The organism is Halomonas sp. AOP12-B1-6, assembly GCF_052379225.1.
Taxonomy (GTDB): domain Bacteria; phylum Pseudomonadota; class Gammaproteobacteria; order Pseudomonadales; family Halomonadaceae; genus Vreelandella; species Vreelandella casei.
Genome location: NZ_JBQSYK010000002.1, coordinates 57,672 through 807,797 on the forward strand (window position 1 = coordinate 57,672; position 750,126 = coordinate 807,797).

General features: G+C 54.2%; 700 protein-coding genes, 1 tRNA gene, 1 other RNA gene and 10 pseudogenes (1 of these 712 cut by a window edge). 332 read left to right on the forward strand and 380 right to left on the reverse strand.

Annotated elements, in window-relative coordinates:
• From ACT3TR_RS05525 to ACT3TR_RS05590, 14 genes are all read right to left on the reverse strand, one after another.
• Nucleotides 1–446: the 5' portion of a PilW family protein gene (locus tag ACT3TR_RS05525; RefSeq protein ID WP_444625034.1), read on the reverse strand. It extends 40 nt beyond the left edge of the window; only the first 446 of its 486 coding nucleotides appear in the window; it begins with the start codon at nucleotides 444–446; its stop codon lies off the left edge, out of view.
• The gene (pilV, locus tag ACT3TR_RS05530) at nucleotides 443–907 is read right to left on the reverse strand and encodes a type IV pilus modification protein PilV (RefSeq protein ID WP_444625033.1); all 465 of its coding nucleotides are present in this window, start codon (nucleotides 905–907) and stop codon (nucleotides 443–445) included. Before pilV ends, ACT3TR_RS05525 begins: the two co-directional genes overlap by 4 nt.
• Complete coding sequence (locus tag ACT3TR_RS05535; RefSeq protein WP_096277906.1) at nucleotides 894–1,289, reverse strand: type IV pilin protein; 396 nt, start codon at nucleotides 1,287–1,289, stop codon at nucleotides 894–896. The genes pilV and ACT3TR_RS05535 overlap by 14 nt, the downstream gene beginning before the upstream one ends.
• Before the next feature lie 170 nt (nucleotides 1,290–1,459).
• Nucleotides 1,460–2,455, reverse strand: a complete 996-nt coding sequence (gene ispH, locus ACT3TR_RS05540) for a 4-hydroxy-3-methylbut-2-enyl diphosphate reductase (RefSeq protein WP_444625032.1) — start codon at nucleotides 2,453–2,455, stop codon at nucleotides 1,460–1,462.
• Between the two features lie 78 nt (nucleotides 2,456–2,533).
• Entirely contained in the window at nucleotides 2,534–2,980 is a 447-nt protein-coding gene (gene fkpB / locus ACT3TR_RS05545) for an FKBP-type peptidyl-prolyl cis-trans isomerase (RefSeq protein ID WP_444625031.1), read from the reverse strand.
• Between the two features lie 19 nt (nucleotides 2,981–2,999).
• Nucleotides 3,000–3,551 carry a signal peptidase II gene (lspA, locus tag ACT3TR_RS05550; RefSeq protein WP_444625030.1) on the reverse strand — a complete coding sequence of 184 codons (552 nt, stop codon included), beginning with the start codon at nucleotides 3,549–3,551 and terminating at the stop codon, nucleotides 3,000–3,002.
• Nucleotides 3,544–6,402: an isoleucine--tRNA ligase gene (gene ileS, locus ACT3TR_RS05555; protein ID WP_441685992.1), complete on the reverse strand. Its 2,859-nt coding sequence runs from the start codon at nucleotides 6,400–6,402 to the stop codon at nucleotides 3,544–3,546. The genes lspA and ileS overlap by 8 nt, the downstream gene beginning before the upstream one ends.
• Complete coding sequence (gene ribF / locus ACT3TR_RS05560) at nucleotides 6,386–7,495, reverse strand: bifunctional riboflavin kinase/FAD synthetase (protein ID WP_096277895.1); 1,110 nt, start codon at nucleotides 7,493–7,495, stop codon at nucleotides 6,386–6,388. The genes ileS and ribF overlap by 17 nt, the downstream gene beginning before the upstream one ends.
• A gap of 82 nt (nucleotides 7,496–7,577) precedes the next feature.
• Entirely contained in the window at nucleotides 7,578–9,161 is a 1,584-nt protein-coding gene (gene murJ / locus ACT3TR_RS05565) for a murein biosynthesis integral membrane protein MurJ (RefSeq protein ID WP_176483364.1), read from the reverse strand.
• A gap of 109 nt (nucleotides 9,162–9,270) precedes the next feature.
• Nucleotides 9,271–9,537 (reverse strand): 30S ribosomal protein S20, encoded by a 267-nt coding sequence (rpsT, locus tag ACT3TR_RS05570; RefSeq protein ID WP_008959243.1) that lies wholly within the window; start codon nucleotides 9,535–9,537, stop codon nucleotides 9,271–9,273.
• A gap of 257 nt (nucleotides 9,538–9,794) precedes the next feature.
• Nucleotides 9,795–10,574 (reverse strand): 3'(2'),5'-bisphosphate nucleotidase CysQ, encoded by a 780-nt coding sequence (gene cysQ, locus ACT3TR_RS05575; protein ID WP_096277893.1) that lies wholly within the window; start codon nucleotides 10,572–10,574, stop codon nucleotides 9,795–9,797.
• A gap of 29 nt (nucleotides 10,575–10,603) precedes the next feature.
• The gene (locus ACT3TR_RS05580) at nucleotides 10,604–11,359 is read right to left on the reverse strand and encodes an amino acid ABC transporter ATP-binding protein (protein ID WP_096277891.1); all 756 of its coding nucleotides are present in this window, start codon (nucleotides 11,357–11,359) and stop codon (nucleotides 10,604–10,606) included.
• Nucleotides 11,356–12,024: an amino acid ABC transporter permease gene (locus tag ACT3TR_RS05585; RefSeq protein ID WP_096277889.1), complete on the reverse strand. Its 669-nt coding sequence runs from the start codon at nucleotides 12,022–12,024 to the stop codon at nucleotides 11,356–11,358. Before ACT3TR_RS05585 ends, ACT3TR_RS05580 begins: the two co-directional genes overlap by 4 nt.
• Nucleotides 12,025–12,129: 105 nt before the next feature.
• A complete protein-coding gene (locus ACT3TR_RS05590) occupies nucleotides 12,130–12,900 on the reverse strand; it encodes an amino acid ABC transporter substrate-binding protein (protein ID WP_096277887.1) in 771 nt (256 codons plus the stop codon).
• A gap of 396 nt (nucleotides 12,901–13,296) precedes the next feature.
• On the opposite strand from ACT3TR_RS05590, the gene ACT3TR_RS05595 reads away from it, so the two are divergent.
• Together ACT3TR_RS05595 and ACT3TR_RS05600 are read left to right on the forward strand one after the other, a co-directional pair.
• Nucleotides 13,297–13,629, forward strand: coding sequence for a hypothetical protein (locus tag ACT3TR_RS05595; RefSeq protein WP_096277882.1), 333 nt, complete (start codon nucleotides 13,297–13,299; stop codon nucleotides 13,627–13,629).
• Nucleotides 13,630–14,066: 437 nt separating this feature from the next.
• Complete coding sequence (locus ACT3TR_RS05600; protein WP_096282271.1) at nucleotides 14,067–15,083, forward strand: serine hydrolase domain-containing protein; 1,017 nt, start codon at nucleotides 14,067–14,069, stop codon at nucleotides 15,081–15,083.
• Between the two features lie 3 nt (nucleotides 15,084–15,086).
• On the opposite strand, the gene ACT3TR_RS05605 is transcribed toward ACT3TR_RS05600, so the two are convergent.
• From ACT3TR_RS05605 to ACT3TR_RS05675, 15 genes are all read right to left on the reverse strand, one after another.
• On the reverse strand, nucleotides 15,087–15,539 hold the full coding sequence (locus ACT3TR_RS05605) for a tellurite resistance TerB family protein (protein ID WP_096277880.1): 453 nt from the start codon (nucleotides 15,537–15,539) through the stop codon (nucleotides 15,087–15,089).
• A gap of 36 nt (nucleotides 15,540–15,575) precedes the next feature.
• Nucleotides 15,576–16,598, reverse strand: a complete 1,023-nt coding sequence (locus ACT3TR_RS05610) for a nucleoid-associated protein (RefSeq protein ID WP_096277877.1) — start codon at nucleotides 16,596–16,598, stop codon at nucleotides 15,576–15,578.
• A 35-nt stretch (nucleotides 16,599–16,633) separates the two neighbouring features.
• Nucleotides 16,634–17,395, reverse strand: a complete 762-nt coding sequence (locus ACT3TR_RS05615) for an ABC transporter permease (protein WP_096277875.1) — start codon at nucleotides 17,393–17,395, stop codon at nucleotides 16,634–16,636.
• The gene (locus tag ACT3TR_RS05620) at nucleotides 17,392–18,327 is read right to left on the reverse strand and encodes an ABC transporter ATP-binding protein (protein ID WP_096277873.1); all 936 of its coding nucleotides are present in this window, start codon (nucleotides 18,325–18,327) and stop codon (nucleotides 17,392–17,394) included. The genes ACT3TR_RS05615 and ACT3TR_RS05620 overlap by 4 nt, the downstream gene beginning before the upstream one ends.
• 70 nt (nucleotides 18,328–18,397) lie before the next feature.
• Entirely contained in the window at nucleotides 18,398–18,676 is a 279-nt protein-coding gene (locus tag ACT3TR_RS05625; RefSeq protein WP_096277871.1) for a peptidylprolyl isomerase, read from the reverse strand.
• 68 nt (nucleotides 18,677–18,744) lie between these two features.
• Nucleotides 18,745–19,947 (reverse strand): serine hydrolase, encoded by a 1,203-nt coding sequence (locus ACT3TR_RS05630; RefSeq protein WP_225734153.1) that lies wholly within the window; start codon nucleotides 19,945–19,947, stop codon nucleotides 18,745–18,747.
• A 31-nt stretch (nucleotides 19,948–19,978) separates the two neighbouring features.
• Nucleotides 19,979–21,088, reverse strand: a complete 1,110-nt coding sequence (locus ACT3TR_RS05635; RefSeq protein WP_096277869.1) for a heparan-alpha-glucosaminide N-acetyltransferase domain-containing protein — start codon at nucleotides 21,086–21,088, stop codon at nucleotides 19,979–19,981.
• Nucleotides 21,089–21,269: 181 nt separating this feature from the next.
• Nucleotides 21,270–21,569, reverse strand: a complete 300-nt coding sequence (locus tag ACT3TR_RS05640) for a hypothetical protein (RefSeq protein ID WP_096277867.1) — start codon at nucleotides 21,567–21,569, stop codon at nucleotides 21,270–21,272.
• Between the two features lie 318 nt (nucleotides 21,570–21,887).
• Nucleotides 21,888–23,294: a sugar porter family MFS transporter gene (locus ACT3TR_RS05645; protein ID WP_096277865.1), complete on the reverse strand. Its 1,407-nt coding sequence runs from the start codon at nucleotides 23,292–23,294 to the stop codon at nucleotides 21,888–21,890.
• Between the two features lie 113 nt (nucleotides 23,295–23,407).
• Complete coding sequence (locus tag ACT3TR_RS05650; RefSeq protein ID WP_096277863.1) at nucleotides 23,408–24,178, reverse strand: SDR family NAD(P)-dependent oxidoreductase; 771 nt, start codon at nucleotides 24,176–24,178, stop codon at nucleotides 23,408–23,410.
• A gap of 43 nt (nucleotides 24,179–24,221) precedes the next feature.
• Nucleotides 24,222–25,385: a Gfo/Idh/MocA family protein gene (locus tag ACT3TR_RS05655; RefSeq protein WP_096282269.1), complete on the reverse strand. Its 1,164-nt coding sequence runs from the start codon at nucleotides 25,383–25,385 to the stop codon at nucleotides 24,222–24,224.
• 30 nt (nucleotides 25,386–25,415) lie between these two features.
• Entirely contained in the window at nucleotides 25,416–26,471 is a 1,056-nt protein-coding gene (locus ACT3TR_RS05660) for a sugar phosphate isomerase/epimerase family protein (protein WP_096277861.1), read from the reverse strand.
• Between the two features lie 86 nt (nucleotides 26,472–26,557).
• Nucleotides 26,558–27,523, reverse strand: coding sequence for an ABC transporter substrate-binding protein (locus ACT3TR_RS05665; protein WP_096277859.1), 966 nt, complete (start codon nucleotides 27,521–27,523; stop codon nucleotides 26,558–26,560).
• An 84-nt stretch (nucleotides 27,524–27,607) separates the two neighbouring features.
• The gene (locus ACT3TR_RS05670; RefSeq protein ID WP_217990271.1) at nucleotides 27,608–28,651 is read right to left on the reverse strand and encodes an ABC transporter permease; all 1,044 of its coding nucleotides are present in this window, start codon (nucleotides 28,649–28,651) and stop codon (nucleotides 27,608–27,610) included.
• Nucleotides 28,632–30,143, reverse strand: coding sequence for a sugar ABC transporter ATP-binding protein (locus ACT3TR_RS05675; protein ID WP_096277857.1), 1,512 nt, complete (start codon nucleotides 30,141–30,143; stop codon nucleotides 28,632–28,634). The genes ACT3TR_RS05670 and ACT3TR_RS05675 overlap by 20 nt, the downstream gene beginning before the upstream one ends.
• Before the next feature lie 194 nt (nucleotides 30,144–30,337).
• On the opposite strand from ACT3TR_RS05675, the gene ACT3TR_RS05680 reads away from it, so the two are divergent.
• Complete coding sequence (locus tag ACT3TR_RS05680) at nucleotides 30,338–31,558, forward strand: ROK family transcriptional regulator (protein ID WP_096282267.1); 1,221 nt, start codon at nucleotides 30,338–30,340, stop codon at nucleotides 31,556–31,558.
• Nucleotides 31,559–31,564: 6 nt separating this feature from the next.
• On the opposite strand, the gene ACT3TR_RS05685 is transcribed toward ACT3TR_RS05680, so the two are convergent.
• From ACT3TR_RS05685 to ACT3TR_RS05720, 8 genes are all read right to left on the reverse strand, one after another.
• On the reverse strand, nucleotides 31,565–32,341 hold the full coding sequence (locus ACT3TR_RS05685; protein WP_096277855.1) for an SDR family oxidoreductase: 777 nt from the start codon (nucleotides 32,339–32,341) through the stop codon (nucleotides 31,565–31,567).
• 55 nt (nucleotides 32,342–32,396) lie between these two features.
• Nucleotides 32,397–33,413, reverse strand: coding sequence for an L-arabinose ABC transporter permease AraH (gene araH / locus ACT3TR_RS05690; protein ID WP_444625029.1), 1,017 nt, complete (start codon nucleotides 33,411–33,413; stop codon nucleotides 32,397–32,399).
• A gap of 54 nt (nucleotides 33,414–33,467) precedes the next feature.
• On the reverse strand, nucleotides 33,468–34,961 hold the full coding sequence (araG, locus tag ACT3TR_RS05695) for an L-arabinose ABC transporter ATP-binding protein AraG (protein WP_096277851.1): 1,494 nt from the start codon (nucleotides 34,959–34,961) through the stop codon (nucleotides 33,468–33,470).
• 59 nt (nucleotides 34,962–35,020) lie between these two features.
• Entirely contained in the window at nucleotides 35,021–36,016 is a 996-nt protein-coding gene (locus tag ACT3TR_RS05700) for an arabinose ABC transporter substrate-binding protein (RefSeq protein WP_096277849.1), read from the reverse strand.
• 73 nt (nucleotides 36,017–36,089) lie between these two features.
• On the reverse strand, nucleotides 36,090–37,319 hold the full coding sequence (locus tag ACT3TR_RS05705) for an aldose epimerase family protein (RefSeq protein ID WP_096277846.1): 1,230 nt from the start codon (nucleotides 37,317–37,319) through the stop codon (nucleotides 36,090–36,092).
• 354 nt (nucleotides 37,320–37,673) lie between these two features.
• Nucleotides 37,674–38,669, reverse strand: coding sequence for an AraD1 family protein (gene araD1 / locus ACT3TR_RS05710; protein WP_096277844.1), 996 nt, complete (start codon nucleotides 38,667–38,669; stop codon nucleotides 37,674–37,676).
• A 94-nt stretch (nucleotides 38,670–38,763) separates the two neighbouring features.
• Nucleotides 38,764–40,521, reverse strand: a complete 1,758-nt coding sequence (locus tag ACT3TR_RS05715; protein WP_096277841.1) for an IlvD/Edd family dehydratase — start codon at nucleotides 40,519–40,521, stop codon at nucleotides 38,764–38,766.
• Nucleotides 40,522–40,617: 96 nt separating this feature from the next.
• On the reverse strand, nucleotides 40,618–42,015 hold the full coding sequence (locus ACT3TR_RS05720; protein WP_096282266.1) for a GntP family permease: 1,398 nt from the start codon (nucleotides 42,013–42,015) through the stop codon (nucleotides 40,618–40,620).
• A 157-nt stretch (nucleotides 42,016–42,172) separates the two neighbouring features.
• Between ACT3TR_RS05720 and ACT3TR_RS05725 the strand changes: the two genes are divergently transcribed.
• A complete protein-coding gene (locus ACT3TR_RS05725) occupies nucleotides 42,173–43,159 on the forward strand; it encodes a LysR substrate-binding domain-containing protein (RefSeq protein WP_441685409.1) in 987 nt (328 codons plus the stop codon).
• Here the strand turns inward: ACT3TR_RS05725 and ACT3TR_RS05730 are convergent.
• From ACT3TR_RS05730 to ACT3TR_RS05745, 4 genes are all read right to left on the reverse strand, one after another.
• Nucleotides 43,154–44,659 (reverse strand): tripartite tricarboxylate transporter permease, encoded by a 1,506-nt coding sequence (locus tag ACT3TR_RS05730; protein WP_096277837.1) that lies wholly within the window; start codon nucleotides 44,657–44,659, stop codon nucleotides 43,154–43,156. The genes ACT3TR_RS05725 and ACT3TR_RS05730 overlap by 6 nt on opposite strands.
• Nucleotides 44,647–45,246, reverse strand: coding sequence for a tripartite tricarboxylate transporter TctB family protein (locus ACT3TR_RS05735; RefSeq protein ID WP_444625028.1), 600 nt, complete (start codon nucleotides 45,244–45,246; stop codon nucleotides 44,647–44,649). The genes ACT3TR_RS05730 and ACT3TR_RS05735 overlap by 13 nt, the downstream gene beginning before the upstream one ends.
• Nucleotides 45,247–45,255: 9 nt before the next feature.
• Nucleotides 45,256–46,242 (reverse strand): tripartite tricarboxylate transporter substrate binding protein, encoded by a 987-nt coding sequence (locus tag ACT3TR_RS05740; protein ID WP_096277832.1) that lies wholly within the window; start codon nucleotides 46,240–46,242, stop codon nucleotides 45,256–45,258.
• 132 nt (nucleotides 46,243–46,374) lie between these two features.
• Nucleotides 46,375–47,508 (reverse strand): iron-containing alcohol dehydrogenase, encoded by a 1,134-nt coding sequence (locus ACT3TR_RS05745; RefSeq protein ID WP_096277830.1) that lies wholly within the window; start codon nucleotides 47,506–47,508, stop codon nucleotides 46,375–46,377.
• A gap of 354 nt (nucleotides 47,509–47,862) precedes the next feature.
• On the opposite strand from ACT3TR_RS05745, the gene ACT3TR_RS05750 reads away from it, so the two are divergent.
• The 5 genes from ACT3TR_RS05750 to ACT3TR_RS05770 all read left to right on the forward strand — a co-directional run bounded on the left by ACT3TR_RS05750 (nucleotide 47,863) and on the right by ACT3TR_RS05770 (nucleotide 53,434).
• The gene (locus ACT3TR_RS05750; protein ID WP_096277828.1) at nucleotides 47,863–49,392 is read left to right on the forward strand and encodes a UxaA family hydrolase; all 1,530 of its coding nucleotides are present in this window, start codon (nucleotides 47,863–47,865) and stop codon (nucleotides 49,390–49,392) included.
• A 28-nt stretch (nucleotides 49,393–49,420) separates the two neighbouring features.
• On the forward strand, nucleotides 49,421–50,389 hold the full coding sequence (locus tag ACT3TR_RS05755) for a GntR family transcriptional regulator (RefSeq protein ID WP_096277826.1): 969 nt from the start codon (nucleotides 49,421–49,423) through the stop codon (nucleotides 50,387–50,389).
• Nucleotides 50,390–50,413: 24 nt separating this feature from the next.
• A complete protein-coding gene (locus ACT3TR_RS05760; RefSeq protein WP_192535725.1) occupies nucleotides 50,414–51,292 on the forward strand; it encodes an NAD(P)-dependent oxidoreductase in 879 nt (292 codons plus the stop codon).
• 97 nt (nucleotides 51,293–51,389) lie between these two features.
• Nucleotides 51,390–52,442 (forward strand): Ldh family oxidoreductase, encoded by a 1,053-nt coding sequence (locus tag ACT3TR_RS05765; protein WP_444625027.1) that lies wholly within the window; start codon nucleotides 51,390–51,392, stop codon nucleotides 52,440–52,442.
• Between the two features lie 92 nt (nucleotides 52,443–52,534).
• On the forward strand, nucleotides 52,535–53,434 hold the full coding sequence (locus tag ACT3TR_RS05770) for an NAD(P)-dependent oxidoreductase (RefSeq protein WP_096277819.1): 900 nt from the start codon (nucleotides 52,535–52,537) through the stop codon (nucleotides 53,432–53,434).
• Between the two features lie 11 nt (nucleotides 53,435–53,445).
• On the opposite strand, the gene ACT3TR_RS05775 is transcribed toward ACT3TR_RS05770, so the two are convergent.
• From ACT3TR_RS05775 to ACT3TR_RS05790, 4 genes are all read right to left on the reverse strand, one after another.
• Nucleotides 53,446–54,369 carry a Gfo/Idh/MocA family protein gene (locus tag ACT3TR_RS05775; RefSeq protein WP_096277817.1) on the reverse strand — a complete coding sequence of 308 codons (924 nt, stop codon included), beginning with the start codon at nucleotides 54,367–54,369 and terminating at the stop codon, nucleotides 53,446–53,448.
• A gap of 55 nt (nucleotides 54,370–54,424) precedes the next feature.
• A complete protein-coding gene (locus tag ACT3TR_RS05780) occupies nucleotides 54,425–55,195 on the reverse strand; it encodes a FadR/GntR family transcriptional regulator (RefSeq protein WP_096277815.1) in 771 nt (256 codons plus the stop codon).
• 31 nt (nucleotides 55,196–55,226) lie between these two features.
• The gene (locus ACT3TR_RS05785; RefSeq protein WP_096277813.1) at nucleotides 55,227–56,171 is read right to left on the reverse strand and encodes a DMT family transporter; all 945 of its coding nucleotides are present in this window, start codon (nucleotides 56,169–56,171) and stop codon (nucleotides 55,227–55,229) included.
• 76 nt (nucleotides 56,172–56,247) lie between these two features.
• A complete protein-coding gene (locus ACT3TR_RS05790) occupies nucleotides 56,248–58,050 on the reverse strand; it encodes an IlvD/Edd family dehydratase (protein ID WP_096277811.1) in 1,803 nt (600 codons plus the stop codon).
• 363 nt (nucleotides 58,051–58,413) lie between these two features.
• Between ACT3TR_RS05790 and ACT3TR_RS05795 the strand changes: the two genes are divergently transcribed.
• The 4 genes from ACT3TR_RS05795 to ACT3TR_RS05810 all read left to right on the forward strand — a co-directional run bounded on the left by ACT3TR_RS05795 (nucleotide 58,414) and on the right by ACT3TR_RS05810 (nucleotide 63,218).
• On the forward strand, nucleotides 58,414–59,505 hold the full coding sequence (locus tag ACT3TR_RS05795) for a TRAP transporter substrate-binding protein (protein ID WP_096277809.1): 1,092 nt from the start codon (nucleotides 58,414–58,416) through the stop codon (nucleotides 59,503–59,505).
• 136 nt (nucleotides 59,506–59,641) lie between these two features.
• Nucleotides 59,642–60,235, forward strand: a complete 594-nt coding sequence (locus tag ACT3TR_RS05800) for a TRAP transporter small permease (protein WP_444625026.1) — start codon at nucleotides 59,642–59,644, stop codon at nucleotides 60,233–60,235.
• A 2-nt stretch (nucleotides 60,236–60,237) separates the two neighbouring features.
• Nucleotides 60,238–61,521, forward strand: coding sequence for a TRAP transporter large permease (locus ACT3TR_RS05805; RefSeq protein WP_096277804.1), 1,284 nt, complete (start codon nucleotides 60,238–60,240; stop codon nucleotides 61,519–61,521).
• Between the two features lie 119 nt (nucleotides 61,522–61,640).
• Nucleotides 61,641–63,218, forward strand: coding sequence for an aldehyde dehydrogenase (NADP(+)) (locus tag ACT3TR_RS05810; RefSeq protein ID WP_096277802.1), 1,578 nt, complete (start codon nucleotides 61,641–61,643; stop codon nucleotides 63,216–63,218).
• Here ACT3TR_RS05810 and nanR read toward each other — a convergent pair.
• The 8 genes from nanR to ACT3TR_RS05850 form a co-directional block, all read right to left on the reverse strand.
• Entirely contained in the window at nucleotides 63,215–63,937 is a 723-nt protein-coding gene (nanR, locus tag ACT3TR_RS05815; RefSeq protein ID WP_096277800.1) for a transcriptional regulator NanR, read from the reverse strand. The genes ACT3TR_RS05810 and nanR overlap by 4 nt on opposite strands.
• Before the next feature lie 76 nt (nucleotides 63,938–64,013).
• Entirely contained in the window at nucleotides 64,014–65,090 is a 1,077-nt protein-coding gene (locus ACT3TR_RS05820) for an Ldh family oxidoreductase (protein ID WP_096277797.1), read from the reverse strand.
• Nucleotides 65,091–65,148: 58 nt separating this feature from the next.
• Nucleotides 65,149–66,528, reverse strand: coding sequence for a TRAP transporter large permease (locus ACT3TR_RS05825; protein ID WP_096277795.1), 1,380 nt, complete (start codon nucleotides 66,526–66,528; stop codon nucleotides 65,149–65,151).
• A gap of 49 nt (nucleotides 66,529–66,577) precedes the next feature.
• Nucleotides 66,578–67,114 carry a TRAP transporter small permease gene (locus tag ACT3TR_RS05830; protein WP_444625025.1) on the reverse strand — a complete coding sequence of 179 codons (537 nt, stop codon included), beginning with the start codon at nucleotides 67,112–67,114 and terminating at the stop codon, nucleotides 66,578–66,580.
• A gap of 57 nt (nucleotides 67,115–67,171) precedes the next feature.
• Nucleotides 67,172–68,173, reverse strand: a complete 1,002-nt coding sequence (locus ACT3TR_RS05835) for a sialic acid TRAP transporter substrate-binding protein SiaP (protein WP_096277791.1) — start codon at nucleotides 68,171–68,173, stop codon at nucleotides 67,172–67,174.
• A gap of 172 nt (nucleotides 68,174–68,345) precedes the next feature.
• Nucleotides 68,346–69,533: a four-carbon acid sugar kinase family protein gene (locus tag ACT3TR_RS05840; RefSeq protein ID WP_444625024.1), complete on the reverse strand. Its 1,188-nt coding sequence runs from the start codon at nucleotides 69,531–69,533 to the stop codon at nucleotides 68,346–68,348.
• Nucleotides 69,530–70,549 carry a 4-hydroxythreonine-4-phosphate dehydrogenase PdxA gene (gene pdxA / locus ACT3TR_RS05845; RefSeq protein WP_441685430.1) on the reverse strand — a complete coding sequence of 340 codons (1,020 nt, stop codon included), beginning with the start codon at nucleotides 70,547–70,549 and terminating at the stop codon, nucleotides 69,530–69,532. Before pdxA ends, ACT3TR_RS05840 begins: the two co-directional genes overlap by 4 nt.
• Nucleotides 70,546–71,310: an SDR family NAD(P)-dependent oxidoreductase gene (locus ACT3TR_RS05850; RefSeq protein ID WP_444625023.1), complete on the reverse strand. Its 765-nt coding sequence runs from the start codon at nucleotides 71,308–71,310 to the stop codon at nucleotides 70,546–70,548. Before ACT3TR_RS05850 ends, pdxA begins: the two co-directional genes overlap by 4 nt.
• 231 nt (nucleotides 71,311–71,541) lie before the next feature.
• On the opposite strand from ACT3TR_RS05850, the gene ACT3TR_RS05855 reads away from it, so the two are divergent.
• From ACT3TR_RS05855 to ACT3TR_RS05865, 3 genes are read left to right on the forward strand one after another with little or no spacing between them, the layout of a single operon-like run.
• Nucleotides 71,542–72,705 carry a fumarylacetoacetate hydrolase family protein gene (locus tag ACT3TR_RS05855; protein WP_096277783.1) on the forward strand — a complete coding sequence of 388 codons (1,164 nt, stop codon included), beginning with the start codon at nucleotides 71,542–71,544 and terminating at the stop codon, nucleotides 72,703–72,705.
• 37 nt (nucleotides 72,706–72,742) lie between these two features.
• Nucleotides 72,743–74,044, forward strand: a complete 1,302-nt coding sequence (locus ACT3TR_RS05860; protein ID WP_096277781.1) for an L-fuconate dehydratase — start codon at nucleotides 72,743–72,745, stop codon at nucleotides 74,042–74,044.
• A complete protein-coding gene (locus ACT3TR_RS05865; protein ID WP_444625022.1) occupies nucleotides 74,044–75,468 on the forward strand; it encodes an FAD-binding oxidoreductase in 1,425 nt (474 codons plus the stop codon). The genes ACT3TR_RS05860 and ACT3TR_RS05865 overlap by 1 nt, the downstream gene beginning before the upstream one ends.
• Nucleotides 75,469–75,546: 78 nt before the next feature.
• On the opposite strand, the gene hpaI is transcribed toward ACT3TR_RS05865, so the two are convergent.
• The 5 genes from hpaI to ACT3TR_RS05890 form a co-directional block, all read right to left on the reverse strand.
• On the reverse strand, nucleotides 75,547–76,314 hold the full coding sequence (gene hpaI / locus ACT3TR_RS05870; RefSeq protein WP_096277777.1) for a 4-hydroxy-2-oxoheptanedioate aldolase: 768 nt from the start codon (nucleotides 76,312–76,314) through the stop codon (nucleotides 75,547–75,549).
• Between the two features lie 49 nt (nucleotides 76,315–76,363).
• The gene (locus ACT3TR_RS05875; protein ID WP_096277775.1) at nucleotides 76,364–77,659 is read right to left on the reverse strand and encodes a TRAP transporter large permease; all 1,296 of its coding nucleotides are present in this window, start codon (nucleotides 77,657–77,659) and stop codon (nucleotides 76,364–76,366) included.
• Nucleotides 77,656–78,210 (reverse strand): TRAP transporter small permease, encoded by a 555-nt coding sequence (locus ACT3TR_RS05880; protein ID WP_444625021.1) that lies wholly within the window; start codon nucleotides 78,208–78,210, stop codon nucleotides 77,656–77,658. Before ACT3TR_RS05880 ends, ACT3TR_RS05875 begins: the two co-directional genes overlap by 4 nt.
• Before the next feature lie 81 nt (nucleotides 78,211–78,291).
• Nucleotides 78,292–79,272, reverse strand: coding sequence for a TRAP transporter substrate-binding protein (locus ACT3TR_RS05885; protein ID WP_444625020.1), 981 nt, complete (start codon nucleotides 79,270–79,272; stop codon nucleotides 78,292–78,294).
• Between the two features lie 315 nt (nucleotides 79,273–79,587).
• The gene (locus tag ACT3TR_RS05890) at nucleotides 79,588–80,502 is read right to left on the reverse strand and encodes a LysR family transcriptional regulator (protein ID WP_096277768.1); all 915 of its coding nucleotides are present in this window, start codon (nucleotides 80,500–80,502) and stop codon (nucleotides 79,588–79,590) included.
• A 147-nt stretch (nucleotides 80,503–80,649) separates the two neighbouring features.
• Here ACT3TR_RS05890 and ACT3TR_RS05895 point away from each other — a divergent pair, with 147 nt between their 5' ends.
• The gene (locus ACT3TR_RS05895; protein WP_444625019.1) at nucleotides 80,650–81,855 is read left to right on the forward strand and encodes a CaiB/BaiF CoA transferase family protein; all 1,206 of its coding nucleotides are present in this window, start codon (nucleotides 80,650–80,652) and stop codon (nucleotides 81,853–81,855) included.
• A gap of 37 nt (nucleotides 81,856–81,892) precedes the next feature.
• Entirely contained in the window at nucleotides 81,893–82,858 is a 966-nt protein-coding gene (locus tag ACT3TR_RS05900) for a hydroxymethylglutaryl-CoA lyase (protein WP_444625065.1), read from the forward strand.
• A gap of 121 nt (nucleotides 82,859–82,979) precedes the next feature.
• On the opposite strand, the gene ACT3TR_RS05905 is transcribed toward ACT3TR_RS05900, so the two are convergent.
• The 4 genes from ACT3TR_RS05905 to ACT3TR_RS05920 all read right to left on the reverse strand — a co-directional run bounded on the left by ACT3TR_RS05905 (nucleotide 82,980) and on the right by ACT3TR_RS05920 (nucleotide 87,042).
• Nucleotides 82,980–84,260 carry a TRAP transporter large permease gene (locus ACT3TR_RS05905; protein WP_096277764.1) on the reverse strand — a complete coding sequence of 427 codons (1,281 nt, stop codon included), beginning with the start codon at nucleotides 84,258–84,260 and terminating at the stop codon, nucleotides 82,980–82,982.
• A gap of 1 nt (nucleotide 84,261) precedes the next feature.
• Nucleotides 84,262–84,813 carry a TRAP transporter small permease subunit gene (locus tag ACT3TR_RS05910; protein WP_444625018.1) on the reverse strand — a complete coding sequence of 184 codons (552 nt, stop codon included), beginning with the start codon at nucleotides 84,811–84,813 and terminating at the stop codon, nucleotides 84,262–84,264.
• A gap of 5 nt (nucleotides 84,814–84,818) precedes the next feature.
• Nucleotides 84,819–85,901, reverse strand: coding sequence for a TRAP transporter substrate-binding protein (locus ACT3TR_RS05915; protein WP_444625017.1), 1,083 nt, complete (start codon nucleotides 85,899–85,901; stop codon nucleotides 84,819–84,821).
• 94 nt (nucleotides 85,902–85,995) lie between these two features.
• Nucleotides 85,996–87,042, reverse strand: a complete 1,047-nt coding sequence (locus tag ACT3TR_RS05920; RefSeq protein WP_444625016.1) for a glutamate cyclase domain-containing protein — start codon at nucleotides 87,040–87,042, stop codon at nucleotides 85,996–85,998.
• 169 nt (nucleotides 87,043–87,211) lie between these two features.
• Here ACT3TR_RS05920 and ACT3TR_RS05925 point away from each other — a divergent pair, with 169 nt between their 5' ends.
• The 3 genes and pseudogenes from ACT3TR_RS05925 (at nucleotide 87,212) to recQ (ending at nucleotide 90,486) form a co-directional block, all read left to right on the forward strand.
• The gene (locus tag ACT3TR_RS05925; protein ID WP_096277756.1) at nucleotides 87,212–88,132 is read left to right on the forward strand and encodes a LysR substrate-binding domain-containing protein; all 921 of its coding nucleotides are present in this window, start codon (nucleotides 87,212–87,214) and stop codon (nucleotides 88,130–88,132) included.
• 76 nt (nucleotides 88,133–88,208) lie between these two features.
• A pseudogene (locus ACT3TR_RS05930) lies at nucleotides 88,209–88,481 on the forward strand (hydroxymethylglutaryl-CoA lyase); the annotation flags it as partial.
• Nucleotides 88,482–88,671: 190 nt separating this feature from the next.
• Nucleotides 88,672–90,486 (forward strand): DNA helicase RecQ, encoded by a 1,815-nt coding sequence (gene recQ, locus ACT3TR_RS05935; protein ID WP_444625015.1) that lies wholly within the window; start codon nucleotides 88,672–88,674, stop codon nucleotides 90,484–90,486.
• A 19-nt stretch (nucleotides 90,487–90,505) separates the two neighbouring features.
• Here the strand turns inward: recQ and mtnA are convergent, their stop codons facing one another.
• On the reverse strand, nucleotides 90,506–91,522 hold the full coding sequence (mtnA, locus tag ACT3TR_RS05940) for an S-methyl-5-thioribose-1-phosphate isomerase (protein ID WP_444625014.1): 1,017 nt from the start codon (nucleotides 91,520–91,522) through the stop codon (nucleotides 90,506–90,508).
• Nucleotides 91,523–91,663: 141 nt separating this feature from the next.
• Here mtnA and mtnB point away from each other — a divergent pair, with 141 nt between their 5' ends.
• The 3 genes from mtnB to ACT3TR_RS05955 are packed head-to-tail and all read left to right on the forward strand — an operon-like array spanning nucleotide 91,664 to nucleotide 93,551.
• Nucleotides 91,664–92,251 (forward strand): methylthioribulose 1-phosphate dehydratase, encoded by a 588-nt coding sequence (mtnB, locus tag ACT3TR_RS05945; RefSeq protein WP_444625013.1) that lies wholly within the window; start codon nucleotides 91,664–91,666, stop codon nucleotides 92,249–92,251.
• Nucleotides 92,248–92,967 (forward strand): acireductone synthase, encoded by a 720-nt coding sequence (gene mtnC, locus ACT3TR_RS05950; RefSeq protein ID WP_444625012.1) that lies wholly within the window; start codon nucleotides 92,248–92,250, stop codon nucleotides 92,965–92,967. The genes mtnB and mtnC overlap by 4 nt, the downstream gene beginning before the upstream one ends.
• A gap of 35 nt (nucleotides 92,968–93,002) precedes the next feature.
• The gene (locus ACT3TR_RS05955) at nucleotides 93,003–93,551 is read left to right on the forward strand and encodes a 1,2-dihydroxy-3-keto-5-methylthiopentene dioxygenase (RefSeq protein WP_441686277.1); all 549 of its coding nucleotides are present in this window, start codon (nucleotides 93,003–93,005) and stop codon (nucleotides 93,549–93,551) included.
• 101 nt (nucleotides 93,552–93,652) lie between these two features.
• Here the strand turns inward: ACT3TR_RS05955 and mtnK are convergent, their stop codons facing one another.
• The 3 genes from mtnK to ACT3TR_RS05970 all read right to left on the reverse strand — a co-directional run bounded on the left by mtnK (nucleotide 93,653) and on the right by ACT3TR_RS05970 (nucleotide 96,242).
• A complete protein-coding gene (gene mtnK / locus ACT3TR_RS05960) occupies nucleotides 93,653–94,990 on the reverse strand; it encodes an S-methyl-5-thioribose kinase (protein WP_444625011.1) in 1,338 nt (445 codons plus the stop codon).
• 171 nt (nucleotides 94,991–95,161) lie between these two features.
• Nucleotides 95,162–95,428 carry a DksA/TraR family C4-type zinc finger protein gene (locus ACT3TR_RS05965; RefSeq protein WP_444625010.1) on the reverse strand — a complete coding sequence of 89 codons (267 nt, stop codon included), beginning with the start codon at nucleotides 95,426–95,428 and terminating at the stop codon, nucleotides 95,162–95,164.
• Between the two features lie 61 nt (nucleotides 95,429–95,489).
• Nucleotides 95,490–96,242, reverse strand: a complete 753-nt coding sequence (locus ACT3TR_RS05970; RefSeq protein ID WP_444625009.1) for a DeoR/GlpR family DNA-binding transcription regulator — start codon at nucleotides 96,240–96,242, stop codon at nucleotides 95,490–95,492.
• 135 nt (nucleotides 96,243–96,377) lie between these two features.
• On the opposite strand from ACT3TR_RS05970, the gene ACT3TR_RS05975 reads away from it, so the two are divergent.
• Genes ACT3TR_RS05975 through ACT3TR_RS05995 form a run of 5 tightly spaced genes read left to right on the forward strand, consistent with a single transcriptional unit; the run spans nucleotide 96,378 to nucleotide 101,670 of the window.
• Entirely contained in the window at nucleotides 96,378–97,382 is a 1,005-nt protein-coding gene (locus tag ACT3TR_RS05975) for an ABC transporter substrate-binding protein (RefSeq protein ID WP_444625008.1), read from the forward strand.
• 2 nt (nucleotides 97,383–97,384) lie between these two features.
• Nucleotides 97,385–99,085 (forward strand): ABC transporter permease, encoded by a 1,701-nt coding sequence (locus ACT3TR_RS05980; RefSeq protein WP_444625007.1) that lies wholly within the window; start codon nucleotides 97,385–97,387, stop codon nucleotides 99,083–99,085.
• Nucleotides 99,086–99,101: 16 nt separating this feature from the next.
• Entirely contained in the window at nucleotides 99,102–100,148 is a 1,047-nt protein-coding gene (locus ACT3TR_RS05985; protein ID WP_444625006.1) for an ABC transporter ATP-binding protein, read from the forward strand.
• The gene (locus ACT3TR_RS05990; protein WP_444625005.1) at nucleotides 100,145–101,236 is read left to right on the forward strand and encodes an MBL fold metallo-hydrolase; all 1,092 of its coding nucleotides are present in this window, start codon (nucleotides 100,145–100,147) and stop codon (nucleotides 101,234–101,236) included. The genes ACT3TR_RS05985 and ACT3TR_RS05990 overlap by 4 nt, the downstream gene beginning before the upstream one ends.
• Entirely contained in the window at nucleotides 101,224–101,670 is a 447-nt protein-coding gene (locus ACT3TR_RS05995; protein ID WP_096277731.1) for a phosphatase domain-containing protein, read from the forward strand. Before ACT3TR_RS05990 ends, ACT3TR_RS05995 begins: the two co-directional genes overlap by 13 nt.
• On the opposite strand, the gene ACT3TR_RS06000 is transcribed toward ACT3TR_RS05995, so the two are convergent.
• Together ACT3TR_RS06000 and ACT3TR_RS06005 are read right to left on the reverse strand one after the other, a co-directional pair.
• The gene (locus tag ACT3TR_RS06000) at nucleotides 101,667–102,830 is read right to left on the reverse strand and encodes an MFS transporter (protein WP_444625004.1); all 1,164 of its coding nucleotides are present in this window, start codon (nucleotides 102,828–102,830) and stop codon (nucleotides 101,667–101,669) included. The genes ACT3TR_RS05995 and ACT3TR_RS06000 overlap by 4 nt on opposite strands.
• A 117-nt stretch (nucleotides 102,831–102,947) precedes the next feature.
• Complete coding sequence (locus ACT3TR_RS06005; RefSeq protein WP_441686261.1) at nucleotides 102,948–103,631, reverse strand: GntR family transcriptional regulator; 684 nt, start codon at nucleotides 103,629–103,631, stop codon at nucleotides 102,948–102,950.
• Between the two features lie 155 nt (nucleotides 103,632–103,786).
• Here ACT3TR_RS06005 and dctP (ACT3TR_RS06010) point away from each other — a divergent pair, with 155 nt between their 5' ends.
• The 11 genes from dctP (ACT3TR_RS06010) (at nucleotide 103,787) to ACT3TR_RS06060 (ending at nucleotide 114,153) form a co-directional block, all read left to right on the forward strand.
• Nucleotides 103,787–104,782 carry a TRAP transporter substrate-binding protein DctP gene (gene dctP / locus ACT3TR_RS06010; RefSeq protein WP_441686259.1) on the forward strand — a complete coding sequence of 332 codons (996 nt, stop codon included), beginning with the start codon at nucleotides 103,787–103,789 and terminating at the stop codon, nucleotides 104,780–104,782.
• Between the two features lie 81 nt (nucleotides 104,783–104,863).
• Complete coding sequence (locus ACT3TR_RS06015; RefSeq protein WP_444625003.1) at nucleotides 104,864–105,382, forward strand: TRAP transporter small permease subunit; 519 nt, start codon at nucleotides 104,864–104,866, stop codon at nucleotides 105,380–105,382.
• Nucleotides 105,383–105,384: 2 nt separating this feature from the next.
• Complete coding sequence (locus ACT3TR_RS06020) at nucleotides 105,385–106,719, forward strand: TRAP transporter large permease (RefSeq protein WP_441686255.1); 1,335 nt, start codon at nucleotides 105,385–105,387, stop codon at nucleotides 106,717–106,719.
• Nucleotides 106,720–106,729: 10 nt separating this feature from the next.
• Nucleotides 106,730–108,121 carry a malonyl-CoA decarboxylase gene (locus ACT3TR_RS06025; RefSeq protein ID WP_444625002.1) on the forward strand — a complete coding sequence of 464 codons (1,392 nt, stop codon included), beginning with the start codon at nucleotides 106,730–106,732 and terminating at the stop codon, nucleotides 108,119–108,121.
• On the forward strand, nucleotides 108,118–109,656 hold the full coding sequence (locus ACT3TR_RS06030; RefSeq protein WP_444625001.1) for a malonate--CoA ligase: 1,539 nt from the start codon (nucleotides 108,118–108,120) through the stop codon (nucleotides 109,654–109,656). The genes ACT3TR_RS06025 and ACT3TR_RS06030 overlap by 4 nt, the downstream gene beginning before the upstream one ends.
• 143 nt (nucleotides 109,657–109,799) lie before the next feature.
• Complete coding sequence (locus tag ACT3TR_RS06035; RefSeq protein WP_225734159.1) at nucleotides 109,800–110,258, forward strand: DUF2170 family protein; 459 nt, start codon at nucleotides 109,800–109,802, stop codon at nucleotides 110,256–110,258.
• A 114-nt stretch (nucleotides 110,259–110,372) separates the two neighbouring features.
• A complete protein-coding gene (locus ACT3TR_RS06040) occupies nucleotides 110,373–111,068 on the forward strand; it encodes a PspA/IM30 family protein (RefSeq protein WP_444625000.1) in 696 nt (231 codons plus the stop codon).
• A gap of 59 nt (nucleotides 111,069–111,127) precedes the next feature.
• On the forward strand, nucleotides 111,128–111,850 hold the full coding sequence (locus tag ACT3TR_RS06045; RefSeq protein ID WP_441686247.1) for a DUF2491 family protein: 723 nt from the start codon (nucleotides 111,128–111,130) through the stop codon (nucleotides 111,848–111,850).
• Between the two features lie 52 nt (nucleotides 111,851–111,902).
• Nucleotides 111,903–112,316 (forward strand): DUF350 domain-containing protein, encoded by a 414-nt coding sequence (locus ACT3TR_RS06050; RefSeq protein WP_096277709.1) that lies wholly within the window; start codon nucleotides 111,903–111,905, stop codon nucleotides 112,314–112,316.
• A gap of 28 nt (nucleotides 112,317–112,344) precedes the next feature.
• On the forward strand, nucleotides 112,345–112,968 hold the full coding sequence (locus tag ACT3TR_RS06055; RefSeq protein WP_096277707.1) for a DUF1190 domain-containing protein: 624 nt from the start codon (nucleotides 112,345–112,347) through the stop codon (nucleotides 112,966–112,968).
• An 18-nt stretch (nucleotides 112,969–112,986) separates the two neighbouring features.
• Nucleotides 112,987–114,153, forward strand: coding sequence for a glutathionylspermidine synthase family protein (locus tag ACT3TR_RS06060; protein WP_444624999.1), 1,167 nt, complete (start codon nucleotides 112,987–112,989; stop codon nucleotides 114,151–114,153).
• 8 nt (nucleotides 114,154–114,161) lie between these two features.
• Here the strand turns inward: ACT3TR_RS06060 and ACT3TR_RS06065 are convergent, their stop codons facing one another.
• The 11 genes from ACT3TR_RS06065 to ACT3TR_RS06115 all read right to left on the reverse strand — a co-directional run bounded on the left by ACT3TR_RS06065 (nucleotide 114,162) and on the right by ACT3TR_RS06115 (nucleotide 124,866).
• Nucleotides 114,162–115,367, reverse strand: a complete 1,206-nt coding sequence (locus ACT3TR_RS06065) for a molybdopterin molybdotransferase MoeA (protein ID WP_444624998.1) — start codon at nucleotides 115,365–115,367, stop codon at nucleotides 114,162–114,164.
• A complete protein-coding gene (gene moaB, locus ACT3TR_RS06070; protein ID WP_096277700.1) occupies nucleotides 115,360–115,878 on the reverse strand; it encodes a molybdenum cofactor biosynthesis protein B in 519 nt (172 codons plus the stop codon). The genes ACT3TR_RS06065 and moaB overlap by 8 nt, the downstream gene beginning before the upstream one ends.
• A gap of 4 nt (nucleotides 115,879–115,882) precedes the next feature.
• Entirely contained in the window at nucleotides 115,883–116,209 is a 327-nt protein-coding gene (locus tag ACT3TR_RS06075; protein WP_444624997.1) for a DUF1244 domain-containing protein, read from the reverse strand.
• Between the two features lie 88 nt (nucleotides 116,210–116,297).
• Nucleotides 116,298–117,401, reverse strand: coding sequence for a formate dehydrogenase subunit gamma (locus ACT3TR_RS06080; RefSeq protein WP_441685101.1), 1,104 nt, complete (start codon nucleotides 117,399–117,401; stop codon nucleotides 116,298–116,300).
• Nucleotides 117,402–117,412: 11 nt separating this feature from the next.
• Complete coding sequence (gene fdh3B / locus ACT3TR_RS06085; RefSeq protein ID WP_096277694.1) at nucleotides 117,413–118,027, reverse strand: formate dehydrogenase FDH3 subunit beta; 615 nt, start codon at nucleotides 118,025–118,027, stop codon at nucleotides 117,413–117,415.
• Nucleotides 118,028–118,062: 35 nt separating this feature from the next.
• A complete protein-coding gene (locus ACT3TR_RS06090; protein WP_441685103.1) occupies nucleotides 118,063–120,915 on the reverse strand; it encodes a molybdopterin-dependent oxidoreductase in 2,853 nt (950 codons plus the stop codon).
• A 24-nt stretch (nucleotides 120,916–120,939) separates the two neighbouring features.
• Nucleotides 120,940–121,140 (reverse strand): twin-arginine translocation signal domain-containing protein, encoded by a 201-nt coding sequence (locus ACT3TR_RS06095; RefSeq protein ID WP_444624996.1) that lies wholly within the window; start codon nucleotides 121,138–121,140, stop codon nucleotides 120,940–120,942.
• Nucleotides 121,141–121,202: 62 nt separating this feature from the next.
• Nucleotides 121,203–121,841, reverse strand: coding sequence for a TorD/DmsD family molecular chaperone (locus tag ACT3TR_RS06100; RefSeq protein WP_441685106.1), 639 nt, complete (start codon nucleotides 121,839–121,841; stop codon nucleotides 121,203–121,205).
• Between the two features lie 4 nt (nucleotides 121,842–121,845).
• A complete protein-coding gene (locus tag ACT3TR_RS06105) occupies nucleotides 121,846–123,573 on the reverse strand; it encodes a 4Fe-4S binding protein (RefSeq protein WP_096277686.1) in 1,728 nt (575 codons plus the stop codon).
• A gap of 187 nt (nucleotides 123,574–123,760) precedes the next feature.
• The gene (locus ACT3TR_RS06110) at nucleotides 123,761–124,429 is read right to left on the reverse strand and encodes a DUF3306 domain-containing protein (protein WP_096277684.1); all 669 of its coding nucleotides are present in this window, start codon (nucleotides 124,427–124,429) and stop codon (nucleotides 123,761–123,763) included.
• On the reverse strand, nucleotides 124,426–124,866 hold the full coding sequence (locus ACT3TR_RS06115; protein WP_096277682.1) for a DUF3305 domain-containing protein: 441 nt from the start codon (nucleotides 124,864–124,866) through the stop codon (nucleotides 124,426–124,428). The genes ACT3TR_RS06110 and ACT3TR_RS06115 overlap by 4 nt, the downstream gene beginning before the upstream one ends.
• Before the next feature lie 148 nt (nucleotides 124,867–125,014).
• Between ACT3TR_RS06115 and ACT3TR_RS06120 the strand changes: the two genes are divergently transcribed.
• Genes ACT3TR_RS06120 through ACT3TR_RS06140 form a run of 5 tightly spaced genes read left to right on the forward strand, consistent with a single transcriptional unit; the run spans nucleotide 125,015 to nucleotide 129,865 of the window.
• Nucleotides 125,015–125,908, forward strand: coding sequence for a formate dehydrogenase accessory sulfurtransferase FdhD (locus ACT3TR_RS06120; RefSeq protein ID WP_096277680.1), 894 nt, complete (start codon nucleotides 125,015–125,017; stop codon nucleotides 125,906–125,908).
• Complete coding sequence (gene mobA / locus ACT3TR_RS06125; protein ID WP_096277677.1) at nucleotides 125,905–126,531, forward strand: molybdenum cofactor guanylyltransferase MobA; 627 nt, start codon at nucleotides 125,905–125,907, stop codon at nucleotides 126,529–126,531. Before ACT3TR_RS06120 ends, mobA begins: the two co-directional genes overlap by 4 nt.
• Nucleotides 126,528–127,799 (forward strand): molybdopterin molybdotransferase MoeA, encoded by a 1,272-nt coding sequence (gene moeA / locus ACT3TR_RS06130; protein ID WP_096277675.1) that lies wholly within the window; start codon nucleotides 126,528–126,530, stop codon nucleotides 127,797–127,799. The genes mobA and moeA overlap by 4 nt, the downstream gene beginning before the upstream one ends.
• Nucleotides 127,796–128,848 (forward strand): GTP 3',8-cyclase MoaA, encoded by a 1,053-nt coding sequence (gene moaA, locus ACT3TR_RS06135; RefSeq protein WP_225734161.1) that lies wholly within the window; start codon nucleotides 127,796–127,798, stop codon nucleotides 128,846–128,848. Before moeA ends, moaA begins: the two co-directional genes overlap by 4 nt.
• Nucleotides 128,849–128,851: 3 nt before the next feature.
• Nucleotides 128,852–129,865, forward strand: a complete 1,014-nt coding sequence (locus ACT3TR_RS06140; RefSeq protein WP_444624995.1) for a CobW family GTP-binding protein — start codon at nucleotides 128,852–128,854, stop codon at nucleotides 129,863–129,865.
• Between the two features lie 24 nt (nucleotides 129,866–129,889).
• Here ACT3TR_RS06140 and ACT3TR_RS06145 read toward each other — a convergent pair whose 3' ends face one another.
• Nucleotides 129,890–132,598, reverse strand: a complete 2,709-nt coding sequence (locus ACT3TR_RS06145; RefSeq protein WP_444624994.1) for a bifunctional diguanylate cyclase/phosphodiesterase — start codon at nucleotides 132,596–132,598, stop codon at nucleotides 129,890–129,892.
• A 179-nt stretch (nucleotides 132,599–132,777) separates the two neighbouring features.
• On the opposite strand from ACT3TR_RS06145, the gene ACT3TR_RS06150 reads away from it, so the two are divergent.
• The gene (locus ACT3TR_RS06150) at nucleotides 132,778–133,683 is read left to right on the forward strand and encodes a LysR family transcriptional regulator (protein WP_444624993.1); all 906 of its coding nucleotides are present in this window, start codon (nucleotides 132,778–132,780) and stop codon (nucleotides 133,681–133,683) included.
• Nucleotides 133,684–133,714: 31 nt separating this feature from the next.
• On the opposite strand, the gene ACT3TR_RS06155 is transcribed toward ACT3TR_RS06150, so the two are convergent.
• Nucleotides 133,715–135,235 carry an NCS1 family nucleobase:cation symporter-1 gene (locus ACT3TR_RS06155; protein ID WP_444624992.1) on the reverse strand — a complete coding sequence of 507 codons (1,521 nt, stop codon included), beginning with the start codon at nucleotides 135,233–135,235 and terminating at the stop codon, nucleotides 133,715–133,717.
• Between the two features lie 588 nt (nucleotides 135,236–135,823).
• On the opposite strand from ACT3TR_RS06155, the gene ACT3TR_RS06160 reads away from it, so the two are divergent.
• The 5 genes from ACT3TR_RS06160 (at nucleotide 135,824) to ACT3TR_RS06180 (ending at nucleotide 141,985) form a co-directional block, all read left to right on the forward strand.
• A complete protein-coding gene (locus ACT3TR_RS06160; protein WP_096277665.1) occupies nucleotides 135,824–136,690 on the forward strand; it encodes a nitrilase-related carbon-nitrogen hydrolase in 867 nt (288 codons plus the stop codon).
• Between the two features lie 32 nt (nucleotides 136,691–136,722).
• Entirely contained in the window at nucleotides 136,723–138,162 is a 1,440-nt protein-coding gene (gene hydA / locus ACT3TR_RS06165; protein WP_444624991.1) for a dihydropyrimidinase, read from the forward strand.
• Nucleotides 138,163–138,218: 56 nt separating this feature from the next.
• The gene (locus ACT3TR_RS06170) at nucleotides 138,219–139,598 is read left to right on the forward strand and encodes an NAD(P)-dependent oxidoreductase (protein ID WP_444624990.1); all 1,380 of its coding nucleotides are present in this window, start codon (nucleotides 138,219–138,221) and stop codon (nucleotides 139,596–139,598) included.
• On the forward strand, nucleotides 139,595–140,944 hold the full coding sequence (gene preA, locus ACT3TR_RS06175; RefSeq protein WP_444624989.1) for an NAD-dependent dihydropyrimidine dehydrogenase subunit PreA: 1,350 nt from the start codon (nucleotides 139,595–139,597) through the stop codon (nucleotides 140,942–140,944). The genes ACT3TR_RS06170 and preA overlap by 4 nt, the downstream gene beginning before the upstream one ends.
• Before the next feature lie 171 nt (nucleotides 140,945–141,115).
• Complete coding sequence (locus tag ACT3TR_RS06180; protein WP_444624988.1) at nucleotides 141,116–141,985, forward strand: ABC transporter substrate-binding protein; 870 nt, start codon at nucleotides 141,116–141,118, stop codon at nucleotides 141,983–141,985.
• A 273-nt stretch (nucleotides 141,986–142,258) separates the two neighbouring features.
• On the opposite strand, the gene ACT3TR_RS06185 is transcribed toward ACT3TR_RS06180, so the two are convergent.
• Nucleotides 142,259–143,173 carry a LysR family transcriptional regulator gene (locus ACT3TR_RS06185; RefSeq protein ID WP_444624987.1) on the reverse strand — a complete coding sequence of 305 codons (915 nt, stop codon included), beginning with the start codon at nucleotides 143,171–143,173 and terminating at the stop codon, nucleotides 142,259–142,261.
• Between the two features lie 134 nt (nucleotides 143,174–143,307).
• On the opposite strand from ACT3TR_RS06185, the gene ACT3TR_RS06190 reads away from it, so the two are divergent.
• The 5 genes from ACT3TR_RS06190 to ACT3TR_RS06210 are packed head-to-tail and all read left to right on the forward strand — an operon-like array spanning nucleotide 143,308 to nucleotide 148,794.
• A complete protein-coding gene (locus ACT3TR_RS06190; protein WP_444624986.1) occupies nucleotides 143,308–144,279 on the forward strand; it encodes a TAXI family TRAP transporter solute-binding subunit in 972 nt (323 codons plus the stop codon).
• A gap of 19 nt (nucleotides 144,280–144,298) precedes the next feature.
• Complete coding sequence (locus ACT3TR_RS06195; protein ID WP_444624985.1) at nucleotides 144,299–146,176, forward strand: TRAP transporter permease; 1,878 nt, start codon at nucleotides 144,299–144,301, stop codon at nucleotides 146,174–146,176.
• Nucleotides 146,173–147,099 carry a 3-hydroxyacyl-CoA dehydrogenase NAD-binding domain-containing protein gene (locus ACT3TR_RS06200; RefSeq protein WP_444624984.1) on the forward strand — a complete coding sequence of 309 codons (927 nt, stop codon included), beginning with the start codon at nucleotides 146,173–146,175 and terminating at the stop codon, nucleotides 147,097–147,099. The genes ACT3TR_RS06195 and ACT3TR_RS06200 overlap by 4 nt, the downstream gene beginning before the upstream one ends.
• Complete coding sequence (locus ACT3TR_RS06205) at nucleotides 147,096–148,487, forward strand: acyclic terpene utilization AtuA family protein (protein WP_444624983.1); 1,392 nt, start codon at nucleotides 147,096–147,098, stop codon at nucleotides 148,485–148,487. Before ACT3TR_RS06200 ends, ACT3TR_RS06205 begins: the two co-directional genes overlap by 4 nt.
• Nucleotides 148,477–148,794, forward strand: a complete 318-nt coding sequence (locus ACT3TR_RS06210; RefSeq protein WP_444624982.1) for an AtuA-related protein — start codon at nucleotides 148,477–148,479, stop codon at nucleotides 148,792–148,794. The genes ACT3TR_RS06205 and ACT3TR_RS06210 overlap by 11 nt, the downstream gene beginning before the upstream one ends.
• A 63-nt stretch (nucleotides 148,795–148,857) precedes the next feature.
• Here the strand turns inward: ACT3TR_RS06210 and ACT3TR_RS06215 are convergent, their stop codons facing one another.
• The 3 genes from ACT3TR_RS06215 to ACT3TR_RS06225 form a co-directional block, all read right to left on the reverse strand.
• Nucleotides 148,858–149,643, reverse strand: coding sequence for a molybdopterin-binding protein (locus ACT3TR_RS06215; protein ID WP_444624981.1), 786 nt, complete (start codon nucleotides 149,641–149,643; stop codon nucleotides 148,858–148,860).
• Nucleotides 149,636–150,523, reverse strand: a complete 888-nt coding sequence (locus tag ACT3TR_RS06220; RefSeq protein WP_444624980.1) for a cytochrome b/b6 domain-containing protein — start codon at nucleotides 150,521–150,523, stop codon at nucleotides 149,636–149,638. Before ACT3TR_RS06220 ends, ACT3TR_RS06215 begins: the two co-directional genes overlap by 8 nt.
• A 66-nt stretch (nucleotides 150,524–150,589) precedes the next feature.
• Nucleotides 150,590–150,970, reverse strand: a complete 381-nt coding sequence (locus tag ACT3TR_RS06225; RefSeq protein ID WP_444624979.1) for a pentapeptide MXKDX repeat protein — start codon at nucleotides 150,968–150,970, stop codon at nucleotides 150,590–150,592.
• A gap of 187 nt (nucleotides 150,971–151,157) precedes the next feature.
• On the opposite strand from ACT3TR_RS06225, the gene ACT3TR_RS06230 reads away from it, so the two are divergent.
• The 4 genes and pseudogenes from ACT3TR_RS06230 to ACT3TR_RS06245 form a co-directional block, all read left to right on the forward strand.
• The gene (locus ACT3TR_RS06230; protein WP_444624978.1) at nucleotides 151,158–151,865 is read left to right on the forward strand and encodes a response regulator transcription factor; all 708 of its coding nucleotides are present in this window, start codon (nucleotides 151,158–151,160) and stop codon (nucleotides 151,863–151,865) included.
• Nucleotides 151,862–153,343 (forward strand): sensor histidine kinase, encoded by a 1,482-nt coding sequence (locus ACT3TR_RS06235; protein ID WP_444624977.1) that lies wholly within the window; start codon nucleotides 151,862–151,864, stop codon nucleotides 153,341–153,343. Before ACT3TR_RS06230 ends, ACT3TR_RS06235 begins: the two co-directional genes overlap by 4 nt.
• A 20-nt stretch (nucleotides 153,344–153,363) precedes the next feature.
• A pseudogene (locus ACT3TR_RS06240) lies at nucleotides 153,364–153,589 on the forward strand (cytosine permease); the annotation flags it as partial.
• Nucleotides 153,576–153,937: pseudogene (locus ACT3TR_RS06245) on the forward strand (amidohydrolase family protein); the annotation flags it as partial. The pseudogenes ACT3TR_RS06240 and ACT3TR_RS06245, both read left to right, overlap by 14 nt.
• 16 nt (nucleotides 153,938–153,953) lie before the next feature.
• Here ACT3TR_RS06245 and ACT3TR_RS06250 read toward each other — a convergent pair.
• Complete coding sequence (locus ACT3TR_RS06250) at nucleotides 153,954–154,403, reverse strand: GNAT family N-acetyltransferase (protein ID WP_096277655.1); 450 nt, start codon at nucleotides 154,401–154,403, stop codon at nucleotides 153,954–153,956.
• 125 nt (nucleotides 154,404–154,528) lie between these two features.
• Here ACT3TR_RS06250 and pcsA point away from each other — a divergent pair, with 125 nt between their 5' ends.
• A complete protein-coding gene (gene pcsA, locus ACT3TR_RS06255) occupies nucleotides 154,529–155,254 on the forward strand; it encodes a phosphatidylcholine synthase (RefSeq protein ID WP_176483362.1) in 726 nt (241 codons plus the stop codon).
• 14 nt (nucleotides 155,255–155,268) lie between these two features.
• Nucleotides 155,269–155,934, forward strand: coding sequence for a DNA-3-methyladenine glycosylase I (locus ACT3TR_RS06260; protein WP_444624976.1), 666 nt, complete (start codon nucleotides 155,269–155,271; stop codon nucleotides 155,932–155,934).
• Nucleotides 155,935–155,944: 10 nt separating this feature from the next.
• On the opposite strand, the gene ACT3TR_RS06265 is transcribed toward ACT3TR_RS06260, so the two are convergent.
• On the reverse strand, nucleotides 155,945–156,496 hold the full coding sequence (locus ACT3TR_RS06265) for a fasciclin domain-containing protein (protein ID WP_096277649.1): 552 nt from the start codon (nucleotides 156,494–156,496) through the stop codon (nucleotides 155,945–155,947).
• Nucleotides 156,497–156,694: 198 nt separating this feature from the next.
• Between ACT3TR_RS06265 and ACT3TR_RS06270 the strand changes: the two genes are divergently transcribed.
• Entirely contained in the window at nucleotides 156,695–157,258 is a 564-nt protein-coding gene (locus ACT3TR_RS06270) for an RNA polymerase sigma factor (RefSeq protein ID WP_444624975.1), read from the forward strand.
• On the forward strand, nucleotides 157,237–157,947 hold the full coding sequence (locus tag ACT3TR_RS06275; protein WP_444624974.1) for an anti-sigma factor: 711 nt from the start codon (nucleotides 157,237–157,239) through the stop codon (nucleotides 157,945–157,947). Before ACT3TR_RS06270 ends, ACT3TR_RS06275 begins: the two co-directional genes overlap by 22 nt.
• Before the next feature lie 12 nt (nucleotides 157,948–157,959).
• Here the strand turns inward: ACT3TR_RS06275 and ACT3TR_RS06280 are convergent, their stop codons facing one another.
• Complete coding sequence (locus tag ACT3TR_RS06280; RefSeq protein ID WP_444624973.1) at nucleotides 157,960–159,408, reverse strand: aminotransferase-like domain-containing protein; 1,449 nt, start codon at nucleotides 159,406–159,408, stop codon at nucleotides 157,960–157,962.
• 167 nt (nucleotides 159,409–159,575) lie between these two features.
• Between ACT3TR_RS06280 and ACT3TR_RS06285 the strand changes: the two genes are divergently transcribed.
• Together ACT3TR_RS06285 and ACT3TR_RS06290 are read left to right on the forward strand one after the other, a co-directional pair.
• Nucleotides 159,576–159,761: a DUF1127 domain-containing protein gene (locus tag ACT3TR_RS06285; RefSeq protein ID WP_444624972.1), complete on the forward strand. Its 186-nt coding sequence runs from the start codon at nucleotides 159,576–159,578 to the stop codon at nucleotides 159,759–159,761.
• A gap of 12 nt (nucleotides 159,762–159,773) precedes the next feature.
• Nucleotides 159,774–160,646, forward strand: a complete 873-nt coding sequence (locus tag ACT3TR_RS06290; protein WP_444624971.1) for a PhzF family phenazine biosynthesis protein — start codon at nucleotides 159,774–159,776, stop codon at nucleotides 160,644–160,646.
• Between the two features lie 57 nt (nucleotides 160,647–160,703).
• On the opposite strand, the gene ACT3TR_RS06295 is transcribed toward ACT3TR_RS06290, so the two are convergent.
• On the reverse strand, nucleotides 160,704–161,756 hold the full coding sequence (locus ACT3TR_RS06295; RefSeq protein WP_444624970.1) for a class I fructose-bisphosphate aldolase: 1,053 nt from the start codon (nucleotides 161,754–161,756) through the stop codon (nucleotides 160,704–160,706).
• A 237-nt stretch (nucleotides 161,757–161,993) separates the two neighbouring features.
• Between ACT3TR_RS06295 and ACT3TR_RS06300 the strand changes: the two genes are divergently transcribed.
• From ACT3TR_RS06300 to ACT3TR_RS06325, 6 genes are all read left to right on the forward strand, one after another.
• Entirely contained in the window at nucleotides 161,994–163,052 is a 1,059-nt protein-coding gene (locus ACT3TR_RS06300; RefSeq protein ID WP_444624969.1) for a FecCD family ABC transporter permease, read from the forward strand.
• Complete coding sequence (locus tag ACT3TR_RS06305; RefSeq protein ID WP_096277632.1) at nucleotides 163,049–163,834, forward strand: ABC transporter ATP-binding protein; 786 nt, start codon at nucleotides 163,049–163,051, stop codon at nucleotides 163,832–163,834. The genes ACT3TR_RS06300 and ACT3TR_RS06305 overlap by 4 nt, the downstream gene beginning before the upstream one ends.
• Complete coding sequence (locus tag ACT3TR_RS06310; RefSeq protein ID WP_444624968.1) at nucleotides 163,834–165,027, forward strand: ABC transporter substrate-binding protein; 1,194 nt, start codon at nucleotides 163,834–163,836, stop codon at nucleotides 165,025–165,027. Before ACT3TR_RS06305 ends, ACT3TR_RS06310 begins: the two co-directional genes overlap by 1 nt.
• Before the next feature lie 46 nt (nucleotides 165,028–165,073).
• Nucleotides 165,074–167,212: a TonB-dependent siderophore receptor gene (locus ACT3TR_RS06315; protein WP_444624967.1), complete on the forward strand. Its 2,139-nt coding sequence runs from the start codon at nucleotides 165,074–165,076 to the stop codon at nucleotides 167,210–167,212.
• A 132-nt stretch (nucleotides 167,213–167,344) separates the two neighbouring features.
• Nucleotides 167,345–168,565 carry an FAD-dependent urate hydroxylase HpxO gene (gene hpxO / locus ACT3TR_RS06320; protein ID WP_444624966.1) on the forward strand — a complete coding sequence of 407 codons (1,221 nt, stop codon included), beginning with the start codon at nucleotides 167,345–167,347 and terminating at the stop codon, nucleotides 168,563–168,565.
• 98 nt (nucleotides 168,566–168,663) lie between these two features.
• The gene (locus ACT3TR_RS06325; protein ID WP_444624965.1) at nucleotides 168,664–169,290 is read left to right on the forward strand and encodes a LysE family translocator; all 627 of its coding nucleotides are present in this window, start codon (nucleotides 168,664–168,666) and stop codon (nucleotides 169,288–169,290) included.
• A gap of 14 nt (nucleotides 169,291–169,304) precedes the next feature.
• Here the strand turns inward: ACT3TR_RS06325 and ACT3TR_RS06330 are convergent, their stop codons facing one another.
• From ACT3TR_RS06330 to ACT3TR_RS06340, 3 genes are all read right to left on the reverse strand, one after another.
• A complete protein-coding gene (locus tag ACT3TR_RS06330) occupies nucleotides 169,305–169,925 on the reverse strand; it encodes a TetR/AcrR family transcriptional regulator (RefSeq protein WP_235040560.1) in 621 nt (206 codons plus the stop codon).
• A 91-nt stretch (nucleotides 169,926–170,016) separates the two neighbouring features.
• A complete protein-coding gene (locus ACT3TR_RS06335) occupies nucleotides 170,017–171,513 on the reverse strand; it encodes a CoA-acylating methylmalonate-semialdehyde dehydrogenase (protein WP_444624964.1) in 1,497 nt (498 codons plus the stop codon).
• Between the two features lie 36 nt (nucleotides 171,514–171,549).
• Nucleotides 171,550–172,947, reverse strand: coding sequence for an aspartate aminotransferase family protein (locus ACT3TR_RS06340; protein ID WP_444625064.1), 1,398 nt, complete (start codon nucleotides 172,945–172,947; stop codon nucleotides 171,550–171,552).
• Between the two features lie 566 nt (nucleotides 172,948–173,513).
• On the opposite strand from ACT3TR_RS06340, the gene ACT3TR_RS06345 reads away from it, so the two are divergent.
• The 4 genes from ACT3TR_RS06345 to ACT3TR_RS06360 are packed head-to-tail and all read left to right on the forward strand — an operon-like array spanning nucleotide 173,514 to nucleotide 178,608.
• Entirely contained in the window at nucleotides 173,514–175,037 is a 1,524-nt protein-coding gene (locus tag ACT3TR_RS06345; protein WP_441685164.1) for a sodium:solute symporter family protein, read from the forward strand.
• Nucleotides 175,038–175,048: 11 nt separating this feature from the next.
• Nucleotides 175,049–175,900 (forward strand): FadR/GntR family transcriptional regulator, encoded by an 852-nt coding sequence (locus tag ACT3TR_RS06350; protein WP_444624963.1) that lies wholly within the window; start codon nucleotides 175,049–175,051, stop codon nucleotides 175,898–175,900.
• Between the two features lie 30 nt (nucleotides 175,901–175,930).
• Entirely contained in the window at nucleotides 175,931–177,205 is a 1,275-nt protein-coding gene (locus ACT3TR_RS06355) for a Zn-dependent hydrolase (RefSeq protein WP_444624962.1), read from the forward strand.
• A 2-nt stretch (nucleotides 177,206–177,207) separates the two neighbouring features.
• Nucleotides 177,208–178,608 (forward strand): amidase, encoded by a 1,401-nt coding sequence (locus ACT3TR_RS06360; RefSeq protein WP_444624961.1) that lies wholly within the window; start codon nucleotides 177,208–177,210, stop codon nucleotides 178,606–178,608.
• On the opposite strand, the gene ACT3TR_RS06365 is transcribed toward ACT3TR_RS06360, so the two are convergent.
• Nucleotides 178,603–178,905, reverse strand: coding sequence for an antibiotic biosynthesis monooxygenase family protein (locus ACT3TR_RS06365; RefSeq protein ID WP_444624960.1), 303 nt, complete (start codon nucleotides 178,903–178,905; stop codon nucleotides 178,603–178,605). The two genes, ACT3TR_RS06360 and ACT3TR_RS06365, sit on opposite strands and share 6 nt — an antisense overlap.
• Nucleotides 178,906–179,028: 123 nt before the next feature.
• Between ACT3TR_RS06365 and ACT3TR_RS06370 the strand changes: the two genes are divergently transcribed.
• The 3 genes from ACT3TR_RS06370 (at nucleotide 179,029) to ACT3TR_RS06380 (ending at nucleotide 181,317) form a co-directional block, all read left to right on the forward strand.
• The gene (locus ACT3TR_RS06370) at nucleotides 179,029–180,603 is read left to right on the forward strand and encodes a deoxyribodipyrimidine photo-lyase/cryptochrome family protein (RefSeq protein WP_444624959.1); all 1,575 of its coding nucleotides are present in this window, start codon (nucleotides 179,029–179,031) and stop codon (nucleotides 180,601–180,603) included.
• Nucleotides 180,604–180,814: 211 nt separating this feature from the next.
• The gene (locus ACT3TR_RS06375; protein ID WP_444624958.1) at nucleotides 180,815–181,066 is read left to right on the forward strand and encodes a type II toxin-antitoxin system Phd/YefM family antitoxin; all 252 of its coding nucleotides are present in this window, start codon (nucleotides 180,815–180,817) and stop codon (nucleotides 181,064–181,066) included.
• Nucleotides 181,063–181,317, forward strand: a complete 255-nt coding sequence (locus tag ACT3TR_RS06380) for a Txe/YoeB family addiction module toxin (protein WP_444624957.1) — start codon at nucleotides 181,063–181,065, stop codon at nucleotides 181,315–181,317. The genes ACT3TR_RS06375 and ACT3TR_RS06380 overlap by 4 nt, the downstream gene beginning before the upstream one ends.
• Before the next feature lie 95 nt (nucleotides 181,318–181,412).
• Here ACT3TR_RS06380 and ACT3TR_RS06385 read toward each other — a convergent pair whose 3' ends face one another.
• The 9 genes from ACT3TR_RS06385 to ACT3TR_RS06425 form a co-directional block, all read right to left on the reverse strand.
• On the reverse strand, nucleotides 181,413–182,054 hold the full coding sequence (locus tag ACT3TR_RS06385; protein WP_444624956.1) for a hypothetical protein: 642 nt from the start codon (nucleotides 182,052–182,054) through the stop codon (nucleotides 181,413–181,415).
• An 85-nt stretch (nucleotides 182,055–182,139) separates the two neighbouring features.
• Nucleotides 182,140–182,532, reverse strand: a complete 393-nt coding sequence (locus ACT3TR_RS06390; protein WP_444624955.1) for a DUF1413 domain-containing protein — start codon at nucleotides 182,530–182,532, stop codon at nucleotides 182,140–182,142.
• Nucleotides 182,533–182,663: 131 nt separating this feature from the next.
• Nucleotides 182,664–183,365 carry a hypothetical protein gene (locus ACT3TR_RS06395; protein WP_444624954.1) on the reverse strand — a complete coding sequence of 234 codons (702 nt, stop codon included), beginning with the start codon at nucleotides 183,363–183,365 and terminating at the stop codon, nucleotides 182,664–182,666.
• A gap of 88 nt (nucleotides 183,366–183,453) precedes the next feature.
• Nucleotides 183,454–184,017 carry a hypothetical protein gene (locus tag ACT3TR_RS06400; RefSeq protein WP_444624953.1) on the reverse strand — a complete coding sequence of 188 codons (564 nt, stop codon included), beginning with the start codon at nucleotides 184,015–184,017 and terminating at the stop codon, nucleotides 183,454–183,456.
• Nucleotides 184,018–184,121: 104 nt separating this feature from the next.
• Nucleotides 184,122–184,736 (reverse strand): hypothetical protein, encoded by a 615-nt coding sequence (locus ACT3TR_RS06405; protein ID WP_444624952.1) that lies wholly within the window; start codon nucleotides 184,734–184,736, stop codon nucleotides 184,122–184,124.
• Between the two features lie 95 nt (nucleotides 184,737–184,831).
• Nucleotides 184,832–185,353, reverse strand: a complete 522-nt coding sequence (locus ACT3TR_RS06410; protein WP_444624951.1) for a hypothetical protein — start codon at nucleotides 185,351–185,353, stop codon at nucleotides 184,832–184,834.
• Between the two features lie 347 nt (nucleotides 185,354–185,700).
• Nucleotides 185,701–186,972, reverse strand: a complete 1,272-nt coding sequence (gene gabT / locus ACT3TR_RS06415) for a 4-aminobutyrate--2-oxoglutarate transaminase (RefSeq protein WP_444624950.1) — start codon at nucleotides 186,970–186,972, stop codon at nucleotides 185,701–185,703.
• Nucleotides 186,973–186,982: 10 nt separating this feature from the next.
• A complete protein-coding gene (locus tag ACT3TR_RS06420) occupies nucleotides 186,983–188,434 on the reverse strand; it encodes an NAD-dependent succinate-semialdehyde dehydrogenase (RefSeq protein WP_444624949.1) in 1,452 nt (483 codons plus the stop codon).
• A 29-nt stretch (nucleotides 188,435–188,463) separates the two neighbouring features.
• Nucleotides 188,464–189,879 carry an APC family permease gene (locus ACT3TR_RS06425; RefSeq protein WP_444624948.1) on the reverse strand — a complete coding sequence of 472 codons (1,416 nt, stop codon included), beginning with the start codon at nucleotides 189,877–189,879 and terminating at the stop codon, nucleotides 188,464–188,466.
• A 275-nt stretch (nucleotides 189,880–190,154) separates the two neighbouring features.
• On the opposite strand from ACT3TR_RS06425, the gene ACT3TR_RS06430 reads away from it, so the two are divergent.
• The 4 genes and pseudogenes from ACT3TR_RS06430 to ACT3TR_RS06445 form a co-directional block, all read left to right on the forward strand.
• Nucleotides 190,155–191,573: an aminotransferase-like domain-containing protein gene (locus tag ACT3TR_RS06430; protein ID WP_444624947.1), complete on the forward strand. Its 1,419-nt coding sequence runs from the start codon at nucleotides 190,155–190,157 to the stop codon at nucleotides 191,571–191,573.
• Nucleotides 191,574–191,652: 79 nt separating this feature from the next.
• On the forward strand, nucleotides 191,653–192,333 hold the full coding sequence (locus ACT3TR_RS06435; RefSeq protein WP_444624946.1) for a transglycosylase SLT domain-containing protein: 681 nt from the start codon (nucleotides 191,653–191,655) through the stop codon (nucleotides 192,331–192,333).
• A gap of 11 nt (nucleotides 192,334–192,344) precedes the next feature.
• Entirely contained in the window at nucleotides 192,345–193,085 is a 741-nt protein-coding gene (locus tag ACT3TR_RS06440; protein WP_444624945.1) for a TSUP family transporter, read from the forward strand.
• Between the two features lie 15 nt (nucleotides 193,086–193,100).
• A pseudogene (locus ACT3TR_RS06445) lies at nucleotides 193,101–193,244 on the forward strand (M24 family metallopeptidase); the annotation flags it as partial.
• 35 nt (nucleotides 193,245–193,279) lie between these two features.
• On the opposite strand, the gene ACT3TR_RS06450 reads toward ACT3TR_RS06445, so the two are convergent.
• A complete protein-coding gene (locus tag ACT3TR_RS06450) occupies nucleotides 193,280–193,663 on the reverse strand; it encodes a winged helix-turn-helix transcriptional regulator (protein ID WP_444624944.1) in 384 nt (127 codons plus the stop codon).
• Between the two features lie 153 nt (nucleotides 193,664–193,816).
• On the opposite strand from ACT3TR_RS06450, the gene ACT3TR_RS06455 reads away from it, so the two are divergent.
• Together ACT3TR_RS06455 and ACT3TR_RS06460 are read left to right on the forward strand one after the other, a co-directional pair.
• Entirely contained in the window at nucleotides 193,817–194,284 is a 468-nt protein-coding gene (locus tag ACT3TR_RS06455; RefSeq protein ID WP_441685919.1) for a nuclear transport factor 2 family protein, read from the forward strand.
• A gap of 128 nt (nucleotides 194,285–194,412) precedes the next feature.
• Nucleotides 194,413–194,730, forward strand: a complete 318-nt coding sequence (locus ACT3TR_RS06460; RefSeq protein WP_444624943.1) for a hypothetical protein — start codon at nucleotides 194,413–194,415, stop codon at nucleotides 194,728–194,730.
• Here ACT3TR_RS06460 and ACT3TR_RS06465 read toward each other — a convergent pair.
• Nucleotides 194,727–195,203 (reverse strand): NYN domain-containing protein, encoded by a 477-nt coding sequence (locus ACT3TR_RS06465; protein ID WP_444624942.1) that lies wholly within the window; start codon nucleotides 195,201–195,203, stop codon nucleotides 194,727–194,729. The genes ACT3TR_RS06460 and ACT3TR_RS06465 overlap by 4 nt on opposite strands.
• Before the next feature lie 292 nt (nucleotides 195,204–195,495).
• Here ACT3TR_RS06465 and ACT3TR_RS06470 point away from each other — a divergent pair, with 292 nt between their 5' ends.
• The 4 genes from ACT3TR_RS06470 to ACT3TR_RS06485 all read left to right on the forward strand — a co-directional run bounded on the left by ACT3TR_RS06470 (nucleotide 195,496) and on the right by ACT3TR_RS06485 (nucleotide 199,230).
• Nucleotides 195,496–195,867 carry a hypothetical protein gene (locus ACT3TR_RS06470; protein ID WP_444624941.1) on the forward strand — a complete coding sequence of 124 codons (372 nt, stop codon included), beginning with the start codon at nucleotides 195,496–195,498 and terminating at the stop codon, nucleotides 195,865–195,867.
• Between the two features lie 155 nt (nucleotides 195,868–196,022).
• Nucleotides 196,023–197,414, forward strand: coding sequence for a YfcC family protein (locus tag ACT3TR_RS06475; RefSeq protein WP_444624940.1), 1,392 nt, complete (start codon nucleotides 196,023–196,025; stop codon nucleotides 197,412–197,414).
• 100 nt (nucleotides 197,415–197,514) lie between these two features.
• Nucleotides 197,515–198,633, forward strand: a complete 1,119-nt coding sequence (locus ACT3TR_RS06480) for an alkene reductase (protein ID WP_444624939.1) — start codon at nucleotides 197,515–197,517, stop codon at nucleotides 198,631–198,633.
• A 129-nt stretch (nucleotides 198,634–198,762) separates the two neighbouring features.
• Nucleotides 198,763–199,230 (forward strand): TspO/MBR family protein, encoded by a 468-nt coding sequence (locus ACT3TR_RS06485; protein WP_444624938.1) that lies wholly within the window; start codon nucleotides 198,763–198,765, stop codon nucleotides 199,228–199,230.
• A gap of 94 nt (nucleotides 199,231–199,324) precedes the next feature.
• Here the strand turns inward: ACT3TR_RS06485 and ACT3TR_RS06490 are convergent, their stop codons facing one another.
• The gene (locus ACT3TR_RS06490; protein WP_441685931.1) at nucleotides 199,325–200,914 is read right to left on the reverse strand and encodes an ABC-F family ATPase; all 1,590 of its coding nucleotides are present in this window, start codon (nucleotides 200,912–200,914) and stop codon (nucleotides 199,325–199,327) included.
• Nucleotides 200,915–200,999: 85 nt separating this feature from the next.
• On the reverse strand, nucleotides 201,000–201,863 hold the full coding sequence (locus tag ACT3TR_RS06495) for a sirohydrochlorin chelatase (protein WP_444624937.1): 864 nt from the start codon (nucleotides 201,861–201,863) through the stop codon (nucleotides 201,000–201,002).
• A 170-nt stretch (nucleotides 201,864–202,033) separates the two neighbouring features.
• Here ACT3TR_RS06495 and ACT3TR_RS06500 point away from each other — a divergent pair, with 170 nt between their 5' ends.
• Entirely contained in the window at nucleotides 202,034–202,642 is a 609-nt protein-coding gene (locus ACT3TR_RS06500; RefSeq protein ID WP_444624936.1) for a gamma-glutamylcyclotransferase, read from the forward strand.
• Nucleotides 202,643–202,644: 2 nt separating this feature from the next.
• On the opposite strand, the gene ACT3TR_RS06505 is transcribed toward ACT3TR_RS06500, so the two are convergent.
• Both ACT3TR_RS06505 and ACT3TR_RS06510 read right to left on the reverse strand, forming a co-directional pair.
• Nucleotides 202,645–203,172, reverse strand: a complete 528-nt coding sequence (locus ACT3TR_RS06505) for an HPP family protein (RefSeq protein WP_441685937.1) — start codon at nucleotides 203,170–203,172, stop codon at nucleotides 202,645–202,647.
• Between the two features lie 174 nt (nucleotides 203,173–203,346).
• Nucleotides 203,347–203,640, reverse strand: a complete 294-nt coding sequence (locus ACT3TR_RS06510) for a hypothetical protein (protein WP_441685939.1) — start codon at nucleotides 203,638–203,640, stop codon at nucleotides 203,347–203,349.
• Nucleotides 203,641–204,179: 539 nt separating this feature from the next.
• Between ACT3TR_RS06510 and dctP (ACT3TR_RS06515) the strand changes: the two genes are divergently transcribed.
• The 9 genes from dctP (ACT3TR_RS06515) to madM all read left to right on the forward strand — a co-directional run bounded on the left by dctP (ACT3TR_RS06515) (nucleotide 204,180) and on the right by madM (nucleotide 213,309).
• Nucleotides 204,180–205,229 (forward strand): TRAP transporter substrate-binding protein DctP, encoded by a 1,050-nt coding sequence (gene dctP, locus ACT3TR_RS06515; RefSeq protein ID WP_441685943.1) that lies wholly within the window; start codon nucleotides 204,180–204,182, stop codon nucleotides 205,227–205,229.
• A 62-nt stretch (nucleotides 205,230–205,291) separates the two neighbouring features.
• A complete protein-coding gene (locus ACT3TR_RS06520; RefSeq protein WP_444624935.1) occupies nucleotides 205,292–205,783 on the forward strand; it encodes a TRAP transporter small permease in 492 nt (163 codons plus the stop codon).
• A complete protein-coding gene (locus tag ACT3TR_RS06525) occupies nucleotides 205,780–207,057 on the forward strand; it encodes a TRAP transporter large permease (protein WP_444624934.1) in 1,278 nt (425 codons plus the stop codon). The genes ACT3TR_RS06520 and ACT3TR_RS06525 overlap by 4 nt, the downstream gene beginning before the upstream one ends.
• Before the next feature lie 121 nt (nucleotides 207,058–207,178).
• On the forward strand, nucleotides 207,179–207,826 hold the full coding sequence (locus ACT3TR_RS06530) for a M15 family metallopeptidase (RefSeq protein WP_444624933.1): 648 nt from the start codon (nucleotides 207,179–207,181) through the stop codon (nucleotides 207,824–207,826).
• Between the two features lie 139 nt (nucleotides 207,827–207,965).
• Nucleotides 207,966–208,727 (forward strand): SDR family NAD(P)-dependent oxidoreductase, encoded by a 762-nt coding sequence (locus ACT3TR_RS06535; RefSeq protein ID WP_444624932.1) that lies wholly within the window; start codon nucleotides 207,966–207,968, stop codon nucleotides 208,725–208,727.
• Between the two features lie 391 nt (nucleotides 208,728–209,118).
• A complete protein-coding gene (locus ACT3TR_RS06540) occupies nucleotides 209,119–210,426 on the forward strand; it encodes a malonyl-CoA decarboxylase (protein WP_444625063.1) in 1,308 nt (435 codons plus the stop codon).
• Between the two features lie 27 nt (nucleotides 210,427–210,453).
• Nucleotides 210,454–211,995, forward strand: coding sequence for a malonate--CoA ligase (locus ACT3TR_RS06545; protein WP_444624931.1), 1,542 nt, complete (start codon nucleotides 210,454–210,456; stop codon nucleotides 211,993–211,995).
• A 96-nt stretch (nucleotides 211,996–212,091) separates the two neighbouring features.
• Nucleotides 212,092–212,532 carry a malonate transporter subunit MadL gene (gene madL / locus ACT3TR_RS06550; RefSeq protein WP_096277559.1) on the forward strand — a complete coding sequence of 147 codons (441 nt, stop codon included), beginning with the start codon at nucleotides 212,092–212,094 and terminating at the stop codon, nucleotides 212,530–212,532.
• 15 nt (nucleotides 212,533–212,547) lie between these two features.
• The gene (madM, locus tag ACT3TR_RS06555) at nucleotides 212,548–213,309 is read left to right on the forward strand and encodes a malonate transporter subunit MadM (RefSeq protein WP_096277556.1); all 762 of its coding nucleotides are present in this window, start codon (nucleotides 212,548–212,550) and stop codon (nucleotides 213,307–213,309) included.
• Between the two features lie 14 nt (nucleotides 213,310–213,323).
• On the opposite strand, the gene ACT3TR_RS06560 is transcribed toward madM, so the two are convergent.
• The 8 genes from ACT3TR_RS06560 to ltnD form a co-directional block, all read right to left on the reverse strand.
• Complete coding sequence (locus ACT3TR_RS06560; protein WP_444624930.1) at nucleotides 213,324–214,196, reverse strand: NAD(P)-dependent oxidoreductase; 873 nt, start codon at nucleotides 214,194–214,196, stop codon at nucleotides 213,324–213,326.
• Nucleotides 214,197–214,224: 28 nt separating this feature from the next.
• Nucleotides 214,225–215,682 (reverse strand): aldehyde dehydrogenase family protein, encoded by a 1,458-nt coding sequence (locus ACT3TR_RS06565; RefSeq protein ID WP_444624929.1) that lies wholly within the window; start codon nucleotides 215,680–215,682, stop codon nucleotides 214,225–214,227.
• Nucleotides 215,683–215,731: 49 nt separating this feature from the next.
• A complete protein-coding gene (locus ACT3TR_RS06570; RefSeq protein WP_444624928.1) occupies nucleotides 215,732–217,006 on the reverse strand; it encodes a TRAP transporter large permease in 1,275 nt (424 codons plus the stop codon).
• Nucleotides 217,003–217,566 (reverse strand): TRAP transporter small permease, encoded by a 564-nt coding sequence (locus ACT3TR_RS06575; RefSeq protein ID WP_441686900.1) that lies wholly within the window; start codon nucleotides 217,564–217,566, stop codon nucleotides 217,003–217,005. Before ACT3TR_RS06575 ends, ACT3TR_RS06570 begins: the two co-directional genes overlap by 4 nt.
• A gap of 61 nt (nucleotides 217,567–217,627) precedes the next feature.
• Nucleotides 217,628–218,623 carry a TRAP transporter substrate-binding protein gene (locus ACT3TR_RS06580; protein ID WP_444624927.1) on the reverse strand — a complete coding sequence of 332 codons (996 nt, stop codon included), beginning with the start codon at nucleotides 218,621–218,623 and terminating at the stop codon, nucleotides 217,628–217,630.
• A 104-nt stretch (nucleotides 218,624–218,727) separates the two neighbouring features.
• Nucleotides 218,728–219,690, reverse strand: coding sequence for a D-erythronate dehydrogenase (gene denD, locus ACT3TR_RS06585; protein ID WP_444624926.1), 963 nt, complete (start codon nucleotides 219,688–219,690; stop codon nucleotides 218,728–218,730).
• Between the two features lie 50 nt (nucleotides 219,691–219,740).
• Nucleotides 219,741–220,538: a 2-oxo-tetronate isomerase gene (gene otnI, locus ACT3TR_RS06590; protein ID WP_444624925.1), complete on the reverse strand. Its 798-nt coding sequence runs from the start codon at nucleotides 220,536–220,538 to the stop codon at nucleotides 219,741–219,743.
• Between the two features lie 49 nt (nucleotides 220,539–220,587).
• Nucleotides 220,588–221,520, reverse strand: a complete 933-nt coding sequence (gene ltnD / locus ACT3TR_RS06595; protein ID WP_444624924.1) for an L-threonate dehydrogenase — start codon at nucleotides 221,518–221,520, stop codon at nucleotides 220,588–220,590.
• Between the two features lie 133 nt (nucleotides 221,521–221,653).
• On the opposite strand from ltnD, the gene ACT3TR_RS06600 reads away from it, so the two are divergent.
• Nucleotides 221,654–222,688, forward strand: coding sequence for a LacI family DNA-binding transcriptional regulator (locus ACT3TR_RS06600; protein WP_444624923.1), 1,035 nt, complete (start codon nucleotides 221,654–221,656; stop codon nucleotides 222,686–222,688).
• Nucleotides 222,689–222,700: 12 nt separating this feature from the next.
• On the opposite strand, the gene ACT3TR_RS06605 is transcribed toward ACT3TR_RS06600, so the two are convergent.
• The 6 genes from ACT3TR_RS06605 to ACT3TR_RS06630 all read right to left on the reverse strand — a co-directional run bounded on the left by ACT3TR_RS06605 (nucleotide 222,701) and on the right by ACT3TR_RS06630 (nucleotide 228,598).
• Nucleotides 222,701–224,116, reverse strand: a complete 1,416-nt coding sequence (locus ACT3TR_RS06605; protein ID WP_444624922.1) for an amidase — start codon at nucleotides 224,114–224,116, stop codon at nucleotides 222,701–222,703.
• A gap of 24 nt (nucleotides 224,117–224,140) precedes the next feature.
• Nucleotides 224,141–224,608 (reverse strand): RidA family protein, encoded by a 468-nt coding sequence (locus ACT3TR_RS06610; protein WP_444624921.1) that lies wholly within the window; start codon nucleotides 224,606–224,608, stop codon nucleotides 224,141–224,143.
• 40 nt (nucleotides 224,609–224,648) lie between these two features.
• Nucleotides 224,649–225,923, reverse strand: a complete 1,275-nt coding sequence (locus ACT3TR_RS06615; RefSeq protein WP_096277532.1) for a TRAP transporter large permease — start codon at nucleotides 225,921–225,923, stop codon at nucleotides 224,649–224,651.
• A 16-nt stretch (nucleotides 225,924–225,939) separates the two neighbouring features.
• Complete coding sequence (locus tag ACT3TR_RS06620; RefSeq protein ID WP_096277530.1) at nucleotides 225,940–226,461, reverse strand: TRAP transporter small permease; 522 nt, start codon at nucleotides 226,459–226,461, stop codon at nucleotides 225,940–225,942.
• A gap of 61 nt (nucleotides 226,462–226,522) precedes the next feature.
• Nucleotides 226,523–227,524, reverse strand: coding sequence for a TRAP transporter substrate-binding protein (locus ACT3TR_RS06625; RefSeq protein ID WP_444624920.1), 1,002 nt, complete (start codon nucleotides 227,522–227,524; stop codon nucleotides 226,523–226,525).
• A 78-nt stretch (nucleotides 227,525–227,602) separates the two neighbouring features.
• Nucleotides 227,603–228,598, reverse strand: a complete 996-nt coding sequence (locus tag ACT3TR_RS06630; protein ID WP_441686688.1) for an asparaginase — start codon at nucleotides 228,596–228,598, stop codon at nucleotides 227,603–227,605.
• Between the two features lie 276 nt (nucleotides 228,599–228,874).
• Between ACT3TR_RS06630 and ACT3TR_RS06635 the strand changes: the two genes are divergently transcribed.
• The gene (locus ACT3TR_RS06635; protein ID WP_444647230.1) at nucleotides 228,875–229,573 is read left to right on the forward strand and encodes a FadR/GntR family transcriptional regulator; all 699 of its coding nucleotides are present in this window, start codon (nucleotides 228,875–228,877) and stop codon (nucleotides 229,571–229,573) included.
• A 71-nt stretch (nucleotides 229,574–229,644) separates the two neighbouring features.
• Here ACT3TR_RS06635 and ACT3TR_RS06640 read toward each other — a convergent pair whose 3' ends face one another.
• Nucleotides 229,645–230,532, reverse strand: a complete 888-nt coding sequence (locus ACT3TR_RS06640) for a LysR family transcriptional regulator ArgP (RefSeq protein WP_444624919.1) — start codon at nucleotides 230,530–230,532, stop codon at nucleotides 229,645–229,647.
• A 109-nt stretch (nucleotides 230,533–230,641) separates the two neighbouring features.
• On the opposite strand from ACT3TR_RS06640, the gene ACT3TR_RS06645 reads away from it, so the two are divergent.
• The gene (locus tag ACT3TR_RS06645) at nucleotides 230,642–231,244 is read left to right on the forward strand and encodes a LysE/ArgO family amino acid transporter (protein WP_444624918.1); all 603 of its coding nucleotides are present in this window, start codon (nucleotides 230,642–230,644) and stop codon (nucleotides 231,242–231,244) included.
• Nucleotides 231,245–231,288: 44 nt separating this feature from the next.
• On the opposite strand, the gene ACT3TR_RS06650 is transcribed toward ACT3TR_RS06645, so the two are convergent.
• Nucleotides 231,289–233,424 (reverse strand): PhoX family protein, encoded by a 2,136-nt coding sequence (locus tag ACT3TR_RS06650; RefSeq protein WP_444624917.1) that lies wholly within the window; start codon nucleotides 233,422–233,424, stop codon nucleotides 231,289–231,291.
• 244 nt (nucleotides 233,425–233,668) lie between these two features.
• Here ACT3TR_RS06650 and hemP point away from each other — a divergent pair, with 244 nt between their 5' ends.
• The 15 genes from hemP to ACT3TR_RS06725 all read left to right on the forward strand — a co-directional run bounded on the left by hemP (nucleotide 233,669) and on the right by ACT3TR_RS06725 (nucleotide 251,287).
• Nucleotides 233,669–233,848 carry a hemin uptake protein HemP gene (gene hemP / locus ACT3TR_RS06655; protein WP_441685707.1) on the forward strand — a complete coding sequence of 60 codons (180 nt, stop codon included), beginning with the start codon at nucleotides 233,669–233,671 and terminating at the stop codon, nucleotides 233,846–233,848.
• A gap of 108 nt (nucleotides 233,849–233,956) precedes the next feature.
• Entirely contained in the window at nucleotides 233,957–235,933 is a 1,977-nt protein-coding gene (locus ACT3TR_RS06660; protein WP_444624916.1) for a TonB-dependent receptor domain-containing protein, read from the forward strand.
• Between the two features lie 46 nt (nucleotides 235,934–235,979).
• The gene (locus tag ACT3TR_RS06665) at nucleotides 235,980–237,032 is read left to right on the forward strand and encodes a ChuX/HutX family heme-like substrate-binding protein (RefSeq protein WP_444624915.1); all 1,053 of its coding nucleotides are present in this window, start codon (nucleotides 235,980–235,982) and stop codon (nucleotides 237,030–237,032) included.
• Nucleotides 237,029–237,931, forward strand: a complete 903-nt coding sequence (locus ACT3TR_RS06670) for a heme/hemin ABC transporter substrate-binding protein (protein WP_444624914.1) — start codon at nucleotides 237,029–237,031, stop codon at nucleotides 237,929–237,931. The genes ACT3TR_RS06665 and ACT3TR_RS06670 overlap by 4 nt, the downstream gene beginning before the upstream one ends.
• Nucleotides 237,928–238,968, forward strand: coding sequence for a FecCD family ABC transporter permease (locus tag ACT3TR_RS06675; RefSeq protein ID WP_444624913.1), 1,041 nt, complete (start codon nucleotides 237,928–237,930; stop codon nucleotides 238,966–238,968). The genes ACT3TR_RS06670 and ACT3TR_RS06675 overlap by 4 nt, the downstream gene beginning before the upstream one ends.
• Entirely contained in the window at nucleotides 238,962–239,723 is a 762-nt protein-coding gene (locus tag ACT3TR_RS06680; RefSeq protein WP_441685697.1) for an ATP-binding cassette domain-containing protein, read from the forward strand. The genes ACT3TR_RS06675 and ACT3TR_RS06680 overlap by 7 nt, the downstream gene beginning before the upstream one ends.
• Before the next feature lie 31 nt (nucleotides 239,724–239,754).
• Complete coding sequence (locus tag ACT3TR_RS06685; RefSeq protein WP_444624912.1) at nucleotides 239,755–240,336, forward strand: RNA polymerase sigma factor; 582 nt, start codon at nucleotides 239,755–239,757, stop codon at nucleotides 240,334–240,336.
• Nucleotides 240,329–241,330 carry a FecR family protein gene (locus ACT3TR_RS06690; protein WP_444624911.1) on the forward strand — a complete coding sequence of 334 codons (1,002 nt, stop codon included), beginning with the start codon at nucleotides 240,329–240,331 and terminating at the stop codon, nucleotides 241,328–241,330. The genes ACT3TR_RS06685 and ACT3TR_RS06690 overlap by 8 nt, the downstream gene beginning before the upstream one ends.
• 68 nt (nucleotides 241,331–241,398) lie before the next feature.
• On the forward strand, nucleotides 241,399–242,010 hold the full coding sequence (locus ACT3TR_RS06695) for a biliverdin-producing heme oxygenase (RefSeq protein ID WP_444624910.1): 612 nt from the start codon (nucleotides 241,399–241,401) through the stop codon (nucleotides 242,008–242,010).
• A gap of 411 nt (nucleotides 242,011–242,421) precedes the next feature.
• Nucleotides 242,422–245,394, forward strand: coding sequence for a TonB-dependent hemoglobin/transferrin/lactoferrin family receptor (locus ACT3TR_RS06700; RefSeq protein WP_444624909.1), 2,973 nt, complete (start codon nucleotides 242,422–242,424; stop codon nucleotides 245,392–245,394).
• Between the two features lie 144 nt (nucleotides 245,395–245,538).
• Nucleotides 245,539–246,108, forward strand: coding sequence for a heme acquisition protein HasA (locus ACT3TR_RS06705; protein WP_441685688.1), 570 nt, complete (start codon nucleotides 245,539–245,541; stop codon nucleotides 246,106–246,108).
• A 233-nt stretch (nucleotides 246,109–246,341) separates the two neighbouring features.
• Nucleotides 246,342–248,129, forward strand: coding sequence for a type I secretion system permease/ATPase (locus ACT3TR_RS06710; RefSeq protein ID WP_444624908.1), 1,788 nt, complete (start codon nucleotides 246,342–246,344; stop codon nucleotides 248,127–248,129).
• Nucleotides 248,126–249,490 carry an HlyD family type I secretion periplasmic adaptor subunit gene (locus ACT3TR_RS06715; RefSeq protein ID WP_441685684.1) on the forward strand — a complete coding sequence of 455 codons (1,365 nt, stop codon included), beginning with the start codon at nucleotides 248,126–248,128 and terminating at the stop codon, nucleotides 249,488–249,490. The genes ACT3TR_RS06710 and ACT3TR_RS06715 overlap by 4 nt, the downstream gene beginning before the upstream one ends.
• Nucleotides 249,487–250,851 (forward strand): TolC family outer membrane protein, encoded by a 1,365-nt coding sequence (locus tag ACT3TR_RS06720; protein ID WP_444624907.1) that lies wholly within the window; start codon nucleotides 249,487–249,489, stop codon nucleotides 250,849–250,851. The genes ACT3TR_RS06715 and ACT3TR_RS06720 overlap by 4 nt, the downstream gene beginning before the upstream one ends.
• 28 nt (nucleotides 250,852–250,879) lie before the next feature.
• Nucleotides 250,880–251,287, forward strand: a complete 408-nt coding sequence (locus tag ACT3TR_RS06725) for a YbaN family protein (RefSeq protein WP_318781454.1) — start codon at nucleotides 250,880–250,882, stop codon at nucleotides 251,285–251,287.
• Between the two features lie 35 nt (nucleotides 251,288–251,322).
• Here the strand turns inward: ACT3TR_RS06725 and ACT3TR_RS06730 are convergent, their stop codons facing one another.
• From ACT3TR_RS06730 to ACT3TR_RS06740, 3 genes are read right to left on the reverse strand one after another with little or no spacing between them, the layout of a single operon-like run.
• Nucleotides 251,323–252,588, reverse strand: a complete 1,266-nt coding sequence (locus tag ACT3TR_RS06730) for a hydroxymethylglutaryl-CoA reductase, degradative (RefSeq protein ID WP_444624906.1) — start codon at nucleotides 252,586–252,588, stop codon at nucleotides 251,323–251,325.
• Nucleotides 252,589–252,646: 58 nt separating this feature from the next.
• Entirely contained in the window at nucleotides 252,647–254,008 is a 1,362-nt protein-coding gene (locus ACT3TR_RS06735) for a tripartite tricarboxylate transporter permease (protein ID WP_444624905.1), read from the reverse strand.
• Nucleotides 254,009–254,010: 2 nt separating this feature from the next.
• Nucleotides 254,011–254,244 (reverse strand): hypothetical protein, encoded by a 234-nt coding sequence (locus tag ACT3TR_RS06740; RefSeq protein WP_192535752.1) that lies wholly within the window; start codon nucleotides 254,242–254,244, stop codon nucleotides 254,011–254,013.
• A gap of 181 nt (nucleotides 254,245–254,425) precedes the next feature.
• Here ACT3TR_RS06740 and ACT3TR_RS06745 point away from each other — a divergent pair, with 181 nt between their 5' ends.
• The gene (locus ACT3TR_RS06745) at nucleotides 254,426–255,796 is read left to right on the forward strand and encodes an aminotransferase-like domain-containing protein (RefSeq protein ID WP_444624904.1); all 1,371 of its coding nucleotides are present in this window, start codon (nucleotides 254,426–254,428) and stop codon (nucleotides 255,794–255,796) included.
• Between the two features lie 163 nt (nucleotides 255,797–255,959).
• Here ACT3TR_RS06745 and ACT3TR_RS06750 read toward each other — a convergent pair whose 3' ends face one another.
• The 6 genes and pseudogenes from ACT3TR_RS06750 to ACT3TR_RS06775 form a co-directional block, all read right to left on the reverse strand.
• Nucleotides 255,960–257,408: an alkaline phosphatase family protein gene (locus tag ACT3TR_RS06750; RefSeq protein WP_444625062.1), complete on the reverse strand. Its 1,449-nt coding sequence runs from the start codon at nucleotides 257,406–257,408 to the stop codon at nucleotides 255,960–255,962.
• Nucleotides 257,409–257,645: 237 nt separating this feature from the next.
• Nucleotides 257,646–257,786 (reverse strand): annotated as a pseudogene (locus ACT3TR_RS06755) (hypothetical protein); the annotation flags it as partial.
• Between the two features lie 22 nt (nucleotides 257,787–257,808).
• Nucleotides 257,809–258,957 carry a mandelate racemase/muconate lactonizing enzyme family protein gene (locus ACT3TR_RS06760; RefSeq protein ID WP_192535755.1) on the reverse strand — a complete coding sequence of 383 codons (1,149 nt, stop codon included), beginning with the start codon at nucleotides 258,955–258,957 and terminating at the stop codon, nucleotides 257,809–257,811.
• Nucleotides 258,958–259,176: 219 nt separating this feature from the next.
• Nucleotides 259,177–260,676 carry a tripartite tricarboxylate transporter permease gene (locus ACT3TR_RS06765; protein WP_192535756.1) on the reverse strand — a complete coding sequence of 500 codons (1,500 nt, stop codon included), beginning with the start codon at nucleotides 260,674–260,676 and terminating at the stop codon, nucleotides 259,177–259,179.
• A 1-nt stretch (nucleotide 260,677) separates the two neighbouring features.
• A complete protein-coding gene (locus ACT3TR_RS06770) occupies nucleotides 260,678–261,115 on the reverse strand; it encodes a tripartite tricarboxylate transporter TctB family protein (protein ID WP_444624903.1) in 438 nt (145 codons plus the stop codon).
• 33 nt (nucleotides 261,116–261,148) lie between these two features.
• Nucleotides 261,149–262,075 carry a Bug family tripartite tricarboxylate transporter substrate binding protein gene (locus tag ACT3TR_RS06775; protein WP_192535758.1) on the reverse strand — a complete coding sequence of 309 codons (927 nt, stop codon included), beginning with the start codon at nucleotides 262,073–262,075 and terminating at the stop codon, nucleotides 261,149–261,151.
• A gap of 346 nt (nucleotides 262,076–262,421) precedes the next feature.
• On the opposite strand from ACT3TR_RS06775, the gene ACT3TR_RS06780 reads away from it, so the two are divergent.
• Nucleotides 262,422–263,408 carry a LacI family DNA-binding transcriptional regulator gene (locus ACT3TR_RS06780; protein WP_192535759.1) on the forward strand — a complete coding sequence of 329 codons (987 nt, stop codon included), beginning with the start codon at nucleotides 262,422–262,424 and terminating at the stop codon, nucleotides 263,406–263,408.
• Between the two features lie 36 nt (nucleotides 263,409–263,444).
• On the opposite strand, the gene ACT3TR_RS06785 is transcribed toward ACT3TR_RS06780, so the two are convergent.
• The gene (locus tag ACT3TR_RS06785; RefSeq protein ID WP_441685670.1) at nucleotides 263,445–264,152 is read right to left on the reverse strand and encodes a GntR family transcriptional regulator; all 708 of its coding nucleotides are present in this window, start codon (nucleotides 264,150–264,152) and stop codon (nucleotides 263,445–263,447) included.
• A 245-nt stretch (nucleotides 264,153–264,397) separates the two neighbouring features.
• Between ACT3TR_RS06785 and ACT3TR_RS06790 the strand changes: the two genes are divergently transcribed.
• The 6 genes from ACT3TR_RS06790 to otnC all read left to right on the forward strand — a co-directional run bounded on the left by ACT3TR_RS06790 (nucleotide 264,398) and on the right by otnC (nucleotide 270,934).
• The gene (locus ACT3TR_RS06790; protein ID WP_444624902.1) at nucleotides 264,398–265,822 is read left to right on the forward strand and encodes a flagellar biosynthesis protein FlgA; all 1,425 of its coding nucleotides are present in this window, start codon (nucleotides 264,398–264,400) and stop codon (nucleotides 265,820–265,822) included.
• Between the two features lie 51 nt (nucleotides 265,823–265,873).
• The gene (locus ACT3TR_RS06795) at nucleotides 265,874–266,854 is read left to right on the forward strand and encodes a Bug family tripartite tricarboxylate transporter substrate binding protein (RefSeq protein WP_441685666.1); all 981 of its coding nucleotides are present in this window, start codon (nucleotides 265,874–265,876) and stop codon (nucleotides 266,852–266,854) included.
• 107 nt (nucleotides 266,855–266,961) lie between these two features.
• Entirely contained in the window at nucleotides 266,962–267,435 is a 474-nt protein-coding gene (locus ACT3TR_RS06800) for a tripartite tricarboxylate transporter TctB family protein (RefSeq protein ID WP_444624901.1), read from the forward strand.
• Nucleotides 267,436–267,490: 55 nt separating this feature from the next.
• Nucleotides 267,491–268,981, forward strand: a complete 1,491-nt coding sequence (locus ACT3TR_RS06805; RefSeq protein WP_444624900.1) for a tripartite tricarboxylate transporter permease — start codon at nucleotides 267,491–267,493, stop codon at nucleotides 268,979–268,981.
• A 22-nt stretch (nucleotides 268,982–269,003) separates the two neighbouring features.
• Nucleotides 269,004–270,290, forward strand: a complete 1,287-nt coding sequence (gene otnK, locus ACT3TR_RS06810; RefSeq protein ID WP_444624899.1) for a 3-oxo-tetronate kinase — start codon at nucleotides 269,004–269,006, stop codon at nucleotides 270,288–270,290.
• Nucleotides 270,287–270,934, forward strand: a complete 648-nt coding sequence (otnC, locus tag ACT3TR_RS06815; RefSeq protein WP_444624898.1) for a 3-oxo-tetronate 4-phosphate decarboxylase — start codon at nucleotides 270,287–270,289, stop codon at nucleotides 270,932–270,934. Before otnK ends, otnC begins: the two co-directional genes overlap by 4 nt.
• 85 nt (nucleotides 270,935–271,019) lie before the next feature.
• Here the strand turns inward: otnC and ACT3TR_RS06820 are convergent, their stop codons facing one another.
• On the reverse strand, nucleotides 271,020–271,949 hold the full coding sequence (locus tag ACT3TR_RS06820) for a LysR family transcriptional regulator (RefSeq protein ID WP_441685399.1): 930 nt from the start codon (nucleotides 271,947–271,949) through the stop codon (nucleotides 271,020–271,022).
• 80 nt (nucleotides 271,950–272,029) lie between these two features.
• Between ACT3TR_RS06820 and ACT3TR_RS06825 the strand changes: the two genes are divergently transcribed.
• On the forward strand, nucleotides 272,030–273,007 hold the full coding sequence (locus ACT3TR_RS06825) for an alpha/beta hydrolase (protein ID WP_441685397.1): 978 nt from the start codon (nucleotides 272,030–272,032) through the stop codon (nucleotides 273,005–273,007).
• Between the two features lie 125 nt (nucleotides 273,008–273,132).
• Here the strand turns inward: ACT3TR_RS06825 and ACT3TR_RS06830 are convergent, their stop codons facing one another.
• From ACT3TR_RS06830 to ACT3TR_RS06900, 15 genes are all read right to left on the reverse strand, one after another.
• Nucleotides 273,133–273,342, reverse strand: a complete 210-nt coding sequence (locus tag ACT3TR_RS06830; RefSeq protein ID WP_444624897.1) for a hypothetical protein — start codon at nucleotides 273,340–273,342, stop codon at nucleotides 273,133–273,135.
• A gap of 220 nt (nucleotides 273,343–273,562) precedes the next feature.
• Nucleotides 273,563–277,375, reverse strand: a complete 3,813-nt coding sequence (locus ACT3TR_RS06835) for a hypothetical protein (protein WP_444624896.1) — start codon at nucleotides 277,373–277,375, stop codon at nucleotides 273,563–273,565.
• A gap of 370 nt (nucleotides 277,376–277,745) precedes the next feature.
• A complete protein-coding gene (locus tag ACT3TR_RS06840) occupies nucleotides 277,746–278,795 on the reverse strand; it encodes an EscU/YscU/HrcU family type III secretion system export apparatus switch protein (RefSeq protein ID WP_096277474.1) in 1,050 nt (349 codons plus the stop codon).
• 24 nt (nucleotides 278,796–278,819) lie between these two features.
• Nucleotides 278,820–279,641 carry a type III secretion system export apparatus subunit SctT gene (gene sctT / locus ACT3TR_RS06845; protein WP_444624895.1) on the reverse strand — a complete coding sequence of 274 codons (822 nt, stop codon included), beginning with the start codon at nucleotides 279,639–279,641 and terminating at the stop codon, nucleotides 278,820–278,822.
• Nucleotides 279,642–279,688: 47 nt separating this feature from the next.
• The gene (locus ACT3TR_RS06850) at nucleotides 279,689–279,958 is read right to left on the reverse strand and encodes an EscS/YscS/HrcS family type III secretion system export apparatus protein (RefSeq protein ID WP_096277470.1); all 270 of its coding nucleotides are present in this window, start codon (nucleotides 279,956–279,958) and stop codon (nucleotides 279,689–279,691) included.
• Between the two features lie 2 nt (nucleotides 279,959–279,960).
• Nucleotides 279,961–280,617 (reverse strand): type III secretion system export apparatus subunit SctR, encoded by a 657-nt coding sequence (gene sctR / locus ACT3TR_RS06855; protein WP_096277468.1) that lies wholly within the window; start codon nucleotides 280,615–280,617, stop codon nucleotides 279,961–279,963.
• Entirely contained in the window at nucleotides 280,610–281,695 is a 1,086-nt protein-coding gene (gene sctQ / locus ACT3TR_RS06860; protein WP_444624894.1) for a type III secretion system cytoplasmic ring protein SctQ, read from the reverse strand. The genes sctR and sctQ overlap by 8 nt, the downstream gene beginning before the upstream one ends.
• Complete coding sequence (locus ACT3TR_RS06865) at nucleotides 281,695–282,171, reverse strand: hypothetical protein (protein WP_096277464.1); 477 nt, start codon at nucleotides 282,169–282,171, stop codon at nucleotides 281,695–281,697. Before ACT3TR_RS06865 ends, sctQ begins: the two co-directional genes overlap by 1 nt.
• Complete coding sequence (locus ACT3TR_RS06870; protein ID WP_444624893.1) at nucleotides 282,168–283,508, reverse strand: FliI/YscN family ATPase; 1,341 nt, start codon at nucleotides 283,506–283,508, stop codon at nucleotides 282,168–282,170. Before ACT3TR_RS06870 ends, ACT3TR_RS06865 begins: the two co-directional genes overlap by 4 nt.
• Complete coding sequence (gene sctL, locus ACT3TR_RS06875) at nucleotides 283,508–284,095, reverse strand: type III secretion system stator protein SctL (protein WP_444624892.1); 588 nt, start codon at nucleotides 284,093–284,095, stop codon at nucleotides 283,508–283,510. Before sctL ends, ACT3TR_RS06870 begins: the two co-directional genes overlap by 1 nt.
• Nucleotides 284,092–284,742 (reverse strand): hypothetical protein, encoded by a 651-nt coding sequence (locus ACT3TR_RS06880; RefSeq protein ID WP_444624891.1) that lies wholly within the window; start codon nucleotides 284,740–284,742, stop codon nucleotides 284,092–284,094. Before ACT3TR_RS06880 ends, sctL begins: the two co-directional genes overlap by 4 nt.
• Nucleotides 284,739–285,545: a type III secretion system inner membrane ring lipoprotein SctJ gene (gene sctJ, locus ACT3TR_RS06885; protein ID WP_444624890.1), complete on the reverse strand. Its 807-nt coding sequence runs from the start codon at nucleotides 285,543–285,545 to the stop codon at nucleotides 284,739–284,741. Before sctJ ends, ACT3TR_RS06880 begins: the two co-directional genes overlap by 4 nt.
• Nucleotides 285,546–285,548: 3 nt before the next feature.
• Nucleotides 285,549–285,950, reverse strand: a complete 402-nt coding sequence (locus ACT3TR_RS06890) for a hypothetical protein (protein ID WP_441685385.1) — start codon at nucleotides 285,948–285,950, stop codon at nucleotides 285,549–285,551.
• 49 nt (nucleotides 285,951–285,999) lie between these two features.
• A complete protein-coding gene (locus tag ACT3TR_RS06895) occupies nucleotides 286,000–286,185 on the reverse strand; it encodes a hypothetical protein (protein ID WP_096277452.1) in 186 nt (61 codons plus the stop codon).
• A gap of 28 nt (nucleotides 286,186–286,213) precedes the next feature.
• Nucleotides 286,214–286,795, reverse strand: a complete 582-nt coding sequence (locus ACT3TR_RS06900) for a hypothetical protein (protein WP_096277450.1) — start codon at nucleotides 286,793–286,795, stop codon at nucleotides 286,214–286,216.
• 207 nt (nucleotides 286,796–287,002) lie between these two features.
• Between ACT3TR_RS06900 and ACT3TR_RS06905 the strand changes: the two genes are divergently transcribed.
• Nucleotides 287,003–287,788 (forward strand): tetratricopeptide repeat protein, encoded by a 786-nt coding sequence (locus ACT3TR_RS06905; RefSeq protein WP_176483356.1) that lies wholly within the window; start codon nucleotides 287,003–287,005, stop codon nucleotides 287,786–287,788.
• Between the two features lie 11 nt (nucleotides 287,789–287,799).
• Here the strand turns inward: ACT3TR_RS06905 and ACT3TR_RS06910 are convergent, their stop codons facing one another.
• The 7 genes from ACT3TR_RS06910 to ACT3TR_RS06940 form a co-directional block, all read right to left on the reverse strand.
• Nucleotides 287,800–288,216, reverse strand: coding sequence for a hypothetical protein (locus tag ACT3TR_RS06910; protein ID WP_141393025.1), 417 nt, complete (start codon nucleotides 288,214–288,216; stop codon nucleotides 287,800–287,802).
• 16 nt (nucleotides 288,217–288,232) lie between these two features.
• On the reverse strand, nucleotides 288,233–289,582 hold the full coding sequence (locus tag ACT3TR_RS06915; protein WP_444624889.1) for a type II and III secretion system protein family protein: 1,350 nt from the start codon (nucleotides 289,580–289,582) through the stop codon (nucleotides 288,233–288,235).
• A 40-nt stretch (nucleotides 289,583–289,622) separates the two neighbouring features.
• Complete coding sequence (sctV, locus tag ACT3TR_RS06920) at nucleotides 289,623–291,791, reverse strand: type III secretion system export apparatus subunit SctV (protein ID WP_096277443.1); 2,169 nt, start codon at nucleotides 291,789–291,791, stop codon at nucleotides 289,623–289,625.
• On the reverse strand, nucleotides 291,788–292,123 hold the full coding sequence (locus ACT3TR_RS06925; protein WP_217990270.1) for a tetratricopeptide repeat protein: 336 nt from the start codon (nucleotides 292,121–292,123) through the stop codon (nucleotides 291,788–291,790). The genes sctV and ACT3TR_RS06925 overlap by 4 nt, the downstream gene beginning before the upstream one ends.
• On the reverse strand, nucleotides 292,120–292,518 hold the full coding sequence (locus ACT3TR_RS06930) for a hypothetical protein (protein WP_096277441.1): 399 nt from the start codon (nucleotides 292,516–292,518) through the stop codon (nucleotides 292,120–292,122). The genes ACT3TR_RS06925 and ACT3TR_RS06930 overlap by 4 nt, the downstream gene beginning before the upstream one ends.
• Before the next feature lie 9 nt (nucleotides 292,519–292,527).
• Nucleotides 292,528–293,556 (reverse strand): SctD/MshK family protein, encoded by a 1,029-nt coding sequence (locus tag ACT3TR_RS06935; protein ID WP_096277439.1) that lies wholly within the window; start codon nucleotides 293,554–293,556, stop codon nucleotides 292,528–292,530.
• 149 nt (nucleotides 293,557–293,705) lie between these two features.
• The gene (locus tag ACT3TR_RS06940; RefSeq protein WP_096277437.1) at nucleotides 293,706–293,903 is read right to left on the reverse strand and encodes a hypothetical protein; all 198 of its coding nucleotides are present in this window, start codon (nucleotides 293,901–293,903) and stop codon (nucleotides 293,706–293,708) included.
• Between the two features lie 798 nt (nucleotides 293,904–294,701).
• Between ACT3TR_RS06940 and mgtE (ACT3TR_RS06945) the strand changes: the two genes are divergently transcribed.
• The gene (gene mgtE, locus ACT3TR_RS06945) at nucleotides 294,702–296,057 is read left to right on the forward strand and encodes a magnesium transporter (protein WP_444624888.1); all 1,356 of its coding nucleotides are present in this window, start codon (nucleotides 294,702–294,704) and stop codon (nucleotides 296,055–296,057) included.
• A gap of 65 nt (nucleotides 296,058–296,122) precedes the next feature.
• On the opposite strand, the gene ACT3TR_RS06950 is transcribed toward mgtE (ACT3TR_RS06945), so the two are convergent.
• The 10 genes from ACT3TR_RS06950 to ACT3TR_RS06995 form a co-directional block, all read right to left on the reverse strand.
• On the reverse strand, nucleotides 296,123–297,244 hold the full coding sequence (locus ACT3TR_RS06950) for a Gfo/Idh/MocA family protein (RefSeq protein ID WP_444624887.1): 1,122 nt from the start codon (nucleotides 297,242–297,244) through the stop codon (nucleotides 296,123–296,125).
• Between the two features lie 46 nt (nucleotides 297,245–297,290).
• Nucleotides 297,291–298,712, reverse strand: coding sequence for a sugar porter family MFS transporter (locus tag ACT3TR_RS06955; protein WP_444624886.1), 1,422 nt, complete (start codon nucleotides 298,710–298,712; stop codon nucleotides 297,291–297,293).
• A 101-nt stretch (nucleotides 298,713–298,813) separates the two neighbouring features.
• On the reverse strand, nucleotides 298,814–300,316 hold the full coding sequence (locus tag ACT3TR_RS06960; RefSeq protein WP_444624885.1) for a CoA-acylating methylmalonate-semialdehyde dehydrogenase: 1,503 nt from the start codon (nucleotides 300,314–300,316) through the stop codon (nucleotides 298,814–298,816).
• Between the two features lie 13 nt (nucleotides 300,317–300,329).
• The gene (gene iolE, locus ACT3TR_RS06965) at nucleotides 300,330–301,253 is read right to left on the reverse strand and encodes a myo-inosose-2 dehydratase (RefSeq protein WP_444624884.1); all 924 of its coding nucleotides are present in this window, start codon (nucleotides 301,251–301,253) and stop codon (nucleotides 300,330–300,332) included.
• Nucleotides 301,254–301,288: 35 nt separating this feature from the next.
• Nucleotides 301,289–303,136: a 3D-(3,5/4)-trihydroxycyclohexane-1,2-dione acylhydrolase (decyclizing) gene (gene iolD / locus ACT3TR_RS06970; RefSeq protein ID WP_444624883.1), complete on the reverse strand. Its 1,848-nt coding sequence runs from the start codon at nucleotides 303,134–303,136 to the stop codon at nucleotides 301,289–301,291.
• Nucleotides 303,136–305,094: a bifunctional 5-dehydro-2-deoxygluconokinase/5-dehydro-2-deoxyphosphogluconate aldolase gene (locus tag ACT3TR_RS06975; RefSeq protein WP_444624882.1), complete on the reverse strand. Its 1,959-nt coding sequence runs from the start codon at nucleotides 305,092–305,094 to the stop codon at nucleotides 303,136–303,138. Before ACT3TR_RS06975 ends, iolD begins: the two co-directional genes overlap by 1 nt.
• 83 nt (nucleotides 305,095–305,177) lie before the next feature.
• Entirely contained in the window at nucleotides 305,178–305,975 is a 798-nt protein-coding gene (locus ACT3TR_RS06980) for a TIM barrel protein (RefSeq protein WP_096277421.1), read from the reverse strand.
• Nucleotides 305,976–305,984: 9 nt separating this feature from the next.
• The gene (locus ACT3TR_RS06985; protein WP_096277419.1) at nucleotides 305,985–306,875 is read right to left on the reverse strand and encodes an ATP-binding cassette domain-containing protein; all 891 of its coding nucleotides are present in this window, start codon (nucleotides 306,873–306,875) and stop codon (nucleotides 305,985–305,987) included.
• A gap of 1 nt (nucleotide 306,876) precedes the next feature.
• Nucleotides 306,877–308,007, reverse strand: coding sequence for an ABC transporter permease (locus ACT3TR_RS06990; protein ID WP_301733742.1), 1,131 nt, complete (start codon nucleotides 308,005–308,007; stop codon nucleotides 306,877–306,879).
• 54 nt (nucleotides 308,008–308,061) lie between these two features.
• On the reverse strand, nucleotides 308,062–309,033 hold the full coding sequence (locus tag ACT3TR_RS06995) for a sugar ABC transporter substrate-binding protein (RefSeq protein WP_096277415.1): 972 nt from the start codon (nucleotides 309,031–309,033) through the stop codon (nucleotides 308,062–308,064).
• A 218-nt stretch (nucleotides 309,034–309,251) separates the two neighbouring features.
• Here ACT3TR_RS06995 and ACT3TR_RS07000 point away from each other — a divergent pair, with 218 nt between their 5' ends.
• The 4 genes from ACT3TR_RS07000 to ACT3TR_RS07015 all read left to right on the forward strand — a co-directional run bounded on the left by ACT3TR_RS07000 (nucleotide 309,252) and on the right by ACT3TR_RS07015 (nucleotide 312,880).
• Nucleotides 309,252–310,127 (forward strand): MurR/RpiR family transcriptional regulator, encoded by an 876-nt coding sequence (locus ACT3TR_RS07000; protein ID WP_096277413.1) that lies wholly within the window; start codon nucleotides 309,252–309,254, stop codon nucleotides 310,125–310,127.
• A 49-nt stretch (nucleotides 310,128–310,176) separates the two neighbouring features.
• Complete coding sequence (gene iolG / locus ACT3TR_RS07005) at nucleotides 310,177–311,184, forward strand: inositol 2-dehydrogenase (RefSeq protein ID WP_096277411.1); 1,008 nt, start codon at nucleotides 310,177–310,179, stop codon at nucleotides 311,182–311,184.
• Between the two features lie 11 nt (nucleotides 311,185–311,195).
• A complete protein-coding gene (gene iolB, locus ACT3TR_RS07010; protein ID WP_096277409.1) occupies nucleotides 311,196–311,999 on the forward strand; it encodes a 5-deoxy-glucuronate isomerase in 804 nt (267 codons plus the stop codon).
• A gap of 137 nt (nucleotides 312,000–312,136) precedes the next feature.
• Nucleotides 312,137–312,880, forward strand: coding sequence for a sulfite exporter TauE/SafE family protein (locus ACT3TR_RS07015; protein ID WP_441685377.1), 744 nt, complete (start codon nucleotides 312,137–312,139; stop codon nucleotides 312,878–312,880).
• On the opposite strand, the gene ACT3TR_RS07020 is transcribed toward ACT3TR_RS07015, so the two are convergent.
• From ACT3TR_RS07020 to ACT3TR_RS07040, 5 genes are all read right to left on the reverse strand, one after another.
• Complete coding sequence (locus tag ACT3TR_RS07020) at nucleotides 312,852–313,595, reverse strand: HAD family hydrolase (RefSeq protein ID WP_444624881.1); 744 nt, start codon at nucleotides 313,593–313,595, stop codon at nucleotides 312,852–312,854. The two genes, ACT3TR_RS07015 and ACT3TR_RS07020, sit on opposite strands and share 29 nt — an antisense overlap.
• A gap of 121 nt (nucleotides 313,596–313,716) precedes the next feature.
• Complete coding sequence (locus tag ACT3TR_RS07025) at nucleotides 313,717–314,622, reverse strand: NAD-dependent epimerase/dehydratase family protein (protein WP_444624880.1); 906 nt, start codon at nucleotides 314,620–314,622, stop codon at nucleotides 313,717–313,719.
• A 198-nt stretch (nucleotides 314,623–314,820) separates the two neighbouring features.
• On the reverse strand, nucleotides 314,821–316,125 hold the full coding sequence (locus ACT3TR_RS07030) for a TRAP transporter large permease (RefSeq protein ID WP_096277400.1): 1,305 nt from the start codon (nucleotides 316,123–316,125) through the stop codon (nucleotides 314,821–314,823).
• Nucleotides 316,126–316,200: 75 nt separating this feature from the next.
• Complete coding sequence (locus ACT3TR_RS07035) at nucleotides 316,201–316,764, reverse strand: TRAP transporter small permease (protein ID WP_441685370.1); 564 nt, start codon at nucleotides 316,762–316,764, stop codon at nucleotides 316,201–316,203.
• A gap of 81 nt (nucleotides 316,765–316,845) precedes the next feature.
• A complete protein-coding gene (locus ACT3TR_RS07040) occupies nucleotides 316,846–317,829 on the reverse strand; it encodes a TRAP transporter substrate-binding protein (protein ID WP_441685368.1) in 984 nt (327 codons plus the stop codon).
• Nucleotides 317,830–318,312: 483 nt separating this feature from the next.
• On the opposite strand from ACT3TR_RS07040, the gene ACT3TR_RS07045 reads away from it, so the two are divergent.
• The 3 genes from ACT3TR_RS07045 to ACT3TR_RS07055 are packed head-to-tail and all read left to right on the forward strand — an operon-like array spanning nucleotide 318,313 to nucleotide 320,737.
• Nucleotides 318,313–319,065, forward strand: coding sequence for a 5-oxoprolinase subunit PxpA (locus ACT3TR_RS07045; protein ID WP_096277394.1), 753 nt, complete (start codon nucleotides 318,313–318,315; stop codon nucleotides 319,063–319,065).
• 26 nt (nucleotides 319,066–319,091) lie between these two features.
• The gene (locus ACT3TR_RS07050; protein ID WP_441685401.1) at nucleotides 319,092–319,790 is read left to right on the forward strand and encodes a 5-oxoprolinase subunit B family protein; all 699 of its coding nucleotides are present in this window, start codon (nucleotides 319,092–319,094) and stop codon (nucleotides 319,788–319,790) included.
• Nucleotides 319,787–320,737 carry a biotin-dependent carboxyltransferase family protein gene (locus ACT3TR_RS07055; RefSeq protein WP_441685366.1) on the forward strand — a complete coding sequence of 317 codons (951 nt, stop codon included), beginning with the start codon at nucleotides 319,787–319,789 and terminating at the stop codon, nucleotides 320,735–320,737. The genes ACT3TR_RS07050 and ACT3TR_RS07055 overlap by 4 nt, the downstream gene beginning before the upstream one ends.
• A gap of 64 nt (nucleotides 320,738–320,801) precedes the next feature.
• Here the strand turns inward: ACT3TR_RS07055 and ACT3TR_RS07060 are convergent, their stop codons facing one another.
• From ACT3TR_RS07060 to ACT3TR_RS07085, 6 genes are all read right to left on the reverse strand, one after another.
• Nucleotides 320,802–321,833, reverse strand: a complete 1,032-nt coding sequence (locus tag ACT3TR_RS07060) for a leucyl aminopeptidase (RefSeq protein ID WP_441685364.1) — start codon at nucleotides 321,831–321,833, stop codon at nucleotides 320,802–320,804.
• A gap of 112 nt (nucleotides 321,834–321,945) precedes the next feature.
• Nucleotides 321,946–323,454, reverse strand: a complete 1,509-nt coding sequence (locus tag ACT3TR_RS07065) for a sodium:solute symporter family protein (protein ID WP_444624879.1) — start codon at nucleotides 323,452–323,454, stop codon at nucleotides 321,946–321,948.
• A complete protein-coding gene (locus tag ACT3TR_RS07070; RefSeq protein ID WP_192535788.1) occupies nucleotides 323,447–323,650 on the reverse strand; it encodes a hypothetical protein in 204 nt (67 codons plus the stop codon). Before ACT3TR_RS07070 ends, ACT3TR_RS07065 begins: the two co-directional genes overlap by 8 nt.
• Before the next feature lie 21 nt (nucleotides 323,651–323,671).
• Complete coding sequence (locus ACT3TR_RS07075) at nucleotides 323,672–326,719, reverse strand: c-type cytochrome (RefSeq protein WP_444624878.1); 3,048 nt, start codon at nucleotides 326,717–326,719, stop codon at nucleotides 323,672–323,674.
• Nucleotides 326,712–327,200, reverse strand: coding sequence for a (2Fe-2S)-binding protein (locus tag ACT3TR_RS07080; protein WP_441685358.1), 489 nt, complete (start codon nucleotides 327,198–327,200; stop codon nucleotides 326,712–326,714). The genes ACT3TR_RS07075 and ACT3TR_RS07080 overlap by 8 nt, the downstream gene beginning before the upstream one ends.
• A 20-nt stretch (nucleotides 327,201–327,220) precedes the next feature.
• Nucleotides 327,221–327,370 (reverse strand): hypothetical protein, encoded by a 150-nt coding sequence (locus tag ACT3TR_RS07085; protein ID WP_441685356.1) that lies wholly within the window; start codon nucleotides 327,368–327,370, stop codon nucleotides 327,221–327,223.
• 239 nt (nucleotides 327,371–327,609) lie between these two features.
• Here ACT3TR_RS07085 and ACT3TR_RS07090 point away from each other — a divergent pair, with 239 nt between their 5' ends.
• From ACT3TR_RS07090 to ACT3TR_RS07105, 4 genes are read left to right on the forward strand one after another with little or no spacing between them, the layout of a single operon-like run.
• Nucleotides 327,610–328,776 carry an FAD-dependent monooxygenase gene (locus ACT3TR_RS07090; protein WP_444624877.1) on the forward strand — a complete coding sequence of 389 codons (1,167 nt, stop codon included), beginning with the start codon at nucleotides 327,610–327,612 and terminating at the stop codon, nucleotides 328,774–328,776.
• On the forward strand, nucleotides 328,773–329,591 hold the full coding sequence (locus tag ACT3TR_RS07095) for an alpha/beta fold hydrolase (RefSeq protein WP_444624876.1): 819 nt from the start codon (nucleotides 328,773–328,775) through the stop codon (nucleotides 329,589–329,591). The genes ACT3TR_RS07090 and ACT3TR_RS07095 overlap by 4 nt, the downstream gene beginning before the upstream one ends.
• A gap of 15 nt (nucleotides 329,592–329,606) precedes the next feature.
• A complete protein-coding gene (locus ACT3TR_RS07100) occupies nucleotides 329,607–330,380 on the forward strand; it encodes a maleate cis-trans isomerase family protein (protein ID WP_444624875.1) in 774 nt (257 codons plus the stop codon).
• Between the two features lie 11 nt (nucleotides 330,381–330,391).
• Nucleotides 330,392–331,060 carry an N-carbamoylsarcosine amidohydrolase gene (locus ACT3TR_RS07105; RefSeq protein ID WP_192535793.1) on the forward strand — a complete coding sequence of 223 codons (669 nt, stop codon included), beginning with the start codon at nucleotides 330,392–330,394 and terminating at the stop codon, nucleotides 331,058–331,060.
• Here the strand turns inward: ACT3TR_RS07105 and ACT3TR_RS07110 are convergent.
• Nucleotides 331,057–331,539 (reverse strand): MarR family winged helix-turn-helix transcriptional regulator, encoded by a 483-nt coding sequence (locus ACT3TR_RS07110; protein ID WP_235040634.1) that lies wholly within the window; start codon nucleotides 331,537–331,539, stop codon nucleotides 331,057–331,059. The genes ACT3TR_RS07105 and ACT3TR_RS07110 overlap by 4 nt on opposite strands.
• 198 nt (nucleotides 331,540–331,737) lie before the next feature.
• Between ACT3TR_RS07110 and ACT3TR_RS07115 the strand changes: the two genes are divergently transcribed.
• On the forward strand, nucleotides 331,738–334,011 hold the full coding sequence (locus ACT3TR_RS07115) for a molybdopterin cofactor-binding domain-containing protein (RefSeq protein ID WP_444624874.1): 2,274 nt from the start codon (nucleotides 331,738–331,740) through the stop codon (nucleotides 334,009–334,011).
• Nucleotides 334,012–334,065: 54 nt separating this feature from the next.
• Here the strand turns inward: ACT3TR_RS07115 and katG are convergent, their stop codons facing one another.
• From katG to ACT3TR_RS07145, 6 genes are all read right to left on the reverse strand, one after another.
• Nucleotides 334,066–336,219 (reverse strand): catalase/peroxidase HPI, encoded by a 2,154-nt coding sequence (gene katG, locus ACT3TR_RS07120; RefSeq protein ID WP_444624873.1) that lies wholly within the window; start codon nucleotides 336,217–336,219, stop codon nucleotides 334,066–334,068.
• A gap of 230 nt (nucleotides 336,220–336,449) precedes the next feature.
• The gene (locus ACT3TR_RS07125) at nucleotides 336,450–337,454 is read right to left on the reverse strand and encodes an aldo/keto reductase (protein ID WP_444624872.1); all 1,005 of its coding nucleotides are present in this window, start codon (nucleotides 337,452–337,454) and stop codon (nucleotides 336,450–336,452) included.
• A gap of 25 nt (nucleotides 337,455–337,479) precedes the next feature.
• The gene (locus ACT3TR_RS07130; protein ID WP_192535798.1) at nucleotides 337,480–339,246 is read right to left on the reverse strand and encodes an ABC transporter transmembrane domain-containing protein; all 1,767 of its coding nucleotides are present in this window, start codon (nucleotides 339,244–339,246) and stop codon (nucleotides 337,480–337,482) included.
• A 154-nt stretch (nucleotides 339,247–339,400) separates the two neighbouring features.
• Nucleotides 339,401–340,843: an NAD(P)(+) transhydrogenase (Re/Si-specific) subunit beta gene (locus ACT3TR_RS07135; protein WP_096277346.1), complete on the reverse strand. Its 1,443-nt coding sequence runs from the start codon at nucleotides 340,841–340,843 to the stop codon at nucleotides 339,401–339,403.
• A gap of 16 nt (nucleotides 340,844–340,859) precedes the next feature.
• On the reverse strand, nucleotides 340,860–342,431 hold the full coding sequence (locus ACT3TR_RS07140; protein WP_444624871.1) for a Re/Si-specific NAD(P)(+) transhydrogenase subunit alpha: 1,572 nt from the start codon (nucleotides 342,429–342,431) through the stop codon (nucleotides 340,860–340,862).
• A 156-nt stretch (nucleotides 342,432–342,587) separates the two neighbouring features.
• Complete coding sequence (locus ACT3TR_RS07145) at nucleotides 342,588–343,526, reverse strand: LysR family transcriptional regulator (protein ID WP_441685620.1); 939 nt, start codon at nucleotides 343,524–343,526, stop codon at nucleotides 342,588–342,590.
• Between the two features lie 162 nt (nucleotides 343,527–343,688).
• Here ACT3TR_RS07145 and speB point away from each other — a divergent pair, with 162 nt between their 5' ends.
• The gene (speB, locus tag ACT3TR_RS07150) at nucleotides 343,689–344,591 is read left to right on the forward strand and encodes an agmatinase (protein ID WP_444625061.1); all 903 of its coding nucleotides are present in this window, start codon (nucleotides 343,689–343,691) and stop codon (nucleotides 344,589–344,591) included.
• Nucleotides 344,592–344,617: 26 nt separating this feature from the next.
• On the opposite strand, the gene ACT3TR_RS07155 is transcribed toward speB, so the two are convergent.
• Genes ACT3TR_RS07155 through ACT3TR_RS07175 form a run of 5 tightly spaced genes read right to left on the reverse strand, consistent with a single transcriptional unit; the run spans nucleotide 344,618 to nucleotide 349,874 of the window.
• The gene (locus tag ACT3TR_RS07155; protein ID WP_096277340.1) at nucleotides 344,618–345,625 is read right to left on the reverse strand and encodes a Csu type fimbrial protein; all 1,008 of its coding nucleotides are present in this window, start codon (nucleotides 345,623–345,625) and stop codon (nucleotides 344,618–344,620) included.
• The gene (locus tag ACT3TR_RS07160; protein ID WP_444624870.1) at nucleotides 345,616–347,943 is read right to left on the reverse strand and encodes a fimbria/pilus outer membrane usher protein; all 2,328 of its coding nucleotides are present in this window, start codon (nucleotides 347,941–347,943) and stop codon (nucleotides 345,616–345,618) included. The genes ACT3TR_RS07155 and ACT3TR_RS07160 overlap by 10 nt, the downstream gene beginning before the upstream one ends.
• Nucleotides 347,944–347,990: 47 nt before the next feature.
• The gene (locus tag ACT3TR_RS07165) at nucleotides 347,991–348,749 is read right to left on the reverse strand and encodes a fimbrial biogenesis chaperone (protein WP_444625060.1); all 759 of its coding nucleotides are present in this window, start codon (nucleotides 348,747–348,749) and stop codon (nucleotides 347,991–347,993) included.
• A 51-nt stretch (nucleotides 348,750–348,800) separates the two neighbouring features.
• Nucleotides 348,801–349,322, reverse strand: coding sequence for a Csu type fimbrial protein (locus ACT3TR_RS07170; protein WP_441685624.1), 522 nt, complete (start codon nucleotides 349,320–349,322; stop codon nucleotides 348,801–348,803).
• 6 nt (nucleotides 349,323–349,328) lie between these two features.
• Nucleotides 349,329–349,874, reverse strand: a complete 546-nt coding sequence (locus tag ACT3TR_RS07175; protein ID WP_096277334.1) for a Csu type fimbrial protein — start codon at nucleotides 349,872–349,874, stop codon at nucleotides 349,329–349,331.
• A gap of 559 nt (nucleotides 349,875–350,433) precedes the next feature.
• On the opposite strand from ACT3TR_RS07175, the gene ACT3TR_RS07180 reads away from it, so the two are divergent.
• The 3 genes from ACT3TR_RS07180 (at nucleotide 350,434) to ACT3TR_RS07190 (ending at nucleotide 354,339) form a co-directional block, all read left to right on the forward strand.
• Nucleotides 350,434–351,420 carry a TAXI family TRAP transporter solute-binding subunit gene (locus tag ACT3TR_RS07180; RefSeq protein ID WP_444624869.1) on the forward strand — a complete coding sequence of 329 codons (987 nt, stop codon included), beginning with the start codon at nucleotides 350,434–350,436 and terminating at the stop codon, nucleotides 351,418–351,420.
• A 186-nt stretch (nucleotides 351,421–351,606) separates the two neighbouring features.
• A complete protein-coding gene (locus tag ACT3TR_RS07185) occupies nucleotides 351,607–352,776 on the forward strand; it encodes a M20 metallopeptidase family protein (RefSeq protein WP_441685628.1) in 1,170 nt (389 codons plus the stop codon).
• Between the two features lie 57 nt (nucleotides 352,777–352,833).
• On the forward strand, nucleotides 352,834–354,339 hold the full coding sequence (locus ACT3TR_RS07190; RefSeq protein WP_444624868.1) for an AbgT family transporter: 1,506 nt from the start codon (nucleotides 352,834–352,836) through the stop codon (nucleotides 354,337–354,339).
• 12 nt (nucleotides 354,340–354,351) lie between these two features.
• Here ACT3TR_RS07190 and ACT3TR_RS07195 read toward each other — a convergent pair whose 3' ends face one another.
• Both ACT3TR_RS07195 and ACT3TR_RS07200 read right to left on the reverse strand, forming a co-directional pair.
• Nucleotides 354,352–355,248 (reverse strand): LysR family transcriptional regulator, encoded by an 897-nt coding sequence (locus ACT3TR_RS07195; RefSeq protein WP_096277328.1) that lies wholly within the window; start codon nucleotides 355,246–355,248, stop codon nucleotides 354,352–354,354.
• Nucleotides 355,232–355,483, reverse strand: a complete 252-nt coding sequence (locus tag ACT3TR_RS07200) for a PAS domain-containing protein (RefSeq protein WP_444624867.1) — start codon at nucleotides 355,481–355,483, stop codon at nucleotides 355,232–355,234. The genes ACT3TR_RS07195 and ACT3TR_RS07200 overlap by 17 nt, the downstream gene beginning before the upstream one ends.
• A 162-nt stretch (nucleotides 355,484–355,645) precedes the next feature.
• Between ACT3TR_RS07200 and mapR the strand changes: the two genes are divergently transcribed.
• Nucleotides 355,646–357,067 (forward strand): GntR family transcriptional regulator MpaR, encoded by a 1,422-nt coding sequence (gene mapR, locus ACT3TR_RS07205; RefSeq protein WP_444624866.1) that lies wholly within the window; start codon nucleotides 355,646–355,648, stop codon nucleotides 357,065–357,067.
• Nucleotides 357,068–357,069: 2 nt separating this feature from the next.
• On the opposite strand, the gene ACT3TR_RS07210 is transcribed toward mapR, so the two are convergent.
• The 4 genes from ACT3TR_RS07210 to ACT3TR_RS07225 form a co-directional block, all read right to left on the reverse strand.
• Nucleotides 357,070–357,708, reverse strand: coding sequence for a hypothetical protein (locus tag ACT3TR_RS07210; RefSeq protein WP_444624865.1), 639 nt, complete (start codon nucleotides 357,706–357,708; stop codon nucleotides 357,070–357,072).
• Nucleotides 357,709–358,210: 502 nt separating this feature from the next.
• The gene (locus ACT3TR_RS07215) at nucleotides 358,211–359,617 is read right to left on the reverse strand and encodes a Na+/H+ antiporter NhaC family protein (protein ID WP_441685636.1); all 1,407 of its coding nucleotides are present in this window, start codon (nucleotides 359,615–359,617) and stop codon (nucleotides 358,211–358,213) included.
• Nucleotides 359,618–359,650: 33 nt separating this feature from the next.
• Nucleotides 359,651–360,940, reverse strand: coding sequence for an NAD(P)/FAD-dependent oxidoreductase (locus ACT3TR_RS07220; protein WP_444624864.1), 1,290 nt, complete (start codon nucleotides 360,938–360,940; stop codon nucleotides 359,651–359,653).
• A 6-nt stretch (nucleotides 360,941–360,946) separates the two neighbouring features.
• Nucleotides 360,947–361,756 carry an IclR family transcriptional regulator gene (locus tag ACT3TR_RS07225; RefSeq protein ID WP_444624863.1) on the reverse strand — a complete coding sequence of 270 codons (810 nt, stop codon included), beginning with the start codon at nucleotides 361,754–361,756 and terminating at the stop codon, nucleotides 360,947–360,949.
• 236 nt (nucleotides 361,757–361,992) lie between these two features.
• Here ACT3TR_RS07225 and ACT3TR_RS07230 point away from each other — a divergent pair, with 236 nt between their 5' ends.
• Both ACT3TR_RS07230 and ACT3TR_RS07235 read left to right on the forward strand, forming a co-directional pair.
• A complete protein-coding gene (locus ACT3TR_RS07230) occupies nucleotides 361,993–363,267 on the forward strand; it encodes an O-acetylhomoserine aminocarboxypropyltransferase/cysteine synthase family protein (RefSeq protein ID WP_444624862.1) in 1,275 nt (424 codons plus the stop codon).
• A 179-nt stretch (nucleotides 363,268–363,446) separates the two neighbouring features.
• Nucleotides 363,447–363,533 (forward strand): hypothetical protein, encoded by an 87-nt coding sequence (locus tag ACT3TR_RS07235; RefSeq protein WP_441685660.1) that lies wholly within the window; start codon nucleotides 363,447–363,449, stop codon nucleotides 363,531–363,533.
• A gap of 99 nt (nucleotides 363,534–363,632) precedes the next feature.
• Here the strand turns inward: ACT3TR_RS07235 and ovoA are convergent, their stop codons facing one another.
• The gene (gene ovoA / locus ACT3TR_RS07240; RefSeq protein ID WP_096277311.1) at nucleotides 363,633–365,780 is read right to left on the reverse strand and encodes a 5-histidylcysteine sulfoxide synthase; all 2,148 of its coding nucleotides are present in this window, start codon (nucleotides 365,778–365,780) and stop codon (nucleotides 363,633–363,635) included.
• Nucleotides 365,781–366,421: 641 nt separating this feature from the next.
• Here ovoA and ACT3TR_RS07245 point away from each other — a divergent pair.
• From ACT3TR_RS07245 to ACT3TR_RS07260, 4 genes are all read left to right on the forward strand, one after another.
• Nucleotides 366,422–367,729: an ATP-grasp domain-containing protein gene (locus tag ACT3TR_RS07245; protein ID WP_096277309.1), complete on the forward strand. Its 1,308-nt coding sequence runs from the start codon at nucleotides 366,422–366,424 to the stop codon at nucleotides 367,727–367,729.
• A 206-nt stretch (nucleotides 367,730–367,935) separates the two neighbouring features.
• Nucleotides 367,936–369,558 (forward strand): BCCT family transporter, encoded by a 1,623-nt coding sequence (locus ACT3TR_RS07250; RefSeq protein WP_096277307.1) that lies wholly within the window; start codon nucleotides 367,936–367,938, stop codon nucleotides 369,556–369,558.
• A gap of 402 nt (nucleotides 369,559–369,960) precedes the next feature.
• Nucleotides 369,961–371,619: an ATP-dependent nuclease gene (locus ACT3TR_RS07255; protein WP_192535803.1), complete on the forward strand. Its 1,659-nt coding sequence runs from the start codon at nucleotides 369,961–369,963 to the stop codon at nucleotides 371,617–371,619.
• Entirely contained in the window at nucleotides 371,612–372,814 is a 1,203-nt protein-coding gene (locus ACT3TR_RS07260; protein WP_096277305.1) for a UvrD-helicase domain-containing protein, read from the forward strand. Before ACT3TR_RS07255 ends, ACT3TR_RS07260 begins: the two co-directional genes overlap by 8 nt.
• Nucleotides 372,815–373,030: 216 nt before the next feature.
• On the opposite strand, the gene ACT3TR_RS07265 is transcribed toward ACT3TR_RS07260, so the two are convergent.
• Nucleotides 373,031–373,107 (reverse strand) — tRNA-Arg (locus ACT3TR_RS07265).
• A 143-nt stretch (nucleotides 373,108–373,250) separates the two neighbouring features.
• Here ACT3TR_RS07265 and ACT3TR_RS07270 point away from each other — a divergent pair.
• Nucleotides 373,251–374,249, forward strand: a complete 999-nt coding sequence (locus ACT3TR_RS07270; protein WP_096277303.1) for a TRAP transporter substrate-binding protein — start codon at nucleotides 373,251–373,253, stop codon at nucleotides 374,247–374,249.
• Nucleotides 374,250–374,341: 92 nt separating this feature from the next.
• Here the strand turns inward: ACT3TR_RS07270 and ACT3TR_RS07275 are convergent, their stop codons facing one another.
• The gene (locus ACT3TR_RS07275; RefSeq protein WP_096277301.1) at nucleotides 374,342–375,727 is read right to left on the reverse strand and encodes an FAD-binding oxidoreductase; all 1,386 of its coding nucleotides are present in this window, start codon (nucleotides 375,725–375,727) and stop codon (nucleotides 374,342–374,344) included.
• Nucleotides 375,728–375,938: 211 nt separating this feature from the next.
• Nucleotides 375,939–376,460, reverse strand: coding sequence for a TetR family transcriptional regulator (locus tag ACT3TR_RS07280; protein WP_176483354.1), 522 nt, complete (start codon nucleotides 376,458–376,460; stop codon nucleotides 375,939–375,941).
• A gap of 109 nt (nucleotides 376,461–376,569) precedes the next feature.
• On the opposite strand from ACT3TR_RS07280, the gene ACT3TR_RS07285 reads away from it, so the two are divergent.
• The 5 genes from ACT3TR_RS07285 (at nucleotide 376,570) to fdhD (ending at nucleotide 380,982) form a co-directional block, all read left to right on the forward strand.
• The gene (locus ACT3TR_RS07285) at nucleotides 376,570–376,992 is read left to right on the forward strand and encodes a PACE efflux transporter (protein WP_096277297.1); all 423 of its coding nucleotides are present in this window, start codon (nucleotides 376,570–376,572) and stop codon (nucleotides 376,990–376,992) included.
• A gap of 262 nt (nucleotides 376,993–377,254) precedes the next feature.
• On the forward strand, nucleotides 377,255–378,253 hold the full coding sequence (locus tag ACT3TR_RS07290) for a TRAP transporter substrate-binding protein (RefSeq protein WP_096282244.1): 999 nt from the start codon (nucleotides 377,255–377,257) through the stop codon (nucleotides 378,251–378,253).
• A gap of 1 nt (nucleotide 378,254) precedes the next feature.
• Nucleotides 378,255–378,779 carry a TRAP transporter small permease gene (locus tag ACT3TR_RS07295; RefSeq protein WP_096277295.1) on the forward strand — a complete coding sequence of 175 codons (525 nt, stop codon included), beginning with the start codon at nucleotides 378,255–378,257 and terminating at the stop codon, nucleotides 378,777–378,779.
• Nucleotides 378,776–380,038: a TRAP transporter large permease gene (locus tag ACT3TR_RS07300; RefSeq protein ID WP_096277293.1), complete on the forward strand. Its 1,263-nt coding sequence runs from the start codon at nucleotides 378,776–378,778 to the stop codon at nucleotides 380,036–380,038. Before ACT3TR_RS07295 ends, ACT3TR_RS07300 begins: the two co-directional genes overlap by 4 nt.
• A gap of 152 nt (nucleotides 380,039–380,190) precedes the next feature.
• Complete coding sequence (fdhD, locus tag ACT3TR_RS07305) at nucleotides 380,191–380,982, forward strand: formate dehydrogenase accessory sulfurtransferase FdhD (RefSeq protein ID WP_096282243.1); 792 nt, start codon at nucleotides 380,191–380,193, stop codon at nucleotides 380,980–380,982.
• A 246-nt stretch (nucleotides 380,983–381,228) separates the two neighbouring features.
• Here the strand turns inward: fdhD and ureG are convergent, their stop codons facing one another.
• The 6 genes from ureG to ACT3TR_RS07335 form a co-directional block, all read right to left on the reverse strand.
• A complete protein-coding gene (gene ureG, locus ACT3TR_RS07310) occupies nucleotides 381,229–381,864 on the reverse strand; it encodes an urease accessory protein UreG (protein WP_096277291.1) in 636 nt (211 codons plus the stop codon).
• Nucleotides 381,865–381,926: 62 nt separating this feature from the next.
• Nucleotides 381,927–382,640, reverse strand: a complete 714-nt coding sequence (locus tag ACT3TR_RS07315) for an urease accessory protein UreF (RefSeq protein ID WP_096277289.1) — start codon at nucleotides 382,638–382,640, stop codon at nucleotides 381,927–381,929.
• Nucleotides 382,630–383,145, reverse strand: coding sequence for an urease accessory protein UreE (ureE, locus tag ACT3TR_RS07320; protein ID WP_096277287.1), 516 nt, complete (start codon nucleotides 383,143–383,145; stop codon nucleotides 382,630–382,632). The genes ACT3TR_RS07315 and ureE overlap by 11 nt, the downstream gene beginning before the upstream one ends.
• Nucleotides 383,146–383,293: 148 nt before the next feature.
• A complete protein-coding gene (gene ureC, locus ACT3TR_RS07325; RefSeq protein WP_096277284.1) occupies nucleotides 383,294–385,009 on the reverse strand; it encodes an urease subunit alpha in 1,716 nt (571 codons plus the stop codon).
• A complete protein-coding gene (locus ACT3TR_RS07330; protein ID WP_096277282.1) occupies nucleotides 385,006–385,326 on the reverse strand; it encodes an urease subunit beta in 321 nt (106 codons plus the stop codon). Before ACT3TR_RS07330 ends, ureC begins: the two co-directional genes overlap by 4 nt.
• A 23-nt stretch (nucleotides 385,327–385,349) precedes the next feature.
• On the reverse strand, nucleotides 385,350–385,652 hold the full coding sequence (locus ACT3TR_RS07335; protein ID WP_096277280.1) for an urease subunit gamma: 303 nt from the start codon (nucleotides 385,650–385,652) through the stop codon (nucleotides 385,350–385,352).
• A 282-nt stretch (nucleotides 385,653–385,934) separates the two neighbouring features.
• Between ACT3TR_RS07335 and ACT3TR_RS07340 the strand changes: the two genes are divergently transcribed.
• Together ACT3TR_RS07340 and fauA are read left to right on the forward strand one after the other, a co-directional pair.
• Entirely contained in the window at nucleotides 385,935–386,867 is a 933-nt protein-coding gene (locus ACT3TR_RS07340; protein WP_096277278.1) for a helix-turn-helix transcriptional regulator, read from the forward strand.
• 129 nt (nucleotides 386,868–386,996) lie between these two features.
• The gene (gene fauA / locus ACT3TR_RS07345) at nucleotides 386,997–389,138 is read left to right on the forward strand and encodes a TonB-dependent alcaligin siderophore receptor FauA (protein ID WP_096277276.1); all 2,142 of its coding nucleotides are present in this window, start codon (nucleotides 386,997–386,999) and stop codon (nucleotides 389,136–389,138) included.
• Nucleotides 389,139–389,171: 33 nt separating this feature from the next.
• Here fauA and ACT3TR_RS07350 read toward each other — a convergent pair whose 3' ends face one another.
• Both ACT3TR_RS07350 and ACT3TR_RS07355 read right to left on the reverse strand, forming a co-directional pair.
• On the reverse strand, nucleotides 389,172–390,056 hold the full coding sequence (locus tag ACT3TR_RS07350; RefSeq protein WP_192535804.1) for an urease accessory protein UreD: 885 nt from the start codon (nucleotides 390,054–390,056) through the stop codon (nucleotides 389,172–389,174).
• 464 nt (nucleotides 390,057–390,520) lie between these two features.
• Complete coding sequence (locus ACT3TR_RS07355; RefSeq protein WP_096277272.1) at nucleotides 390,521–391,159, reverse strand: TetR/AcrR family transcriptional regulator; 639 nt, start codon at nucleotides 391,157–391,159, stop codon at nucleotides 390,521–390,523.
• Nucleotides 391,160–391,360: 201 nt separating this feature from the next.
• On the opposite strand from ACT3TR_RS07355, the gene ACT3TR_RS07360 reads away from it, so the two are divergent.
• From ACT3TR_RS07360 to ACT3TR_RS07400, 9 genes are all read left to right on the forward strand, one after another.
• The gene (locus ACT3TR_RS07360; RefSeq protein WP_192535805.1) at nucleotides 391,361–393,163 is read left to right on the forward strand and encodes an ABC transporter ATP-binding protein; all 1,803 of its coding nucleotides are present in this window, start codon (nucleotides 391,361–391,363) and stop codon (nucleotides 393,161–393,163) included.
• 2 nt (nucleotides 393,164–393,165) lie between these two features.
• The gene (locus tag ACT3TR_RS07365; RefSeq protein ID WP_225734247.1) at nucleotides 393,166–394,926 is read left to right on the forward strand and encodes an ABC transporter ATP-binding protein; all 1,761 of its coding nucleotides are present in this window, start codon (nucleotides 393,166–393,168) and stop codon (nucleotides 394,924–394,926) included.
• Nucleotides 394,926–395,867 carry an ABC transporter permease gene (locus ACT3TR_RS07370; protein ID WP_096277266.1) on the forward strand — a complete coding sequence of 314 codons (942 nt, stop codon included), beginning with the start codon at nucleotides 394,926–394,928 and terminating at the stop codon, nucleotides 395,865–395,867. The genes ACT3TR_RS07365 and ACT3TR_RS07370 overlap by 1 nt, the downstream gene beginning before the upstream one ends.
• Nucleotides 395,867–396,814: an iron chelate uptake ABC transporter family permease subunit gene (locus tag ACT3TR_RS07375; protein WP_096277264.1), complete on the forward strand. Its 948-nt coding sequence runs from the start codon at nucleotides 395,867–395,869 to the stop codon at nucleotides 396,812–396,814. Before ACT3TR_RS07370 ends, ACT3TR_RS07375 begins: the two co-directional genes overlap by 1 nt.
• The gene (locus tag ACT3TR_RS07380) at nucleotides 396,811–397,587 is read left to right on the forward strand and encodes an iron ABC transporter ATP-binding protein (RefSeq protein ID WP_096277262.1); all 777 of its coding nucleotides are present in this window, start codon (nucleotides 396,811–396,813) and stop codon (nucleotides 397,585–397,587) included. The genes ACT3TR_RS07375 and ACT3TR_RS07380 overlap by 4 nt, the downstream gene beginning before the upstream one ends.
• A 47-nt stretch (nucleotides 397,588–397,634) precedes the next feature.
• Nucleotides 397,635–398,555, forward strand: a complete 921-nt coding sequence (locus ACT3TR_RS07385) for a siderophore ABC transporter substrate-binding protein (RefSeq protein WP_444625059.1) — start codon at nucleotides 397,635–397,637, stop codon at nucleotides 398,553–398,555.
• Nucleotides 398,556–398,796: 241 nt separating this feature from the next.
• The gene (locus ACT3TR_RS07390) at nucleotides 398,797–400,899 is read left to right on the forward strand and encodes a TonB-dependent receptor (RefSeq protein ID WP_275542730.1); all 2,103 of its coding nucleotides are present in this window, start codon (nucleotides 398,797–398,799) and stop codon (nucleotides 400,897–400,899) included.
• Between the two features lie 317 nt (nucleotides 400,900–401,216).
• Nucleotides 401,217–401,675: a hypothetical protein gene (locus ACT3TR_RS07395; RefSeq protein WP_427046900.1), complete on the forward strand. Its 459-nt coding sequence runs from the start codon at nucleotides 401,217–401,219 to the stop codon at nucleotides 401,673–401,675.
• 107 nt (nucleotides 401,676–401,782) lie between these two features.
• Nucleotides 401,783–403,144, forward strand: coding sequence for a PepSY-associated TM helix domain-containing protein (locus ACT3TR_RS07400; RefSeq protein WP_096277254.1), 1,362 nt, complete (start codon nucleotides 401,783–401,785; stop codon nucleotides 403,142–403,144).
• A gap of 103 nt (nucleotides 403,145–403,247) precedes the next feature.
• Here the strand turns inward: ACT3TR_RS07400 and ACT3TR_RS07405 are convergent, their stop codons facing one another.
• The 14 genes from ACT3TR_RS07405 to ACT3TR_RS07470 all read right to left on the reverse strand — a co-directional run bounded on the left by ACT3TR_RS07405 (nucleotide 403,248) and on the right by ACT3TR_RS07470 (nucleotide 418,921).
• On the reverse strand, nucleotides 403,248–403,826 hold the full coding sequence (locus tag ACT3TR_RS07405; RefSeq protein ID WP_096277252.1) for an SCO family protein: 579 nt from the start codon (nucleotides 403,824–403,826) through the stop codon (nucleotides 403,248–403,250).
• 27 nt (nucleotides 403,827–403,853) lie between these two features.
• Nucleotides 403,854–404,294 (reverse strand): copper chaperone PCu(A)C, encoded by a 441-nt coding sequence (locus tag ACT3TR_RS07410; RefSeq protein ID WP_096277250.1) that lies wholly within the window; start codon nucleotides 404,292–404,294, stop codon nucleotides 403,854–403,856.
• Nucleotides 404,295–404,419: 125 nt separating this feature from the next.
• The gene (locus tag ACT3TR_RS07415; protein ID WP_096277247.1) at nucleotides 404,420–404,764 is read right to left on the reverse strand and encodes a hypothetical protein; all 345 of its coding nucleotides are present in this window, start codon (nucleotides 404,762–404,764) and stop codon (nucleotides 404,420–404,422) included.
• A gap of 158 nt (nucleotides 404,765–404,922) precedes the next feature.
• On the reverse strand, nucleotides 404,923–405,633 hold the full coding sequence (gene urtE, locus ACT3TR_RS07420; protein WP_096277245.1) for an urea ABC transporter ATP-binding subunit UrtE: 711 nt from the start codon (nucleotides 405,631–405,633) through the stop codon (nucleotides 404,923–404,925).
• Nucleotides 405,633–406,469 carry an urea ABC transporter ATP-binding protein UrtD gene (gene urtD / locus ACT3TR_RS07425; protein ID WP_192535806.1) on the reverse strand — a complete coding sequence of 279 codons (837 nt, stop codon included), beginning with the start codon at nucleotides 406,467–406,469 and terminating at the stop codon, nucleotides 405,633–405,635. The genes urtE and urtD overlap by 1 nt, the downstream gene beginning before the upstream one ends.
• Nucleotides 406,466–407,629: an urea ABC transporter permease subunit UrtC gene (gene urtC / locus ACT3TR_RS07430; protein ID WP_192535807.1), complete on the reverse strand. Its 1,164-nt coding sequence runs from the start codon at nucleotides 407,627–407,629 to the stop codon at nucleotides 406,466–406,468. The genes urtD and urtC overlap by 4 nt, the downstream gene beginning before the upstream one ends.
• Nucleotides 407,630–407,632: 3 nt before the next feature.
• Complete coding sequence (gene urtB, locus ACT3TR_RS07435) at nucleotides 407,633–409,243, reverse strand: urea ABC transporter permease subunit UrtB (RefSeq protein WP_192535808.1); 1,611 nt, start codon at nucleotides 409,241–409,243, stop codon at nucleotides 407,633–407,635.
• Between the two features lie 104 nt (nucleotides 409,244–409,347).
• Nucleotides 409,348–410,637: an urea ABC transporter substrate-binding protein gene (gene urtA / locus ACT3TR_RS07440; RefSeq protein WP_225734249.1), complete on the reverse strand. Its 1,290-nt coding sequence runs from the start codon at nucleotides 410,635–410,637 to the stop codon at nucleotides 409,348–409,350.
• 509 nt (nucleotides 410,638–411,146) lie between these two features.
• Nucleotides 411,147–412,640 (reverse strand): tripartite tricarboxylate transporter permease, encoded by a 1,494-nt coding sequence (locus ACT3TR_RS07445; protein ID WP_444624861.1) that lies wholly within the window; start codon nucleotides 412,638–412,640, stop codon nucleotides 411,147–411,149.
• A 53-nt stretch (nucleotides 412,641–412,693) separates the two neighbouring features.
• A complete protein-coding gene (locus ACT3TR_RS07450; protein WP_441686699.1) occupies nucleotides 412,694–413,176 on the reverse strand; it encodes a tripartite tricarboxylate transporter TctB family protein in 483 nt (160 codons plus the stop codon).
• 138 nt (nucleotides 413,177–413,314) lie between these two features.
• Entirely contained in the window at nucleotides 413,315–414,313 is a 999-nt protein-coding gene (locus ACT3TR_RS07455; RefSeq protein ID WP_444624860.1) for a Bug family tripartite tricarboxylate transporter substrate binding protein, read from the reverse strand.
• Nucleotides 414,314–414,586: 273 nt separating this feature from the next.
• Nucleotides 414,587–415,915, reverse strand: a complete 1,329-nt coding sequence (locus ACT3TR_RS07460; RefSeq protein WP_441686701.1) for a CitMHS family transporter — start codon at nucleotides 415,913–415,915, stop codon at nucleotides 414,587–414,589.
• 478 nt (nucleotides 415,916–416,393) lie between these two features.
• Nucleotides 416,394–417,131, reverse strand: a complete 738-nt coding sequence (locus ACT3TR_RS07465) for a response regulator (protein WP_441686702.1) — start codon at nucleotides 417,129–417,131, stop codon at nucleotides 416,394–416,396.
• A 110-nt stretch (nucleotides 417,132–417,241) separates the two neighbouring features.
• Nucleotides 417,242–418,921, reverse strand: a complete 1,680-nt coding sequence (locus ACT3TR_RS07470; RefSeq protein ID WP_441686703.1) for an ATP-binding protein — start codon at nucleotides 418,919–418,921, stop codon at nucleotides 417,242–417,244.
• A gap of 142 nt (nucleotides 418,922–419,063) precedes the next feature.
• Here ACT3TR_RS07470 and ACT3TR_RS07475 point away from each other — a divergent pair, with 142 nt between their 5' ends.
• The 5 genes from ACT3TR_RS07475 (at nucleotide 419,064) to ACT3TR_RS07495 (ending at nucleotide 425,907) form a co-directional block, all read left to right on the forward strand.
• Complete coding sequence (locus ACT3TR_RS07475; protein ID WP_441686707.1) at nucleotides 419,064–419,792, forward strand: DUF481 domain-containing protein; 729 nt, start codon at nucleotides 419,064–419,066, stop codon at nucleotides 419,790–419,792.
• 184 nt (nucleotides 419,793–419,976) lie between these two features.
• A complete protein-coding gene (locus ACT3TR_RS07480; RefSeq protein WP_441686704.1) occupies nucleotides 419,977–421,533 on the forward strand; it encodes a BCCT family transporter in 1,557 nt (518 codons plus the stop codon).
• 398 nt (nucleotides 421,534–421,931) lie between these two features.
• Complete coding sequence (locus tag ACT3TR_RS07485; protein WP_441686705.1) at nucleotides 421,932–422,927, forward strand: TAXI family TRAP transporter solute-binding subunit; 996 nt, start codon at nucleotides 421,932–421,934, stop codon at nucleotides 422,925–422,927.
• 158 nt (nucleotides 422,928–423,085) lie between these two features.
• The gene (locus ACT3TR_RS07490; RefSeq protein WP_444625058.1) at nucleotides 423,086–424,942 is read left to right on the forward strand and encodes a TRAP transporter permease; all 1,857 of its coding nucleotides are present in this window, start codon (nucleotides 423,086–423,088) and stop codon (nucleotides 424,940–424,942) included.
• 74 nt (nucleotides 424,943–425,016) lie between these two features.
• Nucleotides 425,017–425,907: a LysR substrate-binding domain-containing protein gene (locus tag ACT3TR_RS07495; protein ID WP_444624859.1), complete on the forward strand. Its 891-nt coding sequence runs from the start codon at nucleotides 425,017–425,019 to the stop codon at nucleotides 425,905–425,907.
• A 74-nt stretch (nucleotides 425,908–425,981) separates the two neighbouring features.
• On the opposite strand, the gene hglS is transcribed toward ACT3TR_RS07495, so the two are convergent.
• From hglS to trhO, 8 genes are all read right to left on the reverse strand, one after another.
• The gene (gene hglS, locus ACT3TR_RS07500) at nucleotides 425,982–427,343 is read right to left on the reverse strand and encodes a 2-oxoadipate dioxygenase/decarboxylase HglS (RefSeq protein WP_444624858.1); all 1,362 of its coding nucleotides are present in this window, start codon (nucleotides 427,341–427,343) and stop codon (nucleotides 425,982–425,984) included.
• 23 nt (nucleotides 427,344–427,366) lie between these two features.
• A complete protein-coding gene (locus ACT3TR_RS07505) occupies nucleotides 427,367–427,600 on the reverse strand; it encodes a hypothetical protein (protein WP_444624857.1) in 234 nt (77 codons plus the stop codon).
• The gene (locus ACT3TR_RS07510; protein WP_444624856.1) at nucleotides 427,597–428,850 is read right to left on the reverse strand and encodes a 2-aminoadipate transaminase; all 1,254 of its coding nucleotides are present in this window, start codon (nucleotides 428,848–428,850) and stop codon (nucleotides 427,597–427,599) included. Before ACT3TR_RS07510 ends, ACT3TR_RS07505 begins: the two co-directional genes overlap by 4 nt.
• A 239-nt stretch (nucleotides 428,851–429,089) precedes the next feature.
• Nucleotides 429,090–431,504: a mechanosensitive channel protein gene (gene ybiO, locus ACT3TR_RS07515; RefSeq protein ID WP_444624855.1), complete on the reverse strand. Its 2,415-nt coding sequence runs from the start codon at nucleotides 431,502–431,504 to the stop codon at nucleotides 429,090–429,092.
• 134 nt (nucleotides 431,505–431,638) lie between these two features.
• The gene (locus ACT3TR_RS07520; protein ID WP_444624854.1) at nucleotides 431,639–432,070 is read right to left on the reverse strand and encodes a YqaA family protein; all 432 of its coding nucleotides are present in this window, start codon (nucleotides 432,068–432,070) and stop codon (nucleotides 431,639–431,641) included.
• Nucleotides 432,071–432,102: 32 nt separating this feature from the next.
• Entirely contained in the window at nucleotides 432,103–432,924 is an 822-nt protein-coding gene (locus tag ACT3TR_RS07525; protein WP_441685448.1) for an IclR family transcriptional regulator, read from the reverse strand.
• 229 nt (nucleotides 432,925–433,153) lie between these two features.
• The gene (locus ACT3TR_RS07530) at nucleotides 433,154–433,969 is read right to left on the reverse strand and encodes an enoyl-CoA hydratase (RefSeq protein ID WP_192535818.1); all 816 of its coding nucleotides are present in this window, start codon (nucleotides 433,967–433,969) and stop codon (nucleotides 433,154–433,156) included.
• 65 nt (nucleotides 433,970–434,034) lie between these two features.
• On the reverse strand, nucleotides 434,035–435,009 hold the full coding sequence (trhO, locus tag ACT3TR_RS07535; RefSeq protein ID WP_192535819.1) for an oxygen-dependent tRNA uridine(34) hydroxylase TrhO: 975 nt from the start codon (nucleotides 435,007–435,009) through the stop codon (nucleotides 434,035–434,037).
• 230 nt (nucleotides 435,010–435,239) lie between these two features.
• Between trhO and ACT3TR_RS07540 the strand changes: the two genes are divergently transcribed.
• The gene (locus ACT3TR_RS07540; protein ID WP_192535820.1) at nucleotides 435,240–435,929 is read left to right on the forward strand and encodes a pirin family protein; all 690 of its coding nucleotides are present in this window, start codon (nucleotides 435,240–435,242) and stop codon (nucleotides 435,927–435,929) included.
• A gap of 72 nt (nucleotides 435,930–436,001) precedes the next feature.
• On the opposite strand, the gene serA is transcribed toward ACT3TR_RS07540, so the two are convergent.
• A complete protein-coding gene (serA, locus tag ACT3TR_RS07545; RefSeq protein ID WP_096277196.1) occupies nucleotides 436,002–437,246 on the reverse strand; it encodes a phosphoglycerate dehydrogenase in 1,245 nt (414 codons plus the stop codon).
• Between the two features lie 237 nt (nucleotides 437,247–437,483).
• On the opposite strand from serA, the gene ACT3TR_RS07550 reads away from it, so the two are divergent.
• The 3 genes from ACT3TR_RS07550 (at nucleotide 437,484) to dxs (ending at nucleotide 440,688) form a co-directional block, all read left to right on the forward strand.
• Nucleotides 437,484–437,798 (forward strand): exodeoxyribonuclease VII small subunit, encoded by a 315-nt coding sequence (locus tag ACT3TR_RS07550; RefSeq protein WP_192535821.1) that lies wholly within the window; start codon nucleotides 437,484–437,486, stop codon nucleotides 437,796–437,798.
• Entirely contained in the window at nucleotides 437,792–438,715 is a 924-nt protein-coding gene (locus ACT3TR_RS07555; protein WP_192535822.1) for a farnesyl diphosphate synthase, read from the forward strand. Before ACT3TR_RS07550 ends, ACT3TR_RS07555 begins: the two co-directional genes overlap by 7 nt.
• Nucleotides 438,716–438,777: 62 nt before the next feature.
• Entirely contained in the window at nucleotides 438,778–440,688 is a 1,911-nt protein-coding gene (gene dxs / locus ACT3TR_RS07560) for a 1-deoxy-D-xylulose-5-phosphate synthase (protein ID WP_192535823.1), read from the forward strand.
• 27 nt (nucleotides 440,689–440,715) lie between these two features.
• Here dxs and ACT3TR_RS07565 read toward each other — a convergent pair whose 3' ends face one another.
• A complete protein-coding gene (locus tag ACT3TR_RS07565; RefSeq protein WP_192535824.1) occupies nucleotides 440,716–441,036 on the reverse strand; it encodes a MarR family transcriptional regulator in 321 nt (106 codons plus the stop codon).
• Nucleotides 441,037–441,040: 4 nt separating this feature from the next.
• Nucleotides 441,041–443,365, reverse strand: a complete 2,325-nt coding sequence (locus tag ACT3TR_RS07570) for an FdhF/YdeP family oxidoreductase (protein WP_192535825.1) — start codon at nucleotides 443,363–443,365, stop codon at nucleotides 441,041–441,043.
• A 232-nt stretch (nucleotides 443,366–443,597) separates the two neighbouring features.
• Here ACT3TR_RS07570 and djlA point away from each other — a divergent pair, with 232 nt between their 5' ends.
• The 8 genes from djlA (at nucleotide 443,598) to mnhG (ending at nucleotide 451,387) form a co-directional block, all read left to right on the forward strand.
• The gene (djlA, locus tag ACT3TR_RS07575) at nucleotides 443,598–444,362 is read left to right on the forward strand and encodes a co-chaperone DjlA (RefSeq protein WP_192535826.1); all 765 of its coding nucleotides are present in this window, start codon (nucleotides 443,598–443,600) and stop codon (nucleotides 444,360–444,362) included.
• 71 nt (nucleotides 444,363–444,433) lie between these two features.
• A complete protein-coding gene (locus ACT3TR_RS07580) occupies nucleotides 444,434–445,051 on the forward strand; it encodes a glutathione S-transferase family protein (RefSeq protein WP_192535827.1) in 618 nt (205 codons plus the stop codon).
• A gap of 271 nt (nucleotides 445,052–445,322) precedes the next feature.
• Nucleotides 445,323–448,268, forward strand: a complete 2,946-nt coding sequence (locus ACT3TR_RS07585) for a monovalent cation/H+ antiporter subunit A (protein ID WP_192535828.1) — start codon at nucleotides 445,323–445,325, stop codon at nucleotides 448,266–448,268.
• Complete coding sequence (locus ACT3TR_RS07590; RefSeq protein WP_192535829.1) at nucleotides 448,268–448,612, forward strand: Na+/H+ antiporter subunit C; 345 nt, start codon at nucleotides 448,268–448,270, stop codon at nucleotides 448,610–448,612. The genes ACT3TR_RS07585 and ACT3TR_RS07590 overlap by 1 nt, the downstream gene beginning before the upstream one ends.
• Nucleotides 448,609–450,222 carry a monovalent cation/H+ antiporter subunit D gene (locus ACT3TR_RS07595; RefSeq protein WP_192535830.1) on the forward strand — a complete coding sequence of 538 codons (1,614 nt, stop codon included), beginning with the start codon at nucleotides 448,609–448,611 and terminating at the stop codon, nucleotides 450,220–450,222. The genes ACT3TR_RS07590 and ACT3TR_RS07595 overlap by 4 nt, the downstream gene beginning before the upstream one ends.
• Nucleotides 450,219–450,722, forward strand: a complete 504-nt coding sequence (locus tag ACT3TR_RS07600) for a Na+/H+ antiporter subunit E (RefSeq protein WP_192535831.1) — start codon at nucleotides 450,219–450,221, stop codon at nucleotides 450,720–450,722. Before ACT3TR_RS07595 ends, ACT3TR_RS07600 begins: the two co-directional genes overlap by 4 nt.
• Before the next feature lie 12 nt (nucleotides 450,723–450,734).
• Nucleotides 450,735–451,013: a K+/H+ antiporter subunit F gene (locus ACT3TR_RS07605; protein ID WP_096277172.1), complete on the forward strand. Its 279-nt coding sequence runs from the start codon at nucleotides 450,735–450,737 to the stop codon at nucleotides 451,011–451,013.
• Nucleotides 451,010–451,387: a monovalent cation/H(+) antiporter subunit G gene (gene mnhG, locus ACT3TR_RS07610; RefSeq protein WP_192535832.1), complete on the forward strand. Its 378-nt coding sequence runs from the start codon at nucleotides 451,010–451,012 to the stop codon at nucleotides 451,385–451,387. The genes ACT3TR_RS07605 and mnhG overlap by 4 nt, the downstream gene beginning before the upstream one ends.
• Before the next feature lie 57 nt (nucleotides 451,388–451,444).
• Here the strand turns inward: mnhG and ribA are convergent, their stop codons facing one another.
• Nucleotides 451,445–452,080 carry a GTP cyclohydrolase II gene (gene ribA, locus ACT3TR_RS07615; RefSeq protein WP_096277168.1) on the reverse strand — a complete coding sequence of 212 codons (636 nt, stop codon included), beginning with the start codon at nucleotides 452,078–452,080 and terminating at the stop codon, nucleotides 451,445–451,447.
• Between the two features lie 239 nt (nucleotides 452,081–452,319).
• Here ribA and hemE point away from each other — a divergent pair, with 239 nt between their 5' ends.
• The 6 genes from hemE (at nucleotide 452,320) to ACT3TR_RS07645 (ending at nucleotide 458,809) form a co-directional block, all read left to right on the forward strand.
• The gene (gene hemE / locus ACT3TR_RS07620) at nucleotides 452,320–453,432 is read left to right on the forward strand and encodes a uroporphyrinogen decarboxylase (protein WP_192535833.1); all 1,113 of its coding nucleotides are present in this window, start codon (nucleotides 452,320–452,322) and stop codon (nucleotides 453,430–453,432) included.
• Nucleotides 453,432–454,298 carry a polyamine aminopropyltransferase gene (speE, locus tag ACT3TR_RS07625; protein ID WP_192535834.1) on the forward strand — a complete coding sequence of 289 codons (867 nt, stop codon included), beginning with the start codon at nucleotides 453,432–453,434 and terminating at the stop codon, nucleotides 454,296–454,298. Before hemE ends, speE begins: the two co-directional genes overlap by 1 nt.
• Nucleotides 454,299–454,545: 247 nt before the next feature.
• Nucleotides 454,546–455,571, forward strand: coding sequence for an amino acid ABC transporter substrate-binding protein (locus ACT3TR_RS07630; RefSeq protein WP_096277163.1), 1,026 nt, complete (start codon nucleotides 454,546–454,548; stop codon nucleotides 455,569–455,571).
• Between the two features lie 98 nt (nucleotides 455,572–455,669).
• On the forward strand, nucleotides 455,670–456,860 hold the full coding sequence (locus ACT3TR_RS07635) for an amino acid ABC transporter permease (RefSeq protein WP_192535835.1): 1,191 nt from the start codon (nucleotides 455,670–455,672) through the stop codon (nucleotides 456,858–456,860).
• Between the two features lie 15 nt (nucleotides 456,861–456,875).
• Nucleotides 456,876–457,976 carry an amino acid ABC transporter permease gene (locus ACT3TR_RS07640; protein ID WP_192535836.1) on the forward strand — a complete coding sequence of 367 codons (1,101 nt, stop codon included), beginning with the start codon at nucleotides 456,876–456,878 and terminating at the stop codon, nucleotides 457,974–457,976.
• Between the two features lie 71 nt (nucleotides 457,977–458,047).
• Nucleotides 458,048–458,809: an amino acid ABC transporter ATP-binding protein gene (locus ACT3TR_RS07645; protein ID WP_273543214.1), complete on the forward strand. Its 762-nt coding sequence runs from the start codon at nucleotides 458,048–458,050 to the stop codon at nucleotides 458,807–458,809.
• A 42-nt stretch (nucleotides 458,810–458,851) separates the two neighbouring features.
• Here ACT3TR_RS07645 and ACT3TR_RS07650 read toward each other — a convergent pair whose 3' ends face one another.
• A complete protein-coding gene (locus tag ACT3TR_RS07650; protein WP_096277157.1) occupies nucleotides 458,852–459,451 on the reverse strand; it encodes a histidine phosphatase family protein in 600 nt (199 codons plus the stop codon).
• Nucleotides 459,452–459,692: 241 nt separating this feature from the next.
• On the opposite strand from ACT3TR_RS07650, the gene phnD reads away from it, so the two are divergent.
• The 5 genes from phnD (at nucleotide 459,693) to ACT3TR_RS07675 (ending at nucleotide 463,651) form a co-directional block, all read left to right on the forward strand.
• The gene (gene phnD / locus ACT3TR_RS07655) at nucleotides 459,693–460,685 is read left to right on the forward strand and encodes a phosphate/phosphite/phosphonate ABC transporter substrate-binding protein (RefSeq protein ID WP_192535837.1); all 993 of its coding nucleotides are present in this window, start codon (nucleotides 459,693–459,695) and stop codon (nucleotides 460,683–460,685) included.
• 57 nt (nucleotides 460,686–460,742) lie between these two features.
• Nucleotides 460,743–461,540 (forward strand): phosphonate ABC transporter ATP-binding protein, encoded by a 798-nt coding sequence (gene phnC, locus ACT3TR_RS07660; protein ID WP_096277153.1) that lies wholly within the window; start codon nucleotides 460,743–460,745, stop codon nucleotides 461,538–461,540.
• On the forward strand, nucleotides 461,527–462,339 hold the full coding sequence (gene phnE / locus ACT3TR_RS07665; protein ID WP_096277151.1) for a phosphonate ABC transporter, permease protein PhnE: 813 nt from the start codon (nucleotides 461,527–461,529) through the stop codon (nucleotides 462,337–462,339). Before phnC ends, phnE (ACT3TR_RS07665) begins: the two co-directional genes overlap by 14 nt.
• A complete protein-coding gene (phnE, locus tag ACT3TR_RS07670; RefSeq protein WP_096277150.1) occupies nucleotides 462,333–463,142 on the forward strand; it encodes a phosphonate ABC transporter, permease protein PhnE in 810 nt (269 codons plus the stop codon). Before phnE (ACT3TR_RS07665) ends, phnE (ACT3TR_RS07670) begins: the two co-directional genes overlap by 7 nt.
• Nucleotides 463,143–463,222: 80 nt before the next feature.
• Nucleotides 463,223–463,651: a host attachment protein gene (locus ACT3TR_RS07675; protein ID WP_096277148.1), complete on the forward strand. Its 429-nt coding sequence runs from the start codon at nucleotides 463,223–463,225 to the stop codon at nucleotides 463,649–463,651.
• A 28-nt stretch (nucleotides 463,652–463,679) separates the two neighbouring features.
• On the opposite strand, the gene ACT3TR_RS07680 is transcribed toward ACT3TR_RS07675, so the two are convergent.
• Nucleotides 463,680–464,606, reverse strand: a complete 927-nt coding sequence (locus tag ACT3TR_RS07680; protein ID WP_096277146.1) for a LysR family transcriptional regulator — start codon at nucleotides 464,604–464,606, stop codon at nucleotides 463,680–463,682.
• Nucleotides 464,607–464,772: 166 nt separating this feature from the next.
• Here ACT3TR_RS07680 and ACT3TR_RS07685 point away from each other — a divergent pair, with 166 nt between their 5' ends.
• Complete coding sequence (locus ACT3TR_RS07685) at nucleotides 464,773–465,549, forward strand: ferredoxin--NADP reductase (protein WP_192535838.1); 777 nt, start codon at nucleotides 464,773–464,775, stop codon at nucleotides 465,547–465,549.
• 151 nt (nucleotides 465,550–465,700) lie between these two features.
• Here ACT3TR_RS07685 and glnK read toward each other — a convergent pair whose 3' ends face one another.
• The 3 genes from glnK to ACT3TR_RS07700 form a co-directional block, all read right to left on the reverse strand.
• The gene (glnK, locus tag ACT3TR_RS07690) at nucleotides 465,701–466,039 is read right to left on the reverse strand and encodes a P-II family nitrogen regulator (protein ID WP_096277142.1); all 339 of its coding nucleotides are present in this window, start codon (nucleotides 466,037–466,039) and stop codon (nucleotides 465,701–465,703) included.
• Between the two features lie 182 nt (nucleotides 466,040–466,221).
• Nucleotides 466,222–467,469 (reverse strand): ammonium transporter, encoded by a 1,248-nt coding sequence (locus ACT3TR_RS07695; RefSeq protein ID WP_192535839.1) that lies wholly within the window; start codon nucleotides 467,467–467,469, stop codon nucleotides 466,222–466,224.
• A gap of 44 nt (nucleotides 467,470–467,513) precedes the next feature.
• Nucleotides 467,514–467,852: a P-II family nitrogen regulator gene (locus ACT3TR_RS07700; RefSeq protein WP_096277138.1), complete on the reverse strand. Its 339-nt coding sequence runs from the start codon at nucleotides 467,850–467,852 to the stop codon at nucleotides 467,514–467,516.
• 347 nt (nucleotides 467,853–468,199) lie between these two features.
• Between ACT3TR_RS07700 and ACT3TR_RS07705 the strand changes: the two genes are divergently transcribed.
• The 4 genes from ACT3TR_RS07705 to ACT3TR_RS07720 all read left to right on the forward strand — a co-directional run bounded on the left by ACT3TR_RS07705 (nucleotide 468,200) and on the right by ACT3TR_RS07720 (nucleotide 472,955).
• The gene (locus ACT3TR_RS07705; RefSeq protein ID WP_192535840.1) at nucleotides 468,200–468,544 is read left to right on the forward strand and encodes an accessory factor UbiK family protein; all 345 of its coding nucleotides are present in this window, start codon (nucleotides 468,200–468,202) and stop codon (nucleotides 468,542–468,544) included.
• Between the two features lie 199 nt (nucleotides 468,545–468,743).
• Nucleotides 468,744–469,658 (forward strand): AraC family transcriptional regulator, encoded by a 915-nt coding sequence (locus ACT3TR_RS07710; protein ID WP_192535841.1) that lies wholly within the window; start codon nucleotides 468,744–468,746, stop codon nucleotides 469,656–469,658.
• A gap of 171 nt (nucleotides 469,659–469,829) precedes the next feature.
• Complete coding sequence (locus tag ACT3TR_RS07715) at nucleotides 469,830–471,950, forward strand: TonB-dependent siderophore receptor (RefSeq protein WP_192535842.1); 2,121 nt, start codon at nucleotides 469,830–469,832, stop codon at nucleotides 471,948–471,950.
• Nucleotides 471,951–472,079: 129 nt separating this feature from the next.
• Entirely contained in the window at nucleotides 472,080–472,955 is an 876-nt protein-coding gene (locus ACT3TR_RS07720; RefSeq protein WP_192535843.1) for an ABC transporter substrate-binding protein, read from the forward strand.
• Nucleotides 472,956–472,972: 17 nt separating this feature from the next.
• Here ACT3TR_RS07720 and ACT3TR_RS07725 read toward each other — a convergent pair whose 3' ends face one another.
• A complete protein-coding gene (locus ACT3TR_RS07725) occupies nucleotides 472,973–475,036 on the reverse strand; it encodes a TonB-dependent siderophore receptor (RefSeq protein WP_192535844.1) in 2,064 nt (687 codons plus the stop codon).
• A gap of 196 nt (nucleotides 475,037–475,232) precedes the next feature.
• On the opposite strand from ACT3TR_RS07725, the pseudogene ACT3TR_RS07730 reads away from it, so the two are divergent.
• The 3 genes and pseudogenes from ACT3TR_RS07730 to ACT3TR_RS07740 form a co-directional block, all read left to right on the forward strand.
• Nucleotides 475,233–476,081 (forward strand): annotated as a pseudogene (locus tag ACT3TR_RS07730) (YifB family Mg chelatase-like AAA ATPase); the annotation flags it as partial.
• 87 nt (nucleotides 476,082–476,168) lie between these two features.
• Nucleotides 476,169–477,953 carry a hypothetical protein gene (locus ACT3TR_RS07735; protein ID WP_096277126.1) on the forward strand — a complete coding sequence of 595 codons (1,785 nt, stop codon included), beginning with the start codon at nucleotides 476,169–476,171 and terminating at the stop codon, nucleotides 477,951–477,953.
• A 112-nt stretch (nucleotides 477,954–478,065) separates the two neighbouring features.
• A complete protein-coding gene (locus tag ACT3TR_RS07740) occupies nucleotides 478,066–478,353 on the forward strand; it encodes a hypothetical protein (protein ID WP_096277124.1) in 288 nt (95 codons plus the stop codon).
• Between the two features lie 103 nt (nucleotides 478,354–478,456).
• Here ACT3TR_RS07740 and ACT3TR_RS07745 read toward each other — a convergent pair whose 3' ends face one another.
• On the reverse strand, nucleotides 478,457–479,593 hold the full coding sequence (locus ACT3TR_RS07745; RefSeq protein WP_192526916.1) for a hypothetical protein: 1,137 nt from the start codon (nucleotides 479,591–479,593) through the stop codon (nucleotides 478,457–478,459).
• Between the two features lie 38 nt (nucleotides 479,594–479,631).
• Nucleotides 479,632–480,630, reverse strand: a complete 999-nt coding sequence (locus tag ACT3TR_RS07750; RefSeq protein ID WP_086961193.1) for a DNA-processing protein DprA — start codon at nucleotides 480,628–480,630, stop codon at nucleotides 479,632–479,634.
• 231 nt (nucleotides 480,631–480,861) lie between these two features.
• Here ACT3TR_RS07750 and ACT3TR_RS07755 point away from each other — a divergent pair, with 231 nt between their 5' ends.
• Complete coding sequence (locus ACT3TR_RS07755) at nucleotides 480,862–481,854, forward strand: IS30 family transposase (protein ID WP_096277122.1); 993 nt, start codon at nucleotides 480,862–480,864, stop codon at nucleotides 481,852–481,854.
• A 313-nt stretch (nucleotides 481,855–482,167) separates the two neighbouring features.
• Here ACT3TR_RS07755 and ACT3TR_RS07760 read toward each other — a convergent pair whose 3' ends face one another.
• On the reverse strand, nucleotides 482,168–482,497 hold the full coding sequence (locus ACT3TR_RS07760) for a hypothetical protein (RefSeq protein ID WP_086961195.1): 330 nt from the start codon (nucleotides 482,495–482,497) through the stop codon (nucleotides 482,168–482,170).
• A gap of 295 nt (nucleotides 482,498–482,792) precedes the next feature.
• Between ACT3TR_RS07760 and ACT3TR_RS07765 the strand changes: the two genes are divergently transcribed.
• Genes ACT3TR_RS07765 through ACT3TR_RS07775 form a run of 3 tightly spaced genes read left to right on the forward strand, consistent with a single transcriptional unit; the run spans nucleotide 482,793 to nucleotide 485,205 of the window.
• The gene (locus ACT3TR_RS07765; protein ID WP_096277120.1) at nucleotides 482,793–483,287 is read left to right on the forward strand and encodes a toll/interleukin-1 receptor domain-containing protein; all 495 of its coding nucleotides are present in this window, start codon (nucleotides 482,793–482,795) and stop codon (nucleotides 483,285–483,287) included.
• Nucleotides 483,288–483,321: 34 nt separating this feature from the next.
• Complete coding sequence (locus ACT3TR_RS07770) at nucleotides 483,322–484,752, forward strand: SIR2 family protein (protein ID WP_192526915.1); 1,431 nt, start codon at nucleotides 483,322–483,324, stop codon at nucleotides 484,750–484,752.
• 9 nt (nucleotides 484,753–484,761) lie between these two features.
• Nucleotides 484,762–485,205, forward strand: coding sequence for a TIR domain-containing protein (locus ACT3TR_RS07775; RefSeq protein ID WP_096277114.1), 444 nt, complete (start codon nucleotides 484,762–484,764; stop codon nucleotides 485,203–485,205).
• 467 nt (nucleotides 485,206–485,672) lie between these two features.
• Here ACT3TR_RS07775 and ACT3TR_RS07780 read toward each other — a convergent pair whose 3' ends face one another.
• Nucleotides 485,673–486,947 (reverse strand): Y-family DNA polymerase, encoded by a 1,275-nt coding sequence (locus ACT3TR_RS07780; protein WP_096277112.1) that lies wholly within the window; start codon nucleotides 486,945–486,947, stop codon nucleotides 485,673–485,675.
• On the reverse strand, nucleotides 486,944–487,393 hold the full coding sequence (locus ACT3TR_RS07785) for a LexA family protein (protein WP_225734540.1): 450 nt from the start codon (nucleotides 487,391–487,393) through the stop codon (nucleotides 486,944–486,946). The genes ACT3TR_RS07780 and ACT3TR_RS07785 overlap by 4 nt, the downstream gene beginning before the upstream one ends.
• Before the next feature lie 427 nt (nucleotides 487,394–487,820).
• Here ACT3TR_RS07785 and ACT3TR_RS07790 point away from each other — a divergent pair, with 427 nt between their 5' ends.
• On the forward strand, nucleotides 487,821–488,477 hold the full coding sequence (locus ACT3TR_RS07790) for an SOS response-associated peptidase (protein ID WP_096277108.1): 657 nt from the start codon (nucleotides 487,821–487,823) through the stop codon (nucleotides 488,475–488,477).
• A gap of 444 nt (nucleotides 488,478–488,921) precedes the next feature.
• On the opposite strand, the gene ACT3TR_RS07795 is transcribed toward ACT3TR_RS07790, so the two are convergent.
• Nucleotides 488,922–490,492, reverse strand: a protein-coding gene (locus ACT3TR_RS07795) for an IS3 family transposase (protein WP_233926273.1) whose coding sequence is annotated in 2 segments (ribosomal slippage) — nucleotides 488,922–490,039 and nucleotides 490,039–490,492 — 1,572 coding nt in all. Because the reading frame shifts where the segments join, the coding sequence is not laid out codon by codon here.
• Here ACT3TR_RS07795 and ACT3TR_RS07800 point away from each other — a divergent pair.
• Nucleotides 490,486–490,866 (forward strand): hypothetical protein, encoded by a 381-nt coding sequence (locus ACT3TR_RS07800; RefSeq protein ID WP_226938656.1) that lies wholly within the window; start codon nucleotides 490,486–490,488, stop codon nucleotides 490,864–490,866. The genes ACT3TR_RS07795 and ACT3TR_RS07800 overlap by 7 nt on opposite strands.
• Nucleotides 490,867–491,157: 291 nt before the next feature.
• Here the strand turns inward: ACT3TR_RS07800 and ACT3TR_RS07805 are convergent, their stop codons facing one another.
• Nucleotides 491,158–492,144, reverse strand: a complete 987-nt coding sequence (locus ACT3TR_RS07805; RefSeq protein ID WP_225734538.1) for a LysR family transcriptional regulator — start codon at nucleotides 492,142–492,144, stop codon at nucleotides 491,158–491,160.
• Between the two features lie 23 nt (nucleotides 492,145–492,167).
• Here ACT3TR_RS07805 and ACT3TR_RS07810 point away from each other — a divergent pair, with 23 nt between their 5' ends.
• The 13 genes from ACT3TR_RS07810 to ACT3TR_RS07870 all read left to right on the forward strand — a co-directional run bounded on the left by ACT3TR_RS07810 (nucleotide 492,168) and on the right by ACT3TR_RS07870 (nucleotide 502,156).
• The gene (locus ACT3TR_RS07810) at nucleotides 492,168–493,262 is read left to right on the forward strand and encodes an ABC transporter substrate-binding protein (protein ID WP_096277102.1); all 1,095 of its coding nucleotides are present in this window, start codon (nucleotides 492,168–492,170) and stop codon (nucleotides 493,260–493,262) included.
• A gap of 35 nt (nucleotides 493,263–493,297) precedes the next feature.
• The gene (locus ACT3TR_RS07815; protein ID WP_226913506.1) at nucleotides 493,298–494,317 is read left to right on the forward strand and encodes a FecCD family ABC transporter permease; all 1,020 of its coding nucleotides are present in this window, start codon (nucleotides 493,298–493,300) and stop codon (nucleotides 494,315–494,317) included.
• Nucleotides 494,318–494,319: 2 nt separating this feature from the next.
• A complete protein-coding gene (locus ACT3TR_RS07820; protein ID WP_016239116.1) occupies nucleotides 494,320–495,144 on the forward strand; it encodes an ABC transporter ATP-binding protein in 825 nt (274 codons plus the stop codon).
• Nucleotides 495,137–495,652 carry a hypothetical protein gene (locus tag ACT3TR_RS07825; protein ID WP_019282989.1) on the forward strand — a complete coding sequence of 172 codons (516 nt, stop codon included), beginning with the start codon at nucleotides 495,137–495,139 and terminating at the stop codon, nucleotides 495,650–495,652. The genes ACT3TR_RS07820 and ACT3TR_RS07825 overlap by 8 nt, the downstream gene beginning before the upstream one ends.
• Nucleotides 495,653–495,664: 12 nt before the next feature.
• Entirely contained in the window at nucleotides 495,665–496,090 is a 426-nt protein-coding gene (gene phnG, locus ACT3TR_RS07830) for a phosphonate C-P lyase system protein PhnG (RefSeq protein ID WP_081194694.1), read from the forward strand.
• A gap of 4 nt (nucleotides 496,091–496,094) precedes the next feature.
• On the forward strand, nucleotides 496,095–496,652 hold the full coding sequence (gene phnH, locus ACT3TR_RS07835) for a phosphonate C-P lyase system protein PhnH (RefSeq protein WP_048766753.1): 558 nt from the start codon (nucleotides 496,095–496,097) through the stop codon (nucleotides 496,650–496,652).
• On the forward strand, nucleotides 496,652–497,665 hold the full coding sequence (locus tag ACT3TR_RS07840; RefSeq protein WP_016239120.1) for a carbon-phosphorus lyase complex subunit PhnI: 1,014 nt from the start codon (nucleotides 496,652–496,654) through the stop codon (nucleotides 497,663–497,665). Before phnH ends, ACT3TR_RS07840 begins: the two co-directional genes overlap by 1 nt.
• Nucleotides 497,662–498,474 carry an alpha-D-ribose 1-methylphosphonate 5-phosphate C-P-lyase PhnJ gene (locus ACT3TR_RS07845; RefSeq protein WP_048766754.1) on the forward strand — a complete coding sequence of 271 codons (813 nt, stop codon included), beginning with the start codon at nucleotides 497,662–497,664 and terminating at the stop codon, nucleotides 498,472–498,474. The genes ACT3TR_RS07840 and ACT3TR_RS07845 overlap by 4 nt, the downstream gene beginning before the upstream one ends.
• Nucleotides 498,467–499,231 carry an ATP-binding cassette domain-containing protein gene (locus tag ACT3TR_RS07850; RefSeq protein WP_016239122.1) on the forward strand — a complete coding sequence of 255 codons (765 nt, stop codon included), beginning with the start codon at nucleotides 498,467–498,469 and terminating at the stop codon, nucleotides 499,229–499,231. Before ACT3TR_RS07845 ends, ACT3TR_RS07850 begins: the two co-directional genes overlap by 8 nt.
• Entirely contained in the window at nucleotides 499,231–499,845 is a 615-nt protein-coding gene (locus ACT3TR_RS07855) for an ATP-binding cassette domain-containing protein (RefSeq protein WP_016239123.1), read from the forward strand. The genes ACT3TR_RS07850 and ACT3TR_RS07855 overlap by 1 nt, the downstream gene beginning before the upstream one ends.
• A 320-nt stretch (nucleotides 499,846–500,165) precedes the next feature.
• Complete coding sequence (locus ACT3TR_RS07860; protein WP_086961201.1) at nucleotides 500,166–501,128, forward strand: porin; 963 nt, start codon at nucleotides 500,166–500,168, stop codon at nucleotides 501,126–501,128.
• A 132-nt stretch (nucleotides 501,129–501,260) separates the two neighbouring features.
• Complete coding sequence (locus ACT3TR_RS07865) at nucleotides 501,261–501,761, forward strand: hypothetical protein (RefSeq protein WP_141393022.1); 501 nt, start codon at nucleotides 501,261–501,263, stop codon at nucleotides 501,759–501,761.
• Between the two features lie 56 nt (nucleotides 501,762–501,817).
• The gene (locus ACT3TR_RS07870; protein ID WP_141393021.1) at nucleotides 501,818–502,156 is read left to right on the forward strand and encodes a hypothetical protein; all 339 of its coding nucleotides are present in this window, start codon (nucleotides 501,818–501,820) and stop codon (nucleotides 502,154–502,156) included.
• 146 nt (nucleotides 502,157–502,302) lie between these two features.
• Here the strand turns inward: ACT3TR_RS07870 and ACT3TR_RS07875 are convergent, their stop codons facing one another.
• The 5 genes from ACT3TR_RS07875 to ACT3TR_RS07895 all read right to left on the reverse strand — a co-directional run bounded on the left by ACT3TR_RS07875 (nucleotide 502,303) and on the right by ACT3TR_RS07895 (nucleotide 508,437).
• Nucleotides 502,303–503,190 carry a hypothetical protein gene (locus ACT3TR_RS07875; RefSeq protein WP_096277095.1) on the reverse strand — a complete coding sequence of 296 codons (888 nt, stop codon included), beginning with the start codon at nucleotides 503,188–503,190 and terminating at the stop codon, nucleotides 502,303–502,305.
• A gap of 689 nt (nucleotides 503,191–503,879) precedes the next feature.
• Nucleotides 503,880–504,941, reverse strand: coding sequence for a TniQ family protein (locus ACT3TR_RS07880; protein WP_192524527.1), 1,062 nt, complete (start codon nucleotides 504,939–504,941; stop codon nucleotides 503,880–503,882).
• 20 nt (nucleotides 504,942–504,961) lie between these two features.
• Nucleotides 504,962–505,852 (reverse strand): TniB family NTP-binding protein, encoded by an 891-nt coding sequence (locus tag ACT3TR_RS07885; RefSeq protein ID WP_176483352.1) that lies wholly within the window; start codon nucleotides 505,850–505,852, stop codon nucleotides 504,962–504,964.
• 9 nt (nucleotides 505,853–505,861) lie between these two features.
• Nucleotides 505,862–507,697 carry a Mu transposase C-terminal domain-containing protein gene (locus ACT3TR_RS07890; protein ID WP_176483351.1) on the reverse strand — a complete coding sequence of 612 codons (1,836 nt, stop codon included), beginning with the start codon at nucleotides 507,695–507,697 and terminating at the stop codon, nucleotides 505,862–505,864.
• Nucleotides 507,698–507,747: 50 nt separating this feature from the next.
• Nucleotides 507,748–508,437, reverse strand: coding sequence for a TnsA endonuclease N-terminal domain-containing protein (locus ACT3TR_RS07895; RefSeq protein WP_217990263.1), 690 nt, complete (start codon nucleotides 508,435–508,437; stop codon nucleotides 507,748–507,750).
• Nucleotides 508,438–508,568: 131 nt separating this feature from the next.
• Here ACT3TR_RS07895 and ACT3TR_RS07900 point away from each other — a divergent pair.
• Nucleotides 508,569–509,240 (forward strand): annotated as a pseudogene (locus ACT3TR_RS07900) (ATP-binding protein); the annotation flags it as partial.
• Here the strand turns inward: ACT3TR_RS07900 and ACT3TR_RS07905 are convergent.
• A complete protein-coding gene (locus ACT3TR_RS07905; RefSeq protein ID WP_096277087.1) occupies nucleotides 509,188–510,234 on the reverse strand; it encodes an alpha/beta hydrolase in 1,047 nt (348 codons plus the stop codon). The pseudogene ACT3TR_RS07900 and the gene ACT3TR_RS07905 sit on opposite strands and share 53 nt — an antisense overlap.
• Before the next feature lie 238 nt (nucleotides 510,235–510,472).
• On the opposite strand from ACT3TR_RS07905, the gene ACT3TR_RS07910 reads away from it, so the two are divergent.
• Both ACT3TR_RS07910 and ACT3TR_RS07915 read left to right on the forward strand, forming a co-directional pair.
• A complete protein-coding gene (locus ACT3TR_RS07910; RefSeq protein WP_096277085.1) occupies nucleotides 510,473–512,659 on the forward strand; it encodes a malate synthase G in 2,187 nt (728 codons plus the stop codon).
• Between the two features lie 87 nt (nucleotides 512,660–512,746).
• On the forward strand, nucleotides 512,747–513,160 hold the full coding sequence (locus ACT3TR_RS07915) for a PaaI family thioesterase (protein WP_096277083.1): 414 nt from the start codon (nucleotides 512,747–512,749) through the stop codon (nucleotides 513,158–513,160).
• Between the two features lie 5 nt (nucleotides 513,161–513,165).
• On the opposite strand, the gene paoC is transcribed toward ACT3TR_RS07915, so the two are convergent.
• The 3 genes from paoC to ACT3TR_RS07930 are packed head-to-tail and all read right to left on the reverse strand — an operon-like array spanning nucleotide 513,166 to nucleotide 516,870.
• Nucleotides 513,166–515,352, reverse strand: a complete 2,187-nt coding sequence (gene paoC / locus ACT3TR_RS07920) for an aldehyde oxidoreductase molybdenum-binding subunit PaoC (protein WP_096277081.1) — start codon at nucleotides 515,350–515,352, stop codon at nucleotides 513,166–513,168.
• A gap of 4 nt (nucleotides 515,353–515,356) precedes the next feature.
• Nucleotides 515,357–516,307, reverse strand: coding sequence for an FAD binding domain-containing protein (locus ACT3TR_RS07925; protein WP_096277078.1), 951 nt, complete (start codon nucleotides 516,305–516,307; stop codon nucleotides 515,357–515,359).
• The gene (locus tag ACT3TR_RS07930; RefSeq protein WP_096277076.1) at nucleotides 516,304–516,870 is read right to left on the reverse strand and encodes a 2Fe-2S iron-sulfur cluster-binding protein; all 567 of its coding nucleotides are present in this window, start codon (nucleotides 516,868–516,870) and stop codon (nucleotides 516,304–516,306) included. The genes ACT3TR_RS07925 and ACT3TR_RS07930 overlap by 4 nt, the downstream gene beginning before the upstream one ends.
• A gap of 184 nt (nucleotides 516,871–517,054) precedes the next feature.
• Between ACT3TR_RS07930 and ACT3TR_RS07935 the strand changes: the two genes are divergently transcribed.
• Entirely contained in the window at nucleotides 517,055–518,035 is a 981-nt protein-coding gene (locus ACT3TR_RS07935; RefSeq protein ID WP_096277074.1) for an XdhC family protein, read from the forward strand.
• Nucleotides 518,025–518,645, forward strand: a complete 621-nt coding sequence (locus tag ACT3TR_RS07940; protein WP_192535999.1) for a nucleotidyltransferase family protein — start codon at nucleotides 518,025–518,027, stop codon at nucleotides 518,643–518,645. Before ACT3TR_RS07935 ends, ACT3TR_RS07940 begins: the two co-directional genes overlap by 11 nt.
• A gap of 18 nt (nucleotides 518,646–518,663) precedes the next feature.
• On the opposite strand, the gene ACT3TR_RS07945 is transcribed toward ACT3TR_RS07940, so the two are convergent.
• The gene (locus tag ACT3TR_RS07945; RefSeq protein ID WP_192536000.1) at nucleotides 518,664–519,041 is read right to left on the reverse strand and encodes a DUF423 domain-containing protein; all 378 of its coding nucleotides are present in this window, start codon (nucleotides 519,039–519,041) and stop codon (nucleotides 518,664–518,666) included.
• A 139-nt stretch (nucleotides 519,042–519,180) separates the two neighbouring features.
• Between ACT3TR_RS07945 and thiS the strand changes: the two genes are divergently transcribed.
• From thiS to trmB, 3 genes are read left to right on the forward strand one after another with little or no spacing between them, the layout of a single operon-like run.
• Nucleotides 519,181–519,387, forward strand: coding sequence for a sulfur carrier protein ThiS (gene thiS / locus ACT3TR_RS07950; protein WP_096282237.1), 207 nt, complete (start codon nucleotides 519,181–519,183; stop codon nucleotides 519,385–519,387).
• A gap of 10 nt (nucleotides 519,388–519,397) precedes the next feature.
• A complete protein-coding gene (locus ACT3TR_RS07955; protein WP_193063151.1) occupies nucleotides 519,398–520,207 on the forward strand; it encodes a thiazole synthase in 810 nt (269 codons plus the stop codon).
• A gap of 15 nt (nucleotides 520,208–520,222) precedes the next feature.
• The gene (gene trmB, locus ACT3TR_RS07960; protein WP_192536002.1) at nucleotides 520,223–521,002 is read left to right on the forward strand and encodes a tRNA (guanosine(46)-N7)-methyltransferase TrmB; all 780 of its coding nucleotides are present in this window, start codon (nucleotides 520,223–520,225) and stop codon (nucleotides 521,000–521,002) included.
• 17 nt (nucleotides 521,003–521,019) lie between these two features.
• On the opposite strand, the gene ACT3TR_RS07965 is transcribed toward trmB, so the two are convergent.
• The gene (locus ACT3TR_RS07965; RefSeq protein ID WP_192536003.1) at nucleotides 521,020–522,057 is read right to left on the reverse strand and encodes a 2-hydroxyacid dehydrogenase; all 1,038 of its coding nucleotides are present in this window, start codon (nucleotides 522,055–522,057) and stop codon (nucleotides 521,020–521,022) included.
• Between the two features lie 342 nt (nucleotides 522,058–522,399).
• Nucleotides 522,400–523,314, reverse strand: a complete 915-nt coding sequence (locus tag ACT3TR_RS07970) for an AEC family transporter (protein ID WP_192536004.1) — start codon at nucleotides 523,312–523,314, stop codon at nucleotides 522,400–522,402.
• Nucleotides 523,315–523,556: 242 nt separating this feature from the next.
• On the opposite strand from ACT3TR_RS07970, the gene ACT3TR_RS07975 reads away from it, so the two are divergent.
• Nucleotides 523,557–523,775 carry a hypothetical protein gene (locus tag ACT3TR_RS07975; protein WP_225734384.1) on the forward strand — a complete coding sequence of 73 codons (219 nt, stop codon included), beginning with the start codon at nucleotides 523,557–523,559 and terminating at the stop codon, nucleotides 523,773–523,775.
• Between the two features lie 67 nt (nucleotides 523,776–523,842).
• Here the strand turns inward: ACT3TR_RS07975 and ACT3TR_RS07980 are convergent, their stop codons facing one another.
• From ACT3TR_RS07980 to ACT3TR_RS08010, 7 genes are all read right to left on the reverse strand, one after another.
• Nucleotides 523,843–524,937 (reverse strand): poly(3-hydroxybutyrate) depolymerase, encoded by a 1,095-nt coding sequence (locus ACT3TR_RS07980; RefSeq protein ID WP_192536005.1) that lies wholly within the window; start codon nucleotides 524,935–524,937, stop codon nucleotides 523,843–523,845.
• 3 nt (nucleotides 524,938–524,940) lie between these two features.
• A complete protein-coding gene (locus tag ACT3TR_RS07985) occupies nucleotides 524,941–525,621 on the reverse strand; it encodes an FKBP-type peptidyl-prolyl cis-trans isomerase (RefSeq protein ID WP_192536006.1) in 681 nt (226 codons plus the stop codon).
• Between the two features lie 131 nt (nucleotides 525,622–525,752).
• Nucleotides 525,753–526,196 (reverse strand): universal stress protein, encoded by a 444-nt coding sequence (locus ACT3TR_RS07990; protein ID WP_192536007.1) that lies wholly within the window; start codon nucleotides 526,194–526,196, stop codon nucleotides 525,753–525,755.
• Nucleotides 526,197–526,217: 21 nt separating this feature from the next.
• A complete protein-coding gene (locus tag ACT3TR_RS07995; RefSeq protein WP_192536008.1) occupies nucleotides 526,218–527,501 on the reverse strand; it encodes a TRAP transporter large permease in 1,284 nt (427 codons plus the stop codon).
• A gap of 30 nt (nucleotides 527,502–527,531) precedes the next feature.
• On the reverse strand, nucleotides 527,532–528,110 hold the full coding sequence (locus tag ACT3TR_RS08000; protein ID WP_192536009.1) for a TRAP transporter small permease: 579 nt from the start codon (nucleotides 528,108–528,110) through the stop codon (nucleotides 527,532–527,534).
• A gap of 281 nt (nucleotides 528,111–528,391) precedes the next feature.
• Nucleotides 528,392–529,438: a TRAP transporter substrate-binding protein gene (locus ACT3TR_RS08005; protein WP_192536010.1), complete on the reverse strand. Its 1,047-nt coding sequence runs from the start codon at nucleotides 529,436–529,438 to the stop codon at nucleotides 528,392–528,394.
• Nucleotides 529,439–529,646: 208 nt separating this feature from the next.
• The gene (locus tag ACT3TR_RS08010) at nucleotides 529,647–530,234 is read right to left on the reverse strand and encodes a TIGR02444 family protein (RefSeq protein ID WP_192536011.1); all 588 of its coding nucleotides are present in this window, start codon (nucleotides 530,232–530,234) and stop codon (nucleotides 529,647–529,649) included.
• A gap of 31 nt (nucleotides 530,235–530,265) precedes the next feature.
• Here ACT3TR_RS08010 and ACT3TR_RS08015 point away from each other — a divergent pair, with 31 nt between their 5' ends.
• Nucleotides 530,266–532,242: an ATP-binding cassette domain-containing protein gene (locus ACT3TR_RS08015; RefSeq protein WP_192536012.1), complete on the forward strand. Its 1,977-nt coding sequence runs from the start codon at nucleotides 530,266–530,268 to the stop codon at nucleotides 532,240–532,242.
• A 16-nt stretch (nucleotides 532,243–532,258) separates the two neighbouring features.
• Here the strand turns inward: ACT3TR_RS08015 and dtd are convergent, their stop codons facing one another.
• The 8 genes from dtd to ACT3TR_RS08055 all read right to left on the reverse strand — a co-directional run bounded on the left by dtd (nucleotide 532,259) and on the right by ACT3TR_RS08055 (nucleotide 538,571).
• Complete coding sequence (gene dtd, locus ACT3TR_RS08020; protein ID WP_192536013.1) at nucleotides 532,259–532,696, reverse strand: D-aminoacyl-tRNA deacylase; 438 nt, start codon at nucleotides 532,694–532,696, stop codon at nucleotides 532,259–532,261.
• A gap of 47 nt (nucleotides 532,697–532,743) precedes the next feature.
• Entirely contained in the window at nucleotides 532,744–533,325 is a 582-nt protein-coding gene (locus ACT3TR_RS08025) for a chalcone isomerase family protein (protein WP_096277037.1), read from the reverse strand.
• 87 nt (nucleotides 533,326–533,412) lie between these two features.
• On the reverse strand, nucleotides 533,413–534,234 hold the full coding sequence (gene thiD / locus ACT3TR_RS08030; protein WP_096277035.1) for a bifunctional hydroxymethylpyrimidine kinase/phosphomethylpyrimidine kinase: 822 nt from the start codon (nucleotides 534,232–534,234) through the stop codon (nucleotides 533,413–533,415).
• Between the two features lie 9 nt (nucleotides 534,235–534,243).
• Nucleotides 534,244–535,659 carry a TRAP transporter large permease gene (locus ACT3TR_RS08035; protein ID WP_096277033.1) on the reverse strand — a complete coding sequence of 472 codons (1,416 nt, stop codon included), beginning with the start codon at nucleotides 535,657–535,659 and terminating at the stop codon, nucleotides 534,244–534,246.
• The gene (locus ACT3TR_RS08040) at nucleotides 535,659–536,207 is read right to left on the reverse strand and encodes a TRAP transporter small permease subunit (RefSeq protein ID WP_096277031.1); all 549 of its coding nucleotides are present in this window, start codon (nucleotides 536,205–536,207) and stop codon (nucleotides 535,659–535,661) included. The genes ACT3TR_RS08035 and ACT3TR_RS08040 overlap by 1 nt, the downstream gene beginning before the upstream one ends.
• A 112-nt stretch (nucleotides 536,208–536,319) precedes the next feature.
• Complete coding sequence (locus tag ACT3TR_RS08045) at nucleotides 536,320–537,177, reverse strand: endonuclease/exonuclease/phosphatase family protein (protein ID WP_318781584.1); 858 nt, start codon at nucleotides 537,175–537,177, stop codon at nucleotides 536,320–536,322.
• Between the two features lie 2 nt (nucleotides 537,178–537,179).
• Complete coding sequence (locus ACT3TR_RS08050) at nucleotides 537,180–537,812, reverse strand: thiol:disulfide interchange protein DsbA/DsbL (protein WP_096277028.1); 633 nt, start codon at nucleotides 537,810–537,812, stop codon at nucleotides 537,180–537,182.
• A 132-nt stretch (nucleotides 537,813–537,944) separates the two neighbouring features.
• Nucleotides 537,945–538,571 (reverse strand): c-type cytochrome, encoded by a 627-nt coding sequence (locus ACT3TR_RS08055; protein ID WP_096277026.1) that lies wholly within the window; start codon nucleotides 538,569–538,571, stop codon nucleotides 537,945–537,947.
• Between the two features lie 248 nt (nucleotides 538,572–538,819).
• Here ACT3TR_RS08055 and yihA point away from each other — a divergent pair, with 248 nt between their 5' ends.
• On the forward strand, nucleotides 538,820–539,458 hold the full coding sequence (yihA, locus tag ACT3TR_RS08060; protein ID WP_096277023.1) for a ribosome biogenesis GTP-binding protein YihA/YsxC: 639 nt from the start codon (nucleotides 538,820–538,822) through the stop codon (nucleotides 539,456–539,458).
• Between the two features lie 8 nt (nucleotides 539,459–539,466).
• Here the strand turns inward: yihA and ACT3TR_RS08065 are convergent, their stop codons facing one another.
• Genes ACT3TR_RS08065 through argH form a run of 7 tightly spaced genes read right to left on the reverse strand, consistent with a single transcriptional unit; the run spans nucleotide 539,467 to nucleotide 545,522 of the window.
• Nucleotides 539,467–540,210 carry an HAD family hydrolase gene (locus ACT3TR_RS08065; protein WP_192536014.1) on the reverse strand — a complete coding sequence of 248 codons (744 nt, stop codon included), beginning with the start codon at nucleotides 540,208–540,210 and terminating at the stop codon, nucleotides 539,467–539,469.
• On the reverse strand, nucleotides 540,207–541,118 hold the full coding sequence (locus ACT3TR_RS08070; protein ID WP_096277019.1) for a tyrosine recombinase XerC: 912 nt from the start codon (nucleotides 541,116–541,118) through the stop codon (nucleotides 540,207–540,209). The genes ACT3TR_RS08065 and ACT3TR_RS08070 overlap by 4 nt, the downstream gene beginning before the upstream one ends.
• Nucleotides 541,111–541,821 carry a DUF484 family protein gene (locus ACT3TR_RS08075; protein WP_096277017.1) on the reverse strand — a complete coding sequence of 237 codons (711 nt, stop codon included), beginning with the start codon at nucleotides 541,819–541,821 and terminating at the stop codon, nucleotides 541,111–541,113. Before ACT3TR_RS08075 ends, ACT3TR_RS08070 begins: the two co-directional genes overlap by 8 nt.
• Before the next feature lie 16 nt (nucleotides 541,822–541,837).
• On the reverse strand, nucleotides 541,838–542,671 hold the full coding sequence (dapF, locus tag ACT3TR_RS08080) for a diaminopimelate epimerase (RefSeq protein ID WP_096277015.1): 834 nt from the start codon (nucleotides 542,669–542,671) through the stop codon (nucleotides 541,838–541,840).
• Complete coding sequence (lysA, locus tag ACT3TR_RS08085; protein ID WP_096277013.1) at nucleotides 542,671–543,942, reverse strand: diaminopimelate decarboxylase; 1,272 nt, start codon at nucleotides 543,940–543,942, stop codon at nucleotides 542,671–542,673. Before lysA ends, dapF begins: the two co-directional genes overlap by 1 nt.
• 33 nt (nucleotides 543,943–543,975) lie before the next feature.
• Nucleotides 543,976–544,119, reverse strand: coding sequence for an LPS translocon maturation chaperone LptM (gene lptM, locus ACT3TR_RS08090; RefSeq protein WP_096277011.1), 144 nt, complete (start codon nucleotides 544,117–544,119; stop codon nucleotides 543,976–543,978).
• Entirely contained in the window at nucleotides 544,116–545,522 is a 1,407-nt protein-coding gene (gene argH / locus ACT3TR_RS08095; protein ID WP_096277009.1) for an argininosuccinate lyase, read from the reverse strand. Before argH ends, lptM begins: the two co-directional genes overlap by 4 nt.
• Nucleotides 545,523–545,681: 159 nt before the next feature.
• On the opposite strand from argH, the gene hemC reads away from it, so the two are divergent.
• Together hemC and ACT3TR_RS08105 are read left to right on the forward strand one after the other, a co-directional pair.
• The gene (hemC, locus tag ACT3TR_RS08100; protein ID WP_192536015.1) at nucleotides 545,682–546,626 is read left to right on the forward strand and encodes a hydroxymethylbilane synthase; all 945 of its coding nucleotides are present in this window, start codon (nucleotides 545,682–545,684) and stop codon (nucleotides 546,624–546,626) included.
• Nucleotides 546,623–547,402: a uroporphyrinogen-III synthase gene (locus ACT3TR_RS08105; RefSeq protein ID WP_096277005.1), complete on the forward strand. Its 780-nt coding sequence runs from the start codon at nucleotides 546,623–546,625 to the stop codon at nucleotides 547,400–547,402. Before hemC ends, ACT3TR_RS08105 begins: the two co-directional genes overlap by 4 nt.
• 165 nt (nucleotides 547,403–547,567) lie before the next feature.
• Here the strand turns inward: ACT3TR_RS08105 and ACT3TR_RS08110 are convergent, their stop codons facing one another.
• Complete coding sequence (locus tag ACT3TR_RS08110) at nucleotides 547,568–547,900, reverse strand: hypothetical protein (protein WP_141393020.1); 333 nt, start codon at nucleotides 547,898–547,900, stop codon at nucleotides 547,568–547,570.
• Nucleotides 547,901–547,904: 4 nt separating this feature from the next.
• On the opposite strand from ACT3TR_RS08110, the gene ACT3TR_RS08115 reads away from it, so the two are divergent.
• Both ACT3TR_RS08115 and ACT3TR_RS08120 read left to right on the forward strand, forming a co-directional pair.
• The gene (locus ACT3TR_RS08115) at nucleotides 547,905–548,900 is read left to right on the forward strand and encodes a uroporphyrinogen-III C-methyltransferase (protein ID WP_255249082.1); all 996 of its coding nucleotides are present in this window, start codon (nucleotides 547,905–547,907) and stop codon (nucleotides 548,898–548,900) included.
• Entirely contained in the window at nucleotides 548,897–550,159 is a 1,263-nt protein-coding gene (locus ACT3TR_RS08120; protein ID WP_096276999.1) for a heme biosynthesis HemY N-terminal domain-containing protein, read from the forward strand. Before ACT3TR_RS08115 ends, ACT3TR_RS08120 begins: the two co-directional genes overlap by 4 nt.
• A 55-nt stretch (nucleotides 550,160–550,214) precedes the next feature.
• On the opposite strand, the gene mscL is transcribed toward ACT3TR_RS08120, so the two are convergent.
• Nucleotides 550,215–550,730, reverse strand: a complete 516-nt coding sequence (gene mscL / locus ACT3TR_RS08125; RefSeq protein WP_096276996.1) for a large-conductance mechanosensitive channel protein MscL — start codon at nucleotides 550,728–550,730, stop codon at nucleotides 550,215–550,217.
• A 348-nt stretch (nucleotides 550,731–551,078) separates the two neighbouring features.
• Here mscL and ACT3TR_RS08130 point away from each other — a divergent pair, with 348 nt between their 5' ends.
• From ACT3TR_RS08130 to etfB, 7 genes are all read left to right on the forward strand, one after another.
• Nucleotides 551,079–552,218: a GlxA family transcriptional regulator gene (locus tag ACT3TR_RS08130; RefSeq protein ID WP_096276994.1), complete on the forward strand. Its 1,140-nt coding sequence runs from the start codon at nucleotides 551,079–551,081 to the stop codon at nucleotides 552,216–552,218.
• Nucleotides 552,219–552,464: 246 nt separating this feature from the next.
• The gene (locus tag ACT3TR_RS08135; protein WP_096276992.1) at nucleotides 552,465–553,442 is read left to right on the forward strand and encodes a dipeptidase; all 978 of its coding nucleotides are present in this window, start codon (nucleotides 552,465–552,467) and stop codon (nucleotides 553,440–553,442) included.
• A 98-nt stretch (nucleotides 553,443–553,540) separates the two neighbouring features.
• Nucleotides 553,541–554,074 (forward strand): 4-vinyl reductase, encoded by a 534-nt coding sequence (locus tag ACT3TR_RS08140; protein ID WP_096276990.1) that lies wholly within the window; start codon nucleotides 553,541–553,543, stop codon nucleotides 554,072–554,074.
• 11 nt (nucleotides 554,075–554,085) lie between these two features.
• The gene (gene dgcA, locus ACT3TR_RS08145) at nucleotides 554,086–556,158 is read left to right on the forward strand and encodes a dimethylglycine demethylation protein DgcA (RefSeq protein ID WP_096276988.1); all 2,073 of its coding nucleotides are present in this window, start codon (nucleotides 554,086–554,088) and stop codon (nucleotides 556,156–556,158) included.
• Nucleotides 556,159–556,239: 81 nt separating this feature from the next.
• Complete coding sequence (locus ACT3TR_RS08150) at nucleotides 556,240–558,261, forward strand: (Fe-S)-binding protein (protein WP_096276986.1); 2,022 nt, start codon at nucleotides 556,240–556,242, stop codon at nucleotides 558,259–558,261.
• Nucleotides 558,258–559,535, forward strand: a complete 1,278-nt coding sequence (gene etfA, locus ACT3TR_RS08155; protein ID WP_096276984.1) for an electron transfer flavoprotein subunit alpha — start codon at nucleotides 558,258–558,260, stop codon at nucleotides 559,533–559,535. Before ACT3TR_RS08150 ends, etfA begins: the two co-directional genes overlap by 4 nt.
• Nucleotides 559,525–560,349, forward strand: a complete 825-nt coding sequence (etfB, locus tag ACT3TR_RS08160; RefSeq protein WP_096276982.1) for an electron transfer flavoprotein subunit beta — start codon at nucleotides 559,525–559,527, stop codon at nucleotides 560,347–560,349. Before etfA ends, etfB begins: the two co-directional genes overlap by 11 nt.
• A 202-nt stretch (nucleotides 560,350–560,551) precedes the next feature.
• Here etfB and ACT3TR_RS08165 read toward each other — a convergent pair whose 3' ends face one another.
• On the reverse strand, nucleotides 560,552–561,439 hold the full coding sequence (locus tag ACT3TR_RS08165) for a DMT family transporter (protein ID WP_096276980.1): 888 nt from the start codon (nucleotides 561,437–561,439) through the stop codon (nucleotides 560,552–560,554).
• 89 nt (nucleotides 561,440–561,528) lie between these two features.
• A pseudogene (locus tag ACT3TR_RS08170) lies at nucleotides 561,529–561,705 on the reverse strand (BCCT family transporter); the annotation flags it as partial.
• A gap of 53 nt (nucleotides 561,706–561,758) precedes the next feature.
• Between ACT3TR_RS08170 and ACT3TR_RS08175 the strand changes: the two are divergent.
• On the forward strand, nucleotides 561,759–561,992 hold the full coding sequence (locus tag ACT3TR_RS08175; protein WP_096276978.1) for a hypothetical protein: 234 nt from the start codon (nucleotides 561,759–561,761) through the stop codon (nucleotides 561,990–561,992).
• Between the two features lie 74 nt (nucleotides 561,993–562,066).
• On the opposite strand, the gene ACT3TR_RS08180 is transcribed toward ACT3TR_RS08175, so the two are convergent.
• Nucleotides 562,067–563,353, reverse strand: coding sequence for an aromatic ring-hydroxylating oxygenase subunit alpha (locus ACT3TR_RS08180; RefSeq protein ID WP_444624853.1), 1,287 nt, complete (start codon nucleotides 563,351–563,353; stop codon nucleotides 562,067–562,069).
• Between the two features lie 368 nt (nucleotides 563,354–563,721).
• On the opposite strand from ACT3TR_RS08180, the gene ACT3TR_RS08185 reads away from it, so the two are divergent.
• Nucleotides 563,722–564,828 (forward strand): hybrid-cluster NAD(P)-dependent oxidoreductase, encoded by a 1,107-nt coding sequence (locus ACT3TR_RS08185; protein ID WP_096276974.1) that lies wholly within the window; start codon nucleotides 563,722–563,724, stop codon nucleotides 564,826–564,828.
• Nucleotides 564,829–564,995: 167 nt separating this feature from the next.
• On the opposite strand, the gene fdhA is transcribed toward ACT3TR_RS08185, so the two are convergent.
• Nucleotides 564,996–566,183, reverse strand: a complete 1,188-nt coding sequence (gene fdhA / locus ACT3TR_RS08190; protein ID WP_096276971.1) for a formaldehyde dehydrogenase, glutathione-independent — start codon at nucleotides 566,181–566,183, stop codon at nucleotides 564,996–564,998.
• A gap of 402 nt (nucleotides 566,184–566,585) precedes the next feature.
• Between fdhA and glyA the strand changes: the two genes are divergently transcribed.
• The 7 genes from glyA to ACT3TR_RS08225 all read left to right on the forward strand — a co-directional run bounded on the left by glyA (nucleotide 566,586) and on the right by ACT3TR_RS08225 (nucleotide 575,760).
• Nucleotides 566,586–567,917, forward strand: a complete 1,332-nt coding sequence (glyA, locus tag ACT3TR_RS08195; protein ID WP_444624852.1) for a serine hydroxymethyltransferase — start codon at nucleotides 566,586–566,588, stop codon at nucleotides 567,915–567,917.
• Nucleotides 567,918–567,962: 45 nt separating this feature from the next.
• Nucleotides 567,963–569,213 (forward strand): sarcosine oxidase subunit beta family protein, encoded by a 1,251-nt coding sequence (locus tag ACT3TR_RS08200; RefSeq protein WP_444624851.1) that lies wholly within the window; start codon nucleotides 567,963–567,965, stop codon nucleotides 569,211–569,213.
• Between the two features lie 12 nt (nucleotides 569,214–569,225).
• Nucleotides 569,226–569,615 (forward strand): sarcosine oxidase subunit delta, encoded by a 390-nt coding sequence (locus ACT3TR_RS08205; RefSeq protein ID WP_441684465.1) that lies wholly within the window; start codon nucleotides 569,226–569,228, stop codon nucleotides 569,613–569,615.
• Nucleotides 569,612–572,653: a sarcosine oxidase subunit alpha family protein gene (locus ACT3TR_RS08210; protein ID WP_444624850.1), complete on the forward strand. Its 3,042-nt coding sequence runs from the start codon at nucleotides 569,612–569,614 to the stop codon at nucleotides 572,651–572,653. Before ACT3TR_RS08205 ends, ACT3TR_RS08210 begins: the two co-directional genes overlap by 4 nt.
• On the forward strand, nucleotides 572,646–573,281 hold the full coding sequence (locus ACT3TR_RS08215) for a sarcosine oxidase subunit gamma (RefSeq protein WP_441684467.1): 636 nt from the start codon (nucleotides 572,646–572,648) through the stop codon (nucleotides 573,279–573,281). Before ACT3TR_RS08210 ends, ACT3TR_RS08215 begins: the two co-directional genes overlap by 8 nt.
• A gap of 66 nt (nucleotides 573,282–573,347) precedes the next feature.
• On the forward strand, nucleotides 573,348–574,214 hold the full coding sequence (gene purU / locus ACT3TR_RS08220; RefSeq protein ID WP_193063144.1) for a formyltetrahydrofolate deformylase: 867 nt from the start codon (nucleotides 573,348–573,350) through the stop codon (nucleotides 574,212–574,214).
• Nucleotides 574,215–574,377: 163 nt separating this feature from the next.
• On the forward strand, nucleotides 574,378–575,760 hold the full coding sequence (locus ACT3TR_RS08225; protein WP_193063142.1) for an L-serine ammonia-lyase: 1,383 nt from the start codon (nucleotides 574,378–574,380) through the stop codon (nucleotides 575,758–575,760).
• A gap of 89 nt (nucleotides 575,761–575,849) precedes the next feature.
• Here ACT3TR_RS08225 and ACT3TR_RS08230 read toward each other — a convergent pair whose 3' ends face one another.
• The 6 genes from ACT3TR_RS08230 to ACT3TR_RS08255 form a co-directional block, all read right to left on the reverse strand.
• A complete protein-coding gene (locus ACT3TR_RS08230; protein ID WP_441684468.1) occupies nucleotides 575,850–576,638 on the reverse strand; it encodes an alpha/beta fold hydrolase in 789 nt (262 codons plus the stop codon).
• Nucleotides 576,639–576,648: 10 nt separating this feature from the next.
• Nucleotides 576,649–577,851 (reverse strand): 3-oxoadipyl-CoA thiolase, encoded by a 1,203-nt coding sequence (pcaF, locus tag ACT3TR_RS08235; RefSeq protein ID WP_441684484.1) that lies wholly within the window; start codon nucleotides 577,849–577,851, stop codon nucleotides 576,649–576,651.
• A 25-nt stretch (nucleotides 577,852–577,876) separates the two neighbouring features.
• Nucleotides 577,877–578,650: a CoA-transferase subunit beta gene (locus ACT3TR_RS08240; protein WP_441684469.1), complete on the reverse strand. Its 774-nt coding sequence runs from the start codon at nucleotides 578,648–578,650 to the stop codon at nucleotides 577,877–577,879.
• Entirely contained in the window at nucleotides 578,650–579,468 is an 819-nt protein-coding gene (locus tag ACT3TR_RS08245; RefSeq protein WP_441684470.1) for a CoA transferase subunit A, read from the reverse strand. The genes ACT3TR_RS08240 and ACT3TR_RS08245 overlap by 1 nt, the downstream gene beginning before the upstream one ends.
• Nucleotides 579,469–579,769: 301 nt before the next feature.
• On the reverse strand, nucleotides 579,770–580,798 hold the full coding sequence (locus ACT3TR_RS08250) for a cyclase family protein (protein ID WP_441684471.1): 1,029 nt from the start codon (nucleotides 580,796–580,798) through the stop codon (nucleotides 579,770–579,772).
• On the reverse strand, nucleotides 580,795–581,700 hold the full coding sequence (locus ACT3TR_RS08255; protein WP_444624849.1) for a 3-hydroxyacyl-CoA dehydrogenase NAD-binding domain-containing protein: 906 nt from the start codon (nucleotides 581,698–581,700) through the stop codon (nucleotides 580,795–580,797). Before ACT3TR_RS08255 ends, ACT3TR_RS08250 begins: the two co-directional genes overlap by 4 nt.
• Before the next feature lie 170 nt (nucleotides 581,701–581,870).
• Here ACT3TR_RS08255 and ACT3TR_RS08260 point away from each other — a divergent pair, with 170 nt between their 5' ends.
• The 4 genes from ACT3TR_RS08260 (at nucleotide 581,871) to ACT3TR_RS08275 (ending at nucleotide 584,662) form a co-directional block, all read left to right on the forward strand.
• Entirely contained in the window at nucleotides 581,871–583,205 is a 1,335-nt protein-coding gene (locus ACT3TR_RS08260; RefSeq protein ID WP_193063026.1) for a short-chain fatty acid transporter, read from the forward strand.
• 37 nt (nucleotides 583,206–583,242) lie between these two features.
• Nucleotides 583,243–583,539 (forward strand): YciI family protein, encoded by a 297-nt coding sequence (locus ACT3TR_RS08265; RefSeq protein ID WP_444624848.1) that lies wholly within the window; start codon nucleotides 583,243–583,245, stop codon nucleotides 583,537–583,539.
• Between the two features lie 23 nt (nucleotides 583,540–583,562).
• Complete coding sequence (gene catC / locus ACT3TR_RS08270; RefSeq protein ID WP_096276936.1) at nucleotides 583,563–583,853, forward strand: muconolactone Delta-isomerase; 291 nt, start codon at nucleotides 583,563–583,565, stop codon at nucleotides 583,851–583,853.
• 65 nt (nucleotides 583,854–583,918) lie between these two features.
• Nucleotides 583,919–584,662 carry an SDR family NAD(P)-dependent oxidoreductase gene (locus tag ACT3TR_RS08275; RefSeq protein ID WP_096276934.1) on the forward strand — a complete coding sequence of 248 codons (744 nt, stop codon included), beginning with the start codon at nucleotides 583,919–583,921 and terminating at the stop codon, nucleotides 584,660–584,662.
• Nucleotides 584,663–584,666: 4 nt separating this feature from the next.
• Here ACT3TR_RS08275 and ACT3TR_RS08280 read toward each other — a convergent pair whose 3' ends face one another.
• From ACT3TR_RS08280 to ACT3TR_RS08295, 4 genes are all read right to left on the reverse strand, one after another.
• Nucleotides 584,667–585,893 (reverse strand): CaiB/BaiF CoA transferase family protein, encoded by a 1,227-nt coding sequence (locus ACT3TR_RS08280; RefSeq protein ID WP_444624847.1) that lies wholly within the window; start codon nucleotides 585,891–585,893, stop codon nucleotides 584,667–584,669.
• 39 nt (nucleotides 585,894–585,932) lie between these two features.
• Nucleotides 585,933–587,438 (reverse strand): tripartite tricarboxylate transporter permease, encoded by a 1,506-nt coding sequence (locus ACT3TR_RS08285; RefSeq protein ID WP_441684474.1) that lies wholly within the window; start codon nucleotides 587,436–587,438, stop codon nucleotides 585,933–585,935.
• Between the two features lie 55 nt (nucleotides 587,439–587,493).
• Nucleotides 587,494–588,000, reverse strand: a complete 507-nt coding sequence (locus ACT3TR_RS08290) for a tripartite tricarboxylate transporter TctB family protein (RefSeq protein WP_096276929.1) — start codon at nucleotides 587,998–588,000, stop codon at nucleotides 587,494–587,496.
• Between the two features lie 80 nt (nucleotides 588,001–588,080).
• Nucleotides 588,081–589,067, reverse strand: coding sequence for a Bug family tripartite tricarboxylate transporter substrate binding protein (locus ACT3TR_RS08295; protein ID WP_444624846.1), 987 nt, complete (start codon nucleotides 589,065–589,067; stop codon nucleotides 588,081–588,083).
• Between the two features lie 228 nt (nucleotides 589,068–589,295).
• Between ACT3TR_RS08295 and ACT3TR_RS08300 the strand changes: the two genes are divergently transcribed.
• Nucleotides 589,296–590,075 (forward strand): IclR family transcriptional regulator domain-containing protein, encoded by a 780-nt coding sequence (locus ACT3TR_RS08300; RefSeq protein WP_096276925.1) that lies wholly within the window; start codon nucleotides 589,296–589,298, stop codon nucleotides 590,073–590,075.
• On the opposite strand, the gene aroQ is transcribed toward ACT3TR_RS08300, so the two are convergent.
• The gene (gene aroQ, locus ACT3TR_RS08305; protein ID WP_096276923.1) at nucleotides 590,068–590,505 is read right to left on the reverse strand and encodes a type II 3-dehydroquinate dehydratase; all 438 of its coding nucleotides are present in this window, start codon (nucleotides 590,503–590,505) and stop codon (nucleotides 590,068–590,070) included. The genes ACT3TR_RS08300 and aroQ overlap by 8 nt on opposite strands.
• Before the next feature lie 148 nt (nucleotides 590,506–590,653).
• Between aroQ and ACT3TR_RS08310 the strand changes: the two genes are divergently transcribed.
• Nucleotides 590,654–591,508 carry a DUF72 domain-containing protein gene (locus ACT3TR_RS08310; protein ID WP_444624845.1) on the forward strand — a complete coding sequence of 285 codons (855 nt, stop codon included), beginning with the start codon at nucleotides 590,654–590,656 and terminating at the stop codon, nucleotides 591,506–591,508.
• A gap of 169 nt (nucleotides 591,509–591,677) precedes the next feature.
• The gene (locus ACT3TR_RS08315) at nucleotides 591,678–593,021 is read left to right on the forward strand and encodes a sodium-dependent transporter (RefSeq protein ID WP_096276919.1); all 1,344 of its coding nucleotides are present in this window, start codon (nucleotides 591,678–591,680) and stop codon (nucleotides 593,019–593,021) included.
• A gap of 30 nt (nucleotides 593,022–593,051) precedes the next feature.
• On the opposite strand, the gene ACT3TR_RS08320 is transcribed toward ACT3TR_RS08315, so the two are convergent.
• Complete coding sequence (locus ACT3TR_RS08320) at nucleotides 593,052–593,267, reverse strand: PA3496 family putative envelope integrity protein (RefSeq protein ID WP_096276917.1); 216 nt, start codon at nucleotides 593,265–593,267, stop codon at nucleotides 593,052–593,054.
• A gap of 348 nt (nucleotides 593,268–593,615) precedes the next feature.
• Between ACT3TR_RS08320 and hexR the strand changes: the two genes are divergently transcribed.
• The 3 genes from hexR to ACT3TR_RS08335 all read left to right on the forward strand — a co-directional run bounded on the left by hexR (nucleotide 593,616) and on the right by ACT3TR_RS08335 (nucleotide 597,991).
• Nucleotides 593,616–594,470 carry a transcriptional regulator HexR gene (gene hexR / locus ACT3TR_RS08325; protein WP_096276914.1) on the forward strand — a complete coding sequence of 285 codons (855 nt, stop codon included), beginning with the start codon at nucleotides 593,616–593,618 and terminating at the stop codon, nucleotides 594,468–594,470.
• Between the two features lie 96 nt (nucleotides 594,471–594,566).
• Entirely contained in the window at nucleotides 594,567–596,765 is a 2,199-nt protein-coding gene (uvrD, locus tag ACT3TR_RS08330) for a DNA helicase II (protein WP_441684478.1), read from the forward strand.
• A 131-nt stretch (nucleotides 596,766–596,896) separates the two neighbouring features.
• Nucleotides 596,897–597,991, forward strand: coding sequence for a TRAP transporter substrate-binding protein (locus ACT3TR_RS08335; protein WP_096276910.1), 1,095 nt, complete (start codon nucleotides 596,897–596,899; stop codon nucleotides 597,989–597,991).
• Between the two features lie 146 nt (nucleotides 597,992–598,137).
• Here the strand turns inward: ACT3TR_RS08335 and ACT3TR_RS08340 are convergent, their stop codons facing one another.
• On the reverse strand, nucleotides 598,138–598,554 hold the full coding sequence (locus ACT3TR_RS08340) for an acyl-CoA thioesterase (protein ID WP_096276908.1): 417 nt from the start codon (nucleotides 598,552–598,554) through the stop codon (nucleotides 598,138–598,140).
• A gap of 259 nt (nucleotides 598,555–598,813) precedes the next feature.
• Between ACT3TR_RS08340 and ACT3TR_RS08345 the strand changes: the two genes are divergently transcribed.
• From ACT3TR_RS08345 to cysZ, 6 genes are all read left to right on the forward strand, one after another.
• Nucleotides 598,814–599,707, forward strand: a complete 894-nt coding sequence (locus ACT3TR_RS08345) for a PstS family phosphate ABC transporter substrate-binding protein (RefSeq protein WP_444625057.1) — start codon at nucleotides 598,814–598,816, stop codon at nucleotides 599,705–599,707.
• 101 nt (nucleotides 599,708–599,808) lie between these two features.
• Nucleotides 599,809–600,927: an ABC transporter permease subunit gene (locus ACT3TR_RS08350; RefSeq protein ID WP_444624844.1), complete on the forward strand. Its 1,119-nt coding sequence runs from the start codon at nucleotides 599,809–599,811 to the stop codon at nucleotides 600,925–600,927.
• Nucleotides 600,924–602,348: a phosphate ABC transporter permease PstA gene (pstA, locus tag ACT3TR_RS08355; RefSeq protein ID WP_444624843.1), complete on the forward strand. Its 1,425-nt coding sequence runs from the start codon at nucleotides 600,924–600,926 to the stop codon at nucleotides 602,346–602,348. The genes ACT3TR_RS08350 and pstA overlap by 4 nt, the downstream gene beginning before the upstream one ends.
• On the forward strand, nucleotides 602,342–603,157 hold the full coding sequence (pstB, locus tag ACT3TR_RS08360; protein ID WP_096276902.1) for a phosphate ABC transporter ATP-binding protein PstB: 816 nt from the start codon (nucleotides 602,342–602,344) through the stop codon (nucleotides 603,155–603,157). The genes pstA and pstB overlap by 7 nt, the downstream gene beginning before the upstream one ends.
• 31 nt (nucleotides 603,158–603,188) lie before the next feature.
• The gene (gene phoU / locus ACT3TR_RS08365) at nucleotides 603,189–603,914 is read left to right on the forward strand and encodes a phosphate signaling complex protein PhoU (protein ID WP_096276899.1); all 726 of its coding nucleotides are present in this window, start codon (nucleotides 603,189–603,191) and stop codon (nucleotides 603,912–603,914) included.
• A gap of 76 nt (nucleotides 603,915–603,990) precedes the next feature.
• Nucleotides 603,991–604,722, forward strand: coding sequence for a sulfate transporter CysZ (cysZ, locus tag ACT3TR_RS08370; protein WP_096276897.1), 732 nt, complete (start codon nucleotides 603,991–603,993; stop codon nucleotides 604,720–604,722).
• Nucleotides 604,723–604,782: 60 nt separating this feature from the next.
• Here the strand turns inward: cysZ and ACT3TR_RS08375 are convergent, their stop codons facing one another.
• From ACT3TR_RS08375 to ACT3TR_RS08405, 7 genes are all read right to left on the reverse strand, one after another.
• Complete coding sequence (locus tag ACT3TR_RS08375; protein ID WP_096276895.1) at nucleotides 604,783–605,103, reverse strand: hypothetical protein; 321 nt, start codon at nucleotides 605,101–605,103, stop codon at nucleotides 604,783–604,785.
• Nucleotides 605,104–605,352: 249 nt separating this feature from the next.
• Nucleotides 605,353–605,655, reverse strand: coding sequence for a hypothetical protein (locus ACT3TR_RS08380; RefSeq protein WP_096276893.1), 303 nt, complete (start codon nucleotides 605,653–605,655; stop codon nucleotides 605,353–605,355).
• A gap of 605 nt (nucleotides 605,656–606,260) precedes the next feature.
• The gene (locus tag ACT3TR_RS08385; protein WP_407647785.1) at nucleotides 606,261–606,572 is read right to left on the reverse strand and encodes a hypothetical protein; all 312 of its coding nucleotides are present in this window, start codon (nucleotides 606,570–606,572) and stop codon (nucleotides 606,261–606,263) included.
• Nucleotides 606,573–606,879: 307 nt separating this feature from the next.
• Nucleotides 606,880–608,166, reverse strand: a complete 1,287-nt coding sequence (gene phoR / locus ACT3TR_RS08390) for a phosphate regulon sensor histidine kinase PhoR (RefSeq protein ID WP_444624842.1) — start codon at nucleotides 608,164–608,166, stop codon at nucleotides 606,880–606,882.
• A gap of 2 nt (nucleotides 608,167–608,168) precedes the next feature.
• Nucleotides 608,169–608,858 (reverse strand): phosphate regulon transcriptional regulator PhoB, encoded by a 690-nt coding sequence (phoB, locus tag ACT3TR_RS08395; RefSeq protein ID WP_444624841.1) that lies wholly within the window; start codon nucleotides 608,856–608,858, stop codon nucleotides 608,169–608,171.
• A 111-nt stretch (nucleotides 608,859–608,969) separates the two neighbouring features.
• The gene (ubiA, locus tag ACT3TR_RS08400; protein ID WP_096276887.1) at nucleotides 608,970–609,860 is read right to left on the reverse strand and encodes a 4-hydroxybenzoate octaprenyltransferase; all 891 of its coding nucleotides are present in this window, start codon (nucleotides 609,858–609,860) and stop codon (nucleotides 608,970–608,972) included.
• 35 nt (nucleotides 609,861–609,895) lie between these two features.
• The gene (locus ACT3TR_RS08405; RefSeq protein ID WP_225734402.1) at nucleotides 609,896–610,435 is read right to left on the reverse strand and encodes a chorismate--pyruvate lyase family protein; all 540 of its coding nucleotides are present in this window, start codon (nucleotides 610,433–610,435) and stop codon (nucleotides 609,896–609,898) included.
• Between the two features lie 146 nt (nucleotides 610,436–610,581).
• Here ACT3TR_RS08405 and ACT3TR_RS08410 point away from each other — a divergent pair, with 146 nt between their 5' ends.
• The 4 genes from ACT3TR_RS08410 (at nucleotide 610,582) to ACT3TR_RS08425 (ending at nucleotide 613,578) form a co-directional block, all read left to right on the forward strand.
• Nucleotides 610,582–611,796, forward strand: a complete 1,215-nt coding sequence (locus ACT3TR_RS08410) for an NAD(P)/FAD-dependent oxidoreductase (protein WP_444624840.1) — start codon at nucleotides 610,582–610,584, stop codon at nucleotides 611,794–611,796.
• Between the two features lie 110 nt (nucleotides 611,797–611,906).
• Nucleotides 611,907–612,179 carry an HU family DNA-binding protein gene (locus ACT3TR_RS08415; protein WP_096276881.1) on the forward strand — a complete coding sequence of 91 codons (273 nt, stop codon included), beginning with the start codon at nucleotides 611,907–611,909 and terminating at the stop codon, nucleotides 612,177–612,179.
• Nucleotides 612,179–612,535 carry a hypothetical protein gene (locus ACT3TR_RS08420; RefSeq protein ID WP_441684976.1) on the forward strand — a complete coding sequence of 119 codons (357 nt, stop codon included), beginning with the start codon at nucleotides 612,179–612,181 and terminating at the stop codon, nucleotides 612,533–612,535. Before ACT3TR_RS08415 ends, ACT3TR_RS08420 begins: the two co-directional genes overlap by 1 nt.
• 98 nt (nucleotides 612,536–612,633) lie before the next feature.
• A complete protein-coding gene (locus ACT3TR_RS08425; RefSeq protein ID WP_096276876.1) occupies nucleotides 612,634–613,578 on the forward strand; it encodes a LysR family transcriptional regulator in 945 nt (314 codons plus the stop codon).
• On the opposite strand, the gene ACT3TR_RS08430 is transcribed toward ACT3TR_RS08425, so the two are convergent.
• From ACT3TR_RS08430 to ACT3TR_RS08450, 5 genes are all read right to left on the reverse strand, one after another.
• Nucleotides 613,557–615,125, reverse strand: a complete 1,569-nt coding sequence (locus tag ACT3TR_RS08430) for an aldehyde dehydrogenase family protein (protein WP_444624839.1) — start codon at nucleotides 615,123–615,125, stop codon at nucleotides 613,557–613,559. The genes ACT3TR_RS08425 and ACT3TR_RS08430 overlap by 22 nt on opposite strands.
• Nucleotides 615,125–616,009: an NAD(P)-dependent oxidoreductase gene (locus tag ACT3TR_RS08435; protein ID WP_444624838.1), complete on the reverse strand. Its 885-nt coding sequence runs from the start codon at nucleotides 616,007–616,009 to the stop codon at nucleotides 615,125–615,127. The genes ACT3TR_RS08430 and ACT3TR_RS08435 overlap by 1 nt, the downstream gene beginning before the upstream one ends.
• Before the next feature lie 149 nt (nucleotides 616,010–616,158).
• Nucleotides 616,159–617,316 carry a M20 aminoacylase family protein gene (locus tag ACT3TR_RS08440; RefSeq protein ID WP_444624837.1) on the reverse strand — a complete coding sequence of 386 codons (1,158 nt, stop codon included), beginning with the start codon at nucleotides 617,314–617,316 and terminating at the stop codon, nucleotides 616,159–616,161.
• An 11-nt stretch (nucleotides 617,317–617,327) separates the two neighbouring features.
• Nucleotides 617,328–617,822, reverse strand: coding sequence for a hypothetical protein (locus tag ACT3TR_RS08445; protein WP_096276869.1), 495 nt, complete (start codon nucleotides 617,820–617,822; stop codon nucleotides 617,328–617,330).
• Nucleotides 617,809–618,627: a DUF3100 domain-containing protein gene (locus ACT3TR_RS08450; protein WP_096276867.1), complete on the reverse strand. Its 819-nt coding sequence runs from the start codon at nucleotides 618,625–618,627 to the stop codon at nucleotides 617,809–617,811. Before ACT3TR_RS08450 ends, ACT3TR_RS08445 begins: the two co-directional genes overlap by 14 nt.
• A gap of 236 nt (nucleotides 618,628–618,863) precedes the next feature.
• Here ACT3TR_RS08450 and yccS point away from each other — a divergent pair, with 236 nt between their 5' ends.
• Nucleotides 618,864–621,068 (forward strand): YccS family putative transporter, encoded by a 2,205-nt coding sequence (gene yccS, locus ACT3TR_RS08455; RefSeq protein WP_444624836.1) that lies wholly within the window; start codon nucleotides 618,864–618,866, stop codon nucleotides 621,066–621,068.
• On the opposite strand, the gene recG is transcribed toward yccS, so the two are convergent.
• Together recG and ACT3TR_RS08465 are read right to left on the reverse strand one after the other, a co-directional pair.
• On the reverse strand, nucleotides 621,065–623,143 hold the full coding sequence (gene recG / locus ACT3TR_RS08460) for an ATP-dependent DNA helicase RecG (protein ID WP_096276863.1): 2,079 nt from the start codon (nucleotides 623,141–623,143) through the stop codon (nucleotides 621,065–621,067). The genes yccS and recG overlap by 4 nt on opposite strands.
• Nucleotides 623,140–624,069, reverse strand: coding sequence for a hydrogen peroxide-inducible genes activator (locus tag ACT3TR_RS08465; RefSeq protein ID WP_096276861.1), 930 nt, complete (start codon nucleotides 624,067–624,069; stop codon nucleotides 623,140–623,142). The genes recG and ACT3TR_RS08465 overlap by 4 nt, the downstream gene beginning before the upstream one ends.
• A 196-nt stretch (nucleotides 624,070–624,265) precedes the next feature.
• Here ACT3TR_RS08465 and ACT3TR_RS08470 point away from each other — a divergent pair, with 196 nt between their 5' ends.
• Nucleotides 624,266–625,147 (forward strand): SDR family oxidoreductase, encoded by an 882-nt coding sequence (locus tag ACT3TR_RS08470; RefSeq protein ID WP_096276859.1) that lies wholly within the window; start codon nucleotides 624,266–624,268, stop codon nucleotides 625,145–625,147.
• A gap of 26 nt (nucleotides 625,148–625,173) precedes the next feature.
• On the opposite strand, the gene ACT3TR_RS08475 is transcribed toward ACT3TR_RS08470, so the two are convergent.
• The 4 genes from ACT3TR_RS08475 to gmk all read right to left on the reverse strand — a co-directional run bounded on the left by ACT3TR_RS08475 (nucleotide 625,174) and on the right by gmk (nucleotide 628,904).
• On the reverse strand, nucleotides 625,174–625,563 hold the full coding sequence (locus ACT3TR_RS08475; RefSeq protein WP_096276857.1) for a RidA family protein: 390 nt from the start codon (nucleotides 625,561–625,563) through the stop codon (nucleotides 625,174–625,176).
• A gap of 123 nt (nucleotides 625,564–625,686) precedes the next feature.
• Complete coding sequence (locus tag ACT3TR_RS08480; protein WP_096276855.1) at nucleotides 625,687–627,831, reverse strand: RelA/SpoT family protein; 2,145 nt, start codon at nucleotides 627,829–627,831, stop codon at nucleotides 625,687–625,689.
• A 44-nt stretch (nucleotides 627,832–627,875) separates the two neighbouring features.
• Complete coding sequence (gene rpoZ / locus ACT3TR_RS08485) at nucleotides 627,876–628,133, reverse strand: DNA-directed RNA polymerase subunit omega (RefSeq protein WP_007112267.1); 258 nt, start codon at nucleotides 628,131–628,133, stop codon at nucleotides 627,876–627,878.
• A 138-nt stretch (nucleotides 628,134–628,271) separates the two neighbouring features.
• The gene (gene gmk, locus ACT3TR_RS08490; protein WP_096276853.1) at nucleotides 628,272–628,904 is read right to left on the reverse strand and encodes a guanylate kinase; all 633 of its coding nucleotides are present in this window, start codon (nucleotides 628,902–628,904) and stop codon (nucleotides 628,272–628,274) included.
• Nucleotides 628,905–629,066: 162 nt separating this feature from the next.
• Between gmk and ACT3TR_RS08495 the strand changes: the two genes are divergently transcribed.
• Nucleotides 629,067–629,762, forward strand: coding sequence for an extensin-like domain-containing protein (locus ACT3TR_RS08495; RefSeq protein WP_192536018.1), 696 nt, complete (start codon nucleotides 629,067–629,069; stop codon nucleotides 629,760–629,762).
• A 17-nt stretch (nucleotides 629,763–629,779) separates the two neighbouring features.
• On the opposite strand, the gene ACT3TR_RS08500 is transcribed toward ACT3TR_RS08495, so the two are convergent.
• Together ACT3TR_RS08500 and ACT3TR_RS08505 are read right to left on the reverse strand one after the other, a co-directional pair.
• On the reverse strand, nucleotides 629,780–630,031 hold the full coding sequence (locus tag ACT3TR_RS08500; protein ID WP_192536019.1) for a hypothetical protein: 252 nt from the start codon (nucleotides 630,029–630,031) through the stop codon (nucleotides 629,780–629,782).
• Nucleotides 630,032–630,122: 91 nt separating this feature from the next.
• Nucleotides 630,123–631,334, reverse strand: coding sequence for an MFS transporter (locus tag ACT3TR_RS08505; RefSeq protein ID WP_096276847.1), 1,212 nt, complete (start codon nucleotides 631,332–631,334; stop codon nucleotides 630,123–630,125).
• Nucleotides 631,335–631,555: 221 nt separating this feature from the next.
• On the opposite strand from ACT3TR_RS08505, the gene ACT3TR_RS08510 reads away from it, so the two are divergent.
• The gene (locus tag ACT3TR_RS08510) at nucleotides 631,556–632,167 is read left to right on the forward strand and encodes a DNA-3-methyladenine glycosylase family protein (RefSeq protein WP_444625056.1); all 612 of its coding nucleotides are present in this window, start codon (nucleotides 631,556–631,558) and stop codon (nucleotides 632,165–632,167) included.
• 3 nt (nucleotides 632,168–632,170) lie between these two features.
• Here ACT3TR_RS08510 and ACT3TR_RS08515 read toward each other — a convergent pair whose 3' ends face one another.
• Complete coding sequence (locus ACT3TR_RS08515; protein WP_444624835.1) at nucleotides 632,171–633,049, reverse strand: pirin family protein; 879 nt, start codon at nucleotides 633,047–633,049, stop codon at nucleotides 632,171–632,173.
• Between the two features lie 232 nt (nucleotides 633,050–633,281).
• Between ACT3TR_RS08515 and ACT3TR_RS08520 the strand changes: the two genes are divergently transcribed.
• From ACT3TR_RS08520 to ACT3TR_RS08530, 3 genes and pseudogenes are all read left to right on the forward strand, one after another.
• Nucleotides 633,282–633,419: an ImmA/IrrE family metallo-endopeptidase gene (locus ACT3TR_RS08520; RefSeq protein WP_441684952.1), complete on the forward strand. Its 138-nt coding sequence runs from the start codon at nucleotides 633,282–633,284 to the stop codon at nucleotides 633,417–633,419.
• Nucleotides 633,420–633,509: 90 nt separating this feature from the next.
• Complete coding sequence (locus tag ACT3TR_RS08525) at nucleotides 633,510–633,734, forward strand: hypothetical protein (protein WP_441684950.1); 225 nt, start codon at nucleotides 633,510–633,512, stop codon at nucleotides 633,732–633,734.
• Nucleotides 633,731–634,222: pseudogene (locus ACT3TR_RS08530) on the forward strand (DUF4411 family protein). Before ACT3TR_RS08525 ends, ACT3TR_RS08530 begins: the two are co-directional and overlap by 4 nt.
• Before the next feature lie 53 nt (nucleotides 634,223–634,275).
• Here the strand turns inward: ACT3TR_RS08530 and ACT3TR_RS08535 are convergent.
• The 8 genes from ACT3TR_RS08535 to ACT3TR_RS08570 form a co-directional block, all read right to left on the reverse strand.
• On the reverse strand, nucleotides 634,276–635,697 hold the full coding sequence (locus ACT3TR_RS08535) for a c-type cytochrome (RefSeq protein ID WP_444624834.1): 1,422 nt from the start codon (nucleotides 635,695–635,697) through the stop codon (nucleotides 634,276–634,278).
• A 1-nt stretch (nucleotide 635,698) separates the two neighbouring features.
• Nucleotides 635,699–637,288 carry a GMC family oxidoreductase gene (locus tag ACT3TR_RS08540; protein ID WP_193063018.1) on the reverse strand — a complete coding sequence of 530 codons (1,590 nt, stop codon included), beginning with the start codon at nucleotides 637,286–637,288 and terminating at the stop codon, nucleotides 635,699–635,701.
• Between the two features lie 88 nt (nucleotides 637,289–637,376).
• Nucleotides 637,377–637,943 (reverse strand): sugar dehydrogenase complex small subunit, encoded by a 567-nt coding sequence (locus tag ACT3TR_RS08545; protein WP_096276823.1) that lies wholly within the window; start codon nucleotides 637,941–637,943, stop codon nucleotides 637,377–637,379.
• A gap of 323 nt (nucleotides 637,944–638,266) precedes the next feature.
• Nucleotides 638,267–638,611: an NIPSNAP family protein gene (locus ACT3TR_RS08550; protein WP_444624833.1), complete on the reverse strand. Its 345-nt coding sequence runs from the start codon at nucleotides 638,609–638,611 to the stop codon at nucleotides 638,267–638,269.
• On the reverse strand, nucleotides 638,601–639,110 hold the full coding sequence (locus tag ACT3TR_RS08555) for a TRAP transporter small permease (protein WP_444624832.1): 510 nt from the start codon (nucleotides 639,108–639,110) through the stop codon (nucleotides 638,601–638,603). The genes ACT3TR_RS08550 and ACT3TR_RS08555 overlap by 11 nt, the downstream gene beginning before the upstream one ends.
• A complete protein-coding gene (locus ACT3TR_RS08560) occupies nucleotides 639,107–640,393 on the reverse strand; it encodes a TRAP transporter large permease (RefSeq protein WP_444624831.1) in 1,287 nt (428 codons plus the stop codon). The genes ACT3TR_RS08555 and ACT3TR_RS08560 overlap by 4 nt, the downstream gene beginning before the upstream one ends.
• Before the next feature lie 62 nt (nucleotides 640,394–640,455).
• Complete coding sequence (locus tag ACT3TR_RS08565) at nucleotides 640,456–641,427, reverse strand: TRAP transporter substrate-binding protein (RefSeq protein ID WP_444624830.1); 972 nt, start codon at nucleotides 641,425–641,427, stop codon at nucleotides 640,456–640,458.
• Between the two features lie 58 nt (nucleotides 641,428–641,485).
• Nucleotides 641,486–642,385 (reverse strand): NAD(P)-dependent oxidoreductase, encoded by a 900-nt coding sequence (locus ACT3TR_RS08570; RefSeq protein WP_444624829.1) that lies wholly within the window; start codon nucleotides 642,383–642,385, stop codon nucleotides 641,486–641,488.
• Nucleotides 642,386–642,564: 179 nt separating this feature from the next.
• Here ACT3TR_RS08570 and ACT3TR_RS08575 point away from each other — a divergent pair, with 179 nt between their 5' ends.
• Nucleotides 642,565–643,305 carry a FadR/GntR family transcriptional regulator gene (locus ACT3TR_RS08575; protein ID WP_444624828.1) on the forward strand — a complete coding sequence of 247 codons (741 nt, stop codon included), beginning with the start codon at nucleotides 642,565–642,567 and terminating at the stop codon, nucleotides 643,303–643,305.
• 18 nt (nucleotides 643,306–643,323) lie between these two features.
• Complete coding sequence (locus ACT3TR_RS08580; protein WP_444624827.1) at nucleotides 643,324–644,976, forward strand: thiamine pyrophosphate-binding protein; 1,653 nt, start codon at nucleotides 643,324–643,326, stop codon at nucleotides 644,974–644,976.
• Between the two features lie 141 nt (nucleotides 644,977–645,117).
• Here ACT3TR_RS08580 and ACT3TR_RS08585 read toward each other — a convergent pair.
• The 3 genes and pseudogenes from ACT3TR_RS08585 to ACT3TR_RS08595 all read right to left on the reverse strand — a co-directional run.
• Nucleotides 645,118–645,291 (reverse strand): annotated as a pseudogene (locus ACT3TR_RS08585) (endoribonuclease YicC domain-containing protein); the annotation flags it as partial.
• A gap of 78 nt (nucleotides 645,292–645,369) precedes the next feature.
• Nucleotides 645,370–646,740: a heavy metal sensor histidine kinase gene (locus ACT3TR_RS08590; RefSeq protein WP_444624826.1), complete on the reverse strand. Its 1,371-nt coding sequence runs from the start codon at nucleotides 646,738–646,740 to the stop codon at nucleotides 645,370–645,372.
• Nucleotides 646,740–647,411, reverse strand: a complete 672-nt coding sequence (locus ACT3TR_RS08595; protein ID WP_096276819.1) for a heavy metal response regulator transcription factor — start codon at nucleotides 647,409–647,411, stop codon at nucleotides 646,740–646,742. Before ACT3TR_RS08595 ends, ACT3TR_RS08590 begins: the two co-directional genes overlap by 1 nt.
• Before the next feature lie 135 nt (nucleotides 647,412–647,546).
• Here ACT3TR_RS08595 and ACT3TR_RS08600 point away from each other — a divergent pair, with 135 nt between their 5' ends.
• Both ACT3TR_RS08600 and uraH read left to right on the forward strand, forming a co-directional pair.
• Entirely contained in the window at nucleotides 647,547–648,041 is a 495-nt protein-coding gene (locus ACT3TR_RS08600) for a GlcG/HbpS family heme-binding protein (protein WP_096276817.1), read from the forward strand.
• Between the two features lie 53 nt (nucleotides 648,042–648,094).
• On the forward strand, nucleotides 648,095–648,505 hold the full coding sequence (gene uraH / locus ACT3TR_RS08605) for a hydroxyisourate hydrolase (protein ID WP_096276815.1): 411 nt from the start codon (nucleotides 648,095–648,097) through the stop codon (nucleotides 648,503–648,505).
• Between the two features lie 319 nt (nucleotides 648,506–648,824).
• Here uraH and ACT3TR_RS08610 read toward each other — a convergent pair whose 3' ends face one another.
• Nucleotides 648,825–649,688, reverse strand: coding sequence for a YicC/YloC family endoribonuclease (locus ACT3TR_RS08610; protein ID WP_444624825.1), 864 nt, complete (start codon nucleotides 649,686–649,688; stop codon nucleotides 648,825–648,827).
• A 117-nt stretch (nucleotides 649,689–649,805) separates the two neighbouring features.
• A complete protein-coding gene (locus ACT3TR_RS08615) occupies nucleotides 649,806–650,819 on the reverse strand; it encodes a substrate-binding domain-containing protein (protein WP_444624824.1) in 1,014 nt (337 codons plus the stop codon).
• 292 nt (nucleotides 650,820–651,111) lie between these two features.
• Here ACT3TR_RS08615 and ACT3TR_RS08620 point away from each other — a divergent pair, with 292 nt between their 5' ends.
• From ACT3TR_RS08620 to rph, 6 genes are all read left to right on the forward strand, one after another.
• Nucleotides 651,112–652,095: a substrate-binding domain-containing protein gene (locus ACT3TR_RS08620; RefSeq protein ID WP_444624823.1), complete on the forward strand. Its 984-nt coding sequence runs from the start codon at nucleotides 651,112–651,114 to the stop codon at nucleotides 652,093–652,095.
• Nucleotides 652,096–652,188: 93 nt separating this feature from the next.
• On the forward strand, nucleotides 652,189–653,676 hold the full coding sequence (locus tag ACT3TR_RS08625) for a sugar ABC transporter ATP-binding protein (RefSeq protein WP_444624822.1): 1,488 nt from the start codon (nucleotides 652,189–652,191) through the stop codon (nucleotides 653,674–653,676).
• Nucleotides 653,669–654,670 (forward strand): ABC transporter permease, encoded by a 1,002-nt coding sequence (locus ACT3TR_RS08630; RefSeq protein WP_444624821.1) that lies wholly within the window; start codon nucleotides 653,669–653,671, stop codon nucleotides 654,668–654,670. Before ACT3TR_RS08625 ends, ACT3TR_RS08630 begins: the two co-directional genes overlap by 8 nt.
• A complete protein-coding gene (locus tag ACT3TR_RS08635; RefSeq protein ID WP_225734387.1) occupies nucleotides 654,663–655,652 on the forward strand; it encodes an ABC transporter permease in 990 nt (329 codons plus the stop codon). Before ACT3TR_RS08630 ends, ACT3TR_RS08635 begins: the two co-directional genes overlap by 8 nt.
• A gap of 12 nt (nucleotides 655,653–655,664) precedes the next feature.
• On the forward strand, nucleotides 655,665–657,221 hold the full coding sequence (locus ACT3TR_RS08640; protein WP_444624820.1) for an FGGY-family carbohydrate kinase: 1,557 nt from the start codon (nucleotides 655,665–655,667) through the stop codon (nucleotides 657,219–657,221).
• A 101-nt stretch (nucleotides 657,222–657,322) separates the two neighbouring features.
• Complete coding sequence (gene rph / locus ACT3TR_RS08645; protein ID WP_441684931.1) at nucleotides 657,323–658,072, forward strand: ribonuclease PH; 750 nt, start codon at nucleotides 657,323–657,325, stop codon at nucleotides 658,070–658,072.
• 105 nt (nucleotides 658,073–658,177) lie between these two features.
• Here rph and ACT3TR_RS08650 read toward each other — a convergent pair whose 3' ends face one another.
• Nucleotides 658,178–658,945 carry an exodeoxyribonuclease III gene (locus ACT3TR_RS08650; RefSeq protein WP_096276796.1) on the reverse strand — a complete coding sequence of 256 codons (768 nt, stop codon included), beginning with the start codon at nucleotides 658,943–658,945 and terminating at the stop codon, nucleotides 658,178–658,180.
• A 141-nt stretch (nucleotides 658,946–659,086) separates the two neighbouring features.
• Between ACT3TR_RS08650 and pyrE the strand changes: the two genes are divergently transcribed.
• A complete protein-coding gene (gene pyrE, locus ACT3TR_RS08655; protein WP_444624819.1) occupies nucleotides 659,087–659,752 on the forward strand; it encodes an orotate phosphoribosyltransferase in 666 nt (221 codons plus the stop codon).
• On the opposite strand, the gene ACT3TR_RS08660 is transcribed toward pyrE, so the two are convergent.
• Nucleotides 659,753–660,223: a tRNA (cytidine(34)-2'-O)-methyltransferase gene (locus tag ACT3TR_RS08660; protein WP_444624818.1), complete on the reverse strand. Its 471-nt coding sequence runs from the start codon at nucleotides 660,221–660,223 to the stop codon at nucleotides 659,753–659,755.
• A 131-nt stretch (nucleotides 660,224–660,354) separates the two neighbouring features.
• On the opposite strand from ACT3TR_RS08660, the gene rep reads away from it, so the two are divergent.
• A complete protein-coding gene (gene rep / locus ACT3TR_RS08665; RefSeq protein ID WP_444624817.1) occupies nucleotides 660,355–662,424 on the forward strand; it encodes a DNA helicase Rep in 2,070 nt (689 codons plus the stop codon).
• 73 nt (nucleotides 662,425–662,497) lie between these two features.
• Here the strand turns inward: rep and ACT3TR_RS08670 are convergent, their stop codons facing one another.
• Entirely contained in the window at nucleotides 662,498–662,965 is a 468-nt protein-coding gene (locus ACT3TR_RS08670; RefSeq protein WP_444624816.1) for a c-type cytochrome, read from the reverse strand.
• A gap of 256 nt (nucleotides 662,966–663,221) precedes the next feature.
• On the opposite strand from ACT3TR_RS08670, the gene ACT3TR_RS08675 reads away from it, so the two are divergent.
• The 3 genes from ACT3TR_RS08675 to ACT3TR_RS08685 all read left to right on the forward strand — a co-directional run bounded on the left by ACT3TR_RS08675 (nucleotide 663,222) and on the right by ACT3TR_RS08685 (nucleotide 666,017).
• On the forward strand, nucleotides 663,222–663,902 hold the full coding sequence (locus ACT3TR_RS08675; protein ID WP_444624815.1) for a response regulator transcription factor: 681 nt from the start codon (nucleotides 663,222–663,224) through the stop codon (nucleotides 663,900–663,902).
• A complete protein-coding gene (locus tag ACT3TR_RS08680; protein WP_441684920.1) occupies nucleotides 663,899–665,311 on the forward strand; it encodes an ATP-binding protein in 1,413 nt (470 codons plus the stop codon). Before ACT3TR_RS08675 ends, ACT3TR_RS08680 begins: the two co-directional genes overlap by 4 nt.
• Nucleotides 665,312–665,417: 106 nt before the next feature.
• The gene (locus tag ACT3TR_RS08685) at nucleotides 665,418–666,017 is read left to right on the forward strand and encodes a CBS domain-containing protein (RefSeq protein WP_444624814.1); all 600 of its coding nucleotides are present in this window, start codon (nucleotides 665,418–665,420) and stop codon (nucleotides 666,015–666,017) included.
• A 193-nt stretch (nucleotides 666,018–666,210) separates the two neighbouring features.
• On the opposite strand, the gene nhaD is transcribed toward ACT3TR_RS08685, so the two are convergent.
• The 5 genes from nhaD to ACT3TR_RS08710 form a co-directional block, all read right to left on the reverse strand.
• Nucleotides 666,211–667,677 (reverse strand): sodium:proton antiporter NhaD, encoded by a 1,467-nt coding sequence (gene nhaD, locus ACT3TR_RS08690; RefSeq protein ID WP_441684916.1) that lies wholly within the window; start codon nucleotides 667,675–667,677, stop codon nucleotides 666,211–666,213.
• Nucleotides 667,678–667,835: 158 nt separating this feature from the next.
• Entirely contained in the window at nucleotides 667,836–669,677 is a 1,842-nt protein-coding gene (glmS, locus tag ACT3TR_RS08695; RefSeq protein WP_444624813.1) for a glutamine--fructose-6-phosphate transaminase (isomerizing), read from the reverse strand.
• 137 nt (nucleotides 669,678–669,814) lie between these two features.
• Nucleotides 669,815–671,191 carry a bifunctional UDP-N-acetylglucosamine diphosphorylase/glucosamine-1-phosphate N-acetyltransferase GlmU gene (glmU, locus tag ACT3TR_RS08700; RefSeq protein WP_444624812.1) on the reverse strand — a complete coding sequence of 459 codons (1,377 nt, stop codon included), beginning with the start codon at nucleotides 671,189–671,191 and terminating at the stop codon, nucleotides 669,815–669,817.
• A gap of 1 nt (nucleotide 671,192) precedes the next feature.
• Nucleotides 671,193–672,314, reverse strand: coding sequence for an FAD:protein FMN transferase (locus ACT3TR_RS08705; protein WP_444624811.1), 1,122 nt, complete (start codon nucleotides 672,312–672,314; stop codon nucleotides 671,193–671,195).
• A gap of 30 nt (nucleotides 672,315–672,344) precedes the next feature.
• Nucleotides 672,345–673,145 (reverse strand): undecaprenyl-diphosphate phosphatase, encoded by an 801-nt coding sequence (locus ACT3TR_RS08710; protein ID WP_444624810.1) that lies wholly within the window; start codon nucleotides 673,143–673,145, stop codon nucleotides 672,345–672,347.
• Between the two features lie 773 nt (nucleotides 673,146–673,918).
• Between ACT3TR_RS08710 and mgtE (ACT3TR_RS08715) the strand changes: the two genes are divergently transcribed.
• From mgtE (ACT3TR_RS08715) to ACT3TR_RS08730, 4 genes are read left to right on the forward strand one after another with little or no spacing between them, the layout of a single operon-like run.
• Complete coding sequence (mgtE, locus tag ACT3TR_RS08715) at nucleotides 673,919–675,184, forward strand: magnesium transporter (protein ID WP_444624809.1); 1,266 nt, start codon at nucleotides 673,919–673,921, stop codon at nucleotides 675,182–675,184.
• 16 nt (nucleotides 675,185–675,200) lie between these two features.
• Nucleotides 675,201–675,911 (forward strand): MgtC/SapB family protein, encoded by a 711-nt coding sequence (locus ACT3TR_RS08720; protein WP_444624808.1) that lies wholly within the window; start codon nucleotides 675,201–675,203, stop codon nucleotides 675,909–675,911.
• Entirely contained in the window at nucleotides 675,908–677,080 is a 1,173-nt protein-coding gene (locus tag ACT3TR_RS08725; protein WP_444624807.1) for a cation diffusion facilitator family transporter, read from the forward strand. The genes ACT3TR_RS08720 and ACT3TR_RS08725 overlap by 4 nt, the downstream gene beginning before the upstream one ends.
• 54 nt (nucleotides 677,081–677,134) lie before the next feature.
• On the forward strand, nucleotides 677,135–677,731 hold the full coding sequence (locus ACT3TR_RS08730) for a phosphatase PAP2 family protein (RefSeq protein WP_444624806.1): 597 nt from the start codon (nucleotides 677,135–677,137) through the stop codon (nucleotides 677,729–677,731).
• A 22-nt stretch (nucleotides 677,732–677,753) separates the two neighbouring features.
• On the opposite strand, the gene mgtE (ACT3TR_RS08735) is transcribed toward ACT3TR_RS08730, so the two are convergent.
• The 19 genes from mgtE (ACT3TR_RS08735) to argC form a co-directional block, all read right to left on the reverse strand.
• Nucleotides 677,754–679,136, reverse strand: a complete 1,383-nt coding sequence (gene mgtE / locus ACT3TR_RS08735) for a magnesium transporter (protein ID WP_444624805.1) — start codon at nucleotides 679,134–679,136, stop codon at nucleotides 677,754–677,756.
• A gap of 252 nt (nucleotides 679,137–679,388) precedes the next feature.
• Nucleotides 679,389–679,817: a F0F1 ATP synthase subunit epsilon gene (locus ACT3TR_RS08740; RefSeq protein ID WP_301734483.1), complete on the reverse strand. Its 429-nt coding sequence runs from the start codon at nucleotides 679,815–679,817 to the stop codon at nucleotides 679,389–679,391.
• Between the two features lie 24 nt (nucleotides 679,818–679,841).
• On the reverse strand, nucleotides 679,842–681,221 hold the full coding sequence (atpD, locus tag ACT3TR_RS08745) for a F0F1 ATP synthase subunit beta (RefSeq protein ID WP_444624804.1): 1,380 nt from the start codon (nucleotides 681,219–681,221) through the stop codon (nucleotides 679,842–679,844).
• Nucleotides 681,222–681,297: 76 nt separating this feature from the next.
• Nucleotides 681,298–682,185, reverse strand: coding sequence for a F0F1 ATP synthase subunit gamma (atpG, locus tag ACT3TR_RS08750; RefSeq protein ID WP_096276757.1), 888 nt, complete (start codon nucleotides 682,183–682,185; stop codon nucleotides 681,298–681,300).
• A 67-nt stretch (nucleotides 682,186–682,252) separates the two neighbouring features.
• Nucleotides 682,253–683,797, reverse strand: a complete 1,545-nt coding sequence (gene atpA / locus ACT3TR_RS08755) for a F0F1 ATP synthase subunit alpha (protein WP_441684359.1) — start codon at nucleotides 683,795–683,797, stop codon at nucleotides 682,253–682,255.
• 16 nt (nucleotides 683,798–683,813) lie between these two features.
• Nucleotides 683,814–684,350, reverse strand: a complete 537-nt coding sequence (locus ACT3TR_RS08760) for a F0F1 ATP synthase subunit delta (RefSeq protein WP_096276753.1) — start codon at nucleotides 684,348–684,350, stop codon at nucleotides 683,814–683,816.
• Between the two features lie 11 nt (nucleotides 684,351–684,361).
• Nucleotides 684,362–684,832, reverse strand: a complete 471-nt coding sequence (locus tag ACT3TR_RS08765) for a F0F1 ATP synthase subunit B (protein ID WP_096276751.1) — start codon at nucleotides 684,830–684,832, stop codon at nucleotides 684,362–684,364.
• A gap of 76 nt (nucleotides 684,833–684,908) precedes the next feature.
• The gene (gene atpE, locus ACT3TR_RS08770; protein ID WP_096276749.1) at nucleotides 684,909–685,136 is read right to left on the reverse strand and encodes a F0F1 ATP synthase subunit C; all 228 of its coding nucleotides are present in this window, start codon (nucleotides 685,134–685,136) and stop codon (nucleotides 684,909–684,911) included.
• A gap of 76 nt (nucleotides 685,137–685,212) precedes the next feature.
• Entirely contained in the window at nucleotides 685,213–686,040 is an 828-nt protein-coding gene (gene atpB / locus ACT3TR_RS08775; RefSeq protein ID WP_096282231.1) for a F0F1 ATP synthase subunit A, read from the reverse strand.
• 32 nt (nucleotides 686,041–686,072) lie between these two features.
• The gene (locus tag ACT3TR_RS08780; RefSeq protein ID WP_225734390.1) at nucleotides 686,073–686,489 is read right to left on the reverse strand and encodes an ATP synthase subunit I; all 417 of its coding nucleotides are present in this window, start codon (nucleotides 686,487–686,489) and stop codon (nucleotides 686,073–686,075) included.
• Nucleotides 686,490–686,703: 214 nt separating this feature from the next.
• On the reverse strand, nucleotides 686,704–687,633 hold the full coding sequence (locus ACT3TR_RS08785; RefSeq protein ID WP_096276747.1) for a ParB/RepB/Spo0J family partition protein: 930 nt from the start codon (nucleotides 687,631–687,633) through the stop codon (nucleotides 686,704–686,706).
• A gap of 48 nt (nucleotides 687,634–687,681) precedes the next feature.
• Nucleotides 687,682–688,449 (reverse strand): ParA family protein, encoded by a 768-nt coding sequence (locus ACT3TR_RS08790; protein ID WP_096276745.1) that lies wholly within the window; start codon nucleotides 688,447–688,449, stop codon nucleotides 687,682–687,684.
• Nucleotides 688,450–689,115, reverse strand: a complete 666-nt coding sequence (rsmG, locus tag ACT3TR_RS08795) for a 16S rRNA (guanine(527)-N(7))-methyltransferase RsmG (protein ID WP_096276742.1) — start codon at nucleotides 689,113–689,115, stop codon at nucleotides 688,450–688,452.
• Nucleotides 689,112–691,016 (reverse strand): tRNA uridine-5-carboxymethylaminomethyl(34) synthesis enzyme MnmG, encoded by a 1,905-nt coding sequence (mnmG, locus tag ACT3TR_RS08800; RefSeq protein WP_444624803.1) that lies wholly within the window; start codon nucleotides 691,014–691,016, stop codon nucleotides 689,112–689,114. The genes rsmG and mnmG overlap by 4 nt, the downstream gene beginning before the upstream one ends.
• A 591-nt stretch (nucleotides 691,017–691,607) precedes the next feature.
• Nucleotides 691,608–692,378 (reverse strand): amino acid ABC transporter ATP-binding protein, encoded by a 771-nt coding sequence (locus ACT3TR_RS08805; protein ID WP_444624802.1) that lies wholly within the window; start codon nucleotides 692,376–692,378, stop codon nucleotides 691,608–691,610.
• Nucleotides 692,379–692,389: 11 nt separating this feature from the next.
• Nucleotides 692,390–693,061 carry an amino acid ABC transporter permease gene (locus tag ACT3TR_RS08810; RefSeq protein ID WP_096276738.1) on the reverse strand — a complete coding sequence of 224 codons (672 nt, stop codon included), beginning with the start codon at nucleotides 693,059–693,061 and terminating at the stop codon, nucleotides 692,390–692,392.
• Between the two features lie 115 nt (nucleotides 693,062–693,176).
• Entirely contained in the window at nucleotides 693,177–693,953 is a 777-nt protein-coding gene (locus ACT3TR_RS08815) for a transporter substrate-binding domain-containing protein (protein WP_096276735.1), read from the reverse strand.
• Between the two features lie 148 nt (nucleotides 693,954–694,101).
• A complete protein-coding gene (gene erpA, locus ACT3TR_RS08820; protein WP_441672486.1) occupies nucleotides 694,102–694,455 on the reverse strand; it encodes an iron-sulfur cluster insertion protein ErpA in 354 nt (117 codons plus the stop codon).
• 103 nt (nucleotides 694,456–694,558) lie between these two features.
• Nucleotides 694,559–695,593, reverse strand: a complete 1,035-nt coding sequence (gene argC / locus ACT3TR_RS08825) for an N-acetyl-gamma-glutamyl-phosphate reductase (protein ID WP_096276731.1) — start codon at nucleotides 695,591–695,593, stop codon at nucleotides 694,559–694,561.
• A gap of 206 nt (nucleotides 695,594–695,799) precedes the next feature.
• Here argC and ACT3TR_RS08830 point away from each other — a divergent pair, with 206 nt between their 5' ends.
• The 9 genes from ACT3TR_RS08830 (at nucleotide 695,800) to ACT3TR_RS08870 (ending at nucleotide 704,233) form a co-directional block, all read left to right on the forward strand.
• Nucleotides 695,800–697,629 carry a chloride channel protein gene (locus ACT3TR_RS08830; RefSeq protein ID WP_441684357.1) on the forward strand — a complete coding sequence of 610 codons (1,830 nt, stop codon included), beginning with the start codon at nucleotides 695,800–695,802 and terminating at the stop codon, nucleotides 697,627–697,629.
• Entirely contained in the window at nucleotides 697,629–698,060 is a 432-nt protein-coding gene (gene hemJ, locus ACT3TR_RS08835) for a protoporphyrinogen oxidase HemJ (RefSeq protein WP_096276727.1), read from the forward strand. The genes ACT3TR_RS08830 and hemJ overlap by 1 nt, the downstream gene beginning before the upstream one ends.
• Nucleotides 698,060–698,869, forward strand: a complete 810-nt coding sequence (thiD, locus tag ACT3TR_RS08840; RefSeq protein ID WP_444624801.1) for a bifunctional hydroxymethylpyrimidine kinase/phosphomethylpyrimidine kinase — start codon at nucleotides 698,060–698,062, stop codon at nucleotides 698,867–698,869. The genes hemJ and thiD (ACT3TR_RS08840) overlap by 1 nt, the downstream gene beginning before the upstream one ends.
• 36 nt (nucleotides 698,870–698,905) lie before the next feature.
• A complete protein-coding gene (hemL, locus tag ACT3TR_RS08845) occupies nucleotides 698,906–700,186 on the forward strand; it encodes a glutamate-1-semialdehyde 2,1-aminomutase (protein WP_096276723.1) in 1,281 nt (426 codons plus the stop codon).
• Nucleotides 700,187–700,356: 170 nt separating this feature from the next.
• Nucleotides 700,357–700,626, forward strand: coding sequence for a hypothetical protein (locus ACT3TR_RS08850; protein WP_441684355.1), 270 nt, complete (start codon nucleotides 700,357–700,359; stop codon nucleotides 700,624–700,626).
• 147 nt (nucleotides 700,627–700,773) lie between these two features.
• Complete coding sequence (rdgB, locus tag ACT3TR_RS08855) at nucleotides 700,774–701,382, forward strand: RdgB/HAM1 family non-canonical purine NTP pyrophosphatase (RefSeq protein ID WP_441684354.1); 609 nt, start codon at nucleotides 700,774–700,776, stop codon at nucleotides 701,380–701,382.
• Complete coding sequence (gene hemW / locus ACT3TR_RS08860) at nucleotides 701,375–702,559, forward strand: radical SAM family heme chaperone HemW (RefSeq protein WP_444624800.1); 1,185 nt, start codon at nucleotides 701,375–701,377, stop codon at nucleotides 702,557–702,559. Before rdgB ends, hemW begins: the two co-directional genes overlap by 8 nt.
• A 61-nt stretch (nucleotides 702,560–702,620) precedes the next feature.
• Entirely contained in the window at nucleotides 702,621–703,301 is a 681-nt protein-coding gene (locus ACT3TR_RS08865; RefSeq protein WP_444624799.1) for an OmpA family protein, read from the forward strand.
• Between the two features lie 89 nt (nucleotides 703,302–703,390).
• Nucleotides 703,391–704,233, forward strand: coding sequence for a 23S rRNA (adenine(2030)-N(6))-methyltransferase RlmJ (locus tag ACT3TR_RS08870; protein ID WP_444624798.1), 843 nt, complete (start codon nucleotides 703,391–703,393; stop codon nucleotides 704,231–704,233).
• A gap of 9 nt (nucleotides 704,234–704,242) precedes the next feature.
• Here the strand turns inward: ACT3TR_RS08870 and mnmE are convergent, their stop codons facing one another.
• From mnmE to rpmH, 4 genes are all read right to left on the reverse strand, one after another.
• Nucleotides 704,243–705,613, reverse strand: coding sequence for a tRNA uridine-5-carboxymethylaminomethyl(34) synthesis GTPase MnmE (gene mnmE / locus ACT3TR_RS08875; protein WP_096276693.1), 1,371 nt, complete (start codon nucleotides 705,611–705,613; stop codon nucleotides 704,243–704,245).
• 153 nt (nucleotides 705,614–705,766) lie between these two features.
• The gene (gene yidC / locus ACT3TR_RS08880) at nucleotides 705,767–707,455 is read right to left on the reverse strand and encodes a membrane protein insertase YidC (RefSeq protein ID WP_096276691.1); all 1,689 of its coding nucleotides are present in this window, start codon (nucleotides 707,453–707,455) and stop codon (nucleotides 705,767–705,769) included.
• Nucleotides 707,456–707,576: 121 nt separating this feature from the next.
• The gene (gene rnpA, locus ACT3TR_RS08885; RefSeq protein ID WP_096276688.1) at nucleotides 707,577–707,969 is read right to left on the reverse strand and encodes a ribonuclease P protein component; all 393 of its coding nucleotides are present in this window, start codon (nucleotides 707,967–707,969) and stop codon (nucleotides 707,577–707,579) included.
• 13 nt (nucleotides 707,970–707,982) lie between these two features.
• Nucleotides 707,983–708,117 (reverse strand): 50S ribosomal protein L34, encoded by a 135-nt coding sequence (gene rpmH / locus ACT3TR_RS08890; protein ID WP_008959105.1) that lies wholly within the window; start codon nucleotides 708,115–708,117, stop codon nucleotides 707,983–707,985.
• Between the two features lie 534 nt (nucleotides 708,118–708,651).
• Here rpmH and dnaA point away from each other — a divergent pair.
• The 4 genes from dnaA (at nucleotide 708,652) to gyrB (ending at nucleotide 714,999) form a co-directional block, all read left to right on the forward strand.
• Nucleotides 708,652–710,121, forward strand: coding sequence for a chromosomal replication initiator protein DnaA (dnaA, locus tag ACT3TR_RS08895; protein WP_441684349.1), 1,470 nt, complete (start codon nucleotides 708,652–708,654; stop codon nucleotides 710,119–710,121).
• Between the two features lie 60 nt (nucleotides 710,122–710,181).
• The gene (gene dnaN, locus ACT3TR_RS08900) at nucleotides 710,182–711,285 is read left to right on the forward strand and encodes a DNA polymerase III subunit beta (RefSeq protein WP_096276684.1); all 1,104 of its coding nucleotides are present in this window, start codon (nucleotides 710,182–710,184) and stop codon (nucleotides 711,283–711,285) included.
• A gap of 138 nt (nucleotides 711,286–711,423) precedes the next feature.
• Nucleotides 711,424–712,527 (forward strand): DNA replication/repair protein RecF, encoded by a 1,104-nt coding sequence (gene recF / locus ACT3TR_RS08905; RefSeq protein WP_441684348.1) that lies wholly within the window; start codon nucleotides 711,424–711,426, stop codon nucleotides 712,525–712,527.
• Between the two features lie 51 nt (nucleotides 712,528–712,578).
• Nucleotides 712,579–714,999: a DNA topoisomerase (ATP-hydrolyzing) subunit B gene (gyrB, locus tag ACT3TR_RS08910; RefSeq protein ID WP_193063009.1), complete on the forward strand. Its 2,421-nt coding sequence runs from the start codon at nucleotides 712,579–712,581 to the stop codon at nucleotides 714,997–714,999.
• 132 nt (nucleotides 715,000–715,131) lie between these two features.
• Here gyrB and gmhB read toward each other — a convergent pair whose 3' ends face one another.
• The 4 genes from gmhB to glyQ all read right to left on the reverse strand — a co-directional run bounded on the left by gmhB (nucleotide 715,132) and on the right by glyQ (nucleotide 719,899).
• Nucleotides 715,132–715,695, reverse strand: a complete 564-nt coding sequence (gene gmhB, locus ACT3TR_RS08915; protein ID WP_193063007.1) for a D-glycero-beta-D-manno-heptose 1,7-bisphosphate 7-phosphatase — start codon at nucleotides 715,693–715,695, stop codon at nucleotides 715,132–715,134.
• A gap of 13 nt (nucleotides 715,696–715,708) precedes the next feature.
• Nucleotides 715,709–716,497 (reverse strand): hypothetical protein, encoded by a 789-nt coding sequence (locus ACT3TR_RS08920; protein WP_444624797.1) that lies wholly within the window; start codon nucleotides 716,495–716,497, stop codon nucleotides 715,709–715,711.
• A 375-nt stretch (nucleotides 716,498–716,872) separates the two neighbouring features.
• Nucleotides 716,873–718,939, reverse strand: a complete 2,067-nt coding sequence (glyS, locus tag ACT3TR_RS08925; RefSeq protein WP_444624796.1) for a glycine--tRNA ligase subunit beta — start codon at nucleotides 718,937–718,939, stop codon at nucleotides 716,873–716,875.
• The gene (gene glyQ, locus ACT3TR_RS08930; RefSeq protein WP_444624795.1) at nucleotides 718,940–719,899 is read right to left on the reverse strand and encodes a glycine--tRNA ligase subunit alpha; all 960 of its coding nucleotides are present in this window, start codon (nucleotides 719,897–719,899) and stop codon (nucleotides 718,940–718,942) included. It abuts the gene before it with no gap.
• A 109-nt stretch (nucleotides 719,900–720,008) separates the two neighbouring features.
• On the opposite strand from glyQ, the gene rfaD reads away from it, so the two are divergent.
• Together rfaD and waaF are read left to right on the forward strand one after the other, a co-directional pair.
• Complete coding sequence (gene rfaD / locus ACT3TR_RS08935) at nucleotides 720,009–720,965, forward strand: ADP-glyceromanno-heptose 6-epimerase (protein ID WP_444624794.1); 957 nt, start codon at nucleotides 720,009–720,011, stop codon at nucleotides 720,963–720,965.
• Nucleotides 720,958–722,001 carry a lipopolysaccharide heptosyltransferase II gene (gene waaF, locus ACT3TR_RS08940; RefSeq protein WP_444624793.1) on the forward strand — a complete coding sequence of 348 codons (1,044 nt, stop codon included), beginning with the start codon at nucleotides 720,958–720,960 and terminating at the stop codon, nucleotides 721,999–722,001. Before rfaD ends, waaF begins: the two co-directional genes overlap by 8 nt.
• On the opposite strand, the gene ACT3TR_RS08945 is transcribed toward waaF, so the two are convergent.
• Nucleotides 721,991–723,637: a sulfatase-like hydrolase/transferase gene (locus tag ACT3TR_RS08945; RefSeq protein WP_193062995.1), complete on the reverse strand. Its 1,647-nt coding sequence runs from the start codon at nucleotides 723,635–723,637 to the stop codon at nucleotides 721,991–721,993. The genes waaF and ACT3TR_RS08945 overlap by 11 nt on opposite strands.
• A gap of 86 nt (nucleotides 723,638–723,723) precedes the next feature.
• Nucleotides 723,724–724,476, reverse strand: a complete 753-nt coding sequence (locus ACT3TR_RS08950) for a glycosyltransferase family 2 protein (protein WP_441684342.1) — start codon at nucleotides 724,474–724,476, stop codon at nucleotides 723,724–723,726.
• An 83-nt stretch (nucleotides 724,477–724,559) separates the two neighbouring features.
• On the opposite strand from ACT3TR_RS08950, the gene ACT3TR_RS08955 reads away from it, so the two are divergent.
• Both ACT3TR_RS08955 and ACT3TR_RS08960 read left to right on the forward strand, forming a co-directional pair.
• Nucleotides 724,560–725,597 carry a glycosyltransferase family 4 protein gene (locus tag ACT3TR_RS08955; protein WP_444624792.1) on the forward strand — a complete coding sequence of 346 codons (1,038 nt, stop codon included), beginning with the start codon at nucleotides 724,560–724,562 and terminating at the stop codon, nucleotides 725,595–725,597.
• Nucleotides 725,594–726,493, forward strand: a complete 900-nt coding sequence (locus ACT3TR_RS08960) for a glycosyltransferase family 9 protein (RefSeq protein WP_444624791.1) — start codon at nucleotides 725,594–725,596, stop codon at nucleotides 726,491–726,493. The genes ACT3TR_RS08955 and ACT3TR_RS08960 overlap by 4 nt, the downstream gene beginning before the upstream one ends.
• Before the next feature lie 16 nt (nucleotides 726,494–726,509).
• Here ACT3TR_RS08960 and ACT3TR_RS08965 read toward each other — a convergent pair whose 3' ends face one another.
• Complete coding sequence (locus tag ACT3TR_RS08965) at nucleotides 726,510–727,214, reverse strand: 3-deoxy-D-manno-octulosonic acid kinase (protein ID WP_444624790.1); 705 nt, start codon at nucleotides 727,212–727,214, stop codon at nucleotides 726,510–726,512.
• On the opposite strand from ACT3TR_RS08965, the gene ACT3TR_RS08970 reads away from it, so the two are divergent.
• Genes ACT3TR_RS08970 through waaA form a run of 3 tightly spaced genes read left to right on the forward strand, consistent with a single transcriptional unit; the run spans nucleotide 727,213 to nucleotide 731,023 of the window.
• Complete coding sequence (locus ACT3TR_RS08970) at nucleotides 727,213–728,304, forward strand: glycosyltransferase family 9 protein (RefSeq protein ID WP_193062985.1); 1,092 nt, start codon at nucleotides 727,213–727,215, stop codon at nucleotides 728,302–728,304. The genes ACT3TR_RS08965 and ACT3TR_RS08970 overlap by 2 nt on opposite strands.
• A complete protein-coding gene (gene hldE / locus ACT3TR_RS08975) occupies nucleotides 728,301–729,731 on the forward strand; it encodes a bifunctional D-glycero-beta-D-manno-heptose-7-phosphate kinase/D-glycero-beta-D-manno-heptose 1-phosphate adenylyltransferase HldE (protein ID WP_193062983.1) in 1,431 nt (476 codons plus the stop codon). The genes ACT3TR_RS08970 and hldE overlap by 4 nt, the downstream gene beginning before the upstream one ends.
• Nucleotides 729,731–731,023, forward strand: a complete 1,293-nt coding sequence (waaA, locus tag ACT3TR_RS08980) for a lipid IV(A) 3-deoxy-D-manno-octulosonic acid transferase (protein WP_444624789.1) — start codon at nucleotides 729,731–729,733, stop codon at nucleotides 731,021–731,023. Before hldE ends, waaA begins: the two co-directional genes overlap by 1 nt.
• Before the next feature lie 61 nt (nucleotides 731,024–731,084).
• Here waaA and rpiA read toward each other — a convergent pair whose 3' ends face one another.
• Nucleotides 731,085–731,756, reverse strand: coding sequence for a ribose-5-phosphate isomerase RpiA (rpiA, locus tag ACT3TR_RS08985; protein WP_193062979.1), 672 nt, complete (start codon nucleotides 731,754–731,756; stop codon nucleotides 731,085–731,087).
• A 149-nt stretch (nucleotides 731,757–731,905) separates the two neighbouring features.
• On the opposite strand from rpiA, the gene ilvA reads away from it, so the two are divergent.
• Nucleotides 731,906–733,420, forward strand: a complete 1,515-nt coding sequence (gene ilvA, locus ACT3TR_RS08990; RefSeq protein ID WP_193062977.1) for a threonine ammonia-lyase, biosynthetic — start codon at nucleotides 731,906–731,908, stop codon at nucleotides 733,418–733,420.
• A gap of 433 nt (nucleotides 733,421–733,853) precedes the next feature.
• On the opposite strand, the gene ACT3TR_RS08995 is transcribed toward ilvA, so the two are convergent.
• The 3 genes from ACT3TR_RS08995 to ACT3TR_RS09005 all read right to left on the reverse strand — a co-directional run bounded on the left by ACT3TR_RS08995 (nucleotide 733,854) and on the right by ACT3TR_RS09005 (nucleotide 735,058).
• Entirely contained in the window at nucleotides 733,854–734,483 is a 630-nt protein-coding gene (locus ACT3TR_RS08995; protein WP_193062975.1) for a 5-formyltetrahydrofolate cyclo-ligase, read from the reverse strand.
• A gap of 38 nt (nucleotides 734,484–734,521) precedes the next feature.
• Nucleotides 734,522–734,705, reverse strand: a non-coding RNA gene (gene ssrS, locus ACT3TR_RS09000) — 6S RNA.
• Nucleotides 734,706–734,758: 53 nt separating this feature from the next.
• A complete protein-coding gene (locus tag ACT3TR_RS09005; RefSeq protein WP_193062973.1) occupies nucleotides 734,759–735,058 on the reverse strand; it encodes a cell division protein ZapA in 300 nt (99 codons plus the stop codon).
• A 158-nt stretch (nucleotides 735,059–735,216) separates the two neighbouring features.
• Here ACT3TR_RS09005 and ACT3TR_RS09010 point away from each other — a divergent pair, with 158 nt between their 5' ends.
• The 4 genes from ACT3TR_RS09010 to ACT3TR_RS09025 all read left to right on the forward strand — a co-directional run bounded on the left by ACT3TR_RS09010 (nucleotide 735,217) and on the right by ACT3TR_RS09025 (nucleotide 739,797).
• Nucleotides 735,217–735,795 carry a UPF0149 family protein gene (locus tag ACT3TR_RS09010; RefSeq protein ID WP_193062971.1) on the forward strand — a complete coding sequence of 193 codons (579 nt, stop codon included), beginning with the start codon at nucleotides 735,217–735,219 and terminating at the stop codon, nucleotides 735,793–735,795.
• 20 nt (nucleotides 735,796–735,815) lie between these two features.
• A complete protein-coding gene (gene pepP, locus ACT3TR_RS09015; protein WP_444624788.1) occupies nucleotides 735,816–737,156 on the forward strand; it encodes a Xaa-Pro aminopeptidase in 1,341 nt (446 codons plus the stop codon).
• 90 nt (nucleotides 737,157–737,246) lie between these two features.
• Nucleotides 737,247–738,476, forward strand: coding sequence for a 2-octaprenyl-6-methoxyphenyl hydroxylase (gene ubiH / locus ACT3TR_RS09020; protein WP_444624787.1), 1,230 nt, complete (start codon nucleotides 737,247–737,249; stop codon nucleotides 738,474–738,476).
• A gap of 25 nt (nucleotides 738,477–738,501) precedes the next feature.
• On the forward strand, nucleotides 738,502–739,797 hold the full coding sequence (locus tag ACT3TR_RS09025; RefSeq protein ID WP_444624786.1) for a UbiH/UbiF/VisC/COQ6 family ubiquinone biosynthesis hydroxylase: 1,296 nt from the start codon (nucleotides 738,502–738,504) through the stop codon (nucleotides 739,795–739,797).
• On the opposite strand, the gene ACT3TR_RS09030 is transcribed toward ACT3TR_RS09025, so the two are convergent.
• From ACT3TR_RS09030 to gpmI, 3 genes are all read right to left on the reverse strand, one after another.
• Nucleotides 739,794–741,104 carry a S41 family peptidase gene (locus ACT3TR_RS09030; protein WP_441684334.1) on the reverse strand — a complete coding sequence of 437 codons (1,311 nt, stop codon included), beginning with the start codon at nucleotides 741,102–741,104 and terminating at the stop codon, nucleotides 739,794–739,796. The genes ACT3TR_RS09025 and ACT3TR_RS09030 overlap by 4 nt on opposite strands.
• A 149-nt stretch (nucleotides 741,105–741,253) precedes the next feature.
• Nucleotides 741,254–742,399 carry a murein hydrolase activator EnvC family protein gene (locus ACT3TR_RS09035; protein ID WP_444624785.1) on the reverse strand — a complete coding sequence of 382 codons (1,146 nt, stop codon included), beginning with the start codon at nucleotides 742,397–742,399 and terminating at the stop codon, nucleotides 741,254–741,256.
• Complete coding sequence (gpmI, locus tag ACT3TR_RS09040; protein ID WP_444624784.1) at nucleotides 742,400–743,992, reverse strand: 2,3-bisphosphoglycerate-independent phosphoglycerate mutase; 1,593 nt, start codon at nucleotides 743,990–743,992, stop codon at nucleotides 742,400–742,402.
• 202 nt (nucleotides 743,993–744,194) lie between these two features.
• On the opposite strand from gpmI, the gene ACT3TR_RS09045 reads away from it, so the two are divergent.
• The 7 genes from ACT3TR_RS09045 (at nucleotide 744,195) to ruvX (ending at nucleotide 748,864) form a co-directional block, all read left to right on the forward strand.
• Nucleotides 744,195–744,617, forward strand: a complete 423-nt coding sequence (locus tag ACT3TR_RS09045; RefSeq protein WP_444624783.1) for a rhodanese-like domain-containing protein — start codon at nucleotides 744,195–744,197, stop codon at nucleotides 744,615–744,617.
• Nucleotides 744,618–744,658: 41 nt separating this feature from the next.
• Entirely contained in the window at nucleotides 744,659–745,159 is a 501-nt protein-coding gene (secB, locus tag ACT3TR_RS09050) for a protein-export chaperone SecB (protein ID WP_441672001.1), read from the forward strand.
• A 3-nt stretch (nucleotides 745,160–745,162) separates the two neighbouring features.
• Nucleotides 745,163–745,918, forward strand: coding sequence for a 16S rRNA (uracil(1498)-N(3))-methyltransferase (locus ACT3TR_RS09055; protein WP_444624782.1), 756 nt, complete (start codon nucleotides 745,163–745,165; stop codon nucleotides 745,916–745,918).
• A 124-nt stretch (nucleotides 745,919–746,042) separates the two neighbouring features.
• Nucleotides 746,043–746,735: a CvfB family protein gene (locus tag ACT3TR_RS09060; protein WP_193062952.1), complete on the forward strand. Its 693-nt coding sequence runs from the start codon at nucleotides 746,043–746,045 to the stop codon at nucleotides 746,733–746,735.
• An 89-nt stretch (nucleotides 746,736–746,824) separates the two neighbouring features.
• Nucleotides 746,825–747,781 carry a glutathione synthase gene (gene gshB, locus ACT3TR_RS09065; protein ID WP_444624781.1) on the forward strand — a complete coding sequence of 319 codons (957 nt, stop codon included), beginning with the start codon at nucleotides 746,825–746,827 and terminating at the stop codon, nucleotides 747,779–747,781.
• Between the two features lie 70 nt (nucleotides 747,782–747,851).
• Complete coding sequence (locus tag ACT3TR_RS09070; protein ID WP_096276617.1) at nucleotides 747,852–748,409, forward strand: YqgE/AlgH family protein; 558 nt, start codon at nucleotides 747,852–747,854, stop codon at nucleotides 748,407–748,409.
• Nucleotides 748,409–748,864, forward strand: a complete 456-nt coding sequence (gene ruvX / locus ACT3TR_RS09075; RefSeq protein ID WP_193062948.1) for a Holliday junction resolvase RuvX — start codon at nucleotides 748,409–748,411, stop codon at nucleotides 748,862–748,864. The genes ACT3TR_RS09070 and ruvX overlap by 1 nt, the downstream gene beginning before the upstream one ends.
• 18 nt (nucleotides 748,865–748,882) lie before the next feature.
• Here the strand turns inward: ruvX and ACT3TR_RS09080 are convergent, their stop codons facing one another.
• Nucleotides 748,883–749,908, reverse strand: coding sequence for an aspartate carbamoyltransferase (locus tag ACT3TR_RS09080; protein ID WP_444624780.1), 1,026 nt, complete (start codon nucleotides 749,906–749,908; stop codon nucleotides 748,883–748,885).
• Between the last annotated feature and the right edge of the window lie 218 nt (nucleotides 749,909–750,126).

The window sequence follows — 750,126 nt, forward strand, 5'->3', positions numbered from 1 at the left end:
TCACTCACCGTCCACGTAAACTGGTCGCAGGTTGCATTAGCACTTTCCCGGCAGTCACCGACAAGCAGCGTTACGCTCGTCGACACATCATCAGCATTGGCTTCGTAAAGCGCCGGGCAGTCGGCCGCGCTGTCGACCTGGGCGAGATCAACCAAAGGCTGATGTTGTCGTTCATCTTGAAGCACACAGTAGTGGCGGGTACCGCCATCGGTGCGACGCTCATCGGGCGCTATGGCGTAATTCGCTATATTTCCTTTGCGCGCCGCTTGCGTAAGGGTATTCACCGCAAAGACTAACGCCTCTTGCTTGCGGCTAACGGCATCCACGGCTCTAAACGTTTGGAAGGTGGTTAGAAACAGTTGGCCAGCGCCCAAAATAATGACCGTGCCAATCGCCATGGCCACCATTACTTCAACAAGCGTAAAGCCTCTTTGTCCGCTCGTCATCGTCCGCCTCCCGCTAGATCAGGCAGGACAAGCGTATAGGTCAGCGTATGGTTCAGCGCGTTTGATTCGGCGCCACCTTCGCGACTCGCCAACGCAATCACAATGGTAAATTCACACCCAGAGCGCCGTATGCCACTTGCTGCTTCATCAGCTCTGCGCAGAGGGTTCAACCCATTATCACCAAACCCACTATCACCAAACCAATGAGCCTTCCAGTCTGCTTCGACATCAATACTGGCACAGCCATCGACATCGTCGCTTGCTAGCTGGGCCCAGAGGCGCTCCTGTGCATCCACGGCGGCTAGATTGGCTATCGAATGCTGATAGCCGGTCGTGGCGCTGTGTAGCGCCTTTAGCTGCATGGCCGCCACGCCGATTAAGCCAACGGACAAAATCACCAGCGCAATCAATGCCTCGATTAAGCTAAAGCCCCGCTGCTGGCTCGGCTCACCAACACGCATTAGGCAACCTTTCACCACGTGCATTTAAGCGCAGATCTTCAGCGCAGCCGTCTTCTTTAAACGAGCTGGCGGTTAGCATATAGCCGCTATCGTGGGGTGTTAACGCGATGGCATAGTGCTGATCGGGAGACAGCTCACCAATGGCACAGTCATGATAGGAGTAGGTACGCGAGTAGCAGCGTTCAAGTTCAGAGGCTGCCTGCATTAGGCCGGCGTGAGCATCCGTGCGCACTGATTGCTGCACGTAGCGGGTATAGCTGGGATAGGCAATGGACGCAATCACGCCAATGATAGCGACCACCATCATTAGCTCAATCAAGGTAAAACCGAGCTGGCCGCTCAACGGAAAACGGCCAGTGGAGGAATGAGGAGCATAGGACATGCGACTTTTCTCCTGGGTCAATCCGCTCATACGGCTTAGCGAGCGGATATAGCACGTAGAGATTAGTACCTAACGATAGCTCTTAAAAAACAGCGCTTAGTAAATAGTGCTTAAAAACAGCACTGAAAAAGCGTATTAAAGTTAGCATGTCACAGATTGCTACACGATGCCTAGCCGCTCACAATGACCTTTTCACGTAGTTCTTTAGGCATGGAGAAGGTAATTGTCTCTTCGCGCCCCTGCAGCTCTTCCGGCACCGCAGCACCGAGGCTTTGCAACTTAGCAATAACGCCTTTGACCAATACTTCAGGGGCACTAGCACCGGCGGTAACGCCAACATTGGCTACATTTTCAAGCCACTGAGGATCAATTTGATCAGCATTGTCGATCAGATAGGCCGGGGTACCCATGCGCTCTGAGAGCTCACGCAAGCGGTTTGAGTTCGAGCTATTCGGGCTACCCACTACCAGCAGCAAATCACTCTGATCGGCTAGCTCGCGCACAGCGTCCTGACGGTTTTGAGTGGCATAACAGATATCGTCATTACGCGGCCCTTGGATCGCAGGGAACTTGCCGCGCAGCGCAGCAATGACCTTGGCAGTGTCGTCCATCGAAAGCGTCGTTTGCGTCACGAAAGCCAGTTGCGAAGGATCGTGCACGTCAAGCTTAGCCACGTCTTCCTCATCTTCTACCAAGTAGATATGCCCACCCAGGGAGGTGTCGTAGCGCCCCATGGTGCCTTCAACTTCAGGATGGCCCTCGTGGCCGATGAGCACACACTCTTGACCGCGTTTAGCGTAGCGCAGCACTTCCAGGTGTACTTTGGTGACCAGCGGGCAGGTGGCATCAAAGACCTTCAAGCCACGCCGCTCGGCGTCTGCCTGAACCGCGCGAGACACGCCGTGGGCAGAAAAAATCACGATGACGTCGTCCGGCACTTCATCCAGCTCTTCTACAAACACAGCCCCACGGGCGCGCAGCGTTTCAACCACAAACCGGTTATGCACGACTTCGTGACGCACATAGATAGGCGGGCCAAAGACATCCAGGGCACGGTTAACGATATCGATTGCGCGATCCACGCCGGCGCAAAAGCCACGCGGATTGGCCAATTTGATCTGTATGGGCTGTGCTGGCGTCGGTTGCATAGGTTGCATCGATTGCATAGTAGCGCCTTGATGCGTAAGCGCATCGCTTAGTGAATAAGAACGTCGCTAGTGCTAGTAGGCCTAGTGATAGTAAGCCTAGTGCGTGGTGGCGGGCTTAACGTCCAGCACTTCCACTTCAAACGTGAGCGTACGGCCCGCTAGCGGATGATTAAAATCGACCTCAATGCGCTCGCCGTCGATAGTTTTGACCACGCCAGGCAATTCCGTTCCCGCTTTATCCGCAAACGACATCACCATGCCTATTTCTGGTGCTTCATCACCAAAGTCGGCACGCTTGAGCGTCTGGATATTCTGCGAGTTATGCTGGCCAAACGCATGTTCGGGGGTAATTTGAAAACTACCGCTCTGCCCCGCACCTAAGCCTTTAATCGGGTGCTCAAAGCCTGGTGGCAAATTGCCATCGCCAAATTCAAAGGTTGCCGGCGCTTTGTCTTTGGTCGAATCCACCAGCGTGCCATCTTCTAGCTTCAAGGTGAAGTGTAGCGTCACCTCCATGCCATCATCGATACGGTAGTCGCTCATTACAGCTCTCAATAGTCGATTAATGAGAAGCAGCGTGCGCTTTCTTGCGCCGCCGCTCACCCATGATAGATTCCCAGATTAGTGCAACTGCGCCCAGGGTGATGCCAATATCCGCCACGTTAAAGGCCGGGTAGTACCACCCAGCCACGTGGAAGGAAAGGAAATCAACCACATAGCCATGCACGAGGCGATCATACAGATTGCCTAAAGCGCCGCCAATAATCAGCGGTAGCGCAATCACCAGCAGCTTCTCGTCGTTTTTGACTCTTGATAGCCATATCGTTAGGGCGACGCTGGCTCCAACCGCAATAATGGCGAAAAACCAGCGCTGCCAGCCCGGGTGCGTGGCTAAGAAGCTAAACGCCGCGCCAGGGTTATGCAGCAGCGTGAGATTGAAAAAGGGCAGCACCTCCACCGGCTGTGCGTAGCCAAGCTGGCTGCTGGCCACGTACTTGGTGAGCAAATCGAGCACGATCACCGCCGCAGCGATCCACAGCCAGCTCAAGGGCCGCTTCATGGGCGGCCGCTCACTGGCATCGGTAGCATTGGGCGTATTGGCAGCATTAGGCATAGTAACGAATCTCGCCTTTGCCTTCTGGAAGGTTGCTAATGCAGCGACCGCACAAATCAGGGTGATCGGCATGGGTGCCGACATCCGGACGGTGGTGCCAGCAGCGCTCGCACTTGGTGTTTTCGCTAGTGCTAACCGCGACTTTCAAGCTATCAAGCTCGGTTGCTTCCGCTGAATCACTCGCGTCTGCTAAAGGCTTGAGCGTGACATCGCTGGTCAGCATCACAAAGCGCAGCTCATCGCCCAGCTTGGCCAGCGTCGCCTGCAGCTCATCGCTGACATACAGCGTGACCTCGGCGGCAAGGCTGCCCTTAATCACTTTGGCATTACGAGCATCTTCCAGGCACTTATTCACCGAGTGCTTAACTTCCAATACCTGCTCCCAGAAGGCGCGACCCAGGTCAGCGCTTTCGTCTAGAGTGGCAAGGCCGGTGTAATACGTTTCAAGCAGCACGCTATCGCCGCGTTTACCGGGGATGTTCTCGTGGATCTCTTCAGCAGTGAACGAGAGAATCGGTGCAATCCAACGGCTCAGTGCTTCCACGACATGATACAGCGCGGTTTGTGCACTACGACGTGCCAGCGAATCTGTTTGCGTGGTGTACTGGCGATCTTTAATAACGTCGAGATAGAAGCCGCCTAGCTCACGCGCGCAGAAGCCGTGCACCTGCTGGTAAACATCTAAAAAGCGATATTCTTCATAGGCTTTTTCAATGCGCACCTGCAGCTGGGCGGCGCGATCGACCACCCACTGGTCTAGCGCCAGCATGTCGCCAAAGGCCACCTGATTACGCTCAGGATCAAACCCGTTGAGGTTTGAAAGCAGAAAGCGGGCGGTGTTACGAATGCGACGGTAGACGTCTGACGTGCGCTTCAAAATTTCGTCCGATACGGCCATTTCACCGGAATAATCGGTAGAAGCGACCCACAGGCGCAGAATATCGCCGCCCAGCTTGTCCATCACTTCTTGAGGCGCGACCACGTTGCCCAATGACTTGGACTGCTTACGGCCCTGGGAATCCACGGTGAAACCATGGGTCAGCAGCTGACGATATGGCGGATGGCCGTCAATCGCCGAGCCGGTGAGCAGCGAAGAATGGAACCAGCCGCGGTGTTGATCAGAGCCTTCCAGATACAGATCGGCGCGCGGGCCGCTCTCATGGCCGTGCGGGTGCGAGCCGCGCAGCACGTGGCGATGGGTGGTACCGGAGTCGAACCACACATCGAGTGTGTCGGTGACTTTATCGTACTCAGCGGCCTCAGCACCCAGCAATTCAGCGGGCTCAAGACGGAACCACGCGTTGATTCCTTCTTGCTCAACGCGCTTGGCCGCCTCTTCCATCAGTTCAACGGTACGCGGATGCAGCTCGCCCGTTTGCTTGTGAAGGAAAAACGGAATAGGCACGCCCCAGTTACGCTGGCGGGAGATACACCAGTCTGGGCGGTTAGCAATCATGCTGTGCAAGCGCGCTTGCCCCCAGGCGGGGGTAAACGACGTGGCGGCAATGCCTTCCAACGCGCTCTCGCGCAGGGTTTTGCCGTCTTTACCTTGAATATCCATGCCCACAAACCACTGCGCCGTGGCGCGGTAGATCACCGGCGTTTTATGGCGCCAGCAGTGCATATAGCTATGTTTGATCGGCGTATGCGCCATCAGCGCATCAACATCGCGCAGCTTCTCGATGATATTTGGGTTGGCTTTCCAAATCATCTGGCCGCCGAAGAACGGCAGGTCGTCAGCGTACACGCCGTTACCCTGCACCGGGTTCAGCATGTCGTCGAACTCCATGCCATGCTCGCGGCAGGTGACAAAGTCATCCATACCGTAAGACGGCGCAGAGTGGACAATACCGGTGCTGCCGACCTCTGACTCGACGTAATCCGCTAGATAAATCGGCGACAGGCGGTCATAGAACGGATGGCGGAAATTGATCAGATCAAGCTTGGCGCCTTGCGTGGTGGCAATCACCTCACCTTCCAGGCCAAAGCGCTCTAGGCAGCTTGCCACTAGCTCTTCTGCTAGCAGCAGCAAACGCTCGCCGGTATCAACCAATGCATAGGTGAACTCAGGGTGAACGTTCAGCGCCTGGTTAGCGGGAATAGTCCACGGCGTGGTGGTCCAGATGACCACAGCAGTAGGCTTGGGAAGCTCGCTTAGACCAAAGGCCGCGGCAAGCTTGTCGGTATCTTCCACCGGAAAAGCCACATCAATGGCATCCGATTTCTTATCCGCATACTCCACTTCTGCTTCCGCCAGCGCCGAGCCACAGTCAAAGCACCAGTTAACCGGCTTCAGGCCTTTAAACACATAGCCCGCTTCCACCATATCGGCTAGCGCACGGATCTCGCCGGCTTCATTGGCGTAATCCATGGTGCGATAAGGGTGATCCCAATCGCCGATAATGCCCAGGCGCACAAAGTCAGCCAGCTGCGTTTCAACTTGGGCACCCGCGTACTCACGGCAGAGTTCACGGGCTCGGCTCGGTTCAAGATGCTTTCCGTGGGTCGTTTCTACCTTGTGCTCAATGGGCAGGCCGTGGCAATCCCAACCCGGCACATAGGGGGCATCGAAACCGGCTAAGTTTTTCGACTTAACGATAATGTCTTTAAGAATCTTATTAACGGCGTGACCAATATGGATACTGCCATTGGCGTAAGGAGGGCCATCGTGAAGCACAAACAGCGGCGCGCCTGCACGTGCTTCCCGCAGGCGCTGGTAAATATTCATATCCTGCCACTGGGAAACTCGCCCCGGCTCCTGCTTAGGCAGCATGCCGCGCATAGGAAAGTCAGTTTCAGGCAAATTCAGCGTGTGCTTATAATCCATGGTCTGGTCAGCCGTTGGTAGCATCGGCGTCATCCGCCGAAGAAGAATCAGAAGAAATTGTCTTGGAAGCAGTTGTCTTAGAAACAGTTGTATTAGAAACAGTCGTCATGGAAACGGCAGCCTCACGCTCAAGCGGAGCCGAGGCCAGCGGAAGAGAGCTGTCTTGTTCAGAGCTGCCTTGATCACCCGGGGGCGCCGCGAAGTACTGGCGAGCGCGGGCCTGGTCGCGTTCAATTTGCGCTTTTAATGCCTCAAGGCCGTCAAACTTCACCTCGCCGCGCAGGCGCGTACAGGGAAAAACGGTCATGTGCTGGCCGTAAAGGTCACCGCTAAAATCCAACAGGTGTACCTCTAGCGTCGGCCGTTTTGACCCCACCGTGGGCCGAAACCCTACGTTGGCGACTGCCGGGTAGCGCCGGCCATTTTCAAGCTCAACGATGACTGCAAACACACCGCGTAGCGTTAACGGCTGGGGTAGAAGCGGCAGGTTCGCGGTCGGCACGCCAATCGTGCGGCCTAACTGCTGGTCGCGCACCACGCGGCCATCTAACGAATAGGGCCGACCAAGCAAGCGCGCAGCGGCGGAAAAATTGCCGCTGGCCAACAAGGTTCTTACCCGCGTACTGGAAACGCGCTCGTCGTCCACGGTGAAAGTGCGGGTGTGCTCCACGCCAAAGCCCTGGGTGAGGCCAACTTCTGCCAGCAGTGCGAAATCACCAAGACGATCACAGCCAAAGCGGAAGTCATCACCGACCACAAGATGCTTAACACCCAGCCCATCAATCAGCACCTGATCGATAAACTCACGCCCGGTCAGGCTGCGCAGCACCTCGTTAAACGGCAGAACCAACACCTGCTCGGCGCCGAAATCACGCAGCAAGCGGACCTTTTCACGCAGCCGCGTTAAACGTGGCGGCGCTTGATCACCGGCAAAAAACTCACGCGGCTGGGGTTCAAACACCACCACGGTAAGCGGCACATTCCAGCGCGCCGCATGCTCGCGGCACTGCTGCAGAATGGCTTGATGGCCGCGATGCACCCCATCGAAGTTTCCGATCGTTGCAACGCAGCCACGATGAGCCGCTTTTAAGTTGTGCAGACCTCGAATGACGCGCATGGCACCTCAGCCGTTAGAGGACATAAAGCCTCTGATTATAACGAACACGCCGTGTAACAAATACACCCGCTAGCGCGCAGTCTCACGATTGCATTTTAAGATGGCGAAAACGCAGGCCAAATGCTGCCAGCCACGCAGCGTAAAGCGAGCCACCCAACATTACTAACCCGCTCACCCAGGCTATCCGCTGCCAAAGGCTAAAGGTCAGCCACGCCTGCCAGTCAGGAGCAACAAAATAGAGCGCCCCGCTCATTAGCGCACTGCCGCCCACTAGCTGCACAGCGTAGCGTTTCCAGCCGGGCTGAAAGACCAACACACCCTGTTTATGCAGCAAATAGCCCAGCAAGCCAGCATTTAGGAACGCAGAAAGTGCCGTCGCTAGCGCCAGCCCGGCATGAGCCAGCGGCCAAATCAGCACCAGATTCAGGGCCATATTAGCGACCATGGCAATAATACCTACCTTCACCGGGGTGCGCGTATCTTGGCGGGCGAAAAACCCCGGCGCCAGCACTTTAATCAGCATAAACGCGACTAGGCCGAAGGCGTACGCCCGCAGGCTCATGGCCGCCATTTGAATGTCATTGTCGGTCATCGCGCCATAATGAAATAGCGTAATCAGCAGCGGCTCCGCCAACACCGCCAACGCCAGCGCGGCCGGCAAGCCTAACAACAATACAATGCGAATAGCCCAATCGAGCATCGCTGCAAAGTGCTCTTTAGACTGGTCGGCATGGCGTTTCGACAGCGCGGGCAAGATCACCGTACCAATCGCCACCCCGAAAACGCCCAGCGGTAGTTCAACGAGGCGATCTGAATAATAAAGCCACGACACGCTGCCTGCGGCCAGCAATGAGGCCAACACGGTATCCAGCAATAAATTAATTTGCGATACCGACACCCCAAACAGCGCCGGGCCCATCAGCTTTAGAATCCGCCGCACACCTTCGTGGGCAAAATTGGGCCACGGCGTCGGCATCAGCCCTAAGCGCAGTAAAAACGGTACTTGAAAAGCCAACTGCGCAACCCCGGCGATCAGCACGCCCCAGGCCAGCGCCATGGCCGGCTCTTCCATCATCGGCATTAAGAACAGCGCTGCGCCGATTAGCGAAAGATTAAGCAGCACCGGCGTAATAGCGGGCACCGCAAAGCGATTCCAGGTATTCATGACGCTGCCGGAAAACGCAGTGAGCGAAATCAGCAGTAAATAGGGGAACGTTAGCCGCAGCATATCTGCGGTGAGCGCCAGCTTTTCAGGATCACGCCCAAAGCCAGGGGCAAACACCCAAATGAGCCACGGCGCGCAGAGCATCGCCACGGCGGTAATCAGCGCCAATATCGCGGTTAAGCTGCCCGCAGTGGCGTTCAGCAGTTCACGAATTTCGTCCCGATTACGCTGAGTGGAATACTCTGAAAGCACCGGCACAAAGGCCTGGTTGAAGGCCCCTTCTGCAAACAGCCTGCGTAGGAAATTAGGGATTTTAAACGCGACGAAAAATGCATCAGCGCCGCCGCCTGACCCTAAAAGGGTAGCGACCACCACATCACGCGCAAGCCCCATCACCCTCGACAGCATGGTCATCGCACTCACCACGAGGCCAGAGCGCATTAGCCCACGGCGGGCTGACGAGGCATCGGGGGAAGTATTGGGTGTTTTTGTCGCCGTCATAAGCTATCCAGAAAACCCGCCCAAAAAACGTATTTAGCAATCGTAACTAGAGAAACCATTCAGACACAAAAAAACCGGCCGCAGCCGGTTTTTTATGGCGCCTGCCGGCTTACGCCGCCAGTGCTTTAATACGCTTGTTCAAACGGCTCTTCAGGCGAGCTGCTTTCTTCTTAGACAGCACGTCTTTGTCTGCAATACGGTCAACGACCGGCTGCATGGCCTTGAACTCTTCCATTGCCTTAGCGTGGTCGCCGGTGCTGATCGCTTTCACTACACGCTTGATGTAGGTGCGGACCATGCTGCGCTGGCTGGATTTCAGGACGCGACGGTTCTCGGCCTGGCGGGCGCGCTTGCGTGCTTGCTTGCTGTTCGCCACAGGGTATCTCCTTGGAGAATAAAGGTTGCCGATAAGCGGCAACGAAATTAAATATGTATTCGTCGGCTGCGCTATCACAGCGCGACGTTTCACCCTACAAAACTAATCCTGAAAAAATAATCCTGCAAAAATCATAAAAGACAGTTGTTTAGCACTATCTTTTCAAAATTCTTGCCTAACAGGATGGCGTAGTCTATCACGCGCTACGCGTGCTTGCTAGCGGTTGTCAATACGTCAGCGAAGGTAAAGACACAGCACTAGGCAGAACTTCCCCACACTACAAAATCAGGATTCAACACTTGCGCCGAATCCGCGTAGCACAAGGGCTTTCCTTCCAATGTCACCACGCGCCCGCCTGCCTGTTCAACAATCGCCTGGGCGGCGGCCGTATCCCACAGGCTGGTTGGCCCAAAACGCGGGTAAACATCGGCGCGACCTTCCGCGATCAAGCATGACTTCAGCGAGCTACCCATGGGCTGAACGCTGTGCTTCCCAAGCGCCGCTAACCAGTTCGACATCCGCGGATCAGGGTGCGAGCGGCTTCCCAGCACGCGCCATGGCTGCCCTACTTGCGGCGCGGGGGCGGTATTAATCGCCACATATTGCCCGTCTTCAACAATTTTAAATGCGCCTAGGCCGCTGGCGGCCACATAAGTGCGCGATAAAGCCGGCGCCACCACCACGCCCAACACCGGCTGCCCGCGCTCAATTAGCGCTATATTGACGGTGAACTCATCGTTGCGCTTAATAAATTCTTTAGTGCCATCCAGCGGGTCCACCAGCCAATAAAACCCCTCGGCGTTAGCGCCTTCAAAGCGCTGAGTGTCTTCTTCTGAAAGTACCGGCACGTCAGGCGTCAACGCCTGTAAGCCTCGCACGATAATCACATGCGCGGCTTTATCCGCCTCGGTTAGCGGGCTATGGTCAGCCTTAAGCTCAACGGCAAACTCACGGCGATACACCTGCATAATCGCCGCGCCCGCCTCAACAGCCAGCTGCTCAACGCTTTTAAGTAACACTTTGGTCAGTGTCGGCATTTCATTCTCAGACAATATACGTTCAGCGCTTACGGCGCAGCCTGCCCCGAGGGAGCTAAAATTTTGCGCAAAAAGTGCCGCGTTCGCTCATCTTTGGGCGCAGTGAATAACGTTTCAGGCGGACCTTGTTCAACGATACCGCCGTCGTCCATGAACACCACGCGGTCGGCGACTTCTCTAGCGAACTGCATTTCGTGGGTCACGACGATCATCGTTTGGCGCTCAACCGCCAGCTGCTTCATCAGACTCAACACTTCCTCTACCCACTGCGGGTCGAGGGACGAGGTAGGCTCATCAAACAGAATCACATCGGCATTGGCCGCCATGGCCCGGCCAATGCCTACCCGCTGCTGCTGGCCGCCGGAAAGCGAAGCCGGGTAAGCATCTGCTTTATCAGCTAGGCCGATTCGCTCTAGAATTTCCCTGGCCCGCGCATACGCCTTCGCTTTGGGCAGCTTATCCACCACGATCATGCCTTCGCTGATGTTCTCAAGCGCGGTTTTATTCGCAAACAGGCCGTAGCTCTGAAACACGAATGCCGTACGACGGCGCAGGGCAAGAATATCTGCCCGGCTGGCGCGCTGGGTATCGATACTCAGGTCACCCACCTGCAGGCGACCTGAGTCCGGCCGTTCAAGGAAGTTAATACAGCGCAGTAGCGTTGACTTACCGGTACCCGAAGGGCCAATGATCACGATAATCTCGCCTTGCGAAAGACTTAAATCGACATCTTGAAACACCGTATGGGCGCCAAAGCGCTTAGTAATGCCTTGCAGCGAAATCATCGTTGGTAGGCCTTATTCAGATACGTCTCTAAACGGCGCTGCCCCCAGGAAAGCACTTCCACCACCGCCCAATAGATAAGCGCCACTAGCAAGAACGCCTCTAAATACAAAAAGCTGCCCGCCGCCTCTTTTTGCGTCGCGCCCATCAGCTCAGTGACACCCAGTGTAAACGCCAGCGAGGTCGCTTTAATCATATCGATGAAGTAGTTCATCAGCGTGGGAGTGGCTACGCGGGTGGCCTGCGGCAAAATAATCCGCCGCATCAGCTGCGGCTGGGTCATGCCAATAGAAAGCGCCGCTTCGGTTTGGCTGCGGTCTATTCCCACAATCGCGGCACGAATGGACTCGGCCATGTAAGCAGAAAAGTGTAGCGTGATTCCCAATACCGCCGCCGTTACGCCATTAATCGACACCAACGCTTCAACCAACTGAGGCAGGCCGTAGTAGAACAAAAACAGCTGAACGAGCAGCGGCGTACCGCGGAAAAACGAGATAAACAGCATTGAAAACCCGTTTAGCACCGGCACTTTTGACACGCGCACGACCGCCAGCAGGCATGCCAAAATCAGCGCAAAGAACATTGCGATGGTCGCCATTTGAAGGGTGAGCGGCAAATAGCGCAGCAGAACCGGCAGCAGCCCCCACATATATTCAAGGTTAAGCATGATAGTTAAACGTATCAATAAACATATAAGTAAACATCGCTACTTCGCTGATAAGCAAACGGCCGTGGCAATGCCACGGCCGCGTTCAACAGGTTAGGCCAAGCGTTACGGCTGAGTGATATCCGTATCAAACCACTTTTCAGATATTTCACGTAGCGCTCCGTTTTCACGCAGTTCTGACAACGCCGCATCAACACGATCACGCTGCTCACGACCCGCTTCGTCATCGCGGAACGGCAGCGCGTTTTCGATAGTGGTAAACGGCTGGCCCGCCAGCATCAGCGGCAAACCGCGCTCGCTAATGACCTGCGATGCACTCACACGATCCATCACGAAGGCATCAACACGGCCCAAGGCCACATCCTGTTCAACGTTAGACTCGTAGGTGCGAATGTCGATTTCATCGGCATTGGGCTGTTCGCGCAGCAGCTGCTCGTAGTTAGAGCCTAGGTTCACCGCGACACTTTTGCCGGATAAATCTTCAACGCCTTCAATGGCGTCATTGCCCGCCTTCACAACCACCTGTGCCCCGTCATACACATAGGGCGCGGTAAATACGTACTTGGCTTCACGTTCAGGGGTAATGGTGATCTGGTTGGCAATCGTATCGATACGCCCAGACTCCAACATGCCCGCCAAGCCAGAGAAGCTTGCAGTAACGAACTCAATGTCGTCACCGGAAAGCTCACCCACCGCGTTCATGACATCAACCTCAAAGCCTTTAAGCTCGTCTTGCTCAACGTAGGTGAACGGGAAATAGCCCCCGGACATGCCCACGCGCAGCGTATCAGCCTGGGCTGAAGCGGCAAACAAACCACCTGCAAGGCTAAGCGAGAGTGCCGCAAGGGTAAGACTAAACTGGCGAGTTAACCGCATAACGTTGCTTCCTTACTTAAGTGGTAAAAGGCTAATGAAGATTATCTTACTCGCTCAAACAAAAACGAACAAAGGAATATTAAATCTTCTTTTTATTCTTTTTATGAATATAGTGCCCGACGCGACCTTATCAAACGACTCTCTCACAATAGCGGCTGATAGCAGGCCCACCGCCGCTAAGCTTTCGCCTTTCCAGCAATCACTATTTTCAATCCCGCAGGTTAAGGTTAGTGAGAGCAAATGCCCTGCTCTTGCCTACTCTGGCCAACGTCTATTCTTTGTCATAGGCCACTCCACAACAGACATTGCCCCGATCTAGACATTGGCCAGACTTAGACCTTGGTCTATAATGCACTGCAACAGGCCCACCTTGGGCTGACTGCAGGAGATCATTTGATGCCTTCACTACTTATGCCTGCCGAGCTAATAAAAGCACCCGTGCCTCTTGCGCATGTACAGCGTAGCCTTCGCCAGTGTTTATCGATTGCCGCCGAGCTGCTCTACGACCATGGCCATGTGTTAGAAACCATTACCCTGCCCCAGCGCGGCTTAGCCCGCCGTGAGCTGCTAGCGCTTAGCGCCGCGGCCCCTACTTGGGCAACCTGCCAACAGGTGATGGAAACCAGCGAAGCCGCTACGTTCAACGAGTATGGCCGCTTTGTACTAACCCACCTTGGCCGCGAGCTGATGTTTGATATGTTTGGGCAAGGCGCCGCTGACTGCGCCTAGCAGCTCGCAGATAGAAACACCTGAACGCAGCGCATAAAAAAAGCCCGTCGGTATAAAACCGGCGGGCTTTTTTGTCATGGTATTAACGCAGACCAAGCATCGAAAGAATGAACAGAACTACCACGATAAGACCGATGATATAGATAATATTACGCATAGGGCGCTCCTTGCTTAGTGCGTTTTAGAGAAAATCAAAGGGTTGCTCACCCTTGAGCTAGCACCCATATCCTAGCAGGCTTTTGACCCTTTTGCGTAATATTGACGCGTTTCGGGGCCCAAAATTTGCTTGTAAGCGTGGCTCCGCATTGACCAGCACAGCGCCTGACCATAAGAGACAGACCACTAAAAAGGATCTGTCCCAACGTTTAATGGCAGATTCGGAACCTCCATCCCGCCTGGTTGCTCAAACCTGTATTCTCTACACCAAAGGTATTGCAATGCGCGTTCATGTTTTGCCGATTTCGCTCGCCGTTATGTGGTTATTTCCTACCTTTAGTGCCGCCGCCAATGAACCTTCCGCCAATGCTCTTCAGGCGCTTGATCAGCAGGCCGCTGCACTGAACCGCGTGCATAACGTCGTGGTGGCTTACGAAGGCGATATTGTCCATGAGCTTCACCAAGATGGGCCGGGCGTGGCCTCGCCTGCCAACATTAAATCGCTATCTAAAACGGTGCTTGCGGCCATTACCAGTGCGGCGATTGAGGCGGGCGTTATCGAATCCGTTGAGCAGCCAATCGTTGAGCTGTTTGGCGAACATCTTCCTAACGGCCTTGACCCACGGGTTAACGAGATCAGCGTGGCGCATTTGCTTGCCCAGCAGGCTGGGCTAGAGAGCACATCGGGAAGCAACTATAGCGCCTGGGTCGCTAGCCCCAACTGGGTGAACGATGCGATCACACGCCCGTTCGTTGATGAACCCGGCGGGCAAATGCTCTATTCAACCGGCACCAGCCACTTACTTTCAGCAGCCCTCACCCATGCCAGCGGCGAGACCACTCATGCCCTTGCTCAGCGCTTGCTGGGTGATCCACTCAATATCGATATTCGCCCCTGGTTACGTGATCCGCAGGGCATCTATTTTGGCGGCAACGATATGCAGCTTTCACCGCGGGCGCTGATTGAGATAGGTGAGCTATATCGCAACGACGGCATCGTATTAGATGAAAGCGGCAATGCACAGCGCGTACTGCCTGAAGGGTGGGTTGCTGCATCGTGGCTGCCGCGCGGCTCGTCCCCCTGGACCGGTGACGGCTATGGCTTCGGTTGGTTTATTACCCAGCTGGCAGGAGAAGACGTGTACTACGGGCGCGGCTACGGCGGCCAAGCGCTCTACGTAATTCCCGAACGGGAGATGACCGTGGTAATTACCTCAGACCCCAACCCACCCTCGCCGGGCGGGAAGTTTCAGCAGCAGTTGAATAGGCTGATCGAGACTCTTTTATCACCGCTATAAATGTTAATGGCTTTCTTCCGCCAATAGCTTGGTGCGAATAAAATCGCTGTGGCTAACGTACAGTAAGGCTGCCAAGCGGCGAATCCGATGCTCTTCTAACGGGTCAACGCTGCCGTCAACCCAAGCTAGCTGCCACATAAGCGCGACCAGCTCGCAGCGCTGGTCGTAGTTATAGTGCTCTTTAATCAGGCTGACAAACTGGTAATGATCAACGGCCTCTTCCACCTGCGCTTCGGCCATCGTCATCAGCTCTTCTGCGGCGCTTTCGCTTAACCGATAGCGAGTCAACAGCATAGTGCGCAGGGTGGCCAACTCTTCATCGGTGGTGTTGTAGTCCGCGCGCACGATTTCACACAGCAGTGCCGCCGTGGCTAGCTCCAGCGTTAGGCTGTGATTTTCACGCTGCTCTGGCTGCGCTAGGGTGCGCTGGAAAAAATCACTAATGGCATTCAGCATGGGTGTTCTCCTGGATAGCAACAGGGCCTTTTTGCCTTAATCCTGCTTGGTAAGTTGCTCTCTTAACTGCTTGGGCACTTGCTTGATGATCAAGCGGTCTTGAGCGGCGTCGTATTCAATGCTGGAACCCAGAAGGTGCGAGTCAAAGCTGATTGAAACGCCTCCCGAGCGGCCGGTAAAGCGCCGGAACTGGCTTAAGGTGCGCTTATCGGGCGGAATCTCCGGCGAGAGCCCGTAATCGGCGTTGCGGATATGCTCGTAAAACGCTTTCGGCTGCTGCTCATTGACGAGCCCTGAGAGTTCTTCAAGCGTCATCGGTTCCCCGCGGCGCAGCTGCTCGTTGGCGTAGTCCACCAGCGTATCGGTTTTTTCACGGCTGACTTCTTCATCGAAATCTTCTTTTTCGACGTAGTCGCTAAACGCCTTAAGCAGCGTGCGCGTTTCAGCCGGAGAATCTATGCCTTCCTCCATGCCTAGCAACGCGATCAAGCCTTCAGCCAGTTTTTTACCGCCACGGTCTTTCAAGAACGAGACGTACTGCGCGTTGGGCGCATCGCTTTGCCACTGGGTAAGGTTAATGCGCGCAGCTAGCGTGAGCTGGCTAGTATTGAGCTGTGCGGCAGGCACTGCGTGATGCTGAGGATTAATGCCAATGCCTTCGCGCTGGTGCACTAACGCAACAAGCAGAGTTTCCGTATCGCCCTGGCGCTGATGGCTGACCACTAAATAGCCACTGACTGACAGCTGCTCTTGAAGCTGCTTGGCCAGCCGCTCAGCTAATGAAACGGAAAGCTCAGCAAAGCTTTTCTCGCCGGCTAAGTAGTCGCGCAGCCACATGGCCAGCGGCCCCGCCTGCTCGCCCTCTTCCGCGAAGCGCCCCCAGCCCTTGGGCTTGGTGTTGTAGGTGTCATTGAGCGCACCTACCAGGCTCGTCATCACCGGATCGTCACCGGGCTCTGAAGCATTCGGCTCTGAAGTACCCGGCGCGGCGGTCAAGGTTAAGCGCTCACCGTCTAGCGTCGGGTCAAGGCGGTGCACAATACTTTGCAGTAGCGGCATAGGGGTTTATCAGTGTCCAAGGGTTAAAAGTTGGCTCAAGGCTTGAGGCGATAGCCGGTGCGGAACATCCAGCTAATAGTGGCCAGGCAAACCGTTAGAAATAGCGCAATCATGCCCACGCTAGCCGCAAGGCTTACGTCGCTAATGCCGTAAAAGCTCCAGCGAAAGCCGCTCACCAAGTACACCACGGGGTTGGCTAGGGTGACGGTTTGCCAAAACGGCGGCAGCATATCGATAGAGTAAAAACTGCCCCCAAGAAATGTCAGCGGCGTGATGACTAATAGCGGCACAAGCTGCAGCCGGTCAAAACCGTCGGCCCAAATACCGATAATAAAACCGAGCAGACTAAAGGTGACGGCCGTAAGCACTAAAAAGCTCAGCATCCAAAACGGATGGGCGATTTCTAGCGGCACGAAAAAGTTTGAGGTGGCTAAAATTATCAGCCCCAGCAGAATCGATTTCGAGGCCGCCGCCCCTACGTAGCCAATCACAATTTCAAGGTGCGAAATAGGCGCTGAAAGCAGCTCGTAAATACTGCCGGAAAACTTGGGAAAAAATATCCCAAACGACGCGTTGGAAACACTTTGCGTCAGTAGCATCAGCATAATCAGCCCCGGCACAATAAACGCCCCGTAGCTGACCCCGTTGATTTCACTGATGCGCGAGCCAATCGCGGCGCCAAACACCACAAAATATAGCGAGGTGGAGATGACGGGCGAAACGATACTTTGCAGCAAGGTGCGACGCGTACGGGCCATTTCCGCCATGTAAATGGCGCGAACGGGATGAAGGTTCATGCGCGCTCCTTAACTAAATCGACGAAAATATCTTCAAGCGAGCTTTGCCGGGTGTTGAGGTCTTTAAAGGCCACCCCTTCCCGCTCCAAGGCGCTCAGCAGCTCTGACATGCCGCGCCCGTCTTCTTCTTGGCGACCGTCGTAGGTATAAATAAGCTCATGGCCTTCTGCTGCCAAACTTAGCTCGAAGCGCTGTAGAGCAGCGGGCACCTCGGTAAGCGGCGTTTGTAGATTAAGCGTTAGTTGCTTGCTGCCTAGCTTACTCATCAATACCGCTTTCTCTTCAACCAGCACAATCTCGCCATGATTGATGACCCCGATACGGTCGGCCATCTCTTCGGCTTCTTCGATATAGTGCGTGGTTAAAATAATGGTGACACCGTTGTCACGCAGTTGGCGCACGACTTCCCACATCTCGCGGCGCAGCTCAACATCAACGCCAGCGGTGGGCTCATCTAGAAACAGAATGCGCGGCTCATGCGAAAGCGCTTTAGCAATTAGCACCCGGCGCTTCATGCCGCCTGACAGCGTCATTAGCCGGTTGTGGCGTTTATCCCACAGCGCCAGCGATTTCAGCACTTTTTCGATATGCGCAGGGTTGGGTGGCTTGCCAAACAGGCCTCGGCTGAAACTGACCGTGTTCCACACCGTTTCAAACGCTTCGTTGGTGAGCTCTTGAGGTACCAGCCCGATGCGTTCGCGGGCTTGGCGGTACTGGCTGACGTTATCAAAACCGTCGATGGTGACGTGGCCAGCGGTCGGATTGACCAAGCCACATACCACGCTAATCAGGGTTGTTTTGCCCGCCCCGTTGGGGCCAAGCAGGGCAAATATTTCGCCGCGCTGAATCGTTAAATCGACACGGGTTAACGCCTGAAAGCCACCTTCATAGGTTTTGTTCAGGCCGTTAATGGTAATAATTGGGTCGTTCAAGGCGTACTCCTCACGCCGCGCCCTCAAAGGGTCGCGGCGCTTGACGGCCTTCAGGCAAACGTTGCTGACATTAGCTGCGGCTGGTGATTTCTAACAGGTGGTAACCGAACTGTGTTTTGACCGGGCCGTGGACTTGGCCTACTTCGTCGTTGAAGACGACTTTGTCGAACTCAGGCACCATTTGACCGGGGCCGAAGGTGCCCAGATCGCCACCTTGGCGGCTAGAAGGGCAGCTAGAATGCTGCTTGGCGACGTCAGCAAAATCGCTGCCGCTCTCAATTTCTTTCTTAAGTGCTAGGCACTGTTCTTCACTGCTGACCAAAATGTGGCGGGCGCTGGCGCGTGACATAAATTGCTCCTAAAGTGGTTTTTTCGTCGCCGTTTTGATGCCGACGGAAACGAGGACGCACTAGTTTATCATGGCCTGCCAAGAGCACCACTGCGGCGTAACGCTTCACCCACACTTGCCATCGCCCGCTCATGAGTGCTTAAGGCCGCAGGGCCGCGCATACAGCTAACAATCACCCAGGGGCCATCGGCGCTAATATCGGCCTGTTCGCGCTGGGCAATGCCCGCATCGCAGCTGCGCTGCTGCTGAGTACCGGTTTTATGCGCGAAGTTAATGCCTTCACCCAAGCCCGCCTTGAGGCGCTGCTTGCCGGAACTCGTTCGCCGCATCACCTCTAATAGCGCTTGGCGCTGCTCGGCATCTAGATTGTCCGGGCCGTCCTGCTCTTGTGAAAGACCTTGCTGCGTGCCGTACAGGCTCGCCAGTAAATCCCCGTAAGCACTCAGCGTACCGACATTTTCGCCCATGGCTTCGTAGGCATCAAAGGCGTGGTCGTAATCCGGCTGCGCGAAGGTGTCGGTGCTTACCCCAAGCGCGCGGGCTAGCGCTTTTGGGCGCTGACTTACCGCGTGTTGACGCAGCGCCATGAAGTCCATGCCGCCCAGCGCGCGGGCATCGGGGTGCAGCTGGCCATAAATGCCTTGGCGCACACCGACTAGCTTAGTAATAGGGCCGATTGCAGAGGGATCACCACCGCTTGCCGCGATCATCCTTCGCGCACGCGCATTAACCGCCGCCAGCCCTACCCGGTCAATCAGCATATCGGTGGCGGTGTTATCACTGACGGTAATCATTTGCTCCATCAAGTAGCGAATAGAAATCGGCGTGCCGGGGTCGTGCCAATTAGTGGGGCCTGCGCCATCGACAAAGTCGCTGCGCGCAAGCGTTAAGCGCTCATCTAACGTCAGCGTGCCTGCTTGGCGCTCTGCCAGCACCTGGGCCGCTACCGGCACCTTGATCAGCGAGGCCAAATACCAAGGGGCATCAGCATGCCAAGAGTAGGCTTCGCCAGTGGCCAGGTTCTGTACATAAACGCCTAGCTGGCCGCCAAACACACCTTCGATGGCCTGCAGTCGAGCAGTTAAATCGCCCTGCCAGGTGCTGCGCTTATCTACCTCGTAGTACCAATTGGTCTCGTACCCATTAGTATCGTACTCATTGGTCTCGTCAGCCTGTGCAGAGGCAGGCAGTACGTTGAGAAGAGCTACGATGGGAAGAGCTACGATGAGAAGCGCTAGCGCTATCAGCCCACGCCGTATCCAGTGTCGCAAATGCGTTACCTCTTAATGCTTTATGTGAAAATCAGCGGTGAGCGGCCATCCAACGGGTCACCCAAATCCATGCGGCGGCACCGATTATCAACAGCCCGCCAATACCGAGCGCCTGTGGATAGCTGTAAAGGCCCTCGCCTTGCAATAGAAAACGCAGCACCAAGAAAATCATCACAATGTGGAAAATAAACGTCTTCAGCGCGTCTGTGCCAATCACAGTCAGCGGCATTAACACCTTGGCGGCACGGGCGCCCCCGGCCAGTGCAAGGGCTAACAGCACCAGCGCACCGCCTAAGCTAAACAGCATAAACTCAAGCCCAGGCGGATGCTTGCCAACATTATTAGCCACCGCCAGCATGGCCGCGTGCACATCGCCGCTCGCCAATGCTAAGGCATAAAATCCGCCGACCATGAGCGCCCCAAGCCCCAGCAGCGTAAGCACTAAGCGGCGCCGTGCGGCGGGTTCAAAGTAGCAGCGTAGCAGCGACTCACCAATAAGCAGCCCAACTAAAATCAACGGTGCACGACTAATCTGCCCCCATGCGTAGTGGTTTTCGTGGTCGACCAGCAGCGCTTTCAGAATATCGTTACCACCGAAGGTCAGGCTCTGCAGCCACACCGTTAGCGCGATGAAGACACCAATCGTGGCGAGTCGGCTCCACAGCGGTGCCCGCGCCCATAGCGGCAACATCAGTGGCACCCACAGCAGCGCGATAGCGTAAAAGCCTAAGATTTCCGTCCATATCGCGAAGCGCCCGTAGAGCAAGGCATCCACGATATCGCCGGGGGGATAGAACGGCAGCATTTCAATCACGAGCAGCGCTTTGTACCAGAACCATACTTCCACGCCGCGCAGACAAAGCTTGAGCCTGCGCTTGGGCCAATCATCGCTTTGAGTATGCGACAAAAATGCCACGGCCAAGGCAATACCGAAGACTAAAATAAACAGCGAGGAAGAAAACTTTGTCAAAAAATGGATCGGCACCATGCCCCAGTCCGGCACATTGCGTATGCCGACTAGCCCACTGACCGCGTGACTCATAATCATCAAGCCAATCGCCAGGCCACGCGCCAAATCAATGGCCTGTATACGGCCCTCTGCTTTGGGCAATTGAGGTATTTGCGACCATGTCAGCTGCATCGAGACATCCTTGTAGAGGAGCAATGCACCACTATATCGTGCGCCTTAGTTGATCGTCTTAACGTTGATGACCTTAACGTTGATGGCCTTAAATGGTCAGGCACAAAAATGCCCCGCAATGAACGGGGCATTTTGTGGCTCATCCTTGAACCCGAGAAAAGTTATTCCTTAAAGATTGCAATTACCACCCGGAATCGCCCTGCTGATCGTCAGTGGTGGGTGCTTCTTGCTCCTCTTCCTCTTCTTCGAAAGTGAATTCTTCCTCTTCCTCTTCATACTCCGTTCCTACGTCCTGGCCTTGCTCTTGCTCAGTGTCGTAAGAGTTGTAGGTACCTTGATCGTCTTGCATGGTTTCTTCTTGCGGCGTCGGTTCTTGCTCTGTGCCACTACCTTCCATTTGTGCAAAGGCGAGAGGGCTAGCCATCAGGCCAAACGATACACCTAGGATGCCAAGCTTCTTGAGAGAATCCTTCTTCATCATGATACTGCCTCCTAATAACGTTACTTCTTAAACCGCAATACGAGAATCATAGAGTGGTTTAAAGGTTAAGAACGTCAGGCCTCTTGCCTGCTCCGTTCTTACCTCTATCATTGCACCCCCCGTGCCAGTTACTGGCAATCATTAATAAAAATCATTACCAAACAGTATCTTATAGTTCTAATATTCATGCCAACCATTTGTTTTTATTAATAAAAATTAATTTTTTATTGCCTATAATTGGCACATGCTCCTTAACGGTACAGCCAAACGGGGCAATGTAAGCCTGCTATGTTTAATTGCCCCGCCTGCATCTACCGTTTACTCATAGGTCATCTCTTCAAGCTCTTTACCGCGTGTTTCTTTGACGAAGAGAACAACGAAGAACACCGATGCCACGGCACTGATCGCATAAAAACCGTAAGCACCGAACAGCCCGACGGAAGCCAGCATGATAGGAAATGTCATGGTAATACCGAAGTTGGCTAACCATTGGAAAAGCCCTGCAATCGCCAGACCCGAACCGCGCATCTGATTGGGGAACATCTCGCCCAGCATTACCCACATCACCGGCCCCCAGGAAGCATTGAAAAACAGCACGTAAAGGTTGGCCGCAACGAGCGCAAACACACCCATGTCATCTGATAAGCGCAGACTGCCATCCACCATTGTTGCGGTAGAGAAAGCATAGGAGAGGCAAGCCAGTGTTATTGTCATTCCCACGGAGCCGCCCCATAGCAGAGGCTTTCTGCCGATTTTGTCGATCAGCGCAATCGCCAAGAGGCAGGCGGCAATACTGACGGCCCCCGAAATCACATTAATCAGCAGCGCATCGCTTTCTGAAAAGCCAACTGACTGCCACAGCACGGCACCGTAATAGAACACTACGTTTATACCGACTAACTGCTGGAAAACCGCTAACCCAATGCCCACCCACACGATGCCATGCACCTTCCCCGTGGTGCGGTTAAGCACATCGCTTAAACGCGGTTTATGATCACGATTCAGTGTGGCATTAACCTCCTGTATTTTGGGTTCAATTTCTTCCTCAGGCATCACCAAGCCAAGTACGCGGCGTGCCTCAGTGTCTTTGCCCGTGCTGATTAAATAACGTGGGCTTTCGGGAATAAACAATAACGCCACTAGGAAGATGGATGCAGGGATTAGCTCAATCCAGAACATCCAGCGCCACGTCGCAAAACCAAACCACAGTTCAGTCATTGCTGAGCCAGAAACGTACGCCAGCACATAATTACTCAGAAACGCCACAAACAGGCCTGAAATAATCGCCACTTGCTGGATAGTAGCTAACCGACCGCGATAAGCAGAAGGTGCCACTTCACTAATGTAGGCTGGCGTCATGACACTGGCTGCACCTACCGCAATACCACCAAGAATACGGTACAGCACAAACTCCATAGAGCTGCCGGAAATACCCGACCCCCAGGCGCTGACCAGAAAAAATACTGCGGCCACAATAAGCAATGTGCGCCGCCCAAAACGGTCCGCCAAGCGACCGGCAAAGAAAGCCCCTATGGCACACCCCAACAGCATAGAGGCAACATTAAAGCCCGTACCCGCGCTATCGGAGTTAAAAGAAGCCTGCAAGCCATCAACCGTACCGTTGATGACGCCACTGTCGAAACCGAAAAGAAAACCACCGATGGCGGCAATGCAACATATCACCAGGATATAAGATGAGCGGCTTAGCGTTCGCTGTTGAGTCATACCTGAAGCTCCTTGTACTTATTATTTAACGTTTGTTTTTGCGTATTTTTTTCGGACCACGCAGCGATACGCAAGTCATTGTCATCGCTTATTTCTATTAATACGTCTTCTTCCTAAGCCCAACCGGCGTCTACCGCCAGCTCTTGCCCTGTGATGGCCTGGCTTTCGGCGCTGGCCAAGAACAGTGCTACGGGCGCGATATGTACAGATTCAAGCCGTAGCTTTAGACACTGGCGTTCTTGAATGGCGGCCTCATCGTCGGGGCCGATCCATTTTTCCAGCTGTCGTTCGGTCATCACCGAACCAGGCACCAGCGTATTAACGCGGATATTGTGCTCACCTAACTCCCGCGCCAGGCTTCGCGTTAATCCATGTACCGCCGCTTTAGCGGTGACGTAGGCGGGCAAACCGCCCAGCGCCATCTGGACACTCACCGAGCCGAAATTAATGATCGAACCACCACCGTTTTTTATCATCTGTTCGGCCACCGCCTGGGCGGTAAAGAACATCGGCCGTAAGTTAAGCGACATCCGCTCATCCCAGTAGGCAACATCGATATCCCGCCAGGAGTGACGATCATCGCTGGCAGCGTTATTCACCAACGTATGGATAGGCCCGACGTTTTCGCCAGTCTCGGCGACGACCTGCTGTAGGCTCGCCACATCACGAATATCACAGTGGTGGTAAATCGGTGCTTGTCCGGTCTCGGTTTTAAGCTCCGCGACCAATGCGTGGCTGGCGTCATCATTGATATCGACGAACACTACCCGCGCGCCCTGATGGTGAAAGGCACGGGTAAGCTCGGCACCAATACCGCTGCCGCCGCCGGTAATAAAGACCACACGCTGGTCAAGGCTCGCATAGCGCACTGAGTGCTGGTTCATATCGATTCTCATATCCATTTTGTAGTGTCTTACTTATGCTGTTTTAGAAATCGACCCACTGCCCACCCGCCTTAGACGACGCCAGTGCGCGGGTGATAAACGTCAAACCATCGACGCCATCGGTCACGTCCGGCGTTTTTGCTTCCAGCGCATTGGTAGTATCGCCACGTTGGCGCGCGTGGATTTGCAAGGCGAAATCGCGATAGAGCTGAGCGAAAGCCTCCAGATAACCTTCGGGATGACCGGCCGGGATACGCGCAGCGGCCATGGCAGCATCGCCAAGACCTGGGCCATTGCGCGTCAGTATTCGCGTGGGCTCTCCCAGCGGTGAATGCATGAGTTGATTAGGGTTTTCCTGTCGCCACTCAAGGCCACCTCGGCTACCGTAAACACGCAGCTGCAGGCCATTTTCGTTACCGGGCGCCACTTGGCTAGACCACAACATGCCTCGCGCGCCGCCCTTAAAGCGCAGCAGCATATGCACGTTGTCATCCAGCGCACGCCCTTCTACAAAGGTGTGCATATCGGCAGCAAGGGACTCAAGCTCCAGGCCGGTCACATAACGCGCCAAGTGATAAGCATGCGTGCCGATATCGCCCAAACAGCCCGCCGGGCCACTGCGTTTGGGGTCAGTGCGCCACTCAGCTTGCTTAACACCGCTATCTTCCAGGCGTGTGGAAAGCCAGTCCTGTGGGTACTCCACCTGCACCACGCGCAGATCACCCAATTCTCCATTAGCGACCATCTCGCGAGCTTGGCGTACCAGCGAGTACCCGGAGTAGTTATGGGTTAAGCCGAAGAACAGCCCGCTACGTTCGACAAGTTCCGCCAGCGTTTGGGCCTCTTCCAACGTAATCGTCATCGGCTTATCGCAGATCACATGAAAGCCTGCCTCAAGAAAGGTGCGCGCTACGTCGAAGTGCACATGGTTGGGCGTTACGATCGCAACCACGTCAATGCCATCCGCGCGCTTTTGCTCTTCTTCAGCCATGGTTTGGTAATCGGGATAGGCGCGGTCAGCGGCTACGTGCAGCTGTGCCGCCGCCTCTTGGCTGCGTTCGGCGTCAGACGCGAAAGCCCCGGCCACCAGCTCATAGTGGTCATCAAGTCGTGCGGCAATGCGATGCACGCCACCGATAAAGGCCCCTTGGCCGCCGCCGACCATGCCTAGGCGCAGCCGACGCGGCGTCTCGTGTTGATGGCTCATGTCGTCACCCATGTCGTAATGCTCTCCCTGCTATTTGAGTCCCAGAATGCGACGGTTGGCAGCTTCATCGGCCCCGCCAGCGGCAAAGTCGTCAAACGCCCGCTCGGTCACTTCTATAATGTGATCACGAATAAAGGTCGCCCCTTCCCGCGCGCCGACTTCCGGGTGTTTCAGGCAACATTCCCACTCCAGCACCGCCCAGCCGTGGTAATCGTTGGCCGCCATCCACGAGAAGATCGACTTGAAATCGATTTGGCCATCGCCCAATGAACGAAAACGACCCGCACGGTCCGCCCATGACTGATAGCCCGAATAAACGCCCTGTTTGGGGCTGGGGTTAAACTCGGCGTCTTTAACGTGAAACATTTGAATGTGCTCACGGTACACATCGAGAAAGCCGCGGTAGTCGAGCTGCTGAAGGATTAAGTGGCTAGGATCATAAAGAATGTGACAGCGAGGATGGTTGCCGACCCGCTCAAGGAACATCTCAAAGGTGATGCCATCGTGCAGATCTTCGCCCGGATGGATCTCGTAGCAGAGGTTCACTCCGGCCTCGTCAAAGGCATCTAGAATCGGCCGCCAGCGTTTCGCCAGCTCATCAAAGGCAGTTTCGATCAACCCTGCCGGGCGCTGGGGCCAAGGGTAGATATACGGCCACGCCAGTGACCCCGAAAAGGTGCCGTGATCCGTTAGGCCAAGATTTTGTGACGCTTTAGCGGCCAGCTTTAGCTGCCCCACCGCCCACTCTTGCCGCGCCTTGGGATTACCACGCACTTCGGGGGCGGCGAAGCCATCAAACATCTCATCGTAAGCGGGATGCACCGCCACCAACTGGCCCTGCAGATGGGTAGAGAGTTCGGTGAGTGCTAGGCCGTGTTCAGCCAGGGTGCCTTTCACCTCGTCGCAGTAAGTACGGCTTTCAGCTGCGCGCTTTAGGTCGAACAGGCGTGCATCCCAACTAGGAATCTGCACACCTTTATAGCCAAGCCCGGATGCCCAGGCGGCGATGCTATCCAGGCTATTAAAGGGTGCCTCGTCACCGGCAAATTGGGCGAGAAAGAGCGCTGGCCCTTTGATTGTTTTCATAGGACTCTCTCAATAACGTTGCGATTAAGTGCTTGGTGAGGCGCGGGTCGAAGTGATGTCCCACCCGCCCCGTTTGATTAGAGCGGTCAGAAAGGAGAATCGGGAAAGTAGTACTGCTCGGCGTTTTCCTCGGTGATCAGCGGTGAGCCAAGAATGTACTCGCCCAATACGGGGCCATTAGAAACAAAATGCTGCACGGTCAGGTCCATGGCGGTGGCAATCATGCCGGGCGGATAGAGCACGTCTACCGGCACCAGTTCATCACCCTCCATCACCCGCTTGATAATTTCTTTCATGCCAGCACCGCCGACAATAAACAGCTCGTCTTCACGATCCGCCTGGCGCACCGCTTCAATGACGCCCAGGGCGATATCATCGTCCTGAGCCCAAACCGCATCGATGTTGTCGAAGCGCGACAAATAATCCTGCATGACCTCAAAGCCATCATCGCGATTCCAGTTAGCGTGCTGCATATCGAGGATGTTGATCTCAGAGCCTTCGATAGCCTCTTGGAAACCTTGAACGCGCTCGTCATCAATCACCGTAGGAATACCTCGCAGCACGACAATATCGCCTTCGCCATCGAGCTGTTCGCGTATGTACTCACCAGAAACGCGACCTAACTCATGATTATTGCCCGCCACGTAAAGGTCTTGGATGCCCTCTTCGGTCAGGCCACGATCCACCACCGTCACGAACACACCAGACTCTTTAACGCGGCGTACCGGGTCGGTGAGTGGGCCTGACTCAAATGGCAGAATTACCAGCGCATCAATACTGCGCAGCGACACCAAGTCTTCCAGGTCATTGGCCTGCTCGCCTGCCGTGCCCGCGGTTGAGATGGTGATTTCAATATCAGGATAGAGTGCCTCGAGCCGCTTTTTAGCCTCTTCAGCATGATAGTTAACGCCGCCGGCCCAGCCATGCGTGGCCGCCGGAATTGAAACGCCAATGGTGAGTTCTTGTGCCATGGCGGCACCGGAGAACCCTATTGCTGACGTGAGCGCTGCGGTAGCGGTGATAGTCGCCACCGCTGTTTTGATGCTGGGCATGATAATGCTCCTTTGCTGTTGTAGTTGTTATGCTGCGTTAGCTTCTAACGATAATGCGCTGATAGGCAGTGTTGCCAAGAGGCCCTAGGGCCGAGTTTTTCTCCACGATGCTCGCTGCAGGTAGACCGCAACAATAATGATGATCCCCTGCACAGTGCCGTTTAAATAGTTGGAAATGGCGTCGGTCAAATTGAGAATATTGCCAATCATAGTGAGCATGATGGCGCCAATGACCGTGCCCCAAATACGGCCATGCCCACCCTTCAGCATGGTGCCGCCGATGATTACCGCGGCAATGGCCTCTAACTCCCACAACACACCGGTCGCGCCGGAGGCAGACCCCAACCTCGGCACATAAATAATGGTCGCCAGTGCCACGCACACGCCTTGCAGCATGTACGTCAACGTTTTGACACGGTCGACATGAATCGCACTGTACTCAGCAACTTTTTCATTAGAGCCAATGGCAAAGCAGTAACGCCCGAAGCGGGTGTAGTTAAGCAAGATGTAGCCAATCACGGCGACCGCGAAAAACACCCATACGGGGAAGGTGATGCCCATAAAGCTGCCGTAGTAAACCGGGCGGTAAATATCGCGAACGGCCCAATCCAGCGTTAAGGTGCCGCCATCGGCAAGGTAAGTGACAAGCGAACGATAAATACCCATGGTACCGAGGGTAACGATAAACGCCTCAATTTTGCCTTTGGTAGTGACGATGCCGTTGATAAAACCAGCGCATAGCCCGAGCAGTAACGAAGCGCCTATGCCTAGCACAATAGTGGTGATTCCTGCGCCAAACTGCTCGACCAGGCTGTTCATCAGAATAATCATGACCCCGGCAATAAAGGCGGCCATCGCGCCTACCGAAAGATCCAGCCCGCCGGCCGTAATCACGAAAGTAGCGCCGATGGCAATAATGCCGATAAAGGCGCTGCGGGTAAGCATGTTGGAAAGATTATCTAGCCCCAGAAACGCCGGGTTAATCAGCACGCCTAAAATGGCTAAGACCACCAGCGCAATAAATGGCCCCCAGGTTTTCAGGTCGATGGAGAAGCCTTTAGGCCTAGCGACTGTGTTCTGGGCTGCCGTGTTCTGAGTTGTTTTGTTATTAAGCATGGCGCTGCTCATCTACCCCTACTCCCTTAATGCCGGATGCGTACTGCATAATGTTGTGTTCATTAATTTGCTCGCCTTCGATAATGCCGGTGAGCACGCCCGCGCACATCACGGCGACACGATGCGAAAGTCCTATCAATTCCCCCATCTCTGAAGAAATCAAAATGACCGAACGCCCCGCCTCGGTAAGCTCATGGATGAAATGATAGATTTGATGTTTGGTGCCCACATCGATACCCCGAGTAGGCTCGTTGATAATCACGATATCGGGATCAATGGACATGACTTTCGCGAGCAGCAGCTTCTGCTGATTGCCACCGGAAAGTTCAGCGGCGGTGAGCGCGGCCGTTCGTAGCCGAATATCAAAGCGCTGGACGGCCTCTTGAAAGGCTTTTTCTTCGCGGCGGCGGTCTAGCAGCGGATGGCAGTGAGCGCGCAGGTTCAGCAGAGTAACGTTTGAGCGCAAGTCCATATTAAGCACCAGCCCTTTACCTTTGCGGTCTTCCGTCAGGTAGGCAATGCGCTGATGCACGGCATCGCGCAGGTGGCGCAACACAACCGGCTGACCGCTACGCAGCACCTGCCCTGCACTTTTCGCACGCAGGCCAAGCACCGCTTCAATCAACGCGGTACGCCCAGCGCCCACCACCCCGCCAAACCCCAGCACTTCACCCCGGCGAAGCGTAAAACTGGCCTGTTTAACCGCGCCAGGCACGACAAATGCTCGCGCCTCTAATACCACCGGCGCATCGCTTGAAAGCACGGTCAGCGGCGGGTACATCTCGGTAATTTCACGCCCGACCATCAGGCGTGCCAACTCCTCTTTGCTTCGCCCGGCCATCGGCCCACTATCAATTAAATGACCGTCGCGCAGTACCGTCACGCGATCGGCTATCTGTTCGATTTCACGCAGCTTATGAGAGATATACAGAATGGCTACCCCGCGCTGGCGCAGGCGAGCAATGAGTGCAAACAGCACCGTCACTTCGTTTTCCGTCAGGGTGGCGGTGGGTTCATCCATGATCAGTACGCGCACATCGCGTGTAATCGCCTTGGCGATCTCGACCATTTGCTGGTCGGAGGTACTCAGGTCTTTCACTCTAGCGCGGGGGTCAACGTGCGTTTCAAGTTCTGCAAGCGCCGCTTGGCTGCGCTCGCGCATCGCCCGGCGGTCCAGAAAAGGCCCACGGCGCAGTTCGCGACCCAGAAAAATATTTTCTTCCACGCTAAGCTGTTCCGCTAGCGCCAGCTCCTGATGGATCATCACCACGCCGTCAGCTTCGGCGTCGCCACTTGAACGGTAATCCTGCGGGCTGCCGTCGCAAAGCACCTCCCCCGAGGTGGGGCGAAGATAGCCTGCCAGAATTTTTACCAACGTCGATTTGCCAGCGCCGTTCTCACCTAGCAGCGCGTGAACCTCGCCTGCCTGCAGGTCGAGATCAACATCGAAGAGCACCTGATTGTCGCCAAAAGAACGGCAGATATTGCGCGCCGACACGGGCATGGGGCCACCTATGATCACTATTATTATTGTCTGTAAGGCTTAATTGAATCGCTTGATTTACTTTAGGTGCTAAAATAAATATCTGCAAATACAACTTAGGTCGTATTTTGGTAATCGCGTTAACGTCTCACGATGATGTCACTAGGCGATTTTTTAACACGCTACCTTTCATCACGATGTATAACGGCGACCCTATGTCCCTTCCGTCGACTGATACTAGCCGCCACGACAATATCCTGGCGGTGCTGCGCACGTTGCGTGAACAGGGCCCGGTCGCGCGCGTTGACCTAGGTGCTTTGAACGGCATCAGCTCCGCCACCGTGACCTCAATCAGCGCAGAATTACTCCAGCAGGGTTTGATTACCGAACATCCCCATGCAACGCCTCGCCCCGCCGTGCGGGGACGGCCTAAAACGCTGATTGCGCTCGATCCACAGGCGGCCTACGTGGTCTGCATTAAGCTATCAATTAATGAGATTCAGCTGGTAGTGGGCAATTTTGCGGGCCAGGTGTGCCACAGCGAATACCATATAATCCCCACCTTGAAGCTGACAGCCGACGATTTAGTCACGCTGCTGCAAGAGAAAGTGAGCGCGGTATGCGCACAACAGCAGGGGAAATTTCAGCGCTTAGCGGGAATCTGTTTAGCGGTGCAGGGAGTGGTTTCATCAGCTTATGGCACGATTATCTGGTCGCCCGCGCTAAGCTTTCGCAACGCATCAATATCCGACCATTTAGTCGAGTACTTTAACTGCAGCGTGCTGCTGGAAAACGATGCCAACTGCATTATCAGCCTTCTGGCAGCACAGCCTGCCTACGCTGACAGCCCCAACTTAGTGGTGATTATGCTGGGCTACGGCATTGGGATGTCGGTACTGATTAACGGCGTGCCGTTTGTTGGCGCTAACGGTTCGGCAGCCGAACTTGGACATAGTAAATATCAGCCGGACGGCGCGCTATGTGCCTGCGGACGACGCGGCTGCATCGAGGCCTACGTCAGCGATTACGCACTTTACCGAGAGGCCGTTCACCATTCAGTGCTGCTTAATGACGAGACGACTCATCCCTCAGAGTCACAGATGCGGTCACTAACGCAAATGGCAGCACAGGGCGACCCGCAGGCTATGCGCATTTATGCCGAGGCAGGCCGCGCACTGGGCTACGGTATCGCCAATGTATTGGCGCTGTTTAATCCTGATCTAGTGCTGATCACCGGCGCTGGCGTACGCGGATTTGATGCGATGCAGGAAGCGATGCAACACGCTATCAGCGAAGCGCTAGTGGCAGAACTGGTTGGCTCAACCCGCATAGAAAGCCACGCCTGGGATCAAGACATGACCTGTATGGGCGGCATCGCCATGACGCTTTACGCCACCGATTCTCAGACGCTGTTATCCACCAATGAGCGGGCGTAAAAGCCTTCAATCGTGATAGACCACGCTGCGCCCACCATCAATGGTCAGGCAGCTTGCGTTGATAAAGGGCGCTTCATCTGAGGCCAGAAAAACGACCGTCATCGCCACTTCCTTGGGCTCCCCAAGCCGCCCAGGCGGCAGCAAGGCTTCGATATGCGCTCGCGCCGCGCCAGGGTCATCGAATGTCTGCCAATGCATCTCCACCGCCGGGGTGGCGATATAGCCCGGCGCAATCGCATTGACCCGGACGCCTTGAGCGGCGTACTCAATGCCGAGTGCCCGCGTCAGACCAATCAAACCATGCTTAGCCACCGGGTAGGGAAAGCAGCCGGGGATAATCGAGAAGCTATGCGTAGAGGCAATGTTGATAATGGCACCACCGCCCTGTTCCAACATATCCGGTAACACCGCCCGACTACAGTACCAGGCACCTTCCAGATCGACAGCGAGGCACTGTCGCCAGGCCTCATCCGGCATGGCGAGCGGCTCATGAAAGACATTCATCCCGGCGTTATTAACCAGGGTAGTAAAGGGCCCGTTAATCTCACGCGCCCTCGCCACGGCGGCCTCCACCGCAGCACGATCGGCAATATCGGCGACTAACGCCAGAGCCTTATAGCCTTCGCTACGCAGCTTAGCCACTAGGCATTCGACGCTAGCGCCATCCCGATCCAGCAAGGCGACTGTAGCTCCTTCCTGCACGCAGACCTCGGCGATGGCGCGACCGATGCCGGTGGCTGCCCCGGTCACCAGGATATGCTTAGCGGCCAATCTAGCGGTCATTACCCCACCTCACGTCTTCTTTTCAGTTAGCCAATCAAGCATTAATGTGCGCCTGTCAGGCCCGTTGACGGCGGGTCTGCTTCCAGCGATCAAACATCACCGCCAGCAGTAAAATCCCACCGCGGACTAGGTACTGGTAAAACGTCGGCACGTTGAGCAAGCCCATCGCATTTTGCACGCAACCCATGATCAGCACCCCGACCACCACGCCGGTGATCGTCGCCACACCGCCCGACAGCGCGACCCCGCCCAGTACACAGGCGGAGATCACCGCCAGTTCCAGGCCCATGGAGGTATTGGGGTCGCCCAGACCCATGCGCGAGGCCAGCAGCACCCCTACGACCCCAGCCACCACACCCTGGAGGCCAAAAACAATAATCTTGAGACGGCGGACGTTGACCCCCGCCAACGCGGCGGCCTCTGAGTTACCGCCAGTAGCCAGTACATTGCGCCCGAAGGCCGTCATATTGAGTATCACACCAAAGATCACAAAGCAGGCCAGCATCGTCCATACCGGCAGGGTTAGACCGAGAAAGGAGGCGCTGCCGAGGTCAAAAAAGCCCGGCACGGTAATCATCACAGCGTCACCGCCAGAGGTGATGTAAGCCAACCCGCGCACAAACTCCATCGCCGCCAGCGTCGCGATCAGCGAGTTAATGCCGAACTTGGCAATGACTAGGCCGTTAAAGGCGCCTACCGCGCCGCCAGCAATAATGCCTCCCATTACACCGACAAACACGCTACCGGTACTGGTGGTCACCGTCGCGGCTACCACCCCTGCAAAGGCCACCGTAGAGGCCACCGAGAGATCCACCTCACCCAGCGCCAATACCAACATCATGGTGGCCGCTAAACTACCGATCAGCGTCACCGACAGCAGCAACCCGACCATATTGCGGCCAGTTAGGAAATCGGGGATGAGCACCGCTAGGGTGATAAACAACAACAAAAAAATCGCAATCATGCCCGAGGTGTCGAGCAGTGTACGTAGCGGCTTGATAAGCCCTTGGCGCCCCGCCGGGCGAGCAGGCGCCTCATGGCCATCGCCTTGGGTTACATCGTTCGTTGTCATGGTTGTCGTCCTGAGCGTGTTCTTTTAAGAGCAAGCGGGCTGAAAAAAGCCGACTTAGGCGGGTAATGCCAGCCCCAATAGTCGTTCGGGAGTGGCCGATTCTCGCGGCACCACGTCCACCAGCTCCCCATCGCGCATCACCGCGATGCGGTCGCAAATAGAGCTGACTTCCGCTAGGTCGCTGGAAATCACCACGATGCTTTTGCCTTGTTCGGCCAGGTCGTAAAGCAGCGAGTAAATATCTCGCCGCGCGCCCACGTCGATGCCTCGGGTCGGTTCATCCATCACGAACAGATCAATCTCTTCAGCCAGCCAGCGGGCCAGAATTACCTTCTGCTGATTACCCCCCGAGAGCTTACCAATGGGCGTTCGCGGGCCCGGCGTTTTAACGCTGAGTTGCTGGATATACGACTCGGCATTACGCCGCTCACGGCCAGGATGGCGGAACATTCCCCAGCGTTTAAAAAAGCGTCGACAGCTGATATTGAGGTTGTCGGCCACGCTGGCCACCGGGAATATACCCTGGGACTTACGATCCTCCGGGCACATGGCAATCCCCGCGCGGATGGCATCCTGAGGGCTTTTAAACCGTCGCACCTCGCCGTTGAATTGCACACTGCCTGCTTTGGTCGCCTCGACTCCGCAGACCAGCCGTAGCAACTCGCTGCGTCCGGCACCGACGAGACCAAACAGCCCAAACACTTCACCGCGCTTAACGGAGAAACTGACCGGCGCCTTGAGACCGCGCCCCTGAATGCCCTCGACGTTCAAAATCACGTCACCATGTTCGCGAGGGCGATAGCCGTAAACATCGTTGATATCCCGGCCCACCATCTCACTCACCAGGAGGTCGTGGTTGAGCACCGAGATATCCTCGTGTGTGCGAATATGCTGGCCATCGCGGAAGATCGTGACCGCATCGCACATCTCGAATACTTCTTCCATGCGGTGTGTCACGTAGAGCACTACCCGCCCCTCGTCGCGCAGCCGTTTGACGATGCGCTTTAGCTGACGGGTCTCTTGAATAGAGAGGCTACTGGTGGGTTCATCGAAGGCGATGATCTTGGCGTCGCGCAACAGTGCGCGGCCAATCTCAATCATCTGCTGTTGGCCGATGGAGAGATCGCGCACCTTGGTCGAGGGGTGGATATTCCCCTCGCCAAGGTCGGCCAGAATTGCCAGCGCTTTTTCGCGCAACTCGCGGCGGTTAACAAAGCCTCGCCGCGTGGGAAGCTGGCCCAGTAGCAGGTTCTCGGCCACCGACATATTGGGCGAGAGCGTCAGCTCCTGATAGATGATGGCGATCCCTTCCCGCAGCGCTTCTCGGGCGTTACCGAACACATGGCGCTGGCCGTTTATCCACAGCGCTCCCTCCGCCATGCGATTAACGCCGCTCAACACTTTGAGCAAGGTGGATTTACCCGCACCGTTCTCACCCATCAGTGCATGTACTTGACCGGTTTGAGCGCCAAAGCTCACCTTATCCAGCGCGCGCACCCCAGGGAAGACGACGCTAATCGCGTCGAAACGTAGATAAGCATCAGACATGCGTCAAAACTCCCGCGGTCACTTACCGTTACAGATCATGTGCTTCACAAACATGCACGTCACAAACCCAGCTCTGCGCGTACTTCCTGCCAGTTGTCACGCGTCATTAAGACACCTGAGGTTTCGGTATTGGCCGGCGGTTGTGTGTCCTCGCTAATCCAGCGATAGAGATCTTCTGAGGTCTGACGGCCGTGCATGGTAGAGCTGACCGCGACTGTGCCGTGAAAGCCAGTGGGGTTATCGCGTGAGAACTCGGCAAAGGCAGCACCGGAACCGTTAATACCCACACCAATCACGTCTTCGGCCGCTAGGCCGTACTGCTCAGTGGCCCGGACGCCACCCAACACACTTTCCTCGTTAAGGGCATAGATCACCCAGTGCTCATAATCGCCACGTTGAGAGAGCACCGGGGATGCCGCCGAAAAGGCGCTTGTAGTATCGCTGTTTTGCTGGGGCGCATCGAAGATGTTGCTTTCAGGAAAGCCTGCGTCAAGGAGGGCGGCGGTCGCACCGTCGGTACGCTCAACGGCAGTGGGTAGCTCGTTATTGGTAATGCGTAGCGCGGCGACTTTTTCGGGATCCCAGCCGCGCGCCTCCATCTCGGCAGCAATCGCATCGCCTGCCTGCTGGCCAATCTTATAACCTGACATGCCTAGGTGCGGTACGCCTTCCATCGGCTCACCGCTCGAGTTAACAAACTGGTCATCTACAGTGACCACTTTCATATTGTACTGGTTGGCACGGTTCATGATCGCGGGCCCTAGACGCACGTCCGGCGGGCAGATCACAAAGCCGTCCGCACCCTGGGCGTAGAGGTTGTCAATGGCGGTGAGCACTTCCTGGCCATCTTCGCCGCTCAGGCGTACCACGTCGAAACCGAGTTCTTCACCGATCGCCGTAGCGGCCTGTTGTTCGTTAATAAACCATGCCTGCTCCGGTTTTTTAACAATAAAGCCAATTTTCACCTCGTCTTCCTGAGCCTGTACTGATCCCAGCGAGGCCAGCATGATGGCGCTTCCAAGTGCTAAACGGCTAAATGTCTTAGTCACTCTCATTGTTATGCTCCTGCAATTTTTAACGTTATTTTTATTGATATTTCAATCTTTTATTACCAACCCATTGGGGTGGTTATTCTTCAAAATCCTGCTGTGCCGAAAAGCGGTATACCGTACGCGAGCGGTACGTATCACCCGGCTCTAGGATCGTGCTGGGAAACGCTTCCTGATTGGGGGAATCAGGATAGTGCTGAGTTTCCAGGGCAAAACCCGAGCGGTGCCCGTAGGCCTGGCCCTGCTTACCGGTCAGGCTGCCGTCAAGAAAGTTGCCAGAGTAGAATTGGATCGCGGGTTCGGTGGTGGTGATTTCCACCATGCGCCCACTCTGCGGCTCCCACACCTTGGCAGCCACAACGAGTTCATCCGATGCTGCGTTATCACGGGCCAGCACAAAGTTGTGGTCATAACCGCCGCCGAAAGCGAGCTGTTTGTTGTCCTGCTCAATCCGTTCGCCGATAGGCGTCGCCTGGGTAAAGTCGAACGGCGTGCCGTCTACCGGGCGAATCTCGCCGGTAGGGATCAGCGTGTCGTTGACCGGGGTAAACGCAGGGGCGTTAATCATTAGCTGATGATCGAGAATGGTGTCGCTACCCTCGCCCTTAAGGTTGAAGTAGCTGTGCTGGGTGAGGTTAATCGGTGTGGCTTTGTCAGTCACCGCCCGATAATCCACCATCAGTTCGTCATTATCGGTCAGGGTGTAGGTCACTTCGGTCTCCAACCTGCCGGGGTAGCCCTCTTCGCCATCCTCACTGGTATAGCGCAACACAAGCCCAGTGCCCGAATCATTCTCAAACGGCTCAGCCTGCCACAGCACTTTGTCGAACCCTTTCTGGCCGCCGTGCAGGTGGTTGCTACCATCGTTGGTGGCCAATGAGTAGTTTTCCCCATCAAGCGAGAACTGGCCATCCGCGATACGATTGCCGTAGCGGCCAATGATGGCACCGAAGTAAGGGCTGGCCTGTCGGTACTCATCGGAGAGATACGCTTCCAAGGCGTCGAAGCCCAGCGCTATATCATCAAACTCGCCCGTCAGATTAGGGGTTTTCAGCGACAGAATGATGCCGCCATAGTTGGTCACCCGCAGCTCAATCCCATTGGCGTTAGTGAACTGATAGACATCGACCTGGCGACCATCGGGCAAGTGACCAAACACCGACGTCTGGACGCTGTTGTCGGCTTTACTCGTCGTGTCAGTTTCAGCATTGTCCTGGGCTTGCGCGGCGTTTATCAGCAGCAACACGGCGATAGCGCTGAGCAGCAGAGGAGAACCGTTTTTTAATCGTTGGCTGGACATGAGAGGCATGAGCTTCCTCCTGGTGGGATTTTTGTTGTTAGCTTTTTGTTGTTAGGTCAGTGCTATTAATACCGATTCAATCACTACAGTAGCCACGTCTTTCATAACCAACCAATATACAAATACATCACTATCGATATACGTCTAAGTATCAATAACAATTCAAGGCTTATCCCATGGGCATTCTCGATGAGAACGGGTTTCTAGATACGCGACTAAAGTTGCCCCACTGCTCACTCTTTTGCATCGAATAAGCACTCTCACGATGGAGCCACCGGCTCCATCAGACTGGCGATAGTACTGGCGATAGTACTGGCGATAGTACTGGCGAGAGCACTGGCGGCCTCTCACATGACCAGAAATTTAGAGTGAACGCACCGTGACAATCGCTTCATCATCACTGCTAAAGCGCAGTGTGTTACGCAGCGGACGGCCAAACTCGGGCAGGTCGATCTCGAAGCGGTCGCCTTGCTGGGTTTTCACGCTGTCGGCAAAGCTAAGCGTGGCCGTGCCAAAGTAATGCACGTGCACATCGCCCGCTCTGCGGAAGTTAGCGTACTTGAAGTGGTGATGTTCAAGATTGGCCAGTGAATGCGCCATGTTCGCCTCGCCGGTCAGAAACGGCTTTTCCCACAGCGTTTTACCATCGCGCACAATACGGCTGGTGCCTTCAAGGTGCGTAGGCAGTTCGCCAACCAGCAGCTCAGGGCCAAAGCTGCAGGCACGCAGCTTTGAATGCGCCAGCCACAGATAATTAAAGCGCTCGGTCACGTGATCCGAAAACTCATTGCCGATCGCATAGCCAACCCGCCGGGGCTGCCCATCGCCATCAATTAAGTAGAGCCCGGCCAGTTCTGGCTCTTCGCCCGCGTCTTGCGCAAACGCTGGCACCGGAAATTCGCCTTCTGGATTAACAATAATGCTGCCATCGCCTTTATAGAACCACTCTGGCTGCGCGCCGCACGCACCGCTCTCGGGCTTGCCGCCTTCCACGCCGAGCTTGAACATGCGCATCGAGTCAGTCAGCTCACTTTCTTTGGCCTGCGCCTTAGCATGCATGGCCGAGCGGGTATCGGCACTGCCCAGGTGAGTCAGCCCCGTTCCCGTCACAAGGCAGTTCGCTGGGCTTGAGTGAGTCAATGGTGGGAGTAGCTGCTTTGCTTCTATCAGCGCGGCATAATCTAAGCGCTCTTCGGTCAATGCCGCCTCAACAACCTCCGTTAACGGGCGCGACTCGGCGATAGCCTGCTGGGCCAAGCCATATACTCCTTGGCTACCGCTGATAAGCCGAACCTGTTGAGGGCTTTCGACCATGGCGGCTCTCAATTGGCCTTCGTGTAAACACTGAATCAGACGCATACCGTTCTCCTGTTTTTATAACCGGATGTTATGACTTTGTTGTTAATACTGATGGTTACTGTTGACGGTTAATATTGATGATTAATGTTGACGGTTAATGCGAGTGACGCGGTACATCAGAGCCTCGGCAGCCGACCAAAAAGTCAAAATCACAGCCTTCGTCCGCTTGCAGCACATGTTCGATATAAAGCTGACGATAGCCGCCCTGGCTGGCGATGACCGTTGACGCTGCGGTGGGGTCGCTCTCGGCCAGGCGCGAGGCAAGCTCGGCATCGCTAATATCCAGGTGCAGCCGCCCACCGTTGCAATCAAGCTCAATCATATCGCCGTTACGCACGGCCGCCAGCGGGCCACCTGCGGCCGCTTCTGGTGCCACATGTAACACCACGGTGCCATACGCCGTACCGCTCATACGCGCATCGGAAATACGTACCATGTCGGTAATACCCTGAGCCAGAATCTTCGGCGGCAGGCCCATGTTGCCCACTTCCGCCATGCCGTGATAGCCGCGTGGGCCGCAGTGCTTCATGACCAAGATATCGTCGGCTTCAACGTCCAGATCCGGGTCGTTGATGCGCGCTTTGTAGTCATCGTAATCCTCAAACACCACCGCACGACCGCGATGCTGCATCAGTTCTGCCGTTGCTGCCGAAGGCTTTAGCACCGCACCATTGGGAGATAGGTTGCCGCGCAGCACGCAGATGCCGCCGTCTACCGTCAAAGGATTATCCAGCGGGCGAATCACTTCGTCGTTATAAAGCGGGGCGTCCTGGACGTTTTCCCAGAGGGTTTTGCCGTTAACGGTTAATGCATCTTTGAAGGGCAGCCGGTCGGCTTCGCCCAGGCGTTTGAGTACCGCTGGCAAGCCACCCGCGTAGTAGAACTCTTCCATCAGGAAACGGCCCGACGGCTGCAGGTCAACCACCGTGGGCGTGCCGCGCCCTACCCGGCTCCAGTCGTCTAGCGTGAGATCCACACCGATCCGCCCGGCGATCGCTTTTAGGTGAATCACTGCGTTGGTGGAGCCTCCAATTGCCGCGTTGGTACGAATGGCGTTATCGAAGGCTTCCTTGGTGAGAATTTTGGAGAGACGCAGATCTTCATGGACCATCTCAACAATTCGGTTACCGGAAAGATGTGCCAGCACATAGCGGCGGGAATCTACCGCAGGAATTGCCGCATTATGGGGTAGCGAGGTACCTAATGCCTCCGCCATACAGGCCATTGTGGAAGCAGTGCCCATGGTGTTGCAGGTGCCGGCCGAGCGTGACATACCGGCCTCGGCGGCCATAAAGTCGTGCAGCGATATTTCGCCCGCTTTAACCTGTTCAGAGAGTTTCCACACCACGGTGCCAGAACCAATATCCTTACCTTTGTGCTTGCCGTTGAGCATCGGCCCACCGCTGACCACGATAGTGGGAATATCGCAACTCGCTGCGCCCATCAGCAGCGCCGGGGTGGTTTTATCACAGCCCACCAGCAGCACCACGGCATCCATCGGGTTGCCGCGGATGGCTTCTTCGACATCCATGCTGGCTAAATTACGCGTAAACATCGCGGTCGGGCGCAGGTTGGACTCGCCGTTAGAAAACACCGGAAACTCGACCGGGTAGCCGCCCGCTTCTAAAATGCCCTTCTTAACGTGCTCTGCCAATTTTCGAAAATGCGCGTTGCACGGCGTCAGCTCTGACCAGGTATTGCAGATACCGATAATCGGCTTGCCCTGAAACTCATGGTCGGGGATGCCCTGATTTTTCATCCAACTGCGGTACATGAAACCGTTCTTATCAGCGGTACCAAACCACTCGGCAGAGCGCAGTTTTGGCTTATTAACATTTGATGAATCACTCATATTCTTCTCCTCGGTCTCGAACTGTCTGCAGCTCAATGTTTTTATTAGTGGTCAATCCATACAGATTTGGTGACGCTCTTAGTCACAACATCTTAGTTACACCAGTGAGAACACCAGCCACGCTAAACCAAACGCCATCAATGAAATTCCGATTGAAATGACGGTCCAGGTCTTCAGCATGGTTTTGGTATCCACACCTAAAAAACGACCTACCAGCCAGAATCCAGAGTCATTGACATGAGAATAACCAATGGCACCCGCGACGATGGCCACGGCAATGCAGGCTGCGGGTAAGCCTGAAAGCGATGGGTCTGCCAATACAACGGGCGCCATAATTCCGGCGGCCGTAGTGCCAGCAACTGTTGCCGAGCCTTGCGCAATACGGATCACTGAAGCGATCACGTAGCCTGCCAGGATGATCGGCAAGCCATAGCTTTGCAGGCTATCGGCCAACGCGTCGCCGATACCACTGGCGGTCAGTACGCCGCCGAACATGCCGCCTGCGCCGGTGATTAAGATAATGCTACAAACAGGCGATAACGCTTGTTCAACTGTCTCATTAATAGATCCAATCGCTTCACGCTGTGGCGAACGAATCACCAATAGCCACATAGCAATACAGGTACTGATCAGCATCGCGATGGGCGTTTCACCGATCAAGATCAACCCTTGAATCAGCGGATTGTCTGCATCCACCATGCCGCTATGAGAAAGTGTCGAAAGGCCCGTATTGAGGAAAATAAGTACCAGCGGCAATAGCAGCACCAGTAGTACGGTACGAAACGCGGGGCGCTTGTCTGCCGGCACTTCTGCATTGCTTCCGCCCATAAGATTGGGCACCGCTTGAAACGGCATACGATTGGCCAGTATCAGTGACAGCCGGTACCCCATCAGATACCACGTCGGTAATCCAACAAGCAGGGCGATAAACAGCACTTGCCCAATATCCGCTTGAAGAAAAACGGCGGCGGCAACCGGCCCAGGATGCGGCGGCACCAGCGCATGCATCACCAAGAAGGCGCCTGCAGCCGGTAACCCATAGAGTAATAAAGACGCTTTTAGCTCTCTTGCCACGGAATAAATGACCGGAAGCATGACAACGAATGCGGCATCAAGAAAAATGGGAAAGCCAAATAACAGGCAGGCAATGGAAAGCCCTAACGGCGCCCGGCTATGGCCAAATAGCTTGATCAACGTATCGGCCAGCACCTGAGCGCCGCCGGATACAGCGACAATCCGCCCTAGTACCGCACCAAAGCCAATTAATAGCGCAACGTTGCCTAGCGTCTTACCAAACCCTCCTAAAAGCGTCGGTACTAAGTCTGCGCCGGAAATACCTGTCGCCAATGCAGTGCCAATACTGACGATAACAAGCGCAAAAAATGGATGAAGGCGTACTCTGATAATTAACAACAGCAAAATGATAATGGCAGCAGCTGCGATCAGCATAAGCGCTAACGTTGAAGCTCCTGCTGCTTGCGTCGTTTCTAGCATGGCGTTTTTTCCTAAAATTTTGTTGTTATTGGTGTTGCCGTTACTGGCAATCACCAAAGCAAATCCACTATAGGCAGCCACGCAATAACCAACCAATGCCAAAAACTGCCAATATCGATATACTTTTAGTTATCACGCACACAACAAGGCTTATTCCATGGGCGTACTCGATGAAAACTGGTTTCTCCACGTGAGACTAAAGTTGCGTCACTTTCAGTTATTTTTGGCGCTTGATGAGCAGCGTAATCTGCATAGGGCAGCGGCTCAGCTCAACATGAGCCAGCCCGCGGCCTCAAAGCTACTCAGCGACCTAGAAACAAATCTGGGGATTCGTTTATTTGATCGACACGCCCGCGGGTTAACACCTAACTGGTACGGCGAAATAATGATTCGCCACGCCCACAGCATACTGTCGGCATTACGCCACACCGGCGAAGAGCTAAATGCATTACGTGACGGCAATGCCGGAACGGTTGCCGTCGGTACCGTGATGGCACCAGCGGTCACGCTGCTCACCAGCGCTATCGAGCGCGTGCATAGAGAGCGGCCAGGGTTAAAAATTCGCGTTGATGTCGATGTCAGTAAAACACTCGTGCCGCGCCTGCTTGAGGGCGAGCTAGATTTTGCGATTACACGTATCCCGGCAGGCTTTGATATAGAGCGCTTCGTCTTTGAAGAAATTGGCGAAGAAGAGCTCTGCTTTGTATGTCGCCAAGGCCACCCACTAGCCGACAAAACGTCACTGAGCTTGACCGATATGGCGGACTACCCATGGACGCTACAGCCTGCTGGCGCCCTCATGCGCCAGCGTGTAGACAGCCTCTTTTTGCATCATCAGGTAGCGCCCCCTAGCCAGATAGTAGACACCGCCGATGTACTGCTCTCGCTCGCGCTGGTTGATAAATCAGACACGATCACCGTCACCACCCGGGAAACCGCCAATCTGCTATGTGCACCGCAGCGCTTTCACCTATTACCGTTTAGCGAGGCGCTCAGCGTTCAGCCATACGGGCTGGTAAGCTTACGCAATCAGCGCCTCTCTCCCGGGGCCGCCGCGTTAATGAGCACACTGCGTGACATTATCGCGTTAGGATCTTCTCCTGCGGCACCACATCATGGCTGTGATAATGATCGTGCGTTATGAAGAGGCTCTCGCTGATCTAGATTTTTGGTAGCGATACGCCTTAACCAGAAGAGGCGAACACCACAACACAATCACAGCAATACCCAACCCCGCGCTGATGGGGCGCGCGAAAAAGCTAGTTAAGTCGCCACCGGTGCGCAGCATTGCGCTCATAAAGTTATTTTCGACCGTTGAGCCTAGTACTAGCCCCAGAATGGCTGGTGCCATTGGGAATCCATTGACGGCAAGCACATAAGCCACCAGCCCAATCACCAGCATTATCCAAACATCGACAATGCTGTTATTGATCGCAAAAGCACCAACGATACAAAAGCATAAGATAATCGGCATTAAGACGCGGCTGGGGGTCAGGATAAAGAACTTCGATAACCTAATCGCCATATAGCCAATGGGAAGCATCATTAAATTAGCGATGATAAACACGATAAATAAGGCATAGATCAGTCCTGAACCATCCATAAAAATGGTGGGACCAGGATTCATGCCTTTCATGTACAGCACGCCAATCACGATAGCGGTAATGGAGTCACCCGGAATACCGAACACCAATGCCGGCACCCACGCCCCGCTCAGGCCGGAGTTATTCGCAGAGCTTGCATCAACAATGCCCTCTATATGCCCGGTGCCATACTTCGCTTTGTCCTTCGACCGGCTTTTGCCCACGGCATAGGCAATCCAGGCAGCAATGTCGGCCCCTGCGCCGGGCAAAGCGCCAATCAATGTACCGATTGAGCTGCCGCGCAGCATATTTCGCCAATAGCGCTTCGTATGTCTCGGCACGTTATGAAACACGCTGTCCGTGGCAACAATATTGATGGTCTTTTTCTCAGACTTTGAGCTGTAGTAGTTCATCAGCTCATTCAGAGCAAACATACCAATCATCACCGGTATAAAGTTGACCCCCGCCATTAGGTCAGGCACGCCAAAGGTAAAGCGCGGAGCGCCACTCATCATATCGAGACCGACGGTCGAAAGCAGAATACCAAAGAGCAATGAGAGAAAGGCTTTCGTTTTAGAGCCAATCGAAATAAATATCGAACAGCTTAAACCCAATACCGCAAGCCAAAAGTATTCAAACGCACTGAACTTTAACGCCACTTCCGCTAAAGACTGAGCCACCACAATTAAGATGACGGTACCAAAAATGCCGCCGAATACTGAGCAGACTAAGTTGATACCTAATACTTCTCGTGCCCTGCCTTTTTTCGCCAGCGAATACGACTCTGTCACGTAAGCCGCCGATGCCGGCGTTCCCGGTATATTTAAATAAGTACCTGGAATATCACCCGCAAAAATAGCCATTGCTGATGTCGATACAATAGCGGCGATAGCCGGCGTCGTGTCCATATAGAAGGTCACCGGGACTAGCAGCGCCACGGCCATGGTCGCCGTTAGGCCAGGCACGGCGCCGACGAAGATGCCAAATAGCGAAGCCGCTATGATGACTAACATAGTGTCTAGCGTTAAAACTAACGCAAAGCCATTAATCAAAGCGTCCATGGCAAGCTACCCCCTAATAAAACGCCTTGAGGTAACGGCACTAAAAGATAGTGTGAAAAAATAAAATAAATAGCCAGTGAGACACCAACAGAGGCCGCCACGGCGACGTATAAGGCCGTTTTTCTTAGCATCATGAGTGAAAACATAATGATCATCATGGCAAACAGCGCGCCGATGTAAGGGCTTGCCAAGACGTAAAAAACAATCATTAGCGGCGGCAATACCATTACCCAGCTTTTTTTGCCTGATGGGTGCTCAGCGCCTTCTGACTCAGTGGCGTTTAGTGCTGATGTTTCAAAAGCGTTGGTTTCAAAAGCGTTGGTTTCAAAAGCGTTGGTTTCTAATTCTGTGGTTGCTAGTTCAGCGCCTTGTAATTCACCTTGCATCATTTGATCAGCCCCCCTGTGCCTTTGCCACATTCCGCTCAACATGAGAACGACGCCGCCGATACAAAATCCCCCTCCAACGATGGAGGGGAAAAGTGAGGGCCCGAACTGGAGACTAGGTAGGGTGGGAAACTGCTGAGCGATGAAAATGGTCACCACCCCAGCAATAACAAACCCTATTCCGATGAGGACATCCCGCATTTTCTTTCCTTAGTTAGCTAGGCCAACTTGCTCAACGATCTCGCCGAAAACGGTATCCATGTCTGCCATCAGCTGGCCAAAGTCTTCAGCATTGCGCCATTCAGTACCGAAGCCTTGCTGATGCATAAAGTCTTGATACGTATCGCTGTTGTAGGCGGATTCCAGCGCGGCCTCAAGCGTGGCGACAACCTCTGGGTCCATCCCTTTGGGGCCTGCAATGCCGCGCCACTCACCTACTTGATAGTTACTGTCAAGCAGTTCTTGGGTGGTAGGAATATCGGGAAAGCTATCAATACGCTCAGGGGACATAACGGCGAAACTTTTGACGCGCCCAGCTTCCATCATTGAGCGCGCTTCTGGCACTGAGCTGGGCACAATATCAATGCCGCCGGACACTAGCTCAATCATCGCTGGCGCAGCACCCTCACTCGGGATCCAGATCACTTGATCTGCAGGGACACCTTGATCCATCAAGAAGCCCGCAAAGGCCAAGTGCCAGACGCCGCCTTGACCCGTACCAGACGCGGTGAAGGTGCCTTTGGGCTCGTTCTTAATAGCATCAATCAGATCTTGAAGGCTTTCATAGGGGGAATCGGCGGCGACCTGTATGCCCGGAAAGTCATAGTTGACCTGAGCAATCGGTGTAAAATCTTCATAGGTAAGGTCGGTTAAACCCTGCCAGTGCATCATATTGACTTCGCCTGTTGCTAAGCCAATCGTATAGCCATCTGGTGCGGCGTTAATCATCGCGGTATGGCCCACCACGCCACTGCCACCGGTGCGGTTTACCACGTTAACTTTTTGCCCGATTTCATCTTCAAGCGCGCGCGCAATCGTGCGCGCTGTCGCATCGGTACCGCCGCCAGCCGCCCACGGTACAATCAGCGTGATAGGACGTTCAGGGTAGTCGGCCAGGGCCGCGCCTGATGCCACCATCACCGCCGCGGCAACACCTGAAACAAGCATAGATTTAAGAGAATTATTTATAGTTGTCATATTCACTTTCCTTTGGTCATGGGTTGCTTAGCGTCAATTATCTTTTTTGGAAACGTCACGGGTTAATGCTTTAGGACTTTCTTTTCTAACAACGTCTGCTTTCTCAGTTAAATAAGTGGGGAGACCTATCGCTTAGAAAGCGTCTTTAAGCATGCTGTAAAAATCTTCTTTCGAGGGTGCTCTGGGATTGGTCGCCGTGGAGTGATCTTCTAATGCCCACTGAGCCAGTTGGTCCAGATGCTCTTCCGTAACCCCCATTTCGCTTAAACTAGCGGGCATTCCCAATGTCACATTGAGCTTTTCAAACGCTTTTACTAAATCGTCATCAGGGTTGAGGCCCATAGCATCTTTAAGGCGAGTAAATTTCTCCTCACAGCCGGGCTGATTAAACTTAAGCACAGTGGGCATCAACACGGCATTGAGCGTGCCATGGTGAAGCTTTAACTCATGCAGGCCTCCTAACGCATGAGACAAGGAGTGCACCGCGCCAAGCCCCTTCTGAAAGGCCATCGCCCCTTCCAGGGCTGCCATCATCATTTCGTTTCGAGCGGTTAAGTTTTCGCCGTTTTCAACGGCTTCTACCAGATATTGGCTGGCACGCGCCAGCCCATCCAAAGCAATCGCTTCGGCGGGAGGGTTTATCTTGGGACTTAAAAAAGTTTCCACGCAGTGAGCGATGGCGTCCATACCCGTAGCAGCGGTCAAGAACGGCGGCAAACTGAGCGTGAGTCGAGGATCGCAGATAGCCACCGCAGGAATCAGATATGGGGAAAGAAAGCCGAGCTTACGATTATCTTTCATCGTAATTAAAGAGGCTCTGCCTACCTCACTGCCAGTGCCGGCCGTTGTCGGTACCGCTATTAAGGGCAGCACGTCTGCATTAATTTTTGCAACGCCGCCTTCAATCGCAGCGTATTGGCGCAATGGCGCGGGATGATTAAAAAGTAACGCGACCGCTTTAGCCAAATCGATGCTGGAGCCCCCACCAACGGCCACAATGCCATCGCAGTCATTTTCCTTTAAAAATGCCAAGGCGCTTTCTACGGCTATTTCCGTTGGGTTTGAAGGAGTGCCATCGAAAATACAGGCATCTGCATTAAGCCGTGCTGCCTCAACGACTTGCGCAAGAACGGGGGTGGCGCTGAGGCCTTTATCCGTCACAAACAGCGGCCTTTTAACCTGCAGCAGATGCAGCTCGTTGGCTAGCTCCGCAATGGCATGCTCACCAAATTGAATTTTAGTCAGGTAGTTGATGATATAAGGCATTGTAATTTCTCATTATTATTGGGTGCAAAACAAAACACCAATGCAGACTCAAAAGGTGTCATACAGTATGACTGCACAACAACAGTCTAGTAACGTATTTTGTGCCTGCCAAGCCCTTTACGAAAAAATACTCTTTACCGATATGGCCAATGGCTAAAGCAGCTAATACCTGCCTTGCACTTAGTCGCTGAGAGCAATCTAGAACAAATGAACATTGCATTCAATGACCATTACATAGGACGATAGTCTAATCGACGTACGCGGCCTGCTTGGTAGAGTGCTCCCACAATGATCGCTTTTGAGCCTGTGCCTAGTCATCGCATCAAAAGCCCAACAATCAGTTTGAGGTAAACGATGGAACTCATTAATTCCCCGTCCGTTATTATTCATCTAAACCCAAGAGATAACGTAGGCGTTGCCTCAACAGCGGTACCGGTAGGTGTTCCCATTGATAAAAATGGCACCTTAGCCACAGAGAATATCGATGCGGGTCATAAAGTTGCGTTAACTAATATCAAAAAAGGTGAGGCCGTTTATAAGTATGGCCAACTGATAGGTCTAGCGTCGCAGGATGTACAGCCCGGCGAGCACGTGCATACTCACAATCTCGCTATGATCGAGCTAAATTCTTCATTAAAAGATTTCAAGCCCCACTCGAAAACCGAAACAGCGCCTTCTTCTCGCACGTTTCAAGGCTTTCAGCGTGCTGATGGCAGCGTAGGTACACGCAACTACATTGGTATTCTTTCCACCGTTAACTGCTCTGCTACGGTGGCTAAAGCCGCCGCCGATATCCTTAATCAATCAGATGACTTAAGCCAAATGGGCTTCGACGGCGTCGTGGCGATTACCCATGGTTCGGGTTGTGCTATGAACACTGACTCCGAGGGTTTTACCTTCCTTGAACGCGTGATCGCGGGCTACGCACAGCATGCTAATTTTGCCTTCGTGCTTATTATTGGGCTGGGCTGCGAGACAAATCAGGTTAAAACGCTCGTTAAGCGCCAAGGCTTAGAAGACGCCTCAAGACTTGCCTACTTCAATATTCAAGACGCGGGCGGCACGCGCACTAGTATCAAAACAGCCTGCGATCACGTCATGCAGATGGCGGCTCAGCACGGCAAAATACAGCGCACGCCGGCTTCCATAGAGCACCTGGTGGTGGCGTTACAATGCGGGGGCTCGGATGGATATTCAGGTATTACCGCTAATCCAGCGCTTGGCCATGCCGCCGATCTCATCGTGCAACAAGGCGGCAGCGTCATCCTAGCTGAAACCCCTGAGATTTATGGCGCGGAAAACCTGCTGATTGACCGTTCTATCGATGAAAGCGTCGCGCAAAAACTACTGGATCGGATTACTTGGTGGAAGCATTACACTGAGATTAACGGTGCCGAGTTAAACAATAACCCTTCGCCTGGCAATAAAGCGGGGGGGCTTTCAACGATTCTAGAAAAATCGCTGGGCGCCGTCGCAAAAGGCGGCAGTTCAAGCCTTAACGATGTACTGCAATATGCAGAAAAAATCACTGCGCGCGGCTTTAACTTTATGGACAGCCCAGGCTACGACCCTATTTCCGTGACCGGCCAAATTGCGTCCGGGTCAACGGTGGTGTGCTTTACCACCGGGCGGGGGTCGGTGTCAGGTTTCAAACCAGCGCCCTGCCTTAAGCTCGCCACCAATACGCCCATGTATGAGAAAATGCATGAAGATATGGATATCAACTGCGGTGTAATCGTCGATGGTACTGGCAGTGTAGAAAGCGTTGGGGAAGAAATTTTTGAACGCATTATCGCGATTGCTTCAGGTGACATGAGCGCAAGCGAATCATTGGGTTACGGTAATAATGAGTTCGTTCCTTGGCTGATAGGTGCCGTCACCTAAGCGTTGTTTCAAGAGCAATGGGCTAATCATGACACAAACGCTGCGCGACCAACTTTATACGGCTCTTAAGCAGAGCATTGTTGGCAATCGCCTTGAATCGGGCCTGGTACTGCTTGAGGGCAACATAGCGGCGCTATTTAGCATTAGCCGCTCCCCCGTTCGTCAAACCTTAAGCCGCTTACACGAAGAACAGTACATCTGCCGCTTCGAAGGGCGCGGCTATTTGGTGGGTGCATCGCCTAGCGAGATCGTCCGGCGCCCTCTTAGCGAGCGGGATTTCAAGCAGTTAGGCTATGCCCCGCAAGTAGATCGTACCGTTTCCTGGCAGGCGCATATCGACGGCGTGGAACATGACATCGTTCTATGTTCGATTAAGGGCGCATTTGAGCTCAACGAGCTGCAGCTTTCAAAATCACTCAACGTAAGTCGCACGGTCACTCATCAGATTCTGCACCATTTACGGTCCATCGGGCTGGTCGAAAAGATTAAATACAATAGCTGGAGCGTTGTGCCTCTCGACAATGGGAGGCTACACAATCTTTATGAAGCACGCCGCCAACTAGAGCCTTATATGATTGTCCGCGCGGCGCGGCATATGCCTGAAAGCACGCTCAACGGCTATATTGCCAAGCTTAAAGATGCCGCCGATAACTACCCTAATATTAAAGGTGAGCTACTCGATGCGTTAGAAAACGACCTCCACCATAGCGCCGTTAGCTTAGGCGGCAATCAGGAGGTAATGGATATGCTTAGGCGCACTCACCCTATTTTACTCATCAGTAAACACCTGCTTGGGCGCGTGCTTAAACTCCCCGACCAAGATCCTTTTTTCGATGAGCATTTATGTATCTTCGAAAAGATACGCCAACAGCGGCCAGAGCAGGCGGGTAAAGCACTGGTAACGCATTTAGAGCGCTCGGAATCTAAAGTGCTTGATCGTCTTATTCACTTTAGAGAATCGGGAGATATCGATATACCGCCTTATCTGCGGCAATAATTAAAATGGACAGAGGAACCAACAATGACAATGTCACAGACTATCGGCTTTATTGGCACAGGCATTATGGGCGCGCCTATGGCGGCACGCTTGGCTAAAGCGGGGCACAGAGTGCGTGTTTGGAATCGCACGAAAAACAAAGCCGAAAGCTTAGAATCAACGGGCGCCAGCATCGTCGAAACGCCTATAGACGCCGTGAGCGGCAGCGATGTGGTGATCGTCATGCTCAGCTCAGGGCCTGTTTGCGATGACATTTTGTTAGGTACCAATGGCCTGCTTCAATCCATGCGGCCGGGCGCGACCTTAATCGTCATGAGCTCCATTCCCGTCGATACTGCGCGTCGCCAAGCGGCAGAAGCCGCCACCTATCAGGTCCACTATTTAGACGCACCGGTGTCCGGGGGTGAGCAAGGCGCCATCGATGGCAGCCTGGCGATTATGGCAGGAGGTGACGCCGCCGCCTTTAAAGCTGTCGAACACATCCTCTTATCGCTCGGCCGGCCGGTACACGTGGGCCCCGCTGGCAGCGGTGAGCTGGTTAAGCTGGCGAATCAGATGATTGTGGCCAATACCATCGCTACGGTGGCAGAAGCCATATTACTTGCCGAACGCGGCGGCGCTGACCCGGCGCAGATGCTGTTGGCACTGGAAGGCGGCTTTGCCGACTCAACAATTCTCAAGATCCACGGCAAGCGCATGGTACAAGAAAATTTCTCCCCAGGCGGCCCGTCAAAGTGGCAGTTAAAAGATACCCAAACGGCCATGGCATTAGCCGAAGAGCTGCGACTTAAGCTGCCGGTATCGTCATTGGTCAATGGGCTTTATGAAGAGCTCGTCGCTCAAGGCGATGGCGAGTTGGATCATAGCGCCTTGATACGCCAACTCAGACGACACAATGAGTAACCGAACCTGCCAATAACAATTTTTTGAAGAGCCATCTCGCGAAGAACTACATGTGAAGAACCTCATGTGAAGAATAATCGTATGGAGAATAATGACAATGAGTAAACAGTACGACGTGCAGGCAATCATACAATTCAGCACTCAGCTATTGGCAGCCGCGGGCCTTGATGATGACAAAGCTCAGGCGGTAGCCGACATACTCGTGGAAGGCGACCTGATGGGCCATACCACCCATGGTCTCCAGCTGCTCTCCCCTTACCTAGGCGAGATTCAGTCAGGCCGGATGCCGGTCACCGGCGATTACGAGGTGATTTCCCAACGTGCCGCCGTGGAGACTTGGGACGGGCGCTATTTGCCTGGCCCCTGGCTGATCATCAAGGCCATGGAAACCGCCGAAGCGATGGCGCGTTCATGCGGCACGGGAACGGTTGTGATTCGACGCTCAAACCATATCGCTTGTTTGGCGGCGTATCTCAAGCGCGCTACCGATCGAGACCTGGTGGTCGTCATCGAATCCTCCGACCCGGCGACAAAATCCGTGGCCCCTTATGGCGGTTTAGCCGCCACCCATACGCCCAACCCCATCGCCGTGGGCTACCCCACCGATTCAGGCCCCGTTTTGCTGGATGTCAGCACGTCTATTACCACCAACGGCATGGTGGGCCGTCTTCACAAGCAGAACAGTCAACTGCCTTACCCGTGGCTGAAAGACCACCAGGGGAACGCGACGGATCAACCCGGTGTGCTGTTTGATGAACCCAAAGGCAGCATCATGCCCATCGGTGGGCTTGACCATGGCCACAAGGGTTATGCCCTAGGCCTTATGGTAGAAGCCTTGACGTCTGGATTAGCCGGGTTCGGCCGCGTGCAAGCGCCTACGCAATGGGGCGCCTCTGTCATGGTGCAAGTGATGGACCCAGCAGCCTTTGGTGGATTAGCAGCCTTCAAGCGCGAAACAGGGGCGCTGGCCGATGCTTGTCGCAGTAACCCCGTTGCCGAGGGCAGCCCTCCGGTACGCATCCCCGGAGAACGCGGGCTTGCCCTGCATAAACGCTACTCACAAGAGGGCGTGCCGCTACCAGACGGCGTATTCGAAGCGCTGTCTGAATGGTCGGAGCGACTGGGTGTCGCTTTTCCTGACGCACAGTAATGGCTACCACCGGCCTAACTCAAACGTACTGATCTAGTTCTGATGCACTGATCTTATTACAGGCACGTTGAAGCAACTGCTTAGAGGCGATTATGAAACAGGAACGCATAGGTTTTATTGGGCTCGGCTTAATGGGCAAGGAAATGGCCGGAAACATCGTACGTAACGGCTACCCGCTGAGCGTTATGGCTAACCGCAACCGCGCCCCCTTAGAGGCACTCTGTGCTGAAGGCGCGGTAGACGTCAGCAGTGCTTCGGAGATGGCCAAAAACAGTGACATTGTGTTTATCTGCGTCAAAACATCCGAACAGGTGAACGAGATCGTGACCGGCCCCGATGGACTACTCGCGGGTAGTCATGAAGGATTAATTATTGTCGACTGCTCTACCGCACACCCTGAGTCGACGGAACGCCTTGCCGAAAAAGTCGCGCAGCAAGGGGTCATGTTAGTGGATGCGCCGCTCGCGCGAACGCCTCGCGAGGCGCGTGAAGGCCGGCTCAATGTCATGCTGGGGGGCGACGATACCACGGTGGCGCGCCTCACTCCGGTGATTAAAAGCTTTGCCGAAAATATCTTCCACGTTGGCAAGGTGGGCTCTGCGCACAAGCTAAAGTTAATCAATAATTTCCTGTCGCTAGGTGCAGCGGCGCTGGTGAGCGAAGCCGCCACCATGGCCGCCGCCATGGATGTTCCCCAGCAAAAAATATTGGAAATCTGTTCTCAAGGCGGTGCTAACAGCGCCATGCTGGCGCCCGTAATGGAATGGGTACTGCAAAGAGAATGTACCAAACTGCAGTTCAGCCTCGGTAACGCTGATAAAGACATGCGCTATCTCGCTGAAACATTAACGTCTTATCAGCTAACGTCGAGTATGCTGCCGCCGCTTTGCGAGTTTCTTTCACAGGCGAAAAGCGACGTGGGGGAAGAAAGCTTCGTTCCTCAGGCTTACGACAGTTGCCTGCAGCGCAATGGCATCGCTGCAGGCAACTGACGCTACACTCACTAAATAAATGCGTCGGTCGTATCGCGATGGCCGTATAAAAAAGCATCAGCGACTTGGCGCAGCGGGGCTACATCCACCTCGCTACGCCCGTTTGCTACAAGATCTACAAAGTGCGCGTAAAGCCCGGGGTACTCACGTTCCTCGGCCTCAATAATCAGCTCATCATCAATTTCTAAACGACAGCCCCCCTGAGTGAGGCTCAAACGGCTGCCGTCGCTGTCGATATGAATATCCCAGATTTGCGGACCGGTTTGGCGAAAATCAAAATTCGCCTCAATTACCGCGCCGCGCGGGTCGGTGAAGGCTAACTCTGCAGCAATCGGAGTTTGAGCGTTACTGGGCACTAGCAGCTGCGCTTGGCGCAAGAAGAACGGCTGGGGCAGTATTTCAGTGGCTATTGAAAGCGCGTTAATACCGGGGTCAAACACGCCCATCCCACCCGGCTGCCAGATCCACGCCTGGCCTGGGTGCCACACCCGCACATCCTCTTTCCATTCGATCATAACGCGTTGCACCTGGCGCTCTGCCAGCCACTGTTTAGCCTGCGCCACGCCGGGCGCAAACCGCGAGTGCCAGGCCGCAAAGAGACTAACGCCCTGTTCGCCAGCGAATGTAATCAAGTGTTCCACTTCACTTAGCGTCGCCCCTGGCGGTTTCTCAAGCAGCACGTGTTTACCGCGCAGCAGCGCCGCACGTGCCTGGGAGTAACGCAGATGGGCCGGCGTGCAGATCGCCACGGCAGAAATCTCAGGGTGCGCGTCCAGCATGGCATCCAGGTTCGCATAGGACGGTACATCGTCTAGCGCTGCATGGGGGTCAGCCACGGCCGCGAGCCGACAGTTTGGCGTCGCAGCAATGGCCGGCAGATGCTGATCACGGGCAATTTTACCCACGCCAACCAAGCCGATGGTAACGTCAGACATATGCAGGCCTTATTTTGATGACAGAAGCTTAATTGAAAAAAACGGGTAAAAGAGCTCAAGGAGCCGTATGAGGTAGCTCAACGCTGCGCCCTAAGGAGCTAGCGCTATGCTCAAGCCCAAGCGCCTCTGCGGTGCCTGCCAATACGGCCTGTGCTGCTAGAAAAGCGTCGCGCGGGCGGCGCAGGCGAATACTTTCCATCAGTTGGCGGTGACGTTCAAGACTGTCTTCAGGGTCAGAGGCGCTCTGGTTAGACATCGACACCAGCAGATAGATGGAGGGCCGTAAAATATGTGACAGCTGTGCCCAGACGATATTGTGTGTGGCTTTAAAGATAGCCTCATGAAACGCGATATCACACTCGCTGTGCAGCCGACGTTCTTCTTCGCAGGTCGCGTTGCGCAAATTCTGCCCAAGCCCCTCAAAGGCTTCTTCAATAGCAACAAGGTCGCGGGCGGTGGCACGTTTGGCGGCGGTCATAGCCACGTAGGGCTCTACATCAAGACGAAAAGCGAGAATCTCACGCTGAATATCAGGGTTGGGCGCCGCGTAGCGGGTTAACCAGTCGGTTACCTGGGCATCAAGAATATGCCACTCTGAGTACTCACGCACTTTAGAGCCATGGCCAGAAATACGTTCGATAATTCCCGCATCCACCAGTTGGCGCAAGTCGCTACGCACCGCTGAGCGGTTGATAGCAAAACGTTCGCATAGATCTAGTTCACGCGGAACAAAGTCGCCAGGATGATAGTTACCGCCAAATATCTCTTCGGCGAGGTATTCAGCGATACTAGGGCGAGTCAGTGGCTTGCTAAGAGATAACGTCACTGCGATAGGTCCCTATTTCAATGGCTGCCAATCATAGCGTACTTGACCGGTCTGCCGTTATGGGCGAATCCAGCTGCAACGCCGCCCGCTGCCTCAGCTCTAACCGCCTTTCGTAAAGCCCCTTGGCCAGTAAAGTGCCGAGTACCAGGCCTCCCCCCAATAGCGCCACGGGGGCGGGCTGTTCTTTCAGAATCCACCAGGCCAACAGCGTGCCCAGCACCACTTCCAGCAACAGCAGCAGGCCCACTTCGGCCGAAGGAAGATACAGCGGCCCGCGCTGAAGCAGCGTTACACCGCAGGGCAAAATGATCAGGCACAGTAGAACCACCACCGAGAGCTGATTGACCGTGGGCAGCGTCGTTTCACTGCCCGCCAGCCAAAACAGCCCGGCAACGCTGCCGACAATAATACCGTTAAAGACCAGCATCGGACTCATGTCGACCCCTGGGCGCGTACGGCACAGGGTAAAGTTAATCGCCAGCGTCGACGCCGCCATTAGGGCAAACGCGTTGCCCACCCAGGAGCCAGCCCCCACGTCATCAAGCGCGATCATGGCAATACCGACCATGCACAGTGAAATGGCCAGCCATGTTCGTCCGGGCAAACGCTCTTTGAGGATGATCCAGGAGAGAACGGCGGCAATTAACGGCGCGCTGGCCAGTATCATCAATACGTTACCCGCCTTGGTATATTGATTGCCCAGCACGAAACCACAGCTCGTCAGACTAAACAGTAGCGCCACGGCAATACCGGTCCAGCCACAGCGCCGATAGGCCGCCAGCGTGCCGCGACCGTAGCGCATTAACGCGATAAGCAGAAAGCCCAACGCCGAAAGAAAGCCGCGCCACATTAGGATCTCGGCATCGGGAAGATCAGCCACCTTAATCAGCAAAGCATCGGGCGCCATGATGATCGCACCGCCACCGGTCAACAGCAGACCCTGCTGACGATGCGATAAGTTATTAAACCGGCTCATCGAGTACCTGTCCTTTTAGTGGCTCATCCTTTAGTAGCTAATCTTTTAGTAGCTAGTCCTTAAAAACATCGCGCTTTTAATGATTGTCTCTAGGCGGATGCAGACGGGCAACATCGCGGTACTTGGTTGCGGGTTCCAGCGTCATGCCGCGGTCCAGCGGCTCAATCATGCTGCGCTGAATCTCTTGCCAAGGCGTTTGATGGCCTGGGTAGCGATAACCGCCCTGCTGGGCTAAACGCTCACGGCGTGCGTCCAGCTCAGCGGGCTCAATCAGCAGCTGCACCTCGCCACGTTTGAGATCAACCCGCATCCGGTCGCCACTTTCAAGCAGCGCTAAACCACCGCCGGTCGCGGCTTCAGGCGAGGCATTAAGAATGGAAGGTGAACCCGACGTGCCCGACTGGCGACCATCGCCCAAACACGGTAGTGATTCGATACCTTGTTTGATTAACGCCTCCGGTGGCTGCATGTTGACCACTTCGGCACCGCCAGGATGGCCCACCGGGCCTGCGCCGCGCATGACCAGGATAGTACGGGCGTCGATGCCTAATGCCGGGTCATCAATGCGGGCGTGATAATCCTCAGAGCCATCAAACACCGCCACCTTCCCTTCAAAGGCTTCAGGGTCGTTGGGGTCGTTTAGGAAACGCTCGCGAAAGTCACGGGAGATTACGCTGGTTTTCATCAGCGCCGAGTCAAACAGATTGCCCTTAAGATTAAGGAACCCGGCATGCTCGACCAGCGGGTCGGCGTAGCGGCAGATCACGTTAAGATCCTGCGTTTCTCGACCTTGAAGATTCTCACCAATAGAGCGGCCATTCACTGTCAGCGCCCCGCCGTGCAGCTTGCCGGCCACATTAAGCTCGTGCAGAACGGCGGGCACCCCGCCTGCGCGATAAAATTCTTCGCAGAGAAATACGCCAGCGGGCATGACGTTCGCCAGCAGCGGAATTTCATGCCCCAAACGCTGCCAGTCGTCATTATCTAGTTCAATGCCTGCATGGCGGGCAATGGCGTTAATGTGTACCGGCGCGTTGGACGAGCCGCCCAGTGCAGAACAGGCAACGATGGCGTTTTCGAACGCTTCGCGGGTCAGGATATCCAGTGGGCGCACGTCCTCCCAGACCATATCGACAATGCGCGTGCCGGTATCGTAGGACACCATTGCGCGCTCTTTATACGGCGCGGGAATTACCGCCGAGCCGGGCAGACTCATGCCCAGCACCTCAGCCATAGAGTTCATGGTGGACGCAGTGCCCATCGTATTGCAGTGGCCAATCGAAGGCGCTGAATCACTGGCGCGGGAAAGAAATTCCGCGTAGTCGATATCGCCTGCCGCCAGGCGTTTGCGCAGCTCCCAAATAATCGTTCCCGAGCCTACGCGCTCAGCCCCGCGCCAACCGTTAAGCATTGGCCCACCGGAAAGCACAATCGCGGGGATATTCACCGTCGCTGCCGCCATGAGCGCCGCGGGAGTCGTTTTATCGCAGCCGGTGGTTAATACCACACCGTCTAACGGGTAGCCGTGCAGAATCTCGACTAATCCCAGATAGGCAAGGTTGCGGTCTAGCGCGGCAGTAGGCCTGCGTACGTTTTCGTGAATGGGATGCATGGGGAATTCAAAAGGCACCCCGCCTGCCGCACGAATACCGTCTTTAACGCGCTTCACCAAATCAATGTGATGACGGTTGCAGGGGGTTAAATCAGAGCCCGATTGGCTGATGCCAATAATCGGCTTACCGCTGGTTAACTCATCCAGCGTGATGCCGTAATTAAGATAGCGTTCAATACAGAGCGCTGTGGTGCCCGGATGATCGGGATTATCAAACCAGTAGCGTGAACGCAACTGTTCAGACGTAATACGATGAGAACTGGCCATGGTGTCACTCCACGCCTAAAGTGAAGAAATAAGAAAATAATGCCGTGACGTTACGCTGTCTTACCCCCAGCGTCGATACATACAAAAGTCTATGTTGAACATATGCGAAAAAAGTCCCACATTAACCTCCAGTGTTTGCGGTAGCGATACGCTCTTAAGGTCTATGTTTAGAGCTATTTCTTTTAGGGCCATTTCTTTAGGGCTATTCCTTTTAAGACTAGGCTCCTAAGTGACGGCATTCTGAACAATATGTCCGCCGGACGCGTATGGCCGCTTACGTAAAACAACAACAGTTATCGCTTTGCCGGTTTCTTGAAGTACGCCGCGCACAGCCATCAGCACCTCGCCAGGAGAACTAATACAATGCAACATTTCTGGAAGCGCACCCTGTTAGTGACCGGTGCCACCCTGCTCAGCTCAAGTATCGCTTACGCCCAAACGCCTGATTTGTCAGATCCGCCTGAAATTGAAGGCGCGGTGGTGGGTGACCACGGCAAGGTGACGATACGCATGGGGCTGGGGCTGGCAGAGACCTCGCCTCAATACATTTCTAGCCGTTATTTTGCGGACATTCTCGACCAGCGCAGCGAAGGGCGCATCAGCGTTAACCTGTTCCCTAACAGCCAGCTCGGCGATGACGTGCAGATGATGGAAATGCTGCAAACCGGCACGCTGGACATGACGTATCCTTCGTCTTCCCCCGCGACCGGCTACGTAGCAGAACTGGCCGTTTTCGATTTGCCTTTCTTGCTTCCGACGCGCGAAGCGGCCGTTGAAGCCATGCGCAGCGATGCTGCTCAAGAGATGCTCGATGCGTTTGATGGCACTGGCATTAAAGCCCTGGCCTTCGCTGAAAACGGCTTCCGTCAGCTCTCTAACAGCGCGCGGGAAGTCTCCTCGCCTGAAGACGTCGCAGGCTTAGACGTACGTGGTCTGTCGGTGCGTACCATGGAAAATCCGGTGCACCTGGCCATTTGGCAAGCGCTGGGCGCCAACCCTACCCCCATGGCTTTCGGTGAGCTTTTCTCTGCGATGGAACAGGGCGTCGTTGATGGCCAAGAAAACCCATGGAGCACCATTCTGACCTCCAACTTCTATGAGGTGCAGGATTACGGCTCGGAAACTCGTCACGTCTACACGCCGTTCATCCAGATGATGTCTCAGCGTACCTGGGATCGGCTCGACCCCGAGTATCAAGAGCTAGTACAGGAAGCCGCACTGCAGGCAGCCGATTATGAAATTCTGCTTTCTAGCGAATACGACGACTGGGCGCGCGACCAGCTTGAAGAGCGCGGCATGCAAGTCACGCGTCTTGATGACGAGCAGATTGCTGCTTTCCAAGAAGCCGTACAGCCGGTCTACGCCGAATGGGCACCGCGCATTGGTGAAGATTTAGTGGCTGAGTTCCAGCGTCTTGCTGAATCCTCTATGGCCGAATCGTCTACAGAAAAGTAAGCGTCCTTGAAGGTAAGACCGACGCTAATGTTCGGTCTGCTATTGCAGGACCTCCTCTGAATAGACGTTCTATTGAGAGGTTAGGCAAGAGGCATAGGCCTCTTGCCTTTTCGTTACTCGCCACTTCGGAAAGCTCATGGACACACCCAATACTCCAATTCCTGATACCGCGGCATATTTTGATGACCCCCAACGCGAACCGTTGGAAATTGAACCCGAGCAGCGTCGCGGCCCGGCAATATTTCGCTGGCTAACTCAGGTGATGGAACATGTGATTGCCACCTTGCTGGTCGCCTTGATCATTTCCGTGTCAGCGAATGTCATCGGCCGCGCAGTGTTCAACCGCTCGCTGCCCTGGGCCGATGAGCTGGCGCGAATGCTGTTTATCTGGCTGATATTTATCGGCGCAGCTGCGGCCTTTGCCCGCTATGAACATATTGCAGTTGATATTTTGGTCCGCAAACTAAAACCGCGGGCCGCCCATATGCTGTATTTATTCCAGCACGTGGTTATCACCGCGCTAATGGGCGTCATCATTTGGGGTGGATGCTTGGTGATAGCTCGCGCTTCAAGCCGCACCGCGATTCTCAATGTGCCCTGGAATATCATTAACGTCTCGCTAGTCCTTTGCGCGGTGTTTATTGCCGCTGTGTCTATCTGGCGCGCCTGGCAGAGCGTGCAACAAATTCGCTCGCCTAGCGTTACTATCACGCCTGCTGGAGATCACTAATCATGCTATGGATCTTTTTAGGCATTCTTTTCGCCTCCCTAGCACTTGGCCTGCCCATCGCATTTGGCCTAGGCATTGCCGCCGTCATTATGGCACTACTGTCTGATATTCCGCTCTCGATCATGATTGAGCAGTCTATCCGGGGCGTTAACAGCTTCCCACTACTGGCTATTCCGTTCTTTATTCTGGTCGGTGAAGTAATGAGTAACGGCGGCATCGCTCGCCGCTTAATGGACCTAGCCGGTGCCTTAGTCGGCTTCGTACGCGGCGGTTTAGGCCAGGTCGCTATTACCGGCTCCATGTTCTTCGGCGGTATTAGCGGTTCAGCCGTGGCAGACACGGCAGCCACCGGCGCGATGATGATTCCGTCGATGACCAAACAGGGCTATACCGCGCCTCAAGCAACCGCAATCAATACCGTTTCATCGGTTATCGGCATCATTATTCCGCCTTCTATCCCGTTGATTCTTTTCGGCATTGTTACCGAGACGTCAATTAGCCGCCTGTTTATTGCTGGCATTGTACCCGGCATATTGATTGCGGCCGGCCTGATGACGACAACCTTCATCATGGCGACCATTGGCCATGCTGGCCAAACCCGTAAGTTCCGTCTTGATGTGCTCTGGGAAGCTTTTAAAGCAGCATGGCTCGCGCTGGTGCTACCCGTGATTGTGATTGGCGGCATTATCGGCGGCGTATTCACCGCCACCGAAGCGGCCGTTGCGGCGCTGCTTTACTCACTGTTTATCTCGCTGATCGTGTATCGCGAATTCAAGATAACTGAACTGTGGGGAATGCTCATCCGTACCGCCCGTTTGACCGGTATGGTGCTGCTGTTACTGGCGTTTGCCACCGTTATTGCCTGGTTTTTAACCATTAATATGGTGCCGCAAACACTGGTCACTCAGGTACAGGCGATCACACAAGATCCTTTCCTACTGCTGCTGATAGTGGCGGGCCTACTGCTGCTGGTGGGGTTTGTAATGGATCTAACGCCAGCAATGGTCATCATGGCGCCCATGCTAACGCCCATCGTTACCTCGGTAGGCGTTGATCCGGTGTATTTCGGCGTGCTGATGTCGTTCATTTTAGGCATTGGTCTTTTGACACCGCCGGTGGGCACTTGCCTTTATGTCGGCTGCGGCGTCGGTAAGGTTTCCATGGAGCAACTTGTCAAAGCGATGCTGCCCTACTACGCCGCGCTGCTCGTAGTACTGGTTATCCTGATCGCCTTCCCCGGCATCGTGACGTGGCTGCCTGACCTGACTGCTGTGCGCGGTAACTAAGTATTTACGCCCAGTATTTACGCCCAATAAAATCAATAGCGACAAGGTGATCAGCACACCGATCACCTCACTACGTATTACGCTAGATCGACAATAATGCCCTTTAATAGGAGACCAGCATGACACTGCAAGGCACACTGCTTATCGGTCAACAGACCGTGACAGGCACACAGGATGAGATCCACGCTATCAATCCCGCTACCGGTGACGTACTTGAGCCAGGCTATCGTGGCGGCAGCCGTTCCGACGTGGAACAGGCCTGCAAACTTGCTGATGCGGCGTTTGATCAGTATCGCGAGACGTCACTTGAGACACGCGCACACTTCTTAGAAACCATTGCTGATGAAATTGAAGCCATTGGCGCCGACTTAACTGAGCGTGGTGTCGCCGAATCGGGCCTTCCTAAGGCTCGTCTTGAAGGCGAGCGTGGCCGTACCTGTGGCCAGCTACGGCTTTTCGCTGCTGTTGTACGCGCGGGAGAATGGCTGGATGTACGCCACGACCCTGCACTGCCAGAGCGCCAGCCGATGCCCCGCGCTGACCTGCGCCAGCGCCACATCCCGCTAGGCCCAGTGGCTGTTTTTGGCGCCAGCAACTTCCCCCTCGCGTTCAGCGTCGCGGGTGGCGATACCGCGTCTGCGCTAGCTGCAGGCTGCCCGGTGGTTGTTAAAGGCCATTCGGCACACCCTGGCACGTCCGAATTAGTGGGTCGCGCCATTCAGCGTGCGGTTGCTAAGTGCGAGTTGCCGGAAGGCGTCTTTTCGCTGCTGTTCGGTTCAGGCAAAGAGATTGGCCAGGCGCTAGTGGCCGACCCGCGCATCAAAGCCGTTGGGTTCACCGGTTCACGTAGCGGCGGCACTGCATTAATGGCCACCGCACAAGCACGCCCCGAGCCGATTCCTGTTTATGCTGAAATGAGCAGCATCAATCCCGTGTTCCTAATGCCAGAGGCATTGAAAGCTCGCGGCACTGCGATTGCAGAGAGTTTTGTGGCATCGCTAAACATGGGGGCAGGCCAGTTCTGTACGAACCCTGGCCTAGTCGTTGGCCTTAAAGGCGCTGACCTTGACGCCTTCGTAGCAACAGCGGGTGACGCGGTAAAAGCCAGCGCAGCCCAAACGATGCTGACACCCGGCATTCATGAGGCTTATCGAAGCGGTGTGAATGAGCTTTCGGGCAACGCTTGCGTTAACGAAGTCGCGCGTGGACAAACCAACGACGGCCCGCATAGCTGCCAAACTGCTTTATTTACCGCTAGCGCCCACGACTTCTTAACTCAAGAAGCGCTGCAGAGCGAAATCTTCGGATCTGCATCACTGGTGATTGAGTGCCGTGACAGCGATGAAATGCAGCGCGTGGCCGAACAATTGGAAGGCCAATTGACCGCGACACTGCAGCTAGACGATGGCGACTTAGATGCCGCTAAACGCCTAATGCCCGCACTGGAACGTCGCGTGGGCCGTATTATGGCCAATGGCTGGCCGACCGGCGTGGAAGTGGGTCATGCGATGGTACATGGCGGCCCCTACCCGGCCACGTCTGACAGCCGGACGACGTCGGTGGGCAGTGCTGCGATTTATCGCTTCCTGCGCCCCGTCTGCTACCAAGACTTGCCAGCAGGCCTGCTGCCCGAAGCGCTGCGCGATAGCAATCCGTTTAACGTTTCACGCTTAATCGACGGCAAGCGTGAAAGCTAAGGGGTATCAGACAAGCGTCTTTTAAGCTGCATGTACGTGCCGTAGTGACGGTCGAGGTGGCGCCGCATGGCTGCCTCGGCCGCATCAGGGTCGCGTGATTCAATGGCATCAATGATCTCAGTGTGCGCAGCGGTCGCAGCCTTGTCTTCATCCTTTTGCTGCAACACATGAGCACGCCGATCATCTAGCCACTCGGAAAGCGCCACATGGATAGCATCAAAAATAGGGTTACGTCCGATACTCGCCAATACACCATGAAAGTCGTTATCAGAGCGCTTAAAGCGCGCTTCGTCACCAATAGCATCACGGTTGGCTTGTAAGGCTTCACGCAGCCGCGTCAGATCCTCATCGCTGGCGTGACGAGCGGCGTAGCGGGCTAGCGATATTTCAAACGTAGCCCGAGCTTCCTGGAAGTATTGCTGGCCAGCCGGCTTCGAAAGCAGCTGCCGTGTCACCCCCGAAAGCCTCGCCATCACCGCATCGGCCGTAGGGCGAATGACTCTGGCACGCGTGCCGCTGTTGATCGCAATCAATCCCAGCTGCTGCAAATGGAACAACGCTTCGCGCACCGCGGGTCTACCAACGCCAAACTGCTCCATCAGCTCTCTTTCTGAGGGCAACTGATCATTCTCGCTCAGCCGCCCCTCAAGAATCTCCGCCTCAAGCTGTTCAGCGACCTGTTCGGAAAGCGTTTTGCGCTCAATCCGGTATCTGCTCATAGGCAGTCGCTCCTCGTTAACCTGGAATTGGCCGCCATTTTACTGCATTTTTCGCCATTGTCTTTTCATTGAGCCTTTAATCAAGCCGAGATAGTGGCGTAATCCGGTGCCGCTCAGCCAGTTCGGCATAGGCTAATTGGTTGGCAACATCGAGTGGAACTCCCTGAGCATCGCGCTGCGCCTGGCAGCGCCATTCACGATCACCGGGTGCTAGTACTCTGGCATTTTTTGAGGCTGGCTGGGCGCGAAGGTCTTTCAAATACGCGGCCAGCCCTTGAGCAAAGGTGCCTTCATCAACAAAGGCATCGGGCTTTATGGCTAGAAAGAAATGCCCGACACCCCGCGGCGTTGCCATATCCGGCCCGCCCATCGGCAATAACCTGAAGCCATGCTGCATGCCCGACAGCATCGAACTCAGCACTTCGACCATGCCGCCTAGACCGGCACCTTTAAAGCCGAAATCACTGCCGCCCAGCGGCAACAAGGCAGCGATATCAGCAGGTACGCGACTCACCTGACCGGCCGCATCTGCAGCGACTTGATCGGGCAGCTGGCGGCCAATAGCACCAAATTGCTGCACTCGGTTCCAGGGGATCGAACTCGTGGCCATGTCCAACAGATACGGCGACTCACCCGCTACCGGCGCTGCAAAAGCGATGGGGTTGGTACCGTGAAAGGGCTTGGCACCATCGTGCAGAAGTACAAAGGGGTCTGAATTACAGAACGCCATACCAAGATAGCCGCGTTCAGCCGCGGCTAACGCATAGCACCCTGCCGCGCCGAAGTGCGATGAGTGCCCCACAGCGACAGCGCCTATTCCGACCTCATCAGCCATCGCCGTGGCGTGTTCCATCGCGGTATAACCCGCCAGATGACCAAGCCCGTCGTCAGCGTTTAAGCAGCCTGTGGCCGCTAAGCGGCGCTGAAACACCATGTTAGGCGCCCCTTTAATGCGCCCGCCTTGAAGCGCCTGCACATAGTGAGGCAATAGACGCAAACCGTGGCTATCGGTCCCCATGCGCGATGCGGTGACCAGCGCGCGGCTCACCGCCTGCGCCGAGGCTTGATTGGCGCCAACAGCGGCGAGTGTCGCCTGTATAAAACGAGCAAGATCCTCGTGGGTAACGCGAAAATCTAATGAGGTATCAGTCATTAATAAAATACTCCGGGTCTTAATAGCGGAGCTGGCATTCCGCCAGCTCCAGCGGTGCTTAGCGATATATCAGCGTGGGTAGCCACATAGAAATAGCCGGGATGAACGTCACCAATAGAAGGCAGATCACCAGGGGTATTAGGAACGGAATGGTGCCTCGCATGCAGCGCTCAAAGCTCACGTTAGAGACCCTGGAAAGCACGTAGAGCACCATGCCCACTGGTGGCGTTAATAGTCCGATCATCAGGTTAAGCACCATGATGACCCCGAAGTGGACAGGGTCTACCCCCACCGCAACGGCCATGGGCAACAGCACCGGGACTAAGATGGTGATCGCAGCGATCGTTTCCATAAAGCAGCCCACGATAATCAGCACGATATTGGCCATTACCAGAACGGCGAGCTTGCTATCGGCAAAGGGGCCCATTAAGGCGATCACATTCTGAGTCACCTGATTGCTGGTCAGTATCCAGGCGAAGATCGACGCCGAAGACACAATGAACAGAATAACCGCGGTGGTCTCGATGGTTTCCATGCTGACTTTAAGCAGTTTACGCCACGTCAACGTACGGTAAACCACGCCACCCAGGAGCAAGGCATAAAACACCGCGGCCACCGCGGCTTCAGTCGGCGTGAAGGCACCGGTGATAATACCGCCCACAATAATGACAGGTGTCAGCAACGATAAAAACGCCCGTTTGAAGGTATGGCCAAGAACCCGCATGGAGAAAATGGCATCGCGCTGATAGCCACGCCGCCTTGAGATGATGAAGATCATCAACATCAGCATGATGCCCATCAACAGGCCAGGGATCAGCCCTGCTGCGAACAGTTGGCCTACCGAGGCGGACGCCATAACCCCGTAAATCACCATCGGCAAGCTAGGCGGAATGATAGGCCCGATGGTCGAGGACGCCGCCGTAATTCCCACGGCGAACTCTTCATCGTATCCCGCATCCTTCATGGCTTTGACTTCAATCATGCCCAGGCCGCCTGCATCCGCTACGGCCGCGCCCGACATGCCCGAGAACACAATGCTAGCCCCCACATTGACATGGCCAAGGCCACCCCGCATCCAGCCCATCAGCGCCTTAGCGAAATTGAAAATACGCTCGGTAATGCCACCATTGTTCATTAGGCTGCCGGCAAAAATAAAAAACGGAATCGCCAGCAGCGGAAAGCTGTCAATGCCGTTAATCATGCGGTGTGCTATGACAATGCTGGGCACCTGGCCGGTGATTAAGACAAACATTAAGCAGGCGCCTGCCAAGCTAACCGCGATAGGCACGCCCAGCACCAGCATGGTAAACAGCGCAAAGAACAAAAAGCCAAGATCGTAGCCCATTAGCGGTAGAATCACGCAGCCCAGAATAGCCAGTGCCGCCAGCAGCGGAGACACTATCGGCTTTTGCCAACGCATCACAGAAAATCGGGACATGGGAGGCCTCTTGATAAAGATGATGTCGCGGGTAGCCACAGCTCAAGCGTCATAGGGAACGCCCCAGATACTTCAAGTAAAGCCGCTGAACGGTGCGCAGCGCCATCAATGTAAACGCCGCACAGACGGTGAAATAGATGATGCTCTTAGGCAGATCCACCGACACCATTAGGCTATTGGTGCGTGATGCCAGCTGATAGGCGATCCATGCCATCGCTATATAAAAACTAAGGCTTATCAGGTTGACCAAATGCTCTAGCAAACGCGCCTGCCAGCCCGGCATGTAGTGGTAGAAGAATTCCACCATGATGTGGCTACCGTTACGGGCTGCCATGATGCTGCCAAAAAAGCCCACGCCAATCAGTAAGTAACGGGCAATTTCTTCGGTCCAGCCAATAGAACTACCCAGCACATAGCGACTAAAAAACTGGGCGAACACCACTAAAATCAATGCCCAAAAAAGCGTTAAGGTGACAAAGTCTTCGAGGCGATAATCACTTAGTTTGAACGGTGCATCCTCGAAAGCAGATTCAAAATCAACCATCGGGTCGCCGATAGGCGGGGAATTCTCGCGCGAATCATTCATGGCACAGGACTCCAAACACTCCGCTCAGTAAAGAGCGGAGTGTTATCAGGGGTTGGATTACTGGCCGATAGCCTGTAGGCGATCGTAGGTTTCCTGATCCCATGTCGCGGCATCGCCGTTATGGGCGGGTAAAACGGCCTCACGGAAGAGTTCACGGTCCACTTCATTGATGGTGTTACCCTGCTCTTCAAACCAGGCAACCAGCTCCCCTTCGGCCTTCAGAATATCTTTGGTGTTGTTTTCAGCCGCCTCCTGGAAAACCTCGCGGAATATTTCGCGGTCTTCTTCAGAGAGCTGATTCCAGCGCGGCCCGCCAACAATCGTAATAAGCGAATCGGTAATGTGGCCGGTCAGATTGATGTAGTCCTGTACTTCATGGAAAGCCTTAGCACGAATAGTCGGCAGCGGATTTTCCTGCGCGTCTACAACGCCTTGCTGCAGAGCCAGATATACCTCATCAAACGAAATGGGCGTTGGGTTAGCACCCACCGCCTGAGGCATCATCATGTACATCGGTGCGTTGGGCACCCGAATTTTCAGCCCTTCCATGTCTGCGGGTTCATTAATGGGGATATTGGACGTGACGTGGCGTTCGCCATAATAGTTGAGCGCCAGCGGAACATTGCCGGTTTGATCCTGATAGCCCTGAGCAATCTCTTGGAATAGATCGCTATCGGCAAACGCCTGCCAGTGATCGAAATCACGGAACATATACGCAGCCCCGGCAATGCCGATGGGGCCATAAGCGCGGCCAGCGAACTGGGTGCCGGTATAAATGATATCGACCGTGCCTAACCCAAGCCCTTCGTTGATGTCTTCCTCTTTACCTAACGAGGCAGCGGGGTATACCTCCATGGTATAGCGCCCATCGGTGCGCTCTTCAATCTCGTCAGCGGCCCATAATGCCCACTTATGGAAAGGCTCGGAGGTTTCATAAACATGGGCGAAACGCAGGTTCTCGACGGCCTGTACCGCACCGGCTACGCTGATACCAGCGGCAATAAGCGTAGCGGTTAGCAAACGGGACATCGTTAGGCGGTGTTGGCTTTTGTAGCTCATCTTGTATTCCTCACAACCATTAGATTTATTGTTGGTTATTGTGCGAGCGGCAACAGTCGATGAAACCGATCATCTTACTGTATACGTATCATACCACCAGATTGAAACCTAGCTGCTGACCCTCAATTACGCAACTACCCGGCTAGCATTTTGCTGTCGTTATTTTGTGTACTTAGTTCGACTCACAGCTCAGGTTAAGCTGCTGATGCAAACGAACGAGTAGTGATGAGTCGCCGAAGCCGCCCGCCTTAGTCATTACTCTGCGGTGGGCATCACCATCCAAACACCCTAATGCCACACCCGGTGACCACTCAGTCTCAACGGTGATATAACGAGCGCCTTGCTGGGAGAGCACTGCCATAGCGATATCGCCACCGGTAAGAAATTGCAGGTGCTCATCTTCGTCATGCCAGGCTGAGATAATGCCAGCCACCTGGGCCGCCATTGCATCGGCCACTTCAATCGCTGTGCGCACTGTTCCATCTTCACTAGGCACGATGACACATGCCTCGACGCCAAGGTGATCAAGCGACGTAGCACACGCCTCAATAATCGCTACGTTGGGTAACTGCTGACACAGCGCCTCAAGCTGCTCCGCGGCACGAGGAGCCCGGGAGCCAACGGCATACAGCACCGATTTTATCCCGCACAGTGACCTAGCCTGAGCACAGGGAGTCCCGAAGCGACGTTGAGCAATGGCCATAGCCAATCCCGCTGCGCCTGCCATGACACGTGAGCTTTTGAGCTTCAGCACGCCATCGTAAAGCGCGGCGAGTTCCGCGTCGCTGCTGGCATCGACAATGCAGCTCTCGTCAGGAAGCGTGTTTCCCTTCTCAAGGCGATAGCGCTGTAACGCCAGCCCCCCTGCGGCAAACGCATCATCAATAGGACCCCATAGAGGCGATGATCGCGCATCCTGCTGATATGCCGTATTGGCCAAGCTTACGCCATCAACCCAGACTTCAGCGTTGCGCACAATGCGCCCTTGAGCCGGTACCGCTGGCGCCAATAGCAGTGGATATCCAATGGCCTCTTGCAATGCTCGACACTCGGCAACTACCTGGCCGCGCAAGGTTGAATCCACCTTTTTAAACCATTGCTGCGGGCGTACTTGTGTCAATAGACGAACCGCCTTAGAAACCCGCAACGCTGCTTCATCGGCCCGCAAATGGCGTGACTCGGTATTGACGGCGATGACCGCTGGCCACGTCCCTTGCCCTTGCCACACATCAAGCGTCGCTGTTAATGCTTCTAGACTGACAATCACTCGGGCATCGGCTCCCCGTGCAGCAAAGGGCGCTGATGCATCCAGCGCACCCGACAAATCGTCGGCAATAATGGCTAGCTGGCAGGGGCTCACGAATGCCCGCCACTGGCGAGACGTCGCGCATAGGCAATCGCGGACCCCATATTGGTAGCATCTGCTTTACCTTGCCAGGCGATATCGAACGCGGTGCCGTGATCCACTGAGGTACGCTGTAACGGCAGGCCTAGGCTGACATTCACCGTGGTATCGAATGCAATGAGTTTGACCGGAATATGGCCCTGGTCATGATACTGAGCAACGACTAAATCGAACTCGCCTTTAGAGGCTCGGTAGAACACCGTGTCAGCAGAAATAGGGCCACTTACATCAAAGCCACGCTGACGCAGTTGATCCACTGCGGGCGCAATACAGCGGCTGTCCTCATCACCAAAGATTCCCCCTTCACCGCAATGCGGATTGAGTCCGGCAACGGCGATACGTGGCGCACTTAGTCCCAGCGCAACCAAGTGAGCATTGCCGGCTTCAACGGTGGCAACAATACGTTCAGGCGTCACTCGATCGATCGCTTCTCGCAATGAGACATGCGTTGAAACATGCAGCGTCGAAAGCGTCTCCGAGGCCAATAGCATGAACGATGAGGGCGCGCCGGTCAGCGCTGCCAGCATGCCGGTGTGGCCATCGTAATGGTGCCCTGCTTCATGCAGCGCCGCCTTGTTAAGCGGCGCAGTAACAATCACCTGCGCCCGACCTGACTGCACTAAGTTCACCGCCGCCTGAACGCAACGAAAAGCCATATCACCTGCGCCCGCACTGATTTGGCCATCCGGGATATCTGCACCCACCGGCACGTCCACGACGCTGATAGCGACACAGTGATCACCGCTGGATGGTTGGTCGAGCGGCACAAACATCAGCTCAGCATCGACACTGGCCGCTGCTCGACGATAAATAGCGGGATCTCCCACCACGATGGCACTGGCTCGTTCGGCGCTAGACATAGCCTTTAACGCGCGACAAATAATTTCCGGGCCAATACCCGCAGGGTCGCCCATGGTGATCGCAATCTCATAACACTTAGCGCCTGGGTCACTACGCAATGACATACTCATGGCATTAGCTGCCCACCGTTGACCTCAATGATTTGACCCGTGACATAGCCGCTCAGTGCGTCTGTTCCAAGAAATACATAAGCCCCTACGCACTCTTCGGACGTGCCTAATCGCCCCATAGGGATCGATGCACGTGCCGCGGCTAAATGCGCCTCGCTGGAGTGGCGCTCGTGAAAATCGGTCGCAATCGTACCGGGGGCGACGGCATTGACGCGGATATTCTCGCCGGCCAGCTCTTTCGCCATATTGCGCGTCACCGTGCTCACAAAGCCTTTCGCTGATGCATATAACCCTGCACCGCCACCACCGCCATTGCGTGCGGCAATAGACGTGGTATGGATAATATTGCCGCGTCCTGCGCGCCTAAAATGCGCTAGCGCGGCGCGGCTGGCCATGATCACCGAGCGCACGTTGAGATCCATCACTCGGTCGTAGTGGTCATCATCCATCGCGTCTAAGCCTACCCGGCCCAGCATGTCACCAGCGTTATTGATTAACAGATCCAACCCGCCCAGGCGTTTGGCCGCTTCATCGACAAGCCGTTGCGTTTCACTGGAATGGCTGACGTCCGCCTTAAGGGTAAAGGCTTCCCCCTCTGCATCGCGGATAGCCTTGGCCACCGCTTCGGCGGGCGCTTCGCTGCTGTGATAGTGCACTGCCACATGGGCACCCAGCGTACCTAGCTGCTTAGCCACCGCCGCGCCGATGCCACGGCTAGCGCCGGTGATGAGGACTCGCTTGCCTTTCCACTCGTCTAACATGACCTTCTCCTTAGGATTTTTACTTTTATTTTTGCACGCAGCGTTAAGCGAAACCGATCTCAATTAGGCAGATTTAACTATCGACCCGAAACCGGACGGTGCGCTAAAGTGAGCCATGAACTGGCATACCTGTCATACAACACAATATCCATAACATGATAGGTGATGACGCACCAACCACTCGTTGCTCATCACTAGTACATCTTTAGTCCAACTTTTCTGGAGGCGCACATGAACCCACTGTCCCTGACTGACTCTCTTCCCCATGATTTGGATAAAGCGCTGCTCGTTGGCCGCGTTTGGCTGGATGGCACGCACCCCGGCCCCGCACTGGTAACCGTGCACGCTGGCCAGGTCATCGATATCACCGCGTTTGGCCCCACCATGGCTGATTTGCTGGAACGCGATGATGTGCTGTCCGTCGTGCAACGCGCAGATGGGCCGTCAATCGGTAGCGTCGAGTCGCTGCTCGCCAACTCCCAGATGCCTTCGCCAACCGCGCCCTACTTGCTGGCCCCTTGCGATGTACAGGCCGTTAAAGCCTGTGGCGTCACCTTTGCCGTTAGCCTGTTAGAGCGAGTAATCGAAGAGCAAGCGGGCGGTGATCCGGCTAGGGCCGTCGCGCTGCGCGACGATTTGCAGGCGCTGATTGGCACCGATCTCTCCAAGATTACCCCAGGGTCTGCCGAAGCGATGGCGCTCAAAGAAGCGCTGCAAGCCCGTGGTGGCTGGTCGCAATATATGGAAGTAGGCATTGGCCCCGATGCCGAGGTGTTTACTAAAGCGCAGCCGCTGTCTTCGGTAGGCTTTGGCACCCCGGTGGGTTTGCATGAGTCCTCTCAGTGGAATAACCCAGAGCCGGAAATTGTCCTGGCGGTAGACAGCCGTGGCCAGGTGCGCGGCGCCACGCTAGGCAATGACGTCAACTTGCGCGACGTTGAGGGCCGCAGCGCCCTGCTGCTCGGCAAGGCAAAAGATAACAACGCCTCCTGCTCGCTGGGGCCGTTCATCCGGCTATTTGACGATCACTTCGATATGGATAGCGTACGCAATTGCCAGGTATCGCTGCGTATTGAAGGAGAAGACGATGATTTCTTGCTCCAGGGCGAGAGCGATATGCGCGAAATCAGCCGCGATCCGCTGGACCTAGTAGGCCAAACTATCGGCGAGCACCACCAGTACCCTGACGGCTTCATGCTGTTCCTCGGCACCATGTTCTCACCGATTCAGGACCGCGACGGCGAAGGCCAGGGATTCACCCATCATCTAGGCGATCGCGTCACCATCGCTACACCGTCCCTTGGCGCCTTAGTCAATACGGTAGGCAGAAGCGATCAGCTGCCGCCCTGGACTTACGGTATTCGCGAACTGATGCGCCACCTAGCGCGCCGCTAAGTATTACGCCACCCATAGCACTGATTAGGAGAGCACAATGACAACCATAACACGCGTCGAAATTCAGGATATCCGCTTCCCCACATCGCGCACGCTGGACGGCTCGGATGCCATGAATGCGGCGCCCGACTATTCGGCCACTTACGTCATTCTGCATACTGATGATGGCAGCCCCGAAGGGCACGGCTTAACGTTTACCATCGGCCGCGGCAACGAGATAGTGGTTACCGCCGTGCAATCACTAGCGCCGTTAATTGAAGGGCGCTCACTGGCATCCATCACCGACAATATGGGCAGTTTCTGGCGAGAAATCACCGGTGACAGCCAGCTACGCTGGATCGGCCCCGATAAAGGCGCGATTCACCTAGCCACGGCGGCCATCGTCAACGCCGTGTGGGATATGTGGGCAAAGCACGAAGGCAAACCAGTATGGAAGCTGCTGGTGGATATGACCCCAGAGCAGCTGGTGCGCTGTCTCGACTTTCGCTTCGTTACCGATGCGCTCACGCCGGAAGAAGCAATCTGCTTGTTACGCCGCCAGTCATCCGGCAAAGCAGAACGTGAAGACGAAATGCGCCGCGACGGCTACCCAGGCTACACCACTTCATCGGGTTGGCTGGGCTACAGCGACGAGAAAGTGCGCCGCTTGGCCAGAGAAGCGCTGGCGGAAGGCTGGACGCACTTTAAACAAAAAATTGGTGGCGATATCGAAGAAGATGCCCGCCGCGCAGCGCTGCTGCGCGATGAGATTGGCTGGGACAACGTGCTGATGATGGATGCCAACCAGGTATGGGACGTCGATGAAACGATCACTAAAATGCGCCGCTTAGCGGAATTTGACCCGCTGTGGATCGAAGAACCCACCAGCCCTGACGACATTCTAGGCCACGCTGAAATTCGCCACCGCGTTGCGCCTATTGGCGTTGCTACCGGCGAGCACTGCCATAACAAAGTGATGTTTAAGCAGTTCTTCCAGGCAGATGCCATCGACTATTGTCAGCTTGATGCGGCACGCCTGGGCGGGCTCAACGAAGTCATCCTGGTGGTACTAATGGCCGCCAAGTTCGGCGTGCCAATTTGCCCTCACGGCGGTGGCGTGGGGCTATGCGAATACACCCAGCACATCTCACTCTTCGATTACATTGCGGTATCCGGTAGCCTTGAGGGTCGCGTTCTGGAGTATGTGGATCATCTTCACGAACACTTTATTGACCCGGTCGTCATTCGCGGCGGGCGTTATCAGGTGCCCGAAGCGCCGGGCTACAGCATTGCCATGCACGCGCAGTCACAAGCGCAGCACTCCTTCCCCGACGGCGCTGCCTGGCAGGAAGAGGTCTAATGACAGCGATCACACTCTTTTTAAACGAGCTCGCCAGCCTGCTTGGCGAGCGCGGTTTAATACGCCAACCAGAGGCGATGGCGCGCTACGTTAGCGACTGGGCTGGCGATACGCTAGGCATGCCGCTGGCCGTAGCCCGCCCGGCGAATACCGCTGACGTTGCTGAGATTGTCAGGCGCTGTTATCAGCAAGGGGTCGCAATGACGCCCCAAGGTGGCCACAGCGGCCTAGTGGCGGGCGCATTGCCCGCCGCAAACGGCCAGGAACTGGTGATCAGTCTGGAACGTTTGAACAGCGTGCGGGCCATTGACCCGGTTAACTTCACTATCACGGTGGACGCTGGCTGCATCCTTGAGAACGTCAAGCTAGCCGCTGCCGAGCATGACTGCGATTTTCCGCTTTCACTCGGCGCTCAAGGCAGTTGTCAGATTGGTGGCAACATTGCTACCAATGCAGGCGGTCTTAACGTGCTGCGCTACGGCATGATGCGCGAGCTGGTACTCGGGCTGGAAGTGGTGCTTCCCGATGGGCGCGTGCTGGAAGGCCTCAACGCCCTGCACAAAGACAACCGCGGCTACGATCTTCAGCAGCTGTTTTTAGGCAGCGAAGGCACCCTGGGCATCGTGACCGGCGCAGTGTTAAAACTCTCACCACGCCCGACTCAAAACCGCACCGCGCTGCTTGGCCTACCCTCCGTTCAAGCGGTTATCGACCTATATGGCTTAGCACGCCGCGACTGCTGCGATTTGCTGACGGCTTTTGAGCTGATTCCGCGCCGCTGCATTGAGCTGGCCATAGAAGCAACCCCGGAGCTTCGCGACCCATTGGAAAGCGCCTACCCGTGGTACGTGCTCATGGAAGTCGCCGCCACCGGACCGATAGATTTAGCGACGATGCTGGAACAGCTGCTGGAAACAGGCATGGAGCGTGAGCTGGTGCTTGACGGCGCACTCGCCGCCAGCGACACCCAGTCGGCCCAGCTGTGGCAATTCCGCGAGAGTATGCTGGAAGGCCAACGTCGGCGCGGCGAGCACTTACGTACTGATATCGCCGTGCCTATTTCAGCGATTCCAGCCTTTGTCACGCAGGCGAGTGAGGTCATCATGGCCGCCTCTCCCGAGTGCGAAATCATTGCCTATGGGCACGTCGGCGACGGCAACCTGCACTTTAACATTCTGCCGCCCAGCGCCATGGCTGACGCAGACAAAAAAGCCCACCTGCATGACCTGGAAGAACGGCTTTTTGAAGTGCTCGATGATTTCAACGGCAGTATCAGCGCTGAGCACGGTATTGGCCGCACCAAGCAAGCGCCCTATTTGGCTCGGCTATCACCCATCGAACGTGAACTCATCAGCAGCGTTAAAGCCCTGTTTGATCCTAAAGGGCTGATGAACCCCGGAAGGATTTTGCCGACTGAAGGTTAACGACCCAGCCAGGCAAGCGCAGAATGCATATCCACATTAAAGCGCTTGCCTGTCCTTCGCTCAGCGTTCATACAAACCCTAGCGTTTGAAACGCTCTGCCAAGCCGCGCAAGGCATTGGCATACAGCAGAGCATCGATCCCTACGCCAACGAATGTACAGCCTGCAGCTAGGTAGCCGCGAGCTGCCTGTTCGTCCACCGTGACAATCCCTGCCGCCTTACCCGCTGCGCGAATTTTGTGAATAGCGTCACTAATCGCCGCTTCCACGTCGGGGTGGCCAGCATTGCCAAGATGCCCCATCGAAGCAGATAAATCGGCGGGGCCAATAAATACACCGTCGACCCCTTCTACTGCGGCGATAGCTTCCAAATTATCCAGCGCCTGCTGGCTCTCTACCTGCAGCATCAGGCAAATCTCGTCATCTGCGCGGGCCAGATAGTCCTTCACCTGCCCCCAGCGCGAGGCACGTGCCAACACATGCCCAACGCCACGTTCACCGTGGGGTGGGTAGCGGGTTGCAGCAACCAGCTCAGCGGCTTGCTCGGCCGTTTCCACCATGGGGATCAGTAAGTTCTGTACGCCAATATCCAAATAGCGCTTGATCAGCACGGCATCGCCCGTGGGCGGGCGCACTACTGGGTGGCTTTTATAGGGCGCCAGCGCCTGCAGTTGAGCAAGCAGGCTGCCCAGGTCATTAGGAACGTGCTCGGCATCTAGCAACAGCCAGTCAAAGCCAGCCGTGGCGGCAATTTCCGCTGAGTATGCGCTCGCTAGCCCGAGCCAAATCCCCGTTTGGGGCTGGCCCGCTAACAGCTGCTGTTTAAACTCATTTTGAGGCATGTTCATATTGGCTCCTTTTTATTTTGACGGCGGTTAAAACGCTCGCCTTAAGCTCTTAATAACCCATGAGATCTGGCAGCCACGTGGCCAAGCCCGGCACGGCGATTAGCAATAAAATAGTGGCGATAATCGGCAGTAAGAAAGGCAGTATCGCGGTCACCACCTGGCCATAGCGCAGTCGCGTAATGCCCACCATTAAAAACAGCACCGTGCCAAACGGAGGAGTAATGACCCCGACGGACAGTGTAATCACCATCACAATGCCGAAATGCACCGGATCTAACCCGGCGCTAAGCGCCGCTGGTACCACAATCGGCGTGAAGATCAGGATACTTTCAATCACTGACATAAAGCAGCCAATGAGCAGGAAGAACAGCGCGAAGCAGAGCAATAGCGCCACCGTGGGCATATCGACGCTGGCGACCTGCCCTGCCAGTGCCTGTGGAATGCCCATGCGCACTAGTATCCAGCCGTAGAAGCTGGAAACCGCAATAATCAGCAGAATAACCGCACTGAACATTAAGGTTCTGCGGAAAGCATTAAAAAGATCCCGCCCGTTCAAATCACGGTAAATCACACCGCCTAGAATAATGGCGTACAGCGAGGCAATTGCGCCCGCTTCCGTCGGCGTGAAGAAGCCGCCCCAAATGCCACCCACGATAATGGCCGGCATCATTAGCGGTAATATCGCACGCTTGCCAGTGCGAGCAACTTCGCAGGCATCAAACGGCTTAGGTTTAGGCATCACGACCTTGCCGGTCGCGCCAAGCAGTACGGTCATGCCCATCAGCAGCAGTGCCATCAAAATGCCCGGCAAAAGCCCCGCCATAAATAGACCACCAATGCTGACATTGGCAAGCCAGCCATACACGACTAGCGCAATGCTGGGTGGCAAGATTGGCCCAATAACGCTTGAGGCCGCGGTAATGCCCGTGGAGTAATCCAGCGCATAGCCACGCTCTTTCATGGCCTTAATTTCAATACTGCCAAGCCCCGCAGCGTCCGCTACGGCGGTGCCTGACATGGTCGCGAAGATAGAGCTCGCCACCACGTTAGCGTGGCCAAGCCCACCTTTAGTGAAGCCGACAAGCGCGGTCGCAAAGTCGAAAATGCGCGTCGTCGTCGAGCCGATATTCATAATATTGGCGGCTAGAATAAACAGTGGAATCGCTAGCAGCGTAAAGTTGTTGAGCGTTTGCACCATTCGCAGCGGCAATAACTCAACGGGCAGGCCACCGGTACCGGTTGCCACTAGCGCGATAAACGACGTCACGCCAATAGCCACCACCACGGGCAAGCCAATAGCCATCAGTATCAATAGCCCGCCGACAAAAATCAGTAATTCCATCATGGCTGAGCTAACTCCTCTTGATGCTCTTCTTCATCATGCACTTCCAACCACGCGACCGGGCCGCGCAGGGTTTGCCACACTGCTATCAGCGCCATACCCGCAAAACTAAAGAAAATACCGTAGTAGAGATAGCTGAAACTGATACTCAGCGAGACCGTTTTATTGTTGGCGCTCATATCCGACATGATCCATGCGCCCCAAGCGGAAAGTGCAAAAAAACCACATGAAATCAGTGCAGTGGATCGATACTGGAGACTTTTTCCTAACCCAGAAAGCTTATGGCTAAACAAATCGACTACCAGATGCTCGCTGCGCACCCAGGCCGATAGCGATCCAAAGCCAATCGCGTAGATAGCCATCATAGACGCGACCTCTTCGGTCCAAGGCATACCAAGCCCCAGCAGATCCCGCGCAATAACCGCCGCCACAATAAGCAGCAGGATAGCGGCCATTAACGCCACGCCCGCCCCATCGCAAAGGCGGGTTACCCAGCGCAACGTATAGAAAGCTATTCGATCGAACCCGTTACTGGGCGGAACCACGTGATTCACAGGAAAACTCCCCGACATTTATCAACATACAAAAATAAAACGACGGCCCGATGGGCCGCCGCTGTTTGCTTCAGGTGCGTATTAGTTACTTTCGCTACCCAGCGCATCTTCGCGAACGCCGTCGGCCATCTCAGAAAGAACGCGATCAATGGCGGGCATCGCCGCTTCACGGAAGGCATCAATATCAGGCTCGATAACCGTCATTCCTTCTTCTTGAAGGGCTTCTAGATAATATTTATCCAGTTCAAGCTCTTGCTCTGAGCCATACTCGCGGGCCACATCGATCGCCTCCGCAATCAGCGCCTGGTCTTCCGCTTCAAGACCATCCCACCAGCGCGAACTGGCTACCCAGCTCCAGGGAAACTGTACGTGGCTGGTCAAAATCAAATAGTCCTGCACTTCCCACAGCCGGCGCGTATAGGGCGATGAAAGCGAGTTTTCGTGACCGTCGACCTGGCCGGTTTGCATGGCTAGATAAATTTCCGGTGCCGGTACGTTGACGACCTGAGCACCAATCTCTTCCCACACTTCTAGCCAAATGGGCAGCGAAGGCAGGCGAAGACGGAATCCGGCAAGATCTGCGGGCGTATTAATTTCTTTATTGGCCGTCATATGACGCGGGCCACGATGCTGAGTACCAAAGAATTTAAGACCGCCTTGGCTCTCTGCCTTTTCAATCAACGCCTGCCCAGAAGGAGTCTCTATATAAGCGTCCACTTCGTCCCAGGTGGTAAACAAAAAGGGCACGGTGATGGCATCATATTCAGGCGCATATTGCTGGCGCCAGTTGCCGCCGGTCAGGGAGATCTGTGTCTGGCCAAGATTCAGCAATTCCAAAATAGCGTTTTCACCGCCCAGCGATCCCGCCAAAAAAGGACGCACCTCAAAGCGGCCCGGCGCCTGCTCTTCTAAATATTCAGCGAAACGTTCCACCGCAGCACTTTCCGAGCCGCCTTCACTCATCGTGTTGTTGACTTGAATTTCGATGGGATTAGCGAGGGCGAAGGGAGCCGCCGTTAACATTCCAAGGGTAGCCAGCGTGGCAAATAATTGTTTCCGCATGCGATGACTCTCTACGGTTGTCGTTATGGGGTGTCATTGTTGTAATCGTTCTTATAGCCATTTCTAGTGGCACTACTTCAATCTTGAAACAAGCCGTCAATGGGCTCAAATCGACGTTCAAGAAGGCTGCCTTCGTATAATACGATGGCTAGAAACGCCCCTATAGCGCGTTATTTCGTCCCATCACTCACAGGCATACGACCAAAGATGGATAGCGCCGCTGGCCGGAAGCTCATTAACAGGCGCGTTGCAGGCTATTGAATGCTTAATCATTCAGCGCCAGCATTCTCGAAATACGAAGCCGCTAAAGCGTACCTAATCCTCGATAAGCGCCGAATGGGCGCTGTCTCCCGCTAAGTGGTCAACCAAATGCCGGGCCGTGACGGGCAGCGTTGCATAGCGACGTATGCCAATCACCAGTTCGTGCTGAGCCCACGAGTCGCTAAGCGGGATACTTTTCAGTTGTAGATCACCCAGGTCGCGGTAAATGGCTTGCTCGGGCAGCACGCCAACGCCCATGCCGTGATGAATCATGCGACAAATAGCGTCAAAGCTACGCACCTGAATGCGCATTCTGAGCGCTTTACCCGTCATATTGGCCTGCTCATTCAACAGCGATTGCACGGATGCATCTTGCTGCAAGCCAACAAAATCAAACTCAAGCGCTTCACTAAAAGCGATGCTTTCACGCTCTGCCAGAGGATGACCCTTGGGCGTCATCAGCACGAGTCGGTCTCGCCGGTACGAGAGCCGCTGAAGATCAGGTGCCGCCACGTGGCCAGCAAAAATACCGATGTCGGTCAGCCCGTCACGCACGGCGGCAACGATTTCGCTGCTGACGCGCTCCTGCAGGTCGATTTTAATTTCGGGATAGTGCCGCGAGAAGGCGCTGAGATCCTGGGGAAGAAACGCAATGATTGCTGAGGTATTGGAGTGAATACGCACGTGGCCACGCACGCCTTCGCCGTACTCGCTCAGCTCTGCATGCAGGCGCTCAATGTTATCCAGAATGCGACGAGCATGGTGCAAAAAAGCTTGACCAGCAGGCGTTAGCTCAACGCCTCTGGGGCGACGGTACAGCAGCTTGGCACCGACCAACACTTCCAGATCACTAATCCGCTTGCTCACGGCGGCAAGCGCCAAGTGTTCGCGCTCTGCAGCCGCTGTCAGGCGCCCCTCATCCGCCACGGAGATAAAGAGCTTAAGAGTGACAAAATCAAAGCGGCGCATAAGAATCTCCGGGCAAGGCAACGGCCTTATGCTATCGCAGACCTTCGTCGTCTACGAAACCTTTGTTACCCATTGTCTAATTGTCCGCCGCAAACCGCTCGCGCATGCTGACAATCTGTAATGAATCCAATCACAAGAGAAAGCCCCATGAATGCTCCCACTGCACGCCAGCTACCGCTACAGGGCCTGAAGGTTCTTGAGCTTGGTCAACTCATTGCAGGCCCTTTCGCCACTAAATTGCTGGGTGAGTTCGGCGCAGATGTGATTAAAATCGAGCCGCCGGGTACCGGCGACCCACTTCGCAAATGGCGAATGATTGAAGACGGCACGTCGCTGTGGTGGCACGTACAAACCCGTAACAAGCGCTCGGTAGCACTGGATTTACGCAGCCAAGAAGGCCAAGCGCTGGTGCGCCAACTTATCGCCGAAGCTGACGTCGTGGTGGAAAACTTCCGCCCCGGCACCTTAGACAGCTGGGGGCTAGGCTGGGAAGCGCTCTCCAAACTCAACCCGCGGCTGATCATGGTGCATATTTCCGGCTATGGGCAAACGGGGCCTTACCGCGACAAGCCCGGCTTTGGCGTGATTGGCGAAGCCATGGGCGGGCTGCGCTACCTTACCGGCCAACAGGGAGAGCCTTCCGTGCGCGTAGGCGTGAGCATTGGAGACTCACTTTCCGCACTTTATGCCGTGATTGGTACGCTGCTGGCGCTTCAGGAACGTAGTCGCAGCGGCCTGGGCCAAGAAATTGACGTCGCACTGTATGAGTCGGTGTTTGCAATGATGGAAAGCCTGCTGCCAGAGTTCGATGCCAGCGGCCAGGTTCGTCAGCCCAGCGGCAGTGCCCTGCCCGGCATTACCCCTTCGAACGCTTACCGCTGCCAGGGCGGCGACTATGTACTCATCGCTGGTAACGGCGACAGTATCTTCAAACGTTTAATGAGCGTCATTGGCCGCGATGATCTTGGCAACGACCCGGCGCTAGCCCATAACGACGGACGCAGCCAGCAAGCCGATATGATTGACGCAGCCATTCAAGCGTGGACTGAAGAACGTCCGCGGGATGCTATTTTACCCGCCCTAGATGATGCCCGCGTGCCCGCAGGCTACCCCTACACCGCCGAAGATATTGCCTTTGACCCGCATTATTTGGCACGGGAAATGATTCAAACTTTTAACCGCCCCAACGGCAAAGCGCTAAAAGTACCGGGTGTTCTGCCCAAGCTGAGCGCAACCCCTGGGCGACTCGGCAACGGTGGCCCCGCGCTGGGTCAACATACTGACGACGTTTTGGATGAGCTGGGCATTGATCACGACACCCGCGCCAAACTTCGCCAAGCGGGCATTATCTAACGCATGTACGATTAAGGAGAATACGATGCATAGCACAATGAGCCCGCCAACGCCCTGCTCTGCGAAGGTAGAAATCAACGAAGTCGCCCCGCGGGATGGCCTGCAAATTGAAGCGCGTTATGTACCGACGGAAGAGAAAATTCGTTGGATCGATGCGCTCTCCACCACCGGCCTGCGGCGAATCGAGGCAACCTCGTTCACCTCACCCAAAGCCATTCCCAACCTGCGCGACGCGGCCGACGTAGTGACCGGCATTCAGCGCAGAGAAGGCGTCGATATCACCGTGCTGGTGCCTAATGTTAAAGGTGCCGAGCGGGCATTAGCCTGCCAAGTGGATGAGATTAATCTTGTAATGTCCGCCAGCAATAGCCACGGGCTGGCAAATCTGCGCATGACGCCAGAGCAATCTCTTGAGCAGTTCGCGGCTATTTTGGAAGCAACTCAAGGCAGCGGCGTGTTTATCAATGCCTCACTCTCCACCACGTTTGGCTGCCCGTTTGAAGGCGATGTATCCCAAACCCGCGTGCTGGAACTGGTTGAAAAACTGATCGCACTGGGTATTCAGGGCATCACACTCTGCGACACCACCGGCATGGCCAACCCCGCCCAGGTCAACCTGCTGTGCGAGGCCGTCCTTGAGCGCTGGCCAGCAACGCCGTTTACGCTGCATTTCCACAACACTCGCGGCATGGGGCTAGCGAATGCACTGGCGGCCTGGCAGGCGGGCATCACTCGCTTTGACTCAGCGCTCGGCGGGCTGGGCGGCTGCCCCTTTGCTCCCGGCGCCACCGGCAATGTATGTACCGAGGACCTAGTGCATATGTTTGAGGCCATGGGTGTCGATACCGGTGTCGACCTGGATGCACTACTTGAGGTCGCAGCCACCCTTCCCGATCTGATCGGCCACGATGTGCCGGGGCAGGTGGTTAAAGCCGGGAAATCGACGCGGCGATATCCTGTGCCAGCAAAAATAGACACTGCATCACCGTCCGTAACCGAATAAATCAGTCGATTGGCTGAAAAGATAGTCTTATAGCTAATTCGAGCAATGTTTAAGGTTATCCGGACACTCTGTATCCGGATAATCAAGTTCCAAAGAGGACGTTCCTCTCCCCTCTGAAGAGTTAGTAAAGAAGGCCCGGCAGCCAAAGTGCAAGCTGAGGTGCGGCAAGCATCAGGCCGATCATTAACATCAGCGTCGTAATAAAGGGTAAAACACCAATAAATACATCGATCAGCTCGCCCCGGCCACGTACGCCTTGTACTACATAACAAAGCATCCCTATCGGTGGCGTCAGAACGGAGGTTTCTGCAACGAGAACCATCATGACACCAAACCAGACTGGATCGTAACCTAGCCCTACCACGATAGGTGTCACAATCGGAATCGTCAGCACGATCATTGCCAGTGTATCCATGAACATACCCAATATAAGATACATCATCAGGATCATAAGCATAGTGGCTAGTGGGCTCCATTCCAGCCCCTGAACCAGCTCATTAACCACACTAAGCATGCCAGTTGCGCCGATGATAAAGTTCAGCAAAAAAGCAAGAATCGTTATCAAGATCATCATTGATGAGGTGCGCACAGTTCCGATGAATACCTCAACCATCATTTCCCAACTCAGCTTCCCATACCAGGCTGCAAGCCCCATGGAAGCAATGACACCTATTGAGGCCGCCTCAGTAGGGGTAGCCCACCCGGCATAGATCGAACCAATCACCAAAATGAAGAGCGCCAACGGTGGTGCGAGATCCGGAAGGCTTTGAAGCAAAGCTTTAACAGACAACGGGCTGCGTCGGCCGTCCAGCGACGGTGCTGCCACGCATAGCACGATAATTGTTATTGAAAAAATAATCGCCAGTAGTATGCCCGGTATTAAACCGGCGACAAAAAGCTGAGGAACTGAAGTATCCGTTAAAAACCCGAAAATAATCATGTTGATTGAGGGCGGAATCAGAATGCCTAACGTGCCGCCGGCCGCCAAACTACCTAGAAACAGTCGTTCACTATAGCCATGACGATCAACTTGCGGCATCGCCGTAGTTCCTATCGTCGCAGCAGTAGCCACACTCGAACCAGAGGTAGCCGCAAACAGCGCGCTTGCGCCGATGTTGGCATGCATCAAGCCCCCCGGTAGCCAACCGATCCAAGCTGCTACACCATTGTACATCCGATCCGCAATATGTGAGCGCAGCATTATTTCGCCCATCATGATAAACATTGGAATGGCGACCAGAGTAAACTCAATACTGTGCGACCATGCAATTTCACCAAAAGCGCGTTGCAAGGGAAGTGGCGAGATAAGCCAATCCAGCGACACTGCTAACCAGCCTAGCACCGCTGCAATGGGCAACCCCAGAGCGATCAGTACAAACAGGAGGATAAGCGCAATACCCATATCACGATCTCCTCAATGCGGATTCGGATGCGCCAAGCTGCGCTGCGAGCGGTTGGTTACCACTCACCACGGCCCGAACGAGATCGAATAACAGTGCTATAAGGCAAATCAAGAAAAAGATTAACCCTGTTAGCCAGAGTGCCTGGGGAATCCACAATGGCGTAGCAAGGGAAGTACTGGCTCGCGCACTTAGCCGTAAGGATTCAGCTAAAGTGCCCCAAGCATGAGTCACCACGATACCCATGACCCCAGCAAACGAAGCCATGGATACAATATCGAGTACGCGTTGCACTCGGACAGGCATAAGCAGATAGATAAGATCTACGCGAATATGCGCCCGCATAAATAGCGCCTGTGCAAACCCCCAAGCCATTGCAATTGCAAAGGCATAGCCTACTAACTCTTCAACACCCACAAGGCTGTGCCCAAAAAGTCTCCGTGCTAGTATCTCGGCGGTCATTAAGGTGGCCGATGCCAGTAGCAAAAGCCCACTCCCAATAGCGGCAAAGCGAGCAAAACGTGCCAATTTGGTTGAGATAAGAAAAGATGACAAAACGATTACTCCTCAGCGGCCAGTTGTATATCCAAGACGTCACCCACCGTTGCATTCCAACGGTTGACACAATCTACTCCACAGGCGCGGGTGAATTTAGACACCACATTTTCTGTCACAGCACGCCTTAGGCGTTCGCTATCCTGATCGGATAGTTCGACAAGCGTTAGGTCAGCCTTGGTTAGATTTCGGGGGGAGGTTGCCTCGGGTTCGCAACGATTATCACCGACAGAGCACCAGATACCCTGCTGGGTCGCAACGCGCGCCATGTCCCATCCTGACGGCTCAAGCTTGCGACGAATTTCATCCTGCAAATAAGTCTGAACGGCTGGATCCAGTCTTTCCCAAGTCTGGGCATTCGCGACAATGAAGTTGACACCCCAGCTCACCCTCAGATCAACAAGGTGCGTCGCAACATCGGTCCATTTTGCGCTATTGCCAGAATTAGACCCTGTAAACGCACAATCAATGACGCCGCGCTGCATGGCAGGTACAACTTCATTGAAGGCCATGGTCACCGGGTTAGCACCCAAGGCGGCGACCAACGCAGATGTGGTAGTCGAGAAAACACGGATTTTCTTGTCTGCCAAATCATCCAGATCCTCAACGGGGGTGGCACACCAAAGAACCTGCGCACCAGTGGGCCAGAAGCCCAGTGGTATCACCCCTAACTCATCACGATAACGTTCCTCAAGCACCGGACGGTAAGCATCAACCACCGCCCTTAACGTGTCTATATCTTGAACCAACCCTGCAATGTCGATCGCATCGTTTTCAGACAACTCACCAGAAATTAGCGTGGTGCTGCCCGCAACAATGTCGGCCACCCCCAATGCGGTTAACCGCATTAGCTCGGGCCCCTTCACGCCAAGATCGGTAGCGCTGATCAGATCCACCACAATCTGGCCATCACTGCCATCAGGAATAGCACCGGTCCAAAATGGTTGCAGCACATTCGTCCAGTTAGGCGAGTTTACTGGTGAGCCAATAACCGAAAGTTGTGTTTCAGGAATATCTTGAGCAAGTGATGTAAACGGCAAGATGCTGAAAAGCGCTGCGACGCTCAGTATTTTTTTTGTGCTGCGCATGTCTTTAGCCTACCTATTGGCAAATAATCATTTCCGAATTTGCATTTTCAACTCACCAAAGAAAGTGCTGAACCTATTGCCGTCGTAGGGCAGCTTACCGCTGAACCTCTTTCATTTTCCCATGTGAAAGGCCTCTATCGGGAGCTGCAATATTTAAGCGAACCATGTCACGTAACAACTGTACGATCGCCATAGAGCTTTCACCCTCAGCCCCATCCACAATGAAACGTGAAGTGCAATAACGCATCTCCCAGCCGCCAGCGTCCAGGCAGGCACGAATGATGCGTTTTTCAAGCTCGGGATCTTGAACGAGCTCCTTGTCCTTTAGCAAAAAGCCCAGCATTGCAGCAATGCCATAGGCACCCCAGTTCGAAATCGAGGCTGGCAAGAAAATATCGGTTGCAGTGACAGTTATAGCGCCACCTGGCTTGCTGGTCTGAGTCTCTCGACCATAGGGATGAAAGTCTTGCATGAAGGAGTGGATGCGCCCGAATCCTATCTCGTTGCCATTGTCACCAATTCCAATACTGAGCACTCCCTGCTGAGCCGCCTTGTCAAACAATGGAGCGACGTTGACGCAATTTTTCGGCGCGACCCCCGTCGAGTAATGAACAATGCCACTCTCATTCGGGCCTAGCCGTTCGATTGCAATAATGGCTTTTGGCTTCATCTTGCTCAGTAGATCGTCAGCCCAAGCATCAATCTCAGACTGACCTTCAGGAGCCGTAATCAGGGCTGCACCCATGCGACGATCTTTAGCCAACTCGTAATCTCGGATCATCAAACCTGCTGCCTCTGATGATGCCTTGATCGGTGGAGCATGGCATATCTCGGAGACATAGACCGGCACCGCTTTAAGCCCCCAATACAATGCGCGCGCAATCGATACAGCTCCTGGGGGGCCATCGCTTTCTCCGTGAGGCACTTCAGGCATATAGCCAGCTCCCGTAACGATTAATACCACATCGCCCTCGCCCACATTTTCTACCAGCGCTTCGGCAGCGCGCGCAGTAATAGGGCGCCCCCCTCCCTCACGTCGTGCCTCATCGTATATCGGCGCGATGATGTTGTGGTTCATGCCACGGTTACGCATCTCGACTGTGATCAAGCGATCCACGTACTCGCCCATAATAGTTGCCATATAAAAAGCCTCGGTTCGATTATTGGATGAACCAAGATACTAGTTAGGCAAGAACCCAATTGACGAATCGAATTTTAGAATGAGGCATCAGGAAAAATTATGCTATTGCTGGTAATTTACAGTTATGTTTGTCTAATACAAAACGGATTAACACGAGGTTCTGGTTATTATGCGCGCCTTAAACCACCGTCAGGTCTCAGCTTTTCGTGCCGTCATGCTCAGCGGCAGCATGACGGCAGCAGGCCGCATACTCCATATTAGCCAACCCGCCGTCACCCGCCTTATTCGTGACCTGGAAGAAGATCTTGGCTTAACTTTATTCAATCGCAAATGGGCGAGCATTCAACCCACTCCAAATGCTGTTGCGCTTTTTCGCGAAGTCGAAAAGTACTTTGATGCGATGGAGCGTATTCGCGACAGTGCTCATCAGTTACGAGAAAAACAAGAAGGCCGGTTGCGTATTGCGGCCATGTCTACATTATCGTCTGGAGCTCTTCCCGAAGCTATTCGTCGTTTCCGTGCTATTCAGCCAGGAACCGGCTTTTTTATACACTCTGACAACTCCGTTTATATTCTCAACGCAATGCAACGTGACGAATTCTCTATTGGGTTTGGCCGGGTTCCAGCCGAACGCACCGATATTAACCATACTGCAATGCCAACTTCTTCTGTTGTCTGCTTACTGCCCAAAACTAATCCGCTGGCCAATAAAACATCAATTTCGGTTGAAGACCTAGATGGGCAGCCGTTCATTTCACTTGGCATAAGCAGTCTTCTTAGAATGCAGATCGAGGATGCTATGGATGAAGCAGGCGTTCGGCCAGGCTCTACGGTACAAACACTGTATTCAAATACTGTTTCTAGTTATGTGGCAGCGGGGTTGGGAATTGCAGTCACTGATATCTTTTCAGTTATGGGCACTAACCTCACTAATATTGCAGTCAGGCCCTTTACAGCAAACATAAAATTTCAATTCTCGGCCATTTTTTCTTCACTTGAACACACCGAAAACTCAAAGCTCTTCGCTCAGATTTTTAATGAAATAGTGGCTGAACAAATTATTAATATCGAAAAAACTTACACTAACTGATTATACGCGCTGTATTACATTCTGAGATGTCCACTGTTACTGGGCAGAATCACTCGGCTGCTGGCCAGAAACGCCGTTTATGCTACATTTTCGCAACACTCGCGCCATGGGTCTCGCCAACGCCTTGGCGGCGTGGCAAGCGGGCATCACCCGTTTTGATTCATCGCTAGATGGACTGGGCAGCTGCTCCTTTGCCTCAGGCGTTAGCGGAACTGTAGGCACCGAAGGCACCGAGGACTTAGTACATATGTTTGAGTCCATGAGCGTATACACCAGTGTCAATTTGGATGCCCTGCTTGAAGTGGCCGCCACCCTACCCAACCTCATCGGCCATGAGGTACCGGGGTAGATCGTTAAAGCTGGGAAATCAACGCGGCGTTATACGATACCGAAATCAGCTATCTGGCCCGGGAATCGGAGTTAACTAGGTGCCGGCCAGCGCCAGTTTGTGCAGTCGTTCCTACGCGCCGGGATTCGCTAGGCAAACGCGCCAGGAGCTTTCGTGCGACAATCCCCGCTCGGCAATAAGGAGAGCGAGGATGCACGGCGAACCCAACCCGGCGGCCCTCAAGGTGCTGCAAGACGTCTTTGGCTACGACAGCTTTCGCGGCCCGCAGCAGGCGATTATTGAGCATGTGATCGCGGGTGGCGATGCGCTGGTACTGATGCCCACCGGCGGTGGCAAATCGCTGTGCTATCAGATCCCTGCGCTGTTGCGCGAAGGCACCGCGATCGTGGTGTCTCCCTTGATTGCGCTAATGCAGGATCAGGTGGCGGCACTCGTTCAGAACGGCGTCCGGGCGGCCTACCTGAATTCCAGTTTGGACTATCACGAAGCGGTCGAAGTGGAAAATCGCCTCAGAGCGGGCGAGCTTGATCTTTTATACGTAGCGCCAGAGCGGCTCGCCATGCCACGCATGCAGTCGCTTTTAGAACAGACGCAAGTTGCGCTGTTTGCCATCGATGAGGCCCACTGCGTCTCCCAGTGGGGGCACGACTTTCGCCCGGAGTACCGACAGCTTTCCCAACTCCACCAGCGCTTTCCTAATGTGCCGCGCATTGCGCTGACCGCCACCGCCGATGTGCCCACGCGCGGCGATATCATCGAACATCTGCAGCTTGGGGAGGCGGCGCTTTACAACAGCGGCTTCGACCGGCCCAACATCCGTTATCACATCGCTGAAAATCAGGGCAACACCCGTGAACAGCTGCTGCGCTTTATCCGCGAGAATCATAGCGGCGAAGCCGGCATCGTCTACTGCCTCTCCCGGCGCAAGGTGGACGACACCGCTGCTTGGCTTGAACGTCAGGGGCTCACCGCACTGCCCTACCATGCGGGGCTTCCCCCCGAACAGCGCCAGCACCATCAGACCCGTTTTCTGCGTGAAGACGGCGTAATTGTGGTGGCCACCATCGCCTTTGGCATGGGCATCGACAAACCCGACGTGCGCTTTGTGGCACACCTCAATCTGCCCAAAAGCATTGAAGCCTATTATCAGGAAACCGGCCGCGCCGGGCGCGATGGCCTGCCCGCCGATGCCTGGATGGCCTATGGGCTTCAGGATGTAATCACGCTGCGCCAGATGCAGCAGGACTCCAGCGCTCATGATCATCAAAAGCGCATCGAGCAGCAAAAGCTGGATGCCATGCTGGGGCTTTGCGAGATCATCAGCTGCCGCCGTCAGGCGCTGTTGCATTACTTCGGCGATTCGCTAGACGAGCCCTGCGGCAACTGCGACAACTGCCTGATCCCGCCTGAGACCTGGAACGCCACCGTGGCAGCGCAAAAAGCGCTTTCGTGTGTCTACCGCACCGAGCAGCGCTTCGGCGTCACCTATCTAGTGGACGTACTGCTGGGTAAGACCAACGAGCGCATCACCCGCTTTGGTCACGATAAGACCAGCACCTTTGGCATCGGCAGTGATCTTTCGGCCAATGAATGGAAAGCGCTGTTTCGCCAATTGATAGCGAGCGGTTTTCTCAGCGTCGATATGGAAGGCCATGGCGGGATTCGCTTAACGGAAAACGCCAAGCCGGTGCTGCGCGGCGAGCAGCCGCTGACGCTGCGCAAACCAAGCAAGGCCAAGACCGCCCGGCGCGGCAGTAAAGGTGCTTCGGCAACGCAGGGCCACGGCCCTTTGTGGGAAGCCCTGCGCCAGCACCGAAAGGCGCTTGCCGAGGCTCAGGGCGTGCCTGCCTACGTTATCTTCCACGACGCCACGCTTGCCGAAATGACCGAACAGAAACCGCAAAATTTGCAGGCACTCGGCGCTATTTCCGGCGTTGGCGCTCGCAAGCTTGAAGATTACGGTGAAGGCTTTCTGACGGTGATTCTAACTAACGGCGATGCCTAGCCGTTAAATGCTGAGACCATTACCGGCAGTGCTCACCGCGAGCGATAGCGGCGGCGTCAAACACGCCGGTATCCAGCACCCAGCCGGTCACCAGTGACGCTGGCGTCACATCAAAAGAAGGATTCCACACCGGCGCATTTTCCGGCGCCCAAACAACATCCCCAAAAGCACCGGAGGCGCCACGTATTTCGGCGGCATCGCGCTGTTCAATCGGAATGTCAGCGCCGGTGGCGCAGGCCTTGTCTACCGTGGTGTAGGGCGCCACTACGTAGAACGGTACCTTATGGTAGTTGGCAACCACTGCCAGCATGTAAGTGCCCACTTTATTGGCAAAGTCGCCATTGGCACAGATGCGGTCGGCGCCCACCATCACTTTATCCACTTTACCGGCGGCCATTAGGCTTGCGGCCATGCTGTCCGCAATCAGCTGGTACGGAATATCCAGGTCGGCCATTTCCCAGGCGGTTAATCGGCCACCCTGAAGCAGCGGACGGGTTTCATTCACGTACACATGCAGCGTTACCCCACGTTTTTTAGCCACCGCCAGCGCGCCAATGGCCGTACCGACACCCGCCGTCGCCAGCGCACCGGTATTGCAGTGAGTCAGCACTCGCTCGCCCTCTGCCAACAAATCCGCACCGCGCTCGGCCATGCGCAAACACAGCTCGCGGTCTTCTTTAAACAGCGCGGCGGCGCGCTCAGAAAGCGCACCCGGCCCTTGGGCAAAGCAGGCCTCCATGGCGTCCAGGCAGTACATCAAATTAACCGCCGTGGGGCGCGTTGCGCGTAAGCGGTCACTTACCCACTGCCACTCGCTCTCCTGCCCGGGATGTTGCACGGCATACTGCGCCAGCACAAAGGCAGCACTCAGGCCTATTAACGGCGCGCCGCGAATCGCCAGACTTTTCACCGCCACCTGCCAATCCTCTGGACTTGCACAGCGTACCCACGTTTCGGCCTGCGGTAGGCGTGTTTGATCCAGATACTCAAGCGAGTCGGCATACACCCGCAAACTGCGTGATTGAAGATGAGGCATCAGGGGCTCCTTGAGTACTGATCGCAAGAACGGGTGAGGAAGAACGAGTGATAAAAAACGGGTGCGGCACATGGCTTATCAGCCGCGAAGCTTATCATATAGAATGAAGGCCTTTAGAAGCGAAGCGGCGCTGATTCTACGATGAGCATACAAGACGAACTGTTAGCAGCGATTTCCTGGGCGGCCCAGCGTGGCTGGGCGCCGGCTACCGGCGGCAACTTTTCTTCACGTACCGACAAAGGCTATCTAGTGACGGCCTCCGGCGTTGATAAAACCTGCGTGACGGCCAGCGACCTGCTGCTTTGCAACCTGGACGGTGGCGTGCTTGAAGGTGATGGTAAGCCAAGCGCCGAAAGCGACCTTCACGCTGCGCTCTACCGCTTGGACCCAACGATCGGCTGCGTGTTGCATACCCATACGGTCGCCAGCACCGTCCTGTCGCGTCGCTTTCCAGAGGGTATTGAGCTAAGCGGCTTTGAAATGCAAAAGGCCCTACAGGGCAACTCTACCCATGCAGCCACTATTCGCTTACCGGTTGTGCCCAATTCTCAGGATATGAACGAGCTGGCCGATCATGTGCGTGCTGGCTGGCCGATGCCCTGGGGCTTTCTAGTCGTGGGCCACGGTATTTATGCGGTGGGCAGCACCATTGCCGAGTGTCGTCGCCATCTGGAAGCCATTGAGTTTTTACTTGCCTGTACCCTTGAAGAGAGTCGGTGGTCTAAATGAACAAACACCCAGGTCTTGATAGCGTAGATATGAATACCCCAAACATTCGCGCCGTGATCACCGATATCGAAGGCACCACCACGGATATCAGCTTCGTGCATAAAGTGTTGTTTCCTTACGCCCATGAGCAGTTGCCCGAATTCGTTCACAGCCATTCAGCCCAGCCTGATGTGGCCGAGCAGATAGCCGCCGTGCGCGCTGAGCTCAAGGCACCGGATGCCTCGCTGGATAAAGTGATCGAAACGCTGCTGTACTGGATTGAGACCGATCAAAAAGTCACCCCGCTCAAAGCACTACAGGGCATGATATGGGCCGATGGCTATCAGCGCGGTGCATTCAAAGGGCATCTTTATAGCGATGTTGCCCCGCACCTTCGTCAGTGGGCAGAAGCAGGCAAGCAACTTTATGTCTACTCGTCAGGCTCGATTCAGGCGCAAAAGCTGCTGTTTGGTTACAGCACAGAGGGCGATTTAACACCGCTATTCAGCGGTTATTTCGACACCCATATTGGCCACAAGCGAGAAGCCCTGGCGTATCAGCATATTGTCAGCAAGCTACAACTCCCCGCCGATGAAATCCTGTTTCTATCCGATGTGGTAGAAGAGCTGGACGCCGCCAAGCAGGCGGGCATGCAAACAGTGCAGCTAGTGCGGGAAGGCACTCAGGCGGGTACGCAGCACGCTTGCGCCGCAAGCTTCGACGAAATTACTCTGTAGCCTTTAGGCCCGTCATTTTTATAGGAGCGCTTTTGATGTCGCAACTCAAAGTATTTGCCGATCAGAATCCTAACGATGCGTTAGTGGATACCTGCGACGGCGAGCAAATCAAGGCCGAGCTAAATCGTGTGAACGTGCTGTTTGAGCGCTGGGCAACGCCAGGCGAAATCGCAAACGATGCTACCCAGGACGACATACTGGCGCTTTACCAGGATGACATTGAGCGGCTAAAAGCCCAGGGCGGCTACCAGACGGTTGATGTGCTGCATATGGTACCGACACATCCCGAAAAAGACGCCATGCGCCAGAAATTCCTAAATGAGCACCGCCATCACGAAGACGAAGTGCGCTTTTTCGTCAAAGGTCAGGGGCTTTTCTGCCTGCATATTGAGAACAAGGTGTATCAAGTGCTGTGCACCCGCAACGACCTAATCAGCGTGCCTGCCAACACCCCCCATTGGTTCGATATGGGCCCTGCCCCTGAATTCACCGCGCTACGCTTTTTCGATAACGTAGAAGGCTGGGTGCCCCACTGGACCGAAAGCGATATCGCTGGAAAGTTTGATCGGATTGATCAGCTTTAAGTGGTGAGTCGTTAATAGTGAGTAATGAGTAGTAAGTTGTAAATCGAGGAAGGCAGCTTTAGCGCGCGAACGGCTCATAGCTGCCATCTCATAACACGTTGTTACAGCACTTCTCGTTGGCTGTAAGCCTTAGCTAATTCCATTAGCGCAGAAAGGTCGCCGTAAGCCTCCGGCTCCATAATTAAGGCATGGCCCATCAACACGTTGCGTGCTTCAAGCTTGGCGCGAAGAGCGGGGTCTTCAATCTCTTCGAAATCAGCGTTGTGGGCAAGTGAAAGTACCCGGCGGTGCATTTCGATACCGCAGTAAGCCAGCGCATCCAGTCGAATTTCATCCAGCAGCGCATCGCAGGCGTCGTCTGCGCTGTTGCCCTGTTCCTCAAACAGCGCTCTGGGAAACAGAATACCGGTGCGCTCGGTTTGCCATAAGTGGCGGAACTCGGCATCAAAGCTTGTGAAGCACGCTTCAATCACGTCGAGAATCCATGTCTGGTAAGCGGCCAGCTCGTCATCCTGGCGGTGGGCAGGCTGGCTAAAGTACGCCATTAGGAAGTTAGCCACCGCCATCCCCAGATCAAACGCCATCGGCCCGTACTGGGAGAACTCAGGGTCGATCACGCGCACGTCGGTATCCGTCGCCATGATCGAGCCCGAGTGCAAATCACCGTGGAGCATGGTCTCGGTGTTGGCGGTGAATTTCATCAACAGCCGCTGCACCTTGGCTTTCAGGCGAGCGTTGCGGCGCAGCTCATCCACCACCGGTGAAAGCTCCGGCGTGTGGTGATTCATTTCAGCGGCGTAATAGGGGTCGGTAAACACCAGCGATTCGGTAATCGCGGGAATCGCCACGTTGCCAGAAAACAGCCCCACATCCTGCTTTTTCTCAGGGCTGCTGAGCGAAAGTTCTGAGCCACGAAACGCCGTGCGCGCGCAGAATTGGCCGATAGTTTCGCCAAGCTGGGCTACTCGCTCGCCAGCCATTAGCTTGCGGCGCAGAATCGTATGCGGGTGGAGGTACTCCATTACAAACAGCGCCTGAGGCTTATCGAAGTAGTAAACCTCTGGGGCAATACCGGGTGCGCGCTTGGCCTGACGCACCAGCGCGTAATATTCAAAGTGAGCGCGATACGTCGGTAGCGGCCAGCTCTCACCGACCATGCGCACATAGGGCAGTGCCTGCTTGACCACGACACTGCCGAGGCTTCCGGAGACAATAAACACTAGATTGAGATTGCCATCGCCTACCTCACGAATATCCCAAGCGGCGGATTCGCCGCCGACTCGACTGGCTACCGCGTCAATACTGCCGAGTCTTGTTGAAAGCGTTTCGACGCTAAGGGCGCGGTAATCTTGATCAATCTCCACTGCTCGATCCTCACGAAACTTTTGCGTATATTCCCGCCCGAAGGCGACACTCAAACACGTTAGTGAAGGCGACACTCAAACACGTTAGTTTTGAAAGGGTAACGCTTAAAGGCGGATAAGGGCACTGTTGCCGTCGCTATTAATTAGTGATTCCAACCCTGCCCGCGGCTCAAGGGCAGCGTTGCTCTGACAAGATTTCGGTCCGGATAGTCAATCAACCAAGCTAGCTATTCAGATTCAGTGGCATTAACGCAACTGACTGTCTTTACTGCCGCGGCGGTTATAACCACTAACATTCGACTGTTTTTTGTCTAGCTCGCTCTGACATGCTACACAGAGCCGAACGCCAGGCATCGCCTTACGGCGAGCCTCGGGAATGGGGTCCCCACACTCTTCACAAACCTCAAGACTTTCGCCCTGTGGCAGTTGGCTACGCGCACGCTGTACCGCATCGTCAAGCGTACTCTCCATTTGCTCCTGTTCGGCACCATCCTTCGCCCAACCACCTGCCATGATTGCGATCCTCGCGTCAGTAATAGGCTTTAAGCATAGCAGTCACGAGGGCCGTACACCGCTACCCCAAAAACATTATGCCCTGAGCCGCCAGTGGGCTTCTTAACTTATCGGGCAACGGCACATCGGTAACTACCGCGTCGTAATCACCTAGTTGACCTGCTGTACAGCGAAGAGGGAGATCAAACTTGGTTTTATCTAACACCAGCACACGGTAACTGGAGTGGGCTAACAGCGCTTCACGGGCCATGGCTTCATCATCGTTATAATCATAAAGCTGACCATGGCTATCCATTCCGCCCACCGACACAATGCCTACATCGGCACGGTAGCGTTGAAAAAAGCGCCAGGCATCGCCGCCAATGACGTCCTGATCGCGACGGCGCACGCGACCACCGGCCACGACTAATTCGCACTTCAACTGACATAGTTTAATCAGCGCATGCAGATTATTAGTCATGATATGCAAGCCTTGCTTGTCGTTAAGCGCATCCGCCAGTTGCTCAACCGTCGTACCGGTGCCTAGAAACAGTGCCTGATGATCTTGCACCAGGTTTGCCGCGCGGGCTGCAATTTGTCTTTTACCCGCCACATTAACAATCTGGCGCTGGTCATAGCCGATATTCTCCTGCTTGGGAAACGGCAGTACTTCGCCCTGGCGACGCAGCACTAAGCCTTTATCGGCTAAGTAGCGAATATCACCCCGCAAGGTCTGCACCGAAACGTTAAAGAGATGTGCCAATGCGTCCAACGATTGGCGGCCCTCTAAGTGAATACGCTGCAACAACAGCTGGCGACGTTCGAACTGATGCATGTAGACCTCACGACGAAACGAAAGCAAATAGAGCAGAGAACGAAAGATAAAAAGTTTCAAACGAAAGCGTACTGTCACTTTGTTGTAAGCAGATGACAGTAGCTTAGGTGGGGTTCACTCACTTGAGGTTTTCCCATGTTGAAGCGTCCTTTGTTATCTATCCCGGTTTCTGCCCTTGTTACTGCCGTCGCGGTAGCCAGTCTTGCTGTTTCTTTCCAGGCTGTTGCTAACGATAAGCTCGTGCTCTACACCAGCCAGCCCAACAGCGATGCCCAACAAACGGTGGATGCCTTTCAAGCGGCCTATCCCGACATTGAAGTGGAGTGGGTGCGCGATGGCACCACGCGGCTAATGACGCGGCTGCGTTCAGAGCTTTCAGCGGGGGTGAGCAATCCAGATGTACTGCTGATTGCCGACAGCATGACCATGGAGTCGCTCAAACAAGAAGGCCTTTTGCAGCCTTACTTAAGCGATGAGCGTCAGGCACATGACGCCGAGCTATACGACCCGGAGGGCTACTACTACGGCACCAAGCTGATCACCACTGGAATTGTGTATAACACCGGCGCTGAGCACCAGCCGCAAAGCTGGCAAGACCTGTTGGGCCCCGACTATGAGGGGCTCGTCACCATGCCCAGCCCGCTTTACTCGGGCGCAGCGTTAATCCATATGGCGGCCATCAGCGCCAACCCGACACTTGGAGCTGACTACTACGACGCGCTGCACGCCAATCGTACCGAAGCCCAGGGCGGCAATGGTGGCGTATTTAACGCCGTGGCCGCAGGCACTAAGCCCTACGGTATCGTGGTCGACTTCTTACCCATTCGTGAAGCGGCTAAAGGCTCGCCGGTCGCGTTTGTGTTCCCTGAAGAGGGTGTCAGCGCGGTGACTGAGCCAGTGGCGATTATGCAGGACGCCAAGAATGTGGATGCCGCACAGAAGTTTGTGGATTTCGTGCTCTCCGAACAGGGCCAAGCACTGGTGAGTCAGCAGGGATATCTGCCTGCGCGCAACGATGTAACGCCCCCCGAAGGCTTCCCTGCCCGCGACAGCATTACGCTGATGCCAGTGGATATTGAGCAGGCTCTGGAACAAGAAGCTACGTTGAAACAGCGCTTTAGCGATTTATTCGGCGGGTAATTATGACATCTGCCCTGACCTATAGCAGCCAGCATCGCTGGCTGCTTTCCAGCCTGTTAATCGGCATTGTGCTGCTTAGCCTAGTGCCCAGCGTGCGCCTGCTGATGGAGGCCTTGAGCGACCTTGCTCAAGGCCGGCAGTCTCCACTGTGGCAAGTACTCAACAGCGCCAGCACCTGGCGTGCACTCTGGCACAGCCTGTATACCTCAGGGCTGGGCATGCTGATTGCGCTGGTGCTGGGCAGCCTGTTTGCGTTTGCCATCACGCTCACCAACGTGCGTGGTAAATCGTGGCTGGTGTTCTGCTTCATGCTGCCCATGATGATCCCACCCCAGGTCACTGCGCTTAGCTGGTTACAGCTTTTTGGCCCAGCCAGCCCGCTATTAAAGAGTCTGGGCATGGCACCGCCGCTAGGCAGCCCTCAACCGCTCTACTCAGCGGAAGGCATTGCCTTACTGCTAGGTATTCAAAGCGCCCCGCTGGTGTTTCTGGCCCTGCGCACTAGTCTACTTTCACTGCCCCGCGAGCTTATCGAAGCCGCGCGCATTAGCGGCGCCAAGCAAACCCAGGTGTGGGGCCATATTATCCTGCCCGTTACCCGCAGCGGCTTAGTGGCCGGAGGCTCAATGGCGTTTATTTCGAGCCTAGGCAACTTCGGCATTCCCGCCATGCTGGGCATTCCTGCCGGGTATTTTGTGCTGCCCACGTTGATCTATCAGCGCATGGCCAGTTTCGGCACCGGCGTGCTGGCTGAAATGGCCGCCCTGTCACTGCTGATTGGCTTACTCGCGCTGACCGGCGTGGCACTCCAGCAGCGCCTGATGAGCCGCAGCCGCTTTGGATTAGGTGGCCATAGCGGCCGCTCGCATGATTTCACGCTTGGCCGCTGGCGCACGCTGGTAACGGCAACGCTGGTCGGCATCTTAGTGGTTATTTTAGTCGCACCGCTACTCGCCCTTATCGCCAGCTCTCTGGTACCGGCCATGGGCGTGCCGCTTAACGCTGAAACGCTCACGTTGAACGCTTATGCCGACGTAATCGGTCGCCAGGGTGCAACGTGGCGGGCAGTCAACAATAGCCTATGGCTGGCGGGCAGTGCCGCCGTGGTGTTGATGCTGCTTAGCCTGCCGCTGGCGTATCGATTACAGCGCTTGCCCGAACGCTTGCGTGACGTAGTGCTCAGCGCGATTGAAATTCCCTACGCCCTTCCCGGCGTGGTGCTGGCGATTGCCTGCATTCTGCTGTTTGTACGCCCACTGCCGATTATTAATGTGGCGCTCTACGGCACGCTGGGGCTTATTTTCATCGCCTATCTGGCGCGCTTTTTGGTGGTTTGCGTCAAGCCCGTGGCCGCCAGCTTAGCGCAGCTTGACCCGTCGCTTGAAGAAGCCGCCCAGCTAGCCGGCGCAGGCCCTTGGCGGCGGCTAGGCGGCATCGTGCTACCGCTGGTGGCACCCGCCGTGTTTGCCGGTGGGCTGCTGGTGTTCTTATTAGCCGTCAACGAACTCACCGTGTCCGCGCTGCTTTGGAGCGCCGGTAACGAAACCCTCGGCGTGCTGATTTTCAATCTTGATGAAGGTGGCGAAAGCGTTCTGGCCTCCGCCGTTTCAGTGCTGGTGGTGATCATGGTTGCTTCATTAATGCTGGCACTTAGTTTACTGGCACCACGACTACCCAAAGGAGTGATCCCATGGCAGAGCTAATACTGACAAAGCTAATATGACCGGGCTAACCATTGAGCGTGTCACCAAACGTTTCGGTGAACATACCGCCGTCGATGAACTATCCCTCGCGGTTGCCCCTGGTGAGTTTGTGGCGCTGCTCGGCCCCAGCGGCTGCGGCAAAACCACCATGCTGCGAATGCTGGCAGGCTTTGAGGCGGTTAACGACGGCACTATTCGACTAGGCAACCGCACGTTGGCAAGTACCGAGATTCATGTACCGCCCGAACAGCGCAATATGGCCATGGTGTTCCAGTCCTATGCGCTATGGCCGCACATGAGCGTGGCTGACAACGTGGGCTATCCGGTCAAACTACGCGGCCTGCGCGGGGCGGCGTATCAGCAAAAGGTGCAACAAGCCCTGGCCTTGGTGGAACTTGAAGCCTACGCCGAGCGAACGCCCCAGGCTCTCAGCGGCGGCCAGCGCCAACGAGTGGCCCTGGCACGCTGCCTGGTCAGCGACCCGTCCGTCGTACTGCTGGATGAGCCATTGGCCAATCTTGACCGCCACCTGCGCGCCACCATGGAGCACAGCTTCCGTGACTTTCATCAGCGCACTGGCGCTACCCTGGTCTACGTCACTCACGATCAAACCGAAGCGATGGCGCTAGCCGACAAAATTGCCGTCATGAAAGCCGGAAAACTGGTGCAGTGGGGTGCGCCGGAGACGCTCTATCGTGAGCCGCGTACAGCGTGGGTCGCGGGATTTATAGGCCAAGGCAGCCAGCTAAACGTCGCCGCTGGCCGCCCTGGGCAGCACCTGGAGAGCGCCAGTCTAATGCACGGCCTGAATGCCATGGCGTCCGAGCGCACTCAAACGGTACTGGTACGCCCCGAGCATATTCGGATCAGCCTCTCTGCTGCGATGGCAGATCAACTGCCCGCTCAGGTTGAAAGCGTCATTTTTCGTGGCGAGCGCTATGAGCTCAGCCTGCGTCTGCCCAGCGGCGAAACGCTGCTCGCCTATCACCACAGCGCACCTGAACTGGGTAGTCAAGTCGCTGCCACCCTTCTTCAAGGCTGGTGTCTGGAGCCCGACCAATGACCGTCAACATCGACATTCTAAGCGGCTTAGGCGACAAAGGCCCTGCCGCTATCGTGGTCGAGGCGAACGGCAAACGCCTGCTGCTGGATGCAGGCGGCGCGCTCCATCCCGGTGACACCATCACGTGGGCCAACCGTCTTGATGTAGACGCAGTGCTGATTAGTCACGATCATATCGATCATATTGGCGGTGTGGCCCACCTGCCTGACGATGTGCCGCTGTACTGCACGCCGCTGGTCGCTCAGGCGCTGCCACCTAGCCGCGCCTGGCGACCATTGCCCGAGCGCGGCTCGCTAAACGTCGCAGGCATTGACGTCACCACGGGGCAAGCCGGCCACTCGCTAGGGGGCGTATGGCTGCACTTAGCGATGGGCAACGGCGTATTTTACAGCGGCGATGCTTGCTTTGAGTCGCGGGTGTTCCCGTTCGATACGCCGCCCAAAGCCGCCACTGCACTACTTGACGGCTCTTACGGCAGCTACGATGCCCCGCAAGCAGTGTGCTATCAGCAGCTGCGCCAGCAGCTTCATCGTCCGCTCGCGCTCCCCGTTCCCACCTCTGGTCGCGCATTGGAGCTGGCGCTATGGCTTAGCCAGCTAGCCCTGCAACAGGGAATAAGTTTGGCGATTGATCCAGCAATACGACGTGCCTTGGCAAGCCTGCTTGCCCAGCCTGTCACGCTAAGACGCCCGGGCATCGATGCCGCCATTGCCCGCGTTTTGACAGGTAAGAATGACCCAAATGCCACGCTTCAACTGATTAGCGACCGCGATGACACGCCAGATCAGTGGCCCCATCATCATCTACTGCATACCGGCTATTTAACGCCCGAACGCTGCGCCCAGCTCGCCGCAGGAAAGATAAGCGCGCAGCGCTGGAATGTGCACCTGCGTGCCTCGCACTTGGTGGCACTCACCGATCAGTTAGGCGCTACCCAGACCGTTCCGCTATTTACTCAGCTTACTGATCATGAATTGAACACGTGGAGCAGGCTGCTGGGTAAGCGCCTCTGTACGACTCGCCGACTTAAAGCCGATGCGCGCTCAGCCACTTTTTCGCCACTAAGGAGTTTTGCATGTCCGCAGTAATTGTTGATGTTGACGGTACCCTTGCCGAGTTTCATCCCCACCAGGTCAGCGACTGGGTGCTGGGTAGCCAAAAACAGTGGGAACCCTTCTTCGCCCATATGGCCGAGGCGCCGGTCATTGAGCCGGTTGTCAGGCTGGTGAAAATGCTCAAGGCACAAGGTCAGCAGATTGTGATTTGCAGCGGCCGGCCGGATAGCCACAGAGCGCATACCCAGCGCTGGCTAGAGCGCCACACCATTCCTTTCGATGCCATGTACCTACGCCCTGAGGGTGATGATCATGTGGATGATGAAGAGGTAAAAGCCGCACTTCTCAATCAAATGCGCCGCGACGGCTTCGCCCCCTGGCTGGTGCTGGATGACCGCGATGCCGTGGTCACCCAGTGGCGCGCACTCGGGCTTACCTGCCTACAGTGCGCGCCGGGGGATTTCTAAGCGTGTGCCAAACTGGCGCGATGCTGCCACAACAGTACCGCCAAGGGCACCAGCGCAGCGGGGATCAACAGTAGGTTAAGCGTCGCCCATCCCAAGCTGCTGACCAAAGGTCCTGCGAGCAACGCAGTGATGGCGGCGGTGCCAAACACTAAAAACTCGTTGGTGGCCTGTGTCCGCGCCTTGTCTACCGGGCGGTAGCTTTCAGTGAGCAGCCCAGTAGCGGGTAGGAACGTAAAGCTCCAGCCCAAACCCAGCAGAATCAGCGCCACATTGAAACCGGCTAAACCGATCCCCCACTGGGCAACCAACGCACTGGCCACCAGCAGCAGGCAGCCTGCCACAATGACCTGCTTGGCGCCGAAGCGGGCGGCCAAATGGCCGGTGAAGAACGAGGGTAAAAACATCGCCACCACGTGCCACTGAATGGTCATGGAAACGTGGTTAAAGTGGTGCCCAGCCCCTGCCATGGCAAGCGGTGTGGCCGTCATGGCCAGGTTCATCACACCGTAACCGACCATCGCCGCGCTCACCGCCACAATGAAGCCGGGCTGGCGGAGTATCTTACCCAGCGGCAGCGGGGTGCCTTCACCATGGGTGCGCGAGGCAGGCGGTAATCTTGTTAGCATTAATACCACTAACGCCAATGCGTAGAGCGCGGCCAAGCCCACAAAACTCGCCAAAAAGGGTACGTCGCCAAGCTCACGACTCACCCTTGCTAGCCAAGGCCCAGCAAAGGCAGCCAGCACGCCACCGCCCATCACCAAACCAATCGCTCGATCACGTAGCTTGGCGGGTGCCGCCTCCACCGCGGCAAAGCGATACAGCTGGCCAAAGCCAATGCCGATACCAATCAACCATGTTGCCAGCAAGAACAACCCAAAACGCTGGCTCATCAACGCTTGCACGGCGACCAGCGCGCCCACCAACCCAACGATGTTACCCAGTATAAAGCCGCGTTTACGGCCCAGCCTGGCCATGATGAGCGAGGCAGGAATGGTGGCGCACATTAGCCCCAGCCACTGGGTGGCGACCGGTGCGGTGGACCAGGAGGAACTGGGCGCTAACGACGCTCCAATCAGCGGCGAAACAGCAATCAGCAATACATTGCCGGTGACCAACAGCGCTTGGCAGAGCGATAACAAAGCGACCGTTAAAGGCATGAGGCACTCTCCACTGAGGAATCAGCGTAGGAAGAAGCAAAGCGTTGGCGATAGCTATGAGTGTCAGCGCAAAGCCCAATGTCGGCAAGGGCCATTACCCCACCGATAGGGATAAATCTAACCGGTATGCTCTAGCGGCCCCTCCATACGCCGCACGCTAGAAACGAAATCGCTAAAGCGCTCGCCTTGAATCAACACGTGGTCGCTCAATGCTTGCTGCGCCGCCACAGGGTCACCCTTCTCAATCGCTTCTACGATAGTTTTATGCTCGCTCAGCGAGCTATGCACCCGCTGGCGCACCTGGAGCTGCAGGCGCCGGTAGGGCTTGAGGCGTTGCTTTAACTGACGCGCTTCGCTAGCCAAAAAAGTATTGTGGCTGGCGGCGTAAATGCAGTCGTGAAAGCCTTCATTCTCATAATAATACTCGTCGCTATCACCGGCTAAGGCAGCCGCTTCGCACCGTCGATGCGCTTCACGTAGTGCCGTCAGCTCCTGATCGGTGATCCGGCGGGCAGCGAGGCGGCCGCACATTCCTTCAAGCTCGGCCATGACTTCAAACATTTCGATCAACTGGTCGATTCCGACTTTTGCCACAAAGGTGCCTTTCTTGGGTGACACCGTTACCAACCCGCTGGCAACCAGCTGCTGAAAAGCCTCACGCACCGGCGTGCGCGAGACCTGAAACGCCTGCCCCAAGGCCTCAGGGTCGAGCCGCTCTCCAGGGACACGGCGGCCATTAATGATGTCATCTTCGAGAGAATCTCTCAGTCGCTGTGCGTTTGAACGCTTAATGCCCGTCATGTTTTACCTCCTGAATCGTGGCTTATTTCACGCATTTAAAAAGACCATATAGTTGACATTAGCACAGTTAACCGCTATTGAAATATATATCAGCTTGCCTGATGAACACACAAAAGCTAATCCAAAAACATAACAACAAGTGTTGGAGATGCCACATGAAACGCTATTTGATCCCTACCGCGGCTGCACTAGGTCTTGCTATTGCGGCTTCTCATGCCTCTGCGGATACCGTACTACGCGCCTCGCACCAATTCCCCGGTGGCCAGGGGGATGTGCGCGATGAAATGGTTCAGCTCATGGCCCGCGAAGTGGCCGCCGCGGACGTCGGTCTGACCATCGAAGTTTACCCTGGCCAATCACTGTTCAAAGCACGCGAGCAGTGGGGAGCACTGGCGAGAGGCCGATTGGATATCACGTCGCTACCGCTTGATTACGCCAGCGGCCGCCACCCTGAGTTTTCTGCCACGCTGATGCCGGGCTTAGTGCGCAATCAGGCACATGCCCAGCGCCTGAATGACTCCGAATATATGCGGCTCATCAAAGATGTCATTTTAGAAGGTGGCGGGCGCGTACTTGCCGACGCCTGGTTGTCTGGCGGTTTTGCCTCCAGCGAGCAGTGCATAACGTCACCTGATAGCGTGAGCGGGCAGAATATTCGTGCGGCGGGTCCTGCGTTTGAAGAGATGCTGAAAGAGGCAGGCGCATCCATAGCCTCAATGCCCTCCTCTGAGATTTATACCGCCATGCAAACTGGCGTGCTGGAAGCAGCCAACACGTCCTCCATGTCATTTATCTCCTTTCGACTTTACGAGCAGGTTGAATGTTTGACCCAGCCAGGCGACTTCGCACTGTGGTTTATGTACGAGCCGATTTTGATCTCGGAGCAAGTGTGGCAGGGGCTTAACGAGGAGCAGCAAACGGCGCTGATGGAAGCTGGCAAATCGGCACAGGATTTCTTCGCCGACGCCGCGGCGGCGATTGATCAAGAAATGGTCGACCTCTACGAAGAAAATGGCGTTGAAGTCGTCAGCATGAGCGAAGAAGACTACAACGCTTGGCTTGATATCGCCCGCGAGACCTCCTACAAAAACTTTGCTGAGAACGTACCTAATGGCCAGGCCATTATCGATGCGGCTCTTGCCGTTGAGTAAGCAACGGGTTAACACCTAATAGCTCGGCCACTCCGCTAGGCGTGGCCGCCTTATGATGCTTGCTCAGCCGGATGAACAAATATGGCAACCACCACTCACGAACCCTCCTCACGCGGGGGCATTCTTGGCGGCTACATTCGCGCCATGGACGTGCTTTCTCGCTATTCTGCCTACTTAGCCAGCGCGATGTTTATTGCTGGCGTGCTGGTTATCTGCCAGATGGTCTTTGTGCGCTACGCATTGGGAATGAGCACCAGTTGGCAGACCGAGTTCACCATTTTTTCGGTCACCGGGGCGATGCTCATGGGTAGCCCCTACGTCTTAATGACCGGCGGCCACGTCGCAATCACGATTGTGCCCGATGCGCTGGGTGGCATTGCCCAAAAAGGCATGCGCTTAGTGGCATCGCTATTTGGTCTCGGCTTTTGTGCCGCCTTAGCGTATGCCAGCTGGGTTTACGTACTTGAGGCCCTCCACGGCGACTGGACCACGGGCTCGGTATGGAACCCACCGCTATGGCCGGCACTGTTGCCGATGGCCGTCGGCGCGACCCTGCTATCACTTCAGTATGTGGCTGAAATTTTACGTGGGGAGAGCTGAGCATGGATCCCATTACGTTAGGCATTATTGTCGCCATCGCGTTGATTGCACTAATGGCCATCGGCACCCCTATTGCGTTTGCACTGGGCGGCGTATCCCTGCTGGCGCTGCTTTATGATCGCGGTCTTTCCGAGCTTACTTACTTCGGGGAGACCTTTTTTGATCGCATTGCGGAATTTGGCTTTGTCGCCATTCCCATGTTCATTTTGATGGGCGCTGCGGTGGCATCCTCGCCCACGGGGCGTGATCTGTATCGCTCGCTGGATCTGTGGATGGGTAAGCTGCCCGGCGGCTTGGCCGTTTCCAACATCGGCGCCTGTTCGATTTTTGCCGCACTTTCAGGCTCGTCACCGGCGACCTGTGCGGCGATAGGTAAAATGGGCATTCCTGAAATGCGCAAACGCGGCTACCCCGACGGCGTTGCGGCGGGCTGTATTGCCGCCGGCGGCACCTTGGGGATTTTGATTCCGCCGTCGGTCACCATGATCATCTACGGGATTTCCACCGAAACCTCGATCGGGCGGCTGTTTATTGCCGGCGTGGTGCCGGGCTTTATGCTCGCAGGCCTGTTTATGACCTGGACCATGATCGCCTGCAAAAGAGCCGGGGGTTATAGCAACCCAATGGCGGAATCCGCCGAGCGGCTAAAACAGACCGTCAAGCAGAATGTCGATACCAACATGAAGGCATTGGTACGTGTACTGCCGTTTCTCGGCGTGGTAGCGGGCATTCTATTTGCTCTTTACGGCGGGGTGGCAACACCCTCGGAGGCAGCGGGCGTCGGTGCATTCCTCTGTTTGGCGCTGGCTATTCTTATCTACCGCATGTGGCAGCTGGGTCCGATTAAATTGATCATGCGCGACTCGCTGCGCGAAAGCGTGATGATCATGCTGATTATTGCCACCGCCGAAGTGTTTGCCTACGCGCTGTCTTCAATGTTTATCACCCAAACCGTGGCGGCCGCGATTGCAGATTTAGAAGTAAACCGCTGGGTACTCATGGGGGTGATTAATCTTTTCTTGCTGGTAGCCGGCTTCTTCCTACCGCCCGTCGCCGTGATCGTGATGACTGCGCCGATTTTATTGCCTATCATTTTGGCGGCCAACTTCGACCCCTACTGGTTTGCCGTCATTTTGACCATCAACCTGGAGATCGGCCTGATCACGCCACCGGTGGGCCTTAACCTATTCATTATTAAAGGCATCGCGCCGGATATCTCGTTGCGCAACATTCTGATGGGCAGCTTGCCCTACGCGCTATGCATGGTGCTGGGTATGTTGCTGCTTTGTCTTTTCCCAGGCATCGCCCTGTGGCTACCTAATTTGATCATGGGTTGAGGAGCAAATAATGAACATGATGTTTCTTCAGGAGCTGTTCAACAACATCACCCAGCGTGATGCTCTGTTGCGACGCCGCCAGCCTGAGACGCTAACGCCCGACCACCGCCAGCTAGTCAAAGCCTGCCAAGCGCTGCTTGAAAGCGATGGGGAAGCCTCCAGCATTGCCTTGGCAAGTCGCGCCTTAGCGATCTATCAACGCCTTTCAGATGCTGAAAAAAGCAGCTTCTTTGCTCGCCTATCAGCTGACTTCGCGGCCGAGCCAGGTCCTATCGACGCTGCCTATGCAAGCTACCATGAGGCCCGTGACAATGACTCACTGCAACGGCTTTTCGAGGCCTGTGAGCCACGTCGTCAGGAGCTCTTCCGGCGTTTGAATCTGGCCAGCGACGGTACTTTTGAGCTGGTTAAAATGCGCGAAGACTTACTAAGATTATTACGCGAACAGCCTGAACTGGCTGCGATTGACGATGATTTTGATCATCTATTTGGCTCTTGGTTTAACCGCGGTTTTTTGATGCTCAAGCGTATTGATTGGAACACGCCGGCCTCAATTCTAGAGAAGATTATTCGCTACGAAGCAGTCCATGAAATTCAAGACTGGAACGATTTGCGTCGACGCCTAGACGCTCGCGACCGGCGCTGCTTTGCCTTCTTCCATCCGGCGATTGGCGACGAGCCACTTATCTTTGTCGAAGTCGCGCTGCATAAGGGTCTGCCGAGCCGTATTCAGCCCATCTTATCTGGAGAGGTGTCTGGCGAGATGTCCGGCGAGAGACCTGGCAATAAAAAAGGACTCAATGATCCGGATGACGCCGATACCGCGGCGTTCTTTGGCATCAGCAACTGCCAAACGGGGCTACGCGGAATATCTTTTGGCAACTTTTTAATCAAGCAGGTGGTTCAGGAACTGTCTCAGGAACTGCCGCAGCTTAAATACTTTGTGACGCTTTCGCCGGTGCCCGGCTTCGCTCAATGGCTGCAAGCCCAGCGTGATGATGAACAGCTGCCCCAGCCGCTGCGACAGACACTCAAAGCGCTTGAAACACCGGCGTGGCATCAAGATAAAGCCCATGAAGAGCAGCTTAAAGCCGCGATTCGCCCGCTGGCCGCGCGCTACCTGGTGGATGAGAAAAACAGCCATGGCCTGCCGCTAAATCCGGTCGCGCGTTTTCACCTGGGCAACGGTGCTGAGCTGCACCGTATCAACTGGTTAGGCGACACGTCCGTCAAGGGGTTTCAACAGGGCGCCAGCTTAATGGTCAACTATCTATATGTGCTGGACGATATCGAGCACAACCACGAAAACTATACCGCCAAGGCCACCGTTGCCTGCTCAAATGAGGTGCGCGACCTCGCTCGTCGCGCGCGCAAACTGGCTAAGGGAGAAACAACCAAATGAGCCATAACCTATTTACAACGTTTGCCGCCAAGATGCGCGAGCGTGCTGATGCCGCGTTTATTACCACGCGCGAAGGTCGCCACTACAGTTATACCGATGCGCTGAACATGAGCGCGCAGCTTGCCGGAGCACTAACCGAGCTTGGCGTAAAACAAGGCGATCGTGTCGCCGTCCAGGTCGATAAAAGCCCCGAAGCAATCCTGCTTTATTTAGCCTGCCTGCGCATCGGCGGCGTTTATCTGCCCTTAAATACCGGCTACACCGGCGATGAAATTCGCTACTTCTTAAATGACGCCGAGCCTGCGCTGTTCGTTTGTCGGCCCAAGGCAGCAGATGAGGCGCGCGCATTGGCCGCAGACACCGGCTGCCCAGCGGTAGCCACCCTGGGCAGTATCGCAGACGGCACCTTGATGGACGACGCCCGCCAGTCAGCACCACGCGAAGATATTGTGACACTCGGCGAGCGCGATCTGGCCGCTATTTTGTATACTTCGGGAACTACCGGGCGCTCTAAAGGCGCCATGCTTACGCATAAAAACCTTGCCTCTAATGCACAAACCCTCTTAAAAGCATGGCGCTTCAGCGCGGATGATCGGTTGATTCACGCCCTTCCCATCTTTCACACCCATGGTCTATTCGTTGCCTGTAACGTCACTCTGATGGCGGGTGCTAGCATGCTTTTCCTGCCTAAGTTTGATGCCGATATCATCTTTGACGAGCTGCCCCGTGGCAGCGTGATGATGGGCGTTCCCACCTTCTATACTCGGTTAGTACAGGATGAGCGCCTAACCCCAGAAGCTACCGCCAACATGCGGTTATTCGTCTCCGGCTCAGCCCCGCTGACCGCTGAAACGCATGAAGCCTTTGAGGCTAAAACGGGCCATGCGATTCTTGAGCGCTATGGCATGACCGAAACCAATATGAATCTTTCCAACCCCTATGAAGGCGCACGGCGCGCGGGCACCGTCGGCATGCCGCTCCCCGGCGTGGAAATGCGCATTACCAACCGTGAGACCGGCGATGAGGTGGCGCATGGCGAAATAGGCATGCTGCAGATTCGCGGCCCGAACGTGTTTATCGGCTACTGGCGGATGCCTGAAAAAACCCGTGAAGAGCTGCTCGATGATGGCTTTTTCATTACCGGGGATCTCGCCATGGTCGACGATCAGAGCTATGTGCATATCGTCGGCCGAGACAAAGACTTAGTGATTTCCGGTGGCTACAACGTCTACCCCAAAGAAGTCGAGCAAGTGATCGATGAGCTTGCACAGGTCGCTGAGTCAGCGGTGATTGGCTTACCCCACCCTGACTTTGGTGAGGGCGTAACGGCGGTAGTCGTGCGCCAACAAGGCGCTGATGCTAAAGCAAACACGCTTGAAGAAGCGGCAGTGATCCAATATTTAGACGGGCGACTGGCCAAGTACAAGCAGCCCAAGCGGGTGTTTTTTGTCGATGAGCTGCCGCGTAATACTATGGGCAAAGTACAGAAAAATGAGCTGCGTAAGCAGTTCAATGACACCTATCGCTCGTCTTAACTGCCCGCTCTACAAGCATACTCATCCGAGCCTTTGGCCCCGCCGCGTGCGGGGCTTTTAGTAGGCCTCTTCTGGGAAAAGGAACCATTTGCTTCACTAAGTGTTAAGGTGAAACCACTTAACGAACGATGGAGCAAATCGCCTTGACTCAGCCTACCGTCACTAATGGTATAACCGCCGCCGAACTGTATCGTATAGTAAGCCAGCCATCGTCCAGCAGCGACGATGCTGCAACGATCGAGTGGCCCCAGGCGACAATCAGCCTGGATGAAACGAATCAAACGCTGATTTGGGAACTTAACGATTACGGCAACTTGCCGATGACGCTTTCGCGCAGCGAAAATGAGTGGATCGCGATGGCGCCCATTGTGGCGGTGGAAAGCGTGACCAAAACCGCTGAACTGAACGACGTGCTGCTGCGTCAGGGTATTTCACTACCGTTAGCCTCTGTCGGCATTGTAGAAATCGACGGACAAGATGTTTATGTGGCCTACGGACAGCTGTTTGGCGACTCCAAGCTTGAATCCATTTGCGCTGAGCTGCACGCCACGGCCGCTGCCGCTATGGATGTCGCTGAACTGATTCAAACGCACTTCGTCTGATACCGATTAATGTACCGTCGCCTCTGTGGTCACTATTGATAGGGTTAATATTGATAGCGATTAGTCGTTGTAGGGCGGCGGTGAGATAACGATATTTTTTAAAAGAGACTCTCTATGTTAAGCAAAATCATGACGGCCCTGCGCGGTAAAGCGAATGAAACCGGTCAAACCGTGGTGGATTCACAGGCACTGCGCATTTTAGACCAGGAAATTCGCGACTCGGAAAACCACCTTAGCCAATCGAAAACCGAGCTCACCCGCTTAATGGGCCAGCGCCAGTTAAACAGCAACAAAGCGGACACCTTGGAAAGCAAAGTTGCTGAGCTGGAAAAAAGCGCTGAGGCGGCACTCGATAAAGGTGAAGAAGAGCTGGCGGTGGAAGTAGCCGAGCGCATGGTCGCGCTACAGGATGATCTCGAAGCAGAGCGCGCGATCGTCAGCGAATACGATGCCAGCATCGAAAAACTGCGCGGCGCGATTCGCGGCACCGACAACCAGCTGCGCCAGCTTAAACAACAGGTTAGCGTTGTAAAAGCCACTGAGTCGGCGCAAAAAGCCCAGTCGGCCGTCGCGGCTCGTCATTCCGGCCAAAACAGCGCCATGAGCAGCGCGATGGAATCTCTTGAGCGCATCAAAGAGCGTCAGCAGCTTAACTCAGCGCAAATGAGCGCGGCGGATGAAATGGCGGCAGAAGAGAGCGGAAGCTCGCTTGAAGCGCGTCTAAAAGCGGCTGGTATTGGCGGCACACAGCGTAAAGCCGATGATGTACTAGCGCGCCTGAAAGCGAAGAAAAGCGCCGCACAAGAGTAAAAGCTCATCGCTTGTATGACCAAGCTGCTGAGCAGCCGTATTCACTAACGAGGTAGGCCATGTTTGACACCCTCAAGGCACTTTTTCGCGCCAACACGCAAAAAGCCCACGAACCGAGCACAGGCCGCTCGGTAGCCGCAGGGTTGCCCACAGGCATCAGCCAGGAAGACCTCGAAGGACTGCGGCTGGATGGGCGCGTCAACATTAAGCTGATTGGCCTACGCGCTCACCAGGACGCTCTGTTTCGCTGGGATGATGACGCCTATCATCATATCGCCGCTGTCGGGCACGTTGACCTGGGGCAAGGGGCACACTTAGTGCGCTTTTACTTAGACAACGACACGTGGCTGCAGGCCAACATTGAGCATGGTCAGGTACTTGAATATAAGCTATTCGACTTTTATCGTGTTGCCCATCTGTCGGATGCCGAGTTTGACGATGTCGTAAACGGTGAAACCAAGCAGCCCGACGGCATCGGCGCGCAGACTATCGCCCTTGCTTCGACAGATGATGAGCCGCGCACCTGCAGCTATGAGCGTGCCTGGGGAAACGGCGAAAGCCTGTGGTCACCGCCAGTGATCTTTGAAGAACAGGTAATGACCACGGAAAGCATCGTGGCACGCACGGTCATACACCATGCCATGCTTTACGAGCGCACAATACAAGATACTGAGCGCATGGAGTATTTACTGCTAAGCGCTGAAAACGATGGTGAAGGTGGCTATATGCTGGTGCAAAACGTCGGTGTCGATGTAGCCTCCGTCGACATTGATGCGGTGTAACCCGCTCGATAATTTTACAATCTAAACAAGCCTCTCGAAGGAAATAAGTACCATGGTAAATTACCTCTACGGCCTGCCGTCATTTTTGGCATACCTAGTGACCGCGATCGTTCTGTTAGCCGCTTTTATGTACTGCTACAGCCGTATTACGCCGCACAACGAGTGGGCGCTGATTCGGGCAGGCAATGCCGCTGCGGCCTCTGCTTACGGCGGCTCCATTCTAGGTTTTACCATTCCGCTGTATGGCGCAATGGCGCACTCGATCAACTTTATCGATTTTGTGCTTTGGGGCGTCGTGGCCTTTATCGTCCAGTTGGCAACCTTCTTCGCGGTTAAGCTATTTTTGCGTAAGCAGGGTGAAAGTCTTTCTCAGCACATCACCGAAGGTCATCAGGCTTACGGTATTTTAATGGCAAGCGTAGCCGTGGCCGTTGGCTTGCTCAACGCCGCTTCGATGACTTGGTAATGATGGCATAGCAAAGGAGAAAGCCGGTATGTCTACACAAGATCGCACCCCGCATTTGCCACGTCGTAAGCGTAGTGGTCGCCTTACCTTAGCGATGATGGGTGCCAGCGCGTTTGGTCTCACCGCCTGTGGTCAGCCGCCTCAAGAAGAACAAATCACTGAAGTCGACTTCGATGAGCCGAAAAGCTTTCAGAGCGTCGATGAGTGCGTTGCAGAGAATGTTTATACGCGCAGTGCCTGCGAAGATTCCTACAAGGCTTCCTTAGAAGCGGTGCCGCGTTATAACACGCTTGAAGAATGTGAGGCGGAAAACGGCGAAGGCGCTTGCGCCGCACCCACTGAAGAACAGTCCCAAGCCGCCACTGGCAGCACGGGTGGCAGCTGGTTTATGCCCGCCATGATGGGTTATATGGTCGGCAGCATGATGTCCAACACTAGCCGTGGTCGTTCCTTTGAGCGGGTTTACCAAGAGCCGGTATACCGCAACCGCCAGAACCAGGGCAACTGGAACACCGCCTCTAACCAAGCCACGCAGCGCGTATCTCAGCGCAACGAGTCAATGCGTAGCTCTGTGGCCCAGAATCGCCAGGCCGCGTCTCAGCGCAGAGGCTTTGGCTCGCGCTCTTCGGCGCGGGGTGGCTGGGGCTCCTAGCCATCAGCGGATACGACTATGCTACGAATCGATATCCCTGAACGCAAAGAATGGAAAGCCCTGGCACAAGAGCTGGGGTTTCATTTTCATACGATTGACGGGGAGCCCTACTGGAAAGAAGACGCCTACTATCAGTTCACCATGGAACAGGTGGAAAGAGATATTGAAGCGCCTACTGAAGCGGTGCATGAGATGTGCATGGAGCTGGTCGATAAAGTCTGCCACTCCAATGCACTTATGCAGCGTTTGGCTCTACCCGAGCACATGTGGGACAGCATCCATAACTCATGGACATCAGGCCAGCCGCATCTTTATGGACGGATGGACTTTGCCTACTCCGGCGACGGCCCGGCCAAGCTACTGGAACTCAATTACGACACGCCCACCTCGCTTTACGAAGCCGGTTTTTTTCAGTGGGTGTGGCTTGAACAGGCGATTGCTCAAGGCATTCTGCCGCGCCACGCCGACCAGTACAATTCGATTCAAGAACGGCTGATCAATGCCATGGCACACCTTGGCGATCGCCTGGACGCACGCACGCTGTATTTTTCCTGCATCAAAGATAACGCCGAAGAGCGTGCCACCGTGCACTATTTACAGGATGTGGCCGTACAGGCGGGCCTGAACGCACCGTTTATCTTCACCGAAGATATCGGGCTACAGCCCGGTACCGAGCACTTTGTTGATTTAGATGACCAGCCTATCCACGCGCTGTTCAAACTCTACCCGTGGGAAGAGATGGCCGATGATGCCTTTGGCGAGGCTATTCCGCAGTTGAACACGCACTGGTTTGAGCCCCCCTGGAAAGCCATCCTGTCTAACAAAGGTATTTTGCCGCTCTTGTGGGAGCATTTTGAAGGCCACCCCAACCTGCTTCCGGCGTTTTTCGAGAATGCCAGCAGTCCACCGCTGCCAGCGGGCTGGGTGCGCAAGCCGTTCTTCTCACGGGAAGGCAGTAATGTAGAACTGATTACCCCAGCCGGCCAGCATGAAGCCGTGGGCGGCCCATATACCGACAGCCCTTGGATTCGCCAGGCGTACCATCCGATGCCGCGCTTTGGTGACAACCACGCCTTAATTGGCAGTTGGGTCGTCGGTGACCGCGCCTGCGGCATGGGGATACGCGAAGACGTAGGGCGCATCACTAAAGATTCCTCCTGCTTTGTGCCCCACGCGATCGTTTAATCTGTTCACTAAGCGCCTGCCAACCATAAACAGCTGATCGAATCGCCCTTGGCTATTTCGCTATTAGCAGGAATGACCGCAAACGCATCGGCGCTAATACACGACGAGAGCACGCCAGAGTTCTGATCATCAAACGCATCGGCGGTCACTCCACTAGGCGTAAACTGCAGCGTGACGCGCATGTAGTGCTCGCGCGGGCCGGTTGAGGTGGCAAAGTTAGCGCTAGCGGTAATCGTGGGCAGCTGGCTTAGCGCCGGGCAGCCCAGCATTGTGCCCAGCAAAGGGCGTAGAAACAGCCAAGCACCCACAAATCCCGACACAGGGTTACCCGGCAGACCAACAAAGCGTGCCTGGCTGCCATCACGGCGAGGCAAGCGGCCAAGCGCTAAGGGTTTGCCTGGGCGGATCGCCAGCTTCCACATATCGAGCTGGCCAATTGCCTCCAGCGCTGCCTTAACGTGGTCTTCTTCACCAACACTCACGCCGCCGGTGGTGACCACAAGATCTGCCTCAGCGGCTTCTTTTAACAGCGCCACGGTACGGGCATAGTCATCCGGTACGCTGACCGTGCTCACCACCTCAGCACCAAAGTTCTCTAACAGGCGCTTCAGCATGGGCCGGTTAGAGTTATAGAGCTGCCCCGGTTTCAGCGGCGTGCCGGGGTCGATGATTTCATCACCGGTCGACAGCAAGGCCACCCGAGGGCGGCGACGCACGCTGACCTGAGTAACGCCCTGCCCGGCCAAATGGCCTAGCGCGGCGGCTTCCAGACGCTCACCGGCATTAAGCAGCACGCTGCCTTGACGCACGTCACGACCTCGGCGGCGAACGTTGTCACCGCTGGGAACATCGGCAGGTATCAAGGCGCGCTCGCCATCAACGTCAACACGCTCCTGCATGACAACGCAGTCAGCCCCTGGAGGAATTTCCCCACCGGTAAAGATACGCGCGCAGCTGCCCGACGCCAGCGCTTGGGCTGGCGTTCCTGCGGCAATACGCTGGCTAACGGGTAGCCACTTTCCGGCATCGACGGCGCGCAGCGCATAGCCATCCATCGCGCTGTTATCGAACGGCGGCACGTTTAACTGCGCGGTCACTGCATCGGCCAGTACTCGTCCGGCGGCGGCTTCCAGCAAGACACTTTCGATCGCAACGGGGCACACGTCGGCTAGCAGAGCGACAAGCGCGGCGTCTATCGGCTGCAAATCAGCCATGTTGACCTCGGCCTGGAATGACCAGGTTAGCGAAATTGCAGGGCTTATGGCGGCTATCCAGCTGTTCAGCCAGAATGCCGTCCCAGCCGGTGCGGCAGGCGCCGGTTGAGCCGGGTAAGCAAAACACTACCGTCGCGTTTGCCAGACCGCCTAAGCAGCGGCTTTGGATAGTGGAGCTGCCAATTTCATCACCGCTGAGCTGGCGAAAGCGCTCGCCAAAGCCCTCAATGCGCTTGTCCAATAATACTGAGATGGCTTCCGGGGTTGAATCACGGCCGGTAAAGCCGGTGCCGCCGGTAGTGATCACCACCTGCACGTCGCCACTGGCTATCCACTCCGCGACCACCGCGCGAATACGGTAGACATCGTCTGGCACAATGCGCTTTTCCGCCAGGATATGCCCTGCGCTGGTTAGGCGCTCAACGAGCGATTGGCCGCTACGATCCGTGTCTTCCGTTCGGGTATCCGAGACGGTGAGTACCGCTATGCTCAAAGGCACCATGGATTCCATTCGCCTACTCCTGGCTATTTTTCTTGGCTTGGCGCGCATCAAGTGCAGCCAGCTGTTCCGGGGTCGCCTTTGCCTGGTGGTGCTCTTTCCACTCACTGTAAGGCATGCCGTAGACGTACTCGCGCGCGGCCTCCAACTCCAGCGTCTTGTCGCGCTCATCGGCGGCGCTCACCATCCATTTGGAGAGACAGTTACGGCAGAAGTCCGCCAGAATCATCAGGTCAATGTTCTGCACGTCCTTGTTGTCGTCCAAATGGCGCAGCAGGCGGCGAAAGGCGGCTGCTTCAAGTTCGGTACGGGTGGCCTGATCAAATTCGTTAAACGCTGACATTGCCGTTCCTCTCGTTAAAAGTGGCGTAAGGTGCAGCATAACAAAAGACACCGCCAAATGGCGGTGTCTCAGATACTGCGCATGGTGCTCAGCTGGTTCGCGTTGCCGAAGGCTCGGCGCTGCCGCTAGACGACTTACGCGCCGCGATCTCTTCTTCTGAAACCGTCTGATCCTTGACCTCTTCGTACCACAGGCTGTGGTGCTCTTTGGCCCAGGTTTCATCCACGTAACCCGTGGTCATACCTTCTAACGCGCCTTCCGTACCCAGCGTACCGATATAGATATGCCCCAAGGAAACGGCGGTCAGCCCCAGCGCACCCACTGCATGGATAATGTTCGCCCACTGCATGGTGTCGCGCCCCTGATTGAAGTTGGGGAAATCGAGCACAAAGCCACTGGCAATCACCAGCACTCCAACGCTGGCTAGCAGCCAGTACCAGGCTTTCTCGCCGCCGTTAGCAAAGCCTGCTTCTACATGCTGTTTACCAATCATGCCGCCGCCCTTTTTGAACCATACCCAGTCGTGCTTTTTAGGAATGTTCTCTTTAATCAGGCTAACCAGCATGACCACCAGCAATATGCCAAAAATAGGCCCTAAATAGTTATGCAGCACTTTCGAGGCTGCGATCATCCATGCCCAGAAGGCATCGCCAAACAGCGTGCGGAAAATAAACTTACCGAGTAGCAAGTTCAAACCGGTCAGCGCCAGGGTGATAAACAGCGTGGCGACCGTCCAGTGCAGCGCGCGCATCACCAGCGACCAGCGCAGCAGCTTGCGCCCGGTGCGCGGAGCCTCCAGGTGCTTGCGCCCAACAATCAGGTAGAACAGCGTAATCAACGCGGCCGTACCGCCTATCGCAATCATCCCAAACGGTGAGACCCAGCGATTGCGAATCTGCCGCCAGGTTTCACCACTTGCATTGATCAGGCTGTAGTTGCTGTCGTAACGCGAATCGCGGTAATTGGGACCAGTTTCCCCGCTACGCACCTGACGCCACTGATCGGCGGTAATGCCCGGAGCGGCGGTGGTCATTTCACGATCAGGATCCGCCTGCGCTACCGCTACCTGCGTAAAACCAAGGCTAAGTAACAGCGCAAGTGCCACCAGCATAAAGCGCCACATGCCCAGGGCGATGAGCCTTTTATCTGAGCGCGACACCCTGCTGGGCGCCTGTGCAGTCAACTGGTTCATGACACGCCTCCTTACCCTTTATGGGCAGCATCATAGGCTAGGTTGTCGGCACTCGCCTGGGGGTTGTTAGACCAGGCACCGTCTTTGTGACCGCGCTGAACCACTCGCTGGCGAAAGATATCAGCGACGTCTTGCGCATCACCGGCCAGCAGCGCTTTGGTGGAACACATTTCGGCACACAGCGGCAGCTTACCTTCCGCAATGCGGTTAGAGCCGTACTTCTCGTACTCTTCTTCTTTGCTATCGGCAGGGCCGCCGGCGCAGAAGGTACATTTGTCCATCTTGCCGCGCTCGCCAAAGGCATCCTGCTGAGGAAACTGCGGCGCACCAAACGGGCAGGCGTACAGGCAGTAGCCGCAGCCAATGCACAGGTCTTTGTCGTGCAGCACGATGCCGTCATCGGTTTTGTAGAAACAGTCAGTGGGGCAAACGGCCATGCAGGGTGCGTCGTCACAGTGCATGCAGGCGACAGAGATCGACATTTCGTTCGCTTCGCCGTCATTGAGCGTGACCACACGGCGGCGCTGAATGCCCCATTCAACATCGTTAGCATTCTTACAGGCGGTGACGCAGCCGTTGCATTCAATGCAGCGCTCGGCGTCACACATAAATTTCATTTGAGCCATGTTGTTCTCCTAATGCCAGGGCTTGTTTTCTAGACTCAGGCGCGCTCAATGCGGCAAATGGTGCACTTGGTCTCTTGCATCAGTGTCACCGGGTCGTAGCCGTAGGTCGTTGCGGTATTAGCCGCCTCACCAATGATGTATGGATCAGACCCATCCGGATAACGATCGCGCAGGCTTTCACCTTGGAACATGCCGCCAAAGTGGAACGGAATAAACGCAACGTTACGATCAACGCGAGGCGTAACCAGCGCTTTGACTTTTATGCGCCCCCCTTCTGCCCCTTCGACCCAAACATCATCGCCATCTTTGACGTTAAGATCATTGGCATTCGCCGGGTTGATCTCGACGAACATCTCCTGCTGCAGCTCGGCAAGCCACGACATGGAACGCGTTTCATCACCACCGCCCTCGTATTCCACCAGCCGCCCGGAGGTGAGAATAATGGGATACTCGCTGGCGTTGTTGCGATCCTGGATCGTTTTGTACAGGGTCGGCAAACGCATGATCGAGTCGAAGTCATCCCAAGTGGGAAAGCGGTCAACCAAATCACGCCGCGTGGTGTACAGCGGTTCGCGATGCTTTGGCACCTGGTCAGGGAAGGTCCAGACCACGGCGCGCGCCTTGGCATTGCCGTACGGCGCGCAGCCATGCTCAATGACCACACGCTGGATACCACCGGAAAAGTCGGTCTTCCAGTTTTTGCCTTCCGCTGCCTGCTTCTCTTCGGCGGTCAGATCATCCCACCAGCCCAAATCTTTAAGCAGCTGGTCGTTGAACTCAGGATAGCCATCGTCGATATCGCCACCCACTGGCGCCGAGCCTTCGGCCAGAAGATTCACGCCGTCACGCTCAATACCAAAGCGCGCCCGGAAACCCATGCCGCCTTCCATCACAGGGATACTGGTGTCGTAAAGGTTGGGTGAACCGGGATGACCGAATTCGGGCGTTCCCCAGCACGGCCATGGAAGGCCATAGTAGTCCCCATCGGCAGGGCCGCCCTGGGCGCGCAGATTCTCAAAACTGAAGGTATGCCAGTTTTTTTGATGCTCTTTAAGGCGCTCAGGACTTTGGCCGGTGTAGCCTACCGTCCACATACCCCGGTTAATTTCACGCAGGATATCGTCGATCAGCGGCTCGTCACCGTTCATCTGATAGTTTTTTACCAGCTCATTGCCAAACCCTAACTTACGGGCAAATAAGTACATGATTTCGTGATCGGGTTTGGATTCAAACAGCGGTTCAATCACGCGGTCACGCCACTGAATAGAGCGGTTCGTGGCGGTAACGCTGCCGGTCGTTTCAAACTGACTGGCGGCAGGCAGCAGATAAACGCCGTCGCTGCGATCATGCATCACCGATGCGACGGTGGGGTACGGGTCAACGATGACCATCATTTCTAGCTTGCGCATCGCCTGCTGCATTTCAATGCCACGTGTTTGAGAGTTAACCGCGTGCCCCCAATAGAACATGGCTTTCAATGCAGTACGTTGAGAGATGTTTTCATCATCTTCAAGCACACCGTCAACCCAGCGCGAGACGGTAATGCCGCTGGTGTACATTGGCTGGCCATCGGCATATTCGGCGTCATCAAAGCGGCCTTTAATCCACTCGTAGTCAACGTCCCATACCTGCGCCCAGTGCTGCCACGCGCCTTCCGCTAGGCCGTAGTAGCCCGGCAGCGAATCAGAGCCTAAGCCCAAATCGGTCGCGCCCTGGACGTTATCGTGGCCGCGCAGAATATTGGCACCACCGCCGGATTTACCGATATTGCCTAGCGCCAGCTCTAAAATGCAGTAAGCGCGAGTATTGTTGTTGCCCGTGGTGTGCTGCGTGCCGCCCATGCACCACACGACGCAGCCAGGGCGGTTGTCAGACAGCCGCTTGGCCACGTCAAACATGTCGGCTTCGGAAACGCCCGTCACGTCTTCAACCACATTGGGAGGGAAGTTGGCGACTTCGGCGCGCACTTCATCCATGCCGTAAACGCGCTGGTTGATGTACTCGTTATCTTCCCAGCCGTTGTCGAAGATATGCCACAGCAGGCCCCAAATATAAGCCACGTCTGAGCCCGGACGCAGGCGCACGTACTTGCTAGCTTTAGCCGCTGTGCGAGTAAAACGCGGGTCTGCCACGATGATGTCACAGTTGTTGCGCTCTTTCGCGATCAGGATATGCTGCATCGCTACCGGATGAGCTTCGCTGGGATTCGAGCCTATAAACAGCATCGACTTGCTGTTGTGCATGTCGTTGAGCGAATTGGTCATCGCTCCGTAACCCCAGGTATTGGCCACGCCCGCAACGGTAGTGGAGTGGCAAATGCGTGCCTGGTGATCGGTGTTGTTGGTGCCCCACAGCGAAGCAAGCTTACGCATCAGGTAGGCTTGCTCATTACTAAACTTGGCCGACCCCAGCCAGTAAACGCTATCAGGGCCATGCGCTTCGCGTAGTTCAAGCAGCTTGTCGCCAATTTCGTCAATGGCGTCATCCCAGCTCATGCGCTCCCACTCGCCCGCCACTAGCTTCATGGGGTACTTGAGGCGCCGCGTAGAGTGGCCGTGTTGGCGCAGTGAGGCGCCTTTTGCACAGTGCGCCCCGCGGTTGATCGGATGATCGAATGCCGGTTCCTGCTTGGTCCAAATGCCTTCCTGCACTTCCGCATAGACGCCACAGCCCACCGAACAGTGCGAGCAAATGGTGCGCTTTGTTTCTACGGGTGAATCCAGCACGGGCGTTTTACCGGCGGACTCGGCACGCCGCATCATCGGCGCGCCCATAAATCCCACCGCGGCAACGCCACCCGTGGCAGCACCGCTGCGTTTAAGGAACTGACGACGTGAAATACCCAGCCCGGGAGCCTTGGGGGCGTCTGTTTTGCGAGTTAAGCGCATGGCAAATCTCCTGGCATTCTGCCGTCAATCACGCAACGAGGCGTAATACGCCCGAACGTGGTCGGTCTCACGGTAGTTAGCCGTTTGTTTTTCTTCTTTCGCCGGGGCGCTATCAGCCTGAGCTAAGGTGACATGACCGGCGGCGGCCGCGGCACCAGCGGCAGCGGCTCCTAACCCAACCGTTTTCATAAACCGGCGGCGCTCAGAATTGTGGGGGGTGTGCATGGATTTCTCCTCTCGCCTATGTTTTATACTGGGTCTTTTTATACGCGACTATCGCCGACGATCTATCCACGTTTGCGTTCAATAATGCGCACCGGAGCGTGGTCAGCATCAATGCTTAAGCTCACCCTCTCGCTTTCCACATAAGCGCTGCCTAACGCTCCCAGCGCTGCATAAAAAGCGGTGTCTACCTGCCCTAGATCGTCGAAACAACTGGCTGCCCACGGGGCAATATGCTGACTAAAAAAATAGGCCTGTTCATGGCTTTCAGACGCAATCAGCATGGCCATTACTTCACATAGCGCCGCCAGATGGTCTTCAGGGTCTCGGGTGTGCTCACTGCGTTCAAAGCCCAGCACTCGGAGGTCTTGGCGCAGCGCCACTAGCGCGGCTTCCATCAACTCACCATTGCGATACCATGAGGCATACGGCACGACGTCGCCCTGAATGACGCCCACCAGATGACGAAAGTGAGCGCGCTGAAGCGGCTCTACGCCAGCGCCTGTCTCATCCATGGCGACTGCCGCATCTGCCAATGCTTGCCAGCGCTTTGCAAGTTGGCTGCCATCTTGTTCAATCGCCAGCTCAGCTAGCCATGCCAGCAGGTCTGCATCCGGGGCTTGACGCAATAAGGTGGCCAACAGCCGGTAGATATCGGCACGTAGGGCATCCGCTTCTTTCAGCGCGGGCAATCCATCCGTCATCGGCTTATACCTTCAGTTGCGCGTCAGGATCGCGAATCATGGTTTTCCAGACATCCTTCACCCGGCAGTCTTCGCACATTTCCAGGCGGCTCATCGCCTCACCGGCAAAGTAGGGATGATGGGCAAGCTTCTGTTTAATCGCGGCTACCGTGCTCACGGTGGCAAATGGTTTGCCACAGTTGATGCATTCAAAGGCCGCTTCTTCATGGCAGATATGCCGCGTTTCACGGGCGCCATCTGCCAAAAAGCCTGGCATCAGCGTAATCGCGTTTTCCGGGCACGCCTGCTCACAAAGACCGCACTGCACGCAGTCCGCTTCAAGAAAGCTAAGGGCGGGCGTATTGCCGCCAGATTTTAACGCGGGCGTAGGGCAGTTGCTGACACAGGCCTGGCACAGCGTACAGGCGTCGCGGTCGACCTGAATCGCGCCGTAGGCAGCGCCTACAGGCATCGTGGTGCGTGCCCCGTTAGGGCTACCCAGCTCGGCAAGGCGCGCTAACACGCGGTTCAAGCGTGTGCGCTTTTCAGGCTCAGGCAGCTGCAGCGGCGCCTCTGTTAAAGGGGGAAGCGTCGGCAGCGCATCACGCGCGGCCCCATCGGCGACGCCAATCAGCTGTACACGAGCGCGGTCGTGCCCCAAAGCATCTAGCATGGCGTGCGCTTGAGCGATCTGGTCGTTCAAAAAAGTGCTTAAGCGTGCAGGCATACTAGGATGCAGCTGGATACGCACCTCGGCGGCACCCGCAGCCAGTGCGGTTAGCCACTGGTCGTGGCCCGCCGCTCCCAACTCTTCCAGTGGGGCATCAATCACATGGCCTGCAGGCACCACGCCGGTTGCGCGCTCAGCGTCTTGCGAATCATGGGTAAGAAAACGTAGCACCGGCACCTGGCCACCCGCATCACGATAGGCCGCGAGCCAAGTAGATAGCGTATCCTGCTGGCGGCGTGTTTCTGGCATGCGAAACTCGATCGCCCCCGTCGGGCAGGCGCTGGTGCAACTGCCCACGCCTTGGCAAAGGTAGGGGTCAATTTCAATATGGGATTCAATGCGCCCTTGAATGCTGGAGATAGCATCCGCCGGGCAGACATCCAAACAGCGGGTACAGCCAATATTGCCACTTGTGGAGTGGGCACATAGGTCGCTGTTGACCTGAAAATAGCGCGGCTTGTCGAATTCACCGACCAGCCCGGCAAAATTTTCGAGTGTTTCGCTGCGCTGCTCAACATCCTGCCAAGACATCACCACGTAGCCAGGTGGCGGCAATTCTGAACGCTGGGGATGAGCCATCGCGGTAAGATCAAGCACAAGGTCAAATCCGGCGCGCTCAATCAGCGCCCTGGCGAGATCCAGCGGAGCATCGCCGTCATCTAACCGAGCGCTAAACGCCCCCAAATAACCGCTTATGTGTAGCTGGCTTAGCTGCTCGTGGGTGAGCATTTGCGTCACTAACGGCTCGCTGGCGCCGACTAGCTCTGCCGCCTCGCTTTCAGCACCATTACCAACAGGCCAAGTAACAAGCAACGTAAGCGATGCAAGACCGCGCCCCTGAAGAGCGCGGGCAGCCGGGTATACGTCGGCGGCCGCGCCTATCAGCAGCGCATGGCCACGGCTGTGATAGGTCACATTAGCAGGCGTTAAATTAGCAGGCCACGAAATACGTCGACGTACCGTTTCCCGAGCCTCGGCATTACGCTGGTCGTCTATCGACGCCAGTTGGATTCTTTGATTCATGCATTCTCACGGTCAGTGAATAATTCTTATTATAATTTTGAGTAATATTATTTAACTATTATGGCATAACGTTTCGTTGACACTAAGTTGAGCCTAGGCGTAACGCGGTGTTTAGCCAACTTAATTGCGTTTAATGCAGTCTGCAAAAAGGAAGAAAATTAACTTTAACAAATTGATTCTATAGCCATTAATGAGAGTATTCAGACTTTCTTTGGGGAGTAAATATTAAATCAGACTGGTCGTCTAGGAGGGGCTTTTCTGCAGCGCTACCGTTGGCGCTGCCAGGTATAGCAGATTCGTTTTCAAACGCGATCAAGTGATCATTGGATTGCTCGCTGGCCACCTGCTCTTTTTGTGGCTCAGCAGAAGCATCTTCTAGCGGCTTATCCAGCGTCTCGTCTACTTTATGGGTCCAGCTGCGCAGTTTGCTGGCAAGCCCAGAGGCCATGGGCTTGAGCTGCTGGCGATAGTCAGCATCGTAGTCATCCAAACCATCGCGCACGTTGTAATTACCGGTGGCCCAAAGGCGCTTCAAAGCGCGCCGGCGCAGGGCTCCGCTGACGCCCGGCAACATGAATGCACTAAAGTCGCTGCCGACACCCAGGGTATCGGGGTCGGGCAACGTGTGATCGAGACTGCCGGGCGCGGGTTCGCGTTCTGGCTCTTGTGCGTCCAGTGCCGGTGCCGACCGTTGATCAACGGTAGCGTGCGGCTGCTCGGCGCCGCTATGAAACGCGCCAGTTGGCTCCACGGTGATGTCATCTGCAGGCTCGCTGGCAGGCACTACGCTTGGCGAGACACCGCCTTCCTTTTGGGCATTGCGCTTTAGGCGCGACCAGCGTTCCAGGCGGCTCATCGCGGCGGCTCATTGGCAGGCATCTCTTTTGCGCGCCCTGCCCCCTTGCGTTTTTTCTTGCGTACCTCGACGGGCGCCTCGCCGTGGCGAGCAAGGTAGCTCTCAATCCATACCTGAATCGCCATCGGCATCAAGGCTTCCAGCACCTGCTGCTCACCATCCATCCAGCCTGCCGCCACATCTTGGCTAGCCGTGATTGCATCGGGTTGCGGTGCTTGCCCGGTAAAGCCTGCGCGGACAAACAGACGCGGCGCGCTAGAGGTGAGGTTAAAGCGATACGCCGCGCGCTCGGTCATCGAAAGCTGTAGTTGCAGCGCGATAGGCCCCTGATCGCCCAAAGCAAGTTCCGCAATGCGCCACTGCGTTAGGGTAAAGCGCTTTACCTGCTTGGCTTCGGCAACCAATGTGATACTGATGGAGCGTAAATTATCACTCATGGCATTAGCACCCTGAAACTGGAGTCGACAGAACTTGAATAGAAGGAGCTTGAATAGATGGAGCTTGAATGGGTAGACAAGTAAGCATCCCCAGCCCCATCATCGTCAACCCCGACGTTTTGCGAGAACTATTTAGCGAGGTTCATGGATGCCTGCCCTTCAGTTAAGCCGAGCCCGCTTACCGGCTACTACTCAGATTAGCATCGTTGACGAATATGGCGATACGCGCCAGCAGGCGATTGCCGCTGAACGGGCGCTAACCGTGTATCTCAATAAGCGCGAAATTGTCACGCTGATGACCCTGGGTGACGACCCCGAAGCGCTGGTGGTCGGCTATTTACGCAATCAAGGCTTGCTGCGAGCTGCCGAGGACTTGACTGCCGTGCAGGTCGACTGGGAGGTAGAAGCCGCCGTGGTGGTTACCCGCCACCTACCTGAAGACCTGGAAGCACGCTTAAGTACTCGCACGGTCACCACCGGCTGCGGCCAGGGCACGGTGTTTGGTAAATTGTTGGATCAAACCGCGCTGATGGCGCTGCCCGATACGCAGCTGGCACAATCGACGCTTTATCAGCTGTTGCAAAATCTCAACGCCTATAATGAAACGTACCGGAGCGCTGGCGCCGTTCACGGCTGCGCACTTTGCGATCAAGCACAGGTGCTCGATTTTGTCGAAGACGTTGGGCGACACAACGCCGTAGATACCCTGGCGGGGCGCCAATGGCTTCAGCAGGCAGATAGTGCCAATGCAGATATTTTTTATACCACAGGGCGGCTGACGTCAGAGATGGTGCTAAAGGTGGCGCAAATGGGGATTAGCGTACTGGTGTCGCGTTCAGGCGTAACGCAAAAAGGCGTTGAGCTGGCCGAGCGCTTTGGCGTGATGCTTATCGCCCGCGCTAAAGGCCGCCATTTTCAGTCGATCAATACCCAGCATCGCCTGACGCTGGACGCGATTCCTGAGCGACCGTCCACAGTACATTCATCAAAACAGGCGCGCTCATCAAAGCAGGCACATTCATCAACACAGGCACGCTCATGATTCCTACCCAAGAACTAACCGGTATGATTCTAGCCGGCGGCGAAGGTCGTAGAATGGGCGGTCGCGATAAGGGACTTGAGCCTTTTGCGGGCTTACCTCTTGTCGCCCATGCGGTTAAACGCCTGGAGGGCCAAGTAGGCGAACTGCTGATTAATGCCAATCGCAATGCCGATGCTTACCGCTTCTTTGCTGACCGTGTGATCGCTGATCTGGTAATAGAGGGCGCCGACGAAGGCTTCAAAGGCCCGCTCATGGGGATTTATAGCGGGCTGCGCGCAGCCAAAACGCCTTGGCTGCTGATTGTTCCCTGTGACTCTCCCGCCCTGTCAGATGACTTAGTAGCACGTTTGGTCGCAGGGATTGGCGATCATGATATTGGCGTGGCCTTTGACGGTGAGCGGCTGCACCCCGTGGTAGCGCTGCTGCGTACGTCACTCGCCGATGACTTAGCCGCCGTATTGGCCGAGGGTGAGCGCAAAATCGACCGCTGGTATGCGCGCCATCACTGGTGCAAAGTCGATATGTCCGACTGCCCCGAGGCCTTTGCTAACCTCAACACTGAAGAGGAAAAGCTGCACCTTGAAACTGTTCTGCTGTCGACTAAAGGCAAGGAGGCAACGTGACGCTCTCCTGCTTTGATCTCGGTGAGAAAATGCTTAGCGTTGACGAAGCCCGTCAAGCGCTCGCTACGTTGATTGAGCGCCCGCTAGACAGCGAACAGGTGCCTCTGGCACAGGCCCATGGCCGCCGCTTGGCCACCGCTGTGCTGGCGACGCTTAACGTGCCGCAAAATACCAATGCGGCGATGGATGGCGTGGCGCTGGCCTTGGCGAGAGAAGGTGTTGGGGCCAAGCAAACCCATTGGCCCGTGGCTGGAGAGGTATTAGCAGGCCAGTATCGCAGCGAAATGGTGCCTGCCGGCCACTGTGTACGCATTACCACCGGCGCCCCATTGCCGCCAGGCACCGACACAGTGGTGATGAGTGAACAGCTGCGCGAACCGTCAGACGAACAGCCTGAGCATGTGATTATTGAGTCGCCTGAGCGCCTCAAGCACGGCCAGCATGTACGCCAGGCCGGTGAAGACATGGCGATTGGCGATACGGCACTTGCGGCAGGTTCGCGACTCGATGCCGCCAAGCTGGGCTTATTAGCGTCGCTAGGCTATGCCACGGTTACCGTGTGCCAACGCCCGAAGGTGGCGATTTTCTCGACCGGCAACGAGGTCACGGCCCCCGGCGAGCCTATTGCTCCGGCCGGGGTTTATGACGCGAATCGTTTTACGCTGATCGGCATGCTTGCCGAGTACGGCGCTGACGTGATTGATCTCGGCATTTTGCCGGACGAACAGGACGCTATCCAAACAGCGCTGGAGCAAGCCGCCCAGCAAAGCGATTTGGTGATCACCAGCGGCGGCGTATCCGTGGGTCAGGCTGATTTTACCCGCACCGCGCTGCAGCAGTTGGGCCGCTTAGCGTTCTGGCGCGTAGCGCTTCGCCCAGGCCGGCCCATGGCCTGCGGCTGGTTAGGCGAACAGCACACGCCGTTCGTCGGCCTTCCCGGCAATCCAGTGGCGGTCATGGTAACCTTTCTACAGTTTGTGACGCCGCTGCTGGATCGACTTCAAGGGCTGCCGGTTTCACCGCCCCATCGCCTTTATGCGATTGCCGATGACGTCTTAAAAAGCCGCTTAAAGCGCACTGATTTTATTCGCGGTGTCTACCATACTGATGGAGAAGGACAGTTACACGTACGTAGCACCGGCGCCCAGGGTTCGGGTATTTTAACCTCGATGGTGGCTGCTAATTGCTTGATTGAACTTGCCGATGACCAAGACGGCGCACAACCAGGCGAGGTAGTCAGCATACAACCACTAACGGGATGGCTATGACCGAGCAACGAACGACTCAGCAACGCGCTGGCCACTCACATTTTGACCAACCACATGCTGACCAGCCACTGATTGATGATTTTGGCCGCCGTATTAGCTACGTGCGTATTTCGGTCACCGACCGCTGCGATTTCCGCTGTGTGTACTGCATGAGCGAAGAGATGACGTTTCTGCCTCGTGCTCAGGTACTGACGCTGGAAGAGATTGCCATGGTGGCCCGCGCCTTCACCGAGCTGGGGGTTGAAAAGATTCGCCTTACCGGTGGCGAACCGCTCGTGCGCAGCGGCATTGACCAACTGGTCGATGAGATCGGCGCCATGCCGGGCCTTACCGACTTCACCATGACCACGAACGGCGCCAGCCTGCGTAAGCACGCTAAACAGCTTTATGCCAGCGGCCTGCGGCGTCTCAATATTAGCTTGGACTCACTGGTTCCGGAACGCTTCAAGCAGCTGACTCGCACCGGCGATCTCGCCAAAGTGATTGACGGCATTCACGCCGCTCAGGAAGCTGGGTTTAAGCGTATTAAGCTCAACGCGGTGATCTTAAAAGGCCGTAATGACGATGAAGTGATCGACTTGGTCACCTTTGCCCGCCAAGAAGGCCTGGACATTAGCTTTATCGAAGAAATGCCGCTGGGTGATGTCTCCGATCACTCACGAGCAGAGACGTTCTACTCCAGCGACGACGTGCAGGCGATGATTGAGTCCCGCTACCCGCTGATTGCCACGGCCGAAACCACACCGGGCCCATCGCGCTACTTTAAGATGCTCGACAGCGAAAGCCGCGTTGGATTTATCTCACCGCATAGCCACAACTTTTGTGATACCTGCAACCGCGTACGGGTCACCGTGGAAGGCCGTCTACTGCTCTGCTTAGGCAATGAACATTCAGTAGATCTTCGCGCCGTGCTGCGCCGCCATCCGGGCAATATGCAGATACTTAAGCAGGCCATCATTGATGCCTTGCCGCTTAAGCCGGAGCGCCATCACTTCACCACCGATGGCGATGTGCAGGTGGTACGCTTTATGAATATGACAGGAGGCTAGGCCTTGTCAGCGTTAACGAAAGTCCCTGTGCATATTATTACTGGCTTTCTAGGTAGCGGCAAAACCACGCTTATCCACAGCCTGATCAAGCAAAAGCCTGTGGATGAAAAATGGGCAATTTTAGTCAACGAGTTTGGTCAAATCGGCATCGATCAGGCGATGTTTGATGCCCGCGATGATGTCGTTGTAAAAGGCCTGCCTGGCGGCTGCTTATGCTGTCAATTGGCGTTTGTACTGCAAGCGGCTCTGGTTAATTTACTGGCACGTAGCAAACCCGACCGGGTAATCATTGAGCCTTCAGGCCTTGGACACCCCGCAGGCCTGCTAGACTTATTGCGTGGTGAGGCATTTAACGATGTGGTCGACGTGCGCGACATTATTGCCACTCTCGACCCGCGCCGCCTGGATGACGCCCGCGCTCGCCAGCACGACACCTTCCTCGATCAGCTCGATATGGCAGACGCCGTGGCGCTTACGATGCTCGACCAGAGCACTTCAGGCCAGCTAGCGGCTGCCCATGCGTTTGTCGCCGAGCGCTGGCCTCCGCGCAAATGGGTGCAGGAAACCTTACAAGGCGAACTATCGCTCACGCTGCTCACTCAAAGTAGCAGCGCCGCTGTTCGCGGCCAAGAAATGCCAGGCAGTCATCAGCAGCTCGCGGCAATGCCCAGCCTAGCGGGTTCGTTTTTTGATTTCCCGCCGCCACCGGGCAAACCCCAACGTGAAACCGGCACGTCGCTAGGCTATACCAGCACAGGACTACGCTGGCATCCCAGCGAGCGCTTTGACCTGGACAGCCTCGCCGCGCATCTAGGGGAACTGCCAAGAGAGGCTCGCATTAAAGGCGTTTTTCATACCGATAATGGCTGGAAGCGCCTTAACCGTGCGGACGGCACACTCAGCATTGAAAGCAGCGCATGGCGGCAAGACTCTCGACTGGAAGTGATTCTTCCCGACACGCTGCCCACCCCTAGCCTGGATCTTGAACCCCACCTATGCGCCCTGCCCGTCAGTTAACAGGCTGACAGCTGCGCTGAGCATTCAGACTTTTTCAATCCGTCTTTCCATTTCATCTACGGTTACCGGTTGCCCAAACAGATAGCCCTGGTAAACGTGGCAGCCATGAGCCAATAGCCACGCCTGCTGTGCTTCTGTCTCCACTCCTTCCGCAATGACCTCTAGATTTAAACTACCAGCCAGGGCAATCGTACTTTCCACAATGGACGCATTCGCTTGGCTATCCAGTACCTGTTGAACAAACGACTGGTCGATTTTCAATTGATCCAACGGCAGCTGAGCCAGATACGCCAATGACGAATAGCCGGTGCCAAAATCATCCAGCGAAAAGCGCACGCCCTGCGCCTTTAAGGCGAGCATTTTATGCCGAGTTTCATCCTGGGCTGCCACGAACAGTGACTCAGTCACTTCTAGTTTTAAGCGGCTAAGCGGCGCTTGGGTGCGGGCAAAAACCCCCTCTACACGGGATAAAAAATGCTTATCGCGAAACTGTTGCGGGCTAAGATTGACCGATATGGTTAACGTGCTTAAACGCGGATGCTGCGCCCACCGCGCTAATTGCTGACAGGCACCGGCCAATATCCATTCACCCACGTCATTAATCAATTCAGTGCTTTCTAGCAACGGAATAAATTCACAGGGAGACACCATGCCACGCTCTGGATGCTCCCAGCGTAATAGCGCTTCTACGCCAATGATCGTACCGCAGGAGTTGACCTGAGGCTGGTAGTAAAGCAACCACTGCTGGTTTTCCTGTGCCTGGTGTAAATCTGCCTCTAACTTCACATGGGCCAACAGCGCTGCCTGCATGGCGGGATCAAAAAAACACAGCGTGTGGCGGCCATTGTCTTTGGCTTTAAAGAGTGCCAGATCCGCCTGCTGCAAATACTCATCGACGCTGTGTTCATCGCCCTCCATCACCGCAATACCAATACTGGCCGTGATCGTAACAGTCTCTTCACCAAGTAAGATGGGCTCATTGAGTACTGCCAATAATTTATGGCCAATACGCTCAACAAGCTGCGTGATTTGAGTACGGCTACTCTCAGCACCTTCAATTAACACCGCAAACTCGTCGGCTCCCAAGCGTGCTAGCGTGTCCGTATCGCGCAGCATTTGGCCCATCCGCTGAGCGACACACTGCAATAACTGATCCCCTTGGTAGTGTCCAAGGGTGTCATTAATTTGCTTAAAGTTATCAATATCGATAAACAACAGTGCGACACCATGCTGATGGCGCTGAAGCGCTTTGAGCGCAGCATCCATGCGATCTAGAAATAGGCGCCGGTTCGCCAGCCCCGTTAATGAATCATAAAATGCCAGCTGATGAATCTCCTGCTCAGCGGCTTTGCGCTCGCTGATATCGCTCATCGTAGTCACGTAATGCGTCAACACGCCGCCGTTGCCATAAACCGCGCTCACCGTGAGCCACTCAGGAAACAGCTCACCGTTCTTGCGCTGATTCCATATCTCGCCTTCCCAGTTGCCGGTTTTGAGCACTTGCTTCCATAAACGACGATAAAATGCTGCGTTATGTAGCTCGGAGCTAAAGACGCGCGGGGTTTTACCGACAATTTCGACTTGGCTGTAACCGGTAATACGCGTGAAGGTATCATTCACTTTCAGAATCAAGCCCTGAGCATCGGTAATTAAAATGCCTAAGTGTGTTTGAAAAGCGGCGGCAGCGACTTGCGCTTCAGCACGCGCCTGTTCTCGCTCTTCAATGCGCTGGCGTAATTGATCCGCTAGCGTTAAACGGCTTAGATAATGACGCGCCCCCCAAGCCCCTAGCAGCGCCATCACAGCTACTATCAGCACAAAAATCCACGTCCGTTGGCGCCAATCCGCTAGCAGCGCATGCAGATCAATACCGACAATGACTAGCATGGGATATGCTCCGACTCGCTGCATGCGCATCAGCCGCATGCGGCCGTCAATAGGTGACACTCCCTTTAGTGCAAGAGCGGGTTCGCCACTGTCTAACCATTGCGTCATATTAGGGCTAACGATTTGACTACCAATAGCCATTGATCCCTCTGATGGCGGATATCTAGCGATCAGCTTTAAATCGGTGTCGATCAGCGTAATGCTTTCGCCGTCATAGACATTCATCTGCTCAAGCACGGCGGTAAATACGCCCGGTACGATGCGTGACACTACGACACCTGCAACGCCGCTATTGGAGTTCTCGAATCGCCTTCCATGGTAAAAGTAGAGACGTTGATCACCGGTCGATACCTGCAGTGGCGTAATCAGCTCCTGTTCTTCCCCCTGCGTCAAGGCGTTAAAAAACGCTGTCTCGCTGATATTAAAACGTGTATTCCACTTTCCGCCACCGCTTGCCAGCAAGCGCCCCTGGGTATCAAAAAGAACTATTTCGTCGATCAGGGGCACGTACTGGGTGAGATTTTCTAACGCTTGTTGAAGCTGCGGATTAGTATTGCTATCCGATATATCTTGTAAGGCGAGTAGTTCGGTTAATCCGAACAGAGCTTGCCCACTTTGAGAAAAGCCTCCTTTTGCCCACGCCATAACGACATTGGCGCGGGCATTAATATGCGACTCTGCGGCGGCCATTTCTTGCTTATACTGCTCACTCAACAGCCAACCGAAAAGCGCCATAATGATGCTAAGCGCTAGCACATATAGCGCTATCACATGTCGCCGCTGCTGGCGGTAGGTAGCCGTCGCTTTCAGCACATCGTCTTTTGCATCAATAGAGATGACGGGCATCGCACAGGGGCCTTATCTAGGTATGCCATGAAAACACCTAGTACAGTTTAAGAAAAATTAGAAATGCTATACCCCACTCACAACAAGCGGCTATGCCATGTATATCAGTTTTTATCGTAGTTGATTCATTAAAAAAGCATGGCACTATATATTAATTATTTAGATACCCAGGGGCTGTGATGGCATCGCTAGGTCAAATGAGCGACTACGAAATACGCTTAATTCGTATTTTTAAAACGGTTGTCGAATGCGGCGGTTTTACCGCGGCTGAAACGACGCTCGGCATTAGTCGCTCGGCGATTAGCCAGCATATGAACGACCTGGAGGGGCGGCTAGGATTCTCTCTCTGCCAGCGAGGGCGTGGCGGGTTTAGCTTAACCGAAGAGGGTAAAGAGATTTATCAGGCAGGGCTTACGCTGCTCACTGCGTTGGAAACCTTTAAAAGCGATGTAAATGCTCTGCATCAAACCATAAAAGGTGAGCTTAACATTGGCATTACCGATAATTTGGTCACGCTACCGGCCATGCATGTCACCAATGCGCTGGCCGAGCTGAGTGCACCGGCGCATGATGTCACGCTGCATATTCATATGGAGCCTTCCGATGCGGTAATTCGTGGCGTGATGGATGGCCATCTTCACGTTGGCGTTGTACCCGCAGTGAACCTACCGACCAGCTTAGAAACGCGGCACCTCTACGATGAGCCTTCGTATCTTTACTGCGCGGCAGAGCATCCGCTTTTTTCTGAGCCTGATGACATTCTTGATACTGCCGATATTGCCCATTACCCCGCTATTTCACCGCGCTACCCGCTTCCTGAAAAAGCGCGCGAGGCGCATGATGCGCTTTGCCTGCGCGCCTCGGCATCAGACCGCGAAGGAGCGGCCTTTCTGATTCTTACCGGGCGCTTTATCGGTTTCCTACCCGAACACGTGGCTGCCCAGTGGGTGGCCGCCGGCAAGATGCGGGCGCTACATGCAAGCGCCCAGCACTATCGCATCCCCTTTGTACTCATCACCCGCCACGACCGGCGCCCTAATCGCGTAGTGGATGCGTTTTTAAGTTTTATTAAAAACGCAGAGTAAGCAAAAAACAGTAAGCAAAAAACAGTGCGTTTTATGAACGTTGCTCTGCTGCGTCACGCGCCATGATGGGTACCGGCCCAACCTGTGGCGACGATGACAACACTTGGCTCGCCACGTAGTAAACGATGGCTCCAAGCGCTGAGCCTGTGAACCAGCCATAGTCATAAAACCAGTTCATCGTGTCTGTCACTAGCGACATTAACGTGAGCAGCACCGGCACACCAAAAGCAATAAAGCCAGCGATGTTCACAGCAGGATAGGCGTGATCATCCATGTACAGGCTCGGCACATTCAAACGCTGCTTTTTAATCAGAAAGTAGTCCACTGCCATGATGCCAGCGATGGGCCCTAACAGGCTTGAATAACCCAGCAGCCAGTTGGAATACATCTGTTCAAGGGAAACCCCGGGAGGAATAACACCCGCCTTTTGCAGCAGGTCATAACCCATTAACAGCACCCCAACGGCCCCAGTGATCAATACACCGCGCGTTTGGTTAATCAGCTTAGGGGCAATGTTTTGGAAATCGTTGGTGGGCGAAACAATATTCGAGGCGGTATTCGTAGAAATGGTAGCAATAATAATCAGCAGCATCGCCATCACGACCCAGAAGGGGCTGTCGATATAGCCAATTAAGCGCACCGGATCGGCAACGGTTTGGCCCACTAACGTCTCAGACGCGGCGGTCAACACCACCCCGAGAGCTGCAAAGAAGAACATCGTCAGCGGCAGGCCGATTACTTGACCAACAATCTGGTCTTTTTGGCTTTTCGCAAAGCGGCTGAAATCGGGGATATTAAGCGATAGCGTGGCCCAAAAACCGACCATAGCGGTCAAGCCCGCGAAAAAATAGCCGTAAACCGATGCCCCTTCAGGGCGCGATGGCGGCTGCGCGAGAAGCTCGGTCATCGACATATTCGGCCATGCCCACATCATTAGCCCAATACCCACCGCTAGCAGCAGCGGCGCGGCCAATGTTTCCAGCCATTTGATCGATTCAGCCCCGCGAATAACCACGTAAAGGTTCATCGCGCCAAAGACAAAAAAGCCAATAACTTCACCAACCCCACCTAATGCTGCCCAAGCAGGCACCAGTTCTGAAAGCAGCAGATGAATCGCCAGACCGCCAAACATCGTTTGAATACCAAACCAGCCACAGCCTACCAATGCGCGCACCAGGCAGGGCACGTTAGAGCCTAAAATGCCGAATGAAGAACGCAAAACCACGGGAAAAGGAATACCAAACTTGGTGCCTGGAAAAGCGTTCAACGTCAGCGGGATCAGCACGATGATATTCGCCAACAGAATAGCGAATAACGCCTCGCCCACGCTTAAACCAAAATAGGCGGTTAAAACGCCGCCCAGTGTGTAGGTAGGCACGCAGATCGACATGCCGACCCACAGGGCGGCGATATTCCATTTGGTCCAGGTGCGCTCGCTAGCCTGGGTCGGTGCAATATCTTCATTAAAACGCGAACTGTTGCGTACATCGTTCCCTACCTCAAGCTCAATCAGACCATCTCGATCCACCATCTGAGAGGTTGTTTCTGGCATTTTTGTATCTCCTCAGCATTGCGTTGTCCAACCCAGGCGGTGTCTGAACGCTAGCGACAGCGGCTAAATCCTGACAAACCTTAATCCCCACGGTCAGTGAAGTTTCCTAGACAGGATTCAAAGCAATAAGTGTGCCTAGCTAAGCGAGCATGCCAATTAACTCATTGATTAAAAAGCTGCCTTTATGGACAACAATATTATTATTAGATCATTACCTTTGACGATGTTACCTCTCGAACAAACGTCGACTAAACAAAGCTAGATCAAAAAAAATATTTGCACCAACTTTAAACATCTCAGAATTTAAAATAAGCCCTCTAAAATAGATAACATCATGATTCAAAACAATTAATAAAAAATTCCAAAACAGTGCGCATGATCACCAAAAGAGTGAACACTGCTATTTATATAAATAAAATCAAACAAACTCAAAGAGTTAACGTTAATTTAAAAAACAATAAATGATGACTTGCCAAAACCACCAAGCCAACGATACTTTTAAGAAAAGCTGTCTTGATTGTCAGCTTTATTAGACAACGCTTAAGACTCAAACAAACGCTTTACACCAACAATTAGAGGGAGCGTCTAATGCAGAAGATGAAAATCGGCTTAATTCAAATGGGCTTAAAAACCAGCACCGAGCTTTCGCCCGCGGCCATTCGTGACGCGATGAACGAAGCCCATCTACCGATGATTCAGCAAGCCGCAGACCAGGGCGTGCAGGTGCTGTGCTTTCAGGAAGTCTTTAATCAGCCGTACTTTTGCCCCAGCCAAGACGGCAAATGGTACGCCGCCGCCGAGCGCGTACCCGAAGGCCCCACCTGCCAGATGATGCAAAAACTGGCCGCTGAGCACCGCATGGTCATTATTGTTCCGATCTATGAAGAAACCGAAACCGGCGTTTACTACAACACCGCCGCCGTGTTCGATGCCGATGGCAGCTACTTGGGCAAATACCACAAAACGCATATCCCTCAAGTGGCCGGTTTTTGGGAGAAGTTCTTCTTCAAACCTGGGCAATCCAACTGGCCGGTGTTTGATACTGCCTACGGCAAAATTGGCGTGTATATCTGCTATGACCGCCATTTCCCCGAAGGCTGGCGGGCGCTTGCGCTCAACGGTGCCGAAGTGATTTTCAACCCCTCTGCCACCGTGGCGGGGCTTTCTCAATATCTTTGGGAGCTTGAACAACCCGCCTCTGCGGCAGCCAACGGCTGCTTTATTGCTGCCATCAACCGTGTAGGCACTGAAGCACCGTGGAATATCGGCAATTTCTACGGCTCCAGTTACATCGTCAACCCCCGCGGCAAAATCGAAGCTCAGGCTAGCGAAACCAACGATGAACTCCTCGTCCACGAGATTGATTTGGACATGGTGCGAGAAGCCCGTAACAACTGGCAGTTCTTCCGCGACCGCCGCCCGGAAACCTACACCCGTCTCACCGACGGCGAATAGCACTGTCCAAACAATCATCCAAGGAGCGAACGATGAGCTTATTAATCAAAGGCGGCACGGTGGTCACTCACGCCGACACCTACCGGGCCGACGTGCTCTGCGTAGACGGTAAGATTCATGCCATTGGCACGGATCTAGACATCCCTGAAGGCTGTGAGACGGTTGATGCCAGCCATCAGTTGGTAATGCCCGGCGGTATCGACCCGCATACCCATATGCAGATGCCGTTTATGGGCGCGGTGGCCAGCGAAGATTTTTACACCGGCACCGCCGCGGCTATGGCAGGTGGCACCACAACGATTATTGACTTTGTCATCCCAAGCCCCGGCCAGTCGCTGCTAGAAGCCTTCGAAACCTGGCAAGGCTGGGCAGAAAAAGCCGCCACTGACTTTGCGTTTCACGTCGCCATTACCTGGTGGGATGAAAGCGTTAAAGAGGAAATGGGCACTCTGGTGCGCGAGCATGGCGTTAACAGTTTTAAGCATTTTATGGCCTATAAAGGCGCCATTATGGCCACCGATGATATTCTGGTGGAAAGCTTTTCGCGCTGCCTAGAGCTAGGCGCCATTCCCACGGTACATGCCGAAAACGGCGAGCTGGTGTACCACATGCAGCAAAAATTGCTCGCTCAAGGCATAACTGGGCCAGAGGCGCACCCGCTTTCCCGCCCGCCTCAAGTAGAAGGCGAAGCGGCTAGCCGCGCGATCCGCATTGCTAGCACGCTAGGCGCGCCGGTGTACCTGGTACATGTTTCCACCAAAGATGCGGTGGATGAAATCGCCTACGCCCGCCAACAGGGCCATCAGGTGTTTGGCGAGTGTTTAGCAGGCCATTTACTGATTGATGACAGCGTCTACCAGCACGCCGACTGGGCAACGGCAGCGGCCCACGTAATGAGCCCTCCCTTCCGGCCCAAGGGCCATCAAGAAGCACTCTGGCACGGCCTGCAATCCGGCAACCTACAAACGACCGCTACCGACCACTGCTGCTTCTGCGAGGAGCAAAAAGCGGCCGGCAAGGATGACTTCACCAAAATCCCCAACGGCACCGCCGGTGTCGAAGACCGCCTGGCCGTGCTGTGGGATGAAGGCGTTAACACCGGCCGACTTTCGCCCCAAGAATTTGTTGCTATCACCTCGACCAACACCGCCAAGATTTTCAATCTCTACCCGCGCAAGGGTGCGATTCAAGTCGGTGCCGACGCTGATATCGTGGTGTGGGATCCCAACGGCACCCGCACCATCTCCGCCAAGACCCATCACCAGAACGTCGATTTCAACATCTTCGAGGGTAAAACAGTCCGCGGCATCGCCCGTCACACGATTAGCCAAGGGAAATGGGTGTGGCGAGATGGCGAGCTACGCGCCGAACGCGGTGCAGGCCGCTATCTAAAACGCCCCGCCTATCCCGGTGTATTTGAGCTTCTGGCCAAGCGGGCCGAGTTAAACGCCCCGAAGGCTGTCGCACGTTAAAAATGAGCCAATAAAAAATACAGCGCAAGACAAGACTAGAGAATGGGAGTAACACCGTGACCAATCCACTGGACTACCTGCCCAGCGCAAAAGAGGTCGGCACCTACGACCCGCAAGCGCTGGCGAATAACTTTAGTGATCTTCATCCCCCACTCACCGATCGCCAGGCGATCATCGAAAGCCAGCGCTGCCTCTACTGCTATGACGCGCCCTGCGTTGAGGCCTGCCCCTCGGATATCGATGTCCCAAGCTTTATTCGTCAAATCAGCGACAGCAACATCAACGGCGCGGCAGAAACCATTTTGGAAGCCAATATTCTGGGCGGCAGCTGTGCCCGCGTATGTCCCACCGAAATTCTCTGCGAGCGTAGCTGCGTACGCAATCACGATGCCGAGTGCCAGCCGGTGCTGATTGGCCTATTGCAGCGCCATGCCACCGACAACATGCAGTTTGAACAACACCCTTTTACGCGTGCAGCCTCAACTGGCCAGCATATTGCGGTGGTGGGTGCAGGGCCTGCAGGGCTCTCCTGCGCTCACCGCTTGGCCATGTTTGGCCATCAGGTAACGATTTTTGAAGCCGAACAGAAACCCGGCGGGCTGAACGAGTACGGTATTGCACGCTATAAAATGACCGATGACTTTGCGCATAAGGAAGTCGCATTTTTACTCGAAATCGGCGGCATCGATATACAGTACGGCCAGCGCTTGGGAAGCAATTTAGCACTGAGCACGCTTCGCCAGCAGTACGACAGCGTGTTCATAGGCCTAGGACTGGGCGCCAGCCGCGCTTTAGGCCTCACCGGCGAAGAAGCACCCGGCTTAATGCCGGCGGTTGAATATATAAAAACGTTACGCCAAGCCACTGACCTGGGCAGCCTACCCGTTTCCAAACGCTGCATTGTCATCGGTGCGGGCAATACCGCCATTGATATGGCCACGCAGATGTCTCGCCTAGGCGCCACCGAGGTCACGCTGGTATATCGCCGTGGCCTTGAGGCAATGTCCGCCACCGACCATGAACAGGAAATCGCCAAGGCCAACGGCGTACGCATAGTGACCTGGGCACAGCCTGACGAGATTATGCTGGATACCCAAGGGCGCGTAGCGGGGATGCGCTTTGCCAAGACCGTTGAAAAAGCGGGCCGCTTAATGCCCACGGGCGAGGCGTTTGAGCTTGCCGCCGAGGCCATTTTCAAAGCTATCGGTCAGGGTTTCGACGACACAAGCCTAAGCGACACAACAGCCGCTGAGCTTGATCGAGACGGCGAGCGCATCCATGTAGATGAGATGTTTCGCACCTCTTTACCCAATGTTTATGCTGGCGGCGACTGTGTCCAAGCAGGCCAGGACCTTACCGTGCAAGCGGTGCAGCACGGCAAACAGGCGGCTCACGCCATTCATCAGGCGCTTGCCGCCAAGCAGGAGGCCGCATGAAAACGGATACTTTTACATCTAGCCCTTTTCCCTCATTTGGCAAGAAAAGTAACGGCGATAGTATCGTTAACGGCGTTGATTTATCGGTTAACTTTGCCGGCATTAAAGCCCCTAACCCATTCTGGCTGGCCTCCGCCCCACCTACCGACAAAGCTTACAACGTCGTGCGCGCCTATGAGGCGGGTTGGGGTGGCGTGGTATGGAAAACCTTAGGAGAAGAGCCCGCCGCAGTGAACGTGTCCTCGCGTTATTCGGCCCACTATGGCAAAAATCGCGAGGTGATCGGCTTTAACAATATTGAGCTGATTACCGACCGTTCGCTGGAGATCAACCTTCAAGAAATCACCCAAGTGAAGAAGGATTGGCCCGACCGCGCGCTGATCGTTTCCATCATGGTGCCGTGTAATGAAGAGGCTTGGGCGTATATTTTGCCGCTTGTGGAAGCGACCGGCGCAGACGGCATTGAGCTTAACCTAGGCTGCCCACATGGCATGCCCGAGCGCGGCATGGGCGCGGCGGTAGGCCAAAATCCTGATCTGATTGAAAAAGTCACCTACTGGTGCAAGAAGCACTACTCCAAACCGGTGATTGTGAAACTGACGCCCAACATTACCGACATTCGCGTGGGCGCTCAGGCGGCACTGCGCGGCGGTGCTGATGCGGTATCGCTAATCAATACCATTAACTCGATTACCAGTATCGATCTCGATGCCATGGTCGCCAAGCCTACGGTGGGCCATCAAAGCACTCACGGTGGCTACTGCGGTAGCGCCGTGAAGCCTATTGCCATGAACATGGTGGCTGAAATTGCCCGCGACCCGGCGACCCCCACGCTGCCTATCTCCGGCATTGGCGGTATTTCCAGCTGGCGGGATGCGGCGGAGTTTATCGCCCTAGGTTCGGGTAGCGTTCAGGTATGTACTGCGGCAATGCTCAACGGTTTTCGCATTGTGGAAGAGATGAAAGATGGCCTTTCCCGCTGGATGGCAGACAAGGGCTACGACTCGATTGAAGCGTTCTCCCGTAAGGCGATACCGCATACCACCGACTGGAAACATCTCGACATCAACTTCAAAACCATTGCCCAGATCGATCAAGACCTGTGCATAGAGTGTGGCCGTTGCTATATCGCCTGCGAGGATACCTCCCACCAGTCGATTGCCAAGCTCACCGAGCAGGACGGCGCCCGCCGCTACGAGGTGATTGAAGACGAATGCGTGGGCTGCAACCTGTGCCAAATCACCTGCCCGGTAGAAAACTGTATCACCATGGTGCCTCAGGAAACCGGCCAACCCTTCCTGGCTTGGGATAACGACCCACGCAATCCTTTCCAGGTCGCCAGTTAAAACGACTTAAACGGCCTAACGCCACCGCTCTCACTGCTCAAGAGCGGTGGCACTTATTGCAACACACCGTTCCTTCAACAAATAGCGACAAAGCACGGCATCCTTGAGAACATGAGAAACTATCGCATATGCTATTTTTTCTTATAAATGTTTTTTTATAAAGGAAGCCTGATGACGTCTTCGCTTTTCTCCCCCATTTTTACAAAAACGCTCGCGGCAACGCTGCTTGTCTCAATCGCTGCCGCCGCTAATGCCGACCAGCGCATCGCTACGTTTGACCTAGGCAGCCTGGATACGCTTGGTGCGCTCGGCGCCAGTGAACAGGTAGTCGGCCTTCCCAAGCAGAGCCTGCCTGATTATTTATCGGCATATAGCGGCGATGCTTATACCGACTTAGGTGGACTAAAAAATCCTGATTTTGAAGCCATTGCGGACAGCGAACCAAGCCTAATCCTTTATACCGGCCGCCAAAGCGACTGGGAAACCGAGTTAGCAGAGATTGCTCCGCTGCTGAATACCCGCTTACAAGGTGATAATTACCTGGCATCCTTCGATGAAAATGTTCGTCAGATCGCAAGTCACATAGATGCCGAAGCGCATGCAGAAGAAGCCCTCGAAGCCCTGCACGCCGACATTGAAGCTCAGCGCGAAACCCTCAGCAACGCACCGCGTACGCTGGTGGTGACACACAACGGCGGCAACTTGATGCTTAATCAACATCCGGTAGTGCATGACGTATTGGGCGTTGCAGCCCTGGAGATGCCCGATAGCGTTACCAGCGAAACCCGTGGCACGCGTACCTTCACGCCGCTTTCCCCTGACGCGATTGCCGAGATTGCCCCAGACGTGGTGCTGGTGATTGACCGCAGCGCGGCGATTGGCGACGAGCCCGTTAACGCAGAAGCACTCGCACAAGCGCTTGACGATGCTGGAGCCAACACGAAACTCGTACTGCTCACACCCGCGCTCTGGTACCTCTCAGGTGGTGGCCTGCAAAGTTTGAAGCTACAAATCGACGAAGTTGTGGGAGCGCTGAACTAGCTTTTTCAGTGTGAACGTTCCTGGGTCTCAATTTCTACTGCCTTGGCAGTTGCCTTCTGATGCAACTGCCTCGTTTCTGCATCAGACTTATACCGCAACTCATCATTCCCCTCCCTCAAATGATCATCAGCATGCGAGATGTCGACATGAACGTCCTATATGGATGTGAGCCATAACATCCCCCCCCATCAGGGCATCGTATAAACCGCTCATGTCACGCGAAATTTGGAACACCACTCCGAAAAAGCTTTTGCAAAGTTCTGGGCTGACCTTTTACGTCTTGGAATGCAAAAGGTCCGCGCCTGCCGCATGCTCGCGAATGACATTAAGCATCGCGGCAGCTGCAGCAGAAAGGAAACCCCGAGACGGGGTGAGAATACCCAGCGAGCGCGGTACGTAAGGTGCCATCAGTGGTCGCCAACCGATCCCTTCGGTGGATATTTGACGAAAGCTAAGCGAGGGTAATGCCGCCACGCCTAGCCCGGCGGCGACCATTCGCCCAGCCGTGCCGATTTGACTGACTTCGCACATCAGATCCATCTCCAACTCCAGCGTTTGCAACACACTTTCAATGGCCTCGCGTGTACTGGAAAGACGGCTAACGCCTATAATCGGGTAGCTTAATAGTGTTTCCCAACGCACGCTATCTTGCTCAAGCAAGGGATGACCATCTGGGCACACAGCCACAAAGTGGTCTTCCACCAGCGGTTCAAAATGCATTGCTTCTGCACGTAATGGCTGAACGGAGAGGCCAATATCTGCACGGTGGTCACTGACTAACTCATCAACCTGTGAGGCTAATACGTCGTGGACGCTGATTGCGATATTGGGGTAGCGTTGACGGTAATCGGCGAGCACAGCAGGCAAAAAACCAGCCGCGAGGGTCGGCAACGCAGCCAACGTTACTTTGCCACGCTGTTTGTTGAAAAGCTCCCCCAAATCCCCCAGTGCATTATCCCAGTCACTAACTAAGCGCCTTGCCGTCGGTAGAAAAAACTTCCCTTCCGGCGTTAGCAGGACGCCGCGAGGTGAACGGTTGAAAAGCACACCGCCTACCGTCTCTTCTAGCTTACGGATAGCAATACTCAGAGCGGGCTGCGACATATGCAGGCGTTCGGATGCCTCGACGAAACTGCCATATTCAGCGATCGCCACGAAGGCTTTGAGTTGACGGATAGATGGCTGCATAAAAAAAGCAAAAGTCTCGTTCATATAATTATATTAGACAAATACTAGCAGACTCTCCCATTCTTAATAGGGTCAAACGACACGCATCTTCTGGACACCAAAAAACTCACAATACCCAGAGAGAGAGCACTGCTATGTACTCATTGAAGAAACCGCTACTGGCGGCTGTACTTGGTGCTGGCCTGATGGCCGGCACATTACACGCTGACGAGCAGCTCCTGATTGGCTCTACCTCCACGTCTTCCAGCCAATACGGTTATTTCGTTGCTGTAGGTCAAATCATTAACCAGCACGTTGATGGGGTACGCACCTCTGTAGTAGAAACCGGGGCTACCGTGGACAACCTGCGCCGTATTTTGCGCGATCAGGTCGATATGGGGCTGGTCACCACCAACGTGGGTTATCACGCCTATGCAGGCGAAGGCGAATTTGAAGGTCGCCCTGTTGATAACCGGCTGCTGTGGGTCTACTCCCAAGCGCCGCAAAACGTAGTGATACGCCAAGATGCCGATGTTTCAAGCATGGCGGAACTGGATGGCGTTCGGCTTAACCCTGGCATTACAGGCTCAGCAACCGAAGCCACCACGATAGCGGTTATGGAAACACTAGGCCTTTCACCAGAGTATGTGCGTGGCTCAACTACCGACGTGGTCGCTGGGGTGAAAGATAACCGCATGGCGGGATACGTTAAATCTGGCGTGGGTGCCAAGCTGGACGGCTCCTCAATGGATGTCGCTACGTTTACGCCTATCCAAGTGCTGTCGTTAAGCGATGAGCAGTCGGACATGCTACGAGAGCAGATGCCCGATATATCCGTTGTCGATATCCCCGAAGGTGCAGCAGACGGCATCCCCGCCTACGCTACCTGGAGCTTTGGCTTAGCGATGCATTCAAGCCCCGATTTGGATGAAGAAACCGCTTACCAGATCGTCAAGGCAGTGATGGAAAACCCCGAACCACAGGTCAGCGCGCTAGCTAACCTCGCGGGGGCTGACTTGGCAGAACTCACACTGCGTAGCGGCACCGTGCCTCTTCATGCGGGTGCGGCGCGCTATTTCGAAGAACAGGGATACGATATCCCTGAACGCCTGATGCCGGTGGAATAAGCCAAAGGAGCTGAGTTCCATGCGCAACAAACTACTAATGCTAGTCGCCCTTTTACTGGGCGGCTTCATCTTCTATACCTCGGCAACAGGCCCTTTTGAAAGCTTGGTGCATCGTAGTATCTTTCTTGCGCTGGTGATCGTACTGGGGTTGCTCACCTATCCTCTCGGCGCAGGTAAACCCTGGCGTCCGATGGGTATTGTGATTGATTGTTTATTAGCGGCGGGAGCTGTCACCGCTTGCCTTTTCGTGGCCGTTAATGCCAATAACATCCTCACCACGCTTCCCTGGGCCACTTCAAAAGATATGCTAATGACCGTAATGTTGGTCGTCGCTATTTTGGAAGTCGCACGTCGTGCCATTGGCTGGATGTTTCCACTGCTGGTCTCGCTGGGGATTGTTTACGCGCTCTTCGGAGACCGCCTATCCGGACCACTGAGCCACCGTGGGTTTGATACAAGCTTTGTGACCGAGACGCTGTTCCTGGGCGACCTAGGTATCTGGGGCATGCTGCTTGGCGTGGCTGCCACGACCATTGCCGCGTTTGTGCTCTTTGGTAGCCTGCTATTGCACACTGGAGGTGGGCAGACGTTCATTGACCTTTCCATGCGCATTGGTGGCCGTAGCCAAGGGGGCGCTGCCAAAATTGCTACGGTAGCTTCCAGCTTATTCGCCATGGTTAGCGGCAGTGCGGTGGCCAATGTGGCAACGACTGGCAACTTCACCATCCCCATGATGAAACGCTTGAAGTACCCACCTGCTTTTGCCGGCGGCGTTGAGGCGGTCGCCTCTACCGGCGGGCAGATCGCCCCGCCTATCTTAGGTGCAGCGGCGTTTATCATGGCGGAGATCTTGGGTGTCAGCTACGTCACCATTGCCCTGGCCGCGTTGCTACCGGCCATGCTCTTCTATATCGCGGTATTTTTCACTATACATCTTGTCGCCGTTCGCAAAGCACTTCCTCTTGTGCCAGAAAGCGAGCTGCCGGCCTGGCCAGAAGTCCTCCAGTTTAAGCGCCTGCTTCCAATTGTGGCTGCACTGGGTGGACTCTTTGGCGGCGTGCTTAACGGCTACTCTATACAGTTTTCCGCATTTCTAGGGATTGCGCTGTTATTGGTTAGCTTTCTTTTCTTTGCCTTTATCGAACGTATGCCACCTCGGCAAGCGATAGGCTTACTGCTGGCGGGTCTTGAAGATGCCGGTAAGGGTATGGTCATTATCGGCGTACTGTTAGCCGGCGCACAGATTCTCGTTGCGATGCTCAATTTGACCGGCATTGGCGTGACGCTTTCCACGCTGGTGGTTAGCGTTGCTGGCGAGCAGGTATTTTTGGTCGCCCTCATCGTGGCCTTGATCTGCATGATCATGGGTATGGGGATTCCTACCACCGCAGCCTATGTGCTGGTGGCAGCCGTATTGGCCCCTGCCCTTACTCGCATAGGTGTTGAGCCGCTGGTCGCCCACCTGTTTGTGTTCTATTTTGCGACAATATCGGTGATCACACCGCCTGTATGTATCGCCGTATTTGTTGCGGCGGGCATCGCCAAGGCAGGCTGGTTACAGGTAGCAGGCCACGCTATTCGCCTTGGTGCGACCACCTACATCATCCCGTTCTTAATTCTTGCCTACCCAGCACTCATCGGCTTAGGCGACGGATGGGATATTACCTTGGCCGCCGCCCGCGCATTTGCTTTTGTTCTAGCATTTGCCGGGATATTGGGTGGCGCGCGCTTGCTAGGTAACCGCTGGCTGGATAGTGCACTACTGGCCGCTGCTGGCATGCTCGCACTAGTACCCAATGTCACCATCGGCCTGTTGGGTGTCTGCGCCGTAACGGGGCTTTATACCTGGGCATGGCAATCAACTCGCCGGATTACATTGCAGGGAGCCAAGCTATGAATGAGCCGAGCAACACGATAACGCGCATTGCAGTGATTGGCTGCGGCACTATTGGTATCAGCTGGGCGGCATACTTTCTCTCACGCGGCTTACAGGTCACAGCGTTCGATCCTGATGAGGCCGCACGGTCGCAGTTTACTCGCCGTGTCGCCGACGATATGCGGGCGTTAGGGGGCAAGGCTCACGCCCCAGAGATCGCAGACAGCTTGGAGCAGGCGGTTCGGCGTGCTGATTTAATCGTCGAAAATGCGCCTGAGTCTGCAGAGTTAAAGCAGCAGTTGTTGATCGATATTCAGCGCCACTCCCAGGCGTGGATTGCCAGCAGTACATCGTCGCTTAGGCACTCGGATATTGCACTGGCATCACCGGCACCAGAACGCATCGTTATCGCTCATCCTTTCAACCCGCCGCATCTTGTGCCACTGGTCGAGTTATATGGAATCGATAATGCCGTGGTGGAGCGCTTGGCTGAATTTTATCGCGCCATTGGTAAACAGCCGGTCATTATGCGCAAAGAAATGATTGGGCATATTGCTAACCGCCTTTCATCCGCACTATGGCGAGAAGCGCTTTACCTCTTACAGGAAGGCGTGGCCAGCGTGGAAGATATAGATCGAGCGGTCACCGCAGGGCCAGGCTTACGCTGGGCTTTTCAAGGGCCTTTCCTAACCTATCACTTAGGCGGCGGGCAAGGCGGCATTCGCCATTACCTGGAACACCTAGGGCCAAGCCAAGAGTATCGCTGGGCAAGCCTTGGGCAACCCGACATGAACACGGCACTTTTTGAGCAAGTGATACACGGCGTTGAGTCCGCGACCGATGGCAAGTCCATAACCGATTTGAGTGTACAGCGTGACCAACGGTTGATAGCGGTGCAGAAAGCAATCGCGCCTGAGTTTAACCAAGAGGGGAAAACTCAATGACCGTTGTGATCGGTTGTGGTGCGGGCTTTTCGGGGGACCGTACCGATGCAGCTAGACCGTTGGTTGATGCCTTGATGACTTACGATACCCCGAGAGCACTGATGTTCGAGACACTAGGAGAACGGACGCTTGCCGCCGCTCAACTACGTAGAGTCAATGACCCAGAGAGTGGTGATGAACCGCTGCTGGAAGAGTTTCTTGCCCCCATTCTTGGCGACTGCATTACTCACCAGATCACGATTCTAGGCAATTTTGGCGCTGCGAACCCTGATGCTGCCAGACGCCGTATCAGCAGGTTGGCGCATCAAGCAGGATATCCAAACGCGTGCCTAGCCACCGTGCATGGCGATGATGTGCGAGAGCGGCTAAATGAGCTGGACTGGCTTGCCTGGGAAGGCGAGCGCCGCTCGTTACCCGAGCTTGAGTATGTCGTGGCAGCCAATGTGTACCTGGGCGCGGGTGCGCTCATTGATGCCATGGGGCTAGGCGCTCACGTGGTTATTACCGGACGAGTCGCAGACCCCGCGCTGGCATTAGCGCCGCTTTGTTATCACCACGACTGGGCGCGCGACGATTGGGACAGGCTAGCGGCCGGCACCTTGGCCGGTCACTTAATTGAGTGTGGCACGCAGGTAACGGGGGGGTATTTCGCTGACCCTGGCTTTAAGGATGTCCCTGGCATGGCCACCTTGGGCTACCCACTTGTTGAAGTTGAGCGTGATGGTCGCCTAGTGATTACCAAGCCACCGGGCACCGGCGGTTTGGTGACCGAGCAAACCGTTAAAGAGCAACTACTGTACGAAATTCATGACCCTGGTGCGTATATCACGCCCGATGTGGTGATTGATCTGCGCGATGTCAATATCAGGCAGTTGTCCAAGGATCGCGTCGAGGTCACCGGTGTACGCGGTAAGCCTGCACCTGAGCGCTTAAAAACCACCATCAGTTTTTTAGATGGCTATCAGGGTGAAGCAGAAATATCGTACGCAGGCCCCAACGCCTATGCCAGGGCTAGCCTTGCACGAGAAACCCTGCGCCAGCGCTTAGCCATGCGCTGCCCACCCAGCCTACGTTCACGCTTTGATTTGATCGGTGTGTCTAGCGTTTTCGATGGTGATGCACAGCACTCGGCAGCGCCAATCCACGATATGGCTAACGATATCCGGTTGCGCTTAGCGGTCGAACATTGCGACAAACACGCTGTTGAGCTGGCAACCCAGGAATTGCTGGCACTTTACTGCTGTGGGCCGGCAGGCGGCGGTGGCGTTAGGCGTCAGCATTCACAGCGGCTGAAGACAGCGTCATTCCTGGTGCCAAGGCATCAAGTCGTGCCCACCGTTACCTTGCACGGAGGAAATAATCACGAAGGAAATGACTATGAGACATAACCTGCACCTATACGCCCATGCCCGAGCGGGCGATAAGGGCGACCGATTGAGCTTAGGCGTATTCGTGTATCAAGAGGAATACTATCCCTGGCTGATCGAGCAGCTCACCGAGGCACGCGTGGCGGAGATGTTCAAACACCGCGGTGCCAGCAGCGTTACTCGCTATCTTTTACCCAACCTCAAAGGGATTAACTTAGTGCTTGATGACACGCTGCAAGGAGGAGTGAATGGTGCCCTAAACCTGGATGGGCATGGCAAAACGCTATCGGCCTTATTACTATCGATGGCGGTAACTCCTCCAGCATAGGTGAGCCTGTACGATGCTGCGAAAACCTGATTCCAGAATAGAATCAGGCAATCGACAGCGGTATCAGATACCGGCCCACCAGTTATAGCCGCGATCTTCCCAATAGCCGCCTTTGCCACCGTTTAGGCTTTTGAAGCTGTCGACGAGTTCGACTCGCATCACGTATTTGGCATGCTTGTAACCAAGCTGACGTTCGGCGCGTAGTCGAATCGGCGCGCCGTTGGCAATCGGCAGAGCCTCTCCGTTGAGGTCGTAGGCAAGTAATGTCTGCGGATGATACGCCTCAATCAAATCCAGGCTCTCGTAATAGAAATCATTGCCGCCGAAGGTGTTGTCGGCGCAGTGAAAAACAACGAATCGCGCATTATCGCTTGGCCCCACGAGATCCAATAGATCGCCCAATACGGCACCGCTCCATTGGCCGATACAGCTCCAGCCTTCAACACAGTCATGGCGGGTAATCTGTGTGCGCGAAGGCAAGTTTCGCAACTGGCTCATCGACAGCTCCATCGGCTGAGCAACCAGCCCATCAATGCGCAGCCGCCAATCCACAAACTGGTTGGCGGCCATCTGTCGGTAGGCGGCATCTCGGGGATTAGTTTCTCCGTTAGGGCGAAAAACCGGAGCAATTTGGCTGGCATCGAACTCCTGCGCCAACGATTGGCGAGAAGCGATTAAACGCTGCGCCTTACGGGTTAGGTTCTCAACCGAGCCCAATGTCTGCTGCACGGCGTCGTTTCTCGACATCCGATCGCAGCCGCTGAGAAGCGCGCCTGCACCCAGCGCACCGAGACCCGAAAGCACTTTGCGCCGGCTATGGTCAGGTTGCTTGCCTACGCGTTTATCCATGATCTTTCTCCGCGTTGTCATGGTGAGATGCCTGTATGCGATAACGACCGGTGATCATCGAACGTAGATTGTTAAAGACGCCCGAAAGCAATACGAGCGCAATGTGAACAATAAAAAAGCCGACCAGTGAAAACGCACAGATAAAATGAATGGTTCGGCCACTTTGTCGGCCACCAAACAGTTCTGTGATCCAGGGCCAGGCAGCATTAACAGTGGGCGACATGGAAAGTCCACTCAGGATCATGATCGGCAGTAATCCGAACAACACCAAAATATAGGTCAGCTTCTGAATGCCGTTGTAGTCGGCGACGTGATGAAAACGCAGGCGCGCATGGTCGATGAGCGTTCTCGGCATCTCGCGCCACTGCGACCTGGTCGGAAAAATCAGTTGCCGCCGGCGCCGACTTACCAGGGTATAGAGCAGATAAGCCACTATCGAGGGGGCGAAGACCCAAGCTGCCAGGAAGTGCCAGTTACGCCCCATGCTCAGCCATTGGGGACCCGGTAACGTCGCCCATTCGGGAAAGCCGCGTTCGCGGAGCCTGCCGTTACTGCTCGATAACCCCAGTACGCCGGTGGTGACGATTTCATACCCGGCTAGCTGGACGACGCCCTGATCATTACCATCAGCGTCCGGCTCGGCATGAATGGCCAGAAAGGGTTGTGAGAAAGAGGACTGTTCGCCCCAGTAAAGCGCCGGGTGCGCGTTAAAAATTTGTAGGCCGCTCATCAATAAAATGATCAGCGTGATGAAATTGACCCAGTGCCACAATCGTGTCGCCACGCTATGACGTTTTATGACTGTGGTTGAATGGGTGTCGTGGTTCTCGGGCGTGAACTTTGCTTGGTTTTGGGCATCCGCAGGAAGCTGGGTATTCATAGGTATACCTCTATTATCAGCGAATCAGCTTGCCGGCGGTCTGGCCGCCGGCGTTCCTTCCGGCGTTCAGTTGCTGTTTTCATCCTGCATCATTGAGTCTTCTTCCATCGAATCGTCGCCCATAGCGTCATGATCCATTGAGTCCTGACCCATAGAACCTTCACCCATTGAATCTTCGCCCATGGCATCATGGTCCATCGAATCCTGATCCATTGCGTCTTCGCCCATGGCATCATGGTCCATCGAGTCCTGGCCCATTGCGTCTTCACCCATGGCATCATGACTCATCGAATCCTGGCCCATCGAGTCTTTTTCCATGGCGTCATGACCCATTGAATCCTGCTCCATGCTGCTAGACTCGGCCATTACGCCCGCCGCACACAATAGGCCACCGGCTAGCAGGCTGGCACTCAGTACACTCAGGATACGTGATTGATTGGTTTTCATGGTGTTGGCTCCATTGAGAAACATCATTATCACCGTACCGATATTGATACGGTTATCTCGCACTTTAGAAGAGCCCCGATCATCAAATCATCACGAATTGATAACGCGCTCGACGTTTTTCTTTTGTGATGACCTCTTTTATCTTGACCGTTTAAACTGAACGTCCATCACCTGGGACGCTACGCTCATGTCACGATCCATCTTATGTGTTGAAGACGATCCCGATATCGGACGCTTATTGGTGACTATATTGGAAGGCGCTGGCTACGCCGTGGATTGGGTCATGGACGGAGAGACAGCGCTAACACGCTGGGAATCAGCCTCGTTGATCCTGCTGGACTTGATGCTGCCGGGGATCGATGGCTTAACGGTTTGTCGTGAGATTCGCGCCCGCCATGCCACGCTGCCGTTAATCATGCTAACGGCGCGTGCTGGCACGCATGATGTCGTTACCGGACTCGAAATTGGCGCCGACGACTATCTCGCCAAACCGTTCGATAACGAGATCCTGCTGGCGCGCATACACGCGCTACTGCGCCGACACGGGCAAGCAGAGATCGGGGCACCCGCTAAACTGATCGTGGCACACGAGCTGGCGATCGATATCGCCAACCATCGCGTCAGCCTGGAAGGGCAGTGGCTGTCGTTAACCGCGCGCGAATTCGCGTTGCTATCGCTTTTCGCTCAGCATCCTGGGCGAGGCTTTTCGCGTGGGGAGCTACTTGATCTGGTATGGGGAGCGGAGTTCGAGGGGTTCGATCACACCGTCAATACGCATATCAATCGACTACGCGGCAAGATAGAAAAAGACCCGGCGCACCCGTGCTATATCCATACCGTGTGGGGCATCGGGTACCGTTTTACCGACGACGTGGCCGCGGGCGGAAAACCATGAAGCTGTTACGCGCCCTGGGGCGTATCTACCGTAGTCTCTATGCGCGTATTGCGCTGATCTACCTGGCTAGCCTGATCGCGATGTCATTGACGACCGCCTGGATTGCCGTGGGGCAATTCGATCAGTTGGGCCGCGAGTGGTTGCAGCGTAGCCAGCTGGACCTGGCGAAAAATTTGGCGACGGTCATGCAGGTACCGCTTGAACAGGGTGCCGATAGCGTGCCAGCCCATCGCGCCGCCGAACGTATTATGAGTATCAATCCGGCTTTGTCAGTGTTCACGCTAGATGCAGATGGGCGAGTAGTGGCCGCCTATAACGACTTAGGCTGCGGATTAGGAACCAGCATCGATACAGCACCGATTCAGCAGTTACTATCGAGCACACCAATGCTGCCTGTTTACGCGCAAATGCCTTGCCACGACAACGATAACGTCTTTTCTGCTGCACGAGTGACACTGGGTGAAGAGCAGGCTCCCGGCTATCTTTATGTGTCATTAGAGGCAGATACCCACATGTCGATGGTCGGCATGTGGCAAACCAGTAGTATTTCGCGCTCGCTACTGGTGGCCGGCATCGTAGCACTGGTGCTGGCCGGTGGGGTCGGGCTGCTACTGTTCGCGCTATTGACCCGCCGCTTTTCCCGGCTGACACGCGCGGTGCAACGCTTTGCGGGTGGCGACTATGGCCAACGAATCGAGTCAAGCATGGATGATGAAATCGGCCGTGCTGGCTACGCTTTTAACGATATGGCCGCCACTATCGAAGCGCAGCTCGATGCCCTGAGTGAGAATGACCGCCAACGTCGCGAGATGATCGCGAACCTTTCGCACGAATTCCGCACGCCGTTGACGTCATTGCGTGGCTACGCTCAACAACTTGGCAACGAGATGCCGCCGATGGATCTCAAGCATCGCCAGCAGATAAGCGCCATTTTCGCTAACGTGGACCGTTTGACGCGGTTAGCAAATCAATTATCGCTGCTGGCTCGCGTTGATGTGTCGGATCGCCCGTTGAACAAGGAGCCCTTTTCAATCAACGAGCTGGCTCACGATATCGTCGGCAAATTCCGGCCACGCGCTGAAGCAGCGTCGGTCTCACTCGTCGTTACCAGTGATGAGGGATTAGCGCTTGTGGATGCCGATCTGGAGTTAATCGACCGTGCACTCACCAACTTGGTCGACAACGCCTTGTCTGCTACGGAAGCGGGCGGTGATATAACACTGTCGATTCTTAACGAGCTCTCGGGTGTGCAGGTCTGCGTGAAAGACACCGGGATTGGATTGACCAAAGAGGAAATCCCTCTTATTACTCAGCGTTTCTATCGCACGGCAGGTAGCCGCGGGCGCTGCGAAGGTAATGGCCTAGGGCTAGCTATTGTGGCCGAGATATTGAGACGGCATAACACGCGACTATTCATCGACAGCCAGCCGAGCATGGGAACGCGCTTTCGCTTCACGCTGTCTGCCGTTGGAAAATAATATGCTGACACGTCTCTTGCTTCGTCTATAGCCAGCTGCTACGGATCGTTCTGATAGGCAACTTACGGCTGGCAACGCTTGCTTATATCGCCTGTAAAAGCGGGCTTAACGCCGTCCTAGATGGGGCGTTTCTGCTTTGGCGAGAAAGGCAGCAAACTCTCCGACGTCATTCTTAGTTTTACTCAAATCGGCTGGTACGCCTGGGGCACGGCTACGCTTGCTTTAGTAAGCGTTAAACGCAGCGGGCATTAACGTGTGCTTTGCCGAAGACTCTATTTTGACCCCTGGTATTCCCTGGGCAACGGTAAACTTTTGCGAACGCTAGATTTCGGCCTGCATATTTGCCAAATGATGGGCTACCAAGACTTCGGCCAGGCGCTGTCACTGATTACCGATAACAGTGCGCGTACCCTGAATATTGAAGATCGTTATGGCATAGAAGTGGGCAAACCCGGCAATTTCAACTTACTGGAGGGTGAAGATGACTACAGCGTACTGCGCACCCAGGGCGAGGTACTGCTTTCAGTCCGCCACGGTGAGATCATCATGCAGCGTGAGCCGGCTAAGATCGTCACCCCACCGTGGCTTGGCTAAGGCAATCCCATAAAGATTATTTGACGTCTAATAGATAGCCGTAAAACGCCGTATTGCGCTGCCAGCCCAACGATTCATAAAGATGTTGGGCTCGCTCGTTCTCAACCTGCGTCATCAATATTAGGCGGGGAACGCCATGATCGCGAGCAAGCTGGGTAGCAGCATCCATTAGCGCCCTACCGGTACCTTTCTCACGGCAACCAGGTAATACAAATAGATCATTTAACGTCCAGCGCGCATTCAAGCCTACCGTAGAAACACCGGGATAAAGCTGCACGAAACCAGTGAGTGTGCCTTCACTGCTTTCACTTACCAAAATGAATGAATCTCCTAACCCCATGCGTTGGCCTAAAAATTCACGAGCGGCCTGCATATCACTCGGCTGCTGATAAAATTGACGGTAGCCATCTAACAGCTCGGTTAAGGCATCCAGGTCATTAATGTTTGCTGCACGAACGATAGTCATCAGGAATCTTCCTTAGATAGCATGCCTGCGTATTCTCTAGGTGCCTACTTATAGTAGTGTAGCGACTTAAACGCTTATCCATACACCAAACAACAGTAGAACACGATGTTCTCAACGGGGTTAATGTGGCTCAACCGCTCTCTTCGCAAGCAGGCTCACACGCATCGCGATGCAAAGCATGGAGCGTACACGCATTTACGGCAAGTGGAGTACTACTTGGCACGATGGCGTTGCTGTCACTGATCGACAACGATCCGGTAGCCTGCCTTCTCTGGTTAGGCGCCGCGATGATGGTGGATGGTGTCGATGGCGCGCTCGCCCGTAAATACGAAGTGAAGGCCATACTGCCCCATTTCGACGGCTCGACCCTGGATATGGTGATCGATTACCTAACCTGGGCCTTTATTCCCGCCTTGTTTATCTACTTCTTTGTTGAATTGCCGTCTTATCTTGAACTGCTGTCGGTGTTCATCATTCTGCTGTCATCGATGTTCTGTTTCTGCAACGTTGGCATGAAGAGTCAGGATAACTACTTCGTGGGTTTTCCTGCGGCCTGGAATATCGCTGCCGCCTATTTCTATATTCTCGATCTCTCACCGTTCATCACGTTTGCCACGATCGTATTGCTGGCCATCCTCACCGTGACAAAGATGAAGTTCCTGCATCCCTTCCGGGTGCGTCTGTTCATGCCGTTCAATATTGCGATCACTCTAGCGTGGTGCGCCTGCGTTACGTCACTGCTGCTCTCAAGCTCCGAGCACGCAGCCTGGGCACTCTGGGGGTGGGGTATTGCATCGGCCTATTTCATCGGTATGTGCTTATGGCGTACTGCCAAAGAATGGTTTGATTGAGAGGTAGGCAACGCATGGCTAACGAGTTTATCGCCCCCGATGGACACCCGCGCTGCTTGTGGTGTGGCGGCGCACCGGAGTTTCTTCCCTATCATGACAATGAATGGGGCTTCCCGGTCGACAACGACCAACGGCTATTTGAAAAGCTGTGCTTGGAAAGTTTTCAATCAGGCTTGAGCTGGCGCACCATTCTTAACAAGCGCGAGAACTTTCGCGCGGCCTTCCACCACTTCGACATTCATCAGGTCGCCCGCTTTAACGAAGACGACGTACAGCGCTTACTGCAGGACGCGGGGATTATTCGTCACCGGGGCAAGATTGAAGCCGTCATTAATAACGCGCAGCGCGCATTGGAAATGATTGAACAGGAGGGGTCGCTTGCCGCGTTTTTCTGGGGGTTTGAGCCGACGTTAGATCCGTTGCAAGAGCCGCAGTCGCAGACAACATCGCCTGAGTCTGTAGCACTATCAACATCACTCAAGAAAAGGGGCTGGAAGTTTGTGGGCCCGACTACGGCCTTTGCATTTATGCAGGCAATGGGGCTCATTAATGATCATGCCAACGGGTGCATCACACGAAAGAAAGCAGCTCAGGCACGCAGACTATTTACACGCCCCGCCAACAAACGACACTCGTCGCCGGGAAGCCCGGCGACGAGTGAGTTAGCGCAGAATAAATAGCGGCTAATGCTTAGGGCATTAAGACGCTATCAATCACGTGGATCACGCCGTTAGATTGGGCCACATCAATAACGGTGATGTTAGCGCCGTTACCTTGAGCATCCATGACCATCAGGTTATTGCCGTTACGCACCACGGTCAGGTACTCGCCCTGTACGGTTTGGAAGGCAACGGTACCGTCGTTCTCCATCACTTCTTCCCACAGGGCATCACGGTTTAGATTACCGGGCACCACATGGTAGGTAAGAACAGTCTGCAATTGCTCAATATTTTCAGGTTGTAACAAGGTATCTACTGTGCCAGCAGGCAGAGCCGCAAAGGCTTCATCCGTCGGGGCAAATACGGTAAATGGGCCTTCACCCTGTAGCACATCCACCAGCTCAGCGGCCTTAACTGCTGCGACTAGCGTGGTATGGTCGCCGGAGTTAACGGCATTCTGAATGATATTGCGCTCAGGCAACATGCTAGCGCCACCAACATTAGTGGGGCCATGATCCGCCAAAGCAGCACTGGTCCATAAAGCGGTTGCACATAGGCTAGCAGCAAGAAGTTTGAGTTTCATTCGGGCATCTCCTGATGATCATTATTGGTTTGTCATTAAAAGGCCCCTTTAATGCAGGCTCACCAATGTTTACGTGGCTAAGATCTGTGTGGATGCACAATTCTCACAAAAAAATTCTAGCCAACTGACTCAGTACGCTTGCCTTCAACGCGCGACTCGCCAAGACTGGTGGATCGGTTCGTTCTGCAGAGATCCTGAATGTTAGACGCGACTCAACGTCATCAATACCTGATCGACCAGCTCAATGGCTGTGCGCATGGCAATCGCCAGGCCCTCGAACGCCTCTATCGTGCCTCATCGGCGCATCTGTATGCGCAGTTGCTGCGTATAGTCAGAAACGAGAGCGCTGCACAGGACTGCCTACAACATGTGTTTATCAAGATATGGCACGCTGCCGACCAATATGATGAAACGCGGGCTAAGCCGATGACGTGGCTGTCAACGATGACCCGCAACATTGGTATTGACTGGTTGCGACGCCAAAAACCGCAGGATGCAACCGCTCATGAGCCGTTGCTGGAAACACTGTTTAGCACCGATGATCCTGAAGACGACAGCATGAGCGCACAGCAGAACAGCAAGCTCCAAGACTGTTTAGACACGCTTAGCCGTCAGCAGCGCCAAGTCATGGAAATGGCCTTCTTTCAAGGGCTAACCCACAGCGAACTGGCCGACTCCTTAGCCCAGCCACTGGGTAGCGTCAAAAGCTGGATTCGCCGTGGACTCGAGAGGTTAAAAACATGTCTGACCAGTGGGATTTAACCAGTGCTGAGGAACGTCATCTAGCCGCTGGCGAGTACGTACTAGGAGTGCTGGACAGCGACCAAAAAGCACGCTTTGAAGCGCTGCTTGCTGTCAGCCACGACGTACGTAATGACGTAGACAACTGGCGCGAGCATCTGCAGCTGTTTAATGAGCGCCTTGATCCTAAAACGCCACCAAAAGAGATTTGGCAGCGCATTACCCATGCGACGGGGACGCGTACCACCCCGTGGTGGCAGCGCTTAGGTGCCTGGCAGGCGATGGCTGCCAGTTTTGGCGCGATCGCCGTTGCATTGGGATTGCTATGGCAACAGGCCGCGCTGACGACGATTCCTTCCGGGGAGGCCGTATTCGTCGTTCAGGATGAATCACAAACGCCGGGATGGATTATCAGCGCAACCGCCGATGGAGAGCTGCTCGTTCAGACTGTGCAACCGACCCAGCTGGGCCGTGAACAAACGGGTGAGCTGTGGCTAATCGCCGACGGCACGCCAGTTTCGCTAGGCCTTTTACCCGACCAAGGCAGCCAGCGCTTGCAGCCGAGCGCTCAACTACGCGAGCGGTTATTCACTGCCGATTTAGCCGTCAGTATTGAGCCTCATGGAGGCGCACCCGCTGGGCAGCCCACTGGCCCCATTATCGACCATGGCCGCTTAACGCCGGTGCGCGGCAGCACCATTAGTTTATGACACACGGCTACGTTATAGCGCAGACAGGCCATGTTCATGCTGCTGCGCCTCTTCCACCATGTCTGCGGCAAACTCCCCCACTGTACGCACGGCATCCTCTATAACCGGTGTTAGCGTGAAGGCATAGTTAAGGCGCAGACACTGGCGAAATTTTCCAGAAGCTGAAAACAGCGACCCTGGTGCTACGTGAATTGCACGCTTGGCTAAGCGCTCGTTAAGCTTCACGCAGTCCACCGCAGCAGGCAACTCCACCCAGAGCAAAAAACTCCCCTGTGGGTAGCTAATGCCCGAACCTTCAGGAAAGTAGCGCTGCACCCAACTGATCATGATATCGCGCTGGCGTTGGTATTGGCGGGTGGCGTAACGCACATGGCGCTCGTAATGGCCTTTAGCAACGAACTCCGCCACCGCTAATTGCGGCAGCGTGGCTGAAGCGCCGGTGGAGACGTACTTCATATGCAGTGCCTGATCGCGATAGCGGCCCGGCGCCAACCAACCTACCCGCAACCCCGGGCCCACCGTTTTGGAAAAGCCACTGCACAGCATCACCCGACCATCGTCATCAAAGGATTTAACGGTGCGCGGCCTAGGCAGGTTAAATGACAAATCCCCGTAAATATCATCCTCGATAATCGCCACATCGAAGCGTTGGGCAAGCTGAAACAGCGCCCGCTTGCGTGCTTCAGGCATGGTGTAGCCCAGCGGGTTATTGAAGGTCGGCGTGACCTGTATCGCCCGAATCGGCCATTGCTCTAATGCCAACTCTAAAGCTTCCAGACTGATACCGGTTTGTGGGTCGGTAGGAATTTCCAGCGCTTTTAAGCCGATCGCCTTGAGAATTTGCATGGTGCCATAAAAACTGGGCGAGTCCACGGCCACCACATCACCAGGCTGTGTGAGAGTGCGCAGCGAAATGGACAGCGCTTCCTGGCAGCCAGTGGTCACCATAATGTCGTCAGGGTGCAGCAAGCAGCCGGAGGCAATCGCCAGTCGAGCCACCTGCTGACGCAGCTCGGGGCTACCGCTCAGCTTGTCGTAATTGAATCCCATTAAGTCATTATGGCGATGTAGGCTGGCAAGAATTTTTGACAGCGGCCGCAGCGTCTCATACTCAAGATTCGGCACGCCACGCCCAAGCAACAGCCGCGCATCATCCCGCTGGGTAGCGACGAGTTCCAGCACCTGATCCCATTGAGAAACGTCCAATGGGCGCTGCGCGGGTCGCGACATGGACGGCAGAACTGGCGGCACCCTGCTCGGCAACACGAAATAACCCGATTTAGGCCGTGACTCAATCAACGCCACGTCCATTAATTGCCGGTAAGCTTCCTGCGCAGTGGAAATGCTAACGCCTAACTCTTGGCAAACCGCGCGAATAGAAGGCAAACGATCGCCCACACGATAAATACCGTGCTCGATACGCTCCTGTAACGCATTGGCAACTTCTTCATAACGCGTCACGGCAGTGGCTCCTCGCTGTCGCTGCAACAATACAGATAGCTATTTATAGCCCATACAGAGTGATAAAACACTTCATCTGTATCTTTATAATATAAATTTCTATATCTGTATCGTCATAGCGACGCTGAGTAACCTAATGAGGCATATCGCATTCAAGGAGCACCGTCATGCTACGCCTCAACCTTACTCAGCTTCGCTACCAGTTAAGCGCCACGTTACGAAAATACCATCAGCTCCGTCGCAGCCGCCGCCAGCTACTGACACTTGATGACCGCTTGCTAAAAGATATTGGTATCAGCCGCGCCCAGGCAAAAAAAGAGGGCCAAAAAGCCTTTTGGAAACGCTCACTTTAAAGGGAGAACGGTATGAAAACCGTTGAGTACTATTTACTCGATGTATTTACCGACCAGCCGTTTGCCGGCAACCCATTGGCCGTCTTTCTGGAGGCCGATGGGCTGGCGACCAGCACTATGCAGGCCTTGGCCAATGAGCTTAATCTTGCTGAAACGGTGTTTTTAGGCGCGGCTGCTGGGCCGAATCACTACTCGATGCGTATTTTCACGCCCACGCGTGAGCTGCCTTTCGCCGGACATCCCACGGTAGGCACCGCGCGCCTGTTAGCAGAGCTGAACCTAGTCAACCCTGCGCAAGAGGTTGTTCTACAGCCCCCTATCGGCGAGCTAATGGTTAGTTATAAACAGGGAAGAGCCACCTTTACTACCGCTCAGCGGGCCAAGGTCATGGGCAGCACTATTGATCATGCCACCGCGGCTAAGCTCCTCGGATTGGAAAGCCACCAGGTGATTGGCAGCCCCGTATTTTCGTCCTTCGGACTACCCTTTCATCTGATCGAGTTAGTCGATCATGAAGCGTTGGTGCGCATCAGCATCGACAACGCACTATGGGGAAGTTCGGTGATGACGAGCAGCGCAGAGCAGGTCTACCTATACGTAACGGAGCCATCAAACAACACAACCATCCAGATCAGCAGCCGTATGTTCTGTATGCACGCGAGTATCTGTGAAGACCCGGCCACCGGCAGCGCCGCAGCCGCTTTAACGGGCTATTTGGCCTCACTCCAGCCAGATGCCTTGCAGTGCACGATTCATCAGGGCGATGAAATGGGGCGGCCCAGCGTTATTCATACCGCCGCCAATGGAGAGATCGAACCTGGTTTCGTCACGGTTGGCGGTAATGCCGTCGTAGTGGGTCAGGGCGCGTTTAAACTTCATCAATAGGGCGTACCCAGCACGCCCTGCCCCGCTCATTCCCCCAAGCGCTGCCGTAGAGACCGATCAGGCTATCGTCACGTCGGTAGAGAGATAGACATCCTGAATCGCATGCAGCAGATCAACGCCTTCCTGCATCGGTTTTTGGAATGCTTTGCGCCCAGAAATCAGGCCCATTCCCCCCGCACGCTTGTTAATAACCGCCGTGCGTACTGCATCGCCAAGATCAGAGTGTCCTTTGGAGCCACCGCCGGAATTAATCAAACCCGCACGGCCCATAAAGCAGTTGGCTACCTGATAGCGGGCCAGGTCAATGGGATGATCAGTCGTCAGCTCGCTATACACTTTATCGTGGGTATGCCCGAAGCCAACCGCGTTGTAGCCGCCGTTATTCTCAGGCAGTTTCTGTTTAACGATATCCGCTTTAAGGGTGGCGGCCATGTGATTGGCTTGACTGGTGAGGTCAGCCGAGGCGTGATAATCGTTGCTACCCTGTTTGAACTCAGGATTACGCAGGTAAGCCCACAATACCGTCACCATTCCCAACTGGTGGGCGCGCTCGAAAGCCTCGCTAATCTCCATGATTTGCCGACGGCTCTCGTGAGAGCCAAAATAAATAGTCGCCCCTACTGCCACGCAGCCCATGTCGTGGGCCTGCTCCACATCGGCAAATAGCGTCTGATCGTATATCGCCGGGTAGCTCAAGGTTTCGTTATGATTGAGCTTTAACATCATTGGAATCTTATGAGCATAACGTCGCGCTACGGAAGAGAGAACGCCTAGCGTTGAAGCCACGCCGTTGCAGCCCCCTTCAAGGGCTAACTCGACAATATTGGCCGGGTCAAAGTAACGCGGGTTAGGCGCGAAAGAGGCGCCTGCCGAGTGCTCAATGCCCTGATCTACCGGCAACAGGCTGAGATAGCCAGTGCCTGCCAAACGCCCATGATCGAAAAACGCCTGCATATTGCGCAGTACCAATGGACTGCGGTCGCTATCGGCCATCACGCGGTCAATAAAATCAGGGCCAGGAAGATGCAAGTCCTCACGACGAACTCCCTGGCACGTATGGTTAAGCAAGCTGTCGGCGTCACTGCCTAGCAGAGCGGCTAAATCAATCATGATGAACTCCTTGAGGTGTTTCGTAACAAAAAGTAAGCACGGATCAGATACTGCTTTAATAGAGCCTAGTCTTTCAATAGAGCATAGCGGAAACCCCACCGCAATCAGGCAACGCTTGGTTTCCCTGCGGTTGACAAAGCTACGACTAAAGGATGAAAATACAATCACGAATGAGTTTTAGTCGCAAATAAGACTAATCCTGATAACTTTTCGCTCTCACCTGGAAACACCTTCACAATGCCCGCGTCTTCGCCGCTTGCTGCTCCGTTGGCATCCACCTATCGGCGCTTCATTGTTACCCGTTTGCTGATTGTCGCGGGTTTAGCCATAGCGTTAGCGATATCGCTGCTCGCTGATATTGCCAGTGGTCCTGCGAATATTTCAGTGACTGATTTAATCGCACTGCTATTGGATCCTCATGCTCAAGGGCCGATTCAGCAAGCCATTGTTTGGGAAATCCGCCTCCCTGCCGCACTCATGGCAGTGCTGGTAGGCGCAACGCTGGGGCTGGCAGGGGCAGAAATGCAAACGGTGCTGAATAACCCGCTGGCCAGCCCGTTCACGCTGGGCGTTGGTGCGGCGGCCACCTTAGGCGCTTCGCTGGTCATTGTTTTCAATCTCACCTTGTTTGGTTTAAACGCCCACTACGCCACCGCTTTAATGGCATTTATGTTTGCGGCGGCGTCGATGCTGACTATCAATGCCTTATCTCGTCTCTACGGCGCCAGCCGTGAGATTATTGTGTTATTCGGCATTGCGTTGGTATTTGTACTCAACGCGCTGGTGGCACTTTTGCAGCTCATCGCTAGTCCCGATGCGCTACAGCAATTAGTGTTCTGGACGATGGGCAGCCTCTCACGCGCCTCTTGGGACACGGTGGCCATCGTGGCAGTGGTATTAGCCATTTGTATGCCTTTCTCGTTGCGCAGCGCCTGGGCAATGACGGCACTGCGCTCGGGTGATGAACATGCGCGCAGCTTCGGGATTGCGGTTGAGCGTTTGCGACTTATCTCGCTACTTAGAGTGAGCCTGCTCGCCGCTGCAGCAGTCGCGTTTGTGGGCACCATTGGCTTTATTGGGCTAGTCGGCCCGCATATGGCACGCCTGGCATTGGGTGAAGATCATCGCTTTTACTTACCGGGCAGCGCCTTGGCGGGGGCGCTGGTGCTATCGCTCGCGTCGATCGCCAGTAAAACGCTGGTCGATGGGCTGGTGCTGCCTGTGGGCCTGGTGACCTCACTGGTAGGCATCCCCTTCTTTATGGCGTTAATCATGCTGCAGGGGCGCGCGCGATGAAAGCAGGCTTTACGCTCAGCAACGTCACGACCGGCTACCGCAAACGGCGCGTTTTCGAGCAGCTAAGCTTGCCCACACTGCCACCCGGTTCACTGGTCGCAGTGTTGGGGCCCAATGCGGTGGGTAAATCGACCCTGTTAAAAGCCATCGCGGGCTTACAGCCAGCCAGCGGACGTATGCAGCTTAATGATATCGACCTCACCACCCTCAGTGGCGCCGCGCGGATGCGTCATGTGGGCTATCTACCGCAAACGCTCCCTCAGGCCACCACGTTAGTGGCCTACGAAGCGGTACTGAGCGCTTGTCGTGCCGTGCGCCCCGACCTAAGCCGTACAGAGATAGACACGTTAATCGAGCGCGTTTTCGATGCACTGGCCATTCGCCCGTTAGCGTTGCGCCCGTTGAGTGAGCTCTCCGGCGGGCAGCGTCAGATGGTTGGCCTAGCTCAGGCGATCGCCCGCCAGCCCGCACTATTACTACTGGATGAGCCCACCAGCGCGCTAGATTTGCGCTGGCAGCTGGCGCTGATTGATACCGTGCGCTCGGTAATAGCGGAGCGTCAGGCGGTCTGCCTAATGGCTATCCACGATATCAACCTCGCCCTACGCTTTTGTGATCAAGTGCTGCTATTTGGTAACGGGGGGCTACTGGCTGCAGGCGATCCTCACGAGGTGATCACCCCCGACGTGCTGCACACCGCCTATGGGGTCGAGTCCCGGGTCGAGCGATGCTCGCTAGGGCGGCCACTTGTGCTCAGTGATCGCGTCAGCGAGCCATTGTGATGTTTATATCAACAACCACCATTTATGCTCATCCGATGCGCCGCTTGGCTATTAATGTGTTGTGCTGGATGAGCCTGTTAATCGCTGCCGCTTGCTGGGCAACCGATTCACAGGCGGGCGCGTCTAAAGACTTTCCTAAAACACTGACTGATCTTGCCGGGCGTCAGGTAACGCTTTCAGCACCGCCCACACGCTTGTTTCTTACCCAGCCACGCCAGCTTTATGCCTTGGCAACACTTCTAGATGACCCAACACCGCGCTTAGCGGGCTGGGCCTATCCGCTGGCCGTATTTGACCCCGCCATGGCTCAACGGTTTCTCACCCAGTGGCCTGCGCTTGATCAACTGCCCGCTCTTTCAAGCACGCCGACACCCCAACTCGATAGCGAAGCGCTGCTTAATCTGGCCCCAGACTTAGTACTGCTTGATCTCGCGCGCGCTAGTAACTTCGAAGGCTCTCCGCTGGCGCAGCTACTGGACGAGCTAGGTATTGCCTATCTTTTTATCGACTTTAACCGCCACCCGCTGGAGAACACGCCCAAAAGCCTTGCGCTTTTAGGCGAGGCCTTGAACGCGATGCCTCGAGCTAGCGCAATGATTGCCCTAATTGAACAACGCTTGGCGCGTATCGACCAGGGCTTGGCAGACTTGAAGCTGGCGGAACAGCCCGCCGATGCCCCAACCGTCCTAATCAATGTCGCCCCTGGGGTGAAAGTTGACTGCTGCCGTACCAATCTACGTAACGGGCTAGCCGACCTAGTGGCCCGGGCAGGTGGCGATAATCTCGCCGATGCATTAATCCCCGGCGCATCGGCAACGCTGAGCAATGAATGGGTGCTCAGCCACCCACCCGACGTCATCCTCAATACCGCGGGACAGTGGACAGCGGGCGATGGTGTGCGCGTTGGACTTGATATCAGTGCTGATGATATTAGCCAGGATTTGCGGCATCTGAGCCAATCGCTTCCCGGCTGGGAGCATCTTAACGCCGTTCAGAATGGACAGTTTTATGCGCTATGGCATGGTTTTCATCAGGGTCCTTTCGCCATTGTAGCGCTCGAACGTATCGTCCAATGGCTCTATCCCGAACACTTCACTGACCTTGATCCGGCCGCCACCTTCAATGCCCTACTACCTATCACGCCAGCGCTAAGTCACGAAGATCACTTTTGGGGCGCACTCAACGCTCCATAATCCTTGGCCCACTCCCCCTCTGACAATAACAGGATCTGTATCGACCATGCTGCGCTCCCGAACCTTTGCATTGTTTTCGCCACTGCTACTGCTGAACCCACTGCCCGATGTCTATGCACAACAGACCCAGGCACAACAGGTCTACGAACAGCAGGCCAACGAGACCGCGCCAAAAACACTGATCGTCACCTCAGATCGGCTCACTGACGTGGCTCCGCGGAGCTATCGTGCCCAGCGCTCAAGCCTTGCCAGCAAACAGCCGGTGTCGTTTTTAGAAGAGGCCCGCGCCGTGGAGACCGTCACCGCCCAGGTGATGGCCGACCATGATATCGACAGCTTGGACGAAGCAATGGCGATGGTTGCAGGGGTGACCGCAGGCAATAACATGGGGGGCACCGAGGATGGCTATATTAAACGCGGCTTCGGCAGCAACAGCGATGGTTCGATTCTGATCGATGGCATTCGCCAACCGCGCGGCACCTTCTCAATGGCAACGGTGGATCATGTCGAAGTACTCAAGGGGCCTGCCTCGCTATTTCAAGGCCAGCAGGATCCTGGCGGGGTGATCAACCTGGTCACCAAACGGCCTGAGTACGAGTGGCAGCGCGAAATCAGCGCCGAAGCCACCTCCTTGGGTGGCGGCAATGCCAGCGTGGATGTCACCGGGCCAATTGCCGATACCGGCCTGGCCTTCCGATTTATCGTCCATCATGAAGATGAAGACTCCGCGCGCGTTTTTGGTCATGATCGACGCACGATTATTGCCCCTTCGCTGCGCTGGGAAGGCCGCGAAAGTCGCGCACAAATCTCCTATGAGTATCGCGACTACGACTTGGATCTAGATCGCGGCACGGTAATGATTGATGGTGAACCTGCCAAGGTACCTAGTGACCGCCGTTTCGACGAATCCTGGTCGCGGGTTTTCGGTCACGACGAAGCCGTCACCGCCTGGTGGGAACAGGATATTAACAACGACTGGTCAACACGGCTCACCTACGGCTGGAACCGCCGGCAGTACAGCGATGGCCAACCGCGAGTACTAAGCGTTAACGAGCAGAGCGGTGCATTAACACGTCGTGCCGATGCCAATATCGGCTTTGACCGCCGCGTACAGTACACCGCCTGGGATACTAGCGGCACCGCCTCTGTGGCAGGCATGCGCCACGACCTTACCGTAGGAATTGACCACGAACGTCGCCGCGACTATCTGGCCGAGGTGTACCGCGGCTCGTCGGTGACTGATCAAAATATTTACGCTATGAGCTACGGCGGCCTGACGCTGGATAGCGACAGCCTTAACACCTCGCGAAGCAATCGCTTGGATGAGGTTAATACGACCGGCATTTATCTTAATGACCGCTGGCACTTCAACGACCGCTGGACGCTGGGGCTAGGCGGGCGCTATACCCACTACGAGCAGTTTTCCGGCGGTGGTCAGGACTTCATTACCGAGACGGATACCAGCGACGATATTTTCTTGCCATCAATCAATCTGCTGCATCGCCTGACCTCGGATACGTCCGTTTATGCCAGCTACAGCGAAGCGTTTGTGCCCAATGGTGCCGACAGCGATACCGGACAAGCGCTGGCCCCTGAACACAGCATGGGTAGCGAAATCGGTGTGAAGCACCTATGGAACGACCAGTTCTCGTTGGCCGTTGCGCTGTTCGATATCCGCAAGGAGAATGTTGCCGTCTCCGACAACGGTGTGACCCGCACGGTAGGCGAAGCGGGTTCACGGGGGGTGGAGCTAACGGTTTCCGGCCAGTTGACCGATCAGCTTGCACTATTAGGCGCTTACGCCTATACCGACACCGAAGTACTCAAAGACACGGAAGATACCCAGGGCAACCGGCTGACCAACGCCGCACGCCATACCGCCAGCCTCTACTTGGCACACGACTTAACAACCGCGCCAGGACTGGGCAACTGGCGCTTAGGTGGCGGGGTTCGCTATGTGGGTGAGCGCGAAGGCGATGCTGACAACAGCTTTCAATTAGATGCCTACACCGTCGCTGACGCGTTTATCGGCTGGGACACCCCTTGGCTGGGCGACACCCTCCACCTGCAGCTCAATGCCAAGAATCTGTTCGACACCACTTACTACCCTTCAAGCGGTGGCAACACACGGGTAGTGGTCGGCGACCCCCTGGAAGTCAGCCTACAGGCATCGGTTAGGTTTTGAAGCCTGGGTAAATAACGGCTGACTTGGCACTATGATTGCTTATACATTAAGGTTTAACGCTGTATACAGTTAGCGGTAACAGCTGATATGACGTGTTAGCCGTTGTGCCTTCCCATTTTCAAGGAGCTCGCTATGTCCCGCCCTCTGACTACGCCTCTCAATATTCTCGTTATCGGCGCGGGCATTGGCGGGCTGAGCACCGCTCTCGCTTTCCAGCGGCAAGGGCATCAGGTCACGGTGGTGGAGCGCGTAGCAACGATGCGTCCAGTAGGCGCGGCGCTCTCGATATGGTCTAACGGCGTGAAAGTCATGCATCAACTGGGCCTTGGTAACGCCATTGAAGGCTTAAGTGGCAGCATCACCCAGATGCGCTATCTGACGCATGACGGTCAACTCTTAACCGATTTTAGCCTGGTGCCGCTATTTGAAGAGATTGAGCAGCGTGCATGCCCTATTTCCCGCGCCGCCCTACAACAAATGCTGCTAGATGCGGTAGGCACCGAGCATGTGCAGTTTGGCCGCCGCTGTCATGATTACACGCTAACGCAAGACGGTGTATCTGCGCATTTTGACGATGGTGAAAGCCTGCACGCCGACTTATTAGTCGTCGCCGAAGGTACTCATTCAAAGCTACGCGGTAAGGTCGTGGGGCATCCCGTTGAGCGCCAATACGTGGGTTATGTGAACTGGAATGTACGCGTTCCCGTTGATGATGCCTTGGCACCGCAGAGTCACTGGGATCAATATGTCGGCGACGCAAAGCGTGTCTCGTTTATGCCCATGGGCAACGGGGGCAATGCCGAAGGCGCGCAGGAATTCTATTGCTTTCTTGATGTACCGCTTCCCGCTGGCACCACCAACGACCCCAGCCACTATCGCGATGAATTACGCGCACACTTTGCAGGCTGGGCTGCGCCGGTGCAGGCACTTATTGAACGCTTCGACCCTGCGCGCATGGCGCGTGTGGAAATCTACGATATCCCTCCGCTTGACTCACTGACCGCACCGCGTGTTGCCCTTCTGGGTGATGCTGCTCATGGCATGGCACCCGACCTTGGCCAAGGCGGCTGTCAAGCGATGGAAGACGCCTGGGTACTGGCTCAAGTCGTGCAACGAGCACTTGAAGAACATACCGACACCTCATCTGCCATTGCCAGCGCCTTGACGCAGTACGACGCGCAACGCGTTAGCCGAGTGGGAGAGATCGTCCAGCGCGCCCGTAAGCGCGCGGAAATGATTCATGGCCACGACGACGCCCAAACGCAAGCCTGGTACGACGAACTCAAGCACGAGGATGGTCAAGCCATTCTTAAAGGGTTGAAGACAACGGTTACCAGCGGGCCACTTGGCTAGTGCAATGCTAACGTTCAATAGGTGCTGGCTTGCCATCAGCGCTTAGATAGGTACCGGTCGTCTGACTAACCGGCTTTATCCTCTTAGGAGATATACCCATGCCACTTTCTACCTGGCTGCTGTTTGTTGCCATGGCGCTGGTCAGCATTGCGAGCCCTGGGCCCGCTTTTTTAGTCGCGGTGCGTAATGGCATAGCCGGTGGAACAAAGCGCGTGGCGCTTTCCTCGTTGGGCAATATTATCGGCCTGCTAATACTCGCGAGCGCCGCGGTATTGGGTTTAGGCGTGATATTAAATGCCTCAGAAACGCTGTTTAGTCTGTTGAAATTTGGCGGCTCTGCTTACTTAATATACTTAGGCATTCGCCAGTGGCGTAGCCAACGCTCACTGGCGGTACCATCCACCGCTGCCAAGCCCATTCCTCACTGGCGCATTTTCAGCGAAGGCCTGCTGGTCGCCATGAGCAACCCAAAAGCGATCCTGTTTTTCACCGCTTTGTTTCCACAGTTCTTAGATACACAGCGCGCACTGCTTCCACAATTTTCCATGATGGTAGGCACCTTTATGGTGCTTTCATTCGCCACCTTAATGGCCTACGGCGGGCTCGCGAAACATCTCACTCGCTGGCTGAGCAATACGCGCCGCGTAAAGTGGGTCAATCGCATCATGGGCAGTGCTTTTATCGGTTTAGGCGTATCGATTTTACGTATGCGCCAGCCCATCTAATCGCTGGCCAATGCTCATACCGTCAGCCCAATCCCTCTTAAAATCATCGTGGTCACTGACTGCACGGCTTTTTCAAACTGCAGGTCGTCTAGCGGTTGGTCATCGTTGAGTAGGTAGATTTGGTAGTCAAAGTCAGCGTAGTGCTGGGTGGACGCCCAGATCATATAGAGTAGATAGGAAGGCTCGACAGGATGGATCTGGCCTGACGCGACCCACTCACTAATTTTCGACTCTTTGAGCTTTGCCCATTCGTAAAGGTTGTCGCGCAGGCGCTCTTTAAGGATCGGTGCGCCCTGCATGACTTCGGCCGCCCATACTTTGGAGCCGTGGGCGCGATTGCGGGAGTGGGTCATTTTGGCGCGAATGTAAGTTGAAAGCACCACGCGAGGATCATCGTAGAGTTCAAAGCAGAGCGCGTCCTGCTTCCATATTTCCAGCAGCTCTAGCAATACCTCCTGGTAGAGCGCTTTTTTAGTGGCGAAGTAGTAGTGCACGTTGGACTTGGGAATATCAGCCAGCTGTGCGATTTCTCCCATGGAGGCACCGGCATAGCCTTTTTCAGCGAACAGTTGTTCCGCGGCCTGGAGAATCTTCTTAACGTTGGTCTGGCGAATTTCGTCCTGGGTTCTTGCCACGCTGCACTCGTCCCTTACGTCGAAGATAGGCACAAAAAAGCACCGCCGGAGAGCGGCGGTGCTGAGAAGATCTCCTATTTACGCTATAACGTCAACTCTGATTGGCGGGGAATGAGAACTCCGCTCGCGTCGCTTCGCTAACGGAAGGCCAGCGTTGAGAAACGGCTTTTCGACGCGTGTAAAAGCGTACTGAGTCAGGCCCATAGGCGTGAAGATCGCCAAATAGCGAGCGCTTCCAGCCACCAAAGCTATGGTAAGCCACCGGTACAGGCAGCGGGACGTTAACACCGACCATGCCCACCTCAATACCGTCGGTGAAGCGTCGTGCGGCTTCACCGTCGCGGGTAAACAGGCAGGTACCGTTGCCGTATTCATGGTCATTAATTAGCTGCATGGCATCATCTAGGCTACCGACCCGCATGACGCAAAGCACTGGCCCGAAGATCTCTTCCTGATAAATACGCATATCAGCCGTGACATTATCGAACAGGCAGCCGCCAACAAAATATCCCTGTTCATGGCCTGATATCGTTAGGTCACGCCCATCGGCTACCAGCGTTGCACCTGATTTTACGCCATCTTCAATAAAGCCCAGTACTTTATCGCGGTGCTCGGCGGTCACTAGCGGGCCCATATCCAGCCCTTTCTCAGTGCCGGGACCTATCTTCAGCTGCGCGATTTTTGGCAGCATGGTTTCGACCAAACGATGAGCCGTTTCATCACCAACACATACGGCAACTGAGATCGCCATGCAACGCTCGCCGCAGCTACCGTAAGCCGCACCCATTAGTGTATTAGCGGCGTTTTCCAAATCGGCATCGGGCAACACGACGGCATGGTTTTTCGCACCGCCCAGCGCTTGAACGCGTTTACCAGCGGCCGCGCCACGGGTGTAAATAGCCTCAGCCACCGGCGTCGAACCCACAAACGAAATAGCCTTCACGGCCTTGGCATCCAACAGCGTTTCCACCGCTTCGCGACCACCGTGAATCACGCTCATCACGCCTTTCGGTAGCCCGGCTTCTTGAAGCAGCTCAGCCACGGCCATTGAGGAAGATGGGTCTTTTTCCGACGGCTTGAGAATGAAGCAGTTGCCACAGGCAATTGCCATCGGATACATCCATAGCGGCACCATAGCCGGGAAGTTAAACGGGGTGATACCTGCAACGACGCCCAGCGGTTGGAAATTAGACCACGCATCAATGCCAGGCCCTGCGTTGTGGGAATACTCACCCTTTAACAGTTCAGGCACGCCACAGGCATACTCAACGTTTTCAATGCCACGTTTAAGCTCACCCATAGCGTCTTCTGGCGTTTTGCCATGCTCTTCGCTGACCAGCTGCACGATGCGGTCAGCGTGCTCTTCGAGCAGTTGCTTAAAGCGGTACATAACTTGCGCGCGCTTGGCCGGTGGCGTATCTCGCCAGGCGGGAAACGCTGCCTGAGCGGCATCAATGGCCTTTTCAACATCGGCCGCAGAGGCATCAGACACTTGGCGAATGACAGCTCCCGTTGAGGGATTGGTAACATCCAGCGTGCGCTGGCCCTTCACTAACTCACCGTTGATCAGGTGGGAAATAACGCTCATTTTTATACTCCGAAACCGGTTTTATCAGAAAATAGGCTATGCCAATGAATCAAGGGTGGTCGCAACGGCGTCGAACAGGCGCTCTAACTCGGCATCGGTGGTGCCAAAGGGAGGGCCAAATTGCAGCGTATCGCCGCCATAACGTACGTAAAAGCCTGCTTTCCAAAGTGCCATATGTGCATCGCGTGGTCGAATCGTTGGGTCGCCGTCACGAGGCGTTAACTGGATCGCCCCGGCTAAGCCGTAATTGCGGATATCCACGACGTGGTTGCGGCCCTTGAGAGCATGCAACTTCTCTTCGAAGCGCGGCGCAATGGCGCTAACCTGGGCGGGGAAATTTTCGCGCTCCATTAATTCAAGCGCCGCCAGCCCTGCGGCACAGGCCACCGGGTGAGCGCTATAGGTGTAGCCATGCGTAAACTCAACGGCATGCTGGGGCCCACCAATGTGCATAAAGGTGTCAAAAATCTCGCGCGATGCAATCACTGCGCCCATGGGTACAGCGCCATTAGTGATCTGCTTGGCAACGTTCATGATATCTGGCGTCACGCCAAACGCCTGGGCACCGGTGGTCGCACCGCTACGCCCAAAGGCGGTAATCACTTCGTCAAAAATCAGCAGAATATCGTTAGCGGTGCAGATTTCGCGCAAACGATCCAAGTAGCCTTTGGGTGGCACAATCACACCCGCCGAGCCAGACATTGGCTCAACAATCACAGCCGCAATTGTCGAGGCATCGTGTAGGGCTATTTGATCGAGCAGCGCATCGGCAAGCTCAGCCCCCGTTTCTGCCTGGCCACGGGTGTAAGCGTGGCCCGCTTGAAGCGTGTGCGGCAGATGCGTGACATCCATCAACTGGCCGTAATGCTTACGATTGCCACCGATACCGCCAAGGCTTGTGCCACCGATATTGACGCCGTGATAGCCCTTCGCTCGGCCAATCAGGCGCGTTTTCTCAGGCTTACCTTTAAGCCGCCAATAGGCTTTGGCCATCTTGACCGAGGTATCGGCCGCCTCGGAGCCTGAGTTGGTAAAAAATACATGATCAAGCCCAGTAGGCATAAGGCTGGCGACCTTTTCCGCTAACTTAAACGCCAGCGGGTGGCCAAGTTGAAAGCCTGGGGCAAAGTCGAGAGTGCCTAGCTGTGCCGCGACGGCTTTTTGAATTTCTTCACGATTGTGGCCTGCGCCGCAGGTCCATAGCCCTGACAGCGAATCGAATAATTTGCGGCCTTGGTCATCAATGTAATAGCGCCCTTCCGCCCCCGTGATCATGCGTGGGTTAGCGTGAAAATCACGATTAGCGCTGAACGGCATCCAGAAATGCTGATTAAGCGCACTGTTTGAGGCGCCCTGCTCTGACGGGAGTTCTGAAGAAAGTTCTGAAGAGTGCTCTGAAGTTTGCGGTGTCGTTTTGCTTTTTATTCCAAACATGGTGTCCAGCTCCATCGCGTTAAAACGTTGCATCAGGATGCGCCACTGAACATGTTTATAAAATTACGCTTTCCTGTTGTTCACGTTAGGGAATCCATACGTAACATGGCTTTTTGATTATCGATCAATCCTTGACGTAGCTTTGAAAACCATCTAATCATTATATTTATACTAATAAATACAACAGATCCTAGGAACACGCCCAATCAGCACTCAGCCGTTAGTCATACCGTTTTAAACGTGACTGCTAGCGTCCGTTTGCCGGCCAAACAGCTCACATATCAAACATAAACCAAGGGCTAACTTGTTATGAAATTCTTGACTCCATTAAAGATTTCGCTCTATGGCAGTATGATTTTAAGTTTTTTAATGCTGGAAAGTCCGGCCATTATGCTCGCCAATCGGATAGAACCGATGGTGTTCGGCATCCCCTTTCTTATTGTATGGAATCTGTTTTGGTGGTTTGTGTTAACGGCGCTGTTTTTACTAGCGTATTTAACTAACTGGGGTAGCCCAGTACGGGCGACTGTAAATACCACTAAACAGCCAAACTAAGGGGATAAAGCATGACCGGTAGCTTATTAATTATCGCAGCCTTTATGATTATCCCCTTGATAGTAGGGATTTTATCCGCACGTCAGTCGCAAGAGACCAGTGAAGACTTTTTCGTTCAAGGGCGAGCCATGGGGAGCATCGCGGTGTTCTTCACCGTCGCAGCGACGTGGTGGAGTGCCTTCGCTTTCCTGGGGTCAAACGCCACCTTCTACACTAACGGCCCAGTGTTTCTTACGGCGTTAGCCTGGAACTTACTATTTGGCTTTATGTATTATTGGATAGGCAAGCGCGTCTGGTTTTTAGGTAAAAGATTCAACTATTTAACACCTTCCGATTTAATCGGTGATTTTTACAATAGCGAAGCGCTTCGTATTTCTGTTGCCGCCATTACGCTTATCTTCACCGTCCCTTATTTACAAATACAGCTCACTGGCGGCGCTTATTTAATCGAAGTAGCTTCCGGCGGGTTGATTCCTTTTTGGCTAGCAGCACTGCTGTTCTATTTCATTATTATCATTTACGTATGGATTGGCGGCATTCGCGCTATCGCCTGGACTGATGTGATTTATGGCGCATTACTTTTCTTCGGCATGATGTACGCGGGCTACTACATATCCACTCAAGTGGGGGGTCCAACCGCGCTCTTTAGCCAGCTCCAGCAAACATCTCCCGAGCACCTAACCATGCCTGGGCCTAATGGCACGATGGGCTACCCTATGTGGTTCTCACTCTTCGCTATTACCGCTATCGGTGCCTTTATGGGACCGCAAATTTGGCTACGGATGTATTCGGTCAAACACGGCAAACTATTTAACTTAATGCCCTTCCTACTGGGCTTGGCAGCCTTCGCTTACGTGGGCTCGGTGCTATCCGGCTACTCCGGCGTACTGCTTGAACCCAATGTGGAAAACCCCGACCAAATTCTGCCTATTATGCTGATGGAGTATGCCCCCTACCTGCTTGCATCACTGATTATGGCGGCCGGTGCTTCTGCTGCGATGTCCACGGCTAACTCGCAGATTCACGCGGTCTCCACCGTGGTGACGATGGACATCTATAAGCGTTATGTGAATCGTGAAGCAAGCCAGGCACGTATCATTTATATCGGCCGTCTTTCATTAGTGGGCTTCTCCCTTGCGGCTTATATCATGGCGCTTACCGTGCCGGGTGTACTGGTCACTATCGGTATTGCTGCACTCGCGGGCACAGCCCAACTGGTGATTCCGACTATCGGCGCTATCTCGTGGAAAAAAGCCCACCCGACGGCTGCGCTTGCTGGATTATGGGCCGGTGTGGCCTGCGTACTACTTATGACCTTTGGGCCATTTAGCGCGCCGTTTGGCTACCATGCGGGCATCTGGGGGCTATTGCTGAACGCCGCCCTGTTTATAGGCCTAAGCCATGCGCTGCATCGTCGCGATACCGCGGTCGTGGAGCGCTTTACCCACGCTCGCTACGACTATGACGCGGAGTATCACCCCGAGCGTTTGCCTGTATATGACCAAGAAACGTTCAGCACCGCTAGCGACAAATAAGGAGTGTGCTGATGACTCAAGCCCCTGTTTCCAAGACAGTTTCAACAGCTAGTCCAGCCGTTAAACGGCGCCCTAAGCTCGCTGAGCTGATCAGCGATGATATCAAGCGCTGGATTGCCGTCGAGTCACTCGGGCAGGGTGATCGCCTGCCGAATGAAAAAGCCCTGATGGAGCTTTACGGCAGTGCCAAAGGCACCGTGCGCGAGGCGCTAAAAATTCTGGAAGTTGAGGGGCTAATCACCTTAAAAACCGGGCCTAAAGGCGGCGCGGTGATTAACCAGCCGGGCATGGAACCCGCCAGCCGCATGCTGCGTAACTTTCTGCATTTCCAACAGCTGGATGGCAGGCAGGTATATCAACTGCGCAAGCTATTGGAAGTAGAGCTGGCGGCGTCCGTTGTTGGCAGGCTGACGGAGACTGACTTACAGCAGCTGGAAGCCAACATGGCAGCCTGCGCTTGCTGTGGTGGTGAAGAGGATCACCGGCACCAGCGCTTTTTAGAGCTTGAGTTCCATCAGCTATTGGCCAAAGCCTGCCCTAATCCCCTACTGGCGTTTATGTGTCAGTTTCTAAACGACATGCTGCGTGACTTAGTGGTGATAAAAAAAGCGTATGTGCCGGAGCGAAAGCAGTTCGACCATGCCAATCAGGACTATCACCGCCAGTTGGTAGAAGCGTACCGCATGGGAGATAGCCTGCGTGTACGCCACATCATGGCCGAGCATATGGCCGATGCAGAAAGCCACATGAGCGCGCTGGAAGCAGAAATGGCCGCACAAATGTTGATCAGTGGGGACTTACTACATACCTATCATCATCGTTCCAAGCTACACGACTTACCATCGGCAAACGCTGCGCCCTAACGGTCCGTTTAACCTTGCGAGGAAGCCAAGATGAATACCTATGTAAAGCCAAGTACTGATGTATCCGAACTACGTACCAATAGCGACCGCCTGTGGCAGGCGTTGATGGAGATGGCAAAGCTAGGCGCCACAGCCAAAGGCGGCGTCAATCGTCAGGCGCTGACCGATTTGGAGCGACAGGGTCGAGACCTGTTTATTCAGTGGTGTCGTGCCGAGGGCTGTACTATTCGCATAGATAATATGGGTAATATCTTTGCCCACCGAGAAGGCAGCGACCCCACCGCAAAAACAGTTATGGCGGGTAGCCACCTGGATAGCCAGCCGACCGGCGGCAAATACGATGGATGCTTTGGCGTGCTCTCAGGCCTGGAAGTTATTCGCACTCTTAACGAGCACAAGATAGCGACGCAATCGGCCGTCGAAATCGTCGCATGGACGAACGAAGAAGGCTGCCGCTTCCCTCCCTGCATGATGGGCTCAGGCGTATTTACTGGCGAGCTTGAGTTTGATGCCATGATGGCCCGCACCGACGCTGATGGCGTAACCGTTAGCGATGCGCTAGACGCTATTCACTACCGCGGTAGCGATAGCGTTTCGCCAAGCGAGATAAAAGCCTACTTTGAACCGCACATTGAGCAAGGACCAATTCTCGAAGATACCGACACCACCATTGGCGTGGTTATCGGTGGATTAGGGCAGAAATGGTTCGATTTAACGCTGACCGGTCTTGAAGCCCACGCAGGACCTACGCCGATGAACCTGCGCCGGGATGCCATGATGGGGGCGGCGGAAGTGACCCAGGCACTCAACCGAATTGCCTTTGATCACCAACCTCACGGGCGCGGTACGGTGGGCTGTATGACACTGTACCCAGGATCGCGTAACGTGATTCCTGGCCAGGTCAAAATGACTCTTGATATGCGCCACTGGGAACCGGAAGCACTTATCACGATGAGCCAAGCGGTTGCCGCCGCCGTTGAAGATATTTGCCAACGCCATGGATTGGAGTACGAGTTAACACCTACGGCGGACTTCGCACCAGAGCACTTTAACCAAGAATGTGTGGATGCTGTTCGCCAAGCGGCCGAAAAGCTCAGCCTCTCGCACATGGATATCATCAGCGGTGCAGGCCACGATGCGATGTTTATCGGCCGTGTGGCCCCCGCCGCGATGATCTTTATTCCCTGCAAAGATGGCATTAGCCATAACGAGATCGAAAGCGCGACGCCTGAGCACGTACACGCAGGCTGTAACGTGCTACTGCACGCCATGCTTGAAGCAGCAGGTATTGAGGATGGTGAATAATCATGGCCGAGACCTTTGAAACACTAACGGCCATCCAGGCATTGGCCCGTTTCGGCGAGGGCTCGCTCTCGCCGGAGTCACTAGTCGAGGACTGCTTAGCGCGTATTGCCCGCGACAACCCTAAGGTCAATGCGTTTACCTGCGTTAATGATGTAGAGGCTCGACGCTTAGCCTTAGAATCGGCTCGGCGCTGGCAAGCAGGAACACCCTGCGGCCCGCTGGATGGCATCCCCATTACCATTAAAGATCTGACCTTAACCAAAGGCTTGCCTACACGCCTTGGGTCGACCACAACCTCTGCAGATGGCCCTTGGGAGGTAGATGCCCCGATCAGCCGCCACCTACGCAACGCCGGGGCCATCGTGATTGGCAAGACCACCTCTCCAGAGTTTGGCTGGAAAGGCGTCACCGATAATCCGCTGCATGGCATAACCCGCAACCCCTGGAACACAGCACTAACGCCGGGGGGATCATCAGGCGGCGCAGGGGCAGCCGCTGCGCTTAACCTTGGCCTGCTCCATCAGGGCAGCGATGCGGGCGGTTCTATCCGCATTCCGTGCAGCTTTACCGGCACGTTTGGTATTAAACCCACCTTCGGCTGGGTGCCTCAGTGGCCCGCCAGCACCATGAGTACGCTTTCTCATTTAGGCCCTATGACACGCACCGCCGCCGACAGCGCGCTTATGCTGAGCGTGATGGCGCAGCCCGATAATCGGGATGGTTATTCAGGCAACCCCAGAGGGCCAGACTGGCTTACGGCTGCCCCTGCGGATCTACGCGGTTGGCGTATCGCCTTTAGTGCCAACCTTGGCTATGTAGACGTAGCCCCAAATATTGCCCAGCGGGTTGAGGAAGCCGTCGCCCATTTAGAAGCATTGGGCGCGACGGTCGAGCGAATTGACCCTGGCTTTAGCGATCCGCTTAAGACGTTTAATACGCTCTGGTTTGCGGGAGCCACCCAAGCGCTAGAAAAACTCGATGAAAAGCAGCAGGCGGCACTCGACCCAGGGTTTCTGGATATCGCACGACGCGGGCAGGATGTGTCGCTTTCCGCCTACCTCGCCGCCCGGCGCGAGCGCAGCGAGTTAACGGGCCATATGGCGGCGTTTCACGAACAATATGATTTGCTGGTCACGCCGACAATGCCGATTGCACCGTTTGCAGCGGGCCACAACGTGCCACCGGGCGGCCACTATCGCGACTGGATGGACTGGACGCCGTTCAGCTACCCTTTCAATCTCACCCAGCAGCCCGCGGCATCCCTACCTTGCGGGCTGGATAGTCAAGGGCTGCCGGTAGGTTTGCATTTAGTGGCAGGCAAACATCAAGATCTCAAGGTGCTGCATGCCGCCCAGCTACTTGAGCGATACTTGCCGGTGCTGACTTCGCCATTAGCGTTATAGCACCACTTCATAACCCTCAAACTTAGGCGGGCCGAGGTAAATCCCTTCAGGCGCTTTAGCACCCGCGTGGGCCTTGCGAAATGCGTCTGACTGGGTCCACGCGCGGAAAGCCTCTTCGGATTCCCAAGCGGTATGAGAAATGAACACGGTATGGTCTTCCTGGCTTTCGCCGCGCAGCATGCTGAACTGCTGAAAGCCTGGCACTTCATCAAGGTGAGAATCACGGTTGCGCCATACCTCTAGAAAATCTTCTTCACGGCCTGGGGCAATACGAAAACGGTTCATGGCGATATACATTATTGCTCTCCTGTTGGACGGGACCTGCTCGATTGGTGACGCTCACAATAGCTTGATGGTAACGTCACAGGCAAATGGTGAATAGGCTTAGCGGCGGATAGCCCTCAACGGTCAGGCTCCAGTATGAGTAAGGCACGTGTTCAGGTCGTTTGGTTCAAACGCGATTTACGTCTTCATGATCACGCGCCGCTTTCTAACGCCGCCGCGGCTGGCCCCGTGCTGCCCGTATTTGCTATTGAGCCGGGGCAGTGGCAAGCGCCAGACAGCGCCCTGCGCCACTGGCAGTTTGCCGCTGACTCACTTATAGACCTTTCCAATGCCCTTGAAACACTGGGCCTGCCGCTGTGTATTTGGCAAGGCGATATGGTCGATTTACTGAACGCCCTGAAAACCCATTACGGCGAGTTTGTGCTTCATTCACATGAAGAAACCGGCAACGCCTGGAGCTTTGACCGCGACCTTAGCGTCAAGGCATGGTGCCAGCAGCACGGCACACCCTGGCATGAAGCACGCCAGCACGGCGTCGTGCGTGGTTTAAAATCCCGAGTAGATGACCGCAGTGCATGGGAAAAGCAGTGGGAAACGTTAATGACGGCGCCCACCGCCACTGCCCCGCAAAGCGCCCAGGCGGCTGAGAACTGGCAAGCCTTTCACCATATTGACGTCGAACAGCTTCACGATCTGACGCTAGGGTTTGATATCACGCCCTGCCCCGAGCGACAGCCAGGCGGTCGGAGCGAAGGCCGAGCAGTCTGGCGCAGCTTTATAAGCCAGCGCGGGCGGCGCTATCGCGGCTCACTTTCTAAACCGCTGCTGGCTTGGGAATTTGGCTCAAGGCTTTCGCCCCATTTGGCTTGGGGCACGCTCTCCATGCGCGAAGTGGTGCAGTCACTGCGACGCCAGCGCAAAAAGCATGCTGAAGACACCGCTTGGTCACGCTCGCTGCGCGCCTTCGCCTCCCGGCTCCACTGGCACTGCCACTTTATTCAAAAGCTCGAAAGCGAGCCAAGCATAGAGTCACAAACCCTGCACCCCGCGCTGCGCGGCCTGCGGGAGCGCGACCCTGAACACCCCAACCTGATCGCCTGGAAGCGCGGCCAAACCGGCGTGCCGTTAGTGGATGCCTGTATGCGCAGCCTGATCGCCACCGGTTGGATCAATTTTCGCATGCGCGCCATGCTGATCTCCCACGCCACCTTTGGCCTTGGGCTGCATTGGGTTGAGCCAGCATTGCACTTAGCGCGGCTATTTACCGACTTCGAGCCGGGCATTCACTACCCACAAGTACAAATGCAGGCAGGCGCCACCGGCACCAACGCGCTGCGGGTGTATAACCCCATCAAGCAGGCGGAGGATAACGACCCTACCGATGAGTTTGTCGCCCGCTGGGTGCCGGAATTAACGCCGCTGCCCCAGGAGTGGCGCGCCAAGCCCTGGGCGCTGCCGGAAAGCTTGCAAAAGCGGTTCGGCTTTCAGCCTGGCGTAAACTACCCAATCCCCAACGATTTTGAGGCCGAAGCACGCCACTGGAAGAAGACACTCTATGAGCTTCGCCGCACCCCAGATGCCAGAGAAGCCAGCCAAGCCATTGTGGATAAGCTCGCCAGCCAGCGGCGGCCCGCTCGGCGTGGTAAAAAAGCGAAGGCCGACAATCGACAGCAGCTTTCGCTGTTTGATGAGGGCGGGTTGGAGGAATAGGTAGCTGTTACGCTTAGCTATAACTCTATTTGTCGATCAGCACACCGGCCTAATATCTCTAAACCCACGTTCAACTCTTCAAACTAACGCAAAGCTTTGCGGCAATTTTGGAGCCGTGAAGCGGTGGAAATCAGTCGCCGTGCGGCCGATTGTTAAATCATTATGCGTACGGTATTATGTACATGAACAACATTTTGTACAGGATAAACCTATGGATGCCATTAGCTACACAGCCGCTAGAACCAACCTCGCAAAAACTATGGAGCAAGTCTGTGAAGACCATTCTCCGATGATCATCACACGGAGCAAGTCACAATCTGTGGTAATGATATCTCTTGATGACTATGAGGCGCTGCAAGAGACTGCATACCTTCTGCGCACACCAAAAAACGCCCGTCGTTTGTTGGAGTCCATTGACGAGCTAGAACAAGGTAGTGGTCATGAAAAGGAACTTCTTGAATGAAACTCATCTTCTCCGAGAACGCCTGGGAGGACTATCTGTACTGGCAGAAAACTGACAAAAAGATTCTGAACCGAATCAACAAACTGATAAAGGAGACCAAACGAGAACCGTTCGAGGGTGTTGGCAAACCGGAAGCCCTCAAACACAGCCTTGCTGGTTACTGGTCCCGCCGAATTAACGAAGAACACCGCATCGTTTATAAGGTCACGGATGACGCATTGCTCATTGCCCAGCTTCGGCACCACTACTGATTTAATGCTTTGCTAAACGGCTAAATTTGATGGCAGTTTTTTTGCGTTTTCTTGCAAAAAAGATGACAGCATATTTTGTCCGTTTGAGCTTCTGGTTATCGGTTTTTCTCCGAGTATTGCTTGAGCCAGTTATTACAACTTCTATAAAAGGCATTATATTTTTCTACTACCGATGAAAGTGTCACATTATGAAATACTGGTTCCTTGTTCAAATTGTCGTAACCCAAAGCTAATGCATGAATACACGGCTCGTCCGAACCCCATAAGGTATGATTTGAGTTGATAAAAGAGTGCTTAAACGCATTAGATATATCATTTAGCTTTGTCATTAATCCAATATGGTCTTTAAATGCTTCATGGCGAGCGTCGTCGTTTTGGTGAATTACGCTTGCTAAACAATTAATTTTTATTTTTCTTGGGTACTCACCATCCTCTTCGTATTTAGAAAGACACCAAATCAATGAAATTAACTCATCGGCAGCACGGCGGAGCATATAAATTGCTTCTTCGTTTGCAAAAACATGACATTCGTATGCCCCTATTGGAATCATACCCCCTGTTTTACATGCTTCCCAGAACTTATAACTGTCGGCAATTTTTCGATTTGCTTCATCCAGCCGTTGCACAATTTTCATATACTTTAGTTGGAAATTGCCATAAGGATTATCAGGTGGCAACCAAAAGCTAAGGGAAGCATGATATGCATCATCTGGTTTCTTACCATTTTCTATAAACATGCATTCACCCTACTTTTTACCGATAACGCGGAGCGAAGCGGAGAAAAGACCGTCCGAGTGACGCGTATTGTTATGTGTGGTCTAGCTACAGAACAACATACTGCTGTTCGTTATTACTTTTCTTGTGGCCAACAGACAATGTAGGGAAGTCACCCGCTACCACCATCTCTCGAAACTGCTTACCAAAAATACGCTTTGTGGCATCTGTAAAGCTCTCCCAGGTACCCTCACCAACGAGACGCTTTAAGCTAATTTCTGACCCCCTGTTGAGTTTCAATGATTTTTTCCTTATGTCATCAAGTACTGATTGGGAGACATGCGATATTATTTTGTCGGTGTCACTAATCACAGTTTCACCTGTGGCTTCCTCAAGCAACATCTCAACCAGATCTTGCCTTGTTACACCTTGCCCCGAGGCGATAACATTTAATTTATCAAGGGTTTCTTGATGCAACCTTACAGTCATAGGCTTTTTCATCATCATAACTCCATATCAGATTCAGATATGGATTATATAGATCAGATTCTGATATGCAACCCTTTGTAGCTACACATAAAACGCCTAGCTCACTGGAAAACAGGAGCGCAACGAGTGTTTTACCGGTGCAGCTATTTATTAAGTTTTTTATACCAATACTCTGGTGGCTTTGTGAGAATATCATCTTTAAGCAACTTCTCATTTAATGTGTCGATCTTTTGGTCCACTAAACACTTTACATGCGAAACCAAAGAGATAAACTCTTCCGTACTTTCAAGTGAGTATGAATCGGGCTGACCTAGTTCTCTCGTAACAAACGGAACCGCGCCTCTGCGTCTTTTACTATCAAGAGCCATTACGACGTGTACTCTTTCAATTCGCTTTGCGCCACTGTGGGCTGCAAAATTATGTCTTGTTTCCATGATGGAGTCGTGATGCTTTTGGAACTCTTCGGACAAATTTTTCTTTTCTAACTTGATTCGTCTTCCTTCACAAGTTGCGAAGCATTTTGAATAAAATGTTAGAGATGCGACAAACAAGCCTTTTATCAAGTTATATCTAGCTCTATCATGCGCCGTTTTCTGTGACCCTTTTTTACCTGCTGTCACTTTGTCGCTAGACAATAGATCCTTTATCTCATTGAGCCAAATTAATATGCTTCGAAGATCTTTTTCGATCAAGGTGTAAGCACCCAAAGCCTTTGCTTTGGGTGTATCTATTACAATCCTATACGCTTTGACGCGTTTATAGTAATAGTTATTATAAAATTCCTTGGCTTCAGGATCAAGTACAGTAAACTTTGACCATCCTCCACCCAAGTCATCAGTTTTCATCTGCTCTCTCTCTAAACTTAACGCTTTGCTCACCGGAAGATGACGAGCGCCAGCGAGTTATTTTTCCGATGCAGCAACTTGTTAGGCATTATCGCCACCTTGGAAAAGCCAACTTTCCGCGCCTAGCTTTAGGGAACCCATAGCTTGGAGCGAAATCGTTATACCAGAGGACTTGCTCACGACAATGCTCAATAAACTTTGAATCATTCCAAATCTTAATCATGTCTTTCTTGCTTAGTCGCTGGCTGGCGTCCTCTTTGTGAACATCAGAAAATACACGCCCTGTATACGGGTTCAGTTTAGGCCATTCTCTGGTCTTGCTTTTGTAATGTCCATGCGGTACTGATGGGTAGCAATCTGCGTCACCAAGAGTGAACATCCATTGATTCATCATTAGTAGTTCCAGCCAAGGTGGAACATCAGTCCTGTGTTCGCCTGTAGCGCTCGATAGTCCCTCGTCGCTGCGATTTTCTTCAGAACTGTCTTCCGAAAGCGGCTCATGATGTTCATGACTCGCTACTCTCGGATCAGGAATACGACCGCTGGGATCTTCTAACCAATCAGCAATTTCATGCCGCTCTGTGTATTCGAAGTATCCAATCAGACCAGCCATCAAGCTCATGTCTGAAAGTAATCTAATGTATTGCGGCATATGGATCCCTGGTTCGATTGAATTGCCTAACGCTTGTATAAGCGGCGCCCTATCAAGGGCGTCGGGTGGAGGCCCGAAAGGCCGGAACGACCTTCATACACTTGTTAGGCGCCACCATCGTCGCCTCGATTATCTTGATGCTGAACCACTAACTGGAGTTGCTTCTTTATGGCTCGAAGCTCGTTCCTTATCTCGTGAACAGTTGTAGTATTTGGACCCTTTAGCGCATCTACGATCGCTTGGTTAGCGCTTGTACGCGTAGGCATACCTTTCAAGTGCTCTACCCCGAGAACTAACGTTTCGCTGCCGTTTCTAAGAAAGCCAACTGGGCTCCGGTACTTATATGAAATTTTGACTGGCAGCCCTGCTCCAAGCTTACTTTCAAGGCCCGCATATTGGCCTCCATTGAACACATATCGCTGCCCAGCAGATACCGATGGAAAACCGGTTTTCGGCACGAGCGCGCCATCTCCATCCGGCCTCTCGATGCCAAAGCAACCGATAGGTAAAGGTTCTGAGAACGCTACGCCAATTGCGCTACCTCCGCCGATGTTTTCAATTACTAAGTCAATTAGCGAAGGCACGTCAGGATTAGGCTGATAGTAAGCTAACAACTGAGGCTGAGAACCGCGCAGAAGAGCCAGATAAGCTATCCAAACAGCTAAAAGTGTTGCGAGCGGGCTGACAATGTAGGCAATGACCTGAGCTAATAGAGACACGGCAAACCTCTCTGATTTTTATTTTTTGCGCATAACGCCCAGCGAAGGGGCAAATTTGGAGCGCAGCGAAAAATTTGTCCCGCTTGCGCTGTTTGTTATGTGCTCTCATTCTTTGAGCTAGGAAACTCTTGGACTTCAAAGGGTTTAGAACACGTTTCATTCCATAGCTGATCTTGAACTGAAGCCATTATTTCACGGCTTACAGAGTCCTCTAGCATTTCATTTAATACATCATCGGGAATTAAAACTTTGTGTGAGTGTCCTGGCTCGATTGATATCGGACAGCCATCATCAACCTTATATAAGGATAAATTTGAGTGGACCCATCCATAAGTAGAAAACCAACGCCTATGTTTTATTGATTCCAAAATGACTTTAAAAATATTTGTTTTTCTCCACGGGTGGAGAATCGACAACCCGGATATATGAACAACCTGAGTTGAGGGGTTTTGAATGAAAACATATACGCCAGTTTTAATATCGTCTTCTTCACCTTCGATCCCATAGATCAGCTTTACGGCTACTTTTCTCCTAGACTTTAATACATTCCAGAGAAAGACAAAGCTCGAAAGGACCGCTCCATAAATTGCCAAAAATTCAGTTAACTTTAGATCCAATATCTGCTCCTAACTCTCAACTCCGATGGGCACATAACAGGTATTAGACAGCGCGTCCTATGATTGGATAAACGCGCCGACATTATTGTCTGAAAAATGCAGTCGGCCATATCCTTCCAAACCTTTGATTTTTATATTTATTAATTTTTATTAGGCTGCATATACAAAACTCGCGCTTCTGCTGCATGTGTCGGCACATCAATTACCATACCAAATCCAGCTTAGCACAGAGTGCTTAGGGCGACTGATTATCTTAGGTCTAGGCTTTCAATGCCTAAAAAAAACCGCCCATCGCCAGCAGCTTTCGCTGTTTGACGATGGCGGGTTAGGTGGTGCTTAGAAAGGTATCAGCTAAGCGCTTCCAAAGACTGCTCAATAATACTCAAGCCCTCTTCCAACACTGCAGAAGAAACCGTCAGCGGCACCAAAATGCGGATGCTGTTGCCGTAGAAGCCGCAGGAGAGCAGGATTAACCCTTTCTCGCGGGCTTTGGCACATAGCGCGCCGGTCATCTGAGTATCTGGCTTGCCGTCGCTGTTGAGCAGTTCAAACGCGGCCATGGCGCCTAGCTGGCGGCCGTGGGCCACCGCGGGGAAGCGTTCTTCCCATACGGCGAAACGCTCGGCCAGCATCTTGCCCATCTGCTCGCTGCGGGCCAGGATGTTTTCCTCTTCGATCACCTCGATCACCGCCAGTGCTGCCGCGCAGGAGAGCGGGTTGCCGCTGTAGGTGCCGCCCAGGGAGTTGGGGCCCGAGGCGTCCATTACCTTGGCGCTACCTACGACGGCAGAGAGCGGCATGCCGTTGGCTAGGCTCTTGGCGGTGGTAAGGATATCCGCCTCCACACCGCTGTGTTCGAGCGCAAACAGCTTGCCGGTGCGCGCAAAGCCGGACTGTACTTCGTCGGCGATTAGCAGAATGCCGTGCTCGTCACACAGCGCGCGCAGCGCTTTCAGGTAGGCCGGTGAGGCGATGTAGAAACCGCCTTCGCCCTGTACCGGTTCAATCACGATGGCCGCCGTGCGGTGCGGGGCGATATCTGTTTTGAACAGCGTGCGAATGGCATTGAGCGAGGCTTCTTCGCTGATGCCATGCAGCGGGTTAGGGAACGGCGCGCGGAACACGTCGCCGGGCATGGGGCCAAAGTCATTCTTGTAGGGCAGTACTTTGCCGGTCATCGCCAACGTCATCATGGTGCGGCCGTGGAAGGCGCCGTCGAAGGTGATAATGCCGGTGCGCCCAGTGGCGGCACGGGCAATTTTGACGGCGTTTTCCAGCGCTTCGGCGCCGGTGTTCACTAGCATCGCCTTGCGCTCAGGGCCGCGCACCGGGGTCAGTTCGCAAAGCTTTTGGCACAGCTGCACGTAAGGGGCGTAGGAGATCACCGCCGCGCTGGTGTGCATCACTTTCTTAAGCTGCGCCTCTACCGCTGCGACGATTTTCGGGTGGCGGTGGCCCAGGTTGAGCACGCCAATGCCGCCCGCGAAATCGATCCAGCGATTGCCGTCGGCGTCCCACAGTTCTGCGTTTTCAGCATATTCGGCAAACTGGGTCGTCGGCGTCGCGGCACCGTTGGCAACAAAGCGGTTTTTCAGCTCGTTCAGTTCTTGGTTGGTCATCTTCATTCCTTTATAAACCGCCGACGCAGACGTATTTCAATTCAGTAAACTCATCTAATCCATGGTGTGAGCCTTCGCGGCCCAGCCCTGATTCTTTCACGCCGCCAAACGGCGCAAGCTCTGTGGAGATCAATCCTTCATTCACACCCACCATGCCGTACTCCAGCTGCTCCATGGTGTGCCAGATACGGCGGTAGTCGGTGGCATAGAAATAAGCGGCTAGGCCGAACGGCGTGTCATTGGCCATCTGGATAGCGTCTTCGTCGCGCGTAAAGCGGAACACTGGCGCCACGGGGCCAAACGTTTCTTCATCGGCCACCGCCATTTTAGTGGTGACATCCGCCAGCACCGTGGGCGTAAAGAAGCGCTCCCCCGCTGCGTGAGGCTTGCCACCGCAAAGTACGCGCGCGCCGTGGCTGACGGCGTCATCAATATGACGCTGCACTTTGTCTACGGCTGCTTGGTTAATCAGCGGACCGATAATGCTGCCGTCGGCCAAGCCATCGCCCACCTTCAGGGCATTAACACGTTCGGTCAGCTTGCTGACGAAGGCGTCGTAAACACCGTCCTGAACCAAAAAGCGGTTGGTACATACGCAGGTTTGCCCAGCGTTGCGGAATTTTGAGGCAATGGCACCGTCAACGGCGGCGTCAATATCGGCGTCGTCAAAGACGATAAACGGGGCGTTGCCGCCCAGTTCCATAGCGGTTTTCTTTACGGTGCTGGCACACTGGGCCAGCAGGCGCTTGCCCACCGGCGTGGAGCCGGTGAACGAGACCTTGCGCACCCGCGGGTCGGTCGTTAGCACTTCGCCTATCGCTACCGGTTTAGAGGCAGTGATGACGTTGATAGTGCCCGTGGGCAAGCCCGCTTCCAGCGCCAGATAGGCAGCGGCAAGCGCGGTTAAGGGCGTGGCTTCTGCCGGCTTAATCACCACGGTGCAGCCTGCGGCCAAGGCAGGCGCGCACTTGCGGGTGATCATCGCCAGCGGGAAGTTCCACGGGGTGATCGCGGCGACCACGCCGACTGGCTCGCGCAGTACTAGCAGGCGCTTATCGGCACCGTGGCTGGGCAGTGTTTCGCCCGCCATGCGCTTGGCTTCTTCAGCAAAGAACTCAATAAACGAGGCGCCATAAATCACTTCGCCTTTGGCTTCTGCCAGCGGCTTGCCCTGCTCTAAGGTCATCAGCCGCGCTAGATCATCCGCATGTTCAATGATCAGTTCAAACCAGCGGCGCAGTAGTGCCGAGCGCTGCTTGACCGGCGTGGCGCGCCAGCCAGCGCCTGCGCTGTAGGCGGCTTCCACCGCGTCGCGGGTATCATCCGCGCCCATGTCAGCCACGCGGGCAATGGTTTCGCCGGTGGCGGGATTATCGACGGCAAAGGTTTGCTGGCCGATGCGCCACTCACTGCCAATCAGGCTAGGAACGGCATCGTGCAACCACTGTTTTATAAAACTCATAGCATGCTCCTTAAAATATCAGGCATAACTTACATCGTTGCCTTCATGTGCTGGTCGCTGAAGTCGCGGCCATAGGTGCGCAGTGCATGGATATAGAGCGCCAGGCCTAATACAGCCCAGCCGGCAAAAATGCTCCACTCGGCACCGCTTAGCGCCGCCGGACTGCCCGGCAGGTAAAGACACGCCATGCCAAAGGCAAGAATGACGGCGAAGATGCCGCATAGTTTGCCGTTACTCACCTTGAAGGGGCGCGGCATATCCGGTTCGCGTACGCGCAGCACCACAAACGAAATGGCGACAAACAAATAAGCGATCACGATGCCAAAACCACCGGCGTTAACGATCCACACCAGCGCAGGGCGGCCAAAAAACGGCGCGATGCAGGAGAGAAACCCCATCATGAAGATGGCGTTGGTAGGCGTTCTGTAGCGTGGGTGAAGCTTGGCAAACGGCGCCGGCAGCATACCCGCTTTAGCAAGCGCATAAATGGCACGCGAGCCGCCAATGTAAAAGGCATTCCAGCTGGTGATAATGCCTGCAATGCCCGCCACCACCATGAGATTACTTGCCCAGGCAGCGTTGAACAGTGAGCCCATGGCGTCCGGCACGCTGAGCGTGCTGGCGCCTAGTTCGTCGCTATTGAGCGCCAAACTCGTGGCCAAAATAATCAGCGCGTACCACACCACGGCCAAAATGACTGACAGCATCAGCACGTTGCCAATGGCTTTATAGGGCAGATTAATCTCTTCCGCCGCTTGAGGAATAACGTCAAAGCCCACAAACAGAAACGGCACCATGACCAGCACGGCGACGATGCCTGCGAAGACGCCGGTGTCGGCCTGAGTAAAGAGCGGCAGCATATTGATCGTTTCGCCTTCAAACAGCGAACCGGTCACAAACATCACCCCCACCACCAGAATCAACCCGGTAACGACCTTTTGCAGTAGCGCAGCGGTCGTAACGCCGAAGTAGTTAATCACCATCATCGCAAGCGAGCCGCCCACGCCAACGGCGACCCAGGTCGCTTTAACTTCCCATCCTGCAATTGTCCAAAGATGACCGACCGCGTAGTTAGGCGCTAAGTGCTCAATCACCGTAGGTAGTGCGACGGCTTCAAACGCAACTACGCTCAAGTAGCCTAAAATAATCGCCCAGGTACATAAAAACGAGGGCAGATGACCCAGCGCACGGTAGCTATAAACATGCTCACCGCCGACTTTGGGCATGGCAGAAGCAAGCTCTGCATAGGTAAGGCCAACTAATACAATGGCTAAGCCACCGATAATAAACGCTATAATGGCGCCTAAGCTGCCTGCCGATTGAATCGCGGTGCCCGTGAGTACAATCCAACCCCAACCGATCATGGCACCGAAGGCCAGCGCTAATACATCGCCACGGGCGAGTACTCGGACTAATCCGTCCTGCTCTGATGAAGGTGTGGTCATTGTCAGTGTCCTGTGAATTATTAGAGTGGGTTATTGGAATAGGTTATTAGATGTTGTGGTGGGCGCTCGGAGGCGCAGTATCCTGATCCTGTTTTCAAGGGACTTGCCTAACAGAATAGCAACACGCTAGCAGGCGGCGAGGAAAAGACGAACGCACCACTTTTGTGTTCGACTAGACCACTTCTTTTGCGCGCCAAAAGAGTGCGTAATATAGCTAATGCTTTCGTCTAAACACCCGGCGATAGCGGGCTAAGCGGGGAAAAGGAGGCGTTGACATGGAACGAAGGCAGGTCGTGCACCAGCTTGAACAACTTTATGCACTCCAACCCGAGCGGTTAAGCAAGCAAGTGCGTATTGAGCAGGCGTTACGCCAAGCCATTACTCAGCAATGGCCTTCTGGGCTGCGGCTGCCCTCCCATCGCCAGCTAGCGGAGGCTCTCGGCGTTTCCCGTCAAACGCTGGCGCTGGCGGTGCGCACGCTGCTGGAAGAAGCTTTGCTTAAAACGGCCCATGGGCAAGGCACCTGGACCTGCAGGCCCGTTACGGCGAGCGCGCCGCCCGCTGGCAATACACCGCTTTCTGTACGTGCCAGGCGAGTGCTGGATGGCCCCGGCGCCAGCATGATTCAAAGCGGCGCGTTTGTACCCGGCATACCCGACATTGCTCAGTTCCCGATGCGCAAGTGGCGACAGCTCTACTCAAGCGTAACGGTGCCGCAAAATGCCCTGCTGCTTTCCTACTCCACCGGTGGCTATGGCCCGCTAAAACGTGCGATACGCGATTTCCTAGCCCGCTGGCGCAATCTTAGCTGCGACATAGAGCAGATCATTATTACCGACGGCACCCATAACGGCATCGAGCTCTGCGCCATGGCGTTGGCCGATGTGGGCGACACTGTCGCCATGGAATCGCCCTGCTATTGGGGCGCGCGCAATGTGTTTACCGCGACAGGTTTAGAGATTCAGATGTTGGCGTGGCAGCCCGGCCAGGGGCACGCGCTGCCAGCGTCGCCTGGCCCTGTAAAGCTTGCCTATCTCACCGGTTCACACCACTACCCGCTCAGCGTGCCCACCAGCGCGGTCGACAAACAGCGTTTATGCGATGCCTTAACGCCGGCTTATATTATCGAAGATGATTACGAGTTTAATCGTGACGATCACGCTAACCTGCTCTTTGACCCGCAGTCTGAACGCCACTTGCTGGTCGGCTCATTTTCCAAGATGATGTTTCCAGGCCTTCGCCTAGGCTATTTAGTCGTACCGCGGCATTTAGCCGGGCCTATGAATCGCCTGCGTAGCGAGCTGTTTCGTGAAGGCCGCATGCTGGACCAGGCCGTACTAGCACAGTTTATATTTGATGGTGACTTAGATGCCTGGTGTCGGCGCATTCAGCGCGACTACTTAGGGCGCCAGCAGGTGCTGCATGATCAGCTTCGCTCACTGCCGCAGGTGCGCAGCGTTTCGCCACCCACCAGCGCTATCAGCTTATGCCTTGAGTTTGAGCCGCATATCAATGATGTGCTGATTGCCCAAACGCTGCTAAAAGAGCACTTGATTGTGCGCCCCTTAAGCCCGGTATGCGCGAAAGGCGACCTGCGTTCGGGGCTGGTCATGGGAGTAGGCATGCTGTCAGGAGAAACCCTGGTACGTGAAGCACAGCGGCTGCGCCGTTGTTTAGAGGCGCTGCTGCGCTAAGGACTGGCGTGTGCCTGTTAATGACAACAACCCGATTGATAAGAACGACTTTATCAGCACTTATCCACAAGGACTTTTCATGCGCTGCCCTGTTGATGGTTTCATTGCTCATCCCTCACCTGCCATTGCTAGGCTACGTTTGGGGGCGGTGCTAGGTTTTTTGTTGCTACTCTCTGGTTGCGCCACCTTCGCGCCCAGCCCGCCTGAGGATCAAAGCAATATCTGCGAAATATTCCGCGAACAGCCTAGCTGGTACGACTACGCGCAGGAATCAGAACAGCGCTGGGGAACGCCTATCGCGACCCAGATGTCGTTTATCCAGCAGGAATCGTCCTTTCGCAGCCATATTCGGCCTGACCGCAAATACTACCTAGGCTTTATCCCCGGACCGCGCCCCTCTTCTGCCAGAGGCTATGCCCAGGCCCAAGACCCGGTTTGGGAAGAGTATCAAGACCAAGCGGGCGGTTTGTTTGCCCGGCGTACGCATATGAAACACGCCACCGATTTTATTGGTTGGTATAACCGTCGTTCGCAGCAGCAGGCCGGCATCTCGCTCAATAATCCTGAACACCTCTATTACGCCTATCACGAAGGCGCTGGCGGCTATCAGCGCGGCAGCTATCGCGGCAAGCCACAAGTACTCCGCGCAGGCAGCCAAGTCGCGGCACGCGCTAATCGCTATCAGGCCCAGCTCAACGCCTGTGAAGCGGAATTTCAATGCCGCAAGTTTTATCAAGTCTGGCCGTTCTGCCGTAGCTGAGGAGCCTAACGATGACATTAGCTATTGGCGCGGCCTTCATTTGTGTCGTTTTTTTCACCTCAATGCTTTCTGGCATCTTCGGGATGGCAGGCGGCTTGGTACTCCTGTGGTTTCTGCTGCTGGTCTTTCCCGCAGGCACTGCGATGGCCGTGCACGGCGTCATACAGCTCACCGCTAATGCTTCACGCGCGTGGCTGTCGCGGCGCTTTATCGTCTGGCGCATCGTTGCCTTGATGACACTGGGCGTGCTGAGTGCCGCAGGCTTACTGCTGCTGTTCAGCTACAGCCCGAATGCCGCCACCGTCTCGCTGCTCATTGGTTTAATGCCTATTTTGGTATGGATGCCCAAGCGCTGGTTCCATTTGGACGCCAACCGTGCCAGCCACGCGGTGTGCTGTGGTATCGCCTCCGGCGGGCTGACGATTGCGGCAGGGGTTTCAGGGCCGCTGATTGATATTTTCTTTGTACGCTCTCACATGGATCGGCGACACGTCGTGGCCACTAAAGCGATGATTCAAGTCGTCGCCCACAGTATCAAAATCCTCTTTTACCTAGGCTCTGCCCTGGCGCTGAGCGCCGGTGAGTGGAGTATTATTCTGCTCGCCGCGCCGTTCGCTATTTTCGGCACTCACACGGGCAACCGCATTTTACATCGCCTGACCGATGCTAACTTCCGCACTTGGACCCGCTGGATCGTGACCGGCATTGGGGTTTTCTACTTCCTTCAGGGGGTATTCCTGCTCACCCACTAGCGTTGAGGCCCTCAATTTGAAGCCAATATGGTGTTCCACCTGCCGCTCTGCTTGCGGGTACCCGGCCAGTGGGGCGTCGGGTTAAGCGACACCATGGTGGTCACCGAACAAGGCGCCAAACCGCTGACCAATAACGACTGGCAGCTGTTCAGCCAATAACCTCAGTATGACTTCAAATACTTTCATGATGGGCATCAGGCCTGCCTTTGAGCGGCCTGATAGCGAAGACGCGCAGCCACAATGGTGCGGTGATGCGTATCGGCCCACGCCACCAGCTGTTGCATTGGCTCAAGAAAAGAATGGCCCAGCGGGGTGAGAGTATATTCCACCCGTGGAGGGACTTCAGCGTAGAGCGTCCGCGTGATAAAGCCATCCTGCTCCAACCTTTTGAGGGTTCGCGACAGCATTTGCTTTGAGATATCGCCAATCTCACGCATCAGGGCATTAAAGCGCAGCGTGCCGGGGGCCAGTGCTTCCAGAATCAGCAAGCTCCACTGATCGCCAATGCGGTCAAGTACGTCACGAATGGGGCATGGCTGTTCAAGAACGATCGCTTCGTTAGCGGTAATGGCAGTCATCACGGCTCCATGGATGGTTATGCAGTGGGCATATGGGTGTGACCTGGTCAGATAAATGTGACTTCTTGTGCGGCTATAAAAACTACTTTAAGTTTACCTCAAGGTCTACATTTTAGACCGCTTTTAGTATAGAAACTTAAGAGGAGTGTTTACATGTCATTACTGAAATCTTTGAGCGTTGCCACGTCGGTGCTGATGCTATCTTTACCCGCTGTATCTTTTGCGCAAGCCGAACGTGATCTCGAGACCGAGGAAGCAAACCGAACATTGGTCATCCAGTTCTATAACCAGTTCTTCAACGAGCATGAAACGGAGCAGAGCTCATTGGTGCTGGCGGAAGATTACATTCAACACAATCCGGACGTGCCGGATGGCAAGGCGCCTTTCGTGGATTACTTTGCAGGCTACTTTCAGGAAAACCCGGGCTACCAGAATGAAATCGTGCGCAGCGCGACCGATGGTGATCTAGTCTGGCTGCATGTTCACTCTACCAATGGTGATGAGGATCAGGGTGAGGCCGTTGTAGATATCTTCCGCGTTGAAAATGAAATGATTGTTGAGCACTGGGATGTTATCCAGTCTGTGCCGGAAGAAGCGGCCAACGACAACACTATGTTTTAAATTAAATAACGTCCCATTATTGGCCCGCATGGGCCTTTTTTATAAGACACAAAAACTACCGGCCGGTCGGTCGGTAGCTTTTGTGATATGTATGCGCCGCAGCGTTTGTGTTTACCGAACATTTTGGCATGACCCCGACCCATTTTAGCTACTTGTTCGCCGCCAATTCGGTTGGGCTGATTATCGGTGGCATGCTATCCAATGCGTTGTCTTCACGCGGTATGACGCCTACCGGGGTGACTTACATCGGGCTTGGACTACATGCCCTGGCGGGGGCGCTTTTATATCGGGCTGTCATGACGGATATGGTCACGTTTGAAATCTACGTGGCGTTGTTGGGGGTGGCGATAGGGGCGCTTGGCTTGGTGTTTGGTAATCTGACCGCGCTGACCATGAATGTAGGCGGGCCCAAGTCCAGTGTGGCCACCTGCGCTAACGTCAGCTAGCGCAGCAGCAGATCCCCTTCTATAGGGATAAACTCGCTCGCCTCGTTCATCAGCGAGGCGGCGGTCAGTTGAGGCACGCCATACACTTCCACTTTCTTGCCATGCACCGTGCGGATTTTATGGGCGAGCAAATCAAAATCGCCGTCGCCTGAGACTAGAACGATGACATCGACCTTTTCCGCGTACTCAATCGCATCGAGGGTAATACCGACGTCCCAGTCACCTTTGGCAGAGCCGTCTGCACGCTGAATAAACGGCTTGAGCTTCACCTCAAAACCAATCGCTTTGAGTATGTTTTGGAACTCGCGCTGTTTTTTGTCGCCTTTATTGATGGCATAGCAAAATGCAGCTACAACCTCTCTGTTAGCGGTAGCCTGTGCCCAGAATTTGTTGTAATCGAAGTTTTTTCGATACGCGTCACGCGTGGTGTAGTAGACGTTCTGTGTATCAACAAATATCGCAACTTTATGCATAAGGTAGCGCTTTCCTGGTAAGTAAGTCAGCAATCACTTAGCGCCCCAAGCGTATGCCATGTTCGCGGTACAACTCTGTAATGCAAATACTCGGCTCGGATTATTAAAGGGGAATGCGCCCTTTGTCGATCCGTCAGACACGAGGCCACTCAAGCGAATATACACAACTTTTGACAATAACTCGGCTTAGCGCTATCGTCACCACAAATGCAAATGAGAAACACTTTCTTTTTAAAGTTGGTTTTCCGGCCAGCAACACCATCGAAAGCCATAAGCGCGAGGGATCAGTGAGATGACGAGCGAGCAGCGGCAACTTCGCCAAACAGTCATGTTTTTGCGCACCTCTTTTGAAGCAGTTCAGCACTCTATTGCTGGCCGCCTAGAAGACCCGCTGCCCTGCTGGATGGATACCAGCATGCTTTCCATGCTGGCGCGGGAGCTCTCACGTTGTGGCCATCAGTCGCAACCACTATTTACCACGTCGATAACGGAACAGCTTTATCTAGCGTCACAACAGTGCGAACTGCTACTCAAGCAGTGCCCTGGCGTACTGAGCAGCGCTGTCTGCTATCGCCAGTTAGCCGCTATCAGGCTGTCGCTGTCGAATGCGTTACAGCACATTGATACGCCCACCAAACGCCGGTGGCTCTGGCAACGCCATTAACCAGCGCCGTCTATTGTTGGCATCCCATGCGTTTTTAACTGGAATCAACACCTTGGCAGTATACGTTTCCGCCCCCCCTTGATTTATCATGCGTCACGCTAAGTAAGACGCCAGTGAGCACTCACGCCACGACTCATCTCATCAAGGGTATTTCCATGGTTGAAAAAAATGCTGCGGCAGCGGCTTCTCGCTCGCCTAAAAAATGGTATCAGGCGGTTCCTGACCCCATGGTGCTTATCTTTCTTATCCTCGTGGCGACGTATTTACTGACGTTTATTATTCCCGCCGGCGAATTTGAGCGCGTCACGCAAAACGGCCGAACGATGGTGGTCCCCGGCTCATTTACCTATTTGGAAAATGTAGCCAACATCCCGCTGTTTAATATTTTTGTGGCCATTCCTGAAGGGCTTGTCTCTGCCTCACGCTACCTATTTATCGTATTCATCGCGGGCGGGCTCTTTCACATTCTGCAAAAAACCGGTGCATTAGAGAATGCCATTGGCGTAGCGGTTAACCGCGTAGGCGTTGAGCGACGTAACATCATCATCGTAGTCGGCACCTTTATTTACGGTTTTTTTGGCGTCGCCGTTGGCTTTGAAAACAACATTGCGTTAGTGCCTATTGCCATACTGATTGCCAGCGCGATTGGCTGCTCAAGCCTGGTGGGTGTCGCAATGGCCGTTGGTGGCATTGGCTTTGCGCTGTCGCCGATTAACCCGTATACCGTGGGCGTTGCCCAAGGTATCGCCGAGCTACCGACGTTCTCAGGCGCGTGGCTGCGTACGTTGCTGGTAGTGTCATCGCTGGGCCTGCTCTCGCTGTATATCTGCAAGCGCGTCGTCAACATGGAGTTTGACGAGCCTGATGATGCCGAGTCGCTTAGCAAACCGCTCAGCGAATATAGCCTGACCAAACGCGACGTTTTGACGATGGTCGTGTTTGTGGGTGGCTTGGTCGCCATGCTGGTAGGAGTCTTCACCCGCGGCTGGTACATCAATGAAATTGCCGGTGTTTTCCTGATTTTGGCGATCCTCATTGGGGCGATCAACGGCCTGTCTGCAAATGGCATCGTTAAACAGCTGATGGAAGGTGCCGCCAGCGTCACTGCCGGAGCGCTGGTGATTGGGGTGGCGGCGTCTATTCAGGTGATTCTTGAGCAAGCGTTAATTATCGACACCATTGTTAATGCGCTGAGTACGCTGATCGACGGCATTCCACCCGTATTTGCTGCCATTATGGCCAGCGTAGTGCAGGGCGTTATCAACCTGTTTATTCCTTCTGGTTCCGGCCAGGCGCTAGTCACCATGCCGATTCTTATTCCTGTCGCTGATCTCGTTGGCATGAGCCGCCAGTTGATGATTACTGCGTTTCAGGTTGGTGACGGCTTAACCAACCTCATTATTCCAACGTCAGGCGGTACGCTGGCCATGCTGGCACTCGGGCGCGTGTCTTACGCTCAGTGGCTAAAAGCGATCCTGCCCTTTATGGTGATGGTGTACGGTCTGGCGTGGGTTGCGCTGATCATCGGCCACTTGGTGGGTTATTAAGCACAGACAGTGTCAAAAAAGATTCGATTGGCGTTAACTAGTAAACTGGTCTATTCTGCGCCTTACTTGTTTATCATAGCGTCCCAAAGGAGCTTATTTGATGGCTTTCGAAACACTCTTTACGCCTATTCAGCTGGGCAGCCTGTCTCTTCCTAACCGCATTATCATGGCGCCGCTGACGCGTTCACGTACGCCGGACAGCGTGCCCGGCAAGATGCAGGAAGCTTACTACGGCCAACGCGCGGGCGCAGGGTTGATCATCAGCGAAGCCACCAATATCTCTCCCACCGCCCGTGGCTATGTTTATACGCCAGGCATATGGACCGATGCTCAGGAAGCCGGTTGGAAAGATGTCGTCAGTGCGGTGCACGCTAAAGGCGGCCGTATTGCGCTTCAGCTATGGCACGTTGGTCGTGTTTCACACGAAATGGTTCAACCGGACGGCCAGCAGCCCGTTGCGCCCAGCGCACTGAAAGGCGAAGGCGCCCAGTGCTTCGTCGAATTTGAAGACGGCACTGCGGGCCAGCACCCCACCAGCACACCCCGTGCGCTGGAAACCGATGAGATCTCGGGCATTGTCGACGACTACCGCCAAGCGGCTGAGCGCGCTAAGCGTGCTGGTTTCGATATGGTCGAAGTCCATGCAGCCAACGCCTACTTGCTGAATCAGTTCCTGGCGACCGGCTCTAACAAGCGTACCGACCAATACGGCGGCTCGCTGGAAAACCGTGCCCGTTTCCCGCTAGAAGTCGTCGACGCAGTGGTTGAGGTGTTTGGCGGTGATCGGGTGGGTATCCGCATGACGCCGTTTATCGAGCTCTTTGGCCTGACCGACGACGAGCCAGAAGCCATGGCGTTTTACATGGCCGAGCAGCTTTCCAAGCGCGGTCTTGCCTATCTGCACCTGAACGAACCCAACTGGGCCGGTGGCGATATCACCTTCCCTGACGGTTTCCGTGAGCAGATGCGCGAGCGCTTTAGTGGCAGCTTGATTTACTGCGGCAACTACGATGCCGAACGCGCCGAAGCTCGCATTGGTGAAAATACGACCGACGCCATTGCCTTTGGCCGCCCGTATATTGCCAACCCTGATCTGCCGGAACGCTTCCGCGTTAACGCACCGCTCACCCAGCCGAACCATGAAACGTTCTATGGCGGTGACGAGAAGGGTTACACCGACTACCCGTTTATGGATAACGGCTATGATCGTCGCAGCTAAGGTATGCGCTTAGCGCACGGCTAAAAGGCTATGCGAGAAAAGCACCGCTCACGCGGTGCTTTTTTTATGCCTACTCCTTTTCAAACGCTGGTAGGCTATTACTCTCTGCGCTAAAGGAGCAGCGTTAAAATGCTTGAATCACTGATTGTGTTACTGATTTCGATAGCGCTGGTAGGGTTGACGGCGAGTACAGGCGCACGCTTTCGACCTGACAGCTGGTATCGCGAACTGAATAAGCCTTCCTGGACACCGCCTGATATCGCGTTCCCGATCGCCTGGGGAATACTGTATCTATTGATGGCGATAGCCGCATGGCGACTGTATATGGCCGATGGGTCATCTTGGCGGACAGCGGGTTTAATCGTTTACGCACTACAGTTACTGGTTAATGCTGCGTGGTCTTGGCTGTTCTTTGGCCGTAAGCAGATTGTTGCCGCACTTGCCGATATCGTGGGGCTACTGAGTCTGATAACGGTCGCTATTGCGGTGTTTTCACAGGTAAGTACCCTAGCTGCATGGCTAATGGTGCCCTACTGGCTGTGGGTAGCCTTGGCGCTGGCACTCAATGCAACTATTTGGCGGCTGAATCAACGTTAATTGAATGAGCAAATATCACGAGATATTCCAGGGCGAGCGTCTCGATGCTGATCGAGTGCCCGCCACTGACGCTACTTAATCAGCGTGTTATCCCTTAAACAACGCCTTGACTGCGCAGGTAGTCGTCATAGCTGCCGCTGAAATCGACAATGCCTTCCGGCTGCATATCAATAATGCGCGTGGCCAGCGATGACACAAACTCACGATCGTGGCTCACAAACATAAGTGTTCCGGGGTAGTTTTCCAAAGCCAGGTTTAACGCTTCGATAGACTCCATATCCAAGTGATTGGTCGGCTCATCCATCAGCAATACGTTGGGCTGAGTAAGAATTAACTTACCAAACAGCATACGGCCCTGCTCACCACCGGAAATCACCTTCACCGACTTGCCGATATCGTCGCTGGAAAACAGCATCCGCCCTAGTGCGCCGCGAACTACCTGCTCGCCACCATTGGTCCAGCTAGACATCCACTCAAACAGCGTAGCGTCGACGGCGAAATCATCGCTATGATCCTGGGCAAAAACACCCACATCCGCCGCTTCCGTCCATTTCACTTCGCCAGCATCCGGGTGCAACTCGCCAGCCAGCGTTTTAAGCAGCGTGGTTTTGCCGATACCGTTGGGCCCGATAATGGCAATACGCTCACCGGCTTCAACGGTCATGGATAAGCGCTTAAACAGCGGCGCGTTGTCATCGTAGGCTTTGGTAATCGCATCCACATTCACGGCGTTACGGTGAATTTTTTTAGCCTGATCAAAACGGATAAACGGACTAACGCGACTGGAAGGCTTAATGTCTTCGAGCTTGATTTTATCGATTTGACGCGCGCGCGATGTGGCCTGCTTGGCTTTCGAGGCGTTGGCAGAGAAACGGCTAACAAACTGCTGAAGCTCGGCAATCTGAGCCTTTTTCTTGGCGTTGTCCGAGTGTTGACGCTCACGAACGGCGGTAGCAGCGGTCATGTAATCATCGTAATTACCGGGGAACAGGGTAATCTCGCCGTAATCCAGATCCGCCATGTGCGTGCATACGCTATTCAGAAAATGGCGGTCGTGAGAAATGATGATCATGGTGCTGTTGCGCGCTTTAAGCATATCTTCCAGCCAGCGGATCGTGTTGATATCCAGGTGGTTGGTAGGCTCATCCAGCAGTAACACATCAGGATCAGAGAACAGCGCCTGGGCCAGCAACACGCGCAGTTTCCAGCCGGGTGAGACTTCACTCATCGGGCCAGTATGCTGTTCAATAGGAATACCCAAACCCAGCAGCAGTTCGCCAGCGCGCGGCTCGGCGGTATAGCCGTCCAACTCAGCAAAGCGTACTTCAAGATCAGCGACGGCCATGCCGTCTTCTTCGCTCATTTCTGGCAAGCTATAAATACGCTCACGTTCAGCGGCTATCGACCACAGCTCAACGTTGCCCATGATCACGGTGTCGATCACCCGCTCGTTCTCAAACGCGAACTGATCCTGGCGCAGTTTACCTAGCCGTGTGCTGCTATCCAGCATCACCTGGCCGGAAGAGGGCTCCAAATCACCACCTAAAATTTTCATAAAGGTGGATTTTCCGCAGCCGTTTGCGCCAATCAGGCCGTAACGGTTGCCGTTATTGAATTTAACGGAAACATTTTCAAACAGGGGCTTAGCCCCAAACTGCATGGTGATATTGGCGGTTGCGATCACAAAAGGAGCCCAGTTAGCGTGTCATTTACTATACGAAAGGCTCGCGATTCTACGCGCTCTTGGGCGCGTATTCATCCACCATCCGTTAGTGGTTTCCGGCAATTGCCGGAATATCGAGCAGAAAGCGTTCATCATCAATCGCTTGGCGCAATCGAGTGATCAAAATATCGACAATGCCAGGATGCTCCCCCACAAGCCGAGTAACGCTGATCTCTAAGTGTGAATACCGCTGCTGGGCCGCTGCGTAAATCTCAGCAATGTCACCACCCTCACCTGCATGGCGTCCTGGTGAAAGGAACAGCATGGCTAAAATAACCGGGCCTACACTGAATTCAGGCGAGTCCAGCAAGCGTTCCAACAGCGGCTCGTTAAAGCGGTACTCCTCACCCTCACGGCGCTCCATAGAAGCAGCGGTAACGCTAGTAACATCCTCGCCCAGCAGCACGCTAAGCTGCCCCGCTAAGCGATTACGTACAGCGGTGACCGCAGGGATCGGGCTGCCGTGATCGACCAAGGCCACGCGAGGCGCGGTGCCGGTCGGGTACTTTTCGCGCACGTTATCAGCCAGTAAATGAGCAAGGCGCAGATCGTTATCGCCTCGCTCATCGACCAGCGGCTGGGCCACACGTATCTTAACGTGCGGAAAGCGCGCCTGTAGTGTAGCCATGCGTTCAGGCAGGTAGCCGGTGAGAGCTTTACTCGGACCGAAAAAAAACGGTAAAACGATAATCTCCGTTGCCCCCTGCTCGGCACTGCGCTCAGCGGCGGGGCCAAGCGTCGTCGCGGGGATACCCTCAACGTCTTCCACGGGAATCTTATTGGAGTGCAGCAGCGAAGCAGCCTGTACGTTTTCACCCATTCGTTGGCTAAGTAAAGATGCCACGCGACGCAAATTGAGCGTTGCCTGCGGGCGTAACGAACCGTTATCCACCAAAAAAATTGCGCGCATGCCTGCCTCCTGCCGCCGTTAGATAAGCGATCACCAGTGACATGATAAGATAGGTTATTGCTTTATAACGCACTGGCTCGCGCTGTTGTTTACAAAATCATAAGTATTTACAAAACCATAGGTATTTACAAAACTATAGGTATTTAAAAACCATAGGGTGCTTGATAACGATGTTAGATACCACAGCCCTTAATCAGCAAAGAAACTTCTTCGATGGCCATTCGAGCATATGGCTGTTCGGCTACGGGTCGTTAATCTGGAAGGCGGACTTTGACTATCTAGAGCGCCGTTCGGCGTATATTCACGGCTGGGAGCGGCGATTTTGGCAAGGCTCCCACGACCACCGCGGGACTCCTGAAGCACCAGGGCGTGTTGCCACGCTGATTCGTGCCCAAGGAGCAGTTTGCCACGGCATGGCCTATCGCATTACGCCTGACGTACTCGCGCCACTGGATAGGCGGGAAAAAAACGGCTATTTGCGTGAAAAAGTACCGCTCACCTTTGTTGATGAGAACGGCGATGAGAATGGCGATGAGAATGGCGATGAGAGTGGCGAGGCAACTGAGCAAAGCGAAGGACTTATTTATTTGGCCAGTGACGACAATCCGGCCTTTCTAGGTGAAGCACCGCTTGCCGATATTGCCCAGCAAATTGCTCATGCACACGGTCCCAGCGGCGCTAATAAAGAGTACTTACTAAACCTTGCAACCGCCCTACGTGAACTGGGCGCCGAAGACGCCCATATCTTTGCGTTAGAACACCAGTTGAAGCTTCTTTAACGTTACCAGTAGCTTGGGTAGCGGCGATGTCGGGCAAGATTATTAACTAATATCGCGATGATCAGCATCAGGACGCTGCCAGCTCCGATCGGCAACAGCGGGTACCACCAGCCCAATTGATGAACGCTCGCACCGCCCGCCACAGCAATCAATGCCGCTGCCGCTCCTGGCGGGTGGACCGTGTGCGTTAACTGCATGCCAAGCACCGATAGCGATACGGCCAGCGACATGGAAAGCGGAGAAGTACCCAGCAGTTGATAGCACGCAACGCCAATTCCTGCCGACAGCATACTGCCAAATAGGACGTGGCTTGGCTGCGCAAAAGGGCTTTCAGGCGCTGCATAAATCAGCACTGACGTTGCCCCAAAGGAACCCACAATTAGCAGTTGCTGCGACAGCCACGCTGAACTGAGCAAACAAATGACGGCCATACCGGTAAAGGCGCCAAACCAAGACCAACATGCATCCTGCCAACCCACTCGAGCACGCTTTACCCGTTGCCCCCGCATCTTGCCAAGATAAGTTTTCATCGCCATCGCTTTGCACAAAATTAGTGCGACATAATGGCAAATTGCACCAAATAGGCAAATGACAATTGATCATAGCGTTATGAATGAAGTTCAGGCGCTTACCGTCAGTGCGAATTAACGCTTTTCACACAAGTACTTAGCAAGCTTAATTAAATCCCAAGATCGCAATTCGGATTACATCATCAACCACGAGAGGATAAATAATCCCAGTAAAGTGCGCACAATACCGCCTATCAGTGAGCCACGTAGAAATGCACGCAGCCCACCCCATAGGATCAATAGCCCGACGATCAACACGGCAATGCTGAAAAACGAATCGTTGATACCTAGAGACCGGGTGAGGCCATCAATAAAATCACCGAAGGCACCAAAGAAGTTGGTGAAAATCCCTAGCAGGAAATCAACCACCACGCGGATTGCTTCGCCGATGGTTTCACCTATTTCGTCAAAAAAGCCGTTTTCCTGCATGTAAAACCCCTAAGCATAGCCATTGCGATGTTTTTGCATTGTCGGCTAAAACCTGGCGTGGGGCAAAGCAAATGCTCTGCGCACAGCTACTCGCCTGCTGGCAACGGCATGCACGCCACTCAGGCGGGGCAGTTACTAGCTCAGCACTTCCACACCCAGCGTGCCCAAGAAGAGTCGGTTCTATCACAGTTTTAAGCAACTCCGTAGCAGTACTTAAAAACGTTGTACGCTCAGGCATCGGCGTCACATTTATGCGTGAACTCACTATTGTTGACGAACATGAATGAACAGCGCACGAGCGCAGATTGTCAGCCTCCACGGCCAGAAGCTTACCGTCGCCGCCCACACCTGCGTGTAACACTTGCGCCAGGAGATGCATTTTTTTCTGCCAACACACCACGCCTGTTGTCTTCAAGGCAACGCCTCAGGTATTGCATAGTCAACACATCAATGCATAGTCTTCTAGTGTAATGATAAAAAAAATCGACTCAGGTAAATCTATAAACCTGCCATTTATGATAATAAGCAAGGAGATCTAGATGTTACCGTCCCATTTTATGCCCAAACTGCTAACCGGCGCCTGCCTGATTGGCTCTGCTTTAATGGCAGGCACTGCGTTCGCTGCCACTACCATTAATCTAAGCTACAACGGCGCGCCTGACGAAGAAAAAAACGCGGTTCACGTCTTTGCCACTAACTTAAAAGAGTTGGTTGCCGAAAAGACAGGTGATGAAATTGAACTGCGTCTTTTCCCTAACAGCATGCTTGGCAGTGAAGAAGACCGCATGGAACAAACCATGCACACGCCGATGCTTAACATAGCGTCCTTCGCAGGTGTTTCTCCATTAGTCGATGAGCTTTTCGTTAGCGCCATTCCGTTTCTGTTTGACGATTTCGGTGCTGCCCGCACCTTCTTTGATGAAGGCGATTACTGGCAAGAACTAACTAGCACACTTCAGGAGCGTGCCGGTATCGATATGCTGACGGTAGTTGAAGAAGGCGGCTTTTTGGCGTTCACCAATAACGAGCGCCCAATCAGTCACCCGGATGATTTTGAAGGCCTGCGTTTCCGGGCCATGGACCCGAGCCAAGTAGCGCTTTATGAGTCCTTCGGTGCGTCCGGCACGCCCATTCCGTGGACCGAGACTTACATGGCCCTGCGTACCGGCGTTGCCAACGGGCAGATGAACCCGCCGATGTATATTGCCCTTGCCAGCCTCTATGAAGTACAAAAGTACCTAACGCTTGCCAACATCCAGTATTCCGACCAGTTCCTAGTGGGTAATAGCGACATGATCGCTAACTGGGATGACGAGCTTCGCGCTACGTTTATGGAAGCGGTTGCCGAGGCCAACCACAACGCCCGTGAAGCCAACGAGTCTCAGGTCGATTCGCGCATTGACTACCTGGAAGCGCAGGGTATGGAAGTCATTCGTCCTTCACATGACGATCTGGAAGCATTTCGCACTATTGGTCAGCCCGCTTACCTCGAGTGGCTTGCTGAGCGTGGTATCGAGCAGCGTTGGATCGATATGGCGCTTAAAGATGCGGGTATGGGCGAGCTGAATAACTCATCAGCCACTGATTGACGCGTAACCATCAGGGCCGATTAACGTCGGCCCTTTCCATTCGTGCTTTCGGAAATACTCTCATGCTGACCTCGCTTAGACACCGTCTGCTGGCGATTAGTCGTCCAGCTACACTTACCCTCGCGGGCGCTTTGCTGTCCGTTAATGTATTCGCCATTTTATATGGCGTTGTAATGCGCTATGTCGTTGGCGGCGCGCCTATCTGGACCGACGAGCTATCGCGATTTTTGATTATCGCCACCGTAATGCTGGCGGCTGGCGCCGTTTGGTCCGAAGGGGGACATATGCGTGTTGGACTACTGGAACGCTTGCTGCCAGCGCCCGTGGCCCGCCTACTGCATGTGTATCAGTGGCTGCTTACCTTACTCATCGCCCTGGGCGGCGCCGTTATTAGCTATCGCTATGCGCTCTCAGTGAGTATGTTCACCTCGTCAGGGTTGGGCATTAGCCGTTCAATACCGCTTCTTTCACTTCCTTTAGGTTTTGCCTTGCTTGCCTGGCATGCTCTGCTATACGGGCCAGCCCCTCTTAAAAACGTGGAGGAAACCGTATGATTTTAACCATGCTGGGGGTTTTCCTTGTCCATGTACTGCTCGGGCTGCCACTGTTTATCTCGCTGCTGGTAACGGCCATTGTCGGATTTATCTTTGTTGACCCTTCAATGATTCCACGCATGCTGCCGCAGCAGTTTTTTGGCGGCATCAACGTGTTCTCCTTAATGGCCATTCCGCTGTTTATTCTGGCGGGTAACTTAATGAATGCCAGCGGCCTTACCGAGCGCCTAATGGGCTTTGCACGGTTGATGGTTGGCCATCTGCGTGGCGGTATGGGGCACGTCAATGTGGTGTCGAGCGTGTTCTTTGCCGGGGTCAATGGCTCAGCCGTGGCCGATACCTCAGCGCTTGGTTCGCTCTTGGTTCCAGCGATGGAGAAAGAAGGCTATTCGCGTTCGTTTGCCGCGGGTCTGACGGCCGGTAGTTCGCTCATTGGGCCGATCATTCCGCCCAGTATTTTCATGATTTTATATGCGTCGCTGACCAATACATCCGTTGGCGACCTGTTTCTTGCCGGTATTATTCCCGGCCTGCTGCTAGGTATTGCCTTTATGGGCATGAACGCTTGGTATGCTTGGCGCCACCGGCTACCTAAAAGTGGTCGCCTGCCTACTCTTAAAGAACTGACGGTCACATTTGTAGCCGCTACTCCCGCACTGATAGCGCCGGTGATTATCGTGGCCGGCATTGTGCTTGGATTTGTAACGCCGACAGAGTCTGGCGCTTTGACAGCCCTGTATGTCGCGCTGTGCGGTGTCGTGCTAGGCGGCCTGCGGCTAAGCCATTGCTGGCAGGCGATGGTCGATACCGCTCGACTGACGTGTGCTATTTTCTTGATTATGGCAGCCTCGGCGACCATTAGCTGGCTACTTTCATACGCCCAGGTACCAGCCCAGTTCGTCTCGCTACTGACACCTTACGTCGACAACGCGATTATCATTTTGCTGTTGCTTAGCGCCATCACCTTTTTGACCGGCATGTTTATGGAAGAGGTGTCAGCATTAATGTTGCTGACACCTATTTTTGCTCCAGTCGCCATGATCGCAGGTATCGACCCAGTGCACCTGGGCATCATCATCACGCTCAATATCACCATTGCGTTAATTACACCGCCACTGGGCGCCTGTGTATTTGTGGCGGCCGCCGTGAGTCGATTAGAGATTGTGTCACTGTTTAAAACAATCTGGCCCTTCGTCCTGACCGCTATCGCGGTGCTGTTACTGATTATTTTCTTTCCAGCGCTTGCGCTCTGGCTGCCCACTTACCTTGGATAAGACAATGCTTGTACCTTCGAGCTTTGATAAGGACTTGTCTCCTATACCGTGCCACCCAGCCCCCCAATGGAGCAAAGTAAGCAGTTTGCCCATAACCGATAACGGGGAGAGATTACTGCCCATGAGCCTGGCGCCCGCCCCTATCCGCGTGTTTCCTGCCTACTCACGACTAGGAATACCTGGCGCTGTACACGAGTGCTTCGTTCGCGAGAGCGTTTACCGAGCGCTAGTGGCCGCGGCCCGCAGCTTGCCCGGCGGCATCGGGCTGATTGTGCTGGACGGATGGCGTCCATGGAGGGTCCAACAATACTTATTTGAAACGCTACAGGCGGCCATTCAAACCCGTCAGCCTGGGTTGACGGAAAGCGAGCTGCTAGCCCGCACACGTGAGTTTGTTTCCGTGCCAAGCACAGATCCCAGTGCGCCAAGCCCTCATCTGACCGGCGGAGCAGTGGATGTCACGCTTTGCGATGATGATGGAGTGCCGCTAGACATGGGCACACTGTTCGATGAAACGCTGCCCGCTTCCCATACCGATCACTTCGAGCAATTGGACAGCTTAACAACAGCGCAGCATCTGGCTCGCAACAACCGCCGCTTGCTCTACCATATTATGGCCAAGCAAGGGTTTACGAATTTACCCAGCGAATGGTGGCATTATGATCTGGGCGATCAGCTGTGGGGCCACTATTCAGGCAATACCAGCGCTTATTTCGGACCAACACAGCCTGAAACCATAGAAAACCGCTGGCGACGCACACTTGATTAGCTTGATGGCATTCAAAGCTGACGTTGAACGCTCAATGTGAAAGGCCATGGCAAATGGCTATCAAGCCTTCATTAAGCATGGCTAAACAGGCTACATTAGGACTGAACCTATTTGCCGCCACAATGAAGGAGTTGACGCAATGCCTAGTGTACTCATCACCGGTGCTACTTCCGGCTTTGGTAAAGCCGCCGCCCAGCGCTTTGCTAAAGCAGGCTGGTCACTGATTCTTACGGGACGCCGAGAAGAGCGCCTCAAGGCACTTGAAAAGGAGCTTTCTGAGCATGTGCCCGTGCTAACGTTAACGCTCGACGTACGCGATGGCGCCGCAGTGGCCGACGCCATTGGCAATCTGCCAGAAAGTTTTTTGCCGCTCACCTGTTTAATTAACAATGCGGGTCTAGCGCTAGCGCCAGAACCGGCGCAAAAGGTGGACCTGCAGGATTGGCACACCATGATCGACACCAATATCACGGGGTTGGTCAACGTGACTCACGCAGCGATGCCGTTACTGCTTAAAACCGGAGCTGGTGCGAGCATTTTGAACCTAGGCTCTGTCGCGGGGCAGTGGCCCTACCCAGGCGGTCATGTGTACGGTGCATCCAAAGCCTTTGTCCAACAGTTCAGCTATAACCTGCGCTGTGACCTGCTGGGTACCGGCGTGCGCGTCACCGACCTTGCCCCCGGCATGGCCGAAACCGAGTTCACGCTGGTAAGGACGAAAGGCAACCAGGCGGCTTCCGACGCGCTTTATCAAGGCACCACGCCACTCCAGGCAGAGGACATTGCCGAGCAGCTTTTCTATCTGGCAACCCTGCCTGCGCACATCAATATAAACCGCCTTGAAATTATGTCGGTACGCCAAGCATGGTCATCCTTTGCGATTGATCGCGATCCTAAATAGTTAGCCCTCGCTACCGCAGCGTTATCCACGCGACCACGTCATTGCTTACGATAAGCCATGGCATGGTCGCTTAGTGCTTCTCTAGCGCCTCTCTAGCCCTGCTTTTCGCCCCGCCCTTCCCTGCATCTAGCGCCGTCATCTTCAAAAATGCACGTCCCGTTTAGCTAGCCTCTAACACTAGCTATTAACACTAGCCGCTTAAAACTAGTTGGTTAAAACAGTTGCTTAAAAAGCCGGCCGCATTCGAGCGCCTTCGCCAAAGGTCGGGGGGTGTCTGCCTTGACTAATATATTTCAAAAGGCTATCTGTTATATATATCAATTGCGAATGATAAATTTATTAATCATTTTATTGGAATCACCGTTTTTAATGTCGAGGTTGGCGCATGAATATGAACATGTCGTTTTTACAGGACCTGCTTTCCAACATTAGCATGCGCACCCGAGGCCGAAGCAGCCTGTTCGGCACGCAGGACAAGAGCGCCAGTTCTTTGCAAAACCTGATATCGGCTTGCGATACGCTGATGCATCGTGGCGGTGAGGCCTCGCAAATTCTGACCGCCCAGCGGGCACTGGAGCACTATCGACGCTTAAACGATGAGGAGAAGCTGGCCTTTTTCACGCTGCTAGCCGACGCTTACTCAGCTGACCCTGCTCCTATTCATGCCGCTTACCAGCTGTATTGCGAGCATCAAGATAACGCTGCTCTGGAGCGCCTCTTTAACGCCTGTGAACCACGCCGGCAAGATTTACTACGACGCCTGAATCTGTGCCCTGGCGGCACCTTTGAACTGGTTCACATGCGCGCCGATTTGCTTAAACGACTCAAGCAGAATCCTGAGCTTTCAGCCTTGGACGCAGACTTTGCTCATCTGTTCGCGTCTTGGTTTAACCGTGGTTTCTTAGTACTAGAAAGTATCGATTGGAATACACCGGCAGCCGTTCTGGAGAAACTGATTAGGTACGAGGCCGTGCATGAGATTGGTGACTGGCATGACCTGCGCCGCCGACTAGACCCTGAGGACCGCCACTGCTACGCCTTTTTCCACCCTGCTACCGGCGATGAGCCGCTGATTTTCGTTGAAGTAGCGCTGTGCCGCGGCATTCCTGGCAACGTGCAAAAAATACTCGAACACGGCGAGGAAGTGCCGCTAGACGAGGTGGATACAGCGGTGTTTTACAGCATCAGCAACTGCCAAGCGGGCCTTAAAGGCGTCTCTTTCGGCAACTTCCTGATTAAACAGGTGGTCCAAGAGCTCAGCCGGGAACTGCCTCAATTAAAGAATTTTGTCACGCTGTCGCCAATTCCTGGTTTCTCAGCTTGGCTGGATCAGCAGCTGGAAAGCCCGCAGGCTGGCGAGGAAGATGCGCCCGATAGCGGCACTCAGAAAGAATTGTCGCGCCTTGCCGCCACGTATTTAGTCAACGCCAAACATCGCAGTGGTCAGCCGCTAGATCCCGTTGCGCGTTTCCACCTTGGCAATGGCGCCAGCCTGCATCGTATTAATTTTCAAGCAGATCTGTCCGCAAAAGGCTTGCAGCAATCTAAGGGCCTGATGGTCAACTATCTCTATCAATTAGACCGTATCGAACATAATCACGAGACCTTCAGCCGCGACTACAGCGTGGTATGTACTAGCGACATTCGGCGCTTGGCCAGTCAAGCCAAACAACCATTGAGCTTAGAGCCCAGCGCCTGAGCGTAACGACAACAAGAAGGAGTCCCCATGAGCGACAACCTTTATTTACAGTTTTACCCCCATTTCGAGCGTCAGCCCAACAAAGTGCTAATGCATACCCAGGAAGGTACTGACTACCGTTACGCTGATGTGCTTGCCACCAGCCGCCGCATGGCTAGCGTGCTGATTTCCTTAGGCATTACGCCCGGTGATCGGATTGCGGTACAGGTCGATAAAAGCCCTGAAATCGTCATGCTTTATTTAGCATGCCTGCAAATTGGCGCTGTTTACCTTCCGCTCAATACCGCCTATACCAATAATGAAATTCACTATTTCCTCAGCGACGCTGAGCCCCATGTGTTTATCTGCCGCCCACAGGATCACGAGACAATTCGTGTGACCGCCGAGCAGTGCGGCGTCACGCACATTGAAAGCCTGGGAACGCATGCTGACGGCAGCTTCATGGAGAAGGTGGCAACAGCAACACAAACGCAGGAGGTTTGTGAGGTGGCTGGCGATGATCTTGCGGCTATCCTTTATACGTCAGGCACGACCGGCCGCTCTAAGGGCGCGATGCTCAGCCACACCAACTTGGCATCCAACAGCCAGGCCTTGACCCAAGCCTGGCAGTATAGCGAGCACGACCATCTTATCCACGCCCTGCCCATTTTCCATACGCACGGCCTATTCGTCGCCTGCAATATCACCCTGCTTAACGGCGCATCCATGACATTCCTGCCCAAGCTGGATGTCGATCAACTGATTGATTTAATGCCACGCGCCACCGTATTAATGGGCGTGCCGACGTTCTATAGCCGGCTGCTGCAATCGCCGCGTCTCAGCCGTGAGGTGGTCAGCAACATGCGTTTGTTCATCTCAGGCTCGGCGCCTTTACTGGCGGAAACTCACGAAGCCTTCGAGCAACGCACCGGTCATGCCATTCTTGAGCGATACGGCATGACAGAAACCAATATGAACACGTCCAACCCTTATCAGGGCAAACGCCGCCCAGGCACCGTGGGCATGCCGCTATCGGGCGTGGAAATACGTATTGCTGACCGTGAAAGCGGTGCCTCACTCCCTCAAGGGGAAACGGGCATGGTGGAGCTACGTGGACCCAATGTGTTTCAAGGCTATTGGCGTATGCCTGAGAAGACCCAGACTGAGTTTCGTGACGACGGCTTCTTCATTACCGGCGATTTGGGCTGCATCGACAAACACGGCTATCTGAATATCGTTGGCCGTGATAAAGACTTAGTTATTTCAGGGGGTTACAACGTCTATCCTAAAGAAATCGAGCTTTTGATCGACGATCTCTCCGGCATCTCAGAATCAGCGGTGGTCGGTGTACCGCATGCAGACCTGGGTGAAGGCGTTATCGCCGTTGTAGTTCGCGAAGCGCAAGGCGAGGTTAGCGAAGCAAGCATACTGGCGGCCTTGAGCGATCAGTTGGCGCGTTATAAACAGCCTAAGCAGGTCTTCTTTGCGCCCGCACTGCCTCGCAATGTGATGGGCAAGGTACAAAAAAACCAGCTGCGCGATACCTTCGCCGATACCTTTTCATCAAAACAGACCGCTGCCAACGCTTAATACTAGCCTGCGCCGTAGAGGCAAACCGGGAGAAAACCACTGCGGCTAAAACTTTTTCAATACCATGCAAAATAAAGATAAAACAGGATGTTACCTATGGTGATCTACGGAGTTGCCCTCCTCGCAGGGTGTATGTTAGTTGGCCTATGGGCCGGAGATGTGCTCGGCATGCTGCTGGATATCGACTCTAATGTCGGTGGCGTGGGTATTGCGATGCTGCTGCTTATTTTTATCGGCGGCTACCTTAGTGACAAGAAGAAACTGCCGGCCAGCACCGAGAGTGGCATTACGTTTTGGAACGGTATGTATATCCCCATTGTGGTCGCCATGGCGGCCAGCCAGAACGTCGCGGCAGCCATTGATGGCGGCCTGATTGCACTGTTCGCAAGCCTTGTTGCCGTTGGCGCTAGCTTTGCCTTGATTCCTCTTTTTGGTCGTTCAAGCAAGAAAAAGCCTTCATCAGAAGCGCCTTCGACCGCGCAGGATCCGCTATCCGCTCGCTCCGTGGCGAGCAGCCACTCACGCCCTACGCGCTAAAAAAAGGCCATATTTATGCTTGAATCACTGCTTACCCAGCTGGAAAAACAGCACCTGATTGCCGCCTTCGCGCTGGTCGGCGGGGCCATGTACCTGTCTTATATTGTCAGCGATAAGCTAACCCGTGGTCGCGTCCATGGATCAGCCATCGCTATTATGGTCGGTTTGATACTGGCCTACGTGGGGGGAGTCGCGACCGGCGGTACGAAAGGACTTGCCGATATCAGCCTATTCGCTGGGCTAGGGCTGATGGGCGGCGGCATGCTGCGCGACCTAGCCATCATCGCCACGGCGTACGGCGTTCGTTTTCAGGAGATCCGCGAAGCCGGCATGAGCGGCGTGGTGGCCTTATTTCTAGGCGTGATAGTGTCGTTCGTTGCAGGTGTTGCGGTTGCCTACGCCTTCGGCTATCGCGATCCGGTCACCTTAACCACCATCGGTGCAGGTACCGCCACGTATATCGTCGGCCCAATTGCCGGTGCCGCCATTGGCGCCTCTTCCGAAATTATTGCGCTCTCCATTGCCGCCGGTCTGTTCAAATCAATATTGGTCATGATTATGACGCCCATGCTGGCACGTCATATTGGTTTGGATAACCCACGTTCGGCCATGATCTTCGGCGGCCTAATGGGCACTACCAGCGGCGTTGCGGCAGGGCTTGCGGCAACCGACCCCAAGCTTGTTCCTTATGGCGCGATGACGGCAACGTTTTACACCGGACTTGGCGCATTGCTCGCGCCGTCGGTGCTTTATCTAGCCGTTCGCGCCATTTTCTAACTGACGACTTACCGTTAACGTTTCGCCAAAACGCCAATGAGCTCGGGAATGGAAAGGCTCTGATCCTCAACGGAGGTGTATAGGCTGTGAACAGCGGCGGCAACGCCTCCTTCAACGCCAAGATCATCGGTCATCGTATGGTAATAGCCCAGGTCTTTACTGGCATTGGCGACGGAGAACCTAAAGCCCGACGGATCGTTCTCGGCAATATAAGGACGCAGCCGTTCTAACACGACCCCACCGCCACCGCCGGCCCCTAGCACTTCAAGCAATGCGCTATCGCTGATCCCCGCTTTACGGGAGGCAGCGGTGGCCTCCGCCAATACCGCCGAAAAGCCTAACGATACAAAATTATGCAGCAGCTTCAGGGTATGCCCCGCGCCAACGTCGCCCGCATGGGCAATGTTTTCCGCAAAGCCCTCCAGCAGCGGCAAAGTTTCATCAAACAGCGCCTTCGGTGCGCCCACGATGAGATTGAGCCGCCCTTCAGCCGCTTCTTTAGGCGTGCGCGTCATGGCCGCATCCATAAAGCGGCCACCTGCCTCAGCGACTCGAGCAGCGACTGTTTCAGTTGAGCTGGGCAGCGCCGTAGAACAGTCCATCACAATGCTGCCGGGCTTCAGACCTTCCAGCACACCGCTGGGCTCAAAGAGCACGGCCTCCACCTGGGGCGACCCCGTCACGCACAAAATCACCACATCAACGTTCTGTGCTAGTTCGCGTCCTGTAGGCTGCGCATGAGCGCCGGCGGCTAACAAATCGTCGACGGGCTGATTGCCCGGGTGCTCTAGAAAACTGACAAAATGGCCTGCTCGCTGCAGGCTGCTGGCAATGCCATGGCCCATCAGGCCCACGCCGACGATGCCTACCTGGCGTTTTGTTGTCATGGGTGTCTCCTTAAAGAGAAAGCGTCTGCTAATGTTTAATCGCAATGGTTTTAATACGCGTGTAACTACGCAGCCCCTCAAAGCCTTTCTCACGACCATGTCCCGAGCGGCCAATACCGCCGAAAGGTAGCTCTACGCCCCCCGCTGCGCCGTAATTATTGATAAATACCTGGCCACTGCGAATACCTTTGGCCAAGCGCAGCTGACGGCCGCCATCACGCGTCCAGATACCCGCACAAAGGCCAAAGTCAGTCGCATTCGCCAAGGCCAGCGCTTGCGCTTCATCCTCAAAAATCTGGACGACCAGCACAGGGCCAAATAACTCTTCGCGTAGCACTTCGTGCCCGTCGGGAATATTGGTTAGCAGCTGCGGAAGTACAAAGTGTCCGTCAGCTGGGGCGCCGGCAGCCAACTGGCCTTTTGCAGCCACCCGAATACCGTCGGCTTCAGCCGCTGCCAAACGCTCTTCCAGCTTGGATTTCTGGCGCGCATTGATCAGCGGCCCGCAGTCGGCATCGGCTTCACCCACATCGCAACGCAGTGCCGCAAAGAGTTCAGACAGCGTAGCAAGGACGCTATCGGCAATATCGCGCTGTACTAACAACCGGCTGCCGGCCGAGCAGGTCTGACCCGCATTTTGGATAATGCCGCGCACCACCGCTGGCAACGCTGCCTCAAGATCGGCATCAGCAAACACTAGCTGAGGTGATTTCCCGCCGAGTTCAAGGGTCACCGGCACATGGTGCTGTGCGGCTGCCTGCGCAACCTGCGTACCGGTTTCTGGCGAGCCGGTAAATGACAGATGATGAATATCAGCATGTGATGCCAGCGCGGCGCCAGCCTCAGAGCCCAGCCCTGGTACAACGTTAAGCGCACCGGCAGGCAAGCCATGATTGGTCGCCAGTTCCGCAAGGCACAGCACGCTCAAGCAGGCGTCCTCTGCGGGCTTAAGGACGATGGTATTGCCGGCTGCCAACGCTGCCGCCACGCAGCGTCCAAAAATTTGTGCGGGGTAATTCCAGGGAATAATCTGTGCACAGACGCCGTAAGGTTCACGCAGCGTCATGACGGCAAAGTCATTTTCAAAGGGAATAGTTTCACCGTGTAGCTTGTCCGCCGCACCGCCGTAGAAGCGGAAGTAGCGCGCGCAGGCGGCAATATCACCCTTCGCCTGAGTCATGGGTTTACCCGTATCGGCACACTCAAGCTGCGCCAGCTGCTGGTGATGGGCTTCAATCACCCCTGCAAAGCTCAGCAACCATTCACTGCGAAGGCGCGCAGACCAGCGAGACCACTCGCCTAGTTGGCCAGCAAAAGCGTTTTGGGCTGCCTGCACTGCGGCATTAACCTCTGCAGCTTGGCTGCGAGCAATACGCGCCAACGGCTCACCGGTGGCGGGTGCTTCGACCTGAATCGTCGCAGCGGTATCTATCCACTGCCCGCCAATTAATGCCTGCTGAGGTGGCAAGGCCAACGCATGGGACATAGGTCACTCCTTTATTGTGGCTATATGTAAGGATTTAAAAGCCGTGTATCTAACCGTAGAAAAGATTGACTAACCCCATCGAAATCCATGGCATATAGGTAATCATCATGAGGCAAACCAGCACCACCAATACAAAATGCACCAGCCAGGGCAGCATTTGATCAATCGATATTTTGGCGACAGCACAGGCGGCAAAGAGATTCACACCCAGCGGTGGAGTAATCATACCCAGCGCCAGGTTCACCACCATCACAAGGCCAAAGTGAACGGGATGGATGCCGAACTGCATGGCAATCGGGGTAAGAATCGGCGCCAGCACCAAAATGGCAGCGCCGGTTTCAATGAACATGCCGACAACGAGCAGCAGCGCATTGACCGCCAACAAAAACGCCCAGGGACTATCGAATACGGATGTTACCCAGGCGGCAACGTGAACCGGCAGCCCAGAGCGGCTGATAAGAAAGCTGAACAGCGCCGCCGCGGCAATAATCAGCATTACAGCGGCCGTTGAGATAACGCTTTGGCGCAGCACCGGCATTAGGTCTGCAAGCTTAAGCTCGCGATAGCAAGCCCCGACGACTAAGGCATAGAACACCGCCACGGCCGAGGCTTCCGTTGGGGTGAAAATGCCGCCATAGATACCGCCAATCACCACGATGGGCATCAGCATTGCTGCCCACGCCCGCTGGAAAGCCGTCACAAAACTAGTACGGCCTTTACTATCCTCAAGACCAAAACCACGCAGCTTGCAGAAAACATACAGGAAGAGCAGCAGCGCACTGCCGATAAGAATCCCTGGACCAATGCCGGCAATGAACAATTGGCCAATGGAGGTATCGGTACTCACCCCGAACAAAATGAGCGGAATAGAAGGAGGAATCAGCACCCCAAGCTCCGCAGAGGATGCCTGAATGGAGGCCGCGAGCGGCTTCGGATAGCCATGTTTGACCATCGCCGGAATCAGGATCGCACCGATTGCAAAGGTCGTCGCCACACTTGAACCTGACACGGCAGCAAACATCATGCAGGTCAGTACGCACGTCATCGCCAAACCGCCTTGCACGCCGCCGACGATAGATTTTGCCAGGTCGACAAGGCGGCTAGAGATGCCGCCAGCCGCCATCAGGTTTCCGGCGAGAATGAAGAAGGGAATCGCCATTAACGGGAAGTTATCAAGCCCCACAAACAGCTGCTGAGGAACCATGACCAGCGGCAGCCGTGAGAAAAACTCAATACCGATGATCGATGCCAGCAGGATCGAAATCGCGATCGGCACGCCGGTGGCGAATAAAATTAGCAGAGAAAGGCCGATAGCTAAGTTCATGAGCGAGGCTCTCTCTGGGTCGACCCTAAGTTTTGCTGGATCGCATCTTGCTCACTAGCTTCGTCGTGCATCGGCCCCAGCGCTTCAAGACCACAGCTTTGCGCAAGCAACCTTGCCATCACGGCTAGCATCGCAAACGCGCTGCCCACGGGAATCGCCGCGTATGCCCACGCCATTGAGACCTCAAGCGCCGACAGCGTCTGGCGACTGACTCTCTGGGTCATTTGAATGCCGTAATACACCAAAACAGCCAGAACCAGCAGACAGCAAAGTCCAATTAGCCACTCAAGCGCCAGCAGGGTGCGCTTGGGTACTAGCTTGTAGATCACCTCGACCGCCATCATAAAGCCGCCACGGAACGTAGCCGCCGCCGCCATAAAGACACACCAGATCATCGATGCCCGTGATAGCGTTTCCGACCACGTGGAAGGAGCATTAAAGATAAACCGAGTGAGCACCTGATAGAAGCTCAGCGACACCGATATTATCAACATCACAATAGCGATCGTTAGTGCCAGACGAGTCAAGACATGTTCGACACGCAAAAGCCAAGACACCATGAGTCACCTCACCCCGTCAGGTTGTGGGAAAGTGGCGCCCAGCGGGCGCCACGGGATGGGCTCAGCAGCTGCTGTTACGAATGCGCTCTAACATTTCATCACCGTACTGTTCAATAAAGCGGGCGTAAACATCCTCCACAGCCTCTTGGAAAGGCGCTGGATCGATGTTGTCCGTCACGGTCATGCCGTGTTCTTGTAGAAACGCGACGCCCTCCTCCTCTAGCCGCGACACCTCAGCACGAGTAGCGGCGGTGGCTGCTTGGGCGGCCTCATCGAACCACTCTCGCTCTTCATCACTCAGCCCATCGAGCAGCACGGGAGAGCCCAGCAAAATAGCGGGCGAGTAAACATGCCCCGTCAAAGACAGCTGGTCCTGCACTTCGTAAAGGTTCGAGGCAACAATGACGGCAATTGGGTTTTCTTGACCATCGACCGTACCCTGTTGCAGCGCGGTGAACAGCTCAGGCATGGCCATCGGCGTAGGGCTTGCGCCTAATCCTTCAAACGCCTGCTGGTGAATACGGTTCTCCATGGTACGAATCTTCAGGCCGCTAACGTCCTCAGGCGCAGCGATGGCACGCTGGCTATTGGTGATATGACGGAAACCGTTTTCCGACCAGGACAGGCCAACCAAATCGTGCTCGCCCATTTTATCCAACAGCTCCTGGCCGATCTCGCCATCAAGCACACAGCGCGCCTGCTCGTAGCTGGTGAACAAGAACGGCAGATCAAGCACATAGGTCTCCGGAACAAAGTTACCCAGCGGCCCGGTGGAGGTGATCACAACATCGACGGTACCAATCTGCAGCCCCTCGATCATGGCGCGCTCTCCGCCGAGTGAGCCGCTCGGATGATCCGACACGGTAAATTCGCCGTCAGAGAGGCGCTCTAAAGTTTCTTTAAAGGCGCGCGAGCCCGCACCGTAGTGAGAATTACTAGAGATGGCGTAGCCCACGCTGACTTCAGTGGCCGCCTGGGCTTGAAACGTGAGCCCCGTCAGAGCGATAGCGGTGCCGATGGCTGTCACGAGCGTGCGTTGAGTGAAGCGAGTGGTCATGGTGATGCTCCTTCGTTGTATTTATTAATTAGGATGACGGGAGCCTTGGCTCCCCTTATTGCTCGCCCATCAACTAGGCGTCGTGGCAGCTAGGAATAGCGACATCAGTGATACTCGGCCACATAGGCATCAACAATCTGCCGAAAATCACGATCTCCGACAAACCCAAGCTGAGTAGCCTTAGCCGTTTCAAAGCGGGCGGGCCAGCTAGCCACTAAGGGCTCAATGCGAGGGTCCTGCTCATGGTGCACAAGCGCTACCGCTTCTGGCCCGGCGATCTCTTGCAAAGCATCCAGCATCTCAGCGACATGGGTGGTGATGCCAGGCAGGATGAACGCGCGGAATTTACCGAGCGCCTCTTGAGCAATATCGGCCCCGTGTACCAGCGCATCAATCACCTTATCCGGCGACATCACGAACAGCGGCTGGTTTACCGAGACAGGGCAAACGGCCTTCTCACCGTTCAAAGGCTCACGCAGAATACTTGAGGCAAAGCTTGAGGCCGCTGCATTCGGCCGCCCAGGGCGAATCACGATCGTTGGCAGGCGCAGCACAAGGCCATCAATAAACCCACGACGGCTGTAGTCGTTAATTAAAAGCTCACACATCGCCTTTTGCGTACCGTAAGACGTTTGCGGCTGCAAAGCGGTCATATCATCAAGTACGTCGGGCAAATCACCGCCATAAGCAGCCACGGAGCTTGCCATGATCAAGCGGGTGTTACTCAGATCACGAGCACGGCAACCTTCTAGCAGCGCTCGCGTGGCATCAAAATTGACCAGCATCCCCAGGTCAAAGTCTGCCTCGGCAGCGGAGCTCACCACCGCGGCCAAGTGATAAATAACGTCAGGGTGTTGATCCAGCACGCTATCCAGCGCACCGGGCTTAGTAATGTCGACTGCCAGCGATGTCACCGAGACATCGCTTTGCGATGGCTGCGGCGCCTCAACTTGGTCAATCAGCGTTAGCCGGGTGATAGGCTGCTGACGAAGCTCGCCTCGCGCCAGTAATTGCTGGACTAAACGCTGGCCGAGAAAGCCAGCCGCACCGGTAATCGCTATGTGCATTGTGTCGATCCTATGTGGCAATTGTTATTGTGTCTTCAGCCGAAGTTAGCTCAACGATCCGTTAGACCCCACTGTTTACCCCAGCCTAAGCCTGCACGGGTTTCTGCCTGTGGACGGTACTCGCAGCCAACCCAGCCGCTATAGCCTAAGGCGCCCACGCGCTCAAAAAGAGCGGGATAATGCACTTCCCCTACGTCAGGCTCGTGGCGCGTTGGCACACCTGCAATCTGAATATGGCCGATGGCACTAAACTGGCGCTCAAGATGACGTAGCAAATCACCGTCCATAATTTGGCAGTGATAGAGGTCAAACTGGAGCTTCAAATTCTGCGCCCCAACCTCTTCGATGACCGCCATTGCCTGGGCTTGGCGAGACAGAAAAAAGCCGGGCATATCGCGAGTATTGATGGGCTCAATCAGTATGTCTCGGCCGACTTTCGCCGCCTCACGCGTCGCATAGCGCAAATTGCTGATATAGGTCGCGTGATGCTCAGCTACGGTATCCGCATCGGCGCCCTGCGGTAGCAGCCCTGCCATGGCATGTACCCGCGGGCAGTTGAGCACTTCTGCATAACGTAGCGCCTCAATCACTGAATCACGAAACTCACCTTCGCGCCCCGGCAGGCTCGCCAGGCCTCTTTCACCCGCGTCCCAATCACCTGGCGGCAGATTGAACAGCACTTGCTCCAACTGCGTTTCTGCCAACGCATGGCGTAATTCTTCAGCGGCGAACGCATACGGAAACAGGTACTCCACGCCCTTAAAACCGGCCTCTGCGGCGGCTGAAAAGCGGTCTAAAAAGTTATGCTCGTTAAATAGCATGCTGAGGTTGGCGGCTAGTCGAATCATAGCGGGGCTCTTTTGAATAGCGGTGCTGTTTTTATGGGCTGCATTGCTCTCAGCCTCCGCAGGCATCGTTAGCCGCTTCAGGTAACGTGATGCCCGATAAACGCTGATAAACTTTTATCACCGCCGAATCGTCTTCACGTCCGAAACCCGCGCCGCTGGCAGCGGTAAACAGCTGCAGCGCGCTAGCCGCGATCGGCGTTGTTAGCGCCAGCTCCCGCCCGGTTTGATGCACAATATTGAGATCTTTAACGAAAATATCCACCGCTGACAGCGGCGTATAGTCGCCACTCAGAATATGCGGCACACGATTTTCAAACATCCAAGAGTTGCCTGCCGAATGGCTAATGACGTCAAAAATCACCTCTGGGTCGAGTCCCATACGAATACCTAGCGCCATCGCTTCAGCAGCGGTGGCAATATGCACCCCGGCCAGCAGTTGATTCACAAGCTTCATACTAGAACCAACGCCCGGCGCATCGCCAAGGCGATAGACTTTGGCTGCCATGGCATCGAGTACAGGCTCAGCGTAGGTGAACGCCTCGGGCGAACCGGACGCCATCACTGACAAGTCACCGCTTTTCGCTTTAGCCGCCCCGCCGCTAATGGGTGCATCGAGCATCATTAGACCTTCCGCCGCTAAGCGCTCGCCAAGCTGCTTCGCCTGGCTTGGTGCCACCGTTGCACACTGCATAACAAGGCTATCCGGTGCCAAATGGACGACGACGCCCTGCTCACCGAATAACACTTGCTCAACCTGCCCTCCGTTGACGACAACCACCAGTACAATATGGCAGTCAGCAAGGTCTGCAGGCGTTGCAACGCTACTGCCCCCTGCTGCCGTGAAGGCTTCGCGCGCTGCTGCCGAAATATCACAGCCTGTCACATTAAGGCCGCGCTGAAGCAAGGCAGTAGCGGTTCCCATCCCCATAACGCCTAGGCCTATGACTCCAACGCGGAGGGCTTGTTGACTACGTTCACTCACCTGGCGATACCTCTCTGCGGTTGTATTGGCTGTCGCTGTACTGGCTATAGCAGTGCTGCGAATGATAGCGCTACCATTCTTTCTAGATTATTCTTTGCGTATCGACAAGCTGAACATGAGGGATACGCGACCAATGTCTAAAGAGCCTACCAGCGGATCTAAACAGCGCCGCCGCTCCGATCAGGTCACGCTTAGCCAAGTGGCAGAGGCGGCAGGCGTATCACCGATTACCGCCTCACGAGCGCTGAATCATCCCGATAAAGTGAGTGAACGGGCTCGGCACAGCGTTCATGCCGCGGTAGAGCGTTTAGGTTATGTCCCAAATCTAATTGCAGGCAGCTTAGCCTCCTCCCGCTCACGGCTAATTGCTGTCATTGTGCCTTCGTTGGTTAATACGGTGTTTGTTGAGGTTATTCAGGGGCTTCAAGAAACATTAGAGGCGCAGGGCTACCAGATCCTGCTCGGCAATACCGACTATGACTTGGATCGTGAGTATCAACTGGTGCGCACTTTTTTGGGCTGGTCATGCTCGGCACTAGTGACCGCAGGCCTACGCCACAGCCAAGCATGTCATACGCTGCTCGCCAACTGGGACCATCCCATTATGGAGGTGATGGAACTGGGTCAAGCGATGGACCTTAACGTTGGGCTCGACCATGTGGCTGCAGGGCGCTGCATGGCTAGCCATCTTATTGAAAAAGGCTATCGCCATATTGTTTATGTCGGTGCTCGTCTGTCTCAGGATTATCGCGCAGGCATGCGCTTTGAAGGGCATAAATTAGTGTTGAAAGCTAAAGGGCTCGCAGTACCTCTGGTAGAACTAAACACGCTGGGCAGCCTACAGGCTGGCGCGGAAGGCCTAGCCCAGGTGCTGGCACATTACCCGCAGACCCAAGCCATCCACTTCGCTAACGATGATTTGGCCGCTGGCGCGTTGCTTGCCGCCCAGCGCCAAGGCCTAAGGGTGCCAGAAGATATCGCCATTGCCGGATTCAATGGTTTGCCGCTTGGTCAGCACGTAACGCCACAGCTCACCACTATTCTCTCACCCAGAGAAGAGATAGGCCGCCTAGCCGCCAGCACCTTAATACAGCGGCTCAGCGGCAAAGCCGTTGAACACCGCCAGCATGATGTTGGTTTTACCCTCCAGGCGGGTGGCAGTACTTAGCATTGCACTCAGTTACAGCATTGGAGGATTACCAAGAATATCCAACCCCGTGCCCAGCTCATTTTCAATTGCCTGGCCAATCGCCAGCAGCTTGGCATCTTGCCATGGGCCGCCTAGCACTTGCAGGCCAACGGGCATGCTTGCAGCATCTTTTCCCACCGGCAGCGTTAGCGCACATAGACCCAGAAAGTTAGCGATCACCGTATTGCGAAGGGCATGCATATTGGCTTTAGAATAAGCGCCTTCCGGCTGCAGACTCTCAATAGTGGGCGGGGTAATGGCCACTGTCGGGGTAAGCACGGCATCCACATCCGCCATGCGAGCGGCGGCGGATTGATAGAGCGAATCCAGCACCGTACGACGACGCACGTACTCCCAGGCAGGCATATCATCAGCCGCTGCGATACGGGCAGCCACATTAGGGTCAAGAGAAGCAATCATCTCGGGTAGTGCGGTTTTTAGAAATGCTGCCAGCTCAGCGGCGGCTACACCGCCCAGTTTGAAGAGTGCATACGCTTCTTCGATGCCCGGCAATTCCAACGTTACTATCCGTGCTCCGGCGCCTTCCAGCTGTTTTATAGCCGCGCGAACTGTTTCCGCAATGCCTGGGCTACAGTCATCCCAGAAAAACGTTTCCGGCACGCCAAAGGTGAGATCCGCAAGCACTGGGATAGCCGGTATTCGGTCATCGTTGCCACCTCGCGCGCCATCACCCAACTGACCATCCAGTGCATCAAACGCAAAGGCTAGGTCATCCACCCGCAGCGCCAGCAGGCCTGGGGTATCCAGCGTGGTCGAGAGTGGCACAATTTGTTGGGTCGACCAGCGCCCGGCGGTGGTTTTCAACCCGACGACGCCGGTCATCGACGCAGGAATGCGCACTGACCCAGCAGTGTCAGTGCCCAGCGCCAGGCTAGCAGTGCCACTCACCAGCGAAACACCCGCTCCGGAGCTCGAACCGCCAGGCACTCGATGCTGACCAATATCCCAGGGATTACGCGGCGTTCCCCAGTGAGCATTCGTGCCCAGCCCACCAAAGGCAAACTCAACGGAGTGGGTTTTACCCATCATGGAAGGTAACTGTTTCAGTAAAGCACTCACTACAGGCCCGGCAGACTCCCACCGTTTCGGCAGTCGCTGAGAAGACCCCGCATAAGTGGGCAATCCAGGCACTGCGTAAATATCTTTGATCGAGACCGCTATGCCCATCAGCGCACCAGCATCACCACCTTGGGCGAGTACAGTATCAGAGGCTTTGGCCATCGCTAGCGCTTGTTCACCGTTCCAAGTGAGGTAAGCATGATCATTTTTGCCGCGCTGTTGATAAGCGGCTATCGAAGCCTCGGCAAGTGTAGTGGCGGTTAACGTACCCGCTCGCAAGCGAGCATGCTGCTCACGCAAAGGTAGAAATATCGGTGAATCCTGCATACGTCACGTACCTCCATCCAGTGTCTAACGTACTTCAAAAATCGCTTCGACTTCCACTGCAGCATTGCCAGGGAGAGTAGCTACCCCAATGGCTGTTCTAGCGTGTCGCCCAGCCTCGCCAAACAGTGCGACAAATAGCTCCGAGGCACCGTTAATAACCAGCGGCACATCGTGAAAGCCCGGTGCCACATTAACGAAGCCATTCATACGTACGCAGCGCACCACTCTAGAGAAGTCACCCTCAAGTGCATCGCTAAGTGATGCCAACAGATTTAAAGCACATGCTTGGGCTGCTAGCTTACCGGTTTCAAGGTCAAACTCAGCGCCCACCTTTCCCGAATAGAGAACATCACCTCCGCGCTCACAAATTTGTCCGGCTAAAAATAGCTGGCTGCCCAACTGAGACCAAGGCAAAAACATGCCACGCGGTTTTGGAATCGCGGGAAGCGTAAGGCCCTGCTCCGCCACCGCTTGTTCAATTGTTTTACTCATTGTGCGTTGTCCTTATTGATTAACGTATTCACGCTATTAATTAATAAATTAGCGATGGCAGCCAGGTACTTAACCAGGGTATATAAGTGATAATGATCAGCGCGATTAGCATCAAACCAATGAGCGGCAAGCAGGCCTTAAATACTTCCTGAAGTGACATTTTGGAGATTGCCATGGCGACAAACAGGTTCAGCCCTACCGGTGGTGTAATCATGCCCACCGAGAAATTGATTAACGTGATAATGCCGAAATGAACCGGATCGACGCCAACTTGCGCGGCGATAGGCTGCAGTAGCGGTGAGAGCACGATGATCGCTGAAGCGCTATCGAGGAAAAAACCAGCAATAATCATCACGACGTTAAAGAGCGCCATGACCTGAAACGGATCATCTGTCCAAGACAACACTTGCCCCGCCAGTTGGCTCGGGGTGCCGGTAATGGCGAGCAGCCAAGAAAAAGCGGAGGCACCCGCAGTAATCAGCAGCAGCGTGGCGGAAATCAGCCCTGAACTTCTCAGCGTACCCATCAGCTCCATGACATTGATCGTGCGATACACCACCATGCCAACAAACAGCCCATATATGCAGGCAACGGCTGCCGACTCCGTGGGGGTAAAGACTCCGCTGTAGATACCACCCAGCAAGATCACCGGCAGACCCAGCCCCCAAGCGGCGTCTTTAAAAGCCGCCAAAATTTGACGCAGTGTCGGAAATGAGGAGCGCTCATAGCCTTTGATGCTGCTAAACACAATGCAGTAGGCAATCAGAATAGAGGCAATGACAATGGCCGGTAGTAAACCTGCCGCGAACAGACGACCAACCGAAGTTCCGGTTACAGAGCCATAGATAATCAGCGCAATACTCGGCGGCACAATCGGCCCTAACGTACCGGCGGTGGCAATCAAACCAATCGCAAAGCGTTTATCGTAGCCAGCCGCTACCAGCGCCGGAAACATAATCGAGCCAATCGCCACCACCGTTGCGGGGCTTGAGCCGGAAATGGCACCGAAGAATAAGCATGAAAGCACGGTAGCCGCTGCTAAACCGCCGGGCACCCATCCGACTAACGCTTTGGCTAAATTGATCAACCGATCTGAAAGTCCACCAATGCGCATTAGCTCTGCCGCCAGAATAAAAAACGGAATCGCCATGAGCGAGAAGTTATTCATACCGGTAAACATGCGCATCGGCACAATGACCGGGTTGGTGGTGCCAAAAAACTCGATCGCTAAAAACACCGCTAATGCTAAAGAAGCAAAGATCGGTAACCCAAGCAGTAGCACGGCAAAAAAGATGGGTAATAATGCAGTAATCATAGTCGCTCTCCTGGGATTAAATGAGCTTATCCGAGCCGGCCACAAGCTCTTCGGAGAGACCTACCGGAGGCTTTTTCCAAACTTCATTAATGACCCATAGATAGCGAAGAGTCAGCAAAACACCGGATACGCCAATAGGCAGATAAAACCATGCCATCGGCAGGCGAAGTGCCGCTGTTAGCTGTCCACGGTCTAGCGTACTGAAATAGAGGACGAAGCCGTAATAGGTCATAAAGCCTGCGAATATGATGCCAATGATCGCCGCGATCATATGCAGCCATCTATTAACGGCGGGCGAAGCAATTGCATTAATCACATCCACCGAAATATGCGTGCCATGACGCACGCCCATACTGGCTCCTACGAAACTCATACAGATAATGGAGTAAATAACGACTTCTTCAGCCCAAAACAGCGAACCGCTAAAGCCGTAGCGATAGACGACTTGGATGGTGGTGAGGATGGTCGCAATCGACATGAAAACGACCATCGCCACACTTTCCAAGCGATCAAGACATTTATTGAGCGCTTCGAACATGAGACATCCGCACCCTTAATTGGGTAAAAGGAAAGGAGCTAGGTTTTAGGAGACCCTAGAATCAGTACTCAATACCAACAGCGTCATATACTTTGTGCAGCAACTCAGTCGTGACGATATCTTCATACTCTTCGTGCACCGGCATACTGGCTTTAATAAAGGCTTCGCGCTGCTCTGGGGTGAGTTCATTAATCGCGATTTCGTCTTTGATTTCTTCCATAATGGTTTCTTCATCCCGCAGCGTTAGCTCACGGGACGTGTCTCGACCATTATCAAAGGCTTCCAGCATGACCGCCTGCAGATCTTCCGGCAGTGAGTCCCAGGAATCCTGGTTCATCACCGCAGCATAGGCGTGATAAGCATGACTGGTCAGCGAAAGGTAATCCTGAACTTCGTGGAATCGCATGGTGTAGATATTAGCCAGTGGGTTTTCCTGGCCCGACACTACCCCTTGCTGTAAGCCGTTATAAACCTCGGTAAAAGCCATTGCGGTCGCATTCGCACCCAGGTTTTGATACGTGGAGATGATGATGGGCGCTTGCATGGTGCGCATGCGAATATTTGCCATATCTTCGGGCGCTTCAATAGGGCGATCATTGTTAGTAATATGACGAAAACCTGCTCCCCAGAAGTTGATGCCAATCATATTATGGCCACTCAAAGTATCGAGAATTTCTCGGCCTACCTCACCATCAAGAGTTGTCACCATGGTGTCGTAATCTGCAATTAAGAACGGTAAATCCAAAATTTGCATGCGCGGTTCAAAGTTGCCTAGCGTAGCCGTTGGTGGAATACCAATATCCACGAGCCCCATTTGAATCTGCTCGATAATTTCCACATCGCCGCCCACTTGAGCGGCAGGTAATACGTTGATTTGAATACGCCCGTCAGATTTTTCCTCCACCTCTTCTTTAAATTGCAGTGCCGCTTGGCCGTTAGGTGTCCCTTCAATTAATACATGAGCAAAACTAAAGGTGTAATCGGCCGCCTGAAGTTGAGCGGCACTAAAAGAGGCCATTGCGATAGCAGCGGATAGGGTGACTTTCTTTAGTATTAGTTTCATGTCCAGCACCTTATTTAATTATGGTGGGTTATTTTTTTAGTGTTTTGTTACTGCATTTGAGCAAGATTAAGAGTCCACTCATGCCATCATGCGTTCCATCGCATTACCCAACGCTGCGCGCGGGGTACTACTCAGCAGTAAGGCAAGCGCGAGTCTTGCCTTACGTGCACTGATATCGTTGAGCGCTATCACTCCGGCCGACAATAAGTCGTCGAGGCTACCGCTAAATTCATAGCTGGTGTTCACCGGCCCTTGAGCACAACTGCTCACAACCGCTACGGGCACACCCGCGCTAACCAGTTCCCTTATTGCGTTCATCCAGCTAGGCGGCACATGGCCACGCCCTAAACCATCAATTACTATCGCCTTTGCTCCACTCTCGACACAGACTTTCAATACGTCTGGTGAGGCATCCAAATAGGCTGGCAGTAGATCAACTCTTGGTAGCGGAAAGTCCCATCCTTCGATCGGGTTCGCCACCGCCGCTGCTGCGTGATAAAGCTTTACGCGCTGCCCATCGATATATCCCAACGGCCCGGCGCCGGGCGCATTAAAACCGTGCAGTTGGAAGCTGCTCATTTTTCGGGCATAGCGTGCAGTGAATAACGACTCGTTAAAAACCACCACACAGCCATGCTGACGCAGCTGTGGGCTTGTCGCCGCCACAATGGCATCGCAGATATTTTTAAACGCGTCGGTGCCTAGCTGGTGAGGTGCTCGCTGCGAACCAGTAATGACACAAGGTTTATCAGCCGGCAGCGTGAGTGACAGAAAGTAAGCGGTTTCTTCTAAGGTATCGGTACCATGAGTGATCACCAGCCCGTCCACATCCGGGCGTGCCAGCGCTTTTCGCCCTTGAAGATACAACTCAGCGAGATCAGCGAGGGTGATGGCGTTACTGGGTTTTTGCAGGATCGAAATAACTTCTACCGTGGCTTCGACCCCCTGCGGTAGCACTACCCGATCCAGCAATTGCTCACCGTTTAATGCGCCTGACTGGCTACGCCCTGATTCGCCAGGCTTACTGGCTATGGTGCCGCCCGTCGTCAACACCACGATGTGTTTTTTGGTCATGCAGGTTCTCGCATTTAATGTCTAATCGACTCGGACACCAGACATCAGATGTCTGATATCATGCTAGACCTACTAACGAGCTTTATGCAAGCAGCGTACATAAAACAATAAAAAATATGCATATTTCTTTTAAATATATGCAATCAAGCGTATTAAGCCGCTAGGCTTACGCTTTATTAGCATGTAATAAATACCGATGAGCCACGTGAGGCCCACATGAGTTTTAAACGCCAGCCCGAGACTACCCCCACGAACACGACTTCTTTTGGAGATTCGATGGAGCGCAGCTCAGTCGCGCTGCAACTACTCGAGCGCATCAAAAGTGCCTTGATACGCGGCGACCTAAAGCCGGGTGACTATTTACCTTCAGAAACTGAATTGACCCACAGCCTGGGCATTGGCAAATCAAGCGTGCGCGAAGCCATAAAAATGCTGCAAGCCATCGGCATTGTGGAAGTCAAACGTGGTCAGGGCACTATGATTCGCCGCGAGCCAGGCAAGCCGCTGGTGGATCCTATGGCCTTTGGGATGATTTTAGCGCGCGGTATGACGAGGGACGTGCTGGAATTTCGTAACATGTTTGAACCTGCGTATACCCTTCAAGCAATGGGCGAAGCAACGGCACAGGATCATCAGCGCATTCAGCAGAGTATCGACGCCATGGAAGAAGCGATCCGGGTAGGGGCACAAACGTCTCAGCACGATATCGCCTTCCATCGCGCCATTCTGCACAGCACCCATAACCCCATGACCATCCGCGTCGGGGAGACCTTACTGCAACTGATAGAAGCCGCGCTGGAAACCTCAATGCGGTCGCTACCTGAAACCGCTTTAAAAGATCACAAAGCGATTTATAAAGCTTTCAAAGCAGGCGATAGCGCGGGCATTCATGCGGCGATTGCCGTTAGTAGCGACAGCTGGGAAACCAACCTTACCTATGAAGGCGACAGCGGATTGAGCACTCCCTCAGCTTAAAATTAACTATAAATTATCATTAACACTTTAACTGACCGCATAAAGCCCTTCTCGACATTTTGCTAAAATAGCTAAAGCGGCACCAACGCTTTTAACGCTGTACGGCGAAGGTGCTGCGTCAAACCGGCTAATAGGCGCCCGCCATTACGCCAGTAGTGCCAGTAAAGCGGCACGTCGATGGAACGTCCTGGGATCAGCTCCACTAGCTTGCCTTGCGCCAGTTCATTGCGCACTTGCAGCTCAGGCACCATTCCCCAGCCAAACCCGCTTTCAAGCAAACGTACAAAGCCCTCAGAAGAGGGACACAGATGATAGGCAAAGCTGCCCGTTACGCCAAACGTTGCTAAATAGCGATGCTGCAGTAAGTCATCTGCACCAAATACGATAGCGGGCGCCTGGGGTAAAACCTGCGCCCTAACGCCACCTGCGAAATACCGCGCGATGAAGGCTGGGCTTGCCACGGCAAGATAGGGCATAACGCCCAGCACTTCGCTATTCGCTCCCGCCACCGGGCGCTCGGCGGCGCATACGCAGCCCGCTACTTCGCCAGCGCGCATGCGCTTTAATCCCACTTCCTGATCTTCGACTATCAACTCCAGCAGTACGTTTTGATGGGCGCAAAAATCGCCAACCGCCGCCGCCCACCACGTCGCCAAACTGTCAGCGTTGATCGCTAAACGTAGACGCTCCGGCATGGCGTCATCGAGCATTGGCACTTGGTCTTGAAGGTCGCGTTCAAGCAAGCGCACCTGCTGCACATGATTGAGCAATCGACGGCCAACATCGGTCGGCGAGGGCGGCGTCGCTCGAATCAGCACAGGCTGGCCAATGCGTGCTTCAAGCAGCTTGATACGCTGAGAGATAGCCGACTGCGACAGCCCCAGCGCTTGTGATCCCCGCTCAAAACCACCCTGCTCGACGACTGCCGCTAACGCCGCCAATAATTTGTAATCAAGCAATTCATTTTCCTAATGGCATATCAGTAATATTCGTTTTCCTTATACACGCAGCGGCAGCACACTTACCAACAATTTTATCAACATTACGTAGGGCGCTATGTGGCAGGGTGTGTGGCAAAGTTATATCAACGGCCTGCTGGTCGCTATCGGTCTAATTATGGCGATTGGTGCTCAGAATGCGTTTGTGCTCTCACAAAGCCTACGCCGTGAATATCATCTAGCCGTAGCGTTGGTATGCATGGTTTGCGACGCGGTGCTGGTAGCCGCGGGTGTATTCGGATTGGCAGGCATATTGATGCAAAGCCCGCTACTGCTCGGCATTGCGCGCTGGGGAGGCATTGCTTTTCTGCTTTGGTACGCAACCCAAGCACTGTGCCGCGCTTGGCGCCCCGTTACGCTTGAGGCAAACGGCACGCAGGCGCGTTCTTTCCACGCGGTGATGCTGGCGACACTGGCCGTGACCCTGCTCAATCCGCATGTTTATCTCGACACGGTCGTGCTGATTGGCTCGCTAGGTGCCCAGCAGCCAGTGCCGAGCGCCTACGCGTTGGGCGCGGCTAGCGGCTCGGCGCTATGGTTTAGCGCGCTAGCCCTGGGAGCTTCCTGGCTAGCACCCTGGCTATCAAAGCCGTTAACCTGGCGACTGATCGATATTGGCGTGGCCATTATGATGGCGACCATTGCCTTTCAGCTGATTGTCGATGGGCTTTAGGGCTATCGCCGAGTAGTTCGACGCTGTGCGCTACAGGGCTGAGGTTACACCCCCACCGGACCACCGTCGCGTTTCTGAATGACCACCGTCGCAGCCCGTGGGCGCACTTGACCGCTGGCGGCAATGGTGGCGTCTTGAACCAGCGCGCCGCCGTCAGCGGGCCAGTTGCCGGGGTGCTGAATATTGATAAACAGTGCGGTTTTATCCGGTGTGGCAAAGATACCAGTGACCTCCGAACCATTAGGCCCTACCGCGAAACGCTTTAGCTGCTGCTGATTACTACTATTAACCACCGGGCCGGTGCCTTGGATATCGCCCAGCCCGTTAGGTACTACCGCAAGCAATTGATCGTTTGTATATTCCGTTAACCCACCATAGCCATTATCGGTTTGAATCCAAAGAATCCCCTGGCCGTCACCACGCTCGTCGAACCACAGCCCATCGGGGCTCGCGAACTGGTTCATTTCGCTCAGGCCAGAGTGGTTATCCACATCGCTTGCCGCGGCACCAAACACAAACACTTCCCAGGTGAAGGCGTTCGGCAAACGGCTTTCGCGCCAGCGGATAATATGCCCCGCTTCGTTATTGGCACGCGGGTTGGACGCATTGGTGGGTGCTGTGCCATAACCAACGCCTAACTGCTCAATGTCGTCACCGGTATTGGTAAACGTCGGCGTGGTTTCTTCGGCGGTACGCTGAGTATTATTAGTCAGCGTGAGGTACACCTCGCCTGATGTAGGATCGACAGCCGCCCATTCTGGCCGGTCCATTGGTGTTGCGCCCATAAAATCCGCCGCATCGCAGGTATTAATGATAATTCCTGCGTGGTCGTCGTCTGCCAAGCCCAGCGCCACGGCTAGCGTGCGGCCATCCTGCGTTGTCGCATCAGGCGTCAGCGCTAGCCAATCACCACTGCCATCGGCATGGAAACGGGCCACATACAGCGTGCCGTTATCCATATATCGACTACCGATAGCCAAGCGGTCGTATTCTTCGCCGGGGCGGTTGGCATCAGCGGGATTCCAGGGGGCGTCAGAGACGTATTTATAGACATACTCATTGCGCGAATCATGTCCAGAGTAGTAAACCACCGGCTGACCGGCTTCCAGCTTGCCCAGCCAGCAGCCTTCATGGCGAAAACGACCCAGTGCCGTGCGCTTAACGGCGAGCGCATCGCTATACGGGTCCACTTCTACCTGATAGCCAAACGAGCGCGCCTCGTTGCGATAATCGTCAGCCGCGTGTTCACCTCGTGGAGTAATATCGAAACGGCCAAACTCATCGTTGTCCTCAGAGGCATCACCTGCCGAGGTATCCCAGCCATAGCGGCTTTTATCGGTAGGAATACCGATGCGCGCATCGTCCTGGAAACGTTCACCACGGTTAACGAAAATATCCGGCCAGTTCTCTTCGCAGGCAATATAGGTGCCCCAGGGAGTAACACCGTTGCCACAGTTATTGTTGGTGCCACGGGTCTGCATCCCCGACGGTGAAAACTGCGTTTTGACGTAGTCGCTGCCGGCGACGGGGCCTGCGATTTCCATCACCGTTGCGCTGGTAAAGCGGCGGTTATAAGACGAGCCCGGCACATGCGCCCAGTGGCCGTTGGCATCTTTTTCGACCTCAACCAGGGTGACACCATGGGCATTGATTTCGGTGCGTGACTCATCGGCGGGCCGCTTACCGCTTTCTGCATTAGTCGGACCACCCTGAGGTGCCCACAGCGCTTCTTGATCGATATATTCATTGTTAAGCGCCAGCACAAATCGACGCGAGGCGTTATCGGCATCCAGCGCAAACCCTGCCATGCCGTCATGGTGCATGCCCACACTCACAGCCTGGCGATCAGGCGTCATCGGCTGGTCAGCCTGCCAGGTATCGGCAGCGCTGAGCGGCGTACCCCAGGGTACTAGCACCTGTGCCACATAGCCTTCTGGCACCACTATCGCGTCAGTCAGTGAACCGTGTACGGCTTCGAAGGCCAGCGTCAGCGGTGTTTTTTGCGTGCCGTTTGAGGCAAGTGCCTGAGCGGCGCCACCAAAACTCAGCATTGAGGCCGCCGCCATGCTCAAGCCGCCACGCATCACATCGCGCCGAGATACATGTTTTGCCAATACCGCTGCGAAAGGTTCATTGCGGCTTGGGTTAAGCAGACGATGATCTTCGATCTCTTTACTCATGTTGGGTCTCCCTCGTATCGTTTTAAGCTAACGATTGAATTTCAAGAGACTTTAACTGAGCAAAATGACAGCGCGATGACGGTCTGCCTGCCTGTATATAGGTAAATTAAAGACACCTTTTGGCACAGTTGCTGCCATTAATCGCATGATGACAAGCGTTTACCTCCCAAAGCCTATTGAGTAGCATTCTCAACTCTGTTAAATTAACGCTAATAGTTATCATTAACACAGGAGTCATCATCGCATGCAGTTTCCCGACAAGGGCGCTGAGCAACGCCATGCGCCAGTAGTGGCGCCTATAGCGGCGCGTGAAGTGGATAGCAAAGAGCTGCTGGGAAGCGCTGGTCAGCTGATTATTCATCATGAACAAAGACGCTATATCTTGCGTCGCACCAAAAGTGGCAAGTTAATCCTTAACGCATAAGCACACCCTAATTTTAAAAACTAATACAGCAACAGCCAGCCATATTGCAGCCTAACTGCACTCAGCCAGCGATGTCTTCCACCTCTCTTTGTTGGAACTATCCGGCTCATGAAATACACATGCGCGTTCAGCGGCCTTTGCCTCACTTTTTCCCCTCTACTCGCCGCTTTTGCAGACGATGCTGAACTTAATCCGGTAACGGTGACGGGCACTCGCGCGCCGACGGACCTCTCTCGGGCACCGCTGATTATCGACATCATTAACCGCAATGATGCGGTGCTAGCAACGGCTAGCCGAGTGGAAGACATCCTTAGCCGCCAGCCGGGTCTGCATGTCGCTGGCCAGGGACGCCGCAACGGTCAGACGTTGAGTATGCGTGGTTTTGGTCGCTCAGGCGTGCTGATACGTTTAGACGGCGTGCGGCAGGATATTTCGACGGGCCATGTCGGCAACTTTTTCCTCGACCCTGGCTTAATTCAGGAAGTACAGGTAGCTCGCGGCGCCCTCTCCAGCTTATACGGCAGCAATGCGATGGGGGGTGTGGTCAGCTTTACGAGCGTTGATGCCGATGACCTGCTGGCACCTGGCGAAGATAGCGGCGTACGCCTTTCCGTTGGTGGCGCCACCGCTAGCGATGAATTACGCGGCAGCCTAACGGCCTTTGGCCGCCGCGATACCGCCAACGGCAAGGTGGATGGCTTATTTTCAGTCGGCCGCAGTGAGTCTGGCGATATTCGGCGCGCCGGTGGCGATCAAGCAGAGGAAGACGCCACCCTCAACAGCCTACTGTTAAAAGGCGGTTGGGAGCCAAACGACGACCAGCGGGTATTTATCAGTTGGCAGCATTACGACGAGCGCGCAACCCAGCCTGCCAACCCTCAGCAGCTTTCAACAGATGCCAGCAGCCCACTGCGTGACCGCGATGTTGAGAGCAATAACGTGCAGCTTGGCCATCGCTGGCAGCCTGGCGCCGCGACCGAGATCACCTCGCGGCTAACCTTTAGCCAGCAGGATATTGATGAGCCCCAGGCCAGCCGCTCATTAGAACGTATCGGCTTGCAAAGCGATGGCTACCATCGTATGGATCACGGCTGGCTCTCCCAAACACTGGTGTTCGGCGCCGAACTGGAACAGGCCCGCCAGCGCCCGGACGGCGAAGCCAACGGCTTCCCAAAAGCCGATATTGATACCCAAGCCGCGTATTTAGATACCACGCTAACGGCGGGGCGCTATTTGTCTGATGGCGGCGCGGGTCAGTTTGATGTTGGTTTGGGTGCGCGCTTTGATCGCTACGACGCTACCGGGCAAGACGATGGTGACAGTGTCCATGATCAAGTATCGCCACGCTTTCGTCTTGCCTGGCGTCCTGATGATGCGCTGATGCTGTTCTCTGGCTACGCCGAGGCTTTTCGCGCACCTAGTCTCTCCGAGCTTTACGCCAACGAGCGTCATTTTGCCGGTTTCTGCGCCGGGCCATTTTTCTGCACCCCGGACAACTACTGGATACCCAACCCCAATCTTTCCCCCGAAACCAGCAGCACGTGGGAAAGCGGCGTGGTCTGGCACCAGGGCGATTGGCAGGTACGCGCCAGCTATTTCGACACCCGCGCGGACGACTTTATCGACACTCAGGTCGACATCATGGCAGGCACTACCCAGGCGGTGAACATTCAACGTGCTCAGCTATGGGGCTATGACGCCCGCGTGACATGGCAGCCTAGCGCTCTCCCATCACTGACCAGCTTTGCCGGTCTTTCGGAAGTCTCCGGCAAAGACCGCGACTCTGGCGACCCACTGGGCAGCCAAACACCGCTAGAAGCAACGCTGGGCAGTGAGCTGGCGCTCTATGGCAGCAATATTCGCCTAGGTTGGCAAAGCCGATTCGCTCAATCCTTCGATAAGCAGAGCGACGACGAGCGTCTACCTGGCTACGGCCTTCACGATTTACATCTTGCCTGGCGTCTTACTCCGGCCGTTGACACCTCGCTGCGGCTCGCCAATGCAGGCGACAAAGTGTGGTACCGCCCCGATGGCAGTCTAGGCGATGGGCGCAGCCTATTCGCGACGCTCAACTGGCAGTGGTAACCCAGATAGTCATCAACCCACTCAGTGACCTATGCAGAGGTAAGTCATGATTGAGTCTCAACAAATCGCTATTTCCGAAGCTTTCGACGCGGCGCGAGCGGCCCAGCCACGGCTACCCGCGATTGACATTGCCGAGCGCTTAGCGATTAGCGAAGGCGAACTCCAGGCCGCCCGCCTCGGGCGCGATGTGTGGACGCTACCCTTAGCACCGAATGAACTTGCCGCTTACCTACCCCAACTGGGCTGTGTTAAAGCGCTCACCCGCTCTCGCTTAGCAGTACTCGAGCAAAACGGCGATTACCCTGAGCTAAACGGCGGGCCGCAAACGGGGCTGTTGCTTGGTCCCGGCGGCCTAGATCTAAGACTGCTCTATTCGCACTGGCACTGGGCCTGCTTAATTCGGGACACGATGCCGCCACTCGAAGGCAAAGAGACATGGCGCTGGAGCATTCAGGTGTTTGATCGCCATGGGTGCGCTATCCACAAATGCTTTGCCCTCGAAGACCCGCTGCCGCGCCCTTGGGACGAACTAATGGCCATGGGCAATAGAGATTCGCCAGCCTTTACCCAGTTAGCGCCACGCTTACCGCGACAGCTTCCCGACACGCCCTCTCTCGCCAGCGAGTGGAGCGCGATGCGCGATGTCCACCAATTTTTCACGCTACTGAGACGGCATCAATTAGAGCGTATCGAGGCCAACACGCTCATGGAAGGTCGTTTCACCCGAGCCTTGCCTACCAATGCACTGGAAACATTGCTAACCCAGGCGAGCCAACAGGCTCTGCCGCTTATGCTCTTTGTGGCAAGCCCCGGCTGCGTGCAGATACGTACGGGCATCGTCCCTCCTCCGCAGCGCGCCCGCGGTTGGCTGAACCTATTTGGCGATCAATTCACCCTGCACATTGATGACACGGCGGTTAATCACATCTGGCAAGTCAGCAAGCCCAACCGTGATGGCGGCGTTACCAGCATTGAAGCCTTCGATAGTGAAGGGACTCTTGCGCTGCAAATTTACGCTGAACGCCAAGAAGGTCAGGTAGAAAGGCGAGACTGGCGGCAGCTACTAAGCACGCTGGAAAGCTGTGCGGAGGTTGCATGACTCAGCAGCACGTGGCTTCCCGCTTAGTGGCCATGATGACACTGGCATGGCTGTGCGTGGGCACCCCTCTCGCCCATGCCGACGAGCAACCGTCGACTAACGAGCGCTGGGTAGTCCTCGGTGGTGATATCGCCGAAACACTGGCCGCACTGAGTGCCGACGCCAACGTGATCGCTCGCGACGATACCGTCCTTTATCCCCCGGCCATGGCTGACTTACCTTCGGTTGGTTACTTACGCCAGCTCTCTGCGGAAAGCGTGCTGTCGGTTCAGCCTGACCGCGTGCTGGCCGCCGAGCATGCCGGCCCGAAAGAAGTGCTGGAACAGCTGACGGCAGTGGGGATAACGATCGATATTATCGCAGCCCCCAACACGCTAGAGGCTATTCCTGCCAAGGTCCGCGCGGTGGCACAGCAGACTAATCGTCAACGTGAGGGAGAGCGGCTAGCAGTGTCTTTAACCGCAAAGCTGGAGCGCCTAGCCGCGCTGCCTGCACTGCCGCCGATCCGAGCCATGTTTGTGATGCAACATAGCGGTCTGACGCCGAGAGTAGCGGGAAGCGGCACGGCAGCCCATACCGCCTTAGAGGCCGTTGGACTAGAAAACGCGTTTGCAACCATGCAGGGCTATCACAATGTGGGCGCCGAAGCGCTGGCGAAAGAAGCCCCCGAGCTGATGATTATGTCGCAGCGCGGATTAGATGCCTTGGGTGGCGAAACGGCGCTATGGCAACTACCGGGAATGGCATTAACGCCAGCGGGCCATGCGCAGCGCTTGATAATCATTGATGACCAGGCGCTGCTCGGCTTTGGCCCCCGTGCGCCGGATCAACTCCTCGCGCTACGCCAACAGGTAGAAGCGTTATTAACCGCGCCAACGACGGCTCGGACTAATCAATGACCATTAGCCTAAGCACGCACCGTCCTCGTGCTTGGCTGCCGGCTAGCCGCGCGCCGCGCGTTCTTATGGGCTTAACCATTGCGCTGATGATCGCCTTAATGTGGGGCGCGGCCTCGGGGGTGCTGGGCATTTCCCCCTGGGCGCTCATAAGTAGTAGCACCAGTGAGCTCAGCGTGCAGGTGTGGTGGCAATTGCGCTTACCCCGGCTGCTGCTAGGCGTTGCCGTTGGCGCCATGCTGGCAGGCAGCGGCGCCGCCATGCAGGGCTTGTTTCGCAACCCGCTGGCCGACCCAACGCTGCTCGGCCTAGCCAGCGGCGCGGGTCTCTTTGTCGCGCTGTGGATCGTACTGTTTCAAGGCAGCGCGATGGGTAGCCTTTATGGTCAGTTCGCAGCGGGTTTTTTAGGTGCGTTAAGTGTTTGCGTCATCGTCTTTGGCTTAGCAAAACGCCAAGGCGGCAGCAGTGCGGCGGTCATGACGTTGCTGTTAGCGGGCCTGGCGATTAACACGCTGGCAGGTGCCGGTGGCGGCGTGCTGGCCTTCATCGCCAACGACGAACAGCTGCGCCAACTCAGTTTATGGGGCATGGGTACGCTCACTAACGCGTTATGGCGTACTACCGCCATCGCGCTGGTACTGATTAGCATTGCACTGTGGATGCTATTGCGCAGTGCCAGCGAACTCGACCTGCTGCAGCTTGGCGAATCCACCGCCCATGCGGCAGGACTAGATGCCTCGCGCCTCAAGCGTCGCGTCGTTGTCGCCACCTCGTTAGGCGTCGGGCTGTGCGTTGCACTGACCGGTGTCATTGGTTTTCTTGGCCTGCTAGTTCCCCACTGCCTGCGTCTGTGGCTAGGACCCAGCCATCGCCTGCTGCTGCCCGCGTCAATGCTAGGTGGCGCACTACTGTTGGTCGTCGCCGACACGCTGGCGCGCACACTAGGCGCACCGGCAGAGATTCCGGTGGGTCTGCTCACAAGCCTCCTGGGTGGGCCTTACTTCCTTTACTTATTGATGCGCCGGAGCTCGTCATGCTGACCCTGCATAAAGCGGGATTATCGACGATGCCCTCCTTAGCCCCCATCGACGGCACCATTCGCCCTGGTGAGCTACTCGCTATTGTCGGCCCCAACGGCGCCGGTAAAAGCACGCTACTCAGCATGTTGTCAGGCTATCGCCCTTGCGAGGAGGGCGAAGTACGTCTGGATGGTCGTTTACTACAGGAATGGGAGATAGATGCCCTGGCCAGCCGCCGTGCGCTGGTCGCACAGCAAGAACCGCTGGGCTTTGATTGGCGAGTGGAGGAGTTGGTGTGCTTAGGCTGCAACCCAGAAAAAGCGCTCATTGCCGAACTGCTCGATGACTTAGATCTCATCCATCTTGCTAAGCGCAGTGCGCTTACGCTTTCCGGCGGCGAACGCCAGCGTGTCATGGTCGCGCGAGGCGCCTGCCAGATTCTCTCCAGACGCTCTGCTACCGCCCATGATGGTGGTCTTTTGCTATTGGATGAACCTACAAGCGCACTGGACATTGGCCAACAGCAGCGACTCATGCGCCAGCTGCGTGTCTGGGCTGAACAGCATCAGATGGCGATCGTCTGTGTGCTGCACGACCTGAATCTGGCCAGCACCTACGCTGACCGAGTGTGGTTGCTCAATAAAGGCCAGCGCATTAGCCACGGCTTACCAAACCAGGTGCTTAGTCTCGACACTATCGCTGATATTTATGCAGCGGAACTCCAACTCATTCGCGCCAGCCCTGCAGCGGCGCCTTTTCTTGCCCTTAGACCTTGATGCTTTTATTTATGTTATGAGCGAGCTTCGCATGACTAAGCCCCCTGCTGTGCTGCTGCGCATGTTTCTCAACGAAAGGCACCGTCTCGTTAAACGCATCAAGCAAGTCGTTGGAAGTACTAGTGTCGCAGAAGACTTAGCGCAGGACACGTTCGTAAAGCTGTGGCAGCGCTCCTCCAAAGACGCCGATACCGCGGGTTTGCTGCACCGTACTGCGCAAAATTTAGCGTTGGACTATTTGCGCTCTCAGGCAGTACGACGGCGTTACCAAACCAATGAACTAAATACCGCTGCTGATGAGCCGCCTCAGGCACCAAGCCCAGAGCAGATAGCGAATACGATGCAACAGTGGCAGCGGCTTACCGAGCAACTCAACGACTTACCGCCAAGGACAAAGCGTGTCTTCTTACTTAATCGCATTGAAGGTGAGACCTATAACGCGATTGCTGAACGCCTTGGCATTTCTATTAGCACCGTTGAAAAAGACATGATGCGGGCAATGCGACTGTGTCGTGAATGGCAACGACAATCAATTAATGAGGAAGAAGCACCGGCTAAACGTTGTATTAATAATAACAAGCCACGTATTCAGAAAGGGCTAGATCGTGACTAAGCCAAATGAACCTACACGTCAGCAAGCGCAAGAGCCTATTTATGACGACGACATCATTGATGAGGCCACCGCTTGGCACCTAAAAATCAAGGACGAAAGCGCAACACAACAAGATCATCAGGCCTTTCAAGTTTGGTTAAACGCCATGCCCAGCCATTATCAAGCCTACCAAGAGGCAGTGCATCTTTGGCAAGCGGTTGAAGCCCCTGCTCGCCTTCTTGCTATTCAGTCATCACCCGCCAAACCCACACGGGTAACGGAACGAGCATGGGGATGGGCAGCGGCTGCGCTGTGCGTATTGGGCTTGCTGCTAAGTTTTGAATTATGGCGTGAGCCCGGTCACTGGGATCACCTAATGGCTGCGACGATAACAGCACCTGGGCAAACACAGCACCTCCAACTGACCGATGGCTCAACGCTGCTACTTGATGGCAATAGCGCGATAAAGACTGATTTTAAACAGACGCAAAGGGGATTAACGCTACGCCGCGGTCGCCTCTGGATTGATGTCGCCAAAGATGCTCAGCGACCGTTCCTCATTACGGCGGGAGACACCTTAGTACATGTTGTAGGAACTCACTTTTCTGTCATGCGTAGCGGGGGCCAGGTAACGGTCACAGTTGCAGAAGGACAGGTGACCGTCAGTGATAGTACCGACCGCCAAGCCATGCTGGTGGGCGGCCAGCAAATTACCATGCAAAACGGTGAGCTCGGCCCTATCTCATTCGTAGAGCTACCTCTGGCGCTTTCTTGGCGGGAGGAAAGGATCGTGTTTGATGATGCCGCAATGAGCGAAGTCGTCGCGCAGTTAGAGCGCATGCTGCCAGGTCGCCTTCTTTTGGATACCCAAGCGTTTGACGACGTGCGCCTTTCAGGCAGCTTCCCGGCGAACAAACCGGTGGCATTACTCGACACATTAACCAATGTCTTTGATATCACCGTCCATCGCTTGCCGGGCAACATCGTTTGGCTGCGTCCGTCGCATACCGGCTGATATCACACCGAGGAGAAGCCAACTCTGTATTTGCCCCTCTTTACTCACCTAACTGTCGCGAGTGACTTATGGAAGCACTACTCCCCCTCTCCAAAGGGGCTAACACACTGCCGCTAAGCAAGCGCTTAAAGCTGGATACACATTCTGCCCATGAGCGTGTGGATCAAGCCATTATGGCGCTATCTCCTTTCGCCAGTCTTGAAGGCTACCAACGCTTTCTTTTTGTGCAGTATCAGTTTCAACGCCATACAGCACCTCTCTATCAACAAGAATCGCTATGCACTTGGCTGGCAGGATTAGCCGAGCGTTGCCGGTACGACGCGGTAATCAGAGATTGCCAAGACTTAGCCATTCACCTGAACGCATTGGACGAGCACGCCCTTGTGCCACCGACCATCGGCTCACAGGCCGCAGCGCTTGGCTGGCTGTACGTGAGTGAAGGCTCAAACTTAGGCGCAGCCTTCTTATTTAAGTACGCCAGCCAACTCGGGCTTTCCGATAAATTTGGCGCCCGGCATCTAGCACCTAGCGACTCCGGTCGCGGTCTGCACTGGCGTCGTTTTACCGCTCAGTTGGATGCCGTCTCTTTGGAAAAGCAAGAGGCAATTCAAGCTTTAAACGGCGCCAGAGACGCTTTTCAATTCGTCAAGTCGCTAGTATCAGAAGCATCAAAAAGATAACAGGGAATGGCAATGAATCAGATGATAAAAGCCCTCATATCCAGGCTACGTGCATATGGCCTTCCCATCGCCTCTCTACTACTCAATTGGTGGGCAGCTAGCCTATTTACAATCACGTTACTAAGCGGATGCCTAGGCACTCTTTACGGACTACTCCATGAATCACATACAGCTTGGTTCTGTCTGCTGTGTGCAGTTTTAGGCGGGGCCCTAATACATAGCATGATGATTGTTATTGCACTGACGATTTCAATAGTGGCTGAGCCTACGTGTGAGCTGGAGCAGCATGAACCACAAAGCTAAAAAAATACTTAACTAAAAACTCATTTTTAGATGAGGGAAACCCTCTCTGCAAACGTTAATGATCATACAAACGATTATTATTAACATAAAAAAGGGAGCATGACGTCCATGCACTGCAAGGGTTTCCCATTCAAGTCGCTTGCGGCAAGCCTCAAGCCAAACCACCCGCCCACCTTCAGATATGCCGTCACGGCTGTCATGCTCGGCCTGCTCATCAGCCAGGCACATGCCCAGTCATTACCCCCGAACGCCGCCGACGCTGTGCAGCAAAATCCACTACAACAACGTTATACGTTTGATCTTCCTGCTCAGCGCCTGCTCTATTCCTTGGGTGAATTTACAGCCGCAACACAAATCGCTGTAGTGCGCCAAGATGGTGAAGCCATCAATGGCATCGCCCCTGCGCTACAAGGCGAAATGACCGCCGATGAAGCGCTACGTGCCCTTCTGACGGACTCTTCACTAACAATCTCATATCGCAATGGCAGAACCGCCGAGCTGCTGGAGCCAGCAACCTCGCTCACCGTGGGCAACCAAACGGCCTTTAGCACCCTGACCGTATCGGCTGACCGTATAGGTGACGATTGGGTCTATCACGAACCGCGTTCGGTCAGTGTGATCAGCCGCGAGCAGATTGATCGCTTACCGCCACGTCACGCGGCGGACATGTTGCTTGAGACGCCGGGTGTCTACAGCGCAGTAAATACTCAGGACCCGGCGCTTTCGGTCAATATTCGTGGCATGCAGGACTTTGGCCGCGTCAACATGATGATCGATGGTATGCGTCAAAACTTTAACGAGAATGCCCACCAGCAGCGCAATGGCAGCATGTATGTGGACTCCGAGCTGCTGAGCGAAGTGGTCATCGAAAAAGGCCCCAGTTCAAGCATAAACGGTGCAGGCGCCATTGCTGGCAGTGCTAATTTCCGCACCCTTAACTATGACGACATCATCATGGAGGATAATAATGTCGGTGCTCGTATACGAGCCAATACAGGGATAGGCAATGAAGGTAATGGCGTCAATTTTATTGGCAGTGCCGCGATAGCGGGACGTTTTGGAGATCAGCTGGAACTGCTGGCAGCGAGGAGTCGGCGAAGCTTGGGCGAATACTCGCCGGGTCGCCGAAAGGAAAGCTTTGATTGGCTTCTTGTTGGCGTACAAGACGGTATTGAGGGCCGCAATAGTGAGCAGGCTGTCGACCGCGTTAAGTTCAGCGATCAGACCCAGGACTCCAACTTATTCAAGGCTCGATGGCACCTGACACCCGAACAATCGTTGCAGTTCACCTACCTGGATACCGACATTTCCTACAACAACGTCTCCGATCGCCGGATTGTCAACTCCGGCGATGGCAGTGTACTTGACGGCGACGATGCATGGCAGAAACGCGGTGATGCCCAGGCGACGTCACAATCCATCGGGCTGGAATACACCTTCAACCCTGACTCCAACTTGGTTGACCTTGACGCGAGAATTTATCGCGTTTCCACCGATAACGAGCGCTATACCCAGGAGGGGCGTCCGGTGATGGCGGGCGATACCAACATGACGGAAACCGCCTGGAACCTCGGGCTATGCTCAACGCCTTTTCCTGATAGCTGGCGTAAGCAGTGCGAAGCAGGGCTTGGCTCTAATGTCACAACAAGCATCGATACCTATGGCCTAGCCCTAGAAAACACATCAAGGTTCTCATTAGGTGATGTTGAGGGCTTCCGCTTCAATCACGGCATCGAATATTTCCAAGACCGAGGAGACTCCAGTACCGAATATGACCGGCGTGGCAGTACCATCACTACATCCGAAAATACGCTTCAGCCCCGTGGAAAGCGCAGCATCGCCAGCGCCTTCGGCAATTTAGTGTGGGAAAATAACACATGGACACTAGGCGGTGGCCTACGCTACGACTACTACCGTCTCAAGGGCGATACCCGCGTTATGGGAGTGGAATGGTCCTACTTAACCCGTCAGGAAAAGTTTGACCAAAGGTTCGACGAGGCAGCCCAGCAAAGGATGCGTGATGCTGGCACCTATGATCTTATCTTTAATCGTGGTCAGTATGCGCCTGGCTATGACTCGGAGCATGGGCTGTACGCATATGAAGTTAACAATCGCGAGGACAAGCTGCTGCCGACTCTGCAGGCAGCGTATCGACCCTCTAGCTGGTTAGAGCTATTCACGAGCTGGGGTGAATCCTGGCGCCCACCGGCACTGACCGAAGCACTAATGGAGGGCAGCCATCCCAGTGACCCCTTCGCCATCATGTCCCCTAACCCCTACGCAGAGCCCGAGACCTCTCGCAGCTGGGAAGTAGGTTTTAATACCGTGTTTCAGGGATTGCTGACGGACAATGACCGTTTCCTTAGCAAAGTGACCTACTACGACACCCGCGCAGATAACTATCTAATTACCAGCATGGCCAATGCAATGCCCGGCGTAGTGGCGGGTGCTGGGTTGGGTAATACCATGTTCATCAATAACCGCCTTCCCATGAATTTTCGTGGTATCGAGCTGGAACTCGACTACGACGCCAGCAATTGGTACACGCGTCTGAACTACACCCACGTGCTAGGCGGTGACCAAGGTTTCTGCCAGGAAAGATGGCCACTGGGCAGCCATCAACCCCAGTTTGATATGCCTGATAAGGCGGGCAACTATACAGAAGAGCATCAGATGGCGATCGAAAATGGCTACGACTCTTACGAAAGCTTCCTTGATCAACAGATGGTCTGCGCGGTTGGAGGCCAGGCGGCGGGCTATGGCATGAACAGCGCCCGCAATTTGCCAATGGACCGAGGAAGCTGGGTAATCGGTACACGCCTATTCGACGAAAAGCTGGATATGGGTACCCGACTCAACTACAGCGCCGAGGGCAAGCCAGAAGATTTCGAATACGCCATCTGGCCCAGCTACGTTACCTGGGACCTCTACGCAAGCTACCGCTTCAATGACCATCTACTAATGCGAGCCTCCATCGAGAATCTACGTGACCGTAATTACGTCTCAGGATACTCAGATATCTTCTCCCGCACCTATGCGCCAGGTCGTACAGCAATGGCAGGAATAGAGTTGCAGTTCTGATGCTATAGCGGTTGCTGTAGCTGTAGCTGAAGGCTCATATCCCTTTAGGGTATGAGAAGTGGGCATGGCGATAATGCCCGTTAGAGCTCGCCGGATAGGCCGACGAGTCTCTCTTAATCAAGTAAAACGAAAGGAGTATATAAAATGTCTATTTCCTATACTTACGATGAAAACAACTTCCCTGGTGAATTTGCAGTAGGTAGCCTAGAAAGTTTGCTGCTGGCTTTCCAGAGTGACGGTGTCGACGGTGAACACCCTTCTAATACTGGCGGTTTCTACGAAGATGGCAGCCTCTCATCCAATCCTTTCTCTGGTGATACCTATGCGATGGCCCTCAATGGAGGTGACTTCGCCTTCTCGGCAACGGGTGATATCACTTACGACTTCCCCAGCCATACGCTACACGGCACCCTGACTGGGTTGACGCTGGGAGGCGGCCTAAATAGTGATGGCACGGTATCCGATGACTTCATCACTTTTGACTTCAACGCGCCGCTGGATGGTGATCTGGCCGATGGTCGAGAGAATGCGGTCCACGACGTAATTTGGGGCTTAATGAATGGCTCAGTGGAGGGTTGGGACAGCAGCAGCTCAGTTAGCCAGGGCGGCTTGCTAGCAGTACTGGACGATGCTGGTCTGCTTGGCGATGCCATTCCGGCTTCTGCAACCGGCGTTCAAGAGTTCAGCGAATTCGATTTCGCTCTGGCTGCGTGAGCAACGCCATCGCTATAAACAGCTAATAAAAAAGGCAAGGGGAATCCCCTTGCCGCAACGTTCAAACACCGCGTCATGGGCTTTATGCCTTGGCGCGGTGCCTCGGCATTCTCGCCCGATGAGACGAGAAGTCAAGCAGAGACGTGACCAAAGCACTAATGAGAGAACGAATTCGAGACGAACTGCTATGGCGATTCGTTGATTTGTTACGTCTATTTTCAGGGACATAGCCAATGACCCCCTCCCAACGCCAGCCCGGAAACGAACTCTACCGAGCACTCGGCCGCTATCGCGGCACACTGCGCTCGGTAGGGCTGTTCAGTGCGGTTATCAATCTACTGATGCTAGTGCCGCCGCTGTATATGCTGCAGGTCTATGATCGCGTACTGGCTTCCGGCAATACCACCACGCTAGTGATGCTAACCGGCATGGCACTGGGGCTGCTGGCGTTAATGGGCGCCTTGGAGTACATACGCAGTCTGGCAGTCATCCATATTGGCGAACGCTTCGATGAACAGTTGGGGGAGCGGGTTTACGCTGCGGCCTTCGAACGCGGGCTAAGCGGCCAGGCTGCCCAGGCGGGGCAAGCTACACGTGACCTTGACTCGCTGCGCCAATTTATCACCGGCAGTGCGGTATTCGCGTTCTTCGATGCTCCCTGGTTCCCGTTGTATTTGCTGGTGATGTTTATGTTCCACCCCTGGATAGGTTGCCTGGCCCTGGGGGGCGCCGTGCTGCTGGTGGGCTTAGCGTGGCTGAATGAACGGCTTTCCCAGCCGCCGCTGCGTGAAGCGGGTGCGCTTTCTGTACAAGCTAATGCCATGGCGGAAGCACAATTGCGCCATGCCGATGCCATCGAGTCGATGGGTATGCTGTCGGCCTTTACCCGCCGTTGGTCGCATTTTCACGATGGCTTTGTTGCGCTGCAAGGGCTGGCCAGCGAGCGTACCGCCCTGGTCACCGCTATTTCTAAAAGTTTACGCGTCGCGTTGCAGTCACTGGTGTTGGGGTTGGGCGCCTGGCTAGCGATTGGCGGGCAGATCAGCCCTGGCACGATGATCGCGGGTTCTATCCTGATGGGCCGTGCGCTCAGCCCCATTGATCAGGTCATCAATGCCTGGCGGCAGTGGTCATCGACACGGCTGGCTTACCAGCGTTTGGGTAACCTGCTAGCAGCACACCCGGCCCGCCAATCAGGCATGGACCTACCTGCCCCGCTGGGCAAGCTTGATGTGCAGTCGGTGAGCGCCATGCCGCCCGGCGGAAAAACACCCACGCTGGTTCAGGTGGGCTTCCAATTGGAAGCAGGCAGTGTGCTCGGTGTTATCGGGCCTTCGGGATCAGGCAAATCTACTCTGGCTAAACTACTGGTGGGCGTTTGGAAGCCGAAGATCGGTACTGTCCGGCTAGATGGTGCCGATATCCAACGTTGGAACAAAGCGTTGCTGGGGCCACATATCGGCTACCTGCCTCAGGATGTCGAACTTTTCGCCGGTAGCGTGGCAGAGAATATCGCCCGTTTCAGCGAACCAGAGCCCAATACAGTCGTCGAGGCCGCCAAAACCGCGGGCGTACACGAACTGATTCTGGCCCTCCCCAATGGCTACGACACCTACTTGGGAGATAGCGGAATCGGCCTTTCGGGCGGGCAGCGCCAGCGTATTGCCTTGGCCAGAGCGCTCTACGGCCCCCCTGCGCTCGTCGTCTTGGACGAACCCAATGCAAGTCTTGATGACGCCGGAGAAAAAGCACTATTGGAAGCGTTGCAGCGATTGCGCGAACACCACGTTACGGTGGTGCTGATCACCCACCGCCCTCAGGTACTCAAAGCTACCTCTCACTTGCTAGTACTACGTGAAGGCCGCCTGCAGAAGCTCGGCCCCACTGAAGAGATCTTGCAAGCCCTGAGCGCTGCCCGCCAAGCGGCGGCACCTGCCAATGGCGCGATGGCCACCCCGTATGCGCAAGGCGCTTATACCTACGGTAATGTTTCCATCAATCGTCAGGAGCAGCGCGCATGACCCTTCGCGATATCTCGCAGGCGCCGCCTGCTGCAAAACTGCATACCTCCACAGCCACACCGGACTGGCAAGCACTCGCCATGCACCGTAAGCGACGACCACTACGCATAGGGAGTTGGCTACTGCTGGGAGGCTTAGCACTGTTTGTGGCTTGGGCAGCCTGGGCACCGCTGGATAATGGTATCGCGGTACCGGCGACAGTGGTCGTCTCCGGCAATCGACAGGCGGTCGAGCATCCAACCGGCGGTATTGTTGAGCGGCTTTGGGTACGTGAGGGAGAACAAGTGGAAGAAGGTCAGCCGCTGATCAGCCTCGATACAGCACGGCTGCAAAACGAGACAAGCGCGTTGCGACTGCAGCGGGCTTCATCATTGGCTGAAACTGCACGCCTGGAAGCGGAACGTGATCACCTTGATACCTTTATCACCCCGGCAGAGCTCGCTAACAGCGGAGATATCGCCATCGAAACGCTACTGACCTTACAGCGCCAACTGTTCGCCAGCCGGCGTAATGCGTTGTCAGCCGAACTCTCAGGTATCAACGCTAACCTGGATGGACAGCGAGCAAGGGCGTCGGGCCTTGTATCCTCGCTGGCTCAGCAGCATATTCAGCTGTCAGTCCTGAGAGAACAGCGCAATAACCTGCGCGAATTGTCGACCGACGGCTACATTCCTCGTAACCGGCTGCTAGAGATTGAAAGTAGCTACGCTCAGCTGCAAGGCGATATTGCTTCGGCCACCGGCACTCTGCAGCAAACTCGACGACAAGTCGATGAATTGCAGTTACGGCACGCCCAGCGCAATGAAGAGTCTCTGCGTGACGTGCAGGATCTACTGGCCCAAGCACGCTTACGTACCCAGCAGCTGGCTGCTCAACTCACCAGCATTGAATTCGATCTGGCCGACGCCCAGATACGTGCTCCCCGCTCGGGCACAGTGGTGGGACTGACGCAGCATACCGAAGGCGGTGTCGTTCAACCCGGTGCCCTACTGATGGAAATTGTACCCCGCAGTGAACCCCTCTTAGTCGAGGGACAACTACCCGTTGAACAGATTGATCAAGTTCACCCAGGCCTCCCGGTAGAGCTTGCGTTTACCGCGTTCGAGCGTAGTAGCACACCACGCATACCCGGGACTGTTAGCCACGTTTCTGCTGACAGGCTAATCAATGAACAGACGGGGCTGCCTTATTACCGACTGTATGTAGAGATAGCGGCAGATGAACTCACTCCACTGGGTAATCAACCGCTCAAGGCGGGTATGCCAGTCGAGGCATTTGTACGCACTGGCGAGCGCACGCTGCTCAACTATATGTTCAAGCCGCTGCTGGACCGTGCACGCACAGCCTGGGGGGATGCATGATCCGAACGGCATTACTTCGATATCATACTTGGCTGTTGATAACCTACATCTGCTGGCCTTTCAGCGCGCACGCGCTAGATTTTCGTGAGACCTATGAACTCGCCAAACAGCACAACCCAGGTTGGCTGGCCGCACAGAGTGAAAGTGCAGCTGGGCAACAGGAGCGAGCCCTGGGGCGCTCGGCTTTATTACCCACACTTAGCTATCGCTACTCACGGGGCGAAAACTGGTCGGAAGTGCTGCAGGAAACACAGCGAGGCACAACCACAAGCGATATGAATTACTCCAGCTACTCGTCTGCCTTCACGCTGACGCAATCCTTGCTGGATGCTGCAGCTTTCGCCCGCTATCAAGCAGGCAAGGCACAGGCCGAAGCTGCTGTACTAACACTTGAACGCGCCCGTCAAGCACTTGCTGTTCAAGTCCTACAGACTTACACCGGGGTGCTTTACGCAAATGACGATATCGAGCTGGCTAAAGCCCACCTACGTGCCCTACAAGAAGAAAATGAACGCAGCCAGCGCTTTATCGATTACGGTGAAGGCACCCGTACTGACCAATTGGAGATTGCCGCTCAGTCACGCTTGGTGGAAGCTCAACTGATCGAAGCCGAAGATCGCTTGAATGACGCCCGCAATGAACTGCACGCTCTGACCGGCACAGTAGCACCACCTGCTTCACTCGCCCCACTGCAGGCCGGTCAGCTAGCCCATAATGTGCAAACCACCCAGGAAAACCCAGTGTTATCTCTGGAACACTGGCACGAACTTACGCTCGCCCATAATCCTGAACTAGCCGCACAGCGCAGTCTATTGGAAGCAGCACGACACCAATTGCATCAGCAGCGTGCCGGACATCTGCCGAGTGTGCGCTTGTACGCGCGAAGCCAGATATCCGACTCCAATTCAGAAAATATGATTGGGCAACGTTACGACACCGACAGCATTGGCGTTGAGGTTAATCTATCGCTCTATTCAGGCGGCCGGGTTGTCGCTGCTAGCCGCCAGGCAGATAATACCTATGAACAGACGCGTCACGAGCTAGATGCCGCAACAGTAGCGCTACGCAATGATGTTGAACGCCAATACCGTCTAACCCGTAGCAGCCAACAACGCATTGAGGCCTATCAACATACTGTTACCGCTGCGACGGCACGCCTGGAAGCTACGCGTAAAAGCATTCTCGGCGGTGAGCGAACCAATCTGGATGTGCTAAACGCCGAACGTGGACGTTTCGAGGCACTGCGCGATCTATCCCGCGCTCGCTATGATTACCTGTTGGCTTGGTTAACACTACGCTGGCAGGCTGGCGTTCTGGATAATGATGATATTGACCAGATCGCGGGATATTTCGCGCCATGAAAAAAGGTTATAAACGAAGGAGCCTGAGGTGACGCCAAAGCGCTTCCAAAGAAAAGCCTCAATGCTAGTACGCGGACTGTGGGTAGCGATCGCAGCGCTGAGTTTTAGCATCGGTGTACTGGGCATTTTTTTGCCCTTACTTCCCACCACCGTGTTCATGCTGATCGCCGTTTACTGCGCCTCTAAAGGCTCGCCACGTTTTGAGGCATGGATTCGATCAAGGCACTATGTTGGCCCGCTACTGGTTACCTGGGAACAAGAGCGCGCCATTCCACGGCGCGCAAAGCTGGCAGCCGTTAGCATGATTGCATTGAGCGGGCTAATCACCGTCTGGACTCTTGGCCCTGGCTGGCGGAGCTTGGCCATTATCGTGCTACTAATAATAGTGGCGGTGTGGCTGGCAACCCGGCCGGAACCATCTTCTTGCTCGAAGTAAGCTGCTTTCGGGTTGCATTAAATGGATTAATCCCGCTATTTCTTCTTTTTGCGTAGCTGTACTAATGCTTCCTGCGCTAAATCAACACGTACGCTCCCTCCCCTCACCAATGCCTCAGCCACTCGTGCAATCTCTTCACCTTCAGCTCCCGCCATTAACGCGATATTTTTAGCATGCAGCGCCATATGTCCTTTTTGAATACCGGTCGTGGCTAACGCTTTTAACGCTGCAAAGTTCTGCGCTAACCCGACGGATACGATGATGCGTGCTAATCGATCAGCGCTCTTAACGCCTAAAATATCGAGGCATCGACGAGCGGTAGGGTGCGCCCGTGTGGCACCACCCACCAAACCCACGGGCATCGGCATTTCAAGGGTGCCCGTCAGGTTGCCATCACGATCTTTCTCCCAGTGGGTAAGGGAGCGATACCGCCCAGTCCGAGCGGCATAGGCATGAGCACCCGCTTCAACTGCACGCGTATCATTACCCGTCGCCAACACCACAGCACTCACCCCGTTCATCACTCCCTTATTATGAGTAGCCGCTCGATAAGGGTCCAAATCAGCGAAACGATAGGCCGCCAGAATTCCATCACGTACCGATGCTCCGCCTATGTGGTCAATATGCCAGGTCGCCCTGACTCTTGCTAAACGGCGATCAGCTAAATTCGATAGGATACGCAGTCGGCTCTCTCCTCCCGACCACTCTGCCAAAGAAGGAGCGACAGCTTCAGCCATGGAGTTGACTGCATTAGCCCCCATCGCGTCACGCACGTCCACCAACAGGTGGACAATCACCATGCCATCAAGTACACGAACTTCTAAATCGCGAAAGCCACCACCATGCTCTAAAAGTACGGGGTCCGTCGCGTCACAAATCCGCTTAATTTCATCGCGGGCATCCAGCAAACGTAACCTAGCAAATTCTGGATTAGCTACTCCAATAAGTTGCACCTGAGCAATCATAATGGGGGACGACGTATCCGTATAAAAACCACCTGAATCACGACACTGCCTCGCTGCATTACAAACCGCGGCAACGACAGATGACTCTTCCGTCGCCATAGGAACCAGCGGCTCTTCCCCATCAATGATCAAGTTAGTTGCAACACCAATAGGTATATTTAAGGTGCCGATGACATTCTCAATCATACTATCGGCTGTTTCTGCTGGCAGGTTCCCGGTGTCCGCTAAATGCGCCTCGCCGGCAGCATCAAGGCCACTCATATCGGCAACGATACGCAGCCGCTCTCGGGGTGAAAGTTGATAAAACCCTGGAATTCTCGATGTGCTCGTCGTCATAACCGTTACCTAAACTTGGATAAAGTATCGCGGTGGTGAGATATGTCCATTTGAGCGGTCAGGCCAACCAGCCCATGAGCCAAGGAGCAGCGTACAGCGTCATAAATTGTACGCCATAGTTCACACCCCAGCGGTTCAAAAGACCGGCAACAAGCGCTAATACCCCTACACCTAAAATCCCCATAACGCCTGCGTCCATAAATGCCAGAAGCATAACGAGCGAGAAGAACATCGCGAGAAAAGCCTCGTGAGGAATCCGCTGGAAAACAAATACGCATATATGTCGGGCATAGCGCACGGCAATGGGATAAGTAATCAGCAGCGCTACACTGGCCCCCAAAATACTGGCCACCGCGATTTCACTAAAACTCATCAAATGGTGAGCATTCTGTTCTAACGTCAGCACTGGCGGTGCATTAAAGAATGCATTGCCAGGACCAATTGCCATTGGACTCATGGGAATGCCGAGCGCGGCGAGGGGTATTAAAATACCCGCGATATAAGCGGCATTAGTGACCGCATCCATTGAGGAAAGCGCACGGCTGGCTTTTTCTACCGTTCCCTTGACCCAACTCGACATAACCTCACCCAGAAAAATCGTTATACCGACGGGGCTCATAAAGAAAGTGACCGACCCCAGCACCGAACTAGCTGTCGCTGAAACTGCTTCTTGCCGAGTCAAAATTCGAAAAGGATTGGGAAAGCGACCAGTGTCGTTGCTGTTATCAGTGGCATAGATTTTTATTGTTTTAGGCTCATGAACCGTCATTTTGCGGCGCTCTTCACGCACAGTCAGCTGCGCCAGATTAAAGATCATCGGGCCAATAGTGATGCCTAAAAAGAACGAGATGAAAACTACTTGGCCTTCAGGAATAACCCCCATGCCCCAATAAAAGTGGCGTAGCGCTTGGATCAGTGCAGCCAATATGACAATGCTGATGAGGCTGATCACTTTTTCACGGCTCATTAGCGCTAAAAATACGGCGCCGACAAAAAAGATCTGGCTGGCGTACTGACTCAATACATCCGCCAAAGGCGTCAGCAAAAATGCCAACAACAAACTCACGGGGATGGCGACAAGGGTTCCAATGACCGAGCCCGATGCCATTTTGCGAATTGCTAACGTAGCGTGACCTTCCCGCTTGAGGATCATTGCGTGCTCGACCATCGGCGCTGACATTACGCCACCCGGTATCCCTGCCACCGAAACGGGTATCGAATCCGTCAGCTTCTTTGCCACAATAGCGGCCATAAAAAAAGCCAGCACGACAGGAAGAGGAATTCCCGCAACCACTAGTGCCAGCGTCACGGGGGCAAGCACCGCCGTTTCATCGGTGCCCGGTGCAACACCAATGGCGGTATAGACCACTACACCGATCAAAGCGGCAAGTAACATCTGCAGAAGCAATATGACATCCATTTTCACGCCTCCTTTTCAATATCGAGACGGCGCTTAGGGCGTAAAACAATGGCGTTAATAGCAAAGCCTAAGAGAGCTCCACATAAGCCAACGATTAGGGGCATCGGCGCTGGCCACGGCGTATAAATAAAACCGCCTAGTGTCAGCGGGGTAGAAATAGCTAATGCAATGATCAGGTCTTTTCCCGTCACCGTATCATCCCAAACGGTTAAGTAAGAGGTTTCTTTATGAGGCATGCAGGTACTCCAAAGACATCATTATTGGTTTTTTTATGCCCAGGTTGGCGGCCTATAGCTTGTGTAAATATAGGCCGCTGAGTAAGGTACACTTATACGAATTGTATGAAGTACTGTACCCATCAAACAATAGATACAGTTTAACCTTCATTCACAGTTCAGCCTTCTTTGAGTGCCATCGATGTCCAAATCTCGCCAGGTAGCCACCGCCCTGCTAAAAGCCATCGATGATGGCCGTCTCTCACCGGGTACGCGAGTGGCCTCCATTAGAGAAGCTGCCCAACAGTTTGGCGTCTCGAAAAACACCGTCATTGATGCTTACGACCAGTTAGTCGCGCTCGGCCATCTGTATGCACGCCAAGGCGCGGGCTTTTTCGTATCACGCCCGCTACCGTCTGCAATGGAAGAGACAACGGCCGACCTCTCAGAAGCGGTCGACAGCGTGTCACTACTACGCGAACAGTTAGTGGGCAACTTTGAGGTGCGCGCGGGTGATGGCAGGGCTCCAGCTAGCTGGATGGGAGGTACGGAACTAACGCGCCTGATCAGGCGCAACGCCGGTCTCAATGGCATTAACGATATTGAATACGGTGTACCTCAAGGCTATTCCCCTTTGCGTGAGACCTTAGCTATGGCAATGGCTGGACGTTCGATTCACGCCTCTCACGATCAGGTCATGATGACCTTTGGTGCTAACCACGCCTTCGATCTCATTATTCGTCACTTCGTGGCTGCTGGCGAAAGCGTTCTGGTTGAAACGCCCGGCTATTACCCACTTTTTGGGAAACTTCGCCTAGCTAAAGCAAAACTTGTTGGCGTCCCACGTACAGCGCATGGACCTGATTTAGAGGAGTTTGAGAGAAAGGTAAAACACTATAGGCCACGGCTTTTTTTCTTGCAGCCCAACGCGCATAACCCCACTGGCAGTACTATGTCACTCAACAACATGCATCGGTTATTGAAGCTCGCTGATCACTATGGTGTAACGCTAGTGGAAGATGATGTATTCGCAGACATTCTTCCCAAAGGTAGCGCTCACCTCGCGGCTCTTGATGGGTTAGAAAGAGTTATTTATGTAGGTACATTTTCTAAAACGCTTTCCACAGGCTTACGCTGTGGCTACGTGGCAGGCAGTCGCTCAATCGTTAGAGCATTAGTCGATATTAAGATGCTCACTGTTGTGAACACCTCGACGTTCAATGAAATGGTTATACATGATCTGCTAATCAGAGGTCGCTATCGACGCCACCTTGCACAACTTCGCGAGCGGGTTGCCAAAGCCAGCGCGACTGCTTTGCGTGCTTTACAGCAAATAGGGGTCGACGATGTGAGTGGCCCAGGCGGGGGTTACTATTTATGGGCCAAACTGCCAACACATATCAATACAACGGAGTTGGCTAAAAAAGCGTCAGAGAAAGGTATCTTTATTGCACCTGGCGCCATTTTCTCACTACGCCCAGACAGTACCGATGCCAATTCCATGCGCATTAATATTGCCCACGCCAACGATCACCGTTTTTTGGACTTTATTCACACTGCTGTTAATCGCTAGCTACGGATATTCTCTACGTGAGAGACAATACTTCTCCGTTTGGGTATTTCATCCATGTGCTGCCTAGATAGCCAAGGCCATTCAGCTTTTTAAAACAGCACCTTATGATCATCGTAAAAACATGGCATTAACTACTCTCTCAGAGTTCTTCTGCATCGCACGTTTAGGTAAGCTCAGTCGTGCCGTATCTAATATCTTCGCTTACGCTTAATAACGCCTCTAGCGGCTTTCCATCCAGCGAGTCGGTGGAAAGCCTCAGCAGATGGGCGAAGGTAGCTCCCGCACTATCCATACGCTGGATACCTCGGGTGGTATTGAACGCAAGCTCGACCCCCGAGCGAACGCCGGCGCCATGGAAAATTGCCAGGCCATGGTTGGAGGCGAACGCGGTACTTGCCGTGGGTACCTGGGGGCCGTGGTTGGCACCGGGTGTCGAGAGTTCAGCGACGGTGTCACCGCGTTGATTGGTGCCCCAGACAAAACCCGGCGCGTAGGCGAACAGTACGTCACCCATGTTGTCGCCCCAGTAGCCCAGCACGCTGGCGTCCTGTTTCTTGACCGCCAGCGCTACCACGTTGCGCTCGCCCGTGTCGGTGTCAACATACCAGGTGGTCAACGCCTTGAGAATTTGCGTCTGTACACGGGGAATTTCATCACCGGCAACGAGATCACGATTGACGAAAATCTCCAGACCGCCACGCTCATCCTTGAGAAACGCTTGGCTGCGCGCCGAGTTGGGTCGGCCCTGATCGTCGCTTGCGCACAGGCCGAACTCGGCCAATCGCCTGTGAATATCACACAGATGACTGTTGGGTACATCCCCATGGTCGGAGGCCAATACGACGACGGTGTCTTCATCCCGCCCCGCCAACGCCCGGCCCACAGCATCATCGAGAATTCGATAGGACTCACGGATGACGTCCAGATAGCGGGAGTGATCATCCTGCTGATAAAACTTCGATTCGGGATCGCACTGCGCTAGACAGGTGTGATGGGTTTCATCGTTGAGACGAAAGACCGTGGCGAATAGCTGAAAGCCTTCGTTGTTGAGTAGCGTCAGGGCGCTGTCGACCAGCCATTCGAGCTGATAGCGCCCTTCCTCGAAACTGGTCTCGAAATAGTGGCTATCGGGGTCGGCGGAGACCGTCCATTTGGAAATAAAGGGGCCATGACGTTCGATTAATCGCTGGGCGATCTCGGGCTGCCCACTCTCCGCGGCTGGTGCGGTCACCTGTGACTGGAGCAGATCCAGCTTGCCGTTCGTCGGATCAAAAGCGAGTAACTTGAAGCGTACCTGTGCGGCCTTGCCATCGATGTTTACCGCCATCCAGTCGCTCCATTCCTCAACTCCCAGATTGGCTTCGCTCAGGCCCGACTCTCCCGTGCCCAACGTTAGGTCCACGCGATCACCTTTCGGGCTCAGCTCAACAGGAATCGGCTCGCCTTTATGCACAGGGATGGAGGCCAGATATCCATCGCCTCGGCGTTCGATGCCAAAACGATTATGCTTCTGATGATGCGCCAGCGTGCCGGTCGGTGGCCACCCCAGCGCTTCGCTCTGGGGTGTGGTTTGCCACTGATCGAGATGAGTGCTGTGAAGGCAACCTGGCACGAGCTCCATGGGTGCCGGGCCGCTGCCGCTCCAGAACGGCGCGAAGCAGAGATCATCCGCGCCAGCCGGCTTGAGGCTCTCGGGAAAATGAACCAGCGCGGCACGTTGCCCGGCCTCCTGCATAAGCTCCAGCAGATGCCGGGTACCACTGGGCGATTGGCGCTGGCCAACCCAACTGGTGCCCGGCGCCTGGCCGGTCAGAAAGCTGACGAAGTTGGTATCACCCCAGGTCGAGATGTACGGCAGCAGGCGAGTGCTACCGCCTGTTTCGCGCAGACGCTGGATGTTCGGCAGCACGCCCTCGGCGCAGAAACGCTCGACGAGCTCGGGGATCAGTCCGTCGACACCCAGCAGCAAGATCTTGGAGTTCTGACTCATGACATTCTCCTGTGAGCGCAGATTATTGGATTCTGTAGCGATCGATTATCGCCCGATCAATTTCAATACCCAGGCCAGGCTTGTCGAGCACGTCGACACAGCCGTTGGCATTGAGCTGGAACTCGCCGCCGATCAGTTCCTGACGGAACGGATGCGCCGATTGGTCATATTCGAGCATTGGCTCGTCCGGGGTCAGCGAGAGCGGCTGCGGCGGCAGGCTGGCGATAAACTGAACCGCAGCGGCAAGGCCAACGCCTGATCCCCATACATGGGGAACCAACGGTACATGCCAGGCCTGCGCCATGGCGGCGATTTTCTGGCACTCGGTGAGCCCGCCGGCAGCGCCGAGATCCGGCTGGATTACGTCCAGCAGCCCCTCGCTGATCAAGTCGCGATAGCCGATCTTGGAATACTCGTTTTCACCGGCGGCAATCCAGGTGCGAGAAATCCCCTTGAGCTCACGATAGCCATGACGGTTTTCCGGGCTCAGCGGCTCCTCGAACAGATGCACGCGAGTCTCTTCCAGTTCCATCAGAATGCGCCTCGCCGCTGGCACGCTATAGGCGCAGTTGGCATCCATCATCAGCGCCACGTCATCGCCTACCGCTTCACGCACCGCGCGCATATCGCGGATATCCGCATCAATGCCGAAACCGGTTTTGAGCTTCATCGCCCGATAACCGTTGGCCTGATGGCGCAGCGCCTCTTCGACCACTTCCTCGGGATATTTTCCGCCCTCACGGCGATAGAACCCCGTCGCGTAGGGGCGAATCTCCTTGCGAAATGCACCGCCCATCAGGCGATGAATGGGCTGGTTCAGCGCCTTGCCGGTCAAATCCCAAAGCGCGATATCGATCGCCGCAATACCGAACAATGCCGCGCCCTTCTGCCCGAAGGGCCGGGTCTGGTTGTACATCGTCTCCCACAATACTTCACGGTCGAAGACCGAGCGCCCGATCACCAGCGGTTTGAGCGCATGCTCAACCATCGCCTGGGCAACCTGCGGCGGCTGAAGACCGTGATTGACGCACTCTCCCCAGCCCACCAGGCCATCTTCGGTGTGAATTTCCACCAGCATGGCGGTGCGTTGATGCACCCACCCCTGGGAGAATGAGAACGGCTGCTCCAACGGCGCGGCCAGCACATGGGTCTTGATGTCGGTAATAATCATGATGAATCGCTCCAACGGGGAGTCGGGGTTCAGGCACCGACTTTACTAACGGACAACCGGAACCGTTGCACGCTTGCAGCGAGCGGTGCGGTTAAGAAGAAAAATGAGAGCTGTATGAGCATGGCTTTCCCTTTTGCGGCTTGAAAACTCGCATGGTGTTGTCGTTAAGGCTGCTTGGGCACCCTGCCCGGTTAGCAGCTCTAGCGTCTGGGAGCATCCTCAAGCTTTGCCACGTCGCTCTTTTCCACGCCATTCGGCAAAAGCAGACCACAGCGTCCAAATCACGAACAGCGCGATCAGCACGAATAGTCCGGTGGCGATGGTGCTATGCGTGAAAAAGGCGAAGAAGTCACCGCGCGAAATCAGCAGACCCCGGCGCAGAGAACTTTCGAGCTGCGGCCCCAGCACCATGCCGATTACCAGCGGGGCCAGCGGATAGCCGCCGCGACGTAGGGCGTAGGCGAGAATGCCGGTCACTGCCATGACGATCAGATCCAGCGGATTGCCGCGCACCGAGACGGCACCAATGAAGCTGAACATCACGATGCCGCCCATGATGTAACCCGCCGGCAGCTTGAACAGATAGCGGAACAGACCAACCGAAGGTTTGCTCAGAATCAGCATGGCCACGTTGACCAGGATCAGCACCACAAACAGCGCGTAAACGGTCTGTGCCTGATCGGTCATTAACCGCACGCCTGGCGTGATGCCGTGGATCACCATCGCACCCATCATCATCGCCGTGACCACATCGCCAGGAATGCCAAGCGCCAGCGTGGGAATGAACGAACTGCCGGTCACCGCGTTATTGGAAGACTCCGAGGCAATGATGCCATCCGGCTCCCCCTTGCCCAGATTGGCCCGACGTGGAGAGAGCTTTTGAGCGGCGGCATAGCTGATGAAGGCCGCAGCGGCGGCGCCAGTCCCAGGTAAGGCACCGATGAAGCTGCCAATGAACGAGCCACGCAACAGCTCGACCAGGCGGTGTACGATTTGAGGCAGCGTGGGGAATCGCAGTTTGGCTTCGGGTATTTGGGCGGCTTCGTCGTCGCGATCGGCAAAGCGTATGAACACTTCCGACAGCGCAAAGACACCGACCACCACGGGAATCAGCGTTAGCCCGGAGCTGAGCGCGTATTGGCCAAAGGTGAAGCGGTCGACCCCGGTAATCGGATCGCTGCCGACCATGGAGAAGAAAAAACCCATCATCCCGCAGAGCAGGCCCTTGAGCGTGCTGCCCTTTGAAACACCGACGATGCATAGCATGGCCAGACACACCAGCGCGAACACCTCGATGGAGCCGAAGTTGACCGCGAATTTGGCCAGCTGCGGCGCGCAAAAGATCAACAGCACGCAGGAGAGCACGCCGCCGAAGAACGATGCGAACGTCGCCCAGCCCAGCGCCTCGTCGACGCGACCCTGCTGGGTCATCGGGTAGCCATCGAAGGTGGTCGCCGCCGACTGTGGCGTGCCCGGCGTATTGATCAAGATCGCGGTAATCGACCCACCGTAGACCGAGCCACAGTAGACACCGATCAGCAACGCCATGCTGGTGATGACGTCCATGCCGAAAGTGAACGGCAAAAAGATCGTCAGCCCGACCACGGAGCCCAGACCGGGCAAACCACCAATGATGATGCCCGCCCAGGTGCCGATCACAATGGCCAGCAGCGCTTGCCAGGTAAAGGCATCGCCCATGGCCGCCAGAATCATATCCATCTCAAATTGCCCCGCTAGTCAACATGGCCGGAAGCCGGATCAGCAGTACGTGGTGGAACAAAAACCACAACCCACCGGCGATCACCAATGTGCCCAATACCAGCGGTAAGGGCCGGCGGATGCGAAACAGCCATAGCGTCAAAGCGACCACAGGCAACGCCGAAATCACAAAACCCAGCCATGCCGTGGCGATGGCCGACGTCAGGACGGCGGCCATCAATAGCAGCAACGGCGAAAATGTCATTGTTTCTACCGACAGCTGGCTTACGACCTCCCCGATTAATACGAATAGCGCCACCGTGCACCACAGCGCCAGCACGATCCGCGGCATCAGCATGGCATCCGCCGGCCCCTGCCAAGCACTGATCGACAGCGCACAGCCGGCTATCAGCAGCACCAGTGCGATCAGCACACGGGGTTGAAACAACGTTGCAGGCATAGAGTGCTCCTTGAAATGGATCGGCTATCGAGATCACTGAACCAGTCCGGCATCCTCGAGAACCTGTTTGTTGGCCTCAAAGCGTTGCTGCACGAAAGCTTTGAACTCGTCTGGCCCGAGATAAGCGATGCCGGCCTTGGCCCGATCGGCAAAGGTCATGAAGTGCTCGGACTCCAGTGTCGCCTTGCAAGCATCGGCATACTGTTGGGCTCGCTCATCGGAAATGCCCTTCGGCGCCACGATGCCCTGCCAGACAGCAAAGTCCATCTCCGGCAGGCCAAGCTCGGCCATGGTTGGCACGTCTGGATACCCTTCAACTCGCTGTTCAGCGAATACCGCTAGCGGTCGCAGATCGTAGCTCTCGAGAATGGTCTCGGTATCGGCAATGACTTGAATTTCGTTGCCCGCCAGCGCGTTCATCGCCGGCCCGGAGCCACTGTAAGGCACGTGCTCCGCTTGCAGATCGCTATTGACGACCAGTGCCGCCATGGCCAGGTGCGGCAGCGTGCCGGGACCGGATGAACCATACAGGAAGGGATATTCCTGGGAACCCTCGACCAGCTGTTCGAAAGACTCGACGTCCGACGATGGCGAAACCATCAGGAACATCGGGTTGGAAACGGTGCGGCAGATGTAAGTGAAGTCATCCGGCCCGTAGGGCAGCACTTTCATCGACGGCTGAATCGACAGCGCGCCGGCTGGCTCATAGCCGATGATATTGGGATTGCCTTCGCTATTAGCCACTTCGGCAGTTCCCACCGTAGCGCTGGCTCCTGCCACGTTGCGCACGACAGAGGTCACACCCAGCTGCTGGGAAAATATTGGCTCGAAGCTACGTGCCACGATGTCGGTGGCACCGCCGGCGGCGAATGGAACAATTATATCTAATGTTTGGGCTTGAACGGTTTGAGAGGCTCCAACGAACATCAGCAGAGTCAAAGAATGGCGTATGGATTTCATTTTTTCTCCTTTTCGTATCGCTACGAAATTGTATTTTTTTCTGGAGCATCAACTATTTTAAAGTCTAGGATTAAATATTTGTTATTAACTCGCTATAATCGTAGCGCTACGATTCAAATCCTAACGCTACAGTGAGAAGAGTCAATACTATTCGACCAATTCTTTAGTCGAACAGCTAGCCAACTTTGGACAACCACAGGTCAGCGTTAATACTGCTATTGATACGTTCTCTTTGGTGTGAGGTACCATGCGAGGGCTGGCAAAACGAATTCAATGAGCTGTTTTACAAAGAAAACGGGAAGAGAGGATAGTGAGAAAGCGCAGACAAATTTCACAACGAGCCACTATGAGTGAGGTCGCCCAGCTTGCGGACGTCTCACCAAGTACTGTATCTCTCTACTTGCGTCGCCCCGACGAGGTCTCTACTCGCAGGGGCGAGCGTATTCAGTCGGCAATCGATAAGTTAGGCTACCTCCCCAATACCATGGCTGGCGGCCTAGCTTCGTCGCGCTCTAATATCATCGGGGTGATCGTTCCCACGATCACCTTCTCATTTTTTTCAGAAACCCTTGAGACGCTTGAAAAGAGCCTACGCGCTGCAGGTTATCAGCTGTTGATAGGCAATACGGAATTCGACGCCTCACGAGAAGAAGAACTGATTCGCTCGATCCTAAGCTGGAACCCCTCCGGACTTGTATTGACGGGGTTCTCGCATAGCCGAAAATCGGTTTCGCTGCTCACCAAAAGCGATATTTCAATCGTTGAAATGTGGGACTACGGCCAAGAAGGGTTGGACATGGTCGTGGGCTTTTCACATCGTACCTGCGGCCGTCTAGTGGCAGAGCACCTCATACGTAACGGCTACCAAAACATGGCTTTTTTAAGCACTAATTTTCATCGCGACATTCGCGCAAATGAACGCTATCTCGGTTTTCGAGACGCTGTCGTTGCTTCTGGCGGTTCCGTGGAGCTTCGCGAACTTGTCGGGCGAAGTAATACAGCAGAGGCAGGCAAGCTGCTGAGGATCCTGATCAATGAACACCCTGAAACCCAAGCTTTGTTCTGCTCTAATGATATGGTCGCGCTTGGTGCAATGCTTGAATGCCAGCGGCAAGGCTGGTCAATACCCGAGCGGCTAGCGATCGTAGGTTTTGGCAACCAAGATTTCACTGGCAGCACTCTCCCACCAATGACGACGGTGGAGCCTCCCCGGCAGGAGATTGGTAATCATACCGCGCGACTGTTACTTACAAGACTTAGGGGAAACGACTCCACTAATACGGAAACAAGAATAGATCTAGGTGTAAGGCTCATCGTTAGAGAGAGCTCTTGAGCTTTCATATTTTTCTTAGCCTGTCTTTTTTGGCATCTAGATCAGTGGCAAAACTTCTCCGTTCGCGTATTTCATCCATGTTTTTGCTAAGTGTTGACGCAGTACCTGCCCCACCTTCACGGCATCCCGCGCCTCTAGTGCCGACATAATCGCTTCATGCTCTTCCATCGCTTTCGCCCACTTTTCTTTTTTATCGTTGGAAAGGTAGCGCACTCGGTAGAGCTGGCGGCTAAGCGTGCCGTGCATATCGATCAGCGTTGCGTTATTCGACAAAGACACAATTCTGTTGTGTATCTCCTGATTGAGTCGAAAATAGTTTTGCTGATCACGCCGTAAAAAGGCTGCTTTCATCTCAAAGTGCAGCGCCTGCAGTTCGGCCAAATCGTCATCGGTGGCGGAAACACAGGCAAGCTCTGCCGCCGCTTGCTCAAGCACACTCAATACATAAAGCTTTTCCTGCATGTCGGCGGGACTGACCTCCGCGACGACCGCACCTCGATTAGGTGAGATCACCACCAGCCCTTCTGCCGCCAGGATTTTTAACGCCTCCCGCAGTGGCGTGCGCGAAACTTGAAGCTCAACTGCCAATGTTCGTTCGGGCAAACGCTGCCCTGGCTGAAAATGATCCATGACGATATGTTCGCGCAAGTAGTGCGCGACTTTTTCGACAAGACCTGGCGAGTGCGGCTGGGCTGTTTCCTGCATGGGCGTATTCACGTAGTAAGCAATCGCCAAGAATGGCATACCAAAATATTCCTTACAAATTAAATGGCGTTATTAGCCATTTTTTTAATTCATAAATATCAAACAGATAAATATAACAAGACGCATTACAAGACCAAAGTATAAGCGCCCACCAATTGACCTCCAAAATGGTATACCACTACATTCCACACACATAAGTATCGCGTTACTGGTCGCGATAGCACGTTTACACAAGCACGCGTCCGCCATAGCAGACCGTTCGGCAAAGGGAATACCCGCACCTTATGAACTACTTACAACATTTTCAAACAGACAAGGTAGTGGAGGCCTGCATTGCGGGTGCAGGCGACTTTGGCCGAGGAGTGCTGCGTCAGGCACGTCAGATGAAGGGACTGTCGGCGCGTATTGCTATCGACATTAATCCTGAAAAAGCCGCGGAGGCCTTGCTTCATGCGGGAATTTCGAATGAAAAAATAATGGTATGCCATTCTGAGCAAGACGCTCAGCTCGCATGGGAAAAGGGTTATTTTATCGCAGCGGCCTCTTTTGACGCCGTTAAAGAGCTGCCTTTCGATATTTTAGTCGAGTCAACCGGTATTCCCGATGTGGGTGCACGCTTTGCAGAAGCCGCCCTGCTCGCCGGAAAGCATGTCGGCATCGCGACCAAAGAGACTGAGTCAGTCGTGGGGCCCTACTTAACACGCTTAGCCTATCAACAAGGCCGTTTGTTCACGCCGTTAGACGGTGACCAGCCTAGCCTGCTCATTGGCTTACTAACGTGGGCCGACACGCTTGGCTTTGAAATTATTGCTGCCGGCAAAAGCAGCGAATATGACTTCATTTGGGATGAAGCCAGTGGCACCGTCACCTGTAACGGCACGCCGTTTTCAGCCCCAGACTTGCATGAGCTGTGGGAGCTACCGGCAGGCCGTGAGCGCGAGGTAGTGGCGGCACGGGGCAAAATGCTGGCCGCAATACCGCAAATTTCAGTCCCCGACCTATGTGAAATGGTCAACGTTGCCAATGCCACAGGGCTAAGCCCGGACCGGCCTGAGTTTCACGCAATGGTGCTTCGCACCTCGGAAGTACCCTCGCTGTTGGATTTACAGGCTCAGGGCGGGGTCTTGGAAGGGCTACAACGCCTAGAAGTATTTAACTGCCTGCGGCGCCCCGATGAGCTGAGTTTTGCGGGCGGTGTATTTGTAGTCGTGCGCTGCGAAGACCCGCACGTGTGGACTCTTTTGCGTGATAAGGGTCATGTGCTCAGCAGCAACGGCAACAGCGCCATGATTTATCTGCCTCGTCATTTGCTGGGCCTTGAAGCACCGATTTCTTTATTAGACGTGGTCATTAATGGGCTTACTTCCGGCGGCGGGCATGCCACAACGCCGAAGTTTGATCTAACGGCGCGGGCAACGCAGCCTATTCAAGCAGGCCAATCTCTCGAGATGCGCGGCCACCATCGGCACATAGAAGGGCTGCGTCCTGAAATTCATCCTGCGGCATCGCTGTCCTCAGCCGCTAAAGTACCGTTTTATCTACTGCCCGGGGCGCAAGTTATTCGCGATATTGCCTCAAATCAACCGATTACCCTAGCAGACGTGACGCTACCCGCCTCAACGTTAAAGCAACTGCGCGAAAAGCAAGATCTGATGTTTCAGCAGGACACATCAGCATCCAGCGCCTCTGTCGTTAGCACGCTCGACTAACCTTCCCTCACGGGACTAAAAAAGCAATAAAAAACATACTGGAGACACACCATGTTTACCAAGCTCTCGCTCACTAAGCACACGCTAAAAATGGCTACTCTCGGCGCAACTCTGGTTAGCTGCGCTACCACGGTCAGCGCTGACGACGCCGCAGACTACCCCACCAAGCCTATCCAGTTTTTGGTAGCGGCAGGTGCCGGCGGCGGCACGGACAACTTTGCTCGCGTGGTCCGCCCCATGTTTGAAGAAGCCCTCGACGGTGCGCGCATTACGGTGATTAACCTTCCCGCCGCCTCCGGTGCGCTGGCCCACCAGCGTACTGCCAACGGCGCGCCAGACGGGCATACCCTGGACTTCGCTTCCACGACACTGGTCACATCACTGGCGGCAGGGCAAAACCCCATCGGGCTTGATCAACTGACTCCCGTGGCGCGCCTGCAGTCAGATGTGATGGCGCTGTTCGTTAATCCCGAGCGCTACCCGGATTTTGAATCGTTCCTGGCGTATGCGAAGGAAAACCCCGGCAAAGTGACCGTGGGTGGCACACACACGGCAAGCCCTGATCACGTTGCGTTTCTTGCCCTACGCGATGCCTCCGGCCTGGACATGAACTTCATTCCTTACGACAGCACCGGCAATGCCACGGCCAACGTTCTAGGCAATAATATTGATGCCACAACCACCTCGCTGAGCCCACTGCTGAGCTATATGGAAGCGGGTCAAATGATGCCGATTCTAGTGTTTAGCGATGAGCGTCTGTCTGACTATCCGGATGTGCCGACGACCGTAGAGCACGAGTGGGATCTAACCGATGGCAACGATCGGGCAATTTTTGTTCACGCGGATACGCCAGAACCGATTCTTCAGCGCCTGGAAGAGACGTTTAAAAGTGTTTACGACTCTGAAGAGTACCAATCTTACGCCGAGCGTGTGAATTTGGACTATCGCGATGGTTGGATGGGCAGCGATGAGTACCGCCAGCGTCTTGAACGTAACTACGAGCTCTACTCACGGTTACTGAGCAACGACTGAATAGAGCAAGGTGAAGGCAGGCGAATCACTCGCCTGCCTTCCAACACTCACTGACACAGTCGGGCGCTTAGCATGCCCGTCACGTCATTGTCCCTTCGGGGTTTATCATGCACGCCAGGATTACCGTTTTTGCCTCCGCTGTAGTGCTTCTCGCACTGGTCAGCTTAGCGCCTACCCTTCAGTTCCCCAGCTCCGCTGAGGTTTCTACCTTTATTGGCCCGCGCGTATGGCCTCTCTCGCTGTTAATTGCGCTGCTTGGATTGGGTGGCGCGCTGCTCTTCATAACGTGGCGGGATCAACGCAATGGAACGGCCGCTGAGGATGAGCAGGAGATAACCTTGACGCCTCAAAGCAGAAACTTAACGCTTGCTTCCACCCGTCACTGGTGGCTGATCGCGACGACCATCGTCTACACATGGCTCATCGGTGTCGTTGGTTTTCTCATCGCTAGTATTGCGTTCACGTTGGTATGCACGCTGCTACTCGGGGCACGCTCCTGGCGCACAGTGCTGATCACCATCGTTATCGCCACGCTGCTGATGCAGGGCGTTTTCGTCATGCTGCTTGGCATCCCTTTATGACACACCCCATTCGCATGCCGGTAACGTCTATCGCTGCCTGAGCTAGGAGTTAATGATGCTAGAAAATTTTCTAGGCGGGCTGGCCGTGGTGATGCAGCCACTCAACCTGCTATTACTGACGTCTGCCGTATTTATCGGCTTTATCGGCGGTGCCCTGCCCGGTATCAGCGGCGTTATCCTGGTGGTTATCCTGCTACCCGTCACTTACGGTATGGAACCGACGACCGCGTTTATGGTGCTCACCGCCATCTACGGCGCAACGGTATTCTCCGGGCTCATTACCGCCATTCTTTACCGCGCCCCCGGCACGCCTGAAGCGGTCATGACGGCCTTTGACGGCTATCCGATGACACAACAAGGCCAAGCAGGCAAAGCGCTTGGTATTGGCGTACTTAGCTCTGCCATTGGTGGCTTAGTGGGCACTATTGCGCTCATTATCTTTACCCCTATGCTGGCGAAGCTGGCGCTAAAATTTTCCTCGCCGGAGTATTTTGCCCTGGCGGTATTAGGCCTAACGGTGGTGGCCTCCTTGGGTGGCCGGCTTATCTACGGCTTGATTGGCGCCACGTTGGGGCTGTTTATCGCCACGGTGGGTATCGACCCGCTGACCGGCACTAGCCGCTATACGTTTGATAATCTCAACTTGATGGAAGGAGTGGGCCTCATTCCTATGATCGTGGGCCTCTTCGCTGTTTCTGAGGTCATGAAGCGCTCTCTGGATCAAGATACTCATCAGTCGCTGACAAAGGTTAAAGTCAAAATCTTTGACCTGCCTATCCTGCGCCAGATCGGCACCACGCTAACGCGCTCGTCTATTATTGGCGTGATCATCGGCATTCTGCCCGGCATTGGGGCCAGCACGGCGGCAATGGTGAGCTACAGCGAAACGGTGCGCTGGTCTAAACACCCAGAAAAATTTGGCAAAGGCGCGCCCGAAGGCATTGCCGCGCCAGAATCGGCCAATAACGCTGCTGCCATGGGCGCCTTAGTACCGCTGTTTGCTTTGGGCATTCCCGGCAGTGGCACAACGGCAGTGATCTTGGGTGCGTTTATCATGCACGGCCTTCAGCCTGGCCCTATGTTTATGATGACGCACAGTAGCCTGATCTATGCCGTCTTTGCAGGCCTGTTTATCGTCAACTTTATGATCCTGCTATTTTCCAAGCCATTTATCATTCTGTTCACTAAACTGTTGAACGTGCCCTACTCCGCGCTCGGTCCGATTATCATCATGTGCTGTATTGTGGGCACCTATTCAGTGCGCAACTCGATGTTTGATGTTTGGCTGATGCTCGGTTTTGGCGTGATGGGCTATCTGCTTGAGAAACTCAAATTCCCCCTGGTATCTATCATTTTGGGCTTAGTGCTGGGGCCGATAGCAGAAAGCGAACTACGCCGAGCGCTATCAATGTCACAGGGCGATATTGCAATCTTCTTTTCTCGCCCGATCAGTGCCACCCTACTGGCTATCGCGGCGCTGTTGCTTGCGGTGACAATCATCACCCCATTAATTAAGCGCGCGCGCATGAAAGCCGCCACGCCCTGAACCCTGACGACGGAAGCGACGTATGACAATCGTATTAGGCGCCATTGCAGACGACTTCACCGGGGCTACCGACCTCGCCAATAATCTAGTGCGCGGCGGCATGCGCTGTCTGCAGGTGATCGGCGTACCGCAGCAAGCGCTCGACCTTGCCAACGTCGATGCCGTGGTGGTGGCGCTGAAATCGCGTTCCTGCCCGCCAGACGAGGCCGTCGCCGACTCACTGGCGGCCCTCACCTGGCTACGTGAGCAGGGCGCCAAGCAGCTGTTCTTTAAGTACTGTTCAACGTTTGACTCCACCGACCAGGGCAATATCGGCCCGGTGGCCGATGCGCTGCTAGACGCCTTAGGGGCGTCTCAGACCGTCATGGTGCCGGCGTTTCCGGTTAACGGCCGCACGGTCTATCAAGGGCACCTGTTTGTAGGCGATCGCTTGCTCAACGATAGCGGGATGCAGCATCACCCGCTAACACCGATGCAAGATGCTGATTTAGTACGTGTGCTCGCTCGCCAGACAGCACATCCGGTGGGTTTAACCAACCGCGCAGTGCTAGCCAAAGGAGCTGACGCAACGCGTGATCATTTATCCGCCCTCGCGGAGCAAGGCATTCGTCATGTGATCTGCGACTCGTTAGACGAGCAGGATCTCAGCGTGCTGTCAGAAGCCACCGTATCGCTACCGTTAGTCACCGGTGGCTCTGGGCTAGGACAAGCATTACCGGCTCAGTACCGCGCCCAAGGCTGGCTAGATACGATTACCGAACCGGGCCGTTTACAGCCGTCCTCAGGCAGCTCATTAGTGCTCTCGGGCAGCTGCTCACGCGCAACTCTGGCCCAAGTAGCGAATTTCCTGGAACGCCAACCTGAGGGCGGCTTTGCGCTTGACCCGCTATCGTTGGCTGAGGGGGACAAACAGTGGGAGCAGGCGCTGGCTTTCGCCTTTGAGCGTTTGGAGCAAAATGCCCCTGCGCTGATTTACGCCTCGGCAGACCCTGATAAGGTTAACGCCGCTCAGCGAGCCTTGGGCATCGAACGTGCTGGGCAACTAGTGGAGAAGGCGCTGAGCCAGCTAGCCGTCACACTCGTCAACGAAGGCGTTGGGCGGTTGCTGGTCGCGGGCGGCGAAACCTCGGGCGCGGTGGTCTCTGCACTGGGTATCACGACGCTGCGCATCGGTGAACAGATCGATCCTGGCGTGCCATGGACCCAGGCGCCTTGGCCCGGCCGCGAGGGACCGCTCTCGCTGGCGCTTAAGTCAGGTAACTTTGGCGGAGTGGACTTTTTCACCCGGGCGTTCGAGGTGCTGGCATGAGCACACACGATCAGAACACTCAGCGAGAACAGATCAGCACGCTGGGTAAATCACTGTTTGATCGTGGTCTGACCATGGGGTCCAGCGGCAATATCAGCGTACGGCTAGCCGATGGCGGCTGGCTAATGACGCCCACTAATGCCTGTTTGGGGCGATTGGATCCGGCGCGAATTTCTCACTTGGACCAACACGGCCAGTTACTCAGCGGCGACACGCCCACTAAAGAGCAGTTTCTGCACATGGCGATGTATGCAGAGCGCCCGCAGTCCGGTGCGATTGTACATCTGCACTCCACCCATTCGGTGGCGGTCTCGTGCCTGCCGGAAGTGAATCCGTGTGACTGCATTCCACCTCTCACCGCCTACTACGTTATGCGCGTGGGCAAGCTACCGCTGGTGCCTTACCACATCCCCGGCGACCCCAAGCTGGGCGATGCCGTGCGTGGTCTAGCGGGCAAACACAGCGCAGTGCTGCTCGCCAACCACGGCCCGGTAGTGGCCGGCAAGAATCTGGAAGCGGCAGTCTACGCCACGGAAGAGTTAGAAGAGACTGCCAAGCTTTTCTTGCTACTTCGCGGTGAAAATCCACGGGGATTAACGCCGAAGCAAGTCGCTGAGCTGGAAGCTCGCTTTCCAAGAGACTAAATCGGCACCTTATCGATCGAGACCACCTCGTGTAGCCCCATAAACGAGCGAATCTGGCGCACGCCGGGCAGCGTACGACCTCAACCTATTCCACCCGTGCAACGAGCGCTGGGTGCTGGCGGATCATATCAATCAGCGCACGCAGGCCGGCCGAGATATGGCGATGCCCCGGGTAGTAGAGACGCAAGCCCGGAATGGACGGGCACCATTCGTCCAACACACGTTCGAGTCGGCCCTCGCGCAGAGCCTCAACCACCAGGTGGTCAGGCACGAAGGCAATTCCAATACCATCGATTGCTGCGTCAACCATCAGCTGCTGGTCTGTCAGCGTCAAAGGCCCCGTCACATTGATAGCCTCGGTCGTGCCGCCGTGCTCGAACTCCCAACGGTAGATCGCACCGCCTTCAAAGCGGAAACGGATGCAATCGTGGCGATACAGATCCTGCGGCACAACAGGACGGCCTCGAGCAGTGAAATAATCCGGTGATGCGACGGCGGCAAATCGCACTGTGTCCGTGAGAGAAATCGCGACCATGTCCAAGGGTACCGCTTCCGCCAAGCGAATACCGGCATCAAAGCCATTATCAATAATATCGCCCAGTCTCCCATCACTGACGATATCGAGATGCACCTGCGGGAAACTGCGTAAAAAGTGCGCCAACACTGGGCGTAAAACCATGCGAATTGCACCTTCACTGGCATTAATCCGCACGGTACCGCTAGGAGTATCTCGAAAGTCGTCGATCTCTTGCATAGCCTCTGTGATTGATGAGACCGCCGGTTGGAGTTTCGTGGCCAGCCGTTCCCCGGCATCCGTTAGGGAGACGCTGCGTGTTGTCCGGTTAAACAGCCTAACACCTAGCCGCCGCTCAAGCGTCTTCACCGAATGGCTGGTCGCCGAGGGTGTCACATCCAGCGCTAGGGCAGCCGCACGGAAACTGCGATGAGTCGCTACAGCAAGGAATACGGTGAGCGCAAACAGATCAGCGCCCTTCAATTGATGAGTATCTTTCATTGCGGTATCAAACATTGGCGAGATTGTAGAGACAATGAGCATCCCATAGACTTGGGAAGTCGACAACTTGGAGTGATTTTATGTCTATCCACGGCAACTATGCCCCCGAAAAAGTAACCTTTTCTTCGCACGGTGACGATGTGGTTGGCGTCCTCTATAGCCCCAAAGGCGACGGCCCGTTTCCCACGGTCGTAGTGCTCGGACCGTACTCCTTCCAGAAAGAGCAAGCCCCGACCCAGTACGCCACTCGGCTAGCCGACGAAGGATTCATGGCACTCGCTTTCGACCCGCGCACTGTCGGTGAGAGCGGCGGCACTCCGCGCCGGCTCGAAAACCCAAAAATGAAGAACGAAGACGTCATATCAGCACTCGACTACATGCTAACGCGCCCTGACGTCGACCCAACACAAATTTTCTTGCTCGGCATCTGTCAAGGCGGCCCGGAAATGCTAGACATTGCCTCCTATGAAGAGCGGGTCAAGGCCGTTGCATCGGTAACCGGCTACTACCGTGATCGCGAAACCGATCTGTTCATGATCGCCGCTGGGGTCACCGAAAATCCGTTCGACACTGCAACTGCACCGACAACCGAACAGTTGGAAGTGCTGCTGGCAGCACGGCTAGAACGTGCACGCGATGCCAAAGCCCGTTTCGAGGCTACTGGCGAGGTCATATATCAACCACTCGTATCTCCCGATCTCGGTGACCCGGTGACTGGCTCGGAAGCGGGGTTGCCCGGCCCACTGGTCTGGAGTTGGTACGGACCCTGGACACTCAAGGGATGGGACAACCGCTACGCGATCATGAGCGACCTAGATCACTTCGATTACACCACCGTGCCCGGCGTGTCAAAGCTCAACAAACCGGCACTTGTCATACATTCTGACCTGTGCATGAACCCGGCGGCGGCGCGGCGGCACTTCGATTCGATTCCGACCCCGGACAAAAAACTAATCTGGGAAAACGACACCAATCATTTCCAGTACTACGAACAGCCGGACGTCGTCGATCGCACTGTCGGCCATGCCGCTGACTGGTTCCGCGAGCACATGGCCTAATGGTTAGGCGATCACTGCTGAGCCCTTCTCTACCAGCAGGACCAGCAGGTGCCTAGACAATCGTCTGTTGACCAACCATGATCCGACAGCAGAAGTCAAAACCTGGAAGCTCGCTTTCCAAGAGACTAAATCGGCACCTTATGGGTCGACACCACCTCGCGTAGCCCCATAAACGAGCGAATCTGGCGCACGCCGGGCAGGTAAAGCAACTGTTCGGCGTGCAGTCGGTTGAAGCTTTGGCTATCACGGGTACGCACTAACGTAGAGTAACTCCCCGTTTCCACACGACACTTCAAGAAGACCGCGAAGAACGTTGACGCTAAGCGGTTCAACACACCGCCCTATCGTTTCGCGCTGTCTTCTCGGGTAATCTAGGGGAAAGGTCACCCCGCTTGCGCCCGCCTTGCTGCTTGGCAGTGTTGCATTCCAATAGATGCTGATCCTGAAAAAGCAGCGTCGAAATTGAAAGTTGATTGGACCATGTGTCACTTAACTTTTGCGTAGAGTGTGAAGTGATACAACGTTCTAAGCACTAATGTTCAGCGCTACTCGCATTTATGCCATTCTGTCTTCTCGAAATTTATTCAGATCTTTACTGCTTATCTTGTCATCTTCATCGCCACCCTTATGATAGGTGTCAAGAACGTTGAACAAGCCTTCCTCTTCTTCAAGAAGCCAGCGAATAACGTCTTTATCCTTTTTCGACGTGTCTTCGCTATCTAGAAGTTTTTCCAAATCATTCCTGCTTACGACGTCATCCGACCCGTCCCACTTAGTCCATCGTTCACTGATATATTCTATGTTGTCAGCATTATCTTTGTAGAATTTATCGCCAAAGTTTTCTTCAACGTGCTCATCATACTTCTTGTCTATCCACGTATGGCGCCACTCGTTGAGATCTCTGCTGCTAATTTTATCATCTGAACCTTTATGGCTGCCGGCATTCCACCCTCGATTGCTTCCCCCTAACAGGCTGAAATAATCCAGCACTTCAAAAAAGCCATCATCCTTCAGCAGAAGGTTGATGGCCTCTTTTTCTTCTTTTGTCGTATCGTCACTTTCTAGGAGTTTTTCAAGATCTTTTCGGCTGACGATATCGTCTGAACCGTCCCAATCAGTCCATTTCCGGCTAATGAGTTCAATCTTGTCTCTGTGTTCGTCATAAAACTCTTCACCGTACTCGTGCATCACAAGGTCGTCAAAGCTATCTCGCAACCAACCCTCGCTAATTTCCCCATCGTCGGCCACTGTTTCGGTGAACTCCTCAAACACCTCGGGCTGCGCCTCCCAAGTGGGGGTGTCTTCTGGAAACCAGCTTTCATAGATCGCATCAAGTTTACCTTCATGGTAAACGGACTTACTGTACTCGGTGTGGATAGCAAAATTGAACTTATCGCCCCAGTCATCTTCGGTGACGCCGTCGCCCGACAAATCATTAAAGACATTTTCGATGTCTTTAGTGACACCCGCATTTTTCTTATCCGCAAGTGCCGACATTACACCAGATAAGATCGCCCCAATGAAGCCGAGTGCTGCCCCCGCAAGACCGGTTACAGCGGCTATCTTGGTAGCAATCTGTGGGCCAATGCCGAAGCCGGACGCGGCCGACGCTAACCCCATGGTGGTAGAGAAAGAGCCAGCTCCCACCTGCAGGCTCTTCTGTGCAAACTCGATGGGCTCGCCACCGTTGTTGGATAGTTTTTCCAGCCCTTTTGCACCTAATACGATATCAAGCACGCCCCCACCCGCATCCGCCATCCCGCCCAGAACATTCAGCGCGCCCCCCGCCCACTGGAACTTCTTGTTGGCATCAATATTATCTGGAATATTCGGCCCACGTATATCGTCGGCCACCTTGTTAATCCGCTCCCGAAGGTCATCTCCCTCTTCCTGGTGCTTGTCAGGGAGGCCGGAAATCGCCTTATCAATAGAATCGACCGAGTGGCTTTGATTTTTATTGACTTCTTCCCACACATCCTTGGTAGAGAATGACTCACCTAGATCCATTGTAGGTAGATGATCGGGAATGCTCGGTGGCGTAGGAGAAGACTTTGTGTCGAAGTGTTTATCCCAGACGCTTTCTTTGAGGCTCTTATCGAGCCCCAGGGCGTCAGCAAAGTCGGGTTGGCCGGATAGTAACTTATAGCTTTCACCGGTCAATCTGATCAACGAGGGAGTAACACCGACCAGCGAAAGGAAATTGCGCGCAACTTCTATGCGCTCATTTTCGGTTGCACCCAGGTTTAAACCGCCATCAGACATCTTATAGATGCCCGCCACCATAGAGGTCAGACCCGCTGCGGAGGCGAGAGCACCCGATTTAGTTAGTGTACCGAGGACACCGGCCACCCCTTTGCGGTCAGCCGTTGGCACATTGGCCTTGTCAATCGCGCGATCAATTTCATCGGCAGTGATTGACTTATATTCAATTTTTCCGTTTTTACTGGTGTCTAGAATTTCCCGGGACTGATCACCGAGCAGCTCAGTCAGCGCCTTATGAGAATTTTTGATCTCTGTCAGTTTTTCTCGCTCTTCCGGGCTAACGTCAACCTTCTCGCCATTGACAATTTTGTTGTATATATCGACGCCACGCTTGGTACCAAACAGTGAGGTGACCATGCCTTGCAACAAACTGGTAGCAACATCTCCAGAAGCGTTACCCAGGCTATCTTCACCCACGGCATCGGCGCCACCCTCAAAAATGTCGTTGAGCCCGCCGATCGCATCTTGGAATTTTAGCGTATTTTGTACTTCTTCGGCTCGATCCGGGCTGAGCATTTGAAGGCTCTGCATATCATTGGCGAAGCGGGTCGCAGCACCGTCGATATTACCGTCCTCTTTTAGCTCTTCAAGAGCCTTGATGTAGTCATCATCCAGCATGCTATCGGCAATTTTATCTTCCAGTTCATCCTTGTTTTTTATCTTATCAACGGCTTTTTCAAGAAAATCTTCACTATCGGCCATGATGTCTTCATCAGCCATCAGGTCAGATAACTCATTGCCTAACGCCTCTTCGTCAAGCATGCCTCGCGCATCGGCAGCTTTGAGCTCGGACATTTTCTCGGCATAATCAGTATCAGACCCATGCCGCCCAGGCCCTGTATTGTAAGGAAGGTATTGGAAATTGCCTTGCAACATGCCTTGGGCTTCCATTAAGCGAAGATACTTAGCCTCTTTGGAATCGTCGGGCGCATCCTTGTACGCTTCCTTCATGTACTCTTGATAAAGTTCGGCAACGGTTTTTCCATCTTCGGTCGTTTCCGCTTGCATTACATCGGTTTCATCTGAAGCAGGCAGATCTTTGTCTTTAAAAAGATCGTCGACGTCCCCTAGCTGCTGACTGGCCGCATCGGACGTAATCGTGTCAAATTGATGCGGCGTCTTAGATTCGAGAACAACGTACGTCTCGTCACCTTTAGTAACGAGCTTAATCCCCTCCACGGGATTGCCATTTTTATCCGTAACGCTGTCAACCTCATTATCACCACTGAGTACAGGCGAATCATCGCTGCCATAAAACAGCTTATAATCACCATCACCGATTTTTTCATCCACCTCGTCCCATGTCTCTTTCAGGTTTTTGATTTGGTCGTAAACCTTGGGCGTATACTCTTCAGAAACAGCGAAACGCTTTCCTTCGCTGTCTTTATAGATGAGTGTGCCACCCTCAGTCCACGCTGAGTCATCCAGCGTTATCTGGACGCCCGAATCCAAACCGAGACTGATATCATCCAGGTCTCCAAAGTCAGAATATGAAATATCGTTGAAACTTTTCGGAATGGGCACATCGGAATTGGGGGTTATAATCTCAAAGTCTTGATTGCTTTTGGTCGATAACCAATCTTTATCATCGTCCGGAATATCCGCATCCGCCCAGTCATTGTCTTTGCCCAGCCGGTCTGTGTCACCACCGTCCATGACCGACTTAACCTGTTCATAGAGTTCCGGTGTAATGTCTTTCTGCACTAAAAACTTATCGCCATTCTCGGTTCTGACCTCAAGCATATCAAACCAATAAGATAGGGTGACGCCTCCACCGCCGACATATTCTTGACTGACGTACTCAATTTTATCTTTGGACACAAGCTCGTCTTCGGTCACAAGCTCCGGCTTTCCATCCATGTACGGGGCATACTCGCTATCATCGCCGACCAATTCATCTAGCATCTCCTGCCCTTTGTCACTCACCTCACTCTCTGGTTCGCGACTGCCAAAGGAGACGTTGTTAAACGGCAAACGCGAGGCAGAGTCAGAGGGCTCTTTGGCCCCCTCTAAAAACTGTGAGAACTTGGGCCGATCGGACTTTTCGTCGCCGAGTGTATTAGAGAGCCGTTGCGAGTTGCTTGTGGATCCGATTGCAGTAGACATATTACATAGTCCTAAATTTTGTGAAGATGCAAAATCAGCTGTAGGCAACGCGACCTGCTAAATGACTCATGACAAAAACGCAACTAGCGCTCTGCTAAAAAGCTCAAAGCCGCTGTGGCTATGACCAATGGCCGCTTTTTCCGATCAAATGAGTCATCACTGAGTATGTTGATCATTTTTATTTAAAGCTTGTAAACTCTTATATTTAAGCGTAGCTAAAGTTTTTGAAAACGCAATATGCAATATATTGTTCGGGCTCAGCCCGATTCAGTAGCGACGTTACTGAGTTCAGCGTCGCCACACACCAGAATAATCACGCATCGCTGAAGTGAGCCGAGACAGGCCACTGAAGAGCGCCGGCCAAGACTGACTAAATAAGCTTGGCTGCAACCAAAATGTCGGCTACTGACTGAAAAGCATCGCCCGGGACCGGTTCGCCGTTACCGGCACGCCTACCGATCCGGCCGGCCAGCTCGCGGTTTTCCACAACAGTCAGTTGGCATTCCGCTGCCTTGCGTCGCAGCAAAGCAGAATCTTCAGGTGCCGCCCTGCAAACCACCACGGGCACCGGCGTCTCGCCACGCACGTAGCGGATACCCACCAACCAGTCGCCTTCGGCACCAATCATAATTGACGCCTGCTCTATCCCGGTACGCGTTGAGGCCCCATGAGTGCTGCGGCGCTGCCGCTGACGCGCCTTGCGGATTTCCGGATCGCCCTCTATATCTTTACGCTCACGCTTTTGCTCGGAGCGCGTCATGCGCTGATCACGTCGAAACAGCCAGCGCTGCATCTGCACGTCGATCAATCCAACCACTAAAAATACAACCAGGGCAGTAATTACCAACGGCTTGAGCAGGGCCAGAAATATACCCTCAAGGCAACCGATACCACAACGAGCCGACTCCATTAGAGCCTGCAACCCTAGCCGACACACCACAACGAAAGCGACACCAAGTGTGACAAGTTTGAGCAGTGATTTGAAAAACTCAATAATCCCACGCGCAGAAAAAATCCGTTTGACCCCAGCGGCGGGATTAATGTGTTCGAATTTTGGTTTGATAGGTTCAACAGAGAACAGCATGCCGCGCATGATGAGGATGTTGGTCAGGACTGCGGCGACAACGGTGATAACGATCAGCGGCAGTATCGAGTACACCAGAACTTCGACTCCTGCAGCCACTAGCCGTGGCCACACGGTGTCAAAGGGCTCTAGGTAGAGCCGAGTAGTGAGAGTGATCAGACTACGTACCCGAGCCTCAATCATCCCAGTGCTGGCGAGTAAGTAGAGGGTGCAGCCCAGCATAGTGACGGCAGTTACCATGTCACTACTCTTATCCACTTGCCCTTTCAAGCGGACATCGCGAAGCTTTTTATCCGATGCGGGGAGAGACTTTTCCTCGCTTGGCTGCTCACTCATTGCAGACTCCTAAAAAGGGCGGTGCTATGGCATGGAGCCGACCAATGACGCGAAGCGCCGATAGTAATCGTCTAGCATTCCCAATTCGCCAAACATCTGGGGCACCAAGAATACCAAGTAGAGTGCTATCAGAAAGGTGAACAACAGGTTCTTGATCGGTAGCGACAAGATGAACATGTTGAGAGTAGGCGCCATGCGCGCCAGGTAGGCAAGCATCAGATCGGCCACCAGCATGGCGATGACCAACGGTGCAACCATCAGCAAGCCGACTCGCATCACCTGATCCAGAAAGCCAAGCATCGCCAGGGCTGTCCGAATGTCCAAAGCAGGCATGAAAGAATCCACAGGCCATAGTGTATAGCTGTTGTAAAAACCATCGAGCAGTACTAAGAAGCCGCCACTACCAAAAAATAGTGCCACTAGCATGATTACTAAGAGCGTGCTAGTAACACTGGACTGCGTGGCGCCGCTCGGGTCGAGCAATTGCCCCATGGTCGAAGCACGCTGCAGATCGACCAATTCACCCGCCACCTCAGCCGCCCAGAACGGAATACCGAACACCATGCCAAGGAACACCCCGATCAACAACTCTTTGAAGAGCAAGCCAGTGATAATGAAAGCGGTTGTGTCTCCTAGAGCGGACAATGTCTCAAGAATAGGCAGTATCATGGGAATTGATAGGGTCAGGGCCACAGCGGCACGAATCAGACCGGTTAAGCCAAGGCGATTGAAGACGGGCGTAATTAAGATCATGCCCGAAGCGCGGGCCATACCAATAGCGACCGCTACCAACAAAGGATAGACTTGCTCAATCAGTACGTGGGAGAGCTCATCGTACAATATCACCACTCCTTCGGAAGTGTTCCATTATTGCCGTGGCGACGAAAATTGGTTTAACGCGTCCATGACGCGAAATTATTCAATATCTGATCGGTCAGGTTGATAAGCTGGCCAACCAACAAAGGCCCCGCCAGAATCAGCACCAGCATTATTACAATCACCTTGACCGACTGCGGTAGCGACTGATCTTGAATCTGCGTCAACGCCTGAAACAAACCGATGCCAAAACCGATCACAATCGCCGACACTAGCGCCGGTGCTGACAGCAGAAGCACTGTCCACAAAGCCTCGCTCATCAACGACTGAAAGATGCCTTCTGTCATCGCTAACCCCCATAGCTGAGAATCAGACCGTGCATCAACCGGGACCAGCCATCGACGGCGACAAATAGAAAGATCTTCAGAGGCACCGAAATTAAGGGCGGAGCTACCATCACCATGCCCATCGCCATCAAGACATTAGCTACGATTAAGTCTATAACCAGGAATGGGATATAAATCAGAAACCCTATCTCGAAGGCGCGCGTCAGCTCGGATGTGACAAAGGCGGGAATTAACGTCACTAGATCGTCATCCCTGACATTTTCTCGCGCTTGCTCAGACCAGATGTTCTGAGTGGCATCAAGGAAGAAGGCTCGCTCACGCTCGTTCGCGTACTGCGATAAATATTCCTTGAGCGGCTCTCGCAAAATCTCTCCGGTCGCCTGGATCTCTTCCATACTACTTAGTCCCGCTGAGCTACTTTCGAGCTGATAGTAAATCTCCCCCACCAGTGGAGTGGTGATATACACAGTCAATACCAAAGCAATGCCATACAACAAAAGATTCGGCGGTGTCTGCTGAACCCCCAGCGCATTGCGAATAAGAAAAAGCACTACGGCGATCTTGAGAAAAGAGGTCATGGTGACAACTGCCAGCGGCAGCAGGCCCAGAGACGCGACAAGAACGATGATCCCGATCAAATCGGGCTCGAACTCATTCATCGATAGCCAGCCTCACGATTTGTACACCCAAACCATCGCCGACCTCCACCAAGCGTCCGCGTCCCATGACCTTGCCGTTGATTACCAAATCTACGGCCTCCTCCGATGGACGCGACAGGGCTAGCACGCTGCCCTGATCAAGTTCGCGCAGCTCGCCTAGCGAGAGCTCAAGACGACCAAACTCACAGACCAGTCGAACCGGCAGTCGACCTAGCATTGCGTCATCCAACTGAGTCGACGGAATGCCGCCGGCGTCCTTCTGGGAGTCGTCGGGGGGCTGGGCCATATTGAAATCTCCTTGGGTCAAAATATGAAACGAGGACCGCAATTGCATACCGTCCCGATGTGCGGCCGCTTCAGCCATTAGGGTACCGCCGATCTCTGCCGTCTCCGGGCCAGGCCTGTCGAGCATGACAACGTCCCCCAGATTCAGACCACGAAGCTCGGCAAGACTCAGCGTCTGACATCCGGCAACCCACTGCAGCGGCCAGGACACTGCAGTGCATGCCTTCGGCGCCACCGAACAATGAGTATCAAGTAGAGGGTATAGTGCTAAGGCAGATGATAGAGTTAGCGCCAGCGAGAGCCAGCCACACTGCTCTTCGCCCTCTAACCGCAGTGCGATGCGCACTGGCAGATCCTCTGGCGTATCAACATCACTATGAAAGCGAATCGTGCTCCCTAGTCGCGCTTCTAAGGGCTTGAGCCATTCGAGTAAAGCATACTCCAGCCATAAAGCGCGCACCTCAGGCGTGCAATCTTGCAATGACCGGCGTAGCGATAGAGGTGCAACCAGCATTGCGAGCGCCGCAGAGTCGAGTGTCAATCTCGCCGCCTCCGCCCCCAGGCCGATTCCAATCGTTATCGCGCTCACGCTGGGAGACGACCCAGGATCCAGGTGCCACCTCAGTGGGTACCCACCTAGCGACAGGACTAGTGGCTCCCGCGGACGGCTCATAACATTCAATATAGCCACGGCACCCGACGGCAGGCGAGGCAAGCGTGGTGAAATCAGTTTACCTGGAATAGCATCTACCAACGTTTTGTTGCTGTTAAGAAACGCCTCTTCATTCACCATCAACGCACACCTCGTGGAATAGCATCCTCAACTTCCAGTTCGGCATGTACTTCATCGCGGAGGCGTTCAGCGTCGTGCCGCCGTGCCACCAGTTTTTTAAGGGCACGCTCGCTCCGCATCCGACGCACCCACTCGGAGGCAAGACGGTCACGCTCGGTCAATTGCCGGGATTGCTCCTGCTCGGCCTCATGACGGACCTCTTCCAGAACTGCTTGACGGCGATAATGCACATTGATGCCTTGGCGCATGTCCTCAAACGCGGCCTTCGATAGCAAATTCTCTCCATTGGAGTCGAACCAAGCCTGCTCCTGGTGATCGAAGGCACGGCGTTGCTCAGCGAGCTTGTTATCAAGCGCTTCTAGATTCTCCGCATCGGTTTGACAGCGGCGCCTCTGCTCTGCCAGGGCGTATTCGGCCCGGCGCAAGCGACTCTCTCGTAGAGCCCGTAGCTTCTCAAGTTGTTGGCGTGCTTTCATGACACAATCTCGCTCATGCGTTGCAGAGTATCCTTAAGCCCACCAATCTCATCGCTGGACTGGCGTAGGAAAGCCTCTATGACCGCGCGTTTGTCCACGGCCTCGTCAGTAAGGGCATCTTGTCCTCGTTGGTATTCACCCACCTGGATCAAGAGCTCGACATCCTGATAACGCGCAAGCAGATCTCGAAGTCGACCGGCATCACGGCGATGGTCTTCGCTTGCAACAGCGTCCATCAAACGGCTGCGGCTGGCCAGCACGTCGATTGCTGGGAAGTGATTGCGGCGGGCCAGGTCGGCACTCAACACGATATGCCCGTCGAGAATCGCCCGCGTCTCTTCGGCCACAGGGTCGAGTGTCCCATCTCCTTCGGTGAGCACAGTGTACAGAGCGGTTATGCTGCCGCGCGCGCCCGGCCCTGAGCGCTCTAGCAAACGCGGTAAGGCCGCAAAGAACGAGGGCGGAAAGCCCCGGCGTGTCGGCGGCTCTCCAGCGGCCAGACCAATCTCGCGCTGAGCGCGAGCAAAGCGAGTGATACTATCAACCAGCAGCAAGACATCGCGCCCTTGATCACGAAAATACTCGGCCACGCTGGTGGCTACCATCGCCGACCGAACACGCTCTATGGCCGGCCGATCCGAAGTGGCTACCACGCACACCGTGCGTCGGCGAGCCTCGGCACTCAATTGTACTTCCAGTAACTCGCGCACCTCGCGGCCCCGCTCGCCGACCAAGCCCAAAACAATGACTTCGGCTTCACTACCGCGCACTATAGCGGAGATAAGTGACGACTTGCCCACTCCGGGTTCGCCAAAAATCCCTATGCGCTGGCCACGCGCAACGGTGAGCGGGCCGTCGATGGCGCGAATCCCCAAAGCCAGCGGATGCTTGATTAACTGTCTTGACAGCGGCGCGGGCGGCGCAGCATGAACCGGGTATTCACTCAAGGCGTCAATAGATGGCTTTGGCGCGCCGTCGATGAAATTACCGAGCGGGCTAACGACACGACCTAGCAGGGCCTCACCGACGGGCACACTCTGCGGTGCCCCGGTAGCAATCACTTCCGTCCGGGTCGACATCCCGTACAGATCGCCGATGGGCGACAAGATAGCGTTTTCGGCCTCAAACCCAATGACCTCGGCGGGTACGCTGCGACCACTAAGCGGATCGCGCAAATAGCACAACTCGCCGATGCCGGCACCGTCGACGCTAGCATGCACTAATTGGCCAAGAATACGCCGCACTCGACCACGTACCGGCCTTAACTTTGCCTGGGCGACGCGCTCAGAGAGGCTCGGCAATAAGGTATCGAAATCAATGTCGGGACCTTGCGTCATCACGTTCTCCCTGCATCATGGCAGAACAGCGCCTCACGCAACGTATTCAGTTGTGCATCCACTCCCACGTCAACCACTGCCACTGGGCTGACTAGTAGACACTGCCCAGCATCAAGTTGGGCATCACCCACCACATGACATTCCCGGTGCCCACCTCTCTCTGTCAGCAGCGTCTCAACCTGGGCAACCAGCTCCGGTGCAACGCGCACCGTTAACGCCATATCATGGCGATATTCGTCAAGCGCCTGACGCACACAACAACTGATCAACTCGGCATCATCAAATTCTCCCAGTATGCGTCGCACCATCTGCAAACTAAGGTCGGCCATCGACTGATCCAGCCCCGCCAGATACGTTTTTACGTGTTGCGTCGTTCGATCCAGCAGCTCGGCAGCCTGCGCCTCTCCAGCCCGCCGCCCTTCCTCAAAGCCCTCTAAATAGGCCTTTTCTGAAGTGCGGCGAGCCTCATCCGCGATGCCGTCGGCTTGACGTCGTACTTGTTTTAGAAAGGCGTAACCGTCAACCCAGGCAGCGGCTTCAGCTGCCTTCAGTATAGTTTTGCCCGGATGCGGCGGTAGCTCGTTCACTCTACTGCCTCCACTCCGTGATCAATCATGAACGCTGACGCACGACGCACGATGTCAGGCCCTTGTTTACAAATCTCGTCACTGGGCTCGGAGTCAGGGCGACCAGGGCTTCCCAATACGCCTAGACGCAGCCAATCAGTAAGCCCTGCCGGCTGCATCGACATCCAAGCGGCGATGCAGGCGACGCCATCGCGCTCCACAGAATGCTCCAAAGCATCGTCATCGGCATAATCATGACTGTGAAGCGCCACGTCGCGATTGCTCAACGCAGCTCTATATGAAAGCTCGCCAAAACGCTGCTTAAGCTCGACGACGCGAGTTGCGCGAATTGCGTGTACGAAAGCTCTGGCGTGGCAGATCATGCCGCAATAACGCGCCAGCTCCTCACCGGCCCCGGGTGGCAGCTTGAATAATACCAAGTCGCTCGCCTCAGGCATCGGTAACTCTTCGGGTGGAAGCAAGCCATGCCGGTGCGCTAGCTGCTCTCCCAGACGCTGCTGGAAGCGCGGATGCCGCGCCAATACTGCCTGGGTAGCATCGTCGGCCACGTTTTCCAGCTCAGCGCATAACCATTGCAGGGCGACATATTCCGTCGGCTTCTCAATAAATGCTTGCCAAGGGTCAAGTTGCGCACTGTCAGGCATCATGGCGGCGTCTCCTCCAATTCATAGGTGCCTCGTTGCCGCTTTCGCCAGAGCACCCAACCCAGAGCACCTGCCAAGCCTAGGACAAGCGCCAGCAATATGCTGAAGAGCCAAACAGCGCGTGTCACACTAGAGGTCGGCATGGCGATGCCAAGAAACGAGCGCAAGGAAGCCTGTGCCTCTCCGACCGGCACCTCAAGCATGACCGCGGCGACCGGAACCACCGAGACACTTTCATAATCAAGACCCGAGATGCCATTGGCAACCAGTGTCTTGATCCTAGGGATCATGGGGTCGATCTCGAGAGCAGGGGAATGGCGGATAAACACCGAAGCCGACGACGGCGTACTGTTCTTTTCCAGCAGGTCGTTATCGGACAGTACTACATGCACTCGGGCTGAGAGCACTCCGTCGATTTGCGATACCGTATGGGAGAGCTCTTCACTGAGGGCATAGATCATTTTTGCGCGTTCTTGCACTGGCGAGGACACCAAGCTATTACTTTCGAAGACCTCATTAAGATTTGAAAACGTCTGCCCCGGCAGTCCCAGACGATCAAGAACGCTAATTGCCTCCGAAAAATGGTTCTCGTCGATGGTGACAGTCATACCCCCCTCTTTCTGAACCACTCGATTCGCCGGTATACCATGCCGTGCCAGACTCGCCACCATCACATTGGCTTCACGCTCACTGAGGTTGGTGTAGAGCTCCGTGTCACATGCCTGAAGCAAAAGCGACATAGCCACGACCGCCAGAAGCCGCACGGCATTCAACCAGGGTCCCGTCATCCGTTGTTTGGAAAGCAAGTGTCACTGTCCTCGTAACAAGGTTTTGCAAGCGCCGGACATCTGAGAAGCACAAGACGACATCAGCTTCGTCAAGGTCGCGTGATCGAACATGGTGGAGAATGATTCAAGCATTCGGTCAAACTGCATGTCCTCCACTCCTCCAGCCCCTTCTCCCGCCATACCTTCGCCGCTAGAGGGCCGCATGGCACCACTGTCATGCAACCTGCTGGAGAAGCTCTGCACCTTATCGAGAGGGCCCTCCAGTGAATTTAAAATACTGGAACCCAGCTCGGCTGGGGTGGTTACCTGCAGCGTCACTCCGGATTGCTGCGCCATGTGTTCGAATAGGTTCTGCGCCGCCAGCGCCTCTGTGCCCCCCCCACCGGGAGGGGTTGCAGCGCCTATCGTAGTTGTAGGAATCATAATCTAGGCTCCTTCGCTGGTATTGTTGACCGAATTATCGACCCCTCGCTCAGCCTTCTTCTTTAAGCATGTCGCTTGCATAGCCCATTAGATGCGATATAGCCAATGAGCCCACAGCCTGGCCGACAATATCAGTGACCTTGGCATTCTCAACAGCCTGATCAAAGTTCTGTTGCTGATCGAGACTCAGTGTCTCATTGCCATTTGAGGCGTTCACTCCATCTACCGTTGCCATAACTACTTCCTCCCATTCGGGTTGCTCATCATTCGGCAGTCTGCTTCGTAATACTGCCTCGAAACACAGTCACTCCACCGTCGTTACTCGGGCTAGGTGCCGGCTGACGCAAGCGCTCGACGCGTCGCGCCACATCATCAACCCAAGCATTCATACCCCATATTTGTAACGTATCACCACCGTCTACAAGCCTGGATCGCATAGGGTCACCAACGCTAGAACCTTCGATATCCGCCATCAGGCGCTGACTATCAATGTCAGTCAGCTCGAAGGACTGCTGCGTCATTTCCTCCCGCGTAGAAACATGCAACACACCACCATCAAAGAACCATGCTAGGTCATTGGCGGCACACACCTGCTCAAGAAACCCTCGGGCAGTCTCAGCCGTTATATTTCCACGAACCGCACCCTCGACCCGCTGAGAAACCTCCATAGGAAGCGCGAGATTCCTGCCAAACTCCTTCAACACAGCTTGAACGTCTTGCTCGACAATCAGATAGCGATATTCACGCTCCATCCATTCAGCGGCTCCATTCGATTCATCAGACGCCCATGTTACGGCTGGAAATAGCAGTATCATGGGACCTGACAAAAGGATGGCGTAGATCATTAAACGCCCACCTTTACTGCATGACGATGTAAGTGATAGTCGACGCTTGCTAGGCTCTCTAGCCTGCCTAAAATGCATAAAAAACCTACACATCATGCTTCCTCGACCCCAGTTGACGAGTTCCAGGTTCGGTGGCTCAATACCTTTAAACATAGAACACTAATTTTTTTTCTACCACACGCCATAAGGCGTACCATGGAGCGTCCAATGTCGATGCGATACTGCATACGCCTTCCCATCCTGTTGTCCTGCTCGTTGCTAGTTGCCTGCGCGACCACTGCCGAGCAAGCCGAAGAGTCTAGCTTATTGTCTTTGGCCGATGACATCGCTGCCCAGGGTGACTACGCCACCGCCACCACCCTCTATGAACGTGCAGCTGAGCTATCGGATGAAGACGTCAATATCAACGTCCGGCTTGGCGACGCACGACTCGCTAGCGGCGATCTGCAGGGAGCACTGCGCTCGTACCGAGCCGCACTGGAAAAGAACATCGACTCCCCAACGGCCCTGCTCGGCCTCGGATCGACCCAGCTGCGGCTCGACAAGGTCGAAAGTGCGTTGCGCAACCTACGCCGAGCAGCACCGGCACTTGACACTCCCACCGCCTGGAGCCGCCTAGGCGCCGCGCAGGCTTTACTGGGCGTGAAAGAGGGCGAAGCCGCAGTCTCTTCCTTTTCGCGAGCAGCAGAACTGCTACCAGATGCCCCCGACGCACAGACCAATTTGGCGCTAGCCCAGTCCCTGGCCGGACAACACGCTACTGCAGTAGCCCACATACGCGATGTCGCCTCTTCCCCGCTGGCCGAGGACCGCCACTTCCATAGCCTGATTTTAATTCTGATACTAGCTGGCGATACCCAACAGGCGGAAACGATCGAGATTCCCGATATGCCAGCATCACAGCGCCAATCACTAATCGAACAAGCCCAGCGCATTCGCGCCTTGCCCGACATCGGCGAACGGGCTCGTGCCATCGGGCTCGCCGGATATTAATGAGGCGACAGCTACATGTCGCTCGTTGTGGCATAGCGGCCCACCCCCCTCGCCTCTTCCTCTAGTCGTTGTCGCCGCCGCTGACTGTGCTCGCGATTAGAGAGCCGTTCCCGAGCCGCTCGGGCCAACGGCTCCGCGCTCGATGGCCCCATGTCTCGCCCTTGCAGCAGATCCCGTGGCCGTTCAACCATGAACTGCAAATTAAGGTCGTTCGCACAACCTGGAGGTAGGGCAACGATGCCAGTCTTTGAGGCCGGTAAATGACAGAGGTGAGGGGCCAGCAAAAGCCGCTGTTCGGTGGTATCATCCACGCCGGTTGCGTGGTAGCCCGTATCCCAGGACATCGGCCCCATTGATGAAGAACATCCTCCTAGCAACAGCAGCAGAGGCACTAGCCGCCAAATAGCCTTAGGCTTTGTCGTTATCACCACGTGCTCCTCACTCTTATTGTAGATAGAAGCCGAAGGGATCGTCCCGTACCGCTTGCCTGGGGAGTGCCTCGCCATTGACCTGCAAATAGCCGTTATCAGCCCGCCCTTGAGCCAACGGTGTACGCAATGGCTGTGTCACAGGCTCGACGATATAGGGAGTAATCAGAATAACGAGCTCAGTTTCACTGCGCTGAAAACGACGAGATCGAAACAGGTTCCCCAAGATCGGCAAGTCACCCAACACTGGCACCCGCTCAATGGCATTGGAGGCGTCGCGCTGGAATAATCCTGCGATAGCAAAGGTCTGACCACTTCCCACTTCAACCACGGTATCCGCTCGGCGCACCTGCAGCCCGGGCACACTGATGCCACCGATCTCAACACCGCTGCTGGTCAAGCTGCTAACCTCAGGCCGTACCTCCAACGATATACGTTCGTTAGGCAACAGGACTGGCGTAAACATTAGCGAGACCCCAAACTGCTTATACTCAATACCTACCAGATCATTGCCAACCGGTACCGGAATGGGAATTTCTCCTCCAGCAAGAAAACTAGCGGTTTCGCCGGTAACAGCAGTGATGTTGGGCTCCGCCAGGATCTGCAGCAAATTATTCCTCTGCAGAGCTTGGAGTAGACCATCAACGCCATCGACGCCGCTACCCACAGTGCCAAACGCATTGCCAGCCATAGAGCCCGGCAAGACACCCACCGAGAGCGAGCCGTTGTTGATCAGCGCGCTCCAACTGATGCCATACTCCAACAACTCCTCACGGGCTACCTCTGCGAAACGCACGCGAAGATTAATCTGAGTGGCTCCCTCGTAGGTGGAGTTATTCTGCGCCGCGCCCTCCCCCGGTGCCTGGCGTTCAAGTGTGGCTTGAGTGGCAAGAGCGCTTTCGACACTCTGACTTTGTCCTTCGGCCAGCAATTGGTTACCAGCCACCCGTAGATGGATCGGTGTGCCAGCATCGGCAGCGTGCAACGCCCGATTAGCCCCCTGAGCGCCATCACTGACCTCTAGGCGCATGGAGGCTTCGGTACTATCATCGGGGCCAAGCGCGATGAGATTGGTATCCCCATACTGCTTGCCGAATAAATAAAGAACACCGGGTGATACTACCTGAACATCGGCAATCTCAGGGTTGGCAACAAACACCGATGACACATCCTGGTTAAAACGTAAGATTAGCCCTTGCCCCGTTTCCAGGCTGAGAGAACGCTCACCAGACTGCCCATGGGCATGACCAGCCATCATCGTCAACAGCAATATGAGAGGCGTCAGAACGCGAGCCATTACACGTCGATCAGTATCTTCGGTCATCGCTCTAAAACTGAGCAGTGTCATGCATAATGTTACTTTCACAGGTTGACTCCATACTGAAATATATTGTTATAGCGGTCTTTTACTCTTCCGAGGTGTCAGCCTTTTGATCGGTATCTCGTGGCGATGTTACCGGTATTTTCACCTGCGCCAGCACATGCAAATTGAATTCCGAGGCGACCTCCTGCCAGGCAATGACCGGTAGATCCAGTTGGTAGCGCTTGGCCCACTGTTGCAGCACTGGGCGAATATCACTGGAGGTAATGATCACCGGAGCCACATCTGCATCCAGCTCGCCCAATCGTTGTTGGAACCAACCGTTCAGTGATCGCGACAAGCGTATCGGCAAGCCACCGTTGCGAGTGCCGCCACCAGAACTACGTAGCGAGGTCCGAACCACTTCCTCGAGCTGGCGTGTAATTACCCAGGCCGGCAGAACCCTGTCTGCTCGTGCGTAGCGATAACATATCTGGCGGGCAAGAGCGGCGCGAATCCGCTCCACCAAGCGCACTACGTTCTGCTCCTGCCCTCCCCATGTCACCATCGCCTCAAGGATGGTACGCAGAGCTCGTATGGGCACACCTTCTTCTACTAGGCGTCTTAGCACATCAGCCATCTTTTGCAACGACACAACCCTTATAGCTTCGCCAACAAGCTCCGCGTAATCCTGTTCCATGCGCGATAACAAAGCCCGAGTCTCCTGGATACCGACGAACTCTCCTGCGTAGCGACCTAGCACTCGCTCCAGACAGTCACACAGCACTCGCTCGACCGTCCGGTAGCCAATGCCCGACTCCTCAAGGCGCGCTAGCTCGCTGTCGTCCACCCAGAGGCCCGGCGCACGGCCACTTAGTGGCGGATGCTCATGGCACTCGACATCCAGTAGCTGTAGGTGGATAGGATCGTCGTCAAGTAATACTCGCCCAGCGGGGATATCGCCTTCCAAAACCGGTACTTCATCGAGTTCTATGCTAATGCGTCGCGCCTGCATTGTCGGTAGCACGCGTACACCGACATTCGGCATCTCGACGCCAAGCTCCAGCCCCACACGCTGCCTCGTAGCGTTCAACAAGCCATGCAGCTCGTCAAGGGACAGAGCCTCTTCCAGGGCAATATCCAGTGATACCATCAGTCGATACCCTGCTGTCGGAAACGCCTCTTCTGCTGGTGGCTCCGGCATTGTGGCCGCTGATGCTGCAGGCGCTGATGTCGCTTCATCGGCGTTACTCACCACCTCAACAGTCTCTTCTATGTCACGTTTATCATGCCTCGCTCGGCGCCGCACGCACCATGCAGCCAAACCAAGGCCGGCGGCCAGTACCAAAAACACGGTAGTAGCGAACCCAGGAATGAAGGCGGCAAAGAAGAGGACGACGGCGGTTAGTTCCAACGCCCGCGCGTTATTGCCCAACTGCGCGATGATTTCACTGCCGAGATCACCAGCCTGATCAGAATTAACTCGCGTCACCACAGTGCCAGCACCGACCGCGATGAGCAGCGCAGGGATCTGAGCAATAAGCCCATCGCCGACAGTCAACAGCGAATAAGTGTTCACAGCCTCACCGAATGCCATGTCACGTTTGAGCATGCCTATCAACAGCCCTCCGATCAAGTTAACGCATAGAATCACCAAACTCGCGATAGCGTCACCCTTAACGAATTTCATGGCACCATCCATAGAGCCATACAACTGACTTTCGCGCTCCAAGCGCTGACGACGAGTTCGCGCTTCTCCCGCGTCTATGTCGCCGTTGCGCAGATCATTATCAATACTCATCTGCTTGCCCGGCATCGCATCCAAGATGAAGCGGGCAGCCACTTCGGCGACCCGCTCGGCGCCTTTAGTAATCACCAAGAACTGGGCGATTGTTATGATCAGGAAAACCACGAGACCTATGACTACCTCGCCAGCAATGACGAAGTTACCGAAGGCAGACACCATCTGACCAGCATATCCCTCTAGCAGAATAAGGCGCGTGGTACTAATCGATAGTGCCAAACGAAACAGCGTCGCCAAAAGAATAATCGGCGGCAGCGACGAATAGTCGACAGGGTGAGAGATATAGAACGCGACGATCAGGATCAGCAGACTAAAACCAATATTGATACCGATTAGAGCATCGACCAGGGCGGTCGGCAGCGGAATAATCATCATGACGACTGCCAGCACGATAAAGCTGGCGATCACTACATCACTGCGCTGCGCTGCACGTTGCGCGATGACATTGAGTCGAGTTAACAGACCGCTCATCTATCCTCCCGGCGCTGTAGATAGTCTTGAAAGCACCGCCGCGCATCATCGTGCCTACCATCGACCCACAGTGCCCGACTCTGCAGCAGCGACAGAATCGGCGTATGCCCTTCCACATATTCAAGACGTTCGACCGCATTCAGCGCACGCGGGACATCGCCGTTAACGATAAAAGCTTGGATAAGGGTGTGAAGGATGCCGGTATGAGCTGGCACTATGTGCGAGGCAAGCAGCAATAGCACCAACCCACGCTTACGTTCACCGCTTTTCACGTACAAGTGCCCCAGCATATGTAACAATTCGGCGGCGTGGCGGTCACTGTCGTCAGTCACGTCGCACCCTCCTCGGCGCGTCGCGCCTCCCATTCCTGGCGCAAGGCAATCTCTTCATAAATCAACTGGGAGGCAAGCTCGGTAGCATCGCCTTCAGCCTCAAGCCTGGGCAAAATGTTATCCACTACGTGTTGCAGCAACTCAATGCTCCGCTCACCGCTATAAAGGGATGGCCCCCCGATTGCCGGCGTCGATTCTCGCTCCACGCGACTAATTAAAGAGTCATCTCCCTCGCGGCGCCCCCGAGTATTATCCAACGCGCGATCAAAGCCAGATTGGAGTCCCGAGTCAACGAGTCTGTCAGCGTTGATATCAACAGGACGCGCCTTAGCCTCTACCGGCTCATCATGCCGAGGATTTTCGGTGACGTTAGCGCGATCAGGCGCAATTCTCATTAACTCGTCCTACAGCGTCAGAAAAAACTGTTCGTCGCCACGGCGCAAGGTAACCCTTTCGTCGCCGATAGCGGCAAGCACCCAGCCTTCCGGCAAAGATGCCCCCGTGTACAATCTCTCGCCTTTGGCACCAATGACATAAGGGTTATCACCCAGCCAAACAGCCTGAAAACGAAAAGTTGGCTGGTCAGCAATCAGGCTCAATTTGGCATTACTGACCAATACTTGGCTGCTGCCGTAGCGCTGATCGAACCAGCGCTGCACTCCCTGCCAATCCTCATGCCGCTCGGGCGCGAATTCGCCCGACACTACCAGATGGTTGCCGGCATCGCTCACCTGTAGCCCATCAAGATCAGCCTGTTTCAATCGACCCTCCAAGGCCTCCGCAGGCGTTTCGTGCTGATCGCTTGTCAGTGCCGCCTCTACCGCTTGAGGATATAAAGTAGCGGTCGAATGTAGAGCTTCGGCAGAAATATTAGCGCCCGCTTCGTCCACTCCCACTAACTGATAAACGCCAGCGATACCGATAATTGTGCAAAGCGCAGTTAACACGGCTCCACGTCCAACTCGCTCGCCCCCGGAAGAATGGCGTCTTCGCGACAACAGCTTATGCGGCAGCGAGTCACGGGTGGCGCGCAATGCTGACTCAACTGCCTCGTAAGCCGATCGCAAGGCGGGCGGCAAAGAGGTCTCAGGACGCGAGAGTCGCAGCCGGGCGTCCCCCATAGCGAGAGTCGTAGGCAAGTCGATGCGCCGTCCAGTGCCTTGCGCCAGCGTTTCGCCGCCAATGATAACCTCCCCACCAACTGCTTCAATTGCTACCATCCGGGCGTGAAACCGCAGGATGACATGCTCAGCAGCGACACCCTCATCGCAGAGCATCACATCCGCCGGCTCCGCAGCGCCGATACGGCATACAGCTTGCTCCAGGGACACAGCTACGCCCTGATGAACACCCCCAGTCACTTGAATCGTCGAATAAACACCTGCGGACGGAGTGAATAACGAACCAATAGATGTCGTGAAAGAAGAGGCCATGAGCAAATACCTATCAATAAACCTCCTGCCTGCTGCTACAAATTACTTCCAGCGGCTGGCAAGAGGAAAATAAAACCGTTGAGACTACAAAAGCGTTATCAACAGCCAGCGGCGGCAAATACCACCACTGACCGATATGATGGCAATCCTCAGTTGTTTGGACGAGAGGACTTGGCGGTATCAACCTCCGTATTACCCTCCGTCTTGGCCTTGCTCACTTCCATGGATTTTTGAGCAGCTTCTTCGAAGACCTGCTTCAGCTGGCCAACATCAATACCTCCACCGCCGCCGTCACCACCAGCAGGAGGAACACCGTTCTCTTTCTTCGGTTTATCAAATGTAAACATTACCATCTCTCCTTTTATTCATGTTATGCCTCCATTGGAGTCAGAAGGCATAGCTTGTAAAGCACTTCTATAGAATTACAAATGCAGAGCTAGAAACCTAACTCAAAGCTCGTGAGCTGTGAGCCAACCTCGTTTTGATCAAATGAATCCACTTGGAGTACATTGATCATTTTTGTGCAAAAAAAATAGAGCTGCACAATGAAGCTAATACTTAATGTAGTTTAATCGTCAGACAACGCAAGGCCAAAATACGCTAAATGGACATAAAATCATGAGCTATTGGTTGGCAATATTAAATTCTGGCTTGACATGAACCGGTAAGAAAATAATTATAATTAGGAAAAAGGAGGCCTAATATTTGCCCCTACCGTGCTTCAATTAACTCCCTTCGCCACTCTTAACAAATAGTTTCTTGGCGACCAGGTTTCACCTGACGCCCTGCTGAGATTATTCTATGAAACTATATGAAACATCTATGAGATCAGGGGCAATTCGGCAGGGTACATAACGACATTGAAAGTCTCATATCACCTCCCCCAGACCTGCAGCTTTTGTCCTTAATGAACAAAGCCAGCTTAGCAGTACCGTCTGAGCATTAGCTTCAATCAGTCGGTAATGCTCCCTCAAGTGCTCTCAGAACTAAAAACAGCCAATCTTCATCATGTTTTCTAATTAAGACAACGTTTTTACAGATAGCATGAATGGCTTTCAAACAAGCCTGTCGATAAAATCTATGGCAAACCATCAAGAACTTTCACGTGAATGGATTGAGAACTAATTTCCCAGAGGACGGGCTCTATGCGCGATGATGACCAATACTCCAATACTGAAGAGCAGCTGCTGTATCTTCAAAAGCGGTTAGACGAGGAAGATACAAGCGCGTTAAAAGCGCTTTTCACTGAGCTCGACACCTTAGAGATTGCGCGCACACTTGAGTCTTTTCCTGCTAAAACCCGCGACTTGCTTTGGGAATACATCCCTGAAGAATTCATTGGTGAAGTGCTGGCAGAAGTCGATGAAGAGATTCGTGCCGACTATATTGAAGATTTATCGGCAAGCGACGTAGAGCAAATTGTTAAAGGGCTGGATGCGCAAGAAGTCGCAGAGGTATTAGATGTTGCTGACGAGGCTATCAAAACCAGTGTTTACGCCAGTTTAGACCAAGAGATTCGCGCGCAAGTTGAGAACCTTCACGCCTATGAAGACAATGTGGTGGGGCGTTACATGGATCCTGAAACGGTCAATGTAAAACAAGGCGTCTCGCTAGAAGCCGTGCAACGTTATATTCGAATCTACCACCTGCTTGATGATGAATCGCAGCAAATTATGATCACCGATAAGGATAAGCGCCTGCTTGGCACCCTGACCTTAATCGACTTAATCAAACAGCCACAAGATGCTGTGGTTGATGATTATATGGATGATTTTTTTACCCTCAATGACCAAATGAAAGTCGGTGACGCGGCAGCATTATTGCGCTCTAAAGAACTCCACTTTGTGCCGGTCTGCGATAGTGACGGCTTATTGGTCGGCCAGCTAAATGCCACTGACGTACTCGAAATCACGCAAGATGATGCTGACATGACGTTAAAGCATTTGTCGGGCGTCAGTGACGAAGAAGAAGTCTTTACCCCGATTATGCGCAGCGCGAAAAGCAGGGGTATCTGGCTGGGCATTAACTTGTTGACGGCCTTTTTAGCGGCGTTTGTTATCGGCCAGTTTGAAGCCGTGCTAGATCAAATCGTTGCCTTGGCCATCTTGATGCCGGTCGTGGCCAGCATGGGCGGCATTGCCGGCAGCCAAACCCTGACCGTGGTGATTCGTGGCTTGGCACTTGGTCAGCTTGCAGGAAATAATAAACGCTGGCTGTATAACAAAGAGCTGTGGGTGGGCATGAGTAATGGCCTGGTGTGGTCGTTAGTGGTCGGCTTTATTTCCTACCTGTGGTTTAGAGACCCGCTGATTACGCTGGTGATCACACTGGCGATTTTTATCAATATGAGCCTGGCCAACGTATCGGGCGTACTGATCCCACTGGTATTGAAAAGACTGCAAATTGACCCGGCCCTTTCGGCCGCGGTGATTTTAACTACCGTTACCGATGTAGTGGGCTTTTTATCTTTCCTAGGCTTAGCCACGCTGATTATTTTGTAATTTTTGCTTCTTAGGCAGACACTGGAGCGCTTTTGAAAAGACGTCCGCGTCTGGTCATAAGTTGCCTATACCGTCACCCACTGCCCTGCCTGGTCGGATTTTTCGATGGCATCAATGAGGTAATTCACGCGGGCAGCCTCACGAAAATCAGGATACAACGGGCGGTCGTTAACAATCCCTTCAATCAAGTCACGTACTTCGATAATTTTCTGGTCATTATAGCCCAAACCATGGCCAGGCGCCGGGCTAAACGCCGCATAGTCGGGATGTTCAGGGCCCGTCAACAGCGTCATAAACCCGCGGCGCCCATTCGGTCCCTCGTGGCGATAAAGCTGTAGTTCACTCATACGCTCTTGGTCGAACACAATGGCGCCTTTGGTGCCGGTTAGCGTGTAGGCAAGGCCCATTTTTCGCCCTGCCGCCACGCGTGACGTTTCGATATTGCCAATAAGCCCGTCACTGAAGCGCAGCATTGCTTGCGCTTGATCGTCGTTTTCAACCTGGGCCATCCCGCTACCATCTGCCTTTGGACGCATGGGAATCACCGTCTGTAGCTGACCACATACCGATGTAATGCGCTGGCCAGTCAGAAACTCTGCCATATTAAGAATATGCGAGCCGACATCGCCTAACGCACCAGCCCCTGCCGTGGCACGCAGCGTATGCCAGTCGTTGGGTTTTTGAGGGTCAAGTAGGTAGTCTTCATTGTGCCGCCCACGGAAATGGATCAGTTCGCCAATTTCACCACTTAGCACGATTTCTCGCGCCAGCTGAGTGGCTGAATTACGAATATAATTAAAGCCAACTAGCGTTTTCACTCCAGCACGCTCAGCGGCCGCGACCATCTCGTCAGCATCCGCGGCGCTTAGCGCCAGCGGCTTCTCCGCATACACATGCTTACCAGCGGCAATGGCTGCAAGCGCCATTTCTTTATGCAAGAAGTTAGGCGAGCAAATATCCACCACGTCTACGTCGCTGTCCGCTACCAGCGCACGCCAATCATCTGTGGCCCTAGAAAATCCCCAAGCACTCGCCCGGCTTTTTGCCATCGAAAGATTTACATCCGCCAACAGCTCACACACGGGCTTAGCTGGGAGTTCAAAAACGCTAGGCGCTGCGTTAAACGCAATGGCATGCGCTTTACCCATAAAACCGGTGCCAATGAGACCAATTTTAATCTCTTTCATCACACACCTATAATAATCAATGAATAAGTAAATAGGACATGCTGCATTAAGAAGGCTGGCTGACCAGCGGTGCTTTACCTTTTAGCTTTTCCAGCGTAATGGCTTCTATTTCTTCCAGCTCGTAGCCTTTGGTTTCTGGCACAAAGCGCAGGACGAAAAATAGGCTGAGAAGGCTAAACGCCGCATATAGCCAGAAACTGAACCCCCCATTAAACAAGGCTTGCAGGGTGGGGCTGCGGTCCATCATCGGAAAGGTTTGTGTCACGATAATACCAGCGAGCCACTGGCAGGCCACAGCCAGTGCCATCGCACGTGATCGAATACGATTAGGAAATAGCTCTGAAATCAGTGTCCAGCATACGCATCCCCATGAGATGGCAAAGGACACCACATAAATAATGAGACACACTAACGCCGCATAACCCACCATTTCGAGATAGAAGGTGAGGCCAAGTAGCGTCATGCTCAACGCGCTGCCTATGGTGCCAACAACGAGCAATGGAATGCGTCCCACCCGGTCAATTAGCAGCATGCCTAATGCATTACCCAGGACGAACGTCACCCCCATAATGGAGGTTTGTAACAAAGCCGACTCGTGATCGCCGGTGACTTTGCCAAGCACTTCCGGTGCGTAATACATCACCACATTGATACCGGTAAACTGCTGGGCCGAGGAGATAAACACCCCAAGAGCGACGATGCCGAACAAACCCGGCGTCAGCAGGCTCAACCGCGTACTGCGGCGAATGTCTTGAAACGAGCGATTGATGTCATTCATGACATGATCGATATGATGCGCCGGGGTGAATCGGGCAATAATATTTCTTGCCTGTTCCTGTTTGCCACGTAACACCAGCCACCTGGGTGACTCTGGAATTAACGGTAATAGCAATGCAAACAGCAGAGCGGGAATAACTTCAGACCCCAGCATCCAACGCCAGCCAACATCTTGTAGCCATGTTTCGGTGACGCCTTTGGCGATAAAGTAATTAACAAAAAAGACCACCATTTGGCCGAAGACAATCGATTGTTGGAAAAGACTAACCGTTCGACCTCGCAAATTGCTTGGCGATATTTCTGAGATATACATGGGTGCAATGACGCTGGCCAAGCCTACGGCGGCTCCGCCAACAATACGCCAAAGGCTAAATACCATGAAATTTTCAGCGAGAGCTGATCCCGCAGCAGAGGCAATAAATAATAATGCTGCGATTAGAAAACTGCGTTTCCTACCAAACGCTAACGCGATTTGGCCCGCCCCAATGGCACCCACCACACAGCCCACGACAACAGAAGAAACAGCCCACCCCGTTTGCGCGGGCGTCAAGCTGAAGTAGCTAGAAATAGGGCCAATTGCACCGGATATAACAGCGGTGTCATAGCCAAATAATAGTCCGCCTAGCGTCGCTATCAGGCTGACTCTGATGATATAAACCAATTGTTTGGTTGTGAGGTTTATAGAATTCATTATTGCACCCACTCTTATAAGCATTCTTTAAGCCATCAAAGGGCGGTTGCCTAACGATTAACGCTGGCAACTCCCCGTGTGTCTTTTATTAATGAGATGTTTTACATCGTGGGCATTGAGAAATGGTTGGTCTCTTCGCGAATACCGCTAGGCCAGCGTTGCGTAATCGTTTTCATACGCGTATTGAAACGCACTCCATCAGGACCATGCATGTGTAAGGGGCCGAACAAAGAGCGCTTCCAGCCACCGAAGCTGTGGAACGCCATAGGCACCGGGATGGGTACGTTGACGCCCACCATGCCTACCTGGATTTGTTCGCAGTATTGACGAGCGGCATCGCCATCGCGGGTAAAGATCGCCGTACCGTTGCCGTACTCGTGGGCATTGATCATCGCGACGGCATCGTCGAAGCTTTCCACACGAGTGATCGCCAATACGGGGCCAAAAATTTCTTCTGAATGAATACGCATGCTGGGCGTCACGTGGTCAAACAGGGTGCCACCAATGAAGTAGCCATCGCCGGCACCATCAATGACGGTCTCGCGCCCATCGACGACCAACTCAGCCCCTTCGTCTACGCCGGTCTGGATATACCCCGCCACTTTGTCACGGTGCTCACGGGTAATTAACGGACCCATATCGTTATCAGGACCATCGACCAAGCCGGGGCCAACCGTTAGCTTATCAAGCTCCGCCACCAGTTTTTCACGCAGGCGCTGGGCGGTCTCTTCGCCGACAGGCACAGCAACAGAAATCGCCATACAGCGCTCACCCGCCGAGCCGTAAGCGGCGCCCATCAGTGCACTCACCGCCTGGTCAAGATCCGCATCGGGCATAATCACCATATGGTTTTTTGCCCCGCCCAGTGCTTGAACACGCTTGCCATGCTTGGATGCGGTCGCGTAAATGTATTCAGCAATCGGCGTGGAGCCGACAAAGCTCACCGCCTGCACCCGCTCATCCGTCAGTAGTACATCCACCGCTTCTTTATCCCCGTTGACGACGTTAAAGACGCCGTCCGGTAGCCCTGCTTCCGTTAACAGTTCGGCTAAGCGTAACGGCGTAGAAGGGTCTTTTTCTGATGGCTTCATTACAAAAGTATTGCCACAGGCCAGCGCAATGGGGAACATCCAAAGCGGCACCATGGCGGGGAAGTTAAACGGCGAGATACCGGCACAGACACCCAGCGGCTGCATCATGGAGTAGCTATCGACCCCGGTGCCCACGTTCATGGAGTGCTCGCCCTTTTGTAGGTGAGGAATGCCACAGGCAAACTCGACCACTTCCAGACCGCGGGTCACTTCGCCTTTGGCGTCAGAAAACACCTTGCCGTGTTCGCTGGAAATAAGGCGCGCCAGCTCGTCAGTATGCTGCTCGACCAATTCTTTAAATTTAAACAGTATCCGGGCACGCTTAAGCGGTGAGGTTTTGGACCAGGCGCCAAATGCTTCATCCGCTATGCGTACAGCTTCTCGCGCCTCGTCAGCAGATGCTAGAGCGACCTGAGCGCTTTGTACTCCCGTAGCAGGATTATAAACCGGCGCAAAACGCTCACTGTGGTTTGAAAGGCGCTTGCCCTTTAAAAAATTCGATAACGTCAGCATAAAAATTCCTTAATTAAACAGTAGCGGTAATAGTGGCGTCGGCAATATCAAACCCTGCCTGCTCGGCAAGTTGGCGTAAATTGCGGTGGCCCAAACGGGCGTAGGTCAGCGGGTGAGCTACCTCTGGGTCCTGTTCAGCTTCAACCACCAGCCAGCCTTGATACCCTTGTTCACAGAGATGCGTTAAGGCAGGTAAGAAATCGATATCGCCATCGCCCGGCACCGTAAACATGCCGTCAAGCACGCCATTTAAAAAGCTCTTATCGCGATTACGCACGGCTTCCAGCACCGGGAAGCGCAGGTCTTTACAGTGCACGTGGTGGATGCGATCGCTGTAGCGCTTGGCAATGGCGAGCGGGTCACCGTCGGCACCCCGCAGGTGGCCAAAGTCCAGCAATAAACCGACATCTCCGCTGGTGTTATCCATCAAGCGTTCGACGTCTACCTGGCTTTCAATCACCGTGCCCAGGTGATGGTGATAGACCAGCTGTATGCCTTGCGATTTAAGGTAGTCGCCGACCACATTCAGCCCGTGGGTAAGGCGCTGCCAATCGGCTTCGGCCAGGTGAGGACGCTGGGAAAGCGGGCGCTGCTGATCACCGTGCACACAGTGAGTGACTTCACACAACACCATGACCTTAGCACCGCACTGTTTGAGCAAATTCATGTGGTCTTGTATGGCTTCAATCTCTTCTTCAGGGCTACGCGCTAGCAACTGTGCCGAGTACCAGCCAGACACCAGTGCGAGGTTGTGGCTATTGAGCACTTGCCCCAAAGCATCCGGCGTACGCGGAAACTTGTTGCCCAGCTCAAAGCCGCTAAAGCCTGCTTCGCGCCCTTCTTTCAGGCAGGTTTCCAGGGAGGTCATCGCGCCTAAACTAGGTAGGTCGTCGTTCGTCCATGTGAGCGGATTAATGCCTAATGTTACCGTGGGCATAATGTGATTCCTTATGATTGTTTAAGCATGCTCGACTAACGCGCTTGTTGCTGCTTGGCATCGCGGTAGCTCTGGTAGGCCGAATTGACCGCTTCCCGTTCAGAAACTTCGGGCACGGCCACTTCCCACCAGGCACCGCCTTCTTGGGTGCTGGGTAGCGGGTCGGTATCCAGGGCGATCACATAGGTGGTTTGAGACTGGCGGGCACGCACAAGTGCTTGCTCAAGCTCGGCAATACCGGTGACTGACTCAGACGCGCAACCTAAGGATTTGGCATGCGCAGCAAAGTCGGTTTTGGGCGCGCCAGCTTCGACCGTACGGCAATCTTCGAGCAGGTTATTAAAGCCTGCGCCGCCAGTGGCCTGTTGAAGGCGGTTAATACAGCCATAGCCGCGGTTATCCAACACCACCACTATCAGCTTGTGACCCAGCATCACCGAGGTCGCAAGCTCTGAGTTGTGCATCAAATAGCTGCCGTCGCCAACCATGACCACCACTTCGCGCTCGGGCTTGGCCATTTTTACGCCCAGCCCACCGGCAATTTCATACCCCATGCACGAGAAACCATACTCCACGTGATAGCTGCCAGGGCCTGAGCATTGCCAGAGTTTATGTAGCTCACCCGGCAGTCCGCCGGCAGCACACACCACGGTCGAGTCATCGCCTGCCTGACGGTTGACCGCGCCGATCACCTGGGCGTCGGTCGGCAATACCAGCCCTTGGTCAGCCGTCACGTTATTGACGACATCGGCCCATTCGCGCTTGAGCGTTGCGGTGCGTTCTCGCCAACTATCCGGCGCATGCCATTCAGCTAGCTCAGCGTCAAGCTGCTGCAAACCCACCCGTGCATCGCTGATAAAGGGCAGCGCATGGTGCTTGAGGCTATCAAAACGGCCGACGTTAAGGGCAATGAGCGTTTTCTCACCGCTTTCAAATAAGGCCCGCGACCCGGTGGTGAAATCTTGCAGCCGTGTGCCAATCGCCAGAATGACATCCGCCTGCTTCGCCAACTGGTTGGCGGCAGCGCTACCGGTCACGCCAATGGCGCCCACCGCACAAGGGTGGCGGTCCGCCAGCGCGCCTTTGCCTGCCTGTGATTCGGCAACCGGTATGCCATGCGCCTGGGCAAAATGCTCCAGCGTTTCGCAAGCATCCGCGTAATGCACCCCGCCACCGGCAATGATCAACGGGCGCTTTGCCTGCTTAAGAGCAGCAACCGCTTGCTGAAGCTCATCCTGTGTTGGTGGCGCGCGGCGAATGCAATGCACCCTGGGGGCAAAAAAGCGTTCGGGGTAATCATAGGCAAAGGTTTGTACATCTTGAGGGAGTGCCAGCGTTGCAGGACCACAGTGCTCCGGATCGAGCAGCGTAGCGATAGCCTGCGGCAAGCTCGTTAGCAGCTGCTCCGGGCGGCTGATACGGTCGAAATAGCGCGACACGGGGCGAAAGCAGTCGTTAACGCTGATTAAAGGGTCGCCAAAATGCTCGACCTGTTGCAGCACCGGGTCAGGCGCTCGGGTGGCAAACGTATCGCCCGGCAACAGCAGGATGGGCAGACGATTAGCGTGTGCCAAGGCCGCGGCGGTGATCATGTTGGTGGCGCCCGGACCAATGGAACTGGTGGCCGCCATCAGTCGCTTGCGCCCATTGGCTTTGGCAAACGCAATCGCCGCGTGGGCCATTGTTTGCTCATTGTGGGCGCGAAACGTCGGCAAGTGGTCTTGAACGTGGTAAAGCGCTTCACCTAATCCTGCCACATTGCCATGGCCAAAAATCGCAAACACGCCTTCAAACAGTGCCACCTCTTGACCATCAACCTCAATACGTTGCGCGGCCAGATACTTAACCAACGCCTGGGCCATGGTCAGTCGAATAGTGCTCATTACGCCTCCTCCGAGTGAAGCAACGTGTGCCGCTGGCTTTCGCGCAGCTGCTGCCATGCCTGAATCAGCTCGGCATAATTAGTAGCTACCCGCTGCACCAGGCCGGCATCATCAATACGCCCTGCCAACCAATCGCGGCTGGCGCTGGCAAACAGCGTGCGCCCAACGGTAAAACCTTTGCAGCACGCGTGTTTAGCGGCTTCTTCAAAGCCGCGCTTCATGTCATCCATGGGCGCGTCTAGCCCGAGCAGCACCACGCCGCGGCAATAGCTATCTTCTCGGGCGATGATCGCGCCCACTGCCTGCCAGGCCGCATCAGACATGGCGGGAAGCTTCCACCAGTCGGGATAAATGCCCAGGTTGTAAAGCCTCTGCAGGCTGCGCGGCAGCACGGTGGTGTCGCTGGGCATATCAGCGGGAGGAATGATCTCGATCAACAGCTCCAGCCCATAGGCACACGCGGCCTGATACAGCTGACGCAGGCGCTCTTCTTGCTCAAGACGCAGCGACAGTTCGTCATCAGGGTGATAGAACACCAGGCATTTAATGATGTGCTCGCGTGGCCAGTGGCGCAGGCAAGCACCTAAGTCGTCGCCGTGTTGAAAGCGCAGCGGGCGAGAACCGGGTAGCTCTACCGGCCTGCCAATCCACCAGCCGCGGCCACTTGCCAGGCTTAGCGCCTCTTGACCAAATACGTCGTCAACCAAAATCGCGGGCGTGGTGATATTGCCTAGCCGTGCGCCTTCTTGAGCTGCCTGCACAAGAAGCTCTTTCAGCACAGGCAACCGTGCAGGGTCGGTGTGTTCATCACGGGCCATATCAGTGAGCTGGCGGCGATGGTCAAACGCCAGCCCCAGCACTTCAGGCCATTGGGCCGGCACGCGTGTGGTCACTCGGTGCAAATGGTTCAGACGTTGATCGATATCGGGGCGCAGCACCTCATCGCGGCGGGCTAAATAATCCAACAACTCATCTTCTGTCGGCATTGCAGGGGCGCAGCCATGGCGAGAAACCACCAGTGCCCCGCAGGCGTTGGCATAATCGGCACTGGTTTGCCAGGATTCGCCGCGCAACCAGCCGCGTAATAGCCCGCTCATAAAGGCGTCACCGGCCCCCAGTACGTTGAGCACCTCGACCTGTACCCCTTTCACCAGAATGCCGTCTTCGATGCGCTCGGGAATCGCCCCTTCTAATACTACGCAGCCCAGCGGCCCCAGCTTGCACACCAGCGTGGCATCGCTTACTTGACGTACCGCACGCAGGGCCGACAAAGTATCCGTACTGCCGCCGGCAATGTGAAACTCCTCCTCAGTGCCGACGATCAGGTCAAAATCAGGCAACCAGCGCTGTAGGTCTGCGGTAACTGAATCATCGGCGATAAAGCGTGTTTCACCATCGCCTGGGTTGGTCAGCCCCCAAAGAACGGGGCGATAGTCGATATCCAAAACACGTTTAACACCCGAGTTAGCCGCCGCCTCCAATGCCTTGCGACACGCCTTGCGCGTGGTATCGGTTGAAAGGTGGGTGCCGGTAATCGCCAGCGCCTTGGCCCTGGCGATAAAGTCTGGGTCGATAGCATTAGCATCAATGGCCATATCGGCGCAGTCGCGGCGATAAAACAGCAGCGGGAAACTTTCGCTATCCTTAAGTGCCAGCAATACCAGGCCGGTATGGCGCTCAGCATCCGTTTGTAGCGCAGACGTATCAACGCCCGCTCGCGCAAGTTCTTCGCGCACAAACTGCCCCATCTGCTCATCACCCACCCGTGACAACATGGCTGATTTTAGCCCTAGGCGTGCCGTGCCATAAGCCACATTGCCGGAGCTTCCACCTAGATATTTAGCGAAACTGGCCACATCTTCCAAACGACTACCAACCTGCTCGGCATATAGGTCGACAGCTACGCGTCCTAAACAAATGAGGTCTAACGATCGCTGGTGCGTGTCGTTGTGAAGCATAAACGTCTCCCCCACGCCACTGATCGTGGCATTGGTTATAAGTGGTCAAAGGCCTAACGGTGTCTTATTGAATTGACTCGGCCTTATAGTGAAAAGGCAGACCGAAAGCGTTCCAGCGCTAATTCGTCATCCTCGGCGGCCCAGCCTTCTAAGCCCACCGTGCCGCGATAGCCAATGTCATTCAGCGCGTTAGCAATGGCTGGATAGTTAATTTCGCCGGTGCCCGGCTCGCAACGCCCAGGCACATCAGCCACCTGCACTTCGCCGATGTAGGGCCCGCAGCGGCGAATCAACTCGATTAGATTGCCTTCACCAATTTGGGCGTGGTAAACGTCCAACATGATGCGCAGGCTAGTCCGGTCAACGCTTTCTACCAGCGCCAGCACATCGGCCAACCGAGCAAACGGAACGCCGGGGTGGTCAACGTCGGTATTGAGGTTTTCAAGCACAAAGGTAACGCCGTGCTGCTCGCCTAAATCCGCCAGCCGGTTCAAGGTTTCCCGCGCTTTGAGCCACATAGCGCCGGTCATCTCTTGGCAAGGCTTAACGGGCAACCCATTACCATCTAGCCCGGTGCCGTGAAGGTTAAGGCGCGGGATACCCAGGCGCTTGGCGACTTCTACCGACTCGGTGGCGGTGCGCAGCAGTTCATCAGCCCCGGCGGCGTCTGCCAGGGTGCCGCTGACATAGCCGGTCATGGATGAAAATGTCGCCCCGCTCTTGGCGAGTGCATCAATGTCGTGCTTAGTCCAGTCCCAGATTTCGACTTGGAAGCCCCGCTCAGAAATACGCTTAATGCGCTCCATCATGGGCAAATCGCAGAAGATCATTTCAGCACAGACGGCCAGCGTGAACGGCGATGATGGTGTTAATTGATTCATCATGCTTCCTTAGTAGCCGCTAGCAGTTCGCGGTGAAGATTGCTCAGTGCTGCTTGTTACATCGGCAGGCTGAGTGTCTTGATCAGCTAAGCTGGCTTTCTTGGCTTTATCGTCTCGTTGGAATTCCGCAAGCTCTGCATCCAGGCTTTCAAGCTCTGCGCCACCTGCCATCATATTGAGCACTTCTTCGCGGCTGACTTCCTCTTTGCGGAAGGAGCCTAAACTGCCGCCGCGTGACAATAGGGTGAACGCATCGGCCACTGGGTAAGCATGGTGGACGTTGTGGGTAATAAAGATGACCGCAAGCCCATCCGCGCGGGCTTTAGCAATGTAGCGCAGTACCACGGAGGCCTGCTTGACCCCCAGCGCTGACGTGGGCTCATCAAGAATCAGCACTTTGGCGCCAAAATAGACGGCACGGGCAATCGCCACACACTGGCGCTCCCCACCGGAAAGCGTGCCCACTGGCTGGCTTGGGTCGCGTACATCAATACCGATTTTAGACATTTCCTCCTTGGCAACCCGGTCGGCGTATTTCCAGTTGATGCGCTTGAACGGCCCCCAGCCCACCGTCGGCTCACGACCCATAAAAAAGTTACGGGTAATCGACATTAAAGGCACCATCGCCAGGTCCTGGAAAACGGTGGCGATACCGGCGTCGAGTGCGAAGGCGGGTGACTTAAAGCGGGCAGGCTTACCATCCAGCAGCATCTCGCCGTGAGTGGGTCGATGGACGCCTGACAGGGTTTTGATCAGAGTAGACTTACCCGCGCCATTATCTCCGAGTAGGCACATTACCTCACCGGAATAGACCTGCATCGAGATATCACTTATGGCGATGACACTACCGAAGTGCTTGCTGACGCTGCGCATTTCAATCATTGGAGTGCGTGTAGTCATGTTATTTAGCCTCCATCGCCTTTTTGCGCATGTAGTTGTTGAATAACACCGCCACCAGCAACATCACGCCCAGAAAAACCTGGAACCAGTCAGTATTGACACCGGTGTAGAAAATTCCCATTTGCACCATGCCGAAAATCAGCGCCCCCAGCGCGGCCCCTATCGCAGACCCATAGCCTCCGGTCAGCAAAGCGCCACCGATCACCACCGCGATAATCGCTTCCAGCTCTTTTAGCAGGCCACGGATGGTGTCCGCCGAACCGGTGTCCATCACCTGAATGCAGGCAAAGATGGTGGCCGAGAAAGCGGTGAACATGAACAGTGAAATCTTGACGCGATGGACGGGAACGCCCGAATTGCGCGCCGCATTGGCATCGCCACCACTGGCGAAGATCCAGTTTCCGTAAGGCGTGCATAGCAGCACCCAAGTCGCTACAGCGGTTAAGCCCAGCCACCAGACAATCGACACAGGAATGCCGGTGACCGTGGGGTTGCCCGCAAAGTTGGTCGCCATCCAGCCATTTGCTGCCATCCAGCTAAATAATCCCGTAGCGACTTCTCCAGAGAAAAGCGCCGCGAACCAATCTCCTGGGATATGCTCCTGCACTCCCCCCACCTGAGTACGCCCCGTCAATAACCGGCTAGTACCGATAGCCAGGCCACGCAGAATGAACAGGAAGCCCAGGGTAACGATAAATGACGGTAACCCCGTTTTATTGACCAGATTCCCGTTAATCCAGCCCACCAGGCCCGCACAGGCGAACGCCATTAAAATAGCGGCCCACAGCGGCCAGCCATACTCCACTGCAGGAATGGCAATCAGAATGCCTGCCAAACCAATCATCGAGCCAATCGAGAGATCAAATTCTCCGCCGATCATCAGCAGCGCGGCGGCCGTGGCGATAATGCCGAGCTGAGCGGCGACTTCAAGAAAATTAATAATACCCGCTGGGGTAAACATCCCGGTGCCACTGGAAGCCGCTATAAAAAAGGCAAGCACCAGCACGGCACCGGCCAGCGCCCCCAACTCGGGACGGTTAAGCGCTTTCTTCCAGAAAGAGACTCTCTGGATACGCTCATCTTGCTCAGCCGCTACTGGCGCAACCGATGGTTTCGTTTCAGTGGAACTCATGGTGACCGACTCCCAAGGCTCAACATCGCCGAGCCTTTTCCGATTAGGTAGTTATCAACGGATGCCCTGGCTACTTAACTCAATAACCTGTGCAGCGTTTTCTTGAGTGACAAACCCAGGGCCGGTGGCAACATCCCCTGCGGGTAGCAGTCCATTCTTGACGAACTGATCTAGGAACATGACGGGCAAGTAGCCTTGCATGTACTGCTGCTGGTCGATCGCGAAGTCCAGCTCGCCCGCATCAAGGGCTTCCAGAATGCCAGGCGAGAGATCAAAGGTAGCTAGAGTGAACATCTCGGTAGCGCCTTGATCGCGCATGGCACTAATCATTGGCTCAGCGGCTAGGGCGCCTAGCGTTAACACACCGCGAACATCATTGTTCTGATTAAGATAAGCGATAATGGCATTTCGGATGGCCGTGGGGTCGTACGTCGTTGCTAGCTGCTCGGCGTTACCGTCAAAGCCATCGACAAAACCGTCACAACGCTGATCAAGCCCCTGATTGCCTTGCTCATGGTTAACGCAAACGCCTTTCTCGACGCCCATCTCTTGCATGCGCTCGGCGGCTTGGCGGCCCGCCTCATACTCGCTTTGCCCGATATGCAAGCGGGCACCGTAATTGCGCGCCACGTCGCCTCCGGAGTTAATCGTGATAACGGGAATGCCGTTATCCACTGCATTTTGAACAACGCTGCCGAGTGCACTTTCATCGGTGAAAGAAAGGATTAAACCGTCTGGCTGAGACGCCACCGCCGCCTCCACGAGCTGCTGCATCTTGGCCATGTCGAAGGTTGAAGGTGCACGATACTCAAGCGTTGCGCCCACTGTTTCAGCGGCCGCTTCTGCGCCATTTTTAACCACTGACCAGAAAGGGTCCGAGGGAACACCATGGGTCACCATGACGAAGCGGTTCTCTTCTTGTGCCTGACCTTGTGCTTGCACCTGTGCGGCCCCCGCCATTAGCGCGGTGGTGGCCGCTGAGGCTAAGAGCCATTGAGGCCAGCGGGATAGAGATAGACGTGCCATAAATAATTCCTCTTAACATTATCGTTGTTGGTCGAGAAGCGGCATTTAATGCCTTGGCGCTATGAAATATAGATTCCACATCGACCCTATTGCAAACTATTTATTCTATACTTTGGTATTATTGGAATATTTATTTCACTTGAACTAGACTACATAGCAACTCGCCATTTGGCTCTGAGATTGCCAAGTGGCGCACAATCTAACGCTGAGGAATGTTTATGCAGCAGCCTCCACAAAAGCAGCCTCAAAGTTATCGCGAGCTGGAAGCGCTAATGAGTACTGAGTACGCCACGCTGAGCAAACGCTTGCAGCAAACCGCGCGCTTTATGCTCGATCATCCTCAAGAAGTCGCACTCGCGACCGTAGCGAAAATCGCTGAGCAGGCCGATGTCACCCCTTCCACGTTAATTCGCTTAGCCAATAGTTTGGGGTTTAAAGGCTTTTCTGAAATGCAGCAGCTGTTTCGCAGTCGCTTGGTAGATGAGCTTCCCAACTACACTGAGCGAATTCGCGCGGTGCGCAGTGCCACCGGAGAAACGCCCGACAGCACGCAGCTACTATGGGAATTTGCCGATGCTAATCGTGCCGTTTTAGAGCAATTGCCTAGCCGCATTGACCCAGAAAGCCTGGAAAAAGCGCTGGATATTTTTGAAAAAGCCCATGCTATTCATGTGATGGGGGCACGGCGCAGTTTTGTGGTGGCTAGTTATATGACTTATGCCCTGGCGCATGTGGATAAGCCCGCGTTGCTGGTTAGCGGATTGGGCGGTATGTACCGCGAGCAGTTACGTGCAATGAGCCAGCACGATGCTCTCTTAACGATTAGTTTTTCGCCCTATGCCGAAGAGAGTCAGCGTGCGTGTGAAGGTGCTAAGCAACGGGGCTTGCCTATCATCGTAATTACGGACTCCCACCTTAGCCCACTCGCAAGTTTTGCCGACGTGGTCTTTGTGGTTAACGAAGCCGAAGTAAAAAGTTTCCGTGGTCTAACTGCCTCACTGTGCTTGACGCAAGCCTTGGCAATCAGCCTGGGAATGCGTCAGGACAAAGCACGCGAAAAAGCCATTCAGCAAGATCAGCAACGCAACCCCTAAACACGGACATCCGCATAGACGCGGCTACAATTACAATAGGAGAAAGACGATGAGACTTGCACTCATTGGTGCTGGACGCATTGGCAAGGTGCATGCCCAAGCGATTCATTCACACCCCGACGTAACGCTGGCTGCCGTGGCTGACTTTTACGCTCCCGCCGCCGAGGCGTTGGCAAATCAGTATGCAAGCCAAGCCGTCTCTGTAGACGCTATTTTTGCAGATGACAGCATCGACGCAGTGCTAATCGCCTCTAGCACGCCCACCCACGCCGAGTATCTAGAACGTGCAGCGCGCGCAGGCAAAGCCGTTTTATGTGAAAAGCCGATCGCTCTGGATTTAGCCCGCACTCGTGATGCCCTTCAAGTGCTTAGCGAGCACCCTGTGACCTGCGCGCTGGGCTTTAACCGCCGACATGATCCCCAGTTTTCGGCCCTTAAAAAAGCGGTTACCGAAGGACGTATTGGTGCATTGGAAACGCTGACAATCATCAGCCGCGACCCCTCTCCCCCGCCTGCCGAATATATAGCCGAGTCCGGCGGCCTGTTTCGGGACATGATGATTCATGATCTTGATATGGCCCGCTGGCTGCTAGATGAGCCGATAGAAAGTGTTTTTGCCGTAGGCAGTAGCATCATCGACCCAGCCATTGGCGAAGCAGGTGATGTCGATACGGCTATGGTCACTCTCACCACGGCCAGTGGAAAGCTCTGCCAAATCAGTAATTCGCGTCGTGCCTGCTACGGCTACGACCAACGTATTGAAGCCTTTGGTAGTCAAGGTATGCTTCAGGCACAAAATGAAAGCGATACTCGTCTGCGCTTCACCGGCGAGGCAGGACAAATAGAAGATAAGCCTCAGTGGTTTTTCTTAGAGCGCTACGCACAAGCGTACCGGCTTGAAATCGGTGACTTTGTTGATGCCTGGCAGGAGAACCGCGCGCCGCTTGCAGGCGCACAAGATGGTTTAGAAGCGTTGCGTTTAGCCGATGCCGCCGAGCTCTCGTTGCGAGAAGGCCGCAAGATTCTACTGCAGACTGACACAGCCTTTACTAAATAAAGGAGAAACGCATGTCATCACTACTAGTACGCCCCGCTGCCCCGGATGAAAAAGGCACCGTTATTAACGTTACCCCCGCCTCTGCAGGCTGGGAGTATGTCGGTTTCCGTGTGCATAAACTCGCCAAAGGAGAACGCCTGGAAGCGAGCACTAACCACCAGGAAGTATGCCTCGTACTGCTGACGGGACGTGCGAATGTGGCAAGCGGCGAGCACTCTTTCGAGGACATCGGCGAACGGATGGATATTTTTGAACAGATCCCTCCTTACGCCGTTTATCTACCCAACGACGTTAGCTATCAAGTGGAGGCCACCACGGATCTGGAGCTGGCGGTCTGCGCGGCCCCAGGCCACGGCAATCATTCGCCACGCCTAATTGCCCCGGACAACATCAAACAAAGTACACGTGGGCAGGGTACTAACACGCGCCATGTGCACGACATCCTGCCTGAAGGCGAACCGGCAGACAGCCTGCTGGTGGTCGAAGTGTTTACCCCCGCCGGCAACTGGTCAAGCTACCCACCCCACAAACACGATGTGGATAACTTACCCCAAGAAACCCGGCTGGAAGAGACCTACTACCATCGCATTAACCCTGCCCAAGGCTTTGCGTTTCAGCGTGTTTATACCGACGACCGGTCTCTTGATGAAACGATGGCCATCGAAAACGGTTGCTGCGTACTGGTGCCCAAAGGCTACCACCCTGTGGGTGCTGCTCATGGCTACTCGCTCTACTACCTTAATGTAATGGCAGGCCCTAAGCGTGCCTGGCAGTTCCATAACGACCCCGATCATGAGTGGATGATGGAAAGCTAAATCGACGCTCAGTTTTTCAACATCCTGCTTTTCGATAGCCTGCTTTGCCTGCTAACGACTGTCTAATGCTATGCTGTTGTGCCTCGCTCACGCGGGGCTTTTTTTTACCACCCCTTTAAAGCATATAGAGGCCCCTCATGCTGCCCGACTACTCCGTTATCGCCTGGCTGTTGATTGTGTTTTCCGTCTACCTGACCGGCATCTCAAAAGGTGGTTTTGCGGGGGGCTTCGGTACGCTTTCAGTGCCGTTGATGGCGCTGGCGATTAGCCCCGCTCAGGCAGCAGGCCTGCTGCTACCACTATTGCTGGTCATGGACGTGTTCGCGGTAAAAGCGTGGTGGGGCAAGCATGATATAGCCGAAGTCTGGCGCTTTGTACCGGGGCTGTTCGTCGGTGTTGCGGTGGGGACGCTGTTGTTCGACCGCCTAAGTGAAGAAGGCTTACGTCTGACACTGGGTGCTATCACCTTGCTGTTTGCCGCTTACATGCTGCTTAAACCCGTCGCCAAGAAACCTATTTCCACCCGATGGGCGTTACCGGCTTCCACCATCTGCGGTTTTACCAGTTTTATGGCCCACGCCGGTGCGCCGCCGCTGAACGTGTATATGCTGCCGCGCAAACTGGCCAAAGAAACCTTTATCGCGACCTGCGCGGTGACGTTTGCGGTGGTTAACGTCATTAAACTGGCGCCATACATGTGGCTTGGCGAGATTAACGTGACCAGCGCCTGGGCCTCGCTGGTGCTGGTGCCGATTGCCTGGATTGGGGTGCGTAACGGCTTGTGGCTACAAAGCCGAGTTAACGAAAAGCTGTTCTATCGTTTAGTAATTCTGGCGATGTTTTTAGTAGGCTTTAACTTGATATGGCAGGCGCTGACATAGAAAAATGCTTATCTAAAGCGTGAGGCGACACAATATGCAAGGGTGTTCGCCAGTTTAAGCATGGCCACCCTTCTACACTCGCTACCTCAGCCAGCACTGGGTCGGGGTTCACCGCTACAGGGCAGTCAACGTACTGCAATAAGGGCAAGTCGTTACGTGAATCAGAGTAAAACGTGATGTGACTAGGCGTTACCTGTTGTTCCGCTAACCACTGTTGAAGACGTAAGACCTTTCCGCCGCGATATGAAAAGATGCCCTCGCTACCGCCGGTATAGCGTGCTTGTTCATTAATACCGCTTTCGACACTAGGCTCTACCGCCAGGACGTGGTCAATACCTAGCGTCACCGCCATGGGCGCCACCAAGTGACGGGAAGAGGCTGAAATCAGCACCATTGTATCGCCAGCCTGGCGGTGCGACTCCAAACACGCCCATGCTTGGTCGAAAATACGCGGCTGCAGGTGGGTCGCAACAAACCGCTCGACCTCCTTTTGAACATCAACAACACGGCGCCCGCGCAGCGGCTTCAGCGTCATCGCCAGATACTCTTCAAGCTTAAGCTTTCCCGCGTGGTAGGCCTGCTGCATCAGCTCTGCACGCGCCATAAAGGTCTCGGCATCGCTGATCCAACCTTGCTCTATCATCCATAGGTTCCAGCGGGCGCTGCAGTCTCCGTCCAGAAGCGTGTCATCAAGGTCAAACAAGGCCAGGCGCATAGCGGCACTCCTCTCATCGTGGGCTCGCGGTGCGTAGAGTATGCCAAGGGCCATGACAAAACGATGACGCTGCTAATCCCTCTCTTTATCGCTCTCTTTATCGCTCTCTTTATCCCTCTCTTTATCGCTCGCTATCAGCGCTCGGTAACGCATCCCGCCATGAGTAAGTCGGTGCGAAACCGACAAGACGACGTGCTTTGTCATTGCTATAGAAAGTTTCGAACTCGCCCATCTCGCGCCTGAGCGGCACGTTCGGGTAAAAGCGTTCAATCACCTGGGCATTCGTCAGGCCAACCGAAAGATCGTTATTGGCAACATTGAAGACCTCGTAACCCAGGCCATCTGTCTTCAGGCAACAGTCGACCATCTGCCCCAGATCACGCGCATCAATGTAGGCGAAGATATTGCGCTGGCGCATAGCCGGTTGATCTAAAAAGTCCGGAAATAGCTCGGCGTATTCATGCGGCTCAATAACGTTATTGATTCTTAAGCCGTAGATATCGATACCTGAGCGCGCCTGAAAGGAACGCGCCGTTACCTCATTAACCACCTTGCTCATAGCGTAGCTGTCCTGGGGAACGGTGGGATGCTCCTCATCGACCGGCAGATAGTCCGGTGTCTTCTCACCATCCGCAAAGCAGATGCCGTAAGTGGTCTCGCTGGAGGCAAAAATCACCTTAGGAATACCTAGCCGAGTGGCGGCATCCAGCACGTTATAGGTACTGAGTGTATTAATACGATAGGTTTCATTATCCGGCCGGTGCAGGATAGCGGGAATAGCGGCGAAATGGACAATAGCATCGTAACGCGGCACGCCGGTGCCCGGTTCAAGCTCGTCGATCCCTGCGTAAGCTTGGCATGCATTAAACACCTGGCCAGCGTCCGTCAAGTCGACCTTCAGAGTGGTGATACCGGGCACGTCGGACACAATCCAATCCAGATTGGTGACTCGGTGGCCCTGATCGCGCAGGTAGGCCGTCGCATGACGACCGGCCTTGCCGCTGCCGCCAGTGAAGAGAATTCGCATGGAGACTCCTTAATGAACAGAACGAACCATTCCACTTTAGCAAAGAAATGCCCAGGACTGACTGATTGAAGACAGGGCTTACTAAAAGGACTTGTGCACTGGATTAGGAGGTTAGCCGCGCGGCTACCAAGAGTATCAGTTAAGCATCCAGGCATTTTCAAAGCAGCCTGGATGCTGCCTCATGGCCAATCCGAGCGTTTATTTATTCATAGCTTCAGGCAGGTAGAGGGCGATGCCGGGAAAGATATGCATTAATGCAATCGCCAGCAGCATCAGTAGGAAAAACGGCAGCGTGGCCTTGGTAATGGTCAGAATATCTTTACCGGTTAATCCTTGAATCACGAACAGATTAAAACCAACTGGCGGCGTAATCTGCGACATTTCAACCACTACGACCAGGTAAATACCAAACCAAATCAAATCGAAGCCCGCAGCGCTTACCACCGGCATAATAATCGCCGTCACCAGCAGAATCAGCGAGATACCGTCGAGAAAACACCCCATCACCAGCAAAAGCAGGGTCAGTGCTACCAGCAGCATGGTGGGTGAAAGCCCCATTTCACTAATCGCTTGAGCCAGTTTCATGGGCACTTGAGTAAAGCCCATCGCCGAGGTTAAAAATGAGGCGCCGGCAATAATAAACGCGATCATGCAGGCCGTACGGACAGCGGCAAACAGTGAGTTTTTGAAGATATCGCGATCAAAGTGACCGTTAAAACGTGCAATCACAATCGATAGCACCACACCCACCGCAGCCGCCTCAGTGGGCGACGCTAACCCACCATAGATTGAAAAGACAATGCCGCCGATCAGTAGCAAAATAGGGACGAGTGACCACGTATTACGCAGCTTTTCCGCAAAGCTCATGTCCGACTCATCTTCACCGGTAAGCCCTTCACGATTGCCTTTAAGCAGCGCCCATAAAATGAGATAGGTCATAAACATTGCCAGGATCATTAAACCGGGGCCAATGCCTGCCATAAACAGCCTGGAGATCGACTGCTCAGTCACCACACCGTAGACGATCAGCACGATAGACGGTGGAATCAACAGCCCCAGCGTCGAGGCGCTGGCCAGCGTACCAATCGCCATATTGCTGTCGTAGCCCCGTCGTTCAAGCTCTGGTAGCGTCATCTTGCCCACCGTAGCGCAGGTCGCCGCGGAAGAGCCGCACACCGCAGCAAACATCCCGCTGCCAATAATATTGGTATGAAGTAAACGGCCAGGCAGTCGATTCAGCCAGGGTGACAGGCCGCGAAACATATTGTCGGCAAGGCCTGAGCGAAACAGTATTTCACCCATCCAGATAAACATAGGCAGTGCGGTAAGGTCCCAGCCGTAGCTAGCCCCCCAAAAATCTGAGGCTAAGATCGATCCTGGTGAGAACGAGCTGAAGAACTCTAATGCTATCCAGGCAGTGCCGATCAGCGCGAAGGCGATCCACACCCCGCTGCCAAGCAATAGCATAAGAGTAAGAATGGTAGCCAAACTTAGTAATAGCACGCGGGCGTCTCCGGAATAAAAAGCATGGGCTGAGTAAGTACAAAGTGAGTTGTCATAGACTTAGCAGACATAACCTCAGTGCATCTCACTGTCATCCGTCGCGGTGGCCTCGCGAAAGCTCGAGGGGTCGCGGGCGGCGATGCGCAATGCCATCAACAAGGCTTCGATAAGGGCCAAACACAGCAGGCCGACGCTCGTCGCCAGCACGGTTTGGGGAATCCATAGCGGAATCGACAAAAATCCTGAGGAAACATCGTTATACGCCAAACTTTCTCTTGCCAGCTCAATCAGGCCGTAACTCAGTATTAGGCTGATCGCCAGCGCAATAATTAAACAAAATACTTCAAACCAAACGCGCACGGCCGATGGCAGACGTGCAATCAGCAGCGTCACACGAATATGGGCATGGTGCACAAAGGTGTAGGCTAATCCTAAAAAGGTCGCCCCTACCAGCAGGTAAGAAGCCAGTTCCGAAACGCCGGTAATACTTAAACCCAGGCGACTCAAGCCAACCAGTACAAGCAGAGCATCTATCAATCGAAAGGTCACCTGGAACGCGATGAGCGCACAGATAGCCACCATACACGCCGCTGCTCCCCAAGCTCCCAGACGATAGAGTTTGTCGAATTTAAACGTCATATTCACAGTCTCGCGAAGCACATGGGAAAAACAGAGGGTCTGGCCAAAGCCAGCCCCTCACAAGAGCTATCAAGATGAGGATTAGCTATCCCGCTGATCGCGATAAGCTTCCAGTGCCTGCTTAGCTTCGTCATCGGCACGAGACTGCCAGTCTTCAAAGAGCTTGTCGCCAGCCGACTGTAGGGCAGCGGATATGGCTTCATTAGGCTCAGAAACCGCAACACCTTTCTCTTCCAACGTGACCAAACTAGCATCGTTATCTTCTTGGCTCATCTCCCAGCCACGTTTTTCAGCCTCAGCGGCGGCTTCCATTAACGCGTCCTGAGTCGCTTCATCCAGCCCATCAAAACTACGCTGACTCATGAATATTATATTTTTAGGCAGCCACAGGTTGGCATTGGTGTAATCCGTTACATAATCCCACGCGGCCATGGAACTGCCGGTGGAGCTGGAGGTAATCATGGCATCCACTCGGCCAGTGCTGAACGCGGTGGGAATATCCGATTCTTCGGTTTCTGTGGGGCTGCCACTCAAGTAATCGACGAAGCGCTGGGTATTGATGTTAGGAGCACGAACGCGCAACCCTTCAAACTGCGCAGGATCTGTGAGTGCTTCTGCGGTGTAAATACCTTGCGCGGGCCACGCAACCGCATACAAAGGAATCAATCCTTGATCAGCAAATAGCTCGGTAATCATGGGCTTAGTCGCTTCCCAAAGCGCGTAGGCATCATCATAGCTACCCGCTACGCCTGGCAGCGTGTCGACTTCAAAAATAGGGTCATCGTTGGACAGAACCGAGAGAAACACTTCACCTGCATCAATAGTGCCCCGGCGGACCGACGGCTTAATTTCCCCATGAGCGACCAATGCCCCCCCGCTATGAACGGTGATGGTCAGCTCACCATCGGTAGCTTCTGCCACATCTTCGGCGAACTGCTTGGTATTTTGAGTGTGGAAGCTAGCATCGCCATAGGGCGTGGCCATAGTCCATTCGGCAGCGTGAGCCGTGACCGTTAAGCCGCAGGCAGTTGCCAGTAGCAGTGTAGACGTTAGTGTTTTGCGCATCTTGAGAACCCTCTTATTCATTTTATTAATGTGTTACTTCTGTAGTAGTACCAGAGGAGGCACTGGAAGTAATCCAACGCCCGGAGAAACGTGTTGTTGTAATATCCATTCGCCCTCTGAGCATAGCGCTTGGGCAGGCCATACGGAATGCTCTAGCAATGGTTGACTGATAAAATAAGCGTTGTCGTACTGCCAGCCCTTTAAACAGAGTGATGACGCACGTGACGATGCATTAACCATGCAATGTTGAGGCCACTTTTAACAGTGACTACAGCCAACGCTTTTATCACGCCCTGCTGCTAGCGCTAAAATATATCGCGCTCAGCGATTAATCATTTTTCCAACCAATAACAATATGATAAGAGCAGTAGAAAATAAAAATTATCAAAAACGATTGGCACTGGGCAAGCCGTATTCATATATTGTTGGTGGTTTACACGTTAGCTTTTGCTAAGTGAAAGCACCTAAATAACAGGAGTCGCTATGGCCATCCCCCTGCTTAACTGCGATATGGGCGAAAGTTTTGGCAACTGGAGCCTCGGCTTAGATGCCGATGTGATGCCCTATGTCGATTGCGCCAATATCGCCTGTGGCTTTCACGCCTCTGACCCTCATGTGATGCGACGTACCGTCAAACTGGCTGTCCAGCACGGCGTGCGTATTGGTGCGCACCCAGGCTACCCCGATTTAATGGGCTTTGGCCGCCGCTCAATGGCCTGCTCCCCGGAAGAGGCTGAAGATATGGTGCTCTACCAAGTCGGCGCACTGGCGGGCATATGCCAAGCGGAAGGCACGCAACTCAGCTACATAAAACCCCATGGCGCGCTGTATAACGACATGGCCGCTAACCTTGCGTTACTCGAAGGCGTGATGCGCGCTGTGCGTGCCTATGATCCCAGCCTGCCGCTGATGGTGATGTCGACGGCCGACGCTGCGCCGCACCGCGAGTTAGCCGCCAAGCTGGGCATTACCCTATGGTTCGAAACATTTGCTGACCGCGCCTACGATGCCAATGGCCATCTGGCCTCACGGCGCTTACCGAACGCCGTTCATCACGATCAGCACACTATCGTCGATCAGGCGGTGATGCTGGCGAAAGGCGAATCGCTCACCTCACTTGACGGCACTCCGCTACAGCTGGCCTGCGACACACTTTGTGTTCACGGCGACAATCCCGAATCAGTGGCCGCCGTGCGTGCCATCCGCGAGGCCTTTCAGGCGTTGGAGCAGGCGTGAAACCGAGCATTCAAATACGTCCTAAAATGCGCATTGAAACGACCGCCATGGACGCCCTAATGGTGCGCCTGTTCGATACCATTGATGAAGCCAATATGGCGTGGGTGATCGCCGCCGATCAAGCCCTGCGCGCCGCCTTTGGGAACGCTTTAATTGATTTAGTCCCCTCATACACCACGCTATTAGTTCACTACGACTGTCAGCAGCTGAATCACAGCGATGCCCTAAGCCTTATCAACAAGACGCTTTGCAACCTCACGCCTGCAGATACCCAAGCGGGTGAACTACACATAATTCCCGTGTGGTATGACGAAAGCGTGGGGCCCGAGCTGCCCCTGGTCGCCAAGCGCGCGGGCTTAAGCGTCGAGGCGCTGGTCGAACAGCACTGCAACCACGACTACTGCGTATTCGCACTCGGTTTCGCGCCCGGCTATGGCTTCATGGGCTTGGTAGATGAAGCGCTAGCCACCCCGCGCTTAAAAACGCCGCGCCGCAAAGTCGCGACAGGCAGCGTAGGTATTGCCGATCGCCAAACGGCGATTTACCCGCTGCTTTCGCCAGGTGGCTGGAACATTCTTGGCCGTACTAACGTGCCGCTTTTCGAGTATGCCAAGCGTGGCGACCCCCTGTTCCGCCCTGGTGACAAAGTACGGTTTAAAGCGATCTCGCGCGCCGAGTTTGAAGCGGACGGTGGTGATACCACCCCGATGGAGGAGCGCTCATGAGCCAAGTTGCTACGCGTAAAGCGCCCGCAGGAATGCTCGTTAAACAAGCAGGACCGCTGGCGTTAATTCAAGATGCCGGACGATTTGGCGTGGGCCATCTTGGCGTGACCCAAGGCGGTGCGGCCGACTGGATTTCTTTTCGATGGGCCAACTGGCTGCTAGGCAACGAGCCAAACAGCGCAGCCCTCGAGATTGTCATGGGCGGCGGCTTAAGCCTCGAAACCGAATGCGAAGTGCACCTTGCGCTAACGGGCGCTGACTTGGATGCCCAGTTAGACGACAAGCCACTGGCCCCGAACACAAGCTTCACCCTGACGCCCGGCCAGCGCTTAGTATTTCGCCAGCCTCGCCAGGGGTTGCGGGCCTACCTCGCGTTTCCCGGCGGGCTAAATGCGCCCGAAGTGCTGGGCAGTCGCGCCTGCACCGCCCGTGAGCAGCTAGGCGGCTTACATGAAGATGGTAAACCGCTGAAAGTGGGCGACCGCTTGACATGGAAAGGCACCGCCCCAGCGATTCGCCGTATTGCGGAAGGCCAAGGCCCGCAGATGCCAGCGTCAGGCTGCCGCTTACCTATCGTACTCGGTTCACAGATCGCCTCGTTTAGCGGTCGCGCACTGTTCCAAGCTTTTAATCAGCCTTGGACGGTGGATAACCGCGCCGACCGTATGGGCGTGCGGCTCACGGGACCTGTCCTGAATGGCTCACTGACCGGCATTATTTCCGAAGGCATTCCACTCGGTGCCGTTCAAGTACCGCCTGACGGTCAGCCCATCATACTCATGAACGATCGCCAGACAATTGGCGGCTATCCGCGCCTGGGTGCGCTCACCCCGACCGCCTGCGCGATGCTTTCCCAATGCCTGCCGGGCACGAAGGTGTGGCTAACCCCTGTCAGCGCCAGCCAAGCGCAGGATGATTATCGGGCACAGCTAAACGTGTGGCGCTAATACGTCAAAGCCCCTCGGTTGAGGGGCTTTGTTGAGGGCTTTGGCACGACCAGGTTCTAACGCATTAATGTCTGGCCATTTGCAGTTCTTTAACGACAATATCGCCATCAACCACAATAGGTTCACCATCCAGAAACAGCGAGCAATTGCGCATCGGGATATCGAGATGGCAGGCCGTATCGTTAGTGCCACCTAACTCATTATTTGGCCCGGTAGAGAACATTACGTTGCCATAAAAACTGCGCGGCTCCATGCCCATGCCGCCGGGAAACTCGCCAGGCACCATACGGTGCCACTTGGCATTGGGGTTCATGCCCCAACCGACATGGCTCATACCCAGCCCACGCGGATCGTTAAAGCTTTCCATGTAGGACTTAACCAGCTCCGCATCTAGCCCACCGCGGATATCGGTAATCCAGCCCTTCTTGATGGTGTACGTAATCGGCTCTCTGACATACATATTCTGGGGCAGCAAAATATCGCCTGGCGCAACGACAATGGTGCCATCAACCCCGTCATCATCACCGCCGGTAAATACAAAGCCGGACGGCCAATGGTCCCACCGCCCGGGCTCATCGGTGCAGGCATACTCAGCAACGGTGGCGTATGTATTAAGTTGATAGGTGACATCCGTTCCGTGGGGCGACGTGATGCGCATAACCTTGGCTTTTGCCAGCAACTCGGCGGCTAATTCAACCTTTTCCCGGAGTTCCTTCGTAGGCAGCATTCTGGCCAGCAATTCCGGTGGTTCAACGGCGGTTAAGATCCGTGTACCGGCCGCTTGAATGGCCATTTGCTCAGGTGAGAAAAGCAGAAAAATACAGTCGATCAGCATATCGCAATTTTTGAGCGCCTCCACCGCGTCGGGCATACTGGCAAGCCCTGTCGCACCCACGCTCCAACCGCCAGTGGGTAGCGGAGCGGGTAAGCGCATGTGGTACATGTTGGCGCCTAAACGCTGACCCGCGGCCATAAAGGCATCGGCATATTCCAGGCGCTCGCTTCCCTGCGTAAGCACCACAAGTCTTTCACCTTCGTGTACGCCGGACATTTTTAACTGATGGAGACAGATTTCCGTAAAGCCTGCATGATCCATAAAGACTCCTACTTCGCTGGTGTAAATCTTATATCGTGTTAGGAAAATCTTCTTGAGAGCGTTTGAGCTTCCAATATTAGGCCTCAAACGCTCTAAATATTGTCAGATAAAACTAAACGTTCGACTCCTGAGTCGACGGGCTAACCTTGTGGCTGCGCTTTTTACCCAGCTCTTCTGATATGGCGTCAAAGAAAGCATCGGTGGCTGCTTGATGAGGCTTGGTCATCAGACTAACGCCAACAAAAAGCACGCTAGCGACGACGATTCCCCATATGCCGGAAGGCAGACCCAGCAGTGAGTTTCCGGTGGCATACATCAGCAGCACAAAGGCACTCGTGCCTACCACACTGACTAAGGCACCAGCGCCAGTGCCACGCTTCCAATAGAAAGCGCCGATAATGGCGGGCACCATCGCGACCAGGCCAGACGATGCGGCGACTGACAGTACGGCAATCAAGTCCAACTGCAGCTCGGCAAAGGCCAATGCCAAAATTGCGATGACAGGTACAACAAACTTACCCACCAGCAGCTGGCGTTTCTCACTGACGTTAGGCTTCACGTTCGCATACACATCACGAGAGACCATTGAGGCCAGCGTCAGCATGATGGAATCAATAGTAGAAACGGCTGCTGCCATAATGCCGACCATCACGATCACACCCAGTACCGGTGGTACAAACTCAGATGCTAGCAGCGTGGGCGTCGCCAAATCGGCACTTGCAAGGCTGGGGAAAGCGGCTAAAGCTGAGAAGCCCCACAGTACCGACACCATGGTGTAGATAAAGCCAAACACTAGAAAACCAATCAGCATTTGACGCATTGCGCGCAATGAAGAAGGCATAAACAGGCGCTGGCTAACTTGGGGATTAGAGAGGCTAAAGAAGAACCAAGGAATCGTTAGCCCTAAGAAAGTAACGAAGCTGAACAAACCCGAGCCCGGCACCGTGAGTGACTGAGGATGCTCCGTCGCAAGCGTGTCAAATAGCGCGCCAAAACCACCCAGGCCCTGAATGACCAGGAATGCCACGAGCGTCGAGGCCACAATCATCATGATCGCCTGGAGAGAGTCGGTCCACATGACCGAGCGAATTCCCGCTATATAAGAGAAGAAGATAGCAATCATCGTGGCCATGATGACGCCCGTCGTAAAGGTAATCGCCCCGTCGGTAATACCTTGCAACAGGTAACCTACACCCGCCAACTGAACCGCTGAATAAGGAATCAGGAAGATACAGCTGGCAAGAGAAACCGCCATTGCGACATGTTTGCTGTTATAGCGATGACCCAGCATTTCGCTTGGCGTCACATAACCGAACTTTTTTCCGACGGCCCAAAACTTCGGCCCGAAGATAGCCACCAGGGAAACGCCCGCAAAATAAATAATTTCAAACCCCAGTGCGCCCACGCCTCCGGCGTAGGTGAGGCCTGCTAAACCGACCATCATAAACGCGCTGTAGGTGGTGGCACTGTAGCTCAGCGCCGAGACAAAACCATTCATCTGTCGATTGCCCAAAAAGTATCCTGACATACTTTCTGCAGCGCCTTGTCGCGACATAATCGCAATGCCTACCGCAATCAATAAATAGATAGCAATAGACCACCAAATGAGTGACTCAGTCATTGCTGTGATCCTCGAAGTCTTTAGTGATAAACACGTTCAGCGCAATGACAATTAACCCTGCAACCGCCCAAAACAAGAAGCTGCCGTACCAAAACGCGACATTGCTCAACAGGGTGTAAGGCACTAAATAGCTCAGCAGGACAATTATCCATACGAGCCATATCCATTTACTTCGTTTTCCAAACTCAGGTTTCATAGTCCACCTCGTTTTATTACATCATGGAGTAGAGTGTGTGTTGTTTTGGTGAGGCTGGCGTAAATCAGCGCTACGTTGTTCTAGTTGTTGCCAAGGTGCTTTATCTGGTGCAAAGCGCGCTCGAAGATACATCGCTAAATCAGCGATTTGGGTATTGCTAAAACTGTCGGAAAAACCAGGCATACTGCCGGTTCCTGGAACGTGGTCTGCGTGGACACCGCTTAAAATCGACTGAATAACGTTGTCTGGGTGGTCGCTATGAATATTGGTATTCAGCGCGAGTGACGTACTCGCGCTGGAGAAAGTAGGTACTCCGGTTGCCACGTGGCAGGCTGCGCAAGCGCCATCGAATAGGCGCTCGCCCGCCTCCAAGCCGGGCGCACTAAGCGTTGCGCCAGCCACACGCTCCTCCGCCCTCGCCACCGCTACGTCGCTATCATCCGTCGGTGCCTGCATCTGTGTGGCCACATAGTGGGCAATGGCTCTCACGTCGTATTCAGGCAATTCGGCCAATCCCGCAACGACTGGTGCCATCGGGCCAGAGGCAACCCCATGCAGCGCCGACTCACCATGGCGCAAATAGTCGTAGAGCGATGTTTCACTCCAAGCAACCGGCGCACGCGACAGCGCATTGAGTGGCGGCGCCTCCCAGCCATCAACAAAGGCCCCTGCAAAATAATTCTTGCCGCTTTTCTCCGCGCCCATGGCATTACGTGGGCTATGGCAAGCACTGCAGTGGCCTAACCCTTCTGCCAGATAGGCGCCTCGATTATAAAGCTCGCTTTGCATGGGGTCTGGCTGGAAGGGAGTGGGGTCGTGATAAAGCGTGTTCCAGCCAGCCATTAAGGCGCGTACGCTGAAAGGAAAAGCAAGATCGTTAACGGTTTTATCCGATGACACCGCCGGCTGAGACATTAGGTAGGCGTACAGCGCCTGTAAGTCGGTATCACTTGTTTTGGCAAACGCCGTATAGGGAAAAGCGGGATAGAGATGACTGCCATCGCGACTGATGCCATGGCGCATTGCTCGTTCAAACGCCGCGTAGGACCACTGACCAATACCCGTTACCTCGTCTGGCGTAATGTTAGTACTGTAGAGCGTTCCAAAAGGCGTTTCAAATGAACGCCCACCCACGTTGGCTACACCATTGTCAGCGGTATGGCACGCTGCGCAATCACCAGCGGCGGCGACTAGCCGCCCGCGCTCAATGGTATCGGCGGAATAAAGATTGGCGGCTGGCCGAGCAATAGGGACCACGGCGCCTTTCCACGGCCATGCTATAGCCACCGTGCCCGCCACTGTAGTCAGTGCCGCAGCGGCTAACCAGCGTCGCTTCGCAGGCCGCTGCAGTTTGGCCGGGCGCCCTGTACTCTCCACCGTCGGCTCTTGGAGTGCCTGGCGGACACGCTTGGCAGTAAAGGGAGGCTGGCGAAAACGAATGCCGGTCGCATCAAATAGCGCGTTGGCAATCACGGCAACACCGGGCGACAGCTCAGCCCCGGTTAATACATCGGTAGCAGGTTGGTTAAACGAAGAAGGCACCCTTTGCGTTGCCGGTTGATAGCCGCGCGTAGCCAGCTTGCCTGCTCCTGAAGCGACGGGCACGAGTACATTGCGGCCATCACCCCACTCATCAAACGCAGGGCTTTGACCCAAAAGTGGGCGAGCTTCACCCAATACCCGTGTTTGGAGCGTTTGCTGAAGACGCGCGGTATCCACATCAGGCCCCGTGTCTTGGCCAACCACCAAGCGGGTCAGCTGCACCTCACCGGTAATACGGTTAACCACTACGTCGGCAATCCACGCGGAGCGTACACCGGGTGCCTCACGTTGATCACGGCTTGGCAGCTGAGAGTATGCAAAACCGCGACCTCGCAGCAGGTCCTGCGGCGCTGAATTTGGCGCTGACGTGGGAGAAAGCGGCGACAGAGGCAGCGTCCATTCAGCCCGTTTAGCGACCGACTCTATTAGCGCTATGCCACGCGCATCGTCGAGGTGACGAAGACGCAGCGCAATGGGGTCCTGTTCGCTATCACGAGCCACCTCATCTAGAAACGACTCTCGCGCAAACGCCTGCTGAATGTCGACGACAGTAGAATCACTTGAAAGGCTATTGGATTGGCTTCTTGCAGCAAGATATTGGTCGCGAAAAACGTAAGGTGAAAACGGCGCCGCATCGTTACTATTATCCGAAGCCTCAGTAGCCGAAGCCTCAGCCCTAAGCTCGGTGATCGCGGCCTTGCCACTCAGCCAGAGCCCGACAGCGGCGACCTCACCGATAATACTAGCCTGCTGGTAATGATAGCGGGTGATCTCACCGCTGCTGGCAAGATCGGCTTCTAGCGTCATCCGCTGCGCCTGACCCAGCGCCTCTTTATCTTTTGCATAGCGGGCATCAAGCCAAACCGCTACCGGAGCCCCCACCGCCTTAGACATTAGCGCCGCATCGACAGCGGCATCATCGCCGCAATGGCGGCCAAGCCCGGTTGCTTGACGCGACACGTGCGTTTGGTCGAGGCAATAGAGTTCAATCTGGTTAACGGGCAATGCGGTTAAGCGACTTAAATCGTGCTTAAGCGCCAGTGGAGTAACGGTTTCTCCCCAAATATCGAGCTGGTGCTGGCGGTAATCCGCGATCACCCAGCCGGGGCTATTTCCCCAATGCATCCGGCTCGGCCAGCCATACTGCTGACGCATTGACGCCTGCGATTGAGGGCTTGTTTTAACAGCGCTGAATTTGAGAGACGTAGATTTAATAGAATCAGGTGCGCTATTGGTTGGCTGACGCACGGATTGCCACTCAACCTTGAGCTGTTTAGCCGCATCAATAGCCAAGGCCAAACTGCCGGCAACAACACCGACAAAGTCTTCTTCAACCACCACCTCAATAGCACCTGGTAGTGAGCCGATGCTGGACCTATCAACACTGATTAAGCGATCGCTCTCAAACCGCTCGCCATCCCAATGATAGTGAGGTGGGCGTACGACGACGCCATAGCGTGAATGCGCCAATGCCGCGGGAATGCTCGCCTGATGATGCTGACGACGAAGCCGCTGCCCTTCACTCATGAAGTGGCTCCTGCAATCGGCTCGCATTGAGGTCAACAGCCAGGCGCGCTGCTTGCAGAATTTCAACGTGAGTACCGCATCGGCACAGATTATGCTCAAGCGCGGTACGAATCTGTTGCGCTGAAGGCTGTGCGTTATGATTTAACAGCGCACGAACGGTGATAATCATGCCGTTCAGGCAGTAGCCACACTGGGCTGCTTGCGCATCAATGAAGGCTTGCTGAACAGGATCAAGCTGGCCGTTGCTGGCCAGCCCATCAAGCGTAATGACGTCATGGCCAACGGCAGCGGACACGGGTAGCACGCACGTTCGTGCGGCCATGCCATCGATCAATACACTGCATGCACCACATTCGCCCAAGCCACAGCCGTATTTAGGCCCATTAAGCGCTAGGTCATTACGCAGCACATTGAGTAGCAGCGTATGCGGGGGCACTGCCAGCTCATGTTCTTGTCCATTGACTGTCAACGTTAGCGTCATAAGGAATCATCATCTTATTGTTAAAACGGCCTGCTTGCCAAACACTCTTCGTCGTACTGAATAATCAGCCTATTTTCGCCTTCATCGCTAGGCGTGCACCGGTAAAGTGCGGCGATGCTCATAAACATGCATAAAAAGCGTACACGCCATAAAAAAATACTAATAAACATATAGCACTCAATTGATGAGTCTTTCAAGTTTTTATAAAAACCATAAAAATACAAAAAAAGTCATTAAATTCAGCATAATATATACTCAATCAACCTATTTGCTCATAAAAATAATTTTCCCATTAAATCCTTGACCAACAAATAAATGGTGTATACGTTGTTTTATAGCATTCACAAACTCACTCCCTGAGGCGCTCTGCACGGTGGTGTGTGAATAAAAACAGCGAGGCAACGACGATATGAAGAACAAACCCACCATTGCAGTCATTGGCGCCGGCCTTGGCGGTGCCGCGGCTGGCGCACTGCTGCAGCAAGCGGGTTATCCCACCAAGGTTTACGAACAAGCGCCGGCTTTTTCTCGCCTTGGCGCGGGAATTCACCTTGGCCCCAATGTTATGAAAGTCATGCGGCGTATTGGCATTGAGGACAAGCTTAATGCCATGGGGTCACATCCTGATTACTGGTTCAGCCGTAACGGCATGACGGGGGAATATCAGTCGCGTATCCCGCTGGGTGAGTTTGCTCTCGAAAACTACGGGGCAGCCTATATCACCGTCCACCGTGGCGACCTCCACGAATTAATGGTGAGCACGCTCGACCAGGATAATCTACATTTCGATAAGCGCTTGGTAGATGTCGATGACAGCGGCGATAAAGTCGTCATGACCTTCGCCGATGGCTCAATCGAAGAAGCCGATTTAGTCATTGGTGCTGATGGTGTTAATTCACGCCTGCGTGAGAAATTACTCGGCGCTGAAGCACCTATCTACAGTGGCTGGGTTGCCCATCGCGCCATTATCTCCGCTGAAAAGCTCAAAGCGTACGATTTGGATTTTGAGGCGTGCGTAAAGTGGTGGTCAGAAGATCGTCATATGATGGTTTATTTCGTCACCGGCGACGAAAAAGAGTATTACTACGTGACGGGCGTGCCCGAACCCGACTGGAACCACGGCACCTCCTTCGTCGATAGCTCCCAGGAAGAAATGCGTACAGCGTTCAAAGGCTATCACCCCACCGTACAAGCGCTGATTGACTGCACAGAAAGCGTCACGAAGTGGCCTTTATTGGAACGTAATCCGCTACCACTTTGGCATGAAAATCGATTAGTACTGCTTGGTGATGCCTGTCACCCAATGAAGCCACATATGGCTCAAGGCGCCGCCATGGCGATTGAAGATGCTGCCATGCTGGTGCGTTGCCTGGAAGATGTTGGCGCTGACAATTATCAACGTGCTTTCGAGCTTTATCGCACCAATCGCTTTGAGCGTGCCTCGCGAGTGCAGCAGGTCTCCCACGACAATACATGGCTACGCGCAGATGAAGACCCGGCCTGGGTATTCGCCTACGATGCCTTTGAAGTACCACTGAAGCAACCTGACGCGATCAATGAAGGAAGCCCAGTATGAGCAGCACCTATCTTTATGGCGCGAACTTACATGCCAACGGTATTCGCCAGCACTACCTGCGTTTCGGTGACAGCGCTAAGTCCTCACGCCAACCCCTGGTGCTGATACCGGGCATTACGAGCCCCGCTATCACCTGGGGGTTTGTAGCCGAGCGGCTGGGTCAGCACTTCGATACCTACGTGCTGGATGTCCGTGGGCGGGGCTTATCGTCTAGCGGCCCCGAGTTCGCTTACGACATCGACACCTGCGCTGACGATGTGATTGCGTTTATTGATGAGTTAGGGCTCGACAATGTCATTCTAGCGGGCCACTCCATGGGCGCGCGCTTTGCGCTTCGCGCCATGAGCCGCGGCGCAAAGGGCATTGCCAAACTGGTACTGATCGACCCACCGGTTTCAGGACCAGGACGTCGAGAATATCCCAGCAAGCTGCCGTGGTATGTGGACTCGATTCGTGACTGCACGCGTGGCGCCGACATTGAGACCATGCGTCACTACTGCCCGACCTGGAGTGACGAGCAGTTGCGGCTGCGCGCCGAGTGGCTACATACCTGCTTTGAGCCGGCCATAGTTCAGGCGTTTGAAGAGTTTCACAGCGTCGATATCCACCAAGACCTCCCCAACATCAACGTGCCTACGTTGCTGATGTGCGCGGGCAAAGGCGGCGTTATCCAGGATGAAGATCGCGCTGAAATGATCGATCTGCTGCCCACCCTGCGGATTACCACCGCGGAAAACGCGGGCCACATGATTCCCTGGGATGATTTCGACGGCTTTTTTGCCGCTTTTGAAGACTTCCTCGGCAAACAACTCTAACAAAGGCCAATGATCATGACGCACAGCACCAAGAGCTATTCCAGGAACTATCGCATCGGGCAGATTGTGCCAAGTTCTAACATCACGATGGAAACGGAAATTCCGGCCATGCTGGCGGCACGGCAGCTAATCCGGCCTGAGCGTTTTACCTTCCATTCCAGCCGTATGCGCATGAAAAATGTCAGCAAGGACGAGCTCGCAGCGATGGATGCTGAGTCAGACCGCTGTGCATTGGAGCTTTCCGATGCGGCAGTCGATGTGATGGGCTACGCCTGTTTGGTCGCGATCATGGCCATGGGGCCTGGCTATCACCGCGAATCACAACAGCGCTTACGCAGCCGCACCAAAGAGAACGGCTGCGATACGCCGGTGGTGACGAGCGCTGGCGCGCTGGTCGATGCACTAGGCGTGATGAAAGCCAAACGCGTGGTCGTGGTAGCGCCCTATATGAAGCCACTCACCGAGATGGTGGTCGACTACATTCGCCAAGAAGGCATTGAAGTGCTTGATTATCGAGCACTCGAAATCCCTAACAACCTGGATGTCGCCCGCCACGATCCCGCTAATCTTCCTGGCATTGTGGCTAGCCTCGATTTAAACAACGTCGATGCCATCGTGCTATCAGCCTGTGTACAAATGCCATCGCTAGCGGCCGTTGCCAAGGTAGAAGCCTTAACGGGCAAGCCAGTGGTCACTGCTGCTATCGCCACTACCTACGCCATGCTTAAAGCGCTCGATTTAGAGCCTATTGTGCCCGGCGCTGGTGCCTTGCTGTCAGGCGCTTACTAGGAGCTAATATCATGACGCCCTCTAACCAGACAGCCAGCGGGAAAGGTGCTGACGATCGCTCTTTAGACGACAACTACAAAGGTGTTTGGGATGGCCGCATTGGCTTTGGTAACAAGCCTGCGCTGCTAGTGGTCGATTTCATGCAGGGCTACACCACGCCTGGCTCGCCGCTATTTGCCCAGGGCGTGGTAGATGCCGTTGCCAATATGCCCTCACTGTTAGACGCAGCCCGGCATAGCGGTATTCCTGTCCTCCACACCAACATCCTGTATCACGCGCCGGATCAAATTGATGGCGGCATATGGGTGAAAAAAGCGCCGGTAATGCGCGCCATGGTAGCGGGCAACCCTTACGCAGCGTTCTGCCCAGAGGTAACACCGCGTGAAGACGAGCTGGTGATGACCAAGCAGTATGCCAGCGCCTTCTTCGGCACCTCGCTTGCTTCAACGCTTGTCGCGATGGGGGTCGATACGCTGATCATCACCGGCTGCTCAACCAGCGGCTGCGTCCGCGCCACTGCGGTTGACGGCCTACAGCATGGCTTTCGCGTGATCGTCGTGCGCGACTGCGTTGGCGACCGCCACCCAGCGCCCCACGAAGCCAATCTGTTTGATATCGATAGTAAGTACGGGGATGTCATTAGCCTGAATGAAACCTTGGATCACCTAGCCACTAGCTAGCTATCCGCGTTCATTTTTTCGAGCAGATGCATCAGCGCAACGCGCTCTGCGGGATTGAGATTTTGCATGGTCTGATCGCTGATTTGCTTGGCGCTGGGTACCATATTTTCTACCAACTCAGCGCCCAACTCAGTGATGACAACCATCACTTTGCGCTGATCATTAGGGTCCGTGGTCAGCGAGATCCATCCGCGGGCCTTGAGTCGTTTAATAACGCCACGGATAGTCGCCGGGTCTATCGCCGTGACGTTGACGATATCGGTTAACGAGCTGGGACCACGTTCCATTACCGTGCACAGCGTCACGAACTGGATCGCCGTTAACTGTTTATCGCTACTGTATCGCTGAAAAATAGCCGTATGGCGCTGATAGGCTTTGCGTAGCAGGTGCCCCACTTGTTCTGAAAAATCATAGCCTTGCTCTGAAGGCGTAGGATGCTCACCGGCCGACGAGTGATGAAGCGCACTATCCGTTGTCATTCAATATCCTTAATGTATTGGCGCCGCGATGTACTGAGTATGGCACTGATGATCAGGGCACGTAGCAGCCCACGAAATACTGCTTGCTTGAGAACAATTCACCATGCTTTTATGGCGTATACGCTATAATTTTACCTTACTTATCGCCAATTCATCACCTCAAATACATTAATTTAAAAGATAGCTTTGGAAGCGGTTATGGCGGATAAATCAAACTATACAAGACAGTCACTGCTGCATGAGCCAGATCTTCTGGTTGTCTATAGAGACCCTATAACGCCGCCCAAACCAGCTCCAGGTCAACCTGGCACACTTTCCCTCTTCACGCCCATTGAGCCCGAGATATTCATCGCCATCTTGAGCGATAGCCATATCGTGGCGTTCAACGGACACGTAGATCTCGGCACCGGCATACGCACGTCACTGGCACAAATCGTAGCGGAAGAGCTGAGTACGGCGTTCGATAGTGTCACCATGGTGCTCGGCAATCCCTTTGATGTGCCCAACCAAGGACCCACCATCGCCAGTGCGACGATTCAGATTACCGCGGAACCTCTTCGCCGCGCCGCGGCACAGGCACGCGAATATTTGCTCACACTGGCTGCCAAACACTTTGGCGTCGAGCGCTCCCTACTCAGCTGCCAACACGGCGCTATTCAATTCAACAGTACTATCCAGCCCAACGACAAGCATCACCCGCCGATAAGTTTTGGAGCATTGCTAACGGGTGCACGCCATGCGTTGAAGCTAGATGATCGCGCACCGCTCAAGCCCGCCAGCGATTACACGCTAGTGGGTCGAGCCATGGCTCGTGTTGATATCCCTGACAAAGTCACAGGAAAATTAACCTTCGTCCATGACTTCCGCCTTCCCGACATGCTGCATGGCCGAGTGATTCGCCCCCCTTATGTAGGTCACGATAACGGCGCGTTTATCGGCACTAGCTTGATAGCCGTTGATAAAAGCTCTGTTGCTCATTTGCCAGGCGTGATTAGCGTTGTCGTGATAGGGGATTTTGTCGGTGTCGTTGCTGAGCGTGAAGAACAAGCCGCCGCTGCTGCTAAACAGCTTAAAGTTGAGTGGCGCCCGGTCGAAGGGCTTCCCCAACTGGACAATATTGAGCAAGCGCTACTGGATTTACCCAGCAAGCAGCGCATGCTTATCGACGAGGGTGATCTAGATAGCGCGCTTAGCGTGGCCAGCCAGCAGCTCAATCGCAGCTATGTTTGGCCTTTTCAACTGCATGGCTCGATAGGCCCTTCTTGCTCAGTGGCTGATGCTAAAGCTGGCGCGCTTCACATCTGGTCGGGAACACAGAATCCACATAGTTTGCGTGCAGACTTAGCGCGCCTAACCGGCTTAGATGAGAGCGTCATTACCGTCACTCGCATGGAGACGTCGGGCTGCTATGGCCGCAACTGCGCCGACGATGTGGGCGCGGACGCCGCGCTTCTTTCCCAGGCAGTCGGCCGCCCTGTTCGCGTGCAGTTAACGCGCGAGCAAGAGCACACGTGGGAGCCTAAAGGAGCCGCTCAGTACATGGCTATTGAGGGCGGGCTGAACGCAGACGGTAGCCCAGCAGGCTATCGTTTTAGCTCACGCTATCCTTCTAACAGTGCACCGACACTGGCGCTGCTTCTGACAGGTACAACCCCGCCGATCGATATCCCCTTTGAAATGGGCGACCGAACATCAGTGCCGCCCTATCATTACCCTCATCGGCAAATCATTTGTGACGACGTGCCGACGCTTGTGCGCGCCTCTTGGCTACGCGGCGTCTCGGCATTACCCAACACCTTCGCTCATGAAAGCTACATTGATGAACTGGCCTGTTTGGCAAACGAAGATCCCGTCGCCTACCGATTGCGCAACTTGCCTGATGTCCGCGCCTGCGAGCTTATTGAAGCGCTCGTGCAGCGTGCGAACTGGAAAGCAGGTGTCGCCAATAAAAATCCGAAAAAAGACGCTGACTGGTGCTATGGCCGAGGCTTCGCTTATGCGCAATACGTGCACAGTAAATTTCCAGGCTTTGGCGCGGCACTCGCCGCCTGGGTTGTCGAGCTTAAAGTGAATACGAAGAGCGGACGTATTGTCGTGGAACGGCTATTCGTAGGGCAGGATGCGGGCCTAATGGTGAATCCTGCCGGCGTTCGCCATCAGGTACATGGCAATGTCATTCAGATGCTAAGCCGCACCTTAAAAGAACGTGTCACCTTTGAAGATAGCCTACCCACCAGCAGGGAATGGGGCGGATATCCAGTGCTGCGTTTTTCTGATCTTCCAGCAATTGATGTCATGCTGCTTGATCGCCCGGAACTGCCGCCATTAGGCGTAGGAGAATCCACATCACTACCCGGCGCTCCCGCGATTGCTAACGCGCTCTTCGATGCAACAGGCGTACGCTTTACTCACCCTCCTTTTACCCCTGACGCCGTTCGCGAGATGCTAAAATCGGCTTTACTGCCACAATAAAAAAGCCCGCATTCTAGATGCGGGCTTGGCAAAACGAATTAAACCTCGTCGTGATTAAGCAATATCAAATCGATCCGCATTCATCACTTTCGTCCAGGCTGCGACAAAATCTTTCACGAACTTCTCGCCGTTATCGTCCTGGGCATACACTTCTGCGTAGGAACGCAGAACCGAGTTAGCGCCAAACACTAGGTCAATGTGCGAAGCGGTCCACTTGAGGGCGTCCGTTTGACGGTCGCGAATCTCGTAGGCATTGTTACCTACTGGCTTCCAGGTATTGCCCATGTCAGTCAAGTTGACGAAGAAGTCATTGGTCAACTGGCCTTCACGGTGGGTAAATACACCTTGCTGGGTACCGCCGTAGTTGGTGCCCAGTACGCGCATTCCACCGATCAGCACGGTCATTTCGGGGCCTGTCAGCCCCATCAACTGGGCGCGGTCCAGCAGCAGCTCTTCCGGCTTCACTGCATAGTCTTTCTTCTGCCAGTTGCGGAACCCGTCTGCCAGCGGCTCTAGCGGCTCAAACGATTCACCGTCGGTCATCTCAGCAGAGGCATCGCCACGCCCTTTCAGGAAGGGAACGCGAACATCATAACCTGCTGCTTTAGCGGCTTTTTCAATCGCCACACTGCCGGCCAGAACAATCACGTCGGCAAGGCTCGCACCGGTGTCGGCAGCAATCTGCTTGTATACTGCCAGCACTTTGGTGAGACGCGCAGGTTCGTTGCCTTCCCAGTCTTTCTGGGGCGCTAAGCGAATGCGAGCACCGTTGGCACCGCCACGCATATCAGAGCCGCGATAGGTTCGCGCGCTATCCCACGCAGTGCTAACCATCTCGCTGATGCTCAGGCCACTCTCAGCGATTTTCTGCTTAACCACTTCTTCGCTGTAGTCAGTGCTGCCCGCCGGAATCGGATCTTGCCAGATCAGGTCCTGGGCAGGCACTTCCGGGCCGATATAACGCGCTTTCGGGCCTAGGTCACGGTGGGTCAGCTTGAACCATGCTTTGGCGAAGGTCTTTTTAAAATACTCCGGGTCCGCCATGAATTTTTCACAAAGCGCCCGGTAAGTCGGATCCATCTTCATCGCCATGTCTGCATCGGTCATGATCGGGTTGCGACGAACAGAGGGATCGCTGGCATCAACCGGCTTATCTTCTTCTTTGATATTCACGGGCTCCCACTGGTGGGCGCCTGCCGGGCTCTTCTTCAGTTCCCACTCATAGCCAAACAGCAGGTCGAAATAGCCCATATCGAACTGCGTAGGGTTGGTCGTCCAGGCGCCTTCAATACCAGAGCTCACGGCATTGCTTGCCTTGCCGCCCATGGCCGGATTACCCCAGCCAAACCCCTGGCTCTCAACCGATGATCCTTCGGGCACGGCACTGAGCGCCCCCGCATCACCATTGCCGTGACATTTACCTACGGTGTGACCACCGGCGGTGAGCGCGGCGGTTTCTTCATCGTTCATAGCCATACGAGCGAAGGTTTCACGCACCTGCTGAGCCGTTTTAAGCGGATCGGGCACGCCGTTAACGCCTTCGGGATTTACATAGATAAGCCCCATTTGCACCGCCGCTAGGGGGTTTTCCATGGTTTCCGGCTTTTCAACGTCGCCGTAACGCTCATCAGAAGGCGCCAGCCACTCTTTCTCATTGCCCCAGTAAATATCTTTTTCCGGATGCCAGACGTCTTCACGGCCAAACGAAAAGCCGTAGGAAGGGAGGCCCATGGATTCATAAGCCACCGTGCCAGCCAGAATCATCAGGTCGGCCCAGCTAATTTTGTTGCCGTACTTTTTCTTGATTGGCCATAGTAGACGGCGCGCTTTATCAAGGCTGACGTTGTCCGGCCAGGAGTTGAGCGGTGCAAAACGTTGGCTGCCAGTACCACCGCCACCACGGCCGTCGGCAAGGCGATAGGTGCCCGCTGAATGCCATGCCATACGAATCATCAGGCCGCCGTAGTGGCCCCAGTCGGCTGGCCACCACGACTGGCTGTCGGTCATTAGCGCATGAACATCTTGCTTCAGCGCGTCAAAATCGAGTTTTCTGACTTCTTCCCGATAGTCAAAATCAGCATCCATCGGATTCGTTTTGCGGTCATGCTGGTGCAAAATATCCAGATTAATACCTTCAGGCCACCAGTCTTTATTCGACGTGCCCGTTGAGGTGTTACCACCATGCATGACAGGACATTTACCACTCATAGCTTTCTCCCTTATTGCTTGTGCCTTGGTGGCGCTCGTCTGACCGACGACCAAGTCAACTGACCGTGAGCTTGCTCACGCTAGTACTGTGCGTAAAAAATGTAATGCGCTTACCCAGCACTTTCACCTAGCTCTGTTTTAAAGCAGAACTGCCATAGCCACAATTTGCTTTTTATTAAAATGTTAATAGCTTTTAACTATTTGTCGTCATCAACTTTCGCTAGCCGCCGCTACGCTGTGAATTCTTCGGTGTCGATATCGGCTTGCTGCGCTTCGCCGTAGCGGGCACCTGCCACTTGATCTGGCGTCATCATGGCATCCAGCTGTGTCAGGGTGATGTCATCAAGGCGCAGCGTTTGTGCTGCTAAGTTTTCGCGCATGTGGGCAGGCGTACGCGTGCCCGGAATAGGGATAATGTCGCTGCCTTTTGCCTGCAACCACGCCAGCGCCAGCTGCCCTGGCGTGACGCTTAATGCCTGCGCCAACGTCGCAAGGCGCTCAAACAGCGCGACATTGTGCGGATAGTTCTCGGTGCTAAAACGCGGCATATTACGACGCATATCGCCCTCTTCGAGTCGCGCGGGGTCGTTAATGGCCCCGGCTAAAAACCCCCGCCCCAGAGGACTAAACGCGACCATCGCCGTGCCTGTCTCACGGCACGCATCAATCAGAGCGATTTCAGGATTGCGCGTCCACAGCGAGTATTCTGACTGCACCGCGGCAATTGGGTATTCAGCCACCGCGCGGTGCAAGGTTAGCGCAGAAACTTCAGACAACCCCACGCCACCAATTTTGCCCTCTTCCATCAAGCGCCCTAGCGCGCCTACGCTCTCTTCAACGGGGACTTGGCGATCCAAGCGGTGCAGGTAGTAGAGATCTAAATGATCGGTACGCAGCCGCGCAAGGCTCGCTTCGCACTGTTTGCGCAATGTTGCCGGGCGGCCGTCAATCACCCGCTTGCCCGACTCAGGATCCATCGCCATCCCGCATTTACTGGCTAGAAACAGTTGATGTCGTTTGCCCTCCAGGGCGCGACCGACCAAACGCTCATTGGCTGTAGCGCCATACATAGTAGCGGTATCGAAGTGGCGATAGCCCATATCAAAGGCCTCATCCAAAGCACGCAGGGCAGCACTTTCAGGCACGACGCTGCCGTAACCGTGAGAGAGGTTCATACAACCCAGGCCAATCGAAGGGGCATTAACAGCATTAAGACGTTGGAAAAAACTCGACATAGGAACTCCCGGCTTTAAAACAGTTTTATAACGTTTCACCGCCAAACTGCAATGCGGCTAAATGACGATAGAGCGGGCTGTTGGTGATTAACTCAGCGTGCGTGCCCGCCGCAATAAGTCGCCCGCCATCCAACACCAGTAATCGATCTGCCGCGATGACCGTGGCGAGCCGGTGGGCGATCACGATGCTGGTGCGCCCCACCATCAGCCGATCCAGCGCCTGCTGTACCAGTCGTTCGCTTTCGGCATCCAAGGCGCTGGTGGCTTCATCCAGCAACAGCACGGCGGGATTTTTTAGTAGCGCTCGGGCAATAGCGAGCCGCTGACGCTGGCCACCGGAAAGCTGCACGCCCCCCGGCCCCAACGGCGTATCAAAGCCCTGGGGTAGCGCCTCGATAAACGCAAGCGCGCTGGCATCCTGAGCGGCGACCCGTAATTTGCCAAGATCAGCCTCGGCGTCGCCATAGCGAAGATTGTCCGCTACCGAGCCGCTAAACAGCACCGGCTCTTGGGCCACTAGCCCGATGGCACTGCGCAAAGCACTCAGATCTAAGCGACGAATATCAAGTCCATCGAGGGAAACATGCCCTTGGCTAGGATCATAAAAACGCAGCAGCAGTGCCAGCAGCGTGCTTTTCCCCGCTCCCGAGGGGCCGACAATAGCCACTCGCTCTCCTGGCTGGATATGTAAATCAAACGCCTCGAGCGCTGGCGTCGTCCTACCGGGATAGACGAAGCTAACGTTCGCTAATCTAATCTCGCCACGCGGTGGATTGGGTAACGCGTGAGGGCTTATGGGCGACTGGATAGCGGGCGGCGTATCGAGCAGTTCCAGCAGCCGCTCAGCGGCCCCTGCTGCACGCTGCACATCGCCCGCCACTTCGGCAAGCGTGGCAATAGAACCCGCTGCCAGCACGGCGTAGAAAATAAACGCCGATAGCTCGCCGGCGCTCATGGTGCCTGCTAATACCGCTTGGCCACCCTGCCAGAGCATCAGCCCAACGGCCGTAAACACGACTAGCATGGCAATGCCCGTCAGCCAGGCTCGTTGCTGTGTGCGCTCTACGGCGCTGCCAAACGCCTGCTCGACACGCTGGCCATAGTGGCGCTTATCCTCAACTTCATGGGTAAAGGCCTGAAGCGTTTGGATACCACTCAGCGCCTCCTCCGCATAGCGGCCAAGTTCGGCCACGCGGTCTTGGCTGGTACGCGATAGCCGCCGCACTCGACGGCCGTACCACACAATGGGCAAAAGCGTGGCAGGAATGCCAATCAGCACCAGCGCCGAAAGCCAAGGCTGAGTGATCAGCATTAATACCACCGCACCGATTAACATCACGGCATTACGTAGCGCCAGCGATACGGAGGAGCCAAACAAGCTCTGTAGCACGCTGGTATCCGCGGTCAGCCGAGAGGCTATTTCACCGGCGGCACGCCCTTCACTCGCGCTTTCAAAGAAGCTGGGCTCGAGGGAAAGCAAATGGTCAAACACGCGCCGGCGCAGGTCAGCAGCCAAGCGTTCGCCAATCCAGGTCACTTGGTAGTAACGCAGTGCAGACGCTAGTGCCAGTACGGCCACGACGACCAGCATCAAGACCAATGCCTGCGCAAGGGCCCGCTCATCGGCACCGATAAAACCGCGATCAATCACTAAGCGCAGCCCATTGCCCAGCAGCAGCACACTGCCAGAGGCCAGTATCAGCGCCAGGCCGGCCAATGCTAACCGTAGCCGGTATGGGCGAAGGAGTCCCAGCAAACGCAGCAGCACACGGGGGTTAGAACGTTGATTCATAATAGTGAGTGCTCAGCAGCCAAGGCGGCTAATGACCATAGCAGGAGTGGCAATGGCCTGCACAGCACAAAAAAGCCCGCGAATAATCGCGGGCTTACGTGCAGACTGACGCAGCTAACGACGGATTAACGCCGCTTCACGTCCTCGCCTGAACCTAATCAATCAACGGCAGCAGCGTATTGAGACTATCGCGCGCATCGCCATAGAACATCCGCGTGTTGTCTTTGAAGAACAGCGGATTTTCAATGCCGGAATAACCGGTACCCTGGCCGCGCTTGCTGACAAATACCTGCTTCGCCTCCCACACTTTAAGCACCGGCATGCCAGCAATGGGGCTATTCGGGTCTTCTTCAGCCGCGGGGTTAACGATATCGTTGGAGCCAATCACGATCACCACATCTGTAGAGGCGAAGTCATCGTTAATTTCATCCATTTCTAGCACGATATCATAAGGTACTTTGGCTTCAGCCAGCAGCACGTTCATATGCCCTGGCAAGCGCCCGGCCACCGGGTGAATACCAAAGCGAACGGTTTTACCCGACGCGCGCAGCTTACGCACTAAATCACTCACCGCGCTTTGTGCTTGAGCCACGGCCATGCCGTAACCCGGCACAATAATGACGCTATCAGCATCATTCAAGGCACTCGCTACGCCGCCTGCATCAATGGCCACCTGCTCGCCTTCAATCTCCGCCGCGGGCCCTTGCTTACCGCCAAAACCGCCTAAGATCACATTAATGAACTTGCGGTTCATCGCTTTACACATGATGTAGGAGAGAATCGCACCCGATGAACCTACCAGCGCACCCGTCACAATCAGCAGGTCGTTGGAGAGCGTAAAGCCGATAGCCGCCGCCGCCCAGCCGGAGTAGCTGTTGAGCATCGACACCACCACCGGCATATCCGCCCCGCCAATCCCCATGATCAGGTGATAGCCGATAAAGAATGCCAGCGCTGCTAACAGTATCAGCGTCCAGAAGCCGGCACCGTTCAGGTAAAGAATGGCTAACAGCAGCGACAGCACCGCCGCGCCCGCATTGAGCAAATGCCCACCGGGCAGTTGACGGGGTTTGCCATCGATTTTGCCCGCCAGCTTACCAAACGCAATCACCGAGCCGGTAAAGGTCACTGCGCCGATAAAGATGCCCAGCACTACCTCAACCTGCAGAAACATCAGCTCGTCAGGGGCTTTGGTAGCGACCAGCGCCGCAAACGCGGAGAACTGATCCAGCGAGGCCTCAGCGGCCCGCGCGGCCATTACCCGACGGCGTTCTAAATCGGCGCCCCACGCCACGAGTACCGCAGCCAAGCCCACAAAACTATGCAGTGCGGCGACTAGCTGGGGCATTTCGGTCATCTCGACCTTGCCCGCGACATAAGCGCCAATCCCTGCGCCGATCAGCATCATCGGAATCAGCCACCAGTAGCCGCCAATGCCTGGCCCAAAGGCGGTGAAAAACACCGCCAATGCCATACCGACGATGCCGTACCACACGGCGCGTTTAGCTTTTTCTTGGTTACTTAAGCCGCCTAGCGACAAAATAAATAGTACGCTTGCCGCGATTGCCGCGGCAGATACGAATCCTTGACCCAACATATCGTCTCTCCGCCGCTTAGGATTTTTGGAACATGGCCAGCATCCGGCGTGTCACCAGGAAGCCACCCACGATGTTAATTGACGCGATAAGCACTGAGATTGCCGCCAATACGCTAACCACTGCGCTGCCGGAACCAATCTGCAGAATCGCCCCCAAAATAATGATGCCCGAAATCGCATTGGTCACCGCCATCAACGGCGTGTGCAGCGAGTGGCTTACTTTCCAAATCACCTGGAAACCGATAAAGCAGGCTAATACAAAGACAATAAAGTGCTGCATAAAGGAAACAGGCGCGACCTGACCGAGCAGCAGCATCAACGCGCCACCGATGGCCAACAGCCCCACTTGGCGCGTGGTTTGCGCTTTAAAGCCGGCAATCTCGGCGGCTTTTTTCTCTTCAGGCGTGGGCTCTTTCTCTTTTTTCTTCGGCTTAGCCGCACCAATCGCTTTCACTTTGGGCGGCGGCGGTGGGAAGGTGATTTCGCCCTGATGCGTCACCGTAGCGCCACGAATCACATCGTCGTCCATATTGTGATTAATCACGCCCTCTTTCTCAGGCGTTAGATCCGTCAACATATGGCGAATATTGGTGGCGTACAGCAAGGATGATTGCGTTGCCATGCGCGATGGGAAATCGGTGTAGCCGATCACTATTACGCCGTTATCGCTGACCACGCGCTCGTCAGGCTTGGTGAGATCGCAGTTGCCGCCTTTTTCGGCGGCCAGATCAATAATCACCGAGCCCGGCTTCATCGCCGCGACCATATCTTCCAGCCACAGCTTGGGCGCAGGCTTGCCGGGGATCAATGCGGTAGTGATGACGATATCGACATCGAGAGCCTGCTCACGGAAGCACTCAAGCTGCTTTTCGCGGAACTCAGGGCTTGAGGGCGATGCGTAACCGCCGCTTTCAGACCCATCTTGGCTGTCTTCAAAATCGAGGAACACGAACTCCGCGCCCATGGATTCGATCTGCTCAGATACCTCAGGGCGCACATCAAAAGCGCGCACCACGGCACCCAGGCTGGTGGCCGTACCAATCGCGGCCAACCCCGCCACGCCCGCGCCAATCACAAGCACCTTAGCCGGTGGCACTTTGCCCGCGGCAGTCACTTGGCCGGTAAAGAAGCGGCCAAAGTTATTGCCCGCCTCAATCACCGCGCGATAGCCCGCGATATTGGCCATGGAAGAGAGCGCATCCATCTTCTGGGCACGCGAAATACGCGGCACCATATCCATCGCCACAACGGTCGCGCCCTGGGCCTTACACTTCTCTAGCAGCGCTTCATTTTGGGCCGGCCAGAAGAAGGCAATCAGTGTTTGACCTTCACGCAGGCGTTCGGCCTCTTCATCAGAGGGCTCGCGGACTTTAATGACCACCTCAGCATCACGCCAGAGCGCCTCAGGCCCGTCCACCACCGTCACACCAGCATCGCGATAAGTGTCGTCATTAAAGCCCGCAGCAAGGCCTGCGCCAGTTTCAACTAGGCACTCATGGCCTAGTTTCTGGATCTGCTTTGCGCTCTCAGGGGTTAGCGCTACACGCGCTTCTCCCCGGGCACTCTCCTTCGGTGCGCCTATTTTCACTGGCGTTCTCCTTTTATTAATTGTCTACAGCGCCCCTTAAATGAACGTAATGCAACGCACATTCCGCTCAAGGCATAGCATCATTACTGACGGCTAGTTTTCTTTCAACCGTCTTTAATCTTGTCAGGACAACATTAAAAGCTAATATTTCTTTTATTAAGCCGCAGAAGGCCGGTGGCTGAATGCCTGAGCAAACGTCATAAGCTGCTGATAAAGCCAGGCAATGGCCGGATCGCTGGCATAGAGCCCATGCTGGATCAGAGTCATTTTTAACGCTGGCAATTCCTGAGGTGGTTCCACTAAGCGTACCGGCAGCATATCGACAAACCGTTCAGCCATTTGCCGCGGGAGCGTCATGACCGCCTCTGTTAGCGCCACCACCCGCGCGGCGGCAATATAATTGAGATTCTTAGAAATCACATGCCGCGTTAAGCCGTGCTGCACCAAACAGCTGTCAATGTTACTGGGGCGCAAGCCGCTGATATCGGTCAGTTCCACATGCCTTTCGCGGGCAAATTGCACGATATCTAACGCCTCCCCTATGCGCTTATTGTGAGTCGCTGCCAAACAGACCAGTTCCTCATCCATCCAGGGCGTTTGTATTACGCCGCTAGGCAGCGCGCTTTGGCTATCCAATCCTACCACCATGTCGACATGGCGTTGTTCAAGACCTTCACCTAATACATCAGGGGTAATCAGCTCGATTGAAAAGCTAATGCCCGGCGCATAGGCCAATAGCTGGCTAAGAAAAGGCGGGTACATCACCTCTTCAAAGTAGTCCGTGGTGGCAAGCGTAAAGCGCCGCGCGCTCTCGGCAGGCGCAAATAAGGCAGGCGGCGCAAGGCCCTCACGCAGTAGCGCCAGCGCCTGCTGCACGACGGGCAATAGCGCCAGTGCGCGTGGGGTTGGCTGCATACCGTTTTCTGTGCGCACAAACAGCGGGTCGCCCAGCGACTCACGCAGGCGCTTAAGCGCGTGGCTCAGCGCTGGCTGGCTGAGATAGAGCGCTTCTGCCGCCCGAGTAACGTGGCGCTCGCGCATCAGCGTCTCAAAGACCAGCAGCAGGTTAAGGTCGAAATGGCGGAACGATCGCATAAATGACTGCTATTCATTTTATGAATGATTAAATTCTAAACATTCATTTAAATTATTACCAATTATTCCTTATCGTCTGCCCCATTCGCGACTATCAGCGATTTCCTGACCATAAGGAGAAGCACACCGGTGACTCACCACCACGCAATGTCTGCACAAACGATGCCCAGCCTCTATGGCGATGTGATTTCTACCTTTATGGGCGTAGCAAAAGCGACGGACCCCAAGGCAACCGACGCCGATGTCGTGGTAAGTGGCGTACCTTTTGACCTTGCCTGTTCGGGCCGTGCCGGCACCCGCATGGGGCCAAATGCTATTCGTCAAAGCACCGCTAATTTAATCTGGGAAGGCAAACGCTGGCCGTGGGACTTTGCGCTAGAAGAACGCCTAAGCGTGTGCGATGCCGGCAACGTTGACTATGCGTATGGCGAGCCAGAAAGCCTGGTAGACAATCTGGAAAGTCATGCCCATCGCTGGCTAAGCGCGGGTAAAAAAATGCTGACACTTGGCGGCGATCATTACATTAGCCTGCCACTGCTGCGCGCCCATGCTCGGGTACACGGCCCGTTAGCACTGATTCATTTCGATGCTCACACTGACACTTACGAGCAAGGCACGCGCTTTGATCACGGCACCATTTTTCACCACGCCCTAAAAGAAGGCCTGGTCGTGCCTGAGCACTCGCTGCAAATTGGCATCCGCACCAGCTACGACCGCCGCAACCATCCTTATGAAGTACTGGATGCTGACTGGGTCAACGACCACGGCCCTGCTGCGGTGCTGGAACGTATCCGCGCCCGCGTTGGCCATCACCCGGCCTACGTTAGTTTGGACATTGATGGTCTCGACCCCGCCTACGCCCCCGGCACCGGCACGCCCGTTTGCGGCGGCATGTCGACTGACTTAATGTTGAAAGTCATCCGCGGCATGGTCGGTATGGATTTAATCGGCATGGACGTGGTGGAGGTTAATCCCGCTTATGACCACGGCGACATTACTTCGCTCGCCGCCGCCACGCTGGGATTAGAGTTTTTGTACACGTTAGCGGCGTCTAAGGGCGCTTGATTGCGGGGCTCCTGGGCAAAAGCAACTTAGAACGCAACATCAACAATAATCATATCGGTATAGGTGCCAGCCGGTGGCGTGCTTTGTCCCGGCAGTATCTCGGCACGATAAGTAAAACCTTGAGAGCTGCCGCTCGGCGTGCCAGGGTTTGTATCGGCTGTCGACGAGGCGCGTCGTTCGCTGCCACCATTTCCCCAGCGGCTGTTACCAGTCGTTCCTTTGTAAAGCTGGTAATTAAGGTATTGGCCGCCGCCTTCCATTCGTCGCACGTTACCCGCGGCATGCTGCCCGTCGCTTAACCCAACGGAATAGTCACTGCCTTTCGTGCAGGTAATGTCAATCGTGCGAGAGACTGTGTCAAAACCCGCTACAAGCGGCGCACTGCCGAAATCCAGGTCGGGGGCTTGAATCGCGCAGTCAGGAGTGACCATGATACTAAGATTGATGGTAGTAGTTCCTGTACCCGTCCTTGCTAGGCAAATTCCTAACAATCCAATGTCGCAGATTCGCCAATTCCAATTGATGGTCAGTGTGTCCGTATACATGCCGGCTGCAACATTGGTAGTGGGTAAGGTTCTAAATTCCATGGGAATATTAATGTTTTGGCCACCAATCAGACCAAGTAGATCAATCAGCACAGGATTAAAATAGTTATAAGCCGTACCGAGGAACATTTGCTCATTCTGTGATGCCAGAGCAAAGATGCGATAAGGGATTGCGTCGTTATTCTCGATGTTAACCAGCCGTCCTTGGTTAGTGCTGTTAAGCGTGGCACGAATCCTCTGGTTGGAGGTAACGGCTAGCCCTAGCAAAGCGCCTTGGCAAACAGCACCTGCACTGGGTTGAGCCGAGGTATTTTGAGGCGAGCTTTCGATAACAAAAGAATTGACACTACCAAAGGCTGCGCTAATGTTTGGACTTATCGTGCAAGCCCAGGCGTTAGGACTAACAATCGCTAAGGCTAGCAGTACGAAACCGTATAGCCCGCCGTATTTAGACCGTTTTGGCGTACCTTCACGCTTCCCTAACGACATAATTGGCTTCCTAGGTGGTGTATTTCATCAGAGAGTACGTCAATGGCCAGTCTTAGCTCGCAGCTATCGCCGCTGGGCAGCGTTACGTGAAGTTGATTAGCGCTTTCTAAGTTTTCTAAATAGGTCTGACCATCCCAGCCTATTAGCGAAACTGCACCGCTGTTGGTTATGACACGGGAACCGAGAGGTAAAGGGTCACCCTGCGAGTCGACTAATACTAGCGTTGCTGCAATGACGCGCTTAACCGGAAAATTAAGTAAATAGCCGCTTCTTGCATTGACAGCGACGCGCTGTTCAACGTGCGCCACACTCAGGTTAGCGGGCAGTACTAAAGGGTCTATCTCATACTTTCCTGCGTAGTAGGCGCGTGCCCACGGGACGAGTAGGTGGCCGCTGTCTCGGGTGCTGCCGACCAACTGATTCTCGTAGCGTACTGGAACACCGGGTTGGCCATCGGTGCTGACCACAACAAATCCGTCGCGTACGTAGTTGGCAGCAAACCATTGGCTATCCATGCGTACTAGTGAGCCCCTGGCATCAGCATAGTGCACGGCATTTTGTTGAGTACCGAAAGTACCGCCTCGCAACTCAGTAGCGGCCCCGCGCCAAGCTAACTCAGCTTGACGATAGTCGTTTTCGGAGCTGCGTTGCTCATAGGCTAGGTTCCAACCCCAACCGCCCTGTATCGGCGCTGTTTGAGTATATTGAGTGCGAGTGGACATGCCCCCTTCAGCATCTCGGCGAACGCTAGCGCTCAGCGTGCCAGGGCGGCGACTGAGCGGTAGCGTGACTTGTGCCAGAGCACTCCAATCTCCACCAACTTCTCGGTTAGCCGATAGCGAGAGATGCATACGCTCCCATAAAGGGCGGCTGTAGGTCAGATTAAGTAGACGCGAACGGCTATCTTGATCTGTTTTAATATCGAAGTAGCCACCAGCCAAAGAGCCTAAACGCCCCAAACTGAGGCCGGTGGTGAGCTGAGAGATCTCTCGCTGTGCTCTATAGTTTGAGTTACGTTGAATGCTGTTGGCTAAGTCGACGAACTCCGCCTGCTCCACCTGATGACGCAGCCCTATATTGAAGCCGCGACTGCGGTAGCGGTATCCCGTCGTATATGATGCTCCTGTAATTCCTTCGCTATAACTCTGTCGATAGGCGGACTCCAGCGTGCCGAGCCGCCATAGTTTAAAAGCGCCGCCCGCACCTGCGGTAGAAACATCGCTGGCTGCCTCTGCCTGAAGCTCGAGTGTGAAATAGTCATTAATACCACGGCGATAGCTACCGGTAGCTGCAATATTGCGGTAAGCAAAATCGCGCTGGCCAAAGTCTTTGCGTAGGGCACCGACACTAGCACTGTAACTAGTTAGCCCCGGACTTAACAATTCACTAGAAATATAAAAGGGCAGATTAGTAGATACTCGGCGACCCTGGCTATCCGTAGTGACTATTATCGCCTCACCCGCCCCGGTCACCATTGGCATATTAGTTAGAGTGAATGGACCAGGGGCCAATGCCGTGGAAGATTGGCGCGTTCCATCAATAAATAGATCAAGGGTAGTAGGAACCGCCGTTTCCCCCGAGAATTCGGGCAGAGGGTATGTCACGAGATCCGGCCGAAGAGCGAAATCACGGGAAATTTGAATGCCCCCTAAGCGCACTGCGTTGGTCCAGCCTAGCGGCCGAGTTATCACGTCACCTGCGGTGTAGTGAACCATTGTCTCTTGGTCAGCGTACTCCCAGCGGGTATCGAAACGTCGATAGCCTTCGTTCATGCCGCTTTCACCCGTCAAAGCTTGTCGGTAAATCCCCGTAGTGGTGAATGTTCCCGTGGTGCCGAAAAGGCGTGCCTCATGACCAAGACTCGCCGTAGTGCCTCCTCGCCGAGCACTGCTAACGTAGGCATCGTAATTGAATAACGCGCCTGGGCTTGCTTGCAACGGATAACGACTATTCGTGCGTGCGCTGGCGTGATACTGGCGGGATAGCCAGTGAGGAGGAACATTGATGTAAAGCCTTTGGGTCGGGCTGTGATATTGAACCTCTACATCGCTCAAACGACTTAGATTGATGACCTCCTCCCGGCCTGCTAAGCGCTCAGCAGGCAACCCGATATCAATCAACAATTCACGCTTAATCAGCAGAGAGTCATCTTTCTGGATAACGGCAATAACCCTCTGGGTAGGGTATTGATTGAGAACGATCTCTAAATATAGCGTCTGAACGGTATCGGCATTATCCGCAGTAGGAGGCGCTGGAAGTGTTTGGCTAAGCGCCGGCATTGATGTGATAGCGGGTAGCAGAGCGCTACAACACAACAATAGGCATACCCGAAAAAGCCGATTAAGGCGACAATTCATACAGGTGTCTATTTAGGTAAAACGCGATGGCTTTCACCCAATATTTGCGCATGTAGCTCGCCCATAGGCCTGACTCCTTGGGGTAGTAGCCAGCGGCGCGTACCGCCGGGCAGTACATAGCCAAGTAGACCTGCGGAAACTTCCGCGCGTGTTTCACCTTGTTTGAAGGCCACTTGGCTCAGGCGCACATGGTGTTGGCCAGTATTCTGAATTTCCAACTGCGCCTGCTCGCCCTGTTGAATAACCCGCCAGCTTAGTCCTGGGTAAAACCCGCTATTACTATGATTAGCTACGCGTTCTGGTGGAATGCCTCCTTCACCGTAAACGAAAAGCGGTAATGAGTAACGCATCTGTAACTTAACCGCAGCGCGTGGCGTATTCTGCACCTCATTACCGGGTGCTAGCGCAGGAATTTCATCGATGATAATTCGGTAGGCCTGCTCTTGACCAACGGGCGGCACTGCCTGCCGAATCAGGCGTACCATCTGCCGCTCGCCGGGAGCGATTGTCATCATTGGCGGACTCCCTACCACTGACTGCTGGGTCTGATACTGGTCATCCCCTCTTTCTTGTGACCACGCAAATATGCGCAGCTGCATATTGGCTGGCTGACTGCCTTGATTTTCGAGCCAAAGAGCACTGGCTTGCTGGTCGCTCTCGATAACAGGGTAAATGGGCCAGATCAACAAAGAGCTAGCCATTGCGGAAATCGGGCTCGCCAGCAGGCTTAGCAAAGCGAGAACGCCAATGACGTAACTGAAACGCATTATTCGCACTAGGTATTCCCTTTCGTTACTTATTATCCCGCCAATGAGACGTCACCACTCCAATGTGACTAATAATTCATCACTGTAACTGCCGGCAGGCAAGTTACCCGGCAGCATCAGCCTGCCCCAAATGGGCAAGGTGATATTGTCTGGTGTGGTCGAAGTATCTATGGAGACTGGTTGACTGATCCCGATGGCGTTCTGAAGTGCGGCATCTTGATAAAGCTGATAGGCGAGCGTCTCGTTTCCATTTACACGCTTGAGCTGGCGCTCTACGTCCCATTGCTGACCGCCATCAACTCGAAGCGTTAGCGGCGTTCCAGGCGTACAGCTCAACGTAAAGGCGCTTGACGTGACTAGTGATGCACTGCGCATGTCTTGGGAAAGTGCTGATGCAGTACCAAAAGCCAAACTACCTATCATGCCAAGGAGTGTTCCGTTAGACGGAATTTCTTGGTTAACTAAACAGCCCGGAGTAATGGTGGCCGATACCATAAAGGTGTCGGTTGGCGAGGCTTGAGAAAGCCCCGCTACCATCACTGCGGAACTGACAAGTTGCCAGCCTTTAATCATTCAACGCTACCAGGCGAGCTGAACTTGTAGGGTGTCCTCGTAGGTACCAGCAGGCAGGTTGCCTGGGCTACCAAAAGCTCGGCCATAAAGCGAAATGGTTTGAGCCGTATTCGTGAATGGGTCTAGCACGATGTCTCCATTGAGAGCTAGCAGATCAGTGCGGGCTGCATCGGTATATAACGTGTAGCCCACAAAAGTGCCGCCTTCAGTATTCTGCATTGCATGAGTTGCGGGAGCTGCATCACCATCATTCCCCCCTTCCACTAATGTAAATGTGGGCGCAACGCCCGGCGAGCAGAGTACTGTGATACCGCTGCCACCCGCTACTTCAGTATCGACTTGATCGAATAGTGCCGAATGGCTGCCAAATGCTAGGCTGCCGAAGTCGACTCCCGTGCCTTCAATGCCACCAACTGAGCATGTGGCCTCTAATGTGATAGAGGCATCAATGGTGCCGGTAACGCTTTGAGCGTTGGCTAAAGTGGATGTAACGAAAAGCGTCGCGGCCAAAGTACTCAGGCTAGCAGTGCGAGAGAAGTTCAATACAAGCATGGTGAGCTCCTGGGAAGAGATATTCCGCTGAACAAAATTATCAAGGCACAACTAGCTATGGCTGTCGATAGACAGCTAACAATGCTAGTGGTTACGACTTTTTATCAATTTTTCTTTAATAAAAAATAACTATAAACTAATTTTTATTAATATCAAAACAAAATAAAAATAGCGCATCTCGACAGCCTTTATTAGCTGCTTTTCTTAGCAAGAAAAGCAGTGGTTTATAAACAAAATACTGACAAAATTTACTATACAGACAACTTAAATAATAATAAAAAACCATAAGTAACAAAAAGCATCAAATCATAGATAAATCATTCAAGGACTGAATGCCGGGCTTCCCCGATCCGCATGACACACCCGAGCCTCAAACGGAGGCCATCTCAGAGGCCTCTGAGCTGACGCCACCCTAACGCCCAGCGCCTATCCAAGAAAATTTCTTATCGAAGCGGCAACTTTTCTATTAGTCGAAACGACAATTGCCATTGTGTGACATTAGAACGTTACTATGCCTTATGATGGCTCAGGCCAATACCACAACAAGGGCATAGTACTAATGAAAATTCAGCGTCCACAATCGTTTCGAGTCTTTGGACAACCATTAGCGGCAGCAATACTCTTAGCAGGCTTTTCGGCGCAAGCGATGGCTAGCGAATCCGTTAGCATTGGCGTGGCTCCAACGGCTTCAGGCTGGTATTTCGGCTATTCCGAGCTTTCCAGGCTTATTAGCAGCGACTCCCCTTTAGAAATTTCTGTTCGTGAAACAGGGGGCTCTCAAGAAAACACCATTCGTTTAGGTCGTGGTGAGATCGATTTTGCACTCGTAGATGCCCCCGGCGCCTACGAGGCTTATCATGGCGAAGGGCGCTATCAGAACAAAGCCATCGACGATATCAGAATGGTACTTTGGGTTGCCCCTTCCACCATGCATTGGGCAGTTCGTCAGGACAGCGGTATCGAAACGTTTGAAGACTTGGACGGCCAGCGCTTTAACCCCAGTAGCATTGGTGGCGGAGGCGAGTACATCACCGAACGCGTCTTCGATGCGCTTGAAATCACTCCCGACTATCAGCGTATGAGCATGTCGGATGCCTCCGATGCCGTTGTGGATGGCCGCATCATTGGATTCAGTTATAACGGCATTCCCCCCATTCCAGCCTTTACGGAGGTTCACTCGGCACGACCTTTGCGCGTGCTATCAATGAGTGATGAACAAGTAGCGGCCGCAACGGAAAAATTGCCCTTCTTGTCTGCAGCGACTATTCCAGCAGGCACTTATCGGGACATGCCAGAAACGACCACGCTGGGCACCTATATCGGCGTCGCAAGCAGCGCTGATCTATCCGAAGATGCAGTTTACGAGTTCACACGTGCTTATTGGGAAAATATCGAGCGGTTAAGCCAGACCTTTGCTCCCGCCCAAGGGATGACGCCAGCCATCTCTGTTGAAAATACTACCTCCCCGCTTCATGCAGGCGCCGTGCGCTACTATCAGGAAATTGGCCTAGACGTACCCGCCGAGCTTCTACCGCCAGAGATGTAATAAACATCACCCCCCCTAGATTCATTTAACCTAGGGGGGGTGATGTGTGGCCTGCTGAACGTAAAGCACTACCCACTGTTGCTCAAAAAGCAACGAACTTGTCACGCTAGTCTCTCCTTCCTGTCTGCTAAGTCGCTTAATTTATAGCCTCTAAAATAATGACGCTAATAACGGCAGGAACAGGCAATGCTTTCAAAACACGTTTTTTCAGAAAAACAGCTGCAAGATGCCACCGCGCTGCGGCATAGGCTTCATCAAAACCCTGAGCTTAAATTCCAAGAAACCGACACTGCCACGCTAGTTGCAAAGCAACTTCGTGCGCTTGGTTACACAGTTACAGAAGGCATTGCTATCACGGGTGTGATGGCTGAACTGGACACCGGGCGAGACGGCCCCGTGATTGCTTTCCGAGCCGATATGGATGCTCTTCCTATTCTGGAAGCTAACGCTTTTGATCACTGCTCCCAGCAGGAAGGCTTGATGCACGCCTGCGGCCACGACGGGCACACCGCCACGCTACTGCTTGCCGCCGAGGCCATTATGGCGATGCGTGATGAGCTATGCGGCTATATAAAGCTGCTGTTCCAGCCAGGAGAGGAAGGCGGCAACGGTGCAGACTTAATGGTCAAGGCAGGCGTGCTGGAAAACCCTAACGTATCCGCCGTATTTGGCTACCATAACCGCCCTGGCTTTCCAGCCGGCCAGCTATTCGTCAAATCCGGTTCGGCCATGGGCGGTAACGACACTTACAAAGTCATCATTAAGGGCGTTTCCGGGCATGCTGCAATGCCGCACCTGGCGGTTGATCCTATTTACGTAGGCGCATCACTGGTACAGCAGCTACAGGGATTGGTGGCTCGCCATAAGTCTCCGCTCGAAGCTGGCGTGATTACGGTAGCGTCTTTTCACGCCGGAGATGCCGCCAATGTTATTCCCGGCCATGCTGAGCTGCTGATCAATATTCGCAGTGACCGCCCCTCTTCGCGTGAGGCGCTGACCGGCAAATTAGAGCAGGTGATACAGGGCGTATGTGCAGCCCACGGCGCGCACTTCCAGATTGAGCATCTTCATCAAATTCCGCCGCTAGTTAACGATCCAGAATGGTCAGAAAGAGTGCTGGCAATAGCCGCTGAGCATGCGGTTAGCGACGATATTCAGCAGCTAGATTACATGCCGACCATGGGCGCAGAGGACTTTGCATTTTATCTCCAAGAAGTGCCCGGCTGTTTTTTCTTTGTCGGTAACGGTGACAGCGCTTATCTACACAATGAAAAGTATGATTTCAATGACCAGATCTTACCGGTCGCTGCAGGCATGTTTGTGGCCCTGGCAAAAAGCGTGTTATCCCAGCGTTAGTGGCCTCTCGACACCCCATTAGATTAAAAATAATGTTTAATAATAAGGGCTAAAACGATGCAAGGCGTACTTTCTTCTATTGAGCGGGTGGGCAATAAACTCCCCCATCCGTTTATTCTGTTTGCCATTCTGGCCGCCGTGGTGGTGGTTATCTCCGCCATTCTCGCGATGTTTGGTGTTTCTGCCATCAACCCGCAAACGGGCGACAGCGTCGCCGTTCGCAACCTGCTTTCTGCAGACGGGATCGAATTCATGCTGACCAGCGTGGTCAGTAACTTTGTAAATTTCCCACCGCTGGGGCTCATTTTGGTGGTCATGTTCGGCATCGGCCTTGCGGATAAAGTAGGCCTAATGTCGACACTGATGCAGGCGAGTGTGGCGAAAGCTCCGCCTTCTCTGCTTACCTTCTGCGTATTTCTGGCAGGCATTTGTGGCAGCGTTGCATCCGATGCTAACTATCTAATTCTGATCCCCCTGGCGGCCATGCTGTACTACTCAGTGGGCCGTCATCCTATTGCCGGAGCCGCTGCGGCTTACGCTGCCGCAGGTGCTGGCTTTGATGCCAGTTTGTTCATCACGGTGGGAGACGCACTGTTTGCGGGCATTACCACCGACGCGGCGCGCCTGATCGATCCCGACGCCTATATTTCGCCGGTCGACAACTACTACTTCGTTGCCTGCTCGGTATTCGTGCTAGCTATCGTTGGCACGCTCATCATCGACAAAATAGTGGAACCAAGGCTTCAGCACACCCTACCGATGGACAAAAATTTTAAAACGGACATCGTTAAACCAGAGCTAAGCGCTACGGAAAAAAAGGGGCTTAAACGTGTCGGTTTTGCCACCCTGATTTATCTGGCCCTGGTGCTTATTGCGGTGATTCCTGAGGCGTCGCCGCTACGCAATGCAGAAGGTGGTCTCATTCCATCGCCTTTCTTGCGCTCGCTAGTGCCGCTGATGTTTATCTATTTTGTAACGATTGGCTTGGTCTACGGCATCACCACCGGCAAAATTACCAGTAGCCGCGACGTGCCCCAGCGAATGGCAGAATCCGCCAGTGATCTTGCGCCGACGCTGGTACTATTTTTTGCAATATCGCAATTTATTGCCTACTTCCGCTGGTCAGAACTTGGTCAATATATTGCCATTGAGGGCTCTAATATTCTGCAAAGCACCGGCTTTACCGGCCTGCCTTTAGTCGGGGCATTTATTGCTATGAGTGCGATACTCAACGTCTTTATGACCAGCGGCTCGGCTCAATGGGCATTAATGGCACCGGTTTTCGTTCCAATGCTGATGATGATCGACTTTGACCCAGCCTTTGTATTGGCGATGTTCCGTATTGGCGATTCGAGCACCAACATTATTTCCCCAATGAGCCCGTACTTTTCGGTCGCGCTGGTCTATATGCAGCGTTACAAGCCAGATATGGGGCTGGGAACACTGATTGCCACGATGCTACCGATGGCACTCGGCTTTTTGATTGCTTGGTCGGCGTTCCTGATGTTCTGGCTTGCCATGGGATGGCCGATTGGCCCTGGTGTTTACATGATGGCAAGCTAACGCCTCGCGGCATTATTGCATCGTCATCATCAACTTCCACAAATAGTCGGCAGCGGGCGAAAGCCTTCTGCCGGCTCGACGCACGAGATTTCCCTGGCTACTGGCAGCTAGAGAGTGCGTAATGGGGATCGCTTTCAATAACCCCGCCTCTATCTCATTTCGGGCGGCGGCGGCAGTCATAAACGATACGCCAATGCCCGCGCTTGCCATGCGCCGTGAGACGGAGTGTAGATTACAGCGGTAGGCAGGCGTTGCTCTTTGCCCAGCGGCGCCAAGCACCGCGCTAACAAACTGCTGAGATCCTGATACATCCGGCAAGAAGATCAACTTGTGCTGCAACAGCTCAGCCACGGTGACACCCGTCTGGCAAGCCAGTGGGTGGAAAGGCGCCACCAGTGCACATAGCGGCCCACGCTCAAAGGAGTGAACCACTAGCCTAGGGTCGGAAACCGGGCCATAGGTAATGGCAATATCTACCTCATCTGTCGCTACCATTTCATGCGGCTCGCGAGGATAGTAGATGCCCGTTTTAATTTCGATTAGCACCTCGGGATATTGCTCGGAAACACGCCGCATTACGTGGTTAATAAAGCTATCGACAAAGCCGTCGCCTACCGACACTACGACTTTACCCGTCTGCAAATTGCGTAAGCGGGAAAGCGTATCACTCAGTTCAGCATTCAAGCGCCGCTGGGCCAGAAAGCTTTCCAGCACTAGCCGGCCCGCTTCCGTCAGCATTACATGACGCCCCTGCCTTTCCAGCAACGCCATGCCAAGCTCTTGTTCTAAGCCCCGCACCTGACGGCTCACCACGGACGGGTTGATATTCATATGCTCAGCCGCTGCGCGGATACCGCCACAGCTGCTGACCTCTAGCAAATAGAAAGCGCGTTTATCCAGTATGTTCATAGCATGCACGTGTTGTAACGCCGGCAGCAGTTATGCAAGAAGCGATATAAGTGTCATACATAATTTGAGAGGCTTTGCTGAGTAAAACAAATAGATCCGCACCTAACAGTTCATCCGATGAATAACCGTACTGTTTTTCTATATAGCGATTAATATAGACAATACGTCGCTTATCATCGGTGACCATGCATCCCACCGGAAAATTATCGAGAGGAAATAGATCGGCTGTATACATGGTTTGCCTGCAATAAGGTCTCAATGATTCACACGTAACTGTCTTTATGGCCTTGGATAATACCCCAGTTTTTATTTTTATAACGTAACCATTTGATACAATTAAGAGCACAGAAAGCAACCCTGTAATTAAACAAGTAATAAAACGACGGTGACCTGCCCCATGAAACGCTATGAGCAATTTGCCGATGAGATAGCCGCGCTGATACGCGAGGGCGTAATAAGCCCTGGGGAGCGAATACCTTCAGTTCGCCAGGCCAGCCGCCATCATGGCATTAGCCCATCTACGGTATTTCAGGCCTATTACTTACTGGAAAACCAAGGACTGATCACTGCTCGCGCACGTTCAGGCTATTTTGTCCGCGAGCATGCGCAGCGCCTGCGGGATGAACCACGCGTCACGCTGCAACACGCAGACCCGGCGGAAGTAAAAGTGAGCGAGCTGGCATTCTCCGTGCTCGATTCACTGCAGGATACACAAACGGTACCCTTTGGGTCCGCGTTCCCCAGCCCCGAGCTTTTTCCACTGACTCGGTTAAGCACCAGCATGACTCGCGGCTTACGCGCTCTTTCGCCACAGCAGCTGGTGGCTGATATGACTGCAGGGCATACCGGCTTACGGCGGCAAATTGCCTTGCGCTACATGCTGGGTGGTATTCAACGACCTATCGAAGAGCTAGTTATTACCAATGGTGCCATGGAGGCGCTCAATTTAGCCCTGCAGTGCGTGACCCAGCCGGGCGATCTTGTCGCGGTCGAATCGCCCGCCTTTTATGCCACCCTGCAAGTGTTAGAGCGGCTGAAATTAAGAGCGGTGGAGATTCCGGTACATCCTCAAAACGGCATCGACCTTGAGGTGTTGGCAGAGCGACTGGCATCACTCCCGATTAAAGCCTGCTGGTTTATGAGCCATCTGCAAAATCCACTCGGCGCCAGCCTTAGCAAAGAGCGTAAGCGGGTTCTTTACCAGCTGTTAAAGCAGCACCAAGTACCGATGTTAGAAGATGATGTCTATGCGGAGCTTTATTTCGGCAGTGCGCCCCCCGTCCCCGTAAAAGCCTTTGATGACGAGGGACTGGTCATCCACTGCAGCTCTTTTTCAAAGTGTTTGGCACCGGGCTATCGCGTCGGCTGGGCAGCGGGTGGCCGCTATGCCAAGGCCATCTCACGGCTGAAGCTAATGACGACCATTTCGCCGTCTATTCCAGCACAAGCGGCTCTTGCCGATTATTTGCAGCACGGTGGGTTTGATCGCCATTTGCGTAAGCTCCGCCACGCTCTAGAAGCTCAGCAAGCCAGTATGCTGGCCGCTGCAAACCGCTATTTTCCTGCCCAAACCCGCATAACGCGGCCTGCAGGCGGCTACTTTTTATGGGTCGAGTTCCCGGAACATATTGATTCACTGCGTCTATTCACCATGGCGCTTGATCACGGCGTTAGCATAGCGCCTGGCCCTATTTTCTCGGCGACGCAGCAGTTTCGCCACTGCATACGCCTGAGCTACGGCCATCCCTGGACTGCCTATAGCGAGCACGGCATGGAAACTCTCGGAAAGTTATTACACAGCCAACGGCGTTTGGAGTGACATTAAACGCTCACTCCACCCTCGCCTGAGTTCACATGCCGACTTAGCTTACCGATTTGATAAATATCGTTCATATACATATCAAACCTTGAAATACAGAACGTCATAAAGATTAATACATAAATAATAATCATTAAATAAAACGGCTCATTAATCCATAAAAGTGCGGACGCCGAAAACTTATAGTGAATGGTATAGATACTCATCCCGCCTAAAAGCTGTGCCAAAAAGCAGTTAATAATAACAAGCGTTATTAGCAGGCCACGCACGTCAAACGTAGGCAGTTTCGTTACCCAAAACGATAGATGCTTTACTTTAATATCGCCGTTATAAACCAACTTTTCTCTGCGCCTTAGTAGAGGAATGGCATAGCGCCCCTCTTCCTCATCATTAAATGCCGTCAAGGCCATTTTCCGCGTAATACCAGGGCCAAAAACAGCAGCAGCGGCTTGGCCAAACTCTGCCTCTGAATGCTCGTTTGAAGACGTTTTTGCTTTGGCAGAGAGCTCTGCTAAGCGGGCTTTATCCGCGCGCGATAATTTCTTTTCATTGCCGACATTTATATTATGGTTAACGTCATACACTTGGTACAAAGCGGCCGTTACGCCCACAAGGATTATGACAAAAATAATATAGATCAAAGAACGTCCTCCACTTGCTGCTTACCCATCAAGAGCCGTCGAAAAACTGACCGCTATTTGCCTTCATTACATCGACATCACGCTATCTATGCATGAGAACTATGCCTATACACCCTTGATCTGTACAGGCTCAGAAAGCCACTATAAAGACAGATCAGATCAGCGCGGCTAAATGAGCTGATCGGCACCCTGATCACTGGCTACATGCATCCGGATGATCTCGCGGCCAGCCACAGCTCCATTCAACGTGTTATGAGCGGTCAGCCTTATATCGATTTTCGCAATCGTGCATATCCTATGGTCTGCTCGCTGGTACGAAGAAGAAGGAGTGCGTGTTGGCGTGGCGCGAGTGATCGTGTGCTGTGCACGATGGCCACGATGCTGACACTCTGCTCAGCTATGCGGATGCGCATATGTACCAGATTAAAAAGCACCGTGGGATCGCTAAATAAGCATCGCAGGGGATGCCCTGCGAAGCGCTAACTCCGGCATGAAACAAGCCTCACAGCATGAGGCCAATCAATAGATACGCGACCAGAGTCACCAAGGCGACAGCGAGCGCAAAGGGAATTTGCGTCTTGATATGGTCAATGTGGTCGGAAGCGGCGCCGGTAGAAGCAAGAACCGATGTGTCCGATAGCGGCGAGCAGTGGTCCCCAAACACACCGCCGCCCGCGACTGCGGCGACGGTGGCATAGAGCAATGGCGTAATGGCATCTGCGCTGAAATTGAAGGCGAGAGGCACGGCTAACGGCATCATAATGGCAAAGGTGCCCCATGATGTGCCGGTGGAAAAGGCAATGACGGCGGCAATCAAAAATGTCATGGCGGGTAGTAACGCAGGCGTCAGCCAACCGGCGGTTGCTTCAACAATGTAATTGGCCGTGCCCATATCTTTTGACAGCTGATTCAGCGAATAGGCCAGCGCCAGGATGATGATCGCGGGCATGACACCCTTCATGCCGGAGAGTGAGGTTTTCATAATATCGTTGAAAGGAATGCCCTGCAGGCGCATGACAATCCCTAAGAACACCGACGCCGCCAGGAAGGCTTCCATGGTCTTGGCCGAATCCATCACAATAAACGTCCCTACCGCCACACCAATCACCACCATGACCGGGGCGAAGAAGTTCCAAAATAGGCTGGTGCGCACACCTTCATAAGGTGGAATATCGGTTAGCTCCTCTCCCACCAGCGGCTCAGCACCATCACGCAATACCTTGCCTTCTTCTTGGGCCCGACGCTCAGCTTCACGCATTGGTCCGAAAAGCGGAATAACGCCAACAATCACCAGCCCCACCACCAGCACAGAAAGAAATGCATAAAGGTTGAAGGGGATGGCATAGAGAAACACACTCATTGCCTGCGCCGCATTCTCAATAGGGCCCATTCCGATCAGCAGCCCAGAGATAAATACCGCCCAGCCGGTGATAGGGATCAGAACGCTCACGGGGGCTGAGGTTGAATCCGCGATGTAAGCGAGTTTTTCACGGGAAACACGGTAGCGGTCCGTCAGGCCACGCATCGTGCTGCCGACAAACAGCGGGCTGAAATAGTCACTGAAGAAAACAAACATCCCCATGACCCAGGCAATCAGTTGAACCTTCACACGCGATAAGGCACGGCGCTCCACCCAGGCAGTAAAGTTTTGAATAGCCCCCGTCCGCTGGAAAAAAGCGATCACCGTACCGATGAATAGCTCGAGCAACAATATCCAGGAGAAGCTCGTCGTGCCCAGCGTTTCCTTTAACAGCGTCGGAAACCCCATCAACCCATTGCCCAGGGTGATTACCCCAACAAAACAAGCAACGGCCAATGAAAAAACGGTATTACGCGTGACGAATGCCAGCACAATCGCAAGTGCCGCCGGCAGGATAGACAACAGCCCAATATGCTCTTGAGGATTCATTGTAATCTCTCTTTTTTATAATAAAGGTTGGGATCAGGTTTCGGATTTCGCTTTGAGGCGCTCTACTTGGCTGGTTAGATAAAACCCTAACCGGCGCACAGGGTCAGGCGGCATCCAACTAGCGGTGCCAAACAGCGACGCAATATCCTCAACGGGCTGTCCCAACGCTTTGCGCGCCAGCGCATCGCCTAGGAAGGTGCCCTTGACGATCCCGCCACCATTACACCCTGCCGATACATACAAATTGGGCTGAATCTCACCCCAGAATGGTGCGCCGTTATAGGTAAGCCCGGTGGTGCCTCCCCACATCTGGTCAAAGCGCACGGGGGCGATGTTGGGATAGCGAGCTTCAAGGCTTGCTCTTAATCCGTCTTCGACACGCGCGTTATCGGCTTCGCGCTCATAGCTGTAGCCTGAACGAATCATCAATCGCCCGTCGGCCGTGGTGCGCAGCGTACAACCCAGCCGGTGCGCAGGCAGCAGCCCCCAGGTTATAGCAGCAATACGCTGACGATCATGCTCCGCTAATGGCTCGGTAATAGCGGCATAGGTATAAATAGCCGTTAGCCGCGAAGAGTCGGCACCGAAAGCCCTCGAAAAAGCGTTATTGGCGAGAATCACTCGCCCAGCCAATACTTCACCTTCCGAGGTCGAAACACGCCACTTTTTGCCGTCAGGCACAATCTGCGTGGCGGGCGAATATTCGTGCAGCTCTATTCCGGGTTCCAACGAATCTGCCAAGCCCGTAATCAATGCGGCTGGCTGGACCAGATAACAGTCCGGCGAATAAAGGCCATGCGAGTAATAATGGGTACCAATTTTTTCAGCGAGCTGGCCCCCGCTTAAGGTCTGATAGGACAGTCCAGCAGCGTTAAGAAAGTCTTCGTACTGTTTAAGTGAACGCTGGCCTATCGCGCTTCTGGCCGCTCGGTAGGTGCCGCTATGCGCTAACTGGCAGTCGATACCTAGACGCTCAACACGCTCACGTAGCAGCGCCATCGTTTGCCGGCTCAACGCGTTTAACTGCCCCATGCGCTCAAGCTCTTCGGGCCGAGCGTCGTTCGCTAAGGCAATTTCCAACATGAAGCCAGAATTGCGCCCCGGGCTACCTTCACCGACTCGATCAGCCTCAAGAATTTTGATGCGATCATCCGGCCGCGCTTGCTGCCAGGCAGTGGCCGCCGCAAAGCCGGTATAACCCGCGCCGATGATGACCACCTCTGCCTCAGACTGACCGTTTAACGCTGGGCGCACCTTTCGCGAAGGTAGCCATGAATTCCAGCCGCACGGGCGCTGATGGGAAGGGTGTGTGAGGAGTTTCATGATGATTCAATCCAAATACAAAAGGCCGTGGGCCTTGTTAACCATGGCAGCCACTTCATCCTGCATGCCTTTGAGAACGTCCGCCTTGTGGTCAGCTGTCATACGCGATTTCAGCATCGAGCAGCTCATCGCACCCAAAGGATGACCACTGTGATCAAGGATAGGAATGGCCAAGCCGCTGTACTCGGGCAGCAGAGATCCCTCCACGCCGTGAGCATAGCCATGAGTGAGTAGATAGTGTATTTCCGCTTCAACATCAGCAACGGCGATCGCGTATTCGCTAAGCAGTCGTGCGGCGTTATGGCTGAGTATATCGCTGCGCTCATCAGCTTCCAGATAGGCAAGCAAGGCGATAGATGCTTGGCCAACACCTAACGGCAGGCGGCCGCCCGTAGCGCTAACGAAACTGCCCACAGGGTAGGCGCCGTTCTGTACTTCCAAGCAAACAGCATTAAAACCATCGCGCGCAAAGAGATAAAAACTATCGCCACAACGATGGGCTAAAGCCAGCAACCTTGGCCGAACCAGGTCACGCAGCCCGGCGCCATTGCCCGCCTGAGCGCCGAGCACCAGCAGTTCATACCCTAATAGATAGCGCCCACGAACAGGAGAAGAGCGCAAAAACCCTTGCTGCTTGAGCCCTTTTAATAATCGATAAAGCGTTGGGCGACTGAATTCGAGCGCATCGAGATAATCATTGATGCTGGCACCACGGTGCCCGCAACGTGCTGTGATTTGCAGCACCTGCATGGCATGAACCAACGTCGAGGGAGTCTGTTGCGTATTACTACCGGGTGAAGGCATGTGTGCAGGCATGGCGCGCGTCATTTTTTGTTGATGTGGCTTAGAACATAGCAAGACAACTTTACGATTTCATCTCACCAAATGAGACACGGCAATCTTGACAGCCGTCTGCCGAACAGGCCATCGCCGATATGTAGTGACCTCACACGGCCTTCACTTGAGGCAGGGCATCCGACTAAACGACGTTGGCTCACCCGCCTCGACTTATCTAAGATCAGGGCTACTCCTCTCTTTCACGAGCTGCCTTTATGAAACCTGAAACGATCGCCCTCCATCATGGTTACTCACCAGATTCGCAAAATGCCGTTGCGGTTCCGATTCACCAGACCACGTCATTTTCCTTTGACAGCGCACAGCACGCGGCGGATCTGTTTGATCTGAAAGTGGAAGGCAATATTTATTCTCGCATCATGAACCCGACCTGCGCCGTGTTAGAGCAGCGAATAGCCGCGCTGGAAGGCGGTATTGCGGGCCTAGCGGTAGCATCAGGAATGGCAGCGATCACCTACGCCATTCAAACCATTGCAGAAGCAGGCGATAACATCGTCTCGATTAGCGAGCTGTATGGCGGCACCTACAACCTGTTCGCTCACACTTTGCCGCGCCAAGGCATTCAGGTGCGCTTTGCCGACAAAGACGATATTGCCGGCATCGAAGCGCTAATTGATGAGCGCACGAAAGCGGTATTTTGCGAAAGCATCGGCAATCCCTCTGGCGGGATCGTCGACCTGCGGGCGCTTGCAGATGCCGCACATCGTCACGGAGTCCCGGTGATTGTGGATAACACCACGGCCTCACCGTTCTTATGCCGGCCCATTGAACACGGGGCGGATATTGTCGTCCATTCGGCCACCAAATACATTGGCGGCCACGGCACCACGGTGGGTGGCGTTATTGTAGACTCTGGCAACTTCCCGTGGGCGGAACATGCCAACCGGTTTCCGCTGCTGAACGAGCCGGATGTCTCCTATCACGGCATTTGCTATACCCGCGATGTCGGCGATGCCGCCTTTATTACCCGCGCACGCGTAGTGCCACTGCGCAACATGGGCGCGGCACTGTCCGCCCAAGCAGCCTGGAATCTTCTGCAGGGGCTGGAAACACTGTCACTACGGATTGAGCGGATCTGCGCTAATGCGCTAGCGGTCGCTACGCATTTAGAAGGTCACTCCCAAGTGGCATGGGTGCACTATGCCGGGCTGGAAAGCCATCCCGATCACGCATTAGCCCAGCGCTATATGCATGGCCACGCTTCGGGCATTCTTAGCTTCGGGATTAAGGGTGGCCAAGCCGCTGGCGAGCGCTTCTACGATGCGCTTTCGCTTATTTTGCGGCTGGTTAATATTGGCGATGCCAAGAGCTGCTCCTCTATTCCGGCCTCGACCACGCACCGCCAGTTGAATGACCAAGAGCTACAAAAAGCCGGCGTCACCCCGGACATGGTGCGCCTGTCGATTGGCATCGAGCATATCGACGACCTGCTGGCCGATATTGACCAAGCGCTCGCCACCTCCCAAGGCTAGCGGTGCCCCAAGCGCGCTGGGACAGTTAAACTAATCGCTTCCAGTGCGCTTGTATTAGCTGATTATTTAAAGAACGGCGTAGCAAACTTCGTTGGCGCGAACTAACGTTGGCTTCTATGATAAAGTCATAATCAGCGTTAACTCAGGATGAGCTAACGAGATACACAAAGGAGAAGAGCATGTTGAAATTTTTAGCTAGCACCGTCGGTATCATCTTTATGATCGGCCTGATAGTTGTTATTGGCCTTCTAATGCTGATCTTCTAGCAAGGCCTGTCAACACTATAAAGACCCAGTTAACCGAGCACGTGTCGATTAACCGGGCCATTGGGCACTTAGTTTACCCCCAAAGTGCTGAATGCCTCGTTAGGAACGACGTTCCCATAGCGTGACTTCCGAGAGGCTGTGCTGGTATTTATGCATGGTCTCTCTAATCACAAAGGGGACTTTTTCGGGATCGCTAATCATCCTGAAATGAGGTTCAAGCAGCGCCTTCAGGCCATCCAAAGTGCTGACATTTTCGCCGTTTTTCTTGATTCCTCCAATCCACTCCTCCTTCGGCGTATATTCCTCCAGCCACGTGTAGGGCGAGGCGATCATGAGGATGCCGCCCACGTTGATCCGCTCATGCACGGTCTGCAGAAACTGTGCAGGCTTATACAGCCGATCAATCAGATTAGCGGCCACTACTAAATCGTAACCGCTGAATTGTGGTTTGAGGTTGCACGCATCGCCTTGATGAAAGCTTATGCGTTCGACCACGTCTTCCAGCCCAAGGCTTGCCAGCGTACGTTCCTGGTAGGTGACCAGTTCACCCTCTTCTGCACGGGTATAACGCAGCACTTTCTGCTCCGCCATTTCGACACCCTGGCGAATAAAGTTGGCGGAAAAGTCCACGCCATCTACCTGTTCAAACTCACGGGCCAGCTCGAAGCTGCAGCGCCCGCTGGCGCATCCCAGGTCCAGCGCGCGTTTCTTGGGTCGGCCAGCCATACTAGCTAATGCCTTGCTTGCCAGTGCCTGCGGGAAGTTGGCAACGCCAAACCACTCATCGCCGTAATGGAATTCTGCGTACTCCGCCATGCGCGCATCGCTTTCGTAATAAGCGCTGGGTAGCGTGACTTCGGCATCTGACACAACATAGCGAAAGCCCGCATGCTGGAAGAAATGCCGCCGAAACGCATAGCGAGCGCTAAGCCGCGTTTCATTACCGCAGGAGATCCAGGAGCCGCCCTTGATCAGGTTATGCTGGTTATCAAACGTCGGCGTGGTGAAATCATCGTACAGCGGGTGCACATCAAAGCCTGGGAACGGGTAGGTGGGCGTTTCCACCCACTGCCACACATTGCCCACCACATCGAACCACTGGCCATGCTGGAAGCGCGTTACAGAGCACGAAGAGGCACCGTGATCTAAATGCAGGTTGGCATTGGCAGGCGCGTCATTTTCCAGCTCGGACACACCCGCTTCATCCGCTAAGCGATGCCACTCATCTTCCGTGGGCATACGCACGGGCTGGCCCGTCTGTTCGCTTTTCCAACCACAAAAGGCTTTAGCCTCGTGGAAGTTGACCTCAACCGGCCAATCCCAAGGCATTGTCACCTCTTCGGTCATCAAGCGCAGATGCCATTCGTTTTTCCACACCCAGAAGGTGGGATGGGTCGCCTTGGCAAAATTGCGCCAGCCTACCCCCTCTTCCGACCAGAAGGAGTCGGTCAAATAACCACCGGCTTCAACAAACTCCAGAAACTCGTTATTACTGACCAGGAATTGGCTCGCTTTAAACTCTTCAACGTCGGCACGGTGATGACCGTACTCGTTATCCCAGCCGTACCACGGGTCATCAAACGACTTGCCTAACGTCACCTCACCTTGAGGCACCGTGATCAAAGTGTTCTCCGGCGGCTCACCGGCGGTGCGAATAGGCGCCCACTCAGGCTGTGGTGACACCAGATCGAGTGACTGCTGGCGAATCAACACCGAAGACGTTTCAAGGTGGATACGCTCGTGCTCGATCCCCATGACGATAGGCCAGAAGGGGCTATCCCAACCAATGGGCAGCGCAACGGGCAGCTCACGAATCAAAGCGAGCACCGCGGCGCGAACCTTCGCGCGATAAGCCATCACCTCACTGACCAACGGCCACTGATAGTGGGCATCATTGAGGTCATCCCAGCTCATTTCATCGACGCCAACCGCAAAAATAGACTCCATGTTCGCGTCTATTCGAGCAGGTAAGAGCTTAGCCAACACCAGCTTATTAACGAAGAATGTCGCGGTATGTCCGAGGTAGAACATTAGCGGATGCCGAAGAGATATCGACTTACGCCGGTAGGCCTCTTCGCTGGCAAGCGTTGTAAACAGTGACTCATATCGATCGAAGGTGGCAGTGAAGCAGGCCTCAATGCTGCGGCGCGTTGCTTCCGGATCATTACCGGCCAACATGACAGTACGAGGAAATAGATCAGGCGACATCGATGCTTCTCGCCCAGTAGAGGAACGTGTAGAGGTCATATTTTTAAGCGCCTTTATCGTTAAGTGACGATGACAACACTCACAAATGTCGATAGCCACCACTCTTTTGGTAATCGTCGTGTCTCCGCTGCAGCAACTGACACTAGGTGTACAAGTAAACTGTACAGGTAAACATAATAAGACATTAAAAACCAAAAACTCGTACAAAATCTACCTCTGGTTGTACAACAACTTTCTATACATCAAAAGGCACCTCATAGCAGGCCTTTACAAGAGTGATTCGAAACGCTGATTTCCAGTAGGCAGGGGGTACAGATGAGTGCACGCTATCGGACTTCAAAGGTTTGATAAGGCAGTATTTTTCTAAATAAATGGGATTCAAATGCAGAGTAGTGATGGGCTGCAAAGCGTAACGCAACGGCGTATGTCATACCGTTCTCTTTAGACAATAATCCTCTCCTCAGCAGCGAGAAAACCTCTACATTAATTCCACAGATACTCTACAACCTAATTGCTAACTGTAACGATCTCAACTAACTTTGTTACCACGGGTGCGCTAAAACTTTTCTAATGCTGGTTTACTCACTCGCTTCTGAACATGACTGACTGCGACTGCGCCTATTTGGTGCGCTCCAACCGCCGCGCAGTCAGCCTGGGTCAACCAGCACGGAGGACATTGAATGTCGATAACATCAGAAAAGCAGTTGCCCGAATCAGTAGTGGCTTGGCGTGATCCAGAAATGGACTCGGTTAAAGGCACCGAGACGCCCAAAGATCCCAATAAAGGCTATATCGCCCTGCTTGGCTGGAGTATTAATGCCATTAAAGCGGCGCAAAAATTTGACCGCCGTTATATCGTGATTGCCCCCGAGTGGGCGGCGGATTTTTGCACCGCCAACAATATCCCTTTTATCTCTTGGGATTTTATCCGGTTGAATGATCGGTCCATGGAAATCGCCGAGAGGTTGAAGGAAGAAGGCGTCGATATCGCCATTCCGCTGTTTGAAGAGACCGTTGAGTGGTCCGGTGCGATCAACTCCGTCCTCCTTGATAGCCCTCGCATGTTTGGTCAATCCATTCTGTTCCGCGACAAGGCCTTAATGAAGCGTCGCGCGCAGCTTGGCGGTATCCGTGTCGGTATCTTCGAAGAGGCCCACGAGAAAGAAGACATCGTTCGCTTCATGAAGCGCGTGAACCAAACGCTGCTCAAACTTGATGGCGACCCGAACGACCCGATTCACGTTAAGGCGTTCGACAAAGCCGGCTGCCTCGGTCACCGAATGATCCGCACGCTCGAAGAAATCGACAACATTCCGGCCGAAGAATATCCTTTATTGATGGAAAGCCATCTGGATGGCTGGGAGTTCGCCGTTGAGGCCTGGATTCATGATGGTAAAATCCAGTTCCTGAACATTTCCGAATACGTAACGTTGGGTTATTCGGTATTCGTACCGGCGACGGCAGAGCTTGAAAGCTGGCGTAATGCGATCACCAAGCAGATTGAGCTGTTGATTAAAACGTTTGATATCAAGTTTGGCTTGATTCACCCCGAGTACTTCGTTACCGCTGATGGTGAAATGTACTTTGGCGAGGTGGCCTACCGCCCCCCCGGGTTTAAGGCGTTTGAACTGATCGAAAAAGCCTACGGCTTCAATGCCTATCAGGCGTCCATGCTAGTGTTCGATCCGAAAAGCACGAAAGAGGAAGTAGCAGCCTTCTTCCCTAAAGAAGTGGTCGATGCGAAGGGTTACGCAGGCTGCTTTGGTGTCTACCCGCGCCGTCGTGTTGTCAGCAAACTGGAAATGCCTACAGAGTGCGTTGATCACCCCTATTTCGAGTCACATGAGCTGGTCGCACCTACGGAAGAGACAGTGCCTGACCGATCTGCTTTCGGCACACACTGGGGCCTGGTCTTCTTCTTTGGTGACGACCCCATCAAGATGCGCGATCTGCTCAAAGCGCAAGAGGACCTCGACTTCTACGTGTAGAGAGTCGTTAAAACAGCACGCGCCTCTATAGACGCGCTATTGGCATCAGAAAGCGATGCTGACAGCGCGTATTTTTTTGCCGGCGTGGCGTAATCGCCCTATAGCTCCTACGTTGTTTTAAGGGCGTGTTTTAAAGGCCGGTTTGAAAACCAGCGTCGTAAAGAAAGTCATAAAAGAAAGTCGTAAAGACATAGGGAGCTATAACAATGGATGCACTTGCGCGAAAGCTGGGCCTCAGGACAGATCCCACCATATTTTTCACATCGGCCGGAATCATGATCCTGTTTTTAGTGGCGCTGTTAATTGCGCCAGACGCCATAGGCGCAGCCTTCGGCGCGGGGCGTGAATGGATCGTCACCAACCTCGGTTGGTTTTTTATTTTAGGGGTAACCACCTGGGTAGCATTTCTGCTGTGGGTGGCGATGAGCCGTTATGGTGCGATTCGTTTAGGCGGAAATGATGCGAAACCGACGTATACCAACGTTTCCTGGTTCGCCATGCTGTTTGCGGGCGGTATCGGTACGGTGCTGATGTTTTGGGGCGTCGCCGAACCGATTTCTCATTTTGCCAATCCTCCAAGGTCGGATGTCGAGCCATTCTCTGTAACAGCCGCTGACGATGCTATGAGCTTTGCGATTTATCACCTGGGGCTACATACCTGGGCAATTTTCGCCATGCCGGGACTGGCGTTTGCTTACTTTATCTATCGTTACAACCTACCAATGCGTTTCAGCTCGGTCTTCTATCCGTTCTTAGGTGAACGTATCTACGGCCCCATCGGTAAATCGCTCGATATCTTTGCCATTCTCGGCACGCTCTTTGGCGTAGCCGTTTCTATCGGGCTGGGCACCCAACAGATCAATGCGGGGCTAACGGAACTGTGGGGGGTTCCGGATGCGGTGATAACAAAAGTGCTGATCATCGCTGTGCTTACCACCGTGGCCGTAGGGTCAATCGTGGCGGGGCTGGATTCAGGCGTGAAACTGCTCTCCAATATCAATATTGGTATGGCCGTTGGCCTGCTGCTGTTTGTGCTCTTTACCGGCTCGACCGTTTTCCTATTACGTGCCGTGGTCGAAACCTTTGGCCTCTACATAACCAACCTGCTGCCCATGGCATTCTGGAATGACACGCTGGCACGTTACTCCAGCGAAGGCGGCGCCTGGGGCTGGCAAGGCAGCTGGACGGTATTCTATTGGGCTTGGACAGTCACCTGGTCACCGTTCATCGGTATCTTCGTGGCGCGGATTTCTCGCGGGCGGACGATCCGCGAGTTCGTGCTTGGCGTGCTGTTCGCCCCCTCTATCTTTACGCTGGTCTGGTTTGCGATCTTCGGCTGGTCGGCAATGGAGATTGACGGCATTGGGCCCGCTGCCCGAGCGGCATTGGGGGATCAAGCGGGCGTATTGTCAGCGGCTGTCGCCGAAAGCATCCCGCTCGCCATGTTCGCGTTTTTTGATAACTTCCCGGCCGCGACATTGATTAAAGGCTTAGCAGTGGTGATCGTCGCGATCTTCTTCGCTACTTCATCAGACTCAGCGTCACTGGTCGTCGATATGCTGTGTACCGGCAGCGCCGACCCTGGCCCTTGGCATCAACGTGTTTTCTGGGGTGTCTCTGAGGGGATGCTGGCTGCCATGCTCATTGTACTGGCAGGCGATGCCGGGCTGACTGCACTGCAGCAGGTCATCACCGTTGTCGGCCTACCGATGTTTATTCTGGTCTTTATCATGATGTTCTCGCTTTACCGCGGCCTCTCTCAGGAGGATCTCAGCGAAGTACGGGTAGGCAGCCCACCGAGGCAGGAAGAGTTGAAGCCGGAGGATTAGGGGGGGCACAACAGAGGGCCTGTAATTCATCGCAGGCCCTCTGTTTTCAATTATCGCGTTAGGCAGGCTGAATCCATGTCTTCCAACTTCCAGACCACTACTCAGTCATAAGCGTGAGTCTCATCCATCCTATCCAAGACAGCCGCAATTTACTGTCGCAAAGCCCTGGAATAACGTCTCATGCCTCTGCGGGTTGCCATCGTATTCTGCGGAGAAACTTGCCGTTCATTAGTACCACTGAAAAATTAGTGAACCGTTGAAAATTATGCTTACGAGCCTCAACCCGCTTAAGTAAATTGTGCTAATCTAAATTCAGTGAAGCAACAATATAAGTTGTGGAAAAGATCTAATTAAGCTAAAAAATGGCACTTTATACAGCTGATATAAAAAGGGGAATTTAGAATGCAAGTAAAATCAATAAAACTTCTTAATTTCAAAAAATTCATAAACAATTATTTTGAATTCAACGATGATGTTAACATTTTTGTTGGAGATAATAATTCTGGAAAAAGCACCATTCTTGAGGCACTAGAGATAGTACTTAACTATAATTACAGGGGACGTCCTTTTAATGCAGAGTTCACTCCTGATCTTTTCAACCAGGAGGCAGTTAATAACTTCCTAAACTCTGACAAATCATCTAGGTATTTGCCCAGCCTTATCATTGAAGCCTATATTAATGGCGTACCTGAGTATAAAGGAACAAATAATAGCTTAAAAACTGATAGTCAAGGTGTCGTAGTGCAGGCATTATTCGACAAAACATTGGAAGACGTTTACAACCAATATCTGTTAACAAAACCAAACATAACCGCAATCCCAATAGAGTTCTACAAAGTAGAGTGGCTTGATTTTGGCTGGAACCCTATTAAAGCAATTGCTAAAAAATTTAAAGCACTATACATCGATCCCACACGCCTACACCCAACAATGGGTAAAAACCAGTACATATCATCCATTTTGAATACCGCATTGGAGAAAGAAGAGCTGGTAAAACTTACTCTTAATTATAGAGAAAACCAGCAGATTTTTAACGACTCAGAAGAGGTTAAGACGGTCAACGGCAATCTAGATACTGATCATTTAATCACTGATAAGAAACTAACTATTGCAGCTAGCACATTACCAGCAGGCTCTATTCAGACAGGGTTACAGCTTAAAGTTGATGAAGTGCCTTTTCAGTTCATCGGAAAGGGTGAACAGAGCAACGTTCAAATCAAGCTGGCAATTCAGAACAAATCCAAGGACATTGATCTGGTGATGATGGAGGAACCAGAAAACCACCTTTCCCACACAAATTTAAGCAGACTAGTGCACTACATTGAAAATCAGCGAAGCAATAAGCAACTATTTTTAACCACACACAGCTCTTATGTATTGAATAAGCTAAGTATTGACAAAATCTGCCTTCTGCAGTCGGATTATAAAAGGCTGGATAGGCTAGACCCTAAAGTGGTAAAAACACTCAAACGACTTCCTGGATATGACACATTACGGGTGGCACTATCCAACAGGGTAATATTAGTTGAAGGACCCTCAGACGAGTTAGTTCTCAAAAAAATCTACTATCGCAAACATGGCCGACTTCCTGAACAGGATGGAATCGATATAATTGTCGTACGCGGCGTGGGTTTCGATACGTTCATTGCGGTGGGTAAGGAGATCGGAACAAAGATTCATGTGCTTAGGGATAATGACGGAGATTATGAAAGAAACGTAATTGCAGCGCGCTTGGAATACACCGATTTTCCCAATATTCAGCTTTTCTCTTCTGAAAGTGATCTTGAATTCTCACTTGAGCCAGCATTGATTTACGCCAATGCTAATAACTTAGAAATGCTTGATGCCTTTGCAGAGATGGTTTTGTCGACTCAGACTAAAAATCTCTACAATAAAAAATCCACTTTGGAAGATAGGCGTGAATTTCTGATCGATTGGTTCAGGAGTATTAAAGGCAATGGCAAGGGTACAAGGAAGGTCGATTCTGCAATCAAGCTGTTTGATGGCTCGCTAGAATTTGAATACCCAGCTTTCCTCGATGAGGTATTCAATTTTGACTAACGAACTATGGATTGCAGGCGCTGGATCGGGCAAAACGCATAAAATCATTACAGACGCTATCAATATTATTGACGGAGGTGGGAGAGTTCTTGTCATTACTTACACCATCAATAATCAAGCAGAACTTCGCTCTCGCTTCGTCGAACTTTACGGTAAAAGTAGCGAAGATTTTGTAGTAAAAGGACTATTTTCTTTCTACTTGGAAGATATGGTGAGACCTTATCAGAACTTAGTATTCACTGATCGCATCACGGCTATCGCCTTCACTGAGAATAATCCTCACTTATGGCCAGGTTCTACCAAGTACAAGAAAAACCGTGGCGAGAAGCTCGATGACGGTTTAATAAATCCGCTTCATTACCTCACACCATGTAAAACTCAGGTCTACTCAGGGTTATTAGCCAAATTAGCGGCCCTTATCGCAAAGCAATCAACAAATGCTCCTGCGAAGCGGCTCCAAGACATCTACCACCGAGTTTTCTTCGATGAAGTCCAAGATTTAGTAGGATGGGATTATGAAGTAATTAAGTCACTCAGCAAAATAATGCCCTCCACTATTTGCTGCGTGGGTGATTTCCGTCAAACAATTTATAGCACTACATTTGGACATAAGGCACCAAAGACGTCTCAACAAAAAATAAAATACTTTCATAAGCTTAAATTTAAGCAGCACTCAATGCCTACAAATCGCAGGTGCATTCAGAGCATCTGTGACCTCTCTGACACAATTCATCCTAATATGTACGTAAGGGCAGTGTCAGAAGTAGATAATATTCCGGATGAAATTGCTCACCATTATGGCACCTACTTAGTTAAAAAATCCCAAGTTAATGATTATATAAAATATCTAAATCCTCAGATTTTACGGTGGTCGTCAACTACAGGTAAAAGCTATCTTCCGGCCAATCTTTCATGGCACACCTTTGGTTCAAGCAAAGGACTTGGATTCAATCGTGTATTAATTATACCTCCGAAGAAACATATTGATTTTTTAAGTGGAGACACTGAAGCATTTAATAAGGATAAGACGGATGAGTCTAGAAACAAACTTTATGTAGCAATTACGAGAGCTCGTTATAGCCTAGCTATTCTAGTCGACGACAAGCTTGTGGGAAAGATACCTTACCCAGTATGGAACGACACAATCAACTCCACCACTTATCCAAAAAATAATTTAAATTCCAACAGAACTTAATATTCGAAATAAGAGAAACAGGCATTCTTCATAATCATCTGCAATCAAAAACTTTGATAGATTATAACTAAAAACTGAACAGCCTCATGCCAAAAAATCTATTTATGCGAATAAAACTCCTCTCATTACTATAAATAGTATTAACAATCCTTTCACCTGAAGGTTGGCCCATAAAAGAGGGGCCTGCGATTTCTCGCAGGCCCCTCTTTTACAATTTGGCGCGCCCGGCAGGATTTGAACCTGCGACCCTCGGCTTCGGAGGCCGATACTCTATCCAACTGAGCTACGGGCGCTTGTGGGTGCGTATCGTAACCGTGCGGGCGCGATGTGTCCAGCCGTATGCCGCTTGAGCCCTTTGGTCAATTGACCCTTTTCCTTTCTCTGGTGCATGCTTCGTAGGTACTTTCTCACCTTCGTACATTGGGAACATAATAAAATGAAAACATTTGCACGCAGCACGCTGGCATTGGGCATCTCACTGGCGTTAGTTAGCGCCGCGAACGCTGCTGATTTTGCGGATATGGACCCCGTTAATCTGCGTTTGGCCCACGTGGTCAATGAGCAGGACGGTTTCCACATCGCCGCCATCAAATTTGAAGAACTGGTAGAAGAACGCACCGATGGCAAGGTGACGATCGAGATTTTCCCCAACGCGACACTGGGCGACGAGCGCACGCTGCTGGAAGGCATGCAGATCGGCACCGTGGATATGGGCGTAATCACCAACGGGCCGGTGGCCAACTTTGTGGAAGAGATGGCGGTGTTTGAATTGCCGTTCCTGTTTCCCTCGCCAGACGCCGCTTATGGAGTGCTTGATGGCCCGATTGGCCAGGAGCTGCTGGATAAGCTATCAGACGTCAACCTGAAAGGCTTGGCCTACGCCGAGCGCGGCTTTCGTAACCTGACCAACAGCGAGCGGGCGATTAACGCGCCAGAAGATCTTGATGGCCTGCGCATCCGCGTGATGGAGAACCCGGTGTATACCGACACTTTCCGTGAACTAGGCGCCAACGCGATTCCCATGGCCTGGACCGAAGCCCTCACCGCGATGCAGCAGGGCACGATCGACGGGCAGGAAAACCCGGTGAACGTGATCCATTCGTTCAAGCTCGATGAAACCCAAAATTACATGACGCTTTCTCGCCATACCTACGCACCGGCTATTTTTGTGATGGGCATGCCGGTCTGGAATCAGTTGCCCGAGCCCGTGCAGGTGGTGTTGAAAGAGTCGGCGCAGGAAGCGGCGGAGTATGAGCGCCAGGTCAACGCTGAGATGGAAGCTGAGCAGTTAGCAGCGCTGCGCGAAGCGGGCATGGAGATCAACGAAACGCCGGATATGGAAGCGTTCCAAGCAGCGGTTGCGCCAGTTTATGAAAAGTACGGCGAACAGTTTGGCGATTACCTACCGCGCATTCGCGAAGCGTTGAGCGAGTAAGCAGCATCTTAAGCATTGCGTAATTCGTTAACGCAAAAGGCCACCGTTGGGTGGCCTTTTGCTTAGATTAAAGCAGCTATTACATATCGCGCTTAGGCTAAAATTTTGCCAGGATTGAGCAGGTTCTTAGGGTCTAGCGCCAGCTTCATGCGCTTCATCAGCGCGATTTCTTCTGGCGAGCGTGAAAGCGCCAGGTAGTCGCGTTTTTCCAGCCCCACGCCGTGCTCGGCGGAAATCGAGCCGTTGTATTTTACTAGCGAACCGTACACCAGCTCTTCCACTTCGCGGCGGCTGTGCGGGCTGGCGTCGCGCACCGTAATCATAATGTGCAGGTTGCCATCGCCCAAATGACCAAACACGACCATCGTGCCGGTTTCCGGCCACTGCGCGTTTAGCTTGCCCTCTAGCGCCGTTACGTATTCATTCATATGCGTGATCGGTAGGCTGATATCGTAAGAGAACATGGGATTAAGCTCATGCACCAGCGTTTCGATATCCTCGCGCACGTCCCAAATGCCCTGGCGCTGCGTGCTTGAGTTGGCCAGCACGGCATCGGTGATTAACCCAGCTTCCAGCGCTTTTTCTAGCACGCGTGCGAACGCCTCGGCTTCTTGCTTTTCATCGGAGCCCAGGGTTTCGATGATGGCATAGAACGGTGAGTCGGTTGCCAACAGCGGCGTATGTTTGGTCGTGGCGGAGGTCATCAACGCGTAGTGATTATTCCACAGCGCTTCAAAGGCGCTCAGACTGTTCGCGAGGTCTTTAGATGCGAGCTTCAGCAGCGATGTCAGCGCGTCAAACGAGGGCACGGCGACCAGGGCCGTTTGCTCGCTGGGCATATTGGGATGCAGGCGCAACACGGCGCGTGTAACGATCCCTAGCGTGCCTTCGCTGCCGATGAACATCTGTTTGAGATCATAGCCGGCGTTATTTTTCAGCATGGTATTCATCGAACTCACCACGGTGCCGTCACTCAATACTACCTCTAGCCCCAGCACCTGCTGGCGCATCATACCGTAGCGTATAACTCGGATACCGCCCGCGTTGGTAGCGATGTTGCCACCAATGGTGCAAGAACCACGCGCCCCCAGGTCGAGTGCAAACTGCATATCGATCTCTTGGGCAGCTTCCTGGACACGCTGAAGCGTCACGCCTGCCTGTACCTGCATCGTCGAACCGATCGCATCGATGGCCTCAATCTGATTCATCAGCTCTAGCGATACCACCAGCTCATTGGGGCTGGCCACGGCGCCGTGCACGATGCCGGTTAACCCGCCGTGCGTCACCACCGGCTGCTTGGCGGCATGGCATTTCGCCATTACTTGGCTGAGTTGCTCGGTCGATTGCGGTCTGATGATCGCTTTCGCTTCGCAAGGCGCTTTGGTGAACCAGTCGACGCTTCGCAGCGCGATATCGTCGCCTAGCAGCACACCTGTTTTGCCTACGATGTTTAAAAGATCGTTAATCAGCGTGTCCATTATCTGTTCCTATTATGGCCAGTCGGCGCAGTGAGCAATCTGGCGAGTTACGGGTTTTTCCGGGCTGAATAAAGACCATTGTCATTTCTTGCTTCTTTGCCCAAGCAGCCAGGGTGGCACTGATGTATTCCGGGCCAAATTCACTATGTCATTACACTTCGACGATGATAGGTATGCAAGGCGGCTAGGACATAATGGAAGCGAAACTGCTTCAGCCGACCATCTCTTCGATGTCGCGAAAGATTAACGCCCACTTATCGTCGTCTATCTCCAAACCAACGAGGTTGCGTAGAAGAAATGCGCCCTCTGCCGCCAAATAGGCAAGTCTGCGCTGTCGACTCTCCCAATCATTTGCGTCCAGATCGTCTATGCGAACCCGGTACCAGCTCTGCATTTCTGAGCTGGCGTAGCCGCTGCTTGCTAGTGTGGCGAGCATCGCGGAGACGGTCCTGCCGACGTGACTCTCTTCTCGTTGTGTAGACTGGAGGTGGGCTTTCAAACGGGCATCAGCAGTTCTGTTATCCCCGAGAATGGCTTGGTACTCCTCAGCCTCGCGGACCATCCACCTCGCCAGTAACGCCTCGACCATCGCCTCGCGGGTGCCGAAGACTGTCTGCACACTTGCCTTCGACAAGGAAGCTGCTTTAGCTAATGATCCGAACGACAACGAAGCGGCGCCTCCGCTGGCAATCACACCTTCCGCCAAATCGAGCAACTGTTCACGATCGATCAATCTCGGCCTAGCCATACTATTTCCCTTTTCACCCTGTTAAAATACGGTCGTATTTATATACTGACATACCTAATGTCGCAAGTTTTCAATCAAGCAGGATCGAATGTAAATGACTCTCTCTCCACTCGCTCGCCGGGCCACCTACGTGGTAGTTTTTGAAACATTCGCAATCGCTCTTGCGACATTACTTCTCATGGCTCTCAACGGGGGTGAAGCACACAGTTCGCTACCAGTTGCAGCTGCAAGCTCCCTTGCCGCAGTGGTCTGGAATTTCATCTATAACACGCTCTTCGAACGGTGGGAGATGAGCCGCAGTATTCAGGCCCGTTCCCTTGGCCTGCGTGTTGCCCATGCCGTTGGTTTTGAAGGTGGCCTGGTCATCATTTTAATCCCTCTGTTCATGTGGTGGTACCAAGTGGGGCCGCTCGATGCACTTAAAATGGAAGTGGCGCTACTGGTTTTCTTCCTGGTCTTCACCTTCGTGTTCACGTGGATTTTCGATCACTTAGTGCCGATCAAGCGCGAGGCTTGATCAGCAAACTTTCTCCTGCCAAAAACATCCACTTTTGACCGATCTTTGCCTATCGCGTTTCTGGTGTCGATAGGATTACCTCTTGAGCCCGCGTTCTAGCACTTTTTTTCTTTCTATGATGAATCACAGGAGTAGAATCATTTATTTGTGCGCTAAAACCAATATGCTATAGGTGACGCCCCTGTCACAGATAGCCCCTTGTCTCACTATAAAAAACTGCCCACTCCAAGGAGATCACGTGGATAACGCCACACGTTCCAATATGCCTTACCAGCTGCTTCAGCGCGCGACGCTAGCCATGGTTTGCACCAGCCTTCTGGGGCTTTCGCTGGCCACTCATGCTGACACGCTACCCGCCACCACGCTGCGCTTGGCACACGTTGTTAATAGCGATGACACTTACCACATTGCGGCAACGCGCTTTCAAGAACTGCTCAGCGAAAAGAGCGACGGCGCGATTAGCATCGAAATTTTCCCCAATGCTTCGCTAGGCGATGAGCGTACGCTGCTGGAAGGTATGCAGATTGGTACCGTCGATATGGGCGTTATTACCAACGGGCCGGTGGCTAACTTCGTTGATGAGTTTTCCGTTTTTGAGCTGCCGTTTCTGTTCCCATCTGCCGAAGCCGCCTACTCGGTGTTAGATGGTGACATCGGCCAGGAGATCCTCGACAAGCTGGAAGGCGTCAATCTCAAAGGGCTGGCTTACGCCGAGCGCGGTTTTCGTAACATCACCAATAGCCGCAACGCGATTAATACCCCTGACGATCTTGATGGTTTAAGGCTGCGCGTGATCGAGAACGAAGTGTATGTGGATACCTTCCGCACGCTGGGTTCCAACGCCGTGCCGATGGCCTGGACCGAAGCACTGACCGCCCTACAGCAAGGCACCATTGATGGGCAGGAAAACCCCATCAATGCGATCTATGCGTTCAACCTGGCGGAAACTCAGGATTACCTGACCATGACCCGCCACATTTACGCACCGGCGCTGTTTATTATGAGCCTGCCCAAGTGGAATTCACTGCCCGAAGACGTGCAGACCTTAGTGCTTGAGGCATCACGTGAGGCATCGGCCTACGCACGTGAACAAAATGCGGAAATGGAAGCCGAGCAGTTAGCCGCCCTTGAAGCCGCCGGTATGGAAATCAACGACTCGCCGGATATTGAAGCGTTTCAGGCCGCGGTAGCCCCGGTCTACGAAAAATACGGCAGTCAGTTCGGTGACTACCTCCCCCGTATCCAGGAGGCGCTGCAGTAACGTGGCCACTTTGTCGCAATCGTTATTATCACTATTAAGAGGCATTGAGCGCGGGCTGGATAAGATTCTCCAGCCTATCGTGTTCCTTGGCATGGCTGCCCTGATTGGCGTGATCACGCTACAAATTGTCTCTCGGGTGCTATTTAGCGCCGTCGGCTGGACCGAAGAAGTCGCCCGTTTTCTACTGGTATGGATCACCTTTTTGGCCGGCACCCTGGCGTTTCAGCGCGGGCGGCATATTGCCGTGACCTTTGCGGTGGATGCCCTACCCGGCCGTCTGCGCCAAGCGGCACGGGTTATCGCCCTGCTCATCGTGCTGGCCTTTATGATCACGCTGATTGTGATTGGCTACCGTTATATGCAGGTGCAGAGCTTTCAGAAATCCGCCTCGCTGCGCCTGTCGATGACCTATGTGTATGCGGTGATGCCGATCTGCGCGGCCATTATGGCATGGTATGCGCTGGTCGATATTCTAGAGCTGCTGCTTAACGGCGAGACCTCCCATCACCAGGAGGAACCGCTATGACGCTGCTGCTATTTGGGCTTTTCTTCCTGTTTATGCTGCTGGGCGTGCCGATCGCTTTTGCGATTGGCGCCAGCGCGCTGTATGCCCTGTACCAGTCGGGCGTACCGCTGATGGTCGTCACCCAGCAGATGTTCCAGGGCATTAACTCCTTTGCGCTGGTCGCGATCCCGATGTTTATTCTGGCCGGTGATTTAATGGCCCAGGGTAAGGTGAGCGAAAAACTGGTCAGCTTTGCCGATTCGCTAGTGGGCTTTATGCGCGGCGGGCTGTCGGTGGTTTCCGTGATGGCGGGCATGTTCTTTGCGGCGATTTCCGGCTCAGGGGCCGCGACCACGGCAGCCGTAGGCTCAAGCCTAGTACCAGAGCTTAAACGCAAGGGCTACGACCCGGCCTCGGCGGCTAGCCTGATCGCGGCGAGCGGCACCATTGGCGTGGTCATTCCGCCCTCGGTGCCGATGATTATCTATGCGGTCATCGCCCAACAGTCGGTATCCAAGCTGTTTTTAAACGGCTTTTTGCCAGGGCTCGCGATGGGATTAGGGCTAATGGCCATCGCCATTGCGCAGGCCTATAAGCGCCAATACCCTAAAGGTACGCCGCTATCACTAGCCACTATTCTGCGCACCTTTAAAGATGCCAGCTGGGGGCTGATGACGCCGGTGATCATCCTGGGCGGTATTTTCACGGGGCTATTCACACCGTCAGAAGCAGCGGTCGTCGCGGTCAATTACGCCATGCTGGTATCGCTGCTTGTGTATCGTGACCTAACGCTGGTGCAGGTTTATAAGCTGTTGATTCGCTCTGCGATGACCACGGCGGTGATTATGCTGGTGATTGCGATGTCAGCGGTGCTGAGCTGGACGCTCTCCAGCTGGCAGGTGCCGGGCGCCATTGCCCAAGCCGTGCTGTCGCTCTCGACCAACCCCTACGTGATTATGCTGCTGGTGGTCGGCGTTATTTTGCTCACCGGGGTGTTTATTGAAACGGCCAGCGCGCTGATTATTCTCACGCCGGTACTGCTGCCGCTGGTGCTTCAGCTGGGGATTGATCCTATTCACTTTGGTTTGATCATTGTGGTGGGGCTTTCCATTGGAATGATTACCCCGCCGGTGGCGATTAACCTTTACGTGGCGTCATCGATCACGCAGCTGCCGCTTGAGCGCATCACCCGCGCCATCGTGCCGTACTTATTGGGGCTGATTGGCGTGCTGCTGCTGGTCGTTTACGTGCCGATACTCATGGGCTGGTCAGGGCGTTAGCAGCGTTGGAATTTACTGACCGCAGCCCTTCCCCTTCAATGCCTTTGACCAAGCCCAGGATGGCTTGGTCGGGCTTAGCAGGAGACACCATGAACGCACAGCGCCCAAAAAGCTCGTCATCTCCACCAGAGGCCGCCTTGGCGTATCAGCCAATGGAGGTACGCCACGATGCCAGCGGCTGGCATGCCAACGCTCAGGAGGACATGCTGGCACTGGAAGTACCGGTGGCGCTGGTCTACAACGGTATCTCCCACGCGGTGATGATGGCCAGCCCTACCGACCTGGAAGACCTGGCGCTGGGGTTCAGCCTTTCTGAAGGTATCCTTGCCCATCCGCACGAGTGCTACGACATGGAACTACGTGAGGAAGAGCATGGGCTGGCCGTTCAACTGACAATTTCGACCCAAAGACTGGTGGAACTCAAACAGCGCCGCCGCAACCTGACCGGCCGCACCGGCTGCGGTCTATGCGGCACCGAATCCCTGGAACAAGCGATTAGCCCGATTCCCCATGTGATTGCGCCAGCGCTGAGCGACGCGGCTATTCAGCATGCCCTGGGCGAATTACTCGCTCACCAGCCGTTACAGGCGGTGACTGGCGCCAGCCACGGTGCTGCTTGGTGCGATTTAAATGGACGAATTCAACGGTTACGCGAGGATGTTGGCCGCCACAATGCGCTAGACAAGCTGATCGGCTCCTTGGCCGGCGATGGGGTGCTGCTTGATGAAGGCTTTGTGCTGGTCTCAAGTAGGGCTAGCTACGAGATGGTGCACAAGTGTGCCAGCGCAGGCATTGGTGCACTGGTCGCTGTCTCTGCGGCCACGGCGCTGGCGGTGGAACAGGCCCGCGAGGCGGGTTTACTGCTGGCTGGCTTTGCACGCCCAGGTCGTCATTTGATCTATCACCGCCCTCTTACAACAGCTGCCTATGCACAGGATGGCTAACGCGAAAGCCCCTAAACTGAAGGCCTTATATGTGCCATTTTTGCCCACTTTAGGTATTTTTCTACTGTGTAAGCAGTTATTTAGCTAACAATTGTAGGTTTCATAACATGGGTTAAGGTGTGCATTACCTTAGTCGTCCAATCTACTTAGGTGGTGGCCAAGGATGGCCCGTTTTTAGCAAGCAGCTAACCACATTCTTCAGTTGCCCTGACCACTTAAACCGCCTGGTCAGGGCGGCTTTTTTGTTTATAGGGCTGCCGCAACATCAGGCCGACGCTCGTCAAGCATTCCTTTATCGAGAATAAAGCGGATGATCTCCTCAAGCCCCACCCCATCATAAAGATTGGTAAATACAAAGGGGCGCTCGCCGCGCATCTTTTTAGAATCTCGCGCCATAATGTCTAACGAAGCGTGCACCTGTTCCGCGATATCCATTTTATTGATAATCAGCAAATCGGACTTGGTGATCCCTGGCCCGCCCTTGCGTGGAATTTTGTCGCCGGCAGAAACGTCGATCACGTAAAGCGTTAGATCGGAAAGCTCAGGGCTAAAGGTCGCTGAAAGATTATCGCCCCCCGACTCCACCATCACCAGCTCAAGCTTAGGATGACGCGCCTGTAGCTCATCAATGGCGGCAAGGTTCATCGAAGCATCTTCACGAATAGCCGTATGCGGGCAGCCGCCGGTTTCCACGCCCAAAATGCGATCGGCAGGCAGGGCATCGTGTTTGAGCAAAAAATCGGCATCTTCGCGGGTATAGATATCATTAGTGACCACGGCAATATCGTAATAATCGCGCAGCGCTAAGCAAAGCTGCTTGAGCAGCGCCGTTTTACCGGAACCCACCGGGCCGCCTACTCCAATACGTAAACAGTGCGTCATAACATGTCCTCAATAAGCGGATTAACTGCTGAGCTATCTAACGTCTACAAAACGTGAATCTGTTAGCTTCTAAACAGGCGTGAATATTGCGTTTCGTGTAATGCGCTGGCGAGCGCCAACCCAGGCAGCACAGGGCCTAGCTCGTCGTCATATAACGTCAGCGCATGATCAACGGCATCAACCAAAGCGGGGCGCAGCTGCTCAATAATACGCTGCGCAGCGGTGTGACCAAGCGGTAGCGCTTTGCAGGCCACGGCTAGCTGATTTTCCAGCCACGCCCAGGCAAAGCCGAGCAACATTTGCCGAATAGACGCGCCACGCAAGTGGGCCGCAAAGGCAAATAGCGTCACATAGCCTGGGTGGGCCGGTAACAAGGGCGGTAGTAAGTCTTCACTCGGCATCAGATTTAAGCTGCCCAACAAGCGCTTTAACGATGCGCCCAGGCGGCTATCTTCAGCGGCTAACTCCGCCGTTTCCCGCGTGGCGGCCAGCCACTCATCCCACTGCGCGATTGAATCACGGTCTGCGTCATCAATGGCCTTGTGCAGCCGTGCCAGTACCGGTAGTTCGCAGCGTGTTATGCCATCTTCCAAGACGCCGCACAGCCATTCAGTCAGGCTGGCCTCATCCCGTACCCAATCAAGCTCAAATGCGCTTTCCAAGCCTTGCGAGAAAGCAAATGCCCCGATGGGCAACGCCGGGCTAACCAGTTGCATCAGCCCCAACAGCGCTAAATCGTCGTGCTGCCCGGCGGATGCGGTTTGCTCAGTGGGCATGGTGGTGATCGTGATCGTGCACATGGTCGTGGCCGTGCGCATGGCCATGGGAGTGCCCACCGCCTACTTGGCTATAGGCGCCCGGCTCTGGGTCGAAGGTCGCGTCATGGTGCTCCAGCGTGGCGCCCAACAGCACGGCTAGTTCCTCCAGCACGTGATCTGGCGGGAAGCGCACCCAGCTGCCTTTTTCATCGTCACCTAAGGCTAACTGAACGTGGCGATTACCCAGATGATAGGCCAGTCGCGCTAGCGGTAAGCCAGTACTCACTCGCGCGGTAACCACCGGTTCTATGGCGGCGCAGATGCGTACCACTTCGCCGCTTTCGGCTTTTAGGCCTTCGCCGCTACGCAGTACCGGCCCGCGATCTAAAAACAACCCAAGCTCACGGCCACTGTCGCTTTTGGCTTTCAGGCGTCCACGAATTCGCAGCTCAAAGGGCAGCGTTAGTGTATCGCTAGCAGCGCTCTCGTTTATCGGCCCTAAACGTTCTATCAGTTTTAGCATGACTAGCGTCCTTTCTCGCTCGGTGCGGCTGTGCCGGGGGTAGGCAGTAGAGAGGGTCTTTTGCCATGGATGGCAAAAGTAGCGTACACGGACGTATTCACAGCGCCCTCTCGTAGGCCTATCCCCGGCGCCCCGGATAATAGTTCAATCAAAACAAGTGATAGCGCTGGGCCAGCGGCAGTTCGGTGGCCGGCTCGCAGGTTAAAATTTCGCCGTCACAGCGCACTTCATAGGTTTGCGGGTCCACGGTTAATTCAGGACACGCATCGTTCAACTTCATATCTTTTTTACGCACGCCGCGCACGTTTTTACACGCAGCCAGCGTACTTTGCAGGCCCAGGCGCTCCTTAATACCGGCATCTAGCGCGGCCTGGCTAACGAAGTTGAGTCGAATTTGACTGGTGGCACGGCCGAAAGCGCCAAACATGGGCCGGTAGTGAACCGGCTGGGGTGTGGGGATTGACGCATTGGGATCGCCCATGGGCGCGCCCACAATCATGCCGCCTTTTAAAATCAGTGCCGGTTTAACGCCGAAGAAAGCAGGCTTCCACAGCACTAAGTCAGCCAGTTTACCCACTTCCACCGACCCCACTTCATGAGCAATACCGTGCGTGATCGCGGGGTTGATGGTGTATTTAGCGATATAGCGCTTAGCGCGAAAGTTATCGGCGCCCAGCGCTTCATCTTCTGGCAGTAAGCCGCGCTGTACTCTCATTTTATGCGCGGTTTGCCAAGTACGGCAGACCACCTCGCCTACGCGCCCCATGGCTTGGGAGTCTGAGGCAATCATCGAGATCACGCCAAGGTCATGCAGAATGTCTTCAGCGGCAATGGTTTCGCGGCGAATACGCGAATCGGCAAACGCCACGTCTTCAGGAATATTAGGGTCGAGGTGATGACACACCATCAGCATATCGAGATGCTCGTCGATGGTATTGATCGTGTAGGGCCGTGTCGGGTTGGTGGATGACGGCAGCACATACTCTTTCGAACAGGCGGTCAGAATATCCGGCGCGTGGCCGCCGCCCGCCCCTTCCGTGTGATAGGTGTGAATACCGCGCTCTTTAAAGGCTGCCAGGGTGTCTTCGACAAAACCCGACTCGTTTAGCGTGTCAGTATGAATAGCAATCTGCACATCATACTTTTCCGCCACGGTTAAGCAGTTATCAATGGAGGCCGGCGTGGTACCCCAGTCTTCGTGGAGCTTTAGGCCCATGGCACCCGCTTCTAGCTGGGCCTCAAGCGCTTCGGGCAGGCTGGCATTGCCTTTCCCCAGCAGGCCGATATTCATCGGCAGGTCATCAACGGCTTGCAGCATTTTACCAATATGCCATGCGCCGGGCGTACAGGTCGTGGCGTTGGTACCGGTAGCCGGCCCGGTGCCGCCGCCTAGCATCGTGGTGATGCCACTCATCAATGCTTCTTCGACCTGCTGGGGGCAAATAAAGTGAATATGCGAGTCGATGCCGCCAGCGGTAAGAATTTTGCCTTCGCCTGAAATAATTTCAGTACCGGGACCAATCACGATATCAACATCGGGCTGTACGTCCGGGTTGCCAGATTTGCCAATCGCAGCGATACGGCCATTTTGCAGCCCTACATCGGCTTTAACGATGCCCCACCAGTCTAAAATCAGCGCGTTGGTGATGACGGTATCCATCACCGAGTCATCAACACGCTGGCTTTGGCCCATACCATCGCGAATCACTTTGCCACCGCCGAACTTCACTTCATCACCGTAGTGAGTGGCGTCTTTTTCGACTTCAATCCACAGCTCGGTATCGCCTAAGCGAACCCGGTCGCCCACCGTAGGGCCGTACATATCGGCGTAGGCTCGCCGACTGATCTTGTTGGTCGGTTTCATTGTTTACCTCCGTCGAGCGCGCCCATGACTTCGCCACGAAAGCCATAAATTTCGCGCTTGCCGACAAACGGAATTAGCGTGACTTCACGGGTCTGGCCAGGCTCAAAGCGAATCGCCGTGCCTGCTGCCACGTCTAAACGAAAGCCGCGGGTTTTGACGCGATCGAAAATGAGCGCGGGATTGGCTTCTGCAAAATGATAGTGAGAGCCTAGCTGGATGGGGCGGTCACCGGTATTCGCAACGTCTACCGTAATGCGCTCACGCCCCACGCACAGCTCGATATCGCCCTCTTTTAACTGATACTCACCAGGAATCATCGTATCTTCTCCAAGAGGGGCGCTTAGTTGATGGGGGTATGCACAGTGACCAGCTTGGTGCCATCCGGAAACGTGGCTTCTACCTGGACTTCGTCAACCATCTCGGCAACGCCTTCCATTACGTCTTCACGGCTAAGTATTTCACGGCCATAGCTCATTAAATCCGCCACGCTGCGGCCATCCCGAGCACCTTCCATAATCTCGAAGCTGATAAGCGCCACCGCTTCCGGGTAATTGAGTTTTAAACCACGTGCCTTGCGGCGCTCCGCCAATTGGGCGGCTGAGAACAGCAGCAGCTTGTCTTTGTCTCTCGGGGTTAGTTCCATGAGGTGTCTCCGTTACATAGGTTAGGCGGGACTGTAGTAACATAGCGCAACCCATGTACCAAAATGGTGAATAAAAGGAAAAGAAATTAAAATTCAAAAACTTATAATTAATCACTGGGCTTAGCCGAACGCTTTAAATGCACCAAATCAATCAACCCACCCCGCCCAGGCACCAAAATAGTGCATTTTGGCGTTACCAAGAATTTAAGCATATGCCGTCTTCAAAAAATAAATAAAAACCATTATCATTTAAGGACCTATTCATAGCGGTATTCCCATAACGTGACGGTCTCTCGACGCTACACCATCAATCACTTTCTGGACTATGGCCGTCGCTATTGCATCGACTATCGCTTCCCCGACGTGAATGCCGCCCCCACTTACCTGCCTCATGCAGCCGTTGCTATTGGCCGCGTAGAAGAACATGACTTGATGGACGGGATGGGGCTATTCATTTCCGATCTCGACATTAAGCGCCCCTACCGATCTTGCTCACAGGGCAGTGAAACGTTATTGATTGTCGTGCTGCTAGAAGGCCGGGTCCATTTTGATATTTCAGGCCAGCGCCGCTGGCTAACCGAAGGCGAGGCATGCTGTTTGCGACTGACGGAGGAGCGGACTCTCAGCGCTCTTCACCCCGCCAATCAACGGCTGCGCACGCTATGCCTTTCATTGCAGAAACCGGCGATCAATAGCTGGTGTGGCGCATCTTCTGCTAAAACCATGTCTCATACGTGGCGATTGAGTGCCGGCTTACGCCTCGCTCTTGAAGAAGGATGCGACCGTGTTGGCTCAGAGCTTGCTCAGCGCACACAGCTTCAAGGACTAGCGTTACAGGTATTAGCGCAAAGCATGTCGGCTCAGCCCCAGCAATGCATAGCACCACCCCTATGCGCTTACCAGGAGCGCCTTGAACAAGTTCGTCGCTGGCTGGATGAAGAACCGCTGCTGAATCATTCATTAGCCCGTTTGGCCGAGCACGCAGCGATGAGCCCAAGCACCCTGTTACGCCACTTTAAGCTGGCCTACGGATTAGCCCCCATCGACTATTTGCGAAAGCGCCGCTTAGCGCTAGCCAAGGAGCTGCTCATGCGTGGTCATAGCGTGCAACAGGCTGCTCACCTAAGTGGCTATCGTCACGCCAGTAATTTCATTACGGCTTTTCGTAAGCTGTATGGCATCTCACCCGGCGGTTTATGCCATCAGGCGGGCTGAATGAAAGTTCCCGCATTTGACGCGATCTGACGATTGCGCATAACGCATGGCTGAGATGGCATAACTATTCCCACTCCATTAATGGAATAATTCTCAATTGTTAAAAAATTCACTTGAGAAGAATAACCGATGCCATCTTTTCCCCGTCTAACGCTCACTGCTTTATTACTGGCATATCCCCTTCACGCATTGGCGGATGCAAAGGAGACGCTCAACAATCTTGTCGTTACCGGAGAGCGGCTTGCCGATAATAGCGAAAGCACGCAGCGATACACGGTGCCGGCTAGCCGTAGTGCAACGGGCTTGTCGCTGACGCCTCGTGAAACGCCGCAATCCGTTAGCATCATTACCCGCCAGCAGATTGATGACCGAGCATTACAAACCAGCGGTGACGTGCTCGCTCAGGTACCTGGCGTTTCACCCAGTCGTGCCGATAGTAACCGTATGAGCTATTCCGCACGCGGCTTCACGATTCGCAGCTTTCAGTTCGATGGGCTGAGCATTCCCATCAACAATTTCTGGAATTTTGGGGATACAGATTGGGATGCTGCTATCTATGACCGTGTGGAAGTAGTACGCGGCGCGACGGGGCTTTTGACGGGTGCAGGCGACCCCTCTGCGAGCGTGAATTTTATCCGCAAACGCCCGCTGCCTGACGCGGCAATCTCGCTTTCTACCAGCATAGGGCGATGGGATCGACGCCGGATAAGCGCTGATGTCTCGACACCGTTAACCAGCGATGGCACGACGGGCATCCGCTTTGTCGCTGCCAAAGATCGCAATGACAGCTTTATTAGCCACCAGGGAGATGATCACGACACGTTATATGGCGTGATCAGCAGTGAACTGTCGTCTGCGACGCAGTTAACGGCAGGCGTTGAATACCAGCGCAATGACTCTGATGGCATGGGCTCTGGCGTGCCCGTTTTTTACGCCGATGGCGACCGCACCGACTTTGATCGCAGTGCCTCTAACAATACCGCCTGGTCAACGTTCTATAACGAAACCACGCGCGCGTTTGCAGACCTCAGCCACACGCTGGATAACGGCTGGACCTTGCGGGCGGCCTACAGCCATAACGACGGTAACTACGGCATGCAGTACCTATACCGTGGCGGCTACCCCGACCGAGATACCGGCCTTGGCATGTCGAGTTCTTACTTGAACTACCGCGGCAACCGTACTCAGCAAACGGTCAATCTCTCCGCAGAGGGCAATTTTGGCCTCTTGGGGCGCCAGCATGAGCTGGGCATAGGCTGGATGTATAACGAGGACGATTTCGATATTTTGACCGCGTCACCCGCGGGTGCAGCGCCGGATGCCGGTAGCTTCTTCAACTGGCGCGACAGCGTGGTTGCCAAGCCCGCATGGGGAGATTTTGCTAACGCTGATAGCATGCGCGTCACTCAAAGCGGCGGCTATGTGGTCTCACGCTTTTCACTCAGTGACCCGCTGAGCCTGATTGTCGGCGCACGCCTGAGTGACTGGGAGCTGGATCAAAACTACTTCGGCGATGAGCGGCAATATCGCTATAGCAACGAGCTAACGCCCTATGCAGGCCTTGTTTATGACGTGACCGAGCATACCTCGCTATACGCGAGCGCTACAGAAATTTTTCAGACTCAGAACGCTCGCTTTGAAGACGGCTCACTGCTGGATCCTCTGCAGGGGCGTAGCTATGAGATCGGCGCTAAAACCAGCTTGCTGCGAGACCAGCTGGATGCCAGTGTCGCCGTGTTCAGAACAGAGCAAAATAACGCCGCTGAAGCGATCCCGGGCGTAGAGGTTATCGGCCAGCCCGGTACACAGGCAAACCGAAGCATTGATGGTAATCAAGTTAACGGGCTGGAGCTGGAACTCATCGGTGAGGTGCAGCCTGGCTGGAACCTGAGCGCGAGCTACACCTTAGCGCAGGCAGAAACGGCCCAGGGAGAACGCACCAATACGTCCCACCCGCGCCAGCAGCTTAAGCTGTTTACCGCCTACCAGTTGCCGGGCACATGGCACGACCTGACCGTGGGCGGTGGCGTGCGCTGGCAAAGTGATATCTCGCGCGCTGCCTCTAGCCCGAACGGTAGTGTGCAGGTCGGCCAGGATGCTTATGCTGTTGCCGACCTGATGGCCAGATACCGCTTCAATGACAATCTGAACGCTCAGCTAAACGTCAATAATCTCTTCGACAAGGATTACTACGAGCAAATTGGCTTTTATAGCCAGTACTGGCTGGGCGAACCGCGTAGTGCCACCGTTTCATTGAACTGGGATTGGTAAGAACCGGCCGTTAGGGTTGTGTCCACCACAGCCCTAGGTTAACCAGATACGCGGCGTATGCGCTTCACGCTCAATCCAACGCGGACGCAGTAGCCGCCAGGCCTGTTCACACAGCGACCAGGCTTCATTGCGTGAATGCCCCAAGTAGCGCAGCAGCAGTACGCCGTAACGCACGGTGACGGCCCAACGAGGGTTATCCGGCAACGCCTCGCGCAGGGCATCAATAGCGGCAGGTGCATCAGCAATACCTACCGCCCAGAGGGTAGCTTGTACGGTCGCGCCGCCTTGCCCCCAGCGCCCCGCAAAACGTGGGTGTAGCGGGTCTAACGGCTGGCGCTCTAACCACAGCGGTTTGCCATCTAGCGTGAGCCGAAAGTGTTGTTCAATGCGCCCCGAAACGTAGGGCAAATCGCTTGCCGGGCGCCCCAGCGCCATCATTTCCCAACCTAAGCAGCGAGCACTGCCGTGTAGGGCAATATGCGTGCGCTGCTCACCTTTCGAGCCATCAAAGGCGATGGTTTCTTGGGGCAGCCATTCCAGAATCGCGTTATCTTCCACGCTTAGCTGGGTGTGTTGAGCCCAGGCAACGCCTTGGCTGTCGGCTTTATATAGCTTGTTGGCCGCGGGAGTGGTGAGCAGCGCATGGGCACCGCTCTCTACATGAGCACTAATGGTAAGCGCATCGCCACTCACCAGTCCGCCCGGTGGGTGAAGCACGTACACATGGCACGCCTCACTTCGGCCTTCTGGGTAAAACGGCCGTTGCACCCGCAGCGGGCCTTGGTGGCGCGCCTGTACCATGCGGGTAACGCCGTCGCGCTGGGCAAAACGTAAGTCCAACGAAGCCGCCCAGTGGCGGCCTTGATCAAAGCGGTGGCCAGAGGCAAGGGGAGATTTTGCGATATCGCATAGCATCATAATTAGCTATCGCTTCCTTTCAGTAAGCCGTTAGCTAAGTAGTGCAATTAATGCGCCAAAATGGTGAAAAATTATTTTCCAGCTCTAAGACAATGACTTAAACAATTTCTCCCTACACCTAAAAATTTTCAATGCACCACAAAAGATCAAAAAAATAACAATTTGCACCAAACAAGAACGTACAGGCGCTGCTTATGCTGCCAACGGGGCTGCATAAGCAGGTAAATATATCGATTAAAGGGGATAACGCGGCTAGACAACCGCTCTGCCGCAAGGGAGTGAAGGAGCCAGGTATTGGAGAGAGGTGTGGGCAACGTATTAGACATCACCTTGCAAACGTGACATTAGGCTCTGTACGAAAACTGCCTTCGCTCGCCGACTTTTCGTACAAAGCCTAGCCCGCAGGACGCGGCTCTACTTGGCGACTCTGCTTAGCGACTCTGGCCTAACCATTTTACCGGCTCTCAAAGGGCGGAATGGTGAGCTTCCTCAAGTGAGTTTTCGGTCAGTATAACTAGCGCGCCGGTAATCAGCGCCTGCATACCTTGCGCTAGATCAATCTCCATTTCCGCCTCTTCTTCAGCACGATCTACCGCGTCATCAGGCGCCTGTCCTATCACCGAGTAAATCGTGTCTGCCACGGCAAAACAGTGAAAGGCGACCGTCGCAAGCAGCCAACGCGCCTGGGCCTGGGAAATCTCATAGACCTCCGCAATATGCGCTTGGTGCGCATGGATTTTTTCAATCATGGGCTGGGTCGCCGCCAAGCGACGGATTACGTAGGGCGTTAGGCCTGGGTGCGCTTTGACAAACTCGGCTATCGACATGGCAAAGGTGAACAGATACGCCTGAAGCGCTTGGGATTCCTCTCGACGAGCGCGCGGAATGCTCCAGCGTCGAAAAATCTCTTCGGCCACCAACCTCTTCAGCGCCTTGAGATTCGTCACGTGCTTATACAGCGCCATATGGCTGATGCCTAGCGCGCTGGCCACCCCAACAAAGGTGATGTTGGGCAGACCGATTTCGATACCCGCATTGGCAATACGCTCAAGCGTGATGGTAGGCGGCCGCCCGCGTGCTTTAACTGGCTGTTGCGTTGTCATATTGCATCCTTGATCGCTGACGTCCCCTATCTAGCCACTCACTCACCTTAGGGTCAATTAGTTGATTGACATGCAATTATATTAATTAGTTTATTGCCATGAAACTAATTATCTATTAGCCTAACTAAACGCGACTAATTCTCGTTACAGATTGCTGCTATGCAGGTTCGATAACCCCCTATGGCCGAGTACTAACGCTTCATGAGCACGCACGATACATCGAAATCCCAAGGTAAGAGCCCCATCAGCCAAGTGCTGGCCCCTATACGCACACGGCTTTTTGCCGCGGCAATGCTGGCGGGCATCGGCACGATATTAACGATGGTGCCGCTTGCCGGTATGGCACATATCGCCAAGATTCCTGTGTCTGACCCAGGCGCCGCCTGGACGTTATCAACCGCCAGCATGCGTGAAATCGGCTGGGTGGTAGCCGCCAGCGTCGCGAGCCTTTTCGTCGGCATGGGGTGCATGTTCCTGGGCGAGCTGGTCGCGCATCTGGCGGATAACCAACTCACCTACCAGTTACGCTTGGCTGTTATGCGGCGCTTGTCCCAAGCACCGCTTGGCTGGTTTACCAGCCGTGCATCCGGCGATGTAAAACAGGCGATGCAAGACGATATTGCGACGCTGCACAGCCTGACCGCGCACTTTTACACGGCGGTAGGACGCGTGCTTGGCGCCTTACTGATCTCGGTGATCTACCTGCTCGCGCTGGATTGGAAAATCGCCGTGATTACGTTACTGCCGCTGCCCGGTTTCTTTCTTTTCCTGCGCCGGCTGATGCAAGCCGGCAAAGCCAATATGGGTGAGTTTATTGCCCAGCTTGAGCGCATGAATAACGCCATCAATGAATTTGTCTGTGGCATTCCCGTCGTCAAGGCCTTCGGTACCACCGGACAAGCCTATCGTGGCTACCAAGCCGCCGTGGATAGTTTTGCTCATGCCTTTGAGCAATTTACCCGCCCTCTGGTCGCTTCTATGGCGCATGTCCATGCGATGGTGACAACGGGGACGATATTGGGTCTGACGCTCACGTTTGGCATATTTTGCGTCGCCAATGGCTGGTCAGAACCGGTCGATCTGGTGCCCTTCATTCTGGTAGCACCCGGCATCTGCGCTCCGTTACTGCTACTGCATACTTTGCTGCACGACTTAGGCAGTGCCGTTGGCGCCGCCCAGCGCGTCATGGCACTGCTTGAAACGCCGGTGCTGTCATCAATCCCCCCTGATGAGCGCCAGCTCCCAAACAACCATGAAGTACGCTTTGAAAACGTCAGTTACGTCTATGACAACGCTCAAAACGGGCTATCTAACCTTCACTTTACGCTTGCACCTGGCAGCGTGACGGCAATTGTTGGCCCATCTGGTGCGGGCAAGTCCACCCTGGCACGGCTGATGCTGCGCTTTTTTGACCCCACCCATGGGCGCATTACGTTAGGCGGGGTGGATCTGCGCCATCTTGAGATGTCAACGCTCTACCAGCGTATTGGTTTTGTTCTGCAAGACGTGCGTCTTATCCATGCCAGCATTGGTGACAACATTGCGTTGGGCCGACCTTCGGCCAGCCAACAGGAAATCGAGGATGCCGCTCGCGCGGCGAATATTCACGAACGTATTGCAGCGCTCCCTCAAGGCTATCGCTCGATTATTGGCGAGGATATTCAACTGTCAGGTGGCGAGCAGCAGCGTGTCAGTATCGCCCGCGCCATATTACTTGATCCGCCTCTATTGGTGCTGGACGAGGCGACAGCAGCCGTTGACGCCAGCAACGAACTGGCCATTCAGCAGGCACTTTCGCGTTTAACCCAGGGGCGCACGCTTGTGATTATTTCGCATCACCTAAATTCGATTATGCACGCCGACCACATTCTGGTACTCGATGACGGCAAGGTCGCTGAGCAAGGCGATCACGACCAACTGCTAGCCAGCAAGGGTCTTTATGCTCGCCTTTGGGCACTGGAAGAGATAACAAACTCACTGGAATCGAAGGTGGCAGCGTGCTGAAAATGCTCAATCAACTGCTTGGCGACGACACCGCGCTTTTACGTCGCTATCTCGGGCTGGCCATTGTCTATGGTGTGCTAAGCGGTCTGACCATCTTGGCCCTTATTCCGCTTCTCAATTACCTCCTGATCGGCCAACTCAGCGTGGCCACCGCATGGCTGGCAGCGCTGCTTTTCGGCATCCTGGTCTGTTGGGGCGTGCGATGGCACGTGGAGCAGGCAGGCGTCCGTGTCGGCGTCGCCATCTTGCAGTCGGGTCGCCATCGCCTTGGCGAACACGTCGCGCACCTGCCGGTCGGCTGGTTTACCGCGACGAACACCGCGCGACTTAGCCATGCCACCACGCAGGGTATGATGGCGGTGGCTCAGCTTCCTGCCCACGTCTTTACACCGGTAATCAGCGGGCTTGTCACGCCTATCGTCCTGCTTGCCGCGCTGTTGGTGTTGCATACACCGCTGGGCATTGCAGCGCTGGTCGCACTGCCGCTGCTGTTGGGGGTTTTATTACTCACCGCTAAGCTTGCCCGGCATGCCGACAGAGCCTTCCAGCAACACTTTGCCGATACCAGTCAGCGCATGGTTGAGTTCGCCAGTGCCCAGGCCGTCTTACGCGCCTTTAGTGGCAACAACCACAGCACGCGCTTCTTGGAACAGGCCATGCAACAACAGCAGCGTTCGGGAACCAGGCTGGCTTGCCTCTCGGCACTTTCGGCGCTGCTCAATGCCTGGGCAGTACAGACAGTCTTTGCCGTACTGCTGATCGTCACGACCCTGTGGATCAATACGCTTCTAGAAGGATCGCTGACGGCAGCGAGCATCATCAGTGTCATCATTGCGCTGGTACTGGTAAGCCGGTTCGTCGAGCCGCTGCTGGATGTCGCTCAACATAGCGACATTTTGCGCAGTGCAAGAGGGCAACTCGAAGAGATCCAGTCGATTTTCGACGCGCCCCCCTTAGCCGAGCCCACCGCCCCTCAGCCGCCGCGTGACGCCTCCATCGAATTGAGAGCTGTCCGCTTTCGCTATGCGCCGCATGAGCCCGATGTGCTCAACGGGGTTAGCCTATCTATCACGCCCGGTAGCATGACCGCATTGATCGGCGAGTCAGGTTCAGGCAAGACCACCCTGGCACGACTGGTAGCGCGGTTTTTCGATGCAGATCACGGTAGTGTGCTCGTCGGCGGCGTAGACGTGCGCGATATGTCGAGCACCCAGCTGGCGAACCAAGTCAGTCAGATCTTTCAGGAGAGCTACCTGTTTGCTGGCAGCATTGCTGACAATATTCGCTTTGGATGCCCCGAAGCCAGCGATGCCGCACTGATGGAAGCCGCGCGTCTAGCCGGTGTCATCGAGATCGTCGAACGCCTGCCCCAAGGATTGGACACCCCGGTGGGCGAAGCAGGCACCCGCCTTTCCGGCGGCGAGCGGCAGCGTATCGCCATCGCCCGTGCCCTCATTAAGAATGCGCCCATTCTGCTGGTGGATGAAGCGACAGCCGCACTGGATGCGGAAAATCAGGCCATCATTACCCAGGCGCTGGTGCGACTGAGAGGCCAACGTACGCTCTTGGTGATCGCCCACCAACTCTCTACTGTGAGCATGGCTGACCAGATCATCGTGCTAGATGAGGGGCGTATCATTGAGCAAGGCGCGCCCGATGAACTGCTCGCTCAGCAGGGGCGATACGCCACGTTCCTTGGCCAACGCCAAACCGCCAAAGGATGGCGCATCACCCCGGATAAAACGCGAGAAACCTCACAGTGATGCGCGTGTATTTGCCTCTCCTGTTTGTATTGCTGTGCGGGATATCATTACTGGTCGGCGCGCGGCAGATAAGCGGTTACCAACTCATCACCCTGTCGGATGATGCTTGGTTGACGCTGATGGCCAGCCGGCTGCCACGCCTGATTACGGTGTCATTGACCGGAGTGGGCCTCGCGATTTGCGGTGTGATTCTGCAGCATATCGTGCGCAATAAGTTCGTGGAGCCCGCCACCTCGGGTGGGCTTGATGCCGCCAAACTGGGCATTCTCGTATCGCTGCCACTAATGCCTACGGCTGGCGTTGGATCACGAATGCTTGCCGCCCTGCTCTTCTGCTTCGCTGCGAATGTTATCTTTATCGCTATCGTTCGCCGCATCAAGTTCATCAACACGGTGCTGATTCCCGTCATCGGTTTGATGTACGGCGGCGTACTAAGCGCCCTCGCCGAGTTCTACGCCTACCGCCATAACATCCTGCAAAGCATGCAGGGCTGGCTGCTGGGAGATTTTTCGAAGATCGTCCAGGGTCATTACGAAATTATCTACCTTATTCTGCCGGTCGTTATACTCGCCTACGTCTACGCTCATCGCTTCACGGTACTGGGCATGGGCGAAGAGATGGCGACGAGTTTAGGCGTGAACTATCTCGTCACCTCTGCCATTGGACTGATGCTGGTGGCCATTACTGTCTCGGTCACGGTCATCGCCGTGGGTGCCATCCCCTTTGTCGGATTAGTGATTCCCAATCTGGTGGCGCTGTACTACGGCGATAACCTGGCTCGCACTCTACCCGCCGTAGCACTGTCGGGGGCAACCCTGCTGCTGGCCTGCGACATTGCGGGACGCCTGCTGATCTATCCCTTTGAAGTGCCCATCGGCTTAACGTCGGCTTGTGTCGGAGGAGTGCTGTTTCTGATCCTGATTGTCAGGAGGGCACAGTGATGACTATCAAAGCTAGCCACACCGTTTGGGCGGCAGTGATCGCTCTTGCGCTCGCTTTTGTCTTCGTACGCTCCGGTTTCGACTTCGAGTATGTGATCCCGAAACGACTTGAACGCTTGGCCACCATGGTGATCGGTGGCATCTGTGTCGCCTGGTCCGCCATTACGTTTCAGAGCCTTACCGGTAACCGGATATTAACGCCTGCCATCATGGGCTATGAGGCCGTCTATCTGCTGTTTCAGACCTTGTTGATGCTGATGCTGGGCACTCACAGCCTGATGGTACTCGGCGAGCACGGCAACGCCGCACTCTCGATCCTGCTGATGCTTGGCTACTCCTGGACGCTGCATCGCTGGCTGTTTAGAGACGACAGAGACAATGTCTATTTCCTGCTGTTGGTAGGACTGGTACTGACAATGGTCATTACCACGTTCACCCAGTTCGTTCAGCTTAAGATGAGCCCAGGTGAGTTTTCCATTCTGATGGGTTACAGCCAAGCCACTTTCGGTAACGCCAACGCCACACAACTGCTCTACGCCACGCTGATCGTGGCCACGATTTGCCTGGTGGGCCTGAAAAGCCTCCCAATGCTCGATGTGCTCTTGCTGGGCAGAGAGCAGGCCATATCGCTTGGCATCGATTATCGACGCTGCGTGCAGCGCCAGCTCTTTCTGATCGCCGCGCTGGTGGCTGTATCGACCAGCTTGCTTGGCCCTACGGCGTTCATGGGCATTTTCGTGGCCAATACCGCCTATGCGCTTGCCGGGACTTACCGTCATCGGGTCACGCTGCCGTTGGGTTGTGCCATCGCCATTGCCCTTTTCATCCTCGCCCAACTGCTGGTCGAACATCTCTTCAACTACACAACCACCGTCGGCATCCTCGTCAACCTTGTGTGTGGGGCTTACTTCCTTTCGCTGATGGTGCGTAAGCGGGGCGCAGCATGATCACGGTTCAAGACCTTCATAAAACCTACGGCGACCGTTCGGTGCTATCGGCGGTCAATCTCTGCTTTCCATCAGGACAGTTAACGTCCTTGGTGGGCCCTAATGGTGCGGGCAAGACGACGCTGCTGATGATGCTCGCGAGACTGCTTAAGCCCACTCGTGGGGATATTCGACTCGACGGCTCCCAGGTAACGCGCATTCCCATCAGTGAGTATGCCAAGCAGGTGGCCACACTGCGCCAGACGCCTGAGTTCAATCTACGCCTGACCGTCGAGGAGTTGGTGGCCTTTGGCCGCTTTCCCTATAGCCGTGGCACGCTCACTCGGCATGACCATCGTGTGATTGACGACGCCCTGTCGTTTCTATCGCTGACGACACTACGCGGTGCTTATCTGCATGAGCTCAGCGGCGGCCAGCGCCAGATGGCGTTCCTGGCCATGACCATTGCACAGCAGACCGATTACCTACTGCTCGACGAGCCACTGAATAACCTCGATATCAAACATGCCGTTCAGATCATGCAGGCGCTTCGCCGCCTCTGCGATGAGCATGGACGAACGGTCATCCTGGTCGTTCATGACATCAACTTCGCCGCCAACTATTCCGATTACATCGTCGCCATGAAGGACGGGGCCGTGCACTGCGATGGCAACGTCTCCGATGTCATCACCGAACGGCGCTTGAGTGAGCTTTACGGCCTGAAGTTCGACATCGCCCATAACGAACGCGGCTATCTATGTAATTACTTCAAGCCCTCAGGAAACCTGGAATGAAACAATCTCTCAACAACCGCTTGGCACGCTTTCTCCCACTCGCCTTGGTGGCGTTGCTACAAGGGTGCGATCAACCCTCAGCCAATGACATGCCCGCACAGGAGGCCATGACACCGCTCACGATTCACCACGCGCTGGGCAGCACTGTGATCAATCACCGTCCACAACGGGTAGCGGCATTGGACATGAATGAAGTCGACTTTCTGGATCAGTTGGACGTTCCGGTGGTGGGCATGCCAAAGGACTTTATTCCCCATTTTCTGGAGAAGTACCGGGACGACCCGACGATTGAAGACCTGGGCGCTATCGTACGCCCTAACCTTGAGCGAGTGCATCGAGCTAACCCTGACCTCATTCTTATGACGTCATTACAGGCCAACGATTATGACGAGCTGACGCAGATCGCCCCCACGCTGCACTTCGACGTGGATTACCGCAACAGCCAGACCAACCACATTGACGTTGTCATGGATCATCTCATGGATCTTGGGCAGATCTTTGGTAAACAGGCGTTGGCCCGTCAGCGAGTTGCCGAGCTGGCTCATACCGTCGAGGAAGTCAGACGTGTTACCCAGGGCCGCCCTGAGAAAGCCCTTATCCTGCTGCACAATAATGGTGCCTTCCACTCCTTTGGCATGCAGTCACGCTACGGCTTCATCTTCACCGAACTAGGCGTTGCACCCGCCGCACCTGACATTGATACCGGCCTGCACGGCCAGCCGGTCTCTAGCGAATTCATCCAGCAGGCTAACCCCGACATCATCTATGTCGTAGATCGTACTGCCGTGATGGAGCACCGGCCCACCATGAGTGCCGACAGCCTGGCAAACCCCCTGTTACGCCAAACTAACGCCTGGCGAAAGGACCGGGTGGTCTTTGTCGACCCCGAAGCCTGGTATGTCACCGCAGCCAGCGTCAGCTCTCTGGCGATCATCGCGGATGACATTATCGACGGATACCGGAACTAGCGGCTCGTCGTCCCAGAGCACCTAAAAAAAACGTTTTCATCGACTGCTTCATTGAGCCTTTTAACAGTTGCTCAATTGAAGCGGTGTAGTTCCTCTGTCTTTAAAAATGGAGATCGACATGCCCTTACGTTGCCACCACCGCCCCCTACAGCCGACGAGAGCGCCACATTGCGCCTCTTGCTCAAGCCCTTTATCGCTCGTCAGGAGCGCCTTTCCGCTGGCGCTGAGCGCGAGTGCTGCCATGCTGCTTTCCTCACAAGCTCTAGCACAGGCCCAGGAGACCGAGACCCGCAGTAGTACTGCCCTAGCCCCTATCACCGTACACGGAGAAGCGACATCCGTTAACGATACGTATTCCGGCGGCCAAGTCACCTACAGCAATAGGGCTGGTTTTCTGGGTAATAAAGACTTTATGGAGACGCCTTTCAATACCATCAGCTATACGGACCGCTTCATCCAGGATCAACAAGCTCAGAATATTACCGATGTGATTGCAGCGACTGATCCGAGTGTCTTCAGCAACGGCGTCACCAGTGCCTGGAGCGAAACCTACTCGATCCGTGGTTTTGACGTCAGCACACGTGACGTAACGTTCGGCGGTCTGGCCGGTATGGCCCCTTACTACCGCACGTCCCCAGAAATGTTCGAGCGCATCGAGGTGCTCAAGGGGCCTTCGGCACTACTCAGCGGGATGCCACCAGGTGGCTCCGTTGGTGGAGCCATTAACCTGGTTCCCAAGCGGGCTGGCGATGAACCGCTGACGCGTTTCACCACCACGTATATGTCCGACGCTCAGCTTGGCGGGCACCTTGATGTCGGCCGACGCCTGGGTGACGATCAGCAGTTTGGCGTTCGCTTTAACGGCGTATACCGCGACGGCGAGGGTGCTGTGGACAACCAGAAACCAAGGGTTCAAATGGGCTCTCTAGGGCTGGACTGGCGCGGTGAGCAAGCTCGACTGTCAGCTGACTTGTACAGTGCTGACGACCATATTGATGGCCCCGCTCGAGGTATCAACCTGGCCCCAGGCCTGGCAGTTCCAACGCCTCCCGACTCCGATACATTGATCAATCCGGACTGGGCCTTTGCCGACACACGAGACAAGGGCGCCATATTGCGTGGCGAATTCGACTTTACCGACGAGATCATGGGGTACGCGTCAATGGGTCGAAGCGAAACGAACTACACCTACAACGGTGCCATGTTAGCCCAGGTGCTTGATGATCAAGGCAACTATCGCACAAGCATTGGTCAGCTCGCCTTCGATGTCGAGAAAACATCGGCGGAAGTTGGGCTTCGCGGCCATTTCCAGACCGGCGCCGTCAGCCACGCAATTAGCGTCAATGCCACCCATTACGAGCATGAGCAGCACGACTACGGCCGCAGAATTGTCCCCGGTGCGGACTGGGTCACCAACCTATACGATCCGCAGTGGGGCGCCGCTGCCGAATTCATCACGCCGCACATCATGCATACAGAGCTACGCTTAAACAGCTACGGCTTGGCAGACACGCTCTCGTTTGCCGATGATCGTATACAACTGACGCTCGGCGCCCGACGCCAGGAGGTAGTGAGCGATGCCTACAGCGTGGCAACCGGCGAACGTATCTCCCGCTATGATGAAAGCGCGGTCACCCCCGCCGCAGCACTACTCTTCAGAGCCACCGACCAGGTATCGCTCTACGCCAACTATATTGAGGGACTCAGTCAGGGGGCCACAGCACCTATGAGTGCCGCTAACGCGGGTGAGGTGTTTGAGCCTTACACGACTAAACAGAACGAGGTTGGCGTGAAGCTTGATCTGGGTGATTTTTCACACACGCTTAGCCTGTATGAAATAAAGCGGCCCAGCAGCTACACCGATCTGGTCACCAATACCTTCTCGGTTGGGGGCGAGCAGCGGAACCGTGGAGTAGAGTGGAGCTTCTTCGGCACTCCTATCAGCAACCTGCGCCTGATGGGTGGCATCGCCTATGTCGATCCTGAAATCACCCGCGCCGCGAGCGATGAAGAGCAAGGTAATCAGGCAACCGGCGTACCGAACCTGCAAGCCAAGCTAGGCACTGAATGGGATCTGCGCGCAGCACCAGGGCTGACACTGACCGCTAATGCCACCGCAATGTCAGAGCAGTACATTAATAGTGACAACTCCCTATCAGTCCCCGGACACACTATTTATGACGTTGGCGCACGCTACGCCTCTAACCTTTCCGGCTATCCACTCACACTGCGTGCCACTGTTAACAATGTGACCGATAAAACGTACTGGGCAATGCCTCAACTCTCAAGCCTCGCATTAGGCGCCCCCCGCACCTTTATGTTTTCGGCCTCACTGGACTTCTAGACAGCTTTAACAAGCGATGCTGATGCCATAACAGCTACTGTTGTCCACTACTGATTTTCACTGCTGTTTTTCACTACTAACCTCGTAAAACATCCCCCCTACGCCCGTCGAGCGGGCGTAGGGGGATAACTTCAACCGTCATTGTGCCCCATGACGCAGGTGCACTGCAGGCAACTCCGAACCCGGCCCAATAGTTCCCTACCTGGCAATGGTTATCACAACGTGGCAATTGACCGCACAACTGTCACTCTCTCATCAGCTAAAATCCTAGAATCTATATAAAAAACACAACACGGCCAACAAAGCGTATCGAGTAAATGTATTTATCACGTTCAGTAGGGACTCTTTGGTATCGCATGGCGCTTTTTATGGCGTTTGTGGCGATGCATCTCCTATTGGGCGGGCCGCTGATTTCGCAGTACCAAGCCGGTGGTCAACATCACGCTAATCACGGCACTCACCACCCACCTAGCCACCCATCTAGTCACCATGGCGGGGGCCATCATCAACACGCGGCGCCGCAAGCAAGCACTGACCACCACCATCATGCGGGCCAGGCTGAAACAGTAGAGCCAATATTTAACTGGTTTCATCAGTGTGGCTACTGCGCTGTCTGGCAGCAGTTTCCGACCACCCAAGCCTTGCTTCCCGCGATCGGCCAGCAAGCGTTCATCACCCATGAACGACTGCTGTCGCAACCGGCTCAGGGCACGCAGTCCTGTGATACCTACCCTCACGCACTTACTCGCGCACCGCCGTTCTCGCAACCTGTATAGCCCATTTCTCTTCGTCCTATCAGCCTAAAGATCGCTTTTGGCTGACGGCTGCTTATGCAAATTCAATTGGCGCTTAGCGAAACAAGCTAACGCGTCAGGAAACGATGATGTCGACGACTACCTCTTCCCCACAGGCTGGGCGCAAAGCCTCATTAGACCTGTACCGCGCCGTCTGGCGCTGGCATTTTTATGCCGGTCTTTTAGTGTTGCCCTTTATGATTATCCTGGCGATCACCGGCGGGCTATATCTTTTCAAAGACGAACTGGATGCACTGATACACGCTGACGTGAAGCGCGTGGCCGTTCAAGAGGCGACGCTCCCTCCCTCTTCGCTGGTAAGTGCGGCCCTGACAGCACACCCCGGCACCGCTGTAAAATTCACTGATCCCGCGACGCCGGAAAGCTCGGCAGAAATCACGGTTAATACAACCGCGGGCGAGCGATTAGCGGTTTACGTCGACCCGTATACTGCCCATGTGCTGGGTGCGCTGGATGATCGCGGCACGGTAATGTGGACCGTTCGCTATTTGCACAGTTTGAAATACTTTGGCCCTACGGCGCGCAAACTGATTGAAATAGCCGGCGGCTGGTCAATTCTGCTGGTGCTCACCGGCATTTACCTTTGGTGGCCACGGCGTAAAGGCGCGGGCGGTGTGATTAGCGTGCGCGGCAAGCCCCAAAAACGCGTGTTCTGGCGCGATCTGCATGCCGTGCTGGGTATTTTTGTGGGCGGGTTTATCGTCTTTCTAGCCATTACCGGCATGCCCTGGTCAGGCGTATGGGGCGCGCAGGTTAATCAGTGGGCTAACGGTAACAATTTCGGCTATCCAGCCGGTGTACGGGTGGAAGTGCCCATGTCCGAGGCACGTTTAAACGAGCAAAGTCTGACGAGCTGGTCACTCGAACAGGCACAAATTCCAACATCCACGCACTGGCCAAGCCAGACAACGAGCATTGGCCTTGACGGTGCTGTCACCATCTTCGATGAATTGGGATTGCATCACGGCTATGCGGTCAGCCTGCCGGCCACGGAAACCGGGGTGTACTCCGGCTCGGTCTACCCCAATGATCTTAGCCAACAGCGCGTAGTGCATCTGGACCAGTACACTGGCGAGCGCTTGATCGACATGAGCTACGCCGACTACGGGCCCATGGGTCGCTGGCTGGAATTTGGCATTAACGTGCATATGGGCCAGCAGTTTGGGTTATTTAATCAGCTGCTGTTTCTGGCCGTCTGTATGGCGATTATCTTGCTGGCGGTATCGGCTGGCGTGATGTGGTGGAAGCGCCGTCCCTCGCGCGCGATGGGCGTACCGCCACTACCGGCTGATAAACGCGTTTTCCGGGGGTTGATTGCCATTTTGGCAATCGGTGGTCTGCTATTTCCGCTTGTCGGCGCGTCGCTGATCGTTATGCTGCTGCTTGATTGGCTAATTGTGCGTCCAAGACAGGAAAAACGACTAGGCTAAGCTCAATAACGCTCCGGCCCTTATGCTATCACTAGCATAAGGGCCGGAAGGTATTTCAACATGTGCCTTAGCAACCACGTCTGGCGTGGTTAAAAACGCATTATCAGGAGCCTGAAGCCAAGTTCTTAAGGTCAGCAACAATAGACGTCATCGAATCACTGTCGCGGATCATGAATTTTGCTTTACCGTGGCGATCAAACGCAAAAACGGCGCTGGAGTGAGTGACCTCATAGTTGCCGTGCTCATCCTTTTCGCCGTATTCGTAGGCAATACGATATCGGTTAGCGACCGCGTCTATATCCGCTCTGTCGCCGGTCAGGCCGATAAACTCGGGCCCAAACGCATCGGTATATGTTTGCAGCACGCTGGGCGTGTCACGCTCAGGATCAACCGAAATAAACAACACCTGTAGATTGTCCCGATCACCCTCCTCCAATTGCCGTATGGCTGATGCAACGGTTGCTAGCATGATAGGGCAAACATCAGGGCAGTTCGTAAAGCCAAAGTAAACCAGCGTGGCTTTATCGGCATAGGCTGTTTCATCGACGGCCTCGCTATCTTCATTGACTAAATCAAAATCAAGTTCCGGCAGCATGTCGGAGACGTCGTTAGTGCGCCAACTTTCGTCGCTACATCCTACTAGCAACAATAGCCCGATAAACAAACATAGCCTTTTAATCATCGCTAAACATCCATCACAAGAACTGTCTTACATTGATCCGGGAGCAACGACGGTGAAGGTAACCGGCAGCTCTGGCTGATTTTCAAAGTGAAGCAGCACATCCACTTCATCGCCTTGCTCCAACGGTTCAGCTCTGTGCATGAACATAAGATGATAACCTTTGGGAGCAAAGGCAAAACTCTCACCAGGCGCGACGTCGACTTTTTCAACAGACTCCATGCGCGCCATATCATTTTCAGTGGTGCTAACGTGCATTTCGGTCATATGAAATGCAGCGCTTTCTGCGCCCACCAAGGTGAGCGGTTCATCACTTGTATTGGTAATATTAAAGTAGCCAGCACCAGGTGAGTCGCCGGGCAATAGACTCAGCCTCGCGTCGGTGACTTCAGGTTCAGCAGCCTGCACGCTGCCTGCCGACAGCGCTAACGCTAAGAGTCCCCAGACTGCTTTAGTACGCATGTTTAGCATTTTAACTTCCCCTTATTGTTAACGTTAAGTTGTGGACAGCAAGGTATTAACCGCCTGATTAGACACTCATTGACAACTCAGCAGACGCCGTCATGGTCTAACCAAGCGTTAGTCAATAAGCGCTATTAACACAGAGAGCCAAGGCTACAGTTCGACTTATATCGACGCGAATTAATATCGAGCACGAGGTCGTGGTTAGTCGTGTCATAAAAGAAGGGCGCAAAACCTTTTTCTGCTGACGGCGTTTTGTACAGGCCGCACACACCGTAACCGTAGTTAACACTCTGCAAATACTGAAGCTCCACGTCATCAGGCGTTTCAAGCGCTGTCGCCGTCGCTAATGCTCGCTGAATATCACCTTCTTGGTTTTGATCAGACATCGCCTGACTGCCAAAGATGAGCCCGCCCAAAATGACAATGGCGGTAAGGGGAATGGCGACAAGCAGTATGAAGGGACGGTTTTTACGCATAAGTGGGCTTTTTAACAGTAGTCCGCATTGAGGTTAACGTCATTGACAATGACTCTAGCGGTTGCAGGCCTATTTATCCATTGAGAGTGGCCAATTGCGCCAATCTGCCACACCCAATGGAGCGCTACTAGACTATTTCAAAGGCCTCGTTCAGCATGTTATACCGTCAAATGCTGTTTAATCAGCGCGTTAGAAAGCTCACTGATCTCGCCTTTGGCGACCGGCCGACCGCGGTCCATGATCACGAAACGGTCGGCGTACTTGCGGGCGAAGGGCAGCTTCTGTTCGACCAGTAGCACCGTCAAACCATCCTCATTGATCAACTGACGAATAACCTGGCCAATTTGCGCGACGATATTGGGCTGAATGCCCTCCCCCGGCTCATCCAAAATGAGCAGTTGGGGTGCAATCACCAGCGCGCGGCCGATGGCGAGCTGCTGCTGTTGGCCACCGGAAAGGTCGCCGCCACGCCGGTGTTTCATTTCTTTCAGCACGGGGAACAGCTCGTATATCCGTTCGGGGATTTTCTTCAGCCCGTCCCGACGCGCCGCTAAGCCGGTGCGCAGGTTTTCTTCCACGGTCAGTAGCGGAAAAATCTGCCGCCCCTGGGGCACATAGCCAATTCCCAGTCGCGAACGCGCTTCCACGGCTTTTTGGGTTAGTTCGATCTCACCCGCCTCTCCGCGTGTGTAGCGTAACGCACCGCTTTTCACCGCGACTTCGCCCATCACTGCTTTCAACAACGTGGTTTTACCCACGCCGTTGCGGCCCATCACGCAAGTACACTGGCCGGCGGGCACATCAAGGTCTAAATCCCAAAGGGTGTGGCTTTCGCCATAAAACTGGTTGAGCTTTTCAATGGCTAACATCAGGCGGCCTCATCATCATCAGCACCCAAATACACTTCGATCACTTTGGGATCACTGGATACCTGATCCATGGTGCCTTCCGCCAGCACGCTGCCCTGATGCAATACGGTGACTTGGCGGGCAATCGAGCGTACAAACCCCATATCATGTTCCACGACGACCACGGACTGCTTGCCAGCAAGCCCCGTGAGCAGTTCGGCGGTGCGCTCCATCTCCTGCTCAGTCATGCCGGCGACTGGCTCGTCCACCAGCAGTAAGCGCGGGCGCTGCATTAATAGCATGCCGATCTCTAACCACTGCTTCTGGCCGTGGGAAAGGATACCCGCAGGCTGGTGGCGTAGCGCCGTCAAGCCGATGGTTTCCAGCACTTCATCGATGCGGTCTTTAATCTCACCGGTCATGCGGGCGGTGAGCGTGGGAAAAATGCGCTTGTCCGCCGACATGGCAAGCTCCAGGTTTTCAAACACCGAGAGCGCTTCAAACACCGTGGGCTTTTGAAACTTGCGCCCAATACCTAAGCTTGCGATATCTGGCTCGTTCATATTAAGCAGGTTATGGCGGCTGCCAAACCAAACGCTGCCGCTATTAGGGCGAGTTTTACCGGTGATAATATCCATCATGGTGGTTTTACCTGCGCCGTTAGGGCCGATAATGCAGCGCAGCTCGCCATCATCAATGGTCAAATTGAGGTTATTGATCGCTTTAAAGCCATCGAAGCTAACGGTGACATCCTCCATATACAGGATAGGACCATGGCGCACGTCCACCGGTGAATCCTGCGGCACCATAAAGTCGAACACCCGATCACGCTGAGTTAGCGATTGCAGCAAGCTCATGCGGAAGCCTCCTTGGGCGCGGTGGGTTTGGCGGTATTATCGTCGCGCTTACGCCGCTTGATATGGCGAAACAGCCCCGCCACACCCTTGGGCAGAAATACCGTGACCAATACAAACATCGCCCCTAGCGCAAACAGCCACGCATCCGGCATGACGCCGGTAAAAAACGTTTTGGCGTAGTTGACTAAAATAGCGCCAATCACCGCGCCATAAAGCGTAGCGCGACCGCCTAGGGCCACCCACAGCACAATTTCGATAGAGAAAATGGGTGAAAACTCGCTGGGGTTAATGATTCCCACCTGCGGCACATAGAGTGCCCCCGCCAAGCCTGCCAACATCGCCGACACCACAAACACAAACAGCTGAAAGCGCTCGACTCGGTAGCCAAGAAAGCGCGTACGTGCTTCGGCATCACGCGTGGCGATACTGACCCGGCCCAGTTTGCTGGTCACTATGGCACGGCACAGAATATAGCCCAGACCCAGCGCAACCCCGGTGGCGATAAACAGGCCCAGGCGCGTATCGTTGCTGCGCAGGTTGTATCCCAGCAGTTCGCGAAAGTCGGTTAAGCCATTGTTACCGCCAAACCCCATCTCATTGCGAAAGAACGCCAGCATTAAGGCAAACGTTAAAGCCTGGGTAATGATCGACAGGTAAACGCCGGTCACTCGCGAGCGAAACGCCAAGAAGCCAAACACTAACGCTAGCAGCCCGGGGGCCAAGAGCACCATGGCAAAGGCAAACCAGGCCATGTCGAAGCCCTGCCAGAACCACGGCAGGCTGTCCCAGTTTAAAAACACCATAAAGTCCGGCAGCACCGGGTGGCCGTAGGTACCCCGATCACCTATTTGGCGCATCAGGTACATGCCCATGGCATACCCGCCAATGGCAAAAAAGGCGCCGTGCCCCAGGCTCAAAATACCCAGATAGCCCCACACTAAATCTACCGCTACCGCTAGCAGCGCATAGCTTAGGTACTTGCCGAACAAATTGACCGTATACGCCCCCACATGCAGTGGGTTTTCTGGCGGCACCGCCACATGCAGCAGCGTCACCAGCACCAGCGCGGCTAATAGTACCGCTAGAAAAATCTGCGTAGAGCGCTCGCTGAACGGACGTGTTAGCCAAAAATTGGTCGATGCTTCGGTCGTCAATGACATCGCTTAGCCCTCCGCAGCCCGGCCCTTCTGCGGGAAGAGTCCACGCGGGCGTTTTTGAATGAATAGGATGATAAAAACCAAGACGATAATTTTGGCCAGCACTGCGCCCGCCCAAGGCTCTAATACCTGATTAATAATCCCCAGCGATAGGCCCGCCACCAGCGTCCCCCAGAGGTTTCCGACGCCGCCAAACACCACCACCATAAAGGAGTCGATGATGTAGTTTTGCCCCAGGTTAGGGCCGACGTTGGTCAACTGGGAAAGCGCGACACCGGCCAAGCCGGCCACGCCCGAACCCAGTGCGAAGGTCATAATATCGACACGGGTAGCGCGAATGCCCATCGAGCGGGCCATGGCCCTATTTTGCGTCACGGCGCGCACATCAAGCCCTAGCCGTGTGCGGCGCATAATCAGCATCAGCCCTGCAAAGACTACCAGCGCAAAACCGAGCACCACCATACGGTTAAGCGTGAGAGACAGCGCATCATTGATCACTAAAGAGCCGCTCATCCATTCAGGGGTAATCACCGTGCGGTTAAGCGGCGAAATAACGGTGCGCACCAGCTGCTGCAGAATCAGGCTGATACCAAAGGTCGCCAGCAGAGTTTCCAGCGGACGGCCTTTCAAAAACTGAATAACGCCACGCTCGATAGCAATACCCGCTAACGCTGCGACCATAAAGCCCGCAGGAATAGACAGAATCAGCGCCAACCCAGGCTGGCCGGGCAGCAGCTGCTGCATTCCCCAGGTGGTATAAGCGCCCAGCATCATCAGTTCACCGTGGGCCATATTGATTACGCCCATAACACCAAAGGTAATCGCCAGACCAATGGCTGCCAGCACCAGCACCGAGCCGAGACTTAAACCGAAGTAGAGCGTTTCCAAGCCTCGATTAATCTTAAGATTTTGTTCAATGCTGCCCAAAGCGCTCGCCGCTGCGTCTGCCACAATAGGATCATCCCCGTTCACGGCGCGGCTTAGCGCGACTCGTGCGCGAGGATGCAAACTGCCACGCAGCGCTTCAACGCCCGCCAGCTCACCGCTTTCCACTTGGTAGATCGCTAACGCTTGGGAAAGCCTGCGGACAACCTGGCTATCCTGCTCGTCGGCAATCAGTTCACTGAGCGGCTCAGCCAGCGTTTCGTCCACTTCGCCCAATAGCCGTTCTGCCGAGCGGCGGCGACGCTCAACGTTAGGTGAGTAAAGATCAACCACGGCGATGGCGCTACGCAGCTGATTGCGCAGCGCGTTATTTATGCCGATACGATCTAAGTCGCGGCGCGACATCTGGCCCAGCGCTTCGCCCGTTAGTACATCGGCAACCGGCCACTCGCGGCCGCTGTTGTCGAGCACCAGCACTATTTTGCCATCGTCGGCACTCTGTAAGCGGCCATCCAATAGCGCCTGCAGCCAATCGCGGGCGCGCTCATCATCGCTTTGCAAAATAGCGGTGATGGCGTCGCCTTTGGCGCTATATGATTCAACGTCCAGCGCTTCTAGCAGCTCAAGGGCGGCGGCGTCAGCGTTAGCGGTAGAACTCGTTTGGGCTTGCGAGGTGACTGTGATGCTAAACAACAGCAGGCACAGTAGCCCTAAGGAAAGGAAACGCCTCATGGGGTTCTTCCTTTGGTTATTTAAAAACGGTTATCTGAGAGGAAAAGGTAGCGTGCTCCTCTACGCCTCACTTTTCAGTCAGGCGTAGAGGGAGGAAATCATCGTTATTCTGCGAGGGCCGCTTCGGCTTCTTCTACGGCGGTACTGCCGCCGCACGAGCCGTTCACGACGTTAAAGTTGCCGCATTCCATCGGCTTGCGCCAATCGGCAATCAGGTCACGCGAACCGGGTAAGTAATCCGACCAAGCATCGCCGGCCACGGTAGAAGGCGTCTGCCAGACAATATCAAACTGGCCGTTATCCTGAATTTCACCAATCAGCACCGGCTTGGTGATGTGATGGTTGGGCATCATCGCCGCATAGCCACCGGATAGATTCGGCACTGTCACGCCAATAATCGCATCTTTTACGCTGTCGACATCGGTGGTGCCTGCTTTACGAACCGCTTCTGCCCACATATTAAACCCAATATAGTGTGCTTCCATCGGGTCATTGGTCACCGCCTCTTCGTCGCCGGTGTAGTCGATCCAGGCATCGATAAAGTCATAGTTGTCATCATTATCGACGCTCATGAAGTAGTTCCAAGCGGCTAAATGACCCACCAGCGGGCTCGTATCGATACCGGTAAGCTCCTGTTCGCCCACGGAGAAGGCGATGACCGGAATGTCAGCGGCATCGATGCCCTGGTTAGCAAGCTCGGTGTAGAACGGCACGTTGGCATCGCCATTAATCGTTGAGATGACGGCGGTACGCTTACCCTCTTCGCCAAAACGGCTCAGCTCAGACACGATATTCTGCCAATCGGAATGACCGAATGGCGTGTAATTGACCATGATGTCTTCGTCGGCGATGCCATACTCATCTTTGAGAAACGCCTCAAGAATCCGGTTAGTCGTGCGCGGATACACGTAGTCGGTGCCGATCAGCGCGAAGCGTTCGATACCCACTTCGTTGATTAGATACTCAACGGCAGGAATCGCCTGTTGGTTAGGCGCCGCACCGGTGTAGAAGACATTTTCGGAGGACTCTTCACCTTCGTACTGCACCGGGTAGAACAGCAGGCCGTTGAGTTCTTCCACGACGGGCAGCACGGCTTTACGGGAAACTGAGGTCCAGTTACCGAAAATAACGTCAACTTCTTCCTGAGCCAGCAGCTCACGGGCGCGTTCAGCAAACAGCGGCCAGTTAGAAGCAGGATCAACGACAACGGCCTCTAGCTGGCGACCTAACAGGCCACCTGCTTCGTTCTGCTGTTCAATCAACATTTCGACGGTGTCTTTAAGAACGGTTTCGCTGATCGCCATAGTGCCGGAGAGCGAGTGCAGAATGCCGACCTTAATCGGGTCTTCGCTCTGATCAGCATCTTGAGCGATGGCCTGGGCGCTGGCCCCCATCACGGCAGCGGCGAGCAAGGCAGTCGCAAAGCGACCAGGCGAGCGGGTTGCGCTCAGGTGTGTCGAGCGAGCGCTTGTGTTGTATGGCAATGTGATCACTTGAACCTCCTTGCACCCCTTATGAGTGGGGCTTGTTAATTGGCGTCGCATTCAGGGCCGCGGTGTTAGCTCCTCCCTAATACGTCCACTAGCTATTAACACATGCAAGGGGTGCGCCAGATCGGCACAACACTTATTTACAGTCATTTATTCAATGACTTATTGATACTATAAAAAACCATAGCTTAGTCAAATGCACCAACATTAAGCACGGCGCCCGAACTTAAGCACGCTATCAATGCACCAATTAAGCCCCTTGCACCAATCGGGTACTTACCGGACGCCGATACACAACAGCAACGCTAAGCTCACTATCTGGTTACAAAGCCAATAAAAGCGTGAGATACAAAAAAGGAGCCTGGGTATCCCCAAGGCTCCTTATTAATCATCCAAAACGTACCGCTAATGAGTTACACAGAGGCACTTTTCTTGCGGCGTTTTTTCAGTAGCGGTAAGCCAAGCGACAGTAAGGCAACCAGCAGCAGCCCCAGCGCAATCGGCTTATCGATGAAGGTTGTCCAATCGCCACCCGAGATTTGCAGCGCACGGCGCATGGACTCTTCCATGATATTACCCAAAATCAGCGCCAGGATTAGCGGCGCCGCCGGGAAACCAAACAGGCGCATTCCCAGGCCAACCAAGCCAAAGCCCAACAGCAGCAGCAGATCAAACACGCTGAAGCTCATGCCATAAACGCCGATCATGCAGAAGATTAGGATGAGTGATAACAGCAATGGGCGGGGCATATCGAGAATTTTGGCGATATAGGGAATCAGCGGCAGGTTAAGCGCCAGCAGGAAGATATTGCCGATATACATACTGGCAACCACGCTCCAGAACACGTCCGGGCGCTGCTCAAGCATCATGGGGCCAGGGTTCACGCCCATTACCAGCAGCGCACCCAGTAGCACCGCGGTAGTACCCGAGCCCGGCACGCCTAGCGTTAATAGCGGTACAAAGGAGCCGGTACAAGCAGCGTTATTGGCGGCTTCTGGTGCCGCAACGCCCTTGATATTGCCCTGTCCAAAGGTGTGGCCATCTTTAGCAATACGCTTTTCCATACTGTAGCCCAAAAATGAGCCGATGGTTGCGCCCGCACCTGGCAGTACGCCGGTAAAGAAACCCAGTACCGAGCTACGGCCAATGGGGCCAGCGATCTCTTTTACTTCACTGCGAGTCAACTTCAGCGAGCCAATCGCATTACGCGGCACTTCTTTGCCACCGCCGCCGCGCAGCAGCATATAAAACACCTCGGCAAGCGCGAAAATACCCAGCGCTACGACAAGGAAATCAATGCCATCGAGAAGCTGAATGGAGCCAAACGTATAGCGCTCGGTGCCGGTCTGCATATCGATACCCACAATCGAGATAATCACCCCAACCACGGCGGCAATGAGCCCTTTGACCAGAGACTTATCCGACAGCGAGACCACGGCGGTTAAGCCCAGCACCATCAGTGCAAAGTACTCAGAAGGGCCAAAGCTGACGGCCACTTTCGACAACAGCGGTGCGATCAGCATTAAGAAAATAACGGAAACAGTGCCGCCGATAAAGGAAGCGTAGGCGGCAATCGCCAGCGCTTTGCCCGCTTGCCCTTTTTTAGCCATCGGGTAGCCATCAAAAGAGGTCGCCACCGTGCCCGCCACGCCGGGGGCGTTGAGCAGTATCGAAGACGTAGAGCCGCCGAAGATGGCGCCGTAATAAACCCCCGCCATTAAAATTAAACCTGACGAAGGCTCCATGGCAAAGGTAATAGGAATCATAAGGGCAAGTGCGCTGATAGGGCCTAAGCCCGGCAGCATGCCGATAATAGTGCCGGCGAATACGCCAGCAAACACGTAAGCGATATTGATCGGCTCAAGCGCGATGCCAAAGCCGTACATCAGATTATTGAAGGCATCCATGGGAATTACTCTCTTAAAGACCTGCTAGCTTAATTTCGACTAAAACGGCTGGTTTAGAAAGGCAGCACGCCAGTGGGTAGATAGACGTCCATCACTCGCGTCATGGTGAGATAAAGCGCTAACACCACCCCCAGTGACGTAGCGAGGTTAACCGTATGGCGGCGGTAGCCGTAGTAAGCCGTTAAACCCACGCAAAGCAGCGTCGAGGCGAGCACGAAGCCAATCGGTACCAGTAAAAATGCATAGGCGGCAATTGCCAGCGAGGTCACGATGACTCGTGCCCAGGGCGTTAATAGCAGCGGCCCTTGTTGTGCCTCTTGATCAATTTCGTCAGCACCGGCAATCGGCGTAGGCTTCTCAAAGAACAGAAAGCCCGACAGGATCAATAAAGAAAATCCTAATACTTTGGGAAACAGGTCTGAATCGACCGGCCGCGGTAGCGGGAAAGTCGGGATTTGCCATGCCATCGCGATGTAGGCGACAGCCAATAGCGCCAATATCAGCGCTAACCACTGATTGGTATTTAAACGAGTCATAGGAATCTCTCCGAAGGAGCCAACGCACCGACTGTCGTTAACAACCCGCTTTAGTCACGGTTTTTAACAAAAAAACAAGTGGTTAACAACAGGGGTGCCCCAGCCGCACTTAGGCGGCTGGGTTATACAGGAGTAGGATTACTGGCGCAGCAAACCAAGCTCACTCAGCACATCGCTGAACTGCTCTTGCTGCTGATCCAGGAAGGCACCAAATTCTTCGCTGTTTTGGTAGGCGTCGATCCAGCCCAGCTGGTCGCTCGCTTCACGCCAGGCGTCGGTTTCAAGCATTTCAGCGAACAGATCTTCGTAGTAAGCCACAGCTTCTTCAGGCATATCCGGCGTGCCCATGATGCCGCGCCAGATATCGAAGGTGTAGTCGTAGCCTTGTTCCTGGTAGGTAGGTACGTCGGCTAAGCCGCCACCCAAGCGCTCTTCAGAGGAAACACCCAGCGCGCGGAGCTGGCTACCTTCACCCAATTGGCCAACTGACTCGCCAGCACCGGTGATGACCGCTTCAATATGGCCGCCCATCAGGTTAGTCATTGCATCGCCGCCGCCCGAAAACGGAATATAGTTGATGTCCGCAGCATCAATACCCGCTGCTGAGGCCAAACCTGCCACAGAGATATGATCCATCGAACCCGGTGCACTACCACCGCCAACACTCAAACGGGGGTTCTCTTTAAGAGCCGCAAACAGATCTTCCAGCGTTTGATACTCAGAGTCTGCCGCGACCAGAATGATCGAGTAGTCGGTATTAATTCTAGCGACCGGGGTAAAGTCGGTGTGGTCATAGCGTGAGGCGCCTGCCAGCGGCACCAAAATCATCGGTGGGCTGGTCGCAAATAGCTTGTGCGGATTGCCGGCGTCGCGCGCCACTTGTGCCCAGGCGACGGCACCGCCACCGCCGGGTACGTTGATCGCGGCGAAGCTTTCATCGGCCAGAGCTTCTTGCTGGATCACCCGCGACATGGTGCGGGCAAGCGTGTCCCAACCACCGCCCGGATTAGCTGGCGCGACGAATTCAATAGAGCGGCTTGGTGTCCACTCTTGCGCCTGTGCGGCGGTCGTCATTCCAGCAAATGCGGCTAGTGGTAGAGCAAATACAGATAAGCGCTTAAGAGTAAGCGAGGTCATGATGGCGTTCTCCAGATCTCAGTGTTGTTGTATGGTTATTTGTATAAATATTGGTCTTATTATGTGATGACACGTCGCGAACGTTAGAAGACCGTGCCCCTGACCGACAAGCTTATGCGCATAAAAGACAAAAAGTTCTTTATGGGCATTTTGTTCATTGTGCTCACTCGCCTTAACCGCGCATTAACGTTGTGACGGCGCATCTTCCAGAATGCGCCGCCTTCCATTGCTACCGGCTTCCCAAATTCAGCTTAGCCGTGAAGCATCCGTGGATCAAACGGCTATCACGCCGAGTAAAACAGCACACATCAATAGTACAATACTCAACCCCCACATCCAGAAGAACGAGTAGCGCAAGTGCTTGTGCATCTCTAGACCGGAGAGCCCTAGCGCCAGCCACACGGCGGGAGCCAAGGGAGATACGAAGGTGCCCACGATGTTACCAATGACCATGGCATAGGCTGTTGAATACGAGTCGATATCAAAGGAGAGACCGATTTGTTCTACCACAGGGAACAGAGCGAAGTAGTAGGCATCCGTACTAAGCAGCAAGTCCAACGGCACACCTAGCACCCCAATAATGATATGCAGATAGTCGGAGAAGGCGCTCGGTAGCACCGTCACCACATCATTGGCGATGGCATTTAACATGCCCGTACCGTTCAAGACTCCCAGGAACAGGCCAGCGGAGATAATGATAGAGGCCATTGTTAAGGCACTCGGCGCATGCGCTTGAATGCGCGCCATTTGCTCTTTAGGCGTACGATAGTTCACCAGCAGCGCCACAGCGACACCCAGTAAGAACGCCAACCCCGCAGGCAATATACCGGCAACCAGAATCGTGATGACGGCAATAGCGATGATGGCATTAACCCAGATCAGCTTTGGTCGCAGCAGGCTGACATCAACATCATTTGAGAACACGCCTTGGGTTAGTGAACCTTCGTCATGCTCCTGGCCCGGCTGAAGCGTGCCGTAGGTTCTTAAAATCCGGCGCTTTTCCAGAATTCCCATAAAAACCGCCAGCGCCAGCATTAACACTACGCCGATGGCCTGAATCTGAATTAGTGGATACCATAATTCGGTGACATCTACATCAAGTACCGAGGCCACTCGCCCCAATGGCCCGCCCCACGGCACCATATTCACGATGGAGGCAGAGCCTGCAATAAGCAGCAATAGTAAGTAAGGATTCATGCGTAGCCGCAGATAGAGCGGCAATAGTGCCGGTATAGTGATCAGGAATGTGGATGCGCCGGAGCCATCTAACTGAGCCACCATGGCAATGAGCACGGTAATCAGAGCGACGGTAATAATATTGCCTCTCGATAGCGCGATCATCTTATTGATCACCGGCTCAAACAGCCCCGTGTCCTGCATGATTCCAAAGAAAATAATGGCGAAAATGAACATTACTGCGACGTTCATCACGGAGCTTAGCCCCGCACTAAAAAACTCGCCTAGATCCGTCGCATCAAAGCCTGCCGCAAAAGCTGCGATTACCGGCGGAATAACCATTGCCACCAGAGGAGAAACGCGCCCACTAATAAGGAGGCCGACGATAACGATGATGGTGATAAAACCAATGACACTTAAGCTCATTCGTCATTAACCTTTTCTTTAATTCTTAAGCTTAATCATCCCTAGCAACGCAGAACACGCGCCCGCCTTAAGTCTCAATAGACTTATTGACGAGCCACATCGCGCTCAGCCACACCAGGTGCATAGCAACAGGCGTCGGTTGGCTAATAACTGAGTCGGGGTATTCTCCCCGCCCTAGGAATTGACTAGCGTTAGAAATTGGCTGAAATGGGAAGGATCCTGCGCATTCACCTCGGGGGTGACACTAGGTCCAGTCAGGAACATCTGAGGCAGTCCAGACCCTTTAAAACGCCTTAATGTCAGGGATTCTGACGATCATGGCGCTCTTCTTGTGAAGAAATCATTACTAAGCTGGCGTGCTGAACGCACATTAAAGGATTGGCACAACGCCTCTCAACGTTATGAACATAATGAACAAAAAGTTCATTTTGAGCGTTGTGTGCATTTTGTTCACGCGGCCCCGTCTTCTCTTGCGACGCTACTCCTCTTCACACCAAGGCAAGGCGTCGCCGACCAAACGATAGCGGCGCTCGGGCCTGCCGACATCGCCGTAGCCCAGCTCGGCGTTTACCAGCTGTACCGAAACCAAAAACTCTAAATAGCGGCGCGCCGTGGAGCGGCTAGTGCCCATCTCCCGCGCTACCTGCATCGCAGCCTGAGGCTGAGATGATGCCTGAAGCGCAGCCACCACCGCACGCAGGGTTAGGCGATCAATACCTTTGGGAAGCACGCGTGTTTTCTGCGACGAACGTCCCGCACCACTGGGTTGTAATCGGGCCAGTACGTGATCCAATTCATCCTGGCTCAGCTCTGCGTAGTTGGCCAACACTTCGCGCTCACGGCGAAAACGAATGAGCATCTGGCTCATCCGGGCGGCTTCAATCGGCTTAATCAAATAATCAAAAACCCCACCGCGCAGCGCCTCGCTAATCGTTTCCACCTCACGAGCTGCCGTAACCATCACAATATCCACATGCACGTAGTCGCGCCGGATAGCCCATAAAAGCTCCAGCCCTTCTACATCGGGTAAGTAGGCATCCAGCAAAATCAGATGAATATCATCGGCATGCTGGGCCATCAGCGCTTTAGCCTCACTGCCATTTCGCGCCATACCGACGACGTAAAAACCGTCGCTTTGCTCAATAAAGGCTTTATGAATATCGGCAATGCGAAAATCATCTTCGATGACCAAAATACCGTATTGCTTGGCAGACATGCATTTTCCCCTAGCAATGTTTCATCATTGTTGTAGTGGCAATGTGTAGTGGCGGTGGTAACAGGCGCCGGTGTTGCTCATTTGTGTCGATTAGACCCAAAGCGCTGCGTTCATACAGTGCGGGAAGCGGCGCACAGCGAGCGGTCTAGCACGGCGATAAAGCACGCGCCCTCAAGCTCACTTTCCTCTAGCGTCACTGCTCCTCCGTTTTGACGACACAGCCTTGCGACGAGCGCTAAGCCAATGCCCTGGTGCTTGCCGTTTTTGGTTGAAAAGCCATCTTGGAAAATCGACTCTGCGAGTTCAGCGGGAACGCCTAGGCCGTTATCTTCCACCTCAATCAACAGCTGCTCGCCTAGGTCGGTGAAAAACAGGCGCACTTTAGGCTCCTTACTCGGCCCGTTAAGCGCGGCATGGCAGGCGTTATCTAGCAGGTTGCCAACCACACTCATCATGACTTCTTGCCCGGTAGGCGTGAGCGGGCAAGAAAGCGAGCTTTGCGAGTCGATTTCCAGTACCACGCCAAGCTCCCGCGCCCGAGTGAGTTTACCCAGTAGCGTGCCACTAAGCACGGCGTCAGCCACATGGCGCATTAAAAAGCTCATCTGTGCCTGGGCGAGCTCCGTTTCTTGGTGGATCAGCGCCAGCGCCTCGTCAGTGCGCTTTAGCTGCAGCAAGCCCGAAATAGTGTAAAGCTTATTAGAAAACTCATGCGCCTGAGCGCGCAGCATATCCACGTCGCGGCTTGCCTGGGTCAGTGCTTGAGACAGATCAATGATCTCGCGGCGGCTACGAAAGGTCGCCACCGCGCCCTCGATCTCGCCCTCATGCAGAATCGGTACTCGGTTCACCACCACCGGGTGATCGCCTAGCCACATCTCCTGATCAAACTCCCGCTCGCCGTGCTTGAGGACTTCTAAAAGCCGAGAATTCGGTACCACCCCGCGGATGGGCTGCCCGAGCAGCACATGCGCATCGTCTAGATTAAGAAAGCGCCGCGCCTGCTGATTAACCAGGGTGATATGACCCTCACGATTAACCGCCAGCACGCCCTCGTGAATCGATTGCAAAATGGCCTCTTTTTCCATCGCTAAGCGGGCAATTTCATAGGGTTCAAGCCCCAGAATCACTCGTTTAAGATGCTGTGACAGCCCGTAAGCTCCGGCAAACCCTAAGCAAATCATTAATCCGACCAGCCACCAGCCGAAGCTGGTGTATCTTCCGACGTCCATGGCGACGCGATCCATCATAAAGCCGACGGAAACAACGCCAATGATATTACCCTCCTCATCCCAAATGGGGGCTTTTCCTCGCATGGCGGTACCCAACGAGCCGGTCGCCTCTGAGACATAAAATTGACCATAAATCAGCGCTTGGTCGTTGTCTCCTCCCACCATTTTCTCACCAATCCGCTCCTGCACCGGATGCGAGTAGCGCCTGCTTTGCGCATCACCGACCACCACGTAGCGCGCCCCCGTTTCATGGCGAATGCGCTCTGCGAGCGGCTGAATAATGAAAGACGGGTCGGGAATAGCAAACGCGTTGATAATTTGCGGCATTGACGCCACCGTTTTAGCTACCGCCAGCGCCCGCTCGCCCATCTGCTGGCTAATAATTTCCGACTTACGATGATTGAGATACGTACCCTGTGCCAGTAGCATGCCGGCTAGCAGTAGCCCGACTAACAGCATTACCTGAAGGCGAAAACTGCGTTTATACCAGCTGCGTCTGGCGCGAGTACGGCGCCAGCGCTGTAGGTCAGCTAAGGTGCGGGGACGAGAAATGGTCATAGATACGCTCAAAATACGTGACAGCGTCATTATGACACGCGCCGGCAAACGACGTTGAACGTCGCCACTTTCTGTCATCGTTCGCTGATATAATGGCTGAATGCCTTACTCAAGGAGGGACGTTGTGGCGATCACTCGATGGATGCTCTTGCTGGCCTGCTGGCCATTGTGGCTAACAGCAGCGTATGCCAGCCCGTTCTATGCACCACCAGCGCCGAAAGAAGACTCCCCGGTGTTCAGTGGCGATACTGAACTCGGCTTTACCCGCCTTTCAGGCAACACCGACAGCCAAACGCTTATTGGCAAAACGCTGTTAACGTGGCTAACGGGTAACTTTACCTATTCGCTGCGCGGTGAAGTCCGCAACGTGACAAAGGATGACGAAACCAGCGCTGAGCAATATTTGGTGGCCGGACGCGAGCGCTATGACTTAGAGGGCCCACACTATTTGTTTGGATTCGCCCGCTGGGAAAAAGACCGCTTTGCCGGCTATGACCAGCAGCTCTCCGTCGTTGGCGGCTATGGCCGACAGATTTTTGAGACCGATGCTCATACGCTGTCGCTAGAAGCAGGCCCGGGCTACCGACACGACCGCTTGCGAGATGACGACAACGATCGACTGGCAGTGGCCTACACCGCACTCGACTACCGCTGGGGATTTTCTGACTATGCAGATCTTCAGCAGGAAATGTCATTGGAGTATACCGAGCAAAATATCACTTCCCGCTCGCTAACAGCGCTTACCGCACGACTCAACTCAAAGCTTTCGTTACGCCTGTCACACGAAATCAAGCACAACTCCGAGCCGCCTGCCGATGCCAGTGAGCGTACCGACAGCACCGTGAGTGCGTCACTTCTTTACCGCTGGTGAGCCAAAAGCGTGCAGGCTGATTTTTTTACGCACCAAAATAAAACGAGTTAGACGTTGGTCTATATTAGAGATATACTGTCTCCAGTTTCCTGTCCTCGCGCCATTCATTGAATGGCGCTTTTTTTTTGCTGCGCTTTCCGCATTTGCGCTGTTTCTTCATGTTCCACCCAAGGTGTTCTTATTGATGAACCAACCGACTCCAGGTGCTGAAAGCCATACGCGACACTCGCTTGGCGATCCGACCGTACTCACACTAAGTATTGGATTTATTGTCGCTTTCCTAGGCCTATCCTTTTACGACATTAACTTAGTGGCGGGTGCCATCAGCACCAGCTTCAGTTGGACGGCGTTGGTCTTTGGAAGCTACTTCCAACTACTACTGCTGCTCACGTTCTTTATTGCCATGGGGATTGCCGTCACCCCGGCGGCAAAAGCCAAAATTGGCAATTTGGATGCACCAGAAATGAGCACATTCAAGTGGCTATCGATCATTCTGTGCACGCTTTTGGCAGGTGGTGGAGTGTTTTTTGCTGCCGGTGAGCCGATTTCTCACTTTTTGGTCACGCCACCCGCGTTTGACACTGAGCCAGGCACGCCCGACGCCGTTGCAGGTGCTCTGGCGCAGGCCTTCACGCACTGGGGGTTTATTGGCTGGGCGGTACTTGGCTCGTTGTCCGCTATCGTGCTGGCGCATGCCCACTATGTAAAAGGCCAGCCGCTGCAGCCACGCACGCTGCTTTATCCTCTGTTGGGTGAACGGCTTTTGCGCGGCCCGCTGGGCGGCATCATTGATGCCTGCTGTGTGATTGCCGTTGTGGCCGGTACGGTCGGGCCGATTGGCTTTCTGGCGACCCAAGTAAGCTTTGGGCTACATGAAGTGTTTGATATTCCCGATAACTACACCAGCAAGCTGATTATTCTCGCCGTCCTGGGCACGATGTATGTGCTGTCGGCCGTCAGTGGTGTGCATAAGGGCATGCAGATACTCAGCCGCTTCAACGTCTTTCTAGCCCTGGCGGTTGGTGCGGTGATTTTCGTGTTTGGCCCCACGCTGTTTCTGTTTAACAGCTACGTTGCAGGAATGGGCACTTACATCAGTGATTTTTTCCCGATGGCAACGATGACCGCTGAAACTGCTCCCGCTTGGTGGATGCAGTGGTGGACGGTATTTTTCTTTGCCTGGTTTATCGGCTTTGGCCCGCTAGTGGCTATTTTTGTGGCGCGTATTTCCCGCGGTCGCAGCATCCGCGAGATGATTATTGCTGTGGCGATACTGGCGCCTATCGCCACCACGGTGTGGTTCACCCTGCTGGGTGGTACAGGTATCTACTACCAGATGACCGGCGTGTTTGATTTAACCGAGCCGCTAAGCAACTTCCAGTTTGATGTGGCCACCTTAGCCGTTGCCCAGTCGCTACCGGGCGGCTCCATTATGACCATGGCCATTTTGCTGCTTACAACCATCTTTGTGGCCACCACCGGCGACTCAATGAGCTACGCCATTGCCGTCGTGGGTGCAGGCCACGATGACCCAAGCGCAGTCATGCGTGCCTTCTGGGGGATCGCCATGGCGATCATGGCGGGCGTGCTTTTACATATGGGATCAGGGCAGATCGCTGCGCTTCAGCAGTTTATTGTGGTCACTGCCATTCCGGTCTCATTCATCCTGCTGCCTTCGTTATGGGATGGCCCTAAAGCGGCCTATGCCATGGCGCGTGAGCAAGGGATTATTGACCGTTAATCAAACCCGCTGCTATTAATCACGGCAGTGACGTTTGGCATAGCCTCATTAGAGGCTATGCATTCCCTCACCGAATACACTATCGTAATAAGAACCTTGGGTAGCCCTACCACCTCAAAAAAAATAACTATCTGATTAATAAAAACTTTAGCCATCAAAGCTAGCCTATGTGATCAATATTTCAAGCGATTATAAAACAGCGCCTGATAGAATCATGAGAATTCGGAATGCATACGCAACTTAATTTCTTTTGTCTGCCGCCCTTCGTACGTGAACAATAGCCAGTCAATTCTCCGCTCGCGCTTTCGTTTAGCCGCCTTTGGTCAATGCACCGAAGGCTCGGCACCGCAATGAGCGGCACTGAACCATTACAAATAATCTTACTAGCAGGAGTTAACATGAAGCTTTCCCTGTCCAAGGTCTTCTGTGGCTTAAGTGCCAGCATTTTCCTCGCGGGATGTAGTAGCGAAAGCAAGCCTAATATTGCGGTTGGGCCTCCTGCCAGCACAACGCAAAGCGTTTCTCAGCTGCTTTTTGATGCTTACGGCATTGGCAGCGACAAATACAAGACATATCAGGAAGGCTTTGGCGCCGCGCTCGACGGTGTACAAGATGGCAATATTGATATTTCGATCGGCATTCTGGGCTTGCCTTCAGGCAGCATTGAAAACCTGCAGGCATCTAGTGGCGATGTCCGCTTGATGAGCCTAAGCGACGATGCAATTGATTACATCGAAGCGAATAGCGCCTATAAGCGGTTTACAATTCCGGCCAAAAGTTACGACTTCCAGGATGCTGACGTTGAAACTATCACGGCCTATGCCATTTTGGTGGGTAACACTCAGACCATCGACGAGGAGCTGGGCTATCAGCTAGCGCGCTTGATGCACGAGCATGCTGAAGAGAACACTCACGCTCAATCAGCGTTTATAACGTTGGAAAATGCCCTGAATGGCTCTGAAGGTCTGCCTATTCATCCTGGTGCCAAACGCTATTACGAAGAACAGGGATTGACTGTCGATAACCCTGTCGCTGAACTGGGTGATATCGAGCCTAAAGGTGAGTTCATTCTGGGCACCGGTAGCCAGGGCGGCACTTACTATCCGCTGGGTGGCGAAATGGCGACTATCTGGAATCGCTACCTAGACGGTCAAAATTTCACCAACATTGAAACCGGCGCCTCTATCGAGAACCTGGTAAGCATCCGCGACAATACGATGGATTTGGGCATGACCGTTCACGCGCCCGCCCAAGAAGCTGTTGAAGGCCGCGGTGAGTTCGAAGGTGGCCCCATCGGCAACGTTGCCTTTATCGGCCACATTTACCCAGAAATTATCCAAATTGTTACTCGCGAACGCTCCAAGATTGAAAGCCTAAGCGATCTGGCTGATTAACAACTCCTTATATCGCCGCTGGGTAAACCAGCGGCGTCATCCGCATGAGGCTTAACCGTGGATAAAAAAAAACATCTGATGAAGCATCTCTCTTAGAGAAATATGACCGCGAATCTCAGGTTCGCTCGCCGTTACAATTAGGCAAATGGGCATGGCTCATCACGTTAATGGGCGTGTCACTTACCTGCTTCCATCTCTACACCGCTTACTTCGGTACGCTACCCTCACAGCAGCAGGGTGCCGTTCACTTGGGCATGGCGCTAGGGATGATATTTATTATCTTCCCGGCTACCCGCGGTGCTGGCCCTCGCCAGGGCGTTCCTTGGTACGATATTGTGTTGGCCTTCACGGCAACGTTCGCTGCCTATTATAAAATTATCTTTTATGAAGAAGTGCTGCGTGCCCGTATTACCGGCTACTCTACGTTTGATCTCATTATTGCCGTACTCGGGGTGCTGTTTGTTCTAGAAGCCACTCGCCGTACAGTGGGTATGCCCATCGTGATCATGGCAGCCTTAGCCATTGCTTATGCGCTGTTTGGGAATCTAATTCCCAGCCCCTTGCTGTCTCATCCAGGCTTTTCGCTTGAGCAAGTCTCACCCTATTTATGGTTTAGAGAAAGTGGCGTGTTTGGTACGCCCTTGCAAATATCGGCGCGCTTTATCTTCCTGTTTTTGTTCTTCGGCGTTGTGCTTATGCACACCGGCGTTGGCCGTTTCTTTAATGATTTAGCCTTTGCCGTTACGGGCCGCTTTACCGGCGGTGCGGGCAAGGCGGCGGTTATGGCAAGCTCTTTACAGGGTATGATTTCAGGCAGTTCTATCGGTAATACCGTGGCCTCTGGCTCGTTCACCATTCCTATGATGAAAAATGCGCGCTTCAAGCCTGAAGTGGCTGGTGCCATTGAAGCTTCCGCATCTACGGGCGGGCAGATTATGCCACCACTGATGGGGGCGGCTGCGTTTATCATGGTGGAATACGTGGGCGTCTCTTATCGCGAGATCATGTTCGCCGCGCTTATCCCTGCGATTCTTTATTTCGCCAGTATTTTTATTGGCGTCCATTTTGAAGCTAAGCGCCATCGTATTCTGGGCCTTCCTAAAGACCAACTGCCTAGCAAACGTAAACTGCTGCTGGAAAAAGGCTACATGCTGCTGCCGCTGCTGGTCATCATTGCTACGATCAGCGTCGGATTCACGGCTCAGCGTGCCGCCCTTTTGGGGATCGCCTGTGCCTTTGCCGTAAGTTTGGTGCGTAAAGAGACTCGCCCATCGCTCAAAGACATACTCAATATTTTTGAGCAAGGTGCTCGGGTAGCCTTGCCCGTCATTGCGGCAGTGGCCTGTGCGGGCATTATTGCGGGCGTTGTCGGCATGACCGGTATGGGCTCGAAATTTGCTTCCGGTATCATTAGCCTGGCTGATGGCGTGTTAATACTGGCACTACTGTTCACAATGATTGCCTGCATTGTGCTGGGCATGGGATTGCCAACAACCGCCAACTATGTGGTAACAGCGACGATTGCCGCACCAGCGCTGATCAATGAATTCGGTCTGCCGCCGATGGCCGTTCATCTGTTTGTATTCTATTTCGGCATTATTGCCGATATTACGCCGCCCGTTTGCCTAGCCGCCTTTGCCGGTGCCGGTATCGCCCAGGCGAATCCGATGAAAACCGGCTTTACCGCGGTTAAGCTGGCCATTGGCGCCTTCATTATTCCTTATGCGTTTATTTACAATCCGATGCTGGTAATGGTCGACCCCACTCCTCTGGGATTAATCACCGCGCTGGGGTTCTCGCTGCTGGGGATTATGGGCGTGAGCAGCGCATTGCTCGGCTACTTTGTGCGTGACTCTCACTTCTGGGAGCGCTTGGTAATCTTGGCAGCAGGACTTGCTATGGTTGTTCCTGAGCTACTGACCAGCGGGCTGGGCTTGATAGCCATGGCGGCAGTTGGCTGGTGGCAGTCGCGCCGCCCGGATGCTTTTCAGGACGCGAAGCCGCACGCCTCATGAGCTATGATCAACCTATTACATCACTCCGGTGCTCAGGCACCGGGGCGATTCATAGGTTTTCAGGAGCTCCTCGCTTGGCATCACGTAATCTTCCTTCAACCGCCGCCATGCAGTGTTTTGAGGCTGCGGCGCGTCATATGAGTTTTACCCGGGCAGCCGATGAGCTGAGCCTGACGCAAAGTGCGGTAAGCAAGCAGGTCGCGCATCTTGAGTCGATCTTGCAACATAAGCTGTTTCGTCGGGTTAGACGCAGCCTTCTGCTCACGCCAGAAGGCGCTATCTTTCTGAGCGACGTACGCAAAGTGCTTGCACAGCTTGAGATGTCGACCCATACCATCATGACCTACAGTGGCAATAGTGAGGTACTCAAAGTCGCCACGCTGCCAAGCTTTGGCAGCCGCTGGCTAGCCGACAAACTGCCGGCCTTTTTAGCCGCGAACCCGGGTATTAGTTTGGAGTTTCATGACCGCGTGGAGGACTTTGATCTAGAGCAGCAAGATATCGATATCGCGCTGTTTTACGGTCACGGCAGCTGGCCTAATCTTGCCTGCCATAAACTGGTAGATGAAGAGATGGTCGCCGTTGCCGCTCCTACTCTACTGGCTCAACACCCGATTGAGGCTGCCAACGACTTAGCTCAACTGCCGCTACTACACCTTTCCACTCGCCCTGATGCCTGGCACCACTGGTTTGCGGGTCAGGAGATTGCGACTGACCGCAGCTATCACGGCACCCGCTTTGAAACCTTCCCCATGCTGGTGCGTACCGCCATGGCCGGCGGCGGTGTCGCGTTGGTTCCACACTTTGTCGTTGATGAAGAGCTGGCCGCCAACCGGCTTATGCTGGCCTGGCCGCATCGTTTGCATAGCGAAAGCGCGTATTATTTGGTCTATCCCGAGCACTTAGGCGAGCTGGCTAAAGTTCGCCGTTTTGTCGAGCACCTGGCAGCAAGTGCTACTGTTTGAGAGTCGTCTATAAACGACTCAGGCCGCACGTTTAATGCAGCCTGAGAGGTGTTACATCATCAAGAAAAAGCGAATTAGCCCGCTAGCGCTGCCAATATGCGCTGCTGAGAGGCCTGCTCCCGCTCGGCATAAAGCGCCAGTTCGTCCGTCACCGGCGCCCCTAATGCTTCTTCAAACGCCTCTCGATTGGCGTTGCCAGCATAGGCATCGCTGGCGTTGCCGCCCAAATTAGATTGGAAAATACCCGCCGCGCTGACCGGTAAAAAGTCTTCATAGGTAATGGGCTGCGCCTCAACCAAACCCTGTGCTATCAGGGCATCCATATCGCTACTGGTATTGCCTGTAGCGACTTTTCCAGCATCGGTGAGATGATAGTGGAAGTAGGCGAGTCCTTCGCGGCGCATCGCTTCATCGCTGTCAGGCAGCGCTGTAAATACTTTATCCATCACCGCTTGGTGGGCATCGTTATCTAACCCTGCCGTCTGCTTACGGCCTTCATTTAACAGCTGATCGTAAAGCGCCCGGCCTTTAGGTGTGAGCGCCATGCCTCGCTGCTCGATCTCGCCAAATCGCGCGGTATGCGTACCCTGAGCATCCCCGGCAAAGCGAATAGATTCTTCTAATGCTTTAAAACTCGTTTGGCGCAGCAAGATGGGGCTTTCACGACGCGGCGGGCCTTCGATCACGGCCTTGGGATTCATGCCGACGCTCGGCATACGGCGCTGAGCTTCGTCAATATCCAGGGTACGCGGCGTTAAATGGTTGATGTGCGGGCCACGAAAACACACTACATCGGCAATCAGGCGGTGTTCAGCGCTCAGTGCCTGATAGGTGTCTAGGTCTACCGTGGCATCCTGGTGCCAGCGGAACGTTTCTAGGGCTTCGTTAACAAATTGATCGGCCTCGTCGCTGGTTAATCCGCCTTGCGTCTCAAAGCGTTTGATCAAATCGCGCGCTTTAGGTGTGAAAATATCCCGCTTAGCCAGAATCTCTTCAGCACGCTGGCGCAGCGCCTCGCTTTCAATAAGCTCTAGGCGCAGCAGTGAGGTAAACACGCGGAAAGGATTACACGCCAGCGCCTCATCTTCGATAGGGCGAAAAGCCGTCGAGTGCACCGGCACGCCCGCTGCGGACAAATCGTAATAGCCGACCGGGTACATGCCCATCACCGCAAACAGGCGGCGCAGCATGGATAATTCATCGGCGGAACCTACGCGAATTGCCCCGTGGCGCTCTACGCTCAGTCGCGCCAGCTCTCCTTGGGCTTCCAAGCGGCGGCGCAGCTCAGGCTGCTGGCTCAGCGTCTCTTGGTTAACCTGCTCCACCAGTTCCAACAGCGTGCCGTACTGGGGCACTTCCGCTTGATACATCGCCGACATAGCCGTGGAGAAACGGTCGCGCACGTCATTGGTGGCTAAAAAAGGGGTATGGGTCATTTCACGGCTCTCTATGTGTATTGTTACGGTGAAAAGGGAGTGCTCGCCTTCAGTTGCGCCAACAGCGCTTGAAGGGGGTGCTGCAATATATGATCTGAAAACCGTTTTACCTGGCTACGACAGAAGTACCCGGTGGCCAGCACAGTGCGGCTGGCATAGTCAGGGGCAATTTCGCCGTCAAAGCCGCGTATTCTGAGGGCTTGTAAAAAGCGCGCGTGTAACACACTAATACGTTCACCGGCTTCTGCTGCAATCATGCACTTAGCGTTTCCAGCGCTTGCTCAATAAGATCTAGGCCTTCTTTTAAGATTTCCGGCTCCGTGGTGAGGGGCGGCAATAAGCGCAGAATATTGCGTTTTCGCCCGCTCGGCATCAGCAGAATACCGGCCTTGCGTCCTGCTGCTAACAGCGCCGCCAGATGCTCAGCTCCGCTGGCATTTGGCGTATCGTTAAAGACGATGCCACGCATGGAACCAACACCGGTCATGGCGCCCAGCATAGGAAAGCGCTCGCTTGATTGCCATGCTTGGTAGGCCTCAACCATCAGCGTTTCTTGACGTGCACCCCACTCGGTCAAAGTGGCTTCTTGCATAACGTCCATCACGGCCAGTGCCGCTGCACATGCCACAGCGTTACCGGAGTATGTTCCTCCCAAAGCGCCTTTGGGTAAGGCATCCATCAATTCGGCCCGCCCTACGACAGCGGCCAGCGGCAGCCCAGAGGCGATGCTTTTACCTATTAAGATAAGATCCGGCTCAACGCCCACATGCGTGAAACCAAAGCGTTTACCGCTACGCCCAAAACCAGACTGAATTTCATCGAAAATCAATAAGATGTTGTGCTGATTACAAATATCGCGCATGGCTTGAGCAAACTGCGGGCAGAGCAAACGGAAACCGCCCTCGCCTTGAATCGGCTCAACAATGATGCAGGCCACTTCATCAGCAGGTATTTCAACCTCGAATATGCGCTCCAGCGCGGCCAGCGACTGCTCGGCAGTTACACCGCTATCGCGACTCGGAAACGGCAGGTGATAGACAGGGCCAGGCAAGGCGCCAAGTCCTGATTTATAAGGTTTAACCTTACCGTTCAGGTTCAAAGCAGCCAGCGTACGGCCATGGAAAGCGTCATCAAAGGCAATAACCGCCTGTCGACCGGTAACGCCTCGGGCAACTTTTAATGCGTTTTCAGTAGCTTCTGCACCGCTATTGGTTAGCATGCAGGAAAGTGGGTACGAAACCGGGACAAACTGATTTAAGGCTTCCGCTACCGCTAAATAGCCACGATGAGGCACGGCATTAAATGCAGAGTGCATTAACGTTTCTACTTGATGCTTAACGGCATCAACCACGGCCGGATGGCTATGACCAAGGTTAAGCACGCCAATGCCACCGATAAAATCGATATAGCGCATACCGGACTCATCCCAAACCTCAGCATTAAGTCCGCGAGCAATACAAATAGGATGTAACACGCCCAACGCGGCACTTACATGGGGAAGATCCATCGCCGTTGCTTCTCTCTGTCATTCAAGGGTTAATGCCCTTATCAAAGCAAATTCAAACGGTAGATCACAAACGAAAAAAAACGCTCAATGCATGCCAAATTGGAATGCATGACGAATTAAGTGACTCTCGCTGAAGCGTTCAAAGCCAACAGTCGAGGCAAAGGAATGAATAGTCGCGCTTACGCAACGCAGCGAGGCCGCCCGTAGGCGGCCTCGCTGAGGGTTAAGATGACAGCGGCTTAGGTTTCACCCACATCATCATGATCAGGCTTTTCATGCTCAAACGTTTCAGGGGCTGATTGAAGGCTGCGAGGGTCAAACCGATCATCCGACGTGGAGAGATCACCGGCTTTAGGCTGCCCTGCGGGGCTACCATCAATCGTAAAGGCTTGCTGCATAACCCGTAAGTTCGCGGGCGGCGCAGAGCCGGTTTTGTCTTGCCCGAAGTAAAGCGTCGTATGCGGGAACGGAATCTCGATACCCGCCTCATCAAAGCGCAGCTTGACCAAACGGTTGTAAGCACGGCCAACGCCCCACTGATCGCCCGGCGTGGTCTTAATCACCACACGGATGTTCACGGAGCTATCTGCCAAGGCGACGACACCTGCCACCGTCATATCGGCCAACAGTTTATGACTATGCTCTTCGCTGGCTTTGAGATCTTCAAAGGCAAGCTTGAGCTGCTCAATGGCGCCGTCAATGCTTTCACGATAAGCAATGCCGTACTCGCCAACGTGATTACCAAACTCACGCATATAGTTAGAGACGGTGTCGACACTTGAGAACGGCACAATGTGATACGTACCAGAGAGATCGCGGATCCCTACAGAGCGGATGCTAAGCTTTTCAGCGGTACCGGTAACGCCACCCACGGTGACGACATCGCCGGTATTCATCGCGTTTTCGATCTGGATAAACACGCCCGTAATCACGTCTTGAACGAGCTTCTGGGCGCCAAAGCCAATCGCTAAACCGAGCACACCGGCACCGGCAATCAGCGGGCCAATGTTGATGCCAATTTCCGACAACACAATCATGCCGGTAATGGTCACCATCGCAATGGCCAGTGCATTACGGAACAGGCTGAGCAGCGTTTTCGCCCGTGCAGAAGGCTCACCCATGCCCGTTTCCGGGTTAAGTTTGTGCTCAATCAAGCTTGCCAAGCACAGCCAAACTATAAGTGAAACAATCAAAATAACGGCAACGCCGGTTAGGTTGCCGACTAAGTTCGCTCCGCGCTCAGAGGCGTACCAAGCGGCTAAATTAAAGGCGCCCCAGGCATTTAGCACCAGCATGATGACCACGACCAAAATGATCGTGCGCAGCACGCGCAGCGCATTAGGCACATAGCTATTTAGCCGCGTTTCAAGCAGCGGCAGCTTACGACGCAGATCGTCTGACAGCGTGATGCGGCGGCCAATCGTCTGCGTAAGGAAAGTTGATACCAATAGCCCGATCACAACGGCCGCTAACGTCTTCAGCGTGGCGAACATAACAAACGGCAACGCATCGCCAGGGCGAGTTAACGTCAGTACAAACACCATCAGGAAGTAAAACAGTGCGAATAGATGCCAGGTGCGTGCAAACAGCTGCAGTGAGACGCGGCTGGCCGTCATCGTTGTTCTCGATGCGGTCGCGTTAAGGTTATTACGCACGCGCACACGGTTTTTAAACACAAAGCCGACGGCGTAAATGAACGCCATTAACATGATCAGCGTACCGACTGCCTGACCAAGCGACGCGGCCAGATAGAAGTTCACCAGCGGCACCACGACCATAAGACCGTAACCAACCATGCCAATCAAGCGTGCCAGCCAACGGTTCCAGTAGGATGCTTCCTGGGCCGAAATAGGCAGCAGGCGCAGCCCTTCATAGCGCGAAGAGAACAACATCCGCACCGCGGCTTTAAGTAATTCGATAATTAAGAAAGCATTTAAAAACAGCGAAGCGCGGGTGGAAAGTTCACCGGTTTCACCTACCGCAAAAGTGGCCAACAAATTGCCACCCACATAGGCAAGGGCAATCAGCAGCACATCGATAACTGCGGCAATCACCACGCAGCCAATTAAGCGCAATACGGGTGTTAAGTTGCTGCCGTTGAGCGACAAACCGCTTATCTTAGTAAATAGAGGCTTCGCTAACCGCCTGAAAATCATAAACATTACAAATGTAGCGACAATCACGATGCCCAGATTGATCGCTGCACTGGTGAAGGACGCCAAATCAAAGACGCTATCGGCCCCTTGCCCCGTGAACAAGTCTCCTAAGATACTTCCCACTTGCTCAAACTGCCCACCCACATCACTCACCACACGGCTAGTGAGTTCAGCCAACTGCCGCGGTAGGGATACATCTTCCGGCGCCAGCTGGCTGCCTTCTGCGGCGGCTTCAGGCGATAGTTCAGCGGCAATATCAGCGGGCAGCGCTGAGGCTTGATTGCGCAGCATATCAATCAGCTCTTGTCGCGACTGCTCATTCTCTAAGAGACCCGCCAATGCCTCGTAGGAGGCAGGCTCTGCCTGCGCAGATGACGCTGAACTATCGGCCTTGGCCGATTCACTAGGCGTGCTCTGTGCCATTGCTGGCGTGGCCATTAAGGCAATCATTGCCAGCAGCCAGACACCTAGCCAGGGTAATAAACGAAGTGGCTTCACACCTTAACCTCCTTATGGGTGAGTATTCTTTTCAATCTAACGGCTGCTGTGTTACGCAACCGATATTACCGACACTGATAACTCAGCCGACTATAAAGCTGTACAGGGTAACACGACTTGATTAACAAGGTGTTTCACTGACAGTACGGTGCCAGCCATTGATTCGCCAATAGCAGCACCAGTGCGTAACGAGCACCTTTGGCAACCACAATCCACGCTAATGCCCGCCACCAGGGCAGCCGAAACACGCCGGCGAGAACAGTAAGCGGATCACCGATAATCGGTGCCCATGACACCAGTAGACTCATTTCACCGAACCGATGATACCAACCCTCGGCGCGGGCCAGGCTACGTGGCGATGCCGGAAACCAGCGGCGGTCTTGAAAACGGCGAGCATAGCGCCCCACCGCAACGTTGATCATGCTGCCCAGCGTATTGCCCGCCGTAGCCACGAACCACAGCGCCAGCGGCGGCTCACCCACGCACCAAAGCCGTGCTAGCCACACTTCAGACCCACCGGGTAACAGCGTAGCACTCACCAAAGCGACAAAAAATAGGCTCAGCATCGTGGTGTAACCATAGCCTCGGCATGCCTAAGCTAGCGCGGCACTTGCCCGCCCAGCTGCTGGGTAATTTCATCGGCGGTTTGCCGAACCAGCTCGCCCAAGGTCAGCAAACGCGCTTCGGGAATCCTTGCCATCGGGCCTGAAACGGATATCGCCGCCATCGGTGTGCCGTGCTCATCAAACACACAGGCAGCCACGCAGTGCAGGCCAATGGCATGCTCCTCACGGTCACAGGCAAAGCCCTGAGCGCGAATTTTCGCCACCTCGGCTTGCAGCGTGTCGGGCTGATAGAGCGTATTCGTCGTCACTCGTACAAGCTCGCCTTGTTCCAGCAGCTGCAGGCGCTCGTCATCAGGCATCCACGCCAGCAGCGCTTTACCCACACCCGAGGCGTGCAGCGGCGCACGGGAGCCCAGACGAGTAATCATGCGCATCATCTGAGGCGACTCGTGCTGGGCAAGAAAGACAGCAGTTGCCCCATCGCGAATGCCCAAGTTAGCGGTTTCGGCCGTTTCGGCCGTTAGCCGACGCAGAAATGGACGGCTGGTCGCCACCACGTCGCGCGCTTCCAGAAAGCTGTTGCCGATACGGAAAGTTTTGACATCGATTCGCCACAGACCTTGCTCATTCTCTTGCGTCACAAAGCCTTGGCTTTGTAGCGCCTGTAGCAGCCGATGGGTGGTTGAAGGCGCCAACTCGGCCATCTCTGCTACTTCTGACAGCGCTAAGCCTAGCGGGCTAGCCGCGAGATGTTCCATCAGCGTTAAGCCACGTACCAGCGACTGGCTATGGCCGCCGCTGGCTTTGGCGGTACTCGCCGGACGACCGACCGTCCTGCGTTTGGCTTCACTCACCGGGCTCTCTCCTAAAAGGCTCTCTTAAAAAACGACTTTAAAAGACTATCTTAAAAGCGCCTTTCCTGAAGACGCCGTCGCTGAAAACAGCATTTCTGACAATACCGTTCCTGAAAATAGTATTTCTAAACATACTATTTCTAAAAATAAACAGGGCATCAGGATAACGTGCCAATGCGACCGCTGTCGCGTTTACGGAAACGAATTCCACTAAAGCAGCAGCGTAACGTTAACGATGCTGCCATTGCGGTGGCCGCTTGCCGATAAACGCATCAATGCCTTCGCCCACATCCTCGGCCAGCATATTGCAGGCCATCGTTTCACCCGCAAACGCATAAGCCTCATCAAGCGGCATGGCAAGCTGACGAGCAAACATTGCCTTGCCGGTACGCACCGCCACGGCGCTTTTAGCACAGATGCTCGTGGTTAATGCCGCAAGAGCTTCATCCAACGCGTCATCTTCGGCCACTCGGTTAATCAGCCCCCACTCGGCCGCCTGCTCGGCGCTGATAAACTCGCCGGTGAGCAGCATTTCCATGGCGCGTTTACGCGCCACGTTGCGTGACAGTGCCACGGCGGGCGTAGAGCAAAATAGCCCCACACTAATGCCCGACACGGCAAACCGAGCACTGCGCGCAGCGACCGCCAAATCGCAGCTCGCCACCAGTTGGCAACCAGCGGCAGTGGCAATGCCCTGGACCTTAGCAATCACCGGCACAGGCAGGTTAACAATGGCCTGCATTACCTCACTACAGCGGGTAAACAGCGCCTGGTAGTAAGCTTTAGTGGGGTTGGCGCGCATCTGCTTTAAATCATGCCCGGCACAAAAGGCCTTGCCTTCTGCAGCGATCACAACACAGCGTACGCTGCTATCGTCGGCAATCTCGGCTAACGCGTGCTGAAAGGCTTGCAGCATGTCTTCAGAGAGCGCATTAAAACGCTCAGGGGCGCGCATGGTTAGCGTTGTGACGCCTAAACGGTCGCTGCGTTGCAGAAGGGAGGCAGAGGTACCTGCAGACGATGAGCCGGTAGAGATGATGGGCATGATGAACTCCAATTTGAGTAGCACATGGCCCATCAGTCTAGCGCACAAGGCGCGCGTATTGGTCGCTACTTCTTCATTTTGCGCGTGTCGCGCCCTAAGGGATGGGGCTCCCCACGAGACTTGGCAAGCTCAATCTGCCGCTGGCGTTCGCGCGCAGCGGCGCGGGTTTTCTCGGGCAGCGAATCAATACAGTGGGGGCAGCTAATGCCGGGCTCAAAGGCAGAAGATTGCATGTCGTCGGCAGAGATCGGCATACGGCAGGCGTGGCACTGCTCAAACTCACCTTTGCTTAAATCGTGGCGTACCGTGACGCGGTTATCGAACACAAAGCACTCGCCGCGCCACAGCGACTGCTCTTCCGGGACTTTCTCAAGGTAGTTCAGCACGCCGCCCTTTAGGTGGTAAACCTCTTCAAAGCCTTCTTTAAGCATAAAGCTCGAGGCTTTTTCGCAGCGAATACCACCGGTGCAGAACATGGCCACTTTTTTATGCTTTTCGGGGTCGTAGTGCTCGCGCACGTACTCAGGGAATTCCCGAAAGGTCGTGGTCTTCGGGTCTATCGCGCGCTCAAAACTGCCGATGGCCACTTCATAGTCATTGCGCGTATCGATCACCAACACTTCCGGGTCGGCAATAACGGCGTTCCAGTCTTCCGGCTCAACGTAGGTACCGACGGTGTCGTTGGGGTCAATATCCGGCACGCCGAGCGTCACGATCTCTTTTTTGAGCTTCACCTTAGTGCGATAGAACGGCGTTGCATCGCAGTAAGACTCTTTATGATCAATGTCAGCCAGGCGCGAGTCGGCAGTCAGCCAGCTAAGCAGCGCATCAATGCCGGTACGGCTGCCCGCCACCGTGCCGTTAATGCCTTCTTTAGCGAGCAGCAAGGTACCCGTGACGCCGTTATCCAGCATTGTTTGGTGCAGCGGGTCACGCAGCGCTTCAAAGTCGTTCAAGGTGACAAATTTATACAGCGCCGCGACCACTGTGGGCGGCACGGGGCTGGAAGGAGTGCTGGAAATTGTGGTGGCTACTGACATGTGAAGCTCCTGGTAGTCGCCCTCGCAAAGGGCGGACCGGGTGAATAATCGCGCACATTCTACCCTAAAGCGCTGCTCGCTTGAATCTTGGATGCATTAGCCGGGGGATTAAACGGCGAGTTCAATCCATCGATTTATTCGACGAGATCGTACTGAAACCTTCACCCCACGCCGCTCCAACGAAGCGTATATTGGGGCTATTCCACCCCACGCATTCTAGAGAGTAAACCATGATTATTCGTCGAGCCAATGAGCGCGGCTACGCTGACCACGGCTGGCTACGCTCTTACCATACCTTTTCCTTCGCCAATTACGTTGATCCAAAGCACATGGGATTTCGTGCCCTGCGCGTTATCAATGAAGACCGCGTGACGGGCGGCCATGGTTTTGGCGCTCACTCCCACCGGAACATGGAGATTATCTCCTACGTGCTGGAAGGGGAAATGGAGCACAAAGACAATATGGGCAACGGTGAGGTCATGCGCCCAGGCGACGTGCAGCGCATGTCGGCAGGCACCGGCGTGCAGCACAGCGAGTTCAACCATTCTGAGCAATCCGATCTGCATTTTCTGCAGATATGGATTGAGCCAAAACAGCTGGGCATTGCTCCCAGCTACGAGCAGAAAGCTTTCCCGCCGGCTGAGCGGCAGGGAAAGTGGCGTCTGGTGGCTTCTGAAGAAGGCCGCGATGGGTCTGTGGGCATTAACCAGGATGTTAACCTTTACGCAGGGCTGTTCGCGGCGGGGGAAAACACGACTACACCACCCACCCGTCATGCCTGGCTGCATGTTGTTAACGGCACCATGGAAATTAACGGTGAAACGTTCGGCGCAGGCGACGCAGCCGCTTTTCAGCCGGAAGAGATGATTACCCTCACCGGTAAAGAAGCGGGCGAAGTGCTGCTGTTTGATCTGGCTTAATAGCCTGCACCAACCAAAACGGCGCCTCAAAAGAGGCGCCGTTTTTTATGCGGCGGCTTTTACTGCTAAGCGCTAGCTGTTGTGAGACGAGTAGAGCGCACGAATTTTTAGCGTGTGATCTACCTGCTTCAATGCTTCCAGCGCTTGAGGGCCGTAGGCTTTATCGACATCGATAACCACATAGCCGACTTTCTCATTGGTCTGCAGATACTGGCCGGAGATGTTGATGCCATTTTCAGACAACACACGGTTAATCTGCGACAGCACGCCTGGTACGTTGTCATGAATATGCAGCAGGCGGTGCTTGTCTGGGTGTGCAGGCAGCGCCACTTCAGGGAAGTTAACCGAGGTCACGGTGGTGCCGTTATCAGAATATGTAATCAGTTTTTCTGACACTTCAATGCCGATGTTCTCCTGAGCTTCCAGGGTTGAACCGCCCACGTGCGGCGTCAAAATTACGTTTTCTAGACCACGCAGCGGACTTTGGAACTCCTCGTTGTTACCTTTCGGCTCCACCGGGAAGACGTCAATGGCCGCACCGTTCAGTTTGCCCGCTTTAATCGCATCCGCCAGCGGTTCGATTTCCACCACGCTGCCGCGCGCAGCATTGATAAAGATCGCGCCTTGCTTCATGGCCGCAATCTCTTTCGCGCCGATCATCCAGCGGGTTGAGGCAAGATCGGGCACGTGTAAGCTGACCACATCCGCACGACCCAGCAGCTCTTCAAGGCTGCCCACTTGGCTGGCATTACCCATGCCCAGCTTAGCAATGACGTCATAAAAAATAACGTTAAAGCCCAGCGATTCGGCCAGCACAGAGAGCTGCGCACCGATACTGCCGTAGCCAACGATACCCAGCGTTTTACCACGGGCTTCGTGAGAATTTTTCGCTGATTTCAGCCAGCCGCCCTGGTGGGCGCGAGCGTTTTTCTCAGGAATACCGCGCAGCAGCATAATTGCCTCTGCCAGCACCAGTTCAGCCACGGAGCGTGTATTGGAGTACGGGGCATTGAACACCGCGATGCCGCGCTTCAGCGCTGCCGTCAAATCGACCTGGTTGGTGCCGATACAGAAACAGCCAACCCCCACCAGCTTCTCTGCCGCTTCGAAAACGCGCTCAGTCAGCTGCGTCCTCGAGCGAATGCCGATGAAGTGCACATCACGGATCTTTTCGATCAGCGCATCTTCATCCAGCGACGTCGGCAGGTGCTCAATGCTGGCGTAACCTGATGTGTGAAAATTGTCCACCGCGCTTTGGTGGACGCCCTCGAGTAGCAGGATCTTGATCTTGCTCTTGTCCAGGGACGTTTTGGCCATGGCTGAATCAACCTCTAATGGGCGGCGGCATGCGCCGTGTATCGGTTCACGGAAGGCCCATATCCTAGCACAGCCCGCCTCATTCAGACCGATTCAAGATGATGAAAAGTGTGCGTGCTAACGATGAATCTGTCGCAAGTCGTCGCCTTTCGCGTATATGGAAAGGCAGACGCCCCCCCCAGGCGTCGGTGTATACTATGTACCTATATTTAAAAATATCGGCTTGCAGGCACCCCAATGAGCGACACCACATCATCTCCGCAGGATTTTGCCGCGACGGTTGAGCAACTCGAAACCATCGTCGAACGCCTAGAATCAGGCGAGCTCTCATTGGAAAATGCGCTGACTGCATTTGAGCAGGGCGTGCGATTAACTCGTGATGCTCAACAGCGGCTGGATACCGCTGAGCTTAAAGTGCGGGCACTCAGTGAAGACAGCGAAGGACGCTTAAACGTGACCCCCTTTGCTGGCCCTGACGATGCTAAGAACGATCTCAAGGACGTGCCCAAGGACGACGCCGAGGAAGACAGCAAGGAGACGCCCCCATGGTAGCCACGCAGTCTAGCCAGCTTGCCGTTTTACGCCGTACTAGCACTGCCCGTGTAGATGCGACCTTAGCGGCGCTGTTTGATAGTCGACTGGATGACAATAGAAAGCTTGATAATCGACAGGCGGTCGCTCCCCGGCTGGAGGCCGCCATGCGCCATGGCCTGCTAGCTGGCGGCAAACGCCTGCGCCCACTGCTGGTGTATATGGCGGGCCACGCGCTAGGCGCAAAAGACGATGCGCTGGATGCCCCTGCCGCAGCGATTGAGCTGATTCACGCTTACTCGTTGATTCATGACGACCTGCCCGCCATGGACGATGACGACCTGCGTCGCGGCCAGCCCACCGTGCATAAAGCCTTCGATGAGGCGAGCGCGATTCTAGCCGGGGATGCGCTGCAGGCGCTGGCATTTGAAGTGCTGTCCAGCACAGCCCATCCGCGGCTTGGTAATTTGGTATATACGCTTGCCTGCGCCTCGGGGCGCGATGGCATGGTGGCAGGCCAGGCGCTGGATCTAGATGCGGTCGGTGGTCATCCGGATGTCGATGCGCTGGCCCACATGCATGCCCATAAAACCGGCGCTCTCATCGTTGCCGCCGTGCGCCTAGGCGGCCTTGTGGCGGTCGCTGACGACGACCCGCGTTTAAACGCACTCACTCGCTACGCCGCCGCCATTGGTTTAGCCTTTCAGATTCACGACGACATACTGGACGTGACCGGCGATACCGCTACCCTAGGTAAAACGTCAGGCGCCGACGCCGCGCGTGCCAAGCCTACTTATCCCAGCCTGCTGGGGTTAGAAGGCGCACAGCGTAAAGCGCAAAGCCTGATCGATGAAGCCATTGCCGCGCTTGCCCCACTGGGGGAGCGTGCTGCACCGCTGGCCGATCTTGCCCACTACATGATCGAGCGCGACCACTAAACAATGTCTATGCAAACAATGTCTATGCAAACGATGTCTATGAAAATAATGTCTATGAAAACATGCCCATGAAGCTGTTCGACGAGATTCCCCGTGAGCGCCCTGCAACGCCGCTGCTCGACTCTTTTGATCACCCAGCTGCGCTGCGGGCCATGAACGCGCACCAGCTCGCCCAGCTGGCCGACGAGCTGCGCGCCTATTTGCTGTATAGCGTAGGCGTGTCTGGTGGGCACTTTGGCGCTGGGCTTGGCGTTGTCGAGCTCAGCGTTGCGCTGCACTGCGCCTTCCATACGCCGGACGACCGCTTGGTGTGGGACGTTGGCCATCAGGCCTACCCGCACAAAATTCTTACCGGTCGTCGTGAGACGATGCTCAGCATTCGCCAGCACGGCGGCTTAGCGGCCTTCCCTAGCCGTGCTGAATCTGCGTACGACACCTTCGGCGTGGGGCATTCCAGCACCTCTATTTCAGCAGCGCTCGGCATGGCATTAGCCGCCAAAGCACAGGGCAGCCAGCGGCGCGTTTGTGCGATTATTGGTGACGGCGCGCTAACGGCTGGCATGGCGTTTGAAGCCCTTGCCCATGCAGGTCACGTCAATGCCAACCTGCTTGTGGTGCTCAACGACAACGAAATGTCGATTTCCGAGAACGTTGGCGGCATGGCCACCTATCTCGCCCGGGTACTCTCCAGTAAGCCCTATCTCAAGATTCGCGAAGAGAGCAAGAAAGTGCTTTCACACCTGCCCGGCGCATTAGAACTTGCCCGACGCACCGAAGAGCACATGAAAGGCATGGTCAGCCCCGCCACGCTGTTTGAAGAGATGGGCTTTAACTACGTAGGCCCCATCGATGGCCACGACCTTGGCGCGCTCACCGAGACGCTTGAGAACCTGCGTGACCTTGATGGGCCGCAGTTTCTGCATATTAAAACGGTAAAAGGCAAAGGTTTCTTACCGGCTGAAGCGGATCAGATTGGCTATCATGCGATTACCAAACTCGAAAAGCCCAGCGCAGCGCTCAAGCAAGCACCGCTACCGAAAAGCGTCGTTAAGAAAAAGTACTGCAACGTGTTCGGCGATTGGCTTTGCGATATGGCGGCTCACGATTCGCGTTTGCTGGCGATTACCCCCGCGATGCGTGAAGGCTCCGACTTAATTCGCTTCTCTAAGCAGTACCCGGAGCGCTATTTCGATGTCGCGATTGCCGAGCAGCACGCCGTAACGCTAGCGGCGGGCATGGCCTGCGAAGGCATGAAGCCCGTCGTTGCCATTTACTCTACCTTTCTGCAGCGCGGCTATGATCAGTTAATTCACGATGTGGCGGTACAAAACCTGGACGTCACCTTCGCGATTGATCGAGCGGGCCTAGTAGGCGAAGACGGCCCCACGCATCACGGCAGCATGGACCTTTCCTTCTTACGCTGTGTGCCGGGCATGGTGATTCTCGCCCCGGCGGATGAAGCCGAGTGTCGCGCCATGCTCAGCGCTGCTTATCACTACCCCGGCCCTGCCGCCGTGCGCTACCCGCGAGGCACCGGTCCGGGCGCCGATATTCCCGTCCACCTTGAGCCTCTAGCGATTGGCAAAGCAGAAATCCGCCGCCAGTCTTCTAACGACGGCGTGCGCATCGCGCTGCTCGCTTTTGGCAGCTTAAACGGCCCTGCTGCCGAGATTGCCGAACGCTTAAACGCGACGCACATCAATATGCGCTCGATTAAACCTTTGGATCGCGATGCAGTGCTTCACGCCGCCGATGAACACGAACTGCTGGTCACATTGGAAGAGAACGTCATTGCTGGTGGTGCAGGCAGCGCGGTTAACGAGCTGCTGCATGCCGAAGGCGTGCAGATAGAAGTATTAAATCTCGGCCTACCAGATACCTTTATCGAGCACGGCACGCCCGACCAGCTGCTGCACGACTGCGGCCTGGATGCTGAGGGCATCGAAGCCGCCATTCGCCAGCGGCTACCATAGCAACCGCTGCGTGCCTAAGCCGCTGACTTAGCCCATCGCGAGAAGCGGTTTAATCAACACCGCCCGCAGTGCCGAGCTGGCCCCACTGGCGGGCTGGGTATGAACCCAGCCCGCCTCTTCAAGCGTGGCGCAGGCGCGGCGGATAAGCGCATGCTCAATATCCAAATGTCTCGCTAATAGCGCGCTGGAAACGCCCTTGTCAGAGGGCGGCGACGCATCAAGCGCCAGCAGCACTAGCGCAGCCAGGGTGTCGAGTTCGGGATACGCGGCCTGCAGCGCGGTGAGTGCGCGCTGCAGGTGTTGGCCCTCCGCGAGTTCAGGCATTTGCTCAGGCATTTGCTCAGACATTTATTCAAACAATCCGGGCGCTGGCTTCCAGGCGAATAGCAATCGACTTGGAGGCTGGGGTATGGCTTTGATCGCCTTTATGATCCAGCGGGATCAGCGGATTGGTTTCAGGGTAGTAAGCGGCGGCACAGCCTTCGGGCGTTGCATAAGCAACGACTTTAAAGCCATCCACCCGGCGGGTAATGCCATCGCCCGATTCGCCAATCAAATCCACCCACTGGCCTGCCTTAAAGCCCAGCCTATCAATATCCTTCGTATTCAGGAAAATCACCTGGCGGCCGTTTTCAATGCCGCGATAGCGATCGTTATAGCCGTATATCGTGGTGTTGTACTGATCGTGGGAGCGCATGGTTTGCAGGGTTAGCCAGCCGCCTTCTCGGCCCGTCATCTGCTGATGCATTACCTGCTCTGGCAGCCTGTCATCAGAAAACTCGGCCTTGCCGCTCTGGGTAGGAAAGCGCAGCTCAAAGGCCGGATTCATCAGCCAAAAACCGCGCGGCTTGCGCACGCGCTCATTAAAATTATCAAAGCCGGGAATGACGGCCTCGATATGATCACGGATCACGTCGTAGTCATCACGCATGGCGGCCCAGTCAACCACGTCGCTGCCCAGCAAGCGCTCGGCAAGGCCGGTCAGTATGGTGATTTCAGAGGGTAGCGTGCTATCCACCGGGCGGTTAATGCCCGCCGACCCGTGCACCATGCTCATTGAGTCTTCTACGGTAATCAGCTGCGGCTTGCCTGCTGCGCTGCGGTCGACCTCGGTGCGCCCCAGGCAGGGCAGAATCAGCGCGTATTTACCCGTCACTAAATGGCTGCGGTTGAGCTTGGTGCTAATAAATGCCGTTAGGCGGCATTGACCCATCGCCGCTTCGGTCACTCGGCTGTCGGAAATAGCGCGGGTGAAATTACCGGCTAGGCCAATAAACACCTTGCCCAGCTGATCACGCATGGCCTGTACGGCGGCCACGGAATCAACGCCGAACGCTCTTGGCATGGGTCTTTGGTAACGGCTTTCAAGGGCGTCTAGCAGTTCATCCGAGGGCTTTTCGAAAATACCCATCGTGCGGTCGCCCTGCACATTAGAGTGCCCGCGTACCGGCGAGGTACCGGCGCCGGGCTTACCCAGGTTGCCGCAAAGCAGCAGCAGGTTAACGATTTCACGAACGGTCGGCACCGAGTGCACATGCTGCGTAATGCCCATCGCCCAGCAGATAATAGTGGCGTTGGAGCGGGCATACAGTATCGCGGCCTGCTTGATTTCCGCTCGGCTTAAGCCTGCCTGAGCCTCAATCGTCTCCCACTCAGTGGTCTCTACTTCGCGGCGGTAGGCGTCAAGTTCAACGGTGTGTTCAGCGATAAATTGATGGTCCAGCACGGGTTCGCCGGCGCCATCACGCTCAAATAGCGCTTTCGCCATGCCGCGCAAAACGGCCATGTCGCCGCCCAGCTTAGGGCGAAAGTAATGCGTGCTGATCGCATGGCTGCCGTTATGCAGCATTTCAAGCGGCTTTTGCGGGTTGGCAAACTTCTCAAGCCCCCGCTCGCGCAGCGGATTGAAACTAACAATTGTGGCGCCGCGCTCGGCGGCTTCACGTAGCGTACCCAGCATACGCGGGTGGTTGGTGCCGGGGTTCTGGCCAAATACAAAAATCGCCTCGGCCTGCTCAAAATCCTCCAACCGCACGCTGCCCTTACCAGTACCCAGCGCCGCGCCAAGCGCAACGCCGCTCGCCTCATGGCACATATTTGAACAGTCCGGAAGGTTGTTGGTGCCATAGAGCCGCGCCAGCAGTTGGAACACGTACGCCGACTCGTTACCCACCTTTCCGGAGGTATAAAAGATAGCGTCATTCGGCGTGGGCAGCGCCTTAAGCTCTGCGGCCATCAGATCCAGCGCCGCGTCCCACGCAACCGGCTCGTAGTGGTCGGTTTCAGCGTTGTAGCGCATCGGCTCGACAAGCCGCCCCTGATCTTCCAGACGATAGTCGTCCCAGGTCTTGAGTTCGCTAACGGTGTGCTTAGCAAAGAAATCCCGCGTCACTCGCTTGGAAGTGGACTCCCACGTCACGGCTTTTACGCCGTTCTCGCAAAACTCGAATGAAGATCCGTGTTCAGGATCACCCCAGGCGCAGCCGGGGCAGTCAAATCCATCGGGCTGATTGAGCTTAAATAGCGCCCGCGCATTGGTAGCCACAGAGCGGCTATGCAATAAATGCTTACCCACGGCCTTGAGCGCACCCCAGCCCCCAGCCGGGTTGTGATACTCAAAAACCTTGGGATCGTGTACCTTAGAGCTTTTTGGGGCATCCGAATTCGGCGAGGACATCGTGCTTCTCCATAAAGAAGGAAAGGAAGCATCGCGTTAATCATTAGCCTGCTTCCTTAATAGGGCGTTACGTTCGACCAAAAGCGCCGCCTGGTCAAGTGGTGAACGCGCAGTGCCGCCATTAGCGATGTACGCCGTCACTTACCGGCACTAAGCAATCAGAGCGGCAAGCAGAGCGCTCGCCGCATAAAAATGCCTTAAGCCCTTATCTTTCAACTACTTTGAGATTGCTATGCTATTACTTATTATCATTTTCAGCCTAATCGGCCTGGCGTTTGGCGGACCGGTTGGACTGCTGGTTGGCGGGGGCCTTGGTTGGTGGGCGGGGCAGCGACTCAGCCGCCGCTTAAACGGCGCCCGCGTGCGCATTCAAGAAGGCTTTTTGGAGTCGATTTTTTCCGTCATGGGCTGCCTGTGCCAAGCCGACGGAAAAGTCACCGAAGGCGAGCTGAGTGTTGCCGAAAAGCTCTTTGATCAGATGCGCCTGCAGGGCGAACAGCGTGCCAAGGCGCGCGCCGCCTTCGAACGGGGCCGCGCCGCTGACTTCAACTTAGACGCTGAGCTGGCCGCGGTTAATCGCCTGACTCTGCGTCAGCCTGTCTTGCGTCAGGTTTTTATACAGGTTCAGCTCACCGCTATCTCAGCCGACGGCGTTCTGCATCCTGCCGAGCATGAAATGATTCTGCGCGTTGCTCGCGGAGTGGGCTGTAGCGAAGCCGAAGTTCAGCAGATCGAAGCGATGCTGCACGGTGCTGCCGCGAACTCGCAAGGCGCCAGCGAAGAAGCACTTAAAGATGCTTACCGCGTTCTGGGCGTTTCTGAAGACGCCAGCGATGCTGAGATCAAGAAAGCTTATCGTCGCTTAATGAGCCAAAACCACCCCGACAAACTCGCGGGCAAAGGCTTGCCAGAAAGCATGCGCGACGTTGCCCAGGCGCGAACTAGCGAAATTGGTAACGCCTATGAGCGGATTCGCGCGTCCCGCGATAGCGCATAGAAGTAGACCATCGACAGCGCTATTCACGTCCGCTAGATTGACGCTATCACTGTTGTCGCCAGGAGTTCACCATGATCACGCTATACAGTTTTCCGAAATCGCGCTCATTACGGGTGTCGTGGACACTTGAGGAACTTGGCGTTGATTACCAATGCCAACACATAGCGCTAGATAAAGGTGAAGGCCAAACGGCCGAGCATTTGGCGCGCCACCCGGATGGGAAGGTGCCGGCCCTTGAGGATGGTGACGTCCACTTATTTGAATCTGCGCCAATTTGCCGTTATTTGGCGGAAACGTATAGCAACGGCACGCTGCAGCCTAATGATCCAGCTGCTCGCGCTCAGGTCGACCAGTGGCTCAGCTTTATCGTGACGGAAATTGAGCAGCCTCTTTGGAATCAAGCCAAGCACAAGTTTGCCCTGCCCGATGATAAGCGTGTTCCCGCGATTCTACCGGTGTGCGCCTGGGAGTTTCAGCGTGCGCTGGCCGCTTTAGAGCGTCGCTATCACGGCCAAGAAAACTTGGTCGGTGAGTCGTTCACACTCGCTGATCTGTTTTTAACCCACACCCTATCGTGGGCGATCAGCATGAAACACCGCTTACCTGACACGCTAATAGCCTATCGCGAACGCCATATTCAGCGCCCGGCTATGGCGCGTGCTATAGCCCGCGAAGAAGACGCGGCTTAACGTTCTTACCTGCCTTTCTGACGAGGTGACCGCTGGAAAAGCAGGCGGCTTATAGGGGCAACTCAGCCCCATAAAACAGCCAATTCATGTACGCTGCGATCGTTTTCCTCCCTTAAAATGTGTGCGTAAAACCACACATTTACGCTTGTGCATCATTACGTGATCACGTAAATTCAACACTAAAGTCGATATTACATTCACTCACTTTGGTGCATTACTACCCTCGATTTAGCCCTCCCGCCCTACGATTAACTACCTTTTACGGAGCCCTATGCTGCTACTGTTACTCATCCTAATGCCAGTAGTTGGCAGCATAATAGCCGCGCTCATGCCAACCAATGCGCGTAACCGTGAAGCATGGCTAGCCGGAGGCATTGCCTTTGTAGGGCTACTCATCACCGCCTATCTCTATACTCAGATAGGCACTGGTGCACTAGGTACTGGAGAATTAGGCACTGGAGAATTAGGCACTGGTGATGTCGTCCGCTATCAGCTTGAGTGGATGCCCGATTACGGGCTGAATTTCATACTTCGTATGGATGGCCTGGCATGGATGTTCTCGATGCTGATTTTAGGCATCGGTGTACTGGTGGTCATTTACGCGCGTTATTATATGTCTGCCAATGACCCCGTACCGCGCTTTTTCTCTTTCTTATTAGCCTTTATGGCCTCCATGCTCGGCGTGGTGCTATCGGGTAATCTTATCCAGCTGGTTGTGTTTTGGGAGCTGACCAGCCTGACCTCCTTCTTACTCATTGGCTACTGGCATCACCGTGCAGATGCACGGCGCGGTGCACGCATGGCGTTTACCGTGACGGCCACCGGTGGGCTTTGCTTGCTGGTCGGCGTACTGATGCTGGGCCATATCGTTGGCAGCTATTCATTAGATGTGGTGCTGGCATCAGGGGATCTGATTCGTGCGCACCCTTGGTACTTACCCACGCTGATTTTAATCGCATTAGGGGCGCTGACAAAAAGCGCGCAGTTCCCGTTCCATTTTTGGCTGCCTCACGCCATGGCAGCGCCGACACCCGTCTCGGCTTTTTTGCATTCGGCGACGATGGTGAAAGCCGGCGTGTTTTTATTGATGCGCCTATGGCCGTCTCTTTCAGGAACGCCCGAGTGGACATTAATCATTGGCGGAGCGGGGCTCTGCACGCTACTCATTGGTGCCTTTACCGCCATTTTCCAGCACGACCTTAAAGGCCTGCTGGCTTACTCAACGATCAGCCACCTGGGGCTCATTACCTTATTGCTGGGCATTGGCACGCCGCTGGCGATGGTCGCTGCGCTGTTTCATACCCTTAATCACGCTACGTTCAAAGCATCGTTGTTTATGGCGGCGGGTATTATCGACCATGAGAGCGGCACTCGGGATATGCGCCATTTGCGCGGACTTTTTAAAGTGCTGCCGTACACCGCCACCTTGGCGATTGTTGCCAGTGCGGCCATGGCCGGTGTGCCGCTGCTTAACGGCTTTCTATCTAAAGAAATGTTTTTCGCCGAGGCGTTGGCAGTGGGGTCAGCCCGCAACTGGAGTATGTCCGCTGCGGCCGTGTTAATGGGCATTTTCAGCGTTGCCTACTCGCTGCGATTCATCAACGTATTCTTTGGCCCGCTGGCGACCGACCTGCCGCGTGAGCCGCACGAGCCTCCGCGCTGGATGCGCTTCCCGGTAGAGCTGCTGGTACTCTGCTGCCTGATAGTGGGGGTGATTCCTGGCTTGAGCGTGGGGCCATTCCTCAACACCGCGGTTATATCGGTACTCGGCGAGCAAACGCCCGACTATAGTCTTTCCGTTTGGCACGGCTTTAATCTACCGCTGCTAATGAGCGTGATGGCGTTGGGCGGGGGCGTACTGCTTTATATCTGGCTGCGCACACGCCATGGTTTGATCCAATCCAGCCGCGTGCCGTTCCTCTATCGTTTTAATGGCAAACAAGCCTATGAAAGCACGATGCTGAGGATTTCCTCCAGCGCCTCGCTGCTTGAAAAGCTATTGAGTACGCGGCGCGTCCAGCCGCAGCTGCTGCTCATGATTACGCTGCTCTTAGCGGTGCCGCTGCTGATTGTTCGGCCCGTTTCATTGCTGACTTTTTCAGACAACGGCGAGTTTTCCCCGCTGTTCGCCGGACTGTGGGTGATTGGCGCCATTTGTGCCGTGGCCGCCTCCTGGCAGGCTAAATACCACCGCTTAGCGGCGCTCAGTTTAGTGGGCGGTGTCGGCATCGTGGTCAGCATTACCTTCCTTTGGCTATCGGCGCCCGATCTCGCCCTGACCCAGCTGATGGTCGAAACCGTCACGACGGTACTGATTCTGCTTGGCCTTCGCTGGCTGCCTGCGCGGATTACCCCCAAAGAGCTAAACATACGGGCCACGCGCCTTTCGTGGTTTAGACGCTCGCGGGATATGGTGGTCGCCGTTGTCGCGGGCCTGTGCATGAGTATTGTCAGCTATGCGGTATTGGTACGCTCGGCACCCGTGGGCAGCATTTCTGATTTCTTCATGACGCGCGCGCTGAGTGAAGGCGGCGGCAGCAATGTGGTTAACGTGCTGCTGGTGGATTTCCGTAACTTCGATACGTTAGGCGAAATCGCCGTCCTCGCCGTGGTAGCGCTGACGGTATACGCCCTGCTGCGGCGCTTTCGCCCTGCGCCGGAAAGCCTGCCAATTCCGGCGCAACAAACCAATAATGTTGACCCCGCCGCCGGCCAAACGCCCGTACAGCAAGTGGAAAGCGGCTATTTAATGGTGCCCGCCGTTTACCTACGCATGCTGCTTCCGATCATGGTGGTCATTGCTGCTTACTTCTTTATTCGTGGCCATAATCTTCCCGGCGGCGGTTTCGTTGCGGGGCTTACGTTTGCCGTCGCGATTATTGTTCAGTACATGCTGGGCGGCACGACCTGGGTAGAAAAACATCTGCGCTTACAGCCACACCGCTGGATTGCGTTTGGATTAATCATCGCCTGCGCAACGGGACTGGGCGCCTGGCTGTTCGGCTACCCTTTCTTAACCACGCACACTGCCCATATGACGCTGCCGATACTGGGAGAGATTCACCTACCCAGCGCCTTTATTTTCGATTTGGGCGTCTTTGGCGTAGTGGTCGGGTCAACAATCTTGATTCTCGTGGCTTTGGCTCACCAATCGGTGCGTAGCCATCGTCTGCCCATTAGTAACATCGCCCCCGTTATCAACAAGGAGGCCAACTGATGGAAGCCGTCATAGCGATTGCCATTGGCATTATGTTTGGCGCTGGCGTCTGGCTGATCCTGCGTCCACGCTCTTTCCAGGTCATTACCGGTCTGCTGCTCATTTCCTATGCGGTGAACCTGTTTATTTTCATTATGGGCCGGCTGTCGATCAACCAAGCACCGCTGACGCTGGGTGAAGGCACAATTGACCCTTCGCTGTACGCTGACCCGCTGCCGCAGGCGCTGGTGTTAACGGCGATTGTCATCGGCTTTGCGACCACCGCCCTCTATCTAGTGGTGATGATCGGCGCACGCGGTTTAACCGGCACGGACCATGTCGATGGTAAGGAGATGGATAAATGAGCCTACCGTGGGTTCAACACCTCATCCTTGCCCCGGTATTAGTACCCTTGCTATGCGGCGCACTGCTGATTTTGATTAACGAACGTCGGCATGAGCGTAAGTTTTTTATTAATCTTGTCAGCACCGTCTCTTTGCTAGTGATTTCACTGGTGCTGCTTTATCTATCTGACAGCGAATACTGGCCCGACGGCATTGGCGTTTATCTCTCAGCTAACTGGGCGGCGCCCTTCGGTATTGTGCTGCTGGTTGACCGGCTTACCGCGGTGATGATGCTGCTGACGTCAGTGCTGGCAATCGCCTCGTTAGTCTTTTCGATGTCGCGCTGGAGCCGTATCGGCGTTCACTTTCACTCGCTGTTTCAATTCTTATTAATGGGCATTAACGGCGCTTTTTTGACCAATGACCTGTTCAACCTATTCGTCTTTTTTGAGGTAATGCTGGCAGCCTCCTATGGGCTAGTGCTGCACGGCTATAACACCCGTCGCATCCGCGCGGGCATGCAATATATCGTGGTCAATTTGCTGGCATCGTTCTTCTTCTTAATAGGCGTGGCGCTGATTTATGCAACGACCGGCACCTTAAACATGACCGACCTCGCCGCGCGTTTAGATCTGTTAGCCGCCGAAGACCTAGTGCTGCTGAAAATTGGCGTTGTTATTCTAGCGCTCGCCTTTTTGACCAAAAGCGCTATGTGGCCGCTGGGGTTCTGGCTACCCACCACCTATTCAGCCGCATCGCCGCCGGTGGCCGCGATGATGGTACTGATGACTAAGATTGGCGTGTACGTGCTGCTGCGGCTGTGGCTGCTGCTGTTCTCGGATGGGCCGGCAGCAGGCTTTGGCTTCGATTTATTGCTATGGGGCGGGCTCGCGACACTGGCATTCGGTACCATTGGATTACTGGCCAGCCAAGAGCCCGGCCGTATGGCAGGCTATGCTGCGGTCATCTCGTCCGGCACGCTGTTAGCGGCGGTAGGCTACGGGCAGCCCGAACTCATCAACATTGCGCTGTTTTATATGATTAGCTCAACGCTCGCCGTCGCGGCGTTCCTGCTGCTAATTGAGCTGGTTGAACGGATCAGAACACCCGGCGCGGCGATGCTAGCGCTGACCATGGAAGCCTTTGCCGTTGATGATAAGCCTGACGAGCCGGTGGGTGTGCCGATTCCAGGCGCGCTGGCGTTTTTAGGGCTCGCCTTCGCCGGATGCGCGCTGGTGATCACCGGCCTACCGCCGCTATCGGGCTTTGTGGCGAAATTTGGCTTGATGCATACCTTGCTCAATCCACAAGGAATGTCAACCAGCATGGTGACCTGGCTGATGCTGACGCTGATAGTGCTGTCAGGTTTGGCGGGCATTATTTCGCTGATGCGCTTTGGCGTGCGCACCTTTTGGGCCACAAAACACACCACGGCACCGCATTTACAGCGCTCGGAAGTGGCACCCATCACCGCACTGCTGCTGCTCTGCGTGCTGCTAACCGCCCAGGCGGGGCCTACCGTGGCCTATCTGGAGCGTAGCGCTGAGCCGCTTCATCAACCGGGCCTGTATATTGAGCGCATTGAATCGGCCCCGGTGATCACCCAAGAGCCGTTGGGAGAACGCACATGAGCCTACACCGCTGGCTACCCTCGCCGATGCTTTCCGCAGCCCTGTTGGCTATGTGGCTAATGCTCAACCAGAGCGTAGCGCCCGCCCAGATACTGCTTGGCTCGCTACTTGCGATTGCCGCGCCCTTAATAACCAAGCCGCTGCGCCCGATGACGCCGGTACCGTTTAGAAAGCCGCTGGTGATGGCCCGCCTGTTGACGCTATCGCTAATAGAGATTATTCGCTCCTGCTTCAACGTGAGCCGGATCATTCTCTTCGCCAAGCCTCAAGGGCTGAATTCACAGTTTATTAAAGTGCCGCTGGACTTGAAGCATTCTCACGGCTTAGCGCTGCTGTCGTGCCTGATTAACTCTACGCCGGGTACGGTGTGGGTAGAAATTTTACCCGACACCCATGACTTGGTGCTGCATGTGTTTGATCTTCACGACGCCCAATGGTGGGTCGACACCATCAAGACACGCTACGAGAAACCGTTGATTGAGATCTTCGACAATGTATAGGAGCGCGCGCCAATGACGGCCCTTTTATCGTTAGCCATCAACTTCACACTGGTGTGTATCCTGCTGGCGATGCTGCTGTGCGTCGTGCGCCTGCTGCTTGGCCCCACCGCGCAAGACCGAGTGCTCGCACTGGACACGCTATGGATGTGCGCAATGCTGCTCGCGTTAGCGCTAGGCCTGCGTTTTGGTAATCTGATTTATTTTGAAGCGGCCATGCTCATTGCATTGACGGGGTTTGTCTCGACGGTGGCACTCACGAAATTCTTAATGCGCGGCGAGGTGATCGAATGAGCCCTGACTTTGACAACCTACCCTTATGGGTCAGCCTGCCCGTCACTCTGCTGCTGGTGCTGGGCAGCCTAGTAGTACTAATTGGCGCGATAGGCCTGGTGCGTTTGCCGCACTTTTTTCAGCGTATCCATGGCCCGGCAATCACGGTCACTCTAGGTGCTGGCTGCATTTTAATCGCATCAATGCTTTTCTTTACCGCGCTGCAGTCGCGCTTAGTGATTCACGAGCTACTCATCACCGCGTTCATTTTGCTCACAGCGCCTGTCGTGGCAATGCTGATTATGCGCACGGCGGTCTATCGAGACCTTCGGGCGCGTCAGCGCGACGGGAAGACAGAATCAAACGAAGTTTATCCCTTCTCACCGGATGAGTAAGAAGGGCTAACGCCATAGCAATGGCGCCCCTTCTTTTAGTCTGGCACAGCCCTTCACTTAGCCCTTACGCTCAATATCCACATCGCTGGCGCGGGTAAAATCATCCAGGGCCATCATGTGGCCGAGTTTGCCCGCTTTGGTCGAAAGATAGTGTTCGTTATGGGGGTTTAAGCCGGTCGTGATGGGCAGGCGCTCCACTACGTTGACACCGTCGCGGGTGAGCGCTTCCACCTTGCGCGGATTGTTAGTCATTAGGCGTAGCGATGTAATACCTAAGTGATTGAGCATGGGTACGCATAAATCGTATCGGCGCATATCCGCACCAAAGCCAAGCTGTTCGTTGGCTTCGACCGTGTCAGCACCTTGGTCTTGCAGATTGTAAGCACGAATTTTGTTTAAAAGCCCAATGCCGCGTCCTTCTTGGCGCAGATAAAACAGTACACCGCGGCCCTCTTCAGCGATGCGTTTGAGCGCCTCCTGCAACTGATAGCCACAGTCGCAGCGCATTGAGAACAGCGCATCGCCGGTCAAACACTCAGAATGCACACGCCCAAGTACCGGCTCATCGCCGGTCACGTCACCCAGCGTTAGCGCGATATGATCTTTGCCAGTAGCCTCATCTTCGAAGCCATGCATAGTAAAAGTGGCCCAGGGCGTGGGCAGTCGGGAAGCGGCAATGAAGCGAATGGTCACAGGTTACCTCGTTGATTAACCAAACCAGTTAACCACACCAGTGTTGGCAAAGTAGGCAAGTATTCTATCAGGAAGCGGCGCCCGCCTCACGGTGGTTAGACGGCTAAATAGCGGAGAAAAATTGGCTGGGTGCGACGATTTTGCCACGCGGTTAGCCGCTCTCGCGCCTATCTTCAAGTACAACTTCAAGTACAATTACCCCCATACAATGCGGGCAAATTTCTTAAGAGCAAGTGTTTATGACGACTACACCGTTGAAAAATGATCGTTTTCTTCGCGCGCTGGCGCGTCAGCCCGTGGATCGCACGCCGGTATGGATGATGCGTCAGGCTGGCCGATATCTGCCAGAATATCGCGCCAGACGGGCCGATGCAGGCAGTTTTATGGACCTGTGCCGCAATCAAGACCTGGCCTGCGAAGTAACGCTCCAGCCGCTGGAACGCTATCCATTGGATGCGGCTATCCTGTTTTCGGATATTTTAACCATTCCGGATGCGATGGGGCTTGGCCTGTACTTTGAAACTGGCGAAGGCCCTAAATTTCGTAAAACGGTACGCACGCAGGCAGACGTTGACGCGCTGGGCGTGCCCGATGCCGAGCGCGACCTGGATTACGTGATGCGCGCGGTGTCGACTATTCGCCACGAGCTGAACGGGCGCATGCCGCTGATCGGGTTCTCTGGCAGCCCCTGGACACTGGCGACTTACATGGTGGAAGGCAGCTCTAGCAAAGATTTCCGCCACTTGAAAACCATGCTCTATGACACGCCAGACACTCTGCACCAGCTGCTGGATACGCTGGCGCAGTCGGTGACCGACTATCTGAATGCGCAGATTCGTGCGGGTGCCCAGGCGGTGCAGATTTTTGATACCTGGGGTGGCGCGCTTTCAACACCTGCCTACCTTGAGTTTTCGCTGCGCTATATGAAGCAGATCGTGGCGGGGCTGATCCGCGAACACGACGGACGCCGCGTGCCGGTGATTCTGTTCACCAAAAACGGCGGCCAATGGCTGGAGCACATCGCCGATGCCGGTGCCGATGCGCTGGGTATCGACTGGTCCACCGAGCTTTCCGATGCTCGCGCTCGCGTTGGTCATAAAGTCGCGCTACAAGGCAACCTGGACCCCAACGTGCTGTTTGCCCGCCCCTCGGCAATTCGCACAGAGGTTGCTCGCGTGCTTGAAAGCTACGGCCATGGCCCTGGCCACGTGTTTAACCTGGGCCACGGCATCAGCCAATTTACGCATCCGGACAACGTCACCGCCTTCATGGAGGCGCTGCACGAGCTAAGTCCGCAGTATCACCAGGACATTTCGACCCCATCCAGCCTCACGCACCCAGGAGCCAATTGATGAGCGAATTACGCGACGACCAGTGGTTTACCGAAGTCTTTGATAGCCACGGCAGCGCTTTCTCACTGAAGATTTCTGAAAAGCTGCTGGATGTACAGAGCCCGTACCAACACTTGGAAGTCTACGCCACCGAGACCTACGGCAACTTAATGGTGCTGGATGGCTGCGTGATGCTGACGGATCGCGATAATTTTCTTTATCACGAGATGATTGCGCACCCGGCGCTGTTTACCCATCAAGATCCTAAGCGTGTAGTGATTATTGGCGGTGGCGACTGCGGCACCTTAAAAGAAGTGCTGCGCCACCCTGGCGTTGAAAAGGTCACCCAGATCGATATCGATGAAGAGGTTACCAAAGCATCACAACGCTTCTTCCCATCGCTGGTGGCGTCGAATAACGACCCGCGGGCCGAGCTGCTGTTCGCCGATGGCGTGAAGTGGGTCGACGATGCACCGGATGAGAGCATCGACGTGTTAATTATCGACTCCACCGACCCGGTTGGCCCCGCCGAAGGGCTGTTTAAAACTGACTTCCTAAAGCGCTGTCACCGCATTTTGAAAAGTGGCGGCGTAATGGTGCAACAGAGCGAGTCGCCGCTTTATCACAGCGGGTCGATCATTCGCGAACTGCGCCACGATATGCAAGAAGCCGGATTTGATAGCGTTGCTACGCTGCCCTTCCCGCAGCCGGTGTATCCCTCAGGCTGGTGGAGCGTGACGCTGGCCGGTAAATCGATCGACGTTAATACGTTCCGTGAACAGGACGCCGCAAGTCACGGCCTTCCGCTGGAGTATTACAGCGTTGATGCCCACCGTGGCGCGCTGGTGCTGCCTCCGTTTATGCGCAAGGCATTCGCGGCCGAGTAAGCAGCAGCTCTCCTAGCTCCCCGTTAGATCACTACCCACCTGGTTCTGCCCTAGTAAGGTGCAAAAACAGGTGGGCAGTCTCATTTTTTTGCACCTAGACGTTCGTCTCGAATCCGTTGAGTAGCGTTGAAAAGCGCTGAATTAGCCCCTGTACCCTTGTTGGCATCTTACTTGCTAGGTTTAGTTACATGCTCCGGCATGCGTGATTCTGGGAATTCAGGATTCTAATTGATTCAAGGGGAACTACATGTTGAACAAAAAACACCTCGTGCTACTAGCGTCTGCTGGCTCAATGACGTTAGCGGGAATAGCAACGGCTCAAGCAGACGTCTTAGAAGATACCATCGAGCGCGGGGCCGTTCAGTGTGGCGTGAGTGACGGCCTGCCTGGCTTTTCAGCACCGGATGGCGACGGTAACTGGCAAGGCCTGGACGTTGATGTATGCCGCGCAGTCGCCGCAGCGGTTCTCGGCGATGCTGACGCAGTGAACTATATCTCCCTTAACGCCGTTGAGCGCTTTACCGCTCTTCAGTCGGGCGAAGTGGATGTCCTTTCGCGCAACACCACCTGGACCACTACTCGGGATACCACCCTGGGCCTAAATTTCGCAGGGGTTAACTTCTACGACGGTATCGGCTTCATGGTTAGCCGCGACCTTGGCATTAACGGTGCAATGGAACTTGATGGCGCGGCTATCTGCATCCAAACGGGCACCACTACCGAGTTGAACGTGGCCGATTACTTCCGCGCCAACGATATGGAATTTGACCCCATCGTTTTCGATACGTCTGAGCAAACCGTTGGCGGCTTCCAGGCCGGGCGCTGCGATGTATTGACCTCCGACACCTCCCAGTTAGCAGCGCTGCGTATCCAGCTGGATGACCCCGAAGGCGCGGTCATTCTGCCTGAGATTATTTCCAAAGAGCCGCTTGGCCCCGTCGTGCGTCAAGGTGATGACACGTGGTTTAACATCGTTAAGTGGTCGCTGTTCGCGATGATTAACGCCGAAGAATATGGCGTGACCAGCGAAAATGCTGAGGAAATGCTCAACTCTGAAAATCCGGACGTGGCTCGCCTGCTCGGCCAAGACGGTAACTATGGCGAAGGCATGGGCTTAGAGGCTGACTGGGCTTACAACATTATCAGCCAGGTCGGTAACTACGCTGAAAGCTTTGAACGTAACGTAGGCATGGGCTCTCCGCTTGAAATTGAGCGCGGTGTGAACGCTCTTTGGAACGCCGGTGGCTTCCAGTACGCTCCTCCGATTCGCTAAGCGTCTCGCTTGACCCTGGCCCGCCGACTTTTCCAATCTCCATTTCAAGGAATGGGCGGGCCATCTGATTGACCTTCCGTGTAGCGGAGACGCCATCCATGTCGGTAAGACCCAACATTCGCCCCGTCGGCCACAAGCCGCCGTTTTGGCGAGATCGCGCGAAGCGCGCGCTTATTTTCCAAATCATTTTGGTCGCCGTTGTCGCGGCTTTTCTGGCCTACATCATCCACAATACCCAAGCCAACTTAAATGCTCGGGGCATTACCACCGGCTTTGGATTTTTGAGTAACACGGCGGGCTTCGGCATTGTTCAAAGCCTGATCGATTACTCCTCGCAAAGCTCCTACGGCCGCACCTTCGTGGTTGGCTTGATCAATACGCTGCTGGTCGGCGGGCTGGGCGTCATCGCCGCGTCCATTATTGGCTTTACCGTCGGCATAGCGCGATTGTCACCCAACTGGCTGATCGCACGTTTAGCCAACGCCTATATCGAAACGTTTCGAAACATTCCCGTGCTGCTGCAGATCTTTTTCTGGTATTTCGCGGTACTGCGCACGCTGCCCGGCGCCCGAGATAGCATGGCCTTTGGTGAAGCGTTTTTTCTGAATGTTCGCGGGCTTTATCTACCCCAGCCGCTGTTTGAATCCGGTTTTGGGCTGATTCCCGCTACGTTTGTACTCGCGATCATTGCCAGCATCGCACTGATTATTTGGAACAAGCGCCGTCATGAAGCCACCGGAAAACGCCTGCCCGCCGGTTTGATATCGCTGGTAATCATTTTTGGCCTGCCGCTGCTGGTGCTCATCGCCACCGGCGTGCCGGTCACCTGGGAAATGCCTGAACTGCGCGGCTTTAATTTCCGAGGCGGCATTACCATCATTCCCGAGTTCCTGGCACTGTGGCTGGCACTGTCTATCTATACCGCATCGTTTATCGCTGAAATTGTGCGCTCAGGTATCCAGGCTATTCCCCATGGACAGACGGAAGCGGCACAGGCACTGAGCTTGCCGCGCAAATTGGTATTACGTCTGGTGGTCATTCCACAGGCCATGCGCGTCATCATTCCGCCGCTCACTAGCCAATATCTCAACCTGATTAAGAACTCCTCACTGGCCACCGCCATCGGCTATCCCGACCTAGTGTCGGTATTTGCCGGCACTACGCTCAATCAGACCGGTCAGGCAATCGAAGTTATTGCCATGACCATGGCGGTTTATCTTGTCATCAGCTTGCTGGTGTCCATGTTCATGAACTGGTTCAACGCTCGCGTTGCGCTGGTTGAACGCTAGGCCGGAGGCGACACCATGATTCACAACAAAGACACCATCCCTCAGCGTCCGGCGCCTAAAGGCACGATTGGCCCGATCGCCTGGCTGCGCGGCAACCTGTTCAATGGGCCCGTCAATAGCATCTTCACGCTCTTGGGGCTGTATGTGCTGTATCTATTGGTCATCCCAACGATTCAATGGGCCTTTATTGATGCTGACTGGGTGGGTTCCAGCCGCGAAGACTGCTCTCGAGCAGGCGCTTGCTGGGTATTCATTAACGCACGTTTTTCACAGTTCATGTACGGCCTATACCCCAGCAGCGAGTACTGGCGGCCCAATATTGTGTTTGCCATGTTTGCGGCCATTATTGCCTGGATGGTCATTCCACGCCTGCCGTTTAAACGTTGGGTGGCGCTATTGGCTCTGCTGGTATTCCCGGTGATCGCCTACGTGCTTCTACACGGCGGCTACTTTGACCTGCCGCGTGTTTCAACGCATCGCTGGGGCGGTCTGATGCTGACGCTGCTATTGGCCACCGTCGGCATGGTAGGGGCACTGCCTATTGGCATTGTATTAGCGCTCGGGCGACGCTCGAACATGCCTATCGTCAAAACGTTCTGCGTGATTTTTATCGAGTTTTGGCGCGGTGTTCCGCTCATCACCATTTTGTTTATGGCCTCGGTGATGCTGCCCCTGTTCCTACCTTCAGAAATTAGCGTGGATCGCCTTGTACGTGCCCTGATCGGCTTAACGCTGTTCCAGAGTGCCTATATGGCGGAAGTTATTCGCGGCGGCCTACAGGCCATCCCCAAAGGCCAGGACGAGGCCGCAGCGGCGTTAGGTATGACCTATTGGAAACGTATGGGCCTGATCGTCATGCCTCAGGCGTTAAAAATGATGATCCCCGGCATCGTTAATACGTTTATCTCACTGTTTAAAGACACCACTTTGGTCATGATCATCGGGTTGTTTGACCTGCTGGGCATCGTGCAAGCGGCGCTTTCCGACTCGAACTGGCTGGGCTTCTCGCTCGAGGGCTATGTCTTTGCCGCATTCGTGTTCTGGATTTTCTGTTTCAGCATGTCGCGCTATAGCCAGTACTTAGAGCGCAAGCTCAATACCGGCCATCAGCGCTAACGCCGCTTCCCACTTTTTTAACATCCGTTTTAGCATCTGTTTTAACACCCGATTTTGAGCAGGATGACAACATGACACAAGCAGCCACCAACGCTTCTGACCTGATGGTCGAGATGCGCAACGTCAACAAGTGGTACGGCGATTTCCACGTACTGCGTGATATCTATCTGGAAGTAAAACGCGGCGAGCGTATCGTGGTATGCGGCCCTTCGGGCTCAGGAAAATCAACGTTAATTCGCTGCATCAACCATCTTGAAGAGCATCAAAAAGGTGAAATCGTGGTGGGCGGCATACCGCTTACCCAGGATGTGAAACGCATCGAGCAGATTCGCCGCAGTGTCGGCATGGTATTCCAGCACTTCAATTTGTTCCCGCATCTAACGGTACTGGAAAACTGCTGTATCGCACCGATGTGGGTACAAAAGAAGCCGCGCAAAGAGGCCGAAGCACTGGCGATGGAGTACCTAGAGCGGGTGCGCATTGCCGAGCAGGCCACTAAGTATCCGGGACAGCTCTCAGGCGGCCAGCAGCAGCGTGTGGCGATTGCCCGCTCGCTGTGTATGCATCCCGACGTGATGCTGTTTGACGAGCCTACCTCTGCACTTGACCCTGAGATGATCAAGGAAGTACTCGACGTTATGGTCGAGCTTGCGGAAGAAGGTATGACCATGATCTGTGTTACTCACGAAATGGGCTTCGCCAAAAAAGTGGCTGACCGGGTGATCTTTATGGACCAAGGGCAAATTATAGAAGAGAACGCGCCTGAACCCTTTTTCAACAACCCCCAGTCAGAGCGGACCCAGCTGTTCTTAAGCCAGATTCTGGGCCACTAGCCAATTGGCGAATATGCATGCTTTTTGACGCCTATATTTCGCTCACTTATGCGCGCCTAGCGGCGTAATACTGGCTGGCATCAACGGCGTTTGCTGGCGATGCTGGCTCAGTGGCTTTTCAGCCAGTGCGGTCAATAGGATTTGCAACGGATCACCGTGGCTAACCAGCAAGATCGTTTCTCCGCTGACCTTTTGCTCCCACTCACGGATCACCGCCTGCATACGCTCGGCAACGCTGCTAACGGCTTCAATCTGGTGCTGTTGATGCTCGGCATCCTGAGCATCTAATGCCCATACGCGGGGATAATGCTCATCCCCCTGCCCGTCTAACTCACCGAAATGGCGTTCTCTTAAACGCGTATCCACGCTGAGGGCTAGTCCAAACGCAGCGGCCACGCGAGCAGCGGTCTGGGTAGTGCGTAGGAAATCAGAATGAATAACGCGCGTGGGCCTAGGCCACTGCCAGTCGACCACCACCTGGGCAAGCTGCTGCTCGCCATGTTCGGAAAGGCCAAAATCGGCGACCCCGCGCTCAGGCGAACTAATGATCAGCCCTTGCTGATTCGCCTGGCTATGACCGTGACGCATTAATAAATAGCGGTTACGCCAATGGTCTGAGAGTGACTGTAAAGTATTTGACATAAGTTCGTCTTAAACCCTAAATTGAAGGTGACTGTTTTCGGAAATAACCATTCTTCGTGCAAAATGTCCACTTACGAAACGTAGTTTGCGTCGTCTCTAGTGAAAACCACGAAGATTACAAAGCGAAATAACTACTCAGTTTTCAAAGACACGCTGCATTCAAAGACGCATCAAGCAGTAAAAGCAGCAAGGCTTTAATAAAACAGCAAGACACAAAAACAACGCACAAACGAGGCTTACCATGGCAACTTCGCTTTTCTGCAAGCGCCCGCTTGCAATGCTGACTGCGGCATCTCTGCTTCCATTCGCGCTGCTGTCTACCCACGCCTATGCGGAATGTGAGCGCGGTGATTTAGACGCCATTTATTGTGATGAAAATGGTGATATGGTCGCCGACCTACCCGCTGATGAGGCGGAATGGGCCAACCCAGATACGCTAATTTTTGCCTACACGCCGGTCGAAGACCCCGCTATCTATACCGATATCTGGCAGCCGTTCATTGATCATCTAGCAAAGGTCACCGAGCGCGACGTACGCTTTTTCGCGGTGCAGTCTAACGCTGCCCAGGTAGAGGCTATGCGCAGCGGCCGGCTACATATCGCCGGCTTCTCCACAGGCCCCACGCCTTTTGCAGTTAACCTAGCGGGTGCCGTTCCCTTCGCGCTGATGGGGTCAGATGACGGGCAGTTTGGCTACACGTTACAGCTGTTTACGCACGTGGACTCCGATATTCACGAGCTGGCAGATTTAAAAGGCAAGCGCGTCGCCCACACATCGCCAACGTCCAACTCGGGCAACTTAGCGCCCCGCGCACTGCTGCCTGAGCTTGGCATTACCCCGGATGAAGACTACGAAGTGGTCTATTCGGGAAGTCACGATCAGTCGATGCTCGGCGTTGTGGCGAAAGATTATGATGCCGCCCCCGTCGCCTCTGAAGTGGTTGATCGGATGGCCGCACGTGGCCTCTACGATGCCGACGACGTGCGCCTGATCTACGAGTCTGACCGCTTCCCCACCACCTCTTATAACTACGCTTATAACCTAGACCCCGCTTTAGTCGAAAAAATAGAAGAAGCTTTTTTCACCTTTGACTTTGCTGGCACCGAGCTTGGCGAAGAGTTCGAAGGCGTCGAGAAGTTTATTCCTATCAACTACAAAGACAACTGGCAGGTGATTCGCACCATCCAGGCAGCTAATAACGTGAGCTATACGCCCGAAAACCTGGAAGAGTAAAACGTAACGCACCGCTACTGGCGGTGCGGTTATTTTCTCGACGATGGAAGCGAACACATGCTGGAAATTACCAATCTGGTCAAACGTTATGGCCACGATGAAGCCGTACTTAAAGGGCTTGACCTAAAGGTAGAAGGAAACAGCGTTGTTTCTATTGTAGGCGCCTCAGGTGCAGGCAAAAGCACCATGCTGAGATGTATCAACCGTCTGGTCGAGCCGACCTCCGGCTCTATCAAACTCAACGGCACTGAGCTTGTGAATTTGAAAGGCGGCGATTTACGTCGCGCTCGGCGCAAGATTGGCATGGTGTTCCAAGGCTTTAACCTGTTAGATCGCTTAACCGTGATGGAAAACGTGCTGGCCGGCCGGCTAGGCTACGTCAATCTCTACCAGGCGATTTCACGTCGCTACCCGCAGGAAGACATTGAACGCGCGTTTGTGCTGATGGAGCGCGTCGGTATTGCCCATTACGCCAATAAGCGCGCTGATGAGCTTTCTGGTGGCGAGCGCCAGCGTGTCGGCGTGGTACGTGCGCTGATGCAAGAGCCTGAAGTCCTGCTGGCCGATGAGCCCACGGCCTCATTGGATCCGCGCACGTCTGAGCAGATTATGATCTTGCTGCAAAGTCTGGCCAGCGAGCTCTCACTGCCAGTGTTGATTAATATCCACAACGTCGCTCAGGCAAAAACCTACACCGAACGGATTGTCGGTTTACGCCACGGCAAAATGATTTTTGATGGCCTGCCCGCGGACTTCAATAAAGACGCCTTAGATGCCATCTACGGGGGCATTGAAGCGCCAGACGATGCCATCACGGATACGCCCGTCGAGGAGCGCTCCCATGACTCCGCCTGACGCTCATCCAGCGACACCCCGAATGTGGAAAAAGCCACCGTTTATCGCTAACCCTCTGCTGCGCTACGGGCTAATCATTGTCGCAGCGGTGTACTTGGTGTGGGCCTTTGGCTCGCTGCCATTCAACTGGGCGCGTATTTCTGAAGGCTTACCCCGCGCTGCGCGCATATTTAGCGGCGGCTTCCCTCCTAATCTTGAGCGCTATGGTCTGCTCATTACAGGGTTTAAGGAGAGCTTTCAAATCGCTATTTTGGCCACCCTGCTAGGGGTTTTTCTGTCGATTCCCTTTGCGGTGATGGCCGCACGCAATATCGCTCCGATGCCTATTTATATCATTGGAAGAGCGGTGATTATTATATCGCGCAGCTTTCATCCGGTGATTGTGGCGATCCTCTTTGTGGCCGCCGTTGGGTTTGGCCCGCTGGCAGGTATTCTCACGCTTACCCTCTACTCGATTGGCTTTGTAGGCAAACTGCTCGCTGAGGAAATCGAAGAGATTAACTGGGGCCAAGTGGAAGCCATGAAGGCCGCCGGGGCAGGCTATGTCGCCATTCTGTTCTATGCGGTATTCCCACAGATTCTGCCGCGCCAAGTGGGCCTTTCGATGTATCAACTCGACAGCAACTTGCGCGCCTCTGCGGTCGTAGGGATTGTCGGTGCTGGTGGCATTGGGGGCACGCTAATGAATGCCTTTGGACGCTACGACTACGATTTCGCCTTTGCGATTTTGCTCATTATCATCGCGGTCATTTTGCTCAGTGAAGGTGTCAGCGGCTGGGTAAGGAAAAAAATATGGTAGATCACGCACAGCAGCTTGCCGATCGCATTTGGCAACGCTATGACCGCAAACAGCGCCTTACTCGCTACGCCGTACTGCTCGCCACCGTCATGCTGGTGGTGTGGGCCGTGCGCGATATTGATATTTTCTGGCCCTGGGTATGGGACGCACCGAATCAAATCTCCAACCTGGGCGCGCGCATGTGGCCACCCAGTGCAGCGGGTTTCAACAGTATTATCGCAGCGCTGATCGAGACCGTGCATATCGCGACGCTGGCCACTTTCCTAACTATTTTTTTAGCGCTACCGGTGGCTTTCATTGCCGCTCAAAACACCACGCCAAACCGTGCGTGCCTATGGTTGGGGCGTTTCATACTCGTCTCCAGCCGCTCGGTGAATACCATCATCTGGGCGCTGCTGTTTGTGGCCATTTTTGGCCCCGGCGTGTTAGCGGGCATTCTCGCCATCGTGTTTCGCTCTATCGGTTTTATCGGCAAGTTGATGGGCGAAGCCATTGAGGAGATCGACCGCAAGCCGGTTGAAGCGATGGAAGCCACCGGCGCGTCCAAAGCCAAGGTGATTGCCTATGCGATTGTGCCGCAAGTCATGCCCGCCTTTTTTGCCATTGTGATACTGCGCTGGGACATCAACATCCGTGAATCGACGGTGTTGGGGCTTGTTGGTGCGGGTGGCATCGGGGTTATTTTGCAGGGCGCTATTGATACTTTCGCTTGGCCAACCGTGGCGACGATATTGATTGCGATCATCGTGTTGGTGCTGATTGGTGAGGCCATTACCAGCCTTCTACGTAGCAAGGTGCTGTAGAAGATTGTGCAAGCGTTTGACCTATCGTCAAACGCTTGCCATGGTTAAAGCACCATCAATGACCAGGAGGATGCACAGTGATGACAACCTATATTGTGGTAGCCGACGCCGCTCGCGCGCGTATCTTTACGCGTGATGCGCTGACGCTGGAGGAGCACGAAAGCCTGGTTCACGCACAAGGACGGCTGCACGAAGGAGATCTGGTCACCGATCGGCGAGGCGATGTGCACGACTCTACCTCCACCACGTCACGCTCAGCTGGAGAAGAAGGCTCGGCCTCCAAGCACGAAAACGAGCTCTTTGCGAAAGAGGTTGCCAACCGCCTTTATAACGCCCGTGTGGATAACAGCATGGAGAAGCTCATCTTGGTGGCACCGCCCAAATTCTTAGGCCTGCTACGCGACAAAATCGATGGCCCCACTCAGAAATTGGTCATTCACTCACTCTCGAAAGATCTTAGTAAAGCGTCACTTGAAGATATCCAGGCTGCCGTCAGCGATTTACGCTAAGCGAACAGTTAAGCAATCATTTAAACGATTAAGGAATCGGCGGCAGCGAGATATCGTCGCTGCGTTTGGCACCGGCCGTCATCTCACGGCAGAGACGTAGAAACTCGCGCACGCCCGTCGTGAGGTATTTATGCCGGTGCCAGATAAACGTGAATTGGCGCTTTAAATCCAACTCCGGCGTGGGCAGCGGTACTAAGCTGCCGCGCCTAAAGGCATCGCGTAGCGCTAGGCGCGAAACGCAGCCAATGCCTAAACCCGACTCCACGGCACGCTTAATACCCTCAGTATGTTCAAGTTCCAGCAGGGTATTGAACCGGCTGCGCCGATGGCGGGCGGCGTGCTCGAGCGTCATACGCGTGCCGGAGCCCTCTTCGCGCATGATCCAGTCCTCACGCAACAGTTGCTCAAGCTCAAGATGCTCCAGGCCTGCCAGCGGGTGGCGCGGCGAGCAAAAGACACACAGCTCGTCTTCTACCCACGGCTGGCTGATGATCATGTCATCGTCGCACTGCCCCTCAATCAGCCCTAAATCCAGCGAGTGCTGGCGCACGCCTTCGATAATATGGCGGGTATTGCGCACCGCCAGGCGAACGCGGCTGCCGGGATGGCGCTGCATAAAGTCGCTGATTAAAAGAGTGGCCAAATAGTTACCTATCGTCAGCGTGGCCCCCACATCCAGCGACCCCACACCCTGCTGCCCGCGTAGCAGCTCTTCTATCTCTTCCCCGCGGTCTAGCAACGCGACGGCCTTGGGCAATAGCTGAAACCCCAACGCGTTGAGCTTTAAGCGCTTACCCACTCGGTCCAGCAGCTGGCAGTCAAACTGGCGCTCAAGTTCAGCCAGCGATGTACTGGTCGCTGACTGCGACATCACAAGCGCCCGCGCCGCCTGGGAAACGCTTTCATGCTGAGCTACCGCCACAAATACTTCCAATTGACGCAGGGTGTAGTGCATAAATCCGGCCTATATCTATTTTAAAGATAAGAGTTATCAATATAATTCGCTTAACAGATATATCACTATTCACTTAGAATTACCGGCAACATATTTAATCATTTTTATTCTTTTTAAGAATAACGCTGCGGCAGTTTAGTCACCGCATCGGTTAATGGAGATTCGCATGAGCAAGTTTGCCCTAGAAGAAGTCCTCAGCGTTCACCACTGGAACGACACGCTATTTAGTTTTCGCACCACGCGTGAGCGCAGCCTTCGCTTCAAAACGGGTCAGTTTGTAATGATCGGTCTGGAAGTCAACGGCAAGCCGTTAATGCGTGCTTACTCGATTGCCAGCCCCAACTATGAAGACCACCTAGAGTTCTTCAGCATCAAGGTGCCCGATGGCCCGTTAACGTCACGCCTGCAGCACTTAAAAGTGGGCGACCAGATTATGGTTAGCCGCAAGCCTACTGGCACCCTGGTCTGCGACGACCTATTGCCGGGCCGCAATCTGTATATGCTTTCTACCGGTACGGGTCTCGCGCCCTTTATGAGCCTGATCCAAGACCCTGAGGTTTACGAGCGCTATGAAAAAGTAGTGCTGATCCACGGCGTGCGTGAAGTCTCTGAATTGGCCTATGCCGACTTCATCACCAAAGAGCTACCGGCCCACGAGTATCTGGGCGAGGATATTGCTAAAAAGCTGGTTTACTACCCCACCGTCACCCGTGAAGAGTTTCACACTATGGGGCGCCTGACCGACCACATCCGTTCGGGCAAGCTGTTTGAAGATACCGGCCTGCCGCCCATTGATCCGCGTCAAGACCGCGCGATGATCTGCGGCAGTCCTGCGATGTTAGACGACACCAGCGCCTTACTTGATGAGCTGGGGCTGAATATTTCGCCGCGCATGGGCGAACCCGGCGACTACGTGATCGAGCGTGCCTTTGTAGAAAAGTAATATGTTGGCAAGTGGTGAATAGTGAATAGAAATAATTCTTTACGTCATCACTACTAGCTCATCAGCATTACGACAAAGCCCCTGATGGAGATGCTCCACAGGGGCTTTGTGCTGCTTATCACTCACGATTTACAAAGTGCTACTCAATCGTTTAAACCGCGTCTTTGCCCGTTTCACCGGTACGAATGCGAATGACCTGCTCTAGCGGCATGACAAAGATTTTCCCATCACCAATTTTACCCGTATTAGCGACCTGGGTAATGGCGTCAATGACCTGTTCCGCCATATCGTCGTCCACCGCGACTTCCAGCTTCACTTTAGGTAGGAAATCCACCACATACTCAGCGCCGCGATAAAGCTCGGTGTGGCCTTTCTGACGGCCAAAGCCCTTAACTTCCGTCACCGTAATGCCCTGTACGCCGATCTCGGAGAGAGACTCGCGCACGTCGTCTAACTTAAATGGCTTGATAATAGCAGTGATCAATTTCATTACGAGAATCCTCTCTAACTAGGTGGCCGTGATGGGCTTTGCTGTGCGGCGGCGGATGGCCCGCTAACGACCAGCATACACCGCTATGGGAGGAGAATAAAAAAGCCTCCCCAAAAGGGGAGGCCATGAGAACAACACTTGCTCATTTAGGCGCCTTGGAATTGCTTTTTGGCGCCACCTAATTATTTTTTAACACTAAACTCTGGGTAAGCTTCGAGACCACACTCAGCGATATCGACACCCTCATACTCTTCTTCTTCACTAACGCGCACGCCCATGATCGCTTTGAGAATAAGCCATACCACCAGGCTAGCAAGGAAGACCCAAGCAAAGATGCCCACAATGCCAATGATCTGGGCACTAAAGGTTGCATCGGCGTTGTTCAGCGGCACTGCTAACACGCCCCAGATACCGACCACACCATGAACCGAGATAGCACCGACAGGATCATCCAACTTCAGCTTGTCTAGTGTCACGATGGCAGCGACAACGATGATGCCGCCTATCGCGCCAATCATCGCCGCGCTCAAAGCAGAAGGAGAAAGCGGATCGGCAGTAATCGCCACAAGGCCCGCCAATGCACCGTTTAACGCCATGGTGAGGTCCGCTTTACGGAACCACAGTTTAGCCAGAATAAGCGCGGCAATGACGCCACCCGCAGCGGCCGCATTCGTGTTCACGAACACCTGTGCCACGTTGTTAGCGGAACCGATATCCGACATTTTTAGCTCTGAGCCACCGTTAAAGCCAAACCAGCCCATCCACAGAATCAGTGTGCCTAGCGCCGCCAGCGGCATGTTGGCACCGGGAATCGCATGAATCGAACCATCTTTACCGTATTTACCTTTACGTGGTCCTAGCACCAAGACACCAGCCAGCGCAGCGGCGGCCCCTGCCATGTGCACAATGCCCGAACCGGCATAGTCAGAGTAGCCCGCTTCAGCTAACCAACCACCGCCCCATGTCCAGTAGCCAGATACTGGATAGATCACCGCGGTCATGACAACCGCAAAGGCCAGGAATGCCCACAGTTTCATGCGTTCAGCCACCGCACCAGACACAATCGACATGGCCGTTGCGACAAACACAACCTGGAAGAAGAAGTCGGCTCGCATGGAGTAATACGGTGCATCGTCGCCACCTGCAGTGACGGCATCAACGCTGTTTTCGGCACCAATCAAGAAGCCCAGGTTTGGCAGGAAGCCACCGGCAGAGCTTGAGTACATGATGAAGTAGCCAACCAGCAGGTACATGGTGCAGGCAATAGCAAACAGCGCGATGTTTTTGGTTAGAATTTCTGCCGTGTTTTTCGAACGCACCATGCCCGCTTCAAGCATGGAGAAACCAGCGGCCATCCACATGACAAGCACGCCGCAAATTAAGAAGTAAAACGTATCGAGTGCGTAGCTAAGATCAGCCAATTCATTCATTGTTAGTTCCCCGTTGAACTAAAAAAGTACCTTGTGAGTGCGGTTTAAACGGCGTCTGCGCCGCGTTCACCGGTACGAATACGGATCACGTCTTCTAGCGGCGTCACAAAGACTTTGCCGTCGCCAATCTTGCCGCTGTTAGCAGCGTTACAGATCGCATCCAGTACGCCCTCTAAGCGATCATCGTCTACGGCCACTTCCACTTTCACTTTGGGTAAAAAGTCGACCACATACTCGGCACCGCGATACAGTTCGGTATGACCTTTCTGACGACCAAAGCCTTTTACTTCGGTAACGGTAATGCCCTGCACGCCGTTATCGGCGAGTGCTTCACGAACGTCGTCGAGCTTGAATGGCTTGATGATAGCGGTGATGAGTTTCATCCCGGATCTCCCCTGCTGGATAAGTCCTGCTAGATTAGTAGCGGCGCAGCCGCCAGAATAAGCACCTGAACCGTTAATGCGCATACTGTGCCAGCTGAATTTTTTTTATTTATAATCAGTCAATTAAAGCAATAAACAATGGTTTTAAATGACCGATTTTGCGTAAAACCATTACCGCAATAGGCCTAGCGCACCAAAAAAGAGCGTAAGCAAACATTGCCTGCCCTATTTAGATGCAAATCACCTACAAGACAGTAAACGCACGCGGCACATGCGAATTCGCCCACTGTTGCGTATCCTTACCGGTAAGCAATTACCTTTTATGTATGACTCATTAGGAGAGAGCCATGGCGCCTCAAGACCGTATTAGCCGACTGGCCCAGCAGATTGGCGACCGCTTACAGAACGCATCTCAAGCCCCGGAAGATATTCAAAAAGGCGTACAGCAAGTGGTTCGCAGCGCGTTTGATCGCCTGGAGCTGGTCTCACGCGAAGATTTCGATATTTTGATGGATGTCGTGCAGCGCACACGGACGCGTGTCGAAGCGCTGGAACGCCAGGTGGCAAACTTGGAAGCGGTGATTGAAACGCAGCAAGCCGCAGCGCCGTCACCCACGGCGCCTGTACAAGCGTCAGAACATTCTTCACAAGACGCGGCGGCCGTGAAAAAGCCTGCCGCTGGCGACGCGTAACACGACGATAAGTAATCCGTTGAGCGGCGGTCTGATGGCCGCCGCACAGCTCAACAACAGCAGAGGCTAGTAACATCTGCTAATTTCCAATAATGAGAACATTTATCATTGCGTTTTAGGCTGCCAATGATTACGATCACCGCCAATAACGATCTGTTCTCTGGATACTTCATGCAACGCTCCCTCATTGTAAGCACCGATGCCAACTCTCACATCGTTAACCCCGGCCACGCTTAGCCAGCTGGGGCATAAATTCGGCATCGACTACTTACACCCTGGGGAGGCGTCTGACTGCCCGCTTGCACACGGCAGCGTCAGCGATTTATCGCTGCCTCCTGCGCTGCACCTCACACTGTCGGATCTTGAGGTTCGTCATCGCTATCTCTCGCGCTCAACTCAGTCCGTGCCATGGTTTGTGTGTGTGGTTATGGATGGCCGTATTAATATCAGTCAAGGCCAGACGCAATTCACTATCGGTGCTGGCCAAGGGCTGTGCGCGCATTTCACCCCGCAGGCACCGCTGATTGTCGAACAGCCCGCTCAGGTGCGGCTGCGCACGCTAAATATTGCCGTTCTGGCAACCGCTCCTTATGCGCTACCCAGCGCACATGAGCCACAGCTGCGCACCTGGACACTGCCACCGGCGCTCTTTACACAGCTACTTGCCACAAGCGAACATCCGCTGGACGACTGGCGCCAGTCGCTGCTTTGGCATGGCCTTTCGCTACAGCTACTTGGCTATGGACTACCCACGCCGTCCCTCTTCAGCTTCCCACTGCCCCCCGGTCTTAAAGCGCGCGAGAACGAGCGACTCGCCCAGCTGCATGAAACCCTGTGCAACCACCCGATGGCCGAGTACTCACTTAAAGCGCTTGCGCGCAGCATGGCCATGAGCCAGAGCAGCCTGCGCCAAAAATTTCGCGACCGATACGGCTGCACCATCTTTGATCATTTACGCCGATGCCGCCTTCAAGAGGCCTATCGCCAATTAGAAAACGATCACAGCGTCCAACAGGTCGCCCACGCCTGCGGGTATTGCCACGCCACTAACTTTGCGACCGCCTTCAAGCGGCAGTTTGGTATCGCCCCAACGGCGGTCATTAGCCGCTGCTAATGGTTTACCTTGCCCGCAATGGGTCTCTTTGCTCAGCAAGTTCCTTCGCGACCCGCGTTTTTGTCATATCCAATAGCTTCTTTGTCATCGCGCATACCTTTCTCTAGCGATTAAGCGCAATAATTCTCATTAACATATTAGTTAATGGCTTCCTCTTTTAGGTATACCTACATGCTCTTCGCGCCTCATCGCTTCTCAAACGCTCCATTGTTCTTACGCTCCCCGCTAAGTGCCGCAATTATTGCCGTACTCGGCATCACATCCGCGAGTGCACAAGGGGCAACGCCGCTGGGCACAGTTACCATCACGGCACAGCAAGCCGCGACGAAGATAGAAACGCCGTTTATTGAGACGCCGCAAAGCGTTTCCACGATTACCCGTGAGCAAATGGATAATCGCGGGGTAAGCACGGTGCAGCGGGCCACAGACTACACGCCTGGCGTGTACTCCAACCAAGTGGGCGCCTCCAATCGCTTTGACTACCTTGTGCTACGCGGCTTTTCTGACGGCAGTTTAAGCAATACGTTTTTAGACGGCTTAAAAGTCATGGGAGATGCCAACTCGCATAGCAGTATGCGCATCGACCCGTGGTTTTTGGAAAGTATTGAGGTGGTGCGCGGCCCCGCATCGGTACTTTACGGGCGCGCCTCACCCGGCGGCGTGGTGGCCTTGAACAGCAAACGGCCCGAATTTGAACAAGGCGGTGAGCTGCGCTTTAGAGTGGGTAATAACAACCAGCGCAGCGCAGCGTTTGATGTCACCGGACCTATTGGCGCTGAGCAACGCGTAGCATTCCGCTTAACCGGTATTGCCAGCGCTGCTGATACTCAATTTGGTCCAACGGAAGAACAGCGCTACGCTATTGCGCCTCGACTAACCTGGGACATCACCGACGATACTAGCCTGACTGTCGAAGCCTACCTTCAGGACGAACCCGAAGGCGGCTACCACTCTGGCGTTCCTTATGAGGGCTCAGTGGTGCCGCGCAACGGGAGTAAAATCAGCAACAACTTCTTTGACGGCGAAGCAGACTACGATGCCTACGAGCGTACTCAGCGAATGGTCGGCTACTCGCTGGAACACCGCTTCAACGATCAAGTGACGGGCCGCCAGATGTTGCGCTATCTCAACTCTGACGTCGTGCTTAACCAAGCCTATGGCTTTGGCTGGACCTCACCGACCTCCAACGAATTGAATCGCTATTACTCCGGCAGTAACGAGTCCCTTGAAGCGGTGACGGTTGATAACCAGCTGGAAGCGCGCCTCAGCAGCGGTGTTGTCGATCACACACTGCTCTTCGGGGTCGATTATCAGCAGCGCGAAAATGACGTTTCATGGCCATCCGGCGCATTCCCTTCCCTGAATGCGTTCGAGCCAATCTACGGTAGCGACCCGCTCGCGTTTTACGACCCGATTCGTGAGCAGCATAAGATCGAACAAACCGGGGTTTATTTACAGGATCAGATCGCCGTGGATAACTGGCGTTTCACGCTGGGCGGGCGCTACGACTGGGTTAGCATTGATAACACCAACCTCGATACCGACGATACGAGTTCACTCAGTGACACGCAGTTTAGCGGCCGTGCCGGCGCCGTTTATCTATTCGATAATGGCGTGGCCCCTTATTTGAGTTACTCCACTGCGTTCACGCCGACCAGTTTCGTCGATGAAAGCGGCAATTTACTCTCTCCCATGGAAGGCGAGCAGTGGGAAACCGGGGTGAAATACCAGCCCAACGGTAGCGCCAACCAGTACAGCGCGGCCATTTTCCATATCACTCAGGAAAACGTAGCCACTAAAGAGCAGCCGAGCGACCCTTACCGCGCCGTGGGTGAAATTGAATCCCAGGGGCTTGAGCTGGAGGCACAAACGCAGCTCACCGATACGCTCTCGCTTCAGGCAGGCTATAGCTTCACCGACATCACCTACGCTAAAAGCGACGACGGCAACCAGGGTAACAACGCAATTTACTCACCTCGCCATCAAGTCCAGGCATGGGCTCACTATGAAGCCAATGACGGCTGGCTAAATGGCGTCGATATGGGCGTTGGCGTGCGCCATTACGCAGACATCGCCGCCGACCGTGCCAACACTGAAACGGTGCCAGACTATACGCTAGTCGATGCCACCATCGGTTACGACCTAAGCCACGTAGGCGTTCCGGGCGTCGAAACACGCTTAAACATTAGTAACGTGTTGGATAAAGATTACGTCGCCTCGTGCAACTCGCTTGATTACTGCTACTTCGGCGCTGAGCGCGGTGTGACGGCTAGCGTTCACTATCGTTTCTAAGCCTCCCTATACACAACCACTCGCCCAGGCCAATGCGCCTGGGCGTTGCTGTTTCTGAATTAGATTTGCAAACAATAAACATTATCTTTTAAATATATCGCTTATATTTCCGGATGGCCTTACCACCTCATGCGCCACACCACCCTGCTCGTTTTATGTGCTCGCTGCGGACTGTTCGCCTTATGCTTGCTGGCCGTTTCTACCGCGCATGCCCAGGTTGCCACGGTGGACTGGACCATTGCCGAAACGCTGCTGGCGATCGATGCACCTGTCAGCAGCATCGCCCAGCAGGCTGACTACCACGCCTGGGTTGGCGAACCTCGCATTCCGGAAAGTGCTACCGATATGGGTTTGCGCACGCAGCCTAATCTGGAGCTTTTGTCCCAGTTCCCCCCCGAGCAGCTGCTGATTTCCCCCATGTTCACGAGCTTAGCGCCGCGCTTGGAGAAAATCGTACCGGTGACATCGCTGGCGCTCTATTCACCCGGCGCGGATACCTGGCAGGAAATGCAGGCGCTGACCCGCGAGCTGGGCGAAATAACCGACCGCGAAGCGGCAGCAGAGCAGTTGATCAATGACACTCGAACGCTGATGGCATCGCTACGCCAAGCACAGCCAGATACCGCACCGCTGTTGATGGTGCAGTTCATGGATGCGCGTCACGTGCGTGTCTTTGGGAAAAGCAGCTTGTACAACGCCGTGCTTGAGCAGCTAGCGCTGCCTAATGCATGGGAGCAAACGACCAATGCTTGGGGATTTTCACTGGTGGGGGTCGAAGCGCTGGCGCTCTATCCCGAGGCAACCATCGTGATCATCGATCCCTTACCCGCGGGAGTAGAGGCAGAGCTTGCTAGCAGCGGCCTGTGGCAAAAGCTGCCTAACGTCAAAAACGTTAACCTGCTGCGCCTGCCACCGGTATGGAGCTTTGGAGCGCTGCCATCTGCACAGCGCTTTGCACGAGAACTGACCGCCGCGTTGGAAGAATCTCATCGCAGCGATCAGTAGCTCACGCGTTAAACGGCTTACCAGCGGTAGCTAACGCTGCCGATGACGCTGCGCGATTCACCGTAGTAGCACCAGAATTCGCAGCTCGCAACGTACTCTTTATCGGTCAGGTTATTGACGTTAATCTGGGCCTGCCAGCCATCGGCAAACTCGTAGCCAACCATGGCATCCACTAGCGTGTAGCTGCTCACATCGCTAATGCTATTATCCGCATCGACGCTACTGCCTACGTAGCGCACGCCGCCGCCCAGCGTTATGCCATCGAGCGCCCCCCCGGTCACTGCATAGTCCAGCCAGGTGGATGCTTGATGGCGTGGAATTAAGCTGGCACGACGATCATCTTCCAAGCGCGAATCGTTATAGGTGTACGCAGCGGTGACCTTAAGGTCATCCGTTACGTAGCCCACCCCTTCCAGCTCAAAGCCTTGGGACGTACGCTCGCCTTCCTGCACCTGAAAACCTGCCGGCGAGTTGACTAGCGTGTTGCTTTCTTGGAGATCAAAAACCGCCGCGGTGATATAGCCGTCCCAGCTAAACGGTGCGACCTTCACACCCACTTCCCACTGCCGGCCTTCGCGCGGCTCGTAGAGATCGCCGCTGCTATCGACGCGGCCTACCGGGTCAAACGACTCGGTATAGCTGACGTAAGGGTTAATGCCATTTTCACCCAGATACATCGCACCACCCGACCAAGATACCTGATCATCATCTGAGCGCTGCGTGGTATCGGCAGTTACGTTGCGATTTTCCGTTTCTGCCTGGTCATAGCGAACGCCGCCTAGCAGCACCCACCGGTCGTCTAGCCGCAGTTGGTTTTGCGCATAAAAACCGGTTTGCTCTTTGTCGATCTCACGGGTGATCAGATCATTCTGGCCAATGGGCGTGAAATTGCCGTACGTCGGATTAAAAATATCGATCGGCTCACCGAAGGCGAAGTTATCTGCTTCCTGACCCTTTAAGGCGAGGTTTTGATAATCAACGCCTAGCAGCAAAGTATTCTCGGTGCGATCAGTATACCAGGTGCCCACAACGCGGTTGTCGACCGTCCAGCTGTCGATGTTGCCATCACGATAAACATGCCCGCGGGAAGCACGCCGGTCATCTACCATCGAGAGTACATAGGTGCTGCGTAGATCTAAATCGAGCTCGCTGTAGCGCAAATCTTGCTCAAACGCCCAGGTATCATTAAGGCTATGCCTCAATTCATAGCCTAGCCCCCACTGGGTGCGTTTATCCTGATCGTAGCCCGGCTCGCTTAAATTAGTTTGTGGGTCAACGCGGCCAAAAGGCGTGTTTTGCACGGTGCCGTAAGGCAGTTTAAAGCCGTTAACGGGAACACCGTCGTCTTTTTGCACGCTGGCCAAAAACGTCACGGTCGTGTCTTCGCTAACGTCCACCGCTAGGCTCGGTGCAAAGTAGTAACGCTCGTTGTCCGTCGCATTTACATCGCCATCGCGCTCCTTATACAGGCCCACCATGCGGTAACGTACGTTGTCAGACTCCCCCAGCGGCCCGCTGGTATCAATACCAATTTGACGATGGTTACGATTACCCAGCTGTAAATTCACCTGCCCCTGCGGCGTTTGCGTTGGGCGCTTGCTCACCGCGTTAATCAGCCCGCCGGGAGGTGCTTCGCCGTATAGAATTGACGAAGGCCCTTTAAAGACGTCAATTCGCTCCAGGCCAAACGGCTCAGGCAGCCACTGGTAAAAGCCCTCGCGATAGATGCGCAAGCCATCTTGATACGTCGATTGATCAAAGCCACGCACCTTGAGCCAGTCAGTGTTGTTATCACTGCCGTAATGGCCCGCTAACACACCTGCACGGTAGCGAAAGGTTTCATCTAACTGCTGCACGTTACGCGTGTCTAGCTCTTCGCGGTCAACGCTAGAGACAGGGCGAGGCGTTTCCACCAGCGGCGCATCTACTTTTAACGCCGTGCCTACCACGACCATCGTGCCATTGTTAGCCGTGCCATCCTGGGCGCTAGCGGTAGAACATAATAAAGTCGCGGTGATTGGAATCAACGCAGCAGCAATCGAGCACGCCAAAGGACGGCGTATAAACGGCACAGCAGGCATAGTCGGCAACTCATTATGAAGTTAGAGGAAAGCAGCAATGTCAGTATAGTAAAGATCATGATAATCGTTGTTATTTGTATTAATCATATCGCCTTGACCGGCCCGCTATCAACATCCTCTTAAATACGGTAGTTTAACGCTTAGAGTAAAGTTTGCTTAGAAAGCACTAAGGTTCAGATATTAGCGAGGAAAGGCGATGACGCTAGCCATTGTGGCCACGCGCGCAGGCGTGGGCTTAGACGCACCAGCGGTGCATGTTGAAGTGCACCTGGCTAACGGCTTGCCGGGCCTAACGCTGGTGGGCTTGCCGGAAACCGCCGTAAAAGAGAGCCGCGAACGGGTACGCAGTGCGCTAGTCAATGCGGGCTTTGATTTCCCGAATACTCGACGTATCACGCTAAACCTCGCCCCTGCTGATCTGCCCAAAGAGGGTGGCCGCTTCGATCTTCCTATCGCTTTAGGCATTCTCGCTGCCTCTGGGCAAATACCGGTGGAAGCGTTAGAAGGCATGGAGTGCGCTGGTGAGTTAGCGCTGGATGGAAAATTACGTGCCGTACCAGGGATACTACCGTTTGCGCTGGCCACCCGGCGGGCAAAAAAAGCGCTAATTGTGCCCCGCGACTGCGCCGATGAAGCCGCGCTAGCAGGCGATCTACCGGTATTGCCCGCCGATACGCTTTGGCAGGTCGTCGCTCACCTGCTTGATCAGGAGAAGATTCCACCGCATAGGCTCAGCGCCTCGGTGAAAGAGGCGGCAACGGTGGATGACCTTGCCGATGTGCGCGGCCAGCAGCAGGCGCGACGCGCGTTAGAAATTGCCGCGGCTGGCGGCCACAACCTACTCTTTGCCGGCCCTCCGGGCACGGGCAAAACCATGCTGGCCAGCCGCTTACCGGGCATTTTGCCGCCGCTTTCTGAAGAAGACGCGCTAGAAGTCGCCGCCGTGCGTTCGGTCTGCGGCCTGCCCTTAGAAGCTGATTGGGGTAAAAGACCGTTTCGTCAGCCCCATCACAGTGCCAGCGCCGCGGCGCTGGTCGGGGGCGGCTGTGAATTACATTAATAAAAACGACTAAACAAAAAACTGCACGACTGGCATACTGCACTTAAGAAAAAAATAGGTGCTAATATTTGCATGGCTAGTCGAAATCTAATCACTAATTTTGAAGAATTTCCTCACGATGGTCGCCACTGGATGATACGGTGGGTAGATGGGTACCAATCGCATGAGGGACGAACATCAACCCCCTCTGTTGGCGTCAAGCTTTGTCCAGTAAGCTCGAACCCAAACAAACAAGAAATCTGCAAGCCTGCCAGCCTGAGTGAAGAGATCCTGGTACGCGCACATACGGGAATAGTTCCAGAGCTTGTTTTAGGTACCATATACAAAAATGGGCGCCTAATTGGTCGCGCTAATGCTCAAACTATTAATATTAATGCAGATTTAACAGATAACAGTTCTAGAATTGTTAAAGCAAACGATATCATGCCTGAAAGGCCAAGTTGGTGGAAAGATGAATTCCCATACCGTTGGATAGGGCAGTCAGAATACAATCTTGGAAAAGACTTTTCTAACAGCTACTGCGTTGTAATTCAGCAAGCACAAAGTACCTATATAATCCCTTGCCACGAAGTTTTTAGGGCCCTCATGGCACCCTCTTCTGAGTTCGCACTAGCATTAACAACGGGGCCATGGGCAACAACTAGGGAAAGAATTGTTAATATACAAAAAACTGGAACAATTTCCGATGACGAATGGTTGGTAATTTTAAGAAAGAGAATTAAGGATAAGTTTGCTGATAATGCAGCGAATCTCACTATTTCTGAACATGGCATTCAAGCAGCTAATGCTATTTATGCTAATGCCTTAAGGGCTACTGGTGAGTCTTATATATATGCAGGCATTCCTTTTCTAGTTAACAATTTTAAATTTTCTGTACGTGCAGTTCAAATACAATCAGAACCTAACAAATATCTTTGCTTGGAGATAATCTCAGCAACGTGGCCTTTTAGTAACTTGACAATCCACCATGGTCGCGACAATAGTGGCGAGACAGGCAAAGACACTATAGATTCAGATAAAGATAAGCCTTGGCCAAATGGCAGTCAGAACAACAGCAGCCCAAATGATGATTTAGCGATTTCTTCTAAAGAAGATCCTGCAGCGAATTCTGGGCTTGATGAAATCAGCTCTTTAGGGGTTGCTTGGAAAAACAAACCAGAATTAAAAAAAATTGAAAAAGAGGTTAGTTATAAATACCTTACAGGAAAAGTAACGCCTATTGAAAATCAATTTTTCAAGTATGGCACTTCTGGATTACCGACGCATGGAAATACAGAAACAAAGGAGGTTTCTGCGGAACAGGTCGGCCAAACAAACATGCCTTATAGGTTTTTGCAGTTAAAGAAAATGTTGAATCTGCTTCGCAATAAAAAAATAATAAGTAATCTTTTCTGCTATCAGCCACAAGAAGGCGGTCTGTTTAGAGATAACATTCTGACTTGGCCATTACCCAAAAGAGTTATAGACGAGTATCAAAAAAAACACAGAAGGGACAAATGGACCACGTTAACACTTTCAAAACATAGAAGCGTTTTAGTTTATCATTTTGACTACAGCGGAAGTAGAGTATTTCTTCTTGAAATTGAATGTAGAGAAAATGAGGGTGGGTACTGTGCGTTACTGCTTGAGATAACAGAAGAAAACCATCAAGCGACTATCAAAAAAGTTATAAACCACATAGCATTTTTCCGTGGAAATTTAAAAGGAGCTGAAAGTAAAATTCGAGCTTCTTCGGGTGTTTTAGATATGAAAACATGGGTACACGCATATAATAAAAAGCAAGATAGCAGTTCATCTATAAAGCCACTTAACCATGTAAGCTTCACCAAAGCTTTAAGAACGCTCACAGGCGAATAAAGACTAAAGTAATTTAAAATATATAAGCTAGGTGAAACGTACCGAAAGACGTCATCCAGAGGGCGGTTTTTGTAAGAGGCTACTTTAGCAGCCCTTCCGAAAGCCGCAATTCATGCTAAACAGCATTGCCCTCTTGCACCTTCAAACAATCCTGCCAGATTCACTATGCGACGATTTGGTCAGCCTCTGCGTGCCAGAAGAGACAGATATCCAGCGAAGCTATGTGGGATGCATCGACTCAACACGAATCGCCAAACAGGCACTACAGAGCGGGCGAGGAGTACTAGATCTTGTACGCGAAGAAGGGCTTTTAGACGACGCTACGCTGAGTGAAATTCAGCGTCCCGCGAACATGATTGCTTCGAGACAAGCAACACGAGTTACGCCGGTCAGCGGGTAACTTCCTTGTTTCGATAAGAGTAAGTGACCTGCCTAGATTTAAACCTTCAAGTGGCAGGTCACAGTAAGGTTATAATTACTTTACAAAAAAGTTAATGACCTATCTAGCCCAACAAGCCCTTAAGCGCTTCTTGTGCAGCATTATTTTCGTGCCCCACAAAAAAAGGATTATCTTTTATAACAGCGTTTTTCGCTAGATTGAGTGGTTGGAATGGATCTGAGGTAATATCAATCTGATAGTCCCTCAGAGATCTACCAAACTTACCCAGTGCAATGCATGTGACAGAATTAGCGCCTGCTTTACGCAAAAGTGCGGCGGCTACACCGAAAGACACCCCATGAGTAGTACAGTCATCTACCACTATGACATTACGCCCGGTGAGGTTACCGCGATATTTAGGGTTTAAATGAATAGTTTCTATCTGTTCGGTGGGATCAAGTCGATCTGTTCTTGAACCAGCTGACGACCGCTTAGTTGATGGTTTATGACGCACAAACAAGGGCTCTCCCTTTCTCGCCATACGAACTTTTGATACAGTTGTCCTTAAGCGATGCGTAAAATCGCTGAGTACCTCGCTATCACTGTTATCGCTAGCTGACGAAGGAAACACTCCCCAAAAAAGCTTTGGAAACGAGTCAACACCCTGAGTTAGCAGAGATCTCGCAACCATTGCAAGTAAGGCATTCAATCGAGGCCCCCCTTGTTTTATAGTACTAGTTAGATGCGCGCGAAATTGTTTTTGATCAAAGTCTTTTCCGAAAGTAGATAGATCTGAAAGAGCATGTACAGAATACGAAGCGCCTTGGCCATTGAACCACCACTTGCCATCCCACTCCGAAGTTAATCGAAGGGTTTCCTTAAGAGAACGTGCACAATCCACTTGAATACCGAGCTCAGACACTCTTGGGTCATTTGACCAACCGGCTGCAACCATAACCGCTTTACCATTCTTACCCATGGCAATGTCAGCTTGCGATCCAACTAGCACTAAGACATCTTGCGGCGCGATTTTTAGCTTTTCGGCAGTTCTTTTAATAATCCCTCCATTTTGCCGTCCTAGCTCTTGCTTAAATATTACACCGGTTTCGGCAAATAACTCATCAAACCAACCCGGTTTGGCGTTATTTGAGACAATCCCAACCTTATGATTATTTTGAGCTGCTTCTATCAAAACCTGTGCAATAGAGGGATCGGGGTCACCATTAATTAGCAGCGCACTGGGAGAGGTTACTATCAACATAGGCTTCTTTTCATATTGTTAAAGTGACTAGGAACTACCTAAATTTCTAAATTCTGTTGCACTGGTTCGGTCGCGATATCTTCTGATTGCTCGGAATCCACTTGCAATGAGGAGGTATCCAAATCCAGTAGCGCTATAAGCTGCTCGGTTTCTCTAGGTATCTCAAACGATGTTGCGCCACGTGCACGCTCCGAAAAAACCATTTCTGGTCGGGCTTTTGCTGTTCCTGGCAGGAATATATTGACCACTTTTCTTTGGTATTTTGAAGCATATTCAACAGTGTGAGCTGTGCCGCTCTTTATTTTCCATTCAACTGGAATAACAAACTCAGAAAGGCCTGCCTGGATTCGATTTCGCCTCACAAAGTTCTCACCAGAATAAGATTGATGTGGCAGGTATTCTGTTATGACTGCCCCGCCATTCATCAAAATTTTCTCACGGATCTCTTGAGAGCCTTTGGGGTAATCAAGGAATATTCCATTTCCTAAAACCGCCACTGTGGGCAAGCCATACCTGAGAGACTCCTGATGAGCAACTTGGTCGATGCCAAAAGCGAGGCCAGATACTACCGTTCTCTCTGAATGTGCAAGTGTTGCGACAACGTAGCGAGCCAAGAACTCACCATCCTTTGAAGGCTTACGAGTGCCCACAACAGCAATTGGACGATTATAAAGGGTTCGAATATCCCCTTGGATAAATAGCCAGCGCGGCCCATCTTCAATTTCTTTAAGCCTGCCTGGGAACTCCTCCTGATCCCGAAAGACTAGCCGTGCTCTATATTTGGCCAGTTCCCTGGCTAGCTGAAGGCCAGCCTCCCAGACTCTATGCTGCCACTCTTCAGGACTTTCACCGTCCAGCAAAAGTGATACCTTCAGCTCTTTTTCAAGAACAGAAATCGGTGAATTTTTGAGAAAGTCTTTGAACCCTTTCCCGGGCAACATCAGACGAAATAGCGTCCAGTACCCAACACCTTTGATAGTCGATAGCGCAAGAAAAGCTACGACTTCATTACGCCAAAAATTGGCACCACGATCCATGCCTTACATTCCCAGTTAGCCGCTTTTTTCGTTATCCATAGTAGAGACTACTTGAATTCGGGTTCGCGCAGAAGAACCTGCCTACGCCAGTCGTACCTTTCACGTCACTTTTTCTTATTAAGCACGTACCCTGGATTCATAGAATAAGCGCAGCACTTTGGACCACAAGGTAGAGGCAGGAGGGCCAGCGCCGGTACCCTCTCTGCCTTACCTACCAAAGTGAAGCAGAGCATGGGATACCGACAACTGACCCAGATCCAACGATACCAAATTTTTGCCTATCTTGAGACCGGCATTAGCCAGCGAAAGATAGCTAAGGCCATTGGTGTCCATAGCAGCACCATTAGTCGCGAGATAAAGCGCAACGGTCTGACCAGTGGTTATGCGCCTGAACAGGCTCAATCGGCAAGTGATCAGCGCCGACGCACTGCCTGGAAAGTGACGAAGCGGCTGCCCAGCCTGATTCGCTGGGTCACTGACCAATTGATGGACGAATGGAGCCCTCAGCAAATCAGTGGCTTCATGGCCAATGCCAACGGGGCCTGCGTAAGCCATCAATGGATCTATGCGTTAATCTGGGACGACAAGAAGCACGGTGGAACATTATGGAAACGGCTCCGACTGCCACGCCAGCGGCGCTACCAGCGCCAATTGGCTAAGCGGGCGGGGTTAGGCAAAATCCCGCACCGAGTAGGCATTGAGCAGCGCCCTGCCAAGGTGGAAGAACGGCGCCATATCGGACATTGGGAAGGCGACACGGTGCTTAAGGGCCACAAAGAATCTGGACTGGTGACCCTGGTCGAAAGACGCAGTGGCTACCTCTTGGCAGCGCGGCTGCCAACAATCACCGCCACTAGAACGGCTCAGGCAATGACGCGGTTATTGGCACCACGCCGAGGGGCAGTGCACACCATCACTTTGGATAATGGGTCGGAATTCGCTGAGCACCGGAAAGTTGCCAAGGCCGTCTCGGCTAAGACCTATTTTTGCGACCCGTACCGCTCATGCCAGCGTGGTACTAATGAAAACACCAATGGTCTGATTAGGCAGTATTTTCCTAAAGGTACTGACTTCCGCAAAGTGACCAATGCCGAGCTACGAAGTGTCGTCAATAAGCTAAACGATAGACCAAGAAAGCGGCTGGGATACCGAACCCCAGCCCAGGTGTTCTTAGGTGAATACTCAGGAGCACTAGAAACCGCAGGTGCTGCACTTATTAGTTGAATCCAGGACTGAAGGTCATTCCACTGCAATTTAGAACTTTTGTATTCTTGGCAATGCCAGTAATGACCCTAGCCCATAAGCCCCCATGGGTGACAGATATTAGCAATATTGTTAAATGACGAAGGCAGCTTCATGCCTACAACAATACGGCCTAGTTAGTTCATGTTACCCAGGCCAAGAAGGCGCATCCGGTAGTGACAATGGCCTTTGATCAAGGCCCGCCCTGACTCTTTTTTACGACACATCTTGCTCAAAAATGTCCAACAGCCTCGCGCTAAAAGCGCTTTATTGGCCACTTCAGAGCAGATCATGATTAGAGTTTGCTTCCGACGTCGTCACGAAAATAATCCTCTGATGCAACTAGGCCAAATGTGCTGTTCGGCTCGTTAGCCTCTATCCCAACCTCCTCACTGAATAAATTTTGTATACGTCGCTCCTGTTTTAGGTACGCAACTGTGCCAAAAAAGCAACTCTCACAGAGATGTAGTTCGTAGCGCTCGCCATCGTGCTTAGCCCCGTATCCCCAATGAGCTTGGAGCGTCGCAAATTCAAGCCCAACATTCGCTACCCGAGTGGAGCATAGGCATACATCGCACATCACATCGGTGACGGAATCGATTTCCACCTTTTCAATAATTTTCATTTTGATTCTCCTACATTATTCAATCATCTATCTCCCAGGCCCAATAATCTGAAGAATTGAATGATCCGGTTACACCATTGGCTGCCACTAGATCATGATGGAACCCCAATGAGGGTGGTAGTCGCTATTTCGTACAGCACCCGGTTAGGCCTAACAGGATTCACTAAGCCTTTCATCGCCGCCTATTACGCTGAACGCTTCCGCTATCAGAATACGCTCAGAAACGGCTTGCGAATGAATGAAAATAATGACACTTTCCCTTGAAACACTAAGAAATAGTAGGGAATGGTAACGTATGGCAATTTACCAATATGAGCTCAGCAATGCTTCATTTCGTAAGCAACAACGGGTTTTTTCATCACCAAGCATCGGTCGACCGACTGCTTTCTTGAGCCATAGTCACAAAGATAACCAGCAAGCATTAGGCCTTCAGCAAATGCTCATTGAACAAGGGTGGGATATCTACATCGATTGGCAAGACCAAAAGATGCCGGAACGCCCTGATGCAGAAACCGCAAGGCGAATCAAGAATGCCATTGTGCATGCCAATTGGTTCCTTTTCCTGGCTACTGAGAACTCCATGTCATCACGATGGTGCCCTTGGGAGATTGGTTACGCTGATGGAAAGAAGAATCTCAATAACATCGTCATCGTTCCTACCGTCGACTCATCAGGTCGTCATCATGGCAATGAATATTTACAGCTTTATTCCCGTATCGACACCACACCAAACGGAGCATTAGCCCTATACGACCTTCAAGGGCACAGTCGTTGGCTGAGAAATATCTGATTATGCCTTACAAAAACCTGACGGGAAGCTCAGAATGAAACGTGATCAGTTACGGCTCGTTGACACCCTTTCAAAAGAGCTAGAAGAAGGAAATCTGGCTATTTTTGCGGGTGCAGGCTTTTCAAGAGCAGCAGGTTATGTCGACTGGAAGTCATTGCTCAAGCCAATAGCTGATGAGCTTGATTTAGACGTCGATAAAGAATGGGATCTAGTTACGTTGGCGCAATACCACACAAACGTCAATGCGACCAACCGAGCAAAACTCAATCAGCTACTGGTGACTGAGTTCTCAATGACGGCGGAGCCCACTGAAAACCACGCGATTCTGGCAAGGCTGCCTATTCCGACCTACTGGACAACCAATTATGATCGTTTGATCGAAACGGCGCTTGAAAAAAACGAAAAGATAGCTGACATCAAACATACCAATAAGCAATTGGCAACGACACGGCCGAAACGTGATGCAATTGTTTATAAGATGCATGGTGACATCGAGCATGCCGCTGACGCGGTGTTGACTCGCGATGACTATGAGCGTTACCACGTCAATATGCAGCCGTTCATTACAGCTTTAAGCGGTGACTTGGTTTCTAAAACCTTCCTCTTTCTCGGCTTCAGCTTCACCGACCCTAATCTAGAATATATTCTTAGCCGCGTCAGGATTCAGTTTACTCGAGATCAACGACAGCACTACTGCATCCTGAGAAGAGCTAGCAAGGGAGAGAATGAAGACCTTGCTGACTTCGAGTATCGCCAACGTAAGGAAGAGCTTTTCACAGGAGAGCTGCTCCGTGTAGGGATCAAAGCCGTTTATGTTGATGAGTTTTCTGAAATTACTGACATTCTGCGTGCCATCGAGCATCGCCACAAAAGAAATACAATCTTTATCTCTGGTGCTGCTCATGACTATAACCCGTGGTGCAAGGCTGAATCAGAGCAATTCGTTTATCATCTGAGCAGGGCCATTTGCAAAGAACAGTACCGAGTGATCTCAGGGTTTGGCCTCGGTATAGGTAGCGCAATCATCACTGGCGTGCTTGAACAAACTGTTATGAATGGTGGCCGTCTCGACAACGACCAGTTAATTCTTAGGCCCTTTCCACAAAGCAAGACTGGGGAAAGGCCTCTGAAGGAACTGTGGACAGAATATCGACGCAATATGCTCGCTCATGCAGGCGTTGCTATTTTTATGTTTGGCAATAAGCTGGAAAATGGCGAGTTAATCCTTTCTGACGGAATGCGTGAAGAATTCGATATCGCTGTAGCGAAAGGCGTTTTTGTAATTCCTGTAGGTATTACAGGCTCGATGTCGAAATTACTGTGGAATGAGGTTATGAAGTCTTATCAAGAATCTCAGCACGAGAATGGTAAAAAGATTACACCCTTGTTGGGTGAACTAGGCGATAAATCTACATCACTTGAACGCGCTCAAGAAGTCATCCTCCTCCTCTTACGGCTCATCTAAGGTGTCCCCATGGCTAGAAAGGTTTTCTTTAGTTTCCAGTACGACGACGTTCTGAGAGCGATGAATGTCCGTAACAGTAACGTGATCAATGCCAACCCTAAAGTTGGATTCATCGACAAAGCAGAGTTCGAGAAGTTAGAGCGCACAGGTGATAGCACGGTAAAAGCATGGATAGATGCCCAGCTTATCGGTACGACTGTGACAGTCGTACTTATAGGTGCCAATACTGATAAAAGTAAATGGGTAAAATACGAAATAGAGAAAAGTATCAAACGGGGCAACGGATTGTTGACTATAGATATTAGTAAAATCCCAGATTTCAATAAACAAACAAGTGACTTCTGCGGCATGAAGATCCAAGGATACAAGCACTACCGCTGGAATACAGATAATGGTCGTGAAAACCTTGGAGTATGGGTTGAAGAAGCCGCCAAGGCTGCTGGAAAACCTTGAGCGATATTTAAGCGACCACACCTTTGAGCTAATTAACGAAGATGAATTCTGATGCCCCGCCTGAAATCATACAGGCTACCAGGGGACCTATTCACCAAGCGATCCTGCGTTTGAACCCTTGTTTTAGCGGAAAAATGTCACGTGCTAACTGCTCGAATTATCCTGAATCGGATCAGGTGTCTTTGCCATCCATCAGAATAAGCTGAAGTACCACTGGCTTAGTTGCTGCCAATTGGGTTAGTGGCACACATATCGCCAATCGTTTTTAGTTTCATTGCATAACGGATTGTTGTAAGCCATTGCTTACAAACGCTGTGGTCAATCGCTTACATAAAAATGGCTTGATAAAGGCTAGGGTGAAAGTGTGACGCCCAGGATCGCCGCTTTAGCACGTCGAATGCGTCACAACAGGGATGTGATTATTGGTAGTGAAAAGAGGTAGGAGTGCCAGGGATGGCAGCTCTTTTCTAGGTTTTGGCCACTGCTAGCTCTTCCCAGCGTGTGGTGTAGCGTGGTGTACGGTGCTCGCAACGCAATTCCCAAGCATTCTGTTTGCGAGGCATGCCAATCCGGACGGTATTTTTTCCGTGTTCGCGATTGAGCTTATCGAGCGTGGCCATCAATTTTTCATTACGAGCACGTTTCTCGTCACTGATCGGTTCGGCGAGCAGCCCTAGTTGTTCATTGTCGTGATCGCACAAATCAATGAGCATAATCCCGCATTTTTGGTACCAGATGTCTTTTTTAAAAATTCTTTCTAGCCCTGCCATGGCAGCTTTGATGAGCTCGCGGCTATCATCGGTGGGGTGAGGTAGCGGTATTACTAACCGTTTACTGTAGCTCGGCAGATCTTGCCGAAAGCGATTGGTGTGAACAAACACCATCAATGCCTGCGCCAAGCCGTTTTGTCGTCGTAGCTTTTCACCAGCACGTGATGCGTGCACGCGTAGGGCTTCGTGCAGATCGGTTTTGTTCGTCGTGAGCCGGCCGAAGGAGCGGGACACCATGATCTGTTTTTTTGGTTGGCTCATGTCGTCGAGTGATATGCAGTTTTCGCCCCTCAACTCATAAACCAGACGTTCCATGACCACACTGAAATGGCGCCGCAAATGCTTAGAGCTGGCGGTGCGCAGCTGCCAAGCATTCTCTATGCCTAGAGTATGAAGCCGCGCTGCACTGCGACCTGCTACCCCCCATATCTCATTAACGGGTAGCTGCTCCAGGAATTCCCGGGTGTCGCTGCTGTTAGGGTCCATCATGGCCACGCCATTGAAAACACTTTCTTTTTTAGCGCGGTGATTGGCAATTTTTGCAAGCGTTTTGCTAGTGCTTAAGCCAACGCTAACCGGAATACCTGTATCTCGCTTAACTTGCTGTCGCATTAATTGGCATCGTTCTTCTAATGTGTCTGGTTCAAAGCCCTCAAACGATAGAAATGACTCATCAATGCTATATACATCCACGTGAGGCGTATGCTGTGAGAGAACATCAGTAACGCGGCTGCTCATATCACCGTAAAGCGCATAATTTGAGCTGAGCAATGTGCATTGTCGACGAATATGCGGATCAATCTGATGGGCAGGCATTCCCATTGCCACACCTAAGTTTTTGATTTCTTGCGAACGCGCGACCACGCAGCCGTCGTTATTCGACAAAACGCCGACAGCTTGGCCTTCCAACCTGGGAGCAAAGACTCGTTCGCAGGAGACATAGAAATTATTGCAGTCGACCAAGGCAATCATACGGTGAAACCGGGTGCTAGCGGTTGGATGCTATGGGTGGCCACACCCCAATTGTGACAATCATGCCCAGTGAGAGGGATGGGCTTAAACTCTGGGTTAGAGGCCACCAAATACGGCCGACTGCCCATGATGCTTAGCTTTTTACACGTCAGCTCGCCGTCCACGCTCATGATCACGATATGGCCTGGCTGAGGATTGATAGACCGGTCGACAATTAACAACGCATTATCTTTAATGCCATCGCCTTCCATGGAGGTGCCTTTGGCTCGCAGAAAGAACGTTGCACTAGGGTGCTTAATCAAATGGGCAATAAGATCTAATTCGACCTCGACATAATCGTCTGCGGGACTCGGGAAACCAGCGCGGACTTCGCCACCCGCTAAAGGCAGCCTTAGCGGTCGAGCCATGGTGTCGACGCGTCCAAGAATGGTGAAATGCATACTCATGCCATGCTCCCCATCGCTCGCCATGTGCCTGGTAGATGCACCTCAATGTTTTCAAGCGGTGCGAGTAGCGCGTCTTGTTCAGTCCCCCAAACCGCCAACAACTGCGTACCTTCCTCTCTCAAATCATCCCGTTGAAGAGGAAATCCTCCAACGATAACTGGAAGAGTACGGGGACTACTGAATGGCCGTTGCATAGACCGTGGGTAAGTTTTCTTGCTCATAAGCGCCTCCCTATATAGCTGTTAATATATACAGTATTAAGGGCTGACAATAAGCGATCAGCCTAGTGAATCGCAAGCACTCTTCTTCATTCGTTGGTCTTATCGTGTTGGCAAGCCCACCTTATTTTGACGGTGGTTAGATGAGGGCACCGCGATTTTGGTGCGTAGGCTGACTTGGATGGCCAATTCTCGTCTATCCTGCAGCTATGTGCGGACGATTTGCTTTATTCACCCCGATACCTGAGCTGACCAAAAAGGTCGGTGCGGTTATGTCTGAGCGCGACATTCGACCGCGCTACAATGTGGCGCCGGGTACCTGGATCGCGAGCATACGGCAGGCGTCTGAGGACTCTGCTCCCACGCTTGAAGAGGTGTGGTGGGGATTTCGCCCATCGTGGGCCAAAGGGAAAGGCACGCAACCCATAAATGCGCGAGTTGAAACCGTTGCGACTAATAACTTTTTCAAATCGGCATTTGCTAAACACCGGTGCCTCGTACTCGCTGACGGATGGTACGAATGGATCAAGAACACGCCCCCTAAGCAGCCTCATTATCTGTGCCGAAGGGATCGAGAGCCCCTATACTTCGCCGCTATCTACGCAGAACGGGATGATGGAGGTCTAGGATGTGCCATTCTCACCGAGCCAGCTCGAGGCAGTGCTGCCGATGTGCATGACAGGATGCCGTTAATTTTGGACGACGACAGTCTTGAACACTGGCTTGCTACTGACCTGACGGATAAAGAGACAATCCGCAGCATGGTGCGGCATATCGATGCGGGACTAGTTGAACATTGGCCGGTTAGCACGGCTGTTAACAAACCTTCCGAGGGACAAGGTGATGAGCTGATCAATCCTCTCTAGCGTTTCTGATCTTGAGATTGATAGTTTTCCAGCGCTTTTATCTATCCGCTAGGTTGTAGCCATAGGAAGGAAGAACAAATTCAAAGTGAGGAGCCAACAAAGCTATCTCACTGGTAGGTTGAACACCGTAAGGTGGTTAGACGTTATCCATCATCGGCCGCTTATGCATGGCTAGCCTCAAGTACCACGACGATCACTTCCGCGACGGCTAACTTATTAGTATAGCCCCCAGGATAATGGACCAGAGTACATACCCAAAATAAGGGTGCCTAAGATTATGACCACGCCAACTAGTTTGCGCGAAGCTGAGATGGAAGCAAGAGCGCGTCGAGCCGTGATGGAAAGCGGCGATTGGTTAACTGTCGATGAGATATTGCAGTTGCCAGGCGTCCGCTCACGTGGTGATAGCGGTGATTTTCAACCCAGTTGTCCAAATGGCTGCACTTAAGCAGCCTTTTTATTACGCTCGATTTCCTGCACTTTCCCTGGGTTAAGCGACACTGAACCAGTGACCTCCCAGTTTCGGGTGCTGCCCGACCAGCGTTTCGGATAGCGACGCTTAGCGCTTTCATAAACCGCTTTACGACGTTCAAGGCGTTTTCGATCAACGCCACGATGCCGGTCAGCTGGCGTGACATATTGGATGCCACTGTGAAGGTGCTGTTCGTTGTAAGCCCGCTCGAACACCAACATCCATTCTCGTACCGCGCTCAGCGATGTAAAGCCCTTGGTGGGCCATGCTGGGCAGTATTTGACGGTACGGAACAGCGCTTCCGAGTAAGGGTTGTCGTTGCTTACTCTCGGTCGACTGTAAGACATCAACATCCCTAGTTCGGTTAACCTCGCTTTGAGCGTATAGGACGTCATCGGCGCGCCATTATCCGAGTGCAACACCGGCGGCTGATGCCAGCATTTCTCACGCAATAATGCACGCTCCATCAGCTGTTTAGCCAAGTCGCCCGATTCCGTCTCATGAACTTCCCAGGCAATGATTTTGCGGCTGTAGATATCCATGATCAGGTAGAGATACCAGTGCTGGCCTCGTACAACGGAGGCGCAATAGCTAATATCCCAGCTCCAAACCTGGTTCGGCCCTGTCGCCGTAAAACTGGTCGGCGCGGGTACTGTGCGGCGTGCTTTCGTACGGCCACGATGATGCTGCTGGTGATGCTTTTTCAAGACCCGATAAAACGACGATTCGGAGGCCAGATAGACGCCGTTGTCTGCCAGTAAGGGCACGATTTGAGACGGCGGCAAGCTCTGATACTCGGGACGATGACACGTGTTCAAAATGGTCTGCTTTTCCTCATGCGTCAGCTGATGCGGCTGCCTCCCTTGTGCCGCCTGTGGACGCTGATCCTCAACAACAGTGCCACACTCAGATCGCCAACGCTTTAGTGTGCGCTCGCTTACATCGATAATATCGGCTGCTTGATAGCGGGAAGCGCCCCCCATAACCGCTTCGTCAAATAGCGCGATAAGCCTTGCACGTTCGTCGAGCGGCGTTAGTCGTCCTCGCCGCTGTCGGGATCTTCGCTGTACAAGGCGTCGAGCTTTTTTGAGAGCACCAGTAACGACGTCGTCTCTGCCACTACCTTGTCTTTGCGTCGCACTTCCGCTTTGAGTTGCTTGATGGTCTTACGGTCTTCTTTACGTTGCTTTTGCGCCGCTTTTTCCTGATCTTCTTGCCGACCAGCGCCTTCGAGGCAAGCCGCTTTCCACTGTTGAATTTGCTCGGGATAAAGGCCTTTTTCGCGGCAGTAAGCGCCAAGCTCCGCCTCTGACAGGGTGGCGGTTTCGATGACCACGGCGAGCTTGGCGTCGGGCGACCATTCGCTGTCGCCTTGGGTGTAACCCGGCACAGGCACTCCTTTTACTCGACACTGTTTTAGCCAACTATACAGCGTCGCGTCAGAGATGCCTTCCTCTGTTGCTACCGATGCCACACTGTGATTATGGGGTGGTAACAACTTCTTCAGGACGGCTGCTTTACGCTCTGCAGAATAACGTGGCACAAGGACTCCATGCCGCTCCCTCTGGATTAGATTTAGGCGATATCACCAACCGGACAACAAGGCTGACAAAGGGGGATAGTGTTCATCCTGCTCAGTGGAAACAACAAGGTGATATTTTTACTATCAATGACCACGGCACCGATTACTACCCAGCGTTTGGGCTTGAGAAGGATGCTGGCTACCGACCGTATCGCGTCATGTCGAAAATCATCGACATCTTCAAAGAGGATAAAGACGGATGGGGAATGGCCTTTTGGTTTCAGTCGATAAACAGCTATCTTGGCGGGCTAAGGCCCCAGGATCTGATAGCTACAGACCCTGATCTCGTTATTGATGCCGCTCTAGATGAGGTGCGAGGAGTCACACATGGATAGTGAGTAGACCAATATGGGGTAGTGGCAATAACAATCGACACGCTTCAAACGAGCAAAAAAGATAATCAGAGCTCCCCCTAAAGGTGACTTAAGTTATTATGAAGAGCTATCCGTGGAAAGGGGCTATGTCATGTGCAATGGGTCGCCCGCTATACCCCCATAGGGCCATGCCTTTACCGGCGTTGATGTTAGTCTGAATATGCTCACGTGGGTTTAATAACCATTATTTGCGAGGCTACTCATGTCAGCATCAGCCATTTCGCCTCAAAAGCATAGGAATAATGGGCGCGACTACCTGATAGCAGAGGTAATCCATGCTTCACTAAAAGCCTGAGAAATTTGACTCCCCATCATGTATGAGTGACGCCAAAAGCAACCTAATTCACGCTCTGCCGATAAAGCGGGAGGAAGCTCCATCACTGCTAAATGATCCGGTAAATGTACATCTCTTACCCAGCCATACGGCAATAATGCATGACCATAACCTGCGGCAACTAAAGCCATTCGATGCTCAACACCAAGGCCATATGTACGAGTCAAGCCGGAGCTTAATAATTTACTTAAGCCTTCAGTAATTAGCGATGGAACAAAATCATCCTCGCTAAGTGGTAGTAATCCAGGCTCACAGAGCATAAGAGGATGGAGTTCAGGCTGAAGTTTATCGGCTCGCACTAGTAAGACAAAGTGTTCCTTGAATAAGCTTGTATATGCCATCCCCTCAGGAACCGACTGTGCTGCACTAATTAGCAAATCAATTTCACGGTTCTGTAAACGCCGTAACAGACCTTGATGCTTGCCACTAACCAACTCGACTTTAGTTTTACCTGAACGGTGAGCACAAATCTGGATAATCCGTAACAAGTTATCCGGTGCCAGTGAGGAAATCACTCCAATACGTAAGGTTTGCCCAAAGGGAAGAGCTAAGCCATCATCACGTAACCCCTCAAGCCGAGTCACGCCTTCTAAAATTACGGCGATTAAGTCTAAAACTTCCTTTCCAAAGGCAGTGGGTGTTATTTTACTCCCCCTTTCAAAAATGGGCTGTCCGAGAATTTCCTCTACTTTTTTTACTTGATAAGACAAGCCCGAGGTCGAAATACCCATGTCTATGGCCGCATAACGAAAACTACGTTTCATTGCGACGGCCTCAACTAAAAGCAAGTCACGCACAGACACTGCTGCTAGCTTGTTCGAAATTACTTCACGCACCGTCATAAACATTTCGATTCCAATTGATGAAACACTGGCTATAATATTTTTAATCAAAATGATAGTCAATCTCATTCTTAATTGGAGAGGTTATGACCTCAATACCCCGTTGCTTTGCCGTGCTAGTAGCGACAACTTTGTTATCAGGTAACTTGTCAGCGCAAGAATTTAACTTTACTGATGTAACCGGACAGGAAATTAAGTTAGAAGCCCCTCCTAGACGTATCATTACTCTGCCCAATCCAGCTGCAGCTACCTTCATCGCAATAGATGGTTCTACCGAGCTGTTAGTGGGTATGAATGAGGGCTCTAAACGAGCCTTTGAGAGCGGTATGATGAGCGTTATGTTTCCTGAAGCTGTTGATATCTCCAGTGACATTTTGTCGGAAAACGGTGGTTGGATGCCCAACGTAGAGGCCATCGCAGAACTTAAACCGGATTTAGTCATCCAGTGGGGTGAGCGCGGCGATGATATCGTAGCTCCACTTCGCAATGCAGGTTTGCCCGTTGCTCTAATGGTAGGCGGTGGCAATGCGGGTACAGAAGAGCTGGCCCGAGCCAATATGAAAATGGTGGCTGATATCACGGGTAATACTGAAAAACTGTCAAAGCTTATTGATTGGCGTGACCGTGTACAAAGTGAAATTACTACTGGTTTAAAACAAGTAGGCTTTCATGCAACACCAAGCATTTTGCATTTGCGCTCTGCCAAATCCAAGTTGACTGCTACTGGTGAGAAAAGTTATCAACAAACCTTCATCGAGCTGGTTGGCGCTAAAAATGTAGCTCAAGGAGCTGGCGTACAAAGCACTGTTAGCGTGGAACAGATTCTTGAATGGAACCCAGATATTATCTTACTTTCCGCAGCAGAGACGGATGCTGGATTAGAAGCGATATACGACGACCCATTACTTTCTCGCTTAAATGCCGCCGTACAAAAACGCGTTTATAAGACACCTCAAGGTGGATATATCTGGGATAGTGCTTCCCATGAAAGCCCCTACACATGGATGTGGCTGGCCAATCTTACTCATCCCGATATTTTCTCTTTTGACCTACGTCACGAATTAAAAGAAGGCTTCAAATTACTTTATAACTTTGACCTATCGGATGAGCAGATAGATCGAATTCTGCGTATTGCTATGAACGGCGACAGTCACGGTTATCAAGTGTTTCGTAAACAATGAACACATATACGCGATCGATTCACTCGTCCTCAGAAATGGTTGAGCCAGTTACCCTGAGCACTTGGCGTGCTAGTCATTGGCCTCTTTTGTCCCTACTGCTTATAGCGACTGTGCTAATCGGGCTATCAGTAGGTCGATACAGCGTAGCGCTAGATGAGATTGTAGCCATCCTATATGCAGCCTTACGAGGTGATAACTCACAGCATATGGATGCGTTGGTGATCTTGAATGTACGCTTGCCGCGCATATTATTGGCAGGAGTATGTGGGGCTGGGCTTGCCATCTGCGGGGTAGCCTTACAAACCTTATTTCGTAACCCTCTCGTTTCACCTAAAGTGCTAGGTTTATCCTCAGGTTCAGCATTAGGAGGATCACTGGCAATTTTGGCTGGAGTAGGGGGGCCGCTACTGATGGGGGCTACGTTTGTATCAGCATTTGCTGCTCTGTTTTTAGTAGTGCTGATTTCAAATATGGCGGGTCGTACTTTGATGACTATTGTGCTTGCTGGAATTGTTATTGATGCTTTATTTGCAGCAGGTATTTCGTTAGTTCAATATGCCGCGGATCCAGAAACGAGTTTACCTGCCATCGTCTTTTGGCTGATGGGAAGCTTTGCAACGGCGAGTTGGGAAAAATTTGCACAAACTGCTCCTATACTCATTGCCAGCATTTACCTACTGAATAGAATGCGCTATCGCATTGCTGTACTCGCTATGGGTGACGACGAAGCTAAGTCGTTTGGCATCCATGTTGCACGCTCCCGGATGATCGTCTTCGCGTTGATTTCTATCATTATCGGCGCCTGCGTAACCGCATCGGGCGTAGTGGGGTGGGTAGGACTCGTAATCCCACACTTTGCTCGTATGTTAGTAGGCGAAGATCACCGCCGGCTCTATTTCACGAGTCTTATGCTGGGTGCCACTTTCATGATTTTGACTGATACGTTGGCTCGTAGTTTAACTGCTGCAGAGATTCCTTTAGGCGTACTCACAGCTCTAGTTGGCGCCCCCGTCTTTGTGTACTTACTATGCACTCGTCGACGTGAAAGGGCTTAATCATGCAAACCGTCTTTACCTCTCATCTCAGTTTAACTGGAGCGTGCGTACGTTTTAGTGAACGTGTGATTTTTCAGGATTTAAGTTTTAACGTACAAAAGGGCGAAACGTTGGCCATTTTGGGCCCAAACGGACGCGGTAAGACTACGTTGCTAAAAGCTCTATTAGGCTCACAACGTTTAGATCAAGGACAACGGCAGGTACCCCACCTCATCGGCTATGTACCTCAATACCAATACGGTAGTGAAAACCATTGTTGCCTCGATGTGGTACTCATGGCACGAGCCGCCTTGCTTCCCATGTTCAGCCTTCCTTCACAGCGGGATCGTAAGCTAGCTCTTGAAGCATTGGAAAAAGTAGGCGGAGGGCATTTTGCTTATCGTTTATATGGCTCTCTATCCGGCGGCGAGCGCCAATTAGTGTTGCTTGCTCGTGCTTTAGCTACTGGTGCTGAGGTACTCATACTTGATGAGCCGGCTTCAGCTTTAGATTTAGCTAATCAGGACTTATTGCTTAACGTCTTATTCGAGTTACGCCGAGTACGTAGCCATTCGGTCGTTTTTACCACTCACCATCCGCAACACGCTCTGCATCTCGCAGACAAAGTACTGCTGATGCACACCAACGATCAGATTAAATTTGGTCCAGCTGATGAGCTGTTAACCGAGTCTGAGTTATCCCGTTTATACAACGTCAGACTACGCCGTCTAATGGTGCAAACGGGAGAACATTTTCAAAGCACAATCTGCCCGGTTTTTGGAATACGTGAACCGGATCAAGATATGCCCATTTCTTATCCTCTAAACAAAGGTAAATACAATGAGTAACGATACAATCTCCTATCTGGAAAATGGACATGAATTTACAGTCCACTTTGATGAGTTATTAAAATACCACGGTGCCGGTTATCCGGGTGGTGTAGCCCACGGGCTAAAAGTTATGCAGCGAGCCTGGCCCTTGCTAGATAATGGTCGTTTGCCTGAACGACGTGAAATTCGCTGTGTCACAGCCTTTGGAGGCCCAGGGGGTAGAGATGCGATTGAGTTTGTTACCCGCGGTCTTACTGAGGGTCGCTACATTGTTGATAACTCAGTAGGGCTCGAAGAAGAAGAGTCCCCCGGTGGTCGTTATTACTTCCGTTTCGAGTACCGTGGCACCGCTGTTGAAATCACCATCCGTCCCGGACACGTACGCCCCGAGTTCATTCAGTTAGCACGCAAGAAAGACCGCTCACCAGAAGAAGAGATCATTTTGGCTGAAATGAAGCTCGAAATGGGAGAACGCTTGTTAGTCCAGCCCGCAGAAGATATTTACAACGCTACCGTATTATCGTAATAAGTCATAGCCATGAGTCAAGAACGTCAAACTTGGCTCGGGCTACTTGCCCGAGCTAACCGAGATTATCTGGAAAATATCTGGGCTACTTACAATCCGGGTGTGCCTATACAAAAACTCGCTGGCCCTGAAACGGGGTTGGTGCAGCTCAATACACAAGCTTGTAAGGCCTCAGTGTCATTTCAGTTTGGTGAGGCTTCTTGTACTCGCTGCGTAATCGCTATTGGGAAAATTCAAGGTTACGCAGTACATTTGGGCTCCGATCTACGCAAAGCGGAGTTAGCGGCCTATCTAGACGCCTTTCTACAAACGGCCCCCTCCCACCAACGTGAGCTGGTGCTGCACCCTATACGCCAACAGTTAGAGCTAAAAAAGGCTGAGAGGGAGCAGCTGACGGCTGCTACTTCTGTACGTTTCTACACCACACAAAAAACTTAGAATCATGAAAATACCTTTACGATCTGAGCACAGACATGACGATGAGTTACATCGGCAGACGCGTACTTATCGGCGACTACTGCATGCCTTTGGTTACCCAATGCGCATACAGCAACTAGAAGAGCGTGCTATTCATTGCATCGTTGACTGCCTTCTAGACAGCCAAACGACGGTAGCTATTGAGGTGGAAAATAAGGAATTAACAAGCCGTATTTTGAATACAGGCGCAACCTTGAGCCAAACTCCCGAATGGGTTTTTGCAGGTTCTCAACGGCATCACTTACAACATATTCCAGCAGGAAGCCGTGAGGCGCCTGAAAGTGGGGCAACCCTTGTCATGGAAATAGCCGCCATATCACCTACAAACGGGGGGCTTGCTATACGAGCCACCGGTGCAGGACTCAACAAACCACACACTTTATATTTTTCAGGGTTACATCAAAATGTAGTCATTGATCATATTGCTTTTCGTGCCGATTACCCGCGTGGAGTGGACCTACTACTATGCGCTGACACGCAGCTGGTTGTATTACCACGTCACTTAACTTTGGAGATCATTTAATGTACGTACCAGTAAAGGGTGGTGAACAAGCAATTGCTGCTTCCCGTATAGCCGTAGAACGGAGTCGCCGAGGCGACGACACAATCCCCGAGATTGAAATTAATCAAATCATGGCACAAATGTCGTTAGCTCTTGATCGGATCATGAGTGAGGGGGGCTTATACGATCGACGTTTTGCTGCTATTGCCTTTAAGCAAGCTCAGGGAGACATTGCCGAAGCGGTATTTCTCGTACGTGCTCATCGCGCGCAATTAGCCAATTTTGGCTCAAGCCAAAACATAGATCTAAAAACAATGCATTACAGTCGCCACATTTCCGCCACGCAAAAAGAGTTGGCTGGAGGGCAAATTTTAGGCGCCACTTACGACTACACCCACCGCTTACTGAATATGGATTTAGAACACTCTCGCCCTCAGTGCGAGTTACCTAAATCAGTGATAACAGCTCCCTCATCGCCCTCTAGCTCTGAGCCACTGTACGCAGATCTTATCCGCACCGAAATATCTAAAGCTCCGATAGACATTACGCGAACTGTTTTGCCTTCTTTACCTGATCCTTGCGAGCGTCTCGCTCATCTCGCTCGTGGCGAAGAAGGCTACTTAACTGGATTAGCTTACGAGAGTTTGCGTAAAGCCTCAACGAGTCATCCCTATGTAGCGCAATTAATGAGAGGGAGCGTTGAAATATTCGTAGAGCTGGAAGACCTCAATTTAACCGTATCCATTGGTGAGGTTGAGTTAACTGCCTGCACTACTGTGGCTCCAAATTTTAGCTCATCTCCACATTTAGAAGCGGGTTTTGGTATTGCTTTTGGAGCTAACGAGCGTAAAGCCGTCGCCATGGCAATCGTAGATCAGCACTTTAAAATTGAGGGTGCTACCAGTGATGCACTCATGCATACCGACGGAGTCGCTGCATCCGGCTATGTCAGCCATTTGAAATTACCTCATTACTCTGACTTTGATGCTGATTTAGCGCGTTTACGCCGAGTTCAGGCTAAGGAGGAAATATGAATTATGCCTACCTTGATCTACCGTCCAAACAAGAAATACGTCGTAAAACCCTAAAAGCACTCTGTCTACCTGGACGTCAAATACCTTTCTCAGCTCCTGAGCTACCCATTGCCTATGGTTGGGGGGTAGGAGGCATGGCTATTACCGCTGCCTTATTAGAACCGAATGACACGTTAAAGGTAGTCGATCATGGTTCGGATGATACCGTTAATGCCCTGAATATCGCGGATTTTTTTACTAAAACGGCAAACATATCAATTACGACAACAAGCTCAAAGGCTACTCTCATTCAAACGCGTCAGCGAGTCCCTGAAAGCCCGTTGCGGGAAGAGCAAATTGTGGTGTACCAAGTTCCTCGACCTGACCCTCTACGTGGATTTATTAATGATGCGGCCGAAGCACTGACACGGCACGCACATCATGATTACGGTGTCGTGTTAAGCGCTCTATTTGAAACATGGTTGCAACAAGATGAGGCGTGCTTAGGATACGACCACCCTGTGATTGTTAATGATGGGGTCTTAATGTCACCGTCGCCTATTCCTGCTATGGATAACCCCCGCATGGCGATGATGCCTGCTATTCAGATTTTTGGCGCCGCACGCGAGCGACGAATTTATGCATTGCCTGCCTATACACCCTTAGCAAACTTAGCTTTTGTTGACCTGCCTGCTAGCCTGAAAAAAGTCGATACAGCATGTTGTATCTGCGGCTCATCTATTCATTATTTGGATAATATTGGTACGTCAAACACCCCCCATTGGGTATGTTCCGACTCCGAAGCATGCAAGGAGCGCGCTCATGTTTAGCTTGCCAGATCCCGTGCTGACAGCACAGGCTATCTCACTTGAAATAGCTGGGCACCGTATTTTGTCGGATTGTCACCTCAAGCTTTATCCTTCCGAGGTTCTCGCTTTAGTCGGCCCCTCAGGTGCTGGAAAATCAAGTCTTCTGAATATACTTGCTGGACGACAGCTATCTAACAACTGTCAGGCTCTTTCCCTTTTAGGCCAGGATTTACTACGTACCAGTCTTTATCAAACTAACCTTTTACGTCGGCGGGCGTGTGGCTATGTGGCTCAGGATGCCAGCACAACCCTAAACCTGAGACAAAGTGCCGCCACTAATATCGTACGTCGTCTTTTTGATTTAGGTGACAACCGTGCGGTTGATGCACTCAAACAAGCACAAAAATGGGGCCAGCGACTTGGTTTATGTCCAGAACGATTACATGAGCCAGTGAAGAACTTTTCGGGAGGGATGCGCCAACGCGTACAAATCGCTGCGGCCATGATCCATCAGCCGAGCATTTTATTTTTAGATGAACCCACTGCTGGTCTCGACTCAGTCGCTCAAGCAGATTTTTTAGATGTGCTCTCTAATTTGAGAAACCAAACACAGACTGCCATGGTGTTTGTGACTCATGACTTACGTCTAGCTCGACTCATTGCTGATCGGGCCATCGTGATGGATCAAGGCCGCATCGTCAGCGAATCCATTATGGATCGTTTGCTTACTGAGCCTGAGCATCTCATCGCCCAAGCTCTTGTTAAGGCAATGATTTAATGAATAAACCAACTGTGATTTTGCAGTATGAAGGCAATGGCATACATCATGGGCCACTTCGCATAACGGCACAAACAGGGCAGATCGTACAGATCTGGGGAGCGTCAGGCTCAGGAAAATCGACTTTGCTCTCACGAATTTGGGGAAGTCGAAGCTTAGGAACGGCACACTTGTGCATACGAACCCACGATCAGCAGTTCACACCAAGCACAATGACACCCGCCCACTTTGCATTTCTACGCTCACGATTAATGTCGTACGTAGGGCAACATCCTACCGTACTACCTCGCGAAAAACTTGTGGATTGGTTTGCTCTAGTCCCCACAAAGACAGTACTCGACGGACTAAGACTGCTGGACCTCTCTCCTAGCTTACTCTCTCGCTATGCCTGTGATGTCTCTGGTGGTGAACTACAGCGTTTTATGTTGCTTCACGCTTATTTTTCTTCTCCTCCAATCTTACTTTTAGATGAGCCCTGTACAGGATTGGATCCAGAGCGTAGTCATCAGGTGAGCACGCTTTTATTACAGGCTAAAGCCGCTCAGAAACTGGTTATTTACACCAGTCATACGAGTGCCAGTTGGGTGGATCAGTCAATCTCTTTAGACGGTTAAACCGTCTACATTTAATTTAACCTGGAAAAGTACTCATAATGAAAAAAATTTTATTGGGATCTGCGTTGAGTGTAGGTTGCCTAAACTTCGTTCATGCCGATACCTCAGTCACACTGGTAATCCCCCCACCAAACCGTAGTGCTTTAAAGTAGAATTTCTCGCAAAGGAAATTCAATGAAAAAGTCTCCCGCTTTGGCTGAGTGAGCGGCTTATTAATGCCTACGCCATACAACATTTAATAAAAAAGAGGAGGGCCAAAAAGAAAAAAAATCTCACGGCAGTGTAAAAACAAACTCAAAAAGATAAATCAGGGAGTAAACATGTTGTTGAACAACAAAAAATGCCATGGCATTTCTACATTGGCACTAGTAGCAGGTTTAGGGTTTTCAGGAACCACACAGGCATTCAATGTGTATGAAGACGGAGAAACTTACTTTGACCTATATGGCCGTATACACTTGACGTTAAACAACGATGACGGTAACGACTATATTAGTGAAGAAGGTTCACGCCTTGGCTTTAAAGCTGGACATAGGATAAATCCTAAGCTAGAGGGTTTTATAAGAGCCGAGTTTAGATTCACCGCTAATGATCGTGACGAGGCACGGCCTAACGTCATTGATGATATAAGGAACACATATGTAGGGCTACGATTTGAAGACGTCGGAGCCGTAAAGGTTGGTAACTTTGACTCCATCTATTATCAGAACATATCCAAGGTTATCAATGTAAGAAATACTGTGGATTGGCGAGCCTTGGCAAAAGGTGGTGCCCGCGCCCGTGGAAACTCTATCTCTTTTGAATCCCAAAGTTTCGATGGCTTCAGCCTGGGTGTCGCTGGAAAGCTCGATCCAGAAGATGAAGATGCAGGTGAAGAAGAAACACTTAACCTAATGGGATATGTAGCCTATGAAACAGGCCCGGTACGTTTTGCCGCTGGCTATGATGAAGCAGAAGGTGATGATGATGCTCTACTCGGGGCAAGCGTAACCTACAAAATATCTCCACAGCTAAGTGTCGGTGCGTTATTTGAAGAGCAGGGAGATATTCGTCATTATGGTATAGCACCCGTTTTTAGTTACTCAGAAGGCAAAATATACGGGAACGTCAGCTATATGGAAAATAGTGACATGAATTTGAGTGACGTCCAATACGTTGCGGGTGGCAGCTACCGGCTTAGTGATCCAATGTTTGTATATTTAGAATATGCTAGCAGTACAGATAGGGAGATCAATGCGATTGATAAGGATTGGTGGGCTTTAGGGGTTCGATACGATTTCTAAGTTTCACAGAGCCCATTAATACAGTTATCAGCGCTGCGTTGGGTTCTAGGTGACGAATGGGATATGTTGGACACCTAAGTTAACGAAGCATTACAGATAGATAGTTAGGTGCTTGTTGCCAGAAAGGCACGCATGCGCACTCATAAACCGTTAAATTTAGGGGGTTTTGTGCCTGAATGGGCTATTAGATTCTTTGATTCGATCTCATCTGTAACATCAGCAGCTAGAGCACTAGGTACGGTTTTGCTTGTTCTATTGCTCTGGAGGCCAGCCTCAAAACTATTCTCTAATATTGGCTTTCCCGATGATTACATAATTCTTTTCCTGACAGTTGGAGCGTTCTCCGTTTCATACCTTGTAGTCAGGTTGCTTGAAATTGGATGTCTCAAGATCTTAAGTTTGCAGAATGATCGAAAGGCTAGTTTAAGAAAAGAGAGAGATCTGGCCAACTTTAAAAAAAAGGTGAGAATGACCCTGCCACACCTCAATCCCAAAGAACTCAGAGTTCTTCGGGAATTGGTTGAATCAGAGCAGCGCATGGATATCCGGGAAAAGGAAGTTAGCTGGCTGAGCAAATCGGGTTGGATCACAAAAATACATCAAGCACCCGCTGCTGAGTTTTTTTCCAGCTGAGCCCTGTAGTACGTCCACTTTTTATTGAGTTCGAAAAAAATCGTTTTAAGGGGATGGTGAATCAAACGATTTCTAATCTTACTGAACCGCAGCGAAATTTTTTGGAGCTTTTTTGGCAAGAGCCGATAATTCATGGCACAAGGGAAAGCCAAAATTCAATGCCTTACAAAATCTACCATGCTGGCTTGGGATTAGTCACTGTACTTGGACTTTCAAAATCAGAATGGCGAGAAGGTGGACACCTGTGCGAGCGATTTGCACTTAATAACTATGCAAAGTCGAGATTGGAAGATGAGGTTTATGGTATTCCTCCTGTTCGGATTGAAGTTGATCTGAACCTCGAATATGTAGAAGGTCCCGGTTCCTCAGGTGGTGGAGCGCGAGGTCGGATTTAACAATCACAGGCATCAGTATTGACCACTAGAGCGAATAGCCAATTTGATGCGAATAAAAAAATGGCAAAGGTGTGGCAGCCTGTCAGCGATAACAAATGGTTATCATGCGAATTATCATAGGGCTCACATTGGCCAAGCTCTACACCTTACATTCCTATTTGCGCTTCAAGCTTTTTTACATGGTACCGCACAGTTCCCGTGCTCATAGGCTGCATACGGCTTCTGCCAGCAAAGATAAAAGCCTCAGGGTCGATTCCCAACTGATCTACCTTCATTAAATGAGGCAGCGGCCCGAGGAGCTCGTAGCGCTCATCATCCACAGTAATGAACACCTTTCGGCTGGATTGCACAACGTGTGCACAGCGAAGCATAAGTACCTTTTTTAATGGCAACTGATAAAGCATTGAAATTGCTGCAGGCATTAAAGCTTTAGCTTCGCGCTCGTTCGGTGTTGAAACAAGCTTTTCCATTACTGCCTTAATTTTTTTAACGTGTTGCTTATTGCTTATCCCTTTATTTTTTTTCTCAGGTAACACGAGATTAACGGCGTATTTATCTTTGGCAAAGGTTCTGAAAACAGCTAAGGAAGCACAATGCCCTGGCTTTTTCTTAGCATGAGATACGATAGCTTCTTCGGGAAGTTCCTGAATGGAAGATACCTTGGCTGACATCAATAGCTCTATAGCTGCTCGCAGATAGTTCCTAACAGTCAAAGGTTTGATTGGTGTCTCTTTGTAAGTAACTCTCTCACTCAATTCTTTTGCATAGTCGACGACCTCACGATGCCAAGGCTGCTTCTCATAACATTGCAAAATATCATTAATCCTCTTATTTTCAATCGCTTGCTCTTTCTCTTCGTTATCCCACTCTATGCCTAGTTTTTCTACTAAGAAATTCACCACATGAAAAGAACGGCGAAGCTTTTCAGCTCCAAATAAATTGAATAAGTGTTGCTGATCAATATCTCTGACGGACAAAGTATTCCGTTCGAGTATGACCAAAAAACGCGCATAACTATCTATTCGCGTCGTCATATTTCCCGCTTGCCTAGGAAGCCTTTCCCAAGAGCAAAACTCAAGAAATAGCGCTCTACACCAAGAAGCTTCAAATAACTCAAGGTTCAGCATTATTCGTCGGTCTAAACGGCGTTTTAAAGAACAGTCTTGGCAAGGGGCGTTGCCACCACCGGGAGTATCTGCTCCACAGTCAGGACATGAGTGAGTTTTTGGATATGGCCCGCTGCAATCTCTACAAACAGCTCGTCCTTCAACATCATATTGATGGAGCTGACGATATTTCCGACAAACCGAGCAGGTTACAAATGCGCAGGCCTTCCTTTCGCATGCCTGGCAGATAATCTCTGAAAGTTCACCATTAGTGATGCGTGAATATCTGCTAGAAAGACATCCACAACGGGAACAGGTATGTTCCTCTCGCCCATGCGGAGCGCAGCTTTTGCAAAACGCAGCGTGACCAATAAGATAACCGGCTCTCGGCAGCGGCTTATCGCAGCGCGCGCAGACACGGTGCAGCCTGAGGCACTCACCGCAGACCGGGTTCTCTTCATACTTATGGGCTCGCACTGACTCGCCGCATTTAGTGCAAGTCTTCTTCTTAAACTCACGGGCATAACATGTCGAGCAGTAAGCGCTCCCTTTGTAGCGCCTTTGCGCCTTAAGCATGGATCGACCACAGTCATCACACTGCAAGTGGGGCTTATGACTCACAAAAATGGGTATCCTAAAAAACTTAATATATGTCGAGCTCTTTCCTGGCGGAACTGTACAAGCTCAGTTCGTCGGCACCGATTTAGACAAGGGCCTTTTGGCTGCTGATTCGTGCTGCGCGTTCTTCGTACCCCCACAGGCAGATATGACAACTGCTCAGCAAAAAAAGCAGGCATTATAGATTTTATGAATGTCCTCTGAGTTAGACCAAGCACACTTGAACCTTCTTGGAATGACGATGGCCAATCAAGAAGCCAATATGCCAAGGTTTCCAAAATTGCAGTCCTATAGGCAACACGCTGATGCTCATACAAGCAACGCTGATTTGAAGGACGATGGAAGGGTTTCAAGTCGTAATGATGCCTCAGTCGATCATGCTGTAGCGAATTAGCGAGCACGCCTGCCATTACCCGAATGACACTCAGAGCTTCCGGACTGGTGGACGCTTGTGGGAGCAAGTTAGTCGGAGTTCCATTCGCTAATTTCAGTAGCTGGGATTGAAGAGCTAACACTAATGGAGAACAGCACAAGGTTGGTAACTTGCGAGAAAGAAGCGACACCCCACATACCGTACAGCGATCCATTCTTTGCACGGTACTTAGATGTGGCATCAATGGCGCATCACAACGTGGGCAAGCATCGCTCATCATGGCGCCATGGTAAGGACAAACAACCATAAACCCTAAACGCCAGTCACGATAATAGATGGCCCCATAATCCTTGAAGCATTCGGAACAATATTGGAGGCCGTGCTGGGTACGTACCTTGTTAGATATCCCCGCTGACAGAAGAAAGGGGACATTTCCCTGACGATGAATTTTTACCAAACTCTGCTCAATTGAACGTAATGTCATCCTTTCGACTGACGCAACATCAAAACCTGAGTGGCGCGACACGGTATAGAGCAGCTCATCACTGGCACTACGATCAATGTCACGGCTCCAGATAGGAATAGATGGAGCCCAGTAATTAGCAAACCGATAGGGGGTCAGGCCGTGAGCAAAGGCGCTACGCATCAACCACGAAGTAAACAGCTCATTCTTAGCTGGTGATAGCATGATCGCCCAGCTTCCTCTGATCACAGTTTAAGCGCCTCCTTGCCATAATCAGAGAGTTTAACCCAGCCGATGTTATCAAGAAGCTTAGCGTCTATATGCTCTTTACCATCTCGGATCGCTTTAACGGTCGCTCTTTTAAGCACGGTCGCTACGCCGCCGATGGTGCCCCCACTCATACTATGTAGCTTTATCGCGATATCCTGACTAGACAGCTGAGAGGGCTCAGCTAATGGCAGTAAGCGTTCAAAGCTGGCCAAGAGGCGCAAGAAGCTAACATCTAACTGCCATCGAGGTAGTGCCAGCGGCTCAAAGCGACTTGAGAGTTGAGTATCGGTGTGCAGCGCGAGAATGGAGTCACGCGTACCGACGGCTACAAGCGGAAGCTGTAGCTTATTGCTCAATCTTTTAAGCATTCCTAGAAAATGCCTCTGTTGTCTTGCACTTCCATGTAGCACATTGTGGATTTCATCAATAATGAGCATCCTGGCTTGTACGTAAGTTAATACCGAAATAGCTTGGTTCTCCTTACGCTGCACGGGATCCGTATCTCTGTGGGCTATCTTTAATGACAGAAGTAACTCAGTCCAAAAACGCCCCTCATTTGGTTCGGAGGGCATTTCCATAACAATGACAGGTGCTAATGGCTCTCCAGAGGGAAGAATCTTCACAGGATGCTTTTCTCTGAAACGGTCGATTAATGTACTTTTTCCATTCCCGCTTTCTCCGACCAGCAACGTGTTGGGCATCCGCTGTACACGGGGATGTGCTAATTGATCCTCAAGCCGGGTCATGATTTCTTTGGCCCTAGGATAGGAAATCCAATGGTTTTGCTGAGCGAAATAAATGCGGTCTTCCGTCGTCCAGGTGAGTGTCTCAGCAATCTCTGGCTTGAGGTGATCAAAATGGGCCATATTCATTCCCTAGGCATCGTCATCGAATGGTTCTATAGGCAGTGCGAATATATCAATCTCACTTTGCACCTCTGTTTGAGGTGGAGCAGGAAAAACACTCTTAGCAGGCGCTTGTGTTTCAACAGATTCCGTTTTCTTGGCGAGTTTCTTCGTCGTATTGATACGAGCCATCTGACGTCTTGCTTGCTTCGTTTTCGTGACGGCCTGTTCAACACGATGACGCATCTTGAGAATGGTCTCAAAAATCACATCCTCATCAACATGCCGCAGTCCTTCCTCTCGAATGCGGCGAGTTGCTTCCCGTAACTCCCACACACTAATCGCTGGTCGAGTAGGATTCCGATAAGGAACCATGTAATAGATCTCACTTTCAGGGTCGTAGAAATAGACTTTACTGATATCGCGTGGATCACGACGGATAGTAAATGAACGAGCCTTCGTTTGATTTTCGGGGTCTTTTGAACCAATCCAAGGGTTCAACACTTCATGGTAGTAATTAATTTCATCCAGCTGGACGCCGTAGCGCTGCACAGTGCGTGAATAAAGAGGAAGGAAGTCTAACTTCAAACGCGTGGGGTCAGTTGGTATAGGCGGCATCCCCAAGCCCGGCTGTGTTGAGTCTCCTAATATACCGAGTTGCCACTTGCGCATTGGTGGCATGTTCAATTCAGAATGCTTGCGACGGTGATACACCCCAACAATAAATTCAACTAAATGCTGCTCAAACTCACGAAGGGTGAGCGCTGATTCTTTTTCTGAGTCATATCCTTTCCGTTGCTCAACGTTGGAAAATGTTGTGCCAGGTAAGGTGTGTATCTCATTTGCAGCAGTACCCATATAACGCTCTATATGTCCGCCGTAGTGGGGAAGCTTTACCGGACGTAATTGCAGGTCGATACCGTATTGTTCACAAGCCCGGCGCAGCATTTTCCCCCGGAATTCTTTCGCGTTATCAGCATGCAGAACACGCATTTTCCCCCAGACTGGCCACTCTTGCCCCACCCCCAGGTTTGCAAGATATTCATGCTTAGGCAACATGGCATTGGAGACACACAAACCCACTGAGATAGCACTGGGCTTTTCCATGCTAACCGCAATCCCCACCACCATTCGTGAAAAGACATCAATAGCCAGAGTTATCCACGGTCGGCCAAGCGCCAGACGATGCTCTTCATCAACTAAGATGACGTCAGCAGGCGTATGATCTATTTGAACAACAGCAAGAGGGAAATCCGCATTTGGAAACTCTCCCCTGATAGGAGCAAAGGTGTCACGCGCCTTATCTCGTAGCCCGCGGCGTCTCATCGTTTCACGTGTCGAAATCTGTTTTATGCGGTTACGGATTGTATTGGAGTGAGGAGGAAGTAAACCGGCCTGTTTGCAATGAGCTTTGACAGTGATAATTACGTCACTGGGCTTATATCGTTGACGACTTAGATATAAGTCATTGATCGCCCCTTCGATTATTGCCTCGACTTTCTTATCGAGCTTTTTCGTACCTGGCTTGCGGCCTCGCGGGGCTGGTATCAATGCTGAAATATGGCCAGCCTCGTGATAGTCCTTAACCCATTGGTATAAAGTGGCAACGTGAACACCGGCTTCTTCTGCTAACTGCTCTGCCTTTGCACGAGTACGAAATGGATCGTCAAGTAGAGGACGGATTGCTGCAAACCGCTGCTGAGCAACTTGCCAGTCTTCGTCTTCGATCTCGGATAAATCCTTTCCTTCAGCAACACCACCTTCTCCAAGCTCTATATCCGTTACGGGACGAAGCTGATGCGCAGACAGACGGTGCACCTCTCCAGTGTCGGTATCTTTAGCAAGGAGGGTTGCTGCATCCAACAAGTGCGAAACTCTATAGGTACGACCATTGGCTGTTATCACAGACCCAGTAGTTACCGATAGAAAAGCGGGCTCTGTAGCCATAAGAAACCTTCTCCGTTAGTAATCCATATGGGGCTGGACATGTTTAATGGGCGTATGAGGTCAGCATGAACACGGCCTATAGCGATCATTTGCCATAAACAACTAAGCGCACACATACGCTTTTCCTCATTCGCATAAGCAGCTGTAAGTAGAATTTCAGGTGTTGTTTCACCGAGCACGGCAAGGGTTCTAGCCAAGTGAGTAGCGGTAGCCGAGTCCTCTGCCAAGTCCCTATAGGCCCTTAGAAATCGTGCATTGTTCAATAGGCCAGTGCCTCTAATCTCTCGCTCAGTCACAATGCGAAAGCCCCAACCTTGCTGCTTGCAATAGCGTATAGCTGCCTGAAATTTAGGCTTCATAATGTGCCAATTTTCTCTCAAATCTTCGCGATACTTAACCTCATACAGAATCGGCGCCGCTTCATCCGAGTAAGTCACGAGCATATCGGGCGTGTACTGACGCCTTTTTCGATCATCATCTTGATACTTAAGGGTTAGCGGCTGCTCACAAACCGTAGCGACCAACGGATCAAAATCGAGGATCATCAGGAAATCGCGCTCTAATGATGACTCAAAATTGCAAGTGCTTCCTCGTAAGAAAGAAACCTGCCCAGTAAGGCTCCTTCGGTTAGTTCCAATAACTCTAACAGGCCGATTCATATTCAGTCGCCTATATATTTGTGATTTTAACACCCAGTCGCTTATATTGGTGTCAATTAGTAGCGTATTTACTTGTCGAAAATAACGTAAGATATTGTTCCAGTATAGCATTAGTAGCTGTTTTTAGTGGAATTCACAGCGGCTCAAAACCTAAGCCCGGTGAAATTTCGCTCGCCCATCACGGCGTGCTGTTTTTAGACGAGCTGCCCGAGTTTTCGCGTAATGTATTAGAGGTTTTGCGCCAGCCGCTAGAAACGGGAAGTATTCATTTAGCCCGCGCTAGCCATGAGCGCCGCTACCCCGCGCGCTTTCAGCTGGTAGCCGCTATGAACCCCTGCCCCTGTGGACATTTAGGCGACCCTAGAAACCGCTGTCAATGCACGGCCAGCCAAATTCAGCGCTATCAAGCGCGGCTTTCCGGGCCGTTACTAGACCGTATTGATCTTCAAGTTGAAGTACCGGCGCTGCCGCCGGAGCAGCTTACCGCCCAGACCCAGGGCGAACCCTCCGCAGCGGTGCGCGAACGCGTAATGGCGGCACGTGAACGCCAAATGCAACGCGGCGCGCTAAACAGCCAGCTGAGCGGCAAAGCGCTGGAAGCCGCCTGCGCGCTCAATGATGAAGAGCGCGCTTGGCTGGCGGGGGTGCTCGAAAAACTCAAGCTTTCCGCCCGCGCCTACCACCGCGTGCTGCGCGTCGCGTTAACGCTTGCCGACCTTCAAGGTGTCGAAAAGCCCACTCAGCCGCACCTTATTGAGGCGATTGGCTACCGGCAGCTGGATCGAATGTTAAGGGGGGCGTAGCCGCAGGCACGGCTTGCTGCTGGCTATCGTTAAGCTGATCTAAAAAACCATCCAGAGCTTCAAACAATACTTCACGGATGGCATCGGCCTCGTTCACAAGATGGTGACGGGCGTCTGGGTGTCGATGAATCTCGTTGTTGGGAAACTTCTCCGCCAAAATGGCTAAATTCCATTCCCAATCGACCGTTAAGTCTTGCTCGCCCTGAAGAATAAGAGTGGGCAGCGCCAGCGGCTCTAACGCCAGCAAGCGAGGCATCCAGCGGCGCATCGCGCTTACCCATGCCACGCTTAAGCGCTCAGGCTGCAGCGGGTCGCCATCGCGCAGAAACGCGGTGAACTGCTCATCCGTGGAGTTGGGACGATATTTACGCGGCAGCTCCTTTAAAAATGGGCTGGCGATTAAATGTACCCAGCTCGCTTGACTCCAGCCCCAAGGCCGCACCAGCGGCGCCAGCAGCACCAGGCCTGACCAGCTGGCTGCCTCACGGCGGGTGAGCGCATCGGTCGCCAGAATGGCCGCGCCGGTGCTTTGCCCCACGCCCAACCAAGGTGCAGGCGCCATGCCCTGAGTTTTTAAAATCGTCTGCACGTAGGTCAGGCTGTGTTGATAATCCTCAAAATCTTCTATTTCCGCGCGCGCGCCGCTAGAAAGCCCGTGACCCGGTAAATCCCATAGCACCACTCGCCAGCCCTTGGCGAGCAGGCGTTTAAGCAAATGACGATACAGCCCCATATGATCAAAGTAGCCGTGAACCACAAACGCGGTCCCTATCGGCTGAGGAGGACTCCACACTTGGCACCACAGCGTAAAGCGGCCCGTATTGATAAAGCCTGCATGAACTTCACTGGCATCGGTTAGCAGCGCCTCCAGGCCATAATGGTGGAAGTAGTCCTGCATCGCATCTGCCAGCATTTCCCCTGGCAACAGGCGGCTAAGGGCAGTCTCGCCCGCAGCATGGCGAAACAAGCCTTCCAGATGTTGGAAATCATGCATGGTTGTTTCTCCATAGCGCCATTTTCCGTTGGCCTTAACGCAACTGATGGGTTGCGCGCCTAGCGCCTAGTACTCAGCACCTAGCACCTAGCACCTAGTCATTTGGTCGAGCATTTTACCACTTTAGGGTCTACGCTGTTTACATGCCCAACCAGATATGGAATTATTTTCCATAAATATATTTTACTCTGCTTGTGGCAAACATATTACCCACAAGCAATCTGACAGGAGAAACCCTATGAGCGAGCGTATCACGCGCCACGGTTTACAGGTGGCAACCGATCTAGATCGTTTTATCAATGAACAGGCGCTACCAGGAACAGGCGTTGATGAAAAGGCCTTTTGGGCCGGTGTTGATGCCCTGTTTCACGATTTGACACCCAAAAACCGTCAATTGCTGGAAGAGCGCAACACGCTGCAGGAAAAACTGGATGCTTGGCATCGGGAAAACCCTGGCCGTGTTAACGATATGCCAGCGTATCGCCGCTTTTTGAAAGAGATTGGCTATTTAGCTGACTCTCCTGCCAACGTGGCGGCCACCACAGCTAACGTTGACCGCGAAGTTGCCGTGCAAGCCGGCCCCCAGCTGGTTGTGCCGGTTAGCAATGCGCGCTATGCGCTGAACGCCGCTAACGCGCGCTGGGGTAGCCTTTACGATGCGCTTTACGGCACTGACGCTATTTCAGAAGAAGATGGCGCTGAAAAAGGCACCAGCTTCAATCCAAAACGCGGTGCCAAGGTCATTGCCTACGCCCGCGGCGTGCTGGACCGCGCGGCGCCGCTCGCTACTGGCTCGCACCGTGATGCGATCAAATACGCCATTCGTGACGAACACTTGGTGGTCACTCTGGAAGGCGGGCGTGACACCGGCCTGAAAGACTCGGGCAAACTGATCGGTTTTACCGGTGACGCCGCTAAGCCTGACTCCATACTGCTCGCTAATAATGGCCTGCATCTGGAAATCCAGATTGATCCAACCGATTCAATCGGCAAAACCGACCCGGCTGGCGTGAAAGATGTGGTGGTTGAAGCGGCTCTGACCGCCATTATGGACTGCGAAGACTCCATCGCCGCGGTCGACTCAGAAGACAAGGTTGGTGTTTACAGCAACTGGCTGGGCCTGATGAAGGGCGATCTCGAAGAGAATATCGATAAAGGTGGCAAGACCTTTACGCGCAAGCTCAACGCTGACCGCACTTGGCAAACCACCGATGGCGGCAGCGTTACATTGCCCGGCCGTTCGCTGATGTTCGTGCGCAATGTCGGTCATTTAATGACCACACCGGCAATTCTGGACGAAGATGGCAACGAGCTTCCGGAAGGTATTCTGGATGCGGTAGTGACCTCGCTACTGGCGTTGCACGACCTAAACAAAGACGCCGATCAGCCACGTAACTCACGCACCGGTTCTGTTTATATCGTCAAGCCGAAAATGCACGGCCCGGCGGAAGTGGCCTTCGCTAACGAGCTGTTCGGTCGCGTTGAAGACATTTTGGGCATGAGCCGCGACACCCTGAAAATGGGCATCATGGACGAAGAGCGCCGCACCACCGTTAACCTCAAGGCGTGCATTGCTGAAGCGGCTTCGCGCGTGGCGTTTATCAACACCGGCTTCCTGGATCGTACCGGTGATGAAATGCATACCGCGATGGAAGCAGGCCCCATGGTCCGCAAAGGCGATATGAAAAGCGCCAAATGGATCACCGCGTATGAGAAGAGCAACGTGCAAGTCGGCCTTGCCTGTGGCTTGCGCGGCCGCGCGCAAATTGGTAAAGGCATGTGGGCCATGCCTGACCTGATGCACAACATGCTAGAGCAGAAGATCGGCCACCCGAAAGCCGGCGCTAATACCGCCTGGGTGCCTTCGCCGACCGCAGCTGCGCTGCACGCTCTGCATTATCACCAGGTCAACGTCACCGACGTTCAGCGCGAGCTGGAAGCCCTGGGCGAGCCTGACTACTTAGACGACCTGCTCACAGTGCCGGTGGCTGAAAACGCTAACTGGTCGGATGAAGAGAAGCAGCAGGAGCTAGATAATAACTGCCAGGGCATTCTGGGCTACGTTGTACGCTGGGTAGAGCACGGCGTGGGCTGCTCGAAAGTGCCGGATATTCACAACGTGGGCCTGATGGAAGACCGCGCCACGCTGCGCATTTCCAGCCAGCACATTGCCAACTGGCTGCACCACGGCATTGTTGATGCGCCGCGGGTGGAAGAAACGCTCAAACGTATGGCGAAAGTCGTCGACGAGCAGAACGCAGACGACCCGACCTATACCGCCATGAGCGCTGACTTTGAGGGTTCCACCGCCTTTAAAGCGGCTTCAGACCTGGTCTTCAAAGGTCGCGAACAGCCTTCTGGCTATACCGAGCCGCTACTTCACGCGTGGCGCCAGGTGCATAAAGCACAGGTTCATAAAGCATAGGTTCATAAGACCTAGTAAATTGGTTTTATGGTGTAATCAGCCTCGAGGCTTATGCCTCGGGGCTTTTTTTATAAAAGGAAAACAACAATGACCGTGATGAACGCCGAGCAGATTGAACGCTTTCTGGATGACGTCTTTCCCCAGCGAATGGGTAGGATTGAGAGCGTCGGCGAGATGCGTGCCACTATGCGGCTAAAAATTGGCCACGAGCACCTGCGCCCTGGCCCGCGCGTTTCCGGCCCCACCATGATGGGCTTCGCGGACGTCGCACTGTATGTGGCTATTTTGGCGCAGATTGGCCCGGAACCCATGGCCGTGACCAGCGATTTCAACTGCCACTTCCTACGTGCGGCCTCTGGTGATCACGACATTATCGCCCATGCCAAATTGATTAAACTCGGCCGCCGCTTAGGCGTTGGGGAAGTGCAAATATACTCAGCCAGCGATGACATACGCCCTGTCGCGCATGTCACCGCCAGCTATGCGCTGCCCATTACCTGATTGCGCTAGCTTACTTCAGGGAGCTGGTCGATCATTCGATCAAGCGTCATCGGGTACTCACGTAGCCGAACGCCGGTCGCATTATAGATCGCGTTGGCAACCGCGGCCGGCACGCCACAAATACCCAGTTCACCCACGCCCTTTGCCTTGAGAGGCGTTGAGGCCGCATCCGCCGTGTCCAGGAAAATAATCTCCTGTTGAGGAATATCGGCATGCACCGCCACCTCATAACTGGCGAGATCGTGATTGACGAAGAAGCCACGCTCAAGATCGGCGGTGAGCCCCTCCATCAAGGCGGCACCGACGCCCATTGTCATACCGCCAAGCACCTGGCTACGCGCCGTTATCGGGTTTAGAATGCGCCCCGCATCACATGCCGCCAGCATGCGTCGAACACGGGTTTCGCCAGTATGCGCATGCACAGCCACTTCAACAAAATGCGCCGCAAAGGTGCCCATCTGCATGCTGTCTTGAAAATCACCAAAGTGCATCGTATCTTCAGCGACCAGCTCTTCGCCATCGAGGATATCGGCAAGTGCGAGGTCAGTCGCATCTGCCACCACTCGGCGGTTTTCAAAGCGCGGCGTGTCGAGATTTAAACGCTTGGCGATCAGCGCTTGAAGGGCCAAACAAGCGGCATACACGCCGGCGGTGGCGCTAGCGGCGCCGAACTGGCCGCCCGAACCGGAGGAGACAGGATAATCGCTGTTGCCCAGCCTGACCTCGACGTCGGCTAGCTCAAGCCCCATTGTTTCGGCAGCTGTCTGGGCAATAATGGTGTAAGAGCCGGTGCCGATATCGGTCATATCCGTCTCAACGATCAACCGCCCGCCCTGCAGGCGAACGCGCGCGCCGGAGTTCAGCGTCAGCGCCCCGCGATAAGCGCCGGCCATGCCATGGCCAATCAGCCACTGCCCTTCTCTCATTGCCCCCGGAGTGCGGTTACGTGCCTCCCAGCCGAAGGCGTCGGCACCTTGGCGTAAGCATTCAACAAAGTGGCGTTCGCTAAACGGCTTGGAGGCATCCTCGGGGTCCACCTGCGTATCGTTGAGAATTCTAAACTCGACGGGATCCATACCCAGCTTTTCCGCCATTTCATCCATGGCAATTTCTAGCGCAGCAAGCCCCGACGCCTCGCCTGGCGCACGCATATCCGCTGACTCAGGAAGATTCATGTCGATGGCCTGGTGGGACACACGGCGACTCTCTGCGGCATAAAACGTGCGGGTCTGATTGACCGGATTCTCGCCGCTGCCGCCGGGCAGCGTATGCGATACCGCCGAATGGTCGAAGGCGGTAATCTTGCCCTGAGCATTGGCGGCAATGCGCAGGCGCTGAATAGTGCCGGAGCGATGGGTGGTATTGTTGAACACCATGGGGCGCGGCAAGGCCAGCTTGACCGGATGCCCGCAAGCACGTGAGCCAAGCGCTGCCAGCACCGCATCGGCACGTAGCCAAAGCTTGCCGCCAAAGCCACCGCCAACGTAGGGGCTTTCTAAACGGATAGTGTCTGGCTCGATATTAAACGTGGTCGCCAGCGCCTTATGCGTCCAGGCAATCATTTGATTCGAGGTCCATACCGTCATCTGCTGGCCATCTGACCAGTCGACGATTGAGGCATGCGGCTCCATCATGGCGTGGCTTTGGGAAGCGGTGCGATAAATCTCATCCACCGTGACAGGCGCAGCTGCAAACGCAGCGTCCACGTCGCCCACATCGGCTAGCGGCTCGCCGGTGCCCTGCAGGCGCTCCCAGGCTGCCTCAAGGTCAAAGACCCCCGGCGCTTCCTCGTAACTCACCTTGATCAGCGCGGTAGCGCTGCGCGCCTGCTCAAGGGTGTCGGCCACCACCACCGCAATCGCCTGATGGTAATGCTCGATAACGTCGCCCCCAAACAGCCGTGCGTCGTTACTTTTGGCGCGGCCCAATGGCTCAATCTCTAGCGTTGTCACCACGCTGACGACGCCCGGCGCGCCACGCGCAGCCGACGCATCCATGTGGGTAACTCGCCCATTGGCAATGGTGGCGCACAATGGGTAGCCGACCTTTTGATTCGCCACCACGTCATGACGCTCGTAGGCGTAAGGTGCACGGCCCGTGACTTTTAGGATGCCGTCAATCCGCGCATGGGGCTTGCCGATAATACGGGCGCGATCAAACAGGTTGTCTTCGGTGGGTTGATTGAAATCCATGGGGTCACTCCTGAGCCAGCAGCGCGGCAAGCGTTCGCTCTGCCAGGGTAAGCTTGAAGGCGTTCTCTTGCGTGGGGCGGGCGCCGTTGAGCAAGCGCTCCATTAGCGCAGTTGCCCCCTTCGGCAACGCCGCATCAGCTTCCTCGCGCCGCCACGGCTTGGGGGCAACGCCGCCCAGCGCCACACGCCCGCTGCCGTCAGGGGTCTTGATTAGCGCAACGGATACCAGTGCAAAGGCGTAAGAGGCGCGGTCGCGCACTTTATAATAGGCGTGACGCCCTTCGACAGGCGCTGGTAGAACCACGGCGGTAATCATTTCGCCTGGTTCCAGCGCATTTTCCACCTCGGGTGTGTCGCCAGGCAGGCGGTAAAACTCATCAAGCGTGAGGCGCCGAGTTTTGCCGCTGGGCATGACGGTCTCTATGTCAGCGTCCAATACCCTGAGCGCAACGGCCATATCCGAAGGGTGGGTGGCGATACACCGATCAGACGTGCCGATAATTCCCAGTTGGCGCGACGTCGCGCCATCACCCAGTGCCGCACAGCCCGCGCCAGGCGCACGCTTATTGCAAGGCATCGCCGTATCATAAAAGTAGGGACAGCGGGTGCGCTGTAAAAGGTTGCCGCCCGTAGTGGCTTTATTACGCAGCTGGCCCGAGGCGCCCGACACCAGCGCCCGGCTTAATACGCCATAATCTCGGCGAATGCGTGGGTCGGCCGCAAGCCCGCTATTGCGTACCATTGCCCCCACGCGCAAACCGCCGCCGCTGGTGGGCGTAATATCATTGAGCCCGGTTCCCGTCACATCGATCAAGTGCTGCGGGATTTCAATCTCGTGCTTCATCAAATCAAGTAGATTGGTGCCTCCGGCGATGAATTTAGCGCCGGGCACCTCTGCAGCCCGCGCGGCCGCTTGGGCCGGGTCGCTCACTCGTTCATAAGAGAAGGCTCTCATGCGCGCTCCTTAGCGACCTGAGTAATCGCTTTTAAAATATTGGAGTAAGCACCGCAGCGGCACAGATTGCCCGACATCCGCTCACGAATTTCGGCATCGGTTATTTCGATCGGTGCGGTTAAATCATTGGTTACATGGCTGGGAAAGCCTGCCTGCATTTCTTCCAGCACTGCGCTGGCCGAACAGATTTGTCCTGGGGTGCAGTAACCGCACTGAAACGCATCATGATCGATAAACGCTTGCTGCATGGGGTCGAGCTGGTCGGCTGCTGCTCGCCCCTCGATGGTCAAAATATCATCACCGTCGTGCATAACGGCCAGCGTCAGGCAGGCGTTAATCCGCTCGCCATTAACCGACACCGTGCAGGCGCCGCACTGCCCATGGTCGCAGCCCTTTTTTGTGCCCGTCAGCTTTAAACGCTCACGCAATGCGTCCAGCAATGTCGTGCGGTTATCCAGCTCAACGTCGTGTCTTGCTCCATTGACCACGAAAGAGACGCTTGAGCTCTCAGCGCCACTGCGTAAGGTGTCGTCACGCCTTTGAACGCTACTAGGTGGGTTCATAAATGATGCCTTCCTTGCTCACTGCGGTCGTTTAATGAATGACATAACCGCTTTAGCATAGCCATAATTGTTGTAAGCAACCTGTCTCCTGAGCCGAAATTGCTTAAAAAAACATGTCGTGAGATGACGGCCCACGCCAACACGGGCAATGGAAGCCGTTTGCTAACAAGGGGATGCGTTTGAAATGCAGCATTTAGATCGACAGGTGATCGAGCAAGCCATCGCGTGGGCACAGAAAAGTGAAACGCTTTGGCTGTGCACCGTACTGGCAACGTTTGGCTCATCGCCACGCGCCCCCGGGTCATGGATGGTGGTCAGCCAAACGGGACAGTTTATCGGCTCACTATCAGGGGGCTGCGTAGAAGAGGACTTTATACAGCGCCTGGGCGCGGGTGAGTTTGATCAGCCGATCACCGTCATGCGCTATGGCGACCCTAACGACGCGCAAGGCGCTCACCTCGCGCTGCCCTGCGGGGGCATTCTAGACGTGTTGATCGAACGTCTACCCGCCGAACCCGAGACACTTGAACACCTAACGACCTTGCTGGCCGCCCTGCAAGGCCACCGCCGCGTGCTACGTAACGTGCATTTATCCAGCGGGGAGCGTTACTTTACCGATGAGCCCGGCCTAGGCCCGCGGGTAATACACGATGCTGAATCAGGCATTGTTCAGATGCGCCTCGCCCCCGCCAGAAGGCTCATTATTGCCGGCATTTCACCGATTTCAGCCCCGTGCGCTGCCTTCGCTGTCACCCTGGGGTTTGAAGTCATTGTCTGTGACCCCGATGAGGCAGCCTGCGAGGACTTTTCAGTACCCGGCGTAGCGGTTAAAGCGTTACTGCCTTCCGTTTATATCGCTGCCGGTGCTTGCCATAGCGCCACCGCAGTTGTAGCGCTCACCCACGACCCGCGCATTGATGATTTGGCCATGATAGAAGCGGTGCGCACGCCGGCTTTTTATATTGGTGTAATGGGCTCAAGACGCACATCAGCTGCCCGCGCCGGGCGGCTGCTGCGCTCCGGCGGGCTAAGCGAAAAAGAAGTCAACCGACTGCATATGCCGATTGGCTTAGCGTTAGGCAGCAAGACCCCGGCGGAAATCGCTCTCGCCGTCATGGCAGACATTGTGCGAGTGCAGCATGGGCGCGCCATTAATGAGCTCTAGCCACGTTGTCGCCTTAGTGATGGCCGCCGGCTACTCCCGGCGCTTTGGCCAGCACGACAAGCGCAGCGCGATGCTAGCCAGCGGGCAGTCGCTGCTGGCAACGTCCGTCGCCCATGCTGAGTATTCCTTTACGCTGCTACGCGTGGCGATTCGTGAAGACGACACGCCAAGCTTACTCGGCCTGGCCGACACCATGGCGCTAATTCAGCTGCAAACAGCGCACTTGGGCCTGGGATCAAGCCTCGCCGAAGCGGTAGCCGCGCTGAGTCATGACCCGCGTCTGGATCACGTTCAGGCGGTCGCGATTTTATTGGGCGACATGCCCTGCATTGAACGCAAGACGCTGCTGGCGCTTCAGCGGTTAGCCACCCGCGACACCATCCTGCGACCCTGCTATGAAGGGCGGCCAGGCCATCCGGTGATTTTTGGACGAGAATTCTGGCCAGCGCTTGAAACGTTAAGTGGCAATAGTGGCGCCCAGCCGGTTATTCGTCGCCATTTATCCCAGTATCGAGAATATGACGTGCAGGACGACGGCACGCTTATCGATATCGACGCGCCAGCAGACATCGCGCGTGTCGATAGCAGGCGCACAGAACAAGCCCCATAAAAAAGCGCTACGGGCGGCTTACGAGGCTTTCACGACCGTAATTGCCAGCATTACCCAGCCTAACATCAGCAGCAGGCCACCTATCGGCGTGACGATGCCGACGCTAAGCCCCGCCAGCGCCATTACGTAGAGTGACCCCGAAAAGCCAGCAACACCCAGCGCCCAGCAGGCTAATATCCAGCGCTGGCCACTTAGCGGCTGTACCCGCTTCCATACCAGCACTATCATCATGGCAAGCGTGTGCCATGCTTGATAACGTACGCCGGTTTCAACAGCGCTGACCATTGCTTGGGTCGTCCGTGCCTGCATGCCATGCGCTGCATAGGCACCCAGCATCACCATTAATACGCCCGAGAGCGCCACGACACACCACCACACTTTATCTGTTCGCTGCACGTTGCTCTATTGCCTCCCGTTTGATTGCGCCCTACGCGCTGATTGCACTCATGGCGTACCTTGAACGGCTCGAAACCGCTACAATAGGCAACGCATTGCCACGACGAATGAGACACTCCTATTCATGTCTACACAAGCTATGCCCATACAAATAGAGCTAAACGGTGAGCCACATACGCTGGCGGCTGGCCTTACCGCCGCCGACCTAGTGGAACAGCTAGGCCTTAGCGGTCGTCGTATCGCCGTTGAAATTAACGAAGAGATTGTCCCCCGCAGCCAGCACGCCAATACCTGCCTGGCCGATGGTGACCACGTGGAAGTCGTGCATGCCATTGGCGGCGGCTAAAGGAAATACTATGACGCAACCTACCTCTGCACCGCTAGCCGATGCCCCGCTAACCATTGCCGGGCGCGATTTTCACTCGCGCCTGCTGGTTGGCACCGGCAAGTACAAAAATTTTACAGAAACCGGCGCCGCCATTGCCCAGAGCGGCGCTGAAATCGTCACGTTTGCCGTCCGCCGTACTAACTTAGGCCAGGATGCCGGTGCGCCCAATCTGTTGGACGTTATCTCGCCCCAGCGCTACACCCTGCTACCTAACACCGCTGGCTGCTATACCGCTAAAGACGCGGTGCGCACCTGCCGCTTAGCCCGCGAGCTGCTTGATGGCCATAACCTGGTCAAGCTGGAAGTACTCGGTGACGAAACCACGCTTTATCCCAACGTGGTAGAAACGCTAAAAGCAGCCGAAACACTGCTTGCCGACGGTTTTGATGTGATGGTGTACACCAGCGACGACCCTATTGTGGCTCTCGAATTAGAAGCGATGGGTTGCTGCGCCATCATGCCGCTGGGCTCGCTGATTGGCTCTGGCCACGGCATTCAGAACCCGCACAACGTACGCCTCATTGTTGAGCGCAGCAGCGTGCCGGTGCTGGTGGATGCAGGTATTGGCACTGCGTCAGACGCGGCCATGGCCATGGAGCTAGGCTGCGACGGCGTGTTGCTGAATACGGCCATTGCTCACGCCCGCGAGCCGCTACGCATGGCCAACGCCATGAAGCTGGCCGTTGAGGCCGGACGCGATGCATTTTTAGCCGGCCGCATGCCACGTCGGCAATCCGCCGACCCTTCCTCACCTTTCGCAGGCCGTATTAACGGTTAATTGATTCGAGACCCCATGACTGAATCTAGCTCTGAAAACAGCCCTGAAAATAGCGATTCTCAAGACAGCTCCCTTGAGAACAACACCGGCCCAGAAAGCCAAGATGCTCCGTTGCACCGCCGCGGCATTAAAAGCTATGTGATTCGCGCGGGCCGAATGACCCCGGCACAGAACCGCGGATTAGACGATGTATGGCCGCGCTTTGGCTTGACCATCGCGCAAGGCCGTCAAGACCTAGACGCACTCTTTGGACGCCAGGCGCCACGCGTAGTGGAAATCGGCTTTGGCATGGGTAACTCGCTTATCGAACAGGCCCAGACTCACCCAGAGACTGACTTTATTGGCATTGAAGTCCATGCCCCCGGCGTTGGCAAACTACTTGATGAAGTCGACAAGCGCGGCCTTAGTAACCTGCGCGTTTATCGGGAAGACGCTCTAGCAGTGCTTGAGCAGTGCCTTCCCGAAGGTTCGCTGACCACGCTGCAGCTGTTCTTCCCCGACCCATGGCCGAAGAAAAAACATCATAAGCGACGCATCGTGCAACCAGCGTTCGTCGAGCTAATTCGTACGCGCCTGATGCCCGGCGGCACCTTTCACTTAGCAACTGACTGGGAAGCCTACGCCGAGTGGATGGCCGAGGTGATGGAAATAGCCCCCGGCTATGCCAACACGGCCACCCAGGAAACGGCCCCCTATGTACCCCGCCCCACGTTTCGCCCGCTGACCAAGTTTGAAGCACGCGGCGAAAAGCTCGGCCACGGCGTATGGGATTTGATTTACCAGCGTCAAGATTAAGCTATTTTTAGTGCTGCCTATTCAAACGCAGTGCGCGCGCCGTCAGCATCTTGGGGGGCGCATTTAGCGTTCAACACCTGATGCATCGCCCCTTCACCACTTTCAAAGGCGTCGATATTGGCTAGGGTGGTCTCAGCAATATTCGTTAAGGCCTCTGTGGTGAAGAAGGCCTGATGGCCGGTGATCAGCACATTGTGAAAGGTTGTCAGACGCATAAACTGATCATCGCTAATCACTTGTTCGGATAAGTCTTCAAAGAATAGCTGCTCCTCCTCTTCATAGACATCCAAGCCAAGGCGGCCGATTTTGCCGCTTTTCAGGCCGGCGATGACGGCCTGGGTATCAACCACGCGACCGCGACCCGTGTTTAGAATCATGACCCCAGCTTTCATTTGCGCGATGGCATCGCTATTAATCAAATGATGAGTGTCAGGCGTTAGAGGGCAGTGCAGGGAAATAATATCGGCTTTAGAGAACAGTGTTGGTAGCGGCACGTACTTTATAAATGGTTTTGCATCCGAGTTGGGAAAAGGGTCATAAGCCAACATCTGGCAGCCAAAGCCATGCATGATATCGGCAAAAATCAGCCCGATTTGTCCCGTGCCAACAACGCCGACCGTTTTGCCATTGAGATCAAAACCCAGCAGGCCATCCAGAGAAAAATTTCCCTCACGCACGCGGTTATAGGCGCGATAGGTCATTCGATTCAGGCTGAGCAGAAGCGCCACAGCATGCTCAGCGACCGCATGCGGCGAATAGGCGGGAACGCGTACAATCGTCATGCCTAATCTAGCCGCTGCCGCTAGATCCACATGATTAAAACCAGCTGAGCGCAACGCTACCAGCCTTGAACCGCTTTTATAGAGCATTTCTAATACCGCGGCATCAAGGCAATCGTTGACGAAGGCGCATACTCCGTCAAAACCCTTAGCCATAAACGCCGTGTCAGCCGTGAGGCGCGTATCGAAAAAGCTCAATGTATGCTTGCCAGCCGTATTGGCGCGGGTCAGAAATATCCGGTCATAGGGTTTAGAACTAAAAACGGCAATGCGCATGACCCAGTGCTCCCACAAAAAATCTATTCACAAATGCATTAAGAAATAAGCGGTGATAACGACAGCATAGGCGACGAGCACAAAACGAGTAACGCTAATTTGCGCAGAGCATTAGCAAGGAGAGGTTATTAGCGAGAGGTAGAAAAAAGAAAGCCACTCCAAAGGAGTGGCAAAAGACCGTGACTAGCAATGAGAGGGAGAAACCATGACAGTCAACTGACGCTGATCTTTGCGAAGTATCTGTCTTGGTCGTGGCGTCTCATCAAACGCCACAAACACACTGTAATCATTCTCATTCAAGCCGTCAATACAAATACGAATATTTTTTATTTAGTTTCTTAATTAGCTTACCAGCTTCAGCCATAGCGGCAGTGTGAGCATTGCTAATAATGTTTGCCCCGTGATGATGGCCGCCATCAGCTCGGCATCGCCTCCCAGCTGACGCGCTAGAATATACGCGGACGTGGCGGTCGGCAGCGCTGCAAACAGTAGCGCCACGTCCCGGCTGACAGGGTCTAGCTGTAATATCCAGGTTAATATCAGCACGAATGCCGGCATTAATAACAGCTTAACGCTGTTAGTGGCCAGCACGCCACGGTCAATACGTAGCAGCGCCGCTGGGCGTAGTGCAACGCCTACGGCTACCAGCCCAAGCGGCAAAGCCGCGCGGCCTAGCAAGCCAACTGTCGCATGACTCCAGCCGGGTAAACCGATGTCCGAGACATTCAGACCAATACCCACGAGACAAGCCAAAATCAACGGGTTTTTAACCAGCGCCATAACGCTTTTACCCAGGCTTGCACTGCCCAAGGTTCCTGCGCCGACAAAGCTTGCGACACACATGACGTTGACCACCGGCACCATCAGAGCAACAGCGACCGCAGCGGTGGTCGCTCCTAAGCTGCCGTGTAGCGCGGCGGCACCGGCAACGCCAACATAGGTATTAAACCGTACGGCGCCTTGGAACACAGAGGTAAACGCAGCGGGTGCGAGCCGTAACCAGCCACGCAAGCGCCATAGCAGCAGCCCAAAAAAAGCCATCGCGCCCAGTAACACTAGCGCTAAACGGCCGACCGGCACCTGGGTCACATCGGCGGTGGCCAAGGTGCCCACCAGCATCGCTGGGAACAGTACAAAGTAAATCAGCCGTTCCATCTGCGGCCAAAAAGTATCGCTTGGCCACCGCCAGTTACCTAGTACTGCACCCAGTAAAATCAATAAAAACAATGGGCCTAAAGCGCCGGTGATACTCTCCATTTGCGTTCCTTATACCTGCGACACTCAAGCACAACGATATCGACTTGATTACTGTTACCATGGCAATCATTTCCGCCTGACGCCTTGCGTAGCGATTATTCTGCCATGAAGATGATGTCCAAAGCTGCATCCCCTGCAGCCTTCCCCGTATTAAGGGTACTGATACTGATCACCGGCTTAGCGCTGGCCGCCTGCGCATTGATGCATTAGCGATATTACCACTGGAAGTAGCAGTAGAGGGTGTGAAAGCCACGCAGATGGACGTTGATTTTATTGGCCGGGACATGGATGTAGGCTTACATCGTTTTGGCCTTACCGCCCGTTCGCCGGGCCACTTTCAAGGCCAAGGCCAGGTAGGCATCTGCACTCAGGCAGTTATGCCTTGGCGAGCGCGAGTCATACTAAAAACGGCCGACGGCAATGTCGGCAGCTGGTTTGATTTTGATGTCATTCGGAGTTAATGAAAATGGCCAGTAAACCGCTATGGCTTGAAGTAGGTGTTGCCGCATTAGAAACTGAGCTAGAGGATTAATCGATTGGCTCTGGCGCTGTCTGAAGGCGATCGAGCATTGCCATCAATGCGCTAATTTGAACCCCTTCGCGGGTATCGTATTGAGGGCTTACCTGCCAGGTGCTTTCAGCAAATCCCCACCAGTCCCAGCAACCCTGGGGATTGGTCATGCTGCTTTCTGCCTGAGGATAAAGCACGATTTGTTGATGCGCTGCAGCCCAGTCATTTAACCCAGAATAGCGGATGAACGTATCACCAATCGCCGCTTCATTCATTTGGCAGCCGTGAATTGCCAGCGTTACCGGGCAGCCGCCCGCCTCGCAGTCTTGCGGTATAAACACGTAGCCCGTGTCAGCCAACCCTTTTGCCGCAAATTCCGCTTGATCAAAGGCGATTAGCGCCCCGCTCTCTTCTCCACTGGAGCTAGCGTCATCTGAGACGTCGCGCTCGGGATAGAGCCAATCCAGCATTTCGCCAGCAATGTCTTCATCGCAGGATAATACATAGCTACCGCCGCCTTGATGGCAGTCGCCCCACTCATGCGGATCAGAAGCGGCGTTACTGGGCAAACGCACCGGCCAACCATGCCCAATATTTTCGCTACGCACAACGCGCAGCTGGTCGGGCGAAGCAAGCCAGCCCTGCCATTGCTCGGCTAATAAATCACCGAGTTCAGGCTCAACCACTTCATCATCTTCACCGTGCCACAGATAAGCCCGGAGCTGACTAAGGGCATCTGTTTTACCCACAAGATCACGTGCTAGGTAACGCTGATGGCGGGTTTGTAAGTCGTCCAATGACGGCGCGCCGTTGCGAGTCGTCAGGCACTGATTCAACGCCAGTCTGAGCGAGCCTTGGGCACAGCTCCAAGGGCCTGCCGCCAGTACACCCAAGCCGCTAAAACGCTCGGGCCATGCCACTGCCAGCTGGGTAGCCATGTAGCCGCCCGACGATAGGCCCACTACGCTTGCGTCATCAGAAGCGGCGCCCAACGCAGGCAGCGCATTGTGCTCGCTGGCGGCCTCGGCTTGAGCAATCAGCGGCACACACATGCTTACGCAAAGCAGCGTGAAAGCAAGAGGATGCACCGCTAAAGCCGAGGCTGGCAGCATCGCTTATTCGACGCCTAGCAGTTCAACGCGGAAGGTAAGCATCTCATTGGGTCCAATCGGGCCCTGGCCGTTTTCGCCGTAGGCAAGCTCAGCCGGGATATACAGCATCCAGCTATCGCCCACGCTCATCAGCTGCAGCGCTTCCTGCCAACCTTCAATCACTTGATTGGTCTGAAAGCTTACCGCCTCGCCACGTTCAAATGAGCTATCAAAGACCGTGCCATCCAACAGCATACCTTCGTAGTTCACTTCAACAGTGTCTTCAGCACCTGGGGTCGCGCCGTCACCAGATTCAAGCACTTCATACTGAAGGCCAGAATCTGTCACCGTGACTTCTTCACGCTCAGCGTTCTCGGCTAGAAAGGCTTCGCCTTCATCAAGATTCATCTGCGCCATTTCTTCGGCTTCAGCTTCACGTGCCTGCATCGACTGCTCTTGGAAAGCCATTAACGCTTCGGTCATCTCTTCTTCCGTCAGCGCGAGCTCAGCATCTTCAAAAACATCGCGCATGCCGTCGTTAAAGGCATCCAAATCAAGGTCTTCAATATCCGCCTGCATGCTTTCACCCAGGGTAACACCCAGGCTATAAGCCAAACGCTGTTCGTCGGTTTCTGGCGCTGCTGCTGCAAAAGGGGCGACCAAAAGCAGCCCCGTAAGAGCCGTTGTAGAAAGCAGTAGTTTCATGAAAGATCCTTTTAAAGCGGCGCCGAACGCCTATCAGTGTCACCCAAAGACTAACACCCACCGCTCGTCAAATGCATCTGCCGAGCGGTGGGTGTTTAATAAGACCACAAAATACTAAAGAGGTTTAGCGATTAAACCACCAGCGTTGGACAATCCGCCGCGCCCGCTACACGCTGGGAGACGCTGCCAAGTAACGGATTTTTTTCGCCATTGGTGCCCTGTGCACCAATGACAATAAGGTCACATTCACGCTTATGGGCAAAACGCACGATGATCCGCGAAGGGCGACCGCCCTTTACAAAAGCCCGCACGCGGGAAGCATCAGCGCCAAGCTCAACAGCATGGGATTTCGCATGGACGGCAATTTCCGTGGCGTACTCTTTTAACGCATCGTCGGGAAGATCCAGCTGGCTGGGCCGCACCATAGAAAGTGAGGCTTCCAACAGGCTGTGGTGCTTAAAAACGCACAGTAAATAAAGCTCAGCACCGGTCAGCAAATGCAGCCCCACCGCTTTTTCCAACGCCTTGATAGCGCCTTTTGAGCCATCCACCGGGACTAAAATGCGATTAAACATTCGTGTACTCCTCGTGGCCGCTTACCGAAAGGCAACATCACGCAGAAACAGCGCAATCTGCGGGAACATGATCAGCAGCGCGGCGGCCAAGATCAGCATGAAGATGAACGGCGGCGTGCCTTTAATGACATCCCAATAAGGGCGTTTAAAAATCGCAATGGCGGTAAATATATCGCACCCAAAGGGCGGTGTTGCCGACCCTATCGCCACCTGCAGGGTAATCAATATACCCACCAACACCGGGTCTAAGCCCGTTGCAGCAATGGCCGGCGCAAAAATCGGCGTTAACACCAAAATGACCACAATCGGGTCGACAAACATACACGCCACAAAGAACGAGATACAAATGGCAATCAAAACGCCCGTTGGCCCAGCGTCATTGACACCCACCGTTTCCAAGATCATCTGCGGAATTTGCGCGAAAGAGATAATCCACGAAAAGCCATTACCGACAGCGACCAAGATAAACACCACGGCCGTAATCAGGCCCGTCGATTTGGCGATAGCATAAATGTCGTGCATCTTCAGCGAACGAAACACCACAAACTCTAGCAAGATGGCGTACAACACGCAGGCAGCAGCGGCTTCGGTTGGACTAAACACACCCCCGTAAATACCGCCTACGATAATGACCGGAAAGCCTAGCGGCCAAAGCGCTTGTTTTACCGCCAATGCGCGCTCTTTCCAGCTCGCCTTTGGCTCGGTAGGCACGTCTTTAACGATGGCATACACAATGCTATAGGCGGAAAACATCACCAGAATCATTAACCCTGGCCCAATCCCCGCAATGAACAGTTCACCAATGGATGTACCTGAGATTACCCCATAGATGATCATGCCAATGCTGGGGGGAATCAAAAAGGCGATGTCACTGGCGTTAATGATTAGCGCTAACGTAAATGAATCGGAATAGCCTGCCTTAAGCATCTTGGGCCGCAGCGGTGAGCCAACGGCCACCACCGTTGCCTGCGTTGAGCCAGAAACAGCGCCAAACAGCGTACATGAGGCAGCGGTACTGACGGCTAGGCCACCTTTGATATGGCCGATAAACGACATGACCATTTCGATCAAACGGTTAGCCGACTGCCCGCGGGTCATAATGTCCGCGGCTAGGATAAACATCGGCACGGCAATTAATGAGGCGGGGCGTATGCCTGCCATCATCTGTTGGATCAGCGTATCCATCTGTCCAAAGCCGTTAAACATCATATAAAAACCAATTACCGCGGCGGTAATTAGCGGAATCATCATAGGAAAGCCCAGCAGCAGCAGGGCAATCATAGCGGTGACCATTATCGTCGTCATATCTGTTCCCCTAGAGTGCAATGCCCTGCATCAGACTTCAGTTTCGGTATCTTTGTAACCATCCACGACGCCCGTCGAGAGATACACATCGTCAGAGGTGACGTTTTTAACCGCCGTCAGCAAATACTGAATACCGGTAATCAAAAACCCCATTGGCACCCACAGGTAAATAATCCATACAGGCAGCCCCAGCGATGGCAGAACGCGACCTTTGCTGTATAGATCAAGAATATAAACGATTGAATAGTAAAGCAAAAAGAACATCACTAGGGATGTAAACAGGGCGATAAAGATCATCAATACTTTGCGCCCACCGACCGGCAACGCATCGTAGATAGCCGACATGCGGATATGACGACCATGGCGGGCGGCATAGCCGATGCCTGCAAAGGTAATCATGATGATCAAAATCCGGTTTAGCTCACCGGAGAACATAATACTGTTACTAAAGACAAAGCGCGCAATGACATTGGTGACCGTATTCAGTGCCATTAGCAAAACGCCTACCGCAAGAATAACGGCTTCAATTTTGCTAATTGCAGTGTCGATCACTCCCAATATCCCCGGCAAACCGGAGTGGTAGCTATTTTCCATCTCTTCATCGGTCATGGCCTGACTCCTCTCTAATGGCTCTAACGGCAGCTCAATGCCCTCAGTACAATCAATACAGCGTTTTCCAGACCCGTCTCGCGCTATTGAGCAAGAGATTATCGCTAGCGTAACGGCATGCTGATGCAGATGTTTCAACGCTAGATGTACGTAACCCACCCGTAGCGCTTACAAGCCCTAAAGTGAATATCCAACTCCACGTCGGCGCAACAAAAAAGGGGCAGCCTTCGCTGCCCCTTGGGTACATCACCCATTTTGCCCGTATGGCTTATAAGGGATGATTACTCGTTGGTAACGGTCTCAAGGTCTGCTTTAAACTGATCAAGCAGCGCTTGACCACCTTCACCGGTCATTTCAAGGAAGGCTTCTTCAACCTGCGGAGCACGCTCACGGAAGGCCTGAATCTGCTCTTCGTTCAGACGCGTCACCGTTACTTCATCAGACGCCGCCTGAATTTTTTCTAGCGCTTCATCGGCTAAGCCTTTGATGTGCTCAATCGTCTGATCATAAGCGGCTTGTGAAGCTTCTTGCACCAGCGCTTGGTCTTCTTCAGACAGGCCTGCATAGAAATCCTGGTTGGCCATCATCGCGGTGGTAAACCAGCCGTGACCAGTGAACGTCAGGTGTGGCGATACTTCATACAGACCGCCTGATTCGATCCAAAAAATCGGGTTTTCTTGACCATCAAGAATACCGGTCTGCAGACCACCGTACACTTCACCCCACGGCAGCGGCGTAGGCGTTGCGCCGAAGGCATCGTAAGTTTCCGACAGCAGCGGGTTGGTCATGGTACGGATTTTCTTATTATCCATATCCTCCGGTGAGCTAATCGGCTCATTGGTAGTAATGACCATTTCGCCTTCTGGATACATTTTCAGCAGCTCTAGGCCTTGCTCGGCATAAAGCTCCGGAAACATTTCGTTGATGGCTTTGCTTTCGTCAAAGAACGTCAGCACAGTTTCTTCGTCGGTCGGCAGCAGGTAAGGAATAAAGAAAATTTGCGCTTCAGGGATCAGCGCCCCCGTGAAACCAGGCGACTGGTTCACAAACTGCAGGATGCCGTTCTGCGTCTGTTCCATAATGTCATCAGACTCGCCCAGCTCACCAAAACGATACACCTGCACCGTGTTGTCAGAATTTTCTTCAATATATTCTTTAAAGGCATAGGCAAAGACATCTTGAACGTCGCCTTCGTACTCTTCGTGAGCGTAACGCCAGTTGTCTGCTTGTGCCACCGACGCCATGCCTAACAGCAGTGCGCCAACGCTGGCAGTAGTGATTAACTTCGTGGTGACAGAACGAGTAGAAACGGTTTTGCTTGCCTTCATGCGATGTTCCCCTTGCAGTGGTAAGCGCGCGATACAAATGCGCAACATTATTTTTAAAGCGAACTGCTTAGCATCTAACGTTTAAAACCAACCCATCGTCGCGTTTCTCAACGCGGCATTATTGTTCGCTAATAGGCAAAAATGCGTCGTTAACTGCGTGCTAGCGGGCAAATAACGCTAGGTGATTCAAAACTAGCTTAAATTCAGGCTAGCGCGCTCCTTGATGAGGGTCAAGTTGACGAACGAGCGTTTGCAGCGCCTGAAGCGACGCCGAAGGCGTGTTTGAAGAACCAGTAAACTGGAAGGCTTTTTCACCATGATTCAGCTTTTTTTCAAGCCATTCAGCTACGTTAGAAGGCTTTTCAACGATGTTAGTGACGCATTTTTCATCGATTTTTACTTCCAAAGCCCATATTTGCCAACGTTGAAGGTTCTCACGTTCGGCCATCAGTTCCGCCTGTTTAATGGTCTTGCGCAGCGCTGCCACAGCTTCGTTCGAGGCAGCCGACGACGTTAAGTCGCGGCGCAGTGCGCGCAAAACATCCGTTACTCGAGCCTGCCAGTGAAGACGCTCCTTGCGCACGGCAGACACGGCTGTCGACACGGCTTCTAAGCCGCATGAATATAGCCAGCAATGAAACAACACTTCGCAAACATCTAATCCCGCCTCGTCCTGTAACGTTAAGCACGCCGCTTCAACGCCTGGCTTGGCGTAAAACGCGAGCGCAAAATCCCATAACGGTATCTGCTGCAAGCGCTGCAATCGGGTAGAATCAAGCGCAATAGAATCTGGCATCGTATGACCCACATTTTTTTCGGGAGAAGGCATGATCGCACTGCGCCAAGTCGCCCTGCAACGCGGCACGCAAACGCTACTCGACAACGCGGACGTTACTCTTAATAACGGGGTAAAGGCCGGCATTATCGGGGCAAACGGCGCCGGTAAATCGAGCCTGTTCAAACTCTTGCTGGGCGAGCTTGCGCCCGACCAGGGTGATGTCGAGATGAGCGGAGGCCAGCGTATTGCGCATATGGCCCAGGAAGTTGACGCGCTTGACCGGCCTATTATCGAGTATGTGCTCGACGGCGACCTGGCATTACGACAGGCCGAGGCCGACTTACTTGCCGCTCGTGAAGCCGACGACGCCCATCGCGAAGCCGAACTGCATGGCTTAATTGAAACGCTGGACGGCTACCGTGCTGCGTCCCGCGCGGCACAGCTGCTGGTCGGGCTTGGGTTCTTACAAGCTGACCTGACCCGCCCGCTGTCGGCGTTTTCCGGCGGGTGGCGAATGCGCGTCAATCTCGCCCGCACCCTTTTCATGCCTTCTGACTTGCTACTGCTGGACGAGCCCACCAACCATTTAGACCTGGATGCTTTACTGTGGCTGGAGCAGTGGCTGACCCGCTATCCCGGCACGCTGCTGCTGATTTCTCACGACCGCGACTTTTTAGATGCGGTGTGCGACCACATCGTGCATATGCACCACCAAACGCTGGAGCTTTACCGCGGCAACTACTCCCAGTTTGAGCGCACCCGCGCCGAAAAGCTTGCCCTTCAGCAAGCCGAAGCCGTCAAACAGCAGGCGCGTCGGGAAGAGATCGAGCGCTTTATCGCCCGCTTTAAAGCACAAGCGACCAAGGCGAAGCAGGCACAAAGCCGGGTCAAAATGCTTGAGCGCATGGAAGATATCGCCGTTGCCCACGTGGACTCCCCGTTCCACTTCACGCTGCCCGCTGCCGATAAAACGTCACGTCCGCTGCTGGTGCTGGATCAGGCTCAGCTAGGCTATCGCGGTAAAACGGACGACGGAAGTGACGATAACATCCAGCTGGACAAGGTCAACGTTACCCTGCTGCCCGGCAGTCGCATTGGCCTGCTAGGTCCTAACGGCGCTGGCAAATCGACGCTGATTAAATCACTGACTGGCGAGCTTGAGCTACTTAATGGCAAGCGCGTGCCCGGCGAGCATTTAGCGATTGGCTACTTTGCTCAGCATCAGCTTGAAAGCCTGGACGTTTCATCGACGCCCTTTGTGCATGTGCAGCGCCTCTCGCCCACCGCCAGTGATCAGGATATTCGCAATTTCCTGGGCGGATTTGGCTTTAAGGGTGACGACGCCTTCGGCACAGTCGCCAACTACTCGGGCGGCGAGAAAGCCCGCTTGGCGCTGGCATTGGTCGCCTGGCAAAAGCCTAACCTGCTCTTGCTCGATGAGCCGACCAACCATCTGGATTTGGAGATGCGCGAAGCATTAACTCAGGCGCTTGCAAGCTTTGAAGGCACGGTTATTTTGGTGTCTCACGACCGTCACCTGCTGCGGGCGACCGTAGATGAGTTCTGGCGAGTAGCCGATAATCGCGTCGAACCGTTCGACGGCGATCTAGAGGATTATCGGGTTTGGCTTAAAGCGCGCCTGGAAGAGAGTCGCCGCGACTCACGCGGTGAAAAGGCCGAACGTCAAAGTCAGCAGCCTAGCGGCGACAGCCGTGAAGCGCGCAAAGCATCCCGTAAAGCGGCCGCCGAACTGCGCGAAAAATTACGCCCGTTGAAAAAACAGCGCGACCAGGCCGAACAGACCATGGAAAAGGCCCAGCAGGCATTGGAAGAGGTAGAGCTCGTGCTGGCTGACCCTGAGCTCTACACAGACAGTGCGCGTAAAGCGGAGTTGACCAAGACGCTTAGCCAACAGGCTGAGATTAAAGCACGGCTGGATGAGTCAGAGCGGCAGTGGCTCAGCACCGAAGAAGCGCTAGAGACAATGGAAGCCGAGCTGCTGGCCAGCGAAGAAGCGGTTAGCTAGGCCTCGTCAGATCTCACTAGCTTTCCAGTAAAAACGTGACCGGGCCATCGTTGATCAGCGCTACCTGCATATCGGCACCAAACTCACCGGTGGCCACGTTGGGCCAAGCAGCGCTGGCCTGGGCGACAAGGAAGTCAAATAGCCGCTCGCCCTCGTCCGGCGGCGCGGCGCTGGAAAAGCTGGGGCGCAGCCCTTTACGAGTATCCGCTGCCAAGGTGAACTGAGAAACAAGCAGCAGCCCGCCGTTCACCTGCTGAAGGTTTTGATTCATTTTACCGTCAGCATCGCTGAACACACGGTAATGCAGCAGCTTATGCAACAGCTTGCTAGCGGCCGCCTGGTCGTCGCCCTTTTCTACGCCCACCAGCGCTAGCAACCCATGCTCGATTGCCCCCACAGTTTGACCCTTCACCGCTACGCTGGCGCGCGTCACCCGCTGAATCAGCGCTTTCATCATGCTTCTCCTTGGCTGCTAACGACAGCGACTGCCGCCACTGCTCGCTAGCCTCTTCCTAACAGCGCATCGCGAAAATCTTCACCCAAAGGGCGCTCGCCTAGCCAGATACTAAACATGGCGCTGGCTAACTCAGCGTTATCCTCTGCAAACAGAACCTCGCCATTGAGCGCCAAACGTAGCTGCGTGCCGTCCCAACTAAGTAGATAGCGGTCGCCGGGCACTACGTCACTATAGCGCTGATTAAGCTGCTCTAGGGGCGCTTCAATCTGAGTGAACTCATAAAGCGTCAGCGTGTCCCGCAGTGTTTCTTCCGTGGCTTCGGCAAAATCTGACGCTTTAATGGCACGGAAATAAGCCAGCTCTAGCCGCCTCGGCTGGTTACCCAGCGGCTGAGGTTGCGTATCACTTTCAAGCTGATAGTACGCTCCAGCGTAGGCGTTCCAGACCATATAGCGAAAAACGCCGCTGCCAATCAGCGTATAGCGCTGCCCGTTCTCGTCAACAACGCGTTCAAAACGCTCACCCCGCTCAGAAACGCTGCTGGCAAAGACACCAGACGTTATCAACATCATACATATCGCCAGTAATGCGCCCAGCGCGGGATGATGGTTCAGCCTTAATCGCATGGTGATACCCTCCTGTTAACAGCGTTTTCTCGCAAACTCTCAGCGCAATACCTAATGCCTAATAAATCTTGCCAAACGGCGCTAGCGTTACCACCACGCATGAAAGTGATGCACTGGACCACGCCCTTTACCCACGTTTAGACGGGCACTTGCTTCTAGCGCGGCATGCAGCCACTGCTTGGCCTCGCTAATCGCCGCCACTGCTGCATTAGCGGGTGCTGAGGCCGGCTGCTTGGCTAAACAGGCGGCGATCGCCGAAGAGAGCGCGCAGCCGGTACCGTGTAAGTTATCAGTATCAATACGCGACGCGGGCAGCCACTCATGGCCGCTGGGTGTTGCCAGCAAGTCAGGGCACGTCGCCCCGCGCAGGTGGCCGCCTTTGAGCACCACATACGGCGCGCCTAACTGCATCAGCCCCGGCAACATTGCCTCCATTTCCTCTAAGCTAGTCGGCGAGGGTGAATCGAGCAGTACGGCTGCTTCTGGCAGGTTGGGAGTGATGACGTCGGCTAACGGCACCAGGATATCCCGCACGGCGCGAATACCGGCGTCATCCACCAATATATCACCGCTTTTGGCCACCATGACGGGGTCCAGTACGATCCAGCGCGGACGTTTCTTACGCAGGACGTCAGCGATCACTTCGGCGACTTCGCGGCTAGCCACCATGCCAATTTTGACCGCGTCTAGCGTGACGTCTTTGAGCAAATGCTCTAGCTGTTCACGAATCACCTGCGGCGACACCGGATAAACTGACGCCACACCGCAGGTATTCTGGGCAATCACCGCCGTGATCACGTTGGTGCCATAGACCCCTAATGCTGAAAAGGTTTTCAGGTCTCCCTGCAGGCCTGCGCCCCCGGAAGGGTCAGAGCCTGCAATCGTCAGTACATTGGCAATAGGATGCATGCTTTCCCCTTACATCAACGAAGGCAGCCATGTGGCCAGTCCAGGGAATAGCGCCAGCGCTAACAGCATGCCGAGCTGCATGATGATAAACGGCACGACGCCGCGATAAATCGCCGATGTCGGCACACTTTGCGGTGTCACACCGCGTAAATAGAACAATGCGAATCCAAAGGGCGGCGTCAAAAAAGAGGTCTGGAGGTTGACGGCAATCATGATGCCCAGCCAGATGGGGTCAACCCCCATCGCTAATAGCACCGGACCAACAATGGGCACCACCACAAAGGTGATCTCGATAAAGTCGAGTATGAACCCGAGCAGGAAGATGACCAACATGACCACAATGGTAGCGCCCACCACCCCACCGGGCATCGAATCAAACATATGGTTGACCAGCTCTTCGCCACCAAACGCTCGAAATACCAGCGAAAACAGTGTCGCGCCAATCAGGATCAAAAACACCATGCTGGTTACCTGAGCGGTGGAGCGCACTACCTCACCCAGCATCGAAAAGCTTAACCGCCGATTGGCCGCTGCCAGCAGCAGCGCACCGAAGGCACCCACTGCTGAGGCTTCCGTGGGCGTGGCAAAGCCGCCCAAGATCGAGCCCAGCACGGCCACGATTAGCAGCACGGGCGGTAAAAGTCCTTTCAGTAGCAGCGGCCAGATACTGCCGGTGTGCCCCAACTCCTGCATCAATCCTTCACGATCCGCCGCCGGGGCCGTACTGGGCTTTAGCCACGCCACTGTAAGCAGATAGATAATATAGGCTAGCACCAGCAGCAGGCCCGGTACCAACGCGCCGACAAACAGATCGCCCACCGAAAGCGTCTTGGGGCTCCAAGCGCCCATCGATAGCTGTGCCTGCTGATAGGCATTGTTGAGAACATCGCCTAGCAGCACCAAGGCGATGGAAGGCGGAATGATTTGACCCAGAGTGCCCGTGGCACAAATGGTCCCGGTCGCCAGTGCCGGTGAGTAGCCGCGTTTGAGCATGGTGGGTAGCGAGAGCAGGCCCATGGTAACCACCGTTGCTCCCACAATACCGGTAGATGCGGCCAGCAGCATGCCCACCAATACCACCGCAATGCCCAACCCGCCGCGCAGGGCGCCAAATGCCATGGTCATCGCATCCAGCAGCGTTTCCGCCACCCGTGACTTCTCAAGCAGGACACCCATCAACACGAATAAAGGCACCGCCAGCAGGGTATTGTTCGTCATGATGCCGTAGATCCGGCTAGGCATTGAGCCCATCCAGCGTGCCTCGAAATGCACCGGAACGCCCAGCGATTGCAGCAACCAGCCTAATCCGGCAAAGGCCAGCGCTGTACCCGCAAGCGACAGAGCCACCGGATAACCCAGCATCAAGACACCGCATACTGCGGCAAACAGTAACAGCGGCATGCCTTCCAATAAAATCGCCAGCACTAGACCATCTCCTCATGCACAGGGGCAGAACTGGATAGCTTGCCGCGGATAATCAGCACCTGACGTATCAGCTGCGCTACCGCCTGTAAAAGTAGCAGGGCCACCATTCCCAGAATCAGCGTTTTAAGCAGGAACACGGCCGGAATGCCGCCGTCCCCCGACCGCTCCATAATGGCCCAGCTGGTAATCACATAGTGGAAGCTTGAAATGGCGATAAATGACATGACGGGAATCAGCAGAAATAGCGTGCCGAGCAGGTCGACCCACGCGCGGCCACGCTCAGACATCTTGCGGTAAAAGATATCGACCCGCACATGGCCATCGTGACGTAGCGTCCATCCGGCGCCGAGCATGAACACGGCGGCGTGCATGTACATCACCGACTCTTGCATCACGATGCTATTGATACCGAAAATATAGCGCAGCACGACGATGGCGAACTGCACCAGCATCATTATCACAACCAGCCAGGCAATGGCCCGGCCCACTCCCTCAGTCACGCAGTCGAGCCAGCGCAGCAAGCGCGGCTCATGGGCATTGGCGAGCATGTTAAATGTCCTGGAAAAGAAACGGCCCAGAATCATCGCTGATTCTGGGCCGAACGTCATCCCTAAAAAGGTCTGGGTGGGCCATAAAGCGGCCTAAATTGCTCTTAGCAGCTTATTGAGTTGCGCTGGGTGCGGGTGTCGCCTTTTTAATAGCCAGTAGGCAGGCGGCTGGTAAGGGTAAATCAACCGCAATCGGCAAGTGATCCGAAAACAGGTGATCCATTACCCGCACCTCAGCGGCCTCCAGGGTTTGCGATAGCAAAATGTGATCCAACGCTTGCCTGGGCTGCCACGATGGGTAGCTCAATAAAGGTGTAACAGGATGCAGCGGCAACGAGGTGCTGAATCGCTCATGGGCGTGCAGCTGAGCCGGAGTGCAATTCAGATCGCCCATCACCACCACATGCCGCAGTGGCTGGATGATCTCGCTTAAGTAGTTAAGCTGGCGCACCCGGCCACGATGGCTAAGCGCCAAATGTGCGACAAAAATATGTAACGCATCCGGCCCGTTACCAAAACGCACGTGAATGGCACCACGCCCAGGCAAGGTCCCGGGCAGGCGGTGCTCTTCAATTTTGGTGGGCACGAGACGCGAAAGCAGCCCGTTGCTGTGCTGGGCAAGGTGCCCAAGATTTCGGTTCAGTTGCTTGAAGTGATGAGGAAATCCGGCCTTAGCCGCCAGGTATTCCACCTGGTTGATGCGGCTGGAGCGAAAGCTGCCGCCGTCGGCTTCCTGCAGACCGACGACATCAAACTGGCCCAGCACGTCGCTCATCACATCCAGGCGTTTCACCCGTTTCCGATTAGGCAGAAAGTGCTGCCAGCTACGAGTGAGATAGTGATGATAAGCAGACGTCTGAATGCCCACCTGCAGATTGAACGTCAGCAGGCGCAAATGACCATCTTCTAACAGCGGCTTATGGGTGCTCGTGACGCTCGCTGTCTTATCAGCCTTCACTTCATTTGACACCGTTATTCTGCGCGCTCAGCACGCACTTGCTTAATCAACTCATCCGCAACCTGCGGCATGTTTTCAAGGCTGCCAGCAGAACTAGGCGTCACGACATAGCGGCCGTCAACCACCAGGGCCGGCACGCCCATTAGGCGCATTTCGCGCATACGGCTGTTGGCCTTGTTCACTTCACTACGTACACTAAACGCCGTTAGCGCTTGTTTCGCTTCTTCTTCACTCACGCCATAGTTGGCAAAGAACTCAGCGATATCATCAGGGTCGGTTAGTGACTGCTTTTCCTGATGAATGGCATTAAAGAAATCTGCGTGCAGCTCATCTTCGATACCCAGCGATTCAGCCGCATAGAAAGCGGTCGCATGGGTATTCCAATCGCCGCCCATGGTGGCAGGCATATGCACTACGCTGACGTCATCGTCGAGTGTTTCGTACCACTCATTAACCGGCGTTTGCAAGCGGTAGCAGTGCGGGCAACCAAACCAGAATACTTCGGTCACTTCGATTTGGCCGTCTTCAACGTTCGTTTCTACCGGCGTCTCAAGAAGCTCATACTGCTGGCCTGCTACTAGTTCCTGGGCACTCACCGCCGCAGAAAGTCCGAGGCCAGCCATTGCGACCATTAGCGTTTTAAACATTGCGTGTATTCTCCATGGGTAAGCGAAGGATGTGACAGTCACTATAGTAGCGAGTTCCCTCCTCTACGACACATTACTAGCGCCCGACAAGGTTTCGCAATCCTGACAAAAAATCGTTTAGGCTCCCAAAGGCTAGTTCAGGCCTAACAAATAGTTAGCGACGGCTTGCATATCGTTATCGCTCATCTTGGCGGCAATATCTTGCATCATATTATTAGGGTCATTGTCACGCTCACCGGCAGCGAACGCCTGCAGCGTCGCGACCGTGTACTGCGCATACTGGCCAGAAAGCCCGGGGTAAACGGCACTGCCGATACCAACGCCAGTGGGCGAATGGCAGGCTGAACAAGCGGGTATGCCCTTAGACAGATCACCCGCGCGGTAAAGTTCTTCGCCACGGGCCAGCAAGTTGGCATCCTCATCGCTCGCTTGCCCAATATGGGTGTCTAATCCGGCGAGAAACGCCGCGACATCCCACGCATCCTGGTCTGAATAACTGTCCACTTGAGCGGCCATTTGCGGCACCAAGCGATCGCCATCACGAATATCGATGATCTGCTTGGCCAGATAAGACATTTGTTGACCTGCCAAGTGAGGGAAGGCGCTCGCCGGGCTAATACCGGTTTGACCATGGCAAGCAGCGCACGTCTGCGCCCGCTCGCGGCCAGCGGATGCATCCGCATCGGCCTGGAAGTCCGCTTGAGCGTGCGCGACGCCAACGGCCATAGCAATGGCCAAGCTTGCCAGTAACTGTCTCATTACCCTTCCACATAGCGGTTTATATTTGACGAATGTGCTGGTCGCTGCCGACTAGAGCGCGATGGTACACTAGCGCCTCAGCTCGCAGAGATATACCGCTGGCATTATAACGAATCACCCCTGGCGGCGGGAATCAAAACCCTGGGCTGCTTTAGGGGTCACTCGTCGCGGCACTGCTCTATGCTCTGTCTTTCGTATCATGTGCGCCGAGCAGGCCGCTTTTATGTTCGTTTTTCAGGATCACATCCATGTCTACCCCTCATGATAGCCTTGTCGCTCGGCTGAACTACCCCACGGCAAGTTTTGTTATCAGCGCGCCTACCCTAGCGCTATGCCCTGACGATACCGGTGCAGAAGTTGCTTTTGCCGGGCGTTCGAATGCCGGCAAATCCAGTGCTATCAATGCATTAACGCAACAGAATGCCCTGGCGAGAACCTCTCGCACGCCGGGTCGTACCCAGTTAATCAACTTTTTCCGCGTCATGAACGACGACGCTAGAAGGCTGGTCGATCTACCGGGCTACGGCTACGCAAAGGTACCTGAGTCAGTCAAACTGGAGTGGCAAAAGCACCTAGCAGAGTATCTGCGTAACCGCTTTAGCCTGCGCGGGCTAGTGCTGTTGATGGATGTACGTCATCCGCTGACCGAGTTCGATCAAATGATGCTCAGCTATGCCGACCAGCGAGAAATGCCGGTGCATATTCTGCTGACCAAATCGGACAAGCTAAAGAAAGGCCCTGCCAACGCGGCATTGCAAAAAGTACGCTCGAGCCTCAAAGAGTGGGAAGACCTGGTGTCGGTACAGCTATTCTCATCGCTCAAACGCGACGGCGTGGACACGCTTTCAAAGAAGTTGGATCAGTGGCTACATACGCCGCCTGAATAGTTCGGCGCTTATACTTCGTTTTCTAGCAGCTTAAGCACGCTGGGCAGCTCTTTAATATGGGCGATGCGATGCACTCGCGGCGGCAGCACCTCGTCACCCGCTGCGGCAATCCATACGGCATGCATCCCCAGCTGCTGAGCAGGCAGAATGTCTTCCTCCCAAGAGTCACCTACGTGCATCGCGCATTCCGGCGCGACGTTGAGGCGTGCAAGCGCGGTAAGAAACGGCGTGGGGTCAGGTTTGGGCGCCAGCAACTCGCCCGCGGCAATGGCCACAGGGAAGTGAGCGGCCAGCGGCTGACGCGCCAAATGGATATTGCCATTGGTAATGGCGGCAAGCTGATAGCGCTCCGCCAATGCGGTCAATAGCCCCGTCGCTTCAGGATGAGGCGTTACCTGAATGCGCAGGCGATGAAACTCGTTCATCGCCGCAGCTGCCCACAGCAACGCGCCACTGCGCGTCAAACCCTGAGCTTCTAACTGAGCTTCCAGGGCGCGTAAGCGCAGCCATGTGAAGTCGCCACGCCGTTCGGGCACATCTTTAGCTTTAGCCAGCTGTAAGCGACGCTGCAGATAATCTTGTCCGCCGTTGACCGGGTCGAGCGCAAGGGCTGGCTCTTGACGCGCAGTACGCCATGCCCTGAGCGCGTCCAACAGCCAGCGGTAATGCCCTTCCTCAGTGCGTAACATCACGCCATGGTTGTCCCACAACGTATCGTCTAGATCGAAGGTAATGGCCTTCAGCACCGTCATGGCTTACTCCCAGGGCTGCGTTTGGCGCGCGGATGAGCGGCATCGTAGCTCGTTGCCAGGTGCTGCCAGTCGAGCCGCGTATAGATTTGGGTCGTCGAAAGATTAGCGTGGCCTAATAACTCTTGTACCGCGCGCAGGTCTTGGCTTGATTCCAGCAGATGGCTGGCAAAAGAGTGTCGCAGCCGATGAGGATGTAAATGCTCGGGCAAGCCGCGAGCAAGTGACAGCTGCGCTAAGCGCTTTTGAATAGCGCGATGCCCTAGCCGCGCACCGCGCTGGCCAACAAATAAAGCCAGCTCTCCCGCAGGCGCCAGCGCAGAACGACAGCCAAGCCAGTCGATCAGTGCCTGCTGGGCTCGGCGCCCAACCGGTACTTGGCGCGGCTTGCCTCCTTTACCGATGACCCTCACTCGGCTGCTTTGCAAATCACCCAAGTCCAGCGCAGCAAGCTCGGCTAAACGCAGGCCGCTGGAATAAAACAGCTCAAGAATGGCTTGATCGCGAGTGCCCAGCGGTGAGCCGTCGTGAGGGGTATCTAGAAAACGTGCCAGCGCATCGACATCAACCGGGCGCGGCAGATGGCTTGGCTGCTTCGGAGTGCGTAACAGCCCCACCGGGTTATCCACCAGCACGCCCTGTTTGACCAGATAATCCGCAAAGCGTGACAGCGCTGCCCGGCGCCGCGCCAGGCTTCGGGGCGCCAAGCCCCGGCTGCGTTCTGCGCCCAAAAAGGCGCGTAGCAGGGCGGTGTCTAGCGCAGCAGGATCTGTGACATCACGGCGATTCGTGAAGGTACATAGCGCCGCTAGGTCATGCTGATAGGCCGCCACGGTCGCCGGGCTGGCATGGGCCGCCAGCGCCGCTAAAAATGTCTCAATGCGATCTGCAATAGATGATGGCTTAGCCATGATCGCCTAGACGTATCAGCAGGCGCGCAACGATATCGCCTAGATACTCGGTGAACAGCGTGTCCATGCTGGCTCGATAGGCATCGGGGCTGGGACTTGCCAGCACCAAGTAGCCAAGTGGGTCGCCAGCAGAGAGGCGCGAGATAGCGCACGAGCCGGCTTTGCGCGGTGCTTTAACATGGGGCAGCAAACACTTCCAATCGCTAACGCTGAGCTTAACGCAGCGGCTAGTGCGGCCATCCAACATAGCGGCTAGACGCGCACTAGCATGCTGGTCTAACACGTGGCGCGGCGGCTGCGGCGGCTGCGGCTCGGCATCGCTTAACGTGGCCGGGCACCACAGCGCCATGGCAGGGGTTTCAAAGCGCTCACTCAGCTGAGTCGCCAGCGCCTGTGCCAATGCATCGCGGTCTTGAGCCTCAACCAATGCAATCAGCGTTTCGCGTAGCCGACGATACTGAGACTCGTTATGGCGAGCGGTTTCTAACAAGTGCTCTAAACGACCTTCGGCGGTTTCAGCACGCTTACGCAGATCAAACACCAGCCGCTCCAGCAGCGACACAGCCCCCTCAATATTGGGATGCGGCACTTGCAGCTGCTGCAATAACCCTTCACGACCCACGAAAAAATCGGGATGCCGCGCCAGCCAGAACGCCACTTGATCAGGATCGAGCGTTTTGCGGGGTTCGGGGGCTTGTGACATCGCCGTTCTCCTCGAGTTAATTGAGTGCTACACGGCCATCAAAGACGCGCGTAGCCGGTCCCACCATTGTCAGCGACCCTTCAGGGTCGGGCCATTCAATGCTGAGTTCGCCACCGGGTAAATGCACTTTCACAGGGCTTTTCAGCAGCCCCTGACGAATGCCGCTAGCCACTGCCGCGCAGGCACCCGTACCGCAGGCTAGCGTTTCGCCGCTGCCGCGTTCATAGACGCGCAGGCGTATTTCGCTAGGTGAGAGTACCTGCATAAAGCCTACGTTAACACGCTTAGCAAAACGAGGATGCGCCTCAACCAACGGCCCAAGCCGCTCGACCGGCGCGCTATCAACGCTTTCGACCTGCAGCACCGCATGGGGATTGCCCATTGAGACGACGCCAATCTGCAGCGTGTCATCGCCCACATCTAGCCGGTGCAGCGGCTGGTCGCCCGGCGCATCAAAGGGCAAAGCCAGGGGGCTAAACCGCGGACGCCCCATATCAACACGCACCATTCCATCAAGCTGCACGGTTAATACCAGCGCCCCGCCCGCGGTTTCCACATGAATTTCATGTTTATGCGTCAGCCGCTGATCGCGTACAAAGCGAGCAAAGCAGCGCGCTCCGTTGCCGCAGTTTTCCACTTCACTGCCATCCGCATTGTAAATACGGTAGCGAAAATCCATGTCCGGGTCGCGGGGCGGCTCGACCACTAACAGCTGGTCAAAGCCGATGCCGAAACGACGGTCTGCCAGCGCGCGGATTTGCGCCTCGTCCAGCCGGGCGCGCTGCGTCACGAGATCCACCATGACAAAGTCGTTACCCAAGCCATGCATTTTGGTGAAGTGCAGAAGCATCAGCGTTCCCCTTCGGGCAGCAACGCTTCGCCGGCCCACAGGCTCGCCACGGTTTCACGCGCCCGGACGACATGGCAGCTGTCGCCATCGACCATAAGCTCCGCGGCGCGAGGACGGCTATTGTAGTTTGAAGCCATCACAAAGCCGTAGGCGCCCGCCGAGCGCACCGCCAGCAGGTCGCCTTCCGCGATCGAAAGCTCGCGCTCTTTACCCAGGAAGTCGCCAGTCTCGCATACCGGGCCAACCACGTCGTAAAGCGCAGTCTCGCGCGCCTCGCGGGTGTCGACCGGCACAATTGCTTGCCATGCTTGATACAGCGCAGGGCGAATCAAATCGTTCATCGCCGCATCCACAATAGCGAAGTTTTTGGTCTCACCGGGCTTGAGAAACTCAACGCGCGTCAGCATTACGCCAGCATTGGCAGCAATCGAGCGTCCTGGCTCAAACAGTAGCGTCAGTGCTTCACCACCTTCCCAGCGCGATAGCCGTGCCAACAACTGGCTAGCGTAATCAAACGGCTGGGGTGGCTTTTCATCGCGATAGGTGACGCCCAAACCGCCGCCTAAGTCGAGGTGATCAATTTCGATGCCTCGCTCACGCAGGCGCTCCATCAGTACCAGCAGCCGCTCCAGTGCATCCAAGAACGGAGCCGTTTCGGTTAGCTGCGAACCGATATGGCAGTCCAACCCTTTGACCTGAAGATTAGGCAAACTGGCGGCTAGCTCATAGGCCGCCAACGCTTCGTCTATCGAGATGCCAAACTTATTATCTTTCAAACCCGTCGAGATATACGGGTGCGTACCCGCGTCAACGTCTGGGTTGACCCGCAGAGACACCGGCGCCACCTTGCCCTGCTCGCCCGCAACGCGATTTAAACGCTCAAGCTCTGGGCGCGACTCGACGTTAAAACACTTAATGCCCACGTCTAGCGCGCGGACCATTTCGTGGGGCTGCTTGGCTACGCCGGAAAACACCACCTTAGCCGGATCACCGCCGGCTTTAAGCACGCGTTCAAGTTCGCCGATCGAGACAATATCAAACCCTGCGCCAAGCTTGGCGAGCAGTCCCAGCACCGCCAAGTTAGAGTTGGCTTTTACTGCGTAACAAATCAGATGCGGATGACTGCCCAGCGCTTCAGTATAGGCCCGAAAATGACGTTCAAAGGTCGCTTTTGAATAGACGTAGCAAGGCGTGCCGTGTTCGTTAGCAATCCGTGACAGCGGCACATCTTCGGCGTACAGCACGCCATCGCGGTAGTTAAAATAATCCATGTGACTCTCCCCTTTTCCTAGGCCAACGGCGCTCTATTCAGCCGCGCGGCTAGGCTGCTCGTCAGACTGTTCGATGGCGGGCGCATCGTCCGGCAGATAAAGCGGCCCTTTTTGCCCACAGCCGGCTAAACCGGCCAGGCTTGCCACCAGCAGTACCATCAGTGCTAACGTTTTCATGCAGCACCCGCCTTGAGTGCACTCAGCGCATCGCGCGCACGCTGGGCAGCAGCACGCACTTGATTCGGTGCGGTGCCGCCAATGTGATTACGCGCGGCCACTGAACCTTCAAGGGTCAACACCTCGAAAACATCCTGCTCAATGATGTCGGAGAACTGCTTGAGCTCATCAAGACTCATTTCAGAGAGGTCTTTTTCCGTTTTAAGACCGTAGGCCACCGAGTGACCGACAATTTCATGGGCATCGCGGAAAGCAACACCTTTGCGAACCAGGTAATCGGCAAGATCCGTCGCGGTCGAAAACCCACGCCGCGCCGCTTCATACATGCTGGTTTTTTTCGGCTCAATGGCAGGCACCATATCGGCGAAGGCTTTCAAGCAGTCGCGCACGGTATCCACAGCGTCAAACAACGGCTCTTTATCTTCTTGGTTGTCTTTGTTGTAAGCCAACGGCTGGGATTTCATCAGCGTCAGCAGCGCCATTAAATGGCCATACACACGGCCGGTTTTGCCGCGCACCAGCTCGGGCACGTCCGGGTTTTTCTTCTGCGGCATAATGGATGAGCCGGTGCAGAAGCGGTCGGGCAGATCGATAAAGTTGAACTGAGCGCTGGTCCACAGCACCAGCTCCTCGCTCATGCGCGATAGATGCATCAACAAAATACTGGCAAAGCTTGTGAATTCGATCGCGAAGTCACGATCTGACACGGCGTCTAGCGAATTTTCCGCCGGGCGATCAAAGCCTAGAAGCTCTGCGGTGACGTGGCGATCAATCGGATAGGTCGTTCCCGCTAGGGCAGCAGCGCCCAGCGGCATCACGTTGACGCGTTTACGACAATCCAACAGACGCTCATGATCCCGCGACAGCATTTCTTGCCACGCTAAAATATGGTGGCCGAACGTTACCGGCTGAGCCGTTTGCAGGTGAGTAAAGCCCGGCATAATCGTATCGGCTTCACGATCAGCCAGCTCAATCATGCCTTCGCGCAGGCGCTTAAGCTCTACTTCAATGACGTCGATTTCATCGCGCATGAACAGGCGAATATCGGTGGCTACCTGGTCGTTGCGCGAACGCCCGGTGTGCAGCTTCTTGCCGGTAATACCAATCTTGTCGGTCAGCCGCGCCTCGATGTTCATGTGCACGTCTTCAAGCGGCACCGACCAGTTGAATTCGCCGCGCTCGATCTCACCCTGAATCTCGTTCAGGCCGTTGATAATGGCGTCGCGCTCGTCATCGGTCAGTACGTCTACGCGGGCCAGCATGGTGGCATGGGCGATGGAGCCCTGAATATCCTGGCGGGCTAGGCGCTGATCAAAGGTGACAGACGCGGTAAAACGGGCAACAAAGGCATCGGTGGGCTCGCTAAAGCGACCGCCCCAAGACTGATTCGTAGCTTGGCTCATCGGAGATATATCCTGCTGACAAAACAATGGAGTCGTTGACGGAAAGTGTACCAGAGTCGTCCCGCTCAGCGGCATGCCGTTTTTACTGTGGCGCCCGGTGCTTTATGATAGGGGTATCATAGTGTGAGTCGCCGTGTCTGCGGTATAGGGGAGAATAACGTGCTATCAATTACCAAATTGCGCATTGCCACGCGTAAAAGCCAACTGGCCATGTGGCAGGCTGAGTACGTTCGTGACCGCTTAATGGCAGAGCACAGCGGCCTTGAGGTCGAACTTGTCCCCCTTTCTACTAAGGGCGATAAAATAATCGATACGCCTCTTTCTAAGATTGGTGGGAAAGGACTGTTCGTTAAAGAACTTGAAGATGCGATGCTTGATGGCCGTGCCGATATTGCCGTCCACTCCATGAAGGACGTACCGATGAACTTTCCTGAAGGATTAGGCCTCTCGATCATTTTGGAAGGGGCCGACCCTACCGATGCGTTTGTGTCTAACCACTACGCAAGCCTCGATGAGCTGCCTGAAGGGGCGAGCATTGGCACTGCTAGCCTGCGCCGTGGTCTGCAAATGCGCGAAGTCCGTCCTGACCTACAAATTCTTAATCTGCGCGGCAACGTGCAAACACGACTCGCCAAATTAGACGCCGGCGATTTTGATGCCATTATTCTCGCCACTTCCGGTCTACAACGGTTGGGCCTGAACGCGCGAATTGCCCAGGCGTTGCCGCCGGAAGTATGCCTGCCTGCCTGTGGTCAAGGCGCGCTAGGCATTGAGTGCCGCCTGCATGATCCTGAGCTTATCAACCTGCTCGCACCACTGGATGATCCTGACACTGCCACTCGGGTACGCGCAGAAAGAGCGATGAATACACGACTCGACGGTGGCTGTCAGGTGCCTATCGCCGGACACGCAGTGCTAGACCTTGCCAACGAAACGCTGTGGCTACGCGGCTTAGTGGGAAACCCAGAGGGTACAGAAGTGCTTCGCGCCGAAGGCAGCGGCTCAATGCATGAGCCTGAGGCGCTGGGCATTCGCGTTGCAGAAGACCTGCTCGACCAAGGCGCAGGTGATATTTTGGAAGAGGTTTACGGTCGAGAAATATGAGCCAGCCAGTACTGATCTGCCGCCCTGGTGAGCGCGGAGAAGCGCTCGCCGCGGCGCTACGCGGCCAGGGCGGAAGCGTTGAATCACTCAATGTGATGCAGCTGGAAACGTTGCCAGAAAATGCTGCCATGCGAAGCACATGGCTAGATATTGATCAGTACCATAAGATAATCGTTATTAGCCCCTTCGCCGCCGTTTGCTTGGCCGAGGCATTAGACCGCTACTGGCCGCAGCTTCCCGTGGGGATTGACTACTACAGCGTCGGTAGCGCTACCGCGAGCACGCTTTATGATCAGCTGGGTGTGCGCGTACACGTGCCCCCAGCCGATGCGAGGGAAGACACCAGCGAAGCGCTGCTGGCACTGGCGTCGCTGCAGCAGCTGGCGCATCAGCGTATTCTATTAGTGGCAGGTGAAGGCGGCAGAACTCTGCTGGCAGAAACGCTCACCGCGCGGGGAGCAAAGGTAAGCCGCATCGCCGTTTACCGACGTACGCTTCAGCCCCTTGCACCCGCCCTACAGGCGTATTTATTTTCAGGTAATTATCGGGCATTGATCGTCACCAGCAGCGAACTGCTGGAACATCTGGCAAAATGGTGCAATCAGGCGGCTTTCAACCAACCGCTAATCGTTTCCAGTCGCCGTTTGGCTACACTGGCTGGCATACTAGGTTTTTGTAACCTCAAGGTGGCGTCTGGAGCAACGTCGGCTGCGTTGATAGCGGCGTTGGAGACTTGCGACCCACAGGGTGCCGATGTCGATCAAGGAACTTACTAAGGGCTAGCGACAGATGAGCAAACAAGTAAATGATCAGGGCGATGTTCAACCGACATCCGCCGATGCCTCTCAAGGCATCCCTAAAACGACCGACACGGCCGCTGCGACTAGCCGCACGTCTGAGCCCAGCACGCCGACTACACCGCCGAGTTCACCGCCGCCCCCTCAAAGCGGTGCTAATAACCAAAGTGGTGCTAACAACCATCGTTCGCGGCGGCGTGGAAAAGGCGGCACCAACAGCGCAGCTTCGTCGGCAGCCAGCACGGCGGCCACACCCTCGTCGACAGGCACTGCCGCGCCAAGTTCATCTTCCCAGGCCACAAGTTCACCTTCGCCCGCACAAAGTACCGCATCATCACCCAGCACGGCATCAGCAACGCCGACACCCCCAAAACCAACGCCATCAAAATCTTCGTCCGGTGGTACGCCACCGCCCAGCAATACGGGTAAAGGCAGCGGTGGCGGTAAGGGCGGCCTCTTCGCTATTGTGCTGGTCATTATCGTGGCTATCGTATTGGCCCTCGTCGCCTGGCAGGGCTGGCAGCGCCTTGAGAACCAGCAGCAGCGTATTGATGAACTGACCCAGCAAACCGAAAGTAATGCATCGCAACAGTCGGTGAGCGATCTGGCGTCGCGCCTAGACGGCGGCGAAGCAGAGCGCGATGAGGCCCTGCAAGGTACGCTCAGCGAGCTGCGCGACGAATTTGGCAGCTACCGTAGCGAAGTCGATGAGACCTTGGGCCAGGTGCTGGATCAACTTTCCCAGGAGCAGGACACCGACGAGCGCGATTGGCTGCATGCCGAAGCCGCGTATCTGCTGCGCCTAGCGAATCAACGTCTGCAGTTAGAGGGCGATGTTAACGGCGCTGCGGCGCTGCTGCGCACCGCTGACGCGCGCCTTGTCGATGCGGAAAATCCCGCGTTGACGCCGGTACGCCGCGAGATTGCCAATGAGCTAGCCGCCCTTGATGGCGTACCCCAGGTTGACCGCACCGGCCTCTACTTAGCGCTGAATGCTCAGCAGGAGCAGGTTGCCAACCTGCGGCTTTCGCAAGAGATTGAAGAACGCGCAGTCACTTCCGGCATCGAACAGCCACCGACCGGTACGTTCCAGCGCCAGTTAGCACGCTTCGGTCAAGAGCTGAAAGACTTGGTGGTGATTCGCCATCACGATGAAGCGCTGGAAGCACTTGTGACGCCCGAGCAAGAGTCGTACCTGCGCCAGAGCCTGCGCTTAATCTTGGAGCAATCCCAGCTAGCGCTGCTAAAAGAAGAGCAGGACCTGTATCAGGCCAGCCTTGATAAAGCACTGGGGCTTCTGAACGACTATTACGATACCGACCGCGAAGAAACGCAAAATGTTATCGCGCGCCTTCAAGAGCTTCAGCAGACCGAGATAAAGCCGGAGCTGCCGGATATCAGCGCTTCTCAGCAGGAACTCACGCGTTTTATTGAGAACCGCCATGAAACGCGTGGCCAAAGCGGAGGTGATGCATGAGAAAGCTTGTTCTGCTGATTGTCGCTGGCCTTGCCGTCGGTGCCCTATTTGGGCAGATGATGATGGCGGTGCCCGGCTACTGGCTCATCCGCGTTGGCGATTCCTCCATACAAACCTCGTTTTGGTTTGGCCTGGTATTGCTGTTTGCCGCGTTTATTGTCCTTCATTTCGTCCTGCGCTTGCTAAGCGGCATCATTCGCCCGATGGGCCGTTTTCGCAGTTGGAACAGTCGTGCACGCAATCGCCGCGCTATGCAGCGCACTGTGCGTGGCCTCGTCGCGCTAACCGAAGGTCGTTGGAAAAAAGCCGAGAAAACCTTGGCTAACGCTGCCGATGATTCCAGTACGCCGCTGGTTAATTACCTATCAGCGGCGCTGGCCGCCCACTACCAAGGCAACCACGCTAAGTCTCAAGAGCACCTCAACCAGGCACAGCTTTCAACGCAAGGCGCGGATACGGCCGTTGGCCTAATGCAGGCGCAAATGATGATTGAGCGCCAGCAGCCCGAAGAAGCCCTGGCGATTTTGAATCGACTGGACAAAAAGCTTTCTAACCACCCGCAGGTGCTCAAGCTGCTGAAACAGGTGCATGTGAGCGTCAACGACTGGGAAGGCCTGCGGCGTTTGATTCCACGGCTGGCGGCGCAAAAGCTGATTTCTCAATCAGAGCGCGAGCAGCTAGAGTTTAAAGCTTACCGTGAGCTGATTATCTTTGAAGCCAAAAACCCAACCAACGTTGAGCGTGTGCGTGGGCTGTGGGCGGATATGCCTGACTATATGCGCGGCAATACGGAGCTTATCGCTATTTATTGCGAAGCACTGATTCAAGCCAATGAAGAGTTTATTGCCGAGCGCCTGCTTAATCATTCGCTGGACCATCACTGGGATGCACGCTTAGTAAAACGCTACGGCCTGCTGAAGGTTGACCCAGCACGACAGTTGGCAAAAGCAGAGAAATGGCTGCAAGAGCGACCTAATGATCCGGAGCTACTATTGACCTGTGGCCGGCTGTCTCTGCGCACCGGCAAATGGGAAAAAGCGCTGGAATACTTCGAAGCCAGCCAGCGCCAGCGCCCCAACGGTGAGGTATGCGCCGAGCTTGCCCGTCTTTACGCCAGTATGGGTGAACACAACAAGAGCCAGCTGTACTATCGTCACAGCGTTGAAATGCTGGCTAAATCGCTGCCCTCGCTGCCCCAGCCAAGCGATGCCAGTGATAGCCAAACCCCTGACACGAAAGTAGCTAAAAAACGCGCTTAAAGTAAGCTGCATAAAAACGGGTGCCCTTTTGGGCACCCGTTTTTATAACGAACCATTAAGATTGTAATGGCGTCGACGCTGTATTAAGAGACTGCTGTTCTGCCTCTGTGGGTACAGGCAACTCGGAGGTGCAGTGGCCGCAGCGAGTGGCTTTGATAGGCACGGTCATGAGGCAGTGCGGGCAGGGCTTCTCAACCGGGCTTTTGGGTGATTCCACCTCTTCACGCTTTAAGCGGTTAATCGTTCTTACCAGCATAAAAACAACGAAAGCCACAATCGTGAAGCTGACCACCGCATTGATAAATAGCCCAACGTTTAGGGTGACTGCTCCGGCCACCTGAGCGGCCGCCAAGGTGGGATAAGGGCCTGCAACGGCGCCCTGACTGAGCACGACAAAGAGGTTGGAGAAATCGACTCCCCCCACCAGTAGGCCGATAATAGGATTCATTACATCCTTGACGAGGCTTTGTACGATCAGCGTAAAAGCGCCGCCGATAATGATCCCCACCGCCATATCCACAACGTTACCTTTAACCGCAAACTCGCGGAACTCCTTGAAAAGCTTGGCCATTGATATCTCCTTTCATTGCTTAGCTTATTAGATTATAGCGTTTTTAGATGTAAAACCTTTTGGCTCAATGCCTTATCGAAACGACGCTTAACGTTGAAACGAACGTTTCATTCATCACTGATGCTCGCCTTACATCCACATTAATTGCCTCAGAGGCGACTTCCAGCATTCTATTTGCGACATCGATTGAATTGCTTTTAAGATTGCTTTGTCAGTATAAGTGTCATCCGTGCCAATATGCATTGTAGGCAGTAAGTATCTAGCGCAGGGACCCAGAAAAAAACGCCGGCGATATAAAACGATAATAAAAATAAAATCAATGACGTTTAGGTGATAGAGGTATAGACCATGACTATTAATCAAGTAAAAAACCCAACGACTGTAGGTCACTCGAACGTTCCGCAAACCCTCGGTTTTCTGCTGTTGGACAACTTCACGCTTATCTCTCTAGCGTCAGCGATTGAGCCCTTGCGCATGGCAAACCAGTTGGCTGGACGCGAGCTTTACCGCTGGTACACCCTTACTCAGGATGGCTCCCCGGTTCGCGCAAGTGACGGCCTGCATGTAACGCCAGATGCCTCAATGCACGCACCGCTGTCGCTGGATTGGGTGGTGGTTTGTGGCGGCGTTGCCCCTCAGCATAGTGTCAGCCGTGATCATCTACATTGGCTGCAGGCACAGTCGCGCCAGCTACGTCGCTTAGGCGCTATCTGTACGGGTAGCTGGGCGTTAGGCCAGGCAGGTCTGCTTGATCATTACGAAACCAGCATTCACTGGGAGTGCCTGGCCTCTATTCAGGAGGCATTTCCAAAGATTGTGCTGACGACACGGCTGTTCTCTATTGATCGCGACCGTTTTACCGCCTCTGGAGGCACGGCGCCGCTGGATATGATGCTCAACCTGATCGCTCACGATCATGGCAAAGAGATTTCTGCAGGCATCTCCGAGATGTTCATCTACGAGCGCATGCGTAACGAGCAGGATCAGCAGCGCGTGCCGTTAAAGCATGTGCTGGGCACGACACAGCCCAAGCTGCTGGACATCGTTGCGCTGATGGAGTCCAACCTGGAAGAGCCGCTTGAGCTCGACGAACTGGCCAGCTACGTTGGCGTCTCGCGGCGCCAGTCGGAGCGGCTTTTCCAGCGCTATCTGCACTGCTCGCCCTCCCGGTATTATCTCAAGCTGCGACTGGTGCGGGCACGTCAGTTACTCAAACAGACGCCTCTCTCAATCATCGAGATTGCCTCTGTGTGCGGCTTTGTTTCAACCCCGCATTTTTCCAAGTGCTATCGCGAGTGCTTCGGCGTTCCGCCGCGCGACGAACGCCTGGGCATTCATTCCTGCCCAAAACATCAGGAAAAATCGCCGCCACTGCTCAAGCGTTGGGGCGTAGAACCGGCGAGCAGCGAACCGGCATCAAGTGCTCTTCTGGCGCTTGCCTATGCTCAAGGTGAGCCGACCTTTGCCAGCGTACCGCTCGTCACCTGACGGGGTCTGTCATCATTGCTATCAGAGCTGCCCAAAAGGCAGCTCTTTTTCGTTAGACCCTCGGTCATATTGCGCCCCCTTTCGCGCCCTTGCCTCTTTTGTATCGCTTAACCCGCCTACTTGCCATATTTGCCACGCGTGCATTTCGCCTAATGACGCTTTTGGAATTTCCGTCGTCGTTTCCAAGAGCTGATCAGCAGCAGGGCAACGCTATGCTTCCTATATAAACAATTCTGGAGCTACGCTATGAACCCTGCTGAGTTGCACCAAGATGCCATCGTCATTGACGGCCTGATTATCGCCAAATGGAACCGCGAATTACTTGAAGACATGCGTCGTGGCGGCCTGACTGCAGCCAACTGCACTGTCTCGGTCTGGGAAGGCTTCAAGGCAACGGTCGACAATATCGTGGCGTCCAAAAAGCTAATGGCAGAGTGCAGCGACCTGGTACGCCCGGTTCGCACCACCGCCGACATTATGCGCGCCAAGAAAGAAGGCAAGACCGGTATCATCTTCGGCTTTCAGAATGCCCACGCCTTTGAAGATCAAATCGGCTACGTCGAGATCTTCAAGGAGCTCGGCGTGGGCATCGTGCAGATGTGCTACAACACCCAGAATCTGGTCGGCACCGGCTGCTACGAGCGTGACGGCGGCCTGTCTGGCTTTGGACGCGAGATCGTCGCGGAAATGAACCGCGTCGGCATGCTGTGCGATCTTTCCCACGTGGGCGCCAAGACCTCTGAAGAAGTCATCCTCGAATCCAAAAAGCCGGTGTGCTACTCGCACTGCCTGCCCTCCGGGCTCAAAGAGCACCCCCGCAACAAGTCCGATGCAGAGCTTAAGTTCATCGCCGACCACGGCGGCTTTGTCGGCGTGACCATGTTCACCCCGTTTCTCAAGAAAGGCGTTGATTCAACCATCGACGACTACTGTGAAGCGATCGAGTACATCATGAATATCGTGGGTGAAGACGCCATCGGCATCGGCACCGACTTCACTCAGGGCCATGACCAGAACTTCTTCGAGTGGCTGACCCATGACAAGGGCTACGCCCGTCGCCTGACCAGTTTCGGCACGATCATCAACCCCGAAGGCATCCGCACCATCGGTGAATTTCCCAATCTGACAGAAGCGCTTCTAAAGCGAGGGATGAGCGAGTCCCAGGTCAGAAAAATCATGGGCGAGAACTGGGTGAGAACCCTAAAAGACGTGTGGGGCGAATAGGCGTTTATTACGCCTGCTCTGCCGTTCACCCCCAAGACCCTGGAAGGCATTGAACAACCAAGCGCTTTTGAATAAGTATAAGTTTAAGGAATACGACCGTGACCAAGACTGCTCCCGAACTCCCCATTGAAGTCGACAGTGAAACCGGTATCTGGACGAGCGACGCCTTGCCGATGCTGTATGTCCCGCGTCACTTCTTCATCAACAACCATGTGGCCGTTGAAGAGGCGCTGGGTGCCGAAAAATATGCCGAGATTCTTTACCAGGCGGGCTACAAAAGTGCCTGGCACTGGTGTGAGAAAGAGGCCGAACTTCACGGGCTAGAAGACGTGGACGTGTTCGAGCACTACATGAAACGCCTCTCCCAGCGCGGCTGGGGCATCTTCATTACCGAAGAGATCGACCTTGATGCAGGTACCGCGCGCGTACGCCTTGAGCACAGCGCATTCGTCTACCAGATGGGCAAGGTGAATCGTAAAATCGAATACATGTTTACCGGCTGGTTTGCCGGTGCCATGGATCAGATTCTGAGTGCTCGCGACAGTACGCTGCGCACTGTTGCCGAACAGACCCAGAGTGGCGCCGAAGAAGGCCACGATAACGGTCTGTTTGTTGTCACTCCCGTGAACTGAGGATCAATGCCATGGCATTCGAGGCACTGTTCAAGCCGATCCAGATCGGCAGTCAGACCATTCGTAACCGTGTGGTCAGTACGGCCCACGCCGAGGTCTACGCCACCGATGGCGGCATGACCACGGACCGTTACGTAAAATACTACGAAGAGAAGGCCAAGGGCGGCTGTGGGCTGTGCATCTGTGGCGGCTCGTCGATTGTTTCCATCGACAGCCCCCAGGGCTGGTGGAGTTCGGTCAACCTCTCGACCGACCGCATCATCCCTCACTTCCAGAATCTAGCCGACGCTGTGCACAAGCATGGCGGCAAAATCATGATTCAGATTACCCATATGGGGCGTCGCTCGCGCTGGGATGGACACGACTGGTCGACGCTGGTGTCACCATCAGGTATCCGTGAACCGGTTCACCGTTCGACCTGCAAAACCATCGAAGAGGAAGATATCTGGCGCATCATCGGTGACTTTGCCCAGGCCGCGCGCCGGGCGAAGGAAGGCGGCCTGGATGGGGTCGAACTCTCTGCGGTGCACCAACACTTGATCGACCAGTTCTGGAGCCCGCGTGTTAACAAGCGTACCGACGACTGGGGTGGCAGCTTCGAGAACCGTATGCGCTTCGGTATGGAAGTGCTAAAGGCGGTGCGCGCCGAGGTAGGTGACGAGTTCGTGGTGGGCATGCGTATCACCGGTGACGAATTCCACCCGGATGGCCTTGATCACGAAGAAATGAAGCGGATCGCTGCCTATTATGATGCCACCGGCAAAGTCGACTTTTTCGGCGTGATCGGCTCGGGCTGCGATACCCACAACACCTTAGCCAACGTTATTCCCAACATGTCCTACCCACCGGAGCCGTTTTTGCACCTGGCGTCGGGCATAAAGGAAGTGGTCAACGTTCCGGTCATTCATGCCCAGAATATCAAGGACCCCAATCAGGCCCAGCGCATTCTTGAAGGTGGTTATGTGGACCTGGTGGGCATGACGCGTGCCCACATTGCCGACCCGCACCTTATCGCCAAGATCAAGATGGGTCAGATCGACCAGATCAAGCAGTGCGTGGGCGCCAACTACTGCATTGACCGCCAGTACCAAGGGCTCGACGTGCTGTGTATTCAGAACGCCGCGACCTCGCGTGAATACATGGGACTGCCGCATATTATTGAGAAAAGCGACGGCCCCAAACGCAAGGTGGTCATCGTGGGCGGCGGCCCTGCCGGCATGGAAGCGGCACGTATCTGCGCCGAGCGCGGCCACGACGTCACAATGTTCGAAGCACAGGAGCAGATCGGCGGCCAGATTACGCTGGCGTCAAAAGCGCCGCAGCGCGATCAGATTGCCGGTATCACGCGCTGGTACCAGCTGGAACTGACGCGCCTGGAGATTGACCTACGCCTGGGTACTCGCGCCGACGAGGACACTCTTGCAGATCTGCGTCCGGACGTAGTGATCCTGGCAACCGGCGGTCAGCCGTTTCTTTCGCAAGTGCCGGAGTGGGGCTACGACAGCGACAGCGATAAAAGCCTGGTAGTCAGCACCTGGGACATTCTCAACGGCAACGTGGCGCCCGGCAAGAATGTGCTGGTCTACGACACCATCTGCGAGTTTTCCGGCGTATCGGTGGCGGATTTCCTGGCCGACAAAGGATCAAAGGTCGAGATCGTCACCGACGATATCAAGCCGGGAGCCGCGGTAGGCGGCACCACCTTCCCAACCTATTACCGCAGCCTCTACGAGAAAGAGGTGATCATGACCTCGGACCTCGCGCTGCATAAGGTGTACCGCGAAGGTGACTCGCTGGTGGCGGTGCTTGAGAACGAGTACACCGGCGCCCAGGAAGAGCGTGTGGTCGATCAGGTCGTGGTGGAAAACGGCGTGCGCCCCGATGAAACGCTCTACTACAGCCTCAAGGAGCAGTCGCGTAACAAGGGCCAGATGGATCTCGAAGCGCTCTACGCGATCAAGCCCCAGCCCTGCCTGTCTGAAAGCGGCGATGGCTTCTTGTTGTTCCGTCTGGGTGACTGCACCGCGCCACGCAACACGCATGCGGCCATCTACGATGCGCTGCGACTGTGCAAAGACTTCTGAAACAATAACGCTGTAAGCTGAACTCATGGGTCGTAAGGCCCATGATTCAGACCTTACGGTGTCTCTGAGAGGAGAGACGCCATGCTTGATGCCCTTTTGCCGATTCTGCTTTTTTCTGCGCTACTGCTGGCTGCCATCGGTGCGGTTCGCCGCGTTCGCCTATGGCGCCAGGGGCGGCCCTCTCGCGTGCCCGTTTTCAAGGGGCTGATGCAGGTGCCCAGACGCTACCTGGTCGACCTACACCACGTCGTTGAGCGGGACAAGTACATTTCCCACACCCACGTGGCCACCGCCGGTGGCTTCGTGCTGGCTGCGCTGTTGGCGATTATCGTCCACGGCTTTGGCCTAGACAGCGCCATCCTTGCCTGGGTGCTCCTGGCCGCGACGACCAGCATGCTTGTGGGTAGCATTCTGGTCGCCAAGCGACGCAGTCCGCCGCCATCGCGGCTTTCTAAAGGGCCCTGGATGCGCCTGCCGAAAAGCCTGATGGCGTTCTCGGTGGGTATGTTCGTGGTCACCCTGCCCACCGCCGGCATTCTGCCGGAAGGCGTTTTCCAAAGCGGTGTGGGTTGGTTCACCGCGCTCGCACTGGCCGCGGTCATCATGTGGGGGCTGGGTGAAATGTTCTTCGGCATGACCTGGGGCGGGCCGATGAAGCATGCCTTTGCCGGCGCTCTTCACTTGGCCTTCCACCGTCGTCCCGAGCGCTTTTCAAAGCGCAACGGCGGTGAGCATCGCTCCACCGGACTCAAGCCGCTAGCACTGAATGACGACCATGCAAAACTGGGCGTTGAGATACCGGCTGACTTCACCTGGAACCAACTGCTGGGCTTTGATGCCTGTGTACAGTGCGGGCGCTGTGAAGCGGTCTGTCCCGCCTTTGCCGCCGGGCAGCCGCTCAATCCCAAGAAGCTGATTCAAGACATGGTCGTCGGCATGGCCGGCGGCAGCGATGCGAACTACGCAGGCTCCCCCTACCCCGGCAAGCCGGTGGGCGAGCACGACGGCAGCCCTCATGGCCCCATCGTCGGCCGTGACGGTGGCGCGCTGGTGGATGCCGAAACGCTATGGTCATGCACTACCTGCCGGGCCTGCGTTGAAGAGTGCCCGATGATGATCGAGCACGTGGACGCCATCGTGGACATGCGCCGCTTTCTGACCCTGGAGCACGGCAATACGCCTAACAAGGGCGCCGAAGTACTGGATAACCTGATAGCCACCGACAACCCTGGCGGGTTCGACCCCGACTCTCGCTTGCACTGGGCCGCGGATTTGAATCTGCCGCTGATGGCCGACAAGCGCGAAGCCGATGTGCTGCTGTGGCTGGGCGACGGCGTGTTTGATATGCGCAACCAGCGTACGCTGCGCGCGTTTATCAGCGTACTGCGTGCTGCGGGAGTCGACTTTGCCGTGCTGGGTAATGAAGAGCGCGACAGCGGCGATGTGGCCCGCCGCCTGGGCGATGAGGCCACGTTCCAGACCCTGGCGCGGCGCAATATCAACACTCTAAGCCAATACCGCTTCGCGCGCATCGTGACCTGCGACCCGCACAGTTTCCATGTGCTTAAAAACGAGTACGCCGATCTCGGCACCGCTGACATGCCGGCCCGGTACGACGTCTTCCACCACAGTACTTATCTCAACCAGCTGTTGGAAGACGACAAGCTCATGCTCAAGGCCTGGAAAGGTGGCAGCGTCACTTATCACGACCCCTGCTATCTAGGCCGCTATAACGGTGAATACGAAGCACCGCGCTCCGTGCTCAAGGCGTTGGGTATCGAGATTAAGGAAATGGCCCGCTCCGGCTATCGCTCCCGCTGTTGCGGTGGCGGTGGCGGCGCGCCGATTACCGACATCCCCGGCAAGCAGCGTATTCCTGATATGCGCATGGAAGACGTTCGCGAAACGGGTGCCGATCTGGTCGCAGTAGGTTGCCCGCAGTGTACTGCCATGCTGGAAGGCGTGGTTGAGCCCCGCGCCGACATCAAGGATATCGCTGAACTGGTCGCCGATGCGCTGATCATCAAAACGCCTGACGAAAAGGCGGCCCAAAGCAAGCCCGCATCAGCAGCACCGCGCACTGTCGAGGAGGTAACGCCATGAGCGAGCTTGTTCGTCGCGACCCTCGTAAGGAGTGGATCGCCCGTAACCGTCTGCACCCACAGCACCTTGAGGTGCTGGCTGAACTCGGCGGAGGCGCCGTAGCCAGTGAATGGATGGGGCCTAACGGCGTCATACGCCGCAACCCGCACGCAGCCGGCTTTATCGGGCCCAACGGCATCCGACGGGTCGACCGCAGCGGCGTTCAACAGGCGGCCCAGTCGCCGGGACGCAGTGTTGAGTCCAAGGATGCACGCCGCCCGGTGGCTATCGATACTCCAGCATTTATGGTGGCGGTAGTGCCCGATATGACCGGTGGGCGTCTTTCGTCTCACGATCGCGACTTGCTGGGCCTGGCCCGGCAGTTGGCCGATGCCGATGTGACCCAGCCCGGCGCCGTGCTGGCTATCGTCTTTGGCGAACATAAAGAAATCGCCTTTGGCGAGGCAGGCATTGATCGGTTGCTGCACCTGGAGGGCGCACGCTTCTGGGGCTACTTGCCGGAGCTTAGCGTCGCCACCTTGCAGGGGGTGGACCGTGAAACGGCGCCCCGCTACTGGCTGCTGCCTGACTCATCCATTGGCGGAGAGCTGGGGCGGCGGCTGGCCGCGAGGCTTGGCGAGCGCCCAGCCGCTCAGGTCTGGCAGGTTGAGGCCGAGACAAAAAGCGCGACAGGCTGGCGCTGTACCGCACGCGGCGCAGCGGGCAGAAACGATATTACCCGCGCCCTGCCACGTATTGTGATGGCCTTGGCCGAGTGCGCCGACCCGGTCAGCGAAACCCGCCATGCGGCTGAGCCGATCGCTCTTTCGCACGGGCTTCCCGACATGCTCAGGCGGATTGAGGACATGGGCGAAGTGGCGGTTGACCCGGCCAGCGTGTCGCTTGCTGAAGCCGAGTTTATTCTTTCCGCTGGTAACGGCGTCAAAGATTGGGACAGCTATCACCACGCCGCCGAAGTGCTCGGTGCCACTAAGGGCGCCTCACGCGTGGCGGTGGATGATGGCTTTATGCCACGGGATCGCCAAGTGGGCGCGACCGGCACCTGGGTTTCCGCCCGAGTCTATATGGCGGTGGGGATTTCCGGCGCCATCCAGCACCTTCAAGGCATTCAGAGCTGCGATAAGGTCGTGGCCATCAACCTGGATGAAGGGTGCGATATGGTCAAACGTGCTGATCTGAGCGTAATCGGCGATGCCAGTCAGGTCCTCGCGGCCCTTGTCGCGCGCATGGAGCAGTACCGCGCCGAACAGCAGGAGAATCGCGATGCCGCATGATGCCAGTAACACCAGTGTTAGCCACTCGAATGCCAGCAGCCTGAACGTGACCGTACTGGTCTCGGTAGGCCGCCACCCGCTGACTGCACGAACGCGGCGCGCTGACCAGGACGCCCGAGCGGTGGAAATGGCCCTGATGCTGACAGGCGCCTCGGTCAGCCTGCTACATGCAGGCCAACAGGACAGCGACCATGAAGAGGCCATCCGCGGCTATCTCGGCATGGGCATCGACTCGGTCGGCCTGATCGAACAGAGTCCCCAGGCCGATGTGGTACCCGCCCTGGCGAAAGCGCTGCGCGAAAGCACCCCGCAGTTGGTGCTGACCGGCACCCGCGCCGAAACCGGTGAGGCCTCGGGCGTGACGCCGTACCTGTTGGCCGAGGCGCTTGGCTGGCCGATCATTACCGGCCTGGCCGCGGTCGAGAAAATCGAGCAGGGAACGGCGGTAGTGCTTCAGGCCCTACCCCGCGGCAAGCGGCGGCGCCTGCGTATTCGCTTACCGGCGATTGCCACCGTCGACAGCAGCGCGCCTCCGGCACGCCAGAGCGCGTTTGGCCCAGCCAAACGCGGCGAGCTAGCGCATCAGCAAGCGCCCAGCGAGATCGACGAAGACCTGGCCACGTGGCACATTCAGCCAGCGCGCAAGCGCCCTAAACGGCTCAAGATCGTCAAGTCGTCATCGGCGCGTGACCGCTTCAAGGCAGCAGCTGCCAAAGCCGGTGGTGGCGGCGGGCAAACGCTCAACGACGTCACCCCGGAACAGGGAGCCGAGGCGATCTTCAAGCTGCTCAAGGAAGAAGGGGTGCTGCGTTAGGCATTCTCTTCTACGTCACCTTTCACAACCGTTCAACCCGCCTAACAAGGCGGGCTGAACAGTTTGGAACTGGCCAGATTCTGCACGATGCTCGGCGTGGTCAGGAGTAACCCGTAGCGGGGGTCTTTAGCCATGGCCGAAAAATGCCCCTGCATCTTCGGCATTCCCTCTCGGGTTCAAGCCCTCCTCCTTCGGTTTTTGGTTATTTACCCACAAACCCCGGATACAGCCGCAAACGCTGCCTTTCACGATGCAGGCCGATCCCCGCGTGCACCACCAAAACGGTGATAACCACCGCCCCGCCCGCCAGCGTCGAGGCCGTAGGCTCCTCGCCCAGCCACCACCACACCCACAACGTGCCCAGCGCTGTTTCCACCAAATAGAAAAGTGCCACTTCCGTCGATGGCAGATAGCGGGTAGCGCTGTTGATTAGCACCGTGGCCAGCGGCATCTGAATAAGCCCCATCACCGCGAGCACGCCGTAGCGCGGGACATCCAGCGAAAACGGCGCAGCCAAGGGCAATGCAATAGCCGCCGAAAGCAAGCCCCCGCCGGCAATCACCACGATACGGTCAATATTTGGATAACAACGCAGCACCGTCAGATTGCCCCCGATTGCCAGCGCCGCCGCCAGGGCATACAAGTTGCCCACCAGCATCCCCGTGGCGCCCTCGCCCATAAAGACCAGGCTCATGCCTAGCATGCTGATGACAATCGCCACCAGCGTTCGCAAGGCAACACGCTCGTTGAGAAAAACCCGCGAAAACAGCGCGGCGAACAGAGGCGCGGTACTAAGAATCACCACCACGTTAGCTACGTTGGCGTTCATCACCGCCAGCACGAAAAGCGCCGAAATCAGCCCAAGCAGTATTGCCGAGACCAGTGAGGCGAACGGATTGACGCGCAGCCTGACCAGCCGATTGCCTACAAGGGACAACAACCCCAGCACGCTGAACATCAAAAAACCGCGCCAGAACACGATGGTCCAGCCATCAGTATCAGCAAGGCGAATCAGCAGGCCATCAAAGCTGAGGAATATCACCCCCAGTACCACCATAAGCAAGCCGCGTTGATAAGCACTTAGCTGCATGGGTCTGACTCCTGATCGGCAAAAAAGATAACCGCCCACCGAAGGGGCGAGCGGTTAAGCGTAACAGTGGATCACTGGCTTAGGGGAGACCAGGAGATGCGCGAGTACTCCAGTTTCGCTTTGCTGCCGCCCAGGCGTATCCGCCCAAGTGGCAAACAGATCAACACGAGACAGAACACCACAAACATATTGCCCGCAATCATGAACAACCAGTCGAAATGCTCGATCGACCAGCTTTTGGCAACGCCCAACGGGGTATTAGCGGCCAGTTACGGGTACACTGACAGGCCAAACGACCAACACGTGAGAGGGTGCCGTCATGATGATTGTGGAACTGATTGATGGTGACGATTTTCGAGCGCGCCTAACCGCGCTGGGTATCGATATTCCTGATGGTGCCGACCCCGATACATGTGCGCGTATCGCGGCACAGGCGCATCAGCAAAAAGCGGTTCCAGGACTCCCTGCACTGGTCCACGAACTCATGGCACAGCAAGCCATCATGCTACCGTCGGTACGCCAAGCAATTGAGCGTTTCCTGCCCTTTGAGTGATGGCTAATCAGTAATGGATAAATAGCGCCTGACAGCGGGCCCGCCAGCACGGGCCCGTTTGTTATAAAAGCGTTCTAGCCCTGGGCCAACTGTAGCGCTACGCTATCGCTGCCCAAGTTGGTGAGCATGCACTCGGCGTACCAGTCGATAAAGTCGATAACCCCAAACTCATAGGTTTGTGAATAAGGCCCGGGCTGGTAGGCCTTTGAATTGATGCCGCGCTGGTTCTCTTCCACCAGCTGGCGATCCTGATCGTTGGTGGCATCCCATACGCGGCGCATGTTTTCAGGATCGTAATCCACGCCTTCCACCGCATCCTTATGCACCAGCCATTTGGTGGTGACCATGGTTTGCTGTGGGCCGAGCGGCAACACCCGAAACACCACGGCATGATCACCCATGAAATGGTTCCAGGAGTTGGGCAGGTGCAGAATGCGCAGCGATCCCATATCCGGGCTGGTCAGCCGGCCCATGAGCTTCTGGCAGCCCGGCTTGCCGTCCATGGTCATGGAGACCACGCCATCGAGTAGCGGCGTTCTCGTCACGCGATTGCGCTTGCCAAAGCGTTTTAGCTGCCAGGGTATCTGCTCGCCGTTCCAGTCGGCCTGCTTGCGGGTTACCAGATCCTTGTACTTATCTGTCGCACGCGGGTCTTCGGTATCGTCAAACTCGATCAGCGAGTTAAGCAGCTCCGGGTGCGCGCCGTTACAGTGGTAGCACTCACGGTTGTTTTCGATGACCAGCTTCCAGTTAGCCTGCTCGATAATGCTCGACTCAGCGGCGACCTTGACGTTATCCATCTGGTACGGCTCAAGGTAATGCTCAAGGGTGACCAGAAAATCATCGATGGCCGGCGGGTTATCACTCAGGTTGATAAACACAAAGCCGCCGGCGGTACACACGCTGACGGGCTTCAAACCAAACTGATTAAGATCGAAGTCAGTGCCCATATCGCTTCCGGCAAACAGCAACCGGCCATCGAGCTCATAGGTCCACTGGTGGTAGGGGCACACCAGCTTGGCGACTTTACCCTTGTCCTTGGTGCACAGCCGTGAACCGCGGTGGCGACATACGTTATGAAACGCATGAATCTGACCTTCGCCGCCGCGCACGATAACAATCGGGTTGTCACCGATCTCTAACGTCATGAAATTGCCCTTGGCCGGGATCTCACAGATCATGTCCGCAAATAGCCATTCCTTTTCAAAGACTTCCTGCATATCGAGCGCAAACAGGCGGGCATCGTTGTAGAACGGTTGGGGTAGAGAAAAGGCGCTCGCCCGGGACTGCAGCATATCAACCGTCGCTTCACGCATGAATGCCAGTGGGTCGTTGTGTGTGTAATCCATTGTCTTGTTCATACCAGATATCCTTTTTAACACCGCCTCCCTTACTCAGGACGGCGACAGGGTCGTTAACCAAACGTGATTGTCTTGTTGTTAAGTTGCGTAACCTGGCGATTGTGTGAAGCGCGCAGCGCTTGTTACTTATTGATGGATTGTGGTGCAGGGCTTTTGCCGTCAATTATCTGCCCACGACACTATGTGGCGTGGCGACGACGTAAGCGGAGATTTTTGATCAGCAGAAGGTGTTGCAAGGTAAGCGTGTGTCGCTAACAGGCAAGCTGGCCGCAAAGCGCGTACCCAGAATGCAGGGTAATGGTGCTGGGCCGTGCAAACAGGACGGGCCGGTGAAGGCAACCCGATAGCACAGCCATATTGAGACGACGATGACAATGAACTTCTTCAATCCCGTCACGACCCAGACCTGGACCAACGGTCGCCACCATGTGCGGTGCGTCAAGATCATTCAGGAAACCTTTGACGTTCGCACGTTCTGCTTTATGGCTGAACAGCCGGTAATGTTCTTCTTCAAGCCGGGCCAGTTTGTGACGCTGGAGCTTGAAATAGACACTCAGCCGATCATGCGCTCCTATACGATCTCAAGCTCTCCCTCTGTGCCTTATAGTTTTTCAATCACGGTCAAGCAGGTGCCAGGCGGCCATGTCTCCAACTGGCTGCACGCCAACCTCAAGGTAGGCGACGAGCTGGTAGTCCATGGCCCGGTGGGTAACTTTAACTCAATCGACTTTCCTGCCGAAAAGGTGCTGTTCCTCTCCGGCGGAGTGGGCATTACCCCACTGATGTCGATGACCCGCTGGTTCTTCGATACCAATGCCAACGTAGACGTCGAGTTTATTCACAGTGCACGGGCGCCACGTGACGTCATCTATCACCGCGAGCTAGTGCATATGTTCTCGCGTATTCCCGAGTTCAAGCTGCATATCGTGTGCGAAAAGAAAGACGATATTGGCGAGGCGTGGGCCGGCTACCGGGGCTTTCTGACCCAGCCCATGCTTGAGCTGATGGCACCGGATTTTCTGGAAAGAGAAATATTCTGCTGTGGCCCGACGCCCTATATGAACGCCATCAAGGCGATTTTACGCGCTAACAACTACGACATGGATCACTACCATGAAGAGTCGTTTGGCGCCACGCCGATGGACGTTCAGGAAGATGTCCTGGAGCTTGCCGAACAGGCCGAAGTGGCAGCCGAGCAGGCCGAGCCCGAGGACCTGATCAATATCGAATTCGCCCAATCGAACAAAAGCGTGCGTATTCAGCCAGGCGAGACGGTGCACGCGGCGGCGGCCAAGCTGGGCCTGCATATTCCCAAGGCCTGCGGTATGGGCATCTGCGGCACTTGCCGGGTGGAACTGAAATCCGGTGAAGTGGAAATGGAACACAACGGCGGCATTACCGACGAGGATATTGAAGAGGGCTACATCCTGTCCTGCTGCAGCAAACCGAAAGGCGATCTGGTGGTCGATTTCTAACGCGGCAAGCCGATGCTCTTCAAGCAGGTCTTCCAAAAGCGGATACCGACGTGCTTCGGTATCCGTTTTTTATGCCGCTAACTCACCATAAGTAGACACAAAAAAATGCTCATGGCCTTTGGCCATGAGCATTTTCAGCGTTGATTAACCGTTCTTTCGACGCTTAATTAGGCAACGCCCAGCATTCCATGGGGGTCGAGTACAAACTTGCTCGCCACGCCCGCATCGAACTGCTCGTAGCCGGTCGGTGCATCTTCAAGCGAAATAACCTGCGCATTAACGATCTCGGCAATGTTCAAGCGCCCGTGCAGGATGGCTTGCATCAGTTGGCGGTTGTACTGTACCACCGGCGTCTGGCCTGTATGGAAAGAGAGCCCCTTGGCCCAGCCCTGGCCAAAGCGCAGGCTCAGATTACCAGTTTGCGCGGCTTTCTCGGTTGCGCCCGGATCTTCGGTCACGTAAAGCCCCGGAATGCCGATGGAGCCACCCTCACGGGTAACTTCCATCATCTGGTTAAGCACCACCGCCGGCTGCTCCTTACCGCCGTGTCCGATCGCCTCAAAACCGACTGCATCAATGGCGCTGTCAACGCTGGGCTCGCCGACCACCGCGGCAATCATTTCGCCCAGACGGTCATGCTTGCTCAGATCAATCGGCACAAAACCCATCTTGCGAGCGTGCTCCAGGCGCTGCTGATTGAAGTCACCAATCATTACCACGGCCGCCCCTAACAGGCGCGCCGAGGCTGCTGCGGCTAGCCCCACCGGGCCTGCGCCGGCAACGTAAACCGTAGAACCCGCACCCACGCCGGCTTTCAAAGCGCCGTGGAAACCGGTCGGGAGAATATCGCTCAGCATGGTCAAATCGCGGATCTGAGTCATGGCCTGGTCGCGATCCGGGAACTTGAGCAGATTGAAGTCGGCGTAAGGCACCATCACGTAGTGCGCCTGCCCGCCTACCCAGCCGCCCATGTCGACATAGCCGTAGGCACCGCCCGCACGATCATCGTTAACATGCAGGCAAAGGCCGGTATGACCTTCCTTGCAGGTACGGCAGCGGCCACAGGCCACGTTGAAAGGCACTGACACAATATCGCCAATGCTGAGGAATTCAACGCCCTTGCCCTTCTCGATCACCTCACCGGTGATCTCATGGCCCAGCACCATACCCGCAGGCGCCGTGGTCCGCCCGCGCACCATGTGCTGGTCGGAGCCACAAATATTCGTTGAAACCACTTTCAAAATGACGCCGTGATCAATGGGCTTGCCATTGGGCGTTTCCATTTTCGGGTAGGCGATATCCTGAACTTCGACCTTACCGTCGCCGATATAAACAACACCACGATTGTTGGACATGCGGAATCCTCTCTTCTGGGCACTGGCGCAGTCTCAAGAACGCTCTCAATAACTGCGCTGGCATCATTATTCTTGAATCGAGCTGGCGTATTTGAAGCACCTGCGAAAAGTGCTTCCGAACAAGCAGGCCAACTAAAAACATCAACCTGTTGCCGCAGCATGACGCACCCGGCCCCCCCACAATTACTCATAAGCGACGTCGAACAATAAATGGGCGACGCCTCATAAAGCCCCATAAAAAATTCAGGCCAATGTCGCAAATACGCCGAGCGGTGACGTCGGCAAGCATCTTGGGGGAAAGGCCCAACGATACTATCGCTGCAGGATAGCGTTGATCGGTGATGTGATTACCGACGCTAAAAGACTTCCGTATCGAAAAAAGCGACTAGCATGGAGACGCAGATGGCTCACAACAATTTTTCTCCCGACGCCCGCTTGGCTCACTACGACACAGCACTTGCTTCGGCAATTGCTGAAGAGACAGTGCGTCAAGAAGCCCATATCGAACTGATTGCTTCTGAGAATTACACCAGCAAACTGGTCATGGAAGCCCAGGGCACTCAGTTGACCAACAAATATGCGGAAGGCTATCCGGGCAAGCGCTATTACGGCGGCTGTGAATTCGTCGACAAGGTTGAAGCGCTGGCGATCGAGCGGGCATGTAGTCTCTTTGGCGCCAATTATGCCAACGTACAGCCCCACTCCGGCGCTCAAGCCAATGCGGCTGTGTTCATGGCGCTGGTAAGCCCCGGCGACACCATCCTGGGCATGAGTCTGGCCCACGGCGGCCACCTGACTCATGGCGCGGCGCCGAACTTCTCGGGCAAGCACTACAACGCTATCCAGTACGGCTTGGTTGAAGGCACCGGTGAGATCGACTACGAAGAAGTCGATCGTCTGGCGCGCGAGCATCAGCCGAAAATGATCATTGCTGGCTTTTCGGCCTATTCACGGGTCGTTGACTGGCGTCGTTTTCGCACCATCGCCGATGAAGTTGGTGCCTATCTGATGGTTGATATGGCCCACGTAGCCGGGCTGGTGGCCGCCGGGCTCTACCCAAGCCCGCTGCCCCACGCCCATGTCGTAACTACCACGACTCACAAGACACTGCGCGGCCCGCGCGGCGGCTTGATTCTGTCGGCCGATGGCGACGAGACGCTGTACAAAAAGCTCAACGGCGCGGTATTCCCCGGCCAGCAGGGCGGCCCGCTGATGCATGTGATCGCCGCCAAGGCCGTCGCGTTCAAGGAGGCCATGAATCAGGGTTTCGTCAACTATCAGCGCCAGGTCATCGAAAACGCCCGCACCATGGCCCGCGTCTTCGTTGAGCGCGGCTTTGACGTCGTTTCCGGCGGTACCGACGATCACCTGTTCCTGGTCTCGCTGATCAAGCAAGGCATTACCGGTAAAGATGCCGATGCGGCACTTGGGCGTGCACATATCACGGTCAACAAGAATACCGTGCCCAACGACCCGCAAAGCCCCTTCGTTACGTCGGGTCTGCGCATCGGCACGCCGGCGGTGACCACTCGCGGGATGGTAGAGGCGGACTGCGAACAGTTAGCTGGCTGGATCTGCGACATTCTGGACGTACTTGCCGACCAGCAGGACACCACGGCGGTAGAAAACCAGGTGCGCGAAAACGTCTCTGATCTGTGCGCCCACTACCCGGTGTATGGCCAAGCCCAAACCACGAGTGAGCAAGTGGCCGATAGCGCAACCTCAGTCGCCTGACGATAGCCGCAGCGGGCTCCACGGAGCCGATCAAGGAGAAACTTTATGCAACGTTATTCCGGCTTCGGACTGGTCAAACATGCGCTCGGGCACCACGAAAACTGGGAGCGCCAGTGGCGCAACCCCGAACCTAAAAAGCGCTACGACGTCATTATCGTCGGCGGTGGCGGCCACGGGCTAGCCACCGCCTACTACCTGGCAAAAGAGTTCGGCGTCAAAAATGTCGCCGTGGTCGAAAAAGGCTGGCTGGGCGGGGGTAATACCGCACGTAATACGACCATCGTACGTTCCAACTACCTGTGGGATGAAGCGGGACGGCTCTATAACCACTCGCTGGATCTATGGAAAGGCCTTTCCCAGGATCTGAACTACAACGTGATGTTTTCCCAGCGCGGCGTGCTCAACCTGGGCCACACCTTGCAGGATATGCGCGACATTCAGCGCCGCGTTCACGCCAACCGCCTGAACGGCATCGACAGTGAGGTGGTCACCCCCCAGCAGATCAAGGAGATCGAGCCTGAGCTGGATATCTCCACCCGCGCCCGCTACCCGATCATGGGGGCTTCCTGGCAGAAGAGCGCGGGCGTTGCACGCCACGACGCGGTCGCCTGGGGATATGCTCGCGCCGCCGACGCGCTGGGTGTCGACCTTTTGCAGAATACCGAAGTCACCGGCTTCAAGATTCGTGACGGCAAGGTGCTCGGCGTCCATACCAATCGCGGCGATATCGAAGCCAACACCGTGGGCTGTGTTGCGGCGGGTAATTCCGGCGTGCTGGCCAACATGGCGGGCATCAAACTGCCGCTAGAGTCGCATCCGCTGCAGGCGCTGGTCTCCGAGCCGCTCAAGCCAATTCTCAACACCGTCACCATGTCCAACCACGTTCACGGCTATATCAGTCAGTCCGACAAAGGCGATCTGGTCATCGGTGCCGGTATCGACGGCTACATAGGCTACGGCCAGCGCGGCAGCTACCCGACCATTGAGCACACCCTTCAGGCCATCGTTGAGATGTTCCCGATGTTCTCCCGGGTACGCATGAACCGCCAGTGGGGCGGCATTGTAGATACCTGCCCTGATGCCTGCCCGATTCTGTCCAAGACAAAGGTCAAGGGTCTGTATTTCAACTGTGGCTGGGGCACCGGTGGCTTCAAGGCGACCCCCGGCTCCGGACATATTTTCGCCGCGAGTCTGGCCAAAGGTGAAATGCATCCCATCGCTGCGCCTTTTTCCATCGATCGTTTCCATACCGGTGCGCTGATCGATGAACACGGCGCTGCTGGCGTGGCGCACTAAGGAGAGCCCATCATGTTTTATATCTTATGCCCTTACTGCAAGGAGCATCGCGAGGAAGAGGAGTTCCACGCTCGCGGCCAGGCCCACCTGATGCGCCCCTCCGACCCGGACAATACCAACGACGAAGAGTGGGGCGACTACCTGTTCTTCCGCAACAACCCGCGCGGCATTCACCACGAAATGTGGGTGCACTCAGTGGGCTGTCGCAAGTTTTTCAATATCACCCGCAACACGGTGACCTACGAGATTCTTGAAACTTACCCCATGGGTGAGCAGCCGACCATTACGGCGGCAACGCCCAACGTTCGTCACGAACAAGGCGTTCAAACGGCCGATGGTGGCTGGCAGACCGTGGGCGCACGCCCTGAAAGCAAGGCACTGAACGAGGAGGCTTCGTCATGACCCAGAAAAATCGTATTGATGCCGGCGGTCGCGTCGATCGCTCCCAGGTGCTTGAGTTCACCTTTAACGGCCATAGCTACCAAGGTTTTAAGGGCGACACGCTGGCCTCGGCACTGCTCGCCAATGGCGTGGATATCGTCAACCGCAGCTTCAAGTACTCACGCGCTCGCGGGATTGTCGCCGCAGGTGCTGAAGAGCCCAATGCGGTCGTCCAGCTAGGCGCCCGGGATAACACTCAGGTGCCCAACGTCCGTGCCACCCAGCAAGGCCTGTATAACGGTCTGGTGGCGCGTAGCACTAACGGCTGGCCTAACGTCCAGCGTGACGTAATGAGCTGGGTAGGCCGCCTGGGTGGTAACTTCATGCCGCCGGGGTTCTACTACAAAACCTTCATGGCTCCTGCCTCAATGTGGATGACCTATGAGAAGTACATCCGCATGGGCGCGGGCCTGGGCCGCGCACCCACTGAATCCGACCCCGATATCTACGATCACATGCATCATCACTGCGATGTGATGGTGATTGGTGCGGGTCCGGCGGGTCTTGCCGCGGCGCTTACCGCCGCCCGTGCCGGCGCCCGCGTTATCCTGTGCGACGAGCAAGAAGAAATGGGCGGCTCGCTGCTGGACAGCCGCGAGACCCTTGATGGTATCGCCGCGTCGCGCTGGATTAAGCAGACACTCAACGAGCTTGCTGGTATGGAAACCGTGATGCTGTTGCCGCGCACCACCGCTAACGGTTATCACGATCACAACTTTGTCACGCTGCACGAGCGGCGTACCGAGCACCTGGCCGATACTGCTCGTGAAGCGGGCTTCCCCGATGAGTCGCGGGCACGGCTGCACCGCGTGCGCGCCGCCCAGGTGGTGCTGGCCAGCGGCACCCACGAGCGCCCGCTGGTGTATGCCAACAATGACCTGCCAGGCAATATGCTCGCCGGAGCGGTCTCCAACTACATCCGCCGCTATGCGGTGGTGCCCGGCAACAGCCTGGTGCTCACCACCAGCAACGACCACGCCTATCGTGCCGCGCTTGACTGGAAAGAGGCTGGGCGCAAGGTCGTCGCGATTGTCGATGCGCGGGCCACCCCCGACGGCGACCTGGTTCGTCAGGCCCGCGACAGCGGTATTCGCGTTATCACCGGCAGTGCCGTGATTGAGTCGCGTGGCAACCAGCGCGTCACCGGGGCACGGGTTTCCGCCATTGATCTCAAGCGCCATGCGGTGACCGGGAAGGTCGAAGAACTTGTGTGCGATACCATCGCAAGCTCTGGCGGCTATAGCCCGGTGGTTCACCTGTCTTCACACACCGGTACGCGGCCCATCTGGAATGATGAGCTGCTGGGCTTTATACCCGGCAAGGTCAGGGGCATGCAATCGGTAGGCGGTGTGGCCGGTTACTATGCGTTGAGCGAGACACTGGCTGATGGCGCTCGCGCTGGCCGCCTGGCCGCGCTGGAAAGTGGCTTTAACAACGCTCAGGATATCGTGCTGCCGGCTACTCAGGCGCGACGCGACGCTCCGGCCTGCGCACTTTATCAGGTGCCCCATGAAAAGAGCGCCCTACGTGCCCCCAAGCAGTTTGTTGACCTGCAAAACGATGTCACCGCCGCGGGCATTGAAGTGGCCACCCGCGAAGGCTTTGAATCCATCGAACACGTCAAGCGCTACACCGCACTGGGCTTTGGTACCGACCAGGGCAAGCTGGGTAACATCAACGGTATGGCGATTGCTGCACGCTGCCTGGGTCGATCGATTCCTGAAGTAGGCACCACCGTTTTCCGGCCCAACTACACGCCGGTTACCTTTGGCGCTATCGTTGGTCGCCACTGCGGCGAACTGTTTGATCCCAAACGCTACACCGCGCTGCACGAGTGGCACGTGGAAAACGGTGCCGAATTCGAGGACGTGGGGCAGTGGAAACGCCCCTGGTACTTTCCTCGCTTGGTCAACGGTAAAAAAGAAACCATGCACGAAGCGGTGGCTCGCGAGTGCCTGGCGGTGCGCGAAGGCGTGGGCATTCTCGATGCCTCCACCCTGGGCAAGATCGATATTCAAGGCCCGGATGCCCGCGAGTTCCTGGGCCGCATCTATACCAACAAGTGGGCCCAGCTAGCCCCCGGGCGCGTGCGCTACGGCCTGATGTGTAAAGACGACGGTATGCTGATGGACGACGGCACCACCAGCTGTCTGGGCGATAACCACTTCCTGATGACCACCACCACCGGTGGCGCAGCAGGCGTGCTGGAATGGCTGGAGCTGTGGCACCAAACCGAATGGCCCGAGCTTCAGGTCTACTTCAATTCGGTAACCGACCACTGGGCGACCATGACCGTAACCGGCCCGGATGCGCGTAAGCTGCTTTCCGAGCTAACGGATATGGATCTTGATAAAGAGAACTTCAAGTTCATGGATTGGCGCGATGCGACGGTCGCCGAAGTGCCCGCGCGTATCTTCCGTATCTCGTTTACCGGGGAGCTGGCGTTTGAAATCAACGTGCAGGCCAACTACGCCATGCACGTCTGGAAAAAACTCTTTGAGCACGGCAAGAAGTATGACCTGACGCCCTACGGCACCGAGACCATGCACGTACTGCGCGCCGAGAAAGGCCTGATCATCGTGGGGCAGGATACCGACGGCTCGGTGACCCCGGAAGACCTCGGCATGCAGTGGGCCATCGGTTACGACAAGCCCTTCCCATGGATCGGCAAGCGGGCCCTGTCACGCCCGGATACTCGCCGCCAGGATCGCAAACAGTTTGTCGGCCTGAAGCCCAAGGATCCCACTGTAGTGCTGGAAGAAGGCGCGCAGATCGTGTTTGACGGAAAACAGTCGATTCCTATGGATATGAAGGGCCACGTGACCTCCAGTTATTACAGTGCGTCGCTCATACATGGCTTTGCCCTGGCCGTGGTGATGGGTGGTCACGAGCGAATGGGCCAAGCCGTGTATATCCCCATGGCGGACGGCACGGTGCATGAAGCCGAAATCGTAAGCCCTGTGTTTATCGACCCAAAAGGAGAACGCCAGCATGTCTAACGTGCGAGAGTTCAACACCGTGCCTGACGGTCACCCGTCAGTTGAGTCTCCCCTGGCGTGGAGCTATCAGCAGCACCCGGCGCCCCGCGCCAACGGCCTACACACAGGCATTGTGCTGCGTGAAAAAGCCTTGCTAGGCCACCTGGTGCTGCGTGGTGGCGCTATCGTGCTGGATGAGGCGGTTCGCGCAACGCTCGGCATTAGCCTACCGGCCAAGCCCAACGCGCTTGCGTTTGATGACAGCGGCGAGCGCTCGATTCAGTGGCTGTCGCCCGATGAGTGGCTGGTGATCGTGCCAGGCGGCGAGGAGTTTGCGTTGGAAAATGCGCTGCGCCGTGCGCTTGGCGATGCCCACTACGGCATCGTCAACGCGAGTGGCGGCCAGACGGTACTGACACTTAGCGGCGAGAACGCCCGCGACGTGCTGATGAAATCGACGCCCTACGATGTGCATCCCAATGCTTTCCTGGTGGGAAAGGGCGTTACCACGGTCTTTGCCAAGGCCACCGTTGTCCTGCGCCGCCCTTCCGAGACGCACTGGGAGCTGGTGGTGCGCCGCAGCTTTGCCGACTACTGCTACCGCTGGCTGCTTGACGCCTCGGCGGAATATGGCATCGACACACAATAATAAGCCACAGGCCGGCATCGCTGGCCTGCCCTGACTTACTGATTAAGCTGATGAAAGAGAAGCGCCATGAGCCGAATGACGGATACCTGGATACTTGCCGCCCAATGCCCCAGTATTTTGGGCACGGTCGATGTCGTGACCCGCTTTTTAAAGGAGCAGTACTGCTATATCACCGAACTTAACTCCTTCGATGATCGGCTAGGCGAGCGTTTCTTTATTCGGGCGGAGTTTCGCCCCGAGCTTGATGCCTTCAACGAGCAGACGTTTCAGGAAAATTTTGAACACCGCGCGGCTGAGTTCGGCATGACGTTTGAATTGACCCCGCCGGCCAAGCGAACGGGTGCCGTTATTCTTGTGTCCAAAGCGGATCACTGTTTAAACGATCTGCTCTACCGCTACCGTACCGGGCAGCTGTCGCTAGATATCAAGGCGATCATCTCCAATCATCCGGATCTTGAGCCGCTCGCGAGCTGGCACGACCTGCCTTATTATCATTTGCCCATCACGCCCGACACCAAGGCTGAGCAAGAGACCCAGGTACTCGATATTATTGAAGGCACCGGGGCGGAGCTGGTGATTTTGGCGCGCTACATGCAGGTGCTATCGCCGCGCATGTGCGAGCTTCTGAGCGGGCGAGCCATCAATATTCACCACTCGCTGCTGCCGGGCTTCAAAGGCGCGAAACCTTACCACCAGGCCTATGACAAGGGCGTTAAGCTGGTCGGCGCCACGGCGCACTACATCAATAACGATCTTGATGAGGGGCCGATTATCGCCCAAGGGGTAGAGCCGGTTGATCATGCGCACTACCCTGAGGACCTGGTTGCCAAAGGGCGCGATATAGAGTGCCTGACGCTGGCCAGGGCTATTGGTTACCATCTTGAGCGACGGGTTTTCCTGCATAACGGGCGCACGGTCGTGTTCGGCAACTGATCGCGTATCATGCATAACGCGACGTTTTTCACTAAAGCCAGCAACACAATAGTTAAGTCTGTTCATCGGTTTTGACGATCGGTAAATAATGCGGCATTAATGCATGTTTATCCTGTCTTAAACCTGATGAGCCGGCTTTTTTATTCCCAATTAGAGGTCTTCCATGCCTATCAGTGTTTTCGATCTTTTCAAGATTGGCGTCGGCCCATCCAGCTCGCATACAGTCGGCCCCATGATGGCAGCCTTCAAGTTTGCGACGGTTCTGCGCGATAGCCAGATACTGGACCAGGTGGGCCGCCTGGAAGTGCACCTGTATGGCTCGCTTTCCGCCACAGGCATTGGCCATGGAACCGACCACGCCATTGTCATGGGCTTGTTGGGAGAGCGGCCTGACACCATCGACCCCTCGATTATCTTGCCGACCGTAGAGGCGTTAAAAGACACTCGCGGCCTGTCGCTGGGCCGCCAGAAAGATGTTGTTTTTGTTTGGGATCGGGACATTATCTTTCATGAAGAGAGCCTGCCCCACCACCCTAATGCTATGAAGCTTTGTGCCTTTGCTGAGGACGACAGCCTGCTGACCGCCAATACCTATTACTCGGTAGGCGGCGGCTTTGTGGTCGATCAGAATCAGGTAGATGCCAAGCTTGAAGACATGGATACGGCCGAGATCCCCTTCGATTTCAACTCCGCGGAAGAGCTTCTGGCCATGTGCAAACGCGAAAACATGAGCATTAGCCGCCTGATGCTGGAAAACGAGAAAACCTGGCGCGGCGAGCAGGAGGTCAGAGACGAACTTTGGCGCATTTGGCAGGTCATGTGCGAGTGCATTGATAACGGGCTAATCCATGAAGGAATCTTACCCGGCGGGCTTAACGTCAAGCGCCGGGCAAGGCAGCTTCACCAACGCCTGCAGGCGGCCGAGCAGAACGACTGCCTGATTGCCTCTACCTTTTCCGCTATGGAATGGGTCAATATCTTCGCACTCGCCGTGAACGAGGAGAATGCCGCCGGTGGGCGTATGGTCACCGCCCCAACCAACGGCGCAGCGGGGATCATTCCCGCCGTGCTGCACTACTACATGAAGTTTCAGGCGGGTGCCAGCGAGCGCAACGTGGTGGACTTCCTGCTTACGGCCGGCGCAATCGGCATTCTATGCAAGAAGAACGCCTCCATATCCGGCGCCGAAGTAGGCTGCCAGGGCGAAGTGGGCTCGGCATGCGCCATGGCCGCCGCGGGCTTGGCTGAAGTCATGGGCGCCACGCCTGAGCAGGTCGAAAACGCCGCCGAAATCGGCCTGGAGCACAATCTGGGGCTGACCTGTGACCCGGTGGGCGGCCTGGTTCAGGTGCCCTGCATCGAGCGCAATGCCATTGCCACCGTCAAGGCGATCAACGCCGCCCAGATGGCCCTGCGCGGCGACGGCACCCACTTTATCTCCCTAGATAAAGTCATCCGCACGATGCGCGACACCGGAAAAGACATGCTGGATAAGTACAAGGAAACGTCCAAGGGCGGATTGGCCGTTAATGCCATTGAGTGTTAGAGCGTGCGCTTTAGCTATACATTTCTGAGCTAAAATACTATCTAGCGCTTTGTTCATTAAAAGCCCAAGTAATGCTTGGGCACATCGCCTTAATCAGCCGCCAGTACATTGAGAAGCTTTTGCGCGAACAGTACCGGGGCTTCTACTGAAGGTACGTGGCCCACGCCGTCCAAAACCATCAGTGAAGCACCGTCAAGCTCCATTGAAAGCGCTTGCAGCGTTGCAGGCGGCGTGGCTAGATCTTCACTGCCACCCAACAACTGTACGTTGGCGTGCTTGCCGGTCAGCTTTCCAATAAAGCTATCGCGCCCCAGCATTTCGCACAGCTGGGCGTAAGACTCATCATCGCCACGGCCCATTTGAGTGCACCAGCCGGCTTTCAACGCGGGGTTTGCCGCAAACGCCGCCGGTGCAAACCAGCGCGGCACAATCTCTTGGGCCATCGCCGCCAAGCCTTCCTGACGCACGCGGCCTGCACGGGTGCTCCACAGCTCCGCAGTGCCGATCACCGCGCCGGTGTTGGTTAGCGTGACGGAGAGCAGGCGATGTGCATGTTCGGCTATCAACTGCTGACCAACCACGCCGCCTATCGAGGTGCCGGCGAAGTGAAAGCGCGCAGCGCCTGCAAGCTCTACCAGCGCAAGCGCCTCTGCGGCGAGATCAGCGGGGCTGATGCGCTTACCGCCCACTGCCTGGCTAGCACCATGACCGGGTAGATCCCAGGTGAGCACTCGATAGCTAGGCAGCAGCGCAGGAATGACGTCATCCCATACCGCTTGGCTCATGCCCAGCGGATGCGCCAGCAACACAAGTGGATTGGCTTCTGCCCCGAGCAGCCGGTAAGCCACGCTGCGACCGCTGATGATATGGAATGCCATAGTGCCTCCGTTAAACCCGTTCGATTAGCGTTGCGATACCCTGACCAACACCCACGCACATGGTGCACAGCGCGTAGCGTTTGCCGCTGTTTTGCAGCTCAAACGCAGCCGTCATGAGCAGACGTGCTCCTGACATGCCCAGTGGATGGCCAAGAGCAATCGCGCCGCCGTTAGGATTCACGCGTGGGTCATCGTCTTGCAAGCCCAGGTCGCGCATGCAGGCCAGCGCCTGAGCGGCGAACGCTTCATTGAATTCGAAGACATCGATCTCGTCGATAGAAACACCGGTACGCTTCAGCAGTTTCTGTACAGCTGGTACCGGTCCGTAGCCCATAATGCGCGGTTCAACGCCTGCGGTGGCCATTCCAATAATTTTCGCTATTGGCTTAAGACCGTGCTGTTTCACCGCCGCTTCGCTGGCCACCAGCATCGCCGCCGCACCGTCGTTGACACCGGAGGCATTACCCGCCGTAACGCTGCCGCCCTCACGAAAGGGGGTTGCTAAGCCCGCCAGCTTATCGAGTGTGGTTTCCCGCAGATGCTCATCCTGATCAAATATCAGGGGCGCCTGTTTGCGCCGCGGGATCTCAATCGCCGTAATCTCTTGGGCAAAGCGCCCGGCTTTTTGGGCAGTCGCGGCTTTCTGCTGCGAGCGCAGCGCAAACGCATCCTGATCTTCCCGGGAGATATTGAACTGCTCGGCGACGTTTTCTGCGGTCTCCGGCATGGAGTCAACGCCGTAAGCTTTCTTCATTAGCGGGTTGATAAAGCGCCAGCCAATAGTGGTGTCTTCAATTTTTTGGCCACGAGAGAAGGCGCTATCGGCTTTGCCCATAACATAGGGTGCGCGGGACATAGATTCAACGCCACCAGCAAGCGCCAGCGCCATCTCGCCCGCTTTAATGGCGCGAAAGGCCGTGCCAACCGCGTCCATACCCGAACCACACAGGCGGTTCATGGTGGTGCCAGGTACCGAGGTGGGGATACCCGCCAATAGCGACGACATACGCGCCACATTGCGGTTATCGTCACCGGCCTGGTTGGCGCAGCCCATAAAGACTTCTTCAATCGCCGCGGGATCAAGAGCCGGTGCTTCTGCCAGGACGGCTTTAAAAATGGTGGCGGCGAAATCATCGGGACGTACGCCGGCTAACGTGCCGCCAAAACGACCGATGGCGGTGCGTCGGGGATGGCAAAGGTAGACGTTTTTAATATCGACATCACTCATAAAAAACTCCTTATTCGCCGGCGTGAGCGCGTTCAGTACGTGCTTTCAACTCGCGTAAGATCGTCAGCTCCTTTTCGCTGGGCTCAGGCGTGCTTTCAAGCTGTTCAGCAAAGCGTACTTCCCACCCCGTAGCATCCATTACGTCGCTGCGGCTAATGCCGGGATGTAGCGATACCACCACCAGCTCTTTCGTCTCCGGATCGGGTTTCATCACGCACAGGTCAGTAATCACGCGGGTAGGCCCTTTGCCAATATTGGGTACGTTATCGCGCCCTTTCCCGTCACGACCAAAGCCTAACGTAGTCACAAAATCAACGTCCTTAACAAATGCCCGCCTGCTGTGCTTAAGCGTAATAAATACTTCGCCTGCGTTAGTGGCAATTTCTGGCGCGCCGCCGCCGCCCGGTAGGCGGACTTTGGGCGCTTTGTAATCGCCAATCAGCGTGGTATTCAGATTGGCAAAACGGTCGATTTGCGCAGTGCCTAAGAATCCCACATTGACCTTTCCGCCCTGCAGCCAGTAGCGGAACATTTCCGGTACCGCCACGGTGGTCAGCGCGGACTCACACAGTTCGCCATCGCCGATCGAAAGCGGCAGAATCTCAGGCTTGGTTTGTAGCGTGCCAGACTCATAGATCAGCACCACGTCAGGCGCGTGGGTCAGCCGCGCCAAGTTGGCGGCCTCAGAAGGCAAGCCGATGCCCACAAAGCAGGTCATGCCATTTTCAAGCGCCCGCGCCGCGGTCACTGACATCATTTCTGAAGAGCTATATTCCAGATTCATCAGGCGCGGCCTCCCACGTTAAACACGTTGTCATCAAGCCATTCAGTAAAGGTATCGCGGTCGCGGGCGATGGCATCCCACTCTTTATAAAAGCGATTGCTGCGGCCGTAATAGCCATGGGTATACGAGGGCAGCGCACCTTTCTCAGCCACCGCAATGGCGCTGATGGCCCAGCCGGGAATCACGCAGGCATTAGGGTGCGTATTAAGGTCATCAACGATTTCTTCTACGGTGACGATACTGTGCTTAGCCGCCAGCACTGCTTCTTTTTGTACACCGACAATCCCCTCCACCAGCACGTTGCCTTGGCGGTCGGCGCGCTGGGCGTGAATAATCGACACATCCGGACGCACTGATGGCACAGCGGCCAAGCGCTCACCGGTAAACGGGCATTCAATGAACTTGATTTGGTCGTTCACACTAGGCAACTCACTGCCCACATAGCCGCGCAGCACCGCGAGCGGTAAACCTGCCGCCCCGGCTTCAAAAGCACAGGCCATGGCCGCATGGCTATGCTCAAGAATATCGATCTTATGGGGCCAGCCTTTCTCAACCGCATCGCGCAGACGGTGTAGCGAGCCCACGCCGGGATTACCTCCCCAAGAGAAAATCACTTTTTTCGCGCAGCCCGCGCCAATCAACTGATCGTAGATAATATCGGGCGTCATTCGAATTAGCGTTAGATCACGCTTTTTCTGGCGGATGACTTCATGGCCCGCAGCAAAAGGAATGAGGTGGGTAAAGCCTTCCATGGCTACAGTGGCGCCGTCTTGGACGTAGCGCGCTACCGCGTCATGCAAGCTGAGAAACTCGGCCATATAGGATGCCTCTTAGCAGGTCGTTGGCGAATCGCAGGATCCTGTTCGTCTTGCGAACATAGATTCTTAATGCGAACAATTTACTGCCGAACGCTAATCGGGTCAAACCCTACTGCGGGAGCTTAAGGTTTAATCGATAAATTTATGCTCCTAATAATTATCTTAAAATTCATATTTTTCAGACTATTATATAATTTCATCAGCTTTTTTAGCGTTCACTTCATGAGCGCGCCTGCTACCAAGGTATAGTCTCACTAAGGCGCTCCACTCACCTGTTTTAACCGCGCAGATGACTGAATCGCTATACGCTAGCCACCGGCGTGACCGGTGAACCTATCGCGCCGGGTAAGCGCAGCGGTGGCGCTGTCAGTAAGAACCGATTACGTTCACGGCTATGCAGCCATTGCGCTAAGTCCTTCAGATACCACAGCTCCGCCAACGGCAAGCCGAGCTTGAATAAGCAGTGGTGGTGCAAGGGCAGCTTGGAGCAGCAGCCAGGCTCCAGTTCGCGATCCATGTTCTCTACCGCGTAATTATCAGCGCAGATGGCCGAAATTCCGCTGTCGGTGATCCACTTCAGCAGGGCCTGATCGCTGCCGTCGAGCACGGCGCCAGTATTTTTCAGCACGTCCGGCTGCGGCTTGCCTTGCATATCCAGTAACGCCTCTGCGAAGCCCGTGCGCAATACCAGCATATCGCCACGCTCAATCACCACGTTCAGTTGCTCCAGCGCCGCCATCAGCGCCGCATGGCCTACCAGCGTTCTTCCCATGCCAAACACACGAACCAAATCAACCAATACGGCCCGGCCCTGCATACCATGCACGGCCATATTTTCAACACCCAAACGCTGGGCATAAGAGCCATGCTGTTGATGGGGCTGCTGACTCAAATTGAGCACATCCTGGTCAGCCAAATAGCCGTTGTAATAGCGACGCTCTGGCTGCCCGTCATTATCGCCATCGAACAGAGCGCCCACATGGGCAAGCGAGTCCCACTGTGTGGAGTACTGCAGCGAGAGCTGAACCTGATCGTCACTAATAACGTCCTGTAACCCTGGGCTATGAGTGGCGAGAGGAAAATTGATGTACTGGTCATCACCGAGCGCCGTGGGGGACAGCTTGGGCGGTGAGCGGCGAGGATTCAGTACCTTGCCACCAGGAATATCCAGCGGCAGCGACAGGCAGAACGTTACGCCCTCAAGCACTTCCTTAACGCCTTTGAGCACCTGTTCAGGCCCAATCAGATTAACCCGCCCTAGCTGATCATCGGGCCCGAAATCACCCCAGTTACTGCCTTCAGGACGCTGTTTCCATCGTGGCTGATTCATGACTCTCCTTTTTGCTCATGCTGTGTGGCAATAGCAATAATACGTTGCAGGCTCTCTCGCTCCTGAGTCTGATGTTGCACCCGGGACTCCTCGCTCCAGCGGTAAAAGCCGCGCCCGGTCTTGGCACCTAGACGCCCCTGGGCAACATAATCTTCAAGCAGCGCAGCAGGTTCATCACGCGCATCAAGATCCGGGTAAAGGTAGCGAGCGATATTCAGGTGAATATCTAGCCCGTTGAGGTCACGCTGGCATAGCGGGCCATTGAGCGCCATGCGCACGCCGATGGAGTACTGCACGATGTCATCCAGCGCCTCGGCCTCTACCACGCCTTTCTCTAATAGCGAGAGACATTCACGCATGATGGCATGCTGAATTCGGTTGGCGACAAACCCAGGCACGCAGGTATTGAGTACCGCTGGGCGTTTTCCCAACTGTTTTAGCCAGCGACACGTCGTCTCCACGACCGCAGCCTCCGTATGGCTACCGGGAACCACTTCTACGGTAGGAACAATGTCTGCCGGATTAAAGAAGTGCGTACCTAGAAAACGTTGCGGTAGGCGCAGGCTACTTCCGATATCGTCGATAGGAATACCCGAGGTATTGGTCATAATGATCGTGGTGTCGGCCACGCTGGCCTCGATTTGGGCCACGACCTTCTGCTTGATGGCGATATTCTCGGTCACGCTTTCGATCACAAAATCTGGGGCCTGATTCATTTTCAACTGAGTGGTGAAACAGACGTCGGCAGCGCACGCCCCCATGCTCAGGCGGCTGGCTTCCAGCACCTGCGGGTTGGTATCCACCACCACCACGTGAACACCCTGCGCAGCCATTAACTTAGCTAGCGTGGTGCCCATCGTGCCGGCCCCCACCACAACGGCTTGCAATGAATCTTGTTGCATTAGCTTTGCTCCCTTCACGGCGTCTGATGAGCTTTGTAGTTAGGCTTAGACAAACGTCGCATTGAATAAAATCATAAGCGGGTTAACTATGACACCACAAAACGAACTTATGTACGCTATGCGCACATAGTAGACAATGTCGAATATGCCGACAATAGAGGTCTTTACCAATGAATGCGCTGGCCAATTTCTTCACCCGGCTCGTTAATCGCTACATGCCTGACCCTCTGGTCATTGCCATACTGCTGACCGTGCTGACCATGCTATTAGCCGTGTTGATGCAGGGCACCAGCCCATTGGATGCGGTGCGTTATTGGGGCAACGGCTTCTGGGACCTGCTCGCGTTTAGCATGCAGATGACGGTTATCCTTTTAGCGGGCTATATTCTGGCCAAAACGCCATTAGTAGACGGTGCCCTCAACCGTATCGCTGCGCGCGTTAAAACACCCTTTATGGCGATTGTTGTCGCGACCCTGGTAGGCGGTATCGGGAGCTGGTTGAACTGGGGGTTTGGGCTGGTGATCGGCGGAATCGTTGCTCAGAAGCTGGCACTGAACGTGAAAGGCCTGCACTACCCTCTGGTGATTGCCGCTGCGTATTCAGGCTTTGCGCTTTATGGCATTGGCCTGTCGGGTAGCGTGCCGCTGCTGATTGCCACCGAAGGGCACTTTCTTCAGGACACCATCGGGCTGATACCGCTTAGCGAAACAATCTTCTCGCCTATTCTTTTGATCACCAGCGCCTTTATTCTTCTCACCCTGCCCTTTTTCAATGCTTGGCTGCACCCTAAAAAAGCCGCAGATATTGTTGAAATCGATCCAAGCTCCGTCGCTAAACCTGCCGAAGTCCCTCTGGCTAAAGGCGAAAAAGTCACCGTTGCTGAGCGCATGAATCACAGCAGATGGGTGGGCATCGGTATTGGCTTGCTGGGTATGCTGTATATCGCGCTGTATGCGTTTGATGGCGGTTCGCTAAACCTTAATACGGTCAACTTCGCTTTCCTTTTCCTCGGCATACTACTGTTTGCGTCACCGGCCCACTACCTAGCCGCCTTGGCAGACGGGGTACGCATCGTTTCCGGCATCATCGTGCAATATCCTTTTTACGCGGGGATCATGGGTATTCTGGTCGGCTCGGGCTTAGTAGTGTCGTTCGCTAATATCTTTGTGGATATCTCCAGCGCACAAACGCTGCCTATCTGGTCGTTTATCAGCGGCGGCATTATCAACTTGCTAGCCCCTTCTGGTGGCGGTCAGTGGGCAGTCCAAGGCCCGGTCATGGTGCAAGCCGCCACAGAGCTGGGTGCTTCCCAGGCAGCGACGGCACTGGCCGTGCAGATAGGCGATCAGTGGACCAACATGGTTCAGCCCTTTTGGATCCTCCCGGTACTGGCTATCTCTGGCTTGAAGTTACGCGATGTGATGGGCTATATGGTGCTGATCCTGATTTATCTGGGAATCATCTATGCCAGCGCTGTAATGATCTGGGGCTATCTTGGCGCCTAAAGAGCGCTGCTGACTAACCTTACTAAAGGATTCGCGCATGCCCTTTCTCATCGAAACGTTCGACAAGCCCGACCACCAGGCGCTACGCCTGGAAGTGCGCCAGGCCCACTTAGAGTATCTAGACGCCAACGTCACGCTATTGTTGGCCTGTGGTGCCAAGCTTTCTGACGACGGCACCACGGCTTCTGGCGGCCTCTATTTAGTCGATCTAGAAAGCCGCGAAGAAGCTGAACGCTTCATTAAGGCTGACCCGTTCCATAAAGCGGAGCTATTTGCCGAGGTCAACATCGCGCGCTGGCGGCAAGCCTACCTGAATCGCCAAAACACCCTGTAACGCGAACCCAAGGGAGACATACGATGCTGTTTCATGTGGAAATGACCGTAAAACTGCCGCCGGATATGCCGGCCGAGCAAGCCGCTGAGATTAAGTCGAAAGAAAAAGCCTACTCTCAGGAATTACAGCGCCAGGGTAAGTGGCGCCATCTATGGCGGGTGGCTGGCAGTTACGCCAATGTCAGCATTTTTGACGTTAATGACAACGCGGAACTGCAAGATCTTATTAGCGGTTTACCGCTGTTTCCTTATATGGATATCCAGGTAAAACCGCTGTGTCAGCACCCGTCATCAGTTCGCGAGAACGATGCATAAAAAGCACTGATTGCTTGCCCGCTAAGCGCAGGCTCACTCGATCGACATAGGCTGGGAATATCGGAATGAGTCAACACTCTGCTCAACACGAAAGCACCTCAAAACACTGTGCGGTGGTTACCGGCGGGGCCAGAAACATTGGCGAAGCTATCGCCTTGCGGCTTCAGCAGGATGGCTATCAGGTTATCGTAGTGGATATCGTCGAGCCGGATGCGGCGTCGTTGAAGGCCCACGCGCATCAAGTCGACCTTTCCGATGCGGATGCCACTCGGCGCGTGATGGCCGACATTGCCGAACGCTATTCGGTGACCCGGCTGGTTAATAATGTCGGTATTGTGGCACCGGCACTACTTGAAGAGGTGCAGCTTGAGGACTTCGATAAGTTAATGCACCTCAATGCGCGCTCAGCGCTGGTCTGCACCCAGGCGCTACTGCCGGCCATGAAAGCCAACGGTATGGGCCGCATCGTGTTGAACACCAGCCGTGTCGTGCTAGGCAAAGAAGCCCGTACAGTTTACAGCGCCACCAAGGGAGCGCTGCAGTCCATGGCCAGAACCTGGGCGCTAGAGCTTGCGCAGCACAACATCACGGTCAACTGCGTCGCCCCCGGCCCCATCGCGACTAGTGCTTTCTGGCAGAACAACCCGCCTGACTCTGAACGAGCCCGTCGCATCATTGATAATATTCCTCTGCAGCGTATGGGCCAGCCCGAAGACGTCGCCCAAGCAGTCAGTTTCTATTGCGACGAGCGCAGCGGGTTCATTACGGGCCAGACCCTATTCGTGTGTGGCGGCGTTACCGTCGGCTAAGCGTTTATTTCACCACGCCTTTTTGACGCAGAGCGCTGATATCTAAGGCGCTCTTATGCAGTAAATTGTGCAGGATTTGATCCGTGTCTTCGCCTAATTTAGGCGGAGGCTTGCAGTATTCCAGGGGTGTTTTGGAATACTTAATAGGATTAGCCACACCGGGCACGTCGCCCGCTTCAGATGCCAACGCTATCTTCATATTGCGCGCTTTAACCTGCGGGTCATCAAAGACTTGAGCAATCGTCTGAATAGGCCCACAAGGCACGCTGATGGTGCTTAAGGCCGCTATCCATTCACCGCTAGTGCGCGTTCGCGTGATCGCCACCATAATCGGGATTAGCTCAAGCCGGTGCTTGACCCGCTCAGGGTTGGTGCTAAAGCGCACATCAACGGCCAGTTCCGGCCGCTCGACCGCCTCGCAAAACCGCTTAAACTGCCCATCGTTGCCGATGGCGATAATCACTTTTTCGCCGTCAGCGGTCGGAAACGGTTGGTAAGGCACGAGATTAGGATGGTACTCGCCAGTACGGGTTGGAGAGTTACCGCTGCAGAAATAATTAAGCGCTTGATTAGCCAGCCAGCTGACCTGCACATCGAGCAGCGCCATATCAATATACTGCCCCTCCCCGGTCAAATGCCGATGATGCAGCGCACCGAGAATGGCAATGCTGGCATTCATACCCGTGGTCAGGTCGGAGACGGCCATGCCGACGCGCTGAGGGCCGGCGCCAGGCTCCCCATCGGCGGCGCCGGTTATGCTCATTAACCCTGCCTGAGCTTGGATCAAATAATCATAGCCCGCCATAGACGCCATGGGCCCCGTCTGGCCGAAGCCGGTGATCGAGCAGTAAATCAGACGCGGATTAATGGCCTCTAATGTGGCGTAATCGAGACCTTTACGCGCCAGCCCACCACTCTTAAAGTTCTCCACCAAAATATCGCTTTGTGCTGCCAGTTCGCGCACCAACGCCTGCCCTTCCGGCTGGCTAATATCGACCGTCACTGAATGCTTGCCGCGATTGGCCGAAAGATAATAGGCCGACTCGGCGGTATCCTTGCCCTGGCTATCTTTTAACCAGGGAGGCCCCCAGTGACGCGTATCATCACCCAGCGTTGGGTGCTCAATCTTAATAACCTCAGCCCCCATATCGGCCAGTATCTGCGTACACCAGGGTCCGGCCATCACTCGGCTTAAATCCAGTACGCGCAAGCCTGTCAGTGGTCCCGCCATCGCGCTGTCTCCTGCCCTACAGAGGTGTTATTTAGCTGATTAAGCGCTCTTTGACGTTGAATCGTCTTGCTGTGCCTTGCGGCGTGCTTCTACAAAGCGATACAGCGCCAAGGCAATAGAACCAACAGTTAGTGCGATGAAGAACCAAGTGATAGGGCCGCGCACAAAAATCGACAGATCATTAGACCCAATTAACAGCGAGCGACGCAGGTTGTCTTCAAACATCGGGCCAAGAATAAAGCCGATCAGAAACGGCGCCGCGGGTATGGCAGCACGATTAAAGATATAACCCAGCACCCCGAAGGCCACCATTAGCCCTATATCAAAGGCATCGTTATTGACGGCATAAGAGCCGTAAACACAGAACATCAATACGATGGGAAATAGAATCGACTTAGGAATATCCGCAATTAGCGAGAAGTACTTGATGGCAACATTACCCACCACCAGCAAGATAACCGAGCTGAGCATAATACCCATGAACAGTGCATAGATAAGCGACAAGTTCTCCTGGAACATAATCGGTCCAGGTGTCAGACCATGCACCATAAAGGCGCCCAGGATAATCGCAGTGATGACATCGCCGGGAATGCCTAACGAGAGCAGCGGAATCATCGTAGCGCCCGCAACGCCGTTGTTACCGGCCTCAGCAGCGGCAACACCTTCAACCTCACCTTTGCCGAAATTGGCTTTATTAGGAGAACGGCGGCGCGCATCACTATAAGAAATAAACGCCGCAGCGGTGGCCCCAGTACCGGGAATCGCCCCAATAATAACGCCGATCAAGCTTCCGCGAACGATGCTTTTCATACAGCGCTTAAGTTCAGCAAAGGTCAAACCAACGCCGCTTGCTTTCGCTTTAATATGGGGTATTGCCTTCTTACGATAAAACTCCATGATCTCCGGTATCGCGAAAAGACCAATCAGTAGCGGAATAAAAGAGATGCTATCCATCAAGTTATAGTTATCAAACGTCAGGCGCTGAGAGCCAAATACACTGTCTAACCCCACCAAAGAGAGCAGGATCCCCAACAGTGCGGCCATCAGGCCTTTAATCATGGAACCGCTAGCGAGCGAAATAATGATGGTCAGTGAAAAGCAGATCAGCCAGAAGAATTCGGGGGCCCCGAAATTAAGCGCGATCTTGGCAAGATAAGCAGCAAAGAAAATCAGGGCGATATTGGAGATAAAATCGGCAATCACCGATGAATAAAGCGCCGCTTTCAGGGCTTTCTTCGCATGCCCCTGCTGCGCCATCGGGTAGCCATCAAGCAGCGTACAGGCCGAGGCGGGGGAGCCTGGCGTGCGTATCAGGATAGCGGTAATCGAACCGCCGTACATACCGCCTTTATAAATGCCGACCAGCAGTAAAATAGCGGCAATGGGCTGCATAGAGAAGGTAAACGGCAGTGCCAGTGCTACCGCCATCGTTGCCGTAAGCCCTGGAATTGACCCGACTACCACGCCAATAACTACGCCCGCAGCAATCGCCAGGAAGTTTTCCAGGCTAAAGAATAATTGTATGACTTCCGAAAAATTTTCCATAGTTCACCTAGAGTGGTTCGCCTAAAATGGGTCACCTAAAACAATAATGAGCGACTTAGAGCCAGTACGGCATTATCGGAAGCGGCACACTCATTACTTCAGCAAATAAGAGTGTCACGGCGATGGGAAACAAAAATGCCATGCTATATACCCACCACGTGCGAACGGGATGCGCCACGAATAACACCACGGTTGCCAAAATGCCGCAGACTATTGCGCCTAACGTCTCAAAAAAGCCGATATAAAGCGCTAATGAAGCGATCATCATGATGAAGCGCAGTGACGAACCTTTTTCTATCCTCCGTTCATCCTCCTCGGGGCTGTATTCCACCAGCAAACCCTGAAAGATGAGAAGGATAGAAAACAGCAGTATCAGCCAGCCCACGATGGTCGGTAGCCAGCGAGGTGACATCATCGGATTTTGCAAAATCGCCGGTTCATTGATGTAGTTAGGCACAAGGTAAAAAACCAGCACAGCAGAAAACCCCAATAGAGCAATCCCCGCTATCACATCACTGGCATCTTTTATCTTCACCCTGCGCTTGGGGTCCGATGTCGTCATCGCTACCTTCTCCAAAGAAACAATAGAGGCGAGCGCATCAGCCCTCGCCCCAGTACTAAATAATTAATGGACGATTTCGCTTACTGGCTAATGCCCGCCTGTTCAGCAACCGCTTTCCAGCGCTGCAAGTCATCTGTGATAAATTGCTTAAACTCGTCACCGGCCACTGTGCCCGGCTGCGCGCCTAGCTGCTTAGCAAAATCTAGGAACTCTTCGCGCTGCATGACTCTAGCCAATGCATCTTGCATAACGCTTTGAGCTTCTTCTGGGAACGAGCTTTGCGCAATCAGACCAAACCATGCGGTGGTAACAAACTGATCAAGATTGTATTCACCAATTTCCGACAGCGTGGGAACATCCGGCAGATACTCAGAACGCTCGGCAGAGGTAACGGCCAGCGCGCGTAAGTCGCCCGAACGGATATGCGAAAGCACGGTTGGCATGTTTTCGAAAGAGACATCCACATCGCCACCCAACAGCGCCGGAAGCGATGCGCCACTGCCGGCAAAAGGTACTGCCGTCATGTTGGTATCCGTTAATGTTTTGAACAATTCACCCGACATATGGATAGAGCTGCCCACGCCGCTATGGCTAAACGTCATGTTTTCTTCTTTGGCTGCTTCGATAAACTCGATGACGTTCTGATAAGGGCTATCTGCCGGGACGACCATCACGTTCGGAATATCGATCATGTTTTGTAGGAAAACAAAATCCTCGACCGGGTCATAGGTTAGGCCAGGGTAAATCGCGGCGCCGATAGTGTGTCCTGGCGATGCCATCAGCAGGGTGTGATCAATATCACGGCCACCGCGAGCGACTCGGCCAGTTCCTACCGTGGAACCCGCTCCAGGACGGTTTTCGACAATGACGTTGGCATCCAGCTCCTGCGAAAGTAAATCAGCAACGCGACGCGACAACACATCCGTAGTGCCACCCGGCGCATACGGCACAACAAGGTGAATGTCTTTCGTCGGCCACTCATCGGCGCTGGCAGTAGATGCCATCAAACCCAGTGCCAGTGCGCCGCTGCAAGCGGCCATGCATGTTGCGCTTAAGATATTTTTCATTTTTCATTCCTAATAGAATATTGTTTTTTGTGCGCATAGCGTACAAGTATTCGTAATACATACGGCGAGATTACTTCTTTGCCCCCCCTGAGCAAAACACAACTTTAGTATATGAAGGTGGAAAGACGATCCAAACAATGGGTGCTTTAGACAATAAAATACAATAGTTCGCATAGCGAACTATTTTGCAGTACTCTTTTAGCGACTTAAAAATAACGGATAGTAAACATGCAAGAAGAAACGCTTAATGAAGATAGCCGTGACTTTGTAACGGCCCTGGCGAGCGGCCTGGAAGTGATACGCACCTTTGATCACGAACACCCACGCATGACGCTAAGTGAAGTCGCGACGCGAACGGGGATGAATAGAGCAAAAGCGAGACGTTTCTTACTGACGTTGCACGCACTGGGGTATGTGCGTAAGCAGCAGCGCTATTTTGAGCTCACGCCACGGGTGCTACAGCTTGGTTACGCATTTTTATCTGCTAATAACTATCAGGGCGTGATTCAACAATACTTGGAAGAAATTACCGATGAGACGGGAGAATCATCGTCACTCGCCGTTTTGGAAGGTAATGATGTGGTGTATGTGGCCCGCTCGGCGGCCAAACATCGTCTGATGACAATTACGCTTTCCGTGGGTACGCGGCTACCGGCAGCCTATACGTCCATGGGGCGCACGCTGCTGGCGCAGCTTAGCGATACGGATCTTGAGCACTTTTTATCCACCGTTGAGCTACAGCCGTACACAGATAAAGCCATTACCGATATTGATAAGCTACGAGATCAGATTCTAAGCGCCCGCCAACAAGGCTATGCCATCTCTGATCAAGAGCTAGACCCAGGCCTGCGCTCCATAGCCGCGCCGGTCTATGATGCTAAAAAGCACCTTTTGGGGGCTATCAACATAAGTACCAATGCGGCCAGGGTCGATTTTAATACGTTAGTGAATGTTTACTTACCTATCGTACGCAAAAAGGCCGCACAAATTCAGCTACACGTTAATTAGCCATCACCGCCTCTAATGCGGCCCGGTAGCCCTGGACGCCTAGCCCGGCAATTACCCCGTCTGCACGCAGTGAGATATAGGAATGATGCCGAAAGGCTTCGCGCTTATGGACATTAGATAAATGCACCTCAATGACGTGGCCATCAAAAGCATTGAGCGCATCAAGGATGGCCACAGAGGTATGCGTATAGGCGGCGGGGTTGATGATAATCGCCTGGGTACCATCAAGGCGCGCGGCGTGAATAGCATCAATCAGCACTCCTTCATGATTACTTTGTAAGCAGGTAATGTCCCAACCGGCCATTACCGCCTTCTCTCGTAGCATGTTATTCACATCATCTAATGTCTCAAACCCATAGATTTCTGGCTGGCGACTACCTAGCAAATTCAAATTTGGCCCATGTAATACCAATACTTTTCCCTGACTCATTGCTTTCTTCCATACGGTGAATTAACACATTATTTAGCCTAGCTATCTGTTCTATCACCTAACCCGCTAATGGCGCTAGGTCACGCCTGCAGATAACCACATTAGGCGGCATACTAGCGCCTGACTCTGTTGATATAGGCATCGTTTCATGACGCTTCCTCTCTACCTAGGCTTACCCATGTGGGCCAATCATGACTGGCTTGGCAGCCTTTATCCGCGCCATGCTAAAACAGAGCTACTCAGCGACTATGCCGCGGTATTTTCCAGCGTTGAGGGCAACACCACGTTTTATAGCGGCACGCCCAAGCCAACGATCATTGCCGCTTGGGCCCGCCAAGCGCCGCCCCACTTTCGCTTCTGTTTTAAACTGCCGGCCAGCGTGACCCATGATCAACGATTAATGCGTTTAAAGGATGCATGGGCATTTCTAGCGGCACTTGAGCCGCTTCACGACCGTATGGGGCCTACGATGGTGCAGCTGCCGCGTGATTTTGGTCCGCAAGAGCTGCCTCAGCTTGAAGCGTTGCTGGCTGCCTGGCCTGCCCACTTGCCTTGCGCGGTGGAAGTCCGCCACCCTGAGTTTTTCCACAAAGGAGCCGCGGAAAAAGCCCTTAACCGTCTGTTGATAACTTATTCAGCCAACCGGGTTATGCTCGACGTGCGCCCGGTCTTCTCTACCCCTGCAAATGGCCATCCAGGCTTGGCACATGCTCAGCAGGAAAAGCCGAAACTCCCACTTCACGTGCTTTCCACGGCAAATTATCCGGTGATTCGGTTCATTGGCCATATTGACAAAACAATTAATAGTGACTACTTCACTGCCTGGATACCCCGCCTAAAGCTGTGGATAAGTCAGGGGAAAACCCCTTTCTTATTTGTGCATACTGCTGACAACCGGGAGTCTCCTCACCTCGCCCGCTGGCTGTATAACGCACTAGGGGAAATAACCCCGCTACCTCCGCTTGCTCCATTTGCTGGTGAGAAGCAAAGCCAGCTGTTTTAGTGCACCTTTTTAGGTCAGCTAACTGGCATGCTGGCCATTGATCAGATAAATTGCGGTTACTTTCGGAAAATGGCGCTGGGTATGGCTCAATTTTCCGAAAACTAGCGCACAGCGCAGACTTACTGCTTACCTTCAGTACTTACACAACAATCGACTTAATGGGTGATGTATGGCGAAACTTGCACATGCACAATGGTCATCTCGTATGGGCTTTGTGCTGGCTGCCGCAGGATCGGCGGTAGGCCTGGGAAACATCTGGCGTTTCTCGTATATGACGGGCGAAAGCGGCGGCGCGGCGTTCGTATTGGTTTATCTAGCGTGTGTTGCGTTAGTAGGCCTGCCGATTCTAGTGGCGGAATGGATGATTGGCCGGCGCGGCCAAAAAAATCCAATCAACACCATGGCTGATTTAGCTAAACAGAACGGCAAATCACCTGCGTGGGCATTAATAGGTGCCAGCGGTGTATTAGCCGCCTTTTTGATTCTGTCGTTTTACAGCGTCATCGGTGGCTGGTCGTTAAACTACACACTAGGTTCCGTGATTGGCACCTTTAATGGCCAAGATGCCGACAGTATTGCCGACCTGTTTGGAGGAATGCTCGCCAGCCCGTCAACGCTATTGCTTTGGCACTCTGCCTTTATGCTATTAGTCGTTGGGATTGTGGCTCGTGGGGTAACGAAAGGACTGGAGAGCGCTGCTCGCCTAATGATGCCTGCGCTTATTGTGCTGATGCTGATACTGGTGGGCTACGGCGTGGCAAGCGGCTATTTTGGCGAGACGCTGGCCTTTATGTTCCGGCCTGACTGGAGTGCGCTAACAGGCGGTGTCGTGCTAGCCGCAATGGGGCAAGCGTTCTTCACCCTGTCGCTTGGCATGGGAATTATGATGGCTTACGGCTCCTACCTGGGTGAAGACGTTAACCTGATCAGCACCGCGCGTACGGTCATTATTCTAGATACCGCTATCGCCCTGCTGGCGGGACTAGCCATCTTCCCCATCGTCTTTGCCAATGGCTTAGGTGCAGGCGAAGGGCCTGGCTTAATTTTTGTCACGCTACCGCTGGCGTTTGGCAATATGGCAGGCGGCACGATTTTAGGCCTGATGTTCTTCCTGCTATTAACCTTTGCGGCGCTTACCTCGGCGATTTCACTGCTTGAGCCGGCCGTTGAAATGCTTGAGGAGCGCACTTCGCTTTCTCGCGTAATGGCGACACTGGTGAGCGGTATTGCGGTTTGGCTGCTGGGCGTCGCGGCGCTGCTGTCATTCAATGTGTGGTCCGACGTACTGCTGTTCGGCCTCAACATTTTTGACTTCCTGGATACCTTTACCAGCAAAGTATTGCTGCCGCTGACCGGCCTCGGCGCCATTGTGTTTGTCGCATGGTGCTTTAAACGCGAAAGCGTAGAAGCCGAACTTGGGCTGTCAGCTACCGGCATCAGCGTATGGAACATCATCGCGCGCTATGTAGCGCCCGCAGGCGTCGTTATTGTCTTCGTGACAGGGCTTATTTAAGCCGTCACTGCCTCGAGGCTTACTTTAGCCTCAGTGCAATTCGCCCTCTTGCCGCTCTTCATCGGGCAAGGGGGCGATATCCCGTGATAATTTCTGAAATTCACGATGCAGCTCAATACCCCGCCGCGCCCTTAGGCTACGCTGGGCAGCACTTCGCTGGCGCTGAGCATGCTCGTCTACTTGCATACTCATTAAAATATCAAGCAGTTCGCTTTTAACCGAGGTGATGCGTTCGACGTTTCTCATAATCGACGTTCCTCCAGGTGAATATGCTGTCGTTCACCTGCACCCATGGCGAGCGCTTTTCTTCACACAGTCGCCAAGACGATGCAGTGCAGCACTTCACTTCTTACTATAACCTACTTGACAAAATGATGACTGATCGTAAAAAAAACGCTTAACGGATATTAAACGCTCACCTCTATATCGCTTTCCTTCCCCGTTTACGCTATCGGTCAGGCATACTGTGGCAAAGACTTAAGCCGCACGAATCTAATGCTGCAAACGCAGCGCAGTGCATATTGGTTGTCAACGCGTCTGGGTAGCTCCATCGTGCTGAGCCACCCAGTGTGCCGGAGAGCCAAGGAGCTGAATGTGAGTCGCGCCCTGTTCGATGAGATGAGACGCCGCATGGAGCACTTTCGCCGCTCCGAGCAGAAAGTGGCGCGGTTTGTACTGCGCAACCCAGAAGAGGTTATCCACATGCGCATTGTGGATTTAGCCTCCGAAGCGAAGGTCAGCGAACCCACCGTGGTGCGCTTTTGCCGGGCGCTGGGCTGCAACGGCTTTCAGGATTTCAAGCTACAGATGGCGCAAATGCTGGCCAGCGGTAGCCAGTTCGCACAATTCTCTATGAATGACAGCGACTCGGTGGCCGAATTTTCGCACAGCATTTTTGATTCAACCGTGGGCACGCTGCTGTCCGTTCGCGACCGGTTGGATAACGAAGCCCTCGGCCGCGCCGTTAATGCCCTCGCCATGGCCAACCGGGTGGAGTTTTACGGTTTTGGTGCCTCTGGCGCAGTGGCGTTTGATGCTCAGCACAAGTTCTTCCGCCTGCAAATCTCGACCTCTGCTTACGCCGACCCGCACATGCAGAACATGTCTGCGGTCACCCTCAACGATGGCGATGTGGTGGTAGCGATTTCACAAACAGGGCGAACCAAGGCGTTAGTGGCCAGCGTTCGTTTGGCTCGCGAAGCGGGCGCCACGGTCATTGGTCTGTGCCCCAGCGGCTCGCCACTCGCTGAAGAGGTGAGCCTGCCGCTGTATATCGACGTCCACGAGGACACCGAGATCTACACGCCGCTTAGCTCACGTATTGCCCATCTGGTGTTAATCGATGTTCTCGCCGTGGGAGTCGCCAAAACCCGTGGCCCGAAACTCGCCGAACAGCTCAAAGCCGTCAAGAAGAGCCTCAACACCCTGCGCTTTCCCGAAGAGTCTTAATGCTTAAAATAAAATAAGCGGCCATCACTGTATACACAGCCAGTGGGTAGGCTGTGCTAAACTGGCCGCCTATTTTTTTATCCGGCAGCGGCTACTATGGATGACGTCACGGCGATTCTCGATCAGCTCAACTCCGCCCAGCGCGAAGCAGTGAGCGCTCCTCAAGGCAACCTGCTGGTACTCGCGGGCGCAGGCTCCGGGAAAACCCGCGTGCTGGTACATCGCATTGCCTGGTTAATGCAGGCGGAAGGGCTTTCGCCCTACGCGCTGTTAGCAGTGACGTTTACCAATAAAGCCGCTAAAGAGATGCGCACGCGTCTTGAAGCCCTGCTAAGCCTATCACTACGCCATGTGTGGGTCGGCACCTTCCACTCTATCGCCCACCGCCTGCTGCGCACCCACTGGCAAGACGCCAAGCTGCCGCAGCACTTCCAAATCATCGACTCTGACGATCAACTGCGCCTGGTTAAGCGGCTGCTGAAAGATTATTCGGTCGACGTTGAGCGCTACCCGCCCCGCCAAGTGCAGCATTTTATTTCCGGCTGTAAGGAAGAAGGGCTGCGCCCCCATCAGGTTAATGTCGATGGCGATGCCTATATGGGGCAAATGGTCGAGCTTTATGAGCGCTATCAGCTAACCTGCGAGCGCGGTGGCCTAGTCGATTTCGGTGAGCTGCTGCTGCGAAGCCTAGAACTATTGCGCGATAACCCGACGCTGTTAAACCACTACCAGGAGCGTTTTGGCCACGTATTGGTGGACGAATTTCAAGATACCAACACCCTGCAGTACGCTTGGCTAAAACTGCTCACCGGTATGAAAACGCCAATGACCGCCGTCGGTGATGACGACCAGTCAATTTACGGGTGGCGTGGTGCCAAGGTGGAGAATATCAGCCGCTTTGAGCAGGAGTTCCCGCAAACCCATACCGTGCGTCTTGAGCAGAACTATCGCTCCACCAGCGCGATTTTAGAAGCCGCCAACACGCTGATCAGCAACAACAGCGAGCGGATGGGGAAAAACCTGTGGACCGATGGCATTGAAGGCGAGCCCATCTCGATCTACGCCGGGTTTAACGATCTGGAAGAAGCCCGCTATATCGTCGACACGATCAAAGAGAAGGTCGACGAAGGCTTTAATCGTCGCGACATTGCGATTTTATACCGCTCCAATGCCCAGTCGCGGTTACTCGAAGAAACGCTGATTCGCCAAGGCATGCCATACCGTATTTATGGCGGTCATCGCTTTTATGAACGCCTGGAAATCAAAAACGCCCTGGCTTACCTACGCCTGATGCTCAACCGCGATGACGACGCCTCATTAGAGCGTGTGATCAATGTGCCTACTCGCGGCATTGGCACACGCACCGTTGAGATTGTTCGCCTACGCGCTCGTGAGCAAAGCGTTCCGCTGTGGCAGGCGCTGCATGATGCAATAAATGATGGTTCGCTAAAAGGCCGAGCGGCCAATGCGGTGCAAACCTTCACCAACCTGATTGAACAGCTCGATAACGATGTCGCGGGCATGGCGCTGCACGAAATTATCGATCATGTGACGGTTCATACTGGCTTGATTGAGCATCACAAAAGCGAGCGCGGTGAGAAAGGCCAAGCCCGAGTAGAGAACTTAGAGGAACTGGTCAACGCCGCCCGCGCCTTTACCCAGGGCGATGTGTTTGAAGCGCCTGAGGCGGGCGAAGGCATGGCGGCGCTGGAAGCCTTTCTTTCAGAAGCGGCCCTCAATGCCGGCGACCACGAAGCCGAAGAGTTTGAAGACAGCGTACAGCTAATGACGCTGCACTCCGCCAAAGGCCTCGAATTCCCCGTGGTATTTATTGCCGGTGTCGAGGAAGGCCTGTTCCCGCACAAAATGTCGCTTGAAGAGCCGGGCAGGCTCGAAGAGGAGCGCAGGCTATGCTACGTCGGTGTCACTCGCGCGATGCAGAAGCTATACCTGACACACGCCGAAACCCGCCGCCTGCACGGTAAAGAAGTCTTTCCACGCCCCTCGCGCTTCTTACGCGAACTGCCGCCACATCTGCTCGAAGAAGTACGCCTTCGCGGGCATATTTCACGCCCGGTCACCGCCTCGCGCACCTCCTTTGCTCAGCAAAGCATCGAAAGCAGCGGCGATATTCCCAGCCTACATGTCGGCCAAGGCGTAGCGCACCCCGTCTTTGGCGAAGGAGTGATTCTGAATGCGGAAGGCGAAGGTGCTCGTGCCCGCGTGCAGGTCAGCTTTGACGGTGAAGGCGTTAAGTGGCTGGTACTTGGCTTTGCCAAGCTAACCCCGCTTTAAACGGTTAACGAATGAGCGTTGCGCTCAATGGCTTGCCGATTAAAACCCGCTTAGCGCATACTGGCGGACGGACACTGCGCGCGCCTGCGTGCTGACAAAAAAATCATACAATTTCCGGAGACTTACCCGCCATGCAACGCCGTAACTTTCTCAAGACCGTCGGCTTAGGTGCTGCCGGTGTCGCTGCTGCCCCCTTTGTAACCACTGCAAGCGCACGCGCTCAAGAAACCTATACCTGGGACATGGTCACCTCGTGGCCAAAAAACTTTCCTGCCCTGGGTACTGGCGCGAACGATTTCGCTCGCCGCGTTGAACAGCTTTCTAATGGTCGCATGCAGATCCGCGTTCACGGCGCAGGCGAGCTAGTGCCCGCGCTGGAAGTGTTTGATGCCGTTGCTGCGGGCACCGCTGAAATGGGTCACTCTGCTTCTTATTACTGGCGCGGAAAGGTAGCGGCTTCGCAGTTTTTTACCGCTGTACCGTTCGGCATGACCACCACTGAAATGAACGCTTGGCTGTATCACGGCGGCGGTCAAGAGCTGTGGGATGAAATCTATGGCAAACACAATCTCAAGCCGTTCCCAGTAGGCAATACCGGTGCGCAGATGGCCGGCTGGTTCAAAAAAGAAATCAACTCGCTGGCAGACATGCAGGGGCTGAAGTTACGCTTGCCAGGCCTTGCGGGCGAAGCCATGAATGCCATTGGCGTCAGCACCGTTAACATGGCGGGCTCCGAGATTTTCACCTCGCTGCAAACCGGCGTGCTGGATGCCGCTGACTGGGTAGGCCCCTACAACGATATGGCCTTCGGCCTGCATCAAGTCGCTGACTACTACTACACCTCGGTGTGGAACGAGCCAACGGCGGTACTGGAAGGCACCGTCAATCTAGATGCGTGGAATGCGCTGCCGGAAGACCTGCAGGACGTCATTCGCGAAGCGGCGCGGGCATCAAACATGGCGATGAACAGCGAATTTGCCTATCGCAATGCCCAAGCGCTTGAAACGTTAGTAGACGAGCACGGCGTCCAGCTACGTACTTTCCCTGATGATGTAATGGAGGCGCTCTATGCTTCCTCACAGGAAGTCATCCAGAACCAGATAGATAACGACGAAGAATCCCGTCAGGTTTATGAGTCTTACTCGGCGTTCCAGAAGGTGCTGCGCCCGTTTACTGACGTGGGTGAATACGCCTATCTGAAGAGCCGCGATAGCGTTGGTGCCTAATAGACGGGTGCTTGATAAACAAATACTTAACACCTTGCCAAGCACGTAAAGGGCAAGCACGGCAAAGGGGCGCACTTGGCGCCCTTTTTCTATCTGAGATACGGCCTCTTGAATAACGCCATTAAGAAAGGCGCCTGACAAACTAACTAGTCGCTATGTACCGCTCGGATACGACCGTTGTCGTCTAGTGCCACCATCACAAAACGCGCTTCCGTGACTTTTTGGTGCTCTGCAATCTGCTGCCCATGAGGCGGACGCACCCATACTTCTACGTCGATCTTAATCGAGCTGTGGCCGATCTTTTGCACCTGGGTATAGACGCTGATCATGGAGCCAACGCGCACCGGGCTTAAAAAGTCCATGGCTTCAATTGCCACGGTCGCTGTGCGTCCGCCTGCTTCACGCCCGGCCGACAGTTCGGCCGCCTGATCCATGTGATTGACCAGCCAGCCACCGGGTATATCGCCATAAAGATTGGCATCTTGACGTGAGGCCACTAATTTTAAAGTAAGCTGCCCTTTGGGGGCGGGCACGTCGTCCAAATCCGTTTCCAAAAGAGTCATTAGTTTGCCGCTTAGTCAGTTTATTGTTGTAACCCTTGTTACCAGCGCCGCACGCAGGCGCGCTGACGATATCTGTTGCTGCATCGCGACACGATCAAAGGGATTCAGTTAATCATAAGAGGACGCCCGTTTGAATACCCGTTTGCATACTCTCTTATCGAGTGTTTCACATACTTCGCTGCGTACTTTTTCACAGACGCTGTTGAATGACCAGGGCGCTCAGCCACCTAGACTCCACACTTTGTTGCGCTGGGTGACCATGACGCTACTGCTGGTGAGCCCGTTTGCGTGGGCGCAACCATCGCCGGTTAGCGGTACGTTGGGTGCCGTAGGCTCCGACACCATGGCGGGCCTGATGCTCCGCTGGGGCGAAACGCTCACGAACCGCTACTCGGATGTAACCCTGCAGTTTCAGGCGGGCGGCTCGGCCAGTGCGCCAACGGCTCTGACGGCTGGTACGACGCGGCTGGGACCCATGTCTCGCCCGATGACCGAAGACGAACGCGATAATTTTACCCAGCGCTATGGCTATCCGCCACTGGAATTAAAAATCGCTCGCGATGCGCTTATCATTGTCGTGCACCGCCATAATCCGCTGCGTGCGCTCACCCGCCGCCAGGTCGATGCGATCTTCTCAACCTCGCTGGCCTGCGGCGCAGAGACACCGATAAGGCGCTGGGATCAGCTTCCCTCAACGCGTGACTGGTCGTTTGGGAGTATCGCACTACACGGGCGCAATCTGGCATCAGGCACCCACGGGCTATTTCAAGAACGGGCCTTATGCGGTGGTGCCTTTCGCAATGATATCAGCGAACATCCCGGTTCATCGGCCGTCGTCGCGGCCGTGGGCGAATCAGCCAATGCCATGGGTTACGCGGGATATAACCACCTGACACCTGCGGTGCACGCGTTAAGCCTGTACAACGACAATGGCGTCGCGATTCCTCCTAGTGAGGACGCAATACAGCGTGGCGACTACCCGCTGTCGCGCGATCTCTACCTCTACGTTAATCTACCGCCTGGTGAGAACCTCCCCCCCGCGGAGCAAGCATTGCTAGCGCTCATTATGTCTGATGAAGGCCAGCAAATTGCCCGCGCCTCTGGGTTTGTGGCGTTAGCCCCGAGCACGTTAGAAGCTCAGCGGACGTGGTAAGCAACTGTCATTTAACTGTCATCAACATGCCTTAAGGTGAGGAGACATCTTATGCTGAAGGATCAGTGCTGTGCGCGCCCTGGTTTGCCAATGATAACGACATGACCTCACCTCGGTTAACGACGTCCCGCCAGCCGCTGCGCCTGCTGCAAGATCGCGTGGCCACAGGGTTAATCACCGCAGGCGGTGTCGGCGTGCTGCTCGCGATACTCGCTATCGGTATTTTTTTGGTATGGGAAACCCTGCCGCTCTTGGCGATTGGCGATGCCTTAGCGCTAACAACGCTGACGCCGCTTGCCTGGGGTACGTTGAAAGCCGCGCTGTCGGCTCTACTGTTTGCGATCCCCGTCGCCCTGGGGGCGGCCATTTACTCGGCGCTCTTTATGTCCGCGCGTTTGCGCAGCCGTATTAAGCCCACGCTAGAAATGATGGAAGCAATTCCCGGCGTGGTGGTGGGCTTTATCGCCGGGCTCATCTTGGCGCCGTGGGTAGAGCGCCACCTAGCGAGTGCGCTGGTCGTGATGATTTGGCTGCCGCTAAGCGCGGGGCTAGCCGGTTTCTGCTGGCATTTGGCAAAAACACGCTTACGCCGCCGTTTACCGCTTTCCTGGGCAGGGCTTTGGTTAGTGCCCTGGCTGGCATTCATGGTGACGGTAGCGCTATGGCTCACGCCGTGGATAGAGCAGCATTGGCTTGGCGGCGATTTACGCCAGCTGCTCTATCAGCGCTTTGGAATGGACTACGCTACTCGCAACGCGCTGATCGTGGGCATCGCCATGGGCTTTGCGGTCATTCCCAGCATTTACTCATTGGCGGAAGATGCGCTGGCCGATGTGCCAAAAACCTTGATTGAGGGCGCCCAGGCGCTAGGCGCCAGCCGCTGGCAGGCACTGTGGAAAGTGGCGCTGACGGCAGCGGGCCCCGGTATTTTTTCGGCAGTGATGATTGGTGCGGGCAGAGCCGTTGGCGAAACAATGATAGTGCTGATGGCGAGTGGCAATACCGCGCTGTTGAGCGCCAGTCCGTTTGAAGGGATGCGCTCCATGTCCGCCGCGATCGCCATAGAGCTGCCCGAAGCCGCGCCGGGTACCCAGACGTATCATCTACTGATTTTGGCAGCACTCGTATTGTTTATCTTTACCTTTTTAGTTAACACCTTGGCAGAGGTTGTCCGCCATCGCTTGCGGCGTCGTTACCGCCAGCTGGGAAGCATGTCATGACCGGCGTGCCGACGGATACTGCACCTTCGCGCCGCCGCCTTCACTGGCTGGATGGTCTTTGGCCTTGGCTCTGCGCGGCAAGCGTTGCGCTTTCACTCCTGATGTTAGGGGCGCTACTGACACTGCTGCTGGTTCGTGGGCTAGGGCATTTCTGGCCCGCCTCGCTAGAGGAAGTCACGCTGCGCTCAGGTGAAACCTTTGCGGGCCAAGCCGTACGCGAAGTGGCGCTGCCCCAACAGCCAGGGGACGAGCGCCTATACTTCACCGGCAATCGTGATATTGAGTCCGTGCGCTGGCGCTGGGTAGCGATTGATGACATTGCCATGCAAGCTCAGCCCATGGACCTGATTCGCCTAGAACGCAGCCCCTGGGATGACTTTATTGGCCGCTTAGTGGCTATTGAGCAACACGATCAGCGCTGGGAGGGGGACGCCGCCTGGCAGCAGTTAACGTCGCTGTTAGCGCTGCCGGTTAGCCAACGGCCGGATAGCCAGCTACTGCTTATCACAGCCAGTGGCCAAGCCGTGCAACAGCCGCTGGCCAACGTGGTCAGCGCCCAGGCCCCCAATGCCATGACATGGCGGCAGAAAACGCTCGCTTGGAGCCAATCTGTGTGGCGCTTCTTGAGTGAGGGGCCGCGTGCCGCGAATACCGGCGGCGGCGTATGGCCCGCGATTTTTGGCACTGTCCTGATGGTGATCTTAATGTCGGTCATCGTCACGCCGTTTGGCGTGCTGGCGGCCATCTACCTTAATGAGATTGCCCACCAGGGACGGCTTACTCGATTTGTCCGCATTGGCGTACGTAATCTTGCGGGCGTGCCGTCCATTGTGTACGGCGTCTTTGGTTTAGGCGTGTTTGTGTATGGAATTGGCGGCTCGCTGGACGAATGGTTCTTCAGTGAGACTTTGCCTTCCCCTACCTTTGGTACTGGCGGCCTGCTATGGGCCTCTCTAACGCTCGCATTGCTCACGTTGCCGGTGGTGATTGTTGCAACCGAAGAGGGGCTGGCACGCATTCCTGAGGCTCAGCGCGAAGGCGCCGTGGCGCTGGGCGCTACGCGCCTGGAAATGCTGACCCGCATCGTGCTGCCCATGGCGGCCCCCGCCATGCTGACAGGCATGATTTTAGCCATTGCCCGCGCAGCGGGTGAAGTGGCGCCGCTGATGCTGGTGGGCGTCGCTAAATTAGCGCCACAAATGCCGGTAGACGGCGAGTTTCCCTATCTGCATTTAGAGCGCAAGTTCATGCACCTTGGCTATCATTTATTCGATACCGCTTTTCACGGTGACGATGTGCAAGCTGCCATACCGCTGGTGTACGCCACCGCGCTACTGCTGGTGTTAATTGTGCTGGTGCTTAATCTAACTGCCATATTTCTACGTCATTATCTTAGGCGTCAACGGGGAAGCGAATGCTAGCGCCATTACATTCAGTTAATACCTCTCAGCCACCGGTCACGCATTTTCCACCTGAGCACTGCTGTCTGAGCATTGATCATCTTAGCCTTGCCTATGCGGGGAAAGAGGCGCTGCGTGATCTAACGCTGAGCATTCCTCGTCATCGTGTCACGGCCTTTATCGGCCCCTCGGGGTGCGGTAAATCAACGTTATTAAGAGCCATCAATCGGCTGCATGACCTTAATGAAGCGGTGAGTCACAGCGGCCAAATTGTGCTGGAAGGCCAAGATATTCATGGCCCTCAGGTGAATGTGACTGAGCTGCGCCGACGTGTCGGGATGGTATTTCAAACGCCTAATCCCTTTCCCATGTCGATTTATGAAAACGTCGCCTTTGGCTTACGTTTGCAGCAGCGCCTGCCCAAGCGCAAGCGTGACGACATTATTGAGTGGGCGCTAACTTCTGCGGCGCTGTGGGATGAAGTGAAAGACCGTCTACATCGTTCTGCCTGGCAGCTTTCCGGTGGCCAGCAGCAGCGCCTGGTGATTGCCCGCACCTTAGCGGTAAAACCCGACGTACTGCTGCTTGATGAACCCGCGTCGGCACTAGATCCCATTTCGACGCTCAAAATTGAGGAGTTAATTCGTAACCTCAAGTCAGAGCTAACCTTGGTGCTGGTGACTCACAATATGCAGCAGGCGGCGCGGGTATCGGACTACACCGCCTTTTTGCATCAGGGCGAGCTGATTGAATACGGGCCAACTGACCAGCTATTCACCAACCCCCGTTTGCAACGTACCGAAAACTACATCACCGGCCGCGTCACCTAGGCCTTATCGACGAAGACATCAGGAGTGGTCCATGGATATTACGAGCGATACCCACAGCCAGCATATCTCCCGCCAGTTCAATCAGGAGTTGGAAGAGCTTAAAACCCACCTGATGGCGATGGGCGGCCTGGTAGAAAAGCAGGTGCAAGATGCCGTCTTTGCTCTTCTAGAAGGCGATACCCGCTTGGCAGAGCAAGTGCGCGACAATGATCGTCAGGTGAACGCCCTGCAGCTGCAAATTGACGACGAATGTACGCGCGTACTGGCCCGCCGCCAGCCGGCAGCATCCGATTTGCGGCTGGTGCTTGCCGTTATTCGCGCTACCTCTGACCTGGAACGCATTGGCGATGAAGCCAGCAAAATTGCCCGTAACGCGCTGCTGTTAAGCGAAAGCACCAGCACCATTCGCGGGCTGGTGGAAGTACGTCACATTAGCGAGCACGTGCGTAAAATGCTGCGCGATGCGCTAACCGCCTTTGCTCGCTTTGATACCGATCTCGCTATGCAGGTAGTGCGTGAAGACGAGCTGGTAGATGATGAGTACAGCAGCGCTATGCGTTCATTAATGACGTTCATGATGGAAGATTCACGCTCGATTACGTCAGTACTGAGCATCATGTGGGTACTGCGTGCGCTTGAGCGCGTGGGCGATCATGCTGATAATCTTGCGGAGTACGTAGTCTATCTCGTGAAAGGCTTAGATATCCGCCACAGCGACCCTGACAACCTAGACCCGCAAGGGTTAAAAAAGCCTTGACCTGATTAGGGTTTCCTCCTGCAATACGTCCAGGTTGCCAGGCAACCTGGACGTTTGAATCATGAGGAGCCACCTAATGCTGGATGCTGTCACTGCCCTTAGCCGAGGTACACGCTGTGTTTATCAGCCGGGTATGCGGCGTTATATTTTCTTGCCCATTCTAATCAACCTCATCGTCTACATCAGTATGCTCAGCTTTGTGCTCTCACGCTTTGATGGCTGGCTGGCGCATTGGATGGACATGGTGCCCACCTGGCTTGAATGGCTGTCGTGGCTTATTTGGCCGCTGTTTGTGATTAGCCTAATCGTCGTCGTGTTTTTTACATTTACGCTCATTACCAGCTTCATTGCCGCGCCTTTTTACGGTTTTTTGGCCGCTAAAGTTGAAATACAGGCAACCGGGCGCGAACCCCTTGATGACCGCAATCTTACCCAAACGGCTATCGATGCGGTGGGTCGAGAGTTTGTAAAACTCGCCTATATCTTACCCCGCGCGATCGGTCTGTTTATCATCAGCTGGATTCCTGGCCTGAATTTGGTTGCGCCACTACTCTGGGCACTATTCTCAGCGTGGGTCATGGCGATAACCTATCTGGATTATCCGATGGATAACAACAAGGTAACCTTTAAAGATATGCGCCATCGCCTTGCGAAGCGCTGGTGGCAAAGCCTGACCTATGGCGGATTAATTACGCTGATTACCTGGATTCCGCTGGCCAATTTATTTCTGATTCCAGGCGCGGTGGCGGGTGCCGTACTGATGTGGGACGAACACTATCGGGGCGTTCGAGATATTACGCCAAGTTAAACGCATAGGCCCCGCAGAAGCGGGGCCTATGGGCGCTAGCGGTCACCGTACTGCTAGTGGCTACCAGTCAGTGCTATCGCCTACATCACGGGTCAGATCTTGCGGGCTGTATTGAGTACCACGGCGCGCGCTTTTGCCAGAATCAGCAGCACTGCTAGACGGCGAGAAATCAAGGCTATCACCGTCATCACGCGTTAGATCACGTGGAGATACTTGAGAATCATCAGACATTTGAGACTGTGGCTTATCGATGACGTCCTGACCAACTGCGCGATCTTTATTCAACTCGATGGATGGGTGAGCCATTGCCAACGGGCTAGCAACCAAACCGAAAGAAATACCTACAATGGCGACTTTTTTGCTTAATTTTTTCAATAACATGGCGTTCTCCTCATTACTGCTACGTACCGCTAACGAGTAGTAAAAGTAACCGTTATCGCATTACTTCACAGCGGCTATGGTTTTCAACTAATTGTACGTGTTAGGAGTGCATACTGGATGCCAAAAAAATAAAAATATTTAAAACAGCTGAAAAATCATATCTTTATTTAAAATAATATTGGATACAAAAAACTAGACCCCGCATAGGCGGGGTCAAAGGCGTCATATAACTCTACGATTGCAAATCGCTTACCAAACCTGTCCATCGCCTTCGTCATGCGTTAAGTCTTTAGCCGTAAAATCAACATCAACGCTGGCATTCGTTGACTCAGCCTTTATAACCGCAGGATAGTCGCCTTCATCATACATTAAGTCGGATGGGCTAACGTCAGCCTGGCCTACTGTGCGCTCTGACTGGGCCTGAATGGGCTCAATATCAACTGCGCGATCTTGGTTCGCATTAATTGAAAAATTTGCAAATGCAAAGGGGCTAGCCAATAACGTTAGTGAAATACCCACTAAAGCTGCTTTTTTAACAAAAATATTTAACATTTTGACACTCCTGAAACTGTTTATACCGCTGGCGTGGAAGAAGAAGCGCCTTCATGGCAAACTTTTTAACTTAATCATCTTCCTTACCCTTAGTAAGCATAAAGAATGCCACAACTAATATAGATTATAAAAAATACTATTAATCAATAGCATATAACACATACATTGCGCACAATAATATGACGCAAAAACAATAACCACGCTAAATAACTGTGCACAAATGTCACATGCGCAAGTTTGCATGTGCCTTTTTGACACACAGCTAGAAAAAAGCAGCGTTGCTGAGTTGAAAAAATATAGGGATGATCGATATCGCTAAAGAGGCGCGCAGTCAGTTAACCATATTTAACGAGCAACATTGAAAAAAGCTAAGGGCAGTAAAAAAACAGCAGACAGCAAAAAATTAAGCCCCACCGGAGGTGAGGCTTAATGTCTAGCTTGCAGATAGGTAATGCTAACGCTAGCTTCCATTCCTTGTGCGGGACTCCAACCGTGGATGTTACCCTCACTAACGTTTTGATTTCCTATTGATTCATCCTTGAATCTAAAAACATCCCTATAGCAGAGTCTTTACAGGCTCTCAGTACTATCTTTCAGTGCGGTCATTACATACCGCTATTTTCTTCAGGCAACTCTTCTGTGCTATCAAAATTAGCATCATCTGAATTACTAGTAGAGTTTGGATCCATATCGCTGGCGTCATCACCAACATCATGCGTTAAATCGTGCTGATTTTGCTCACTGGCGGTATCCGTGTGAGTACCCTGCGGATCCATCGCCTCGTCATCCGCAGTAATATCTTGGTTCTGATCAATAGATGTACTTTGCTCAGATTCTGCGAACGCTAGCGGGCTAGCCATCAAGCCAAACGTTAAACCTAGAATGCCAGCTTTCTTGAGTAATTCCTTGGACATCATATTCCACCTCCGATCGCTGTTTAAACCGCTTAACGTAAGAAAGAAAGGCTAAGTTCAGCCAGCAATTCCTGCGGTCATCTCTCTTACTTGCTTATATTCGCTGCAGCAGACATGCCAAAATCTAATATAATAAAATAAAAACAATAATTATCAAAAACTTATAAAAAATAAGATTACGAAATAAATCTTAATTAGCGATAAAGCGCACCCAAATAGTGTGTAAAAATGACACATGAGTAAAGTTTTACCAATCTTACATGCCAATATTGCACACTTCTACAAATATTGTGCAGCAGGCATTTTAGGGCTAGCTAAGGCGCGAAGCGGAGAATGTACAGCGGAATAAAGCACCCTTACCCGGGTGAGATTCAATCAATAGCTGAGCATCATGGCGTAGCAGCACGTGTTTGACAATTGCCAAGCCCAAACCAGTACCGCCCGTCGTCGTGCTACGCCCTTTATCAACGCGGTAGAAGCGTTCGGTCAGCCGAGGGATGTGCACAGGATCAATTCCCTCGCCGTTGTCCTCAACGTCAATACAGGCTCCGCCAGCTTGGTTATCTTTCCAGCGCAACGTGATGTGGCTCCCTGGCGGCGTGTAGCGAACAGCGTTAAACGCGAGATTAGAAATCGCGCTGCGCATTTCCTGCTCGCTTCCTAGCAGACGTGCCTTGCTGTCAAGCGCAATAGTGATGGTATGCCGCTGATCCGATAGCGCTAGCGCATCCTCACGAACACTCTGTAGCAAAGGGCCCAGCGACAACGGCTGATGATCCTTACCACTTTGGTCAATTTCTAACCGGGACAGCAGCAATAGGTCATTGACCAGGTTCTGCATTCGCTGCGTCTGCTCCTGCATTTGCTGAATACCTTTACCTAAGCGCGGAGGTAGCTGCTCGGCAAGATCGCCATAGGTTTCTAAATAGCCAGAAAGCACGGTGAGAGGGGTACGCAGCTCGTGGGATACATTGGCCACAAAATCGCGGCGCATCTGCTCCAGACGATGCAGACGCGTGATATCTCGCGCCATCACTAGCCGCTCATCGTCGCCGTACAGGGTAATTTGGTACTGCAGAATGCATCGCTCATCAATGGGCGATGTTAGCGTTAGCGGTTCACTATAGTGGCGGGCGTTGAAGTAGCTTATAAAGCCCGGATCGCGGAGTAAATTGGTAATGTGCTGGCCACGGTCGTGGGCCGTCTGCAGCCCAAGCATCGTGGTTGCAGCGCTGTTCCACCACTCTAAATCTCCGTGGCGGTCAAGCATAACGACGCTATCGCGCATCGCCTCTGACGACTCTTGAATACGCGCCAAAGTGGCACGCAGCCGACTTTGTGTAATGCGCTGGCTTTTTTGATAGCGATATAAGCGATCAAACAGTTCGCCCCATATCCCCTGGGCAGCAGGTGGTTCATCATGGGGTTGCAGGGTTAGCCATCGATACAGCGCGCGCAGCTGCCGCAAGTGATAAAACAGATACACTGCCAGTCCAGAAGCCAGCCCCAGCCCCGCTGCATCCAATAGCCAGCCAATGCTTGTCCCCAGCGTGGCGAGCCAGGCCAGTTGCCACAGTTCACGGCTCCATAGGCGCACATTTATACCCGTGAAGAGAAACGGTAACCGGTGCCCCGAACCGTTTGAATCAGATTTTGATGGGTTTCGCCTAGCGCTTTACGCAACCGGCGAATATGTACATCTACCGTGCGCTCTTCAACGTACACGTTGCCACCCCACACTTGATCAAGCAGCTGGCTACGTGTGTAAGCGCGCTCCTGGTGTGTCATAAAGAACTGCAGCAGACGATATTCCGTTGGGCCTATCTCAAGCGCCTTACCATCGGAGCTGACGCGATGACTCACCGGATCAAGCAGCAGTCCATTAACCTCTACGGGATCTTCAACACCACGCGGCGTTGCACGACGCAAAACGGCTTTAAGCCGTGCCACCAACTCGCGAGGCGAAAAAGGCTTGGTAATATAGTCATCAGCACCGGCTTCAAGCCCCTGAATCTTATTATCTTCTTCGCCTTTAGCGGTCAGCATAATAATGGGAATCTCAGCAGTGGCTTCTTCGCGCTTTAAGCGCCTAGCAAGCTCGATACCGCTGGTGCCAGGCATCATCCAATCAAGCAGCAGTAAATCAGGCTGGTGGTCGACGATCAAAGCATGAGCATCCTGAGCGTTATCCGCTTCGAGCACGCGATAGTCAGCCATTTCCAGCGCTACCGCAATCATCTCGCGGATCGGCGCCTCATCATCGACAATCAAAACGGTCTTGGCAGTCATACCAGAGCCTCAAGGGGTGCAAAGAGAGCTAATTCAATGAAAAATAGCTCAATGACATATCGATGACGATAACACCATGACTTGATGACAGTTACATGACAGCGGCGATTATTAGCCCGCCACAGGCCACCAACTTAGCGCAATACCCGCGAAAATAAACAAACCTGACCAAAAATTATTGAGGAACGCCTGAAAGCACGCATCTCGGGCACGGTGAAAAATTAACCGCTGCTGATGCAGAAAAGTGGCCGCCATTCCCGCGAGTCCTAACCAGAAAAAACCGCCTAGACCCACTCGCCACCCTACCCATGCTAATAGCAGCAACGTCACCACTTGTAATAAAGCAATAATGACGCGGTCCGCATTACCAAACAGCACGGCTGTCGATTTAATACCGATTTTTAAATCATCGTCGCGGTCCACCATGGCGTACTGGGTATCGTACGCCACGGTCCAAACCACATTAGCAAAAAACAATAGCCAAGCCTCCAGCGGGACATAGCCCAGCACAGCGCCAAACGCCATGGGGATCGCCCAAGCAAAGGCGGCGCCCAGCACGACCTGAGGAAGGTTGGTATAGCGCTTCATAAACGGATAAATAATCGCTAGCAGCACGCCACCCAGCGAGAGCATCACCGTGAACCAATTGGTCAGCAGCACCAAAATGAAGGATATCGCGATCAATGCGATAAACAGCAGCTGGGCCTCGGTTTCGCTAATACGACCGGTGGCTAGAGGACGATTTTTAGTGCGCTTTACATGCCCATCAAAATGACGGTCGGCATAGTCATTCACCACGCAGCCTGCGGCACGCATGGCGTAAACGCCGGCAACAAAAATAAGCAGCACATTGCGCCCCGGCACGCCCTGCGCGGCAATCCATAGCGCCCAAAGAGCGGGCCACATTAATAGCCACGTGCCTATGGGCCGATCCAAGCGCATCAGCTGTAAAAAGTCTGCCACGCGAGCCAATCCCTTCGGCCGCAACAGTGAACGATCCATGCTTACCTCACGAAAAAGAAAACGCAGCTGCTAGCCTAGCGCGAAGGCAGATCAAGGTCATCCGCCATTGCCCGCAAAAAGTACTCTTGTACCAATAACGACAGGCCACCATGCGTAAATACGGAGCGGCGGCCCCAGCTACAATCCTGCTCGACCCCATGTAGGCTAGCAAAAGGCGGGCGTTGTGTTGTCGCCTCTAATGGCCCTCGCACTAAGTCTGGCTGGCGAAATAACCAGCTGCCTAACGAACGCTCGCCCAAACGATCTAAACGCTGGCCTTTTAGCTGTGTCAACGGCGCTACTGAGCGCGCGACCACCCACGGCGTTTCATCTAAACACAGCGCTACTTCACGCAGCCATGCATAGCGTTTAGGGCCAATCCCCAGCGCCTGGGCTTCATCGGGCAGCGGCCATCCCACACCTTGGCGCAGTAAACGCACCCGAAAAGGCTTGCCACCGCCTGCGGCTGTTAAACGAGCGGTTAACGAATCGGTGGAGGCTACCCACTGCCACCATGGAGAGCTCATCGCGGGGCGCGCCGCATGGACGGGGCGCCAGCGTGGAAAGAGATACATTTGCCGGCCAGCGGGTGATGTCACCGAGTTCTCCAGGGCAATAACGGGAGCAGCTAGTGTAACATGACGCTCTAACAGGCTTTGGTTTCAGCAGCTTTTTCAATAACTCTTTCAATAACTCTTTTAGCGACCTTTTGGATGTCTGCATGCCCGCATCATATACACAGATAATGTCAACGACACCGCTATCGTCTCGCGCTGCGCTGGTGATTATTGGCACGGGGATGGCAGGCATAGGTCTTGCTCGTGCACTGCGACGGCAGGGCGACACACGCTCTATCACGCTGATCAGCGCTGACAGCGGCGACGATTACAGCAAACCCCTGCTTTCTACCGGCTTTAGTAAAGGGTTAGCGCCCGAGAAATTAGCTCAGCGAAGCGCCGCAGAGCTTGGCGAAGAGCTAAACGCCCGAGTAGTTACCCACACCCATGTCAACGCACTGGATGTGGATAACCATGCGGTGCTTTTAGGCAATGCGCCAGGGCAAGAGCGGCTGAGCTATGAAACATTGGTGTTAGCGACCGGAGCGGCACCTCGAATGCCTTTTAGCAGCGAGCCTAGCGTTGCTTCACGCTGTTTTACGGTCAACGATTTGGACGACTATCGCCGCTTTCATCAGGCGTTAAGTCACGGACATTCACGGGTAGCCATTGTGGGGGCCGGGCTAGTCGGCTGTGAGTTCGCTAACGACCTTCACGCCAGCGGCCACCCAGTGTCCATCATTGCCCCCGAAGGTAATCTGCTTGCGCGTCTGTTACCGCCGCCATTAGGTCACGCCTTAGGCGATGCGTTCAGCGACGCGGGTATCCGACTTTATTTAGGCCGCACCATTGAATCGATAGCGCTCAGCCACGCCAATGATATTGCGCTCCACTTGGATAACGGCTCCGTACTAAGCACCGACATCATTTTGATGGCCACGGGCCTTGCCCCGCGCACAGCACTTGCCGAAGCGGCAGGTTTAACGGTGTCATCTAGCGGCATTGTGGTAGATCGCCACCTGCGCACATCGCACCCCAATATTTATGCGTTAGGCGATGCAGCCTGCGTCGACGGGGTGAATGCCATGTACGTACAGCCGCTGCAAGCAAGCGCCAAAGCCCTTGCGGCCACCCTGGCCGGCACCCCCACCCGCGTAAGCTTTGGCGCGTGGCCGGTAGTGGTTAAAACCCCGTTATTACCCGTGGTTGCCTACCCGGCTCCATCTCCTCCTGAGCGCTGGAGAATTGAAGGCGAAGGCGGCGATATCAGTGCCTTGGCGGAAGATAAAGACGGGCATTTGATTGGTTTTGCGTTGACAGGCGGCTGCGTGAGAAGGAAAGTGGAGCTTTCCAGAGCAGCACCTGCGCTGCTAGGCTGATTTTCGCCGCGTTCACGACTAAGCTAGATTAAGCTAACCTAGTCATGGTGACGCACCCAATAACATACCTTCGTTTTATACGTTCGATTTTTATCAAAGGGAGATTCCTTATGCGCAAACCTGAACTCGCTGCTGCTATCGCTGAGAGTGCCGACCTGTCTAAAGACAAAGCTGGCCAAGTACTGAATGTCATTCTGGATGAAATCACCAACAGCGTCGCCAAAGGTGAAGATGTTGCTCTGATTGGTTTTGGCACCTTTACAGTTCGCCAACGCGCTGCGCGTACCGGCAAGAATCCACAAACCGGTGCACCGCTGCAAATTGCAGCCAGCAAAAATGTCGCCTTTAAGCCTGGTAAAGCACTGAAGGACGCCGTTTCCTAATGAAGCTCAAGCTGACGCTGTGGCTACTGGGCTTAATGCTCAAACGAGCCCTGCGCCGCAAGCCGCGCTTTCGTGAGCAGCTAGAGCGCATGCGCGGCTTGGACTGGGGAATAGCCACCGAAGATCTAAGTATTGCCCGCCACTACCGGATGACGCCGAAAAGCATCCATACCGGTAAAGGGCTACCCGTAGACTTAGATCTTGAGCTACGCTTCCGCGATCAAGCTACCGCCTTGAAAGTACTCAAAAAGCCAACACAGCAGGCCTTTCTCGACGGCATGATGAGTGGAAACGTCCGCTTAGTCGGCGACTCTGCTGATATGAACAAGCTGCAGAAACTGCTCAAGTATCTGTAGTAAGGCACTATCGGCTTAGAGCCAATCAAGCGGCATTGGGTAACGGTTCTGGCTAAACGCGTTTAGCCAAAAACAGCGCAGAGGTATAACAGCTCTCGATGGATATACCTCATCAACGCTTAGTTTACTTCCGCGTTACCCTGGAGTCTGGCTCGGTGCGCCGCGCAGCGGCGCGCTTAGACATTGCTCCCTCGGCAGTTAGCCGGCAAATTTCATTGCTGGAAGAAGCCTTGGGGGCGACCCTCATGGAGCGTCAGCGTGACGGCATTTCACCCACGCCAGTGGGTGAAATGCTGCTTGAGTACTGCGAGCGCCGCGGGGCTCTTGATGAAGGCTTTATCGCCTCACTTGAATCCTATCAGCGTATGGAAACCGGCAAAATTTCACTCACGGTGGGTGAGGGTTTTGTTAGCGATTTAGTAGCGTCCCCGCTACACGAATTTACCCAGCTTTATGCAGGCATTCAGCTGGATATCCATATTGCAGGCACCTCAGGTATTATTGAAGCGGTGGTCGGCAATCACAGCCATATCGGTTTAATGTTCCACGAACGCACTCACCCCCAGCTACGCTTTTGGGCATCTAGCCCCCAGCCGCTGATGGCTATTTTATCTCCCGATCACCCTCTAGCCCAACAAACCACGCCGCTCTCACTTATTCAGCTCAGCGCACAGCCGATGGCCATGTGGGATATCAGCCACGGCGTACGTCAAATGGTTGATCAAGCTTTTCAACAGGCGCGGATTGTTCCACAGCTAGCCATGAACACTAATTCAATGGTGGTGTTGGCACAGTATGTGCGCAGCGGCATGGGCATCACTTTACTGCCAGCCTTCGCCGTCGCCCATGATTTAGAAGCAGGTACGCTCGTCGCGCAGCCGGTCGATAACCCATTATTTCAGCGCTCCCACGCGCACATGGTCACCCGCGTGGGTCGCCAACAGCCTAAAGCCAGCATTCTATTGCTGCGCCATTTACAGCGCTGGATGCAGGCGTTTCAAGACTCTAGTTCGGCGAATAATCAACCAACACCGCTTCCATAGCCAAAGGCAACGCTTGCCTGTGTCGCAGTTTCCACCCATACGCTTTGCGGCACGGTATATTCACGCAGTCCCTCCAGGCCGCTTGACCGGCCAAAGCCGCTATCACCAAAACCACCAAACGGCGACATGACGCTGATCGCTTTGTAGCTATTGATCCACACCGTGCCTGCACGCAGCTGCCCTGCCACGCGATGCGCTCTTGCCACATCCTGGCTCCATACCGCACCGGCCAGGCCAAAACGCGTTTCATTGGCTAAGCGAATAGCCTCGGCTTCATCGTCAAAGCCCATGGCGACCAATACGGGGCCAAAAACCTCCTGCTGGGCGATTTCCATATCGGGCGTTACGTCGACCAAAACCGTCGGAGCTATGAAGTAGCCTTGTGCTTCCTCAGGCAATCCCGCTGGACGCTTACCGCCCGTTAATAACCGCGCGCCAGCGGCCACGGCGGCATCAATCATGCGCATAACCTGATCAAACTGACGGCTATTTTGCAGAGGCCCCATTCGAGTCGCTTCCTCACTGGGTAGCCCAACTTCGATCTGTTCTGCCGCGCGCGCTAAGCGCGTGGTGACCTGCTCAAATACCGAGCGCTCAATCAATAGCCGCGAGCCCGCCACGCAGCTCTGCCCAGCGGCGGCAAAAATGGCGGCTTGAGCGCCTGCTACGGCTTCATCCAGCTTAGCATCGGCAAATACGATGTTGGCCGACTTCCCGCCAAGCTCTAGCACGCTGGGCACTAAGCGCCGTGCGCCCGCTTCAGCAATCATGCGCCCGCTCTGAGGTGAGCCAACAAACACCAGCTTACTGATGGTGGGGTGATCGGTTAGCGCCGCGCCGGTCGTCTTACCCAGCCCGTTAACAATATTAATCAGGCCTTTAGGCAGCCTTTGTGATTGCTCTTGCCCACCGGTTTCGAGCAGCATTGCAATCACCACCGATGAAAAGGGCGTTAGCTCAGAGGGCTTCAATACTGCGCCATTGCCCGCCGCAATGGCCGGGGCCAGCTGCCAGGCGCAGGTAAACATCGGCGCGTTCCACGGGGTAATTTGCCCTACCACGCCATAAGGTACGTGACGCACGTAGTTAAGATGCGAGGTGGGCACCGGAATCACTTCGCCATGTTGTTTGTCGCACCAGCCCGCATAGTATTCAAACATCTCACGTACTTTGCCCACTTCAGCGCGGCAGTCGCGGATCGGCTTACCGGCGACAACACTTTCCAACTGCGCCAGCGCCTCTTCATGGCCTTCTAGACCGCGCAGCGCAGCATGCATGCGTCGACCACGTTCGCTGGCGGTTAGCGCCATCCATTCCTGCTGCCCACGCGTCGCCGCTTGGGTGGCACGCTCAATCAGCGTAGCGCCCGCATCGTGATAGCTGACCAGCGCTTCACCGGTAGCAGGGTTAGTCAGGGTAATTTGCTCGCCGTCTCCCGCCACTAAGCCGCCATCAATCCAATTACTCAGTGGCGTGTCAGCCGCCAAACCGAAACCTTCAAGCAGTTCGGCAAGGCGTTCACGGGCAAGTTGATTAAGTGAGGTCATCACTTTTCCTCCGTCTGCGTGGCACGCGCTAAAATGGGCGTCGCAATATGGTTAAAATCATCGCTATCAGTTGGGTGATTAGCATTCGCGTGCCAAGCATCGACAACGGCGTTGAGCAGGCCCAGAGGAATATTGAGCTGCTCAGCGGCATCCCGAGCCAAACGCAAATCTTTACGCATCAAGCCGGTGGTAAACCCGGAGTCAAAGCGCTCACTCAACACCCACTCAGGGAAATTCACTTCACTCACCGCGCTGCGCCCAGAGCCACTATTAATCCCGGCTAAACAGGCCGCGGGGGCAACGCCGGCTTTCGTCGCCATGGCCACCGCCTCAGCGGTGGTTAGCAAGTGCGCAGCACACAGGTAATTATTCGCGAGTTTAACAACGTGGCCACAGCCAGGACCGCCCACGTGGGTGCGCTTAGCCGACATTGCTTCCAGCATCGGATTAACGCGTTCGATGGTGGCAGTGTCGGCCCCGAGGAGCATCCCCAGCTTGCCGCTAGCGGCGCCTTTCGGCCCCCCGCTTACCGGCGCATCCAACCATTGAAGGCCCGCAGCAATGACTTTCTCAGCCAGCTCTCGGCTAACCACGGGGTCGCTGGTGGATGTATCGACAATCACGCTGCCTTTAGGCGCCAGCTTGAGCAGCCCCGGTGAGTGCTCGATAACGTCACGCACATGAGCGGACGTGGGCAGCGACAGCAGATACACGTCGCTGGCGGGTAGTGCCTCAGGCGTTACAACGGCCAACCCTTGTTCAGCCAGCCGCGACCGCGCGGGTTCAAACACGTCGCTGCCCGTTACTGTAAAGCCTGCGGCTTTAAGGGTGAGCGCTATATTGCCGCCCATCTGCCCCAGGCCAATCACCGTAATGGTTAACATAGTAAAACTCCTAAGCGCCTTTACTAAGCAATGTGCCGCGTAAAGAGGCTCAACGTAGAAATTGGGCGTAGCCGCTCCCCTACCCATCGGGCATAGAAGAGCGAATAACGCAGATGCTTAAAAAGAGCGGTTAGCGGTTAACGTCTGCTTTAGACAAGCAGCGCGCGTACCAGCTCTACCCAGTAACGCGTACCTAGCGGAAGCAGCGCGTCGTTAAAGTCATAGTGAGGGTTGTGTAACGAGGCGGAATACTCGCCGTTGCCCATCCAAATGTAAGCCCCCGGCCTTTCGGCGAGCAGAAACGAGAAATCTTCAGAGGCCATGCTCGGCGGCGGGTTACGCAGCACGCTTTCTTCACCTAACAGGTTTTCCAGCACCGTGGCACAGTGCTGGGCATGCTCTGGGGTATTGATAGTGGCGGGGTAGCAGCGCTGGTAATCCAGCTCAACGGTTAAGCCGTGAAACTCTGCCGAACTTGCAATCGCCTGCTTAAAGCGCGTTTCAAGGTGTTCTTTAAGCGCCATATCAAAACAGCGCAATGTGCCGCGCAGCTCCACCCGCTCCGGAATCACGTTGAAAGTATCCCCCGCATGCATGCTGGTAATACTCAACACGGCAGACTGACTGGGCGGCGTTTCGCGGCTCACTAATCCTTGCAACTGGCTAACCAGCTGACAGCTGGCTAACACCGTATCGATACCCAGGTGTGGCATGGCCGCATGGCAGCCCTTTCCGGTCAACGTTAAGCTGAAAATATCAAAGGCCGCCATCACATCGGTATCATGCACCGCCGCAACACCCACCGGCAGCCCCGGCCAGTTGTGCAGGCCGTACACCGCATCCATAGGAAAGCGCTCAAACAACCCGTCTTCGACCATCACGCGCCCACCGCCGGCGCTTTCTTCGGCAGGCTGGAAAATAAACACCACGCGGCCTTTAAAGTCCGGCTGCTGCTTTAATGCCCAGGCGGCACCCAGCAGCATGGTGGTGTGGCCGTCGTGGCCGCAGGCGTGCATCTTGCCCGGCGTTTGAGAGGCGTACGCAAGCGACGTCTCTTCAAGAATGTCCAGCGCATCGATATCGGCCCGCAGGCCAATGGTTTTGCCGTCACCACGCTGGCCATCCAGCGCAGCAACGACGCCAGTGCCCGCGAGCCCCGTGGTCACTTCATAGCCCCACTCGGTGAGCAGTGCGGCAATACGTGCGCTGGTGCGATGCTCTTCAAAAGCGGTTTCAGGGTGCTGGTGAAAATCGTGACGCCAGGCGCTTAATTCTGCGCTGTCGGGTAAACGAATTGAGGCTGTCATCCTAATTCTCCTTAAAGCATTATGTGAGCAACCACCGCTGAACCAATAAAGGTACCGGTGAAGACTAACAGCGATACAATCACCAGCTTCCAACCGGCTTGCTTGAACATGGCAAATTCACGCCCTGTCAGCGCCAACCCTGCATACGCCAACACGGGCGTAACCACCGCCAGGAAGTTCACTGCGGCTAACTGCGCGATAATCCACTCACTAACGGGGAACACTGGCAGCGTTGCAATGATGCTAATCAATGACACCCACGCAACGCTAGGTAGGTAGAAGGGACAAAGCCGCCCCATCACTAAGCCAATGATGACCATGACATACAGAATCAGCATGCCGGGTAGCGCGTCTAATAACGGCGCACCGTTGACCACATTGCTAAACCAGGCAGCCACACACACCGCCGCTAGTACCAACGCTGTTTTGCCCAGCTGATTTTCAGGGCGCAGCTCTTTTAACGCTTCAGCGTCAAAGCTATCAACACTAGTTTCATGAGTTTTCATGGCGGGCCTCCTGGCGCGAACCTTTTAGGCGCTTGTACATCCACTCGGTTACCGGCAGTGCGATAAACAGTGAAACGTACAGGCCAGTGGCATAAGTCAGCAGGTTACTTGCCCCTGCAAAGGCCAGCAGCTCATCTCTGGAAGCAGGCACCGCTTCAGCTAACGCCGCCGAGCATGCTGCCACCATACTGCCGCTGCCCACGCCACACGCCATGGCTAAGGCGCGAATATCAAGAATATCCAGCGAGGCGATGTAGCCGGCTAGCAAGGCGAAGTAGAGCGTGCCGAACATGGTTCCCACCACGTAAACGCCCATAATGCCGATACCTTCCGGGCTTCTTAGTCCGTAACGGTCTGAGATAATGGCAATATTGGGTTCACGAGCGATAGAGTAGGTCGCACCAATCGCCTCCCGGCCCATCTTGAGAACCAGTACCGCAAAGGGCAGCGCTATCAGCATGGTGCCCAGATTACCCAGTTCTTGAAGTATCAGCGCGGGGCCTGCAGCGATGATCTGATCAATCGCCGGGCCAATGGTAGAGCCAAATTTAGCAATGAACGGCAGGATGGCGATCAAAATGATCGGCCCCGCTGCATTGCTGACCGGCTTGGGAATAATCTTACCCATGCCCGAAAACAGATGAGGATTAAACAAAACGCCAATCACAAACGCGTATAGCAGCGGTAATAACAGTAGTGTTCCAGGCCCAAGCGGAATTCGCACGATGCCTATCCACTCAGCAAACATCGACGTGACTATCACCATCAGGTGCAGACGCCAGTTCAGCAACAGCTTGAGATCCATTGGGATGATCCTGTTTTTTTTAGAGTCACTGTGAGTATCGAAAAGTTAGTGTTCTAATCATAGAGGTTTAGCGCGCTATTTTTTAGAACACTCCGCCCCTGGATGAATGACAATGCTGTGACGTAACATAAAAAAATTGATTAAACGTTGATTGAACTGTTGGCGACAAACACCGCTGCAACGCTCTATACTGACAAAACTATACTAAAGTCTAATGACCGCCAATAAGAGACGCTATGCCAATTTCACTGCCGCTGCGGCGCCTTTGGACCCTGGATAAATTTGCTTACAGCCTGCGCGTTTTTATAGCGTTCAGCGGTGCTCTGCTTTTAAGCGGCCTGTCTGGCGATATAGCGTTAGTCATTCCACTATTTTTGGGGATTATCGCCTGCGCGCTTTCTGAAACCGACGACAGCTGGCAGGGGCGTTTTCAAGCGCTCGTCGTGACGTTGGTCTGCTTTACCTCGGCATCATTTATCGTTCAATGGCTGTTCCCCTGGCCCTGGCTATTTGTCCTTGGACTGGGTGTTTCTACGTTCACGCTCATTATGCTCGGCGCTATTGGGCAGCGTTACGCCACCATTGCCTCGGGCACGCTCATATTGTCGATTTATTCAATGATCAACATCGAACAGCATGGCGACGTAGACGCAGACGTGGCCGCACGCCAGCTACTCCTGCTCGGCGGTGCGGTGTGGTATGGATTAATTTCGGTGGTGTGGTGTGCGTTGTTTTCGCGCCAACCGGTAAAGCAGAGCATGGCCCGCGTCTACAAAGCGCTGGGCGAGTTTCTAATATTAAAATCCGCGCTGTTTGAGCCCGTGCGCGGCGTTGATGTCGAAGCACGCAGGTTGGCGCTGGCACGCCAGAACGGCAACGTCGTTGACGCGCTCAATCAAGCCAAAGAAATGATTTTTCGCCGCCTTGAAGGGCAGCGCGGCAACCGCAGGCTAAACCGCTACCTGCGTATCTACTTTATCGCCCAGGATATTCATGAACGCGCCAGCTCAACCCACTATCCCTATAGCGCGCTCAGTAAGGCCTTTTTCCATCATGATGTGCTGTTTCGCTGCCAACGACTGCTAGATCAACAGGGCCGCTCCTGCCGCCAGCTGGCCAAATCACTGCTGCTCAAGCGGCCGTTTGATCACCAGCAGAGCGAAGAAGCTTTGGCCGACCTACACGCCTCCATTGAGAACCTCCGCGACCGGGGCAGGCCCGAATGGCGCCCGCTGCTTTATCCGCTGAGTGCCCTCGCCGACAACTTAGCGACGTTAGAAACTCAGCTTGCCAGCGCACACAATCCCGATGCCAGCGAAGAGCGGCGCGATAGCGCACTCTATGATCGCTCTCCGTCTAGCGTGCTAGAAGCGTGGAAGCGGGTGCGCCTGAACTTCACCCTGGGCTCACCCACCTTTCGTCACGCGGTGCGGCTATCCATCGCGCTGATGGCAGGCTATGGGTTATTGCAGTGGATTGACCCGGAACAAGGCTTCTGGATTCTGCTCACGACGCTGTTTGTATGCCGGCCTAACTTTGCCACCACGCGGCGGTTCTTATCGCAACGCATGCTGGGCACCGTATTGGGACTGGTCATTGGCTGGGCGTCGATCAGCCTTTTCCCCCACCCGCTGGTGCAAAGCATGATCGCCGTGGCCGCAGGGGTATCGTTCTTTGCCAACCGCGAAAAACACTATGTTATCGCTACCGCCTCTATCACGCTGCTTGTGCTATGCAGCTTCAACCAAGTAGGCGATGGCTTTAATCTGATCTTGCCGCGTCTTTTCGATACCTTGATTGGCTCGGTGATTGCAGGATTAGCGGTATTTTTTATTCTGCCCGACTGGCAGGGCCGCAGGCTTTACCGCGAGGCCGCCAACGCGCTGAACGGCCATCGCCGCTACCTTGAAGAGATTATCCACCAGTACGAGGAAGGCAAGCAGGATGGCTTGGCCTACCGCTTGGCGCGACGCAATGCACACAATGCCGATGCCGCGCTTTCCACACTGCTCACCAACATGCTCCACGAGCCCGGCCATTACCGGAAACTGGATGCAGACAACGGACTGCGTTTTCTAGTGCTTTCCAACACGCTGCTCAGCCACCTCTCGGCCCTAGGCGCCCATCGCCATCAATTAGCCGACGATGAAGACGATGCCACGCTAGTGCCGGTAGCAACACGTATTGGCGAACTGTTAGGTCATATCGCAGAACAGCTAAACAAACGCCAGCCGGTAGAAATACTGGCAGAGCAAACGGCCGCGCTATTAGCGCAATTAGAGGAGCAAAGCGCTGCTAGCGCAGACGAACAAGCCGTCGCTCTGTATCGCCCTATTCAAAGCCAGCTGCGCCTAATTGCTGAACAGCTAGCGCCGCTAGGCGAGGCTGCTAATCGGTTGGTCGTCAACGAAGCGCCTGTATCCAGCAGCGTTAACGCTTAAACCTGCCCATAGCGGCCCGCGGCTTCTCCCAGCCAGCGGCGTACCAATACAGCGGTTACGTCTGCGTTGCCTTGCAGCGTCTGGGCCATGGCGGTAACGCGCTCTAACAGGTCCGCATCGCGCTCTAGGTCGGCGATTTTCATCTGCGCAAGACCCGTTTGGCGAGTGCCCAGCACTTCGCCTGGCCCGCGAATTTCTAAATCTTTTTCCGCAATACGGAAACCATCGGTCGTTTCGCGCATCACTGCCAAGCGCTGGCGGGAGCTTTTCGACAGCGGCGGATGGTAGAGCAACACGCAAAAGCTTTCCGTGCTGCCGCGCCCTACCCGGCCACGTAGCTGGTGAAGCTGGGAAAGCCCCAGTCGCTCAGGGTTTTCGATAATCATCAGGCTCGCATTGGGCACATCCACACCGACCTCGATCACCGTGGTGGCCACCAGCAAGTCTAGCTCGCCTGCTTTGAATGCCGTCATTACCTCGGCTTTCTCACTTGATTTCATGCGCCCGTGAATCAAACCCACGGCCAGCTCAGGTAGCGCCACCGTTAATTCATCGCGTGTCACCTCGGCAGCCTGGCATTGCAGTACTTCGGATTCATCAATCAGCGTACACACCCAGTACGCCTGGCGGCCTTCGCTGCAGGCAAGCCGAATACGCTCCACCACTTCAGGACGCCGCTCGTCAGGCACCACCACAGTTTTAACCGGCGTACGGCCAGGAGGCAGCTCGTCAATGACTGACACATCCAGGTCCGCGTAGGCGCTCATGGCCAGCGTGCGTGGAATCGGCGTAGCGGTCATGATGAGCTGATGCGGGGTCAGCCCACCCGCCTCGCCTTTTTCACGCAGCGCTAGACGCTGATGCACGCCAAAACGGTGCTGCTCGTCAATAATCGCCAGCCCTAAGCACTGAAAGTGCACGTCGTCTTGGAACAGCGCGTGGGTACCGACGATCATTCGCGCGCGGCCATCGGCAATCGCGGCCTTAGCATCCAACCGCGCTTTACCTTTGAGCTTACCCGCCAACCACGCTACTTCGATACCCAGCGGCTCAAACCACGCTTTAAACGAGCGGTAGTGCTGCTCAGCAAGGATTTCCGTCGGCGCCATGATCGCGGCTTGGCAGTTACCCGCCAGGGCACACAGCGCGGCCATGGCCGCCACGACGGTTTTGCCTGACCCCACATCGCCTTGAACCAAGCGCAGCATTGGCGCTGGGCGGCTTAAATCGAGGCTGATTTCTTCCAATACACGGCGCTGAGCACCGGTCAGAGCAAACGGGAGCTGCGCCAAAAAACGCGCCTGCAGGCTACGCCCTGAGGGTAGCGCCGGGGCACCATCGGCCTGAATACGCAGACGAACCTCGCGCAGGCTTAACTGGTGAGCCAGCAGCTCTTCCAACGCGAGCCGGCGCGTGGCCGGATGCTGGCCCCAGGTTAACTGTTCGATATTCACATCGGGCGGTGGCTGATGCAGTAAGTGCAAACTGGCGTGAAGCCCCGGTAGCTGAAAGCGCTGGCGCAGCGCATCAGGAATAACGTCAGGCAGCGCTTCGGGTGCCGCGTCTAACAGCCCAAGAGCCTGCTGCGTCAAGGCACGCAGGCGCGGCTGATTGAGCCCTTCGGTGGTGGGATAAATAGGCGTGAAATACTCGTCTACCGGTGCTTCACTGCCCCCCATTAACCGGTATTCAGGATGATAGATCTCTAAACCCGTTGCCCCAGCACGGGCTTCTCCAAAGGCGCGCACGCTCGCACCGGGGTGCAGCTGTTGCTGCTGGGCGGGCGAGAAGTGGAAAAAGCGCAGACTCAAAATACCGCTGTTATCACGCACCCGTACTAGCAGGCTGCGCCGCCGCCCTTTTACCACGTCGCAGGCCGTCACTTCGCCTTCAATCACCGCTTCTTGCCCGGCGCGCAACAGGCCAATGGGCGTCAGGCGCGTGCGGTCTTGATAACGTAGCGGCAGATGAAAGAGCAGGTCGCTAACGCGCTGAATAGCCAAGCGGCTAAGCTTTAGCGCGAGGGCTTCGCCTACGCCTTTAAGCGACGTGATGGGGGCGGAGAGATCGCTCATGAGGCGCTTTTCACAGCCTGAGAGGGCTGACGGCACTGGCTGATCGCCTGAATCAACGCTTCAATCGCCTTTGGCCGCGGAAAGCTTGCCCGCCAGGCAATCGCCACGGTGCGCGACGGTGCGGGTTCAACGAAGGGACGACTGACCAACATGGCATTTTCATACTGGTCGGTACCCAGCGCCGACTGTGGCAAAACGGTAATGCCCAACCGGGAGGCCACCATATGGCGAATGGTCTCCAGCGAGCCGCCTTCCGCAATCAGCGTGTTATTGGGACTGTTGAGCTTGTGGGTAATCGCCGGGCAGGCTTCAAGAATTTGGTCACGGAAGCAGTGGCCTTCACCGAGCAATAACAGACGCTCTTCGAGTAAATCTTCTTTATTGATCGCCTCGCGCGTCACCCAAGCGTGATTAGCCGGCATTAACACTTCAAACGCTTCGTCGTAGATCGGCTTGGTGACCACATCGGTCTCGGTGAAGGGCAGTGCCACAATAATCACATCCAGCTCACCGCTTCTTAGCTTGCCACGCAGAGTGCCGGTCATGCCCTCTTCGATATACAGCGGCATTTGCGGGGCAGCGTTAGCCAGCGCAGGCACCAGGTGAGGAAATAAATAGGGCCCTATGGTGTAGATCGCACCAATACGCAGCGGGTTGGCTAGCTGGTCTTTACCGCTACTGGCCAACTCAAATATCAGCGTGCTCTGTTCCAGCACTCGCTGCGCCTGGGCAACAATTTTTTCACCTAATGGCGTGACCTGCACGGTGGATTTCGAGCGCTCAAATAGCGGCGTCTCGAGCTCTTCTTCCAGCTTTTTCACCGCCACCGATAGCGTGGGCTGAGAGACATGGCAGCGCTCTGCCGCGCGGCCAAAATGGCGCTCTTGGGCAAGGGTTACGATGTAGCGAAGTTCTGTTAAAGTCATAGCGGTGCCAGTGGCATCCTCTTGTAGCAGCGTGTGACTAATAGCATGCTGTCAGCGGGACGGAAAAGGACAAGCAAGCTCTGCCGACGATCTTCTCTACTGACGATTTTCTCTACTGACAGTGTCATGGTTCACTGTAATCGTTGACAGAGATTTTGTATCTAATAGGGAATATTAATCAACAGGAGTGAGCACGGTGAAGCTAACCGTACTGATTATCGGCTGTGGCGATATTGGGATCAACCTTGGGCGCGAGTTGCTGGAGGAAGGGCACCGGGTGATTGGCTTACGCCGCAACGTCGAGGCCTTAAAGGGCACCGGGATTAAACCGCTCGCGCTAGACCTGAATAGCCTGGAAGACGCCGACGCCTCAAGCCTTCCTCACGCTGACTATGTCGTGTATACGGTGAGCGCGGACCGCTTTGAAGAAAGCGCTTATCAAAGTGCTTATCCCGAAGGCTTAAAGCGCGTACTGGGCATCATGGCGCAGCACAAAAAACTGCCGCGTCGGGTGTTTTTTGTGTCTTCGACCAGCGTCCATGGCCAGCAGGAAGGCGAAGTGGTCAACGAACAGAGCCCCACCGATCCGACTAGCTTCTCTGGCAAGCTAATGTGCGAAGCCGAGCAGGCGCTGATAAATCATTCGCTTCCCGGCACGGTGATTCGCTTCTCCGGTATCTACGGCCCAGGCCGTGACCGGCTGATTCATCAGGTCGCCGAAGGTCGCGTGGCCGCGATTACACCGGTGATTTACTCCAACCGCATTCACCGCGACGACTGCACCGGCATTATCGCCCACTTGATTCGTCGCCAGGAAAGCGGCGAGCCGCTGGAAGATATCTATCTCGGCAGCGATTGTGAGCCCGTCACGATGCATAACGTCATGATGTGGCTTGCCCAGCAGTTGAAAGTAGCGGCCACTGAGACGATGCAATCCCCGTTACGCCGCCGCGCCAGCAAGCGCTGTGATAACCAGCGCCTCATCGACGCCGGCTATCAGTTCCGCTTCCCGAGCTACCGTGAAGGTTATACACAGGTGCTTAAAGAAGGCGGCTTCCTAGCGGTTAACCCCGTATAAAATACAGCGGTGAAGCGCAGGCAAAATTAATCGCCGATGATCATCACTGCTTCAGCTTCCACCTGGCTGCCTTTGGGCAGCGCTTTGACGCCGACGGCAGCACGGGCGGGGAAAGGAGCGGTGAAGAACTCTTCCATGACTTGGTTAACAATGGCAAAGTTATCCAAGTCCACCAAGTACAGGTTCAGCTTCACGATATCACTCAGTGAACCTGCCGCTTCTTCACACACGGCCTGCAGGTTGGCAAAGACTTGGCGTGCCTGAGCTTCAAAGTCTTCTGACACAATCGCCATGGTGGCAGGGTCGAGCGGAATCTGACCAGAAAGATAAACCGTGTTACCCGCTTTAATAGCCTGGGAGTAAGGGCCAATAGCAGCAGGGGCTTTGCTGGTGTTGATAACAGCCTTATTGCTCATGCGATGTCTCGCTCCTTCAGTGAATAATTAGTCGTTCGAATACGTCGTTAAAATAAGTACTCAGCCAACGCCACCAATAGCAGACGCTACCGATAGTGCATCAGTAGGTCGTGTATAGGGATTTTAGTTGGCGAGTCGGGTGATTTTGCCGACACTAGATAGATTACGGATCCGTTTGATAATCCGTGCTAAATGCACTCGCCCTTTCACAGACAGCGTCAGCGTGACCGTCGAAAGGTGTGCATCGCGTTCTTCAATACCAATACGTTCGATATTGGCATCCGCATCCGTGACTAGTCCAGCAAGCTCAGCCACAAGCCCACGGCGGCTCTCAATTTCAATGCGCAGGGCGACCGGGAAGTCTTCATCTATCGTGTCTGACCACTCCAGCGCGAAGAGCTTGTCGGGATCATTTTTATCGGCAAAGTTCTTATCAACAACGTTTTTACATTCGGCACGGTGTACAACCAAGCCCTTCCCCATGGAAAGATGGCCAACAACCGGGTCGCCCGGCAGCGGATGGCAGCAGCGCGCAAAGTTGATCACCATGCCTTCACTGCCGCTGATCACTACCGCTTTGCTACCGTCTTCGGTAGCAGGATGCACATAGTGACCGCCGTGTGCGGCGTCCACTAAGCGTCTTGCCACCACCTGCGTCATGCGATTACCCAGCCCCAGTGACTCCAATAGCGACTCTTCAGACGAGACATCCAGCTCTTTAAAGGCCCGTTTGAGCACGCTTTCGTCCAGTTCTTCCAGGCTGGTGTCAAACGGCGCCAGGGCTTTATTGAGCAACCGACGGCCCAACATGACGGCCTCGGTTTGCTGCTGATATTTAAGCGCGTGGCGAATGGCTGAACGCGCCTTCGCGGTAGTCACGAAGTTAAGCCAGGCAAGATTGGGGCGCGCACCAGGGGCGGTAATAATTTCGAGCGTCTGGCCGCTTTCTAAACGCGTAGAGAGCGGCGCCAAGTGCCGATCAATACGGCAGGCGATACAGTTATTGCCGATATCCGTGTGCACGGTGTAGGCAAAATCGATCACGGTAGCTCCCTGGGGAAGCTCCATGATGTCGCCTTTGGGCGTAAACACATAGATATCGTCAGGGAACAGGTCATTTTTGACGTGTTCAATAAATTCCAGTGAGTCGCCGGCATGGCGCTGCATTTCCAGCAGGCCTTTCACCCATGCCCGGGCGCGTGCATGGCTACCTTCGGCAATCGGGTGCGAGGTTTGCCCCGCCTTGTAAAGCCAGTGGGCGGCAATACCGTTATTCGCCATGGCTTCCATTTCGCGCGTGCGTATCTGCACTTCGATAGGCATGCCGCGTGAGCCAAACAGCGTAGTATGTAGGCTCTGGTAGCCGTTGGCCTTGGGAATCGCGATGTAGTCTTTAAAACGCCCCGGGACGGGCTTATAGAGGTTATGCACCACGCCTAAAATACGGTAACAGCTGGCCACATCTTCCGTGATAATGCGAAAACCAAATACATCCATAATTTCGGCAAAAGGCTTACGCTTATCACGCATCTTTTTATAGATCGACAGTAGATGCTTTTGGCGCCCAATCACGGTGCCATTGAGCCCATCGTCATCGAGGCTTTTTTGCAGCGACGACTGAATTTCGCGCATGGCACTACGCCGATGCCCACGAGCGCTAGCGACGGCGCGCTTAATGCGCTCGGCACGCATTGGGTGAATGGCCTGAAAAGAGAGGTCTTCAAGCTCGATGCGAATGGTGTTGATGCCTAGCCGGCCGGCAATGCGCGCGTAAATTTCCAGCGTTTCACGGGCAATACGGCGCTTTTTATCCGGGCGCAGTGCCCCAAGCGTGCGCATGTTGTGCAGCCGATCGGCAAGCTTGACGATGATGACGCGAATATCTCGCGACATCGCCAGCACCATTTTCTGGAAGTTTTCGGCCTGAGCAACCGCTTTGTCTTCAAAGGTGATTTGGGTAAGCTTTGATACCCCATCCACCAGTTCTGCCACCGGTTTACCAAACTGCTCGGCCAGGGCTTTTTTGGATACCCCGGTATCTTCGATAACATCATGCAACATAGCTGCCATCAAACTTTGATGGTCCATGTGCATGTTGGCAAGAATGTTCGCCACCGCTAGCGGGTGGGTAACATAAGGCTCGCCAGAGCGACGCCGCTGGCCATCGTGGGCCTGCTCAGCGTAATAGAAGGCGCGTTTGACCTGCTGGATTTCATCCGGGGGTAAATAGCCGCCGAGTCGGTCGGCCAGGTCATCAATGGTGAACATCTACCGCGCCTCTATCGCTTGCGTTATCGATTTCTTGATAACCGTTAGTCGTCGATATGAGTCGGTGCCATCGCAGGACGCGGACGCACAGCGGCTTCAACAGGCTCGTCCAGAACCGTGTGATCCACCAGGCCTGCCGCAATTTCACGCAGCGCCATCACCGTCGGCTTGTCGTTTTCCCACGGTAGCAACGCATCACGTGAGCCGCGCGCCAGCTGGCGAGCACGCTGGGTAGAAATCATCACCAGCTTGAAACGGTTTTCAACATTTTCAAGACAATCTTCAACGGTTACGCGAGCCATGGGAGCCTTCCTGTTATGACAGAACCAGGCCGGCGCCGTATGGAACATAAACGGGCCGACCCAGCGGAAAAACGCATTTAACACCGCACTTAAAACAGTATTTAAAAACGGTATTTAAAAACAATAGAACCGAACAGATTACTCGATTGCAGGCGCCTGTGACAAGAGCGCAGATAATAGCAAAGCGTGGCGCTCACTCATTAACGAGCGGCTTAAGCGACGGCTAATGACCAACGACTGTAATTCCTGCAGCGCGGTAGTGAAGTCATCGTTGACGACGAGATAGTCATATTCATGGTAATGAGACATCTCGCTGACCGCTTCGCGCATGCGTCGGGCGATGACCGCATGCTCGTCAGTGCCACGGCTTGATAAGCGCCGCTCCAGCTCATCACGCGACGGCGGTAAAATAAAAATCGATACCGCATCAGGCATTTGCACGCGCACCTGCTGTGCACCCTGCCAGTCAATTTCAAGAATAACGTCCTGCCCAGCCGTCAGTAATGCTTGTACCGCCTGGCGTGAGGTGCCGTAGTAATTATCGAATACTCTGGCATACTCAAAAAACTCACCTCGCGCGATCATCGTTTCAAACGCGGCCACATCAGTGAAATGGTAATTCACGCCATTCACTTCACCCTCGCGCTTCGCACGGGTAGTGTGCGACACCGATACTTGAATACCATCCAGGCTTTCGATGAGTTCACGCACCAAACTGGTCTTGCCAGCACCCGACGGAGCAGAAACAATAAAAAGCGTACCTTGGGACATGAAACAATTTCCCCAGTTTGCGCAAATAAGTTGCGAAAATAAGTTGTGAAAAATAAAGGGCAAAAATAACCAGAACGGCTGCAGGAAAGCAGCAAGGCCGCGCAGTATCGCACACCCATCGCTGCGGCTGTAGGGTTAGTAACAACATACAGGGAGGTAAGTATGCGCAGTACGCTGTTTATATTAGCTTTAATAGCGCTGGGCGTAGCCCTGCAAAAAGAAATTATTGAGCTCCCCCGCCACTGGGCGCCCTGGGCGCCGCTGCACGTTGACGACCCCATTACGCCCATCACTCAGCTCAAGCTCAGCCGCCTGTCGGATGATCGCACCGGCTGTCTGGCCGCTTTAGATACGGTCCCCGCAAGTGAGCTGCGCTACACGCCACTGGCAGATTACGCCCCCACCGCGAGCTGCCCGCTATCCAATATCGTGCGGATGCAATCAAGCGGCGTCGCCTTTAATCAGAGCTTCGTTGCCTCCTGCCCCATGGCACTGGCCTGGGTCATGTATGAACGCCACGCGTTACAGCCCGCCGCCGAGCAGTTGATGGGCAGCCGCGTCAGTCAGGTGAATCATGTCGGCAGCTTTGCGTGCCGGAACGTGTATGGTCGAGAAACAGGAAGGCGCAGCGAACATGCCACCGCAGAAGCGCTGGATGTCACCGGGTTTCAATTCGAAAATGGCGAGCGTATTACGGTGTTAAATAACTGGGATGATGAAGGCGCAACGGGTGAGTTCTTACGCGCCGCGCGCGATGGCGCCTGCGATACGTTCGGCAATATCCTCGGGCCCGATTACAACGCCGCGCATGCCGATCACTTTCACATGGGCATGCGCGGTTTTAGGCTCTGCCGCTAAGCAGTGTCAACCGCCATTTATTCGAGGTTGATGTCGTCTTTATCAGTAGCCGCACCGGTGGCAGCACCGACACCACCACCAATAACTGCACCCTGAACAACGCTACCACCGGTCACGGCCGCAGCGCCGGCACCCACGGCAGCACCAACGCCAGCGCCACTAGTGGCACGCTCGCCGGTGGTCGTGCCACAGCCTGCTAAAGCGACTGTCAGCGCGACAACTGCACCAAGGGCCAGAATACGTGAGTTTTTCAAAATTTGAGTGTGCATGGTCATCTCCTTATGGGTTGCTCCTTTTACACACTAGAAAAAATTTCGCACATTTACCATTTAATTATCGCTGTTCGATAACGAAAAATAGCTACGCCCGCCGGGCCGCAACGCCATAAGTACGCTTTTCCAGCCAGCGCCCTGCGGCAAAAATAACCAGGCCGCAAAGTGCTAATGCTGTGCCCACTAAGCCCGTACTCGACCAGGTAAAGCCTGCACTAATGGCCAACCCAGCCAGCCACGCGCCGAGCGCGTTTGCACCATTAAAAGCCGCATGATTGAGTGAGGCTGCCATGGTTTGGGCATCTTCTGCCACATCCATTAAGCGGGTTTGTAGCGAAGGCGCTAACGCCATACTGGTGCCTACCAAGCCGACACACAAAAGCCCTGTCCAAACGTTATTCGCCGCAAAGTAAAACAGCCCCTGAACAATGCCACACCACAGCAAGATGCAAGGGATTGCGCGCATGAGGTTTTTATCTGCCATGCGGCCACCGATTAAATTACCGGCAATTGAACCCAGGCCAAAAATTACCAGCACCAAAGGCCCTAGCGACTCACTCATACCCGCTTGCTGAGTCAGTGTTGGCATTACATAGCTAAAAATAGCGAACATACCGCCGCAGCCAATACAGGCCAGGGCTAAGGCAACTAACACACGCTGCTTCAGCAACGCAGACAGCTCGCGTACGGGGCTGGCACCTGTATCCACGGGCTGAACCGGTACATAGAGACGTATTAGCAGAGCGGTAAGCAGAGCAATTCCCCCCACACCCACAAACGCGATTTGCCAGCCAAACTGGTTGCCTGCCCACGTACCTAGCGGCGCCCCGATCAAAATAGCGACCGTTAGACCCAGCATCACCCTGGAAATAGCGCGTGCCCGTTGATCCACCGGCACCGCACCCGCCGCTACTAACGCCGCAATGCCAAAGTAGGCACCGTGCGGTAAGCCCGCGAGAAAACGCAGTCCCACAAATGACCAGAAACTCGGTGCCAGAGCGCTAGCGATGTTGCCCACTGCAAACACCAGCATCAGCACGATTAATAACAGCCGCCGAGGCGCGCGTGCGGCCAGCGCTGAAATTAACGGCGCCCCCACCACAACACCCAGCGCGTAGCTACTGATCGCGTAGCCCACCTGAGGAACCGTCACGGCTAAGTCGCCCGCCACGCGGTTCATCAACCCCATGATGACGAATTCGCTCGTTCCTATCCCAAACCCGCCCAGCGCCAACACAAATTCGGCCAGGCGCGGTTTGCGCGCCAGCCCTTGAGACGACGATGCTGTCGAATCCTGCATATTTATCTCCTAGCGGTACCGCCCTGTTGGCACCTTGATTAGCGCAAATGATCGCAGGATTAGACGAAAGTATAAATATGCCGCGTTCAAAAAAATTAGCCGGCAAAAAGCGTTTGCCTGCCCTACTAGCGTTCATTGAGCTTTATCGACAGGCCTGTGCACAGTACTGTTCACTTAATCCTGTTCACTTAACTGTTTATTTCTTCAATAAGGCGAAGGCGATGACACTCGATACCATTGAGCACGCCATGGCGGCACTTGCTGAGGCCGACCCAGATATTGCCCGCGCATACCCATTGGTCGGCGCGCCTAGCCCACGTCAACGCGACCAGGGGTTTGCGACGTTTTTCAGTACCATCGTTAGTCAACAGCTATCCACCGACGCGGCACGCGCGATTATGGGCCGTGTAAATACGTTACTGCCGGAGCTGCATGCAAAAGCGGTGATGGAAGTGGATAGCCAAGCGCTGCGCGATGCGGGGCTCTCCTGGCAGAAAATTGAGTACGCCAAGGGCTTGGCAGAAGCCGAACTCGCCGGCACCTTTAGCGCCGATGGGCTTGAAAAGCTAAGCGATGATGACGCCATCACCGCGATTACCGAGCTACGCGGCTTTGGCCGTTGGAGCGCTGAGATTTACCTAATGTTTTCTCTCAACCGTCCGGATATTTTTCCTGCCGACGACCTGGCCCTGCGCGTAGCGTTAGGGCGCCTGAAAGGCATGGACGACAAACCCACGCCCAAACAGGCGCACCAAATGATAGAACACTGGGCGCCTTGGCGCAGCGTGGGCTCGCTGTTTCTATGGCACTACTACCGGGGCGAGCCTTTGTAAGGGCTAAGCGTCCAACCCACCAAACTTGCCATTCTGATAATCCTCTACCGCCTGGGCAATCTCTTCGCGGGTGGTCATCACGAAGGGCCCATGGGAGTAGACAGGTTCGTCGATCACCTCGCCATGGCCAAACAGCAGGCGTGCGTCGCTGCTGGCTTCGATGTCGAGGCTCTCGCCATCACGATCCACTTCAATCAGATGATGCGGCTTCGCGGATTCACCACTCACCGTGACATCGCCATCGACCACATAGAGAAACACCTGCCGCCCAGGTGTAACGGGCAGTTGCTCACGTGTGCCAGCGGGCAGTTTCAGCGTCGACATAAATACGCCGGTCAACGTTTCAATAGGGCCAGCCTGCTCCTGCCACTGCCCGGCGATCAGGTTCAGCTCGCCGCCGCCCGGCAATTGAATAGCCGGGATCGACGACTGCTGAAGCCCTACATAGCGCGGCTCGCTCATTTTCAAACGCGCCGGCAGATTAACCCACAGCTGCAGAATCTCCAGCGGGCCGCCCTCACGCAGAAACTCGGGTGGCGAGATTTCCGCATGCACGATGCCGCTACCCGCCGTCATCCACTGCACGCCACCTTTATGAATCACGCTTTGATGGCTGGCACTGTCAGCATGGGCCAGCGACCCCTCTAAAATAAACGTCACCGTTTCAAAGCCGCGATGCGGGTGCGGGCCAAACGGCAGGCCACGGTTGTTGGCCGGATACGTTTGCGGGCCGTGGTGATTCAAAAACAGAAACGGGTCGAGCTGATCCAAACCAGGCCCTGGTAACGGCCGACGCGTGGTTAAATCACCGATATCATCGCGCTTGGCCGGGTGCTGGGCGATGACACGGCGGACTGGGCTTGTGGATGCGTCTACTGACATAAAATGCTCCTTAACAATTACCTTTAGCTTAAAACCTAGGCCAAAGGATGAGGAGCGAATAGTTTTCTTCGAATCGTTCTAGGAAATTGATGGGTGATTGTAGGCAAGCCGACATGCGCTCCCAGTTAGGAGTAGCGGATCACCCTAAGCGCGGCAAATGAAATGACTATTACCGCGATTTGACCCAGCGAATCGAAGCGTTGGGCATCTTGGCGATGCGCTAGGTGCGCGCTTGTTCACCTTGATTTATGAGTTGTGCCATATCTGGATTGGTCAGTCTGGCATTTCCGATGGAAACGCTAATACGCACCGTCAGCAAGAAGTGCTTTGTAATGCCGCTGCAGCAGAGTTTTTAGTATCCGAACAATAGCTTAGCGCTCTTTGGCAGCATGATTTAGCACACTGGCAAGATAACTTATCCACGTTAGAGGCCCATTTTCACGTCAGTACCTGGGGTGCGTTGACGCTCGATTTTATCTCTCAGGCGCAATACGGCCGCTATATTGCTGAACGGCAGGCGCAGTACAAAACTAATGAAAGTGGTAGCGGCCCCACGTACTACCAGACCAAAAAGTCCCAAATCAGCCAGCTTTTTTCCAAAGCGGTCGTCAGTGAAGCAAGTGCCCTGCTAGGCGGGGTCAAACCGAATAAGATGGAGCGCTTCGCTAAGGAGCTAGGCATTTGAGATATCTACTGGATGCAAATACCTATATACAAGCGAAAAACCAGTACTACGGAATGGATATTTGCCCTGCTTACTGAGACTGGCTGGATAAGCAGTTTGCGTTAGGCACCATTGCCAGTGTTGATATGATTGGACGCGAGCTAAAAGAAGGCAAGGATGAGCTCGCCGCTTGGGCCCGCGAACGGCCAGACCACTTCATCAGCAACGACGACGAGCAAACACAATTACTGTTCGCTGAAATCGTGCAGTTCGTTATAGAAGGCGACTATAACCCCGGCAATCGCGATAATTTCCTGGCAAAAGCCGACCCATGGATTATTGCCAAAGCTAAGGTCATCGGTGCCAGCGTGGTAACGCATGAAGCTGTCGCGGCCGTTAATACGCGAAAAGTTAAAGTACCTAATATCTGCCAGCAATTCGAAGTACCCTGCCTCAATACCTTCCGGTTTCTGCGGGAATTAGAAGCTCGGTTTGTTCTCGGACAATAAGTAACGCTCAACCAACGCCACCCCAACGGATGGCGCCACTTTAAAAGCATCACTTACCGCCTTTTACGCCGTATCAAAAAAACAATCAGCCCCACCACGAAAAGCGCGAAGATCACGCCTGCCGCCATTAACCAGGGCATGGCTTTCACCAGTAGCGGCGTTGGGCCGCCTTGGCGTAGCTCCGTAACGCGGGCAGCGTCGACTTCAAGCTCGGGGTTGCCGAACTGGCTCAGCACGTAGTTACTCACGGCGGCGATCTGCTCATCGTTTAGCTGCTCGCCAAACGCGGGCATGGCCACGGTGTAGTCATCGATTTCGCGATGCACGCCCTGCAATACCGACATAATCAGGTTATCGGCGTTGGCACCCTGAGTCGCGGTATTGTGTATCAGCGAGGGGTAGAACTGATCATCGGTGCCCTGCCCGTCGATCTGGTGGCAGCTGGCACAGGCGCCGTTATAAAGCGTCTGGCCGTCGGTACGTTTACCATCACTCATGGCCTGAGGGTCATCGTTGCGCAGCGGCTCCAGCGTGGCTGGGCTTACGGGTTCAACTTCGCGGGGTGCCTGGCTTACATCAATGGCCGGGCCTATCGCCGTGGGTGGCACCTGCTTCAAGTAGACCGCCATGCTGTGCAGGTCATCATCACTTAAATAGCGCAGGCTGTGCTCTATCGCCTCAGCCATGCCGCCACCGGCTTGTGCTTTGTTCTCAACGTGGCCAGTGCGCAGGTACTGCACCAGCTCTTCAACGCTCCAGTTACCGATCCCGCTGGCATCGGAGGTAATATTAGGCGCATACCATCCACCGACGTTGGCCCCTGCCAGATAGCGGTCATTGTTTTCCCCCATCAGCGCGTTACGCGGCGTATGGCAGGCGCTGCAATGCCCCAGCGTATCGACTAAATAGCGGCCACGGTTGAGAGTGTCACTTTGTTCCGGATCGTGAGTATAGGCGTCATCCAGGAATAAGAAATTCCATGCGGCCATGCTCACGCGGAGGTTAAAGGGAAACGGCAGCGATGTTTCAGGCGTCGGCTCGTCGACCGCTTCAACCCCGTGCATAAAGTAGCTATACAGCGCGTGAATGTCATCGTCGGTTAAGCCGCTATACGCGGTGTAAGGCATGGCGGGATAAAGATGAGCGCCGTCGGCACGAATACCTTCGGTTAGCGCACGTTTAAACTGTGCTTCTGAGTAGTCGCCAATACCATATTCGCGGGAGGGCGTGATATTGCTGGCAATAATATCGCCCATGGGCGAGGCAATGACGTAACCCCCTGCAAAAGGCTGCCCAGACTCTTCCGGCGGACGGTGGCAGGCGGAACAATCAGCGGCACGCGCAAGATACTCGCCTTGCTGGATCAGCTCGTCATCCACATTCGCTGCGTTACTGGGGCTAGCGGCACCACTTGCATGGCTGGCCAACGAAAACATAAAAGCGACACCTAGGAGCCAAAAGGACGGCAAGCGCATGTTAGATCTCCTTGGCGATGATGTCGGCAATGCGAATACTCAAAGCAACACCGGCAAGCGTGGGATTGATCACCCCTGACGCGGGGATAACACCGGTGGTCGCAAGGAACAGGTTATCGTGATCCCAGGTGCGGCATTCGCCGTTCACTACAGAGTCTTCGGCTCTGTCGCCCATGATCACGGTCCCCATTAAGTGATCTCGGTTTTGCCAGCCGGTATCGTCTTCGATGACCTGGCCGCCCATGATGCGCACAAAGTTGGCGTAGTCACGTTTCGCGACATCAGCCGCCGCTTTTACGTAGTTATCTACGCTGTAGTTAACCGTCAGCATGGGAATGCCCAAGGCATCCTTGTAGCGTGTGCTGGGCCGAACGGTGTTATGGGCATGGGGCAACATCTCAAACACCGTGGAGATATCTACCCAGCGGGCGGCGTCATGGCGGATTCGGTCGTCGAGTTCCGGGCCTACAATCAAATTATCCAGCAGGCGCTGAGTGACGGCCGTGTTGGGCACCATATTGGTTAATGCATGCTTAATGGCTGAGTGTTCGCGGCGAAAGTCGCCATCGCGCCAGTTGAAGATCCCGCCCTGCTGAACAGGCCCGCGACCCGGCCAGACCGGTTCATCGGCCAGAAACTGAAGCCCCATGCCGGTGTGATCCATCAGGTTACGGCCCACCTGATCCGAGGAGTTGGCCACCTCTGAAAGCAGCAGCAGTTTGGGCGTTTCCAGGCCGTGGGCGGCGACAATAAAGTACTTTGCGGTCAGGCGAGTGTCGTCACCGTTGGAGCTGCGATAGTGCACGGCCGCGATTTTACCGTTGTCACCTTTTTCAAGATGATAGGCGGTAGCATCGGTGATCAGCTTAGCGCCCGCGTTTTCAGCATGGCGAGCGTGGACATCGCCGCTGTACATGGCGCCAATCGGGCATACCGGCATGCAGTTATTATTGCCGCTGCACGCCGGGCGACCGTCCCAGGGCTTATGAGTACGAGCGTTAGGCTCGTGGATGAAACGGTAGTCTTCAGCGCTGATTCGATCCCTAATGCGCTGAAAATAATAGGTATCACCCTCGGGGGAAACGGGGTAAGGCTCCGAGCGCGGCGGCCAAGCATCGCCACCCTGGCCGCTTTGGTCATCGGTATCGCTGCCTGAAACGCCCAAGGCTTTTTCAGCGCGCACGTAGTAAGGCTCTAACTCGTCATACTCAATCGGCCAGTCGCGCCCTACGCCGTAAAGCGTTTTAAGCTTCATATCGTTGGGAATATAGCGCCACGTTGCCGCCGCCCAGTGCCACGTGGTGCCGCCGACCAGTTTCAACATGCCGGGGAACAGATCGAAATCGCCGGTGTTTTCGATATAATTTTCCTGGTACGACGTCGGCGCCCACGGTGCGTTGGGGTAAGGGTCGTTGAAATTTCCCTTGCGCGAAGAGGTGCGGAAATTTTCAACAATCTTCCAGCGCGGCACATGCTCACCCGCCTCAAGAATAATTACCGATTTGCCCTGCTGAGCGAGCTCAAAGGCGGCGTTGTTGCCTAGTGCGCCCGAGCCGATAACAATCACATCCGCGTCAAATTGCGTAGCCATGGTAATAAACGGTCCTGAATAAAAGAATCAATACGCTCGACCCGACACCTATTAGCAGGCCGGGGGCGTACTTTGGTATAAGTAAGAATTAATCAGTGGCGATGCTGGCAGGCGGATCGACCCAATAGTCGGAGTGACCGCGGGAATACGTCGGAATAACCGTGGCATCGATAGTCGGCTCAAACATCAGTGCCCCGGTATAGGTAATAAAGCGGGTGTTATCGGTCGCGCTATGACCTTGCACGCTGCCGGTGAAGCCCAAATACCAAGCGCTGATAATCGCCACCGCCGTTTGCGTTAACGCTTCTGGCTGGGTAGCGGCAAAGGCTTTGAAGCTGCGCATATCGATAAGATTGGCATCATCCATCGCCTGGGCCAGCAACCGCTGACGATCAGCAAAGCGCTCGTCGCTATCCAGCAATGCCTGCCAAACGCGCCCGGCGATGCGGGCATCTAGCGCCTCTCTCCCGGTTAAACGCTCGGAAAGCATCAGAAAATCTTGGATTGCTTGCTCGCTGGTAGCACCGGGACTATCCGCCCAGGTACGCGTCGCCCAGGGGAAAAAGGCGGCAGCGGAAACAGCCGCCATACCACCCAGCAGCTCACGCCGGGAAAGACGGAGTGTCTTTACTGCGTTGTTTTTAATAAATTTCATCGACAGACCACGCTTATATTAGCACGCTAATTAATAGTCAGAAATTATACGCCTCTTTTGCTCTATAACAATCTTTAGTCATAGTGTACTTATCAATGTAGCTCAAGCGACTCATCTTTTGGATTGGTTCTCTGAACGGCTCGATCAACGTATTGAGTTCCAACACTCAGAGGGAGTGCTTTCAGCGACCACTTATGGGGATGGAATCACTCTAGCTTCGTGTTTGAGTTGCTGCATTCATTAAAAGGCAATCATCTATAAAAAATTTTGCGCCAGGGCTGAGCAGCCACTGGCGCAAAAAATATCAATTATTATAAATGGTACTAGCGGGGGCTATTGACCAGACTATTAAAAGGATCGAAAAAGGGTGCCGCGTTCAAGATTGTATTTTCTTGATTGATCAAATAACCAGCCTCGGCACTTTTTGCAAGATACGTTGCCCACTCTGGATCAGCTTGAAGAGCGCGGCGTTTGGCAGCCCGATCGTCTGCATCTTTATACATCCAGACGTGAACATAGGAGTTCACGTTTCCCGTTTCAACAGCACCATAAACAACCGGATAACCCAAATGCTTAGATTGAACGTCCCAACCATAATCCTCATATAATTTCATATGCTTTTTAATTGTACCGGGGCGGCAAGTATAGGTTCTTAGGTCATAAATCATTTAGTAGCTCCTTTTCACAGTTAATAGAATTAGTTTTTATTTCTTTCAATGCTATAAAGACATCTCTAAGCGAGTAAGCACTCATTAACACACCGGCAATGGGGATTGATACGTAAAAAAGCCCAATAGGTAAATTTAAAACCGGAGTTAATGCACTGCTTCTTTCTGTAAGCCGCCAGCCATACCAAGCCATCGTTAGAAAAAACACTACGGATAATAAAGCTATCAAACCTTTAAGTACCGGCGCGGCGTATCGTTGGCTTAAGGTTTTTTCGAGCCAATCTACTCTAAAGTGAGATCCCTCTCTCCATAAAGCAGCTGCGCCCATAAAAACCATCCAGGCAAATAAGCCTTGCACTACTTCATCCAGCCAAGCAAAGCTTGCAAGCTGAAAGCCGCGCGCAAAAACGTTCACAAAGAGAAGAATGAATAAAGCGGATAAACACAGGATTGCGATGCCCCGCAACACATGACCAATAGCTATATCTAATTTATTCATGGATTCATTACCAGCCTAGGAAGCCAAGTTGATATTTCAGGAAATATTACAACCGCTAACAAAACGGCAAAAAGACCGATTAGATAAGGAACCAACGCACGTGACAGCCTGCCAACGGTAATATTCGCTATAGATGATGTTGCAAACAAGACCATACCTACAGGAGGTGTGAGCAGACCAACCATCGAGCACATAATCATAATGACGCCAAAATGAACAGGGTCTACACCGATTTGTGTGATCACAGGAAAAAATAGCGGTACCGTTAATACGATTACAGCAATACCTTCTAAAAACATCCCGAGGATTAATAATATTATAACGATAATCGCCATTATTATTGCGGGATTGGTTGAAAATGAAAGCATTGTTTCAACTAACTGATTCGGAACTCTCTGATGTATCAATAACCATCCAAAAAAGCCAGCTGCGGCAATCACAAACATAACGCGCACGGTATGAGTTAATGTATCCCAAAGAATAGAAGGAAGATCAGAAACCTTAATTTCTCGATAAACAACCATCGAGAGAAAAAGAGCGTATGCGCTTGCCATAACACCTGCTTCAGTCGGCGTAAACAGCCCTCCAAATATGCCAGCAATGATAATAACCGGTGTTAATAACGATAACAATGCAGATAAAAAACTGCGCCCTATTTCGAACCAATCAATATGATCACGACGAGACATCTTGTGGCGTAAAGCATGAATATAAACGGCTAGCATAAGTGCTAAAGCCATTAAAATACCGGGTACAACCCCGGCTAGAAATAGCTGCGCAACAGAAACACCCGTAATGGAGGAATATAAAACGAAAGGGATCGACGGTGGAAATACTGGCCCAATAGTCGATGATGCAGCGGTAATGGCAGCAGAAAAATCCGGATCATAGTTGCGTTCTGCCATTGCCTTAAGCTCAACTTGCCCAAGACCAGCTGCATCGGCAACGGCGGCTCCTGACATGCCAGAAAAGAACAGAGAGGCAAGCACGTTAACTTGACCTAACCCGCCACGGATATGACCGACACATGCATCCGCAAAATTAAATATCCTATGCGTTATCCCACCAGTGTTCATAAGATTACCAGCCAGGATAAAAAAGGGTATGGCTAGAAGCGTGAATCCTGTCGTAGCGGAAAACATACGCTGGGGCAACATTGCGAGAATGTCGAGATTACCCTGAAGAGCATAGAACCCTACCGAAACCAGGCCTAATGAAACAGCAACAGAGAGACCTATCCCAATTAAACTAACAAGGCATCCTAAAATCAAGAAAGTAATCATATTTCATACCTTTTGTCAGTTTGGAGCGCTAAACCAGCCACTCCAAACTGTACCCTGATAGGTTAATCTAAGAAGTTCAGGAAGGTTTCCATATTGTCCTGCCCAACATGTTCCGCTACACGTGCTCTAGCGGGCCCCATAAGTTCAACAAAAAGAGATAAATCAGGTTCAGTTACCTGCATACCACGCTCTTTAAGCGCTGCAATCTCTTCTTCCTCTTGAGCCATAACAGCTTCACGCATCATCGCTGAAGCCGCTAGGCTCTCTTCTTTAATAATGGTTTGCTGCTCTTGAGTAAGCGAATCCCATGTGTTTTTATTAATCACATGGACCATTGAGTTATATACATGTCGGGTCAAGGCTAAATGATCTTGAAAATCGTTTAAGTTATAATGGTATATAACACTAATCGGATTTTCCTGTCCATCGACGACACCTTGATTAAGTGCGTTAGGCAGCTCAGGAAACGAAATTTGTGCTGTCGAAGCCCCAAGCGCTTCAAGTGCGGCAACAATTTGAAGCTCTGGTGGAGTACGTAGTTTTAATCCTTTTACGTCTTCGGGTGTTTCAATTGGCCTCTCATTATTGGTTATATGACGGAAACCATATTCCCAATTTGATAATAAGACTAATCCTTGCGACTCTAGTTGGGGAGCAACCCAGTCATAGAAAGGCCCATCTAAAACGCGGTGCGCCTGTTCATAGCTATCAAATGCAAAAGGAGTCATGACAGTGCCGAATGCTTTAACATATTTATCCAGTCCACCTTGAGTGGGCAGATTCATATCGACGACACCTAAAACCGTCTGTTCTAATTGCTCAGGCGGTGAACCAAGTTCATTAGCAGGATAAAGCTCAACAGAAATTTCATTATTGGTTCTTTGGCTTACATTCTCAGCGAATTGCAACGCCGCTTCATGTCCGGGATGCGTTTCCGCAGCAAAGTGTGCCATTCGAAGCGTAATTTCTTGCGCACTTACGGTGCTTGAAATAATAAAGGCACAAGTACCTGTAATAATATATTTATAGTTCATTTGAGAGTCTCTTTTTAGTTGTTACTTATTATTGAGTTCTACTGGAAAAATATAATTCTTATTCTTTTAAGCAGGCTTGAACACCTGAAAGGTCTTCGTATGCTTTGATAACAGCCGTACAGCTTTCGCTACCGTGCCCCATAATTGAAGCAAGAGCGTAAGTGTTATGTACAGATTGAGCCATGAAAGCAGGCATTCCCGCTTTTCCCAGCCATTCTGCATAATAGCGAACGTCTTTTTGAGCGTTTTCTAACGACATATGTGGCGTAAAGTCACGCCTTAGAGTGAGGTCGCCATAAAGATCCATCATTCCAGACTTACCACCTGCTGCTGAAATAATATTAATAACTTTCGACATATCGAGCCCTTCTTTAGCGGCAAGAGCAAAGCCCTCACACCAAGAAGCCACATTCGCGAATGCTATATAGTTGTGTATCAGCTTAAGGCGGATTGCATGCCCTGATGGGCCGACATGAAATATGTTTTCGGAGTAAGTCTTAAAAACTGGCCGTAAACGCTCCAGTAGTGACTCTTCCCCACCAAATAAAATATTAACCTCGCCACGCTCAGCGTGAGCAGGTGTACGAGTCATAGGCGCTTCTGCGTAAATAATGCCCGCTTTATCGCAAGCGTCACGTAATAGGTCTACATGCTCAACCGAGACGGTCGTATGATCTAAAAAGACAGCATCTTTGGGTAAGGCTGCCAATGCGCCATCTGGGCCTAATGCCAAGGCTCTTACGGCTTCTGCTGTGGTAACACAAACAGCGAAAATATCAGATTTAGCCGCGATCTCGACGGCTGAAGCTCCTGCCGTTGCGCCATGCGTAACAGCATCGGCTATCTTGTCTGAATCTAAGTCGAATACAGTGACGCTGTATCCTTTAGCACAGAGGTTTTTAACGAGACCACGTCCCATACCGCCCAGGCCTATAAACCCAATTCTTAGCTCTGGCATTGGTGACTCCTTATTGTTTTTGAATTTTTTACTTAGCAGGAGAGTAGATCACTTCCTATTGTCTGACAACTGTTTTTCAGCTATGTTTATGGTATAAATCTTCATCCTTTGCAACATTGATTTGGCTTTCAGCTATGTACCGGCGTGAGAGTTTATAAAGCATCTAGGAATGTACCCTGATGAAGACACCAGTAACGTTTGAACGTATTGATCGGCCCCGCAGGCTACCTGATGAGGTAGCCGCGGCGCTTACGGCGGCTATCGAAAATGGACAGTTACGCCCAGGAGACCGTTTTCCGACCGAGGCTGTACTGTCTGAAAGTTTTGGCGTTGCTCGCACGGTGGTACGCGAAGCTATTTCGCTACTGAAATACGACGGTGTCGTTGATTCGCGGCGTGGGGTTGGAACGTTTATCACTGAAAACAGCAACCGCTCTGCATTTCGCATTAGCCCTAGCTGCTTTGAAAAGCGTCAACAAATTATTAAATTGCTGCAGCTACGCGCTGAAGTTCAAGCGGGCGCTTCGGCCCTGGCTGCAGAAAAACGCTCTATAAAGCAGATGCAGGGTATCCAGGAGCGCTTCATTGAAATGGAGCGGCTGGATGCACTGGGCCCCGATGGCGCTCTTGAATCTAGAGTGGATATTGAGCTCGATTTTTATCGCTCCATCACCGAAGCCTCAGGTAATGAATATTACATTGAAGTTATTGGCATGATTGAGGGGAATATCCAAAGCAATTTGCGTTCGGCTTTTCTCAAGAATGCAGCCGCGTCTGAGTTTGGCGTCCCCATTATAAACGAGCATCGTGCTGTAAGAGATGCGCTTGCTGCACAAGATATCGCGTTGGCTAGACAGGCTACACGCCTTCGCTTTGAACATGCCGCTGAGCGTATCGCGGCGCGTGAAGACTTTTTATAACGAATAAGGGCAAAACCTATGAACAAAAACAATGTACGTCACGGTGGTCACGTCTTAGTTGAAGCCCTAAAAAAACAAGGCGTAGAACGCGTATTCTGTGTTCCAGGTGAAAGCTATTTGGCAGCGCTTGATGCCCTTTATGAATCTGGCGTAGAAACTATCGTCGCCAGAAATGAAGGTGGCGCGTCGATGATGGCCGAAGCTGACGGTAAGCTAACAGGCCAGCCAGGTATCGCTTTCGTGACGCGTGGACCAGGCGCAACCAACGCTTCATGCGGCGTGCATGTTGCGTTTCAAGACTCCACTCCCATGATCTTATTTATAGGCCAGGTTGCTAGCGACCAACGCGATAGGGAAGCCTTCCAGGAGGTGGATTATCGAGCCATGTTTAATCCGTTGGCAAAATGGGTTGCAGAAATTGATCGTGTTGACCGAATTCCAGAATACATTAGCCATGCATTCCATGTTGCACAGAGCGGGCGGCCCGGCCCCGTGGTACTTGCGTTACCCGAGGATATGCTTTCTTCCGAATGCGGTGACGTCGCTATTGTACCCGCCGCCGTATTGCCTTCAGGAAAAGCAGCAGAAAGCGATGTGAATGCAGTATTAGAGCTATTAGCCTCTGCTGAACGCCCTTTAATCATTGCCGGTGGAGGCTCTTGGTCGCAACGAGCGGCCGATGCACTGGGGCAATTCGCGAATAAAGCAGGCTTGCCAGTAGGAGCCTCTTTTCGGTGTCAGGATTACTTAGACAACAGACACTCAAATTATATTGGCGATATTGGTATTGGCATTAACCCTAAGCTTGCTGAACGAGTGCGTAATGCTGACGTTATCCTGGCACTAGGCAGTCGGCTAGGGGAAATGACGACGAGTGGATACACGCTACTTACGCCACCGATGCCAAAGCAGACTCTTATCCACGTCCATGCTGATTCTTCTGAGATTGGCCGGGTATATCGGCCTGATTTAGGCATTGTTGCCAATGCCGCCGAATTCATTTGCCAGCTGGCAGAGGCGGCTGAAGCACCAAAAACATCCAGAAAGCAGTGGATTACAGAAGCCCGCGCTGATTATGAAGAGTGGCAACAGCCCCAACGCACGCCCGGCAACCTGCGGATGGAGAGTGTCATTGCACACCTCAACGAGGATCTCAGCGATGATGCCATCTTAACGAATGGCGCGGGAAACTATTCGGCTTGGTTACATCGCTATTATCGCTACCGTGGGTGGCGAACACAGCTAGCGCCTACGAGCGGTTCAATGGGCTATGGTTTACCCGCAGCCATTGCTGCCAAGCTGCGACATCCTGAACGCGATGTTATATGCCTAGCGGGCGACGGTTGCTTCCAAATGGCAATGCAAGAATTTGGCGTTGCCTGTCAGTACGGCGCTAATATCATTGTGCTGATTTCCAACAACGGCATGTATGGAACAATCCGAATGCACCAGGAGCGACATTATCCTGGACGCCCATCGGGAACGGATATGATCAATCCCGACTTTGCTGCTTTGGCAAAAGCGTATGGTGGCTACGGAGCAACGGTGACAAGCGACGAGGATTTTCTAACGGCTTTTTCCAATGCGAAAAATGCAGGCGTCCCCGCCATTCTAGACTTAAAAGTCGCACCGCAGGCCTTATCACCAAAACTTCAATTGGCCACACCTTAAGTCAACATATAAGGGCTGGTCAGTTAGACCAGCCCTTATATTAAACGACTTTGTGTACCGCTTAAGATCGCTTTTAGCTATCAAAAGTGTTCGTCTTGTTCTTATCAAGCATCATCGTTATTGGTATGAAATCAATACCTCTTATTCAATGTTCTGTATCTGCTCGCGCATCTGCTCAATCAGCACCTTCAGCTCCACCGCGCAGCGGGTCGTCTCAGCCACCACGAATTTCGACGAGAGCGTGTTGGCTTCACGGTTGGGTTCCTGCATCAGGAAGTCTAGGCGGCGGCCTTTAGGGCCCTTCTGGGCGAGCTGGCACAACAATAAACTTAGGGCGTCATTACTCTGGCTGACGTCACGAGTGAAGACCGACTGAGCAGCAATAGACGGTGCTCACATGCCCAAGCGCAGTAGTGACAGAATAAAGGTCGTGCCTGTTTCATTATTACTTTCGACACGCACGTCACCACCGTGCCATTGGATAATCGAACGGACGATGGCCAGTCCTAGTCCTCCTGAATCGGCTACACCGGCTCGCGCCGAATCACAGCGATAAAACCGTTCGAAAACCCGTTGCAGGTTATCAGGGGAGATGGCCGTGCCGAGATTATGAACGCGTAGTTCGAGCCGATCCTCCATGCTCATCGTCGTAATATGAATAGGCGTTTCGGAACGGCCGTGGCGAAGCGCATTGGCGATCAGATTGGCCAACGCTGTGCGTAGCAAATCGCGATTGGCAACAACGGTACCACTCGACTGATTGACGAGCGTTCGTCCGTCGTCTTCCGCCATACCTTCGAAGTAATCACATAGCTGAGCTACCAATACTCCGAGGTCTACTTCATCAAATGTTAACGCTGTTGAAGGATTCTCGGTCCGTGCCAGAAACAGCATGCTATCGATCATTCTCGAAAGACGCTCGTACTCTTCAATATTCGATTCAAGCACCTGCCGATATTCTGCAGTCTCTCTTTCCCGCCGCAGCGTATGCTGTGTTTGTCCCAATAGGTTGGTTAACGGTGTTCGCAGCTCATGGGCCATGTCTGCGGAGTGTCGGGACAGCTGAGAAAAACCTTCTTCCAGCCGGTCTAGCATTAGGTTCAATCCATGGCTTAAGCCACTGATTTCCTTTGCTTCTCCTGCGACATTCAAGCGCCGATCCAACTGTCTTATGTTGATGCGATTAGACTGTTCAGCCAAGCGGCGCAACGGCTCTAGGCCGTGCCGACTGACTCCCCACCCGAGCACGAAGGCAAGTAGCGCGCCCATCACAAGAGCCAACCAAAGTCGAAGCCGATAGGCCGTCAGCATCTGACGACGCTCATCAAGCAACTTACCGGCGATAAGCGTGAGCGGCCGCCCGCCTTGTTCAAGTGTTTGCCATGCCAATCTTGCCTGTATTGAGCCGGTAGTATTCTCAAAATGGATGGTGTCCGTCATCGGTAACTGGGGCACGGGTAGGTCGCTCGGGTTGACGTCAATCAACACTTGGCCTTCGGCATCCAGTATCCACAACAGGCTGTCGCGATTGCCCAACATATTGGCATAGAGCTTAGGACGCTGGCGAAGCGTAGCTATACTCTCGGCGTCATCGAGCAGCGTTTGCATACGCTCAAGACGTCCATGTAGCATTTGATCATCACGCCAAGCAATTTCACGTGTTAACGAGTGATAGAGGTAGGCACCAATACTGCCCAGCAGCAGCACACTGACCAGCGCGAACATCAGCGACAGGCGAGTCGCTAGGGAGTTCAGAGCGGGCATCAAACGCGGTCCTCAAGTACGTAACCCATGCCACGTTCGGTGTGTATCAGCTTACGAGAATAAGGGTCGTCCACTTTTGCACGAAGTCGACGCACGGCCACTTCGACGACATTGGTATCGCTGTCAAAATTCATTTGCCACACCCGCGAAGCGATATAAGTGCGCGATAACACTTCGCCTTCCCGATCAAGAAACAGCTCCAGTAATGAAAATTCCTTATTGGTCAGAGCAATGCGCTCACCTTGACGAGTCACCCGTCGTCGCAGCACGTCCATTTCCAGATCAGCCGCACGAAAATGCTCTCTCTCGCGAGGTGGACTGCGGCGCAATAGAGTACGTACTCGGGCTAGCAATTCGACAAAAGAGAACGGTTTAACCAAATAGTCGTCGGCACCCAGCTCTAACCCCTTGACGCGATACTCCACCGCATCCATGGCCGTCAAAAACAGCACCGGCACTTGGCTACGACCACGGATCAGTTGCAGCAGCTGCCAGCCGTCAAGACCGGGCAGCATGACGTCAAGAATAATCAGATCAAACTCGCTCTCGGTGATCAAGTGCTGCGCATCATATCCATTGAGGGCGACCTCAACACGATATCCCGACTCCCCCAGGCCCCTACATAGATAGTCTGCGGTTTTGTGCTCGTCTTCTACCACTAGGATACGCATACCGCCTCCCCGCGAAATTGATACAGATTAGCTAGATCAATCGCTTTGTCACATTACAAATCTGTAATGCTGCCGTCAGGTAATTGACGCACTCGGCCTGTCAGGATGTCACCATCAACTCACAAGGATATTCTCATGACATCACGATTTGCTCGACTGCCACTGCTCGGTGCCCTCTTAGTGGCGGGCAGCGCGCTGGCCGGAACAGGCCCTGTCCAGCAGCAAAGCCTCTCGCTAGATATGGCTAATCGCCTAGTGAATGCCTCTCTTGAAGCTTGTCATGCCGATGGCCGGACCGCTGTCGTGGCGGCTGTTGACCGCGGTGGCAATCTGGTCGCTTTGCAGCGCGACGATAATATCGGCCCCCACAACACGTTGGCCGCGCAGCGTAAGGCATTTACCTCACTGTCGACGAATACCACCAGCCGTGCATTATCGGAGCACGCTCGCCAGGATCCCGAATCAGCCAACTTGAACACACTAGACGAGCTGCTGTTGTTAGGTGGCGGCGTACCACTACGATTCGGGGGCGAACTCATAGGAGCACTCGGCGTTGCTGGTGCAGGTGGTTCTGCTATTGATGAGGGTTGCGCCTTAACGGCAATTGAACACGTTATCGGCGATAGCTAACGCTCCCTAACTCACTGCAATCTTCATAAAACGACGATATAAAGGTATTTTTCATGAAAACATTTTCTGCACTACTCGCCGGTATTATTCTCAGCAGTGTCGCGACGACAGCGCTTGCGGCCGATAATCCGCTGAGCGTCCATGTGCTCAACATTCAAACCGGTCAGCCGTCACAAGGTGTTGACGTTGAACTTGAGCGTCGCACCGATACCGGTTGGGAATTGTTAGCGACCGCGACTACCGACGAAAGTGGCCGTATATCAGCGCTTTATCCAGCCGATGAAACGTTCATATCCGGTGTTTATCGGGTGACATTCGAAACTGGCGAATGGTTTGAGGCGCATGATACTGACACATTCTTCCCCAATATCCCCGTGCCCTTCCAAGTGGACGATACCGAGCAGCATTATCATGTGCCTTTGCTGCTTAGCCCTTATGGGTATTCTACCTATCGCGGAAGCTGAGTAAATCTCGCAAAAAGTGGTTTTAAAATAAGGAATTGGCGGGCCATTAAGGCCTGCCGTTACTGATTAATTTTGCGAAAAAGATCTAGCAATTTTGCCCTCTGCGGCAATACCAGCACAGTCAATAAGTACCATGTTTCATGTCGGTAGGCAGCTGGATAGTGGATATACGATTTTTGTCTGCATTAATGTTACCTCTCTTGCCATGGTCTCATCGCAACGTATTAGGTTGCTGAAGCGTCTACTGTTACTGGCCGCGATCACTTCACACACTCGCATAAACATAGTTCTGGCAACGCTCCTCAGCGTGCTAAATAATCTACTCAATGTTCTGTATTTGCTCGCGCATCTGCTCAATCAGCACCTTCAGTTCTACCGCACAGCGGGTCGTCTCGGCCACCACAGATTTCGACGAGAGCGTGTTGGCTTCGCGGTTAAGCTCCTGCATCAGGAAATCCAGGCGGCGGCCTTTAGGGCCTTTCTGGGCGAGCTGGTGGCGCACTTCGTCGATGTGCGCGGTTAGGCGGTCCAGTTCTTCGTCTACGTCGGCTTTTTGCGCCACCAGCACCAGCTCGGCTTCCAGGCGTTGCGGGTCGAGTTCGGTCTTGGCGACCTCCAAACGCTCCAGCAATTGAGCGCGCTGGCGCTCCAGAATCTGCGGCAGCAGGCTTTTGACGGTAGCGACCTGCTCGCTTACCGCTGTCAGGCGAGAGGTGATCATCTCGGCGAGCTTTTCACCTTCACGGGCGCGCGCGTCGATCAGTTCATTCAACGCCTGGTCGAACAGAGTTTTAGCAGCTGCTTTGATGGCGTCTTGATCCAGGTGTTGGGTTTCCATTACGCCGGGCTGATTGAGAAGCGCGAGCGTGGTGGGCGGCACGGCTCTGGGCACCTGCTGCTGAATGGCGACTAGGGCGTCGGCAATCTCTTTTAACCGCTGGGCGTTCACCGCCGGCGCTTGAGCAGTTTCGGAACTCTCGAACCGCACGCTGCACTCCACTTTGCCACGGGCCAGGCGAGTACGCAGTGCTTCGCGCAGCACCGGTTCTAAATCCCGTAGGCTTTCATGTAGGCGGAAATGTGGCTCTAGGTAGCGCTGATTCACCGAGCGAATTTCGACCTGCAGGGTGCCAAAGGGGGCGGCCTGCTCGGTGCGGGCAAAGGCGGTCATGCTGTGCGTCATTGAATAACCTGTAGAGAGATTGGCGTGATGGAAGTGTAGAGCATTTGCCACCACTCTTGTTTTCAATTCACTCGCCTATTCATTCGGCGCGGTCAGTGCTGCGCGAAGGGGCAAAGATCACACACCAATGATGTCTGGCTGCACTTCGATGAGCAGACGGGCGTCCGGCGATGGCGTATCAATCACCTCGAAGACGCGATCAATCATCTCGCCCACGCTTTGTCGCGCCATGATCAGGTGAGGGTGAAACGCGGCGGCCAGCGGGTCCCAGTCAAAACACCCCACAATCATGTCATCTAGCTGGTAGCCGCCCTGCTGAAGCCAGCGCACGACTCCCTCCAGCGAAATCGTTGAGTTGACGAACATCGCGCTGGGAAGCGTGGAGCGGGGGCGCATATATGCCTCTAACGCGACCTGAGCCTTATCGGCGGCATAGTCGCAGGGAAGGATGTCCGCCTCCGAGGTGGACAACCCACGTTCAGCGCGGGCCTGAGAGAAACCGGCGATACGTTCGCGCGTATTGTGATCCTCGCTTCGCCCGCCAATAAACAGGATAGCGTCGTCACGCGCAGCCTGCCCGGCCAAGCGGTCAAGAATGGCGTTGGTGAGCTGCCGCGCGCCTTCCCGGTTATCGGAAATCACCGAAGGTGCCTTACTACCGGGCAAATCTAAGTTAATACTCGCCACGCCGCTTTCGTCGCACATGGCAGAGATAGTGTCGGGATCAGTCGCCCCGGTACTGACCAAACACTCGACCCGGTAGCCGAGCATCATGCGCGCTGCCTCGCGCTCCTGCGCCGGGTCGCGGTTGGTGCAGGCGACAATCGCAAACAGCCCACGCTGGCGCGCCTGAGCTTCAAAATGCTGGGCAATCGAGCTGAAATAGCGGTTGTCGTAGAGCGGCAGAATCATGCCGATAATACCTGAGCGCTCTCGGCGCAGCGCGCGTGCCTGCATATTGGCAGAGTAGCCTTCGCTGTCGGCTAGAGAAAGGATTTTGTCGGCTAGCTTTTGGCTAATACGACGCCGTTGCCAAGAACCGTTGAGCACCGCACTGACGGTACTCGGCGAGGTGTCGGCAAGCCTAGCCAGATCGTAAATGGTTAGCCGCTTAGGTGACTCGCTTACCACGTAACCGCTCCTTGAAATAGATAAAAGTAGCATTGACGTGATTTCATAATGGGTCAATGCTGTATAATGCACAACCGATTGTGCACGCTAAGTTAAGAGAACAAATTCGGAGTATTTACGCATCGCTTGATTAACGTTCAACGCCTTCAGCGTTATGACACCCTCATAGCATTTTAAGGCATAAAGCATCGATGCCTTTTCGACACCGGGCAGCGCACGTCGGCACCGTCAAAACGCTTCAATGCACTCCATTCCACTGGCTGGGCTAGCCAACAGCAAGCAGGCAATGACAATGAAATATAAAGCACTTCTTACCGCCGTTACACTCACAAGCGTCATCGGCAGCAGTGGCGTAATGGCTCAGACGTCACCCACTATCGCTGTGGTGGCGAAGGTAGGTGGCATCCCTTGGTTTAATGCCATGGAAATGGGCATTGAGCAAATGGGTGAGGAATTAGGCGTTGAGGCTTATATGGTGGGGCCCACTAGCGCCGACCCGGCCCTGCAGGTACGCGCGATTGAAGATCTGATCAGCCGCGGCGTTGATGTCATCGGCGTGGTGCCCAACGACCGTGAAGTGCTGGAGCCGGTGCTTGAGCGCGCGCGAGAGCAGGGCATTATCGTGCTGACCCACGAGAGCCCCGAGTCGGTCAATATCGACTACGATTTTGAGATGATTTCGGCGCAGCAGCTTGGCGAAGAGCACGCCAAACTGCTTGCTGAGACCACCGGCTGCGAAGGCTCCTATGCTGTTTATGTGGGCGGCCTAAGCGTGCCTGCACATAACGCCTGGGCAGATGCTGCCGTGAACTGGCTGGACGAAAACTGCGCTGGTTTGGCCCAAGCGGCAGAGCGTTTCGGCGTGGCCGAGAGCGTCGATGATAGCCGTAATACCACCCTTGATCTGCTGCGCGCTCATGAAGACCTGGCGGGCATTATGTCGTTTGGCAGCCAGGGCACCATCGGTGCCGCTCGTGCGGTTAAAGAGCGTGGACTAGAGGGCGATGTTGCCGTGATGGGGCTTTTCTCGCCGGGTCAGGGGCGTCGTCTGGTGCATGAAGGGGTTATCACGGGCGGTTTCCAGTGGAGCCCACTTGAGGCAGGTAAGGCCTTCGTCGCGCTTGGTGAGATGCTCTATAACGGCGAAGAGATTACCGATGGCGCTGAGCTGCCGGTGCTCGGTGAAATCACTCTGGACGGCCATACGATCTTTGCCTCACAGCCGCTGGAGCTGAGCAAAGAGACCGTGGATGAGTTGGCAGAGCTCGGCCTGTAAGACTGCGCTTATTCATATCGTGTCAACACTACCGCGCTCAATGAGCGCGGTAGTTATGTTAAGAGAGCCATCATGTCTAGAGAGGAGCCGCCGATGAGCGAAATCGCGATTCGAGCGCGTCATGTTAGCAAGGTCTTCGGGCAAAGCCGGGTGCTCGATGATGTCGAATTCGAACTTCACCGTGGTGAGGTTATGTGCTTGGCGGGCGAAAACGGCTGCGGCAAAAGTACGCTCATTAAAATTATCAACGGCGTTTACAAGCCTGAGCCAGGCATTGAATTTACGTTTGGCGATGAAACTCTCTCAGCCATTAGCCCGCTAGAAGCGCGCAGCCGGGGCATCCACGTCATCTGGCAGGATCTTGCGCTCTTTCCGCACTTAACCGTCGCGGAGAATATCGTCTTTGATGACTACGTATCAAAGCCGTGGCGGCCGATCTCTTATAAAGAGGCGCTGAAGCAAGCGCGCGAGATTATTCAGCAGTTTGGGCTCAATTTAGACCCTACCGCCCGCGTGGACGACCTTTCGATTGCCCACCGTCAGTTGGTCGCAATCTGCCGCGTACTGCGCGCAGGCGCCAGCATTATTTTCATGGATGAGCCCACCGCTTCTCTCACCTACAAAGAGGTGCAGGCGCTGTTGGCGATTACCCGCTCGCTGGCTGCAAAGGGCATCTCGATTGTATTGGTCAGCCATCGGCTGGCTGAGGTGCTTGAGGTGTGCCAGCGCGTCACTGTGCTGCGCAACGGCCAGCTGGTGGGCACCTACCCCACAGAGGGAATGACCCAGGCAAGGCTCTCCACGCTGATGACCGGCCTTGAACTTGAGTTCACCCCCCGGGCTGAAACCCATCAAGGGGAACCGGTACTAGAGCTTAAGCACCTGAGTCGTCAAGGCGAATTCGAGGACGTCTCCTTCACCCTGCATCGCGGGGAAATCCTGGGGCTGACGGGGCTGCTGGGTGCCGGGCGTACCGAGATCGCTCATGCCATTTTCGGCATGACCCGCCCCACGTCGGGCGAGATACGCAAGGATGGCCAGCCGCTCAAGCTGCGCTCCAATCGCGATGCCGTGCGTCACAAGATCGCCTACCTTTCCGAAGACCGCCTTCACCTGGGCCTGGTACAAAACCAGTCGATTAACATGAACAGCGCCGTCACCGTGCTGCCTTCACTTGAGAAGCCGCGCGGCTTTCTCTCGCCGCGGCGCATCCGGGCGCTGACCGCACACTGGGTCGAGCAACTGAAGACCAAGGTGAGCGATGCAGAGCTTGCGGTCTCGTCGCTCTCCGGGGGTAACCAGCAGCGCATCGCCCTTGCCAAGTGGCTGGCGACCAAGCCTGAAGTGCTGATTCTCGACTGCCCGACCATTGGCGTCGATGTAGGAGCGAAAGCCGGCATTTTCGACATCATTCGTGATCTTGCCGATCAGGGCGTGGCGATTATTTTGATCTCCGACGAAGCGGGGGAAATTTGGATGAATGCCGACCGCGCGCTGGTGTTGCGGGAGGGGCGCATTACCACTGAGGTGATCCCCTCAGAAACAACGGAAGAAGCGCTGGAGGCAATCATCAATGCGTAATCTTTTATCGCGCACACGACTCGGCACCGAAGGGGTGCTGCTGGGCATTATTCTGGCGCTGTCGGTGGTGCTGGCACTGACCACCGACAGTTTCTTAAGTCTTCAGAACCTGTTTGATCTGCTTAACAATCAGTCAGTCAATATCATATTTGCCGTTGGGCTGGTGGTCGTGCTCATCGCGGGGGGCATTGATATCTCCTTCGCGGTGGCGGCCTCGGTGGTGCAGTACGTAGTGATGACAGTGCTGATCGATACTCTGGGCGGCGGCAGCTGGCCGCTGGGCATCCTGCTCTCAATGCTGGTGGGCACCCTGCTGGGGCTCTTTAATGCGCTGCTGATTCACCGTTTTCGAATTGTCTCGATTATCGTCACCATCGGTACGTTTAATCTCTTCTTCGGGCTGCTGATGTACTTCACGGGCGGCGTATCGATTTACGATATTCCCGACTGGCTCTACTACTCGATTCCACTGCTCGATCTGCCTGCAGAGCGCGGCTCGGCCACACTCTATTTCCCCGCTGCCGTCATGACAGTGATGGTCGTGCTCACCTGGTTCATTCTGGCGCGTACCGGCTTCGGACGCACTATTTACGGATTTGGCTCAAGTCCCGAGGCCGCCCGCCGCTCAGGTGTGAGTGTTTGGAAAATTCACGCCTTTGCTTACGGCTGGTTGGGGCTATGCGCGGGTGTAGCGGGCCTGATGCAGGCACATATTGTACAGGAGGTAGTGCCCAACGCCTTGATAGGCCAGGAGCTGCCCATTTTGGCCGCGGTCGTGCTGGGCGGCGCGACGCTGGGCGGCGGGCGTGGCTCGGTGCTTGGCGCAGTGCTCGGCGTACTGCTGCTCGCCGTGGTGCAAAATGGCCTGAACTTGTTGGGCGTTACTCCTTACGCCTTCCGCATGATTGTCGGGCTAATTATTTTGATCGCTATTACGACCAGTAACCTGGGCAATCTGTTGCCCCGTTCAACCAGAGCGAAAACGTATGAATAAGCCTCTGAACACGCCATCCAGCGCTGGCATACGCCTGGGTGGCGATACCATTGAAGTGATGGCCATGACGGCCCTTTTAATTGCCAGCATCGTTTTTTTCTCACTGCTGGCACCGGGCTTTCTCACCGCGACTAATTTTAACTCGATGTCGATGCAGTTGCCGGAGCTTGGGCTACTGTCGCTGGCGATGCTGGTACCGATTATTTCCGGCGGGCTCAACCTCTCGGTCACCTTTACCGCCAATATTGCGGGGCTCACCACCGCTTGGCTGGTGCAGGGCCTGCTAGCAGGAATGGGCATTTTAAGCGTTCCCATGGCGATTATGGTCGGGCTGCTTGTGGGTGCCGCTGCTGGCTTTTTAATCGGCTTTATCGTTGCCTACGTGGGTGCGCACCCCATTTTAGTGTCGCTAGGCGCGATGATTTTTCTGCAAGGCGTGGGCGAGTTTTTAACTCGCGGTGGCGGTATATCGGGTATGCCGCCAGTATTTCAAACCATCGGTAGCGGAAGCTTGCTGGGCGTGCCAATTCCCATGCTGATCTTTCTCACCGCCGCCGCCGGGCTTATGTACGTCATGCACTTCACCCGCACCGGGTTCTCGATCTATATGCTCGGCTCCAACCCCCGTGCTACCGAGTACTCGGGCATTAATGTGAAACGCGTGCTGATTACCGTCTACACCCTTTCCGGTCTGCTCGCGGGCCTCGCCGGCATGGTGATGCTCGCTCGCTTCAACTCCGTGCGCGTAGGCCACGGCGAGAGCTACCTACTGATTACCGTGCTGGCCTGTTTTCTAGCCGGGGCGAACCCATTTGGCGGCTTTGGCCGCGTACTGCCACTGGTGCTGGGCTTAATGAGCCTGCAGGTGATCGCCTCTGGTATGAACCTGATGGGCGCCAGCCAGCATCTAGCCACCGCCGTCTGGGGTGCTTTTCTAATTATTGTGATGGCACTGCGTATGCCGTTTATCAAACAGTCGTGAGTAAGGTTTTCCATGAGTCATCAAGAACATGTTCTGGGTATCGATATCGGTACTGGCAGCGCTCGGGCGGGCATTTTCACGCTTGATGGCGTGATGCTTGCCGAGGCGAAAACACCCATTGCGATGCATCGCCCTGCCGAACACCACGTAGAGCAGAGCTCCACGAATATATGGAACGCAGTGTGCAGTGCCACCCAGCGTGCTCGCGAGGCTGCGGGCGTGGCGCCCGACGCCATCACCAGCATGTCGGTGAGCGCCACCTGCTCGCTCGTGCTGCTGGATCAGCAAGATAAGCCGCTTGAGCTCTCACCGGGCGATGAGGCATGGAATATCATCGTCTGGATGGACCATCGCGCCACCGCTGAGGCCGCCGAGTGCACGGCCACCAACGCCGCACCACTGGCTAATCTGGGCGGCGTGATGTCGCCTGAGATGCAGATGCCCAAACTAATGTGGCTCAAGCGCCACCGCCCAGAGCTTTACAACCAGATTGGCTACGCTGGAGACCTCGGCGACTGGTTAGGCTTTAAATGCACAGGCTCCATTGAGCGTTCGGTCTGTATGCTCGCCTGCAAGTGGACATTTGATCCACGCCCTGGGTATGGCTGGGACCACGATTTTCTAGATCAAATCGGTATGCAGGATGTACTTGAACGCGCCCGTTTAAGTGACCAGGTGCGCCCGGTTGGAGTAAGGCTGGGGCAATTAACGGCGGCGGCGGCGGCCGACCTGGGCCTCACCACTGACTGCACCTTCGCGGTTGGCATGATCGATGCCTATGCCGGTGCCCTTGGCACCCTCGGCAGAAGCCTAACCGACGCCCCCGAGAAACGCCTGGCGGTGATTGGCGGCACCTCCACCTGCCATATCAGCGCCCAACCCGAGCGGCGCGAGGTGCCCGGCGTGTGGGGCCCCTACCCGGGCGCACTATGCAATGGTTTTGTGGCTAACGAAGGCGGGCAAAGCATTACCGGTGCGCTGCTGGATCACTTGGTAGCGATGTTCGCAGCTGGCAGTGAATTTGGCGACGATGTGCACGGTATGCTTTCCGATGTGCTGCTGGAGCGCCTGGAAAACGGCGATCCTGCGCCACATACCCATGTATGCCCCGACTTCATCGGCAATCGTTCTCCGCTGGCGGACCCAGAAATTCGCGGCGCGATTACCGGACTCACGCTAGATACCCCGCGGGAGAGTTTTATTAAGGTCTACTGGGCTGCCGCCACCGCGCTGGTTTACGGCACTCGTGCGATTATCGAGCGACTAAATGCGCATGGTTACGCAATTGACACGCTGCACTTAAGCGGTGGCCACGGCCGCTCGGCGTTACTGCGCAAGCTGTATGCCGATGGCACCGGCTGCCGCGTTATCTTATCTGATGCGCCGGAGCCCGTGCTGCTTGGAGCTGCCGTGGCGGCGATGGCTGCAAACGCTAATGGCGATGTATTGAGCGTTGCGAGTGAGCTATCCCCTGGCGAGCAGGTACTGGCGCCTGACCCAGCAACATATGAGCTACATTCGGCGCGTTATGCTGCTTTCAAGCAGCTCTACGCTGGACGGCTCGATTAACAACCACCGTTCGCGGGCCTTAAACACATAAGCACACGCTCAGACGTGTACAATGGGCGGCTTTTCCTTGTAATGCGATTTTTTGTAGAGAGGTGTTATTTGTGAGCAGTGCTACGCGTCCTGATGTTGTTCGTCCCAGCGGCCGCCAAGCCGACCAGCTCCGTGAGATTCGCATCACGCGCGACTACACCCGTCATGCGGAAGGCTCTGTCCTGGTGGAGTTTGGCGACACCAAAGTGCTGTGTAATGCCAGCGTAGAAGCCGGTGTTCCACGCTGGCTGCGCGGCAAAAATCAGGGCTGGGTTACCGCTGAATACGGCATGCTGCCCCGCGCTACCCATACGCGCAGTGATCGTGAAGCCTCTCGCGGCAAGCAAGGTGGCCGTACGTTAGAAATTCAGCGCTTGATTGGCCGTAGCCTGCGCGCAGCGGTGAATTTGAAGAAGCTGGGCGAATTCACCATTACCATTGATTGCGATGTCATTCAGGCCGATGGCGGTACGCGTACCGCGGCGATTACCGGTGGCTGTGTAGCGCTGATGGATGCCATCCGCTACCTGCAGCGTGAGAAGAAGATCAAAAGCGATCCTTTCAAGCAGCTGGTTAGTGCTATCTCCGTGGGCATTTATAAGGGTGTCCCGGTGCTGGATCTGGACTACCCGGAAGACAGCAAAGCCGATACCGATTTAAACGTGGTGATGACCGAAAACGGCGAGCTCATCGAAGTGCAGGGTACCGCCGAGGCGGGTTCCTTCAGCCGCGCAGAACTCAACAGTATGCTCGATTTAGCCGAGCAAGCGGGCGATGCGCTGCGCAACCATCAGCGTGAAGCGCTGGGAATTCGTGACTAAACGTTTAACGCACGCCAAAAATGCAACAAGCCGACCTAAGGGTCGGCTTGTTGCTTAGTTACCACTTAAACTAATGCGACGCGGGAAAAGTGCGCTGACTAGCGCTTAAAGCGCTAGATCGTACTCAATGATCAGCGGTGCGAACTCGGAGAAAGTCGCATCGTAATCAATCCACGCGTCAACCACGTGGCGGCGGAAGTTGGGGCCGACTAATTGATAGTCGATCCGCCAGCCTTCTTGGCGTTCACGGGGCACGTCTTGATCAAGCTTCGGCCACCAGGTGTACTCACCCGCATCGCGGTTAATTTCGCGGAAGGTGTCGATAAACCCGGTAGGGCCAAGCACCTGATCCATCCAGGCGCGCTCTTCCGGGCGGAAACCTGAGGTCAGTTGATTGTCCGACCAGTTGGCCAAGTCGACGGTTTTATGGGCAACATGCCAAGTTCCGCAGAGGATGTATTCGCGGCGTTTGCGCGACATCTTCGTCAGGTACTCTTGGTACTGTTCCATAAACGCCTGTTTGGCTTTTTGGTCGCTTCCGTCAGGCATCAAAAAGGAGACAATGCTGAAGCGTTCATAGTCCGCCTGCAGAAAACGTCCTTCATGGTCACACTGAGGAAACCCGAGGCCATACATAATCGCCTTGGGAATTTTGCGGCAATAAAGTGCCACGCCGGAGAAACCGTCTTCTTCGGCATCCAGGAAGTAGCCTTCATAGCCCTCCGGATACAGAATATGGTCACCCAGTTCAAAACTTTTCGCCTTAATATTCTGCACACAGACGACGTCGACATCCTGCTGAGCCAGCCAGTCCAGGAAGCCACGCTCGACGGCATCACGAATACCATTGACATTGATGCTGGCAATTTTCATAAATCGTCCCTTTTGCGTCGCTGCTGTATGATACCCGACGTTTAGACGTTTGGGTAAAGGCAGCGACTAAAACTTGCCATTTACCCCATTTTTATTGTTGCTTTCGTACCTATTTAAACTTACCACCTAGTGAGGAATGCCGTGGCCACCACTCTACAACCCTACCAGCACGATTTTATTGCCTTTGCCATTGAGCAAGGTGTGCTTAAGTTTGGCGAGTTTACGCTTAAATCCGGCCGCGTTAGTCCCTACTTTTTTAACGCTGGGCTGTTTCAAACCGGCCGAGCGCTGGCCAAGCTGGGCCGGTTTTACGCTCAGGCGATTGTCGATAGCGACCTAAACGCTGATGTGCTGTTTGGCCCAGCATATAAGGGAATTCCGCTAGCGGCGGTCACGGCCGCAGCCTTGGCCGATCACCATGACCAGGATATGCCTTACGCCTTCAACCGCAAAGAGGCCAAAACCCACGGCGAAGGTGGCAACATTGTTGGCGCGGAGCTTTCCGGCAATATTCTCATTATTGATGACGTCATCACCGCAGGCACGGCGATTCGCGAAGTAATGAGCCTGATTGAGCAAAGCGGCGCGCGTGCTGCCGGGGTGATCATTGCGCTTGATCGCCAGGAGCGTGGCCAGGGCGAACAGAGTGCGATTCAGGAAGTACAGGCACAGTATTCAATGCCGGTGGTGAGTATCGTTACCTTAGAGCAAGTGCTTACTTACCTTGAAGAACATGCCGGTGGCGAGATGCTGGCCTACGCGGAAACGATTAGGGCTTATCGTGATCGCTACGGCATTGCCGGCTGATTAGATGGGCTGCGCGCCTTCAAATCTTTGTTGGCGCCATGCTTCGTAGCTCACAATAGCCACGGCGTTAGAAAGGTTAAGACTGCGGTTGTTGGGCTGCATGGGCAGGCGCAGCTTGTGCTCAGCGGTTAGCGTTTCATGTACTTGGGGCGAAAGTCCTGCGGTTTCAGAACCAAATAGCAGCACATCGCCGGGAGCAAAATCAGCATCGCTATAGGGTCGCGTACCTTTGGTGGTGATCGCCCAGATGCGTCGGCCCTGCATGGCCGCTTGAAAGGCGCTAAAATCCGCGTGGCGAGTAACGTTGGCGAGGTCACGGTAATCCAGCCCGGCGCGACGCAGTTTTTTCTCTTCCAAGTCGAAGCCAAGCGGCTCAATCAGGTGAAGTCGGCAGCCGTTATTGGCGACTAAACGCATGATATTGCCCGTATTGGGCGCCATGCGTGGTTCAAAAAGCGCTACGTCAAACATCTCCACCTGCCTATTGTTCACCCGTTATGCATTTACTAAGCGCCGCCGATTGTAATCGAAATAGCACTTAAAATAGCACTTAAAATCGTACGCGAAATAACGTGCAGCACTCGCAGAGGACTACCTTCGCCATGACGCCCTCAACATCTAAGAGCATTCTTAGCCGCATTAAAGGGCTAAATCCACGCCAGCAAGAGGCCGTGCGCTACATTGATGGCCCTTGCTTAGTGTTGGCGGGCGCAGGGTCGGGCAAAACCAGCGTTATCACCACTAAAATTGCTTATTTAGTCCAAGAATGTGGAATGAGCGCACGTAGGATCGCCGCGGTCACTTTTACCAATAAAGCCGCGCGTGAGATGAAAGAGCGCGTGGGCCAGATGCTTCACGGTAAAGAAGGTCACGGGTTAACGGTCTCTACCTTCCACACTCTGGGGCTCAATATTATTCGCGGTGAGCTGAAAACACTGGGCTACAAGCCGGGCTTTTCACTGTTCGACCCGGAAGATGCCAAGGCGCTGCTGCGCGATTTAATGAACAAAGATGCCCAGGTAGATGCCGAGCAGATCAACGCCGTGCAGAGTAAAATTTCTACCTGGAAGAATGATTTAGTGCTGCCCAGCGATGCACTCTCATTTGCGGCAGATGACGATGAACACTTTGCTGCACGGGTATACGAAGCCTACGTGCGCCATCTAAAAGCCTACAACGCAGTGGATTTTGACGACCTGATTCTGCTGCCGGTGGTACTGCTACAGCGCAACCCGGAGGCGCTAGAGCGCTGGCGGCGTAAAATTCATTACATGCTGGTAGATGAGTATCAGGACACCAACGTTTCCCAATACCTGCTGGTGAAGCTTTTGATGGCGGAGCGCTCCACCTTTACCGTGGTAGGCGACGATGACCAGTCGATTTATTCCTGGCGCGGCGCTCGCCCTGAAAACCTTATTACCCTGGGTGAAGACTTTCCGCGCCTGAAAGTGATCAAGTTGGAGCAGAACTACCGCTCTACCGCCACGATACTGCGCGCGGCCAATACGCTGATCGCCAATAACCCTCATATTTATGACAAGACGCTGTGGTCAGATATGGGCGACGGCGCGCCTATTCGGGTGATTGTGAATCGCCATGAAGAGGCCGAGTCTGAGCGCGTCGCCAGCGAAATGCTGACTCGGCGTATTAAAGAAAAGGCCGACTGGCGCGATTTTGCCGTGCTTTATCGCGGTAACTTCCAGGCTCGGCTGTTAGAACTCAAGCTGCAGCACTACCAGATTCCTTACAAGCTTTCAGGCGGTACGTCGTTTTTCTCGCGCAACGAGATCAAAGACACCATGGCCTATCTGCGCCTGCTGATTAACCCAGCTGACGACAACGCCTTTTTACGCATTGTGAACGTGCCACGCCGTGAGGTGGGCCCAGGTACGGTTGAAAAGCTCGCCAACTATGCGACTGAGCGCTCAATTTCGCTGTTTGCAGCCTCTCATGAGCTCGGTTTGGAGCAGGTTCTGCCAACCCGGGCCGTCGAGCGGCTGTCGCGCTTTACCCACTTTATTGACGGTGTGCGTAAACGCATGGATCAAGGCGATGCGATTGCCGCCATTCGCGACATGCTGCGGGATATGGATTACGAAGCGTGGCTGTATCAAAACGCCAGCGCGCCCACCGTCGCCGAACGGCGCATGGCCAACGTGTGGATTTTGATCGATCAGCTAGAGAAGTCGCTCAACCGCGACACTGAAGACGATACCGATGCCACTGAGACGGAAACCGACGGCATTGAAGCCGCGATTTCACGCCTGGTGCTGCGCGATATTTTAGAACAGCAGGCCGAAGAAGATGACTCTGATCGAGTGCAGCTACTGACGATGCACGCCTCGAAAGGTTTGGAGTTTCCGCATGTTTATTTGCTTGGCCTGGAAGAAGATCTATTGCCTCACCGCAACGCCATCGAAGTGGGCACCGTTGAGGAGGAGCGACGACTAGCGTATGTCGGCATCACCCGAGCACGCCGCACGCTAACGCTAACGCTTGCCCGCCAGCGCAAAGCCTATGGAGAACTGATGGATTGCCAGCCAAGCCGCTTTTTAGAAGAACTGCCCGCCGAGGATTTAGAGTGGGAAGGCCGTGCGGATAAAGAAGACCCTGAAAAGAAGCAGGCGCGGGGTAAAGACGCGATTGCCGGGCTGCGCTCACTGCTTGGATAATAAAATCATCCACAGGCCGACAGCCAAAATACCCTGTGGATAAGCTAAAACGTTATTTCAGCACTGTCGATTATTATTCTTCCGCAATCATGTAATCGACAATCGCCATCACTTCTTCATCAGCAAGATTAGGACGGCCGCCTTTTGCCGGCATGGCGCCAATACCATTAATCGCACTGGCATATAATTCGTCCGTACCTTTTGCCAAACGCGCTGCCCAGGCCGCTGAATCTTCCATCTTCGGTGCGCCCGCGATGCCGTTAGCATGACACACGGCGCAGCCCGCACTGGTATAAAGCGCGGCAGCGTCAATGCTGCTAATGGAATCGGCTTCGCTGGCGGCCGCCTCTTCTTCTACAGCAACATCAGCAGCAGCCAGAAGAACGGCTGTCCCGCACGCTTGCCCCTGTAAACACAGCTTACCTACCGGCGCTAAACGCTTGGCCATCGCCTCACGCTCGTCTTCTTGAGCAAATACACCTGCCGCGCCCGTAAGCACGCTGAGAGCCACTAGACCGCTGATCATTCCCTTCGCTTTCACTCTCACCACCTCTTGAGTACGGTCTTTTAACGTTTATTCTTAAACCCCTGAGGGCGTCTACATCAATACTGCCGGGATGCCAAGGCGTGCGTATTGAACGAGTATAGCGGCAACACAAAGCGCAAGAAATGTAATAAAGCGTGCTAGGTTATCAACCTACAGACTATAACCTTTATCCTGACAATCAGAGCCTTTATGCGCTATCTCTTTCGATGCTTAGTGGCTGCGGTTGATGTAGAGGAGTAACCACCCCGCCATGCGGATATTATTGGTAGAAGATGACCCCAGCTTGGCATCGGGCATTCGCTTGGCGTTAAAGCCTGAGCATTTCACGGTGGACCACCTTAAGGATGGTGTCACTGCGCTGGCCGCGTTAAAAGAGGGTGAGCCTTTTGATGCCGTTATTCTTGATCTGGGCTTACCGCGAATGGATGGCATACAGGTGTTGGAAGCGGTGAGGCGCCAGGGTAATCGTGTGCCAATCCTAGTGCTGACCGCTCGAGATGCAGTGGATGACCGCATCACCGGACTAGATTCTGGCGCCGACGACTATTTAACCAAGCCGTTTGAAGTCGCCGAATTAAAGGCTCGCCTGCGCGCCCTGTTGAGGCGCAGTAATGGCCAGGTTAATAGCGCCTTGGAGTGCCGTGGTATTCATCTTGACCCACTGACGATGCGGGTAAGCTACCAGGGGCAGTGGGTAGTGCTATCGCGTCGCGAGCTAACCTTGCTGCAAGAGTTTATGACGCATCCTGGGCGGGTGCTCACGCGCGATACCTTAACGCGCCTTGTCTATGGCTGGGACGAGGATGTGGAAAGCAATGCGATTGAAGTACATGTTCACCATCTCCGGCGAAAGTTTTTTCCTCAGCTTATTCGCACACTGCGTGGTATTGGTTACGTAATGGATAAAACCGGCCAGGATGAACGCCCATGACCTCTATCCGACAACGCACCCTGGGGCTTGTGCTGCTGGTATTTGGTCTCAGCATGTTGGTAATTGGTTTTATCAGCTATCGCTACGCGGCTCACGAGGTCGAAGAACTTTATGACGCCAGCCTGGCCCAGAACGCGCGCCTGCTAGACGGATTACTGCAAACTCCGCTACCGGAAGAGTATCGCGACGCGCTGCTTAATAGTTTGGATAACGCTTTACAGCGTGCCAAGCAGTGGGATAAACGCTTTGCAGGGCAACGTTACGAGAGCAAATTAGCCTTTCAGCTATGGGAAAATGACCGTTTATTACTGCGCTCAGCCAATGCGCCTGACGCCGATCTTGCTGACCATCCTACTGGCTTCACTAGCCTTCACATCGATGAGCATGAATGGCGCATTTATGTATTAGAAGTATCAAATTCTACTCAGCGAATAGTGGTCAGCGAACGTGAAGACGTTCGCGGAGAGCTCATTCGAGCCGTGGCGCTGCGTACATTAATGCCTGACTTAATCGGGCTGCCATTGCTGACTGCTTTTTTATGGTGGTCCATCGGCTGGGGATTAACCCCGCTATCGCGCATGGCCGATCAAATTCGCAGCCGTGACCCGCACAACTTACAGCCGCTAACGCTAAGCCCATTACCTCATGAGTTAAACACCATTGCTGGAGCACTCAATCGGCTTTTAAAACGAATTCGGCTGATGCGCATACGTGAAAAGCGCTTCATCGCCGATGCGGCTCATGAGCTGCGCACGCCCTTAGCCGTGCTCGATTTACACGCACAGAATGCGCTGACGGCTGATAATATTGAGGACCGTCAAGAAGCATTAAGCCACTTGCGCAGTGGCGTTGCTCGATCAACGCGCTTAGTCACGCAGCTACTAACACTCGCCCGCCTAGAGCCCGAAGAAGAAGCACTGCCCGATTATCGCCATACGCATCTTCTACGTGAAGTCCGCGAGACCCTAGCCAAGCTATCCCCGTTGGCCACAGAGCGAGGCCAGCAGCTGTTATTAGAAGCGGATGAGCGCGCGGCTTGGCTAATGTTAGAAGAGCCGGGGGCAATTGAAACCTTGGTACAGAACTTAGTCGGTAACGCCATTCAGCACTCCCCCAACCGAAGTGCGGTCAGTATCACGCTGGCAGCAACGGCACAGGGATTTCAGCTAATTGTTGATGACCAAGGTCCCGGCATACCGTTAAGCGAACGCAAAAAAGTCATTGAACGTTTCCAACGTTCCGGCCCCAGTGCGGGTTCAGGGTTGGGCCTCTCTATTGTGGAGCGTTTAGTAACGCGCCATGGCGGTACGTTACAGCTTGAAGATTCACCCAGCGCAGGGCTGCGCGTGGTTATTAATTTGCCGCAGCCAACCGAGAATGAGCTGCTGAAATTGCTCGCTACACAATAAAATTTATCAATCTCTTAAGGTTGCGGTAAGAATTGAATGTAACTGTGGAACAACACGGTGAACCCGATACTCAGAATTCACCTTTTCTCCACATGGAGCGGCCCTAATGAACCAAGTAACATATTCACCTAAGCCATTGACCCAATTAGGCACCACACCGATATTGGCAATGCCTACACCCAAGCGGCTATTACCCACCAGCCCTGCGATGACCGTGCTGACTGACTTTTCTCAGCTAATGCCTCAGTCCGTCGATGCAGACACCCCAATAGACGATGCTCATCAAAAAATGCGCCACGGTGGCATACGTCTACTGTTCGTGATGGATAAACGCGCACACTGCATTGGCGTTATCACCTCGAAAGAAGTGATTGGCTCTCGGCGGATTAATCTTGCCATGCAACAGCGCAATCTCAATCGCGAGGAAGTCACGGCTGAAATGATCATGACACCGTGGCAAAAACTCAGCGCCATGCCCATTTCACAGCTGGGCTCATTGACGATTGAAGACTTAGTATTATCGATGGAGAGCTTTACCGATCAGCATCTCTTGATTACCGAGCTCGACGATAACCAAGAACTGAGAATTCGCGGCCTTATCTCAGCAAGCGATATACAGAACGCCGTGGGTAAAGACATTAATCCCGTCCCGATGGCAAAGAGTTTTGCCGAAATTTGCCAAGTTATCACGGGCCATGATCTGTAAAAATTGATCTCTTTTGAAGCGTAACCCATACCGCTTATTTCACTTTTTTACACGGGTTGTGCTGGGTTAAGTGTACTAAGTTGCTCTCATAAAGTTACTCTCATAAAAATGCCCCTCATTGAGTTATCGATGAGGGGCATTTTAGCTTTTCGGGCCCGTCTAATACGGTCTGAAATCGCAGGGCCGTAATGGCCTAGAACATCGAGGCATTAATCCATAGATGCGCCGCGATACTGCCGATATAGCCCAGTAAAATGGCCGGCATCCAACGTAAGTGCCCGGCAAAGGTATAAACACCTCGCGCCTGGCCCATAAGCGCAACACCGGCGGCAGAACCCATAGAGAGCAAACTGCCCCCAACACCGGCTGTCAGCGTGATCAGCAGCCAGTTGCCTTCCGACATATCCGGGGCCATCGAAAGCACCGCAAACATAACCGGTATGTTATCCACCACCGCCGAAATAAGCCCCAATACCACGTTAGCCCATACCGGGTTCCAGCTGCCGTAAAGCGTTTCGGAAAGCAGGCTGAGATAGCCCATAAACCCAAGACCACCTACGCACATAACCACACCGTAGAAGAACAGCAGCGTGTCCCACTCGGAGCGCGCAATACGGCTGAAAATATCGAAGGGAACCACGCTACCGAGCTGTTCCAGCTTCTTCCAATCGCCCCGTCGGGAATAGCGCTCCCGCTTGCGCTCAAGCGACCGCGGCAGGCTGCGCCGCAGGTAATAGCCAAAGAACTGTAAAAGGCCCAGACCAAACATCATGCCCATGGCGGGCGGTAGGTGCAAAATAGAGTGGCACAGCACCGAAATCGCGACGGTAATCAAAAACAGCACGATAATCCGCCGAGAGCCACGCTTGAGCCAAACGTTCTCTTTTAGCGCCGCAGGCTGACGATTCACAATAAAGAAATTCATAATGGCAGCAGGTACTAAGAAATTGACCAGCGCAGGAACCAATAGTGCGAAGAAGCCGCCAAACGGTACTTGGCCTGCCTGCCACACCATCAGCGTAGTGATATCACCAAACGGACTAAAAGCACCGCCAGCATTAGAGGCAACCACCACGTTCACACAGCAAAGGCTGATAAATTTATTATCGCCCTCAGCGACTTTCAGAACCACTGCGCACATCAACATCGCCGTGGTCATGTTGTTGGCAATGGCTGAAATACCAAAGGCCATTACCCCGGTGATCCAGAATAAGCTGCGATAGCTGAAACCTTTGCGCACTAGCCAAGAACGCAGCGCATCAAAAATACGTCGCTCTTCCATGGCATTGATATAGGTCATCGCGACCAGCAAAAACAAAAGCAGCTCAGTGTATTCAAGCAGCGTTTCACGGAAAGCTGTTTCCGCTTCTTCCGGCATACCCGCTTGAACATAGACCCAGGCGACTATCGCCCAAATAAGGCCTGCAGCTACTAGCACAGGCTTAGACTTGCGCATATGCAGTAGCTCTTCACTCATCACCAACGCATAAGCAAGCACGAAGATCAGGACAGAAGAGATACCGGCAATCGAAGCCGTAAGATTCAGCGACCCAGCGGCAGCATAAGAAAGAGAAGGAAAGGACAAAAGGGTGCAGGCGAGCAACAGCCAAGCGACCCGGCTAGCATAAAGCCGAGTTGCGAGGACGTTTGGTGATTTCATGGCGATATGATCCCAGCAGAAAGGAGAAAGACCGCCACGATAATAAGCACACTAACGACATGCTGCAACGCAACGGCTGCGCACAACATGCGACATATTGCCGCATGTTGTAAAGCGTTTTTTATTCACCCACAAACACACGCCATCAGCCGTCATTCTTATTCTACCGTGACGCTTTTTGCCAGGTTGCGAGGCTGGTCAACGTCGGTACCTTTAAGAACAGCCACGTGATAGCTCAGCAGCTGTAACGGCAGGGTGTACAGTAGCGGCGCCAGCGCTTCGTGCACGTGTGGCAAGTTCAATACGCGAATATCTTCCTGAACAGCGATACCTACTCGCTCATCGGCAAATACAAACAGCTGGCCACCGCGGGCGCGAACTTCCTGAAGATTGGACTTAAGCTTTTCAAGTAGGTCATCGTTAGGCGCCACCGAAATAACCGGCATTTCGCTATCCACCAGCGCCAGCGGGCCGTGTTTCAACTCACCCGCGGGATACGCTTCAGCGTGAATATAGGAAATTTCTTTGAGCTTCAGCGCCCCTTCTAACGCAATCGGATAATGAGCGCCGCGCCCCAAGAAAAGCGCATGCTGTTTTTCAGCAAACGCCTGCGCAAGCGTTTCAATGTTGCTGTCCAACGTCAGGACTTGCTGACACACTTCAGGCAAGGTTTTCAACGCGGCAATAATATCCGGATATTCAGCCTGTCCCTTGGCTTTGCTCACTGACAGCGTTAACAGCATTAGCGCCACTAGCTGAGTGGTAAAGGCCTTGGTGGAAGCAACGCCAATCTCAGGGCCTGCGCGCGTCATCAAGGTAAGGTCAGACTCCCGCACCAGCGAGCTTCCCGGTACATTACAAATCGCCAACGTGCCAACATAACCAAGCGTTTTGGCAAAGCGCAAGGCGGCTAGCGTATCGGCAGTTTCACCCGACTGGGAAAGCGTCACAAACAGCGTATTGTCAGGCACTACGGGGTGACGGTAGCGATACTCAGAGGCAACTTCTACCTGAACCGGCACACCGGCGTAGCGTTCAAGCCAGTAACGCGCTACCAAGCCTGCGTGATAGCTCGTACCGCAGGCAATGATATGCACTTGGCGCGTCTGTTTAAAAAGCGCCTGCGCATCGGGGCCAAAGCTCTCCACTAACACGCTCTGGTCGCTCAGCCGGCCTTCTAGTGCCGCCTCGATAACCTTTGGCTGCTCAAAAATTTCTTTCAGCATGTAGTGACGGTATTCGCCTTTACTCGCAGCGCCATCCCCGTGTTCAAAAGTATGAATAGGGCGCTCAACGTCGTTACCATGACGATCAACAATGCGAATGCTGCCCTGCGAGCGCAGCTCAACCAAATCACCCTCTTCAAGGTAGATAAAGCGGTCCGTGACCGGTAATAGCGCTAGCGGGTCAGAGGCTAAGAAAGCCTCATCAATGCCTACGCCAATGACCAGTGGACTGCCCTGGCGAGCGCCAACAACCACGCCTGGCTCTGCTGCGCACATCACGCCGAGTGCGTAAGCGCCGCCTAGTCCGTTCACAATCTGCTGAGTAGCGTCAAATAGCGATAGCCCATCGTCTAGCTTTTCAGAAAGTAAGTGAGCAATCACTTCGGTATCAGTTTCTGAACTGAACGCATAGCCGCTGCGCTGAAGGTTATCTTTTATATGTTCATAGTTTTCAATAATACCGTTGTGCACTACCGCTACCTGGTTGTCTTGCACCAGGGAGTCGCTGTGATGCGGATGTGCATTCGCTTCAGAGGGTTTGCCATGGGTTGCCCAGCGAGTATGCGCGATACCTGAAAAGCCTGGCAGTGCGGCGGTATCCAAGCGCGCGGCAAGGGCCGCGACTTTTCCGAGTGCTCTGTGGCGAGTCAACGCGCCATCATTAAACACCGTCATACCGGCCGAATCGTAGCCGCGATACTCCAGGCGTTTTAGCCCTTCTAATAAAATTTCTTGAACGTTGCGCTGGGCAACGGCGGCAACAATGCCACACATAATCAATCTCCTGAGCTATTCACCCATGCTAATTAATCGACAAGCAAAACGGTAAATCAGCGGTATTTGAATATAAATCCGGCCTTTTAATGATTGTTGGCACTGTTTTCTAAAACGTTAACGTTATGAATTAAACTTTATGATAGGGGCTTTATAAGCTTGCTGGGACGTTGCCATTCATTCTTTTCTACCTGACGGCACCGCGTTACCGCAAGCGCGTACTCGGTGACGTCTTTTGCAATGGTTGAACCTGCCCCGATGGTTGCTCCTTTGCCTACCGTGACCGGCGCCACCAGAGAGCTGTTAGAACCAATAAAAGCGTTATCACCAATGTCTGTGTGATGTTTGTTAGCACCGTCGTAGTTACAGGTAATCGTACCGGCTCCCACATTCACATCGCGCCCTAAACGCGCATCGCCTACGTAGCTTAAGTGATTAATCTTACTGCCTTCACCCACATCGGCATTTTTAGTTTCAACAAAATTGCCTACCTTGGCTTTCACTGCCAGCCGCGTGCCGGGGCGTAGGCGTGCGAACGGGCCGATCTGATTAAAGCCTGCCGCCACGGTGCCTTCTATAACGCTGTGAGTATCGACAACGCTTTCTGCACCAATGGTGCTGTTTTTGATCACGCAGTAAGGGCCAATACGCACACCTTCACCTAACTCTACGTCACCTTCAAACACGCAGCCCACATCGATAAAAACATCGTGTCCACAGGTCAAACTCCCGCGTATATCCATACGTGAGGGGTCAGCAAGCGCAACGCCTTGTTCCATTAATTGATTAGCCAGCTGCTGCTGGTAGGCGCGCTCCAAGCGCGCCATTTGCGCCCGATTATTGACGCCTTCGACTTCCACTGCGGTGGCTGGTTGGGCAGTACACACCTTAATCCCTTCATCCGCCGCCATCGCAATCACGTCAGTAAGATAGTACTCACCCTGCGCGTTTTCCGCAGAGAGCTGCGGCAACCAGCGCTTTAGCTGAGCGCTGGTCATCGCCATGATGCCGGTATTGCATTCGTTAATCGCGAGCTGAGCACTGTTGGCATCTTTTTGCTCAATAATCGCCACTGCGTCGCCTGCAGCGTTACGCACAATTCGCCCGTAGCCGCTAGGGTCATCCAGCGTCACCGTCAGCAGCCCCATGTGCTGTTCATCCACGTGGGCTAACAGCTCGCTCAACGATTCACACTGCAACAGCGGCACGTCACCATAAAGAATTAATACGTTGCCGTTACCTAGCTGCTCAAGCGCTTGAGCGACAGCGTGACCTGTGCCCTTCTGCTCGGCCTGAACGGCAAAGTTTACGCAGCTTTCTGCCAGCGCTTCGCGCAGTTTGTCGGCGCCATGGCCAATGACCACATGAGTACGGTCGGGATTCAACGCAAAGGCTGAATCCAGCACGTGCTGCACCATTGGCTTACCGGCCAACGTATGCAGCACTTTAGGGGTATGTGACCGCATGCGGGTGCCTTTACCCGCTGCGAGAATGACAATATCCAGTTCTTGCATGTTATTCACCTGCTACGGGGGGAACGGTGGTAGTTGCCGGGGCCGGTAACTGCTCAATGCCCAGCTCATCTATCAACGTTTCGCCAAAATAGTTAACAAATTCAGGGCTGGCGACGCTGCGCCATGCATCACCATCATGAATAAGCATTAATATCTTAAGATTGTTATCGAGCGCCATCTGCATAGCGTCTTCTTCTCCCACCACTAACAGCGCGGTCGCCCAGGCATCCGCCCAAGCGTTGGAAGGATGAAAAACAGACACAGAAGCAAGCTGGTGAGTCACCGGGCGCCCTGTGCGTGGATCAATAGTGTGGGAAAACCGCTCACCGTCAACGTCAAAATAGTTGCGATAATCGCCTGACGTCGCCACGGACATGCTTTCTAACGGAAGAATATGCTGAGCCCGCTGCTCGCCATCTTCAGGCACTTCAATACCAATGCGCCACGGCGTTTGCTCGTCTTCATCACGCAGACCACGGGCAATCAGGTCCCCGCCTAAGTTCACCAAATAATGATTGATATTCTGCTGGTCTAGATAGGCGGCCACTCGATCGGTCGCATGGCCTTTGGCAACGCCGGAAAGGTCGACAAACACATCGCGGGTGCGGCGCGCCTGCATATTCTGGGTATCAATTTCGATGGCATCAAAGCCCACCTGGGCGAGCTTTTCGGCTAATGCTTCATCGGAAGGGATTTGTTCAGGTCGTGCGCCAGGGCCAAAGCTCCACAAATTCACCAGGCCACCCACGGTAATATCAAATGCACCCTGGCTTGCCTCGGCCACTGATTGGCTAATGGCCAACACTTCAATCAGCTCATTAGAGAGCGGCTGCCATTCGTCCAACGGCGCCTCGTTGAAGGCAATAAGCTCTGAATCATCTCGATAGGTCGACATCGCATGATCAACGCTTTCTAACTCTGCCAAAAAGCCTTCTTCTAACTCACGCGACTGGCCTTGCGTGAGAGGATCCATAATGGTCACCTGATAAAAAGTGCCAAAAATGTTTCCCTCATAGCGTACGGGCGGCTCCAGCGGCCGGTCATTTTCTGAACACCCAGCCAGCATGAAAGCGGCTAACAGCACTAAGCCGACGGCTCTCGACAAACGGTGATAGCGTTTCATTATATTTCCCTTGAACAGTAGATGTGCGTATTAAAAGTGGAAAAACCACAGTAACCAAGCCCCAAACAGCACCCGGTACACCACAAATGGCTGCATCCCCAACTTTTTAATAATGACTAGGAAGTAGTGTATGCAGAGATAGGCACTAATTCCCGATAGAAGCGTTCCAACAATCATGGCAGGCCAATCTATCGGCTCTGGTGAGCTTACTAGCCCCACGGCCTCTAACCCACCGGCTAGTACAATCACCGGAATGGAAAGCAGAAAAGAGAAGCGCGCGGCCCCTTCTCGGCTCATCCCCAGCAGCAGCGCGGCGGTAATCGTTATTCCTGAGCGTGAGGTGCCTGGAATCAGCGCCAGCGCCTGCGCGAAGCCGATAAACATCACATCCCTTAGGCGCATGTGATACTCCGTTCGGCTGCCTCGTTTTTTCCAATCCGCATAGCCCAATAGCAAGCCAAAAGCGATAAGGCTAATGCCGATAATCAGCGTCGAGCGCATATGGCTTGCAATCAGATCTCGCCCTAGAAAGCCGATGATACAAACGGGGAGCGTCGCTAGTACTACCCATAGCGCCAGTTTGGCATCTTCATTAACGCCTTTGCCTGTTATCGCATCAACGCTACTAAACACCATGCGCAAAATTTCATGGCGAAAATATAAAATAACCGCCGCTAAGCTACCAAGATGCAGCGCCACATCAAAAGCAAGGCCTTGATCTTCCCAGGCAGTCAGTACTGGCACCAGAATAAGATGGGCCGAACTCGAAATAGGTAGAAATTCGGTAAGTCCCTGAACTACGGCTAAAACAACGACTTGTAGCCAATCCATAATATATCCCAACGTCGGTGAGTGACTAATTTCAAAACGTTGTTAAGGATACACCTCGTCTGCTGCCTTGTCCGCTCTCACTGTTAAGTACCAACAACTCAACATAGCCCTCTTAAACAAGTTGACAACAGCAGTGCTAACTTTTAGCATTACGCGTACTTTTTATAGGCTCTGTTAAGCATGCCTTTAAAAGGAATTAAACTAAACTGTCTTAATGCATCACGTTGGCGGTTATTCTTCACAAATTCATAAGGTATTGAGAGCAACCCATGGAAGATCCTAGTAGTCGATTATTCACGCGTGAAGCAGCCGATAAGCTTGGCCTGCTAGCGCACACGACTCGCCTGTAAGCGCTCTCTGCTTTCCCAGGCCGTCGTTGCCTGGCACATCTACATCGCCCTATCTTATCCACTGCCTCGCGCTTACAGCGAGATAGCCAGTGGTTATTCGCCGCTTATCAATATTGCCGTAAGAATGCATTGTCGCATTCTGCATCTGGCTGGTTTGTATTGAAAGAGGCTAATCATTTGCCATTCTTCGCCTTCACCTATAATCGGTCTTTATGCATTTAATGATAGCTGTTTAGCTAACTTAGCTGCATTGGGATTTATAATGTTTTTATGACGCGCTAACTATTTAAAGCGTTATAAAGACAGGGTTGTCTCGCCTTAAAAACGGTAAAACCGGAGGCGAAAAATGAGCTATGCCGTATTAGCAGCATCGCTACGCAGCGCTATGCAGCGTAATGACCAAAGACCCATGTTGTTTCAGAAATGCAGCCCGCCGATATCGCGGATTTTGCCCGCTACGAGCCGACCTATACCGTGTTGTCTCTGCTGATGCTACTGCCTGAAATGCAGCGTGGTCCCACCTTTGGATATTTGGAAGCCGAACAGCAGCGCCATATCGCGGAGAAAATGACTGATGAGGAACTGTCTAAGCTGGTATCGAGCATGGATGCCGACGAAAGGGCTGACCTTTTTCACCTGGTAGAGCCTGGCCGCCAACCCGCGATATTACGCCTGCTCTCTAAGCGTGAGCGCGACGATCTACGCACACTGGCCAGCTACGAGGAAGGTACCGCCGGGTCGGTGATGACCTCTGAATACGTCTCCGTTCCGAAGAATATCGATGTCGCTGAGGCGTTGAGCCTGTTGCGCGCCAGCGCCCCAGATGCGGAGACCATCTATCAAATCTATTGTGTGGATGTGCAAGGCCGGCTAAAAGGAGCAGTGTCATTGCGTCAGCTAATTTTAGCAGCACCGCACCTGCCCATCTCAGAACTCATGGTCGAGGATGTCGTCTTCGTCACCGCCGAAACACCTCAGGAAGAGGTAAGTCGCCTGATCGCTCACTACGACCTGTTGGCCCTGCCGGTGATCAACGGGGGTGAACGTTTGGTGGGCATTGTGACCTACGATGACGCCATGGATGTGGCGGAAGAGGAAGCCACTGAAGATATGCATAAAGGCGCATCAGTTGGAAAACTGGAGGGTAGTCTACGTTCAGCTAGCTTATACGAGCTTTACCGCAAGCGTGTGGTGTGGCTGGTATTGTTGGTATTCGCCAACATTTTTTCCGGGGCGGGGATTGCCCACTTCGAGGAAACCATTGAAGCCTATATCGCCCTAGTATTCTTCCTACCACTGCTGGTAGATAGCGGCGGTAACGCCGGTTCTCAGGCCGCAACGCTAATGGTTCGGGGGATGGCCACCGGAGATGTTCGCACCCGTGACTGGGCCAAAATGCTAGGGCGCGAAGTCGGTGTGGCGCTAGGGCTGGGTCTTACCATGGCACTGGCGGTTTCCGTGGTGGGTATTTTCCGCGCGGGGACAGACATTGCCATAGTGGTGGCGCTATCCATGGTGCTGATTGTCATGGTAGGCAGCCTAATCGGCATGCTTTTGCCCTTTATCCTACAGCGGTTTAACGTCGACCCAGCTACCGCGTCAACCCCGCTGGTAACCTCGATTGCGGACGCCTCTGGGGTGCTGATCTACTTCGCCCTTGCTACCGCTATTCTGGGTCTTCCCAGCTAACGAGTGGAGGTCAGCCATGACCCTGTTTGCTCAACTATCTACACAGTTGCAGCCACTCTGGCCTCTCATGCTAGCTGCTGTACTCGGTGCATCTGTCGGTCTGGAGAGGCAGTGGCGGCAGCGTATGGCGGGGCTGCGAACCAATGCACTGGTGGCGCTAGGCGCCGCCAGTTTCACCCTGATGTCGATGATGGTCGAGGGTGACATCAGTCCGACGCGAATGGCGGCTCAGGTGGTGTCGGGTATTGGTTTCCTCGGTGCGGGTGTGATAATGAAAGAAGGCGCTAATATTCGTGGGCTCAATACTGCTGCAACGCTGTGGTGTTCGGCATCTATTGGCGTCATGGCGGGTGCTGGTTTTTACCTTCCTGCTACGCTAATTGCAGCGTGTATTCTTGCCGTCAATATAGTACTTCGCCCTATTGTGCTACTGATTAACCGCCAACCTCTTGAAAGCAGTCAAGATGAAAGTGACTGGCGATATGAGTTGAATATCACCTGTCGTAATGACCATGAAGCGCATATTCGTGCCTTACTACTTCAGGGATTACTGGGCGATGCGTTACAATTACTGAAATTGGAAAGCGTCCACCGTGAAGATGAACGCACGGTGCGCGTCACTGCCCAACTCTCTGCTACCGAACGCCACGACACCTTGGTGGAAAAAGTGATTGGACGCCTTAGCCTGGAACCATCAGTCAGTGCCGCTGGCTGGGATATCTCATGACACAAGCGATTGAACAGCATCATAGCCAAGATGCCAAGCGCGTCACTTATATTGGGGCGTGGCTCGATGCTGTATTGAGTATCGTCAAAGTGACGGTTGGCTTTATGGTCGGTTCAGCGGCGCTGATCGCTGATGGTATTCACTCCCTGTCTGATTTAGTCACCGATGGCTTTGTCCTGGCGGCCATTCATTACGGCCGCCAAGAACCCGATAAAGACCACCATTATGGCCATGGCCGTATTGAGACACTCACCACACTGCTGCTGGGAAGCGTGCTGATTTTCGTCGCCGGGGGTATTGCGTGGTCAAGCCTGGATCGCCTGTTTAGTGGTACGGAAGTCAACGCGCCTGGGCTGCTGGCGATTGTGATTACGGTCATCGCGCTATTTAGCAAAGAGTGGATTTTCCGCTACACCATGCGGGTGGCCAAGCGGGTAAAGTCGAAATTACTCGAAGCCAATGCCTGGCATTCACGTAGCGATGCTCTGTCCACTGCTGTCGTACTTGTGGCACTGGTTGGCGCGCAGTTCGGGTTGGGTTGGTTAGATGCCGTGGCCGCCATTATTGTGGGCTTATTAGTTGGGAAAGTCGGTTTGGACTTGCTGTGGGAGTCCGCACGAGAGCTTGTGGATACCGCGTTACCCGTTGACGTACAAAACCAGATGCATGATGTGGCCCGCAGCGTACCGGGCGTGGATAGCGTGCATGATCTGCGCACACGCCAATCGGCAGGCTGGGTAATGGTCGACCTGCATGTCGTCGTGGGCCCTAAAATCACCGTGTCAGAAGCACATGAGATCGGCAACGAAGTTAGCCGCCGCCTGCGTCACGAATTTCCAGCGCTGACGGATGTGATTTTCCACGTCGACCCAGAAGATGATGCAGGCGCAGGCGATCCAAGCCGTCTACCTGGATTGCCACTGCGCCCTGAAGTGAAGGCAGCACTTGATGCGCGTTGGTATAAGCATCCGGTGTGGCGCACGCTGAATGAGCTTCAGTTGCACTACTTAGATGACAAGGTGTCGGTCTCGCTGATCATTGATGACTCAGTGCACCAGCCACCTCAGTGTTTGGCAAGCCAATTAAAAGCGTTAGCTAGCGATATCGAGTGGCTGGGACATGTGGAGGTAATGTTTATCACCCGTGCGGCCAGCAGCGCGATGCGCTAGCCCTTTACCAACGACGTAAACCACCCATTAACCTTATGACTCTGTTAGGCCATCATGGATTCGCTAAATCTCGCGCTTTTTGAGCTGCTTAATGCTTCCCCTGATTCACCCACCTGGTTAATTCTGCTGGCGCATGCATGCGCTGTGAACCTGATGTGGCTAGTACCGGCCCTTTTCGTTATCGGCTGGCTTCGAGGTAGTGAACGGCTCAAGCAATCGCTGTTGGAAGCACTCATCGCAACGCTGCTAGCCCTTTCGGCAAGTGGGGTGATCGGTGTGTTATGGCCTATGCCTCGCCCATTTATGGTGCCCATTGGCGAGTTGTTGATAGAGCATGCCGCCACACCTGCCTTCCCTAGCAACCACCTAACCATCCTACTGACGATAAGCGTTAGCCTGATGCTGCACAGCCACTCTCGACGTATCGGCAGCTGCCTACTGTTGCTAGCCCTTCCCGTTGCTTGGGCAAGAGTATTTATGGGAATCCACTTCCCTCAGGACATGGCGGGCGCGGCACTGCTCTCCACTGTGGTCGCCGTGCTAGTAGGATTTAATCGCGCCTGGCTGGTGCTGCCCTTTTACGAGCATGTCGCCAAGCGCCTTTATCACTTACTCTGTGCACCGCTAATCAGCCGTGGCTGGGTGCGTTAGGCGCAGTCCCGCCGTTAATACTTTATATGGTCGAGAGAATTGCCGTTGCAATACTGAAGTAGATCACTACCCCCGACGCATCAATCAAGGTGGTCACTAGCGGTGCCGATGCTGTGGCTGGGTCTACTTTAAAGCGTTCCAGCACAAACGGGAGGCACATCCCCAACAGGCTGCCAAACAGTACGATAGTCACCATGCTTAGGGCGACGACCATCGCCAACGCATCCCCACCACGCATGATGCCGATAGGCGTCACAGCAATGGCCATAGTGATGCCCAGCGCGCCCGCGACTAACAGCTCTCGGCCAAGTAATTTCCCCCAATCTTTGACGCCTACATCGCCGGTTGCCATACCACGCACCATCAACGTGGCCGCCTGGGCACCAGCGTTACCACCACTACCGATCAGCAGCGGTAAAAAGAACACCAGGGCCACCTGCGCCGCAATCGTTTCTTCAAAATAGGCAATTCCCGCACCGGAAAACAGATTGGCAAAGACCAGCAGTACCAGCCACGTCACCCGCTTACGATAGAGACTCCAAAGCGGTACACGGCTAACACCATCTTCTAACTGGCCAATCGACATCCCTTTATGGAAATCTTCTGTGGCCTCAGACTCGGCCACATCCATCGCGTCATCGTGGGTTACAATCCCGACCATACGGTCATCTGAATCAATCACTGGCAGCGCTAAGAGGTCGTAACGCGCGACAATACGGGCGACTTCTTCCTGCTCTTCATCAACCCGCGTGCTAATGACATCTTTGATCATGATGTCATCCACTAAAGCACCAGGGCGTGCCACCATTAATTGACGAAGCGACATCGTACCAATCAGATGCCCTCCACTATCCAGTATGTAGAGCTGATAAACCGTTTCTGCATCTGGGGCAGTTTGACGTACCCGCATCATCGCTTGAGACACCGTCATGCCACTGGCTATGGCCACATAGTCAGAGGTCATAATGGCGCCAGCGGTGCCCTCTTCGTAGCTGGCAAGCCGCTTTAAATCTTCACGCTCTTGGTGCGCCATGCGGCGAAGTAACGCTTCACGGCGGTCTTCATCCAATAAATTAAATAGATCGGCCCTTTCATCCGACCCCATCTCTTCCAATAACTTGAGTACTTGGGTGTCACCTAACTCCCCAACTACCTCAAGCTGGCTCTCACCAGGTAGATAGCCCAGCACATTAGCGGCACGTTCGGCAGAGAGAATATCCAACAGTGAGAGCGCAGCGGGCAGCTCTTCATCGTCTTCAATCATCTCTTCGAGTACTTCACCAATATCCGCTGAGCGGGTTTCGGCTAGGCGTAAAGAAAGCACCGATTTACTGGGCTCTTCCTTGGACAACTCGTCGAGCAGCTCGGCTTTTAATTCCTGTAGGCTTTCATCATTCAGTGCCATGGCTCTCCCCTTCACGCTGACAAACAGTGTGCTGCAAACATAGTTCTGTACATAGTTCTGTACATAGTTCTGAACATCGTTCTATGAACATCGTTCTATGAACATCGTGCTAAAAACGTCGTGCTAAAAACGTCGTGCTGCTGACTTAGCACACCACCATACTAATCCAATGTAATGACAGACAAAAAAACGCCCCTTAAACCCTTACGTAGCGGGTTCAAGGGGCGTTGATCACACGCCAAGCGCGTGGAGTTAGCCTTTACCCGCCTTTTTGCGCAGTTGCTGAATAGTACGCAGCTGAGCAGTGGCTTCGGCAAGTTCAGCGGCAGCTCGGGTATAATCCAGCTCCGTTGACTTCTCATTAAAGGCTTTTAAGGCCTGCTGACGCGCTTCTTCAGCAGCGGCCTCATTGAGGTCGCTGGCACGGGAAGCCGCGTCGGCCAGAATCGTCACCACATCCGGCTGGACTTCCATGAAGCCACCCGAGACAAAGAAGTTCTCTTCCTTGCCACCGTCGTGGATCACGCGAACCGGACCCGGCTGAAGCTCGGTCAGCAACGGGGCGTGACCCGGCAAAATGCCCAGATCACCCAACATCCCGGAAGCAATCACCTGCTCAACAGTACCTGAGAAGATAGATGCTTCAGCGCTGACGATATTGCAAGTAAAGCTATTCGCCATAGCGAATCCCCCTAATGGACGGGATTACTTCTTCATCTGGTTGGCTTTCTCGACAGCTTCGTCGATTGAACCGACCATGTAGAAGGCCTGTTCCGGCATATCGTCGTATTCGCCAGCGAGAATGCCCTTGAAGCCACTAATCGTGTCTTTCAGAGAGACATACTTACCTGGTGAACCGGTGAACACCTCGGCCACGAAGAACGGCTGCGACAAGAAACGCTGGATTTTACGCGCCCGAGATACGGCCAGCTTGTCTTCGTCAGACAGCTCATCCATACCCAGAATGGCGATAATATCCTTAAGCTCCTTGTAGCGCTGAAGAACGTTCTGCACACCGCGAGCGATCCCATAGTGCTCTTCACCCACTACCAGCGGATCCAACTGCCTTGAGGTGGAATCCAGCGGATCAATTGCCGGGTAGATGCCCAACTCGGCGATTGAACGCGACAGTGATACCGTGGCATCCAGGTGAGAGAACGTCGTGGCCGGCGACGGGTCGGTCATGTCGTCGGCAGGCACATAGACGGCCTGGACGGAGGTGATCGAACCGGTTTTGGTCGAGGTGATGCGCTCCTGCAGAACGCCCATCTCTTCAGCCAGCGTAGGCTGATAACCTACTGCTGACGGCATACGGCCCAGCAATGCAGATACTTCGGTACCGGCTAGGGTGTAGCGATAGATGTTATCAACGAACAGCAGAACGTCACGGCCTTCATCACGGAATTTCTCTGCGATGGTCAAACCGGTCAGCGCCACGCGCAAACGGTTTCCCGGCGGCTCGTTCATCTGACCGTAAACCAGCGATACCTTATCGATAACGTTGGATTCAGTCATTTCGTGATAGAAGTCGTTACCCTCACGCGTACGCTCACCTACACCGGCAAAAACAGAGTAGCCGCTGTGTTCGGTGGCGATGTTGCGGATAAGCTCCATCATGTTAACGGTTTTACCAACACCGGCACCGCCGAACAGACCCACTTTACCGCCTTTCGCAAAGGGGCAAACCAAGTCGATAACCTTGATACCGGTTTCCAGCAGCTCGCCGGAGGCGGCCTGCTCGGCATAGGTCGGCGGCTTGCGGTGGATAGGCATACGCTCTTGTTCGCCGATCGGTCCCGCTTCGTCAATCGGCTCGCCGAGTACGTTCATAATACGGCCCAGCGTCTCCTTACCTACCGGTACGGAAATCGCGGCACCTGTGCTGGTCGTTTCCATGCCACGCTTCAAGCCCTCGGTGGAGCCCATAGCAATGGTGCGCACCACACCGTCGCCCAGCTGCTGCTGGACTTCGAGGATGGTCTCAACATCGGAGACCTTTAGCGCGTCGTAGACCTTGGGCACAGAGTCCCGCGGAAACTCTACGTCAATCACCGCGCCGATGATTTGTACGATACGTCCGCTCATCTTGGTTCCTCTCTAAAACCTGCAAATGAAACCTGTCTGCCGGGAGCCTTCATAATAAGAATGTGCTCCCTAGGCGTTATACGGCAGCAGCGCCGCCGACGATCTCAGAAATTTCCTGCGTGATGGCGGCCTGGCGGGCCTTGTTATAAACCATCTCCAAATCGTCGATCAGGTCGCCTGCGTTGTCAGTGGCACTTTTCATAGCGATCATCCGGGCCGCTTGTTCACAAGCCCCGTTTTCCACTACCGCCTGATACACCTGCGATTCGATGAAACGAACCAATAGGCTATCAAGCAACGCCTTGGCATCCGGTTCATACAGGTAGTCCCAGCTTCCGGGACGGGCGTTTTCATTGTCTTGCTCAGCGTCTGCACCCATATCGGATGACAGCGGAAGAAGCTGACGAACAACCGGCTTTTGCGTCATGGTATTCACAAATTCATTGTGCACCACATACAAACGGTCAAGACGTCCTTCATCGTATGCTTCGAGCATGACCTTAATGCTGCCAATCAACCCTTCAACGGTCGGGTTTTCACCTAATCCGCTCTTCGCTGCCACCAAGTTGCCGCCATAATTACGGAAAAAAGTACTGGCTTTAGCGCCAAGGGCACAAAAATCTTGCTCAGCACCCTGCTTTTTCCAACCTGCGGCTTCTTTCAGAAGCGCTTTGAAAAGGTTGTGGTTCAAGCCACCGCACAGACCGCGATCCGTAGATACCACGATATAACCAACGCGCTTAATCTCGCTACGCTCGATCATATAGTCGTGCCGGTATTCGGGGTTCGCGTCGGCAATGTGGCCAACCACATTACGGATCTGCCTAGCGTAAGGCTGACTAGCTCTCATCAGATCTTGCGCTTTACGCATTTTCGATGCAGCCACCATTTCCATGGCGCTGGTGATCTTCTGCGTATTTTTAATGCTCCCGATCTGGGTGCGTATCTCTTTTGCAGCTGCCATAGCGATCTACCTTTCGTTCGTGGCTCTCAGAAAGCATGCAAACCCGCCCTGACGGGCGGGCCAGACATTACCAGCTCTGAGTCGCCTTGAACTTCTCGAGACCCGACTTCAAGCTGTCTTGAATCTCACCGTTGTAGTCGCCGGTCTGGTTGATCTTGTCGAGTAGATCACCGTGCTCAGACTTCATGTAGTCGTGCAGCGCACGCTCGAAGTCCAACACTTTGCTTACTTCAACATCGTCCAGATAACCTTCGTTGGCGGAATACAGCGAGAGCGCCATTTCTGCTACCGACATCGGCGAGTACTGGTTCTGCTTCATCAGCTCGGTGACACGTTGACCGTGTTCAAGCTGCTTGCGCGTGGCTTCATCAAGGTCAGAGGCAAACTGCGAGAACGCCGCCAGTTCACGGTACTGCGCCAACGCCAAACGTACGCTACCGCCCAGCTTCTTGATGATTTTCGTTTGTGCCGAACCACCTACACGAGAAACCGACAGACCTGCGTTAATCGCCGGACGAATACCGGAGTTAAACAGGTTGGTTTCCAGGAAGATCTGACCATCGGTGATTGAAATCACGTTGGTCGGAACGAACGCAGAGACGTCACCGCCCTGAGTTTCGATGATAGGCAGCGCGGTCAAAGAACCGGTTTTGCCTTTCACTTCACCGTTGGTGAACTTCTCAACGTAGTCGGCATTAACACGCGCAGCACGCTCTAGCAGACGCGAGTGAAGATAGAATACGTCACCGGGATAAGCTTCACGGCCGGGCGGACGACGCAGCAGCAGCGATACCTGACGGTAAGCGACGGCCTGCTTAGAAAGATCGTCATACACAATCAGCGAGTTCTCGCCGCGATCGCGGAAGTATTCGCCCATGGTGCAGCCAGAGTAAGGCGCCAGAAACTGCATCGGAGCCGGGTCGGCAGCGCCGGCGGCCACAACGATGGTGTGTTCCATAGCGCCATGCTCTTCAAGCTTGCGCACAACGTTGGCAATAGTCGATTGCTTCTGACCAATGGCGACGTAGACGCAGGTCACGCCCTTGCCTTTTTGGTTGATGATCGCATCAATAGCAATGGCAGACTTACCAATCTGACGGTCACCGATGATCAGCTCACGCTGACCACGGCCAATCGGTACCATGGCATCGATTGATTTAAGACCGGTTTGAATCGGCTCATCAACAGACTGGCGAGTGATAACGCCTGGCGCCACTTTTTCAACGGCATCCGTCATTTTGGCGTTAATGTCGCCTTTGCCATCGATGGGGTTACCCAGCGCATCGACAACACGACCAATCAGCTCAGGGCCTACCGGCACTTCGAGAATACGACCGGTACACTTGGCGGTCATGCCCTCTTCAAGCTGCAGGTAGTCACCCAATATCACGGCACCTACGGAGTCACGCTCCAGGTTAAGTACCATGCCAAAGATGCCGTTGGGGAATTCAATCATTTCACCGAACATCGCGTCTTCGAGGCCGTGAATTTTCACGATACCGTCGGAAACAGTGACGATGGTGCCCTGGTTATGGGCTTCGGATGCGACGTCAAGCTTCTCAATTCGCTGCTTGATGATGTCGCTGATCTCGGAAGGATTCAGTTGCTGCATGCCATGTCCCTCAGACTCAAGCGGTTAGCGCTTCGGAAAGGCGGTTCAATCGACCACGCACTGACCCGTCAATGACGGTGTCGCCAGCACGCAGGATGACACCGCCAATAAGCGACTTGTCCACCTGAGTAGTAATAGAGATTTCGCGATTTAGACGTTTCTTAAGCGCGTTCGCTAGCTTCGTTTGCTGCTTGCTATTTAACGTGTAAGCAGACGTGACGCTTACTTCAATACGCTGTTCGTGTTCAGCACGCAGGTGCTCGAACTGGTCAGCGATTGACTTCAGCGCCATTAAACGACCTTGGTCTACTAAAACAGTCAAAAAACGCTGTAAAGCTTCATCCTGCTGATCTGGAATTAGCTCAACCAGCAGCGACACTTTCTGGTCGCTGTCTAGTTTTGGACTGCTTAAACGATGGCGAACAACGTCGTCGGCTACCGCAAAACTTAAGAAACTCAGCGCTTGTGACCAGCTATCAAGCGCCTCATTATCACGCGCGTATTCAAACGCTGCCTTAGCGTAAGGACGAGCGACGGTAAGTAATTCCGCCATGATTCACCTCCTTACAGTTCAGCAGCAAGCTCATCGAGTAACTTGCGATGGGCTTGTTCGTCGACCGACGCTTCAAGAACACGCTCGGCACCCAATACGGCTAGATAAGAAACCTGGGCACGAAGTTCATCTTTAGCGCGATTCACTTCTTGCTCAATTTCGGATCGTGCACTCGCTACTAGGCGTTGGCCTTCAGCGCGTGCCTGTTCGCGGGCTTCTTCAATCATCTGGGCAGAACGCTTATTGGTCTGCTCAAGAATTTGAGAAGCTTGCTCCTTGCTTTCACGCAGCATCTGTTCCGCCCGCTCTTGAGCAAGCTCAAGGTCACGGTTAGCACGGCTAGCTGCATCTAAGCCATCAGCAATTTTTTTCTGACGCTCGTGAAGCGCATTGCTGATCGGAGGCCACACATACTTTGTGCAAAACCAGACAAAGATCGCGAAGGCGATCGTCTGCCCGATTAGCGTCATGTTGATATTCACAGGAATGTACCTCTGACAAGTTCGTGGCGACCGGAGTGAAACAAAACCGAGCGTTTAGCGCTCGGCTGAGCTGTCATTAACCGGCAACAACGAAGATCAGGTACATTGCGATACCAACACCGATCATCGGAACAGCGTCTAACAGGCCTGCCATTAGGAAGGTTTTGGTTTGCAGCTGGTCGCCTAGTTCAGGCTGACGCGCAGTAGATTCCAGCAGCTTGCCGCCCAAAATAGCGAAGCCAATGCCGGTACCTAGAGCGCCCATACCAATCATGATGGCAGCAGCAATGTAGATAAGTTCCATGGTAATGCTCCTAGTTTTTCAAGTTAAAGGTCGAGGGTTGAGGTTAAGGGTTAATGTGTTGCAAGCATTGCTCGGATTAGTGATGTTCGTGTGCAGCGCTGAGATACACCACGGATAAAACGGTAAAAATGAACGCTTGAAGAACAACGATCAAAATATGGAAAATGGCCCATGGCACATCCAGCACCCAAATAGCCCAGAACGGCAGCATGGCAATCAAAATAAAGATAACTTCACCAGCGAACATGTTGCCGAACAAACGCATTGCCAAACTGAACGGCTTAACCAGCAACGCAACAATTTCGAGCAGCAGGTTAAAGGGAATCAGTGCCCAGTGATTAAACGGTGTCAGTGAAAGCTCTTTGGCAAAACCGCCAATGCCTTTGACCTTAAAGCTGTAGTAGAGAATTAGCCCGAACACGCCCAATGCCAAGCCTAGGGTGGCGTTTACATCAGTGGTCGGAACAGATTTCATGTAGTCAACGCCAAGCTTACTAAACAGCACGGGTAAATAGTCGACCGGTATAATTTTGAGTGTATTCATAAACAGAATCCACACAAACAGCGTCAACGCTAGCGGTGCGATGATCGGGTTATGACCTTTAAATGTTCCTCTGATCATGCCCTCGATAAATTCAACCACCATTTCAACGGCATTTTGCAAACCCGTCGGCACACCCGTAGTCGCCATTTTACCGGCTTTGCGGAAAATAAAGATAAACAGCAGACCCATGGCAATTGACCAGCCCATGGTGTCTAAGTGAATGGCCCAAAAGCCCATATCACTTGCTTCTTCCGCTGTATGCGCCAGCGACCAACCATTTTCGGGATGATTACCAAAGGTCAGGTTCTGCAAGTGGTGCTGGATATAGTAAGTCGTAGAGACTTCGTTTCCTGCGGCCATGGACATGTCACCTCAATCAGTTGTGCGATTTTCTAAGCATTAGCGTTTTTTGGCATTAACCAAGGCGTGAACCAATGCGTTAGAACAACCGCCACATAAGCATAAAAAAAGAAAGCGGGGTTTGAGGGGGGCGCTACTACGAACACTGCAACAAACAGTGCCACCGTCAAACCAAACTTACCTGCTTCGGCACGAAATAGGCGCATCGCTGCCTGCGAGGGGCGATTAGACCTCAAAACTCCCATACGCTTTATGAAAAAAGCGTGTGGTAGTAATGCCACTAAGGCACCGAGTAACACCGATAGCGCACCTGGCATTTGTGCCAAAAAATAGCCAGCCATCATCCCGATTAACGTAATGATTAATTGTGTGATGGTTAGGCGAACAATATAGGTTCTGCGTCGCTGGGTTTCGTATCGCTGCATAGCTCTCTGCATGGTTTTCTGCATAGCTCTGGACAAACACCCAGCTCTTTAAAAAAATCGACAGGCTTCAAAGAGCGTATTCTTCGACAAACACAGACAACCTGCACAAATCTTGCGCGATTATAGGGAAGCGCTATCACACCTTCAACCGAGTAGCGTTGATTTTGCCCGTTTAGGGGTCGATTTTCGACCAAATGGTTAAAACATGCCCTCTTCTTAGGCAATATTGCGTAGCCTGCTATTTAATATGCATTAAAATACCGTCTAGTTCTTCAAGGCTGGTATAGCGAATAGTCAGCTTACCCTTGCCCTTTTGACCATGATTAATGGAAACAGCCGCACCGAGTAATTCACCTAAATGCGTTTCAAGCTTGGCTACATCGGGCTGCTTAATTGTCCGACTAGGCGTTTGAAGAGAGGTTTGGCTTGTTTGTACTTTTTTCACCAACGCTTCGGTTGCTCGCACGGTCATGTCGTTATTGACCACTTCGTGGGCAACTTGCCGCTGCTGTGAACTGCTTAACGTCAGCAAAGCGCGTGCATGGCCCATATCAAGATCGCCGCGCTCCAAGAGCGTTTGTACTTCAGGGTCTAATGCCAATAAACGCAGTAAATTAGCTACCTGGGTGCGTGATTTACCCACGGCATCGGCAATTTGCTGTTGGGTAAGCTCAAACTCTTCGCCCAGACGTTTAAGTGCCATGGCTTCTTCAATGGCATTGAGATTTTCACGCTGAATGTTTTCAATTAACGCCAGCGCTAGTGCGACTTCATCGCTGACTTCGCGAATAACCGCAGGAATAACGTCCAATTCAGCCAGCTGAGAGGCGCGCCAGCGACGTTCACCGGCAATAATTTCGTAACGATCCACGCCGATGGGACGTACGACGATAGGCTGCATAACGCCCTGAGCACGAATAGAATCGGCCAGCTCTTCTAACGCTTCAGGCTGAATATCGCGACGCGGCTGATATTTACCCCGCGTTAACTGAGCTAATGGCAAACGCTCAAGTCGATCTTCAACGACCTCGTCAGTCGCAGCGCTAATCGCTGTATTAGTCAGCTCAAGCGGCGTGCCGCTACCGGCAAGTTCTAGACTGTCACGGCGACGAGCACCAGCACCAATCAGGGCATCCAGGCCACGTCCTAGCGCGCGTTTACGCGTCATTCGCTTTCCCTCATTTATAACGATAGCTATAACTACAGCGCGTATTGTTTAAAGTGAAAGACGACGGATCATCTCTTTTGCCAGCACACGATAGGCCTGACTCCCCCGTGAGAACCGGGCATATTGCGTGACCGGCAGACCATGACTCGGTGCTTCGGCGACTTTAACATTGCGGGGTATGGTGGTTTTAAACAACATATCACCAAAGTAATCGCGCAGCTGCTTGTCGACTTCGCGGGTTAAGCTAGTGCGCTTGTCGTACATGGTACGCAAAATGCCCGCAATGGCTAAATCAGGATTAACGTTTTGCTTGATTTGCTCAACAGTATCCAGCAGTGCCGATAGCCCTTCAAGCGCGTAAAACTCGCACTGTAAAGGGATGAGCACGCTGTTAGAAGCCGTTAACGCATTGACGGTTAGCATGTTCAAAGACGGCGGGCAGTCGATCAGCACCACATCGTATTCATCCGCTACCGATGCTAACGCCGCTGTCAGGCAGCTTTCACTTTGCTCACGATCTAATAATTCCACTTCGGCGGCGGTCAGATCGCCATTACCCGGCAGTACGTCGTACTTGACCGGCAACTTTTTGACAATCGTTTCAGCCGCGGTAGCTTCACCCAGCAAAACATCAAGAACACTTTTATCAAGCTCGTATTTGTCGATGCCGCTACCCATGCTGGCATGACCTTGCGGATCAAGATCCACCAATAGCACGCGGCGATCGAGCGCTGCGAGACTCGCCGCCAGATTAACGGCCGAGGTGGTCTTGCCCACGCCGCCTTTTTGGTTGGTCAGGGCAATGATCTGGCTCACTTACTCAACTCCTTCTGGGGTCAGAATCAACAGCTGCCGCTGGGCCGCTTCAAAGGGTACTTCCAGCAGATGACGCGCGTGTAATTTAATACCATGGGGCAGATCACGCAGTTCATCATCCGCCCCCGGGCCTTTCATAGCTAACCACTGGCCATCAATGGCCGGCAGCTCACGAGTGAGCGTGACAAAATCAACGAGGCTAGCAAACGCCCTTGAGATTACCTGATCAAACGCAGCTGCTTCGAACTGTTCAACGCGTGCTTGGACAGGTGTTACGTTTTTCAACCCTAGTTCCATGACCGCTTGGCGTTGAAAACGCACCTTTTTACCGTTGCTGTCTAGTAGCGTGACGTCTAGCTCAGGATTCAAAATGGCCAACACTATTCCAGGTAATCCGGGCCCTGCGCCAACGTCGAGTAAACGCGGCCCGTGCACATAGGGCAATACCACTGCGCTATCCAGCACGTGGCGCGACACCATTTCATCTAAATCACGCACCGCTGTGAGGTTATAAGCCCGGTTCCACTTGTGCAACAGCGCGAGAAACCCTAGCAGCTGTTCGCGTTGATGCTGGCTGACATTAATCGCCAGTTGGTGAAGACCTTTATCTAAACGTAGCGCAACGCTTGCGGGTAAGCTTTTTAATAACACCGTTAGCGAATTCATCCGTTAACCACGTCGGCAGCCGCTACCAGTCGGCGTTTTTTCAGATGTACCAGCAAAATAGAAACGGCCGCTGGAGTAACGCCTGAAATACGCGCCGCATGGGCCAATGTTTCTGGCCTAGCGTCAGCAAGCTTTTGACGGATTTCGTTAGATAAACCTTCTATCTTTAAATAATCCAACTCAGCAGGCAAAAGCGTCGCTTCATGGCGTTTGAGTTTATCAATCTCATCCTGTTGCCGATGAATATAGCCTTGATACTTGGCCTGAATTTGTACCTGCTCAGCAACCGCTTCATCAGTGGTAAGCGTGTCTTCAAGTCCGGGTAACTGGGCCAAGTCGCTATAGTTGAGTTCAGGGCGTTTAAGCAAATCACTCAAGCAGTATTCTCGTGATAGAGGCGCGCCGGTTTTTTCAGCCACTTTCTCAGCAGCTAAGCTTCCCGGTTGAATCCAAACGGTTTTCAGACGTGCGTTTTCTTGCTCGATTGCTTCACGCTTTTGACTAAACGCCGACCAGCGGGCGTCATTAACCAAACCAAGCTCACGGCCTGCTGGAGTAAGGCGTAAATCAGCGTTGTCTTCTCGCAGCAGTAAGCGATACTCCGCTCGCGAGGTAAACATGCGATAGGGCTCCTTGGTGCCCATCGTGATTAGATCATCGACCAATACGCCAAGATAAGCTTCATCGCGGCGGGGGTACCATGCATCCAACTCTTGTGCGCGACGTGCAGCGTTCAAGCCGGCTAGCAACCCCTGGGCGGCGGCTTCTTCATAGCCCGTTGTGCCATTGATTTGGCCAGCGAAGAACAGGCTGTGGATAAATTTAGTTTCCAGCGAGTGTTTTAAATCTCGTGGATCAAAGAAATCATACTCAATGGCATAACCAGGCCGCGTGATATGTGCGTTTTCCAAGCCTTTGATAGAGCGCACAACTTGAATCTGCACGTCAAAGGGCAGCGAGGTCGAGATCCCATTGGGATAGAGCTCATGAGTGTCCAAGCCTTCAGGCTCGATAAACACTTGATGGCTCGACTTGTCGGCAAACCGATGGACTTTATCTTCAATTGATGGGCAGTAGCGCGGGCCAACGCCTTCAATCACACCAGAATACATGGGTGATCGATCAAGGTTAGCCAGGATCAGGTCGTGAGTCTGCTGGTTGGTGTGGGCAATGTGACAGCTGACTTGCTGAGGGTGCATTTCCCGCGAGCCAAGATAGGACATCACTGGCGTTGGTGTATCGCCTGGCTGTTCTTCCAGCTGTGAAAAATCAACCGTTTTAGCATCAATGCGCGGGGGGGTACCGGTTTTTAAACGATCAACCCGAAACGGCAGTGCCCTTAACCGCTCGGCGAGAGCGTTGGAAGGCGGGTCACCTGCGCGGCCGCCCTTGCTTTGATCCAAGCCTATATGAATCACACCACCCAAAAATGTGCCGGTACACAGCACAACGCTTTGAGCATGAAAACGAATACCAGTCTCGGTTACAACGCCACGCACGGTGTCATTTTCGACGATTAAGTCACCGGCCGCCTGCTGGAAAAGCGTCAAATTAGGCTGGTTTTCCAACATCCCACGAATAGCTGATTTGTAACGAATGCGGTCTGCCTGAGCCCGAGTGGCTCTAACGGCAGGCCCTTTGCGTGCATTTAACACGCGAAACTGGATGCCACCTAAGTCCGTGGCAAGCCCCATAGCGCCGCCCATAGCATCGATTTCTTTCACCAAATGGCTTTTGCCAATGCCACCGATCGCAGGATTACACGACATTTGGCCCAGTGTTTCGATGTTGTGAGTGAGCAGCAGGGTCTGACAGCCCATACGAGCAGAGGCCAGTGCGGCTTCAGTCCCCGCATGGCCACCGCCGATGACAATCACGTCAAAGCGGTCGGGATAATTCAAGAGACACCTCGTCTTGTGCCGTTGGGCACGGATGATGTGAGCCAGTGCTTATGCACCCTAGTTCAATACGCCGGCAAGTATAAACCCCCTGTGGGTAACCGTCAGGTTTTTCCACACCCCTTCAATTTGAATAGCCTTTATTAATAACAATATAAAAATAAGATAAGAGAAGTTCTGTAAATGTAGTAACTATTAGTGTGGACAATTTCTGTGCATAAGCAACTAATTCATTTATTTTTCAATAGATTACATTGTTGACTTCTACATGTTTGAACAGCGTATTGCCTGGGCAGAAGCGGTGCTACTCCTGTGGATGAAATACCCCTTTATCCACAGCATCAATTCTACACGCCTTATCCACCGTCCTATACCTGGGTTGTTACCGCACCTGTGAACATCCAGAGCATGCCTGTTAACAAATGCTAATAGATCCCTATGGCAGGCCTTATAGACGCGAAGTGGATAAAAGTAAAAAAACTTTATCCACAGGCAAAAAAAAGCCTGTCACGAGGACAGGCCGGTAAAAAAAACAATTTAACGCGCGTTTAAGACATCATTAATGTCAAATCAGCGCTGAAAAATAGGGTCGATCTAATGTTTTAGTACCCGTGCAAGGAAGGATTGGGTGCGCTCATTTTGTGGCGTATCAAACAGCTTTTCAGGTGCTCCCTGTTCAGCAATTTCACCTTTATGGATAAAAATAACGCGATCGGCGACTTCACGGGCAAAGCCCATTTCATGAGTGACGATTACCATTGTCATCCCCTCTTTGGCGAGTTCGCGCATAGCGTCCAGCACCTCACCAATCATTTCGGGATCAAGTGCCGATGTAGGCTCGTCAAACAGCATCAGGCGCGGTTCCATTGCCAGGGCGCGTGCCAGTGCGACACGTTGCTGTTGGCCGCCAGAGAGCTGGCTTGGGTACTTCTCGGCCTGATCTGCGATACCTACACGGTCAAGCAGACGTTTGGCACTGATAACAGCATCAGCGCGGCTAGCGCCGCGTACTTTCATCGGTGCTAACGTAACGTTGTCTTGTACGCTGAGGTGGGGAAAGAGGTTGAACTGCTGAAACACCATACCGACTTCAGTACGAATGGTTTGTAACGCTCTGGTGCTTTTTCCATTGGGCAAGAGTTCGTTGTTATCAACAGTAAGACTGCCTGCCTGAAACTCCTCAAGACCGTTGATACAGCGAATCAGGGTCGATTTACCTGAACCGCTGGCACCAATAATCACGACCACTTCACCAGGAATAATGTCGAGATCAATGTTGTTGAGTACGTGCAGGCTGCCAAAATGTTTATTGAGCTTCTGCATACGCACAATTGGCTGCGTTGTGTTGTTCAATGTTTCGCTCATTGTGCGTGTCCTTATTGTCCGGCCAGACCTCTACGCTCAAGCTGGCGTAGTAAGATTGAAAGGGTCCAGGTGATCGCTAAATACATCAGTGCGACCATGAAGTAGACCTCAAGGGCGGTGAACGTAGTGGAAATGTAGATTTGTCCCTGACGTACCAGTTCGCCAACGCCAATCACTGAAAACAGCGACGTGTCTTTAATACTGATAATGCCTTGATTACCAAGTGATGGAATCATCCGGCGGAAAGCTTGGGGCCAAATCACATAGCGAAAGGCTTGGGTACGGGAAAGGCCCAGTGATAGCGACGCCTCCCGCTGGCCACGCTCAATCGATTGAACGCCGCCGCGGACAATCTCAGAAATATAGGCGCCAGAGTTAACGGCAATGGCAGCAATACCCGCAACAAGCGCATTAATAGGGCTACCCAACAGCTGTGGTAAACCATAAAAAATGAACAGTACCTGGACAAGGATAGGCGTGCCGCGAAACACCTCAACGTAAAAAATAGCCGGCCAACGTAGCCAGCGCAGGCGGCTCAGCCGCAGCAGGCCAAAGAAAATGCCGATAAAAAAACCAATTGCCAGGCCGCCAAATGAAATAAGTAACGTCCAGGGAATGCCAGGTAGCAGGTATGGAATAGATCCAAACGCTGCCGACCAATCAAACTGAAAATTGACGTCCACGCGTAGACTCCTGAAACAAAAAAGATGAGAAAAAACACTTGAGAAACGCAGCAGGGCCGGGGGCTATGGCCACCCGGCCCTGTTATGATGCTATGCGGTTAGCGAGTCTTTAATCTCACTCTTCGCTGGGCGCTTCACCAAACCACTTTTGATAAATTTCATCGTAGGTACCGTCTTCTTTCATCGCGGCAAGCGCTTCATTGGTAGGTTCTACCCACTCGCTGCCTTTATGAAAAACGATACCGTACTGCTGACCTTCGTAAAGCGGTCCAACGACTTTCGTGCGCCCTTCACCACGGGTTTGTGAGAAGTAAGCAACGTTAGGCGCATCGTAGAACACCGCATCGACGTTACGGCCTAATAGCGCCATATACATATCACTCATAGCAGGGAAAGGAGTGATATCGGCATCTTCCCCTAGCTCAGCTTGTAGGAAGTCGTAGCTGGTGGAACCAATCCGCGTAGCGATAGGCAGTCCCGCGAGGTCTTCGATGCTTTCTACATCGTTGTTGTCAGCGCGAACAATAATCTGTAGACCTGAATCATAGTAAGGGTCTGAGAAGTCAACTATCTCAGCGCGCTCTGCAGTAATGGTCGTACCGGCGATGGCGATCTCTTGGCTGCCTGTTTGTACGGCCGGGATAATGCCAGCAAATTCCATTGTGGTGAGATTAACTTCAAAGCCTGCACGCTCAGCCACTTCGTTGATGATGTCCATATCAAAACCGGTCATTTCACCCGTTTCTTGATCCATCATCTCAAAAGGCACGAAGCTTGGGTCGGTCGCTACGTTTACTTTCGGTAAGTCAGCCATGGCAGCAGTGGTGCCGGCTAATCCAAGGGCTAGCACAAGCGTTGTTTTAGTGAGACTGAGTGGTAGCGCTACTTTCATAAGTTTCCCCGTGTTTTATGTGGCCTGTCATGGCTTTCCAAGCGATTTTTGTCGTTTGGAAAAGCCTTAAGGCTGTTATTGACCTATTAACCTTGGCGAGAAACCGACAAGGCGTCAAGTCACGGGGTGAGCTTTGAGCCAACGCTGTTTAGACCATAAAGGAAGCGCCACAGCCGCAGGTAGCGGTAGCGTTAGGGTTTTGCACGCGAAAACGAGCGCCTGCAAGCCCTTCTTCATAATCGACGGTGGAGCCGACTAAATATTGATAAGACAGCGGATCGACCACTAAGGAGGCATCTCCAAATGCGATGACGGTGTCATCCTCGGCAACGTTTTCAGCAAAATCGAAGCCGTACTGAAAACCAGAGCAGCCACCGCCGGTGACGTAGACGCGTAGCTTTAGAGATGGATTATTTTCTTCTGCAATCAGTGCATTAATGCGCTTGCGTGCACTATCAGACAGCAGTAATGGGGTCGGAACAAAGGCTTCTGCACCGCTCATGGGTACCTCCCGCGAGCTTAAAGAACGAATAAATCGGCATTGGGGGGTGATTATGGGTAATTCCCAGCAAATTGGTCAACTATTGCTGGGAATTAGTCGAACGTTAAGGCATCAGTGCAGGCGCTGTTAATCCCATGTTTTCATCAAAGCCAAACATTAAGTTAAGGTTCTGAATCGCTTGGCCTGAAGCACCTTTGACTAAATTATCAATCACCGATAGCACCACCACAGTATTGCCATTGCCAGGACGATGTACCGCTAGCCTGCAGGTGTTGATACCTTTGACACTGCGCGTTTCGGGATGGCTCCCGGCAGGCATGACATCAACGAACGGCTCGTCGGCGTAGCGCTGTTCAAACAGTGCCTGTAAATCGCCTGGCTCAGCGGTTAACTGGCCGTAAAGCGTGGCGTGAATACCGCGAATCATGGGCGTAAGGTGAGGTACAAACGTCAACCCGACCGAGGCATGACTAATATCCTTAAGGCCCTGGCTAATTTCCGGTAAATGGCGGTGACCCGACGCACCGTAAGCCTTCATTGATTCACTGGCTTCTGCGAGTAACGATCCCACTTTTGCGCCGCGGCCCGCGCCGGTAACGCCGGATTTACAGTCTGCAATCAGCTGTTGGGGATCAATCAAGCCCGCTTCCAATAGCGGTAGATAGCCTAACTGCACGGCCGTGGGGTAGCAGCCGGGTACCGCAATTAAGCGTGCGTCTTTAATTTTTTCGCGGTGCATTTCTGGCAGGCCGTAAATCGCCTCTCCCAGTAGCGCTGGCGCCCCGTGGGGCTGCTCGTACCAGCGGCTCCATTCATTGGCATCGCGTAGGCGAAAGTCAGCCGATAAATCGATGACGCGGGTGCCATTGTCGAGCAGTTCACCCGCTAGGGTGTGAGCAACGCCGTGGGGCGTGGCAAAAAATACCGCATCCATGGCGCCTAGCTGCTTGGCATCCGGCTCGCTAAATGCCAGCGTGTCGTAATGGCCGCGCAGATTAGGGTACATATCGCATACTTTGATGCCCGCCTCTGAGCGCGAGGTAATCGCGGCGACGTTGACGTGGGGGTGCTGGGCGAGCAGCCGCAGTAGCTCAACGCCGGTATAACCGGTACCGCCAACAATGCCGACCTTAATCACAAATAACTCCTTGCGGGTTTGCAAAACAGATTTTAGAAAAAAATGTAAATTACTTTTGACCTGAGTATTGATAGCAACAGCCTAAGCGGATTGCTGCGGGCTGTCTAAGCGTATCGGGCTATGATACACAAGAGGATGAAGACACAAGAACACTAAGACTAACCCAAGACATAGAGTACCAAGGCAAAAAAACAAGGAAGGTCGTCGTGGCGCGTTTTTCCCGTTCGGATTTTACTCTAGAGAGCTTTCGTCGCCAGTTGGCCAATGTCGATGCCCTTCCACAGCTTTGCTTGCTGGGGCTCGTCTCTGGGATTATTACCGGCGCGGTGATGGTGGCGTTTCGCCTGCTCTTGGAAACAGGCGCGGCGCTGTACATGACCGATGGCGACCCTGAAGCCTTTGAAAGCATGGCGCCTTGGCTGCGTACGCTGCTTCCACTCGTGGCGGTTACCTTAGTGGGTGTTTTGCTGTATCGGCAAAAGCCTGCCGCGCGCAAGCTAGGTGTTGGCCATGTAATTGAGCGGCTTTCCTACCATCAAGGTCGCTTTCCTCTGCGTAACTGGCTTAATCAATGGTGGGTCGGCGTCATTTCTGTGCTTGGCGGGCTATCCGCTGGCCGCGAAGGGCCTGCTATTCATTTAGGCGCCGCGGCAGCAAGTGGCTTAGGCCAACAGATGCGCTTACCCAATAATAGCTTAAGAGTTCTAGTAGCGTGCGGTACCGCTGCTGGCATTTCCGCTTCATTTAATACGCCTATCGCCGGGGTCATCTTCGCCATGGAAGTTGTCATGATGGAGTACACCCTGATGAGCTTTATGCCGGTCATTTTAGCCTCTACGATGGGCGCGCTGATGGCACAGCTTGCCTATGGGAATGAGCCGGCTTTTCGTATTCCAGAAGTAGTGCTTGGTTCGTTAATGAACCTTCCTTGGATTGTGCTCACCGGGCTATTTATCGGCTTGCTGGCGGGGCTATTTATTCATATTTCGCGCAGTCAGCGGATACAAGCCTGGCCGCTTTGGCTGCGTTTAGGGCTAGTCGGCGTAGCCACGGGTGCTGTTGCCTGGTGGTTTCCGCAAGTACAGGGCATTGGTTACGACAGCGTGGCGGCTGCGCTCAATAATCAGTTGGAAATTAAAGTCCTGCTGGCGCTAATGATAGCCAAGCTATTACTGACGGCGCTGACCGTTTCTGGTGGAGTGCCAATCGGTATTATCGGCCCCGTACTAGTCGTCGGCGCAGCGACAGGCGCGCTGTTTGGGCTGTTGGGCGGCTGGCTGTGGCCCGATAAAGCCGCTGACCCGGGTGTTTATGCCATGCTAGGCATGGCTGCGATGATGGGGGCGGTGTTGCAAGCGCCGCTGGCAGCGTTGATGGCGCTTTTGGAGCTGACGCATACGCCGAGTATTATGCTACCCGGCATGTTGGTGGTGGTCGTTGCGTGTCTCACCTCGCGTCAAATTACCGGCTGTGAAGGCTTTTTTATTAGCTCGGTACGCTATGGTTTGCACCCTTTGCAGCAACCACTGATGCAAGCGCTCTCAAGAGTATCAGTACCCGCCGTGATGGAACGCCAACTGGTGCGGACTGAGCGAATGATTACCTCTGATCAGGCGCGTTTGCTGCTCGAAACTAATCCGGTATGGCTGGTGATCGAGCGTTCAAGCGAGGAAAAACCGGTACTGGCGCTTAAAGCTGCAGAGCTTGCACGCTGGTTGCTCGAACATGATGAAGCGCTTAGCGATCAACCACCGCCGGACGATGAGTTGATTGATTTGTTAGAAATCCCCGGGCAGCGCTTAGAATTGGCGCCGATTGGACTGCAGGCAACGCTTTCTGAAGCCTTTCTAAAACTTCAAGATAATGCGCTAGGGGCACTGTATGTCGTTCATGGTTATCGCCCTAAGCAGCAACGGATTTCAGGTATTATTACCCGTGGTGCTATCGAACGTTATTATCACTACTCAGAGCCCCGCGGTGCTGACCCCCGTGAAAACGATTTACAAGAGAAAGATTCATCAGTTAAGGAGCGATAATGTATCTATGGGTGAAGGCTATTCACTTAATGGCCGTGGTGACCTGGTTTGCTGCACTGTTCTATTTGCCTAGGCTGTACGTGTATCACGCTACCGCACGGGATAATGGCGATGACCAGGCAATGAGCTATTTTAAAACCATGGAACGCAAGCTTTACCGCGGCATCATGACGCCGTCTATGATTGTGGTGTTAGTGTTTGGCGGTTGGATGCTTTACTTGGTGCCGGCATGGTTTAGCCAAGGGTGGATGCACGCTAAGCTGGCCTTAATAGTGGTTCTAATTGCCTATCATCACGTTTGTTTGATTTATTTAAAGCAGTTCGCTCAGAATCGCTGTACCAAAAGCCATGTGTTTTTTCGCTGGTTTAACGAAGCGCCCGTCATTGTGCTTATCGCGGTTGTGTTACTCGCGGTTGTGAAACCCTTTTGATGCGCCAACCGCTTCCTCCCGTTGTTTTGGTGCTGGCTGGACATGACCCGACTGGCGGTGCGGGTTTAATTGCTGACAGCGAAGCTATTTCGGCATGCGGTGGTTGGGCTGTCACTATTCCCACCGCGCTGACGATACAAAATTGTCATAATGTGACTAGGGTGATACCTGCTGACTCTAACGCAATGCGTCAAATGGCCGAGGCGATGAGCGAGATGCAGGTCGCGGCCATTAAGATTGGCTTGCTTGCCGATGAAGCCACGCTGCGTGCGGCGGAGCAAATTATCCGACGGTTTCCGGGCATTCCCGTGGTCGCCGATCCGGTATTTAGAGCAGGCGGCGGAACTGAGTTATCCACACCCGATTTACGGCAGCTATTTATTGATTGCGTGCTACCGCTTGTGGATATCTTAACGCCCAATCGCGCGGAGCTCGCTCAGTTAACGCCGGGTATCGCCACCCCTTACGACGATACCTCGCGTGCAGTGGCGCTGATGTCTCAAGGGTGCCAGGCAATTTTAGTAACGGCCACCGATGAACCATTACCGGGCAACGATCACCAGGTAGTCCACACATTGCATTCGCCAGAGACCACTCGCCAATGGCAGTGGCCGCGGCTGCCCGAACAGTTTCACGGCTCCGGTTGCACGCTTGCTTCAGCTATTGCCGCACGATTGGCTGTGGGTGAGCGCTTACCAACTGCCTGTGAGCAAGCTCAGCACTTTACTTGGGAAAGCTTGTCTCAAGGCTTTCAGCCACCCAGTGGCCAGTGCTTGCCTAACCGCTTTTCACAGGCTGTCCGCTTTTGATCCTATCTTCTGTACGCCTTTTATTTAGAGGATGTCATGACCACATCAGCTGAACTATTCGATCTAGCGAGCCGGCATATTCCTGGCGGCGTAAATTCGCCTGTCCGGGCATTTAAAGGTTTGCACCGTCCGCCGGTTTTTATGGAGCGCGCTCAGGGCGCCTTCCTGTTTGACGTTGAAGGGAACCGCTATGTGGATTACGTGGGCTCCTGGGGACCAATGATCACAGGCCATGCCGATCAAGACGTACTGGCAGCCGTTCGAGCTCGTTTGGATAATGGCCTTTCGTTTGGCACCCCGACGGCGGTAGAAACCACCATGGCGGACCTCATCTGCGAGATGATTCCCTCTATGGATATGGTGCGTATGACTAGCTCTGGCACCGAAGCCACTATGTCGGCTATTCGCTTGGCGCGGGGCACCACCGGGCGCGATAAGATTGTTAAGTTTGAAGGTAATTATCATGGTCACTCGGACTCGCTGCTGGTAAAAGCCGGCTCAGGGGCACTTACCCACGGTGAACCTAGCTCACCAGGCGTACCTGCTTCACTGGCGGAGCATACGATCACTCTGTCGTATAACGACCCTGAAGGGGTTGAGGCGTGCTTTGCTGAGATTGGCGATCAGATTGCCTGCATAATCGTTGAGCCAGTGGCTGGCAACATGAACTGTATTCCACCCCAGCCAGGCTTCTTAGAAACACTGCGAAGAGTATGCAATGAACACGCTAGCGTGCTGATTTTTGATGAAGTGATGACAGGTTTTCGTGTGGCACTGGGCGGTGCACAGGCACACTATGGCATTACCCCGGATCTGACCTGCCTGGGTAAAATTGTCGGTGGCGGCATGCCGGTGGGCGCATTTGGTGGCAAGCGCGAGATTATGCAGAATATTTCTCCCATGGGTCCTATATATCAGGCAGGCACGCTGTCCGGTAATCCACTGGCGATGGCGGCGGGAATAGCTCTACTGACGAAGCTTCAGGTACCGGGTTTTCACGATGCGTTAACCCAGCGGGTGAACACATTGTGTCAGGGGCTGCAAGAGCGCGCCAACGCTGCACGTGTACCAATGATGACGCAATCAGCTGGCGGTATGTTTGGTCTCTTCTTTACCTCTCAACGTCGTGTGGATAACTTTGCCCAAGCCACGGCATGTAATCCAGATGCGTTCCGCCGCTTCTTTGGCGCGATGCTAGATCACGGTGTTTATCTGGCCCCTTCTGCCTATGAAGCGGGTTTTATGTCGAGTGCTCATACCCCGGAAGATATCCAGTTCACCCTGGATGCAGCAGAGAAAGCCTTTGCAGTTATGTAACGGCAAGTAACGTAAAGCTCGCTATACCACAAGAGCCGCTCATTACGAGCGGCTCTTGTGGTAAACGAGGTATCACAATGCAACGACCAACGGCTTGGCGATATGCGATGTGTGCGGCGGGGCTAATAGCATGCGCCCCACTGCTGGCGTAGTCGTCTCAAGAGCAGACTATGAATGAGATCCATATCAGCATGAGCGGCTCTCCAGGCGCAGAGTTTTCAGCCCACTGGCGTATTACCCATGAGGGCGAAACGACGGAGCATGTCGAAGAGCGTGGGACCGTACCTGCCGAGTACACGTTTATCGGTACTGAACTGGAAGGTGCCGTTAAACTGTTGAGTGATGATGAGCAACTGGACGTCGACATTCAAAAAGGCACTAACCGTACTCGTTCTTCTACCCAAGGGGTGGGAGGCACGTTAACGCTCGTGATGCGGTAGGGATATCTAAATATCACCGTATTAATTTATCTTAAATTAGCGTGTTCTAACCTATCTTTTTCTAAGATACGTTCAGTAACATTTTGCTGGCTTTTGATACGGCGGATGAGCGCGTAAACTGACGCTCTAATGTCTGGAGTGTTTGTCATGTCAGCAGCCAATACCCTTGTTCTGGCGAGTGGAAATAGCGGAAAGTTAAGAGAATTCAATCAATTACTTTCACCTTTAGGCTTTGATGTTCGCCCTCAAGCAGATTTTGGGGTTATTGATGTCGAAGAGACAGGGTTAACATTCGTAGAAAATGCCCTGCTCAAAGCCCGTGAAGCGAGCCTTATTAGTGGTTTGCCTGCGCTATCGGACGATTCTGGCCTCGAAGTGGACGCATTGAATGGTGCGCCGGGTATCTATTCCGCGCGCTATGGCGGCGAGCCAAAAAGTGATCAAAAAAATAATGAGACGTTATTAGCCGCGTTAAACGATTGTGCGGAAGGTCAGCGCAGCGGGCGCTATTGGTGCGTACTGGTTTACTTGCGCCATCCTAAAGATCCGGTTCCGGTGATCGTACAGCGCAGTTGGGAAGGTGAAATTCTTGCTCATCCGCGGGGCCAGGAGGGGTTCGGCTATGATCCCCTTTTCTGGCTACCGGATCAGGGAATGAGTGTTGCCGAGCTGCCCAGCGAAACTAAAAATCGCCTTAGCCACCGAGGCCGCGCGCTTCAGGGCTTGGTGGAGTTGCTGCAGGTGGCGCATGGCTGACACGCTGCCGCCGCTATCGCTTTATATCCACACCCCTTGGTGCGTACGTAAATGCCCCTATTGTGATTTCAATTCCCATGAGCCAGGTTCGCACGGCTTTACGCCGAAAGCGTTGCCTGAAGATGCTTATCTTAAGGCGCTGTTACAAGATCTGGATGGCGACCTTGCATTAGCCGCTGAGCGGGAAATACAGACTATTTTTATTGGCGGTGGTACGCCGAGCCTGCTTTCGCCACTGTTTTATGATCGTTTACTGACAGAAATCAAGCGCCGGCTGCCTTTTGCTGACGATATTGAAATTACCTTAGAGGCCAACCCAGGCACTACCGAGCAAGAACGTTTCACTGGCTATCGTAATGCGGGTATTAACCGCTTATCGCTGGGTATTCAGAGCTTCCAGCCCGCCCAATTACATGCTCTTGGGCGCATTCATAGCGGCCAAGAAGCCGTGACAGCGGTTACCCAAGCGCGGCACGCTGGATTTACCAATATCAATATTGACCTCATGCACGGTTTGCCAGAGCAAACGCCTGAGCTTGCAATGGATGATATTGAGCAAGCCTTGGCGCTAGCCCCACAGCATCTTTCTTGGTATCAACTGACTCTAGAACCGAATACCGCCTTTCATTCTAATCCCCCGTTATTACCGGAAGAGGAGGCGCTTTGGGATATTCAGGACACAGGGCACCAGCGTTTAGAGCAGGCAGGATTTGAACGTTACGAGATTTCGGCTTACGCCACTGCTAATCATCAAAGTCGTCATAATCTTAATTATTGGCAGTTTGGTGATTATTTAGGCATTGGTGCAGGCGCCCATGGCAAGCTTAGCCACATTGATCAAGATAAACAGTGGAATATCGAGCGGCGCTGGAAAACTCGCCAGCCTGATGCCTACCTTAAACGTATGGACGATTTGCGCGGTTTTGTGGCAGGCAAGCAGTTAATAACAGCAGATGAACTGCCCTTGGAGTTTGCCATGAACGCTTTACGGCTGACGGAGGGTGTTACGCTGGGTACGTGGACAGCTAACACAGGGCAGTCACATACTTTGTTACTGGAGCGTTTACAGTCCGCCGATAAAAAAGGACTTTTGATGCAAATGCCTGAAAAACTGCGTGCATCGCCTCAAGGTCTATTATTCTTGAATGAGTTGCTGGCATTAATTGGCGATGATTGATAAGTAATAAACCAACTATCTTTTAAGAAACAAACGATTGAAGATAAATAAGGAGTGAGTGATGCGTATTTCTCGACTACTGACACCGTTGGCCGCTGCTATTTTAGTCGCAGGTTGTGCCACCTCTGACCCCTACGGTGGCCAAACGCAGCGCTCTAGCACCGCTATGGGTTCGGGCATTGGTGCCGCAATTGGTGCCGCTGCGGGTGCGCTGTCGGGCGATGGCAGTACTAGCCGTCGCGACCGTGCGTTGATTGGTGCTGCCGTCGGCGCTGCCGCAGGTGCTGGCGTTGGTGTCTATATGGACCGCCAAGAGCAGCAGCTGCGTGACAACTTGCAAGGTTCACGTATTGAGATTGATCGCCGCGGTGACGATATCGTCCTCAATATGCCAAGCGGTGTTACGTTTGGTTTTGACTCGGCCGACCTTACCAGTGAAGCACGCAGCGCCCTGAACGAAGTCGCTAGCGTATTGACGCAGTACCAAGACACTCGCGTTAACATTGCTGGTCATACCGATAGCACCGGCGATGCAAGCTATAACCAGCGCCTGTCTGAACGCCGCGCCCATGCTGTCGGCAGTTACTTAACCCAGAACGGCGTCGGCTCTATGCGCCTCAATACATCCGGGTATGGTGCAACTCAGCCAATCGCTAGTAACGACAATGAACAGGGCCGTGCCCAGAACCGTCGCGTCGAAATCACGTTGACCCCCACCGGTGATGGTCAGGGCCAGCGTTAGTAAGCGCGAGTCGCTTAACTACTTATTGCCGCTGATAGCCCGCTATGCTCACATAGCGGGCTTTTTTATTCATCTGCTGACGAGTCCCCATGCTGTCATATCAACATGCCTACCATGCCGGTAACTTTGCCGATGTTCATAAGCATCTTACTCTGTATGCGGTGACCGATTATTTATTACGTAAAGAATCTGCCGTTACATATGTTGACACTCATGCAGGCCGCGGCCTTTATCCCCTCAGTGGGCAAGAGAGCCAACGCTTGCAAGAGTACCGCGAGGGTATTTGGCCACTTTGGCAGCGGCCTAAGTCCAGTGACCCGCTCTTGGGCGCATGGAAAGAGGCGCTGAGAAGTGCCCAGCCGGACGCAGCCACGTTAACGCATTATCCGGGTTCACCCTGGTGGATGAGTAATGTGCTACGTGAGCAGGATAAGCTGCGTCTGTTTGAACTCCATCCCGGAGAGCACAAGCAGCTTAATGCCCAGGTATTATCGCCTAACGCACAGCGCGTTTTTGGTGATGGTCTAGTGGGATTAACAGATATGCTGCCGGTGAGAACGCCGCGACTGTGCGTGCTTATCGACCCAAGCTATGAGCGCAAAGTGGAGTATCAAGAGGTCGCTGAGACGGTGGTACACGCCTTGGAAAAAGTGCGCCATGGCGTGATATTAATCTGGTATCCATTGCTACCGGCAGGCCACCATCACGCGTTACTAGATACGCTAAAGGCGCGTGGAGTGCGCAAAATCTGGCGCAGCGAGCTGCTATTGAGCGCCCCAGCCGAGCAAGCTCACGGTATGTATGGCAGTGGCATGCTAGTGATTAATCCACCCTGGGGATTAGATCAGCAGCTAGCGGCGGCAATGGCGGAGATAACGCCGCTACTAGGCTCCAGCAGCCGCTATAAGGCAGATTGGTGGGTACAAGAGTAGCTGCCTTTGCTATTTACCGATACAGAAGCTGCCGAAAATCTCGCCGAGTAGGTCATCGGCGCTGAATTCGCCGGTGATCTCGCCTAATGCCTGCTGGGCGTCACGTAAGTCTTCAGCCAGCAGCTCTCCTGCACCATAGCCATCAAGCTGAGCACGGCCGGTATCGAGCGCTGTCATGGCGCGGTCAAGCGCATCCAGGTGCCGTCGACGAGCAGAAAAGCGACCTTCGGTGGTAGCGGCAAAGCCCATTACCTCCTTCAAGTGCGCCTTTAAGTTATCCACACCCACCCCCGTTTTGACAGATAGCCGCACGATTGGTGTGCCTGTGGATAGGTCTAAACACGGCTGCTCAGCGCTGGTGTCTATCTTATTACGGACTAAGGTTAGGCGCTGCTGATCCGGTAGGCGTGCCACGAACTCTGGCCAAATCTCCATTGGATCGATTGAATCGGTGGTCGTGGCATCGACTAGCAGCAGCACCCGGTCAGCCTTTTCTATTTCGTCCCAGGCGCGAGCGACGCCGATTTTTTCAACCGCATCGGGGGTATCGCGTAGCCCGGCCGTATCGATGATATGCAGCGGCATGCCATCGATATGAATATGCTCACGCAGCACGTCGCGGGTCGTTCCGGCGATATCGGTAACGATGGCGGTATCCTGCTCGGTAAGCGCATTAAGTAGGCTGGATTTGCCGGCATTAGGACGTCCTGCGATCACCACACTCATACCTTCGCGCAACAGCGCACCTTGCCCCGCGGCTTGACGCACATCGCTAAGCGCCTGCTGTACGCTGCTTAAATGTTGTGCCACATGGCCATCGGCAAGAAAATCGATTTCTTCTTCTGGAAAATCAATGGCCGCTTCGACATAAACACGTAGCTCGATAAGGCGCTCCACTAGCGCGGAGATCCGCTTTGAAAACTCGCCTTGCAGCGAGCGAACGGCGTTTTCTGCCGCCGAGCGTGAGGTTGCATCAATCAGATCGGCAATGGCTTCTGCTTGGGCAAGATCCAGCTTATCGTTCAAAAAAGCCCGTTCGGAAAACTCACCTGGTCGCGCTAAACGAGCACCTAATGCTATGCAACGTTCCAGCAGCATATCCATGATAATCGGGCCGCCGTGCCCCTGAAGCTCGAGTACGTCTTCACCGGTAAAAGAATAAGGGCCATTAAAAAGTAGCGCGATACCTTCATCAATAGTGCCTTCAGCGCCCTGAAAGGGGCCGTAATGGGCGTACCTTGGTGCTGGGCAGTGCCCAATCATAGCTTGGGCGATCTCGCGGCAGGCGGGGCCGGAGACTCGTATAATACCGACGCCACCGCGTCCAGGAGGAGTCGCCAGTGCCGTGATGGTGTCAGGAGTGTAGAGGCGTTCGGCCATGGTGGCTCTCTTTAACAGTGGGCTGAAATAATAATGGATCGTTCCAGTATTGATCACAACTAGTGTGAATTTATTGGTCTTAAAACGCCAGACCCCCGCACGGGGCGGGGGTCTGAAGGCGCAGATTACAGCGGTAAATCACTGTCTCTTTAACTACTTAGTTCTCATGCCTTTGCCGATACTCGGGTCATTTTCGATTTTGCGCGTAATGTAGTACTGCTGCGCCACCGAAATGATGTTGTTGACCACCCAGTAGATGACCAGACCCGCTGGGAACCACAGGAAGAAGAAGGTAAAGATGATGGGTAGCATCTTCATAATCTTCGCCTGCATGGGGTCCGGAGGCGTCGGGTTCAACATCTGCTGAACGAACATCGAGATGCCCATAATGATCGGCAGGATGAAGTAAGGATCCTTCATCGATAGATCTTGAATCCAGAACATAAACGGCGCATGGCGCAATTCAACCGATTCTAGCAGCATCCAGTAAAGAGCGATGAAGACCGGCATCTGGATCACGATAGGCAAACAGCCGCCCAGCGGATTGATCTTCTCTTTCTGATAGAACTTCATCATCTCTTGAGACATTTTTTGACGATCGTCGCCATACATCTCTTTTAGACGCTGCATTTCCGGACCAAGCTTACGCATCCGGCCCATAGACTTGTAAGCCTTGGCAGACAGCGGGAACAGCACGGTCTTAACCAGCACGGTTAGCAGAACAATCGACCAACCCCAGTTACCAACGATTTCATGGATATGATCCAGCAGCCAGAACAGCGGGTTAGCGATAAACCAAAGCCAGCCATAATCCACGGTTAATTGCAGGTTGGGAGCGACCTGTTCTAGGTAGTCCTGAACCTTCGGTCCCATGTACAGCGTTGCGCCCAGAGTAGCTTCACCCTCTGCTGCAATGTTGCTTGTGGGGCCGGCAAAGGCGACGACGTTACGATTACTGGAATCGCTGGTGACGTAAAACAGGTTCTGCTGATCCTGCTGCGGTGCCCATGCGGATACAAAGTAGTGCTGAATAATAGCAATCCAGCCACCCTGCGCTTCACGGTTTTCAAACTCACGATTTTGAATATCTTCAAAATTGATTTTCTCGTAGCGAGCATCTGGCGTTGAGTAAGCTGCGCCCAAGTAGGACTTCATACCCATTGAGACGCCGCTGGAAGGGTCGGGGCTATTATCTCGTGCCAACTGACCAATAAACCGCGCAGTAACGGGCGCATCGGTATTGTTAGCTAGGTAGTAATTGACGTTGACCGCATAGCTGCCGCGGTCAAAGGTAAGGCGTTTAATGATCTCAACGCCGTTAACGTCAGCGGTTAGATTAACGCTTAGCTCATCATCGTTATCGCCTAAACGATACTCAGAATTTTCGGGAGTGAACGCGATGCGGCTAGCTTGACCGTCGAGCTGCAGCCCTGAGCGTGCGACATAGCTACGGCTGTTGTTATCCGATAGCAGCACGTAGTTGCGCTCTGAATCGAGTGATTGCTTGTGCTGTGGTAAAGCAGCATAAACAATATCGCCACCGTGGGGATCGATACGCACATCAAGAACGTCGGTCGTGACGGCAATAAAATCGCGGCTTGATGACTCGCTTTCAGTACTGCTCGCGATTCCTTCTCCAACCGGGTCTTGCTGCGGAGAACTGCTGGGAACGGCTAAGCCATCGTCAGTTTCGACATTGCTAGGCACCGCCGAGTTGCTGCGTTGCGTCATTTCAGGAGCCGAATCATAATTTGGCTGCCCGTAATCCTGATTCCACTGGACGACTAACAAATAGGCTAGTACGGCTAGTGGAATCAGTAATAAAAGTCGTTTTACGTCCATGAGGGTTCTGCCCGCTGGGTGGTGAATATACTAGTGGCGCAGTGTCATTTACTTGCCCCTTGACACACGAAAGCCTGCCGGGGGGCAGGCCGAGGTCGAGCGGCGAAGTGTGCACCAAATGTCACGTGTTACGCTCTGGCGTTGGTTCTGCTATCACCGCCTGCGCGTCACGCTGGAGTCGCTTCCACATGCCGTATAACTGGCGATGTAAGGTGTCGTTATCGATATCCTGCACACCCCGCCGCGCAAGAACCACAATATCCACAGAGGGTAAATGGTCTTGGCGAAGGCGTACGGATTCTCGTACGAGACGCTTGAAACGGTTGCGGTCTACGGCGCGTTTAACATTTTTTTTGCTAACTATCAGTCCAAGGCGAGGGTAACCCCGAGTACTAAAGCGAACTAACGCCATCATACCTTTGCCATGCACTTTTAAGTCGGCTTGTTCAAACACGTGACTGAAGTCCCCAGCATTTAGTAACCGTAATTGCCGGGGAAAGCCTTGCTGCGGCACACGCAATCCGAAATCAGGCGCTCAGACGCTTGCGGCCTTTGGCACGGCGGCGTGCTAGGACGGCGCGACCGTTTTTGGTTGCCATACGAGCACGGAAGCCATGCGCGCGCTTGCGCTTGAGAACGCTAGGTTGAAAAGTGCGTTTCATAACTCGTTATTCCCACGTGGTTTAGGACGGAAAGTGAATTCCAAAAAGCCCGGTCCAGTGAGGAACTAGCCGGGGAGATTCAATTCAAGACCGGAAATTGTAGAGACTTCCTACGCCGGGTGCAATTTTTCCTTGCATAAAAAGCCTTGCAGAGGGATTGCAGCGCTGCTTTTGGGATATTGTTGGGCAATCGACGCTACCACTATTATTACTAGTTAGTAGTTCTAAACCTGTTGTTATTAATAGTGGGGATACTATTTGTGGATAAGTGATTTTAATATCCATATTTCAGTAAGTTATAATGATAAAAAATCTGTGTGTAAGTGTCGTATAAGCGGTCTAAAACATGTTGGTTAGATGTTTATAACCTTTAAGAAAACGTTATTATTCATATTTATCCCCCTTTCCTCCCGAGGTTGTCCCGCAGGCTTATTGCAAGTTGTCCACAGGCCAATATGGGTTCCTAAACCCATGTGGATAACCGGAGCTTTGAGCGCTACAATGGTCGGCCGTTTTCAACCGATGGTGAGATGAGTGTCGCTGACGCTTTGGCAACAGTGCCTGGACAACCTGCAGGATGAACTGAATTCACAGCAGTTCAATACCTGGATACGCCCGCTGCAGGCAGAGGAAGGAGAGTCCAACGAGCTGCGCTTATTGGCGCCGAATCGCTTTGTGCGTGATTGGGTGAGCGATAAGTACGCCAAGCGGATAAGTGAGCTGATGCGTGAACTCGCCCCCGCGAAACCGCCTAAGGTCAGCCTGACGGTAGGTAGTCGCCGCCCGGCTACGCAGACGCCTCAGCATCGTGATTTAGGTAATCCTATATCGGCTTCACCATCGCGACCTGCTTCGGCATCGGTGCATACGTCATCGCGGGCAGATGCCGCCGACGAGCGTGAGATCGATAAATTGCGTGAGCAGCAAGCGGCTACGCGGCGCCCCAATGAGCGACAGGTACAAGTTGAGGGCAGCCTGAAACATGGTAGCGGACTTAATCCTAATTTTACCTTTGATACCTTTGTTGAAGGTAAATCGAACCAACTGGCTCGCGCTGCGTCGCGCCAAGTGTCTGAAAACCCTGGTGGTGCCTACAACCCGCTGTTTTTATACGGTGGAGTGGGACTTGGTAAAACTCACTTGATGCATGCTGTTGGCAATGCGTTAGCGACCCGGCGCGAAAATGCTCGCGTTGTATATCTGCATTCCGAGCGATTTGTTGCCGATATGGTGAAGGCATTACAGCTTAATGCGATTAATGATTTTAAACGTTTTTATCGCAGCGTTGATGCCTTACTAATTGATGATATTCAGTTTTTTGCCGGCAAAGAGCGTTCACAAGAAGAGTTCTTCCATACGTTTAATGCACTCTTGGAAGGCGGCCAGCAAATGATCCTGACCTCTGATCGCTATCCGAAAGAGATTAGCGGTGTAGAAGAGCGTCTGAAATCACGCTTTGGCTGGGGGCTGACGGTGGCGATTGAGCCGCCGGAGCTTGAGACACGCGTGGCCATTTTGATGAAGAAGGCTGATCAAGCTAAGGTCGATTTGCCTCACGATGCGGCGTTCTTTATTGCTCAAAAAATTCGCTCTAACGTGCGTGAATTGGAAGGCGCGTTGAAAAAAGTCATCGCTGATTCGCATTTCATGGGCAAAACCATTACCCAAGATTTTATTCGCGAGTCATTAAAAGATCTGTTAGCCCTTCAAGATAAACAGGTTGGCGTTGATAATATTCAACGTACGGTGGCGGAGTATTACAAAATTAAGGTGGCGGACTTACTTTCTAAGCGCCGTTCACGCTCCGTTGCCCGCCCCCGTCAGGTGGCAATGGCGCTTGCTAAAGAGCTAACCAATCATAGCTTGCCAGAGATTGGCGACGCTTTTGGTGGGCGTGATCACACCACGGTGCTGCACGCATGCCGAAAAGTTAAATCGTTGCAGGAAGAAAGTGCGGACATTCGTGAGGACTATAAGAATTTACTGCGCCTGTTGACCAGTTAATCATTCCATAGGACGGACCTGCGATGCGCAGGTCTTTCAGGATTTAGAACCGGAGCATTGATGAAATTTTCGATTTCCCGAGAGGCGCTGCTACGTCCGCTGACGCTGGTCGCCGGTGTCGTCGAGCGTCGCCAAACACTACCTGTGCTTTCTAATGTGTTGATTCAGATAGAAGGCGATCAGGTTTCACTCACCGGTACTGATTTAGAAGTTGAGCTGGTTGGGCGTACCGTAGCAAGCCAAGTTGATCAGCCGGGCGCCGCTACGGTGCCCGCTCGTAAGCTGATGGACATTTGTAAATCTCTTCCCGATCAGTCTGACATTCAGCTTAGCGTTGAAGACGGCCGCGCTATACTGCGCAGCGGTCGTTCGCGTTTTACGCTGTCCACACTACCGGTAGCTGAGTTTCCAAATATTGAAGATGCCGACGGCAGCCAGGAAATTAGCGTGCCTCGCGGTATTTTAAAGCATCTGATTGAAGCCACATCATTTGCCATGGCACAGCAGGATGTGCGCTATTACCTCAACGGCATGCTGCTGGAAATTCAAAGTAACTTGCTACGCACGGTAGCCACAGATGGTCACCGCTTGGCGATGTGCTCTCGGCCAATCGACGTCTCTGTAAGCCAGTCGCAAAAGCTGATTGTCCCGCGTAAAGGCATCTTGGAGCTGTCGCGCTTGTTAGACGACAGCGATGAGCCGGTAAGCCTAACGTTGGGCTCCAGTCATGTTCGTGCGCACACAGGTGATTTCACGTTTACCTCTAAGTTAATCGACGGTAAATTTCCGGATTACGAGCGTGTAGTACCGCGCAATGGCGATAAAGTGTTGATAGCTGAGCGTGCAGAGCTGCGCCAGATGCTTTCACGTACGGCTATTCTGTCGAATGAGAAGTATCGCGGGGTACGCCTTTACCTTGAGGAAAATAATCTTAAAGTAATGGCCAATAACCCTGAGCAGGAAGAAGCTGAAGAAAATATCGCCATTGAGTATAACGGTGGTGCAATGGAAGTGGGTTTCAACGTTGGCTATCTCGTTGATGTGTTAACGGTGCTTAATCAAGAACGGGTGCAAATTACGCTGGCTGACCCAAACAGCAGTGCGCTGCTTGAAGAGCCGGGCGGCGGTGACGCGCTTTATGTCGTAATGCCTATGCGCCTGTAATTATATTACGTATAGAATAACGTGAAGAATTGAGCGGCGCTTCTGATAGCAGAAGCGCCGTTTCTTCTTTGAATGCTACTGGCCTAATTAGTCTTACTGGTTACCTAGCCTAGAGATATTAGAAGTGACGATAACGAAATGAGCCTAACACTGCTTAATTTCCATGGCTTGCGCAACCTTCTACCGGTTGAGATGACGCCATCGCCTCGTATCAACGTTATTAGTGGTGCTAATGGCAGTGGTAAAACCAGCCTGCTGGAAGGCGTGCATATTCTAGGCATGGGACGTTCATTTCGTACTCGTCAGTTGAAGCATGCCATTCAATCTGAGCAGCCGCATATGACGCTCTTTGGGCGCCTAAGCGGTGAGCCTGAGGTTGCCCTAGGCGTTCGCCGTCTACGTGCCCAGAGAGAGCTAGAATTGCGCTTAAAAGGCGATAAGAACGCTCGGTTAGCAGCCTTGGTTGAAGCAATGCCGCTGCAGCTTATTAATCCGGATGCGTTTCGTTTGCTAGAAGGGTCACCGGCAGGACGGCGTGAGTTTCTGGATTGGGGTGTGTTTCACGTGGAACACGACTTTTTGGGAATATGGAAGCGTACTCGCCGTGCGCTGAAACATCGGAATGCACTGCTTAGGCGTGGTAGAATACAACCCCAGGAAATGGTTGTTTGGGAGCAAGAGCTTGCCAACTGGGGTGAGCAAATGGATATGCTGCGAAGGGCCTGGTTCAGCGATTTTCTACCTGTATTTGAAGAAACCTTAAAAATGCTGTTTCCTTTGCCCGGCCTCTCACTGCGCTACGCGAGAGGGTGGGATAAAGAAAGGTCTCTTTCGGCAGTGCTGCACGATAGCCGCACCACCGATCAGCAGATGGGGTTTACCCAGCAAGGCCCGCAGCGTGCCGATTTACGCATAAGAGTGAATAAACAGCCGGCTGTTGAAGTGCTTTCCAGAGGCCAGCAGAAGTTAGTGGTCAGCGCCATGAAGCTTGCCCAAGGCCGGTTTCTGGAAAGAACAGCGCAGCGACACTGCATTTATCTTATCGATGATTTGCCTGCGGAACTTGACGAACAAAATCGTTATCAGTTTTGTCAGCTACTTGAAGATATGCAGTGCCAAGCTTTTATTACCAGCGTCGAGTCTTCTGCTTTACGACGCACATGGCTTCCTAGTACGGCGGTAAAAATGTTTCACGTGAAACATGCTGAACATGGGCTAAGCCAATTAGTGCAGGACAGCTAAGCAGAAACATCGGCGATACGGAACGAGACAGACTTCACGACGGAGTGGTCAATGAGCGAGCAGGCTTACGATTCATCAAGCATCAAGGTGCTCAAAGGGCTGGACGCAGTACGCAAGCGCCCAGGTATGTATATCGGTGACACCGACGATGGAACCGGTCTGCACCATATGGTCTTCGAGTTGGTGGATAACTCCATCGATGAAGCTTTGGCGGGCCACTGCAGCGAAATTCGCGTTGTCATTCACCCTGATGAGTCGGTCACCGTTAGTGATAACGGCCGCGGTGTTCCTACCGAACTTCATGAGGGTGAGGGGGTTTCCGCCGCTGAAGTTATCATGACGGTACTACACGCGGGCGGTAAATTTGATGACAACTCCTACAAGGTGTCTGGCGGCCTACACGGCGTAGGGGTTTCTGTTGTTAACGCGCTTTCTGCCGAGCTGCGCCTCACCATCTGGCGTCAGGGCGAAGTGTTTGAGCAGCTGTATCGTCACGGTGTTCCTCAGGCGCCTCTTGGCGTGGTCGGGAAAACTGAAAAAAGTGGCACGCGTGTTCATTTCCGCCCCTCGCCAGAAACGTTTGGCAATATCGAGTTCCATTTCGATATATTAGCCAAGCGCCTGCGTGAACTCTCCTTTTTGAATTCCGGCGTTGCCATCCGTTTATTGGATGAGCGCAGCGGTAAAGAGGAGCTGTTTCATTACGAAGGTGGCTTAAAAGCCTTTGTTGATCACCTGAACACCAATAAGAATGTGATTAACCCGGTGTTCCACTTTAATGCTATCCGTGATGATGGCGTTGAAGTTGAGGTGGCCATGCAGTGGAGCGAAGCCTTCACTGAAAATATTTTCTGTTACACCAATAATATTCCTCAGCGGGATGGCGGCGCACATTTGGCGGGCTTTCGTGCCGGCCTTACGCGTACGTTAAATAACTACATCGACGCCGAAAATCTGCTTAAAAAAGCTAAAGTGAACACCACCGGTGATGATGCCCGTGAGGGATTAACGGCGATTATCTCAGTAAAAGTGCCGGACCCTAAGTTTTCATCTCAGACAAAAGACAAGTTGGTTTCCAGCGAAGTTAAAACAGCGGTTGAGCAAGAAATGAGCCGCCTGTTTTCTGAATACCTTGTTGAAAAACCCAACGAAGCTAAAGCAATTGTTAATAAGATGTTAGACGCAGCGCGTGCGCGAGAAGCAGCGCGCAAAGCACGAGACATGACGCGGCGCAAAGGCGCGCTAGATATCGCCGGCTTGCCCGGTAAGCTTGCAGACTGCCAAGAGAAAGATCCGAGCCAATCTGAGCTTTACCTGGTGGAGGGTGACTCTGCAGGTGGCAGTGCGAAGCAGGGGCGCGATCGCCGTACTCAGGCTATTTTGCCGCTTAAGGGTAAAATCCTAAACGTCGAGAAAGCACGTTTCGATAAGATGCTCTCGTCTGCTGAAGTGGGCACCTTAATCACTGCGCTTGGCTGTGGTATCGGCCGTGAAGAATTTAATCCCGATAAGCTGCGTTACCACTCCGTTATTATCATGACGGACGCGGACGTTGACGGTTCGCATATTCGTACCCTGCTGCTGACATTCTTTTTCCGCCAAATGCCGGAATTAATAGAGCGTGGTCACATCTTTATCGCTCAGCCGCCGCTTTATAAAATTAAGCGCGGCAAGCAAGAGCTGTATCTTAAAGATGAGCAGGCGATGGTTGATTACTTAACCACGACGGCGTTGGATGGTGCTGGCCTGCATGTTAATGCCAATGCCCCGGGCATTAGCGGCTCCCAGCTTGAAACGCTGGTCAACCAGTACCGCACAGTGATGAAGCGAATTGATCGCTTATCGCGCGTTTATCCGAATGAAGTGCTTAAACAGATTATCCATACGTCGGCATTGAAAGGGGAGGCGAGTCTTAAAGATCGTGTCACCATGCAGAACTGGATTGATGAGCTGCAGAAGACAATGGACGATATGGTGGCCTATGAAGGCGGGCCGCGGTATCACTTCCATCTTCAGGAAGACACTGAGCGTGCGCTGTACTTACCTACAGTCTCGCTAGTCGCCCACGGGGTGACTACCGACTATGTTTGGGGGCTCGATTTCTTCGAAAGCGCCGACTATCGTGGGATTGCTGAGCTTGGCGCAGTGTTGGATGGCTTCCTTGAAGAAGGGTCTTATATCGCTCGAGGAGAGCGTCAGAAGCCCGTAGCTCATTTTTCCGAAGTCCTTACATGGCTTATGCAAGAAGGGCAGCGTGGCCTGTCCGTGCAGCGCTATAAAGGTCTAGGTGAAATGAACCCCGATCAGCTTTGGGACACTACTATGGATCCTGACAGCCGTCGTATGCTGCGTGTCACCATTGAAGACGCTGTGGGGGCCGATATGATGTTTAATACGCTGATGGGTGATGATGTTGAGCCGCGTCGTGAATTCATCGAGACAAATGCCCTGGTTGCCAATCTCGACGTATAAAAAACGCATCACCATGTTTCACGTGAAACAATGAAAATAAAATGCCGCTGGGTGAATAGCCCGCGGCATTTTTTCGTTTTAACCGTTGGCGTGTAATGCTGGTATCAAAGGAGGTTTAAATTAATAAACGCTTTAACCTAGTCGTCCAGCGAGAAGCTTATCTGCAAAGTCTGTCAAGTTAGTGCAGATTAATGCGTCATTGAGACCTAGGCCTTTTTGAGCGGTCTGGGTGCCTTTGCCCGTTTTGACGAGCACGAGCCTACAGCCACAAGCGTTACCTGCCTGAAGGTCGCGAAGGCTATCACCTACCATCCAGCTTCCTGACAGGCTCGATAATCCTAATACGCGCTGGATGTCATGAAGCAGTCCAGGCAGCGGCTTGCGGCAAGTACATTTATCGTCGGGACCATGTGGGCAATAGGCAATGTGCGCAATACGGCCTCCTGCGGTCTCTACCAATGTTTTTAAACGGGCGTGGATCTTGGCAAGTACAGTTTCATCATAATACCCCCGCGCAATTCCTGACTGGTTAGTGGCTATGGCTACAATATAGCCTGACTGCGACAAACGAGCGATGGCATCAATTGAATCAGGATAAGGTATCCATTCATCTAGGGACTTTATGTAAGCATCTGAGTCCTGATTGATGACGCCGTCACGGTCAAGAATAACCAGCTGTTGAGGGTATATCGGCATCGAAATCTCGTCGTTATAGGCGCTGATTGAGTGCTGCAAGAGACTGAAGGGTAACGCTTAACTTTCGTCCGTCGCTACCGAAGAATTTAAAGGGTATGCGCCGTAAGTGAAGCAGCTTAGGAAGTGTTTCGCAAAAGCGCTCGCGTACGTCCTGCTTCGCATTCTTCAAACCTTCCACTAGTGCCGGTGTTAAACGCTCATACTGCGCTGGTGATTTATAAAGCTTGCCGTATAGCGAAAAAATAAAGCAGTACCAGTCGCGTACCATGCAATCCACCGGTGCATGAACCTGCCCAGGGTCGGTCTCAAAGTCAATAAAAACAGCTCTATCATCAGTGATAAGAATATTGCGTGCGAAGGCTTCACTCAGGTAGCAGTCTCGGCGATGAACGCTATTAAGTGCTTCAATGCTGAGTGCTAAAATCATATCAATTTGAGCAGCATCATTCGTGCTTTTGATTTTCTCTAGCAATGTGACCGCGGGCTGCTCAGGCGTACCCGCATCAGCCAGCAACAGCGCCTGAGGAGTTTTCGCTAGAATAGTTTGCACCGCAACACCCGCCTTTCGTAGGGTTTCGATACGCTTAGCTTCAATGAGAATACTTTCTTCACCGCCTATATTGGGAACAGGTTTAAGCGCATCTAGTTTGAGCCACGCGGCCAGTAATTTAAGCGGCGCATAAACCCAACGCGAGTTGCGCTTTGCCGCACGTTTCAGCCACAGCTTCTGTCCGTTGAGGGTATGCGGCGCCATAGTCGCCTGCTGACGAGGGAGTGAGTCGAGTAAAAAAAGATCGTACATAGGTAGGCTCCTCGCGGCTAACTATCAAACAAGTCGTCATATATACTCAGCCACGTAAAACGACTTGTTTTAAAAGCATGTTTTATTTCACATAATATCGATTATTTTACTCTTATATGCCTTTGGAAACAAAAAAGCGCCTTGGCGATGTTAGGTTTAGGCCTTGGTTAAATCCGTATGCCGCTAGCCGAAGGCAAACCAGGATAGCATTGGATAGCTATATAGATAAGGATAGACTCAGATGTAGATAACCACCTCATGTTCTCAATGCAGGTCTTTTGACGTTACAAGGTGTTTGGCACTATCGAATGTTTCACGTGAAACAAAAAACCGATGGCGCTAAGCCATCGGTTAAGGGGGAGGGCGGTGAAAAGCTTATTGAGGCAGTAGCGAGATATCGGCCACTTCTAAAAACAGGCCTTGTAGGCTGGCAAGTAGCGCTAATCGATTGCGCTGAATAGCCGGATCATCTGCCATGACCATTACCTGGTCAAAGAAGGCATCCACGGGCTCGCGCAGCGTGGCCAGTATATCGAGCGCTTTCTGATAGTCACCCAATGCAAACAGCGGTGCCACCTGTGCTTGGTTAGCCGTTACCACCTCGAACAGCTTTTTCTCAGCGTCTTCAGCCAGTAACGCTGAGTCCACCTGAGTGATGTCGGCATTGGTCTGCTTCGCCAAAATGTTAGAAACTCGCTTATTGGCGGATGCCAGCGCTGAGGCTTCATCGCGCTGAGCAAAGGCTTTAACAGCGCGAAGGCGGCGAGCGAAATCAAGCGGGTTCGTCACCGGGCGTGCGCGCACAGCTAGATACATTTCAGCACTAATGCCTTCATCCTGCCCCCAGGCGCGGAAACGGTCCAACATATAAGTCAGCACATCCTCCACAAGCCCGTCTGCCTTAGGCAGGCTCTTATGCTGTTCTGCGGCAACGTTAAGAAGCTCGCGCAGATCAAGATTAAGCTCGCCCTTAACCAGAATGTTAAGCACGCCGATAGAGGCGCGGCGCAAAGCAAAGGGATCTTTTGCGCCAGTGGGGCGTTGACCAATCCCAAAAATACCGACCAGAGTGTCCAGGCGGTCTGCCAAAGCTAATGCCTTACCGGTTGCGCTTTGGGGGATGGCATCGGTGGCAAAACGCGGTAAGTACTGCTCTTCAAGTGCTTGAGAAACGTCGGCAGGCTCACCGTCTTGCTCAGCATAATAGCGTCCCATAATTCCCTGAAGTTCGGGGAATTCGAGTACCATTTCGGTGACTAAGTCGCACTTGGCCAGCGCCACGGCGCGCTGAGCATGAGCAACGTCCGCATTGATCTTTTCTGCAATAAAGGTCGCCACAACTGTACTGCGACGCGCTTTGTCCGCCAGGGTGCCTAACTGCTTTTGGAATACAACGCTTTCCAGCAGCGGAGTCCTGGCGGCAAGTGTACGCTTGCGATCGACTTCGTAGAAAAAAGCAGCGTCGGCTAAACGCGGGCGAATCACTTTTTCGTTACCGGCGATAACTTGATCCGGGTCCGTGCTGTCGATATTAGCAATGGTGATAAATAGCGGCTTCAGCTTGCCGGCATCATCTAAAAGATGGAAATACTTTTGGTTGGCTTTCATGGAAGAAATCAGGCATTCCGCCGGCACCTCAAGAAAGCGCTCATCAAAGCTTCCGGTAAGGGCTACCGGCCACTCAACTAAACCGCTTACTTCTATGAGAAGCTCTTCGTCGATAACGGCATTAGCTTCTTGTACTTCGGCTTCCGCCAACACCTGCTCGCGGATGCGCTCACGGCGCTGCACGCGGTCTACCAGCACGTATGCATTTTCCAAGCTGGCGACGTAGTCATCGGCATGCGCCAGCTGAATGGCATCCGGCGCATGAAAGCGGTGGCCGAAGGTCGTGCGGCTGGCCTGCAAGCCAAGCACTTCGGCGGCCACAACGTCGTTGCCGTAAAGCGCTAAAAGCCAGTGCACGGGCCGTGAAAATTCAATGCGTGAGGCACCCCAGCGCATATATTTAGGGACCGGAAGTGCACTGATAGTTTTGCGCAGAATCTCAGGTAGCAATGCCTGAATCGACTCGCCTTGCTGCTGCTCACGAAATGCCAACCAGGTGCCTTTATCAGTATCTAAATGAATTAGATCGTCAACCGTGACGCCGCAGGAGCGGGCAAAACCTTCGGCAGCTTTCGTAGCAACGCCATCTTTAAAGGCTGCTGCCAGGGCTGGGCCACGCCGTTCAACGTCGCGATCGGGCTGCTTGTCCGCAAGCTCGAATACTTGCACCGCCAGCCGCCGCGGTGTCGCAAAAGCGGCAACGCTGGCAAAGGGAACGTCGGCTTCCTTCAGGCCTTTTTCAATACCGGCGGCAAAGGCGTCCGACAGTGCGTCCAATGCTTTCGACGGCAGCTCTTCAGCACCCAGTTCTAATAAGAGCGTATTAATAGCCATTTAATCGTCTCCCTGGTCGGCGAGTAGTTCGCGGCGAAGTATTTCTGGCGCCATGGGGAAACCTTCTGCCTTACGCGACTCAAAGTAAGCGGTGGCAATATCACGGGCCATGGTCCGGACGCGCAAAATAAAGCGCTGACGTTCGGTGACTGAAATAGCGTGACGCGCATCCAATAGGTTAAACGTGTGCGATGCTTTCAGCACCTGCTCGTAGGCAGGTAAGGGCAAGCTTGCTGCGAGAAGCTTGCTGCACTCTTTTTCCTGGTGGTCGAAGGAGGCAAATAGCTGATCGACATCGGCATGTTCAAAGTTATAGGCGGATTGTTCGCGCTCATTTTGCAAGTAAACGTCGCCATAGGTGACCTTGCTACCATCTGGAGCCGTGGCCCAAACAAGGTCGTAAACGCTGTCGACGTTTTGCAGGTACATGGCGATACGCTCAAGCCCATAGGTGAGCTCGCCGGTAACCGGGTAGCACTCAATGCCACCTGCCTGCTGAAAGTAGGTAAACTGGGTAACTTCCATGCCGTTTAGCCAGATTTCCCAGCCAAGGCCCCAAGCGCCCAGTGTAGGAGACTCCCAGTTGTCTTCTACAAAGCGCACATCGTGAACCAGCGGGTCTAGGCCTAGCCGCTTGAGCGAGCCCAGATAAAGGTTTTGGAAGTTACTCGGCGATGGTTTCATCACCACTTGGAACTGATAATAGTGCTGCAGGCGGTTAGGGTTTTCGCCATAGCGACCATCGGTGGGGCGTCGGGAAGGCTGCACGTAGGCAGCATTCCACGTTTCTGGCCCAATGGCGCGCAGAAACGTCGCTGGGTGAAAAGTGCCTGCGCCGACTTCCATATCGAGCGGCTGGAGAATGACGCAACCCTGTTCTGCCCAGTACTGCTGCAGAGCAAGGATCAAGCCTTGAAAGGTCGACACATCAGGTGTCGATTGGTTTGTCGAGACACTCATCGCGGAAAGCACCGTTGGCCATGAATTCATAAGGCGTCAAGTATACAATCCTAGGCAGATGGGTTATAGGCACGTATGCCAACAAGCCGCTTTAGATAAGGAGAACAGCATGATTGTGATCACTGGCGGTGCCGGTTTTATCGGGGCCAACTTGGTTAAAGCGTTGAATACGCGCGGCAGAAACGACGTGATGGTTGTCGACGATTTGCGCGACGGTACCAAATTCGTCAATTTAGCCGACTGTACGCTGGCCGACTATCTGGATAAAGACGATTTTCTCGTTAGGATAAAAGCGGCGCTGAGGGGCGAGAGCGTTGACTTACCTAAGATTGAAGCCATTTTCCATGAAGGCGCCTGTTCGGATACAACCGAATGGGACGGCCATTACATGATGGAAAATAACTTCGAGTACTCCAAGGTATTACTGAATTATTGCGAACAGCAGGGTATCCCTTTGCTATACGCATCATCTGCCGCGACCTATGGTGGCAGTGACGTATTTAAAGAAAGTCCCGAGTGTGAAAAGCCGCTCAACGTTTATGGCTATTCAAAGCTGCTGTTTGATCAGCATGTGCGTTCGCGCTGGAGCGAGCTGACGACCCAGGTGGTAGGCTTTCGCTATTTCAATGTTTACGGGCCCCGTGAGCAGCATAAGGGCAAAATGGCCAGCGTGGCGTATCACAATCATCTGCAAGTACGTAACGATGAAACGCTGAAGCTGTTTGGCGCCTATGGAGGCTATGAGGCGGGCATGCAGAGCCGCGACTTCGTTTATGTCGGTGACGTCGTCGATGTAAACCTATGGTTTTTGGATAATCCCGATAAGTCAGGCATTTTCAATCTGGGTACCGGACGAGCGGAGCCTTTTAAAGCGATAGGCGAAGCGGTAATCGATTTTTACAGCAAAGGTGAGATCGACTACATCGCCTTTCCTGACGAGCTTAAAGGACGCTATCAGAGCTATACGCGTGCCGATATTGATGCGCTGCGTGGCAGCGGCTGTGATGTTGAATTTAAAACCGTTGCTCAAGGGGTTAAGGCCTACTTGGGGTGGTTGAATGGCTAATCCAGCGCCGCGTCTGCTGATTATTGGCCCTTCATGGGTGGGCGATATGGTCATGGCACAAAGCCTGTTTATGACCTTAAAAGCCCGCCAGCCCGGTGCGACGATTGCCGTCGTTGCGCCGGCGTGGTCGCAGCCTATTTTAGAGCGCATGCCCGAAGTGGATGAGGTCTTGCCACTGACGGTGGGCCACGGAGAGTTTGGCTTGGCTAGCCGTCGAAAGCTTGCCAAACAGCTGCGTGGGCGCTTTGATCGCGCCATTGTGCTGCCCCGGTCTTGGAAGGCCGCGCTTATTCCCTTTATGGCGCGGATACCCGAGCGTGTTGGCTTTACCGGTGAGCATCGTTACGGGCTGCTTAAAGAGTGCCGTAAGCTTAATAAGCAGGTGCTTGACCAAACGGTAAAGCGCTTTGTATCGCTTGGGCTACCGCTGGCTGAAACGGAGAGAGGCAACTTTTTATTACCCAAGCCTTGTTTGCAGATTGACAGCGATAACCTGGTGAACCTGTACCTAGCTCACTCGCTTTCATCACGCCCGGCCGTTGGTTTGATGCCGGGCGCGGAGTATGGCCCTGCCAAACAGTGGCCCGTCAGTTATTTTCATGCATTAGCAAAACGGCTGGTGCAAGACGGTTTCGAGGTGCGCGTGCTGGGTGGGCAAAAAGATCACGCGGCAGGGGAGGCGATAGTGCAAGGGCTTGCCCATGCCCATAATCTGTGCGGTAAAACTCAGCTGGCCGATGCGGTTGATCTACTCGCCGATTGCCGACAGGTGGTCACCAACGATTCAGGTTTGATGCACGTGGCGGCGGCGGTAGGGGTTCGCGTTCATGCGCTCTATGGCTCTTCATCGCCCGTCTACACGCCGCCCATGACGGATAACGCCGCCATCCATTATCTTGCACTATCCTGCTCGCCCTGCTTTGAGCGCACTTGTCCATTAGGGCATACCAATTGCCTTAATCAGCTGAGCGTTGATCAGGTGTATAAAGCAATACACGCTGACCCGCAGCGCGACGGCATGATGGCTAATGAATGATCTCAATTTCGTCGGCAATGTCTGCGGGCGTTTCCAGCGTTTGCTCTAAAGGAGGAGGGGCTTCCTGAGGTTCGCGGCGCTGAGGCGATATACCTTCCCACAAGCGATGCTGGAGCGCTGTCTCCTCTCTTAGGCGCTGATTCACCACCTCAATGCCATGGATCTCCACCAGTGTCTGCTTATCACTGAGTAACGACGTTCCGAGGCCGGCACGCTGCTCTGCTAAATTAAACCCAAGCGCATCCAGCAGCGTAGGAAAGATATCCAGCGTCGTCGCATCGCGGCGAATGCGCTGGGGCTCAATACCATCTCCGATCATAATCAGCGTATTATCACGGTCCATCGCCGTCAGCTGATCCCAGACCGACACGCGCATCGTAAGATGATCACTGAGCACCATGACGAGGGTATTATCGAGAAGCCCCTCTGCCTCTAAGCGCTCAATAAAATGACGCGCTAGCCACGCCGAGCACTGCACGGAATACAGGATATCCTGCCCATCGAACTCGCCCTGCTGTTCCACACAGGCTTGCGAGGGGTAGCCGTGCGGCGCATGGCCTGCAAGGTTGAGGCTCACAACGCCCCAGGGGCCGTTACCTTCGCTATCTAGTCGGCGTATTTCGTCGGCGGTAATATCGTAAAGCGAGTCGTCATACAGCCCCCAGCTGTTGACATACTCAGGGTCATCTAGCAGCGGTTCTAGATCTTCACGGCCTTTCACATTATTGAATTGATGGCCACGATAGAACAGCCCCTTACCTGCAAACTGAGTACTGGCACCGCCTAAATAGCTCAGTTGATAGCCCTGCGCGGCAAGTACGTCACCAAGACAATCGACGCCAGGTGCAACTTTTGAAAGCGGCTCAAATTGAGAGTCGTGGATAAGGCCTGCTGGCATTAAAGGGACGCCACACTGGCTGGCGATCATTCCGGCCATCGTCCAGCCGGTGTTATCCATCTGACGTATACCTTCAAAGACTGCGCCTCGTTCTCCGAGCGCGTCGAGATCTGCGTAGACATCGCCGAAAAGCTCATTAGAGTAAGTTCGTTCGAGGCTCTCTAAATACATGATGAGTAAATTAGGCGGATCTTGTAGCTCTTCGGTAGGCGGTGCCTTATAGCGCCGGTCCAGCCAAGCCCCATCATCAGTGACAATGGATGCGCTGCGCTGGCCTAAGCCAAACAGCAGCGGGTTGCTAGCCAGTAGTACAATAGCGAAAAAACGCTCGGCTAAGCGCCAGCGTTGGTCGTGGCGCGATAGCCAGGTGACCGCTGCCAGCACGCCGATCATGACCAGCGTATAAAGCACAGCGGTAAACATTTTACCCGCACCACCATGCTCGGCGATGCCAGCCTGGAGATGGAAAAACACTGCCCCTAAGTCGACAATGCCAAAACTATCTGCTAAGTAAACGTAGATACCCCAAAGGCTTAGCGGCAACAGTGACCACGGCCAGATTTTGCGATAGCGTGCATTAGAGGGTTGGCCCCAGCGCAGTTTTAGCCCCAGGCCAATCCATACGGCAGCGACAATAAACAGTGTCCACCACGGCAGGCGTGTCAGTACAGTGACTGCATAGCCAAGACATAAGCCAATAATAACTAACGCTATTTTTTGAATAGCACGAGGATGCATAGATAACCTATTTTGTCAGACGAATTCCGTAAATAATCTAGTGTCGCCTGCTTTTAAAAGGGTGATTCTCAGGGACAGCTCTGAGATTATTGGCGGTTTCTTACCGACTGTTTCATATATTTCCAAAATACGCCGTTGGCGTTCGAAACAGAAATGACTAATCCTCTCCAGCCGTCGCGCCAACCGTGCTGCAGTACATAAGTACGTAAAAAAGCAAAGATGGCTTTTAGAAAAACGATAGCTGCAGGATAGTGTTTAAGCTTTCCGGACTCGGCGCGAAGGCTCGAGTAGCGGTTTATTTTTTCAAGAAACTGAGACAAATCTGTCACGGCAGTATGCTCAATGATGCCTGACAATCGCTGCAGACGGCTGGTCTCGCTCAATAGAATAGATTCGTGAACCATCGCATCATTAAAATTATGGCAGCGTCGGTTGAATAGACGCACGAGCCAGTCATTACCCCACCCTGAATAGCGAACAGGCCTGCCCATCATCCAATTCTCGCGTCGTATCTGTCCAAGATCGTTAGAGGCAGCGCTGGGGCACCATGAGGCGATGGCCTCAATAAGCTCCATGGAGGGAGCCTCGTCGGCATCTAGCGACAAGATCCAGTCATGTTTCGCTAAAGAGACCGCAAAACGCTTTGTCGGGCCAAAGCCAAGAAAGTCACCTTCATGCAGTGAAACGTTCGAATAGCCAGAGGCAATATGCGTTGTGTCGTCGCTTGAGCCGTTGTCATAAACCACAACGTCATCGAAACATTGCACGGCGTCCAGAGTACGCTGCAGCGTCGAGGCAGCATTTCGAGTGATGATAACTACGCTAACGCCAGCGGGCATGAGGATGTCTGTCCTGTCAGAGAATGAGAAAGCAATGCTATTATATCGGCTTTTAAAGCCACAATATCTCCCAGGAGGCGCTTTTGCACATTATTCATGTCAATCTGGCCAAAGGCTTTCGTGGAGGAGAGCGTCAAACAGTCCTTTTAATTCAAGCACTCGCTAAGCTAAGTGAGATAAAGCGCCAAACACTCGTGTGTCAATTATCGTCACCGCTACGTGCTGAACTAGCCGAGACCCCGGGCGTGGTCTTTGTTAATGCAGGTCATCAATTGGCTGGCCATAGGCAGGCAGGCAGCGCTGATATTGTCCATGCGCATGAAGCCAAAGCAGTGCATTGGGCCTGGCTGCATAATAAGCTTTATCAAACGCCTTATATTATTACTCGCCGTGTCGATACGCCGATTAAGCGTAAATGGAGCAATACTGTTTTTTATCGAAATGCAGGCTACTGCGTGGCGATTTCTAGCGTTATTGCCGAGCAGCTAAAAAGCTTTACCACATCTCCTATATACACAATTCCAAGCGCTCATTCTGGCGCTGTAAACGACCCGAAAGTAGCCGTTGAGTTTAAGCAGCAATATCCAAACAAAATTATTGTTGGGCATGCTGGTGCGCTTGTGGATCGTCATAAGGGGCAACGTGTGTTAATGGATGTAGCCAAAAGTTTAGAACATGATTACCCCGAGTATGTTTTTGTTTTTTTTGGTAAAGGCGAAGACGAAGCAGCGCTTAAAAAAGAAAGCGAAGGTATTCGCAATATTGTCTGGGCGGGCTTTAAAGATAATGTTAATGATTATTTGTCTGGATTTGATGTTTTTGTATTCCCCTCAAGAAATGAAGGGTTAGGGTCGGTGCTTTTAGATGTAATGAATGCTCGTGTCCCTATTATAGCGAGCGATGTCGGCGGCATTCCTGATCTTATAAAAACTAATGAAACAGGTTTTCTGGTTTCTGTTGACTGTGCTAGTGAAATAAAAGATCGGCTCTTAATGCTCAGAGACAACGCTATGTTAAGGCATCATGTTATAGATACTGCATTTTCATCACTGCATCTTTACAGTAGCGATGCGATGGCTGAGAAATATAGTCAGCGATATAAAGAGTTAGTCCAAAAATGACAATGCTATTAAATGAACGCCATATTGTGATTTTTTTACATAACAGGCCTTTTTTTGGTGCCCATTTAGTGCACGTGCCATTTTTAGTGATGCTAAGGGAAAAGTACCCTGGGGCTAAATTGGTTGGCGTAACAAAAAACAACGGTGCTAGTTTTCTTGTCGATAGTGGATTTTTAGATAGTTTAGAAGTTATTAACAAGAGAGATCAATTTTATTTACTTAAAAAATATAATTTTGATATCGGGTTCAACTTGAGACCTTCGAGTATTGGTGTTGCTCTACAAATGCTGTTGTTGAAGATACCTCATCGCGTTGGGTTTAAGAAAACGGGGGCTTTTTACACGCATACGCTACCGTTAGATGTATCTATCTATAGAGCAGATTTATTTTTACAACTAATGAATGAAACATGCGCATCTTCTGTTCCTTATTTGAAACAGTTTATTAGCCACGATGAACGTTTTTTAGACAGTGTTTTGCTCGTTCCGGGGGCAGGTAAAGAGGAAAAGAAGTGGCCAATAGAAAAATACATGCAGTTGGCTGATCAGTTTGTCGAAAATGGTGAGAAAAACGTGTTTTTCATTACGGGCCCGCAAGAAACTGAAGAAACAAGCATACTAAAAAGAAAAGGATATACGGTCTTTAATCAGCCGAGTGTCGATCTTCTGTTTAGCATGGTAGAAGGATGTAAGATTTTTGTTAGCAATGACTGTGGGCCTTCTCACATTGCCCACATTCTAGGTGTCAGGCAAATTGTGCTATTTAAAGAGTCTCTGCCCGAGTGGTTTTTGACGAGAGACAATAGCCGCTCTGTTTCTTGCTCTCTTGGCGTGCCTGATATTGTGGTTGATGACGTGATGCAGTTAGCAAAAGAGCTGTTAGAGCAAAAGGCTTAGTGTAAAAGCTATGTAATTACTGATAGCCGTCTAGTATTGATGAATAGCTATTTTCCGCGTTAAATTTAATGAGCGATCGCTTCAGGCGCGTTAAGTTGTCGTTCTGCCACTTGCCCGGCGAACGTAGCCGGCAGCGATCTAAGTCGATCAACCACGGCGTGTCGTTACTATCGATCAGAATATTGCGGGCATTTAAGTCCACGTGATCAAGCCCTGCCTGATGAAAGCGTTTAATCATCGAGCCTACTTGCTGCAATAACGCATCATCTGCCTGGCGACGGTTAAGCAGCTCGGCTAGCGCCCGTGCACCGGGGATGCGTACCGTCATCAACGCAGCCTCATAGGTTAAACCATGCCGGGTAACGCAGCTGGCGACGGGGCGCGGTACGGGGAGCCCTTGCGCAAAAAGAGTAGCGGTTAAGCGCAGCTCACGAAACGCTCGTGTACGCTCAGTTCCTGTCCAAAAGTAGCGTTTCTCACTTAGCCTGGCCGCCATACCACCGCGTCGATAAGGCCTTAATACCCATTGTTCAGTAGGCGTTGCCTGCAGAAAAAAGCTGCTACCTCGCCCCGGGGCTTCACCCACAATGAGCCCCTGCCTGCGCCAATAATCGCTCGTGAATAAGCCCGGATGAATTTGGTGTGTTCCCGGTGCGTCACATAAACTGTCTGCATCATGTAAAATCAGACTATTTTTCTGCCGGAGTGCCGCTAAGCGCATGAAGCCCTCTCTGCCTGTTCAGCCCAAACACATTGCCATTTTGCGCCTCTCTGCTTTAGGAGACGTATGCAATCTGGTGCCCACGGTGCGGGCGTTACAGCGCCAGTGGCCTGACGCACGTATTACCTGGATTATAGGTAAGGGGGAGCACAGTCTACTGGCAGGCCTTTCCGGGGTCGAGTTCGTCGTTTACGACAAATCAACCGGCCTTGCCGGCATGCGCGCGCTGTGGCGTCAGCTTGCCGATACTCGCTTTGACGTACTGCTGCATATGCAGCAGGCCATTCGCGCCAGCGTTCTGTCACTGGGGCTAAAGGCCAATGTGCGGGTGGGTTACGACAAAGCGCGTGCCAAAGATGCCCAGCACTGGTTTACCCAGTATCAGCTAGCGCCCCATTCCAATGCTCACGTGCTGGAGTCGTTTATGGACTTTGCACGCGTGCTGGGCGTAGAAGACGACCGATTGGAATGGGATTTACCCATCTCGTCGACGGCGTTAAACGAGGCGCGCGTGATTAGCGGCGAGACGCCTTATCTCGTGATTAATCCTTGCAGCAACGTTCGCCTGCGTAATTTCCGCAATTGGTCGGTAGAAGGCTACGCCAGTGTTATTGAACATGCTTGGGTACATCACGGTCTTAAAAGCGTGTTGACCGGCGGGGGTAGTGTTCAAGAGCGTGCAATAGGCGATCACATTGAAACGCTTTGTCAGCCTGACAGCGTCATTAATGCTATTGGCGGCACGTCCTTGAAAGGGGTTCTGGCGCTAATTGACCAAGCCCGCGCAGTGATCGCACCGGATACTGGGCCTATTCATATGGCCAACGCCGTGGGCACACCGGCGCTGGGGCTATATGCATCGACCAACCCTATGCGCGCTGCGCCCTATTGCTGGCGTGACTTCGCGGTCAACGCTTATCCAGAGGCTGTGCGTACCTATCTCCACAAATCGGTGGAGGACGTTAATTGGGGCCAGCGAGTTCGTCATCCCAGCGCCATGATGCTGATTAAAGCAGATGATGTTATCGCCAAGTTAGATGCACTTTTGGCGCATACCGCTGTAACGGCTAGCGTTAAGGAGCATCCATGAAAATTGATTTAACTGCCCTAGAGCATGCCCGTGTGCTGGTCGTGGGGGATGTGATGTTAGACCGCTATTGGCACGGTGGTACTTCGCGTATTTCGCCAGAGGCGCCGGTGCCGGTGGTGCGCGTCGAAGACGTTGAGGACCGCCCGGGCGGAGCCGCTAATGTGGCATTGAACATTACCTCGCTAGGAGGCCACGCCGTATTGGCTGGAGTGGTGGGCCAAGACGATAATGCTCAGCTGTTGGAAGCAAGCCTTATGGCTTCCAGTGTGAGCACTTACTTTCAACATAGTGCCGATGTGCCAACGATTACTAAGCTTCGTGTGATGAGTCGTAATCAGCAGCTGCTGCGCCTAGACTTTGAGCAGCGCTTGGATAGTGTCGATACCACCGAGCTTTTAGCTCACGTGGAAGCGGCGCTACCTCACTGCGATATTGTGATCCTTTCTGATTACGGCAAAGGCACGCTGAACCAAGTTGAAAGCCTCATCGCTAAGGCGCGTGCCAGCGGTAAGCGCGTGTTGATTGATCCCAAGGGACAAGATTTCAGCAAGTACCGCGGGGCGAGTTTAATGACCCCCAATCTAGCTGAGTTTGAAGCGGTTGTTGGCCCCTGCGCCACCGATGCTGAGTTATCAAGCCGCGGTGAAGCGCTGCGCGCTGAGTTAGCGTTGGAAGCGCTGCTCATTACCCGTAGTGAAAAAGGCATGACGCTGATCCGCGAAGGCCAGCCGCCGCTGCATTTACCGACGCGTGCCCAGGAAGTGTTCGATGTGACCGGTGCCGGCGATACCGTTATTGGCCTGATGGGGTTGGCATTAGCAGCGGGGCACGCGCTGCCCGAAGCAATGATGCTGGCTAATTTAGGCGCGGGGTTAGTGGTGGCCAAACCAGGCACGGCGATCCTGTCGATCGCCGAGCTGTATACTGCGTTACACGGCGACAAACTGGCCGAGTTTGGCGTGATTGAGCCCACTGTGCTGGCGGATGCAGTGCGTGCTGCTCAGTTGCGCGGTGAGCGGGTGGTGATGACCAACGGATGCTTTGATATTTTGCACGCCGGACATGTTGCCTACCTAGAGCAGGCCAAGCGGCTCGGTGACCGTTTAGTAGTGGCAGTCAATGACGATGCTTCCATTGGCCGTCTAAAGGGGCCTAAGCGGCCAATCAATCCGCTAATCCGACGTATGCAGGTGTTAGCGGGGCTCGGCGCCGTGGATTGGGTCGTGCCGTTTAGTGATGACACGCCCCAAGCGCTGATCGAATCGATACTGCCGGATATTTTGGTGAAAGGGGGTGACTACCGGCCCGAAGATATCGCCGGAGGAGCCGCCGTTATTGCCAATGGAGGCGAGGTCAAGGTGCTTGGGTTTGAAGACGGTGTCTCTACCTCTGCGATGATTAGCTCTATTCTAGATCGCGAGCGCTAATGGCCTCACCGGCTTGGCCACGGCTTGCGTACTCAGCGGCGCTCTATACGCTATCGCCGCTGATCGGCTGGCGCATCTGGCGAGAGCAAGTAAGCACTCACTCACGATGGCAGCGTCTTGGAATAAGGCTTGGGCAGCTTCCGCCCGCGCCACGTATCTGGCTGCACTGTGCCTCGGTGGGTGAAGCGCGCGCCGCCCGTCCGCTGATTGAAGGGCTCTTAAAGTCTTATCCAGGGCACAGCGTTGTGCTGACGACCATGACGGCTAGTGGCGCCGGGCAGGTCAAGGCACTGATCGATGAGCAGTCCTCCCACGATCAAGCTCGGCTGACGCATTGCTTTCTGCCGCTGGATTTTCCCGGCGCGACTAAACGCTTTGTGCGGCGTGTTCAGCCTGAGCTGACTATTTTATTTGAAACCGAGCTGTGGCCCAACGTGATACATGCCTGTCGCCAACAAGACGTGCCGGTGGCTCTCGTTAATGGGCGTTTATCGCCACGGGCTTTCAAACGCTACCAGCGCTTACGCCCGTTAATGGCCAGCACCCTTGCCGATATTCGCTGGCTAGCCGCGAAGTCACCGGCAGACGCCGAGCGTTTTAAAGCGCTCGGTTGCCGTGCAGAAGCCATCAGCCTCGTTGGCTCGTTAAAGTTCGAAATGGCCAGTCAGGAAAAGGCCCTCAGAGAGGGTGAGCGCTTACTTCATGAGTGGGGAGAGCGCGCAGTTTGGGTGGCCGGTTCCACTCGTGAAGGTGAAGAGGCGCTATTGCTTGAGGCCCATAGCCAGCTGCTACGACGCTATCCAGAGGCGCTGCTGATAGTGGTACCCCGCCATCCCCAGCGTTTTGATGACGTAGCCAACGCTTGCCTTGCCGCAGGTTGGGCGCTCAGCCGCCGCAGCCAACAGCAGCCCGTGACGGCGCAAACACAGGTTTATCTAGGTGATACGCTGGGCGAACTAGCAACGCTGTATGCGGCGGGCCGTGTGGCCTTTGTGGGGGGTAGTATGGTGCCGCTTGGAGGGCACAACGTGCTAGAACCGGCAGCGCTAGGAAGGCCTGTGCTCAGCGGCCCTTATATCGAAAATTTTGCCGATGTGGCTGAGCCGCTACAGGCGGCAGGGGCGCTAACGCTGGTCGAAACCCCGGAGGCTTTGGCGAGCGCCTTAGCGCATTATTTCGCTAATCCGCAGCTTGCCCTTCAAGTGGGGCAAGCCGGTCGGGAAGTGATTCATCGCCATACTGGAGCACTGGCCCGAACGCTTGAGGGGCTGGAAGCGTTGCTACCTCGTTAGCGCACTGACTTAACGGGCTAATTTAGCGGTCCCATTTAACGGGCTCATTTAAAGAACTGATTTAAAGAACTATGCGCTCTACGCCGCCGGGTTTACCCAACAGCAGAATATCGGCGCTGCGAGCGGCAAACAGGCCGTTGGTGACGACGCCGACGATGGCATTGATTTTGGCCTCCATCGCTACAGGGTCACTAATCATGAAATCGTAGCAGTCGATAATAGGATTACCGTTGTCTGTCAGCACTCCCTGGCGGTAAACCGGCTCTGCACCCAGCGCCACTAGCTCACGGGCGACATAGGAGCGTGCCATGGGAATGACTTCAACCGGTAAGGGGAAGTTGCCTAGCTGAGGCACGTACTTTGAGCCATCTGCGATGCAGATAAAGCGCTCGGCGCAGGCGGCGACAATTTTTTCACGGGTAAGCGCAGCGCCGCCGCCTTTAATCATATGTAAGTTAGCATTTACTTCGTCTGCGCCGTCGATATAAAAGGGCACCGTGCCAACGCTGTTGAGCTCAAATACCTCAATGCCGAGTTTTTCGAGACGTTTAGCACTGGCGTCGGAACTGGCCACGGCACCTTGAAATAGATGACGTAGCGGGCCGAGGCGATCAATAAATAGATTGGCCGTAGAGCCCGTACCAATGCCTAAGATGGTATCTTTTTCGAGCTGAGATTTAATTTCTTCAATCGCAGCGTCCGCCACCGCGGCCTTCAATTCATCCTGATTCATAGCAAGCCTGTGCATTAGAAATGAGGTAGTGACGTTAGTATAACGGCCTAAACGGTGCTTGCCGATGGAAACACGGCTAGACGCCGCTAGCCGTAATCTGCTACCAATAAAAGCTTTGTCCGTTCACGTTCTTCCCTTGGGATACCCGCATGCTAGAAGCAACCGTCAAAAAGATCCTCCAAGCTCGCGTTTATGAAGCCGCTTGTGAGACCCCGATTTCCCCTGCTCCCTTTTTGTCGCGTCGCTTCAACAACCAGATTCTGATTAAGCGTGAAGATCTACAGCCGGTGTTTTCGTTCAAGATTCGCGGTGCTTACAACAAAATGGCGCAGCTAACCCAGGCGCAAAAAGACAAAGGTGTGATTGCGGCTTCTGCTGGTAATCACGCGCAGGGGCTCGCCATGGCCGCGAAACTCATGGGTGTTAAGGCCGTGATTGTGATGCCGCGTATCACGCCCGAGATTAAAGTGCAGGCGGTACGCGCTAGGGGCGCCAAGGTCATACTTAAAGGTGATGCTTTCGCTGCGGCGGCGGAGCATGCGCAGGAGCTGATTAGCGAGCATGGCTATACCTATATTCCTCCCTTTGACGATATCGATGTGGTCGCTGGGCAGGGCACGGTGGGGATGGAGATTTTGCGCCAACACGCCGGGCGGCTAGATGCCATCTTTGTACCGGTTGGCGGCGGCGGGCTGATTGCCGGCGTGGCGGCATACGTTAAATATTTGCGTCCCGATATCAAAGTGATTGGTGTGGAAGCCGAAGACAGCGCATGCCTCAAAGCGGCTCTCGAAGCCGGGGAGCGGGTCGTGCTCGATCAAGTGGGCGTGTTTGCCGAAGGCGTCGCGGTAGCGCAAATTGGTGAGGTGCCTTTTTCGCTAGTGAAAGACCTGGTTGATGATGTCATTACCGTCAATACCGATGAAATGTGCGCGGCGGTGAAAGATATTTTTGAGGACACTCGGGCCGTGGCGGAAACTTCTGGCGCGCTGTCGCTGGCAGGACTGAAAAAGTATATTCAGCAAACCGGTGCTGAAGGGCAAACGCTGCTGTGCATTAACTCCGGCGCAAATACCAATTTTGACCGCCTGCAGCACATTGCCGAACGCACGGAGCTAGGCGAACAGCGCGAAGCGATCCTGGCGGTCACCATTGCCGAAAAACCCGGTAGTTTTAAAAAGTTCTGCCGTACGCTAGGCAAGCGTATGGTGACTGAGTTTAGCTACCGTTATGCCGACAGCACTGAAGCGCATGTTTACGTGGGGATCCAGGTGAAGCCGGGTGGAGAAGACCGCCAGGCGGTGATCGACAAACTTCGTGAAAATGACTATCAGGTAGAAGATCTTACCGATAACGAGTTGGCGAAGCTGCATATTCGCCATCTTAGCGGCGGACGCCCCAGCGAGCGTTTTGAAGAGGAAGTCTATCGCTTTGAGTTCCCTGAACGCCCGGGCGCGCTAATGAACTTCCTTACCCAGCTGCCCCATGACTGGAATATCTCATTGTTCCACTATCGTAACCATGGCGCTGCCTATGGTCGTGTGCTGGTGGGCATGCAAGTGCCTAATGGCGACAGGTCTCATGTGGCTGAGCATTTAGACGCTATTGGCTACCGCTATTGGCGGGAGAGTGATAACCCCGCTTATCGCTTATTCATGGCCTAATATCGTTTGTACCAGTGTAAGTGGTTGCTTACCCTGAACGCCAGAGCAGCTAGGCAACATTTGTTAACGAAAACGTTTCATTAAGCGTGAAAAAATGTTGGTTACGCTGTTGTCAACGGTGCCCTTATAGCCCTATAGTCGTGGCCGAAATTAATCGAATCTGCCACGACGTTTTGATCGGAAATAGAGGGCAGGTTTAAGACATTCGGTAACAGTAAAGGTGTTGGAGAAGTAGCATGCGGCGGAAGAAGCCTGATATGGTGATGGCGTTGATGGTGGTGTTTGCATTAGGAGTGCTCGCCACGGGTTATGCGCAGGCGTTGTCGGGAAGTTAATCCACAGCGTTTTGCAGCAGCGCCGTTAACCGACAAGGTGCAGTTGATAGGCAGCATATGAGCTGATTCTTGACAGAATCAGCTTTTTTTATGGCAGTTTATCGACGGCGTACACAGCCTTGGTCGCTCACCACGGCCTTTAAAGGCACGTCCCAGGGTTCAATCGGCAGCGAAGCGACTTGCTGGCAAGCGTGGGCGACGCCGATCAGGGCAGGTGAAGGGCCGAGGCGGTGCATAAACGCTAAGCTGCGGTCATAAAAGCCGCCACCCATGCCCATGCGATTGGCCTGGGCGTCAAACCCCACTAGCGGCACGATGAGCGTGTCTAGGGCCCAGGCGGGCAGGCGATTACAACGCTTGGCGCTAAATCGCTCGTCAGGCTCCCAAATGCCAAAGCGGTTTTTGACCATGGGGGTGTCCGAGCGGTAGGCAACAAACCAAAGATTATTGTCACTAAATGGCCGTAAAACGGGCAAGTACACATCTACCTTTCGCCTGCGTAACCAGGTAAGGAGCGGGGTTGGGTCAATTTCGCCGTTAACAGGCAGATATAGGCTTAAGCGTCGCGCACGGCGAATTTCAGGCAGGGTTTTAAGCTGATGACACAGGCGCTGTGCCGCAACATGCTGCTCTTGCTGGGAAAGGGCGTTGCGCTGATGACGTAAAAAGCGGCGTAGCGCGCGTTTATCAACGTCGGGTAGTGCGGTAGCGTGATGGAGATTGTTCATAAACCGCTATTCCCCTATATCTTTACGCTCATACAGAGGTGTTCTCCAAGGTGCCGCTGCCGTTCTGGCCCTGAACCTACTGGTTCAAGGTGGGTGGCCGCAGCCAGACCGTCAGGCTTTCCGACGCACGGACATGCACACGGGTCTGGCTAGCATTTGGCCCCCTGGGTACTGCGCATAGGCTCGAGGGACTATAACGACTGGCGTACACCCCAGAGAACTCCGTCATCCTAACAGAGCCGTGGCTAATGCCAAAGTGTTGGTTAAAACGTTAACTAGCGCTGACGGGTTTTGGCGAGCACCCGGTCAAGTCGATCGTTAAGGCGATTAAGATTCGCTTCGCCAGCACGGTGCTCATCTATTGCTTCGAGCAACTCGTGGGTAATATTGAGCGCTGTCATGATAGCAACACGCTCACTTCCCAAGGCGCTACTTTGCGCATTAATGCCCTGCATAGCGCGATCTAGGTAGCGCGCGGCACGGTCCAGTTTTGCTTCTTGGCCCGTGTCGCAGGCAATGACATAACCGCGCCCTAACAGGGTTATTTCTTTGGTTGGCCGCTTGGCGTTACTCATCAAAGACTCCAGCACGGGCCAGCAAGGGGCCCAATGCGTTAACATCACAGCATAGGAAGATAGACGTCGCTCACTATAAGAGAGGCGCTTGTACGCGGTCAACGCGTAAGCACTATCGCCAATACGATCCCAACCTATCCAGTGGAGCAAGTGAAACGATGTCATTGATTGATGAGCGCCAGGATTTCTCTGACGTAGCGGATGTTTTCTTACTGCATGGCAGCATGCAGTCACCGGCATTTTTAGATGGCCGCCTTTGCGCTTTGCTAGCACTGCGCGATGTTAGCGCAGCGACATGGCTTGAAGAAGTTTGCCAGAGCCTGGGCATTGAACAGCCCCGTGATCCTGCCAGCGCAGAGCGCCTATTAGGTTGGCGGCGCCAAACGTTGGAGGCGTTAAGCGCCAGCGATCTGGATTACACGCCGCTGCTGCCTGATGAATTGTTCTCTTTAGGAGAGCAGGCGCAGGGGCTTAAAGAATGGACGCAAGGCTTTATCGAAGTGGTCGATGAAGTGGCCGATAACGAGCTTCGCGAGCGCTGGTCGCAAGCGCTGTGCGAGGCAATTGAGGACCTAGAGGGGGTCGGCCGAATGGAGGCCGATATCGACGATAGCCCCGAAAACGAAAACGATCTTTTTGCGCTTACCGAGCATGCCCGTATGGCTGCTATGCTGCTTTACACCGAGCAGCATCCCGGCATGCCGCAAGTAGAACAAACTGACGCACCCGTTCATTAATTCTGCTGCTTGGAGGCTTTATGCTGCCTGAGTTGTTACCTCGGCCATCTGCGATAGGCGTGGCTGAATATCGCCGCCGCCGTGACGCCTTAATGGCCCAGCTGCCGAATAACGTCGCCGTTATTCTTGTAGGTGCCGGGCTAATGACCCGGTCACGCGACAGTGAGTTCGCCTTTCGTCAGAACAGCGATTTCTACTATCTCACGGGCATTCGTGAGCCCGATGCGCTATTGCTGCTGCTCCCCGGAAAAGCGGACAACGAGAGCGTGGTGTTCTGTCAGGACCGGGATCCTGCTCTGGAGGCGTGGACAGGTCGCCGCTTGGGCGCTGCCGGCGTGATCTCAGAGCATGGGATTGATCAGGCGTTCGAAAACGCTGACCGCGATGAGCGGCTGCCCGAGCTGTTAGCCGAGCGTGAGCTGCTTTATTTACCTCTAGACAGCGCCGAGGCCGTGGCCATTGCAGAAGATGCGTTGATGTCAGCACAGGCAGGGCTGAGACGCGGAAAGCCGCCGCTAAAAGGCTGGCTGGACGTGAGCCCGTTGATTCATGCCATGCGTTTGATCAAAAGCGAGGCGGAGATTGCTCTGCTGCGTCATGCGGCGCTGATATCCGCCCGCGCCCATAGGCGTGCCATGCAGGTATCGCGGCCTGGGCTGAGTGAATATCAGCTACAGGCCGAGTTAGAGCATGAATTTGTATGGCAAGGCGCCAGCGGCCCCGCCTACAGCACGATTGTCGGCAGCGGTGCCAACGCTTGTGTACTGCACTATATTGAGAACAGCGCGCCACTCGCCGATGAGTCTTTAGTACTCATTGATGCCGGTGCCGAATTCGATCTTTACGCTGGGGATATTACCCGCACGTTTCCCGTCACTGGGCAATTTAGTGACGCTCAGCGAGCACTCTATCAAGTAGTATTAACCGCTCAAGAAAAGGCCGTGAACGCTATACGGCCGGGAGTATCGCTCGCAGATATTCACACTGGCGTGGTGCACGATTTAACGGCTGGGCTAATAGCGTTGGGCTTGCTGGATGGAGAGGTTCAGGCGCGCATTGATGACGAGAGTTATCGCCGTTTTTATCTGCATTCAACGTCACACTGGCTAGGCCTAGATGTGCACGATGTCGGCGCCTATCGGCTAGACGAAAAGACGCCTCAGCCATTGATGGCAGGCATGGTGCTTACCGTTGAGCCAGGCCTTTACATACCTAGCGATAACGACATTCCTGCTGTCTTTCGCGGTATCGGCATTCGCATTGAAGACAACGTGGTGGTAACAAGCGATGGTCACGAAGTGTTGACGGCCGATGTGCCTAAGCAGGTGAATGAAATTGAAGCATTAATGGCTAAGAATTAAGCAATTAAAAATCTCTATAATAGCCTTTATGTAATTTACGTTACGAATTATTAGTTGCCTTTGGGTGGCGGTAATGAGAGGGGAAAGCCAATGCAGCAGTCTGATTCAGCGGCTGAGCAACCATTGACCCATGACATTGTGATCATCGGGGGAGGGTTGGTCGGTGCAAGCTTAGGCTGCGCCCTGGCACCGTTGATAGAGCGCTATGGCTGGCGGGTCGCGATTGTCGAATCTGCTCCGCTACCGGCGAAGCCGTTGGAAACGCAGTGGCAGCCCAGCTTTGATGCTCGCGCCAGCGCTATTGCGGAAGGTTCTGCGCAGCGCTTTCAGCAGTTGGGTGTTTGGGAGGCGATGCGTCGCGAGGCAACACCGATACGGCGTATCCATATCAGTGAGCGCGGCCGCCTAGGCGCGACGCGGCTAAGCGCAGATGAGCTGGGCATCGCCGCGCTTGGCCATGTGATACCTAATGCATGGATGGGGCGTGTACTTCATCAGCGTCTTACTCAGCTGCCGTTAGCCTGGCACTGCCCCGCCACGGTTGAGCAGCTTACGCCCGTGGCGGGCGGGCATCACTTGCAGCTTTCCGATGGTAGTCAATTAACGGCAGGGCTAACGGTGCTCGCTGACGGTGGCCGCTCGGGGCTTAAAGAGCAGCTGGGCATCGGCAGTCGCCGCGAATCGTATGAGCAAACTGCCTTGATTGCTCATGTGGGTGTTAGCCAGCCCCATCAGGGCGTTGCTTACGAGCGCTTTACGCCGCTGGGGCCTATGGCATTGCTACCGCTTCCCGGGCAGGCGATGGAGTTGATATGGACGCACCCCAACGGTAGCGAGCAAGCAAGGCTGGCGCTGTCTGAGCGTGAATTCCTGCGGCAATTACAGCATGCCTTCGGCGATCGCGTAGGTCGCTTTACCCGAGTAGGGACTCGTCATGTCTATCCTCTGTCACTAGTGACAGCTGACGAGCCGGTTCGCCCAGGGCTTGCCGTATTAGGTAATGCTGCTCACGCGTTGCACCCGGTGGCCGGTCAAGGGTTTAATTTGGCACTGCGCGGAGTCATGGATCTAGTCGATGCGCTAGCACAAGGCGCGCTCGATCAGCGGCCATTGGGCGACATAACGACCCTGCTAGCCTTCGAACAGCAGCGCTCCCAAGATCGCGCTAACGTGATCCGGTTTAGTGATGGCTTAGTGCGTCTGTTTGGCCTTTCGTTTCCGCTACTGCCCCACGCTCGCGCTGCGGGATTAATTGGCTTGAACCTCATCGGGCCATTGCGTCGCAGCCTTGCGCGCCGCGCGATGGGGTTAGAGCGCTAGTGCCGCAAACAAGGAACACAAAACTATGCACACGAACACTGCATGGCAGATGAATGCTGCACCAGGAGCGCCGCTGGTTGAGCGGTTTGAGGCCGTTATCGTCGGTGGCGGCATGGTCGGCACCGCGCTTTGCGCGCTGCTGGCTCAAGCGGGCATGCGTGTGGCGCTTGTTGAAGCACTGCCCGCGCCCGTTAGTCTGAAGCAGGCAGCTAGCGCGCTGCCCGCCCCGCGAGTCAGCGCATTAACGCCGGTTTCACAGCGGTTGTTGACGCATTTAGGGGCTTGGCCCGCGATGCAGCAAACCCGGATAACGCCTTATCGCGGTATGCAGGTATGGGACGCTGAGGGTAGCGGTGACATTGCGTTCTCTGCCGATGAGGCGGGTGTTCTGGTATTGGGGCATATTGTGGAAAATGCGGTCACGCTAGCCGCGCTCAATAGCCAGGTGGTCGATCATCCTAACGTTACGACGTTTTTTGGTACCAGTATTCAGGCTTTGCAACGCGCTAGTCAGAAGGCTGATAAGCAGGCCGATGGGGATTGGCTGGTGCTGGATGACGGGCGCCGGCTACACGCCCCGCTGATCGTAGCGGCCGATGGCGCGCATTCGTCACTGCGCGAAATGGCCGGCATTGAAGTGGCTAGCGATGCTATGCAGCAAGACGCGGTAGTGACCACCGTGCAGTGTGCTAAGCCGCACGGCGGTACGGCGCGGCAAGCGTTTATCGATGGTCGTCCGCTAGCGTTTCTGCCCTTAACGGTGGCGGACGACGATCGCTACTGCTCAATTGTATGGTCGACAACCCCAGAGCATGCAGCTGAGCTGTGCAGTAGCTCTCGCTCAGCGTTGGGCGATGCGCTGGCTCAAGCGTTAGGCCACCGGCTAGGCTCTGTTAAGGTCTGCGATCAGGCGCATCGTTTTCCGCTTGTGCAGCGCCATGCCCGTCAGTATGTTCAAGAGCATTTTGCGCTAGTCGGTGATGCTGCCCACAGCATTCATCCGTTGGCAGGTCAGGGTGTCAATTTGGGGCTCATGGATGCAGCGGTATTGGCTGAAGAGGTCGTGCATGCCTGGCAGCGCGGCGCCCCCTGGGGGGCGATAAGCACACTAAAACGCTATGAGCGCCGGCGGCGCTTTGATAACGCTGCCATGCTGGCGTTGATGAAGGGGTTTAAAGTGCTGTTCGGCAGTCATCATCCTGTGTTGACGCTGGCGCGCAACCTGGGCATGAGCGGTATGAATCAGCAAGTGCCCTTAAAGCGGATGCTAATGCGGCAGGCGACCGGAGAGCGGGCCCGCCTGCCACTGACCTGCCGTTAGCGGCGGCGATCAACCACGTTAAGTGCTTTCAACAGGTTAAGCGCTTCGCTGAGCTGATAATCGTCAAGCAGGCGCTCGGCCATTTCTTGGCGGTCACGCGGTGCCTGTTGAGCGCTTAGATGCCCGTCAAGATCCGCCTCGCGAATTTCACGACGGCTTTCGGCGACTTCTAAACGCCCGCGGACGACTTCGACGTCAGGCTCAATGCCTTGGGCCTGAATAGAGCGTCCATTAGGGGTGTAATAAAGCGCGGTGGTGAGCTTTAGCCCCTCACCATTACCCAGCGGCATAATCTGCTGCACCGACCCTTTACCAAAGCTGTCGGTTCCCATAATGATGCCGCGCCGCTGGTCCTGCAGCGCACCCGCCACGATCTCGGCGGCCGAGGCGCTGCCGCCGTTGATCAGCACCACCAGCGGAATATCGCCAGCGGGGGTGTTGGACGAGGCGGAAAACGACATGGCGGTATCCGAGAGACGCCCTTCGGTATACACGATCAGCCCTTGATCGAGGAACAGGTCGGCAATACCTACGGCAGCCTGAAGCACTCCGCCAGGATTATTACGCAAATCAAGCACCAGCCCTTCTAGCGGCTGTTCACGGGCCATCATCGCCAATGCGTCGCGAGCCTGTTCCGCAGTGCGCGACTGGAACTGGCTAATGCGAAGGTAGCCATAACCAGACTCAAGCAGCTCATGTTTAACGCTTTCGCTGCGAATAATTTCACGTTTTAGGATGAATTCCCGCGGAGTGTCTTCGCCTGAACGAAGTATGCTCATACGCAGCTCGCTTTCCGCTTCGCCGCGCATTAGCGTCACCGCTTCCTGAAGGGACAGATTCGCGGTGGGCGTACCGTCAATGGCGACGATAATATCGCGAGACAGCAGCCCCGCGCGTGAAGCGGGCGTGTCATCAATGGGTGTAATCACCATGAGCTGGCCATCTTCCATGCCGACTTCAATCCCAATGCCGCCAAACTCGCCCTGGGTCGACTCACGCAGGCTTTGGAACTCCTCCTCATCCAGATAGGCTGAGTGCGGGTCCAGTTCGCTAAGCATGCCTCGCATGGCGTTGCGCAGCAGCGTGCGGTCATCCACTTCTTCAACGTACGCGCGCTTAATACGCTCGAACACTTCGGCGAAGGTCTGAATCTCTTCTAATGGCAGCGTATCACCGGCATTTTGATTTGCCCCGCTAGCGCTGGATTGAGCGAACAACGGTAGCGGAACCGACAATAAAGCAATCGGGAGCAGGGTGGCCAAGAAACGCTTGGCGGGGGCTGATACCCCGATAACAGATAGCGTCATGCAGACTCCGCAAGGCGATAGGTAGCGCCGTAGCGCGCCACCCTGTAGTTGAGAAAACGGTAGTTAAAACACTGTCACTGAAAAACTGTCGTTGAAAATTGTTATTAAAACGGTCGCTAAAACCGCCAATAATTATGCAGCTTATCCCGTCAGCGTCGTGCAATCCAACGCTGTGGGTTAATTGGTTCGCCGCCACGGCGAACCTCGAAGTAAAGCGCCGCACGACTCTGGCCACCGCTATCGCCGACACGGCCAATTTCATCACCCCGATTGACTTGCTGCCCCGGTCTTGCGCTGAACTGCTGTAAGTGAGCGTGTAGCGTCATGATCTGGTCGCCGTGATCGATAATCAACAGGTTACCAAACCCCCGCATCCAATCAGCAAAGACCACGCGGCCAGAGTGAACGGCCGTCACCGGCGTACCGGCACTGGCTTGAATCACAATACCGTTATAGTGAACGCCATCGCGATAATGAAAATCGCTGCTGATAGATCCTTGTACTGGCCATGGCAAGTCGCCCCGAGTACTCACAATATGCGTAGTTGGCGTTGGTTCAGCAAGCTTTGCCATCTCGGCTTGGATATTGCGCAGAACGCTTTCCGCTTCTTCACGGCTCTGGTTGAGGTCCGCCAGCCGCTCCTCTTCGCTGCCGTAGCGGTCATCCAAGTTGGAAACAACGCCGCGGCGATCGGTGGTGCGCTGGGCGAGTAGCGCGCTTTGATCCTCTAATTCCTCGGCGAGCAAATCAAGGCGGGCTTGGCGTTCACTTAACGCGTTTTGAGTATCAGCCAAGGCCGTATCGAGGCGCGCTATATCGCTTAAACGACGATTGCGTGCTTCGGTCAGGCGATTCATATACGCCTGCATACGGTCAAGTTCAGCGGGATTGCCTTGATTAAGCAGCAGCTTGAGCTGTGGCGTTGGGCCGAGGCGATAAAGCGCAGAGAGCTGCTGGCCAAGCGCGGCATACTGACTGGCGCGCTCAGATTCCAGCCGGTCACGGTGCTCAAGCAGCTGGGCCGTTTCGTCATTAAGCTGACGCCGCTCGGCCTGCAGGGTGTCTAAGCGCTGATGCGTTTCGGCAAGCTCTGTTTCAACTTCACGCAGCTCACGCTCGGCACTGTCTCGCGCCTGGCCGGTCGAGGTAAGGCGCTCGGCAACCGATTTAATCTCTTGACCGATCGCATCAAGCTGCTGGCGCGCCGTGCTTTCATCCTGCTGGGCCAATCCGGCTGGCGCATAGCATAGCGCCAGGAGGACAACCACAGCCGAGTATCGCCGTGTACGCTGCATTTATGGCTGAGTGTCAGACTGAAAGTGAATTAATGATTTGCCGGTCATCGCTTCGGGCTGGGATTGGTTCATCATTGTTAGCAGTGTGGGTGCCAGATCGCATAGCCTGCCTTCTTTCAGCGAGGCCGCCCGCTCACCGACGTAGATAAGCGGCACCACAAAGGTAGTATGTGCGGTTTGGGGGGCGCCTGTTTCCGGATGCACCATCTGCTCGGCATTGCCGTGATCGGCGGTAATTAAACAGGCGCCGCCCGCGCGTTCGATAGCGTCAACCACGCGGCCTACGCATATATCGACCGTTTCAATGGCTTTCACCGCGGCGTCAAAGTCGCCGGTGTGACCGACCATATCGCCGTTGGCATAGTTACAGATAATCAGATCAAAACTGCCGCCATCAATGGCCTCTACGAGCTTGTCGGTAATCTCATAGGCGCTCATTTCGGGCTTTTCGTCGTAAGTGCGCACGTCCTGCGGGGAGGGCAGGAGAGTGCGTGTTTCACCATCAAACGCATCTTCGCGGCCACCGGAAAAGAAGAAGGTGACATGCGGATACTTCTCGGTTTCGGCAATACGCAGCTGCGTTAAGCCGCGTTTGGCCACCACTTCACCTAAGGTATCGCTGAGGTTAGACGGCGGAAACGCCGCAGGCGCAGGGATATCCGCCGCGTACTGGGTCATCATCACCAGCCCTTTACCGGCAAGCGTAGGACAAGCCCGACGCTCGAAGCCTTTAAAGTCGGGCTCGGCAAAGGCGCGGGTTAATTCGCGCGCGCGGTCGGCGCGAAAGTTAAGAAAAATTGCCGCATCGCCATCCTGCAGAGTAACTGCATTATCTTTGGAGCCGTCTTTGAGCGGTATACTGCTGGCTGATACAAACTCATCGGTTTCGCCGCGCTGATAGGCATCGCGTAGCGCCGTTTCGGCGCTGGAAGCGTAATGCTCGGCGTGCCCATCTGTTAGCAAGCGATAAGCTTGCTCAACGCGTTCCCATCGATTATCGCGATCCATGGCGAAGAAGCGGCCAATAATCGAAGCGACGAAGCCGTTGTCAGCGCCCACCAGCTCGGCGAGACGGGCATTGGCTCGCTCAATGGAGAGCAGGGCGCTTTGCGGTGGCATATCGCGGCCATCGAGAAAGGCGTGGATAAAAATACGCTGAGCACCGCGCCGAGCTGCGAGCTCAGCCAAGGCGATAAAGTGGCCTTCGTGGCTATGCACGCCGCCCGGAGACAGCAACCCGATTAAGTGTACCGGGCGATTATTCGCGACGGCTTCATCAATTGGCTGCGTGAGATTGTCGTTTGAATCTAGGTCGCCGTCTTCAATCGCTTTGCTGATGCGAGTGAAGTTCTGATAAACAATCCGCCCAGCACCAATATTCATGTGCCCGACTTCAGAGTTACCCATTTGGCCGTCGGGTAAACCTACGTGAAGACCGTCGGTATGAACGAAGGCGTGGGGGCGATTTTTCCAAAGCGTATCCATCACCGGGGTAGCGGCAGACGCCACCGCATTGTGGGCGCTGTCGGGGTTGTGGCCGTAGCCATCAAGAATAATTAGCGCCACCGGGCGCGGGGTGCGAGAAGTGTCCATGAAAACCTCGTTAGGATTGGCAAGTCGACCGGCTCGATAATTCAGGGTCGCGACGGGCGCACGCTTGGGGCATCATAACGCAGGCAACTGCCAGGCGTCATGATCAAGGCCTGCGCGGGAAGCTATCGGACGTGTATACTTGTCGCGTTTTGGCAGCGGTTAGGCCGCTTTTTTCTGCATTGACCAAGAGATTGTGTTCGCGATGATCGATCAAGTGTTCGAATTCGTACAGAACCACCCCCTGCTCGTTGGGGCATTTTTGCTGGTACTGATAGCGTGGCTTGTCTACGAAACGCGCAGTGCCTCCACCAATGCGTTGACCTCAACCCAGGCCACTCAGCTCATTAACCGTGAAGACGCGGTGGTGCTGGACATCCGTGAAAACAAAGACTTCAAAGCCGGGCATATCGCGGGGGCGCGCAACATTCCGCAAAGCAACCTCGATAGCCGCATGAACGAACTGGAAAAAGTCAAAGCCCAGCCGGTCATTGTGGTGTGCAAGCAAGGGCAGAGCTCGGGTGCCGCGCAGGCCAAGCTTGCAAAAGCTGGCTTCGAGCGAGCCTTTAAGTTGAGGGGTGGCATGGCGCAGTGGCAAGGCGATGGCCTTCCAGTGGTTAAAAAGTAAGCATTGCTATCTTTATTTAATAAATAATCAGGAGTTTTCTCATGGCGGAAGATAACAACACCCCGCAGGCTGGTGCCGCAGCTGATGAAAAACCGCAGCTTAAGTTTTCGCTGCAGCGCATTTATGTAAAAGATATTTCGTTTGAAGCGCCTAATTCTCCGTCGGTGTTTAAACAGTCGTTCAAGCCGAAGGTCAATTTGGATCTTAATACGACCAGCACTAAAATTGCCGATGATCAGTACGAAGTAGTCGTCAAAGTGACGGCTCAGGTCAACGACAGCGAAACCGGCACTACCTCTTTCCTCGCGGAAGTTGAGCAAGCAGGTTTATTCCGCATTGCAGGAATTGAAGGCGCGCAGCTGGAGCAAACGCTGGGTGCTTTCTGCCCGAACCTGCTGTTTCCTTACGCCCGCGAGTGCGTCGATAACCTGGTCAACCGTGGTGGCTTCCCGCCGCTGATGCTGGCACCGGTTAACTTCGAAGCAATGTACGCCCAGCGCAAACAGCGCGAAGCTAAGCAAGCCGCTGAGAATACGCACTAAGCGATGCACGCCTCTGACTGGTACGCCCAGCATGGCAAAATGCCGCGCCTCTATGTGCCTGCTGCTTTTGTAGCAGGCAGCGACGTTGCATTGCCTGAAGGGCCTGCTCGCCATGTCACTCGGGTATTGCGCATGGCTGAAGGCGCGCCTCTGGTGCTGTTTGACGGCCATGGGCAGGAGGCCGGCGTACGGCTGGCGGCGGTGAGTCGTAAGCAAACGCTGGCGCATGTTGAGGCCGTGTGGGCGGGCAGCGGCGAGTCGCCGTTAACGGTGCATTTAGGTCAAGCGATCTCCAAAGGGGATCGCATGGACTATGCCATCCAAAAGGCCGTTGAGCTGGGCGTTGCGACCATCACGCCGCTCTACACAGAGCGTGGTGATGTGCGTTTGAAAGGCGATCGTGAAGATAAAAAACAGGCGCACTGGCAGGCGATTGCTGCCAGTGCCTGTGAGCAGAGTGGGCGTGCCGTGGTGCCTTGCGTACAGGCGCCAATGGCGCTGTCTGCATGGCTGGAAGAGCGTCAAGAGCCGCTGCGCTTGATGCTGCACTTGGCTACGGGCAATGCCTTTGATCAGCACAGTCGGCCCGCTGCGGTGGCGCTGTTGATCGGCCCAGAAGGCGGTTTGAGTGACAGCGACATCGCCGCTGCACAGGCCGCCTCCTTTACGCCCTTAACGCTTGGTCCGCGCGTTTTACGCACGGAAACCGCCCCGGTCGTGGCACTTACTCTTCTCCAGCACTATTTTGGAGATTTGTAAGTACTCACTTTCGATTATAGCCTTTAGCTATCCTCTATAATGGCTTATTGATCCCCAATATTTGCGTTTTAGCGTACTCCCTAAGACACCGTCATCCTGGTCTATTTTTTGAAGGACGTTCCCCATGGTCCGCGAGTCACACTCCTCTCCTCGATCTGCTAGCGATGCATCCGCCCAGTTGGGTGAGGTGGCGTACTTAACGGTAACGGCCGTTAATAACGTTGGTGCTTTTTTACAGTGGGGGCAGCCTAAGGATGTGTTGCTACCGTTTAGCGAACAACATTTTCGCCCTGATCCCGGTAAGCGTGTTCTGGTCATGCTGTATAGCGATGACCAGGGGCGGCCAGTGGCTACCATGAAGCTTGATCGTTTTTTGACCGATGACGCTTGGGCGCTAGAAAAAGGCGATGAGGTGGCCGTGATGGTGGCCGAGCGCACCGATCTGGGCATGAAAGTCATTGTGAACCACCGCTACTGGGGGCTCATTTATCAAGATGACGTTACCCAGCCATTGCGCAGAGGCCAAGCCGTTAAAGGCTATGTTAAGCAGCGCCGTGAAGATGGCCGCTTGAATATCTCGCTGCTGCCGCCAGGTGCCGCGCGCTTAGATATCGTCGGCGATAAAATTATTCAGGCACTGCGTGAGAGCGGCGGCTATTTGGCGTTGGGCGATAAAAGTGCGGCGCACGAAATTAAAGCCCGGCTAGGCGTCAGCAAAAGCGCTTTTAAACAAGCGATTGGACGTCTTTATAAGCAGCAGCTGATTACCTTAGAACCTGATGCTATTCGCTTAGTGCCCGGTGCTCTTAGCGAGTAGTTCTTAGCGAGTAGTTAGTTGGGGCAGTTGGAGCCGGACGGGCAGTACGGCATACTGAGCGTCAATTGTTTATGTTTGGAAAATGCCCGATGAGCCACTCAAATTTGCATCTCGGCGTTGTGATGGATCCCATCAGCGACATCGCTTACAAGAAAGATACGACCATTGCCATGCTGTGGGCCGCCCAAGAGCGTGGCTATACCCTGCACTATATGGAGCAGGAAGATCTTTTCTTAAACGCAGGGCAAGCCTACGCGCGTATGCGCCCTTTGACCGTGCACCGTAACCCCGACCACTGGTACGACTTAGGTGAGCCTTCTGCTCGTCCCTTAGCCGAGCTGGATGTGGTGCTGATGCGTAAAGATCCGCCGGTGGATGCCGATTTTACCAATGCGGTACACCTGCTGGGTTTTGCTGAGCGTGACGGCGTGCTGGTAGTGAATCCCACCGCGGCGCTCTTGCAGTGCAACGAGAAACTGTTTGCTCAGCAGTTCCCTCAGTGCTGCGCGCCCACCATTGTAGCCAGCCGCGATGATGTGCTGCGCGCCTTTCACGCTGAGCATGGCGATGTGATCTTCAAGCCGCTTGACGGCATGGGTGGCACGGGCATTTTTCATATTGGCCCAGAAGGTCGCAATATTGGCGCCGTGATTGAACAGCTTTCCTTGCGGGGTCAGCGCCAAATTATGGCGCAGCGCTATCTGCCCGAAATTAAAGACGGTGATACGCGCATTTTGCTCGTTGATGGCAAGCCGGTGCCCTACGGGTTGGCACGCATCCCCTCGGCGGGCGAAACCCGCGGCAATTTGGCTGCCGGCGGGCGTGGTGTTAGCCGTGAGCTAACCGAGCGCGACCACTGGCTGATTCAGCAGGTACAGCCGATGATCCGAGAGAAGGGGTTAATGTTCGTCGGGCTAGATGTGATTGGTGATTATATTACGGAAATCAACGTCACTAGCCCCACCTGCGTGCGTGAAATTGATGATCAGCGCGGCACGAATATTGCCGGCTTGCTGCTGGATGCCATCGAGCGCCGCTTAGCCTAAACCAGGGCTGCACCCTCAACTCATTTATTACGCTACGCCTGCTGGAGCCCCTGCAGGCGGTGGGAGACGCATGCAAAGTTTGAAACATCACTTTCTCATGGCCATGCCACATCTAGAAGATCCTAACTTTGCCGGTAGCCTTATCTATCTTTGTGATCACGATGACAACGGCTGTATGGGTGTGATTACTAACCGCCCGCTGGAGATCACGCTGGAGGCTTTATTTGATCAATTAGAGCTGGGTGGTGACGCAAGTCCGCATCGTAATGCGCCGGTCTATTACGGTGGGCCAATGCATAAAGACCGCGGCTTTATTCTGCACGTTGGCGATAGTCAGCAGTGGGACTCTAGTGTTCAGGTGGAAGATGGCATTGCGCTCACCACGTCGCTGGATATTTTGCAGGCTTTCGCTGATGGCGATGGTCCTGAGCAGTTTTTAGTCTGCCTAGGCTGTGCGGGCTGGGATGTTGGGCAGCTTGAGGATGAGCTCAAAGAAAATTCCTGGTTGACCGTAGAAGGCCAGCACCACGTGCTGTTTAACACGCCACCCGTCGAGCGATTGACGACCGCAGCTGGCTTATTGGGCGTAGACCTTAATCTGATGACTCGAGATGCGGGGCACGCGTAATGGCCGATGCAGGCCAACGCTTAGTGCTTGCTTTTGACTATGGAACCCGGCGCATTGGCGTTGCCGTGGGCAATGAGCTATTGCGTAGCGCCCGTGAGTTGACGCCTCTCACGGCGCGCGCGGGTATTCCAGACTGGGACATCGTTGCGCGGCTGCTCAATGAGTGGCAGCCGGATCTGTTAGTGGTAGGGCTGCCGCTTAATATGGATGGTACCGAATCAGAGATGAGTATTCGCGCCCGCAAGTTTGGTAATCGTTTACACGGCCGCTTCGGTAAACCGTGTGCAATGGTCGATGAGCGCGGGACTACGCGGGAAGCGAAAATGATCGCTCGCGAGGCAGGCCATAAAGGCAACTATCGTCAAGACAGTGTTGACGGCATTGCGGCCATACTCATTCTTGAAGGCTGGTTTGCCCACCAGGAGGGTTTGCCTGGCGGGCGTCTCTCTCTGTAGTCCCTATCTTCCTCTCACTTAGCGATCCAAAGTGCCTATTTGTGACGGCACATACCAGCGCACAGGCCGCAGATCCTGTTCTATCAGTTCGTCAACTTTCAGCAGCGTAGCGAATATCGCCATGCGCATGGGAATGCCGTTATCTGTTTGGCGAAAGATCGCCAGCCGCGGGTCGCCGTTAAGATTTACATTCAAATCATTGGCGCCAGGGCGGCTATCGCGGGGCAGCGGATGCATCACGATGGTGCTCTGGCCGCAACGCTGATCGAGAAAATCGCGATTGACCATAAAATCATCGGAGAGCCCTTGGAAGCTCTCGTTCATTTCGTCGGTAAAGCGTTCTTTCTGAATGCGCGTGGTGTAAACCACGTCCAGGTCTGCAAAGTCATTGGCCAATGACTCACGCTGCTCAATGCGGTGACCGCGCGATGCAACTAGATCAATGAGTCGTGAAGGCATCTCCAGGCCTGGCGGTGACACCAGAGTAATGCGCAGCGGATCATAAAGTGACAGCAGCTTAATCAGTGAATGCACCGTGCGGCCGTACTTTAAATCGCCTGTCAGCAGAATATGCGCACCGCTAAGCGATTTCCCCAGGCGCTGAAACTCCTTATCAATCGTATAAAGGTCCAGCAGCGCTTGGCTGGGATGTTCGCCAGGGCCGTCTCCGCCGTTGATGACTGGCACATTGGTCGCGGCCGCAAACTCTGCGACGGAGCCCTGATCAGGATGGCGCATCACGATAGCATCGCAGTAGCCGCTCATTACGCGGCTGGTGTCGTAAAGCGACTCCCCCTTTGCCATCGATGAGAAGGTAAAACCGGTCGTGTCACATACGCTGCCGCCCAAGCGACAAAAAGCGGTATGGAAGCTTACCCGTGTGCGGGTGCTGGCTTCAAAAAACAAATTCCCGAGTACCGCCCCTTCTAATACGCGTGTCACCTGGCGGCGCTGGGCAATCGGCTCCATGCGCGCGGCGACGCGTAATAGGTGATCAACGCTTTCGCGATTTAATGAATCGACAGTTAGCAGATGGTGGCTCATAAGGGACCTCGGCAGGATGGTAGATAGGCTAGTGTAACCGCCAATGAGGGGTGTGCCGAAGGGGTTTTACCTACGAATGTCAGTTAACAAATAACGGCCCAATCGTTCTTTTTACAGTTATTTTTCAATAGCCCTTGCCAAGGCGTTAGCGAGTCCGTAAAGTACGCATCCGCTGCCGGGGACGCCTAGCGTTACCAGCGGTGGATGAAGGTGAAAAC

Bases quoted from the DNA above. Each gene is read 5' to 3' on its own strand.
- pilV (WP_444625033.1), bottom strand. From the start codon at position 907: ATGCGTGTTGGTGAGCCGAGCCAGCAGCGGGGCTTTAGCTTAATCGAG.
- ACT3TR_RS05535 (WP_096277906.1), bottom strand. From the start codon at position 1,289: ATGTCCTATGCTCCTCATTCCTCCACTGGCCGTTTTCCGTTGAGCGGC.
- ispH (WP_444625032.1), bottom strand. From the start codon at position 2,455: ATGCAATCGATGCAACCTATGCAACCGACGCCAGCACAGCCCATACAG.
- fkpB (WP_444625031.1), bottom strand. From the start codon at position 2,980: ATGAGCGACTACCGTATCGATGATGGCATGGAGGTGACGCTACACTTC.
- lspA (WP_444625030.1), bottom strand. From the start codon at position 3,551: ATGCCTAATGCTGCCAATACGCCCAATGCTACCGATGCCAGTGAGCGG.
- ileS (WP_441685992.1), bottom strand. From the start codon at position 6,402: ATGCTACCAACGGCTGACCAGACCATGGATTATAAGCACACGCTGAAT.
- ribF (WP_096277895.1), bottom strand. From the start codon at position 7,495: ATGCGCGTCATTCGAGGTCTGCACAACTTAAAAGCGGCTCATCGTGGC.
- murJ (WP_176483364.1), bottom strand. From the start codon at position 9,161: ATGACGGCGACAAAAACACCCAATACTTCCCCCGATGCCTCGTCAGCC.
- cysQ (WP_096277893.1), bottom strand. From the start codon at position 10,574: ATGCCGACACTGACCAAAGTGTTACTTAAAAGCGTTGAGCAGCTGGCT.
- ACT3TR_RS05580 (WP_096277891.1), bottom strand. From the start codon at position 11,359: ATGATTTCGCTGCAAGGCATTACTAAGCGCTTTGGCGCCCATACGGTG.
- ACT3TR_RS05585 (WP_096277889.1), bottom strand. From the start codon at position 12,024: ATGCTTAACCTTGAATATATGTGGGGGCTGCTGCCGGTTCTGCTGCGC.
- ACT3TR_RS05590 (WP_096277887.1), bottom strand. From the start codon at position 12,900: ATGCGGTTAACTCGCCAGTTTAGTCTTACCCTTGCGGCACTCTCGCTT.
- ACT3TR_RS05595 (WP_096277882.1), top strand. From the start codon at position 13,297: ATGCCTTCACTACTTATGCCTGCCGAGCTAATAAAAGCACCCGTGCCT.
- ACT3TR_RS05600 (WP_096282271.1), top strand. From the start codon at position 14,067: ATGCGCGTTCATGTTTTGCCGATTTCGCTCGCCGTTATGTGGTTATTT.
- ACT3TR_RS05605 (WP_096277880.1), bottom strand. From the start codon at position 15,539: ATGCTGAATGCCATTAGTGATTTTTTCCAGCGCACCCTAGCGCAGCCA.
- ACT3TR_RS05610 (WP_096277877.1), bottom strand. From the start codon at position 16,598: ATGCCGCTACTGCAAAGTATTGTGCACCGCCTTGACCCGACGCTAGAC.
- ACT3TR_RS05615 (WP_096277875.1), bottom strand. From the start codon at position 17,395: ATGAACCTTCATCCCGTTCGCGCCATTTACATGGCGGAAATGGCCCGT.
- ACT3TR_RS05625 (WP_096277871.1), bottom strand. From the start codon at position 18,676: ATGTCACGCGCCAGCGCCCGCCACATTTTGGTCAGCAGTGAAGAACAG.
- ACT3TR_RS05635 (WP_096277869.1), bottom strand. From the start codon at position 21,088: ATGCAGCTGACATGGTCGCAAATACCTCAATTGCCCAAAGCAGAGGGC.
- ACT3TR_RS05640 (WP_096277867.1), bottom strand. From the start codon at position 21,569: ATGATGAAGAAGGATTCTCTCAAGAAGCTTGGCATCCTAGGTGTATCG.
- ACT3TR_RS05645 (WP_096277865.1), bottom strand. From the start codon at position 23,294: ATGACTCAACAGCGAACGCTAAGCCGCTCATCTTATATCCTGGTGATA.
- ACT3TR_RS05650 (WP_096277863.1), bottom strand. From the start codon at position 24,178: ATGAACCAGCACTCAGTGCGCTATGCGAGCCTTGACCAGCGTGTGGTC.
- ACT3TR_RS05655 (WP_096282269.1), bottom strand. From the start codon at position 25,385: ATGAGCCATCAACACGAGACGCCGCGTCGGCTGCGCCTAGGCATGGTC.
- ACT3TR_RS05660 (WP_096277861.1), bottom strand. From the start codon at position 26,471: ATGAAAACAATCAAAGGGCCAGCGCTCTTTCTCGCCCAATTTGCCGGT.
- ACT3TR_RS05665 (WP_096277859.1), bottom strand. From the start codon at position 27,523: ATGCCCAGCATCAAAACAGCGGTGGCGACTATCACCGCTACCGCAGCG.
- ACT3TR_RS05670 (WP_217990271.1), bottom strand. From the start codon at position 28,651: ATGAGCAGCGCCATGCTTAATAACAAAACAACTCAGAACACGGCAGCC.
- ACT3TR_RS05675 (WP_096277857.1), bottom strand. From the start codon at position 30,143: ATGCCCGTGTCGGCGCGCAATATCTGCCGTTCTTTTGGCGACAATCAG.
- ACT3TR_RS05680 (WP_096282267.1), top strand. From the start codon at position 30,338: ATGTCCCTTCCGTCGACTGATACTAGCCGCCACGACAATATCCTGGCG.
- ACT3TR_RS05685 (WP_096277855.1), bottom strand. From the start codon at position 32,341: ATGACCGCTAGATTGGCCGCTAAGCATATCCTGGTGACCGGGGCAGCC.
- araH (WP_444625029.1), bottom strand. From the start codon at position 33,413: ATGACAACGAACGATGTAACCCAAGGCGATGGCCATGAGGCGCCTGCT.
- araG (WP_096277851.1), bottom strand. From the start codon at position 34,961: ATGTCTGATGCTTATCTACGTTTCGACGCGATTAGCGTCGTCTTCCCT.
- ACT3TR_RS05700 (WP_096277849.1), bottom strand. From the start codon at position 36,016: ATGAGAGTGACTAAGACATTTAGCCGTTTAGCACTTGGAAGCGCCATC.
- ACT3TR_RS05705 (WP_096277846.1), bottom strand. From the start codon at position 37,319: ATGCCTCTCATGTCCAGCCAACGATTAAAAAACGGTTCTCCTCTGCTG.
- araD1 (WP_096277844.1), bottom strand. From the start codon at position 38,669: ATGCGTCTGATTCAGTGTTTACACGAAGGCCAATTGAGAGCCGCCATG.
- ACT3TR_RS05715 (WP_096277841.1), bottom strand. From the start codon at position 40,521: ATGAGTGATTCATCAAATGTTAATAAGCCAAAACTGCGCTCTGCCGAG.
- ACT3TR_RS05720 (WP_096282266.1), bottom strand. From the start codon at position 42,015: ATGCTAGAAACGACGCAAGCAGCAGGAGCTTCAACGTTAGCGCTTATG.
- ACT3TR_RS05725 (WP_441685409.1), top strand. From the start codon at position 42,173: ATGGGCGTACTCGATGAAAACTGGTTTCTCCACGTGAGACTAAAGTTG.
- ACT3TR_RS05730 (WP_096277837.1), bottom strand. From the start codon at position 44,659: ATGGACGCTTTGATTAATGGCTTTGCGTTAGTTTTAACGCTAGACACT.
- ACT3TR_RS05735 (WP_444625028.1), bottom strand. From the start codon at position 45,246: ATGCGGGATGTCCTCATCGGAATAGGGTTTGTTATTGCTGGGGTGGTG.
- ACT3TR_RS05740 (WP_096277832.1), bottom strand. From the start codon at position 46,242: ATGACAACTATAAATAATTCTCTTAAATCTATGCTTGTTTCAGGTGTT.
- ACT3TR_RS05745 (WP_096277830.1), bottom strand. From the start codon at position 47,508: ATGCCTTATATCATCAACTACCTGACTAAAATTCAATTTGGTGAGCAT.
- ACT3TR_RS05750 (WP_096277828.1), top strand. From the start codon at position 47,863: ATGGAACTCATTAATTCCCCGTCCGTTATTATTCATCTAAACCCAAGA.
- ACT3TR_RS05755 (WP_096277826.1), top strand. From the start codon at position 49,421: ATGACACAAACGCTGCGCGACCAACTTTATACGGCTCTTAAGCAGAGC.
- ACT3TR_RS05760 (WP_192535725.1), top strand. From the start codon at position 50,414: ATGACAATGTCACAGACTATCGGCTTTATTGGCACAGGCATTATGGGC.
- ACT3TR_RS05765 (WP_444625027.1), top strand. From the start codon at position 51,390: ATGAGTAAACAGTACGACGTGCAGGCAATCATACAATTCAGCACTCAG.
- ACT3TR_RS05770 (WP_096277819.1), top strand. From the start codon at position 52,535: ATGAAACAGGAACGCATAGGTTTTATTGGGCTCGGCTTAATGGGCAAG.
- ACT3TR_RS05775 (WP_096277817.1), bottom strand. From the start codon at position 54,369: ATGTCTGACGTTACCATCGGCTTGGTTGGCGTGGGTAAAATTGCCCGT.
- ACT3TR_RS05785 (WP_096277813.1), bottom strand. From the start codon at position 56,171: ATGAGCCGGTTTAATAACTTATCGCATCGTCAGCAGGGTCTGCTGTTG.
- ACT3TR_RS05790 (WP_096277811.1), bottom strand. From the start codon at position 58,050: ATGGCCAGTTCTCATCGTATTACGTCTGAACAGTTGCGTTCACGCTAC.
- ACT3TR_RS05795 (WP_096277809.1), top strand. From the start codon at position 58,414: ATGCAACATTTCTGGAAGCGCACCCTGTTAGTGACCGGTGCCACCCTG.
- ACT3TR_RS05800 (WP_444625026.1), top strand. From the start codon at position 59,642: ATGGACACACCCAATACTCCAATTCCTGATACCGCGGCATATTTTGAT.
- ACT3TR_RS05805 (WP_096277804.1), top strand. From the start codon at position 60,238: ATGCTATGGATCTTTTTAGGCATTCTTTTCGCCTCCCTAGCACTTGGC.
- ACT3TR_RS05810 (WP_096277802.1), top strand. From the start codon at position 61,641: ATGACACTGCAAGGCACACTGCTTATCGGTCAACAGACCGTGACAGGC.
- nanR (WP_096277800.1), bottom strand. From the start codon at position 63,937: ATGAGCAGATACCGGATTGAGCGCAAAACGCTTTCCGAACAGGTCGCT.
- ACT3TR_RS05820 (WP_096277797.1), bottom strand. From the start codon at position 65,090: ATGACTGATACCTCATTAGATTTTCGCGTTACCCACGAGGATCTTGCT.
- ACT3TR_RS05825 (WP_096277795.1), bottom strand. From the start codon at position 66,528: ATGTCCCGATTTTCTGTGATGCGTTGGCAAAAGCCGATAGTGTCTCCG.
- ACT3TR_RS05830 (WP_444625025.1), bottom strand. From the start codon at position 67,114: ATGAATGATTCGCGCGAGAATTCCCCGCCTATCGGCGACCCGATGGTT.
- ACT3TR_RS05835 (WP_096277791.1), bottom strand. From the start codon at position 68,173: ATGAGCTACAAAAGCCAACACCGCCTAACGATGTCCCGTTTGCTAACC.
- pdxA (WP_441685430.1), bottom strand. From the start codon at position 70,549: ATGAGTATGTCATTGCGTAGTGACCCAGGCGCTAAGTGTTATGAGATT.
- ACT3TR_RS05850 (WP_444625023.1), bottom strand. From the start codon at position 71,310: ATGTTAGACGAGTGGAAAGGCAAGCGAGTCCTCATCACCGGCGCTAGC.
- ACT3TR_RS05855 (WP_096277783.1), top strand. From the start codon at position 71,542: ATGAACCCACTGTCCCTGACTGACTCTCTTCCCCATGATTTGGATAAA.
- ACT3TR_RS05860 (WP_096277781.1), top strand. From the start codon at position 72,743: ATGACAACCATAACACGCGTCGAAATTCAGGATATCCGCTTCCCCACA.
- ACT3TR_RS05865 (WP_444625022.1), top strand. From the start codon at position 74,044: ATGACAGCGATCACACTCTTTTTAAACGAGCTCGCCAGCCTGCTTGGC.
- hpaI (WP_096277777.1), bottom strand. From the start codon at position 76,314: ATGAACATGCCTCAAAATGAGTTTAAACAGCAGCTGTTAGCGGGCCAG.
- ACT3TR_RS05875 (WP_096277775.1), bottom strand. From the start codon at position 77,659: ATGATGGAATTACTGATTTTTGTCGGCGGGCTATTGATACTGATGGCT.
- ACT3TR_RS05885 (WP_444625020.1), bottom strand. From the start codon at position 79,272: ATGCGGAAACAATTATTTGCCACGCTGGCTACCCTTGGAATGTTAACG.
- ACT3TR_RS05890 (WP_096277768.1), bottom strand. From the start codon at position 80,502: ATGCGCCGCTTTGATTTTGTCACTCTTAAGCTCTTTATCTCCGTGGCG.
- ACT3TR_RS05895 (WP_444625019.1), top strand. From the start codon at position 80,650: ATGAATGCTCCCACTGCACGCCAGCTACCGCTACAGGGCCTGAAGGTT.
- ACT3TR_RS05900 (WP_444625065.1), top strand. From the start codon at position 81,893: ATGAGCCCGCCAACGCCCTGCTCTGCGAAGGTAGAAATCAACGAAGTC.
- ACT3TR_RS05905 (WP_096277764.1), bottom strand. From the start codon at position 84,260: ATGGGTATTGCGCTTATCCTCCTGTTTGTACTGATCGCTCTGGGGTTG.
- ACT3TR_RS05915 (WP_444625017.1), bottom strand. From the start codon at position 85,901: ATGCGCAGCACAAAAAAAATACTGAGCGTCGCAGCGCTTTTCAGCATC.
- ACT3TR_RS05920 (WP_444625016.1), bottom strand. From the start codon at position 87,042: ATGGCAACTATTATGGGCGAGTACGTGGATCGCTTGATCACAGTCGAG.
- ACT3TR_RS05925 (WP_096277756.1), top strand. From the start codon at position 87,212: ATGCGCGCCTTAAACCACCGTCAGGTCTCAGCTTTTCGTGCCGTCATG.
- recQ (WP_444625015.1), top strand. From the start codon at position 88,672: ATGCACGGCGAACCCAACCCGGCGGCCCTCAAGGTGCTGCAAGACGTC.
- mtnA (WP_444625014.1), bottom strand. From the start codon at position 91,522: ATGCCTCATCTTCAATCACGCAGTTTGCGGGTGTATGCCGACTCGCTT.
- mtnB (WP_444625013.1), top strand. From the start codon at position 91,664: ATGAGCATACAAGACGAACTGTTAGCAGCGATTTCCTGGGCGGCCCAG.
- mtnC (WP_444625012.1), top strand. From the start codon at position 92,248: ATGAACAAACACCCAGGTCTTGATAGCGTAGATATGAATACCCCAAAC.
- ACT3TR_RS05955 (WP_441686277.1), top strand. From the start codon at position 93,003: ATGTCGCAACTCAAAGTATTTGCCGATCAGAATCCTAACGATGCGTTA.
- ACT3TR_RS05965 (WP_444625010.1), bottom strand. From the start codon at position 95,428: ATGGCAGGTGGTTGGGCGAAGGATGGTGCCGAACAGGAGCAAATGGAG.
- ACT3TR_RS05970 (WP_444625009.1), bottom strand. From the start codon at position 96,242: ATGCATCAGTTCGAACGTCGCCAGCTGTTGTTGCAGCGTATTCACTTA.
- ACT3TR_RS05975 (WP_444625008.1), top strand. From the start codon at position 96,378: ATGTTGAAGCGTCCTTTGTTATCTATCCCGGTTTCTGCCCTTGTTACT.
- ACT3TR_RS05980 (WP_444625007.1), top strand. From the start codon at position 97,385: ATGACATCTGCCCTGACCTATAGCAGCCAGCATCGCTGGCTGCTTTCC.
- ACT3TR_RS05985 (WP_444625006.1), top strand. From the start codon at position 99,102: ATGACCGGGCTAACCATTGAGCGTGTCACCAAACGTTTCGGTGAACAT.
- ACT3TR_RS05990 (WP_444625005.1), top strand. From the start codon at position 100,145: ATGACCGTCAACATCGACATTCTAAGCGGCTTAGGCGACAAAGGCCCT.
- ACT3TR_RS05995 (WP_096277731.1), top strand. From the start codon at position 101,224: ATGTCCGCAGTAATTGTTGATGTTGACGGTACCCTTGCCGAGTTTCAT.
- ACT3TR_RS06000 (WP_444625004.1), bottom strand. From the start codon at position 102,830: ATGCCTTTAACGGTCGCTTTGTTATCGCTCTGCCAAGCGCTGTTGGTC.
- ACT3TR_RS06005 (WP_441686261.1), bottom strand. From the start codon at position 103,631: ATGACGGGCATTAAGCGTTCAAACGCACAGCGACTGAGAGATTCTCTC.
- dctP (WP_441686259.1), top strand. From the start codon at position 103,787: ATGAAACGCTATTTGATCCCTACCGCGGCTGCACTAGGTCTTGCTATT.
- ACT3TR_RS06015 (WP_444625003.1), top strand. From the start codon at position 104,864: ATGGCAACCACCACTCACGAACCCTCCTCACGCGGGGGCATTCTTGGC.
- ACT3TR_RS06020 (WP_441686255.1), top strand. From the start codon at position 105,385: ATGGATCCCATTACGTTAGGCATTATTGTCGCCATCGCGTTGATTGCA.
- ACT3TR_RS06025 (WP_444625002.1), top strand. From the start codon at position 106,730: ATGAACATGATGTTTCTTCAGGAGCTGTTCAACAACATCACCCAGCGT.
- ACT3TR_RS06030 (WP_444625001.1), top strand. From the start codon at position 108,118: ATGAGCCATAACCTATTTACAACGTTTGCCGCCAAGATGCGCGAGCGT.
- ACT3TR_RS06040 (WP_444625000.1), top strand. From the start codon at position 110,373: ATGTTAAGCAAAATCATGACGGCCCTGCGCGGTAAAGCGAATGAAACC.
- ACT3TR_RS06045 (WP_441686247.1), top strand. From the start codon at position 111,128: ATGTTTGACACCCTCAAGGCACTTTTTCGCGCCAACACGCAAAAAGCC.
- ACT3TR_RS06050 (WP_096277709.1), top strand. From the start codon at position 111,903: ATGGTAAATTACCTCTACGGCCTGCCGTCATTTTTGGCATACCTAGTG.
- ACT3TR_RS06055 (WP_096277707.1), top strand. From the start codon at position 112,345: ATGTCTACACAAGATCGCACCCCGCATTTGCCACGTCGTAAGCGTAGT.
- ACT3TR_RS06060 (WP_444624999.1), top strand. From the start codon at position 112,987: ATGCTACGAATCGATATCCCTGAACGCAAAGAATGGAAAGCCCTGGCA.
- ACT3TR_RS06065 (WP_444624998.1), bottom strand. From the start codon at position 115,367: ATGGCTGATTTGCAGCCGATAGACGCCGCGCTTGTCGCTCTGCTAGCC.
- moaB (WP_096277700.1), bottom strand. From the start codon at position 115,878: ATGGAATCCATGGTGCCTTTGAGCATAGCGGTACTCACCGTCTCGGAT.
- ACT3TR_RS06075 (WP_444624997.1), bottom strand. From the start codon at position 116,209: ATGTCAGCGTTTAACGAATTTGATCAGGCCACCCGTACCGAACTTGAA.
- ACT3TR_RS06080 (WP_441685101.1), bottom strand. From the start codon at position 117,401: ATGAACCAGTTGACTGCACAGGCGCCCAGCAGGGTGTCGCGCTCAGAT.
- fdh3B (WP_096277694.1), bottom strand. From the start codon at position 118,027: ATGGCTCAAATGAAATTTATGTGTGACGCCGAGCGCTGCATTGAATGC.
- ACT3TR_RS06090 (WP_441685103.1), bottom strand. From the start codon at position 120,915: ATGCGCTTAACTCGCAAAACAGACGCCCCCAAGGCTCCCGGGCTGGGT.
- ACT3TR_RS06095 (WP_444624996.1), bottom strand. From the start codon at position 121,140: ATGCACACCCCCCACAATTCTGAGCGCCGCCGGTTTATGAAAACGGTT.
- ACT3TR_RS06100 (WP_441685106.1), bottom strand. From the start codon at position 121,841: ATGACGGATGGATTGCCCGCGCTGAAAGAAGCGGATGCCCTACGTGCC.
- ACT3TR_RS06105 (WP_096277686.1), bottom strand. From the start codon at position 123,573: ATGAATCAAAGAATCCAACTGGCGTCGATAGACGACCAGCGTAATGCC.
- ACT3TR_RS06110 (WP_096277684.1), bottom strand. From the start codon at position 124,429: ATGAGCCGCCTGGAACGCTGGTCGCGCCTAAAGCGCAATGCCCAAAAG.
- ACT3TR_RS06115 (WP_096277682.1), bottom strand. From the start codon at position 124,866: ATGAGTGATAATTTACGCTCCATCAGTATCACATTGGTTGCCGAAGCC.
- ACT3TR_RS06120 (WP_096277680.1), top strand. From the start codon at position 125,015: ATGCCTGCCCTTCAGTTAAGCCGAGCCCGCTTACCGGCTACTACTCAG.
- mobA (WP_096277677.1), top strand. From the start codon at position 125,905: ATGATTCCTACCCAAGAACTAACCGGTATGATTCTAGCCGGCGGCGAA.
- moaA (WP_225734161.1), top strand. From the start codon at position 127,796: ATGACCGAGCAACGAACGACTCAGCAACGCGCTGGCCACTCACATTTT.
- ACT3TR_RS06145 (WP_444624994.1), bottom strand. From the start codon at position 132,598: ATGCCCGTCATCTCTATTGATGCAAAAGACGATGTGCTGAAAGCGACG.
- ACT3TR_RS06150 (WP_444624993.1), top strand. From the start codon at position 132,778: ATGGCATCGCTAGGTCAAATGAGCGACTACGAAATACGCTTAATTCGT.
- ACT3TR_RS06155 (WP_444624992.1), bottom strand. From the start codon at position 135,235: ATGCCAGAAACAACCTCTCAGATGGTGGATCGAGATGGTCTGATTGAG.
- ACT3TR_RS06160 (WP_096277665.1), top strand. From the start codon at position 135,824: ATGCAGAAGATGAAAATCGGCTTAATTCAAATGGGCTTAAAAACCAGC.
- hydA (WP_444624991.1), top strand. From the start codon at position 136,723: ATGAGCTTATTAATCAAAGGCGGCACGGTGGTCACTCACGCCGACACC.
- preA (WP_444624989.1), top strand. From the start codon at position 139,595: ATGAAAACGGATACTTTTACATCTAGCCCTTTTCCCTCATTTGGCAAG.
- ACT3TR_RS06180 (WP_444624988.1), top strand. From the start codon at position 141,116: ATGACGTCTTCGCTTTTCTCCCCCATTTTTACAAAAACGCTCGCGGCA.
- ACT3TR_RS06185 (WP_444624987.1), bottom strand. From the start codon at position 143,173: ATGCAGCCATCTATCCGTCAACTCAAAGCCTTCGTGGCGATCGCTGAA.
- ACT3TR_RS06190 (WP_444624986.1), top strand. From the start codon at position 143,308: ATGTACTCATTGAAGAAACCGCTACTGGCGGCTGTACTTGGTGCTGGC.
- ACT3TR_RS06195 (WP_444624985.1), top strand. From the start codon at position 144,299: ATGCGCAACAAACTACTAATGCTAGTCGCCCTTTTACTGGGCGGCTTC.
- ACT3TR_RS06200 (WP_444624984.1), top strand. From the start codon at position 146,173: ATGAATGAGCCGAGCAACACGATAACGCGCATTGCAGTGATTGGCTGC.
- ACT3TR_RS06205 (WP_444624983.1), top strand. From the start codon at position 147,096: ATGACCGTTGTGATCGGTTGTGGTGCGGGCTTTTCGGGGGACCGTACC.
- ACT3TR_RS06210 (WP_444624982.1), top strand. From the start codon at position 148,477: ATGAGACATAACCTGCACCTATACGCCCATGCCCGAGCGGGCGATAAG.
- ACT3TR_RS06215 (WP_444624981.1), bottom strand. From the start codon at position 149,643: ATGGATAAACGCGTAGGCAAGCAACCTGACCATAGCCGGCGCAAAGTG.
- ACT3TR_RS06220 (WP_444624980.1), bottom strand. From the start codon at position 150,523: ATGAATACCCAGCTTCCTGCGGATGCCCAAAACCAAGCAAAGTTCACG.
- ACT3TR_RS06225 (WP_444624979.1), bottom strand. From the start codon at position 150,970: ATGAAAACCAATCAATCACGTATCCTGAGTGTACTGAGTGCCAGCCTG.
- ACT3TR_RS06230 (WP_444624978.1), top strand. From the start codon at position 151,158: ATGTCACGATCCATCTTATGTGTTGAAGACGATCCCGATATCGGACGC.
- ACT3TR_RS06235 (WP_444624977.1), top strand. From the start codon at position 151,862: ATGAAGCTGTTACGCGCCCTGGGGCGTATCTACCGTAGTCTCTATGCG.
- ACT3TR_RS06250 (WP_096277655.1), bottom strand. From the start codon at position 154,403: ATGACTATCGTTCGTGCAGCAAACATTAATGACCTGGATGCCTTAACC.
- ACT3TR_RS06260 (WP_444624976.1), top strand. From the start codon at position 155,269: ATGGCTAACGAGTTTATCGCCCCCGATGGACACCCGCGCTGCTTGTGG.
- ACT3TR_RS06265 (WP_096277649.1), bottom strand. From the start codon at position 156,496: ATGAAACTCAAACTTCTTGCTGCTAGCCTATGTGCAACCGCTTTATGG.
- ACT3TR_RS06270 (WP_444624975.1), top strand. From the start codon at position 156,695: ATGTTAGACGCGACTCAACGTCATCAATACCTGATCGACCAGCTCAAT.
- ACT3TR_RS06275 (WP_444624974.1), top strand. From the start codon at position 157,237: ATGTCTGACCAGTGGGATTTAACCAGTGCTGAGGAACGTCATCTAGCC.
- ACT3TR_RS06285 (WP_444624972.1), top strand. From the start codon at position 159,576: ATGCTACGCCTCAACCTTACTCAGCTTCGCTACCAGTTAAGCGCCACG.
- ACT3TR_RS06290 (WP_444624971.1), top strand. From the start codon at position 159,774: ATGAAAACCGTTGAGTACTATTTACTCGATGTATTTACCGACCAGCCG.
- ACT3TR_RS06295 (WP_444624970.1), bottom strand. From the start codon at position 161,756: ATGATTGATTTAGCCGCTCTGCTAGGCAGTGACGCCGACAGCTTGCTT.
- ACT3TR_RS06300 (WP_444624969.1), top strand. From the start codon at position 161,994: ATGCCCGCGTCTTCGCCGCTTGCTGCTCCGTTGGCATCCACCTATCGG.
- ACT3TR_RS06305 (WP_096277632.1), top strand. From the start codon at position 163,049: ATGAAAGCAGGCTTTACGCTCAGCAACGTCACGACCGGCTACCGCAAA.
- ACT3TR_RS06310 (WP_444624968.1), top strand. From the start codon at position 163,834: ATGTTTATATCAACAACCACCATTTATGCTCATCCGATGCGCCGCTTG.
- ACT3TR_RS06315 (WP_444624967.1), top strand. From the start codon at position 165,074: ATGCTGCGCTCCCGAACCTTTGCATTGTTTTCGCCACTGCTACTGCTG.
- hpxO (WP_444624966.1), top strand. From the start codon at position 167,345: ATGTCCCGCCCTCTGACTACGCCTCTCAATATTCTCGTTATCGGCGCG.
- ACT3TR_RS06325 (WP_444624965.1), top strand. From the start codon at position 168,664: ATGCCACTTTCTACCTGGCTGCTGTTTGTTGCCATGGCGCTGGTCAGC.
- ACT3TR_RS06335 (WP_444624964.1), bottom strand. From the start codon at position 171,513: ATGAGCGTTATTTCCCACCTGATCAACGGTGAGTTAGTGAAGGGCCAG.
- ACT3TR_RS06340 (WP_444625064.1), bottom strand. From the start codon at position 172,947: ATGTTTGGAATAAAAAGCAAAACGACACCGCAAACTTCAGAGCACTCT.
- ACT3TR_RS06345 (WP_441685164.1), top strand. From the start codon at position 173,514: ATGACCGGTAGCTTATTAATTATCGCAGCCTTTATGATTATCCCCTTG.
- ACT3TR_RS06350 (WP_444624963.1), top strand. From the start codon at position 175,049: ATGACTCAAGCCCCTGTTTCCAAGACAGTTTCAACAGCTAGTCCAGCC.
- ACT3TR_RS06355 (WP_444624962.1), top strand. From the start codon at position 175,931: ATGAATACCTATGTAAAGCCAAGTACTGATGTATCCGAACTACGTACC.
- ACT3TR_RS06360 (WP_444624961.1), top strand. From the start codon at position 177,208: ATGGCCGAGACCTTTGAAACACTAACGGCCATCCAGGCATTGGCCCGT.
- ACT3TR_RS06365 (WP_444624960.1), bottom strand. From the start codon at position 178,905: ATGTATATCGCCATGAACCGTTTTCGTATTGCCCCAGGCCGTGAAGAA.
- ACT3TR_RS06370 (WP_444624959.1), top strand. From the start codon at position 179,029: ATGAGTAAGGCACGTGTTCAGGTCGTTTGGTTCAAACGCGATTTACGT.
- ACT3TR_RS06375 (WP_444624958.1), top strand. From the start codon at position 180,815: ATGGATGCCATTAGCTACACAGCCGCTAGAACCAACCTCGCAAAAACT.
- ACT3TR_RS06380 (WP_444624957.1), top strand. From the start codon at position 181,063: ATGAAACTCATCTTCTCCGAGAACGCCTGGGAGGACTATCTGTACTGG.
- ACT3TR_RS06385 (WP_444624956.1), bottom strand. From the start codon at position 182,054: ATGTTTATAGAAAATGGTAAGAAACCAGATGATGCATATCATGCTTCC.
- ACT3TR_RS06390 (WP_444624955.1), bottom strand. From the start codon at position 182,532: ATGAAAAAGCCTATGACTGTAAGGTTGCATCAAGAAACCCTTGATAAA.
- ACT3TR_RS06395 (WP_444624954.1), bottom strand. From the start codon at position 183,365: ATGAAAACTGATGACTTGGGTGGAGGATGGTCAAAGTTTACTGTACTT.
- ACT3TR_RS06400 (WP_444624953.1), bottom strand. From the start codon at position 184,017: ATGCCGCAATACATTAGATTACTTTCAGACATGAGCTTGATGGCTGGT.
- gabT (WP_444624950.1), bottom strand. From the start codon at position 186,972: ATGACCAACCAAGAACTGAACGAGCTGAAAAACCGCTTTGTTGCCAAC.
- ACT3TR_RS06420 (WP_444624949.1), bottom strand. From the start codon at position 188,434: ATGAGTTTTATAAAACAGTGGTTGCACGATGCCGTTCCTAGCCTGATT.
- ACT3TR_RS06425 (WP_444624948.1), bottom strand. From the start codon at position 189,879: ATGACCACACCTTCATCAGAGCAGGACGGATTAGTCCGAGTACTCGCC.
- ACT3TR_RS06430 (WP_444624947.1), top strand. From the start codon at position 190,155: ATGGAACGAAGGCAGGTCGTGCACCAGCTTGAACAACTTTATGCACTC.
- ACT3TR_RS06435 (WP_444624946.1), top strand. From the start codon at position 191,653: ATGCGCTGCCCTGTTGATGGTTTCATTGCTCATCCCTCACCTGCCATT.
- ACT3TR_RS06440 (WP_444624945.1), top strand. From the start codon at position 192,345: ATGACATTAGCTATTGGCGCGGCCTTCATTTGTGTCGTTTTTTTCACC.
- ACT3TR_RS06450 (WP_444624944.1), bottom strand. From the start codon at position 193,663: ATGACTGCCATTACCGCTAACGAAGCGATCGTTCTTGAACAGCCATGC.
- ACT3TR_RS06455 (WP_441685919.1), top strand. From the start codon at position 193,817: ATGTCATTACTGAAATCTTTGAGCGTTGCCACGTCGGTGCTGATGCTA.
- ACT3TR_RS06460 (WP_444624943.1), top strand. From the start codon at position 194,413: ATGACCCCGACCCATTTTAGCTACTTGTTCGCCGCCAATTCGGTTGGG.
- ACT3TR_RS06465 (WP_444624942.1), bottom strand. From the start codon at position 195,203: ATGCATAAAGTTGCGATATTTGTTGATACACAGAACGTCTACTACACC.
- ACT3TR_RS06470 (WP_444624941.1), top strand. From the start codon at position 195,496: ATGACGAGCGAGCAGCGGCAACTTCGCCAAACAGTCATGTTTTTGCGC.
- ACT3TR_RS06475 (WP_444624940.1), top strand. From the start codon at position 196,023: ATGGTTGAAAAAAATGCTGCGGCAGCGGCTTCTCGCTCGCCTAAAAAA.
- ACT3TR_RS06480 (WP_444624939.1), top strand. From the start codon at position 197,515: ATGGCTTTCGAAACACTCTTTACGCCTATTCAGCTGGGCAGCCTGTCT.
- ACT3TR_RS06485 (WP_444624938.1), top strand. From the start codon at position 198,763: ATGCTTGAATCACTGATTGTGTTACTGATTTCGATAGCGCTGGTAGGG.
- ACT3TR_RS06495 (WP_444624937.1), bottom strand. From the start codon at position 201,863: ATGCGCGCAATTTTTTTGGTGGATAACGGTTCGTTACGCCCGCAGGCA.
- ACT3TR_RS06500 (WP_444624936.1), top strand. From the start codon at position 202,034: ATGTTAGATACCACAGCCCTTAATCAGCAAAGAAACTTCTTCGATGGC.
- ACT3TR_RS06505 (WP_441685937.1), bottom strand. From the start codon at position 203,172: ATGAAAACTTATCTTGGCAAGATGCGGGGGCAACGGGTAAAGCGTGCT.
- ACT3TR_RS06510 (WP_441685939.1), bottom strand. From the start codon at position 203,640: ATGCAGGAAAACGGCTTTTTTGACGAAATAGGTGAAACCATCGGCGAA.
- dctP (WP_441685943.1), top strand. From the start codon at position 204,180: ATGTTACCGTCCCATTTTATGCCCAAACTGCTAACCGGCGCCTGCCTG.
- ACT3TR_RS06520 (WP_444624935.1), top strand. From the start codon at position 205,292: ATGCTGACCTCGCTTAGACACCGTCTGCTGGCGATTAGTCGTCCAGCT.
- ACT3TR_RS06525 (WP_444624934.1), top strand. From the start codon at position 205,780: ATGATTTTAACCATGCTGGGGGTTTTCCTTGTCCATGTACTGCTCGGG.
- ACT3TR_RS06530 (WP_444624933.1), top strand. From the start codon at position 207,179: ATGAGCCTGGCGCCCGCCCCTATCCGCGTGTTTCCTGCCTACTCACGA.
- ACT3TR_RS06535 (WP_444624932.1), top strand. From the start codon at position 207,966: ATGCCTAGTGTACTCATCACCGGTGCTACTTCCGGCTTTGGTAAAGCC.
- ACT3TR_RS06540 (WP_444625063.1), top strand. From the start codon at position 209,119: ATGAACATGTCGTTTTTACAGGACCTGCTTTCCAACATTAGCATGCGC.
- ACT3TR_RS06545 (WP_444624931.1), top strand. From the start codon at position 210,454: ATGAGCGACAACCTTTATTTACAGTTTTACCCCCATTTCGAGCGTCAG.
- madL (WP_096277559.1), top strand. From the start codon at position 212,092: ATGGTGATCTACGGAGTTGCCCTCCTCGCAGGGTGTATGTTAGTTGGC.
- madM (WP_096277556.1), top strand. From the start codon at position 212,548: ATGCTTGAATCACTGCTTACCCAGCTGGAAAAACAGCACCTGATTGCC.
- ACT3TR_RS06560 (WP_444624930.1), bottom strand. From the start codon at position 214,196: ATGACAACAAAACGCCAGGTAGGCATCGTCGGCGTGGGCCTGATGGGC.
- ACT3TR_RS06565 (WP_444624929.1), bottom strand. From the start codon at position 215,682: ATGTCCCATGCGTTGGCCTTGCCACCTCAGCAGGCATTAATTGGCGGG.
- ACT3TR_RS06570 (WP_444624928.1), bottom strand. From the start codon at position 217,006: ATGAACTTAGCTATCGGCCTTTCTCTGCTAATTTTATTCGCCACCGGC.
- ACT3TR_RS06575 (WP_441686900.1), bottom strand. From the start codon at position 217,566: ATGGTGTCTTGGCTTTTGCGTGTCGAACATGTCTTGACTCGTCTGGCA.
- ACT3TR_RS06580 (WP_444624927.1), bottom strand. From the start codon at position 218,623: ATGACCACTCGCTTCACTCAACGCACGCTCGTGACAGCCATCGGCACC.
- denD (WP_444624926.1), bottom strand. From the start codon at position 219,690: ATGCACATAGCGATTACCGGTGCGGCTGGCTTTCTCGGCCAGCGTTTA.
- otnI (WP_444624925.1), bottom strand. From the start codon at position 220,538: ATGATTCGACTAGCCGCCAACCTCAGCATGCTATTTAACGAGCATAAC.
- ACT3TR_RS06600 (WP_444624923.1), top strand. From the start codon at position 221,654: ATGTCTAAAGAGCCTACCAGCGGATCTAAACAGCGCCGCCGCTCCGAT.
- ACT3TR_RS06605 (WP_444624922.1), bottom strand. From the start codon at position 224,116: ATGCAGGATTCACCGATATTTCTACCTTTGCGTGAGCAGCATGCTCGC.
- ACT3TR_RS06610 (WP_444624921.1), bottom strand. From the start codon at position 224,608: ATGAGTAAAACAATTGAACAAGCGGTGGCGGAGCAGGGCCTTACGCTT.
- ACT3TR_RS06615 (WP_096277532.1), bottom strand. From the start codon at position 225,923: ATGATTACTGCATTATTACCCATCTTTTTTGCCGTGCTACTGCTTGGG.
- ACT3TR_RS06620 (WP_096277530.1), bottom strand. From the start codon at position 226,461: ATGTTCGAAGCGCTCAATAAATGTCTTGATCGCTTGGAAAGTGTGGCG.
- ACT3TR_RS06625 (WP_444624920.1), bottom strand. From the start codon at position 227,524: ATGAAACTAATACTAAAGAAAGTCACCCTATCCGCTGCTATCGCAATG.
- ACT3TR_RS06630 (WP_441686688.1), bottom strand. From the start codon at position 228,598: ATGACCAAAAAACACATCGTGGTGTTGACGACGGGCGGCACCATAGCC.
- ACT3TR_RS06635 (WP_444647230.1), top strand. From the start codon at position 228,875: ATGGAGCGCAGCTCAGTCGCGCTGCAACTACTCGAGCGCATCAAAAGT.
- ACT3TR_RS06650 (WP_444624917.1), bottom strand. From the start codon at position 233,424: ATGAGTAAAGAGATCGAAGATCATCGTCTGCTTAACCCAAGCCGCAAT.
- hemP (WP_441685707.1), top strand. From the start codon at position 233,669: ATGCAGTTTCCCGACAAGGGCGCTGAGCAACGCCATGCGCCAGTAGTG.
- ACT3TR_RS06660 (WP_444624916.1), top strand. From the start codon at position 233,957: ATGAAATACACATGCGCGTTCAGCGGCCTTTGCCTCACTTTTTCCCCT.
- ACT3TR_RS06665 (WP_444624915.1), top strand. From the start codon at position 235,980: ATGATTGAGTCTCAACAAATCGCTATTTCCGAAGCTTTCGACGCGGCG.
- ACT3TR_RS06670 (WP_444624914.1), top strand. From the start codon at position 237,029: ATGACTCAGCAGCACGTGGCTTCCCGCTTAGTGGCCATGATGACACTG.
- ACT3TR_RS06675 (WP_444624913.1), top strand. From the start codon at position 237,928: ATGACCATTAGCCTAAGCACGCACCGTCCTCGTGCTTGGCTGCCGGCT.
- ACT3TR_RS06680 (WP_441685697.1), top strand. From the start codon at position 238,962: ATGCTGACCCTGCATAAAGCGGGATTATCGACGATGCCCTCCTTAGCC.
- ACT3TR_RS06685 (WP_444624912.1), top strand. From the start codon at position 239,755: ATGACTAAGCCCCCTGCTGTGCTGCTGCGCATGTTTCTCAACGAAAGG.
- ACT3TR_RS06695 (WP_444624910.1), top strand. From the start codon at position 241,399: ATGGAAGCACTACTCCCCCTCTCCAAAGGGGCTAACACACTGCCGCTA.
- ACT3TR_RS06700 (WP_444624909.1), top strand. From the start codon at position 242,422: ATGCACTGCAAGGGTTTCCCATTCAAGTCGCTTGCGGCAAGCCTCAAG.
- ACT3TR_RS06705 (WP_441685688.1), top strand. From the start codon at position 245,539: ATGTCTATTTCCTATACTTACGATGAAAACAACTTCCCTGGTGAATTT.
- ACT3TR_RS06710 (WP_444624908.1), top strand. From the start codon at position 246,342: ATGACCCCCTCCCAACGCCAGCCCGGAAACGAACTCTACCGAGCACTC.
- ACT3TR_RS06715 (WP_441685684.1), top strand. From the start codon at position 248,126: ATGACCCTTCGCGATATCTCGCAGGCGCCGCCTGCTGCAAAACTGCAT.
- ACT3TR_RS06720 (WP_444624907.1), top strand. From the start codon at position 249,487: ATGATCCGAACGGCATTACTTCGATATCATACTTGGCTGTTGATAACC.
- ACT3TR_RS06730 (WP_444624906.1), bottom strand. From the start codon at position 252,588: ATGACGACGAGCACATCGAGAATTCCAGGGTTTTATCAACTTTCACCC.
- ACT3TR_RS06735 (WP_444624905.1), bottom strand. From the start codon at position 254,008: ATGGATGTCATATTGCTTCTGCAGATGTTACTTGCCGCTTTGATCGGT.
- ACT3TR_RS06740 (WP_192535752.1), bottom strand. From the start codon at position 254,244: ATGCCTCATAAAGAAACCTCTTACTTAACCGTTTGGGATGATACGGTG.
- ACT3TR_RS06745 (WP_444624904.1), top strand. From the start codon at position 254,426: ATGTCCAAATCTCGCCAGGTAGCCACCGCCCTGCTAAAAGCCATCGAT.
- ACT3TR_RS06760 (WP_192535755.1), bottom strand. From the start codon at position 258,957: ATGATTATTACCGACATCAAGACCCATGTGCTGGCCGCGCCGTTGGAG.
- ACT3TR_RS06765 (WP_192535756.1), bottom strand. From the start codon at position 260,676: ATGGATATGATTCTGGCGGCCATGGGCGATGCCTTTACCTGGCAAGCG.
- ACT3TR_RS06770 (WP_444624903.1), bottom strand. From the start codon at position 261,115: ATGCCTGCAACGTTGTTTCAACCCCGTGTGCTGATCGCACTGGTGCTG.
- ACT3TR_RS06775 (WP_192535758.1), bottom strand. From the start codon at position 262,075: ATGAAATCCATACGCCATTCTTTGACTCTGCTGATGTTCGTTGGAGCC.
- ACT3TR_RS06780 (WP_192535759.1), top strand. From the start codon at position 262,422: ATGAGTGAGGTCGCCCAGCTTGCGGACGTCTCACCAAGTACTGTATCT.
- ACT3TR_RS06785 (WP_441685670.1), bottom strand. From the start codon at position 264,152: ATGCCATTCTTGGCGATTGCTTACTACGTGAATACGCCCATGCAGGAA.
- ACT3TR_RS06790 (WP_444624902.1), top strand. From the start codon at position 264,398: ATGAACTACTTACAACATTTTCAAACAGACAAGGTAGTGGAGGCCTGC.
- ACT3TR_RS06795 (WP_441685666.1), top strand. From the start codon at position 265,874: ATGTTTACCAAGCTCTCGCTCACTAAGCACACGCTAAAAATGGCTACT.
- ACT3TR_RS06800 (WP_444624901.1), top strand. From the start codon at position 266,962: ATGCACGCCAGGATTACCGTTTTTGCCTCCGCTGTAGTGCTTCTCGCA.
- ACT3TR_RS06805 (WP_444624900.1), top strand. From the start codon at position 267,491: ATGCTAGAAAATTTTCTAGGCGGGCTGGCCGTGGTGATGCAGCCACTC.
- otnK (WP_444624899.1), top strand. From the start codon at position 269,004: ATGACAATCGTATTAGGCGCCATTGCAGACGACTTCACCGGGGCTACC.
- otnC (WP_444624898.1), top strand. From the start codon at position 270,287: ATGAGCACACACGATCAGAACACTCAGCGAGAACAGATCAGCACGCTG.
- ACT3TR_RS06820 (WP_441685399.1), bottom strand. From the start codon at position 271,949: ATGAAAGATACTCATCAATTGAAGGGCGCTGATCTGTTTGCGCTCACC.
- ACT3TR_RS06825 (WP_441685397.1), top strand. From the start codon at position 272,030: ATGTCTATCCACGGCAACTATGCCCCCGAAAAAGTAACCTTTTCTTCG.
- ACT3TR_RS06835 (WP_444624896.1), bottom strand. From the start codon at position 277,375: ATGTCTACTGCAATCGGATCCACAAGCAACTCGCAACGGCTCTCTAAT.
- ACT3TR_RS06840 (WP_096277474.1), bottom strand. From the start codon at position 278,795: ATGAGTGAGCAGCCAAGCGAGGAAAAGTCTCTCCCCGCATCGGATAAA.
- ACT3TR_RS06850 (WP_096277470.1), bottom strand. From the start codon at position 279,958: ATGACAGAAGGCATCTTTCAGTCGTTGATGAGCGAGGCTTTGTGGACA.
- sctR (WP_096277468.1), bottom strand. From the start codon at position 280,617: ATGAATGAGTTCGAGCCCGATTTGATCGGGATCATCGTTCTTGTCGCG.
- sctQ (WP_444624894.1), bottom strand. From the start codon at position 281,695: ATGGTGAATGAAGAGGCGTTTCTTAACAGCAACAAAACGTTGGTAGAT.
- ACT3TR_RS06865 (WP_096277464.1), bottom strand. From the start codon at position 282,171: ATGAAAGCACGCCAACAACTTGAGAAGCTACGGGCTCTACGAGAGAGT.
- ACT3TR_RS06870 (WP_444624893.1), bottom strand. From the start codon at position 283,508: ATGACGCAAGGTCCCGACATTGATTTCGATACCTTATTGCCGAGCCTC.
- ACT3TR_RS06880 (WP_444624891.1), bottom strand. From the start codon at position 284,742: ATGATGCCTGACAGTGCGCAACTTGACCCTTGGCAAGCATTTATTGAG.
- ACT3TR_RS06890 (WP_441685385.1), bottom strand. From the start codon at position 285,950: ATGATTCCTACAACTACGATAGGCGCTGCAACCCCTCCCGGTGGGGGG.
- ACT3TR_RS06895 (WP_096277452.1), bottom strand. From the start codon at position 286,185: ATGGCAACGGTAGATGGAGTGAACGCCTCAAATGGCAATGAGACACTG.
- ACT3TR_RS06900 (WP_096277450.1), bottom strand. From the start codon at position 286,795: ATGATCTACGCCATCCTTTTGTCAGGTCCCATGATACTGCTATTTCCA.
- ACT3TR_RS06905 (WP_176483356.1), top strand. From the start codon at position 287,003: ATGTCGATGCGATACTGCATACGCCTTCCCATCCTGTTGTCCTGCTCG.
- sctV (WP_096277443.1), bottom strand. From the start codon at position 291,791: ATGAGCGGTCTGTTAACTCGACTCAATGTCATCGCGCAACGTGCAGCG.
- ACT3TR_RS06930 (WP_096277441.1), bottom strand. From the start codon at position 292,518: ATGAGAATTGCGCCTGATCGCGCTAACGTCACCGAAAATCCTCGGCAT.
- ACT3TR_RS06935 (WP_096277439.1), bottom strand. From the start codon at position 293,556: ATGGCCTCTTCTTTCACGACATCTATTGGTTCGTTATTCACTCCGTCC.
- ACT3TR_RS06940 (WP_096277437.1), bottom strand. From the start codon at position 293,903: ATGTTTACATTTGATAAACCGAAGAAAGAGAACGGTGTTCCTCCTGCT.
- mgtE (WP_444624888.1), top strand. From the start codon at position 294,702: ATGCGCGATGATGACCAATACTCCAATACTGAAGAGCAGCTGCTGTAT.
- ACT3TR_RS06950 (WP_444624887.1), bottom strand. From the start codon at position 297,244: ATGAAAGAGATTAAAATTGGTCTCATTGGCACCGGTTTTATGGGTAAA.
- ACT3TR_RS06955 (WP_444624886.1), bottom strand. From the start codon at position 298,712: ATGAATTCTATAAACCTCACAACCAAACAATTGGTTTATATCATCAGA.
- ACT3TR_RS06960 (WP_444624885.1), bottom strand. From the start codon at position 300,316: ATGCTGACGTTATCGAATTTTTTAAAGGGCAAGCGCCTTTCAAACCAC.
- iolE (WP_444624884.1), bottom strand. From the start codon at position 301,253: ATGCCCACGGTAACATTAGGCATTAATCCGCTCACATGGACGAACGAC.
- iolD (WP_444624883.1), bottom strand. From the start codon at position 303,136: ATGAGCACTATTCGACTGACCATGGCCCAGGCGTTGGTTAAGTATCTG.
- ACT3TR_RS06975 (WP_444624882.1), bottom strand. From the start codon at position 305,094: ATGCTTCACAACGACACGCACCAGCGATCGTTAGACCTCATTTGTTTA.
- ACT3TR_RS06980 (WP_096277421.1), bottom strand. From the start codon at position 305,975: ATGAATCAATTAACACCATCATCGCCGTTCACGCTGGCCGTCTGTGCT.
- ACT3TR_RS06985 (WP_096277419.1), bottom strand. From the start codon at position 306,875: ATGACTACACGCACTCCAATGATTGAAATGCGCAGCGTCAGCAAGCAC.
- ACT3TR_RS06990 (WP_301733742.1), bottom strand. From the start codon at position 308,007: ATGAGTTCCACTGAAACGAAACCATCGGTTGCGCCAGTAGCGGCTGAG.
- ACT3TR_RS06995 (WP_096277415.1), bottom strand. From the start codon at position 309,033: ATGGCACGTCTATCTCTATCCCGCTGGCCTCAATGGCTCTTAGCCTCA.
- ACT3TR_RS07000 (WP_096277413.1), top strand. From the start codon at position 309,252: ATGCAGCAGCCTCCACAAAAGCAGCCTCAAAGTTATCGCGAGCTGGAA.
- iolG (WP_096277411.1), top strand. From the start codon at position 310,177: ATGAGACTTGCACTCATTGGTGCTGGACGCATTGGCAAGGTGCATGCC.
- iolB (WP_096277409.1), top strand. From the start codon at position 311,196: ATGTCATCACTACTAGTACGCCCCGCTGCCCCGGATGAAAAAGGCACC.
- ACT3TR_RS07015 (WP_441685377.1), top strand. From the start codon at position 312,137: ATGCTGCCCGACTACTCCGTTATCGCCTGGCTGTTGATTGTGTTTTCC.
- ACT3TR_RS07020 (WP_444624881.1), bottom strand. From the start codon at position 313,595: ATGCGCCTGGCCTTGTTTGACCTTGATGACACGCTTCTGGACGGAGAC.
- ACT3TR_RS07025 (WP_444624880.1), bottom strand. From the start codon at position 314,622: ATGCGAATTCTCTTCACTGGCGGCAGCGGCAAGGCCGGTCGTCATGCG.
- ACT3TR_RS07035 (WP_441685370.1), bottom strand. From the start codon at position 316,764: ATGACGTTTAAATTCGACAAACTCTATCGTCTGGGAGCTTGGGGAGCA.
- ACT3TR_RS07040 (WP_441685368.1), bottom strand. From the start codon at position 317,829: ATGCGCAAAACACTAACGTCTACACTGCTACTGGCAACTGCCTGCGGC.
- ACT3TR_RS07045 (WP_096277394.1), top strand. From the start codon at position 318,313: ATGGCCATCCCCCTGCTTAACTGCGATATGGGCGAAAGTTTTGGCAAC.
- ACT3TR_RS07050 (WP_441685401.1), top strand. From the start codon at position 319,092: ATGCGCATTGAAACGACCGCCATGGACGCCCTAATGGTGCGCCTGTTC.
- ACT3TR_RS07055 (WP_441685366.1), top strand. From the start codon at position 319,787: ATGAGCCAAGTTGCTACGCGTAAAGCGCCCGCAGGAATGCTCGTTAAA.
- ACT3TR_RS07060 (WP_441685364.1), bottom strand. From the start codon at position 321,833: ATGGATCATGCAGGCTTTACGGAAATCTGTCTCCATCAGTTAAAAATG.
- ACT3TR_RS07065 (WP_444624879.1), bottom strand. From the start codon at position 323,454: ATGACTGAGTCACTCATTTGGTGGTCTATTGCTATCTATTTATTGATT.
- ACT3TR_RS07070 (WP_192535788.1), bottom strand. From the start codon at position 323,650: ATGAAACCTGAGTTTGGAAAACGAAGTAAATGGATATGGCTCGTATGG.
- ACT3TR_RS07075 (WP_444624878.1), bottom strand. From the start codon at position 326,719: ATGAGTGAAGGGCAGCGGCTTCGTCGTCAGCATCATCAGGCGAGCATT.
- ACT3TR_RS07080 (WP_441685358.1), bottom strand. From the start codon at position 327,200: ATGACGCTAACGTTGACAGTCAATGGACAAGAACATGAGCTGGCAGTG.
- ACT3TR_RS07085 (WP_441685356.1), bottom strand. From the start codon at position 327,370: ATGTTTATTAGTATTTTTTTATGGCGTGTACGCTTTTTATGCATGTTT.
- ACT3TR_RS07090 (WP_444624877.1), top strand. From the start codon at position 327,610: ATGAAGAACAAACCCACCATTGCAGTCATTGGCGCCGGCCTTGGCGGT.
- ACT3TR_RS07095 (WP_444624876.1), top strand. From the start codon at position 328,773: ATGAGCAGCACCTATCTTTATGGCGCGAACTTACATGCCAACGGTATT.
- ACT3TR_RS07100 (WP_444624875.1), top strand. From the start codon at position 329,607: ATGACGCACAGCACCAAGAGCTATTCCAGGAACTATCGCATCGGGCAG.
- ACT3TR_RS07105 (WP_192535793.1), top strand. From the start codon at position 330,392: ATGACGCCCTCTAACCAGACAGCCAGCGGGAAAGGTGCTGACGATCGC.
- ACT3TR_RS07110 (WP_235040634.1), bottom strand. From the start codon at position 331,539: ATGACAACGGATAGTGCGCTTCATCACTCGTCGGCCGGTGAGCATCCT.
- ACT3TR_RS07115 (WP_444624874.1), top strand. From the start codon at position 331,738: ATGGCGGATAAATCAAACTATACAAGACAGTCACTGCTGCATGAGCCA.
- katG (WP_444624873.1), bottom strand. From the start codon at position 336,219: ATGAGTGGTAAATGTCCTGTCATGCATGGTGGTAACACCTCAACGGGC.
- ACT3TR_RS07125 (WP_444624872.1), bottom strand. From the start codon at position 337,454: ATGTCGAGTTTTTTCCAACGTCTTAATGCTGTTAATGCCCCTTCGATT.
- ACT3TR_RS07130 (WP_192535798.1), bottom strand. From the start codon at position 339,246: ATGAATCAACGTTCTAACCCCCGTGTGCTGCTGCGTTTGCTGGGACTC.
- ACT3TR_RS07135 (WP_096277346.1), bottom strand. From the start codon at position 340,843: ATGTTGGGTCAAGGATTCGTATCTGCCGCGGCAATCGCGGCAAGCGTA.
- ACT3TR_RS07145 (WP_441685620.1), bottom strand. From the start codon at position 343,526: ATGCGATCGTTCCGCCATTTCGACCTTAACCTGCTGCTGGTCTTTGAG.
- speB (WP_444625061.1), top strand. From the start codon at position 343,689: ATGCCCAGCCTCTATGGCGATGTGATTTCTACCTTTATGGGCGTAGCA.
- ACT3TR_RS07155 (WP_096277340.1), bottom strand. From the start codon at position 345,625: ATGTCGTTAGGGAAGCGTGAAGGTACGCCAAAACGGTCTAAATACGGC.
- ACT3TR_RS07165 (WP_444625060.1), bottom strand. From the start codon at position 348,749: ATGCGTTTCAGTTACGTCATTGGCGTTCTCGCTTTGCTAAGCCTGCTG.
- ACT3TR_RS07170 (WP_441685624.1), bottom strand. From the start codon at position 349,322: ATGATTAAAGGCTGGCAACTTGTCAGTTCCGCAGTGATGGTAGCGGGG.
- ACT3TR_RS07175 (WP_096277334.1), bottom strand. From the start codon at position 349,874: ATGCTTGTATTGAACTTCTCTCGCACTGCTAGCCTGAGTACTTTGGCC.
- ACT3TR_RS07180 (WP_444624869.1), top strand. From the start codon at position 350,434: ATGAAAATTCAGCGTCCACAATCGTTTCGAGTCTTTGGACAACCATTA.
- ACT3TR_RS07185 (WP_441685628.1), top strand. From the start codon at position 351,607: ATGCTTTCAAAACACGTTTTTTCAGAAAAACAGCTGCAAGATGCCACC.
- ACT3TR_RS07190 (WP_444624868.1), top strand. From the start codon at position 352,834: ATGCAAGGCGTACTTTCTTCTATTGAGCGGGTGGGCAATAAACTCCCC.
- ACT3TR_RS07195 (WP_096277328.1), bottom strand. From the start codon at position 355,248: ATGAACATACTGGATAAACGCGCTTTCTATTTGCTAGAGGTCAGCAGC.
- ACT3TR_RS07200 (WP_444624867.1), bottom strand. From the start codon at position 355,483: ATGTATACAGCCGATCTATTTCCTCTCGATAATTTTCCGGTGGGATGC.
- mapR (WP_444624866.1), top strand. From the start codon at position 355,646: ATGAAACGCTATGAGCAATTTGCCGATGAGATAGCCGCGCTGATACGC.
- ACT3TR_RS07215 (WP_441685636.1), bottom strand. From the start codon at position 359,617: ATGAATCCTCAAGAGCATATTGGGCTGTTGTCTATCCTGCCGGCGGCA.
- ACT3TR_RS07220 (WP_444624864.1), bottom strand. From the start codon at position 360,940: ATGAAACTCCTCACACACCCTTCCCATCAGCGCCCGTGCGGCTGGAAT.
- ACT3TR_RS07225 (WP_444624863.1), bottom strand. From the start codon at position 361,756: ATGCCTGCACACATGCCTTCACCCGGTAGTAATACGCAACAGACTCCC.
- ACT3TR_RS07230 (WP_444624862.1), top strand. From the start codon at position 361,993: ATGAAACCTGAAACGATCGCCCTCCATCATGGTTACTCACCAGATTCG.
- ACT3TR_RS07235 (WP_441685660.1), top strand. From the start codon at position 363,447: ATGTTGAAATTTTTAGCTAGCACCGTCGGTATCATCTTTATGATCGGC.
- ovoA (WP_096277311.1), bottom strand. From the start codon at position 365,780: ATGACCTCTACACGTTCCTCTACTGGGCGAGAAGCATCGATGTCGCCT.
- ACT3TR_RS07245 (WP_096277309.1), top strand. From the start codon at position 366,422: ATGTCGATAACATCAGAAAAGCAGTTGCCCGAATCAGTAGTGGCTTGG.
- ACT3TR_RS07250 (WP_096277307.1), top strand. From the start codon at position 367,936: ATGGATGCACTTGCGCGAAAGCTGGGCCTCAGGACAGATCCCACCATA.
- ACT3TR_RS07255 (WP_192535803.1), top strand. From the start codon at position 369,961: ATGCAAGTAAAATCAATAAAACTTCTTAATTTCAAAAAATTCATAAAC.
- ACT3TR_RS07270 (WP_096277303.1), top strand. From the start codon at position 373,251: ATGAAAACATTTGCACGCAGCACGCTGGCATTGGGCATCTCACTGGCG.
- ACT3TR_RS07275 (WP_096277301.1), bottom strand. From the start codon at position 375,727: ATGGACACGCTGATTAACGATCTTTTAAACATCGTAGGCAAAACAGGT.
- ACT3TR_RS07285 (WP_096277297.1), top strand. From the start codon at position 376,570: ATGACTCTCTCTCCACTCGCTCGCCGGGCCACCTACGTGGTAGTTTTT.
- ACT3TR_RS07290 (WP_096282244.1), top strand. From the start codon at position 377,255: ATGCCTTACCAGCTGCTTCAGCGCGCGACGCTAGCCATGGTTTGCACC.
- ACT3TR_RS07300 (WP_096277293.1), top strand. From the start codon at position 378,776: ATGACGCTGCTGCTATTTGGGCTTTTCTTCCTGTTTATGCTGCTGGGC.
- fdhD (WP_096282243.1), top strand. From the start codon at position 380,191: ATGGAGGTACGCCACGATGCCAGCGGCTGGCATGCCAACGCTCAGGAG.
- ureG (WP_096277291.1), bottom strand. From the start codon at position 381,864: ATGACGCACTGTTTACGTATTGGAGTAGGCGGCCCGGTGGGTTCCGGT.
- ACT3TR_RS07315 (WP_096277289.1), bottom strand. From the start codon at position 382,640: ATGCCCACTGAGCAAACCGCATCCGCCGGGCAGCACGACGATTTAGCG.
- ureE (WP_096277287.1), bottom strand. From the start codon at position 383,145: ATGCTAAAACTGATAGAACGTTTAGGGCCGATAAACGAGAGCGCTGCT.
- ureC (WP_096277284.1), bottom strand. From the start codon at position 385,009: ATGAAACCGACCAACAAGATCAGTCGGCGAGCCTACGCCGATATGTAC.
- ACT3TR_RS07330 (WP_096277282.1), bottom strand. From the start codon at position 385,326: ATGATTCCTGGTGAGTATCAGTTAAAAGAGGGCGATATCGAGCTGTGC.
- ACT3TR_RS07335 (WP_096277280.1), bottom strand. From the start codon at position 385,652: ATGGAACTAACCCCGAGAGACAAAGACAAGCTGCTGCTGTTCTCAGCC.
- fauA (WP_096277276.1), top strand. From the start codon at position 386,997: ATGCCATCTTTTCCCCGTCTAACGCTCACTGCTTTATTACTGGCATAT.
- ACT3TR_RS07350 (WP_192535804.1), bottom strand. From the start codon at position 390,056: ATGATGCTATGCGATATCGCAAAATCTCCCCTTGCCTCTGGCCACCGC.
- ACT3TR_RS07355 (WP_096277272.1), bottom strand. From the start codon at position 391,159: ATGACAACGCAACAGCCAGTTAAAGCACGCGGGCGGCCGCCTACCATC.
- ACT3TR_RS07360 (WP_192535805.1), top strand. From the start codon at position 391,361: ATGAGCACGCACGATACATCGAAATCCCAAGGTAAGAGCCCCATCAGC.
- ACT3TR_RS07365 (WP_225734247.1), top strand. From the start codon at position 393,166: ATGCTCAATCAACTGCTTGGCGACGACACCGCGCTTTTACGTCGCTAT.
- ACT3TR_RS07370 (WP_096277266.1), top strand. From the start codon at position 394,926: ATGCGCGTGTATTTGCCTCTCCTGTTTGTATTGCTGTGCGGGATATCA.
- ACT3TR_RS07375 (WP_096277264.1), top strand. From the start codon at position 395,867: ATGACTATCAAAGCTAGCCACACCGTTTGGGCGGCAGTGATCGCTCTT.
- ACT3TR_RS07380 (WP_096277262.1), top strand. From the start codon at position 396,811: ATGATCACGGTTCAAGACCTTCATAAAACCTACGGCGACCGTTCGGTG.
- ACT3TR_RS07390 (WP_275542730.1), top strand. From the start codon at position 398,797: ATGCTGCTTTCCTCACAAGCTCTAGCACAGGCCCAGGAGACCGAGACC.
- ACT3TR_RS07395 (WP_427046900.1), top strand. From the start codon at position 401,217: ATGTATTTATCACGTTCAGTAGGGACTCTTTGGTATCGCATGGCGCTT.
- ACT3TR_RS07400 (WP_096277254.1), top strand. From the start codon at position 401,783: ATGTCGACGACTACCTCTTCCCCACAGGCTGGGCGCAAAGCCTCATTA.
- ACT3TR_RS07405 (WP_096277252.1), bottom strand. From the start codon at position 403,826: ATGATTAAAAGGCTATGTTTGTTTATCGGGCTATTGTTGCTAGTAGGA.
- ACT3TR_RS07410 (WP_096277250.1), bottom strand. From the start codon at position 404,294: ATGCTAAACATGCGTACTAAAGCAGTCTGGGGACTCTTAGCGTTAGCG.
- ACT3TR_RS07415 (WP_096277247.1), bottom strand. From the start codon at position 404,764: ATGCGTAAAAACCGTCCCTTCATACTGCTTGTCGCCATTCCCCTTACC.
- urtE (WP_096277245.1), bottom strand. From the start codon at position 405,633: ATGTTAGCCATTGAAAAGCTCAACCAGTTTTATGGCGAAAGCCACACC.
- urtD (WP_192535806.1), bottom strand. From the start codon at position 406,469: ATGAGCTTGCTGCAATCGCTAACTCAGCGTGATCGGGTGTTCGACTTT.
- urtC (WP_192535807.1), bottom strand. From the start codon at position 407,629: ATGTCATTGACGACCGAAGCATCGACCAATTTTTGGCTAACACGTCCG.
- urtB (WP_192535808.1), bottom strand. From the start codon at position 409,243: ATGAGGCGTTTCCTTTCCTTAGGGCTACTGTGCCTGCTGTTGTTTAGC.
- urtA (WP_225734249.1), bottom strand. From the start codon at position 410,637: ATGGGGGCCAGCGCCCAGGCCATCGCTCAAGATGCTGATCAGAGCGAA.
- ACT3TR_RS07445 (WP_444624861.1), bottom strand. From the start codon at position 412,640: ATGGATGCCTTCAATAATCTGATGTACGGCTTTGGCATCGCGCTTGAG.
- ACT3TR_RS07450 (WP_441686699.1), bottom strand. From the start codon at position 413,176: ATGACTCGTTTAAATACCAATCAGTGGTTAGCGCTGATATTGGCGCTA.
- ACT3TR_RS07455 (WP_444624860.1), bottom strand. From the start codon at position 414,313: ATGACCTCGCTTACTCTTAAGCGCTTATCTGTATTTGCTCTACCACTA.
- ACT3TR_RS07460 (WP_441686701.1), bottom strand. From the start codon at position 415,915: ATGAGCTTAAGTGTCATTGGTTTTATCACCATCATCGTTATCGTCGGC.
- ACT3TR_RS07465 (WP_441686702.1), bottom strand. From the start codon at position 417,131: ATGTCTGCCAAGCAATACGGTATTTTGGTCATCGAAGATGATTTTCGC.
- ACT3TR_RS07470 (WP_441686703.1), bottom strand. From the start codon at position 418,921: ATGACCATTTCTCGTCCCCGCACCTTAGCTGACCTACAGCGCTGGCGC.
- ACT3TR_RS07475 (WP_441686707.1), top strand. From the start codon at position 419,064: ATGCTCTTGCTGGCCTGCTGGCCATTGTGGCTAACAGCAGCGTATGCC.
- ACT3TR_RS07480 (WP_441686704.1), top strand. From the start codon at position 419,977: ATGAACCAACCGACTCCAGGTGCTGAAAGCCATACGCGACACTCGCTT.
- ACT3TR_RS07485 (WP_441686705.1), top strand. From the start codon at position 421,932: ATGAAGCTTTCCCTGTCCAAGGTCTTCTGTGGCTTAAGTGCCAGCATT.
- hglS (WP_444624858.1), bottom strand. From the start codon at position 427,343: ATGACCCATACCCCTTTTTTAGCCACCAATGACGTGCGCGACCGTTTC.
- ACT3TR_RS07505 (WP_444624857.1), bottom strand. From the start codon at position 427,600: ATGATTGCAGCAGAAGCCGGTGAACGTATTAGTGTGTTACACGCGCGC.
- ACT3TR_RS07510 (WP_444624856.1), bottom strand. From the start codon at position 428,850: ATGGATCTTCCCCATGTAAGTGCCGCGTTGGGCGTGTTACATCCTATT.
- ACT3TR_RS07520 (WP_444624854.1), bottom strand. From the start codon at position 432,070: ATGCTGAGCCTATTTTTTGTCGCTTTGGTGAGTGCTACGCTGTTACCC.
- ACT3TR_RS07530 (WP_192535818.1), bottom strand. From the start codon at position 433,969: ATGCCCATCATCTCTACCGGCTCATCGTCTGCAGGTACCTCTGCCTCC.
- trhO (WP_192535819.1), bottom strand. From the start codon at position 435,009: ATGTCAGTAGCCACCACAATTTCCAGCACTCCTTCCAGCCCCGTGCCG.
- ACT3TR_RS07540 (WP_192535820.1), top strand. From the start codon at position 435,240: ATGATTATTCGTCGAGCCAATGAGCGCGGCTACGCTGACCACGGCTGG.
- serA (WP_096277196.1), bottom strand. From the start codon at position 437,246: ATGGCCAAAACGTCCCTGGACAAGAGCAAGATCAAGATCCTGCTACTC.
- ACT3TR_RS07550 (WP_192535821.1), top strand. From the start codon at position 437,484: ATGAGCGACACCACATCATCTCCGCAGGATTTTGCCGCGACGGTTGAG.
- ACT3TR_RS07555 (WP_192535822.1), top strand. From the start codon at position 437,792: ATGGTAGCCACGCAGTCTAGCCAGCTTGCCGTTTTACGCCGTACTAGC.
- dxs (WP_192535823.1), top strand. From the start codon at position 438,778: ATGCCCATGAAGCTGTTCGACGAGATTCCCCGTGAGCGCCCTGCAACG.
- ACT3TR_RS07565 (WP_192535824.1), bottom strand. From the start codon at position 441,036: ATGTCTGAGCAAATGCCTGAGCAAATGCCTGAACTCGCGGAGGGCCAA.
- ACT3TR_RS07570 (WP_192535825.1), bottom strand. From the start codon at position 443,365: ATGTCCTCGCCGAATTCGGATGCCCCAAAAAGCTCTAAGGTACACGAT.
- djlA (WP_192535826.1), top strand. From the start codon at position 443,598: ATGCTATTACTTATTATCATTTTCAGCCTAATCGGCCTGGCGTTTGGC.
- ACT3TR_RS07580 (WP_192535827.1), top strand. From the start codon at position 444,434: ATGATCACGCTATACAGTTTTCCGAAATCGCGCTCATTACGGGTGTCG.
- ACT3TR_RS07585 (WP_192535828.1), top strand. From the start codon at position 445,323: ATGCTGCTACTGTTACTCATCCTAATGCCAGTAGTTGGCAGCATAATA.
- ACT3TR_RS07590 (WP_192535829.1), top strand. From the start codon at position 448,268: ATGGAAGCCGTCATAGCGATTGCCATTGGCATTATGTTTGGCGCTGGC.
- ACT3TR_RS07595 (WP_192535830.1), top strand. From the start codon at position 448,609: ATGAGCCTACCGTGGGTTCAACACCTCATCCTTGCCCCGGTATTAGTA.
- ACT3TR_RS07600 (WP_192535831.1), top strand. From the start codon at position 450,219: ATGAGCCTACACCGCTGGCTACCCTCGCCGATGCTTTCCGCAGCCCTG.
- ACT3TR_RS07605 (WP_096277172.1), top strand. From the start codon at position 450,735: ATGACGGCCCTTTTATCGTTAGCCATCAACTTCACACTGGTGTGTATC.
- mnhG (WP_192535832.1), top strand. From the start codon at position 451,010: ATGAGCCCTGACTTTGACAACCTACCCTTATGGGTCAGCCTGCCCGTC.
- hemE (WP_192535833.1), top strand. From the start codon at position 452,320: ATGACGACTACACCGTTGAAAAATGATCGTTTTCTTCGCGCGCTGGCG.
- speE (WP_192535834.1), top strand. From the start codon at position 453,432: ATGAGCGAATTACGCGACGACCAGTGGTTTACCGAAGTCTTTGATAGC.
- ACT3TR_RS07630 (WP_096277163.1), top strand. From the start codon at position 454,546: ATGTTGAACAAAAAACACCTCGTGCTACTAGCGTCTGCTGGCTCAATG.
- ACT3TR_RS07635 (WP_192535835.1), top strand. From the start codon at position 455,670: ATGTCGGTAAGACCCAACATTCGCCCCGTCGGCCACAAGCCGCCGTTT.
- ACT3TR_RS07640 (WP_192535836.1), top strand. From the start codon at position 456,876: ATGATTCACAACAAAGACACCATCCCTCAGCGTCCGGCGCCTAAAGGC.
- ACT3TR_RS07645 (WP_273543214.1), top strand. From the start codon at position 458,048: ATGACACAAGCAGCCACCAACGCTTCTGACCTGATGGTCGAGATGCGC.
- ACT3TR_RS07650 (WP_096277157.1), bottom strand. From the start codon at position 459,451: ATGTCAAATACTTTACAGTCACTCTCAGACCATTGGCGTAACCGCTAT.
- phnD (WP_192535837.1), top strand. From the start codon at position 459,693: ATGGCAACTTCGCTTTTCTGCAAGCGCCCGCTTGCAATGCTGACTGCG.
- phnC (WP_096277153.1), top strand. From the start codon at position 460,743: ATGCTGGAAATTACCAATCTGGTCAAACGTTATGGCCACGATGAAGCC.
- phnE (WP_096277151.1), top strand. From the start codon at position 461,527: ATGACTCCGCCTGACGCTCATCCAGCGACACCCCGAATGTGGAAAAAG.
- phnE (WP_096277150.1), top strand. From the start codon at position 462,333: ATGGTAGATCACGCACAGCAGCTTGCCGATCGCATTTGGCAACGCTAT.
- ACT3TR_RS07675 (WP_096277148.1), top strand. From the start codon at position 463,223: ATGACAACCTATATTGTGGTAGCCGACGCCGCTCGCGCGCGTATCTTT.
- ACT3TR_RS07680 (WP_096277146.1), bottom strand. From the start codon at position 464,606: ATGCACTACACCCTGCGTCAATTGGAAGTATTTGTGGCGGTAGCTCAG.
- ACT3TR_RS07685 (WP_192535838.1), top strand. From the start codon at position 464,773: ATGAGCAAGTTTGCCCTAGAAGAAGTCCTCAGCGTTCACCACTGGAAC.
- glnK (WP_096277142.1), bottom strand. From the start codon at position 466,039: ATGAAATTGATCACTGCTATTATCAAGCCATTTAAGTTAGACGACGTG.
- ACT3TR_RS07695 (WP_192535839.1), bottom strand. From the start codon at position 467,469: ATGAATGAATTGGCTGATCTTAGCTACGCACTCGATACGTTTTACTTC.
- ACT3TR_RS07700 (WP_096277138.1), bottom strand. From the start codon at position 467,852: ATGAAACTCATCACCGCTATCATCAAGCCATTCAAGCTCGACGACGTT.
- ACT3TR_RS07705 (WP_192535840.1), top strand. From the start codon at position 468,200: ATGGCGCCTCAAGACCGTATTAGCCGACTGGCCCAGCAGATTGGCGAC.
- ACT3TR_RS07710 (WP_192535841.1), top strand. From the start codon at position 468,744: ATGCCAACTCTCACATCGTTAACCCCGGCCACGCTTAGCCAGCTGGGG.
- ACT3TR_RS07715 (WP_192535842.1), top strand. From the start codon at position 469,830: ATGCTCTTCGCGCCTCATCGCTTCTCAAACGCTCCATTGTTCTTACGC.
- ACT3TR_RS07720 (WP_192535843.1), top strand. From the start codon at position 472,080: ATGCGCCACACCACCCTGCTCGTTTTATGTGCTCGCTGCGGACTGTTC.
- ACT3TR_RS07725 (WP_192535844.1), bottom strand. From the start codon at position 475,036: ATGCCTGCTGTGCCGTTTATACGCCGTCCTTTGGCGTGCTCGATTGCT.
- ACT3TR_RS07735 (WP_096277126.1), top strand. From the start codon at position 476,169: ATGGCTAGTCGAAATCTAATCACTAATTTTGAAGAATTTCCTCACGAT.
- ACT3TR_RS07740 (WP_096277124.1), top strand. From the start codon at position 478,066: ATGCTAAACAGCATTGCCCTCTTGCACCTTCAAACAATCCTGCCAGAT.
- ACT3TR_RS07745 (WP_192526916.1), bottom strand. From the start codon at position 479,593: ATGTTGATAGTAACCTCTCCCAGTGCGCTGCTAATTAATGGTGACCCC.
- ACT3TR_RS07750 (WP_086961193.1), bottom strand. From the start codon at position 480,630: ATGGATCGTGGTGCCAATTTTTGGCGTAATGAAGTCGTAGCTTTTCTT.
- ACT3TR_RS07755 (WP_096277122.1), top strand. From the start codon at position 480,862: ATGGGATACCGACAACTGACCCAGATCCAACGATACCAAATTTTTGCC.
- ACT3TR_RS07760 (WP_086961195.1), bottom strand. From the start codon at position 482,497: ATGAAAATTATTGAAAAGGTGGAAATCGATTCCGTCACCGATGTGATG.
- ACT3TR_RS07765 (WP_096277120.1), top strand. From the start codon at position 482,793: ATGGCAATTTACCAATATGAGCTCAGCAATGCTTCATTTCGTAAGCAA.
- ACT3TR_RS07770 (WP_192526915.1), top strand. From the start codon at position 483,322: ATGAAACGTGATCAGTTACGGCTCGTTGACACCCTTTCAAAAGAGCTA.
- ACT3TR_RS07775 (WP_096277114.1), top strand. From the start codon at position 484,762: ATGGCTAGAAAGGTTTTCTTTAGTTTCCAGTACGACGACGTTCTGAGA.
- ACT3TR_RS07780 (WP_096277112.1), bottom strand. From the start codon at position 486,947: ATGATTGCCTTGGTCGACTGCAATAATTTCTATGTCTCCTGCGAACGA.
- ACT3TR_RS07785 (WP_225734540.1), bottom strand. From the start codon at position 487,393: ATGAGTATGCATTTCACCATTCTTGGACGCGTCGACACCATGGCTCGA.
- ACT3TR_RS07790 (WP_096277108.1), top strand. From the start codon at position 487,821: ATGTGCGGACGATTTGCTTTATTCACCCCGATACCTGAGCTGACCAAA.
- ACT3TR_RS07810 (WP_096277102.1), top strand. From the start codon at position 492,168: ATGACCTCAATACCCCGTTGCTTTGCCGTGCTAGTAGCGACAACTTTG.
- ACT3TR_RS07815 (WP_226913506.1), top strand. From the start codon at position 493,298: ATGGTTGAGCCAGTTACCCTGAGCACTTGGCGTGCTAGTCATTGGCCT.
- ACT3TR_RS07820 (WP_016239116.1), top strand. From the start codon at position 494,320: ATGCAAACCGTCTTTACCTCTCATCTCAGTTTAACTGGAGCGTGCGTA.
- ACT3TR_RS07825 (WP_019282989.1), top strand. From the start codon at position 495,137: ATGAGTAACGATACAATCTCCTATCTGGAAAATGGACATGAATTTACA.
- phnG (WP_081194694.1), top strand. From the start codon at position 495,665: ATGAGTCAAGAACGTCAAACTTGGCTCGGGCTACTTGCCCGAGCTAAC.
- phnH (WP_048766753.1), top strand. From the start codon at position 496,095: ATGAAAATACCTTTACGATCTGAGCACAGACATGACGATGAGTTACAT.
- ACT3TR_RS07840 (WP_016239120.1), top strand. From the start codon at position 496,652: ATGTACGTACCAGTAAAGGGTGGTGAACAAGCAATTGCTGCTTCCCGT.
- ACT3TR_RS07845 (WP_048766754.1), top strand. From the start codon at position 497,662: ATGAATTATGCCTACCTTGATCTACCGTCCAAACAAGAAATACGTCGT.
- ACT3TR_RS07850 (WP_016239122.1), top strand. From the start codon at position 498,467: ATGTTTAGCTTGCCAGATCCCGTGCTGACAGCACAGGCTATCTCACTT.
- ACT3TR_RS07855 (WP_016239123.1), top strand. From the start codon at position 499,231: ATGAATAAACCAACTGTGATTTTGCAGTATGAAGGCAATGGCATACAT.
- ACT3TR_RS07860 (WP_086961201.1), top strand. From the start codon at position 500,166: ATGTTGTTGAACAACAAAAAATGCCATGGCATTTCTACATTGGCACTA.
- ACT3TR_RS07865 (WP_141393022.1), top strand. From the start codon at position 501,261: ATGCGCACTCATAAACCGTTAAATTTAGGGGGTTTTGTGCCTGAATGG.
- ACT3TR_RS07875 (WP_096277095.1), bottom strand. From the start codon at position 503,190: ATGACGACGCGAATAGATAGTTATGCGCGTTTTTTGGTCATACTCGAA.
- ACT3TR_RS07880 (WP_192524527.1), bottom strand. From the start codon at position 504,941: ATGCTATCACCAGCTAAGAATGAGCTGTTTACTTCGTGGTTGATGCGT.
- ACT3TR_RS07885 (WP_176483352.1), bottom strand. From the start codon at position 505,852: ATGGCCCATTTTGATCACCTCAAGCCAGAGATTGCTGAGACACTCACC.
- ACT3TR_RS07895 (WP_217990263.1), bottom strand. From the start codon at position 508,437: ATGAATCGGCCTGTTAGAGTTATTGGAACTAACCGAAGGAGCCTTACT.
- ACT3TR_RS07905 (WP_096277087.1), bottom strand. From the start codon at position 510,234: ATGCATGATTTCCAACATCTGGAAGGCTTGTTTCGCCATGCTGCGGGC.
- ACT3TR_RS07910 (WP_096277085.1), top strand. From the start codon at position 510,473: ATGAGCGAGCGTATCACGCGCCACGGTTTACAGGTGGCAACCGATCTA.
- ACT3TR_RS07915 (WP_096277083.1), top strand. From the start codon at position 512,747: ATGACCGTGATGAACGCCGAGCAGATTGAACGCTTTCTGGATGACGTC.
- paoC (WP_096277081.1), bottom strand. From the start codon at position 515,352: ATGGATTTCAATCAACCCACCGAAGACAACCTGTTTGATCGCGCCCGT.
- ACT3TR_RS07925 (WP_096277078.1), bottom strand. From the start codon at position 516,307: ATGAGAGCCTTCTCTTATGAACGAGTGAGCGACCCGGCCCAAGCGGCC.
- ACT3TR_RS07930 (WP_096277076.1), bottom strand. From the start codon at position 516,870: ATGAACCCACCTAGTAGCGTTCAAAGGCGTGACGACACCTTACGCAGT.
- ACT3TR_RS07935 (WP_096277074.1), top strand. From the start codon at position 517,055: ATGCAGCATTTAGATCGACAGGTGATCGAGCAAGCCATCGCGTGGGCA.
- ACT3TR_RS07940 (WP_192535999.1), top strand. From the start codon at position 518,025: ATGAGCTCTAGCCACGTTGTCGCCTTAGTGATGGCCGCCGGCTACTCC.
- thiS (WP_096282237.1), top strand. From the start codon at position 519,181: ATGCCCATACAAATAGAGCTAAACGGTGAGCCACATACGCTGGCGGCT.
- ACT3TR_RS07955 (WP_193063151.1), top strand. From the start codon at position 519,398: ATGACGCAACCTACCTCTGCACCGCTAGCCGATGCCCCGCTAACCATT.
- trmB (WP_192536002.1), top strand. From the start codon at position 520,223: ATGACTGAATCTAGCTCTGAAAACAGCCCTGAAAATAGCGATTCTCAA.
- ACT3TR_RS07965 (WP_192536003.1), bottom strand. From the start codon at position 522,057: ATGCGCATTGCCGTTTTTAGTTCTAAACCCTATGACCGGATATTTCTG.
- ACT3TR_RS07970 (WP_192536004.1), bottom strand. From the start codon at position 523,314: ATGGAGAGTATCACCGGCGCTTTAGGCCCATTGTTTTTATTGATTTTA.
- ACT3TR_RS07980 (WP_192536005.1), bottom strand. From the start codon at position 524,937: ATGCTGCCAGCCTCGGCTTTAGCGGTGCATCCTCTTGCTTTCACGCTG.
- ACT3TR_RS07985 (WP_192536006.1), bottom strand. From the start codon at position 525,621: ATGAAACTACTGCTTTCTACAACGGCTCTTACGGGGCTGCTTTTGGTC.
- ACT3TR_RS07990 (WP_192536007.1), bottom strand. From the start codon at position 526,196: ATGTTTAATCGCATTTTAGTCCCGGTGGATGGCTCAAAAGGCGCTATC.
- ACT3TR_RS07995 (WP_192536008.1), bottom strand. From the start codon at position 527,501: ATGACGACGATAATGGTCACCGCTATGATTGCCCTGCTGCTGCTGGGC.
- ACT3TR_RS08000 (WP_192536009.1), bottom strand. From the start codon at position 528,110: ATGACCGATGAAGAGATGGAAAATAGCTACCACTCCGGTTTGCCGGGG.
- ACT3TR_RS08005 (WP_192536010.1), bottom strand. From the start codon at position 529,438: ATGAAGGCAAGCAAAACCGTTTCTACTCGTTCTGTCACCACGAAGTTA.
- ACT3TR_RS08010 (WP_192536011.1), bottom strand. From the start codon at position 530,234: ATGCCAGATTCTATTGCGCTTGATTCTACCCGATTGCAGCGCTTGCAG.
- ACT3TR_RS08015 (WP_192536012.1), top strand. From the start codon at position 530,266: ATGATCGCACTGCGCCAAGTCGCCCTGCAACGCGGCACGCAAACGCTA.
- dtd (WP_192536013.1), bottom strand. From the start codon at position 532,696: ATGAAAGCGCTGATTCAGCGGGTGACGCGCGCCAGCGTAGCGGTGAAG.
- ACT3TR_RS08025 (WP_096277037.1), bottom strand. From the start codon at position 533,325: ATGCGATTAAGGCTGAACCATCATCCCGCGCTGGGCGCATTACTGGCG.
- thiD (WP_096277035.1), bottom strand. From the start codon at position 534,234: ATGCATCCTATTGCCAATGTACTGACGATTGCAGGCTCTGACCCTTCC.
- ACT3TR_RS08040 (WP_096277031.1), bottom strand. From the start codon at position 536,207: ATGCTCGCCAATGCCCATGAGCCGCGCTTGCTGCGCTGGCTCGACTGC.
- ACT3TR_RS08050 (WP_096277028.1), bottom strand. From the start codon at position 537,812: ATGTTTAAAACGCTAATGGTCGCAATGGCTGGCCTCGGACTTTCTGCG.
- ACT3TR_RS08055 (WP_096277026.1), bottom strand. From the start codon at position 538,571: ATGAGACAGTTACTGGCAAGCTTGGCCATTGCTATGGCCGTTGGCGTC.
- yihA (WP_096277023.1), top strand. From the start codon at position 538,820: ATGTCTACCCCTCATGATAGCCTTGTCGCTCGGCTGAACTACCCCACG.
- ACT3TR_RS08065 (WP_192536014.1), bottom strand. From the start codon at position 540,210: ATGACGGTGCTGAAGGCCATTACCTTCGATCTAGACGATACGTTGTGG.
- ACT3TR_RS08070 (WP_096277019.1), bottom strand. From the start codon at position 541,118: ATGGCTAAGCCATCATCTATTGCAGATCGCATTGAGACATTTTTAGCG.
- ACT3TR_RS08075 (WP_096277017.1), bottom strand. From the start codon at position 541,821: ATGTCACAAGCCCCCGAACCCCGCAAAACGCTCGATCCTGATCAAGTG.
- dapF (WP_096277015.1), bottom strand. From the start codon at position 542,671: ATGCTTCTGCACTTCACCAAAATGCATGGCTTGGGTAACGACTTTGTC.
- lysA (WP_096277013.1), bottom strand. From the start codon at position 543,942: ATGGATTATTTTAACTACCGCGATGGCGTGCTGTACGCCGAAGATGTG.
- lptM (WP_096277011.1), bottom strand. From the start codon at position 544,119: ATGAAAACGTTAGCACTGATGGTACTGCTGGTGGCAAGCCTGGCCGGT.
- argH (WP_096277009.1), bottom strand. From the start codon at position 545,522: ATGAGCCAAGCTACGAATCAGTCTTGGGGCGGTCGCTTTAGCGAGCCC.
- ACT3TR_RS08105 (WP_096277005.1), top strand. From the start codon at position 546,623: ATGAGCCAGCCAGTACTGATCTGCCGCCCTGGTGAGCGCGGAGAAGCG.
- ACT3TR_RS08110 (WP_141393020.1), bottom strand. From the start codon at position 547,900: ATGACCAGCACAATAGCGAAGAGGCCGCCCTTACCGCCACCGCTGCCT.
- ACT3TR_RS08120 (WP_096276999.1), top strand. From the start codon at position 548,897: ATGAGAAAGCTTGTTCTGCTGATTGTCGCTGGCCTTGCCGTCGGTGCC.
- mscL (WP_096276996.1), bottom strand. From the start codon at position 550,730: ATGGCCAAGCTTTTCAAGGAGTTCCGCGAGTTTGCGGTTAAAGGTAAC.
- ACT3TR_RS08130 (WP_096276994.1), top strand. From the start codon at position 551,079: ATGACTATTAATCAAGTAAAAAACCCAACGACTGTAGGTCACTCGAAC.
- ACT3TR_RS08135 (WP_096276992.1), top strand. From the start codon at position 552,465: ATGAACCCTGCTGAGTTGCACCAAGATGCCATCGTCATTGACGGCCTG.
- dgcA (WP_096276988.1), top strand. From the start codon at position 554,086: ATGGCATTCGAGGCACTGTTCAAGCCGATCCAGATCGGCAGTCAGACC.
- ACT3TR_RS08150 (WP_096276986.1), top strand. From the start codon at position 556,240: ATGCTTGATGCCCTTTTGCCGATTCTGCTTTTTTCTGCGCTACTGCTG.
- etfA (WP_096276984.1), top strand. From the start codon at position 558,258: ATGAGCGAGCTTGTTCGTCGCGACCCTCGTAAGGAGTGGATCGCCCGT.
- etfB (WP_096276982.1), top strand. From the start codon at position 559,525: ATGCCGCATGATGCCAGTAACACCAGTGTTAGCCACTCGAATGCCAGC.
- ACT3TR_RS08165 (WP_096276980.1), bottom strand. From the start codon at position 561,439: ATGCAGCTAAGTGCTTATCAACGCGGCTTGCTTATGGTGGTACTGGGG.
- ACT3TR_RS08175 (WP_096276978.1), top strand. From the start codon at position 561,759: ATGATGATTGTGGAACTGATTGATGGTGACGATTTTCGAGCGCGCCTA.
- ACT3TR_RS08180 (WP_444624853.1), bottom strand. From the start codon at position 563,353: ATGAACAAGACAATGGATTACACACACAACGACCCACTGGCATTCATG.
- ACT3TR_RS08185 (WP_096276974.1), top strand. From the start codon at position 563,722: ATGACAATGAACTTCTTCAATCCCGTCACGACCCAGACCTGGACCAAC.
- fdhA (WP_096276971.1), bottom strand. From the start codon at position 566,183: ATGTCCAACAATCGTGGTGTTGTTTATATCGGCGACGGTAAGGTCGAA.
- glyA (WP_444624852.1), top strand. From the start codon at position 566,586: ATGGCTCACAACAATTTTTCTCCCGACGCCCGCTTGGCTCACTACGAC.
- ACT3TR_RS08200 (WP_444624851.1), top strand. From the start codon at position 567,963: ATGCAACGTTATTCCGGCTTCGGACTGGTCAAACATGCGCTCGGGCAC.
- ACT3TR_RS08205 (WP_441684465.1), top strand. From the start codon at position 569,226: ATGTTTTATATCTTATGCCCTTACTGCAAGGAGCATCGCGAGGAAGAG.
- ACT3TR_RS08210 (WP_444624850.1), top strand. From the start codon at position 569,612: ATGACCCAGAAAAATCGTATTGATGCCGGCGGTCGCGTCGATCGCTCC.
- ACT3TR_RS08215 (WP_441684467.1), top strand. From the start codon at position 572,646: ATGTCTAACGTGCGAGAGTTCAACACCGTGCCTGACGGTCACCCGTCA.
- purU (WP_193063144.1), top strand. From the start codon at position 573,348: ATGAGCCGAATGACGGATACCTGGATACTTGCCGCCCAATGCCCCAGT.
- ACT3TR_RS08225 (WP_193063142.1), top strand. From the start codon at position 574,378: ATGCCTATCAGTGTTTTCGATCTTTTCAAGATTGGCGTCGGCCCATCC.
- ACT3TR_RS08230 (WP_441684468.1), bottom strand. From the start codon at position 576,638: ATGGCATTCCATATCATCAGCGGTCGCAGCGTGGCTTACCGGCTGCTC.
- ACT3TR_RS08240 (WP_441684469.1), bottom strand. From the start codon at position 578,650: ATGAATCTGGAATATAGCTCTTCAGAAATGATGTCAGTGACCGCGGCG.
- ACT3TR_RS08245 (WP_441684470.1), bottom strand. From the start codon at position 579,468: ATGGCCGAGTTTCTCAGCTTGCATGACGCGGTAGCGCGCTACGTCCAA.
- ACT3TR_RS08250 (WP_441684471.1), bottom strand. From the start codon at position 580,798: ATGAATCAGCCACGATGGAAACAGCGTCCTGAAGGCAGTAACTGGGGT.
- ACT3TR_RS08255 (WP_444624849.1), bottom strand. From the start codon at position 581,700: ATGCAACAAGATTCATTGCAAGCCGTTGTGGTGGGGGCCGGCACGATG.
- ACT3TR_RS08260 (WP_193063026.1), top strand. From the start codon at position 581,871: ATGAATGCGCTGGCCAATTTCTTCACCCGGCTCGTTAATCGCTACATG.
- ACT3TR_RS08265 (WP_444624848.1), top strand. From the start codon at position 583,243: ATGCCCTTTCTCATCGAAACGTTCGACAAGCCCGACCACCAGGCGCTA.
- catC (WP_096276936.1), top strand. From the start codon at position 583,563: ATGCTGTTTCATGTGGAAATGACCGTAAAACTGCCGCCGGATATGCCG.
- ACT3TR_RS08275 (WP_096276934.1), top strand. From the start codon at position 583,919: ATGAGTCAACACTCTGCTCAACACGAAAGCACCTCAAAACACTGTGCG.
- ACT3TR_RS08280 (WP_444624847.1), bottom strand. From the start codon at position 585,893: ATGGCGGGACCACTGACAGGCTTGCGCGTACTGGATTTAAGCCGAGTG.
- ACT3TR_RS08285 (WP_441684474.1), bottom strand. From the start codon at position 587,438: ATGGAAAATTTTTCGGAAGTCATACAATTATTCTTTAGCCTGGAAAAC.
- ACT3TR_RS08290 (WP_096276929.1), bottom strand. From the start codon at position 588,000: ATGACGACATCGGACCCCAAGCGCAGGGTGAAGATAAAAGATGCCAGT.
- ACT3TR_RS08295 (WP_444624846.1), bottom strand. From the start codon at position 589,067: ATGAAAAATATCTTAAGCGCAACATGCATGGCCGCTTGCAGCGGCGCA.
- ACT3TR_RS08300 (WP_096276925.1), top strand. From the start codon at position 589,296: ATGCAAGAAGAAACGCTTAATGAAGATAGCCGTGACTTTGTAACGGCC.
- aroQ (WP_096276923.1), bottom strand. From the start codon at position 590,505: ATGAGTCAGGGAAAAGTATTGGTATTACATGGGCCAAATTTGAATTTG.
- ACT3TR_RS08310 (WP_444624845.1), top strand. From the start codon at position 590,654: ATGACGCTTCCTCTCTACCTAGGCTTACCCATGTGGGCCAATCATGAC.
- ACT3TR_RS08315 (WP_096276919.1), top strand. From the start codon at position 591,678: ATGGCGAAACTTGCACATGCACAATGGTCATCTCGTATGGGCTTTGTG.
- ACT3TR_RS08320 (WP_096276917.1), bottom strand. From the start codon at position 593,267: ATGAGAAACGTCGAACGCATCACCTCGGTTAAAAGCGAACTGCTTGAT.
- uvrD (WP_441684478.1), top strand. From the start codon at position 594,567: ATGGATGACGTCACGGCGATTCTCGATCAGCTCAACTCCGCCCAGCGC.
- ACT3TR_RS08335 (WP_096276910.1), top strand. From the start codon at position 596,897: ATGCAACGCCGTAACTTTCTCAAGACCGTCGGCTTAGGTGCTGCCGGT.
- ACT3TR_RS08340 (WP_096276908.1), bottom strand. From the start codon at position 598,554: ATGACTCTTTTGGAAACGGATTTGGACGACGTGCCCGCCCCCAAAGGG.
- ACT3TR_RS08345 (WP_444625057.1), top strand. From the start codon at position 598,814: ATGACGCTACTGCTGGTGAGCCCGTTTGCGTGGGCGCAACCATCGCCG.
- ACT3TR_RS08350 (WP_444624844.1), top strand. From the start codon at position 599,809: ATGACCTCACCTCGGTTAACGACGTCCCGCCAGCCGCTGCGCCTGCTG.
- pstA (WP_444624843.1), top strand. From the start codon at position 600,924: ATGACCGGCGTGCCGACGGATACTGCACCTTCGCGCCGCCGCCTTCAC.
- pstB (WP_096276902.1), top strand. From the start codon at position 602,342: ATGCTAGCGCCATTACATTCAGTTAATACCTCTCAGCCACCGGTCACG.
- phoU (WP_096276899.1), top strand. From the start codon at position 603,189: ATGGATATTACGAGCGATACCCACAGCCAGCATATCTCCCGCCAGTTC.
- cysZ (WP_096276897.1), top strand. From the start codon at position 603,991: ATGCTGGATGCTGTCACTGCCCTTAGCCGAGGTACACGCTGTGTTTAT.
- ACT3TR_RS08375 (WP_096276895.1), bottom strand. From the start codon at position 605,103: ATGTTATTGAAAAAATTAAGCAAAAAAGTCGCCATTGTAGGTATTTCT.
- ACT3TR_RS08380 (WP_096276893.1), bottom strand. From the start codon at position 605,655: ATGTTAAATATTTTTGTTAAAAAAGCAGCTTTAGTGGGTATTTCACTA.
- ACT3TR_RS08385 (WP_407647785.1), bottom strand. From the start codon at position 606,572: ATGATGTCCAAGGAATTACTCAAGAAAGCTGGCATTCTAGGTTTAACG.
- phoB (WP_444624841.1), bottom strand. From the start codon at position 608,858: ATGACTGCCAAGACCGTTTTGATTGTCGATGATGAGGCGCCGATCCGC.
- ubiA (WP_096276887.1), bottom strand. From the start codon at position 609,860: ATGGATCGTTCACTGTTGCGGCCGAAGGGATTGGCTCGCGTGGCAGAC.
- ACT3TR_RS08405 (WP_225734402.1), bottom strand. From the start codon at position 610,435: ATGTATCTCTTTCCACGCTGGCGCCCCGTCCATGCGGCGCGCCCCGCG.
- ACT3TR_RS08410 (WP_444624840.1), top strand. From the start codon at position 610,582: ATGCCCGCATCATATACACAGATAATGTCAACGACACCGCTATCGTCT.
- ACT3TR_RS08415 (WP_096276881.1), top strand. From the start codon at position 611,907: ATGCGCAAACCTGAACTCGCTGCTGCTATCGCTGAGAGTGCCGACCTG.
- ACT3TR_RS08420 (WP_441684976.1), top strand. From the start codon at position 612,179: ATGAAGCTCAAGCTGACGCTGTGGCTACTGGGCTTAATGCTCAAACGA.
- ACT3TR_RS08425 (WP_096276876.1), top strand. From the start codon at position 612,634: ATGGATATACCTCATCAACGCTTAGTTTACTTCCGCGTTACCCTGGAG.
- ACT3TR_RS08430 (WP_444624839.1), bottom strand. From the start codon at position 615,125: ATGACCTCACTTAATCAACTTGCCCGTGAACGCCTTGCCGAACTGCTT.
- ACT3TR_RS08435 (WP_444624838.1), bottom strand. From the start codon at position 616,009: ATGTTAACCATTACGGTGATTGGCCTGGGGCAGATGGGCGGCAATATA.
- ACT3TR_RS08440 (WP_444624837.1), bottom strand. From the start codon at position 617,316: ATGACAGCCTCAATTCGTTTACCCGACAGCGCAGAATTAAGCGCCTGG.
- ACT3TR_RS08445 (WP_096276869.1), bottom strand. From the start codon at position 617,822: ATGAAAACTCATGAAACTAGTGTTGATAGCTTTGACGCTGAAGCGTTA.
- ACT3TR_RS08450 (WP_096276867.1), bottom strand. From the start codon at position 618,627: ATGGATCTCAAGCTGTTGCTGAACTGGCGTCTGCACCTGATGGTGATA.
- yccS (WP_444624836.1), top strand. From the start codon at position 618,864: ATGCCAATTTCACTGCCGCTGCGGCGCCTTTGGACCCTGGATAAATTT.
- recG (WP_096276863.1), bottom strand. From the start codon at position 623,143: ATGAGCGATCTCTCCGCCCCCATCACGTCGCTTAAAGGCGTAGGCGAA.
- ACT3TR_RS08465 (WP_096276861.1), bottom strand. From the start codon at position 624,069: ATGACTTTAACAGAACTTCGCTACATCGTAACCCTTGCCCAAGAGCGC.
- ACT3TR_RS08475 (WP_096276857.1), bottom strand. From the start codon at position 625,563: ATGAGCAATAAGGCTGTTATCAACACCAGCAAAGCCCCTGCTGCTATT.
- ACT3TR_RS08480 (WP_096276855.1), bottom strand. From the start codon at position 627,831: ATGTTCACCATTGATGACCTGGCCGACCGACTCGGCGGCTATTTACCC.
- rpoZ (WP_007112267.1), bottom strand. From the start codon at position 628,133: ATGGCTCGCGTAACCGTTGAAGATTGTCTTGAAAATGTTGAAAACCGT.
- gmk (WP_096276853.1), bottom strand. From the start codon at position 628,904: ATGTCCCAAGGTACGCTTTTTATTGTTTCTGCTCCGTCGGGTGCTGGC.
- ACT3TR_RS08495 (WP_192536018.1), top strand. From the start codon at position 629,067: ATGCGCAGTACGCTGTTTATATTAGCTTTAATAGCGCTGGGCGTAGCC.
- ACT3TR_RS08500 (WP_192536019.1), bottom strand. From the start codon at position 630,031: ATGCACACTCAAATTTTGAAAAACTCACGTATTCTGGCCCTTGGTGCA.
- ACT3TR_RS08505 (WP_096276847.1), bottom strand. From the start codon at position 631,334: ATGCAGGATTCGACAGCATCGTCGTCTCAAGGGCTGGCGCGCAAACCG.
- ACT3TR_RS08510 (WP_444625056.1), top strand. From the start codon at position 631,556: ATGACACTCGATACCATTGAGCACGCCATGGCGGCACTTGCTGAGGCC.
- ACT3TR_RS08515 (WP_444624835.1), bottom strand. From the start codon at position 633,049: ATGTCAGTAGACGCATCCACAAGCCCAGTCCGCCGTGTCATCGCCCAG.
- ACT3TR_RS08535 (WP_444624834.1), bottom strand. From the start codon at position 635,697: ATGCGCTTGCCGTCCTTTTGGCTCCTAGGTGTCGCTTTTATGTTTTCG.
- ACT3TR_RS08540 (WP_193063018.1), bottom strand. From the start codon at position 637,288: ATGGCTACGCAATTTGACGCGGATGTGATTGTTATCGGCTCGGGCGCA.
- ACT3TR_RS08545 (WP_096276823.1), bottom strand. From the start codon at position 637,943: ATGAAATTTATTAAAAACAACGCAGTAAAGACACTCCGTCTTTCCCGG.
- ACT3TR_RS08550 (WP_444624833.1), bottom strand. From the start codon at position 638,611: ATGATTTATGACCTAAGAACCTATACTTGCCGCCCCGGTACAATTAAA.
- ACT3TR_RS08555 (WP_444624832.1), bottom strand. From the start codon at position 639,110: ATGAATAAATTAGATATAGCTATTGGTCATGTGTTGCGGGGCATCGCA.
- ACT3TR_RS08560 (WP_444624831.1), bottom strand. From the start codon at position 640,393: ATGATTACTTTCTTGATTTTAGGATGCCTTGTTAGTTTAATTGGGATA.
- ACT3TR_RS08565 (WP_444624830.1), bottom strand. From the start codon at position 641,427: ATGAACTATAAATATATTATTACAGGTACTTGTGCCTTTATTATTTCA.
- ACT3TR_RS08570 (WP_444624829.1), bottom strand. From the start codon at position 642,385: ATGCCAGAGCTAAGAATTGGGTTTATAGGCCTGGGCGGTATGGGACGT.
- ACT3TR_RS08575 (WP_444624828.1), top strand. From the start codon at position 642,565: ATGAAGACACCAGTAACGTTTGAACGTATTGATCGGCCCCGCAGGCTA.
- ACT3TR_RS08580 (WP_444624827.1), top strand. From the start codon at position 643,324: ATGAACAAAAACAATGTACGTCACGGTGGTCACGTCTTAGTTGAAGCC.
- ACT3TR_RS08590 (WP_444624826.1), bottom strand. From the start codon at position 646,740: ATGCCCGCTCTGAACTCCCTAGCGACTCGCCTGTCGCTGATGTTCGCG.
- ACT3TR_RS08595 (WP_096276819.1), bottom strand. From the start codon at position 647,411: ATGCGTATCCTAGTGGTAGAAGACGAGCACAAAACCGCAGACTATCTA.
- ACT3TR_RS08600 (WP_096276817.1), top strand. From the start codon at position 647,547: ATGACATCACGATTTGCTCGACTGCCACTGCTCGGTGCCCTCTTAGTG.
- uraH (WP_096276815.1), top strand. From the start codon at position 648,095: ATGAAAACATTTTCTGCACTACTCGCCGGTATTATTCTCAGCAGTGTC.
- ACT3TR_RS08610 (WP_444624825.1), bottom strand. From the start codon at position 649,688: ATGACGCACAGCATGACCGCCTTTGCCCGCACCGAGCAGGCCGCCCCC.
- ACT3TR_RS08620 (WP_444624823.1), top strand. From the start codon at position 651,112: ATGAAATATAAAGCACTTCTTACCGCCGTTACACTCACAAGCGTCATC.
- ACT3TR_RS08625 (WP_444624822.1), top strand. From the start codon at position 652,189: ATGAGCGAAATCGCGATTCGAGCGCGTCATGTTAGCAAGGTCTTCGGG.
- ACT3TR_RS08630 (WP_444624821.1), top strand. From the start codon at position 653,669: ATGCGTAATCTTTTATCGCGCACACGACTCGGCACCGAAGGGGTGCTG.
- ACT3TR_RS08635 (WP_225734387.1), top strand. From the start codon at position 654,663: ATGAATAAGCCTCTGAACACGCCATCCAGCGCTGGCATACGCCTGGGT.
- ACT3TR_RS08640 (WP_444624820.1), top strand. From the start codon at position 655,665: ATGAGTCATCAAGAACATGTTCTGGGTATCGATATCGGTACTGGCAGC.
- ACT3TR_RS08650 (WP_096276796.1), bottom strand. From the start codon at position 658,945: ATGAAAATTGCCAGCATCAATGTCAATGGTATTCGTGATGCCGTCGAG.
- ACT3TR_RS08660 (WP_444624818.1), bottom strand. From the start codon at position 660,223: ATGTTTGACGTAGCGCTTTTTGAACCACGCATGGCGCCCAATACGGGC.
- rep (WP_444624817.1), top strand. From the start codon at position 660,355: ATGACGCCCTCAACATCTAAGAGCATTCTTAGCCGCATTAAAGGGCTA.
- ACT3TR_RS08675 (WP_444624815.1), top strand. From the start codon at position 663,222: ATGCGGATATTATTGGTAGAAGATGACCCCAGCTTGGCATCGGGCATT.
- ACT3TR_RS08680 (WP_441684920.1), top strand. From the start codon at position 663,899: ATGACCTCTATCCGACAACGCACCCTGGGGCTTGTGCTGCTGGTATTT.
- ACT3TR_RS08685 (WP_444624814.1), top strand. From the start codon at position 665,418: ATGAACCAAGTAACATATTCACCTAAGCCATTGACCCAATTAGGCACC.
- nhaD (WP_441684916.1), bottom strand. From the start codon at position 667,677: ATGAAATCACCAAACGTCCTCGCAACTCGGCTTTATGCTAGCCGGGTC.
- glmS (WP_444624813.1), bottom strand. From the start codon at position 669,677: ATGTGTGGCATTGTTGCCGCCGTTGCCCAGCGCAACGTTCAAGAAATT.
- glmU (WP_444624812.1), bottom strand. From the start codon at position 671,191: ATGCAAGAACTGGATATTGTCATTCTCGCAGCGGGTAAAGGCACCCGC.
- ACT3TR_RS08705 (WP_444624811.1), bottom strand. From the start codon at position 672,314: ATGAAACGCTATCACCGTTTGTCGAGAGCCGTCGGCTTAGTGCTGTTA.
- ACT3TR_RS08710 (WP_444624810.1), bottom strand. From the start codon at position 673,145: ATGGATTGGCTACAAGTCGTTGTTTTAGCCGTAGTTCAGGGACTTACC.
- mgtE (WP_444624809.1), top strand. From the start codon at position 673,919: ATGCAGCCCGCCGATATCGCGGATTTTGCCCGCTACGAGCCGACCTAT.
- ACT3TR_RS08720 (WP_444624808.1), top strand. From the start codon at position 675,201: ATGACCCTGTTTGCTCAACTATCTACACAGTTGCAGCCACTCTGGCCT.
- ACT3TR_RS08725 (WP_444624807.1), top strand. From the start codon at position 675,908: ATGACACAAGCGATTGAACAGCATCATAGCCAAGATGCCAAGCGCGTC.
- ACT3TR_RS08730 (WP_444624806.1), top strand. From the start codon at position 677,135: ATGGATTCGCTAAATCTCGCGCTTTTTGAGCTGCTTAATGCTTCCCCT.
- mgtE (WP_444624805.1), bottom strand. From the start codon at position 679,136: ATGGCACTGAATGATGAAAGCCTACAGGAATTAAAAGCCGAGCTGCTC.
- ACT3TR_RS08740 (WP_301734483.1), bottom strand. From the start codon at position 679,817: ATGGCGAATAGCTTTACTTGCAATATCGTCAGCGCTGAAGCATCTATC.
- atpD (WP_444624804.1), bottom strand. From the start codon at position 681,221: ATGAGCGGACGTATCGTACAAATCATCGGCGCGGTGATTGACGTAGAG.
- atpG (WP_096276757.1), bottom strand. From the start codon at position 682,185: ATGGCAGCTGCAAAAGAGATACGCACCCAGATCGGGAGCATTAAAAAT.
- atpA (WP_441684359.1), bottom strand. From the start codon at position 683,797: ATGCAGCAACTGAATCCTTCCGAGATCAGCGACATCATCAAGCAGCGA.
- ACT3TR_RS08760 (WP_096276753.1), bottom strand. From the start codon at position 684,350: ATGGCGGAATTACTTACCGTCGCTCGTCCTTACGCTAAGGCAGCGTTT.
- atpE (WP_096276749.1), bottom strand. From the start codon at position 685,136: ATGGAACTTATCTACATTGCTGCTGCCATCATGATTGGTATGGGCGCT.
- atpB (WP_096282231.1), bottom strand. From the start codon at position 686,040: ATGGCCGCAGGAAACGAAGTCTCTACGACTTACTATATCCAGCACCAC.
- ACT3TR_RS08780 (WP_225734390.1), bottom strand. From the start codon at position 686,489: ATGCAGAAAACCATGCAGAGAGCTATGCAGCGATACGAAACCCAGCGA.
- ACT3TR_RS08785 (WP_096276747.1), bottom strand. From the start codon at position 687,633: ATGACGCGTAAACGCGCGCTAGGACGTGGCCTGGATGCCCTGATTGGT.
- rsmG (WP_096276742.1), bottom strand. From the start codon at position 689,115: ATGAATTCGCTAACGGTGTTATTAAAAAGCTTACCCGCAAGCGTTGCG.
- ACT3TR_RS08805 (WP_444624802.1), bottom strand. From the start codon at position 692,378: ATGAGCGAAACATTGAACAACACAACGCAGCCAATTGTGCGTATGCAG.
- ACT3TR_RS08815 (WP_096276735.1), bottom strand. From the start codon at position 693,953: ATGAAAGTAGCGCTACCACTCAGTCTCACTAAAACAACGCTTGTGCTA.
- erpA (WP_441672486.1), bottom strand. From the start codon at position 694,455: ATGAGCGGTGCAGAAGCCTTTGTTCCGACCCCATTACTGCTGTCTGAT.
- hemJ (WP_096276727.1), top strand. From the start codon at position 697,629: ATGTATCTATGGGTGAAGGCTATTCACTTAATGGCCGTGGTGACCTGG.
- thiD (WP_444624801.1), top strand. From the start codon at position 698,060: ATGCGCCAACCGCTTCCTCCCGTTGTTTTGGTGCTGGCTGGACATGAC.
- hemL (WP_096276723.1), top strand. From the start codon at position 698,906: ATGACCACATCAGCTGAACTATTCGATCTAGCGAGCCGGCATATTCCT.
- ACT3TR_RS08850 (WP_441684355.1), top strand. From the start codon at position 700,357: ATGAATGAGATCCATATCAGCATGAGCGGCTCTCCAGGCGCAGAGTTT.
- rdgB (WP_441684354.1), top strand. From the start codon at position 700,774: ATGTCAGCAGCCAATACCCTTGTTCTGGCGAGTGGAAATAGCGGAAAG.
- hemW (WP_444624800.1), top strand. From the start codon at position 701,375: ATGGCTGACACGCTGCCGCCGCTATCGCTTTATATCCACACCCCTTGG.
- ACT3TR_RS08865 (WP_444624799.1), top strand. From the start codon at position 702,621: ATGCGTATTTCTCGACTACTGACACCGTTGGCCGCTGCTATTTTAGTC.
- ACT3TR_RS08870 (WP_444624798.1), top strand. From the start codon at position 703,391: ATGCTGTCATATCAACATGCCTACCATGCCGGTAACTTTGCCGATGTT.
- mnmE (WP_096276693.1), bottom strand. From the start codon at position 705,613: ATGGCCGAACGCCTCTACACTCCTGACACCATCACGGCACTGGCGACT.
- yidC (WP_096276691.1), bottom strand. From the start codon at position 707,455: ATGGACGTAAAACGACTTTTATTACTGATTCCACTAGCCGTACTAGCC.
- rpmH (WP_008959105.1), bottom strand. From the start codon at position 708,117: ATGAAACGCACTTTTCAACCTAGCGTTCTCAAGCGCAAGCGCGCGCAT.
- dnaN (WP_096276684.1), top strand. From the start codon at position 710,182: ATGAAATTTTCGATTTCCCGAGAGGCGCTGCTACGTCCGCTGACGCTG.
- recF (WP_441684348.1), top strand. From the start codon at position 711,424: ATGAGCCTAACACTGCTTAATTTCCATGGCTTGCGCAACCTTCTACCG.
- gyrB (WP_193063009.1), top strand. From the start codon at position 712,579: ATGAGCGAGCAGGCTTACGATTCATCAAGCATCAAGGTGCTCAAAGGG.
- gmhB (WP_193063007.1), bottom strand. From the start codon at position 715,695: ATGCCGATATACCCTCAACAGCTGGTTATTCTTGACCGTGACGGCGTC.
- ACT3TR_RS08920 (WP_444624797.1), bottom strand. From the start codon at position 716,497: ATGTACGATCTTTTTTTACTCGACTCACTCCCTCGTCAGCAGGCGACT.
- glyS (WP_444624796.1), bottom strand. From the start codon at position 718,939: ATGGCTATTAATACGCTCTTATTAGAACTGGGTGCTGAAGAGCTGCCG.
- glyQ (WP_444624795.1), bottom strand. From the start codon at position 719,899: ATGAGTGTCTCGACAAACCAATCGACACCTGATGTGTCGACCTTTCAA.
- rfaD (WP_444624794.1), top strand. From the start codon at position 720,009: ATGATTGTGATCACTGGCGGTGCCGGTTTTATCGGGGCCAACTTGGTT.
- waaF (WP_444624793.1), top strand. From the start codon at position 720,958: ATGGCTAATCCAGCGCCGCGTCTGCTGATTATTGGCCCTTCATGGGTG.
- ACT3TR_RS08945 (WP_193062995.1), bottom strand. From the start codon at position 723,637: ATGCATCCTCGTGCTATTCAAAAAATAGCGTTAGTTATTATTGGCTTA.
- ACT3TR_RS08950 (WP_441684342.1), bottom strand. From the start codon at position 724,476: ATGCCCGCTGGCGTTAGCGTAGTTATCATCACTCGAAATGCTGCCTCG.
- ACT3TR_RS08960 (WP_444624791.1), top strand. From the start codon at position 725,594: ATGACAATGCTATTAAATGAACGCCATATTGTGATTTTTTTACATAAC.
- ACT3TR_RS08970 (WP_193062985.1), top strand. From the start codon at position 727,213: ATGAAGCCCTCTCTGCCTGTTCAGCCCAAACACATTGCCATTTTGCGC.
- ACT3TR_RS08965 (WP_444624790.1), bottom strand. From the start codon at position 727,214: ATGCGCTTAGCGGCACTCCGGCAGAAAAATAGTCTGATTTTACATGAT.
- hldE (WP_193062983.1), top strand. From the start codon at position 728,301: ATGAAAATTGATTTAACTGCCCTAGAGCATGCCCGTGTGCTGGTCGTG.
- waaA (WP_444624789.1), top strand. From the start codon at position 729,731: ATGGCCTCACCGGCTTGGCCACGGCTTGCGTACTCAGCGGCGCTCTAT.
- rpiA (WP_193062979.1), bottom strand. From the start codon at position 731,756: ATGAATCAGGATGAATTGAAGGCCGCGGTGGCGGACGCTGCGATTGAA.
- ilvA (WP_193062977.1), top strand. From the start codon at position 731,906: ATGCTAGAAGCAACCGTCAAAAAGATCCTCCAAGCTCGCGTTTATGAA.
- ACT3TR_RS08995 (WP_193062975.1), bottom strand. From the start codon at position 734,483: ATGAACAATCTCCATCACGCTACCGCACTACCCGACGTTGATAAACGC.
- ACT3TR_RS09005 (WP_193062973.1), bottom strand. From the start codon at position 735,058: ATGAGTAACGCCAAGCGGCCAACCAAAGAAATAACCCTGTTAGGGCGC.
- ACT3TR_RS09010 (WP_193062971.1), top strand. From the start codon at position 735,217: ATGTCATTGATTGATGAGCGCCAGGATTTCTCTGACGTAGCGGATGTT.
- pepP (WP_444624788.1), top strand. From the start codon at position 735,816: ATGCTGCCTGAGTTGTTACCTCGGCCATCTGCGATAGGCGTGGCTGAA.
- ubiH (WP_444624787.1), top strand. From the start codon at position 737,247: ATGCAGCAGTCTGATTCAGCGGCTGAGCAACCATTGACCCATGACATT.
- ACT3TR_RS09025 (WP_444624786.1), top strand. From the start codon at position 738,502: ATGCACACGAACACTGCATGGCAGATGAATGCTGCACCAGGAGCGCCG.
- ACT3TR_RS09030 (WP_441684334.1), bottom strand. From the start codon at position 741,104: ATGACGCTATCTGTTATCGGGGTATCAGCCCCCGCCAAGCGTTTCTTG.
- ACT3TR_RS09035 (WP_444624785.1), bottom strand. From the start codon at position 742,399: ATGCAGCGTACACGGCGATACTCGGCTGTGGTTGTCCTCCTGGCGCTA.
- gpmI (WP_444624784.1), bottom strand. From the start codon at position 743,992: ATGGACACTTCTCGCACCCCGCGCCCGGTGGCGCTAATTATTCTTGAT.
- ACT3TR_RS09045 (WP_444624783.1), top strand. From the start codon at position 744,195: ATGATCGATCAAGTGTTCGAATTCGTACAGAACCACCCCCTGCTCGTT.
- secB (WP_441672001.1), top strand. From the start codon at position 744,659: ATGGCGGAAGATAACAACACCCCGCAGGCTGGTGCCGCAGCTGATGAA.
- ACT3TR_RS09055 (WP_444624782.1), top strand. From the start codon at position 745,163: ATGCACGCCTCTGACTGGTACGCCCAGCATGGCAAAATGCCGCGCCTC.
- ACT3TR_RS09060 (WP_193062952.1), top strand. From the start codon at position 746,043: ATGGTCCGCGAGTCACACTCCTCTCCTCGATCTGCTAGCGATGCATCC.
- gshB (WP_444624781.1), top strand. From the start codon at position 746,825: ATGAGCCACTCAAATTTGCATCTCGGCGTTGTGATGGATCCCATCAGC.
- ACT3TR_RS09070 (WP_096276617.1), top strand. From the start codon at position 747,852: ATGCAAAGTTTGAAACATCACTTTCTCATGGCCATGCCACATCTAGAA.
- ruvX (WP_193062948.1), top strand. From the start codon at position 748,409: ATGGCCGATGCAGGCCAACGCTTAGTGCTTGCTTTTGACTATGGAACC.
- ACT3TR_RS09080 (WP_444624780.1), bottom strand. From the start codon at position 749,908: ATGAGCCACCATCTGCTAACTGTCGATTCATTAAATCGCGAAAGCGTT.